The organism is Bradyrhizobium sp. USDA 4369 (genome assembly GCF_054056435.1).
This window is the reverse complement of the sequence record NZ_JBSRYH010000001.1, coordinates 1,628,874-2,539,329: the sequence shown is the minus strand read 5'-3', so window position 1 is coordinate 2,539,329 and position 910,456 is coordinate 1,628,874. Positions and strand designations below refer to the sequence as shown.

The 910,456-nt window shown below is 65.2% G+C and carries 790 protein-coding genes, 8 tRNA genes, 21 pseudogenes and 3 riboswitches (1 of these 822 running past the window's edge); of the genes and pseudogenes, 435 read left to right on the top strand and 384 right to left on the bottom strand.

Going from position 1 to position 910,456, the window contains the following annotated elements; genetic code table 11:
* The first annotated feature begins 1,216 nt into the window (after positions 1–1,216).
* The 9 genes and pseudogenes from dnaA (at position 1,217) to ACVIJ6_RS11490 (ending at position 11,241) form a co-directional block, all read left to right on the top strand.
* Positions 1,217–2,644: a chromosomal replication initiator protein DnaA gene (gene dnaA, locus ACVIJ6_RS11530; RefSeq protein WP_011942530.1), complete on the top strand. Its 1,428-nt coding sequence runs from the start codon at positions 1,217–1,219 to the stop codon at positions 2,642–2,644.
* Between the two features lie 295 nt (positions 2,645–2,939).
* Positions 2,940–4,059: pseudogene (gene dnaN / locus ACVIJ6_RS11525) on the top strand (DNA polymerase III subunit beta).
* A 103-nt stretch (positions 4,060–4,162) separates the two neighbouring features.
* Positions 4,163–4,449: pseudogene (locus tag ACVIJ6_RS11520) on the top strand (GIY-YIG nuclease family protein).
* A gap of 63 nt (positions 4,450–4,512) precedes the next feature.
* Positions 4,513–5,649 (top strand): DNA replication/repair protein RecF, encoded by a 1,137-nt coding sequence (recF, locus tag ACVIJ6_RS11515; protein ID WP_456772814.1) that lies wholly within the window; start codon positions 4,513–4,515, stop codon positions 5,647–5,649.
* A 313-nt stretch (positions 5,650–5,962) separates the two neighbouring features.
* Positions 5,963–8,401 carry a DNA topoisomerase (ATP-hydrolyzing) subunit B gene (gene gyrB / locus ACVIJ6_RS11510; RefSeq protein WP_456772813.1) on the top strand — a complete coding sequence of 813 codons (2,439 nt, stop codon included), beginning with the start codon at positions 5,963–5,965 and terminating at the stop codon, positions 8,399–8,401.
* A gap of 103 nt (positions 8,402–8,504) precedes the next feature.
* Positions 8,505–8,759: a FitA-like ribbon-helix-helix domain-containing protein gene (locus ACVIJ6_RS11505; RefSeq protein WP_456772812.1), complete on the top strand. Its 255-nt coding sequence runs from the start codon at positions 8,505–8,507 to the stop codon at positions 8,757–8,759.
* A complete protein-coding gene (locus ACVIJ6_RS11500) occupies positions 8,756–9,178 on the top strand; it encodes a PIN domain-containing protein (protein WP_456772811.1) in 423 nt (140 codons plus the stop codon). Before ACVIJ6_RS11505 ends, ACVIJ6_RS11500 begins: the two co-directional genes overlap by 4 nt.
* A 106-nt stretch (positions 9,179–9,284) precedes the next feature.
* Positions 9,285–10,580, top strand: coding sequence for a UDP-N-acetylglucosamine 1-carboxyvinyltransferase (murA, locus tag ACVIJ6_RS11495; protein ID WP_456772810.1), 1,296 nt, complete (start codon positions 9,285–9,287; stop codon positions 10,578–10,580).
* A 181-nt stretch (positions 10,581–10,761) separates the two neighbouring features.
* Positions 10,762–11,241: a DUF2867 domain-containing protein gene (locus tag ACVIJ6_RS11490; RefSeq protein WP_456772809.1), complete on the top strand. Its 480-nt coding sequence runs from the start codon at positions 10,762–10,764 to the stop codon at positions 11,239–11,241.
* A 163-nt stretch (positions 11,242–11,404) separates the two neighbouring features.
* Here the strand turns inward: ACVIJ6_RS11490 and ACVIJ6_RS11485 are convergent, their stop codons facing one another.
* Both ACVIJ6_RS11485 and ACVIJ6_RS11480 read right to left on the bottom strand, forming a co-directional pair.
* Positions 11,405–11,833, bottom strand: coding sequence for a GNAT family N-acetyltransferase (locus ACVIJ6_RS11485; RefSeq protein WP_456772808.1), 429 nt, complete (start codon positions 11,831–11,833; stop codon positions 11,405–11,407).
* Positions 11,834–12,279: 446 nt separating this feature from the next.
* Positions 12,280–13,245 (bottom strand): IS110 family RNA-guided transposase, encoded by a 966-nt coding sequence (locus ACVIJ6_RS11480; protein WP_456772807.1) that lies wholly within the window; start codon positions 13,243–13,245, stop codon positions 12,280–12,282.
* Between the two features lie 738 nt (positions 13,246–13,983).
* Here ACVIJ6_RS11480 and ACVIJ6_RS11475 point away from each other — a divergent pair.
* Positions 13,984–15,367 (top strand): annotated as a pseudogene (locus ACVIJ6_RS11475) (MATE family efflux transporter).
* A gap of 5 nt (positions 15,368–15,372) precedes the next feature.
* Here the strand turns inward: ACVIJ6_RS11475 and ACVIJ6_RS11470 are convergent.
* Positions 15,373–16,515: an FUSC family protein gene (locus ACVIJ6_RS11470; RefSeq protein ID WP_456772806.1), complete on the bottom strand. Its 1,143-nt coding sequence runs from the start codon at positions 16,513–16,515 to the stop codon at positions 15,373–15,375.
* 120 nt (positions 16,516–16,635) lie between these two features.
* Between ACVIJ6_RS11470 and ACVIJ6_RS11465 the strand changes: the two genes are divergently transcribed.
* Positions 16,636–18,006, top strand: coding sequence for an MmgE/PrpD family protein (locus tag ACVIJ6_RS11465; protein WP_456772805.1), 1,371 nt, complete (start codon positions 16,636–16,638; stop codon positions 18,004–18,006).
* Positions 18,007–18,014: 8 nt separating this feature from the next.
* On the opposite strand, the gene ACVIJ6_RS11460 is transcribed toward ACVIJ6_RS11465, so the two are convergent.
* Positions 18,015–19,421: a serine hydrolase domain-containing protein gene (locus ACVIJ6_RS11460; RefSeq protein WP_456772804.1), complete on the bottom strand. Its 1,407-nt coding sequence runs from the start codon at positions 19,419–19,421 to the stop codon at positions 18,015–18,017.
* Between the two features lie 141 nt (positions 19,422–19,562).
* On the bottom strand, positions 19,563–20,639 hold the full coding sequence (locus ACVIJ6_RS11455) for a helix-turn-helix domain-containing protein (RefSeq protein ID WP_456772803.1): 1,077 nt from the start codon (positions 20,637–20,639) through the stop codon (positions 19,563–19,565).
* Between the two features lie 139 nt (positions 20,640–20,778).
* Here ACVIJ6_RS11455 and ACVIJ6_RS11450 point away from each other — a divergent pair.
* Positions 20,779–21,454: pseudogene (locus ACVIJ6_RS11450) on the top strand (pirin family protein).
* Positions 21,455–21,496: 42 nt separating this feature from the next.
* On the top strand, positions 21,497–22,411 hold the full coding sequence (locus ACVIJ6_RS11445; protein ID WP_456772802.1) for a phosphoribosylaminoimidazolesuccinocarboxamide synthase: 915 nt from the start codon (positions 21,497–21,499) through the stop codon (positions 22,409–22,411).
* Positions 22,412–23,134: 723 nt separating this feature from the next.
* Here the strand turns inward: ACVIJ6_RS11445 and ACVIJ6_RS11440 are convergent.
* Positions 23,135–23,527, bottom strand: coding sequence for a nuclear transport factor 2 family protein (locus tag ACVIJ6_RS11440; protein ID WP_456772801.1), 393 nt, complete (start codon positions 23,525–23,527; stop codon positions 23,135–23,137).
* A 209-nt stretch (positions 23,528–23,736) separates the two neighbouring features.
* Here ACVIJ6_RS11440 and ACVIJ6_RS11435 point away from each other — a divergent pair, with 209 nt between their 5' ends.
* On the top strand, positions 23,737–24,216 hold the full coding sequence (locus ACVIJ6_RS11435; protein ID WP_456772800.1) for an Lrp/AsnC family transcriptional regulator: 480 nt from the start codon (positions 23,737–23,739) through the stop codon (positions 24,214–24,216).
* Positions 24,217–24,344: 128 nt separating this feature from the next.
* On the opposite strand, the gene ACVIJ6_RS11430 is transcribed toward ACVIJ6_RS11435, so the two are convergent.
* The 4 genes from ACVIJ6_RS11430 to ACVIJ6_RS11415 all read right to left on the bottom strand — a co-directional run bounded on the left by ACVIJ6_RS11430 (position 24,345) and on the right by ACVIJ6_RS11415 (position 27,540).
* The gene (locus tag ACVIJ6_RS11430) at positions 24,345–25,022 is read right to left on the bottom strand and encodes a nitroreductase (protein WP_456772799.1); all 678 of its coding nucleotides are present in this window, start codon (positions 25,020–25,022) and stop codon (positions 24,345–24,347) included.
* A 121-nt stretch (positions 25,023–25,143) separates the two neighbouring features.
* Positions 25,144–25,806: an HAD hydrolase-like protein gene (locus ACVIJ6_RS11425; RefSeq protein ID WP_456772798.1), complete on the bottom strand. Its 663-nt coding sequence runs from the start codon at positions 25,804–25,806 to the stop codon at positions 25,144–25,146.
* 62 nt (positions 25,807–25,868) lie between these two features.
* A complete protein-coding gene (locus ACVIJ6_RS11420; protein ID WP_456772797.1) occupies positions 25,869–26,561 on the bottom strand; it encodes a uridylate kinase in 693 nt (230 codons plus the stop codon).
* A gap of 115 nt (positions 26,562–26,676) precedes the next feature.
* Positions 26,677–27,540 carry an ornithine carbamoyltransferase gene (locus tag ACVIJ6_RS11415; protein WP_456772796.1) on the bottom strand — a complete coding sequence of 288 codons (864 nt, stop codon included), beginning with the start codon at positions 27,538–27,540 and terminating at the stop codon, positions 26,677–26,679.
* A 135-nt stretch (positions 27,541–27,675) separates the two neighbouring features.
* Between ACVIJ6_RS11415 and ACVIJ6_RS11410 the strand changes: the two genes are divergently transcribed.
* On the top strand, positions 27,676–28,764 hold the full coding sequence (locus tag ACVIJ6_RS11410) for a mandelate racemase/muconate lactonizing enzyme family protein (protein WP_456772795.1): 1,089 nt from the start codon (positions 27,676–27,678) through the stop codon (positions 28,762–28,764).
* 20 nt (positions 28,765–28,784) lie between these two features.
* Here the strand turns inward: ACVIJ6_RS11410 and ACVIJ6_RS11405 are convergent, their stop codons facing one another.
* The gene (locus ACVIJ6_RS11405; protein WP_456772794.1) at positions 28,785–29,414 is read right to left on the bottom strand and encodes a glutathione S-transferase family protein; all 630 of its coding nucleotides are present in this window, start codon (positions 29,412–29,414) and stop codon (positions 28,785–28,787) included.
* 272 nt (positions 29,415–29,686) lie between these two features.
* On the opposite strand from ACVIJ6_RS11405, the gene ACVIJ6_RS11400 reads away from it, so the two are divergent.
* Together ACVIJ6_RS11400 and ACVIJ6_RS11395 are read left to right on the top strand one after the other, a co-directional pair.
* Positions 29,687–31,891 (top strand): SLC26A/SulP transporter family protein, encoded by a 2,205-nt coding sequence (locus ACVIJ6_RS11400; protein WP_456772793.1) that lies wholly within the window; start codon positions 29,687–29,689, stop codon positions 31,889–31,891.
* A gap of 204 nt (positions 31,892–32,095) precedes the next feature.
* Entirely contained in the window at positions 32,096–32,725 is a 630-nt protein-coding gene (locus tag ACVIJ6_RS11395) for a hypothetical protein (protein WP_456772792.1), read from the top strand.
* Positions 32,726–32,727: 2 nt separating this feature from the next.
* On the opposite strand, the gene ACVIJ6_RS11390 is transcribed toward ACVIJ6_RS11395, so the two are convergent.
* Both ACVIJ6_RS11390 and ACVIJ6_RS11385 read right to left on the bottom strand, forming a co-directional pair.
* Positions 32,728–34,224, bottom strand: coding sequence for an NAD-dependent succinate-semialdehyde dehydrogenase (locus tag ACVIJ6_RS11390; protein ID WP_456772791.1), 1,497 nt, complete (start codon positions 34,222–34,224; stop codon positions 32,728–32,730).
* 168 nt (positions 34,225–34,392) lie between these two features.
* Positions 34,393–34,713 (bottom strand): hypothetical protein, encoded by a 321-nt coding sequence (locus ACVIJ6_RS11385; protein WP_456772790.1) that lies wholly within the window; start codon positions 34,711–34,713, stop codon positions 34,393–34,395.
* Positions 34,714–35,060: 347 nt separating this feature from the next.
* On the opposite strand from ACVIJ6_RS11385, the gene ACVIJ6_RS11380 reads away from it, so the two are divergent.
* Positions 35,061–36,254: a serine hydrolase domain-containing protein gene (locus tag ACVIJ6_RS11380; RefSeq protein ID WP_250172878.1), complete on the top strand. Its 1,194-nt coding sequence runs from the start codon at positions 35,061–35,063 to the stop codon at positions 36,252–36,254.
* A 413-nt stretch (positions 36,255–36,667) separates the two neighbouring features.
* Here ACVIJ6_RS11380 and ACVIJ6_RS11375 read toward each other — a convergent pair whose 3' ends face one another.
* Positions 36,668–37,669, bottom strand: coding sequence for an adenosine kinase (locus ACVIJ6_RS11375; RefSeq protein WP_456772789.1), 1,002 nt, complete (start codon positions 37,667–37,669; stop codon positions 36,668–36,670).
* 70 nt (positions 37,670–37,739) lie between these two features.
* Here ACVIJ6_RS11375 and murJ point away from each other — a divergent pair, with 70 nt between their 5' ends.
* From murJ to ACVIJ6_RS11355, 4 genes are all read left to right on the top strand, one after another.
* Positions 37,740–39,296 carry a murein biosynthesis integral membrane protein MurJ gene (gene murJ, locus ACVIJ6_RS11370; RefSeq protein WP_456772788.1) on the top strand — a complete coding sequence of 519 codons (1,557 nt, stop codon included), beginning with the start codon at positions 37,740–37,742 and terminating at the stop codon, positions 39,294–39,296.
* Positions 39,297–39,345: 49 nt separating this feature from the next.
* Positions 39,346–40,398: a tryptophan--tRNA ligase gene (gene trpS / locus ACVIJ6_RS11365; RefSeq protein ID WP_456772787.1), complete on the top strand. Its 1,053-nt coding sequence runs from the start codon at positions 39,346–39,348 to the stop codon at positions 40,396–40,398.
* A gap of 133 nt (positions 40,399–40,531) precedes the next feature.
* Positions 40,532–41,026 (top strand): universal stress protein, encoded by a 495-nt coding sequence (locus ACVIJ6_RS11360; protein WP_456776964.1) that lies wholly within the window; start codon positions 40,532–40,534, stop codon positions 41,024–41,026.
* A gap of 108 nt (positions 41,027–41,134) precedes the next feature.
* The gene (locus ACVIJ6_RS11355; protein ID WP_456772786.1) at positions 41,135–41,704 is read left to right on the top strand and encodes a NifU family protein; all 570 of its coding nucleotides are present in this window, start codon (positions 41,135–41,137) and stop codon (positions 41,702–41,704) included.
* A gap of 288 nt (positions 41,705–41,992) precedes the next feature.
* Here the strand turns inward: ACVIJ6_RS11355 and ACVIJ6_RS11350 are convergent, their stop codons facing one another.
* Positions 41,993–42,166, bottom strand: coding sequence for a hypothetical protein (locus ACVIJ6_RS11350; protein WP_456772785.1), 174 nt, complete (start codon positions 42,164–42,166; stop codon positions 41,993–41,995).
* A 193-nt stretch (positions 42,167–42,359) separates the two neighbouring features.
* Between ACVIJ6_RS11350 and tsaB the strand changes: the two genes are divergently transcribed.
* The 23 genes from tsaB (at position 42,360) to ACVIJ6_RS11235 (ending at position 67,221) form a co-directional block, all read left to right on the top strand.
* Positions 42,360–43,061 (top strand): tRNA (adenosine(37)-N6)-threonylcarbamoyltransferase complex dimerization subunit type 1 TsaB, encoded by a 702-nt coding sequence (gene tsaB, locus ACVIJ6_RS11345; RefSeq protein WP_456772784.1) that lies wholly within the window; start codon positions 42,360–42,362, stop codon positions 43,059–43,061.
* Complete coding sequence (rimI, locus tag ACVIJ6_RS11340) at positions 43,058–43,540, top strand: ribosomal protein S18-alanine N-acetyltransferase (RefSeq protein ID WP_456772783.1); 483 nt, start codon at positions 43,058–43,060, stop codon at positions 43,538–43,540. Before tsaB ends, rimI begins: the two co-directional genes overlap by 4 nt.
* A 43-nt stretch (positions 43,541–43,583) precedes the next feature.
* Positions 43,584–44,036, top strand: coding sequence for a Fur family transcriptional regulator (locus ACVIJ6_RS11335; protein ID WP_456772782.1), 453 nt, complete (start codon positions 43,584–43,586; stop codon positions 44,034–44,036).
* A gap of 9 nt (positions 44,037–44,045) precedes the next feature.
* Positions 44,046–44,744, top strand: coding sequence for an HAD family hydrolase (locus tag ACVIJ6_RS11330; RefSeq protein WP_456772781.1), 699 nt, complete (start codon positions 44,046–44,048; stop codon positions 44,742–44,744).
* Between the two features lie 55 nt (positions 44,745–44,799).
* Positions 44,800–46,200, top strand: coding sequence for a tRNA (N6-isopentenyl adenosine(37)-C2)-methylthiotransferase MiaB (gene miaB / locus ACVIJ6_RS11325; RefSeq protein ID WP_456772780.1), 1,401 nt, complete (start codon positions 44,800–44,802; stop codon positions 46,198–46,200).
* Positions 46,201–46,264: 64 nt separating this feature from the next.
* Complete coding sequence (locus ACVIJ6_RS11320) at positions 46,265–47,242, top strand: PhoH family protein (RefSeq protein WP_456772779.1); 978 nt, start codon at positions 46,265–46,267, stop codon at positions 47,240–47,242.
* Between the two features lie 65 nt (positions 47,243–47,307).
* A complete protein-coding gene (gene ybeY / locus ACVIJ6_RS11315; RefSeq protein ID WP_456772778.1) occupies positions 47,308–47,817 on the top strand; it encodes an rRNA maturation RNase YbeY in 510 nt (169 codons plus the stop codon).
* A gap of 2 nt (positions 47,818–47,819) precedes the next feature.
* Positions 47,820–48,980 carry a hemolysin family protein gene (locus ACVIJ6_RS11310; RefSeq protein ID WP_456772777.1) on the top strand — a complete coding sequence of 387 codons (1,161 nt, stop codon included), beginning with the start codon at positions 47,820–47,822 and terminating at the stop codon, positions 48,978–48,980.
* Entirely contained in the window at positions 48,977–50,587 is a 1,611-nt protein-coding gene (gene lnt / locus ACVIJ6_RS11305; protein ID WP_456772776.1) for an apolipoprotein N-acyltransferase, read from the top strand. The genes ACVIJ6_RS11310 and lnt overlap by 4 nt, the downstream gene beginning before the upstream one ends.
* Positions 50,588–50,820: 233 nt before the next feature.
* Complete coding sequence (locus ACVIJ6_RS11300) at positions 50,821–51,237, top strand: helix-turn-helix domain-containing protein (protein ID WP_011942578.1); 417 nt, start codon at positions 50,821–50,823, stop codon at positions 51,235–51,237.
* Between the two features lie 499 nt (positions 51,238–51,736).
* Positions 51,737–52,867, top strand: coding sequence for a M20 family metallopeptidase (locus ACVIJ6_RS11295; RefSeq protein WP_456772775.1), 1,131 nt, complete (start codon positions 51,737–51,739; stop codon positions 52,865–52,867).
* On the top strand, positions 52,864–53,598 hold the full coding sequence (locus tag ACVIJ6_RS11290) for a tRNA (guanine(46)-N(7))-methyltransferase TrmB (protein WP_456772774.1): 735 nt from the start codon (positions 52,864–52,866) through the stop codon (positions 53,596–53,598). Before ACVIJ6_RS11295 ends, ACVIJ6_RS11290 begins: the two co-directional genes overlap by 4 nt.
* A 609-nt stretch (positions 53,599–54,207) precedes the next feature.
* Positions 54,208–54,975, top strand: coding sequence for a ribosome maturation factor RimP (rimP, locus tag ACVIJ6_RS11285; protein WP_456772773.1), 768 nt, complete (start codon positions 54,208–54,210; stop codon positions 54,973–54,975).
* Between the two features lie 14 nt (positions 54,976–54,989).
* Positions 54,990–56,603, top strand: a complete 1,614-nt coding sequence (nusA, locus tag ACVIJ6_RS11280) for a transcription termination factor NusA (protein ID WP_172240494.1) — start codon at positions 54,990–54,992, stop codon at positions 56,601–56,603.
* A 69-nt stretch (positions 56,604–56,672) separates the two neighbouring features.
* Positions 56,673–57,386 carry an RNA-binding protein gene (locus tag ACVIJ6_RS11275; RefSeq protein ID WP_456772772.1) on the top strand — a complete coding sequence of 238 codons (714 nt, stop codon included), beginning with the start codon at positions 56,673–56,675 and terminating at the stop codon, positions 57,384–57,386.
* A gap of 76 nt (positions 57,387–57,462) precedes the next feature.
* Entirely contained in the window at positions 57,463–60,228 is a 2,766-nt protein-coding gene (gene infB / locus ACVIJ6_RS11270; protein ID WP_456772771.1) for a translation initiation factor IF-2, read from the top strand.
* Between the two features lie 162 nt (positions 60,229–60,390).
* Entirely contained in the window at positions 60,391–60,807 is a 417-nt protein-coding gene (gene rbfA / locus ACVIJ6_RS11265; protein ID WP_456772770.1) for a 30S ribosome-binding factor RbfA, read from the top strand.
* Entirely contained in the window at positions 60,807–61,907 is a 1,101-nt protein-coding gene (truB, locus tag ACVIJ6_RS11260) for a tRNA pseudouridine(55) synthase TruB (protein WP_456772769.1), read from the top strand. Before rbfA ends, truB begins: the two co-directional genes overlap by 1 nt.
* Before the next feature lie 2 nt (positions 61,908–61,909).
* Positions 61,910–62,179: a 30S ribosomal protein S15 gene (rpsO, locus tag ACVIJ6_RS11255; RefSeq protein WP_009025947.1), complete on the top strand. Its 270-nt coding sequence runs from the start codon at positions 61,910–61,912 to the stop codon at positions 62,177–62,179.
* Between the two features lie 362 nt (positions 62,180–62,541).
* Positions 62,542–64,701 carry a polyribonucleotide nucleotidyltransferase gene (pnp, locus tag ACVIJ6_RS11250; protein WP_456772768.1) on the top strand — a complete coding sequence of 720 codons (2,160 nt, stop codon included), beginning with the start codon at positions 62,542–62,544 and terminating at the stop codon, positions 64,699–64,701.
* 206 nt (positions 64,702–64,907) lie between these two features.
* The gene (locus tag ACVIJ6_RS11245; protein ID WP_456772767.1) at positions 64,908–65,384 is read left to right on the top strand and encodes a GNAT family N-acetyltransferase; all 477 of its coding nucleotides are present in this window, start codon (positions 64,908–64,910) and stop codon (positions 65,382–65,384) included.
* 115 nt (positions 65,385–65,499) lie between these two features.
* Positions 65,500–66,339, top strand: a complete 840-nt coding sequence (locus ACVIJ6_RS11240) for a hypothetical protein (RefSeq protein ID WP_456772766.1) — start codon at positions 65,500–65,502, stop codon at positions 66,337–66,339.
* A 66-nt stretch (positions 66,340–66,405) separates the two neighbouring features.
* Entirely contained in the window at positions 66,406–67,221 is an 816-nt protein-coding gene (locus ACVIJ6_RS11235; RefSeq protein ID WP_456772765.1) for a hypothetical protein, read from the top strand.
* A gap of 121 nt (positions 67,222–67,342) precedes the next feature.
* Here ACVIJ6_RS11235 and fabI read toward each other — a convergent pair whose 3' ends face one another.
* From fabI to fabA, 3 genes are all read right to left on the bottom strand, one after another.
* Positions 67,343–68,143, bottom strand: coding sequence for an enoyl-ACP reductase FabI (gene fabI, locus ACVIJ6_RS11230; RefSeq protein WP_456772764.1), 801 nt, complete (start codon positions 68,141–68,143; stop codon positions 67,343–67,345).
* A 161-nt stretch (positions 68,144–68,304) separates the two neighbouring features.
* Positions 68,305–69,528 (bottom strand): beta-ketoacyl-ACP synthase I, encoded by a 1,224-nt coding sequence (gene fabB, locus ACVIJ6_RS11225; RefSeq protein ID WP_456772763.1) that lies wholly within the window; start codon positions 69,526–69,528, stop codon positions 68,305–68,307.
* A 76-nt stretch (positions 69,529–69,604) separates the two neighbouring features.
* Positions 69,605–70,126, bottom strand: a complete 522-nt coding sequence (fabA, locus tag ACVIJ6_RS11220) for a 3-hydroxyacyl-[acyl-carrier-protein] dehydratase FabA (RefSeq protein WP_456772762.1) — start codon at positions 70,124–70,126, stop codon at positions 69,605–69,607.
* Positions 70,127–70,585: 459 nt separating this feature from the next.
* On the opposite strand from fabA, the gene irrA reads away from it, so the two are divergent.
* Positions 70,586–71,059 (top strand): iron response transcriptional regulator IrrA, encoded by a 474-nt coding sequence (irrA, locus tag ACVIJ6_RS11215; protein ID WP_083780749.1) that lies wholly within the window; start codon positions 70,586–70,588, stop codon positions 71,057–71,059.
* A 124-nt stretch (positions 71,060–71,183) separates the two neighbouring features.
* Here the strand turns inward: irrA and ACVIJ6_RS11210 are convergent, their stop codons facing one another.
* Positions 71,184–71,711 (bottom strand): SH3 domain-containing protein, encoded by a 528-nt coding sequence (locus tag ACVIJ6_RS11210; protein WP_041750239.1) that lies wholly within the window; start codon positions 71,709–71,711, stop codon positions 71,184–71,186.
* 359 nt (positions 71,712–72,070) lie between these two features.
* On the opposite strand from ACVIJ6_RS11210, the gene ACVIJ6_RS11205 reads away from it, so the two are divergent.
* Positions 72,071–73,072, top strand: a complete 1,002-nt coding sequence (locus tag ACVIJ6_RS11205; RefSeq protein ID WP_456772761.1) for a 2-hydroxyacid dehydrogenase — start codon at positions 72,071–72,073, stop codon at positions 73,070–73,072.
* A 203-nt stretch (positions 73,073–73,275) separates the two neighbouring features.
* On the opposite strand, the gene ACVIJ6_RS11200 is transcribed toward ACVIJ6_RS11205, so the two are convergent.
* Positions 73,276–74,082 (bottom strand): HesA/MoeB/ThiF family protein, encoded by an 807-nt coding sequence (locus tag ACVIJ6_RS11200; RefSeq protein WP_456772760.1) that lies wholly within the window; start codon positions 74,080–74,082, stop codon positions 73,276–73,278.
* 141 nt (positions 74,083–74,223) lie between these two features.
* Here ACVIJ6_RS11200 and ACVIJ6_RS11195 point away from each other — a divergent pair, with 141 nt between their 5' ends.
* The 4 genes from ACVIJ6_RS11195 (at position 74,224) to ACVIJ6_RS11180 (ending at position 78,762) form a co-directional block, all read left to right on the top strand.
* Positions 74,224–75,603, top strand: coding sequence for a peptidoglycan-binding protein (locus ACVIJ6_RS11195; RefSeq protein WP_456772759.1), 1,380 nt, complete (start codon positions 74,224–74,226; stop codon positions 75,601–75,603).
* Positions 75,604–75,632: 29 nt separating this feature from the next.
* Complete coding sequence (locus ACVIJ6_RS11190; protein ID WP_456772758.1) at positions 75,633–76,418, top strand: pentapeptide repeat-containing protein; 786 nt, start codon at positions 75,633–75,635, stop codon at positions 76,416–76,418.
* Between the two features lie 428 nt (positions 76,419–76,846).
* A complete protein-coding gene (locus ACVIJ6_RS11185; RefSeq protein ID WP_456772757.1) occupies positions 76,847–77,650 on the top strand; it encodes a nucleotide-binding protein in 804 nt (267 codons plus the stop codon).
* A gap of 365 nt (positions 77,651–78,015) precedes the next feature.
* Positions 78,016–78,762 (top strand): nucleotide-binding protein, encoded by a 747-nt coding sequence (locus ACVIJ6_RS11180; protein WP_456772756.1) that lies wholly within the window; start codon positions 78,016–78,018, stop codon positions 78,760–78,762.
* On the opposite strand, the gene ACVIJ6_RS11175 is transcribed toward ACVIJ6_RS11180, so the two are convergent.
* The gene (locus ACVIJ6_RS11175; RefSeq protein WP_456772755.1) at positions 78,757–79,266 is read right to left on the bottom strand and encodes a Crp/Fnr family transcriptional regulator; all 510 of its coding nucleotides are present in this window, start codon (positions 79,264–79,266) and stop codon (positions 78,757–78,759) included. The two genes, ACVIJ6_RS11180 and ACVIJ6_RS11175, sit on opposite strands and share 6 nt — an antisense overlap.
* 71 nt (positions 79,267–79,337) lie before the next feature.
* Entirely contained in the window at positions 79,338–80,219 is an 882-nt protein-coding gene (gene mutM / locus ACVIJ6_RS11170; RefSeq protein WP_456772754.1) for a bifunctional DNA-formamidopyrimidine glycosylase/DNA-(apurinic or apyrimidinic site) lyase, read from the bottom strand.
* A gap of 105 nt (positions 80,220–80,324) precedes the next feature.
* On the opposite strand from mutM, the gene ubiE reads away from it, so the two are divergent.
* The 11 genes and pseudogenes from ubiE to trxA (ACVIJ6_RS11115) all read left to right on the top strand — a co-directional run bounded on the left by ubiE (position 80,325) and on the right by trxA (ACVIJ6_RS11115) (position 97,694).
* Positions 80,325–81,086, top strand: a complete 762-nt coding sequence (gene ubiE / locus ACVIJ6_RS11165) for a bifunctional demethylmenaquinone methyltransferase/2-methoxy-6-polyprenyl-1,4-benzoquinol methylase UbiE (RefSeq protein WP_456772753.1) — start codon at positions 80,325–80,327, stop codon at positions 81,084–81,086.
* Positions 81,083–82,657: a 2-polyprenylphenol 6-hydroxylase gene (gene ubiB, locus ACVIJ6_RS11160; RefSeq protein ID WP_456772752.1), complete on the top strand. Its 1,575-nt coding sequence runs from the start codon at positions 81,083–81,085 to the stop codon at positions 82,655–82,657. Before ubiE ends, ubiB begins: the two co-directional genes overlap by 4 nt.
* 180 nt (positions 82,658–82,837) lie before the next feature.
* On the top strand, positions 82,838–84,265 hold the full coding sequence (gene coaBC, locus ACVIJ6_RS11155; protein WP_456772751.1) for a bifunctional phosphopantothenoylcysteine decarboxylase/phosphopantothenate--cysteine ligase CoaBC: 1,428 nt from the start codon (positions 82,838–82,840) through the stop codon (positions 84,263–84,265).
* On the top strand, positions 84,262–84,720 hold the full coding sequence (gene dut, locus ACVIJ6_RS11150; protein ID WP_456772750.1) for a dUTP diphosphatase: 459 nt from the start codon (positions 84,262–84,264) through the stop codon (positions 84,718–84,720). Before coaBC ends, dut begins: the two co-directional genes overlap by 4 nt.
* 188 nt (positions 84,721–84,908) lie before the next feature.
* A pseudogene (locus ACVIJ6_RS11145) lies at positions 84,909–87,417 on the top strand (PAS-domain containing protein).
* A complete protein-coding gene (gene tsaE, locus ACVIJ6_RS11140; protein WP_456772749.1) occupies positions 87,414–88,943 on the top strand; it encodes a tRNA (adenosine(37)-N6)-threonylcarbamoyltransferase complex ATPase subunit type 1 TsaE in 1,530 nt (509 codons plus the stop codon). The pseudogene ACVIJ6_RS11145 and the gene tsaE overlap by 4 nt, the downstream one beginning before the upstream one ends.
* A 174-nt stretch (positions 88,944–89,117) precedes the next feature.
* On the top strand, positions 89,118–89,423 hold the full coding sequence (locus tag ACVIJ6_RS11135) for a PilZ domain-containing protein (RefSeq protein WP_011942611.1): 306 nt from the start codon (positions 89,118–89,120) through the stop codon (positions 89,421–89,423).
* Between the two features lie 148 nt (positions 89,424–89,571).
* Complete coding sequence (locus ACVIJ6_RS11130; protein ID WP_456772748.1) at positions 89,572–90,294, top strand: nucleotidyltransferase family protein; 723 nt, start codon at positions 89,572–89,574, stop codon at positions 90,292–90,294.
* Positions 90,295–90,658: 364 nt separating this feature from the next.
* The gene (gene addB / locus ACVIJ6_RS11125; protein ID WP_456772747.1) at positions 90,659–93,805 is read left to right on the top strand and encodes a double-strand break repair protein AddB; all 3,147 of its coding nucleotides are present in this window, start codon (positions 90,659–90,661) and stop codon (positions 93,803–93,805) included.
* Positions 93,799–97,272, top strand: coding sequence for a double-strand break repair helicase AddA (gene addA, locus ACVIJ6_RS11120; RefSeq protein ID WP_456772746.1), 3,474 nt, complete (start codon positions 93,799–93,801; stop codon positions 97,270–97,272). Before addB ends, addA begins: the two co-directional genes overlap by 7 nt.
* Positions 97,273–97,373: 101 nt before the next feature.
* Positions 97,374–97,694 (top strand): thioredoxin, encoded by a 321-nt coding sequence (gene trxA / locus ACVIJ6_RS11115; RefSeq protein WP_011942615.1) that lies wholly within the window; start codon positions 97,374–97,376, stop codon positions 97,692–97,694.
* A 100-nt stretch (positions 97,695–97,794) separates the two neighbouring features.
* On the opposite strand, the gene ACVIJ6_RS11110 is transcribed toward trxA (ACVIJ6_RS11115), so the two are convergent.
* The 12 genes from ACVIJ6_RS11110 to aroA all read right to left on the bottom strand — a co-directional run bounded on the left by ACVIJ6_RS11110 (position 97,795) and on the right by aroA (position 109,773).
* On the bottom strand, positions 97,795–98,535 hold the full coding sequence (locus ACVIJ6_RS11110) for a metallophosphoesterase family protein (protein WP_456772745.1): 741 nt from the start codon (positions 98,533–98,535) through the stop codon (positions 97,795–97,797).
* A gap of 12 nt (positions 98,536–98,547) precedes the next feature.
* A complete protein-coding gene (locus ACVIJ6_RS11105; RefSeq protein ID WP_456772744.1) occupies positions 98,548–99,891 on the bottom strand; it encodes a bifunctional folylpolyglutamate synthase/dihydrofolate synthase in 1,344 nt (447 codons plus the stop codon).
* A complete protein-coding gene (accD, locus tag ACVIJ6_RS11100) occupies positions 99,888–100,826 on the bottom strand; it encodes an acetyl-CoA carboxylase, carboxyltransferase subunit beta (protein ID WP_456772743.1) in 939 nt (312 codons plus the stop codon). Before accD ends, ACVIJ6_RS11105 begins: the two co-directional genes overlap by 4 nt.
* Positions 100,827–100,920: 94 nt before the next feature.
* Complete coding sequence (gene trpA, locus ACVIJ6_RS11095) at positions 100,921–101,757, bottom strand: tryptophan synthase subunit alpha (protein ID WP_456772742.1); 837 nt, start codon at positions 101,755–101,757, stop codon at positions 100,921–100,923.
* Positions 101,754–102,977 carry a tryptophan synthase subunit beta gene (trpB, locus tag ACVIJ6_RS11090; RefSeq protein ID WP_456772741.1) on the bottom strand — a complete coding sequence of 408 codons (1,224 nt, stop codon included), beginning with the start codon at positions 102,975–102,977 and terminating at the stop codon, positions 101,754–101,756. The genes trpA and trpB overlap by 4 nt, the downstream gene beginning before the upstream one ends.
* Positions 102,974–103,633: a phosphoribosylanthranilate isomerase gene (locus ACVIJ6_RS11085; protein ID WP_456772740.1), complete on the bottom strand. Its 660-nt coding sequence runs from the start codon at positions 103,631–103,633 to the stop codon at positions 102,974–102,976. The genes trpB and ACVIJ6_RS11085 overlap by 4 nt, the downstream gene beginning before the upstream one ends.
* A gap of 78 nt (positions 103,634–103,711) precedes the next feature.
* Positions 103,712–104,104 carry a DUF1049 domain-containing protein gene (locus ACVIJ6_RS11080; RefSeq protein ID WP_456772739.1) on the bottom strand — a complete coding sequence of 131 codons (393 nt, stop codon included), beginning with the start codon at positions 104,102–104,104 and terminating at the stop codon, positions 103,712–103,714.
* Positions 104,105–104,182: 78 nt separating this feature from the next.
* Positions 104,183–104,494: an integration host factor subunit beta gene (locus tag ACVIJ6_RS11075; RefSeq protein WP_011942624.1), complete on the bottom strand. Its 312-nt coding sequence runs from the start codon at positions 104,492–104,494 to the stop codon at positions 104,183–104,185.
* A 169-nt stretch (positions 104,495–104,663) separates the two neighbouring features.
* On the bottom strand, positions 104,664–105,644 hold the full coding sequence (sppA, locus tag ACVIJ6_RS11070) for a signal peptide peptidase SppA (RefSeq protein ID WP_011942625.1): 981 nt from the start codon (positions 105,642–105,644) through the stop codon (positions 104,664–104,666).
* Positions 105,645–105,840: 196 nt separating this feature from the next.
* Positions 105,841–107,550 (bottom strand): 30S ribosomal protein S1, encoded by a 1,710-nt coding sequence (rpsA, locus tag ACVIJ6_RS11065; RefSeq protein ID WP_011942626.1) that lies wholly within the window; start codon positions 107,548–107,550, stop codon positions 105,841–105,843.
* 250 nt (positions 107,551–107,800) lie between these two features.
* Complete coding sequence (gene cmk / locus ACVIJ6_RS11060; protein ID WP_456772738.1) at positions 107,801–108,439, bottom strand: (d)CMP kinase; 639 nt, start codon at positions 108,437–108,439, stop codon at positions 107,801–107,803.
* Positions 108,436–109,773, bottom strand: coding sequence for a 3-phosphoshikimate 1-carboxyvinyltransferase (aroA, locus tag ACVIJ6_RS11055; RefSeq protein ID WP_456772737.1), 1,338 nt, complete (start codon positions 109,771–109,773; stop codon positions 108,436–108,438). Before aroA ends, cmk begins: the two co-directional genes overlap by 4 nt.
* A 150-nt stretch (positions 109,774–109,923) precedes the next feature.
* Here aroA and ACVIJ6_RS11050 point away from each other — a divergent pair, with 150 nt between their 5' ends.
* The 3 genes from ACVIJ6_RS11050 to ACVIJ6_RS11040 all read left to right on the top strand — a co-directional run bounded on the left by ACVIJ6_RS11050 (position 109,924) and on the right by ACVIJ6_RS11040 (position 110,929).
* Complete coding sequence (locus tag ACVIJ6_RS11050; protein WP_011942629.1) at positions 109,924–110,328, top strand: TIGR02300 family protein; 405 nt, start codon at positions 109,924–109,926, stop codon at positions 110,326–110,328.
* An 81-nt stretch (positions 110,329–110,409) separates the two neighbouring features.
* Positions 110,410–110,485 (top strand) — tRNA-Ala (locus ACVIJ6_RS11045).
* A 192-nt stretch (positions 110,486–110,677) separates the two neighbouring features.
* Positions 110,678–110,929, top strand: a complete 252-nt coding sequence (locus tag ACVIJ6_RS11040; RefSeq protein WP_456772736.1) for a GIY-YIG nuclease family protein — start codon at positions 110,678–110,680, stop codon at positions 110,927–110,929.
* A 12-nt stretch (positions 110,930–110,941) separates the two neighbouring features.
* Here the strand turns inward: ACVIJ6_RS11040 and ACVIJ6_RS11035 are convergent, their stop codons facing one another.
* Entirely contained in the window at positions 110,942–111,403 is a 462-nt protein-coding gene (locus ACVIJ6_RS11035; protein ID WP_456772735.1) for a MarR family winged helix-turn-helix transcriptional regulator, read from the bottom strand.
* Positions 111,404–111,573: 170 nt separating this feature from the next.
* Here ACVIJ6_RS11035 and ACVIJ6_RS11030 point away from each other — a divergent pair, with 170 nt between their 5' ends.
* From ACVIJ6_RS11030 to ACVIJ6_RS10985, 10 genes are all read left to right on the top strand, one after another.
* The gene (locus ACVIJ6_RS11030) at positions 111,574–111,999 is read left to right on the top strand and encodes an organic hydroperoxide resistance protein (protein WP_456772734.1); all 426 of its coding nucleotides are present in this window, start codon (positions 111,574–111,576) and stop codon (positions 111,997–111,999) included.
* A 150-nt stretch (positions 112,000–112,149) separates the two neighbouring features.
* Positions 112,150–113,352, top strand: a complete 1,203-nt coding sequence (locus ACVIJ6_RS11025; protein WP_456772733.1) for a CaiB/BaiF CoA transferase family protein — start codon at positions 112,150–112,152, stop codon at positions 113,350–113,352.
* Between the two features lie 191 nt (positions 113,353–113,543).
* Positions 113,544–114,860 (top strand): sn-glycerol-3-phosphate ABC transporter substrate-binding protein UgpB, encoded by a 1,317-nt coding sequence (ugpB, locus tag ACVIJ6_RS11020; protein ID WP_456772732.1) that lies wholly within the window; start codon positions 113,544–113,546, stop codon positions 114,858–114,860.
* A 69-nt stretch (positions 114,861–114,929) separates the two neighbouring features.
* Positions 114,930–115,811, top strand: a complete 882-nt coding sequence (gene ugpA / locus ACVIJ6_RS11015; RefSeq protein WP_456772731.1) for a sn-glycerol-3-phosphate ABC transporter permease UgpA — start codon at positions 114,930–114,932, stop codon at positions 115,809–115,811.
* Positions 115,811–116,659, top strand: a complete 849-nt coding sequence (ugpE, locus tag ACVIJ6_RS11010; protein WP_011942636.1) for a sn-glycerol-3-phosphate ABC transporter permease UgpE — start codon at positions 115,811–115,813, stop codon at positions 116,657–116,659. Before ugpA ends, ugpE begins: the two co-directional genes overlap by 1 nt.
* Positions 116,660–116,796: 137 nt before the next feature.
* On the top strand, positions 116,797–117,876 hold the full coding sequence (locus tag ACVIJ6_RS11005) for a sn-glycerol-3-phosphate import ATP-binding protein UgpC (RefSeq protein WP_456772730.1): 1,080 nt from the start codon (positions 116,797–116,799) through the stop codon (positions 117,874–117,876).
* Positions 117,877–118,009: 133 nt separating this feature from the next.
* Positions 118,010–118,435, top strand: coding sequence for an Hsp20 family protein (locus ACVIJ6_RS11000; RefSeq protein ID WP_011942638.1), 426 nt, complete (start codon positions 118,010–118,012; stop codon positions 118,433–118,435).
* Positions 118,436–118,493: 58 nt separating this feature from the next.
* On the top strand, positions 118,494–118,757 hold the full coding sequence (locus ACVIJ6_RS10995; RefSeq protein ID WP_011942639.1) for a BQ00720 family protein: 264 nt from the start codon (positions 118,494–118,496) through the stop codon (positions 118,755–118,757).
* 124 nt (positions 118,758–118,881) lie between these two features.
* Positions 118,882–119,388 carry a GNAT family N-acetyltransferase gene (locus ACVIJ6_RS10990; RefSeq protein ID WP_456772729.1) on the top strand — a complete coding sequence of 169 codons (507 nt, stop codon included), beginning with the start codon at positions 118,882–118,884 and terminating at the stop codon, positions 119,386–119,388.
* Positions 119,389–119,564: 176 nt separating this feature from the next.
* The gene (locus ACVIJ6_RS10985) at positions 119,565–120,581 is read left to right on the top strand and encodes a sulfotransferase domain-containing protein (RefSeq protein ID WP_456772728.1); all 1,017 of its coding nucleotides are present in this window, start codon (positions 119,565–119,567) and stop codon (positions 120,579–120,581) included.
* On the opposite strand, the gene ptsN is transcribed toward ACVIJ6_RS10985, so the two are convergent.
* From ptsN to ACVIJ6_RS10950, 7 genes are all read right to left on the bottom strand, one after another.
* Positions 120,522–120,983, bottom strand: a complete 462-nt coding sequence (gene ptsN, locus ACVIJ6_RS10980; protein ID WP_456772727.1) for a PTS IIA-like nitrogen regulatory protein PtsN — start codon at positions 120,981–120,983, stop codon at positions 120,522–120,524. The genes ACVIJ6_RS10985 and ptsN overlap by 60 nt on opposite strands.
* A 325-nt stretch (positions 120,984–121,308) precedes the next feature.
* The gene (hpf, locus tag ACVIJ6_RS10975; protein ID WP_008962741.1) at positions 121,309–121,911 is read right to left on the bottom strand and encodes a ribosome hibernation-promoting factor, HPF/YfiA family; all 603 of its coding nucleotides are present in this window, start codon (positions 121,909–121,911) and stop codon (positions 121,309–121,311) included.
* A gap of 72 nt (positions 121,912–121,983) precedes the next feature.
* Positions 121,984–123,621, bottom strand: coding sequence for an RNA polymerase factor sigma-54 (gene rpoN, locus ACVIJ6_RS10970; protein WP_456772726.1), 1,638 nt, complete (start codon positions 123,619–123,621; stop codon positions 121,984–121,986).
* Positions 123,622–123,833: 212 nt separating this feature from the next.
* On the bottom strand, positions 123,834–124,844 hold the full coding sequence (gene lptB / locus ACVIJ6_RS10965; RefSeq protein WP_456772725.1) for an LPS export ABC transporter ATP-binding protein: 1,011 nt from the start codon (positions 124,842–124,844) through the stop codon (positions 123,834–123,836).
* Between the two features lie 158 nt (positions 124,845–125,002).
* A complete protein-coding gene (locus tag ACVIJ6_RS10960) occupies positions 125,003–125,680 on the bottom strand; it encodes an LptA/OstA family protein (protein WP_456772724.1) in 678 nt (225 codons plus the stop codon).
* 4 nt (positions 125,681–125,684) lie between these two features.
* Positions 125,685–126,386, bottom strand: a complete 702-nt coding sequence (gene lptC, locus ACVIJ6_RS10955; protein WP_456772723.1) for an LPS export ABC transporter periplasmic protein LptC — start codon at positions 126,384–126,386, stop codon at positions 125,685–125,687.
* Positions 126,387–126,547: 161 nt separating this feature from the next.
* A complete protein-coding gene (locus ACVIJ6_RS10950) occupies positions 126,548–127,162 on the bottom strand; it encodes a ribonuclease D (protein ID WP_456772722.1) in 615 nt (204 codons plus the stop codon).
* Positions 127,163–127,574: 412 nt separating this feature from the next.
* On the opposite strand from ACVIJ6_RS10950, the gene ACVIJ6_RS10945 reads away from it, so the two are divergent.
* The 3 genes from ACVIJ6_RS10945 (at position 127,575) to ACVIJ6_RS10935 (ending at position 128,720) form a co-directional block, all read left to right on the top strand.
* Positions 127,575–128,009 carry a hypothetical protein gene (locus ACVIJ6_RS10945; RefSeq protein ID WP_456772721.1) on the top strand — a complete coding sequence of 145 codons (435 nt, stop codon included), beginning with the start codon at positions 127,575–127,577 and terminating at the stop codon, positions 128,007–128,009.
* Positions 127,996–128,229 (top strand): hypothetical protein, encoded by a 234-nt coding sequence (locus tag ACVIJ6_RS10940; RefSeq protein WP_456772720.1) that lies wholly within the window; start codon positions 127,996–127,998, stop codon positions 128,227–128,229. The genes ACVIJ6_RS10945 and ACVIJ6_RS10940 overlap by 14 nt, the downstream gene beginning before the upstream one ends.
* A gap of 236 nt (positions 128,230–128,465) precedes the next feature.
* On the top strand, positions 128,466–128,720 hold the full coding sequence (locus ACVIJ6_RS10935) for a hypothetical protein (protein WP_456772719.1): 255 nt from the start codon (positions 128,466–128,468) through the stop codon (positions 128,718–128,720).
* Positions 128,721–128,813: 93 nt separating this feature from the next.
* On the opposite strand, the gene ACVIJ6_RS10930 is transcribed toward ACVIJ6_RS10935, so the two are convergent.
* Complete coding sequence (locus ACVIJ6_RS10930; RefSeq protein WP_456772718.1) at positions 128,814–129,947, bottom strand: hypothetical protein; 1,134 nt, start codon at positions 129,945–129,947, stop codon at positions 128,814–128,816.
* Between the two features lie 571 nt (positions 129,948–130,518).
* On the opposite strand from ACVIJ6_RS10930, the gene ACVIJ6_RS10925 reads away from it, so the two are divergent.
* The 4 genes from ACVIJ6_RS10925 (at position 130,519) to ACVIJ6_RS10910 (ending at position 133,968) form a co-directional block, all read left to right on the top strand.
* Entirely contained in the window at positions 130,519–131,490 is a 972-nt protein-coding gene (locus tag ACVIJ6_RS10925; protein WP_456772717.1) for a TRAP transporter substrate-binding protein, read from the top strand.
* Positions 131,491–131,570: 80 nt separating this feature from the next.
* Entirely contained in the window at positions 131,571–132,116 is a 546-nt protein-coding gene (locus ACVIJ6_RS10920) for a TRAP transporter small permease (RefSeq protein WP_456772716.1), read from the top strand.
* A complete protein-coding gene (locus tag ACVIJ6_RS10915) occupies positions 132,107–133,399 on the top strand; it encodes a TRAP transporter large permease (protein WP_456772715.1) in 1,293 nt (430 codons plus the stop codon). Before ACVIJ6_RS10920 ends, ACVIJ6_RS10915 begins: the two co-directional genes overlap by 10 nt.
* Before the next feature lie 215 nt (positions 133,400–133,614).
* On the top strand, positions 133,615–133,968 hold the full coding sequence (locus tag ACVIJ6_RS10910; RefSeq protein WP_456772714.1) for a hypothetical protein: 354 nt from the start codon (positions 133,615–133,617) through the stop codon (positions 133,966–133,968).
* A gap of 217 nt (positions 133,969–134,185) precedes the next feature.
* Here the strand turns inward: ACVIJ6_RS10910 and bamA are convergent, their stop codons facing one another.
* Positions 134,186–136,690: an outer membrane protein assembly factor BamA gene (gene bamA, locus ACVIJ6_RS10905; RefSeq protein WP_456772713.1), complete on the bottom strand. Its 2,505-nt coding sequence runs from the start codon at positions 136,688–136,690 to the stop codon at positions 134,186–134,188.
* 1,105 nt (positions 136,691–137,795) lie between these two features.
* Between bamA and ACVIJ6_RS10900 the strand changes: the two genes are divergently transcribed.
* The 3 genes from ACVIJ6_RS10900 to ACVIJ6_RS10890 all read left to right on the top strand — a co-directional run bounded on the left by ACVIJ6_RS10900 (position 137,796) and on the right by ACVIJ6_RS10890 (position 142,451).
* Entirely contained in the window at positions 137,796–139,010 is a 1,215-nt protein-coding gene (locus ACVIJ6_RS10900; protein WP_456772712.1) for an aminotransferase class I/II-fold pyridoxal phosphate-dependent enzyme, read from the top strand.
* An 11-nt stretch (positions 139,011–139,021) separates the two neighbouring features.
* The gene (locus ACVIJ6_RS10895) at positions 139,022–141,496 is read left to right on the top strand and encodes a DNA translocase FtsK (protein ID WP_456772711.1); all 2,475 of its coding nucleotides are present in this window, start codon (positions 139,022–139,024) and stop codon (positions 141,494–141,496) included.
* A gap of 181 nt (positions 141,497–141,677) precedes the next feature.
* On the top strand, positions 141,678–142,451 hold the full coding sequence (locus ACVIJ6_RS10890; RefSeq protein ID WP_456776963.1) for an outer membrane lipoprotein carrier protein LolA: 774 nt from the start codon (positions 141,678–141,680) through the stop codon (positions 142,449–142,451).
* Positions 142,452–142,468: 17 nt separating this feature from the next.
* Here ACVIJ6_RS10890 and ACVIJ6_RS10885 read toward each other — a convergent pair whose 3' ends face one another.
* A complete protein-coding gene (locus tag ACVIJ6_RS10885) occupies positions 142,469–143,536 on the bottom strand; it encodes a DUF2336 domain-containing protein (RefSeq protein WP_456772710.1) in 1,068 nt (355 codons plus the stop codon).
* Between the two features lie 221 nt (positions 143,537–143,757).
* Between ACVIJ6_RS10885 and ACVIJ6_RS10880 the strand changes: the two genes are divergently transcribed.
* The 3 genes from ACVIJ6_RS10880 (at position 143,758) to ACVIJ6_RS10870 (ending at position 148,244) form a co-directional block, all read left to right on the top strand.
* Positions 143,758–145,296 carry a YifB family Mg chelatase-like AAA ATPase gene (locus ACVIJ6_RS10880; RefSeq protein ID WP_456772709.1) on the top strand — a complete coding sequence of 513 codons (1,539 nt, stop codon included), beginning with the start codon at positions 143,758–143,760 and terminating at the stop codon, positions 145,294–145,296.
* A gap of 102 nt (positions 145,297–145,398) precedes the next feature.
* Complete coding sequence (locus tag ACVIJ6_RS10875; RefSeq protein WP_456772708.1) at positions 145,399–145,866, top strand: hypothetical protein; 468 nt, start codon at positions 145,399–145,401, stop codon at positions 145,864–145,866.
* 140 nt (positions 145,867–146,006) lie between these two features.
* Entirely contained in the window at positions 146,007–148,244 is a 2,238-nt protein-coding gene (locus tag ACVIJ6_RS10870) for an ATP-binding protein (protein WP_456776962.1), read from the top strand.
* Between the two features lie 155 nt (positions 148,245–148,399).
* Here the strand turns inward: ACVIJ6_RS10870 and ACVIJ6_RS10865 are convergent.
* The 8 genes and pseudogenes from ACVIJ6_RS10865 to hisB form a co-directional block, all read right to left on the bottom strand.
* Positions 148,400–149,339, bottom strand: a protein-coding gene (locus ACVIJ6_RS10865) for an IS630 family transposase (protein ID WP_456771184.1) whose coding sequence is annotated in 2 segments (ribosomal slippage) — positions 148,400–149,002 and positions 149,004–149,339 — 939 coding nt in all. Because the reading frame shifts where the segments join, the coding sequence is not laid out codon by codon here.
* Positions 149,340–149,601: 262 nt separating this feature from the next.
* Positions 149,602–150,558 carry a type I pantothenate kinase gene (coaA, locus tag ACVIJ6_RS10860; RefSeq protein ID WP_456772707.1) on the bottom strand — a complete coding sequence of 319 codons (957 nt, stop codon included), beginning with the start codon at positions 150,556–150,558 and terminating at the stop codon, positions 149,602–149,604.
* A gap of 33 nt (positions 150,559–150,591) precedes the next feature.
* Positions 150,592–150,915 (bottom strand): phosphoribosyl-ATP diphosphatase, encoded by a 324-nt coding sequence (locus tag ACVIJ6_RS10855; protein WP_456772706.1) that lies wholly within the window; start codon positions 150,913–150,915, stop codon positions 150,592–150,594.
* An 80-nt stretch (positions 150,916–150,995) separates the two neighbouring features.
* Positions 150,996–151,772, bottom strand: coding sequence for an imidazole glycerol phosphate synthase subunit HisF (gene hisF, locus ACVIJ6_RS10850; protein ID WP_456772705.1), 777 nt, complete (start codon positions 151,770–151,772; stop codon positions 150,996–150,998).
* Positions 151,773–151,783: 11 nt separating this feature from the next.
* A complete protein-coding gene (hisA, locus tag ACVIJ6_RS10845; RefSeq protein WP_456772704.1) occupies positions 151,784–152,518 on the bottom strand; it encodes a 1-(5-phosphoribosyl)-5-[(5-phosphoribosylamino)methylideneamino]imidazole-4-carboxamide isomerase in 735 nt (244 codons plus the stop codon).
* 63 nt (positions 152,519–152,581) lie between these two features.
* Positions 152,582–153,232 carry an imidazole glycerol phosphate synthase subunit HisH gene (gene hisH, locus ACVIJ6_RS10840; RefSeq protein ID WP_456772703.1) on the bottom strand — a complete coding sequence of 217 codons (651 nt, stop codon included), beginning with the start codon at positions 153,230–153,232 and terminating at the stop codon, positions 152,582–152,584.
* Complete coding sequence (locus tag ACVIJ6_RS10835) at positions 153,229–153,750, bottom strand: DUF2628 domain-containing protein (protein ID WP_456772702.1); 522 nt, start codon at positions 153,748–153,750, stop codon at positions 153,229–153,231. The genes hisH and ACVIJ6_RS10835 overlap by 4 nt, the downstream gene beginning before the upstream one ends.
* A 25-nt stretch (positions 153,751–153,775) precedes the next feature.
* Positions 153,776–154,370: pseudogene (hisB, locus tag ACVIJ6_RS10830) on the bottom strand (imidazoleglycerol-phosphate dehydratase HisB).
* Between the two features lie 194 nt (positions 154,371–154,564).
* Here hisB and hslV point away from each other — a divergent pair.
* The 3 genes from hslV (at position 154,565) to ACVIJ6_RS10815 (ending at position 157,880) form a co-directional block, all read left to right on the top strand.
* Positions 154,565–155,125, top strand: a complete 561-nt coding sequence (hslV, locus tag ACVIJ6_RS10825) for an ATP-dependent protease subunit HslV (RefSeq protein ID WP_011942668.1) — start codon at positions 154,565–154,567, stop codon at positions 155,123–155,125.
* Positions 155,126–155,222: 97 nt separating this feature from the next.
* A complete protein-coding gene (gene hslU / locus ACVIJ6_RS10820; protein ID WP_456772701.1) occupies positions 155,223–156,527 on the top strand; it encodes an ATP-dependent protease ATPase subunit HslU in 1,305 nt (434 codons plus the stop codon).
* A gap of 237 nt (positions 156,528–156,764) precedes the next feature.
* Entirely contained in the window at positions 156,765–157,880 is a 1,116-nt protein-coding gene (locus ACVIJ6_RS10815) for a hypothetical protein (RefSeq protein ID WP_456772700.1), read from the top strand.
* A gap of 3 nt (positions 157,881–157,883) precedes the next feature.
* On the opposite strand, the gene ACVIJ6_RS10810 is transcribed toward ACVIJ6_RS10815, so the two are convergent.
* From ACVIJ6_RS10810 to ACVIJ6_RS10800, 3 genes are all read right to left on the bottom strand, one after another.
* Positions 157,884–158,459 carry a Smr/MutS family protein gene (locus tag ACVIJ6_RS10810; RefSeq protein WP_456772699.1) on the bottom strand — a complete coding sequence of 192 codons (576 nt, stop codon included), beginning with the start codon at positions 158,457–158,459 and terminating at the stop codon, positions 157,884–157,886.
* Between the two features lie 12 nt (positions 158,460–158,471).
* Positions 158,472–160,097, bottom strand: coding sequence for an MltA domain-containing protein (locus tag ACVIJ6_RS10805; protein ID WP_456772698.1), 1,626 nt, complete (start codon positions 160,095–160,097; stop codon positions 158,472–158,474).
* 155 nt (positions 160,098–160,252) lie between these two features.
* Complete coding sequence (locus ACVIJ6_RS10800; RefSeq protein WP_456772697.1) at positions 160,253–160,954, bottom strand: Tim44/TimA family putative adaptor protein; 702 nt, start codon at positions 160,952–160,954, stop codon at positions 160,253–160,255.
* Between the two features lie 395 nt (positions 160,955–161,349).
* Here ACVIJ6_RS10800 and secB point away from each other — a divergent pair, with 395 nt between their 5' ends.
* Positions 161,350–161,838 (top strand): protein-export chaperone SecB, encoded by a 489-nt coding sequence (gene secB, locus ACVIJ6_RS10795; RefSeq protein ID WP_011942676.1) that lies wholly within the window; start codon positions 161,350–161,352, stop codon positions 161,836–161,838.
* A gap of 60 nt (positions 161,839–161,898) precedes the next feature.
* Here secB and dnaQ read toward each other — a convergent pair whose 3' ends face one another.
* From dnaQ to ACVIJ6_RS10775, 4 genes are read right to left on the bottom strand one after another with little or no spacing between them, the layout of a single operon-like run.
* Positions 161,899–162,597, bottom strand: a complete 699-nt coding sequence (gene dnaQ / locus ACVIJ6_RS10790; RefSeq protein WP_456772696.1) for a DNA polymerase III subunit epsilon — start codon at positions 162,595–162,597, stop codon at positions 161,899–161,901.
* Between the two features lie 33 nt (positions 162,598–162,630).
* Positions 162,631–163,230 carry a dephospho-CoA kinase gene (gene coaE / locus ACVIJ6_RS10785; protein WP_456772695.1) on the bottom strand — a complete coding sequence of 200 codons (600 nt, stop codon included), beginning with the start codon at positions 163,228–163,230 and terminating at the stop codon, positions 162,631–162,633.
* Between the two features lie 35 nt (positions 163,231–163,265).
* Positions 163,266–163,874, bottom strand: coding sequence for a Maf family protein (locus ACVIJ6_RS10780; protein ID WP_456772694.1), 609 nt, complete (start codon positions 163,872–163,874; stop codon positions 163,266–163,268).
* 10 nt (positions 163,875–163,884) lie between these two features.
* Complete coding sequence (locus ACVIJ6_RS10775; RefSeq protein WP_456772693.1) at positions 163,885–164,724, bottom strand: pyruvate, water dikinase regulatory protein; 840 nt, start codon at positions 164,722–164,724, stop codon at positions 163,885–163,887.
* 416 nt (positions 164,725–165,140) lie between these two features.
* Here ACVIJ6_RS10775 and hemJ point away from each other — a divergent pair, with 416 nt between their 5' ends.
* The 7 genes from hemJ (at position 165,141) to ACVIJ6_RS10740 (ending at position 173,572) form a co-directional block, all read left to right on the top strand.
* Positions 165,141–165,563: a protoporphyrinogen oxidase HemJ gene (gene hemJ, locus ACVIJ6_RS10770; protein ID WP_456772692.1), complete on the top strand. Its 423-nt coding sequence runs from the start codon at positions 165,141–165,143 to the stop codon at positions 165,561–165,563.
* A 236-nt stretch (positions 165,564–165,799) separates the two neighbouring features.
* Positions 165,800–167,065 carry a transcription termination factor Rho gene (gene rho, locus ACVIJ6_RS10765; RefSeq protein WP_008965552.1) on the top strand — a complete coding sequence of 422 codons (1,266 nt, stop codon included), beginning with the start codon at positions 165,800–165,802 and terminating at the stop codon, positions 167,063–167,065.
* A 425-nt stretch (positions 167,066–167,490) separates the two neighbouring features.
* Complete coding sequence (mnmE, locus tag ACVIJ6_RS10760) at positions 167,491–168,828, top strand: tRNA uridine-5-carboxymethylaminomethyl(34) synthesis GTPase MnmE (RefSeq protein WP_456772691.1); 1,338 nt, start codon at positions 167,491–167,493, stop codon at positions 168,826–168,828.
* Between the two features lie 249 nt (positions 168,829–169,077).
* The gene (mnmG, locus tag ACVIJ6_RS10755; protein ID WP_456772690.1) at positions 169,078–170,955 is read left to right on the top strand and encodes a tRNA uridine-5-carboxymethylaminomethyl(34) synthesis enzyme MnmG; all 1,878 of its coding nucleotides are present in this window, start codon (positions 169,078–169,080) and stop codon (positions 170,953–170,955) included.
* Between the two features lie 11 nt (positions 170,956–170,966).
* Positions 170,967–171,635, top strand: coding sequence for a 16S rRNA (guanine(527)-N(7))-methyltransferase RsmG (gene rsmG, locus ACVIJ6_RS10750; protein WP_456772689.1), 669 nt, complete (start codon positions 170,967–170,969; stop codon positions 171,633–171,635).
* Between the two features lie 29 nt (positions 171,636–171,664).
* Positions 171,665–172,516 (top strand): ParA family protein, encoded by an 852-nt coding sequence (locus tag ACVIJ6_RS10745; RefSeq protein WP_011942685.1) that lies wholly within the window; start codon positions 171,665–171,667, stop codon positions 172,514–172,516.
* A 159-nt stretch (positions 172,517–172,675) separates the two neighbouring features.
* Positions 172,676–173,572, top strand: coding sequence for a ParB/RepB/Spo0J family partition protein (locus tag ACVIJ6_RS10740; RefSeq protein WP_456776961.1), 897 nt, complete (start codon positions 172,676–172,678; stop codon positions 173,570–173,572).
* A 423-nt stretch (positions 173,573–173,995) separates the two neighbouring features.
* Here the strand turns inward: ACVIJ6_RS10740 and holA are convergent, their stop codons facing one another.
* From holA to leuS, 3 genes are read right to left on the bottom strand one after another with little or no spacing between them, the layout of a single operon-like run.
* Positions 173,996–175,024, bottom strand: coding sequence for a DNA polymerase III subunit delta (holA, locus tag ACVIJ6_RS10735; RefSeq protein WP_456772688.1), 1,029 nt, complete (start codon positions 175,022–175,024; stop codon positions 173,996–173,998).
* Between the two features lie 18 nt (positions 175,025–175,042).
* Entirely contained in the window at positions 175,043–175,594 is a 552-nt protein-coding gene (gene lptE / locus ACVIJ6_RS10730; protein WP_011942688.1) for an LPS assembly lipoprotein LptE, read from the bottom strand.
* Entirely contained in the window at positions 175,581–178,205 is a 2,625-nt protein-coding gene (gene leuS, locus ACVIJ6_RS10725) for a leucine--tRNA ligase (RefSeq protein ID WP_456772687.1), read from the bottom strand. Before leuS ends, lptE begins: the two co-directional genes overlap by 14 nt.
* Positions 178,206–178,528: 323 nt before the next feature.
* Here leuS and ACVIJ6_RS10720 point away from each other — a divergent pair, with 323 nt between their 5' ends.
* A complete protein-coding gene (locus ACVIJ6_RS10720; RefSeq protein WP_456776960.1) occupies positions 178,529–179,515 on the top strand; it encodes a GGDEF domain-containing protein in 987 nt (328 codons plus the stop codon).
* 11 nt (positions 179,516–179,526) lie between these two features.
* Here the strand turns inward: ACVIJ6_RS10720 and ACVIJ6_RS10715 are convergent, their stop codons facing one another.
* Positions 179,527–181,224, bottom strand: a complete 1,698-nt coding sequence (locus ACVIJ6_RS10715; RefSeq protein ID WP_456772686.1) for a sensor domain-containing diguanylate cyclase — start codon at positions 181,222–181,224, stop codon at positions 179,527–179,529.
* Between the two features lie 109 nt (positions 181,225–181,333).
* On the opposite strand from ACVIJ6_RS10715, the gene ACVIJ6_RS10710 reads away from it, so the two are divergent.
* Positions 181,334–182,020: a YggS family pyridoxal phosphate-dependent enzyme gene (locus ACVIJ6_RS10710; protein WP_456772685.1), complete on the top strand. Its 687-nt coding sequence runs from the start codon at positions 181,334–181,336 to the stop codon at positions 182,018–182,020.
* A gap of 46 nt (positions 182,021–182,066) precedes the next feature.
* Here ACVIJ6_RS10710 and ACVIJ6_RS10705 read toward each other — a convergent pair whose 3' ends face one another.
* Positions 182,067–182,852: a 2-keto-4-pentenoate hydratase gene (locus tag ACVIJ6_RS10705; protein ID WP_456772684.1), complete on the bottom strand. Its 786-nt coding sequence runs from the start codon at positions 182,850–182,852 to the stop codon at positions 182,067–182,069.
* 22 nt (positions 182,853–182,874) lie between these two features.
* Entirely contained in the window at positions 182,875–183,396 is a 522-nt protein-coding gene (locus ACVIJ6_RS10700; protein WP_456772683.1) for a L,D-transpeptidase family protein, read from the bottom strand.
* Positions 183,397–183,683: 287 nt separating this feature from the next.
* Here ACVIJ6_RS10700 and ACVIJ6_RS10695 point away from each other — a divergent pair, with 287 nt between their 5' ends.
* Both ACVIJ6_RS10695 and ACVIJ6_RS10690 read left to right on the top strand, forming a co-directional pair.
* Positions 183,684–184,370: a response regulator transcription factor gene (locus tag ACVIJ6_RS10695; RefSeq protein ID WP_006612692.1), complete on the top strand. Its 687-nt coding sequence runs from the start codon at positions 183,684–183,686 to the stop codon at positions 184,368–184,370.
* 65 nt (positions 184,371–184,435) lie between these two features.
* A complete protein-coding gene (locus ACVIJ6_RS10690; RefSeq protein ID WP_041750244.1) occupies positions 184,436–184,879 on the top strand; it encodes a cyclic nucleotide-binding domain-containing protein in 444 nt (147 codons plus the stop codon).
* Between the two features lie 103 nt (positions 184,880–184,982).
* Here ACVIJ6_RS10690 and ACVIJ6_RS10685 read toward each other — a convergent pair whose 3' ends face one another.
* From ACVIJ6_RS10685 to rsmI, 4 genes are all read right to left on the bottom strand, one after another.
* Positions 184,983–185,798 carry an exodeoxyribonuclease III gene (locus ACVIJ6_RS10685; protein ID WP_456772682.1) on the bottom strand — a complete coding sequence of 272 codons (816 nt, stop codon included), beginning with the start codon at positions 185,796–185,798 and terminating at the stop codon, positions 184,983–184,985.
* A 192-nt stretch (positions 185,799–185,990) separates the two neighbouring features.
* Positions 185,991–186,932: a glutathione synthase gene (gene gshB / locus ACVIJ6_RS10680; protein WP_456772681.1), complete on the bottom strand. Its 942-nt coding sequence runs from the start codon at positions 186,930–186,932 to the stop codon at positions 185,991–185,993.
* A gap of 33 nt (positions 186,933–186,965) precedes the next feature.
* A complete protein-coding gene (locus ACVIJ6_RS10675) occupies positions 186,966–187,376 on the bottom strand; it encodes a YraN family protein (RefSeq protein WP_456772680.1) in 411 nt (136 codons plus the stop codon).
* Complete coding sequence (gene rsmI, locus ACVIJ6_RS10670; protein ID WP_456772679.1) at positions 187,363–188,334, bottom strand: 16S rRNA (cytidine(1402)-2'-O)-methyltransferase; 972 nt, start codon at positions 188,332–188,334, stop codon at positions 187,363–187,365. The genes ACVIJ6_RS10675 and rsmI overlap by 14 nt, the downstream gene beginning before the upstream one ends.
* 313 nt (positions 188,335–188,647) lie before the next feature.
* Here rsmI and ACVIJ6_RS10665 point away from each other — a divergent pair, with 313 nt between their 5' ends.
* Complete coding sequence (locus ACVIJ6_RS10665; protein ID WP_456772678.1) at positions 188,648–189,895, top strand: penicillin-binding protein activator; 1,248 nt, start codon at positions 188,648–188,650, stop codon at positions 189,893–189,895.
* 28 nt (positions 189,896–189,923) lie between these two features.
* Here the strand turns inward: ACVIJ6_RS10665 and hemW are convergent, their stop codons facing one another.
* Genes hemW through rph form a run of 3 tightly spaced genes read right to left on the bottom strand, consistent with a single transcriptional unit; the run spans position 189,924 to position 192,422 of the window.
* Positions 189,924–191,081 carry a radical SAM family heme chaperone HemW gene (gene hemW / locus ACVIJ6_RS10660; protein ID WP_456772677.1) on the bottom strand — a complete coding sequence of 386 codons (1,158 nt, stop codon included), beginning with the start codon at positions 191,079–191,081 and terminating at the stop codon, positions 189,924–189,926.
* Positions 191,068–191,712: an RdgB/HAM1 family non-canonical purine NTP pyrophosphatase gene (gene rdgB, locus ACVIJ6_RS10655; protein ID WP_456772676.1), complete on the bottom strand. Its 645-nt coding sequence runs from the start codon at positions 191,710–191,712 to the stop codon at positions 191,068–191,070. The genes hemW and rdgB overlap by 14 nt, the downstream gene beginning before the upstream one ends.
* Entirely contained in the window at positions 191,709–192,422 is a 714-nt protein-coding gene (gene rph, locus ACVIJ6_RS10650) for a ribonuclease PH (RefSeq protein WP_011942703.1), read from the bottom strand. The genes rdgB and rph overlap by 4 nt, the downstream gene beginning before the upstream one ends.
* Before the next feature lie 190 nt (positions 192,423–192,612).
* Here rph and hrcA point away from each other — a divergent pair, with 190 nt between their 5' ends.
* Positions 192,613–193,701 carry a heat-inducible transcriptional repressor HrcA gene (hrcA, locus tag ACVIJ6_RS10645; RefSeq protein WP_456772675.1) on the top strand — a complete coding sequence of 363 codons (1,089 nt, stop codon included), beginning with the start codon at positions 192,613–192,615 and terminating at the stop codon, positions 193,699–193,701.
* A gap of 132 nt (positions 193,702–193,833) precedes the next feature.
* A complete protein-coding gene (gene grpE, locus ACVIJ6_RS10640) occupies positions 193,834–194,454 on the top strand; it encodes a nucleotide exchange factor GrpE (protein WP_456772674.1) in 621 nt (206 codons plus the stop codon).
* A 108-nt stretch (positions 194,455–194,562) separates the two neighbouring features.
* On the opposite strand, the gene pncA is transcribed toward grpE, so the two are convergent.
* The gene (gene pncA, locus ACVIJ6_RS10635) at positions 194,563–195,276 is read right to left on the bottom strand and encodes a bifunctional nicotinamidase/pyrazinamidase (protein WP_456772673.1); all 714 of its coding nucleotides are present in this window, start codon (positions 195,274–195,276) and stop codon (positions 194,563–194,565) included.
* A 167-nt stretch (positions 195,277–195,443) separates the two neighbouring features.
* A complete protein-coding gene (locus ACVIJ6_RS10630) occupies positions 195,444–196,379 on the bottom strand; it encodes a hypothetical protein (RefSeq protein ID WP_456772672.1) in 936 nt (311 codons plus the stop codon).
* Positions 196,380–196,872: 493 nt separating this feature from the next.
* Between ACVIJ6_RS10630 and dnaK the strand changes: the two genes are divergently transcribed.
* The 8 genes from dnaK (at position 196,873) to ACVIJ6_RS10590 (ending at position 204,112) form a co-directional block, all read left to right on the top strand.
* Positions 196,873–198,768 carry a molecular chaperone DnaK gene (gene dnaK, locus ACVIJ6_RS10625; RefSeq protein WP_012040546.1) on the top strand — a complete coding sequence of 632 codons (1,896 nt, stop codon included), beginning with the start codon at positions 196,873–196,875 and terminating at the stop codon, positions 198,766–198,768.
* A 142-nt stretch (positions 198,769–198,910) separates the two neighbouring features.
* Positions 198,911–200,038: a molecular chaperone DnaJ gene (dnaJ, locus tag ACVIJ6_RS10620; RefSeq protein WP_012040547.1), complete on the top strand. Its 1,128-nt coding sequence runs from the start codon at positions 198,911–198,913 to the stop codon at positions 200,036–200,038.
* Between the two features lie 213 nt (positions 200,039–200,251).
* Entirely contained in the window at positions 200,252–200,854 is a 603-nt protein-coding gene (locus ACVIJ6_RS10615; RefSeq protein ID WP_012040548.1) for a class I SAM-dependent methyltransferase, read from the top strand.
* Between the two features lie 45 nt (positions 200,855–200,899).
* Positions 200,900–201,478 carry an NADPH-dependent FMN reductase gene (locus tag ACVIJ6_RS10610; RefSeq protein WP_456772671.1) on the top strand — a complete coding sequence of 193 codons (579 nt, stop codon included), beginning with the start codon at positions 200,900–200,902 and terminating at the stop codon, positions 201,476–201,478.
* 6 nt (positions 201,479–201,484) lie between these two features.
* A complete protein-coding gene (pyrF, locus tag ACVIJ6_RS10605) occupies positions 201,485–202,216 on the top strand; it encodes an orotidine-5'-phosphate decarboxylase (RefSeq protein WP_456772670.1) in 732 nt (243 codons plus the stop codon).
* Positions 202,217–202,249: 33 nt separating this feature from the next.
* A complete protein-coding gene (locus ACVIJ6_RS10600) occupies positions 202,250–202,552 on the top strand; it encodes a DUF1330 domain-containing protein (RefSeq protein WP_456772669.1) in 303 nt (100 codons plus the stop codon).
* A gap of 93 nt (positions 202,553–202,645) precedes the next feature.
* Positions 202,646–203,464, top strand: coding sequence for a 4-hydroxy-tetrahydrodipicolinate reductase (gene dapB, locus ACVIJ6_RS10595; protein WP_456772668.1), 819 nt, complete (start codon positions 202,646–202,648; stop codon positions 203,462–203,464).
* Between the two features lie 24 nt (positions 203,465–203,488).
* Entirely contained in the window at positions 203,489–204,112 is a 624-nt protein-coding gene (locus tag ACVIJ6_RS10590) for a 2,3-bisphosphoglycerate-dependent phosphoglycerate mutase (protein ID WP_250172964.1), read from the top strand.
* A 138-nt stretch (positions 204,113–204,250) separates the two neighbouring features.
* Here the strand turns inward: ACVIJ6_RS10590 and ACVIJ6_RS10585 are convergent, their stop codons facing one another.
* A complete protein-coding gene (locus tag ACVIJ6_RS10585) occupies positions 204,251–205,150 on the bottom strand; it encodes a methylated-DNA--[protein]-cysteine S-methyltransferase (protein ID WP_456772667.1) in 900 nt (299 codons plus the stop codon).
* Positions 205,151–205,431: 281 nt separating this feature from the next.
* A complete protein-coding gene (locus ACVIJ6_RS10580; RefSeq protein ID WP_456772666.1) occupies positions 205,432–205,959 on the bottom strand; it encodes a DUF2244 domain-containing protein in 528 nt (175 codons plus the stop codon).
* Positions 205,960–205,981: 22 nt separating this feature from the next.
* Here ACVIJ6_RS10580 and nth point away from each other — a divergent pair, with 22 nt between their 5' ends.
* The 4 genes and pseudogenes from nth to ACVIJ6_RS10560 all read left to right on the top strand — a co-directional run bounded on the left by nth (position 205,982) and on the right by ACVIJ6_RS10560 (position 210,211).
* Entirely contained in the window at positions 205,982–206,827 is an 846-nt protein-coding gene (gene nth, locus ACVIJ6_RS10575; RefSeq protein WP_456772665.1) for an endonuclease III, read from the top strand.
* Between the two features lie 210 nt (positions 206,828–207,037).
* Positions 207,038–208,090: a type III polyketide synthase gene (locus tag ACVIJ6_RS10570; protein WP_456772664.1), complete on the top strand. Its 1,053-nt coding sequence runs from the start codon at positions 207,038–207,040 to the stop codon at positions 208,088–208,090.
* Positions 208,087–208,593 carry an isoprenylcysteine carboxyl methyltransferase family protein gene (locus tag ACVIJ6_RS10565; RefSeq protein ID WP_456772663.1) on the top strand — a complete coding sequence of 169 codons (507 nt, stop codon included), beginning with the start codon at positions 208,087–208,089 and terminating at the stop codon, positions 208,591–208,593. The genes ACVIJ6_RS10570 and ACVIJ6_RS10565 overlap by 4 nt, the downstream gene beginning before the upstream one ends.
* Positions 208,590–210,211 (top strand): annotated as a pseudogene (locus ACVIJ6_RS10560) (DHA2 family efflux MFS transporter permease subunit). Before ACVIJ6_RS10565 ends, ACVIJ6_RS10560 begins: the two are co-directional and overlap by 4 nt.
* On the opposite strand, the gene ACVIJ6_RS10555 reads toward ACVIJ6_RS10560, so the two are convergent.
* Entirely contained in the window at positions 210,149–210,901 is a 753-nt protein-coding gene (locus tag ACVIJ6_RS10555; protein WP_456772662.1) for a sulfate transporter family protein, read from the bottom strand. The pseudogene ACVIJ6_RS10560 and the gene ACVIJ6_RS10555 overlap by 63 nt on opposite strands.
* 212 nt (positions 210,902–211,113) lie before the next feature.
* On the opposite strand from ACVIJ6_RS10555, the gene ACVIJ6_RS10550 reads away from it, so the two are divergent.
* Positions 211,114–212,271 (top strand): IS481 family transposase, encoded by a 1,158-nt coding sequence (locus tag ACVIJ6_RS10550; protein WP_456771077.1) that lies wholly within the window; start codon positions 211,114–211,116, stop codon positions 212,269–212,271.
* A gap of 106 nt (positions 212,272–212,377) precedes the next feature.
* Here ACVIJ6_RS10550 and ACVIJ6_RS10545 read toward each other — a convergent pair whose 3' ends face one another.
* Positions 212,378–214,843, bottom strand: coding sequence for a heavy metal translocating P-type ATPase (locus tag ACVIJ6_RS10545; protein WP_456772661.1), 2,466 nt, complete (start codon positions 214,841–214,843; stop codon positions 212,378–212,380).
* Positions 214,844–215,115: 272 nt separating this feature from the next.
* Between ACVIJ6_RS10545 and ACVIJ6_RS10540 the strand changes: the two genes are divergently transcribed.
* The gene (locus ACVIJ6_RS10540) at positions 215,116–215,391 is read left to right on the top strand and encodes a metal-sensitive transcriptional regulator (protein ID WP_456772660.1); all 276 of its coding nucleotides are present in this window, start codon (positions 215,116–215,118) and stop codon (positions 215,389–215,391) included.
* A 159-nt stretch (positions 215,392–215,550) separates the two neighbouring features.
* On the opposite strand, the gene ACVIJ6_RS10535 is transcribed toward ACVIJ6_RS10540, so the two are convergent.
* Positions 215,551–216,528, bottom strand: a complete 978-nt coding sequence (locus tag ACVIJ6_RS10535; RefSeq protein WP_456772659.1) for a YiiX/YebB-like N1pC/P60 family cysteine hydrolase — start codon at positions 216,526–216,528, stop codon at positions 215,551–215,553.
* A gap of 191 nt (positions 216,529–216,719) precedes the next feature.
* Between ACVIJ6_RS10535 and ACVIJ6_RS10530 the strand changes: the two genes are divergently transcribed.
* Complete coding sequence (locus ACVIJ6_RS10530) at positions 216,720–218,129, top strand: flavin monoamine oxidase family protein (protein ID WP_456772658.1); 1,410 nt, start codon at positions 216,720–216,722, stop codon at positions 218,127–218,129.
* An 83-nt stretch (positions 218,130–218,212) separates the two neighbouring features.
* Here ACVIJ6_RS10530 and ACVIJ6_RS10525 read toward each other — a convergent pair whose 3' ends face one another.
* The 7 genes from ACVIJ6_RS10525 to rpmI all read right to left on the bottom strand — a co-directional run bounded on the left by ACVIJ6_RS10525 (position 218,213) and on the right by rpmI (position 224,872).
* On the bottom strand, positions 218,213–219,157 hold the full coding sequence (locus tag ACVIJ6_RS10525; protein ID WP_456772657.1) for an MBL fold metallo-hydrolase: 945 nt from the start codon (positions 219,155–219,157) through the stop codon (positions 218,213–218,215).
* A 33-nt stretch (positions 219,158–219,190) separates the two neighbouring features.
* Positions 219,191–219,967, bottom strand: a complete 777-nt coding sequence (locus ACVIJ6_RS10520; protein WP_456772656.1) for a sulfite exporter TauE/SafE family protein — start codon at positions 219,965–219,967, stop codon at positions 219,191–219,193.
* Positions 219,964–222,372: a phenylalanine--tRNA ligase subunit beta gene (gene pheT, locus ACVIJ6_RS10515; RefSeq protein ID WP_456772655.1), complete on the bottom strand. Its 2,409-nt coding sequence runs from the start codon at positions 222,370–222,372 to the stop codon at positions 219,964–219,966. The genes ACVIJ6_RS10520 and pheT overlap by 4 nt, the downstream gene beginning before the upstream one ends.
* Positions 222,369–222,794, bottom strand: a complete 426-nt coding sequence (locus tag ACVIJ6_RS10510) for an endonuclease domain-containing protein (protein WP_456772654.1) — start codon at positions 222,792–222,794, stop codon at positions 222,369–222,371. Before ACVIJ6_RS10510 ends, pheT begins: the two co-directional genes overlap by 4 nt.
* Positions 222,795–223,009: 215 nt before the next feature.
* Positions 223,010–224,092 carry a phenylalanine--tRNA ligase subunit alpha gene (gene pheS, locus ACVIJ6_RS10505; protein ID WP_456772653.1) on the bottom strand — a complete coding sequence of 361 codons (1,083 nt, stop codon included), beginning with the start codon at positions 224,090–224,092 and terminating at the stop codon, positions 223,010–223,012.
* A gap of 142 nt (positions 224,093–224,234) precedes the next feature.
* Positions 224,235–224,594, bottom strand: a complete 360-nt coding sequence (gene rplT, locus ACVIJ6_RS10500; RefSeq protein ID WP_012040570.1) for a 50S ribosomal protein L20 — start codon at positions 224,592–224,594, stop codon at positions 224,235–224,237.
* Between the two features lie 77 nt (positions 224,595–224,671).
* A complete protein-coding gene (gene rpmI / locus ACVIJ6_RS10495) occupies positions 224,672–224,872 on the bottom strand; it encodes a 50S ribosomal protein L35 (RefSeq protein ID WP_008539890.1) in 201 nt (66 codons plus the stop codon).
* Between the two features lie 259 nt (positions 224,873–225,131).
* Here rpmI and ACVIJ6_RS10490 point away from each other — a divergent pair, with 259 nt between their 5' ends.
* Positions 225,132–225,503: a hypothetical protein gene (locus ACVIJ6_RS10490; protein ID WP_456772652.1), complete on the top strand. Its 372-nt coding sequence runs from the start codon at positions 225,132–225,134 to the stop codon at positions 225,501–225,503.
* An 81-nt stretch (positions 225,504–225,584) separates the two neighbouring features.
* Here ACVIJ6_RS10490 and infC read toward each other — a convergent pair whose 3' ends face one another.
* Positions 225,585–226,124, bottom strand: coding sequence for a translation initiation factor IF-3 (gene infC, locus ACVIJ6_RS10485; protein ID WP_085963464.1), 540 nt, complete (start codon positions 226,122–226,124; stop codon positions 225,585–225,587).
* 325 nt (positions 226,125–226,449) lie between these two features.
* On the opposite strand from infC, the gene ACVIJ6_RS10480 reads away from it, so the two are divergent.
* On the top strand, positions 226,450–227,235 hold the full coding sequence (locus ACVIJ6_RS10480; RefSeq protein WP_456772651.1) for an alpha/beta hydrolase: 786 nt from the start codon (positions 226,450–226,452) through the stop codon (positions 227,233–227,235).
* Between the two features lie 9 nt (positions 227,236–227,244).
* Here the strand turns inward: ACVIJ6_RS10480 and queG are convergent, their stop codons facing one another.
* Together queG and ACVIJ6_RS10470 are read right to left on the bottom strand one after the other, a co-directional pair.
* Positions 227,245–228,429: a tRNA epoxyqueuosine(34) reductase QueG gene (gene queG, locus ACVIJ6_RS10475; RefSeq protein ID WP_456772650.1), complete on the bottom strand. Its 1,185-nt coding sequence runs from the start codon at positions 228,427–228,429 to the stop codon at positions 227,245–227,247.
* Positions 228,378–229,070, bottom strand: coding sequence for a glutathione S-transferase family protein (locus ACVIJ6_RS10470; protein WP_012040575.1), 693 nt, complete (start codon positions 229,068–229,070; stop codon positions 228,378–228,380). The genes queG and ACVIJ6_RS10470 overlap by 52 nt, the downstream gene beginning before the upstream one ends.
* A 336-nt stretch (positions 229,071–229,406) precedes the next feature.
* On the opposite strand from ACVIJ6_RS10470, the gene ACVIJ6_RS10465 reads away from it, so the two are divergent.
* Entirely contained in the window at positions 229,407–230,213 is an 807-nt protein-coding gene (locus tag ACVIJ6_RS10465) for an undecaprenyl-diphosphate phosphatase (protein WP_012040576.1), read from the top strand.
* 111 nt (positions 230,214–230,324) lie between these two features.
* On the opposite strand, the gene ACVIJ6_RS10460 is transcribed toward ACVIJ6_RS10465, so the two are convergent.
* The gene (locus ACVIJ6_RS10460) at positions 230,325–231,293 is read right to left on the bottom strand and encodes a complex I NDUFA9 subunit family protein (protein WP_456776959.1); all 969 of its coding nucleotides are present in this window, start codon (positions 231,291–231,293) and stop codon (positions 230,325–230,327) included.
* A 234-nt stretch (positions 231,294–231,527) separates the two neighbouring features.
* Here ACVIJ6_RS10460 and ACVIJ6_RS10455 point away from each other — a divergent pair.
* Positions 231,528–231,614: transfer RNA gene (locus ACVIJ6_RS10455), tRNA-Leu, on the top strand.
* Between the two features lie 211 nt (positions 231,615–231,825).
* Here ACVIJ6_RS10455 and ACVIJ6_RS10450 read toward each other — a convergent pair.
* Positions 231,826–232,584, bottom strand: a complete 759-nt coding sequence (locus ACVIJ6_RS10450) for an SDR family oxidoreductase (RefSeq protein WP_456772649.1) — start codon at positions 232,582–232,584, stop codon at positions 231,826–231,828.
* Positions 232,585–232,762: 178 nt separating this feature from the next.
* Here ACVIJ6_RS10450 and ACVIJ6_RS10445 point away from each other — a divergent pair, with 178 nt between their 5' ends.
* Positions 232,763–234,289: a malonate--CoA ligase gene (locus ACVIJ6_RS10445; protein ID WP_456772648.1), complete on the top strand. Its 1,527-nt coding sequence runs from the start codon at positions 232,763–232,765 to the stop codon at positions 234,287–234,289.
* A gap of 6 nt (positions 234,290–234,295) precedes the next feature.
* Here the strand turns inward: ACVIJ6_RS10445 and ACVIJ6_RS10440 are convergent, their stop codons facing one another.
* Complete coding sequence (locus tag ACVIJ6_RS10440) at positions 234,296–234,553, bottom strand: hypothetical protein (RefSeq protein ID WP_456772647.1); 258 nt, start codon at positions 234,551–234,553, stop codon at positions 234,296–234,298.
* 575 nt (positions 234,554–235,128) lie between these two features.
* Between ACVIJ6_RS10440 and sdhC the strand changes: the two genes are divergently transcribed.
* From sdhC to ACVIJ6_RS10395, 9 genes are all read left to right on the top strand, one after another.
* Positions 235,129–235,527 carry a succinate dehydrogenase, cytochrome b556 subunit gene (gene sdhC / locus ACVIJ6_RS10435; protein ID WP_041750248.1) on the top strand — a complete coding sequence of 133 codons (399 nt, stop codon included), beginning with the start codon at positions 235,129–235,131 and terminating at the stop codon, positions 235,525–235,527.
* 20 nt (positions 235,528–235,547) lie between these two features.
* Positions 235,548–235,922: a succinate dehydrogenase, hydrophobic membrane anchor protein gene (gene sdhD / locus ACVIJ6_RS10430; RefSeq protein WP_456776958.1), complete on the top strand. Its 375-nt coding sequence runs from the start codon at positions 235,548–235,550 to the stop codon at positions 235,920–235,922.
* A gap of 3 nt (positions 235,923–235,925) precedes the next feature.
* Positions 235,926–237,764, top strand: coding sequence for a succinate dehydrogenase flavoprotein subunit (gene sdhA / locus ACVIJ6_RS10425; protein WP_456772646.1), 1,839 nt, complete (start codon positions 235,926–235,928; stop codon positions 237,762–237,764).
* 34 nt (positions 237,765–237,798) lie between these two features.
* Positions 237,799–238,581, top strand: a complete 783-nt coding sequence (locus tag ACVIJ6_RS10420) for a succinate dehydrogenase iron-sulfur subunit (RefSeq protein WP_456772645.1) — start codon at positions 237,799–237,801, stop codon at positions 238,579–238,581.
* A 131-nt stretch (positions 238,582–238,712) separates the two neighbouring features.
* A complete protein-coding gene (locus tag ACVIJ6_RS10415) occupies positions 238,713–240,863 on the top strand; it encodes an ATP-binding protein (RefSeq protein ID WP_456772644.1) in 2,151 nt (716 codons plus the stop codon).
* Positions 240,864–240,920: 57 nt separating this feature from the next.
* On the top strand, positions 240,921–242,876 hold the full coding sequence (locus ACVIJ6_RS10410) for an ABC transporter ATP-binding protein/permease (protein WP_456772643.1): 1,956 nt from the start codon (positions 240,921–240,923) through the stop codon (positions 242,874–242,876).
* A 137-nt stretch (positions 242,877–243,013) separates the two neighbouring features.
* Positions 243,014–243,841: an FkbM family methyltransferase gene (locus ACVIJ6_RS10405; RefSeq protein WP_456772642.1), complete on the top strand. Its 828-nt coding sequence runs from the start codon at positions 243,014–243,016 to the stop codon at positions 243,839–243,841.
* 86 nt (positions 243,842–243,927) lie between these two features.
* The gene (locus tag ACVIJ6_RS10400) at positions 243,928–244,413 is read left to right on the top strand and encodes a pyridoxamine 5'-phosphate oxidase family protein (RefSeq protein ID WP_456772641.1); all 486 of its coding nucleotides are present in this window, start codon (positions 243,928–243,930) and stop codon (positions 244,411–244,413) included.
* Complete coding sequence (locus ACVIJ6_RS10395; RefSeq protein ID WP_456772640.1) at positions 244,413–244,631, top strand: hypothetical protein; 219 nt, start codon at positions 244,413–244,415, stop codon at positions 244,629–244,631. Before ACVIJ6_RS10400 ends, ACVIJ6_RS10395 begins: the two co-directional genes overlap by 1 nt.
* Before the next feature lie 132 nt (positions 244,632–244,763).
* Here the strand turns inward: ACVIJ6_RS10395 and ACVIJ6_RS10390 are convergent, their stop codons facing one another.
* Positions 244,764–245,075: a hypothetical protein gene (locus ACVIJ6_RS10390; RefSeq protein WP_456777181.1), complete on the bottom strand. Its 312-nt coding sequence runs from the start codon at positions 245,073–245,075 to the stop codon at positions 244,764–244,766.
* Here ACVIJ6_RS10390 and ACVIJ6_RS10385 point away from each other — a divergent pair.
* The gene (locus ACVIJ6_RS10385) at positions 244,965–247,313 is read left to right on the top strand and encodes an OmpA family protein (RefSeq protein WP_456776957.1); all 2,349 of its coding nucleotides are present in this window, start codon (positions 244,965–244,967) and stop codon (positions 247,311–247,313) included. The two genes, ACVIJ6_RS10390 and ACVIJ6_RS10385, sit on opposite strands and share 111 nt — an antisense overlap.
* 243 nt (positions 247,314–247,556) lie before the next feature.
* Here ACVIJ6_RS10385 and argG read toward each other — a convergent pair whose 3' ends face one another.
* The 5 genes from argG to ACVIJ6_RS10360 all read right to left on the bottom strand — a co-directional run bounded on the left by argG (position 247,557) and on the right by ACVIJ6_RS10360 (position 252,419).
* A complete protein-coding gene (gene argG, locus ACVIJ6_RS10380; protein WP_456772639.1) occupies positions 247,557–248,894 on the bottom strand; it encodes an argininosuccinate synthase in 1,338 nt (445 codons plus the stop codon).
* Positions 248,895–248,986: 92 nt separating this feature from the next.
* The gene (locus tag ACVIJ6_RS10375) at positions 248,987–249,772 is read right to left on the bottom strand and encodes a phosphatase PAP2 family protein (RefSeq protein ID WP_456772638.1); all 786 of its coding nucleotides are present in this window, start codon (positions 249,770–249,772) and stop codon (positions 248,987–248,989) included.
* Between the two features lie 45 nt (positions 249,773–249,817).
* Positions 249,818–250,303, bottom strand: a complete 486-nt coding sequence (locus ACVIJ6_RS10370) for a hypothetical protein (RefSeq protein ID WP_456772637.1) — start codon at positions 250,301–250,303, stop codon at positions 249,818–249,820.
* Between the two features lie 164 nt (positions 250,304–250,467).
* Positions 250,468–251,679, bottom strand: a complete 1,212-nt coding sequence (rlmN, locus tag ACVIJ6_RS10365; RefSeq protein WP_456772636.1) for a 23S rRNA (adenine(2503)-C(2))-methyltransferase RlmN — start codon at positions 251,677–251,679, stop codon at positions 250,468–250,470.
* A gap of 116 nt (positions 251,680–251,795) precedes the next feature.
* A complete protein-coding gene (locus ACVIJ6_RS10360; RefSeq protein WP_456772635.1) occupies positions 251,796–252,419 on the bottom strand; it encodes an invasion associated locus B family protein in 624 nt (207 codons plus the stop codon).
* A 340-nt stretch (positions 252,420–252,759) separates the two neighbouring features.
* Here ACVIJ6_RS10360 and ACVIJ6_RS10355 point away from each other — a divergent pair, with 340 nt between their 5' ends.
* The 3 genes from ACVIJ6_RS10355 to ACVIJ6_RS10345 all read left to right on the top strand — a co-directional run bounded on the left by ACVIJ6_RS10355 (position 252,760) and on the right by ACVIJ6_RS10345 (position 256,596).
* A complete protein-coding gene (locus ACVIJ6_RS10355) occupies positions 252,760–253,734 on the top strand; it encodes an NADPH:quinone oxidoreductase family protein (protein WP_012040596.1) in 975 nt (324 codons plus the stop codon).
* A 547-nt stretch (positions 253,735–254,281) separates the two neighbouring features.
* Positions 254,282–255,277 carry a hypothetical protein gene (locus tag ACVIJ6_RS10350; protein ID WP_456772634.1) on the top strand — a complete coding sequence of 332 codons (996 nt, stop codon included), beginning with the start codon at positions 254,282–254,284 and terminating at the stop codon, positions 255,275–255,277.
* Between the two features lie 143 nt (positions 255,278–255,420).
* Positions 255,421–256,596: a TAXI family TRAP transporter solute-binding subunit gene (locus ACVIJ6_RS10345; protein WP_456772633.1), complete on the top strand. Its 1,176-nt coding sequence runs from the start codon at positions 255,421–255,423 to the stop codon at positions 256,594–256,596.
* 113 nt (positions 256,597–256,709) lie between these two features.
* Here the strand turns inward: ACVIJ6_RS10345 and ACVIJ6_RS10340 are convergent, their stop codons facing one another.
* Both ACVIJ6_RS10340 and ACVIJ6_RS10335 read right to left on the bottom strand, forming a co-directional pair.
* Positions 256,710–257,117 carry a YkvA family protein gene (locus tag ACVIJ6_RS10340; RefSeq protein WP_456772632.1) on the bottom strand — a complete coding sequence of 136 codons (408 nt, stop codon included), beginning with the start codon at positions 257,115–257,117 and terminating at the stop codon, positions 256,710–256,712.
* A 91-nt stretch (positions 257,118–257,208) separates the two neighbouring features.
* Entirely contained in the window at positions 257,209–257,508 is a 300-nt protein-coding gene (locus ACVIJ6_RS10335) for a 4a-hydroxytetrahydrobiopterin dehydratase (protein WP_456772631.1), read from the bottom strand.
* Positions 257,509–257,865: 357 nt separating this feature from the next.
* On the opposite strand from ACVIJ6_RS10335, the gene ACVIJ6_RS10330 reads away from it, so the two are divergent.
* Both ACVIJ6_RS10330 and ACVIJ6_RS10325 read left to right on the top strand, forming a co-directional pair.
* Complete coding sequence (locus ACVIJ6_RS10330; protein ID WP_456776956.1) at positions 257,866–259,212, top strand: TAXI family TRAP transporter solute-binding subunit; 1,347 nt, start codon at positions 257,866–257,868, stop codon at positions 259,210–259,212.
* Positions 259,213–259,359: 147 nt separating this feature from the next.
* Positions 259,360–260,934: an alkaline phosphatase D family protein gene (locus tag ACVIJ6_RS10325; RefSeq protein ID WP_456772630.1), complete on the top strand. Its 1,575-nt coding sequence runs from the start codon at positions 259,360–259,362 to the stop codon at positions 260,932–260,934.
* Between the two features lie 45 nt (positions 260,935–260,979).
* Here the strand turns inward: ACVIJ6_RS10325 and ACVIJ6_RS10320 are convergent, their stop codons facing one another.
* Entirely contained in the window at positions 260,980–261,354 is a 375-nt protein-coding gene (locus tag ACVIJ6_RS10320) for a response regulator (protein ID WP_456772629.1), read from the bottom strand.
* 163 nt (positions 261,355–261,517) lie between these two features.
* Between ACVIJ6_RS10320 and ACVIJ6_RS10315 the strand changes: the two genes are divergently transcribed.
* From ACVIJ6_RS10315 to ACVIJ6_RS10300, 4 genes are all read left to right on the top strand, one after another.
* Positions 261,518–262,279 carry a Crp/Fnr family transcriptional regulator gene (locus tag ACVIJ6_RS10315; RefSeq protein ID WP_456772628.1) on the top strand — a complete coding sequence of 254 codons (762 nt, stop codon included), beginning with the start codon at positions 261,518–261,520 and terminating at the stop codon, positions 262,277–262,279.
* 81 nt (positions 262,280–262,360) lie between these two features.
* Positions 262,361–263,080: a prolipoprotein diacylglyceryl transferase gene (locus tag ACVIJ6_RS10310; protein WP_456772627.1), complete on the top strand. Its 720-nt coding sequence runs from the start codon at positions 262,361–262,363 to the stop codon at positions 263,078–263,080.
* On the top strand, positions 263,061–264,476 hold the full coding sequence (locus tag ACVIJ6_RS10305) for a radical SAM protein (RefSeq protein WP_456772626.1): 1,416 nt from the start codon (positions 263,061–263,063) through the stop codon (positions 264,474–264,476). Before ACVIJ6_RS10310 ends, ACVIJ6_RS10305 begins: the two co-directional genes overlap by 20 nt.
* A 157-nt stretch (positions 264,477–264,633) precedes the next feature.
* Complete coding sequence (locus tag ACVIJ6_RS10300; RefSeq protein WP_456772625.1) at positions 264,634–264,891, top strand: hypothetical protein; 258 nt, start codon at positions 264,634–264,636, stop codon at positions 264,889–264,891.
* Positions 264,892–264,904: 13 nt separating this feature from the next.
* Here the strand turns inward: ACVIJ6_RS10300 and ACVIJ6_RS10295 are convergent, their stop codons facing one another.
* On the bottom strand, positions 264,905–265,117 hold the full coding sequence (locus ACVIJ6_RS10295; RefSeq protein WP_456772624.1) for a hypothetical protein: 213 nt from the start codon (positions 265,115–265,117) through the stop codon (positions 264,905–264,907).
* On the opposite strand from ACVIJ6_RS10295, the gene ACVIJ6_RS10290 reads away from it, so the two are divergent.
* The 4 genes from ACVIJ6_RS10290 to ACVIJ6_RS10275 all read left to right on the top strand — a co-directional run bounded on the left by ACVIJ6_RS10290 (position 265,116) and on the right by ACVIJ6_RS10275 (position 269,145).
* On the top strand, positions 265,116–265,379 hold the full coding sequence (locus ACVIJ6_RS10290) for a hypothetical protein (RefSeq protein ID WP_456772623.1): 264 nt from the start codon (positions 265,116–265,118) through the stop codon (positions 265,377–265,379). The two genes, ACVIJ6_RS10295 and ACVIJ6_RS10290, sit on opposite strands and share 2 nt — an antisense overlap.
* A gap of 9 nt (positions 265,380–265,388) precedes the next feature.
* Positions 265,389–265,742 (top strand): hypothetical protein, encoded by a 354-nt coding sequence (locus ACVIJ6_RS10285; protein ID WP_456772622.1) that lies wholly within the window; start codon positions 265,389–265,391, stop codon positions 265,740–265,742.
* 225 nt (positions 265,743–265,967) lie between these two features.
* Entirely contained in the window at positions 265,968–267,794 is a 1,827-nt protein-coding gene (typA, locus tag ACVIJ6_RS10280) for a translational GTPase TypA (protein WP_456772621.1), read from the top strand.
* 103 nt (positions 267,795–267,897) lie between these two features.
* Complete coding sequence (locus tag ACVIJ6_RS10275; protein WP_456772620.1) at positions 267,898–269,145, top strand: flavin monoamine oxidase family protein; 1,248 nt, start codon at positions 267,898–267,900, stop codon at positions 269,143–269,145.
* 40 nt (positions 269,146–269,185) lie between these two features.
* Here the strand turns inward: ACVIJ6_RS10275 and ACVIJ6_RS10270 are convergent, their stop codons facing one another.
* The 5 genes from ACVIJ6_RS10270 to ACVIJ6_RS10250 all read right to left on the bottom strand — a co-directional run bounded on the left by ACVIJ6_RS10270 (position 269,186) and on the right by ACVIJ6_RS10250 (position 273,464).
* Entirely contained in the window at positions 269,186–270,070 is an 885-nt protein-coding gene (locus ACVIJ6_RS10270) for a LysR family transcriptional regulator (protein WP_456772619.1), read from the bottom strand.
* Positions 270,071–270,078: 8 nt separating this feature from the next.
* Positions 270,079–271,053 carry a YeiH family protein gene (locus tag ACVIJ6_RS10265; RefSeq protein WP_456776955.1) on the bottom strand — a complete coding sequence of 325 codons (975 nt, stop codon included), beginning with the start codon at positions 271,051–271,053 and terminating at the stop codon, positions 270,079–270,081.
* A gap of 200 nt (positions 271,054–271,253) precedes the next feature.
* Complete coding sequence (locus ACVIJ6_RS10260) at positions 271,254–271,661, bottom strand: thiol-disulfide oxidoreductase DCC family protein (protein ID WP_456772618.1); 408 nt, start codon at positions 271,659–271,661, stop codon at positions 271,254–271,256.
* Entirely contained in the window at positions 271,661–272,983 is a 1,323-nt protein-coding gene (locus ACVIJ6_RS10255; RefSeq protein ID WP_456772617.1) for an SDR family oxidoreductase, read from the bottom strand. The genes ACVIJ6_RS10260 and ACVIJ6_RS10255 overlap by 1 nt, the downstream gene beginning before the upstream one ends.
* A 13-nt stretch (positions 272,984–272,996) precedes the next feature.
* A complete protein-coding gene (locus tag ACVIJ6_RS10250) occupies positions 272,997–273,464 on the bottom strand; it encodes a DUF2269 family protein (RefSeq protein ID WP_456776954.1) in 468 nt (155 codons plus the stop codon).
* Between the two features lie 405 nt (positions 273,465–273,869).
* Here ACVIJ6_RS10250 and ACVIJ6_RS10245 point away from each other — a divergent pair, with 405 nt between their 5' ends.
* Both ACVIJ6_RS10245 and ppa read left to right on the top strand, forming a co-directional pair.
* The gene (locus ACVIJ6_RS10245; protein ID WP_008963902.1) at positions 273,870–274,379 is read left to right on the top strand and encodes a GNAT family N-acetyltransferase; all 510 of its coding nucleotides are present in this window, start codon (positions 273,870–273,872) and stop codon (positions 274,377–274,379) included.
* A gap of 202 nt (positions 274,380–274,581) precedes the next feature.
* Entirely contained in the window at positions 274,582–275,118 is a 537-nt protein-coding gene (gene ppa / locus ACVIJ6_RS10240) for an inorganic diphosphatase (RefSeq protein ID WP_012040619.1), read from the top strand.
* A 143-nt stretch (positions 275,119–275,261) separates the two neighbouring features.
* Here ppa and folD read toward each other — a convergent pair whose 3' ends face one another.
* The 3 genes from folD to ACVIJ6_RS10225 form a co-directional block, all read right to left on the bottom strand.
* The gene (gene folD / locus ACVIJ6_RS10235; protein WP_456772616.1) at positions 275,262–276,146 is read right to left on the bottom strand and encodes a bifunctional methylenetetrahydrofolate dehydrogenase/methenyltetrahydrofolate cyclohydrolase FolD; all 885 of its coding nucleotides are present in this window, start codon (positions 276,144–276,146) and stop codon (positions 275,262–275,264) included.
* 71 nt (positions 276,147–276,217) lie between these two features.
* The gene (locus tag ACVIJ6_RS10230) at positions 276,218–276,556 is read right to left on the bottom strand and encodes a DUF167 domain-containing protein (protein ID WP_456772615.1); all 339 of its coding nucleotides are present in this window, start codon (positions 276,554–276,556) and stop codon (positions 276,218–276,220) included.
* A gap of 13 nt (positions 276,557–276,569) precedes the next feature.
* On the bottom strand, positions 276,570–276,860 hold the full coding sequence (locus ACVIJ6_RS10225) for a YggT family protein (protein WP_012040622.1): 291 nt from the start codon (positions 276,858–276,860) through the stop codon (positions 276,570–276,572).
* A 212-nt stretch (positions 276,861–277,072) separates the two neighbouring features.
* Between ACVIJ6_RS10225 and ACVIJ6_RS10220 the strand changes: the two genes are divergently transcribed.
* Positions 277,073–277,148 (top strand) — tRNA-Ala (locus ACVIJ6_RS10220).
* A 144-nt stretch (positions 277,149–277,292) separates the two neighbouring features.
* Here ACVIJ6_RS10220 and ACVIJ6_RS10215 read toward each other — a convergent pair.
* The 5 genes from ACVIJ6_RS10215 to ACVIJ6_RS10195 all read right to left on the bottom strand — a co-directional run bounded on the left by ACVIJ6_RS10215 (position 277,293) and on the right by ACVIJ6_RS10195 (position 282,766).
* The gene (locus ACVIJ6_RS10215) at positions 277,293–278,102 is read right to left on the bottom strand and encodes a glutamine amidotransferase (protein WP_456772614.1); all 810 of its coding nucleotides are present in this window, start codon (positions 278,100–278,102) and stop codon (positions 277,293–277,295) included.
* Between the two features lie 81 nt (positions 278,103–278,183).
* Positions 278,184–278,963, bottom strand: coding sequence for an SDR family NAD(P)-dependent oxidoreductase (locus ACVIJ6_RS10210; RefSeq protein WP_456772613.1), 780 nt, complete (start codon positions 278,961–278,963; stop codon positions 278,184–278,186).
* 217 nt (positions 278,964–279,180) lie between these two features.
* Positions 279,181–279,648 (bottom strand): tellurite resistance TerB family protein, encoded by a 468-nt coding sequence (locus ACVIJ6_RS10205; protein ID WP_250172525.1) that lies wholly within the window; start codon positions 279,646–279,648, stop codon positions 279,181–279,183.
* Positions 279,649–279,790: 142 nt separating this feature from the next.
* Positions 279,791–281,173 (bottom strand): cytochrome P450, encoded by a 1,383-nt coding sequence (locus ACVIJ6_RS10200; RefSeq protein ID WP_456772612.1) that lies wholly within the window; start codon positions 281,171–281,173, stop codon positions 279,791–279,793.
* A gap of 228 nt (positions 281,174–281,401) precedes the next feature.
* A complete protein-coding gene (locus ACVIJ6_RS10195; protein ID WP_456772611.1) occupies positions 281,402–282,766 on the bottom strand; it encodes a hydrolase in 1,365 nt (454 codons plus the stop codon).
* A 177-nt stretch (positions 282,767–282,943) separates the two neighbouring features.
* Between ACVIJ6_RS10195 and ACVIJ6_RS10190 the strand changes: the two genes are divergently transcribed.
* The 3 genes from ACVIJ6_RS10190 to ACVIJ6_RS10180 all read left to right on the top strand — a co-directional run bounded on the left by ACVIJ6_RS10190 (position 282,944) and on the right by ACVIJ6_RS10180 (position 288,162).
* A complete protein-coding gene (locus tag ACVIJ6_RS10190) occupies positions 282,944–284,626 on the top strand; it encodes an MFS transporter (protein WP_456772610.1) in 1,683 nt (560 codons plus the stop codon).
* 263 nt (positions 284,627–284,889) lie between these two features.
* Positions 284,890–286,635 (top strand): phospholipase C, encoded by a 1,746-nt coding sequence (locus tag ACVIJ6_RS10185; protein WP_456772609.1) that lies wholly within the window; start codon positions 284,890–284,892, stop codon positions 286,633–286,635.
* Between the two features lie 78 nt (positions 286,636–286,713).
* Positions 286,714–288,162, top strand: a complete 1,449-nt coding sequence (locus ACVIJ6_RS10180; RefSeq protein ID WP_456772608.1) for a cytochrome-c peroxidase — start codon at positions 286,714–286,716, stop codon at positions 288,160–288,162.
* Between the two features lie 110 nt (positions 288,163–288,272).
* On the opposite strand, the gene ACVIJ6_RS10175 is transcribed toward ACVIJ6_RS10180, so the two are convergent.
* Together ACVIJ6_RS10175 and ACVIJ6_RS10170 are read right to left on the bottom strand one after the other, a co-directional pair.
* Positions 288,273–288,476 carry a hypothetical protein gene (locus tag ACVIJ6_RS10175; protein ID WP_456772607.1) on the bottom strand — a complete coding sequence of 68 codons (204 nt, stop codon included), beginning with the start codon at positions 288,474–288,476 and terminating at the stop codon, positions 288,273–288,275.
* A 128-nt stretch (positions 288,477–288,604) separates the two neighbouring features.
* The gene (locus tag ACVIJ6_RS10170; protein ID WP_456772606.1) at positions 288,605–288,892 is read right to left on the bottom strand and encodes a hypothetical protein; all 288 of its coding nucleotides are present in this window, start codon (positions 288,890–288,892) and stop codon (positions 288,605–288,607) included.
* 326 nt (positions 288,893–289,218) lie between these two features.
* Here ACVIJ6_RS10170 and ACVIJ6_RS10165 point away from each other — a divergent pair, with 326 nt between their 5' ends.
* Complete coding sequence (locus tag ACVIJ6_RS10165) at positions 289,219–290,271, top strand: polysaccharide deacetylase family protein (protein WP_456772605.1); 1,053 nt, start codon at positions 289,219–289,221, stop codon at positions 290,269–290,271.
* Positions 290,272–290,365: 94 nt separating this feature from the next.
* On the opposite strand, the gene ACVIJ6_RS10160 is transcribed toward ACVIJ6_RS10165, so the two are convergent.
* Positions 290,366–290,788 (bottom strand): hypothetical protein, encoded by a 423-nt coding sequence (locus tag ACVIJ6_RS10160; protein WP_456772604.1) that lies wholly within the window; start codon positions 290,786–290,788, stop codon positions 290,366–290,368.
* Between the two features lie 436 nt (positions 290,789–291,224).
* Here ACVIJ6_RS10160 and ACVIJ6_RS10155 point away from each other — a divergent pair, with 436 nt between their 5' ends.
* Entirely contained in the window at positions 291,225–291,788 is a 564-nt protein-coding gene (locus tag ACVIJ6_RS10155) for a hypothetical protein (RefSeq protein WP_456776953.1), read from the top strand.
* A 33-nt stretch (positions 291,789–291,821) separates the two neighbouring features.
* Here the strand turns inward: ACVIJ6_RS10155 and ACVIJ6_RS10150 are convergent, their stop codons facing one another.
* The 4 genes and pseudogenes from ACVIJ6_RS10150 to ACVIJ6_RS10135 all read right to left on the bottom strand — a co-directional run bounded on the left by ACVIJ6_RS10150 (position 291,822) and on the right by ACVIJ6_RS10135 (position 296,445).
* On the bottom strand, positions 291,822–293,222 hold the full coding sequence (locus ACVIJ6_RS10150) for a GSCFA domain-containing protein (protein ID WP_456772603.1): 1,401 nt from the start codon (positions 293,220–293,222) through the stop codon (positions 291,822–291,824).
* Positions 293,223–293,824: 602 nt separating this feature from the next.
* The gene (locus ACVIJ6_RS10145; RefSeq protein WP_456772602.1) at positions 293,825–295,531 is read right to left on the bottom strand and encodes a methyl-accepting chemotaxis protein; all 1,707 of its coding nucleotides are present in this window, start codon (positions 295,529–295,531) and stop codon (positions 293,825–293,827) included.
* Positions 295,532–295,909: 378 nt separating this feature from the next.
* Positions 295,910–296,117: pseudogene (locus ACVIJ6_RS10140) on the bottom strand (conjugal transfer protein TraD); the annotation flags it as partial.
* Between the two features lies 1 nt (position 296,118).
* Complete coding sequence (locus tag ACVIJ6_RS10135) at positions 296,119–296,445, bottom strand: conjugal transfer protein TraD (RefSeq protein ID WP_456772601.1); 327 nt, start codon at positions 296,443–296,445, stop codon at positions 296,119–296,121.
* A 171-nt stretch (positions 296,446–296,616) separates the two neighbouring features.
* Between ACVIJ6_RS10135 and traA the strand changes: the two genes are divergently transcribed.
* The gene (traA, locus tag ACVIJ6_RS10130) at positions 296,617–299,628 is read left to right on the top strand and encodes a Ti-type conjugative transfer relaxase TraA (protein ID WP_456772600.1); all 3,012 of its coding nucleotides are present in this window, start codon (positions 296,617–296,619) and stop codon (positions 299,626–299,628) included.
* A gap of 82 nt (positions 299,629–299,710) precedes the next feature.
* Here traA and ACVIJ6_RS10125 read toward each other — a convergent pair whose 3' ends face one another.
* The 5 genes from ACVIJ6_RS10125 to ACVIJ6_RS10105 form a co-directional block, all read right to left on the bottom strand.
* A complete protein-coding gene (locus ACVIJ6_RS10125; protein ID WP_456772599.1) occupies positions 299,711–300,958 on the bottom strand; it encodes a tyrosine-type recombinase/integrase in 1,248 nt (415 codons plus the stop codon).
* Positions 300,959–301,142: 184 nt separating this feature from the next.
* Positions 301,143–301,218 (bottom strand) — tRNA-Thr (locus ACVIJ6_RS10120).
* A 155-nt stretch (positions 301,219–301,373) separates the two neighbouring features.
* Positions 301,374–303,299, bottom strand: a complete 1,926-nt coding sequence (locus tag ACVIJ6_RS10115; RefSeq protein WP_456772598.1) for a heme biosynthesis HemY N-terminal domain-containing protein — start codon at positions 303,297–303,299, stop codon at positions 301,374–301,376.
* 7 nt (positions 303,300–303,306) lie between these two features.
* The gene (locus tag ACVIJ6_RS10110; RefSeq protein ID WP_456772597.1) at positions 303,307–304,605 is read right to left on the bottom strand and encodes a COG4223 family protein; all 1,299 of its coding nucleotides are present in this window, start codon (positions 304,603–304,605) and stop codon (positions 303,307–303,309) included.
* Between the two features lie 50 nt (positions 304,606–304,655).
* The gene (locus ACVIJ6_RS10105) at positions 304,656–305,393 is read right to left on the bottom strand and encodes a uroporphyrinogen-III synthase (RefSeq protein ID WP_456772596.1); all 738 of its coding nucleotides are present in this window, start codon (positions 305,391–305,393) and stop codon (positions 304,656–304,658) included.
* A gap of 140 nt (positions 305,394–305,533) precedes the next feature.
* Between ACVIJ6_RS10105 and tsaD the strand changes: the two genes are divergently transcribed.
* The 3 genes from tsaD to ACVIJ6_RS10090 all read left to right on the top strand — a co-directional run bounded on the left by tsaD (position 305,534) and on the right by ACVIJ6_RS10090 (position 308,437).
* Positions 305,534–306,601 carry a tRNA (adenosine(37)-N6)-threonylcarbamoyltransferase complex transferase subunit TsaD gene (gene tsaD / locus ACVIJ6_RS10100; RefSeq protein ID WP_456776952.1) on the top strand — a complete coding sequence of 356 codons (1,068 nt, stop codon included), beginning with the start codon at positions 305,534–305,536 and terminating at the stop codon, positions 306,599–306,601.
* Positions 306,602–306,810: 209 nt separating this feature from the next.
* The gene (locus ACVIJ6_RS10095; protein ID WP_456772595.1) at positions 306,811–307,791 is read left to right on the top strand and encodes an NAD(P)H-dependent glycerol-3-phosphate dehydrogenase; all 981 of its coding nucleotides are present in this window, start codon (positions 306,811–306,813) and stop codon (positions 307,789–307,791) included.
* A 232-nt stretch (positions 307,792–308,023) separates the two neighbouring features.
* Entirely contained in the window at positions 308,024–308,437 is a 414-nt protein-coding gene (locus ACVIJ6_RS10090) for an EVE domain-containing protein (protein ID WP_456772594.1), read from the top strand.
* A 953-nt stretch (positions 308,438–309,390) separates the two neighbouring features.
* Here the strand turns inward: ACVIJ6_RS10090 and ACVIJ6_RS10085 are convergent.
* From ACVIJ6_RS10085 to ACVIJ6_RS10070, 4 genes are all read right to left on the bottom strand, one after another.
* The gene (locus ACVIJ6_RS10085) at positions 309,391–310,893 is read right to left on the bottom strand and encodes an ammonium transporter (protein WP_456772593.1); all 1,503 of its coding nucleotides are present in this window, start codon (positions 310,891–310,893) and stop codon (positions 309,391–309,393) included.
* Between the two features lie 39 nt (positions 310,894–310,932).
* On the bottom strand, positions 310,933–311,271 hold the full coding sequence (locus ACVIJ6_RS10080) for a P-II family nitrogen regulator (protein WP_006611147.1): 339 nt from the start codon (positions 311,269–311,271) through the stop codon (positions 310,933–310,935).
* 332 nt (positions 311,272–311,603) lie between these two features.
* Positions 311,604–312,914, bottom strand: coding sequence for an ammonium transporter (locus tag ACVIJ6_RS10075; protein ID WP_456772592.1), 1,311 nt, complete (start codon positions 312,912–312,914; stop codon positions 311,604–311,606).
* 84 nt (positions 312,915–312,998) lie between these two features.
* Entirely contained in the window at positions 312,999–313,337 is a 339-nt protein-coding gene (locus ACVIJ6_RS10070) for a P-II family nitrogen regulator (RefSeq protein ID WP_009031848.1), read from the bottom strand.
* Between the two features lie 206 nt (positions 313,338–313,543).
* Between ACVIJ6_RS10070 and ACVIJ6_RS10065 the strand changes: the two genes are divergently transcribed.
* On the top strand, positions 313,544–314,416 hold the full coding sequence (locus ACVIJ6_RS10065) for a DUF4339 domain-containing protein (protein ID WP_456772591.1): 873 nt from the start codon (positions 313,544–313,546) through the stop codon (positions 314,414–314,416).
* Positions 314,417–314,421: 5 nt separating this feature from the next.
* Here ACVIJ6_RS10065 and tesB read toward each other — a convergent pair whose 3' ends face one another.
* Positions 314,422–315,297, bottom strand: a complete 876-nt coding sequence (tesB, locus tag ACVIJ6_RS10060) for an acyl-CoA thioesterase II (protein ID WP_456772590.1) — start codon at positions 315,295–315,297, stop codon at positions 314,422–314,424.
* Between the two features lie 149 nt (positions 315,298–315,446).
* On the opposite strand from tesB, the pseudogene ACVIJ6_RS10055 reads away from it, so the two are divergent.
* A pseudogene (locus tag ACVIJ6_RS10055) lies at positions 315,447–316,670 on the top strand (ubiquinone biosynthesis hydroxylase); the annotation flags it as partial.
* 60 nt (positions 316,671–316,730) lie between these two features.
* Here the strand turns inward: ACVIJ6_RS10055 and ACVIJ6_RS10050 are convergent.
* From ACVIJ6_RS10050 to ACVIJ6_RS10040, 3 genes are read right to left on the bottom strand one after another with little or no spacing between them, the layout of a single operon-like run.
* The gene (locus ACVIJ6_RS10050; protein ID WP_456772589.1) at positions 316,731–317,654 is read right to left on the bottom strand and encodes an alpha/beta hydrolase; all 924 of its coding nucleotides are present in this window, start codon (positions 317,652–317,654) and stop codon (positions 316,731–316,733) included.
* Between the two features lie 2 nt (positions 317,655–317,656).
* Positions 317,657–317,854 carry a Trm112 family protein gene (locus ACVIJ6_RS10045; protein ID WP_012040647.1) on the bottom strand — a complete coding sequence of 66 codons (198 nt, stop codon included), beginning with the start codon at positions 317,852–317,854 and terminating at the stop codon, positions 317,657–317,659.
* A 55-nt stretch (positions 317,855–317,909) separates the two neighbouring features.
* Positions 317,910–318,452: a TetR/AcrR family transcriptional regulator gene (locus tag ACVIJ6_RS10040; RefSeq protein WP_456772588.1), complete on the bottom strand. Its 543-nt coding sequence runs from the start codon at positions 318,450–318,452 to the stop codon at positions 317,910–317,912.
* Positions 318,453–318,541: 89 nt separating this feature from the next.
* Between ACVIJ6_RS10040 and ACVIJ6_RS10035 the strand changes: the two genes are divergently transcribed.
* The 3 genes from ACVIJ6_RS10035 to ACVIJ6_RS10025 all read left to right on the top strand — a co-directional run bounded on the left by ACVIJ6_RS10035 (position 318,542) and on the right by ACVIJ6_RS10025 (position 320,400).
* On the top strand, positions 318,542–318,892 hold the full coding sequence (locus tag ACVIJ6_RS10035) for a hypothetical protein (RefSeq protein ID WP_456772587.1): 351 nt from the start codon (positions 318,542–318,544) through the stop codon (positions 318,890–318,892).
* Between the two features lie 318 nt (positions 318,893–319,210).
* The gene (locus ACVIJ6_RS10030) at positions 319,211–319,558 is read left to right on the top strand and encodes a cupredoxin domain-containing protein (RefSeq protein WP_456772586.1); all 348 of its coding nucleotides are present in this window, start codon (positions 319,211–319,213) and stop codon (positions 319,556–319,558) included.
* An 11-nt stretch (positions 319,559–319,569) separates the two neighbouring features.
* Positions 319,570–320,400: an FTR1 family iron permease gene (locus tag ACVIJ6_RS10025; protein ID WP_456772585.1), complete on the top strand. Its 831-nt coding sequence runs from the start codon at positions 319,570–319,572 to the stop codon at positions 320,398–320,400.
* Here the strand turns inward: ACVIJ6_RS10025 and ACVIJ6_RS10020 are convergent, their stop codons facing one another.
* Both ACVIJ6_RS10020 and trxA (ACVIJ6_RS10015) read right to left on the bottom strand, forming a co-directional pair.
* Positions 320,401–321,075: an LON peptidase substrate-binding domain-containing protein gene (locus ACVIJ6_RS10020; protein ID WP_456772584.1), complete on the bottom strand. Its 675-nt coding sequence runs from the start codon at positions 321,073–321,075 to the stop codon at positions 320,401–320,403.
* Positions 321,076–321,129: 54 nt separating this feature from the next.
* Positions 321,130–322,047, bottom strand: a complete 918-nt coding sequence (gene trxA / locus ACVIJ6_RS10015) for a thioredoxin (RefSeq protein WP_456772583.1) — start codon at positions 322,045–322,047, stop codon at positions 321,130–321,132.
* A 285-nt stretch (positions 322,048–322,332) separates the two neighbouring features.
* On the opposite strand from trxA (ACVIJ6_RS10015), the gene ACVIJ6_RS10010 reads away from it, so the two are divergent.
* Positions 322,333–322,407: transfer RNA gene (locus ACVIJ6_RS10010), tRNA-Gly, on the top strand.
* A 70-nt stretch (positions 322,408–322,477) separates the two neighbouring features.
* Here ACVIJ6_RS10010 and ACVIJ6_RS10005 read toward each other — a convergent pair.
* From ACVIJ6_RS10005 to ACVIJ6_RS09995, 3 genes are all read right to left on the bottom strand, one after another.
* A complete protein-coding gene (locus tag ACVIJ6_RS10005) occupies positions 322,478–323,914 on the bottom strand; it encodes a caspase family protein (protein WP_456772582.1) in 1,437 nt (478 codons plus the stop codon).
* A 110-nt stretch (positions 323,915–324,024) separates the two neighbouring features.
* Entirely contained in the window at positions 324,025–325,329 is a 1,305-nt protein-coding gene (gene pncB / locus ACVIJ6_RS10000) for a nicotinate phosphoribosyltransferase (protein ID WP_172238161.1), read from the bottom strand.
* 98 nt (positions 325,330–325,427) lie between these two features.
* Positions 325,428–326,774 (bottom strand): amidase, encoded by a 1,347-nt coding sequence (locus ACVIJ6_RS09995; protein WP_456772581.1) that lies wholly within the window; start codon positions 326,772–326,774, stop codon positions 325,428–325,430.
* Positions 326,775–327,110: 336 nt separating this feature from the next.
* On the opposite strand from ACVIJ6_RS09995, the gene ACVIJ6_RS09990 reads away from it, so the two are divergent.
* Complete coding sequence (locus ACVIJ6_RS09990; RefSeq protein ID WP_012040657.1) at positions 327,111–328,388, top strand: PQQ-dependent sugar dehydrogenase; 1,278 nt, start codon at positions 327,111–327,113, stop codon at positions 328,386–328,388.
* Positions 328,389–328,531: 143 nt separating this feature from the next.
* Positions 328,532–329,113, top strand: a complete 582-nt coding sequence (locus tag ACVIJ6_RS09985; protein ID WP_456772580.1) for a c-type cytochrome — start codon at positions 328,532–328,534, stop codon at positions 329,111–329,113.
* A gap of 64 nt (positions 329,114–329,177) precedes the next feature.
* Here ACVIJ6_RS09985 and panE read toward each other — a convergent pair whose 3' ends face one another.
* From panE to ACVIJ6_RS09960, 5 genes are all read right to left on the bottom strand, one after another.
* Positions 329,178–330,101, bottom strand: coding sequence for a 2-dehydropantoate 2-reductase (gene panE, locus ACVIJ6_RS09980; RefSeq protein ID WP_456772579.1), 924 nt, complete (start codon positions 330,099–330,101; stop codon positions 329,178–329,180).
* A 117-nt stretch (positions 330,102–330,218) separates the two neighbouring features.
* Positions 330,219–330,956 carry an SDR family oxidoreductase gene (locus tag ACVIJ6_RS09975; RefSeq protein ID WP_456772578.1) on the bottom strand — a complete coding sequence of 246 codons (738 nt, stop codon included), beginning with the start codon at positions 330,954–330,956 and terminating at the stop codon, positions 330,219–330,221.
* Positions 330,957–331,028: 72 nt separating this feature from the next.
* A complete protein-coding gene (locus ACVIJ6_RS09970; RefSeq protein WP_456772577.1) occupies positions 331,029–331,637 on the bottom strand; it encodes a DsbA family protein in 609 nt (202 codons plus the stop codon).
* Positions 331,638–331,743: 106 nt separating this feature from the next.
* The gene (locus ACVIJ6_RS09965) at positions 331,744–333,090 is read right to left on the bottom strand and encodes an MATE family efflux transporter (protein ID WP_456772576.1); all 1,347 of its coding nucleotides are present in this window, start codon (positions 333,088–333,090) and stop codon (positions 331,744–331,746) included.
* Between the two features lie 104 nt (positions 333,091–333,194).
* A complete protein-coding gene (locus ACVIJ6_RS09960) occupies positions 333,195–333,767 on the bottom strand; it encodes a DUF2239 family protein (RefSeq protein ID WP_456776951.1) in 573 nt (190 codons plus the stop codon).
* 167 nt (positions 333,768–333,934) lie between these two features.
* Between ACVIJ6_RS09960 and ACVIJ6_RS09955 the strand changes: the two genes are divergently transcribed.
* Positions 333,935–334,600 carry a glutathione S-transferase family protein gene (locus ACVIJ6_RS09955; RefSeq protein ID WP_456772575.1) on the top strand — a complete coding sequence of 222 codons (666 nt, stop codon included), beginning with the start codon at positions 333,935–333,937 and terminating at the stop codon, positions 334,598–334,600.
* 4 nt (positions 334,601–334,604) lie between these two features.
* Here the strand turns inward: ACVIJ6_RS09955 and ACVIJ6_RS09950 are convergent, their stop codons facing one another.
* Both ACVIJ6_RS09950 and ggt read right to left on the bottom strand, forming a co-directional pair.
* Complete coding sequence (locus ACVIJ6_RS09950) at positions 334,605–336,011, bottom strand: serine hydrolase domain-containing protein (protein ID WP_456772574.1); 1,407 nt, start codon at positions 336,009–336,011, stop codon at positions 334,605–334,607.
* A gap of 244 nt (positions 336,012–336,255) precedes the next feature.
* Positions 336,256–338,025: a gamma-glutamyltransferase gene (gene ggt / locus ACVIJ6_RS09945; RefSeq protein WP_456772573.1), complete on the bottom strand. Its 1,770-nt coding sequence runs from the start codon at positions 338,023–338,025 to the stop codon at positions 336,256–336,258.
* 100 nt (positions 338,026–338,125) lie between these two features.
* Between ggt and ACVIJ6_RS09940 the strand changes: the two genes are divergently transcribed.
* Positions 338,126–339,529: an MFS transporter gene (locus ACVIJ6_RS09940; RefSeq protein ID WP_456772572.1), complete on the top strand. Its 1,404-nt coding sequence runs from the start codon at positions 338,126–338,128 to the stop codon at positions 339,527–339,529.
* 75 nt (positions 339,530–339,604) lie between these two features.
* Here the strand turns inward: ACVIJ6_RS09940 and purH are convergent, their stop codons facing one another.
* From purH to ACVIJ6_RS09925, 3 genes are all read right to left on the bottom strand, one after another.
* Positions 339,605–341,197: a bifunctional phosphoribosylaminoimidazolecarboxamide formyltransferase/IMP cyclohydrolase gene (gene purH, locus ACVIJ6_RS09935; RefSeq protein WP_456772571.1), complete on the bottom strand. Its 1,593-nt coding sequence runs from the start codon at positions 341,195–341,197 to the stop codon at positions 339,605–339,607.
* A 24-nt stretch (positions 341,198–341,221) separates the two neighbouring features.
* A riboswitch (ZMP/ZTP riboswitch) is annotated at positions 341,222–341,302 on the bottom strand.
* 53 nt (positions 341,303–341,355) lie between these two features.
* On the bottom strand, positions 341,356–343,071 hold the full coding sequence (locus ACVIJ6_RS09930; protein WP_456772570.1) for a heparinase II/III family protein: 1,716 nt from the start codon (positions 343,069–343,071) through the stop codon (positions 341,356–341,358).
* Positions 343,072–343,312: 241 nt separating this feature from the next.
* Positions 343,313–344,665, bottom strand: a complete 1,353-nt coding sequence (locus tag ACVIJ6_RS09925; protein ID WP_456772569.1) for an RsmB/NOP family class I SAM-dependent RNA methyltransferase — start codon at positions 344,663–344,665, stop codon at positions 343,313–343,315.
* Between the two features lie 196 nt (positions 344,666–344,861).
* Here ACVIJ6_RS09925 and ACVIJ6_RS09920 point away from each other — a divergent pair, with 196 nt between their 5' ends.
* Positions 344,862–345,092: a DUF1674 domain-containing protein gene (locus ACVIJ6_RS09920; protein WP_456772568.1), complete on the top strand. Its 231-nt coding sequence runs from the start codon at positions 344,862–344,864 to the stop codon at positions 345,090–345,092.
* Between the two features lie 28 nt (positions 345,093–345,120).
* Here ACVIJ6_RS09920 and cysC read toward each other — a convergent pair whose 3' ends face one another.
* The 7 genes from cysC to acs all read right to left on the bottom strand — a co-directional run bounded on the left by cysC (position 345,121) and on the right by acs (position 354,791).
* Positions 345,121–347,016 (bottom strand): adenylyl-sulfate kinase, encoded by a 1,896-nt coding sequence (cysC, locus tag ACVIJ6_RS09915; protein WP_456772567.1) that lies wholly within the window; start codon positions 347,014–347,016, stop codon positions 345,121–345,123.
* Positions 347,016–347,984 (bottom strand): sulfate adenylyltransferase subunit CysD, encoded by a 969-nt coding sequence (gene cysD, locus ACVIJ6_RS09910; RefSeq protein ID WP_456772566.1) that lies wholly within the window; start codon positions 347,982–347,984, stop codon positions 347,016–347,018. The genes cysC and cysD overlap by 1 nt, the downstream gene beginning before the upstream one ends.
* Positions 347,981–349,000 (bottom strand): sulfotransferase family protein, encoded by a 1,020-nt coding sequence (locus ACVIJ6_RS09905; protein ID WP_456772565.1) that lies wholly within the window; start codon positions 348,998–349,000, stop codon positions 347,981–347,983. The genes cysD and ACVIJ6_RS09905 overlap by 4 nt, the downstream gene beginning before the upstream one ends.
* 107 nt (positions 349,001–349,107) lie before the next feature.
* Positions 349,108–351,138, bottom strand: coding sequence for a methyl-accepting chemotaxis protein (locus ACVIJ6_RS09900; RefSeq protein ID WP_456772564.1), 2,031 nt, complete (start codon positions 351,136–351,138; stop codon positions 349,108–349,110).
* Between the two features lie 165 nt (positions 351,139–351,303).
* Positions 351,304–351,840, bottom strand: coding sequence for a L,D-transpeptidase (locus ACVIJ6_RS09895; protein WP_456776950.1), 537 nt, complete (start codon positions 351,838–351,840; stop codon positions 351,304–351,306).
* Positions 351,841–352,013: 173 nt separating this feature from the next.
* Positions 352,014–352,733: a hypothetical protein gene (locus tag ACVIJ6_RS09890; protein ID WP_456772563.1), complete on the bottom strand. Its 720-nt coding sequence runs from the start codon at positions 352,731–352,733 to the stop codon at positions 352,014–352,016.
* 105 nt (positions 352,734–352,838) lie between these two features.
* Positions 352,839–354,791 (bottom strand): acetate--CoA ligase, encoded by a 1,953-nt coding sequence (gene acs, locus ACVIJ6_RS09885; RefSeq protein ID WP_456772562.1) that lies wholly within the window; start codon positions 354,789–354,791, stop codon positions 352,839–352,841.
* A 381-nt stretch (positions 354,792–355,172) separates the two neighbouring features.
* Here acs and ACVIJ6_RS09880 point away from each other — a divergent pair, with 381 nt between their 5' ends.
* The gene (locus ACVIJ6_RS09880; protein WP_456772561.1) at positions 355,173–356,360 is read left to right on the top strand and encodes a DNA topoisomerase IB; all 1,188 of its coding nucleotides are present in this window, start codon (positions 355,173–355,175) and stop codon (positions 356,358–356,360) included.
* A gap of 12 nt (positions 356,361–356,372) precedes the next feature.
* Here ACVIJ6_RS09880 and ACVIJ6_RS09875 read toward each other — a convergent pair whose 3' ends face one another.
* Complete coding sequence (locus ACVIJ6_RS09875; protein WP_456772560.1) at positions 356,373–356,789, bottom strand: hypothetical protein; 417 nt, start codon at positions 356,787–356,789, stop codon at positions 356,373–356,375.
* Between the two features lie 453 nt (positions 356,790–357,242).
* Between ACVIJ6_RS09875 and ACVIJ6_RS09870 the strand changes: the two genes are divergently transcribed.
* From ACVIJ6_RS09870 to ACVIJ6_RS09860, 3 genes are all read left to right on the top strand, one after another.
* Positions 357,243–357,797, top strand: a complete 555-nt coding sequence (locus ACVIJ6_RS09870) for a fasciclin domain-containing protein (protein WP_012040682.1) — start codon at positions 357,243–357,245, stop codon at positions 357,795–357,797.
* Between the two features lie 206 nt (positions 357,798–358,003).
* A complete protein-coding gene (locus ACVIJ6_RS09865) occupies positions 358,004–358,633 on the top strand; it encodes a cytochrome b/b6 domain-containing protein (RefSeq protein WP_456772559.1) in 630 nt (209 codons plus the stop codon).
* 14 nt (positions 358,634–358,647) lie between these two features.
* On the top strand, positions 358,648–359,430 hold the full coding sequence (locus tag ACVIJ6_RS09860) for a molybdopterin-dependent oxidoreductase (RefSeq protein WP_456772558.1): 783 nt from the start codon (positions 358,648–358,650) through the stop codon (positions 359,428–359,430).
* Between the two features lie 160 nt (positions 359,431–359,590).
* On the opposite strand, the gene ACVIJ6_RS09855 is transcribed toward ACVIJ6_RS09860, so the two are convergent.
* Complete coding sequence (locus tag ACVIJ6_RS09855; RefSeq protein WP_456772557.1) at positions 359,591–360,826, bottom strand: YbfB/YjiJ family MFS transporter; 1,236 nt, start codon at positions 360,824–360,826, stop codon at positions 359,591–359,593.
* A gap of 232 nt (positions 360,827–361,058) precedes the next feature.
* On the opposite strand from ACVIJ6_RS09855, the gene leuB reads away from it, so the two are divergent.
* Positions 361,059–362,171 (top strand): 3-isopropylmalate dehydrogenase, encoded by a 1,113-nt coding sequence (gene leuB / locus ACVIJ6_RS09850; protein ID WP_456772556.1) that lies wholly within the window; start codon positions 361,059–361,061, stop codon positions 362,169–362,171.
* Positions 362,172–363,047: 876 nt separating this feature from the next.
* A pseudogene (locus ACVIJ6_RS09845) lies at positions 363,048–364,001 on the top strand (IS481 family transposase); the annotation flags it as partial.
* A 449-nt stretch (positions 364,002–364,450) separates the two neighbouring features.
* Here ACVIJ6_RS09845 and ACVIJ6_RS09840 read toward each other — a convergent pair.
* Together ACVIJ6_RS09840 and ACVIJ6_RS09835 are read right to left on the bottom strand one after the other, a co-directional pair.
* On the bottom strand, positions 364,451–364,819 hold the full coding sequence (locus tag ACVIJ6_RS09840) for a hypothetical protein (protein WP_012040687.1): 369 nt from the start codon (positions 364,817–364,819) through the stop codon (positions 364,451–364,453).
* Between the two features lie 228 nt (positions 364,820–365,047).
* Positions 365,048–365,848: a hypothetical protein gene (locus ACVIJ6_RS09835; protein WP_456772555.1), complete on the bottom strand. Its 801-nt coding sequence runs from the start codon at positions 365,846–365,848 to the stop codon at positions 365,048–365,050.
* 114 nt (positions 365,849–365,962) lie between these two features.
* Between ACVIJ6_RS09835 and ACVIJ6_RS09830 the strand changes: the two genes are divergently transcribed.
* Together ACVIJ6_RS09830 and ACVIJ6_RS09825 are read left to right on the top strand one after the other, a co-directional pair.
* On the top strand, positions 365,963–366,997 hold the full coding sequence (locus ACVIJ6_RS09830) for an aspartate-semialdehyde dehydrogenase (RefSeq protein ID WP_456776949.1): 1,035 nt from the start codon (positions 365,963–365,965) through the stop codon (positions 366,995–366,997).
* A gap of 42 nt (positions 366,998–367,039) precedes the next feature.
* Entirely contained in the window at positions 367,040–367,606 is a 567-nt protein-coding gene (locus ACVIJ6_RS09825; RefSeq protein WP_456772554.1) for a TIGR00645 family protein, read from the top strand.
* A gap of 66 nt (positions 367,607–367,672) precedes the next feature.
* Here the strand turns inward: ACVIJ6_RS09825 and ACVIJ6_RS09820 are convergent, their stop codons facing one another.
* The gene (locus ACVIJ6_RS09820; RefSeq protein WP_456772553.1) at positions 367,673–368,317 is read right to left on the bottom strand and encodes a carbonic anhydrase; all 645 of its coding nucleotides are present in this window, start codon (positions 368,315–368,317) and stop codon (positions 367,673–367,675) included.
* Positions 368,318–368,417: 100 nt separating this feature from the next.
* Between ACVIJ6_RS09820 and ACVIJ6_RS09815 the strand changes: the two genes are divergently transcribed.
* Positions 368,418–369,296, top strand: a complete 879-nt coding sequence (locus ACVIJ6_RS09815; RefSeq protein WP_172238221.1) for an HpcH/HpaI aldolase/citrate lyase family protein — start codon at positions 368,418–368,420, stop codon at positions 369,294–369,296.
* 3 nt (positions 369,297–369,299) lie between these two features.
* On the opposite strand, the gene ACVIJ6_RS09810 is transcribed toward ACVIJ6_RS09815, so the two are convergent.
* From ACVIJ6_RS09810 to ACVIJ6_RS09790, 5 genes are all read right to left on the bottom strand, one after another.
* Positions 369,300–369,671 carry a c-type cytochrome gene (locus ACVIJ6_RS09810; RefSeq protein ID WP_172238224.1) on the bottom strand — a complete coding sequence of 124 codons (372 nt, stop codon included), beginning with the start codon at positions 369,669–369,671 and terminating at the stop codon, positions 369,300–369,302.
* 39 nt (positions 369,672–369,710) lie between these two features.
* Positions 369,711–370,127 (bottom strand): DUF6455 family protein, encoded by a 417-nt coding sequence (locus ACVIJ6_RS09805; protein ID WP_456772552.1) that lies wholly within the window; start codon positions 370,125–370,127, stop codon positions 369,711–369,713.
* A 98-nt stretch (positions 370,128–370,225) separates the two neighbouring features.
* Positions 370,226–371,023, bottom strand: coding sequence for a hypothetical protein (locus ACVIJ6_RS09800; RefSeq protein WP_456772551.1), 798 nt, complete (start codon positions 371,021–371,023; stop codon positions 370,226–370,228).
* A gap of 85 nt (positions 371,024–371,108) precedes the next feature.
* Positions 371,109–371,711 carry a 3-isopropylmalate dehydratase small subunit gene (gene leuD, locus ACVIJ6_RS09795; RefSeq protein WP_012040696.1) on the bottom strand — a complete coding sequence of 201 codons (603 nt, stop codon included), beginning with the start codon at positions 371,709–371,711 and terminating at the stop codon, positions 371,109–371,111.
* Positions 371,712–371,805: 94 nt separating this feature from the next.
* Entirely contained in the window at positions 371,806–372,204 is a 399-nt protein-coding gene (locus tag ACVIJ6_RS09790) for a metallopeptidase family protein (RefSeq protein WP_456772550.1), read from the bottom strand.
* Between the two features lie 140 nt (positions 372,205–372,344).
* On the opposite strand from ACVIJ6_RS09790, the gene ACVIJ6_RS09785 reads away from it, so the two are divergent.
* Both ACVIJ6_RS09785 and ACVIJ6_RS09780 read left to right on the top strand, forming a co-directional pair.
* Entirely contained in the window at positions 372,345–372,656 is a 312-nt protein-coding gene (locus tag ACVIJ6_RS09785) for a hypothetical protein (RefSeq protein WP_456772549.1), read from the top strand.
* A 283-nt stretch (positions 372,657–372,939) separates the two neighbouring features.
* Positions 372,940–373,212 (top strand): hypothetical protein, encoded by a 273-nt coding sequence (locus ACVIJ6_RS09780; RefSeq protein ID WP_012040699.1) that lies wholly within the window; start codon positions 372,940–372,942, stop codon positions 373,210–373,212.
* Positions 373,213–373,647: 435 nt separating this feature from the next.
* Here the strand turns inward: ACVIJ6_RS09780 and ACVIJ6_RS09775 are convergent, their stop codons facing one another.
* Both ACVIJ6_RS09775 and ACVIJ6_RS09770 read right to left on the bottom strand, forming a co-directional pair.
* A complete protein-coding gene (locus ACVIJ6_RS09775) occupies positions 373,648–373,833 on the bottom strand; it encodes a DUF1330 domain-containing protein (RefSeq protein ID WP_456772548.1) in 186 nt (61 codons plus the stop codon).
* Positions 373,808–373,963, bottom strand: coding sequence for a DUF1330 domain-containing protein (locus ACVIJ6_RS09770; RefSeq protein WP_456772547.1), 156 nt, complete (start codon positions 373,961–373,963; stop codon positions 373,808–373,810). Before ACVIJ6_RS09770 ends, ACVIJ6_RS09775 begins: the two co-directional genes overlap by 26 nt.
* Positions 373,964–374,140: 177 nt before the next feature.
* Between ACVIJ6_RS09770 and ACVIJ6_RS09765 the strand changes: the two are divergent.
* Positions 374,141–374,846: pseudogene (locus tag ACVIJ6_RS09765) on the top strand (hypothetical protein).
* A gap of 82 nt (positions 374,847–374,928) precedes the next feature.
* Here the strand turns inward: ACVIJ6_RS09765 and ACVIJ6_RS09760 are convergent.
* The 7 genes from ACVIJ6_RS09760 to ffh all read right to left on the bottom strand — a co-directional run bounded on the left by ACVIJ6_RS09760 (position 374,929) and on the right by ffh (position 381,334).
* A complete protein-coding gene (locus tag ACVIJ6_RS09760) occupies positions 374,929–375,144 on the bottom strand; it encodes a hypothetical protein (RefSeq protein WP_012040703.1) in 216 nt (71 codons plus the stop codon).
* Positions 375,145–375,336: 192 nt separating this feature from the next.
* On the bottom strand, positions 375,337–376,743 hold the full coding sequence (leuC, locus tag ACVIJ6_RS09755) for a 3-isopropylmalate dehydratase large subunit (protein ID WP_456772546.1): 1,407 nt from the start codon (positions 376,741–376,743) through the stop codon (positions 375,337–375,339).
* 342 nt (positions 376,744–377,085) lie between these two features.
* Entirely contained in the window at positions 377,086–377,469 is a 384-nt protein-coding gene (rplS, locus tag ACVIJ6_RS09750; RefSeq protein ID WP_456772545.1) for a 50S ribosomal protein L19, read from the bottom strand.
* Between the two features lie 107 nt (positions 377,470–377,576).
* Positions 377,577–378,353 carry a tRNA (guanosine(37)-N1)-methyltransferase TrmD gene (gene trmD / locus ACVIJ6_RS09745; protein ID WP_456772544.1) on the bottom strand — a complete coding sequence of 259 codons (777 nt, stop codon included), beginning with the start codon at positions 378,351–378,353 and terminating at the stop codon, positions 377,577–377,579.
* 204 nt (positions 378,354–378,557) lie between these two features.
* Entirely contained in the window at positions 378,558–379,148 is a 591-nt protein-coding gene (gene rimM, locus ACVIJ6_RS09740; protein WP_456772543.1) for a ribosome maturation factor RimM, read from the bottom strand.
* Positions 379,149–379,276: 128 nt separating this feature from the next.
* Complete coding sequence (gene rpsP, locus ACVIJ6_RS09735) at positions 379,277–379,609, bottom strand: 30S ribosomal protein S16 (RefSeq protein WP_008964221.1); 333 nt, start codon at positions 379,607–379,609, stop codon at positions 379,277–379,279.
* A 174-nt stretch (positions 379,610–379,783) separates the two neighbouring features.
* Positions 379,784–381,334: a signal recognition particle protein gene (gene ffh, locus ACVIJ6_RS09730; protein WP_456772542.1), complete on the bottom strand. Its 1,551-nt coding sequence runs from the start codon at positions 381,332–381,334 to the stop codon at positions 379,784–379,786.
* A 345-nt stretch (positions 381,335–381,679) separates the two neighbouring features.
* Between ffh and ACVIJ6_RS09725 the strand changes: the two genes are divergently transcribed.
* Positions 381,680–382,672, top strand: a complete 993-nt coding sequence (locus ACVIJ6_RS09725) for an MBL fold metallo-hydrolase (RefSeq protein WP_456772541.1) — start codon at positions 381,680–381,682, stop codon at positions 382,670–382,672.
* 81 nt (positions 382,673–382,753) lie between these two features.
* Here the strand turns inward: ACVIJ6_RS09725 and ACVIJ6_RS09720 are convergent, their stop codons facing one another.
* Entirely contained in the window at positions 382,754–383,461 is a 708-nt protein-coding gene (locus ACVIJ6_RS09720; protein WP_456772540.1) for an SIMPL domain-containing protein, read from the bottom strand.
* Positions 383,462–383,469: 8 nt separating this feature from the next.
* Positions 383,470–384,195 carry a GyrI-like domain-containing protein gene (locus ACVIJ6_RS09715; protein ID WP_456772539.1) on the bottom strand — a complete coding sequence of 242 codons (726 nt, stop codon included), beginning with the start codon at positions 384,193–384,195 and terminating at the stop codon, positions 383,470–383,472.
* 169 nt (positions 384,196–384,364) lie between these two features.
* Here ACVIJ6_RS09715 and dapF point away from each other — a divergent pair, with 169 nt between their 5' ends.
* Both dapF and mtaB read left to right on the top strand, forming a co-directional pair.
* Positions 384,365–385,234, top strand: coding sequence for a diaminopimelate epimerase (dapF, locus tag ACVIJ6_RS09710; RefSeq protein WP_456772538.1), 870 nt, complete (start codon positions 384,365–384,367; stop codon positions 385,232–385,234).
* Positions 385,231–386,532, top strand: a complete 1,302-nt coding sequence (mtaB, locus tag ACVIJ6_RS09705) for a tRNA (N(6)-L-threonylcarbamoyladenosine(37)-C(2))-methylthiotransferase MtaB (RefSeq protein ID WP_456772537.1) — start codon at positions 385,231–385,233, stop codon at positions 386,530–386,532. Before dapF ends, mtaB begins: the two co-directional genes overlap by 4 nt.
* Positions 386,533–386,541: 9 nt before the next feature.
* Here the strand turns inward: mtaB and ACVIJ6_RS09700 are convergent, their stop codons facing one another.
* On the bottom strand, positions 386,542–387,432 hold the full coding sequence (locus ACVIJ6_RS09700; RefSeq protein ID WP_456776948.1) for an RluA family pseudouridine synthase: 891 nt from the start codon (positions 387,430–387,432) through the stop codon (positions 386,542–386,544).
* A 60-nt stretch (positions 387,433–387,492) separates the two neighbouring features.
* On the opposite strand from ACVIJ6_RS09700, the gene ftsY reads away from it, so the two are divergent.
* Both ftsY and ACVIJ6_RS09690 read left to right on the top strand, forming a co-directional pair.
* Positions 387,493–388,440 (top strand): signal recognition particle-docking protein FtsY, encoded by a 948-nt coding sequence (ftsY, locus tag ACVIJ6_RS09695; protein WP_456772536.1) that lies wholly within the window; start codon positions 387,493–387,495, stop codon positions 388,438–388,440.
* Between the two features lie 79 nt (positions 388,441–388,519).
* The gene (locus ACVIJ6_RS09690; protein ID WP_456772535.1) at positions 388,520–389,122 is read left to right on the top strand and encodes a septation protein A; all 603 of its coding nucleotides are present in this window, start codon (positions 388,520–388,522) and stop codon (positions 389,120–389,122) included.
* A 121-nt stretch (positions 389,123–389,243) separates the two neighbouring features.
* Here ACVIJ6_RS09690 and ACVIJ6_RS09685 read toward each other — a convergent pair whose 3' ends face one another.
* The 5 genes from ACVIJ6_RS09685 to ccmA form a co-directional block, all read right to left on the bottom strand.
* Positions 389,244–389,840, bottom strand: a complete 597-nt coding sequence (locus ACVIJ6_RS09685; protein WP_456772534.1) for a DsbE family thiol:disulfide interchange protein — start codon at positions 389,838–389,840, stop codon at positions 389,244–389,246.
* The gene (gene ccmD, locus ACVIJ6_RS09680; protein WP_456772533.1) at positions 389,837–390,016 is read right to left on the bottom strand and encodes a heme exporter protein CcmD; all 180 of its coding nucleotides are present in this window, start codon (positions 390,014–390,016) and stop codon (positions 389,837–389,839) included. Before ccmD ends, ACVIJ6_RS09685 begins: the two co-directional genes overlap by 4 nt.
* Before the next feature lies 1 nt (position 390,017).
* Positions 390,018–390,794 (bottom strand): heme ABC transporter permease, encoded by a 777-nt coding sequence (locus ACVIJ6_RS09675; protein ID WP_456772532.1) that lies wholly within the window; start codon positions 390,792–390,794, stop codon positions 390,018–390,020.
* Between the two features lie 92 nt (positions 390,795–390,886).
* On the bottom strand, positions 390,887–391,555 hold the full coding sequence (gene ccmB / locus ACVIJ6_RS09670) for a heme exporter protein CcmB (protein ID WP_456772531.1): 669 nt from the start codon (positions 391,553–391,555) through the stop codon (positions 390,887–390,889).
* A gap of 331 nt (positions 391,556–391,886) precedes the next feature.
* Complete coding sequence (gene ccmA, locus ACVIJ6_RS09665; protein WP_456772530.1) at positions 391,887–392,498, bottom strand: heme ABC exporter ATP-binding protein CcmA; 612 nt, start codon at positions 392,496–392,498, stop codon at positions 391,887–391,889.
* Between the two features lie 223 nt (positions 392,499–392,721).
* On the opposite strand from ccmA, the gene acnA reads away from it, so the two are divergent.
* The 3 genes from acnA (at position 392,722) to ACVIJ6_RS09650 (ending at position 397,165) form a co-directional block, all read left to right on the top strand.
* Positions 392,722–395,442 carry an aconitate hydratase AcnA gene (gene acnA, locus ACVIJ6_RS09660; protein ID WP_456772529.1) on the top strand — a complete coding sequence of 907 codons (2,721 nt, stop codon included), beginning with the start codon at positions 392,722–392,724 and terminating at the stop codon, positions 395,440–395,442.
* Between the two features lie 190 nt (positions 395,443–395,632).
* Positions 395,633–396,373, top strand: a complete 741-nt coding sequence (locus ACVIJ6_RS09655) for a DUF1223 domain-containing protein (RefSeq protein ID WP_456776947.1) — start codon at positions 395,633–395,635, stop codon at positions 396,371–396,373.
* A gap of 426 nt (positions 396,374–396,799) precedes the next feature.
* Positions 396,800–397,165 carry a DUF2794 domain-containing protein gene (locus ACVIJ6_RS09650; protein ID WP_012040724.1) on the top strand — a complete coding sequence of 122 codons (366 nt, stop codon included), beginning with the start codon at positions 396,800–396,802 and terminating at the stop codon, positions 397,163–397,165.
* A gap of 86 nt (positions 397,166–397,251) precedes the next feature.
* Here ACVIJ6_RS09650 and ACVIJ6_RS09645 read toward each other — a convergent pair whose 3' ends face one another.
* The 4 genes from ACVIJ6_RS09645 to ACVIJ6_RS09630 all read right to left on the bottom strand — a co-directional run bounded on the left by ACVIJ6_RS09645 (position 397,252) and on the right by ACVIJ6_RS09630 (position 402,324).
* A complete protein-coding gene (locus tag ACVIJ6_RS09645; protein WP_456772528.1) occupies positions 397,252–397,782 on the bottom strand; it encodes an N-acetyltransferase family protein in 531 nt (176 codons plus the stop codon).
* 182 nt (positions 397,783–397,964) lie between these two features.
* Positions 397,965–398,759, bottom strand: a complete 795-nt coding sequence (locus ACVIJ6_RS09640; protein ID WP_456772527.1) for a Bax inhibitor-1/YccA family protein — start codon at positions 398,757–398,759, stop codon at positions 397,965–397,967.
* A gap of 263 nt (positions 398,760–399,022) precedes the next feature.
* A complete protein-coding gene (locus ACVIJ6_RS09635) occupies positions 399,023–401,593 on the bottom strand; it encodes an ABC transporter permease (protein WP_456772526.1) in 2,571 nt (856 codons plus the stop codon).
* Positions 401,590–402,324 (bottom strand): ABC transporter ATP-binding protein, encoded by a 735-nt coding sequence (locus tag ACVIJ6_RS09630; RefSeq protein ID WP_456772525.1) that lies wholly within the window; start codon positions 402,322–402,324, stop codon positions 401,590–401,592. Before ACVIJ6_RS09630 ends, ACVIJ6_RS09635 begins: the two co-directional genes overlap by 4 nt.
* Positions 402,325–402,379: 55 nt before the next feature.
* On the opposite strand from ACVIJ6_RS09630, the gene ACVIJ6_RS09625 reads away from it, so the two are divergent.
* The 11 genes and pseudogenes from ACVIJ6_RS09625 (at position 402,380) to ACVIJ6_RS09575 (ending at position 416,016) form a co-directional block, all read left to right on the top strand.
* Positions 402,380–403,012: an arylesterase gene (locus tag ACVIJ6_RS09625; protein WP_456776946.1), complete on the top strand. Its 633-nt coding sequence runs from the start codon at positions 402,380–402,382 to the stop codon at positions 403,010–403,012.
* Between the two features lie 205 nt (positions 403,013–403,217).
* Positions 403,218–403,757: an RNA 2',3'-cyclic phosphodiesterase gene (gene thpR / locus ACVIJ6_RS09620; RefSeq protein ID WP_456772524.1), complete on the top strand. Its 540-nt coding sequence runs from the start codon at positions 403,218–403,220 to the stop codon at positions 403,755–403,757.
* Between the two features lie 216 nt (positions 403,758–403,973).
* Complete coding sequence (zapE, locus tag ACVIJ6_RS09615; RefSeq protein ID WP_456772523.1) at positions 403,974–405,155, top strand: cell division protein ZapE; 1,182 nt, start codon at positions 403,974–403,976, stop codon at positions 405,153–405,155.
* 225 nt (positions 405,156–405,380) lie between these two features.
* Entirely contained in the window at positions 405,381–406,349 is a 969-nt protein-coding gene (gene mdh, locus ACVIJ6_RS09610; protein WP_012040732.1) for a malate dehydrogenase, read from the top strand.
* A gap of 123 nt (positions 406,350–406,472) precedes the next feature.
* Entirely contained in the window at positions 406,473–407,669 is a 1,197-nt protein-coding gene (gene sucC, locus ACVIJ6_RS09605; RefSeq protein WP_456772522.1) for an ADP-forming succinate--CoA ligase subunit beta, read from the top strand.
* A 56-nt stretch (positions 407,670–407,725) separates the two neighbouring features.
* A complete protein-coding gene (sucD, locus tag ACVIJ6_RS09600; RefSeq protein ID WP_012040734.1) occupies positions 407,726–408,610 on the top strand; it encodes a succinate--CoA ligase subunit alpha in 885 nt (294 codons plus the stop codon).
* A 141-nt stretch (positions 408,611–408,751) separates the two neighbouring features.
* Entirely contained in the window at positions 408,752–411,709 is a 2,958-nt protein-coding gene (locus ACVIJ6_RS09595) for a 2-oxoglutarate dehydrogenase E1 component (protein WP_456772521.1), read from the top strand.
* Positions 411,710–411,845: 136 nt separating this feature from the next.
* Positions 411,846–413,082 (top strand): annotated as a pseudogene (gene odhB / locus ACVIJ6_RS09590) (2-oxoglutarate dehydrogenase complex dihydrolipoyllysine-residue succinyltransferase).
* Positions 413,083–413,149: 67 nt separating this feature from the next.
* On the top strand, positions 413,150–413,896 hold the full coding sequence (locus ACVIJ6_RS09585) for an SDR family oxidoreductase (RefSeq protein WP_456772520.1): 747 nt from the start codon (positions 413,150–413,152) through the stop codon (positions 413,894–413,896).
* Positions 413,897–413,941: 45 nt separating this feature from the next.
* The gene (lpdA, locus tag ACVIJ6_RS09580; RefSeq protein WP_456772519.1) at positions 413,942–415,345 is read left to right on the top strand and encodes a dihydrolipoyl dehydrogenase; all 1,404 of its coding nucleotides are present in this window, start codon (positions 413,942–413,944) and stop codon (positions 415,343–415,345) included.
* Between the two features lie 128 nt (positions 415,346–415,473).
* Positions 415,474–416,016, top strand: a complete 543-nt coding sequence (locus ACVIJ6_RS09575; protein ID WP_456772518.1) for a hypothetical protein — start codon at positions 415,474–415,476, stop codon at positions 416,014–416,016.
* 195 nt (positions 416,017–416,211) lie between these two features.
* Here the strand turns inward: ACVIJ6_RS09575 and ACVIJ6_RS09570 are convergent, their stop codons facing one another.
* Together ACVIJ6_RS09570 and ACVIJ6_RS09565 are read right to left on the bottom strand one after the other, a co-directional pair.
* The gene (locus ACVIJ6_RS09570) at positions 416,212–416,802 is read right to left on the bottom strand and encodes a DUF4337 domain-containing protein (RefSeq protein WP_456772517.1); all 591 of its coding nucleotides are present in this window, start codon (positions 416,800–416,802) and stop codon (positions 416,212–416,214) included.
* A gap of 80 nt (positions 416,803–416,882) precedes the next feature.
* Positions 416,883–417,866 carry a tyrosine recombinase XerC gene (locus tag ACVIJ6_RS09565; protein ID WP_456772516.1) on the bottom strand — a complete coding sequence of 328 codons (984 nt, stop codon included), beginning with the start codon at positions 417,864–417,866 and terminating at the stop codon, positions 416,883–416,885.
* Between the two features lie 117 nt (positions 417,867–417,983).
* Here ACVIJ6_RS09565 and ACVIJ6_RS09560 point away from each other — a divergent pair, with 117 nt between their 5' ends.
* A complete protein-coding gene (locus tag ACVIJ6_RS09560; RefSeq protein ID WP_456776945.1) occupies positions 417,984–420,194 on the top strand; it encodes a primosomal protein N' in 2,211 nt (736 codons plus the stop codon).
* A gap of 131 nt (positions 420,195–420,325) precedes the next feature.
* On the opposite strand, the gene ACVIJ6_RS09555 is transcribed toward ACVIJ6_RS09560, so the two are convergent.
* Positions 420,326–420,871 (bottom strand): septal ring lytic transglycosylase RlpA family protein, encoded by a 546-nt coding sequence (locus tag ACVIJ6_RS09555; protein ID WP_456772515.1) that lies wholly within the window; start codon positions 420,869–420,871, stop codon positions 420,326–420,328.
* Positions 420,872–421,521: 650 nt separating this feature from the next.
* On the opposite strand from ACVIJ6_RS09555, the gene ACVIJ6_RS09550 reads away from it, so the two are divergent.
* From ACVIJ6_RS09550 to ACVIJ6_RS09525, 6 genes are all read left to right on the top strand, one after another.
* Positions 421,522–422,082 (top strand): F0F1 ATP synthase subunit delta, encoded by a 561-nt coding sequence (locus tag ACVIJ6_RS09550; RefSeq protein WP_456776944.1) that lies wholly within the window; start codon positions 421,522–421,524, stop codon positions 422,080–422,082.
* Positions 422,082–423,611, top strand: a complete 1,530-nt coding sequence (atpA, locus tag ACVIJ6_RS09545) for a F0F1 ATP synthase subunit alpha (protein WP_012040745.1) — start codon at positions 422,082–422,084, stop codon at positions 423,609–423,611. Before ACVIJ6_RS09550 ends, atpA begins: the two co-directional genes overlap by 1 nt.
* Before the next feature lie 153 nt (positions 423,612–423,764).
* Positions 423,765–424,643, top strand: coding sequence for a F0F1 ATP synthase subunit gamma (locus ACVIJ6_RS09540; protein WP_456772514.1), 879 nt, complete (start codon positions 423,765–423,767; stop codon positions 424,641–424,643).
* Positions 424,644–424,733: 90 nt separating this feature from the next.
* The gene (atpD, locus tag ACVIJ6_RS09535) at positions 424,734–426,176 is read left to right on the top strand and encodes a F0F1 ATP synthase subunit beta (RefSeq protein WP_456772513.1); all 1,443 of its coding nucleotides are present in this window, start codon (positions 424,734–424,736) and stop codon (positions 426,174–426,176) included.
* Positions 426,177–426,268: 92 nt separating this feature from the next.
* Positions 426,269–426,676: a F0F1 ATP synthase subunit epsilon gene (locus ACVIJ6_RS09530; protein WP_456772512.1), complete on the top strand. Its 408-nt coding sequence runs from the start codon at positions 426,269–426,271 to the stop codon at positions 426,674–426,676.
* A gap of 165 nt (positions 426,677–426,841) precedes the next feature.
* Positions 426,842–428,503: an adenylate/guanylate cyclase domain-containing protein gene (locus ACVIJ6_RS09525; RefSeq protein WP_456772511.1), complete on the top strand. Its 1,662-nt coding sequence runs from the start codon at positions 426,842–426,844 to the stop codon at positions 428,501–428,503.
* A gap of 101 nt (positions 428,504–428,604) precedes the next feature.
* Here ACVIJ6_RS09525 and ACVIJ6_RS09520 read toward each other — a convergent pair whose 3' ends face one another.
* The 13 genes from ACVIJ6_RS09520 to obgE all read right to left on the bottom strand — a co-directional run bounded on the left by ACVIJ6_RS09520 (position 428,605) and on the right by obgE (position 440,538).
* Positions 428,605–429,111 carry an RNA pyrophosphohydrolase gene (locus ACVIJ6_RS09520; RefSeq protein ID WP_456772510.1) on the bottom strand — a complete coding sequence of 169 codons (507 nt, stop codon included), beginning with the start codon at positions 429,109–429,111 and terminating at the stop codon, positions 428,605–428,607.
* Positions 429,112–429,257: 146 nt separating this feature from the next.
* Positions 429,258–429,764 (bottom strand): RNA pyrophosphohydrolase, encoded by a 507-nt coding sequence (locus ACVIJ6_RS09515; RefSeq protein ID WP_012040751.1) that lies wholly within the window; start codon positions 429,762–429,764, stop codon positions 429,258–429,260.
* 77 nt (positions 429,765–429,841) lie between these two features.
* Positions 429,842–431,056 carry a divergent polysaccharide deacetylase family protein gene (locus tag ACVIJ6_RS09510; protein ID WP_456772509.1) on the bottom strand — a complete coding sequence of 405 codons (1,215 nt, stop codon included), beginning with the start codon at positions 431,054–431,056 and terminating at the stop codon, positions 429,842–429,844.
* A 175-nt stretch (positions 431,057–431,231) separates the two neighbouring features.
* On the bottom strand, positions 431,232–432,590 hold the full coding sequence (locus tag ACVIJ6_RS09505) for a S41 family peptidase (RefSeq protein ID WP_041750264.1): 1,359 nt from the start codon (positions 432,588–432,590) through the stop codon (positions 431,232–431,234).
* Positions 432,587–433,993, bottom strand: a complete 1,407-nt coding sequence (locus ACVIJ6_RS09500) for a murein hydrolase activator EnvC family protein (protein ID WP_456772508.1) — start codon at positions 433,991–433,993, stop codon at positions 432,587–432,589. The genes ACVIJ6_RS09505 and ACVIJ6_RS09500 overlap by 4 nt, the downstream gene beginning before the upstream one ends.
* A 33-nt stretch (positions 433,994–434,026) precedes the next feature.
* Positions 434,027–434,509 carry a 23S rRNA (pseudouridine(1915)-N(3))-methyltransferase RlmH gene (gene rlmH / locus ACVIJ6_RS09495; protein ID WP_456776943.1) on the bottom strand — a complete coding sequence of 161 codons (483 nt, stop codon included), beginning with the start codon at positions 434,507–434,509 and terminating at the stop codon, positions 434,027–434,029.
* A 99-nt stretch (positions 434,510–434,608) separates the two neighbouring features.
* The gene (gene rsfS, locus ACVIJ6_RS09490) at positions 434,609–434,965 is read right to left on the bottom strand and encodes a ribosome silencing factor (protein WP_083780752.1); all 357 of its coding nucleotides are present in this window, start codon (positions 434,963–434,965) and stop codon (positions 434,609–434,611) included.
* Positions 434,966–435,284: 319 nt separating this feature from the next.
* Positions 435,285–435,908: a nicotinate-nucleotide adenylyltransferase gene (locus tag ACVIJ6_RS09485; protein WP_456776942.1), complete on the bottom strand. Its 624-nt coding sequence runs from the start codon at positions 435,906–435,908 to the stop codon at positions 435,285–435,287.
* Between the two features lie 66 nt (positions 435,909–435,974).
* Positions 435,975–437,264 carry a glutamate-5-semialdehyde dehydrogenase gene (locus ACVIJ6_RS09480; RefSeq protein ID WP_456772507.1) on the bottom strand — a complete coding sequence of 430 codons (1,290 nt, stop codon included), beginning with the start codon at positions 437,262–437,264 and terminating at the stop codon, positions 435,975–435,977.
* A gap of 79 nt (positions 437,265–437,343) precedes the next feature.
* The gene (locus ACVIJ6_RS09475) at positions 437,344–437,676 is read right to left on the bottom strand and encodes a hypothetical protein (protein ID WP_456772506.1); all 333 of its coding nucleotides are present in this window, start codon (positions 437,674–437,676) and stop codon (positions 437,344–437,346) included.
* A 131-nt stretch (positions 437,677–437,807) separates the two neighbouring features.
* Positions 437,808–438,095: a type II toxin-antitoxin system prevent-host-death family antitoxin gene (locus ACVIJ6_RS09470; protein WP_456772505.1), complete on the bottom strand. Its 288-nt coding sequence runs from the start codon at positions 438,093–438,095 to the stop codon at positions 437,808–437,810.
* A gap of 58 nt (positions 438,096–438,153) precedes the next feature.
* The gene (gene proB / locus ACVIJ6_RS09465; protein WP_456772504.1) at positions 438,154–439,290 is read right to left on the bottom strand and encodes a glutamate 5-kinase; all 1,137 of its coding nucleotides are present in this window, start codon (positions 439,288–439,290) and stop codon (positions 438,154–438,156) included.
* A 177-nt stretch (positions 439,291–439,467) separates the two neighbouring features.
* A complete protein-coding gene (gene obgE / locus ACVIJ6_RS09460; RefSeq protein WP_456772503.1) occupies positions 439,468–440,538 on the bottom strand; it encodes a GTPase ObgE in 1,071 nt (356 codons plus the stop codon).
* 201 nt (positions 440,539–440,739) lie between these two features.
* Here obgE and ACVIJ6_RS09455 point away from each other — a divergent pair, with 201 nt between their 5' ends.
* A complete protein-coding gene (locus ACVIJ6_RS09455; protein ID WP_456772502.1) occupies positions 440,740–441,657 on the top strand; it encodes a DMT family transporter in 918 nt (305 codons plus the stop codon).
* Positions 441,658–441,828: 171 nt separating this feature from the next.
* Here the strand turns inward: ACVIJ6_RS09455 and ACVIJ6_RS09450 are convergent, their stop codons facing one another.
* The 3 genes from ACVIJ6_RS09450 to rplU all read right to left on the bottom strand — a co-directional run bounded on the left by ACVIJ6_RS09450 (position 441,829) and on the right by rplU (position 443,344).
* Positions 441,829–442,416, bottom strand: coding sequence for a GNAT family N-acetyltransferase (locus ACVIJ6_RS09450; RefSeq protein WP_456772501.1), 588 nt, complete (start codon positions 442,414–442,416; stop codon positions 441,829–441,831).
* A gap of 142 nt (positions 442,417–442,558) precedes the next feature.
* Positions 442,559–442,828 (bottom strand): 50S ribosomal protein L27, encoded by a 270-nt coding sequence (gene rpmA / locus ACVIJ6_RS09445; RefSeq protein ID WP_012040765.1) that lies wholly within the window; start codon positions 442,826–442,828, stop codon positions 442,559–442,561.
* A gap of 132 nt (positions 442,829–442,960) precedes the next feature.
* Positions 442,961–443,344: a 50S ribosomal protein L21 gene (gene rplU / locus ACVIJ6_RS09440; RefSeq protein WP_456772500.1), complete on the bottom strand. Its 384-nt coding sequence runs from the start codon at positions 443,342–443,344 to the stop codon at positions 442,961–442,963.
* 366 nt (positions 443,345–443,710) lie between these two features.
* On the opposite strand from rplU, the gene ACVIJ6_RS09435 reads away from it, so the two are divergent.
* From ACVIJ6_RS09435 to ACVIJ6_RS09410, 6 genes and pseudogenes are all read left to right on the top strand, one after another.
* Entirely contained in the window at positions 443,711–444,835 is a 1,125-nt protein-coding gene (locus ACVIJ6_RS09435) for an ROK family protein (protein WP_456772499.1), read from the top strand.
* A 490-nt stretch (positions 444,836–445,325) separates the two neighbouring features.
* The gene (locus ACVIJ6_RS09430; protein WP_456772498.1) at positions 445,326–445,979 is read left to right on the top strand and encodes an outer membrane protein; all 654 of its coding nucleotides are present in this window, start codon (positions 445,326–445,328) and stop codon (positions 445,977–445,979) included.
* Between the two features lie 239 nt (positions 445,980–446,218).
* Positions 446,219–446,308, top strand: a tRNA-Ser gene (locus ACVIJ6_RS09425).
* A gap of 48 nt (positions 446,309–446,356) precedes the next feature.
* On the top strand, positions 446,357–447,100 hold the full coding sequence (locus ACVIJ6_RS09420; protein ID WP_456772497.1) for a DUF7168 domain-containing protein: 744 nt from the start codon (positions 446,357–446,359) through the stop codon (positions 447,098–447,100).
* A 97-nt stretch (positions 447,101–447,197) separates the two neighbouring features.
* The gene (locus ACVIJ6_RS09415; protein ID WP_456772496.1) at positions 447,198–448,079 is read left to right on the top strand and encodes an HNH endonuclease; all 882 of its coding nucleotides are present in this window, start codon (positions 447,198–447,200) and stop codon (positions 448,077–448,079) included.
* A 326-nt stretch (positions 448,080–448,405) separates the two neighbouring features.
* A pseudogene (locus ACVIJ6_RS09410) lies at positions 448,406–448,881 on the top strand (DUF7168 domain-containing protein); the annotation flags it as partial.
* Between the two features lie 25 nt (positions 448,882–448,906).
* Here the strand turns inward: ACVIJ6_RS09410 and ACVIJ6_RS09405 are convergent.
* Positions 448,907–449,515, bottom strand: coding sequence for a sll1863 family stress response protein (locus tag ACVIJ6_RS09405; protein WP_456772495.1), 609 nt, complete (start codon positions 449,513–449,515; stop codon positions 448,907–448,909).
* A gap of 265 nt (positions 449,516–449,780) precedes the next feature.
* Between ACVIJ6_RS09405 and ACVIJ6_RS09400 the strand changes: the two genes are divergently transcribed.
* Entirely contained in the window at positions 449,781–450,116 is a 336-nt protein-coding gene (locus tag ACVIJ6_RS09400) for an MmcQ/YjbR family DNA-binding protein (protein WP_456772494.1), read from the top strand.
* Between the two features lie 37 nt (positions 450,117–450,153).
* Here the strand turns inward: ACVIJ6_RS09400 and iolE are convergent, their stop codons facing one another.
* The 4 genes from iolE to ACVIJ6_RS09380 form a co-directional block, all read right to left on the bottom strand.
* Positions 450,154–451,047, bottom strand: coding sequence for a myo-inosose-2 dehydratase (gene iolE, locus ACVIJ6_RS09395; RefSeq protein WP_456772493.1), 894 nt, complete (start codon positions 451,045–451,047; stop codon positions 450,154–450,156).
* An 11-nt stretch (positions 451,048–451,058) separates the two neighbouring features.
* The gene (gene iolD, locus ACVIJ6_RS09390; RefSeq protein WP_456772492.1) at positions 451,059–452,891 is read right to left on the bottom strand and encodes a 3D-(3,5/4)-trihydroxycyclohexane-1,2-dione acylhydrolase (decyclizing); all 1,833 of its coding nucleotides are present in this window, start codon (positions 452,889–452,891) and stop codon (positions 451,059–451,061) included.
* A 20-nt stretch (positions 452,892–452,911) separates the two neighbouring features.
* Positions 452,912–453,916 carry an inositol 2-dehydrogenase gene (gene iolG / locus ACVIJ6_RS09385; RefSeq protein WP_456772491.1) on the bottom strand — a complete coding sequence of 335 codons (1,005 nt, stop codon included), beginning with the start codon at positions 453,914–453,916 and terminating at the stop codon, positions 452,912–452,914.
* A 525-nt stretch (positions 453,917–454,441) separates the two neighbouring features.
* On the bottom strand, positions 454,442–455,509 hold the full coding sequence (locus tag ACVIJ6_RS09380; RefSeq protein ID WP_456772490.1) for a hypothetical protein: 1,068 nt from the start codon (positions 455,507–455,509) through the stop codon (positions 454,442–454,444).
* A gap of 499 nt (positions 455,510–456,008) precedes the next feature.
* On the opposite strand from ACVIJ6_RS09380, the gene ACVIJ6_RS09375 reads away from it, so the two are divergent.
* From ACVIJ6_RS09375 to ACVIJ6_RS09365, 3 genes are all read left to right on the top strand, one after another.
* On the top strand, positions 456,009–456,506 hold the full coding sequence (locus tag ACVIJ6_RS09375) for a YchJ family protein (RefSeq protein ID WP_456772489.1): 498 nt from the start codon (positions 456,009–456,011) through the stop codon (positions 456,504–456,506).
* Positions 456,507–456,800: 294 nt separating this feature from the next.
* A complete protein-coding gene (locus ACVIJ6_RS09370) occupies positions 456,801–458,309 on the top strand; it encodes a glycosyltransferase (protein ID WP_456772488.1) in 1,509 nt (502 codons plus the stop codon).
* Between the two features lie 246 nt (positions 458,310–458,555).
* Positions 458,556–460,211, top strand: coding sequence for a hypothetical protein (locus tag ACVIJ6_RS09365; protein WP_456772487.1), 1,656 nt, complete (start codon positions 458,556–458,558; stop codon positions 460,209–460,211).
* Here the strand turns inward: ACVIJ6_RS09365 and ACVIJ6_RS09360 are convergent.
* Genes ACVIJ6_RS09360 through ACVIJ6_RS09345 form a run of 4 tightly spaced genes read right to left on the bottom strand, consistent with a single transcriptional unit; the run spans position 460,151 to position 462,730 of the window.
* Entirely contained in the window at positions 460,151–460,681 is a 531-nt protein-coding gene (locus ACVIJ6_RS09360; protein WP_456772486.1) for a DoxX family protein, read from the bottom strand. The two genes, ACVIJ6_RS09365 and ACVIJ6_RS09360, sit on opposite strands and share 61 nt — an antisense overlap.
* The gene (locus tag ACVIJ6_RS09355) at positions 460,678–461,463 is read right to left on the bottom strand and encodes an HvfC/BufC family peptide modification chaperone (RefSeq protein ID WP_456772485.1); all 786 of its coding nucleotides are present in this window, start codon (positions 461,461–461,463) and stop codon (positions 460,678–460,680) included. The genes ACVIJ6_RS09360 and ACVIJ6_RS09355 overlap by 4 nt, the downstream gene beginning before the upstream one ends.
* Positions 461,450–462,373, bottom strand: coding sequence for an MNIO family bufferin maturase (bufB, locus tag ACVIJ6_RS09350; RefSeq protein WP_456772484.1), 924 nt, complete (start codon positions 462,371–462,373; stop codon positions 461,450–461,452). Before bufB ends, ACVIJ6_RS09355 begins: the two co-directional genes overlap by 14 nt.
* Positions 462,374–462,412: 39 nt before the next feature.
* Positions 462,413–462,730 (bottom strand): BufA1 family periplasmic bufferin-type metallophore, encoded by a 318-nt coding sequence (locus ACVIJ6_RS09345; RefSeq protein WP_456772483.1) that lies wholly within the window; start codon positions 462,728–462,730, stop codon positions 462,413–462,415.
* Positions 462,731–463,047: 317 nt separating this feature from the next.
* Between ACVIJ6_RS09345 and ACVIJ6_RS09340 the strand changes: the two genes are divergently transcribed.
* Positions 463,048–465,141 (top strand): adenylate/guanylate cyclase domain-containing protein, encoded by a 2,094-nt coding sequence (locus tag ACVIJ6_RS09340; RefSeq protein WP_456776941.1) that lies wholly within the window; start codon positions 463,048–463,050, stop codon positions 465,139–465,141.
* Between the two features lie 15 nt (positions 465,142–465,156).
* On the opposite strand, the gene ACVIJ6_RS09335 is transcribed toward ACVIJ6_RS09340, so the two are convergent.
* Positions 465,157–465,894 carry a GntR family transcriptional regulator gene (locus ACVIJ6_RS09335; protein ID WP_456772482.1) on the bottom strand — a complete coding sequence of 246 codons (738 nt, stop codon included), beginning with the start codon at positions 465,892–465,894 and terminating at the stop codon, positions 465,157–465,159.
* Between the two features lie 196 nt (positions 465,895–466,090).
* On the opposite strand from ACVIJ6_RS09335, the gene ACVIJ6_RS09330 reads away from it, so the two are divergent.
* From ACVIJ6_RS09330 to ACVIJ6_RS09310, 5 genes are read left to right on the top strand one after another with little or no spacing between them, the layout of a single operon-like run.
* Positions 466,091–467,125: an extracellular solute-binding protein gene (locus ACVIJ6_RS09330; RefSeq protein ID WP_456772481.1), complete on the top strand. Its 1,035-nt coding sequence runs from the start codon at positions 466,091–466,093 to the stop codon at positions 467,123–467,125.
* Positions 467,122–468,201, top strand: coding sequence for an ABC transporter ATP-binding protein (locus tag ACVIJ6_RS09325; protein WP_456772480.1), 1,080 nt, complete (start codon positions 467,122–467,124; stop codon positions 468,199–468,201). Before ACVIJ6_RS09330 ends, ACVIJ6_RS09325 begins: the two co-directional genes overlap by 4 nt.
* Positions 468,198–469,064 carry an ABC transporter permease gene (locus ACVIJ6_RS09320; RefSeq protein WP_456772479.1) on the top strand — a complete coding sequence of 289 codons (867 nt, stop codon included), beginning with the start codon at positions 468,198–468,200 and terminating at the stop codon, positions 469,062–469,064. The genes ACVIJ6_RS09325 and ACVIJ6_RS09320 overlap by 4 nt, the downstream gene beginning before the upstream one ends.
* Entirely contained in the window at positions 469,064–469,861 is a 798-nt protein-coding gene (locus tag ACVIJ6_RS09315) for an ABC transporter permease (RefSeq protein ID WP_456772478.1), read from the top strand. The genes ACVIJ6_RS09320 and ACVIJ6_RS09315 overlap by 1 nt, the downstream gene beginning before the upstream one ends.
* A gap of 4 nt (positions 469,862–469,865) precedes the next feature.
* The gene (locus tag ACVIJ6_RS09310) at positions 469,866–470,768 is read left to right on the top strand and encodes a polysaccharide deacetylase family protein (RefSeq protein ID WP_456772477.1); all 903 of its coding nucleotides are present in this window, start codon (positions 469,866–469,868) and stop codon (positions 470,766–470,768) included.
* 6 nt (positions 470,769–470,774) lie between these two features.
* Here the strand turns inward: ACVIJ6_RS09310 and ACVIJ6_RS09305 are convergent, their stop codons facing one another.
* Positions 470,775–470,924 carry a hypothetical protein gene (locus ACVIJ6_RS09305; RefSeq protein WP_456772476.1) on the bottom strand — a complete coding sequence of 50 codons (150 nt, stop codon included), beginning with the start codon at positions 470,922–470,924 and terminating at the stop codon, positions 470,775–470,777.
* A gap of 109 nt (positions 470,925–471,033) precedes the next feature.
* On the opposite strand from ACVIJ6_RS09305, the gene ACVIJ6_RS09300 reads away from it, so the two are divergent.
* Positions 471,034–471,849 (top strand): NAD-dependent protein deacetylase, encoded by an 816-nt coding sequence (locus ACVIJ6_RS09300; RefSeq protein WP_456776940.1) that lies wholly within the window; start codon positions 471,034–471,036, stop codon positions 471,847–471,849.
* Between the two features lie 139 nt (positions 471,850–471,988).
* On the opposite strand, the gene ACVIJ6_RS09295 is transcribed toward ACVIJ6_RS09300, so the two are convergent.
* A complete protein-coding gene (locus tag ACVIJ6_RS09295) occupies positions 471,989–472,162 on the bottom strand; it encodes a hypothetical protein (RefSeq protein WP_015663615.1) in 174 nt (57 codons plus the stop codon).
* A gap of 208 nt (positions 472,163–472,370) precedes the next feature.
* On the opposite strand from ACVIJ6_RS09295, the gene ACVIJ6_RS09290 reads away from it, so the two are divergent.
* Positions 472,371–472,616 (top strand): hypothetical protein, encoded by a 246-nt coding sequence (locus ACVIJ6_RS09290; RefSeq protein WP_456772475.1) that lies wholly within the window; start codon positions 472,371–472,373, stop codon positions 472,614–472,616.
* 58 nt (positions 472,617–472,674) lie between these two features.
* Here ACVIJ6_RS09290 and ACVIJ6_RS09285 read toward each other — a convergent pair whose 3' ends face one another.
* The 5 genes from ACVIJ6_RS09285 to ACVIJ6_RS09265 form a co-directional block, all read right to left on the bottom strand.
* Complete coding sequence (locus tag ACVIJ6_RS09285; RefSeq protein ID WP_456772474.1) at positions 472,675–473,979, bottom strand: PQQ-dependent sugar dehydrogenase; 1,305 nt, start codon at positions 473,977–473,979, stop codon at positions 472,675–472,677.
* 96 nt (positions 473,980–474,075) lie between these two features.
* Positions 474,076–474,459: a type II toxin-antitoxin system VapC family toxin gene (locus ACVIJ6_RS09280; RefSeq protein ID WP_456772473.1), complete on the bottom strand. Its 384-nt coding sequence runs from the start codon at positions 474,457–474,459 to the stop codon at positions 474,076–474,078.
* Positions 474,456–474,713 carry a type II toxin-antitoxin system Phd/YefM family antitoxin gene (locus tag ACVIJ6_RS09275; RefSeq protein ID WP_456772472.1) on the bottom strand — a complete coding sequence of 86 codons (258 nt, stop codon included), beginning with the start codon at positions 474,711–474,713 and terminating at the stop codon, positions 474,456–474,458. Before ACVIJ6_RS09275 ends, ACVIJ6_RS09280 begins: the two co-directional genes overlap by 4 nt.
* Positions 474,714–474,948: 235 nt before the next feature.
* Positions 474,949–475,371, bottom strand: a complete 423-nt coding sequence (locus ACVIJ6_RS09270) for a PIN domain-containing protein (protein ID WP_456772471.1) — start codon at positions 475,369–475,371, stop codon at positions 474,949–474,951.
* Positions 475,371–475,619 (bottom strand): type II toxin-antitoxin system Phd/YefM family antitoxin, encoded by a 249-nt coding sequence (locus ACVIJ6_RS09265; RefSeq protein ID WP_456772470.1) that lies wholly within the window; start codon positions 475,617–475,619, stop codon positions 475,371–475,373. The genes ACVIJ6_RS09270 and ACVIJ6_RS09265 overlap by 1 nt, the downstream gene beginning before the upstream one ends.
* Between ACVIJ6_RS09265 and ACVIJ6_RS09260 the strand changes: the two genes are divergently transcribed.
* The 5 genes from ACVIJ6_RS09260 to ipdC all read left to right on the top strand — a co-directional run bounded on the left by ACVIJ6_RS09260 (position 475,515) and on the right by ipdC (position 481,495).
* Positions 475,515–476,252, top strand: a complete 738-nt coding sequence (locus tag ACVIJ6_RS09260) for a DUF3387 domain-containing protein (RefSeq protein WP_456772469.1) — start codon at positions 475,515–475,517, stop codon at positions 476,250–476,252. The genes ACVIJ6_RS09265 and ACVIJ6_RS09260 overlap by 105 nt on opposite strands.
* A 1,066-nt stretch (positions 476,253–477,318) precedes the next feature.
* The gene (locus ACVIJ6_RS09255; protein WP_456772468.1) at positions 477,319–478,644 is read left to right on the top strand and encodes a DUF3422 domain-containing protein; all 1,326 of its coding nucleotides are present in this window, start codon (positions 477,319–477,321) and stop codon (positions 478,642–478,644) included.
* A 70-nt stretch (positions 478,645–478,714) separates the two neighbouring features.
* On the top strand, positions 478,715–479,407 hold the full coding sequence (locus ACVIJ6_RS09250; protein ID WP_456772467.1) for a DUF2848 domain-containing protein: 693 nt from the start codon (positions 478,715–478,717) through the stop codon (positions 479,405–479,407).
* A 145-nt stretch (positions 479,408–479,552) separates the two neighbouring features.
* On the top strand, positions 479,553–479,777 hold the full coding sequence (locus ACVIJ6_RS09245; RefSeq protein ID WP_456772466.1) for a hypothetical protein: 225 nt from the start codon (positions 479,553–479,555) through the stop codon (positions 479,775–479,777).
* 80 nt (positions 479,778–479,857) lie between these two features.
* A complete protein-coding gene (gene ipdC, locus ACVIJ6_RS09240; RefSeq protein ID WP_456772465.1) occupies positions 479,858–481,495 on the top strand; it encodes an indolepyruvate/phenylpyruvate decarboxylase in 1,638 nt (545 codons plus the stop codon).
* 29 nt (positions 481,496–481,524) lie between these two features.
* Here ipdC and ACVIJ6_RS09235 read toward each other — a convergent pair whose 3' ends face one another.
* Positions 481,525–482,673, bottom strand: a complete 1,149-nt coding sequence (locus ACVIJ6_RS09235) for a hypothetical protein (protein ID WP_456772464.1) — start codon at positions 482,671–482,673, stop codon at positions 481,525–481,527.
* 308 nt (positions 482,674–482,981) lie between these two features.
* On the opposite strand from ACVIJ6_RS09235, the gene ACVIJ6_RS09230 reads away from it, so the two are divergent.
* The gene (locus tag ACVIJ6_RS09230) at positions 482,982–483,602 is read left to right on the top strand and encodes a response regulator transcription factor (RefSeq protein ID WP_456772463.1); all 621 of its coding nucleotides are present in this window, start codon (positions 482,982–482,984) and stop codon (positions 483,600–483,602) included.
* A 181-nt stretch (positions 483,603–483,783) separates the two neighbouring features.
* Here ACVIJ6_RS09230 and ACVIJ6_RS09225 read toward each other — a convergent pair whose 3' ends face one another.
* From ACVIJ6_RS09225 to ACVIJ6_RS09205, 5 genes are all read right to left on the bottom strand, one after another.
* On the bottom strand, positions 483,784–484,029 hold the full coding sequence (locus ACVIJ6_RS09225; RefSeq protein ID WP_456772462.1) for a hypothetical protein: 246 nt from the start codon (positions 484,027–484,029) through the stop codon (positions 483,784–483,786).
* A 239-nt stretch (positions 484,030–484,268) separates the two neighbouring features.
* Positions 484,269–486,821, bottom strand: a complete 2,553-nt coding sequence (locus tag ACVIJ6_RS09220; RefSeq protein WP_456772461.1) for an ATP-binding protein — start codon at positions 486,819–486,821, stop codon at positions 484,269–484,271.
* Positions 486,821–487,240 (bottom strand): response regulator, encoded by a 420-nt coding sequence (locus ACVIJ6_RS09215; protein ID WP_456772460.1) that lies wholly within the window; start codon positions 487,238–487,240, stop codon positions 486,821–486,823. Before ACVIJ6_RS09215 ends, ACVIJ6_RS09220 begins: the two co-directional genes overlap by 1 nt.
* 242 nt (positions 487,241–487,482) lie before the next feature.
* Positions 487,483–487,872 carry a response regulator gene (locus ACVIJ6_RS09210; RefSeq protein ID WP_006614400.1) on the bottom strand — a complete coding sequence of 130 codons (390 nt, stop codon included), beginning with the start codon at positions 487,870–487,872 and terminating at the stop codon, positions 487,483–487,485.
* A gap of 229 nt (positions 487,873–488,101) precedes the next feature.
* Positions 488,102–488,818 (bottom strand): Crp/Fnr family transcriptional regulator, encoded by a 717-nt coding sequence (locus ACVIJ6_RS09205; protein ID WP_456776939.1) that lies wholly within the window; start codon positions 488,816–488,818, stop codon positions 488,102–488,104.
* Between the two features lie 678 nt (positions 488,819–489,496).
* Between ACVIJ6_RS09205 and ACVIJ6_RS09200 the strand changes: the two genes are divergently transcribed.
* The 10 genes from ACVIJ6_RS09200 to ACVIJ6_RS09155 all read left to right on the top strand — a co-directional run bounded on the left by ACVIJ6_RS09200 (position 489,497) and on the right by ACVIJ6_RS09155 (position 499,739).
* Positions 489,497–490,237: a histidine kinase dimerization/phospho-acceptor domain-containing protein gene (locus ACVIJ6_RS09200; protein ID WP_456772459.1), complete on the top strand. Its 741-nt coding sequence runs from the start codon at positions 489,497–489,499 to the stop codon at positions 490,235–490,237.
* Between the two features lie 301 nt (positions 490,238–490,538).
* Positions 490,539–492,083: a flagellin N-terminal helical domain-containing protein gene (locus ACVIJ6_RS09195; RefSeq protein ID WP_456772458.1), complete on the top strand. Its 1,545-nt coding sequence runs from the start codon at positions 490,539–490,541 to the stop codon at positions 492,081–492,083.
* A gap of 200 nt (positions 492,084–492,283) precedes the next feature.
* Positions 492,284–492,679, top strand: coding sequence for a flagellar biosynthesis repressor FlbT (flbT, locus tag ACVIJ6_RS09190; protein WP_456772457.1), 396 nt, complete (start codon positions 492,284–492,286; stop codon positions 492,677–492,679).
* Positions 492,680–492,934: 255 nt separating this feature from the next.
* Positions 492,935–495,730: a hybrid sensor histidine kinase/response regulator gene (locus ACVIJ6_RS09185; RefSeq protein WP_456772456.1), complete on the top strand. Its 2,796-nt coding sequence runs from the start codon at positions 492,935–492,937 to the stop codon at positions 495,728–495,730.
* 25 nt (positions 495,731–495,755) lie between these two features.
* Positions 495,756–496,229 (top strand): chemotaxis protein CheW, encoded by a 474-nt coding sequence (locus ACVIJ6_RS09180; RefSeq protein WP_456772455.1) that lies wholly within the window; start codon positions 495,756–495,758, stop codon positions 496,227–496,229.
* 30 nt (positions 496,230–496,259) lie between these two features.
* Positions 496,260–496,649 (top strand): response regulator, encoded by a 390-nt coding sequence (locus tag ACVIJ6_RS09175; protein WP_012040859.1) that lies wholly within the window; start codon positions 496,260–496,262, stop codon positions 496,647–496,649.
* A gap of 29 nt (positions 496,650–496,678) precedes the next feature.
* Positions 496,679–497,548: a CheR family methyltransferase gene (locus ACVIJ6_RS09170; protein ID WP_456772454.1), complete on the top strand. Its 870-nt coding sequence runs from the start codon at positions 496,679–496,681 to the stop codon at positions 497,546–497,548.
* 33 nt (positions 497,549–497,581) lie between these two features.
* Entirely contained in the window at positions 497,582–497,905 is a 324-nt protein-coding gene (locus ACVIJ6_RS09165; RefSeq protein WP_456772453.1) for a PilZ domain-containing protein, read from the top strand.
* 191 nt (positions 497,906–498,096) lie between these two features.
* Positions 498,097–498,606: a response regulator gene (locus ACVIJ6_RS09160; protein ID WP_012040862.1), complete on the top strand. Its 510-nt coding sequence runs from the start codon at positions 498,097–498,099 to the stop codon at positions 498,604–498,606.
* Positions 498,607–499,103: 497 nt separating this feature from the next.
* Complete coding sequence (locus tag ACVIJ6_RS09155; RefSeq protein WP_012040863.1) at positions 499,104–499,739, top strand: response regulator transcription factor; 636 nt, start codon at positions 499,104–499,106, stop codon at positions 499,737–499,739.
* Between the two features lie 138 nt (positions 499,740–499,877).
* Here ACVIJ6_RS09155 and ACVIJ6_RS09150 read toward each other — a convergent pair whose 3' ends face one another.
* The 4 genes from ACVIJ6_RS09150 to ACVIJ6_RS09135 all read right to left on the bottom strand — a co-directional run bounded on the left by ACVIJ6_RS09150 (position 499,878) and on the right by ACVIJ6_RS09135 (position 504,736).
* Positions 499,878–500,447: an IS5 family transposase gene (locus ACVIJ6_RS09150; protein WP_456772452.1), complete on the bottom strand. Its 570-nt coding sequence runs from the start codon at positions 500,445–500,447 to the stop codon at positions 499,878–499,880.
* Positions 500,448–500,452: 5 nt separating this feature from the next.
* Complete coding sequence (locus ACVIJ6_RS09145; protein ID WP_456772451.1) at positions 500,453–500,644, bottom strand: transposase; 192 nt, start codon at positions 500,642–500,644, stop codon at positions 500,453–500,455.
* 68 nt (positions 500,645–500,712) lie between these two features.
* Positions 500,713–504,321 (bottom strand): PAS domain S-box protein, encoded by a 3,609-nt coding sequence (locus ACVIJ6_RS09140; RefSeq protein ID WP_456772450.1) that lies wholly within the window; start codon positions 504,319–504,321, stop codon positions 500,713–500,715.
* Positions 504,302–504,736: a response regulator gene (locus ACVIJ6_RS09135; protein ID WP_456772449.1), complete on the bottom strand. Its 435-nt coding sequence runs from the start codon at positions 504,734–504,736 to the stop codon at positions 504,302–504,304. The genes ACVIJ6_RS09140 and ACVIJ6_RS09135 overlap by 20 nt, the downstream gene beginning before the upstream one ends.
* A gap of 375 nt (positions 504,737–505,111) precedes the next feature.
* On the opposite strand from ACVIJ6_RS09135, the gene ACVIJ6_RS09130 reads away from it, so the two are divergent.
* A complete protein-coding gene (locus ACVIJ6_RS09130) occupies positions 505,112–507,205 on the top strand; it encodes a methyl-accepting chemotaxis protein (protein WP_456772448.1) in 2,094 nt (697 codons plus the stop codon).
* Between the two features lie 54 nt (positions 507,206–507,259).
* Entirely contained in the window at positions 507,260–509,506 is a 2,247-nt protein-coding gene (locus ACVIJ6_RS09125; protein ID WP_456772447.1) for a HAMP domain-containing methyl-accepting chemotaxis protein, read from the top strand.
* Here the strand turns inward: ACVIJ6_RS09125 and ACVIJ6_RS09120 are convergent.
* The gene (locus tag ACVIJ6_RS09120; protein ID WP_456772446.1) at positions 509,496–510,209 is read right to left on the bottom strand and encodes a GntR family transcriptional regulator; all 714 of its coding nucleotides are present in this window, start codon (positions 510,207–510,209) and stop codon (positions 509,496–509,498) included. The two genes, ACVIJ6_RS09125 and ACVIJ6_RS09120, sit on opposite strands and share 11 nt — an antisense overlap.
* Before the next feature lie 127 nt (positions 510,210–510,336).
* Here ACVIJ6_RS09120 and ACVIJ6_RS09115 point away from each other — a divergent pair, with 127 nt between their 5' ends.
* From ACVIJ6_RS09115 to ACVIJ6_RS09090, 6 genes and pseudogenes are all read left to right on the top strand, one after another.
* Complete coding sequence (locus ACVIJ6_RS09115; RefSeq protein ID WP_456772445.1) at positions 510,337–511,365, top strand: ABC transporter substrate-binding protein; 1,029 nt, start codon at positions 510,337–510,339, stop codon at positions 511,363–511,365.
* Positions 511,365–512,129: an ABC transporter ATP-binding protein gene (locus ACVIJ6_RS09110; protein ID WP_456772444.1), complete on the top strand. Its 765-nt coding sequence runs from the start codon at positions 511,365–511,367 to the stop codon at positions 512,127–512,129. The genes ACVIJ6_RS09115 and ACVIJ6_RS09110 overlap by 1 nt, the downstream gene beginning before the upstream one ends.
* Positions 512,130–512,140: 11 nt before the next feature.
* Positions 512,141–513,004: an ABC transporter permease gene (locus ACVIJ6_RS09105; protein ID WP_456772443.1), complete on the top strand. Its 864-nt coding sequence runs from the start codon at positions 512,141–512,143 to the stop codon at positions 513,002–513,004.
* The gene (araD, locus tag ACVIJ6_RS09100) at positions 513,001–514,737 is read left to right on the top strand and encodes an L-arabinonate dehydratase (RefSeq protein WP_456772442.1); all 1,737 of its coding nucleotides are present in this window, start codon (positions 513,001–513,003) and stop codon (positions 514,735–514,737) included. The genes ACVIJ6_RS09105 and araD overlap by 4 nt, the downstream gene beginning before the upstream one ends.
* A gap of 163 nt (positions 514,738–514,900) precedes the next feature.
* Complete coding sequence (locus ACVIJ6_RS09095; RefSeq protein WP_456772441.1) at positions 514,901–515,620, top strand: ribonuclease activity regulator RraA; 720 nt, start codon at positions 514,901–514,903, stop codon at positions 515,618–515,620.
* A gap of 241 nt (positions 515,621–515,861) precedes the next feature.
* A pseudogene (locus ACVIJ6_RS09090) lies at positions 515,862–517,926 on the top strand (methyl-accepting chemotaxis protein).
* Positions 517,927–517,940: 14 nt separating this feature from the next.
* On the opposite strand, the gene ACVIJ6_RS09085 reads toward ACVIJ6_RS09090, so the two are convergent.
* The 4 genes from ACVIJ6_RS09085 to ACVIJ6_RS09070 form a co-directional block, all read right to left on the bottom strand.
* Positions 517,941–520,043 (bottom strand): S9 family peptidase, encoded by a 2,103-nt coding sequence (locus ACVIJ6_RS09085; protein WP_456772440.1) that lies wholly within the window; start codon positions 520,041–520,043, stop codon positions 517,941–517,943.
* Between the two features lie 8 nt (positions 520,044–520,051).
* Entirely contained in the window at positions 520,052–521,239 is a 1,188-nt protein-coding gene (locus ACVIJ6_RS09080) for a pyridoxal-phosphate-dependent aminotransferase family protein (protein WP_456772439.1), read from the bottom strand.
* A 160-nt stretch (positions 521,240–521,399) separates the two neighbouring features.
* A complete protein-coding gene (locus ACVIJ6_RS09075; protein WP_456772438.1) occupies positions 521,400–522,125 on the bottom strand; it encodes a thermonuclease family protein in 726 nt (241 codons plus the stop codon).
* A gap of 181 nt (positions 522,126–522,306) precedes the next feature.
* Positions 522,307–524,031: a hypothetical protein gene (locus ACVIJ6_RS09070; RefSeq protein ID WP_456772437.1), complete on the bottom strand. Its 1,725-nt coding sequence runs from the start codon at positions 524,029–524,031 to the stop codon at positions 522,307–522,309.
* 430 nt (positions 524,032–524,461) lie between these two features.
* On the opposite strand from ACVIJ6_RS09070, the gene ACVIJ6_RS09065 reads away from it, so the two are divergent.
* Positions 524,462–525,322 carry a caspase family protein gene (locus ACVIJ6_RS09065; protein WP_456772436.1) on the top strand — a complete coding sequence of 287 codons (861 nt, stop codon included), beginning with the start codon at positions 524,462–524,464 and terminating at the stop codon, positions 525,320–525,322.
* A gap of 84 nt (positions 525,323–525,406) precedes the next feature.
* Here the strand turns inward: ACVIJ6_RS09065 and ACVIJ6_RS09060 are convergent, their stop codons facing one another.
* From ACVIJ6_RS09060 to ACVIJ6_RS09050, 3 genes are all read right to left on the bottom strand, one after another.
* Positions 525,407–526,297: an efflux RND transporter periplasmic adaptor subunit gene (locus tag ACVIJ6_RS09060; RefSeq protein WP_456772435.1), complete on the bottom strand. Its 891-nt coding sequence runs from the start codon at positions 526,295–526,297 to the stop codon at positions 525,407–525,409.
* Between the two features lie 188 nt (positions 526,298–526,485).
* Positions 526,486–526,938, bottom strand: coding sequence for a hypothetical protein (locus tag ACVIJ6_RS09055; RefSeq protein ID WP_456772434.1), 453 nt, complete (start codon positions 526,936–526,938; stop codon positions 526,486–526,488).
* 698 nt (positions 526,939–527,636) lie between these two features.
* On the bottom strand, positions 527,637–528,443 hold the full coding sequence (locus tag ACVIJ6_RS09050; RefSeq protein ID WP_456776938.1) for an N-acyl homoserine lactonase family protein: 807 nt from the start codon (positions 528,441–528,443) through the stop codon (positions 527,637–527,639).
* 323 nt (positions 528,444–528,766) lie between these two features.
* Between ACVIJ6_RS09050 and ACVIJ6_RS09045 the strand changes: the two genes are divergently transcribed.
* From ACVIJ6_RS09045 to ACVIJ6_RS09030, 4 genes are all read left to right on the top strand, one after another.
* Positions 528,767–530,290 carry a caspase family protein gene (locus ACVIJ6_RS09045; protein WP_456772433.1) on the top strand — a complete coding sequence of 508 codons (1,524 nt, stop codon included), beginning with the start codon at positions 528,767–528,769 and terminating at the stop codon, positions 530,288–530,290.
* 141 nt (positions 530,291–530,431) lie between these two features.
* Positions 530,432–531,109 (top strand): OmpA family protein, encoded by a 678-nt coding sequence (locus ACVIJ6_RS09040; protein ID WP_456772432.1) that lies wholly within the window; start codon positions 530,432–530,434, stop codon positions 531,107–531,109.
* Between the two features lie 172 nt (positions 531,110–531,281).
* Positions 531,282–532,199 (top strand): efflux RND transporter periplasmic adaptor subunit, encoded by a 918-nt coding sequence (locus ACVIJ6_RS09035; protein ID WP_456772431.1) that lies wholly within the window; start codon positions 531,282–531,284, stop codon positions 532,197–532,199.
* A complete protein-coding gene (locus ACVIJ6_RS09030; protein ID WP_456772430.1) occupies positions 532,199–535,339 on the top strand; it encodes an efflux RND transporter permease subunit in 3,141 nt (1,046 codons plus the stop codon). Before ACVIJ6_RS09035 ends, ACVIJ6_RS09030 begins: the two co-directional genes overlap by 1 nt.
* Positions 535,340–535,360: 21 nt before the next feature.
* On the opposite strand, the gene ACVIJ6_RS09025 is transcribed toward ACVIJ6_RS09030, so the two are convergent.
* Together ACVIJ6_RS09025 and ACVIJ6_RS09020 are read right to left on the bottom strand one after the other, a co-directional pair.
* Entirely contained in the window at positions 535,361–536,995 is a 1,635-nt protein-coding gene (locus ACVIJ6_RS09025; RefSeq protein WP_456772429.1) for a glycosyltransferase family 39 protein, read from the bottom strand.
* Between the two features lie 310 nt (positions 536,996–537,305).
* Complete coding sequence (locus tag ACVIJ6_RS09020) at positions 537,306–537,980, bottom strand: Crp/Fnr family transcriptional regulator (protein ID WP_456772428.1); 675 nt, start codon at positions 537,978–537,980, stop codon at positions 537,306–537,308.
* A 216-nt stretch (positions 537,981–538,196) separates the two neighbouring features.
* Here ACVIJ6_RS09020 and ACVIJ6_RS09015 point away from each other — a divergent pair, with 216 nt between their 5' ends.
* Both ACVIJ6_RS09015 and ACVIJ6_RS09010 read left to right on the top strand, forming a co-directional pair.
* A complete protein-coding gene (locus tag ACVIJ6_RS09015; protein ID WP_456772427.1) occupies positions 538,197–540,314 on the top strand; it encodes an AsmA family protein in 2,118 nt (705 codons plus the stop codon).
* Positions 540,315–540,587: 273 nt separating this feature from the next.
* A complete protein-coding gene (locus tag ACVIJ6_RS09010; RefSeq protein WP_456772426.1) occupies positions 540,588–543,041 on the top strand; it encodes an adenylate/guanylate cyclase domain-containing protein in 2,454 nt (817 codons plus the stop codon).
* Between the two features lie 89 nt (positions 543,042–543,130).
* On the opposite strand, the gene ACVIJ6_RS09005 is transcribed toward ACVIJ6_RS09010, so the two are convergent.
* Positions 543,131–543,688: a MarR family winged helix-turn-helix transcriptional regulator gene (locus tag ACVIJ6_RS09005; protein WP_456772425.1), complete on the bottom strand. Its 558-nt coding sequence runs from the start codon at positions 543,686–543,688 to the stop codon at positions 543,131–543,133.
* A 165-nt stretch (positions 543,689–543,853) separates the two neighbouring features.
* Between ACVIJ6_RS09005 and ACVIJ6_RS09000 the strand changes: the two genes are divergently transcribed.
* From ACVIJ6_RS09000 to fahA, 5 genes are all read left to right on the top strand, one after another.
* Complete coding sequence (locus ACVIJ6_RS09000; RefSeq protein WP_456772424.1) at positions 543,854–545,488, top strand: FAD-dependent oxidoreductase; 1,635 nt, start codon at positions 543,854–543,856, stop codon at positions 545,486–545,488.
* 13 nt (positions 545,489–545,501) lie between these two features.
* Positions 545,502–545,732 carry a DUF2783 domain-containing protein gene (locus ACVIJ6_RS08995; RefSeq protein ID WP_456772423.1) on the top strand — a complete coding sequence of 77 codons (231 nt, stop codon included), beginning with the start codon at positions 545,502–545,504 and terminating at the stop codon, positions 545,730–545,732.
* A gap of 27 nt (positions 545,733–545,759) precedes the next feature.
* A complete protein-coding gene (locus ACVIJ6_RS08990) occupies positions 545,760–546,716 on the top strand; it encodes an MBL fold metallo-hydrolase (RefSeq protein ID WP_456772422.1) in 957 nt (318 codons plus the stop codon).
* A complete protein-coding gene (gene hmgA / locus ACVIJ6_RS08985; protein WP_456772421.1) occupies positions 546,716–548,062 on the top strand; it encodes a homogentisate 1,2-dioxygenase in 1,347 nt (448 codons plus the stop codon). Before ACVIJ6_RS08990 ends, hmgA begins: the two co-directional genes overlap by 1 nt.
* A gap of 116 nt (positions 548,063–548,178) precedes the next feature.
* Complete coding sequence (gene fahA / locus ACVIJ6_RS08980) at positions 548,179–549,453, top strand: fumarylacetoacetase (RefSeq protein WP_456772420.1); 1,275 nt, start codon at positions 548,179–548,181, stop codon at positions 549,451–549,453.
* A gap of 82 nt (positions 549,454–549,535) precedes the next feature.
* On the opposite strand, the gene ACVIJ6_RS08975 is transcribed toward fahA, so the two are convergent.
* Both ACVIJ6_RS08975 and ACVIJ6_RS08970 read right to left on the bottom strand, forming a co-directional pair.
* Positions 549,536–549,847, bottom strand: coding sequence for a DUF1272 domain-containing protein (locus ACVIJ6_RS08975; RefSeq protein ID WP_456772419.1), 312 nt, complete (start codon positions 549,845–549,847; stop codon positions 549,536–549,538).
* An 89-nt stretch (positions 549,848–549,936) separates the two neighbouring features.
* Positions 549,937–550,416: an Lrp/AsnC family transcriptional regulator gene (locus ACVIJ6_RS08970; RefSeq protein ID WP_456772418.1), complete on the bottom strand. Its 480-nt coding sequence runs from the start codon at positions 550,414–550,416 to the stop codon at positions 549,937–549,939.
* Between the two features lie 120 nt (positions 550,417–550,536).
* Between ACVIJ6_RS08970 and hppD the strand changes: the two genes are divergently transcribed.
* A complete protein-coding gene (gene hppD / locus ACVIJ6_RS08965; RefSeq protein WP_456772417.1) occupies positions 550,537–551,655 on the top strand; it encodes a 4-hydroxyphenylpyruvate dioxygenase in 1,119 nt (372 codons plus the stop codon).
* A gap of 364 nt (positions 551,656–552,019) precedes the next feature.
* Here the strand turns inward: hppD and ACVIJ6_RS08960 are convergent.
* From ACVIJ6_RS08960 to ACVIJ6_RS08945, 4 genes and pseudogenes are all read right to left on the bottom strand, one after another.
* Positions 552,020–553,133: pseudogene (locus tag ACVIJ6_RS08960) on the bottom strand (CaiB/BaiF CoA transferase family protein).
* A gap of 212 nt (positions 553,134–553,345) precedes the next feature.
* Positions 553,346–554,146, bottom strand: coding sequence for an FAD binding domain-containing protein (locus ACVIJ6_RS08955; RefSeq protein WP_456772416.1), 801 nt, complete (start codon positions 554,144–554,146; stop codon positions 553,346–553,348).
* Positions 554,147–554,165: 19 nt separating this feature from the next.
* Positions 554,166–556,512, bottom strand: a pseudogene (locus ACVIJ6_RS08950) (xanthine dehydrogenase family protein molybdopterin-binding subunit).
* Positions 556,513–556,624: 112 nt separating this feature from the next.
* A complete protein-coding gene (locus tag ACVIJ6_RS08945) occupies positions 556,625–557,110 on the bottom strand; it encodes a (2Fe-2S)-binding protein (protein WP_012040904.1) in 486 nt (161 codons plus the stop codon).
* A gap of 295 nt (positions 557,111–557,405) precedes the next feature.
* Here ACVIJ6_RS08945 and ACVIJ6_RS08940 point away from each other — a divergent pair, with 295 nt between their 5' ends.
* The 4 genes from ACVIJ6_RS08940 to ACVIJ6_RS08925 all read left to right on the top strand — a co-directional run bounded on the left by ACVIJ6_RS08940 (position 557,406) and on the right by ACVIJ6_RS08925 (position 563,859).
* Positions 557,406–559,445 carry a methyl-accepting chemotaxis protein gene (locus ACVIJ6_RS08940; RefSeq protein WP_456772415.1) on the top strand — a complete coding sequence of 680 codons (2,040 nt, stop codon included), beginning with the start codon at positions 557,406–557,408 and terminating at the stop codon, positions 559,443–559,445.
* Positions 559,446–559,837: 392 nt separating this feature from the next.
* Entirely contained in the window at positions 559,838–561,352 is a 1,515-nt protein-coding gene (locus ACVIJ6_RS08935) for an MFS transporter (protein ID WP_456772414.1), read from the top strand.
* Positions 561,353–561,358: 6 nt separating this feature from the next.
* Positions 561,359–562,192, top strand: coding sequence for a trehalose-phosphatase (gene otsB / locus ACVIJ6_RS08930; protein WP_456772413.1), 834 nt, complete (start codon positions 561,359–561,361; stop codon positions 562,190–562,192).
* Between the two features lie 200 nt (positions 562,193–562,392).
* The gene (locus tag ACVIJ6_RS08925; protein WP_456772412.1) at positions 562,393–563,859 is read left to right on the top strand and encodes a trehalose-6-phosphate synthase; all 1,467 of its coding nucleotides are present in this window, start codon (positions 562,393–562,395) and stop codon (positions 563,857–563,859) included.
* 35 nt (positions 563,860–563,894) lie between these two features.
* On the opposite strand, the gene ACVIJ6_RS08920 is transcribed toward ACVIJ6_RS08925, so the two are convergent.
* Complete coding sequence (locus ACVIJ6_RS08920; RefSeq protein WP_456772411.1) at positions 563,895–564,245, bottom strand: hypothetical protein; 351 nt, start codon at positions 564,243–564,245, stop codon at positions 563,895–563,897.
* A 220-nt stretch (positions 564,246–564,465) separates the two neighbouring features.
* Here ACVIJ6_RS08920 and ACVIJ6_RS08915 point away from each other — a divergent pair.
* The 5 genes from ACVIJ6_RS08915 (at position 564,466) to ACVIJ6_RS08895 (ending at position 569,377) form a co-directional block, all read left to right on the top strand.
* A tRNA-Ser gene (locus tag ACVIJ6_RS08915) sits at positions 564,466–564,555 on the top strand.
* Positions 564,556–564,845: 290 nt separating this feature from the next.
* Positions 564,846–566,084, top strand: a complete 1,239-nt coding sequence (locus ACVIJ6_RS08910) for a thiolase family protein (protein ID WP_456772410.1) — start codon at positions 564,846–564,848, stop codon at positions 566,082–566,084.
* Between the two features lie 4 nt (positions 566,085–566,088).
* Positions 566,089–567,381, top strand: a complete 1,293-nt coding sequence (locus ACVIJ6_RS08905) for an acyl-CoA dehydrogenase family protein (RefSeq protein ID WP_456772409.1) — start codon at positions 566,089–566,091, stop codon at positions 567,379–567,381.
* Positions 567,382–567,392: 11 nt separating this feature from the next.
* The gene (locus tag ACVIJ6_RS08900) at positions 567,393–568,508 is read left to right on the top strand and encodes a saccharopine dehydrogenase family protein (protein ID WP_456772408.1); all 1,116 of its coding nucleotides are present in this window, start codon (positions 567,393–567,395) and stop codon (positions 568,506–568,508) included.
* A 29-nt stretch (positions 568,509–568,537) separates the two neighbouring features.
* Positions 568,538–569,377, top strand: a complete 840-nt coding sequence (locus ACVIJ6_RS08895; RefSeq protein WP_456772407.1) for an enoyl-CoA hydratase/isomerase family protein — start codon at positions 568,538–568,540, stop codon at positions 569,375–569,377.
* A gap of 5 nt (positions 569,378–569,382) precedes the next feature.
* Here the strand turns inward: ACVIJ6_RS08895 and ACVIJ6_RS08890 are convergent, their stop codons facing one another.
* Entirely contained in the window at positions 569,383–571,995 is a 2,613-nt protein-coding gene (locus tag ACVIJ6_RS08890; protein WP_456772406.1) for a LuxR C-terminal-related transcriptional regulator, read from the bottom strand.
* Positions 571,996–572,199: 204 nt separating this feature from the next.
* Here ACVIJ6_RS08890 and ACVIJ6_RS08885 point away from each other — a divergent pair, with 204 nt between their 5' ends.
* The 4 genes from ACVIJ6_RS08885 (at position 572,200) to ACVIJ6_RS08870 (ending at position 577,536) form a co-directional block, all read left to right on the top strand.
* Positions 572,200–573,798 (top strand): AMP-binding protein, encoded by a 1,599-nt coding sequence (locus ACVIJ6_RS08885; RefSeq protein WP_456772405.1) that lies wholly within the window; start codon positions 572,200–572,202, stop codon positions 573,796–573,798.
* A 13-nt stretch (positions 573,799–573,811) separates the two neighbouring features.
* Positions 573,812–574,849, top strand: a complete 1,038-nt coding sequence (locus ACVIJ6_RS08880; RefSeq protein ID WP_456772404.1) for an NADP-dependent oxidoreductase — start codon at positions 573,812–573,814, stop codon at positions 574,847–574,849.
* Positions 574,850–574,900: 51 nt separating this feature from the next.
* A complete protein-coding gene (locus ACVIJ6_RS08875; protein ID WP_456772403.1) occupies positions 574,901–575,644 on the top strand; it encodes an SDR family NAD(P)-dependent oxidoreductase in 744 nt (247 codons plus the stop codon).
* A 164-nt stretch (positions 575,645–575,808) separates the two neighbouring features.
* Positions 575,809–577,536, top strand: a complete 1,728-nt coding sequence (locus tag ACVIJ6_RS08870) for an acyl-CoA dehydrogenase family protein (protein WP_456772402.1) — start codon at positions 575,809–575,811, stop codon at positions 577,534–577,536.
* An 80-nt stretch (positions 577,537–577,616) separates the two neighbouring features.
* Here ACVIJ6_RS08870 and ACVIJ6_RS08865 read toward each other — a convergent pair whose 3' ends face one another.
* Positions 577,617–578,789: an MFS transporter gene (locus tag ACVIJ6_RS08865; protein ID WP_456772401.1), complete on the bottom strand. Its 1,173-nt coding sequence runs from the start codon at positions 578,787–578,789 to the stop codon at positions 577,617–577,619.
* Between the two features lie 1,061 nt (positions 578,790–579,850).
* Between ACVIJ6_RS08865 and ACVIJ6_RS08860 the strand changes: the two genes are divergently transcribed.
* Both ACVIJ6_RS08860 and ACVIJ6_RS08855 read left to right on the top strand, forming a co-directional pair.
* Positions 579,851–580,339: a phage integrase central domain-containing protein gene (locus ACVIJ6_RS08860; RefSeq protein WP_456772400.1), complete on the top strand. Its 489-nt coding sequence runs from the start codon at positions 579,851–579,853 to the stop codon at positions 580,337–580,339.
* Positions 580,302–580,898: a tyrosine-type recombinase/integrase gene (locus ACVIJ6_RS08855; protein ID WP_456772399.1), complete on the top strand. Its 597-nt coding sequence runs from the start codon at positions 580,302–580,304 to the stop codon at positions 580,896–580,898. The genes ACVIJ6_RS08860 and ACVIJ6_RS08855 overlap by 38 nt, the downstream gene beginning before the upstream one ends.
* Positions 580,899–581,663: 765 nt before the next feature.
* Here ACVIJ6_RS08855 and ACVIJ6_RS08850 read toward each other — a convergent pair.
* A complete protein-coding gene (locus ACVIJ6_RS08850) occupies positions 581,664–582,155 on the bottom strand; it encodes a winged helix-turn-helix transcriptional regulator (RefSeq protein ID WP_456772398.1) in 492 nt (163 codons plus the stop codon).
* Between the two features lie 163 nt (positions 582,156–582,318).
* Between ACVIJ6_RS08850 and ACVIJ6_RS08845 the strand changes: the two genes are divergently transcribed.
* From ACVIJ6_RS08845 to ACVIJ6_RS08835, 3 genes are read left to right on the top strand one after another with little or no spacing between them, the layout of a single operon-like run.
* The gene (locus tag ACVIJ6_RS08845) at positions 582,319–582,810 is read left to right on the top strand and encodes a (2Fe-2S)-binding protein (protein ID WP_456772397.1); all 492 of its coding nucleotides are present in this window, start codon (positions 582,319–582,321) and stop codon (positions 582,808–582,810) included.
* Positions 582,807–585,179, top strand: coding sequence for a xanthine dehydrogenase family protein molybdopterin-binding subunit (locus ACVIJ6_RS08840; RefSeq protein ID WP_456772396.1), 2,373 nt, complete (start codon positions 582,807–582,809; stop codon positions 585,177–585,179). The genes ACVIJ6_RS08845 and ACVIJ6_RS08840 overlap by 4 nt, the downstream gene beginning before the upstream one ends.
* Positions 585,176–586,030, top strand: a complete 855-nt coding sequence (locus ACVIJ6_RS08835) for an FAD binding domain-containing protein (protein WP_456772395.1) — start codon at positions 585,176–585,178, stop codon at positions 586,028–586,030. Before ACVIJ6_RS08840 ends, ACVIJ6_RS08835 begins: the two co-directional genes overlap by 4 nt.
* Here the strand turns inward: ACVIJ6_RS08835 and ACVIJ6_RS08830 are convergent.
* From ACVIJ6_RS08830 to ACVIJ6_RS08810, 5 genes are all read right to left on the bottom strand, one after another.
* A complete protein-coding gene (locus ACVIJ6_RS08830) occupies positions 586,010–586,510 on the bottom strand; it encodes a winged helix-turn-helix transcriptional regulator (protein WP_456772394.1) in 501 nt (166 codons plus the stop codon). The genes ACVIJ6_RS08835 and ACVIJ6_RS08830 overlap by 21 nt on opposite strands.
* 153 nt (positions 586,511–586,663) lie before the next feature.
* Positions 586,664–587,890 carry an ABC transporter substrate-binding protein gene (locus tag ACVIJ6_RS08825; RefSeq protein ID WP_456772393.1) on the bottom strand — a complete coding sequence of 409 codons (1,227 nt, stop codon included), beginning with the start codon at positions 587,888–587,890 and terminating at the stop codon, positions 586,664–586,666.
* 118 nt (positions 587,891–588,008) lie between these two features.
* A complete protein-coding gene (locus tag ACVIJ6_RS08820) occupies positions 588,009–589,274 on the bottom strand; it encodes a CaiB/BaiF CoA transferase family protein (RefSeq protein WP_456772392.1) in 1,266 nt (421 codons plus the stop codon).
* A 1-nt stretch (position 589,275) separates the two neighbouring features.
* Entirely contained in the window at positions 589,276–590,073 is a 798-nt protein-coding gene (locus ACVIJ6_RS08815; protein WP_456772391.1) for an enoyl-CoA hydratase/isomerase family protein, read from the bottom strand.
* Between the two features lie 90 nt (positions 590,074–590,163).
* Positions 590,164–591,153, bottom strand: coding sequence for a fumarylacetoacetate hydrolase family protein (locus ACVIJ6_RS08810; RefSeq protein WP_456772390.1), 990 nt, complete (start codon positions 591,151–591,153; stop codon positions 590,164–590,166).
* Between the two features lie 587 nt (positions 591,154–591,740).
* On the opposite strand from ACVIJ6_RS08810, the gene ACVIJ6_RS08805 reads away from it, so the two are divergent.
* The gene (locus ACVIJ6_RS08805) at positions 591,741–591,971 is read left to right on the top strand and encodes a conjugal transfer protein TraD (protein ID WP_456776937.1); all 231 of its coding nucleotides are present in this window, start codon (positions 591,741–591,743) and stop codon (positions 591,969–591,971) included.
* A gap of 591 nt (positions 591,972–592,562) precedes the next feature.
* Here the strand turns inward: ACVIJ6_RS08805 and ACVIJ6_RS08800 are convergent.
* The 6 genes from ACVIJ6_RS08800 to ACVIJ6_RS08775 all read right to left on the bottom strand — a co-directional run bounded on the left by ACVIJ6_RS08800 (position 592,563) and on the right by ACVIJ6_RS08775 (position 598,214).
* Positions 592,563–593,525, bottom strand: a complete 963-nt coding sequence (locus tag ACVIJ6_RS08800; RefSeq protein ID WP_456772389.1) for an NAD(P)H-dependent flavin oxidoreductase — start codon at positions 593,523–593,525, stop codon at positions 592,563–592,565.
* A 15-nt stretch (positions 593,526–593,540) separates the two neighbouring features.
* Positions 593,541–594,380: an enoyl-CoA hydratase/isomerase family protein gene (locus ACVIJ6_RS08795; protein WP_456772388.1), complete on the bottom strand. Its 840-nt coding sequence runs from the start codon at positions 594,378–594,380 to the stop codon at positions 593,541–593,543.
* Between the two features lie 74 nt (positions 594,381–594,454).
* Positions 594,455–595,666, bottom strand: coding sequence for a CaiB/BaiF CoA transferase family protein (locus ACVIJ6_RS08790; protein WP_456772387.1), 1,212 nt, complete (start codon positions 595,664–595,666; stop codon positions 594,455–594,457).
* 37 nt (positions 595,667–595,703) lie between these two features.
* Positions 595,704–596,933: an ABC transporter substrate-binding protein gene (locus tag ACVIJ6_RS08785; RefSeq protein ID WP_456772386.1), complete on the bottom strand. Its 1,230-nt coding sequence runs from the start codon at positions 596,931–596,933 to the stop codon at positions 595,704–595,706.
* A gap of 445 nt (positions 596,934–597,378) precedes the next feature.
* Positions 597,379–597,789 carry a MaoC family dehydratase gene (locus ACVIJ6_RS08780; protein WP_456772385.1) on the bottom strand — a complete coding sequence of 137 codons (411 nt, stop codon included), beginning with the start codon at positions 597,787–597,789 and terminating at the stop codon, positions 597,379–597,381.
* Positions 597,783–598,214, bottom strand: coding sequence for a hypothetical protein (locus ACVIJ6_RS08775; RefSeq protein WP_456772384.1), 432 nt, complete (start codon positions 598,212–598,214; stop codon positions 597,783–597,785). The genes ACVIJ6_RS08780 and ACVIJ6_RS08775 overlap by 7 nt, the downstream gene beginning before the upstream one ends.
* A 173-nt stretch (positions 598,215–598,387) precedes the next feature.
* On the opposite strand from ACVIJ6_RS08775, the gene ACVIJ6_RS08770 reads away from it, so the two are divergent.
* Together ACVIJ6_RS08770 and ACVIJ6_RS08765 are read left to right on the top strand one after the other, a co-directional pair.
* Entirely contained in the window at positions 598,388–599,545 is a 1,158-nt protein-coding gene (locus tag ACVIJ6_RS08770; protein WP_456772383.1) for an acyl-CoA dehydrogenase family protein, read from the top strand.
* A gap of 18 nt (positions 599,546–599,563) precedes the next feature.
* Positions 599,564–600,037, top strand: coding sequence for a MaoC/PaaZ C-terminal domain-containing protein (locus ACVIJ6_RS08765; protein ID WP_456772382.1), 474 nt, complete (start codon positions 599,564–599,566; stop codon positions 600,035–600,037).
* Here ACVIJ6_RS08765 and ACVIJ6_RS08760 read toward each other — a convergent pair whose 3' ends face one another.
* Positions 600,038–601,570, bottom strand: a complete 1,533-nt coding sequence (locus ACVIJ6_RS08760) for a class I adenylate-forming enzyme family protein (protein ID WP_456772381.1) — start codon at positions 601,568–601,570, stop codon at positions 600,038–600,040.
* 145 nt (positions 601,571–601,715) lie between these two features.
* Between ACVIJ6_RS08760 and ACVIJ6_RS08755 the strand changes: the two genes are divergently transcribed.
* Complete coding sequence (locus tag ACVIJ6_RS08755) at positions 601,716–602,699, top strand: Bug family tripartite tricarboxylate transporter substrate binding protein (protein WP_456772380.1); 984 nt, start codon at positions 601,716–601,718, stop codon at positions 602,697–602,699.
* 166 nt (positions 602,700–602,865) lie between these two features.
* Here the strand turns inward: ACVIJ6_RS08755 and ACVIJ6_RS08750 are convergent, their stop codons facing one another.
* Both ACVIJ6_RS08750 and ACVIJ6_RS08745 read right to left on the bottom strand, forming a co-directional pair.
* Positions 602,866–603,750 carry an NAD(P)-dependent oxidoreductase gene (locus tag ACVIJ6_RS08750; protein ID WP_456772379.1) on the bottom strand — a complete coding sequence of 295 codons (885 nt, stop codon included), beginning with the start codon at positions 603,748–603,750 and terminating at the stop codon, positions 602,866–602,868.
* A 121-nt stretch (positions 603,751–603,871) separates the two neighbouring features.
* The gene (locus ACVIJ6_RS08745) at positions 603,872–605,068 is read right to left on the bottom strand and encodes an acyl-CoA dehydrogenase family protein (RefSeq protein ID WP_456772378.1); all 1,197 of its coding nucleotides are present in this window, start codon (positions 605,066–605,068) and stop codon (positions 603,872–603,874) included.
* A gap of 176 nt (positions 605,069–605,244) precedes the next feature.
* Between ACVIJ6_RS08745 and ACVIJ6_RS08740 the strand changes: the two genes are divergently transcribed.
* A complete protein-coding gene (locus tag ACVIJ6_RS08740; RefSeq protein ID WP_456772377.1) occupies positions 605,245–606,393 on the top strand; it encodes an acyl-CoA dehydrogenase family protein in 1,149 nt (382 codons plus the stop codon).
* A 103-nt stretch (positions 606,394–606,496) separates the two neighbouring features.
* Here ACVIJ6_RS08740 and ACVIJ6_RS08735 read toward each other — a convergent pair whose 3' ends face one another.
* Both ACVIJ6_RS08735 and tcuA read right to left on the bottom strand, forming a co-directional pair.
* Positions 606,497–607,708, bottom strand: a complete 1,212-nt coding sequence (locus ACVIJ6_RS08735; RefSeq protein WP_456772376.1) for an ABC transporter substrate-binding protein — start codon at positions 607,706–607,708, stop codon at positions 606,497–606,499.
* A gap of 206 nt (positions 607,709–607,914) precedes the next feature.
* Complete coding sequence (tcuA, locus tag ACVIJ6_RS08730) at positions 607,915–609,417, bottom strand: FAD-dependent tricarballylate dehydrogenase TcuA (protein WP_456772375.1); 1,503 nt, start codon at positions 609,415–609,417, stop codon at positions 607,915–607,917.
* 364 nt (positions 609,418–609,781) lie between these two features.
* Here tcuA and ACVIJ6_RS08725 point away from each other — a divergent pair, with 364 nt between their 5' ends.
* The 3 genes from ACVIJ6_RS08725 to ACVIJ6_RS08715 all read left to right on the top strand — a co-directional run bounded on the left by ACVIJ6_RS08725 (position 609,782) and on the right by ACVIJ6_RS08715 (position 612,813).
* Positions 609,782–610,573, top strand: a complete 792-nt coding sequence (locus tag ACVIJ6_RS08725; protein ID WP_456772374.1) for an N-acyl homoserine lactonase family protein — start codon at positions 609,782–609,784, stop codon at positions 610,571–610,573.
* A 14-nt stretch (positions 610,574–610,587) separates the two neighbouring features.
* Positions 610,588–611,730, top strand: coding sequence for a PrpF domain-containing protein (locus ACVIJ6_RS08720; protein WP_456772373.1), 1,143 nt, complete (start codon positions 610,588–610,590; stop codon positions 611,728–611,730).
* A gap of 306 nt (positions 611,731–612,036) precedes the next feature.
* Complete coding sequence (locus ACVIJ6_RS08715; RefSeq protein WP_456772372.1) at positions 612,037–612,813, top strand: GntR family transcriptional regulator; 777 nt, start codon at positions 612,037–612,039, stop codon at positions 612,811–612,813.
* Positions 612,814–612,867: 54 nt separating this feature from the next.
* On the opposite strand, the gene prpB is transcribed toward ACVIJ6_RS08715, so the two are convergent.
* The 7 genes from prpB to ACVIJ6_RS08680 all read right to left on the bottom strand — a co-directional run bounded on the left by prpB (position 612,868) and on the right by ACVIJ6_RS08680 (position 630,337).
* Complete coding sequence (gene prpB, locus ACVIJ6_RS08710; protein ID WP_456772371.1) at positions 612,868–613,794, bottom strand: methylisocitrate lyase; 927 nt, start codon at positions 613,792–613,794, stop codon at positions 612,868–612,870.
* Positions 613,795–613,839: 45 nt separating this feature from the next.
* Positions 613,840–615,318, bottom strand: coding sequence for an aldehyde dehydrogenase (locus tag ACVIJ6_RS08705; RefSeq protein ID WP_456772370.1), 1,479 nt, complete (start codon positions 615,316–615,318; stop codon positions 613,840–613,842).
* 1,170 nt (positions 615,319–616,488) lie between these two features.
* Positions 616,489–617,007: a GNAT family N-acetyltransferase gene (locus ACVIJ6_RS08700; RefSeq protein ID WP_456772369.1), complete on the bottom strand. Its 519-nt coding sequence runs from the start codon at positions 617,005–617,007 to the stop codon at positions 616,489–616,491.
* An 87-nt stretch (positions 617,008–617,094) separates the two neighbouring features.
* A complete protein-coding gene (locus tag ACVIJ6_RS08695; RefSeq protein WP_456772368.1) occupies positions 617,095–618,450 on the bottom strand; it encodes an MATE family efflux transporter in 1,356 nt (451 codons plus the stop codon).
* Positions 618,451–618,651: 201 nt separating this feature from the next.
* A complete protein-coding gene (locus ACVIJ6_RS08690; RefSeq protein WP_456772367.1) occupies positions 618,652–622,650 on the bottom strand; it encodes a non-ribosomal peptide synthetase in 3,999 nt (1,332 codons plus the stop codon).
* A 54-nt stretch (positions 622,651–622,704) separates the two neighbouring features.
* Entirely contained in the window at positions 622,705–623,685 is a 981-nt protein-coding gene (locus ACVIJ6_RS08685) for a TauD/TfdA family dioxygenase (protein WP_456772366.1), read from the bottom strand.
* 16 nt (positions 623,686–623,701) lie between these two features.
* Complete coding sequence (locus tag ACVIJ6_RS08680; protein ID WP_456772365.1) at positions 623,702–630,337, bottom strand: amino acid adenylation domain-containing protein; 6,636 nt, start codon at positions 630,335–630,337, stop codon at positions 623,702–623,704.
* Positions 630,338–630,572: 235 nt separating this feature from the next.
* On the opposite strand from ACVIJ6_RS08680, the gene istA reads away from it, so the two are divergent.
* Together istA and istB are read left to right on the top strand one after the other, a co-directional pair.
* Complete coding sequence (istA, locus tag ACVIJ6_RS08675; RefSeq protein ID WP_083780767.1) at positions 630,573–632,105, top strand: IS21 family transposase; 1,533 nt, start codon at positions 630,573–630,575, stop codon at positions 632,103–632,105.
* Between the two features lie 11 nt (positions 632,106–632,116).
* Positions 632,117–632,860, top strand: coding sequence for an IS21-like element helper ATPase IstB (istB, locus tag ACVIJ6_RS08670; RefSeq protein ID WP_012041725.1), 744 nt, complete (start codon positions 632,117–632,119; stop codon positions 632,858–632,860).
* Between the two features lie 213 nt (positions 632,861–633,073).
* Here the strand turns inward: istB and ACVIJ6_RS08665 are convergent, their stop codons facing one another.
* The 11 genes from ACVIJ6_RS08665 to ACVIJ6_RS08615 all read right to left on the bottom strand — a co-directional run bounded on the left by ACVIJ6_RS08665 (position 633,074) and on the right by ACVIJ6_RS08615 (position 644,317).
* Positions 633,074–633,916, bottom strand: coding sequence for a condensation domain-containing protein (locus tag ACVIJ6_RS08665; RefSeq protein ID WP_456772364.1), 843 nt, complete (start codon positions 633,914–633,916; stop codon positions 633,074–633,076).
* Between the two features lie 936 nt (positions 633,917–634,852).
* Positions 634,853–635,794, bottom strand: coding sequence for an alpha/beta hydrolase family protein (locus ACVIJ6_RS08660; RefSeq protein ID WP_456772363.1), 942 nt, complete (start codon positions 635,792–635,794; stop codon positions 634,853–634,855).
* 56 nt (positions 635,795–635,850) lie between these two features.
* A complete protein-coding gene (locus ACVIJ6_RS08655) occupies positions 635,851–636,327 on the bottom strand; it encodes a 3-hydroxyacyl-ACP dehydratase FabZ family protein (RefSeq protein WP_456772362.1) in 477 nt (158 codons plus the stop codon).
* A 5-nt stretch (positions 636,328–636,332) separates the two neighbouring features.
* Complete coding sequence (locus ACVIJ6_RS08650; protein ID WP_456772361.1) at positions 636,333–637,106, bottom strand: nitroreductase; 774 nt, start codon at positions 637,104–637,106, stop codon at positions 636,333–636,335.
* 42 nt (positions 637,107–637,148) lie between these two features.
* Entirely contained in the window at positions 637,149–638,621 is a 1,473-nt protein-coding gene (locus ACVIJ6_RS08645; protein ID WP_456772360.1) for a B12-binding domain-containing radical SAM protein, read from the bottom strand.
* A gap of 29 nt (positions 638,622–638,650) precedes the next feature.
* A complete protein-coding gene (locus ACVIJ6_RS08640) occupies positions 638,651–639,751 on the bottom strand; it encodes an alcohol dehydrogenase catalytic domain-containing protein (RefSeq protein WP_456772359.1) in 1,101 nt (366 codons plus the stop codon).
* Positions 639,748–640,461, bottom strand: coding sequence for an enoyl-CoA hydratase/isomerase family protein (locus tag ACVIJ6_RS08635; protein WP_456772358.1), 714 nt, complete (start codon positions 640,459–640,461; stop codon positions 639,748–639,750). The genes ACVIJ6_RS08640 and ACVIJ6_RS08635 overlap by 4 nt, the downstream gene beginning before the upstream one ends.
* Positions 640,461–641,207 carry a beta-ketoacyl synthase N-terminal-like domain-containing protein gene (locus ACVIJ6_RS08630; protein ID WP_456772357.1) on the bottom strand — a complete coding sequence of 249 codons (747 nt, stop codon included), beginning with the start codon at positions 641,205–641,207 and terminating at the stop codon, positions 640,461–640,463. Before ACVIJ6_RS08630 ends, ACVIJ6_RS08635 begins: the two co-directional genes overlap by 1 nt.
* Positions 641,208–641,258: 51 nt before the next feature.
* A complete protein-coding gene (locus ACVIJ6_RS08625; protein WP_456772356.1) occupies positions 641,259–642,455 on the bottom strand; it encodes a beta-ketoacyl-[acyl-carrier-protein] synthase family protein in 1,197 nt (398 codons plus the stop codon).
* A 15-nt stretch (positions 642,456–642,470) separates the two neighbouring features.
* A complete protein-coding gene (locus ACVIJ6_RS08620; protein ID WP_456772355.1) occupies positions 642,471–642,740 on the bottom strand; it encodes an acyl carrier protein in 270 nt (89 codons plus the stop codon).
* Entirely contained in the window at positions 642,740–644,317 is a 1,578-nt protein-coding gene (locus ACVIJ6_RS08615) for a class I adenylate-forming enzyme family protein (protein WP_456772354.1), read from the bottom strand. The genes ACVIJ6_RS08620 and ACVIJ6_RS08615 overlap by 1 nt, the downstream gene beginning before the upstream one ends.
* Positions 644,318–644,569: 252 nt before the next feature.
* Between ACVIJ6_RS08615 and ACVIJ6_RS08610 the strand changes: the two genes are divergently transcribed.
* The gene (locus tag ACVIJ6_RS08610; RefSeq protein WP_456772353.1) at positions 644,570–645,448 is read left to right on the top strand and encodes a LysR family transcriptional regulator; all 879 of its coding nucleotides are present in this window, start codon (positions 644,570–644,572) and stop codon (positions 645,446–645,448) included.
* Positions 645,449–646,501: 1,053 nt separating this feature from the next.
* Positions 646,502–646,864, top strand: a complete 363-nt coding sequence (locus tag ACVIJ6_RS08605; RefSeq protein ID WP_456776936.1) for a GNAT family N-acetyltransferase — start codon at positions 646,502–646,504, stop codon at positions 646,862–646,864.
* 534 nt (positions 646,865–647,398) lie between these two features.
* On the opposite strand, the gene ACVIJ6_RS08600 is transcribed toward ACVIJ6_RS08605, so the two are convergent.
* Complete coding sequence (locus ACVIJ6_RS08600) at positions 647,399–648,055, bottom strand: glutathione S-transferase family protein (RefSeq protein WP_456772352.1); 657 nt, start codon at positions 648,053–648,055, stop codon at positions 647,399–647,401.
* A 226-nt stretch (positions 648,056–648,281) separates the two neighbouring features.
* Between ACVIJ6_RS08600 and ACVIJ6_RS08595 the strand changes: the two genes are divergently transcribed.
* The 8 genes from ACVIJ6_RS08595 (at position 648,282) to ACVIJ6_RS08560 (ending at position 655,429) form a co-directional block, all read left to right on the top strand.
* Positions 648,282–649,016, top strand: a complete 735-nt coding sequence (locus ACVIJ6_RS08595; protein ID WP_456772351.1) for a TauD/TfdA family dioxygenase — start codon at positions 648,282–648,284, stop codon at positions 649,014–649,016.
* Between the two features lie 71 nt (positions 649,017–649,087).
* Positions 649,088–649,618 carry a cupin domain-containing protein gene (locus ACVIJ6_RS08590; protein ID WP_456772350.1) on the top strand — a complete coding sequence of 177 codons (531 nt, stop codon included), beginning with the start codon at positions 649,088–649,090 and terminating at the stop codon, positions 649,616–649,618.
* Positions 649,619–649,670: 52 nt separating this feature from the next.
* The gene (locus ACVIJ6_RS08585) at positions 649,671–650,453 is read left to right on the top strand and encodes a hypothetical protein (protein WP_456772349.1); all 783 of its coding nucleotides are present in this window, start codon (positions 649,671–649,673) and stop codon (positions 650,451–650,453) included.
* Positions 650,428–651,009, top strand: coding sequence for a hypothetical protein (locus tag ACVIJ6_RS08580; RefSeq protein ID WP_456772348.1), 582 nt, complete (start codon positions 650,428–650,430; stop codon positions 651,007–651,009). The genes ACVIJ6_RS08585 and ACVIJ6_RS08580 overlap by 26 nt, the downstream gene beginning before the upstream one ends.
* The gene (locus ACVIJ6_RS08575) at positions 651,002–652,132 is read left to right on the top strand and encodes an FAD/NAD(P)-binding protein (protein WP_456772347.1); all 1,131 of its coding nucleotides are present in this window, start codon (positions 651,002–651,004) and stop codon (positions 652,130–652,132) included. The genes ACVIJ6_RS08580 and ACVIJ6_RS08575 overlap by 8 nt, the downstream gene beginning before the upstream one ends.
* Positions 652,041–652,877: a hypothetical protein gene (locus ACVIJ6_RS08570; protein WP_456772346.1), complete on the top strand. Its 837-nt coding sequence runs from the start codon at positions 652,041–652,043 to the stop codon at positions 652,875–652,877. The genes ACVIJ6_RS08575 and ACVIJ6_RS08570 overlap by 92 nt, the downstream gene beginning before the upstream one ends.
* Positions 652,877–653,965: a branched-chain amino acid aminotransferase gene (locus ACVIJ6_RS08565; protein ID WP_456772345.1), complete on the top strand. Its 1,089-nt coding sequence runs from the start codon at positions 652,877–652,879 to the stop codon at positions 653,963–653,965. The genes ACVIJ6_RS08570 and ACVIJ6_RS08565 overlap by 1 nt, the downstream gene beginning before the upstream one ends.
* Before the next feature lie 228 nt (positions 653,966–654,193).
* Positions 654,194–655,429: an MFS transporter gene (locus ACVIJ6_RS08560; RefSeq protein ID WP_456772344.1), complete on the top strand. Its 1,236-nt coding sequence runs from the start codon at positions 654,194–654,196 to the stop codon at positions 655,427–655,429.
* A gap of 114 nt (positions 655,430–655,543) precedes the next feature.
* Here the strand turns inward: ACVIJ6_RS08560 and ACVIJ6_RS08555 are convergent, their stop codons facing one another.
* A complete protein-coding gene (locus ACVIJ6_RS08555; RefSeq protein WP_012040944.1) occupies positions 655,544–656,443 on the bottom strand; it encodes a LysR family transcriptional regulator in 900 nt (299 codons plus the stop codon).
* A gap of 769 nt (positions 656,444–657,212) precedes the next feature.
* Between ACVIJ6_RS08555 and ACVIJ6_RS08550 the strand changes: the two genes are divergently transcribed.
* From ACVIJ6_RS08550 to ACVIJ6_RS08460, 19 genes are all read left to right on the top strand, one after another.
* The gene (locus ACVIJ6_RS08550; protein ID WP_456772343.1) at positions 657,213–658,412 is read left to right on the top strand and encodes an aromatic amino acid transaminase; all 1,200 of its coding nucleotides are present in this window, start codon (positions 657,213–657,215) and stop codon (positions 658,410–658,412) included.
* Between the two features lie 48 nt (positions 658,413–658,460).
* Complete coding sequence (locus tag ACVIJ6_RS08545; protein WP_456772342.1) at positions 658,461–659,330, top strand: GntR family transcriptional regulator; 870 nt, start codon at positions 658,461–658,463, stop codon at positions 659,328–659,330.
* 588 nt (positions 659,331–659,918) lie between these two features.
* Positions 659,919–660,419 (top strand): cupin domain-containing protein, encoded by a 501-nt coding sequence (locus ACVIJ6_RS08540; RefSeq protein ID WP_456772341.1) that lies wholly within the window; start codon positions 659,919–659,921, stop codon positions 660,417–660,419.
* Entirely contained in the window at positions 660,416–661,651 is a 1,236-nt protein-coding gene (locus ACVIJ6_RS08535; RefSeq protein ID WP_012040948.1) for an MFS transporter, read from the top strand. The genes ACVIJ6_RS08540 and ACVIJ6_RS08535 overlap by 4 nt, the downstream gene beginning before the upstream one ends.
* 520 nt (positions 661,652–662,171) lie before the next feature.
* Positions 662,172–663,002 (top strand): N-acyl homoserine lactonase family protein, encoded by an 831-nt coding sequence (locus ACVIJ6_RS08530; protein WP_456772340.1) that lies wholly within the window; start codon positions 662,172–662,174, stop codon positions 663,000–663,002.
* A gap of 147 nt (positions 663,003–663,149) precedes the next feature.
* Positions 663,150–664,274 (top strand): NAD(P)/FAD-dependent oxidoreductase, encoded by a 1,125-nt coding sequence (locus ACVIJ6_RS08525; protein ID WP_456772339.1) that lies wholly within the window; start codon positions 663,150–663,152, stop codon positions 664,272–664,274.
* A 1,410-nt stretch (positions 664,275–665,684) separates the two neighbouring features.
* A complete protein-coding gene (locus ACVIJ6_RS08520; protein ID WP_456772338.1) occupies positions 665,685–667,610 on the top strand; it encodes a TonB-dependent receptor in 1,926 nt (641 codons plus the stop codon).
* A 228-nt stretch (positions 667,611–667,838) separates the two neighbouring features.
* Complete coding sequence (locus ACVIJ6_RS08515) at positions 667,839–668,267, top strand: ParB N-terminal domain-containing protein (protein ID WP_456776935.1); 429 nt, start codon at positions 667,839–667,841, stop codon at positions 668,265–668,267.
* A complete protein-coding gene (locus tag ACVIJ6_RS08510) occupies positions 668,267–669,634 on the top strand; it encodes a Y4yA family PLP-dependent enzyme (RefSeq protein ID WP_456772337.1) in 1,368 nt (455 codons plus the stop codon). Before ACVIJ6_RS08515 ends, ACVIJ6_RS08510 begins: the two co-directional genes overlap by 1 nt.
* Before the next feature lie 10 nt (positions 669,635–669,644).
* The gene (locus tag ACVIJ6_RS08505; RefSeq protein WP_012040954.1) at positions 669,645–670,655 is read left to right on the top strand and encodes a PLP-dependent cysteine synthase family protein; all 1,011 of its coding nucleotides are present in this window, start codon (positions 669,645–669,647) and stop codon (positions 670,653–670,655) included.
* Positions 670,652–671,791 (top strand): NAD/NADP octopine/nopaline dehydrogenase family protein, encoded by a 1,140-nt coding sequence (locus tag ACVIJ6_RS08500; protein ID WP_456772336.1) that lies wholly within the window; start codon positions 670,652–670,654, stop codon positions 671,789–671,791. Before ACVIJ6_RS08505 ends, ACVIJ6_RS08500 begins: the two co-directional genes overlap by 4 nt.
* Complete coding sequence (locus tag ACVIJ6_RS08495) at positions 671,791–673,683, top strand: IucA/IucC family protein (RefSeq protein WP_456772335.1); 1,893 nt, start codon at positions 671,791–671,793, stop codon at positions 673,681–673,683. The genes ACVIJ6_RS08500 and ACVIJ6_RS08495 overlap by 1 nt, the downstream gene beginning before the upstream one ends.
* A complete protein-coding gene (locus ACVIJ6_RS08490) occupies positions 673,680–674,882 on the top strand; it encodes an MFS transporter (protein WP_456772334.1) in 1,203 nt (400 codons plus the stop codon). Before ACVIJ6_RS08495 ends, ACVIJ6_RS08490 begins: the two co-directional genes overlap by 4 nt.
* A 117-nt stretch (positions 674,883–674,999) precedes the next feature.
* Positions 675,000–675,773: an EAL domain-containing protein gene (locus ACVIJ6_RS08485; RefSeq protein WP_456772333.1), complete on the top strand. Its 774-nt coding sequence runs from the start codon at positions 675,000–675,002 to the stop codon at positions 675,771–675,773.
* A gap of 669 nt (positions 675,774–676,442) precedes the next feature.
* Positions 676,443–677,258 carry a 2OG-Fe(II) oxygenase gene (locus ACVIJ6_RS08480; RefSeq protein ID WP_456772332.1) on the top strand — a complete coding sequence of 272 codons (816 nt, stop codon included), beginning with the start codon at positions 676,443–676,445 and terminating at the stop codon, positions 677,256–677,258.
* Positions 677,259–677,261: 3 nt separating this feature from the next.
* Positions 677,262–678,122 (top strand): hypothetical protein, encoded by an 861-nt coding sequence (locus ACVIJ6_RS08475; RefSeq protein ID WP_456772331.1) that lies wholly within the window; start codon positions 677,262–677,264, stop codon positions 678,120–678,122.
* 217 nt (positions 678,123–678,339) lie between these two features.
* Complete coding sequence (locus ACVIJ6_RS08470; RefSeq protein WP_456772330.1) at positions 678,340–679,494, top strand: MFS transporter; 1,155 nt, start codon at positions 678,340–678,342, stop codon at positions 679,492–679,494.
* Positions 679,495–679,618: 124 nt separating this feature from the next.
* Entirely contained in the window at positions 679,619–680,821 is a 1,203-nt protein-coding gene (locus tag ACVIJ6_RS08465) for an MFS transporter (RefSeq protein WP_456772329.1), read from the top strand.
* Positions 680,822–681,720: 899 nt separating this feature from the next.
* Entirely contained in the window at positions 681,721–683,418 is a 1,698-nt protein-coding gene (locus ACVIJ6_RS08460) for a methyl-accepting chemotaxis protein (protein WP_456772328.1), read from the top strand.
* A gap of 23 nt (positions 683,419–683,441) precedes the next feature.
* Here the strand turns inward: ACVIJ6_RS08460 and ACVIJ6_RS08455 are convergent, their stop codons facing one another.
* Both ACVIJ6_RS08455 and ACVIJ6_RS08450 read right to left on the bottom strand, forming a co-directional pair.
* Complete coding sequence (locus tag ACVIJ6_RS08455) at positions 683,442–683,906, bottom strand: NUDIX domain-containing protein (protein WP_456772327.1); 465 nt, start codon at positions 683,904–683,906, stop codon at positions 683,442–683,444.
* Between the two features lie 4 nt (positions 683,907–683,910).
* Positions 683,911–685,152 (bottom strand): DUF763 domain-containing protein, encoded by a 1,242-nt coding sequence (locus ACVIJ6_RS08450; protein ID WP_456772326.1) that lies wholly within the window; start codon positions 685,150–685,152, stop codon positions 683,911–683,913.
* 179 nt (positions 685,153–685,331) lie between these two features.
* Here ACVIJ6_RS08450 and ACVIJ6_RS08445 point away from each other — a divergent pair, with 179 nt between their 5' ends.
* Positions 685,332–686,207 (top strand): S-methyl-5'-thioadenosine phosphorylase, encoded by an 876-nt coding sequence (locus ACVIJ6_RS08445; RefSeq protein WP_456772325.1) that lies wholly within the window; start codon positions 685,332–685,334, stop codon positions 686,205–686,207.
* Positions 686,208–686,221: 14 nt separating this feature from the next.
* Entirely contained in the window at positions 686,222–687,325 is a 1,104-nt protein-coding gene (mtnA, locus tag ACVIJ6_RS08440; protein ID WP_456772324.1) for an S-methyl-5-thioribose-1-phosphate isomerase, read from the top strand.
* On the opposite strand, the gene ACVIJ6_RS08435 is transcribed toward mtnA, so the two are convergent.
* Complete coding sequence (locus tag ACVIJ6_RS08435; RefSeq protein ID WP_456776934.1) at positions 687,322–687,960, bottom strand: HAD-IA family hydrolase; 639 nt, start codon at positions 687,958–687,960, stop codon at positions 687,322–687,324. The two genes, mtnA and ACVIJ6_RS08435, sit on opposite strands and share 4 nt — an antisense overlap.
* An 87-nt stretch (positions 687,961–688,047) precedes the next feature.
* Between ACVIJ6_RS08435 and ACVIJ6_RS08430 the strand changes: the two genes are divergently transcribed.
* Both ACVIJ6_RS08430 and ACVIJ6_RS08425 read left to right on the top strand, forming a co-directional pair.
* Entirely contained in the window at positions 688,048–688,815 is a 768-nt protein-coding gene (locus ACVIJ6_RS08430) for a S1 family peptidase (protein ID WP_456772323.1), read from the top strand.
* 101 nt (positions 688,816–688,916) lie between these two features.
* Entirely contained in the window at positions 688,917–690,419 is a 1,503-nt protein-coding gene (locus ACVIJ6_RS08425; RefSeq protein ID WP_456772322.1) for a flavin-containing monooxygenase, read from the top strand.
* Between the two features lie 234 nt (positions 690,420–690,653).
* Here ACVIJ6_RS08425 and ACVIJ6_RS08420 read toward each other — a convergent pair whose 3' ends face one another.
* Entirely contained in the window at positions 690,654–691,571 is a 918-nt protein-coding gene (locus ACVIJ6_RS08420; RefSeq protein ID WP_456772321.1) for a response regulator, read from the bottom strand.
* A complete protein-coding gene (locus ACVIJ6_RS08415; protein ID WP_456772320.1) occupies positions 691,561–694,935 on the bottom strand; it encodes a hybrid sensor histidine kinase/response regulator in 3,375 nt (1,124 codons plus the stop codon). Before ACVIJ6_RS08415 ends, ACVIJ6_RS08420 begins: the two co-directional genes overlap by 11 nt.
* Positions 694,936–695,122: 187 nt before the next feature.
* Here ACVIJ6_RS08415 and urtA point away from each other — a divergent pair, with 187 nt between their 5' ends.
* The 7 genes from urtA (at position 695,123) to ACVIJ6_RS08380 (ending at position 702,030) form a co-directional block, all read left to right on the top strand.
* On the top strand, positions 695,123–696,385 hold the full coding sequence (urtA, locus tag ACVIJ6_RS08410; protein ID WP_041751202.1) for an urea ABC transporter substrate-binding protein: 1,263 nt from the start codon (positions 695,123–695,125) through the stop codon (positions 696,383–696,385).
* 182 nt (positions 696,386–696,567) lie between these two features.
* Entirely contained in the window at positions 696,568–697,494 is a 927-nt protein-coding gene (urtB, locus tag ACVIJ6_RS08405; protein WP_456772319.1) for an urea ABC transporter permease subunit UrtB, read from the top strand.
* Positions 697,495–697,528: 34 nt separating this feature from the next.
* Positions 697,529–698,668 (top strand): urea ABC transporter permease subunit UrtC, encoded by a 1,140-nt coding sequence (urtC, locus tag ACVIJ6_RS08400; RefSeq protein WP_456772318.1) that lies wholly within the window; start codon positions 697,529–697,531, stop codon positions 698,666–698,668.
* A gap of 10 nt (positions 698,669–698,678) precedes the next feature.
* Positions 698,679–699,434 carry an urea ABC transporter ATP-binding protein UrtD gene (urtD, locus tag ACVIJ6_RS08395; protein WP_315759547.1) on the top strand — a complete coding sequence of 252 codons (756 nt, stop codon included), beginning with the start codon at positions 698,679–698,681 and terminating at the stop codon, positions 699,432–699,434.
* A gap of 200 nt (positions 699,435–699,634) precedes the next feature.
* The gene (gene urtE, locus ACVIJ6_RS08390; protein WP_012040978.1) at positions 699,635–700,324 is read left to right on the top strand and encodes an urea ABC transporter ATP-binding subunit UrtE; all 690 of its coding nucleotides are present in this window, start codon (positions 699,635–699,637) and stop codon (positions 700,322–700,324) included.
* A gap of 35 nt (positions 700,325–700,359) precedes the next feature.
* The gene (gene fmdA / locus ACVIJ6_RS08385) at positions 700,360–701,589 is read left to right on the top strand and encodes a formamidase (RefSeq protein WP_009031409.1); all 1,230 of its coding nucleotides are present in this window, start codon (positions 700,360–700,362) and stop codon (positions 701,587–701,589) included.
* Positions 701,590–701,688: 99 nt separating this feature from the next.
* Positions 701,689–702,030 (top strand): FmdB family zinc ribbon protein, encoded by a 342-nt coding sequence (locus ACVIJ6_RS08380; protein ID WP_456772317.1) that lies wholly within the window; start codon positions 701,689–701,691, stop codon positions 702,028–702,030.
* 33 nt (positions 702,031–702,063) lie between these two features.
* Here the strand turns inward: ACVIJ6_RS08380 and ACVIJ6_RS08375 are convergent, their stop codons facing one another.
* From ACVIJ6_RS08375 to ACVIJ6_RS08360, 4 genes are all read right to left on the bottom strand, one after another.
* Entirely contained in the window at positions 702,064–702,885 is an 822-nt protein-coding gene (locus tag ACVIJ6_RS08375; RefSeq protein WP_456772316.1) for an MlaD family protein, read from the bottom strand.
* A 55-nt stretch (positions 702,886–702,940) separates the two neighbouring features.
* Positions 702,941–703,657: a DUF1614 domain-containing protein gene (locus tag ACVIJ6_RS08370; RefSeq protein ID WP_456772315.1), complete on the bottom strand. Its 717-nt coding sequence runs from the start codon at positions 703,655–703,657 to the stop codon at positions 702,941–702,943.
* 117 nt (positions 703,658–703,774) lie between these two features.
* Positions 703,775–704,341, bottom strand: coding sequence for a class GN sortase (locus ACVIJ6_RS08365; RefSeq protein WP_456772314.1), 567 nt, complete (start codon positions 704,339–704,341; stop codon positions 703,775–703,777).
* Between the two features lie 101 nt (positions 704,342–704,442).
* Positions 704,443–706,710 (bottom strand): marine proteobacterial sortase target protein, encoded by a 2,268-nt coding sequence (locus ACVIJ6_RS08360; protein ID WP_456772313.1) that lies wholly within the window; start codon positions 706,708–706,710, stop codon positions 704,443–704,445.
* A gap of 200 nt (positions 706,711–706,910) precedes the next feature.
* Between ACVIJ6_RS08360 and ACVIJ6_RS08355 the strand changes: the two genes are divergently transcribed.
* Complete coding sequence (locus ACVIJ6_RS08355) at positions 706,911–707,681, top strand: helix-turn-helix domain-containing protein (RefSeq protein WP_456772312.1); 771 nt, start codon at positions 706,911–706,913, stop codon at positions 707,679–707,681.
* A 95-nt stretch (positions 707,682–707,776) separates the two neighbouring features.
* Here ACVIJ6_RS08355 and ACVIJ6_RS08350 read toward each other — a convergent pair.
* From ACVIJ6_RS08350 to ACVIJ6_RS08340, 3 genes and pseudogenes are all read right to left on the bottom strand, one after another.
* Positions 707,777–708,949 (bottom strand): annotated as a pseudogene (locus ACVIJ6_RS08350) (IS481 family transposase); the annotation flags it as partial.
* A gap of 275 nt (positions 708,950–709,224) precedes the next feature.
* A complete protein-coding gene (locus ACVIJ6_RS08345; protein ID WP_456772311.1) occupies positions 709,225–710,457 on the bottom strand; it encodes an ABC transporter substrate-binding protein in 1,233 nt (410 codons plus the stop codon).
* A 75-nt stretch (positions 710,458–710,532) separates the two neighbouring features.
* Positions 710,533–712,083 (bottom strand): acyl-CoA synthetase, encoded by a 1,551-nt coding sequence (locus ACVIJ6_RS08340; RefSeq protein ID WP_456772310.1) that lies wholly within the window; start codon positions 712,081–712,083, stop codon positions 710,533–710,535.
* A 273-nt stretch (positions 712,084–712,356) separates the two neighbouring features.
* Here ACVIJ6_RS08340 and ACVIJ6_RS08335 point away from each other — a divergent pair, with 273 nt between their 5' ends.
* From ACVIJ6_RS08335 to ACVIJ6_RS08320, 4 genes are all read left to right on the top strand, one after another.
* A complete protein-coding gene (locus ACVIJ6_RS08335) occupies positions 712,357–713,496 on the top strand; it encodes an acyl-CoA dehydrogenase family protein (protein WP_456772309.1) in 1,140 nt (379 codons plus the stop codon).
* 261 nt (positions 713,497–713,757) lie between these two features.
* Entirely contained in the window at positions 713,758–714,927 is a 1,170-nt protein-coding gene (locus tag ACVIJ6_RS08330; protein ID WP_456772308.1) for an acyl-CoA dehydrogenase family protein, read from the top strand.
* Positions 714,927–715,583 carry a glutathione S-transferase family protein gene (locus ACVIJ6_RS08325; RefSeq protein ID WP_456772307.1) on the top strand — a complete coding sequence of 219 codons (657 nt, stop codon included), beginning with the start codon at positions 714,927–714,929 and terminating at the stop codon, positions 715,581–715,583. The genes ACVIJ6_RS08330 and ACVIJ6_RS08325 overlap by 1 nt, the downstream gene beginning before the upstream one ends.
* Positions 715,584–715,713: 130 nt before the next feature.
* Positions 715,714–716,505, top strand: coding sequence for an AraC family transcriptional regulator (locus ACVIJ6_RS08320; RefSeq protein WP_250172412.1), 792 nt, complete (start codon positions 715,714–715,716; stop codon positions 716,503–716,505).
* Here the strand turns inward: ACVIJ6_RS08320 and ACVIJ6_RS08315 are convergent.
* Positions 716,475–719,057: a cation-translocating P-type ATPase gene (locus ACVIJ6_RS08315; RefSeq protein WP_456772306.1), complete on the bottom strand. Its 2,583-nt coding sequence runs from the start codon at positions 719,055–719,057 to the stop codon at positions 716,475–716,477. The two genes, ACVIJ6_RS08320 and ACVIJ6_RS08315, sit on opposite strands and share 31 nt — an antisense overlap.
* Before the next feature lie 187 nt (positions 719,058–719,244).
* Here ACVIJ6_RS08315 and ACVIJ6_RS08310 point away from each other — a divergent pair, with 187 nt between their 5' ends.
* The 4 genes from ACVIJ6_RS08310 to ACVIJ6_RS08295 all read left to right on the top strand — a co-directional run bounded on the left by ACVIJ6_RS08310 (position 719,245) and on the right by ACVIJ6_RS08295 (position 725,630).
* Positions 719,245–720,111, top strand: a complete 867-nt coding sequence (locus ACVIJ6_RS08310; protein WP_456772305.1) for a 3-keto-5-aminohexanoate cleavage protein — start codon at positions 719,245–719,247, stop codon at positions 720,109–720,111.
* Positions 720,112–720,269: 158 nt separating this feature from the next.
* Positions 720,270–721,868 (top strand): AMP-binding protein, encoded by a 1,599-nt coding sequence (locus ACVIJ6_RS08305; RefSeq protein ID WP_456772304.1) that lies wholly within the window; start codon positions 720,270–720,272, stop codon positions 721,866–721,868.
* A gap of 172 nt (positions 721,869–722,040) precedes the next feature.
* Complete coding sequence (locus ACVIJ6_RS08300) at positions 722,041–723,657, top strand: acyl-CoA carboxylase subunit beta (protein WP_456772303.1); 1,617 nt, start codon at positions 722,041–722,043, stop codon at positions 723,655–723,657.
* 17 nt (positions 723,658–723,674) lie between these two features.
* Positions 723,675–725,630 carry an acetyl/propionyl/methylcrotonyl-CoA carboxylase subunit alpha gene (locus ACVIJ6_RS08295; RefSeq protein ID WP_456776933.1) on the top strand — a complete coding sequence of 652 codons (1,956 nt, stop codon included), beginning with the start codon at positions 723,675–723,677 and terminating at the stop codon, positions 725,628–725,630.
* 93 nt (positions 725,631–725,723) lie between these two features.
* Here the strand turns inward: ACVIJ6_RS08295 and ACVIJ6_RS08290 are convergent, their stop codons facing one another.
* Positions 725,724–726,086, bottom strand: coding sequence for a response regulator (locus ACVIJ6_RS08290; protein ID WP_083780588.1), 363 nt, complete (start codon positions 726,084–726,086; stop codon positions 725,724–725,726).
* The gene (locus tag ACVIJ6_RS08285) at positions 726,073–727,455 is read right to left on the bottom strand and encodes a sensor histidine kinase (protein WP_456772302.1); all 1,383 of its coding nucleotides are present in this window, start codon (positions 727,453–727,455) and stop codon (positions 726,073–726,075) included. The genes ACVIJ6_RS08290 and ACVIJ6_RS08285 overlap by 14 nt, the downstream gene beginning before the upstream one ends.
* 138 nt (positions 727,456–727,593) lie before the next feature.
* Here ACVIJ6_RS08285 and ACVIJ6_RS08280 point away from each other — a divergent pair, with 138 nt between their 5' ends.
* Entirely contained in the window at positions 727,594–727,809 is a 216-nt protein-coding gene (locus tag ACVIJ6_RS08280) for a hypothetical protein (protein ID WP_456772301.1), read from the top strand.
* On the opposite strand, the gene ACVIJ6_RS08275 is transcribed toward ACVIJ6_RS08280, so the two are convergent.
* From ACVIJ6_RS08275 to ACVIJ6_RS08265, 3 genes are all read right to left on the bottom strand, one after another.
* Entirely contained in the window at positions 727,803–728,111 is a 309-nt protein-coding gene (locus tag ACVIJ6_RS08275) for a c-type cytochrome (protein WP_456772300.1), read from the bottom strand. The two genes, ACVIJ6_RS08280 and ACVIJ6_RS08275, sit on opposite strands and share 7 nt — an antisense overlap.
* Before the next feature lie 12 nt (positions 728,112–728,123).
* Entirely contained in the window at positions 728,124–728,873 is a 750-nt protein-coding gene (locus tag ACVIJ6_RS08270) for a CBS domain-containing protein (protein WP_456772299.1), read from the bottom strand.
* Between the two features lie 97 nt (positions 728,874–728,970).
* A complete protein-coding gene (locus ACVIJ6_RS08265; RefSeq protein ID WP_456772298.1) occupies positions 728,971–730,533 on the bottom strand; it encodes an AMP-binding protein in 1,563 nt (520 codons plus the stop codon).
* A 314-nt stretch (positions 730,534–730,847) separates the two neighbouring features.
* Between ACVIJ6_RS08265 and ACVIJ6_RS08260 the strand changes: the two genes are divergently transcribed.
* Positions 730,848–732,035, top strand: a complete 1,188-nt coding sequence (locus tag ACVIJ6_RS08260; protein ID WP_456772297.1) for an ABC transporter substrate-binding protein — start codon at positions 730,848–730,850, stop codon at positions 732,033–732,035.
* Positions 732,036–732,093: 58 nt separating this feature from the next.
* Here the strand turns inward: ACVIJ6_RS08260 and ACVIJ6_RS08255 are convergent, their stop codons facing one another.
* The 5 genes and pseudogenes from ACVIJ6_RS08255 to ACVIJ6_RS08235 form a co-directional block, all read right to left on the bottom strand.
* On the bottom strand, positions 732,094–732,486 hold the full coding sequence (locus ACVIJ6_RS08255) for an MAPEG family protein (RefSeq protein WP_456772296.1): 393 nt from the start codon (positions 732,484–732,486) through the stop codon (positions 732,094–732,096).
* Between the two features lie 23 nt (positions 732,487–732,509).
* A complete protein-coding gene (locus ACVIJ6_RS08250; RefSeq protein ID WP_456772295.1) occupies positions 732,510–733,592 on the bottom strand; it encodes a lipocalin-like domain-containing protein in 1,083 nt (360 codons plus the stop codon).
* Complete coding sequence (locus ACVIJ6_RS08245; RefSeq protein WP_456772294.1) at positions 733,582–736,044, bottom strand: FtsX-like permease family protein; 2,463 nt, start codon at positions 736,042–736,044, stop codon at positions 733,582–733,584. Before ACVIJ6_RS08245 ends, ACVIJ6_RS08250 begins: the two co-directional genes overlap by 11 nt.
* A pseudogene (locus ACVIJ6_RS08240) lies at positions 736,041–736,695 on the bottom strand (ABC transporter ATP-binding protein). The gene ACVIJ6_RS08245 and the pseudogene ACVIJ6_RS08240 overlap by 4 nt, the downstream one beginning before the upstream one ends.
* A 22-nt stretch (positions 736,696–736,717) precedes the next feature.
* Positions 736,718–736,963, bottom strand: a complete 246-nt coding sequence (locus ACVIJ6_RS08235) for a hypothetical protein (protein WP_456772293.1) — start codon at positions 736,961–736,963, stop codon at positions 736,718–736,720.
* Here ACVIJ6_RS08235 and ACVIJ6_RS08230 point away from each other — a divergent pair.
* Positions 736,962–738,272, top strand: coding sequence for an MFS transporter (locus tag ACVIJ6_RS08230; protein WP_456772292.1), 1,311 nt, complete (start codon positions 736,962–736,964; stop codon positions 738,270–738,272). The genes ACVIJ6_RS08235 and ACVIJ6_RS08230 overlap by 2 nt on opposite strands.
* Before the next feature lie 320 nt (positions 738,273–738,592).
* Here ACVIJ6_RS08230 and ACVIJ6_RS08225 read toward each other — a convergent pair whose 3' ends face one another.
* From ACVIJ6_RS08225 to soxX, 9 genes are all read right to left on the bottom strand, one after another.
* Complete coding sequence (locus ACVIJ6_RS08225) at positions 738,593–740,311, bottom strand: N-acyl-D-amino-acid deacylase family protein (protein ID WP_456772291.1); 1,719 nt, start codon at positions 740,309–740,311, stop codon at positions 738,593–738,595.
* A 361-nt stretch (positions 740,312–740,672) separates the two neighbouring features.
* The gene (locus tag ACVIJ6_RS08220) at positions 740,673–741,896 is read right to left on the bottom strand and encodes an MFS transporter (RefSeq protein WP_456772290.1); all 1,224 of its coding nucleotides are present in this window, start codon (positions 741,894–741,896) and stop codon (positions 740,673–740,675) included.
* Positions 741,897–742,364: 468 nt separating this feature from the next.
* Complete coding sequence (locus ACVIJ6_RS08215) at positions 742,365–743,402, bottom strand: MBL fold metallo-hydrolase (protein WP_456772289.1); 1,038 nt, start codon at positions 743,400–743,402, stop codon at positions 742,365–742,367.
* Between the two features lie 102 nt (positions 743,403–743,504).
* Entirely contained in the window at positions 743,505–745,256 is a 1,752-nt protein-coding gene (soxB, locus tag ACVIJ6_RS08210) for a thiosulfohydrolase SoxB (RefSeq protein ID WP_456772288.1), read from the bottom strand.
* A gap of 10 nt (positions 745,257–745,266) precedes the next feature.
* The gene (locus ACVIJ6_RS08205; protein WP_041750291.1) at positions 745,267–745,569 is read right to left on the bottom strand and encodes a hypothetical protein; all 303 of its coding nucleotides are present in this window, start codon (positions 745,567–745,569) and stop codon (positions 745,267–745,269) included.
* 23 nt (positions 745,570–745,592) lie between these two features.
* On the bottom strand, positions 745,593–746,447 hold the full coding sequence (soxA, locus tag ACVIJ6_RS08200; RefSeq protein WP_456772287.1) for a sulfur oxidation c-type cytochrome SoxA: 855 nt from the start codon (positions 746,445–746,447) through the stop codon (positions 745,593–745,595).
* Positions 746,444–746,755, bottom strand: a complete 312-nt coding sequence (gene soxZ / locus ACVIJ6_RS08195; RefSeq protein WP_456772286.1) for a thiosulfate oxidation carrier complex protein SoxZ — start codon at positions 746,753–746,755, stop codon at positions 746,444–746,446. Before soxZ ends, soxA begins: the two co-directional genes overlap by 4 nt.
* 15 nt (positions 746,756–746,770) lie before the next feature.
* The gene (gene soxY, locus ACVIJ6_RS08190; protein WP_012041014.1) at positions 746,771–747,265 is read right to left on the bottom strand and encodes a thiosulfate oxidation carrier protein SoxY; all 495 of its coding nucleotides are present in this window, start codon (positions 747,263–747,265) and stop codon (positions 746,771–746,773) included.
* A 23-nt stretch (positions 747,266–747,288) separates the two neighbouring features.
* A complete protein-coding gene (gene soxX / locus ACVIJ6_RS08185; protein ID WP_012041015.1) occupies positions 747,289–747,582 on the bottom strand; it encodes a sulfur oxidation c-type cytochrome SoxX in 294 nt (97 codons plus the stop codon).
* Between the two features lie 189 nt (positions 747,583–747,771).
* Here soxX and ACVIJ6_RS08180 point away from each other — a divergent pair, with 189 nt between their 5' ends.
* Complete coding sequence (locus ACVIJ6_RS08180) at positions 747,772–748,449, top strand: DUF938 domain-containing protein (RefSeq protein ID WP_456772285.1); 678 nt, start codon at positions 747,772–747,774, stop codon at positions 748,447–748,449.
* 104 nt (positions 748,450–748,553) lie between these two features.
* Here the strand turns inward: ACVIJ6_RS08180 and ACVIJ6_RS08175 are convergent, their stop codons facing one another.
* Positions 748,554–750,620 carry a prolyl oligopeptidase family serine peptidase gene (locus ACVIJ6_RS08175; RefSeq protein WP_456772284.1) on the bottom strand — a complete coding sequence of 689 codons (2,067 nt, stop codon included), beginning with the start codon at positions 750,618–750,620 and terminating at the stop codon, positions 748,554–748,556.
* 190 nt (positions 750,621–750,810) lie between these two features.
* On the opposite strand from ACVIJ6_RS08175, the gene ACVIJ6_RS08170 reads away from it, so the two are divergent.
* Positions 750,811–752,028: an MFS transporter gene (locus ACVIJ6_RS08170; protein ID WP_456772283.1), complete on the top strand. Its 1,218-nt coding sequence runs from the start codon at positions 750,811–750,813 to the stop codon at positions 752,026–752,028.
* A gap of 272 nt (positions 752,029–752,300) precedes the next feature.
* Here the strand turns inward: ACVIJ6_RS08170 and ACVIJ6_RS08165 are convergent, their stop codons facing one another.
* Positions 752,301–752,846, bottom strand: coding sequence for a carboxymuconolactone decarboxylase family protein (locus ACVIJ6_RS08165; RefSeq protein WP_456772282.1), 546 nt, complete (start codon positions 752,844–752,846; stop codon positions 752,301–752,303).
* A 159-nt stretch (positions 752,847–753,005) separates the two neighbouring features.
* Between ACVIJ6_RS08165 and ACVIJ6_RS08160 the strand changes: the two genes are divergently transcribed.
* From ACVIJ6_RS08160 to ACVIJ6_RS08150, 3 genes are all read left to right on the top strand, one after another.
* A complete protein-coding gene (locus ACVIJ6_RS08160) occupies positions 753,006–754,190 on the top strand; it encodes an acyl-CoA dehydrogenase family protein (protein ID WP_456772281.1) in 1,185 nt (394 codons plus the stop codon).
* Positions 754,191–754,336: 146 nt separating this feature from the next.
* Positions 754,337–755,476 (top strand): acyl-CoA dehydrogenase family protein, encoded by a 1,140-nt coding sequence (locus ACVIJ6_RS08155; RefSeq protein ID WP_456772280.1) that lies wholly within the window; start codon positions 754,337–754,339, stop codon positions 755,474–755,476.
* A 193-nt stretch (positions 755,477–755,669) separates the two neighbouring features.
* Positions 755,670–756,671, top strand: a complete 1,002-nt coding sequence (locus tag ACVIJ6_RS08150; protein WP_456772279.1) for an IS5 family transposase — start codon at positions 755,670–755,672, stop codon at positions 756,669–756,671.
* A gap of 201 nt (positions 756,672–756,872) precedes the next feature.
* Here the strand turns inward: ACVIJ6_RS08150 and ACVIJ6_RS08145 are convergent, their stop codons facing one another.
* Positions 756,873–757,385 (bottom strand): fasciclin domain-containing protein, encoded by a 513-nt coding sequence (locus tag ACVIJ6_RS08145; protein WP_172235312.1) that lies wholly within the window; start codon positions 757,383–757,385, stop codon positions 756,873–756,875.
* Between the two features lie 377 nt (positions 757,386–757,762).
* On the opposite strand from ACVIJ6_RS08145, the gene ACVIJ6_RS08140 reads away from it, so the two are divergent.
* Entirely contained in the window at positions 757,763–758,194 is a 432-nt protein-coding gene (locus ACVIJ6_RS08140) for a hypothetical protein (protein WP_456772278.1), read from the top strand.
* 91 nt (positions 758,195–758,285) lie between these two features.
* Here ACVIJ6_RS08140 and ACVIJ6_RS08135 read toward each other — a convergent pair whose 3' ends face one another.
* From ACVIJ6_RS08135 to ACVIJ6_RS08100, 8 genes and pseudogenes are all read right to left on the bottom strand, one after another.
* Positions 758,286–759,323 (bottom strand): amino acid ABC transporter substrate-binding protein, encoded by a 1,038-nt coding sequence (locus ACVIJ6_RS08135; RefSeq protein WP_456772277.1) that lies wholly within the window; start codon positions 759,321–759,323, stop codon positions 758,286–758,288.
* Between the two features lie 66 nt (positions 759,324–759,389).
* Complete coding sequence (locus tag ACVIJ6_RS08130) at positions 759,390–759,983, bottom strand: L,D-transpeptidase (protein WP_456772276.1); 594 nt, start codon at positions 759,981–759,983, stop codon at positions 759,390–759,392.
* A gap of 240 nt (positions 759,984–760,223) precedes the next feature.
* Complete coding sequence (gene cydB, locus ACVIJ6_RS08125) at positions 760,224–761,234, bottom strand: cytochrome d ubiquinol oxidase subunit II (RefSeq protein WP_456772275.1); 1,011 nt, start codon at positions 761,232–761,234, stop codon at positions 760,224–760,226.
* Positions 761,231–762,638: pseudogene (locus ACVIJ6_RS08120) on the bottom strand (cytochrome ubiquinol oxidase subunit I). Before ACVIJ6_RS08120 ends, cydB begins: the two are co-directional and overlap by 4 nt.
* A gap of 373 nt (positions 762,639–763,011) precedes the next feature.
* The gene (locus ACVIJ6_RS08115; protein WP_456772274.1) at positions 763,012–763,623 is read right to left on the bottom strand and encodes a sigma-70 family RNA polymerase sigma factor; all 612 of its coding nucleotides are present in this window, start codon (positions 763,621–763,623) and stop codon (positions 763,012–763,014) included.
* Between the two features lie 219 nt (positions 763,624–763,842).
* Positions 763,843–764,589: a response regulator gene (locus tag ACVIJ6_RS08110; RefSeq protein ID WP_456772273.1), complete on the bottom strand. Its 747-nt coding sequence runs from the start codon at positions 764,587–764,589 to the stop codon at positions 763,843–763,845.
* Positions 764,586–766,331, bottom strand: a complete 1,746-nt coding sequence (locus tag ACVIJ6_RS08105; protein ID WP_456772272.1) for an ATP-binding response regulator — start codon at positions 766,329–766,331, stop codon at positions 764,586–764,588. Before ACVIJ6_RS08105 ends, ACVIJ6_RS08110 begins: the two co-directional genes overlap by 4 nt.
* Positions 766,301–768,292 (bottom strand): sensor histidine kinase, encoded by a 1,992-nt coding sequence (locus ACVIJ6_RS08100; RefSeq protein WP_456776932.1) that lies wholly within the window; start codon positions 768,290–768,292, stop codon positions 766,301–766,303. Before ACVIJ6_RS08100 ends, ACVIJ6_RS08105 begins: the two co-directional genes overlap by 31 nt.
* Before the next feature lie 537 nt (positions 768,293–768,829).
* Between ACVIJ6_RS08100 and ugpB (ACVIJ6_RS08095) the strand changes: the two genes are divergently transcribed.
* The 10 genes from ugpB (ACVIJ6_RS08095) (at position 768,830) to ACVIJ6_RS08050 (ending at position 779,718) form a co-directional block, all read left to right on the top strand.
* On the top strand, positions 768,830–770,155 hold the full coding sequence (ugpB, locus tag ACVIJ6_RS08095; RefSeq protein ID WP_456772271.1) for a sn-glycerol-3-phosphate ABC transporter substrate-binding protein UgpB: 1,326 nt from the start codon (positions 768,830–768,832) through the stop codon (positions 770,153–770,155).
* On the top strand, positions 770,155–771,108 hold the full coding sequence (locus tag ACVIJ6_RS08090; RefSeq protein WP_456772270.1) for an aminoglycoside phosphotransferase family protein: 954 nt from the start codon (positions 770,155–770,157) through the stop codon (positions 771,106–771,108). The genes ugpB (ACVIJ6_RS08095) and ACVIJ6_RS08090 overlap by 1 nt, the downstream gene beginning before the upstream one ends.
* A gap of 235 nt (positions 771,109–771,343) precedes the next feature.
* Positions 771,344–772,966 (top strand): ABC transporter substrate-binding protein, encoded by a 1,623-nt coding sequence (locus tag ACVIJ6_RS08085; protein ID WP_456772269.1) that lies wholly within the window; start codon positions 771,344–771,346, stop codon positions 772,964–772,966.
* A gap of 196 nt (positions 772,967–773,162) precedes the next feature.
* A complete protein-coding gene (locus tag ACVIJ6_RS08080) occupies positions 773,163–774,176 on the top strand; it encodes an ABC transporter permease (RefSeq protein WP_456772268.1) in 1,014 nt (337 codons plus the stop codon).
* A complete protein-coding gene (locus ACVIJ6_RS08075) occupies positions 774,173–775,069 on the top strand; it encodes an ABC transporter permease (RefSeq protein ID WP_456772267.1) in 897 nt (298 codons plus the stop codon). The genes ACVIJ6_RS08080 and ACVIJ6_RS08075 overlap by 4 nt, the downstream gene beginning before the upstream one ends.
* Before the next feature lie 111 nt (positions 775,070–775,180).
* Positions 775,181–777,007 (top strand): dipeptide ABC transporter ATP-binding protein, encoded by a 1,827-nt coding sequence (locus ACVIJ6_RS08070; protein WP_456772266.1) that lies wholly within the window; start codon positions 775,181–775,183, stop codon positions 777,005–777,007.
* A gap of 12 nt (positions 777,008–777,019) precedes the next feature.
* Positions 777,020–777,199, top strand: coding sequence for a DUF4089 domain-containing protein (locus ACVIJ6_RS08065; protein WP_456772265.1), 180 nt, complete (start codon positions 777,020–777,022; stop codon positions 777,197–777,199).
* Positions 777,200–777,209: 10 nt separating this feature from the next.
* Positions 777,210–778,610: an AtzE family amidohydrolase gene (locus ACVIJ6_RS08060; protein WP_456776931.1), complete on the top strand. Its 1,401-nt coding sequence runs from the start codon at positions 777,210–777,212 to the stop codon at positions 778,608–778,610.
* Positions 778,591–778,983 (top strand): oxalurate catabolism protein HpxZ, encoded by a 393-nt coding sequence (hpxZ, locus tag ACVIJ6_RS08055; protein ID WP_456772264.1) that lies wholly within the window; start codon positions 778,591–778,593, stop codon positions 778,981–778,983. Before ACVIJ6_RS08060 ends, hpxZ begins: the two co-directional genes overlap by 20 nt.
* Before the next feature lie 3 nt (positions 778,984–778,986).
* Complete coding sequence (locus tag ACVIJ6_RS08050) at positions 778,987–779,718, top strand: GntR family transcriptional regulator (RefSeq protein ID WP_456772263.1); 732 nt, start codon at positions 778,987–778,989, stop codon at positions 779,716–779,718.
* Between the two features lie 39 nt (positions 779,719–779,757).
* Here the strand turns inward: ACVIJ6_RS08050 and atzF are convergent, their stop codons facing one another.
* The 4 genes from atzF to ACVIJ6_RS08030 all read right to left on the bottom strand — a co-directional run bounded on the left by atzF (position 779,758) and on the right by ACVIJ6_RS08030 (position 784,528).
* Complete coding sequence (gene atzF, locus ACVIJ6_RS08045) at positions 779,758–781,548, bottom strand: allophanate hydrolase (protein ID WP_456772262.1); 1,791 nt, start codon at positions 781,546–781,548, stop codon at positions 779,758–779,760.
* Positions 781,549–781,773: 225 nt separating this feature from the next.
* The gene (locus tag ACVIJ6_RS08040; protein WP_456772261.1) at positions 781,774–783,048 is read right to left on the bottom strand and encodes an NAD(P)/FAD-dependent oxidoreductase; all 1,275 of its coding nucleotides are present in this window, start codon (positions 783,046–783,048) and stop codon (positions 781,774–781,776) included.
* A gap of 111 nt (positions 783,049–783,159) precedes the next feature.
* Positions 783,160–783,693: a DUF805 domain-containing protein gene (locus ACVIJ6_RS08035; protein ID WP_456772260.1), complete on the bottom strand. Its 534-nt coding sequence runs from the start codon at positions 783,691–783,693 to the stop codon at positions 783,160–783,162.
* Positions 783,694–784,021: 328 nt separating this feature from the next.
* Entirely contained in the window at positions 784,022–784,528 is a 507-nt protein-coding gene (locus ACVIJ6_RS08030; protein WP_456772259.1) for a MarR family winged helix-turn-helix transcriptional regulator, read from the bottom strand.
* A 77-nt stretch (positions 784,529–784,605) separates the two neighbouring features.
* Here ACVIJ6_RS08030 and ACVIJ6_RS08025 point away from each other — a divergent pair, with 77 nt between their 5' ends.
* The 9 genes from ACVIJ6_RS08025 to ACVIJ6_RS07985 all read left to right on the top strand — a co-directional run bounded on the left by ACVIJ6_RS08025 (position 784,606) and on the right by ACVIJ6_RS07985 (position 793,069).
* Complete coding sequence (locus ACVIJ6_RS08025; RefSeq protein WP_456772258.1) at positions 784,606–785,835, top strand: cytochrome P450; 1,230 nt, start codon at positions 784,606–784,608, stop codon at positions 785,833–785,835.
* 8 nt (positions 785,836–785,843) lie between these two features.
* Positions 785,844–786,167: a 2Fe-2S iron-sulfur cluster-binding protein gene (locus ACVIJ6_RS08020; RefSeq protein ID WP_456772257.1), complete on the top strand. Its 324-nt coding sequence runs from the start codon at positions 785,844–785,846 to the stop codon at positions 786,165–786,167.
* A 51-nt stretch (positions 786,168–786,218) separates the two neighbouring features.
* Positions 786,219–787,436 carry an ABC transporter substrate-binding protein gene (locus ACVIJ6_RS08015; protein ID WP_456772256.1) on the top strand — a complete coding sequence of 406 codons (1,218 nt, stop codon included), beginning with the start codon at positions 786,219–786,221 and terminating at the stop codon, positions 787,434–787,436.
* 412 nt (positions 787,437–787,848) lie between these two features.
* Positions 787,849–789,021, top strand: coding sequence for an ABC transporter substrate-binding protein (locus ACVIJ6_RS08010; RefSeq protein ID WP_456772255.1), 1,173 nt, complete (start codon positions 787,849–787,851; stop codon positions 789,019–789,021).
* A gap of 142 nt (positions 789,022–789,163) precedes the next feature.
* Positions 789,164–790,081, top strand: a complete 918-nt coding sequence (locus tag ACVIJ6_RS08005; RefSeq protein WP_456772254.1) for a branched-chain amino acid ABC transporter permease — start codon at positions 789,164–789,166, stop codon at positions 790,079–790,081.
* Complete coding sequence (locus ACVIJ6_RS08000; RefSeq protein WP_456772253.1) at positions 790,078–791,025, top strand: branched-chain amino acid ABC transporter permease; 948 nt, start codon at positions 790,078–790,080, stop codon at positions 791,023–791,025. The genes ACVIJ6_RS08005 and ACVIJ6_RS08000 overlap by 4 nt, the downstream gene beginning before the upstream one ends.
* Positions 791,018–791,788, top strand: a complete 771-nt coding sequence (locus tag ACVIJ6_RS07995) for an ABC transporter ATP-binding protein (protein ID WP_456772252.1) — start codon at positions 791,018–791,020, stop codon at positions 791,786–791,788. Before ACVIJ6_RS08000 ends, ACVIJ6_RS07995 begins: the two co-directional genes overlap by 8 nt.
* A 16-nt stretch (positions 791,789–791,804) precedes the next feature.
* Positions 791,805–792,509: an ABC transporter ATP-binding protein gene (locus tag ACVIJ6_RS07990; RefSeq protein WP_456772251.1), complete on the top strand. Its 705-nt coding sequence runs from the start codon at positions 791,805–791,807 to the stop codon at positions 792,507–792,509.
* Between the two features lie 410 nt (positions 792,510–792,919).
* On the top strand, positions 792,920–793,069 hold the full coding sequence (locus ACVIJ6_RS07985) for a transporter (protein WP_456772250.1): 150 nt from the start codon (positions 792,920–792,922) through the stop codon (positions 793,067–793,069).
* 8 nt (positions 793,070–793,077) lie between these two features.
* On the opposite strand, the gene ACVIJ6_RS07980 is transcribed toward ACVIJ6_RS07985, so the two are convergent.
* Positions 793,078–793,443 carry a hypothetical protein gene (locus ACVIJ6_RS07980; protein WP_456772249.1) on the bottom strand — a complete coding sequence of 122 codons (366 nt, stop codon included), beginning with the start codon at positions 793,441–793,443 and terminating at the stop codon, positions 793,078–793,080.
* A 216-nt stretch (positions 793,444–793,659) separates the two neighbouring features.
* A riboswitch (guanidine-I (ykkC/yxkD leader) is annotated at positions 793,660–793,762 on the top strand.
* 75 nt (positions 793,763–793,837) lie between these two features.
* Here ACVIJ6_RS07980 and ACVIJ6_RS07975 point away from each other — a divergent pair.
* The 6 genes from ACVIJ6_RS07975 (at position 793,838) to ACVIJ6_RS07950 (ending at position 799,142) form a co-directional block, all read left to right on the top strand.
* A complete protein-coding gene (locus ACVIJ6_RS07975) occupies positions 793,838–794,908 on the top strand; it encodes a putative urea ABC transporter substrate-binding protein (protein ID WP_456772248.1) in 1,071 nt (356 codons plus the stop codon).
* A 340-nt stretch (positions 794,909–795,248) separates the two neighbouring features.
* On the top strand, positions 795,249–796,070 hold the full coding sequence (locus ACVIJ6_RS07970; RefSeq protein ID WP_456772247.1) for an ABC transporter permease: 822 nt from the start codon (positions 795,249–795,251) through the stop codon (positions 796,068–796,070).
* Positions 796,070–796,843 (top strand): ABC transporter ATP-binding protein, encoded by a 774-nt coding sequence (locus ACVIJ6_RS07965; RefSeq protein WP_456772246.1) that lies wholly within the window; start codon positions 796,070–796,072, stop codon positions 796,841–796,843. Before ACVIJ6_RS07970 ends, ACVIJ6_RS07965 begins: the two co-directional genes overlap by 1 nt.
* Before the next feature lie 41 nt (positions 796,844–796,884).
* Positions 796,885–798,090 (top strand): agmatinase family protein, encoded by a 1,206-nt coding sequence (locus ACVIJ6_RS07960; protein WP_456772245.1) that lies wholly within the window; start codon positions 796,885–796,887, stop codon positions 798,088–798,090.
* Between the two features lie 134 nt (positions 798,091–798,224).
* Positions 798,225–798,602 (top strand): hypothetical protein, encoded by a 378-nt coding sequence (locus ACVIJ6_RS07955; RefSeq protein ID WP_456776930.1) that lies wholly within the window; start codon positions 798,225–798,227, stop codon positions 798,600–798,602.
* Positions 798,603–798,725: 123 nt separating this feature from the next.
* Positions 798,726–799,142: a DUF4231 domain-containing protein gene (locus tag ACVIJ6_RS07950; protein ID WP_456772244.1), complete on the top strand. Its 417-nt coding sequence runs from the start codon at positions 798,726–798,728 to the stop codon at positions 799,140–799,142.
* Positions 799,143–799,234: 92 nt separating this feature from the next.
* On the opposite strand, the gene ACVIJ6_RS07945 is transcribed toward ACVIJ6_RS07950, so the two are convergent.
* Positions 799,235–800,155, bottom strand: a complete 921-nt coding sequence (locus tag ACVIJ6_RS07945; RefSeq protein ID WP_456772243.1) for a helix-turn-helix transcriptional regulator — start codon at positions 800,153–800,155, stop codon at positions 799,235–799,237.
* Between the two features lie 110 nt (positions 800,156–800,265).
* Between ACVIJ6_RS07945 and ACVIJ6_RS07940 the strand changes: the two genes are divergently transcribed.
* The 4 genes from ACVIJ6_RS07940 to boxB all read left to right on the top strand — a co-directional run bounded on the left by ACVIJ6_RS07940 (position 800,266) and on the right by boxB (position 806,097).
* Positions 800,266–801,819, top strand: coding sequence for a benzoate-CoA ligase family protein (locus tag ACVIJ6_RS07940; RefSeq protein WP_456772242.1), 1,554 nt, complete (start codon positions 800,266–800,268; stop codon positions 801,817–801,819).
* A 121-nt stretch (positions 801,820–801,940) separates the two neighbouring features.
* Positions 801,941–802,744 (top strand): alpha/beta fold hydrolase, encoded by an 804-nt coding sequence (locus ACVIJ6_RS07935; protein ID WP_456772241.1) that lies wholly within the window; start codon positions 801,941–801,943, stop codon positions 802,742–802,744.
* A 96-nt stretch (positions 802,745–802,840) separates the two neighbouring features.
* Positions 802,841–804,529 carry a 2,3-epoxybenzoyl-CoA dihydrolase gene (gene boxC / locus ACVIJ6_RS07930; RefSeq protein ID WP_456772240.1) on the top strand — a complete coding sequence of 563 codons (1,689 nt, stop codon included), beginning with the start codon at positions 802,841–802,843 and terminating at the stop codon, positions 804,527–804,529.
* A 116-nt stretch (positions 804,530–804,645) separates the two neighbouring features.
* Positions 804,646–806,097 carry a benzoyl-CoA 2,3-epoxidase subunit BoxB gene (gene boxB / locus ACVIJ6_RS07925; RefSeq protein ID WP_456772239.1) on the top strand — a complete coding sequence of 484 codons (1,452 nt, stop codon included), beginning with the start codon at positions 804,646–804,648 and terminating at the stop codon, positions 806,095–806,097.
* A gap of 64 nt (positions 806,098–806,161) precedes the next feature.
* Here the strand turns inward: boxB and ACVIJ6_RS07920 are convergent, their stop codons facing one another.
* Both ACVIJ6_RS07920 and ACVIJ6_RS07915 read right to left on the bottom strand, forming a co-directional pair.
* Entirely contained in the window at positions 806,162–806,971 is an 810-nt protein-coding gene (locus tag ACVIJ6_RS07920; RefSeq protein WP_456772238.1) for an SDR family oxidoreductase, read from the bottom strand.
* Between the two features lie 108 nt (positions 806,972–807,079).
* Positions 807,080–808,138 (bottom strand): polysaccharide deacetylase family protein, encoded by a 1,059-nt coding sequence (locus ACVIJ6_RS07915; RefSeq protein WP_456772237.1) that lies wholly within the window; start codon positions 808,136–808,138, stop codon positions 807,080–807,082.
* Between the two features lie 165 nt (positions 808,139–808,303).
* On the opposite strand from ACVIJ6_RS07915, the gene ACVIJ6_RS07910 reads away from it, so the two are divergent.
* The 4 genes from ACVIJ6_RS07910 to ACVIJ6_RS07895 all read left to right on the top strand — a co-directional run bounded on the left by ACVIJ6_RS07910 (position 808,304) and on the right by ACVIJ6_RS07895 (position 812,884).
* Entirely contained in the window at positions 808,304–809,698 is a 1,395-nt protein-coding gene (locus ACVIJ6_RS07910; RefSeq protein WP_456772236.1) for an OmpA family protein, read from the top strand.
* A 4-nt stretch (positions 809,699–809,702) separates the two neighbouring features.
* On the top strand, positions 809,703–810,008 hold the full coding sequence (locus ACVIJ6_RS07905; RefSeq protein ID WP_456772235.1) for a hypothetical protein: 306 nt from the start codon (positions 809,703–809,705) through the stop codon (positions 810,006–810,008).
* Positions 810,009–810,491: 483 nt separating this feature from the next.
* Positions 810,492–811,541: a lysylphosphatidylglycerol synthase domain-containing protein gene (locus ACVIJ6_RS07900; RefSeq protein WP_456772234.1), complete on the top strand. Its 1,050-nt coding sequence runs from the start codon at positions 810,492–810,494 to the stop codon at positions 811,539–811,541.
* A gap of 35 nt (positions 811,542–811,576) precedes the next feature.
* Positions 811,577–812,884 carry an ATP-binding protein gene (locus ACVIJ6_RS07895; RefSeq protein WP_456772233.1) on the top strand — a complete coding sequence of 436 codons (1,308 nt, stop codon included), beginning with the start codon at positions 811,577–811,579 and terminating at the stop codon, positions 812,882–812,884.
* Positions 812,885–813,011: 127 nt separating this feature from the next.
* Here the strand turns inward: ACVIJ6_RS07895 and ACVIJ6_RS07890 are convergent, their stop codons facing one another.
* Positions 813,012–813,527 (bottom strand): GcrA family cell cycle regulator, encoded by a 516-nt coding sequence (locus ACVIJ6_RS07890; RefSeq protein ID WP_456772232.1) that lies wholly within the window; start codon positions 813,525–813,527, stop codon positions 813,012–813,014.
* A gap of 472 nt (positions 813,528–813,999) precedes the next feature.
* Here ACVIJ6_RS07890 and ACVIJ6_RS07885 point away from each other — a divergent pair, with 472 nt between their 5' ends.
* The 3 genes from ACVIJ6_RS07885 to ACVIJ6_RS07875 all read left to right on the top strand — a co-directional run bounded on the left by ACVIJ6_RS07885 (position 814,000) and on the right by ACVIJ6_RS07875 (position 817,470).
* Positions 814,000–815,211: an acetylornithine transaminase gene (locus ACVIJ6_RS07885; protein ID WP_456772231.1), complete on the top strand. Its 1,212-nt coding sequence runs from the start codon at positions 814,000–814,002 to the stop codon at positions 815,209–815,211.
* A gap of 8 nt (positions 815,212–815,219) precedes the next feature.
* On the top strand, positions 815,220–816,146 hold the full coding sequence (argF, locus tag ACVIJ6_RS07880; RefSeq protein ID WP_456776929.1) for an ornithine carbamoyltransferase: 927 nt from the start codon (positions 815,220–815,222) through the stop codon (positions 816,144–816,146).
* A gap of 328 nt (positions 816,147–816,474) precedes the next feature.
* Positions 816,475–817,470 carry an Hsp33 family molecular chaperone gene (locus ACVIJ6_RS07875; RefSeq protein WP_456772230.1) on the top strand — a complete coding sequence of 332 codons (996 nt, stop codon included), beginning with the start codon at positions 816,475–816,477 and terminating at the stop codon, positions 817,468–817,470.
* A gap of 299 nt (positions 817,471–817,769) precedes the next feature.
* Here the strand turns inward: ACVIJ6_RS07875 and apaG are convergent, their stop codons facing one another.
* A complete protein-coding gene (apaG, locus tag ACVIJ6_RS07870) occupies positions 817,770–818,165 on the bottom strand; it encodes a Co2+/Mg2+ efflux protein ApaG (protein WP_456772229.1) in 396 nt (131 codons plus the stop codon).
* Between the two features lie 395 nt (positions 818,166–818,560).
* Between apaG and ACVIJ6_RS07865 the strand changes: the two genes are divergently transcribed.
* The 3 genes and pseudogenes from ACVIJ6_RS07865 to ACVIJ6_RS07855 all read left to right on the top strand — a co-directional run bounded on the left by ACVIJ6_RS07865 (position 818,561) and on the right by ACVIJ6_RS07855 (position 821,739).
* Entirely contained in the window at positions 818,561–819,826 is a 1,266-nt protein-coding gene (locus tag ACVIJ6_RS07865; protein ID WP_456772228.1) for an OpgC domain-containing protein, read from the top strand.
* A complete protein-coding gene (locus ACVIJ6_RS07860; RefSeq protein WP_456772227.1) occupies positions 819,826–820,584 on the top strand; it encodes an SGNH/GDSL hydrolase family protein in 759 nt (252 codons plus the stop codon). The genes ACVIJ6_RS07865 and ACVIJ6_RS07860 overlap by 1 nt, the downstream gene beginning before the upstream one ends.
* 14 nt (positions 820,585–820,598) lie before the next feature.
* Positions 820,599–821,739 (top strand): annotated as a pseudogene (locus ACVIJ6_RS07855) (GDSL-type esterase/lipase family protein).
* A 106-nt stretch (positions 821,740–821,845) separates the two neighbouring features.
* On the opposite strand, the gene ACVIJ6_RS07850 reads toward ACVIJ6_RS07855, so the two are convergent.
* A complete protein-coding gene (locus tag ACVIJ6_RS07850) occupies positions 821,846–823,054 on the bottom strand; it encodes an O-succinylhomoserine sulfhydrylase (RefSeq protein WP_456772226.1) in 1,209 nt (402 codons plus the stop codon).
* Between the two features lie 77 nt (positions 823,055–823,131).
* A riboswitch (SAM riboswitch) is annotated at positions 823,132–823,211 on the bottom strand.
* A 112-nt stretch (positions 823,212–823,323) separates the two neighbouring features.
* Between ACVIJ6_RS07850 and ACVIJ6_RS07845 the strand changes: the two genes are divergently transcribed.
* The gene (locus ACVIJ6_RS07845) at positions 823,324–824,430 is read left to right on the top strand and encodes a 2'-deoxycytidine 5'-triphosphate deaminase (protein WP_456772225.1); all 1,107 of its coding nucleotides are present in this window, start codon (positions 823,324–823,326) and stop codon (positions 824,428–824,430) included.
* A 68-nt stretch (positions 824,431–824,498) separates the two neighbouring features.
* Here ACVIJ6_RS07845 and ACVIJ6_RS07840 read toward each other — a convergent pair whose 3' ends face one another.
* The gene (locus tag ACVIJ6_RS07840; RefSeq protein ID WP_456772224.1) at positions 824,499–827,486 is read right to left on the bottom strand and encodes a S8 family serine peptidase; all 2,988 of its coding nucleotides are present in this window, start codon (positions 827,484–827,486) and stop codon (positions 824,499–824,501) included.
* Between the two features lie 303 nt (positions 827,487–827,789).
* On the opposite strand from ACVIJ6_RS07840, the gene ACVIJ6_RS07835 reads away from it, so the two are divergent.
* A complete protein-coding gene (locus ACVIJ6_RS07835) occupies positions 827,790–829,247 on the top strand; it encodes an MATE family efflux transporter (protein ID WP_456772223.1) in 1,458 nt (485 codons plus the stop codon).
* A gap of 7 nt (positions 829,248–829,254) precedes the next feature.
* Here the strand turns inward: ACVIJ6_RS07835 and ACVIJ6_RS07830 are convergent, their stop codons facing one another.
* From ACVIJ6_RS07830 to ACVIJ6_RS07810, 5 genes are all read right to left on the bottom strand, one after another.
* Positions 829,255–829,656 carry an SRPBCC family protein gene (locus tag ACVIJ6_RS07830; RefSeq protein WP_456772222.1) on the bottom strand — a complete coding sequence of 134 codons (402 nt, stop codon included), beginning with the start codon at positions 829,654–829,656 and terminating at the stop codon, positions 829,255–829,257.
* A 38-nt stretch (positions 829,657–829,694) separates the two neighbouring features.
* On the bottom strand, positions 829,695–830,054 hold the full coding sequence (locus tag ACVIJ6_RS07825) for a VOC family protein (protein ID WP_456772221.1): 360 nt from the start codon (positions 830,052–830,054) through the stop codon (positions 829,695–829,697).
* Between the two features lie 52 nt (positions 830,055–830,106).
* Complete coding sequence (locus tag ACVIJ6_RS07820) at positions 830,107–830,943, bottom strand: helix-turn-helix transcriptional regulator (protein WP_456772220.1); 837 nt, start codon at positions 830,941–830,943, stop codon at positions 830,107–830,109.
* Positions 830,944–831,021: 78 nt separating this feature from the next.
* Positions 831,022–831,594: a methylated-DNA--[protein]-cysteine S-methyltransferase gene (locus ACVIJ6_RS07815; protein ID WP_456772219.1), complete on the bottom strand. Its 573-nt coding sequence runs from the start codon at positions 831,592–831,594 to the stop codon at positions 831,022–831,024.
* A gap of 205 nt (positions 831,595–831,799) precedes the next feature.
* The gene (locus tag ACVIJ6_RS07810; protein WP_456772218.1) at positions 831,800–832,204 is read right to left on the bottom strand and encodes an SPW repeat protein; all 405 of its coding nucleotides are present in this window, start codon (positions 832,202–832,204) and stop codon (positions 831,800–831,802) included.
* Between the two features lie 230 nt (positions 832,205–832,434).
* Here ACVIJ6_RS07810 and ACVIJ6_RS07805 point away from each other — a divergent pair.
* Together ACVIJ6_RS07805 and ACVIJ6_RS07800 are read left to right on the top strand one after the other, a co-directional pair.
* Positions 832,435–832,508: transfer RNA gene (locus tag ACVIJ6_RS07805), tRNA-Gly, on the top strand.
* A 196-nt stretch (positions 832,509–832,704) separates the two neighbouring features.
* Positions 832,705–833,460 carry an SDR family oxidoreductase gene (locus ACVIJ6_RS07800; RefSeq protein ID WP_456772217.1) on the top strand — a complete coding sequence of 252 codons (756 nt, stop codon included), beginning with the start codon at positions 832,705–832,707 and terminating at the stop codon, positions 833,458–833,460.
* Between the two features lie 32 nt (positions 833,461–833,492).
* Here ACVIJ6_RS07800 and ACVIJ6_RS07795 read toward each other — a convergent pair whose 3' ends face one another.
* From ACVIJ6_RS07795 to ACVIJ6_RS07785, 3 genes are all read right to left on the bottom strand, one after another.
* Positions 833,493–834,491: a LacI family DNA-binding transcriptional regulator gene (locus tag ACVIJ6_RS07795; RefSeq protein ID WP_456776928.1), complete on the bottom strand. Its 999-nt coding sequence runs from the start codon at positions 834,489–834,491 to the stop codon at positions 833,493–833,495.
* Between the two features lie 310 nt (positions 834,492–834,801).
* Complete coding sequence (locus ACVIJ6_RS07790; protein WP_456772216.1) at positions 834,802–836,646, bottom strand: AMP-dependent synthetase/ligase; 1,845 nt, start codon at positions 836,644–836,646, stop codon at positions 834,802–834,804.
* A gap of 196 nt (positions 836,647–836,842) precedes the next feature.
* Positions 836,843–837,208 (bottom strand): nuclear transport factor 2 family protein, encoded by a 366-nt coding sequence (locus tag ACVIJ6_RS07785; protein WP_456772215.1) that lies wholly within the window; start codon positions 837,206–837,208, stop codon positions 836,843–836,845.
* Between the two features lie 209 nt (positions 837,209–837,417).
* On the opposite strand from ACVIJ6_RS07785, the gene ACVIJ6_RS07780 reads away from it, so the two are divergent.
* The 5 genes from ACVIJ6_RS07780 to ACVIJ6_RS07760 all read left to right on the top strand — a co-directional run bounded on the left by ACVIJ6_RS07780 (position 837,418) and on the right by ACVIJ6_RS07760 (position 842,833).
* Positions 837,418–837,732, top strand: coding sequence for a hypothetical protein (locus tag ACVIJ6_RS07780; protein WP_307768953.1), 315 nt, complete (start codon positions 837,418–837,420; stop codon positions 837,730–837,732).
* A 783-nt stretch (positions 837,733–838,515) separates the two neighbouring features.
* Complete coding sequence (locus ACVIJ6_RS07775) at positions 838,516–839,040, top strand: hypothetical protein (RefSeq protein WP_172235337.1); 525 nt, start codon at positions 838,516–838,518, stop codon at positions 839,038–839,040.
* A 359-nt stretch (positions 839,041–839,399) separates the two neighbouring features.
* Complete coding sequence (locus tag ACVIJ6_RS07770; protein WP_456772214.1) at positions 839,400–839,993, top strand: SCO family protein; 594 nt, start codon at positions 839,400–839,402, stop codon at positions 839,991–839,993.
* Between the two features lie 96 nt (positions 839,994–840,089).
* Positions 840,090–840,998, top strand: a complete 909-nt coding sequence (locus ACVIJ6_RS07765; protein WP_456772213.1) for a transporter substrate-binding domain-containing protein — start codon at positions 840,090–840,092, stop codon at positions 840,996–840,998.
* Positions 840,999–841,186: 188 nt separating this feature from the next.
* On the top strand, positions 841,187–842,833 hold the full coding sequence (locus ACVIJ6_RS07760; protein WP_456772212.1) for a lysine--tRNA ligase: 1,647 nt from the start codon (positions 841,187–841,189) through the stop codon (positions 842,831–842,833).
* A gap of 229 nt (positions 842,834–843,062) precedes the next feature.
* On the opposite strand, the gene ACVIJ6_RS07755 is transcribed toward ACVIJ6_RS07760, so the two are convergent.
* A complete protein-coding gene (locus ACVIJ6_RS07755) occupies positions 843,063–843,824 on the bottom strand; it encodes a carbonic anhydrase (protein WP_456772211.1) in 762 nt (253 codons plus the stop codon).
* Positions 843,825–844,110: 286 nt separating this feature from the next.
* On the opposite strand from ACVIJ6_RS07755, the gene ACVIJ6_RS07750 reads away from it, so the two are divergent.
* The gene (locus ACVIJ6_RS07750) at positions 844,111–844,455 is read left to right on the top strand and encodes a DUF952 domain-containing protein (RefSeq protein WP_456776927.1); all 345 of its coding nucleotides are present in this window, start codon (positions 844,111–844,113) and stop codon (positions 844,453–844,455) included.
* A complete protein-coding gene (locus tag ACVIJ6_RS07745; RefSeq protein WP_456772210.1) occupies positions 844,452–845,546 on the top strand; it encodes a quinone-dependent dihydroorotate dehydrogenase in 1,095 nt (364 codons plus the stop codon). Before ACVIJ6_RS07750 ends, ACVIJ6_RS07745 begins: the two co-directional genes overlap by 4 nt.
* Before the next feature lie 58 nt (positions 845,547–845,604).
* Here ACVIJ6_RS07745 and ACVIJ6_RS07740 read toward each other — a convergent pair whose 3' ends face one another.
* The 5 genes from ACVIJ6_RS07740 to ACVIJ6_RS07720 form a co-directional block, all read right to left on the bottom strand.
* Entirely contained in the window at positions 845,605–846,909 is a 1,305-nt protein-coding gene (locus tag ACVIJ6_RS07740; RefSeq protein WP_456772209.1) for an MATE family efflux transporter, read from the bottom strand.
* A gap of 147 nt (positions 846,910–847,056) precedes the next feature.
* Positions 847,057–847,791 carry an MBL fold metallo-hydrolase gene (locus ACVIJ6_RS07735; protein ID WP_456772208.1) on the bottom strand — a complete coding sequence of 245 codons (735 nt, stop codon included), beginning with the start codon at positions 847,789–847,791 and terminating at the stop codon, positions 847,057–847,059.
* 13 nt (positions 847,792–847,804) lie between these two features.
* The gene (locus tag ACVIJ6_RS07730; RefSeq protein WP_456772207.1) at positions 847,805–848,113 is read right to left on the bottom strand and encodes a DUF6460 domain-containing protein; all 309 of its coding nucleotides are present in this window, start codon (positions 848,111–848,113) and stop codon (positions 847,805–847,807) included.
* Positions 848,114–848,237: 124 nt separating this feature from the next.
* Positions 848,238–850,172, bottom strand: coding sequence for an ATP-dependent DNA ligase (locus tag ACVIJ6_RS07725; protein WP_456772206.1), 1,935 nt, complete (start codon positions 850,170–850,172; stop codon positions 848,238–848,240).
* The gene (locus ACVIJ6_RS07720) at positions 850,169–851,215 is read right to left on the bottom strand and encodes a ligase-associated DNA damage response exonuclease (RefSeq protein WP_456776926.1); all 1,047 of its coding nucleotides are present in this window, start codon (positions 851,213–851,215) and stop codon (positions 850,169–850,171) included. Before ACVIJ6_RS07720 ends, ACVIJ6_RS07725 begins: the two co-directional genes overlap by 4 nt.
* Before the next feature lie 113 nt (positions 851,216–851,328).
* On the opposite strand from ACVIJ6_RS07720, the gene ACVIJ6_RS07715 reads away from it, so the two are divergent.
* From ACVIJ6_RS07715 to pdeM, 4 genes are all read left to right on the top strand, one after another.
* A complete protein-coding gene (locus tag ACVIJ6_RS07715; RefSeq protein ID WP_456772205.1) occupies positions 851,329–852,255 on the top strand; it encodes a methyltransferase domain-containing protein in 927 nt (308 codons plus the stop codon).
* Positions 852,256–852,363: 108 nt separating this feature from the next.
* Positions 852,364–853,593: an ABC transporter substrate-binding protein gene (locus tag ACVIJ6_RS07710; RefSeq protein WP_456772204.1), complete on the top strand. Its 1,230-nt coding sequence runs from the start codon at positions 852,364–852,366 to the stop codon at positions 853,591–853,593.
* Positions 853,594–853,955: 362 nt separating this feature from the next.
* A complete protein-coding gene (locus ACVIJ6_RS07705; RefSeq protein WP_456772203.1) occupies positions 853,956–856,670 on the top strand; it encodes a ligase-associated DNA damage response DEXH box helicase in 2,715 nt (904 codons plus the stop codon).
* A gap of 46 nt (positions 856,671–856,716) precedes the next feature.
* Complete coding sequence (pdeM, locus tag ACVIJ6_RS07700; RefSeq protein ID WP_456776925.1) at positions 856,717–857,370, top strand: ligase-associated DNA damage response endonuclease PdeM; 654 nt, start codon at positions 856,717–856,719, stop codon at positions 857,368–857,370.
* A gap of 220 nt (positions 857,371–857,590) precedes the next feature.
* Here the strand turns inward: pdeM and ACVIJ6_RS07695 are convergent, their stop codons facing one another.
* Entirely contained in the window at positions 857,591–858,457 is an 867-nt protein-coding gene (locus ACVIJ6_RS07695) for a LysR family transcriptional regulator (RefSeq protein WP_456772202.1), read from the bottom strand.
* A 97-nt stretch (positions 858,458–858,554) separates the two neighbouring features.
* On the opposite strand from ACVIJ6_RS07695, the gene ACVIJ6_RS07690 reads away from it, so the two are divergent.
* The gene (locus ACVIJ6_RS07690; RefSeq protein ID WP_456772201.1) at positions 858,555–859,469 is read left to right on the top strand and encodes a DMT family transporter; all 915 of its coding nucleotides are present in this window, start codon (positions 858,555–858,557) and stop codon (positions 859,467–859,469) included.
* Here the strand turns inward: ACVIJ6_RS07690 and ACVIJ6_RS07685 are convergent.
* The 8 genes from ACVIJ6_RS07685 to ACVIJ6_RS07650 all read right to left on the bottom strand — a co-directional run bounded on the left by ACVIJ6_RS07685 (position 859,466) and on the right by ACVIJ6_RS07650 (position 871,569).
* The gene (locus tag ACVIJ6_RS07685) at positions 859,466–860,245 is read right to left on the bottom strand and encodes a TIGR02186 family protein (RefSeq protein WP_456772200.1); all 780 of its coding nucleotides are present in this window, start codon (positions 860,243–860,245) and stop codon (positions 859,466–859,468) included. The genes ACVIJ6_RS07690 and ACVIJ6_RS07685 overlap by 4 nt on opposite strands.
* On the bottom strand, positions 860,242–861,168 hold the full coding sequence (locus ACVIJ6_RS07680) for a sulfite exporter TauE/SafE family protein (protein WP_456772199.1): 927 nt from the start codon (positions 861,166–861,168) through the stop codon (positions 860,242–860,244). Before ACVIJ6_RS07680 ends, ACVIJ6_RS07685 begins: the two co-directional genes overlap by 4 nt.
* Before the next feature lie 180 nt (positions 861,169–861,348).
* A complete protein-coding gene (locus ACVIJ6_RS07675; protein ID WP_456772198.1) occupies positions 861,349–864,462 on the bottom strand; it encodes an efflux RND transporter permease subunit in 3,114 nt (1,037 codons plus the stop codon).
* A complete protein-coding gene (locus ACVIJ6_RS07670) occupies positions 864,459–865,541 on the bottom strand; it encodes an efflux RND transporter periplasmic adaptor subunit (protein ID WP_456772197.1) in 1,083 nt (360 codons plus the stop codon). The genes ACVIJ6_RS07675 and ACVIJ6_RS07670 overlap by 4 nt, the downstream gene beginning before the upstream one ends.
* Positions 865,542–865,548: 7 nt before the next feature.
* Positions 865,549–866,169 carry a TetR/AcrR family transcriptional regulator gene (locus ACVIJ6_RS07665; protein WP_456772196.1) on the bottom strand — a complete coding sequence of 207 codons (621 nt, stop codon included), beginning with the start codon at positions 866,167–866,169 and terminating at the stop codon, positions 865,549–865,551.
* A gap of 154 nt (positions 866,170–866,323) precedes the next feature.
* Positions 866,324–867,031 (bottom strand): hypothetical protein, encoded by a 708-nt coding sequence (locus tag ACVIJ6_RS07660; RefSeq protein WP_456772195.1) that lies wholly within the window; start codon positions 867,029–867,031, stop codon positions 866,324–866,326.
* Positions 867,032–867,305: 274 nt separating this feature from the next.
* Positions 867,306–870,788, bottom strand: coding sequence for a hypothetical protein (locus ACVIJ6_RS07655; RefSeq protein ID WP_456772194.1), 3,483 nt, complete (start codon positions 870,786–870,788; stop codon positions 867,306–867,308).
* Between the two features lie 193 nt (positions 870,789–870,981).
* Positions 870,982–871,569: a PadR family transcriptional regulator gene (locus ACVIJ6_RS07650; RefSeq protein WP_456772193.1), complete on the bottom strand. Its 588-nt coding sequence runs from the start codon at positions 871,567–871,569 to the stop codon at positions 870,982–870,984.
* Between the two features lie 137 nt (positions 871,570–871,706).
* Here ACVIJ6_RS07650 and ACVIJ6_RS07645 point away from each other — a divergent pair, with 137 nt between their 5' ends.
* The 4 genes from ACVIJ6_RS07645 (at position 871,707) to ACVIJ6_RS07630 (ending at position 877,774) form a co-directional block, all read left to right on the top strand.
* Complete coding sequence (locus ACVIJ6_RS07645; RefSeq protein WP_012041127.1) at positions 871,707–872,105, top strand: nuclear transport factor 2 family protein; 399 nt, start codon at positions 871,707–871,709, stop codon at positions 872,103–872,105.
* Positions 872,106–872,234: 129 nt separating this feature from the next.
* A complete protein-coding gene (locus tag ACVIJ6_RS07640) occupies positions 872,235–874,025 on the top strand; it encodes an acyl-CoA dehydrogenase C-terminal domain-containing protein (protein WP_456772192.1) in 1,791 nt (596 codons plus the stop codon).
* Positions 874,026–874,108: 83 nt separating this feature from the next.
* Positions 874,109–875,317: an acetyl-CoA C-acetyltransferase gene (locus ACVIJ6_RS07635; protein ID WP_456772191.1), complete on the top strand. Its 1,209-nt coding sequence runs from the start codon at positions 874,109–874,111 to the stop codon at positions 875,315–875,317.
* Positions 875,318–875,560: 243 nt separating this feature from the next.
* Positions 875,561–877,774, top strand: a complete 2,214-nt coding sequence (locus ACVIJ6_RS07630; RefSeq protein ID WP_456772190.1) for a 3-hydroxyacyl-CoA dehydrogenase NAD-binding domain-containing protein — start codon at positions 875,561–875,563, stop codon at positions 877,772–877,774.
* Positions 877,775–877,924: 150 nt separating this feature from the next.
* On the opposite strand, the gene ACVIJ6_RS07625 is transcribed toward ACVIJ6_RS07630, so the two are convergent.
* Both ACVIJ6_RS07625 and gstA read right to left on the bottom strand, forming a co-directional pair.
* On the bottom strand, positions 877,925–878,128 hold the full coding sequence (locus tag ACVIJ6_RS07625; protein WP_456772189.1) for an addiction module protein: 204 nt from the start codon (positions 878,126–878,128) through the stop codon (positions 877,925–877,927).
* A gap of 147 nt (positions 878,129–878,275) precedes the next feature.
* Positions 878,276–878,890: a glutathione transferase GstA gene (gstA, locus tag ACVIJ6_RS07620; protein WP_456772188.1), complete on the bottom strand. Its 615-nt coding sequence runs from the start codon at positions 878,888–878,890 to the stop codon at positions 878,276–878,278.
* Between the two features lie 143 nt (positions 878,891–879,033).
* Between gstA and ACVIJ6_RS07615 the strand changes: the two genes are divergently transcribed.
* The 5 genes from ACVIJ6_RS07615 to ACVIJ6_RS07595 all read left to right on the top strand — a co-directional run bounded on the left by ACVIJ6_RS07615 (position 879,034) and on the right by ACVIJ6_RS07595 (position 883,209).
* Positions 879,034–879,522: a MarR family winged helix-turn-helix transcriptional regulator gene (locus ACVIJ6_RS07615; protein ID WP_456772187.1), complete on the top strand. Its 489-nt coding sequence runs from the start codon at positions 879,034–879,036 to the stop codon at positions 879,520–879,522.
* A gap of 96 nt (positions 879,523–879,618) precedes the next feature.
* A complete protein-coding gene (locus ACVIJ6_RS07610; RefSeq protein ID WP_456772186.1) occupies positions 879,619–880,989 on the top strand; it encodes a glutamate--cysteine ligase in 1,371 nt (456 codons plus the stop codon).
* A 323-nt stretch (positions 880,990–881,312) separates the two neighbouring features.
* Entirely contained in the window at positions 881,313–881,945 is a 633-nt protein-coding gene (locus tag ACVIJ6_RS07605) for a PAN domain-containing protein (RefSeq protein ID WP_456772185.1), read from the top strand.
* Between the two features lie 139 nt (positions 881,946–882,084).
* Complete coding sequence (locus ACVIJ6_RS07600; RefSeq protein ID WP_456772184.1) at positions 882,085–882,486, top strand: thioredoxin family protein; 402 nt, start codon at positions 882,085–882,087, stop codon at positions 882,484–882,486.
* A gap of 6 nt (positions 882,487–882,492) precedes the next feature.
* Positions 882,493–883,209, top strand: a complete 717-nt coding sequence (locus tag ACVIJ6_RS07595; protein WP_456772183.1) for a cytochrome c biogenesis CcdA family protein — start codon at positions 882,493–882,495, stop codon at positions 883,207–883,209.
* Between the two features lie 173 nt (positions 883,210–883,382).
* On the opposite strand, the gene ACVIJ6_RS07590 is transcribed toward ACVIJ6_RS07595, so the two are convergent.
* From ACVIJ6_RS07590 to tldD, 4 genes and pseudogenes are all read right to left on the bottom strand, one after another.
* Positions 883,383–883,952 (bottom strand): nucleotidyltransferase family protein, encoded by a 570-nt coding sequence (locus ACVIJ6_RS07590; RefSeq protein WP_456772182.1) that lies wholly within the window; start codon positions 883,950–883,952, stop codon positions 883,383–883,385.
* A 77-nt stretch (positions 883,953–884,029) separates the two neighbouring features.
* A pseudogene (locus tag ACVIJ6_RS07585) lies at positions 884,030–884,265 on the bottom strand (hypothetical protein).
* A gap of 12 nt (positions 884,266–884,277) precedes the next feature.
* Positions 884,278–885,057, bottom strand: a complete 780-nt coding sequence (gene lepB, locus ACVIJ6_RS07580; protein WP_456776924.1) for a signal peptidase I — start codon at positions 885,055–885,057, stop codon at positions 884,278–884,280.
* Between the two features lie 11 nt (positions 885,058–885,068).
* Positions 885,069–886,496 (bottom strand): metalloprotease TldD, encoded by a 1,428-nt coding sequence (tldD, locus tag ACVIJ6_RS07575; protein ID WP_456772181.1) that lies wholly within the window; start codon positions 886,494–886,496, stop codon positions 885,069–885,071.
* An 84-nt stretch (positions 886,497–886,580) separates the two neighbouring features.
* Here tldD and ACVIJ6_RS07570 point away from each other — a divergent pair, with 84 nt between their 5' ends.
* Positions 886,581–887,081, top strand: a complete 501-nt coding sequence (locus ACVIJ6_RS07570; protein ID WP_456776923.1) for an N-acetyltransferase family protein — start codon at positions 886,581–886,583, stop codon at positions 887,079–887,081.
* A gap of 105 nt (positions 887,082–887,186) precedes the next feature.
* Here the strand turns inward: ACVIJ6_RS07570 and ACVIJ6_RS07565 are convergent, their stop codons facing one another.
* Positions 887,187–887,798: an invasion associated locus B family protein gene (locus ACVIJ6_RS07565; RefSeq protein ID WP_456772180.1), complete on the bottom strand. Its 612-nt coding sequence runs from the start codon at positions 887,796–887,798 to the stop codon at positions 887,187–887,189.
* A 471-nt stretch (positions 887,799–888,269) separates the two neighbouring features.
* On the opposite strand from ACVIJ6_RS07565, the gene coxB reads away from it, so the two are divergent.
* The 10 genes from coxB (at position 888,270) to ACVIJ6_RS07515 (ending at position 896,331) form a co-directional block, all read left to right on the top strand.
* Positions 888,270–889,109 (top strand): cytochrome c oxidase subunit II, encoded by an 840-nt coding sequence (gene coxB, locus ACVIJ6_RS07560; RefSeq protein ID WP_456772179.1) that lies wholly within the window; start codon positions 888,270–888,272, stop codon positions 889,107–889,109.
* Between the two features lie 67 nt (positions 889,110–889,176).
* Entirely contained in the window at positions 889,177–890,790 is a 1,614-nt protein-coding gene (gene ctaD, locus ACVIJ6_RS07555) for a cytochrome c oxidase subunit I (protein WP_456772178.1), read from the top strand.
* A gap of 128 nt (positions 890,791–890,918) precedes the next feature.
* Positions 890,919–891,857, top strand: coding sequence for a heme o synthase (locus tag ACVIJ6_RS07550; RefSeq protein ID WP_456772177.1), 939 nt, complete (start codon positions 890,919–890,921; stop codon positions 891,855–891,857).
* A 20-nt stretch (positions 891,858–891,877) separates the two neighbouring features.
* Positions 891,878–892,054 carry a hypothetical protein gene (locus tag ACVIJ6_RS07545; RefSeq protein ID WP_012041144.1) on the top strand — a complete coding sequence of 59 codons (177 nt, stop codon included), beginning with the start codon at positions 891,878–891,880 and terminating at the stop codon, positions 892,052–892,054.
* A gap of 26 nt (positions 892,055–892,080) precedes the next feature.
* The gene (locus ACVIJ6_RS07540) at positions 892,081–892,731 is read left to right on the top strand and encodes a cytochrome c oxidase assembly protein (protein WP_456772176.1); all 651 of its coding nucleotides are present in this window, start codon (positions 892,081–892,083) and stop codon (positions 892,729–892,731) included.
* Between the two features lie 87 nt (positions 892,732–892,818).
* Positions 892,819–893,676, top strand: a complete 858-nt coding sequence (locus ACVIJ6_RS07535; RefSeq protein ID WP_456772175.1) for a cytochrome c oxidase subunit 3 — start codon at positions 892,819–892,821, stop codon at positions 893,674–893,676.
* 273 nt (positions 893,677–893,949) lie between these two features.
* Positions 893,950–894,339: a DUF983 domain-containing protein gene (locus ACVIJ6_RS07530; protein ID WP_456772174.1), complete on the top strand. Its 390-nt coding sequence runs from the start codon at positions 893,950–893,952 to the stop codon at positions 894,337–894,339.
* A gap of 325 nt (positions 894,340–894,664) precedes the next feature.
* Complete coding sequence (locus tag ACVIJ6_RS07525) at positions 894,665–895,423, top strand: SURF1 family protein (protein ID WP_456772173.1); 759 nt, start codon at positions 894,665–894,667, stop codon at positions 895,421–895,423.
* A gap of 82 nt (positions 895,424–895,505) precedes the next feature.
* Positions 895,506–895,973 carry a MerR family transcriptional regulator gene (locus ACVIJ6_RS07520; protein ID WP_456772172.1) on the top strand — a complete coding sequence of 156 codons (468 nt, stop codon included), beginning with the start codon at positions 895,506–895,508 and terminating at the stop codon, positions 895,971–895,973.
* Positions 895,870–896,331, top strand: a complete 462-nt coding sequence (locus ACVIJ6_RS07515; protein ID WP_456772171.1) for a carboxymuconolactone decarboxylase family protein — start codon at positions 895,870–895,872, stop codon at positions 896,329–896,331. The genes ACVIJ6_RS07520 and ACVIJ6_RS07515 overlap by 104 nt, the downstream gene beginning before the upstream one ends.
* Positions 896,332–896,418: 87 nt before the next feature.
* On the opposite strand, the gene ACVIJ6_RS07510 is transcribed toward ACVIJ6_RS07515, so the two are convergent.
* On the bottom strand, positions 896,419–897,252 hold the full coding sequence (locus ACVIJ6_RS07510) for a PhzF family phenazine biosynthesis protein (RefSeq protein ID WP_456772170.1): 834 nt from the start codon (positions 897,250–897,252) through the stop codon (positions 896,419–896,421).
* A gap of 1,589 nt (positions 897,253–898,841) precedes the next feature.
* On the opposite strand from ACVIJ6_RS07510, the gene thrC reads away from it, so the two are divergent.
* The 4 genes from thrC to ACVIJ6_RS07490 all read left to right on the top strand — a co-directional run bounded on the left by thrC (position 898,842) and on the right by ACVIJ6_RS07490 (position 903,046).
* Positions 898,842–900,257, top strand: coding sequence for a threonine synthase (thrC, locus tag ACVIJ6_RS07505; RefSeq protein WP_456772169.1), 1,416 nt, complete (start codon positions 898,842–898,844; stop codon positions 900,255–900,257).
* A complete protein-coding gene (locus ACVIJ6_RS07500) occupies positions 900,257–901,546 on the top strand; it encodes a M16 family metallopeptidase (RefSeq protein WP_456776922.1) in 1,290 nt (429 codons plus the stop codon). Before thrC ends, ACVIJ6_RS07500 begins: the two co-directional genes overlap by 1 nt.
* A 101-nt stretch (positions 901,547–901,647) precedes the next feature.
* Positions 901,648–902,235, top strand: a complete 588-nt coding sequence (locus tag ACVIJ6_RS07495) for a GNAT family N-acetyltransferase (protein WP_012041154.1) — start codon at positions 901,648–901,650, stop codon at positions 902,233–902,235.
* 193 nt (positions 902,236–902,428) lie between these two features.
* On the top strand, positions 902,429–903,046 hold the full coding sequence (locus ACVIJ6_RS07490; RefSeq protein ID WP_456776921.1) for a hypothetical protein: 618 nt from the start codon (positions 902,429–902,431) through the stop codon (positions 903,044–903,046).
* 144 nt (positions 903,047–903,190) lie between these two features.
* On the opposite strand, the gene ACVIJ6_RS07485 is transcribed toward ACVIJ6_RS07490, so the two are convergent.
* The 5 genes from ACVIJ6_RS07485 to ACVIJ6_RS07465 form a co-directional block, all read right to left on the bottom strand.
* Entirely contained in the window at positions 903,191–903,682 is a 492-nt protein-coding gene (locus ACVIJ6_RS07485; RefSeq protein WP_456772168.1) for a F0F1 ATP synthase subunit B family protein, read from the bottom strand.
* Positions 903,682–904,242: a F0F1 ATP synthase subunit B family protein gene (locus tag ACVIJ6_RS07480; RefSeq protein ID WP_456772167.1), complete on the bottom strand. Its 561-nt coding sequence runs from the start codon at positions 904,240–904,242 to the stop codon at positions 903,682–903,684. Before ACVIJ6_RS07480 ends, ACVIJ6_RS07485 begins: the two co-directional genes overlap by 1 nt.
* A 28-nt stretch (positions 904,243–904,270) precedes the next feature.
* On the bottom strand, positions 904,271–904,498 hold the full coding sequence (locus tag ACVIJ6_RS07475; protein ID WP_006615622.1) for a F0F1 ATP synthase subunit C: 228 nt from the start codon (positions 904,496–904,498) through the stop codon (positions 904,271–904,273).
* 40 nt (positions 904,499–904,538) lie between these two features.
* Complete coding sequence (locus ACVIJ6_RS07470) at positions 904,539–905,282, bottom strand: F0F1 ATP synthase subunit A (RefSeq protein ID WP_456772166.1); 744 nt, start codon at positions 905,280–905,282, stop codon at positions 904,539–904,541.
* 88 nt (positions 905,283–905,370) lie between these two features.
* The gene (locus tag ACVIJ6_RS07465; RefSeq protein WP_041750308.1) at positions 905,371–905,748 is read right to left on the bottom strand and encodes an AtpZ/AtpI family protein; all 378 of its coding nucleotides are present in this window, start codon (positions 905,746–905,748) and stop codon (positions 905,371–905,373) included.
* A 272-nt stretch (positions 905,749–906,020) separates the two neighbouring features.
* On the opposite strand from ACVIJ6_RS07465, the gene ACVIJ6_RS07460 reads away from it, so the two are divergent.
* The 3 genes from ACVIJ6_RS07460 (at position 906,021) to ACVIJ6_RS07450 (ending at position 907,793) form a co-directional block, all read left to right on the top strand.
* Positions 906,021–906,644 carry a DsbA family protein gene (locus ACVIJ6_RS07460; protein ID WP_456772165.1) on the top strand — a complete coding sequence of 208 codons (624 nt, stop codon included), beginning with the start codon at positions 906,021–906,023 and terminating at the stop codon, positions 906,642–906,644.
* Positions 906,645–906,746: 102 nt separating this feature from the next.
* Entirely contained in the window at positions 906,747–907,301 is a 555-nt protein-coding gene (locus ACVIJ6_RS07455; RefSeq protein ID WP_456772164.1) for a hypothetical protein, read from the top strand.
* 24 nt (positions 907,302–907,325) lie between these two features.
* Positions 907,326–907,793 (top strand): secondary thiamine-phosphate synthase enzyme YjbQ, encoded by a 468-nt coding sequence (locus tag ACVIJ6_RS07450; RefSeq protein WP_456772163.1) that lies wholly within the window; start codon positions 907,326–907,328, stop codon positions 907,791–907,793.
* A 105-nt stretch (positions 907,794–907,898) separates the two neighbouring features.
* Here the strand turns inward: ACVIJ6_RS07450 and ACVIJ6_RS07445 are convergent, their stop codons facing one another.
* Positions 907,899–909,524, bottom strand: a complete 1,626-nt coding sequence (locus tag ACVIJ6_RS07445) for an MFS transporter (RefSeq protein WP_456772162.1) — start codon at positions 909,522–909,524, stop codon at positions 907,899–907,901.
* 397 nt (positions 909,525–909,921) lie between these two features.
* Here ACVIJ6_RS07445 and ACVIJ6_RS07440 point away from each other — a divergent pair, with 397 nt between their 5' ends.
* Positions 909,922–910,456 carry the 5' portion of a response regulator gene (locus tag ACVIJ6_RS07440; protein ID WP_456772161.1) on the top strand. It continues 140 nt past the right edge of the window, so 535 of the gene's 675 nt are visible here — the first part of the coding sequence; the start codon lies at positions 909,922–909,924; its stop codon lies off the right edge, out of view.

The following is a 910,456-nucleotide window of genomic DNA, read 5'->3' as shown; positions in this document are numbered from 1 at the left end:
CATGTCAGGCGCGCACCACGCCTGACTGAAATCGTGTGAACCAGATTGGGACGCTGCGCCGCGCTCGCACATTCGAACCGCGGTGCTGTCGCGCAGGCCTGACACGTTCCGTAGTCCTACGTGCCTGCGTTCCGTAGTTCTACGCGGTGACAATTTTGCCTCACCTGAAACAATCGCGAATCTGCATTGTGCATGCGCATCGATGTCAAGAGCACACAATCCGAGGCTCAACTCGCGCACGCTGTGCGGCGGGAGTTACCCGCTTGAAGTAATCGCAAAAAACTTCGCTTCGAAAATGACTTAAGCGCATAGCGCGACCAAGTGATTGGAAAACCGGGCGCGCTCGGGGGCAACGTAAAAAAATTATGAAGAAATTTTGGGCAGACGATGTTGTTTGTCACATCCGAGATTCCTCGCGATGATTCAAAACCTTGCTTTCTTAACGCGCGACGCGATGCGGCAAGCGGTGCAAAGACTCGTCACGACTGCTCCGATCAAATGGATTGCGAGTCCCGGCGGATGATGTATTTCTTTAATCCACTCGCGGCGCCCACGATCTTGAGACCAGCGCGGTTTTAGAAACGGGGCGGACGTGCAAATCGGCGGCGGTGTGCGCGTTGGCGACGCTTTCCATAGCGATGGCCGGTTCGGTATCCATAGTCATTATGGGTAGCGGCTGATCATTGTCGAAATTTCTCGGGCACAACATCATCGTTGTGCCGTTTTGAACAAGAGAAATACGGCAAGGGTCGACCCGGCTGGAGCTTACGACAGCTTCGCTCAGTGGGTGGACAATTGGACGGGATGTATGGCGTAGCGGCTGAATCTGGGGTTCGGACGCGTCTGCCTTTGAGACTTGTGCGAGATGACAACTTGCCGTGAGCAATCACGGCGAGGCGGGGAGGTTGCATGCTTTACGGACACATCACGGTTGGACACAGAACACCGGTTCCGGATCACGCACCCTTAGCGGTCGACACCACCAGCACGGCCATCGGTCCTCCCCTCCTCATCGCGCATCGGAGTATGCGCTGACCTCGCGGAGACACTTCCTCGACCAGCATTGATCTGCCCGACAGCGTGCGCGCTGAACGGCGAAGCTATGTCTGGAGTTGAGCCTCCGCTCGAGGTCTCGCCGCGGCTGGCGATTCCGTTTCAGGACATCTGCCCGGCGATCACTTGACACCACCACTCAATTCGAAAAGTTGCGACTGCCATGACAAATTCGGAACAGGAACGCTGGTCTCGCGTGAAGGGTCGGCTGCGCTCGACCGTCGGCGAGGACGTCTATACGAGCTGGTTTGCGCGGATGGACCTCGAAGCCGTGCAGGATGAGAGCGTTCATCTGTCGGTGCCGACGCGGTTCCTGAAGAGCTGGATCCAGGCGCATTACGCCGAGCGCGTGCTGTCCTGCTGGCAGGCCGAGATGCCGGAGGTGCATCGCATCGATCTCTCCGTTCGCACCGCCATGCGCTGCGCAACGCCCGCCAAGGAGGCGCCGGTCGCCGTCGAGGCGCGCCGCGCCGAGCGCGGTGACGCCAAGCCTGCCGACACCCGTGCGCCGGTGATGACGCCCGTCGCGGCCAGCCATGACGCGCTCGGCGGCTCGCCGCTCGATCCGCGCCTGACCTTCGCCAGTTTCGTAGTCGGCCGCGCCAACACGCTCGCCCATGCCGCCGCGCGCCAGGTCGCCGACGGCCGCCGCGGCGATCCCGTGATGTTCAACCCGCTCTACATTCATGCCGGCGTCGGCCTCGGCAAGACGCATCTGCTGCAGGCCGTGACCTGGGCCGGCAATGCCGGCGGCGAGCGCAAGGTGCTGTATCTCACCGCCGAGAAGTTCATGTACGGCTTCGTTGCGGCGCTGAAATCGCAGACGGCGCTGGCCTTCAAGGAGGCGCTGCGCGGCATCGACGTGCTGGTGATCGACGATCTGCAGTTCCTGCAGGGCAAGTCCACGCAGGCGGAGTTCTGCCACACGCTGAATGCGCTGATCGATGCCGGACGCCAGGTGGTGATCGCAGCTGACCGCCCGCCGTCCGATCTCGAGAGCCTCGACGACCGCGTCCGCTCGCGGCTCGCCGGCGGCCTGGTCGTCGAGATGGCCACGCTGGGCGAGGATCTGCGGCTCGGCATTCTCAAGTCGCGCGTCGCGGCGGCGCGCGCCCATCATGCCAGCTTCGACGTGCCGGAGCCGGTGCTGGATTATCTCGCCCGCTCCATCACCCATAATGGCCGCGACCTCGAAGGCGCCATCAACCGGCTGCTGGCGCATTCCAAGCTCAACAACCAGCCCGTCACGCTGGATATGGCCGAGCGCGAGGTGCGCGACCTGGTGCGGCCGCAGGAGCCGAAACGGATCAAGATCGAGGATATCCAGCGCGTCGTGGCGCGGCAGTACAATGTCAGCCGCTCCGACCTGCTGTCGTCGCGGCGCACCGCCAATGTCGTCCGCCCGCGCCAGGTCGCGATGTATCTGGCGAAGACGCTGACCTTGCGGTCGCTGCCCGAGATCGGCCGCCGCTTCGGCGGACGCGACCACACCACCGTGCTGCATGCGGTCCGCAAGATCGAGGCGCTGGTCGGCAAGGACACGACGCTGAACGACGAGGTCGAGGCGCTGAAGCGCCAGCTTCAGGACTGAACGAGCCCGCACGGCCCGGGGGAGCGGACAGAAGGTCCGCCCCCAGCCGTGGTCTCCCTGCCCTTCAGACGCCCCCTCGGACCTGGCCTCCGGATCGCGGAAGCGCCTGCCGAAACATGGGAAATCGGCCCGCCATCACTTGCGCTCGGGCCACATCCGCGCCACTTTACGCTTCCCCCTCACGCTCCTGGACGCTGACCAAGCGCCGTTCGGGCGCGAGGAGCCATCGGCCGCGGCGCTGCTCAGCCCGCCGGCATTCCAGGACAAGCTCAGTTGGGAACGGGCGGGTAGTGCAATGAAGGTAACCGTCGAACGCGCGCAGCTCCTGAAGTCGCTGGGCCACGTCCATCGGGTGGTCGAGCGGCGCAACACCATCCCGATCCTGGGCAATGTGCTGGTGCGTGCCGAGAATGCCCGGCTCTCGCTGCGCGCGACCGATCTCGACCTCGAAGTGACGGAAACCCTGGCGGCCGAGACCGCGACCGCGGGTGCGACCACCGTGCCGGCGCACATGTTCTACGACATTGTGCGCAAGCTGCCGGATGGTTCGCAGATCGTGCTGGAGAGCGATGGTGAGCGCGCCGTGCTTGCGATCCGCGCCGGCCGCTCCAAATTCACCCTGCAGACGCTGCCGGAAAGCGATTTCCCGGATCTCGCCGCGGGCGACATGACGCATGCCTTCGGGGTTCCCGCCAAGGACATCAAGAGCCTGATCGACCGGACCCAATTCGCGATCTCGACCGAGGAGACGCGCTATTACCTTAACGGCATCTATCTGCATGCCGGCGGCACCGCCAAGCAGCCGAGCCTGCGCGCGGTCGCGACCGACGGCCACCGCCTCGCTCAGGTCGACCTCCCGCAACCCGCCGGCGCCGCCGAGATGCCGGGGGTGATCGTGCCGCGCAAGACCGTCGGCGAGGTGCAGCGCCTGATCGAGGACAATGACAGCGAGATCAGGATCGAGCTGTCGCAGGGCAAGATCCGCTTCACGCTGGGCCAGGTCGTTCTGACATCGAAACTGATCGACGGCACCTTCCCGGATTACGGCCGCGTCATTCCGCAGAACAACGACAAGGAACTGGTCGTCGACAAGGCCGACTTCGCCGCCGCCGTCGACCGCGTCTCCACCATTTCGAGCGAGCGCGGCCGCGCCGTGAAGCTCGCGCTCTCCCCCCGGCAGGCTGGTGCTGTCGGTCACCAATCCCGATTCCGGTAGCGCGACCGAAGAGCTCGAGGTCGAATACGCCGCCGACGCGCTCGATATCGGCTTCAACTCGCGCTATCTGCTCGACATCGCCGCCCAGATCGAGGGCGAGGTCGCGGTGCTCAGGCTTGCCGACCCGGGCTCGCCGACCCTGATCCAGGACCGCGACAACCGCAACGCGCTGTACGTGCTGATGCCGATGCGGGTGTGAGCGGCAGCGCGGAAGCGGCGCTGCCATGGACGCCGCGGACCGCAGCCAACAAGTATCAATCATCCGTCATGGCCGGGCTTGACCCGGCCATCCATCTCAACAAATGGCCTACTGGGTCAACATTCTCGCGAGCAAACCGGGTGGTACGCTGTATGTCGGCGTGACCAATGATCTCGTCCGTCGCATCTATGAGCACCGAGAAGGTCTCGCGGAGAGCTTTACGCGACGCTACGGGATCAAGCGACTGGTCTACTGTGAGGCGCATGAGACGATCGCGGCCGCGCTGCAGCGTGAGAAGAACATCAAGCACTGGCCACGCGAATGGAAGATCGACTGATCGTGGCAACTAATCCCGACTGGCGCGAGCTCTACGATGAAACAGTCCGCTGACGCGGACGATGAATTGCCGGGTCGAGCCCGGCAATGACGAAATTAAGGTCCTAGCTCCTCTCCATGACCCCCTCCCGCATCAATCGCCTCGCGCTGACGCATTTCCGCAGCTATCGCGCGGCCAGTGTCAGCGTGCAGGCGGACATGGTCGCGCTGGTGGGAGCGAACGGCGCCGGCAAGACCAATTGCCTGGAGGCGATCTCGTTCTTCGCGCCCGGCCGTGGCCTGCGCCGCGCCACGCTGGAAGACGTGGCCGACAATCAGGGCGACGGCTCCTGGGCGATCTCGGCGGAGATCGAGGGCGCGCTGGGACTGGCGACCTTCGGCACCGGCATCGAGCCGCCGCGCAGCGACGCCGCGATTGTCAGGCGCTGCCGCATCGACCGCGAACCGGTCGGCTCGGCGGCCGCGTTCGGCGACCACATCCGCATGGTCTGGCTGACGCCGGCGATGGACGGCCTGTTCATGGGCGCAGCCTCGGAGCGCCGCCGCTTCTTCGACCGCCTGGTGCTCGCGATCGACAGCGAACATTCCAGCCGCGTCTCGGCGCTGGAGCGCTCGTTGCGCTCGCGCAACCGGCTGCTCGAGGTGCGCAATTTCGACGACCATTGGTGTGACGCGATCGAGCGCGAGACGGCGGAGCTTGCGGTTGCCGTCGCCGCGAGCCGCGGCCAGACCGCGGTGAAGCTCGCCGCGATGCTGCGCCAGCGCGGGCAAGCTTCCGCATTCCCGTCGGCCGAGATCGCGCTCGACGGCTGGATGGAGAACGCGCTGCTGACCGAGCCTGCGCTCGCCGTCGAGGACCGCTATCGCGCCCTGCTGCGTGACAACCGCGCGCGCGATGCCGCGGCGGGGCGGACGCTTGACGGCCCGCATCTGACCGATCTCCACGTCATCTATGCGCCGAAAAGCATGCCGGCGCGCGATGCCTCGACCGGCGAGCAGAAGGCGCTGCTGATCGGGCTGGTCCTCGCACATGCGACCCTGGTCGCCGAGACCACCGGCATCGTGCCGATGCTGCTGCTCGACGAGATCGTCGCCCATCTCGATCCCGGCCGCCGCACGGCGTTGTTCGCCGAACTCGGCACGCTCGGTGCCCAGGTATGGCTGACCGGGGCGGATCCCGCCGCCTTTGCCGAGCTGCGCGAGCTCGGCGAGATCTTCGACGTCGAAGGCGGCCGGATCAGCGCGCGGCCGTAAGGCCACCGGCAGGAGCTGCAGTTCCGATGCGTCGCCCGGCCAACCCGGCCGCAGGCGGATTCAGCGGTCATCTCGGCGCCCGAAGGGCGCCGGAAACGGCGCTGCAACAGCCGGAGACGGCGCTTCGAATCGGCCTTTCGCGCGGCCCCGACGAGGCCTTCGGGCGGCTTGAAAAAACGTTAAAAAAACCTATTTCTTCAATATCTTAGGATGCGCCTTTTTGCGCTAGGCGCGTCCGCTCTTTCATGGCACAAAGAATGCTCTCAGCACCCTCGCGCGACACCGCTCCTCGGGATCCTTTCAAAGGCCTCACATGACCGAACCCGCCCGGCAAACCATCGCCGACAACGAGCCTGCAACCGCGAACGACTATGGCGCTGAATCGATCCGGGTGTTGAAGGGCCTGGATGCCGTGCGCAAGCGCCCGGGCATGTATATCGGCGACACCGATGACGGCTCCGGCCTGCACCACATGGTCTACGAGGTCGTCGACAATGCGATCGACGAGGCGCTCGCCGGCTATGCGAGCCGCGTCGAGGTGGTGCTCAACGCCGACAATTCCGTCACGGTGCGCGACGACGGCCGCGGCATTCCGGTCGACATCCACAAGGGTGAAGGCGTGTCGGCAGCCGAGGTCATCATGACCCAGCTGCATGCCGGCGGTAAGTTCGACCAGAACTCCTACAAAGTTTCCGGCGGCCTGCACGGCGTCGGCGTCTCCGTCGTCAACGCGCTGTCGAGCAAGCTGCAGCTGCGCATCTGGCGCGAGGACAAGGAGCACCTGATCGAGTTCGCCCATGGCGACGCCGTGGCGCCGCTCAAGGTGGTCGGCGAGGCGCAAGGACGGCGCGGCACCGAGGTGACGTTCCTCGCTTCCACCGAGACCTTCAAGATCGTCGAATACGACTACGCCACGCTCGAACACCGCCTGCGCGAGCTGGCGTTCCTCAACTCCGGCGTCCACATCGTGCTCTCGGACATGCGCCATGCGGTCGAGAAGCGCGAGGAGATGTTCTATTCCGGCGGCGTCGAGGAGTTCGTCAAATATCTCGACCGCAACAAGAAAGCGATCGTTCCCGCCCCGATCATGGTGCGCTCGGAAGTCAACGGCATCACCGTGGAGGCGGCGCTGTGGTGGAACGACAGCTATCATGAGAACGTGCTGTGCTTCACCAACAACATCCCGCAGCGTGACGGCGGCACCCATCTCGCCGGCTTCCGCGGCGCGCTGACGCGCCAGGTCAACGGCTACGCGGATGCCCACGCCAAGAAGGAGAAGATCGCGCTGACCGGCGACGACTGCCGCGAAGGCCTCACAGCGGTGCTCTCCGTGAAGGTGCCCGACCCGAAATTCTCGTCGCAGACCAAGGACAAGCTGGTGTCCTCGGAAGTGCGCCCGGTGGTCGAGAACGTCATCAACGAGGCGCTGTCGGCGTGGTTCGAGGAGCATCCGTCCGAGGCCAAGACCGTTGTCGGCAAGGTGATCCAGGCCGCCGCCGCCCGCGAGGCGGCGCGCAAGGCGCGCGAACTGACGCGCAAGAATCCGCTCAACAACATCGCCTCGCTGCCGGGCAAGCTCGCCGACTGCCAGGAAAAGGATCCGGCCAAGTCCGAGCTGTTCATCGTCGAGGGTGACTCGGCCGGCGGCAGTGCCAAGCAGGGCCGCAACCGCGAGTTCCAGGCGGTGCTGCCGCTGCGCGGCAAGATCCTCAATGTCGAGCGCGTGCGTCCGGACAAGATGTTGTCCAGCGAGCAGATCGGCACCTTGATCACGGCGCTCGGCACCGGCATCAGCGACGACTTCTCGATCGACAAGCTGCGCTATCACAAGATCATCGTGATGACCGACGCCGACGTCGACGGCGCCCACATCCGTACCTTGCTGCTGACCTTCTTCTACCGGCAGATGCGCCAGATCATCGATCGCGGCCACCTCTACATCGCGCAGCCGCCGCTCTACAAAGTGACGCGCGGCAAGTCCGAACAGTATCTGAAAGACGAGCGCGCGCTGGAGGATTATCTGATCGGCAGCGGCCTCGACGACTGCGTGTTCAAGAGCGCGGAGGGCGAGGAACGCAAGGGCCGCGACCTCCTGGCGCTCGTCGAAGAGGCACGCATCGTCCGCAACATTCTGCGCAACCTGCACAGCCGCTACGACCGCACGGTCGTCGAGCAGGCGGCGATCGCCGGCGTGCTGCGCGCGGACATCACCCGTGACATCGCCACTGCCGATGCCGCGGCGGAGTACATCGCCAAGCGGCTCGACGTGCTCGCCGACGAGGTCGAACGCGGCTGGATCGGTCACTTCGTCGAAGGCCAGGGTTTCACCTTCGAGCGCACCGTGCGCGGCGTCAAGGACGTCGCCGTGATCGACGACGCCCTGCTTGCCTCTGCCGATGCGCGCAAGCTCGACGACTACGCGGCGCGCTTGCAGGAGGCCTATGCCAAGCCCGGCTTCCTGCGCCGCGGTGACGCACCGACCGTGATCCATGGCCCCATCGACCTGTTCGAGGCGGTCACCGATGCCGGCCGCAAGGGCATCGCCATGCAGCGCTACAAAGGGCTGGGCGAGATGAATCCGCAGCAACTCTGGGAAACCACGCTCGATACCGAGGCGCGCACCCTGCTGCAGGTGAAGGTCAAGGAGGTCGACGAGGCCGACGACATCTTCACCAAGCTGATGGGCGACGTCGTCGAGCCGCGCCGCGAGTTCATTCAGGACAATTCGCTGTCGGCGAATGTGGACGTGTAGGCTGAGCTAACTAACCAACCCAACCGAGACAGATGCTGCGCCTGGGCATTGATATCATCATATCATATTGATATCATATTCGCATGGAGGGACGAACGCAGTCATGCCCGCGGTGACCATTCGCAACCTGTCAGAAGAGACCCATCGCGCCCTGAAAGCGCGGGCGGCTCAGCACAATCGCAGCACCGAAGCGGAAATTCGCGCCATCCTCGAAGAGGCCGTTCGGCCCGAGGGGCGACTTCGTATCGGCACCGCGCTGGCTGAAATGAGCCGGAACATCGGCCTCACCAATGCCGACGTCGACGCCCTCGAGCAACATCGCGCGACCAACCCCGCTGAACCGTTGCGCTTCAAATGATCCTGCTCGACACCAATGTCGTGTCGGAAGCAATCAAGCCCGAACCATCGGCGCAGGTCAGAGCATGGCTCGATCAACAAATCGCCGAGACGCTGTATCTCTCAAGCGTCACCATTGCGGAGCTGATGTTCGGCATCGGTGCGCTTCCCAATGGACGGCGCCAGGACCGACTGACCGCTGCGCTCAATGGCGTATTTGAGCTATTCGAAACGAGAATCTTGCCATTCGATACCAGCGCTGCCCGTCGCTATGCCGAACTCGCCGTGAAGGCCCGCGCCGCCGGACAGGGGTTTCCAACGCCTGACGGCTACATCGCCGCCATCGCCGCGCACCATCATTTTTCCGTCGCAACCCGCGGTACGACCGCGTTCATGGCCGCAGGTGTTGCCGTCATTGATCCTTGGAACGCCACGTCCTGAAGTCGACCGCAGTGGCCTGCCCTCGCCTTCCGTGATAATTCCGTGCCCGACCGATGTTCCGCGTTCGCCGCTCTCTGGCAACCCTCTCAAAACGGACCTTTCGCGCATGGCGCCCATTCAATACATCGTCGAGGGGGGTCACCGGCTCAAGGGCGCGATCGAGCCGTCGGGCAACAAGAACGCGGCGCTGCCGATCATCGCCGCCGCGCTCTTGACCGAGCATCCGGTGACGCTCGACAACGTGCCGCGCATCCGTGACACCGAGACGCTGGTGGAGCTGGTGCGCTCGGTCGGCGCCTCGGCCGAATGGCGCGGCCGCAACAGGCTCGCGATCCACGCCAAGGAGATCCGTGCCGCCGATCTCGATCCGGACCTGTGCGCCCGCATCCGTGCCTCGATCCTGCTCGCCGGTCCCCTCCTCGCCCGCTGCGGCGAAGTGGCGCTGCCGCCGCCCGGCGGCGACGTGATCGGCCGCCGCCGCCTCGACACGCATTTCCTGGCTTTCGAGCAGCTCGGCGCCACCGTGACCGCGACCGACAAGATCGAGCTGCGCGCCTCCGGCCTGAAGGGCGCCGACGTCTTCCTCGACGAGCCCAGCGTCACCGCGACCGAGAACGCGCTCGTCGCGGCCGTCGCCGCGCACGGCACGACTTATCTGCGCAACGCGGCCTCCGAGCCGCATGTCCAGGACCTCGCGCATTTCCTGGTCGCGCTCGGCGCCAATATCGAGGGCATCGGCACCAACACCATGGTGATCCATGGCGCCAGCACGCTCGGCCAGGCGTCCTATTCGATCCAGCCCGATCACATCGAGGTCGGTTCGCTGATCGGGCTCGCCGCGGTGACGCGCTCGCCGTTGCGCATCGTGCGCGCCGGCACCGAGCATCTGCGCTCGATCCGGATGGGCTTTGAGCGGCTCGGCATCGTCTGCGAGGTCGCGGGCGACGATCTCATCGTGCCGTCCGACCAGACCATGAAGATCAAGGACGATTTCGGCGGCCACGTGCCGAAGCTGGAGGACCAGCCCTGGCCGGCCTTTCCCGCCGACCTGATGTCGATCGCGATCGTCACCGCCACGCAATGCGAGGGCGTGATCCTGATGTTCGAGAAGATGTTCGAGTCACGGATGTTCTTCGTCGACAAGCTGATCTCGATGGGCGCGCGCATCGTGTTGTGCGACCCGCACCGCGCCATCGTTGCCGGCCCCAGCCGCCTGCGCGGCGCCCGCGTCGTCTCCCCCGACATCCGTGCCGGCATGGCCATGCTGCTCGCCGCGCTCGGCGCCGAGGGCACCTCGAAGATCGACAACGCCGACCAGATCGAGCGCGGCTACGAGCGCATCGACGAGCGGCTGAACGCACTCGGCGCCAAGATCACCCGCGTGCCCGAGCGCGGGCGGTGAAGCGTTCGACGCCAGGGCTTTCGCCAGCGTCATTGCGAGCGGAGCGAAGCGATCCAAGATCCTTGCTCCGCCCTGGATTGCTTCGCTCCGCTCGCAACGACGGATTAGTGGCCGTCCCGCCGCCATCAGATCGCTTCGTGGGGGCCACAGCTACGACCATTACATGCGGGGCTCACTGTCCATGACCATCAGCGAGATCACTCCCGAGGTCGACCGCAACAGATGGCTCGCTGGCGCGGACTTCGCCGATGCCTTCCGCGTCACCGTCGAAGCCTCGGCGCTCGATGCCCGTACGGCGGCCGAGCTCATGCTCGGTCAGGCGCCCACGTGGATGGCCGCGCTCTTGAAGCTCCGCAATCTGCTGGTTCGTCCGTTCGGTCTGAAAACATCCGGCGCCGACGCGCGACATTCACGTCCCATGATCGGGATATTCCCGGTTGTCGACGAAACGCCGCAACGGATCGTCCTCGGCTTCGACGATAGGCATCTGGATTTTCGCGTCGTGATCGATGCCGCGTCTCATGGCGAAACGTCGCAGGTCACCGCGACCACCTTGGTGCAGACCCACAACGCGCTCGGCCGCATCTATCTCACGATCATCATGCCGTTTCACCGGCTGGTCGCAAAGACGATGCTCCGACAAGTCGCAGCGTCCGCCTGATCCCGCAGCCCGCGCAAAGCGCCCCCCCCAAGCCAACTCCGAATTCCGCTGCTGTGGCAGCCTGGATTGCTCCTCTGCCCACTGACGCCAACACGAGCCGACCAACAGGCTCGTGAGAGTTTTGCGCAATTCAGCCGGGACTGGCGCCTCGACATCCGCTCGCTCAGGGTCGACGCTGATGCGACCAGCCTTGCCCTGCGACAGGATCGAATCCCATCTCCTCCCAGAAGCGTGCAGCGTCATCGCTGCCCGCATGGACGGTCACGATCTCGACCTTTCCGGCGGCCGCACGCAGCAGATCTGCCGCGATGGTTCGCGCCACGCCGGCGCGCCTGAAGTCCCGGTGCACGTAAAGCCGCCGCATGCGCCAGGCCGGCTGCCCAGCCGACACCGGCTCGTCCGTGATCGCGCCGATGCCGGCGAGCACGGTATCGACATGAGCTGCTATCACGCGGTGGAACATCGACGGAGTCCCGGCGAACTCGGCCGACAGCCGGGTCATGTTGGCATGACCGTCGGCTCTCGCGTCCAGCTCCAGCTTATGAAAATCGATCGGCAACTGATCGTCGACAGGTTCAAGAGCGATCGTCATGGTCAGCGAACTTCCATATCACGCCCAGATATCGAGCTAAGGGACGCAGCAAAGATCGAGCGTATGGCGGTTTGGCGACTCACCTCGCGCTTCTGTTGACGGCCTCGCGAGCGAGATCGCTTCAATGTCACGGCGGATCGGCCGAAAAAGCCGAGGCCGAGTTCGCCGAAAAGCGCAATTTGATAGTCAGCTCAGTGGCATGCTCCAAGTCATCTGTTCTGCCGAAATTTTCCGCTTGCGCGATTTCCGAAAATCGGAAACATTGTGCCCATCCCGTCCTCATGAGAGCAACTGTGCTGTTGAGGTAGGCCGGCGATCGGCCGGCCTCAAGGCTGGCGCGAGACGCGCCTCCGCCTTCGGCGGCTGAAGGCCTTGACCCCGTCCGCTCGCCGTCCTGTTGGCTTGGCATGCGCTCGGTCGCGGACCGAGCGCGGCGTGGCGCTCGATCAGCTCACCGCAACGCGTGGCGGCTTGGGATTCCACTTCTCCCCGCGGGCGATCATCGTGTTGAGGATGATGATCAACTTGCGCATGCAGGCGATGAGCGCAACTTTCGGCTCCTTGCCCTTGGCGGTGAGGCGCTCATAGTAGGCCTTGAGCACCGGATTATGCTGGGTTGCTGCGCCGAGGCAGGGAAGAAACAGGCCGTTTCTCACCCAGCGCCGGCCACCCTTGATGTGGCGCTCGCCTCGGCGCTTGCCACTGTCATCGTCGTAAGGAGCGACCCCGATCAGGGCGGCGGCGATCTCGTCGCTCACCTTGCCGAGCTCCGGCGCTCCTGCAATGAGGATCGCGGAGGTCGTTCCGGCAAGCCCTGGAACACTTTCGATGATCTCGGCGCGCTCGGCAAACTCCGGTGTGGCCTTGACCTTGGCCGAGATCGCAGCCTCAAGCTTTGCAATCTGTGCCGCGAGCGTCTTCAACACCTGGGAATGGGCCTTCTGCGCCAATCCCGGCACGACATGTTCGTGCTGGTTCTGTAGACGGGTTTTCAGATCCATCAGGTTCTTGCGTGCTTTCACCAGTCCCGCCAGTTCCTCGCGGGCAGCGTCGTAGGTCTGGCTCGGTGCGTCGTTGAACGTCTCGGCGAACCAGGCGATCATCTCCGCATCGATCGTGTCGTTCTTCGCCAGTCGACCGGCCGATAGGGCAAAGTTGCGAACCCGCTTGGGATCGACGATCCGCACCTCCACGCCTGCCTGGCGCAACACCTTGGCCCATTCGCGCTCATAGCCGCCAGTGGCCTCCATGACGGCCTTGTTCACCTTGTGCTTGCGAAGCAAGGCCAACAGCTGGCGGTGCCCTTGCGGAGTGCTCGGGAACGTCTGCCGTAGTCCGAGACCGCGAATGCAGCCGTCCACCTTGTCCTTGGCCACATCGATGCCGGCGACACCGTTTGCGATCTGTGTCATCATCCACTCCCTTCCTTGCCTTGTATGGGCTCGAGGCCCTTGCAACTGTTCGGGTTGAGGAAGATCACCGGAGCTGTCCCTCGCTCTGAAACAGGCTCTGCCGCGTTTGGGGCGTTACGGGCTCAGATCCTGCGACGGGCGGTTTTGCGAGAACCGCCCGTTCGCACATTCTGACAGACTTTCTGAACACAAGGGGCGCTTCGCGATCGTCACGGACCGTAGAGGGCGGGGATGCGATGGATGCGGCGGCTCACAGCGCGCACTTTGGGCAACCCCGAGGCTGGCGCGTGGACGAAGGAGCGACCGCATACGGCGAAGTCGTATGGTCCTGGCCTCCCGATGCTGAGGTCAAGCTGGCGGGCGATCCGCTGGCGACGGTGGCCAACAAGCACGGCGCACCGAGGAGAGTACGTATAAGCCGTTCCAACCATCGCGCAGGGAAGGCCGGAGTGTAGCGGCCGACCTGTGGTGACTGCCGCCTGCTACTTCTTTTGCAGGCGGGCCATGGGTGTGGTCAAGCACCCGGCCTTCCCTGCGCCCTCGTATCCGAGGGCCACTGACCAGTCAGAGCTCGGACGCGAAAAAGCGCCGCGAGATCGCGCAGTCGCGAACGCGAAGATGTTTGAGGCTATGATCGCGAATTGTTGCGCGGAACTGCGCTCACGCGCCGCACGTCTCCGAGCCAGAACATACGTCCTTGATGTGCAGGACGTCACGGGTGCTGCTATAGCCGCGCTTATGACCACCACAATTGGAACCGGCCATGCGCCTCCGGCGGCGCCCACACCTTCTTTCGCGCTCGAACTCTGGGACACGATCCGCCTCGCCGCGCCGATGGCGCTGACGCAGCTGTCGCAGATCGCGATGATGTCGACCGATCTCGCCTTCATCGGCCGGCTCGGCGGCGATGCCGTCGCGGCGGCAGCCTTGGCGGGCACGGTGTATTTCGTCGGTTCGACCTTCGGCATGGGGCTGATGTCGGCGGTGGCGCCGCTCGCCGCGCAGGCCTATGGCGCGGCCGATGCCGGCTTGGTGCGGCGCGCGTTGCGGGTCGGAATGTGGGCCGGCCTGTTCATCGCGCTGCCGATCATGCTGATCGCGCTGAATGGCGAGGCCATCCTGCTCGCGCTGGGACAGGCCGCGGGAGTGGCGCATCTCGCACAGAACTATCTCGCCGGCCTCGCCTGGGGCGTTGCGCCGATGCTGTGGTTCCTGGCACTGCGCAGCTTCATGGGCGCGGTCAACCGCCCCGAGCCGGTGCTGTGGATCACGCTGGCCGCGATTCCGCTCAACGCGTTGCTGGTCTATCCGCTGCTATACGGCAGATGGGGCTTTCCGCAGCTCGGCCTGACCGGCGTCGGCTTGGCCACATCGACCGTCAATTTGGGAACGTTTCTCGCCGGACTCTGGTTCGCGACGTGTCGTGCGCCGTTCCGCGACTATCACGTGCTGGCACGGTTGCAGCGGATCGACTGGCGGCTGATGCGCCAGCTCCTCGTCATCGGCGCGCCGATCTCATTGTCGTTCCTGCTCGAATATGGCCTGTTCTCCGCGGCCGCGATCCTGATGGGGGTTGATCAGCACGACCGCGCTGGCCGCGCATCAGATTGCGCTGCAGATCACGGCGATCCTGTTCATGGTGCCGTTCGGCATCAGCATGGCCGCCACCGTCCGCGTCGGCCACGCCACGGGACGCAACGACGCGATCGGGGTTCGGCGCGCCGGGCTGATGGCGATGCTGCTCGGCGTTTCGCTTGCGGTGCTGTTCACCGTCGGAATCATCGTGGCGCAGCACGACATCGTGCAGCTGTTCCTCGGCGCCGGCCTCGCCGATGCGCAGGCCACGGCGGTGCTGGCGGCCACCTTGCTGCTGGTCGGTACGACCTTCTTCATCACCGATGCGCTGCAGACCATCGCGGTGGGCGCCTTGCGCGGCATCAAGGACACGCGCGTGCCGCTGCTGCTCGCCGTGCTCGGCTACTGGCTGATCGGCTTTCCCGCCTCCTATGTGCTCGGCCTGCATACTGCACTCGGCGCGACCGGAATCTGGATCGGGTTGTCGCTCGGCACCGCGATCTACGCAGCCCTGCTGGTGCTGCGCTTCCTGCGGCTGTCGCGATGACGCCGTCACGCGCCAGCCGTGTCAGACGTCTCCTCCGGCTCCGGCCGATGCGGCTTGCCGGTCGACGCCCCGGCCCATTCGGCGACGACGCGCTCGAGGTCGATCAAATTCTGCCGCATCTGGTCGAGCGAGAAGCCGAGCGCGAAGAAGCGCTCGGCGGCATCGCCGGGCAGGCCGCGCGTCAGGCCGTCGCTGCGCACGGCGGCGACCGCCTCGGCATAGGCCTTGAGGGCGACATGAACCGGCCAGATCGCCGGCGGGCCGGAACCATTGCGGATGGCGCTGGCGCAGCCGCGCAGATAGCTGGCAATGGCGTCGCTAACGCGCGTCACCGGACCCGACAGCCGCGCCTGCAGTTCCGACGGCAGCGGCACCACGCTGGCGCGACCGATCATCACGACGTCATGGCGCAGCCGCAGGATCGTGCGCAACAGCGGCCCGGTATCCGCGCCCGACGACAGCCGCGCCGCGCGCTCGCGCTCGGCCTCGGCGCCGGTCGCGTTCAGCTCGGTCAGCGCGGCGCCGATGCCGTCCTGGATCCGGTGCAGCGCGTCGTTGTCACGGCCGCGCGACAGGCCGGCGAGCAATTCGGCCAGCGCTGCGGCGATCAGCTCGAGCAGCCGCCCCGCCGCGCTGCGCATCTGCACATGGGCGCGCGACGGCAGCACGATGAACGAGACGGTGAGTCCCGTGAGCGCGCCGACCGCGACCTCGAACACACGGTCGATCGCCGAGCCCAAGGGATCGAGATGGCCCATGGTCGGCACCAGCAGCACAATCACCGCAGTCACCGTCGCCGCGTTGAGGCTGGGATTGATCGCGGCGATGAAGGCGAGCGGCGTCACCGCGAGGATCAGCATGCCGAGCAGTTGCAGCTCGCCCGAATGCGGGATGAAGACCGTGATGGCGCCGCCATAGATCGCGCCGCCGATGGTGCCGAACATGTAGTCGCGCGTCGCCTTCAGCGAACGCCCGACGCTGCCTTGCGTCACGATCAGCGAGGTCAGCACCGCCCACAGCGGCAGCTTGAGCTGAAACGCGGTCGCGATCGCGAAGGCCAGCGTCGCCGCCACCGTGCCACGCACGGCCAGCGACATCGGCGCCTTGCGGGCGCGGACCCGGCCGAACAGCTCCTTGAACGACGCCATCGTTCACTCACCTCGCAAGGACCGGCGCGGTCCGGACATAGCAGCTTCCCACCCGATCCGAGCGGCTTGAAACGCAGAATCAGCTTGCCTACGCTATTTCCAACGAACCGAGGAAACACGATGGCCCAGGAAACCGCAACGCTCGCCGCCTATGTCGCCGACCTGAAATATGACGCTATCCCGCCCGAGGTGCTCGACCGCGCCAAGGTGCTGACCCTGGACTTTCTCGGCAGCGCCATCCGCGCCCGGCGCGAGGCGGAATCGACCCCGTCCGTGGTGAAGATGCTGGCGGCGCTGAAGCTGGATTCGGCCGGCGAGGCGACCGTGTTCGGCGATTCCAGGACGTGGACGCCGGCGGTGGCGGCGCTGCTGAACGGCACGATGGGCCATTCGCTCGATTTCGACGATACCCACGCCGACTCGTCGCTGCATCCCAGCGCGCCGGTGGTGCCGGCCGCCTTCGCCGTCGGCGAAATGGTCGGCGCGTCCGGCCGCGAGGTGCTGACCGCGATCGTCGCCGGCTATGAAGTGTGCTGCCGGCTCGGCAATGCGCTCGATCCGACCTCGCATTATGCCCGCGGCTTCCATCCGACCGCGACGGCCGGCACCTATGGCGCAGCCGCGGCCGCCGGCAAGCTGTTCGGCCTGTCCGAGCAGCAGCTGATCTACGCATTCGGCGTGTCCGGCAGCCAGGCGGCCGGTTCGCTGCAATTCCTGGTCAACGGCGCCTGGAACAAGCGCTATCAGGTCGGGGCGTCGGCGATGAACGGCGTGATCGCGGCGACCTTGGCCAAGAACGATTTCGTCGGCGCAATCGAATCCGTCGAGGGCAAGCACGGCCTGCTGGTCGGCTACACCGACACGCCACACCGGGAGAAAGCGGTCGCCGGCCTCGGCACCACCTACGAGACGATGAAGATCGGCGTGAAGCCATATCCGAGCTGCCGCTATACGCATGCCGCGATCGACGCCATCATCGCACTGCGCCGCGAGCACAATCTGACCCCGGACCAGGTCAAGCGCGTCGAGATCGGTCTGCACCGCAACGGCATCACCTTGACCGGCGACGCCGCGACCAAGCGCCACCCGACCTCGATCGTCGGCGGCCAGTTCTCGATGTTCTTCACCGGCGCGCTGGCGCTCGACCAGGGCCGCTTCGGCTGGGACGACTACACGCGGCTCGGCGATGCTGCGATCAACAACCTCGCGAACAAGTTCGACGTCGTGCAGGACGACAAATTGGAGATCGGCCGCAGCCATCCGTTCGGCGCGCGCGTCACCATCACCACCGAGGATGGCGTGCACGAGCGTCTGCACGACGATCCCTCGGGCGAGCCGACCTCGTTCCCCTCGGCGCAGGCCATGAGCGACAAGTTCATCACCTTGGCGCGGCCGGTGCTGAGCAGCCGCGCACAGCATTTTGCCGACGCGATCCTGGGGCTGGAGCGGTTCGATCGTGTCGCGCAGGCCACCGCCCTGGGCCGGGCGTGAGCCATGCGTCACTCGCCACGCGTCGCCACCACGACATCACTCACGAGCTGCGCCACGCCGTCGACCTCCGGCGGCCAGTTCACGGTGCGGCCGAAGCGCGCGATGACCAGGCGCTCGGAGGGGATGATGATGACATACTGGCCGAGCGTGCCCTTGGCGAAGAAGGCATCGCGCGGCCAGCCATGGGAGGAGCGGTAATTCGCGCCGAAACTGTCGCCGCGATTGGTCCAGAATCCGGCGCCGATGCCGACAAAGGCGTCCGGCGTCGGCATGCTGACATAGTCGACCCAGCCCGCGGGCAGGATGCGGCGGCCGCCGACGACACCGTCGTCGAGATGGAGTTGGCCGAGCCGCGCCCAATCGCGGGCCGTTGCCAGCATCTGGCTCGATCCCTCCGGCGTGCCGGCGGCGTCGACCTCGATCGTGACTTTGCGCATGCCGAGCGGATCGAACAGCTCGCGATGGGCAAAGCGCAGGACATCCGCCGCACTGCCGCCGGCGGCATCGCGGATGAGATGCGAGAGGATGACGGTGTTGCCGTCGTGATAGTTGAACACAGCGCCCGGATTGGTTTCGAGCGGCATGGATTCGGCGAACGCCGCGCGATCCGCCTCGACGAACTTCATCTGATTGACCGGCTCGAGCGCCGACAGCAACGAGGCCTGCAGTGAGCTGCCGAGCGCGAGCCCCGCGGTATGCCGCAGCAGATGATCGACGGTGATGGCGTGGCGCGGATCGATCTCGCTCCGCCACGCGCCGACGGGCACCGGCGCGTGCAGCGCGAGCCTGCCCTGGCGGACGAGAATGCCGACCAGGGTGGCGGTCATCGACTTGGTCGCAGAGAAACCGAGCAAGGGCGTGTCGAGCGTGAAGCCGGGGGCGTAACGTTCGGCGATCACCTTGCCGTCCTTGAGCACGATCACGGCATGCGTGCGCCGGAACGGCGGGGACTCCGGCTCGGAGAAGGCGCGATCGAGTGCAGCGGCAAGGGCAGGTGTCGCCGGCACCACGGGATAAGGCGGAGCGATCTCCGGGAGCGCGGCCGGCTGCACAGGAGCGGGCCGCGCCGGCGGCCAGCTTTGCGTCTCGCCATGGTCCAGATGACAGCCGAGCCCCTCGGCAAAGACCGCATGGCTGCGGCCGAGTCCCAGGAGCGTGACGGTAACGTCCTTGGCGGCACGATCCACATGGACGTCCATCGCCCAGCCCAGCAGGCCGGCACCGGGCATCGCGGCTTGGGTTTCGGACAGGATGCGGTCCGGGTCGAGACCGGAGACGAAGGTCTCCGAACACACGACGCCGGCGATGAAACCCGTCGCGATTTGGGGCACGTCGCGGGCGCGGGCGGCGGCGACGGCCAAGGCGGTCAGCGCAGTGGTGGCGAGAACAACGAGCAGCAGGCGGCGGCGAGTCATGAGAAGCTCCGGCGGATGGACCTGCCGGACGACAGCGCAGCGGCGGCCGCGGATCTCGCCGATTTCGAAGGATCGCCTCGCCGGAAGCCGCGGCGACCTCGCCGATTTCGAAATTCTCCTTCGATTTCAACATCGCAAACGTCACGCCGCGGACCGCCTCATGCGCCGGTATTCCGTCGGCGTCACCCCGGTCACCGCCTTGAAGGCGCGGTTGAAGGGGCCGAGCGACTGGAACCCGGCATCCATCGCGATGGTGATCACCGGCACCTCGGCCTGGGCGGGATCGGCGAGTGCCGCTTTCGCCTCCGCGATGCGGTGGCTGTTCAGGAAGCTGTTGAAGTTTCGGTAGCCGAGCTCGCTGTTGATCAGCCGCCGCAACCGGTATTCGGGAATGCCGAGCCTGGTGGCCAGCACGCCGATGGTGACGTTCTCCTGGCGGTAGATCCGCTCATCCGCCATCAGCCGGGTCAGCCGCTCGACCAGTCTGCGGTTCGCGACCGTCTCGCCCATTTTGGTCGCCGCAGCAGGTGCGGCCTCGCTGGCGGCCACGGACGGAGGCGTCTCCACGGCGAACACGTCGCCGGCGCCGACCCTCAGCAGCATCAGCGCGACGGTGCCGACCACCGCCAGGAACATCGCCGCGTTGATCACATTGGCGAGCTCCGACGCCCCGCCGCCGACGACCGCGATCTGCAGCAGCGCGTTGACGCCGCCATAGCCGAGCACCGCGATGACCACGACAGCGCGGACGCGCCTGCGTCGATCGACCAGATCCACCGACCACGAGCGGACCGTCTGCGCCAAGGCGAGCCCGACGAAGCCAAGCGCCAGCAGATTGTTGGCGACGATCACGAGCCGCACATGGCCGGACGGTCCCAGCGCGAGGCAACTGATCATGCTGAAACCGAACACTGTGAGCCAGATCAGGCCGTGCCACCAGCGCGGCGCAAAACCATCGTCGAACAGCGCGCGGCAGAACAGCCAGAGCACGACGATGGCGGCGGTCGCGAACGCGATCAGCGGCGCGACCGCCAGCGAGGGCGCCGCAGCGCCGCCGATATTGAACGTCAAGGCATGCGCCGCCGCGCCGAGCGCCAGGGCGATCGCGAGCCGGCCGCTCCATGGCCTGCCGAGGTCGCGTCCCAGCGACACGGCGAGCACCGCAAGCAATGCGATGGCGGCAGCACGCAACGCGAGATCAAGGCTTTCCAGCGGCATCAAGGCGGGTCCATTGTCAGCATCGGAACTCTAGGCTGGAGCAGGCTGTCGTTCAAATCGCGGCACGCTGCGGCCTCGAGCCCTGCCGTGGCCTCAGCAAAGCTGCTAAGCTCGCGCGACCACATCTCTGGAGGGTCCCATGAGCTGGCAGCCATCGATCGATCCCGAATTCGGCGATCCCGCCTCCTGCGATGCGCTGGAGCACGTCATCGTGCCGCGCACCCGCGATCTCGGCGACGGCTTCGCCGTGCGCCGCGCACTGCCGCATGGGCGGCGACAGATGGTCGGTCCGTTCATCTTCTTCGATCATTTCGGCCCGGTTCAGTTCGTCTCCGGCAAGGGCATGGACGTGCGGCCGCATCCGCATATTGGGCTCGCCACCGACGGTCAGCGACACCGGCTTCACCGCGCGCGTGATCGCCGGCAAAGCGTTCGGCGCGGCCTCGCCGGTGACGATGGTCTCGCCCTGGTTCTATGTCGAGGTCACTGCGCAGGCCGGAACGGTCGTTCCGCTCGATCCCGACCACGAGGAGCGCGCGATCTATATCGTCGATGGCGAAATCGAGATCGCGCGCGAGCGCCACACCGGGCCGCGGCTGCTGATCTTCCGCCCCGGTGACGCCATCAGCGTGCGCATCGTGAAGCCGACCCGGATGATGTTCCTGGGCGGCGACGCGCTGGAAGGGCCGCGCCACGTCTGGTGGAATTTCGTCTCCTCCAGCAAGGAGCGGATCGAACAGGCCAAGCAGGACTGGAAAACCGGCCGCTTCGCCGCCGTTCCGCAGGAGCACGAGTTCATTCCGCTGCCGGAATAGGCTATTGCGGTCGCAACGCTCCCGTTTCGAAGGCCCCGTACGATGACCACGCTTCTCGCCAGCAATCTGCCGCTCCCGAAGATCGGCCGCGGCAAGGTCCGCGACAGCTATGCCGTCGGCGACGACCGCGTGCTGCTGCTGACCACCGACCGCATCTCCGCCTTCGACGTCGTGATGAACGAGACCATCCCGATGAAGGGCACGGTGCTGACGCAGATCTCGGCCTATTGGTTCAATGCGCTGGAAGGCGTCGTGCATCACCACATGATCTCGGCCGATACCGACGCGATCATCGCCGAGGTGCCGGCGCTCGCGCCGCATCGCCAGGAGATCCTGGGCCGCGCGATGCTGTGCAAGCGCACGACCGTGTTCCCGATCGAATGCGTGATCCGCGGCTATCTCTCCGGCTCGGCCTGGAAGGAATACGCGGCGAGCGGCACCCTCGCCGGCGAGCAGTTGCCTACAGGCCTGGTCGAGAGCCAGAAGCTGGAGCCCGCGATCTTCAGCCCGGCGACCAAAGCCGAGACCGGCCATGACGAGAACATCACCATCGCACGGATGCGCGAGGTGGTCGGCGATGACACCGCCTACACGCTGGAGAGCATGACGCGCGCGGTCTATACGCTCGGCGAGACGCTCGCCCGCGAGCAGGGCATCATCATCGCCGACACCAAGTTCGAGTTTGGCCGCGACAAGGACGGCCACATCATCCTGATCGACGAGGTGATGACGCCTGACAGCTCGCGCTTCTGGGCGGTCGACGCCTATCAACCAGGCCAGCCGCAGCCGAGCTTCGACAAGCAGCCGCTGCGCGACTATCTCGACGCCGAGCGCAAGGCCGGCCGCTGGAACGGCGAGGCCCCGCCGCCGCCACTGCCGCAGAGCGTGGTCGACGCCACCAGCCAGCGCTATCTCGAGGCGTTTCGGCGGGTGACGGGGCGTGAGCTGAAGATCTGAGACGTGCTCGGTGCCGCTCGCAGTCATCGCGAGCAACGGTGAGCGCCGCCCTGACGTCTCCCCGCAAGCAGCACGGCCACAGCATATCGCGATTGACCTGTTGCGCCCGTCTGTTTCCACACCGTCATGGCCGGGCTTGTCCCGGGCATGACGGTGAAAGTTATCGACAGTGGTTGCGGGCTGCGATCGAACATGGGTTCGAATATGATCGTTCTGCCGAAAGCTGGGCGAGGTGGGCACCATCGGGTCGTGGACCGACCGCACTCTTGGCTTCCGATCTCAATGACGGATCATCCATCAACATTCGAGGACAGACGCGCATCATCGGCCTCGCGGCGCGACGGCCCGAGCTTTACGGATCAATCTCGCCCTTGAAAAAGCCGAGGGCGCAGGGAAGGCGGGGAGCTGGCTGCTCCCATGGCCCGCGTGCGAAAGAAAATGCACGCGGCGGTCACCACAGGTTCAGCCGGACATCCCGGCCCTCCCTGCGCGATGGGTTTAACGGCTGCTCCACGCTCTCCCCGGGGACCGGCTTGTTTGCCCCGTCCTGATGACACGTCATGTCACAGATCATGTCACAACGAACTTAGCGCTAGCATCGGGACAGGATGCGGGGGATAAGAGCACGCATTTCTGAAAATACGCAAGATAGACCGCTGCGATAGAACAGCCCGACGGGCAGTTTTCGCGCAGCTGACATGCAGCGCAGCAACGAACGCATGATCACCCGGTGGCCAAAAAGCGGCTCTCGATATGAAACGACTTGGCCGTCACCAGCCACTCGCCGTCAATCAGGTGGAAGCAGAGATAGTCGAGATAAAGCGTTTGATCGATCCGCACGCGGACCTTCGCCAGCGCCTGGGATGGCGAGGCGAGGTCGATCAGCAGGACCTCCTGATGGCGTGGCGCCGCTTTCGACTGAGGCGAGGGAGTGGTCGCCAACAGCTGACGATACTCAACCGCGGTGAGAACACGCAGACCGCCGTCACGCAGGCCGTGCAGTCGCGCGGTGGGCGCAAACACACGATCGAATTGCTCGACATCGGAATCGAACATCAGATCGAAATATCTCTCGACGGCAACGATCACGGATCGGTGCGCAGCAATATCGGCCATATTCGACGTCTCCCGGGCTGGTGAAGGCAAGATCATGCGACGGAGACCGGCTGAGCACCCGCAAGCTGGCCCATCAGCCTCTCCGCGCACCCGCTGTTGGTCGACAGGGATATTGATCCTGAACTGGAGCGCATGTCCTTGCGAACTGTGCTATCTTGCCGACGGACGACGCAACGAATGATCCGCTGCCTGCCGCGATTGTCAGAGATATGCCAAAAGCCAGACTCGACGCGATCGATCAACGCATCATCGGAGAGCTGCAGGCCGATGCGCGGCTGAGCAATGTCGACCTTGCCGACCGGGTCGGATTGTCACCTTCGCCCTGTCTTCGCCGCGTCAAGCGGCTGGAGCAGGAGGGCGTCATCCAGGGCTATCGCGCTGTCCTGAATCGCGACAGCGTCGGCCTCGGATTTTCCGCATTTCTCGCGGTCAAGATCGAAGGGCATGCGAACGAACATGCCTTGGCCTTCGAGGACACGGTGTGTGCGATGCCGGAAGTCCTCGCCTGCCATCTCGTCTCCGGCGACTCGGACTACCTGCTCGAGGTCGTCACCGCTGATCTGGAGCACTATCGGCGGTTCCTGGTGGAACGGCTGCTAAGCTTGTCGATCGTGCGCGAAGTCAGGAGCAACATCGCCATCCAGACCCGCAAGGCTGCGGCCCCGCTGCCGTTGGAGCAGCCGCGCTGATCCTGCTGATAGACGCCTGGATTGCTGCGGCACATGCGCCATAGGGTGGGCGCAGCCATGCTGCTCGCAACCGACGCCGAAGCCGCTGCAGCCGTGATCGAGGATTTCTGCCAGCGCTTGGAGCGCGGCTAATCGTCAAACCCCACGAACACGGTCGCCTCTTTCACCGACTTCCGCTCCGACACCACGGCGTTGGCTGGAAAATCGTGATCCGGCCAGCCGAGCGCGATGCTCTTCATGATGACCTGATCGTCGGCGATACCGGCGTGCTCGCGCACGACCGGCGACTGCATGATGCCCTGGCTGTTGATGACCGCGCCGAGGCCGCGGGACCAAGCGGCATTGACCAGCGCCGTGGTGACGGCGCCGCAATCGAACGGCGTATCGTCGCTGCCGGCGAGCACACGGTCATAAGTGACGATGATGCACACCGGCGCGTCGAACTGACGGAAACCGCGCAGCACCCAATCCTGGCGCTTCTCCTTGTCGTCGCGCGCGATGCCCATGGCGGAGAACAATTGCTTGGCGACGCCGATCTGGCGCTCGCGGTGCTGCCCGTCGAACGGCTGACCGATGCGAAACTCGCGCGACTGCGGCACGCCGGCCAGCATGCGCTCGGTGTTGCCGGCGCGGATGCGGTTGAGTGGCTCGCCGGTGATGACGTAGAAATTCCACGGCTGGGTGTTCATCGACGACGGCGCGCGCATCGCCAGCGTGAGGATTTCCTCGATCAGCGCCCTCGGCACGGGATCGGGCTTGTAGCCACGGATGCTGCGGCGGCCGAGGATGACGTCGTCGAATTCCATGCGTGGTATTCCTGCCCTGAGATTATTTGGTCGCGATCTTCGCGGCTTTTGAGTTCGGGCGCAAGATTGCGACCCGCCAGGACGCCATCATGGATCCAACAGAAGCTGCTCGACCGGATGATCACCGCAGCATCGCCAGCACCGTGCGCGCGAGATCGGCCGGGTTTTCCACGAGGCGTTCTGCGCCGGCGGTTTCGAGCTCGTCGCGGCTGCCATAGCCCCAGAGCACACCGAGACTCTTCATCCGCACGGCGTGGGCGCCGGCGACGTCATGGCGGCGGTCGCCGACCATGAGGCTGTCTTGCGCGGCGATATTCCGTTCGTCGAGGATATGCGCGAGCAGCTCGGGTTTGTGGTCGAGCGCGCCTGACGGCACCGAGCCGTGAATGGCCTGGAAAAACGACGCCAGATCGAGATGCTCCAGGATGCGCCGCGCGAACACCTCGCGCTTCGACGTCGCGAGATAGATCCGCAAGCCGGCGTCGTGCATCGCCTGCAGCGCCTCGCGCATGCCGGGATAGAGCGCGCTGCCGAACAGGCCGACATCACCATAATGCCGGCGATAGGCCAGAACGGCGTCGTCGACCCGATCGTCGCCATGAGCCTGCAGCAGCACGCGCAGCATGTCCTGCAACGGTGGACCGATCACGGCCGTGACATCGAGCGTGTCGTCAGGCGTGTGTCCCAGCGACCGCAACGCCGCCAGCGCACTCGCGGCAATGCCGGGACGTGAGTCGATCAGGGTGCCGTCGAGATCGAGCAGGACTGAATGGATCGGGGACATGGCTGAGCATAGCGCGTCACCGTATACCTGCAAACATCCAGCCCCATTTTCACATCAAGTGCTCAGCCGCGCAGGTCCGGCGAGAGCCTGCCTCCTCTTCTGAAGCGAATTGTCGGGTGATCCATATCGTCGTTGTTGAAAACGACATCGGCGGTTCCGGCTGGAGCACAGGTCTCTTCATAGAAGTCAAAGGCAGGCCCATAGCGCTCTGCATAGACCTTCATGGCGATCTGCTGGCCGAGGCGGTCGCGGCTAAGGCCTCTTGCATCAGAGATGCGTCTCGACGTCTCTACAAAGATCACGATGTCCCAATGATCCCGCAGCTCGGGTCGTTGAAGGAAGGTCCCGTCGACGACCAGCACGGCATCGACCGGCGCCAGCGCGGAAGGTTGCGCGATCGCCACATCACGTTCGAGGTCGAAGGACGCCGTCCTGTAGAGGCGATCGCCACCGGGCGCCAATGGCTCCAGCAACAGGGTTCTGACGGCGGACAGATCGCGGGCATCATCGTAATACCCGAGAGCGGAGAACCGTCCGCGCGCGTAGCGCTGAGCTTTCGGACGATGAAACCCGTCAATCGATGTCCGGATGACCGGGCGGCCGCTTCGCTTGATCAGCTCTGCCAACTCGTCCGACAGGGTTGTCTTGCCCGATGCCGTTCGGCCATCGACGGCCACTCTCATCGGATGACCCATCTCAAGGCGCGAAATCCGAAGGGCCAGATCATGCAACGCCGCCACGCGATTTGAATTCATCGACACCTCTACTGTCGCTCACAGCCGGCCCAGGTTCAGGATCAAGGCCGACAGGACAGCGCAAAATTCAAGCTCTTCATCCAAAGCACAATGCGTAGGGGGCCAAGACCGGAGGTCACCGCGCGGCGAAGACCCATTCGAGCGCGGCATTCTGCGCGTGCAGCAGGAACGCCTTGGCCTGTACCGTGCGGCAGGCGCGATGCCGCATGGCATCAGCGGAGACCTCGTCTCCCCTCGTCACCGGCGGACAAGGCAGGAAGTCCAGGTCGGGCCGGAGGCCATCCAGCAGCGCCGCTGTGATCTGATAATCCTGCAAGGCACCGGCGTCGTCATCTCTCGGCGAGCAATCGGTGACGACCACATCGGCGTCCCGCAATTCGCCGAGATCGGTCGCGACGCGAAAGCGCGGCGAATCTCCGGGCGCATGCCATTGCGCCGGGTAGACCTGGACGACGTCGATCGGCAGCACCTGCGCGGCCTCGATCCACGAACCCAGGATGTTCGCAGCAGGCGCCACCACGGCGATCTTCAATCCATCGATCGCGCCGCGGCGATGCCACAGGAAGGCCAGGTCGCCGAGCGTCTCGCAGGGATGATTCTGCCGCGTGCGCGCGTTGATCACCGGCGCCTGCGCCCAGTGGGACAAGGCATAGAGCATCTCGAGCTCCGGCGTGCGGCAGACCACCGCATCGAACCAGTTGTCGAGATAAGCGGCGAGATCCTCGACCGCCTCCGTGGCGTTGAGACGTATCGGCGCATGCACGCACAGACCGCCCATCGATCGCACGCCGAGATCGAAAGCGGTGGTATTGCGCCAGCCGCCATCATCGACGATGAGGGCGATGCGCCGGCCTGCAAGCGTCTGCGGCATCTCGCGCGTCTGCCAGCAGGCCGCAAGCTCCTGCGCTCGCGTCAGCATGCCCAGTATATCGGAGCCATCGAGGTCACCCAGAGCCAGGATGTCGCGATCGCTCGTCATTCAAAATCACCACATCCAGGGATCATGCTGATCCATATCGAGGCCCGGCCCGTGTCGGTCATGCGCCGTTCGCATTTGCCCTCGCCGCATCACGAGCATAACCTTCATCAAAAATCCAGGGAAGGAACCGCGCCGATGGCACTGATTGCATCGATCGAGACCGGGCTCTATCGCATTCCGCTCAGCGTGACGTTGTCTGACAGCACGCATGGCGCGATGACGGCGTTCGAGCTGATCACCTGCCGGGTGCGCGATGCCGATGGCGCCGAAGGCGTCGGCTACACCTATACGGTCGGGCGCAATGGCGGCGCTGTTGCCGACATCGTCGGGCGCGAGATCCCCGATCTGACCGCGGGCCATGATGCCGACGATACCGAGGCGATCTGGCATCGGGTGTGGTGGGGCCTGCATTATGGCGGGCGCGGCGGACCGGTCGTGCTGGCGCTGTCGGCGCTCGACATTGCGCTCTGGGATCTCAAGGCGCGGCGCGCGGCACTGCCGCTGTTCCGCCTGCTCGGCGGCTTCGATGCCGGCGTGCCCTGCTATGCCGGCGGCATCGACCTCGATCTGTCGATCGATGCGTTGCTGAAGCAGACCGACGACAATCTCGCCAAGGGTTTTCGCGCCATCAAGATGAAGGTCGGTCGCCCCGATCTCGGAGCCGACGTCGCGCGGGTCGCCGCGATGCGCAGGCATCTCGGCGATGGCTTCCCGCTGATGGCCGATGCCAACATGACGTGGACGGTCGAGGAGGCGATCCGCGCGGCGCGCGCGCTGCAGCCCTATGATCTCACCTGGCTGGAGGAGCCGACCATTCCCGACGACATCGCCGGCCATGCCCGCATCCTGGCCGCCGGCGGCGTGCCGATCGCGGCGGGCGAGAATTTGCGTTCGCTATGGGACTTCAAGAACTACATCGCCGCTGGCGCCGTGTCCTATCCCGAGCCCGACGTCACCAATTGCGGCGGCGTCACATCGTTCATGAAGATCGCGCGGCTCGCCGAGGCCTTCAATCTGCCGGTGACCAGCCATGGCGCGCATGACATCACCGTACACCTGCTCGCCGCCTGCCCGAACCGCTCGTTCCTCGAAGCGCACGGCTTCGGCCTCGACCGCTACATCGAACATCCGCTGGTGCTGCAGAATGGCCTCGCGCTGGCGCCGGCGCGGCCCGGCCACGGCATCACATTCGACTGGGACGGGCTGGCCAAACTGGCGGCGTGAGAGCAAGCCGATCCGCCAGGTCACGCCTTCGCGCTCGGGCGGCTCGACACCTCCTGGTGCCATCGCCTGAGATGGCGCAGCTGCTCTGGTGGATCGAGCTTCGCGCGCGCGGCAAAATCGACCGTCACCATGGCGCTGATGTCGGCGATCGTGAAGGCGGCTCCGCCGACGAAGGCGTGATCGGCGAGCCGCGCATCGAGCCATGCCAGGAAATGCCGCGCCCGCAGACGGCCGCGCTCCGCCAGCGCCGGAATCTGCTCGAGCGGCAGCGGGCCCGGCAGCGCGCGGTGCTCCAAACCCGGCATGCTGTTCCGGAACGCTTCCTGGATGGCGTAGATGCCATCCCACTCGATGCGCCGGACCCAGCATTCGATCAGCGCCCGCTCTTCCGCGTCTCGCCCCATCAGGGCAGGCTCAGGATGCAGCTCCTCGATGTAGCGGCAGATCGCGATGATGTCGGTAATGGCCGCGCCGCTGTCGAGCGCGAGCACCGGCACCGTGCAATCGGGATTCATCGCGCGAAACGCCGGGGCAAACTGCTCGCCTGCGCGCAGATCGACCTGCACCGTGGGAAGCGTGAGACCTTTCTCGGCGAGAAAGATGCGCACGCGGCGCGGACTGGGCGCCGTTGCGGAATCGTACAGCATCATGAGGGCTCTCCCAGCCAGTCTCGGCGCGATTGACGGCCTGTCGCGGGCCGATGAGGCCGGGGCCTGCCGACCTCCTGCTCCGGGCCGCGCTGCCACATCCTCAACGCGAACATGGTCCCGCGCCGCATCCTCAACGAACCGCCCTTTTGTTGCAAGGATTTGCGGCATCGCCGCAGGCCGGCTCTGCCATCCCGAACTTGTCATAAAATTGTCACTTGCGCCGGGCGGCTGTCAGCCTACCAGTGGCGCCTATTGAATTGAGGCTTATTGGTGTGAGCAACACGGTTTCGGCCACGATCGGCCATTCGGCCGCGCGACGCGGTTTCGAGGATATTCTTGGCGGCGCCGCCGCCAGCGTTCTGACCATCACTTACGGCCTGTCCTATACGCTGCTGATCTTCGCAGGGCCGCTCGCGCCCTATCTCAGCCACGGCATCGGCATCACCTTCACCGTCTCGGCGCTGATGGCGCTGGTGCTGGCGCTCGGCAGCTCGCTGCCATTTGCAATCGGGGCGCCGGACAGTTCGATTGCCGCGACGACCGCGATCCTGGCCGGCACAATCGCGGACCGGCTCGGCGGAGCCGCTCCCGCCGCGGCCCTGCTGCCGGTGGTGCTCATCACCTTCGGGCTCGCCAGCCTCGCCACCGGATTGATCCTGGGCGGCCTCGGCACCACGCAGCTCGGCCGCGCCATCCGCTACGTGCCCTATCCGGTTGTCGCCGGCTTTCTTGGCGCCACCGGCGCGCTCATCCTGCTCGGCGCCATCAGCGTCGTCACCGGTCAGCAGCTGGAGCTGGCGACGCTCGGCGTCTTCGCCACGCGGCAGGTGCTGTACGAACTCGGCGCAGCGGCGGTCATGGCGCTGGTGCTGTACCTGACCTGGCACCGGTCGCGCTGGCCGTTCAGCCTGCCACTGATTCTGATCGTCGCGACCTTGGCTGCCCATGGCGGCTTCTGGCTGGCCGGTATTTCGCCCACGGCGGCGCAGACGCTGGGATGGACGTTCCTGCCGCCGCAGCACGTGGCGCTGGCCTGGCCGTGGACGATCGATGCGCTCAGTCATTTTCCCTGGCATGCGCTGCCGGCACTGGCCGGCGACATCATCGCCGTCATCTTCGTCACCGCCTGCAGCACGCTGTTCAACACGACGGGCATCGAGGTCGCGACCCATAGCGAGGCCAATATCGAGCGCGAGCTCACCGTCACCGGCCTCGGCAACATCCTCGCCAGCAGCATCGGCGGCTACCCCGGCTGCATCTCGGTGAGCCGCACCATCCTGAATTTCAGCGCCGGCGGCAGCGGCCGGCTGTCGGGACTGACAGCGGCGGCCATCGCGCTGTCGATGCTGGTGCTGGCGCCGTCCCTGCTCGGCTACATGCCGAAATTCGTGCTCGGCGGACTGCTGCTCTATCTCGGCGCCGACACGCTGTACAAATGGGCGGTGCAGTCGCGCCGGCGGCTGTCGCTGATCGAATATGCCTCGCTGCTTGCAATCATCATCATCATCCTGAAATGGGGCTTCATCGCCGGGATCGTGCTCGGCATCGTGATCGGCTGCACCGCCTTCGCCTTCAGCGCGGCGCGCATCAACCCGATCAAATACAGCTTCGACGGCACCGAATATCGCAGCTCGCTCGACCGCTCGCGCGAGCAGCAGGAGATCCTCGCGCTGCATGGCGGCGAGATCCATGGCCTCAACCTGCAGAGCTATCTGTTCTTCGGATCGGCCAACCGGCTGTACCGCCACGTCAAGGCGCGGCTGCAGCGCCGTTCCGAATGCCGCTTCCTGGTGCTCGATTTCCGGCTCGTGACCGGCATGGATTCCTCGGCCGCCTACAGCTTCAGCCAAATCAAGCGGCTGGCGCGCGACCGCCACGTCCAGATCGCGATGGCGCATCTGACGCCCGCGATCGAGCGGACGCTGCGCGCCGGCGAGTTCATCACCAAGGATGTGGTGATCACGCCGGAGCTCGATCATGCGCTCGAACGCTGCGAGAACGCGATCATCGCGCGCCATCAGGGCCATGCCCAGGACGAGGCCTCGCTACGCGACTGGTTCGCCGCCATCCTCGGCAGCGACGCCGATGCCAGCGAGTTGATGCGCCGCTGCGAACGGCTCGACGTGCCCGCCGGCACCACCATCGTGCGCGCCGGCGACGAGGCTGCCTCGATGCATTTCATCCTCGACGGCCGGGTCGGCGTCATGGTCCCGGCCGAGCGAGGCGGCACGACGCGGGTGCGCAGCCTCGGCCGCTACACGACGATCGGCGAGATGGGGCTGGTGGCGCATACGCCGCGCAGCGCGACGATCCAGGCCGAGACCGACAGCGTGCTCTACGAGCTGACCATCCCGCAATTCGACGCCATCACGCGCGAGCACCCGGCGCTGGCGCAGAAGCTGCTGACCTATTTCGTGACGATCATGGCGGAGCGGCTGAGCTTCGCCAATCGCACGATCGCGGTGCTGAGGCGGTAGCCCGGCCGTCAACAGGCGCAAGGCAGACTCACGCCGCGACCCGGGCTTGCGGCAGCGGCGCGCGCCCGAGACGATCGGTCGCAGTCGGCACTGGGGCACCGCCGTCGCCATTAACCCATCGTTTACCCTGCGGGACTACGCCTCGATACAGTTTGTAATGTTCAGAAATATATAGAAGAGCACATCAGCTCGTTGCGGGCGCTCATGGCGATCGTTCAAAGCGCGAACCAGATCTCTCCCGCCATGGAGCGGGTCTATCACCAGAGCAACCTGCTCGGTGAATGGAAGGGCAGTTGGACGGCCAACAATCAGGCCGTGAGCTTCAAGGTCGTGAACATTCGCGGCGCCCAGGCCACGGTGGAATACACCCACCATGGACGCACCGAGCGCGGCATCGGCAAGGTCAACGGCTCCACCATCGACTTCGGCCCCGTGACGCTCGGAACCAAGAACGGCAAGAACGCCGTGCTGCTGTTCTCGGCCGGCGGCGGCAAGGCCACCGCGATGCTCGAAAAGCAGGCCCCTCCCGCCAATGAGAGCAACCTGACGGGCAGCTGGGCCGGCTATTCGAGCGACAACGGAAAGAGCGCGAGCTTTCGCGTCCTGGCCGTCAAGGGCAATGAGGCACAGGTCAGCGTCACCACCGACGGCATCACGCGACAAGGCATCGGCATCGTCTACAAGAACGTCATCATGTTCGGTCAGTCGCAGATCTCGACCAATGACGGCAAGAGCGGGAAGGTGATCTACCAGGTCGGCAACAAATCCTTCATGGTGCCGGTGAACAAGCTTCCCGCGGTCTCGACGTCATCTTCGGTCGACAGGTCGGCCTGATCTCACACACCGGCCATCATCACATATTTGATCTCGAGATATTCCTCGATGCCGTGATGCGAGCCCTCGCGTCCCAGGCCGCTCTCCTTGACACCGCCGAACGGCGCCACTTCGGTGGTGATCAGGCCGGTGTTGACGCCGACCATGCCCGACTCCAGCGCCTCCGCCACGCGCCAGACGCGGCCGAGATCGCGGGCGTAGAAGTAGGAGGCGAGACCGAACGGCGAGGCGTTGCACATCGCGATGACGTCGGCCTCGCCATGAAAGCGGATGACCGGCGCGAGCGGGCCAAACGTCTCCTCATGCGCGACCAGCGCATCCGGCTTCACATTCGATAGAACCGTCGGCTCGAAGAAGGTGCGGCCGAGCGCATGGCGCTTGCCGCCGGTGACGATCGTCGCACCGCCCTTCACCGCATCGGCGATATGGCGCTCGACCTTCTCCACCGCCTCCTCGTTGATGAGCGGTCCCTGCACGACGCCGGCCTCGGTGCCGTCGCCGATTTTCATCGCCGCGACCCGGGCCGCCAGCTTCTCGACGAAGGCGTCGTAGATGCCGTCCTGCGCATAGAGGCGGTTGGCGCAGACGCAGGTCTGGCCCATGTTGCGGTACTTCGAGACGATGGCGCCTTCGACCGCCGCATCGACATCGGCATCGTCGAACACAACGAACGGCGCGTTGCCGCCGAGTTCGAGGCCGAGCTTCTTCACCGTGCCGGCGGACTGGCGGTACAGGATCTTGCCAACCTCGGTCGAGCCGGTGAAGCCGACGAAGCGAACGGCCGGATGCTCGCACAGCACCTTGCCGATCGGCGGCGCGTCGCCGGTGATGATGTTGAGCACGCCCTTCGGAATGCCGGCGCGCTCCGCCAGCACGGCGAGCGCCAGCGCCGACAGCGGCGTCTCATTGGCCGGCTTCAGCACCACAGTGCAGCCGGCGGCGAGCGCCGGAGACACTTTGCGGGTGATCATCGAGTTCGGAAAATTCCACGGCGTAATCGCACCGCAGACGCCGATCGGCTGCTTGAGCGCGAGCAGCCGTGCATCCGGCTTCTGCGTCGGGATCGTCTCGCCATAGACGCGACGCGCCTCCTCGGCGAAGAACTCGATATAGGCGGCGCCGATATCGACCTCGCCGAGCGCCTCGGTGAGCGGCTTGCCCTGCTCGGAGGTGAGGATCAGCGCGAGATCCTCGCGGTTCGCAACGATCAGCTCGAACCATTTGCGCAGGAGATTGGAGCGCTGCTTGGCCGTCAGCCTGGCCCAGGCCGGGAAGGCCCGCGCGGCGGCCTCGACCGCCTGCGTCGTCTCCGTGGCGCCGAGCTGCGCCACCTTGGCGAGTTCGGCACCGGTGGCCGGATTGTTGACCGGGAAGACGGGAACGCCGACCCAGCTGCCGTCGATATAGCACTGCTCACGCAGCAGCGAGCCGTCCTTCAGGCGTTCCCGCAGGCTGGCAGTCGCGGACGGCGTGGAGCGGGTGGCTGCGGTCGGTGTCATCGGGCAACTCCTCGAAAGCGAGCAATATGTCGCTTCGAATATAGCCACCGCCCGGCGCAGGCGCACGGTGTGTGCGCCGCCTGAACGGTACATTCGATCTGGCCAACCGTGCCTTTCCAGCACCAAATGCGTACCAACGGCGCGAGCTGGCCGCCCGATGACAGCGGCTCAGGCCGCGCCGCTCATATAGGTCTCGCGACGTCCGATCATCCGCTCGGCTGCCGCCTTGGCGTCGGCCTTGGTCGACGTCGCGCAGGTGCGGTATTCGAGGTCCGGCAGCACCGCGGGGTCGCGGCGTCCGAACCAGGATTTCTGGCCGACCGGCAGCAGCGCCAGCGCCTGCGCGACATTGTCCACGGCGCCGAACGCGTACAATGCACCGGTTGCGGCGATCCGCACCTCGTAGATTCCGGGCGTGATCGGCGCCTCGATGTTGTCACCGCGGCCGGGCCGCGGATACCGCTTCCACTCGCTCCATGTCGAAATCATATCGCCCCCATTTGGCGGTCGTTGCCGCCAAAAACGTCTCGTGCGGCCTGAAAAGACCGGCTTGTTCAACCCTTTAATGCAGAAATGGTTGCAACTCACAACAGGACCAGGCCCGTGATGGGAACATGGCCCCCATGTGGCAGGCTCGCGGCTCGACGGAACTAACCATGATTCTCTGAGGAATTTGAAGGGATGTGACCTTCCGGACGGCCTTCTCCCCTGCCGCGATCATTCGCGCCGCATCATCACGAGATCGCGACCAGCCGCACGGCGGACGGTTCTTGCTGGCCGGAACGGCGCAGGAAACAATCGCCCGCCGTCACACAAGAACGGAACGGGAGGACATCATGCAGAACAAGACCGATATTGATCGCGGATTGCGGCAGAGGGCCGAGGCCGGCGAGATCCCCGGCGTCGTCGCCGTCGCCGCGGACAGCAACGGCGTCATCTACGAAGGCGCCTTCGGCAAGCGCGACCTCGGCCGCGACGACCCGATGACGACAGACAGCGTGTTCTGGATCGCGTCGATGACCAAGGCGATCACCTGCGCCGCCGGCATGCAGCTGGTCGAACAGGGACGGCTATCGCTGGACGCGCCGATCGGCCAGGTCCTCCCCGATCTTGCCGCGCCGAAGGTGCTGGACGGCTTCGACGCCCATGGCGAGCCAATCCTGCGGCCGGCCAGGACCGCGATCACCTTGCGTCATCTGATGACCCATACCGCCGGGTTCTGCTACGACATGTGGAACGGCGACATGGCGAGCTATGTGCAGAAGGCCGGCACGCCCGGCATCATCACCTGCAAGAACGACGCGCTGACGCTGCCGCTCGCCTCCGACCCGGGCACGCGCTGGGAATATGGCATCAACATCGACTTCGTCGGCAAGGCGGTGGAGGCCGTGAGCGGCGTGACGCTCGATCGCTACCTGCGCGACAATCTGTTCGCGCCGCTCGGCATGGACGATACCGGCTTCAAGCTCGGCGCATCGCAACGCGCACGGCTGGTCGGCATGCATGCCCGCGGCGAAGACGGCGCGCTGGCCCCGATTCCGTTCGAGATCGAGCAGGAGCCGGAATTTCACATGGGCGGCGGCGGACTCTACGGCACCGCCGGCGACTACATCCGCTTCACCCGGATGATCCTCAACAACGGCCGCGGCAATGGCAACCAGGTGCTGAAGCCGGAGACCGTCGCAGCGATGCGCGACAACCATATCGGCGAGCTGGAGATGACCAAGATGGCGGCCGCTGTGCCGGGGGTCACCAATGACGTCGATCTCTATCCGGACATCGTCAAGAAATGGGGCCTGAGCTTCATGATCACGACGGCGCCGACGCCGGAGGGCCGCAGCGCCGGCAGCCTCGCCTGGGCCGGCCTCGCCAACACGTATTACTGGATCGATCCCGCGCGGGACGTCACCGGCGTAATCCTGATGCAGCTGTTGCCGTTCGCGGACCGGCTGTGCCTGGAGACCTTCGCCGGCTTCGAGCGCGCAGTCTATGCCGGCCTGGATGCCGCCGGCGGACGGAAGGCCGCGTGATGCATTGAGACAGCGCGGAGGCGCGCGATCGAAAACATCGCGCGCCTCTGATATTTTACGTGGCCTCAACTAATGGAGTTCTCTGCGCTCTCCCGGGCAAGCTTGAGTTCCGCTCTGCTGGAGCTGGAGGCATTCAAACTGCTGCCGCACCGACGGTGCGCTCCCTCCCCGCTCTTACGGAGGGGGTCAGGGTGAGTGGCAGACGCCCGGGAAGTGTTCGCGGTCATATGATGTAGACCCCCGCCGTGATCGTCGCGAAGGCGGGCGATCCAGTACGCCATGGCGTTTCGGTTCGATATCTTCTGCCGCGGAATACTGGATGCTCCGCATGCGCGGAGCATGACTGCGTTGCAGACGGCGCGAGCTCAAACCAGCACGGACCGCCGTCTCTCAGGAAACGCTCGTCTGGTCAGCTACGCCTTCAGCCCGTTCTGCGCGGCCAACTCCTTCAGCGACACCTGCGGGCGGGCGCCGATGTGCTGGATCACTTCGGCGGCGGCGAGGCCGCCGAGCCGTCCAGCCATCTCGTAGCCGGTCTTGCGCACCAGCCCGAGCAGGAAGCCCGCGGCGAACAGGTCGCCGGCGCCGGTCGTGTCCACCAGCGTCTCGATCGGATGCGCCGGCACCGCGATGACGCCGTCATTCGACACCACGACGCAGCCCTTGTCGCTGCGGGTGACAATGCCGAGTGTCGCATCCTCCCGCAGCTGCTTCAGCGCGCCATCGAAATCGGAGGTCTGGTAAAGGGAGTGCAGCTCGGCCTCGTTGGCGAAGACGATATCGACAGTGCCGCCCCGCATCAGGTCCAGGAACTCTTCGCGATAGCGGTCGACGCAGAACGAGTCCGACAATGTCAGCGCCACCTCGCGTCCTGCATCATGCGCGACCGTCGCTGCCTTCACAAAGGCCTCCTTGGCCTCCTTGGGGTCCCACAGATAGCCTTCGAGATAGACGATACGGGCCGCGGCAATCTGGGCGGGATCGATGTCGGCGGCGGTCAGGTTCTGCGCCGCGCCGAGATAGGTGTTCATGGTGCGCTCACCGTCGGGCGTCACCAGGATGTAGCAGCAGCCGGTCGCCGGACCGTCCGTGGCCGGCGCAGTGTCGAAGGTCACGCCGGCAGCGCGGATATCGTGAGAGTACATCCGGCCGATCTGATCGTCCCGGACCTTGCCCACATAAGCGGCACGCGCGCCGAGGCTTGCGAGGCCGACGATGGTGTTGGCCCCAGAACCGCCCGACATCTCCGTGGCCGGGCCCATGTCGCGGTAGATCGCGGCGGCACGCGCCTCGTCGATCAGCGCCATACTGCCCTTCGTCATGCCATGCCTGGCGAGAAAGGCTTCGTCGGCGTGCACCAACACGTCGAAAATCGCGTTGCCGATACCGAGAACATCGTATTTCGCGTCAGTCATTCACGGGCCCCGTTTACGGCGTTTTGCAAACGCTGCGGCCTATCACAAGCCGCGCTGCTATAGAAGCCTCATGATCCGTTCATTCGTCACCGTGTTGTCAGGAACAGTGGCCTCGCGCCTGCTCGGCTTCGGGAGGGACGCGCTGATCGCCGCGCTGCTGGGAGCAGGCCCGGTCGCGGACGCATTTCTCGCGGCATTCCAGCTCGTCAATGTCGTGAGGCGATTGCTGACAGAGGGCGCGCTGAATGCAGCGCTGGTGCCGGCGTGGCTGCGAATATACCAGCAGGCTGGCACAATGCAGGCGGCGGCCTTCGCCGGCCGCGTGCTCGGCACCGTCAGCGCCGGTCTTTTTGCGACAACGGTCGGGCTCGCACTGCTGATGCCGCTGTTGATGGCGATCCTCGTGCCGGGATTCAGCGGTGAAGAGACGCTCACCTTGGCCGTGGATGACGCCAGGCTGATGCTGCCCTATCTCGCTTTCGCCGGCCCCTCCACCGTGCTGCTCGCGCTCTCCAGCGCGCAAGGACGATTCGCGCTGGCGGCGTTTGCACCGCTGCTCTTCAACGTCGCGCTGATCGGCACGACGATCGTGCTGCTGATGCAACATCCGGATCCCGCGCGGGCCGCGCTGCTGCTCGCCGCCACGATCGGCGTCGCCGGCCTGCTGCAGCTCGCGATGCTGGCGCGACGCGGCCGCGGCGCGCGCATGGCCTCGCCCGTGCGGCTCGCATTCGACGCGGACATGCGCGGCTTCTTCGCCAAGGCGTTGCCGGGCATGGTTGCCAGCGCCGGCCCGCAGTTGCTCGCCGTCGCCGGCGCGATCATCGCATCGAGCCAACCCTCGGCGGTGTCGTGGCTGTATTTTGCCAACCGCCTCATCGAGCTGCCGCTCGGGCTCGTCGGCGTCGCCATGGGCATCGTGCTGGTGCCGGAACTGACACGGGCGCTGCATGGCGGCAACAAGCAGGCGCTGGCCGAGGTGCAGTCGCACGGCCTCGAGCTGACCATCGGGCTCGCGCTGCCGGCCACGCTGGGGTTGATGATCCTGAACGATCCGATCATTCGTTTGCTGTTCGAACACGGCGCATTCACCTCGGATGACGCGACCGCGACCGCGCATGTTCTGGGCTGGCTCGCGGCCGCCCTTCCCGCCCAGGTGCTGACGAAGGCACTGCAGCCCGCTTTCTTCGCCCGCGAGGACACGCAGACCCCTCTGCGCGCGACATTGATCGGATGCGGCGTCGCGATCGCGCTGGCGTTTCTGCTCGGCCAGCGATTCAGCGTGGACGGCATCGCAGCGGGATTGGCGCTCGGCGCCTGGGCCAATACCGCGGTGCTGATCCGGCGCGGGACCGCAAGCTTCGGCTTTGCGATCTCCCAGGCATCACGCCGCCGGCTGCCGCGCATGGTGCTCGCGGCGGCGATCATGGGGGCGGCGCTCGCGGCAGCGGCGCAGCTGACCAGCCCGGAGACCACGGGCCATCTCGGCCTCGCCGCCTTGCTCGCCGTGCTGATCGGCGGAGCCGTCATGCTCTATGTCGGGCTGCTGTCGGCCCTGCGCGTCGTGAGCTGGGGTGAAACCGTCCGGGCGCTGCGGCAGCGACCCGCCGGCGACTTGCACCTTTGAGGCGCCCGTGCCAAACGACGCACCAAATCCATCATCTGGAACAGTCACCATGGCCTTCGTGGAACGGGTTTTCTCGGGCGTCCAGCCGACCGGCAACCTGCATCTCGGCAATTATCTCGGCGCGATCGTCAACTTCGTGAAGATGCAGGAAACCCATAACTGCATCTATTGCGTGGTCGACATGCACGCGATCACCATGCCCGTCGATGTCTGGGGCGGCCCCGCCGAGCTCGCACGCAACACCCGCGAAGTCACCGCGGCGTTCATCGCCGCCGGCATCGATCCGAAGAAGCACATCGTGTTCAATCAAAGCCAGGTCTCGGGTCATGCCGAGCTCGCCTGGATCTTCAACTGTGTCGCGCGCATCGGCTGGCTGAACCGGATGACACAGTTCAAGGAGAAAGCCGGCAAGGACCGCGAAAATGCGTCGGTGGGTCTGTACGATTATCCGGTGCTGATGGCGGCCGACATCCTGCTCTACCGCGCCACCCATGTTCCGGTCGGCGAGGACCAGAAGCAGCATCTCGAGCTGTCACGCGACATCGCGCAGAAGTTCAACAATGATTTCGGGGACTCGATCCGCAGCCGCGGCTTTGGCGATGGCCTGTTCTTTCCGCTTCCGGAGCCCTTCATCACCGGTCCTGCGACCCGCGTGATGTCGCTGCGCGACGGCACCAAGAAGATGTCGAAGTCGGATGCGTCGGACTATTCCCGCATCAACCTGACGGACGACGCCGATACGATCGCGCAGAAGGTACGCAAAGCCAAGACCGATCCGGAGCCGCTGCCGACCGAGGAAAAGGGACTGGAGGCACGTCCCGAGGCCGACAACCTCGTCGGCATCTATGCGGCCTTGTCGGACCGCAGCAAGGCCGAGGTGCTCAGGGATTTCGGCGGCGGTCAGTTCTCCAGCTTCAAGAATGCGCTGGTCGAACTGTGCGTGACCAAGCTTGGTCCGATCGCCGCGGAGATGAAGCGCCTCACAGCCGATCCCGGTTATGTCGACTCGGTGCTGATCGATGGCGGCGAGCGTGCCCAGGCCATTGCAGCAGAGACCATGAAGGCGGCGAAGGATATCGTCGGCTTCATCCGCAAGAGCTGAGCGCGACGACGCCCTGGCGTTTCGGGCCGCACGGTCGTTGTCGACGGCAAGGAACCTGCGGCCCCTCTCCCCAACGCAACCGGGGTGTGGCAGCATCGCGATGTCCATCTCGCAGCAGCAGGCGGGGATAGCGATGGCGGTGCAGCGGCAGAGCTACGATATCGGGCACACGCCGAAATGCCTGGTCGTGGTCGATGACAGTGCGGAATGCGACCGCGCGATTCGCTATGCGGGGCGCTGGGCCGCGCGCGCGGGCGGCGGCATCGTGATGCTGCATGTCATCGAGACGGAGGACCAGAACCAGCAATGGCTCGGGGTCGCCGATCTCATGCGCGCGGAAGCCCAGGATGAGGCCAATGCGGCGCTCGATCAGGCCGCGACGCAGCTGTCGTCAATCGGCATCCAGGCACCGGACCGGGTGATCCGGGAAGGCGATCCCACCACGCAGATCCTGGCGACGGTGGAGGCCGATCCCGATATTGCGCTGCTCGTGCTGGCGGCCAATGCCGGCGCCGAAGGGCCGGGGCCGTTGGTGAGCCACGTCACCAAGACAATCGGCGCCTTCCCGGTGCCGCTGGTGATCGTGCCGGGCGACCTCGCCGACACCGATATTGACGCGCTGTCATAGGGTTACGCCGGAAACCGGGACGCGCCCCTCTTGATCGTGCGCGGCCGCGCGCCATCTGCTATGAGGACGCATCAGGCCGGCCTTGAACCGGCGCTGCCGGAGAAGATCATGTTCATCCAGACCGAAGCCACCCCCAATCCTGCCACCCTGAAGTTCATCCCGGGCCGCGTCGTGCTGCCCTCCGGAACGATGGAATTTTCGAGCCGCGAGACGGCTGCGCGTTCGCCCTTGGCCGAGCGCCTGTTCGCCGTCGGCGGCGTCACCGGCGTGTTCTACGGCGCCGACTTCATCACCGTGACCAAGAACGACGGCGAATGGCAGCATCTCAAGCCGGCCATCCTTGGCGCGATCATGGAGCACTATATGTCGGGCGCGCCGCTGCTCGCCGATGGCAGCGCCGCCAATGACGACGCCACCGATGAGGACGACGAGTTCTATGACGAGGCGGACACCGAGACGGTCGGGATGATCAAGGATTTGATCGAAAGCCGCGTCCGCCCAGCGGTCGCCAATGATGGCGGCGACATCACCTTCCGCGGCTTCAAGGACGGCATCGTCTACCTCAACATGAAGGGCGCCTGCTCGGGCTGCCCGTCATCGACCGCGACGCTGCAGCATGGCATCCAGAATCTGCTGAAGCACTTCGTACCCGAGGTGGTCGAGGTCCGCCCGATGTGAGACGGGCCAAGGCTGATAGAGAGTCGCGAACAGTCTTCCTGTTCGCGACATCATCATTGGCCCGCTGCTCACGCCGTCGTTCCGGTCTCGGCCGCGGGCCGCGTTGCCGATGATACGTCATCGTTGACGTTCCGGTTTGCGTTTCCGACGGCATCCAGAGTCGACACGCCCGGGCTCGCCCGCGCGGGGCGCCTCGATCTTGCGGCTCGGCGCCGGCAGGTTGATCTGCCCGTGATGCTGCTGATCAGCTCGATCGCACCCGCAACTGATGACAGGCCCCGGGCCAGCTTAAAGCCGTCCGAGCGCGCTGAGCGTGCCATCGAGATCGAACGCAATCATCGCCCGCGCGCGGCTGATGGCATCGACCACTGCCAGCGTATCGCGCGGCGCCCTTTGAGTCACAACGAACTTGCTTTCGGCGGCCGGACAACGACCACCGCGACCGGCGCCGTCGCCCGGCATCGCCGGGCCTCCGGGCTATGGGCACGGAAAGATTTGCTTAAACGGCAGCATATCCAGTAATTTAACTTAATCCTGCCTCACGCCGTGATGCGCTCCTCGCGGCGACCGTGTAAGAACGTAGCAACTCACTTTATCGCGTTACCGCAAAGGTATTCCGCGCATCGCGCGCCTCCAACAATGCGACCCTGACAGGATGCTGATACTGGCCATCGATACGGCTCTCGACCATTGCGCAGCCGCCGTTCTGGACACGGATTCCGCGGTGATGCGGGCGCAGGAAACGCTGCCGATGAAGCGTGGCCATGCTGAAGCGCTGATGCCGCTGGTCGCACGCGTGAGGCAGCAATCCGGCATCGCATTCCAGGAACTCGACCGCATCGTCGTCACCACCGGCCCCGGTAGTTTCACGGGGCTGCGCGTCGGCCTCTCCGCTGCCCGCGGCCTTGCGCTGGCGGCGCACAAGCCGGTGGTGGGGGTGACGACGCTGTCGGCCTATGCTGCGCCGGTGGTCAGCGCCGACAGCGATGCTCCGGTGATCTCGGCGATCGATGCCCGGCATGATCACGTCTACTACCAGATCGTGAGCGGCAATGGCGACGCGCTGGTCGCGCCGAAAGTGGCGCGGATCGACGATCTGCTTGCCGACGCGCGCTTTGCCGCGCCGCATCTGGTCGGCAATGCCGCATCGATGCTGGCGGAGCGATGGCCCGCCGGCGCCACGGCGCCGGTGGCGGTCGACAACCAGGCGGGACCCGACATCGCGTGGGTGGCGTGGCTGGGCGCGGCGACCGATCCGGCGCATGCGCCGGCGCGGCCCTTCTATCTGCGTGCGCCAGATGTGAAGCCGCCGGCGGGCGCGGCGCCCGAGCTGGCGCACACGGCTGCGTCGTCATGAACATGCTGTTCCGCTGGTTTGGACGCTCCAAACCGTCGATCCAGGTCGCCTCGCCGGGCGATGCCGCTCGGCTGGCCCAGATCCATGCCGCATCGTTTCACCGTGGCTGGGGAGAGGGCGAGTTCGAGTCGATGCTCGCCGAGCGCAACACGATGGTCCACCGGCTGCGCCTCGGGCGTCGCGTCATCGGCTTCATCGTCTCGCGGATCGGTGCCGACGAGGCGGAAATTTTATCGGTTGCACTTGACCCAAATCAGCGCGGCCGTGGATTTTCTCGTGATCTGTTGCTGCAACATCTGGGGCATCTGGCGGGCCGCGGCGTGCGGACAGTTTTCCTCGAAGTCGAGGAGAACAACCAGCCCGCGCGCAGACTCTATGAACGCGCCGGATTTGCGACCGTCGGCCGACGGGAACGCTATTACCTGCAGCCCGGCGGGGAACAGTTGAATGCGCTTCTGATGCGCCGGGACTTGTCGTAAACTGCGCTTGGTGGCAGAAAGCGCATCCTTGAGGCGAAACACGATGACCTCCTTGAAACCAACTCCAGCGCTCAATTCCACCGGGATCGAGGCCCGCTGCGCCGCGACCGGCATGCGGATGACCGAGCAGCGCCGGGTGATCGCCCGCGTGCTCGCGGATTCCAGCGACCATCCCGATGTCGAAGAGCTCTACCGCCGCTGCGTCGCCGTCGACGACAAGATTTCGATCTCGACGGTGTATCGCACGGTCAAGCTGTTCGAGGACGCCGGCATCATCGAGCGCCACGATTTCCGCGAGGGCCGCGCCCGCTACGAGCAGATGCGCGACAGCCATCATGATCACCTGATCAATCTGCGCGACGGCAAGGTGATCGAATTCACGTCGGAAGAGATCGAGAAGCTGCAGGCGGAGATCGCCCGCAAGCTCGGCTACAAGCTCGTCGACCACCGGCTCGAGCTGTATTGCGTGCCGCTCGACGACGAGACGAATGGCTGATCCAGCGCGGTGAGCTTCGATCTGGTCATTTTCGATTGCGACGGCGTGCTGGTCGACAGCGAGGTGATCTCCTGCCAGACCCACGCCGACGTGCTCAGCCGCTGCGGCTATCCGATCACCACCGATCAGGTTTTCCGTCGTTTTCTCGGCCGATCGTTGAAGCAGGCCTGCGTCGAGATCGAAGCTGAACTCGGGCACGGTCTGCCCGACGATTTCAGCTCCAAGCTGCAGGCCGAGATGTACGGCGCGTTCGAGCGGGACCTGCAGGCGATCAGCGGTATCGCCGAGGCGCTCGATGCCCTGACATTTCCAGTTTGCGTCGCGTCCTCGGGCTCGCATCAGCGGATGCGCGTCAGCCTCGGCGCGACCGGTCTGTACGACCGGCTGGCCCCCCATATCTTCTCCTCGTCCCAGGTCGAGAATGGCAAGCCCGCTCCGGACCTGTTCCTGTTCGCCGCGGCGCAGATGAACGCCCGGCCCAGTGCCTGCGTGGTGGTGGAGGACAGTTCGGCCGGCATCCGGGGAGGCGTCGCCGCCGGCATGACGGCGCTCGGGTTTCATGGCGGCAGCCACTGCCGCGACGGGCATGCAGACGACCTGCGGGCTGCCGGCGCCACCCTGGTTTTCGACGATATGCGGCAACTTCCGGCCATTTTGGGCCAGCTGGGCCAGAAAACGAGCCCGCTCGCTGGATTTTCGGCCCTATAGCCTATATCTGAGCCCTGCGCCGAAGGGGCGCGCTCCCGATCGCATGCAAGGGTTCATGACGCCGCCGCGGAAGCTGCACATCAAGTCCTATGGCTGCCAGATGAATGTCTACGATGCCCAGCGCATGGTGGACACGCTGGGCGCTGAGGGCTTCGTCGAGACCGCCGAGGCCGGCGACGCCGATCTGGTGATCCTCAACACCTGCCATATCCGTGAGAAGGCCTCCGAAAAGGTCTATTCGGAGCTCGGGCGGCTGCGGGTGGCGAAGGAGGAGGCGGCGCGGCAAGGCCGCGCGATGCAGATTGCGGTCGCCGGCTGTGTGGCCCAGGCCGAGGGTGCCGAGATCATCACCCGTGCCCCGACTGTCGACGTCGTGGTCGGACCGCAGAGCTATCACCATCTGCCCGAGCTGCTCGCCCGCGCCGGCCGCGGCGAGCCGGCAATCGAAACGGGATTCCCGGCCAAGGACAAGTTCGGCTTCCTGGCCCGGCCGAGCCGCGAGGCCATTCGCGCCCGCGGCGTCTCGGCCTTCGTGACCGTGCAGGAGGGATGCGACAAGTTCTGCACCTTCTGCGTCGTGCCCTATACGCGCGGCAGCGAGATGTCGCGTCCGGCGGCGCGCATCATCGACGAGGTGACGCAGCTGACCGAGAACGGCGTCCGCGACATCACGCTGATCGGCCAGAACGTCAACGCCTATCACGGTGAAGCGCCGGACGGCAGCACCTGGACACTCGGCCGCCTGCTCTATCGCATCGCCGAGATCCCCGGCGTGGCACGGATCCGCTATTCGACCAGCCACCCCAATGACGTCGATGACAGCCTGATCGCCGCCCATCGCGATCTCACATCGGTGATGCCGTTCGTGCATCTGCCGGTACAGTCCGGTTCCGATCGGATCCTTGGCCTGATGAACCGTAAACACGGCGCATCCGATTATCGGAAAGTTGTCGACCGTTTTCGCGCCGCGCGGCCGGACATTGCATTCTCTTCGGACTTCATCGTCGGGTTCCCCGGCGAAACCGAGGAAGATTTTCGCGCCACCCTCGCGCTCATCGCGCAAATCGGCTACGCTGCGGCGTATTCTTTCAAATATTCGCCGCGCCCGGGCACCCCAGCGGCGGACATGCAGGAGATGGTGTCAGCGACCGAGATGGACGAGCGATTGGAGCGGCTCCAGAGCTTGATCGACAGCCAGCAAGCAGCCTTTAACAAGGCTGCGATCAGCTCGGTCGTCGACGTGTTGTTCGAGCGCGCCGCGCGCAAGCCCGGTCAGTTGGTGGGACGGACGGCCTATCTGCAGCCGGCCCATGTGATGGCGCCCGACGACATCATCGGCCAAGTCCTGCCGGTTCGAATCGACAGTCTTGAACGCTACAGCCTGCTTGGCGAGCTCGTAGCAACAGCGGCTCCGGTTGCGGGCGCCGCCGCTCCCCTTGTGTCCATCGGAGGCTGAGCACTTGCCCAAGAGCGCATCGGATTCATCTTCCCTCGCTCCCAGCCGCAAGTTCGACCGCGACATGTCCATGCCACCCGAGACCCAGGTCGTCATCGACTTCGACGACAACCGCGCCGCATCCGCCCTGGTCGGCCCCTACGGCCAGAACCTGGCGCTGGTCGAACGCCGGCTCGGCGTCGTCGTCGACTCCCGCGGCAACCACATCACCATCGGCGGCTCACGCGACGGCTGCGACGCCGCGCGCCGCGTGCTGGAATCGCTGTATGCGCAGGCGGTCCAGGGCCAGGATCTTGCTCAGGGCGATGTCGAGGGCGCGATCCGCGCCGTCGTCGCCCAGGGCTCGCTGTTCGAGTTCGACGCCAAGGGCGGCAAAAGCGCCTTCGAAAGCATCAACCTGCGCAAGCGGCCGGTCCGCGCCCGCACCGCTGCGCAGGATTCCTACATTCGCGCGCTCAAGCGCCACGAGCTGGTGTTCGGCATCGGCCCGGCCGGCACGGGCAAGACCTGGCTTGCGGTCGCCCATGCCGCGCAGCTGTTCGAGCGCAAGGAGGTCGATCGCATCATCCTGTCGCGACCCGCCGTCGAAGCCGGCGAGCGGCTCGGCTTCCTGCCGGGCGATCTGCGCGAGAAGGTCGATCCCTATCTGCGTCCGATCTACGACGCGCTGTATGACCTGATGGATGCGCGAATCGTGGAGCGCGCGCTGCAAGCCGGCGAGATCGAGATTGCGCCGCTCGCCTTCATGCGTGGACGCACGCTGACCAATGCCGCAATCATCCTCGACGAAGCCCAGAACACCACATCGATGCAGATGAAGATGTTCCTGACCCGGCTCGGCGAGAACAGCCGCATGATCATCACCGGCGACCCGTCACAAGTCGACCTGCCCAACGGCCAGACGTCGGGGCTCGCTGAGGCTGCCCGCCTGCTGGAGGGAGTCGAAGGGATCGCCCAGGTCAGGTTCACCGGCGAGGACGTCATTCGTCACGAATTAGTGGCCCGCATCGTCGCCGCCTATGAGGGGCCGAAAGCCCGTTGACGCGAGAGCAAGCACGCCGATCGGCGCATGATATGAGCGCGCCATCCGCACAGATATCGACCAGGATGCCACAAAGTCCCATTCCAACAACAGAGGTGATCATCGCGGCCGACTGCTGGCAGGACCAGCCCGACGCCGAGGACGTCATACATCGCGCGATCCTCGCCGCCGCGGAAATGGTCGACGCCGAGGTCGGCGACGCCGAGATCGCGGTGATGCTGACGGACGACGCCGGCATCCGCACCTTGAACAGCAATTGGCGCGGCATCGACAAGCCGACCAACGTGCTGTCATTTCCGGCGCTGCAGCCGACCGGGCCCCGCGGCGACGATGACGCGCCGCGCATGCTCGGCGACATCGCAATCGCCTATGAGACGATGCGCCGCGAGGCCGACGAGGAGCAGAAGCCGTTCGACCACCATCTCAGCCACCTCACCGTGCACGGCTTCCTGCACCTGATCGGCTACGATCATGAGAGCGATGCCGAGGCTGAGGAAATGGAGACGCTGGAGACCGAGATCCTGGCGCATCTCGGCGTCCCCGATCCCTATGCCGACCGCGAGCGGTTGGACTGATCATGGCCGATTCCGAGCCCATTCACGACAATCCGCGCCAGACGCGCAATCTGCCGGCCGTGGTCCCGCCAGCCGAGCTCGGCCGCTCGCCCAGCGAGAACTGGCTGTTGCGGGCGCTGCGCAATTTGTTTGGCTGGAAGGGCGGCGGGTCGGTACGCGATGACCTGCAGGTCGTGCTCGACGCCTCGACGCCGGATGACATCGGCTTCTCTGCGGTCGAGCGCACGCTCCTGCGCAACATCCTCGACCTGCACGAGCGGCGCATCGCCGACGTGATGGTGCATCGCGCCGACATCGTCGCGGTCAGGCGTGACATCCCGCTTGGGGAGCTGATGAGCCTGTTCGAAAGCGCCTCGCACTCGCGGCTCGTCGTCTACAACGACACGCTGGACGATCCCGAAGGCATGGTCCACATCCGCGACCTGCTCGCCTTCATGACGGCGCAGGCTCGCGTCTCCGACGAGGCGAAGGCCAGACGCAAGAAGCCGCTGCCCGCGGGCCTCGATCTCAAGACCGTCGATCTCGCGATGCCGCTGTTCGAGGCCAACATCATCCGCAAGCTGCTGTACGTGCCGCCCTCGATGCGCGCGATCGACCTGCTGGCGCAGATGCAGGCCTCGCGCATCCATCTCGCGCTGGTCGTCGACGAATATGGCGGCACCGACGGGCTGGTTTCGATCGAGGACATCGTCGAGCAGATCGTCGGCGAGATCGATGACGAGCATGACAGCGACGAGCCGCCGGCGATCATGCGGCAGGCCGATAACGCCTTCATCGCGGATGCCCGCGCCAGTCTCGACGACGTGCGCCGGGTGATCGGCGAGGAGTTCGTGACCGGCGAGGCCGGCGAAGGCGTCGAGACGCTCGGTGGCTATCTGGTGAACCATGTCGGCCGATTGCCGGTGCGTGGCGAGTTGATCTCCGGCCCGGGCAATTTCGAGGTTGAGGTGCTGGATGCCGATCCGCGCCGGGTCAAGCGACTGCGCATCGCGCCGCGCAAGGAGCGACCCGTCCCGCGTCCGCCGCGCGAGAGTCGGCGTCGCGGCGAAGCCTCGGGCGAGGCCAATGAGGTGATCGAGCCGCCGCGGGCCGCCGAGGGCGGCAAGCTGCCGGGCGCCGACGACGACAATCCGCCCGCAACCGACGGAGCCAGCCCGCAGTGATCCGCCCTTCGTCGATCCGGGGCGTCGCGCTCGGCGTCGTGCTGGCCTGGGGCTGGAAACGTGCTGCGATCGCCCTCGCGGCCGGTGCGCTGTCGGCGCTGGCCATGGCGCCGTTCAACGTCTGGCCGGTGCTGGCGATCAGCTTTCCCGTGGTGGTCTGGCTGATCGACGGCGCCGCGGCAGGCGCGCGCCGTGGTATCCCAGCCGCTGCGTTGACCGGCTTCTGCTTCGGCATGGGCTATTTCGTGCCCGGCCTATACTGGATCGGCAACGCGTTCCTGGTCGATGCCGAGACCTTCGCCTGGCTGATACCGTTCGCCGTCCTCGGCCTGCCGGCCTACCTCGCCCTCTTCCACGCCCTAGGCTTCGCCATGGCTCGGTCGATATGGACCCGCGGGCCGACACGGATCCTGGCGCTGGCCGTCTGCCTGACGGCAAGCGAATGGCTGCGCGGCCACGCGCTCAGCGGCTTTCCCTGGAATACGTTCGGCTATGCGCTCTCGCAGCCGCTCGCCTTGGCGCAATCGGCATCGCTGATCGGGCTATGGGGGATGACCTTCCTGGCCGTTGCGATCTTCGCAAGCCCCGCGGCGCTGATCGACAGCAAGAGATGGCGCGACGGCTGGCATGTGCCAGCGGCGGCGGCGGCCGTGCTCGTCCTGATGGGCGCATTCGGCGCGATCCGGCTCGCCCAGCACCCGACGTCCCTGGTCCGCGATCTCAAACTCCGGATCATGCAGCCGAACCTGCAGCAGGACGTGAAATTCAACTACGGCGCCAAGGCCGACGTGATGCGGCGCTATTTGGCGCTGTCAGATCGCGCCTCCGGGCCGAACGCCACCGGTGTGCGCGACACCAACATCCTGATCTGGCCCGAATCGGCGTTTCCGTTCTTCCTGACGCGCGAGGCGGACGCGATGGCCCAGATCGCTGATCTGCTGGCCCCAGGCACGGTGCTGATCACCGGTTCGGTGCGCGCCCCCGACGGCCCTCGCAATGGCCCGATCGCCCGCGCCTACAATTCGATCTACGTCATCGATCATGACGGCAGCGTGCTGTCATACTACGATAAGCTTCATCTCGTCCCCTTCGGCGAGTACTTGCCGTTCCAGGACCTGATGGAGCGGATCGGTCTTGAGCAACTGACAAGGGTCCAGGGCGGCTTCATCGCCGGGACATCCAGGCGCAACCTCGACGTGCCACACGCACCGCGTGTTCTTCCTTTGATCTGCTATGAGGCCATTTTCCCGGGCGATATCAGCGGATCGGACGAGCGCCCGGGCTGGATCGTCAACCTGACGAACGATGGCTGGTTCGGTATTTCGACCGGTCCTCATCAGCATCTACAACAAGCGCAATGGCGCGCAATCGAGCAAGGCCTTCCATTAGTTCGATCCGCGAACACTGGTATATCTGCTGTGATTGATCCCGTCGGCCGCATTATCGCGCAGTTGCCGCTCGGCGCAGAGGGCATACTCGATGCGGCGCTGCCAGCTGCCTTGCGGCCGACGATCTACGCCAAGGCCGGCGATATCCCAGCGATCATCCTGTTAGTGATCGCTCTGGGCACCGTTGTGCGCCGGCGTGTTGCTGAAAAGCGTCCCTGACCGAGCCGAATCCCAATTCTTTCCGGCCTCGTAAGATTTTTTTTGACAAGCAAAACTCCAAGTGTTGACAGAGGCGTGCTGCAATTCGCATTCTCGCGCGGCAGCATGATCCGCTCAGTTTGCCGCTCGACCGTCCTCGTTAGTAAGACATGCGAGCATAAATTGACGGCGTGAGCGCCTGAGGCATACTGCAAGCGCCTCGTTCCGGGACCTGATTTCTAGGGAGTTGAGAGATGTCGACGAAAGCGCCCAACCCTGTTGACAAGCATGTTGGCAGCCGGGTGCGGATGCGCCGTATCATGTTGGGTATGAGCCAGGAAAAGCTTGGTGAGGCTCTCGGGCTTACTTTCCAACAGATCCAGAAGTACGAAAAAGGCACCAATCGTGTCGGCGCTAGCCGTATTCAGCAAATTTCTGAGGTTCTGCAGATTCCGGTCTCCTTCCTGTTTGAAGGCGTCCCGAGCGGCAGCACCAATGGCGAGCCCTTCGACGGCGCCTCTCCGGCCTATGTGTCAGATTTTCTGGCAACCTCCGAAGGGCTGGCATTGACCCGCGCGTTCACGCGGATTCACGACTCCAAGCTTCGTCGCAGCATCGTCGACCTTGTCGAGCAGATTGCTGATCGTGAAGCGCCGGAAGATGACGCCTGAACACCACCGAGATTGAAGTTCCGATCGGGCGGCAACATCCTCCTCATCGGAACTTCGGAACGAAATCGCGACAAATCAGACATTTGGCTTCATGCCGGACTGACGACACGTCCGGCGCCCCGCTCCGGCAGGGTCTCAGAACAGGTGACTGGCTCCGGTGAGTTCGACGTGCGGTCCTGGCGAACAGCGAGGTCGTTCGATCTACTAACCGACCATCACGAGCCGAATGTCAGTCTTCCGAGCGCGGCCGCTGTCAGCGTAGCCCGTGCCGCCTGTTCGCAATCTTCATTCTGAAAATCAAAACGGGCGATAGGAAAATCCGATCGTCGTGCTCGCAGCTGGAGCCGAGCGGGCGGAAATCAGGGTCGCGCGTCCGGCCGTTTTGTGCGCATGTGGGCCGAGAGGTTGACCGCTGGCACGTGCATTGGCAACTCGCAGCGGTCAGCCTCTTTCCAGCGATCGGATCCCCCAAACTTAGACACCCGACAAGCCGACACACATGACTGCTCCGACCAATCCGTTCGATAGTCGAACAATCCTCGATGGCATCCGCCGATGGGTGGAGATTGAAACACCCACCGAAACCCCTGATCAGATCAACCAATTGGTCTCTTTGGTCGCCGAGGGCTATCGCGGGCTGGACGCAGTGGTCGAGCGCGTATCCGGCCGGGACGGCTGCGGCGACCACCTGATCGCCCGGTCGGGCTGGGGCCAGCATGAGCCGGGAATTCTGATCCTCAGCCATCTCGATACGGTGCATCCCATCGGCTTTCTTCGGCGGCTGCCGTTTTCGATAGACGGCGACGTCGCTTTCGGCCCGGGCATCTACGACATGAAGGGCGGCGCCTACCTTGCTTATCATGCGTTTCGTCATCTCTGTCTGACCGGAGAGCGATCGCCCCTCGGCATTACTCATTTGTTCGTCTCCGACGAGGAGATCGGCAGCCCGACCTCGCGCGCACTGATCGAAGAGGAGGGCCGCAAGGCCAAATACGTGCTGGTGACAGAGCCGGCGCGCGACGGCGGCAGGATCGTCACCGGCCGCAAAGGCGTGGCGCGTTTCGATGTCACCATCCGCGGCGTGCCGGCCCATGCCGGCGCGCGGCCGCAGGATGGACGCAGTGCGATCCGCGAACTCGCCAACGTGATTCACGCGCTTGAAGCTCTCAATGATCTTGATCGCGGCATCACGGTGAATGTCGGCGTCGTCCGCGGCGGCACGCGTCCGAATGTGATCGCCGAGGAAGCCTATGCAGAGGTCGATGCGCGCCTGCCGACACCAGCAGACGCCGAGGAGATCGTCCCGAAGATCCTAGGCCTGACGTCGCGCAGCGAGGGCGTCAGCGTCGAAGTGACCGGCGGCGTCAACCGCCCGCCTTACGTCAAGGGCAACGCCGGCGCTGCGCTGTTCGAACATGCGCGGTCGCTCGCCGAAGAGATTGGCTTCGAACTTGTCGACACCATCACCGGCGGCGGCTCCGACGGCAACTTCACCGCGCCGTTCACGGCGACCTTGGACGGGCTCGGCGTCGACGGCAAGGGCGCACATACGCATTACGAGCAGATGTACATCTCGTCGATCGAGCCGCGGACGCGCCTCCTTCACCGTCTCTATCAAACCCTGCGATGAGTACTGCGACCATCATGCCCGTCGATCACGATCACGCCGACACCGAGGCTTCGCACCGTCAGGGCTCCTTTTTTGGCCGGCGCAAAGGCCACAAGCTTCGTGCGCATCAGGCCGATCTGATGGGAAACCTGCTTCCCCATCTCGCCCTTGATCTCGCTTCGCCTGCTGATGCCGTGCTGCCGGCGTTGTTCGATCCGCCGATCGATGAGCTGCGGATCGAGATCGGATTCGGCGGCGGCGAGCATCTCGCGGCCGAAGCAAAGGCCTATCCACGAACCGGATTCATTGGCTGCGAACCCTATGTCAACGGCATGGCCAAGATCCTTGCGGCGATCGAGGCCGACAATATCGGCAATGTCAGGCTGCTCGCGGGCGACGCAGCCGAGCTGCTCGCCTGGCTGCCGCCGAGCTCGGTTCAGCGGGTCGATCTGATCCATCCAGATCCCTGGCCAAAGCGGCGCCATTGGAAACGACGCTTCGTGCAGGAAGCGACGATCGCCGCGATGGCGCGAGCCCTGAAACCTGGCGGCGAATTCCGCTTCGTCAGCGACATCGCCGATTATTGCGCATGGACCTTGTGGCATCTGCTGCGCTCACCCGACTTCGCCTGGACTGCGGAGCGCGCCGACGATTGGCGCCTGCCATGGCACGACTACACAATGACGCGCTATGGCCGAAAGGCGATGCGTGAGGGCCGGGTCGCGAACTATCTCATTTTCAGGCGGCGCTGATCAGCCATTGTCCGCGCGCCGATCGGCGTCGCCGCGCCGAGAACGCCGCCACTTGCTCGTCGATGACCGCAGGCGCGCATAGGCCCGCGGACGACACAGACTGGCGTTGCACAGCCGGTTCGTTCGTCGGCGAAGCGGGAGCAAAGCCCCGGAGGGCACTCCGGTCGCAGCCGCCCAGGCGCCGAGCTCAGCCAATCACGGCCACACCAAGACAAGTCGACCCGCCTCTTTCCAGCCCGCTCGCTTTTGGCCTGAGCGGGGCAAATCCTCTCCTTCAATTTTATTCAATCTTGGTGAACGAGCAGTTATTTGTCGGGAGCGTCGGGCGCACCCAGGTTGAGGCGGTGGACCGAAGGACGGCCGCGGCGGGCCGGCAATTTCGCAGTTCCACCCTCCCGGGGCCGACACGACCCTTGCCGTCAGCCCGCAAAGCGGCTATATGGGCGGCATCAAACATCATCTCATATACGATCGCGTAGTGAGGGTGGGCCCTTCCGGACCCGCTCTTTTTTGTTACCTGGATCGCTCCGCCGCGAGGCGATTTGGTCCGGTGAACGCGATCGAGCCGGCCGCAGGGCCGAACAAGCAAGATACGCGATCGACCCCCTGATGACTGAACCCACGTTCGCAGCCGCTGACACCGATCTTCTGACCGAGCCCCGTCTCGTGGTCGAGCCGGGTGTCGCCGCGCGCGTGGCCGCGGTGGCCGAGCCGGTGCTGCAGGGAATGGGTTACCGTTTGGTTCGGATCCGCATTTCCGGCGAGGCCGGCTGCACCGTCCAGGTCATGGCCGAGCGTCCCGACGGCACGATGCAGATCGAGGATTGCGAGGCGGTGTCGCGGGCGCTGTCGCCCGTGCTGGACATCGCCGACCCGATCGATCGCGCCTATCGGCTCGAGATCTCCTCGCCGGGCATCGACCGACCGCTGGTCCGCCGCACCGATTTCGAGCGCCACATCGGCCATCTCGTCAAGATCGAGATGGCGGTGGCGCATCAGAACCGCAAACGCTTCCGCGGCATCATCACCGGGCTCGACGGCGACGGCGTGTGCATCACCCGCGACGACGTGGCGAAAGACCAGGACCCGAGCGTCGTGCTACCGATGACCGACATCGGCGATGCCAAGCTGGTGCTGACCGACGAGCTGATCGCCGAGTCGATGCGCCGCGGCAAGGCGGCCGAGCGCGAGAAGAAGCGCGACCTCGGGCTTGCCCCGCCGCTGGCGCCGCACGCCAAACCTGCGGCCCAGGCCAAGCCGAAGCCGAAACCGAGATTGAAAGACGGCCAGGTGGCGAAGAAGCCGCTGCCGACCAACACCAAGAAGCATCGCCTCGCCGCGGATCGCGCGCGCAGAGGCGAGATCGATCCTGATTAGAGGAGATTTGAGCCATGGCCGTCAGCGCCAACCGGTTGGAACTGCTGCAGATCGCCGACGCCGTCGCGCGCGAGAAGTCGATCGACCGCGGCATCGTGATCGCCGCCATGGAAGACGCGATCGCCAAGGCCGCCCGCGCCCGCTATGGCAGCGAGACCGACGTCCACGCCGAGATCGATCCGCGCAAGGGCGAGCTCCGGCTATCGCGCCACATGCTGGTGGTCGAGAAGGTCGAGAACCCCTCCAACCAGATCTCGCTGGATGATGCGCGCCGCGCCAATCCGGGCGCGCAGATCGGCGACACCATCGCCGACACGCTGCCGCCGCTGGAATATGGCCGCATCGCTGCGCAGTCGGCCAAGCAGGTGATCGTGCAGAAGGTGCGCGAGGCCGAGCGCGACCGGCAGTATCAGGAGTTCAAGGACCGCATCGGCGACATCGTCAACGGCGTCGTCAAGCGTGTCGAATATGGCAGCGTGATCCTCGACCTCGGCCGTGGCGAGGCGATCATCCGCCGCGACGAAATGCTGCCGCGCGAGGTGTTCCGCAACGGCGACCGTGTCCGCGCCTATGTGTTCGACGTCCGCCGCGAGACACGCGGCCCGCAGATCTTCCTGTCGCGCACCCATCCGCAATTCATGGCCAAGCTGTTCGCGCAGGAGGTACCGGAGATCTATGACGGCATCGTCGAGATCAAGGCCGTCGCCCGCGATCCCGGCTCGCGCGCCAAGATCGGCGTCGTCTCCCGCGACTCCTCGGTCGACCCGGTCGGCGCCTGCGTCGGCATGCGCGGCTCGCGCGTGCAGGCCGTGGTGAACGAGCTGCAGGGCGAGAAGATCGACATCATTCCGTGGTCGCCCGACATCGCGACCTTCGTGGTCAACGCGCTGGCGCCGGCCGAAGTGGCCAAGGTCGTCATCGACGAGGATCGCGAGCGCATCGAGGTCGTCGTGCCCGACACCAACAATCAGCTGTCGCTGGCGATCGGCCGGCGCGGCCAGAACGTCCGCCTCGCCTCGCAGCTGACCGGCTGGGACATCGACATTCTGACCGAGCAGGAGGAATCGGAGCGTCGCCAGGCCGATTTCGAGAACTCGACCCGCGTCTTCATGGAATCGCTCAATGTCGACGAGGTCGTCGGCCAGCTGCTGGCGTCCGAAGGCTTCACCTCGGTCGAGGAATTGGCGCTGGTCGATCTCAAAGATCTCGCCGGCATCGAGGGCTTCGACGAGGAGACCGCGACCGAGCTGCAGACCCGCGCCCGCGAGTTCCTGGAGCAGCAGGAGGCCGAGCTCGAGGCCAAGCGCAAGGAGCTCGGCGTCGAGGACGCGGTGAAGACCGTGCCCGGCGTCACCTCCAAGATGCTGGTCAAGTTCGGCGAGAACGACATCAAGACCGTCGACGATCTCGCCGGCTGCGCCACCGACGATCTGGTCGGCTGGACCGAGCGCAAGGATAGCGGCGAGCAGACCAAGCACGCCGGCATTCTCGACGGCCTCGAGGTTTCGCGCGACGATGCCGAAGCCATGGTCATGCAGGCCCGCGTCAAGGCCGGCTGGATCAGCGAAGCCGACATTGCCAAGCCGGAAGCCGAGGACGAGGACGCCTCCGAAGGACAGCCTGCCTGACCCATGCTGGACGCCGCCATGATACCCGCCACGACACTGCTGGCTTGAGATGAGGAGCCGCACCACCACATGCTCGCTTTGGCTGACCCCGAGCTCGACAATGGACCGCGGACCGAGAAGTCCGCGACCATGCGCATGTGCGCGGTCAGCCGCGAGGTGCGGCCGATCGAGGAGCTGATCCGCTTCGTGGTCGGCCCGTCGGGCGAGGTCGTGCCCGACATCAAGCGCAAGCTGCCGGGACGGGGATTGTGGATCACGGCGTCAAAGCCGGTGGTTGCGGAAGCGGTGCGGCGTCACCATTTCAGCCGAGGCTTCAAGGCGAACGTCCGCGTCCCGCCGACACTGGCCGACGATTTGGAGGCCCTGTTGGCCCGCAGCGCCATCGAGGCCCTGGGGATCGCCGCCAAGGCCAGCCAGGTCGTGTCCGGATTCTCCAAGGTGGAAGCGGCGCTGTCGCAGCGGCAATCCCGGACCGCACTGGCCGCCCTGCTTCATGCCTCCGACGGCGCAGCCGACGGGATTCGCAAGCTCGACGCCCTGGTGCGGTCGAATGACGACGACCAGGGGCAAGCCCCGCCATTTCCGATCATCTGCTGCCTCACTTCGGCAGAATTGGATTTGGCACTTGGGCGCTCAAATGTGATACATGCTGCCGTGCTCGCAGGCCCGGCGAGCAGGACATTCCTGTCGCGCAGCCAGACTCTGGTCCGATACCGGTCGGCCGACGCTGACAAGATTGCCGGAACCGCGGCCACGAAATCTGCTTCGACTTCGAAGACATAGCGACGAATACGCGACGATTGCACGAATGGGACGGTGCGGCAGACCCGCACGCTGGTAACGAGATTAGGACGACTGAATGGCCGACAACAACACTCCGGGCGACAAGAAACTGAGTGTCCCGACCAAGACCTTGACGCTGAAGCCGCGCGTCGAGACTGGCACGGTACGCCAGAGCTTCCCACATGGCCGGAGCAAGCAGGTAGTGGTCGAGAAGCGCGGCACCAAGCGCCGCGTCGGCGATGGGGCGCCCGATGCGCCGCATGCGCCGGAGCCAGTCGTCGCCAAGGCGCCGCCGCCGCCACCGCCAAGCAACCGTCCGTCAGGGCCGCGTCCCGGCTCTTCGCAGCGCGGCGGATCCGGCGTGGTGCTGCGCACCCTGACCGAGGATGAGCGTTCGGCCCGCGCCAGCGCGCTCGCCGACGCACGCGTCCGCGACATGGAAGAGCGCCGCCAGGCTGAAGAGGAAGCCCGCCGCCGCGCCGAGCGCGAAGCCGCCGAACGCGCCGAGCGCGAGGCTGCCGAGGCGCGCCGCAAGGCCGAGGAAGAGCGCCACCGTCATGAAGAGGAAGCCAAGCGCAAGGCCGAGCTCGAGGCCAAGAAGCGGTTCGGCGAAGGCGAGGCGCCCCGTCCGGCGACCGCCGCGCCGCAGCAGCAGCCCGCCGCGGTCACGGCTCCCGCTCGTCCGGCTCAAGCCCCAGGTCGCCCGCAGGGCGCACCGGGCAGCCGGCCACAGCAGATCGGCACCAGCGCACGCCCCGGCGGGGCGCAGCCCGCCGGTGCACGCCCTGCAGCCGCCCGTCCCGCGGGCGGTGGTCCGCTCGGCCGCGCGCCCGGCGTTGCCGCCGGTCCCGAGGATGATGAGGGTCCGCGCCAGATCCGCCGCGGTCCCGGTGGCGCTGCGCGTCCCGCGCCGCCGCCGAAGACCACGCACAAGCCGGGTCCGCAGAAGCAGCGCGGCCGCCTGACCGTTGTCACCGCGCTCACCGCCGATGACGTGCGCGAGCGCTCGATCGCGTCGTTCCGCCGCCGCACCCAGCGTCTCAAGGGCCATGCGGCCAATGAGCAGAAGGAGAAGCTCGTCCGCGAGGTGACGATTCCGGAAGCGATCACGATTCAGGAACTCGCCAACCGCATGTCGGAGCGCGCGGTCGACGTCATCCGTCTGCTGATGCGCCAGGGCGCGATGCACAAGATCACCGACGTGATCGACGCCGACACCGCACAGCTGATCGCCGAGGAACTCGGCCACAGCGTGAAGCGCGTCGCAGCCTCGGACGTGGAAGAGGGCCTGTTCGACGTCGTCGACGATTCGACCGACACCGAGCCGCGCTCGCCGGTCGTGACCGTGATGGGCCATGTCGACCACGGCAAGACCTCGCTGCTCGACGCGCTGCGCCATGCCAACGTGGTGTCCGGCGAAGCCGGCGGCATCACCCAGCACATCGGCGCCTACCAGGTGACGGCGCCGGATTCCGGCAAGAAGATCACCTTCATCGACACGCCGGGCCACGCCGCGTTCACCGCGATGCGCGCCCGCGGCGCCAAGGTCACCGACATCGTCGTGCTGGTGGTCGCGGCCGATGACGGCGTCATGCCGCAGACGATCGAGGCCATCAACCACGCCAAGGCGGCGAAGGTGCCGATGATCGTGGCGATCAACAAGATCGACAAGCCGGATGCACGGCCCGATCGCGTCCGCACCGAGCTGCTGCAGCACGAGGTGCAGGTCGAGTCCCTGGGTGGCGAAGTCGTCGACGTCGAGGTCTCGGCCAAGAACAAGACCAACCTCGACCGTCTGCTCGAGATGATCGCGCTGCAGGCCGACATCCTCGACCTCAAGACCAATTCGGATCGTCCGGCCGAGGGCACCGTGATCGAAGCCAAGCTCGATCGCGGCCGCGGTCCGGTCGCCACCGTGCTGGTCCAGCGCGGCACGTTGCGGGTCGGCGACATCATCGTCGCCGGCGCCGAGATGGGCCGCGTCCGCGCGCTGATCTCGGATCAGGGCGAGACGTTGCAGGAGGCAGGTCCGTCGGTGCCGGTCGAGGTGCTCGGCTTCAACGGTCCGCCGGAAGCCGGCGACCGTCTTGCCGTGGTCGAGAACGAAGCCCGTGCCCGGCAGGTCACCTCCTATCGCGCCCACCAGAAGCGCGAGAACGCGGCCGCCTCGATCTCCGGCATGCGCGGTTCGCTCGAGCAGATGATGTCGCAGTTGAAGACCGCGGGCCGCAAGGAATTCCCGCTGGTCATCAAGGCCGACGTGCAGGGCTCGCTGGAAGCCATTCTCGGCTCGCTGGAGAAGCTCGGCACCGACGAGGTCGCCGCCCGCATCCTGCATGCCGGCGTCGGCGGCATCAGCGAGTCCGACGTGACGCTCGCGGAAGGCTTCAACGCCGCGATCATCGGCTTCTCGGTGCGAGCCAACAAGGAAGCGGCTGCGCTCGCCAAGCGCAACGGCATCGAGATTCGCTACTACAACATCATCTACGACCTCGTGGATGACGTGAAGAAGGCGATGAGCGGCCTGCTTGCGCCGACACTGCGCGAAACCATGCTCGGTAATGCGCAGATCCTGGAGGTGTTCAACATCTCCAAGGTCGGCAAGGTCGCTGGTTGCCGCGTCACCGACGGCACCGTCGAGCGCGGCGCCAATGTCCGCCTGATCCGCGACAACGTCGTGGTTCACGAAGGCAAGCTGTCGACCTTGAAGCGTTTCAAGGACGAAGTGAAGGAAGTTCTGGCCGGCCAGGAATGCGGCATGGCCTTCGAAAACTACGGCGACATGCGTGTCGGCGACGTCATCGAGTGTTATCGCGTGGAGACCATCCAGCGCTCGCTGTAAGTCCGAATCCTACAGAGCGCTGTGTTTTGACTGAGCTGCGACCCCCTCCCCGGAGGGGAGTCGCAAGTCTCATTTGAACGAATCGAAGCGTCGTCGAACTCAATCAGAATGGCCTTCATCGCCCGTGCCACGCCGGGTGATGATCTATTGGATTTTTAAACAATGCCTCGCCATCACCAGAGAGGAAGCACGGCTTCCGTAGGCTCGCAGCGCCAGCTGCGGGTGGCCGAGACGGTGCGCCACGCTGTCGCCGACATCCTCAGCCAAGGTCATGCGCACGACCCGGACCTGGAGGGACACATCATCACGGTGCCCGAAGTCCGCATGTCGCCGGACCTCAAGCTCGCCACGATCTACATCATGCCGCTCGGCGGCCGGGACACCGAAATCGTGCTTGCGGCGCTGGAGCGCAACAAGAAGTTTCTGCGCGGCGAGATTGCGCACCGCGTTAACCTGAAATTTGCACCTGACATCCGCTTCCGCGCCGATGAGCGATTCGACGAAGCGGAACGGATCGAGAAATTATTGCGAACACCCGCGGTGCAAAGAGACCTCAATTCGGATTCGGAAGAGAGCTGATGACCATCCCCCCCGAAACCGGCACTGTCGATACGCCCCACGCCGATACGACCGCCGTCAACGTCAAAAAACATCACGCGGCTGACGCACGTCCGCGCGACAACAATGACCCGCGCAACAAGCCGCGCCAGCACGGCAACCAGCCGCGCCGCGACCGGCGCGACATCCATGGCTGGGTCGTTCTCGACAAGCCCATCGGCATGACCTCGACCCAGGCCGTTGCGGTCGCCAAGCGGCTGTTTCAGGCCAAGCGCGCCGGCCATGCCGGCACGCTCGATCCGCTCGCCTCCGGCGGTCTGCCGATCGCGCTGGGCGAAGCCACCAAGACCGTCCCCTTCGTGATGGATGGCCGCAAGCGCTATCGCTTCACCGTGACCTGGGGTGAGGAACGCGATACCGACGACACCGAGGGCCGCGTCGTCCAGACCAGCGCCAGCCGGCCGGATGTCGCAGCGATTCGGGCGCTCCTGCCGCAATTCACCGGCCGGATCGAGCAGACCCCGCCGCGCTATTCCGCGATCAAGATCCAGGGCGAGCGCGCCTACGATCTCGCCCGGGACGGCGAGGTCGTCGAACTCCAGCCGCGTCCGGTCGAAATCCACGAACTGACCCTCGTCGACCAGCCCGATGCCGACCATTCGGTATTCGAGGCGGAATGTGGCAAGGGAACCTATGTCCGGGCGCTGGCCCGCGACATGGGCCGGCTGCTCGGCTGCTACGGCCATATCAGCGCACTCCGGCGCACCCTGGTCGGTCCGTTTACCGAGAACGACATGATTCCGCTGGAACAGCTGGAGGCTTTGTGCAATAGAGCCGCGTCCGGTGAGGGAAGCCTCGCCGACGCACTGCTGCCCGTTGAGACCGCGCTGGACGACATCCCGGCACTGGCCGTCACTCGGGCTGATGCGGCAAGGCTCCACAGGGGTCAAGCCGTTTTGTTGCGCGGACGGGATGCGCCCCAGAGTAGCGGCACAGTCTATGTCACGGTCGCAGGCCGCCTTTTGGCGCTTGCCGAAATTGGCAATGGCGAACTCATCCCCAAGCGCGTGTTCAACCTGACCGGACTGACTGCCAGCTCCGGTCGCAACGAAAGAGACTGACGATGTCGGTGACCGCAGAGCGCAAGGCGGAAATCATCAAGGCGAATGCCACCAAGGCCGGTGACACCGGTTCCCCCGAGGTGCAGGTTGCGATCCTGTCGGAACGCATCAACAACCTGACCAGCCATTTCAAGACCCACGGCAAGGACAATCACTCCCGCCGCGGCCTCCTGAAGCTGGTCTCGACCCGCCGTTCGCTGCTCGACTATCTGAAGAAGAACGACGAGGCGCGCTACAAGGCGCTGCTCGAGAAGCACAACATCCGTCGTTGAGCTTCGACCTGGACTGAACGCGCGCGATCCCGCGCGCGTTGATGGCATGATCCTGAGAACGCCGCATCTGTCGCGGCGTTCGCGAATCCGGGATCATGCGGTCTGGCCGGACCTGGAAAGAAGCGGATACGCTCTTCAACTGGTCCCACCCAGACCGTGCAGTACGCCTCAGCAGCAATCCGGCCGCTGGGCGTGACGGGCAAGGTGCCCGTTACTTACGAGAAGGATGGCCGCCATCCGAGATAAGAAAACCATGGCAGGATCGCAGGGTGCTGATCGCTTTCCAGCGCCCTGCAATCTTGCGCATGGTTTTTTTGTTTCTGGGCGGCCTGCCTTCGATCATCTCATGAAAGAAGACACGCATGTTTACCAAGCATTCCGTCGAGATCGACTGGGGTGGACGTCCGCTCAAGCTTGAAACCGGCAAGATCGCCCGCCAGGCCGACGGCGCCGTCGTCGCCACCTATGGCGAGACCGTCGTGCTCGCCACCGTCGTCGCCGCCAAGGCGCCGCGCGACGGCGTCGACTTCCTGCCGCTGACCGTCGACTACCAGGAAAAGGCCTATGCTGCGGGGCGCATCCCCGGCGGCTATTTCAAGCGCGAGGGCCGTCCGACCGAGAAGGAGACGCTGGTCTCCCGCCTGATTGACCGTCCGATCCGCCCGCTGTTCGTCGACGCCTGGCGCAACGAGACCCAGGTCATCGTGACCGTGCTGTCGCACGACATGGAGAACGATCCGGACATCGTGGCGCTGGTCGCCGCCTCGGCCGCGCTGACCCTGTCGGGCGTGCCGTTCAAGGGCCCGATCGGCGCGGCCCGCGTCGGCTTCGCCAATGACGAATACATCCTCAATCCCACCCTCGACGAGATGACCGACACCCATCTCGACCTGGTCGTCGCCGGCACCTCGGACGCGGTGCTGATGGTGGAATCGGAGGCCAAGGAGCTCAACGAGGACATCATGCTCGGCGCGGTGATGTTCGGTCACCGTCACTTCCAGCCGGTGATCAACGCGATCATCGAGCTCGCCGAGAAGGCTGCCAAGGAGCCGCGTGACGTCGCGATCATCGACAACAGCGAGATCGAGAAGGAGATGCTCGGCATCGCCGAGCAGGACCTACGCAAGGCCTATGCGATCCCGGTGAAGCAGGAGCGCTACGCCGCCGTCGGCGCCGTCAAGGAAAAGGTGCTGGCGCACTTCTTCCCGGAAGGGCAGGAGCCGAAATACGACAAGCTGCGCGTCTCCGGCGTGTTCAAGGAGCTGGAAGCCAAGATCGTTCGCTGGAACATCCTGGACACTGGCAAGCGCATTGACGGCCGCGACGCCAAGACCGTGCGCAACATCGTCTGCGAAGTCGGTGTGCTGCCGCGCGCCCACGGCTCGGCGCTGTTCACCCGCGGCGAGACCCAGGCGCTGGTCGTCACCACGCTCGGCACCGGCGAGGACGAGCAGTACATCGACGCGCTGTCGGGAACGTACAAAGAGACGTTCCTGCTGCACTACAACTTCCCTCCCTATTCGGTCGGTGAAACCGGCCGTCTCGGCGGCACCAAGCGCCGCGAGATCGGTCACGGCAAGCTGGCCTGGCGCGCCATCCATCCGGTCCTGCCGCCGCACCACGAGTTCCCCTACACCACGCGCGTGGTGTCGGAGGTGACCGAGTCGAATGGCTCGTCGTCGATGGCCACCGTCTGCGGCTCGTCGCTGGCGCTGATGGATGCCGGCGTGCCGCTGAAGCGGCCGACCGCGGGCATCGCGATGGGCCTGATCCTCGAGGACAAGCGCTTCGCCGTTCTCTCGGACATCCTCGGCGACGAGGATCATCTCGGCGACATGGACTTCAAGGTCGCGGGCACCGAAGCCGGCATCACCTCGCTGCAGATGGACATCAAGATCGAAGGCATCACCGAGGAGATCATGCGCGTGGCTCTCGGCCAGGCGCGCGACGGCCGCATCCACATCCTCGGCGAGATGTCCAAGGCGTTGACTGCTGCGCGCGCCGAGCTCGGCGAATACGCGCCGCGCATCGAGACCTTCAAGATCCCGACCGACAAGATCCGCGAAGTGATCGGCACCGGCGGCAAGGTGATCCGCGAGATCGTCGAGAAGACCGGCGCCAAGGTCAACATCGAGGACGACGGCACCGTCAAGGTCGCCTCGAGCGACGGCGAAGCGATGAAGGCCGCCATCAAGTGGATCAAGTCGATCGCCTCCGATCCGGAGATCGGCCAGATCTATGACGGCACCGTCGTCAAGGTGATGGAGTTCGGCGCCTTCGTGAACTTCTTCGGCACCCGCGACGGCCTCGTCCACATCTCGCAGCTCGCCGACAAGCGCGTGCAGAAGACCACCGACGTCGTCAAGGAAGGCGACAAGGTCAAGGTCAAGCTGCTCGGCTTCGACGATCGCGGCAAAACCCGCCTGTCGATGAAGGCGGTCGATCAGACCACCGGCGAAGACCTCGAAGCCAAGCAGAAGGCCGAAGGCGGTGCCGAGGCGCGCGAAGCCGCCGGCGAGTAAGCCGGTAGGTCATCGCAGGAGATACGAAGGGCGGCTTTCGGGCCGCCCTTTTTTGTGATCGATTGCCGGCTGGTCCGCGTCATTGCGAACGTCAGCGCAGCAATCGAGGGCTGCGCCAGGATTCTGGATTGCTGCGTCGCTTCGCTCCTCGCAATGACGGGTGAGAGGGCTTACGTCGCCTTCGCAGCTCGCCAGAGGTTACAGCCATGGACCACCAGCCGGTCATCATCCGCCCTGCCCGCACTGACGAATACGACGCCGTCGCCAGGCTCTGGATGGCGAGCTGGTGCTCAACCGGGCTGGACGTCCCGAGCGAGAAGCTGCTCGCTGCTCTCCAGGAACGGGTGCCACGCGAAGTCCACAATGGCTGGAGCCTCTACGTGGCCGATGACGGCGGCCAGCTTGCGGCGATGCTCGCGATCAACATCCCGCAGCTCTATCTCGACCAGCTGATGATCGCGCCGTCGCATCAGGGCGGCTCGCTCGGCCGCCGCCTGCTCGCCTTCACGCGTGAGCTGCTGCCCGACGAGGTCTGGCTGCGCTGCGCCGAAGGCAATGCGAAAGCCTGGCGCTGGTACGAGCGCGAAGGCTTCGTGCTGGAGAAGGCGGAAGCCGATCCAGTCCATGGCCGCATCATGAAATATTATCGTTGGAAGCGGGGCCGTCAGGCGGCGGCGCCCTGATCACAGAGCGTGCAGGCATCGAATATTGCGCGCGCCGATGAGAAAGCATTGCGTCCGCGTTCGCAAGCGATCAAAGTTCGGGTTCCCGACATCTGCGCCATTCCCGAAATACACCATGCCCGTGCCGTTCTTGCTGATCCGCCGCCTTGCGCCCATCGCCTTCGCCGCTGCTTTCACGACCGCGGCTTGGGCCCAGGCTCCCTCGACGCCGGCAGCGCCGGCGAAGGCCCCGCCCGCAGCCAAGAAGGCGGCCAAAGCCAAGTCGGCCGCGAAACCGAGCGCCGTCGAGAGCGGTCCGTGCCGGCTCGGCGTCATTTCGGCGCTCGGCGACCAGCTCGCGGTCAGCAAATTTGGTCTGACAGTGTTCGAAACCGAAGAGGACGACGTCACCTTGCCGGGGTGGGGACTGGACGACCTCGCAGTGGCGCGCGTGCGTGCGGCCACGGGCGGCGACCCGACTGTCCACAGGATCAGCTATCCGACGGGCGCGTTCGAGCCCTACTACCACCCGACATCGCGCTTCCTGCCCGATCCGAAGGAGGGCCTGAGCTCGATCGTGCGCAATGTCACCACGGCTGCGAACTGCGCCCGCTATCTCGTGGTCACGAAGTTCGAGACGACCATTCCCAACACCACCCTGAGGCTCAGAGGCATCGGCGCCTATAATCAGGGTCTCGGATCACTCCTCCGGCACTCGCATCTGTTTGCGAATGTCAACATCACGCTGATCGACGGCCAGTCCTACGAGAAGATCGGCTCGTTCTCGGCCGACACCGGCGCCAGGCTTGCGGAGACCATGAGGCTCACCGAAGATCCTCTCAACAAGCTCGACAATGCAGACTTTCCCGAGCCGCTGGCGGCCGCGGCCAAGAGCGCTATCCTGCGTGAGCGACTGCGCACCTTGGTCGCCGCGAAGCTCGATCGCGACCTGCCGAGCTACCTGAAGATCGACTGATGCAGGCGCCCATGTCTGACGGCGCGCCCCACCCGTTTGCCCTCTCCCGCTGAACGAGTTCTCCCTGTGACCTTCATTCGCCGATCAGTGCCGCTGCTCATCGCCATGCTCTGGTCCTGCACCAATGCCCTGGCACAATCGTCGCCGGCACCACCGAATGCCAGACCTACGCCAAAGGCCGCGGCCAGCCCTGCCAAGGGCGGCAAGTCAGCAACGAACTTCCGCGACAGCGGCCCGTGCGATACCGGCGTGATCGCCGCCCTCGGCGACAGCTTCACGGTGCAGAAGAACGGCCTGACGCGGCTGGGCGACGACTATGCCGAAGTGCCGGTGTCCTGGGGCTTCGACGATCTCGTCTTCGCGCGGGTGAAGGCCGCCGCGGGGGACGCCGGGGTCCACCGCATTGCCGTTCCGAAGGGCACGTTCGATTCGTACTATCAATCCCCGCCGATCAGAGCCGAGAACGGCACGCTCACGGCCATCGTCAGGAAGCTGGCCGGAACGGCGCGCTGCGCGAGCTATCTGGTTGTCACGCTCCGCACCGACAGCGAGCCGTCCACCAATGACGAGGTCACGGGAATCGGCGTCATCAACCGCGGCGAGGGCCTCGGACGATACACGCATGTTTTCACCATGATGGATATCCGGCTCTACGACGGCACGACGTTCGAGACGCGCGAGCCTGCGACGAGCTCGAAATCGTTCCTCTCCCGCCTGACGTCCGGCGTCGGACCGCCGTCACGTGCAGGCGATGTCGACAACGCCAATTTTCCGGCGTCCCCGCCCGACGCGGCCAACAACACCGTGCTGCGCGACATGGCACGCTCGATGCTCAAATTCCGGCTCGATCAGCGACTGCCGGCCTATTTCGGACACGAGTGAGACGGGGACGCGCTGCGCGCCGTGATCGACTGGGCATCGCCAGCGCGTGACACGACTGCTGAACGAGGCCGAAATGGCGGCGCGCAGCCGACGATCCGCCTATGCCGCCAGAGCGAGGCGACTACTCGCCCTTGAGATCCTCCGGGCGCGGCATCGAGATCACGTTGTAGCCGGAATCCACGTAGTGGATCTCGCCGGTGACGCCGCCCGAGAGCTCGGAGAGCAAATAAAGCGCAGAGCCGCCGAGCTCCTCCAGGGTCACGCCGCGGCCGAGCGGCGAATGCTTCTGCTGGAACGCGAACATGAAACGGGCGTCGCCGATGCCGGAGCCGGCCAGAGTGCGCACCGGACCTGCCGAGATCGCGTTGACGCGGATGCTGCGGCGGCCATAGTCGGCGGCGAGATAACGCACCGAAGCTTCGAGCGCGGCCTTGGCAACGCCCATGACGTTGTAGTTCGGCATCACGCGGTTCGAGCCGTCGAAAGTCAGCGTGATCATGCTGCCGCCGCTCTCCGGCATCAGTTCGGCGGCACGCTTGGCGATCTCGGTGAAGGAGAAGCAGGAGATCAGCATGGTGCGCGAGAAGTTCTCGCGCGAGGTGTCGGCATAGCGGCCCTTGAGCTCGTTCTTGTCGGAGAAGGCGACAGCATGGACGATGAAATCGAGCCCGCCCCAGGCCTCGCGCAGGGCCGCGAAGACGCCGTCGACGCTGGCGATGTCTTCCACGTCACAGGGCAGCACATGCTTGACGCCGAGTTCGTCGGCGAGCGGGCGCACGCGCTTGCCGAGCGCGTCCCCCTGATAGGTGAAGGCCATTTCGGCGCCGTGCGCGGCCAGTGTCTTGGCAATGCCCCAGGCGATCGAATGGTCATTGGCGATGCCCATGACCAGACCGCGCTTGCCCGCCATCAGACCCTGCATGATGTCTCTCCTCCGTCATGCCGGGCACCCGCCCTGGCAGCTTGAATCATCCGTCCGCCAGGATTCGTTCGCCAGCACGCCGACGGCCGGACATCGGTGCGAAGATTGGCTTCGCGCTGTTGCCCGGCGACGATGCCGATGGAACAATCCGTTTGAAAGTCTTAAGCGTCGAGATGCTTGAAAACCAGCGTCGCGTTGGTGCCGCCGAAGCCGAACGAGTTCGACAGCACGGTGCCGAGCTTGGCGTTGTCGATCCGCTTGCGCACGATCGGCATGTCAGCGAACACCGGATCGAGCTCGGTGATGTGAGCGCTCTCGCAGATGAAGCCGTTCTTCATCATCAAGAGCGAGTAGATCGCCTCCTGGACGCCGGTGGCACCGAGCGAGTGGCCGGTCAGCGCCTTGGTGGCCGCGATCGGCGGGCACTTCTCGCCTGATCCGAACACCTTGCGGATCGCCTCGATTTCCGGCGGATCACCGGCCGGCGTCGAGGTTGCATGCGGATTGATGTAGTCGATCTTCGTTCGCACCGTCGACAGCGCCATCTGCATGCAGCGCTCGGCGCCCTCGCCCGAGGGTGCGACCATATCGTAGCCGTCCGAGGTCGCGCCGTAGCCGACGATCTCGCCATAGATCTTGGCGCCGCGCGCCTTGGCACGCTCGAGCTCCTCGAGCACGAGGACGCCGGCACCTCCGGCGATCACGAAACCATCGCGCGTCACGTCATAGGGACGCGATGCGGTCGCCGGCGTGGCATTGTGCTTCGACGACATCGCGCCCATCGCATCGAACAGCACCGACAGCGTCCAATCGAGTTCCTCGCAGCCGCCGGCGAACATCACGTCCTGCTTGCCATACTGGATCATCTCATAGGCATTGCCGATGCAATGATTGGAGGTCGCGCAGGCCGACGAGATCGAGTAGTTGACACCCTTGATCTTGAACCAGGTCGCAAGCGTCGCGGAGGCCGTCGACGACATGCATTTCGGCACGGCAAAGGGGCCGACCCGCTTCGGTCCCTTGGTGCGGGTGATGTCGGCGGCTTCGACCTGCGTGCGCGTCGACGGTCCGCCGGAGCCCATGATGATGCCGGTGCGCACGTTGGAGACGTCGCTGGGCTCCAACCCGGAATCCAGGATCGCCTGCTCCATCGCGACGTGATTCCACGCCGCGCCCTCGCCGAGGAAGCGCATCGCGCGACGGTCGACGACATCGGCCGGATTCAGCGTCGGCGCACCTTGCACCTGCGAACGGAAACCGAGTTCGGCATATTTCTCGGCACGGGAGATGCCCGACTTCGCCTCATACAGGCTCGCCAGCACCTCCTGGGTGTTGTTGCCGATCGATGAGACGATGCCCATGCCCGTGATGACAACCCGCCTCATGATGTCCGCCTCGCCTTGCTCGTGTGTCTGGTTGCAGTCGCGCCTGCTGCACTGTCTGTGGTCGCAGCCCGCCGGTTCAAGCTGGCGTGGCGCCCTGCTTGAACAGGCCGACCTTCAGGTCCTTGGCGCGATAGATAATCTCGCCATCCATCGAAAGCCACCCGTCGGCGATGCCGAGCACCAGCTTTGAGCGCATCACGCGCTTGATGTCGACATTGTACACGACCTTGCGGGCGGTCGGCAGGACCTGGCCGGAGAACTTCAGATCGCCGAGCCCAAGTGCCCGCCCACGGCCTTCGCCGCCGCTCCAACCCAGGAAGAAGCCGACCATCTGCCACATCGCATCGAGGCCGAGGCAGCCGGGCATCACCGGATCGTTCTTGAAGTGGCAGGCAAAGAACCAGAGATCTGGTTTGACATCGAGCTCGGCGCGCACGACGCCCTTGCCGAACTCGCCGCCGGTCTCGGTGATCTCGACAATGCGATCGAACATCAGCATCGGCGGCAGCGGCAGCTGCGCATTGCCGGGGCCGAACAATTCCCCGCGGCCGCAGGCAAGCAGATCCTCATATTCGTAGACGCTGCGCCGATCCGGCATACTTGATGGCCTTTCTCAACGATCCCTGGGTGGAAATTGTGCCGCGCGACATGGATCCCTCCCGCGCGTCGCCCCGTTCGCGCCACCCTGGCTGTTCAGCCATCGCATCGGGACGAGGGCTGGGCCATCGCGCCAGACGAAGATGACCGCTGTCGGCGGGCCGGCGGACCGACATATGGATCCGCGAATACGGCCGCCAGAGCCGGTCACGCTCGCAGCGCCAGGCAAATCGGGTCCGGGCGCTCTCTAACATAGGGGTTTGCGGCGTCAATGCGGGTGTCCCGCTAAATCGCTGCAGGATCCCGGTCCGCAACCGGGTCGGGCGCCAGACGCAGTTTAGGGGCGTTCTAGATCGGTCAGTTGCGATAAGCTTGCATCTGACCGACTTCGTCCCTATATCAGTTGTGGATGAGAGCGAATTCTGTGGTGCTTGAAGTGGATGCGAGCAACAACGCCTCGATGAGTGGCCATGACCGGGGTACCCCGGAAGGTCTTGGGAGCGGACGTCAGCCGGCTCTTAACGGCTGTCCGTGGCATGACGTCAACGAGATGCTGCAGGCGGCCGGGTTACGCCCGACTCGCCAGCGCATGGCGCTCGGCTGGCTGCTGTTCGGCAAGGGTGCGCGGCACCTGACGGCCGAAATGCTCTACGAGGAAGCGACCCTGGCGAAGGTGCCGGTCTCGCTCGCCACGGTCTACAATACGCTGAACCAGCTGACGGACGCAGGACTACTGCGCCAAGTCAGCGTTGACGGCACCAAGACCTATTTCGATACCAACGTCACCGCCCATCACCATTTCTACCTTGAGAACAACCACGAGCTGGTCGATATTCCGGATCAGCATCTCGCGCTGTCGAAACTGCCCGAGGCTCCGGACGGCTACGAGATCGCCCGTATCGACATGGTGGTCCGGCTGCGCAAGAAGCGCTGAGCAGACCGGTCTGGAGAGCAGCGTTTCGGTAATGCCCGCCTTGACGGCGGGCATTTTGTTGTCTGCACGGCAGCGGAATTGCGTCACGCGGCACGCAACACGCCGAACCGTCCGGCGGCTGCCGTCAGTTCACCTGCTCGTCGGCGTAGACGCCCCACAGCCGCTGCTGCTCGATCCAGCCGTCGAAGCCGTTGCCGAGCACGCGGCACCAGCCATTGCTGCACTTCTTGACCTGGGCGATGACGCCGACCTGCAGTCGTGCCGTCACCGCGCCCGACGCGCTCGGGCTGTCATAGACCGCGGCCAGATCATCCTTGTTCTTCATGGTCACGACGGCCGTGCGGCGTCCGGACAACAGGGAATGATACACCCAGCCCTCAGAGCCTTCTGAGTCGCGCACGCGCCGCCAGTTCTCATATTCGGCGGTGATTTCGACCGGCAGGCCGGACCGGGTGTAGACCCAGGCCACGTCATTGTCCTTGGTCGGACCCGCGCGGACATTCACATGATCCGATTTCAGGCTGACATAACGCGGCACAGGCAGGCCGCTGGTGGAGAGAGCCACATCTTTTGCCGCAGCGCCGCTGCCGACCGCTCCGTCGAACAGACAGAGCATGAGCACCGCGACCATACCGAAACGCCCTAACGCCATCGAACTCAACTCACTCTCCCTCGCAAGGACCGCCGCGCTCCGATCTGGTCGCCGGCAATCCCTCGCCCGATCCCCATCGAACCGCTCGGCTGCCCCCCTTCGTGCACAGAGAGGGCTTGCCGTAGCGCAAGTCCCGGCCCGCCGTTGGCTTCTTGTCTTGGCCCGGCCTTCTGCTAGACAAGACCGAACACAAGCGGCCAGGAAGCGCCTGAGAATCGCTCGCGAAACCCTGTCAGGGACGGATCGACCCACCTGCGAGATCCGACACGACCAGTCCAGGGAAACGCCGTTCTCAGACGACGACGGTAGTTTCGGCGAACCCGGTTAATGAGGTCTGAAGGATCTCATGAGAGCAGCACATGTCAGCTAGGAAAAAGCCCCTCGTCGTCGTGACACGCAAGCTGCCGGACTCGGTCGAGACGCGGATGCGCGAGCTGTTCGACGCGCGACTCAATCTCGACGACGAGCCGATGAGCCAGGAGCAGCTCGCCGACGCGGTGCGCACCGCCGAGGTGCTGGTTCCGACCGTCACCGACCACATCAGCGCTGACATTCTGAATCAGCCCGATTGCAAGCTGCGGATGATCGCCAATTTCGGCAATGGCGTCGACAATATCGACGTAGCGGCGGCGGTCGCGCGCGGCATCACCGTCACCAACACGCCGAAGGTCCTGACCGAGGACACCGCCGACATGACGATGGCGCTGATTCTCAGCGTTCCGCGCCGGCTGATCGAGGGCGCCTCGATCCTCACCGAAGGCAAGAACTGGGCGGGCTGGTCGCCGACCTGGATGCTCGGCCATCGTATCGGGGGAAAAAGGCTCGGCATTATCGGCATGGGCCGCATTGGCCAGGCGGTGGCGCGGCGCGCCCGCGCCTTCGGCCTGCAGATCCATTATCACAACCGCCGTCCGGTCGCGCCCGTCATCGCCGACGAACTCGGCGCCACCTATTGGGAAAGCCTCGACCAGATGCTGGCCCGGATGGACATCATCTCGGTGAACTGCCCGCACACGCCGGCGACGTTCCACCTGCTGTCCGCGCGCCGGCTGAAGCTGATCCGCAAGGATGCCTACATCGTCAACACCGCGCGCGGCGAGGTGATCGACGAGGAGACGATGACGCGGCTGATCGAAGCCGGCGATATCGCGGGCGCAGGCCTCGACGTGTTCGAGCACGAGCCGGCGGTCAATCCGCGGCTGGTGCGGCTCGCCAAATCCGGCAAGGTGACCTTGCTGCCGCATATGGGCTCGGCCACCATCGAAGGCCGCGTCGAAATGGGCGAGAAGGTCATCATCAACATCAAGACCTTCCTCGACAACCACCGCCCGCCGGACCGCGTGCTGCCGAGCATGTTGTAGGTCGATCCGTCCACTCAGCAACCGCCGTCGTCCCTGCGCACGCAGGGACCCATACCGCGTGATGCCCGAAACAGGCACGCGGCGCGTTCCGCGCACCTCATCGACTTTACGGAGTATGGGTCCCGGATCGGCGCCCGACGACGCGTTGCGTCGGCGGGCTTGTCCGGGACGACACCGGCGTGTGGGGCGGGATACTCGCTACTTCACGACTTCCGATGCGGACTCAAATCCGCAATGACGGGCCCATCGCCATTCAGCGGATTGGCCGGATCTCGCTTATAACGCAGCGTCTCGAACCGCAGGGTGCGCGCATCGAGCATCAGCAGACGGCCAACGAGCCCCTCGCCAAAACCGACGATCTCGCGGATCGCCTCCAGCGCCATCATCGAGCCGAGCATGCCGGCAAGCGCGCCCATCACGCCGGCCTCGGCGCAGGCCGGCACCGTGCCGGGCGGCGGCGGCTCCGGAAACAGGCAGCGATAGGTCGGATTGAACTCGCCGTTCTCGTTGCGCTCATGGGCGCGGATCGTCGTCAGCGACGCATCGAAGGTGCCGAGCGCGCCTGATATCAGCGGCCTTTCGGCCAGGAAGCAGGCATCGGAGGCGAGATAGCGGGTGTCGAAATTGTCGGAGCCGTCAAGCACGAGATCATAGCCGCCGATCAGCGCGAGGGCATTGTCGGCGTTGAGCCAGGTCCGGTGCGCGATGACCGAGACATGCGGGTTGAGCGCGTTGATGCGCTCCGCGGCACTCTCGACCTTGGGACGACCGATATCGGGCGTCGCGTGAATCACCTGGCGCTGCAGGTTCGACAACGACACCACATCGTCATCGACGATACCGATGGTGCCGACGCCGGCAGCGGCGAGATACATCAGCGCCGGCGCCCCGAGTCCACCCGCGCCGATCACCAGCACCGACGCGCGCTTCAGTGCGGCCTGTCCGGGCCCCCCGACATCGCGCAGCACGATATGACGGGCGTAGCGCTCCAATTCCTCGTCGCTCAGCATCTCTGCACAACGTCCTTTCGCTGCCGCATCGCCGTCGGCCGTGATGGAGACCGCGGATCTCCACACTGAACCCTCGCCGGATTGTGACCGACCAAGCAGATGTGCTTATTTATGTCAGCGGCAAGAGCAGCGGGATTTGTCATGAGACGGCTGGCCACGGCAACCTTCATCTGCGCGAGCGCAGTCAGCGTATGCGTATCGGCCCTGGCACAGACGACACCCGCACCAGCGCCGCAGGGTGTGCTGCCGGGCGCCAAGCCGAAGCCGGTCGCGACCCAGCCGGCCCGACCCGGCGTGCAGGCGCCGGCCGACACCGCCAATGCAATGGGACAGGCCGAACGGCTTGCGCTGCAATCCGATCTCGCCTGGGTCGGCCAGTACAATGGCGCCATCACCGGCGAGGTCAGCGAGCGCATGGTCAACGCGATCAAGGAGTATCAGAAGCTCAAGGGCGGCAAGCCGACCGGTGTGCTCAATCCGCAGGAGCGCGCCGTGCTCGCCGACACCGCCCGCCGCAAGCAGGAGAGCGTCGGCTGGAAGCTCGTGACCGAGCCGGTCAGCGGCGCGCGCGTCGGGATTCCGACCAGGCTGGTGCCGCAACAGAGCAGCGACGGCAGCGGCTCGAAATGGAGCTCGCCCACCGGCACCGTGCAAGTCGTGCTGTCACGCCGCAAGGAGGCCAGCCCGACCAGTGCGGCGCTGGCCGACCGCGAGAAGAAGGAGCCCGGCCGCACGGTCGACTACAGCGTCGTCAAGCCTGACTTCTTCGTGCTCTCCGGCCTGCAGAACCTGAAGAAGTTCTACATCCGCGGCACCTTCAAGGGCGACGAGGTCCGCATCCTGACCATCCTCTACGACCAGGCCACCGAGAACACCGTCGAGCCGGTGGTGATCGCAATGTCGAGCGCCTTCACGCCGTTCCCGGCGACGCAAGCCGCTGCGCCGGCACCGCGGCGGAGCGTCGACTACGGCACGGGCGTCATTGCGACCCAGGACGGCACCATCATCGCCGACCGCGAGGTCACCGATGGCTGCGTGGCGCTCACCATCCCGGGGTTCGGCCATGCCGAGCGCGTGGCCGAGGACAAGGAGCGCGGACTGGCGCTGCTGCGGATCTACGGCGCCCGCGGCCTGAAACCGCTGGCGCTGTCGGGCGCCAGCGCCAAATCATCCATCGACATCGTCGGCATCGCCGATCCGCAGAGCCAGGGCGGCGGAGCTGCGATCAGCACCGTCAAGGCGCAGCTCGCCGGGGCTGGCAGCGGCGATGCCGCGCTCGCGCCGGCGCCGGGCCTCGGCTTCTCCGGCGGCGCCGCACTGGATGGCGACGGCCGTTTCGCCGGCATCACGCTGCTGAAGCCCGGCGTGCTCGCCGGCACGGCCATGATCCCGGCGACGCAGGCCGTAATGGTCAGCGCGGAGGCGACGCGCGCCTTTCTGAAGTCGCACGGCGTCACGCCTGACGGCACGTCGCTCGACGCCAAGGCCGCCACCGTGCGGGTCATCTGCGTGCGCAAATAGCGCCATTGTCCAAGCGCGGAGCGGCGACGATGTCCGAGCACGACCACGACGCCCTGCGCCGCGCCTTGCAGCGCAGCGCCAGCCTGACGGCCACGGACCTCTCGGAGTTCAGCTTCGATGACGACACGCCCGACTCGGCGCAATTCGTGAACTGCAGCGCCGATTCCACCCGCTTTGTCGGCGGTGGACTCGCGCTGTCACGATGGACGACGACCCGGTTCAGCCACTGCGAATTCGCGAACGTGAATTTCTCGGGTGCACGGTTCGAGGAATGCCGCTTCTTCGACGCCGAGCGCGCCCAGGGCTGCACGTTCCGCTTCTGCGACCTTCGTGGCGCGGTCTTCCGCAACTGTGACCTGATGCTCACGACCTTCAACGCCTGCGAGCTATGGGACGTGACGTTTTCCGATTGCCGGATGTCCGGCGTGGTGTTCGAGAAGCCGGCCTTTGCCTTTTCGTCGGCGCGCACCAGGTCGAAGAAGCCGGTGCGGCTGGCGGGCACGTTCGAGCGCTGCCGGATGGACAATGCGGTGCTGCGCGAGACCGACCTGTCCTCGCTCCGCATTCTCGACTGCAATCTCTCCGGCGCGGAGCTGCAGGGCACCTCGCTGGTCAATGCCTCGCTGCGCGGCAGCGATCTCAGCCATGCGGCCTTGCGTCTGGCCGACCTCTCGGGAGCGGACCTGCGCGGCGCCGACCTCACGGGTTTCGACCTGCAGGACATCAAAAGCTTTTCGGGCCTGCAGATCTCGGCGAGCCAGCAGCATCATCTGCTGCGCAGTCTCGGCATCGACGTTTTCGCCGATGAGGCGTGACGCGCCGCCGCTGCGGTGCGGTGCGTTGACCGCGGCGTTTACGCAAAATTAAGCATGACATTTTAGAAAAAATTAAGGGCCCGACGGCGGCCGGCGAGGATCTGACGTGCAGGATCGCGACTGCACGGGAGGAGGCTCGACGATGCCGAACCCTTGCCCGCGGCATGCAGCCGCTGACTTCCTAGCACCTTGCTATCAACTCGGAACGGCTCCCGCCGTAATCAACCGGTCTGTGCAAGCCCAGGCCGCGCGTGAAATAGTTCGAACAGTTTTGTCGGCGTGCTGATTCGGACCACCGCGATCCCTCGTTCTGCGTCGGATCGGGCCGGGACTGTCCTGAGCGAGAATAGCTCTGCACCGCGCTACCGCGATGCGCTCAGCTTTGGCGTTCTCATTGGTTCCGTCAACATCCGAAGGACTGTCTCCCGATGTACACGATCGTTTTGGCCACGCAGAAGGGCGGCAGCGGCAAGAGCACGCTGGCTATTGGTCTGGCCGTGGCTGCGCAGCAGGCCGGCCATAGAGTGCGAGTGATCGAGACCGATCGCCAGGGCACGCTGTCGAAATGGCAGGCGCGCCGCACGACGGACGAGCCGATCGTCGAAGCCGTTTACGACGCGAAGATGATCGAGACGCGCCTCGCGGCGCTCGCCAGCGACGGCGTGACTGTCTGCGTGATCGATACCGGGGCGGGCATCACCGCGTCGACCACCGCGGCGATCCGCTATTGCGATCTCTGCCTGATCCCGGCGCGCCCCAGCGTCGCTGACATCGAGGCCACGGCGCCGACGCTGAGCGTCGTCAGAGCTTGGCGCAAGCCGTTCGCCTTCGTGCTCAACCAGGCCCCGATCCGCGGCGGCCACCGCATCACCGACGCGACCACCGCGCTCGATGCCGACGCGCCGCGCGATATCGCCGAGGTGCTGGCGCAACCCTTCATCATGATGCGCAACGACCACCAGGATGCGCTCGCCGCCGGCCTCGGCGTCAGCGAGTTCGATCCCGGCGGCAAGTCGGCACAGGAGATCAAGAGCCTGTGGCGCTGGACCGCCGGCAAGCTCGCCGGCGACCACGTCATGAATGAGGCAGGCGAGCTGAAGGAGGCGAGCGAGCACGCCGAGGTCGAATTCCCGATCATGCTGACGCCGCCGGCCGAGGAACCCAAGCTGCCGGTGACCCGGGTCTATCCCACCTGGGCCGACAATGGCATCAACTGGAAAGCCGGACTGTAGGCCGCGCTCCGGCGCTGCGCCCCTCTACGCACACGCAAATGATTCGCCGCCTATCCGGCCGCTCGCCAAACGAGCGGCCGGATATTTTTGCGCGATCCTCATCCGCAAACGCGATCGGATGCTACGACCCACGTCACACAACTATCAACTCTGCGCGGCGCGCGCCTGCTGCGCGTCTGACATTTACATTCGTCACACAAGTGTCATAGTTGCTGCGGGACGTGAAAGCTTGCGATTCGAGTCATGCCATTCGAGTCGATCCGCTCACAGGCGAGCGATCAGCAGCAATCCTGCCGGCGGTTCGAACGGTGCTTCCGTTGCGGGGGTCTGCAACCGGCTTTTGCGGACCAGCGGGGGATCGCATGATGCGCACGATCGTATTGGCCACGCAGAAGGGCGGCAGCGGCAAGAGTACGCTGGCGATGGGATTGGCCGTGGCCGCACAACAGGCCGGCGAAATTGTTCGCCTGATCGAGACCGATCCGCAGGGCACCTTGTCTTATTGGCAGAGCTGCCGCGGACTGGCCGAACCCCTCGTCGAACCCATTCAACAGCCCGCTGATATCGGCCGCCGCCTCGATGCGTTCGCGCGAGGCGGCGTCACGCTCGCCGTCATCGACACGTCGAGCGGCATCAATGAACTGACCCGCGTCGCGATCGAGCAGGCCGATCTGTGCCTGGTGCCGGCGCGCCCCTGTGTCGCGGACATCGTTGCATCGGCGCCCACCGTGAAGATCATCCGGGCCAGCCACAGACGGTTCGCCTTTGTGCTCAACCAGGCGCCGCATCGTGGCCCGCGCGCCAGCGAAGCGGCGAACGCGCTGTGCCACAACGATCGCGATCTCGCCGATGTCGTCGCCAAACCACTGGTCACATTACGCAACGATCATCAGGATGCGCTGGCTGCCGGATTGGGAGTCACCGAATTCCATGCCAGTGGAAAATCGGCCAGCGAGATCCGGCTGCTGTGGCAGTGGGTCGAGACGCGACTGATCGAAGTTGACGAGTCGCGCATGCGGCTCTCGCCACGGACCGAGCTGCATTCCCTGCTGACCAACGCCGTCGCGACCTCGGCGAACGAGGCGAGTTCATCCTGGGACGCCGGTCTATAGCAGGTCGGCGTCGCCGCGGATCGACCGCGATCCCGCCTCCCGCATCTCCAGCGCCTTGATGCGCGCGTCAGCACGGCGCAGCCGGCGGCATAGCTCGCGATTGATATTCTGCATCACGATCACATAAGCGTGGATGTCGGCCTTGTAGAACGCATAGAGCTCTCGTGCCGTCAGCTCGTACAGCACGGTCGGCGTTTCCGCGACCACCGTGGCCGACCTGTTCTGCATTTCCAGCAAGGTCATCTCACCGAAGAAGTCGCCGGGCGTGAGGCTCGACATCCTGATGACGCCGCCGGTCTCCAGGCGCTCGCTGACGCCCAGCGTCCCGCTGTGCACGACGAACATCGCGCGTCCCGGTTCGCCCTCGGCGACGATGGTGTCACCGTTCGCAAACCGGCGCTCGACCAGCCTCGCGACCAGCAGATCGAGGCTCGAATCCGACAGGCCGCCGAAGAACGGCGTGGCAAGCAGGAATGCCTTCAATTCGGGCGCGCTGACAGCCATGGCAGCAGTATACGCCGGCCCCCTGCCCCTACAAGCGCACCGCGGTCCGTTCAGGCACGCCAGCCGTCACCTCACCGCTGGCACTTCGGACACCAGAAGGTCGAGCGGCCGTTCTGCACGAAGCGTTTCACCACGCCGCCGCAGCCGTCGGTCCGGCACGGTTCGCCCTCGCGGTCATAGACTTGGAACGAGTGCTGGAAATAGCCGAGCTCGCCGCTCGTCTGGCGGTGATCACGCAGCGACGAGCCGCCGGCGCGGATCGCCTCGTTGAGCACGGTGTGGATCGCCTCGACCAGCCGCCTGGCATGATCGGTCGGCTCGCCCTTCCTGGTGGCGAGCGTCGCCGCCAGCCGTCGCGGCGACAGATGCGCCCGGAACAGCGCCTCGCAGACATAGATGTTGCCGAGCCCGGCGACGACGCGCTGATCGAGCAGCGCCGCCTTCAGGCTGGTCTTCTTGCCCGCGCAGGCCGTTGCCAGCATCGTCGCGTCGAATTCATTGCCGAGCGGCTCCGGCCCGAGATCCTTCAGATGCGGCTCGCGCTCGATCTCGCCGCGGCCGATGATCTTCATGAAGCCGAACCGGCGCGGATCGTTGAACACGATGTCGGCGCCCGAGGACATGTGAAACACCACGTGATCATGCACGCTGTCCTTGCCGCGCGGATAATGAAACTCGCCTGGCGTCTCCTCATGCTCAGGCTTGATGACCCGGAACGAGCCGGACATGCCCAGATGCATCAGCAGCACGTCGCCCGAGCTGAGATCGGCCAGCAGATATTTGGCGCGGCGGCCGAGCCCCCTCACGGTCTGGCCCTGCAGGCGCTTCGCAAAATCGGGTTGGAAGGGAAACCGGAGATCGCCGCGCCGCGCTTCGGCGGTGACGATCTTGGCCCCCTCCATGACCGGCTGCAGCCCGCGCCGGACGGTCTCGACTTCGGGCAGCTCAGGCATGGCGGTTCATTTCACCTTTTGCGTCCACGACCATTCACCTTGTCCAGCTGACGTGATAGCGCCTTGGCCGCACCGGCGCTATGGTGCCGTATCGGAGTAAGGGTGATGGATCAGACGGACCAGACCACTCATTTCGGCTTCAGGGACGTTCCGCTGGGCGAGAAGCAGACGCTGGTGAACGACGTGTTTCACAGCGTGGCACAGCGCTATGACCTGATGAACGACCTGATGTCTGCAGGACTGCACCGCGTCTGGAAGGACATCATGATCAACACGCTGAACCCGCCGAAGAGCGATGCGCCGTTCGCGCTGCTCGACGTCGCGGGCGGCACCGGCGACGTCTCCTTCCGTGCCGCCAAGAAGGCGGGTGCAGGCTTTCACGCCACCGTCTGCGACATCAATGGCGACATGCTCGAGGTCGGCCGCCAGCGTGCGCTGAAGCAATATCTCGAGGACAAGGTGTCGTTCGTCGAGGGCAATGCCGAGAAGCTCGCCTTTCCCGACCGGTCCTTTGACGCCTATACGATCGCCTTCGGCATCCGCAACGTGCCGCAGATCGAGCTGGCGCTCGCCGAGGCTTATCGCGTGCTCAAGCATGGCGGCCGCTTTCTGTGCCTGGAATTCTCCACCGTCGAGGTGCCCGGGCTCGACAAGCTCTACGACCTGTTCTCGTTCAACGTGATCCCGCAGCTCGGCCGCGCCGTCACCGGCGATGCCGAGTCCTACCGCTATCTCGTCGAATCGATCCGCCAGTTTCCGCGTCCCAATGCCTTCGCCGAGATGATCTCGGCGGCGGGCTTCTCGCGCGTCTCCTGGCAGACCCTCTCCGGCGGCATCGTCGCGCTTCATTCCGGCTGGCGTTTGTGATCTCCGCACTGACCCATATCACGCGTCTCGCCCGGGCCGCCTTCGTGTTCGCGCGCGAGGGTGTGTTCGGGGCTGTCGACCCGAGCCTAGCGCCGCCGCCCGGCCAACTTGCGCTGAAGCTGGCGCGTCTCGTCGAGCGTCCCGGCGCCAAGTCCGGGCCGCGGCTGTCCCGCGCCCTGGAGCGGATGGGGCCGGCCTATCTCAAGCTCGGCCAGTTCCTCGCGACCCGGCCCGACGTCGTCGGCGTCGTCATGGCGCGCGATCTCGAATCCTTGCAGGACCGGCTGCCGCCGTTTCCGCAGGCCGAGGCCGAAACTGTCATCGCGACCGCGCTGGAGCGGCCGATCAGCCAGGTGTTCGTCTCGCTCAGCGCCCCGGTCGCCGCCGCCTCGATCGCCCAGGTCCATCGCGGCGAGGTCGAGCGCGACGGCATCCGCCACGCCGTCGCCGTCAAGGTGCTTCGGCCGAACGTGGCCGCACGGTTTCGCCGTGACCTCTCGGACTTCTTCTTCGTGGCCGAGAAGGCCGAGGCGCATTCGTCGGAAGCGCGCCGGCTGCGCCTCGTCGAGGTCATCAACACGATGTCGCGCTCGGTGGCGATGGAGATGGATCTCCGTCTCGAGGCCGCCGCGCTGTCGGAGATGGCCGAGAACACGCGCGACGATCCGGACTTCCGCGTGCCGACCGTCGACTGGGACCGCACCGCGAACAACGTCCTGACCATGGAGTGGATCGACGGCATCGCGCTGAACGACCACGCCCGCCTCGCCCAGGCCGACGTCGACCTGCCCGACATCGGCCGCAAGGTGATCCAGAGCTTCCTGCGCCACGCCCTGCGCGACGGCTTCTTCCATGCCGACATGCATCCGGGCAATCTCTTCCTCGACAAGGAAGGGCGTCTCGTTGCGGTCGATTTCGGCATCATGGGCCGGCTCGGCATGAAGGAGCGGCGTTTCCTCGCCGAGATCCTGCTCGGCTTCATCACCCGCGACTATCGCCGCGTCGCCGAGGTGCATTTCGAGGCCGGCTACGTGCCGCCGCATCATTCGGTGGAGAATTTCGCGCAGGCCATCCGCGCCATCGGCGAGCCGATCCACAACCGCACGGCCGAAGAGATTTCGATGGCCAAGCTGCTGACCCTTCTGCTCGAGGTCACCGGCCTGTTCGACATGCGCACCCGGCCAGAGCTGATCCTGCTGCAGAAGACCATGGTGGTGGTCGAGGGTGTCGCGCGCGGCTTCGACCCCAAGCTCGACATCTGGAAGATCGCCGATCCCGTGGTGCGCGAATGGATCGAGCGCAATCTCGGCCCGCTCGGCCGCATCGAGGGGGCCGTCACCGGCATCGGCGAGCTCGCCCGGCTGACCGCGACCTTGCCGGTGCTCGCCGCGCGCGCCGCCGCCGTGCTCGAGCACATGGAAACCATGACCCGCGACGGCCTCCGCCTGTCACCCGAGACTATCGCCGCGATGGGCCGCACCGAAGGCAAGAAGAGCCGCTGGCGTGCCATCGCGCTGTGGGTCATCGCGCTGACCTTCATCGGCATCCTGTTCGCAGTGCTCCGGCTGTGACGCCGTGAGAGCCCAGCTCTCACCGCGAGCACGGCGCACCTCTGCCCCTCCCCGTAAGAACGGGGAGAGGGAGCAGACCGCCTGCTCGGCGACAGCTCCCTTCAGCTCTCGAAATACGATTGCACTGCCTGCAAGTTTTGCTAGCATTGCCTTCATAAGGACAATGCTGGGGAGGCGGTCATGGCCAGCCTGACCATCCGCAAGCTCGACGAGACGCTCAAGACCTATCTGCGGCTGCGCTCGGCGCAGAATGGCCGCTCGGTCGAGGAGGAAGTCCGGGTCATCCTGCGCGGACTGATCGAGCCGGCGGATCCGTCCGAACCGCCGACGGCGCCGCCCACGCCGGCCGCCGTGCCCGAGTCGATGGTGCCGCAGCCCGGCGTCGCACGCGAAGCCCGCGTCACCCTGATCATCGGCGGCGGCATCGCCGCGTACAAGTCGCTCGACCTGATCCGGCGGCTGAAGGAGCGCCACATCCAGGTCCGCTGCGTGCTGACCAAGGCGGCGACGCAGTTCGTCACCGAGCTCGCCGCGTCGGCGCTGTCGGGCGAGCGCGTCTTCACCGACCTGTTCGATGCGCGCAGCGAGTTCGATGTCGGCCACATCCGGCTGGCACGCGACTGCGACCTGATCGTGGTGGCGCCGGCCACTGCCGATCTGATGTCCAAGATGGCGCAGGGTGCCGCCGACGATCTCGCCAGCGCGGTGCTGCTCGCCGCGAGCCGGCCGATCCTGCTGGCGCCGGCCATGAACCCGATGATGTGGAGCAACCCGGCCACGCGCCGCAACGCGGCCACGCTGCAGCGCGACGGCATCCAGATGATCGGGCCGAATGCCGGGGAGATGGCCGAAAAGGGCGAGGCTGGCGTCGGCCGCATGGCCGAGCCGACCGAGATCGCCGACGCCGTGGTGGCGATGCTGAAGCCGCCGACGCCGCGCCCGCTGGCCGGCCGCCGGGTGCTGATCACGGCCGGGCCGACCCATGAGGCGATCGACCCGGTACGCTACATCGCCAACCGCTCCTCCGGCAAGCAAGGCTTTGCGATCGCCGCTGCCGCCCAGGCCGCCGGCGCCGATGTGCGGCTGATCGCCGGTCCGGTCGAGCTGACCGATCCCAAGGGGGTCAGGGTCACGCATGTCGAGTCGGCGCGGCAGATGCTCGACGCGGTCGAGGCCGAGCTGCCCGCCGACGTCGCGATCTTCGCCGCGGCGGTCGCCGACTGGCGCGTCGCCCATGAAGGCGGCCAGAAGCTGAAGAAGACCGACAAGGCGATCCCGCCGCTCACACTGGTCGAGAACCCGGACATCCTCGCCACCATCTCCAAGCTGAAGGAGAAGCGGCCGGGACTGGTGATCGGCTTCGCCGCAGAGACCGAGCATCTGCTGGACAACGCCAAAGCCAAATTCGCGCGCAAAGGCTGCGACTGGATCGTTGCCAACGACGTCTCGCCCGCGACCGGGGTGATGGGCGGCGACCGCAACACCGTGCATCTCTTGACGAAGGATACCGAGGGCGTCCATGTCGCGTCCTGGCCGATCATGACCAAGGACGAGGTCGCGACCGCTCTGGTCGCCGAGATCGCCCGAACGATAGGACCCGCCGCGTGACCGAGACGATTGCGATCGACGTTCAGATCCTGCCGCATGGCGAGGGCCTGCCGCTGCCGGCCTATCAGACCGCGCATGCCGCCGGCATGGATCTGCTCGCCGCTGTTGCCGCCGATGCGCCGCTGGTGCTCGACCCCGGCAGTCAAGCGATGGTTCCGACCGGTCTGTCGCTGGCGCTGCCGGACGGCTATGAGGCGCAGGTGCGGCCCCGCTCGGGGCTGGCGGCGCGGCACGGCGTCACCGTGCTGAATGCACCCGGCACGGTCGACGCGGACTATCGCGGCGAGATCTGCGTGCTCTTGATCAATCACGGCAAGGAACCGTTTACGATCCGCCGCGGCGAACGCATCGCGCAGATGGTGATCGCTTCCGTCGCACGCGCCGCGCTTTCCATCACCACGACATTGTCGGCGACGGCGCGCGGCAGCGGAGGCTTCGGGTCGACGGGCCGTTGAAACACGGGTCGCCACCATTTGGACTCGAAAGCGCCGATCGATAGACGCATTTTCCTCACACGCAACCACCGTTCACGGTCTGGACTCTTACCGCTGGAGTCCCGAAGCGGGTATTGTTGATTGATTCGTGAAACGGCGCGGTCGACGCGATCGGCGCCGCGCGGAACTTCGTGCGGTTTGGGGCAAAAATGTCGGGCGTGATCGTGGTGATGCGTCAGACGCTGCTGTCATGCACGTCACTCGCGCGCAAGGGCCTGATCGGGCTCGCAGCGACCGCGCTTGCTCCGGCGACACCGGGTTTTGCAGGCAATGGCGTGCCGGCGGATGCAGTCACGACGCTGTTCGAATTGAGCCGTCAGGACGTCGCCGAGGTGACGGCGATGCTGGCGCTGCTTGGCTTCTCGGTGGTCGCCGCCGTGGCGCTGGTGCGCACGCGGCTGGCAGCCGCACGCAAGGAAGCGCGGCTGCGTGCCGATGTCGCCGCGCTGCAGCTGCAGGCCGATCGCTACCGCGCGCTGCTGTTTGCCGAGCCGCAGATCCTGATCGCCTGGCCGGCCGGCGGCCATCGCCCGCAGATCTCCGGCGACACCTCGATGCTCGTGCCCCAGGATCAGCCGCAACGCATCCTCGCCTTCGGCAGCTGGCTGCCGCCGGAGCCGGCGCTGCAGCTCGATCGCGCGGTCGATGCGCTGCGCGAGGCCGGCGAAGGCTTCCTGCTGCATCTCACCAGCTCGCATGGCCATGCCATCGAGGCGATGGGCCGCGCCATTGGCGGTCAGGCCATCGTGCGCATCCGCGAATTGTCGGGCCTGCGCCGCGAGCTCGCCGAGACCCAGCTGAGGTTCAAGGCGCTCGGCGAGGAGACCGAGTCGCTGCGCGCGCTCGCCGCCGCCCTGCCCTGGCCGGTCTGGGCGCGGCAGGCCAATGGCGCGCTCACTTATGTCAACGCCGCCTATGCGCGCGCCGCCGACGCCCGTGACGTCCCCGACGCGATCAGCCGCAATCTCGAACTGCTCGATTCCGCCGACCGCACCGACCTGCAGCGCGCGCTTGGCGCCGCCGGCCGCTTCGAGGGCCGGCTGCCGATCGTGACCGGCGGCGAGCGCCGCATGCACGATGTGCACGCCTTCACCTTGAGCAATGGCAGCGCCGGCGTCGCCATCGATGCCAGCGAGGCTGCAGCGCTGCGCACCGCCCTGGTGCGCATGGCCGAGGCGCATCGCCGCACGCTCGACCAGCTTTCATCCGGCGTCGCCGTGTTCGATGGCCAGCGCCGGCTCTCTTTCTACAATGATTCCTATCGGCGCCTGTGGGATCTCGACCCCGCCTTCCTCGACAGCCAGCCGGACGATTCCTCGGTGCTCGACCGCCTGCGCGCCGCGCGCAAATTGCCCGAGCAGGCAGACTTCCGCGCCTGGAAGGCCAAGCTGCACGAGGCCTATCGCGCCGTCGAGGCGGCCAAGGACACCTGGTTCCTGCCGGATGGCCGCGCGCTCTCCGTGGTCACCACGCCCAATCCGGAAGGCGGCGTGACCTATCTGTTCGACGATGTCACCGAGAGCTTCGCGCTCGCCCGCCGCTTCGACGGACTGATCCGGGGTCCAGCGCGAGACGCTCGACAGCCTCGCCGAGGGCGTCGCGGTGTTCGGCTCCAATGGCCGCGTCGAGCTGTTCAATCCCGCTTTCGCCAAGATGTGGCGGCTGTCACCGGATCAACTGCGCGAGCATCCGCACATCGACGCCGTCGAATCCTGGTGCCATCAGCTGTACGACGACGCCGTCGCCTGGCGTACCATCCGCGAGGCCATCACCTCGATCGAGAACCGTCTCGACATCGCGCTGAAGCTCGAGCGCAAGGACGGCAGCGTCCTCGATTGCATGAGCCGCCCCTTGCCCGACGGCGCGACCATGCTGACCTTCCAGGACATCACCGACACCGAGAATGTCGAGCGCGCGCTGCGCGAGAGCAACGAGGCGCTGGAAGCCGCCGGGCAGATGAAGATCGACTTCGTCCACCACGTCTCCTACGAGCTGCGCGCGCCGCTGACCACGATCATCGGCTTCGCGCATTTCCTGTCCGACCCGTCGACCGGGCCGCTGACGCCGAAGCAGGCCGAATATCTCGACTACGTCACCAAATCGACCAACGCGCTGCTGGCCCTCACCAACAACATTCTCGACCTCGCCACCATCGACGCCGGCGCGATGAAGCTCGAACTCGGGCCGGTGGACGCCGCCAAGGCGATCGAGGCTGCGGCGGAAGGCGTGCAGGACCGGCTGGCCACCGACCGCATCCGCCTCAAGGTCCAGGTCGATCCGAATGTCGGCACCTTCGTCGGCGACGAGCGCCGCGTCGTGCAGGTGCTCTATAATCTGCTCGCCAATGCGGTGGGCTTCTCGCCGCAGGATTCGACCGTCCTGGTCAGCGCCCGCCGAACCGACCACAGCGTCGCGTTCTCGGTCACCGATTCCGGACCCGGCATTCCGCCCGATCTCAAGGACCAGATGTTCGACTGGTTCGTCAGCCGCTCGCAGGGCTCGCGCCATCGCGGGGCCGGACTCGGCTTGTCGCTGGTGCGCTCCTTCGTCGAGCTGCATGGCGGCAAGGTGCGGATGGATTCGGTGGTCGGCAAGGGCACCACGGTCACCTGTGACTTCCCGACCGACCACATCGCGCAACGCAACGCCGCGGAATGACGGACCGACTGACATTCACCACCGCGCTGGCGGACGAGACCGCGACCGCCGCCTTGATGGCCGACCTCGCTTTGCTGATCGGCCCGGGCGTGCTGATCACGCTCACGGGCGATCTCGGCGCCGGCAAGACCGCTGCGGCACGGGCGATGATCCGCTACCTCGCCGATGATGCCGAGCTCGAAGTGCCGAGCCCGACCTTCACTCTGGCGCAGAGCTACGATCTGCCGAGCTTCGCGCTAGTGCATGCCGATCTCTACCGCATCAGCGATGCGTCGGAGCTGGAGGAGATCGGCCTGTCACCGCTGCCCGAAGCCACGGTCGTGCTGATCGAATGGCCGGAACGCGCCGGCGGCGAGCTGCCGCATGATCGCATCGACATCGCGCTGCGCCACGATGCATCCCAGGGCGACACCGCGCGCAGCGCCGAGATCACCGGCACCGGCAAGGCCGCCGCGATCGTCGCGCGTCTCAAGGTCCTGCGCGAATTCCTCACCGAGGCCGGCCACGCCAAATCCCGCCGCGAACGCATGGCCGGTGACGCCTCGACCCGGTCCTATGCGCGGCTCCATAAGGGCGAGCGCGTCTTCATCCTGATGAACTCGCCGAAGCGGCCCGATGGGCCGGCGATCTACAACGGGAAGCCCTACAGCGGCGCCGTGCATCTCGCCGAGGACGTCCGCCCCTTCGTGGCCATTGCCGGCGCGCTGCGCGGCCGCGGCATCTCGGCGCCGAAGATCAACGACGCCGATCTCGACCACGGCTTTCTCATCACCGAGGATCTCGGGCACGAGGGCGTGATCGAAGGCGATCCGCCGCGACCGATCGTGGAGCGCTACGAAGCGGCGACCGACCTGCTGGCCGCGCTGCATGCGCAGGACGTGCCATCGGTGCTGCCGCTGGCGCCGCAGGTCACCTACACGGTCCCGATCTTCGACGCCGACGCGATGCTGATCGAGATCGGTCTGATGCTCGAATGGTACCTGCCGGACCGCGGCGTCGCGCCGTCGCAGGTGCTGCGCGCCGAATTCCTGGAACTCTGGCGCGACCTGCTCGACGCGCCGTTGGCGGCCAGGCCGACCTGGGTGATCCGCGACTATCACTCGCCGAACCTGCTGTGGCTGCCGGCCCGCAAGGGCATCGCCCGGGTCGGCGTGATCGACTTCCAGGACGCCGTGATGGGCCCGCCGGCCTATGACCTGGTGTCGCTGGCGCAGGACGCGCGCATCGACGTGCCGGCGGACATCGAGCAGGCGCTGCGCACGCGCTATATCGCCGCGCGGCAGGTGGCGTCCACCGCGTTCGACGCGGAGGAATTCGCCGCGCACTACGCGATCATGGCCGCCCAGCGCAACACCCGCCTGCTCGGCACCTTCGCCCGCCTCAACCGCCGCGACGGCAAGCCGCAATACCTCAAGCATCAGCCCCGCATCTGGGACTACCTGCACCGCGCATTGTCCCACCCAGCCCTCGACCCCGTGCGTGGCTGGTACGCGGCGAATGTGCCGCCGCCGGTGGGCGTGGCGTAAGCGCGAACGTTTTCTGAAGACTGACAATCAAGCGCTCACTGCCACCCTTTCCCGGAGGGGGAGGGTGGCCGAGCCACACGCTTCCCAGCCTCCCCGTAGCTTTACCGGTTCTTAGCCGTCTCCCTTTACCTTGCCGCCGCGGCGCCGGGCAGCGCCGCGTGGATGGAGGTTGCGATGGCAGAGCGAATGAAGGGCGAGCGCGTCGTCTTCGAACGCGGCATCCCGGCTTTCATGATGGGCATCGACGGCACCTGGCGGCGCAACTGCACCATTGAGGACGTCTCCGAGACCGGCGCCAAGCTGACCGTCGAAGGCTCCGTCGAGGGACTGCATCTGAAGGAATTCTTCCTGCTGCTGTCGTCGACCGGCCTCGCCTACCGGCGCTGCGAGCTGGCCTGGGTCAATGGCGACCAGATCGGCGTCACCTTCCTGAAACAGGGCAAGAAGAAGGCCAACAAGCGCGCGGCCGCCGAAGCCTGACACGGACCGCTGCGGCATCTTGCATCACGACGGCGCTGCCGTCGTCGCATATTCGTCATCCCGTCAGGCTATCGCAACCGACCGAGACGATAGCTGAATTTGCGTGGTATGATTCGCGTCGACCACCTTTGATCGAGATGTTTCGAAGATGCCCGTCCAGCCGCACAAAGCCATGGTCCTCGCCGCCGGTCTTGGATTGCGCATGCGCCCGCTGACGGAGACCATGCCCAAACCGCTGGTGCGCGTCGCGGGCCGTCCGCTGCTCGACCATGTGCTCGACCGCCTCGCCGAGGCCGGCGTCACCGAAGCCATCGTCAACGTCCATTATCTCGCCGACCAGATCATCGCGCACACGGCGGCGCGAACCGCGCCGCACGTGACCATCTCCGACGAGCGCGATCAGGTGCTCGGCACCGGCGGCGGCGTGGTCAAGGCGCTGCCGCTGCTCGGCCATCAGCCGTTCTTCCACGTCAACTCCGACACGATGTGGATCGAGGGCGTGCGCCACAATTTGTCGCGCCTCGCCGATGCCTTCGATCCGGAGCGCATGGACATCATGCTGCTAATGGCCCCGACCGCGACCTCGATCGGCTATTCGGGCCTCGGCGACTACGCGATGCTCGCCGACGGCACCTTGCGCAAACGCCGGGAGCACCAGGTTGTCCCGTTCGTCTATGCCGGCGCCGCGATCATCTCGCCGGCGATCTTCGACGGCGCGCCGAAGGGCGAATTCTCGCTGACCCGGATGTTCGACAAGGCCAACGAGCAGGATCGCCTGTTCGGCCTCCGCCTCGAAGGCGTCTGGATGCATGTCGGCACGCCGGCCGCGGTCATGGAAGCCGAGGAAGCGCTGATGGAGAGCGCGGCGTAGCCGGGCGAAGCCGCCGGCTCACATTCGGCATCGCCCCGAAACGTGGCGATTATTCACCGTCATTGCGAGCGCAGCGGCGCAGCGAAGCAATCCAGGGCTCCGGGCGTGACTCTGGATTGCTTCGCTGCGCTCGCAATGACGACGAGTGGGCAGCAGGTTCCGACAACTCCGCTGTCATCGCCCGCGAATATCAAGCCGGGCGATGACAGCGGAGGGGATGGGTGCAGATCGGGCTCCTGCCCACGGCACCTCCCAGCACCGGAACGGAAGGTCACGCAGCTATCAACACCCATCCACACCCCCGATATGACCTGCGCCCGATCGCTCCCTATATAGATGCCTCGATCAACGCGAATCGCAGGCCATGCGCGTCTTCACTGTTCCGATCTCGGCCCCGTTCCTGCGCAGCGTGATCGCGGCGCTGGTGGACGGCCGGCTGGTCGACGGTTTTGAGGCGCGCAGCGATCCGGCGCGGCTCGCGACTGCGACGCTGTATCTGCCGACGCGCCGCTCGCTCCGTGTCGCGCGCGAAATGTTCCTGGACGAGCTGAAGACCGACGCCGCAGTGCTGCCGCGCCTCGTCGCGCTCGGCGACATCGACGAGGACGAGCTGGCCTTCGCCGAGGATCGCGACGCGTTCCTCGGCCCGGCGCCGCTGGAAATTCCCGAGCGGCTCGACGATTTGCAGCGCCGGCTCACTTTGGCGCGGCTGGTGGCGGCCTGGGCCAAGACGCCGGTGTCGGCGCCGCTGGTGATCGGCGGTCCCGCCTCGACCTTGGCGCTGGCCGGCGACCTCGCGCGGCTGATCGACGACATGGTGACGCGCGGCGTGTCATGGGAGGCGCTGGACGCGCTGGTGCCGGACCAGCTCGATAAATACTGGCAATATTCGCTGGAGTTTCTGCGCATCGCGCGCACCGCGTGGCCGGCCTATCTGCAGGAGATCGAGCGCATCGAGCCGGCGGCGCGGCGCGACCTGCTGATCGCGGCCGAAGCCGCCCGGCTGTCGGCACATCCCGATGGACCCGTGATCGCTGCAGGCTCGACCGGCTCGATGCCGGCGACCGCAAAATTCCTGCTTGCAGTGGCAAAGCTGCCGCATGCCGCCGTGGTGCTGCCTGGGCTCGATACCGACCTCGATGAAGCCGCATGGAGTTCGATCGGCGGCGCCAAGGATCGCGCCGGCCGTGTGATGACGCCGCCCGCCGTCAACCATCCGCAATATGCGATGCACCTCTTGCTCAAGCGCTTCGGCCTGGAGCGGCGCGACGTGATCCGGCTCGCGCATCCCGGCCGCGGCGGGCGGGAGGTGCTGATATCAGAAGCGATGCGGCCGTCGGAAGCCACCGCCGTCTGGCATGAACGGCTGCGCCAGCTCGACGTCGCCGCCAACATCGCCGAAGCAATGGACGACCTCGCCGTGGTCGCCGCGCCCAATCCGGAGATGGAGGCCCTGGCGATTGCGATCGCCATGCGCGAGGCCCGCCATCTCGGCAAATCGGCCGCCCTGGTGACGCCGGACCGCGCGCTGGCGCGCCGCGTGATGGCGGCGCTGACACGCTGGCACCTGACCTTCGATGATTCCGGCGGCGATGCGCTGTTGGAAACGCCGGCCGGCATCTTCGCCCGCCTCGCTGCCGAGGCCGCCGCGCGCGGCCTGGAGCCGTCGACCTTGCTGGCGCTGCTCAAGCATCCGCTGTGCCGCGTCGGCCGCGCCGCCCATGGCTGGACAAGCGCAATCGAGACGCTCGAACTCGCGATGCTTCGCGGGACGCGGCCGCAAGCCGGCACAAATGGGCTTGCACGCGACTTCACCCGCTTCCGCGACGAGCACACCAGGCTGCATCAGGGCGAAGCCTCATCGTTGCACCGGGCCGAGCCCCGCGCGCGCCTGAGCCCCGAGCAGCTCGACCGCGCCGGCGCGCTGATCGCGCAACTGCAGACCGCGCTGGCGCCGCTGGAAAATCTCGCCTCGCCGCGCCCGCAGGATTTCGCCGAGCTCGCGGCGCGGCATCGCGAAGTGCTGATCGCGCTGTCGACTGATGATGTCGGTCTCAGCACCGCCTTTACCGACCGCGACGGCGCGGCGCTGGCGCGCTGCTTCGATGATCTGCTTGCCCCCGGCGAGCGCTGCGGCCTGATGGCGCCGCTGTCGGACTATCCGGATCTGTTCCACACCGCCTTCTCCGACCGCGCGGTGCGCCGCCCCGAGCGCCATGGCGCGCAGCTGCAGATCTATGGCCCGCTCGAAGCCCGCCTGATGCAGGCCGACCGCATGATCATCGGCGGTCTCATCGAAGGCGTGTGGCCGCCGGCGCCGCGCATCGATCCCTGGCTGAGCCGCCCGATGCGGCACCAGCTCGGCCTCGATCTGCCCGAGCGCCGCATCGGCCTGTCAGCGCATGACTTCGCGCAGCTGCTCGGGGCCCCCGAAGTCATATTGACCCACGCAGCGAAATCCGGCGGCGCGCCGGCCGTGGCCTCGCGCTTCCTGCACCGGCTCGAAGCCGTTGCCGGCGCCGAGCGCTGGAAGGCCGCTCTCGCCCGTGGCGAGACCTACGTCCGCTATGCCGAGGTGCTCGACCAGCCCCCCGAAGTGAAGCCGGTCGAACAGCCGGCGCCGAGGCCGCCGCTGGCGGCGCGTCCGCTGCGCATGTCCGTGACCGCGATCGAGGACTGGCTGCGCGATCCCTACACCATCTTCGCGCGCTACATCCTCAGGCTCGATCCGCTCGATCCGGTCGACATGCCGCTGTCGGCGGCGGATCGTGGCTCGGCGATCCACGAGGCGATCGGCGAGTTCACGCAAACCTATGCCGATGCGCTGCCGCCGGATCCCGCGCGCGTGCTGCGGCAGATCGGCGAGAAGCACTTTACGCCGCTGATGGAGCGCCCCGAGGCGCGGGCGCTGTGGTGGCCGCGTTTCCAGCGCATCGCTGGCTGGTTCGCGGCCTGGGAAACCGCGCGGCGCGCGCAGATCGGTGCCATCACTGCGGAGATCCGCGGCGAGATCGGCATTCCCTTGTGTCCCGACCGGACCTTCATCCTGTCAGCCCGCGCCGACCGCATCGAGCGCCGCGCCGAGGGCACCTATGCCATTCTCGACTACAAGACCGGCCAGCCGCCGACGGCCAAGCAGGTGCGCATGGGCCTGTCGCCGCAGCTCACCTTGGAAGCGGCGATCCTGCGCGAGGGCGGGTTCGACGGCATCCCCGCCGGCAGCCTGATCAGCCAGCTCGTCTATATCCGGTTGTCCGGCAACAACCCGCCGGGCGAGGAGCGCATTCTCGAATTGAAGATCAACAAGAGCGACACGCCGCAGCATCCGGACCAGGCCGCGCAGGAGGCGCGCGCCAAGCTCGAAGCGCTGATCCGCAGCTTCGAGGACATCAATCAAGGCTACACCTCGCTGAACCTGTCGATGTGGGCCAACCGCTACGGCGCCTATGACGACCTCGCCCGCATCAAGGAATGGTCGGCGGCCGGTGGTCTGGGAGTGGAGGAATGGTGAAGGCGCCGCGTCCCATTCCGCAGGCCGTGCGCGACGCGCAGACGCGCGCGTCGAACCCGGCGGCGTCGGCCTTCGTCTCGGCCAATGCCGGATCGGGCAAGACGCATGTGCTGGTGCAGCGCGTGATCCGGCTGCTGCTCGACGGCGTGCCGCCGGAGAAGATCCTCTGCATCACCTTCACCAAGGCCGCCGCCGCCAACATGGCCGAGCGCGTGTTCTCGACGCTCGGTCATTGGGTGACGCTCGACGACGACGCGCTCGACGACGCCATCAGATCCACCGGCATCCTCGCGCCCGACAAGAAGCTGCGTGCGTCGGCGCGCAAGCTGTTCGCCAGCGCGCTGGAGACGCCGGGCGGGCTGAAGGTACAGACCATCCACGCGCTGTGCACCCGGCTGCTGCAGCAATTCCCTTTCGAGGCCAATGTGCCGGCGCGGTTCTCGGTGCTCGACGAGCGCGACCAGACCGAGATGATGGAGCGCGCCAATCTGAAGGTGCTGCTCGACGCCGCGCGTGCCCCCGACAGCGCGCTCGGCCGCGCGCTGCAGGTCGCGATGGCCAACGCCGCCGACTCGACCTTCAAGGAGGTCGTGCGCGAGGCCTGTCTCAGCCGCGATCATTTCATGGCCTGGACCGACGGCGCGGGCCGCGTCGAGGTGGCCGCGCAGCAGCTTGGGCAAGTGCTCGGCATCGCGCCGGACGAGACGCTGGAGGCGATCGAGCGTGACATTCTCGATGGCCCCAATCTGCCGCGCGCGGACTGGACCGACATAGCCGCCCGGCTCGATGGCGGCGCCAAGACGGACCAGAAGCAGGCCGACCAGCTCCGCGCCGCGCTGGCGTTCTCGGGCAGCGATCAGGTCGACGAATATCTCCGCGTGTTCCTCACCGAGGACAAGGAGCCACGCAAATCGCTGCTGACGAAGAAATTCGCCGACGCCAACCCTGGGCTCGCCGGCCTGTTCGAGTCCGAGGCGCGCCGGCTCGACCGCCTGATCGAGAAGCGCCGCGCCGCGGTTGTGCGCGACCGCACCGAGGCGCTGCTGCAGATCGCGACCGCCGCCGCCGCCAACTATCGCCGCGAGAAGGAGGAGCGCGGTCTGCTGGATTATGACGACCTGATCGACAAGACGCTGGTCATGCTCAACCGGGTCTCCGCCGGCTGGGTGCACTACAAGCTCGACCGCGGTGTCGATCACGTGCTGATCGACGAGGCGCAGGATACGAGCCCCAGGCAATGGGACATCGTCACCCACATCATCGAGGAGTTCACCGCCGGAGCCGGTGCGCGCGACGGGCTGACACGCACGATCTTCGCGGTCGGCGACGAGAAGCAGTCGATCTTCTCGTTCCAGGGCGCGGATCCGCATGAATTCGATGCCCGCAGACGGCAACTGCAGAAGCGCTTCACCGACGCCGGCCTGCTGTTCGATCCGGTGTCCTTCACCTATTCGTTCCGCTCCGGCCCGACCGTGCTGCACGCCGTCGACCACGTGTTTCGCGAGCGCGAGGTCTACAGCAGCATCCATTCGCCCGACATCGGCTATCCCGTCCACAACTCGCTGACCGATGCCGGGCCGAGCCTGGTCGAGCTGTGGAGCCTGTGCGAGCGCGACGACCGCAAGGAGATCGAGGGCTGGCGCGCGCCGTTCGACGGCGTCTCCGTCACCAGCCCCGAAGTGAAGCTGGCACGGCGCATCCAGGCCGAGATCAAACGGCTGATCCGCGCAGGCACCATGACCGGGCATGACGGCGCGCGGCGGCGGCTCAGCTATGGCGACATGCTGATCCTGGTGCGCCGGCGCGGCACTGCATTCGATGCCGTGATCCAGGCGCTGAAGCATGCCGAGATTCCCGTCGCGGGCGCCGACCGGTTGAAGCTGACCGAGCATATCGCAATCATCGATCTGATGAACCTCGCCGACGCTTTGCTGCTGCCGCAGGACGACCTCGCGCTGGCCATCGCGCTGAAGAGCCCGCTGTTCGGCCTCGACGATGACGACCTGTTCAAGCTGGCGTGGCAGCGCCGCGGCGCGCTGCGCGATGCGCTCACGGCGCACGCCGCCGAGGACGCCCGCCTGCAGGCCGTGCTGCGCCGGCTGCAGCAATGCGAGCGCCGGGCCGCGGAGGACACTCCCTTCGCGTTCTACGCCTGGCTGCTCGGCGGCGATGGCGGCCGGCGCCGCATCCTGGCGCGGCTCGGCCACGAGGCCAATGACGCGCTCGACGAATTCCTCGAAATGGCTTTGTCCTACGAGCGCAAGGCACCGGCCTCGCTGCAAGGCTTCGTCGCCTGGCTGCGCGCCGCCGATACCGAGGTGAAGCGCGACATGGAGATCTCGCGCGACGAGATCAGGGTGATGACCGTGCACGGCGCCAAGGGCCTCGAAGCGTCGGTGGTGTTCCTGGTCGACACGACGTCATCGCCGGCGGATTCGCAGCGGCTGCGGCTGATTCATGTGCCGCATGGCGACCAGGAAATCGTGGTCTGGGCCGGACGCAAGTCGGATGATCCGCAGCCTGTCGCGTCAGCACGCGCGGCGATGCTCAAGGAGACCGAGGATGAGTATCGCCGGCTGCTGTATGTCGCGATGACGCGCGCCGCGGATCGGCTGGTCATCGGCGGCTGCATGCCCGGCAACATGACCAACGTCCGCGGCGGCAGCTGGTACGACCTGATGGCGCGCGGGCTGGACGCGGCGGGCCTCCAGGTCGAGGTGATCGAGACCGAGGACGGGCCGATCAAGCGCTACGCGCGGGCGGAGGACATCGCGGAGACCGCCAAGGATGAGGCGCGACGCATGGTGGAGATTCCCGTGGAGCTGCCGGCGTGGCTGCGCACGGTCGCCGCCGAGACACAAGGCGAGGTCGCCGTGCTTAGGCCGTCCGATCCCTCCGCCGACGAACGGCCGGTACGCTCCGGCGAATCGCTGGCGGCGCGCAGCCTCGCGATGCAGCGCGGCACCTTGGTGCACCGCCTGCTGCAGTCCTTGCCGGAGGTCATGCCGGAGCGGCGACGCGACGCCGCGTTGCGCCACCTGCTGCGCAATGCCGCCGACTGGCCCGAGGAGCAGCGCGCAGGGCTCGCCGAACGCGTGCTCGCCGTGATCCAGGCCCCGCGGTTCGCCGCGGTGTTTGCGCCCGGCAGCCGGGCCGAAGTGTCGATCGTCGGGCGTCTCACCCTGCCCGGACAGCCGCGCGCGCTGGTGTCTGGCCAGATCGACCGTCTCGTCGTGACCGAAGCCGAGGTGCTGATCGTCGACTTCAAAACCAACCAGCAGCCACCGTCGGAGTTGGCCGAGGTGCCCCCGGCCTATGTCCGCCAGCTCGCGCTGTACCGCGCGGTGCTCGGCCAACTGTATCCTGGGAGAGCGGTCCGGGCCGCCCTGCTCTGGACCGAAGCCCCTGAATTCATGGAGATTCCGGCCTCCGCGCTGGACGCCATGCTGCTATCCGATCCCGTCTGAGTGAGCGCGCTTGACCCGGCATCGCCCCATTCATACTTTCACCCCCACGCTGCGGCGGCGCCACATCAGCGCCGCTCCCTCCAACCGAACGAGGTAATCCCATGGCCGTTGGCAAGGTTTCCGACGCCGATTTCGAAAGCGAAGTGCTGCAGGCGGACGGCCCGGTCGTCGTCGATTTCTGGGCCGAATGGTGCGGCCCCTGCCGCATGATCGCCCCTGCCCTCGACGAGATTTCGAGCGCGATGGGCGACAAGGTCAAGATCGTGAAGCTGAACGTCGACGAGAGCCCCAAGACGGCCTCGAAATATGGCGTGATGTCGATCCCGACCTTGATGGTGTTCAAGGGTGGCGAGATGGCCTCCCGCCAGGTCGGCGCTGCGCCCAAGGCGAAGCTGCAGCAGTGGATCTCGTCCGCGGTCTGACGCTCGCGGGGCTGAGCATTTTTGTCGAGCGGCCGGCGCAATCGCCGGCCGTTTGCGTTGAGAAGGGTGTTTTCAGCGTTTCCCGGTTTCGACGCGAACTCTACCGGATCCAGCCGGTCGCCAGCGCCGACGCGAATTCGGTGTCGCCATTGGCGCGGGCCAGCGCCGCCATCGGCAGATGGTCGTAGGGAACGTGGCGGAACGCCACGCTCCAGCCGGCCGGCTGCAGCTCCAGGATCGCGTAGCGGGCGTCGGGCGTGCCGGCCTCCACGACATGCGGATGCGGGACATTGTAGGAGTAGCCGGGGCTGCCGACGCTGCCGGGGTTCACGATCAGCCGTCCATCGCGCAGACGCACGGCGCGCGCGGTATGGGTATGGCCGCACAGGATCAGCGGCTGCGCAATGCCGGCGGCGATCGTCTCGATGTCGTCGCGCGGCGCGCAGGTGATCGCCCCGTCGGACGCGACACGCTCCAGCCAGTAGACGTTGTCGTTCTCAGGCGTGGCGTGACAGAGAAACACCTGCTCGCGATACACCGCCGTCGCCGGGATCGAGCGCAGCCAGTCGAGATGCTCGGTGCCGAGCTGGGGGTAGGCTGGGCGCTCCCAGCCGCCCATGGTCTCGAACGGCCGGTCGATCAGCCAGCGGTCGTGATTGCCGCGCACATGCACGGCGTCGAGCGTCATCAGCCGATCCATCGTGCGGCGGGCATCGAGCGGACCGCTCGCCATGTCGCCGAGATTGACGATGTCGGTCACACCTTGCGCCCGGATGTCGGCGAGCACGGCGTCGAGCGCGAGATGGTTGCCGTGGATATCGGCGATCGCGGCGAAGCGCATGTGCTATTCCCCTCAACTCGGTGGCGTGCCGTTGAGATCGAGCACGTGACCCGCGAGATAGAGCGACCCGGTGATCAGGATTCGCGGCGGCGCCTCATAGGCGAGGCGCGCGATGCCGGCGAGCGCTGACGCCACGCCATCGGCGATCTCGACGCGCATGCCGAGCGTGCGCGCGGCCGCGGCGAGATCGACCGGCGCCATCGCCTTGCTCTCGTTCGGAATCGGCACGACGATGATATGGCGCGTCAGCCCGGCGAAATTGGCCAGGAAAGCCGCCGCATCCTTGTTGCCCATCATGCCGACGATCACGACGAGTTGCCGCGAGACGCGCTCTTCGAGATCGCCGAGCGCCGCGGCGACGACGCGACCCCCTTCAGCATTATGCCCGCCGTCGAGCCAGATCTCGGCTCCTTGCGGCCCCAGCGTGGTGAGCGCACCGCTCGACAGCCGCTGCATGCGCGCCGGCCATTCGGCGTTGACGATGCCGTCCTCGAATGCCTTGGTGGTGAGCCTGAACTGATCGATCGCGCGCAAGGTCGCGATGGCCAGCCCCGCATTGTCGAACTGGTGGCGACCGAACAATCTCGGCGCTGGCAGATCGAGCAGACCGCGATCATCCTGATAGACCAGCCGATTGCGCTCGACGCTCACATGCCAGCTCTCACCGGCTGCGAACAGCGGCGCGCGCTGCCGTTTGGCCTCGCGCTCGATCACCGCCATCGCATCGGGCTCCTGCGCCGCCGAGATCACCGGACAGCCACGCTTGATGATGGCGGCTTTTTCAGCGGCGATCAGCGCGCGCGTGTCGCCGAGGAAATCCATGTGGTCCATGCTGATCGGCGTCAACACGGAGGCCGCGACCCGCTCGACCACGTTGGTCGAATCGAGCCGGCCGCCAAGGCCGACTTCGAGCAGAACGACATCGGCAGGATGCTGCGCGAACAGCAGGAAGGCCGCGACAGTCTTGACCTCGAAGAAGGTGATCGGCGCGCCGGCATTGACGCGCTCGCATTCCAGCAGCGCGGAGATCAGCTCGTCATCATCGACCAGGACGCCGCCGCCGACCTTGCCGAGCCGATAGCTCTCGTTGATACGCACCAACCAGGGTGAGGTGAAAACGTGGACCCGCAGACCGGCGGCTTCGAGCATCGCGCGCAGATAGGCGACCGTCGAGCCCTTGCCGTTGGTACCGGCGACATGGATCACCGGCGGCAGCTTGCGCTCGGGATGGTCGAGCTGCGCGAGCAGGCGCTGCATGCGTTCGAGCCCGAGCGAAATCCTGCTCGGATGCAGCGCAGAGAGTCGCGCGATCAACTCGTCGAGCGAAGGCCGTGGCTGGGCGGCGAGTTCGTTCACGCGGTCGGCGCGACCGCCGGCGCATCCGTGGACTCGGCCGCCTTGGCCGGCGGCGGCAATTGCGGCGCCGGCTTCGCATGTTCGATCGCCGGCGATTTGGTCAGCAGGCGGCACAGCCGCGCCAGGGTCGGACGCAGGTCGTGACGATGCACGACCATGTCGACCATGCCGTGGTCGAGCAGATATTCGGCACGCTGGAAGCCTTCAGGCAGCTTCTCGCGAATGGTCTGCTCGATGACGCGGGCGCCGGCGAAACCGATCAGCGCGCCGGGCTCGGCAATGTGGACGTCGCCGAGCATCGCATAGGAGGCGGTGACACCGCCGGTGGTCGGATTGGTCTGCACGACGATATAGGGCAGCTTGGCCTCGCGCAGCATCTGCACCGCGACGGTCGTGCGCGGCATCTGCATCAGCGACAGGATGCCCTCCTGCATGCGCGCGCCGCCGGACGCCGCGAATACGATGAAGGGTGACTTCTTCTCGACCGCGAGCTCGAGCCCGCGCACGATCGCTTCGCCGGCCGCCATGCCGAGCGAGCCGCCCATGAAGTCGAAATCCTGCACGGCGATGACGACGCCCATGCCTTCGAGCTTGCCGAACCCGACCTTGACGGCATCGTTCATGCCGGTCCGCGCCCGCGCATCCTTGATGCGATCGGCGTAGCGGCGCTCGTCACGGAACTTCAGCGGATCGGGCGTCACGTCCGGCAACGCGACATCGAACCAGGTTTCGTTGTCGAACATCGATTTCAGCCGGGCGGTTGCGCCCATGCGCATATGGTAGTTCGAGCCTGGAATGACGAACTGGTTGGCCTCGACGTCCTTGTAGAACACGAGCTGTCCGGAATCCGGGCACTTGATCCAGAGGTTCTCCGGCGTCTCGCGGCGCAGGATGTTGCGGATCTTCGGCCGGACCACATTGGTAAGCCAGTTCATGAGAAGCTCCGTGTTGCGGTCGCCGGGATATATGGCGGGGCGGCAGCGTCACGGCAAGCCGGCCGGGACGCCCCGTCATCGGGTGGTTGACGGACTATTCCGCCGCCTGTTGCGCGCCGCGCACGCCCTGGGCCAAGGCTGCGGCCAGATCGGCGACGGCGCTCACGGTCTTCGCCGTCGCCCGGCCCTCGGCATCGAGGCTGGCGCGGAGCGCGTCGACCAGAGCGGTGCCGACCACGGCGCCATCGGCATTGGCCGCGATGGCGCGGGCGGTCTCCGGTGTCCGGATGCCGAAGCCGACGCAGACGGGCAGCGCCGTGTGGCGCTTGATCCGCGCCACCGCGGCGCCCACAGCGGACGAATCCGCCGCCGCCGCGCCGGTGATGCCGGTGATCGAGACGTAGTAGACGAAGCCGGAAGTGTTCGCGAGCACGGCGGGCAGGCGCTTGTCATCGGTCGTGGGCGTTGCCAGCCGGATGAAGTTCAGCCCGGCCTTCAGCGCGGGAATGCACAGCTCGCTGTCTTCCTCCGGCGGCAGATCGACGATGATCAGGCCGTCGACACCAGCCAGCTTGGCGTCGTCGAGAAACTTGTCGACGCCGTAAATGTAGATCGGGTTGTAGTAGCCCATCAGCACGATCGGCGTCGCCGCGTCGCTCTCGCGGAAGCGGCGCACCAGCTGCAGCGTCTTCTTCAGGGTCATGCCGGCCTTGAGCGCGCGCAGGCCAGCCGCCTGGATCGACGGACCGTCGGCCATCGGATCGGTGAACGGCATGCCGATCTCGATGATATCGGCGCCCGCCTGCGGCAGCGCCTTGACGATCGCGAGCGAGGTCTCCGGATCGGGGTCGCCCCCCATCACGAAGGTGACGAACGCCGAGCGGCCTTCCTTCTTCAACTGCGCGAAGCGCGCATCCATCCGGCTGGTCACTGTGATTTCGCCCTCTTTCGTAGGATCTCGCCGACCTGCGGCACGTCCTTGTCGCCGCGGCCGCACAGATTGACGACCATCAGGTGGTCCTTCGGCTTTTTCGGTGCGAGCTCCATCACCTTGGCGATGGCATGCGCCGGCTCGAGCGCCGGGATGATGCCTTCCAGCCGCGACAGCAGCTGGAACGCCGCCAGCGCCTCCTCATCGGTGGCCGAGAGATAGGTCACGCGCTTGGCTTCGAACAGCCAGGAATGCTCGGGGCCGATGCCGGGATAGTCGAGGCCGGCCGAGATCGAATGCGCCTCGGCGATCTGACCGTCCTCGTCCATCAGCAGATAGGTGCGATTGCCATGCAGCACGCCGGGACGACCGCCGGCGATCGACGCGGCATGCAGCTGCGTCAGGCCGTGGCCTGCTGCCTCGACGCCGAAGATCTCGACGGAGGGATCGTCGAGGAAGGGATGAAACAGGCCCATCGCATTGGAGCCGCCGCCGATGCAGGCGACCAGCGAATCCGGCAGCCGGCCTTCGGCCTCCTGCATCTGCAGCCGCGTCTCCTCGCCGATCACCGACTGGAAATCGCGCACCATCATCGGATAGGGATGCGGGCCCGCCACGGTGCCGATGCAGTAGAACGTGTCGTGGACGTTGGTGACCCAGTCACGCAGCGCCTCGTTCATCGCATCCTTCAGCGTACGTGCGCCCGACTGCACCGGCACCACCTTGGCGCCGAGCATCTCCATCCGCAGCACGTTGGGCTGCTGCCGCTCGACGTCGACCGCGCCCATATAGACAACGCAGTCCAGTCCGAAGCGGGCGCACAACGTCGCGGTGGCGACGCCATGCTGGCCGGCACCGGTCTCCGCGATGATGCGCTGCTTGCCCATGCGGCGGGCCAGCATGATCTGGCCGAGCACGTTGTTGACCTTGTGCGAGCCGGTGTGATTGAGCTCATCGCGCTTGAAATAGATCTTGGCGCCGCCGAGATGGTTGGTCAGCCGCTCGGCGTAGTACAGCGGCGACGGACGGCCGACATAATGCGTCCGATGGCTGTTCATCTCGGCCTGGAACGCCGGATCGGCCTTGGCGTCGGCATACGCCTTTTCGAGATCCAGGATCAGCGGCATCAGGGTTTCGGCGACGAAGCGGCCGCCGAAGATGCCGAAATGGCCGCGCTCGTCGGGACCGCTGCGGTAGGAATTAGGACGTGCTGTCGTCATTGAACGCTCAACTCTTCAGCGGCGCGCGCCGCGCGGATGAAATTCCGGATCATGTCGCAATCCTTCACGCCCGGGGCCCGCTCGACGCCGGATGACACGTCGACGCCGCCAGCGCGCGTGATCCGCACGGCCTCCGCGACATTGTCGGCGCTCAAGCCGCCTGAGACCATGAACGGGCGATCGAGCTTCAAGGCCTGCAGCAAATGCCAGTCGAAGGTGGCTCCGAGGCCACCGGGACGCGTCGCACCCTTCGGGGCCCGGGCATCGAACAGGATGCGATCGCAGACGTCAGCGTAGCCGGCCAAGGGAGCTAGATCGGCGGCGGTCTCGACCGGAACCGCCTTCATCACCGGCAGGCCGAAGCGCTGCTTGAGATCGCGGATGCGCGCGACGCTCTCGCGGCCATGCAACTGCAGCAGATCCGGACGCAGGGTCTCGACGATGTTCTCGAAGGTCGCATCATCGGCATCGACCGTCAGCGCGACCTTCAGCGCGCGGCCCTTGGCCTGCTGCCCGAGCTCTCGCGCGGCCGTCAGGCCGACGTGCCGGGGGGACGGCGGAAAGAACACGAAACCGACCATCTCGGCACCCGCGTCGAGCGCGGCACCGAGGGTCTCGGGCGTGGTCAGGCCGCAGATTTTGACGAGCAGGGACATCAGTGAAGAACGCGCGTCCGAACGGAAAAGATTACCGGGGCCGACGGATTCCGATCGCCGTTCGGCCTTGGCCGCCTTCTACAACGCGGCGCCCTGCTTGTCTCGCCCATAAGGGGCGAAAAGCCGGGCCGGCGCGGCAGGAACCAGGGATTGTGACGAGCCCTGGTTGGCACGCAACGCGGCGCTCAGCTGCGCCATCTGGGCCCGAGCCGCTTCAGCATCGGCGAGATGCCGGCGGGCAGCGCGCCGCCATCGACGCTGGCCGATCCAGGTGGCGCAGCCACCGGCGATGACGCCCAGGATCGCAACGGCGATGATCAGAGCGAACAGCGGAATCGAGACCGACAAAGCAGGGTCGGCCGCGTTGAAAGGATCGAACGAGACGGTAACGAAATGCCGGTTCGCGACGGCAAAGACGACGAACAACACCAGCAAGGGAACGACGATCACGACGGTGAGGAATCTTCGCATGCGTTCGCTCGTATCAATCAGGCTGGGTTCGCCTTGAAATCATCCGCAAACGACGCGCAGGTCGGCCGCGAGACGGGATCAATCGTCGGTGTCGGCCGCACCCGCCGGATTGTCCCGGTTCAGCCGCTCGCGCATTTCCTTGCCCGTCTTGAAGAACGGGACGCTCTTCTGGTCCACTGGCACATGGGCTCCAGTGCGCGGGTTGCGCCCGGCACGTGCGGGGCGATGCTTGACCGAGAAGGCACCGAAGCCGCGCAACTCGACGCGATCACCACGCGCCAGCGCAGCCACGATCTCATCAAGGATCGCATTGACGATATTCTCGACATCCCGCTGGTAGAGGTGCGGGTTGTGCTCGGCGATACGCTGAACAAGCTCGGATTTGATCATCGAGAAAATGTACCCGGGGAGACAGCTCCCATTTCCGTGAAAATATGCTGGACTGTCAAGACGCTAAATCATTCGTTGACGCCGTGAATCGGGCGCGCGACCCGATCCCCGACCCTATTCGCAGTACACGCAAGACGGGATCTTTGTGACCATGAAGGTCTTGGCGGGTTCAATTGCCCGCGGCCGGCGTCCACAATGCGAGCATGCCGTCGAGTCCCAGCCGGTCGACCGCCTGCACGACCCCGGCCTGCTCGATCTGATGCGCGATCCCGGACAGGCCGACGGCATTGAGCACCAGGGAGGTCGCGGTGCGCAGGAAGGTCAAGTCACCGAACCGCGGCACGAGCTTGTAGTCGCGCACCGGCAGATCCTTCTTGACGTTCTTGTTGGCCACGAGCCAGGCCACCGCCGTCTTCTCGTCGCCGAGCTCGTCGATCAGCTTGAGTTCGATCGCCTGCCGGCCGGTGAAGACGCGGCCGTCGGCCACCTTCTCGAGCAGCGCGTCATCCATCCCGCGGCGATCCTTCACGAGGCCCCGGAACCAGGCGTAGGAATCCTTGACCAGGGCGTCGAGCGCGGCGCGCGCTTCCGGGCTGGTCGGTTCATAGCCGTTCGGCGCCGCCTTCAGCGGCGAGGACTTCACCTCCTCGACCTTGACGCCGATCGTCTTCAACAATTCGCTGACATTTGGATATTGGAACAGCACGCCGATCGAGCCGACCAGCGAGCTCTGCTGCGCGACGATGTGGTCAGCGGCGATCGCGCCGATATAGCCGCCGGACGCGGCGAGCCCTTCGACGACCACGACCAGGGGCTTCTTCGCCTTCAGCCGCACCAGGGAATCGTAGAGCTGTTCGGAGCCGGCGGTGGTTCCGCCAGGCGAATTGATGTGAACGATCACGGCCTCGGCCGATGAGTTCTCGAGCCGCTCCAGCGCCTCGACGCGCTCGTGGTCGCTGCGGATCAGCCCCTCGATGTTGACGCGGGCGATCGAGCCTGACGTCGAGAGCGCGGTGCGGCCACGCGGCGACATCGCAAGACCGATGGCGGACAACGCTGCGATCGCGATCAGCACTGCGACGACGCGCCAGAAGGTCAGCTTGCGGCGCAGCCTGCGGCGATCGACGATCACATCCGAATCAAGCGACATGGACAGCTCCTGGAAATCTGGGCGCGTTTTGCAGCCGCAGCCTGAATATCTCGTTATCCGATTACATCAATCACGGCGCATTTTGAAGAAAGGAAGGCCCGCCAACCCGCCGCCAAGCAGTGGGAGAGCCGGACAGGCGGATAAAAAAAGCCCCGGCCGGAGCCGGGGCTTTGATCCGATGACGACGATCGAAGGCTTACTTCGCGTCGCGGTTCTTGAGCGCGGTGCCCAGGATGTCGCCCAGCGTGGCGCCCGAATCGGACGAGCCGTACTGCGCGATGGCTTCCTTCTCTTCCGCGACTTCCAGCGCCTTGATCGACACCTGGACCTTGCGGGCCTTCTTGTCGAACTGGATCACGCGGGCATCGACCTTCTCACCGACGGCGAACCGCTCGGAGCGCTGGTCGTTGCGGTCGCGCGCCAGTTCGGAGCGCTTGATGAAGGTCGAGAACTCGGTGCCGACGATCTTGACGTCGATGCCGCCGTCCTTGACGTCGAGCACTTCGCAGGTGACGACCGCACCCTTCTTGACATCGCCCGGCTCGGCGAAGGGATCGCCTTCGAGCTGCTTGATGCCGAGCGAGATGCGCTCCTTCTCCACGTCGACGTCGAGCACCACGGCCTTGACCATGTCGCCCTTCTTGTAGTTGTCGATGACCTGCTCGCCCGGCAGCTTCCAGTCGAGATCCGACAGGTGGACCATGCCGTCGACGTCGCCTTCGAGACCCAGGAACAGGCCGAACTCGGTCTTGTTCTTGACCTCGCCCTCGACCACCGAACCCGTCGGATGCTTCTCGACGAAGACCTCCCACGGATTGCGCATGGTCTGCTTGAGACCGAGCGAGATGCGGCGCTTGACGCTGTCGACCTCGAGCACCTGCACTTCGACCTCCTGCGAGGTCGACACGATCTTGCCGGGGTGCATGTTCTTCTTGGTCCACGACATCTCGGAGACGTGGATCAGGCCTTCGATGCCCGGCTCGAGCTCGACGAACGCGCCGTAGTCGGTGATGTTGGTGACACGGCCGTGGAAGCGGGCCTGCAGCGGGTACTTGGCCTCGATGCCCTGCCACGGATCGTCCAGCAGCTGCTTCATGCCCAGCGAGATGCGGTGCGTCTCGTGGTTGATCTTGATGATCTTGACCTTGACGGTCTGACCGATGGAGAGCACCTCGGTCGGGTGGTTGACACGGCGCCAGGCAATGTCGGTGACATGCAGCAGGCCGTCGATGCCGCCGAGGTCGACGAACGCACCGTAATCGGTGATGTTCTTGACGACGCCGTCGATCACCTGACCCTCTTCGAGGTTCTGCACGAGCTCCTGGCGCTGCTCGGCGCGGGTCTCTTCCAGCACGGTCCGGCGCGACACGACGATGTTGCCGCGGCGGCGGTCCATCTTGAGGATCTGGAACGGCTGCGAATTGTTCATCAGCGGCGCGACGTCGCGGATCGGACGGATGTCGACCTGCGAGCGCGGCAGGAACGCCACGGCACCGTCCAGGTCGACAGTGAAGCCGCCCTTGACCTGGTTGAAGATGACTCCGTTGACCTTCTCGTTGTTCTGGAACGCCTTCTCGAGCTTGCCCCAGCTCTCTTCGCGACGGGCCTTGTCGCGCGACAGCACGGCTTCGCCGAGCGCGTTCTCGATGCGGTCGAGGAACACTTCGACCTCGTCGCCGACCTTCAGCTCGCTGTCGCGGCCGGGACCGGAAAATTCACGCAGCGCCACGCGGCCTTCGGTCTTCAGGCCGACGTCGATGACGGCCATGTCCTTCTCGATCGCAACGACCTTGCCCTTGACGACGGAGCTTTCCTGAAGGTTGCCCTTCGTGAAGGACTCATCCAGCATCGCGGCAAAATCATCGCGGCTGGGATTGTAGGAATTAGCAGAGATACTCGAAGCCATTGGTTCTCCAGATGCGGACATTCTCGCCAGCTTTGGGTTGATCGGCGCATCGGATGGACAGTGCCTGGAGGTCCACAAATCCCCAGACGTCCGCGCGGTGCGCTGAGAGCGCAACGACGCGGGCCGGCAATGCCTGCACATGCGATACGTATGAAGCTTCGTCCGGATGATCGGGCCCGATTGAACCGCAATCGAGCTATCGATGGTCAAGGGCGGGAGCGGGCGGTTCCTCCAATGACGCCAGCGGAAATCAGACCCGCTGGCGGCCCGCTCGAACGGCCTCGACGATATCGATGGCGGCCCGGACGCCGCCCTCTATATCCAAATGGGAGTTATCAAGCAAGTAAGCATCCGGGGCTTGTTTCAAAGGAGCGACGGCCCGGTTCTGGTCGCGTTCGTCGCGCGCCAGGATGTCGGCCAGAATGGCCGCTTCGTCGGCCGGCTCGCCGCGGGACTGCGCCTCGAGGGTGCGGCGACGCGCCCGGATGCGCGGATCGGCCACCACATAGATCTTCACCTCGGCGTCCGGGCAGATCACGGTTCCAATGTCGCGGCCGTCGAGCACGGCACCGGGCGACGCGCTGGCGAACTGGCGCTGGAAGGCCACCAGCGCCTCGCGCACCCGCGGCAGCGCCGACACCACGGAGGCGGCCGACCCGACGTCGTGGGACCGGAGCGCCGGATTGTCGAAGGTCGACGGGTCCAGGGTCATCGCGACCTCGGCCGCCCGGACCTCGTCCTTGAGGTCGATGCCGGCGGTCAGCAGCGCATGCGCGACGGCGCGATAGATCACGCCCGTATCCAGATGCCTGAGGCCGTAATGCGCCGCGAGGCGCTTGGCCATGGTGCCCTTGCCCGAGGCGGCCGGACCGTCGATGGCGATGATCATGCGAAATCCGCCCCCGCCTTGCACATCAGCCCGATGAAGTCCGGAAAGCTGGTGGCGATGAAGGCGATGTCGTCGATCTTGACCGGCTTGTCCGAGGCAAGCCCCATCACCAGAGCGGACATCGCGATGCGGTGATCCATATGGGTCGCGACCAGCCCGCCGCCCGGCACATGGCCGCGGCCCTCGACGATCAGATCGTCACCGGAGATCTCGACCTTGACGCCGTTGACGCGCAGCATCGCCGCGGTGGCCGCGAGCCGGTCGGATTCCTTGACGCGGAGCTCGTGCAGGCCGCGCATGATGGTCGTTCCCTCGGCATAAGCGGCGGCCACCGCCAGCACCAGATATTCGTCGATCATCGAGGGCGCCCGCTCCGGCGGAACCTCGACGCCGCGCAGCTTCGAGCCCCGCACGCGCAAGCGGGCCATCGGCTCGCCGGCCTCGCCGCGGACATCGTCCTCCTCGATCGAGGCGCCCATTTCGCGCAGGGTCGCGAACAGGCCGGTGCGCAGCGGATTGGTCATGACATCCGACAGCACCAGATCCGAGCCATCGACGATCAAAGCGGCGACCAGCGGGAACGCCGCCGAGGACGGATCGGCCGGGACAACGACCGCAGCTCCGTGCAGCTCCGGCTGTCCGGTCAGCGCGATACGACGGCCATGGGCGCCTTCCGGCGTGGTGACGATCTCGGCGCCGAAATGCTTGAGCATCAGCTCGGTATGGTCGCGGCTGGCCTCCGGCTCGATCACGGTCGTGACGCCGGGCGCCGCCAGGCCGGCCAGCAGGACGGCCGACTTGATCTGGGCCGAGGCCACCGGCGTCCGGTACGTGATCGGAACCGGGTTGCCGGCCCCCTGCAGGGTTAACGGAAGCTTGCCGCCCTCGGCGCCGGCGGTCACCTTGGCGCCCATCAGCGCCAGCGGATCGAGGATGCGGCGCATCGGGCGGCTGCGCAGCGAGGCGTCGCCGTCGAACACGGCGGCGATCGGGCAACCGGCCACGGCGCCCATCACCAGCCGGCAGCCGGTACCGGAGTTGCCGAAATCGAGCGTCGCCGTCGGTTGGGCGAAGCCGCCGACGCCGACGCCGCGCACCGTCCAGGCGAACTCACCCTGACGTTCGACTTTCGCGCCGAGCGTTCGCATCGCTTGCGCGGTGTTGAGGACATCCTCGCCCTCGAGCAGCCCGGAAATCCGCGTCTCGCCCACCGACAGCGCCCCCAGGATCAGCGCCCGGTGCGAGATCGATTTGTCTCCGGGGACGCGCATGGCGCCCGAGAGCGGCCCTGAGGCGCGCGATTCGAGGGGGATCGGGGCGGCTGGCGCGCTCACGGCGGGGTCCTTCTGGTTCGAAGCCGGCAGGTATCACAGGGGCCCGCGCCCGTCACGGGCCGTGATTTCCGGTTGAAAGCGCTATTGACAGCGGCGCGGCAACTAGCCAAGTGAGACAGCGCTTTTCAGACATTGCCAGGACGCCTGCACGTGGCCAAATCCGAGCTCGGAACCAAACGCATTTGCCCGACGACGGGCAAAAAGTTCTATGACCTCAACAAGAACCCGGTGATTTCGCCCTACACCGGCGAGGTCGTGCCGATCGCGCCGGTGGCGCCGACCCGTGCCATGCGCGGCGAGGCTGCTCGCGCTGCTGCCGCCGCCGACGTAGTCGAGCCCGCCGAGGCCGAGGAGTTGGTGCCGCTCGAGGAGGCCGATGCCGAGGAGAACACCGGCAAGGTCAAGGCCGTCGTGCCCGAGACCGAGGACGACATCGAGATCGACGAGACCCTCGACGACGACGAGGACGATGACTCCACCTTCATCGCCGACGAGGAAGAAGGTGACGAGGATGTCACCGACATCATCGGCGATGTGGGCGGCGACGAAGAATAATCGATCAAGACACTTGAGATCGTCCGCGAACTGTGGTTCACGGTGCTCCCCGGCGGTCGCCCAGACCGCCGGTTCGGTTCAGGGGCCATAGCTCAGCTGGGAGAGCGCTTGCATGGCATGCAAGAGGTCGGCGGTTCGATCCCGCCTGGCTCCACCACGCTTCGCCCTTCGGGCTACGCGTGGCGCGGCCACGACGTATCCCGAAGGGCGAAGCGTGGGGCTGCCGGCGCTCTCATAGCGGCGCATGGATCGCAGCTCGGAAAACGACCGACGAAGACCGCTGACGAATGCTGGGTTCCGCGGCAGAATGTTGGGCGTTGTCTGCTAACCCGACGAGCGCGGCCACCACATGTGGTACGTTTACATCATCCGCAGCGTGACCTTTCCAAACCAGGAATATGTCGGCACAACCGCCGACTTGAGGCAGCGCCTCAAAGACCACAACGCTGGCCGCTCGGCCCACACGTCTAAATTCATGCCGTGGACATTGGCCTTGTATTGCGCCTTTCCGGATAAGCAGCGCGCTCTCGCGTTCGAGGCCTATCTGAAATCGCATTCCGGGCGGGCTTTTTCGAAGAAGCGTCTTCTCCGGCCGTGTTGAGGTGCTGCGCCCTCACCCCTCCGCCGCCGCATTCAGCTGCTCGCGCAGGCGCACCAGCTTGCCGTGCAGGTCGGCGAGCTCCGCGAGCGAGCAGCCGGTGGCATCCAGGATCGCCGGCGGGATGATGGCCTTGGCCTTCTCTCGCAGAGCCGCGCCCTGCGCGGTCAGCGCGACCAACACCTGCCGCTCATCCGCTGCCGAGCGTGTGCGCTTCAGCAGATGCGCCGCCTCCATCCGCTTCAGCAGTGGCGTCAGGGTGCCCGAGTCGAGGAACAGCCGCTCGCCGATCTCCTTCACCGACAGCCCATCCCTGTCCCACAGCACCAGCATGACCAGATATTGCGGATAGGTCAGACCGAGACGGTCGAGCAGCGGCTTGTAGACGCGGTTGAAGGCGTGGGCCGTCGAATAGACCGCGAAGCAGAGCTGGTTGCCGAGCTGGAGCGGCACGTCGGCCGCGGATTTCTTGCGCATCGAGGTCACCACAGATCGATCCTGACCGGCATCTTTGGCGCGCGGTTCCCGCATCGACAATGCGGGCGGCGGGCCGATCACGAATTTTCTACCGAACAATTATATTGTACACAATTAAATTGTGTGCAATATCGCCTCATTGAATTCGTCATCAACCCGGAGACACCCCCATGTCCGTGAACGTGCTCTATAAGACCAGCGCCAAGGCCACCGGCGGCCGCGATGGTGAGGCGGCCACTCTCGACGGCTCGCTGAGCGTCAAGCTCTCCACGCCGAAGGAGCTCGGCGGCGGCGGCGGCGCCGGCAACAATCCGGAGCAGCTGTTCGCAGCCGGCTACGCCGCCTGCTTCATCGGCGCCATGAAGTTCGTTGCGTCGCAAGGCGGCCCGAAGGTTCCGGCCGATGCCTCGGTGACGTCAACGGTCGGCATCGGCCCGCGCTCCGAAGGCGGCTTCGGCATCACCGTCGAGCTCGCGGTCGCGCTGCCCGGCCTCGCCAAGGCGGACGCCGAGGCGCTGGTCGAGAAGGCCCACCAAGTATGCCCGTACTCGAACGCGACCCGCAACAATGTGGACGTGAAGCTCAGCGTCGTCTGAAGCTGAATTCCATCTCGCGCCACAATCGTCCGTCGTGCTTCCGCATGGCAGCCTTCGTCTCTGGCGAGGGCTGCCATGACCTGACGGGTTTGCACCGGTGCCTCGGCAATGCTTAATGATCGCGAGTTCAATTCAACCTCGCGACATCCGATGACACCTCAATTTGCTCCCGGCGCCATGGCCGGACTTCGCGTGATCGATCTCACGCGTGTGCTCGGCGGCCCCTATTGCACGCAGATCCTGGCCGATCACGGCGCCGACGTGATCAAGGTCGAGCCGCCCGCCGGCGACGAGGTGCGCGACTGGGGTCCGCCCTTCCATGACGAGGACGCGGCGTATTTCGTCGGCATCAACCGCAACAAGCGGTCGATCGGCCTCGACCTCGCCTCGGACCGCGGCCGCGTGGTGCTGCTGAAGATGCTCGAGACCGCCGATGTGCTGATCGAGAACTTCAAGCCGGGCACGCTCGAGAAGTGGGGCATCGGCAGCGATATTCTGCGCGAGAAATTCCCGAAACTCGTGCACTGCCGCATCTGCGGCTTCGGCGCCGACGGGCCGCGCGGCGGCAATCCCGGCTATGACGCCATCATCCAGGCGATGACCGGCATGATCGCCGCGACCGGCTCACTGGAAAGCGGCCCGATGCGCATCGGCGTGCCGCTGGTCGACATCACCACCGGGCTCTATGCCGCCATCGGCATCCTGATGGCGCTGTCGGAGCGGCAGCGCTCGGGGATCGGCCAGTTCCTCGAAGTGACATTGTACGAGACCGGCCTCGCGATCATGCATCCGCACACCGCGAACTACTTCATGCATGGCAAGCCGCCATCGCTGACCGGCAACGAGCATCCCAATCTGGTGCCCTACACGATCTTCCCGACCAAGACCGACGACATCTTCATCGGCGTCGGCAATGACGGCACCTTCCGCAAGCTCGCACGCGAAATCGGCCGCCCCGAACTCGGAACCGACCCGCGCTTCGCCCGCAACAGGGACCGGGTCGCCAACCGCGAGGCGCTGCGCGCGGAGCTTGCCGCGGTATTCAGCCAGTTCGAGGCCGAGCCGCTATGCGACCGGCTGCTCGCGGCCGGCCTGCCCGCGGGTCCGGTGCAGAAGATCGATCAGGCCCTGACCAACCCGCACACGCTCTACCGCGGCGATGTGATCGAGAAGGACTGGTACAAGGGCGTGGCATCGCCGATCCGGCTCGAACGCACCAAAGCGAGCCTCCGCGCCACGCCGCCGACGTTCAGCCAGCACGCCCAGGAGGTCCTGGCTGAGTTCGGCTACACGCCGGGAGAGATCGAGGCGCTGCTGGCTGAAGGAACTGTTTGCGCCGAACGCAAGCGCTGACCACGGCCACATCGGAGCGATCGCCGCGTCGCAACAGGACGCGGTGATGACTCGCTGGATTTACCGCTGTTCAACGACGCATCTCGCACGGCTTTCGCATGCGGGAGCCGCCGTCTATACATTCACATAACTGTCATCTGGCGCTGTTAACGGCCGCAAACGACGATGACGTTCATGGGAGGTATATTTTGATGTCACTTCGCCAATTCGCTGCTGCCGCCGTGGTCACGGCGACCTTTGGTTTCGCTGTTTCTCCCGCACACGCGGTGACTGAGATTCAGTGGTGGCACGCCATGACCGGCGGCAACAACGACATCGTCAACCGGCTCGCCGAGGAATTCAACGCCTCCCAGAGCGACTACAAAGTCGTGCCGACCTTCAAGGGCGCCTATCCGGACACGCTGAATGCCGGCATCGCCGCTTTCCGCGCCGGCACCGCGCCGCACATCCTGCAGGTGTTCGAAGTTGGCACCGCGACGATGATGAGCGCCAAGGGCGCGATCAAGCCGGTCTATGAGCTGATGAAGGAGGCCGGCGAGCCGTTCGATCCCAAGGCGTATCTGCCGGCGATCACCGGCTACTACTCGACGTCGAAGGGCGACATGCTGTCGTTCCCGTTCAACTCGTCCTCGATGGTGATGTGGATCAACAAGGACGAACTGAAGAAGGCCGGCGTCGCCGAGATCCCGAAGACCTGGCCCGAAGTGTTCGAGGCGGCGAAGAAGCTGAAGGCGGCCGGACACGACACCTGCGGCTTCTCCAACGCCTGGGCATCCTGGGCCAATATCGAGCAGTTCTCGGCCTGGCACAACGTGCCGATCGGCACCAAGGCCAACGGCCTCGACGGCTTCGACACGGTGCTCGAATTCAACACCCCGCTGCACGTCAAGCACCTGCAGAACCTCGTCGAGCTGCAGAAGGACAAGACCTACGATTATTCCGGTCGCGGCAGCGCCAGCGAGAGCCGCTTCGGCTCCGGCGAATGCGCGATCTTCCTGACCTCGTCGGGCTATTACGCCACCGCCAAGAGCACCGCGAAGTTCGACTTCACCTCGGCACCGATGCCGTACTACCCGGATGCGCCGGGCGCGCCGCAGAATTCGATCATCGGTGGAGCCTCGCTCTGGGTGATGGGCGGCAAGACGGCGGACGAGTACAAGGGCGTGGCCAAGTTCTTCACCTTCCTGTCCGACACCAACCGCCAGGCCAAGCTGCATCAGGAATCCGGCTATCTGCCGATCACCAAGGCGGCCTATGAGAAGACCAAGGCGGACGGCTTCTACGACAAGAACCCGACCCTTCAGACGCCGCTGAAGGAGCTCACCAACAAGGAGCCGACCGAGAACTCGCGCGGCCTGCGCTTCGGCAACATGGTGCAGATGCGCGACGTCTGGGCCGAGGAGATCGAGGCGGCGCTGGCCGGCAAGAAGAGCGCCAAGGACGCGCTCGATTCCGCCGTCGCCCGCGGCAATGCGATGTTGCGCACCTTCGAGAAAACGGCCAAGTAGAGCTGTCCTTGAGACGTCCCCTCCGCCCGGAGGGGACGTCTCGCTTCTCTCCCTCGCGCGGCGCACTGCATGGAAAAGTCGGTCGTCTTCAACGGCAAGCTCTTGCCTTATGTGCTGCTGGCGCCGCAGCTCGCGATCACGCTGATCTTCTTCTATTGGCCGGCCAGCCAGGCGATCTGGCAGTCCTTCCTGCGCGAGGACGCGTTCGGCCTCAATTCCGAATTCGTCGGCCTCGAAAACTATCAGGGCCTGTTCGCCCAGCCGGAATATTACACCGCCATCGGCACGACCGTCGTGTTCTCGTCGCTGGTCACCGTGCTCTCGCTCGGCGTCGCGCTGCTGTTCGCCACGCAGGCCGACAAGAACCTCAAGGGCGCCTCGGCCTATAAGACGCTGATGATCTGGCCCTATGCGGTGGCGCCGGCGATCGCCGGCGTGTTGTGGTTCTTCATCTTCCATCCGACCCTGGGCACGTTGGCGCGCCCGCTGCGCGTCATGGGCTTCGACTGGAATCCGATGCTCAACGGCACCCATGCCATGGTGCTGGTGGTCATGGCCGCGGTCTGGAAGCAAGTCGCCTACAACTTCCTGTTCTTCCTCGCTGGCCTGCAGGCGATCCCGAAAAGCGTGATCGAGGCCGGCGCGATCGACGGCGCGGGCCCGCTGCGACGGTTCTGGACCATCATCTTCCCGCTGCTGTCGCCGACCACCTTCTTCCTGCTCGTCGTCAACATCGTCTATGTGTTCTTCGAGACCTTCGGCATCATCGATGCCGTGACTTCGGGCGGCCCTGCCGGCACCACCACGACGATGGTCTACAAGGTGTTTGCCGACGGCCGGCTCGGTGGTGACCTCGGCGGCTCGGCCGCGCAATCGGTCGTCCTGATGGTGATCGTGATCGCGTTGACCGCGATCCAGTTCCGCTATGTCGAGCGCAAGGTGCAGTACTGATGGTCGAGCATCGCCCGCTCCGAGATCTCGTCGCGTATCTGGTGCTCTCGCTCGGCGTCGTGATCTTCGCGTTTCCGGTCTACGTGGCGTTCGTTGCCTCGACCTATGACGCGGCGACCGTGGTCAGTGGCAATCTGCCGCTGGTACCAGGCGGGCGCATGCTTGAAAACTACTACCGCGCGGTGTTCGTCGGCGGCTCCCGCTTCATGAACCAGCCGGTCGGCGTGCTGCTCGTCAATTCCTTCATCACCGCCATCGGCATCGCGGTCGGCAAGATCATCATCTCGATCCTGTCGGCTTTCGCGATCGTCTATTTCCGGTTTCCGTTCCGCAAGACGGCGTTCTGGATCATCTTCATCACCCTGATGCTGCCCGTCGAGGTCCGCATCTACCCGACCTACAAGGTCGTCGCCGATCTGCGCATGCTCGACACCTATGCCGGGCTGATCCTGCCGCTGATCGCCTCCGCGACCGGCACGCTGCTGTTTCGCCAGTTCTTCATGACGGTCCCCGACGAGCTGCTTGAAGCGTCGCGGATCGACGGCGCCGGCCCGCTGCGGTTCTTCTGGGACACGCTGCTGCCGCTGTCGATGACCACCGTGGCGGCCCTGTTCGTCATTCAGTTCATCTACGGCTGGAATCAGTATCTCTGGCCGCTGCTGATCACCACCAAGGATTCGATGCAGACCATCGTGATCGGCATCAAGAAGATGCTGACCACCACCGACGAGCTTGCCGAATGGCAGCTCGCAATGGCCACCGCTGTGCTGGCGATGCTGCCGCCGGTCGCTGTCGTCATCTTCATGCAGCGCCTGTTTGTCAAAGGCCTGGTGGAGACGGAAAAGTGAGGGGGGCGAATAGCGAATGGCGAGTAGCGAATAGGATTGTCCGAGCATGAGGATCCATTCGCCTCCCCCTATTCGTCACTCCCTCTTCGCTATTCGCCAGCAATCGCTCGCTCGTCACGCATCACCGGTATCCGCCCATGGCTAACGTCACGCTCCGCAACGTCCGCAAGGTCTATCCCGGCGGGTTCGAGGCCATCAAAGGCATCGATATCGAGGTCGGCGACGGGCAATTCTGCGTGCTGGTTGGTCCGTCGGGCTGCGGCAAATCCACGCTGCTGCGGATGGTCGCGGGGCTCGAGACGATCACCTCGGGAGAGATCGATATCGGCGGCCGCATCGTCAATGCGATCGAGCCGGCCGATCGCGACATCGCGATGGTGTTCCAGAACTACGCGCTCTATCCGCACATGACAGTCTACAACAACATGGCCTATGGCCTGCGCAATCGCGGCGTGCCGGAAGCCGAGATCAGGACCCGCGTCGAGGATGCCGCGCGCATCCTTGAGCTCGGCACGATGCTGGAGCGAAGGCCGCGACAGCTGTCCGGCGGCCAGCGCCAGCGGGTGGCGATGGGCCGCGCCATCGTACGCCAGCCGAAAGTATTCCTGTTCGACGAGCCGCTGTCGAATCTCGACGCCAAGCTGCGCATCGCGATGCGGGTCGAGATCCGCAAGCTGCAGCGCCGTCTCAACACCACGGCGATCTACGTCACGCATGACCAGCTCGAGGCCATGACACTGGCCGACATCCTGGTGGTCATGAATGGCGGTAAGGTCGAGCAGATCGGCAATCCGCTGGAGATCTATCAGCGGCCGGCGACCACGTTCGTGGCGTCCTTCATCGGCGCACCGCCGATGAACCTGATGCCGATCGAGGGCGTGCGCGCGCAGCTGCACGGCGCGGATGCGGTTCCGGCCGAGGCCGGTCAGCTCGGCATTCGGCCGGAGGATTTCGAGCTTGCCGACACGGTTCCACACGGCGGCATCGGCCTCGACCTCAGGGTCGACGCGATTGAGCATGTCGGCGCGGAGACCTATGTTTACGGCGCCCGGCAGGGTTCCGGCAGCCAGGACAGCCTGATCGCGGCCGCCAACGACGTCATCGTGCGGCTACCGGGCACCACGGCGCCGGACATCGGCGCCCGGATTCGCGCCGTCGCGCCGCGCGGCAAGCTGCATCTGTTCTCGGCCGACGGCCGGCAACGGCTGCCGATTTAACCCCTTCCACAGACAGGCCGTTTGCGACTTTGGAGGTGCTTGAACGCGCCTGGCATCATGACCATATTGCTGCTCAAGGGGTGCCGCCAGGGCCCTGAAACATCAAAGTCGCTTCGAGAGGACTTTGTAAACCATGTCTCGTGTTCCTTCGCTCTCCAGTCCGTTCCTGCTGGGCTTCGACGAGATCGAGCGCGTGCTCGACCGCGTGGTCAAAGGTGCCGACGGCTATCCGCCCTACAACATAGAGCGGTTCGAGCGCACCAATGGCCAGCCCGAGCGTCTCCGGATCACGCTGGCGGTGGCGGGCTTCACCCGCGACCAACTCGATGTCACCATTGAGGAAAACCAGCTCGTCATCCGTGGCCGCCAGCAGGACGACAAGTCCCGGCAATACATTCATCGCGGCATCGCCGCGCGCCACTTCCAGCGCACCTTCGTGCTGGCGGAGGGGATGCATGTGCTCGGGGCGGATCTGAAGAACGGGCTGTTGTCGGTCGATCTGGCCAGGCCAGAACCTGAGCGGATCGTTAAGACAATCGCTATCAATGAACACGAATAATGGTGTGATGGAACGAGTAGCGGACTCGACCGCTTGAGTCTCAGAAGGAGTCGAGACCATGAACGAAGTGAATGTTGCGTCTGATTCCCGCGTCTCCCCAGAGGCGCTGGCCACCTTGGGTGAAGGTCACATCGCCTATGTGAAGCAGATCCGCTCCGAAGATGTGCCGGGCCTGTTTCCGCAAGCGCCGCGCATTGCGCCGGGACTGAAGCTGTTCGCCTTGCATGCCGCCGACGGCACGCCGATCATGCTCACCGACAGCCGCGAAGCCGCGATCGCCAATGCGTGGAGCCATGAGCTTCAAGCTGTGAGCGTGCACTAAGCGGGGCGCAGTCCCCGCCGCTGTCGACGGCTTCTTGTGCGACCCGTGCGGCTGATGCACTGATATGAGGGCGGTCCCCTAACCAGGGGACGGCCCTTTTTTATCGCCAGGACGGTCGCAACGCATGAGCTCGTTGATCACCCCGTTGAGCGCGGCGGAGCTGCGGGTCGACGACAACCTCGCGGCCGCCCTGCTTGCGCTGAACAATGCCCACGCGTCTGAACTGTCGTGGCTCGCGCCCGAAGCGCTGCTGCATCTGGTCGAGCAGGCATGGCGCGCCTGGCGGATCGGCGCGGCGGATGCGCTGCTGATCGCGCTGGACCAGGACGCCATCTATGACAGTCCGAACTATCGATGGTTTCGTGCCGGCTATGATCGCTTCGTCTATGTCGATCGCATCGTGGTGGCGCCCTCCGCCCGCGGCCGCGGTCTGGCGCGCTGGCTCTATGACGAACTGATTCGGACGGCGACGGCAGCCGGGCATGACCGCGTCGTGTGTGAGGTCAACCTCGACCCGCCCAATCCGCAATCGGACGCGTTCCACGCCGCATTCGGCTTTCAGCCGTTGGCGACAGCGCGCATCCATGACGGCGCCAAGACGGTGCGTTACATGGCGAGATCGTTGCGCTAACCGGCCATGGACGAAGCCGCTGCTGAAAGGACTTTCGAGAAATTCATTTCCACCGATGTCCGGAGCAGCTGATTTCACAACCAGAAACAATCCGAACGAAGGTGTCCAATCCTTAAGTTGTTCTCGTTGCAGCACGCGGTAGTCCGATGTGTGACGAGCATGTGTAAGGATGGCAAATGCATGGATCACGGCTTGATGCAGGCGTCTTTCACGAGCTTGCACGCGGGACCATACCCAACCGGCACGTCTTTCTGGACAGTCCTCAGCCGGGGCCGAGCCCTTATTACGTCATCTGCAACAGCGTGCCGAAAGCAGGGACGTACCTGCTGGTCGAACTTGTCCGAGCGCTGGGCGGTCATGTCGATGTGGGCTATCACACCTACACGTCATCGATCAGCAAACTGAATCCCGACGGTTCGTTGGACTACGGACGCGCGCTTCCGGCCCCGCTCTGGGCGTCGGCCCTGCGCTCCGGTTATTTCTGCGCCTCGCACACCGAGTACTGTCCGTATCTCGAGCAATATCTTCTGGGCAGACCGGAACACAAGATGCTGTTCATCGTCCGCGACCCCCGCGACATTGTCGTGAGCTGGGTCGACTTCGTCTACCACTCGGCGTCGTACCCGAAGATGCGGAAGTGGAACGCCTATCTGCGGGCGGCCGGATCGGCCGCTCACCCCGATGACGCCTCCCGCATTACGTCGACCCTGCTCTCTTTGCCCCGATCGGGCATCAGGAACTTCATGAGCTGGCTGGACTCGCCGGCCTGCCTGACCGTGAGGTTCGAAGAGCTCTATTCAGAACTCGCGGCCGACGATGCGGCACGGTCATCGTTTCCTGTCCTGCACCGCATCTGCGACTATCTTGGACTGGCGCGCAGGACAGCCGCGGAGCTCGATGTGCTCGGCCGTGGTCTGACGTCGTCAGGGCGCGGCCGGAAGGTCGGCATCTACAAGGAGCGGATGCTGCCGCAGCATTTCGACCTGCTCCGTAGCGAGGCATTCCAGGAGTTGGTCGTCGAATTCGGCTACGAGCCGACGCCGCTGCACACACCCGCGGACGAACGGGTTTGGTGCCGCGCGGAGGCTCGCCAGCAGGCTTTCCCGGTCGTTGCAGGGCGGGGTGATACGACGTCAGGCCGCGGAGGCCGGCGGCAGCGCAAGCACCGAATACAGCGCCTGAGCATCGCGTGAGGCCCGGAGCTTCTTGGCGACATCCTGATCGCGGAGCAGCCGGGCGATACGGGCCAGCGCCTTCAGATGATCGGCCCCCGCCCCTTCCGGCGCCAGCAGCAGAAACACGAGGTCTACCGGCTGGCCATCCATGGCTTCGAAATCGATCGGCCGTTCGAGGCGGGCGAACAGGCCGAACAGCTTGTCCAACTTCGGCAGCTTGCCGTGGGGGATGGCCACACCGTAGCCGACGGCGGTTGTGCCGAGCTTCTCGCGCTGCAGCAGGACTTCGAACACGGCACGCTCGTTCTGCCCGGTCAATGCGGCGGCGCGGGCCGCCAGCTCCTGCAGCGCCTGCTTCTTACTGATGACCTTCAAAGCCGGCACGATCGCCTCGGGTGCGACCAGATCGGTAATCGGCATAGGGCGTTCCGAGGTGATTGAACCGTCAGTGTGCGAAATAGGTCGGGACAGACCGGCGTCAAGAAGCTGAGGCGGCAGGCGGGGTTAACCCCGTGTCCGATGCGAGGCGCTTCTACCCCAACGCAACGGCGGTGCCAACTCCCGCAAGCATGTTCCGGCAGCCTATCCTTAAGATCGCCGGAGCATGGCGGCCTGAAGGCGCGAACGCCCCAGACCGCTCATCGCACCTCTTCATCACCGTGGCGTGACGCCGCGACCTCTTCGGCAAACGTTTGATCAGCAAACGATTTTGCGGTTGCAGCGCCACCCGGCCTCTCCCGTCAAATTACGGTTTCACGGCCGGCGGATCGACCCAGCCAATATTGCCGTCGGCGCGGCGGTAGATGATGTTGACCCGGCCGCTGGAGCCATGCTGGAACACCATGCAGGGCGCGCCGGACAGATCCAGCTCCAGAACCGCTTCGGACACCGACAGCCGCTTCAACGCGGTGGTGTTCTCGGCGATGATGACCGGATTGTAGCCCGTGATCTCCTCATCGCCCTCCGCCGGCGCCTCGATCACATAGCTCGGCGCATCCAGCACGGCGCCGTCGAGACCAGCCAGCGCGGCATTGGCCGCATGCGATTTGCGCGCCGAGCGGTCCTTGAGCCGGCTCTTATAGCGGCGGAGCCGCTTCTCGATCATCAAGAGCGCCTGATCGGCACTGGCATAGGCGTCCGGCGCGTTCGATTCGGCCTCGAGGGTGATCCCCGAATCAAGGTGCAGCGCGCAATCGGTCTTGAAGCCGAAGCCGTCCTTGGAGAGCGTGACGTGGCCGGAATAGTTGCCATCGAAATATTTGCGCAGCACCTCGTCGGTGCGCTCGCTCACGCGGCCGCGCAGCGCTTCGCTGACGCTGATGCTCTTTCCGGAAATCCGCAGGGTCATGTGTCGCCTCGATTCATGTGAACCGAATATGACACTAAGCCTATTTGGTTAAGGCGCAATCTTGCGCAGTGGTCAAACTGACGCGGTATCCCGGGTGCGGTCGGCGCCGGCAGGTCCCGACAGCGCGTGCGCCAGCATGCTCTGCTTGTCCCGGCGGCGCTGCACCGAGGATGGGATCCGCATCGCCTCCCGGTATTTTGCGACCGTGCGGCGCGCAATATCGATGCCGGCCGCGCGCAGCTTCTCGACGATCGTATCGTCGGAAAGGATTGCGGAGGGATCTTCCGCATCGATCAATTGCTTGATGTGGTGGCGCACCGCTTCCGCCGAATGCGCCTCGCCGCCATCGGCCGATGCGATTGAGGCGGTGAAGAAATATTTCAGCTCGAAAGTGCCGCGATTGGTCGCCATGTATTTGTTGGCGGTGACGCGTGACACCGTCGATTCGTGCATCTGGATCGCATCTGCAACGGCTTTGAGGTTCAGGGGCCGCAGATGCGCGACACCATGGGTGAAGAAGCCGTCCTGCTGGCGCACGATTTCGGTCGCCACTTTCAGGATGGTGCGTGCGCGCTGATCGAGCGCGCGCACCAGCCAGGTTGCGTTCTGCAGGCAATCGGTGAAGTAGGACTTGTCGCCGTCCTTCCGGATCGTCTTCGACAGCTCGGAGTAGTAGACCTGATTCACCAGGACGCGCGGCAGCGTGTCGCTGTTGAGCTCGACCAGCCAGCCGCCGTCCGGACCGGGACGCACATAGACATCGGGCACCATGGTCTGGGTGCGGGTCGTGCCGAACTTCAGGCCCGGCTTGGGATCGAGCCTGCGGATCTCGCCGATCATATCGACGAGATCCTCGTCATCGACGCCGCACAATTTGCGCAAGCTCGCAAAGTCGCGCTTGGCGAGGAGATCGAGATGCTCGACGAGAGCCTGCATCGCCGGATCATAGCGGTCGAGCTCGCGCAGCTGGATCGCCAGGCACTCGCTCAAATTGCGCGCGCAGATGCCGGGCGGATCGAACGTCTGCAGCACGCCCAGCACGGCATCGACATCAGCCTGTTCGGCGCCGAGCCGGTCGGCAGCCTGGCCGAGATCGGCCGGCAGATAGCCGGCCTCGTCGACGAGATCGATGAGATATTGACCGATCATGCGATCGGCTGGCGCGGTGAAGGCCACTGCGGCCTGTTCGGCGAGATGGTCCGACAACGTCGTCTCGGCGGCGACAAAGGCTTCGAGATTGTAGTCCTCTTCGCCGGAGGCGCCGCCGCCCCATTCGGTGTAGGTGGTGGGCGCAGCGTCCTGGGCATTGCGCGCCGCCGTCTCCGCCGGCTCCTCGGAGAACACGTTGTCGAGCCCGGTGTCGAGGGTTTGTTCGATCTCCGTACGGGTGCCGAGATCGCGGCTCATCCAGTCTTCCGGTGCGCCGTCGAAGCTCTCCCCGGCGGCGGCGCCGCTATCGCCGAAATCCTCACCGGCGGCTTCGCCGGCATCGGAAAACTCGGCGCGCTCGGACATCTGCTGCTCGCCGGCGACTGGCGCTTCCGGACCGTCATTGGCACGCTCCAGCAACGGATTGCGCTCAAGCTCCTCTTCAACGAATGTGGAGAGGTCGAGATTGGACAGCTGTAGCAGCTTGATCGCCTGCATCAGCTGCGGCGTCATCACCAGCGACTGCGACTGGCGGAATTCTAATCTCTGCGTCAACGCCATGGGAGCAAGAACATTCCCTTACTGGTCCAATTCTTGCTTATCCTAATCTGCGCGCGATGTACACGGCTTGACGAATAAGAAAAACGGAGTATGGCGCGGCCAGAAGACGAGGTTACCGGTCCCCGGGAAGCCTTCAGGAAACAGCGTTAATCGCAGCGTTTCCGTCGCCTGTCACACCCGCGACAATACCGGCACACAGCGCGTCCGTAATCCTACAGCCGGAATTCCTCGCCGAGATAGAGCCTGCGCACGTCGGGATCGGCGACGATCTCCTCGGGGCTACCCTCGGTGAGAATCTGTCCGGCATAGACGATATAGGCGCGGTCGGTGAGGCCGAGCGTCTCGCGGACATTATGGTCGGTGATCAGGACGCCAATGCCGCGATTGGTGAGATGGCGCACCAGCTGCTGGATGTCGCCGACCGCGATCGGATCGATACCGGCGAATGGTTCGTCGAGCAGCATGTAGTTCGGACGCGTCGCCAGCGCGCGCGCGATCTCGACGCGGCGACGCTCGCCGCCGGACAGCGCGATCGACGGCGATTTGCGCAGCCGCGTGATGGTGAACTCCTCGAGCAGCGCATCGAGTTCGCGCTCGCGCTTCTTGCGCGACGGCTCGACCACTTCGAGCACGGCGCGGATGTTCTGCTCGACGGTGAGGCCGCGGAAGATCGAGGCCTCTTGCGGCAGATAGCCAATGCCGAGCCGCGCGCGCTGATACATCGGCAGTCGCGTGACGTCATGGCCGTCGAGCTCGATGGCGCCGCGATCGGCCTTGATCAGGCCGGTGATCATGTAGAACACGGTGGTCTTGCCGGCGCCGTTCGGCCCGAGCAGGCCGACCGCCTCGCCGCGCCGGACGTAGATCGACACGCCACGCACGACCTGACGGCTGCCGAAACTCTTTTCGATCGAATGAACGGCAAGGAATCCGGGACGGCGCAACAGCTGCGGGCCGCCACTGCCATTACTGCGCGGCTTGGCCGACATCGGCTGCGAGGCCGGCCGCTTGCGCTGGATCTGCTCCGTGTTCTGCGGCGAGCGCGGATTGATCCGCGGGGTCGCTTCGTCGCGCACGGAATCCGCCAGCGCCGCGAGCGGATCATCGCTGTAGGAATTGCCAAAGGGATCGTTCATCGCGGTGATGTCGTCGCGCCGACGCGCCGAGCCCTGCGGGCTGCGCTTGGCGGGACGCCGACGAAACATGCCGATTAGATCCACCATCCCTGCTTCGCTTACGCCCTTCGACGCGCCGCTCATCATCGACCGCAGCACTGGTCCGGCCGCACCAGCCTGTCAGGACGAGCAAAGCCCAGCGTTAGATAGAGGCAGCCGCAGCCGGGTTCAACTGCAGCCGGCAATCTTTCGGTAACTATTTGAGGTCACTTCATTTTGGTGTTGCCCAGCGACAGCGGCGCGCCGCTACCGGGAGCAGCACCGCCGGATGATCCGCAACCGCCCGATCCCGACGAGGCCTGCGGCAGCAGCGCCTGGACCCGGCCGCTGTCGGATTCCACCCGCGACACGCCGGTCGTCATGTCGACCATCAGCCGATCACCGCGCAGCACGTTCTTGCACTGGGTCAGCACGACGTTGCCTTGCATCGTGATCTGGTTGGTCTTGGTGTCAAACACCGCGGTCTCGCCGGTGACGACCTGCTCCTTCTGGGTCACGGTCACGCCGCCGCGCGCCTCCAGCCGCCGAATCGACGAGCTCCCGTCCGGCCCGGGCGCCGCCGCCTGCATGGTCTTGGCCGGCTTCGCACCGCCCTGGGCGCCGCCATCATAGAACACGACCAGCGATTTGGAGGTCATGGTGGTGTCGCCCTGCACGACCTTCACATTGCCGGAGAACGTCGCCTCCTTCTTCTTGTCGCGCATTTCCAGCGAGGCCGCCTCGATCTGGATCGGCTGATCACGGTTTTGCGAGAATCCCTGCAGGGCGTTCGGCACCCCGGTGGCTGCCGTCTGCGCCTGCATCGCCCCGGCGCCTGCGACCATCGCCAGCGCAACGAGGCCGGCACCGCGGATCGCGGCGGAAATGAAACGACACGTCGTCATGCGGTCACTTTGCGTTACGGGCCGGACGGCCAGGATCGCTGCTCGCGGTCGCGGCCGGAGCGGCGTTGATGTTGTCGAGGTTCATCACGACATTGCCTTCGAAACGCACCACCTCGCCGTTGTCGGTGATGCGCAGACGGTCCGCCGACAAGGTGCCATTGGTGAGCTTGACGTCGACGCGCTCGTCCGAGCTCACCATACCCTTGGCCATGTCGACGAAAGCGCGGCTGAGACGCGCCTCGTAGCCGCTCGATGTCGTCAGCAGGATGTCCTTTTTCAGATCGAGCTGCTGCTGTTTGGTATCGAACACGCCGGTCTTCGCGTTCAGCGTCACGGTCGACTGATCCTCCATCAGCACCTTGGCGCGGAGGATGTTGAGCTCGACATGATCGGGATCGGTGAGGTCCTGCACGGCACTCTTGGCGACGAGATCATAGGGCCGCTGGTCCGGCGTGAAGCCGGTGAGATGCGGGGTCTCCATCGTGATCTTGCGGCCGGAGATGACGAGATTGCCGGTGAGGTTCTTGGTGTTGATCTCCATGTGGAACGGATTGAACAGCGCAACGCCGATCACCACCGCCATCGCCAGACCCACGGCCGCCGGCACCGCCACGCGCAACACCCGCACGAAGCGGCTGTGGCGCGCCGCCACCGCGAAGCGCGCCTGAAGGCTGGGATCGTAAGCGGGGTTGTGGACCGAGTTCACCGGGACTCCGAAACACACGGGACGCGCGCGAAACAGCGATCATCCTACCATGGGCACCGGGTGCATTGCAGCCCGGAACTGGCGCGAAATCGCGACGCAGCGGTGCTCGGGACCATTAAGAAAGATTAATGCTTATGAACGGATCGGGATCCGGGTGGCGGTCACGAATGCGCGAAGATGTCCTCGGCCTCGAATCCGCCCAGATCGAGCGTTGCCCGATGCGGCAGGAACGCGAAACAGGCCTGCGCCAGGGCCAATCGGCCCTCGCGGGCCAACATCACGTCGAGCTTCTCGCGCAAAGCGTGCAAATGCAGCACATCCGACGCGGCATAGGCGAGCTGCGGTTCGCTCAGATGATCGGCGCCCCAATCGCTCGACTGCTGCTGCTTCGAGAGATCGACATTGAGCAGCTCGCGCACGAGATCCTTCAGGCCGTGACGGTCGGTATAGGTGCGCGCCAGCCGCGAGGCGATCTTGGTGCAATAGACCGGCTGCGGCATGACGCCGAACGTATGGAACAGCGTCGCGACGTCGAACCGCGCGAAGTGGAAGATTTTTGTGATGGCGGGATTGGCGAGCAGCGCCTTGAGGTTCGGCGCGTCGGTGTGCCCCTTCGGGATCTGCACCACATCGGCCGAGCCGTCGCCGGGCGACAACTGCACCACGCAGAGCCGGTCGCGGTGCGGATTGAGCCCCATGGTTTCGGTGTCGATCGCAACCGACGACGTGTAGCGGGACAGATCAGGCAGGTCGCCACGATGCAGGCGGACGGTCATGGGGTTCAGAATCCTGGTCGATTTTGATTCGGCGGCGAAAGCAGCGCGGGAGGCGAGCGCCGGCGCATTACGCCCGAATTGGTAACGATTCGGCAAATGGACAACCAGCGTCACGTCGAGAAAGCAACGGCTCGAGGCTCCAGAATGGCTTGGATTTTCGGCTGTCCGGTATGATGTTGTGTACCGGCGGGCGGTACGGTTTTCAAGCCGAATGAATTCGAGGCCGTTTCGCATGACGCCACAGCCTGCGGCAGAGACCACCATCAGAGACTTGTCCGCGCTGCAGCGGGCCAGCTTTCCGGCCGAGCCCGCGCCCACGACGTTCTGCCGCGGCGCCGGCCAGCCCTCCGACGACATCCGGGATGAGCTTGCCCTGCGGTTGCCGCGGCAACAGCGACGCGCGTGACCGCGCATGGCCGACTTGCCCCACTTCCTGAATCTCGATCTGGTCCTGAAATCTGCGAGCGACTTCGCTCCGCTGATCGCGCATCTCGATCAGAGCGTCTATCTGCTGCATCATCAGCAGCACGAGAATGAGTTTCTGCTGGTGCTGGAGACCGACGCAACGGAGGCGCTCGACCCGATCACATGCAAGCAACGCTTCCTGACCTTGATCGAGTCGTTACCGGACAGGGCAACCGATCTTTGGAACGGCTGCACGTCGCGCACCTTCTCCTACGGCTTCGAGGGCGGCCGCGATTTTTCTGCACTCGACATCACGATGCCCGCCGACCTGCTGCTCCGGATCGCCAGCCTCGGCGCGGACATCGGCATCACCGTCTACCCTCATAGGGCCGACGACGCGAATGGTCCGGCTGGTAAGGAAGCACCAGATGCGCTACCCTGACGGTCAGCTTGCAAGACTCGGCGATGAGGTCGGCGTCGCCGGCATGACCGGCAAGGTCGTCTGCTCGATCGACACTGGCGAATACTCCGACGCCTATCCGGAACAGGCTTGGGCCTATCTGCAAGAAGGCGTCATGATCGACTGGGACAGGCAGGGACTCACGCACCATGTGGAGCCTGAGATCGGCATGATGCTGATTCGGCGGCACCGACCGGCCTGATCAGGATGGCGTGATGAACTTTCTGCCCCGCGACGACGCCGATGCGCTGACGGAAAGGCTTCGCCGCGAGATCGCTGAACGCCCCCGTCCGAAGTCAATTCTGTATTACAGCAGCGGCGGCCGCGACTATCTGCCGGCAGCGAATGCCATCGCACAATCGGCTGGGAGCTTTGCCGAGGTGACGGTGCTATTTCTGTTCAGCCTGAGCGGCGACGGCTGCAGTGCGCACGAGGCCCATGACGAGCGATGGCGCCGCTACCGGCGTTGGCGCGCCGGGCCACCGCCTCGACGCAGGCGAGGTCGTGCCGCTGTCGGAGTTGATCGCGTTTGCGCTGGAGCTCGGCTGGGATGCCCTGGTCGCAGCGAAGCCGGGACGCCAGATTCTCGTACTGTCGCATGACGATCGGATAGAGATCTACCGCGGCTTCGCCGGCCGCGCGCTGGTCCGACAGTTGATCGCGCTGGGCGACTGGCAGCGCGTCGACAGATGATCAATTTGCACCGAAGTCTCGGTCTACCTCACCGAAGCCGATCGAGCTCGAATCATCATTGACGCTTCAAGTCGCCGACACGCCAGAACGCCATCACTTCACGCAGGAGCGCGAGATGATGCCGATCTTGCGGCGGTCGCCGGCCAGGTCGAATTCCAGGCCCATTGCGGTTTCGGACTCGACCTTGCCGATTCCGTCATAGTCGATCTCGATCCGCTTGGCCGCCTGCAGATCCGCCATGGTCGCGCCGACGATCTGCGCCGAGGCCTGCGGGCCGAGCGGACCGGCCTCGAGCGCGACCAGCTTGAACGGGAAACTGCGCTTGCCGGACTCGCTGACCAGAAACACCGAGCGCCCCTCCATGATGCTGCGCATGGTCGGCTCGAACGTCCTGAGATCGATGTTCCAGTTCGGGATCATCGCCACATGGACGGTCGAGGCATCGCCGCGGCAATACAGGCGAAGACGGAAGCTGACAAAAGTCGAGCGGTTGATGATTTCGACATAGGAGCCGGCGGCACCGAACGGCTCGATCGTCATCGGGCTAGAATACTTGTCAGTGACCTCGATGCCGAGATCCGTGATCTCCTGCTGCTTCAGCCAGCGGATCTCGCGCCACGGTGTCCCCGCGGCGGCCAAAGCGAGCAGCTTCGGACTGGCGTCCATGCGCAGGACGTAGTTGATCAGCGTGCCCATCAGCGCCTGGTCGGCAGCGCGGTCGAGGGCGCTTGCGGTCTTCGCCTGCGGGTCCTTGATCGCCTCGGGATCGTGAAATTGTTGCACGCCGAGTTCGCCCTCCTTGGCGGCGCGCCGGACGCCGCCGAGGAACGCCCAGACGCAGGCCGACGCGCAATGGCCCGGATCCTGGCCGCCGTCGATGGTGTTGATGAAGCCGTCCTCGGCATCGAGCCGGCCGGTCGTCTTGCCCACCGAGCTGTGCAGGTTCTGCTCGCGAATCATCTCGCCGAGCTTGAGCGCAGCCTTGAGGTCACCGCCGGGCGAATTGAACACGATGTCATACGCCGTCTTGCCCTTGGCGAGAAACCGCCGAAACACCTCCGGCGTGTCGCGCTGGATCGTTCCTTCGGCCGCGATCCATGAGCAGCCGTTGCAATTGCCGGTATCGCCGGCGCGGAAGAATTGCATCGGCTTCGACGCGTCGTAGCTGAACACCTCCTCGGCCACCCCCACCTGCGGAACCAGCGCGACGATCGTGCCAAGCAGCATGAGGGTCGGGCCACATCGCAGCGGAGAGCGACGAGGGCGGTCCGGAGCGGGCGCATCGGGCATGATCGAGGACATCGGGCAGTGTCCGTGACGTCGGACGAATGACGGCTGCGAGTTTCATCCGCTGCGGCAACGCCGAATGTGTCCGGGGAGACGGTGCGAGGGGCGGCGAGCAACAGAGGTCGGACCGGGCGCATCGGCAATCTCACACCGACACGTCCTGCCGGCACGATGCTACCGCCGAAGCCATCTCAGATCAACAAGCAATAGGGTTTGCACGGGCAGCACATGGCCTGACCGCCGACTCCAGGGTGTCGTTGGTGGGGCCCAGGTCCATGTCCGCCACAACTCCTGATTGCTGCGTCGAATAGCGCCACCGCGCTCCGTCGATCGATGCAAGTCGTGCATTGATCGATGCCGCATTTGGCTTGGACAGAGATTGCCACTCGCCCTAGGGACCATATTGGTGCTTGACTTCATTGGTGCTTGACTTCGCATGTGAGGCGAAGCGGCCCAAGGCGGCCCGCAGCATCGGCCAACAACGACATAATCAACCCAGGAGGAAGCCAAGATGAAGGCACTGACAGGTATCATCGCAGCCGCCGTGCTGGCGGTTTCGGCACCGCTGGCGACCGCGCGCGATTTCCGCTCCGCCGACGTGCACCCCGCCGACTATCCGACCGTCGAAGCCGTGAAGTTCATGGGCAAGCAGCTCGCCGCGGCAAGCGGCGGCAAGCTCGGCGTCAAGGTGTTTCCGAACGGTGCCCTCGGCTCCGAGAAGGACACGATCGAGCAGCTCAAGATCGGCGCGCTCGACATGATGCGGATCAACTCGTCGCCGCTGAACAATTTCGTACCCGAGACCGTCGCGCTGTGCCTGCCCTTCGTGTTCCGCGACACGCAGCATATGCGCAACGTCCTGGACGGACCGATCGGCGACGAGATCCTCGCCGCCATGGAGCCCGCGGGCCTGATCGGCCTCGCTTATTATGACAGCGGCGCGCGCTCGATCTACACCGTCAAGGCGCCGATCAAGTCGCTCGCCGACGTCAAGGGCCTGAAGATCCGCGTCCAGCAATCCGACCTCTGGGTCGGCATGATCCAGAGCCTCGGCGCCAACCCGACGCCGATGCCCTATGGCGAGGTCTACACCGCCCTCAAGACCGGCCTCGTCGACGCCGCCGAGAACAACTGGCCCTCCTACGAATCCTCGCGTCACTTCGAGGCCGCCAAGTTCTACAACGTCACCGAGCACTCGCTGGCGCCGGAAGTCCTCGTGATGTCCAAGAAGGTCTGGGACACGCTGAGCAAGGAAGATCAGGCCCTGGTCCGCAAGGCGGCCAAGGAGTCGGTGCCGGTGATGCGCAAGCTCTGGGACGAGCGCGAGCAGGTGTCCCGCAAGGCCGTCGAAGCCGCCGGCGTCCAGGTCGTGACGATCCCCAACAAGCAGGAATTCGTCGACGCGATGAAGCCGGTGTACCAGAAGTTCGCCGGCGACGAGAAGCTCGCGAGCCTCGTCAAGCGTATCCAGGACACCAAGTAACAACAACCAAGCCAGACAACAGTGACCGGTCCGGCGTCGCCGCGCGGCGGCACCGGACTCGGGCACGGGAGGGGGAGGGAATGACAGACCCACATGTCGCAAGCCACGAGCTCCAGGACGGACGCCCATCGACCGGCCTGCTGTCGCGGATCAATGCCGTCATCGCACGCCTGGGCATGTATCTGTCCGTCACCGGCCTGCTCGTCATCGTCACCATCGTGTTCTACCAGGTGTTCGGACGCTACGTGCTCAACTCCAGCCCGACCTGGACCGAGAACCTGGCCCTGGTCCTGATCCTCTATGTTACCCTGATCGGCGCCGCCGTCGGCGTTCGCGACGCCGGACATATCGGTATGGACAGTCTCCTGGTGATGCTGCCCGACCGGACGCGCGAGAAGATCGAGCTCGTCATCCACGTGCTGGTCGCGCTGTTCGGCATCGCGATGGCCTATAATGGCTGGATCCTCGGCGCCTCGGTCGGCACGGTGAAGATCCCCAATCTCGGCCTGCCCGAAGTCGTCCGCTATGTCCCGCTGGTCGCCTCCGGCCTCCTGATCGTCCTGTTTTCAATCGAGCACATCATCGCTCTCTTGCGCGGTGAAGAGGTCGTCCCGTCATGGAACTGATCATTCTCGGCGTCACCTTCTTCGGCTTCCTGGTCCTCGGCGTCCCTGTCGCCTTCGCCATCGGCCTCTCGGCGATCTGCACCATCCTCTATGAAGGCCTGCCGGTTGCGGTGATCTTCCAGCAGATGATGTCGGGGATGAACATCTTCTCGTTCCTCGCCATCCCGTTCTTCGTCTTCAGCGGTGAGCTGATGCTGCATGGCGGCGTCGCCGACAAGATCGTGCAGTTGGCCAAGAACCTCGTCGGTCACATCCGCGGCGGGCTCGGCATGTCGAACGTCGTCGCCTGCACGCTGTTCGGCGGCGTCTCCGGCTCTCCCGTGGCCGACGTGTCGGCGATGGGCGCGGTGATGATCCCGATGATGAAGAAGGAAGGGTTCGACACCGACTACGCCGTCAACGTCACCACCCACGCCTCGCTGGTCGGCGCGCTGATGCCGACCAGTCACAACATGATCATCTATGCGCTCGCCGCTGGCGGCAAGGTGTCGATCGGCGCGCTGATCGCCGCGGGCCTCCTGCCGGCGCTGGTGCTGATGGTCTGCATGCTGGTGGCGGCCTATGCGGTGGCCGTGAAGCGCGGCTATCCCGCGGGCAAGTTTCCCGGCTGGGCTGAGGTATTCCGCTCGTTCGCGGCCGCGCTGCCTGGCCTTCTGATCGTCGGCATCATCCTGGCGGGCATCCTGTCCGGCGTGTTCACGGCCACCGAATCCGCGGCCGTCGCGGTCACCTACACGATCGTGCTGACGTTCTTCATCTACCGCACCATGACGCTGCAGAACTTCCTGCGGGCCGCCGCCAAGGCGGTCAAGACCACCGGCGTGGTGCTGCTCCTGATCGGCGTCTCGACGATGTTCCAGTACCTGATGGGACTCTACGAGGTGGCCGATTTCGCTGGCGACCTGATGAGCAAGGTCTCGACGCAGCCCTGGATGATCTTCCTGCTGATCAACATCATCCTGTTCCTGCTCGGCACGTTCATGGACATGGCGGCCACCATCCTGATCTGCACGCCGATCTTTTTGCCGATCGCGATGAAGGCCGGCATGGACCCGGTGCAGTTCGGCATGCTGATGCTGATCAACTGTGCGCTGGGCCTCAACACCCCGCCGGTCGGCACCACGCAGTTCGTCGGCTGCGCCATCGGCGGCATCTCGGTCGGCGCGGTCATGCGCACCATCCTGCCGTTCTACGCCGCCCTGATCGCGGCCCTGATGTTCGTGACCTACGTCCCCGCCTTCTCCCTGTGGCTGCCGCGCCTGCTGATGGGCTACAAAGGATAGTCGGGGCGCGTTCGCCGGCCTTGGTCGCGAGCCTTGGTCGCGAGCCTTGGCCGGCGAATGCTCCTGCGCTTTGGCTGGGACGAAACGGCTGAGTTCGCTGAAGCCAGCAGCGGTCCGGTACGATGCTGGCGCTGTTGTGGAGCTGGTGGGCGGTGTTTCAGCGGTCTGGGACATCAGCGCCAACTCCCAAGCCAATTCGGCGACCGCAGCTTTCCATGAACGTCACCCCGAACGGTCCTCATCGAGTGATGATCCGGCCGGACATCGACAAACAGCTCGCCTTTGGTCTCCAGGCGGCTCATCAACGTGGATCGACAGTCGCGCTGGCCATCCTCGCACCGGACGCTGAGCAGCAAGGACCGGTGACCGTCGCCGTCTCGCGACTCATGGCCCAGAGAATCGGGCACAACGATCTATCGTCTGCCTTCAGCAATGAAGGACAGCAGCGGTCATCCGCGACGCTCGCATGCGCTCAGAGAGCTGATCGGGCGGAGAGCTCCGGATGTACGAGCACAGGCCGCTGGAAGTCGGAAGAGGGCATGAATCTCTCGCAGGATCTCAGGCCATGAGATTCGCGACCGTCATGGCTCCGTCGCCTCGCTCTTCGCAATGAGGGCTGGTGCCGGTGTGCTCTCAGCCGACCGCATAAAGCCCGAGGGTACGATGTCTGCCGATTATGCGGATCCACCTCTGCCTTTGTGAGAGTGATCCCGGGCTCGTGCTGTGCACCACTGGGATGACAACGAAGATCTTGGACGAGCCGGGCTCAAGTGGCCGGGCCCCGCCTCAGAACGACGTGCCGCCGCCGAACCTGAACTCCTGGACGACGTCGTATTTGCCCTTAGACAGCGGGACCGCGTAGTCGAAGCGCAGCGGGCCAAACGGGGAGGCCCAGATCAGGCCGACGCCGACCGAGGAGCGGACGACCTTGCTGTCGTCATACTGCATCGCGCATTTGCAGGCGGCGGTGTTGACCTCGCCGGTGGCGGCCCAGGAGGTCGGGCCCTGATAGCCCCACAGCGAACCGGCATCGGCATACACCGAGCCCTTCAGGCCGACTTCCTTGGGCAGGAACCAGAACGGCATCTGCAGCTCGGCCGATGCGCCCCAATATTTGGTGCCGCCGAGCGCATCGCCAGTCGCGCCCAGGCTGCGATAGGTGATGTCGCGCGGCCCGATGCCGTTGGAAGCGAAGCCGCGGACCAGCGTCGGACCCATCTGGTAATGGTCGAGCATGCGCAGGTCCTTGTCGCCGATCTTGTTCAGGACGCCGCCCTGCAGATGGATCACGCTGACGATGTCGGAGACCAACGGCGTGAAATATTTCGCGTCCACGGCCGACTTCAGGTAGCTGACATTGCCGCCGATGCCGGCAAAATCCTGGCGCCAGTCGATCAGGAGACCGTCGGTCGGGTTCTTGGTGTTGTCGAGCGTGTTGTAGGTCAGCGTGTAGCCGAGCGCCGAGGTCAGCGCCGCGCCGTCATTCAGCTCCTTGCGCACCGCCAGGCTCGATTCGCCGTCGCCGTAGCAGCCATAGCCATAGACGCCCGAACTGGTCGAATTGGTCGGGTCGACGCCGCCGAGCACGCTCTGGACGTAGGCCGGAGTCGGATTGAAGGCGAGCAGGCCGTTGGCGGAGTTGTTGTTACAGTTCGCGAGATAGGACGGCAGCGTGATCTCCTGCCGATACAACGAATAGCGCAGCTGCAGCGACGTGTCCTCGCGCAGCTGGAAGCCGAGCCGCGGGCTGAAGCCGACCGTCCTCGTGCCGTAGCTGGTGTAGCTGTTGGCGAGTTGCTGGCGGTAGGAAACATCAAGGCCGAGCGCGACGCGGTAATCCAGCAGATAGGGCTCCACAAAGGACAGCGCCACGCCGCGGGTATATTGGCCATAGCTCACGGAGGCCTTGGCATAGAGGCCGCGGCCGAGAAAGTTGCGCTCGGAGATCGACACCTCGGCGAGCGCGCCGTCGGTGGTCGAATAGCCGCCGGAAATCGAGAAGTCGCCGGTCGACTTCTCCTCCAGGCCGACCACCAGGATCACGCGGTCGCTTGAGGAGCCGGGCTCGGTGGTGATCTTCACGTCCTTGAAGAAGTCGAGGTTCTTCAACCGCCGCTCGGCCCGATCGACCAGAGCGCGGTTGTAGGCGTCGCCCTCCGAAATGTCGAACTCGCGCCGGATCACATAATCACGGGTGCGCGTGTTGCCGCGGATGGTGATGCGCTCGATATAGGTGCGCGGTCCTTCATCGACCTGGAACACGATCGCGACGGTGTGGGCTTCGAGGTTGCGGTCGCCACGCGGCCGGACCACGGCAAAGGCGAAGCCGCGGCGGGAGGCCTCGATCTGCATTTCCTCGACCGACTTTTCGAGCTGCTCGACATTATAGAGAGCGCCGACATTGACGCGCGAATAGGTGCGCAGCGCATTGGCGTCCAGGGCAGCGATGGTCGATTGGAAGTCGACCGAGCCGACGCGATATTGCTGGCCTTCGTCGATCTTGAAAGTGACCAGGAATCCCTTCTGCTCGGGATCATATTCGGTCAGGGCCGCAACGACCTGAACGTCGGCATAGCCGTTCTTGAGATAGAAGCGGCGGATGAGGTCACGATCGGCCTCGACCCGGTCGGGGTCGTAGACGTCGTTGTTGCCGAGGAAGCTGAGCCAGTTGGATTCGTGGGTCTTGATCACGTCGCGCAGGCGGGCAGCCGAATAGGCGTTGTTGCCGACGAAGGTGATCGACTTCACCCCGGTCTTCACGCCCTCCACCACCGTGAACACGAGGTCGACGCGGTTATTGGGCTGCTCGATGAGCTCAGGCGTGACGCGCACGTCATAGCGACCCGAACGACGGTAGATCTCGGCGATGCGTTGCGCGTCCGACTGCACCATGGGACGCGACAGCGTGCCGCGCGGCTTCGACTGCACCTCGGCCTGGAGCTGCTCGTCCTTGACCTTCTTGTTGCCTTCGAAGGCGACGCGGCCGATCACCGGGTTCTCGACCACGCGCACGATCAGCCGGCCGCCCTGGCGCTCGATCTTCACGTCGGCGAACAATCCGGTCTCGACCAGCGCCTTGAGGCCGTCGTCGATCTGGCCCGCGTCCAGCGCACCAGACGGTCCTGGCTTGAAGTAGGAGCGGATCGTATCGGCTTCGACACGCCGGTTGCCCTCGACCGTGATCGAGGTGGCAGAGGCAGCAGGCGCGGCCGTCACCATCCGGGGCAACGTCGTCACGGGCAGGGCCAGCAGCATCAGGGCAAGCACGCCCGGCAGTCTCAGACGCATCATCGACGCTCTTTCGAAAAGTCAGAGTCCTCGGCGCGCCGCAAGGCACGGCTCGCCCATGGGAATCGGTGATGCCCGTCAATGATGGTCGAGATGCGCCGATCTCGTTTCGCGAAATGTCGATTGATGCGCGATGTGGCTGAGTGTTTCCGATCGGAAATGATCGACGACGCGCGGTGCGCCAAAGTCGATCAGCATGTAGTTATGTGCCGCCTGCACCTTGCGACCGGGAAGCCACAACCGGCGCGGACATCTCCGTTAAGCAATTGGCCGGCCTCCGCCGCATTCTGCGCGTTCCGACATCAAATTCTACAAATCTTCGAACACCGGCAATACGCCGGAAAAACGACCGTGCTAATCGAGGACCATCCGAACTAAGCCCCCAAGTAGTTCGGCCAAGGCCCGGTGCGTACAGATTCCCAGACTTATTCCGGCGCACCGGGCCGCCCATTTCTCCCTGAGTGCTTTCTCCCTGAACAGGCAAAATGGATCGGCGACGGACGGTCCGCGGACGAGCCGCTCGTCGAACCGTGCGTGGCTCACGCTGCAGCTGAGATCGCTCGGCACGGTGAAGGCTGCGGCGTGACGGCGACAGGGAATCGAGCCCGCTCGGATCGCATGACATCCAAGTGCGGGAGTCCGAGCTGCCGGAGGAGTTCGGCGTCAGCGACCGCAATGGTGCCCGCCGGCCGCCGCGCGGCAACCTTCTAAGCCGTTCGCGTGTGACGAGCAGCGCGATCTCCGACGTCCGTTCGAGGCGCCCGTCGTGGCGGCATCGTTTGGGTGAGGAGCGCCGCGTCTCGAAACATGAGGCCCCCGGCGGGGCGAAACATCTGCGACCGCCTGCTTCCTGCCCCGGGGACTCGTGCGTGAGCGACACGAGGTTGCGGAGCGCCCGCCCGCCAAAGGTTCCCGGGCCTGTCGCGAATCACCACAATGTCCGCCGCTGTTGCGAAATTGCCTCTGGATCGGGCCCCGAAAAACGATCAAAACGGACGACAGCGCCGATGGTTAATCGCGTCTTAACCTCGCCCCACCTATGGTGACCACAAAGGCACCGGTTCATGGGCGATCGGCGGCTTCCACTGGTTTGGCGCGCGTTTTACGTATGGCAATGACCGCTTCATCCCCCGCGCCCGCTGGCGCCAGCCATTCGGAGAGCGAACGCTCGCCGTTTGCGCGGCTGAACGAGCTGCTCGCACCTTATTCTCCGGGCAAGCCGATGATTACGCTCGCGGTTGGCGAGCCGCAGCATCCTGTTCCCGGCTTTGTCGGGCCGGTGCTGGCGCAGCACATCGCCGATTTCGGCCGCTACCCGGCGGCCAAGGGCATCGAACCGTTTCGCAAGGCCGCCGCGGGCTGGCTGGCGCGCCGATTCGCGCTGCCGCGCGCGATCGATCCGGAGCACGAGATCCTGGTTCTGAACGGCAGCCGCGAGGGCCTTTTCTTCGCCGCCCATGCCACGCTTCGCCATGTCGGCCCGCGCCGTGGCAAGCCTGCCATCCTGATGCCGAACCCGTTCTATCCGGTGTACGGCGTCGGCGCCCGTACCGCCGGCTGTGACTCCATCTATCTGCCGACGACGCGCGACAACGGCTTCCTGCCTGACCTCGATGCGATCGACGAGGCGACCCTGGCGCGCACCGTCGCGTTCTACATCGCGACGCCTGCCAATCCGCAAGGATCGGTGGCGAGTGCAGACTATATGCGGAAACTGGTCCAGCTCGCCAATCGCTGGGGCTTCCTGATCTTCAGCGACGAGTGCTATTCGGAAATCTATACGAGGCAGGCGCCGGGCAGCATGCTCGAGCACGCCGGACCCGACTATCAGAACGTCGTCGCCTTCCAATCGCTGTCGAAGCGCTCCAACGTGCCGGGCATGCGCATCGGCTTCGCCGCCGGCGACCGCCGTTTCCTCGCCGCCTTCCATGAGCTGCGCAACGTCGCCGCGCCGCAGGTGCCGGTGCCGCTGCAGCACGTCGCGGTCGCCGCCTATGGCGACGAGGCGCATGTCGAGGAGAACCGGCGGCTGTACCGCGCCAAGTTCGATCTCGCCGACCAGATCATCGGCAACCGCTACGGCTATCAACGGCCCGATGGCGGCTTCTGCGTCTGGCTCGACGTCACGGAGCGCGGCGGCGACGAGGACGTCACCGTGAGACTGTATCGTGACGCCGGAGTGCGCGTGGTGCCCGGCAGCTATCTGGCACGACCGCAGGCCGACGGCTTCAATCCGGGGCTCGGCTATATCCGGCTGGCGCTGGTGGCCGACGCCTCGTCAACCGGTGAGGCACTGCACCGGCTGGTCGAGGTCCTCAGGTAGACGCGGGGCTGATGCGGATGCCGGCGATCGAACGAGTCATTCCCCTGGTCAATCACCTGCCGACGTCGCTGCGCGACGCGCTGGTGCGGCGGCTGCGCGAACTCGCGGGCCTCGGCCTGATCGCGCTGTGCGGCATCGCCGCCGCCGCGCTGATGACCTGGTCGGTGCAGGACCCGAGCCTCAGCCACGCGACCTCGCGCGCTATCCGCAATATCGTCGGCTATCCCGGCGCGATCGGTGCCGATCTGCTGATGCAGATCCTCGGCCTCGGCTCCATCATGGCGATCCTGCCGATCGCGATCCGCGGCTGGCGCATGATGACGCACCGGCCGTTCGACCGCGAGGCGCTGCGCTTCGGCGCCTGGGTGCTCGGAGCCGCCATCGCCTCCGGTTTCGCCAGTTGCTGGCCGCGCTCGCATGCCTGGCCGCTGCCGACCGGGCTCGGCGGCGTGGTCGGCGATGCCCTGGTGCGCGCGCCGGCGGTGGTGTTCGGACCGCCCGGCCTGATCTACCGGGTCGTGTTCGGCAGCCTGCTGCTGATTGCCATGATCGGCTGCCTGCTGGTCGCCGGCGGCATGGGCGCGAAGGAAGCCGATCCGAACCTCGCGGCGGACGAGGAGGACGACACGCCGCTGTCCGACGCCGAGGATGACGACGACCGCAAGGCGATCCGGCTCGGCTGGGTGTTTCACGCCATCATGAGCGCGAAGGCGCAGATCGGCTGGTTCCTCAGCACAGCCTATCGCGCGCTGGTGTCGTCAGGCCCGCAGCCGCGCAGCGCCGCATCCGGCCGGCAGGAGCCGAGCCTGGCCCGCGGCCAGAAGAAGCCGACGCTCGCCCCCGAGATGACCGAGGACGACGAGGAGGAAGAGGCCGGCGAGGACGAGGAGGAGGAAGAAGAGGAGGAGCCGGCTCCGAAAGCGCGCAAGAAGCCGGCGGCGAAAGCTCCGGCCAAGAAGTCCAGCGACAAATACGAGCTGCCCTCGGTCTCGATGCTGGCAGCGCCCAAATCCTCCGACCGCCAGCCGCTGTCCAAGAGCGAGCTCGAGGCCAATTCACGCGCGCTGGAAGGCGTGCTGCAGGATTTCGGCGTGCGCGGCGAAATCGTCAAGGCGCATCCCGGCCCCGTCGTCACCCTGTACGAGCTGGAGCCGGCGCCCGGCATCAAATCGTCGCGCGTGATCGGCCTCGCCGACGACATCGCCCGCTCGATGAGCGCGCTGTCGGCGCGCGTCGCAGTCGTGCCCGGCCGCAACGCCATCGGCATCGAGCTGCCCAACGCGCATCGCGAGAAGGTCTATCTGCGCGAGCTCCTGGTCGCCAAGGAGGCGGCCGAGAGCGTCGCCAAGCTGCCGCTCTGCCTCGGCAAGAACATCGGCGGCGATTCCATCATCATCGATCTCGCCCGCACGCCACACATGCTGATCGCCGGTACCACCGGCTCGGGCAAGTCGGTCGCGATCAACACCATGATCCTGAGCCTGGTCTATCGCCTGCGGCCCGACCAGTGCCGGCTGATCATGGTCGATCCGAAGATGCTCGAACTCTCCGTCTATGACGGCATCCCGCATCTGCTCACGCCGGTCGTGACCGACCCGAAAAAGGCCGTCGTCGCGCTGAAATGGGCCGTGCGCGAGATGGAGGAGCGCTACAAGAAGATGGCCAAGCTCGGCGTGCGCAACATCGACGGCTACAACGCCCGCCTCGCGGAAGCCCGCAACAAGGGCGAGGAGCTGACGCGCACCGTCCACACCGGCTTCGACAAGGAGACCGGCAAGGCGATCTACGAGGAGGAGAAGCTCGACCTCGATCCCCTGCCCTACATCGTCATCATCGTCGACGAAATGGCCGACCTGATGATGGTCGCCGGCAAGGACATCGAGGGCACGGTGCAGCGCCTCGCCCAGATGGCACGCGCCGCCGGCCTGCACGTGATCCTGGCGACGCAGCGCCCGTCGGTCGACGTCATCACCGGCACCATCAAGGCCAACTTCCCGACCCGCATCTCCTTCCAGGTGACGTCCAAGATCGACAGCCGCACCATCCTCGGCGAGATGGGCGCCGAGCAGCTGCTCGGCCAGGGCGACATGCTCTATATGGCCGGCGGCGGCCGCATCAGCCGCGTGCACGGCCCATTCTGCTCCGACGAGGAAGTCGAGAAGGTCGTCAGGCACCTCAAGGCGCAGGGCTCGCCGGAATATCTCGAGGCGGTCACGGCCGAGGAACCGAGCGAGGAGGACGGCGCCGTGTTCGACGCCACCGGCATGGGCGGCGGTGGCGGCGGCGACGACCTGTTCGCGCAAGCCGTTGCCGTGGTCAAACGCGACCGCAAGGCCTCGACCAGCTACATTCAACGCCGGCTGCAGATCGGCTATAACAAGGCCGCTTCGCTGATGGAGCGGATGGAGCAGGAAGGCATCGTCGGCCAGGCCAACCATGCCGGCAAGCGCGAGATCCTGGTGCCCGAGGAAGAAGGCGGGTTCTGACCGCCCGCTTTGGTCCCAGATCTGCCGTTTCCGTGTCGTATCTTCACGCAATTACGATCACGCTGCCCGACCGAACCAAGATAGAACGCGTAAAACTCAGGACGTCGTTTTGAAAAGCCCCTTGTTGAACAGCCTGTTTTCGCTTCCAGCGCCGCTGCACGGACGCCGTATTCCGGCTGGGATGGTCGCGGCCGTGGCGACCTGTGTCCTGACCCTTGCCGCCGGCCACGCGGCCGCCCAGACCACGCCGGCGCCCAAATCGGGCCCCAAGGGCGGCGCCCAGCTCAGCGCCTCCGACCAGCAGCGTGGCGGACAGGGCCCTGCGACCACCCAGACCACGCCGCCCAATCCGATCATTCCGGATCCCCGGCGCAACGTGCCGGCCAGCATCTTCACCTCGTTCGACGCCAATCAGAAGGCGATCGCGGGAAAGGTGAGCGCCTATCTGTCGTCGCTGCAGACGCTGGTTGGCAACTTCGTCCAGGTCGGCCCGGACGGCAGCAAGACCAAGGGTGATTTCTACATCCAGAAGCCCGGCAAGGTGCGCTTCGAATATGATCCGCCGACGCCGATCGACATCATTGCCGACGGCTCATCGCTGGTCGTGCGCGACCGCAAGCTCGCGACCCAGGACGTCTACCCGCTGTCGCAGACGCCGCTGCGCTATCTGCTGTCCGACCGGATCGACCTGCTCAAGGACACCAATGTGATCGCGGTCGCCTCCGACGACCTCTATGTCACGATCACGATCGAGGAGAAGCAGGCGCTGATCGGCACCAGCCGGCTGATGCTGATGCTCGGCACCAAGGACGGCCAGCTCAAACAGTGGACCGTAACCGATCCGCAGGGCTACGACACGACGATCGCCGTCTACAATCTCGATACGACCAAGAAGCTTGATCCGGCGATGTTCAAGATCGACTTCACGACCTATCCGAGCACGCCGCCGGGCTGATGCATCCGGCCGTCCGGTCAGCCCGCCTCAAGCCCTCGGACCTTCCACTGCGCCTCTGACAGCACGAGCTTCTCGAAGCGCTTGCGCGCCTCCTCGAGATCCTCGGCCGGGATCGTGTCGCAGCCGGGACGCGCACGCAGGATCATCGCCGTGGTCGGCCAGCTCAGTCGCGCCGCCTTGCAGGCCAGCACCAGATCGGTGACGCGGTCGTCCTCCATCAGCGCTTCGATCACCTGGATGGACACGACGCAAAGCAGCGCCAGCGCGGCGATCACCGCCGGAAAATCGCCGGTCACGCAGAACCGGTTGACGGCGGAATCGCTCAGCTTGCCGCTGCGATTGAGGGCGGCGACCTCGGTCTTGACCTGCTCATAGTCCCACATCGCGCGCATCGCGGCGCCGGCGGTCCTGGTCGGCGTGGCTTGCAAGGTGGCGCGCGTCGCGGGCGGCGCTGCCTTGATGAAGCGGGTGCGCGCGCCTTCGCTGGCCGCCGCGACGAAGGCGCGCGACAGCTTGGCCGGCAGGTCGGTACGCAGCGCCAGCTTTTCGGCGAGGTCCTCGTCGCGCTCGGCGATCTTGAACAGGCTGCGATAGCCATCCTCGGACAGCCGCGCCGTGAGATTCTGCACCAGCGCCATGCGCACCGCCGGAAAACCGCGCGCGATCAGCTGGTTCGTCAGGCTGTCGCCGATGCCCCTGCGGCTGGCGATCGCAACGAGATGCGCCGGGCTGGAGCTCCGGATGAATTCGGCGAGGTCACGTTCCGTGAGCACGGCCGCCTTGGCCAGCATCGGCCCGGCGACACGCAATTCGGGATGCACGGCGAGCAAGCGCGCGGTGGCATAGGGCGCGCGCTCGACGCCGGCCAAGGCCATGCTGAGCTCGGCCAAGAGATCGGTCGCAACCTGCGGCATCAGGCGGGCAAACATCTGGTCATAGAGATCGAGCTGCTCGGCCGACGCCGGCCGCGGCCCGGCGAGAAACAGGGCCGTGGTCCGGCGCAGCATGTCCGTGGCGAGCTCGGACACCGTCCGCGCCTCACTGGGGGGCATCTTGACGGGAGCGGCCGAAGGCGCTGGAGGCATCGCAAATCTCTCATTGCCGGCGCGCCCGCGGCACGGGGCGCGATCATCAGATGTGGAAGAATGAGAGCACCGGCCTAAAGCCGCGTTAAGCCAGTTCCGGGGAACTACGGAGGGCTCTCAGCGTCCTTAACAGCCTTCGGCGCACCCCTGGACGACAATGTTCTTGCATTGTTCTTGCAAACTCTGCCCGCTTCCGATACCGTTGAGCGCGGGAGGGCATCATGGTCCAGCGCGTTTCCACCGTCGCTTTCGAGGGCATCGAGGCCCGCGCGGTCGACGTGCAGGTTCAGGTCGCCCCTGGCCTGCCGGCGTTTGCGATCGTCGGCCTGCCCGACAAGGCGGTGTCGGAGGCGCGCGAGCGGGTGCGCTCGGCGCTGATCGCCTCGGGCCTGGCGCTGCCGGCGCGGCGCATCACCGTCAACCTGGCGCCGGCCGACGTGCCCAAGGAAGGCAGCCATTACGATCTGCCGATCGCGCTTGGCCTGATGGCGGCGATCGGCGCCATTCCGCCGGATGCGCTCAATAGCTTCACCGTGCTCGGCGAGCTCGGCCTCGACGGCTCGATCGCGCCGGTGGCCGGCGTGCTCCCCGCGGCGATCGGCGCCAATGCGCGCGAGGAAGGCCTGATCTGCCCGGCCGCCTGCGGCGCCGAGGCGGCCTGGGCGAGCCCGGACCTGCAGATCATCGCGGCGGCGTCGCTGATCCAGATCGCCAATCATTTCAAGGGCACGCAGGTGCTGTCGCGGCCGCAGCCGAAGATCCAGGAGGCACCGGCGAGCCTGCTCGATCTGCGCGACATCAAGGGCCAGGAGAGCGGCAAGCGCGCGCTCGAAATCGCCGCTGCCGGCGGCCATCATTTATTGATGATCGGGTCGCCCGGCGCCGGCAAGTCGATGCTGGCGGCGCGGCTGCCCTCGATCCTGCCGCCGCTGTCGCCGGCCGAGCTGCTGGAAGTCTCGATGATCGCCTCGGTCGCCGGCGAGATCGATGGCGGCGCGCTGACCAACCGGCGACCGTTCCGCAGCCCGCACCATTCGGCCAGCATGGCGGCGCTGACCGGTGGCGGCCTGCGCGCCCGCCCCGGCGAGATCTCGCTGGCGCATCAGGGCGTGCTGTTCCTCGACGAGCTGCCTGAGTTCGATCCGCGCGTGCTGGATTCGCTGCGCCAGCCGCTGGAGAATGGCGAGGTCTCGATCTCGCGCGCTAACCACCGCGTCACCTACCCTGCCCGCTTCATGCTGGTCGCGGCGATGAATCCATGCCGCTGCGGCAATGCTTTCGAGCCCGGCTATGCCTGCAAGCGCGGCCGCATCGACCGCTGCACCGCCGACTATCAGATGCGCATCTCCGGCCCGCTGATGGACCGCATCGATTTGCGGATCGAGGTGCCGGCCGTCACCGCTGCTGATCTGATCCTGCCGCCCTCGAAGGAAGGCTCCGCCGAGGTCGCCGCCCGCGTCGCCGCCGCGCGCGACCTGCAGCGCGCGCGCTACGCCAAGGCCGGCCTGCCGCACGTCCGGACCAATGCCGAGGCGCCGGCCGCGGTGCTCGACGATATCGCCAGGCTTGATCCGCCCGGCCAGAAGCTGCTCCGCGAGGCCGCGGAAACGATGCGCCTGTCGGCGCGCGGCTATCACCGCGTGCTGCGCGTGGCCCGCACTTTGGCCGATCTCGACCACGCAGAGGCGATCGGCCGGCTGCATCTGGCGGAGGCGCTGTCGTATCGCGCGCTGGCGGAGGACAGCCGGCATGCGGCGTGAGCGCTGTCCCGCATCAACCTTCTGGTAACGATTTCTCTTTACGCTCCGGCAACCATAAGGCCCGCCTTGTCCGTCATCAGGCCTTCCGTGTCGGTGCGTGTCATGTTGCGTATCAAGCTCGTCGTTGCGGCTGCGTCGCTGATCGCGGCTGCGCTCATGGCGCGATCAGAATTCGCGCCGGCGATGCCGCCCTGCACGGCGGTGGCGGCCGACTGCATCGCGCTCGATTCCCCACCGTTTCATGCCGACCTTCATGTCGACTCGGCTGACGATCCCGCGCGCGTGGCACTCCGCGACGATCCGCAGGCGGTCGATCTTGTCGTCGTCGACCATCCGCCCGTCCAAGCCGATCAAGACTGCGGCGCGACCGCCGCGGTCCAGGCGGTGGGGATTGCGACCGCGCCGCCGGCCGGCACGTCGCGCATCGATCTCGCCAGCGAAGGTGCGACGGACGGCCGCACGGATGACCGCATCTTTATTCGCTCCGACCGTAACACGGCCCGACGGGCCGCCGCATCGGTTGCTGCCGCTCACCATCACGACGTTGCGCCGGCGAATTCGCTGCTGTGAGCCGGGCTAACGCCCGGTTCACCATCTCTGCACGGCCAACGATCCGTGCATGATCGTTTCAAAGTCTCAGCAAGACCGACGCCGCATGGTGCGGGCCGGCCGTCATATTGGAATTGATGATTTCGGGAGTAAGCGAGATGATGGGAGCGAGTTTTCGCATCAGGCTGCGGCTGCGCCGGTTCACACGCCGTCATCACACGCTATTCACGATCCTGCGTTCGGCAATGATCTTCATGGCCGGCTTCGGCGGCGCCTATGGCTTCATCAAGGCCAGCCTGTCCGAGACCTCCGGCTACAACCCGCACGCCTTCGCGATCGGCGCCAGCTTTCTGTTTGCGCTCGCCTGCGTCGGACTCGCGACGCTCAGCATGCGGCTGCGCTTCATGCGCAAGAAAATGCACAAGCTCGCGCTTCACAACGAGGTGCTGGCGGACCGCAATTGGGAGCTTCAGGAGGCCGAACAGCGCGCCCGCAGCCTGTTCGAGCAGCAGGGCGACCTGATCGTCATGCGCGAAAGCGACGGCACGATCATCTTCGTCAACGACGCCTATTGCCGGATGGCCGGCCTCGATCGCGAAAACCTGCTCGGCAGCCAGTTCAGCTTCGATCTCATCGAGCAAGGCGACAGCGCGCTGGAGCCGAGCGGCACACGCGTCCACGACCAGCGGATCGACAGCGCCATCGGACCGCGCTGGATCGCCTGGCGCGAGGCGCTGGTGCGTTCCGACGCAGGACACCCGGCCGTGCTGCAATGTGTCGGCCGCGACGTCACCGACCGCACCGAGACCGAGCGGGCGCTGGGCGAGGCGCGCGACCAGGCCAATGCGGCGAACCGCGCCAAATCGCGCTTCCTGGCGATGGCCAGCCACGAGATCCGCACCCCGTTGAACGGCATCCTCGGCATGAGCGGGCTGCTGCTGGAGACGCAGCTCACGCCGGAGCAGACCACCTATGCCAAGGCCGTCCGCAGCTCAGGCGAAGCGCTGATGTCGCTGATCAACGAGCTGCTCGATTATTCCAAGATCGAGGCCGGCAAGCTGGCCCTCGAAGCGCAGCCGTTCGCGCTGACCGCGCTGATCGAGGAGATCACCGAGCTCCTGGCACCGCGCGCGCAAGCAAAACAGCTGGAGATCGCGGCCTATCTCGACGAGCGGCTGCCGACCTGGGTGACCGGCGACGCCGCAAGGCTGCGCCAGGTGCTGCTCAATCTCGCCGGCAACGCGATCAAGTTCACCAGCAAAGGCGGCGTGGCGCTGATTGCCGAGCCCGGCATCTGGCCGAACGAGATCAGCTTCCAGGTGCGCGACACCGGCATCGGCATCGCCGCTGACGCGCAGGAGCGGATTTTCCACGAGTTCGAACAGGCCGACGACAGCGTCGCGCGCAGCTTCGGCGGCACCGGGCTTGGGCTCGCGATCTCCGACCGCATCGTCAAGCGGATGGGCGGACGCATCTCGCTGCAGAGCCAGCCCGGCGCGGGCTCGACGTTCGAGGTGTCCGTGCCGCTGCCGCCGGCGCTCGAGCGCGGCGAGCAGAACAGCTTTCGCGGCCCGGATCTGGCCGGACAGTCGATCATGCTGATCGCGCCGACCGGCCTGCAGGCCGAGCTGATCGAAAGGCGGCTGCAGAATTGGGGCGCGCAGACCTGCCTCGTCGCCGAGACCGAGATCGCCGCGGCGCTGCTGCCCGAGCGCACCTGGCACGCGGTCTTGATCGATGACGCGATCGGCAGCGAGGCGGCGCGGCGATTGGGCGAAGCCGCACACCATCATACGACACGGCTGATCGTGCTGGTCACGCCGACGAGCCGGCACGAGCTGGCCCCGGCCGCGCCCTTCAACGGCTATCTGGTGAAGCCGTTGCGGGCCGCTTCGCTCGCCGCGCGCGTGGGCTTCGACACGGATGCAGGAGCGGCATTCGCCGAGCATCCGATTCCGACGATCGCACCATCCATCGCGGCGCGGGCCGGCACCGGGCTGGCGATCCTCGTCGCCGAGGACAACGATATCAACGCGCTGCTGATGCGCTCACTGCTGACCAAGCTCGGCCATCACGCCGATATCGCCGTGCATGGCGAGGCTGCCCTAGATTCCTGGCTCGCCGCCCGCGCGGCCGGCACGCCCTATGATCTCATCCTGATGGACGTGCAGATGCCGCGGCTCGACGGCATTGCCGCGACCCGTCGCATCCGCGCCCATGAGTCCAGCGAGCCCGGACGGCGCACGCCGATCCTCGCACTTACTGCCAATGCCCTGGTCGAGGACCGCTATGCCTGTTTCGAGGCGGGAATGGACGGCTTCCTGGTCAAGCCGATCGACCGCGACAAGCTGGATGAAGCGCTGGCCAATCTGGCGGCGGCACGGCAGGTGGCGGCGTAGTTAATAGTATTCGCACGGGAGGTGCGCTCCCTCTCCCCGATCTTACGGGGAGAGGGGCAGCTCCGCGGGCGGTGCTGATTGTTTGCAGCGAGCCGCCTTTTCTACGACGCGGCTCGGACAACGATCATGTCTCGGGCAGCTAAAGCGAGATGAGATTAAGTTCGATATCCTGAGTTTTTGAGGTAGTTGGCACACTCTTCTGCGGAGAAGGCGTCGAGGGCACCAGCAATTGCGGCGCAAACCGTGTCGACGGTTCGCGCCGCGGCTTTGCGTAGAAGGTGCTTGAGCTTGGCAAAGACCTGTTCGATTGGGTTCAGGTCGGGCGAGTATTTGGGCAAGAAGAAGATCCTGGCTCCTACCGAGCGGATCAATTGGCGGACGGCTTTGCTTTTGTGGCTGCCGAGGTTGTCCAAGATCACGATATCGCCCGGATGAAGGGTCGGCAAAAGAACGTGCTCTACATAGGTGCGAAAGCTTTCGCCGTTGATCGGCCCTTCAATGAACCATGGTGCATCAATGCGGTCGTGGCGCAGTGCCGCCAGAAAGGTCATTGTTTTCCACCGTCCGTGAGGGACTTTGGCGGTCAGCCTGCTACCACGCGGGCTCCATCCTCGCAACGGCGCCATGTCTGTCCTGGTCCAGGTTTCGTCGATAAAGACAAGGCGCGTGGCGTCGATGCGATCTTGATATTTCCTCCATTGCTCTCGTCGCCGCGCCACGTCAGGACGATCGCGTTCGCCAGCCTCCACGCTTTTTTTTGAAGCTGAGCTTCTCGGCATGAACGAATTCCCAGACCGAACGGTAGTCGACTTTCAACCCGCGTTCGGCGAGCTCGGCCACCAGCCCTCTTAAGGTGAAGTCGCTCGCTCTGATTCGCTGTTGCAGCCACGTGGCATGCTCACCCGAGATCGCCTTGGGCTTATGGCCGCCCATCTGGCCAGGTTCGATGCTGCCTGTCTCCTTCTCAAGCCTGGCCCAATTGATCGCTGTGCTGATCGCGACCCCAAACTGCTTGGCCGCCTTATTGCGAGACATCCCGCCCTTGATCGCGGCGACAACCCGCTTTCGAAGGTCCAGAGAATATGGTGCGCCCATCCGTGCTGGCCTCCTTCCCAGCCAACACGGTGAATCAGAAACACGCTGATTTGGGAATCCCAAATCGATTCAGGCTATTCTCATCCCGCTTTAGCATGCACTCAGAGCCACTGTGCCCGCCCGACGAATTTGGGATCTGAGCTCCGCGTGTACCATGACCCTCACCCGGATTGCTGCGCAAGCCGCCATACCAAACGCTATCACGACGATCGGCCGGGCACGAACTCCGATTCGCGCTTGAGTCCGCTTAGCACTTCGCAGCTCACAGCCGCCGCAGCGCCACGGTTTCGACCTCGTGGTCCGCGCCCTTCTTCAGGATCAGCGTTGCGCGTGGCCGTGTCGGCAGGATGTTGTCTTCGAGATTGGCGAGGTTGGTGCGTTCCCAGATCGCGATCGCGGTGGCGATGGCCTCCTCGTCCGACAGCAGCGCATAGCGGTTGAAGTAGGATCGGGGATCGTGGAACGCGGTGTCGCGCAGCGACAGGAAGCGCTTCACATACCATTTGCGCAACACCGCCTCATCGGCATCGATGTAGACGGAGAAGTCGAAGAAGTCGGAGACCACCGGCACGGCCTTGCCGTCGCGCGGCAACGGCCCGGTCTGCAGCACGTTGACGCCCTCGACGATCAGGATGTCGGGCTGGTCGATCTCGACCCAATGATTGGGAACGATGTCGTAGGTGAGATGCGAGTACACCGGCGCGCGCACCGTATGGCGGCCGGCCTTAATGTCGGAAAGGAAGGCGAGCAGCCGCGGCAGGTCGTAGCTCTCGGGAAAACCCTTCTTCTGCATCAAGCCCTGCCGCTCCAGCACGGCGTTCGGATACAGGAAACCGTCGGTGGTGATGAGATCGACCTTGGGCCGCGGCGACCAGCGCGCCAGCAGCGCCTGCAGCACGCGCGCGGTGGTGGACTTGCCGACCGACACCGAGCCGGCGACGCCGATGATGTAGGGCATCTTGCGGTCGCGGATGCCGAGAAACTGACGCTGCGCGTAGTACAGCCGCTGAGCGGCATCGACATACATCGACAGCAGCCGCGACAGCGGCAGATAGATCTCCTCGACCTCCTGCAGATCGAGGCGGTCGTGCATCGAGCGCAGCTTGGAGAACTCGCCGGGCTCCAACGTCATCGGCGTGTCGTTGCGCAGCTCGGCCCATTGCTGGCGGGTGAAGACGCGGTACGGATTATATTGTTGTTCGGTGGTGCGCATATCCATGATGCTGCCCTTCGTTTCCCCCGCCGTCGCGCCCTACTCCGTCTTGCGCGACGCCTTTTCTTCCAGCCCCGACATGCCGGTGCGCTTGACGAGCGCCGCCTCGACCTCTTCGAGGTGGACGTCGCGCGACTTCAACAGCACCAACAAATGAAACAGCAGATCGGCGCTTTCGGAGATCAGGTGCTCACGGTCGGTGCCAACAGCGGCAATCACCGTCTCCACCGCCTCCTCGCCCATCTTCTTGGCGCATTGCGCCGGGCCCTTGTCGAGCAGCTTGCGCGTATAGGACGCCTCGCCGCCCGCCGCGGCGCGGGCGTCGATGATGGCGGCCAGATCGTGAAGCGTGAAGCGTGACATCAGCCTGTACTCGGAACGCCTGCCCGCCCACGGAGGCGGCCGGACCAGCGTTCATCTAACATTTTTGCGGCGCAATGTCGTCAGGGATCGAGCCGCATCGGCAGGCCCTGGCGCACCATGTGCTCCTTGGCCTGCCGAATGGTAAATTCCCCGAAATGGAAGATCGAGGCGGCCAGCACCGCGGTCGCCCTGCCCTGCCGGATGCCGTCGACCAGATGGTCGAGATTGCCGACGCCGCCCGAGGCGATCACCGGCACCGGAACGCTGTCGGCAACCGCCCGCGTCAACGGAATATCAAAACCCTGCCGCGTGCCGTCGCGGTCCATCGAGGTCAGCAGGATCTCGCCGGCCCCCAGCGAAACAACCTCCTGGGCATATTCCAGCGCATCGATGCCGGTCGATTTGCGGCCGCCATGGGTGAAGATCTCCCAACGGCTGCCGCCGCCCGCCCGTGGCACCGACTTGGCGTCGATCGCGACCACGATGCACTGCTCGCCGAACTTTTCGGCGGCCTCCTTCACGAATTCGCGCCGCGCGACCGCGGCCGAATTGATCGAAACCTTGTCCGCACCCGAGCGCAGCAAGGTCTTGATGTCGTCGATGGTGCGCACGCCGCCGCCGACCGTGACCGGCATGAAGCAGGCCTCCGCCGTGCGCCGGACGACGTCGAGCATGATGCCGCGGTTCTCATGGGTGGCGGTGATGTCGAGGAAGCAGAGCTCGTCGGCGCCGGCGGCGTCATAGGCGATCGCAGCCTCCACCGGATCGCCGGCGTCGCGCAGATTGACGAAGTTGACGCCCTTGACGACCCGTCCGTCCTTGACGTCGAGGCAGGGAATGACACGGACCTTGAACATCCTGTTCTCTCCTACGCGCGCGCCGCGCGGATCAGCGCCAGCGCCTCGGCCGGGTCGAGCCGCCCGTCATAGAGCGCGCGGCCGGCGATGGCGCCTTCCAGCTTCCGGGCGCGCGGCGTAAGCATCGCCTGGACGTCCTCGATCGAGGCGAGGCCGCCGGAGGCGATCACGGGGATCGAGATAGCGTCGCCGAGCGCGATCGTCGCATCGAGGTTCAGCCCCTTCAGAAGACCGTCACGGGCGATGTCGGTGAAGATGATCGCGGCGACGCCGGCGTCCTCGAACCGCCGGGCAATGTCGAGCGCGGTGACTTCGGACGTTTCGGCCCAGCCTTCCACGGCGACCTTGCCGTCACGGGCGTCGAGGCCGACTGCGACGCGGCCTGGAAAGGCTTTCGCCGCCGTCTTCACCAGTTCGGGATCGCGCACGGCAGCGGTGCCGATGATCACCCGGGTGATGCCCTTGCCGAGCCAGGCCTCCACGGTCTTGAGATCGCGGATGCCGCCGCCAAGCTGCACCGGCATGTTGACGACCTTCAGCATCGCCTCGACCGCATACGCATTCATCGGCTTGCCGGCGAAGGCGCCGTCGAGATCGACGACGTGGAGATATTCGAAGCCCTGGTCGGCGAAGCTCTTGGCCTGCGCGGCGGGATCGAGGTTGAAGACGGTGGCCCGCGCCATGTCACCTTGCTCCAGGCGCACGCACTGGCCGTTCTTCAGATCGATGGCGGGAAACAGGATCATCTGAGTTGTCTGTCTTTCAGGCAAGCGCCCTGCCCGCCTCTCCGGCGAACAGGACAAAAGCGCTCACGGCTTCCATTTCAGGAAGTTGGAAATGAGGGCGAGACCGAAACGCTGGCTCTTCTCGGGATGGAATTGCGTGCCGATCGCGGTGTCCTTGCCGACGATCGCGGTGATCGGTCCGCCATAATCGGCGCGCGCCAGCACATCGTTCTCGTTGACAGCGTTCAAGTGATAGGAGTGCACGAAGTAGGCATGCAGGCCCTTCGGTCCGAGCGGAAGCCGCTCCAGCACAGGATGCTCCTGCACCAGGTCGAGCGTGTTCCAGCCCATATGCGGGATCTTCAGGCTCTCGTCATCAGGCGCGATCTTCTCGACATCGCCTGCGATCCAGTCGAAGCCATCGGTGGTGACATGCTCCTTGCCGTGCGTCGCCATCAGCTGCATGCCGACGCAGATGCCGAAGAACGGCCGCGCCTTGTGGCGCACAGCCTCGGTCATCGCCTCCAGCATGCCGTCGACGGCATCGAGGCCGCGGCGGCAATCGGCGAAGGCACCGACGCCGGGCAGCACGATGCGGTCGGCGCGATACACCGTGTCGGGATCGCGGGTCACCACGACCTTCTGCGGATACTCCATGCTGCGCGCGGCGCGCTCGAACGCTTTCGCGGCGGAATGCAGATTGCCGGAGCCGTAATCGATGATCGCAACACTCATCGTCCACCTCCGGGTTCGGGGAACAAGCCAATGATACTGGCATGCGGGAGCGGCGGCGGCGGCCGCTGTCCATTGTCACGCGTCGGCGGCGCAGCGCCGCGATCGATGGTGTGATTGTCGTAGCCGATGGTGCTCCGGCGCGCCGCCCAGCGCTCGAAGAAGCGCCGCTCGGCGGCGTCGAGATCGTCGGCGACCACGACGTCGAGCTGACGCCAATTGCCGCGCGAATAGCTCCAGCGCTTCAGGCTCGAAGCCTCGAGCCCGAGCAGGATCGCCATCAACAGATCGATCGCGGCGATCGCGCCGGATGCGACACCGATCCGCGCCAGGATCAGGTCGATCACCATCACGACGGCGGCATAGCCGATCATCGCCAGCCACAGCCGATGCCAGGCCAGCCAGACGGCGCCGAGCACCGCGGCCCAGAGATGAAAGCCGTCGCGGATGAAGACGAAGCGATCCGTCGAACGCAGATCGGCCCCGGCGGCGAGGGGAGCGTGAACCGTATAGACGGGCATGTCGAATATCCCTTGAGGGAAGAGATCAGCCGCCGAGCTGACCCTTGGTGGAAGGCACTTCGCCCTGGGTTGCGCGGATCGATCGCAAGCGCTGACCGCAACGCCCGCGCCAGACCCTTGAAGCAGGATTCGGCGATATGATGGGCGTTCTCGCCGTACAGCGTCTCGACATGCAAGGTGATGCCGGCGTTCATGGCGAAGGCGTTGAACCATTCGCGCACCAGCTCGGTGTCGAACTCGCCGATCTTGTCGCGCGGGAAGGTCGTGCGGAACACCAGCATCGGCCGGCCCGAAACGTCGATCACGACGCGGGTCAGGGTCTCGTCCATCGGCATGTGGATCGAGGCGTAGCGCGTGATGCCCGCCATGTCGCCGAGCGCCTGGCGCACCGCCTGGCCGAGCGCGATGCCGACATCCTCGGTGGTGTGGTGGAAATCAATATGGAGGTCGCCGACCGCCTTGACCGTCATGTCGATGCGGGAATGCCGCGCCAGGAGATCCAGCATGTGATCGAAGAAGCCGATACCGGTCGCGATGTTCACCGCCCCGGTGCCGTCGAGATTGACGGCCACCTCGATGTCGGTTTCTTTGGTCTTGCGCTTGATGGACGCGCTACGCATGGGGTCAGCTTTCCCTTGAAAACGCGGCCCTTTTATCAGGCGGATGACACCTTAGCTACTGCGGGATGACGGCACCTCGCCTGATCTCGGGCCATGGTGAGCGGATTTCAAGGCCTGACCGGGCAGGGCAGGGGCGCGGTAATTGTGTCCCCCGGCCCGAGCGCCTAAATGAGGGCACCAACCAGGGACTTTCCATGCACGCAACCTCGCACGAGCCCGCCGTCTGGCACGGCACTACGATCCTGACCGTCCGCAAAGGGGGCAGGGTGGTCATCGGCGGCGATGGTCAGGTCTCGATCGGCCAGACCGTGATCAAGTCGAATGCCCGCAAGGTGCGCAAGCTCGGCAAGGGCGATGTGATCGGCGGCTTCGCCGGCGCCACCGCCGACGCGTTTACCCTGTTCGAGCGGCTGGAGAGCAAGCTCGAGCAATATCCGGGGCAGCTGACCCGGGCGGCCGTCGAGCTCGCCAAGGACTGGCGCACCGACCGCTATCTGCGCCGGTTGGAAGCGATGATGATCGTGGCCGACAAGGAGGTCTCGCTGGTCCTGACCGGGACCGGCGACGTGCTGGAACCGGAGGCCGGCGTGATGGCCATCGGCTCGGGCGGCAATTATGCGCTGGCGGCGGCGCGGGCCCTGATCGACACCGACAAGGACGCCGAGAGCATCGTGCGCCGCTCGCTCGACATTGCCGCCGATATCTGCGTCTACACCAACCGCAACATCACCATCGAAGCGCTGGCGGCGGAGTGACGTCGCCTCCCGCGGCATCCGCTGGAGGCAGCGGACCCCGGACGACGCGGCACCAGCCCGTCCTGTTCAGCCCCTCAACCAGTTCCTGGCCCAACCCATGACCGACTTTTCTCCCCGCGAAATCGTCTCCGAACTCGACCGCTACATCGTCGGCCAGGCTGACGCCAAGCGCGCGGTCTCCATCGCCTTGCGCAACCGCTGGCGCCGGCTGCAGCTCGACGCTGGCCTGCGCGAAGAGGTGCTGCCGAAGAACATCCTGATGATCGGCCCGACCGGCGTCGGCAAGACCGAGATCGCGCGGCGGCTGGCCAAGCTCGCCGGCGCGCCGTTTCTCAAGGTCGAAGCCACCAAGTTCACCGAGGTCGGCTATGTCGGCCGCGACGTCGAACAGATCATCCGCGACCTCGTCGAGGTCGCGATCGTTCAGGTCCGCGAGCGCAAGCGCAAGGACGTTGCCGCTCGGGCCCAGCTCGCGGCCGAGGAACGCGTGCTCGATGCGCTGGTCGGCGCCAATTCAAGTGCGGCGACCCGCGACTCGTTCCGCCGCAAGCTGCGCGCCGGCGAGCTCAACGACAAGGAAATCGAGATCGAGACGCAGTCCTCCGGCAGCGGCTTTCCGATGTTCGAGATCCCGGGCATGCCGGGCGCGCAGATGGGCGCGATCTCGATCGGCGACATTTTCGGCAAGCTCGGCGGCCGCACCAAGACGCGGCGCGTGACGGTCGAGTCATCGCACGACATCCTGATCGCCGAAGAGTCAGACAAGCTGCTCGACAATGACCAGCTGGTGCAAGAGGCCATCAGCGTGGTCGAGAACAACGGCATCGTGTTCCTCGACGAGATCGACAAGATCTGCGTGCGGGAGAACCGCCACGGCGGCGACGTGTCGCGCGAGGGCGTGCAGCGCGATCTGCTGCCGCTGATCGAGGGCACCACGGTCTCGACCAAGCATGGCGCGGTCAAGACCGACCACATCCTGTTCATCGCGTCGGGTGCGTTCCACATCGCAAAGCCCTCCGACCTGTTGCCGGAGCTGCAGGGCCGACTGCCGATCCGCGTCGAGCTGCAGGCGCTGACACGTGACGACATGCGTCGCATCCTCACCGAGCCGGAGGCGTCGCTGATCAAGCAATATGTCGCGCTGATGAAGACCGAGGGCGTCACGCTCGACATCACCGATGACGCGATCGATGCGCTCGCCGACATCGCGGTCGCGGTGAACTCCACGGTCGAGAACATCGGCGCACGCCGGCTGCAGACGGTGATGGAGCGCGTGCTCGACGAGATCTCCTTCACCGCCTCGGACCGATCAGGCGAGACCATGCGCGTCGATGCTGCCTATGTGCAGCAGCATATCGGCGATCTCGCCAAGAACGCGGATTTGAGCCGGTTCATTTTGTAAGAGGTTGTTGCGCTTGTAGCGGCTTCGCTCGTCCGCCCCGGTGCAACCTCAAACTCCGCCGTCGTCCCCGCGAACGCGGGGATCCATAACCACGAAAGCTGATTTGTAATTCAAGATGGCGGCTCCAGCCCTGCCTCAGCACAGACAGCGGTGGTTATGGGTCCCGGTTCAAAGCCGGGACGACAGTTTTGCGCGTGGCGACGATTTCTTCTCCATCTGCCATCGCTCGGACGCTGCATGACCGCGTTCGGCAAACACTGGCGGGCGATGCTCGCCGTCAACGCCGCCGTGATGCTCGGCGTGGTCCTGCACAAGCTCACGCTGCCGCCCTACATCCCCTACATCCATCTGCTGGTCGACTATCACCACGGCTTCATCAAGCGCGCGCTGATCGGCGCGATCGTCGGACTGTTCACGACGAAGGTACCGGTATGGCTGGTGTTCGTGCTCGGGGGCACCGTCTGGTTGATCACCTTCGCTCTGTTCGTGCAACTCTTCCGCCGCACCTTTGGCCTGGACCGCACGACCCTGCCGCTGTTCGTCTTCACCGCCGGCTCGCCCTTCGTGTTCAAGAACTTCCTGTTCACGCTCGGCCATTTCGACATCTATGGCTGTCTCGGCGCGATCATCCTGCTGCTGGTTCCGGCGGGCTCGCTGCTCTACGTGCTGCTTGCAGCCTTCATCTCGGCGGTGCTGGTGCTGATCCACCACATCCATCTGCTGATGTATGTTCCAACCATCACCGCCATCGTGGTGCTGCGCTACTATCTCACCCGCAGGATCACGACGCTTGATATCGCTGCCGGCGCCGGCGTGCTGGCTGGTCTCGGCGCGCTCTTTCTCGCCGCGCAATTCCTCGGCACGATGCCGCTCGCGGAAGCGGACTTCGTGACCTATTTGCGATCCCGCATGGCCAATCCGTCGCGCACGGAGCTGCTGCAATTCGCCTATGTCTGGTACCAGCCGCTCGCGAAGGAAGTGCAGGACACCTGGGCGCGGCTGCCGTCGAACCTGCTCGGCGTACCCGTCTATGCGCTGCTGCTCTGGCTGCACCTGCCGTTATGGTCGAGCATCAAGGGCCTGATCGGAGCACTGCACGAGCAGCGTCATCGCCAGATCGTCATCGCGTCGCTCGGCGTGATCAGCCTCGCTTATCTCGTGATGTTCGCGATGGTGTTCGACTATTCGCGCTGGATCTCGAGCTGGGTGGTCTGCATGGTGCTGATGCTGCATGCGGTGAAGACGCTGCCGGCCAAGCCGGTGGTCCTCGTCGATGGCGACGATCGCAAGACCACGATCCTGGGCTGGATCGTCACGGTCATCCCGCGTGTCGGCATCATACGGCCGTTCTGAGCCTCAGCCGCGCGGCCGCCGGATGCGCACATAGAGCGCGCCCGCGCCGCCATGGCCGGTATGGGCTTCCTCGAAGCCGACGATCAGCGCGCGGAATTCCGGCAGGCTCAGCCAATGCGGCACCTGGCGCCGGAGCACGCCGCGCTCGGGATCGGCCCCGATCGTTCCCTTGCCGGTGATGATCAGCACGAACGTAAGGCCGTCATGCTGGGCGCGGTGCAAGAAGTGGTGCAGCGCCTGATGCGCCCGGCTCTGGGTCATGCCGTGCAGGTCGAGCCGTGCATCGATCTCGCTGCGGCCGCGTGACAGTTTTGAGCGCTCCTTGCGGCCTAGCGAAACCAGCGGCGGGATCGCCGGCCTGACCGGCTTGGAGGCGGCGACCGGTACGACCTGCCGCTGCGTCATGGTCGGCTTGTCCGGCTGCGGCTCGGCCGTCACCATCGGCGGGTGCGGGCGAACCGGGCGCTGGATCTTGCGCAGCGGCTTGACTTGTCGCGCGACCGTCTCCCACAGCGTGCGCTCGTCCTCGGTGAGACCGCGCCTGCGGCGGCCACGGGGCGGCTCGGGATCATGCGACATGGCGGCGGCGGTTCATCGGCGATTGTGGTGGCGTCTGCCATAACGCAATCGGCGGATATTGCGATCACTTTCAAGCCGCGGCCTGGCCTCGGGCAACGGCACCGGAGCCGTCACGGCCTGCGCCACCGTGGTCGGCGGGCTTGCGCTGGCAACCGGGGCAGGGGCCTTGGCATCCTTGACGGCAGAGGCGGCGGGATTGGGCTGATCCGGCCCCTTCACCTGATCTTTCGACTGGTCCTTTGTCTGATCCTTGGCCGTCTCCTTCGGCGCGTCCTTCGGCAGCACCTGGGGAAACAGTTTTGCGATCTTCTCCGAGGGCCGCGCATCCGGCAGCGGCATGTTGCGGCCGCGCGCCACCGGGTCGAGGCTCCGCGGCACCAGCATCACAAACTGGATGTTGTGCTTGAGCCGGCCTGACACTTTGCCGGCGTCCTGACCGGCGCCGAAATAGAGATCGGCGCGGGCAGGGCCGACGATCGCCGATCCCGTGTCCTGCGCGATCATCAGGCGATGAAACGCTGTCTTTGATTTCTCGGAGTCAATCGGCAACTCACCAGTGATGAAGAACGGCGTGCCGTAGACATGCAGCGACTTGTCGACAGCGATCGAGCGGCCCGGCGTCAGCGGAATGCCCTGCGCGCCGACCGCCTCGTCCTTCTCCGACAGCTGCACCTCGCGGAAGAAGATGTAGGAGCGGTTCATCCGGCGCAGCTCGTTGGCGCCTTCGGGACTCTGCTCCATCCACTCGCGGATGCGCTGCATCGACATCTGCTCGCGCGGGATGATGCCGCGCTCGATCAGGATGCGTCCGACCGGCGTATAGGGGTGACCATTATAGGCATCGTAGTTGATGCGCACGGTCGAGCCGTCGTCGAGACTGATCCGGGCCGAGCCCTGGATCTGCGCAAACAGCAGATCCGTCTGATTCCTGAGCCACGCGATTTCGAGACCGCGGCCTTCGATGGCGCCGTCCTCGATCTCGGCGCGGTCATAATAAGGGACCAGCTTGCGCCGTCCGATCTTGCGATAGACCGGCCCCTTGTTGGGCAGGCTGGTCGCGTCCTGCTTGAAGCCACGCACGAACAGGTTGGAGGGGCGGCGATAGACCGGAACGTTGTAAACCTCGTTCTGGGTGCGCGAGCCTTCGATCACAGGTTCGTAGTAGCCGGTGACAAAGCCGTCGGCGTCGCCGAGCTTGGAAATCTTTAGCGGTTCGAAATGCCGTTCGAAGAAGGCGCGTGCTGCGGCATTGTCGGCCAGATCAGACGCCCGCGCCTCGCGGCAGGGATCACGCAGCGAGTCGCCAAGCGCCTTGTCTTCGGGCGTACCGTCGGGCTTGGCCGCGATCGGCTTGCAGCTGGCGCGAAATGTCCGATAAGCCGCGAGCTGATCGTCGTCGGTCCAGCCAGGCACGTCGCTCCATGTCAACGGCAGATACTGGCTGTTGCTGATCTCGAGCGGCCAATCGAGCTGCGGGTAGGGCAGGTGACGCATCGGCGGCGCGGAACGATGACGCGCGCGCACCGCCTCGGCCGCATAGGGCGCGAGCACCACGGCGACGACGGCCAAAGCGAGCGCCGCGGTCCAAGAGTCGAGACGATGGGCGGAAAAACCCCGCTTCCAAATTTCGCGAACCATGTCTGCACCGTCTAAGTACCACTCAACGCGAAGCTCGGAAAAAACAGGATCAAAAAACCGGTGCCGCCCTCGATATCCCTCTCTTCACCACCGCGACCAAGATCGGCCATTTGAGCCGCCGATCATGCAATGCGATCGGCTGCCCGGCGTCAGCATCAGTGGCTGCCGGTGCCGACCAGCTTCCAATTCGGATCGCGCGAACCGGTGTCGCGCGCAAAGGTCCAGATGTCGGTGATGTCGGCAACCTTGTCCGGATTGCCGTCGACGATGTTGCCCATCTTGTCGCGCGTCACCGAGATCATCTGTGACACGAAGCGAACCGTCAGCTGGGCCGTCCGGTCCCGCAGGTCAGCGCCGACCAGCTCCGCCGTGTCGATCGACACGAACCGGGTCTCGGTTTTCTGCTCGTGCTTCTCGCGATCCTTGATGACGGCGTCGAAGCTGTCATAGACCTCCGACGACAACAGGTCGCGCAGCGCGCGACGGTCGCCATTGGCAAAAGCCAGCACGATCATCTCATAGGCGCTGCGCGCGCCGGTGAGGAAATGGCGCGGGTCGAACGAGGGATCATTGGCAACGAGGACGTCGAGGCCGCGCGCAAGCGGCGTGCCCGGCTCGGCCACGCCGCGCCAGCGATCGCTCGGCAAACCTGGATCTGCACCGGCGGTTGCAACCGCCGGATCGAGCGGCGCGCCCGGGACTGGCAGCACATGGTTGTCCGGAGCTCCCTGCACCGCATTTCGGGCGGCGCGATCGAAGGGCGTCCGCTCGCTGCCGGTGCGCTGACCGAGCACGGCCCGCAGGCGCACGAAGATAAAGACCGCCAATGCCAGGAAGATGATGGTATAAATATCCACGTCGTGTTCGCTTTCTGACTTGTCGGGCCGGACACGGGGGTCTGGCCATCGGACACCCGTTTACCGAGAATCGGGTAAAGACCAATGAATCGGTCCATCCACCCCGATGTAGTCATCGAAATGAGCCGGGCCAATGGCACATTGTGGCACGGCGATCCTAACCCGTTTCCAGGCCAAGGGGAAATCGGATCAGGACGTTCCCGGCCGAGGTTTCCGGCCATCGCCGACGCCCCGTTGCAGCCTGGTACCTTGTGCGACAAATGGAGGCATATCGGGTTGGACCAGCGATGGTCGGCGGCCGAAACAGCCTCTAAGCCTCGTCCTTGTGGAACAAGCCGGCCCTATGGTAGCCACGCGCCGCAACGAGCGGCCCTTTGTGCCAGGAGAACACTGCGATGACCAACGGTAACGGCGCCAACCCAGAGGCGGCCCCTCCCCCCCAACTCAACGTGCTGGCGCAATACATCAAGGACCTGTCCTTCGAGAACCCGAATGCGCCGCAATCCCTGGCACCGCAGGGTCAGCCGCCGCAGATCAACATCCAGATCAACGTCGGCGCCAACGCCCTGGCGGACACCGAATTCGAGGTCACGCTCACGATCGAAGGCAAGGCCGAGAGCGGCACTCAGGTCATGTTCAGCTTCGAGCTGGTGTATGGCGGCGTGTTCCGGCTGGTCAATGTTCCCCAGGAACATCTATCGCCGATGCTGCTGATCGAATGCCCGCGGCTGCTGTTCCCGTTCGCCCGCGAGATCGTTGCGAATTCGGTCCGTGACGGCGGCTTCCCGCCCTTGATGCTGGACCCGGTCGATTTCGTCAGCCTCTACCGGCAGAACATGGAACGTCAGGCGGCTGCCCAGGGCGCGCAGATCCGTCCGAGCTGATCCGTTAGAGCATTATTTGCGATGATTGACGGACGTGATCCCCAGCCGGACGGCGCCGGGTCACGTTCCGGCGAGAAATTCCATCCAGATGGGCTTGTCGCCCAAGGTGGCGATAAAGGCGCGGTGCGCCTCGCGTTCCGCATCCGTCAAGCGCGCGGCCAATGGGGTCTCGCGCTGCCGCCGCGGCGTGTCGCCAGCGGCGCCGACCCGGATCTCCTGCGTGTCCTGCGTCAGGATCAGCTGCGACTGCCGGGCCCCAACCAGATCGACATAGACCTCGGCCAACAGTTCGGCGTCGAGCAGCGCGCCGTGCTTGGTGCGCCGGGAATTATCGATCGCATAACGCGAGCACAGATCGTCGAGCCGGTTCGACACGCCCGGATGCTTGCGCCGGGCGAGCAACAGCGTATCGACCAGGCGCTCCCGCGGGATCGCCGCACGCTTGACCCGGTCGAGCTCGGCATTGATGAAGCCGATGTCGAACGACGCGTTATGGATCACCAGCGGCGCATCGCCGATGAACTCCAGGAACTCCTCGACGATCTCGTGAAACAACGGCTTGTCCGCCAGGAATTCGCTCGACAGGCCGTGGACTGCGAATGCCTCGGCCGGCATGTCGCGCTCGGGATTGATGTAGCGATGGAAAACCTGGCCAGTCGGCATGCGGTTGATGATCTCGACACAGCCGATCTCGACCAGACGGTCGCCGCGCAGCGCGTCGAGTCCGGTGGTTTCAGTGTCGAGTACGATCTCACGCATGGCTGGGTCCGTCGCTGCAAAGCGCGTGGCGAATCACGCGCGCCGCTGCGGCATCTTAACGACCTCGGCGAGGATGTCGCGGATTCGGGCCCGCACCGGATCGAGACCATTGGACGTATCCACCACGAAATCGGCCCGCGCGCGCTTCTCCGCATCCGGCATCTGCCGCGCCAACAGCGCATCGAGCGCTTGTTCCGTCATCGTGCCACGCGCCAGGATGCGCTGGCGCTGAATCTCCGGCGAGGTCGAGACCACCACCACGGCATCGACCCGCTTGTCGCCTCCGGTCTCGAACAGCAGCGGCACATCCACCACCGCGACCGGCACACCGGACTCGGCGGCCTTGTCGAGAAAATCCTGATGATAGGAGCGCAGCATCGGATGCACGATCGCTTCAAGCCGCCGGATCGCCTCGGGATCGCCGACAACCTTGGCCGACAGCTTGCTGCGGTCGACCTTGCCGCCGACCGTGGTGCCGGGAAAGGCAGCCTCGATCGCCGGCGCAGCCTCGCCTTCATACACTTTGTGAACCGTGGCATCGGCATCATAGACGGGCACGCCGGCTTCAGCGAACAGCTTGGCCGTGGTCGATTTGCCCATCCCCATCGAGCCGGTCAGCCCCAGCACCCTCATTGGCGTCGGCTCCTGTCAATGATCTCGTCCCGCGGTCAAAACCTGAGCAGCCGCGCTTCGCGGAAATAGGCGAGCAGCGGCAACAGCGGCAGGCCGAGAATGGTGAAATGATCACCATCGATGCGGTCGAACAGATGCACGCCGAGCCCTTCGAGCTGATAGGCGCCGACGCTCGACAGCACCGCCTGACCGGCCGTGTCGAGATAGGTGGCCACGTCGCCCTCACTCAGGCTCCGCATCGTCATCCAGGCGACCGCGACATGGGAGAACAGCACCTCTCCGTTGCGAACCACCGCAATCGCGGAGTGCAGCGCATGCGTACGCCCCGCCAATGCGAGCAGTTGCTGCATGGCTTGCTGCCGGCCGGCCGGTTTGTTGAACATGCGCTCACCGAGCGCAAGCGTCTGGTCCGCTCCAACAACATAGGAGTTTGGCTTCGCCGCCGAGACGGCGCGGGCCTTGGCCTGCGCGAGATGCAACGCGATCTCGTAGGGCGCCACCAGTCCAGCCTCGGACTGCAGGACACGCTCGTCGATATCGGCAGGCACTGCCTCGCAGGCCAGACCAGCGTTCTCGAGCAGCATGCGCCGCGCGCGGCTCTGCGAAGCCAGAACGAGGCGTTCGTCACCACACCATAAGGTCATCTTTATCAGCTCATTCCGGCAGGCGCTGCCGCTGCCGGTCGGTATAGAGTTTGAGGATGGCCGCGGCGGTCTCTTCAATCGAGCGTCGCGTCACGTCGAGCATGACCCAGTTGAATCTCGCACTGAGCTTGCGCGCATAGGCGACCTCATCGGTCACCGACTGCTTGTCGACATAGTTCTCATTGCCGGATTCCGCACCCATGCTCAGCAGACGATTTTGCCGCACCTGGATCAGGCGCTCCGGGGTGGCGTGCAGGCTGACCACCAGGGGTTTCTTCAACGTCTCGAGCTGATGCGGGATCGGGATCCCCGGCACCAGGGGAACGTTCGCCGTTCGCACACCGCGGTTGGCGAGATAGATCGAGGTCGGCGTCTTCGACGTCCGGCTCACTCCGACCAGGACAACATCCGCGTCCTCCAGGCCGTCGACCATCTGGCCGTCGTCGTGAAGCATCGTGTAGTTGAGCGCGTCGATCCGGGCAAAATATTCGGCGTTCAACACGTGCTGCGCGCCGACCCGGCCTGCGGTAGAGGCGCCCAGATAGGCCTCGAACAGCTGCATCACCGGTCCGATGATCGACAGGCTCGGAATGTTGATCTGCTGGCATTTGCCTTCCAGCCGGCTGACCAGGTCCTTCTCCAGCAGTGTGAACAGCACGATGCCCGGTGCCTCCTCGATCTCGTCGAGGACCCGGTCGAGCTGCTTCTGGCTGCGGACCAGCGGGTAGACGTGCTCGACCGGCGTCACATTGGCGTACTGCGCGGCCACGGCGCGCGCGACCGTGATCAGAGTTTCGCCCGTCGAGTCGGACACCAGATGGAGGTGAAAGTAGTTTCCGGTGGTGGGCATCAAATCCTTAATGATCTGTGAATCACTGTGAAGGATGGGGTGAAAAAGCGGCCCTTGGCGGACCCCCCTGTATAACTCCCGTCGTTGTTCACACGGTCGCAAGCCGGGATAAAGCAAGTGGCCTGGTTCGATGATATCGGGAAGGGCCGCGCTTGTCTCTGGATAAGCTGTTCGTGATTGTCGGCAAGCTTTTGAGTCTCATGGGACTCCAGCGCGCGGAGCTCTGCCTCCCGGTCCTGTTGAAGGATGTGAACAAGCTGCGGGAAATTGGCTGACAGGATTGCATGAGTCCAATCCACCGCTACTTAGACTCAAACCTTAAGATTCTAATAATATTTAGTTTGGAAGCGATCGAGCGAGCGGATATGTCTCGCCTCCCAAAGATTGGGCCAGCCGGCAGAGGATCGCGTCAACAGATGTACGAGTGGATCAAGGCGCTGCATGTCATTGCTGTGATCGCCTGGATGGCCGGCATGCTCTATCTGCCCCGCTTGTTCGTGTATCACTGTGACGCAGAGATCGGCTCGAAGCAGTCCGAGACGTTCAAGATCATGGAACGCCGGCTTTTGAAGGCGATCATCAATCCAGCGATGATGGTAACCTGGCTGGCAGGTCTCTACATGGCGTGGGCTGGAAATTGGTATGCCAGCGGCTGGTTCCACGGCAAATTCCTGCTCGTTCTGATCCTGTCCGGCGTCCACGGTCTGTTCACCCGTTGGGTCAAGGACTTTGCCGCCGATCGAAACACCCATACTCAGAAATTCTATCGCTATATCAACGAGGTACCGACAGTCCTCATGATCGGGATCGTGATTCTCGTCATCGTCAAGCCGTTCTGACGCTCCCCGGCCTGGACCGCTCGGTCACCGAGCGGCTTGCGAACGACGGCGCGATTTTCTATATTGACCAAATCCCACCCCACGCAGGCGGATGTGGTTGCGTCCCGGCTCGACCGGCCGCCGCATCAGGTCTGGCGCTGATCGCGCCGGCCTGCTCAGACCTGCGGACCTCATTTCGTCCGCCTTCCCACAGCCACCTCGCATCCCTCCCAAGTCGCTTCCACAGGACCACCCCAATGCGGGAAATCAAACTACAGGACCTCAAGTCAAAGACGCCGGCCGAGCTCGTCTCCTTCGCGGAGGAAAACGGGGTCGAGAACGCCAGCACGATGCGCAAGCAGGAGTTGATGTTTGCCATCCTCAAACAGCTCGCGATTCAGGAAACGGATATCATCGGTGAAGGCGTCGTCGAGGTTCTCTCCGACGGCTTCGGCTTCCTGCGCTCGCCGGACGCCAACTACCTTCCAGGCCCGGACGACATCTATGTTTCGCCGTCGCAGATCCGCCGCTTTGGCCTGCGCACCGGTGACACGATCGAAGGCCACATTCGCAGCCCGAAAGAGGGCGAGCGCTATTTCGCGCTGCTGAAGGTCAACACGCTGAACTTCGAGGATCCTGAGAAGTCCAAGCACAAAGTCAATTTCGACAATCTCACGCCACTCTTCCCGGACGAGCGCTTCCGGCTTGAGCTTGAGGATCCGACCCGCAAGGATCTCTCACCGCGCGTCATCGACATCGTCGCGCCGATCGGCAAGGGTCAGCGCGCCCTGATCGTCGCCCCGCCGCGGACCGGCAAGACCGTGCTGATGCAGAACATCGCGCATTCGATCACGGCCAATCATCCCGAGTGCTACCTGATCGTGCTTCTGATCGACGAGCGTCCGGAGGAAGTCACGGACATGCAGCGCTCGGTCAAGGGCGAGGTCGTGTCATCGACCTTCGACGAACCGGCTGCGCGTCACGTTCAGGTCGCGGAGATGGTGATCGAAAAGGCCAAGCGCCTGGTCGAGCATGGCCGCGACGTGGTCATCCTGCTGGATTCGATCACCCGTCTTGGCCGCGCCTACAACACGGTCGTGCCGTCCTCCGGCAAGGTGTTGACCGGCGGTGTCGACGCCAACGCGCTGCAGCGGCCGAAGCGCTTCTTCGGCGCGGCCCGCAACATCGAGGAGGGCGGCTCCTTGACCATCATCGCGACTGCGCTGGTCGACACCGGCAGCCGCATGGACGAGGTCATCTTCGAAGAGTTCAAGGGCACCGGCAACTCCGAGCTCATCCTCGACCGCAAGGTCGCGGACAAGCGGACCTTCCCGGCGATCGACATCGCCCGCTCCGGTACCCGCAAGGAAGAGCTCATCACCGAGCCGCAGAACCTCAAGAAGATGTACGTCCTTCGCCGCATCCTCAATCCGATGGGCACCATGGACGCGATCGACTTCCTGCTCGACAAGCTGCGCAGCACCAAGAGCAATGCCGAGTTCTTCGAGTCGATGAACACCTGATCGACGGATCGATATCTGAATCCGGCAGGGGCGCTCTTCGGAGCGCCCTTTTTGTTTGTGGCTTGTTTTGTGGTGCCACGGGTGACCATGCTGCCTTTGCTGCTCATGCCGGGCTCGGTCTGAGCATGCAGCTGTGTCGCGGCAGCGAATGAGACATCCGGATCAGGAGGCACTGCGGATGAGCCTGCATGACAACCAGCTCTACATCTCCATTCGGCGCATGATCACTCAGAGATCGAGTCGGAGCTTGCGCATCCCTGGTAAGATCTCCGCCCATAGGGCCCTTATCGCAGTCTCACGCTTCGCGACGCCGGCGCGCAATTCTCAAGTCGAAGGCTACTTGTGGTGTGGCGCTCGCCATCCAGCGTAAAGCATGCCGGCGCAAACCGATTGTCTTTCGGATCCGGTGAACCCAACTGAGGATCATGCATCCTCATGATCAGACCATTTTCGCGCTTTCCTCCGGACGCCCACCGAGCGCGATCGCTATCGTCAGGCTGTCGGGAGCTGGTGCCGGCCCGGCGCTTCAGAAGCTGACAGGCAAGCTGTCGCCGCCACGCTTGGCGACCCGCGCTTTGCTTCGCGACGAGCGTGGCGATCCGATCGACGATGCGGTGGTGCTGTGGTTTCCCGGACCGGCCAGTGCGACCGGTGAGGATGTCGCCGAGCTGCATGTCCATGGCAGCCGCGCCGTCCTCACGACGCTGTTGTCGATGCTCTCAGCAATGCCGCAGATGCGCGCGGCCGATCGCGGGGAGTTCACCCAGCGTGCCTTTGAGAACGGCAAGATTGATCTGACCGAGGCCGAAGGCCTCGATGATCTCATTCATGCCGAGACCGATCGGCAGCGGCGCCAGGCACTCCGACAGCTCAAGGGTCTGCTCGGAGACAAAGCGCGGAGCTGGCGCGACCAGATCATTCAGGTGGCGGCACTGATCGAAGCCGGCATCGACTTCGCCGATGAGGGGGACGTGCCGGCGGAGCTGATCGCCCCGGCGCTCGCTCGGATCAGGCAGCTCCTGGCCGAGATCGAGGAGGTCTTGGCGGCGCGGGGCCGAGCGGAGCGGCTGCGCGATGGTCTGACCGTGGTCATCGCCGGACCGCCGAATGCCGGCAAGTCGACGCTGATGAATCAGCTGGCCCGGCGCGAGGTCGCGATCGTGTCCCCGCATGCGGGCACGACGCGTGATCTGATCGAGGTCGCGCTCGATCTCGACGGCTATCCGGTGACCGTGATCGATACCGCGGGCATCCGACAGACGGATGATCCGGTGGAGCAGGAGGGTGTCCGGCGCGCCAGGGATCGTGCAGCTCAAGCCGATCTTGTGCTCTGGCTGACGGAAGAGGACCAGGCCGAGCCGGAGCGCCAGACTGACGTTCCGACTTGGCTGGTCCGCAACAAGATCGATCTGGTGGTGACGGAGCCGAGCAGAGCGATCTCCGCGAGCCGCGAAAGTCCAGTGTTCGCGATCTCCGCGCGGAGTGGAGCAGGGATGTTAGACCTGCTGGAAGCCCTGGTCGGTTTCGCGCGAGACTATTTCGGCGCGACGGAGCACGGACTGATCACCCGGGAGCGGCAGCGGACGTTGCTGAGCGAGACCGCTACGGCGCTTCGCCGGAGTATCGCGGTGGTTGACCTGGGCGAAGAGCTCGCCGCGGAGGAGCTGCGCATCGCCGCGCTCGCGCTGGGACGTCTTTTGGGACGGGTGGATGTCGAGGATCTGCTCGACGTGATTTTTCGTGAGTTCTGTATCGGGAAGTAGCGGGCGGCAGATATGCTTAACCAAACGTTCTTTGGTTAACTGCGCGTCAATTGTTTCACGTGAAACAGAGGGCGGAACCGGGGGGCTTGTTTCACGTGAATTGTCTTCGACTGCCCTCAGATGTTTCACGTGAAACTTTGGCGGGCGTCGTACGGACTGTTTCACGTGAAACACCCGCCGTTCTGAATCGCGCAATGTTTCACGTGAAACGTCTTCCGAGCGTTGTCCTTGAGCGTTAGATATTCGGCCATGAGCGATCATCTGACATCCTACGACGTCATCGTCATTGGTGGCGGCCATGCAGGCTGCGAGGCCGCGGCGGCTTCGGCGCGTATGGGCGCCCGCACAGCGTTGGTCACGCATCAGTTCGCGACCATTGGCGCCATGTCCTGCAATCCGGCCATTGGTGGACTTGGCAAAGGTCACTTGGTTCGGGAGGTCGATGCGTTGGATGGACTGATGGGCCGAGTCGCTGACGCGGGCGGTATCCAGTTTCGCGTTCTGAATCGTCGGAAGGGTCCTGCCGTACGGGGCCCCCGCGCCCAAGCGGACCGGAAGCTCTATGCTTCGGCCATGCAGGCCGCGATCCGCGAGACGGCAAACCTGACGGTGGTTGAAGGCGAGGCGGACCAGCTGATCGTTGCGGATGGGCGGATCACTGGGCTCAAGCTGGCCGATGGACGGCCATTGGCCTGCGGTGCCATTGTCATCACCACCGGCACCTTCCTTCGCGGGCTCATTCATCTCGGCGAGAAGACCTGGCCCGCCGGTCGCGTCGGCGAAGCGCCTGCGCTCGGCCTGTCGCAGTCACTCGAAGCCATCGGATTTCGTCTCGGCCGACTCAAGACCGGAACGCCGCCGCGGCTCGACGGGACGACGATCGATTGGTCGGCTGTGGAGATGCAGCCGGGGGACGATCCGCCCGAGCCGTTCTCCGTCCTGACCCGGACCATCACGACTCCGCAGATCCAATGTGGCATCACCCGGACAACGACCGCGACCCATGACGTTATCCGCGCCAATGTGCATCGCTCGCCGATGTATTCCGGCCAGATCAAGTCGACCGGCCCGCGCTATTGTCCCTCAGTCGAGGACAAGATCGTCCGCTTCGGCGATCGTGACGGTCATCAGATTTTTCTGGAGCCCGAGGGGCTCGACGACACGACCGTCTATCCGAACGGCATCTCGACGTCGCTGCCTGAGGAGGTTCAGCTCGCGCTGCTTCCGACCATCCCGGGGCTGGAGCGGGTCCGGATGATCCGGCCGGGCTACGCGATCGAATATGATCACGTCGATCCGCGCGAACTCGAGCCCACGCTTCAGACCAAGCGGATGAGGGGTCTGTTTCTGGCAGGCCAGATCAACGGCACCACCGGATATGAAGAGGCGGCGGCCCAGGGGTTGGTGGCCGGGCTCAATGCGGCGCTTGCTGCGGGAGGCGGGGATCCGATCGTACTCGATCGCGCCGATGGCTACCTCGGTGTCATGATCGACGACCTCGTGACCCGCGGGATCACCGAGCCGTACCGGATGTTCACCTCGCGGGCGGAGTATCGTCTCACCCTGCGGGCCGACAATGCCGACCAGCGCCTGACCGACAAGGGCATCGCGATCGGTTGCGTCGGGGCGGATCGCGCGCGTTTCCACCGGACGAAGATGGATGCGCTCGATGCGGCGCGGTCGCTGGCAAGGTCTCTGGCGATCACGCCTAACGAGGCGGCCAAGCATGGTCTCACGCTCAACCGGGACGGCCAGCGCCGCTCGGCTTTCGAACTGATGGCCTATCCGGAGATCGGCTTCGCCGAGGTGCGAGCCATCTGGCCCGAGCTCGACGCGATCGAACCAGCCATTGCGGTCCATCTCGAGATCGATGCGAAATACGATGTCTATGTTCGTCGGCAGAGCGAGGACGTCGACGCCTTCCGACGCGACGAGGGCCTGGTGCTCGGCGACATCGACTACGCGCTCGTCCCAGGCCTGTCGAACGAGGCGCGTGCGAAGTTGACCGCCGCGAGGCCATGGACGATCGGGCAGGCGGGACGGATCGACGGAATGACGCCGGCCGCGCTCGGGATCCTCGCAGCCTATCTCCGCCGTGAAGCCCGGCGCAGCAAAGCCACGGTCTGAGGGCGTTTCACGTGAAACAGACATCGGCGGTGGCGGCGTCCAAAGTGATCGCGACGGATAAGGCGGCAGCGCTGGCGCTGACACCTGTTTCACGTGAAACGGAACAGCGCCTCGATCGCTATGTCGCGTTGCTGTTGGAGTGGCAGGCCAAGACCAATCTGGTCGCGCCTTCGACTCTGCCGCATTTATGGACCCGGCACATTTCGGATTCGCTGCAGCTGCTGGATCTCGCGCCCGACGCAAAGATCTGGGTCGATCTCGGCAGCGGCGGCGGCTTTCCCGGTGTGGTCCTCGCTTGTGCCTTGGCCGAGCGGCCGGGCGCCCAGGTCCACCTCGTCGAACGCATCGCCAAGAAGGCGGCCTTTCTTCGCGAAGCAATTCGCGTCACCGGCGCTCCGGGGATCGTGCATTTGTCAGAGATCGGGGATATCGTGGAGAAGTGGAGCGGGCCAGTCGATTGCGTGACCGCACGCGCGCTGGCTCCGCTACACCAACTCATCGGCTTTGCGGAGCCCTTGGTGAAAAAAGGCGCGAAAGCGCTGTTTCTCAAGGGTCAAGATGTAGAAGCGGAATTGACCGAATCTACTAACTATTGGAAAATTGAGCCGAAACTTTACTCCAGCCGGACGGGCGGGCAGGGCTGGATCGTCGCAATCGATTGTATCGAGCGACACAACTGAATTCCGCTGACAACCGATGGCGATCGCGCATGGCCGTAATTGATCAAATTTATCAAGAAGATAGAGCCCCTCACCCGGATGGGCATCCGCGCATCCTGGCGCTCGCCAACCAGAAGGGCGGGGTCGGCAAGACCACGACCGCGATCAATCTCGGCACGGCGCTGGCGGCGATCGGCGAGCGCGTGCTGATCGTCGATCTCGATCCGCAGGGCAACGCGTCGACCGGGCTCGGCATCGACCGCGGCAGCCGCAACTGCTCGACCTACGACGTGCTGATCGGCGAAGCCTCGCTGCGCGACGCCGTGGTGGCGACCGCCGTGCCGCGGCTGCACATCGCGTCCTCGACGATGGACCTGTCGGGTCTGGAGCTCGAGCTGGGCAACAGCGCCAACCGCGCGTTCCGTCTGCGCGATGCGATCGCCGGCCTGAACAACAATGTCTCGCCGGAGAACGACTACACCTATGTGCTGGTCGACTGCCCGCCGTCGCTGAACCTGCTGACCGTCAACGCCATGGCGGCGTCGGACGCGATCCTGGTGCCGCTGCAATGCGAGTTCTTCGCGCTCGAAGGTCTGTCGCAATTGCTGCAGACCGTGGAGCAGGTGCGCTCGACCTTGAACCCGAACCTGTCGATCCACGGCATCGTGCTGACCATGTTCGACTCGCGTAACAACCTGTCCAACCAGGTCGTCGCGGATGTACGTCAGTTCATGGGATCGAAGGTCTACAACACGATGATCCCGCGCAACGTCCGCATCTCGGAAGCGCCGTCCTATGGCAAGCCGGTGCTGGTCTATGACCTCAAATGCGTCGGCAGCGAAGCCTATCTGAAGCTCGCGACCGAGGTCATCCAGCGCGAGCGCGATCTGCGCGCCAACTGATCAATGCCTTTGCTCCGGGTGACCTTGCGTCATCCGGGCGCCATTCAAGAATGACGGCGGATCCCGGTCGCGGGGTTCGCGATGCCTTTTTATTGTGCCGACGCGTAGCTCGGCAGCAGGACGCGAGCGGAGCTTGACGTGAATCCAAAGGAGAAGGCGATGGCGGACGAGTCGCGATCGCGGTTGGGCCGGGGTCTTGCAAGTCTGATCGGTGACGTCGGCCGCGAGGCTGGCGCGCCGCCGGAACGGCCGCGCAATCAGCGCAAGGTGCCGATCGAGTTTCTCAAGCCGAACCCGCGCAATCCCCGCAAGACGTTTTCCGACGGCGAGCTTGCCGAGCTCTCGGCCTCGATCAAGCAGCATGGCGTGATCCAGCCGATCGTGGTGCGTCCGGTCAAGGGTCAGCAGGATCGCTACGAGATCATCGCCGGCGAGCGGCGCTGGCGGGCATCGCAGGCTGCCGGCCTGCACGAGGTGCCGATCGTTCCCGTCGATGTCAGCGACAGCGATGCGCTGGAGCTCGCGATCATCGAGAACGTCCAGCGCGAGGACCTCAATCCGATGGAGGAGGCGCAGGGCTATCACGCGCTCGCCAACGAGTTCAAACGCAACCAGGAAGAGATCGCCAAGATTGTCGGCAAGAGCCGCAGCCACGTCGCCAACATGATGCGGCTGACCAAGCTGCCGGCCGAGGTGCAGGGCTTCATTGCCACCGGCGAAATTTCGGCCGGCCATGCGCGCGCGCTGATCAACCTGCCGGATCCGCTGACCGCCGCGAAGAAGATCATCGCCGAGGGGCTGAACGTTCGCCAGACCGAGGCGCTTGCGCATGACGAGGGTGTGCCCGAGCGCAAGCCGCAGAAGCCGCGTAGCACCGGCAGCGGCGCGGCGCCGGAGAAGAAGGATGCCGACACGCTGGCGTTGGAGAAGCGCGTCGGTGATGCACTCGGTCTCACGGTGTCGATCACCCACCGCGATCCCGGCGGCACGGTGCAGATCACCTATCGCAGCCTCGAGCAGCTCGACGAGGTGATGCGCAGGTTGGAGCAGGGTTAGGTGAGAGCTTGCGGCGCTCACTGCGTCGCCGCACCGCGCCTTGGGCCCTCGTTAGTTTGTTGCTCCGCTGTCACCTTCGTCATGGCCGGGCTTGACCCGGCCATCCATCTTTTGAGGGACTCGCTCGAAGCGGATGGATACCCGGGCAAGCCCTGGCATGACGAGCTACTCATGGGCGACGTTTGCGGTCTAAATGCATCCTCGTCCCCGCTGCCTCTGCTGATCTCGGCTCTCTCCTTTGTCAGTCCGGGGCGGCGCAGCGCGAACCAGGAATCCATCTCATCGCATGTGACTTGGTCCGATGGCTTCCGGGTTCGCCCTTCGGGCGCCCCGGAATGACGCCGGAGCCTGGAGCATGGGCGCCTGCCTACTCGGGCTGATAGTTTCGGCGCACCTCGGACTGAGTGTTCGCCCCGCCGCGCATTACCCCTTCCGCCGCGCGTTCACCGCGATGGACAACAATGTCCGCTGCGCGATGGCTGCGGCTAGTCCCGGCTGCTTGCGCATGTCGAGCGCGGCGGTGGCGAGCTGGTCGATGATCGGCAGCAGGCGGGCAGGGGAGAAGTTGCGCAGCGCCGTCTCCGCGCTCGGCTTGCGTGAGAAATGCAAGCGGGGAAATCCACCCTCCAGGATGCTCGATACCGGCGTGCCCGAGGCGACGGCGAGCGCCGATTTGTGCAGCCATGCGGCGTGCCGTTGCGCCGCCGAGATGATCACACCGGGATAGGTGCCGGCGATCATCGCCTTGCCGAACTCGGTTTCGACGACATCCGGCTTGCCGCCGAACGCGCCGTCGACGATCGGATCGAGCTTCATCTCCGAGGCATCGGCGACGACAGCCATGACATGATCGAGCGTCACCTCGCCCTCGCCATGGGCGAACAAGGTCAGCTTGCGCAACTCGTTGCGCGAGGTCTGACGGTCGCCGCCGAGCAGCGCCATCAACGAGGCCCTGGCGTCGGGCGCGATGCGCAAGGCGGCAACGCGGAGCTCCTCGTCGATCAGCCGGGCCAGATCGCGCTCGGTGTCCGGATAGCAGCCGATCGCCGCCGCAGTCGTCGCCTTTTCGCAGATCTTGCGCAGCGGTGAATCGGGCCTGATATCGCCGGCCTCGATCACGACGCGGCAGTCGCGCACGGTCATCTGGCTGAGCGTCTCGACCCCGGCCGCAAAATTGCGCGATCCCGCGCGCACCCGGATGGCGCGGCGGCCGCCGAACAGCGGCACCGTCATGGCCTCGTCGACGAGCCTTGACGGCTCGGCGGCGAGTTCGTCGCCATCGAGCTTCACGACGGAAAACGGATCATCCGGATTATCGACGGCTGACGCCATCAGCGCATCGGCGCGCTCGCGGACGAGCCCGGTATCCGGGCCGTACAGCAGAATCAGCGGCCGCGCGGGGTCGGGTCTGCCCAGGAAGGCGTCGATGTCTTTTCCGCGCAGCGCAACCACGGCGGTGTCAGCCGTGTCTCAGGTGCCCGCGGTGAAATAGGCCGCGAGCCTGGTCTTGATGTTTTCGGCGATCTGCTCGGCGGCGCGGTCCTCGGCATCGCGGAACGCGCGCTGCCGCGAGAAGCGCTGATAGGATCCGGGAATGTCGTAGGAGGTGCGGGCGAAGGTGGTCCCGGTCATGACCGACTTGTTGGTGGCGAGCTCGACCAGATTGTACTGGGCGTCGATGCCGACATTCTCGGTGGTGGGCAGACCCGTCGTCTGCGACACGATCAGCGACGACCGGCTGGTCTGGAATTTCAGCACCAGTTTGTGGGTCGGGGCCGTGCCGGTTGCGGTGCCGTAAAGCTTGAACGCGAGTGCATTGCGGATGCCGACGCCGATGCGCGCCTCCGGTGACGCGTTCGGCTTGTCGACCGGCGGCAGCTCGATGCCGGCCAGCTTGTCGCGCAGGCCGGGGGTGCCGTCGGCATGTTCCGCATACATCGGCTGGAAGCAGCCGGCCGTCAGGCCAGCCAAAGCGGCCACGGCGACCAGGCGCGCAGCGATCCGAAACCTAGCCGACGACATTCACGATCCTCTTGGGAACAATGATCACCTTGCGGACGGGCTTGCCATCCAGTGCCAATTTTACTGCATCAAGGGCCAAAACGGCAGACTCAATTTCCGGATTCTGCGCGTTGCTGGCGACTGTGACTTCTCCGCGTTTCTTGCCGTTGACCTGCACGACCATGGTCACGCTGTCCTCAACCAGCAAATCTCGTTCGATTTGCGGCCAGGAGGCCTCCGAGATCAGCCCGCTGTGGCCCAGCACCTGCCAGCACTCCTCGGCCAGATGCGGCATCATCGGCGAGAACAGCTGCACCAGGATGCTGGCCGACTCGCGGATCGCCCAGGCCAGGTCGGGCGCCGGCTTGGCCGGCCGCGCCAGAACGTCGGCCAGCGCATTGGCGAATTCGCGGATATGCGCCAGGCAGACGTTGAAATGCAGCCGCTCGATGCCGCCGGTCACCTTGTCGAGCGCGCCATGCGCGGCCTTGCGCAGCGCCAGCGCGTCCGGGCCGAACGTGGTCGGGCGGGAGGAGGGGGCCTCCTGGCTCGCCGCGACCGATTCGTTGACCAGCCGCCAGAGACGCTGAACGAAGCGCGCTGCGCCCTGGACCCGTTCGTCGCTCCAGATCACGTCGCGATCCGGCGGTGAGTCCGACAGCATGAACCAGCGGGCGACGTCGGCGCCGTAGCTCTCGATGATATCGTCGGGGTCGACGGTGTTCTTCTTCGACTTCGACATCTTCTCGATCGGGCCGATCGTGATGTCCTCGCCGGTCGCGGTCAGCACCGCGCGGCGGCCATTGCCGCCGACCTCGATCTTGACGTCGGCCGGGTTGACGTAGGTGCCGTCGGCCTTCTGATAGGTCTCGTGGACCACCATGCCCTGTGTGAACATGCCGGCGAACGGCTCGTCCATCGCGACGTGGCCGGTGGCTTTCATGGCCCGGGTGAAGAACCGGCTGTAGAGCAGATGCAGGATCGCGTGCTCGACGCCGCCGATATACTGGTCGACCGGCATCATCCGGTTGGCCACGGCGGGCGTCGTCGGCGTCGTCTCGTTCCACGGATCGGTGAAGCGCGCGAAGTACCAGGACGAATCGACGAAGGTGTCCATGGTGTCGGTTTCGCGGGTCGCCTTTCCGCCGCATTTCGGGCAGGTGACGTGCTTCCAACTCGGATGATGGTCGAGCGCGTTGCCCGGCTTGTCGAAGGTGACGTCATCCGGCAGCACCACGGGCAGGTCCTCGGCCGGCACCGGCACGACATCGCATGTCGGGCAATGGATCACCGGAATCGGGCAGCCCCAATAACGCTGCCGTGAGATGCCCCAGTCGCGCAGGCGGAAATTGACCTGGCGCTCGCCGACCGCGGCGCCGCCGCGCTGCTCGGCCTCGAGCCGCTTGGCAACCTCGTCCTTGGCCCGCGCGATGGTCATGCCATCCAGGAAGCGCGAATTGATCAAGCGCCCGTCGCCGTCGAAAGCGGTGTCGGTGATGACGAACGACGCCGGGTCCTGTCCCTCCGGGCAGACCACCGGCGTGTTGCCCAGGCCGTATTTGTTGACGAAGTCGAGGTCGCGCTGGTCATGCGCCGGACAGCCGAAGATGGCGCCGGTGCCGTATTCCATCAGTACGAAATTGGCGACATAGACCGGCAGGGTCCAGCTCGGGTCGAACGGATGCACCGCGCGGATGCCGGTGTCGAAGCCCTGCTTCTCCGCCGTGTCGATCGCCTCCTGGGCAGTGCCGATGCGCTTGATCTCGGCGATGAACGCGGCGAGTTCCGGCTTCTTGGCCGCGGCTGCCTGTGCCAGCGGGTGGTCGGCCGAGATCGCCATGAATTTGGCGCCGAACAGCGTGTCCGGCCGCGTCGTGAAGATCTTCAGCTCGGTCTCGCCCGCCGGTGTCGTCTTCGGCTCCAGAGCGAAGCGGATCAACAGGCCCTCGGAGCGGCCGATCCAGTTGCGCTGCATCAGCCGCACCTTGTCGGGCCAGCGGTCCAGGCCGTCCAGCGCGTCCAGCAGCTCCTGCGAGTACTTCGTGATCTTGAACACCCACTGGTTCATCTCACGCTGTTCGACCACCGCACCGGAGCGCCAGCCGCGGCCGTCGATGACCTGCTCGTTGGCGAGCACGGTCATGTCGACCGGATCCCAATTCACCTTGCGCTGCTCGCGCTCCACCAGCCCCGCCTGCATGAAGTCGAGGAACATCTTTTGCTGGTGCTTGTAGTAGGACGGGTCGCAGGTGGCGAACTCGCGGGCCCAGTCGAGCGACAGGCCGATCGAGCGCAGCTGCTTCTTCATCGCCGCGATGTTGTCGTAGGTCCATGCTTTTGGCGCGACCTTGCGCTCGATCGCGGCATTCTCCGCCGGCAGGCCGAACGCGTCCCAGCCCATCGGGTGCAGCACGTTGAAACCCTTGGCGCGCATGAAGCGCGCCAGCACGTCGCCCAGCGTATAATTACGGACATGGCCGATATGGATGCGTCCCGATGGATAGGGAAACATCTCGAGTACGTAGTATTTCGGACGCGGATCGTCGTTCTTGGTGGCGAAGATCGCCTTCTCGTCCCACTGGCGCTGCCAGCGCGGCTCGGCTTCACGGGCGTTGTAGCGTTCGGATGTCATGGAATCGCTTGTAATTTTCGAGGATTCGCGTCGTTTCAAGACGGCGGACTAGGCCACAAAAGCAGCACGCGGGTCAATGGGGCGGGAGATGATGATACCATTTCGAGCATCAACTAAGCGACGGTAATTGCGAGTTTTTTGGCGGCTCTGTCCGGGGTGTCGAAGGTTCGATTGAGGCACGGTTAAGACTTGAATGGGAGACTGAGTGCATAATCAAGATCCCCAGCCAGCATCTTGGAACACTCCGCATCGTGTCCGGCGCTACGTTCGACGAGCTTGACTTCGAGTACGCGACGACGGTCGCGGACAAGGCCATGCGTTCCATGGCTCAGCAGCGCGTGCCCCCCACGCCTAACAACTTCCATTTGTGGTTCAAGTACTCGCTGGGATCGGCGTCGGACCTGAAGCGTGCCGTCGACATTCTTGTCAGCAACAAGCGGAAGTTCGACAAGACGACGAACCAGGCGCTGTTCGACACCTATGTCGGCCAGCAGGGAACCGAAGCGGCTGTCGTCCATAAGGTCTCGCAACAGCTGCATGGTGTGATGGATTCCGCCAAGAGCTATCTGACCGCCGCCATCGCCGACAACCGCACGCATATGGCGGCGATCGACGGTGTCGCCGAGCGCAGCGAGCAGGGTGTCGATCCGAAGATCCTGATCGAGAATCTCGTCAGCGAACTCGCCCAGGCCACCGCGCGGGCGGCCAAGCTCGAAGCGAGCTTCGCCGAGAAGTCGCGCGAGCTCGACACGATCAGAGACTCGCTCAACAAATCGGAACAGCGCGCGCGCACCGATACGCTGACCGGTCTGCCAAATCGACGCGCGCTCGAGGAATTCTTCCGCCACGCCCAGATCGAGTCGATGGAGAGGGACGAGCCGCTCAGCATCCTGCTGATCGACGTCGATCACTTCAAGAAGTTCAACGACAATTACGGTCATGGTGTCGGTGATCAGGTGCTGCGCCTGGTGGCCAAGGCGCTCCGCGAGCGGGTGCGCGACCAGGATCTGCCAGCACGCTATGGTGGCGAGGAGCTGATCGCAGTGCTGCCGCAGACCGATCTCGAAGGCTGTCATGCCATTGCGGAACGGATCCGGCGCACGATCGCGGATTGTCAGTTCACCCGGCGTTCAACCGGCGAGGTCCTGCCCCAGATCACCGTGTCGATCGGAGTGGGGCAGTTTCAGTTCGGCGAATCGATGGCCGATCTGATCGACCGCTGCGACCGCGCCCTCTACCTGGCCAAGAAGCTCGGCCGCAACCGCGTCATTACCGAGCTCGAGCTTGACCGCAAGCTGGCGGTCGGCTGACCATATCGCGCTCATCCCGCGCGCGCCACGCCAGTTGTTTCGCTCGCGGAGTCCACCAAGCCGTGCGCAATGACAGTGTTGCGACCGTGGTGCTTTGCGGCATAGAGCGCGGCGTCGGCGGCTTCGATCAGGTCGGTCGTCGCGAGCGCTTCGTTGGGCCGGGCAGAGGCCACGCCCACGCTGACGGTGACGCAGCGATACGCCGAAGTCGCATGCGGCAGATTCAGCTCGAGCACCGCATAGCGGATCTGCTCGCCGATCTCGAAAGCCTGCTGCGCATCGATGCCAGGAATCAAGAGGCAGAACTCCTCGCCGCCATAGCGTCCGGCAAAGGCATCGGTGGCTTGCGCGATCTGCGCCAAGGTCTCGCCAAGCCGAGACAGGCAGGCATCGCCCTCCGGATGGCCATAGGTGTCGTTGTAGAGCTTGAAGTGATCGACATCGATCATCAGCAGCGAGAGTTCGGCGCCGGTTTGCGAGGCGCGCTCCCATTCGACGTCGATGTGGTTCTGGAAGCCGCGCCGGTTGGCCAGTCCGGACAGCATGTCGATCGAGGCCATCACGGTGAGCCGGTCATTGGCGGCGATGAGCTCGCGCTCGCGCTGGCCGAGTTTGGCGGCCATCGCATTGAACGACTTCGCCAGCGGCACGAATTCCGAGGGCAGGTTCTTGGTGGCGACACGCGCCGACCATTGGCCGAGGCCGAAGCGCTTCGCGGTCGCCGCGAGAATGTTGACGGGCTTGATGATCAGCTTCTCGGCGGCGATCAGTGCACCGAGCAGCACGATCAGGCAAACCAGCCCGGCCTGCAGATAAGCGTTGCGGATGTCCCGGTCGATCGCGGCGGTGACGCGGGTTTCATCGATGCTGACGATCAGGCGCGAGCCGGTGTCGGCGATGCGCGTGAAATTGATCGCGCGTTTTGATCCGTCGGCGGCCGTGAACGAGACGGTGTCTGAAGGCTTGTCGGAACTCATCGCGGTCTCGGCCACCGCCGACAGCAGGGGCACGCTGTCGAGCGGCCGTCCGATCAGCTCGGTGCGATCCGTCGGTGCGGCCAGCACGGTTCCCTCGCTGTCGATCAGCACCGCCGTGATTCCCGGACGGCCGCCAAGATTGCTCATGATCTTGGACATCCATTCCAGATTGACACTCGCCAGCATGACGGCGTCGGGCTCACCGGTGATCGCCGCGACCGGATAGGCGGCCATGACGATCGGCATGTGCGTCGGTTTCGACAGCAGATAGTCGCTGAACACGAAGTCGCGGGTCTCCTGCGCCCCGCGGAAATAGGGCCGCTCGCTGAAGTCGAGACCGACATATTGATTATTGGTGGAGCATTGGATGCGTCCGTCCCGTCCGGCGATCATCAGGGTGCGGATCCAGGGCAGCGTTGTCGGCAGGCTGGCGCGCAGCATATCGCAGCTGCGGCTGACGCCGGACGCTGACGCGCGGACATAGGCGGTGGATTTCAGCACCGTTTCGACCGACATGATGACCTCGCGCTGCATGTCGGCGCTTTGTCGGGCGATATTGAGGAACTCTTCGGAGGCGAGCCCAATCTGCCGCGTGCGGGCGGTTTCGAGCGACCGTGCGCGCTCCAGCATCAACGGCGCAACCAGGATCACGGCCAGCAGCGCCAGCCGTGCCCGAATCCCCAACAGCCGGTTCAGCTTCACTCTATTGCGATTGAAGCGGATGCTTGGCATTTTTTCCCCCTGCCCCCGATCGCGCAAGGTAGGGAGAAGGGTTCAAGAAGCCTTTCTCGAACTCCGTAAAATTGCAGCCAAACCCGTAAATCTACCGACGGACACCCTCGTGCCAGATGCCCCGACCAGCTACAACTCGTCTTCAACATCCGCTTTCGCCGCGGTCGAGCAGGAGATCCTGCGGGCGTGCCGCGACGCCAAACGTGAGCGAGCGTCAGTCACGCTGATCGCCGTGTCGAAGACCTTTGCGGCGGATGCGATCGAGCCGGTCATTGCGGCCGGCCAGCGCGTGTTCGGCGAGAACCGGGTGCAGGAAGCCAAAGGAAAATGGCCGGCCCTGATGGCGGCGCATCCGGGGCTGTCGCTGCACTTGATCGGACCGTTGCAGTCCAACAAGGCCAAGGAGGCGGTGGCGCTGTTCGACGCCATTCATTCGGTGGATCGTCCGAGCTTGTGCGCCGCGCTCGCCAAGGAAATTGCCGCGCAGAACAGGCATCCGCAACTGTTCGTTCAGATCAACACCGGCGAGGAGCCGCAGAAGGCGGGCATCGCGCCGGGCGAAGCCGACGCGTTCGTTGCGGCCTGCCGCAAGGATTATGGGTTGGAGATTTCCGGCCTGATGTGCATCCCGCCGGTCGACGAGGCGCCGGGTCCGCATTTCGCGCTGACAGCCAAGATCGCGGCGCGCAACGGCCTTGCGAATCTGTCGATGGGCATGAGCGCCGATTTCGCCACGGCCATTCAGTTCGGCGCTACGCATGTGCGTGTCGGCTCGGCGATCTTCGGGCACCGCTGACGGCCCACGCTCCGGCTGAGGCCGCGACTCCCAACGACGGACGTCGTCACGCGAAGCGCACCGATACCCGCCCGAGGTCCCCAAAATCGACGGCCATCGTATCGCCACTGCCGATCGGCAACGGCGGATGGCAGGTGCCGGTCGTGACCACCTGCCCTGCCCGCAACGTCAGTCCCAGCGCGCCGAGCTCGTTGACCAGCCACGCCAGCGCCACGCGGGGATCGCCGAGCACGTTGCGGCCGTGGCCGATGAAGTCCCGGCCGCTCAGCGTGATCCGGGGACGTTCCTCGACCAGATCGCGGCTGCGCCAATCTGCGGCCGTCGGAGCGCCCAGCACAAACAGATGTGCGCAGGCATTGTCGGCGATCAGCTGCGCCTCGCCGGCCGTGACGAAATCGGCGAACCGCGAATCAGGGATCTCGATAGCCGGATGCAGCGTGGCCACGGCGGCGAGCACCTCGCCGACGTCGTAGGGCGTGGTCCGCGGCGCCAGGTCGCTGGCCATGCGAAAGGCGAATTCCGGCTCCGCGACCCGCATCGCATTGCCGGCCATCGGTGCCGTGCCGCCATCGGGCAGCACGGTCTCGGCGAGAATCCGGCCCGCCAGCGGTCCGGCCACGTTGATGTGGCGCTGCCCGGCTTCGCTGGTCGCCGCGATCTTCCAGCCGAACAAGGGCGTGCTGGATTGTGACTCGATCTCTGCCTGGATGGCGTAGCCCTCGGCACGGTTGCGTGGCTGCAGATCTGGCGGCAATGCCGCGAACTTGCTGCCCTCGCGCCAATGCTCACGCAGGATCCGCGAAGCCGATACGGCCTGGCTCGGCGTGAGCATGGTGTCCTCCCTCAGAATCTTGTCATTCGATGATGATCCTGGTGCGCGGGCCGATGCTTTGCAACAGCCGCAGCATTGCCGACTGGGTCATGGCCACGCAGCCGGCCGTGGGGCCGAAATTCGGCCGCGCCAAATGCAGGAACACAGCGCTGCCGCGTCCGGCGATCCGGGGCCGCGTGTTGTGGTCGATCTCGATGATGAAGTCATAGAGATGATCGCTGCGCGCCAGCCGGTCCCCCGGCTGATCGCCGTGCAGCCGGAACGGCCTGTTGTAGCGGCGATCGGCCGGATCCTCGCACCAGGCGTCCTCGGGGCCGATCGGCCGGACGGGAAGCCGGGTCTGCGGCCGTCGGTGGCGGTCGGCCCGCCACCACAGCCGGCGTGGCCGGAAACTGCCGCGAGGGGTGCCGCCGTCGCCCTCGCGCTTGTTGGCCAGGATGCCACCGCGGCCCAAGGCAACGGGGATGATCGGTCCGGTCATGACCAGCCAGCCGCGCTGCGGATTCCCGGCGGCGGCCCGGATTCGGATCGTGGTAGTTGGCATGCCAGCCGATCCCTTTGCATCCTTTGCATAATGATATGAAACAACGTGCCTTTTCATTGCCATGCATTGCCCGTCAATTGCCTTAATGTCGGCAAATGGTCCCGCGCGGGGGGCACACAGGACATTCACCTCATTCCCTTCCCAAATCTGGAGTACAGTGTCGGGCGCTTGTGAATCGGTAACAGCCCCCTACTTCAAGACGAAACAGGGCTGATGAGCCTGTTTTGCCCACCGTCGAAGGCGCCCATCATTCGATCCCGCCGGCGCCAGCAAGAGGATTTTTACCAATGGCCAATGCCCGCAAGATCCTGATCGTTGATGACGATACCGATCTGCGCGACACACTGATGGAGCAGCTGTCGCTGCATGACGAGTTCGAGGCTCAGGCGGTCGATACCGGCGCCAAGGGCGCCAGCGCGGCAAAGGCCAATTCCCCCGATCTGGTCCTGATGGATGTCGGCCTGCCCGACACCGACGGTCGCGAGGTGGTGCGCAGTCTGCGCAAGGGCGGTTTCAAGGCCCCGATCATCATGCTGACCGGGCACGACACCGATTCGGATACGATCCTGGGGCTGGAATCCGGCGCCAATGACTATGTCGCCAAGCCGTTCCGCTTCGCCGTGCTGCTGGCGCGCATTCGCGCACAGCTGCGCCAGCACGAGGCCAGCGAGGATGCGGTGTTTTCGGTCGGTCCGTACAGCTTCCGCCCCGGCTCGAAGATGCTGACCGGCGCGAACGCCCGCAAGGTCAGGCTCACGGAAAAGGAAACGGCCATCCTGCGGTTCCTCTACCGCGCCGGCCAGCAGCCGGTGTCGCGCGAGACGCTGCTCCAGGAGGTGTGGGGCTACAATTCCGGCGTCACCACCCACACGCTGGAAACGCATATTTACCGTTTGCGGCAGAAGATCGAGAAAGATGCCGCCAATCCAGAGATTCTGGTCACGGAGGCCGGTGGCTACAAGCTGGTGCCGTGATACGTTCGGGGATGGCGGTCCGCCGTCTATGATATTGGATTAATTCTGCCTTCCCCGGGCTCTCGATGTCGATCGAAGATGATATTGCGCTGTTGGAGCGCGTCCCGACGCTGCGGCTGTTGGGACGCGAATCACTGCGCATGCTTGCGATCGGGTCCGAGCCGCGCAACATCCAGAGCGGCGAGGCGCTGTTCCGCGAGGGCGACACGGCTGATTGCGGCTATGTGGTGCAGCGCGGCTCGCTGCGCGTCAGTGACCAGGTGGGAGCCGAGGTCGTCGCCACGCCGGGCATGCTGATCGGCGAGCTGGCGCTGCTGGTGGAGATGCGGCGCCCTGCGACCGCGACGGCCCTGGAATATGCGTCGGTGGTTCGGCTTTCGCGCAGCCTGTTCCAGCGCGTGTTGGAAAGCGATGCTGTCGCGGCACGGCGGCTGCGCGAGGAGTTCGCCAATCGTGCGACACGGCTGGCCGGCGATATCCTGAAGGCCGGCGCCAAGCTGATGTCGTGACCTCTAGATCATGAGGCTTTTCCACGGAAACGCATCATGAACTTTCCCCTCTGTTTAAGCATGATCTTTTCGGGAAACCGGTTCCCACTTTTCTGGATCATGCCTAGACGTCGAGCGTCACTGTCACGGGGACATGGTCCGACGGACGCTCCCAGCTGCGGGCATCGCGCAGGATGCTGAAATCGGTGACATTGTCCTTGAGCGCGCGCGACACCCAGATGTGGTCGAGCCGCCGGCCGCGATTCCCGACAGTCCAGTCGGCGGCGCGGTAGCTCCACCAAGTGTAGACCTTCTCCGACATCGGAATCCGCTCGCGGGCAACGTCGACCCATTCGCCGTGGCTCTGCGCGGCCAGCAGCTTCTCGCATTCGATCGGTGTGTGCGACACCACCTTCAGAAGCTGCTTATGCGACCAGACATCGTGCTCGTGAGGCGCGACATTGAGGTCGCCGACCAGGATGTGGCGGTCGTCGCCGCGCGGATGCAACGGCTCGCACGCTTTCATCTCGTCGAGGAATTGCAGCTTGTGCTCGAATTTCTCATTGAGCGCGGGATCGGGAATGTCGCCGCCGGCGGGCACGTAGAAATTATGCAGCACCAGTGGCCGGGCCAGCTGCGCCTTCTCGCCGAACGCCACCGTGATGTGACGCGAATCCACCTTGTCGCAGAACGTTCGGACATGGGTGGTCTCGAACGGCCATTTCGAGATCACGGCGACGCCGTGATAGCCCTTCTGGCCGTTCAGCGCGATGTGCTCATAGCCGAGCCGCTTGAAGCGCTTCAGCGGGAAGGCATCGTCGATGCACTTGGTCTCCTGCAGGCACAGCACATCGGGCCTGACCTGCTTGATGAGCTTGGCGACGAGATCGATGCGCAGGCGCACCGAATTGATGTTCCAGGTGGTCAGGACGAGCCGCATGAGGCCCGCGTCATACCACGGATTGCGCCGGTGTCAGCGCGCTGGAGCTGGCTGCGGGCGGCGCGTTGGCCTGCCTTATCCCCAGCTATGTCGTGGCGATCGCAGCGAGGCCCCAGGGGAGGAAGCTCTCTGTGGATGTGAAAAGCAGGTCGGCCGAACGTGGCGTTTGCTCGCTCTCCGCTAGCGTCCTGCTCAGCGTCGCCGGGCCTCGATCACGTCCCACATGCGGGCGGCGATGTCGGGCCCGCCCAGGCGCGAGATCGCGCGAATGCCGGTCGGCGAGGTCACGTTGATCTCGGTGAGATTGCCGTCGATCACGTCGATGCCGACCAGCAACAGGCCGCGGGCGCGCAATTCCGGTCCCAGAGTATCGCAGATCTCGCGTTCGCGCGGGCTGAGCTCGGTGGCCTGCGCGGCGCCGCCGCGCACCATGTTGGAGCGCAGATCGTCGGCCGCCGGGACGCGGTTGACGGCGCCGGCGAACTCGCCGTCGACCAGGATGATGCGCTTGTCGCCATGCTTCACCTCGGGAAGGAAGCGCTGGATCACCCAGGGCTCCTTGAAGGTCACCGAGAACATGTCGAACAGTGAGCCGAAATTCATGTCCTGCGGCATCACCCGGAACACGGCCGCGCCGCCATGGCCGTGCAGCGGCTTCATCACCACGGCACCGTGCTGAGCGCGGAAGGCGTTGATCTCGTCGAGATCGCGCGAGATCAGCGTCGGCGGCATCAGCTGCGGGAAGTTCATGACGAACAGCTTTTCCGGCGCGTTGCGCACGCTCGCGGGATCGTTGACCACCAGCGTCTTCGGATGGATCCGCTCCAGGAAATGCGTCGACGTGATGTAGGCGAGATCGAACGGCGGATCCTGCCGCAACAGCACGACGTCGAAGGAGGCCAAGGCAGTCGGCTTCGGCTCGCCCAGCGTGAAATGATCGCCGATTTCATCGCGCACGGCCAAGGCCTGCACCGGCGCGTACAGCTCCTCGCCGCGCAGCGAGAGCTTGTCGGGCGTGTAGTAGGACAGGCCATGGCCGCGCCGCTGCGCTTCCAGCAGCAGCGCGAAGGTCGAATCGCCGCGGATATTGATGCGCGCGATCGGATCCATCTGGACGGCGACATTCAGTTTCATGGGCAGGTCCCTGCTCGCTGCAGTGAGGTCATGTCAGGTGCTGGCGTCGAATGCCGCTATCAGATGGCGCGGCAGGCTGCGCGGCGCAACGAGAATCGCGTCGAACCGCAGCTCGAATTCGGCATGTTCGGGATGCGTCATCAGCCAGGCCAGCGCGGCATCGATGATGCGCTGCTGCTGACGCGGCGTCACCGCATAGGCGGCATCGTCGAGCGAGGCACGGGCCTTGACCTCCACGAAGGCGACGAGGTCGCGCTTGCGCGCGATGATATCGATTTCGCCATGCGGCGTGCGGAAGCGCTTGGCGAGGATGCGATAGCCCTTGGCGATCAGCAGCGCGGCGGCGCGCGCTTCCGCCGAAAGCCCGGTACGAAACGCGGCGACGCGTTCAGGCGCGGCTGGCTTGGAAGGCTTGGCCGTGCTGGTGTGCTCAGCCTTCGCCATCGGCCTCTCCCGCCCGCTTGGCCTTGGCGAGATCGAGGGCGCGCGCATAGACCTCGCGCCGCGGACGGCCTGAGAGTTCGACGGCGTGCATGACAGCGTCCTTGACGCTCGACCGTTGCAGCAGATCCGCGAGCAGCGCGTCGAGCTGATCCGTCGTCAGCACCTCGGCATCGCGTGGCGGCGGTCCGATTACCAGCACGAACTCGCCGCGGGTTTCCAGCTCATTGGCCTGCGCCGCCAGCTCGCTGATCGCGCCCCGCAGGACCTCCTCGTGGAGCTTTGTCAATTCGCGGCAAATCGCCGCCTGGCGTCCGGGCAGGCCGTCAGCGAGATCCGCCAGACACTCCTGCACCCGGTTGCCGGACTCGAACATCACCAACGTCGCCTCGACACGCGCCAACTCGGCCAGCCGCGCGCGTCGCGCCTGCTGCTTGGCCGGCAGGAAGCCTTCGAAAAAGAAGCGGTCGGTCGGCAGTGCCGCCACGCTCAAGGCGGCCAGCACCGCCGAGGGGCCGGGCAATGCGGTCACGGCATGACCGGCCCCACAAGCTTCGCGCACCAGCTTGTAGCCGGGATCCGAAATCAACGGCGTGCCGGCATCGGACACGAGCGCGATGGCGGCGCCCTCGGCCAGGCGCTGCAGGATCCTCGGCCGGACGGCTTCGGCATTGTGCTCGTGATAGGCGGCGAGTTCCGACGACAGGCCGTAGCGTTCGGTCAGCCGCCGCGTAATCCGCGTGTCCTCGCACAAGATGACCTCGACACCGGCCAGCGTCTCCAGCGCCCGGAGCGTGATGTCGGCGAGATTGCCGATCGGCGTCGCCACGAGATAAAGTCCCGGTCGCGCCTTCGGGGCTGTCACGCGGTGTCCGGCCACCACATAGCCCTGCGTGGTGGCAGATATGGTGGAAGAATTGCCGGGGTTCGGCGACATGTTCGAGGTTGTGTGCGCGCCCATCGGGGTAATTTAAATGGCCCGGCCGGGGAAAGCCACCGCGGAACGGGCGTCCGGCCGATCGACCTTCCGATCCAGACGGGGGTGTCCCGTTCATCGGAGCTTCAAGTTCGGAACGGCAAGTTCGGAACGGTCAAGGAAGCGGCAGCGTGCGAGCGGGGGATATGCCGTGCAAAACGTCGAATTGATCGGCTCTGTGGCCCTGACAGCCTTTTGTTTTGCTTAACTATTCATCGACAATATGAATGAATCAGTGCGACCCGAGGGGCGTGCGATAAAGGAACTTCTGGCCGTCTCGGCCGAACGAAGAGATGCCATGGTGGGCCCGCGTCATCCCAAGTCTCACGGTCCCAGGTCTTTCGGCCTCAAGTCTCACGGCCCGGGCGCGCATGGTGTCGCCCGGCGTACGGCGCTGGGGCTGATCCTTGGCGCGCCGCTGTTGTCGGCCTGCTCTGGCGTGCAGCAGGGCATGAGCATCCCTAACCCGTTCGAGCAACCGACCGGCCCCTCCGGGCCACCGCTGCAACCGGCGGTAGCCGGCAACGGCCAGGTCAAGGTCGGGCTGCTGCTGCCCTTGTCGGCTTCGGGCAATGCGGGCATTGCGGCGCAGTCGATGAAGAACGCCGCCGAGATGGCGCTCGCCGAGTTCCAGAACCCCAATATCCAGCTGTTGATCAAGGATGACGCCGGCAGTCCGCAAGGTGCGCAACAAGGCGCGCAACAGGCCTGCGATGAGGGCGCCGAGATCATTCTCGGGCCGCTGTTCGCCGGCTCGGTGCCGTCGACCGCCCAGGTCGCACGTACGCGCAACATCTCGGTGATCGCCTTTTCCACCGATTCGAGCGTCGCCGGCCGCGGCGTGTATTTGCTGAGCTTCCTGCCGGAGTCCGATGCGATCCGGATCGTCGATTATTCGGCGAGTGTCGGTAAGCGCTCCTTCGCGGCGCTGCTGCCCGACAACGCCTATGGCACGGTGGTCGAAGGCGCGTTCAAGACGGCGGTCAGCCGGCGCGGCGGCCGGATCGTGGCCTTCGAGAAATATAGCGGCGATCGCAACACGGCGGCGCGCACCGTGGCGCAGTCGCTCGGCGGGGCCGACGCGCTGTTGCTCGCCGATGACGGCGATTCGGTGGTTGCGACGGCGGATGCGCTGACGGCGGCGGGCGCCAATCTGCGCAACATCCAGCTGCTCGGCACCGGGCTGTGGGACAATCCGCGGGTCTACAACAGCGCCAGCCTCCAGGGTGGCCTTTACGCGGCGCCCGATCCCGCAGGTTTCCGCGCGTTTGCCGGCCGCTACCGCACACGGTTCGGCGGCGATCCCGTGCGCACGGCGACGCTGGCTTATGATGCGGTCGCCCTGGTGGCGGCGCTGGCGCGGACGCAAGGCGCGCAGCGTTTCGCGCCGGACGTGCTGACCAACGCGTCCGGCTTTGCCGGCATCGACGGCTTGTTTCGTTTCCGCAGCGACGGCACCAATGAGCGCGGGCTCGCGGTGATGCGAGTCGGCTCAGGGGGCGGGCAGGCTGTCGCCGGTGCGCCCAAGAGCTTTAACGCCACATAGCTTCAACGCCACACAAAAGCGCGCAGCGTCAGGCGGCGAGATCGGCCACGACGGCGTCGAGCACCGGAAAGCCGTCCTGCGTCACCCGCAGGCGACCGTCTCCATCGACGATGATCGCGCCCTCCTCGCGCAGCAGCGCGATGCGGCGCGGATCAAGCTGCCGTCCCGAGATCGCGGCATAGCGCTGGGGGTCGATGCCCTCGGCGAGCCGCAGCCCCATCAGCAGGAATTCGTCGGCGCGCTCCTCGCGGTTGAGCTCATCGTCGGTCATCACGCCATGACCGTTGGATTCGACCCGCATCAGCCAGGCTTCCGGCCGCTTGTCGGTCGCGATGGCGTGCCTGATGCCGTCGATGTCGAGCCGGCCATGGGCGCCGGGACCGATGCCGGCATATTCCTGGCCGCGCCAATAGACGAGATTGTGCCGGCACTCCGCGCCCGGCCGTGCATGATTGGAGATCTCATAGGCCGGCAGGCCGTGACGCGCACAGACCTCCTGCGTCACATCGTACAGCGTGCGCGCCAGACCCTCGTCCGGTGTCTTCAGCTTGCCGGCGGCGTGCAGGCCGAAGAACGGCGTGCCCTCCTCGATCGTCAGCTGATACAGCGACAGATGCTCGGCCGCCTCGCCGATGGCGCGGGTCAATTCCTCGGTCCACATCGCCGGCGTCTGGTCAGGCCGGGCATAGATCAGGTCGAACGAATAGCGCGCGAAGGCCTGCCGCGCGATGGCCACCGCTTTCATGGCTTCCTCGGCGGTGTGCAGGCGGCCCAGCATTTTCAGCGAGGCGTCGTCCATGGCCTGGACGCCGAGTGACACGCGGTTGACGCCGGCGGTGCGATAGCCAGCGAACCGGGTCGCCTCGACGCTGGTCGGATTGGCCTCCAGCGTCACCTCGACATCGCCTGCAACATGCCAGTGCCGGCCGATGGCATCGAGAATGGCGCCGACGGTCTGCGGCTGCATCAGCGACGGCGTGCCGCCGCCGAGAAAGATCGAGGAGACGGTGCGCGCGCCGGTGCGCGCGGCGGTGGTCTCGATTTCCCTGGCGAAGGCGCGGGCGAAGCGGTCCTGGTCGATGGCTGTGTGGCGGACGTGGCTGTTGAAGTCGCAATACGGACATTTCGACAGGCAGAACGGCCAGTGCACATAGACGCCGAACGCTTCGCTGTCAGCGCTGGTCAAGGCAGATCTCCGCAAGCTTCACGAAAGCACGGGCCCGATGCGACAGGCCGAGGCCGAGCGGCGGCAGGCCGTGCTTCTCGACGCTCGTCATCTCGCCGAAGGTGCGATCATGTCCCTCGGGCAGAAACATCGGGTCGTAGCCGAAGCCGGCGGAGCCGCGCGGCGGCCACACCAAGGTGCCGTCGACGCGCGCCTCGACCTCCTCGATATGCCCGTCCGGCCAGGCCACGCACAGCGCCGAGACGAAATGCGCGCCGCGTTTGTCCGGTCCGGTCGCACCGCGCTCCTGGAGCAGACGCTCGATCCGGGTCATCGCGGCCGTGAAATCCTTGTCCGGCCCGGCCCAGCGGGCCGAGTAGATGCCCGGCGCGCCGTCCAGTGCATGGACGACGATGCCGGAATCATCGGCAAAGGCCGGCAGCTGCGCGGCCTCCGCGGCGGCCACGGCCTTGATGCGTGCATTTGCCTGGAATGTCTCGCCGGTCTCGTCCGGCTCGCCGAGACCGAGTTCGCCGGCTGATACGGCCTCGACGCCATGGGGGGCCAGCAGCTCGCGCATCTCGGCCAGCTTGCCGGGATTGTGGGTCGCGATAACGATGCGACCGCTGAGCTTGCGATGGCTGCTGCTCACGCGACTGCCATCTTCTGCAGATCGACCAGCCGGGCCACGCCCTTGCGCGCCAGCGCCATCAGCGCCAGGAACTCGGCCTCGGTGAATGGGGTCTTCTCCGCCGTGCCCTGCACCTCGATGATGCGGCCATCGCCGGTCATGACGAAATTGGCGTCGGTCTCGGCCTCGGAATCCTCGGCATAGTCAAGGTCGAGCACTGGCGTGCCGTTGTAGATGCCGCAGGAGATCGCGGCGACATTGGCGCGCAAGACCTCGGTCTTCAGCATGTTGCGGGTCTTCATCCATTTGATGCAGTCGGCGAGCGCGACCCAGGCCCCGGTGATCGACGCCGTGCGGGTGCCGCCATCGGCCTGCAGCACGTCGCAATCGACCGTGATTTGGCGCTCGCCGAGCGCCTCCAGGTCGATCGCTGTGCGCAGCGAGCGGCCGATCAGGCGCTGGATCTCGACCGTGCGGCCGGTCTGCTTGCCAGCGGAGGCCTCCCGCCGGGTCCGTTCCAGGGTGGCGCGCGGCAGCATGCCATATTCGGCCGTGATCCAGCCGCGGCCCTGGCCCTTGAGCCATGGCGGCAGCCGATCCTCCAGTGTGGCGGTGACCAGCACATGAGTGTCGCCGAACTTCACCAGGCAGGAGCCCTCGGCGTATTTGACGACGCCCCGCTCCAGGCTCACGGGTCGCAATTCATCCGGTGCACGGCGGCTCGGCCGCATGATTCTCTCCGTGGCAGGGCAAAGACGGGTGTTAAACGGCCTTGTAGGAGCCGGGGCCGGCAGCGGCAAGGGCTTATCAGGGTGGATCGCGCCAGGGGGCCCCTGCGCAAAGGAGGCCCCTGCTCAAGACCAGCTTGCCACCGAGCCGCCGCATGGACACATTATAGGCAACTGGGGAGGAGAGTCTCTGGTGGCCCACCACGATCCGATCAACCTGATGACACCGCCGGCGGGGCTCGCGCAGCTCAATGAGCGCTCGCGCGAGATTTTTCGCCAGATCGTCGAAAGCTATCTGGCGACCGGCGAGCCGGTCGGCTCGCGCAATATCTCGCGTCTGATCGCGGTTCCGCTGTCGCCTGCGTCGGTGCGCAACGTCATGGCCGATCTGGAACAGCTCGGCCTGATCTATGCGCCGCATACCTCCGCCGGCCGTTTGCCGACCGAGGCGGGGCTCCGCTTCTTCGTCGACGCCCTGATGCAGGTCGGTGACATGACCGAGGCGGAGCGGCAATCGATCCAGAGTCAGCTCGCGTCCGTCGGACGGGCGCAGTCGGTGGAAGCTGCCCTCGACGAGGCGCTGACGCGGCTTTCCGGCCTGACCCGTGCCGCTGCCGTGGTTCTGACGGCGAAATCCAACACCCGGCTCAAGCATATCGAGTTCGTGCGGCTGGAGCCGGAGCGGGCGCTGGTGGTGCTGGTCGGCGAGGACGGCCAAGTCGAAAATCGTGTGCTGGCGCTGCCACCCGGCGTGCCATCCTCGGCGCTCACCGAGGCCTCAAACTTCCTCAATGCCCGGATCAGGGGACGCACCCTGGCGGAAGCGCGGCTCGAGCTGGAGACCGCGCTGGCGCAAGATCGCGCCGAGCTCGATCAGCTGACCCAGAAGGTGATTGCGGCCGGTGTCGCGAGCTGGTCGGGCGGCAACAGCGAAGATCGCCAGCTGATCGTGCGCGGCCACGCCAATCTGCTCGAGGATCTGCACGCGCTCGAAGATCTCGAACGGGTCAGGCGGCTGTTCGACGATCTCGAGACCAAGCGCGGCGTCGTCGACCTCTTGGGGCGCGCCGAGAATGCCGACGGCGTCCGCATCTTCATCGGCTCGGAGAACAAGCTGTTTTCGCTGTCGGGCTCATCGACGATCGTGTCGCCTTATTCCGACGCCACCGGCCGCATTGTCGGCGTGCTCGGCGTGATCGGTCCGACCCGGCTGAACTATGCCCGCGTGATACCGACGGTCGATTATGCGGCGCGCCTGGTCAGCCGGCTGCTCGGTGGCTGATGCGCGATCGGTCCGGTTAACCCTGCGATCGCGCGGAGCCGCGAGCCCGCGCTTGATTTTCGCTGACTAAAGCACGATATCCCGCCCGACATCCAGAAAACCCGTTCAGCCGAACTTGCGAGAAGTCTGTCCATGACCGATCCCGACCTGCATAAAAACGATCCGGAAAACCCGGCGCAGGCCAGCGAACCCGTCGTCTCCAAACCCTATATCATGCCCGACGACCCCGAGACCGGCTCAGCAGAGGCACTGGCAAAGGAAGCCGCCGACGCGCGCGACAAGATGTTGCGCACGCTGGCGGAGATGGAGAATCTGCGCAAGCGCACGGCCCGTGAGGTTGCCGATGCCCGCATCTACGGCATCACCGGCTTCGCGCGCGACGTGCTCGATATCGCCGACAATCTGCAGCGTGCGCTCGATGCCGTGCCGGCCGAGACGCGGGCCAATGCCGATCCCGGCCTCAAGGCGCTGATCGAAGGCGTCGAGCTGACCGAGCGCTCGCTGCTCAACACGCTGGAGAAGAACGGCGTCAAGAAATTCGATCCGACCGGACAGAAGTTCGACCCGAACTTCCAGCAGGCGATGTACGAGGTCCCCGATGCCTCGGTGCCGTCGGGCACGGTGGTGCAGGTCGTACAGGCCGGGTTCATGATCGGCGAGCGCGTGCTGCGTCCGGCGCTGGTCGGCGTGTCCAAGGGCGGCGCGAAGCCGGCGCCCGCTGCGAACAGCGATCAGCCCAACAACGCGGCCTGACGGCGGCGCCCAAGTCCAAGCGAATCAGAAAGCCACGGGCTGTGAGCTCGTGGCTTTCTCTTTTTTAAGCCGTGGCGCTGGTTTTTCGCTGTGGCGCGTCGCGCCGGACTATGCCGCGATATCCTCGGATCTGATCCGCTTGACGCCGGCCGCCGCCATGTCGGTCCATGCCTTGGCCAGCGAGCCCTGGGTGTCGATGCCGCGGCAGGCGTCCTCGACCACATAGGTTTCCAGTCCTGCCTTGCGGGCATCGAGCGCGGTCCAGGCGACGCAGAAATCGGTCGCCAGTCCGGCAACGAAGACGCGGGCGATGCCACGCGCCTGCAGATAGGCAGCGAGACCCGTGGTGGTCCTGCCATCGGCCTCGGTGAAAGCCGAATAGCTGTCGACCTCATTGTGAAAGCCCTTGCGGATGATGAGCTCGGCCTGTGGAATCACGAGATCCTTGGACAGCGCCGCTCCCTCGGTGCCTTGCACGCAATGGTCCGGCCACAGCACCTGCTTGCCATAAGCGAGGTCGACCAGTTCGAACGGCTTCTTTCCGGCGTGGCTGGAGGCGAATGAGACGTGCGCCGGCGTGTGCCAGTCCTGCGTCAGAACCACATTGCTGAAGGCCTTCGCGATCCGGTTGATGATCGGAACAACCTGCTCGCCGTCCTTTACGGCGAGGCTGCCGCCGGGCAGGAAACAATTCTGCACATCGATCACGAGCAGTGCCGATGTCTCGTCCGGCTTGATTGATGCCGCGGCCCAGCCGCGGGCGGGAAGCGCTGACATCAGCGCCGTGGCACCGAGACCGGCCAAAATCCCTCGTCTGTCCATATGACCTCCCTCCCCTGATTGAGCTGATGCCACCGCCGTCCTCTTCGACCGCGCGAAACGCGCAATGGCAAATCAGGCGCAAGCATCGGCGCTTGGTGCGCCGGCTCGAGGTTACCTCAGATTGCGGGCAGAGCTGGCAACAATTCGATCAGGGCCGGGCGGCGCGCTCAGCCCCTCGGCTGGATGCCATCCCGCACCGCGCGGAAGCGCGGGAACGCTGTTGACCATTGGTCTCGCGGAGCGCTGCCGATGATCCGCAGCGTGTTCGGGCCGCCGAAGCGCAACCATTGAACGACGGTGACCGGCGTGTTGTCCTTGCCGCTGACGGCGTCGACGCGGGTCTCATAGGCTGGCAGGCCGTCGATCCGAATGGGCTCCGACATCGTGATGCGAGCTTCGCGAACGCCGGGAATGGTCGTCGCGGCCTGCTGCGCGATACGGCCCCGGTCGCCGGCCTCCGGTGTTGCTCCGGCCACGAGCCCGATCACCACGAAGGGCGCCGCTTCAATGCCCTTGTCCTCTTCGCCGTCGGCGAGGAGCAGCGCGCCCGGTCCGAGCGTCCGCACCGTCTTGAAGCCGGAGAGCTCGGTCACCTTGAACGGCATGGTCGACAATTGCTCGTCCACCGGGACGTCCTTGCGGACCACGGCGGAGGCGAACATCTGGCGCACGGCGTCATCCGTGTAGATCTTGCTCGCCGTCTCCGGGACCTGCACCGCGACATAGCCGGAGAAGCCGGTGCCGGGCAGGATCATCGAGTAGCGCCGCACCGCGGTGGCGCCGTCGCGGCCGTTCTCGACTGTGTAGTAGGCCGTGCCTGCAGCGGTCTCGATGCTTTCCGGCTTGATGTTGCCGGTACCCCCGGGATTGGCCGTGAACGCATTCTTGACCTCGCCATAGGCCGCTGCCGGCAGCTCGGTCAGCAGCACCTTGACGCTCTGATCCTCGGTCTCGAAGCCGGGGAAGGTCTTGGCCTTGGTGAGGCCGACCAGGGGCGCAAGTCCGATCCGGACGCCCGGCGGAAAAATCGCGTCCGCAGCCGACACGGGGCCGAGCAGCGACAGCGAAACGACGGCCGCGGCGAGAAGTCGGGAGAACATCATGAAGAAGCAGCCTCGTTCACAAACCCAGGGCATGCGGCCGGCCGCAGCCCCCGTACGGTCGCCATAGGACGGCACGCCTTTTAGCGGGTTTGCCAAGCCAGCAACAGACCGATTGGCTGCGACCAGAAGTTCCGGTGCCGGCGACCGTCGCTCCGATTATGACTTCGCTAAGGATGATTCGACGCGGCCGCCGCGCCAGCTGATGTGGCGCCTTTGCGGCGGCGCTGCGGATCAGGCTCGGAAACGGGCGCGGCGCGATGCCAAGGTCCGGTTGAGATACCGCTGGGCTCCGCCGGCCGGCGCTTTCGCGCAGCGCGCAAAAATCCGCGGTTTTTCCGCGTGCCAGGGTCCTGTCCGGTCCTTGCGGGTCAGTCACCCCCTCCTATATGACGCTCATCGTCGCAATATCGCGAGCATTTGATCTGAGGGGGTTTTGGATGGGGGCGCCGTCAGGGCCCCACCCAACCTGCCGCAAAAAGAAGGATATGAGACCATGGGAAAGGTCATCGGGATCGATCTCGGCACCACGAATTCGTGCGTGGCCGTTATGGACGGCAAATCGTCGAAGGTCATCGAGAATGCCGAGGGCATGCGCACCACGCCGTCGATCGTCGCGTTCAGTGACGACGGCGAACGTCTGGTCGGTCAGCCGGCCAAGCGCCAGGCCGTGACCAACCCCGAGCGGACCTTCTTCGCGGTCAAGCGCCTGATCGGGCGCCGCTACGACGACCCGATGGTCGAGAAGGACAAGAAGCTCGTCCCCTACAAGATCGTCAAGGCCGGCAACGGCGACGCCTGGGTCGAGGCCGACGGCAAGACCTATTCGCCCTCGCAGGTCTCCGCCTTCATCCTGCAGAAGATGAAGGAGACCGCGGAAGCCCATCTCGGCCAGAAGGTCGATCAGGCCGTCATCACCGTCCCCGCTTATTTCAATGACGCCCAGCGCCAGGCCACCAAGGATGCCGGCAAGATCGCGGGCCTCGAGGTGTTGCGCATCATCAACGAGCCGACCGCGGCGGCGCTGGCCTACGGCCTCGACAAGACCAAGGCCGGTACGATTGCCGTGTACGACCTCGGCGGCGGCACCTTCGACGTCTCGATCCTCGAGATCGGCGACGGCGTGTTCGAGGTGAAGTCGACCAATGGCGACACCTTCCTCGGCGGTGAAGACTTCGACATGCGTCTGGTCAGCTACCTCGCCGACGAATTCCAGAAGGAGCAGGGCATCAACCTGCGCAACGACAAGCTCGCTCTGCAGCGCCTGAAGGAAGCTGCCGAGAAGGCGAAGATCGAGCTGTCGTCGACCACGCAGACCGAGATCAACCTGCCCTTCATCACCGCGGACCAGTCCGGTCCGAAGCATCTGACGATGAAGCTGACCCGCGCTAAGTTCGAGGCGCTGGTGGCCGACCTCGTCGAGAAGACCATCGAGCCGTGCCGCAAGGCGCTGAAGGATGCCGGCCTGACCGCCGGAGAGATCGGCGAAGTGGTGCTGGTCGGCGGCATGACCCGCATGCCGAAGATCCAGGAGATGGTGAAGCAGTTCTTCGGGAAGGAGCCGCACAAGGGCGTCAACCCCGACGAGGTGGTGGCGATCGGTGCGGCGATCCAGGCTGGCGTGCTGCAGGGCGACGTCAAGGACGTGCTGCTGCTCGACGTGACCCCGCTGTCGCTGGGCATCGAGACCTTGGGCGGCGTGTTCACGCGCATCATCGACCGCAACACCACGATCCCGACCAAGAAGAGCCAGGTGTTCTCGACCGCCGAGGACAATCAGAACGCGGTCACCATCCGGGTCTTCCAGGGTGAGCGCGAAATGGCGGCCGACAACAAGATGCTCGGTCAGTTCGACCTGATGGGCATTCCGCCGGCGCCGCGCGGCATGCCGCAGATCGAGGTGACTTTCGACATCGACGCCAACGGCATCGTCAACGTCTCGGCCAAGGACAAGGCCACCGGCAAGGAGCAGCAGATCCGCATCCAGGCCTCGGGCGGTCTGTCGGAGGCCGACATCGACAAGATGGTCAAGGACGCCGAGGCGAATGCCGCGGCGGACAAGAAACGCCGCGAGGCAGTCGACGCCAAGAACCATGCCGACGCGCTGGTGCACTCCACGGAGAAGGCACTGGCCGAGCATGGCTCGAAGGTCGCTGACACCGAGCGCCGCGCCATCGAGGACGCTGTCAGCGATCTGAAGGAAGCGCTGAAGGGCGACGATGCCGAGGCCATCAAGGCCAAGACCAACACCTTGGCCCAGGCGTCGATGAAGCTCGGCGAGGCCATGTACAAGCAGCAGGCCGAGAGCGACGCGGCCCGCGATGCCGCCAAGGATGACGTTGTCGACGCGGAGTTCACCGAGGTCGACGACGACAAGAAGAAATCTGCTTAAACGACGGTAGAGGCGACAGCCATGACCCCCACGCCAAAGAGCGCAGCCTGCGTCTCGTTGGATGGGGGTCATTTTCATTGAACTGGCGCGCGGCGATCGCGCGAGCCGTTCAGGTCTGACCATGTTCGGGCGGGTTTGATTGATGTCCACCAAGCGCTGCTATTACGAGACCCTGGAAGTCGAACGCGACGCCGACGAGACCAAGCTCAAGGCCGCCTTCCGCAAGCTGGCCATGAAATGGCATCCGGACAAGAATCCGGGCGATGCCTCCAGTGAAGTCAAATTCAAGGAAATCAACGAGGCCTATGAGGTGTTGCGCGACGCCGACAAGCGCGCCGCCTACGACCGCTATGGCCATGCCGCGTTCGAGCAGGGCGCCGGTGGCCCGCACGGCTTCGGCGCCGGCTTTGCGTCCTCGTTCTCCGATATTTTTGAAGACCTTTTCGGCATGGCCGGACAGCGCCGCGGCGGCACCGGTCGCGAGCGCGGCGCCGATCTCCGCTACAACATGGAGATCACCCTCGAAGAGGCCTTCCAGGGCAAGACGGCCCAGATCGAGATTCCGGTCTCGGTGACCTGCGAGTCCTGTTCCGGCACCGGCGCCAAGGCCGGCACCAAGCCGAAGACCTGCGCGATGTGCGGCGGCGCCGGCCGCGTGCGGCAGGCGCAGGGCTTCTTCACGCTGGAGCGCACCTGTCCCGGCTGTCACGGCCGCGGCCAGATGATCGAGGATCCCTGCCCGTCATGCTCCGGCTCCGGCCGGGTCACGCGTGATCGCACACTGTCGGTCAACATTCCGCAGGGCGTCGAGGACGGCACTCGAATCCGTCTCGCCGGCGAGGGCGAGGCGGGCTTGCGCGGTGGGCCGCCCGGCGACCTCTACATCTTCCTGTCGCTGTCCCAGCACGAATTCTTCCAGCGCGATGGCGCCGACCTGCATTGCCGGGTGCCGATCTCGATGGTGACCGCGGCGCTCGGCGGCGAGTTCGAGGTGCCGACGATCGACAAGGGCAAGACCAAGGTCAAGATTCCCGCCGGTGCGCAATCCGGGCGCCGGTTCCGGATCGCGTCCAAGGGCATGCCTGTGCTGCGCTCACGCCAGACCGGCGACATGTATGTCCAGATCGTCGTGGAGACGCCGCAGAACCTGACCAAGAAGCAGCAGGAGCTGCTGGCCGAGTTCGAGAAGCTGTCGTCCGGCGCAACCCAGCCTGAGGCCGCCGGCTTCTTCACCAAGGTCAAGGATTTCTTCGGCAAGGCGGCGAGCTGAGGCATGCCCTCACGCGACGCCGCGCTTGCGCGCGGGCGTCGTGTGACTTTGCTGCTCTGCACATGCAGAAAATTATCGAATGCATCTGTAAGAGGGCGGAGCGCGAGCCTTAATCGTGCGTTACGGTTCGGCTTGACCGCCCCGCCTGCGACCTATACGTCTTTGTGACTCTTTTCTGACATCGCCGTGAAAACGGTCCCGTCCGGTACTGAGATGCCCCTGCAAACGTCCGTGCGTGCGTCGAAAAAACCTCTTCGTCTCGACGATGAGGTGCGATTCCTCCGCTCATGGATCGAAAAGCCGCTGCACATGGGTGCCGTCATGCCGTCGGGTCGGCTGCTGGCCCGCACCATGGCGCAATATGTCGATCCTCATGGCACCGGACCGGTCATCGAACTCGGGCCGGGCACGGGCGCGATCACCAATGCGCTGGTTCAGCACGGCATCGACCAAAAGCGGCTTGTTCTGGTCGAATATAATCCGGGCTTCTGTGCGCTGCTGCGCGACCGCTATCCGCAGGCCAAGGTCGTTCAGGGCGATGCCTACCGGCTTCGCGACACGCTCTGGAACGTTCTGGGCATGCCGGCTTCGGCCGTCGTCTCCGGATTGCCGCTGGTCACCAAGCCGATGCTGACCCGCATGAAGCTGGTGCGCGATGCGTTCGCAGCGATGGCGCCCAACGCACCGTTCGTGCAGTTCACCTATTCGGTGGTGCCGCCGATCCCGAAGTCGCTGCCGGGTGTCACGACCGAAGCCTCCGAGCGGATCTGGATGAACCTTCCGCCCGCGCGCGTCTGGGTGTATCGCAAGCCCTGACCGGCAGCCGCGGCTCATCGTGGCGGGTCGCCGTCCGGCCGCACGATGTCCGCCCTGAAAATCCTGATCATCCCCGGCTCGACGCGAGCCGGCTCGCACAATGTCAAGCTCGCCGCCGTCGCCGCCTATCAGTTCGTGCAGGCCGGCGTTGACGTCACGCGTATCTCGCTGGCCGATTTCCCGCTGCCGATCTACGACGCCGACCAGGAGGCGAGATCGGGCGTGCCGCGCGAGGCAGTCAATCTGAAGCGCATGATCGCGGCCCATCACGGCGTGCTGCTGGTGACCCCCGAATACAACGCCTCGGTGCCGCCGCTGCTCAGCAATGCCATCGCCTGGCTGTCGCGCGTGGAGGAGCCGTCGGAAGCCCGTGGCCGGGTGTTCCGCACCCGCCCATTCGCGATCGCCGCGGCTTCCGAAAACCGCTTTGGTGGTGTCCGTGCGCTCGCCGCGTTGCGGCTGATGCTGACCGCCTGCGAAGCACAGGTGATCCCGAGCCAGCTCGCGCTGGCCTTCGCCGACAAGGCCTACAACGACATGGATCGGCTCCGGTTGCCGGCCGACATCGCCGCGCTCGATGCGCTGGTGCGGCAGCTGATCGATTTTGCGCAACATACGATGTGAGGTGACATGCCGACCGAGATTGCTCCGCGCGACCGTCTGATCGTGGCGCTCGACCTGCCGGGTGTGGCGGAGGCCGAAGCCATGATCGCCAGGCTCGGCGAGGCCGTGACGTTCTACAAGATCGGCATGGAGCTGACCTATGCCGGTGGCCTCGGGCTCGCCGAACGCCTCGCGGCCGGCGGCAAGCAGGTGTTCATGGATCTCAAGCTGCACGACATCCCGAACACCGTCGAACGCGCCACCCGCCAGATCGCCCGGCTCGGCGCCCGCTTCCTCACCGTGCACGGCTTTTCGCAGAGCATGACCGCCGCGCTCACCGGCGCCGCCGGCTCCAGCCTCGAGCTGCTCGCCGTCACCGTGATGACCTCCTATGACGACGCCGACCTCGCGGCGGCCGGCTACGCGATGGGCGTCAAGGAGCTGGTCGCCCGGCGCGCGGTGCAGGCCAAGCAGATCGGCATCCACGGCCTGATCCTGTCGCCTGAGGAGACCCAGCTGGTGCGCCCGCTGGTGGGCCCCGACATGCAGCTCGTGACCCCCGGGATTCGCCCGGCGGGATCAGACGTTGGCGATCAGAAGCGCATCATGACGCCGGCGCTGGCCATCGCCGGGGGGGCCGATCGTCTCGTCGTCGGCCGTCCGGTGACCGGCGCGGCCGACCCGGCGGCCGCCGCCGAAAGCATCGTCGCCGACATCGCCAGCGCCCTCGCGCTGGTCGGCAAGACCAATCGAACCTAAGCAGGACCGCCTCATAACAAGGAGACGACAGGGATGGCCAAGGCCTATTGGATCGCGCGGATCGACGTGCACAACATGGATGGCTACAAGCAATACGTCGCGCAGAACGGCGCGGTGTTCCATCAGTACGGTGCCAGGTTCCTGGTCCGCGGCGGCCAGTACGAGACCAAGGAAGGCACCTCGCGGTCGCGCAACGTCGTGATCGAGTTCAAGGACTATGAGACCGCGCTCGCGTGCTACAATTCACCGGAATACCAGCGCCTGGTCGCAATGCGATCGCCGCACTCGGAAGGCGATCTGGTCATCATCGAGGGCTATGACGGCCCGCAGCCCTGATCTGTTGCGCGGGAGCTAGGGCTGCTCCGCGCCTGGCTCGGTTGCCCGCGCTGTCAGCCCCGGCTATAGCCCTGACCCGGCGGAGGAACTGACATGTCGAAGATGCGCTTGATCGTTGCCGGGGCCGGCGGCCGCATGGGTCGCGCGCTGGTGCGTGCGATCGCTGACAGCGACGGCGCGGTGCTGGCGGGCGCGCTCGAAGCCCCGGGCTCGGAGCTGATCGGCAAGGATGCCGGCGTGCTCGCCGGCCTGCCCGCCAACGGCATCAAGCTGTCGGGCGACCTCTGGACCATGTCGGCCGAGGCCGACGGCATCCTCGACTTCACCGTGCCGGCGGCGACCATCGCCAATGTCGCCATCGCCGCCGAGCGCGGCCTTGCCCATGTCATCGGCACCACCGGCCTGTCGGCTTCCGACGATGCCGTGATCAAGAGCGTCACCAAGCGCGCCATCGTCGTGCAGTCCGGCAATATGAGCCTCGGCGTCAATCTGCTGTCGGCGCTGGTCAAGCAGGTCGCGAAATCGCTCGATGCCGGCTTCGACATCGAGATCCTCGAGATGCATCACAAGCACAAGGTCGATGCGCCCTCCGGCACCGCGCTGATGCTCGGCCGCGCCGCCGCCGAGGGCCGCGGCATCGCGCTCGATCAGCATTCCGCGCGTGGCCGCGACGGCATCACCGGCGAGCGCCGCTCTGGCGACATCGGCTTCGCCTCGCTGCGCGGCGGCACCGCGGCCGGCGATCACAGCGTCATCTTCGCCGGTCCCTCGGAGCGGCTGGTGCTGTCGCACCAGGCCGAGGACCGCATGATCTTCGCCCATGGCGCACTGAAGGCGGCGCTGTGGGCGCATGGCAAGCCGCCGGGCTACTACACGATGGACGATGTGCTCGGCCTCAAGGACCTGTTCTAATCAAACCAAGTGGATCAGTGAGCAATGAGCGAACGTCTCCTGGTGCTGGTGCGCCACGGCCAGAGCGAATGGAATTTGAAGAACCTGTTCACGGGCTGGAAGGATCCGGACCTGACCGAGCAGGGCGTCAGCGAAGCCAAGGAGGCCGGCCGCAAGCTCAAGGCCCAAGGCCTGACCTTCGATGTCGCCTTCACCTCCGAGCTGACCCGCGCCCAGCACACGCTGAAGCTGATCCTGGATGAGCTCGGCCAGCCCGGCCTGCCGACCAGCCGGAATCTCGCGCTCAACGAGCGCGATTATGGCGATCTCTCCGGCCTCAACAAGGACGACGCCCGCGCCAAATGGGGCGAGGAGCAGGTCCATGTCTGGCGCCGCTCCTACGACGTCCCGCCGCCCGGCGGCGAAAGCCTCAAGGACACGCTGGCCCGCGCGCTGCCTTATTACGTCCAGGAGATCCTCCCCGGCGTCCTCCGCGGCCAGCGCACTCTGGTCGCCGCCCACGGCAACTCGCTCCGCGCCTTGATCATGGTGCTGGAGAAGCTCACGCCCGAAGGCATCCTGAAGCGCGAACTCGCCACTGGCGTGCCGATCATCTACCGGCTGAAGGCGGATTCGACGGTGGAGTCGAAGCTGGACCTGGCGGGCTGATCGAACACGCTGGCTCGAGCGAGCTAATTAGCTCGTCATGCCCGGGCTCGACCCGGGCATCCATCCCCCTCAACTGATAGCTTCCAGGAAACGTGGATGGCCGGGTCAAGCCCGGCCATGGCGTTTGGTGCTGAGGTCCTACCCCAGCCCGACCTGACCCGCCTCCCAGCCGATCATGGCCTGCTTCCGCGTCAGACCCCAGTGATAGCCGGTCAGCGCGCCTGACTTGCCCAGCGCGCGGTGGCACGGCACGACGAACGAGATCGGGTTCTTGCCCACAGCCGCGCCGACGGCGCGGGAGGCTTTTGGTGCCTCCAGCCGTGTCGCGATGTCCGAGTAGCAGACGGCGCGGCCCATCGGGATCTTGAGCAGGGTCTCCCAGACGCGGACTTCGAAATCGGTGCCGATCAGGACGACGCGCAAGGGTTGGTCGGGGCGCCAGAGGGTCTTGTCGAAGATGCGCTGGGCGAGGGCGGCGGTGCCCGGGACGTCCTCGATATAGGTGGCGCGGGGCCAGCGGCTCTTCATGTCTGAGAGTGCGGAGGCCTCGTCGCCGGGGTCGGCGAAGGCGAGGCCGGCAAGGCCGCGCGAGGTCGCCATCACCAGCGCCATGCCGAACGGGCAGGGGTGGAAGCCGTAGCGGAGCGTGGTGCCGGCGCCGCCGGTCTTCCATTCGCCGGGCGACATCGCTTCATGGGTGACGAACAGGTCGTGCAGGCGGCCAGGGCCTGACAGGCCGGAGTCGAGCGCGGCGTCGAGCACGCTGGCCGAGCCCTTCAACAGGCCCTTGGCGTGGTCGAGCGTCAGCGCCTGCATGAACGCCTTCGGCGTCAGCCCGGCCCAGCGCCGGAACAAATGGTGCAGCTCGTCCGGGGTCAGGCTGGCGGCGTCGGCCATGTCCTCGATGGCCGGCTGCCGGCGCCAGTGCTCGGAGATGAAGGCGATCGCGCGGCGCACCGCATCATAGTCGCGCAGGTCAGCCGATTGGTGCGGGCCCGGCTTGGCCAGGGCGGAATCGTGAATGGCGAGGGTCATCATGGGCTCGGATGTAAGGCCGCCGGGGAGGGGACTCCACCCGATTTCTGATCGGGAGGCCATAGGCTGACGCGGGCGGCCCCCGCTGGCGCAGCGATCTCCGTCCACCTCTCCCGGAGGGAGAGGTGGACGGCATCGTCAGATGCCATCCGGGTGAGGGGCTCAGGTGGGAGTGGTCGTGTGGAGAGACCCCCTCACCCGGCGCTGCGCGCCGACCTCTCCCCGGAGGGGAGAGGTGAACGGAGCTCGGGGCTGTGGGCGCGTTCCCTCGAAACAGGATCGTCTTACAGCGGATTATACACCGGCCCCCGCTTGGCCGCCTGCAGCCCGGCCGTCAGCGCCTTCGCGAAGCTCGCCTTTTCCTCCGGGCCCAGGAAGCTCGCGATGGCGACTCGCTGGCCGCGGGCGACGAGGTAGAGGTTCTCGATGCCGAACTCCTCGTGGCTGACCTGGTCGAGCCGCACCCAGAGCGGGTTGAAGCGCCACTCCATGACGTGGCCCTTGTGGCTGACGCGGCGCAGGCGCAGCTCGGTCAGGGTGATCGAGACCTCCTCATAGGCGCGGGCGCGGCGGAAATTGACCTTGAAGGCCCAGTAGATCGCGAGCGCGTCCAGGCCGAAGAAGCCGAACACCGGCCAGGCGCCCATCAGCAGCGAGGCGACGCCGCCGATGAAGCTGATCGCGCAGACCACGACCATCAGCACCACGAAGCCGGTGCGGTTCAGCGACCGGTGCGGCGTCAGCCGTGCCGCGAACAGCTCCGGATCCGCGCTGCTAGTCTCCTGAGACGCAAAAGCATTGCCTGGCATCATGGGGCCTCAGTATACCCGGATCATGGCCAAAATCACCCGCCCCCAACGCGCCAAGCCGGCGCCGGTTCGCAGCCCCGCCAAGAAGGCCGCCAAGACTGCTTTGAAGGCCGCGGCCAAGACGGCGTCCAAGGCAGCCGCCAAAAAGTCCGCCAAAGCGCGGACCAAGGCTGCGAACAACGCCGCGAAGGCCACCCCCGCCCGAGCGGTTAACAAAGCGTTGAAGGCGGCCAAGCCGTGGACGCCGGCCGAGATCCGCGAGGCCTTCAGCCGCTTCGCGGCGTCCAACCCGGAGCCGAAGGGCGAGCTCGAGCATCTCAACCCCTACACCTTGCTGGTCGCCGTGGTGCTCTCGGCGCAGGCGACCGATGCCGGCGTCAACAAGGCGACCCGGGCGCTGTTTCAGGTCGCCGACACGCCGCAGAAGATGATCGCGCTCGGCGAGGAGCAGTTGCGCGACTACATCAAGACCATCGGCCTCTACCGCACCAAGGCCAAGAACGTGATCGCGCTGTCGGAGAAGCTGATCAGCGAGTTCGGCGGCGAGGTGCCGCGCACCCGCGCCGAGCTGGAGTCGCTGCCCGGCGCCGGCCGCAAGACCGCGAATGTCGTGTTGAACATGGCGTTCGGCGAGCACACGATGGCGGTCGACACCCATGTGTTCCGGGTCGGCAACCGCACCGGCCTGGCACCCGGCAAGACCCCGCTCGAGGTCGAGCTCGGGCTGGAGCAGGTGATTCCGGCGGAGTTCATGCTGCACGCCCATCACTGGTTGATCTTGCACGGCCGCTACACGTGTCTGGCGCGCAAGCCGCGCTGCGAGCTCTGCCTGATCAAGGACCTCTGCCGCTGGCCCGAGAAGACCGCCTGATACGTTATGCGTGACGAACGGTTGCACGCGAGAACGCGTTTGACAGTCACTATTGCGTCACGCGGCGACGCCGTCTCACCATGGCCGGGCCACATCGGCGCCCGCATTGGACATAAGATGAAACCCGTTATCCGGGCGATGTGAGTGGCGCGTGAGGATTCCCGCGTTCTCGGACTTTTGCTGCGCCGGGACGTGGGAAGGATCAGACGCATGGACCATACCGCCGCCCTCATGTCGCTTGCGACCGCGGTGCCGCCGCATCAGTTCCGCCAGAACGAGGTGACGGAGGCGGCGCGCGTGGTGCTGTCGCCGCGCTTCCCGCAGTTCGAGACGATGGCGAGCCTGTTCGCCAACACCGGCATCCGGCAGCGTTACGGCGTCAAGCCGATCGAATGGTACATGGAGCGGCGCGGCTGGCCGGAGCGCACGGAAGCCTATCTCCAAGGCGCCGAGGCGCTGTTCATTGACGCGACGACCAAGGCCCTGGCGCAGGCCGATCTCAAGGCTGACGAGATCGACACCATCGTCAGCGTGAGCTCGACCGGCATCGCCACGCCGACGCTGGAGGCGCGCGTCGCCGGCCGCATGGGCTTCCGCTCCGACGTCTCGCGCGTGCCGGTGTTCGGGCTCGGCTGCGCCGGCGGCGTGTCGGGCCTGTCGATCGCGGCGCGGCTGGCGCAGGCGCGGCCCGGCACCAACGTGCTGTTTGTGACCTTCGAATTGTGCACCCTCGCAGTGCGCCACGATGAGCTGACGAAAGCCAACATCGTCGCGCTCAGCCTGTTCGGCGATGGCGCTGCGGCCGCGATCCTGCGCGCGGGCGACGGCGGCGCGACGCGTGTCGAGGCGACCGGTGAGAAGCTGTGGCCGGACACGCTCGACATCATGGGCTGGAGCGTCGATCCGGAAGGCTTTGGCGTGATCTTCCAGCGCACGATTCCGGACTTCGTCACCGAGAATATGGGCCCTGCGGTCAACGAGATCCTCGGCGGCATGAAGCTCGCTTCGTCGGACGTCGACCGCTTCGTCTGCCATCCTGGCGGTGCCAAGGTGATCACGGCGCTGGAGCGCGCGCTGTCGCTCGGCCAGGGCACGCTGGATCATGAACGCGAGATCATCGCCGACTATGGTAACATGTCGGCGCCGACGGTGCTGTTCGTGCTGGAACGTGCCCGCGCCCGCGGGCTGCCGCCGCGCTCGGTGCTGACGGCGCTCGGACCTGGCTTCACCGCAAGCTGCGTTTCACTGAGGCACGCCGCATGACCTTTGCAGCCTTCATCCTCGCGCTCGTCACGATGCAACGGCTCGGCGAGCTCGTGCTCGCCCGCCATAACACACGCCGGCTCCGCGCCATGGGCGCGGTCGAGGTCGGCGCGGATCATTATCCGCTGATGATCACGATGCATACGGCCTGGCTGGTGTCGCTGTGGCTGCTCGGCACCGACCAGGAGGTCGATCCCTGGCTGCTGTCGGGTTTCGTGCTGCTGCAGGGGCTGCGCTGGTGGGTGCTGGCGACGCTCGGCCCGCGCTGGACGACCCGCATCATCATCCTGCCCGGCGCGCCGCTGGTGACGGATGGACCCTATCGCTACATCTCCCATCCGAACTATCTGGTGGTCGCCGCGGAAATCGCCTTGCTGCCGCTGGCGCTGCATCTGCCGCTGATCGCGCTGATCTTCTCCGGCCTGAATGCGGCCGTCCTCGTCATCCGCATCCGCGCCGAATCGGAGGCGCTGTCGGGCATCAGCCGCAGCCAGACCGCATGAGCGCACCGGCGACGCCGCAGGAGACACCAGGCCTCGCCATCTGGCTCGGCTTCATCCTGATGTGCGTCGGCATGTTCATGGCGATCCTGGACATCCAGGTGGTGGCGACCTCGCTGCCGACGATCCAGGAGGCGCTCGGCATCACGCCGGACGCGATGAGCTGGGTCCAGACCGCGTATCTGATCGCCGAGATCATCGCCATTCCGCTGACCGGCCTGCTCACCTCCGCGTCTTCAGCCTGCGCTGGCTGTTCGTCGGCGCCGTCAGCATCTTCACGGCGGCCTCGCTCGGCTGCGCGATGAGCGGCAGCTTCCACATGCTGCTGGCGTTCCGCGTGCTGCAGGGCTTCTTCGGCGGCCTGTTGATCCCGGTCGTGTTCTCGGCGGTGTTCCTGCTGTTTCCGGCGCGGCTGCATGCGGTCGCAACCACGATCGGCGGTGTGGTCGCCGTGCTCGCGCCGACCATCGGCCCTGTCGTCGGCGGCTTCATCACCAACACCTGGTCGTGGCCCTGGCTGTTCCTGATCAACATCGTGCCGGGCATCATCGCCGCCTTGATGACGCCGAGCTTGCTGCCGAAGCAGCGGATGAATCTCGTCGAGCTCGACAAGCTCGACCTGCTGGCGCTGATGCTGCTCGCGGTGTCCCTGGCGAGCCTTGAACTCGGACTGAAGGAGGCCCCCAAGGGCGGCTGGCTCTCGTCGAATTGCATCGCGCTGCTGGTGCTGAGCGGGTCCTGTCTGACCCTGCTGATCCAGCGGCTGCTGGCCTCGCCGCATCCGATCCTGCGGCTCGGCAGCTTTCAGCGCCGCTCGTTCACGCTCGGCTGCCTGTCGAGCTTCTGTCTCGGCATCGGCCTGTTCGGCTCGGTCTATCTGATGCCGGTGTTCCTCGCCTTCGTGCGCCAGCACGATGCGTTCGAGATCGGCAAGATCATGCTGGTGACCGGCGTGGCGCAACTGATCGCGGCGCCGCTGGTGACCGCGCTGGACGGCAAGGTCGATGCCCGGCTGCTGACCTCGTTCGGCTTCGCGCTGTTCAGCGCCGGTCTTGCCGCCAGCGCGTTCCAGCCTGCCAGTGCGGACTATCAGGAGATGTTCTGGCCGCAGGTGGTGCGCGGCGTCGGCATCATGTTCTGCCTGTTGCCGCCGACGCGGATCGCGCTCGGCGATCTGCCGCAGGCCGAGGTCGCCGACGCCAGCGGCCTGTTCAACCTGATGCGCAATCTCGGCGGAGCGATCGGCATCGCGCTGATCGACACCATCATCTATGGCCGCGTCGGGCTGCATGCCCAGGCGTTGCGTGACCGGCTGATGGCCGGCGACACCACGGCCGCCAAGGCGATCGGATTGGCGCCGGAGCTGTTGCGCAACCGGCCGCGCGGCGTCTCCGAGGAGGCCGCGATCGCCTATGTCAGACCGCTGGTGGAGAAGGCCTCGCTGGCGCTGTGCGTCAACGAGGCCTGGGCGCTGCTGGCCGGCGTCGCGCTGCTCGGCTTCATTCTCATTCCCTTTGCCCGCAACAGGACCGAGAGCCCGGCGCCGCGGCGGCTGGCCCTAGAGGCTGCGCAGCCGGCGCTCCGGCGACGGCTCGATCAGCTCGGGCCGCGGTCCGGATAGGCGCTTGTGCAGGTGGACCATGAAGGCCATGCCGAACAGCGGCGTCGCCAGGTTCACGATCGGGATGGTCACAAAGGCAGCGATGATCAGGCCCGCTGTGAATACGGTGACGGCATTGTCGCGCCGCATCGCCTTGGCCTCCGCGGGGGAGCGGAAGCGCATCGCGGCGAGCTCGAAATATTCGCGGCCGAGCAGCCAGGCGGTGGCGAGAAAGAAGATCACGAAGCCGGCGCCGGCCAGGAACACGAACGGCAGGGCGACCAGATAGACCAGGATCGTGAGGCCCGCCGCCTTCAGGCCTTCGATGATGGCGACGCCGAACGGCAGCGCGACGCCCGGGCGCTCGGCCGGATAGTGCTCGCGCTCGACCAGATCGGCAACGTCATCGACAAAGAGGCTCGCGATCAGCGAGGTGATTGCAGGCATCAGCATGATGCCGCCGAACACCACGCCGAAGCCGGCCGCGATCGAGATGATCCAGGTCAGCACCTCCAGCGTCCCATGGGAGTTCGGGCCGAGCATGGATTCGGCCCAGCCCTCGCCGGCGGTGGCGAGCCAGCTCAACAGCCGCTGCAGCCCGATCGCCAGCACCGTGACCAGCACCAGCGCCAAGCCGATCGAGCGCCACAGGATCGAGCGCATCGGCGGCGACAGAATCTGCGAAATCGCCTTGACGGCGGCATCGATCATGGCGGTGGAACCTCTCTGTCAGACACGCGAGAGACGTAGACATGCCAGCGGGCTTCGGCAAGCCCGGCATCCCCACCGCTCGCAACTGCGCCAAAAATGCTTCCATCGTCATTGCGAGCGCAGTGTTTAGCCCGGGGACATGGCTGACGGGTGTTCGGGGACATGGTTGACACGTCAAAATCGGCTCGATTCGTCAAACAAGGGGGCGAGCGATGCCGTGGCGAGAGGTGTCTGTCATGGATCAGCGACGAGAGTTTGTGATGCTTGCCAAGCAGGAGGGAGTAAACCGGCGGCAGCTGTGTCGGCAGTTCGGCATCAGCCCCCAGACCGGCTACAAGTGGATCCAGCGGGATGATGCTGGCGATACGACGCTGGCGGACCGATCGCGGCGGCCGCATCGGAGTCCGGAGCGCACGGCGGCTGCGACTGAGCAGCAGATTGTCGCGCTGCGCGATGCTCACCCGGCCTGGGGCGCGCGCAAGCTCGCACGTCGTCTCGAGCGCGATGGGCAAGCTGTCCCGGCGATATCCACCGTGCACTCCATCCTGCGCCGTTACGATCGCGTGAGCGAGCCTGCAGGCACGCCCGGGCAGCCCTACACGCGCTTCGAGAAGGATGCGCCCAATCAGCTTTGGCAGATGGACTTCAAGGGGCACAGCGCGCTGGAGAACGGCGTGTCCTGTCATCCGCTGACGGCGTTGGACGACCACTCGCGCTTCTCCTTGTGCCTGGCCGCCTGTGACAACGAACGAGGCTCTACGGTACAAGGCCATTTGGAGACGACGTTCCGCCGCTACGGACTGCCGGATGCGATGTTCGTCGACAATGGCGGCCCCTGGGGCTTCACCCTTGAAGACCCCTGGACCACGCTGACGGTGTGGCTTCTGAAGCTCGGCGTCCGAACGATCCACAGCCGGCCCTACCATCCTCAGAGCCGGGGCAAGAACGAACGCTTCCACCGCACCTTGAAGGCCGAGGTCTTTGCCCTCAAGCGCTATCGCGACCTGATCGACGTCCAGCGGGCGTTCGACGACTGGCGGGCCGTCTACAATCTCGACCGGCCGCACGAGGCGTTGGACTTCGATGTGCCCGCAAGCCGCTATCGACCCAGCCAGCGCACGATGCTGGATCGCCTTCCGACGGTGGAATACGACGATGGCGAGATCGTCCGTTCGGTATCCACCACCAAGGCCTATGTCAGTTTCAAGGGACGGCTCTGGAAAGTCCCGCAAGCCTTTCGCGGTGAGCGGCTCGCTATTCGTCCGCTCAGTTCCGACGGAAAATTCGGAATTTTCTTTGCCGCGCATCAGATCGCAGCGATCGATTTGCGCTGCCCGAAAAGTGTCAACTATGTCTCCGAACAGGTGTAAGCTATGTCCCCGGTCTGAACAGCAGCGAAGCAATCCAGAGTCCCGCCCCGACACCCTGGATTGCTTCGCTGCGCTCGCAATGACGGAGGATCGACTGTACGTCGCCTCAGAGCTTCGTCGCCCGCAGCCGCAGCGCGTTGCCGACCACGCTCACCGACGACAGCGACATGGCGGCTGCGGCGATGATCGGCGACAGCAGGATGCCGAACACCGGATAGAGAATGCCGGCGGCGATCGGAATGCCCGCGGCGTTGTAGATGAAGGCGAAGAACAGGTTCTGGCGGATGTTGCGCATGACCGCCGCCGACAGTTTGCGCGCCCGCGCGATGCCGCCGAGATCGCCCTGCAGCAGCGTGATGCCGGCGCTCTCCATCGCCACGTCGGTGCCGGTGCCCATGGCGATGCCGACATCGGCCGCGGCGAGCGCCGGTGCATCGTTGACGCCGTCGCCGGCCATCGCCACCACCTTGCCGCTGGCGCGCAGCCGCGCGACCACGGCGCTCTTCTGCTCGGGCAGCACCTCGGCCTCGACCTCGGTGATGCCGATTTTTCGCGCGACCGCAGTCGCCGTGGTGCGGTTGTCGCCGGTCAGCATGATCACCTTGATGCCGTCGGCGGCGAGCGCCTTCAGCGCCTCGGGCGTCGAGGCCTTCACCGGATCGGCGATCGCGAACAGCGCGGCCGGCTTGCCGTCGACGGCCATCGTGATGACGGTGGCGCCCTCGCTGCGCAGCCGCTTGCTCTCGACGCCGAGCGTGTCGGTGATGATGCCGAGCGAGGCCAGATAGGTCGCGTTGCCGAGCACCACCGATTTGCCGTCGACCTCGCCGCGCGCGCCCTTGCCGGTCGGCGCGTCGAAGTTCTTCACCTCGGCGAGCCTGACGTTGCGCTCGGCGGCGTGACGGACAATCGCCTCGGCGAGCGGATGCTCGCTGGCGCGCTCGACGCTGGCGGCGAGGCGCAGCGCCTCTGTCTCGTCGATGCCATCAGCGGTGACGATCGCCGTCACCTTCGGCTTGCCCTCGGTCAGCGTGCCGGTCTTGTCGACGACCAGCGTGTCGACCTTCTCCATGCGCTCCAGCGCCTCGGCGCTCTTGATCAGCACGCCGGCCTGGGCGCCACGGCCGACGCCGACCATGATCGACATCGGCGTCGCCAGGCCCAGCGCACAGGGGCAGGCGATGATCAGCACGCTGACGGCGGCGACAAGGCCGAAAGCGAAGCGCGGCTCGGGACCGAAGGCGTACCACGCGACGAACGCCGCGATGGCCGCCGCGATCACGGTCGGCACGAACCAGCCCGCGACCTGGTCGGCGAGGCGCTGGATCGGCGCGCGCGAGCGCTGCGCGTCGGCGACCATCTGCACGATCTGCGACAGCAGGGTCTCGCGGCCGACCTTGTTGGCGCGCATCACGAAGCTGCCGGTCTGGTTCAGCGTGCCGGCGATCACGCGCTCGCCCTGGTCCCTGGTGACCGGCATCGACTCGCCTGTTACCAGCGACTCATCGAGCGAGGAACGGCCTTCGAGGATGATGCCGTCGACCGGCACCTTCTCGCCCGGACGCACGCGCAGCCGGTCGCCGACCGCGAGCGCGGCGATCTCTACCTCATGATCGTTGCCGTCAGCATCGAGCCGTCGCGCCGTCTTCGGCGCCAGCTGCAACAGCGCCTTGATCGCGCCCGACGTCGCCTCGCGCGCGCGCAATTCCAGCAATTGGCCCAGCAGCACGAGGATGGTGATGACGGAGGCGGCTTCGAAATACGCCGCCACCGCGCCGCCATGGCCGCGGAACGCCGGCGGAAAGGCCTGCGGCGCCAGCGTGGCGATCACGCTGTAGCCATAGGCGACCGATGTCCCCATCGCGATCAGCGTGAACATGTTGAGATTGCGGGTCCGGACCGATTGCCAGCCACGCACGAAGAACGGCCAGCCGGCCCACAGCACCACCGGCGTCGCCAGCGCGAACTGGATCCAGTTCGACAGCACGGGATCGATCAGGCCGTGGCCGCCGACGATGTGACCGCCCATCTCGAGCACCACCACAGGGGCAGCGAGCACCGCGCCGATCCAGAACCGCTTCGTCATGTCGGCGAGCTCGGGATTGGGCGCATCGTCGAGGCTGATGACATCCGGCTCCAGCGCCATGCCGCAGATCGGGCAGGTGCCCGGGCCTTCCTGGCGGATCTCCGGATGCATCGGGCAGGTGTAGATCGTGCCCGCCGGCATGTCCGGCGGCGGCTCGCGTCTGTCCAGGTACTTCGTAGGATCGGCGGAAAATTTGCTGCGGCAGCCGGCAGAGCAGAAATGGAAGGTGTGGCCTTGATGATCGAAGCGATGCTTCGAGGTCGCGGGATCGACGCTCATGCCGCAGACGGGATCGATGGCTTTGGCCGCGTCGGGCTGATGCGCATGGTGATCGTGGCCATCGCAGCACGACCCGGCAGTCGCAACGGGCGCGAGATATTTTGCGGGATCGGCGGCAAATTTGGTGCGGCAGCCGGCCGAGCAGAAATGAAAGGTCTGGCCCTGGTGTTCGAAGCGGTGCTTCGACGTCGCCGGATCAACCGACATGCCGCAGACCGGATCTTTCACCTTGGCGGGCAGCGGCGTCGTGTGGTCATGACCGCCACAGCAGCCGCCCGCATCGCTCTCGGCGGCCGAACCGGCACGATCGCTGCAACACGCCTCGGCAGCCGTCTCGCTCTGTCTGGTTTCGACCGTGCTTGCGCGCGGTCCGCAGCCGCATCCAGCGGATTGACCTGCTGCGACAGCTTGCCCGTGTTCGGTTTCCGACATCAGCCCAGCCTCTTGAAACCTATACCCTGTAGGGGTATATAGAACTCATGCGCGAGGACATCAAGACATCCTGTCAGAAACGTTTGAGCCGGATCGAAGGGCAGGTCAGGGGCCTGTCGAAGATGGTCGAGGACAACCGCTACTGCATCGACATCGTGACCCAGATCTCCGCCGTGCGCGCGGCGTTGCGCCGCGTCGAGGAGGAGATCCTGCGCGATCATGTCGCGCACTGCGTCGAGCACGCGATTGCCTCGGGTGACAGAGCGGATCAGCGCCAGAAGATCGCGGAGTTGATGGACGTGATCTGCCGATCGGACCGCTGACGGTCTCAGTTGATTGATAGGGCTGCGAGCCACGACCTCGGTTCACCTCGCCCCGCTGGCGGGGAGAGGTCGGATGGCATCGTCAGATGCCATCCAGGTGAGGGGAGCTCTCCTGCACGGTCGGTGGGCGTGGCTGCCCCCATCCGTCTCAGCGCGAACTCATACGGCGGCCTTGCGCCGTCGCGCGGCCGCCCGCGGCGCCGTCGTTCGCACCGGCTCGGCGACGAGAAAATGCTCGTTGATCACGAGCCGCTCACCGAGCTTCTCGATCGTCACTTCCTGAGCCGCAACCGGCTCCGCCGCTTCTTGGTCAGCCGCTTCAGGAACGAGCGGCGGCGCCTGGACGGCTCCTGGAAACACGGCGAACTCGCCCGCTACCTCCGCGAGCGGCTTCTGCTTGTCGGCCCAATGGAGCGTCGTGTAGTCGAACCCGTTGACGATGGTCGGCTTGACGATCTCGAAATAGGGCGAGATGTCGAAGTCGCGTGGCATGTACAGCGATGAATCGCGGATGTGCAGGATCTCGCGCTTGGCCCGCCTGGACGGCGCCCGCGTGATCTTGGGCAGGATCGGATAACGCACTGCGTCGAAGGCCTGCGCGATCAGCGCCGAGCAGATCATCTTGGTCGGATCGCCCGAGCCCAGCGCGATCATGCGCCGCCGCCAGCGTTGCGGGATCGGCATCGGGATCAGGTAACGCATCAGGTCGACGATGTTCTTGGTGTCGTAGCCGAAGCCGATGCGATTGATGGCATAGCGGCAGACCGTGTGGCGGTCCTCGAACGTGAGGCCGACCGGCCGGCAGACGCGGGTGTGATAATCGAAATATTTCGACAGCGGCGCCGAGATCACGCCGTCGCCGACATAGGCTTCCACCAGCACATGCGGTTCGCCGTCCGGCTCGACGGCACCGTCGATGGGGCCGACATAAAGCGCGGCATGCGACCAGGTCGATTGCGTGAGGTATTTGATGATGCCGGAGATGCGGCTGTTGCCCTCGACCAGCAGCACGTCGCCGGGCTGCATGTCCTTGCGAAGGTACTCCGGATCGCTCGGCGTGAACGGCTCATAACCCGGTATCTCCTTCTGGAGATAGGCGGCAATCAGCTTGCCGATCTGATCGAGCACGATACCCATGACGCTCCCCGCGACCTTGAGTGGCCGCCTGCTTCTTCCCTTCGCCCATGATGGTCGATTGCGGTTGCAATTTGGTTCATAGTCGAAGCGTAGCCAAGAACCGCCAGTTTACCATCCTTGTTGCCGCAGCGCGGCGAATGCTGCAAAACTTGACGTGAATTCATTTCGTTCAAGCTTTCGGAAACCATGTCATGAGCTTCACGCGCCGCGGCTTCCTCTCCGCTTCCACGGCGCTGGCCGCATTGCCCCTGGTCGGCCGCAGCGCGCGGGCTGCTGTTCCGCGCGAAGCTGACATTGTCGTGATCGGCGCCGGCGCGGCCGGCATCGCCGCCGCACGCCGCATCGTCGCGGCCAACCGCAAGGTCGTCCTGATCGAGGCGTCCTCGCAGATCGGTGGCCGCTGCAGCACGGATCTCGCGACGTTCGGCGTCCCGTTCGACCGCGGCGCGCGCTGGCTGCTCAACGCCGACAGCAACCCGATCGGCAAGCTCGCGCGCGGCGTCGGGCTCGACGTGGTGGCGGCGCCGGTCGGCCAGAAGATCCGGGTCGGCCGCCGCAATGCGCGGCCCGGCGAGACCGAGCAGTTTCTCGCCGGCCTGGTGCGCGCCAACCGCGCCATCGACGAGGCTTCGCGCGGCAAGCTCGACACCTCTTGCGCCGCGGCGTTGCCGAAGGATCTCGGCGACTGGACGAACACCACTGCTTTCGTTCTCGGCGCCAGCGCGACCGGCAAGGATCTCGCTGATCTCTCCGCCATGGACAAGGCGCGGGCCCAGGACCGTAGCGCGCCGCTGGCCTGTCGCCAGGGCCTGGGCACACTGGTCAGCAAGCTCGGCGAGGCGCTGCCGGTGTCGTTGTCGACTCCGGCGACCCGCATCGTGTGGGGCAACCGCGACGTCGCGGTGGAAACACCGGCAGGCCGCATCGCCACGCGCGCGGTCATTCTCACAGTGTCGACCAACGTGCTGGCATCCGGTGCGATCAAATTCGCGCCGGAGGTGCCGAAGCGACAGCTCGACGCCGCCGCGAAGCTCAGCCTCGGCAGCATGGATCACATCGCGCTGATGCTCACGGGAAATCCGCTCGGCCTCTCCCGCGACGAGGTGATCATCGAGCAGAGCAACTCGAACCGGACCGGCCTGCTGCTCGCCAATATCGGCGGGTCGTCGCTGTGCACCATCGACGTTGCCGGGGCGTTCGGCCGTGACCTGTCAGCTCAGGGCGAGGCGGCGATGGCCGCCTTCGCCAAAGACTGGATCGGCAAGCTGTTCGGCAGCGAAGCCGCCGCGGCCGTGAAGTCGACGGTGGCCACGCGCTGGAACCAGGTGTCCGGCGTGCTCGGCGCGATGTCGGCTGCGGCGCCCGGCAGCCAGGGGGCCCGCAAGATCCTCGCAGAGCCGCTCGGCCCGCTCTTTCTCGCCGGCGAGGCCACGCATGAGACGCTGTGGGGCACGGTCGATGGCGCCTGGGACTCCGGCGAGCGCGCCGCCGAAGCGGCGTTGCGCCGGATCGGTGCGCTGAAGGATCCTGAGCCGGAACAGGCGAGCGAACGCCAGCGCGGCCGTCGCCGCAAGCTGCGCTCGGCCTCGCCCGAGGATTGACGTCGGAGCGGCGCGCCAAGCTACAAACTGGCTACGCGTCTCGTGAAGCTGGCCTGGCCATTTACCGAAGAGCGCGTCAACGCCTACACCGGCAGCTTCAGCTCCATCAGGTCCTTCGCGACGACGATGCGGCCGGAGTAGTTCTTCTTCACGTCGCGTGTCCAATCCTCGTCGGTCACTTCGGGATCGTCGCCAGGGACGAAATGGCTGAGCACCAGCGCCTTGACACCAGCGGCGGCGGCGATGCGTCCGACGTCCTCCGTGGTCGTGTGGCTCTCCAGCAGATGTTTCTTCAAGGTCGCGCCGTTCTTGGTCTTGATCACCAGACGATCAACGGCTGGGACGTAGAGGCACTCGTGCACGAGCACGTCGGCGCCCCTCGCGAACTCGGCGAGCTTCGGGTTGTAGGCGGTGTCGCTGGAGAACACGATGGTGCCGTCAGGTGTCTCGAATTTGTAGGCGAAATTGTCGGTGATCGGCGGATGCGGCGTGCGGAACGCCGTCACCGTCACATCCGCGGTCTTCACCACGACGCCATCCGCATCGATGTCCCTGGCGATCAGCAGCGGCCGCGGATCCGGGCGGCCTTCGTCGTCGATCCGGGTGTCGACGTCGAACTTGTTGGTTTCCCAGAAGCTCCGGGTCATGGCCTCCAGGCCTTTCGGCCCGAACGACTGGATCGGCGTCGACAGACCTGCCGCCCAGGCATTGTAGAACAAGTTGCCGTATTCGAGATTGTGATCGGAGTGGTGGTGACTGATCAGGATGTACTTCACCGACGGGATCGGCACGCCGGCATTGACGAGCTGGCGGCTGATGCCCATGCCGCAATCGATCACGAACGGCGTGCCGTTGACCACGACGAGATTGGCCGGATTTGACGCGCCGATTCCGACGCGTGGTCCACCCTTGGTGCCGAGGAAGACGATGCGGGTGCCGGTCCTCGCACCCTGCGCGAAGACGGAGCGCGTCGCCACGGCTCCGGCCGTACCCATGGCGAGCGACAGCATCGTGCGGCGATTGATCATGGCATCCTCCCGGTTCGTCTCATTGCGGTGAGGCTAGCCGCGGCCGAGCACGCCGTCGAGAGCCGGCAGGCCGGCGATGACGGCTATCGCGATCAGCGCGTAGCAAATGACGCGGAACACGTGCTCGCTGGCGCGGCCGAACAGCGAGGCGCCCAGCGCCACGCCGAGTGCATAGACCGGGCCGATCAGCAGCGCGAGCTTGAGCGCATCCCAAGTGATCAGGCCGCTGGCCACATAGCTGACCATGGCGAAGCAATCCGACGCGCCGAAGAACAGCACGATGTTCGCCCGCGCGATCTTTGGCGCGATCGGACGCCCGAGCCAGTAGCCGACGATCGGCGGCCCACCGGTCTGGGCCACGCCGCTGCAAAAACCCGAGACGGCGCCGACCGCAACCGAGAGCGCGGCGTAGTCTTTGCCGCGGTAGCGCCAGCCGGAGATCAGCAGTGCGAGCAGCGCGATGACGAAGCAGGTGATGATCCAGCGCACGGTGACGGGATCGAGCCGGGTGAGAAACCAGGTGCCGAGCGGCACGCCCACCAAGGCGCCGGCCACGATCACCGCCGTGGATCTGCGGTCGGCCTCGCGCCAGGCTGCCGGCACCGTCGGGGCCATCGACACGAAGTCGATCACCAGCAGCAGCGGCGCGACGAGCCGCGGCGTCGCAAAGCTGCTCGCCAGCGGCATGAAGATCAGCGCCGCGCCAAAGCCGGAGAAACCCCGCGCGGTCGCGGCGACGAGGGCGACGACGGCCAGCGCGGCCGTCGCGAACAGGCTGAGATCGGCAGGGATGAGCCCGGACAGGCTCATCCGCGCAACGTGCCGCCGGTCTTCTTGCCGACGTCGGCGGTGATCTTTGCCGCGACCGCGTCGATCTCCTCGTCCGTCATGGTCTTGTCGCGCGGCTGCAGGGTGACGGCGATCGCGACCGACTTCTTGCCGTCCTCGATGCCCTTGCCCTCATAGACGTCGAACACGGTGACGTCCGTGATCAGCTTCTTGTCGACGCCCTGCGCCGCACGAACGATGTCAGCGGCCTTGACCTTGCGATCGACGATGAAGGCGAAGTCGCGCGACACCGGCTGGAACGCCGACAGCTCCAGCACCGGCTTGGCCCGCGTCGGTTTCGCCTTGGCCGCCGGAATGCGGTCGAGGATGACCTCGAAGGCGACGAGAGGTCCGTCCGCCTTCAAGGCCTCCAGCGTGCGCGGATGCAGCTCGCCGAAATGGCCGAGCACGTTCTGCGGGCCCATCTGGATGGTGCCGGAGCGGCCCGGATGCATCCAGGCCGGACCCCCGGCGACGATCTGCAGCGACGCCATCGGCGCGCCGGCCGCCGCCAGCACGGCGAGCGCATCGGCCTTCACGTCATACGCGTTCGCCGCCTGCGAGCCGGTCCAATGCCGGCCGAGACCCTTCGACGACGCGATGCCGCGGCGGATGCCGCTCGCGGCGACAAACTGATCCTCCGGGCGATCGCCCTTGAACACCTGCCCGACCTCGAAGATCGCGGCATCGCCGAAGCCGCGATCGGCATTGGCCTGCACGGTCGCGATCAGGCCCGGCAGCAGGCTCGGCCGCATGTCGGAGAGATCGGCTGCAATCGGGTTCGCGAGCGCGATCTCGGCCTTGCCACCGCCGAACAATTCGGCCGCCGGCTTGGAGATGAACGACCAGGTGACGGCCTCGACCATGCCACGCGCCGCCAGCGCGCGCTTGGCGCGTCGCGTGCGCAGCTGCAGCGGCGTCAGCACCGGCTTGCGCGGCGCGTCGCCGCGCTCGAACGGGGTCATCGGCACCTTGTCGACGCCGACCATGCGCACGATTTCCTCCACGATGTCGGCCTTGCCGTGCACGTCGCTGCGCCAGGAGGGGACCGCGACCTTCACGACCGGGCCAGCACCCGCGACCACGAAGCCGAGATGGGTCAGGATTCGGCGCATCTCGGTCAGCGACACCTCGATGCCCGCGATACGCTTCACCTCGGTCAGCGGGAAGTCGATGATGCGATCGTCGCCGAAGCGGTTGCCCAGGACGACGTTCTCCGACGGGGTGCCGCCGCACAGCTCGAGCACCAGCCTCGTCGCCAATTCCAGGCCAGGCACCATGAAGGCCGGATCGACACCCCGTTCGAAACGGTAGCGCGCGTCGGAATTGATGCCGAGCTTGCGGCCGGTCTGGGCGATGTTGATCTCGTTCCACAGCGCCGATTCGATCAGAACGTCGGTGGTGGTCTCGTCGCAACCCGAGGCCTCGCCGCCCATGATCCCGGCGAGCGATTCGACGCCGGCATCATCGGCGATGACGCATATCGAATGGTCGAGCGTGTAGGTGCGGCCGTCGAGCGCCAGCAGCGTCTCGCCGTCGCGGGCGCGGCGGACGACGAGGTTGCCCTTCACCTTGTTGGCGTCGAACACATGCAGCGGCCGCGCGCGGTCGAACGTCATGTAGTTGGTGATGTCGACCAGTGCATTGATCGGGCGCAGGCCGATCGAGGTCAGGCGCTGCTGCAGCCATTTCGGCGACGGGCCGTTCTTGACGCCGCGCACCAGCCGTAGCGCGAAGCCGGGACATAGCTTCTCGTCGTCGACCGCGACGGTCACCGGACATGGGAACTCGCCCTTGATCGGCTTGATGGCGGGATCCTTGAGCTTGCCCATGTCGGCGGCTGCAAGGTCGCGCGCGATGCCGTGCACGCCGGTGCAATCCTGGCGGTTCGGCGTCAGGTTGATCTCGAACTGGGGATCGCCCAGCCCGGCCCATTCGGCATAGGGCTTGCCGATCGGCGCATCGGCGGGCAGCTCCATGATGCCGTCGTGATCGTCCGAGATCTGCAGCTCGGCGGCCGAGCACAGCATGCCGCGGCTCTCGACGCCGCGGATCGTGCCGACCGACAGCGTGATGTTCTTGCCGGGGATATAGGTGCCCGGCGGCGAGAACACCGACACCAGCCCCGCGCGCGCATTCGGCGCACCGCAGACCACCTGCACCGGCGCGCCACCGTCGCCGGTGTCGACCATGCAGACGCGCAAGCGGTCGGCGTTCGGATGCTGCTCGGCGGACACGACGCGCGCGATTCTGTACGGCGCGAGCAGCTTCGCCTTGTCCTCGAGATGCTCGACCTCGAGGCCGATCATCGTGAGCTTGTTGGCGAGTGTCTCGACCGACTCGTCGGTGTCGAGATGGTCCTTCAGCCAGGACAGCGTGAATTTCATGGCTGCATGCCTCGGGTCTTGCTGGAGTTCGTATCGTGTGGGTGATCTTCGTCGCTTGCGCTGCTCTCTCCGCTCCCTCCCCCCCTGTGGGGGAGGGCGGGGGAGGGGGGTAAGCCGCGGGCGCGGACGGCGAGTGCTTGACGGATTGCTTCAACGACGCCTTCCAAATTCGACGTCACCTGCTCGTTGGTGAAGCGGAGGACGTCAAAGCCTTCAGCTGCGAAGAATGCGTCGCGTTCACTGTCTCTTCGCTGCCGCTCGGCGAAGTCGTGCGACTCGCCGTCGAGTTCGATCACGAGCTTTGCCGAGAAGCAGACGAAGTCGGCGATGTAGTTGCGAAACGGCACTTGGCGTCGAAAGCCTGCGCTTTCAATTCGGTCTGCCCTGATGTAGCGCCAGAGCAGCGTCTCGGCGCGCGTCATCGCCCGGCGAAGCTGCTTCGCTCGGCTGCGCTGGCGCTCCGTGACAACTGAGTGCGGCATCCGCGGCTACCCCCCTCCCTGACCCTCCCCCACAAGGGGGGAGGGAACGGAAAGACCGATGATTGTCGAAGCAAGCGCGCGCAGAGCCCAGCCTTCCCCCGCGAGCGGGAGAGGGAGTCCGAGTCTTTGCTGGGAGAGAGCGAGTTCGACAAGCGTCACGCGCTCAATCCTCCCGCCAAGGTCGGCACATCGAGCGGCTTGAAGCCGTAATGCGACAGCCAGCGGACGTCGCCTTCGAACAGTTGGCGCAGGTCGCTCATGCCGTATTTCAGCATCGCGATGCGGTCGATGCCCATGCCCCAGGCGAAGCCCTGGTACTCGTCGGGATCGATGCCGCAGGCGCGCAGCACGTTCGGATGCACCATGCCGCAGCCGAGAATCTCCAGCCAGTCCTCGCCCTCGCCGAAGCGGATCTCGCCCTTGTCGCGGCGGCACTGGATGTCGACCTCGAGCGACGGCTCGGTGAATGGGAAGAACGACGGCCGGAACTTCATGTTGATGTGGTCGACCTCGAAGAACGCCTTGCAGAACTCGTGCAGGATCCATTTGAGGTGGCCGAGATGCGAGCCCTTGTCGATGACGAGGCCTTCGACCTGGTGGAATTGCGGCGTGTGGGTCGCGTCCGAATCGATGCGGTAGGTGCGGCCCGGGCAGATGACGCGGATCGGCGGCTTCTGGGTCAGCATCGTGCGCACCTGCACCGGCGAGGTGTGGGTCCGCAGCAGCATGCGCGAGCCGTCCGGCTTCGGATTGAAGAAGAACGTGTCGTGCATCTCCCGCGCCGGATGGCCTTCGGGGAAGTTCAGCTTGGTGAAGTTGTAGTCGTCGGTCTCGACATCAGGACCTTCCGCGATCGAGAAGCCCATGTCGGCGAAGATCGTGGTCAGTTCGTCCATCACCTGGCTGAGCGGGTGGATGCGCCCGGTCTCGGCCGGCGAATCCTGCAAGGGCAGGGTGACGTCGATGGTCTCGGCGGCGAGGCGCGCGTCGAGCGCGGCGGCCTTGAGCACGTCACGCCGCGCGGTCAGCGCCTGCGTGACCTTGTCCTTGGCGAGATTGATCGCAGCTCCTTGCGTCTTGCGCTCGTCCGGCGACATCTTGCCGAGGGTGGCCAGCAGCGCCGAGATCGAGCCCTTCTTGCCGAGGGCTGCGACGCGGACTGCTTCCAGTGCGGCTTCATCGCCAGCGGCGGCGATCTGGTCGAGGATCGAGGTTTCGAGTGAAGCGAGGTCGGACACGGGCAAAATCTCCGCGGGACAAAAGGCGGCTGGGTTGTCGCCGCGCGGGCGACAGGGGTCAAGCGAAGGATTGATGTCGCCGGATAGCAAAAAGCGGCCGAGAGCATCGGCCGCTTCTTCAGTTCTCACGATGCGGAGGCGATCAGGCGGCGAGCGCCGCCTTGGCCTTCTCAACGATCGCCTGGAACGCGGCGGGCTCGTTGATCGCGAGATCCGACAGCACCTTGCGGTCGACGGTGATGCCGGACTTGGACAGGCCGTCGATAAATCGGCTGTAGGTGAGCTCAAACGGACGCACGGCGGCGTTCAGGCGCTGGATCCAGAGCGCGCGGAAGGTGCGCTTCTTGCGCTTGCGATCGCGGAACGCATACTGGCCGGCTTTTTCGACGGCCTGCTTGGCGGTCCGGATCGTGTTCTTGCGGCGGCCGTAATAGCCCTTAGCGGCCTTGAAGACTTTCTTGTGCTTGGCGTGGGCGGTCACACCGCGTTTGACGCGAGACATGCCGGAAATCCTTGGATTCAGAGATGACGATCAGCCGCAGCTTTGAGGCGGCCAGGGTTTCGGAAGCGAGAGGCTGGTCAGGCGTTCGGCAAGAAGTACTTCTTGACGTTGTCGCCGTCGGTCTTGAACAGCACGCGGGTGCCGCGCAGCTGCCGGATCTGCTTCTTCGTCCGCTTGATCATGCCGTGGCGCTTGCCGCGCTGGGCGTGCATCACTTTGCCGGTGGCAGTCACCTTGAAGCGCTTTTTGGCGCCGGATTTGGTCTTCAGCTTGGGCATTTGGCTCTCCTTCATGCCAACGGCAAGCCGCCCGCAAAAGCGGCGCCATCTGGCGAAAATGCTCGTTAGAGCGTTGGTTGTGCTCAGGTTTCGGATCCAAACCCGGACCCACCCGCACAGGAACATCGCCACGGCAGCCCTTGATCAGCCGGGCGACGAAGGCCGCGCTTATGCCAGAGCCAAAGGGTTTTGGCAACGTCGAACCACGGAATCAGCTATTCCGACCCATGTTCAGCCCATTCCAAGCCGAGGTTCGCCCATGGCCCGCATCATCCCATCCGTTGCCACCGCCGCCGTCCTCACCGCCGGCCTGGCGCTCTTGCATCCATTCCCGGCCCGCGCCGCCGGCTTCGACGGCCCCTGGACAGTCCTGATCATCACCGAGGCCGGCAACTGCGACCAGGGCTACAGCTTCCCCATCCAGATCAGTGGCGGCCGGGTGACCTCGAGCGGCTCGGCCAACATCACCGGCTCCGTCGGACGCGGCGGCGCGGTCACGGTGCGGGTCTCCCAGGGCGGCTCCTCGGCCAGCGGTAACGGGCGGCTGGGCGCCACGTCCGGCTTCGGCCGCTGGAGCGGCAAGGGTTCGGCCGGGACTTGCAGCGGACGATGGCAGGCGACGCGGTCCTGAGCGGTCGCCATCAGGAGGCGTCGCCAAAAGAAAAGCCCGCCAACGCGTGGCGGGCCCGGTTTGAAGCGTGGTCCCTGCGCGCTAGCGCGGGGCCAGAACCATGACGACCTGACGGCCCTCGAACTTGGCGTCCTGCTCGACCTTGGCGAACGCCGCCACGTCGGATTTCACCTTGTCGAGCAGCTTGGTGCCGATCTCCTGGTGCGCCATTTCGCGGCCGCGATAGCGCAGCGTGATCTTGACCTTGTCGCCCTCTTCGAAGAAGCGCTGCATGGCCCGCATCTTCACGTCGTAGTCGTGGTCATCGATCATCGGACGGAGCTTGATCTCCTTGATCTCGACGACCTTCTGCTTCTTGCGGGCCTCGGCGGCCTTCTTCTGCGCCGAATATTTGTACTTGCCGTAGTCCATGATCTTACAGACCGGCGGCGAGTTGTTCGGCGAAATCTCGACCAGATCCATGCCGGCTTCGGCGGCCATCTTGATGGCGACAACGGTCTCGACGACACCACGGTTGGTGCCTTCGGCGTCGATCAGCTGGATCTGCGCATTGCGAATCTCATCATTGGTACGCGGCCCGTCTTTGACGGCAGCGGGCGGGGCTCGATTGGGGCGGCGAATGGGTAGTTCTCCAAGGTTGTGGAAGAAGGCGGCTAGTTTGAAGGAAGATGCCTTTGCGGGCAAGCTCGCGCGTGCCCGGTGCGTCTAAATTCCGCCCGGCGATCGCGGCACTTGCGTCGCACGCGCAGGACGTCAGCGCGACGGCGTAATCCCCCAAGGAGACCATCTGGCCAGGACGAGCGCTCATAGGCGTACTGCCGGCCATGCTGGTTCCGCCCGCGGACATAGAGTGTGGGCGGCGCTTTCGCAAGCGGCAGCGGCCGGTCGAGCGATTGACGGACACGGCCGGTTCGCCCACACAACGTCCATCATCGAGTAACGATCCATGAACCAAGCTGTCGAATCTGCCGATCTCCCTGCTTTCATCGCCGTCGGCGCCGGCGAGCAGTCGCGCCAGATCGCGGTGCGCGCCAGGACCGGCCATCCGCCCGGGCTGTTCTGGCTTGGCGGCTTCAACTCCGACATGAAGGGCACCAAGGCGCTGGCGCTCGACGCCTGGGCGGCCGAGCGCGGCCGCGCCTGTGTCCGGTTCGACTATTCCGGCCATGGCGAATCGGGCGGTCGCTTCGTCGACGGCACCATCAGCCGCTGGCTGGAGGAGAGCGTCGCGGTGTTCCGCCAGCTATGCAGGGGGCCGCAGGTGGTGATCGGCTCGTCGATGGGCGGCTGGATGGCGCTGCTGCTCGCGCGTGAACTGTTGAGGCAGCCGGCCGAGGCGACGCTCGCCGGTCTGGTGCTGATCGCGCCGGCGCCCGACTTCACCGAGGAGCTGATGTGGAAGGGCTTCTCCGCCGAAATACGCCGGGAGATCGAGACCAACGGTGTCTGGATGCGTCCGTCCGAATATGGCGAGCCCTATCCGATCACCAAGGCGTTGATCGAGGACGGCCGCAACCATCTGTTGCTCGGCGGGGCGATCACGGTCGGCTGTCCGGTGCGCATCCTGCAGGGCGCGCAGGACCCGGACGTGCCGTGGCAGCACGCATTTGCGCTGGCGCACCGGCTGCCTGCCGAGGATGTGGTGCTGACGATGATCCAGGATGGCGATCACCGGCTGTCGCGGCCGCAGGACATCGCGCGGATGCTGGCGGCGGTCGGCGAGATCGGCTGAGCGTCGGGCTCAGCACGGCGCTCGCCACTCCGCGCGGACGCTGTCGTCGGCCTCGCAGGCCAGCGCGGTCGCTGCACGCCGTGTGAACGCGTCCTCGTCGAGCAATTGTGCCAGCGCCCAGGCCGCAGCGCCGCGCACCAGCGGGTTCGGGTCTGCCGTCAGTCGCTCGACGGTCGGCACCAGCGCCGCATCACCGGAATTGCCGATCGCGATCAGCACGTTGCGCAAGAAGCGGTCGCGGCCGATGCGCTTGATCGGCGATTTCGTGAACAGCGCGCGGAACGCGGCGTCGTCGAGCGCCGCCAACTCCGCAAGGGATGGCGCACGCAGTGCGTCGCGGGCGGCCAGTTTCGCTTCGCGTCCCTCCCGCGCGAATTTGTTCCACGGGCAGGCGGCGAGGCAGTCGTCGCAGCCAAAGATGCGGTTGCCCATGGCGTTGCGGAACTCGCGCGGGATCGGCCCCTTGTTCTCGATCGTCAGATACGAGATGCAGCGCCGCGCATCGAGGCTATAGGGCGCCGGGAAGGCCGCCGTCGGACAGCTGTCGAGGCAGGCCCGGCACGAGCCGCAATGGTCATGCTCCGGCGCATCCGCCGGCAGCGCCAGCGTTGTGTAGATGGCGCCGAGGAACAGCCAGGAGCCGAAGCCGCGCGACACCAGATTGGTGTGCTTGCCCTGCCAGCCGAGGCCTGCCGCTTCGGCCAGCGGCTTCTCCATGACGGCTGCCGTGTCGATGAACACCTTCACGTCGCAGCCGGCCTGCGCGACCAGCCAGCGCGCCAAGGCCTTCAGGTTCTTCTTGATGACGTCGTGATAGTCGTCGCCGCGCGCGTAGACCGAGATCGCGGCGCGGCTGCGCTCGGCCAGGATCGTGCACGGGTCGTCGTCGGGGCCGTAATTGACGCCGAGCATGACGACGCTGCGGACCTCGCTCCACAGCGTCCGCGGATCGGTGCGGCGAGACGGCTCGCGGGCGAGCCAGTCCATGTCGCCGTGCTGGCCTGACGCGATGAAGCGCTCGAACGCGGCGGCGCGCTCGGCGCTCACCACCGGCGCGGTGATGCCGATCGCATCGAACCCCAGCCGCTGCGCCTCGGCGGCCAGCGCCGCCCTCAGCATCTCCGGCGGGGGCGCGTCACGGCTCAGAAGTCGAGGTCCACATAGGTCCGCGACGCCGGCACGCCCGCCAGCCAATCGCTCAGCAGCGGTCGGAACGACGGCCGCGACTTGACCCGCGCGTACCACGCCTTCGCTGCGTCGTCCTCGATCCATGGCACGTCGCCCAGATAGTCGATCGCCGACAAATGCGCGGCGGCGGCGAGGTCGGCATAGGTCAGGCGGTCGCCCGCCAGGAAATTGCGCCGCTGCGCCAGCCAGCCGATGTAAGCGAGATGATAGCGCACATTGGTCTTGGCGGCGCGAATCACGTCGGTCGACGGCGGCCCGCCGCCATCCTCCTCGCTCATGAAGCGCTTATAGATGCGTTCGGTCACCAGAAGGTTCGAGGCCTCCTCGAAGAATTTGGTGTTGAACCAGTCCATCAGCCGGCGCACCTCGATGCGCTCCGCAGGCGAGGTCGGCATCAGCCGCCGGTCGCCCATGTCGGGCCCGCAGGTCTCGTCGAGGAACTCGGCGATCACGCCGACGCCCGGCACCGCCGGCTGGCCCTCGACCGACAGCACCGGCGTCGTTCCCGCCGGATTGAGCACCAGGAACGCCTCGCGGCGCTCCCAGGCGCGTTCTTCCACCAGGCGCAGATCGAGCCCGTATTCGCCGAGCACCAGCCGGACGAAGCGCGAATGCGGGCAGAAGGGGTGGTGGAAGAGCGTGTACATGGAGCCTTTCGATGATGGTGCCGCCACAGCGCTTAACGAACGATCAACCAACGACCGCACCTCGCAGATCGGCCGCAGGAGCGGCGCAGATTTGCCGTTGCGAATCGGACCATTAGCGCATGGTCGGCGAAAGTGTAAGGAGTAGGGCGGCGGGCCGGCATGCGCGAAAACTCACGCCGCTGACCGCGGACCGGCGATGCGGTCCGTGCTGATTCGTATGTCCGACCGCGCGCCGGTTCATGGCTCCGGGCCGGCGATGCCCGCTTTTTGCAATTGCGGGCAGCGGCCGAATAGGCGAGAAGGGCGGCGTTTTGCCGGCAATCATGGATCGGATCAATGATGTCAGATACGCTGCGGGCGGTGCTTCTCGGGATTATCGAGGGCGTCACCGAATTTCTTCCCGTATCGTCGACAGGCCATCTGTTGTTGGCGGAACGCTTCTTCGGCCTCGGTGAGGACGGCTTCTGGAAGAGCTTCGCGATCCTGATCCAGCTCGGCGCCATCCTCGCGATCGTTGCGCTGTACTTCTTCAAGCTGTCGCGCGTCGCCATCGGCGCGCTGTCGAACGCTGACGACCGCCGCTTCATCATCGGCGTGCTGATCGCCTTCCTGCCCGCCGTGATCATCGGCCTCATCGCCGGCAAATACATCAAGGCGCTCCTGTTCGATCCCTGGGTCGTCTGCTTCTCGCTGATCGTTGGCGGCGCCATCCTGTTGTGGGTCGACCAGATCGATCTGAAGCCAAGGGAGCACGACGCCACGCGCTATCCGCTGCTGATGTATCTCTGGATCGGCGTTGCGCAGTGCCTGGCGATGATCCCCGGCGTGTCGCGCTCCGGTGCGACCATCGTTGCCGCGATGCTGCTCGGCGGCGACAAGCGCTCGGCCGCGGAATTCTCCTTCTTTCTGGCGATCCCGACCATGGTCGGTGCCTTCGTCTACGACTTCTACAAGAGCCGCGCCGAGATGACGTCCGACCATCTCGGCCTGGTCGCGATCGGCTTCGTCGTGTCCTTCATCACCGCGATGATCGTGGTGAAGGCCTTCCTTGGCTACGTCACCCGCCACGGCTTCGTGCTGTTTGCCTGGTGGCGCGTCATCGTCGGCACCCTCGGCCTGATCGCGCTGGCGCTCGGCAAGTAGGCCGCGGCTCTCTCACGGGTCATTGCGAGTGCAGCAATCCAGAGTCCTTGTGCGGCCCTGGATTGCTTCGTCGCTTCGCTCCTCGCAATGACGGCGTTGAGCAGTCGGGCGTCACGCGTTCTTGCGCTGGAACTGACCCGCCGGACGGAAGCGCCAGAGATATTGCGGGCCGATCGCCTCGAGCGAATCCGGCGTGATGCCGAGGCCCTGCAAGGTCAGCCCGGCGGCCTTCGCCGCCTCCGACACGACATTGTCGGAGCGCAGCAGCTCGACCTGGTCCGGCGTCAGCTTCAGCGGTCCGGGCGCGAATTGCAGCAGTGCCGCCTGCAGCCTGGCGAGCCCGAATGGCAGCGGCAGCAGCGCGCGGTCGCGGTCGGCGATGTCGAGGATGATCTTGAGAATCTCGCGGAAGCTCAGCACCTCCGGCCCGCCGAGCTCGTAGGTCGCGCCTGCCTGCGCCTTGCCGTCGACCGCGTCCGCGACCGCGGTCGCGACATCGCCGACATAGACCGGCTGCATCTTGGTCTCGCCGCCGCCGATCAGCGGCAGGAACGGCGATATGCGCGCCAGCCCCGCAAAGCGGTTGGTGAACTGGTCCTCAGGACCGAATACGACCGATGGCCGCATGATCACGGCCTCGGGCACCGCGGTCAGCGCAGCAGCCTCGCCGGCCGCCTTGGCGCGGGCGTAGCTCGATGTCGATTCCGGGTCGGCGCCGATCGCCGAGACGTGCACCAGTCGGGCGCCGGCGGCCTCCGCGGCCTTGGCGACGATGGCGGCGCCCTCGGCCTGGACCGCCTCGAAGGTCTGCGCGCCGCTCTCGGTCAGGATGCCGACGAGGTTGATGGCGACGTGGCTGTCGCGCAGCGCCGCCGCGACCGACTCGGGATAGCGCAGATTGGCCTGCACGGTGTGGATCTGGCCGACCCGGCCGAGCGGCTGCAAATGACCGGCGAGCTCCGGCCGGCGCACGGCGACGCGGATGCGGTAGTCGCGCTTGGCCAGCGCCCGGACCACGTTGCGGCCGACGAAGCCGGAGCCGCCGAACACGGTGACGAGGGTGTCCAGATTCGATGCCAGATTCGTTGCCATGGGATCATTCCTGGGATTGCATCCGGACGGTCCGTCCGCCCGGAGGAGGGCTCTTTGCGGCGATTCGCACCCCGCGGCCCGCCATCTTGCGCCGCTGTATAGCCGATCGTCCGCATCGCGGAAAAGGGAGCCGTGTTTTTGCGTCCGGGTTAAGAAAAATTGTCATCTTGGGCCTTCAGCGGTTTGACAAGCGCGCGTTCGGTCCGTACACAGCGCCCCCATGCCCAGGTGGCGGAATTGGTAGACGCGCTGGCTTCAGGTGCCAGTGGCTTAACGGCCGTGAAGGTTCGAGTCCTTTCCTGGGCACCATTTTTGGTGACCTCCCCCGCACAAGAGATGTCCCACAGACGAGCACGCTGAGGCGCGTCGTGATCGGATTGACGCGGGCGCTGGTCGAGCCCCGACGCAGCCGGCTCGAACTTCGTCGCCGTATCACCGCATGCCGACATCGATCTCCGGCCTGCGCATGGTTCTCGCGACGGCGCACCTATGGATGACGGAAGCTCAATCCATGTCACCCTCAATCCCTGTTCGCCGGCGTCTGGATGAAGCCACGATTCCAGGTCGGGCTGATCAGGATCTCGTTGACGCAGACGCGCGGCGGCATGTTGGCCACGAACGCGATCGTGCGGCCGAGGTCTTCCGGCTGCAGCATCCGCGCCTGCTCTTCCGCGCTCGGCACGACCGGTCGTTGCTCCAGAATCGGCGTCGCGACCTCGCCCGGCATCAGGCAGCAGGCGCGCAAGCCGTGCATGCATTCCTCCATGTTGAACGAGTGGGTCAGCGCCAGCACCGCATGCTTGGTCGAGGTATAGGCCGGCCCCGGCATCTTGGAGACATGGCGTCCCGCCCAGGACGACACGTTGATGATGGTGCCGTCCGCTTGCGCGCGCATCGCCGGCAGCACCGCCTTCATGCAATACAGCACGCCATTGAGATTGATCTCGACCAGCTGGTTCCAGCCGTCGAGCGTCATGTCGTCCCAGCGTCGCTTGGGCACGTTCACGCCGGCTGAGTTCACCAGCAGATCGATGCGGCCGTGCCGCGCCAGGATGGCGTCGGCCGCGGCCTGCACCTCCGCCGCCTGGGCGACGTCGAGCGGAGCGGCTTCGGCCGTGCCGCCAGCGGCCGCGATCTTCGCCGCCACCGTTTCGAGCGCAGCCTTGCGCCGGCCCGACACGATCACTGTCCAGCCGTCGGCGGCGAGCGCCAGCGCGCCGGCCTCTCCGATGCCTGTGCCGCCGCCGGTGATCCACGCGATCCGTTTCCCCTTGGTCATTTCCCAGCGTCTCCCGTTGCCTTCGAAAGGGCGTTTTTGCTAAGGCAGCCTCGATCAGAGACGGCAACCCTGGCGACATCGCCGGTGCCATCCGCCGTCCCGGCCCTTTCGTCTTCGTCGAGCACGATGTTCCGCCGGCTGGCACTGCCGGCCGGTCACCGCTCCAGGGGAATGTTGCATGAACCAGACCGCCAACGCCAATCTGTTCGCCCGCTTGTTCGACGGTCTCGACGATCCCAGCCGGCTTGCGATCGAGACCCATGACGGTCAGCGCATCACCTATGGCGACCTGATCGCGCGCGCGGGCCAGATGGCGAATGTGCTGGTCAGCAGGGGCGTGAAGCCCGGCGACCGCGTCGCGGCGCAGACCGAGAAGTCAGTGTCGGGCCTCGTGCTCTATCTCGCCACGGTCCGCGCCGGCGGCGTCTATCTGCCGCTCAACACCGCCTACACGCTCAACGAGCTCGACTATTTCATCGGCGACGCCGAGCCGACCGTCGTCGTGTGCGATCCGGCCAAGGCCGACGGCATCGGCGCGCTGGCGGCCAAGGTCGGCGCCAAGGTGGAAACGCTCGACGCGTCGGGCCAGGGCTCGCTGACCGAGGCCGCCGACAAGGCGGAAACCGCGTTCACCACCGTGCCGCGCGGCGCCGACGATCTCGCCGCGATCCTCTATACATCAGGCACCACCGGCCGCTCCAAGGGCGCGATGCTGTCCCACGACAATCTCGCCTCGAACTCGCTGACCCTGATCGACTATTGGCGCTTCACCAAGGACGACGTGCTGATCCACGCGCTGCCGATCTATCATACGCATGGCCTGTTCGTGGCCAGCAACGTGACGCTGTTCGCGCGCGCGTCGATGATCTTCCTGCCCAAGCTCGATCCCGACCTGATCATCAATTTGATGGCGCGCGCCACCGTGCTGATGGGCGTGCCGACCTTCTACACCCGGCTGCTGCAGAACCCGCGATTGAACAAAGAGACGACCAGCCACATGCGTCTCTTCATATCCGGCTCTGCGCCTTTGCTCGCCGATACCCATCGCGAGTGGTTTGCGCGCACCGGCCACGCCGTGCTCGAGCGCTACGGCATGACCGAGACCAACATGAACACGTCGAACCCGTATGATGGCGAGCGCGTGCCCGGCGCCGTCGGCTTCCCGCTGCCCGGCGTATCCGTGCGCGTGACCGATCCCGAGACCGGCAAGGAGCTCGCGCGCGACGAGATCGGCATGATCGAGGTGAAGGGCCCGAACGTGTTCAGGGGCTATTGGCGGATGCCGGAGAAGACCAAGTCGGAGTTCCGTCCTGACGGCTTCTTCATCACCGGCGACCTCGGCAAGATCGACACGCAGGGCTACGTCCACATTGTCGGGCGCGGCAAGGATCTGGTCATCTCCGGCGGCTTCAACGTCTACCCGAAGGAGATCGAGAGCGAGATCGACGCCATGCCGGGCGTGGTGGAATCCGCCGTTATCGGCGTGCCGCATGCCGATTTCGGCGAGGGCGTCACCGCGGTCGTCGTGCGTCACCCCGGTGCTGACGTCAATGAAGCCAGCGTACTCAAGGGGCTCGATGGCCGGCTCGCCAAGTTCAAGATGCCGAAACGCGTGTTCGTGGTCGACGAGCTGCCGCGCAACACCATGGGCAAGGTTCAGAAGAACGTGCTGCGTGATCAGTACAAGGACATCTATACGCAGTGAGAGCGGCTAGCGCCGTCGCCCGATCCTAAGACCCACGAGCGCCGCCAGCGGCGGCGCGGCGCAGATCAAGATCAATTCCAGCACAGCGAACGAAGCGAGCTCGTGCTGGATGGCGAGCGCGAGGCACGCGGCAAACAGGCCGGCCGCGGTGAAGCCGAGGATGCAGGTCAAAGGCTCCTCGGCTGGCTCGTGCGAGGACGCTTGCCGCGCCGGCAGCGCTGCCGGGCGTTCGGTGGTTGTCGGCCGGACCGTTGGCACGGGCATCGGACCTCCCTGCAGCGCGGCTTTTTTGCCCGCGTCTCACCGCAGACTAGGTGAAGGCGTCTGAGCCCGACATGCGGCAAAATCGACCAGCGGCAAGATACGGGCATAAGCCAGCAGGAACGCGGCACGTCGGTGCCGACTTGCTCCAGAGCAGAGCCGACGGCCTCCGGGAGACATTCTTTCGTCCCGCGAATCCTTCCGGTCAGCCTTGCAGATTTGTCGCCCCGCGGAGCCCTGCGGATCGCGAAACCGACGTCGTCAGGTCCGTAGTTAAGCGGTGAATCAATGCTCTACGATCTGCGTTATTTACGCGTTCTAACGTGTTCGTGGCAGCCGGCGCGAGGAGTTAGAAGTGAATAGAAATTCGCTATATGACCGACGTGCTGGGTCCTGGCATACCACGGTGGCCATTGATCCTTTTTACACTGCTGGGCTAGTACTGAATCGCTGTTCGGTTTTGGGCCATTTGTCCGTTGCAAGGCCTGTTCCTTCTCCGTAAATAAAGCCCGCCTTGCCGATCCGCACGGCCGCAAGCCCCTTCCGTTCACGGCCCACAAGAAATCATCAAAGCACCAATGACAGCCAGGATCGAACGACCGCTTTCGCCGCATCTGCAAACCTACCGTTGGACGCTGACGATGATCCTGTCGATCGTCCACCGCGCTACCGGGGTTGCACTTTATTTCGGGACGCTGCTGCTGGCCTGGTGGTTGATCGCCGCCGCGTCCGGTCCAAGCGCCTATTCCTACGTCCAGGGCTTCATGGGCAGCTTCCTCGGCCGCCTGATCATGTTCGGCTACACCTGGGCGCTGCTGCACCATCTGTTGTCCGGCATCCGCCACTTCGTCTGGGACCTCGGTTACGGCTTCAAGCCGAACGAGCGTGAGACTTTGACCTGGGGCGCACTGATCGGCGGCATCACCTTGACCGTTCTGGTGTGGATCGTGGCTTACGCCGTGGGAGGTGGCCGATGAGCGACGCACGCGCGAAATCGATGCGGACCCCGCTGGGCCGCGTCCGCAACCTCGGCGCCGCCCATTCCGGCACCAGCGACTTCTGGCGCCAGCGCATCACCGCGGTCGCGATGACCTTGCTGATCGTGCCCGTGGTCGTGGTTGTGATCATGCTGCTCGGCCGCAACCAGGCCGGCGCGGCGCAGATCCTCGGCTCGCTGCCGATCGCGCTGATCATGCTGCTGTTCGTGATCGCCAGCTGCTGGCACATGAAGATCGGCATGCAGGTCGTGATCGAGGACTACGTGCACAGCGAGCCCCTGAAGCTCGTTGCGATCATGACCAACAACTTCTTTGCGGTGACCGTGGCGCTCGCCTCGATCTACGCCCTCATCAAACTGTCCACTGGAGTCTAGCCTATGGCCGGCGGAGCAAATGGCAGCGCGAACGGCGCGCCCGCGACGAACGGAAAAGCCTATCCGATCGAGGACCACACCTACGACGTCGTCGTGGTCGGCGCCGGCGGCGCCGGACTGCGCGCCGTGGTCGGCTGCAGCGAAGCGGGCCTGCGCACCGCCTGCATCACCAAGGTGTTCCCGACCCGCTCGCACACCGTGGCGGCGCAGGGCGGCATCTCGGCCTCGCTCGGCAACATGCATCAGGACGACTGGCGCTGGCACATGTACGACACCGTCAAGGGGTCGGACTGGCTCGGCGATCAGGACGCGATCGAATACATGGTGCGCAATGCGCCCGACGCAGTCTACGAGCTCGAACATTGGGGCGTGCCGTTCTCGCGCACCGAAGACGGCAAGATCTATCAGCGCCCGTTCGGCGGCATGACGCTGGACTACGGCAAGGGCCAGGCGCAGCGCACCTGCGCCGCCGCCGACCGCACCGGCCATGCGATGCTGCACACGATGTATGGCCAGTCGCTGCGCCATGCCGCGGAGTTCTTCATCGAGTTCTTCGCCATCGACCTCATCATGGACGACCAGGGCGTCTGCCGCGGCGTCATCGCGCTGAAGCTCGATGACGGCACGCTGCATCGCTTCCGCGCCCAGACCACGATCCTTGCCACCGGCGGTTACGGCCGCGCCTACGCCTCCTGCACCTCGGCGCATACCTGCACCGGCGACGGCGGCGGCATGGCACTGCGCGCGGGCCTGCCGCTACAAGACATGGAGTTCGTGCAGTTCCACCCGACCGGAATCTACGGCTCCGGCTGTCTCGTGACCGAGGGCGCGCGCGGTGAAGGTGGCTATCTCGTCAACGCCGAGGGCGAGCGCTTCATGGAACGCTATGCGCCTTCCGCCAAGGACCTCGCCTCGCGCGACGTCGTCTCGCGCGCGATGACCATCGAGATCCGCGAAGGCCGCGGCGTCGGCAAGAAGAAGGACCACATCTTCCTGCATCTCGACCACCTCGATCCGAAGGTGCTGCAGGAACGGCTGCCGGGCATCTCCGAATCGGCCAAGATCTTCGCCAATGTCGACGTCACCCGCGAGCCGATCCCGATCGTGCCGACGGTGCACTACAACATGGGCGGCATCCCGACCAACTATCACGCCGAGGTGCTGACCAAGAAGGACGGCGACGACAACGCCATCGTGCCCGGCCTGATGGCGGTGGGCGAGGCGGCCTGCGTCTCCGTGCACGGCGCCAACCGCCTCGGCTCGAACTCGCTGATCGACCTCGTCGTGTTTGGACGCGCTGCCGCGCTGCGGCTCGCGGAAAAGCTGACGCCGAACGGCAAGCAGCCGGATCTGCCGAAGGACTCGGCCGACAAGGCGCTCAGCCGGCTCGACCGTTATCGCTACGCCTCCGGCGGCACGCCGACGGCGAAGCTGCGTGAAAGCATGCAGCATGTGATGCAGACCAACTGCGCCGTGTTCCGCACCGGCGAAGTGCTGCAGGAAGGCCATAACCTGATCCACAAGGTCCATGGCGGCATCGGCGACATCGCCATCTCCGACCGTTCGCTGGTGTGGAACTCCGACCTGATCGAGACCCTGGAGTTCGACAACCTGATCGCCCAGGCCGTGGTGACGATGGACTCCGCGGTCAATCGCACCGAGAGCCGCGGCGCGCATGCCCGCGAGGACTTCCCGGATCGCGACGACAAGAACTGGATGAAGCACACGCTGGCGTGGATCGACAACAAGGACGGCAAGACCACGATCGATTATCGCCCGGTGCACAACTACACCATGACCAACGACGTCCAGTACATCCCGCCGAAGGCGCGGGTGTACTGAGCCCGGTCCGTCATAACAAAGAAGGCCTACCGAAATGGCTGAGTTCGCACTTCCGAAGAATTCTCAGATCACCGGCGGCAAGACCTGGCCGAAGCCGGCGGGCGCCACTGAAGTCCGCGAGTTCAGGGTCTATCGCTGGAATCCGGACGACGGCAAGAATCCGAGCGTCGACACCTATTATGTCGACGTCAATGATTGCGGTCCGATGGTCCTCGACGGCCTGATCTGGATCAAGAACCACATCGACCCGTCGCTGACCTTCCGCCGCTCCTGCCGCGAAGGCGTCTGCGGTTCCTGCGCGATGAACATTGACGGTCAGAACACGCTGGCCTGCACCCGCTCGATGCACGACGTGAAGGACGGCGCGGTGAAGATCAACCCGCTGCCTCACCAGCCGGTGGTGAAGGACCTCGTACCCGACCTCACCAATTTCTACGCGCAATACGCCTCGATCGAGCCGTGGCTGAAGACGACCTCGCCGACGCCGCAGAAGGAATGGCGGCAGAGCCATGAGGATCGCGAGAAGCTCGACGGCCTCTACGAGTGCATCCTTTGCGCCTGCTGCTCGACCTCGTGTCCGAGCTATTGGTGGAACAGCGAGCGCTACCTCGGACCGGCGGCGCTGCTGCAGGCCAATCGCTGGGTCAAGGACAGCCGCGACGAGGCCACCGGCGAGCGGCTCGACAATCTCGAGGACCCGTTCCGGCTGTATCGCTGCCACACCATCATGAACTGCGCCAAGGCCTGCCCGAAGGGGCTCAACCCGGCCGAGGCGATCGCCGAACTCAAGCTGAAGCTGGTCGAGCGCCAGATCTAGCCGGGCGCCAGCCGACCAAACGATCGATCATCGGAGCTTGCGCCCGGAACCGTCATAAGTTCCGGGCGCAGCTGGTTTGTAGCTTTTGCCGATTGCGTTAAGCTCGTGGTCTTTTGAGGGCCGGAGCGACCGTGCAGACCGCACAACGCAAATCGCTGATCATGCTGCGCTGGATGATGGTGGCGTCGCTCGCGCTGCCGGTCGCGCTGTTCCTGGTCGTGGCCTATGTCTCCTACGGTTCGACCTGCGAGGAGGCCGATCGCGACATCCGCCGCTCGCTGGACGTCGTCCACGAGCATGCCGAGAAGGTGCTCGAGACCATCGACCGCAGCCTGTCGGAGATCGACGAAATCGTCCGCGATCTCTCCGACGCCGAGATCAAGGCCCGCGAGCAGGCGCTGCATGGCCGGCTGCGTCAGCTCTCGGATACCCTGCCGCAGATGAAGTCCGCCTGGGTGTTCGATGTCCGGGGTCGTCCGTTGGTGAGCAGCATGATCTATCCGGCGCCGGATATGATCTTCGCCGACCGTGACTACTTCAGCGCCCATGTGACGACCAACGCCGGGAGCTTCGTCGGTGCTGCACTGACGCCGCGGCCGCCCGACCATGGCGCTGCGTTCTTCAGCGTCAGCCGCCGCCGCCAGAGTGAGGACGGCCGCTTCACCGGCGTAATCCAGGCTGCGGTGCTGCCGGATTATTTCGAGCACTTCTATGCCCGGATCGGACGCGCGCCGGGCAGCTACTTCGCGCTGCGCCGCTTCGACGGTCTCGTTCTGGCACGCTTTCCGGCAGCGCAGCGCAGCGCGGGCCCGCCGCCGAACGATGTTCCGGCGGCCGCCGCCGATACGGAGCAATTGGTCACGGAAATCTCGCCGATCGACGGACTCGAGCGCCGCGTCGGCTATCAGCGTCTCGCCGGATTTCCGGTCTACGTCTCGGCAGGGTTGGAGACGGCGACCATCCGCGATCGCTGGATCGGCACGATGGGCCGGCACCTGATCTTCGGCATCCCGGCCACCGCGCTGCTCGTCGTCTTCCTGGCGATCGCGCGGCGCCGGACCGAGCGCTTCTATATCGAAGCGGCCCGTCGCCTGGAGGCTGAGGATGCCCTCAGGCACGGCCAGCGCATGGAAGCGTTGGGCCAGCTCACCGGCGGCGTCGCGCATGATTTCAACAATCTCCTGACCGTCATTCGGGCGTCGGCCGACCTGCTGCGCCGCGCCAACCTGCCGGAGGAGCGGCGGCTGCGCTACATCGATGCGATCTCGGACACGGTGGCGCGCGCGTCCAAATTGACATCTCAGCTCCTCGCCTTCGCTCGGCGCCAAACACTGAAGCCGGAGGTGTTCGACATCAGCCGCAGCGTCGTCACGCTGCGCGACATGGTCAAGACGCTGGTGGGCTCGCGCATCGAGATCGTGACCTCCGTTCCCGACGAGCCCTGCTACGTCAACGCCGATGCCGGCCAGTTCGAGACGGCCCTCATCAACATCGCCGTCAATGCGCGGGATGCGATGGCCGGTCAGGGCCAACTGGTGATCAGTGTGATGGCAGCGCCCGATCTGCCGACGCCGGCGGCGCCGCAGGAGCGTCCGCCACTCGGCTATGTCGCGCTCGCTGTCCAGGACACCGGCATCGGAATTCCTCAGCAGCAGTTCAGTCGAATCTTTGAACCGTTCTTCACCACCAAGACGATCGGCCAGGGCACCGGGCTCGGCCTGTCGCAGGTGTTCGGTTTCGCCAAGCAGTCCGGCGGCGAGATCGGTGTGACCAGCGAACTCGGCAAGGGCACCACTTTCACGCTCTATCTGCCGCGTGTCGCGCCGGCCGAGCAGCCAAGGAGCGATGCTGGCGGGCATGCGCTGCCGGTCGGCGGCCGGGGCATGGCGGTGCTTGTGGTCGAGGACAATATTGACGTGGGCAGATCCGCGACCGAGGCGCTCGCCGAGCTCGGCTATCTCACGACCCTCGTCGACAACGCCAGGGACGCCTTGGAAGAGCTGATCGACGGTGGGAGCCGGTTCGACGTCGTTTTTACCGACGTCGTGATGCCGGGGATGACCGGTCTCGAACTGGCCGAGGAGATTCGCCGGCTCGAGCTCAACATTCCCATTGTGCTGGCGAGTGGCTACAGCCATGTGCTGGCGCAGCAGGGCACCAATGGCTTCGAGCTGCTGCGCAAGCCGTATTCGATCGAAGAATTGTCGCGCGTGCTGCACAAGGTGGTGCCGGTCCCGCTCCACCGCGCGCCGCCGGTGGCTCCGAGCTCGGAGATGCGTTGATCATCGGAGCGGAAACTGGGGCGCGGAACCTTCTACTTGGCTTGCCGTTGTCGGCGAATGGGACAGGTCCAGGACATCGCGCGGCCCGCTGTGTCGTCGGCTGATGAGGCGCCGATCATCGAAATCGCCGCCGAAAACGGCGCGCAGGTCGAGCCGCCTCCGCCGGAGGTGGTGGAGCCGGACCCTGAACTGTCGCCGGAGGATGCCGAACAGGTCCGCGAGCGCTATCTGCTGACGCGGTTCTGGATCAGTGCGCGCGGCTATTGGGGAGGAGCCGGCGACCGCCTCGCCTGGCCGTTCACGATCGGCCTTCTGGTGCTGATCGTCGGCACCGTCGCGTTTCAATATGGCATCAACGTCTGGAATCGGTCGATCTTCGACGCGATCGAGAAGCGCGATTCGGCGACCGTCTTCCATCTGACCGCGATCTTCTTCCCGCTGGCGATCGGCAGCGTGATTCTCGCCGTTGCGCAAGTCTATGCCCGGATGGCGATCCAGCGCCGCTGGCGCGCCTGGCTGACGAACAGCATCATCACGCGCTGGCTGGCCTCCGGGCGCTACTATCAGCTCAACCTCGTCAGTGGCGATCACAAGAACCCAGAATACAGGATCGCCGAGGATCTGCGCATCGCGACCGACTCACCGGTCGATTTCGTGGCCGGCGTCACCTCGGCGCTGCTCTCGGCGGCAACCTTCATCGTCGTACTCTGGACCATAGGCGGCGCGCTCACATTGCGCTTGGGCGGCACGAAGCTCACGATCCCCGGCTTCCTCGTGCTGGCCGCGGTGATCTACGCCGCCATCGCTTCGGGCTCGATCGTGACGATCGGCCGTCGCTTTGTGCAGACGTCCGAGGACAAGAATCAGGCAGAGGCCGACTTCCGCTACGCGCTGACGCGCGTGCGCGAAAACGGCGAGAGCATCGCGTTGCTCGGCGGCGAAGCCGAGGAGCGTGCTGGCATCGATCGGACGTTCGGCAACGTCCTGGGACAATGGGCGCGGCTCGCCGGGCAGCACATGCGCACGACGCTTGTGTCGCAGGGCTCGAGCCTCATCGCGCCGGTCGTGCCGCTGTTGCTGTGCGCACCGAAGTTTCTCGATGGCAGCATGACGCTTGGCCAGGTCATGCAGGCTGCGAGCGCTTTCACCATCGTGCAAACCGCCTTCGGTTGGCTGGTCGACAATTATCCGCGGCTGGCGGACTGGAATGCCTGCGCCCGCCGCATCGCCTCGTTGATGATGTCGCTCGATGCGCTCGAACGCGCGGAGCGCGGCGACGGCCTCGGCCGCATCAAGCATGGCGAGACGACGGGCGACGCAATGCTGAGCTTGAACGATCTTTCGGTGACGCTCGATGACGGCACCGCGGTCGTCGGCGAGACCGAGGTCGTGGTCGATCCCGGCGAACGTCTGCTCGTGGCCGGTGAGTCGGGGACCGGCAAGAGCACTCTTGTGCGCGCCATTGCCGGCCTGTGGCCGTGGGGCGGTGGCAGCATCAACTTTCATCCCGATCGCCGCCTGTTCATGTTGCCGCAGCGGCCCTACGTGCCGTCGGGCAGTCTGCGCCGTGCGGTGGCCTATCCCGGCGCAGCGGAGGATTGGCCTGTCGAGCAGGTCGCCGACGCGCTGCACAAGGTCGGGCTCGATCATCTCAAGGATCGGATCGAGGAAGAGGCCCCTTGGGATCAAACCCTGTCCGGCGGCGAGAAGCAGCGCCTGGCCTTCGCGCGACTGTTGCTGCACAATCCGGATATCGTGGTGCTCGACGAGGCCACCTCCGCGCTCGATGAGAAGAGCCAGGATCGCATGATGCAGGTCGTGACGAGCGAGCTGCCGAAGGCGACCATCGTTAGCGTCGCGCATCGTGCTGAGCTCGAAGCGTTTCACAGCCGGAAGATCGTGCTGGAACGGCGCAAGGGCGGCGCCAAGCTCGTGAGCGATATCGACCTGATCCCGCGCAAAGGTAAGCGGCGCCTCATCGGCCGGTTTCTGCGCCAGCGCAAGCGGGTCTGACCGGGCGCGCGAGGTCGCCGATCAACGACGATCGTGCTGCGCACGGTCTCAGAGAGGACACAATCGCGCCGCGCCCTCCGCATTGGAGTCCGCAGCAAAACCGGCTATCACACGTCGCCTCAGCTCAGGACGCGACTTTGACGCCAGACAACGATCCTTCTCCCGCCCCCTTTGGAGCCTTCGCTCCCAACGCCGCGCAGGCGCTCGTCATCCGGGTTGCGCGCGGCTCCGGCTTGAAGCGCGGTGCATTCCGGCCGATGCTGACGCGCATCGTCAATCTGCTCCGCGCGGGACCGCTCGACGTCGACTATCAAGGGGCGCGTTTCCGCTTTCATCATCAGGTCAGCGCGACTGAGCGCGGAGCGCTGTTCAATCCCGAGTATAATCGTGAGGAACTGGATTTTCTGCGCTGTCACATTCCGCCGGGCGGGGTGGCGGTCGATGTCGGCGCCAATGTCGGCACCTTCGCATTGCCGCTCGCGCGCCATGTCGGGCCGACCGGCCTGGTGATCGCGATCGAGCCGCATCCCGTGACCCATGCGCGGCTTGCCTTCAACCGCGATGCCTCGGCCCTGCCGCAGGTGAAGCTGTTCGCCGTCGCGGCCGGCGATAGCGATGGCGAGGTGATGATCGAAACCGATGGCGTCAATCTGGGCGCCAGCCACATCGTGGTCGGCCCCGCCGGGAGTGAGGCCATCAAGGTTCCATCGTTGCGGTTGCAGGCCATCCTCGAACAGGCTGGCGCGAACCGGATCGACGCGCTGAAGATCGATGTCGAAGGGTTCGAGGATCGCGTTCTGACCTGCTTCTTCAGAGATGTCCCTGACCTGCTGTGGCCGCGCGCGGTCGTCATCGAACATCTGTCACGCGACGAATGGCAGACCGATTGCCTCGCAGACATGCTGGGCCGGGGCTATCGCGAGATCGGGCGGACACGCAGCAACACGCTGCTGCTGCGGAGCTGAATTCGCCGCACCCGGTTCCGTTGCGGAGGTCGGAACATCGCGGCGCGCCGCGGCGTTATCGCTCCTGACATTCCAGGGAGCGGACCATGAGCAACGACGACATGCGCGATCAGGATCGCGCCTGGGACCTGATGAAGAAGATCGGCTTCGCCATGCTGGTCACGCGCGACGGTGACAAGCTGCGTGCGCGGCCGATGAGCGCCTATCTCGCGCGTGACGAGAACATGGTCTACTTCCTCACTGATGCGCGGCATCACAAGGATGAGGAGATCGCGCGCAATCCCCAGGTCAATTTGTCATTCGCAGACGCAGGCAGCCAGACATACGTATCGCTGACGGGGACCGCCGCCATTTCGAACGATCGCAACAAGATCCGCGATCTGTTCACGACGACGGCAAAAGCGTGGTGGGACAGCGCCGAGGACCCTAACATTCGGCTGCTGAAGATCACGCCTGATGACGCCGAGTTCTGGGATTCTCCCGGTACGGTTGTCAGCTACGTCAAAATGGCGGCCGCAGCCGTCACCGGCACGCGTCCTCACGTTGGCGACAACCGCAAGGTCTCGATGTGATGCCGATCGAGCCGCCCGAGATTCCGCCGGCCACGCCGGGTCGTCCGGTGGAGCCACCGCCGGAGGACCCGGTCGGCAATCCGAATCCCGAAGTGCCGCCGCCGATGCACGAGCCAGATATGCCGGCGCCGCCGCGCGAGTTGCCGGGCGAAACACCCAACGAGGTGCCGGCGCGCGGACCCCAGGGGCCGACCACGCCGAATCCGGCCACGGATTGATCGTGGTTGAGCCGTGATGATGGTGGACAGAGCACGGTACCGGCGTAGGCCGGCACCGCAGCGTTAAATCCCGGCAAGCCCTTGAAAATCAAGGTTGAATGAAACATGAATGGCGGCGGTCCGGCAGCCGGTTCACGTCGAAATAAATCGCCGCGCGAATTTGAACCCCGCCACAATCCAGCCTAACGCATAGCTGTTGATCACGCCGTGCTTCAAAAAGAACGTCTCGGGAAAACAATTCACATGAGCAAACTTCGCGTCCTGCTGCTTGCGACGACCGCGCTGTCGGCAATGCAACTGACGAGCTCCGGAGCCTACGCGCAGGGGGCGCCGATGGTCGTCGCCCAAGGTCCGGGCGGCGGCGAAGTCGGTCCGGATGGCCGACCGAAGCAGCAGCCGCAAGGTCAGCCGCAGCGACCCGGCCCTGGGGCGCCGCCACCGCATCAGGCTGCGCCTCCGCCGCCTCCCGCGCCGCCGCCGGCCGCTGCGCCACGCCCGGCACCTCCGCCGCCCGCGCCGCCACCGGCAGCGGCCCCGCGTCCCGCTCCCCCTCCACCACCGCCTCCTCCGCCGCGGGCCGAGCCGCCACGTCCGGCGCCGCCGCCGCCCCCTCCGCCACGGGCCGAGCCACCACGTCCGGCTGCTCCGCCGCCACCCCCACCGCCGCCGCCGCGGGCTGAGCCGCCACATGCGCCGCCGCCGCCACGGGCCGAACCGCCTGCACCTCCGCCGGCGCGTCCCGCGCCGCCTGTCGCGGCTCCGCCAGTGCACACGCCGCCGCCTCCCGCACCTCCCCCGGCTCCGCCGCATGAGCCGGCACGTCCGGCGACTCCGCCTGCGCCGCCGCCGGCGGCTGCTCCCGCGCGTCCAACGCCGCCCACGCCTCCCGTGGTCACGCCCGCCCCGCCGCCTCCGTCGAGTTCGGCACCGAACCAGCGGCCGGGAACGCCGCCGTCAGCCGTGACACCGCCACCTTCGCCTCCGGCGGCGGGGAACGCGCTACCGCCTGCGCACACGCCGCCGCCGTCCGCGGCGCCGTCTCCGCAGCCGACGCCGGCGCCGACTCCTCCAGGTGGCCCCGGGCAGCGGCCCCCGATACAGCCAGGTGCCGGCGCTCCGCCGCCCGGTGCTCCCCAGGGGGCATCGCCTCCGCGAGGCGCGCCGCCACCGCCGGCCGGAACCGTCGCGCCCGGCCCCGGAACGCCGCTTTCACCGGCGACGCCTCCGGCCGCGCAGACGCCGCCCCCGAATGCGCAACCTGGCGCGCCGTCGCCCGGCGCTCGTCCCGGCACGCCGCCTACGCCGCCGGCGGGCCCTGGTCCCGCTGCGGGTCCCGGCGGCGCCGCCGGGACAGCTCCCGGCACCGCCGCTCCTGGCCCCGGTGCGCAGGGGGCTGGGCCGCGCGGCACGCCGCCGCCGGCTGGAACCATCGCACCCGCGCCCGGAACGCCGTCCTCGCCGGCAACACCGCCGGCCGGCCAGACGCCGCCCCAGAATGCCCAGCCTGCCTCGCCGCCGCCGGCGAGCGCTGGTCCCGGCGCTGGTCCGGGTCCAGGTGGACCGGGAGCTACGCCGGCACCTGGACCGGGACCTGGTCCCGGAGCCGGTGCGCAGGGTGCGGTGCCGCCCGCCGGACCGCCGGCGATGACCAATCGGCCGCCGCCGCAGGTGGCAGCTCCGATTCCCGCGCCGCCCCCACCGTCACCCCAGCAGCTCACGCCGATTGCGCCTGGCGCGCCCTTGGTGGGGCCGCAGCGCCTCGAGGACTTCCGCGGTCAGCGCCGCGAGGTTCAGGAAGGCGGTCGCACCCTGATCTATGAGCCCGGCCGCGTCATCGTGCGCGATCCGGGCGGGCAGGAGTTCGTGCGTCATGACGAGCTCGAGCGCTTCCGCTACGGCGCCCGCGACATCCGCGTGATGCGGGAGGACCGCGGCGAGACACGCACCGTGGTGATCCGCCCGGACGGCAGCCAGATCGTGACGATCACCGCGCCCGACGGGCGGCTGCTGCGCCGCATCCGCCGTGATATCGGCGGCCGCGAGATCATCATCATCGACAATACCTACCGCGATCCCCAGGCGGTCGGCGGCTTCTATGTCGATCTGCCGCCGCCGGAGATCCGCATCCCCTACAACCGCTACATCGTCGACGCCGAGGAGGCGCCGCCGGATGTCATCTACGACACGCTGGTCGCGCCGCCCGTGGAGCGCGTCCAGCGCCGCTACTCGCTCGATGAAGTCCGCTACTCGCCGTCGGTGCGACAGCTGATGCCGTCGATCGATCTCAACACGATCACCTTCGAGACGGGATCGTGGGAGATCGGCCCTGATCAGGTGGCGAAGCTGCAGGTCATCGCCGACGGCCTCAACCAGGCGATCCAGCGCAACCCGCGCGAGGTCTTCCTGATCGAGGGCCACACCGATGCGGTCGGCAACGAGACGGACAATCTGTCGCTCTCGGACCGCCGCGCCGAATCGGTCGCGACCTTGCTGACCCAGCAATTCGGCGTTCCCGCCGAGAACCTGACGTCGCAGGGTTATGGCGAGCAGTACCTCAAGGAGCAGACGCAGGGACCGAGCCGCATCAACCGCCGCGTCACGGTCCGCCGCATCACGCCGCTGCTGAATGGCGGCCAGGCCGCGCTACCGCCGCCGCCCCCGGGCATCGCGCCGCCGCGCTGAGGCGCCGCGACCGAGACAAAATGAAAATGGCCGGGAGCGATCCCGGCCATTTTGCTGGAGACAACCTGTCTCGTCTTATTCGGTGTCGTCCCCGCGAACGTGGGACCCATACTCACAGGATCGAGTTTTGCGAGAGCTGGAGCTACCACCGTCTGTCAACGAGACCCGCCGGTGGTTATGGGTCCCTGCGTTCGCAGGGACGACAGCGGTGGAGACGGCCCTGTATCTTGCCTCAGCCTTCGCTCAGCCCTTGTCGTGGCCGAGCTGGAAGATCTGCGCGCCTTCCGACCCCGTCAACAGGCCGGTCTCCGAATAGAGCTTCAGCTTGGTGCGGGTGTCGGTGATGTCGAGATTGCGCATCGTCAGCTGGCCGATGCGGTCGGCGGGCGTGAAGGCGGCATCCTCGACCTTTTCCATGCTCAGCCGCTCCGGCTGATAGGTCAGGTTCGGGCTCTCGGTGTTGAGCAGCGAATAGTCATTGCCGCGGCGCAGCTCCAGGGTCACCTCGCCGGTGATCGCGCTGGCCACCCAGCGCTGCGCGGTCTCACGCAGCATCAGCGCCTGCGAGTCGAACCAGCGGCCCTGATAGAGCAGGCGTCCGAGGCGCAGGCCGTTGATGCGATACTGCTCGATCGTATCCTCGTTATGGATGCCGGTTAGCAGCCGCTCATAGGCGATGTGCAAGAGAGCCATGCCCGGCGCCTCGTAGATGCCACGGCTCTTGGCCTCGATGATGCGGTTTTCGATCTGGTCGCACATGCCGAGACCGTGGCGGCCGCCGATCGCATTGGCCTCCAGGAACAGCGCCACAGGATCGGTGAAGGTCTGGCCATTCAGCGCCACCGGCTGGCCTTCCTCGAAGCGCACCACGACCGTCTCGGGCTTGACGATGCAGTCCTCGCGCCAGAACGGCACGCCCATGATCGGGTTGACGATGCGGATGCCGCTATTGAGGTTCTCGAGATCCTTGGCTTCGTGGGTGGCACCGAGCAGATTGCTGTCGGTCGAATACGCCTTCTCGGCGCTCATCTTGTAGTCGAAGCCGTTGGCGGTGAGGAACGCCGACATCTCGGCGCGGCCACCGAGCTCGTCGATGAACTGCTGGTCGAGCCACGGCTTGTAGATCTTGAGGTTCGGATTGGTGAGCAGGCCGTAGCGGTAGAACCGCTCGATGTCGTTGCCCTTGTAGGTCGAGCCGTCGCCCCAGATGTTGACGCCGTCCTCCTTCATCGCGGCGACCAGCATGGTGCCGGTCACGGCGCGGCCGAGCGGTGTCGTGTTGAAATAGGTCGCGCCGCCGGTCGAGATGTGGAAGGCGCCGGACTGGATCGCGGCGATGCCCTCATGCACCAGCTGGGTCCGGCAATCGACCAGACGCGCCTTCTCGGCGCCGAAGCTCATCGCCTTGCGCGGGATCTCATCATAATCGGATTCGTCGGGCTGGCCGAGATTGGCGGTGTAGGCGAAGCAGCGCGCGCCCTTCTGCTTCATCCAGAGCAATGCTGCGCTCGTGTCGAGCCCGCCGGAGAAGGCAATGCCGACTTTCTCGCCCTTGGGCAGGCCCTTCAGGATCGTGGTCATGTGGAGTTCAACCGGGTGGTGGTGACGGTTTCGTTGCGAAATTCGGCGGCGAATAACAGATTTCGTCGCCTTGGGCACGCGATTAATCGCGCTCAGGCCGCAGGGTTGGCCCCCGCGGTCCGGCGGCGGGAGCGAAACAGCCGGCGTATCAGCCGGAAGCCCGGCCAGGCGATCCGCGTCAATGCGGCATCGATGCCGGCGTCGGTCAGGCGCGTCGACGGCCAGCGGTAGATGTAGCCATGAGTCAGCCAGATTACGAGGAAGGTGACGAGGCCGGCGGCGGCGACGTCGGTGAAGAAGTGGCCGCCGAACGCCATGCGCAGCACTGAGGTGGCGAGGCCGAACAGCACGGCGGCGCCGTAAGCGATCGGCCGGACCGCGGGGGGCGTCAGCGCGGCCGGCGCGAGCGTCCAGAACGCTGTGGCGCCCTCGCCGGAGAAGAACGAGCAGTTGCGGCCGCAGCCGCCGCGCGGATCCCACCACGGGACGAACTGCATGTCGCCGCCGAACTCCGTGACGACGACCGGCCGCGGTCGGCCCCAATAGGACTTGAAGGTGAAATTGGTGAGCACGCCGGCCGACAGTGACAGGGTCAGCAGCAGGAACGCGACGGTGCGGCCCCTGATGAGCAGCGGCCGGTCGGGCCGGATCAGCTTGACCACCAGCGCGACGATCGAGGGCAATGCGAGGCCCCAGGCGACCCACATCGCCGCGTCGCGCGCGAAAGCGGCGTAGCCGTCCAGCTTCAAGGGGAAGCTGCGGGTGTGCGGATCATAGAACAGCGCCGCCAGCTTGAGGTCGAGCTCAGGGTAGACGCCGAACAGCACGCCGATGACGAGCGCGAGCGACAATGCGATGAAGAGACCGGTGCGGTTCATGGCGCGCGGTTTAGCGAAAGCGCGTGGCCTTGGAAAGACCGGCCATCACCGCGGCGATCCCGACGGCAGCGGCGGCGGTGGTGGAAACGCGGGCGGCGGCTCGCGCCAGCGGCCGGCATTGCGCCCGGCGATCATCCAGTAGACGAGGCCGCCGAGGATGCCGGCCCCGCTCAGGATCTCGAACTGGCGGTGGTCGATGCCGTCGAAGCGAAACGTCTCCGGATCGAACGGAATCAAGCCGAGATAACAGGCCGCGCCGACCAGACCGCCGCCGATCGCATAAGCGAGCACGCTGCGGATCGACAACGCCTCGGTGATGAGGGCGATCAGCATCGCCGGGATCAAGGCGAAGCCGGATACGAAGATGAAGCCGAAGCCGATGACGATCTGGAACGCGCTCTGGTCGATCGGGGCGATGCCGAGATCTGATAGTTCGGGGAACAGAATGGCGGTCACGACGACCAGTCCCGCGACAAAGCACGCGACCAGGAACGCGAATGCGATCACGACGAGCCGGCCGATCAGCGCCATGGCGTGAAACCATTTCTAGGCAATGGAGGCCTGCTTTCGCCACGCGTCATGCCCGGGCTTGTCCCGGGCATCCGCGTCGTCCGTTCCAGAGCAAACACGTGGATGGCCGGGTCAAGCCCGGCCATGACGACTCATTAATGGCTGGCCTGACGAGGACGAGACTATCAATCCGTCATCGCCATCGCGCGCAGCGCCTGGCGCTCGCGCGCCGACAGCTTCTCGGTTTCCGACTTCAGCTGGCCGCAGGCGGCGAGGATGTCGCGGCCACGCGGCGTGCGCACCGGCGAGGAGTAGCCCGCGTTGAAGACGTATTCCGAGAATTTCTCGATCTGTTCCCAGTCCGAACATTCATAGGCCGAGCCGGGCCAGGGATTGAACGGGATCAGGTTGATCTTGGCCGGAATGCCCTTGAGCAGCTTGACCAGCAGCCTGGCATCGTCGAGCGAATCGTTGACGCCCTTGAGCATCACATATTCGAAGGTGATGCGGCGGGCATTCGAGGCGCCGGGATAATCGCGGCAGGCCTGCAGCAGCTCGGCAATCGGATATTTGCGGTTGAGCGGGACCAGCTCGTTGCGCAGCTCGTCGCGCACCGCATGCAGCGAGATCGCCAGCATGACGCCGATTTCCTCGCCGGCGCGCTTGATGTTCGGCACCACGCCCGACGTCGACAGCGTGATGCGGCGTCGGGAGATGCCGATGCCTTCATTGTCGGATACGATCAGCAGCGCATCGCGCACCGCGTCGAAATTGTACAGCGGCTCGCCCATCCCCATCATGACGATATTGGTGATCAGGCGATTGCCGTGCGGCGTCTCGCGATCCGCCCAATCGTTGAGCCGGTCGCGCGCTACCATGACCTGGCCGACGATCTCGCCCGCGGTGAGATTGCGCACCAGACGCTGTGTGCCGGTATGGCAGAAGGCGCAGTTCAGCGTGCAGCCGACCTGGGAGGAGACGCACAAGGTGCCGCGGTCGGTCTCCGGAATGTAGACGCATTCGACCTCATGCGCCTTCTGCAGATCGTCGCCGCTCGGCAGCCGCAGCAGCCATTTGCGGGTGCCGTCATTGGAGATCTGCTCGGCCACCACCTCGGGGCGGTCGACCGTGAAGCGCTCGGCCAGCGCGGTGCGCGTATCCTTCGACACCGAGCTCATCTCGTCGAACGATCTGGCGCCGCGGAAGTAGATCCAGTGCCACAGCTGCTGCACCCGCATCTTCTGCTGCCGCTCGGGAACGCCGACGTCGCCGAGCCTGGCCGCCAGCTCCGCGCGCGACAACCCGATCAGCGACGGCTTCGCCGGCGGCACGTAGGTTTCGAGCGGGGTCTTTTCGAGGGGCGCGTCGGGTTCGCGCAGCCCGGCAGTCCTTGCCATGTCCAGGGGCCCAAAATGCTGCCCGGCCGCTGCGGCCGAAGGCTTTCGTGGCCTTATATAACGATCCGGCCGGCAAATGCGACCGGCAAGACAGGGCGGTAAAAGCGTGACCTGACCTAGCGGCGGCAGTCCTGGGCGATGCGATCGAGCGCCTGCGCCAAGCCCTTCAGCGAGAACACGTCGGTGGTCTCGGTCCCCTTGACCGAGACGCCCTTGACCACGGCCTCGGGAGCCTTGCGCATCGCATCCACCATGCGCTCTTCCTCGGCCGCATTCTTGATCCAGAGCCCGTCACCCTGGGTGTACATCGCATAAGAGGCCCCGCCGACGTCCAGCGTTGCCTCGGAGCCCGGCTTCAGCGCGTAGCCGATCATGATCGAGACCTCGTTGGTCACCTTCTCGGCCGGCCGGGTCGAGACAAAGGCATAGGCTGGATCGCGCGGACGATTGGCGGGATTGGTTTTCGACGAGGCGGGCTTGGCCAGGGCAAAGCAGACCTTCTTGCCACCCGGCGCGGCCGTATAGGCGCCCCATCCGCCGAACTGGCCGATCAGCGTCGGTTCCACGCCGCCAATGTTCGGGACTGCCGGTTTCGCCTCGGTCTTGGGTGAGGCTTTCGGCTGTGGCGCCGCAGCCTTGGCTCCGGCCTTTGGTGCTGCCGTCTGGGCCAAAGCCAGGGACGGCCCGCCGAGCACGAGTACGCCGGCCGCCAGCACTGTCGACAATCGCAATAAAAACATGATGAAGCTAAGTTCCCCTGCGATTTCGTTCGACCAATAATGTGACTGCATAATGGCCCGGAATCGCCGACCGGCTGCGGCGAGGGATAGCGGCTAAACGCATCGTTTGCAAAGCCGGATCGACGGCCGCGCGCGTCGGTCGCGCGGCAAGCTCCGCGCGATCATCGTCACATCGGGTGATCGTGACTTCGACGCACGTCGGAGCGTCTTTGTTCCGAGTGGCGGTATTTGTCGCTGCTCGTCGTGTGAAGCGCACGTGATGGCGATTGTCGCGGGGGTGCAAATCCGGCATGACGTTCCAAAAGCCGGGCCCGGTCCGGACAACAGCCAAGGAGCGCCCATGAAAGCCATTCTCTGCTCGCAATTCTGTCAGCCGGACGATCTCGTCCTTGCGGACGTGCCGGATCCGGTGGCTGGTCCCGGGGAGGCCGTCATTGCGATCAAGGCTGCGGCGCTGAACTTCTTCGACATCCTGATGATCCAGGGCAAGTACCAGATGAAGCCGCCGTTCCCGTTCTCGCCGGGCGCGGAGGTCGCGGGTGTCATCGAGAGCGTCGGCGAAGGCGTAACCGATCTGAAGGCCGGCGACCGGGTGGTGGCGTCCTGCGGACATAACGGTGCCCGCCAGAAGATCGCGCTGCCCGCCGCCGCGATCGTCAAGATCCCCGACAATCTCGATTTCGACCGCGCCGCTGGCATCATCATCATCTACGGAACGGCGCTGCATGCGCTGGAGGATCGCGCCAGCCCCAAGCCCGGCGAGACACTCGCGGTGCTCGGCGCTGCCGGGGGCACCGGTCTTGCGGCCTGTGAGCTCGGCAAGCTGATGGGGCTGAAGGTCATCGCCTGCGCGTCGTCAGACGAGAAGCTCGAATTCGCGCGGCAGCATGGCGCAACGCTGACCTTGAACTACGCCAAGGAAGATCTGAAGGAAGGCCTGCGCCGCCTGACCGATGGCAAGGGCGCCGACATCATCTTCGATCCGGTCGGCGGAACTTACGCCGAAGCGGCGTTGCGCTCGATCGCCTGGGAAGGCCGCTTCCTCGTGATCGGCTTTGCCGCCGGTGACATTCCGAAGATGCCGCTCAACCTCGCGCTGTTGAAGGGCTGCGACATTCGCGGCGTGTTCTGGGGCGCATGGACACGGCTCAATCCGGAAAAGAACCGCGCCAATCTCGAGAAGCTCGTGCAGTGGACGGCGGAAGGCAAGCTGTCGTCGCATGTCGATCGGACCTTCCCACTGGCGCAGACGGCTGATGCCCTCAAGGTCCTCGCTGGGCGGCAGGCCATGGGCAAGGTGATCCTGCATCCGTGACGCCGTGAGAATCGCCTGCCCTGGTTGAGGGGCGTGCGTTGTCATGCGCGGTCAAAAAGCGCCGGCCTTGTGGCCGGCGCGCTGCATTTCGGACCTAATTTGATACGTCCTGATCGCCTGCTGGCCCGTCGCGGGCGATCAACGAACTTCGGTGCGGAATGATCGTCCGACGGCAATCTTCTGATACCAGCCAGAGCCGGTCACGCCACGTCTGCCGCCAGACGGCTGCAACCTGGTGACGAAAAACTGAAAACGAGCGTGTTTTGGTTAATGCAACCAAGGCAAATTGTGGCACGGTAAATTCGGGTGATTAGTCGTTGTTGCCTCTTGATTATCACACGTTGCGCGGGGCAATAATCTGATCAGCTCGCCACAATGAGATCATAATTTACCCAGAATCGCGCCAGCTCTTGTCCACTTTTAGTCGGATTCAATTAGTCAATTAGTTGGTGGCAGTGGGGTGCCTCTAACAATCGTAACGGTCTCGAGCTTCTGACGAGCTTGAGACCGCACGTGTGTTGCGTGACGTGAGATGGGGAAGAAGGCCATGGCTGAGCGGACGACCCGCGGACGTTTCGAGGACAGGAACCAACCTGAATCTGGATTTGGTCCTTTTCCTGACGATCCGCCGCCTGAGCGCAATCGGACCTATCGTTTCGGCAGGTCGGCCCAGGACAACTATCCGGCCGACGAGTCCATGCCGATGTTCCTCTCCGAATATGAGAGCGGTCATCCCATCGAGAGCACGCAGTTCGAGGAGCAGTGGCCGGCGCGGGCGCGCCGCACGTCGATCTCGTCGCGCATTCTGTTGGCTGTTCTTGCCGCGGCCGGCGTCGCCATGCTGTTCGCGCTGGTGACGTCGGATGCGACCCGCGACCTCATCGCCACCGCCAAGGCATCGATCATCGGCAGCACCCCTGATCCCACCGCGCCTCCCCAGCCCAGCGGCACCCAGCTGACTGCGCGTGACATGCAGCTGAATGAGCCGGCCCGACTGCCGCCGGAAGCGTCCGCCGTGGCCTCGCCGGTGCAGACCGCGGCCGTCGCGCCGAGCCGGGACGACATCGCCAACGCGTATCAGACTGCGCTGCAGAACCGCGTCGTTACTCAGCCTGCGCCTGCTGCACCCAACGCGGCTGCCGCGCCGGCCGGGTCCTCGGCCATGGCGCCGTCCTCCATCACGTCCCCCGGTGCCGGAGCCGCGATCGTGGCTCCGGGCCTGGGCGCTGTGACGGCGGCCCCTCCGCCGGTGCAGACGCGGCGGCTGGAGCCGGATGAGCTGGCCGGCATCATGAAGCGCGCCAAGGGGCTGCTCGCGGCAGGCGATATTCCGTCCGCCCGCCTGCTGCTCGAGCGTGCGGCCGAAGCACAGGAGCCGGCGGCGGCACTGATGCTGGCGCAGACCTATGATCCGCATGTGCTCGGAACCAAGGACATCCGCAACATCAATGCCGATCCGACGGCCGCCCGCAATTGGTATCGCAGGGCGGCTCAGCTCGGTTCATCCGAAGCGCAGCGGCGCCTCGACCAGCTGCAGAATTGAGCACACATGGCGGCTGTTGCCGTCGTGTTTGGTTTTTTGCTTTTAGACATGATCTTCGAACCAATCCTCGGCGCCCGCTTTGACCCGGCGCTGTCCGCGTTCCGGTGAGCGATCATGTGCCCGACTTGAATGAAGGGGGATACATGCGACGTCTTTTTGGAGCGGCCGTTGCCGCCATCATCCTCGCGCTCGGATTTTCTGCCCATGCCGAGGAGAGCGAATTCGATCCCGCCAAGGTCAGCGACAGCCTGAAGGCGATCTTCCAGTTCGGCTCGGTGCAGACCAAGCAGGCGTTGAACGCCAATACGGTGACGCTGATCACCGGCACGATCGGCGGCACCTATGTGCAATTCGGCGCCGACCTCGCCTCGCTGCTGGATGACGGCAACAATCTGCGCGTTCTGCCGATCGTCGGCCGCGGCTCGGTGCAGAGCGTGGCCGACATCCTGTTCCTGCAGGGTGTCGACCTCGGCGTCGTCCGCGCCGACACGCTGGACTATCTGGAGCGCAAGGGCTTCGCCAAGGACATCAAGAAGCAGTTCACCTACGTCACCAAGCTCTACAATGAGGAGATGCAGGTGATCGCGCCGCGTGCGGTGCGTAATCTGCGCGACCTCGAGGGTCGCCGTGTCAGCGTCGACCTGCCCAATGGCGGCACCTTCGTGACCGCGCTGACCGTGTTCGAACGGCTCGGCCTGCGGGCGAACTTCCTCTACATCGAGCAGCGCATCGCGATGGAGAAGCTGAAGCGCGGCGAGCTCGACGCCGTCATCGTCGTCGGCGGCAAGCCCTACAAGTCGGTCAGCAACTTCGTGAACGACGGCCGCTTCCATCTCGTCAATGTGGACTACGACCGGCCGCTGCAGAACGACTATCTCCCGGCGACCTTGACCGCGAAGGACTATCCGAACCTGATCGCCGAGGGCGAGAAGGTGGATACGATCGCAGTGCCGGCGGTGCTCGCGGCCTATAATTGGGCGCCGAACACCGATCGTTATCGCAAGCTCGCGACCTTCGTCGATGCGTTCTTCACCAAGTTTCCGGCGTTCCAGAACCCGCCTTTCCATCCGAAGTGGAAGGAAGTCTCGCTCTCGGCGCCGCTGGCGGGCTGGCAGCGTCTTCCCTCGGCGAGCAAATGGCTCGAGAGCCACGCGATGGAAGGCGCCCAGCGCGATCGCTTCGACGACTTCCTGAAGCAGAGCAACGCCGGCAAGAACCTTCAGAGCGACGCCGAGCGGGAAGCCCTGTTCAAGCAGTATCAGGCCTGGGAGGCCGAAAAGACCGGCAGCGCCCGCGCCCAGGCTCGGGGACAGCGGTGAGCGGCTGATCCCGGCTCAGTCCAGGTCGAAGCAAATGAAAAGCCCCGCCGCATGGCGGGGCTTTTTGTTGAGCAGTCCAGACGATGAGTGTGGCCATCCAAGGCCAGTCGGCATCAACCGGCGTCAGCTTCCGCATCCGGATCATGCTTCGCAGCGAGCCGCGCAAGCGCATCGCGCGCAGCAGCGCGATGGTCCGGCGTGATGTGCGAGGCCACCATGCGGATGGCCGTGGCGAGCACGGCCGCGTCATCGGTGAAGCCGAGAACCGGCATCACGTCGGGCAGAAAATCGAACGGCAGAATGAAGTAGGCGATGGCGCCAAGCAGCGCGGCCTGGACGTGCCGCGGCGTCTCCTTGTCGAAGGCGCAGTAATACGCGGCAAGCAGATCCTCGGCGAAGGGCAGCCGGGCAACGACCTGCTTGAACTTGACCCAGAACCGCCGGCGCACAGTGTCGCGGTCCCGCGCCAGCCGGTCGGCAGGCTCGAAACCCACGCTGTAGTCGGTCGTATCCGACGCCATGTGTCATCTCCAGGTTCCGGATGTCGCCATGGAGCGCCATCCCCGGCACATGTGGGGATGGCCAATGCTGCCGCAAGTCGCAGGGCCGGGTTCAGGCCATCGATGCGGCGATCGCATCCATCGCCTCGGCGAGCTCGACATCAAGCCGCGTCAGGCCTCCGGCATCATGCGTCGAGAGCACGACCTCGACGGTGCGGTAGACGTTGCGCCATTCGGGGTGGTGATCGCGCTTCTCGGCCATGAGCGCGACCCGCGTCATGAAGCCGAACGCTTCGTTGAAGTCCCGGAACGTGAAGCTGCGGGTGATCGCGTCGCGGCCGTCCAGCTCGGTCCAGCCGGGGAGTCTCCGCAGCGCGTCGCTCCGTGCCTCCGCAGATAATCGTTCCATCATGTCAACCTCCCGTTCACCTCGTGGATGGCCCGCGCCCTTGTGCCGCACCCGGACCTTTACGGGCTACAATGTGCAGCCGTCGCGATGATCGCGCCACATCGTTCAAAAGGCAGCTCTCACCCGGCCGATCCCGCCGGGTCATGGAACTGCCCCGATGATCGGGCCACTTGGGTCCGGTAACCATGACGCAGATGTCACCCCGGGCGGACAAGAAATTTGCTACAGTCTACCTCTAGAGCAGAACGAGGGCAGGCGGCGCTGCGCGTGGCGCCGCTTCCGAGCCGTCGGATGACCGGAGGACCGGACCTGGTAGACCCACAGACCACGCCAGCGCAGCGCTCGCAAATGCGCCCTGCCGTGTTCATCGTCATCGCCGGGATCCTCGCGATTGTCGGCGCGCTGGCGGGTGCCTACTATTTCGCGATGCGGCCGGTGACCCTGAAGATCGCGGTCGGTCCCCCGAACAGTGACGACCTCAAGGTCGTCCAAGCCCTCACACAAGCCTTTTCGCAATCCCATGCCGCGGTGCGGCTCCGTCCGGTTCCGACCGAAGGCGCGGCCGAGAGCGCGCAGGCGCTTGCCGCTGCCAAGGTCGATCTCGCGATCGTGCGCGGCGACCTCGAAGTGCCGAAGAATGCCCAGGCCGTCGCGACCCTGCGCAAGAACGTCGCCGTGCTCTGGGTGCCGCCGGTGGCCAAGGGCAAAGGGCGCAAGAGTGGTGCCAAGATCACCAAGATCTCGCAATTGGCCGGGCACAAGGTCGGCATTATCGGGCGGACCCCGGCAAACGTGAACCTGCTGAAGGTCGTCCTGCATCAATACGGCGTCGATGCCAGCAAGGTCGAAATCATCCAATTTCCGATTTCGGAGGCGGCCGAGGCGGTACGCAACCAGAAGGCGGATGTCTATCTCGCGGCCGGGCCGGTCAATAGCAAGATCACCGCGGATGCCATCGCCGCCGCGACCAAGGATGGTGGCGTGCCGACCTTCCTGGCGATCGACTCCGCCGAGGCGATCGCGCAGAACCATCCCGAATATGAATCGACCGATATCCCCGCCGGTGCCTTTGGCGGCTCGCCGGACCGGCCCGAGGACGAAGTCAAGACCATCAGCTTCACTCACCACATCGTGGCGCGGAAGGGCCTGTCGGATGCGACGGTGTCGACGTTCACCCGCCAATTGTTCTCGGTGCGCCAGCAGTTGATGTCGGAATTCCCGCTGGCCGCCAAGATCGAGACCCCCGACACCGACAAGGACGCTGCGATTCCCGCCCATCCCGGCGCCGCGGCATTCGTCGACGGCGAGGAGAAGACGTTTCTGGACCGCTACAGCGACTACATCTGGTGGGGGCTGATGACGCTTTCGGCGATGGGCTCGGCGGGCGCCTGGTTCGCCGGCTATCTCAAGCGGGACGAACGTACCATCAACAGCTCGCTGCGCGACCGGCTGCTGGAGATGATCACGATCGCACGCAAGAGCGATTCGACCGAGGAGCTCGATCAGCTGCAAGGTGAGGCCGACGAGATCCTGCGCAATACGCTGACCTGCTTCGAGGATGGCGCGATCGAGCATGCCGCTCTCACCGCGTTCAACATTGCTCTGGAGCAGTTCCACAACGCGGTCGCCGACCGCAAGCTGATCCTGATGAGCATGCCGGCCAATCTGCAGCGCACCGGCGCGCAATTGCGCGCCGCCGGCACCTGAGCCCGCCCGTTCCCCAACGGTCCTGCCTGTGAACGGTATCCCGATGCGCTCGGTGTGGTCGTGTTATTCCAGCGTCACCAATCTTTTCTAGGCCTGCCGTGGTGGCGGCGGCGCTGATTGCACGCGCCATCCAAGCAGGAGATTCGCATGACCATTCACCTTTCGCGCCCGCAGCTGTCCAAGCTGTCCCGCCGCCGTTTCCTCTCGACGGTGGCTGCCGCCGGCGTCACGACGCTGTCGATGCCCTATCTGAGCCGCGCCGCCGACCGGCCGCAGATCACGCATGGCGTCCAGTCCGGCGACGTCAGCATGGATGGCGGCGTGGTCTGGGCCCGTGCCGACCGCCCGTCGCAAATGCTGGTCGAGGTCGCGACGACGGAGTCGTTCAAGAACGCGCGCAGCCTGGCGCCGGTCGCGGCGCTGCCCGAAAGCGATTTCACCGCCAAGATGCTGCTGGAGAATCTGCCGAGCGGCCAGGACATCTTCTACCGCGTCAAATTCCGCGACCTCTCGCACACCGCCGTCGAGAGCGAGGCGGTGGTCGGCCGCTTCCGCACCGCGCCCGGCAACAAGCGCGACGTCTCGTTCGTCTGGGGCGGCGACGTGGCGGGGCAGGGATGGGGCATCAATCCCGACGATGGCGGCATGTTCACCTTCGCCACCATGAAGAAGCACCGGCCCGACTTCTTCCTCCATTCCGGCGACACCATTTATGCCGACGGCCCGATCAAGTCCGAGGTCAAGCTGCCGGACAACAAGGTCTGGAAAAACTTGACGGTGGAAGAGAAGGCCAAGGTCGCCGAGACGCTCGACGAATTCCGCGCGGCTCATAAGTATAACTTCCTCGACGAGAACGTTCGAGCCTTCAATGCCGAGGTGCCGATCTTCGTGCAGTGGGACGATCACGAGGTGACCAACAACTGGTCGGCCTCCAAGGAGCTGCCGGCGGCCTACAAGGAGCGCAACATCCAGCTGCTCGCCGCGCGCGCGGCCCGCGCTTTCCACGAGATGTATCCGATGCGCGAGAGCATCGCCGAGCCGGGCCGGGTCTATCGCACCATCAATTACGGCCCGCATCTCGACGTCTTCGTGCTCGACGAGCGCAGCTATCGCGGCGCCAACGGCCCGAACCTCGAGGACAAATATGGCCCGTCGTCCTATTTCATCGGGCCCGAGCAGATGCGCTGGCTGAAGCAGGCGCTGCTGAACTCGCGCGCGACCTGGAAGGTGATTGCCTCCGACATGCCGCTCAGCCTGATCGTCTATGACGACGCGACCAACAAGAAGGGCTCCGAGGCGATTGCGCAGGGCGATGGTCCGGCGCGCGGGCGCGAGCTGGAGATCGCCGAGATCCTGCGCTTCATCAAGACGGCGCCGATCCCGAACACCGTCTGGCTGACGGCGGATGTGCATTACGCCGCCGCGCATTACTACGATCCGAACAAGGCGCAGTTCCAGGACTTCGAGCCGTTCTGGGAGTTCGTCTCCGGTCCGCTGCATGCCGGCACGTTCGGTCCGAACGAGCTCGACAACACCTTCGGCCCCGAGGTGCGCTTCATCAAGGCGCCCGGTCTCGACAAGCAGAACCTGCCGCCGTCCGCCGGCATGCAGTTCTTCGGCCACGTCAAGATCGACGGCGAGAGCGGACAGATGACCGTGACGCTGCGCGATCGCGCCGACGTCGCGCTGTGGTCGACGACCCTCGACCCGAAGCTCGGCTGAGCCGGCGGCCGCACTCGAAAACGCAGTAGGGTGTTGCGGCGGCAGCTAAGCCTGCCGCCGCAACACCGCCTCCAGCGCCTCGGTCGGACACGGCTTCGGCAGCCGCGGCCGGTCGCCGAACGCCGCCGGCACGCGGTCGGCGCCGTAGCCGGTCGAGAATGCGAAGGGAATGCCGAGCGTTGTCAGCCGCTCGGCGATCGCGAAGCTCTTTTCGCGCACGAGGCCGACATCGAGCAGCGCGAATTGCGGTACGCGCTCCTCGATCATGGCGAGAGCGCTGGCCACATTGGCCGCGACTCTGATGAGGGGAATGCCAAGATCCGTAATCGTATCTTCGAGGCCGAGCGCAATGATCGGGTCGTCTTCGACGACCAGCACGTCCTGATAATGCTCGGGCACGCTGGACTGCGAGCTTGTCATGATCTGCGGGGTTCCGGGTGAAGGCCCCGCTGCCCGGCGCCTCCTTGTAAGCGCGCCGGGGGGTTCCTGGAACCGAAGGCAGCATATCAGAGTTCCTGTGTCGGTGCACTTGTGAACACAAGGGGCGGGGATCACGCACATGCGCATGGCGCGGGGAACGATGATGCTGAACCAAGCTGTGACGACGCTGTCCCGGGAGCGGCCCTACAACAATCTGCTGCGACGCTTGAGTCCGGCCGACTACGCGCTCATCGCGCCGCATCTCGTCGAGGACGCGGCGGCGCCGAATGATCTGCTCTACCGTCCCGGCGACGACGTTCAGATCGTGCATTTCCCCTGCGGGCCGGCGCTGACGTCCTATCTGGTGCCGAACGAGGATGGTCGCGACGTCGAAACCATCCTGGTCGGACGTGAGGGCGCGGTGGGCGGCATCGTCAGCGAAGGCTTCCTGCCTGCCTATACGCGCATCGTCGTCAAGTTCGGCGGGCCCTTTGCGCGGCTGCCGCTGTCGCGACTCGCCGCCGCCAAGCTGCAATCGAAGACGCTGCGCAACGTGTTCGCCCGCTATGCCGATTGCATGCTGGCGCAGGTGTTTCAGTCGACCGCCTGCAACGCCATCCATTCGATCGAACAGCGCACGGCGAAGTGGATCGTCGCGGCGCTGGACCGCACGGATGGCGAGCCGATCGTGCCGCTGACCCACGAGCAATTGGCGACCTTGCTCGGTGTCGGCCGCAGCTATGTCAGCCGTGTCGTGCAGACCTTCAGGGCGGAAGGAATTCTCGACACGCGGCGCGGCGCCTTCATGGTGCGCGACTTCGAGGCGCTGAAACAGCGCTCCTGCCTGTGCAACGAGGCGGTGAAGACGCATTTCGAAGAGGTGTTGCGCGGCGTCTATCCTACCGAGCAGGCCGCGACGGGCTGATCCGATCCCGGCATTGCCTTTGCCTGCTGGAACTTGTCATAGTCCGGATGCAACCGGATTTGGGAAGTTCTCAGGGCAGGCATGGACGGCGCCGTTCTCCACGCGATCTTCGACGTCGGTGCCTGGCTCAGCGCGGCGGCCGCCGGCTGGTGGCTCGCGCGCTTTGGCGGCGTGAGCTTTCCCCGGCAGTCGACCGAATGGCCCTATATCGCCGCGCTCGTATTCGGCGCCGGCCTCGGCGCGTATCTGTTCGGCACGCTGAACCTGTGGCTCTCCGGGATGGCCGGGCTGGCGCGCTCGGTCGAGGGCGCGCTCGCCGGCGGCATTATCGCGGTCGAACTCTACAAATGGCGCCACGGCATCACCTTGCGCACCGGGGCGCGCTTTGCACTGCCGTTCGCGGTCGGGGTCGCCGTCGGGCGGATTGGCTGCTTTGCGGCCGGGCTCGACGATTTCACCTACGGCACGCCGACGGCTCTGCCCTGGGGCCATGATTTCGGCGACGGCATCCAGCGCCATCCGGTGCAGCTCTATGAGAGCCTCGCGATGGCCACCTTTGCCGCCGCCTATGTCGTCGCGGTGCTCAGGCGGAATGCGGCGGTGATCGACAGCGGCTTCTATCTCGCGCTTCTGGTCTACGGCGTGCAGCGCTTCGTCTGGGAATTTTTCAAGCCGTACGGGCCGGTCGTTGGCCCCTTCACCTTGTTTCACCTGCTGTCGCTCGCCATTGCGGCCTACGCCCTGGCGATGCTGGCAACCGCGCCGCAATCGAAGGTCATGCATGAACGCGCCGCTGCGTAAGTCACGTCCCTATGTGTTCTGGGGACAGACCCAATCCCTGTGCGAGACGTGTCTCGCGCTGGTGCCGACCAAGATCCAGATCCAGGACAACGAGGTCTGGTACGAGAAGCGCTGCAAGGAGCACGGCGTGCAGTCGACGCTTGTCTCCGATGACGCGGCCTATTGGCGGCGCTGCAAGGCGTTCATCAAGCCGGGCGATACGCCGCTCAGCTTCCAGCGCCGCACCGAATATGGCTGCCCCTATGATTGCGGCCTGTGCCCGGACCACGAGCAGCATTCCTGCCTGGCGCTGATCGAGATCACCGATCACTGCAACCTAACCTGCCCGGTGTGTTTCGCCGAATCGTCGCCGCAGCGGGCGCATTTCACCCCGCTTGCGACCGTCGAGCGGATGCTGGACGCGCTGGTGACAAGCGAGGGCGAGCCGGACCTCGTACAGATCTCCGGCGGTGAGCCGACGCTTCATCCGCAATTCTTCGACATCCTGGCTGCGGTGCGCGCCCGCCCGATCCGCCACGTCATGATCAACACCAACGGCCTGCGCATCGCCCGCGAGGCGGACTTCGTGGCGCGCTTGGCCGAGAACAGGCGCGGGCTCGAAGTCTATCTGCAGTTCGATTCGCTGTCGCGCGCCGGCCTCACCGACATCCGCGGTGCCGATCTGCGCCGCATCCGCCAGCAGGCGCTGGAAAATCTCGAACGCGAGGGCATCTCGACGACGTTGGTGGCGACCATCAAGCGCGGCGTCAATGACGACGAGATCGGCGACATCGTGCGTCATGCGCTGCAATGGTCCTGCGTGCGCGGCGTGACCCTGCAGCCGGTGCAGGACGCCGGCCGCAACGCCGGCTTCGACAAGGACACCGACCGCATCATGCTGTCGGAGATCCGCCGCCGTGTCGTCGCGACCGGCGTGTTTGGCGAGCAGGACATGATCCCGCTGCCTTGCAACCCCGAGAGCATCTCGATCGGCTATGGCCTGCGCAATGGCACGACGGTGCTGCCGCTGACCGCGATGGTGCCCCAGGAGGAACTGTTGTCGGTGATGCCCAACACGATCAGCCCGGAGAAATATCCGGCGCTGCGCGACAAGTTCATCGAGCTGTTCTCGCTGTCGTCGGGGCCGCTGAATACCAGCGAGCGCGTCGCCGAATTCCTCTGCTGCCTGCCCTCGGTCCAGGTGCCCGACAATCTCGGCTACGAGCACGTGTTTCGCGTTACCATCGTGCAGTTCCTCGACCGCTTCAATTTCTGTGTCGGCAACGTCAAGCGCTCCTGCATCCATTTCGTCACCGAGCGCGGCGAGATCATCCCGTTCGACACCTACAATCTGTTCTACCGCAACGGCGCCATCGACGGCATCCGCGCCCGGCTGGCGAAGGGCCAACGGGCGTGAGTGAGCCGGAGTCTGATCTGACCTCACCGCAGCAGGGGCCCCGGCGCTCTGTCCAGCGAGGCTGCTCTACGGCAGAATTCGTTGTCCGACTTCGCCGTTTCGTTCGGCTGGTTCGTCATCGGCGCGATCGCGCTCTGGCTCATGGTGTCGCCTTGCAATGAGTGAACGTCCCATCCTTCCGCCCGAACTTCCACCGCCGCAGCGACGCTCCGGCTGTCTGACTGCGCTCGCGGTCATTGCCGGCCTCGTCCTGCTGTTTCCCGCCGCCTGCGTCCTCGTCGTCTTCCCCAATGAGATCACGCGCAATGATCTGGTCGATCCGATCGGACTGTTGTTCATCTGCGCGGCCATCGCCGGAATCGTGCTGATCGTCCTCGCGATCAGGCGCGGGCGGGGTCAACGGGACGACCCATGACGCCCTCGTAGCCTCAACCATGCGCGTCAAGCGGTCGCTTGAAGGCGGTGTCGTCCATCCCGATGCTGCTGATCGGGCTGGTGCTGCTTGTACCGGGCTTGCTATGCTTCATCATCGATTTGCGTACGCCCAGCCCCGCGAATCCGATCACAGCATCATATTCGTGGCCGTTGCCGGCCTGCTCGTCGTGTTTTTCGCGATCCGTCTGATGGTGCCCCGACGCCATGAATGATCCCGATCACCGCCCGCCGCTGTCGCCCTTCCTGGAGGAGGTCCGGAGGACGCGAGAGCCCGTCAGCCTCGCTGCGACGATCATGGCGATCCTGGGCGGCCTCGTCCTGGCCTTTCCTTTTGGTTGCGTGATGGTTGTCATGCGTCGCGAGTGGAACGAGTTCGGTGGCTTTTTCGGTCCGGGAGCGATCCTGGCCGGTATGGCCGTGGCGGGAATCGTCATGATCGCGTTGGCGGTGCGCCGCCGCTGGGGCTGAGGCGGAACGATGACGCAGCCGGATGAGCCGCATGGGGATGCCGGTGGCCCGTCGCCGCCGCTTCCCAGGGAGCGCTGGAAAGGCCCGCCTGGAGGTGCGCCCGATCCCATCGCCGAGTCGCGGCGGGGCTGCGCCGTGGCCACGATGCTCATCTTCGGGGGTATCCTGATGGTGCCAGGCCTGTGCGCGTCCGTTTACGCCTTCAATGTCACCTACTTCGCGTTGGGACCGTATGCCGGGATCTTCGTCGCCAGCCTCGGCATCGGGTTGCTCGGGCTCATTCTGGTCGGGATCGCCCTGCAGCGCGGCCGGAGCGCGGCGGAGGCGTCAGCCAGCCGTTCGGAAACCGCTTCTGGCTCCTGAAAGCAGTCATTGTTTTTTGGCATTTTTTGCCTATATTGCGCCGCAACGCGTGAGGTTTGCCCGGTCCATTGGCCGGGCTTCCTATTTGGGGCTGCAGGCCCCTGCCGCCGAACGAGTTTCGCGAGCGCGCGTCGCAAAGCTAACAGCTTGATTCGACTATAACAAAGCGCGCGCCCCGCCGGGGACAGAGCACGGGCTCTTGAGAAAGCTTAGAAGACACCGACCATGAACCTCCGTAACATCGCCATTATCGCCCACGTCGACCACGGCAAGACCACACTCGTCGACAAGCTGCTGCAGCAATCCGGTACCTATCGCGAAAACCAGCGTCAGGTTGAGCGCGCGATGGATTCCAACGACCTGGAACGCGAGCGCGGCATCACCATTTTGGCCAAGTGCACCTCGGTGCAGTGGAAAGACACCCAGATCAACATCGTCGACACCCCTGGCCACGCCGATTTCGGCGGCGAGGTCGAGCGCATCCTGTCGATGGTCGACGGCGTGATCGTGCTGGTCGACGCCGCCGAGGGCCCGATGCCGCAGACCAAATTCGTGGTCGGCAAGGCGCTCAAGCTCGGCCTGAAGCCGATCGTCGCCATCAACAAGGTCGATCGGCCCGACGCGCGCATCACCGAAGTCGTCAACGAAGTGTTCGATCTGTTCGCCGCCCTCGATGCGACCGACGAGCAGCTCGATTTTCCGATCCTCTACGGGTCGGGCAAGAACGGCTGGATGGGCACCTCGCCCGACGCCTCCCACGATGACGGCATGCAGCCGCTGTTCGATCTCGTCATCAAGCATGTGGCGCCGCCGGCGGTCGAAGAAGGCCCGTTCCGGCTGCTCGGCACCATCATCGAGGCCAATAACTATCTCGGCCGCATCATCACCGGGCGTATCGCGTCCGGCACCGTGAAGCCGAACCAGGCCGTGAAGGTCCTCTCGCGTGACGGCAAGCTGGTCGAAACCGGCCGCATCACCAAGATCCTGGCGTTCCGGGGTCTCGAGCGCCAGCCGGTGGAGTTCGCCGAAGCCGGCGACATCGTCGCCATCGCGGGTCTCACCAAGGGCACCGTGGCCGATACGTTCTGCGATCCGTCCGTCGAAAGCCCGCTGCAGGCGCAGCCGATCGATCCGCCGACCGTGTCGATGTCGTTCATCGTCAACAACTCGCCGCTGGCCGGCACCGAAGGCGACAAGGTCACCAGCCGTCTGATCCGCGATCGCCTGCTGCGCGAGGCCGAGGGCAACGTCGCGCTGCGCGTGGTCGAGTCCCAGGACAAGGACGCGATGGAAGTGTCCGGCCGCGGCGAATTGCAGCTCGCGATCCTGATCGAGACCATGCGTCGTGAGGGCTTCGAGCTCTCCGTGTCGCGTCCGCGCGTCGTGTTCGAGAAGGATCCGGCCACCGGCCAGACCCTGGAGCCGATCGAGGAAGTCGTGATCGACGTCGACGAGGAGCATTCCGGCGTCGTCGTGCAGAAGATGAGCGAGCGCAAGGCCGAGCTGATCGAGATGCGCCCGTCCGGCGGCAATCGCCTGCGGCTGGTGTTCTACGCGCCGACCCGCGGCCTGATCGGCTACCAGGGCGAGCTGATGACCGACACCAAGGGCACGGCGATCATGAACCGCCTGTTCCACAACTACCTGCCCTACAAGGGGCCGATCCAGGGCCGCCGCAACGGCGTCCTGATCTCCAACGATCAGGGCGAGGCCGTGGCCTACGCCATGTTCAAGCTGGAGGACCGCGGCCCGATGATGATCGAGCCGGGCTGGAAGGTCTACAAGGGCATGATCGTCGGCGAGCACACCCGCGACAACGATCTCGAGATCAATGTGTTGAAGGGCAAGCAGCTCACCAACATCCGCACCACCTCGAAGGACGAGGCCGTCCGCCTCACCCCGCCGATCCGGATGACCCTGGAAAAGGCGCTGGCCTATATCGAGGACGACGAGCTGGTGGAGATCACGCCGAAGTCGATCCGGCTGCGCAAGAAGCACCTCGATCCGAACGAGCGCAAGCGCGCCGAGAAGCAGAAGGAAGCGGTCGCCTGACGGCTGCGAATAGCGAGTGGCGAATAGCGAGGTAGGGTCTTGACATGGCGCGGCGGCTTCTGAAGCCCTATTCGCTACTCCCTATTCGCTATTCGCGCTGCTCATGAGCAGCCTTCCATCCTCCATCGACATCGCCATTATCGGGGCCGGCGCCGCCGGTCTCGGTGCGGCACATGCGCTGCAGACCGCGGGCGTCTCGTTCATCGTGCTCGAGGCGCGGGATCGTATCGGCGGGCGGGCCCACACCATCATGGCCTCGCCTGATGTCACCTTCGATCTCGGCTGCGGCTGGTTGCATTCGGCCGACCGCAACTCCTTCGTCGCCATCGCCGGGCAACTTGCTTTCGCCATCGACAAGAACCTTCCGCCCTGGCGCGACCAGGCCTATGACGCGGCATTTCCGCGTGCCGAGCGTGAGGACTTCATCCGCGCTCTCGATGCTTTCTTCACCCGCACGGCAGAAGCCGCCGCGCGCGGCCGCGATGCGCCGGCAAGCGTCTGCCTGGAGACCGGCAATCGCTGGAACGGCATGATCGATGCAATCTGCACCTATCTCAACGGCTGCGAGCTGGAGCAGATGTCGCTGCTCGACTTCGAGGCCTATGAGGACACCGAGCTGAATTGGCGCATCCGTTGCGGCTATGGCGCGCTCGTCGCGGCCTATGGCGCCGGCCTGCCGATCGCGTTGAATTGCAATGTGAGCCTGATTGATCACAGCGACACGCGCATCCGCCTGACGACCTCACAGGGCACCCTGACGGCCGACAAGGTGATCGTGACGGTGCCGACCAATCTCATCGCCGACGAGGCGATCCGCTTCACGCCAGCACTGCCCGTGAAGGTCGAAGCGGCCGCCGGCCTGCCGCTCGGCCTCGACAACAAGGTGACGCTGGCGCTCGACGGCTGGGAGCACCTGCCGAAAGATTCCGGCATGCGCGGCCGCAGCCATACCGCGCGCGTCGGCAGCTTTCAGCTGCGTCCGTTCGGCCAGCCCTGCATCGAAGGTTTTTACGGCGGCAGCTTCGCCCGCGAGATCGAGGCGGAAGGCGAGGGCGCGCTGGCGGCGCAGGCGATCGACGACGTCGTGGCGCTGCTCGGCCATGATATCCGCAAGAGCCTCAAGCCGCTCGCCGAGTCGCGCTGGGGCGCCGATCCGTTCGCGCGCGGCGCCTATTCGCATGCGCTGCCCGGCCAAGCCGCCAAACGCGCGGTACTGGCGGCCCCGGTCGATGATCGCCTGTTCTTCGCCGGCGAGGCCACGCCGCCGGATTTCTTCTCGACCGCCCATGGCGCTCGCGACAGCGGCGAGCGGGCCGCCAAGGAAGCGCTGGCATCGCTGGGGAAGCGCTAGCCCACCCGCAGTCACTGCGCTCGCGATGACGTGCCCGCGATCAACCCGCCGCGCTCACCATGCGCAGGAATTCGCGCGCGGCCTGGGTCTGGTGGTGCTCCTTGTGACGTAGGCTGAAGAAGCGCCGCTTGGGAAGCTCAATGTTGCCAATGGCGAGCAGGCCTGCCTTCACGGCCCGCATCACCACGAGGCGCGACAGCACCGTGACGCCGGCACCGGCCTCGACGGCGCCGCGTACCGCCTCGTTCGACGGCAGATCGAACGCGATATCGAGCTGCGCCGGCGTGATGCCGACCCGGCCGAGCGCGGCTTCGAGCACGGCGCGGGTGCCCGAGCCCTGTTCGCGCAGCACCCATCGGGCCGCCTTCAGATCGCCGGCCGTGAGGGACGCTGCCCGGCACAGCGGATGGCCGGCCGGCCCGACCAGCACCATCTCGTCCTCTGCCACCGGCTGCGCGGCGAGCAGGGGGTCATCGACATCGCCCTCGACGAATCCCAGATCGGCTGAGCCGTCCCGCACCTGGCCCGCGACCTGCTCGGTGTTGCCGATCGACAGTCCCAGCGTGATCGCCGGATGCGCGTCATGGAAACGGTGAATGAAGGCTGGCAGCCAATAGCCGGCGATGGTCTGGCTCGCTGCCAGCGCCAGCCGTCCGCGCTTCAGGCCGGCGAGGTCGTCGAGCACGGTCTCGGCGGCGGCAGCGCGCGCGAGCACGGCTTTGGCTTCGACCAGAAACGCCTTGCCGGCCGCCGTCAGCACGATGCGGCGGCCGACGCGATCGAATAGCCTGGTCTGGTAGCGCGCCTCCAGCGCAGCGACCGCAGCCGACGTTGCCGACTGGGTCAGATGGAGCTCGCGCGCCGCCTGGGTGACGTGCTCGCGCGTCGCCACCGCAACGAAGATCCTGAGCTGCTCGAGCGTCACATTGGCTCCTATGTCGTCAGCTTCACCAGCGCCAGGCTGAAGGTCGCAATGAACAGGAAGGCTGCGAAGCCCAGCGCCAGCGGCCGTAGCCCCTTCGCCCGCAGCTTGGCGAAATCCGTCTCCAGTCCCATGGCGGCAAGCGCCATCGACAGCAGGAAACTGGTCGCGGTCACGATGGTCGTCTTCACTTCGGCCGGCACCGTGATGACGCTGTTGATGCCGACCAGCGCAATGAAGCCGAACACGAACCAGGGCAATGGCGGCTGCGCGCTGACATGGCCTTGGCCGTGTCGGCGGGCGCGGCGCGCGGCCAGCAGACCAAGCATCAGCACCACCGGCGCCAGCAGCGTCACCCGCGCCAGCTTGGCGATGGTGCCGAACTCGCCGGCCTGCTGGCCCTGCTGGAACGCGGCTGCGACCACCTGCGCGATCTCGTGAATCGAGGCGCCGCTCCACAGGCCGAAAGCGTGGGCGTCGAGCTGCAGCAGCGCCGGCAGCAGCGGGTAGGCGAACATCGCGATCGAGCCGAACACCGTGACGCAGGCCACCGCATAGGCGACGTCCTCGTCAGGTGCGCGCGTCACCGTGTTGGTCGCGATCACCGCGGATGCGCCACAGATCGAGGTGCCCGCGGCGATCAGTTCCGTCAGCTTGTTGTCGACACCGAGCTGCCGCCCCATCCACACCGTGAACAGGAACGTGCCAGCCAGGCTCAGCGCGATCACCGCGAGCCCGCGCGCGCCGACCTCGACGATCTGCGCGGCCGTCAGTTGCAGGCCGAGCAGGACGATCGCTATCCGCAGCACGCGGCGCATCGCGAAGGCGACGCCCGGCTTGGCCTGCACCGGCGTGCCGACGACGTTGTGGAGCGCCATGCCGGCCATGATCGCCAGGATCATCGGGCTGAACAGGCGGAAGCCTGGCAGCTGGTGGAGTCCGAAGGCACCGGCCGCGAGCGCGGCGGACAGCGCCAGCCCCGGCAATAGCAGCGAGAGACGCGCGGCAGGGGCGCGGGCATTTGCGCGATGAGCGACGACAGGGGCATCGGCGGCGAGATCGTGCGCAGGGGTAGCCATGGAAAACTCTCCCAAACAAGCGGTTTCGGAGAGAATTTCATGCTGAATCCAATCGATCCAACGAATTATATTGGATAAATCGTTCGTTTCAAGTGATCAATATGGTCTTACTCCAGCACCCGCCGGCGCAGCTCGGCGTCCGGCACGAAGCACGCTTCGTATTTGCCGAAGATCCGATAGCGGTTGCGCGCGACCACGCTATAGACGGCGTTACGTAGCGGCTTCGGTACCGCGAACAAGGCGCGCGTCCAACCCCAGCCCGGCAGGTTCGACAGCACGGTGAGCGCCGCATCGGATTTGAGATGCGCCCGGCCGCCATGCACGACGGCGTTGGTGTCGGGCTCCTTGGGATCGATGCCGAACGCCTGCGCCAGACGCATGCCGTAAGGCGACTGGATCGGCGTGAAGCGGAAACGCTTGGCGTCGTCGCGGGCGATGATGAACTGCACCCAGCGCGAACAGAACACGCAGATGCCGTCATAGAGGATCACGTCGTCGTCGGGCCAATTGGTCATCATCGATTGTCCATTGTCAGCAGCGCGACCAGCATCAAGACGATCGCAGGTCCGGTCTTCACCAGCGCGCCGAGCGGCTCGAGCCAGAGATCAGGCGTCAACAGCGCGCAGCCGGCCAAGTAGCCGAGCGAGACGAAAATGCCTGCGGTCAGGCCGAAAACAGCCGTCCGCCGGAATGCGATGAGAACGCCGACCGAGATATCCATCATGCTGGTGATGGCTGCGAACGGAATTGCAAAGCCCTCGGGCCAGCCGCGCGTGGTCAGGATCGCCGTGGTCGCAGGAAACGACACGAACAGCGCGATGCTGCCCGAGGCGATCCAGAACAGCACCAGGCTCGCGATGATCAGCGCCTTGATCAGGAACAGCCGCGCGAACCATTTGTCCTGAATCGACGCGCCATGCCCGCCGATCGCGTCAGCCAGCGACGTCGGCGTGAGGCCGGTGGCGGCGATCCAGGGCTGCGGATCGCCGCGGACGCCGCGGCGCAGCTCGGCCATGGCGGTGGTGCGGATCGGCGGCCTCCAGCCGAGCCAGCTCGACAGGTCGCCGGCAACAGCCCCCAGCTTGAGGAGCGGCGCGGGCAGCGCGATGCGCGGCCACTGCACCGTGCCAAAGCTGCGGCGAAACCCACCGATGACGTCGCCGAGCGTGACCGGCTGCGGTTGCATCAGGTCCCAGCTCACCGCACGGGTGGTCTCGTCATCCATCGGGCGCATCGCCAGCCAGGCGACCGTCGCCGCGATGTCCGCCACCGCGACCGGCTGGAACGGCGTTGCCGCATCCTTCGCCGGCAGATCGAGCGGCAACGCTGCAAGCGCGCGCACCATCGCGCTGCCGCCATAGGCCGCGGGCGCGATCACGAAGCCGGGCCGCAGGATCGCGTAGGGGAGGTCTGACGAGGCAATCAACCGCTCGGCCTCGCGTTTGGTCGTCGCGAAGGCCGTCTGGTCCTCTTCGGCTGTGCCGGGGATCGAGATGTGAACGAGGCGAACGTTGCGGCCGCAGGCGGCGAACGCGGCGAGCAGCCGCGCGACGATATCGCGGTGCACGGCATCGGTGCTGCTGCCCGGACCATCCTGCAGCACACCCAGGCAATTGACGACCACGTCGATCTCATGGGCGCGGATCAGCCCTGCCAGAGCCGACGGATCGAGCGCCATGATCGGCAGCTCGATGTCCAGCGGCGACATTCGTTGCGAGGCCGAAAACGCCCGCGCCAGGCCGATCGTCGCAAAGCCGCGCCGGCGCAGGTCGTCGGTGATGGAGCGGCCGATCAGGCCGGACGCGCCGAGCACGAGGATGCGCGGATGGGCGGTCATCGCCGGCTCCCGATCAGAACGGCTTTGCGATCATCAGCCAGAGAATGGCCATGGCCGACCCGAAGCCGGGAATGCCGCAGATGAACCAGCGGCGGAAGACGGTGAAATAGCGCGGCGGCAACGGCTGGGCATCGGTGTCGGCGGCGCGCGCGAGATCGCGCAGCTCGATCTGCATGAAGACGACCGGTACCCAGAACAGTCCCGCCAAGGCATAGAGCGCGAGCGACATCATCAGCCAGCGCTCCGACAGCGACGTCGATGACAGCCACATCAACGTGCCGCCGCTGATCGGCTGCAGCAGCACCGCCGACAGTGTAAACAGCATGTCGGCGATGACGACCACGCCCGCGGTTCGCGCGATGAACGCAGCCTGTCCGCTCAGATGCGCCATCAGCATGAAGAATGCGATCCCCGTCCCGGTGCCGACAATGACGATGGCGCCGAGGACGTGCAGATATTTGACCAGGAAATACAGCGTCATCATGGTCCTGCTTGCAGGCTGCAGCCATCGGTCGCCGCCCTTCATTGGCTCATCGATATCGCAGTGCGTGCGTGCTGTCCCGGCCAGGTTGGCGCCGCGGCCGGGCGCTTGTGCGTCCTGGCGAAGCAAGGTGAACAATTCTTGGATCCTGTGGAGCGGCATCGTCCTGCCGCGCGGAGAATCGTTCTCCGCTGGCCGCGTCAGCTGTTGCTGCGGCCGGTCCGCTGCAGTTTGTTGTTTCTCGTCGTGGCTGGCGGTTATTAAGCACCGTTCGCGCGCGGCGATGTTGCGAATTTGTCCCTTTTCGGCACAGCTTTCCGCCACGGTGATGCCGAAAGTCCACAGGTTAACCGATCTTTAACGTGGCACCTTGAAGGCGCGCCGCCGACTTGCTTTGATCTCGTCATGAGCACAACCCTGATCGAAGTCCGTCCGGCCAAGGCTGCAGATGCGGCTGCGGTGGCGTCAGCCCATGATGAAGCTTGGCGTTCTGCCTATCAGGGAATCATCCCTGGCGCAGAGCTGGAGAAGCTGATCAACCGGCGCGGCCCCCAATGGTGGGACAGCGCGATCCGCAAAGGCAGCCGCGTCAGCGTGCTGGTGTTCAACGACAAGGTCGCAGGCTATGCGAATTACGGCCGCAATCGCGCCCGCAGCCTTCACTTTGACGGTGAAGTCTACGAGCTTTATCTGCGACCGGAATTTCAGGGGCTGGGGTTCGGTCGCCGGCTCTTTCAGGCCGCCAAGCGCGACCTCGCGCAAAGCGGGCTGAAGAGCATGGTGGTGTGGGCGTTGTCCGACAACGATCCCGCCACCGAGTTTTACCGTGCCTTGGGTGGCCGCATGGTCGCACGGTCGTCGGAGCGCTTCGGGCCGAAATCGCTCGACAAAGTCGCCTTCGCCTGGACGAACTGAGTCCCGGTCACTTGCACCCGGACCGCTTGAACCCTGGACGCGTCAAGCGTTAACGCGGTCCTGAACTGAACTGAAGGTTTCGGATTGAGGTAGCTGTTGCGCAGTCGCGATTTTTTTGCGACTGCGAATATGAGCGCTCAGCTCGCGAGCGTCTGACCCTCAAACGTTCACGTTCTCAAAGTTCAAGTTCTACGGAGCATCCATGCGCATCGACGCCATCCCGATCGGGAAAGATCCGCCGCGCGAGGTCAACGTCGTCATCGAAGTGCCGGTTGGCGGCGAGCCGATCAAATACGAGCTCGACAAGGAGGCCGGCACGCTGTTCGTCGACCGCTTCCTGTACACGGCGATGCGTTATCCCGGCAATTACGGCTTCATCCCGCACACGCTGTCCAATGACGGCGATCCCTGTGACGTGCTGGTTGCCAACACCCGTGCGATCGTTCCCGGCGCGGTCATGAGCGTTCGCCCGGTCGGCGTGCTCATCATGGAGGACGAGGCGGGCGGCGACGAGAAGATCATCGCGGTGCCGTCCTCGAAGCTGACGCAGCGCTACGACAAGGTCCGCACCTATTCCGACCTGCCGGACATCACGCTGCAGCAGATCCAGCACTTCTACGAGCACTACAAGGATCTCGAGCCCGGCAAATGGGTGAAGGTGCTGCGCTGGGGCAATGCCGACGACGCCCACCAGCTGATCAGCGAGGGCATCGCCCGCGCCAAGGCGGCGAAGAAGTAGGACTGTTTTTCAAGTCAGCCCGGCGCCGCGGGATTTCAAGCCGCGCGGCGCCGGCGCTCTGATCTCCGACGTATGATCCGGACGGGTGGAAGCTGGTCCGTGAGATCATGCTCCAGCAAAGCTTGGCCGGTCGGGACGAAGGCTCACACCGCCGGCTTCGGCAGCCCGGCGATCGCGCAGGCGGCGCGCAGCGTGTTCACCAGCAGGCACGCCACCGTCATCTGGCCGACGCCGCCGGGCACCGGCGTGATCGCACCGGCCACTTCCGCCACTTCGGCATAGGCGACGTCGCCGACCAGCCGGGTCTTGCCCTCGGCGGTCGGGATGCGGTTGATGCCGACATCGATCACGGTCGCGCCCGGCTTGATCCAGTCGCGCTTCACCATCTCGGGACGGCCGACGGCGGCATAGACCAGATCGGCGCGCGCGGTCAGCGCAGCCAGATCGCGCGAGCGCGAATGCGCGATTGTCACCGTGGCGTTCTCGTTCAAGAGCAGCTGCACCAGCGGGCGGCCGACCAGATTGGAGCGGCCGATCACGATGGCGTTCAGGCCTTCCAGCGAGGGGTGGACGGTCTTGCTCAGGATGATGCAGCCGAGCGGCGTGCACGGCGCCAGCGCCGGCTGGCCACCGGCGAGGCGGCCGGCATTGTGCGGATGCAGGCCGTCGACGTCCTTGGCCGGGTCGATCGCGTTGATGACCATCTCGGTCTCCAGGCCCTTCGGCAACGGCAGTTGCACCAGGATGCCATGAACGGAGGGGTCGCGGTTGAGCTTGTCGATCAGCGCCAGCAATTCGCTCTGCGCGACGTCGGCCGGCAGCTTGTGCTCGAACGAGGCCATGCCGGCGGCCTGGGTCTGGGTATGCTTGCTGCGCACATAGACCTCGGATGCCGGATCGTTGCCGACCAGCACCACCGCGAGCCCCGGCGTCAGGCCGTGGTCGCGCTTGACCCGCTCCACCTCGCGCGCCACCTGCCCGCGCAGGTCGGCTGCGATCACTTTTCCATCGATGATGCGCGCGGTCATGTCCGGTCCTCTGTTTTGTCGATCACCATGGGTCCGGGGCGCGACGATCGCCGCCGCCTGATCGGACCGCTCTAAGATTTCGCGGCCGGCTTATGGGCTGCGACGAGGTCGCGCAAGGCCTGATCGAGCCTGGATGCGTCGCCTGTGATCGTTACCTGCTTGAGCCGCGCGGTGGCGCCGGAGGTGATTCGCACCGACGCCTTGGTGACGCCGATCGCCTTGGCCAGCAGTTCGGTCACGGCGCGATTCGCCTCGCCACCATCGGCGACCGCGCGCACCCGGATCTTCAGCACGCTGCGGCCGTCGGAGAGCGTCTCGATGCCGTCAATGGCGTCGCGGCCGCCGCGCGGCGTCACCCGCAGCGCAACGGTCAGGCCGTCGGACGCCGGGCGCCAGGGCAGCGGATTCATCGCCCCGTTCGGCCTAGGGCACGAACGGATAGACGTAATCGGCCAGGTACATCTGGATCAGCATCAGCAGGAAGAAGACGATGATCGGCGAGATGTCGAGCCCGCCGAAATTCGGCAGCCGGCGGCGGATAGGGCTGAGCACCGGCTCGGTGATTCGATAGAGGAACTCCGCGATGCCCGCGACGAACTGATTCCGCGTGTTGACGACGTTGAAGGCGATCAGCCAGGACAGGATGGCCGACGCGACCAGCAGGTACATGTAAAGCGAGATGACCTGGATCAGAACGTAAATGATGGGCTTCATCAGGGGGCTTCTTGGGGCGGGAGAACGGGCTCACCGCTAGATATCGGTTCCCCCAGGGGCAAACAAGGGAAGCTGCCCGTCAAGGCTAACGGGCGATGTGAGCGTTCTTGACTTGGCCGGAGGCCCGACTGTAAATGACGCCGTTCTGCCGGCCGCCTTCCCAATCTCGAGCGGCCGTGCGTGACCAAGCCGTTGGACTTGAAACGTGACTTGGGGCCATAGCTCAGCTGGGAGAGCGCATCGTTCGCAATGATGAGGTCGGCGGTTCGATCCCGCCTGGCTCCACCACGCTTCGCCCTTCGGGCTAAGCGTGGCGCGCCCACGCAGTGCCCGAAGGGCGAAGCGTGGTGCCCGGCGTAGCCACTTGGCGAAGCCGGGCCGATATTCAGCCCAATGGACTTGAATAGCCTGATTGACTGAAAAGATCAGCCTCTACTCTGCTGCCTCGGCCATCGCCGCAACCGGTCGCCGCGCCAGCCAGCCATCCAGGAAATGCTGTAGCCACGCGCGCTCCGCCGTATCGTGCACCGCCCGGCCGTCGAAATGATGGTGGCGCGGCCGCGCGCCGGGCGTGTCCAGCCGGGCATGACCGCGCGTAGTCCAGCGGCACATCATCGCGTAGGTCACGTCGGGGTGGAACTGCAGCCCGGTGGCGTTGTCGTATTGATAGGCCTGGACTGGAAAGTCGCCGCCCTCGGCCAGCAGTTCGGCCCCGGCGGGCAGGTCGAAGCCCTCGCGGTGCCAGTGATAGACGTGATCTGGCCAATGCGGACACAAGCGGCGCCCGGCATGGGTCGGACGGATCGGGTAATAGCCGATCTCAGCGCGCCCCTCCGGATGCGGCGCGACCTTGGCACCGAGTTGCATCGCCAGCATCTGCGCACCCAGGCAGATCCCGAGAAACGGGCGCTGCTCACGCAGCGGCACATCGATCCAGTCGATCTCGCGGCGGACGAACTCGTCGGGATCATTCGCGCTCATCGGACCGCCGAAAATAACGGCACCGGCGTGCTCATCGAGCGTCTCCGGCAGCGGGTCGCCGAAGCGCGGCCGGCGGATGTCGAGCGGATAGCCGCGGGCACGGAGCGCATTGCCGACCCGTCCAGGGCTCGACGTCTCCTGATGCAGGATGATCAGAACCGGCCGCCGCGGCGTAGCCGCGCGGGCCGGGATGGAGGGCAGTTGTCGAACGTCCGTCGTGGCGGTCCCGTTCGGTTGGCGCGAAGGGTCTTGCCTGAGCATCACCTGACGATCATAGCTAAGCGAAAGTTAACGGCGCGTGAGCGCGCAACCCTGGCCAAGCAAGCCCCGCGCCAGCGTCGATCAGCTGCGCTTCAGCTGCAGCCGGCCGACCGCGTCCAGGATGAAGCCGCGCGGGAACCAGCGCAGCAGGAACGGCACGATCTTGATGCCGAGGCCGGGCAACACCACGCGCTTGTCGGCCATCAGGCCACGATAGCCGGCCTCGGCGACCGCTTTGGGCGAGACGTTCAGGATCACCGAGTCGACCCCGGGCTTGAAACCGGCGCGGTCCTGGAATTCCGACGGCACCGGGCCAGGGCACAGCACGGTCACCCGGACGCCATGCGGCGCGAGCTCCTTGCGCAGCGCCTCGGTGAAGGAGATCACATAGGCCTTGGAGGCATAATAGACGGCCATGCCCGGTCCCGGCAGGAAGCCGGCCACCGACCCCAGATTGAGGATGCCGCCTTTGTTGCGGATCAACTGGTCGGCAAAGCGCAGCGACAGCTCGGTCAGCGCGCGCACATTGACCGCGATCATGTCGAGCTGCTCGGTCCGCGACAGCTGCACGGCCTTGCCGAACAGGCCGAAGCCGGCATTGTTGACGAGAAATTCGAGCTCCACGCCGGCGGTCGACAAAGCGGCTTCGATGGTGTCGCCCGCATCAGGCGAGGTCAGGTCGCAGGGAATGACCAGCGGCTCCGGGCCACCTTGGGTGACGATCTCGCGGGCCAGCGCCGCCAGGCGGTCTTCGCGCCGGGCTGCCAACGCCAAACGGTGTCCATTGGCGGCAAACACACGGGCCAGCTCGGTCCCGATCCCCGCCGACGCACCTGTTATGAGCGTGACACGTTCACCCACGATCCCAGCTCTTTGATCTGATCAAATTCCAGACAATCTTCGGTCGCGCCGGACGAGAGCATAGGCAGACCGGAACATGCAAGCCGCGCAAAATGCGACGCGGGATCCAATTGCAGCAATAGTTTCGAATTCACATAGGCTTATCGGACCGACTACGGCCAGAAACAAAATTAAAGTTTGTTCATCTCGGGTTCCGCTTCGAGCTCCAAAGCGGGCCTCAGGCCGGATTGGCCGGCCGGCGCGCGGCAACGCGGTGCTTCAGGTCGACACGGTCGCGGGTCGAAATGCCGAGCAGCTCCGAGGCACGCCAGACGACATTGTCCTCGAATTCGGTGACCTTGCCGTCCGCATAGACCAGCTCCCACATCATCTCGACAATGCGCAGCCGGCCGGCTTCATCGACCTCGCGCATGATCACGCTGGTGAAACGATAGAGGTCGACCGCATCGCCCTCGGCCAGCATGGCCTGGGCAATCAGGCGATCGGCGCTGCCGGGGTCGAGCCCGAAACGCAGCTCGATCAGGGTGTGCAGCTTGCGCCGCTCGGCCTCGCTCGGCTCGCCGTCCAGCGAGATGACATGGATCAGCAGCGCGGTCGCGGCAAGCTGATAGCCGTTGTCGTCAAAGGCCGGCGTCTGCTGCGGCGAAACGACGTCGGCGATGAATTGGCGCAGTCCTTCCAGCATGACGTCCTTCGCGGCTGTTGTCCCGGCTACCCCCGAGCCCACATGTTCAATATGCGAATCAAAAGCGGCTCCGGCAATGCGCCGGACTGTCCGGACCGCATGACATTTCGGTAAGCGAACGGCTGGCAAGCGCCAGGGTTGCTCAGCGCGGCGTGATCCTGAACAGCGGCGACCGGTCCGGCTGCGTCGTCACCACCCCGACCGGCATCACCGGGGCCTGGTCGATGAGCTCGATCTTGAACGCGCCGACCAGGCGCGCCAACGCCAGCACGGCTTCGACCAGCGCAAAATGGGCGCCGATACAGACCCGCGCTCCGGCGCCGAACGGCAGATAGGCGAAGCGCTCGGGCGGCGCGGCGCCCGGCAGGAATCGCTCGGGCATGAACGCGTTGGGCGCGCGCCAGAGCTTTTCGTGCCGATGCAGCAGCCAGGGCGAGATCAGCACCACGTCGCCGCGCTTGACCGGAAAGGCCGCGATCCGGTCCGGCCCGCTGGCGGCCCGCGCAATCAGGAAGGCCGGCGGATACAGCCTGAGCGTTTCGTCGATCACGGCGCGGGTGAACGGCAATCGATCCGGATCGCCGAGATCGGCGGCCGCGCCAACCTCCTGCGCCAGCTTGCTCTGGCTGGCTGGATCGAGCGCGATCAGATACAGCGCCCAGAACAACGCCGTTGCAGTGGTCTCGTGGCCGGCGAGGATCATGGTCGCGACCTCGTCGGCGAGCTGCGCATCGGTGAAGGCGGCACCGGTCTCCGGATCGCGGGCCGCGCCCATCAGGTCGAACAGGTCGCGCGGCGGCGCGTCGTCCAGCTTGCCGGCGGCCCGGCGCTCCGCCATCAGCAGGGTGACGAACGCGGTCCAGCGCTTGCGGAAGCGACGGCGGGCGATGTCGCGCGGCGTCGGCCAGGACAGCGGCAGCACGATGTCGAGCAGATGCGGGCTGGCCAGCCGCGCGCCATATTCGAACACGAAGTCGCGCAAGGTCGCGCCGTGGCGGCCCATCTCGAACGAGAACATCGTGCGCCCGGCGATGTCGAGCGTCATGCGCTGCATGATCTCGCGCAGGTCGACCGGCGCGTCGCATTGCTGCTTCAGCCGCGTCACGGTGTCGTCGGTCACCGCGATCATGTGCGGAATCAGCCCCGCCACGGCGCGCGGCGTGAACGCCGGCGCCAGGGTGCGGCGCTGGTGCTTCCAGGCCCTGCCCTCGGCGATGAGCAGGCCTTCGCCGAGCACCGGTCGCAGCACGCGGATGGCACCGTCGGTGCGAACATAGTTCTCCCAATTGTCGACCAGCACATGCTTGATCGTGTCGGGTGTGTTGAGAATGTAGCTCGAGCTGCCGAAGAACCGGCCGCGGACGATCTCGTCCTCATAGGCGCGCTGGCTCCAGGTCGCGATCGCGTTCTCGCCCATCAGCAGCACGCGACGGAACGCGCCCATGCTGTCGGGCGCACGCGGCGGCATCGGAGGAATGAGCGGTGCTCGGGCCTGCGGCAAATAATGGATCTCGGCGGTACTCATGGGCGGCCTCACGGCGCCGGCGACGCGGCAAAGGATCGATCGGCAACATCATCGCCACGGCCTGTGCAGGCGACCGCGGCGAACTGCGGCAGACCCTCAAGCGGCAGACCCTCAAGTCGACGGCGAGAGATCCTGCGAAACAGATCCGTGCCGAGGCGCTTGCGAAGCGAGGAAGAGGGCGCGTCGACGCGCCCTCCAGAGCGTTCGTGTATCATTTGACTCCGGTAACTAATTAGTCAGCTCGATAACCGCAATCCTGCTCTCCGAAGCTGGCCAAAGCCGGGCGGCGATGCGTTCCTCGTTGAACAGTCCGATGACGCTGCGCCCGACGTCGCCCGCGGGCAGCCGCAATGTCGTGGCGGCGTCGGTCGGTACTCCCTTCTGTATGTCGGCAGGTTCCTTGCCGTCGAGCAGCACGATGTCGCGCGGCAGGCCGAAATAGCCCCGCGGCCTCACCATGATGACGATCGCGCCCGCTCCGGCATCGGACTGCCCCAGCGGCCGCGCCGCGCGCAAATGCACGACGTCGGACGAGCGCGGGAACGGCGAGCGGTAGAAATGGGTGATCGGCGCGCCCGGCGAGGTCAGTACGATCTCGATATAGGAGGTCGAATCGATTTCCGCTGGGCCCCAGCGCCCGTCCGCGCCGGTCTGGCCGCGATAGACAGGCTCACCGTTACGCGCCCCGGTCTCGGCGGCGATGCGATAGACCTCCACGCTCGCGCCGGCCACGGGACGGTTCGTCGGTGCGCCGCCCGGCGTTCCCGTGACGAGGCCGCTGATTCGCACCTCTCGCTCGGGCTGGATGGCAATCAGCGCCGGCTCACGGCCGGCGATGAATTTGTAGATCTCGCGGAACGCGCGCGGATGAAACGCCACCTCGCGATGGTCCAGCGCGCCGATCACGAGGTTGGTCGCGCCCATCAGCGCCGGGCCTTCGGCGGTGATCCCGGTGGGAACTCCGGGCTTGCCGAGCAGGCGGCCATCGGGCTGGGCGTATTTGTCGAGCCCGTCGCTGCGCAGGGTCATGAAGGCCGTGCCCGCGGTGACCTCGCTGTCGGCCGCATTGAGGCCGCGCAGGAACGGTCCGCGGCCGTTGAACTCGCTGTTCGGACTGTCCTCCCAATCGAACACGCCGTGATTGGGCGTACCGCACAGCACCGCATGGCTGACATCGGCGCCGCCGCCATTCCTCACGAGGTTGCGAATGGCGTTGCCGCCGCGCGAGCTGCCGACCAGTGCCACCCGCGCGGCGCCGGTCCGTTCCTTCAGCGCCTTGACCGCCTCGGCCAGCTCGCGGCGTTGGTCGTCCGTCGACGAGCGGTTGGGCTGCGCCACCGCATCATCGTTCCGCGCGAGCGGATCGGTGAAATTGAGCGCGGCGAGGCGCGTGCGCTGTACGCCGTTGGATTCCATGCGCCACAGCGTCGTCATCCAGAGCGCTGCATGGTCGCCATTGCCATGGACGAACAACACCGGCGGCATGTCGCCCCCTGTAGGCACGGCCTGCCCCCACGCCGGTAAGGCCAGACCGCCGGTGAGCAGGGGCAGGGTTCCCATGCTCTTGAGAATGGTGCGGCGCGTCAATTTCATCGGCGATCTCCCCGTCGTCTCGTTCATTTTGTGTTCGTTGGCCGTGATCCATGATGCGCCATATGGCGGCACTGGACAGCGGCGGACATTCGCAGGCATCACATCGGTCCGGTCGGAATCAAGCGATAGTTCAATGCGACATCATTCAGAACGGGTGGGCGACGTGGACGGACCTGCATGAATCCGCCGCAGAAACGTGAGCTGTTCGCGGCAGAAGGCATTGCCGCGCCGCTGCGCCACATGGTGTTCCGCCGCATCTGGCTGGCGAGCCTGCTGTCCAATCTCGGACTTTTGATCCAGGCGGTCGGCGCGGCCTGGGCGATGACGCAGATGACGTCGTCGGCCGACAAGGTGGCGCTGGTGCAGACGGCGCTGATGCTGCCGGTGATGTTCATCTCGATGCCGGCCGGCGCCATCGCCGACATGTATGACCGGCGCATCGTGGCGCTGGTCTCGCTGCTCGTAGCGCTCGGCGGCGCCGCCACCCTGACGGCGCTGGCGTGGCTCGGCCTGGTGACGCCGGAGCGCCTGCTGGCGCTGTGTTTCGTGATCGGCAGCGGCATGGCGCTGATGGGGCCGGCCTGGCAATCCTCGGTCAGCGAGCAGGTGCCGCCGGAGACGCTGCCGGCGGCGGTCGCGCTCAACGGCATCAGCTACAACATCGCGCGCAGCTTTGGTCCGGCGATCGGCGGCGTCGTCGTCGCCGCCGCCGGCGCGGTCGCGGCCTTCGCCGCCAACGCGCTGCTGTATCTGCCGCTGCTTGCGGCGCTGCTCCTGTGGCGGCGCGTGGTCGAGCCGAGCCGGTTGCCGCGCGAGCCGCTCAACCGCGCCATCGTCTCGGGCGTTCGCTACATCATCCATTCGCCGTCGATCCGGATCGTGCTGATCCGCACCCTGGTCACCGGCATCATCGGCGGCTCGATCTCGGCGCTGATGCCGCTGGTCGCGCGCGACCTGCTGCATGGCGGCGCGCAGACCTACGGCATCATGCTCGGCGCGTTCGGGATGGGCGCCGTGGTCGGCGCGCTCAACATCGGCGAGATCAGGAAACGGCTGTCGGGCGAGGCGGCCATCCGCACCTGCGCGCTGACCCTCGGCGCGGCGACGGCGGCCGTGGGCCTCAGCGGAGAGCCGGTGCTGACCGCGGCGGCGCTGGTGGTCGCCGGCGCGGTGTGGATGCTCGCGGTGGCGCTGTTCAACATCGGCGTGCAGCTGTCGGCGCCGCGCTGGGTGGCAGGCCGGGCGCTGGCGGCGTTTCAGGCCGCGATCTCCGGCGGGATCGCGATCGGCAGCTGGGGCTGGGGGCACCTGACCGACGCCGCCGGCGTCGAGGTCGCGCTGCTGGTCTCGGGCGCGCTGATGATGGTCTCGCCGCTGCTCGGCCTGTGGCTGCGGATGCCGCCGATCGGCGCTCGGAATGAGGATGGCGAGACCCTGGCGGATCCGGAGGTGCAGCTCGAGCTGACGCCGCGCTCAGGTCCGCTGGTGGTCGAAATCGAGTATCGCGTCGCCGAGGACGATGCGCGCGCGTTCCACGATTTGATGCAGGACGTGCAGCTCAGCCGGCAGCGCAACGGCGCCTATGGCTGGTCGATCGCGCGCGACATCGCCGATCCCGAACTCTGGACCGAGCGCTATCATTGCCCAACCTGGATCGATTATCTGCGCCAGCGCAACCGCGCGACGCGGGCCGAGCGCGAGCTGCATCAGCGTGCGATTGGCTTCCACATCGGCCCGGATCCGGTTCGGATCCGCCGCATGCTGGAGCGGCCGTTCGGCTCGGTGCGGCCCAAGGATGATGTCGATCGGACCGCGGAACAGGCGCCGGCTGTTGCCACTGCGTCGCGCAGCGGCCCGTAGCCGCCATCACGGTCGAGATCCTGGCTCCGGGACCGACCGCGGCACCAGGTAGCAGGCCGGGGAATATCCTCGGCTGCCCAGCTGGATGCTTCTGCTCTTCGTTGCAGCGCATGTGCGGCGCGACGTTTCACCGCGCCTTCGTGTCATATTACTGTCGTGTCGTCATCATCGCGACGTAGCAGGCCGCCGGTAATCGCGTCGGGGACCGTCAGCACTGCACAAGGTGTGCTCCTGCCGTGGCGGATGTTCTCTGAGGAATTCCGATGCGAGGATCGTTGGGCAAGCTGTCGACTTGCTTTCTTGTCTCCGTCATGACGATCGCGCCCGGCGCCGCCGAAATCTTCAAGCCGCCGTTTCCCGGCCACGCCGGCGAAGTTCGCACCAGGACTCCGATCAAGCATCTCGTGGTCATCTTCGGAGAAAACGAATCATTCGACCATTATTTCGGCACCTATCCGCTCGCGACGAATCCTTATGGTGAGCCCGGCTTTCATCCGCTGCCCTACACCCCCCACGTCAATGGCCTGGATTGGGAGCTGATCAACAACAATCCGAACAAGACCAACACCGCCAATGGCGACGGTGCGTCCAACCCCTTCCGGATCGACCGCGCGCAGGCGGTCACGGCCTCGCAGAATCACGACTACACGCCCGAGCAGAAAGCCTTCGATAACGGCAAGATGGACCTGTTCCCAGCGAACACCGGCCGGGCCGGCCGGTTCGGCTCCGGCACGTTCAGCACCACCGCGCTGGTGATGGGCTATTTCGACGGCAACACGGTGACGGCGTTGTGGAACTACGCCCAGCACTTCGCGCTCAATGACAATTCCTACAGCTCCCAGTTCGGTCCTTCGACGGTGGGGGCGCTCAATCTGGTCGCAGGTCAGACCAATGGCGCCGTCCACTACGTCAGCGGCGTGAAGAGTGGCGCAGACAATGATGGTGTCGCCGATGACGGTCAGGGCGGCCTGACGGTGATGGGGGATCCCGATCCCCATCTGGACAAATGCTCGGGCACCGACACGGTCGAGATGCAAGGCAAGAACATCGGCGATCTGCTGAATGCCAAGGGCATTTCCTGGGGCTGGTTCCAGGGTGGCTTCGACCTGACGCTCACCAATGGCGGCAACACCAACTATCCCTATTCACCAGCCACGACGACGGGCTCGGGGACAGGCTGCGCGCGCGCAACGGCATCCAAGACGCTGATCGATGCCGGCGTTGCCCTGCAGAAGGACTACGTGCCGCATCACGCGCCATTCCAATATTATCCGTCGACGCGCAATTCCGCCCACACCCGGCCGAGCGTGCAGCCCAAGCTGTACGGCACCTCGCAGGATACTGGCGCCAACCACCAATATGACACGCATGATTTCTTCGATGCGCTCAAGGCCGGCCACCTGCCGTCGGTGACCTATCTCAAGGCGCCCAAATTCCAGAACGGCCACCCCGGCAACTCCAACCCGCTCGACGAGCAGGTGTTCGTCGTCAGCGTCGTGAACGCGCTGCAGGACAGCGAATTCTGGGAGAGCACCGCCGTCGTCGTTGCCTATGACGATTCCGACGGCTGGTACGACCACGCCCATCACGTGATCAACCCCTCGTTCAACAGCAGCGTGGACGCGCTTGAAGCTACCGGGCAATGCAAGCCGCTTCAGGGCCGGTTTCCGGCGCTTCCCGTCGCATTCGGTGACGAGCATGAGCACACGCCCGGGTTCCAGACGCCGCTGCCGGGCATCAACGGCAAGCCGGTCAACGGCCGCTGCGGCTATGGTCCGCGCCTGCCGCTGCTGGTGATCTCGCCTTGGGCGAAACACAACTTCGTCGATCATGAGCTGACCGACCAGTCCTCCATCCTCCGCTTCATCGAGGACAATTGGCTGGACGGGGAACGGATCGGCCAGGGCTCCTATGACGCCTACGCCGGCTCGCTGCTCGGCATGTTCGACTTCAACCAGCTGCCTTACAAGCGGCTGAAGCTCGACCCCATCACCGGGCTCGTGCAGTAACCGCTCTGAGCGGGGACGGCGTGAGCCGTCCCCGCTTGCTCCGGACATGCTATCGTTTCGTCCTCTCCGATCCTTCGCATGATGCGTTCCCACGAACTCACAACGGCCGTGCGTCCGGTCGCCGGCCTGCCCAAGGCACTTGCCATGATCGCGGCGCTGCTGCTTCCGTCAGCGGTGCTTCTTTGTGACGGCACGCTGCATCAAGCTCCGGCCGCCGCGCCCGAGGGCACGGCCACCTCCGAAGGGACGGCAGTTCTGCCGGGCGATGCGTCGGCCACGCGCAGCGGCGTTCCCGACCTGTCGATGCTGGCGCGGTTAGGCCGCCAGATGTTCTTCGATCCTTCGCTGTCCGCGTCAGGCAAGCTCGCCTGCGCGTCCTGCCATGATCCGTCACATGCCTACGCGCCCGCGAATGCGCTCGCGGTCCAACGCGGCGGCCCCGACGGGACCAGGGCCGGCGCCCGGGCGGTGCCGTCGCTCACCTATCACGAGCGCACGCTGTTGTTCCGGATCGGCCCCGATCCCGACATTCCCGACGATGACGAGAAGCCGCAGGCGATCGTAGCGCCTGCCGACGATATCAAGGTTGCCGCCGTTGCCAAGGCAGCCGCCGCAGCTGCGGACGCCAAGGTTCCGCGTGGCGGCCTCGATTGGGATGGCCGCGCCGACAGCTTCCAGTCGCAGGCACTGGGGCCCTTGCTCGACCCGAACGAGATGAACAATCATGACGTCGCCGAGCTGCTCGCACGGCTTGAGCGCGCGCCCTATGCTGATGACATGAGGCAGCTGTTCGGCCCGATGATCTTCAGCACGCCCGGCCTGGCGCTCGACGAAGCGCTGTTTGCGCTTGCCCGCTATCAGCTGGAGGAGCGCAGCTTCCATCCCTATGACAGCAAATACGATGCATTTCTTGCCGGAAAGGCAAAGCTGAGCGAGGCCGAGACGCGTGGCCTGAAGCTGTTCGAAGATCCAAACAAGGGCAATTGTGCGTCGTGCCACCCCAGCAAGCCATCGGCCGATGGCCGGCTGCCGCCGGCATTCACCGACTACGAATTCGAGGCGCTCGGCGCGCCACGCAACATGGATATTCCGGCCAACAGCGACCCTCATTACTATGATCTCGGCCTGTGCGGTCCCTTCCGTACGGACTTTGCCGCTGCGGGTCCGTATTGCGGCCTGTTCAAGACGCCGAGCCTGCGCAACGTGGCGACGCGCAAAGTATTCTTCCACAATGGCGTGTTTCATTCGCTCGACGAGGTCATGCACTTCTATGTCGAGCGTGAGACCAATCCGGGCAAATGGTACCCGAAGCTGGCGACCGGAGAGATCGATCGCTACAACGATCTTCCTTCAAAGTATAAGCCGAACGTCGATGTCGCCGATGCGCCGTTCGACCGCAAGCAGGGCGACGCGCCTGCGCTCGACGATGCCGAGATCGCCGACGTGATCGCTTTTCTGCAGACGCTGACGGACGGCTATCGCCCCGGGCAGGACGAGCCGCGGAATTCTGCCGACGCCGCCAAGTGAGCCGACGCCACACGGTGCGCCAGCTTCGGGGGGGCCCCGGAGCACGCAGCGTCAGCGGGCCATGTTAATTTCGGCGCACCTCAGCGCGGCCAACCAGGTAGCTGCGACTTTTATTGCCCGTGTTCGGTCAGCACCTTGTCGCAGGCCTTCGACAGCTTGGCGCGATGCTCCTTGAGACAGGCCAGGACGGCCTGATCGCCATTGTTCATCACCGCGCGGCAGTGCCGCGACACGTCGCGCGCGCAGGCGTCCTGGTTGGCCTGCTGCTGGGCTGACCCTGCCGACACCGCCAGCATGAGCAGAATGACAACCATTATTATTCGCATGACAGACGCCTCTCTCCCGGCATTGAAGCTTGGCGGCGCTTTTAGTGGTCACAACCGGCCGTCGCAAGCGTTGCGGTCGCAGCCATGGCGCGCAGGCTGGAGCCGCAAGCGGGCGTTCAATTCGCGTCGCTGACCTCGGCGATTTTGCCGCTGCGCTTGGCGACCTCCTTGTCGAGTACGGCGCGGCAGCCGGAGCTCAGCGACGACCGGTTCTTGATCATGCAAGCGGTGACCGCCGGAATGTTCGGGATCTCGCTGCTGCAGAGGCGGAACGCATCTCCGGTGCACATCTGCTGCGCCTCGGCGCTGAAGGCGAAGCTCGTGCTGGACGTGACGGCCGAGATGGCGGCGACGCCGACGGCGGTCAGAACGGTCGTGCGCAGGAGATTGAAGGACTTCGTCATGGCTGGCTCCCATTGGCTCGGCGTGATTGCGAGCCCCGTGTTCGATGCGTCCATCATGGCCCGATCGCTCTCTAGCAACCGTGACGCGGGTCACGCCAGATCAGGCCCATCAACCCCGGTCCGCGCGTCGAGCAGAGCAATCGCCGCGACGACGTGTCGCTCCGGTGAAGTCCTGATGCGGCGCGGAGGGCGCGGGAAAACCGCGACCGTCCCGGCGGCGTTGGCACCCCGTTAAGGATTCGTTGGCATTAATGGAAGCTAATGGAATGGGACGAATACCGTCGTATCCGTCCCTCGCGTATCTCGCGTTTTCGGGAAAAGTAACCATGCGTAATGCGTTAGGCTTGCTGTTGGCCACCGTCGTCGCGGCGTTGGCGATCACCGGTGTGTGGTATTGGCTGTCGAAGCCGAACCCCGCCAACGCCGCCGCGCAGAGCGCAGCGGCGAAGCCGTCTGAGTCCGCGCCGCCGCCCGCCCGCGTCCCCGCCAAGGCCAGCAAGGACGCGCCCAAGGACGATATCGAGATCACCGGGACCCTGCCGTCCAAGACCGCCGCAGCATCCTCCGCGCTGGCGTTGCCGAAGTCGACCTGCGCCAATCCGGACGCGCTCGGCATCTCGCGCACGGTCGTGGTCGACACCACCGGCGGCCCCGGCTTCGGTCTCGACCATTTCAAGCAGTTCGACTTTCTCGCCGACCGTGAGGTGGTGCTGACCTTCGACGATGGCCCGTGGCCCGTGAACACCCCGGCCGTTCTGAAGGCGCTCGCCGACGAATGCACCACCGGAATCTTCTTCTCGATCGGCAAGCACGCGACCTATCACCCGGAGATCCTGCGCCAGGTGCTGGCGGCCGGCCACACCGTCGGGGTGCATACCTGGTCGCACGCCAATCTGAACGGCAAGAAGATGACCGACGAGGCGGCCAAGGAAGAGCTGGAGAAGGGGTTCAGCGCGGTGAAATTTGCGCTCGGCACCAACCCGGCGCCATTCTTCCGCTTCCCGCAACTGCAGCACCGGCCGTCGGCCGTCGCCTATCTCGGCAGCCGCAACGTCGCGATGTTCTCCTGTGACGTCGACAGTTTCGACTTCCGCTCCAAGGATCCCGACCAGGTCGTGAATACGGTGATGACCGGGCTCGACAAGAAGGGCAAGGGCATCATCCTGATGCACGACTTCCAGAAAAACACCGCGCTCGCGCTGCCGACTTTGCTGCGGCGTCTCAAGGCCGGCGGCTACAAGGTGGTCGCGATGAAGGCGAAGGGCACGCTGGACACGCTGCCGGAATATGACGCGATGGTCGGCCAGGACCCGAAGCTGCCGACCACGATGACCAATGCGCGGCCGATCTCGAGCGTGATCCAGACCGTCTCGCAGTGATGCCGCTGGGACAAAGCTGACGTGCCAAGGCCGGGCGTTCGCCCGGCCTTTTCGTTGCGCGTCGTTGGCTTCGTGGCCGCCTGCAGTCTTGCGCTCACCAATAGATGCCGTGGCGATGCAGCTCGCGAATGATCCGCGCTTCGGTCCAGCTCTTGCCGCGCGGCTTGCCGGCCCGTGCTGATCTTGCTGCAGACGTCGAGCGCCGCGATGAGTTCTGCACCGAGCCGGTCGGATCTGGCGTCGGTGCCGCGGCGGCCGCGGGCTGCGTGGCCGGCGTTGAATTGGAGACAGGTGCTGCAGCTGCCGGGGCCGGTTGTACGGGCTGTGTCGCTGGCTGGCCGGCGGCGACAGCCGGCGCCGGTGTGATCGTGACCTCGCCGGCCTGCTGGACATAGGCCGGGCGCGGCGCAGGTGCGGCGGTGTCGCCCGGTGACAGTGACAGGCTGCGCGTCCCGCCGGCCTGGGCGGTCGTGGCGGATGCCAGCACCATGGCGCCGATCAGCATCATCTTGGTCATCGTCAAAGCTCCCCTCGTTGATGGCAAAGCAATAGGCCGCTGCCGCGTCCTGCGATGTGAGGGCAGTCACGCGCGGTGATGACCAGGCCCGGCAAGGGCACGCGGTTAGGCGCAGCGGATCGTTCTTTCTGAGAACCTTTTCGCAGCCGCCGCGACTTCCCTGCAGGGACGAGGTGCTCCGGCGGCGAGCAGGCACACACACGACAAATGGCATCGATTGCAGCGGCCCGCGGAGCGGCCGTGCTGCAATTCTGCTCGCTTTGCTGGCTACCTTGTTACCGTCACCCGGAGCTGTTCACGAGCCTCCGGACGACCCACGGTTGAGGTATGATTGTATGCACATGTACTATTCGTTGGTGCGATTCAGAAACTTCTCCGAATCCGATAGTGAAACCTGTCGATTCGGGGGAAGGGTGGGCGCATGCGCCGCTTCGTGATGGCACTTTCGCTGGCGGTCGCCGCGCTACTCCCGGCGACCGGGCGGGTCTGGGCGCAGTCCGGTGAAAACGACGTGGAGGAGATCTTTGTCGCTCGGACCGTGCGCCATGGTCGCGTGGTGCCGTCGGACTTCTGTGCGCCGACAAAGACGGGGTTTGCGCCAGCGCTGGAGGATCAGCTCACGATCCACGCGGTGACGGTCCGGCCGTCGGATGGGCGCATGACCGACACCGGTGAGAAGAGCATCGGCGAGTTGCGGGTGTGTATCGGCCAGGCGATGGATCCGACATTGCTCGGCACCTATACCGAAGGTCAGCTGAACGGAATTGCCTTCAACGGCGTCGGCGATTGCCGGCTGGTGCGCGGCAATCAGCCCGAGGAAGGGCTGCTCACGCACCGCTGTTTCCTGGCGTTGTCCGGATTGCCCGAGCCCTATGTCGGCGGCTTCCTGATCTCCAGTTCGCTGTATTCGAGGACCCCGTTCGGCCCCGAGAGCTCGCCGCCGGGCTATGCCCAGGCCGGCATCGTGATCATCCGGTTGTGGCGGAAGCGGCTGCCCTGAAGCCGCCGCTCCGCGCCGCCGTCCCGCACGAGGTCAGGCCGGCGAGAAGGTCTGTACGAAGGCGCGCACCGTCGCCGCCACCTTGTCCTCCGAGACATGCCAGGCAGCGCCGTCATCGGCGGCGAAGAAGCTCGAGGCGTTGGAGCCGCCCCAGCGGAACACCTCGAAGGACGGCCAGTACCAGATGTCCTGGAGGTTCGAATTGTTGACGACCTCGTGCGCCACCAGCCGCATCGTGCTCTTCGACAGGCAGTCGGCCTGCACCACAGATTCATATTCGAACGAGGTCAGCAGCGGCACGGGGGACACCGTGACGATGACCTTGATGCCCGGCCGGATGCTGCGGATGAAGTCGATCAGATAGAGCACGTTGTCGACATTTTCCTGCACGCTGGCGGTGCGGAACTTGTACTTCTCGGCCAGCGCGCGGGAGTTCAGCGCGGTGGGGCGGGGCAGCACGAAGGCGCCGGTCTCGCGGTCGAAGAACGCGGCGGCAACGCCGAGCGTCAGGATGAAGACGTCGGCCTGTTTGATGACCGCGAGCGTGTTCTCCTTGCTCGACCCCGGCGGCAGCAGCTCGACGATGCGCTCCTGGATCTCCGGATCAATCTTGGCGTCGCGCAGCCAGTCGACGAACACGCGGTTGGCGAATGTCGTGTTGATATATTCCGAGATCTCCATGTGGTGACTGGAATAGCCGCTGTCGTTGAGGCTCTTGGACAGATTGCGCGCGAAGCACGAGCCCATGGTGAAGAAGCGCGTGCTCTTGTCGAGGAATTTGGGCGCGGCCGCCAGGTTCACCGCAATGTGGCTGGTGATCAGCGTCTGCAGATCGCCGAGGAAATCCTTGGTTTCCGGATAACGTCCGACCTTGGCGCGGGCCTTGACGTCCTTGGCCTTGCCCTTCTTGGCGTTCGAACGCGCGAGCTCCAGCGTCTCGCGGTTGATCGGGTTGTCGTAGGCCGGATTGAGCTGAATGGCCTTTTCGAGCGCGGCCACCGCCTCCTCGAACTCGTTGCCCTGGGTCAGGATCTCGCTGAGCGAGAAGTAATCGGCGGCCTGGTTGGAGGCGCGCGCGAGCTTGCGGAACAGCTCCATCGAGCGCGTGAACGGTCCGACATGGCTGCAGCGCACCGCGGCGCTGCGGATCAGGTGCAGATTGCCTTCGCTCGGATCGTTGAAGATCTCCGGATGCTCGTCGAGGATCGCGAGCATCATGTCGCGCGCCTCAGCGCGCTTCTTGTGCGAGCCGTCGTCGATCAGCTGCGCATAGATGAAGCGGGCATTGATGTCCTTGGGGTCGAGCTCAAGCAGCTTCTGGAACGCGAGCTGCGCGCTGACGAAGTCCTTGTCCTCGATATATTTGTAGGCGAGCGTCCGGATCTGGCCGACGATGGATTGGAACTGGGTATGATTGTCGAGGGCAGTGCTCATGTCGAGGATCGCCTTTGTCTCTCGTTGCGTGTCGGCGGTCGATCCCGCCCTGCGCCGGCCCCGGCCGCGCATTGCCGTGTGTCGTGTGACCGAATCGTCACGCGCGCGGGCGTCGCGACCGTGACCTCTGGATACTCATCGCCACCGGCTCAGCCGTTGGCGCACACCGAGCGCAACCGACATTCGCGAGACTCGAACGCGTCGGGACGCGCCGAATCACCACCTGCTGCCAGTGCGGGAAACCCGGCCCGCGGCTCGCGCAGGACGATGGCGCGATTTGGGTTAAGCAATTCTTAACCGGCGGCGGGCCGAGAGGGGGAGCGGGAAGCTGGTGCGCAAGAGGGCGTCTCACTATGGGCGCATCCTGTTGAAGCAAATCACGAATTTTTGCGCGATTCTAGACGAAGGCCAACGGAAAGGCCAACATGTCTCGCGGCCTTGGGCGAACGATCGCGAACGCCGGAGAGGATCACGCTCGTGCGCCTAGCCGCCTTTCGTCAAGCTAACACCTGTTTGCTTCTGGTCGACTCTGAGATGGGAAAGTCCGTGATAGGCCGCGACCGGACATTTATGCAGCTGTCGTCAGTGGCCGAGCGCTACCATTAGGCGGCGCGGACGGTGTTGAGGAAGCGATCGACCTCGAGCTTCAGCCGGTTGCTGTCGCCGGACAGCATCTGCGCCGCGGACAGCACCTGGGACGACGCCGTACCGGTCTCGCTCGCGCCACGCTGCACCTCGGCAATGTTCGACGACACCTGCTGGGTGCCGATCGAGGCCTGCTGGATGTTGCGGGAGATTTCCTGGGTCGCGGCGCCCTGCTCCTCGACCGCCGCCGCGATCGCCGACGAGATCTCCGAGAGTTTCTCGATGGTGCCGGAGATTTCCCTGATGGCGCCGACAGACTCCTGCGTCGCCGCCTGGATGCTGCCGATCTGCTGGCCGATCTCCCCGGTCGCCTTGGCAGTTTGCTCGGCCAAAGCCTTGACCTCGGATGCGACCACCGCAAAGCCGCGGCCGGCCTCGCCGGCCCGCGCCGCCTCGATGGTTGCGTTGAGCGCAAGCAGGTTGGTCTGGCCGGCGATGGTGTTGATTAGTTCGACGACGTCGCCGATGCGAGTCGCGGCCTTCGACAGTTCGCCGACGCGCTCGTTGGTGCGACGCGCCTGATCGACGGCATCGCTCGCCATGCGCGCGGACTCCTGCACCTGGCGGCTGATCTCGGTGACCGACGAGGACATTTCCTCGGTCGCCGAAGCCACCGACTGCACGTTCGTCGAAGCTTCCTCGGAAGCGGCGGCGACCGTGGTCGCCAGCGTCTGCGAGCGCGCGGCGGTCGAACTCAGAGACGTGGCCGACGCCTCCAATTCGGTCGAGGCGTGCGACACGGTGCCGACGATCTGCCCGACCGCCTGCTCGAAGCTGTCGGCCATCTGGCGCATCTCGGCGCGGCGCTTCTCGGCCATCAGCTTGTCCATCGCAATCTTGGTCTCGGCCTCCTGCTGAGCCTTTTCCGCCAGCATCACTTTGATGCCATTGACGGCCTGCGCCGTCTCACCGATCTCGTCGCCGCGTCCGTCGCCGGTGATCGCGACATCCTCGCCCTTCGCCATTCGCTGCAGCACCGCGACCAGCGCGCGCATCGGCCGCGCAATGCCGTACTGGCCGATGACGAAGCCGAGCGTCAGACCGAGCGCGATGCCGACGACGGCGATGGTGATCATCTTGCGCGATGTCGACTCGTACTGCTCCTCTGCTTCTTTCGCGAGGTTCTCAACGCGGGTGTTCAGCCGGTCGGCGACGTCCTTGATCTTGGCCTGGAGCTTTTCGGCTTTGGCGCGGCTCTTCATAGCGGCATCGCGCATGCGCTCAGTCTGCTCGCTCAGTTGCACGTCCTTGGCGGCTGCAATGACGCGGAAGGTCTCCTCCATGCCCGTGATGTAGTCGTCGTAGGCGGTGCGAACATCCGGAATCATCGCGCGCGCCTGGTTGTCGAGGGTCTTGGAGACTTCCTCCATTCGCTCCGTGAACAGCCTTCGCTGCTCATCGATCACCTTGAGCGCGGCGTCGCGATTGTCGGCCCGCGGGTCGAGCGCGGCGCGGAATTCCGCGCGGTTCAATGCGATGACGTTCTGATTGGCGCGCGCGGCTTGCAGGGCCCGGTTGGCGGCCAACGCCATCTTGCTCGCATCGTCTGCGACGACGTGCAGCGCGCCGATCGCAAACCAGCTGATGGTACCGGCGACGGCGGCCATCAGCAGCACGATGGCGAGAATCTTGGTGAGCACGCGAAAGCGGGACAGCAGCGACATCGATCACCTCGTCTGATGCCAGCGACGAGCAATAGAGGCCGAGCGCGCGCTGCGCGTCTCCTCACTGGCGGTGTGGAACCCGCGCAGCTTGCGCGGTTCCATCGCAACTTTTATTAATTTTGTAGCCCGTATTGCTCCGGTCGTGACATTCAGGGAGGCGAGGAGGAAAGTTAGCGGTTTCGTGGTAACTCAGTCGCGGGATGCGCTGACGTTGGCGACGCAAACCGTCAAGGTCGGAATCGGGTCAGAAGCGGATGCTCGAGTCTCGATGCAAACCTCGCAGGGGCATGGATCATCCCGGTTACTGAAGTCCTTCGAACCGTGGTCGTGCCCTTCGTGCTGACCAGCGGCCGAAGTGCGGCTGATCTCCCCGCGGAGCCACGCTTGCTTCCCCCTTGCGGCCCAAAGCGCAAGCGGTTGGTCGCCCTGATCGCTGTTGACCCTGCCGACGATCCAAAGCAGAGCCCCGAGGATCGTGGCGCGGTCGTCGCCGGTTAAGATCGACAATGCCGGCTTTGACGACGAGCCCACCGAGTTCGATAAGATGCCGCGTGCGCTTGCGGCGTTCGACCTGCCATTTGCGCATGTCATGTCGCGCCCTTGCGGTTTGGCCCCGGTTGCGTTGCCGCTTGGTTGCGCAGGAGGGCTTTGCATGTTGCGGTCAGCTGCTTGCCCATTTCGCCGCGCCGTCCTTGAAAAAAGGCGGCGCCGCGCCTGGCCCAAGCCTCCCTCTTTCCGGTCTCTTTTGTCTCGGCCAGCATGATAAGCGCGCCAGCCAGTCCACCGGCGCTGAGCGTGTCAGCCCCGGTGGCGATCACCAACTCGCCGAGCTGTCGCACATTGCGATTTTTCAGTCCGCGCGCCTTGTCTTCGAGAGCCTTCAGGTCCGCATCAAAGTCTCGTGGTTTGCGCATCACAGTCTCCATGGGTGTTAATGGAGAAATGATAGCTGCGGGACCGGCGTAAGGCTGTAAGGTCGTCAGGACGGCCTGGGACTTCGTAGTCCCTCCCGAGATTTTTTCGAGGGAGGGCGCGCTTATACGTCGTTCCAACGTGCGCTTCGGTGTGTCAGTGATCTGATCGCGATGGCGATCTATCATCTTCACGTCAAGGTCATCGGCCGTAAGGCCGGAAGCAGTGCGGTGGCGTCGGCCGCCTACCGTTCGGGCTCGCGTCTGCGCGACGAGCGGCTTGGCCGTGATCAGGATTTTTCTGGCAAGCGTGGCGTCGTCCATTCCGAGGTGATGCTGCCGGAGAACGCGCCGGAGGCTTGGAGCGATCGCGAACGGCTTTGGAATGATGTCGAAGCGTTCGAAGTCCGGAAAGATGCCCAGCTTGCACGCGAGGTCGAATTCGCCCTTCCGCGCGAGATGACTGAGGCGCAGGGCATCGAGCTGGCCCGGGACTTCGTTCACGGTGAGTTCGTCGGTCTCGGCATGATTGCCGATCTCAATGTGCATTGGGACAGGGGTGAGGACGGACTGCCCAAGCCCCATGCCCACGTGATGCTAACGATGCGCGCGGTCGGCGAGAAGGGCTTTGGCCAAAAGGTGCGAGACTGGAACCGCACCGAGATGGTCGAGCGCTGGCGCAAACGCTGGGCGGAGCTCGCCAACGAGCGCCTGGCCGATCTCGACATCGACGCGCGGATCGACCATCGCAGTCTAGATGCCCAGGGCATTGCGCTCGAGCCGCAAAGCCAGATCGGCGCGCCGGCCAAAAGGATCGAAGTTCGGGGCGTCGCAGGCGAAGGGATTGAGGCCGACCGGGCTGAGATGCACCGCGAGATCGCGCGGAACAATGGCGCGCGGATCATCGCCGATCCCTCCCTTGGACTGGAGGCCATCACCCGGCAGCAATCAACCTTCACGCGCCGCGACCTGGCGAAGTTCGCGCACCGGCACAGCGACGGGCTCCACCAGTTCAACGCGGTGATGGGCGCAATGCAGGGGGCGCCTGATCTGGTCGAACTCGGCAAGGACGCCCGCAGCGAGGATCGGTTCACCACCCGCGGAATGATCGAGGCAGAACAGCGGCTGCACCGCGCTGCTGAACGGATGGCGGACAGGGAGCACCATGAGGTGCGCGACGAGGACCGCAGGGCCGCTTTGGCACGTGCGGAAGCGCAAGGCCTGGTCCTGTCATCCGAGCAGGCCGAGGCGCTGGCGCATGTCACAAACGGGCGCGATCTCGGCGTCGTGGTCGGCCATGCCGGGACGGGAAAGAGCGCGATGCTGGGGGTGGCGCGAGAGGCGTGGGAGGCGGCCGGCTTCGAGGTCCGGGGCGTGGCGCTGTCCGGCATTGCCGCGGAAAACCTCGAAAGCGGATCGGGCATATCGTCACGCACGATTGCCAGCCTGGAGCATGGCTGGGCGCAAGGCCGTGATCTGCTGAAATCGAGCGATGTGCTGGTCATCGACGAGGCCGGCATGGTCGGCACGCGCCAGCTTGAGCGCGTGCTGTCCAATGCTGCCGAGGCTGGCGCCAAGGTGGTCCTGGTCGGTGATCCGCAGCAACTGCAAGCGATCGAGGGGGGCGCGGCATTCCGGTCGATTCATGAGCGTCACGGCGGCGCCGAAATCGGTGAAGTGCGCCGTCAACGCGAGGACTGGCAGCGCGACGCCACGCGCGATCTGGCGACCGGTAAAGTGGGCCATGCGCTCGGAGCTTATCGCTCCCGCGGCATGGTGCATGAGGCCCAGACCCGAGAGCAGGCGCGCGGCGATCTGATCGAGCGCTGGGACCACGACCGGCAGGCATCGCCGGATCGGAGCCGGATCATCCTCACCCACACAAACGACGAGGTCCGCATCGTGAACGAGGCGGCGCGCAGGCGGATGCGGGCCGCGGGCGATCTGGGCGACGAGGTGCGTGTGACAGTCGAGCGCGGCGCGAGAAGCTTCGCGAGCGGAGATCGCGTCATGTTCCTGCAGAATGAGCGGGGGCTTGGCGTGAAGAACGGCACGCTCGGGACCATTGAGTTGGTCAGCATTCAATCGATGACCGTGCAGACCGACGATGGCCGAGCCGTGCGCTTCGACCTCAAGGACTACAACCGGATCGACCACGGCTATGCGGCGACGATTCACAAGGCGCAGGGCATGACGGTCGACCGGGTCCATGTGCTGGCGACGCCCGGCATGGATGCCCACGGCAGCTATGTCGCGCTGTCGCGACATCGCGACGGCGTCGACCTGCATTACGGCCGTGACGATTTTCCCGATGCGGACCGTCTTGTCCGCGCCCTGTCGCGCGATCGGGCCAAGGACATGGCTTCGGACTACGAACGTGCCGATCCGATCCAGAACTACGCCGAGCGGCGTGGCATCGCCTTCCGCGAGCGCGTGGCCGAGATCGTGCGCAAGATCGTCCCGGACAAGCTGCGCGACATATTCGACGGCCTTCGCGTTCCTGGGGAGGTGTCTGACAGAGATGGCGGACTACGGCCCGAGCAGGGGTCGCCGGAAAGGGAAAGGAGCGGTACGGCAGCCGACCGACGTGAAACCGAAGTGCCGGCAAGGAACGTGGCGCGAGATCCGGAAGCGGAAGCGCGTCGCATTCGGACCCGTGCGCTCGTGCGCCATGCCCGCGCCGTGGATGCGATCTTCGCGGCGCAGGAGACGGGCGGCAGAGCGAGCCCCGAACAGGTCAAAGAGCTGCAGAACGCCCGCAAGGCCTTCGAGCAGGTACGCACTTTTGGCTCGCACGACGCTGAGGCCGCATACAAGAAGAACCCGGAGCTCGCCCGCGAGGCCGCTGGCGGCCAAGTCAGCCGTACCGTGCGCGCGCTCCAGCTCGAAACCGAATTGCGCACCGACCCGGGCCGCCGGGCTGATCGCTTCGTGGAGCGCTGGCACAAGCTCGAGCAGACCAGTCAGCGCCTGTATCAAGCGGGCGACATGTCCGGCTACAAGGCCGCGCGCTCGGCGATGGGCGATATGGCCAGGAGCCTCGAACGCGATCCGCAAATGGAGTCTATCCTCGTGAGCCGTAGGAAAGATCTCGGCATCGCATTGGAATCAGGACAACGGCTCGGCCAGCAATTAGCTCTTGCCCATGGCATCGGCCTCAGAAAATACCGAGGCCTCGAACGTTGATTTCGCGTTGTGCCGCCTGTTGTGTTGCGCACATTCCGCGCGCTCGCCCATCGCGTCTCAGCAGCCGGTCAGACATGGCCGCTCATGCTGACACTCCCGTGAATTTCAGCACGCGCGCACCTTGGCGCAGCGTATCGATGTAGTCTGCCCACCAAGTCATCAGTTTGACGCGCTCGTCCCAGTAATCACCCCGAGCATAGGCGCGGCGCACGGCATTCGGCTCGACATGTGCCAGTGCCGCCTCGATGGCGTTGACGCTCCATTTGCCGCTCTCGTTGGCCAACGTCGAAAAGGTCGAGCGGAAGCCATGCGCGACCATCTCATCGTTCGAATAGCCGAGGCGGCGCAACGCCGCGCAAAGCGTGTTTTCGCTGATCGGCCGTGCCACGGAGCGCAGGCCGGGAAAGACCAGCCCGGCTACGCCCCGTCCCGTGATCGTATGTAGGTCTCGCAAAATGGCGACAGCCTGCGCAGGAAGCGGAACGCGGTGGGGTCGGCGCATCTTTGTCCGCTCGGCAGGGATGTTCCAAACGCCAACGTCGAGATCGAATTCAGTCCAGGTCGCGTGACGCAGCTCGCCCGGTCGCGGCGCCAGCAAGGCGATCAACTGCAGCGCGGCCTTTGTCGTTGGCTGGCCCTGAAAGCCGTCAATCGCCCGCAGCAAACCGCCGAACGCCACAGGCTCGATAATCGCCGCCCGGTGCTTCGGCTTTGGCGAGGCGATTGCGCCGCGCAGCGCCTGGGTCGGGTCCGCATTGGCACGGGCGGTGGTGACGGCATAGCGGAACACGGCACCGATGACCGCCCGCAGGCGTTTTGCCGTTTCGAGCTTGCCGGCCGCTTCCAGCGGTTGCAGCACCCGCAAGATTTCGCCAGCGGCGATGTCGCCGATCGGCAGTGGTCCCAGATCTGCCTTGGCCAAGCTGAGCAGCCATCCCAGCTTGCCGGCGGTGGTGGTCGCAACGCCCTCCCGCTTCTTCTTGGCCAGCAGCTCATCGGCCAGAACATTGAACGTGTTGGCCTGGGCCTCGGCGCGCGCGGCCTTCGCTTGGCGCTTCCGCATGGCCGGATCGATGCCTTCCCGCAAAAGGCCCGTTGCTTCATCCCTGAGCTTCCTGGCAGCTTCCAGCGGCACGCCAGCCGGGGCCTTGCCGTATTCGCCGATGGCGAGCTTCTTCTGCTTGCCGCCGAACCGATAGGCGAAATTCCAGAGCTTGCCGCCGCTCGGCGTGAGCCACAATTGCAGGCCGCCGCCGTCCGACAGCTTCACCAGCCGCCCATTGGGCTTGGCGTTCCTGACAGCCGCATCCGTGAGTTTTCCACCCGCCATGCTCGCCCCAAATGTTGGCCTTTGCAAAATCGCATCGGGTTAAAGGCCAACAAGAAGGCCAACAATCTTTCCGCCTGTCAACGAACGGGAACGAACCATGAAAGTCGTTAAGTGATGAAAACGTATTGTTTTCAGTGCTTTGTCGGCTGAAAACGAACGGGGGAGAACGGCTGCGGAAGGGAGGTGGTGCCGCAAGAGGGACTCGAACCCCCGACCCCGTCATTACGAATGACGTGCTCTACCAGCTGAGCTATTGCGGCGAACCAAAGCAGCGCGTGCCCAGCATGACGCCGGACCACGCGAACGCGATCCTGATATCGGGCCAATCGGCGGTTGGCAAGGACAACGCGCGACGCCATGGCGTGGAATCGCACCGCTGTGACCCGGAACCGGCGGACGGCGGGACCGGCCGTCGCTAGCTACCGAAGCGCGACCAGAAGCCGCGCCAGCCGCCGGCCTGCGCCTTGGGCGCGATCTGCTCGGCAAACTCGTCGCGCGCCTGATCCTCGTCGTCGACGCCGGGATCATCGGGGGGCCGCATGATCGGAACGATCGTCTGGAGCGGCGTCTCCGGCGGCTTGCCGAGATCGGTGCGGGTGCGGAACAGCGGCGTCGGCGCGGTGGCCACCGGGTCGGCCGGCTTGGCAGGCGCCTCGGCCTCGCTCTCCGCCTCGTTCCGCTCGGCTTCAGGCGCCTCGCTGTCGGTATCGGTCGGTCCGGACGCTTGCAGCGGCGGTGCGGGCTCGGCCGGCGCCGCGCTGCTCACCTCGATCAGCCGGTTGTCCTCGGCCTTTTCAACAGGGTTATCCACCGGCCTGTCGACAGGCTTGTCCACGGGCTCTTGCACAGGTGTGTCCACAGCCGGCTCGGACACCGCAGTCTCGGCGGGCCGCGGCGGAACATTGTCCTGCGGGGTCGGCGCGATCACCTCCGGCTGATTCTGACGGGCGACCTCGCGCGGCGGCTCCGCCAGGCCCTCGGGAATGGCGGCGCGGCTCGGCGGCGCCAGCACCGCATCGGCGAATTCGGAGCTCTCGATGACGCTGTTGCGCTCCGAGGGCAGGCTGGCGACTGGCATCTGCCATTGGAAGGCGTCGAGCCGGCCGGTCACTGGCGAGATCGGTCGCCAATGGTCGCTGACATAGCCGTCCGCGGTCCAGGCCGGGTCGTGGCGGGCGCGCACCGCGCGCAGGGTCCATTCGCGTGACTTGCCGGCGTCGCCATGCTCGGTTCGCTCCAACTCGGCCATCAGCATCGCCACGCGCTGGGTCGGGTCGTCGGTGAACGGCGCCAGAGCGGCGCGGGCGCGGCCGAACTCGGCGGCGTCGATTGCCGCGCGAGCGATCGCCAGCGCGCCCTCGATATGATCCCGCGTGCGGGCGGCGAGGTTCTCGATCCGCGTGAGCCGCTGCCGCGCGGAATCGCCGAGCCGCACATGGGCATAGGCGTCGGCGAGGTCGGGATGCGGGCAGGCCGCCCAGGCCGCCTCGATGATCTTCATCGCGCGGCGCACCTGGTGGGCCTCGCTCTCGAATTTTGCCGCCAGCACCGCGGCCGGAACCAGCGTCGGGGCCAGCTTCACCGCCTCCATCGCGCTCGATCGCGCCAGATCGCGGTTCTCGGTCTCCAGCGCCATGGCGCGCGCGGTCAGCAGCACGCCGCGCTGGCGGCGATAGGCCGGCTTGTCGATCATGCCGGCGGTATAGTTGCTGTCCAGGATCGCAAGCGCGCCGTTCCAGTCGCCCTGGGCGCAGCGGAAGCCGAGCACGGCGTGCGAGGCCCAGGTCGCGTTCGGCGCAAGCTTGAGCGCTTCGTCGGCGATCATGACCGCGGCATAGGCGTCGTCGGCGCGCTGCGCCTCGATGAACAGGCCGCGCAGGCCGAGCAGCCGGGTGTCGTGGCGCTCGGCCATCGCCCGGAAAGCACGCTGCGCACCATCGCGATCGCCGCCGAGCTGGGCGGCCTGCGCATGCAGCAGCAGGGTCAGCGGATCGTCGCCGGCGAGCCGCTTGGCAGCATCGGCATGCTGGCGTGCCGCGGTCAGATCGCCATGGCCGATGGCCAGCAGGCCGTGGGTGATGGCGTGCCGTCCGCGCTGATGGCGGCGGGTGCGGTGATGGTTGCGAATCCGCCCCGGCGCCCGCAACAGCGCGCTGATGAGGTTCCAGACCAGGACGCAGGCCGCGATGGTCAGGCCGAGCGCCAGCACGAAGACTGGCAGGGTCATGGCGACTCGCCACGGGCCCCAGTTCAGCACGACATCGCCGGTCTGCTCGGCGACCCAGGCCGAGCCCGCGGCGGCGAGCCCGACCAGGATGAGGAAGACAACGATCCGGAGCATGGGCGTCCTACTGCGCGGGTTTGGCGAGCGCGGTCATCGCGTCGTCAGCAAATTTGCGGGCGGTCGACAGCGCCGCGTCGCGGGCATCGGCCTTCTCGAGCCAGTCTTTGGCGGGGGCGCGCTCGTCAGGCGACAGTCCCTTCAGCTCGCGCCGCGCCTCTGCGAAATCATTGCGCAGCGCGGCCGCGGTGATCCGCGCCACGACCGCGCCGCGGTCGGTGCCGGCGCCGTCGGTGCGCTCGACCTTCACCAGGCCCGCGGCGCCGGCCGAGAGCTTGCTCAGGATCGAGCTACCCGTGGTGCCTTCCGGGGCGGGCGGCGCCAGCTTCGGCACGATGGTGAGGAGATCGCGGCTGAGCGCCGCCGGACTCGGCACGCCGGTGGCGGCAAAGACGTCCAGCGGTTTCAGCGCGGCGGCATCGGGCGCCAGCGATTTCGCGGTCGACAGCGCCGCGGCATAGGGATCGCCATGGCGGACGGCGACGTCGAGCAGCGTGGCAGCGACCACCCGGCGTAGCGGCGCATCGTCGGCGGGCTTGGCGGCGTCGGCGAGCTTCTGGCTCTCCTGCGCCAGCGCCGCGCTCTGGCTCCTGCTGGCCCGCTCCAGCGCGTCGATTCGCGCAATCAGCCCGGACAGGTCGACCGGGGCGGGCGCGGGGACCGGTGCGGCGCCATCGCGTGGCTGAGCCTTGACGTCGTTGAGCGCCGCGATCGTCTTGTCAGACTGCGCGCGCAGGCCGGCAATGTCGTTCCGCACCGCCGCGATCGCCTTGTCGGCCGCGTCGAGCCGGCCGGTCACGGCCGTATCCGGTCTGCCGATGCGCTGCTCCAGCCCCGCAACGCGCGAGGTCAGCTCCGCGACGGCTGCGTCCTGGGGCGCCGTGGCCGACGGCGGTTGGACCGGCGGCCAGCCCAGCATCCAGCCGACGCCGATCACCAGCGCCGCTGCGGCCGCGCCGGAGAACGGCGCGATGATCCAGGGCGATACCGGACGGGGCGGTGGAGGCGTGTCGGCGCGCGGCGGCTCGGCCGCGGCGACAGGCTCCTCGGGCGTCGCGCTTTCGGCCGCTTCGGGTGCGGCGTCCGGCGCCGCATGGGGATGCGACTGGCTCGCGGCGCCCGACGATCCCTCGGCGACGGCCTCGGCCGGGGCTGACCAGGGTGAGGCGGCCGGCCGCTCGGCCGCGCTCTCGGCAGCCGATGGACGCTCCTCGCGCGAGGTCGGCTCCAGGTCGATGGTCGGCGGTGGCCGTTTCGGCCGCCCGGTATCGGAGGCCGGTGCAACGGTGTCGGGTTCATCGACCATGGTGGAAGTTCCCTGGCTGAGGCAAGATTGAGCAGGCCCTCTTACGCCATTCACGACCGTAGCGCACGGGTCAGCCCTTCCAGCATGTCGTTTTCATTCGGATGCGCCGCGATTGTGACCTGCGTCGCGCCGGCCTCGCGCAGCACTTCGGCGACATTGGCCGACATGCAGCAATGCGGCACGGCCAGCGCCGAAATTTCGACGCCATCGGCCCTGATCGCCGCGACGAAGGCCGCGGCACTTCGCCGCGAATAATGCAACACGGCCGTGATGGCGTTCTTTGCGAATGCATCGCAGACGTCGCGCGGCAGCGTCGCCACCGGCGCCATGCGGTAGACGGTCTGGGTGATCACTTCGAAGCCGCGCCCGGCGAGCTCGCCCGCGAGATCGCGCGAAATGTCGGCTCCGGCGAGATAGAGCAGCGGCGCATCCGGCTTGATGCGGCCGTTGCCGAGCTCACGCGTGACAAGATCGCGCAAGGCGCCTGCATCGCCATCGGCTGACATCACCTGCGTGAAGCCGGCCTGGCGCGCCGCTGCCGCGGTGTGGTCGCCGACCGCGAACAGCGGCAGGTTCAGCAAGGCGGACCGCGCGAGCTGAGGTGCTGCCGCGCGCAGTGCGTTCGACGACGTCACGATGACAGCCGCGGCATCGCGGCCGGCCTCGTCGGGCAGCACCACGGGCTCGAATCGCAACATCGGCGCCAGCAGCACCTCGAAGCCGCGCGCACGAAGCGCGGCCGCACTGCGATCATTGTCGGGAGCGGGACGGGTGACGAGCACGGCCATGTGCTATGCTCCCGTCGAATACGGATCAGCCGGGCTGCAACGGACGAACGATTGCACCTGGCGACCTCGTGGTGTTAGGCGGTTCTGCGCACTCATAATGACCAAAAGGGTTGAGATTGGGTAACGATTCGACAACGCTCGTGCTCGGCATCGAAACCACCTGCGACGAGACCGCCGCGGCGGTGGTTGCGCGTGATTCGGACGGCAAGGGGCGGATCCTTTCCAACGTGGTGCACTCGCAAACCGACGAGCACGCCCTGTATGGCGGCGTGGTTCCCGAGATCGCCGCGCGCGCCCATGTCGACATGCTCGATCATCTCATCGATGCGGCGATGCGCGAAGCCGGCATCGATTATGCCGATCTCGATGGCGTCGCCGCGGCCGCCGGCCCCGGCTTGATCGGCGGCGTGATCGTCGGGCTCACCACGGCGAAGGCGATCGCGCTGGTGCATGATACTCCGTTGATCGCCGTCAATCATCTCGAGGCGCATGCGCTGACGCCGCGCCTGACTGATGCAATCGATTTCCCCTATTGCCTGTTCCTGGCTTCCGGCGGCCACACCCAGATCGTCGCGGTGGCCGGCGTTGGCGACTATGTCAGGCTCGGCACGACCGTCGACGATGCGATGGGTGAGGCGTTCGACAAGGTGGCGAAGATGCTCGGCCTGCCCTATCCCGGCGGGCCGCAGGTCGAAGAGGCGGCCCGCAACGGCGACGCCGCACGCTTCGCTTTTCCGCGTCCGATGCAGGGCCGCAGCGACGCCAATTTCTCGCTGTCCGGGCTGAAGACCGCCGTGCGCAACGAGATCGGCCGGATCGCGCATGTCAGCGCGCAGGATATTGCCGATCTCTGCGCGAGCTTCCAGGCCGCGGTGCTGGAGTCGACCGCCGACCGCCTGCGCGTCGGCCTCGATCTGTTTAAGCAGCGCTTCGGTGCGCCCAACGCGCTGGTCGCTGCCGGCGGCGTCGCGGCCAATCAGGCGATCCGCGCCGCCTTGGACGATGTTGCGCAGCAGGCCGGCACCCGCCTGATCGTGCCGCCGCCGGCGCTGTGCACCGACAATGGCGCGATGATCGCCTGGGCCGGCCTTGAGCGCCTCGCCCTCGGCATGGTCGACGGCATGGACGCCGCGCCGCGCGCCCGCTGGCTGCTGGATGCGAATGCGCAAGTCCCCGGCAAGTTCGCGAATACGCGCGCGGGGTTTTAAGCGGTGGCGGAATTACGTTCTGGCGCAAGCTATCTTTTGAGCCGGGCTCCTGGGCATGATCGCGCGAGCCGGCGCGCCGCGTTCGTTGCGCTCCCCTCCCCCTTGCGGGGAGGGGGTGGGGGTAGCCCCCTGGAGATTGTCGCTTGGGGCACCCCCCTCCCCAGCCCTCCCCCACAAGGGGGGAGGGAGCGCAGCTGAGTTCGCCGCTGATGACGGGCTTTCAGACCATCTCCATCATCGGCGCCGGGGCCTGGGGCACGGCGCTCGCCGCCGTCGCCGCGCGCGCCGGGCGTGCCGTGACGCTCTATGCCCGCGATGCCGATCATGCCGCGCGCATTGTAAGCGCCCGCGAGAATCCGCGCCTGCCTGGCATTCCGCTCGCGTCGAGCATCGCGGTCACCGCCGATCTCGCCACGGCCGCGCGTGCCGAGGCCGTCCTGCTCGTCGTTCCCGCGCAGCATCTGCGCGGCGCCGTCATGCAGGTGGCGCCGCTGCTTGCAGCCGGCACGCCGCTCGTCGCCTGTGCCAAGGGCATCGAGCATGGCACCCACAAATTCATGACCGAGGTGATCGCCGAAGCCGCGCCGCGCGCGACGCCTGCGATCCTGTCCGGCCCGAGCTTCGCCGACGATGTCGCGCGCGGGCTGCCGACGGCGGTCACGCTCGCCGCCCCCGACGAGGCGCTGGCGGCGGCGTTGGTCCAGGCGCTGGGCTCGCCGACCTTCCGGCCCTATCACTCCATCGATGTGCGCGGCGTCGAGATCGGCGGCGCCGCCAAGAATGTGCTCGCGATCGCGGCGGGCATCGTGGCGGGACGGCAGCTCGGCGCGTCGGCGCTGGCAGCGCTGACCACGCGCGGCTTTGCCGAACTGGTGCGGCTCGGCCGCGCCCATGGCGCGCGCAGCGAGACGCTGACCGGCCTCTCGGGTCTCGGCGATCTAATCCTGACCTGCGCTGGCCCGCAATCGCGCAACTTCGCCGCTGGCCTCGCGCTCGGCCGCGGCGAGCCGCTGCCGGCCGGCAAGCTGGCCGAGGGGCAATACACGGCGCCGGTGCTGGTCGAGCTCGCCGCCGCGCGCGGCGTCGAGATGCCGGTCGCGCAGGCGGTGGCGGCGATTCTCGCGGGCGTCGTCACGATCGATGCCGCGATCGAGGGGCTGATGCAGCGCCCGTTCAAGGCGGAGGAGTGAGCCGGCCGCCGGACCGGCACGACGCGCAAACGGCGCGGGTGCTCGACGCTAGTCGCGACGTTCTTCCATGTTGACGAACGGGTTGCGCCGTCCTCCGCCGTCATGCCCGCGCTTGTCGCGGGCCTCCACGTCTTGATAATGCGTTGCGATCAGAGACGCGCACGGCCGGGGCTCGCGCAACAGGCGCCTGCCGCCGCGGCCCGATCATGACGAGTGGAAAGAGACGAGCATCATGAGCTACTGGCTGGTGAAATCCGAACCCTCGGTGTGGTCCTGGGACCAGCAGGTGGAGAAGGGCGCCAAGGGCGAGGCCTGGACCGGCGTGCGCAACTACACGGCGCGGCAGAACCTGGTGGCGATGAAGACGGGCGAGCTCGCCTTCTACTACCATTCCAACGAGGGCAAGGAGATCGTCGGCATCGCCGAGATCATCAAGGAGGCCTATCCGGATCCGACCGACAAGACGGGCAAGTTCGTTTGCGTCGACATCAAGGCCCACAAACCCTTCAAGACCCCGGTGACGCTCGCCGCCATCAAGGCCGAGCCGAAGCTCGCCGAGATGGCTCTGGTCAAGCTGTCGCGCCTGTCGGTGCAGCCAGTGACGCCCGAGGAGTGGAAGCTGGTGTGCAAGATGGGCGGGGTGTAGCGGCGCGAGCCGATCCTGTCATGTCGCCTGCACGAAGGCCGTTATGACACTCGATTGACGGGGTGGCTGACGGCATCGCGGCCATGCGTATTTTGCCCGTCGAGCCAGTTTGTCGCACGCTGCCCGCGTTGCATCGTCGGGCAAATCAGCTGCACCTTTCCGCGCGTCCCTGCTGCCGCATGGGGGGCGTTTCGCGACCGTCACGAACCGTTGGCAGTGGGATGCGATGGGCGCGCGTCGACGCAGCGTGAGTGTCTTGCGCGGACGAACGGCGATGCACGCACGGTCAAGTCGCGCGGTCCTGATATCCCGATGCTGATATCCCGCGCGATGCGTGTGAGCGCATCGTGCGCATGGTGGCCAACAAGCCCGGTGCACCAGGGAGAACGCGAAGCAGCCGTTAAAACCGTCGCGCGGGGAGGGCCGGGCGTGTCCGGCCAGACCTGTGGTACCTGCCGCCTGCATTCTTTTTCGCAGGCGGGCCACGGGCGCGGCCAGCGCCCGGCCTTCCCCGCGCCCTCTGTTTGTCGAGGGCGATGAATTCAGCACAACTCGGGCGCAGATGCGCGGCGGGGATGATGGCGCACGTATTCTAATTGCTTCTCGGAGGCAACGCCGGCTGCGCCAACCTCCACTGTCGTCCCCGCGAATGCGGGGACCCATAACCACGGGGGCCAGTTGTCTTGCGCGGGACTTGCAGCATGCCTGTTTCGGACGTCACGCGGTATGGGTCCCCGCGTTCGCGCGGACGACAACGGGTGTTTGGCGCGCGATCGGCTCTCGCGCCGTGTCCGCGGCGCTGCTGCGAAATCGCGGGAACGACAAGCGAGATCGCCGCAAAAAGAAAGGGGCCCCAGCTTGCGCTGGAGCCCCTCAACGGTCAGGGCATTGCCGGGTATCTGCCCGAACCGAAGTTGCGGACCTGGTCCGGTGGGACCAAGTCCCGGGAGAACTCAGTAGTTGTAGGCGCGCTCGCCGTGGTCGGTGATGTCCAGACCCTCGCGCTCCTGCTCGACGGTCGGGCGCAGGCCGATGACCACGTCGACGACCTTGTAGAGGATCGCCGAGCCGACACCCGACCACACCAGCGTGGCGACGACAGCCTTGACCTGCGCCAGCATCTGCGTGGCGAAGTCGTAGGTGCCGGCGTTGTTGCCGGTGATGTTGGTGTAGTCGGTGATGCCGACGCCGCCGAGGGCCGGGTTGACCAGGATGCCGGTGGCCAGAGCGCCGATGATGCCGCCGATGCAGTGCACGCCGAACACGTCGAGCGCGTCGTCATAGCCCAGCGAATTCTTCACGGTGGAGACGAAGAACAAGCAGACCGGCGAGACGATCAGGCCGAGGACCAGTGCGCCGATCGGGCCGGCGAGACCGGAGGCCGGTGTGACGGCGACGAGACCGGCGATCGCACCCGAGCAGATGCCGAGCAGCGAGGGCTTGCCCTTGACGGCCCATTCGCAGAGCAGCCAGGACAGTGCCGCACCGGCGGTGGCGACCATGGTGTTGACGAAGGCCAGCGCGGTGACGCCGTTCGATTCCAGGTTCGAACCGGCATTGAAGCCGAACCAGCCGACCCACAGCAGCGAGGCGCCGATCATGGTCATGGTCAGCGAGTGCGGGGCCATCAGCTCCTTGCCGTAGCCGGTGCGCTTGCCGATCAGCACGGCGCCGACGAGGCCCGCGATACCGGCATTGATGTGCACCACGGTGCCGCCCGCGAAGTCGAGGGCGCCAGCGCCGGCGAGCCAGCCGACCGCACCGGTGACTTCGTCGAGCTTGGCCTGGGCGGCGGTCTTGGCAGCAGCGTCGCCAGCGGCAGCGAGAGCCTTGGCAGCGGCGGCGATATCATCCGGCGCGGCGATGTACCAGACCCAGTGCGCGATCGGGAAGTAGATGAACGTCACCCAGAGCAGCACGAACAGCATCACCGCCGAGAACTTGATGCGCTCGGCGAAGGCACCGACGATCAGGGCCGGGGTGATCATCGCGAAGGTCATCTGGAACACGAAGTAGGAGAGTTCCGGGATCACGACGCCGTTCGAGAAGGTCGCGGCCGTCGAGTTGGCGTCGATGCCGTGCATGAAGGCCTTGGAGAAGCCTCCGACCCACGCGGTCATGCTGCCGCCATCGGTGAAGGCCATCGAGTAGCCGTACAGCGTCCAGACCACGCCGACCATGGCGACGATCGCGAACACCTGGGTCAAAACCGAGGCCATGTTCTTGGTGCGGACGAGGCCGCCATAGAACAGCGCGAGGCCGGGGACGGCCATCATCAGGACGAGCGCGCTGGACAAGAGCATCCAGGCGGTGTCGCCCTTGTTGGGAACGGGGGCGGCGGCAGCCGCGGCGGCCGGCGCATCTTCGGCGAACGCCACATCGACGAGGCCAGCGACGCAGAGCCCTGCGATTGCGAGCGTAACCCATCCCGCGCTGGTTGGACGCTTGAACGTCATTTCATTCTACTCCGTAAGTGTTCAGGTTTGAGCGCGAAATCAGAGAGCCGCAGCGTCCGCTTCGCCGGTGCGGATGCGCACGGCGTGGTCGAGGCTGATGACGAAGATCTTGCCGTCGCCGATCTGGCCGGTCTTGGCGGCCGAAGAGATGGCGTCGATGGTCTTGTCGACCTGGTCCGACGGGATCGCGACTTCGATCTTGATTTTGGGCAGGAAGCTCACCGCATATTCGGCGCCGCGGTAGATTTCCGTGTGGCCTTTCTGGCGGCCGTACCCCTTCACTTCGGTCACCGTGAGACCATGAACGCCGATGGCGGTCAGGGCGTCCCGGACTTCTTCGAGCTTGAATGGCTTAATGATCGCCATAACAATTTTCATGGGTCCTATCCCCGCTTGGGCCCGGCACGGACGTTACCGAGCGCTGCTTGTCGACTGAGGTTCACCACGCGGAGAGAGCTTCACGACGCGGGCACAGCCGGGGCACTTAGAATCAAATGCCGTGCCAGTCGGTCGGTCAGGGCTAACAAGCCGTGAATCCTGACCTTTTCGGCCTTCAGGGGGGAAGACGGGGGCTGCGCCATTCCGTCGCGCCCAGAGAATGGGCAGATATGCGCAAAAATTGCGCATGCCAGGCTCAAGACACAATGCTGCTCACTGCGCGGGCAGAATTCCCCGACTCAGAACAGGTCAATTGCCGCCAAATCCTGCAATTATTGCAGCGCTTCGCCGTGCTGGGAGATGTCGAGACCCTCGAGTTCCTGCTCGCGGGACACCCGCAACGGCACGAAGACACTGACCAGTTTCAGGAGACCCCAGGTCACGCCGCCCGACCAGACCAGAGTGACTGCGACGCCGTAGAGCTGGGCCACGAGCTGCTTCGGGTTGCCCTCGATCAGCCCGGCGGTGCCGCCGATCGCCGCGGTGGCGAAGACGCCAGCCAGCACTGTGCCGGTGAGGCCGCCGACGCCGTGGACGCCGAACACATCGAGCGAATCATCGTAGTTGAAGCGGTGCTTCAGCGAGGTGCAGGCCCAGTAGCAGATGATGCCGGCCAGTGCGCCGATGACCAGGCCGTGCCAGGGCGCAACGAAGCCCGATGCCGGGGTGATGGTGCCAAGGCCGGCGACCGCCCCCGAGATCATGCCGAGCACCGACGGCTTGCGACGGGTCGACCATTCCAGCGCGCCCCAGGTGACGGCGCCGGCGCAGGCGGCAAGATGCGTGGTCAGGATGGCCATCACGGCATGCGCGTTGGCGCCGAGCGCCGAGCCGCCGTTGAAGCCGAACCAGCCGACCCAGAGCAGGCCGGTGCCGACGACGGCGAGCGACAGGTCGAACGGCGACAGGTTCTCGCTGCCATAGCCGTGGCGGCGCCCCATGACCACGGCCGCGACCAGGCCGCCGGTGCCAGCGGACAGATGCACCACGAGGCCGCCGGCAAAATCGACCACGCCGGCCTGGGCGAGGAAGCCGCCGCCCCAGATCCAATGCGCCAGCGGCAGATAGACGAAGATGAACCAGGCGACGCCGAACACCAGATAGGCCGAGAAGCGCATGCGATCGGCCACCGAGCCCGCCACCAGCGCCACCGTGATGATCGCGAAGGTCATCTGGTACAGCATGAACAGCGCCTCCGGGATCGTCTTGGCTCCCGGATGCACGCTCTCCATGCCCATGCCGGCGAGGAAGGCACGGTCGAGCGTGCCGATCCAGGCGCCCTCGCCGACGAAGGCCAGCGAATAGCCGAACGCGACCCACAGGATCGAGATCAGCATGACCGCGGCCAGACTCTGCGCCATCGTCGCCAGCACGTTCTTCTTGCGCACCATGCCCGAGTAGAACAGCGCCAGCCCCGGGATGGTCATCATCAACACGAGGGCCGTGGCCACGATCATCCAGGCGGTGTCGGCCGGTTCGATCGTCGATGGCGCCGCCGCCCAGGCGGGCGTGGTGAAGATGGCCGCGCCTGCTGCAGCCGAAGCTGCAGACGCGCGAAGGCAACGAGACGCATAGGTCCCCATGACAGTCCCCCCGGCATGTCAGATCAGATTGAGATGTCTTCCGCCGCCGCGCCGTTGCGGCGGGCGTGCCGCCGTCGCGACGGCCTACAGCGCGTCGCTGTCGGTTTCGCCGGTGCGGATGCGGCGGGCGTGATCAATCGGCGTCACGAAGATCTTGCCGTCGCCGATCTGGCCGGTGCGCGCATGCGTGGTGATCACCTCGACCGCCTTGTCGGCGATGTCGGAATTGACCGCGATCTCGATGCGCAGCTTGGGCAGGAAATTCACGATGTATTCGGCACCCCGATAGATCTCAGTGTGGCCCTTCTGGCGGCCATAGCCCTTGACCTCGGTCACGGTCATGCCGTGGACGCCGATCGCGGTGAGGGCCTGGCGCACCTCGTCGAGCTTGAAAGGTTTGATGATCGCGACGACGAGCTTCATGGTCGGGCCTTGGGTTCCTCGGAGCTAGGCAGCCTGTTTCGAAGGCAGATTGCGGGCGGCCGTTTGGGCTGTTGCTAGGCAAATGGCACAAAATGAGCGCAGCGTTAAGCGAAAACGTCAAGGAGTGACCGATATCACTGAACGAAATGCGGCATCGCCCGACAGATCGAAGACGTTTTCCGCCTTCCTCCAGCCAAGGACCCACTATGTCGAATCGTTCCTGGTATTACGCAGCGCAAGGTCAGCAACAGGGGCCCATATCAGAGGACGAACTGCGCGACCTGATCGCCAGGAGTGTCGTGACCGCCGACACGCTGCTCTGGAGCGACGGCATGGCCGGCTGGGAGAAGGCCGGACGCATTCCCGGGCTGATGTCGGGGGTGCCCGAGATCCCACCGGCCGCACCTGCTTTCGATCCGGCTGGCCCTGCCTCGGCCGGTGCGCTCTCGGCCAAGCTGGACACCTGGCCCTATTTCGGCTGGGCGTTGCTGTACGTCGTCGGCCAGCTCGTCATCATTCTCGCGCCTTGGACCGCGGTCTATCTCTACCGCTATGTGGTCGAGCGGATCAGGGTGCCCGGTCGACCCAATCTCAGCTTCACCGGCCAGCCGCTCGACATCTGGTACGTCTTCGTCGGTCTGGGCGTGCTGACCTATATCGGCACCAGCGACAGGCCATTCTTGCAGCTCGTCTCAGTGGTCGGACAGGCGCTGCTGGGCTGGATGATCCTGCGCTGGGTGGCCACCAAGATCGCATCGAATGGCGAACCGCTGCCGCTTCGCTTCGAAGGCAGCCCGCTCGCCTATTTCGGCTGGTATCTCGCAACGCTGGTGTCGGCGATCACCATCATCGGCTGGGCCTGGGTGCTGACGGCCTGGATGCGCTGGATCTGCCGCAACGTCCAGGGCTCCCGGCGCGAGCTGGTGTTCAACGCCTCCGGGCTGGATGTGCTGTGGCGCACGCTGCTGTTTGCGGTGGGCTGCGCCTTCATCATTCCGATCCCGTGGCTCCTGCGCTGGTACAGCACCTGGTACGTGTCGCAATTCGCGCTCGTGCCACGCTCCGCGCAGCCGGTGTGACGCGGCTACGCCCTTCGCTCGCGGATCGAGCCCTCCTGCGCGACCGAGGCGACCAGCGTGCCGTCGGGCTTGAAGATCGAGCCGCGGGTCAGCCCGCGGCCGCCCTGCGCGCTCGGCGAATCCTGCGCATACAGCAGCCATTCGTCGGCGCGGAACGGCCGGTGAAACCACATCGCATGGTCCAGCGAGGCCGGCATCATGCGCTTGTCGAACAAGGTCCGGCCATAGCGCGCCATGACCGCGTCGAGCAGCGAGAAGTCCGACGCATAGGCCAGCGCGCACATGTGCAGCGCCGGGTCGTCCGGCAGCGTGGCCGCCGTCTTGATCCAGACGTGAATGCGGCCGTCGTCGATCTTCTGGCCGAAATAGCGGCTGAGCTCGACCGGGCGCAGCTCGATGGGACGATCGGATTCGTAATAGCGGCGGATGAAATCCGGCATCCGCTGGAAGACCTCCTGAAACATCGGCTGCTTGGAGATCTCCTCCGCGGTGAGCTTCTCCGGCGGCGGGACGTCCGGCATCCTGTCCTGGTGGTTGAACGCGCTCTCCTCGTCGCTGTGGAACGAGACCATGATCGAGAAGATGGCGTTGCCGTGCTGGATCGCGGTGACGCGCCGGGTCGCATAGCTCTTGCCGTCGCGCAGGCGCTCGACCTGGTAGATGATCGGCACCTGCGGATCGCCGGGCAGGATGAAATAGCAGTGCAGCGAATGCGGCAGCCGGCCCTCGACGGTGCGGCAGGCTGCCATCATCGCCTGGCCGATGACCTGGCCGCCGAACACGCGCTGCCAGCTGGTCTTCGGGCTGTTGCCGCGGAACAGGTTCACCTCGATCGGCTCGAGGTCGAGGATCGAGATCAGGTCGATCAGTCCCTTGGACATGGCGGTGCTTTCGCTGGCTCGGCCGCCGGTGCCCGCCGCGCCAAAGCGGGACAGGCATCCGGAAATGACGGCCTGGGTTGGCGGCCCTTGGTTCACGCCCCTGTTTCGCCTAGCTATAGTCCACCCGCAAGAGCAACCGTGAGCAGAGTGGCATGACGACACAGCGAAGCATTGTCATTTGCGGCGGGGCCTTCGCCGGCCTGGCGCTCGCGCTTGCGCTCCGGCAGGGACTCGGTGCCGAGGTGCCGGTGATCGTGGTCGATCCGGCGCTCGCCAACCGGCCGAGCCGCGATCCGCGCGCCAGCGCCATCGTCGCCGCCTGCCGCAAGCTGTTCGACGCGATCGGCGTCTGGGCCGATGTCGCGCCGGAGGCGCAGCCGATCCTCGACATGGTCATCACCGATTCCAAGCTCGAGGATGCCACGCGGCCGGCCTTCCTGACCTTTGCGGGCCAGGTCGAGGCCGGCGAGCCGTTTGCGCATATGGTCGAAAACCGGCTGTTGATCGACGCCCTGGTCCGGCACGCGGAGGCCGCCGGTGTCGAGCTGAAGGCGATGCAGGTGACCGGCTTCAAGACCCGGACGGACGCTGTCACCGTCACGCTGGGCGACGGCAGCGAGCGCGAGGCCAGCCTGCTGGTGGCGGCCGACGGCGCACGCTCGAAGCTGCGCGAGCGCGCCGGCATCCAGACCCATGGCTGGGACTACGACCAGTCCGGCATCGTCGTCACGGTCGGCCATGAGCGGGATCATGGCGGCCGCGCCGAGGAGCATTTCCTGCCGCCCGGTCCGTTCGCGATCCTGCCGCTGACCGGCAAGCGCTCGTCGCTGGTGTGGACCGAGCGCCGCAAGGAGGCAAAACGCCTCGTCGAACTGAGCGCCGACGAATTCCATGCCGAGCTCGAGAAGCGCGCCGGTCTTCACCTCGGCGAGTTGAAGGTGCTCGACCAGCCGCGCGCGTTCCCGCTGTCCTATTTCGTGGCGCGTTCATTCATCGCGCCGCGGCTGGCGCTGGTCGGCGACGCCGCCCATGTGATCCATCCGATCGCGGGACAGGGCCTCAATATGGGGCTGAAGGACGTTGCGGCGCTGGCTCAGGTGGTTGTCGACGCCGCCCGCATGGGAATCGATCCGGGGCAGGTCGACGTGCTCGAAAGCTACCAGCGCTGGCGGCGCTTCGACACGATGGCGATGGGCGTCGCCACCAACTCGCTGAACTTCCTGTTCTCGAACAAATCGACCTTGCTGCGCGCCGTGCGCGACATCGGCCTCGGGATCGTCGATCGCGCGCCGCCGTTGAAGGAGCTGTTCATCAAGCAGGCCGCGGGCCTGACCGGTGAGATGCCGCGGCTGTTGAAGGGGGAGGCGCTGTAGAGCATTGATCCGGACAAGCTGTAACCGGCTTTCCGAAAGGATCATGCTCCAACAAGGAGCTCAGCGCGGGCCTGCGGCCGCGATGAAGCCGGCGACGGCCTCGACCATGTCGGGGTCGAGCGGGCGGTCCGGGTCGTTATAGGAGGCGAGGTTCTCGTCCTCATTGGCGACGTCGACCAGCACGTGATTCATCTCCGGCAGCCAGAGCGTCTTGGCGGCAGGCGCGGCGGCGGCGAGCGCGACCATGTCGAGCCGCGCAATCTGGCTGTCGCGGGCGCCGCCGACGATCAGGATCGGGATCGTGATCTGCTTCAGCGGATCGATCGGGTCCTCCGCGAAGGCCGAGCCGATGCCGGGCTGCATCTGGGGCGCGATCGGCAGGTCAGGGGGCGGCGGATCGACGATCTGCCCGGCCATGATGGCGTCGATCGCCTTCGCGACCGGCTCCATCTTGGCAGCAGGCAGCTTCCGCTCGAGCTGCGTCTTCAGCAGGTCGCCCTGCCGCCGCGCCGAGGTCGCAAGCAGGATCAGGCGGTCGACCGGCGTGCGTCGGGCGGTGAGGATCGCCACCAGGCCACCCTCGCTGTGGCCGACGAGCGCGATGCGGGCGAACTTGCCGCGCAGGGAATCGACCAAAGCGGCTGCGTCGGTCACATAGTCCTTGAAGCGGAAGTTCTCCGGTCTGCCGAAGTCCGCCTTCCAGCCGCGCGCGCCTCTCTTGTCGAAGCGCAGGCTGGCGATGCCGCGGGCGGCGAGCTGATCGGCCAGCTTCTTCAACGTCGCCGGCTTGAGCTGCGGCCCGTTGCCGTCCCGATCCGTCGACCCGGACCCGGCGATCAGGAGCGCGACCGGCGGCCGCTCGACGCCTGCGGGGGTCGTGAGAACGGCGTCGAGCGCGCCGACGCGGATCGTGCTCTCCTCAGCCGTCGCTGCCGAGGTGAGGGCGACGAGGGCAAGCGCGCAGCGAATCAGGGCCGAGCGCATTGTCAGCCGATCTTCCGCGCTTCCTCGGGCAGCATGATCGGAATGCCGTCGCGGATCGGATAAGCGAGCTTGGCCGAGCGGGAGATCAACTCCTGTTTGGCGGCGTCATACTCAAGCGGCCCCTTGGTCATGGGGCAGACCAGGATCTCGAGCAGCTTGGGGTCGACGGAATTGGCGGGGCGATCGAGCGGGGCGTTCATGGCATGGTCTCCGGCGGGCGCTGTCCTAACATATTCACGGTCGGGCTGTCGTCACTCAAGGCTCATGCAGCGCGATCCGGATCAGCTCGCCGAGCACCCCCTGCTGCTGTCCGACCGGCAGCGGTCGGCCGGACAATGCGTGGCCGAGAAACGCCCAGTACAGCACTTGCGCGCGGGCCTGGGCGACATCCGGCGGTAGACATCGGGCGGTGAGCAAGCCCTCGATATAGTCCAGCCGGCGCTTGTCGATCGCCTGCACGGCGTGCTGCGCCGCCGCGTCCGACGCGGCCCAGCTGCGGACAGCCCGCTCCAGACTGAGCCTGATGGTAAAGCTGCGACGCAGCAGCACGGCGATCGCCGGTTCATCGCCAGCGCTCGCCTCGACCCCGCTGATGATCTGCTCGGCCGCGATGTCGCGCCAATGCTTCAGCAACGCGGCATGGAACGCGGCCACGTCGGCAAAGTGCCAGTAGAAGCTGCCGCGCGACACCCCCATCACCTTGGCCATCGGCTCGGCCTTCAGCGCGGTGAAGCCGCTGCTGGCCAGCACCTTGAGACCCTGGTCCAGCCAGTCCTTCGCCGAGAGCTGTTCGTTCATGTCGCCACCACCTGATCGACCATACATAAGTGTATTGACGGGCGCCATCCTCTCGGGCAGGCTCCATACATAACTGTATGGAGGCGGCGATGCGCGATATCCTGTTGCAGTGTGCCGGATTGGTGGTGGTCGTCGTGGCACTGATCCATGGCCTGCTCGGCGAGACCACCGTGTTCGCGCGGGCCAACATCACGCCGGAGCGGCTCCGCACCTTGCTCCGCCTGGTGTGGCAGGCGGGCACGGTGGCATGGATCGGCTATGGCCTGTTGCTGATTGCTGCGCCCTGGATGGGCTCGGAGCCCGCGCGGCATTGGATCGCGATCACGGCCATCGTCGTGTTCGCGTCCGCCGCCTGCGCCAATGCCGTGGCGACACGCGCGCGCCATTTCGGCTGGGTCATGCTCGCGGGAGCCGCTGTGCTCGCCGCAGCGGGCTATTGAGACGCGCCGGACACCAGTCTCACGTCGTTTACCTGCTCTGATCGGCGGTCAATGTTTTGCCGCAAAACAGCAATGCGCGGCGGCAGTGTGGCAAGCCGACGAACGATCTTAACGAAACAACGCCGGACGACCGTTGGCAGCCAAGCACTCGCCACTGCCAAGACATATTCGCGAAGAATGGTTCCAACTTAGAAGGAGTCTCTTTGCAGACCCGGCGGCGGGCCGATTAGCTGTTCGTCGTCGCGAACGGGTACTCGCCATCGAGAGGCCGCGTACCAGTTCTCCGATTTGTTTGTCGTGATACGAGGGGACTGATCGATGTTGGTCGACGTGGTGCGGAAGTTGATGGTCGTTGCCGGCAGCCTCGGCGTGATGCTGGCGATGACGCAGGCGCAGGCAGACGGGCGGAACGAGATCTGCCTCACTTATGCGAATGGACAATTCGAGCCGAAAGAGCCGACCGTGCCGGCCGACGCGCCGCTGACCATCCGCGTCAAGAACATGGATGCCAAGGCGATGGAGTTCGAGAGTGAGACGCTCAAGATCGAAAAGGTCGTTGCGGGCAACAGCGAGGCCGTCCTCAACGTTCGGGCGGTGAAGTCGGGACGCTACGAATTCCATAACGACTTCAACGAAAAAGCACGCGGTTTCCTCATCGTTCAGTAAAGGGTGGTCTCATGCTTGCCGCGCTGATCATCGTCTTTCGTGAAGTGTTCGAGGCCGGTCTGATCGTCGGCATCGTGCTCGCGGTCACGAGCTCCGTGCCGTATCGGCTGCGTTGGATCGGCGGCGGATTGTTTGCCGGGTTTGTCGGCGCCTGTGCCGTCGCGGCCTTTGCCGGGACGTTGACCCAGCTGTTCGAGGGCATGGGGCAGGAGCTGTTCAACGCGGCCATCCTGTCGACGGCGGTGATCATGCTGACGTGGCACAATGTCTGGATGGCCCGGCATGGTCGTGAGATGGCGGACGAGCTGCGGACGATGGGGCTGGCGGTAGTCGACGGCGCAAGGCCGTTGGTTGCGTTGGCGACCGTGATCGCCATCGCCGTGCTCCGCGAAGGCAGCGAAGTCGCGCTGTTCCTCTATGGTGTCGCGGCCACAAGCGATGGCGGCGGTCGCGCGCTGCTCGGCGGCGGCGCCTTGGGCCTGCTGCTCGGCGTGGCCGTCTGTCTTGCGACCTATTTCGGTCTGATGCGGATTCCGCCGCGCGCCTTGTTCAAGACCACCACCGTGCTGATCACGCTGCTGTCGGCCGGTATGGCGGCCCAGGCAGTGTTCTTTCTCGCTCGCGCCAACTGGCTGACCTCGTTCGATCAGGTGGTGTGGGATTCGAGCGCTGTTCTGCCCGAAGGCGGGGTCGCCGGCCGGACCCTGAAGGCGCTGATTGGATATACCGACCAGCCGACGGTGATGCAGCTCGCCGCCTATGTCGGGGTGATCCTGCTCACGGTGATATTGATGCGCTTGACAGCGGGAACGCGCGCGCCGCGCGTGGTCGCGGCCGAATGATCATTGCAGCGGCGGATCGCCCGAGGTCCGCTTCTTGGCGAGATCCATCTCGGTCACGGCGATCAGGATCTCGGCGCGGGTTTTCAGGTCCGGCGCTTCGAGCATGGCCTGCTTTTCGGCCGGACCATACGGCGACATCATGGCCAGCGCGTTGACGAGCGCCTCGTTCGGGGCCGCCTCGATGCCCGCCCAGTCGACCTTGAGATTGTTGGCCTTCAGGAAGTCGGTGAGCACGGCCAGCAGGGCCTCGCGATCAACGGCGTCCTCGCCCTTGCGGGCCTTGAAGTCGTCGACATACGGAAAATAGTCGACCTTGCACTGCCGGTACGGCGTCAGCACCGACATCTCCTCGATGACCTTGAAGCGGGACACGCCGGTCAGTTCGAGGATGTAGCGCCCGTCTCCGGACTCGGCGAGTTGCGTGATCCTGCCGACGCAGCCCACCTTGAACAGGGCCGGACGCTCCTCGCTGGAGGAATGGCTGACGTCGGGCTGGATCATGCCGATCAGCCGACGACCGTCGCGGAACGCGTCGTCGACCATCGCGAGATAGCGCGGCTCGAAAATGTTGAGCGGCATTTGGCCGCGCGGCAGCAGCAGGGCGCCGGCCAGCGGAAACACCGGAATGACCTCCGGCAGTTCGGCAGGACCGCGATATTCGGCATTGATCGGCATGCGATACCTCGTGTCCGCTAAACCCGTATCCGCTGAAGCGTGGGCCCCGCCGGTCTACGAGAACAGGATCGTCGACAGCCGCTTGCGGCCCTCAATGGTGGCCTCGTCGGCGCCGCCCCAAGCCTCGAAGAATTGCACGAGCTGCTTGCGCGCGCCATCCTCGTTCCACTTGCGGTCGCGCTTGACGATCTCGAGCAATTGATCGGTGGCTTCCTTCCGCTTGCCCGCGGCGTTCAACGCGGTGGCCAGATCGAAACGCGCCTGATGATCCAGCGGATTAGCGGCGACCTTTTGTTCGAGCTCGCCGATCGGTCCGAGCGACTGCGCCTGTTCGGCAAGATCGATCGCCGCCTGCACCGCCGAGACCGCGGAATCGCCGCGCTTGGCTTCCGGGACTTGTGCGAGCGTGTCGCGGGCCTGCTCGATCGCGCCGGTCTCGACGTAACATTTGGCAAGTCCCGCCAGAGCCGCGATGTTGGCGGCGTCGAACGACAGGACCTCAGCATAGATCTGTGCGGCGCCCGCTGGGTCGCCCTCGGCCAACACGGCTTCGGCTTCCTTGAGAATCTCGCCAATGTCCGGTTCGCCGACACCCGGAACGCCCTTGGTCAGCTTCTCGATGAAGGCACTGACCTGACTCTCGGGAACGGCGCCCATGAACCCATCGGCAGGCCTGCCGCCGACAAACGCAATCACCGCCGGAATCGATTGGATGCCCATCTGGCCGGGAATGGCCGGGTGCTCGTCGATATTCATCTTGACCAGCTTGACCTTGCCCTTGGCGGCCTTGACGACCTTCTCCAGGATCGGAGTCAGCTGCTTGCACGGGCCGCACCAGGGAGCCCAGAAGTCGATGAGAACCGGCTGACGCTTCGATTCTTCGATGACATCCTTAACGAAGCTCTGCGTCGTGGTGTCCTTGATCAGATCCGGCACCTGTGCCGTTCCGCCGCCCTGCTCAACAATGGTCACGGGAATCCCTCGTCCGAAAATGCTGGGATGGCCGGCCGGCCGGAACCGGCCGCCGCCGTGCCTCAATACACGGTTTCCTCCGCTTTAAGTGGCGGTCCTCCCGGAAATTTCAATCTGTTCATGCCCGAACCCGCCAATTGCTCGGTTTCCATCGGTGGGGCGCCCTGGACGTAAAAAACGATACTGTTCCGCGACGAAAGCTGTCGCAGACCTGTTGCATTCGTCCGCGGCTTTTGGCATAGGTCTGCCCGTCGCTGGCGGCCACGCCGCCCAGTGGTCACGGATGCGGGTGTAGCTCAGTGGTAGAGCACGACCTTGCCAAGGTCGGGGTCGAGGGTTCGAACCCCTTCGCCCGCTCCAAATATCTCGCTCCGCGATTGCTTCCTCCTCGCAGCACCCCCGATCATCTGGATGTGATCACGAAAGGTGATCATTTGGCTGCCTGGGATCTGCCCCAGGCCGCGAACGCGTCGGCAAACACCCTGTCCCCGCTCGGACCTTTGCCGATCGCCAGGATACCGCGGCGCTGGCTGGCATAGACGAGCGGAATATCGAACCATTCGCGACCGGCCAGGAGCTCCTCGTTGCGTGCGCGATCGGCCTCGACGTTGGACAGGCCGACGAGGAACGATCCCTCGGTGATCTTCACGGCGAGCCCCGCCAGCGGCGTCCCGCGCGCCTGTTCGCTCGTCTTCATCAGCATCCCCGGCACGTTGCTGATCGCACCGCCGACGAATTCGGGTGCCGGCTTGAAGGTGAGCTCGGCGACGTGGCTGGCCGGCAGGGCCGGATCGTCGTTGCGCCGCAGCTGCAGGCTCACTGTCAGCTTGCGCTCGGGAATATCGATCTCGGCGCGGATCGCCGCCGTGTCTGCTCCCGATTGCGCGCTCTTGATGGTCTCCAATCGCCAGACGACCGAGCCGGAATAGCGCTTGCCCCGGGGCTCCGAAACGTCCTCGTCATACAACACGGCGAGGCCGGGCGTCCTTGCATCGGCTGCCACGGGTGACGCGGCGGGGATCGGCGGAGCAGCAGGGCGCGGCGGAGCGGGGGCCTGGTTGGCGACCGGGCTTGTGGGCTTGGCCGCGGCCGGGCTGAGCTGGGCACCGCCGTCGAGCAGGGTGAACATCACGAAGGGCTGCTGCGCGCCGCTCGTGGCGCGCTGCACCGCCGTGTTGGTCTGGTTGAAGATGTCGATCAGGCGTGGGCCGGGCTGCCGGAGCACGTCCGCAAGTGCGGCCGTGAACACGCTGTGCCCGTCCGGGCCGCGCTGGCCGATGGTCCCCGCTTGCGCGGCAAAGGACAGCACGGTCCGCGCGGGCATGCCGACCGGAACGACGCCTGCGGCCAGTCCGGCGATGCCGCGCGCAGCGAACGGATTGGCGCGGAATGCATCGAGGATGACGACGTTCTGCCGGCCGCTCGGCCCGTCCAGCTCGCGCAGGATCGCGCCGAGGTCGCGCAGCTCGGTGGCTAGGTCGTCAGCCTTGGTCGGCGCCGCATCGACCGGAACGAGGTAGCTGGCCCCGTTGAGATTGAGCCCGTAGCCGGCGTAGTAGATCAGCGCGAGGTCCGCATCGGCGATCCGCCCCTTGAACTCGGCCAGCGCGCGGTCAAAACCCTTTCTGTCGAGGTCGATCTGGGCAGCGCCGCCGCTCAAGGTGAAGCCGAGCCGCGTGAGCCTGTCGGCCAGCAGCCGGGCATCGGTCGCAGGCTCGTCCAGCAGCGGTGCATGTTCGTGAATGGAATTGCCGATCACCAGCGCCACGCGCTTGTCGGCTGCCGCTGGCTCTGCAGCGGTGAACATTGCGATGACGATGATGATTGCGGACCACAGCTGTGTGCCTCGGCCGCTCAGCCCATGCATGACGACAATCTCCTGCCGGTTTTGACCTGCTCGCCCGCTGATTTTACCGCAAGCTGAACAAAACAGGAACAAGAATCGTTTGGCGCCTGCGCGATACTGCGTTCCGCGGCTCAGACGACCACGGGCGTCCGCACCCGGCCGGCATCGCCGAACACGCGCAGGTAACGGGCGATCTCGGCGGGATCGCCGGTCGCCTTCTCCGGGTTGTCGGACAGTTTTACCGCGGGCTGGCCGTCGACCGACGTGACCTTGCAGACCAGCGAAATCGGGTCGAGATCGACCGAGCCGTCCGGCGCGCAGCCGACGAAATCGTTGGTCAGGTTGGTGCCCCAGCCGAATGACAGCCGCACCCGGTCGGAGAAGCGATGATGGATCTGCTCGATCGATTCGACATCCATCGCATCGGAGAACACCAAGAGCTTCTGCTTGGGATCGCGGCCCTTCGACTTCCACCAGGCGATGATCTCCTCGCCGGCCTCGATCGGCGGCGCGCTGTCGGGGCGGAAGCCGGTCCAGTCGGCGACCCAGTCCGGCGCGTCGCGCAAGAAGGCCTTGGTGCCGAACGCGTCGGGCAACGCGATCAGGAGGTTGCCGGCATAGGTCTGCCGCCATTGGTCGAGAATCCGGTACGGCGCAAAGCGCAGTTCGTCGTCATCCCTGGCGAGCGCCGCCGCGACCATCGGCAGCTCATGGGCATTGGTGCCGATCGCTTCGAGATCATTGTCCATCGCCAGCAGCACGTTCGAGGTGCCGGTGAAGGACGGGCCCAGGCCTTCCTTGACCGCCTCGACACACCAGCGCTGCCACAGGAAGCCGTGGCGGCGGCGGGTGCCGAAATCCGACAGCCGCAGCCCCTCCAGTCTGCGTAGCCGCTCGACCTTGGCCCACAGCTTGGCCTTGGCGCGCGCGAACAGCACGTCGAGCGCGAAACGGCCCTGACCTTTCATCGCCTGGCGGGAGCGCAGCTCGTTGACGATCGCCAGCGCCGGGATCTCCCACATCGTGGTGTGGGTCCATGGCCCGTGGAAATGCAACTCGTACTGGCCGTCGGCCTTGTGCAGCTCGTATTCGGGCAGGCGGAAATGGGCGAGCCAGGCCAGGAAGTCCGGCGAGAACATGTGGGTCTTGCCGTAGAAGGTGTTGCCGGCCAGCCAGATCAGCTCCTTCTTGGTGAAGCGGATGGTGCGGGCGTGGTCGAGCTGCGCGCGCAGCTCACCCTCGTCGATGACGTCGCCCAGCCGCACGCGTTTGGTGCGGTTGATCACCGAAAAAGTCACCTTTTGATCCGGGTAGAATTCCCGAATCATCTGAAGCATCAGCAGCTTATAAAAATCGGTGTCGAGCAGGCTGCGCACGATCGGATCGAGGCGCCAGCCGTGATTATAGGTTCTGCTCGCGATATCTGTGACGGTCATGCGAAAATTCTACAGCGCTGGTTGAAAACCCGCCACTGGGCTTTGCCGCAGACGGCGGCTCCGGCCGATGGCAGTGCTTGTTCTGAAGCAGGCGTGCTTTAGTGACGCGCCAGCAGTGGCAGGCCGGGATCGAAGGCCAGCGCCGCCTCGGCCCATTTTGCGACGCGCAGGACATGGAGGTCGTTGCGATAGACGCCGGCGATCTGCACGCCCAGCGGCAGGCCGTGCCGGCCGAATCCGGCCGGCAGCGACACCGCCGGCGCGCCGACGAACGTCCAGGGAGCGCAATATTCGGCGTCGCCGGTCCAGTCGAGGCCGTGCGGGGCTTCGCCGAAGGCCGGCAAGGTGAGCACGGCATCGAAACCGCCGAGCTCGGTGGCGAGCGCGTGCTGCCGTTCGGCCTGCGCCGCCTTGGCCGTCAGATATTCCATCGCCGTCTTGCCCCGCCCGCTCGCGACATGCGTCTTCATCACGTCGCTGACGCGGTCGGGGAAGCGCGCGATCAGATCGGAGAAGATCGTCGTCGCCTCGCTCAGCATGATCGTGTTGATCGCATCCCAATGCGCCGCATCGAGTGCGGGCAAGGCGATCTCCTCGACCACCGCGCCGGCGTTGCGCAGTCGCTCGACGGCAGCCTCGAACACCGCCTTCTGCTCAGGCTCGGCGCGCTCCCATTTGGCAAAGCGCACGACCGCGAGCCGTGGATTGGCGAACGGACGAAGGCCGTGGGCGATGTCGACGGTAAAACCGGGCAATGGGCGGCCGTGGAGATCATCGTCGCTGCGTCCCGCCAGCAGCGACAGTGCCAGCGCGACATCGTCGACACGGCGGGCGAAGAAGCCGACATGATCCAGCGACGGGCTGAGCGGATGGACGCCGACGCGCGGGATCGCGCCGAAGCTCGGCTTGAAGCCGACGACGCCGTTGAAGGCCGCCGGGCGGATGACCGATCCCAGGGTCTGCGTGCCCAAGGCCAGCGGCACCAGCCCCGCTGCGACGGCCGCCGCCGAGCCCGAGGATGAGCCGCCGGGGGTATGCGCCGGGTTCCTTGGATTGACCGTCGGCCCGGGATGACGCCAGGCGAATTCCGTCGAGACGGTCTTGCCGAAAATCGTTGCACCGAGATCGCGCAGCCGCGCGACCACCCAGGCATCCGCGGCCGGCACATGATCCCGATAGATCGGCGAGCCATTGCTCGTCGGCATGTCCGAGGTGGCGATGATGTCCTTGACGGCAACCGGAATTCCGCCGAGCGGACCACTTTTCGCGGACACATCCTTCGGCAGATATTCGAACGCCCTCAGCCGCGGCTCGATCGCCTCGGTGCGCTTCAGGCAGTCTGCACCATAGCTCGCCGCTGCCGGCGGATCGGCTGCGAATTGCCGCAACAAATCGAGGACGCCGGCGCCCGCCTGCGGTGGCGGCAGAATGAACGCATCTGACATCGACGGTCCTGTTTTCGAGACATCTCTTTGCTCTTTGCCGCGCGGTGAACGGTCGCAGCCCTTCGCTGATGTGTTCCGATCCTATAGGCTGTTCGATCTCGCGCCAATCGCGCTGCCGATCGGTACATATGAATACAGCGCATGTCGGCTTGCGAAGTTCGCGTGCTGCGGCGCGCCGTCAGCCTCGCGCGAGCTGGGCCGTAATCCGCTTCTCACGCGCTCAGGATGTGCTACCATTTTCGTGTCGGACCACCGATGTGGCCGGCCAAAGGACGTCTTCAAATTCGGTCCGATAAGTAGACGCGGCCATCCGAGCTGCCTCATGGGAGTGAAGCGATGACATCGGCTTTTCACCGAAGCATTCTTGCGCTTGCTACAATTGGCCTTCTCGCCGGCACCAGCATCGCCGGCGCGCAGCAGCAATCCGACCAGGGTAAGGGTCTGAAGAAATACGAATCCGGCACCAAGGAGTTCTGGACGCATCCGCCGGATGACTGGTTCCTCGGCGACGAGACCGAGGCGCAGAAGGGGCTGGCGCCGCCGTCCGGTCCGCCGACCGGCGCGTCGGACGCTGAGCTTGCCAAGATCGTCAAGCAGGTCAAGCTGCCGGACGGTTTCAAGATGGAAGTTTGGGCCTCGGGCGTGCTGGCTGCGCGGCAGATGGCGTGGGGCGACAAGGGCACGCTCTTCGTTGGCTCATTCGGTCTCGGCAACGTCTATGCGATCAGCGACAAGGGCGGCAAGCGCGAGGTCAAGACGGTCCTCAAGGGCCTGAACATGCCGACCGGCCTCGCCTTCCAGGACGGCAATCTCTACGTCATCGCCGTCGACAAGCTGATCAAATATGAGAATGCCGAAGCAAATCTCGACAATCTCGGCCAGGGCAAGGTGGTCTATGACGACATGCCCTCTTATGCGGCGCATGGCTGGAAATACATCGCGGTCGACAAAGAGGGCTGGTTCTATATTCCGTTCGGACCGCCCTTCAATATCGGCATTCCGCCGACATCCGTGTCGCAGATCCGCCGCGTCGATCCGCGCACCGGCAATGCCGAGATCTGGGCGCTTGGCGTGCGCAACAGCGTCGGCGGCGACGTCGATCCGCGCACCGGCCGCTATTGGTTCACCGAGAATGCGCGCGATTGGGTCAGCGACGACCTGCCGAGCGACAAGCTCAACATGATCTCGAAGATCGGCGAGCATTTCGGCTATCCCTATTGTCACCAGGGTGACATGCCGGATCCGAAATTTGCGATGGGCCACAAATGCTCGGAATTCACGCCGCCGGTGCTGAACCTTGGTGCCCACGTCGCGCCGCTCGGTATGAAGTTCTACACCGGGGACCAGTTCCCCGCAGAGTACAAGAACAACATTCTCATCGCCGAGCACGGCTCCTGGAACCGGCACAAGTACCAGGGCGCCCGGATCATGCGCGTGATCGTCGGCCCCGACGGCAAGGATGCCAAGCAGGAGGTGTTCGCCTCCGGCTGGATCGAGGGTGATCAGGGCTATCTCGGCCGTCCCGACGACATCATCCTCGCCAAGGACGGCTCGATCCTGGTGGCGGACGATTGGGCCGGCGCGATCTATCGCATCAGCTACGAGAAGAAGTGAGCTTTTGACCTGAGGGGGCTGCGCGCTGCCATGATGGCGGCCGCAGCCCCAACTATTTTCGGTTCGCTGCGTTGATCGCGGCGCGTTGCGCGGAAACCAGGTTCCGTCCGCGCAGACGAAGCGGGCCATTCGGAGGATTCGAAATGCGTCATGGTGTTGCCGCCGCAGGAGCGCTGGCCCTGGCCCTGATGAGCGTGTCCGTTCAGGCGGCCGATCTCGAAGCCGGAAAGGCCAAGGCGGAGCTCTGCGCCGGCTGTCACGGCGAGAACGGCATCTCGCAGACCGAGAACATTCCTTCACTGGCCGGCCAGCAGGATCAGTTCATCCAATGGCAGCTGGTGTTCTTTCGCGCAGGCACCCGCAAGAACGAGGCGATGAAGCCGATTGTCGATCAGCTCACCAACGAGGACATCCGCAATCTCGGCGCCTATTTCGCTTCGCTGACGCCGGCCAAGGCGCCGCCTGACAATGACCCGGACCTCTCCAGGAAGGGCGCCGAAGCCGCCGCCGGCCGCCGCTGCGCCTCCTGCCATCTCGACAGTTATGCCGGCACCAAGGGCGTCGCGCGGCTTGCCGGCCAGCGCGAGGAATATCTGGTCAAGGCGCTGCACGACTACAAGAGCGGCCAGCGCGTCGGCGGCAGCCAGGCCGCGATGACCGATGTCGCCTATCCCCTCAGCGCCGAGGAGATCACGGCGCTGGCGCATTATCTGGCGCATTTGTAGTCGGGGCCTCGCCACACCATCAGCTGTCGTCGCGGTCGCTCCCGCGCGAGGCGTAGGATCGCAGCTATTGGCCCCGCTGCGCCTCGTACACCTTCAGCTGCGTGTAGGAGATGCGCAGCCGCGGCACCGGCACCTTGGCGGCATCGGCGCGGGCAACGAGATCGCCGATCACGTGATCGGCCTCGACCGGCAGGCCGGCGCGGAGGTCGCGGAACATCGAGGCGGTCATCGGTGATCCCTCGGCGGTGATCATCCCGGAGACGCGCTGGAAGAACGCACCGGCCGGCGCGTAGCCGGCGGCCGCCGCCGTGGCGCTGCATTCGTCGAGCATGCCGAGCAGGAAGTCCTTGCCGCCCGGCGCGGTCAGGATCACGCCGACCGGCGCCCGCATCAGCGTCGTGGACGCTGCCAGCGAGGCGAGGAACACCCACTTCTCCCACATGTCCTGCATGATGTGGTCGCTGGCCGAGGCATTGAAATTGCCGCGCGCGAAAACCTCGGAGATCGCGCGAATGCGATCCGACGATCCGCCGTCGCGCTCGCCTAAGGTCAGGGACTGCATCGGCTGCAGCTGCACCACCTCGCGGCGTTCGTTCAAGGTCGCCGCGATCGCGCAGAGTCCGCCGAGCACCCGCTCGCGTCCGAATTTCGCATCCAGCACGTCGAGATGCTTCATGCCGTTGAGCAGCGGAATGATGCTGGTGTGAGGACCCACCGCGGGCGCGAACGACGCGATCGCATCATCCAGGTCGTAGGCCTTGCAGCTCAGCAGCACGACGTCGAAAGGCTGCTTGAGGCTGTCCGCCTGCACCGTCGGTGGGTTGGGCACGGTCGCGTCACCAGCGGGGCTGCGAATCACGAGCCCGGCACTGGCGAGCTCGGCGGCGCGGCCCGGCCGGACCAGGAAGGTGACGTCAGCACCGGACTGCAGCAGCCGGCCGCCGAAATATCCGCCGATGGCACCGGCGCCGACGACGAGAATGCGCATGTGTGGATCCCTCTTTGAGCGAGGCGCATCATGCAGAAGCCAATGGCGAATGGCGAGTAGCGAATAGGGATGCCCTCCATTCCCTATTCGCTACTCGCCGTGCCATTCTATTCGCCCCTACCATTTCTCACCAAATGGCCGGATCTCCATTTCGAAGGTCCACGCCGTCCTGGGCTGCTGGTAGAGCTGCCAATAGGCGCCGGCGACCGAGGCGGGCGGCATCAGCAGGTCAGGATTGTCCAACGCCTCCTTGCCCCAGAACTGGACGCGGCGCTCGCGCACCCAGGCGGTGTCGACGCCGGAATCGATGATCAGATGCGCGACATGGATGTTCTGCGGCATCAGCTCGCGGGCCATGGATTGCGCCACCGCGCGCAGGCCGAACTTCGCCGATGCAAAGGCGGCAAAGCCGGAGCCGCCACGCAGCGAGGCCGTGGCGCCGGTGAAGAAGATCTTGCCGCCGCCGCGCGGCAGCATCAGCCGGGCGGCCTCGCGTCCGGTGACGAAGCCGGCCCAGCACGCCATCTCCCAGACCTTGCGGAACACGCGGTCGGTCGTCTCCAGAATCGGAAAATTGACGTTGGCGCCGACGTTGAAGATGACGACCTCCAGCGGTGCTTGCCTGTCGGCGTCGTTGAGGAAGGCGGTGGTCTCCTCTTCCTTGCGCGCATCCAGCGACCGCGCCACGATCCGGCCGCCGGCAGCTTCGACCTCGGCCACCAGCGGCGCAAGCTTGTCGCCATTGCGACGGCCGGCGAACACCGTGAAGCCTTCAGAAGCGAACTTCTTGACGATCTCGGCGCCGATGTAATCACCAGCGCCGATCACGGCGACGGTGGCGTTGCGCTGCTGCATGGGTCGTCTCCGTTCAGCTCTTCGTCTCCTCCTCGGCTCTGGATCGCGCCGCCTCGCTGGCGGCAATAGAGATCAATGTCCGAGGATCATCTCCTCGACGTCACGCAGCTGCTCCTTGCCGAAGAACATTTCCGTGCCGACGAAGAAGGTCGGCGAGCCGAACGCGCCGCGTTCGACCGCGGCATGCGTGTTCTCGACCAGCTTTGCCTTGACCTCAGGCTCCTGGGCACGCGCGAAAAGTTTCGCGCCGTCGAGACCCGAGGATGTGATCGCCGCGATGGCGATCTCCGGATCGTCCATCTTCTTGGGCTCGCGCCACATATGGTGGAACGCCGCGTCGACATAGGCCTCGAACACGCCTTCGAGCTGGGCGGCGACGGCCGCGCGCATCAGGTTCAGCGTGTTGACCGGGAAATGCGGATTCCGGACCCAGGGCTGGACCTGATAGCGTTTGACGAAGCGTTGCGTCTCGATCTCGTGGAATTCGCTTTTGTTCTTGATGCCGGCGAGCGACTCGGCCGGCGACTTGTTGTTGGTCGCCTTGAAGATGCCGCCGAGCAGCACAGGGATATAAGAGAACCGGACGCCGATGCGTTGCTCGATCGCCGGGATCGCTTCATGGCTGAGATAGGCGTTCGGGCTGCCGAAATCGAACAGGAACTCGGGTGTTGGTCGGCTCACAGGCAGTCTCCTCGCGTGTTTTTCGCATTGTGATCGAAGGCGCCAATCGCGTCCAGGGCTTTATGATGAGTGTCATATTGCACGCGGCGGGATGTTCCGGCCTGTGTCAGAGCAATCGGCGCACCGTCCGCTTGCGCCAGACCAGGAGGTAATAGCTCATCTGCAGCATCATCATCGCGGTGAACGTGACCGGATAAGCGAGCCAGACGCCGTCGAGGCCGATGCTGCGGCTGAGCCAGGTTGCCGCGGGTACCTCGATGGCCGCGATCGAGAACGCGGAAATCGCCAACGGTATCCACACCGTCCCGCCGGCGCGCATCGCCGCCGAGAAAGTCGTGGACATGCCAAACAGAACCGAGCTCCACAGCACGATGTGCAGCGAGCGCTGCGCGACCTCGATCACGGCAGGATCGGTGATGAAGAATCCCATCAGCGTGCGCGAGAACAGATAGCCCAGCGCGACCAGGCCGCCGGTCAGCACCACATTCATCTCCACTCCGGTGCGCACGATGCGGCCGATCTGCTCCGGGCTGCCGCGGCCAATCGCCTGGGCGCCGAAGATCGAGACCGAGATGGCGATCGACAGCGCCGGAAACTGCACATAACCCAGCACCTGGTTGACCGCGCCATAGGCGGCGGTCGCGTCCGAGCCGAAGCCGTTCACGAGGCCGATCAGCACCATCTCGGCCAGGGACATCACGATCATGCCGATCGCTGCGGGAATGCCGAGCCGCAGCACCATGCGCAGCAGCTTCGGATCGGGCCGCATGCCGCGCAGAAAGGCCGCATCGATCGCCAGCGGGTGCTTGCGCCGGAGCAGATGAAGATGCAGTCCGCCGAGCGTCACCAAGGTCGAGATCGCCGAGGCCCAGGCCGCGCTCGCGACGCCGAGCTGCGGCGCGCCGAGCCAGCCGCGGATGAAGATCGGTGTCAGCACCAGGCCGAGCAAGGTGGATGCAGCCAGTGCAGCGAGCGGCGTCACGGTGTCGCCGACCGCGCGCATCTGCGACGACAGCAGGATATAGGCGAAGGTCAACGGCATCGTGATCATCATGATGCGGGCATAGCCCGCCGCGGCATCGAGGATGTTGGCGGGCGTGGCGAGCGCGCTCAGCAAGTCGCGGCTGAACAGGCCGCCGACCGCGATCAGCGCGGCGAGCAGCAATGTGATGGTCATCGTCGTGCCCGCGATCGCCTTGACCTTCGCGGGCTCCTTGGCGCCCCAGGCCTGGCCGATCAGGATGCTGGCGCCGGAGCCGAGCCCCATGACAAAGGCCACGAAGAAGAACATCGCGGGAAAGAACACCGAGACTGCGGCGAGCGCGTCCACCCCGATCATCTGGCCGAGATAGACGTTGTTGATGGTGCCGAATAGCGATTGCAGGATGTTGCTCAGCATCATCGGCGTGAGAAACATCAGGAACGGCTTGCGAAGCGGAGCGGGAGCGGACACGGCATGTTTCCGTCGACCGCCGTCATGCTCGGATCGGCAGTCGCGTTGAAGGAAGTAAAACCAGAGCCTGCCGCGAATGGCGGGCATCGACGTCGCTGGTCGGCTTACTCGCCGCGGTGGCGGTTGGCGAGCGCGACCACATGGTCGCGGATGTCGGCGGGCCAGGTCGCGATCAGCGCAGCCAGGCGCGCGAGATCGCCGGCGAACAGCGCCCGTGACGCCTCCTCAAACTCAGGCAGATGGCTGCCGATCCCCGACATGAAATGATAGGCCGCATCGCGCGCCGCACGGGCGCGATCGGTGTCGCCGCTGGCGCGCCGGGCGTCGTGGACCAGCTTCCGCAATGCGATCGAAGCGCCGCCCGGCTGCGCGTTCAGCCATTCCCAATGCTGGGGCAGCAAGGTCACCTCGCGCGCGACGACGCCAAGCTTCGGCCGGCCGCGTCCGCGCGGCTCGGTCGGCTGCTCCGTGGCCGCAGAGCCGGCTTCGCTCGGCAGCCGGGCCAGAATCTCGCGGTCACTGCCCCGCAGATCCAGATCGATCGGTTGTCCGGTGCGGTCGCTGAAGATCACGACCGGCGCGTCTGTCGGAGCAGCGTGCTTGAGCACGAGCGCCACCTTGACCAGCGGGCCGGTCGTGATCCGGGTGTGGCCGCCGAAGGCCGTATAGGTATCCATATGCTTACGATTCCCTGCATGTGCAGCCAATATTACCCGGATGAAAATAAACGTCAATATTACCCGGGTATTTTATTCGAGCGGATGCGAGCCCTGCCGCTCGCCGAAGTCATCGGGCCCTGCTACGGAACGCCGCCTGCTTCCGCGATCCGTCTTTCGGGGACCTCATGCTGACCGTTCATCATCTCAACAATTCCCGCTCGCAACGTGTGCTCTGGCTGCTCGAGGAGCTCGGCGTGCCCTATGAAATCATCCGCTACGAGCGCCAGCCCGACATGCGCGCGCCGAAGGAGCTGCGCGCCATTCATCCGCTCGGCAAGTCGCCGGTCATCACCGACAATGGCAACACGGTCGCCGAATCCGGCGCCATCGTCGAATATCTGATCGACACCTACGGCAATGGCCGGCTGATTCCGCCGCCGAAGACGCCGGAGCGCTTGCGCTATTCCTATTGGCTGCATTACGCCGAGGGCTCGGCGATGCCGCTGCTGCTGCTGAAGCTGCTGTTCAATATCATGCCCAAGCGTGCCCCTGCGCTGCTGCGTCCGCTGGTGCGCAAAGTGTCGAACCAGGCGCTCACCACGCTGGTCAACCCGCAGCTGAAGCAGCACATGGCGTTCTGGGAGAGCGAACTGCAGAAGAGCGAATGGTTCGCCGGCGATCAGTTCACCGCGGCGGACATCCAGATGAGCTTCCCGCTGCAGGCCGCGGCGTCGCGCGGCGGGCTGGAGCACGGTCATCCCCGCGCGATGGACTTCCTGGCCCGCATCGAAGCGCGGCCGGCCTATAAGATCGCGCTGGAGAAGGGCGGCCCCTACGAGGTCGGCCGCTGAGAGGCTATTTAGCGGCGGTCGCCGGCGACTCGGTCGCCGCAATCACCTCGCGGACCAGCCGGGCGACGCCTCTGATGTCGCCGTCCGGATCGAGGGAATCGCCGAGGCGGACCACCACCATGCGCTGGCTCGGCATGATCACGAGCCGCTGGCCGAGCAGGCCGAAGGCGAAGAACGCGTCCGCCGGGATACCCTGCTTGGCGCGTCCGAGCGCGTGGACATGCTGGCTGCGGTTGGTCCAAAGGCCCGCGCCATAGTCGGTGTCCAGCGTCGCCTTGGCGGACATCGCGACCCAGCCTTCCGGGAGAATGCGTCGGTCGCCGACCACCCCGTCGCCGAGATAGAGCAGCCCGAGCTTCGCCCAGTCGCGCGCGCTCGCCAACATGTTGGCGTAGCCCTGCATCGTTCCGGTGCCGTCATATTGCAGCGTCGCGCTGCGCATGCCGAGCGGGCCGAACAGCTCGCGCCACGCGAACTCGATGGTCTGCTCCGGTCCGCCGGTGGCGTCGCGAATGATACGGGCCAGGATCTGGGTCGAGGCGCTTGAATAGGCCCAGCGCTGCCCGGGCGGCGCGATCAGCGGGGCGTGCACCGCAAACGCCGCCATGTCGCGGTGGATCTCCATCTGGCTCGATGGATCGAAGCCTGAATTGGTCTCGTCCAGCGCCAGCCCGCTGGTCATCCGCATCAGCTGCTCGAGTGTGATGGCGTGCCGGCCGTCCGCCGCGGCGAGCCACTCTGCGACCGGTGCCGGCATTCGTGGGTTGAGCCTGCCCTGCCGGGTGAGAATACCGAGCAGGGCATTGGTGACCGTCTTGGTCATCGAGAAGCCGATCAGCGGCGTGTCGACGCCGATCGTCGCGGCGTAGCGTTCGGCGATCAGCCGGCCGTCCTTAATGACGACGACCGCCTTGGTGCGCCGGAGTGGCGGGCTCGCAGGCTCCTCGAAGGCGTGATCGAGCGCCGCCCTCAGGCCGGCGTCAGCAGGCTCGACCGGATCGGCTGCGGCAATGTCCGGCAGGTCCGGCGCAGGCGCGGCCGCGCGCAGCGCCCCGACATTGCTGTGCGGCACGTAAGGTGGCTTCTGGCCCTGCAGCGACACACAGCCGAGACCGTCATGGTAGGAGGCCCGGCTGACATGCAGGCCGAGCAGCGAGGCATCGACGATCCGCGTGTCCCGCTCGACCCGATAGCGCATGACGGCGCGCAGGCGACGCAGGCCCGGTCTCTCCATCGTTTCGGCAAATGTGGTTTGCGGGTCCAGGCCGGACACGAAGGTCTTGGCGCAGACCATCTGGGCGACTGCCGTCGTCGCGGACCGTAATGCACGATCGGGCCGATAGGTGAGCCAGCCTGCCACCAGCAGGCCCACAAGCACCAGCAGACCGACTACGAATCTTCGCAAATGCACCACAACGTCCGACGTCGCCTCGCGGGCGTGCCCTCGCTGCGCCCTGGACTTCTTCTAGCCCGCCCGGGCCGGCACGCCAACGGCGCGAACGGCTGAAAGGGTGCGCCAGACGGCGGCAAATCGTCCTGCTGCCTCATTCTGGCTGCCAGGCTCGCCTCGCACCTTCCGCCGAAGCTGGTTCCGCGCGCGAACGGCAGATCATGGTGCGACACGATCGAGACCGATCGTTCCAAGACATCATGATCTAACGTCCTGCGGCGGCTGCCCCCTTGCTGCGTGGATCCGGCGCGCCGATCAGTCCCGCGGGCGTGACCAGGATCGAGTTGGCCGACGTCCGCCCCATCGGTTCCTCGATCCGGTGGCCTCGCGCGCGCAGATCGGCGAGCACGTCGTCGGCAAAGCCCTTTTCGACACGCACCTCGTCCGGCATCCATTGATGGTGCAGGCGGGGCGCATTGACAGCCTCGCGGACGTCCAGCCGATAATCGAGCACATTCACGATCACCTGCAGCACGGTCGAGATGATACGGCTGCCGCCCGGCGAGCCCGTTACCAGCACCGGTTGGCCGTCCTTCAGCACGATGGTCGGCGACATCGACGACAGCGGCCGCTTGCCCGGACCGGGCAGATTGGCCTCGAAGCCGACCAGGCCGAAGGCGTTGGCGGCGCCGGGTGCCGCGGTAAAGTCGTCGAGCTCATTGTTGAGCAGCACGCCGGTGCCCGCGGCGACGAGGCCGACGCCGTATGGAAAGTTCAGCGTGTAAGTGTTGCTGACGGCGTTGCCGTCATTGTCGACCACCGAGAAATGCGTGGTGTTGCTGCCCTCGCGCAGCGGCTTGATGTTGAGCACGTCGCCGGCGCTGGTGGCGCGCATCGGATCGATGCTGACGCGCTGACGCGCCGCATAGTCCTTGGACAGCATCGCGCGCACCGGCGCATCGACGAAGGCGGGGTCGCCGAGATAGCGGGCGCGATCCGCATAGGCCCGCTTCATCGCCTCGATCAGCAGATGCAACGATGCCGGGGAGCCCTGCTTGAGCTCGGCCAGCGGAAAACCCTCCAGGATGTTCAGCATCTCGACGAGCACGGTGCCGCCGGAGGACGGCAGCGGCATCGAGACGATCTCATGGCCGCGATAGGAGCCACGCACCGGCGTGCGCAGCACCGGCTGATAGGACTTCAGATCGTCCGTCGTCATGATGCCGCCGGCATCCTGTATCGCCTTGGCGAGCTTGTCGGCGACCGGTCCTTCGTAGAAGCCGCGTGGTCCCTGCTCGGCGATCGCGGTCAGCGTGGTGGCGAGATCGCGCTGGACCAGCCGGTCGCCTTCCTTGAGCGCGGTGCCATCGGGCCGCATGAAGATCGCCGCCGAGGATGTCCACTTCGCCAGCCGCGGCGCCATCATCGGCAGCGTGACGGCGACGTCATCGGCGACGGGGATGCCCTCGCGCGCCAGCGCGATGGCCGGATGAAGCAATTGGGCCAAAGTGAATTTGCCCGAGCCGTATTTCTCCAGCGCCAGCGACAGTCCCGCCACCGATCCGGGCACGCCGATCGAGAGCGCCGAATCTCGCGACTTGGCATTGTCAGGCTTGCCGTCGGCGCCGAGGAAGCTGTCGCGCGTCATCGCGGCTGGCCCGGTCTCGCGATAGTCGATGGCGACGTCCTCATGACTGGCGGCGAGATGGATGACCATGAAGCCGCCGCCGCCGATATTGCCGGCGACCGGGTAGGTCACCGCCATCGCAAAGCCGGTGGCGACCGCGGCATCGATCGCGTTGCCGCCGAGGGCGAGGATGCGCTCGCCGACCTGTGCCGCGATCCGCTCCTGCGCCACCACCATGCCATGCGCCGGTGGTTGCGCCGGCGCGGCGACGCCAGGCGGTTGCGGGATATCGACGCCTTGCGGGTCGAAGGCTCGCGCCGGCACGCCGCCGGCCAGCAGCAGCGTGACGCCGGCCGCCGATGCCAGCCGCGAAAGGAAACGTCGTCGATCAAACGTGAACGTGCGCATCGAGATTCTGCCGTCGCTGACATCCGTCCGGGATCATCAGATGTTATAGGGCCGCGTCGTCGGCGTAAAACGCGATGCCGTGATCGCAAAGGACTTTGCAATGGCTGTTACCACCATCGAGACGTCAGATGCGGCCCAGCAGCGGGTCTATCCGCGGCGCGCCGCCGTCGTCAGCTGGATCTTCTTCGATTGGGCGGCGCAGCCTTATTTCACGCTGATCACCACCTTCGTGTTTGCGCCTTATTTCGCCGCCCATGTCGCGTCCGACGCGGCGAGCGGACAGGCCTTATGGGGCTTTGCCACCGCCGCCGCCGGCATCGTGATCGCGCTGCTGTCGCCGGTGTTCGGCGCCATCGCCGATGCCACCGGCCGGCGCAAGCCGTGGATCGCGGCGTTCGGCGCGATGCTCGTGGTCGGCTCCTGCCTGATGTGGATCGGCCGCCCCGGCGCACCGCAGCTGATCGTCCCGCTGCTCGCAGCCTATGTGCTCGCCACCATCGGCGTCGAATTCGCAACCGTATTCAACAATGCGATGATGCCGACCCTGGTGCCGCCCGAGCGCATCGGCCGCCTCTCGGGCACCGGCTGGGCCACCGGCTATATCGGCGGCATTGTCTCGCTTATCCTCGTACTCGGCTTCCTCGCCGCCAATCCCGACAGCGGCCGCACCCTGTTCGGACTGAAGCCGCTGTTCGGTCTCGATCCGGTGACGCATGAGGGCGATCGCATCTCCGGTCCGCTCACGGGACTCTGGTTCATCGTGTTCGTGCTGCCGATGTTTCTGTTCACACCGGACTATCCGGCGCGGCACCGGCTCGGCGCCGCGATGCGCGAGGGCCTCGGTCAATTGCAGGCGACGTTGCGCAGCCTGCCGCAGCAGCGCGACATCGCGCTCTTTCTCATCGCCAACATGATCTACACTGATGGCCTCGTGTCGCTGTTCGCCTTCGGCGGCATCTATGCCGCGGGCACGTTCGGCTGGAACACGATCCAGATCGGCACCTTCGGCATCATACTCGCGGCGGCCGGCACGCTGGGCGGCTGGCTCGGCGGCAAGCTTGACGACCGGCTCGGGCCGAAGCGCGTCATCGCCGGCAGCATGACGCTGTTGCTGCTCGCGATCATTGCGATCCTGCTGGTGAGCCGCGATTCGATTCTGTTCATTCCGGTGACGCCGGCGGCGCCCGGCGGCCCGCTGTTCGCGTCGCTGCCGGAGCGCGCCTATCTGCTGCTCGGCTGCATCATCGGCGCCTGCGGCGCGCCGCTGCAGGCGGCGTCACGCTCGCTGCTGATCCGGATGGTGCCGCGGGATCAGGTCGCGCAATATTTCGGCCTGTTCGCGCTCACGGGCAAGGTGACATCCTTCATCGGCCCGCTGCTGATCGGCACCATCACCGCGCTTACTGCGAGCCAGAAGGCCGGCATGGCTGTGCTCGTGCTGTTCTTCGCCGCAGGGCTGCTGCTGCTGGCGCGGGTCAACGCCCATGGTCATGCGCGGGCTTGACCCGCGCAGCCATCTCAGTTCGACCAGCCTCGCTGGACGATGGATTGCCGGGGCAAGCCCGGCAATCCGATCGCATCAGTGCCGGAAATGACGGACGCCAGTCAGCACCATGGCGATGCCGTGCTCGTCGGCGGCCTTGATGACCTCGTCGTCGCGCACCGATCCGCCGGGCTGAATGACCGCGGTGGCGCCGGCCTCGATGCAGGCGAGCATGCCGTCGGCGAACGGGAAGAAGGCGTCGGAGGCGACCACCGATCCCTTGGTCAGGGGCTCGGCGAGCTTCAGCTCGCTCGCGGCATCCAGTGCCTTGCGCGCCGCGATGCGGGCCGAATCGACCCGGCTCATCTGGCCCGCACCGATGCCGACAGTGGCCGAATCCTTGGCATAGATGATGGTGTTCGACTTCACGTGCTTGGCGACGCGGAAGGCGAAGCGCAGGTCGCGCAGCTCGGCCTCGGTCGGCGCCCGCTTGGTCACGACCTTCAACGTCATGTCATCGACGACAGCATTGTCGCGGCTTTGCACCAGGAGCCCGCCGGCAACCGTCTTTGCCGTCAGGCCGGCCTCGCGCGGATCGGGCAGGGCGCCGGCCAGCAGCAGCCGCAGATTCTTGCGCGCCGCGATGACCGCGATCGCCTCCTCGGTCGCGTCGGGCGCGATGATCACCTCGGTGAAGATGCCGGTGATCGCGCGCGCGGTGGCGGCGTCGAGCTTGCGGTTCATCGCGATGATGCCGCCGAATGCCGAGGTCGAATCGCAGGCCAGCGCCTTCTGATAGGCGGTGATCAGATCCGGGCCCTCGGCGACGCCGCACGGATTGGCGTGCTTGACGATCACGCAGGCCGCGGTGCGCGCCGGGTCGAATTCGGCGATGCATTCATAGGCGGCGTCGGTGTCGTTGATATTGTTGTAGGACAGCTCCTTGCCCTGCACCTGGCGCGCCGTGGCGACGCCGGGACGGCGGCCGGGCAGCGCGTAGAAAGCGGCGTGCTGGTGCGGGTTCTCGCCATAACGCAGCGACTGGATCAGCCTGCCGCCGAAGGCGCGGTAATCCGGCGCGTCGTTCTGAATGGTGGCGGCGAACCAGTTGGAGATCGCGGCATCATAGGCCGCGGTGCGCGCATAGGCCTTGGCCGCAAGGCGGCGGCGCAACAGCAGCGTGGTCGAGCCCTCATGCCGGCCGAGGTCTTCCAGCACAGCGTCGTAATCATTGACGTCGACGACGACGGCGACATCCTCATGGTTCTTCGACGCCGCGCGGATCATCGCCGGGCCGCCGATGTCGATATTCTCGATGCAGTCGGAGAACGGCGCGCCGCGTTCGACCGTGGCCTCGAACGGGTAGAGATTGACGACCAGCAGGTCGATCGGCGCGATGCCGTGGGTCTTCATCGCCTCGGCGTGTTCGTCATTGCCGCGGATCGCGAGCAGTCCGCCGTGAACCTTCGGATGCAGGGTCTTGACGCGGCCGTCCATCATTTCCGGGAAGCCGGTGAGGTCGGAGACGTCCTTCACCTTCAGGCCGGCATCGGCAATCGCCTTGGCGGTGCCGCCGGTCGAGATCAGCTCGATGCCGCGTGCGGCGAGCGAGCGGGCGAACTCGACCAAGCCGGTCTTGTCGGACACGGAGAGCAGAGCACGGTGAACGGGACGAAGCTGGTTTGTCATGGCAAAGAGTCCTGTTGCAGGAGTTCAATTTGCCCAGGCGCACGGCGATCTACCCCGCGCTCCCCGATGGTGCTCCATCCAAAGTCGCCAGTCGCGCGAGAGCCGGGCTCATATCAGCTTTTGGCCGTCGCGACAACGGGCAGTTCCCGACGCCGCGCTCACAGCGGCGGTTCGGGCTCCCGCCGCGCGTTGCGGCGGCCGTTGCTGTCGCTCGGCGAGGTCGACGAGCGCACGAAGCTCCAGCGGATCGAGGCCGCCTGCTGCGCGTCCTGGCGGATCACCAGCTGGGTGGTGCGGCGCGGGCCGTCATTGCCGGCGAGGAACACGCTGTCCTCCAGCTCGACCCGGTCTTCGAAGGTTTCGAACGTCCAGACCTCGCGATTGGGCAGCACCAGCATCGCGCCGCGGCCGTCGCTGAGCCGGCTCGCCTTGACCGCCGGGTGCAGGTGAAAGCGCAGCGCATAGTCGGAGCCGCCGCCGCGCAGCCGGGCGCCTTGCGCCGGCGTCACCGTGTCCTCGCCGTCGAGCCGTGAGCCATCCTCGGCCGCAACCAGCACGCGGCGATGGATCAGGCCGAACTTGGCGGCATAGCCGTTGTGGGACGTCGACAGCACGGTGCCGTCCGGCACGACCTCGCGGAAATTCTCGACCCGCGTTGGGCCGGAGACGATCGGCGCGCCGTGCAGCAGGCGCTTCATCGCCGACATCTCGACGAAGGTACAGGACGAGGTGTTGTGATAGGTCAGCGTCGAATGCGCCACGGTGCTGCGGGCGAAGGTGCGCCAGTTCTCGCGTCCGGTCGACGGCATGCCGCAATTGATCACGATGCGGCACGCGCCGGATGACAGTTCGAATGCGAGACAGCCGGCATGCGCCTCGTGGCTCAGATGCGGCGGCGGCGGCGGGCCGGTGTCGACGATCACCGTCATCGCGCCGGCATCGAGCCGCTGGAAGCCGGAATGCGGCATGCTCGCCATCGGCGTGCCATGCGTGTCGTCATAGGCGAGCAGCGTCGCCAGCAGGTCGGACGGTGTGCCGCCCATGCCGTTGAACAGCGCCATGTTGCCGTCGCCGTGACGGAAGAAGCGCAGCATCGGCATCATGCGATCGATCGCGTTGAGCAGCGCTGGCGGTGGCGCGATGTTGCGCGCGGCGAAGGTCTGGCGCAGCGGCAGCAGGTCGATCAGAAGTTCGATCAGGGCGCCGGGATTGCGCGAGACATGGCCGCCGTCGGGCAGGATCTGCCGCTGCAGCTCGTCGGACAATTTGCGGCTGGCGCTGCGGATGTGCTTCGCCTGGTTGGCGAGGCACAGCGCCGCATAGCACAGCGCGATCAGCACCTGCAGCCGCGGCGCGCCATCGGGGATGTCGATGGTCGAATAGCGCAGGAAGCGGATCTCGCGGGTCAGGCCGCGCAGATAGCGCCGGTAGAACTTGCCGTCGGAATCGGCCAGCACCAATGGCGCCTGCGACAACAGCGAGATGACCCGGCGCGCCAGCACGTCGGCGCGGCGGCTCAGCGGGTGGCGGCCGATCTGGTTGGTGATCCAGTCGTCGACCAGCGCCCGCGCATTGGCGCGGGTGAGCGCGGTGTCGGCTGCGCGAAGATGTCGCAGCCAGCCAAAACCGAGCAGCGCGACTTCCCAATCCTCCGAGGGCGGCTCCAGGTCGAAGATCGAACGGCCATGGCAGGTGACGATCTTGCCGGCGAAGACGAAGCGGCCGGCATAGATCTCGGCGGCCCGCGTGGCGTCCGACGTGCGCAGATCGTGCGGAGCAATGATCAGCCGATCGGCCCGGCCCGGCCATACGCCGGACAATGATACCGACACACCGCTGACGTTGGAGATCAGGCTGCGCGCGAAGCGGCCCAAAACCAGCGTCGATATGCGTCTGCGTTGAGCGGCGGGCACGCCAAGCCTTGGATTTGAGAAGGGATTCCGGTTGCGACCCATAGTGGATCGCGACTGCCGCCGATACACCATTTTTGGTCTCGGTGCAGCACCATCGCGGAGCCAAAATGTGGTGCGAAATCAGGATTTAACGACTAACGCAACGCGAAAGCCCTCAACCGCTACCGGCGCAGGCCGGTGCAACCCATGCACGATGGCACGCTCATGGCCGCCGCTCCAGCCTGGCCGCGTAAAAACCGTCCAGGCCGCCCAGCCGCGGGTCCTGGTGGGGCAGGTGGCTGGGCAATGTGCGCAGATCGCCCGCTTCGGTAATGAGCTCGGCCAATCCCGCCACCTCGCTTGGCGTGATCGGGACCCGGCGTAACTCGGTCGTATCGGCGAGCGCACTCTCGACCACGTGCTCACCCTCCTCAGGCTCGAGCGAGCAGGTGCAGTAGACCAGCATCCCGCCGGGCTTGAGCAGGCTGGCGGCCCTGGTCAGCAGCCGGCGCTGCACGCTCGACAGCGCGGCGATGTCGGCTTCGCTCCGCAGCCAGCCCACGTCAGGATGGCGGCGAATGGTCCCGGTCGACGTGCAGGGCGCGTCGACGAGGATGCCGTCGAAACCGCCTGCCGCAGCTGGCTGCCATTCGGCGGCGTCGGCCACCGCAGTCTCGGCCGTGAGCTGCAGCCGCGTCATGTTGTCCTTCAGCCGCGCCATCCGGGCCGGCGAACGGTCCACCGCCGTCACATGCGCCCCGCCATGGGCGAGCTGGGCGGTCTTGCCACCGGGCGCGGCGCAGAGGTCGGCCATGGTCTTGCCGGCGACGTCGCCGAACAGCCGGGCCGGCAGCGCCGCCGCTGCGTCCTGCACCCACCATTGTCCCTCGGCGAAGCCGGGCAGCACCGTCACCGAGCCATGCAGCAAGGTGCGGACGGTTTCGGTTGGCAGCACCTCGCCATGGAGCCGCGCCGCCCATTGCGCCGCGTCCGACTTGACGGTCAGGTCCAATGACGGCTCCTGGCCGAGTGCGGCGGCAATGTCCTTCGCTGTCGCCTCGCCATAGTGCGCGATCCAGCGGGTGAGCAGCCATGGCGCAATGTCGAGCGGCTGGCCCTGGACGTCATCGAGCAGCCCGGCGCCCTCGCGCGCGCAGCGACGCAGCACGGCGTTGACGAGCCCGGCATATTTGGCGGCGCGACGGTCGGCCTGCACCAGCCGCACCGACAGGTCGACGGCGGCATGGTCAGGAACATCCATCCACAGGATCTGGGCCGCGCCGATCAGAAGCGCGCTTTGTGCCCGCGGCGCGTCGGTCGGAACGCCGCGATCCAACAGGCGCGAGAGCACATGGCCGAGCGTGCCGAGCCGCCGCAGGGTCGTCGCCACCAGCCGGCGCATCAGCGCGCGATCGCGATCGGCAAGCTGCTTCAGTCCCGGATGCGCGCCGGTGCCGTCGAGCTGGTCATCGAGCGTCCGGTGCTTGTGCAGAACGCCGTCGACGACGTCGGCGGCGATTCGCCGAGCGGCAAGGCCAGGGACTTCGGAAGAGGTCGCAAAACGCGGCGGGGGCATGCCTGGAGATTACTCGCGAAAAGAAGAAAGGCAGTTCCGCGACGATCCGGTGCTTGCCATCAGCTTGCGGGACCTCTGCCACGGGAATATGCCAAATGTAAGAATCGGCTCTGCTTTTTTTAGACCTGTTTCATCGGCCGTGGGCACACGATCTGATGAGGTCGGGAATGATCCGGATTAACGGTGGAATGGTAGGATGAGCAACGAGCCCCCGCGCAAGCCCGCATTATCCGTCGTCGCGAGCCAAGAGGCGCCGAAAAAGCCGCTGACGCCGGCCGCGCAGCGCGCGCTGGCCGAGGCAGAGGAGCGGCGTCGCCGCGCAGCGGAGGAGGCGACGCCCAGGCCCAAGGAATTGCAGGGGCCGAAGGGGCCGGAACCGACCCGCTACGGCGACTGGGAAAACAAGGGCATCATCTCGGATTTCTGACGTGAGCCGCCCCACCGCGGCTCTTCGGTCAGAAATAGTGATGCTCGCGCAGATAGCTCACGATCAGGTCGGCCGCCTCCGGTGCCGACATGGTCGCGCCGTCGATCGCGATCTCCGGCCGGTCGGGCGCTTCGTAGGGCTGGTCGATCCCGGTGAAATTCGACAGCTCGCCGGCGCGTGCGCGCTTATACAGACCCTTGGGATCGCGCGCCTCGCAGGTGGCGAGCGGGGTGGCCACGTGGACCTCGATGAACTCGCCATCGGCGAAACGTCGGCGCGCGGCGTCGCGGTCGGCGCGAAACGGCGAGATCAGGGACACCAGGGTGATCAGGCCGGCATCGACGAACAGCGCCGCGATCTCGCTGACCCGTCGAATGTTCTCGACCCGTGCTTCCGGCGCGAAGCCGAGATCCTGGTTGATGCCGTGACGGAGATTGTCGCCGTCGAGCAGTGCGCTGTGACGGCCGAGCTCACACAGCCTTCGGTCGACCAGGTTGGCGATGGTCGATTTGCCGGCGCCGCTCAGTCCGGTGAACCACAGCACGCAGGGCTTCTGCTGCTTCAGTCCGGCCCGCACCGTCTTATCGATGTCGAGTGTGTGCCAGCGGACATCGGCTGCGTGCCGCAGCGGCGCATCGATCAAGCCCGCTGCCACCGTTCGCCGGCTCACCGGATCGATCAGGATGAAGCTGCCGAGATCGCGGCTGTCGCGATAGGCATCGCAGACCAGGGGCCGATCGAGCGTCAGATCGGCGTAGCCGATCTCGTTGGCCTCCAGCGTCTGCGCGGTCTCCTGCGCCATCGTGTCGATACAGACGCGATGTTTCAGCGTCGAGATGACGGCGCCGGTCGATGAGGTTCCGGATTTGAGCAGGTAGCGGCGACCGGCCTGCATGGCGGCGTCGTCGAGCCAGATCAGATGGGCCGCGATCCGGTCCGCCACGACCGGCGGTGCGCCGGATGCGAGCACGTCGCCGCGGCTTGCGTCGACCTCGTCGGCGAGCAGCAGGGTCACGGACTCTCCCGCCACCGCCTGTTGCAGCCGGCCATCGGCGGTGACGATGCCGGAGATGCGGCTCCTGCGTCCGGAAGGGTGCACCACCACGGCGTCGCCGCACCGGATTGTGCCGCTGACGACGCGGCCGCTATAGCCCCGGAAGTCCGCGTTCGGCCGATTGACCCATTGCACCGGGAAGCGGAACGGCCGGTCATCGATGCCGTCGGTGACGTCGATGGATTCGAGATGCGCCATCACGCTTGGTCCCGCATACCAGGGCATGCGCGGGCTGGCGCGGAAGATGTTGTCGCCGTCGCGAGCTGCCACCGGGATGCACTGCACGTCGGCGATGCCGAGCCGCTTCGCCATGCTCCGGAAATCAGACGATATCGCCATGAAGCGGTCAGCGTCGAAGCCGATCAGGTCCATCTTGTTGACCGCCAGCACGACGTGGCGCACACCGAGCAGCGCGAGGATGTGGGTGTGCCGTCGGGTCTGACTGATGACGCCCTTGCGGCCATCGATCAGCACCACGGCAAGGTCCGCGTGCGATGCGCCTGTGGCCATGTTGCGGGTGTACTGGACGTGGCCCGGCGTGTCGGCGATGACGAAGCGGCGGCGCTGCGTCGCGAAGAAGCGATAGGCGACATCGATCGTGATGCCCTGCTCGCGCTCGGCCTGCAGCCCGTCCACCAGCAGCGCGAAATCGAGGGCCGGACCGGCCGTGCCCGCGAGTTTGCTGTCCGAGGCGAGTGCGTCGAGCTGATCGTCGAGCAGCATCTTCGAATCATACAACAGGCGCCCGACCAGCGTGCTCTTGCCGTCGTCGACGCTGCCGCAGGTGACGAGGTGCAGCGTCGGCCTGTCATCGGTGGACATTGCGGTGGACTCGCGCGTCCGTCCCAGAACCGGTTCGCGGACAGCCATCAGAAATAGCCCTCCACCTTCTTTCGCTCCATCGAGGCGGCGCTGTCGCGATCGATCACGCGGCCCTGCCGCTCCGATGTCCGCGACGTCCTCATCTCGCGGATGATGGTGGCGAGGTCGGAGGCCGTCGATGGCGTTGCGCCGGTCAGCGGATAGCAGCCGAGCGTCCGGAATCGGATCGACCGCCATTGCGGCGTCTCGCCGGGCCGCAGCGGCATGCGCTCGTCGTCGACCATGATGAGCGCGCCGTCGCGCTCGACCACCGGGCGGCGTGCGGCGAAATACAGCGGCACGATCGGGATGCGTTCGAGCTGGATGTAATCCCAGACGTCGAGCTCGGTCCAGTTCGACAGCGGAAACACCCGCATGCTTTCGCCCGGCGCCAGCATGGTGTTGTACAGGTGCCAGAGCTCCGGACGCTGGTTCTTGGGATCCCAACGATGCGTGGCGCTGCGATGGGAGAAGATGCGCTCCTTGGCGCGGGATTTCTCCTCGTCGCGGCGCGCGCCGCCGATCGCGGCGTCGAAGCCGTGCGCATCGAGCGCCTGGCGCAGCGCCTGCGTCTTCATCACGTCCGTGTAGAGCGCCGAACCATGCGTGAAGGGGCTGATCTTCTGCGCCAGCCCCTCCGGATTGACGTGGACGAGGAGCTCGAGTCCGAGCTCCCGCGCCCGCTGGTCCCGGAACGCGATCATGTCACGAAACTTCCAGGTCGTGTCGATGTGCAGCAACGGGAATGGCGGCTTGGCCGGATGAAACGCCTTCATGGCCAGATGCAGCAGGACCGAGGAATCCTTGCCGATCGAATACAGCATGACCGGCTTGCGAAACTCGGCTGCGACCTCGCGCAGGATGGCGATGCTCTCGGCCTCCAATTGGCGCAGATGGTTGAGCGCCGCTGGCCGCGGCTCCGCAGCCGCCGGCCAGCGCGTGGTTGCGATCTCGGTCGCGTGACGCAGCGAACTCATGCCGCCACTCCCGCACGCTCGCCGAACAGGCGCGCCGCCGTCGCCGCATTCAGGTCGAGGTCGCGAACGCAGGCCGCAACCGAGTTGCGATAGACGTCGTTGACGCCGCAGCGCTTCAGGACGACGAGCTGATGGTCGCTGAGCGAGTTTGTCGCCCGGAACTGGTAGCGATAGGCGCTGTCAGAGGTGTGGAGATTGGGCACCTTGTAGATGGTCGCCTCGGCGGGAAAGATCACCCTCGCATTGGTCTCCTGCGCCTGCCCCGGCTCCTGCCAGGAGGTCACGGCTTTCTCCGCGAAGATGCCGGACAGGCCGAGGCGCTCGAACAGCACCCGGATCGAGGAAAGCGGCTCCTTGCTGACCTCGTAGACATAATGGGTGACAGGAATGCCGTGCTGCCTGGCGTAGCTTGCGACCCGGGCGGCACTGAGCGCGGCGACGACGTAATGCGCCAGCAGCGTGCTGTCCGACGCCCGCGAGATCAGCTTGTCCAGCCAGGACGCGAGCGCGCTCGCCGGCTCGCGGTCGAGCGCGATGAGGTGAAGCCGCGACGGCGGGTACCCGGCCTCTATCAGCAGCTGCAGCGGATTGAACAGGCTCTCCGCGAGGACGTAAGGGCCGATCGTCTCCTTGCTGAAGAGGTTCGGCTCGCGGGTGGCAGACGGAATGACCCAGGGCGTCAGCGGCCGGCCGACCATCGCATCGCGCAGCATGGCCTTCAATGGCTGATAGTAAGACGGCATTCCGGTCATGCCGAACAGGTTGCTCAGTGCGGTCGATCCGACGCGCGCCTTGCCGCATGCGAAATAGAGCATCGGGAAATCCTGCGCCGCGCGATCACGAAAGTTGTCAGCCAGGCAATCCGTCACCTCGCGCATCAAGGTCGTGAGCGCGACCGTCCGGCTCTGGAATGCGCCGACGGGAGACAGCGGCATCGTGTCAAGCGATGGGTGCTCGGCCCTGATCAGCGCGGCCATATGGGCAATGGAGTCAGCCGATGTCACATCGAGAATCATGTGTTCGCTCCCTTATGAGTTCAAAAAAAATCTTTAAGTTCGAAAAAATCCGGCCCGCGTATCGGCGGGCGACGGCACGGCCGTGGCGCGCGGCCGTGCCGAATGGGTCACGCCGCGCGCACGGTCTCTAGAAATCTCTCCACCTCCGTCTTGAGATTGCTGCTCTGGGATGTGAGCGAGCGCGCCGAGTCCAGCACCTGGCCGGATGCGTTGCCGGTCGCGCTGGCGCCGCGGTTCACTTCCGTGATCCGCTCCGCGACCTCGGCCGTTCCCTTGGCCGCCTCGCCGACATTGCGCGCGATCTCGCGGGTGGCAGCGCCTTGCTGCTCGACCGTGGCGGCGATCGTCGCGGCGATGTCGGAAATCTGCGTGATGGTTGCGCCGATTTCCTTGATCGCAGCGACCGATTCCTGCGTCGCAGCCTGCATTCCGGCGATCTGGGTGCCGATGTCCTCGGTGGCTTTTGCGGTCTGGGCCGCAAGCGCCTTGACCTCGCTCGCCACGACGGCAAATCCGCGTCCGGATTCACCGGCGCGAGCGGCTTCGATCGTGGCGTTCAGGGCCAGCAGATTGGTCTGTTCGGCGATCGCGGTGATGAGCTTGACGACGTCGCCGATGCGGCCCGCGGCGGCCTGCAGTTCGTTGATGCGGGCGTCGGTGCGTTCCGCCTGCTTGACGGCTTCGTTGGCGATGCGGCTGGAATCGTGAACCTGGCGGCTGATCTCGGTGACGGAAGCACTCATCTCCTCCGTCGCGGAGGCCACCGCACCGACATTGGTCGAGGCCTCCTCCGAGGCTGCGGCCACCATGCTGGACAAGACCTGTGTCTGGTTGGCGGTGCCGGACAGCGTGCCCGCGGCCCCCTCCAGCTGATGCGCCGCTGACGACACGGTGGTGACGATGCCGCCGACGGCGGCCTGGAACGCGTCTGCGAGCTTGATCATCTCCGCCTTGCGCTGCTGCGCGGCGATCTTGTCCTGGTTCTTCTGGGCGAGCTCCATCTGCTCGATGCGAATCAGGTTGTCCCTGAAGGTGCTGGCCGCGCGCGCGTTGTCGCCGACCTCGTCGCCGCGCTCGGTGTAGGGAATCGCCACCGATTTATTGCCGCCGGCGAGCTCGAGCAGCACCTCGCCGACCCGCCGGATCGGACGCGCGATGCTGAGCGAGGAGAAGACCGCGGAGCCAATCAGCACCAGCACGACCAGCGCGCCGACGATCAGGGCGACAGTGCCGACCCGCTCCAGCTCTGCGACCAGCTGGTTCTGGCGCAGCGCCATCATTTCGGAGCCCATAGTGGCGGCTTCGCCGATGCGCTTCGCGATCTCCTTCGAGGTGGTCGCGACATTGTCGTTGAAGACGCGCTTGCTGACCTCATCGGCCCTGAAATAATCCAGCGCGGCCGTCTTGAACGAGGTCGCGATGGCGATCAGTTCGTCGATTCCTGTCTGCAGGTCCTTCTCGCCGGCAAGGCTGCGTGCCTTCTGCAGGGCTGCGACCAGCCGATCGACGCCCGCGGTTGCGACATCCCGCTGCTTGACATCGCCGGTCTTGGCGAAGTGCCAGCTTGCCGCGCGGACGGCCGCCAGCGCCGCGTCGGCGGCTCGCAACTCGGGCTCGAGGCTGAAATGATTGGGGGAGGCGGCGAGGCTGGGGCTGGTCAAGAGTTTGGTAAAGCCTCGTTCCCAGGCCTCAGACGCCTGGCCGCGCGCGGCGACCTTGGCGAGTACGTCGGCTTGCGCCTTGGCATAGTCGGTCCCGGCCGCCGCCGCTCTGTCGATCAGCGTGCGGATCTCGCCATACATCTCACGCGCCACCGCACGGGTCGCGCGCTGGCGCGCGGCGTCAACCTCCTTGGCCGCGGCGGCGAGGTGGTCCTGCAGCGCCTGCAAGCTGGCCTGCAGGCGATCCGGTGCGGCAACGGTGCTGATGTCCTGCGCGCTGATCTGCGCCCGCAGCATCGCCGCTTCTGCGGCCTGGGCGTTGGCCCGGTTGGCCGTGTTGATCACGACCAGTTTGCTGGACTGTTCGATCGACTGGTTGCCGATGATCTGGTTGGCCAACATGCCGGCCACCAGAACCACCCCGATCCCGGCCGTAATCCCGAGTTTCGTCCCTATCTTGAAATTGAACCGAAACATGCACCAACTCCCCAAAGTTGTAATTGGGTAGTTGGCGCAACCAAGATAAACAAGATATAAATCCTCGACCCCGTACAACTACAGGTAAAAAGTTCCGCGGACATGTCGTTAACGGGGAGTTCGTTCTCTGGCGCCCGGCTGCGATAGCTCCAGCCGGACCGCGCTTCAGCGCGCCACCACGACGGTCGTGCCGATCGGCACCCGCTCATAGAGATCGGTGATGTCGGCGTTGAGCATGCGGATGCAGCCATAGGAGACGAAGCCGCCGACCGAGCCCGGCACATTGGTGCCGTGGATGGCGTAGTCGCCGCCCGCCAAGGTCATGGCGGCGACGCCCATCGGGTTGCGCGGCGAGCCGCCGGCGATGACGTCGGGGAGGTTGGGCTTGTCGCGCTTGACCTCGGCCGGCGGCGCCCAGGCCGGATATTTGTACTTGCCGTCGATCTTGGTGGTGCCGGCCCATTGCCGCCCGGCCTTGCCGACGCCGACCGGGTAGCGCATCGCGTGGCGGCCATCGAGCACGAGGTAGAGCTTTCGTTCGCCGGTCTTCACCACGATTGTGCCAGGCGAAAAGTCGCCGGCCATGTCCACCAGCTCGGGGCGGGCCGACGCGGGAGCGGTCGCGGCAAAGCCTGCGCCCAGAGCGGCCGCTGCGAACGCCACCGCCTTTGCCGTCGCCGTCCTGATCGCCGCGAACCGCATCGTCATTCTCTCTTCTGTCTGCCTGGTTCCCGTGCGGCCGCTCCACACCGGACGATTCGAGGAAAGAAAAACTTCCCGGCCAAGTAAATGACCCGAAAACAACACTCGCCCGCAAACCGGGTTGTGGCGGTCTGATCGGTTCCTGACAGGGGCTGCGCCGGCGCCGGGCAGCTCTATTTGATGCCGGTGATCGCCGACAGTGCCCGGACGGCGTAGGTGCCGGGATGGTCGTGGATGTAGGCCGTCGTCTCCTGCCGGACATAGTCGTGCTGGCGCACGTTCGACCCGGTGGCCCAGAGAGCAGCGGCTGCAACGACCATCCGGCCGCGTTGGGCCGCGTCATAGCGCTGTTTCAGTGCGTCGTAGATATCCTTCGGCCCGCCCACCATCGCGACGGTGATGCGTGCGGTGTCGAGTGCAATCAGCTCAGATTGATTGGTGATCGAAGCAAAGAAGTCGAGGATCATGTGCACATAACGGCCGTCACCCTCGGCGAAAGACGCCCCCCACAGAAGGTCCAGGTCGGTCGGCGTCCTGATCTCGATGTTTTCGAGCCGGGCTGGCGCGTTGCCGAACTGATCCTCCAGCGTGGAGTCGAGGTCGTTCGGGCCGAAGCGGCTGCGGTACTTGCCGGCTTCCGCGGTATGGCCCGAAAGCCGAACGGCGGCGAGGAAGGCCGAGGCGGCCTTGCTGTCTCCGCTTGATGGCGCCAGCCGGTCGATCCAGTCCGGATGCAGCGCAAACGTCCGCGCCAGCAAGCCGGCGACCGGCGGGTAGGCTGTCCAATCGCGTCCTTCCGAGGTCAGGGTCGCAAAGACATGGGTGAGGGTTTCGATCCGCGGATCCCTGTAGAAGAACGCGATCGATGTCTTCAACTCGGGCGACTGCGGCATGAGCTGCGCGGCCGATGGCCCGATCCCGCCCGCAAAAAGCAAGAGAACGCAGCCCATTCGGGCTACGTTCTCCAACCGTTTCCTGATCCGCCCCACAGGCATTCGCTAGGCCTGCTTCTCCTTGCGGTTCTGCCGGTGCTGCACGAGATCGTCGACCACGCCGGGATCGGCCAGGGTCGAGGTATCGCCCAGCGCGCCCGGCTCGTCCTCGGCGATCTTGCGCAGGATGCGGCGCATGATCTTGCCGGACCGGGTCTTGGGCAGGCCCGGCGCGAACTGGATCTGGTCGGGCGAGGCGATCGGTCCGATCTCCTTGCGCACCCAGGCGACGAGCTCCTTCCGCAGCTCCTCGCTCGGCGCCTCGCCGGCCATCAAGGTGACATAGGCGTAGATGCCCTGGCCCTTGATGTCGTGCGGATAGCCGACCACGGCGGCTTCCGAGACCTTCGCATGCGCGACCAGGGCGCTCTCGACCTCGGCGGTGCCCATGCGGTGGCCGGAGACGTTGATGACGTCGTCGACGCGGCCGGTGATCCAGTAATAGCCATCGGCATCGCGGCGGCAGCCGTCGCCGGTGAAGTACTTGCCCTTGTAGGTCGAGAAGTAGGTCATCTCGAACCGGGCATGGTCGCCATAGACGGTGCGCATCTGGCCGGGCCAGGAGCGGGTCAGGCAGAGATTGCCCTCGGTCGCGCCTTCGAGCGTCTTGCCGTCGGCGTCGACGATCTCGGGCACCACGCCGAAGAACGGCCGCGTCGCCGAGCCCGGCTTGAGCTTGGTCGCGCCGGGCAGCGGCGTGATCAGGATGCCGCCGGTCTCGGTCTGCCACCAGGTGTCGACGATCGGGCAGCGGCCGCCGCCAACGACGCGGTGATACCACTCCCAGGCCTCCGGATTGATCGGCTCGCCGACCGAGCCGAGCAGGCGCAGCGACGCGCGCGAGGTTTTCGTCACCGGACCGTCACCGCCCTGCATCAGCGCGCGGATCGCGGTCGGGGCGGTGTAGAAGATGTTGACCTTGTGCTTGTCGATGACGTTCCAGAACCGTGAATTGTCCGGATAGTTCGGCACGCCTTCGAACATCAGCGTGATCGCGCCGTTGGCCAGCGGCCCATAGAGGATGTAGCTGTGGCCGGTGACCCAGCCGACATCGGCGGTGCACCAGTAGACGTCACCCTCGTGATAGTCGAACACATATTGATGCGTCATCGCGGCGTAGACGAGATAGCCGCCGGTGGTATGCAGCACGCCCTTGGGCTGGCCGGTCGAGCCCGACGTGTAGAGGATGAACAGCGGATCCTCCGCATGCATCGGCTCGCACGGGCAGTCCGTCGTCACCATCTCCGCGGCCTCGTGATACCAGAGGTCGCGCGTCGGGTTCATCTCGACTTTGCCGCCGGTGCGCTTGACCACGACGACCCAGTCGACATTGTCGACCTTGTTCAGCGCCGCGTCGACATTGGCCTTCAGCGGCACCTTGCGGCCGCCGCGCAGGCCTTCATCGGCAGTGATGACGACCTTGGAGTCGCAGTCCTTGATGCGCTGGGCGAGCGAATCCGGCGAAAATCCGGCGAACACCACCGAGTGGATGGCGCCGATGCGGGCGCAGGCCAGCATCGCATAGGCCGCCTCCGGGATCATCGGCAGGTAGATGGTGACGCGGTCGCCCTTCTTGACGTTGCGGTTGCGCAGGATGTTGGCCATCTTGCACACTTCGTCGTGCAGCTCGCGATAGGTGATGTTCTTCGACTGCGAGGGATCGTCGCCCTCCCAGATGATCGCGGTCTGGTTGGCGCGGGTGGCGAGGTGGCGGTCGATGCAATTATAGGCGGCGTTGAGGACGCCGTCCTCGAACCATTTGATTGAGATGTTGCCGGGGGCGTAGGAGACGTTCTCGATGATGGTGGGCGCCTTCACCCAGTGGACGCGCTTGGCCTGCTCGGCCCAGAAGCCGTTCGGATCCTTGATCGAGCGCGCATACATCTCCTGGTATTTCGCGTCGTCGACGAAGGCGCGTTTCGCCCACTCAGCCGGGACGTCGTAGATCTTCTCGGACATTTCACACCCTCCACCATGCGGCCTGCGGATGGACCCCGTCACAGGCCGTCGTTGTTTCCACTATGCGTCCGCGTAACCGGCGGCGACAAGGCAAGACAAGTAGAACCTTCGGCGGGGAGGCGGTCTGCGCAGGATCAAAGAATTGTGCGTGGAGGTTGCAGCAGGTGAGATCGCTTTGCCGCAGGGAGGGCCGCCAATCATCAAGGTTACCCCGAAACCGGCCGCCGTACGGTATCTTGAAACCGTTTTGCCTAAATTTCAGGACTCGCCTTCCGGGCGATGACGCCCTAAATCGCCCTGAAGCTGTGGATAACCTCGCCGGAACCAAATTGCGGCGCGGGGCATTGAGCGGATGAGCACGACGGCAGGGCGTCTAAAGCAATGACGGATCAGCAGAATTTCGAGAGCTCGCGGGTCGGCCCGGCCGATGCCGAGGTGGCGCTCGCGAAAGCGCTGGGCCAGTGGCCGCCCAAGCCGCCCCGGCGCAAGCTGACGCTGAAGGACCTCGCCCACACCAAGGCCGCCAACGCGCAGGCCAATGCCAAGACCTCGGTCGAGGAGCTCGCCAAGCGCATCGGCCTCAAGCTCGGCGACCAGACCGAGCTGACCATCCGTCGCATCAAGCGCGGCAAGAGCTACAGCTTCATTCGTGCCAATGGCACGCCGATCCGCCATGCAGGCACGATTCGCCGGCTGCACGCGATGGCGGTGCCGCCGGCCTATCGCGACGTCCGCTACGCGCCGGATCCGAGTCTGCATCTGCAGGCAGTCGGCATCGATGCCGCCGGGCGGCTGCAATATCGCTATCACGCCGATTGGGAGAAGGTGCGCGAGCATCGCAAGGCGCATCGGCTGGCGAAGCTGGTCGGCGCGCTGCCGCGCATCCGCCGCGCGGTGTCCAAACATCTCGCCGGCGACGAGCCGACGCGCGAGTTCGCGCTCGCGGCTGTCATCGAGCTGATCGCGCGCACCGCCATTCGCCCCGGCAATGAATCCTATGCGCGGCTGAACGGCACCCGCGGCGCCACCACATTGTTGAAGTCGAACGTCGTTCTCGAAGACGACGGTCTGGTGCTGACCTTCAAGGCCAAGGGCGGCAAGGCGGTGCGCAAGGAATGCGACGCCGCCAAGCTGGTGCGCGCTGTCGCCATCCTGCGCGGCCTGCCCGGCCGCCGCATGTTTCAGTATCGCGATGCGCAGGGCATGGTGCGCGCCGTCTCCACCACGCAGGTCAACGCCTTCCTGCGCGAGATCGCCGGCATCAAGATCTCGCTGAAGGATTTCCGCACGCTGATGGCCTCGGCGGTGGCGCTGGAGACATTGTCGCGGATCTCGCCGGCGGCGAGCGCGCGCGGCCGCAAGAAGCAGATCCTGGAAGCGATCCGCGCCGCGGCCGACGAGCTCACCAACACGCCGGCGATCTGCCGCAAGAGCTATGTGCACGACACCATCGTGACCGCGTTCGAGGACGGCATCCTCGAGCGCTTCGCGGCCACCATGAAGGGTCAGCGTTCGCAGACGCGGCGCGAGCAATTATTGGCCCAGGTCGTGATGGCCGCCGCGGCCTAGCGTCAAATGAGTTCAGGCCTGACATCCCGGACCGATCTTGGACGATGCCAGGAAGCGGGCGATCGGATCGAGTTCGCGGCAAGGCACCGCCACGCTCTTGACCGGTTCGACGCGGCGCTTGGCCGGACGGAGTACCGTCCTCTTATAGACAGCGCGCGCACGACGGATCGTTGACACGCCACGCCCATCGGCGCGCACGGCTTTCGAAACCAGCGGCAAAGCCGATGTTTCCCTGACGTCGACCGGCGCGCCGACGCTGCGGTCGGTGTCGCTCAACGTATCAACGCCGGGAATGGACATGCGGATCACCGTCGATGTTGTCTCGTTGTCGAAATCTGCTGGCGACACCGCCGCCAGCACCATCTTTGTTGCAAGCAAGCAGCAGATTATCACGAGGCAAAACCCCGCGATCCAGATCGTTCTGTTCACTTTAGGAAACCCCCGCCGAGAGCGCCGGAGTTGCAGGACATCCCCTTCCCGCAATGGCGCCGTGTGCCGATCAGTCAACCTTAAGAGATTGTTAACTGCAATATTTTCCGGGTGCGGCAGCGGCGCCGGTTGTGATTGTAGTTAACGCCTTCAAGCGCGTGCGCGCCGTTGAGCGTCGTCGGCCATTGACCGACATGCACGCAATCAGCTCCGCGCTTGTGACATCACGGCGCGCGACATTCGGTCGTCGATCGGGCGTCGATGCGGAGAGCGAGACGATCTCGACGCGCCGAGGTTTCACGGATCACGTTAAATTATGGCGCGAAACCCGCTCGCCTGAGGCGGCGTAACTCGGCCCGACACGACGCAAGAGCAATATCGCTCACCATCGCATCGGTGTCGCAGTCAAACTGATCACGCGGCACTGCCGCCGCCTTCATTAGGGAGCTATCCATGTCCAAGCGCATTGCCTATCTCGCTGCCGCCGCCTTCAGCGCTCTGTCGCTGACCTCGACCTTTGTCGCGCCCGCGCGCGCCGAGGAGAAGACCGTGATGGTCGGAGGTGCGGCGATGTATCCGTCGAAGAACATCATCCAGAACGCCGTCAATTCGAAGGATCACACGACGCTGGTCGCCGCCGTGAAGGCCGCGGGCCTTGTGCAGACGCTGGAGGGCAAGGGCCCGTTCACGGTGTTCGCGCCGACCAACACCGCCTTCGGCAAGCTGCCGGCCGGCACCGTTGACACGCTGGTCAAGCCCGAGAACAAGGCAACTCTGACCAAGATCCTCACCTATCACGTCGTGCCCGGCAAGCTCGAGGCCGCCGACCTGAAGGACGGCCAGACGCTGAAGACGGTCGAGGGCGAGCAGCTCACTGTCAAGCGCGAAGGCAAGAACGTCATGATCGTCGACGCCAAGGGCGGCACCTCGATGGTCACGATCCCCAACGTCAATCAGTCGAACGGCGTGATCCATGTGGTCGACACCGTGCTGATGCCGGCCTCCTGATCGCGGACAGGAACACCGGTCACATCCGTTCTTCCTCCTCCTCGCGGATGTGACCACGAGCGAGCCGGGCCCACCCCGGCTCGCTTTTTTGTGAGAGCTTGCGCCCAATCTGCATCGATTTGCCGGTTTGCGCCCGTAACGATCGGCCAGCATGTCGCGTATATACGCCTGGAACCTTCAGACCACCCCGAACGACCGAGCCCGTCATGTCCAGCATCGCCGCCACCGCCACGACGATCAGCACGTCCCGTACCAAGGTGATCCAGCCGGCCTGGGTCCGCGTCATGCACTGGATCAACGCCGCAGCGATGATCGTCATGATCATGTCCGGCTGGCAGATCTACAACGCCTCGCCGCTGTTCGACTTCCGCTTCGATCGCAGCATCACGCTCGGCGGCTGGCTCGGCGGCGCGCTGCTGTGGCACTTCGCCGCGATGTGGCTGCTGATGCTGAACGGGCTCGCTTATCTCGTCACGGGTCTCGTCACCGGCCGGTTCCGCCGCAAGCTGCTGCCGCTCTCGCCGGCGTCCGTCATCGCCGACCTCAAGGCGGCGCTGACCTTCAAGCTGTCGCATGACGACCTCACGGCCTATAATGCGGTACAGAAGCTGCTGTATCTCGGCATCATCCTGGTCGGCATCGTCGTCGTGCTGACGGGCCTGTCGATGTGGAAGCCGGTGCAGCTGCATTGGCTGGTCAGCCTGTTCGGCGACTATCCTGCCGCGCGCTATGTCCATTTCGTCTGCATGGCGCTGATCTGCGCCTTCCTGGTCATTCACATCCTGCTCGCGCTGCTGGTGCCGAAGAGCCTGCGCGCGATGATCACCGGGCGCTGAGAGGAGACATCGTCATGGCCAAACGTACGTTCCTGATTCCCGGCGTCGACAAGCGGCTCTTGATCAAGGACTCGCTCAAGACGATGCCTGACCTGACCCGACGCCGCTTCCTGACCGGCGGTGCCAGCCTGGGTGCGCTGACCTTGCTCACAGGCTGCGATGTTGTCGACAGCGACACGGCCGAGGAACTCTTGAAGAAGGTCTCCAAGTTCAACGACGCGGTACAGGCCTGGATGTTCAATCCGGACGCACTGGCGCCGACCTTTCCGGAGAGCGCGATCACCAAGCCGTTCCCGTTCAACGCCTACTACACGCTCGATGAGGCGCCGGAGATCGATGCCGCCGACTGGAAGCTCGAGGTGCGTGGCCTCGTCGACAACAAGAAGTCGTGGACGCTCGACGAGCTGCACGCGCTGCCGCAGGTCACGCAGGTGACACGCCACATCTGCGTCGAGGGCTGGAGCGCGATCGGTTCCTGGACCGGCACGCCGTTGCGCGACTTCCTCAAGCTGATCGGCGCCGATACGCGCGCGAAATATGTCTGGTTCAATTGCGCCGACAAGGACGGCTACAACTCGCCGCTGGATATGCGCACCGCGCTGCATCCGCAGACCCAGATGACGTTCAAATTCGCCGACCAGATCCTGCCGCGCGCCTACGGCTTCCCGATGAAGATCCGCGTCCCCACCAAGCTCGGCTTCAAGAACCCCAAATACGTGGTCGCGATGGAAGTCACCAACGACTACAAAGGCGGCTATTGGGAGGACCAGGGCTACAATTCGTTCAGCGGGAGTTGAACTCGGGCTGATAGAGCCCAGATGGCGCCCACGATCTCCGCTGTCGTCCCTGCGAACGCAGGGACCCATGAACGCCGGCCATGATGAGGTGGGCAATTTCCCGCCGCGTCCCTCGAGCGCATCCGCGGTATGGGTCCCCGCGTTGCGGGGATGACAGCGTTTATGAAGCGCGGTCCGTGCGCTTCAACTTGCCCTGCATCGCCGCCATGACCGCGCCTAGCAGCAGCAGTGCCGCCGACACGTTCAATGCATAAGTCAGGCTCCCCATCGCATCGGTGATCGCGCCGACGCCGAATGGGCCCATCGTCTGGCCGATACCGAATGAGATCGTCAGCGCGGCGATCGCGCGCGGCCAGGCGCTTTGCGGCAGGTTGAAGCGCACGAAGGCGGTGGTCGCGGTGGTGACGGTGGAGAACGCGATGCCGAACACGGCGGCTGACAGTGCCAGCATCGCCGGTGAATGGCTGAGCGATGGCAGCGCAGCGCCGATCGCGTTCACCGTGAGGATGAAGGCGGTCGGCCGGCCGCCGCGGTCCTGCGCCAGCACGCGGCGCCAGACCCAGGGCGTGCTGAAGCCGGCGAGCCCGATCAGGCACCAGAAGGCGGATTGCGCCACCGCACCGCCGCCGAGATCGCGGACATAGGCAATCATGAAGGTGAGATAGGCAATGTAGCCGGCACCATACAGGAAGTAGCTGACCAGATAGATCGCCATCGGCCGCAGCGAGACGCGGTCGGCGCGGGTCTCCGGCACCCCTGCGCTCGCCGGGATCGGCATCACGAGCAGCGGCACGATCAGCACCGCGCCGAGCGCGGCCAGCACCGCCCACACGATCCACCACGAGCCGGGCCCGAACGCCTGCAGCACGAACGGAGCGATCAGGCCGGAGACCACGATGCCGAGCGGCGGCCCGGCATAGAACAGGCTGAGCACGAAGCTCGCCCGCGCCGGCTGGGCCAGTGCAACCCGCGCCGCCAGCGCGCCGCCGGCCACGAGCGCCACGCCGGCGCCGATGCCGGTCACGAGCCGCGCCAGGCTGAGCGCCGCGAAGTCGCTCGTCATGGCGCAGACGGCAAGCGACGCCAGCGCTGCCAGCGTTCCGCCGCGCACCGCGGCCAGCCCGCCGACGCGCCGCGCCAGCTGTGCTGCGATCAGCGCGCCGAGCAGATAGCCGGCGGCATTGACGGTGTTCATGAAGCCGGCGGCCGAATACGACCAGTGCAGCGAGTCGCGCATGTCCGGCAGCACCAGCGCATAGGCGAAGCGGCCGATGCCGAGACCGATGATCGGGCCGAGCGAGAGCGTGAGGTTGGTCAACGCGGGGCGGACCGGTGTCGGGACGGATTGGGGTGTTGGCAAGAAATGCTCCGGCGCCGCGATCATCGGGCAATTCATGCTGTTCGGTCGCCATTTTCGAGCACATTACAGCGCGGGCCGCCGGTACAGAAGACGGGCGGTGACATTGGTGGCTTGCCAACGGCGCAGGAGGGCTTTAGCACTCCGCGCGGATTTTAAAGCCGCTCTTCGTCATGTCCGGCCGCGCGCCGGGCCTCCCGTCCCTGCTCGCAGAGGCGCGGATGGCCGGACGAGACCGGCCATGACAACGACCCACATGAGGACAACGACCATGGCGACCCACAAGCTCCTTCTGCTGCCCGGCGACGGCATCGGCCCCGAAGTAATGGCCGAGGTGAAGCGGCTGATCGGCTGGCTGAACGGCAAGGGCCTCGCGTCGTTCGAGACCGAAGAGGGCTTGGTCGGCGGCGCCGCCTATGACGCGCATGGCGCCTCGATCTCGGAAGCCGACATGGACAAGGCCAAGGCGGCCGACGCTATCATCTTCGGCGCCGTCGGCGGTCCGAAATGGGACGGCGTTCCCTACGAGGTCCGGCCCGAGGCGGGTCTGCTCCGCCTGCGCAAGGATCTCGGCCTGTTCGCCAATCTGCGTCCGGCGGTGTGCTATCCGGCGCTGGCCGATGCCTCGAGCCTGAAGCGCGAGATCGTCGAGGGGCTGGACATCATGATCGTCCGTGAGCTCACCGGCGGCGTCTATTTCGGCGAGCCCAAGACCATCACCGATCTCGGCAACGGTCAGAAGCGCGCCGTCGACACCCAGGTCTACGACACCTATGAGATCGAGCGCATCGCCCGCGTCGCCTTCGATCTCGCGCGCAAGCGCCGCAACAAGGTGACGTCGATGGAGAAGCGCAACGTCATGAAGTCGGGCGTGCTCTGGAACGAGGTCGTCACCGCCGTCCACGCGCGCGAGTACAAGGACGTCACGCTCGAACACCAACTCGCCGATTCCGGCGGCATGAACCTGGTGAAATATCCGAAGATGTTCGACGTCATCGTCACCGACAATCTGTTCGGTGACATGTTGTCGGACATCGCGGCGATGCTGACGGGATCGCTCGGCATGCTGCCCTCGGCCTCGCTCGGCGAGGTCGATGCGAAGACCCACAAGCGCCGCGCGCTGTACGAGCCGGTGCATGGCTCGGCGCCCGATATCGCCGGCAAGGGTCTCGCCAACCCGATCGCGATGCTGACCTCTTTCGGCATGGCGCTGCGCTATTCATTCGATCTCGGCGGCCTCGCCGACAAGCTCGACGCCGCAATCGCCGCCGTGCTCGCGTCAGGCCTGCGCACCGCCGACATCAAGGCCGAAGGCTCGACTCCCGCATCGACCGCGCAGATGGGCGAGGCGATCATCAAGGAGCTGGAGAAGCTCACCGCGTAGTCGGACGCGGCTCCTCATCGGAGCCGAGGTCCCTCGGCGCGAACGCTGCGCTCCCCGCAAGGGGAGGGCCATCGCATACGACTGTGCAGCAGTGCGAGGCCTCATGGTTCGAGACGCGCCGAAGAGGCGCTCCTCACCATGAGGAGCTAATTTCGTGTCGCAAGACAAGACCTCATCCTGAGGGGCCGCCGAAGGCGGGTGTCTCGAAGGATGGCCGCAGAGACGTTGTCAGTTTTCCATATGCAATCGCCCTCCCCGCAAAGGGGAGGGAAGAGTGTCGCGCCGCCTCTGCACAGCTCGAAGCTTGCGGATGCGATCTTGCTGCCGTGACGTGATCGCTCATGGCGGTTGGGTTGACCATCAAGACTGCTTCCTCGGGCTGACCCGTCAAGACGGCTCGTCGGGCAAATCAGGGCGGCGCAACTGCGCGATTGCAGCCAATCACCGGCTCTTACAGACGCTCTCATCCACCAAGATCCGCTTCGCCGAAAAACTCATTTCATCCGCGCCTTCAAATGGATCGGACGATCCGTCCATCCCGCGCGCAAGAATCGTATTTCGCTTTTCCAGAATTCGTGGTTTCTCAGGCCATCCCGCTTCGCCTGCAAGGGGCGTTTCGCGATCGTCACGAGGCGTGAGGCGGGGATGCGGTGGCCGCGCGGGCGCGCAGCATGTCCTGAGGGACGTGCGGACGAACGAGGCTCTTGCGGACGCGAAGCTGCGTGGTCCTGGCGCCCCGATGCCGGCGCCAAGCCTCAGGGGGGCAATGATCCCCACGGCGACGGTGGCTATCTGTGGTCTTCCAGGAGGTTGTCCATCCGGTCTGAACCGAGGAAGCTGAGGTTGCGAAGCTTCAGTGTTCCAAGGAGAGACCAGATGGACGTCCACAAGAATGCGCCTATGACACCGAAAGGTCGAGAGGCGATGGTGCGCAGTGTCGTAGACGGTGGGCTGAGCTATGCTGAAGCTGCTTACCAGTACAATACGACGCCGAAGACCGTAGCCAAATGGGTGAGGCGGTTCCGCGAGGAAGGTGTCGAGGGATTGCTCGATCGCTCCTCCAGACCGCACTCATCGCCAGGCCAAACCACTGCTGCCACATGTACCGCTATCGAGGCTTTGCGCCGTCAGCGCCACACCGGCAAGCAGATTGCGGCTGAGGTTAAGGTGTCGCCGGCCACGGTCAGCCGCGTTCTGCGACGGCTGGGGCTGAACCGAATCCGTGATCTGGAGCCGATCGAACCGGTGCGTCGCTATGAGCACGCTGCGCCCGGCGAGATGATCCATATCGATATCAAAAAGCTCGGCCGTTTCGCGCAAAGCGGCCATCGCGTCACCGGTAATCGGAACGGTTATAGTCATTGTCGCGGTCTTGGCTGGGAGTACATGCATGTCTGCATCGATGACCACTCCCGTGTCGCTTTTTCACAGCTCAAGCCGGATCAGACCGCCGAGAGTGCTGTTGCGTTTCTCAAGGCCGCTGTCGCTCACTACAAGAGCTTGGGCGTTACCGTCACCCGCGTCATGACTGACAACGGAGGCTGCTATATCGGCTTCGATTTCGATAAGGCCTGCCGCGATATTGGTCTCAAGCATATCCGCACCAAGCCCTACACGCCCAGAACCAATGGCAAGGCTGAACGCTTTATCCAGACAGCGCTCCGGGAGTGGGCTTATGCACACACCTATCCCACTTCCGATCAGCGCGCCGCGCAACTGCCCATCTGGCTGCACCAGTATAATTGGCACCGGCCTCACGGCGGCATAAACTCCCAGCCGCCTATCAGCAGACTCGGTTTAACCGAGGACAACCTCCTGAGGCTCCACAGCTATCAAGCCGGACACCGAGGAGAGCGCAGAGTAAGCGTGAGCCCATCGCGCAGGGAGGGCCGGGTCGTGCCGGCTGGACCTGTGGTACCTGCCGCCTGCATTTTCTTTCGCAGGCGGGCCACGGGCCTCGCCGAGGCCCGGCCTTCCCTGCGCCCTTGCTTTGGACGAGGGCGGAACGCTCCGGATGACTCGGACGCGACAGCGCCGCGAGAAAGGGCTCGCTTGTTGTCTCGATCGTCATTCCTCGTGCAGGCGGGGCATCCAGGACGCCGCGGCCTCTCGGCCAAGTATTCGCCGCCTCTGGACTACTTGATCGCCCGGTCGGGGCCGGGCGATGACAGCGTGACTTGATCGAAGACGCTTGAATGACGAGAGAATGCTTGGGTCATCCCCCCAACGCAAAAAGCCGGGCGGAGCCCGGCCTTGGTGATCGGATGATGCCGCAGCCCTCAGTAGGGGATCGGAATCCGGGTCGGATAGCCGCCGAGATCGGACGGCGCCATCAGCGGCTGGCGGTCGATCGGACGGTTGAGGTTCTCGCGGGCGAACGACGGATAGCCGACGGCTGGCGGGAAGGCATAGTCGCTGAACTTGCGGTCACCCGGCAGCACTTCGGTGCCGCCATCGAGCCAGGAGCGCTTGCTGACATACACGCGGGTGCGTGGGCCGGACTGGTAGGAATAGTTCGGGCCATTGCCGGAATAGGCCACGGTGGCGCGGCGCTTGGTCGGGGCGGCATCGGCAGACGTGACGGCAAGACCGGTCGCGGCGATCACCGCCAGGGTCAAGGCCCGGGTTGCGGCAGAAAATTCAATCATCACGTCCTCTTCCTCGCGCCTCAAGCGGCCGGCGCACGCCATGCGCATGATTTGGCCCGCACAATATCTGCGTCGGCTGTGGCATCACAAGGTCATTCCGGCGGCCGGGCGCAAGATAAATTCCTGCTGTGGCGGGAAAGTTGCATCAAAATCCGTCACTTGGCAGCACGGGCAGCGGCGCCAATGTGGCGCTGTCGCGCCCAGCAACGCGCAGACCCATTCAGACATTCACAGCGCGCCGCGCAGCCTCGGATTGGCGGTGGACATCACCCAATCGCCGGCGCTGCCGGCCGTCGCGGGCGTGTCACAGCCGCCGCGCCGCTGCTCGGGTCCGGCGAACAGTTGGCCCAGCGCGCGGTCCTGTTCCGGTGCGAGCAAGGTCAGCCGGTTGAGCATGCAGCCGACCATCGCCCGGCGCGTCGGTATGGTGACGCCCTGGCAGGACCAGCCAGAGATCCGCAAGGCCGGCTCGGCGATGGTCTTCAGAAAACCGAGGCAGGCGCCGGGGCCTTCGGAAGCGCCCACCGGCCGCATCAGGCTGACCGGCCCGAACCGGCTGTCGATCACGCCGGCGGTCTCCAGGTCGGTGGCGCCGCCTTGGCCCATCCGAACTGCAAGATCGGCACGCGGGTCGCGACGCGCATCGCGCTCCGGGCCGAACCGATAGACCTCGAGTTCCGTCGCGGGGCGGTCAGCGGGCTCGCCCCAGCGCAGCACGTCCTTGCGGCCGCCCTCGGGATGGGTGAGCACCGTATAGGTGGCGGTCTTGTCGGGCTGGTCGGTCAGACGGAGGGAGAATGCCGGCACCGCCCCGTCGGCCAGCGTCCAGCCAGCCCGGCCGGGTGGCGCGTCGTCGCCGTCGAGATGCTGCCAGCCGGCCAGGCCGAGCATGGCGAGCAGCGCCAGAGCCCCCACATAAGCGAACAGGCGCGCCACCGTGCCGCAGACCTCGTCCGCGAAGCTTTCAAGCCCCTGCAGGACGGATGCGGATCGGGAGGCGGTGGCTGTTCTGGCCGAATCGGAATGCATCAAAGGCGAGACATCGTGGTAACGTTGTGTCAGGGACGTTTCTCGCATAGAAGCGCTGCCGCTTCCGTTTCCGCTGATATGCGCGGTCGGCCATTTTTCTTCGGAGAGTGAATGATGGGTTACAAAGTCGCAGTGGTCGGCGCGACCGGCAATGTCGGACGGGAAATGCTCAATATTCTGGATGAGCGCAAATTCCCCGCGGACGAGGTCGTGGCGCTCGCCTCACGCCGTAGCGTCGGCGTCGAAGTGTCCTATGGCGACCGCACGCTGAAGGTCAAAGCGCTCGAGCACTACGATTTTGCCGATGTCGACATCTGCCTGATGTCCGCCGGTGGGGCGGTCTCGAAGGAGTGGTCGCCGAAGATCGGTGCCGCCGGCGCGGTGGTGATCGACAATTCTTCGGCCTGGCGCATGGACCCCGACGTGCCGCTGATCGTGCCCGAGGTGAATGCCGATGCCGCCGCGGGCTTCACCAAGAAGCACATCATCGCCAATCCGAACTGCTCGACCGCGCAGCTCGTCGTCGCGCTGAAGCCGCTGCATGACAAGGCCCACATCAAGCGCGTCGTGGTGTCCACCTATCAATCGGTCTCGGGCGCCGGCAAGGACGCGATGGACGAACTTTTCTCGCAGACCAAGGCTGTCTACACCAATGACGAGCTGGTCAACAAGAAATTCCCCAAGCGCATCGCCTTCAACGTCATCCCGCACATCGACGTCTTCATGGAAGACGGCTTCACCAAGGAAGAGTGGAAGATGATGGCGGAGACCAAGAAGATCCTGGATCCGAAGATCAAGCTGACCGCGACCTGCGTGCGCGTGCCGGTGTTCGTCGGCCATTCCGAGGCAGTCAACGTCGAGTTCGAGCAGCCGATCACCGCGGACGAAGCGCGCGAGATTCTCCGCCGTGCGCCGGGCTGCCTGGTCATCGACAAGCAGGAGCCCGGTGGCTACGCGACGCCCTATGAGGCCGCCGGCGAGGACGCGACCTATATCAGCCGTATCCGCGAGGACGCGACGGTCGAGAACGGCCTCGCCTTCTGGTGCGTGTCGGACAATCTGCGCAAGGGCGCGGCCCTCAACGCCATCCAGATCGCGGAAGTCCTCATCAATCGCAAGCTGATCACGGCCAAGAAGAAGGCCGCCTGAGCGAGGATTTCAGCACGCAGCGGCTTCGGGGTGGGATCGAACGTGGCTGAAAGAACAACAACCGAGCCGACGCGGGCGCAGCCGCCCGTGTCCGGCCAGCATGCGCCGTCGAAGCTGGAGCGCGGGCTCGAGGGCTTCCTGTTCAAGAGCCGCTGGCTGATGGCGCCCTTCTATGTCGGGCTGATCGTCAGCCTCGCCGTGCTCCTGTTCAAATTCGTGCTGCTGCTGTGGGAGAATGTCGTGCATCTTCCCACCGCCAAGGAGAGCGATATCATCCTCGGCGTGCTCAGCCTGATCGATGTCTGCCTGACCGGCAATCTGGTGCTGATCGTGGTGTTCTCGGGCTATGAGAACTTCGTCTCGCGCATCGATCCCGGCGGCCATCCGGACTGGCCGGAATGGATGACGAAGGTCGACTTCGCGGGCCTGAAGCAGAAGCTGCTCGCCTCGATCGTCGCGATCTCGGCGATCCAGCTGCTCAAGGCGTTCATGAATCTCGACGCGGGCTACGACTCGGTCAAGCTCGCCTGGCTGGTCGGCGTGCACATGACCTTCGTCGTCTCGACCGTGATGCTGGCGCTGTCGGATCGCTGGAGCGGCGGGCACTGATGCGGGGCGAATAGGGAGCAGCGAATGGCGAATAGGGCAGAGGAACTACGCGCTACTCCCAATTCGCTATTCGCCATTTCGCGCACTCTTGAATTCCTTGGTGGCCGTGTCGAGCACGAACAGCGATCCCTCGGCAACACCGAAATAGGCGCCGTGCAGCTGGAGGTCACCGGCCTCGACGCGGCTGCGTACGAACGGAAAGGTCATAAGGTTCTCGAGGCTGCGGAACACCGCGGCCTTCTCGATCCGTGTCACGAAGTCCTGGAAGGTCTCGTGATTGCGCTGCTCGACCACCTCGCCCGGCTTGATGAACATCGACATCCAGCGGCCGATGAAGTCGCCAGGCGACAGCGGCGCCGCCTTGTCGACGAAGGCGCGGATGCCGCCGCATTGGGCATGGCCGAGGATGACGATATGCTTCACCTTGAGCACGGTGACGGCATATTCCAGCGCCGCCGATACGCCATGGGCATTGGCGTCGGGCTGATAGATCGGCACCAGATTGGCAATGTTCCGGAGTACGAACAATTCGCCCGGGCCGACGTCGAAAATCACCTCCGGCGAGACCCGGGAATCGCAGCAGCCGATCACCATCACGTCGGGCGACTGACCGCGCTCGGACAGCTCCAGATAGCGGCTCTGTTCGGTGGGCAGGCGTTGGGTGGTGAAGGCGCGATAGCCGTCGAGCAGGCGTTGCGGAAACGAGACCATGGACCATGCCTAAACACATGCGGCTGACGGGAACAAGCCTTTCGGGGCGGCCGCCGAAATGGTATCGCGAGCCGCTTCGATAAACCAAGGGAAACGCCGAATGATCCGCCCGCGCCGCAGTCTTCTCTTCATGCCCGGCTCCAATGCACGCGCGCTGGAGAAGGGTCGGAACCTGCCGGCCGACGGGCTGATCCTGGATCTCGAGGATTCCGTGGCGCCCGATGCCAAGGCCGCCGCGCGCGAGCAGATCGCCAAGGCGGTTGCCGCCGACGGTTACGGCAAGCGGGAACTGCTGATCCGCATCAACAGCCTGGACACGGCGTGGTGGGCTGACGACGTCGCGATGGCCGGCCAGGCCGCGACCGACGGCATCCTGGTTCCCAAGGTCTCGACGGTGGAGGACCTGCGCCTGGTGAGCGATCGTCTGGCCGAGGTCGGCGCCGATCCGGCGTTGAAGGTGTGGGCGATGATCGAGACCGCGCGGGCGGTGCTCGATGCCGATCGTCTCGCGGCGACGGTGCATGAGGCTGGCTCGCGGCTGGCGGGCTTCGTGTTCGGCCCGAACGACATCTCGCGCGAGACCCGCATCCGCATGCTGCCGGGCCGCGCGACGATGCTGCCGATGATCAGCCACTGCATCCTGGCGACGCGCGCCCATGGGCTGGAGATTTTGGACGGGCCTTACAGCGATTTCGCCAACACCGACGGCTTCGCGCAGGAATGCATCCAGGCCCGCGACCTCGGTTTCGACGGCAAGACGCTGATCCATCCCGGCCAGATCGATGCCTGCAACGCCATCTTCACGCCGCCGGCCGAGGAGGTCGCGGCCGCGCGCAGGATCATCGCTGCGTTCGAATTGCCGGAAAACGCGTCGCGCGGAGCGATTCAGATCGATGGCCGCATGGTCGAGCGGCTGCATGCCGACATGGCGCGGCGGACGATCGCGATCGCGGATGCGATCGCCGCGGCGGGGAAGTAGTTCTCAGATGTGCTTCAGGCTCAGGATGTAGTTGACGAGGTCGCCGCGCTGCTCGGCCGTCAGGACGACGTTGGGCATCGTCGGGTGACTGCTCTGCAGGAACACTTTCAGCGCCAGCTCCGTGGTCGACGGCATGTTGGCCACGGCGACGAAATCAGGCGCCGTCGTGGTCTGGGCCCGCGATCCCCCGGCGTCGATGGCGTGGCAGGAGCTGCACCAGGCTTCCGCCAGCTTGCGGCCGGCCTGAACGCTCTCGGTGGCCGGCGTGGCGCCGCCGGCATTGTGCAGCCGGATCAGCAGCATCGCGCCGAGCGCGAGCAGGATCGCGGCGCCGACATGGAGCCAGGTATTGCGGTGCAGCTTCGGCAAACTCATCGCGTTGCTCCGCTCTCGGGGACGTGAGGTGAGACGCCGTCAGTGCTTTGCGGCGGCAGCGCCCAGGCGGTCGATGGTCGGTGCGTTGAGGCAATAGTCCTCATAGTGAGCGGCGGATGTGCCCGCCGCCAGATCGCGATGGCAGCGCGGCTTGTCCTTGCACATGGCGCAGACCCGCTCCATGTCGCGCAACACCAGCGGCTCGGCGCGGCCGAGCGCGGCCTCGTCGATGCCGAGCGCCTTGAGCATCTGCGGCAGCTCGTCGGCGGCGTGCTCGCCCTGCCGGACCAGTTCGTCGAGATCCGCCGGCGTGACCTGCAAATCCATCGCGATGCGCTCGAAATCGTCGCGATCGAGCTGCCTCAGTTCGCTGAGCTCGCGCCGGTGCCGGAGCCATTGTGCGAACGTGTCGATCAGGAATTGGACGCGTGGATAGGGCTTCGCTTGGGCGGTCATGGCTCGTCTCCGATGATGGCTGCAATCAATCACCGGGCCGGCAAACCGACGTTGCGTTAGATCAAGCAGCGGTGCGGCCGTGCGGGGGGCAGGAGGGCTCAGGCGCCGAAGCGGTCGGCCGCCCAGCCATACAGGCTGCCGGGCAGCGGGGCCTCGCCGCCGCGGCCCTTGGGCGAGATGTGCAGCCCGATGATGGCCGGGTCGCCGATCAGTCCGGCGAAGTCTGACGGATCGAAGAATGCCCTGGGCTCGGCATGCACCGCATAGAAGCTGCGCTTCGGCAGCGCATGGCGGAGCGAGCCGTACCGACGGGCCAGCGCGGTCAGCGCCGCCGGTCCGAAAATGGCGACGCGGATGTCCGACAGGCGGTTCGAGACGCCGCGCAGCCGCCGGAGTGCAAAGGTCAGCCGGTGGCGCAGCGACAGCCAGTTCGGCGTCAGCTCCTCCTGGGCCATCAGCGCGTCGAATTCGGCGACGATCGGATCGTTCGGCGGCAGATAGAGCACAGAGTTGCCGAGCTGCCGCGGCCGTTCCCAGGCGAAATAAGGCTGGGCCGGATCGATCTCGACCGGGCGCAGCAGCAGCACGTCGGCGTCGAGCCAGAGCCCGGCGCCTTGCGCCATCAGCCGCATCCGGAAGAAGTCGCTGAACTGCAAGGTGGTCCAGTCGCGCCAGCTGCCGTCGGGCTGCGGCGGCCTGAGACGCTCGGAGAACGCATAAGGCAGGATCGCCTCGGCCTCGGCGTTACCGACGCCATCGGGCAGCCCGGGCAGCGGATCGAAGCTGTAGACCGTGACCTTGTGACCGGCGGCGAGCTGCGAGCGCAGGCAGGTCTGGCGCAGCCGGTCGAGCGGTCCGCGCCAGAAGGTGACGACCTCGGGCAATACACGCGTCAAATGAGGACCGCTCTCGTGAACCGCGCTCGAAACAAAGCCCCGGACAAGGTCCGGGGCCTGTGAACTCTGGTGCTGAGCCCCGTGATCAGGCCCAGGCGCGCTCCGCCAGCTTGGCCTCGTAGCTGTCGATCGACGCCTTCTTCTCCAGCGTCAGCCCGATATCGTCGAGCCCGTTGAGCAGGCAGTGCTTGCGGAATGGGTCGATGTCGAATTTCACAGTGCCGCCGTCGGGGCCGCGGATTTCCTGGCTCGCGAGGTCGACCGTCAGGGTCGCATTGGCGCCGCGCTCGGCGTCGTCGAACAGCTTGTCGAGATCGGCCTGCGAGACGCGGATCGGCAGGATGCCGTTCTTGAAGCAGTTATTGTAGAAAATGTCGCCGAACGAGGTCGAGATCACGCAGCGGATGCCGAAGTCCAGGAGCGCCCAGGGGGCGTGCTCGCGGCTCGAGCCGCAGCCGAAATTGTCGCCGGCGACGAGGATCTTGGCGTTGCGATAGGCCGGCTGGTTGAGGACGAAATCAGGGTTCTCGCTGCCGTCGTCCTTATAGCGCTGCTCCGAGAACAGGCCCTTGCCGAGGCCGGTGCGCTTGATGGTCTTCAGGTACTGCTTGGGGATGATCATGTCGGTGTCGACATTGATGATCTTCAGCGGCGCAGCGACGCCTTCCAGCGTGGTGAACTTGTCCATCGGGGGGCACCTTCGAGAATATCGTTCAGGCCGCTGTTTAGCCCGATTGCCGAGGCGGATAAAGTCAAAATCCCCGGAGAGCCGGCCGCGATCGTCAGTCGGCGGAGGCCTCGATCGCGGCCATGTCGTCGTCGGACATTCCGAAATGGTGGCCGATCTCGTGGATCAGGACATGACGGAGGATGTGGCCGAGGCTTTCGTCGTGCTCGGCCCAGTAATCCAGGATCGGGCGCCGATAGAGCCAGATCATGTTGGGCAGGCGTGGCAGGTCGTCATTGCTGCGGAACGGCAACCCAGTGCCCTGGAACAGGCCGAGTAGGTCGAACTCGCTCTCCGCGTCCAACTGGTCGAGCACCTCCTCGGTCGGGAAGTCGTCGACCCGGATGATGACGCCTTCGCACATGGTGCGGAAATGCTCGGGCAGGCGCTCGAACATCTCATGCGCCATGATTTCCATGTCGGCGAGCGAGGGAGCTTTCAAATCTGTCCACATTGCCGCCTTCTAGCCCGACTTTGATCATGACGCATCCTGGTTTATGTCCTCAGGCGCGGTGGCCGTTGACGCGAGGGGTGAAAACGGCGACCGTCGTGATGCACGATTTGGTTGGGGGATGCATGGGACGGATGTCGATGATGCTCGCTGGAACAGCGCTCGCAACGGCGGTCTTGGTCTCGATCCCGGCCACAGCCCGGGCGGAGCAGCCGGCCGGTGCGCAGCTGCGCACCATCCCGAGCGACGCGAGCACGGATATTTCGGCGCAGCGCCGTCCGCGGCGGGTCCCGATCTATCCGCGCTATGAGGGACATTGGGAGCCGGACGTGGTGCCACGCTACAATCCGGGGCCGAATGCGGTCAGGGTGTGCGACGCGACCTATGTCCAAGAGAATCGGCCGAGCGGGACTGTCATCGTCCCCCATATGAGCTGCACATGGCGGCGTGGCTGATCCGCGCTCGCGCGCTGAGCACAACAGCAGCGGCATAGTCGCCAACGGTCTGCCGTGATCTTTCGTCTGGCGTGGCCTTCTCGACACAGTGCGCGATATGTCGCGCGCCGCGGCGGAACCGCGCGCGGCGATTCGGCATTCTGGTCCGTGCGCAGGTCTTCAGGTCCTATTCACGTCGCTCGTTCGAGATTGATCTGCGTCGTGCCGTGGCGGTCGCCATCATTCAGTTGATGAACGGGCGTTCGGTGCCAGACGTGATCTCAGCCGATCCAAGGAGAAGTTCATGACTGTGACGAAGCTGTTGGGCATCGCGGCGATCGGTGCTGTTCTGGCGCTGGCTGCACCGGCCGAACGCGCGCAGGCGCTGTCGCTCATCAATCCGGGCGCCGCGACGGCGGTGCAGCAGGGCACGGTCCAGGAGACCTCTCAGGTGCATTGGCACGGACGCCGACATTGGCATCCCCGCCGGCACTATTGGCACCCGCGGCGTCACTGGCACCCGCATCGCCATTGGCATCCGCACCGCCACTGGCATCGGCATCACCGGCACTGGTGAGCCTCGCGACCCTGCTTTGCGGGTCATGACCGAAATCAAACAGGCCCGCTTCGCGGGCCTGTAGTTTCACGGCGGGCTGGCGATGGGGTCTGCCATGAATGCACCGCTCAACACGATTCGGCATAACACGACTTGGCACAATAAGACCTGGCTTGGGATCGGCATCGTGACCGTGGCGATGTTGCTTGCAAGCTCTGCTGCAACCTCTCCCGTTGTCGCGTCACCGGAGAGGCGACAGGCAAGCCGCCAAGCGATGGTCGCTGCACTCGATCTCCGCCTGCGGCCTCGTCCCTGCAAACCGGCCGGTTGTTGGGTCGAAGCGCCGCATTATTACGGTCGTCCTGCCCATGATAGGCCGGCCTATCCGCCAGGGCCCGTCGTGCTGTTCACGCCGTTCCTTGACTAAGAACGTCAGCGATCAAGATCGTCGGCGTATCAACGTGCAGTGCGGTCGGGTCGCTCGCCAAGTCCGCGCACGAGCAGCACGATGGCCTCAGCACCGACTTTGCGATCCCGCGCAAGCTCCTGGTACGCGACCGACTCTGCCCAGGCGCGAAAATCGTGTTTGTCGGGAAGCGATATCAGCACGATCTTGTCACCGTCCCAGCGTCCTTCGATCAAGATTGGCGCCTCGTCGGGCGGCGAGAATGGGGCCGTTGTAGTTGCGAAAGACGTCGAAGAAGCCGGCCAGATAGCGATCATACGCGGCGCGATCAGTGATCTTGAGTCGCATGACAACGTAGACGCTCATGCAGAGTCTCCCTGCCGCGACGCCACGTCGCAGATGCGCGCGTTGCGTGTATCATTCATGCCGCATTCACGTCCCTATCACTACGTTCATGTTGGGGGTGCGCCAATCCACCGATCGGACGACCAGCAAGGGCGCTGCATAGGTCCATCGTTGCACAGCATTCAGGGAGAAGGGACCATGATGAGGATGAAAGACCAGCGTGCTGGTCTTGCTCGTCGCCTCAGTCTTGCGGCGGCAGCTTTGTTCCTACTGGCGGGCGCATCCAGTCGGCCTGCGCTTGCGATGTCGCCGGTCAGTCCCGGTGCCGGGTCGAGGGCGCAAGCGCCGTCCGACTCACTGGCCATCCAGGTGCGTGGCCCTGGCGGTCATGGTGGAGGCGGTGGCTTCCACGGCGGCGGCGGATTTCACGGTGGCGGCGGCTTCCATGGCGGTGGCGGGTTCCACGGTGGCGGCGGTGGCTTTCACGCTGGTCCCGCCTTCCACGGCGGCGGAGCCATGTTCAGAGGTGGTGGAGGCCCTGCGTTCCATGGTGGCCACGCCTTTGGAGGCGGTGGACCGCGTCCTGTGTTCCACGGTGGTGGCCCGGTGTTTCATGGCGGCGGTCCGCGGCCGATCTTCCATGGCGGCGGCTATCATCATCGTCCGCACTACGCCTACCGGCCGTACTTCCACCACCACCGGCGGCACTTCTACGGCTATCGCAGTTACTATTATCCGACCTACACGACCGGCTATTATTATCCCTACCGTCGCTGCCGCGTTGTCTGGACCCATTACGGACCGCGCCGCATCTGCCACTACCGGCATTGGCGGGGACATCATTGGCGTCATCATCACCGCTGGCACCATCGTCACACACCGCCACCACTGGCGCTATTACTGACGAGACCGAGAGCCCGAGCACGACATGGAAGGACGCCCAACGGCGTCCTTCTGTCGTTTGAGCGCCCAATCTGGTGCGGTGGTCAGAGCCAGTCCTTGAACTGCCAGTTCTTCACCGTCAGCTTCCACGGCACCAGCGTCTCCAGTCGCCATTTGGCAAAGCGTCCTGGCGGCCAGTTGGACAGCCGCCGCTCGTCCTTCGGGGCTTCGGGCTTGGCAATGATCTTGGCCGGCGGCGTCCGCCGGCGCTGCCGCGTTGCGTCGCGGATGAGGTCAACGAATTCCGGCTTATCGGCCATGGCAGGCTCCTCGGCACGTTCCTCTGCAGACGCCGCGCGTCCGGCGGTAGCATCATGCATGCGGAAGCTTAAGGAGCCCTTGCCGGGCGGGGTCGACATCGAGTCAAAATGAAAAGCGCGATGGCTCGGGGCCATCGCGCTTGTTCGCAGCTCGGTCGCCGAGCAGCTCTGCTGCTTCGGCGCATCAGAGCATCAGCGCCAGTCGCGCACGTCGACGAAGTGGCCGGCGATCGCGGCGGCTGCGGCCATCGCAGGCGACACCAGATGGGTGCGGCCCTTGAAGCCCTGGCGGCCCTCGAAATTGCGGTTCGAGGTCGAGGCGCAGCGCTCTTCCGGCGCCAGCTTGTCCGGGTTCATGGCGAGGCACATCGAGCAGCCCGGCTCGCGCCATTCGAAGCCGGCCTTGATGAAGATCTTGTCTAGCCCCTCAGCCTCGGCCTGCTCCTTGACGATGCCCGAGCCCGGCACGACCATCGCGTTGACATGGCCCGACACGGTCTTGCCCTCGGCGATCTTGGCGGCGGCGCGCAGATCCTCGATGCGGCCATTGGTGCAGGAGCCGATGAAGACGCGGTCGAGCTTGATGTCGGTGATCTTCGTGCCGGCGGTGAGGCCCATATATTTCAGCGCGCGGTGCTTGGAGATGCGCTTGGCCTCATCGGCGATCTTGTCCGGATCGGGCACCACGCCGGTCACCGAAATCACGTCCTCGGGCGAGGTGCCCCAGGTCACGATCGGCGGCAGCTTGGCGGCGTCGAGCCGCAGCTCGTGGTCGAAATGCGCGCCGTCGTCGGAGCGTAGCGTCTCCCAATAGCGCATCGCGGCATCCCAGGCCGCGCCCTTCGGGGCCTTGGGACGGCCGCGCAGGAAGTCATAGGCCTTCTCGTCCGGCGCCACCAGGCCGGCGCGGGCGCCGCCCTCGATCGACATGTTGCAGACGGTCATGCGGCCTTCCATCGACAGCGCACGGATCGCCTCGCCGGCGTATTCGAGCACGTAGCCGGTACCGCCAGCGGTGCCGATCTCGCCGATGATGGCGAGGATGATGTCCTTGCCCGTCACGCCCTCCGGCAGCTTGCCGTCGACGGTGACGCGCATGTTCTTGGCCTTCTTCTGGATCAGCGTCTGCGTCGCCAGCACATGCTCGACCTCGGAGGTGCCGATGCCGTGCGCCAACGCGCCAAACGCGCCATGCGTCGAGGTGTGGCTGTCACCACAGACGATCGTGGTGCCCGGCAGGGTAAAGCCCTGCTCGGGGCCGATGACGTGGACGATGCCCTGGCGGCGGTCGAACTCGTTGTAATATTCGATGCCGAATTGCTTGGCGTTCTCGGCCAGCGCCTTGATCTGCTCGATGCTCTCCGGATCCGGATTGGGCTTGGAACGATCGGTGGTCGGCACGTTGTGGTCGACGACGGCGAGCGTCTTCTCGGGCGCATGGACCTTGCGGCCGGTCATGCGCAGCCCTTCGAACGCCTGCGGCGAGGTCACCTCGTGCACCAGGTGGCGGTCGATATAGAGCAGGCAGGTGCCGTCCTCGGCTTCGTGCACCAGATGGTCGTTCCAGATCTTGTCGTACAGCGTGGTCGGTTTCGACATGAGCGAATGCTCCCGGGAATGAAGGTTTGAATCAGGACGCGTGACGGGCACGCGTAATCAGGACTGAGGCGCTGCGGCTTACAGCGCGCGCCTAAGCTCCGATGTCGCCGAGGTGGCGAAGCGTCCGAAGAACCGCCCGGGCAGCCGGCGGCGATCGTCGATGACGACGCGGCGGCAGGCCATGCTGGTGCGATCTAGAACCATTTCAGGCGATATATAGCACGCACGGCGCGGAGTGCGAGATGCGTTTGTGGCCGCCGTCCTTCGCGCGCAATGACGAGGGCAAAAACAAAAAAGCGCGGGGCCAGCCCGCGCTTTTCATCAACCCAAGGGCTGCAACGATTACTCGTTGACCGCGGTCTGCTGGCGGTCCTGCTTCTCGACGATGCGGGCCGACTTGCCGCGCAGCTGGCGCAGGTAATAGAGCTTGGCGCGACGCACCTTGCCGCGGCGCACGACCTTGATCGAGTCGATCATCGGGGAGAGGATCGGGAACACGCGCTCCACGCCCTCGCCGTAGGAGATCTTGCGCACCGTGAAGCTCTCATTGATGCCGCCACCGGAGCGGCCGATGCAGACGCCCTCATAAGCCTGCACGCGGGTGCGGTCGCCTTCGACCACCTTCACGTTGACGATCACGGTGTCGCCGGGTCCGAAATCCGGAATGGTCTTGTTGGCGGACAGCTTATCGAACTGCTCTTTTTCGAGCTGCTGAATCAGGTTCACGGGTAAATCTCCATCGGCGGCGCGCCCAGCCGGGTCACGCGGGCTGCGCTTGTTCCTGCCGTCACTTGCGGAATTGGGCGCTCCTATAAGCCAAAGCGCGAGGCTTGTCACCCGTCTGTCGTGCTTTTTGGCGCTTTTTGGCCGGTCCCGCTTTGTTCTCGTCCCTGGCGTGCCTGCCATTCGGCCCAGAGATCCGGCCGGCGCGCTTGCGTGAGCGCCTCGGACTGCGACCGCCGCCAGGCGGCGACCTTGGCGTGATCGCCGGAGGTGAGCACATCCGGAATGGTCCGGCCCTCGAACAGTTGCGGGCGGGTGTATTGCGGGTATTCGAGTAGGCCGTCCGAGAAACTCTCATCGGTGCCCGATTCGAGCTTGCCCATCACGCCCGGCAGCAGCCGCACGCAGGCATCGATCAGCACCAGCGCCGCGATCTCGCCGCCCGACAGCACATAGTCGCCGATGGAGACCTCGATGAGCTCCCGGGCATCGATGACGCGCTGGTCGATGCCTTCGAACCGGCCGCACACGATCAATGGCCCTGGGCCGGCCGCGAGGTCGCGGACGACGGCCTGGGTCAATGGCCGACCGCGCGGGCTCATCAGGAGCCGCGGCCGCTCCGGCGCGACCTCTGTCGCGTCGATCGCTGCCGCCAGCACGTCGGCGCGCAGCACCATGCCGGGCCCACCGCCGGCCGGCGTGTCATCGACGCTGCGGTGCTTGTCGGTGGCCGACGCCCGGATATCGCGCGCCTCCAGCGACCAGATGCCGCCCGTCAGCGCGCGGCCGGCCAGGCTGACGCCGAGCGGCCCGGGAAACATCTCGGGAAACAGGGTGAGCACGGTGGCGCGCCAGGGTGCGGCGGGCGATGCGGAGGAAGCGGTCATGACGTTCTGTTACGGCACCGGCGCGGTGAGATCGAGCCCCTGGATCGATACCGCGTCCGCCGCTCGAGCGGCCGCATGATCGGAGCCGTCCCGGACAAGCCGTGACGCGCATCGGCGCGTCGCGGCGCCGATCCGGGACCATACCGCGGGCTGTCGGGGGCGGGGCAGTTGGCCGGTCCCGCGCAACCCAATCAGCTGCGGTGGCTATGGGTCCCCGCTTTCGCGGGGACGACGAGCTGGGTTTGGCGCGGCAGCATCGTCATGATCCGAGTCATCGGACGCCGCTTCATCCTCGCCCTCGATCTCTGCAGGCAGTTCGATGATCACACGACCACCCGCGAGGTCGACCGTTGGCACCACGGCATTTGTGAACGGCAGCATCAGCGTGCTGCCGGAGGGCGGGGCGATCTCGATGATATCGCCGGCGCCGAAATTATGGATCGCGAGCACGCGGCCGAGCGGTGCGCCCGCCGTCGTCTCTGCAGCCAGGCCGATCAGGTCGGCATGGTAGTATTCGTCGTCATCGGTCTCCGGCAGGCGGTCGCGGGGCACATAGAGCTCGAGCCCGTTGAGCCGCTCGGCCGCATTGCGGTCGGTGACGCCTTTGATCGTTGCGACGAGATGATCCTTGGCCTCGCGCGCCTTGGCGACCTCGAACGATCGGCTGCCGTCCTTGGTCGTGAGCGGGCCGTAATGCAGCACGGCCAGCGGATCCTCGGTGAAGGTCCATAAACGAACATCGCCGCGCACGCCGTGCGCGGCGCCGATCTTGGCGACGCAGATGAGCTTGGACATCAGGAGGCCTCGTCCTTCGAGACGCGCGCAACGGCGCGCTCCTCAGGACGAGGAGCCACGTCCTCATGCTGAGGAGCACGGCGCAAGCCGTGCGTCTCGAAGCATGAGGCCGCGCTCGTCAAGGGACCTTAGCCCTTGGCGGCGGCTTCGGCCTGCGCCTTGCGCTCCTTGCGCGGCACGGCCTTGATCGGGTTCTGGCGGGCTTCGCGCTTCTTGACGCCGGCGGCATCGAGGAAGCGGGCGACGCGGTCGGACGGCTGCGCGCCCTTGGCGAGCCAGCCCTTCACCTTCTCCATGTCGAGCTTGAGGCGCGCCTCGTTGTCCTTCGGCATCAGCGGATTGAAATAGCCGAGACGCTCGATGAAGCGGCCGTCACGCGGGAAGCGCGAGTCGGCGACGACGACGTGATAGACCGGGCGCTTCTTGGTGCCGGCACGGGCGAGACGGATGACGACGGACATGAAAACTCTCCTTTGAGGACGATGTCTTGATACGAAGTTGGATGGGTCGTCATTGCGAGCCAACGGGTCCGCGCCAAGCGCGGCCCGATGACAAGCTCCGCGAAGCAATCCAGGGCGGCGTGCGCGACTCTGGATTGCTTTGTCGCTTCGCTCCTCGCAATGACGGAAGAGAGGTCATTTCTTCTTCCCCGGAGGCAGCCCGAGGCCGGGCAAGGTCGGCTTGCCGCTGAGGCCGGTGAGGCCCGGCAGATTGGGCAAACCGCCGCGCAGGCCGGCGGGGAGATCCTTCGGCAAATTCGGCAGGCCGCCGCCGGGCAGGCCGCCCGGCATCTTCTCGGCCAGCGCCTTGAGCTGCTCGGGCGAGGGCATGCCGCCACCGCCGCCAAACCCCATCGCCTGGGCGATGCCGGCCAGCGGGCCGCGCTTGCCGGAGCCCATGGCCTTCATCACGTCGGCCATGTTCCGGTGCATCTTGAGCAGCTTGTTGACGTGCTCGACGCTCTGGCCGGAGCCGGCGGCGATACGCTTCTTGCGGCTGGCCTTGAGCAGGTCGGGATGCTTGCGCTCCTCGCGGGTCATCGAATCGATGATCGCGACCTGGCGCTTGAGGATCTTGTCGTCGATCCCGGCGGCCGCGATCTGATTCTTCATCTTGGAGATGCCGGGCATCATGCCCATCAGCCCGCTGATGCCGCCCATCTGGGCCATCTGTAGCAGCTGCTCGCGCATGTCGTTGAGGTCGAACTGACCCTTGCGCATCTTCTCGGCGGCGCGCGCGGCCTTTTCGGCGTCGATGTTGGCCGCGGCCTTCTCGACCAGCGAGACGATGTCGCCCATGCCGAGGATACGGCCGGCGATACGCGAGGGATAGAAGTCCTCGAGCGCATCGGTCTTTTCGCCTGTGCCGAGCAGCTTGATCGGCTTGCCGGTGACCGCACGCATCGACAGCGCCGCACCGCCACGGCCGTCGCCGTCGATACGGGTCAGCGCGATGCCGGTGAGGCCGACGCGCTGGTCGAAGGCGCGGGCGAGGTTGACGGCGTCCTGGCCGGTCAGCGAGTCCGCGACCAGCAGCACCTCGTGCGGGTTGGCGACCGCCTTGATCTCGGCGGCCTCCTTCATCATGTCCTCGTCCAGCGTGGTGCGGCCGGCGGTGTCGAGCAGCACCACGTCATAGCCGCCGAGCTTGGCGGCCTCGATGGCGCGGCGCGCGATCTGCGGCGGCATCTGGCCGGCGACGATCGGCAGGGTCGGGATGTCGAGATCGCGGCCGAGCACCGCGAGCTGCTCCATGGCGGCCGGACGGTAGACGTCGAGCGAGGCCATCAGCACCTTGCGCTTGTCGCGCTGGACCATGCGGCGGGCGAGCTTGGCGGTGGTCGTCGTCTTGCCGGAGCCCTGCAGGCCGACCATCATGATCGGCACCGGCGGCACGGCATTGAGGTCGATGGTCTGGCCCTCGTCGCCGAGCGTCTTGACCAGCTCGTCATGGACGATCTTGACCACCATCTGGCCGGGGGTCACCGACTTGACGACCGTGGCGCCGATCGCCTGCTCGCGCACGCGCTCGGTGAAGCTGCGGACAACCTCCAGCGCGACGTCGGCCTCGAGCAGCGCCCGGCGGACCTCGCGCATCGCGGCGTCGACATCGGCTTCCGAGAGCGAACCGCGCCCCGTCAGCCGATCGAGAATGCCGCCAAGCCTTTCCGACAGATTGTCGAACAATGCCGTTATCCCTGTTGGTGCCTCGCCCTGAGGAGCTGGCAAAGCCTGCGTCTCGAAGGGCGACCACATCGTCGGCCTCATCCTTCGAGACGCCGCATTCGCGGCTCCTCAGAATGAGGGTCGTCCAAACAATTTTGCGCCCGAGGGCGCACAGCGCTGTCGGGCGTTGACCTCCGGTCTCCAGGGCCGGGCGGTGGCTCGAAAAGACGAAACTTTCCGAAATTCGGCCGGGTTAAACCCCCGGGAGACGGAAAAGTCAAGGAAACTTGCGTCCCGGCGTCCCGTTGCCGGACCTTGCGGGGCTGCTTACCTCTTGCGCCAGTTCAGCTTTCCCGCGAGGACGCCTTGCTCCGCCGTTCCAGGACCTATTCCGGCCCCGTCACCGACCATTTTGACGGCAAACGCTTCTGCGATCCCGATGGCGCCCCGCCCGTATCCCTCTCGCAAGTGCTGCGCTGGCAACTCGACCGCAACGGCAAGCGCGCCCGCTGGCCGAAATGGGCGCCGAGCCCACATTCCGATACGCCGCCGCACAAGGTTCATGCCGAGGCGGTGCGGCTGTCCTTCATCGGCCATGCCAGCTGGCTGGTCCAGACCGGTGGGCTGAACATCCTCGTCGACCCCGTCTGGTCGGAGCGGGTGTCGCCGTTCTCGTTTGCCGGCCCCCGCCGGCACAACGATCCCGGCATCGCCTTCGAGGCCTTGCCTCATATCGATGTCGTGCTGGTCTCGCATGGCCATTACGACCATCTCGACCTCCGCACGCTGTCGCGGTTGACCGCGCGCTTCGCCCCGCGGGTCGTCACGCCGCTCGGCAACGACCTCACCATGACCGCGGCGGATTCGAAGATCCGCGCCGAGGCTTATGACTGGCATGACCGCGTCACCTTGAACGACGAGGTCGCCGTCACCCTGGTGCCGACGCGGCACTGGACGGCGCGCGGCGTGTTCGACCGCAACAAGGCGCTGTGGGCGAGCTTCGTGCTGGAGACGCCGCGCGGCAAGTTCTACATCGTCTGCGATTCCGGCTACGGCACCGGCAAGCATTTCCGCCGCGTCGCCGAACTGCATGCGCCCATCAGGCTCGCGATCCTGCCGATCGGCGCCTATGAGCCGCGCTGGTTCATGCGCGACCAGCATATGAACCCGGAGGAGGCCGTGCAGGCGCTGCAGGATTGCGGCGCCGAGACCGCGCTGGCGCATCATCATGGCACCTTCCAGCTCACCGACGAGGCGATCGACGCGCCGGTTCACGCGCTGCACGCTGCGCTCGATTCCGCAGGCATCCCGCGCGAGCGTTTCGGCGTGCTGAAGCCGGGACAGGTGGTGGAGATCTAGGCAGACTGCCGCAACAAAACAGGTGTCGTCGCGCTGCCGGTTCACGACCGTGCATGAATGGGCTGCGCCGAGGGAGTGCGCCTACGGGCCGGCCTTGATCGCCCAGGTGACATTGACCGTGATCGACAGCGTCTCCTCGCCCTGCGCCACCGGTGTCGGCGTCGCGGCCATCGGTGCGCCGAAGTTCTTGGCGCGGAACACCGGCGCGGGGGCGCCGTCCTCGGAGATGCTGAGCGGCTGGCCGAGCGTGACGCCGGCCGCCTTGGCGTAGATCTCGGCCTTTCGCCGTGCGTCGGCGACGGCCTTCTCGCGCGCGTCATCGAGCAGCTTCGACGGCTCGGCAACGGTGAAATAGATGTTGCCGACATCGTTGGCGCCGGCGCCGACCACCGTGTCGATCACGCTGGCCACTTTGCCCACGTCGCGTAGCTTGATGGTGACACGGTTCGAGGCCCGATAGCCGGTGACCTGCGCCTGGCCCGGTCGGTTCGGGGCATATTGCGGCTGTAGCGACAGCCGCGAGGTCTGGACATCCTTGTCGGCTAATCCCGCCGTCTTCAGCGCCTGCAGCACCTTGGTCATCGCGGTATTGTTGGCCTCGGCGGCCTCGCGCGCGGTCTTGGCGTCGGACGCCACCCCGGCATCGATCTGCGCCAGATCCGGCGGCGCCGAGACGCTGGCCTCGCCGCTGACGGTGATCGCGGGCATGTCGAGCCGCGGTCCGTCCTCTGCGACCGCCGGAAGCGCGATGCAGCCCGCAATCGCGGCTGCCAGGATCGATCTGATCATCAGGGCACTCATTTCAGCGGCACATAGACGTTGATGATGAGCTTGTCCTCGGCGGTCTTCAAGGGGTCGGTCATGTACTCCTCGATGAACGTGTCCTTGGCTTCGAGGCGGCGCTCGTCGAGATGGTTCGTGATCGCCTCATACGTGTTGTCCATGTTGTCGTAGGAGCCGCGATGGACGAATTTCAAGGCCTTGCCTTCCGGCGACTGGCCGATGCTCATGCCCTTGCCGAGCGTCTTCGGCTCCTGCTCGATCGGCATCTCGGCCAGGAAGGTGAAGCCGTTGTCGTCGGTCGACGTGTAGACGATCATGCCGTTGCCGGCGGGCTTCACGCCTTGCTTGTCCAACATGGTTGACAGCGCCTTGAAGGAATCGATCAGCGTGTCGAAGGCATTGTCCCAATTGGCGGTGCCCTTGACGAGGACAACCTTCTTGGCCTCGAGCTTGATCTCGTCGCCGAAGGCGTCGGTCGTCTGGGTGGGCGGTGTGGCCGGCGCCTGGCCGGGGGCGGGGGACGGCGGCGGTGAGGGGCTGGCGCTGGCTGCCGGCGTCGGGCTGGCTGCGGGAGCCGCTGCGGCCGGCGCCGGGGTCGTGCTCGGGGCCGGCGGGGAGGGCGTCGCCGATACCGCCGGAGCCGTGGGGGCTGCCGGCGCCTGCGCCCGGGCGACCGGACCGCCCAGCGCAAAGGCGACCGAGCTCACGGCCAGAACGAGGCGGAAAGTGCTGAAATTCATTCGACTATTCTCCAGTGCCGTGCTGCCTTTGCCCGGTTCGTGCCGGCGAACGACCGGTCCTAACATGCCCGGCGGCGCGGCGTCCCATGACAGATGCGTCATGTCAGTCTGCGGACTGGTCAAGGCCGCGGCTGAGGCCATATAAAGCGGACAAAATTTGGATAATTTCATGAGCGCGCTGGCCAACCACAGCTTCGTCAAAATGAACGGGATCGGCAACGAGATCGTCGTGCTTGATCTGCGTGACCTGAAGCATGTGGTCACGCCCGACGAGGCGCGAGCGGTTGCAGCGCGCGTTCCCTACGACCAGTTGATGGTGCTGCAGCCGCCCCGGCTCGACGGTACCGAGGCGTTCATCCGCATCTACAACAATGACGGGTCGGAGTCCGGTGCCTGCGGCAACGGCATGCGCTGCGTCGTCCGCCAGGTGTTCGAGAAGACCGGCCAGGCCAGCGCGACCTTCGAGACCCGTGCCGGACTCCTGAACTGCTGGCAGGGCCCCGCGCCCGACCTCTACACCGTCGACATGGGGGTGCCGAAATTCGGTTGGCAGGAGATTCCCCTGGCCGAGGAGTTCCGCGACACCCGCTATATCGAGCTGCAGATCGGGCCGATCGATGCGCCCATCCTGCACTCGCCCTCGGTGGTCAACATGGGCAATCCGCATGCGGTGTTCTGGGTGGATGGCGACGTCAATTCCCATGACCTGGAGCGGTTCGGACCGCTGCTGGAAAATCACCCGATCTTCCCGGAGCGCGCCAACATCACGCTCGCCCACATCGTCGATCGCGACCACATCACGATGCGCACCTGGGAGCGCGGCGCGGGGCTGACGAAGGCCTGCGGCTCGGCGGCCTGCGCCACGGCGGTCGCGGCCGCCCGGCTGAAGCGGGCCAATCGTATCGTCCAGATGACCTTGCCCGGTGGCGAGCTGACGATCGAATGGCGCGAGCGTGACGATCACGTGCTGATGACGGGCACTGCGACGTTCGAGTTCGAGGGCCGGTTCGAGCCACAGCTGTTCGCCAGCGTGGCATGAGCGTCGATGTCGTCACCTTCGGCTGCCGGCTGAACGCGTTCGAGTCCGAGCTGATCGCGCGACACGCGGAGGCGGCGGGCGCCTCCGACACCATCGTCATCAACAGCTGCGCGGTCACCAATGAGGCCGTGGCGCAGGCACGGCAAACGATCCGCAAGCTGAAACGCGAGCGCCCGGCGGCGCGCATCGTCGTGACCGGCTGCGCGGCGCAGACGCAGGCCGGCATGTTTGCTGACATGCCCGAGGTCGATCGCGTCATTGGCAATGAGGACAAGCTGCAGCTCGATGCCTGGCGCGTGACGGCGCAGGCGCTGGCGGCGCCGCGCTTCGGCATCGACACATCCGAGAAGGTCGCCGTTTCCGACATCATGGCCGTGACGGAGATGGCGCCGCATCTGGTCGACGGTTTTCAGCGCGGCCTGCCGCGGGTGTTCGTCCAGGTGCAGAACGGCTGCGATCATCGCTGCACCTTCTGCATCATCCCGTTCGGCCGCGGCAATTCGCGCTCGGTGCCGATGGGGGCGGTCGTCGACCATGTGCGTGCGCTGGCCGCGCGCGGCCATGCCGAGATCGTCCTGACCGGCGTCGATCTGACCAGCTACGGCCACGACCTGCCGGGGACGCCGAAGCTCGGCCGGCTGGTGAAGCAGATCTTGCGTCACGTGCCGGAACTGCAGCGGCTGCGCATCTCCTCGATCGACTCGATCGAAGCCGATGCCGATCTGCTCGACGCGCTCGCAGACGATACCCGGCTGATGCCGCATCTGCATCTGTCGCTGCAGGCCGGCGACGACTTGGTCCTGAAGCGGATGAAGCGGCGGCATTCGCGCGCCGATGCGGTCGCGTTCTGTCAGCAAGTGCGGAGATTGCGGCCAGACGTCGTGCTTGGTGCCGATCTGATCGCGGGCTTTCCGACGGAGACGGAGGACATGTTTGCGCGCTCGCTCGAACTCGTTGAGGAATGCAGGCTGACCTTCCTGCATGTTTTTCCCTACTCGCCGCGCCCGGGCACGCCGGCGGCCCGCATGCCGCAGGTCGATGGCGCCGTCATCCGTGATCGTGCACGGCGCTTACGAGCAGCGGGTGAAACAGCGCTACGACAGCGGCTGGATGCCGAGATCGGCCGTGAGCGCGAGGTGCTGATCGAGAGCGAGACGCAGGGGCGCACAGAGCACTATCTGCCGGTGGCAATCGTCGGTGCGTTGCCGGGCATGGTGCAGCGTCTCACGGTCACAGCGCATGATGGTGCTCGGTTATTAGTCCAGAACCTCGTCAAGCCCGGCCATGACGAGTGGTGAGAGCGCGCTTCACTCGCCATTCCACCCGCACAGCTTCAGCCGCTCATGCATATGCGGCGGCGCTGGCGCGACGACATTCACCGGCGGCTTGTTGCGCGACAGCGGAATGGAAATCTCGCGCGCATGCAGGTGCAGCCGCGGCTCGCCGAAGCGGGGGCCGTTGCCATAGATGTTGTCGCCGACGATCGGCCAGCCCTGAGATGCCGCGTGCACGCGCAATTGATGCGTGCGGCCGGTGATCGGTTCCATCGCGAGCCAGGTGAGCCGCGGGCCGTTGGTGGCATGCACTGACTCTCCACTCGGCAACTGCGATCCCTCCCCCCTTGTGGGGGAGGGCTGGGGAGGGGGGTCCACACGGGCAGTCTTTGCTGCGACCCCCACCCCCGACCCCTCCCCGCAAAGGGGAGGGGAGTTCGTGCCGCAAATGAGAGGCGAGCTAGAGGATGAGCTGGCTGCCAAATGCGACCGCCCCAGCACGCGCCATTTCGTCACCGCCGGCTGGCCCTGCGGGTCCGGCTTCTGCCACCAGCCGCGTTCCGCATTCAGCTTGCCCAGCGGCAGCTCGATCACGCCTTCGTCAGCGTCGGGGCCGCCTTCGACGACCGCCCAATAGGTCTTCGAAATCTTGCCATGCTTGAACAAAAGCCCAAGCGAGGCCGTTGCCTTGCGATGGCGGCCGAGCACCAGACAGCCCGAGGTTTCCTTGTCCAGCCGATGCGCCAGCACCGGCGGGCGCGGCAGGCCGAAGCGCAGCGCATCGAACGACGCTTCCAGGTTCGGCCCGCCCTTCGGTCCCTTGTGCACGGGAATTCCGGCCGGCTTGTCGATCACCAGCATCAGCCCGTCGCGGTGGAGCACGCGGGCCAGCATCTCCTCATCGGAAGGTTGGTTAATATCCATGGAAACCGTAAAGGGGGTGCGAGGCTTTCGTTTGCGGGAGGAAAGGGCTAACACCACGCCATGAACGATACCACCTCCGAAACACCCAAGCTGTCGTGGTGGCGGCGGCTGTCGGCCGGCCTGAAGCGCACCTCCGGCGCGCTCGGCACGGCCGTGGCCGATCTCGTCACCAAGCGCAAGCTCGATCGCGCGATGCTCGACGACATCGAGGATGTGCTGCTGCGTGCCGATCTCGGCACCCAGGTGGCGGCGCGGATCGCCGAGGCGGTCGGGACCGGCCGCTACGACAAGGCGATCAGCGCCGACGAGGTGAAGGCCGTGGTCGCGACCGAGGTCGAGAAGGTGCTGGCGCCGGTGGCGAAGCCTCTCGAGATCGCGCCCGGCCACAAGCCGTTCGTTATTCTCGTCGTCGGCGTCAACGGCTCCGGCAAGACCACGACCATCGGCAAGCTGGCGGCAAAATTTGCTTCCGACGGCAAGCAGGTCATGCTGGCGGCGGGCGATACGTTCCGCGCCGCGGCCATCGAACAGCTGAAAGTCTGGGGCGAGCGGACCGCGGCGCCTGTCATCGCCGGAGCGCAGGGCTCGGATTCGGCGAGCCTCGCTTTCACAGCGATCACCGCGGCCAAGGAGCAGGCCCGTGACATCCTGCTGATCGACACCGCCGGCCGGCTGCAGAACAAGGCCGAGCTGATGAACGAGCTCGAAAAGGTGGTGCGTGTCATTCGCAAGGTCGACGCCTCGGCGCCGCATGCGGTGCTGCTCGTGCTCGATGCGACGGTGGGACAAAATGCGCTGTCGCAGGTCGAGGCGTTCCATCGTACGGCAGGTGTGACAGGTCTCGTGATGACCAAGCTGGACGGCACGGCGCGCGGCGGCATCCTGGTGGCGCTGTCGGAGAAGTTCAAGCTGCCGGTGCATTTCATCGGCGTCGGGGAAGGCGTCGACGACCTGCAGCCCTTCGCCGCCAGGGATTTTGCGCGGGCGATTGCCGGCATCGAGGATTGACGTCACCGCGCCATCCCGTGGCGTGGACGTAGGTAACGACTGGATCAGCCGCGGCTGATGGCAGCCAACAGGACATCGAATGGACAAGACCCAGCCGCACCCGTTGTTCAAGCTCGCGACCGAGCTTGGTCCGCTGATCGTGTTCTTCGTGGTCAACGCCAAGTTCAATCTGTTCGCGGCGACCGGCGCCTTCATGGTCGCGATCATCGCGGCGCTGATCGCGTCCTATGTCGTCACCAAGCACGTGCCGCTGATGGCGATCGTCACCGGCATCGTCGTGCTGGTGTTCGGCACGCTCACTCTGGTGCTGCACGACGAGACCTTCATCAAGGTCAAGCCGACCATCATCTATGGCCTGTTCGCGGCCGTGCTCGGCGGCGGGCTGCTGTTCAACCGCTCCTTCATCGCCATCATGTTCGATCAGATGTTCAATCTGACGCCGGCCGGCTGGCGGGTTCTCACCTTCCGCTGGGCGTTGTTCTTCGCCGCGATGGCGGTGCTGAACGAGATCATCTGGCGCACCCAGAGCACGGATTTCTGGGTCGGCTTCAAGGCCTTCGGCGTGGTGCCGCTGACCATGATCTTCGCCATCGCCCAGATGCCGCTGATCAAGCGCTACCATCAGGAGCCGGCGTCGCTGGAAGCCAGCGATGCAGCCGAGGGCGATGTGAGCAAGGGGTAGCTCTCCCCGTCTCCGTCATTGCGAGGAGCGTAGCGACGAAGCAATCCAGAGCTCAGCATGCCGCCCTGGATTGCTTCGCTTCGTTCGCAATGACGAAAACCAACGGTTTGTCGTAAGCAGATTACGACCCCGCCTTCAGCGCCTTCTCGATCTCCGGCTTCAACACCGCGTCGATATTCTGGACCGTGATCGGGCCAACCAGCTTGTAGACGATGGTGCCTTCGCGTCCGACGACGAAGGTCTCGGGCACGCCATAGACGCCCCATTCGATGCCGGCGCGGCCGTTGCCGTCGACGCCGACGACGTCATAGGGGTTGCCGTAGCGGCCAAGGAAGCGGCGGGCGTTGTCGGCGCCGTCCTTGTAGTTGATGCCGATGATCTGGAAGCGCTTGTCGCGGCCGAGCTCCACCAGCAGCGGCGCCTCGTCGTGGCAGGGCACGCACCAGGACGCCCAGACGTTGACGATGCTGACCTTGCCCTTGAGAGCGGCCGGGTCGAGTCCTGGCACCGGCGTGCCGTCTTTGGCCAGTTCGGGCAGCGCCGGCAGCGGCGTGTTCGGGGCGGGGCGGCCGATCAAGGCAGAGGGAATCCGCGACGGATCGCCATTGCCGAGCCGGAACCAGAACAGCGCCGCAAGCCCGAGAAACACCACGAGCGGCAGCAGCATGAGGAATGAGCGGCGCCGCGGCGCACGCTCCGTTGCAGCCTGTTCGGTCATTGGATGTCCGTCGCCGCGCGGCCTGAGCGCCGGCTGACGCCGCTCTCCTCGAGCGCGCGCAGCCGCGCCTTCTGGGTGCGGTAGTCGATCGCGATCCAGACAATGAGCAGCACCACGACGAGCGCGGCGGCGAGATAGGAGGTTGCGATGAAGGAGGTGTAGGGACCGAGGTCCATGTCAGGCGGCTCCCACGATCTGGCCGGTTGCACCGCTCGCAGGGGCGCTACCCGTATAGGCGCGCGCCTGCATCATCTGCAGGCTGCGCACGCGCCGGCGCAGGATCTCGTTGCGCATGGCAGCGACATGCAATGTCACAAACAGGAACGAGAAGCCGATCGCCATCACCAGCAGCGGAATCAGGAACGATTTGTCGAGCGCAGGGCCGCCCATCCGCATCACCGAAGCCGGCTGATGCAGCGTGTTCCACCAGTCGACCGAAAACTTGATGATCGGCAAATTGATCGCGCCGACCAGCGTCAGCACGGCGGCGGCGCGGGCGGCGCGCGTCGGATCCTCGACCGCGCGCCACAGCGCCATCAGGCCGAGATACATCAGGAACAGGATCAGCACCGAGGTCAGCCGCGCATCCCATTCCCAATAGGTGCCCCACATCGGCCGGCCCCACAGCGAGCCGGTCAGCAGGGCGAGAAAGGTGAAGCTGGCGCCGATCGGGGCGGCCGCTTTTGCCGCGACATCGGCAAGCGGGTGTCGCCACACCAGGGTGCCGAGCGAGGCGAGGCTCATGACGCCCCAGACGAACATCGACAGCCACGCGTTCGGCACGTGGATGAACATGATCTTGACGGTGGCGCCCTGCTGATAATCGTCGGGCGCCAGCGCCGAGAGGTACAGGCCGGCGCCCAGCAGCACGACCGTAACCAGCGCCAGCCACGGCAGCAGCCGTGCCGTCAGCGCAAGGAACCGGGTGGGATTGGCGAGGTCGATCAGCGACATGAGAACCTTGTTAAAGGCGGAAGCCGTTGCAGGCAATCAGCACGGTGCGTCTGGCCAAGAGTTGATCATGGTCAAACCCCGCCGGTGTTCGGTTAGTCCAGGCCGTTGCGGAGGCTTGTTGCAGCTGCGAAGGGGCCGATCACGAAGCTGACCAGCGACAAGGCGCAGAGGATCGAGAACGGCGCCCCGAACGGCAGCGGGCCTGTGATGGCGGCCTGCGACGCCGCCACGCCGAAGATCAGCACCGGGATCGACAGTGGCAGCACCAGCACGGCCAACAGCAACCCGCCGCGCGACATCGTCACCGCCAGCGCCGCACCGATCATGCCGATGAAGGTCAGCGCCGGCGTGCCGGCCAGCAAGGTCAGCGCGACAGCGCCGGTGGCAGTGGCATCGAGGTTGAGCAGCAGGCCGAGCACCGGCGTGGCGATGACCAGGGGCAGGCCAGCCGCGAGCCAGTGCGCCAGCGCCTTCGCGGCGCAGGCGAGCTCCAGCGGTGTCCGGCTCATCACGATCAGGTCGAGCGAGCCGTCCTCATGGTCGGCGGTGAACAGCCGGTCCAGGGTCAGCAGGCTGGCGAGCAGGGCGCCGAGCCACAGGATCGCCGGGCCGAGCCGGGTCAGCAGCGCGAGGTCGGGCCCGACCGCGAACGGCATCAGCACCACGACGGTGAGAAAGAACAGCACGCCAATCAGCGCGCCGCCACCGATGCGCAGCGCGATCCGGATGTCGCGGCGAATGAGAGCTCCGAGCGCGGTCATGCGGGAAGGGCCTCGGGTGTGGACGCGTTGCCGGAGAGGGAGCCGTGTTCCCTTTCTCTCCCCCCGCACACTGCGTTCCCTCGCCTCTTGTGGGGGAGGGCTAGGGAGGGGGATGGCTCCGGGCGAGACTGCCCGTGGGGACCCCCACCCCCGACCCCTCCCCGCAAGGGGGAGGAGGGCGCAAACCGATGGGACGGAATTTGACACACGGGGATCTTGTCCAAAACGATGGACCACGTCGTGGGGCCTCCCCCCTGACCCTCCCCCACAAGGGGGGAGGGAACGGAGAGCGCGGTGGGCTTGGCGCAAAGAATGCTGACGGTCATCGTACTCATGCTCCGATCCGCAGCTCGCGCGTGTCGATGCCGAGCGGGCCGTGCGTGGCCGCCACGATCAGCCCGCCCCCGGCGAGATGCTCGCGCATCAGGCCGGCGAACATCGCCTGGCCTGCGACGTCGAGCGCTGCGGTCGGCTCGTCGAGCAGCCACAGCAGACGGGGGACGGCGAGCAGGCGGGCCAATGACAGTCGGCGGCGCTGGCCGGCGGAGAGATAGCCGGCGGGCAGATCGATCGCGTGGGCGATGCCGACGGCGGCGAGACAGTCGGCGATCGGCCGCGTCGTGCCGCCGCCGAGGAAGTCGGCCCAGAACGCCAGATTCTCGCGCACGCTGAGCGCCGGCTTCAGCGCGTCGCGGTGGCCGAGATAATGCGCCTGCTCCGGCACCGTCAGCTCGGTCTCGCTGCCCTCGATGGCGATGGTGCCACCGGCAGGCAGCAGGAGCCCTGCGATCAGCCGCAGCAATGAGGTCTTGCCGGCGCCATTGTGCCCGGTCACCGCCAGCGCCTCGCCCGCGACCGCCTCGAAGGCAAGGCCTGCGAACACCTCACGGCCGCCGCGCACGCATCTGACGTCGTGTCCGAACAATCTGGGAGCAAGCTGCATGGCCTGTCGTGACAGCCCTTACGAAATTGAAGGCTAGCGTGTGAGAATTTGTGGGTGATGCCACGTCGCGACTTGCTTGTGGCTGTGGCGGCGCAGTTAGAAAGCTTCTATAAGCCCGACCTTGATGCAGCACACAATCGTCCGCTGCAAGCCATCCGGCGCCTCGCGCTGACGGTTCTTAAATACCCCCTCAGGGTATACAGATCAATTGGGATTCCCACGCATGACCTCGCTCGACAGCTTCAAGTGTCGCAAGACCCTCAAGGTCGGAACGAAGAGCTACATCTATTACAGCTTGCCCACAGCCGAGAAGAACGGTCTCAAGGACATCTCCAAGCTGCCCTACTCGATGAAGGTGCTGCTCGAGAACCTGCTGCGTAACGAGGATGGTCGCACCGTCACCAAGGACGACATCGTCGCGGTGTCGAAATGGCTGCGCAAGAAGTCGCTGGAGCACGAGATCGCGTTCCGCCCGGCGCGCGTGCTGATGCAGGATTTCACAGGCGTCCCTGCCGTCGTCGACCTCGCAGCCATGCGCAATGCGATGCAGGCGCTCGGCGGCGACGCCGAGAAGATCAACCCGCTGGTGCCGGTCGATCTCGTGATCGACCACTCGGTGATCGTCAACTACTTCGGTGACAACAAGGCGTTCGGCAAGAACGTCGCCGAGGAGTACAAGCAGAACCAGGAACGTTATGAATTCCTGAAGTGGGGCCAGAAGGCGTTCTCGAACTTCTCCGTCGTGCCGCCCGGCACCGGCATCTGCCACCAGGTCAACCTTGAATATCTGGCGCAGACCGTGTGGACCAAGAAGGAGAAGATGACCGTCGGCCGCACCAAGGGCACCTTCGAGGTCGCCTATCCGGATTCGCTGGTCGGCACTGATTCGCACACCACCATGGTCAATGGTCTCGCCGTGCTCGGCTGGGGCGTCGGTGGCATCGAGGCGGAGGCCTGCATGCTCGGCCAGCCGCTGTCGATGCTGCTGCCCGACGTGGTTGGCTTCAAGCTGACCGGCGCGCTGAAGGAAGGCGTCACCGCGACCGACCTCGTGCTGACCGTTACCCAGATGCTGCGCAAGCTCGGTGTGGTCGGCAAGTTCGTCGAGTTCTTCGGCCCCGGCCTCGACCATCTCTCGGTCGCCGACAAGTCGACGATCGCCAACATGGCTCCGGAGTATGGCGCGACCTGCGGCTTCTTCCCGGTCGACGCCGCGACGATCGATTATCTCAAGACCTCGGGCCGCAAGGCGCCGCGCGTCGCGCTGGTCGAAGCCTACGCGAAGGCGCAGGGCCTGTTCCGCACCGCCAAGTCGCCGGACCCGGTGTTCACGCAGACGCTGAACCTCGATCTCGCCGACGTCGTGCCGTCGATGGCCGGTCCGAAGCGTCCCGAGGGCCGCATCGCGCTGCCGGCCGTGGCCGAAGGTTTCGCGACCGCGCTGGCCGGCGAGTACAAGAAGCCGGATGCCGCCGATCAGCGCTTCCCGGTCGAGGGCAAGGACTTCGACATCGGCCATGGCGACGTCGTCATCGCCGCCATCACCTCCTGCACCAACACCTCGAACCCGAGCGTGCTGATCGGCGCCGGCCTGCTGGCCCGCAACGCTGCGGCGAAGGGCCTCAAGGCGAAGCCGTGGGTGAAGACCTCGCTAGCCCCGGGCAGCCAGGTGGTTGCTGAATACCTCGCAAACTCCGGCCTGCAGAAGGACCTCGACAAGGTCGGCTTCAACCTGGTGGGCTTCGGCTGCACCACCTGCATCGGTAATTCTGGTCCGCTGCCGGAGGAGATCTCGAAGTCGATCAACGACAACGGCGTCGTCGCGGCGGCCGTGCTGTCGGGCAACCGCAATTTCGAAGGCCGCGTCTCGCCGGACGTGCAGGCCAACTACCTGGCCTCGCCGCCGCTGGTCGTCGCCTACGCGCTCGCCGGCACCGTGACCAAGGATCTGGCGGTCGAGCCGATCGGCATCGGCAAGGACAAGAAACCGGTCTACCTGAAGGACATCTGGCCGACGACGAAGGAGGTCAATGACTTCGTCAAGAAGTTCGTCAAGGCCTCGATCTTCAAGAAGCGGTATGCCGACGTCTTCAAGGGCGACACCAACTGGCGCAAGATCAAGACGGTCGAGAGCGAGACCTACCGCTGGAACATGTCGTCGACCTACGTGCAGAATCCGCCGTATTTCGAGGGCATGAAGAAGGAGCCGGAGCCGATCAAGGACATCGTCGAGGCCCGCGTGCTGGCGCTGTTCGGCGACAAGATCACCACCGACCACATCTCGCCGGCCGGTTCGATCAAGCTGACCTCGCCCGCCGGTAAATTCCTCAGCGAGCACCAGGTCCGCCCGGCCGACTTCAATCAGTACGGCACCCGCCGCGGCAATCACGAGATCATGATGCGCGGCACCTTCGCCAATATCCGCATCAAGAACTTCATGCTCAAGGGCGCCGACGGCAACATCCCGGAGGGCGGCCTGACCAAGCACTGGCCCGACGGCGAGCAGATGTCGATCTACGATGCCGCCATGAAGTACCAGGAAGAGGGCGTGCCGCTGGTCGTGTTCGCCGGCGCCGAATATGGCAACGGCTCGTCGCGCGACTGGGCGGCCAAGGGTACCCGTCTGCTCGGCGTCCGCGCCGTGATCTGCCAGAGCTTCGAGCGCATCCACCGCTCCAACCTGGTGGGCATGGGTGTGCTTCCACTCACCTTCCAGGAAGGCACGTCGTGGTCGTCGCTCGGGCTCAAGGGCGATGAGAAGGTCACCATCAAGGGGCTGCAGGGCGACCTGAAGCCGCGCCAGACGCTGACCGCTGAGATCGTTTCGGCCGACGGCGCGGCGCAGCAGGTGCCGCTGCTTTGCCGCATCGATACGCTCGATGAGCTCGACTACTATCGTAACGGCGGCATCCTGCACTACGTGCTGCGCAAGCTCGCCGCTTAACCAAGGCGCGATGCGGCAGATTGGCTCACTCTGAAGTGAGTAGCGGGTGATGAAGGAGGCGGCCTATGACATAGGCTGCCTCCTTTGCATTTTTGGTTGTCAACGCCGAGGGCGGCTTCGCATTTTATTGACGCAGCAGGGTGTGGCGGACAGTGTTGTTCCGGACAGGACAGTGATGATGGGTGGACAGATGTCGTGGTGGTCGCGCGCGGCGCTCAGTGTCTGTGCGGTCATCGCTTTCGTCCGGCCAGCTGCCTCCGATCCGCGTGCGGTGATCGAACTTTTTACCTCTCAGGGCTGCTCCTCCTGTCCGCCGGCCGACAAGGTGCTCGGCGATCTGGCCAGAGATCCGTCGGTGATCGCGCTGTCGCTGCCGATCGACTATTGGGACTATCTCGGTTGGAAGGACACCCTGGCGGACTCCCGCTTCACGGCGCGGCAACGTGCCTACTCCCGCGTTCGCGGCGATCGTGAGGTCTATACCCCCCAGGCTGTGGTCAACGGCTCGGTTCATGTCATTGGCAGTGATCGCGAGGCGATCGAGGGCGCCATTGAGGAGACCGCGCAGGGCGGTGCCGCCATGTCGGTGCCGGTCAGACTGTCGATCGAGGGCCAGGAGCTGACCGTCTCTGTCGCCGCGGCCGATGAACACATGCCGCGCAGGCATGGCGAGGTCTGGGTCTGCTCGATTTCGCGGGCCGTCCCGATCCAGGTCGGGCGCGGCGAGAACAGCGGGCGCGAGCTGACCTACTACAACGTCGTTCGCAATCTGTTGAAGCTTGGCGATTGGACCGGAACATCGACCAGCTGGAGCGTGCCGCTGGAGAAGATCGCCAAAGAAGGCGTCGACGGCGCCGTTGTCTATGTGCAGGACGGCAGCCGTGACCGGCCGGGTCCGATGCTCGGCGCAGCCTATTCCGAGCTGCATTAGCGCCTGCTCCAAATCCGCTGGTCTTGGAGCCGTTCCCGGCCGCGCTCAGGCGCGTCAGGCTTGATCGCGCGCATCCCGCAGCGACGCAGCCCTGCGCCGGTCCAAAAAGCAAAAGGACCAACTTGCGTTGGCCCTTTGCCATCACTTGTGAATAGACCCGATCCTGACGACCCCGGGGGGCTGGGGGCTGAGGAATCCGGAACCGAAAGGACCGGGCCAACGCACACGAAACTTATGCCCAAGATCGGGGGCGGTCCCTGGGCGGAAAGACGGCGCGATTATGATTCCGCTAACGATCCCGTGACGCTGACGTGTTCGCGGAACTCGTGACGTCCGCAGCTGGAGCCGCACGCAACACTGAAAGCCGCCCCTTGCGGCTTCCGGCGGATGGCGCGATCATGTCACAGAGATGACAGGAGGACGCCGATGAAGCTCACCCCGGAGGATGCCGATCCGAGCGAGAACCGCGCGGCGGCCCGCAGCGCGGCCGCAGCGCCCAATCGGGTGACGTTCGACCGGCTTGAGCTGAACCGGATCCTCAATCTCTACGGCCGCATGGTCGCCGATGGCGAATGGCGGGACTATTCGATCGACTTCCTGCGCGACCGGGCGGTGTTTTCCGTGTTTCGTCGCGCGTCCGAGGTGCCGATCTACCGCATCGAGAAGGACCCGCGCCTCGCTCGCAAGCAGGGCATGTACAGCGTCATCTCGGCGACCGGCCTGATCCTGCGGCGCGGCCACGAGCTCGAGCGCGTGCTGCTGGTGATCGCGCCAAAGCCAGCCTTGGTCTGATCCGGTGATATGACGCGCGTCACGTAGTCCCGGCCCGCCGACCGGCGGGGCTCGCGAGGCGCGATCGCGGAGAGGACCTGCCTTGATTACGCGGCCGGCACGTTGCTACTGCCGGCGCCGAGCGGCAGCTGCATCATGACCGTGTCGAGCCATCGGCCAAATTTGAGCCCGACGCTCGGATGGGTGCCGATCATCTGGAAGCCGCAGGCGCGATGCAGCCCCACCGATCCGGCATTGGCGGAGTCGCCGATCACGGCGATCATCTGGCGGAAGCCCCGCTCCTCACAAGCCGCGATCAAGCGCTGCATCAATTGCCTTCCGATGCCGCGGCCCTGGCTCGCAGGGGCCAGATAGATCGAATTCTCCACCGTGAAGCGATAGGCAGGGCGGGGTCGGTAAGGTCCGGCATAGGCATAGCCCACCACCTGCCCGTCCAGCAGGGCGACGAAATAAGGGAAGCCGCCATCCGCGAGCGCACGGAAGCGGCGGGTCATTTCGGTCAAGTCCGGAGCATCGAGCTCGAAGGTGGCCGTGCCCTCGCGCACGGCCTGACCGTAGATGGCGGTGATGGCGGGAAGATCGGCCTCGCCGGTGGGCCGGATGTCGATGTCAAGCATGGCGGAACCATAGCAAGGCGGATTGGACGATCAATCCGCCGTTGCGGCATGGCTGTCGCTGCGTGTCTGCGCTCGGCGCAAACGAGCAGGGTGCAAACGAGCAAGATCCAAGCGGGCCGGCAAAACGAAAAGCCCCGGCGGTGAGGCCGGGGCTTCGAAGGCTGTGACGGTGGTCCGCTGGATCAGTCGCGCTGACCGAGCAGCTGCAGCAGCAGCGTGAACAGGTTGATGAAGTTCAAGTACAGCGACAGGGCGCCGGTGATCGCTGCGCGCTCGGCGATGTCGCCGCCCGCGGAGGCGTAGCCATAGATGTACTCGTTCTTCAGGCGCTGCGTATCCCAGGCCGTGAGGCCAGCGAACACGAACACGCCGACCACCGAGACGATGAACTGCAGCATTGAGCTCGCCAGGAACAGGTTCACGAGGCTCGCCAGCACGATGCCGATCAGACCCATGAACAGGAACGAGCCCATGCCGGTCATGTCACGCTTGGTGGTGTAGCCGTACAGGCTGAGCGCACCGAACGTTGCCGCGGTGATGAAGAACACCCGCACGATCGAGGTGTGGGTGTACACCAGGAAGATCGACGACAGCGAGATACCCATCAGGGCCGAAAACACCCAGAACAGGATCTGCGCGGTCGACGGCGCCAAGCGGTTGATACCGGCCGAGATCGCGAACACCATGACCAAGGGAGCCAGGATGAACAGCCATTTCAGCGGGCTCACGAACATCGCGTAGCCGAACTGCGTCAGGTAGGTGTTGGCGCCGAACTTGAACACGCCCGCCGCCGGATCGCCGGTCACCGACGCCATGTAGACGCCGAGCGCCGCCAGACCGGTGATTGCCAAGCCGATGCTCATGTAATTGTAGATGCGCAGCATGTAGGCGCGCAGACCGGCGTCGACGGTCGCGGCATCGGCGCGCCCGGCCACCCGGCCAAAGGGTGAAGCATAGTTGCGGTCTAGGTCCGACATGGTCGAATTCCCGTTGGTTGCCCGGAATTGAGGTCCTGACGGACCTTATGCCGGTTCTCGAAAAACCCTATCTCATACCCCCCACCACAGACATTAAATTTGCGTCATCGGCAAATTTGCCATCTTTGGCAGGTCTCTGAGCCCATTCCCTAGATGGGAAACTAGCATATCCGCTGCAAGCTTCCACGCGCGGCTGAATGTCGCTCCGCATGCGTTCGCCCTCTATAACGCGCGTTAACCGTGCGGCATGATCGCGCAAGCTGCTACAGATTCCTCAGAACGGTCGCCGGCTTCTGGTTGAGCGCCAGCAGCGTTCCGGCCAGTCCGAGGCCGACCGTGACGACCAGCGCGGCCAAGACGACCAGCGCGGCGCTCCCACCCTGCCAGGCGAAGCTCAACGTCATCAGCCGGGTCACGATCAACCAGGCGGCGACCGAGCCGGCAATCACGCCGAACGCGGCGGTTGCAAAGCCGATCATGAGATATTCAAGCGCGTAGGCGCCCAGCAAGCGCAGCCGGGTGGCGCCGAGTGTCTTCAGGATCACGGCGTCATAGACGCGGTGACGGTGGCCGGCGGCGAGCGCGCCGCCCAGCACCAGGATTGCCGAGATCAGGGTCACCGCGCTGGCGCCGCGGATCGCGAGCGCCAGGTTTGAAACGACAGCTCCGACCGTCTCCATGACCTCGCGCACGCGCACGCTGGTCACCATCGGGAACGCGTCGGCGACCTTGCGGATAACGCGGGCATCCTCGGCCGCATCGGAGCGCGCCTCGGTCAGGGTGGCAACATGGGTATGAGGCGCGCCCTTGAAGGCATTCGGCGAGAACACCAGGACGAAATTGATGCCGAGCCCCTGCCAGTCGATGGTGCGCATGTTGCCGATCCGCGCCGCGATGTCGCGTCCGAGCACGTTGACGACGATGTCGTCACCGAGCTTGAGGCCGAGGCCATCCGCGATCCGCTTCTCGATCGAGACCAGCGGCGGTCCGCTGTAGCTGTCGCCCCACCATTCGCCCTCGACGATCTTGGAACCCTTGGGAATCTCGCCGGTATAGGTCAGGCCGCGGTCGCTCTGGAGGACCCATTCGGTATCCGCCGTGGCCTTGAGGTCCTCGGCGCGCACGCCGCGGGCGGAGACGATCCGGCCGCGCAGCATCGGCACGTCCTCGACCGAGGATTGCGGCGCAAGCTCCTTGAGGAAGCCGCGGAAGCGCTCGGCCTCGCCGGAGGGGACGTCGATGAAGAAGAATGACGGCGCCTGTTCCGGCAGCTGCGCGAGGAACTGCCGCCGCAGATTGCCGTCGATCTGGGTGATCGTGACCAGCACCGCGAGCCCCAGTCCGAGCGACAGCACCACCGACGGCGTCAGCGCGCCCGGGCGATAGATGTTGCTGACCGCCAGCCGCAGCATCGGGAAGCGGCTGCGCGGCATGGCGCGCGCGCTCGCCATCACGACAGCGGCGATGCCCCGCAGCAGTACGAACACGAGCGCAGCGGCGACCACGAACACGGCGGCGATCTTCTTGTCGTAGGACAGGCCGATCACCACCGCGATCAAGAGCGCCACCGTGCCGGCGATCAGGGCCAGATAACTCCAGCGCGGGCGGTGCCACTCGGCGATGACCGCCTCGCGGAATAGCGCCGCCACGGGCACGTCACGGATGCGCCCGAGCGGCCACAGGCCGAAGGCGAGCGCGGTGAGCAGGCCGTAGACGAAGGACAGCGCCAGCTCGTCCGGATGCACCGCCGCGATCACCGGCAGCGGCAGGATCTTGCCGAACAGCCCGACGATCGCGAAGGGCAGGGCGGCGCCGGCACAAAGTCCGATGATCGAACCGATCGTGGCGAGCACCATCACCTGCACGAGGTAGATCCCGAATACGTCGCGGCTGGTGGCGCCCAGCGCCTTGAACGCCGCGATCACCTCGGTGCGGCGGTCGACATGGCTCTTGACCGCATTGGCGACGCCGACGCCGCCGACCAGCAGCGCTGCGAGGCCGACCAGGGTCAGGAATTGCGTGAAGCGACCGATGGTGCGCTCCAATTGCGGCGAGGCATTGCTGCGGCTGCGGATCTCCCACCCGGCCGATGGCAGCGTCAGCCGGGTGTCGGCGATGAAGGACGCCGCGGCATGATCGTCCTTGGCGTTGTCGGGCAGCCGGACCCGGTAGGTCCAGCGCACCAGGCTGCCCGGCTGCAGCAGCGGCGTGGCGCGCAGGCCGGCCTCGCTGATCAGGAAGCGCGGTCCCAGCCCGATGCCGCCCGACAGCTTGTCCGGCTCGGCCTGCAGGGCGCTGCGGATCTGGAAGCGCACGGTATCGATGCTGACGATGTCCCCGACCTTGAGGTCGAGCCGCGCCAGCAGCGCCGGATCGGCGGCCGCGCCATAAGAGCCATCGCGCTCAGCCAGAATGTCGGTGAGCGGCAGGTCGGGCTGCAGCCCGGCCTTGCCGAGCAGCGGATAGGCGTCGTCGACGGCCTTGAGCTCGACCAGCGCCAGCTTGGCGTCGGTCGAGCGCACCATGGCCCGCAAGGTCGCTGCCAGCGACACCTGGCCGCGCGAGCGCAGGAACGCGATCTCCTCCGGCCTGGCTTCGCGCTGAAACAGCGAAAACGCGACGTCGCCGCCGAGCAGCGTGCGGCCCTCGCGAACGAGGCCGTCATTGAGGCTCGCCGCCACCGAGCCGACGCCGGCGATGGCGAGCACGCCGAGCGCGATGCAGGCGATGAAGACGTAGAAGCCGCGCAGGCCGCCGCGCAGCTCGCGCAGGGCGTAACGCACCGGCAGCGCGGCCATGCGGCCGGCAGGGATCGGTTCGGCGACGCTGCTCATGCCAGGGCAGGCTCGTGTGCGCCGTCGGCTTCGATCCGTCCCGAGCGCAGCCGCACGACACGGTCGCAGCGATGCGCAAGCCCGCTATCATGGGTCACGAGCACCAGCGTCATGCCGCGCTCGGCATGTTTGGTGAACAGCAGGTCGACGATCTGCCGGCCGGTGGTCTCGTCGAGATTGCCGGTCGGCTCATCGGCCACCAGGATGGCGGGATCGGGGGCGAGGGCGCGCGCCAGCGCCACGCGCTGCTGCTCGCCGCCGGACAGCTGGGTCGGATAGTGCTGCAGCCGGTGGCCGAGCCCGACCGACTCCAGCTCGCGGGCGGCACGCTCGGCAGCGCCGGAATGCCCGGCCAGCTCCAGCGGCACCGCGACATTCTCCAACGCGGTCATGGTCGGGATCAGGTGGAAGGACTGGAAGACGATGCCGACCTGGCGGCCGCGGAACCGGGCCAGCGCGTCCTCGTCCAGGGCATTGAAAGCGGTCCCATTGACCACCACCTGACCGCTGTCTGGACGTTCCAACCCCGCCATCACCATCAGCAGCGTGGACTTGCCGGAGCCCGACGGTCCGATCAGGCCGATCGTCTCGCCTTGTCCCACCCGCAGGCTGATGTCCTTGAGAATGTGAACACGCGCCGCTCCGGTGCCGAGCGAGAGGTTGACGTTGGCGATGGTAATGGTGTCCGGCGCGAGGCCGGCCAAAGGCGAGGTTTCGATGAGACTGTCCATGGCTCGGTCATATGGCAACTCCGCAAGCCGGGTCGAGAGGCGCGGACGCATCTTCGTGCACATACTCGTGTTGATGCTCGCCTTGATGACATCAGGGCCGGCATTCGCGGGCGCTGAGGCCGGCAAGCCGATCAAGCTGGTCGTGCTCGGCGATTCCTTGAGCGCGGGTCTCGGCCTGTCCGCTCCGGATGCGTTTCCGGCCAAGCTGCAAAAGGCGTTGAACGACAAGGGGCTGAAGGTCGAGATGACCAATGCCGGGGTGTCCGGCGACACTTCCTCGGGCGGCCGCGACCGGCTCGACTGGTCGGTGGCCGATGGCACCGAGGCTGTGATCGTCGAGCTCGGCGCCAATGATGCGCTGCGCGGCATCGATCCGTCGGTCACGCGGCAGGCGCTGACCGAGATCCTCACACGGCTGAAGGCGCGGGGCATCGCCGTCCTGCTCTGCGGCATGCTGGCGCCGCCGAATTACGGCAGCGACTACGCCGCGAAATTCAACGCGATCTACCCCGACCTCGCCAAGCAGTTCGACGTCCAGCTCTACCCGTTCTTTCTCGACGGCGTCGCCGCCGATGCCAAGTTGAACCAGGCCGACGGCATTCACCCCACGGCCGCGGGCGTCGACATCATCGTTTCCCGGATGTTGCCTATGGTGGAAGCATTCCTGCGTCCGCTTCGTGGGCAATGATGGAACGGAGCCGCGATCGGATCATTCGCGGTAACCTTGCGGGCGAGGTTTTCCGCAGCTTTTACCGGCGTTAACGCTGCGTCCGTCGCGGAGTCATATAAATTCGGTAGGAATTATGCATTGGCGATTCGTCGTCGATCATTTCGTCAAGGCATGATCTCGTCAATTTTCGGGATCAGCCTCCAGCATCGGGAGTCCTGCAACGATGCCGCGTCTGTTTACTGGACTGGAGATCCCGGCCGAGGTCAGCCAGACCCTCTCCACCTTGCGAGGTGGCCTTCCCGGCGCCCGCTGGATCGATCCGGAAAACTACCACGTCACCTTGCGCTTCATCGGCGATATTGACGGCGCCTCGGCCAACGAGATCGCTGCGATGCTGTGGCGGGTCAACCGCAAGCCGTTCGAAGTCACGGTGCAGGGTCTCTCGAGCTTCGGGGGCCGCAAGCCGCGCGCTGTTGTCGCCAACATCGCGCCGAGCCGGCCGCTGATCGAGCTGCAGGCCGAGCTGGAGCGCATGATGCAGCGGATCGGGCTGGATCCCGAGGGGCGCAAATTCGTGCCGCATGTGACCTTGGCGCGGCTGCATGATGCATCGAGCCAGGACGTCGCCGATTATCTCTCGGTCCGGGGCTACTTCCCGAGCCGGGTGTTCGTCGCCGAGCGCTTCGTCTTGTTCTCGTCCCGTGCTTCGACGGGGGGCGGGCCCTATGTCGTGGAGGATGCCTACGACCTCTGCGCCGGCTGAAAGTGGCCGGCGCCGGTCGCGAGGCCAACTCGCAAAGGCCAACCCGCAAAGACCAAGGAGCGGACGACACGCCGCAAACGAACGTCGTTACCCCGGGACTAACGGACCGGGCAGCGTTTGCGTGCCATATACCAAGTCCCTACGGCTCGGCTGCATGGCCGCTTCCACCATTTGCGGATTGCATTTTCCGTAAGTCTCGTGACCTAGAGTGGGCTCATGCTGTCCACACCGTCTGACGCGTTCCGCGCGCAATATCAGTCTTTGGTCGATACTGGAGCGATCGAGGCCGACCCGGCCCAGGCCGAGGTCGCCGACGCGCTGGCCGCGCTTGAGCGCAGGCTGTCCACCTACAAGCCGGCGCGCAAGCAGGGCTTGTTGGGACGCCTGTTCTTCGACAAGAGCGAGCCGCCGCGCGGCCTCTACGTTCATGGCGAGGTCGGGCGCGGCAAGACCATGCTGATGGACCTGTTCTATCAGAACTGTCCGGTCGAGCATAAGCGCCGGGCGCATTTCCACGAATTCATGGCCGAGGTGCATGAGCGCATCTACGGCTACCGCCAGAACATTGCGCGCGGCGAACTCGCCGATACGGATGTGATCGGGCTGACGGCGCAGGCCATTTTCGAGCAATCCTGGCTGCTCTGCTTCGACGAATTCCATGTCACCGACATCGCCGACGCGATGATCCTGGGCCGCCTGTTCGCCAGGCTGTTCGAGCTCGGCACCGTGGTCGTGGCCACCTCTAACGTTGCGCCGGAGGACCTCTACAAAGGCGGCCTCAATCGCGCGCTGTTCCTGCCCTTCATCAAGCATATCGCCGACCACATGGACGTGGTGCGGCTCGACGCCCGGACCGATTTCCGGCTGGAGAAACTGGCCGGGGTCAAGATGTGGCTGATGCCTGCGGACGTCGAGGCCCGCACGGCGCTCGACAACGCCTGGGGCAGGCTGACCGGCCACGCCCGTTGCAGGTCGCGCGACATCACCATCAAGGGGCGCCTCCTGCATGTCCCCTGTTCGGCCAATGGCGTTGCCCGTTTCGGCTTTGCCGACCTGTGCGAGAAGCCGCTCGCGGCGTCGGACTATCTGCGGCTGGCGCACGACTATCACACCATCCTGATCGACCATATTCCGGTGATGGACTACGCGGAGCGCAATGCCGCCAAGCGCTTCATCACCTTGATCGACACGCTCTATGACAACGCCGTGAAGCTGATCGCCTCCGCCGAAGCGGATCCGATCTCGCTGTACGTCGCGACCGACGGCATCGAGGCCATGGAGTTCAAGCGGACGTCCTCGCGCCTGATCGAGATGGGCTCGGAATCCTACTTGGCGCTGCCGCACGGCCGGAAGGACTCGGCAGCCTCCGGGACTTCTACGGGGCTGGTCGAAACCTGACAAACACCGGAGTTTGGTAGCGCCTGCCTTCGGGCCCACAGCCGTGAAAAGGCCACGTCAATCAGGCTGAAAGGATCATCAGCGCCCCTCCGCCTCGGACCTGATCGAAATCAAGGCAGGCCTGTCAATTGGCCATAGCGTGACTTGAACGGCCCGGGCGAAAGGGATAACCACCCAATCGACTTTTAACCTCCCTCACCCCTTCGGGTTCAAAGGAAATTTCCCATGGCGCGCGACAAGATTGCTTTGATTGGCTCCGGTCAGATCGGCGGAACGCTGGCTCACCTCATCGGCCTCAAGGAGCTCGGCGATGTCGTCATGTTCGACATTGCTGAAGGCGTCCCGCAGGGCAAGGCGCTCGACATCGCCCAGTCCTCGCCGGTCGATGGTTTCGATGCCCATTACAGCGGCGCCAACTCCTACGAAGCGCTGGATAACGCCAAGGTCTGCATCGTCACCGCCGGCGTGCCGCGCAAGCCGGGCATGAGCCGCGACGATCTCCTCTCGATCAACCTGAAGGTGATGGAGCAGGTCGGCGCCGGCATCAAGAAGTACGCCCCCGACGCGTTCGTCATCTGCATCACCAACCCGCTCGACGCGATGGTCTGGGCGCTGCAGAAGGCCTCCGGCCTCCCGGCCAAGAAGGTCGTCGGCATGGCCGGCGTGCTCGACTCCGCGCGCTTCCGCTACTTCCTGGCCGATGAGTTCAACGTCTCGGTCGAGGACGTCACCGCCTTCGTGCTCGGCGGCCATGGCGACACGATGGTGCCGCTGACCAAGTACTCGACCGTCGCGGGCATTCCGCTGCCCGACCTCGTCAAGATGGGCTGGACCTCGCAGGCCCGCATCGACGAGATCGTCGATCGCACCCGCAATGGCGGCGCCGAGATCGTCAATCTGCTCAAGACCGGCTCGGCCTATTACGCGCCGGCGGCCTCGGCGATCGCGATGGCCGAGAGCTATCTGCGCGACAAGAAGCGCGTGCTGCCCTGCGCCGCCCATCTCAACGGCGAGTTCGGCGTCAAGGACATGTATGTCGGCGTTCCCGTCGTGATCGGTTCCAAGGGCGTCGAGCGCATTGTCGAGATCGAGCTGGCCGGCAAGGACCGCGAGGCGTTCGACAAGTCGGTGGCCGCCGTGCAAGGCCTGGTCGACGCCTGCAAGAAGATCGCGCCCGACCTGCTCGGCCGCTGACCCTAGCCGGGCGGACCCCTAGCCCGCCCGACCGAGTTGCAGGATGCTTGGTATATGGTATACCAAGCATCCTCGGAACAATTCCAGACGTCACCCTCTCGCGGGTTCGGGGAGCAACCGCTTATGAACATTCACGAATATCAGGCCAAGGCACTGCTGCACGAGTTCGGCGTGCCGATTTCCAAGGGCGTGCCGGTGCTCCGTCCGGAGGACTCGGATGCGGCGGCGAAGACGCTCGGCGGTCCGGTCTGGGTCGTGAAGAGCCAGATCCACGCCGGCGGCCGTGGCAAGGGCAAGTTCAAGGAAGCCTCGGCCGGCGACAAGGGCGGCGTCCGCCTCGCCAAGTCGATCGACGAGGTCAACGCGTTCGCCAAGCAGATGCTCGGCGCGACCCTCGTCACCGTGCAGACCGGCCCCGATGGCAAGCAGGTCAACCGCCTCTACATCGAGGACGGCTCGGATATCGACAAGGAATTCTATTTGTCGCTGCTGGTCGACCGCGAGACCTCGAAGGTCGCCTTCGTGGTGTCGACCGAAGGCGGCGTCAACATCGAGGACGTTGCCCACAGCACGCCTGAGAAGATCATCACCTTCTCGGTCGATCCGGCCACTGGCGTGTTGCCGCATCATGGCCGCGCCGTCGCCAAGGCGCTGAAACTCTCGGGCGATCTCGCCAAGCAGGCCGAGAAGCTGACCATCCAGCTCTATAACGCCTTCGTCGCCAAGGACATGGCGATGCTGGAGATCAACCCGCTGGTCGTCACCAAGCAGGGCCAGCTGCGCGTGCTAGACGCCAAGGTGTCTTTCGACTCCAACGCGCTGTTCAAGCACCCTGAGATCGTCGCGCTGCGTGACGAGACCGAGGAAGACGCCAAGGAGATCGAGGCCTCGAAGTACGACCTCAATTATGTCGCGCTCGACGGCACCATCGGCTGCATGGTCAACGGCGCCGGCCTCGCGATGGCGACGATGGACATCATCAAGCTCTACGGCATGGAGCCCGCCAACTTCCTCGACGTCGGCGGTGGCGCCAGCAAGGAGAAGGTCGCGGCGGCGTTCAAGATCATCACCGCCGACCCGAACGTGAAGGGCATCCTGGTCAACATCTTCGGCGGCATCATGAAGTGCGATGTCATCGCCGAGGGCGTCGTGGCCGCGGTGAAGGAAGTCGGCCTGAAGGTGCCGCTGGTGGTGCGCCTCGAAGGCACCAATGTCGATCTCGGCAAGAAGATCATCAGCGAGTCCGGTCTGAACGTGCTGCCCGCCGACAATCTCGACGACGCCGCGCAGAAGATCGTCAAGGCCGTCAAGGGAGGCTGAGCGCCGTTTCAGGCGCTCGCTTAGCTCCTCACCGCAACGCTTTTAGAGAAAGCACGATGTCCATTCTCATCGACAAGAACACCAAGGTCATCTGCCAGGGCTTCACTGGCAAGAACGGCACCTTCCACTCCGAGGCGGCGATCGCCTACGGCACCAAGATGGTCGGCGGCACCTCGCCGGGCAAAGGCGGCTCGACCCATCTCGGCCTGCCGGTGTTCGACACCGTCAAGGAGGCCCGCGAGGCCACCGGCGCTGACGCATCGGTGATCTACGTGCCGCCGCCGGGCGCGGCCGACGCCATCTGCGAGGCGATCGACGCCGAGGTCCCGCTGATCGTCTGCATCACCGAGGGCATCCCCGTGCTCGACATGGTCAGAGTGAAGCGCTCGTTGCAGGGCTCCAAGTCGCGCCTGATCGGCCCGAACTGCCCGGGCGTCATGACCGCTGGCGAGTGCAAGATCGGCATCATGCCGGCCAACATCTTCAAGCCCGGCTCGGTCGGCATTGTGTCGCGCTCCGGCACGCTGACCTATGAAGCGGTGTTCCAGACCACATCGGAAGGTCTCGGCCAGACCACCGCGGTCGGCATCGGCGGCGATCCGGTCAAGGGCACCGAGTTCATCGACATGCTGGAGATGTTCCTCGCCGACCCCAAGACCGAGTCGATCATCATGATCGGTGAGATCGGCGGCTCGGCGGAGGAGGACGCAGCCCAGTTCATCAAGGACGAGGCCAAGCGCGGTCGCAAGAAGCCGATGGTCGGGTTCATCGCTGGCGTCACGGCGCCTCCGGGCCGTCGCATGGGCCATGCCGGCGCGATCATCTCGGGCGGCAAGGGTGATGCCGGCTCGAAGACGGCCGCGATGGAAGCGGCTGGTATCACGGTGTCGCCGTCGCCGGCGCGGCTCGGCAAGACGCTTGTCGAAAAGTTGAAATCCTGATTCAGGACTTAGTGCTTTTCGGCGCGAATATTTACAATAAATAAGGTAAACGGTCCTAACCCGAACCTGACCCGCTTTTTCCTGCGGGTCAGGCATTGCGCCGTTTTGATTGGGCGCATCGAAATTACCAGGACGCCTACCATGTCTCGCCAAGATGCGAACGCCGCCTTCGCCCTGTCGTCTTTTCTCCAGGGCACCAATGCCACCTACATCGATGAGATCTATGCGCGCTACGAGAAGGATCCGTCGTCGGTCGATGCCGACTGGCAGGAATTCTTCAAGAGCCTGAAGGATGCGCCGGCCGACGTTCAGAAGAACGCCTCGGGCCCGTCCTGGGAGCGCAGCAACTGGCCGGTTTCGCCGCGCGACGAGTTGACCTCGGCGCTGGATGGCAACTGGGCTGTGGTCGAGAAGAAGGTCGGCGAGAAGATCGCGGCCAAGGCGCAGACCAAGGGTGTCGAATTGTCGCCGGCCGACATCAACCAGGCCACCCGCGACTCTGTGCGTGCGTTGATGCTGATCCGCGCCTACCGCATGCGTGGTCACTTTCACGCCAAGCTCGATCCGCTCGGCATCGAGGCCCCGCGCAACCGCGAGGAGCTCGACCCGCGCTCCTACGGCTTCACCGAAGCCGATTACGACCGCAAGATCTTCCTCGATCACGTGCTCGGCCTTGAATATGGCAGCTTGCGCGAGATCGTCGCGATCTGCGAGCGCACCTATTGCCAGACGCTCGGCGTCGAGTTCATGCACATTTCGAACGCCGCGCAGAAGGCCTGGATCCAGGAGCGTATCGAGGGGCCGGACAAGGAGATCTCGTTCACCCGCGAGGGACGCCGCGCCATTCTCACCAAGCTGATCGAGGCCGAGGGCTTCGAGAAGTTCTGCGACGTCAAGTTCACCGGCACCAAGCGCTTCGGCCTCGATGGCGGCGAGTCGCTGATCCCGGCGCTGGAGCAGATCATCAAGCGCGGCGGCAATCTCGGCGTGAAGGAGATCGTGCTGGGCATGCCGCACCGCGGCCGGCTCAACGTGCTGACCCAGGTGATGGGCAAGCCGCACCGCGCGCTGTTCCATGAGTTCAAGGGTGGCTCGGCCAACCCGGACGCGGTCGAAGGCTCGGGTGACGTCAAGTATCACCTCGGCGCCTCCTCGGACCGCGAGTTCGACGGCAACCGCATCCATCTGTCGCTGACCGCCAACCCGTCGCATCTCGAAATCGTCGATCCCGTGGTGCTCGGCAAGGTCCGCGCCAAGCAGGACCAGCACGGAGATCCGCCGGACATGCGCATCTCGGTGCTGCCGCTGTTGATGCATGGTGACGCGGCGTTCGCCGGCCAGGGCGTCGTGGCCGAGTGCTTCGCGCTGTCAGACCTGAAGGGCTACCGGACAGGTGGCTCGATTCATTTCATCGTGAACAACCAGATCGGCTTCACGACCTATCCGCGCTACTCGCGCTCGTCGCCCTATCCGTCCGACGTCGCCAAGATGATCGACGCGCCGATCTTCCACGTGAACGGCGACGATCCGGAGGCGGTGGTGTTCGCGGCCAAGGTTGCGACCGAGTTCCGGCAGAAATTCCACAAGCCTGTTGTCATCGACATGTTCTGCTATCGCAGGCATGGCCACAATGAAGGTGACGAGCCCGCCTTCACCCAGCCGGTGATGTACAAGAAGATCGCCGGTCATCCGTCGACCCTGGAGATCTACTCCAAGCGCCTCGTCGCCGAAGGCGTGATGACCGAAGGCGAGGTCGAGAAGGCCAAGGCCGACTGGCGTGCCCGTCTCGACGCCGAGTTTGAGGCCGGCACCTCCTATCGCCCGAACAAGGCCGACTGGCTCGATGGCAAGTGGGCCGGTCTGAAGTCCGCCGACCAGGAAGAAGAGGCGCGTCGCGGCGTCACCGGCGTCGAGATCGACCGTCTCAAGGAGATCGGCCGCAAGATCACCAAGGTGCCGGACGGCTTCCGCCTGCACCGCACGATCCAGCGCTTCCTCGAGAACCGCGCCAAGGCGATCGACAGCGGCATCGGCCTCGACTGGGCCACCGGCGAGGCGCTGGCCTATTGCACGCTGCTGCTGGAAGGTCACAAGGTCCGACTGTCGGGCCAGGATTGCGAACGCGGCACCTTCTCGCAGCGCCATTCGGTGCTGATCGACCAGGAAGACGAGAGCCGCTACACGCCGTTCAACCATCTGGCGCCGGAGCAGGGACATTTCGAGGTCATCAACTCGCTGCTTTCGGAAGAGGCGGTGCTCGGCTTCGAATATGGCTATTCGCTGGCCGAGCCGAACGCGCTGACCTTGTGGGAAGCGCAGTTCGGCGACTTCGCCAACGGCGCGCAGGTGCTGTTCGACCAGTTCATCTCGTCGGGCGAGCGCAAATGGCTGCGCATGTCCGGCCTCGTCTGCCTGCTGCCGCACGGCTATGAAGGCCAGGGTCCCGAGCACTCGTCGGCCCGCCTCGAGCGCTATCTGCAGATGTGCGCCGAGGACAACATGCAGGTGGTCTATCCGACCACGCCGGCGAACTACTTCCATGTGTTGCGCCGCCAGCTGCATCGTGAGATCCGCAAGCCGCTGATCGTGATGACGCCGAAGTCGCTACTGCGCCACAAGCGCGCGGTGTCGCGGCTCGAGGAGCTGGCCAAGGGCACCACCTTCCACCGCATCCTGTATGATGACGCCCAGATGCAGGCGGACGACAAGACCAGGCTGGTGCCGGACGACCAGATCCGTCGCATCGTGCTGTGCTCGGGCAAGGTCTATTACGACCTCTATGACGAGCGCGAGAAGCGCGGGCTGAACGACATCTATCTGATGCGCATCGAGCAGCTCTATCCGGTGCCGCTCAAGGCGCTGGTCGCCGAGCTCGGCCGCTTCAAGAACGCCGAAGTCGTATGGTGCCAGGAAGAGCCGCGCAACATGGGCGCCTGGCACTTCATCGAGCCCTATCTCGAGTGGGTGCTGAACCAGACCGGCGGCAAGAGCAAGCGTCCGCGCTATGCCGGCCGTGCCGCGTCGGCCGCCACCGCCACGGGCCTGATGTCGAAGCATCTTGCCCAGCTGAAGGCGCTGCTCGACGAAGCCCTGAACTGAACCTGCCTTTCACGCGCCCCGCATGCCATGCGGGGCGCAAGTACACCGCGTTGATCGTCCGTGCCGCATCGCTTGCTCGCCGCAAGGCGATGACGGACGGGCTTTATGACCGCACGGGTTATTGAGGATAGAGACCATGACTGAAATTCGCGTTCCGACGCTCGGTGAATCCGTCACCGAAGCCACCATCGGCCGCTGGTTCAAGAAGGCCGGCGACGCCGTGGCGGTCGACGAGCCGCTCGTCGAGCTCGAAACCGACAAGGTGACGATCGAGGTGCCGGCTCCGTCGGCCGGCACGCTCGGCGAGATCATCGCCAAGGACGGCGAGACGGTTGCCGTCGGCGCGCTGCTCGGCCAGATCAATGATGGCGCTGTGGCCGCCAAGCCCGCCGCGGCTGCCCCGGCTCCCGCGAAGCCCGCCGCAGCACCCGCGGCTGCAGCTGCCGCCCCGGCCAAGGCGCTTCCCGCCGATACGCCGCAGGCGCCCTCGGTACGCAAGCTCTCTGCCGAGAGCGGCGTCGATGCCACCACCGTTCCCGGCTCCGGCAAGGACGGCCGCGTCACCAAGGGCGACATGCTGGCCGCGATCGAGCGCGCCGCGTCGGCGCCGGACCCCGGTCAATCAGCCGGCCGCCGCCGTGCAGGTCCGTGCGCCGTCGCCGGCCGACGATGCCGCGCGCGAAGAGCGCGTGAAGATGACCCGGCTGCGCCAGACCATCGCGCGCCGCCTCAAGGACGTGCAGAACACCGCGGCCATGCTGACGACCTTCAACGAGGTCGACATGACCAACGTGATGGCGCTGCGCAGCCAGTACAAGGATGTGTTCGAGAAGAAGCACGGCTCCAAGCTCGGCTTCATGGGCTTCTTCACCAAGGCCGTGGTGCAGGCGCTGAAGGACATCCCGGCGGTCAACGCCGAGATCGACGGCAGCGATCTCATCTACAAGAACTACTATCACATCGGCGTCGCCGTCGGCACCGACAAGGGCCTGGTCGTGCCGGTGGTGCGCGACTGCGACCACAAGTCGATCGCCGACATCGAGAAGGGCATCGCCGATTTCGGTCGCCGCGCCCGTGACGGCCAGCTCAAGATCGACGAGATGCAGGGCGGCACCTTCACGATCACCAATGGCGGCATCTACGGCTCGCTGATGTCGACCCCGATCCTGAACGCGCCGCAGTCCGGCATCCTTGGCATGCACAAGATCCAGGAGCGCCCGGTCGTGGTCGGCGGCAAGATCGAAATCCGTCCGATGATGTATCTGGCGCTGTCCTATGATCACCGCGTCATCGACGGCAAGGAAGCGGTGACCTTCCTGGTGCGCGTCAAGGAAAGCCTGGAGGATCCGGCGCGGCTCGTGCTGGATCTTTGATCACCGTCATTAGCTGATGCTCGAGAGGCGCGCTGAGAAGCGCGCCTCAGATCTAACGGGGGCCATCATGACCGACAGGGTTGCAGTGATCACCGGCGGCAGCCGCGGCATCGGCCGCGCCACCGCGCTCGCCGCCGCATCGCGCGGCTTCAAGATCGTGGTCGGCTATGCCTCCAACGAGGCCGCAGCGCAGAGCACGGTCGCCGCGATCGAGGCCAGTAACGGCAAGGCGATCGCGGTGAAATGCGACGTTGGCCGCGAGCACGACATCCTCGCTTTGTTCAAGGCGGCGGACAAGTTCGGCACCCTTGGTGCGCTGATCAACAATGCCGGCATCGTCGGCCCGACCACGCGTGTCGACGAGATGAGCGCGGAGCGCATCGAGCGCCTCATGGCGGTCAATGTCACCGGCAGCATTCTGTGTGCACGTGAGGCCGTGAAGCGAATGTCGACGCGACATGGCGGCCAGGGCGGCGTGATCATCAATCTGTCGTCGGTCGCCGCCAAGCTCGGCTCGCCCAACACCTATGTCGACTATGCCGCCTCGAAGGGCGCGATCGATTCCTTCACCGTCGGCCTCGGCCATGAGGTCGCCAACGAAGGCATTCGCGTCGCCGCCATCCGCCCGGGCCTCATCGACACCGACATTCACGCCTCGGGCGGTGAGCCCGATCGCGCCCATCGTCTGGCGCCGATGGTGCCGATGAAGCGCGTCGGCACCGCGGAGGAAATCGCCAATGCCATCGTCTGGCTGCTGTCGGACGAGGCCTCCTATGTCACTTCGGCCATTCTCGACGTGTCGGGCGGACGCTGACGACCGTCGCTATCTCTGACTTGCAAGCTTACGGAACATTCGATCATGGCTAACTACGATCTCGTCGTCATCGGCACCGGACCCGGTGGTTATGTCTGCGCCATCCGCGCGGCGCAGCTCGGTATGAAGGTGGCAGTGGTCGAGAAGAACGCCACTCTCGGCGGCACCTGTCTCAATGTCGGCTGCATGCCGTCGAAGGCCCTGCTGCATGCCTCTGAATTGTTCGAGGAGGCCGGGCATTCCTTCGCCAAGATGGGCATCAAGGTGCCGGCGCCCGAGATTGACCTGCCGGCGATGATGAACTTCAAGCAGCAGGGCATCGACGGCAACGTCAAGGGCGTCGAGTTCCTGATGAAGAAGAACAAGATCGACGTGCTCCAGGGCAAGGGCAAGATCCTCGGCACCGGCAAGGTGCAGGTGACCGGCAATGACGGGACCGCGCAGACCGTCGAGACCAAGAACATCGTGATCGCCACCGGCTCCGACATCGCGCGCCTCAAGGGCATCGAGATCGACGAGAAGCGCATCGTCTCCTCGACCGGCGCGCTGTCGCTGGACAAGATTCCTTCGAGCCTGCTCGTCGTCGGTGCCGGCGTGATCGGGCTCGAGCTCGGCTCGGTGTGGCGCCGCCTCGGCGCCAAGGTCACCGTGGTCGAATTCCTCGACCGCATCCTGCCCGGCATGGACCTGGAGATCGCCAAGCAGTTCCAGCGCATCCTCGAGAAGCAGGGCTTTGCGTTCAAGCTCGGCGCCAAAGTGACCGGTGTCGACACGTCAGGGGCAACGCTCTCCGCGACGATCGAGCCGGCGGCCGGCGGCGCGGCTGAGAAGATCGAAGCCGACGTGGTCCTCGTCGCGATCGGCCGCGTGCCCTACACCGACGGCCTCGGCCTGCAGGAGGCGGGCGTGGTGCTCGACCATCGCGGCCGCGTCCAGATCGATCACCATTTCGCGACCAACGTGCCCGGCGTCTACGCCATTGGCGACGTCGTCGCCGGCCCGATGCTCGCGCACAAGGCCGAGGATGAGGGCGTGGCGGTGGCCGAGATCCTCGCCGGCCAGGCCGGTCATGTGAACTACGACGTCATTCCGGGCGTCGTCTACACCACGCCGGAAGTGGCCTCCGTCGGCAAGACGGAAGACGAGCTCAAGCAGGCCGGCGTTGCGTATACCGTCGGCAAGTTTCCGTTTACCGCGAACGGCCGCTCCAAGGTCAACCAGACCACTGACGGTTTCGTGAAGATCCTCGCAGATGCGAAGACCGATCGCGTGCTCGGCGTGCACATCATCGGCCGCGAGGCCGGTGAACTGATCCACGAAGCCGCCGTATTGATGGAGTTCGGTGGCTCTGCCGAGGATCTGGCGCGCACCTGCCACGCCCATCCGACGCGCTCGGAGGCCGTCAAGGAAGCCGCCCTTGCGGTGGGCAAGCGTGCCATCCACATGTGACCGACGCTTTGCGGCGTGATCGGTGGGTGCGACAAAAAGGTCTGTCGACCACGCTGAACCAAACGGCAAGGTTCGAGGTCGTATCGTCATGGCGGCCTCAGCCCGAGGCCGGGCCGAGATGGAGTGCCATGCTGCGCCGCCTGCTTCAGCCGTTCTGGGTCCTGCTCGCGATCATCTTCCTGATCGAAGCTTGGCTGTGGGACCATCTCGAACCGATCGTGGCGCGCATCGTCGCCGCGATCCCGCTCCGCAGCCTGAAGCATTGGCTCGCCGCCCGGATCGAGACGCTGTCGCCGGCGCTGACGCTGGTGGTCTTCGTCGTGCCGGTCGTGCTGCTGTTTCCGCTCAAGCTGCTCGGCATGTGGCTGCTGATGCATCATCAATGGAAGCTCGCGCTGGGTACGATCGTGTTTGGCAAGATGGTCGGCGTCGGCATCACCGCCTTCATCTTCGACGTGACGCGCAGCAAGCTGCTGCAGATGCCGTGGTTCGCTTGGCTCTATGACGCCGTGCTCACGCTGCGCCGGAAGGCAGCGGCGCTGGTCGACCCGATCAAGCAGCGCATCCGCGAGATCGTCAGCGACGTGCTCGGCGGCAACACCCGTGGCTGGTCCGCCCGGGTGGTTCGCCAGATCACGCGCTTTCGCCGCAGCGTGCAGCAGGCGCGGTGATCCGGACTTGCCCGGAACCTAACAGCGGGCAGATTTGCCGAGTTGTTATTCACTCCCCCCGCTTGCGGGGAGGTCGCGTCGCATCGTCAGATGCGACCGGTGGGGGAATTGTCTCCATATGCACCGCTGCTGCGGTGGCCTCCACCCCAACCCTCCCCCGCAAGCGGGGGAGGGAGTCACACGCCGTCCTTCACCTCAGTGCAGATGCAGGAGATGCGGCTGGAACAGTCCGAGCACGGTCATGGCGATCCCGACCAGTGCGAGCGCGCCCGAGGCCCAGGCCAGCACCAGCATGCCGGTGATGATCGTCGCTGACGCCAGCACGATGCCGATCTGGAAGGCGGCCGAGGCCAGCTCGTAGTGGTGGTATTTCGCCGTGGCGAGGTCACGCTCCTCCTCGGCATGCTTGGCGCGCGCGGCGAGCTGTTCGCTGCCTTCGCCGGTCTCCGGCTCGGAGCGGTAGCGTGCGGCGTTTTTCTGCCAGTCGTCGATCTGCTTCTGCAGCGCCGCCTTGGTCGCTTCGTCGGGCAGCGCGGGCAGGTTGAGCTTGGCCTGCTCGGCGGCGGTCTGCACCACCGTGCGCCGCACCGTCTTGGCCTGGAAGAAGGCCCACAGATTGGACGCTTCGACGTTCTTGCTGATCGATTCGGTCTGCGCGCCCTTGCCGAGCGTCTCCGACAACGCCAGGAACAGCGCGATCACCGCGATCAGCAGTGCGATCTTCTTGTTCTCACCCGAGGCGTGCTCGGCGTGCTCCGCATGCTCCATGCTCTCATGTGCGCTCATCTGTTCCCCTCCGGATCAAGCGTCGGACGATTGCCGGAACGGGGGCGCCAGCGCAAGCGAAACGATATGACGGAACGGTGTCAGCGCCGCGGGTGCGCTGACGCGTAGACCTGCAGCAGCCGCTCCGAATCGATGCCGGTATAGACCTGCGTGGTCGACAGCGAGGCGTGGCCGAGCAGCTCCTGGATCGCGCGCAGGTCGCCACCGCGCGACAACAGATGCGTCGCGAAGGAATGCCGCAGCGCGTGCGGTGTGGCGCTGTCGGGCAGGCCGAGCGCGCCGCGCAGCCGCTCCATCACGAGCTGGATGATGCGCGGGCTCAACGGGCCGCCCTTGGCGCCGAGAAACATCGGCCCCTCCGCGGGAAGCGGATAGGGACAGAGCCGGGCGTAGTCGTCGATCAGCTGCAGCACGTTCTGCAGCACCGGCACCATGCGGGTCTTGTTGCCCTTGCCGGTGACCACCAGCACGTCGCCTTCGCCCGGCCGCGGCACCTCGCGCCGCTTCAGGCCGAGCGCCTCGGAGATGCGCAGGCCCGAGCCGTAGAGCAGGGCCATCACGGCGGCATCGCGCGCCAGCACCCAGGTCTCGCGCGTCTCGCCGGCGCGCTCATCGGCATCGGCGAGCCGCTTGGCGGCATCCATCGGCAGCGGTTTCGGCAGGCTCTTGGCGATTTTCGGCGCGCGAATCCCGGCGAGCGCGCCGACCTTGCCTTGGCCCTCGCGCTCCAGGAAGCGTCCGAACGAGCGCAAGCCCGCCAAGGTCCGCATCAGCGAGCGCCCGGCAATGTCGTCGGCGCGGCGCATCGCCATGAAGGCGCGGATGTCGGCGGCCTCCAGCGCGGCGAAGCGCGCCAAGGTCACCGGCTCACCCCAATGCGTGCAGAGAAATTGCAGACACTGCCTGAGGTCGCGGGCATAGGCCTCGACCGTCTTCGGCGACAGCCGCCGCTCGCTGCGCAGATGCGCCAGCCACTGCATCATGGCGCGGATCACGCCCTCGTCGGCGCCGAGGAGGTCCATGAGGTCGGGCGTCTCCGCCGCTGATGTCGTGGTTGCGGCCATCGCGAACAGCTCGATCTTATCGTGTCGATTCGTTTATATCGCACCGTCGTCCTTTACCGTTCGCTAACTTTGCCGGGCGGCTTTCGCTTCAGCCAGAGCAAGGCTATCTCCGCCCCTATGGACCGCGCGACCGATCTCTTTCCAGGTGCCCCTAGCACGGCCGGCGTGGTCGACGTGCTGGTTCCGGTCGCGCTCGACCACACTTATTCCTACCGCGTGCCGCGCGGGATGGACCTAAAGCCGGGCGACGTCGTCGGCGTGCCGCTCGGCGCGCGCGAAGTGCTGGCGGTGGTGTGGGCGGAGAATGCCAATCCCGATCCACGGCTGCACAACCGGTTGAAGGATGTCAGCGAGAAGCTCGACGTGCCGCCGCTCAAGCCGGAGCTGCGGTCGCTGGTCGACTGGGTCGCCAATTACACGCTGTCGCCGCGCGGCATGGTGCTGCGGATGGCGCTGCGCATGGGCGAGCATCTCGGACCGGAGCGTGTGCGGCTCGGCGTCCGCCTGGTCGGGAACCCGCCGAAACGGCTGACGCCGGCGCGGAGGCGGGTCATCGAGGCTGTGTCGGACGGCCTGCTGCATGGCAAGTCCGATCTCGTCCGCGAGATCGGCGTGTCCGGCAGTGTCATCGACGGCCTCGTCGACGAGGGCACCCTGACGGTCGAAGCGATGCCGTGGACGCTGGCGCCGCCTGCGCCCGATCCCGACTTCGCCCGGCCGGAGTTCTTCGACGCGCAGCTGGCCGGCGTCGCGGCGATGCGGACGCTGGCCGCCAACGGCACCTTCGCTGTGGCACTGCTCGACGGCGTCACCGGCTCCGGCAAAACCGAAGTGTATTTCGAGGCGGTGGCCGAAACGATCCGCCGCGGCCGCCAGTCGCTGATCCTGATGCCGGAGATCGCCCTGACCGGCCAGTTTCTCGAGCGCTTCTCGCGCCGCTTCGGCGTCCGCCCGCTGGAATGGCATTCCGAGCTGACCCCGCGCACGCGCCAGCGCAACTGGGCGTCGATCGCCGCCGGCGAGGCGCCGGTCGTGGTCGGCGCGCGCTCGGCGCTGTTCCTGCCCTATGCGGATCTTGGCCTGATCGTCGTCGATGAGGAGCACGACCAGGCCTACAAGCAGGACGAGGGCGCGCATTACCATGCCCGCGACATGGCGGTGGTGCGCGGCCACATCGCCAAATTTCCGGTGGTGCTGGCGTCGGCGACGCCGTCGGTCGAGACCGAGGTCAATGCGCGCAAGGGCCGCTACCAGCGCGTGGCGCTGCCGTCGCGGTTCGGCGGCCAGCACATGCCGCATATCGAGGCCATCGACCTCCGGCGAGAGCCGCCGCCGCGCGGCCGCTACATCTCGCCGCGGCTGGCGGGCGAGATCCGCACCGCGATCGAGCGCGACGAGCAGGCGCTCTTGTTCCTAAACCGCCGCGGCTATGCGCCGCTGACCCTGTGCCGCGCCTGCGGCCACCGCTTCGCCTGCACCATCTGCGACGCCTGGCTGGTCGATCATCGTTTTCGCCAGCGGCTGGTCTGCCACCATTGCGGGTTCTCGATGGCCCGGCCGCCGACCTGCCCGCATTGCGCGGCCGAGGAATCCCTGGTCGCCGTCGGCCCCGGCGTCGAGCGGCTGCAGGAGGAGGCGGCGGCGCTGTTTCCGGACGCGCGCAGCATGGTGCTGTCGAGCGACCTGATCACCTCGATCGAGACCATGCGTGCCGAGCTGACCGAGATCGCGGAAGGCCGAGTCGATCTGATCATCGGCACCCAGCTTGTGGCCAAGGGCCATAATTTTCCGCGGCTGAATCTGGTCGGGGTGGTCGATGCCGATCTCGGCCTCGGCAATGGCGATCCGCGCGCCGCCGAGCGCACCTGGCAGCTCCTCAACCAGGTGATCGGCCGCGCCGGCCGCGAGCAGGGCCGGGGCCGCGGCTATCTGCAGACCCACCAGCCCGAGCATCCCGTCATGAAGGCGCTGGTCGCCTGCGACCGCGAGGCCTTCTACACCAGCGAGATCGACGCCCGCGAGCGCACCGGCTATCCGCCGTTCGGCCGGCTGGCCAGCCTGATCATCTCGGCCGGCGACCGGCCGACCGCGGAGGGCTTCGCGCGCCGGCTGGTGGCGTCAGCGCCGCGAGAGGAGGGCGTGCTGCTGCTCGGTCCGGCCGAAGCCCCGCTCGCCGTCATCAAGGGCCGCTACCGCTTCCGGCTGCTGCTCAAATCGGCCCGCAATTTCGATCTGTCGGATTATCTGCGCCACTGGCTGGCGCATGCCGAGAAGCCCAAGGGCAATCTCAAGCTCGAGGTCGACGTCGACCCGCAGAGCTTCCTGTAACGTCCGGGATCGCTCTCTCCACCGTCATTGCGAGCGCGGCGAAGCAATCCAGGGGCCTGGTCGGGACTCTGGATCGCTTCGTCGCTTCGCTCCTCGCAATGACGCGTGGATAGTGGATAGATGCAGGTGCCTTACGACACGACCTCGGCGGTGACGCGGCCGACGCCGGCGCGGGTCAGGCCGATGGCGCGGGCGGCGCCGGTCGAGAGGTCGAGCACGCGGCCGCGGATGAACGGGCCACGGTCATTGACGGTGACGATGACGCTGTTGCCGCCATGGGTGACGCGCAGCTTGGTGCCGAACGGCAGCGAGCGGTGGGCGCAGGTCATGGCGTTGGCGTTCATGCGCTGACCGGATGCGGTGCGGCTGCCGGACTCATTGCCGTAATACGAGGCCATGCCGGAGAAGGTGCGGCCGGTGCCGGAGGTTGGGGTGACCGACGCATTGGCGTTCATCCAGGACGAGCCGTTGGACGACCAGCCGTTCGAAAAGGAGTCTGCCGCGGGCTGAGCGGCTTGGCGCGCCATGTGGTGATGGTGGCGAGCGTGATGATGGTGATGCCTGGAGCGGGCCGAGGCTTCGGTGGCACTGCCACCGACGATCAACGTCACGGCTACAGCGAGTGCGGTGCGCGAGCCGGCGATTTTGCCAGCCGAGAGGTTCTTCAGTTTGATCATCTATCTGTCCCTCGAAACAGTATTGCCGCCTTCTGCGGCCAGTGGACCCCCGTCAGGTGTTGAGGCGGGCGCCGTTTGGTGGGGCAATGAGGCACGAATGGGGCAGTAGAAATTGTTCCGATCCAGTTCAATTATCTTCGGACTTGTTCCGTCACGCTCGGAAAATTCCGTAATCCGGCCCTTTAACACTTCGTTAAGTAATGAATACTTCGTACTACTTTCGAGTTAAGTTCTCGTTGGGCATACCAAGATGACGCCAAGTAATGCGTTCCCAGCGCGGGAGGCGCGGCGAAGTCGGCCAAACAAGAGTCAAGGGGAATGGGACATGGCGGCCATGCAGCAACAGCTGGAACACTTGGACTCTACGGAGGTATTTCTGTCCGGTCTGCGGTTGGCCCATTTGGCGTGGTCGGCGTGGGTGCCGCGGTTCCCAATGCAGCGCGGCAACAACGTGCCGAATAGCGGGCCGCCGCTTGTTGCGGCTGCGCTTACGCTATGTTAGCAAAGCGCCGCTTTTCGTGATCAAGCTGCTCTCGCGGCGATCGAAAATCAAAGTCCTGCTTGAATTCCAAGGGCTTAACTGGACTGCCGCTGCGGCGGCGCGCCGGTTTCCCTCTTGTGGGTTGGGCACATATAAAAAGAGCGCGCCTGTGGCTGCTGAAGATCCCTCCGTGTCCGGTGTGTCCGGTCGTTACGCGACGGCCCTGTTCGAACTGGCCCGTGACGAAAAGTCCGTCGATACGGTCAAGGCCGATCTCGACAAATTCAATGCTCTTCTCGATGAAAGCGCCGACCTCAAGCGCCTCGTTCGCAGTCCGGTGTTCGGCGCGGACGTGCAGCTGAAGGCGCTGAACGCCGTGCTCGACAAAGCCGGCATCGCCGGAGTTGCAGCCAATGTGCTGCGCGTGCTGACCGCCAACCGCCGTCTGTTCGCGGTGGTCGACGTGATCCGAGCCTTCAATGCGCTGGTCGCAAAGTATAAGGGTGAAGCCACGGCCGACGTCACCGTCGCCGAGCCGCTCTCCGACAAGAATCTCGACGCCCTGAAGGCCTCACTGAAGACGGTGACCGGCAAGGACGTCGCGCTCAACGTGAAAGTCGATCCAGCGATTATCGGCGGGCTCGTCGTCAAGCTCGGCAGCCGCATGATCGATAGTTCGCTTCGCACCAAACTCAACTCGATCAAGCACGCGATGAAAGAGGCAGGCTGATGGACATCCGCGCCGCGGAAATTTCCGCGATCCTCAAGGACCAGATCAAGAATTTCGGGCAGGAAGCCGAAGTCACCGAAGTCGGGCAGGTGCTGTCCGTCGGTGACGGTATCGCCCGCGTCTACGGTCTCGACAACGTCCAGGCCGGTGAGATGGTCGAGTTCGAGAACGGCACCCGCGGCATGGCGCTGAACCTCGAGACCGACAATGTCGGCGTCGTCATCTTCGGTGCCGACCGCGAGATCAAGGAAGGCCAGACCGTCAAGCGCACCCGCGCCATCGTCGACGCCCCCGTCGGCAAGGGCCTGCTCGGTCGCGTCGTCGACGCGCTCGGCAACCCGATCGACGGCAAGGGCCCGATCCAGTTCACCGAGCGCAAGCGGGTGGACGTCAAGGCGCCGGGCATCATTCCGCGCAAGTCGGTCAACGAGCCGATGGCCACCGGCCTGAAGGCGATCGACGCGCTGATCCCGATCGGCCGCGGCCAGCGCGAGCTGATCATCGGCGACCGCCAGACCGGCAAGACCGCGATCGCGCTCGACACCATCCTGAACCAGAAGCCGCTCAACGCGCAGCCGGACGAGAAGATCAAGCTGTACTGCGTCTATGTGGCTGTCGGTCAGAAGCGTTCGACCGTCGCCCAGTTCGTGAAGGTGCTCGAGGAGCAGGGCGCGCTGGAATATTCGATCGTGGTCGCTGCGACCGCGTCCGATCCGGCCCCGATGCAGTATCTGGCGCCGTTCACCGGATGCACTATGGGCGAGTACTTCCGCGACAACGGCATGCACGCTGTCATCATCTATGACGACCTCTCCAAGCAGGCTGTCGCCTACCGCCAGATGTCGCTGCTGCTGCGCCGTCCGCCGGGCCGCGAAGCCTATCCGGGCGACGTGTTCTACCTGCACTCCCGCCTGCTCGAGCGCGCCGCCAAGCTGAACGAGACCCAGGGTGCGGGTTCGCTGACCGCCCTGCCGGTCATCGAGACCCAGGCCAACGACGTGTCGGCCTACATCCCGACCAACGTCATCTCGATCACCGACGGCCAGATCTTCCTGGAGACCGACCTGTTCTTCCAGGGCATCCGCCCCGCGGTGAACGTCGGTCTGTCGGTGTCGCGCGTCGGCTCCTCGGCGCAGACCAAGGCGATGAAGAAGGTCGCTGGCAAGATCAAGGGTGAGCTGGCGCAGTACCGCGAAATGGCGGCGTTCGCCCAGTTCGGCTCCGACCTCGACGCCGCAACGCAGCGCCTGCTGAACCGCGGTTCGCGCCTGACCGAGCTCCTGAAGCAGCCGCAATTCTCGCCGCTGAAGATGGAAGAGCAGGTCTGCGTGATCTGGGCCGGTACCAACGGCTATCTCGACGCACTTCCGCTGGGCAAGGTCCGTGCGTTCGAGGACGGCCTGCTGTCGCTGCTGCGCGGCAAGCATGCCGATCTGCTGAACACGATCCGCGACACCCGCGATCTGTCGGACGACAGCGCTGCCAAGCTGAAGGCTGCGGTCGAGGGCTTCGCCAAGACCTTCTCCTGATCGTTCGGGAGGCGTGGCCGGCTTGACCGGCCACCCCACGTCGACGACGTGGACCAAGATGTCACGCCAGGCACACGGCCTGGCGCCAAATGATCTTTATGGGTTGAGCGGCCGGGTCCTGACGGATCGGCCGCCGGGGTGAGCTAACGAACCATGGCGTCACTGAAAGATATGCGGGTGCGCATCGCCTCGACCAAGGCGACGCAGAAGATCACCAAGGCGATGCAGATGGTGGCGGCCTCCAAGCTGCGCCGCGCGCAGCTTGCCGCCGAGGCGGCTCGTCCCTATGCCGAAAAGATGGATGCGGTGATCTCGAACATCGCGGCGGCCTCCGCCGGCTCGCCGGCGAGCTCGAAGCTGCTGGCCGGCACCGGGCGCGACCAGGTCCATCTGCTGCTGGTCTGCACCGGCGAGCGCGGCCTGTCCGGTGCGTTCAACTCGTCGATCGTGCGCCTGGCACGCGAGCGTGCCCTGGCCCTGATGAACCAGGGCAAGGACGTGAAGTTCTTCTGTGTCGGCCGCAAGGGCTATGAGCAGCTGCGCCGCCAGTTCGAGAAGCAGATCATCGAACATGTCGACCTGCGCTCGGTGCGGCAGATCGGCTTCGTGCACGCCGAGGACATCGCCAAGAAGGTGATCGCCCGGTTCGATGCCGGCGAATTCGACGTCTGCACGCTGTTCTATTCGCGCTTCAAGTCGGTTATCGCCCAGGTCCCGACCGCTCAGCAGATCATTCCGCTGGTCGTCGAGGCGCCCGCCGCGAACGCGGCGCCGGTGGCGCTGTACGAGTACGAGCCGGAGGAGGACGAGATCCTGTCCTCGCTGCTGCCGCGCAATGTCGGCGTCCAGATCTTCCGCGCTCTGCTCGAGAACAACGCCTCGTTCTACGGCGCGCAGATGTCGGCGATGGACAACGCCACGCGCAACGCCGGTGAGATGATCCGCAAGCAGACGCTGGTCTACAACCGCACGCGTCAGGCGATGATCACCAAGGAGCTGATCGAAATCATTTCGGGTGCCGAGGCGGTCTAGCCGCGCCGCGCCCATTGGAAGCAATCACGTTCAATTCTCGCGGTCGAACCGACCGCGGCCTGAAATTCGGATCGTAAGGAGAGAGATGAGATGGCTACCGCAGCCAACCAGATCGGTCGCATCACCCAGGTGATCGGCGCTGTCGTCGACGTTCAGTTCGAAGGTCACCTGCCCGCAATTCTCAACTCGCTGGAAACGAAGAACGCCGGCAACCGCCTCGTGCTCGAGGTCGCACAGCATCTCGGTGAATCCACCGTGCGCGCGATCGCGATGGACACCACGGAAGGTCTCGTGCGCGGTCAGGAAGTGACCGACACCGGCGCTCCGATCCGCGTTCCCGTCGGCGAAGGCACGCTCGGCCGCATCATCAACGTGATCGGCGAGCCGATCGACGAAGCTGGCCCGGTCAAGGCCGACAGCCTCCGCGCCATCCACCAGGAAGCGCCGAGCTACACCGACCAGTCGACCGAGGCCGAGATCCTCGTCACCGGCATCAAGGTCGTCGACCTGCTCGCGCCCTACGCCAAGGGCGGCAAGATCGGCCTGTTCGGCGGCGCCGGCGTCGGCAAGACCGTGCTGATTCAGGAGCTGATCAACAACGTCGCCAAGGCGCATGGTGGTTACTCGGTGTTCGCCGGCGTCGGCGAGCGGACCCGCGAGGGCAACGACCTCTATCACGAGTTCATCGAGTCCAAGGTCAACGCGGATCCGCACAATCCGGATCCGTCGGTGAAGTCGAAATGCGCGCTGGTGTTCGGCCAGATGAACGAGCCGCCGGGTGCCCGCGCCCGCGTCGCGCTCACCGGTCTGACCATCGCCGAAGACTTCCGCGACAAGGGCCAGGACGTGCTGTTCTTCGTCGACAACATCTTCCGCTTCACCCAGGCGGGCTCGGAAGTGTCGGCGCTGCTCGGCCGCATCCCTTCGGCGGTGGGCTATCAGCCGACGCTCGCCACCGACATGGGCGCGCTGCAGGAGCGCATCACCACCACCACCAAGGGTTCGATCACCTCGGTGCAGGCAATCTACGTGCCGGCCGACGACTTGACTGACCCGGCGCCGGCCACCTCGTTCGCCCACTTGGACGCGACCACGACGCTGTCGCGCTCGATCGCTGAAAAGGGCATCTATCCGGCGGTCGACCCGCTCGACTCGACCTCGCGCATGCTGTCCCCGCTGGTCGTCGGCGAGGAGCACTATGCGGTCGCCCGTCAGGTGCAGCAGGTGCTGCAGCGCTACAAGGCGCTGCAGGACATCATCGCCATCCTGGGCATGGACGAACTGTCGGAAGAGGACAAGCTGACCGTGGCGCGCGCCCGCAAGGTCGAGCGCTTCATGTCGCAGCCGTTCCATGTCGCCGAAATCTTCACCGGCTCGCCGGGCAAGTTCGTCGAGCTCGCCGACACCATCAAGGGCTTCAAGGGCCTGGTGGAAGGCAAGTACGACCACCTGCCGGAGGCTGCCTTCTACATGGTCGGCACCATCGAAGAGGCGGTCGAGAAGGGCAAGAAGCTGGCGGCGGAAGCCGCCTAGGGCGAATGGCGAATAGGGAGTAGCGAATAGGGTTTATCCGCTGCTTCCTTCCCCCACTCGCTATTCGCTACTCGCTATTCGCAGGTTTTCTCATGGCAACTTTCCACTTCGATCTCGTCTCGCCGGAAAAGATCGCCTTCTCGGGCGAGGTCGATCAGGTCGACGTTCCCGGCCAGGAGGGTGATTTCGGCGTGCTCGCCGGTCATGCGCCGTTCGTCGCGACTTTGCGGCCCGGCATCCTGACCGTCACGGCCGGCGGAACGCAGCAGAAGATCATCGTGCTCGGCGGCCTCGCCGAGATCTCGGAGAAGGGGCTGACCATCCTCGCCGACGTCGCGACGTCGCTGAAGGAGCTGGACCAGACCGCCTTCGCGGCCGAGATTTCGAGCATGGAAGCCAAGCTGAACGAGAAGCAGGGCAACGAGCTCGATCGTGCGTTCGAGCGGCTCGACCACTTCAAGACGATTCAGCAGCAGCTCAGCACGACGGCGCTGCACTGAGTCTCGGTGCCGCAGGCTGACAAGCGATCGTGGCCGGGCTCCGCCCGGCCATTTTTCATTCCGGCTTGAACGCGCGGCGCGGCCGGGCGACGACTTCAGGGAAGCTGGTTGCGCGGTTGCCGATCCGGCGGAATGCTCCCGGCCCGGTCGAACAGGCGTGGTGAGATGGCAGGCCAGATCGTCTTGAAGCGCAAGATCGCGGCGATTCTTGCCGCTGACATTGCCGGCTATTCACGTCTGGTCGCCGAGGATGAAGAAGAGACGCTGCGGCGTCTGGCTGCCTATCGTGAGGTCGTGGACGACTTCATCGCCCGCGCCGGCGGCCGCATCTTCAACACCGCTGGCGATGCGGTGCTCGCGGAGTTTCCGAGCGCCGTCGAGGCCGTGCGTTGCGCGATCGACATTCAGGAGAGCCTGCGAACCCGGAACAGGGATTTTCCGCCGAACCGGCAGATGAGCTACCGCATCGGCATCACCATCGGCGATGTCGTCGAGCGCGACGGCGATCTGCTCGGTGATGGCGTCAATATCGCGGCTAGGCTGGAGGGCCTCGCCGACGTCGGCGGCATCTGCATCTCGCGCGCGGTGCATGAGCAGGTCGCCAACAAGCTGGCGGTTCAGTTCGCCGACATGGGCGCGCGGGAGGTGAAGAACATCCCGACCCCGGTGCATGCCTATCGGGTGGCGATGCGCCGCGAGGACGGCACCTACGCCGTAGCGGTCACCAAGAAGGCTCGCGCGCTGCGCCTTTTGGGATGGCTTGCGCTCGCTGCGGTCTCACTTGCGGCGATCGGCGTCGGGACGGCTCTCTATCTGGATTATCGCGATCCGCCTCCTGCGCAACGCGATGCCGCCAAGGCCGCGGCCGAGGCGCTGGCGCGGCTCTCGGCGACTCCAGCGCCGCCCGTTTCGTCATCGTCCAAGCCGACGGCGTCACCCGCCGCGCAGCCGGCGTCCACCCCCGAGCCGCAATCGTCGCCGCAAGCCTCGCCCGTCATCGCCGCCGAGAGGTTCGCCGCCGATGCGGTGCCCTTCGTCAGCGAACGTACCCGCATCGCACTGGCCCGCGACTACGGCCCCGCTCCAGCTCACAAGGCGTTCGCGACGACCATCAATGGCGTCAGCGCCTACGTCACGGGACAGTCAAGCGAAGAGGCCGCCAAGGCGGCCGCGCTCGAACAATGTCGCCAGCGCGCCGAGACTTCCAACGGATCGCGCAAATGCGAGCTCTATGCGGTCGGCGACAGCGTGGTCTTTCCGCACAGCAAGCCGCCGCTGCCGCCGCTGCCATGGGTTCGGCACGATCCCACGACGGAGCGCGCTTTCAGCGCCGCCGAGGTGCCCCTGGTGAGCGCCAACGGACGCGCCAGGCTTGAGGTGAATTACGGTCCCGGGCGCCGCTCCAAGGCGATCGCGCTTGGACCCAAGGGACATTTCGTCTTCAGCGTCGGCGCCGACCTGGTCGAAGACGCAGTCAGGCGCAATCTCGAATCCTGCGGCGCGCAGGCCGGCACCCCCTGCATGATCGTGGCGCTCGATGACGCCTTCGTCGTGCCGGTGCCGACCGTGCTGAAAGCCACCGGCTTCTTCCATGCGACGAGCGACCCCGCGATCGCGGCCGATTCCCGCGACGAGGTGGTGCGTCGCCTCGCGGCCTCGCCGTCCGGCTGGAATGCGGTGGCGGTGGGCACCGCGGGTCATCCCGGCTTCGGCCTCAACGGCGACCGCGAGGAGACCGCGATCGGCGGCGCGCTGGCGGATTGCTCCACGCAGGACAGCGACTGTCGTGTCATTGCGATCGGCCCGTTCACGGTCGAGCCGAATTAGCGAGAGCATGATCCGGGAAAGTGGAAACCGGTGTTCCGACAAGGTCATGCTCAAACAAGGAGGAAAGATCATGATGCGTTTCCGTGAAAACGCATCATGATCTAGCCGCCGCTCCTTGCGATTCCCAAAAATGCCTGCGCCACGGCGCGGTAGACCTCGCGGCGGAACGGCACCACCAGATCGGGCACGCGCGCCAGGTGCTCCCAGCGCCAGGCGTCGAACTCTGCCGGCTGGCCATTGCGCGGCGTCACCGGGTCGATGTCCGCCTCGCGTCCCGTGAAGCGCATGGCAAACCATTTCTGGCGCTGGCCGCGAAAGCCGGCGAGGCGGTGGTTGGGATCCTTGAACGGCGGAAACTCGTAGGTCAGCCAGTCGGATTCGCCGAGAATCTCGGCGTCGCGAATGCCGGTCTCCTCCCACAACTCGCGCCGGGCCGCCGCCTGCAGGTCCTCGCCGGGATCGACCCCGCCTTGCGGCATCTGCCATTCGAGGCCAGGCAGGATGATCTCCGGCCCATCGTCGCGAAAGCGGCGTCCGAGAAAGACGAGGCCGTCAGCATTGAACAGCGCGATGCCGACATTCGGCCGGTAGGGTCTGGTTTCGGTCATGCTCTCATCCATGGGATTTTGCGCCGGATAGCAACGCATCGTGACGGCGTTGTCGCGGCCGAGCTGCAGAGATTGTTTGCATGTGCAGCGCGACGCCACCGCCTCAAAGCGAGACCGCGCGAAGCGTCAAGGCGTGGCCGAAGAGGTCACTTGCCGGCGAGGGCGGCGAATTCCTTGACCACGCGCTCATAGACCGGCCGCTTGAACGGCACGATCAGCGTCGGCAGGTTCTGCATCGGCTCCCAGCGCCAGCTGATGAATTCGGCCTTGTGGACGCCGCCGCCCGGACGCTCGACGTCGATCTCGGTATCCGTTCCCGTGAAGCGCAGGGCAAACCATTTCTGCCGCTGGCCGCGATAGCGTCCTTTCCAGGCCCGGCCGGCCACGGTGCGGGGAATGTCGTAGGTCAGCCAGTCGTCGATCTCGGCCAGCTTCTCGACGGAACGGACGCTGGTCTCCTCATAAAGCTCGCGCTTGGCCGCCTCCCAGGCGTCTTCACCGGGGTCGACGCCGCCTTGCGGCATCTGCCAGACATGGGCGTCGTCGACATGCTCGATGCCGCCAGCGCGGCGACCGATGAACACCAGCCCTTCCGAGTTGATCAGCGCGATGCCGACGCAGGTGCGGTAGGGCAGGTCCTCGTAGCGCGTCATTCCGTCTCGGCCTTCCTGCGTTGCTCCGGGCGTCGTCGCTCAGGCTCCGCTCCGACGTCGCCGCGGCGTACGTCCGTTCAGTTCGATTTTGATTTCAGCATCGCAGTTGTCAATGGCACCAGCAGAATGCCCTTGCGATCGAGCCCCTTGATCCAGGCCCCGATGCGGTCGATCGAGACCGGCAGGGCGGAGGCGGTGCCGATCGCGATGCCGCGCTCCTTGGCGAGGCTTTCCAGCTTGGCGAGCGCATTGTCGATTTCGACCGGCGTCGGCACCGCGTCGATGGCCACATCGCCCTTGGCGAACGGCATGGCCCGCCCGGCGGCCAGCGAAGCGGCCACGCTGCGTGGCGCGGCGCCGTCATCGAACAGCGCAAGCCCGCGCTTGGCAGCCTCGTTCACGATCGGCTGCATCGCTGCTTCCGTGGCGACGAAACGCGCGCCCATGAAATTGCCGATACCGACATAGCCCTGCAGCCGGCTCATGTGCCAAAACAGGCGGTCGATGTTCTGGTCCGGCCCAAGCGTGGCGAGCAGCGTCTGCGGTCCCGGATCATTGTCCGGATAGTCGTAGGGCTCCATCGGCACCTGCAGCAGGATCTCGTGGCGCTGGGCCCGCGCCCGCTCGGCCAGCTTGGTCGGGTCGGCGCCATAGGGGGTGAAGGCCAGGGTCACGGCCGGTGGCAGCTTCATGATGGCCTCGACCGTCTTGGCCGCGCCGACGCCGAGACCGCCGATCACGATGGCGACGGCCGGCATCCGGGCGGCCTTGGCCCGGTCGGCCTCGGCCGCATAGGCGGTGAACGGCTTCACGCCATCGGCCATCACCGGGATCATGCCGTAGCGCGATTTCTCCAGCAGCCGCGGATCGACGCCCGGCATCTGGCTCGCTGCCGCGCCTGGTTCGGCTGTCTCGCTGCCACCGCCGCCAATCGCCACCTCCTGGCGCGCGCCGCTCGATCCATCGATGATGGTGACGGTCTTGCGGTCGCCGCCCTCCTGCTTGGCCGGCGCGGCAGCGCCGTGCTCGGACGTCGCCTCATGCTTGGCGTCCGGCTTTGCAGCGCCCGATTTGTCGTCCGGCTTGGCGCCCGCGTTGATCGCGATCCGGGCAATCGGCTCGCCGCCGAGCGGATTGTCGCCGAACAGAGCGAAGCCGGCGAACACCACCAGCAACAGGCCGAGCAGCACGGCGAGAGCCTGCAGGAGCGTGAAGGGAAGCCGAATGCGGCGCCTGCGACGCTTCTCCGTCTGTCCGAGCGGGGCGCTCAGCTCGTCGGCCGTCTCTGTCATCAAAATTCCCGAATCAATCAGGCCTACGATACCACGGCGACGATTCAGGCACAGGCTTCGTGTCCGGGACCGTAGATCCGCGGGACCCGGGCACGGTGGAAAGAGGCTCCTTCCAACGAAAAAGGCGGCCCTGCGGCCGCCTTCCGAAGTCGATGTCGTTGCTGGCAGGATCGGCTTAGTTGGCCGCCTTGGTCGCCGGCTTGTCGGCTGCCGCCTTGTCGGTGGTGGGCGCCGGCGTGTTGGCGCTGTTCTTGATGCCGTGCAGCAGGTCGGCGGCGAGCTTGAGCGCCTTGTCGTCCTTGGCATCCGGCGGCACGTAGGACTGCGAGCCGGTCTTCTCGTCGCCATCGTTCTTCAGATGGCCGCGCAGCGAAGCCTCGCCCTTGGTGTCGGTGCGCGACTTCAACTCGTCTGGCACATCCTGCAGCACTTCGATGTCTGGCACGATGCCCTTGGCCTGGATCGACTTGCCCGACGGCGTGTAGTAGCGCGCAGTCGTCAGACGCAGCGCGCCGTTGCCGGCGCCGAGCGGGATGATCGTCTGCACCGAGCCCTTGCCGAACGAGCGCGTGCCAACCAGCGTCGCACGCTTGTGGTCCTGCAGCGCGCCGGCCACGATCTCGGAGGCCGAGGCCGAGCCGCCATTGATCAGCACGATGACCGGCTTGCCCTTGGTGAGGTCGCCGGCATGCGCGGAGCGGCGCTGCGTCTCCTCGGCGTTGCGGCCGCGGGTGGAGACGATCTCACCGCGCTCCAGGAACGCGTCGGACACCGTGACGGCCTCTTCGAGCAGGCCGCCCGGATTGTTGCGCAGATCGATGACGTATCCCTTCAGCTTGTCTCCGATCTGGGTCTGCAGATCGGCGATGCTCTTCTTGAGGCCTTCGGTGGTCTGCTCGTTGAAGGTGGTGATGCGGATATAAGCGATATCGTCGGATTCGATGCGCGAGCGCACCGAGCGGACGCGGATATTGTCGCGGGTCAGCGTAATATCGAGCGGATTGTCGGCGCCCTTGCGCACCACCTTCAGCTTGATCTTGGTGCCGACCGGGCCGCGCATCTTCTCGACCGCCTGGTTGAGGGTGAGGCCCTGCACCGCTTCTTCGTCGAGATTGGTGATGATGTCGTTGGCCTGGATGCCGGCCTTCGAGGCCGGGGTGTCGTCGATCGGCGACACCACCTTGATCAGGCCATCTTCCATCGTGACTTCGATACCGAGGCCGCCGAACTCGCCGCGGGTCTGCACCTGCATGTCGCGGAAGCTCTTTGCATCCATGTAGCTCGAATGCGGATCGAGGCCGGACAGCATGCCGCTGATGGCGGATTCGACCAGTTTCGAGTCGTCCGGCTTCTCGACATAGTCGCTGCGCACCCGTTCGAACACGTCGCCGAACAGGTTGAGCTGGCGATAGGTGTCGGCAGTTGCGGCGCGCGCGGTCGATCCCATCAACACCGCGCGTGGTTGAGTCACGAACAAGGTCAATGCCGCACCGGTGGCCGCGCTCAGGAGAATTACCGAAGTCTTACGCATCATCCGCGTACCTTTTCGCCTTCATTTGCGGCCCACCATGGGCCTGGATCGATTGGAGTGCCGTCCTTACGGAACTCGACATAGAGCACTGGTTGACTCGCATTGGTAGCGAGAATGGAGGCGACCTGGGACGTCGTACCCATGGTCGCGACCGGCTCTCCCGTCTGAACAAACTGCCCGATGTTGACGGAAATGCGCTCCATCCCGGCGATCAAGACATGATACCCGCCACCGGCGTTAAGGATCAAGAGTTGTCCGTAGCTGCGGAAGGGGCCGGCATACACAACCCAGCCATCACACGGGGTTGTGACCTGAGCCCCCGGACGGGCCGCCAAGGAAATGCCTTTATCGACGCCGCCCGCGCCGTCGGATGCACCGAATTCCCGAAGCTTGGTGCCGTTGACGGGGTAGGTCAGCATGCCCTTGGTCGACGCGAAGGCGATCGCCGGCGTCTTGCGGCCCGGATTGCGCAAGGCGTTCGCATCGGGCTTGCCGTTGACCGGAACGCCCTGCAGGCTCGCGGTCGAGGCCGCCTTGGCGGCGCTCTTGATGTCGAGCTCCATGGTCGAGATCAGCCCCTGCAGCGTGTCGATCTGCTGGGCGAGCGCCACAGCGCGGAGGCTCTCGGCCTCCATGTCCTTCTCGGCCGTCGCCTGCTTGCGCTGCCGCTCCTCGACCAGCGCGGCGAGCCGGGTTTGATCGGTGCGGAGCTTGTCGCGATCGGCGGCCAGCTTGTCGCGCTCAGTGGCGATGGTCTTGCGCAGGGCGACGAGTTCGCCGAGATCGGTCGAGAGCTTTTCGGCCCGGCCGCGCATCTCAGGAACCACCGAGCCGAGCAGCATGGCGGTGCGCAGCGATTGCAGCGCGTCCTCGGGCCGGACGAGCAGCGCCGGCGGCGTGCGGCGGCCAGCGCGCTGCAAGGCGGCCAATACTTCGATGATCTCGGTGCGCCGCGCTTCCAAAGAGGTGCGAAGATCCTGCTCGCGACCATCGAGGCCGCGCAGGCGGGTCTCGGCTTCGCCGACTCTGACCTCGACGCTCCGCACCTGCGAGGCGACGTCGATCAGCTGCTGGTTGAGCTTGCCGCGGTCCTCCCCGAGCGTCGCGATCTCCGCCTTCAACCGCTCCTGCGCCTCGGCAGCCGCCTTTTGCGCGGCACGCGCGGCCTCGAGCTCCTGCGCGCGCTGCTTCAGCTGCTCCGGGGTCGGCGGTGTCGGTGAGGGTGTACCGGCGATGGACGGGCGGAGGCCGGTCTGGGCTGCCGCCGGCGTGCTGGTCAGCGGAGTGAGGCCCAGCGGAGTGAGGCTCAAGGCTGCGAGGCTCACCGCGGCGGTCATCCACGCGCTGCACGTCCGGCCGCTGCGGACGGTGGCAGGTGAGCGAGTGGGGGGCCGCGCAGCGAACATCGACGTCCTTAATGTGCTCCGATCTTAACTGATTCAAGCGCGGTGGTAGGGGTGACCCGCCAGGATCGTAGCAGTACGGTAAATCTGCTCGAACAGCAGAACGCGAACGATCTGATGAGGCCAGGTCGCAGCCCCGAACGCCACCCCGAGCTTGGCTCTGCGCCGTAATTCGGGCGAAAGTCCGTCGGCGCCGCCGATGACGAACACGGCCGCCGGAACGCCTTCGTCGCGCCAGCGTCCGATCTGTGCCGCCAAACTCGTGCTGTCGATGTTCTGGCCGCGTTCGTCGAGGCAGACAAGCACGGATCTGTCCGGAATCAGCGCCGCAATGGCTGCCGCTTCCTCGCTGATCCGCGTGGCCGCGTCGCGTGCGCGGCTTTCCGGTAGTTCATGAAGGTCGAGACCGCGGAAGCCGAGCTTGCGGCCGAGATCGTCGAAGCGCTCGCGGTAACGCTCCGCGAGCTCCCGCTCCGGACCCTGCTTCAATCGGCCAACGGCGATCAAGACGATGCGCATGCGCACGCTCTATCACGTGCGCAGGCCGATTCGTATCGCCCGGCGGCGCTAGAGCACGATCCGGAACAGCGGCAACCGGCTTTCCGAAATGATCGTGATCTACAGCGTCTTTGCCGGGTTGGGCCCTTGTGTCCACAGCCGCTCGAGGTTGTAGAACTCGCGGACCTCAGGCCTGAACACGTGCACGATCACGTCACCGGAATCGATCAGCACCCAGTCGCAATTGGGCAAGCCCTCGATATGGACCTTCTTGGCCCCGGCCTCCTTGAGGCCTTTGGCGACGTTTTCCGCGATCGAGCCGACGTGCCGGTTGGAGCGGCCTGTCGTGATGACCATGTAGTCGGAATACGCCGATTTGCCGTGAAGATCGATGGTGACCGTCTCTTCCGCCTTCATGTCCTCGAGGCGGGAGAGGATCGTGCGCAGAGTCTTGTCGGCGTCGGGTTGCGCCTGCAAGGCCGCATCGTGGGTCGGAGTCTTACGCGCCTTGGCAGTCGCCGACTTGGAGGTCGTTGCCTTGGTCTTGGGTAAGGCCGACTGGGACAATACAGATGTGGTCAGGGACCATTCCTTTCACTGTATCGCAGGCCGAATCCATCCGGCCTGCTGACCATACTAGCCATGTGGGGTTAACTGTTTCAATAATCCAGTCCCCCGGATTCTGGCACTCCGGCCCGACTTTTTAACCATCAGCCCGCCTCGGGCAGGGGCGGACTGCGACGCACTATCTGCGACACACTATGCACATCCGATGCCGCGCGGGTCGCGGCACAGGTCAGACAGACTTCCAACTGCCGTCCGGGTTCCTCAACCCGGTCGACGACAGGCTCAGCTTCAGCCCGGTGAGGTACACCCAGGCCGGCGCGGCGCGGTCAGCCAAGCGGCCGGCATCGGCCTCGGGCAGGCGATAGCGCGCCAATGCGCGGGCGGCGGGTGCGTTCAGAGCGCGGAAGCTGCGGGGCGGGCGATCGACCACGGCCATCGGAACCTGGGCCGCGATGTGCTGCCACTTTTGCCAGCGATGGAACTGCGCGAGATTGTCGGCGCCCATGATCCACACGAAGCGAAGACGCGAGGCGCGCCGGCGCAGGTAATCAATCGTGTCGGCAGTGTAGCGGGTGCCGATGACGGATTCGAGACAGCTGATTTCGATGCGCGGATCCGCTGCCACCTTGCGCGCCGCGGCAGCGCGTTCGGCGAGCGCATGCAGTCCGCCATTGTCCTTGAGCGGATTGCCGGGTGTGACCAGCCACCACACGCGGTCGAGCTGCAGCCGCTTCAGCGCGAACAGGCTGATCGCGCGATGGGCCTGGTGCGGCGGGTTGAACGAGCCGCCGAGCAGGCCGATGCGCATGCCGTCGCTGTGAGGCGGCAGCGTCTGGCGGATCGCAAGGCGCATGGCTGCCGTGGCGGTCGGCCCGGCCTCGGCCTGCTGCTCAGGAAACTCAACCACAGGATGCGGCAGTCATGGCCGGGTCTGTCCGGTGCCGTGAATGCGGTATTTGAAGCTCGTCAACTGCTCCACGCCCACCGGCCCACGTGCATGAAACTTGCCGGTGGCGATGCCGATCTCCGCGCCGAAGCCGAACTCGCCGCCATCGGCGAATTGCGTCGAGGCATTGTGCAGCACGATCGCGGAATCGACCTCGTTGAGGAACTTGTCGGCGGCGGCAGGGTCCGCGGTGACGATTGCGTCGGTGTGGTGCGAACCGTGCGCCTGGATGTGCGCGATCGCGCCTTCCACACCGTCGACGACCTTCGCGGCGATCACCGCGTCGAGATATTCGGTGTCCCAGTCCTCGTTGCTGGCGGGCTTCACCCGCGCATCGGCCGCACGCACGGCATCGTCACCCCGCACCTCGCAGCCGGCGTTGATCAGGATGTCGACCAAAGGCTTGATCTTGTCCTGCGACGCGCGATCGATCAGCAGCGTCTCGGCCGCGCCGCACACGCCGGTGCGGCGCATCTTGGCGTTCAGCACGATCGACTTCGCCATCTCGAGGTCGGCGGCGCCATCGACATAGACGTGGTTGACGCCTTCGAGATGCGCGAACACCGGCACCCGCGCCTCGGCCTCGACGCGGGCGACAAGGTTCTTGCCGCCGCGCGGCACGATGACGTCGACGCCGCCGTTCAGGCCGGACAGCAGCAGGCCCACGGCGGCGCGGTCGCGCGTCGGCACCAGCGTGATCGCCGCGTCCGGCAGGCCGGCCTCGCGCAGGCCTTCGACCAAGCATTCGTGAATGGCGCGGCAGGAGCGGAACGAGTCCGAGCCGCCACGCAGGATCACGGCATTGCCGGACTTCAGGCACAGCACGCCGGCATCGGCCGCCACGTTCGGACGGCTCTCGAAGATCACGCCGATCACGCCGAGCGGCACACGCACGCGCTCGATGGTCATGCCGTTCGGCCGCTGCCAGCTCTCGGTGACGACGCCGATGGGATCGGCGACCTCGCGTACAGCGGCAATGCCGTCGGCCATGGCGGTGACGCGGGCCGGGGTCAAGGTCAGGCGATCGAGGAAGGAGGAGGTGATGCCGGCGGCCTTGGCCTCGACGACGTCCTCGGCATTGGCGGCGATGATCGTGTCCGCGCGAGCCCGGATCAGCCGCTCCATCGCCTCCAGCGCCCGGTTCTTCTGCGCGGCCGGTGCCAGCGCCAGCACACGCGCCGCAGCACGGGCGCGGCTTGCGAGGTCGTTCATCAGCGCAGGCAGATCGGCGCTGCCGTCGATGGCTTTGAGGGGCGCGGTCATGGGCGTTCCAACCTTGAATTAAGGCGATGTTCTAGCACGGAAATTGAACTGATGCGAAGCCAGCGCACTCAGCCCGCGATCAGGAGCGGGGCGTCACCGACAGCGTCGCCGCCGCCCGATGGCGGAGAACCGCGTCTTTGACGCTGTTGAAGAGGCTGACCGGCAGGAACCCCCAATGCCACATCGGCCCGCCCGGTTGCCAGTCTTCTCGCGCGCGGCGGATGTCGTGCCCCGGCCAGAAGAACCGGTTCAATTCGCTGGTCACGATCCAGGAATGATCCTGGTCGAGACCCATCCGGCGCTTGACCGCAATCGGGATTTCGATCGCGTCTGGCGAAGCGGCATGAGTGATCGGGACGACGTCGGCGACGATACGATCAGGGAAAGCTGGAATTCGTTCATAGGTCAGCACGACGGCGCACGGGCGGTTCTTCAATCCCTCGATCTGCCGCTTCTCCGCTTCCCGATGCCAGAGGTAGGAATAGCAGATCACGAGACCGGGCAATGGGCGCTTCGGAAGCTGCGCCCGCGTGACGATCTCACTCATTCACCGCCGACGCCCCGGCGCTCATCGGTGATGTCGTCGTCCGTCGCCTCCCAGCGGTATTCTTCGGGGATCTCGCTGTTCACCAGGGCACCCGCGAGGGCGTCGCTCAAGTCCGTCGTCGGGATTACTTCGCGGTAGCCGTCGACGAGCTTCTGGTACGTCTCGGCGGAGAGCAGGACGGCGCTTTCGCGGCCATGCTTGGTGATCACGACCGGCTCCCGCATGGCCTTGTCGTGCCATTCGCCAAAATTCTTGGCCAAATCGGTTGCTGCTGCGCGCGCCATCAAAAGCACCTCGTTTTCCGTATTTTACGGATTTTTGGGCCCAGCGCAAGCGGCTGCGCTATCCCATTGCCCCCGCCGGGCCGATCACCAGGTCGTCGCGATGGATCATCTCGGCGCGGCCGGACATGCCGAGGATGACGGCGACATCCGGCGAGGACCGGCCCTTGATGCGCTCGGCATCGTCGGCGTCATATGCGACCAGGCCGCGGCCGATCTCGTGGGTATCCGGCCCGCGCACTACCACCGCATCGCCGCGGGCGAACTGGCCGTCCACCCGGATGACGCCCGCGGGCAGCAGGCTCTTGCCGGCGCGCAGCGCGGTGACGGCGCCGGCGTCGATGGTCAGCGTGCCCTTCGGCTCCAGCGAGCCTGCGATCCAGCGTTTGCGTGCGGTGACGGGGTTGGCGGGGGTCAGGAACCAGGTGCAGCGGCCGCCATTGGCGATCGCCGCCAGCGGGTGCTCGATCTTGCCGGAGGCGATCAGCATGTGGGTGCCGCCGGTCGTGGCGATCTTGGCGGCCTCGATCTTGGTGCGCATGCCGCCGCGCGAGAACTCCGACGCGGCGCTGCCGGCCATCGCCTCGATGTCGGCGGTGATGCTCTCGACCACCGGAATCAGCCGCGCGTTCGGATCCTGCGCCGGCGGCGCGGTGTAGAGGCCGTCGATGTCGGACAGCAGCACCAGCAGGTCGGCACTGGCCATGGTCGCGACGCGTGCGGCGAGGCGGTCATTGTCGCCGTAGCGGATTTCGGCCGTCGCGACCGTGTCGTTCTCGTTGATGACCGGTACCGCGCGCCAGTCCAGCAGCTTGGCGATCGTCGAGCGCGCATTGAGATAGCGGCGGCGCTCCTCGGTGTCCTGCAAGGTGACCAGGATCTGTCCGGCGCCGATGCCGTGGGCGCCCAGCACCTCCGACCAGATCCGTGCCAACGCGATCTGGCCGACGGCGGCGGCTGCCTGGCTCTCCTCCAGTTTGAGCGGCCCGCGCGGCAGCTTCAGCCGGCTGCGGCCGAGCGCGATCGAGCCTGACGACACCACCAGGAGCTCGCAACCGCGACCGTGCAGTCGCGCGATGTCGGCGGCGAGCGCCGCAAGCCAGGAGGCGCGGACCTCGCCGGCCTCGGAATCGACCAGCAGCGACGAGCCGACCTTGACGACGATGCGGCGGAAATTTTCGAGACGGGGGCTGGCCATGGTTTTGAAAGGGCGGCTTTGAACGGGAGCAGTGCAGTCCCTCGCTTCGTGATGAGAGGCGCGCAACGGATGCGCGGTCGGCACTGACGGGGGCTGTGTGTTGATGGATGGCGGTGAGTGTCGCAAGTGGAGGCGTGCGAGGCAAGACTGGTGTCAGCTCACAAGGCTGGCGTCAGCTCAGCCCTGCGGTGGCAGCGGCGCCGCCCATGGCTCCTCGGTCGCCGCGCTGTCGCTGGTGCTCTTGGCTTTGATGGACACCGGCTGCTCGCTGACCACGTCGGCGAGCTTGCGCAAAGCCTCCTTGACGCCCTCGCCGGTCGCGCCGGAGATCAGTAGCGGCGTCTTCTTGGCGGCGCGCTTCAGCCGGTCCTTCTGCTTCTTCAGCTCGTCCGGATCGACCGCGTCGATCTTGTTCAGCGCGACGATCTCGACCTTGTCGGTCAGGTCGCCGCCATAGGCCTCGAGCTCGTGCCGCACCGTCTTGTAGGCCTTGCCGGCATGCTCGCAGGTGGCGTCGACGAGGTGCAGCAGCACGCGGCAGCGCTCGACATGGCCGAGAAAGCGGTCGCCGAGACCGGCGCCCTCATGGGCGCCCTCGATCAGGCCGGGAATGTCCGCCAGCACGAACTCGCGGCCATCGGCGTTCACGACGCCCAGCTGCGGATGCAGCGTGGTGAACGGATAATCGGCGATCTTCGGCTTGGCAGCGGAGACCTTGGACAGGAAGGTCGACTTGCCGGCGTTGGGCAGGCCGACCAGGCCGGCATCGGCGATCAGCTTCATCCGCAGCCAGATCCAGCGCTCCTCGCCGAGCTGGCCCGGATTGGCATGGCGCGGCGCCCGGTTGGTGGGTGACTTGAAATGGGCGTTGCCGAAGCCGCCATTGCCACCCTGGGCCAGAACGAAGCGCTCGCCGACGGTGGTAAAGTCGTGGATCAGGGTCTCGCGGTCCTCGTCGAAGATCTGGGTGCCGACGGGAACCTTGAGCACCACCGACTTGCCGCCGGCGCCGTGGCAGTCCTTGCCCGACCCGTTTCCGCCCCTCTGGGCCTTGAAATGCTGCTGGTAGCGGTAGTCGATCAGGGTGTTGAGGCCATCGACGGCCTCGATCACAACATCGCCGCCACGGCCGCCATTACCGCCGTTCGGCCCGCCGAACTCGATGAACTTCTCGCGCCGGAACGCAACGCAACCGTTGCCGCCGTCGCCGGAGCGCACATAGACCTTGGCTTCATCGAGGAATTTCATGATGCGCTCTACGTAGGCGAGGCAGGCCCCTACGGCAACCGCAGAATGGGCCTGATTCAGCTCTCAGCCTTAATTTCGAGCGGTCAATCAGCACTGCGCAAGGCTTGAACAAGCGTTGCGCAGGGGTTGCGGCAGGGCTGCGTCACGCGTCCGGCGGAAGGGCTGGAGCCGTCCAGGCCGGCCTGATAAGGCAGCGCCATCATGAGCGTGCTGTCCCGAATCTCTACCACAAACGATGAGCGCTCGGCGCGGCTGGCCGGCATCGGCCTGATGCTGCTGTCGATCGCGATGTTCTCGTTCGGCGATGCGCTGGGCAAGTTCCTGGTGTCGACCTATGCCGTCGGCCAGCTGCTGTGGCTGCGCGCCTGCGCGGCGCTGCTGCTGCTCGCGCCATTCATCTGGCGCAACCGCGCCGCGTTCCTGCAGCTCGAGCGGCCCTGGCTGCAGCTGGTGCGGGTGATCCTCTCGACGCTCGAGGTCGCCGCATTCTTTCTCGCCACCGTCTATCTGCCGCTCGCCGATGTGATCACCTATTATCTCGCCGGGCCGATCTTCGTCACCGCGCTGTCGGCGCTGGTCTTGCGCGAGCATGTCGGCTGGCGGCGCTGGACTGCGATCCTGATCGGCTTCTGCGGCGTCTTGATCGCGCTCAGGCCCTCGGCACAGACATTCAGCCTGCCGGCGCTGATCGCGCTCGGCGGCAGCCTGTCCTTCGCGGTGCTGATGCTGATCACCCGCTCGCTGCGATCGACGCCCGACATCGTGATGGCGTCCTCGCAATTCGCGGGCACCTTCCTGCTCGGCGCGGCAACGTCATCGTTCGGCTGGGTCACCCCGACACCCGGCAGCCTGCTGATGTTCGCGCTCGCGGGCATCATCTCGGTCACCGCGCTGTTCTGCGTCAACCGCTCGCTCAAGCTGGCACCGGCCTCGGTGGTCGTGCCCTATCAATATACGATGATCGTCTGGGCCGTGCTGTTCGGCTTCGTCGTGTTCGGCGACGTGCCGCACCCCGCGACCATCATCGGGGCCACCATCATCATCGGCGCCGGGCTGTACATCTACCTGCGCGAACGCAGCCTGGGGCAGGGCGCGGGCGCGGTGAATCCGCCGGTATGAGCTTTCACCCTCCCCTCGAGGGGGAGGGGCGCCTCACGAGGAGCGAAGCGAAACGTGAGGCGGGGTGGGGTGATCTATCCCGGACAGCGGCGTTCGCGGAGACATCACCCCACCCCGCTCGCCCGCTTCGCGTGCGATCGACCCTCCCCCTTCAGGGGAGGGTGACGTCGGTTACCGCCGGCCCGCATTGGCCCAGGCCTTCAGCGAGGCCCAGACGCCGCGGGTCAGGCGGAAGGCGTCGACCGGGGCCGACGAGCCGATCACCTCGAAGCGGTGCAGCTCGACGCCGGTCCATTGGAAGCCGCACTTCTCCAGGACGTTGCGCGAGGCTGGATTGCTGACGCGGGCGTGTCCGATCAGCACGGTCTCGTCGCTCGCGCCGAAGAAATAGTCGATCGCGGCACGCGCCGCTTCGGTGCCGAAGCCGCGGCCCCAATGCGCGACGCCCAGCCAGTAGCCGAGCTCGGCGCGGCCTTGCGCGGGCCGGTTGATGCCGACGATACCAATCGGCGCATCGAGATGTTCGATCAGGAAGGCGGTCTCGCCGGTCTGCTCCAGTCCGCGCACGAAGCGGGCGGCATCGACCTCGGAATAAGGGTGCGGCAGGCGGCGGGTGTTCTCGGCGATGCGGCGATCATCGGCGAGACGGGCGATGGCGGAGACGTCCGCGAGCACGGGCGGACGTAGCGTCAGCCTGGGTGTCTCGAGGACGCAAGGTCTCGCCTCGCGCAAGGTGGGAGTCGTGATGTCCTGCAGCATGTCGGGCTCCATCGACGCTTCGGAATCAGCTGAAGATCAGCAGAAATGAAAAGGGGAGGCCGGTTGTCCCGCCTCCCCTGGAGCCATCTGGCGCTCCGCCGGTTCATCAGGACCCGGCGGACGCGACGTGTTCCACCGTATTCTATTCGGCAGCCTGGGCGGCTACCGGACGCACCGAGATGAACGTACGGTTGGCGCGCGCATGGAATTCGACGACGCCCTCGATCTTGGCGAACAGGGTGTGGTCCGTGCCCATGCCGACATTGAGGCCAGGATGCCAGGTCGTGCCGCGCTGACGCGCAATGATGTTGCCGGGAATGACGCGCTCGCCGCCGAACGCCTTGATGCCGAGGCGTTTGCCCTTGGAGTCGCGTCCGTTGCGGGATGAACCGCCTGCCTTTTTATGAGCCATCGCTCGTCTCCGATCTCGCGATCACAATTAGCGCGATTCCGCTAAGGGATCATTCACATTTCCGAAGCGCGCGGAAAAAATCCGCGCGTGATGAGGTGTCAGCCGAGGCCGCGCGCCAGGCGCGCCGGCAAGTTACTCGGCAGCTTCGGCCGCCGGAGCTTCCGTCTTGACCTTCTTCGGCCGCGGGCCCTTGGTCGGCTTGGCGTTATCGGTCAGGATCTCGCTGACCCGGATCAAGGTCAGCTCGTCCCGGTAGCCGCGCTTGCGGCGCGAATTCTTGCGGCGGCGCTTCTTGAACGCGATGACCTTGGGGCCGCGCTTGTGGTCGAGGACCTCGACGGCCACCGATGCGCCGGCCACGGCGGGCACGCCCAGCACCGGAGTGTCGCCGCCGACCACCAGCACCTCGTTCAGCTGCACGATCGTGCCGGGTTCACCGTCGATCTTGCCGATCTCAAGCACATCATCCGGGGCGACGCGGTATTGCTTGCCGCCGGTTTTGATGACTGCGAACATCGTTCTCATCCTTCGTGTTCGATCCCGGCCTCAGAGCGCTGTCGCCCCGGGTCGGCTTCTTGTTCAGTCGTTATGGTTCATGGGGTCCGGCCCGAGCAGGGCCAGCGTTGGCGTGTCCCGGGCATCGACGCCCGTCTGATACGCGCAACAGCAATCGGCGCGAGAAGCTCGCGCCGGTCGATCGGGCGCTTATAGCGACCGGGGCGGGGGAGTCAAGGGAAGTGGAGAGGGCGAATGGCGAATAGCGAATAGGGGAAGGCCGCGGCGACCCCTATTCGCTACTCCCTACTCCCTACTCGCTATTCGCTCACTCCTCCGAACCAACCGTTCTGTCCGCCGTTGTCCCCCGCGTAAACGGAGCGAGACATGGCCGACGACGTCATGACCACCACGGGCATTGCCCGTCACGGCGCCGCGCGGCTGCCGTCGGTTGAGATCGACAGCTTCAATATCGAGATCAAGGACGAGGACGGGTTCCTCGGCGACCGCGCCTCCAAGGGCGCCTTCCGAAAGATCCTGGAGCGCTGGCGCAAACCCCTGCGCAAATCCGGCAAGGACCCTTTCGGCGACGAGGACAGCGACACCATCAGCAAGAAGGCGCTCGACGACATCCTGGTCGGCGACGACACCGAGGCCTCGGCCGTGATCCATTCGGCCATCGAGGAATTCGCCCAGGAGCTCGCCCATGTCACCCGCCGCTTCCTGCGCACCAAGGCCTGGGCCAAGACCGAATGCATCGTGGTCGGCGGCGGCTTTCGCGATTCCCGGCTTGGCGAGCTCGCCATCGCGCGCACCGAGATTATCCTGAAGGACGAGGGCTTCGGCGTCGAGCTGGAGCCGATCCGCTACCATCCCGACGATGCCGGCCTGATCGGCGCGCTGCATCTGGCGCCGTCCTGGATCTTCGAGGCCCATGACAGCATCCTCGCGGTCGACATCGGCGGCACCAATATCCGCTGCGGCGTGGTCGAGACGTGCTGGAAGAAGTCCCCGGACCTCTCCAAGGCTGCGGTCTGGAAGTCCGATCTGTGGCGCCATGCCGATGACGAGCCGACGCGCGAGGGTGCGGTGAAACGGCTGGCCAAGATGCTCAAAGGGCTGATCGAGGAGGCGGACACCGAGGGCCTCAAGCTCGCGCCGTTCATCGGCATGGCCTGTCCCGGCGTCATCAATGACGACGGCTCGATCGAGAAGGGCGCGCAGAACCTGCCGGGCAATTGGGAGAGCAGCAAGTTCAATCTGCCGGCCAGCTTGGTCGAGGCGATCCCGATGGTCGGCGATCACGACACGGCCGTGCTGATGCACAATGACGGCGTCGTGCAGGGCCTTTCTGAGGTGCCGTTCATGCAGGATTTCGAGCGTTGGGGGGTGCTGACCATCGGCACCGGGCTCGGCAATGCCCGCTTCACCAACCGCCGCAAGGAGAACGGCCGCAAGGACAAGGTCGACAAGGCCGACGAGAAGAAGACCGCGAAGAAGAAGAAGGATTAGCGGCCCGGCGGTATTGTCCAAATGGGCAGGACCGAAGCCGCGGCCATCGGCGCGGCAGGCAGGCTCGCGGCGGCGTCCTGCGGCGGGGCCTGCTCCGGAGGATGGTAAAAATCGCTGTGCTGCCAAGCGGATGGCTGCGACGCACGGTAACCTTGACGGGTTAGGTTAAGGACCGGTTTGCGTTGCGATGTGGGCCCGGATGGCCCAGGGTCCTTCGTGTCGCTCAGGCCGGCCGGATTGACCCCCGTCTCTTCCGTCGGTTTCCCCAAGATGTAGCGACACGGGACCGCCGGCATGTGTCAGCGTACGGCGGTCCCACCTTGCTTTTTTTCTCCGCGTTGGGATCCGGCCATCCGCGCAATCACGCCTGATGATTGCCGCATCGTTGCCTTGACCTATTTACAAGCCGTCTAGTCGGTTTTATAAAGGCCTATCCTAATTGGGGTGGGATTGGCCGGCCCGAGCCGGCGCCAAACGGAGTGTTGAGGACATGAGGATCACAGGCGCGAGCCATTGGGCGGCCGCCGTCGCGGCGACCGCGCTGGCTATGACGGTGGCACGAGCGGCGGATATGCCGGCCACAACCTACAAGGCGCCGGCCTACGCCCCCGCACCGTTCTCCTGGACCGGCTTCTACGCCGGCGCCAATGTCGGCGGGGCCTTCACCGGCGATGATGCGGTGACGAACCTCGTCGGCGGCAATGGCGGGAAGCTCTCGGGCGTGATCGGCGGCTTGCAAGCGGGCTACAATTACCAGGTCTCGCCGTTGCTCGTGGTCGGCATCGAGAACGATCTCGATTTCGCCGGTCTGTCGCGCAAAGGCGATCTGGTCAATCCCGCGGTCAGCGTGCCCTGGCTGACCACGGGGCGGGCCCGCGCCGGCTTCACGATGCTCGACCAGCGCCTGTTCCTGTACGGGACGGCCGGTCTCGCGGCCGGCGAGTTGAAGGACGGCCCGATCCACAAGGTGAAGATGGGGTGGACGGCGGGCGGCGGTGCGGAATGGGCGTTCCTGCCGAAATGGTCGGCCAAGCTTGAATATCTCTACACCGACCTCAAGCACGACGCGCTGCCGGACTGGCGCGCGGCGAAGATCCACAGCGTGCGGGTCGGCCTCAACTACCATTTCGATCTGTTCCGCTGAGCGGCGCCGCCTTTCGCGAGGTTCGAGGGCCCAAGCGTCAGTCCGGGCCTTCGGAACGCGGCGATCGGGCGGTGCAGCCGCCCAGCCGTCGCGTGCGGTCCGCTTCCCCACGAGCGGACCGCAACCGGCGCCCCGGCTTTGGGACAGTGCGGGAAAAATTCGGCCGGCTGCCTTGTCACCCCCGCCGCCGTGCCCTAGAACGGCGCCCGACCACCGGGGCTCGCCCCTGATTTGCGCCTGGAGAGGTGGCAGAGTGGTTGAATGCACCGCACTCGAAATGCGGCATAGGTGCAAGCCTATCGGGGGTTCGAATCCCTCCCTCTCCGCCATACCCAACCGCCCCGTTCCGCCGGCCCGGGATTTCGTAGGCGCGACCTGTGAACCAGCCTTCAGATCCCGTCGCGTTGGACAAGCTCAAGGCGCGCATCCAGGCGCTGCGTGCCAAGACCATGGCCAATGGCTGCACCGAAGACGAGGCGCTGTCTGCGGCCGCCAAGGTGGCCGAGCTGCTCGATCGGCATGATCTGTCGCTGTCGGATGTCGAGCTGCAGACCTCGCTTTGCGAGCGGAGGGTCTATGAGACGCATCGCAAGAAGCGCATTCCGCTCGACGACTGCATCGGCGCCGTCGCACAGTTCTGCGACTGCCGGGCCTGGCGCGAGAAGAACGCCGCTGGAGAAGCGAGCTACGTGTTCTTCGGCCTGTCAGCGGATGTCGAGGTGGCGCATTATCTGGCCGAGCTGATCGACGGCGCGGTGCGCGCCGAGCTCGGCCGCTTCAAGACATCAGCCGATTATGCCCGGTTTCGTCACCAGGAGCGGCATCTCGCCAATGCCTCCTTCGCGCTCGGCATGGTGACCTCGATCGCGGATCGCCTGGTGGCGATGAAGAAGAGCCGCGACCAGGTCAACGAACGCACCGGCCGCGGCCTGGTCGTTCTCAAGACGTCGGTCGTCGACGCCGAGTTCGACAAGCTCGATATGAAGCTGCGTACCCAGCGGGCGACAAGCCGCATGGTGTCGACGGCAGCCTACGAGGCCGGCGGTGCCGCCGGCGCGACGCTGCCGATCAATCCCGGGCTGAAGGCCAACCAACCGGGAAACAACCCGACTCGCCGATGAAGCAATTCGGGACGCGCCGTGGATGCGTTTTCAACTTTGCCCGATTTGCCACGGTCCGCAACCCAGCTAAGCTGACCGCATGAGCAACTGCGTCTTCATGCATCGGACAGATTCGATCTACGACGACAGTCCGGCGGAGCAGTACCAATTTCCGAAGCAGTATCTTGGTCGCGCCCTGGGCAGCATCGGGGACTGGATCGTCTACCTCGAGCCGACGAAGGTGCCGGGCACGCGCGGCTATTTCGCCATCGCACGGGTCGAGCAGATCATCCCCGATCCGAAGGCGCCCGAAATGTATCTCGCGCTCATGCAACCCGGCTCATATCTCGAGTTCGCCAACCCCGTTCAGTTCAGCGATTTCACAGGGCCGATCGAACGCGGCCTGCTCAATCAGCAGGGGAAGCTTTCGGGGCGAGCCCAGTCGGCCGTGCGCCCGATTTCGCCGGCAGATTTTCAGCGCATCATCGAACGCGGCCTGGATGATCGGGACGCCGTGCTGCCGCGCATTCAAGAGACGCAACCGGTCGACGGATTTGCCGAAGATCAAACGCCTCTGGTGTACGCACAGCTCCGCGACCGTATCGAGTCTCTCACCTCGCGAATTGCGCGTGATCGCGTGTTCCGCAAGATCGTGTTGCGCGCATATGGAGAGCGCTGCGCCATCACCGGGCTGAAGCTGATCAATGGCGGCGGGCGCGCTGAGGTCGACGCCGCCCACATCCGCCCTGTCGCGTCCAACGGACCGGATCTCGTCAACAACGGGATGGCTCTGTCCGGCACGGTGCATTGGATGTTCGATCGCGGATTGATCAGCCTCGGCGATGATCTGCAGATCCTGATCTCGCGCCACGTGAACGACATCGACCGCGTCAGCGGCTTCATCAACCCATCCGGCTTCGCATTCGCTCCAAACCGCGCCAATGACCGTCCTCACCCGCACTTTCTCCAATGGCACAGAGAGAATTGCTTCAAGCAGTGATGGTTGAAAGAGGTTGATGGTGACTGAACCGAAGAGACGCTGGTTTGACTAATGAGCCTTTGGGGCAGGCCGGAGATCTTTGAGGCTCTGATTGAGACCATTTTCTGCACACACCAAGCGCGTAATGGCCCACAGTTCTTCGGGCGTGCATCAAGGCACTCCAGCTTTGTGACGGAGCGAACAAACTATCTTTCCAAGACGCAGCTACACGCATGCGCGAACAGAAGCCGCTGACAGCAAGGCCTCTGTCAGGATGTGCTGCCGGCAGCACAATGCTCCCAAAGGGTCTGGAGGCGGAGGTGGCCTTTATCCGAAACGCTCACGTGCGGGCCTGGCGCGAGAAGAATGCCGCTGGAGAAGCGAGCTACGTGTTCTTCGGCCTGTCAGCGGATGTCGAGGAGGCGCATTATCTGGCCGAGCTGATCGACGGCGCGGTGCGCGCCGAGCTCGGCCGCTTCAAGACCTCGGCCGATTATGCCCGGTTTCGTCACCAGGAGCGGCATCTCGCCAATGCCTCCTTCGCGCTCGGCATGGTGACCTCGATCGCGGATCGCCTGGTGGCGATGAAGAAGAGCCGCGACCAGGTCAACGAGAACGCACCGGCCGCGGCCTGGTCGTTCTCAAGACGTCGGTCGTCGACGCCGAGTTCGACAAGCTCGATATGAAGCTGCGTACCCAGCGGGCGACAAGCCGCATGGTGTCGACGGCAGCCTACGAGGCCGGCGGTGCCGCCGGCGCGACGCTGCCGATCAATCCCGGTCTCGACGGCGCCCCGGCGCGGGGGCGCGCAAGACAAGGGTGACCGGGCCGGACGGGTCGCGCGGCGTTCAGCCTTTCGGGCCGCTCCCCTTCAGCGCATTCCAGGCCGCCTGATTGGCCTGGTCGAACGCTTTTCGGGAGTCGCTCAAGGCGGCGCTCAGCACCGACCAGGACTCGCTGCCGGTCTGCTTCAGCTTTTCGAGATGCGCGCCAGCTTCGCTCGCGTCGGATCTGAGCTGCTTGAGCACGGCATCGATATCGGTGGTCCCCGCCGTGGTCACCTTGGCCGCGGCCTCGCGAAACCTGTTGGTGGTCTCCTGCCAAGCCTTCGCCTGTGCCGCGGCAATCTGCTTGAACGTCGCCTGCTGCTGATCGACCTGTTTGCCGGCAGTCTCGAAATAGGCTTTCATCTGGGTCTCGAACTCGGCCCACTGCCGGTCGAGCTCCGTCTTCGCGCCGGCCAGTGCCGCTTCGCCGGCTTCGGATTGCGTCTTGAGCAGCGCTTCGAGCTCGCCGCGCCGCTTCTTCAGGTCGGCGATGATCTCTGCGGCCTTGACCTTGGACGCCGCCTCGGCCTTGGCCGCCGTCGCGTCGAAGGAATCCAGCGCCGCATCCATCTCGTGAAGGCGCTCCTTGGCCCAGTTCAGGTACACATGCATGCTGCTCTGTGTCGACATCGCCGCTCTCCCTTTATTCCAGCGAGCGAAGCCTAGGGAAACAAAACTATGTAGTTTTGACCTGGGTCAAGCTGGGGGGCGCCGGACTTCACGTTCCCGTGCGCGGCGGACGCGTCTGCCTGTCGCACCATGGTGCGCGGCCTTGAGAGAGGCCGGCGAGCCTTTCAAGGATGCTGCGGCCAAGGATGCTGCGGCAAGGCGGCTGGCGCGCCGCCGCCGATCGGTGCCATCATCTTTCTTCTGCCGAGGCGATAGGGGCCTTCAGATGACTGGTGATGAATTCGGTGCCCTTGCGCTCTCTTTCGAGGGGACGACGGCCGCGCCGCATTTCGATCGCACGGCGTTCAAGCGACACCGGACCTTCGCGACGCTCGCCGCCGACGGCGCATCCGCCAATATCCTGCTCACGCCCGACGAGCAGGAGCACTATGCAGGCCGGCAGCCCGGGATCTTCCGCCGCGTCCCCAACAAATGGGGCGACCAGGGCTGGACCATGGTGACGCTGAGGCAGGCCGATGCGGGCCTGCTGCGTGCCGCGCTTGAAAGTGCCTGGCGCGCGGCCCATCGCCCACAGCGGTCACGATCCGGCAAGCGGCGCTGAGCGGCGCGACATCAAGCGGCGCCGGCCGGCCGTTGTCTCAGCGCAGGCCGACGCGCGCGGCGAGATCCCTCAGCGTGCGATAGCCGAGGCCCTGATAGCTGAGCGGCTCGTATCTGAGGCTGTCCTGCTCGGCTTCGATGACGATCCAGCCGGAATAGCCGCTATCGGCTGCGATCTTCAGCACTGGCGCGAAATCGATGCAGCCGTCGGGATCGCCCGGCACCGTGAAGGCGCCGCGCCGCACCCCTTCGAGGAAGCTCAGGCCGTTGTCGCGCACGTCACGCATGACCGGCGGCCGGACGTTCTTGCAGTGGATGTGGCTGACGCGATCAATGTATTTCGCCAGGATCGCAACCGGATCGCCGCCGCCGAAGCGCGCATGACCGGTGTCGAACAGCAGCCGCGTGTAAGGCCCCGCTTGCGCCATGAAGCGGTCGATGTCCTCGGGGCTCTCGATGATCGTGCCCATGTGATGGTGGTAGCCCATCTTCACGCCCTGCTCATGCGCGTAGTGCGACAGCGCCTCGTAGCCGCGGGAGAAGCGGTCCCACTGCGCGTCGGTCATGATCGGACGGTCATTGACCGCGACATCGTCATTGCCATGGACGGTGTTCGAGCATTCGCAGGCATTGATGTGGTCGCCGCCGGCCGCCTTCACCATGTCGATGAAGCCCTGCAACGCCTTCATCTCGGTCTCGATGTCGTTGACGAGAAGGTTGGTCGAGTGCCAGCCGGCGGCGAAGCGCAGGCCGTATTCGCCGAGCTTCGCCTTCAGCGCCGAGCCCTCGTCCGGCATCTTGTGGCCCTTCTCGATGCCATCGAAGCCGATCTCGCGGCAGTCGCGCAGGCAGTCGTCGAGCGACAAATGATCGCCGATGCGCCAGTCGTCGTCGTTCGACCAGGCGATGGGGTTGGTGCCGTACAGGATCATGGGGGAAGCTCTCAGTCGAAAGCGCGCTGTTGCGTGGTGTTGGCCTCGTAGATCTCGCGCAGTCTCTCCAACTGCGCCGATCCGGTCTCGGGCACCGCGACATCCCACCACGCGCCCCCGGCGCCGGTGCCGGGCACCGGGTCGGTCTCGATCACGATCACTGTCGGTCTGGTCCGGCCGCGCGCGGCAACGATGCGCGCCGCGAGATCGGCGAGGCCTGAGGCCTTCTCCGCATGCGCGCCCATCGCGCGGGCGTGCGCGACGAAATCGATCTCCGGGCGATCGGCAACGGCGCAATCCTTGTAGAGATTGTTGAACTCCGCGCCGCCGGTCGCGATCTGCAGCCGGTTGATGCAGCCATAGCCGCGATTGTCGGTCAGCACCACCGTGAACGGCACGCGGCGCATGACGGCGGTGGCGACCTCGGAATTGGCCATCATGTAGGAGCCGTCGCCAACGAAGCAGATGACCTCCTTGTCGGGCGCGGCGAGCGCCACGCCGAGCGCGCCGGCGATCTCATAGCCCATGCAGGAATAGCCATATTCCACGTGATAGCCGCCGGCGGCTGCCTGCCACAGCACGTGGAGCGCGCCGGGCATGGTGCCGGCGGCGCACATCACGATGCTGTTGTCGGTGGCGACGCGCTGCACCGCGCCGATCACCTGCGCGTCGCTCGGTAGCCCGTTGGCGCTCTCCTCCGGCGCCGCGGTGACCGCCTTCACCTTGTCGTGCCAGGCGCGGCGCAAGGTCATGTCCGGCGCCGCGGCCTTGTGGTCGCCGAGCGCCGCCGAGAGCTGCGCGAGCGTCGCCTTGGCGTCGCCGACCACGCCGATCGCGCCGTGCTTGCTGGCGTCGTAGCCATGCAGGTTGATCGACACCAGCTTGCGCGCGGGATTCCTGAACAGCGTCCAGCTGGCGGTGGTGAAATCCTGGAAACGGGTGCCGACGCCGATGATCAGGTCGGCCTGCGCGGCGAGCGCATTGCCGCAATCCGATCCGGTGACGCCGGGCGAGCCGAAATTGAGCGGATCGGTCCAGGCGTTGCCACCCTTGCCGGCCTGGGTCTCGAGATAGGCGATGTCATGCTTGCGGGCGAACGCGGCGAGCGCCGCTTCGGCGCCGGAATAGATCACGCCTCCGCCGGAGATCAGCACCGGCCTTTGCGCCGCGCGGATCAGCGCCGCGACGGCCGAAACCTCGTCCGGATCGGGCAGGGGGCGGCGGATGCGCCAGACCTTCGGCGCGAAGAAGCTGTCCGGATAATCATAGGCCTCGGCCTGCACGTCCTGGCAGAAGGCGAGGCATACCGGGCCGCAATTGGCCGGATCCGTCATCACGGCGAGCGCGCGCGGCAGCGCGGACAAGATGTGCTCCGGCCGTGCAATGCGATCGAAATAGCGCACCACCGGGCGGAACGCGTCATTGGCGGAGACCGTCCCGTCGTCGAAATCCTCGATCTGCTGCAGCACCGGGTCGGGCCGGCGGTTGGCGAACACGTCGCCGGGGATGAATAGCACCGGCAGCCGGTTGACATGCGCGAGCGCCGCGGCCGTCACCATGTTGGTGGCGCCGGGTCCGATCGAGGAGGTCACGGCCATTGTCTTGCGGCGCTTCATCGTCTTGGCATAGGCGATCGCGATATGCGCCATGGTCTGCTCGTTCTGGCCGCGCCAGGTCGGCAGATCCGCGCCGATGCCGTGCAGCGCCTGGCCGAGGCCGGCGACATTGCCATGGCCGAAGATGGCCCACACGCCTTCGATGAAGCGGTCGCCTTGCTCGGTCAGCTGCACCGAGAGCCAGCGCACCATCGCCTGCGCCGCGGTCAGTCGGATCGTTCCGGTCATGTCGTGGTCTCCCGCATCGCTCAGCCTTGCAGCAGGGACGCGGGATCGACCGCGGCGCCGGTCTGGGCGGAGCGCGTCGCGGCCTCGGCAAGGGCGAGCGCCTTGACGCCGTCCGCCAAGCTCACCGGCATCGGGCCGCCGCTTTCGACGGCCGCCACGAACGCCGCCCATTCCGCCGCATAAGCGCGCCCATAGCGTTCGAGGAAGAAGTGCTCGGGTTTGGCGCTGCTGATGCCGGCCGTGGTCGCCTTGGACACGGTATTCTCCAGCACATTGCCGGCGGACAGCAGCCCCTCCGACCCGAGCAGCTCGATGCGCTGGTCGTAGCCATAGACGGCGCGGCGGCTGTTCTTGATCACTGCCATGGCACCATGGGCGAAAGCGAGCGTGACGATCGCGGTGTCCACGTCGCCCGCCGCGCCGATCTCGGGATCGACGATCGCGGCGCCGACCGCCATGACTCGTGCCGGCATCGCCCCCATGATCCAAAGCGCCACGTCGAAATCGTGGATCATCATGTCGCGGAACAGGCCGCCGGAGACCTTCACATAGCTGACCGGCGGCGGCGCCGGATCGAACGACGTGATCGACAGCAGTTCGGGCTTGCCGATCTCGCCACGCTCGGCCGCACCCTTCAAAGCCGCGAAATTCGGATCGAACCGTCGATTGAAACCGATCATCACCGGCCGCCCCGTGGCGGCGGCCGCCGCCTGGCAGGCCCGGGCCCGCGCCAGGCTGAGGTCGACCGGCTTTTCGCACAACACCGCCTTGCCGGCCCGGGTCGCGGCTTCGATGAGGTCGGAATGCGTGTTGGTCGGTGTGGCGATCAGCACCGCGTCGATGCTGGCGTCGGCGAGGATCGCCTCCGTGCTCCGCGGCTCGGCGCCCATCTTCGCGGCAAGCGCCGCCGCGCTTTCCGTGATCGCGTCCGAAATCGCCGCGAGCCGGCTTCCCGGATGTGTCGCAATCGTTCTGGCATGGACGGCGCCGATCCGTCCGGCGCCGAGCAGTCCTACATTGAGCACGCGTCGTCTCCGTTTCCTCGTTCAGGCGCCGCATTCTGTCTGTGGTGCGGCTGCCTCATCTTCGCTGCCTCGCCGGGCTGATCCAGCCCGACGGTGCGAAACTTGGTTTGATCTTTGTCAGCTGAAGGCTTGGGGCAGCCGTGCGGTCGCGCGCTGCGCAGGCTCGGCTCTCGACGTTCTCCCATCGGTGCTGCGCAGGGCGGCGGGTCTGTTGCCGCAGAACAGAGGCTATTCTCCGGACGCGATCCGGCGGTTCCGGCAAAGGGTGTGACCCGCTCTTGCGTCGCCATCAGCCGCGGCGATGTCGAAGACAATCTCCCCGCTGTCCTCCCGCAATTCGACCTCCCCTCGTCTTCCATCAGGACGTGCCAGCGTCATGATGTGAAATTTAAGGTCACGCTACCAAATTACCCCGGGAGTGACGAATGGAAATTTGTCCGGACAAGGGGGGCGGCAGGCGGGCGCTCCGCGCTGCAGTCGCCGACCGCGGCTCGTGACGCCCGCACGCGGTGCGTGCGGGGTGTGTCACGCCCTTCGCCCGACCATCAGCAGGATGCCGCCGATCTGCGGCAGCAGCGCCAGCAGGATCAGGCGGAGCATCACGAAGTCGTCGGCCGACGGCTTCACCACGCCGCGCGACACCCAGGCGACCAGCTTGATCGCGGCCTCGGTCTGTGGATCGGCGGTCTGGCTCACGGCGCTCATCGCCGCGTCCAACGCTTGCCGCCGCTCGGCCACCGCGGCCTCGCGCTCGCGACAGAACTTGCCGACGCCGCCTTTGCACTCGCGGTCCCGCGCGGTCATCGCATCGGCGAGCGCGGTCTGGGCCGCCTGCACGGCCGGTGTCACGCGGGAGGCGCGGGCGAGCGTGACGTCGCTGATATTGGTGGAGGCGAAGCCGATGCCGGCGGTGACCGCGAACACGAAGGTCATCAGCCACACCGTCCAGCCGGTCAGCGCCGACGCGCGGTGCCGCGCCTGCCACAGCCGCGCAGCGCAGGTCGGCATCACCAGCGCAACGAGATCTGCGGTGACGCCGACTGCCAGGAACATGTATCCGGCGGTGTTGTTCGAGCCGAGCGAGTGCGCGAACCAGCCGTTCATCGCCATGCCGACGGCGGCGAGCGCCAGCGCGGCCAGTTGCAGCAGGATCGACGAGGCGCTGATGCGGCGGCGCGCGGGCCAGGCCGAACTGTGTTCGGCCTTGGCGGGGCTGCGCCCGGCTTCAGGCGCGGCGAGCGGTGCGCTCGCCGCGACGACCTCGCCCGCGGTCGTCTCGCGCAGTGCCTGCGGAGCAGCCGCGGCCTGGCTCGCGGTCACTGCGGCGGCGGCGCTGGCGGCGGCCTCGGTGCGACCGGGCTCGCCCGCAACCGGGGTCTTCGCCGGCTCGTTCACCAGTTCGAGGAAGTCCGGCATGATCAGCGTCTCGGATGCGAGCATCTCGTCATCGAGCGCTGCCGCCTTCGTCTTCTCGGGCCGGTCAGATTTGGGCCGCGGCCGCGGCTTGACGACCTTGGGCCGCTTCGGGCGCGGCTTGGCCGTCTTCGGCTGCTGCCAGGGAATGATCGATGCTACTACGGACTCATCAGCCATCGGGGCTCCAATCGGTCGTGATGGGACGCGGGCGCGCGTTTGCACGCGCGCAGATCGCGCCGGCATCAGGTGGACGTATGATCGGGAATCGAGCAGCGGCCCGCCTCGAGGCGGGCCTTCAATTCTTGCGGCCGGATTGGCGTCGCGCGAAGAAATTGTCGGCGTCTCACGCGCCCGTCGCCGCCGATGAGGCGGCTGGGCAGCGGTCACGAGCGCCACGTAATGAGGCGGCGCCCGGAAGGTTCTGGTCCGCGCGGGGCCGGGCCGGTCAGCGTGTGCCCAACACCCTTGTTCTTAACCAATGGTTAACACGGATTCGCCGGTTTCAAAACCGTGCGGCGCGTGTGGCGGGCGGACGAACGGTCAAGAGCGGCGAAGTGCGGCTTTGGAGTCACAACCGCCGCGAGAGCAGGCTGCTTGTTCACTGTGCGAACGGAGTGCCAAGTCCCCCGAGCCGGCGCTATGATCGGATTTCGGAATCGGAGTATCGACTTCCCTGATGTCATGTCCCTGCGGATCGGACCTTCCCCTTGACCGCTGCTGCGGTCCCTACCTCAGCGGCGATGCGACGCCGCCGACGGCCGAGGCGCTGATGCGCTCGCGCTACACTGCCTATACGCGCGGCGATATCGGCTACATCGCGGCGACGCTTGCCGCCGACAAGCGCGCGGCGTTCGACGCCGCTGCGGCAAGGCAATGGGCGACGCGTGCGACCTGGCTTGGTCTGCGCATCGTGTCGACCGCGCGCGGCCAGCCCGGGGACGTCGATGGAGTGGTCAGCTTCGTCGCCAGCTATCGCAAAACCGGCAAGACCATCGAGCATCACGAGGTCTCGCAGTTTCGCCGCGATGACGACGGCGCCTGGCGGTTCGTCGCGGGTGACACGCGGGCCGTCGTTGTGGAGCCGAAGCGCAACGCCGGTGCAGCGAAAGTCGGCCGCAACGACCCGTGTCCGTGCGGCAGCGGCAAGAAGTACAAATTTTGCTGCGGCCGCTGAGCCATCGCGCCGCGAATGCCGGTGGCGGGCTGCACCTGCGGTAACCACCTCCGGCTTTTCTTGTTGCAGGTGGGTCGTCGATGACGCCTTCACCCGGCATTCCCCGCTCCTCACATTTGCGAGCGCGAATGAGAAGCAAAACCCGGGCTCATGGCGCCGCGTGAACGACGGCGGCTGCCTCGTTTCGATCTGTTGTCAGGCCGCGAATGCAACGCGGGGCCGCTCGGCCCGCCTTGACTCCGCCCAACCCGGCTGGCCTTAGAGAGACGGGGATCTCAACAAGGATGGTGTCGGGTGACGGAGTTGGACGGGCAGATCCTGCAGGACGAGCACGCGCGGCCGGAGGCGGCAGCCATCGTGGCGCCTGCGCCCAAGGCGTTGTCGCCGCGCAAGCAGGCCATCCTCGATCACGCCAACATTCATGCCGATGCGCGCGCCGGCTGGCGCGACAAGGCCGCGTTCTTTCATGCCGAGGACGAGTGCTATCTGCGCTTCCTGATCCCGCCCGGCAGCCGGGTGCTGGAGATCGGCTGCGGCATCGGTGACACGCTGGCCGCGCTGGCGCCGTCCTACGGGGTCGGCATCGACTTCAGCGACCGGCAGATCGCCATCGCACGCACCCGTCATCCCAACCTGACCTTCATCGCCGGCGATGCCGAGGATCCGGCGACGCTCGCCGTCGTCACCGGCCCGTTCGATGTCATCCTGGTGCTCGACACGATCGGCTCGCTCGACGACTGCCAGCAGTTCATCGCGCAACTGCATCCCTTGTGCACCCGCGAGACCCGGCTGGTGGTCGGCTACTTCTCGCATCTCTGGTATCCGCTGTTGAAGGCGGCGGAGGCGATGGGCCTGCGCATGCCGCAGCCGGAGCAGAACGTGCTGTCGCCGGCCGACCTGCGCAACCTCGCGCATCTGGCCGATTTCGATCCGGTGAAATCCGAGCAGCGCGTGCTGTCGCCGCTGCGGCTCTACGGCCTTGGCCGCTTCGCCAACCGCTTCCTCAGCGTGTTGCCCGGCCTGCGCGCCTTGTCGCTGCGGCATTATCTGGTGTCCCGCTCGATGCGTTGCGTGACCGACGACGTCCGCTCGGCCACGGTGGTGATCCCCGCCCGCAATGAGCGCGGCAACATCGCGCCGGCGGTGCAGCGCATCGCCGCGTTCTGCCCGGACATCGAGATCATCTTCATCGAGGGCCACAGCCGGGACGGCACCTATGAGGAGATGGAGCGGGTGCGCGCGGCCTATCCGCAGCACGACATCAAGCTGATGCGCCAGCCCGGCAAGGGCAAGGCGGATGCGGTGTTCACCGCATTCGATGCGGCGCGCGGTGACGTGCTGATGATCCTCGATGCCGACCTCACGATGCCGCCGGAGCAGCTGCCGAAATTCTTCGAGGCGCTGCGCGAGGGCAAGGGCGAGTTCATCAACGGCTCGCGCCTGGTCTATCCGATGGATGAGGGCGCGATGCGCTTTCTCAACCTGATCGCCAACAAGACCTTCTCCTATCTGTTCTCATGGCTGCTCAACCAGCGCTACACGGACACCTTGTGCGGCACCAAGGTGCTCCGCCGCAGCGACTACCAGCGGCTCAAGGCCGGCAAGGCCTATTTCGGCGATTTCGATCCGTTCGGCGATTTCGACCTGATCTTCGGCGCCTCCAAGCTGAACCTGAAATCGATCGACCTGCCGATCCGCTACGCCGCGCGCAGCTATGGCGAGACCCAGATCTCCCGCTTCCGCCACGGCTGGATGCTGCTCAAGATGGTCGTCTTCGCATTCTTCAAGATCAAGGCGATCTGAGGAATGTGCAGGGCCGGCGTCGAGCAGGCGAAGTCGTTGACGAGCGTCGCTGTCCGGGCCTCAAGGTTCGAGACGCGCCGAAGACGGCGCTCCTCACCATGAGTCGCGTGTGCCAACTGGCGCTGCACACCAACCATGAGGACGCTGCCGGTGACGGCAGCGTCCTCATGGAGAGGGTTTCGAGCCATGCCGCGCATTCGGCCCCCACCGGCGGCGCTTCGTTTCGACCGGCGACGGGTGTCTGCCGTGACCCGCGTTGACCGCCTCGGGCCCGGGGCCGGAGCGGAATGCAAGACGGCGGCAGACGCCCCATCCCGCGACGCCCTCGATCGCCTCACACTGTTCGGCTGGCGCGGCGGCGTGGCAGTCACGCTGCTGTTGTCGCTCGCCTCGTTCCTGATCGTCGGCTATTTCACCGTGTATTGGCGCAACGCCGACATGGACTTCATGGTGATCTACAACGCGCTCGCCATGAATGATGGCGGCGCACAGGTGTTCTTCGACCATCCGGCCTATCTCACCATCCTCTCGGTCAAGGCCTGGTTTGCCCTGCTGCACCGGATCGGCCTGCTCGACGCCTGGACGCTCTCGACGATGCCGTCGCCAGCGGATCGCGCCGCCTTTGACGCTACGATGATCAGCGCCGTTCGGGCCGGTCGCATCGCCGCGCTGCTCACCGCCGGCGGCATTATCCTCGCATTCGCCGCGCTGGCACGCCGGCTGGTCTCGGATTGGCGTATAGCCATGCTTGCGGTCGTCGCCTTCGCCTGGTCGGGCGGCGTGCAGATGCATCTGCGCATCCTGCGCAGCGAGATGATCGCGGCGTCGTTCTGTGTCCTCGCGTTGATGATCCTGATCTGGGCCGCGCGCCGCGCCAGCGTGTCGCGTCCGCTCGCCATCGGACTCGCGGCGCTGCTCTGCATGCTCGGACTGGAGAACAAGGTGCATGCGATCCTCCTGATCGCCGCCATTCCGATTCTCGTCATGCCGTTCGGGACGGCGACGAGCGGAAGCGTGGCGTTCTGGCTGAAACCACAGGCTTGGGCGGCCGCGCTGCTCGCGGCTGTCCTGGCGCTCATTGGAGCGCTCGCCGCCTGGCCGCTGGTTGTCGCCGGTATCGATCCGGCCAACGCGGCTGCCGCGGGCCTGAAGCCGCTGCTGCTCGGCCGCTTCGGCGCCTATCAGTTCGCGCTGATCGGCGGGATCGCGATCGGCATGATCGTGTTCGCACGACTCTGGCGGGTGAGCGCGGCTGAGACGCTCGCCGCGATGGCGGCGGCCTCAGCCGGCGCGAGCCTCGGGCTGCTGGCGCTCGATCTCAGCTACGACATCAACAACGTCGTGGTCGTGCTGAATCCGCTGGAGAAGATGATCACCTATGTCGACGCGCCGGAGGCCGTGGGCAGCCTCAGCGGGGCGATCGGACTGCTGTTGTCCGGGGTCCTCGGGGTGATCCGGCGCTACACGTTCATCCTGCAATCCTCGGCGCGGCCCACGGTGTTCCTGACCTGGCTGATCTTGCCCGGCATCGTGCTGGCGTGGCGCCGCGGCGAGCGGCAGGTGGCGCTGCAAGCCGCGCTCTTGATGCTTGCCGCCATCGGCATCGACACGCTCGGCGTCCGCCGCGGGCTGAAGGTGGAGTATTTCGTCTTCACCGATCCGCTGATCATCGTCGCCGGCATGATCCTGCTCGACCGCCTCGTCGACCTGCGCCTGGCGCGTTTCGCCTATCCGATCGGGGTGACGCTGCTGGTGCTGCATGTCGGCATCAGCCAGGCCGAACCGGTCAAGATGGCGCTCAAGCGCAGAGGACCCGAGGAGGTCTGCACGTGGAACGGCTATTACATGCCGCGGCTGGCCTTGCCCTGGTGCGGGCCGCCGACCAGCCCGCCGAGAACGTGATCGAGCGAGATCTTGCCGGCGCCATGGGCGATCAGACCCAGCGCCATTGCCGCCCAGGTGAGATGGATCGGCCAGCCGTCGGGCACGGTGAGCTCGACGATGCAGGTCATGAACAACAGCCCGAGCGCCGCGAAGCGGGTGCCGAGGCCAAGCACGAGCAGCACCGGGAACGTCACCTCGCCGCAGCCCGACAGGAATGCCATCACCGATGGCACGGGGAAGTGATACGGCCCGCCCGGCAGATGCAGCATGAACTCGTCGCTGAACAGCGTCACGGCGGTGTCGCTGAGCTTCAGAAAGCCGTCCCATTTGAGAATGCCGGAGCGCCAGAACGGCACCGCGAGCGCAACGCGCGTGGCCAGTTGCACCAGGCTGAGCGGCGTCGCCGCCTGCAGCAGACGCACGGCCCTGTCGGCCAAGGCGGGCAGCGACAGGGCCGGGCCCGGCGTCATCGATTGATCCGTCGTCATGAGGCGTCCTCGACCGTGATGTCGGTGAATGCGCCGGCTTCGAGTAAGCCGGCAAGATTGGTGGCGAGATCGAAATCGGGCGCGGCGTCGAAAGCGGCTTCGGCCGCGGCGCCGAGAGTCCGGCCGCCGATCAATCGGCCCGCGAACGCCGCGCCGCCGGGCGGCAGCTGGCGCACGACGATGTCGAGCTCGGGCCGCGTGATCAACCCGTCCTCGGGCACGGAGCCGTCGATCCGCGGCACCGGCGCATCGCTGCGGTTGGCGGCGAAGATCGTGACCGCGGCAAAGTCGGAGCAGACGATCGCGGTGGCGGGATGCGCGCTGAACCGGACGTCCGCGAGCCGCTCGGGCGGGATCTGCGCGAGGGCCGCCGCATCCAGCGGTGCCGCGTCCGCCGCGTGGTAGGCGTCGAGCCAGGCGCGCTCGATGCGCGCGACGTCGATCAGGAAGGGCATCGCCGCAGCGTGCTCATAGCGCGCGATAAAAGCGGGAAAATCGCGGCCATAGGCGAACAGCAGCGGTGAGGTCGGCGGCGTCTCGCGGATATGCGCCCGCGCCATTGCGCGAAAGAAATCGACGCCGGTGATGCGCTGCACGGCCGGAAAGGTGGCAGCCAAGGCCTCGATCAGGCTGACCATGACGTTGTTGCGATAGACGTTGAAGCGGCGGTGGGCGGCCTTGCCGCGCGGCGCGGTGACGGTTGCGGGCGTCGGGCGCTGCGGTGACAGCAGCGCGGCGGCGAATTCGGCGGTGGTGTCGTCCGCGCGGTCAGGCTGCAGCATCGTGCACTCCGGGTGAACGCTTGGCCGCATGCCGATCAAGGATCGCCTGTGCCGCCGCAGCTTCGGCCTTCAGCACCGGCCAGTCAGGAATGTTGCTGTCCCATTCGATCAGGGTCGGGACCGGGCCGTTGTGGGCGATCACGTCGGCGAACAGCGTCCAGACATCATCGGCGACCGGGCCGTCATGGCTGTCGATCAGCAGCGGCTCGCCTTCGTCGTCGGCCTGCACGGCGTGGCCGGCGAGATGGATTTCTCCGACCTCGGCCAACGGAAAATCCGCCAGATATTGTTGCGGCGAGAAGCCATGATTGGCGGAGGAGACGAACACATTGTTGACGTCGAGCAGCAGCCCGCAGCCGGTGCGTTCGACGATGGCGCGGATGAAGCCCGTCTCGCTCATCGTGGAGTCGCGAAACGCGACGTAAGTCGAGGGATTTTCCAGCAGCAGCGGGCGTCCGATCGCGGTCTGCACCTCGTCGATATGCGCGCAGACCCGCGCCAGGGTCGTGGGATTGTAGGGCAGCGGCAGCAGATCGTTGTAATAGGTCGTCGCGTGGGTCGACCATGCCAGATGCTCGGAGACGAGACTCGGCTGATAGCGTGCCACCAGGTTGCGGAAGCGCGCGAGGTGATCAGGATCGAGCGGCTGCGGGCCGCCGATCGACATGCAGACGCCGTGGAGCGACAACGGATGGTCCCTGCGGATCGTCTCCAGCGCGCGATGCGGCGGGCCGCCGGCGCCCATGTAGTTCTCGGCATGCACCTCGAAGAAGCCGCGTTGCGGCCGTTCGGCGAGGATCTCGGCCAGATGCGTGGGTTTGAAGCTCGTGCCGGCGATACCGCCGAGCGGCGGCGGAAAGCGGAGCGGCAGCGCCGGGCACGGACCATCGGCGATCTTGTCTGTGCGCATGCTGCGTCTCCGCTCTCCGTTCGCGGCAGGGGGACAGGATCAGATCGGCTTCAGTGAGCCCTTCTTGCCGCCGGGGACTTCAATGCTGGTGCAGGTGCCGCCCTGGACGAACTTCCATGCGTTGCCCTGGAAATCGATCGTCGAGGTGCCCTGGCAGGTCGTGCCCGGACCGGCGGCGCAGTCGTTCTGGCCCTTCAGCGCGACGCCGAAGCATTTCTCCTTCTTCGCGGCGACCGCGGCGTCGGCCTCGGCCTTGCTCAGCGGGCCGGCCATGGCAAGGCTGGCGAGCGCGGTCGTGACGGCGCCGGCGAGCGCCAGCGTGGTGACGGTCTTGGTGGCGGATTTCTTGGCGGACATGACATTCCCTCTCGTGTTGGGCATCGCTCGCTCGGCGACACGCATCTCACCCTTCGTACGCAACCGCTGGATAGTTACGCGCGAGTTCCATTCACTACGTTGTGAACGGTATTGCGTGCCGCGGAGCTGCATCCAGTCGAGCGCAGGCCAGCGTCAGCGGCCAATGCTTTGCAGGCATCATGGGCTTAGCCAGCCGGCATTTGCGGTCCATGACATCGCGCATCATTCTGTCAGCTCGACGTTGCGACGCCCCACACGCCGGCGGGCGTGCCATATGAGCGCCGGCGTTCGCGCCGGCCGGAGATCAATCTGCGATGATGGCCACCTCCGAGCCCTCGGCGGCGCGCAGCGGCTCCGGCGACGAGCGGCTGACCGTGAGCATTCGCTTTGCGGTGTCGGCGCTGGTATTGACCGCGATCCTGCTGACGGCGCTGGCCTCGAGCCTGTTGTGGTGGCGGACGTCCGAGGCGATCAGCCGTCAGCTCGCCAGCACGATCAATGCGCAGATCGTGGGCGCGGTGCGCAAGGAGGTCACCGCGATCGTCGGCGAGGCGCGCGCCGCGCACACCGCTATCCGCACGCTGTTCCTGCAGAACGTGCTCGACACGCGCGAGGCCGACAAGCGCGAGTTCGTGTTCCTGTCGCAGCTGCAGTCCCAGGCCACGATTTCGTCGGTGGCGTTCGGCTGGCCAGACGGCTCGTTTTTCGCGGCCCACAAGCTCGGCGACCAGCGTCTGGAGATGATGGAGATCTCGCTCACCGATCATGTGGGTCAGCGGCGCGTCGATGAGTATGACGTGGTGCCCGGTGATATCGAGTTTGCCTCGCGGCGCTTCGAGCCGACCAGCTTCAAGGTCGCCGACCAGCCCTGGTTCAAGGAGAGCCTGGCCGGCGATGCGCCGCGATGGTTCAGGGTCGATCATCATCCGGGTGGAGAGCGCCCCGCCATCGCGCTGGCCGGGCCGATCGATGTCTATCAGGAGCGGCAGGGCGTGCTCGCGATCATCATCGAGCATGCGCGGATCGCCCGCTTTCTCGCCCAGCTGCAGGTCGGCAGCACCGGCAGCGCCTTCATCCTGGAGCGCGGCGGCAGCTTGGTGGCGGCGCCCGACGAGCGCGCGGACGAGGTCAATGCCGGGCAAGGCCGCCAGCCTTTGTTGCCGGTCGCGCAGCAGGCGATGCGGTCGTCGCCGGGGGGCGACGAGGCGTGGCGCGGCCGCGCGCATTCGGGCGATGAGGCCTTCGAGGTGGCGCGCACGGCGCTGCCATTTCCCGGCTGGTCGCTGGTCACGGTGATGCCGGAAGCGGAGTTTCTCGGCCCCGTCGACGCGGCGCTGCGGCGCGTCATCATCGGCCTCGGCATCGGCGCCGTGCTCGCGGCCCTGGTCTCCGCCGCGCTGGCGCGCGCCGTGATCGCTGCGCCGCTCGGGCGCGTGGTGGCCGAGCTGCGCCACGTCGAGGCCTTCGCGCTCGCGCAGGTGCGCCGTCATCCCTCGCGGCTGCGCGAGATCGCGAGCCTGTCCGGGGCCATTCACGACATGGCTGGCGGCCTGTCGTCATTCGGCAAGTTCATTCCCGCCGACCTGGTCCGCCAATTGCTGCGGCAGGGTGTCGATGCCAGGCCGGGCGGACATATCCAGGAGCTCAGCGTGATGTTCATCGACATCGCCGGCTTCACTGGCCTGTCGGAGCGCCTGGGCGACCGCGTCGTGCCGCTGCTGTCGCGCTATCTCGATCTGATCTCGACCGTTATCGTCGATCACGGCGGCACCATCGACAAGTTCATCGGCGATGCCGTGATGGCGTTCTGGGGCGCGCCGGCCGCGCAGCCGGATCATGCGGCGTTGTGCTGTCGTGCCGCGCTGACCTGCCGTGCCGCCGTCGCGGCCAGCGGCCTGTGCGACGACGACGGCCGGCCGCTTGCGATCCGCATCGGCATCAACTCCGGCGCCATGCTGGTCGGCAATATCGGCTCCGAGCTCCGCCTCAACTACACGGTGATCGGCGACGCCGTGAACGTGGCCAGCCGGCTGGAGGGCGCCAACAAGACCTACGGCACCGACATCCTCATCGGCGAGGGTACCGCGCGGCTGGCGGGCGAGGCGTTTCTCACCCGCGAGATCGACCGCATCGCCGTCTATGGCCGCGAGGAGGGCCTGCGGGTCCACGAGTTGATCGGACTCGCGGGCGAGGGGGCAGCGCAGGACATCGGCTGGATCGCGCAGTACAGGCGCGGGCTGCAGGACTATCGCGCGCGGGACTTCGCCACTGCGATTGCCGCCTTTGAAGCCGTCCTTGCGCTCAAGCCGGGCGATCGTGCCGCCGAGCTCATGATCGCGCGCTGCAGGACGCTGCAAGGCGCGCGGCCGGATCAGCATTGGCATCCAGTGACGGCGCTGACGAGCAAATAGCGGCCATCCTCATCATCAGGCCGACCGCAGCTTGCCGCGCAGCGGCCGCCGTCCGGCAAACACGGCGGCGAGATCCTGGGTCGGCGTGGCCTCGTCCTGGTCCAGCCGCAACCGGCCCTCGACATGCAGGAAATGCTCGCGCGACACCGCGATGGCCCGCATCAGGTCGCGGTCGCGCAGCGCCGCGACGATGGCGCCATGCTCATCAACCGCGCAGATCGACTGCGCCGCCGGCTCGTAGACGGAGACCATCACCGAGGAGCGGCTGAGCAGGTCGGCGAGGATGCGGGACAATTCGGGATTGCCCAGCGCCTCGACGAGATGGACATGGAAGGCCCCGGACAGCCTGACAGAGGCGGCGCGATCGCCGCGCCGCGCGGCGGCGCGCTCCTCTTCGAGATGGGCGTCGAGCCGCGCGAGCAGCACCTCGTCGACCCTGACAACCAGCTGGCTGAGCACGCCGGCCTCGAGCACGCGATGCGCCTCATAGACCCGCCTGATATCGTCGAGCGTCGGCCGGGGCACCCGCGCGCCGCGGTTGGGGATCATCTCCAGCCGTCGCTCGGCGCCGAGCCGGTGCAGCACTTTCCGGATGCGCTCGCGCGACACGCCGAAGATCGCGGCCAGCGGTGTCTCGGCGAGCTTGGTGCCGGCCTTCAGCTTACCCTCCAGCAGCGCGCGCAGGATGGCCTGGTACACCGCCTCGTCCTCGGCGGGATTGGCCTTCCCGATTCGTTGCGCGCGCATCGCCATGCCTCCTAGCTAGGCCCAAAGGCGCGGCAGGTCATCCCCAAAAAATGTGCACATTATGCGCCGCGGCGAGCAGGGGGCGGCGCAATGATTTGACTAAGGCGTTGATAGTATGATTGAAATAAAAATGTGCACATTTGGCATAGGGCTTGCTGATGTCTGGCGACGCGCCACGCGACAGCTCACACGGGATCACCTCATGCACCCTTTCTCCCGCCGCAGCCTCCTGAAGACCGGTGCGGCCTTCGCCGCCACCTTCGCCGCACCATCCCTGGTGCGCGCCGCCCCGAAAGAGATCGTGATTGGCGGCCCCGCCGGTGCCGCCAAATATTTCAACGCCGACCTGTTTCCGGTGCTGGAGAAGAAGCTCGACTGCAAGGTGCTCTATGAGGGCACCAACTCGCTGACCAATCTGCAGAAGATGCAGGCCGACAAAGCGAGCCCGAAAATCTCGGTCGTGATCATGGACGACCCGGTGATGCTGCCGGCCGCGGCCGAAGGGCTGATCACCAAAATGTCGTCGTCGGCGATTCCCAATCTCGGCAAACTGGTCGACGACGCCGTGCACCAGGACGGCCTATGGGCCAACTACCAGAAGCCGTGGGTCGGCATCGCCTATTCGACCAAGCGCATGAAGACGCCTCCGGTCAGCTGGGCCGAACTGTGGGATGCGAAATACGACTCCAAGATCATCGTGCCGTCGCTGTCCAACACCGAAGGCTTCTGGACGCTGCTCGCCGCCGCGCATCTCGAGACCGGCAAGCCCTACAAGGAGGCGCAATACGAGATCGACGCCGGCTTCAAGAGGATCAAGAGCCTGAAGGCCAATCTGCTGAACGTCTATACCAACGCGCCGCAGGCCATCAATCTCCTGGAGCAGGGCGAGGCGTGGATGATCGGCGGCCAGTTCTCGGCCTACACATTGATCCGCAAGGCCGATGGCTCGCCGGTCGATCTCGCCATCCCCAAGGATGGCGGCTTCTCGATGCCGTCGGGCATCGCCAAGGTCGCAGGCGGCCCGGCCGGCGATCTCGCCGACGCTGTGATCGATTTCTATCTCAGCCCGGAGGCGCAGAGCATTCTCGCCAAGACGGCCTTCATCGCGCCGACCAGCAAGGCGACGCCGCTGCCGGCCGGCTATCCGGATCCGGCCTCGCTGTTCGCGCCCGATTGGGCCTTCATCGCCAAGAACCGCGCCGGCTGGGTCGATCGCTGGAGCAAGGAAATGACATGAGCGAGCCTGCGCCGCATCTCGTCATCAGCGCAGTCTCCAAGCGCTTCGGCGCGGCCACCGTGCTCGATCGCGTCGATCTCACGATCCGGCGCGGCGAGCTGGTCACCTTGCTCGGCCCATCCGGCTGCGGCAAGACCACCTTGCTGCGCGCCATCGTCGGCCTCTCGCCGCCGGACAGTGGCACGATCGCGCTTGCCGGGCGCGATGTCACTCATGTGCCGCCGCACCGGCGCAATGTCGGCGTCGTGTTCCAGAGCTACGCGCTGTTTCCGCATCTCACCGTCGCCGGCAACGTTGCCTTCGGCCTGAAGGTGCGCGGCGCCCCGAAAGCCGAGATCGATCGCGCGGTGCAGCGGGCGCTGGCGCTGGTCAAGCTCGGTCATCTCGGCAGCCGCCGCATTTCGGCATTGTCGGGCGGCCAGCAGCAGCGCGTCGCGCTGGCGCGCGCGATCGCGGTCGAGCCCGACGTGCTGCTGTTCGACGAGGCGCTGTCGGCGCTCGATCGCAAGCTGCGCGAAGAGATGCAGATCGAGCTGCGCAGGCTGCTGCAGGACGTCAAGGCAACCGCGATCTTCGTCACCCATGATCAGGACGAGGCGCTGACCATGTCGGACCGCGTCGCGGTCATGAACAAGGGCCGCATCGAGCAGCTCGCTGCGCCGCGCGAGCTGTACGCGCGCCCCGCCAGCCTGTTCGCGCTCAATTTCGTCGGGCTGTCCACGCGCATCGCAGGGCAGGTGGTTGGCGGGCAGGACGGCATGGTCGATGTCGTGACCCCGGTCGGCCGTCTCTCGGCGCGCGGTGTCTTTCAGCTCGGCGCCTCGGTGATCGTCGCGACGCGGCCGGAACAGTTGCGTCTCGGTGCGGACCATGGCGCGAACGCCGCGAGCGGCCGCGTGCGCTCGGTGGTGTTCCAGGGCTCGCGGACCCTGATCGATGTCGACGCCGGCGCAGGCGCGAGCCTGCTCGCCGAGCTGTCGGGACGCGAGGCCGAGGTGCCGCGCGTTCATGACGAGGTCCGCTTCGCCTGGCCGGCCGCCGAGACCTTCGCCTTTGCCGCCGAGGCGTCGCCATGACCGACGCCGTGCTCTCAGCCCCGATCGTGACGCCTGCGCCCGATCGCGAACGGCTCGCCGCGGTCGGCTTCGTCGCGCCGTCGGTGCTGATCATCGCGCTGGTGTTCGTCGTGCCACTGACGCTGCTGCTCGGCGTCAGCGTGTTCGACCCCAAGGGCGGCGTCACCTCGGCGCACTACGTCCGGCTGCTCGGCACGCCCTATTATCTCGGCGTCATCTGGAATTCGCTGCGGCTCGGGTTGCTGACGACCCTGATCGCCTTCCTCATCTCCTATCCCGCCGCCTTCGCGCTGGCCCGCGCACGCGGGCCGTTGCGTTCGATCCTGCTCGCGACCTTGTTCCTGCCGCTCGCGGCCTCTGTCATCGTCAAGGCCTTCGCCTGGACCATCCTGCTACGCAGCGATGGTCTCATCAACACGGTGCTGATCGCGGCGGGGATCATCGAGGATCCGATCCGAATGATCTTCACCCAGACCGCGCTGATCGTCGGCGCCGTCAACATCTTCCTGCCGTTCATGGTGCTGCCGATCTACGCAGTCGTCGCGCAAATCGATGGTCGCTATGCGGAAGCCGCGGCGACGCTCGGCGCCTCGCCGCTCGTCGTGTTCTTTCGCGTCATCCTGCCGCTGACCTTGCCCGGCATCGTCGCTGGCGTGGCGCTGGTGTTCTCGCTGTCGGTGTCGGCTTATGTCGTGCCGACGCTGCTGATCGGCGAGAAATACCCGACGCTCGCCACGACCATTGCCAAGGCCTACCTGCTGGCGCGCGAGCCCGGCTTTGGCGCCGCTGCCGGCGTCGTGCTACTGGCGATCGCCATCATCGTCGTCGCATTCAGCGCGATGCTGTCGCGGGAGCCGAAATGATGACGCGCTTCGCCATCATCCTCTGCTGGGTGCTCGCGATCGGGCTCGCGCTGTTCCTGTTGCTGCCGCTGGTCGTGATCGCGGCGGCAAGCTTCTCGCCGACGCCGGTGTTCGACCTGCCGCTGTCGGGCGCATCGCTGCGCTGGTATGGCCGCATCGGACGGCTCGACGGCTTCTGGCCGTCGCTGTCGCTTTCGCTGCAGATCGCCGTGCTGTCGACCGCGCTGTCGCTGGTTGCCGGCACGCTCGCCGCCATCGCGATTGCGCGCGGCCGGCTGCCGGGCGCGACCGCGCTCGGCACGCTACTGGTGTCGCCGCTGATGATGCCCGGCCTCGTGCTCGGTATCGCGCTTCTGCAATATTTCCGCATGATCGGCTTCACCGCGACCTGGAGCGCGCTGCTGGTGGCGCATCTGGTGGTGACGCTGCCTTACGTCGCGCGCACCATGATCGCCGGTCTCTCTCGCTTCGACTTCACCCTGATCGAGGCGGCGCGCACGCTCGGCTGCACCTATGCCGGCAGCGTTCTGCGCGTGATGGTGCCGGCGCTGGCGCCGTCCTTCCTGATCTCAGGCCTGTTCAGCCTGCTGGCGTCGTTCGACAATTACCCGGTCTCGATCTTCCTCACCGATGTGCGCTCCAAGACGCTGCCGATCCGCATGCTGCAATATATCGAGGAGGCGCCCGATCCGACACTCGCCGCGCTCTCCACCCTCATTCTCGCCGGCACCTTGGTGCTGCTGCTGATCAGCGATCGCCTCGTTGGCCTGCACCGCATGGCCGGAACCGCGGATTGACACGATGAATTCACAGCCTGTCTTCCGTCGCGATCTGCTCGGCTATGCCGGCCGTCCACCGCATCCGCGCTGGCCCGGCGATGCGCGCGTCGCCGTGTCGCTGGTCGTGAATTTCGAGGAGGGATCGGAATTTTCCGTCGCTGATGGCGATGCGACCAACGAGGCGATCTATGAGGTCGTGCACCGGCTCGACGGTCCCGACCCCTGCATCGACAGCCATTTCGAATATGGCACGCGCGCCGCGTGGTGGCGCATCATGGACCTGTTCGACAGTCATGGTGTCAAGGTCACCGTCAGCGCCTGCGGCCGCGCGGTGGAGCGCTCACCGGAGCTGGCGCGCGATGCGGTCGCGCGCGGCCATGAGATCGCGGCGCATGGCTGGCGCTGGCAGAGCCATGCCGGCATGGGCGAAACCGAGGAACGGCGCGTGATCGCGCGCACGGTGGAGACCATCCAGCGCGTCATCGGCAAGCCGCCGCTCGGCTGGCACACGCGCTCGGCGGCTTCGCCGAACACGCGCCGGCTGCTGGTCGAGCAGGGCGGCTTTCTCTACGACAGCGACACCTATAATGACGACCTGCCGTATTACCTCGATGTCGCCGGCCAGCCGCATCTGGTGCTGCCCTACGCCTTCGACAGCAACGACATGCAGTTTTTCAACGGCTCGCGTTTCCGCGGCGGCGACTTCGCCGACTACGTCATCGACGCCTTCGACTGGCTCGCGCGCGAGGGCGCGACGGCGCCGAAGATGCTGTCGATCGGGCTGCATCTGCGCATGATCGGCCGCCCCGGCCGCATCGGCGCGCTGGACCGCATCCTGGCCCACGTCACCGGCAGCGGCGCCGCCTGGATCGCGCCCCGCGCTGACATCGCGCGGCACTGGCTCACGACGGTGCCGCCGGTCTGAGCCGCGTCAATCGTCCTCATCGAGGTCGTCCGGCGAGAGCGGCAGCTCGATCGTGCCGCCTTCGCCGGTGGCGAGATCGCGCTCATCCTGGGCTTGCTCGTCGTCGGCCTCCTCGAGCGGCCACAATCCGCGGTCATATCCATTGCGTGGCGTCATGGTGTGTCCTCCCGTCCGGGATAAGACTGCACGCGTACAATGGTTCACGCCGGCCGATCCGCGCTGCGACGGTCTGGCGCAGGCGACCTTGGCCCCCTACATCTGCGCCATGGTCGATCCCGCCGCGCTGAAATCCTTTGTTCAGAGCCACAGCCGCATCGTCGTGCTCACCGGCGCCGGCTGCAGCACCAATTCCGGCATTCCCGATTATCGCGACACCGACGGCCAGTGGAAGCGCACGCCGCCCGTGACCTACCAGGCCTTCATGGGGACCGAGGAGACGCGCCGGCGCTACTGGGCGCGCAGCATGGTCGGCTGGCGCCGCTTCGGCCGCGCTTTGCCGAACGGTGCGCATCACGCGCTGGCGCGGCTGGAGGCCCAGGGTCGCAGCTCGCTGCTGGTGACGCAGAATGTCGACCGGCTCCACCAGGCCGCCGGCGCCAGCAACGTCATTGACCTGCATGGCCGGCTCGACCGCGTCCGCTGCATGGGCTGCGGCGCGACCTTGTCGCGCGCGTCATTCCAGGAGGAGCTGGCGTCAGCCAATCCGCGTTGGCTCGATCTCGATGCGGCCGACGCGCCGGACGGCGACGCCGATCTCGACGGCATCGATTTCACGGCGTTCACCGTTCCGGCCTGCCACGTTTGCGGCGGTATCCTCAAGCCGGATGTCGTGTTCTTTGGCGAGACCGTGCCGCGCGAGGTCGTCGCGACGGCGCGCGATCACGTCGATCAGGCGGACGCGATGCTCGTCGTCGGCACATCCCTGATGGTCTATTCCGGCTTCCGCTTCGTCCGCGGCGCCGCCGAGCGCGGCCTTCCGATCGCCGCCGTCAATCTCGGCCGCACCCGCGCGGATGATCTCTTGTCGCTCAAGGTGGAAGCGCCCTGCGACGAGGCGCTGGCGTTTCTGCTGGAGGAATAAGGCAGGACTTAATCACCGGATGGGCCGTGAGTTGCGAGCATCTCGCCGCTTGCTCAGTGCACCTCGCCCCGCTTGCGGGGGCCGCAAGCGGGGCGAGGGAGCGTACCGTTTTCACCGCTCGAGCTCGGCTCACACGACCTCACCGCGACTGCGGCCGTTCGCGGTTCTCGATGCGGTCCTTGTTGTTGACCTGCTCGTCTTCCGGCTTCACCACGTCCACCGTTTTGCCGGACTGATTGCCGGGATTGTAGTGATACTGCCCTTCCTGCTTCTCGCCGGGCTGCTTCTGGTTCGGATTGACGTTGTCGGCCATCGGGTGCTCCTCGGGACATGCCTGTTGTCCTGACGACAACCGTCCGGCACGGGACGGGTTCCGCGGCCCCGTGCCGCAGGCGCGCGCATCTTGCATGCGGTTGCCGTCTCACCGCTCTGTGCGCGCCGTCACTTAAACCGCGCGCCGTTATCGTCATGATCCCCGCATCGGCTGCACGGGGCAGCCCCACGCAACAAGGGACATGGTCATGACCACCAGCATTCGCCTTCTCGCCGCCGCCATCGTCGCCACCACCGGCCTGCTCGCGTCCGCACCGACCTCGCCGGCTGAGGCAGGCTGGGAATGGCTCGGCAACAAGGATTACATCCGGTGCCTGCAGCTGTTCTACACTGGCGACTTCCTGATGCCGGCGAACGCCACCCCGGCGCAGCGTGCGGCGAAGCATGAAGCCGGCCGCCGCTACTGCAATCGGCAGTATTACGGCCACGATTGAGCATGGCGGCCCAGGCGCAAGGCCGGAGCGAACCTGGCCCCGGCTGTTGCGCGGCGCCTCACGCTCCCGTCACGCGCCAGATGCAATTGCCGACATCGTCGGCGACCAGCAGCGATCCGTCCGGGCCGAGCGACACGCCGACCGGCCGGCCATAGGAGAAGCTTTCGTCGGGGGCGAGGAAGCCGGAGAGAATGTCGCGCGCCGGTCCGCACGGCTTGCCGTTCTCGAACGGGATGAACACGACCTTGTAGCCGGACAGCTTGCTGCGGTTCCACGAGCCGTGCTGGCCGATCACCATGCCCTGAGGAAAGCCGGGCAGGGTGCCCGCCGGCAGCCAGCACAGGCCGAGCGAGGCGGTGTGGCCGCCGAGCGCGTAGTCCGGCGTCAGCGCGGTCGCGACCAGAGCCGGATCCTGCGGCACGCGGTCGTCGACCGTCTTGCCCCAATAGCAATACGGCCAGCCATAGAAGCCGCCCTCGCGCACGGAGGTCAGGTAGTCCGGCGGCGTCTCGTCGCCGAGCCCGTCGCGCTCATTGACGACGGTCCATAGCACGCGCGTGGTCGGCTCGAACGCCAGCCCCACCGCGTTGCGCAGGCCACCGGCGAAGATGCGCGACTGTCCGCTCGCGATGTCCAGCTCATAGATGCAGGCACGGCCGTTCTCAACCTCAAAACCCTGCTCGGCGATGTTGCTGAGCGAGCCGACGCCGGCATAGAGCTTGCCGCCATCGGGGCTGACCAGCAGGCTGCGCGTCCAATGGCCGCCCGGCTTGAACGTGGTGAGGCGCTTGCCCTGCGCGGTGATGCGCTCGGCGCCTGCGACATAGGGAAAGGCGACAATGCCGTCGGTGTTGCCGACATAGAAGGTGTCGCCGACCAGCGCCATGCCGAATGGCTGGCTCAGATTCTCCATGAAGGCATTGCGGCGTTCGGCGGTGCCGTCGCCATCGGCATCGACCAGCCTTGTGATGCGGTTGGCGCTGACGCCGAGCGCGGCGGCGCGGCGCATCGTCGCCTGCATCGCATAGCCGAACATGTTGCGCACCGGGCCCGGAATCTGGGTGGCCTCCGCGATCAGCACGGACTTGTCCGGCATCACATAGATCCAGCGCGGATGGTCGAGCCCGGTGGCGAACGCATTGACCTTCAGCCCCGGCGCCGCCACCGGCCGCTCGCCGTCGCGCCAGCCGCGCGCAGTCGGCATCTTCAAGGTCGGCAGCAGGCCCTGCGGCTTCGCGACCGGAATCTGCGGCTGCGTCCCCCAGGCCGGTTGCGGCGTCTCCCCCTGTAGCTTGCGCCATTGCAGCGCCGCATTGCCAACCAGCGCGACACCGCGCGCGACGATCGAGGAGAGGGTTGTCATGGGAGTCCTGTGGGGATGGGGCAGGCGGAAGGATGTCGGCCGCTTGATAGTCCATCTCGACGACGAATGCGACCGCGGTACGGTTGTTCCGTTGCGTCAGATCGCGCGGGCCACATCCGTCCTTGCGAAATCGTCACCGACGAACAGCAGCCGGCAATCATGCGCCGTCGCGACCTCATAGGCGAAGCAGTCCCCGAAATTGAGACCGGCCGGATGCATGCCCTTGCCCCAGCGCGCATAGGCGCTGGCGACGCGCCGCGCGGCAGCTTCGGTGAGGGTTACGATTTGGAGGCCGAGCACATCGATCAGGCGCTCCATCTCCGTGGCGACGTTGCGCCTGGCCGCGACGATCAGCGCTTCCGCCATGGTTCCCGCCGATAGGATGATGTCGGCTTCGTCCTGCAGCGCCGTCATGCAGGCGCCGGCCTCCGGCTCGTCGAGCAGGATCGCCATCAGCGCCGACGTATCGACCGCGATCATGACGGCAGCCCGTCCTCGCCGTAGAGAAAGTCCTGGCTGCGCGCGGCCGTCGGGCCGACGGTGGCTTTCGCTGCGCCGGCAGCCCGAAGCTGCTCCAGCAGCGCGCGGCGCGCGGCGCGGTCCAGCACCGGCTTAACCGGCACCAGCCGAACGGCGTCCTGGCCATGCCGGGTCAGCACCACCTCCTCGCCGGCCTCGGCGCGACGCACCAACTCGGTCAATTGCCCCTTCGCGTCGGTCACGGAGACTTTCATGCGGCAGTCCTGCGCTGAACGAGATCGGCTCGTAATCTAGACCATCAAATGGTCCATTTCAATCGGGGTGGATCACCAGCTCCGCCCCAGCGTGCCGCGCAACCCTTTGAAGACCATCCGTAACGGTCGCCTCCACTGAACTCGATCGCACCGCCGATGCCGATGTCATGACGCCCCCGAGCGGCCGCGGCTCGCCCGCGTGATCCGCATGGGCTGCGGAACCGAAGGTGTCGATTCAAGGCGACGCCTCGGTCCACGGGTTGACGAGCATCACGCCCGTCGTGGCAAAATCGGCGCTGTTGCGGGTGACCACCGTCAGCCCGTGCACCAGCGCCGTCGCGGCGATCAGCGCATCGCGCTCCGGTCGGGGATCGGGCACGTGCAGGCGCGCGCACGCCTGCGCCACGGCGGTGTCGACCGCGAGAATGCGGCCGTCGAAAGCGGTCAGGATCTGCTGGTCGATCCAGGCGCGCAGCGCCGCGCCCTGGGCGGCGTCCCTGCGTGCGACGCGCTGCGCGCCGAGCTCGATCTCGAGGATCGAGATCGCCGAGAGGAAGATACTCACGGCCGGTCGCGCCGCCGCCCAGGCGACGACGTTGCGGTCCGCCCTGTCCCGCCGCCTGAGCTCGGAGACGACGTTGGTGTCGAGCAGGAACATCAGTCGAGGTCGGCCGGCCGGCTGATCGGCCCGTCGATGCGCGGCGGCTCGAAGTCGAAATCCGCCTCCGGCTGCACCAGCGCATCGGCGAGGCTCAGGCTGCCGCCGGAGAGGCGCAGATAGTCCTCGATGGTCAGCAGCACATGCGCCGGCCGCCCGCGGTCGGTGATGAACACCGGCCCTTTGGCCGCCTCCTTTTTGGCGCGGCTGGTGTCCTGGTTGAACTCGCGGCTGGTCAGCGTGGTCATGGCCAGGGCTCCAGGTCAGTGGCGTCGCCCAGAGTGTATGTAGAAATGTTGCTACATTCAAGTGGGGGCGAGCTTGATGGGCAAAGCTGCAGCTGCTCCCATTGTCCACCGACGGCGTCGCCTTCGAGGCCAAACTGTGGGCTGCGGTGGATGCGGAGGCTGCTCAAGGGCGAGATCAAGCTGCGCTCGCGCCGCAACGTCGTGCAGGCGCGCGCGTTCTCCGAGATGCTGGAGCAGTCGCCGCGGCGCTATCAGAACCGCGCCATCGAGACCGCCAAGATCATCGAGGAGCTGATCCAGCTCGCCGGGGACATGTGGCACGCGGCGCAGCGCGGCGAGCGGCTTGGGTTGAGCGACGACGAGGTGGCATTCTACGATGCGATGGAGACCAACGACGGCGCCGTGAAGGTGCTCGGCGACGATGCGCTGCGCACGATCGCGCGCGAGCTGGTCAATGCTGTCCGCGCCAAAGTGACCATCGACTGGACCATGCGCGACAATGTCCGCGCCCATCTGCGCGTGCTGGTCAAGCGCATCCTGCGCAAATACGGCTATTCGCCTGACCTGCAGGAAAAGGCGACTCAGACGGTGCTCGAACAGGCCGAGATGTTGTCGCGCGAGTGGGCGGCGTGATGGCAGCGTCGGATGCGGAGCTTGCCCCCTTTCCATGAGGACGATCCTCATCGTCAATGTGCAGCACCGGTCTCGGTGCCAAACCCTCATGGTGAGGAGCGTCGCCCTTGCGACGCGTCTCGAACCATGAGGCCGCGATCCGGGCCTCGCCCTTCGAGACGCCCGCCGAGGGGCGGGCTCCTCAGGGTGAGGTTGTGAATGTCGTGCAAGGCGACAGGGATCAGATCGAGGCGAACACTCTCACCACGGCTCGGCGAAAATTCGCCTTGCTATTTTTCCGAAATCGTGATCTGATCCGAGCATCCCGTCCTCATGCAGAGGGGCGTGCGCGTCGTCACGATACGTAGAGGCGGGGAGCGGTGGCCGCGGGCCTGTCAGGTGCTGATGCGCTGGACGATTGGCAGCTCGCGGACGGTCAAGCCGTGTGGTCCTGGCGCCCCGATGCTGGCGCTAAACCGCGATGACATGACGTGTCGTCAGGTGACGGGGGCAAACAAGCCCGGTCCCCGGGGAGAGCGCGGAGCAGCCGTTAAACCCATCGCGCAGGGAGGGCCGGATCTGTCCGGCTGAACCTGTGGTACCTGCCGCCTGCATTCTTTTCCGCAGGCGGGCCACGGGCCTCAGTCGAGGTCCGGCCTTCCCTGCGCCCTCGGCATTTCGAGGGGGGTCATTGAGAGCAATCTCGGGTGCGGTCGCGCTGCGGGAGGCTTTGCTGCGTGCGTGGGGACTCATGATGGTTGAGAGCGATGACCCATCGCATGGAAGCGGTCACCAACGAGCTCTCGCCCTGCGGGCAGCATGCTCCCTCGCCCCGAGCCAGCCGCGCAGCAGCGTGCAACGCCCGCAGCCGTGGCGCCGTCATTGAATTGCGCTACACTGGCGGCAAACAGGGGCGGCGTTGCGCGAGTCGCGCGGGGCCAAGCTCAGGGGAGGTGGGTGACGGCATGACGGGAGTGATGGTTCCAGACGCGGCGGCCGCGTGGGCGCTGCGCGTTGCGGCCGCAGATGTGTCGCCGATCCGCAGTGCCGCCGTGGCGCTATGCGTCGCCGCCGACGGAGCCCGCCGATGACGTCGCTCGACATGTCCGCCTTCACGCCGCACGCCCTTCGTGAGAGCGTGCTGAACGAGGTGCATGCGCGGCCGTTCACGCCGCTGACGCAGCCGGTGCTGGTGATCCGCTTCGCCTTCATGGCGAAAGGCGACAGCGCCGCGACCGACCGCGCCAGCCTCGCGGCATTCTGCGCGCAGCACGGGGCGCCGCCGCCGGAGCCGGGCGTCAAGCATCACCAGGTCGATCTTGGCCCGGTCAGGCTGCGCTTCGAGCAGCATTCGGAATTCGCCACCCTGACCTGGATCTGGAGTCCGCCGGCCGGCGCCGGCCCGCGCCGCTTCGGCGCCATCGCGCCCGAATTGCAGGCGCTGATCACCGCGCTGCCGCAGGCCGGCGAGCTCCTGGTCGCGGTCAAGCTCGAGGTCGAGAACGCGGCCGATCCGGTGGCGCGTGCGGAGGAGATCTTCAACAAGACCAGTCTCGCCATCGTGACGATCAAGGGCAGCGCCGGCGCGGTCGCCTCCGACTTCCGCCTCGACGAGGACGGCTTCACCCGGGTCCTGGTCTGCGCCGACGGCCCGACGCAGGAGCGGCTCGGAGCGCTGGTGCAGCGCGCGCTGGAGCTCGAGACCTACCGCACGCTGGCGCTGCTCGGCCTGCCGGCGGCGCTGGAATTGGCGCCTCAGGTCGATCGCATCGAGCGGCGGCTCGGCGAGGTGCTGGAGGAGATGCAGGGCGCCGAGACGCTCAAGCTCAACAATCACCTGCTCACCGAACTCACCGAGCTCGCCGCCTCGCTGGAGCGCGGCGCCACCGGCAGCCTGTTCCGGTTCGGCGCCAGCCGCGCTTATTACGACCTGGTGCAGGCCCGGCTCGCCGTCATCGAGGGCGAGCCGATCGCGCCCTATTCGAGCTGGTCGTCCTTCCTGAGCCGACGCATCGCGCCGGCGATGCGCACCTTGAACGCGCTGGAGGGACGCCAGTCGGAGCTGTCGCGCAAGCTCGCCCGCGCCGCCGACCTGTTGCGCACCCGCGTCGATGTCGAGCTGGAGGAGCAGAACCGCGACCTCCTGCGCTCGATGAACGAGCGCACCAAGCTGCAGCTGCGCCTGCAGAGCACGGTCGAGGGATTGTCGGTCGCCGCGATCGGCTATTACGTCGTCAGCCTGTTCGGCTATCTCGCCAAGGGCGCGCACGACATCGGCCTGCCGGTCGAGCCGACCTTCGCCACCGCCGCCTTCGTGCCGGTCGCCATCGCGCTGATCTGGTTCACGACGCACCAGATCCGCAAGCGGCATCTCAAGGAGGATCATGAGGCGGAGAAGACGGCCGGGGAGTGAGGGGCGGGCGCTTGCCAGCGCGCGACAGCGGGGTTAAGCGGCGTGCTGATCAGCGAGAGGCGGTGAGACGATGAGCGGCACGACGATCGATGTTCTGGTTCACGCGGACGGAACGGCCACGCGGCAGCAGGTCACGGTGAACCGCCTCGTCATCGCCGGCTGGACCGGGCGCGATCCGGTGGCGCGCGACAAGCACATTGCCGAGCTGGAAGCGCTCGGCATCCCCCGCCCGGCGACCACGCCGATCTATTACGAGGTCGCGGCCCGCCGGCTCACCACGTCGGACACGATCGAGGTCAGCGGCGCCGACTCGTCCGGCGAGGTCGAATTCGTGCTGGTGAAGGCCGGCGGCCGGCTGCTGGTCGGCGTCGGTTCCGATCACACCGATCGCAAGGTCGAGACCTACAATATCACCGTGTCGAAGCAGATGTGCGACAAGCCGGTCGCGCCCGAACTGTGGCTGGTCGACGATGTCCTGGCGCATTGGGACCAGTTGGTGCTGCGGGCCTATGCGACGATCGGCGGCGAGCGCGTGCTGTATCAGGAGGGCAGGCTGAGCGGGATGCTGGCGCCGGCCGATCTGATCGCGCGCCGCTATGGCGAGGCCGGCCTGCCCGAGGGCACCGCGATGTTCGGCGGCACTTTTGCTGCCATTGGCGGCATCCGCCCGGCCGACCGGTTCGCTTACGAGCTCGTCGATCCCGTGCTGAACCGTACGATCGGGCACTCCTATGCGATCGAGCAGCGCGTGATCGCGGGCTAGCGCGGAGGAACGAGCAGCGGAGGAACGAGAGAGGATGCGCGATTGGCTGGCACCGCTCGGGATGTCGTTCGCGCGCTGTGTGAGGCGTCCCACAGTCGGGCGGACGCGCTCGGCGCCATTGTCCATCGCAACGATGGAGATGGAAATGACCTACATATTCGATGCGGCTCTCGCCGCTGCGCTGCTGTTCTTCCTGTTCCTGCCGATCACCGACCGCCGGACGGTGATGATGAAGCTTGGCATGATCGCGGTGCTGGCGGTGTCGTTCTCGCTGTCGCTCGGCATCTCCCGCAACGCCGAGCGGGAGGGCCGCCCGGCGGCGACCTTGGTGAGCAGCAATCAGGTATCGCCGGCCGCTCCGGCCCATTGAACCGATCGCGAGGCCCTGACATTGGCATGGCGCCGCCCATCGTGTAGCACCGGTCGACGCTCCTGCGCAGGAGGACGCTGATGCCTGCTCTCGCTCATGTGCTGCTTGCCGCTCTGAGGGACCACGGCGCCCGCGAGATCTTCGGCATTCCCGGCGATTTCGTTCTGCCTCTGTTCAAGGTCATCGAGGACAGCAGGATCCTGCCAGCCGTCACTCTCAGTCATGAGCCGGCGGTGGGCTTTGCGGCGGATGCCGCGGCCCGTTATCACGGTGGCCTCGGCGTCGCCGTCGTCACCTATGGCGCCGGGGCCTTCAATCTCGTGAACTCGGTCGCGGGCGCCTATGCCGAGCGCTCGCCCGTCGTGGTCATTGCCGGCGCGCCTGGCGCGCGCGAGCGCGTGTCCGGCTTCCTGCTGCATCACCAGGCCCGCACGGTGGATACCCAGCTTGCGGTGTTCAAGGAGATCACCTGCGATCAGGCCGTTCTCAGTGACCCGGCCACCGCGCCGGCGCAGATCGCGCGTGTGCTGCGCAGCGCGAAGGAAATGTCGCTGCCGGTCTATCTCGAATTCCCGCGCGACATGGTCGATGTCGAAGCCGAGCCGGTGGTGCCGCTGCCGCCGCGGCGGGCCGATCAGGACGCGCTCGGCGAGTGCGTCGAGGAGATCCTCGGCCGTATCACGCGCGCCGATCGCCCGGTCATCGTGGTGGATGTGGAGATCCGGCGTTATGGAGTCGAGGACAGGATTGCGGCGCTGGCGCGCAAGCTGGGCCTGCCCCTGGTCACGACCTTCATGGGACGCGGCTTGCTCGACCAGGCCGACGATGTCGTCGCCGGCACCTATCTCGGCGCTGCGGGGAATCCGACGATTACCGCGCTGGTCGAGGATGCCGATCTGGTGCTGATGCTCGGCGTGATCCTGTCGGACACGAATTTCGCGCTGTCGAACCGCGCGCCGGACCCGCGCCGCATGATCCTGGCGGCGAGCCGCGAGGTGCAGATTGGGCACCATGTCTATCGTGACATGCCGCTCGGCGATCTCATCGATGCGCTGGACGATCGCGCGACGCCGCGCGCGGCGCCGGCCGATCTGGTCCGGCAGCGCTCGGCCTATCCGCGCGGTCTGGTCGCCGATGGCAATCCCATCGCGCCGTCGGACATCGCGACCGCCATCAACGACATGTTCGATCGCCATGACCGGATGCCGATGACCGCCGATATCGGCGACTGCCTGTTCACGGCGATGGAGATCGACAACACGGCGCTGGCTGCGCCCGGCTACTACGCCGGGATGGGGTTTGGCGTGCCGGCCGGCATCGGCGTCGCGGCGACCGGGCTGCGGCCTTTGATTCTCGTCGGCGATGGAGCGTTTCAGATGACCGGCTGGGAGCTCGGCAATTGCCGGCGCTACGGTCTCGATCCGATCGTGGTGCTGTTCAACAATTGCAGCTGGGAGATGCTGCGGGTGTTCCAGCCGGAATCGCGCTTCAACGATCTCGACGACTGGCACTACGCCGATATTGCCAAGTCCATCGGCGGTGTCGGCGAACGCGTCACCACGCGGGCCGAGCTCGTTGCCGCGCTCGAGCGCGCCGTGGAACGGCGCGGGCAGTTCTCGCTGGTCGAAGTGATGCTCCCCCGTGGCAAGACATCGGACACGCTGGCGCGCTTCGTTGCCGGGTTCAAGTCGGCGCGTGAGCGGATGGCCAGGCGATGAGCAAGCCGATCGGCGGACCGATGTCCGCCTCAGCCCGTCGTCGAGCGCAATGCGGTCTTGATCGCATCGCGGCCTTTCCAGGCCAGGTAAGTGAGGCGTCCGCTGAGGGAACGGTGGCCGCGCAGGCGGTTGGAGCCGAGCACGTGCCCGACCTCGTCCGGGAACCGTTTGATCTCGGCCTGGACCATCCGGTCAGTGCTGATCATGATCGCCCCCAGCCGTGCGCCCCAGTCGGACTCCTCGATGCGGTCGATGCGCACCTGGATCGCGTATTCGATCTCGTAGATGCTGGTCAGGATCTCCTTGGCCGTGACCACGCGGTTGTTCTTCAAGGCCATTCGCAGCGCAAGCCGCTTGTCCTCCAGCTGATCGAGCACCATCGGAATGGTCATGGCATAGGGCGCCGCAACGACGTCGGCGACGTTTTTCGTTCGTGCGGCCTTCGTCGCCAGCCGCATCACCTGCCAGGGCTCCTTCAGCCGCTTGGCCACCAGCGTCAGGGCGAATGGCACCGCTTCCGGCTCCTTCTTGCGAAGGCCATCGAGCAGCAACGCCATCTTCTTGACCTGCGGGTCGTCGAACTCGGCGATCCGATCCGGCAGTGAGTCGGCGAACTTTGCGAGCTCGTCGCGGGCGCGCAGCGCTTTCATCAGCTTGACGACATCGTCGAAGACCGACGGCGACGCCGTATAGGCCTTGAGCTTGCTGCGAACCTGCTCGATGCCGTCAGCGCGCGCGAGCGTGCCCTCCAGCGACTTCGTCACCTTGGTCTGGAAGGCACTCGCGACCTGGCGAATCTCCCGCTGCTTGTCCGCCGCGATCAGGTCCCGCATCTGTGCATTATAGTCGCGCGCCATGGTCGGCAGCAGATCGCGCGAGATCCATTCCCAGATCGGCGTCAGCGAGCCGCGGGCGATGCGGCCTTCATTGGCATGCTCCGGTGAGCCGTCGATCAGGAGCTGCTCCACCGGCATGAAAAAGTAGCGCGAGGGATTGGCCGTCCGATGGCCGCCGACGCCATCCTTGCGAATCTCGGCCCGCAGGCGTGCCTGGATATCCGCCGATCCGGGCATGTCGACACCGCTCAGCTCGAGCCGCTCCAGCTCGCTGAGAAGACAGCTCCGCGTCAACGGCGACAACCGCTGCAGAAATTCCCAGATCCGGTCGACCGGTCCCATGCGTCTGGCTGTCAGCTGAATGTCCGAACCCGCTCGCCTCTATGGGCGAGAACGGGAATATCGAACCACGAAACAGTTGGTGCTCGATTAATTCCGGTAAACAAAGCCGCCAAACCATGGCCTGTTCGCTCGGAATGGCCGGTCGGTCCCGCCGTCTCAGAGTCATATCGCCCTCCGAGGGTTAACTTCCAGCTGTGCAGCTCATGAGGGAAATTTCTCGACGTTTGCGGGAGTTCCGCGGAAAATCCCGTATTGTTACGGGTTCCAATATTAACCATGTTAAAGTTGCCGAGTCGTCAAGATGAGGCATGGCACAGCTGAGACACAGACTTCCCGACGATCGCGGCGTCGCCCTGTCGAGCGAGCCGAAAGTTAACGACTGCGGCTTGGCGCCCCCTCGCGCCGAGGCGCTGGGTGCACTCGTCCCGGCACAGGCCGAGCCGTCCGACGGACTTGTCGCCTTGACCGGCCAGCTCAACGGCTCGCTCACGGCGCTGATGCTCTACATGGGTGAGATCAAGCAGCGGAGCGATGACATCGCCAGGACGCCCAGCGACCGACGCCACGTCCAGATGATCGTCGACAACGCGCTGATGCAGACAGAGCGGATTTGCACGCTGGTCAGCCAAATGGCTGGTGCGCAGCCGCAATACGGCTCGGCGCCGCGAAGCCCGCCGGGCCAGGATTCCGTCGTTATCGGGACGGCTACGACGCCAAGACACCCAGGCCGGACCAACAAGTCGCTAACCCCTCGCGAGCGCGAGGTGCTCGAATTGATCAGCGCAGGACACTCGAACAAGGAGGGCGCGCTGCGCATGGGGATCAGCCCGCGTACTTTCGAAAGCCATCGCGCCGAGGCGATGCGCAAGCTGGGTGCACGCAACACCGCCGAGCTGGTTCGCGCGGCCTTACTCAATCAGATCGGATGATTCCACCTGGCTGCGGGTTGTCTTGCGGACTAAGCCGCAGCCAAACGAGTAGAATCGACCGCGATGATGGTTGGGTATCGATCGCGGATCGCGGTTGCTGCTGTGTCGGGAGATGCGGCGGCCCTGCGATCGTATCGATCAGGCGCTTGGCGAGCCGCTCGAGATCCGGGCTGCTCGTCTATCAGAAATAATCCTCGGCGAAAGGACGAACGCGGGACGCTGGGCGCAATGGAGCCTGTGCCTTGGCGGGCGTCGGCACGAGCGTAATCGTCCAGCGTGGCGGAACGCTGGCTTCCTTTTCCATCACGGAGCGGACGTGGCCCGTGATCGTGGCTCCGCCGGATTTCACTGTCGCGGTCCGGCCGTTGAACTGCGCGATTCGGAAACGCCTGACTTCCTTCTGGTCGGCGGTTTCAAATGTAAACATGGGACACATCTCCTATGTATCCGCCAGTCTCGCAGCTCATGATTAGTTGATTGTGAAAATCGTGAGCCGTAGAAGTACGGCGTCAACTCATTGTAAGGAATTGCCGGTATCGCGATCGGCGAATCTCTCCGATCTGCATCAGCCGTTCTCTTGTCGGTCGCTGTTTGCGCCAACTCGTCCCGCGGTTCCAAGATTGTTGCCGGATGAGTGCGCGTCCCTGGCTGCGGGCCCGCGCTCCCTCAGTATTGCAGCTCCTGTGCTCGAGCTGCTTCATAGGCGGCATCGATGTTGTCGAGCAGCTCGGAATATTCCCTCGGCGATAGGCGGGGTGCGCTCTTCTCCAGCGCGAGTGCATAGGTCGCGAGCCGCCGATAGCCGAACGTTCCGGCTGCGCTCTTCAGAGAATGCGCCTCACGGCCGATCTTGATGCGCTCGCTATCGAGAGACAGTTTCCGGAACAGCTTCAAGCGCGCATCGGTTTCGCTGAAGAAGACATTGCGAATCTCTTGCGCGGCGTCGTCGCCGATTTCGCCCACCAGCTCCGCGAAGGCTTCCCGGTCGAGCGCCGGTTCCGCGGGGATCTCTGCCTCGGCCGAAAACTCCGCCGGCATGTCGTCCTGTTCCGCCGGGGCGAGCGGCGGTGCGTCCGAGGCGATCGTCTCGATTGCCATGGTGCGGGCCGGCAGCACGCGCAAAATGGCTTCGACAAGCGCTTTCTTGCGGGCCGGCTTGACCACGAAATCGTTCATTCCCGCTTCGCGACAGGCGCGGATGTCTTCCATGAAGGCATTCGCGGTGAACGCGATGATCGGCACGTTCGAGCGGCGCTCGCCGCGCGCGCGGATGGTTCGTGTTGCCTGGAAGCCGTCCATCTCCGGCATCCGCACATCCATCAGGATCAAGTCATAGTTGAAGCGGCTCGCTGCCGTGACCGCTTCGGCGCCGTCGCAGGCGGTGTCGGTCTGGATGTCGAAATCCTTGAGCATCTTGGTGGCGACGAGCCGGTTGGTCGGGTTGTCGTCGACGACCAGAACGCGCAATGGCCGGCCATAGGCGGCGATGCGGCTCTGCAGGGCTGCATAGATGCTGTCGTCATTCTGCTCGGGCACCGCGACGGCTTCGGCGATAGGTAACGTCAGGCGGAACGAGAAGGTCGAGCCGCGTCCCAGCGTCGAGGTCACGTCAATTTCGCCGCCCATCTGTTCGGTGAGCCGCCTGCAAATGGCGAGTCCCAGTCCTGATCCGCCGAAACGACGGCTGATCGAGTTGTCGGCCTGAACGAAGTTCGCGAACAGCGAGCCGATCTTGTCGGCTGGGATACCGATTCCAGTATCGGTGACCGTCCATTCGACCGTGGCCTTCACATCGTCCTTGGCGAGGCAACGGGTCGTGATCACGACCTCGCCGGCGGCCGTGAACTTTACCGCATTGGATACGAGATTCAGCAGGATCTGACGAATGCGTCCTGCATCTCCGACCAGCGCCGGCGGCACTGCGGGGTCATTCACGCTTCTCAGCTTGAGATCCTTGGCCGAGGCGCGTGGGCCGATGATGCTCAGCGTGTTGTGAACCAGCGCCTCGGCGGAGAATGCGATGTCCTCCAGCGACAGCTGCCCCGATTCGAGCTTCGAGAAATCGAGGATGTCATTGAGGATCTCGAGCAGATTATCGCCCGCATTATGGATCGCAACCACTGAGCGGCGTTGTTCGGGGTCGAGGTTGGTCTCGAGCAGCGTGGTGGCGAGTCCGAGCACCGCGTTCATCGGCGTGCGGATCTCGTGGCTCATCATTGCGACAAAGGTCGATTTCGCCGCATTTGCGGCCTCAGCCGCCTCGATCAGGTGTTCATGCCGTTCCCACAAGCGGGAGATCAGGACGGCCGCTGCGAGGACCGCGGTGGCACTCACCAGGGACATGATGACCAGCAGCGTTGCCATCGCGCGCCAGGCTTTCAGGACGTGCTGCTCCGGCACCGATACGACGATCATGGCGGGATAGCTGGGCAGCATCTTCGCCGCGCGCAGGCGCATCTCGCCGGTCCGGCCCGAGAGCTCACGCAGCACACCGCCGGCGGCCAGCGCGCGCTGGCCGAAGCCGGAGGTCGACTTTCCGATCTCGCTGGTCGGCGGGAAGTGGGCAAGCAGGATGCCATCTTCGCGGATCAGGGAAACTGAGGCATCGAGGCCCAGCGCGGTCGAGCCGAAGAAGTTTTCGAGATGGGGGACCGACATGGCGCCGAGCAGCAGCCCCATGAACTCGCCCTTGCCGTCGTCCAGCCGTCGCGCAAAGTAGATGTTCCAGGTGCCGTCGCCACGGTTCTGCACGGGCGTGCTGACGTAGCTGCGCAGCGCCGAGTCGCCCTTCAGCGCCTTGAAGTAATCGCGGTCGGAAATGTTGACGTCAGGTATGGGCCAGTAGCGCGAGAAATTGAGCAGCCGGCCCTGCGCGTCGATCAGCGTCACCGCATCGATCTGCGGAAGTCCCGCGATCTTTTCCTTGAGCAGCAGATGGGTCTGGTAGTCCGCGGCGACTTTGCCGTAGGTCGCTGCGTCGATGGCGCCGCCGCGCACCAGATAGTCCCTCACGCTCGACAGCACGAGATCCACCGACTTCACCGAGCGGTCGGCGTTTTCGGCGAGCGTCAGGCTGTGCCGGCTGAGATCCTCCTCTGCGTGCAACAGCGCGTTCTCGCGCAGGTTGGTGAGAAAGAACAGATTGCTGCCGGCGATGATGCAGATGAGGATGAGCGCGATTGCTGCCGGCGCACCCAGAACGCGTTTCTTCTTGTCCATCATCCTCTACCAGCCTGCCGTCGGACCAGCTTCTGGCGATCGGTCTCGCTCGCGATCTGCTTGAGGGTCTGCCGGAGAAGAGGCAGATTGATCGGCTTCGAAAATGGTGGGCAGACGTTCAGCTCAAGAAAATTGCCGATGCTTACCGAGGCGTCGAGTCTGTCGTTCTCGGAGGCGCTGATGATGAGAATCGGGCCGCGATATTTGAGCTCGGCGAGGCGTTGGAGCACTTCCGTGCCGGATCGCTCGCCGAGCGACAGATCCAGCGTGACGCAATCGAAGCGCCTCGTTCGAAGGATGGCGGAGGCTGCGTCGACCGAACTTACGCCCGTCGTGTTGAAGCCGGCCTGGGTCGCAATCTTTCTGAGGATGGAGAGATGCACGTCGGCATCTTCGATCACGAGGAGCTCGTTGCGCATGAATCTTTTGTCCCCTTGCCACCCCGAGCGCGGTTCTCGGCAACAGGAACTGGTCTAGCGTCCGGCTCTGACCCCCTCGTAAATTTTGGCTTCCGTACAACTACGGGGCGATCGCCCGGCAGGAGGCGTGCGTCGCGTGAGACCCGCGCGCCACGATCCAGAGCGCGCGGCGAAGACGAGCTGAAAAACGAAGCGGCCGGAGGGGCGCTCCGGCCGCTATGCTGATCCGGAGAAGACGGGCACTATTCGGCCGGGCCGAACACGGCTTCCATCTTGGTTTTGAGGGTCGCCGCATTGAATGGCTTGACGATGTAGTTGCTGACGCCGGCCTTCTTGGCGGCGATAACGTTCTCGGTCTTGGATTCCGCCGTAATCATGATGAACGGAGTCTTGGACAATTCGGGGCTGGCGCGGACCTCACGCAGCAGGTCGTAGCCGGTCATCGGTTCCATGTTCCAGTCCGAGATCACGAGGCCGTACTTCTTCGCCTGCATCTTGGCGAGTGCAGCGGATCCATCACTGGCGTCGTCGACGTTCTCGAATCCGAGCTGCTTCAGCAGGTTGCGGATGATCCGGATCATCGTGGCGTAGTCATCGACCACCAGGATCGGCATCGACAGATCAAAGGCCATGTCATTACTCCGCGCGTTTGGTCAAAAGCCGAACACGGGCGAGATATTTCAGCACGAAAATTATTCGACGCTTTTTTGGAACTCGCGCTCGTCAGCAACGCGACAATTATCAGCGCCCGTTGAACAGCGCGTTAATTCCGCCCGGGCGAAGGATGTCGTTGGACCCGTGGTCCGTAGTTGTACGGAACGTTCCGTCCGATAGCGCCCGTATCGTCGCGCCAGGCCAGGATCAGGGGTGGCACCGCATCAGCCGGTCATACTGGGACTTGACCGTGCCGTAGCATTCGCAAGCTGTCTTCTTCAGCCCCTCCAGATCGATGATCTCGATGTGGCCCCGGCTGTAGTGGATGAAGTCGGCCTGTTGCAGGGTGCTGGCGACCAGCGACACGCTGTTGCGCCGGGCGCCAATCATCTGGGCCAGCGACTCTTGCGTGATGTAAAGCTTGTTGCCGCCCGAAAGGTCGTGGGTCTGCAGGAGGCAACGGGCGAGACGTGACTCAACCGTGTGGGCGGCGTTGCAGCCGGCGGTTTGTTGGCTTTGCAGATATACAGCAAGAGCATGTCTCAGCATTTGTGCGCGGAACGTCCCGCTCTGCTCGGCCGCATTCCGCACTCGCTCTATGTCGACCACCGACGCGGCCCCCGGGACGAGGACCGCCGCGGTGTTGAGCACCAACGACTCACCGCCTCCGAGCAGCGACATGCTGCCGAAAAAACTATCTCGGCCGATCATCGCCACCTGGACGCGTTCTCCACGCGCAAGGTTGACGACCAGCGAGATGACGCCGCGATGCGGGAAGTAAATGCGAGCCAGCTTCTCGCCCACCTCGGCGAGAACCGAGTCCTGGACCAGATCCACCGTCCGGAGGTAAGGGCGGATCAACTCGAAATCCTCGTCGGAAAGCGACGAAAGGAAGCCGTTCGGAGAACGCAAGCCTAGGTCCAAAGCCATCTCCTGCATTGCGGTAACGGTGCCTCGCAGATCTCATCCACTCATGGTTCCATAGAACCGCGTGCTATCCGCTGACAAGAAAAAACAACCAGGACATCAGTCATCGCGGCATGCAACCGCATGGCTGTGCTCGTTGATGTGCAGAGGCGGCGCCGTGCTGCCATCAGCTCGCACGTTTGAGCGCTTTCGAGCGTTGAGCGCAGCCTGTATACAATCTGCACAGCGTCCTGCTGGTCTGGCTAGTGATGGTGGCGGCTGCCCAGAGACACCATGCCAACGCCCATTCAAAAAGCGAAGAGGCTGTACTAGTTCCGGTTGTGTCGCTCCTGCGATCGCTTTCACAGTCTTTGGCACAATTGACAGCGGTCATCTTGGGGCCAAGATTGCAGAGAAATGCGCTGATTCGTTTGACGGATCGTTTGCAACCGGATGCGTTCTTCAACGTGATGTGCTGGCATCAGCCGACTTCTTGACGTGGCGTACCGGGACAAGCTTGTCAGTAAGCTGCAGGTCGGTTCGAAGCTGATGATGTGGGCTTCTGGGCGGGATCGCTGATCAGCCATGAAAGCCAACATCGCGGCCGCATGAATGCGCACTGCCGCGCCGTCGTTCGTGCGTGCCTGTTGATAGTTAGTAAGCCAATCATCTTCAATCGCAGCTACCCTGAGACTCATGGCGCTCCCGATCCATCAACAGTCCGACCACCAGAGCGAGGACGCGAACGCCGCCAAGCCGGTCACCACCGAGCCGAACCCCGGTCTCGCGATTGTCGGGCAGGTTGCCGGCGGCCTGCTGCACGACTTCAACAACATTCTCACCGTGATCACGGGGACGATCGACATTCTCGCCGAGGCTGTCGAGGACAGGCCCGAGCTCGCCGCCGTCGCTCGATTGATCGACGAGGCAGCGACTCGCGGGGCACGAATGACGGCCCAGCTGCTGTCGTTCGCGCGCGGACGGCCGCCGCAGCCATGCGCGGTCGAGCTGAACGAGCTGTTGATCGACGTCGGTCGTCTGCTGCGACCGACGCTCGGGACAGATGTCGAGGTCACGACATCGATCGAGCCGACGGTCCCTGCGGTGTTCGCCGATCCGGGCCAGCTGATGGCTGCGCTGCTCTGTCTGGCGATCATGGCTCGACCGAATATCGAGAATGGCGGCAAGCTCGATATCCTGGCGAAGGCCATCGCTGCCGCCGAGGGCGACGACTCCGACGGAGCTTCATCCAACGTGCTGATTACGGTGACAGCGACCGCGAGCGCCACGGTGATCATCCCCGCGGAGCGGATGTTTCCGGATATCCGCATGGTCACCGACTTCGTCATGCGGTCGAACGGGCAACTCGCGCTGAAGACCTCCGATGGTTCTGCCGCAAGCGTCGAGATCGTTCTGCCCTGTGCAGTTCAGGACTGAAGCGCGACAGCGGGTCCAACCCGTCTCATAGTTAGCGACATCTTAACATGGCTTGGCCTGCCCCAAGGGGCGGACGAGCTTCTGCGCGCATTGGGTGTATCGTGCAGAAATATTCGCTGATTCATCTGCATTTCATTGAATTGATTAGCGGCCGATTAGGATTAACGCAGGTCGCGCCCCGCGTGCCGGGCTGCAACGGGCCTGATTTAACGAACGGGTAGGATTCCGCGGACCAGTGTGCACCATCGCCGACAGAACGGTGCGGCGATGTTTACTCGTGTTCATCCAGAAGGGAATGACAATGTCAGGTATCGTACTCTCGGCGTCGGTGCGCCAGAATCTGCTCTCGCTCCAGTCGACGGCGCAGCTCCTCGCCACCACGCAGAACAACCTCTCCACGGGCAAGAAGGTCAACTCGGCGCTCGACAACCCGACCAACTTCTTCACCGCGCAGGGGCTCGACAACCGCGCTTCCGACATCTCCAATCTGCTCGATGGTATCGGCAACGGCGTGCAGGTCTTGCAGGCCGCCAACACCGGCATCACCTCGCTGCAGAAGCTCGTCGACAGCGCCAAGTCGATCGCCAACCAAGTGCTGCAGAGCGCCGTTGGCTACTCCACCAAGTCGACCGTGACGTCGGCTGCGCTGACCGGTGCGACCGCCACCAGCCTGATCGGTGCCAGCACCACCGCCGTCACCGGCTCGGCCGTGCTGAACGACAATACCTCGACGGCGGTGGCGATCACCGGCTCGACCAAGCTGTCGGGCACGGCAGGCACTGCGTCGAACAACCTGGCCACCGGCATCACCACGGCCGACACGCTGGTCGTGAACGGCACCACCTTTACCTTTGTCGCCGGCACCTCCTCGTCCGGCACCAATATCGGTATCGGTGACAGCGTTACGAACCTGCTGTCGACCATCCAGAGCGCGACCGGCGTCACCTCGTCGATCACGGCTGGTGCGATCACGCTGACGCCTCCGGCGGCAGGCCTGACCATTTCCGGTACGTCACTGGCCAAGCTCGGTCTCAGTGCGGTCGGCAATTCCCTGTCCGGGCAGACTCTGACGATCGGCGCCACAGGAGGTGGCACGGCGACCAGTGTCACGTTCGGTCTTGGGACAGGGCAGGTCAACTCGTTGAACGACCTCAACGCGAAGCTTGCGGCCAACAACCTGCAGGCCACTGTCGACTCCGCGACCGGCAAGATCTCCATCACGACCACCAACGACGCAGCGTCTTCGACGATCGGTGCGATCGGTGGTACGGCGGCGGCGGCCAGCCAGTCCTTCAACGGTCTGACGGCGGCGGCTCCGGTGGCTGATGCGACCGCGCAGTCGCAGCGGGCAAGCCTGGTCGCGCAGTACAACAACGTGCTGGCGCAGATCAACACGACGGCAGCCGACGCGTCGTTCAACGGCATCAACCTGCTGAACGGCGACACGCTGAAGCTGACCTTCAACGAGACCGGCAAGTCCACGTTGTCGATCACCGGCGTGACCTTCAACACCGGCGGCCTGGGTCTGTCGACCCTGACCTCGGGCACCGACTTCCTCGACAACAACTCGGCGAATAAGGTGATCAAGGTGCTCAACACCGCGAGCTCCACGCTCCGGGACGAGGCGTCGACGCTGGGTTCGAACCTGTCGGTCGTGCAGGTCCGTCAGGACTTCAACAAGAACCTGATCAACGTGCTGCAGACCGGTTCGTCGAACCTGACTCTGGCCGACACCAATGAGGAAGCGGCCAACAGCCAGGCGCTGTCGACCCGCCAGTCGATCGCGGTGTCCGCGCTGTCGCTTGCCAACCAGTCGCAGGCGAGCGTGCTGCAGCTTCTGCGCTAAGGCGCGGCAGTTCGATCAATATCGGAGGCGGCGGGGCTGGTCCCCGCCGCTTTCGGCTAATGTCCGGGATTCACGCCGGTCTCGTTCGAGGTCGCTTGCGCCGGTTTCCGCGAGCAAGCCGCGGACCTATCGCAACAGCCTGCTCTATCGACGAGGATGCAGCCCGCCGGCCGTGCCGCTCCCGAGAGGAGATCCAGGGGATGCCGCTGCGGGTCGAGCTGAAGCCGTTCGAACGGATCGTGATCGGCGACAGCGTCATCGTCAATTCGAACACGCGCGCGTGCTTCATCGTCGAAGGCGATGTGCCGATCCTCCGCGAGCGCGACACCGTCTCTGCCGAAACGGCGGACACGCCGGCAAAGCGCCTCTATCACTGCGTCCAGACCATGTATCTCAAGAACGACGCGATCCGCTATCGCGCGTCCTACCTGGCCTGCATGAACGAATTGCGGGAGTCCGTTCCGGACGCCGCCGCTCTCGCCGAGACTGTGGACCGCCATGTTGCGGCGGGAGCTCTCTACAAGGCGTTGAAGGCGATCAGGATGCTGATCCAGTGCGAAAGCCCGGCCATCGCGCCCGTCCAGGTGTCGCCTTGAAGTCCCCCGCACCTGCGAACCGATCCGCTCGGATCTCCAACGCAGGCTGCGGTTCCGTATTTGCACGGACATTAAAATTAACGGGACGGAGAAAAGCCCGGCCTAACGATGGCACGGAGGAAAGTCCGTTGAGCCGAGCCAACCGACGGCCGGGTTCGATGCCGAGCTGCATGGTGGTGGCTCCGGATCGACCGTCGATGACACGATCAGCGGTCGCCCGGCGATCGCAGCGCCAATTCTTGGAAGGCCAGTTCTATGGATGATCTGTTGCGTGAGTTCCTGACGGAGACCAGCGAGAGCCTGGATACCGTCGACAATCAGTTGGTGCGGTTCGAGCAGGAGCCGAACAACGCCAAGATTCTCGATAACATCTTCCGCCTGGTGCACACGATCAAGGGGACCTGCGGCTTCCTCGGCCTACCGCGGCTCGAAGCGCTGGCGCACGCCGCCGAGACCCTGATGGGCAAATTCCGTGACGGCATGCCGGTGACCGGCGAGGCCGTGACGCTGATCCTCACCACCATCGACCGCATCAAGGATCTGCTGGCGCAGCTCGAGGCCAATGAGTCCGAGCCGGAAGGCGAGGACCGTGATCTGATCAGCGAGCTTGAGGCGATGGTCGAACGCGGCATGGCCGCGATGGCCGCCGGTGCGGCTGCGCCGCCGCTGGTGCCGGCCGCGCCCGCAGCGCCGCCGGCTGCGCCCGCGGTGACGCAGGGCTCCTTGATCGACCAGACCCTGGAGCGTCCGCTGCGTCCGGGCGAGGTGTCGCTCGACGAGCTGGAACGCGCCTTCCGCGAGACCGCGATCGAGATGCCGCCCGCGCATGAGAAGGCGCCCGAGCCCAAAGCGGCCGCGCCTGCGCCGAAGGCCGAGCCGGCCAAGGTCGAAAACAAGGTCGAGGCAAAGGCCGAGGCAAAAGCCGAAGCACCGAAAAAGGCAGCGCGCGCCAAGGCCAATGCCGATGGCGAGGTGCATGAGAACGACAAGGTCGCCAACCAGTCGATCCGCGTCAATGTCGACACGCTCGAACATCTGATGACGATGGTCTCCGAGCTGGTGCTGACGCGCAACCAGTTGCTCGAGATCGCCCGCCGCAACGAGGACACCGAGTTCAAGGTACCGCTGCAGCGGCTGTCCAATGTCACCGCCGAGCTGCAGGAGGGCGTCATGAAGACGCGCATGCAGCCGATCGGCAATGCCTGGCAGAAGCTGCCGCGCATCGTCCGCGACCTCGCAACCGAACTCGGCAAGCAGATCGAGCTCGAGATGCACGGTGCCGACACCGAGCTCGACCGCCAGGTGCTCGACCTGATCAAGGACCCGCTCACCCATATGGTGCGCAACTCCGCCGATCATGGCCTGGAGACGCCGGCCGAGCGCGCCGCGGCCAACAAGCCTGATCAGGGCACGATCCGTCTCTCCGCCTATCATGAAGGCGGCCACATCATCATCTGCATCGCCGACAATGGTCGCGGCCTCAACACCGAGCGCATCAAGGCCAAGGCTGTCGCGAACGGTCTCGTCACCGAGGCCGAGCTCGAGAAGATGACGGAAGCGCAGATCCACAAATTCATCTTCGAGCCGGGCTTCTCGACGGCCGCCGCCGTCACCTCGGTGTCCGGCCGCGGCGTCGGCATGGATGTGGTGCGCACCAATATCGACCAGATCGGCGGCACCATCGATATCAAGTCGGTGGCCGGCGAGGGGTCCTCCGTCACCATCAAGATCCCGCTGACGCTCGCCATCGTCTCGGCGCTGATCGTGGAAGCCGGCGGCGACCGCTTCGCGATCCCGCAATTGGCTGTCGTCGAGCTGGTGCGCGCCCGCGCCAATTCCGAGCATCGCATCGAGCGCATCAAGGACACCGCCGTCCTGCGCCTGCGCAACAAGCTCTTGCCGCTGATGCATCTGAAGAAGCTCCTGAAGATCGACGACGGCTCGTCGACCGATCCGGAGAACGGCTTCATCGTGGTGACGCAGGTCGGCAACCAGACCTTCGGCATCGTGGTGGACTGCGTGTTCCACACCGAGGAAATCGTGGTCAAGCCGATGTCGACCAAGCTGCGGCACATCGACATGTTCTCGGGCAACACCATCCTCGGTGACGGCGCGGTCATCATGATCATCGATCCGAACGGCATCGCCAAGGCGCTCGGCGCCGCCGGCTCGGCCTCGCAGGCGGTCGCCGACGAGCATGCCGCGCATCATGCCGTTGGCGGCGAGCAGCTGACCTCGCTCTTGGTGTTCCGCGCCGGCACGGCGCATCCCAAGGCGGTGCCGCTGGCGCTCGTCACGCGCCTGGAGGAGATCGCGGCCGACAAGATCGAGATCTCCAACGGCCGCTATATGGTGCAGTACCGCGATCAGCTGATGCCGCTGGTGCAGATGGAAGGCGTCTCGGTGCAGACCACGGGATCGCAGCCGATCCTGGTGTTCGCCGACGAGACCCGCGCGATGGGCCTCGTGGTCGACGAGATCATCGATATCGTGGAAGAGCGGCTCCACATCCAGGTGTCCGGCGCCAAGGACGGTATCCTCGGCTCGGCGGTGATCAAGGGCCAGGCGACCGAAGTCATCGACGTCGGCCACTTCCTGCCGATGGCGTTCGCCGACTGGTTCATCCGCAAGGAGATGGCCACCGAGGCGCAGACGCAATCGGTCTTGCTGGTCGATGACTCGCCGTTCTTCCGCAACATGCTGGCGCCGGTCCTGAAGTCGGCCGGCTACAAGGTGCGCACGGCGGCTTCCGCAATCGAAGGCCTCGCGACGCTGCGCTCGGGGCATACGTTCGACATCGTCGTCACCGACATCGAGATGCCGGAGATGAACGGCTTCGAGTTCGCCGAGGCGATCCGCTCCGACCAGAACCTGAACCAGCTGCCGGTCATCGCGGTATCGTCGCTGGTGTCGCCGGCGGCGATCGAGCGCGGCCGCCAGGCCGGGCTCTACGACTACATCGCCAAGTTCGACCGGCCAGGTCTGATCGCGGCGCTCAAGGAACAGATCGAGGAGCGGGCGCGGGCCGAAGCCAACCGGCGCGCCGCGTAACAGCAACCTGCAGGAGTAGCGTGCGATGAGCAGTAAGATCGAGACCACTGACGGCGCGGCCTCCGAATTCGTGACTGCCGTCATCGGCGGCCAGCTGTTTGGCCTGCCGATCTCGCGGGTGCAGGACGTGTTCATGCCGGAGCGTGTCACGCGGGTGCCACTGTCGTCGGCCGAGATCGCCGGCGTGCTGAACTTGCGCGGCCGCATCGTCACCGTGATCGACATGCGGGCGCGCCTCGGCCTTGCCAGGGCCGACGACGGCAAGCCGCCGATGGCGGTCGGCGTCGACCTGCGCGGCGAGTCCTATGGCCTGCTGATCGATCAGATCGGCGAGGTGCTGCGGCTGCCGGAGGCGAGCCGGGAGGAAAATCCCGTCAACCTCGATCCGCGCATGGCCAAATTCGCCGGCGGTGTCCACCGCCTCGATGGCCAGCTGATGGTCATCCTCGATGTCGATCGCGTCCTCGAGCTCCTGCCCAAGGCAGCTATCGCCGCCTAGCCTCTCAACCATCCCATAGGGGAGATCAAAATGAAAAGCTGTCTGGTCGTGGATGACTCCAGCGTGGTCCGCAAGATCGCGCGCCGTATCCTTGAGGAGCTGGGCTTCTCGGTCGTCGAGGCGGAAGATGGTGAGCAGGCGCTGGAGCTCTGCACCAAGAGCCTGCCCGAGGCGATTCTGCTCGACTGGAACATGCCGGTCATGGACGGCTATGATTTCCTCGGTCGGTTGCGCCGGCTGCCCGGAGGCGAGGGCCCGAAGGTGGTGTTTTGCACCACCGAGAATGACATCGATCATATCTCGCGCGCGCTGAATGCCGGCGCCAACGAGTACATCATGAAGCCGTTCGACAAGGAAATCGTCGCCGCTAAGTTCCAGGAAGTTGGTCTCATCCAGGCAATGTCAGCCGAGTCCGCCTGATCCCTTCCTCTGCCCAGAAGAGGCCGTCCGTGAACCAGCCAGATTATGAGTTCCTGCGCAAGCTGCTCCGAGACAAGTCCGGTCTCGACCTGTCAGCCGACAAGCAATATCTGATCGAGAGCCGCCTGCTTCCGCTTGCGCGCAAGGCCGGCCTCTCCAGCATCAGCGATCTCGTCCAGAAGCTGAAGGACGGGTCGAGCGCCTTGATCAGCCAGGTCGTCGAAGCCATGACGACCAACGAGACGTTCTTCTTCCGTGACAAGGTCCCGTTCGATCATTTCCGCGACGTGATCATGCCGGAGCTGCTGAAGGCGCGCGCCGGTCGCAAGTCGATCCGGATCTGGTGCGCCGCATGCTCGACGGGGCAGGAGCCCTATTCCCTGGCGATGTCGCTCAAGGAGATGAGCGCCGCGCTCAATGGATGGCGCGTCGAGATTCTCGCGACCGATCTCTCACAGGAAGTGCTCGAGAAATCGAAGGCCGGACTCTACAGCCAGTTCGAGGTGCAGCGCGGTCTGCCGATCCAACTTCTGGTCAAATACTTCAAGCAGGCCGGTGAGCTCTGGCAGATCAATTCCGACGTTCGCGGCATGGTGCAGCATCGTCAGCTCAACCTGCTGCACGATTTTTCGCAGCTGGGGACCTTCGACGTCATCTTCTGCCGCAACGTGCTGATCTATTTCGACCAGGACACGAAGATCAATATCTTCAACCGGCTCGCCAAGCAGATGGAGCCGGACGGGTTCCTGGTGCTGGGTGCGGCGGAAACCGTGGTCGGCCTCACCGACGTCTTCAAGCCGTTGGCTGATCGGCGCGGCCTGTATCGTCCAAGCGGTGCCGCTTCCTCCGCCAAGCCACCGGCGCCGGGAATGCCCCGGGTCGCGGCGGCAGGAAACTAAGCCGCCTTTATCGCAGCCTGACAGGACACAAAGATGTCTGAAGAGAACAAGGGTACGGAGCGCGTCACCTTCAGCCGAGGCTACGATGTCTGCATCATGGGCATCGACGGGACATGGCGACGCGATTGCCAGCTCAACGCCATTTCGGACAATGACGCGGTCTTGACCGTCGAAGGTTCGATCCAGGGCCTCAATCTGAAGGAGTTCTTTCTGCTGCTGTCCTCGACGGGGCTCGCTTATCGCCGTTGCGAACTGGTCCGGGTCAACGGCGCTGAGATGGACATCCAGTTCATCAAGGGCAAGAACAAGAAGAAGCGCGGAGGCGCTTCGTCAGGTCAGGAAGCGACAGTGAACTAGCCTACGCGTGTGGCCCGGCACCTGCGCGGGCCTCAGCCAGGTGGGCGTCGTTTTTCCGTGGAACTGGTTCTTCGGGCTGGTTTCCTGCGCAAATGCTAAGGTCTGTGTCCGTTTTTCCGGAACTGATTTACGCCAGCGCAGGGTCCGACGTGTATGACGAAACGGTCAGTCAATCTTTCCAGGAACGGCCCATGTCGGTCATGAGTTCGGAACTTGCTAGTCGCCGCCCGGACGCCGCGGAGGAGGGCGACCGGCGTGCGCTGCAGCTCTTGGTCGTCGACGACGATGCGTCCCAACGAACCTTGATTTCACTGGCGGCGAAGCAGGCCGGCCACGCGGTCACGGTGGTCGCAAGCTGCGCTGAGGCGATCCGCGAGATCGGCCACAAGCGCTTCGATTGCGTGACCCTCGATCTGATGCTGGAAGACGGAGACGGGACCGAGGTCCTCAAGGCCATTGCGGATAGCCGGTTCGCGGGTTCGGTCATCGTCATCAGCGGGATGGATGCGGCGCGGCGAATCGCGGCCCGGCTCTATGCACGCTCGCTCGGCATTGACCTGCAGAGCCTGCCCAAGCCGGTCGATTTGGCCGCACTTCGAATCTTCTTGGCCAATCTCGGCAAGACAGCGTTGGGTTTGCCAGTTGTACACACCTGGGGCGGCGTGGCCGCCGAGAGTGTTGCCGCGAAACATCGATCCTGAACTCATGACAGAGGTGCGTGCCGCTGTTTCGAGCCGCCTCGATGAGATGCATCTTCCCAGTTTCGTCCGCATTTGATGAAAACAATGGCAGTCCGACGAGACGTCGGCCTGTTGTGTCGGATGCTGTGCAGAGTACGGACCGTCTCAGCCCCTTATCGATGTGGTCCAGGTGCAGCGATCATGCGTTTTGACCGGGAGCGCAGCCGCGACCTGGGAACGGGACTTGGAAACGGGATTTGGGAACACGACTTGGAAATTTGACCTTGATCATGATTTGCGCGGCGCCGATGTGTTTTGCACGGCAGCAAGAGGCGCATAAAGAGCGTCTTGAGATCGCGCCGAGTTCGTGTTCTCGTGATCTCGGTGAGTGATCCGCCGCTACTACTTGTGGGTTAGGATCACAAACCGTACAAATACGGGTGCTCAAAACGCCTGCTGAATGTGGTATCATAAGACGCGCTTTCATTGTTTCTTCTCCTTTGCAAGAGCAATCGCCCATGGCTGAACAAGCAAATTCCCGCGGTGAGATTTTTGTCGTCGACGACGATCCGGCCGTACGCGACACACTCTCGATGGTTTTGTCGGCCGGTGGCTACGAAGTGATCTGCTTCGCGGATGGCGCGGCGCTGCTGGCCGTTGCGCGAAGCCGGACGCCCGCCTGCATCCTGCTCGACGTGCATATCCCCGGAAAGTCGGGCCTCGACATTCTCCGGGAACTTCACGGCGAGGATTATCCCGCGCCCATTTTCATGATTTCCGGGCAAGGAGATATTCCGATGGCTGTGAACGCCATCAAATACGGTGCCCTCGACTTCATCGAGAAGCCGTTCCGCGGAAGCGAGATCGTGGCCCGCCTGAACGAAGCGATCGGCGCCTTCGCACGCCGACAGAAGGAGAATGCTTCGCCCAAGATCGGGTCGCTGCATTTCCCCGGCCGCGAACCGCTCACGCGGCGTGAGCGTGAGGTGCTGGAACAGTTCACGGCAGGTGCTTCGAACAAGGAGGCGGGTCGCACGCTTGGCATCAGCCCGCGTACCATTGAGGACCATCGCGCCAACATCATGAAGAAGCTTGGGGCGCGGAATGCCGCCGATCTGATCCGCATCGTGATGACGGCGTCGCGTACCAATTAACAAACGAGGGCTGCGTTCCCATCCTGGGAATGCACGTCGGAACAGGCGTCTTGCCGGTGGGGTGCCTGCTGCTGGCTCGGAACCGGGGCCCCCGGCGGGCTCATTCGCTTCTGTTCTCTGGGTGGGCGGCTGACCGGCCTAGGTCGTGGACTCATAGGCTCTGAGCCAAATTCTTGTTGAAGCCAGCAGGACAGCGGCGAGGAAATTTCTGGCGGGCTTGTCGAAGCGCGTGGCGACGCGGCGGAAGTGTTTGAGCTTGCAGAAGAAGCGCTCGATCAGGTTGCGTTGGCGATAGAGCCTCGGATCGACCGAGCGCTGAACTTTGCGATCGCGCTGGCTCGGGATATGCGCTTGGCCAGCCGTGCTGGCGGACCAGTTCGACAATGGCTTGGACGTCGTAGCCGCGATCGGCAATAAGGGCGCGGGCAGGAGGTCGTCCTTCCAACGGGGCCGCGACGGCGGTTTTGTCTGAGCTTGGCCGGCTGAGAGCACGATCCGCAAGGGCAGGCCGTTCTCGTCCACGACGGCGTTGATCTTGGTGCTCAGTCCTCCACGAGAACGGCCGATGGCGTGATCCGGGCCCCCTTTTTTCCGCCGGCGGCGTGCTGGTGAGCGCGAATGATCGAGGAGTCGATCAGATGCAAGGATTGGGGCGATTGCGCCGCAAGCGTCTCGAAAATCCGCAGCCAGATCCCGGCTTTGGACCAACGGTTTTAGCGATTATAGGCCGTCGTATAGGGGCCGTAACGTCTCGGCAGATCGCGCCAGGGCGAGCCCGTCCGCAACACATAAAAGATCGCATTGATGATTCGCCGATCGTCCACCCGCGCTACGCCTCGTGGCTTGTTGGGCAGCAGCGGCGCAATCAAACGCCATTCGGCTTCCGAAACATCATAACGGGCCATCATCAAGGTCCTCCCAGGACCTTGAATCACGACCGCGGCAAAGGCTCAACCGTTTATGGGTACAGAACTTAGTCGGAGGTGAGCGCGGTCCGGATCATTTTGGCCAGCTCGGATTTGCGGTACGGTTTCGGCAGCAGCAGCAGTCCTTCGTCGAGCCGCCCATGATGGACGATGGCGTTCTCCGTGTATCCGGACGTGAAGAGCACGCGCTGTCCGGGACGAAGCCGCTGGATTTCTGAGGCCAACTGCCGTCCATTCATCGTGCCCGGCATGATGATGTCGGTGAACAACAGATCGAAGCGCTCGCCGCCATTGGCGATCGCGAGGGCTTCCGCGGCATTCGCGGCCTCGAGGGTCGCGTAGCCCAGCGCATGCAACTGGGCAAGTACGTAACCTCGCACCAGCCGGTCGTCCTCGACCACCAGGATCGTCTCGTGCCCGCCCTCGATCGCCGGGGCGGCGCTCGCGGCCGGTATCGCCACGCCCTCCCGACCCGGGGGAAGATACATGCGGATCGTGGTGCCGTGCCCCTCTTCGCTGTAGATCCGGACATGGCCGGAGGACTGCTTCACGAAGCCGTACACCATCGACAGCCCGAGCCCCGTTCCCTTGCCTGGGCCCTTCGACGTGAAGAACGGATTGAAGACCTTGTCGATGATGGCAGCCGGAATGCCGCTGCCGCTGTCGCTGACCGCGATCATGGCATAGCGACCGGGCCGGACGTCATCGTAGAGACTCGCATAGTTCTCGTCGAGGTCGGCCCAGCCGGTCTCCAAGATCAGCTTGCCGCCGCTCGGCATCGCGTCGCGGGCATTCAGCGCGAGGTTGATGATCGCAGTGGCAAGCTGGTTGGGGTCGACATGGGCCGCGCAGGTCTCGTCCTGGAAGACCGACTCGATCTCGATCTGCTCGCCAAGCGTCGGTCGCAGCAGCTTCGCCGTGTCGATGACCAGCATGTTGACGTCGACCTCGCGCGGTTGCAACGGCTGCCGGCGCGCGAAAGCGAGCAAATGCTGGGTGAGGTCGGCGCCGCGGGCGGCGGCCTCGTCGATCATCCTGGTGATGGCCGCGAGCTGCGGCTCCTTGGCGACAGCGGCAGCGAGAATCTCGATGGTGCCGGTGATTACGGTGAGGATATTGTTGAAGTCGTGGGCGATGCCGCCGGTGAGTTGGCCGATCGCCTCCATCTTCTCTGATTGCCGAATGCGCTCCTCGGCGGCGATCTTGTCGGTCAGGTCCCGGAAAAAACCGTTGAAGACAAAGCCGTTGCGGGTCTTGAGCGCGGTGACGCTCACTTCCGCCTTGAACTCGCGGCCGTCGCGGCGCCTCACGATGACCTCGCGCCGACGGCCGATCCCGAGCGCGCTGGCCTCTCCGGTCAGCACGATGCGACCGAGCGCGGAACGCAGTTCCTCGCCTTCGTCGTCGATCGTGATCAGATCGAACACGTCCTTGCCGAGGATTTCGGCGCGCGGCCAACCGAAGATCTTCTCGGCCTGGGAATTCCAGTTGAGGATAGTACCCTTGTCGTCGATCTGAATGAACGCGTCGAGCGCCGTCTCGATGATGTTGCGGGCGAGCTGCTCGCTTTCGCGCAGCGTCTCCTGCGCCAGCCGGCTCTCGGTCATGTCGCGCCCGATGAAGAAGTGCCGCTGCACCGGTTCCGACCAGTTCGAGGTCCAGGATAGCGTGACGACCCGGCCGTCTTTATGGACGTAGCGACCGTCGGAGGTGCGCGGGCCCAGCCCTTGGCGCGAGGCGCGCAGTTCGTCGCGGGCCTTCTGCAGATCGTCCGGATGAATGAAGTCAGCGCCGTTGCGGCCAATCATCTCGGCCGGCGTATAGCCGAGAATGGCCTCGACACTCGGCGAGACCTGCACCAGCACGCCGCTGCGGTCGGTGATCAGGATCAGATCCTGCGATGTTTCGAAGATCCGCCGGCGTTCCTCCGTCTGCTGACGCAGGGCCTGTTCGGTCTTGCGACTCTCGGTGATGTCGCGCGCGATCTTGGATGCGCCGATGATCTGTCCGGTGGGTGACTTGATCGGGGAGACGCTGAGCGAGACAAGAATGTGCTCGCCATCCTTGCGAATACGCACCGTCTCGAAATGCTGGATCCGCTCGCCGCGCGCAACGCGCAGCAGGATGTCCTGGGCTTCGGCCATGCGGTCGGCAGGCACGACGAAATCGGCCTGGCGGCCGACCGCCTCTTCGGCGGCGTAGCCGAGCATGGTTTCGGCGGCCGGATTCCAGGCCGTGATGGTGCCGTCGAGCGCGAGGGTCACGATGGCATCGTTGGAGGATTCGACCGCGGCGCTGTACAGTCGCTCGCGCGCCGCAAAATGATCGCGTGCCGCCTCCGTCAGGTAATGTTCCTGGACCTCGCGTTCGAGCTCCGCGGTCTTGGCGCGGACCTCCTCCAGGACCCGCGCGAACGCCCGCGCCAGGACCCCGGTCTCGCCGACGGCCTCCAGCGGAATCTTCACCGACTCGCCGCGCCCCACGCTTTCGATGGCCTGGGTCAGTTGATTGATGGGGCGTGTCAGCGACCGCGCCACGACGAAAGCGAGGGCGGCCGCGCACAGCATCGCGATCAATCCGACCTCGATCGCCGTCTTCCGAATGGCGAGCGCCGGCGCCATGAAGGCGGTGTTCGGGATCGTCTCGATCACTGCGACCCATTCCTGCCCAGCGAGCATCGCCGGAGCGAAGGCCACACCGCCCGGACGCTTCGCGTCGTCGTGAAGAATCCGTGCGAAGCCCTGGGTCGAGCCGGTCGCGCTCGCCAGGCTCGGAAAATCGTCCTGCCACCGCGTCGATCCGCCGCGCTTCGAGGCGAACTCGCGGTCCGACTCGGGATGGAAGAGATAGTCGCCGCGAGCGTTCACGACGTAGAGCTGAGCGCCCGGGCGCGCCGCCGAACGCAGATGTGCGAATATCGGCCGCATGTCCACATCGAGCAACAGAATGGCAAATGGCTTGCCGTCCGGCGCGAACACGGGCGTGCCCACGCAGAGCATCGGGACGCCGGTCTTCGGGTCCGTCGTGTTGCCGTCGAGAACGATCGGGGATACGCGGATTTCGCCGGGCGCGAGCTGTAGCGTTTCCTTGATGTATTTGCGCTCGCCGCGTGTGATCAGCTCGTTCTCGGGAACGATGCGAACCGTGCCGCCGGGTCCTAGCCGGTCGACCCGGATCAGCTCGCGATAATTGTTCTCGGTTCCGATCAGGCGGACCATCGCGTAGGTCGTCTTCGCCTGCAGCTCGGCAAAATAGCGCGTGGCGACCCGCTCGCGCCACGACTGCGCCGACAAACCCTCGCGCGGATCGGGGCCTCCCGTCTTCAGCGTGCGAATGAGCGTGGCGAGATTGGGCGAGGCGCGATAGCTGTTGAGATCGTTGCGAGCGCCGCCGACATAGTTCTCGAGCTCGGTGGCCATCAGGCGCGAATGCGCTTCGATGCGGTCCAGGGCACGCGGCAGCAGCGCGCTTTCGAGGCTGCGGTAGCCAAGCCAGCCGACAGCGAACACGGCCATCGCGACCAGCAGGATCATCGCGATGGCGAGACGCGTCGTGAGTGTCAGGCGCCGGCCGAGGCCGAGCGCCTCGCGGCCGTCAGGCGATCCGGCCCGGCTAGGCTGCTGGCCCATTCTGCTGTCAGGTGTTCGGAACAGCATCGGGGCCTGGCCGGGATGGAGTCGCGTTCGTCCCTCCGCGCTCCAGGCAATCGGAGACCATCGCCAAGAGAGCTGCCGGCTTGAACGGCTTCGGCAGCGCCGATACCGCCCCAAGCTTGGTGGCCATGGTAAGATAGTCAGGCTCCGAGATCGAGTTCGGGGTATTCGGACGCCCCGAGGTCATCAGGATCGGCGTGCTCGGAGCGTGCTTGAGGATCAGGCGCATCGCTTCCAAGCCGTCCATGCCCGGCATGAAGATGTCCATGACAACGAGGTCGAAGCTCTCGCCCTGAAATCTCGCGATGGCCTTCTGACCATCGTCCGCCACCGTCACGGCGTGGCCGGCCTGCTGCAGCAGCCTCTGGATCGTCATCTGCATGACCGGATCGTCGTCTACGACCAGTATCTTCGCCACGGTCCGTGTCTCCCGAATGCTGGCGGCAAGACCAACGGTCAGTTGTAAAGGTTTTGCCCAATTCGCGTCGCGCCGCAAGCGCTTCCCCGCGCCTGTCACCCGTTCCGGTCACGCCCGAGCAATGATCACCGGAAAATTGGGTCCTTTTGGGCGCAACCCGACGCTCCAGCGCAGCCCCTTGCTCAAACCTCCAGCCCTGCCTCCCTTTGAGGCATTCGCGCCGTAGTTGTACGGGCGGAACGCTTCATATTCGCTTAATCGGATCAATAGAAGAGTGACCAAGGTTCCCGTCCTGCTTGTATCGGCGTGGCCGGATTGATTGCGCAACCTTTGGGCACATTTTCAACGACCTGCTATCTTGGACGAGGTGAGATGATGTTCGGCAAGATCAAGATCGGAGCTCGCTTGTCGCTCGGCTTCGGTGTGCTGGTTGCCGTTGGGCTGGCGACGGCTGCCTTTGCGTATCGGGAGCTCGACTTCATCTTGGCGAAGGTCGTGCGCATGGCCGATCAGTCGCAGAACGCGATCGGCGTGGTCAGGATTGCCGGCGAACTCCATGCCGCGTCGCGGGCGCTGCTCCGCTATCAGATGGATCGTGACCAGGCCTCCTATGGCGAGGCGGAAACGCGGCTGGCAAGCGCCGCCACCACTCTCGAGGCGACGATTCGCCGGACGGTGTCGCAGGAGCGCCTTGCAGCCTATCGCGTGCTGCAGCCGGAAATCGCGTCCTTGAATGAAAAGCGTCTGGCGCTGGGCCGCGTTCTGCAGGCTTATTTCGCTGGCCGCGATGCATTGTTCGAGGACGGCGACCGATTGGCAGCCGATCTGCGCAAGCTGGTGGATGCCGCCCAGGCGTCGCGTGACGCTGCGGCGATTGCAGCGTTGGAGACGAGCATTGTTGCGGCGCGCATCGCGGTCTGGCGGCATCTTGCCACATCCGATGTCAAGCCGCGCGAGGCATTCCAGGCCGAGCTGACGCGGTCGCGCGCGCAGCTTGCCGAGTTGGAGAAGCGGGACCTCGCACCCGCGTTGGCTCCGCTGGTTGCGACGGTCAAAGCGGATCTGAACAAATATGCCGGCAGCTTCGAGACGGCGTCCAGCGGCCTGCTGCGGGGCCATGAGATCCTGGTCGGCGAGATCGGGCCGCTCACCAAGAGCGCGATCGACCGCATCGAAAAGGTCGAGAGCGGCATCCGTTCGGCCTACAGCGCGACGATCGAGGAGACCAGCGGGCTGATCGCAACCTCGTCACAGGTGCAGCTGACGACGGCGCTCATCGCGGCCTTGGTCGGCGCCCTCTGCGCCCTGTTGATCACCCGCAGCATTGTCGGTCCGGTCCGTGTGCTCGTGGATGAGGCCGGACGGCTGTCGGCGGGCGATACATCCGTCGAATTTCTGGGCGCGCGGCGGGGCGACGAGATCGGCCAATTGGCGGGCGCCGTGGCCAAGTTTCGCGACAACGTTCTGGCGCAGCAACAGGCTGCCAAGGAGGTCAGTGCTGCCGCCGAGCAGCGTGACGCCGTCAACCGCAATATGGAGCAGGCCGTCGAGGAGTTCAGGCAAGCGGCCGAAGGGCTGCTCGGCAGCGTCGGCGAGAATGCCGGCAGAATGAAGCATACCGCCAGCGCACTCACCGAGATCGCCGCCCAGGCGACGCAGCAGGCCGACGCGGCGGCTGACGCGTCGGAGCGGACGGCCGCGAATGTCCAGACCGTGGCCGCGGCCGCCGAGGAACTGTCGGGCTCGATCCAGGAGATCGCACGTCAGATCGACCGTTCGAATTCCACTGTGCGTTCGGCCAACACCACGACGGCACGTTCGGAAAGCGAGATCGAAGGCCTGGCGCAGGCGGCCCAGAGCATCTCCTCCGTGGTCGACCTGATCCAGGCGATCGCAGCACAAACCAACCTGCTTGCGCTCAATGCGACGATCGAGGCCGCGCGCGCCGGAGAAGCCGGCCGCGGCTTCGCGGTGGTCGCGCAGGAGGTGAAATCGCTGGCGGAGCAGACCGCCAAGGCGACGCAGGAGATCGCGCAACACGTTCAGGGCATCCAGACCTCGACCGGGAATGCCGTCGCGTCCGTCAAGCAGGTCGGTGTTGCGATGCGCGAGATCGACGAGGTCACGGGCGCGATCGCCAGTGCGGTCGAGCAGCAGGGGGCCGCGACGCGCGAAATCTCGCAGAACGTGCAGATGGCTGCGTCCGGCTCGCACACTTTGGCGTCGAGCATCGCCACGGTCAGTGAGGCGATCCGCAAGACCAATCGCTCCGCTGATCAGGTGTCCGATTCCTCCGGTCAGGTCTCTGAAGCGGCCGAGCGTCTGGCGGAGGAGGTCCGCAGCTTCTTCGTCAAGCTTCGTACTGGTCCTTTGGATCGTCGCAAGGAGGATGATGCGGCCTACAAGGGGCCTGAGCGTCGGCAGAACTACATCGCCTCCTTGTCCGGACGGCGAAAAAGCGCAGCGTGAGTCGGACTGCCCGGTGGTGCAGGACGGGCTGTCTTGAATTGTTGGGGGAATTCGATGTTTGGCTACATTTCGAAACTGAGGATTCAGAGCCGGCTGCTCGCCGGCTTCGGTCTGCTTTGTATGTTGCTCGCCTGTTCCGTGGGCTATTCGGCCTACGCCGTATCCGACCTGTCGGCGAAATTCAGCAAGATCGTCACGCTGAGATCGCCCGTCGCCATAACCAGCACCCAATTGGTCGCCGATCTCCATGCGACGCTTGCAGCCCTGCGCGGATATCTGCTGACGGGAGATCCCGAGATGAAGCAGCGCCGGGCGGCGCTGTGGGCCGAGTTCGACACATCGGTCCAGCAGCTCGACCGCCTTGCTGACAAGTTCGTGCTTCCTGAGAACCGGGCGTTGTGGGCCGAGGTCAAGCCGCTGGTCGCGGAGTTCAGGACCGCCCAGGACAAGGCCGAAAGCGTTGCCTTCACCGCCGACGCCTATCCGGCGACGAAGCTGCTTGGCGCGGAGGCGTCGCCGCTGATCGCGACGATGTTCGCCGAGGTCACCCGGATGATCGATGAGGAGAATTCGCTGGAGGCGACCCCGGAACGGAAGCGTCTGTTGAAGACGATGGCTGATCTCCGCGGCAATCTCGCCGCAGCCGGCTCGCAGCTGAGGCTGTACGTGGCATCGGGCGACGTATCGGATCGCGACAAATTCGCCGCTCCCTATACCAACTACAAGAACGCGGTGGCGGCTATCAGGTCCCAGGCGGATCTGTTGACGCCGACGCAGAAAGCCGCCTTCGACAAGGTGGCCAAGGCGAGCGAGGCGCTCGCGCCGCTGCCGGACAGGATCTTCGCCATCCGTCAGTCGCCGCAATGGAACGCGGCCGTGTACCTGCTCGCGACCGAGGCGACGCCGCGGGCCAACAAGCTGCTCGATTTGCTGGACGGCAAGAAGCGGCCCGACGGCACGTTCGGTGGCGGGCTCAAGACCAACCAGCAGGATGTGCTGGTCAAGGAGTCGGCGGACGTCGCGGCGCTGATCGATCGGCTCCTGTTCACCGAGTGGACGCTGCTCGGGGTTGGGTTGCTGCTGGGACTGGGGATCGCGGTCCTGGTCGCGCGCTCGATCACGCGGCCGATCCAGGAGCTGGTCGCCGACGCCGTTCTCCTGTCGGAGGGCGATACGACGGTGGAGTTCAGGACTGCGGAGCTGGCCGACGAGGTTGGCGACGTGTCGAAGGCGGTGGCGATCTTCCGCGACACTGCGATTGCGCAGCAGCAGGCGTCGTCAAACTATGTCCGTGAAGCTGAGGCGCGCGAAGCGATGAACCGCAACATGGAAGAGGCCGTGGAGGCCTTCCGCGCCAAATCGACGGAGCTGCTGTCCGAGGTGGACGACAATGTCGGCGTGATGAGGAGCACCGCGGAATCGCTGACGGGGATCGCAGGTCACGCCACCGAGCAGGCCGCCTCCGCGGCCGGCGCCTCGGAGAAGACCGCTGTCAACGTGCAGACCGTCGCGGCCGCAGCTGAGCAGCTTGCGAGCTCCATCGTCGAGATCGGCCGCCAGATCGAGCTCTCCAACACCACGGTGCGCAATGCCAATGCGACCACGGCGCGGTCGGAAGCCGAGATCGAAAGCCTCGCCCAGGCGGCCCAGAGCATCTCGACCGTCGTCGACCTGATCCAGGCGATCGCGGCTCAGACCAATCTTCTGGCGCTGAATGCGACCATCGAGGCCGCCCGTGCCGGCGAGGCCGGCCGTGGCTTTGCCGTCGTCGCGCAGGAGGTGAAGTCCCTCGCGGAGCAGACCGCCAAGGCGACCCAGGAGATCGGCCAGCACGTGCAGGGCATCCAGAACTCGACCAGCAACGCCGTCGCCTCGGTCAAGGAGGTCTCCACGGCGATGCGCCAGATGGCCGACGTCACGACCGCCATCGCCAGCGCGGTCGAGCAGCAGGGCGCGGCGACACGGGAGATCACGGAGAACGTTCAGATGGCGGCCTCCGGCAGCAAGATGCTCGCCTCGAACATTTCGACCGTCAGCGGCGCGATCGAGGAGACCAGCCAGTCCGCCGCGAGTGTTCGCGACGCGTCGAACAACGTGTCCAGGGTGGCCGAGGACCTTGCAGCGGAGGTTCAGGACTTCTTCATCCGGCTGCGCAGCGGTCCGCTCGACCGCCGGGTCGATGACGATCCGAACTATCAGGGCCCCGAGCGCCGCGCCAATTCAGGCGCCGGCCGCAGGCGTCGGCAGGCGTCGGCAGGCAGCGTGATAGCGGGCGCGTTCGAGGACGAAGCTATCCGCTGAGATAGTCCGGCCAGCGTCCGCGGATGGTCGCGAGATCGCTCAACGTGCCCGTCAGGTGCTCGCGCAGATGCGCCTGCGCCGCGTCCGGCTGGCCGGCCGCGATCGCGTCGACGATCTGCTTGTGGTGCCGCAGGATCGTCTGCGCCTTGCCAGGCGACGGCAGGTGCAGCCGCCGCAGCCGGTCGATATGGCCGCTGCGGCTGCGCACCAGCAGCCATAGCTCCTGCATGTCGGCGGCGGCGTAGAGCCGCTCGTGGAAGGCGTTGTCGACGACAGTGAAGGACGCGAAGTCGCCGTCCTTCGCAAACCGCCGCTGCTGAGCAATCAGCCCGTTGAGCTCATCGACCGGTGCGATGGCCGGCTTTAAGGCCAGTAGCCGCACGATCTCGAGCTCCAGCGCCTGGCGCAGGAACTGCGCCTGCTGCGCCCGCCCGACGTCGATCCGGCTGACCAATGTCGCATGCTGCGGAAACACCTCCACCAGGCCCTCTTCGGCGAGCCGCATCAAGGCGTCTCGGATCGGTGTCGAGCTGAGGCCGAATTCGGCCTGCAACGTGACCCGTGACAGCGGAGCGCCAGGCGGCAGCACCAGCGCGATGATCTGGTCGCGCAGCCGTTCGAACACTTGCGGCGCAGCGCGCCGGCTCGGATCGAGCCGGTCCTGGAAGCCGGAGGCAGAATGCGGCGCGGGCAGGGAAGCCATGGAGCTCAATCGTGGACGTTGATGTCGCTGCCGAGCAAAGAGAGCTTGTCAGAGATGCACTAATGCATTAGTGCATCTGTCGACCGGCCGTCAAGAAGGAGCCGGCGTGCGAGGAGGGATGTCCCATATGTTGATGAGTTTCGGGCGCTCGGCCACACGAGCCGCAGGCCTGCTGGCCGCCTTGGCTGCGCTGACGTGGAGCGGCGCGGCTGCCGCGCAGCAGAAGACCGAGGTCTCGCTGTCACGCCAGCCCGGCATCTTCTACATGCCGAGCCACATCATCGAGAAGCAGAAGCTGATCGAGAAGCATGCCGCCGCGCTCGGTCTTGCCGGCGTGACGACCAAATGGCTGACCTTCTCCGGCGGTGGTGCGCAGACCGATGCGCTGCTCTCCGGCAGCGTCGATATCCTCAACACCGGTACCGGCAATCTGCTCTTGTTGTGGGACCGCACGCGTGGCGGCGTGAAAGGCATCGTCGCCACCTCGGCGCAGCCGATGACGTTGATCAGCCGCGATCCTCATATCAAGTCGATCAAGGATTTCGGTCCGACCGACAAGATCGCGGTGCCGACCGTGAAGGTCTCGACCCAGGCCATCGTGCTGCAGATCGCCGCCGCCGAGGCGTTCGGCGCCGACCAGTGGAACAAGCTTGACGCCAATACGGTGCAGCTCGGTCATCCCGACGCCTATACGGCGCTGTCCAATCCGCAGCACGAGGTGCACAATCACTTTTCGATCCCGCCCTATACGTTCCTCGAAATGAAGAACGTGCCGGGGGCGCATGTCGTGCTGAACTCGCCGGATGTCATGGGCGGACCGCTCAGCCAGGCGCAGTTCTTCACCACCACGAAGTTCGCCGACGCCAATCCGAAGATCATCCAGGCGGTGCGTGACGCCACCAAGGAGGCGCAGGATCTGATTCGCAGCGACACGAAAACAGCGGTCGAGATCTACAAGGAGATCACCGGCGACAAGACGTCGACGGAGGACCTGCTGGCCTGGCTCAAGGAACCTGGCATGATGGAGTGGAACCTCGAGCCGCAGGGCACGATGAAGTTCGCGACCCACCTCGCCAAGATCGGCACCATCAAGACTCAGCCCAAGGCCTGGACCGACTATTATCTGCCGGTGGCACACGACCTGAAGGGCAACTGATGTCCGCGCTCCTCGATGTCGATGGCGTCACCTTGCGCTACAAGACCTCCAGTGCCGTGATTACGGCGACCGAGCGCGTCGGCTTCTCCGTCGACCGCTCCGACCGCTTCGTGCTGCTCGGTCCGTCCGGCTGCGGCAAGTCGACCCTGCTCAAGGCCGTCGGCGGCTACATCAAGCCGAGCGAGGGCCGGATGAAAATCAACGGCCGCGAGATTACCGGTCCGGGCGCCGACCGCATGATGATCTTCCAGGAGTTCGATCAACTGCTGCCGTGGAAGACCGTGCTCGCCAACGTCATGTTCCCGCTGTTGACGGCGCGGCGCATGCCGCGCAAGGAGGCCGAGAGCCGCGCCCGCGCCTATATCGAGAAGGTCGGGCTCACGCGCGTCGTCGACTCCTATCCGCACACGCTGTCCGGCGGCATGAAGCAGCGCGTGGCGATCGCGAGGGGCATGGCGATGGAGCCGGACATTCTGCTGATGGACGAGCCGTTCGCCGCGCTCGATGCGCTGACCCGGCGGACCTGCCAGGACGAGCTTTTGCAGCTGTGGAATGAGACCAAGTTCACGGTGCTGTTTGTGACGCATTCGATCGCCGAGGCGATCAAGATCGGCAACCGCATCCTGCTGCTGTCGCCGCATCCGGGCCGCGTCAAGGCCGAAGTCATCGATGTCGACAAGGTCTCGGCCGAGGACGGCAGCGCGGCGCGCCTGGAGAAGCAGATCCATGATCTCCTGTTTTCTGAACCTGCAACGGCACATTGAGGGCTGCTCCAATGGCTGAAGCCAAGATCATCCTGCGCGATACGTCGACGCCGAGTGCGGCGTCGGCTGCCGATGTCGCGCGCAAGCTGAGCGTGCTCGAGCTGTTGTGGAACGACGGCTTCGTGCGAAAAAGCCTGATCATCGTCGTGCTCGCCGCTATCTGGCAAGCCTATGGCAGCTATCTCGACAATCCGCTGCTGTTCCCGACCTTCTCCGACACCATCGCGGCGCTGTGGGAGAAGGTCCGCGACGGCACCATCCCGATGCGCGCCTGGACCTCGCTGAAGGTGCTCTTCATGGGCTATGCCGCCGGCATCGCCCTGGCGGCGATCCTGACGGTGCTGGCGATCTCGACCCGCATCGGCACCGATTTCCTCGAAACCGTCACCGCGATGTTCAATCCACTGCCGGCGATCGCGCTGCTGCCGCTGGCCTTGATCTGGTTCGGGCTCGGCAGCGGCAGCCTTGTCTTCGTGCTGATCCATTCGGTGCTGTGGCCGGTCGCGCTCAACACCCATTCGGGCTTCAAGAGCGTTTCGAACACGCTGCGCATGGTCGGCCGCAATTACGGCCTGACCGGCTTCTCCTACGTCATCCGCATCCTGATTCCGGCAGGATTCGCCGCCATCCTCACCGGCCTCAAGATCGGCTGGGCCTTCGCCTGGCGCACCTTGATCGCGGCTGAATTGGTGTTCGGCGTCTCATCGGGGCAGGGCGGCCTCGGCTGGTTCATCTTCGAGAACCGCAACCTGCTCGAAATTCCCGCCGTGTTCGCGGGACTTCTCACCGTGATCCTGATCGGTCTCGTGGTCGAGAACCTGATCTTCCGCACCATCGAGCGCAAGACCGTGCTGACCTGGGGCACCCAATCATGACCAAGAACAAACAACCTGATCAACTGCGCAGCGCACGCTGGTTCGCGCCTGACGATCTCCGTTCCTTCGGTCATCGCTCGCGCGTGATGCAGATGGGCTACGCCCAGGAGGAGTGGAAGGGCCGGCCGGTCATCGCCATCGTCAACACGTGGTCCGATGCGCAGCCTTGCCACATGCACTTCAAGCAGCGGGTCGACGACGTCAAGCGCGGCGTGCTGATGGCCGGCGGTTTCCCGATCGAGCTGCCGGCGCTGTCGCTGTCGGAGTCGCTGTTGAAGCCGACCACGATGCTCTATCGCAACATGCTGGCGATGGATGTCGAGGAGCTGTTGCGCAGCCATCCTGTCGATGGTGTCGTGCTGATGGGCGGCTGCGACAAGACCACGCCGGCGCTCCTGCTCGGCGCCACCAGCATGAACCTGCCGGCGATCTATCTCCCCGCAGGGCCGATGCTGCGCGGCAATTGGAAGGGCAAGACGCTGGGCTCCGGCTCCGACGCCTGGAAATACTGGGACGAGCGCCGCGCCGGAAAACTGTCGGACGCCGATTGGAGCGCGATGGAGGCTGGCATCGCCCGCAGCCATGGCACCTGCATGACCATGGGCACGGCGTCGACCATGACGGCGATCGCCGAAGCGATCGGCATGACCCTGCCGGGCGCGTCCTCGATTCCCGCTGCCGATGCTGAGCACATCCGCATGAGCTCGGAATGCGGCCGCCGCATCGTCGAGATGGTGTGGGAGGATCTGACGCCCGCGAAGATCCAGAGCCGTCAGGCGTTCGAGAATGCCATCGCGGTGGCCATGGCGATGGGCTGCTCGACCAACGCGATCATCCATGTGATTGCGCAGGCGCGCCGCGCCGGCGCCGACATCGGGCTCGACGATTTCGAGGCTGCCAGCCGCAAGGTGCCGGTGCTCGCCAATGTCCGGCCGAGCGGCGACACTTATCTGATGGAGGATTTCTACTACGCCGGCGGGCTGCCCGGGCTGATGAGCCGGATGAAAGAGCATCTCCATCTCGGCTGCCTCACCGTCAATGGCCGCACCCTCGGCGACAATATCGCCGACGCCGGCGTCTACAATGACGATGTGATCCGGCCGCAGTCCAACCCGATCTATCGCGAAGGCGCGCTCGCCGTCCTCAAGGGCAATCTCGCCCCGGACGGCTGCGTCATCAAGCCCTCCGCCTGCGATCCGCGGTTCCTCAAGCATACCGGCCCGGCGCTGGTGTTCGACGACTACCCGTCGATGAAGAAGGCGATCGACGATCCCGATCTCGACGTGACAGCCGATCACGTGCTGATCCTGCGCAATGCCGGCCCGCAAGGCGGACCGGGCATGCCGGAATGGGGCATGCTCCCGATTCCGACCAAGCTCGTGAAACAGGGCGTGCGCGACATGGTGCGGCTGTCGGACGCGCGCATGAGCGGCACGTCGTATGGCGCCTGCATCCTGCACGTCGCCCCGGAGGCGTATGTCGGCGGTCCCCTGGCGCTGGTGCGCAATGGCGACCTCATCACGCTCGATGTCGCCGCGCGCACCATTAATCTCGACGTGCCCGAAGACGAGCTGCCGCGCCGCCGCGCCGCCTGGACGCCGCCGGCACCGCGCTTCGAGCGCGGCTATGGCTGGATGTTCGCCCGTCACATCAAGCAGGCCAATGACGGCTGCGACTTCGACTTCCTCGAGACCAGCTTCGGCGCCCCGATCGGGGAGCCCGCGATTTATTAGTTCATGATCAGCGTGGAAGCCACGCTGTCACCGCCATGGAGGTGCGCTCCCTCCCCCCTTGTGGGGGAGGGCCGGGGAGGGGGGTAGCCCCAAGCGACACCGCATTTGTGGACCCCACCCCAACCCCTCCCCGCAAGGGGGAGGGGAGTGCAGCGAGCAGGACATGACCAAACTCAGCACCGCCACCCGCAACAAGCTCAAGACCGTGTCGACCGCCACCGTCGCTACCGCGCTGTTCAAGCGCGGCCTGCGCATCCAGTGCATCCAGAACGTCCATCCGCTCAGCCCGCAGCAGCCGACGATGATCGGCGAGGCGTTCACGCTGCGCTACATCCCGGCGCGCGAGGACCTCAATACGATCGAGGTGTTCAAGGACCGCGGCCATCCGCAGCGCAAGGCGGTGGAGGAGTGCCCGCCCGGCGCTGTCCTGGTGATGGACAGCCGCAAGGACGCGCGCGCGGCGTCGGCCGGCGCGATCCTGGTCAGCCGGCTGCAGCAGCGTGGCGTCGCCGGTATCGTCACCGACGGCGGTTTTCGCGATTCCGCCGATATCGCCAGGCTCGGCATCCCGGCCTTCCATCAGCGTCCGAGCGCGCCGACCAATCTCACCCTGCATCATGCGATCGAGATCAACGGCCCGATCGCTTGCGGCGATGCTCCGGTATTTCCCGGCGATGTGATTCTCGGTGACTCCGATGGCGTCATCGTCATCCCTGCTGGCATCGCCGATGAGATCGCCGACGAGACCTTCGAGATGACGGCGTTCGAGGATTTCGTCGCTGACCAAGTCGCGCAGGGCCGGTCCATCCTCGGCCTCTATCCGCCGACCGATCCGCAGACCCCGCAGGACTTCGCGGCCTGGCGGGCCAGGAACGGGCGCTGATGCGTTCGGTCTTTGCATCAGGCGCCGACCGCATCGTCGGCGCAGCACGCTCAACTACGTTGATGCCGATCGAAACTACCTCAGCGTGATTTTGCTGATAATCTAAGCACGGCCTGCCCCTCAAATTGCAGCGCCGCGGCCTCCAAATTCACGCTCCCTTAAATGCACTCACATACCGATCGATCGTCCGCCGGATGATCTGATGGTCATGATCGTCGCGCGCGGAAAACGAGAACTGCGTGTGAGCCGCAACTCCGCGCAGGTCCCAAACAATCAGTCCACGGGCGTGAGCGGTATGAAGATCAAGACGCGTTTGTATGTTGGTTTCGGTGTGCTGGTCGCGCTGGGGCTTCTGATGGCCGGCTTCGGCCTCTGGCAGTCCAGCGCAACCTCCGAACGTGTCGAGCGGCTGAGCACCCAGGCCGAGTACGCGATCGGCGTCGTCAAGATCTCCAGCGAACTCCAGGCCATTCGCCGGGCTCTGCTGCGTTATCAGTTCGACAATGACGAGGCGTCCTTCGCCGAGGCCGAGCGGCGTCTCGGTGCGACCGCGACGATGCTGGAGCAGACCGCCACGGAGGCCGGCTCCGACATGCAACGCGACAGCGCGCGGCAGCTGCAGAAGAGCATCGTGGCCATTCAGGAAGCCCGCATGGCGCTCGGCGGGTCGGTCAAGGTCTATTCCACCGGCCGCACGGCGCTGTTCGCCGAAGGCGACAAGATGACCGCCGACGTGCAGAAATTCCTGGACGCGATGCAGTCCAGCGACTTTGCGGATGCAGCGCGGACGCTGGAGAGCCGTGTGCTGCTGGTGCGTGTCGCCAATTGGCGCTTCCTGGCGACCCGCGATCCCAAGGGCCGCGACATCTTCAAGAGCAATCTCGGCAAGGCGACGGCGCAGGTCGCCGAGCTCGAGAAGCGCGAGCTCACGCCGGCCCAGGCCAAGCTGCTGGACGAGGTCAAGCAGGGCCTCGGCCGCTACGCCGAGGCCTTCGACAAGACCTCCGCCAGCATGCTGCGCGGCGACGAGGTCTACTACAAGGACGTGGCGCCGCTCACGGCAGCCGCGATCGAGATCATCGACCGCGCGGAGAAGGACATCCGTGCTTCGTTCGCCGCGACGCTAAAGGAGACGCACGAGCGGATCAGCTCGGCGACAGCGATGCAGCAGACCCTGGCCGTGCTTGCCGGCCTGCTCGGCATTGCGATCGCCATCCTGATCGCCCGCAGCATCAGCACGCCGCTGACCTCGCTGGTCCGCGATGCCGATCGGCTGTCCGGCGGCGACACGAGCGTCGAATTCCTCGACGCCCGGCGCGGCGACGAGATCGGCGATGTCGCCAAATCGGTGGCCCGCTTCCGTGACAACGTCATCGCGCAGCAGAAGACCGCGAAGGAAGTGGCGGAGGCCGCCGAGCTGCGCGAGGCGACCAGCCGCAACATGGAAGCGGCGGTGGCGCAGTTCCGTGCCGCCTCGGAGCAACTGCTCGGCACTGTCGGCGACAATGCCGGCAAGATGACGCACACCGCCAAGACGCTGACCGGCGTTGCCGGCCAAGCCACGGAGCAGGCGTCGGCCGCCGCTGCGGCGTCCGAGCAGACCGCCTCCAACGTACAGACCGTCGCGTCCGCGGCCGAGGAGCTCGCCAGCTCGATCCACGAGATCGGCCGCCAGATCGAGCGCGCCAACACCAACGGTGCGTGCGGCCGGCTCGGTGACGGCGCGCTCGGAGAGCGAGATCGAGGGGCTGGCGCAGGCCGCGCAGAGCATCTCCTCGGTGGTCGACCTGATCCAGGCGATCGCCGCGCAGACCAACCTGCTCGCGCTCAATGCGACCATCGAGGCGGCCCGTGCCGGCGATGCCGGCCGCGGCTTCGCCGTGGTCGCGCAGGAGGTGAAGTCGCTGGCCGAGCAGACCGCGCGGGCGACGCAGGAGATCGCGCAGCACATTCAGGGCATCCAGACGTCGACGGGCAATGCGGTGGCGTCCGTCAAGGAGGTTGGCCTGGCGATGCGCGAGATCGACGAGGTGACCTCGGCGATTGCGACCGCGGTCGAGCAACAGGGCGCTGCCACGCGCGAGATCTCGCAGAACGTCCAGATGGCAGCCGCAGGCACCCAGAAGCTCGCGAGCAACATCACAACCGTCGGCGATGCGATCCGCGAGACCAATCGCTCCGCCGATCACGTGCTGGGCGCCTCCGGCAGCGTATCGAGCGCCGCCGATGCGCTCGCCGCGGAGGTGCAGGCCTTCTTCGCCCGCCTGCGCGACGCAAGTGGAGGCCGCACCCGCAACGCGGCGTGATCGAGACCGATGCGTCAGGCCGCAGCCTTCTCCGCCAGCCCGACCGCCCATAGCGCGAAGGCGTAGACGATCGCGACCTCGTCGAGCCGGTTGAAGCGGCCGGAGGCGCCGCCATGGCCGGCGCCCATGTTGGTGCGCAGGAGGACGGGACCGCCACCGCTCATGGTCGCGCGCAGCCGCGCGATCCATTTCGCCGGCTCCCAATAGGTGACGCGCGGGTCCGTCAGTCCGGCCATGGCCAGGATCGCCGGATAGGGCGTGGCCGCGACATTGTCATAGGGGGAGTAGGACAGGATGGTGCGGAAGTCCTTCTCGCTCTCGATCGGGTTGCCCCATTCGGGCCATTCCGGCGGCGTCAGCGGCAGGGTGTCGTCGAGCATGGTGTTGAGCACGTCGACGAACGGCACCTCGGCGACGATGCCGGCGAACAGCTCGCCCGAACGGTTCGCCACCGCGCCCATCAGCATGCCGCCGGCGCTGCCGCCATGGCCGACGATGCGCTTGGCGCTGGTGTAGTTCGCCGCGATCAGGGCGCGGGCGCAGGCCGCGAAATCGTCGAAGCTGTTGGTCTTCTTCTCGCGCTTGCCGTCGAGATACCAGCCCCAGCCCTTGTCGGTGCCGCCGCGGATGTGCGCGATGGCGTAGACGAAGCCGCGGTCGACCAGTGACAGCCGGTTGGCGGAGAACGAGGCCGGCATCGCCATGCCGTAGGAGCCGTAGCCGTAGAGCAGCAGCGGCGCTGACCCGTCGGCCTTGAAGTCGCGCCGGTGCAGCAGCGACACCGGCACCTCGGCGCCGTCGTCCGCCTTGGCCATGATGCGCGTGGTGACGTAGTCGGCCGGATTGTGCCCGGACGGAATCTCCTGCCGCTTGCGCAAGGTTCTCGCGCGCGTCACCATATCGTAGTCATAGACCTCCGACGGCGTCGTCATCGACGAATAGGAAAACCGCAGATTGGTCGTGTCGAACTCGTAGGATCCCATCGCGTCGAGCGAATAGGCGTCTTCGTCGAACGCGATCGCATGCTCTTCGCCCGAGGCGAGGTCACGGATCACGATCGACGGCAGCGCATTGGCGCGTTCCAGCCGCACCAGGTGCCCGGCATAGAGATCGTGGTCGAGCACGTAGATGCCGGCGCGATGCGGAATGAGGTCGCGCCAATTGGCGCGCTCCGGCGCCGCCAGCGGCGCGGTCACGATCTTGAAGTCGATAGCGCCGTCGGCATTGGTGAGGATGAACAGCTCGTCGCCGCGATCGGCGATCGCATATTGCACGCCGTCTTCCCGCGCGGCCACCAGACGCGGCGGCGCTTCGGGAGCATCGAGATCGATCAGCCGCTGCTCGGAGGTCTCGTGATCGCCGCCGGCGATGACGCAGAACCGGCCGGAGGTCGATTCATGGACATGCGTGAACCAGCCGGTGTCCTTCTCCTCATACACCAGCACGTCGTCCGACTGTTTGGTGCCGAGCTTGTGCCGCCACACCTGCATCGGGCGGTGATTGTCGTCGAGCTTGACGTAGAAGAAGCTCTTGCAGTCGCGCGACCACACCACGCCGCCATCGCTCTCCTCGACGAGATCCTCGAGGTCGTGTCCGCCATCCCAGTCGCGGACGCGGATGGTGAAATATTCCGAGCCCTTGGTGTCGGCGCTCCAGGCGACCAGCCTGTGATCATGCGAATGCCGGCTGCCGCCGAACTTGAAATAGTCATGCCCCTTGGCCAGCGCGTCGCCGTCGAGCCCGATCGTCTCCGCGCCGCCATGACGCGGGGTGCGGCAGAACAGCTCATGCTGCCCGCCCTCGCGATATTTCCGGAAATAGGCGTAGGGCCCATCCGGCGACGGCACCGAGGAATCGTCCTCCTTGATGCGGCCGCGCATCTCCGCGACGAGCTTCTTCTGCAACGGCGCGGTGTGGCCGAGCACGCTCTCGGCATAGGCGTTCTCGGCCTCGAGATGGCTGCGGATATCGGCGTCGAGCAGCGACGGATCGTGTAGCACCTCCTGCCAGCGTGCATCCTTCAGCCAGGCATAGTCGTCCTGGACCGTGATGCCATGGCGGGTGAAGGAATACGGGCGGCGCGGCGCCGTGGGCGTCCTTGTGCTGCTGTCGGTCATCTCGTCCTTTACGGGGTCACGCTCTCGCCAAGCCATTGGATCGCGGCATCGAGGCCGCCTCTGCCATGCGGGATCTTCAACGCCACCAGCGCCATTTCGATCACGCCGAGCGTGCCCAGCACCATCGGTGCGTTGACATGGCCCATATGGGCGATGCGGAACGCCTGGCCCTGCAGATCGCCGATGCCGGTGCCGAGCACCACGCCGCATCGCTCCTTGCAATAGCTCTGCAGCACGGCCGGATCATAGCCGCCGCCGACCAGCACGGTCGTGACCGTATTGGAGCGCTCGGCGGCATCGGCGATGTTGAAGCCGATCACCTGGCCCTCGCTCCATTTGGCGACGGCGCGGCGCACGGCCTCGCCGAGCAGCTGGTGCCGGCGGAACGCGTGCGGCAGCCCTTCCGCGAACAGCATGTCCATGGCCTGGCGCAGCGCAAACAACAGATGTACCGGCGCCGTGCCGCCATATTTGCGGTAGTGCTCGGCGCCTTCGCGCTCGCTCCAGTCCCAATAGGGCGTGCGCATATTGGCGCGCTTATGCGCCTCGAGCGCGCGCGCGTTCGCCGCGACGAAGCCCAGGCCGGGCGGCGTCATCAGGCCCTTCTGCGAGCCGCACATCGCGACGTCGATGCCCCACGCATCCATCTCGAACGGCATGCAGCCAAGCGACGCCACGGTGTCGACCAAGTACAGCGCGGGATGGCCGCTCGCCTTGATCGCGCGGCCGATCGCCTCGACGTCGTTGACGACGCCGGAGGCGGTGTCGATCTGCGCCACCACGATCGCCTTGATGCTGTGCTCCCGGTCGGCGCGCAGCCGTGCCTCGACCTCGGCTGGCCGCACCGCGCGGCGCCAGTCGCCTCTGAGCACCTCGACCTCCGCGCCCATGGCGCGCGCCGCTTGGCCCCAGCCGATCGCGAAGCGGCCGCTCTCCAGCACCAGCACCTTGTCGCCGCGCGACAGCACGTTGGACAGCACGGCTTCCCAGGCGCCATGACCGTTGGCGATGTAGATGTAGGTCTTGCCCTTGGTGGCGAACAGGCGGCCGAGATCGGCCATCAGGCCGTCGGTCAGCTCCACCATCTGCTTGGAGTAGATGTCGAGCGCCGGGCGGTGCATCGCCTGCAGCACCTCGTCGGGCATCGTGGTGGGTCCCGGGATGGCCAGAAATTCCCGGCCCGCGCGAACGGTCATAGTCTGTGTCCTTGGCGATGTGGTCTTGCGATTGGCGTCGGGGTGATGGCGAGCCGTCGCAGGCGGTCGGCCCGAGCCGTTTGTACGTGGCGCGGCCGCATCTGAAAAGCCGGGGAAGCCGGGGGGCTGGCATGCCCCGACCGGCCGGCGCAGCGCAGCCTCAGCGCCGGGTTTCGCGGCAACCGGCGGCCTCGGCCTCCTCGACCGAGCAGAACCAGCGCGTGCCCTTCGACACATGCATCTTGATCTGGGCGTACCAGCGGCTCTGCGGCGTGTGATAGATGCACTCGCCGGCGCTATTGACATTGCCCTTGATGGTGCAGTCCGGTGACGGCGCAACCGGGCCCGAGGCCGAGGCGAGCAGGATGTTGCGCGCACTCTCCGGCGGCTTGGTGGCGCCGAGGATCGTGGTCTTCTTGTTGCGCACCCGCCAGTCCCATGGCGCGATGAAGGCGCCCTGCCACATGCCGGCCTTGGCCGTGCGGGCCTCTGCCTCCTCGGGCTCGTAATCGTGCGAGACGGTGCGATAGGCCAGTGCCCAGCCGTTGCGCACCAGCCATTTCTGGATATCCTCGCCATCGACGTCGCAGCGCGCCACTTGGCGGCCGCGGCGATCGATCGCGCGTGGATGGCAGACCCAGCTCTTGCCGTCGGCATGCTTGATCAGTTCGTCGCGCGCAGCTACCCCGCAGGTCCAGCGCTCGCCATCCTTGTTCAGGCACAGCTGATCGACCGACGGCGCGTCGATGCCGCCGAGCCGGATCCGCGTCGTGCCGATCGTGATCCCGTCGGCCTCGCGAATCTTGGGGATGCCGGTGATATCCGCGGCGTGGGCAAGCGACGGCAGCAGCAGGAGCAGGGCGAGCGAAACTGTTTTCATCGACATCAAGGGGTGCGTGTTCGTCCTTGGATGGAACAATGCACACGATTGTGCGGCGGATCGCCTGGCGGTTCCAGCGCCGTGATCGCGTGAACCGCTCAACTTCACGCGATGGTGGCGCAATCTCAAGACGCCGGCCCTCCCGGGAGTTGGACCCGCGCGGTCGCCGCGCCGGCGGCGATCTCCCTCACCGCGCCACCACCCGCCGCGCCAGCGCCAGGCCCATCAGCACGAAGGCCGAGGTGACCTCCGGGCCGCCCACCAGGATGCGGGTCGGGGTCTTCATCTTGTTCCACTCATAGGCGCGGTACGGATGCCGCCGGCCGCCTTCGCCGAACGCCGCGACGATGCAATGCACGGCGGGAGCGAAGCTCGCGGCGGCGCCGCCGAGATGGCCGAGCGCGATCAGCGCCAGCGCCGCGTCGAACGGGTTCATCTCGCGGCCGATCAGTTCGTCCTCGACATAAGCGAGCACGCGCAAGCGGATCAGCTCGAACGCGTCGTCCGGATCGATCGCCTGCCGCGCGGCCGGCGGCAGCGCCATGAAGGCGTGGTAGCAGCGGCCGAAATAGGCGCAATACAGCTCCGGCAGATAATAGATGTGCGACCGCGGATCGGCAAAGGCGCCGCTGATCACCAGCCGTTGCTGGAAACCGACGATCCGCCTGACGACATCGAGCCGGCCCTCGGTCTCCAGGATCTGCCAGCGCGACAGGTTGCGGAACGAGACTTCCAGCACGTCGAGATTCAAGGTCGGATCGAGGTCGTTGCCGTAGGGCCGCTCGCCGGCCAGGCTGTCGATCCAGGTCGCTATGCCGCCTTCATAGTCGATATTGTCGTTGATCGGCACCGTCACCCGCGGCTCGTTGCCGCCCGCGCGGACCTGGTAGCCGGCGTAGAAGTCGACCAGCGGCTGCGCGAGGATCGGATCATCCGAGCCGGCCTGGGTCGCCGCCGAAAACGAGCACGCCGTCGTGTCGCAATCGGGCACGTAGACGCCGAAGCCGAGATCCTGCTTGATCTGGGTGAAGAAGCGCGAGAAGCGCGGATGCGGCGCGGGCGCCAGTGCGGTGACGACGTTGTAGCTCTTGCCGTCGGCCCCGCGCACCTCCTCGCGGCTGGTGGCGAGGCAGAACGCGACCATGTCGCCGATCGCGCCGCGCGCCGCGGTCGTCTGATCGGGCGAGGCCAGGCCGGTTGCGACGTAGCTCAGCAGCGCCTCGGTAAAGAAGGCGTCGTAATAGGCCGAGCGGTGGCGGATCTGCACCGGCTCCCACATCGGCTCGGCGATGCCGCGCCATGGCGGATGGATCACCGCCGCGGCCGGCGAACGGGCGATGAAGACGCGGGCCAGGTTGAACAGCAAGGTCGAGTTCTTGTAGCCGCGGGCGTCCAGGCCCTTGAGCGCCATCAGCACCTCGCGGCCGCCGAGATCGGGATCGCCGATCAGATTGAAGGCGGCGTAGGTCGGAATGAAGCCGTTGCGCGCGTAGGAGCCGAGCAGGTCGGTGCCGCAGGCCCGGATCACGCGGTCGATCTCGCTGGCCGGCGGCATCGTGACGGCGGTGGTCCGGCGCGGCGGCGCCGGATGGCGCAGCGCGATGCTGTCGACGAGTTCGGCGATCGGACGGCCGACCGCCTCCCAGTCCGGTGTCGGATTGTCGCGGGCGAGCACCAGCGCCTCGCGCAGCGCCGCGAGCCGCGCCGGCTCTTTCAGCTCCGGTAGGCCGGCCCGGCGCAACAGAGCGCGCAGCGCGGGATTGCCGAGCGCGGTTCGGTAGAATTTGGCCAGATGCGGGTCGCCGCGGCCGGGCTGGCGCAGGATGGGATCGCAGACCTCGTAAAGTGAGGGACCGTCCTTGCGGGCCGTCAGCGCGCGGCAGGCCGCGCCGGCAAAATACTGGAAACTCAAAATGAGACTCGCGGGTTGTCGAGGCGGGATCAATGGCATGCGCTGCTCGAAACGCCCGGCAAACGGCTCGTCACACGCATGCACCCGTCAAACTGGCATGGGGCGCGGGCAAAGACAACGTGACCGGGATCACTGCCCCGACCGGCGATTTGGCCGCAATGTGGCGTTCGGACGGTCCCGCGGAGACCCTTTGGAGAACGGCGGCATGGTTAAATTTTCGTTGATTTACAAGTGCTTGAAAAGTCAACGGTGTTTGGATGTTGCCCTGCTTGCGGGTTCGGGTTAAGCCTTTCTTCGTTGCGGTGCCGCAAATTGCGCGCAATTCGACGACACATCGTCTCGCAACCCCTCAAACCTCAGAGGCGCCCGCGCGACCCAAAGGTGCGATCCTTTGGCGCCGCATGGACAGGCTCGGACCAGGATTGACGTGATGACCGCAAGGCCGCCTTCCTTCTCCCGCCGTTCGGCCGTGATCGCCGCCGCGTTGCTCTGCACGGTGTCGCTCGCGATCGGCGCGAATGCTGCCCTGAACAAGCGCTCGCTCGAAGCCCCGAAATCTGCCGCCGCCGACCAGGGCATGGCATCGACCGGCAACGGCGCGCGGCTCGCGCTCGTCATCGGCAATGGTCACTACCCCGACGCCAACGCGCCGCTGGCCCAGCCGATCAATGATGCCCGTGCACTGACCGGCGCGCTGCGCCGCGACGGCTTCGACGTCGACGTCGTCGAGGACGCGAGCAAGGACGATCTGGCGCGCGCGGTCGAGCGGCTGACCGCGAGAATCAAACCGGATTCGGTGGTGATGCTGTTCTTCGGCGGCTACGCAATCCAGGCGGGCCGCGACAGCTACATGATCCCGACCGATGCCAAGATCTGGAAGGAAGCGGACGTCCGCCGCGAGGGCACCAGCATCGAGAGGGTGCTCGACGCCGTCAGCGAGAAGGGCGCCCGGGCCAAGCTCGTCGTGATCGACGCCTCGCGCCGCAATCCCTTTGAGCGCCGCTTCCGCGCTTATTCGCATGGTCTCGCGCCGATCAACGCGCCCGCCAATGCGCTGATCATGTCGTCGGCGACGCCCGGCAAGGTGCTCGACGACCCGCAGCAGGCCAACAGCGTGCTCGTCTCGGAGCTGCTCAATCAGCTCGGCAAGAGCCCGAGCGCCGAGACCGTGTTCAACAAGACCCGCAATGCGATCGCGCGCAGCTCCGACGGCGAGCAGGTGCCGACCGTGTCATCGTCATTGGTCGAGGACATCCGCCTCAGCGCCGATGTCGCCAACGCCGGCAGCTAGCGCGTGATCCAAAAGACAAGATCACGAAGCGTTCCGTGGAAATGCCTCATGATGTAGCTCGCACGTGCCGATCGCTCGCGCCCGTCAGTTGCTCGCCAGCACCGGCCGCACCGGGTCGCCTTCCCGCAACAGCGCGCCGGCGCGGGCGACGACGACTTCGCCCTCGTTGAGCCCGTCGCGGATCTCGACCTGGCCGCCGGACATCAGGCCGATCTCGACCCGCTTGGTCTCGACCCGCTGATTGCGGACCACCTGCACGACGGTCCCGTCGGGATCATACAGGATCGCCGTCAGCGGCAGCGCGACGCCGCAGCTCTGGCCGGTCTTGATCACCGCGCGGCCGAACGCATTCACCAAAAGCCGGGCGTTGCCCGTGATGGCGATGAATGCCTGGCCGAGCTGGCTGTTCGGCTCCACCGTGGGCGCGATGCGGCGAATCTTGCCGTCGACCTCGCCGGCGCCGACGATCCGGATCCGTGCCGTCTGGTTGACCGCGAGCCGGTTGATCTGCGCGCTCGGCACCAGACCGACCAGGTCATATTCGTTGCGGGCGATGATCGAGAACAGCGCCTCGCCGCGGCCGGAGGCAAGCGCGCCGATGGTGGCGGTGGATGTCAGGATGGTCCCGGCGACCGGCGCCTGGACCATGATCGTGCCGCCCTCGGGCGGCGTCAGCCGCGCCAGGTTCTGCCCGGCGGTGACGGTGTCGCCGGCATCGACCATGACCTCGGCGACCTTCAGTCCGGGACGGTCCGGCCGCACCGCGGTCTCGTCGCGGGCGAGCACCATGCCTGACACCTCGACCGTGTTGTCGAAGCAGGCCTTGGTCGCCTTGAGCACGCTGACGGCGGCGCCTCTGGTCGCGCTGTCCTCGGCCGCCATGGCCGGGCTCGCGGCCGCGCCCAATGCCAGGAGGCCGAGCGCCGTGAGCATCGGCATCCGGCGGGACGTGGCGGCAATGGCGGCATGTCTCATGCGAAACCGATCCTCGAAAACCCGATCCATTCGAACGGCAGCGTCCGAAATAGCAGACGCGCCGCCGCCGGGCCAGCCGACCCGCGTCCTCGTATAGTCGCGCCAGCCGGCCGCGACGTTCAGCGCCGTCGTTCATTGAACGGGCTCGAAATTCCTCGCGGCTGCGCAACTCCCGGCAACGCGCAGGACTACGGATCGCCCTCGCCGGTACCTGGCGCTTTCATGGCTGCGACGACGCCGCGGCGCGCGGCCTCCGCGACGACGAAGTCCGTCACCAGGATCTCGCCGTTCTCACCAAAGATTTGCACCGGCAGCCCGGCCTGCAGTGCGAGCATCACCGTATTGAGCGTGCCGCGGCTGCGACCGTCCCAGAAGGCTGCGATCTCGTCGACTTTCCGAACCAACTCGGCATTACGGAGAGGGCCAGCCTTGCGGCCATGCCGTTCCCAATCGGCCTGAATGATCAAGGTCGGCAGGCCCAGGCTCCGCGCCGCTTCGATCGCCCAGGTGTCGACGCCCTGCGCTCCACCGGAGACCACGCAGGTGCCGCACGGCAGCGAGCTCACAAAGGACACGACAAGCGCCCGATTCGGAAAGTGCCGCGACCCGACGATGCCGATGACCATGGATGCGCCGTCCATGCAGGCATGTTCCTTCTATCACACTGGTGTCGCCGATTGGTTTTGACGATTGTCTCTTCCGTGATGGCTTCTCCATCCTGTTCCAAGACAGCAGATCGGAGATGTCCCGCGGCAGGATCGCGCGTTCATACGCGCAGCACCTCATCGCCGATTTTGTCTCGCGAGTTCAAGCTGATTTGGTCTGTCCAATGCTTCTGGAAAAAAGAAATGGCTTGCGCCGTCGGGCAAATCGGGTGGAGATTTCCGCCCGTCCCGCCTCATTGACGAGGGGCGCTTCGCGAACGTCACGACGCGTTGGGGTGGGATGCGATGGCCGCGATGTGGTGCAGCGTGCTGGGCACGCCGACGTACGCCATGCCGCGGACGGTGAAGTCGCAGGGTCCTGGCCTCCCGACGCTGAGGTCCGCGCAAGGCGCCAAGCGCGCATTGTCGCCACGGTGGCAAACAAGCCCGGTCACCGGGGAGCCTGCGTATAATCCGTAAAGCCACCGCGCAGGGAGGGCCGGGTCGTTCCGGCTGGTCCTGTGGTTCTGCCGCGTGCTTGTTTTGCTGCACGCGGACCGCAGGCCTCAGCCGAGGCCTGGTCCTCCCTGCGCCCTTGTCTCGAAGAGGGTGTCCCGATGAGCACAGCTCGGACGCAACATGCGCCGCGAGAGCGAGATGTCATGTTTGCCCGACTTTTCACCTCATTGGGCCTGCTACCGCGCAAACGACCGCGACGGCGCCACATGCAGCGCGTAGGCATCGGCCGCTTCGCTGACGCGCGGGTAGAGCTCGGTGACCAGCGGATCGTGCCCGGGGATGAACTGATCCGGGTGTCCCGCGAGCCGTTCGATGATCTCCCAGCCCAGCGCCATGTCGCCGACATTGTAGACGATCGGAAACGGGCTGCGGCGCTGCAGATTGGCGTAGTAATGCGCCGCGTCGGAGGCGAGCACGACGGGCCCGCGCGCGGTGTCGACGCGCACCACCTGCAGCCCGTCGGAATGGCCGCCGACCCGGTGCACGGTGATGCCGGGGGCGATCTCACCGTCGCCGCTGTGGAACGTGACGCGCTCGCCATAGACATGGCGCACCATCGTGATGACGTGCTCGACCGAGAACGGGTGCCGCAGCAGGCCGTTGCACATGCAGCGTCCGGTCGCATAGGCCATCTCGCGCTCCTGCAGATGAAACCGCGCATGCGGGAAGCGGTCGAGATTGCCGGCGTGGTCGTAATGCAGATGGGTGACGATGATGTCGCGGATGTCGGCGGCGTTCACGCCGAACAGTTCGAGCGCATCGACCGGGTTGCGGGTCAGCTTGCGGTTGCGCGCCTGGGCCTCGGTGGCGTTGAAGCCGGTGTCGACCAGGATGTCGCGCCCTGCGCTGCGAATCAGCCAGACGAAATAATCGAGGTCCTGCGCGACCGCCTCGTGCGGATCCGGCTGCAGGAAATTCATGCTCGGCGTGCGCGGCGACATCGTCGCATAGCGCAGCGCGTAGATCTCGGCGGCGTTCCCCATGATGCCCGTCTCGTTGATGGTCATTGGCGGGCATCGAGCCATCGCGGGCAGGCGGCGTCAATCGCTGCGGCACGCGAACCGGATCGACCGGCCGCCCGACACAGTGTGAGGCGCCTCACGGGCGTTCGTCCCGCTACGTTGCATGTTCCGACTGTGGCGATCGAAAGACGCCGCCGAGATCCGCCTGCCGTGGCGATTCTTCAACCGGCCCAAGCGGTTGACGAGTCGTCACGGCGATTTGATAATGCCCGACGCGTGGGTTAAGGTCGCCGCGGCGCAAGCTGGACGGCGCCTGATTGCTGGACCGCTGGACCGCCATCGTGATGACTGCTCGCCTGCTGTTGCTGCTCGGTTTGATGTTTGCCGTGGCGTTTTCTGGTCCCGCGCTGGCGGCCGGCGATCGCTTTGCGCTGGTAATCGGCAATGCGAAATACCCAGATGCCGAAGCGCCGTTGAAAGAGCCGATCAACGATGCGCGCGACCTCACCGACGAGTTGAAGCGCGACGGCTTCACGGTCGAAACGCTGGAGAACGCCACCGGCGAAGCGATGCGCCGCGGGCTCGAACGGCTCTATGGCAGCATCAAGCCCGGCTCCGTGGCGCTGGTGTTCTTCTCCGGCTTCGGCATCCAGTCGAATCGCACCAGCTACATGATTCCGATCGACGCGCAGATCTGGCAGGAGGCCGATGTCCGGCGCGACGGCATCAGCCTTGAGCAGGTGCTGCAGGAGATCAACAGCCGCGGCGCCGGGGTCAAGATCGCGCTGCTCGATGCGTCCCGCCGCAATCCCTATGAGCGCCGCTTCCGCACCGCCTCGTCCGGACTGGCGCCGGTCATTGCGCCAAGCGGTACCCTGGTCATGTATTCGGCGGCGCTGTCCGCGGTCGTGTCCGATACGGGCCGCGACCGCAGCCTGTTCGTGCAGGAGCTCTTGAAGGAAATCCGCGTTCCCGATCTGACCGCGGAGGAGACGCTGAACCGCACTCGGGTCGGCGTGACCCGCGCCTCGCGCAGCGAGCAGGTGCCGTGGATCTCATCCTCGCTCGCCGAAGACTTCTCCTTCGTGCCGGGCGCAGGCGGCGTGCGGCCGAATCCGCCGGTCGAAAGCAGCACCGCGCCAGTCGCGGCTCCGACGCCGACCCCCACGCCGACCCAGGTGGTGGTGGCGCCGCCGCTCCCGCCGCCGCCTCCACCCCCGCCGATCCAGAAGGCGGATACGCCGCCGGCGCCGCCCGTTGTTCCGCCGCCGCCCGTTTCGACCCCGTCGCCCGTCATCGCGACCACCGCGCCGACGACAACCGCGCCGACCACCAACGTGCCGGCCACGCCGCCGGTGCAGGATCCCTTCGCCGAGGACCCGTCCATCAAGAGCCTGACGGCCAAGATCGCGGCCAATCCGGATGACGCCGGCGCGCTCTACCGGCGCGGCCAGGTCTATGCCAGCAAGGGCGCCTACGCGCAGGCGATCCGCGATTTCGACGACACGATCCGGATCAATCCGAAGGATGTCGAGGCCCTCAATAATCGCTGCTGGGCGCGCACCGTGGTCGGTGAGCTGCAGGCGGCGTTGCGCGACTGCAACGAGGCGCTCCGGCTGCGGCCGAATTTCGTCGATGCGCTCGACAGCCGCGGGCTCGTCAACCTCAAGAGCGGCGCGACCAAGAACGCGATCGCCGATTTCGACGCGGCGCTGAAGATCAACCCGCGGCTGACGTCATCATTGTACGGGCGAGGTCTCGCCAAGCAGCGCAACGGCGCGGCGCAGGAGGGCGCGCTCGATATCGCCAACGCCAAGGCGATCGATCCCAATATCGTCCGAGAGTTCGAAAGCTACGGCGTGCGCTGATTTTTGCGCGCATGCGCCGGCCGCCTCGAACCATGCGGCGCGCCGGATCGACATAACCGCGACCGCCGGATCGCGAGTGTGATGTCGCGACGGGACCGGACCATGCGTTCGCGCCGATCATGCGCGAGGAGGGATTGGCAAATGACCGTATCGCAGACGAAGTCGACCTACGCTGCCAGCCTGACGGGCCTGTTCGTGGCCGTGGCGCTGAGCGCCGCCGCCGCGCTGAGCGTCACCGTGGCCAAGGCTGCCGAGGATGTCACCGAAGACCAGATCGTCCGGGCGCTGGCTGGACCCAAGAAGCCGCTGACCCGCGGGCTGTCGCTGTCGCCGCCGTCCGAAGCGACGCCTGCCGTGGCGCCGGAACAGGACAAGTTCCTGCAGAGCATCCGCGGCCGTTCGACGCGCTCGCTGTCGACGGCAGAACGCGAGGAGATCGCGGCGGTCGCCAAGACCAAGCCGAACATCGATCTCGAGATCACCTTCGACTACAATTCCGCCAATATCAGCCAGAAGTCGCTCGCATCGGTGCAGGCGCTCGGCCGCGCGCTGACCAGTCCCGACCTCAAGGGCTCGACCTTCGTCGTCGCCGGCCATACCGATGCCGCGGGTGGCGATGCCTATAATCAGGATCTGTCGGAGCGCCGCGCCGATTCGATCAAGCGCTATCTGGTCGAGAAGTTTGGCATTGCCGGCGCCGATCTGGTGACGGTGGGCTACGGCAAGAGCAAGCTCAAGGATCCGAGCCAGCCGCTCGCCGAGGTGAACCGCCGCGTCCAGGTCGTCAATATGCAGAGCAAGACGGCGGCCGCCAAGTAGCTCGGCGTCCGCATAGCGCCGACGGGGGTTGCGTGGCCAGAGATCGAGTTGACCGGATGCGTCCCGCAGTCCTGCGGGGCGCATCATCTCGTCGGGACCTCCCGCGCCGCGTTTGCAGCCGGCGCCGCTCCCTCGTAAAATCGCAGTTCGCGCCGACCGGATCGAGCCTCCGATGAAGCTGCCAAAATCCCTGAAAACCGTGGCCGGCGCGATCGTCTTCGTGGCTTTGTTCGCCGGCTATTACAGCTACGAGCATCGCTCGCATCCAGCCGCCGAGGAGCCGCCGATGCAGGCGCAGGTGCTGGTGACGAAGGCGGTGAAGGCCTGCTTCTCCGATCTCGTCCGGGTCACCGGCTTTGTCGTTCCCCGCCGCGAAGCCGTGGTCGGCACCGACCAGGAGGGATCGCGGGTGACGGATGTCCTCGTCAAGGAAGGCGACACGGTCACGGAGAACCAGGAGCTGGCGCGCCTGACGCCGCCCCCGGGGGCGCCGGCTGCTGCCGCGAACCGGCCGCTCTCGCTGCGTGCGCCGGCGGCTGGCGTCGTCACCGAGGTCCGCACCATCGCCGGCGCGCCCGCCTCCCCGCAGGCCGGGCCGATGTTCCGCATTGCCGTGAACAATGAGCTCGAGCTCGATGCCGAGGTCCCGAGTGTTCACCTCCTGAAGCTCAGTGCCGGTCTGCCCGCGCGCATCACCCGCGATAATCTGCCCGACATCATCGGCCGCCTCCGTGTCGTGGCGCCGCAGGTCGACCGCTCCACCCAGCTCGGCCACGCCCGCATCACGCTGACCAGCAGCGCAACGCTCAAGCCGGGAATGTTCGCCCGCGCCAATATCGACGCCAGGCGGAGCTGCGGCGTCGCCGTTCCCAATACGGCGATCGATCATCTCACCATCCAGGTCGTGAAGGGCAACACGATCGAGACCCGCAGGGTGCGGGTCGGCCTGGTGTCTGACACATCGACCGAGATCCTGGAAGGTCTCGCGGAGGGTGAGATCGTGGTCGCCGACGCCGGCAGCTCGCTGCATGATGGTGACCAGATCAAGACCATGTTCGCCGAAGACATCGATCGCACGCGGGTACGCTGATGGCACTGAATATCTCGGCATGGTCGATCCGGAACCCGCTGCCGTCGATCCTCTTCTCGCTCATTCTCCTGATCCTCGGCTGGATGAGCTTCAGTAAGCTCGCGGTGACGCGGCTGCCGAACGCCGACATTCCGGTGATCTCGGTCGCAGTGGCGCAGTTCGGCGCGGCGCCGTCGGAGCTTGAGTCCCAGGTCACCAAGATCATCGAGGACGGCGTGTCCGGCGTGGAGGGCGCGCGCCACATCCAGTCCCTGATCACCGACGGCCTCTCGGTCACGACGATTACGTTCGCGCTCGAGACCAACACGGATCGCGCCATCAACGACGTCAAGGACGCCGTGACGCGGGTGCGCTCCGACCTGCCGCAGAACGTCACCGAGCCGTTGATCTCGCGCGTCGACAAGATCGGTTTGCCGATCGTGACCTATGCCGCGATCTCGCCGGGGAAGACGCCGGAGCAGCTGTCCTTCTTCGTCGACGACGTGGTCAAGCGCGAGCTGCAGGGTGTCCGCGGCGTCAGCCAGGTCGAGCGCATCGGCGGTGTCGAACGCGAGATCCTGGTCTCGCTCGATCCCGACCGGCTGCAGGCGATGGGCCTCACGGCGGTCAATGTCAGCCAGAGCCTGCGCGGCACCAATGTCGACGTCGCCGGCGGCCGGGCGGAGATCGGCAAGAACGATCAGGCGATCCGCACGCTCGCCGGCGCCAAGACGCTGAACGAGCTGTCGAACACGATGATCCCGCTGTTCGGCGGCGGCGAGGTGCGGCTCGCCGATCTAGGCACCGTCACCGACACGATCGCCGATCGCCGCACCTTCGCGCGCTTCAACGGCGAGCCGGTGGTGGCGCTGGGCATCAAGCGCGCCAAGGGCGCCAGCGACGTCGTCGTCGCCGCGGCCGTGCAGAAGCGCATCGACCAGGTGAAGGCCGCGCATCCCGACGTCGATCTCAGGCTGATCGATACGTCGGTCGAATTCACCAAGGGCAATTATGAGGCTGCGATCTCGACCCTGTTCGAGGGCGCGATTCTCGCCGTCATCATCGTGCTGCTGTTCCTGCGGGATTTCAGGGCGACGGTCATCGCGGCGATCTCGCTGCCGCTGTCGATCTTCCCGGCGTTCTGGGCGATGGATATCCTCGGATTCTCGCTGAACATGGTCTCGTTCCTGGCGATCACGTTGTCGACCGGTATTCTGGTCGACGACGCGATCGTCGAGATCGAGAACATCGTGCGCCACATGCGGATGGGCAAATCGCCCTATCGCGCGGCGCTGGATGCCGCGGACGAGATTGGACTCGCGGTGATCGCGATCAGTCTCACCATTATCGCGATCTTCGCGCCCGCGAGCTTCATGTCGGGTATTGCCGGTCAGTTCTTCAAGCAGTTCGGCATCACCGTCTCGGTTCAGGTGTTCTTCTCGCTGCTCGCCGCGCGGTTCGTCACGCCGATGTTGGCGGCCTACTTCATGAAGCATCACGACCACGAGGATCCGCCGCCGGGCTTCATCCTGCGCGCCTATCAGCGCATTGTGACCTGGTCGGTGCAGCACTACTTCGTGACGGTGCTGCTTGGCATCGGCATCTTCGCCGCCTCGATCTGGAGCACGACCCTGCTGTCGCAAGGGTTTCTGCCGGCGCAGGACGCGGCGCGATCGCTGCTCGCAATCGAGCTGCCGCCCGGCGCGCAGCTCGCCTACACCGAGAAGGTCACTGAGGAGATCGTGGCGCGGCTGCGCAAGCGGCCCGAGGTGCGTAGCGTCTTTGTCGACGGCGGCAGGCTGCAGGGGGCTATGGAGGTTCGCCGCGCCGGCATGATCGTCAACTACACCCCGAAGACCGAGCGCAAGATCACCCAGAAGGAGCTCGAGCTCGCGATCACCAAGGATCTCGAGACCATCCCCGACATCCGCTTCTGGTTCACCGATGAGAACGGTCTCCGGCCGATCAAGCTGGTGCTGACGGGGTCTGATCCCAAGCTGGTCGACAATGTCGCCAGCGAACTCGCGTCGCAGATGAAGCGGATCCCGATCATCTCCAACGTGGTGTCCGACACCTCGCTCGACCGGCCGGAATTGCGGGTGCAGCCGCGCGCCGATCTGGCCGCGCGTCTCGGCGTGTCGACGGAGAGTCTGTCGCAGACGATCCGGGTCGCGACGATCGGCGATGTCGGACCTGCGCTGGCGAAATATGATGCGGGCGGCCGGCTGGTGCCGATCCGGGTCCAGCTCGAGGATGCGGCGCGGGGCGATGTGAAGATCCTCGAACAGCTGCGCGTGCCTCTCGGCCAGTATGGTGAGAAGGGCGGCGTGCCGCTGGCGGTGGTCGCCGACATCAAGCTCGATCAGGGCCCGACCAGTATCAGCCGTTACGATCGCGGCCGGCAGGCCACGGTCTCGGCCGATCTCGTCGGGCTGGCGGCGCTCGGCGATGCGACCAAGCAGATCGACGACCTGCCGGTCCGGAAAAGCATGCCGGCGAGCGTCAAGCTGATCCCGTCGGACGATGCCGAGAGCCTGAACGAGCTGGCGTCCGGCTTCATCACGGCAATCACGGCAGGGCTGATGATCGTCTATGCGGTGCTGGTGCTGCTGTTCGGCACGTTCCTGCAGCCGATCACGATCCTGTTCTCGTTGCCGTTGTCGATCGGCGGCGCCATCGGCGCCTTGATGCTGACCGGCAAGCAGCTCACGATCCCGGTCTATATCGGCATGATGATGCTGATGGGCATCGTCACCAAGAACGCGATCATGCTGGTCGAGTTCGCGGTCGAAGCGATCCATGCCGGCACCAGGCGCGATGAGGCGATCATCGATGCCGGCATGAAGCGGGCTCGTCCGATCGTCATGACCACGATTGCGATGGTCGCGGGCATGATGCCGAGTGCGCTCGCGGTCGGCGCGGGCGGCGAGTTCCGTTCGCCCATGGCGCTGGCGGTGATCGGCGGGCTGGTGTTCTCGACCGTCCTGTCGCTCTTGTTTGTGCCGGCGATGTTCCTGGTGATGGACGATCTCAGCACGCTGTTCGGACGGCTCGGCCGCCGGTTGATCGTGTCTGACGGAACGGATGAGCCGGGCCGCGACGCGGAGGGCGGACACGCCCAGAGGCCGCGGCCCTCGGTGGTGTCGCCGGCGGCGGAGTGAGCATGCAGGCGCGGGTGGCGCTCAGTACGCCGTAATCGGCTGACGCCGTTGCGCGCTCACATCGTCGGCGATGTTCGGCGCGGGCTCGCTTGGTGGGCTGGTCTCGGGCGGCACGATGATGGCGACGAAGCGCTGGCCCGCTCCGGGCCAGCCGAACAGCGTGGTGCGCAGCGAAATCTCGGCGCGCACCGACCGCCGCGCCCGCGCAGCGACGGCGCTCATGCCCGAGATGCAGGAAATGTCGGTGTCGTAGCACAAGGCGGCCCAGCCCTGCGCGGTCAGCGCCGGGGCCGGAATTTGCAGCTCGTACGGATGCACCAGACTTATCTCATAGCGGGGATGATCCGGGCTGTAGAATGCGGCCGCAAAAGCGAGCCCGTCATCGCCGCCCACGGCGGCAAGCGGACGGCTCGAGACCGACTGCCAGAGGCGATCGAGCTCCGCCACTGCCGGCTGGTAGAAGTTGCGGCCCTCGCTGAGCGGCACACAGTTGCGGTAGAGCGCGTGAAGGGGGGCTGCGACGGTCGCGGCGAATGCGGCGATGCCGATCGTCGTCGCGGCGAGGTTGATCGTCGTGGCGCGGGAGGGCTGGTAGCTGGCCCCGCAGACGATCACGATGACAAACAGGAATACGCCCTGCAGGCCCCATAATGGCGGCATGTCGGTGCCGAACACGACCGAGGTCAGGGCGGGAAGGGCGACCGTGCCGATGCTCATCATCGCCAGCAGCCGGAGTCCGGCGCCAAGACTGAGGGCATCGTTGAGCACGCGGGCCGGACGGGGGCGTGTCATCGCGAGCCAGATCAGTCCGGGAATGCCGCCGATGCCGGCCATCGCCAGAAGGAAGCCTCCGCCCTCGATCAGGGCAGCCGCAGCCGTCTTGCCGACGTGATGCGTGATGGCGTGCGAGAACGGTTGCGCCCCGGTCATGCCGAGCCAGATCAGATGCGGCGTCAGCGCGGCCAAGCCGGACAGCGCGGCGACCCACGGCGCCGACGAGGCGAAATAGGCGCGTCGCTCGCCGTGACACAACGCCGCGATCGCGAAGCTGGCGATCAGGAAGATGGAGTAGTACTTCCCGAGCATCGCCAGTGCCGCGGCGAGGCCGGCGGCGATGGCCCATCGGACATTGCGGGTTTCGTACGAGCGCAGGAAACAGTAGGTCGCCAGCGGCCAGCTCGACAGCAGGACCGCATTGGCGTTGAAGCGCTGCGCGTGCAGCTGGTAGACGGGAAGCAGCATCAGCAGCAGCAACACGATCAGACGCTTGTCGTCGCGCGCGAACCGCCGTGTGATCAAGTCCACGGCCCAGAGGCCGACCGCAGCGTTGGTCAGCGCCAGCAGGTTGAAGGACCAGTTCGTCAACGGAAACGCGCTCGTCCAGGCGCGCGCGGCCCAGCCCATCAAAGGTGGGTGCTTGCTCGAACCCCAGGCGAAGCTGCGCCCGAGCGACCATGTCTCGATCACGTCCTGGTGCAGGTCGCCGCCGACATAGGCGATCGAGAAATAGATCATCCAGACCGCAACGAAACCTGCGATCAGCGCCGGCACGGCCCAACCGTCCTCGACGGCGTCGATCCAGATCGCAAGGGCTCTGCGCCAGCGCGGGATCGAGCCGCTGGTCTCGATCCCAATTGCCGGCCATGCAAGACTCATGAACTCACTTCCAACCTAGGTTCTGGCGCGCGAACTCCGCCCCGCGCGCTCGACGCGCAGGCGAATGGCGCTCATGGCTGCCGAATTGACCCCTGTTAGAACCGTTAAAAAGAGTTCATGTCGCAAATTGTGAGGTGCCGTGGCCCAATTGCGATCATGTTTGGCCGGGGCGGACATCGCGCGATGCACAGCGCTCGGTTCCGGTCACGGAGTGGACGCGGATCGAACATAGTTCCCACGCGCGTGGTGTGCAGGCCGACGGACAAAGCATCACCAGGGCGTAGCGACGCCGGTGGAGGTTGGGCTGAGACTACTCGTTCCGTGCGATGGTGTTGAGCTTGGTCAGGTCATGCAGCAGGATCCGGCCGCGTTGCAGGTCCAGGATCTTGTCCTTGCGCCACGCCTGAAGCTGGCGATTGACGCTCTCGCGCGCCGCGCCGACGAAGATGCCGAGCTGCTCCTGCGAGATATGCACCTCGGAGCCGAAATCCTCCGCGAGTGCGCAGAGCCGGCGTGCGAGTCGGACCGGCAGCGGCTGCAGCACCGACTCCTCCATCCGTTCGCTCTGCCAGCGGATGCGCTGGCACAGCAGCTGGATGATCTTGATCGCGACCTTGGGTTCGCGTTCGAGGAAGTTGAGGAAGTCCTCGCGGCGGAGCACGAACAACTCGGTCGCCTCTCCGGCCGTGGCGTCGGCGGTGCGCTCCTGCCCGTCGAGCACGGCGACCTCTCCGAACAGGTCCCCGGGGCCCATGAAATTGAGGGTGAGCCGACTGCCGTCCGTCGCGCCGGTCTCGATCCGGATCTGGCCGCGCCGGACGCCGAACAGGGCGTTGCCGGGATCGCCCTTCTGGAACAGTACCTCGCCCGATGAGAGATGCTGGGTATGGCACAGGTTCGACAAGCGCTGCAGTTCGTCGGCGCCGAGGTCCGCGAACATCGGGTTCATCTTGAGAATGACCGCAAATTCGGCCTGCTTGCTCATCACTATACCTTCAGCAATGGTTTGAAAGCCCCAGTTACATAAACCGCTCGGGCAGAAGTGTGTCATAAGTCACATAATGACGCACGTGCTTACGACTATTTTCGCCGCTCCTGGAGCGGTCCGCGGCATCTGGGATACATATCGGATTGAACCGGGTCGGCGTTGCCGCACGCTAACCCGTGTAGACCGCTCGCACGTCGCGAATGGGACATCGACATGAAAGCATTGAAGATCGCAGGCGGGTTGGTTGGCGCCGTCGCCGTCGTGCTCGTCCTGGCTCTTGCCTTTGGCCTTCCGGCGAGTTTTGTGACCGCGGCGATCCAGGACCGCGTCGAGCGTGACACCGGATATCGTTTGAGCATCGCCGGTTCCGCGAGCATCAGCCTGTGGCCATCGCTGCATGCGACGCTGACCGACATCACGCTGCTCGATCCGAAGGACCGAGACGGCAACAACCGGCTGACCATCGCCAAGCTGCAGGCAGATTTGGCGTTGTCAGGCCTCTGGTCGGGCCGGTCCGACATTGCCGAGGTCATCGTCGACAAGCCCACGCTCTATTTGCCGCTGCTGCGTGAACGCCTGCGCGACAACGCGCCGCGCAATCGCACCTCGACAAAGTCGGACGCGGCGCCCTCCGTCCGGATCGAGCGGGTCACGATCAAAGACGGGGCCGTCATCCTGTCCAATCCGCGCGACCGCGTGGAGAATCGCATCGACGGGATCGGCGCGACGGCATCACTGAGCGGGGACGGCAGGATCAAGCTCACGGGCACGGCCCGGGCGAGCGACCGTCCCGTCAGCTTCGAGGTCAATTCGGCTGCCCCCGGCGTGCCGATCGATCGGCAGACGTTGCCGGTCGAGTTCAAGCTCGAGATGGCCGATGCCTTCCGCGGCGTTCTGGCCGGCCGCGCCGACCTGCGCCTTAATGGACCGTTGGTGATGATCAACGGGCTCAGCGGCACCCTCGGCGGCGGTGACTTCAACGGCTGGGCCTCGGTCGATGTCGCCAGCAAGCCGCTCGTCAAACTTGATCTGGATGTGCGGCGGCTCGACCTCGGCAGTCCTGCCGCGCCACGCAACGCCGGCGCTTCGGGATGGAGCACGGCGGCCATCGACCTGCGTGGCCTCAACTACGTCGATGCCCGCGTGAAGCTGTCGGCGACCGACGTCGGAGTCGCCGGTGCTCGCCTCGGCCCGCTGGAGGTCGAATCGTCGCTGGCCGGCGGCGTGCTGAAGTCGACCGTCACCAATCTCGGTGCCTATGGCGGACAGGCCAGCGGAGAGGTCGTGATCGATGCCTCCACCGGCAATCCGGCCTACGCCATGCATTGCGACCTGGTCGGCATCCGAGCATTGCCGTTGCTGCAGAACCTCGCCGGTTTCGACAGGCTCGACGCACGCCTGCAGGGCAAGTTGGCGCTGCGGTCGAGCGGCGCCAGCCAGCAGGCCATCATGAGCAATCTGAGCGGCTCGGCGTTCCTGCTGTTTCAGGATGGCGCAATCCGCGGCATCAATGTCGCGCAGATGATCCGTTCCTTGACCTCCAACCCGCTGTCCGGCTGGCAGGATTCGAAGGAGCTCACGACCGATCTCACGCAATTGTCGGCCTCCTTTCAGGTCGAGCGTGGTCAGGCCGCGACCGGCGATCTCAATCTGATCGGACCGCTGGTGAAGGTCACTGGTGCAGGCACCATCGATCTCGGCAATCGCGCGCTGGCCATGCGCGTCGAGCCGAAGCTGGTGATGACCTCCGAGGGGCAGGGCCGCAACTCGGATCCGATCGGGCTCGGCATTCCCGTGGTGATCGACGGCCCTTGGAGCCAGCCGCGCTTCTACCCCGACATGGCCGGCATCCTGGACAATCCCGACGCTGCCTACGCCAAGCTCAAGCAGATGGGTCAGGGCCTGTTCGGCAAGGACAATGCGGGACTCAACAACCTGATCAACGGCCTCGGCGGCTTGATCGGCAACTCTGCCCCGACCGGTACGGCCAGCGCGAATGGCGGGCCTTCGGCAGCGGCGCCGAACGGGCAGGCGCCGGCGGCAGGGCAATCCGATGTGCTGGGCGGGCAGCTCGGCGCGGCGATCGGCAATCTGATTCAGCAGGGTCTGCAGCAAGGCCCGCCGCCGCAGGGCCGCAGCCGAGGCCGTATCCTGAACCCGTCGGAGAGCGCCGCACCGCTGCTGCAGTCTCCCCGGGGCACGCAACCTCCGGCGACGGACGCTGGCCAGGACGCGGCCTCGGCGTCGGGCAACCCGTCGGATGCCGCCATGGACCGCGCACCGGACAGTCAGCCGATGAACGATGTCTTGAAGCGCATCTTCAACAGGTAATATGACGCCGCAGACCCCTGCGGTATCATCCGAATGGTGGATGACGCCCGCGTCCGAATGGCCGAGGATGTTCGCGGCGGCTCACACGCCGGTCCGCACCGAATGATGCCCGAAACGACCGGTTCTGCCGCGTCATTCTGTGCTAAACGGTGTTCACGGCGGACCGTCTCAGCGTGAGAACGGTCCTGTTTGTGAAGTGCCGTTGTCGCGCAACACGGCAACGAACGCGCTCTTCCGGCAGGCTTGATCGGTCGCGGCGCGCGAGGGGTCCGGATGAGCGGGGTCGAGGACAGAGGCTGGTCGCTGCGGCAGGGTCTGTTCGCCAAATATGTAGTGTCGCTGGTCGGCCTCGTTGTCTTCGTGCTGGCCGTGAATGGTGCGACGGAAACCTGGATCAGCTACCAATCCACCAAGGCGAGCCTGACCGCCGCGATGGCGGAAAAGGCCGATGCGAGCGCCCGGCGGATCGACCAGGCGCTCTCGGACCTGCAACGACAGATCAGCTGGGTCACGCGGGCGAGCGCCAATACGCTGGAGCTGCGGCGCGCCGACTATGTGCAGCTGCTGAGCCAGGCTCCGGCCGTGCGGCAGCTCTATCAGCTCGATGGCCAGGGGCGAGAGCAGCTTCGGGTCTCACGCACCTCGATTGCGTTCTCCTCCGGCAACGATCTGTCCCGCGACCTGCGCTTCACCGACACGGTCACTCACGGCAGCAATTTCTCGGCTGTGACATTCAAGGGCGCGCAGCCCATGATGTCGATCTCGGTCGCGCATTCCGGCTTCAATGCCGGCGTCACCGTTGCCGATATCGACCTCGACTTTCTCGAAGACTTCATGACCGAGGCGCAGGTCGGAAAAGTCGGCATTGCTTATGTGGTCGATCCGCGCGGGCAGGTGCTGGCGAGTTCGGCGAAGGGACCGGCTGTTGGTCAGGACCTTGCCAAGCTGCCGCAGGTCGCCGCGGTGCTCACGCCCGATGGCCAGTCGCTGAATTCCGGGACCGACAGTGATGGGCGCGCGGTGCTGTCGGCTGCCGCCGTGCTGCCCAAGCTCGGCTGGGCCGTGTTCTTCGAGCAATCCACGGCGCATGCGCTGGCCCCGATTCGCGACCAGCTTCTGCGCGGCGCGCTGCTGATCGCGCTCGGACTGGCGGTCGCGACGCTCGCCGGCTCGCTGCTGGCCCGCCGCATGCTCGTACCGATCACCGCCTTGCGGATGGGCGCGCGGAAGCTCGGGGCCGGAGATTTCGCCCAGCGCATCGAAGTGAAGACGCATGATGAGCTCGAGGAACTCGCCGATCAGTTCAACAGCATGGCCGGCCAGCTTGCCGAATCCTACGCCGTGCTCGAAGCCAAGGTCGAGGAGCGCACAAGAGATCTCGCGCGTTCGATCAACGAGCTGAAGGTGCTGGAAGAGGTCGGACGGGCGATGGCTTCGTCACTCGATCTCAACGCCGTGCTGCCGACCGTGGCGGCGCGCGCCCTTGAGATCACCCAGGCCGACGCCGTGCTGATCTACTCCTACGATGCTGCCGAACGCCGGTTCAGGCTGGTCGAGGCCAAAGGCGTCGAGCGGGCGCAGGATGGCGCGCACACGATGCTGGATGGCGAGACGAGCCTGCTGGCCGACTCGATCCGCAGCGGTGAGCCGATCGCGATCGCGGAACTCGAAAACGCCCCGGATCATCCGCTGCGCGACGTCGCGGTCGCCGCCGGCTTTCATGCAGTTCTGTTCACGCCGCTGGTCGATCAGCAGGGCGTGCTCGGCGCGCTGGTGGTGCTCAGGCGATCCGCAGGCGCATTTTCGCCGAATCTGATCGGCGTGATGCGCACCTTCGCCCACCAGGCCGTGCTGGCGATGCGCAACGCGCGGCTGTTCACCGAGGTCGATCAGAAGGGCCGCGAGCTGGCGCTGGCGCATGATACTGTGCAGCAGCAGGCGGTAAAGCTCAGGGAACAGACCGAGCAGCTGCGCGAATGGAACAAGTCGCTGGAAGAGCGCGTCGAGAAGCAGCTTGGCGAGATCGAGCGCATCCGCCGGCTTGAGCGCTTCCTGGCGCCGCAGGTCGCGCAGATCATCGCATCCTCCGACGGGCATGATGCGCTGCTGGAAAGCCACCGCCGTGAGGTCACGGTGGTGTTCTGCGACCTGCGCGGCTTTACCGCGTTCACCGAGACGACCGAGCCTGAAGAGGCGATGAACGTGCTGCGCGAATATCACGCCGCGCTGGGCAAGCTGATCTTCAAGTATGAAGGCACGCTCGATCGCTATGCCGGCGATGGCGTGATGATCCTGTTCAATGCGCCGATCCCGTTCGACGACCACACCACGCGCGCGGTGAAGATGGCGCTCGAAATGCGCGACGAGATCGGCCAGCTGACCGAACGCTGGAAGAATCGCGGCCACAGCCTGGGCTTCGGCGTCGGCATCGCGCTCGGCTATGCCACGCTCGGCCAGGTCGGTTTCGAGCACAGGTTGGAATATGCGGCGATCGGCAGCGTCACCAACCTTGCCTCGCGGTTGTGCGATGAAGCGAAGGCGGGGCAGGTGATCGTGTCGCGCCGGGTCTATGGCGTGGTCGACCAGTCGGTCGATGCGCGGCCGATCGACGATCTGCATCTGAAGGGCTTCAATCACCCGGTGCTGGCGATGGAGATCCTGCGCTGGCGCGGGGAGAGCGCCGCACCTGTCGATGTGCCCGCGGAGCGCCGGCGATCATCCTCGTGATCGCCTGGGGCCGCTTCCGGCTGCGCCTTCTTAGTCGAGTATGATCGTTTCGGACGACCGGTTTTCGCGGTCCCCGATCATGCTCCTGACTAATAGGCCTGCTTCGCGTCCGCCTCCTCGCTGGTCTGGATCAGATCGAGGCTCGCCTCGATCTTGCCGATGAGGCGGTCGAATGTCCTGCGCTCGTCCGCTGACAGGCACGCCATGATCTCGCGCTCACGCTGCTGCAGACGGGGGATCAGCTCCTCGTACAGCGTCTTGCCCTTGCGGGTGAGGCGCAGGCGGAATTCGCGCCGATCCTCGGCATTCTCGACGCGTTCGATCAGGCGCCGCTCCAACAGCGCGGTCACGGCGCGGCTGATCGTTGACTTATGCGTGCGCGTGCACTCTGCGACATATTGCGCGCTGCAGGCCTCGCGGCGAAAGCCGAGCGTCGCCAGCACGCGCCATTCGGGAATGTCGAGGCCGTAGCGCTCGCGATATTCGCTGGCGAGCGCGGCGCTGACCTCCGCCGCCAGGCGGTTCAGCCGAAACGGCGCGAACTTGAACAGATCGAGCCGGTCTTCCGCATGTGGCGCTGCGGCATTGCGGCCGGCGTCGACCGGCTTGGGCTGGCGCCTGGACGCCGTGTCGGCGGAATTTGCCACGCTCGCGCTCCGATTTTTGTGTTGACGCGGCCTAGGCCGTCGGCTTTAGAATAGTTGCAGGTGAGACTATCTGGCAAGACGCCAGTCGATCCCGCCCGAGGAAATGTCGGTCGCTTCGAAATTCGTCGCTTCGAAAGTCCAAGAAAACCACAAGGCGAGCAAGCCATGGTGCAGGCCAATCCAGGGAAGGGCGCCAGCCAGGCGAAGGTTCAGTTCGGCTATCATCGGCACGAAGACCAGGATCAGGCCGCGCCGGCCGCGCATCCGGTCGTCGTCGTGGGCGCGGGTCCTGTCGGGCTGTCGTTCGCGATCGATCTTGCGCAGCGCGGCCATGCCGTCGTGGTGCTCGATGATGCCGACCGGATCGGCGAGGGCTCGCGCGCGATCTGCTTCTCCAAGCGCTCGCTGGAATATTGGGATCGCCTCGGGGTCGGCGACCGGATGGTCGACAAGGGCGTGGTGTGGAACGTCGGCCGCATCTTCCACGGGCCGTCCGAGCTCTATCAGTTCAACCTGCTGCCGGAACCCGGCCACAAACGGCCGGCCTTCATCAACCTGCAGCAGTTCTATGCCGAGGCCTATCTCGTCGATCGCGTCAACGCGCTGCCTTCGATCTCGCTGCGCTGGCGCAACAAGGTCTCCGCGCTCGAACAACGCAACGATCACGTCGTGCTGACGATCGAGACGCCGGATGGAGCCTACCGGCTGTCGGCGCAATATGTGATCGCCTGTGATGGCGCACGCTCCTCGCTGCGCCAGATGGTCGGCGCGGGCTTCTCCGGCAAGGTGTTCGAGGATCAGTTCCTGATCGCCGATGTCAGGATGACGGCCGAATTCCCCACCGAGCGCTGGTTCTGGTTCGATCCGCCGTTCCACGCCGGGCGCTCCGCGCTGCTGCACCGGCAGCCGGACAATGTCTGGCGCATCGATCTGCAGCTCAGCCGCTATGCCGATCCCAATGTCGAGAAGCAACCGGAGAATGTGCGGCCACGGATCGCGCGCATGCTCGGCCATGATCAGTTCGAATTCGAATGGATCTCGCTCTACAAATTCCAGTGCCGGCGCATGGAGCGCTTCATTCATGGCCGCGTCGTCTTCGCCGGCGATTCCGCCCATCAGGTCTCGCCGTTCGGCGCCCGAGGCGCCAATTCGGGGCTGGAGGATGCCGAGAACCTCGCCTGGAAACTCGATCGCGTGCTGCGCGGAGCCTCGCCAGCGGCGCTGCTTGAAACCTATCATCTGGAGCGAAGCGCCGCGGCCGACGAAAACATTCGCGAGTCCACGCGGGCGACGGATTTCATGGCGCCGAATTCGCACCAGGAGGCGCGGCTGCGCAAGGTCGTGCTCGCGCTTGCCAGGGACACCGAATTCGGCAAGCGCATGGTCAATGGCGGCCGTCTGTCGGTTCCCTCGGTCTACCAGACGCGGCTGTCGACTGAAGACGCCGAGGCCTGGCACAGTGGGCCTTGTCCGGGGACGTCGATGCCGGATGCGCCGCTCCAGACGGCCGATGGACGGCATCTTCACCTCACCGACGCATTCAATGCTCAGGGCCGGCGTTTCACGCTGCTGTCCTTTGCCAATGGCGAGGCGATCGATGTGCCCGACGATGTCGGCCTCATCCGCATTGGCGATTCGGATGGCCTCGCCGACGGCGAGGGGTTCGCTGGCCGGCGTTACGGCGCCGCACCCGGTACATCCTATCTGCTGCGCCCGGACGGCTATGTGGCGGCACGCTTCCGGCACCCGAGCCGCGCCGCGATCGCGGCGGCGGTCGCCCGCGCCTCCGGCCTGAGCTGAGGGAGCCGCAACGATGACGCTCTCGACCGCTTCCAATTTCCCCAAGCCCGACGATGCCTTTCGCGCCATTGTCGAAGCCCATCGGGGCCTCTCGGACCTCGAAAGCGCCGACCTCGATGCGGCATTGGTCCTGATCCTTGCCAATCATATCGGTGACATCGGTGTGCTGCGCGAGGCGATCACGTTGGCGAAACGCAGCATGGCTGATGCCGGTCAACAGCAACAACAGCAGCAGCAGCAATAGTCTGCTGCGCAGACAGGGAATGAACTGATGGCGAAGGGTTTCGCATCCACCACGGATCTCGCGGAGAAGAAGGTCACCTTCTCCGAGATCGGCCCGGATCTCTATGCCTTCACGGCCGAGGGCGATCCGAACTCGGCCGTGATCGTCGGCGACGATGGCTGCATCGTGTTCGACGCGCAGGCAACGCCTGCGATGGCCAACAAGGTCATCGAGCGCGTCAAGACGGTCACGGACAAGCCGATCAAATATGTCGTGCTGTCGCATTACCACGCGGTGCGTGTGCTCGGCGCCTCGGCCTATCACGCGCAAGGCATCGTCGCCTCACAGGAGACGCACCGGCTGATCGTCGAGCGCGGACAGCAGGACTGGGATTCGGAGTATGGCCGCTTCCCGCGGCTGTTCCAGGATGCGCAGAGCATTCCCGGCCTGACCTGGCCGACACTGACCTTCGAAGGCGAGATGACGATCCATCTCGGCAAGCGCGAGGTGCAACTGATTCAGCTGGGCGCGGGCCATACGTCGGGCGACATCGTCGCCTGGGTGCCGGACGCCGAGGTCATGTTCTCCGGCGATCTCATCGAATATCACTCGGCCTGCTATTGCGGCGACGCCTATTTGCGCGAATGGCCGTCGACGCTGAACGAGATCCGCGACTTCAATCCCAAGGCGATCGCGCCCGGGCGCGGCGACGCGCTGAAGGGCGAGGCCACCGTGCGCGAGGCGATCGCGATGACGCGTGACTTCGTCACCTCGCTCTATGGCGCCGCCGAGATGTCGGTCGCCAAAGGGCGCAGCCTGAAGGAATCGATGGCGGCGACGCGCGAGGTCATGGATCCGAAATTCTCGAGCTTCGCCATCTATGAGCACTGTCTGCCGTTCAATGTGTCGCGCGCCTATGACGAGGCCAGCGGCATCGACGATCCCGTGATCTGGACCGCCGAGCGTGACCGCGAGATGTGGGCCCGCCTGCAAGGAGAAGGATGATGAACATCAATACATCGCCTGACCAGCTCAGCCGCGCCTCGGCGCAGGTCACGCCGGGCTACATGTCCGGCTTCGGCAATTCGTTCGAGACCGAGGCGCTGCCCGGCGCGCTGCCGATCGGCCGTAACTCGCCGCAGCGCTGCGCCTATGGCCTCTATGCCGAGCAGCTCTCCGGCTCGCCCTTCACCGCGCCGCGCGGCTCCAACGAGCGCTCCTGGCTGTACCGCATCCGGCCGTCGGTGAAGCATTCCGGCCGCTTCGCGAAGGTCGATGCCGGGCTGTGGCGCACGGCGCCCTGCCACGAGCAGGAGATCACGGTGCAGCAGCAGCGCTGGGATCCGACGCCGGTGCCCGCCGGAGAGGTCACGTTCCTGCAGGGCGTGCAGACCATGACGACGGCGGGCGACGCCGCCACGCAGGCCGGCATGGCGGCGCATGTCTATGTCATCACCAAGTCGATGGTCGATCAGAATTTCTACAATGCTGACGGCGAGCTGATGTTCGTGCTGCAGCAGGGACGTCTGCTGTTCGTCACCGAGTTCGGGCGCATCGATGCCGCGCCCGGCGAGATCGTCGTGATCCCGCGTGGCGTCAAGTTCCGGGTCGAGATTCCGGCAGGGCCGGCGCGGGGCTATCTGTGCGAGAATTATGGCGGCGCCTTCACCCTGCCGGAGCGCGGCCCGATCGGCGCCAACTGCCTCGCCAACGCCCGCGACTTCTTGACCCCGGTGGCGTCCTATGAGGACAAGGATACGCCGACCGAGCTTTACGTGAAGTGGGGCGGTGCGCTGTTCAAGACCGAGCTGAAGCACTCGCCGATCGACGTCGTTGCCTGGCACGGCAACTACGCACCCTACAAATATGATCTGCGGACCTTCTCGCCGGTCGGCGCCATCGGCTTCGATCATCCCGATCCATCGATCTTCACGGTGCTGACGTCGCCGTCGGAAACCGCCGGCACGGCCAATATCGACTTCGTGATCTTCCCCGAGCGCTGGATGGTGGCCGACAACACCTTCCGTCCGCCGTGGTATCACATGAACATCATGTCCGAGTTCATGGGGCTGATCTACGGCGTCTACGACGCCAAGCCGCAGGGCTTCGTTCCCGGCGGCATGTCGCTGCACAATTGCATGTTGCCGCACGGACCGGATCGCGAGGCGTTCGATCACGCCAGCAATGGCGAGTTGAAGCCGGTGAAGCTCACGAGCACCATGGCCTTCATGTTCGAGACCCGTTTCCCGCAGCGGATCACCAGGCACGCGGCGGAGTCCAGCACCCTGCAGCCGGATTACGCGGACTGCTGGAACGGACTGGAAAAGCGGTTCGATCCGACCAGGCCGTAGATCCCGCAATTTCAGCACCGTCATGGCCGGGCTTGATCCGGCCATCCACGCCTTCCTTTCCCCACATGGATGGCCGGGCCGCGCCCGGGCATGACGACGTGGTTTGGAGAAGCACCGTGACTCACCCCAACGACCCCACCCTCCGCTCCTTCATTCCGGTCGATCCGGCCTCGGACTTCCCGATTCAGAACCTTCCCTATGGCGTGTTCTCCGCCGCCGACTCGCCCAAGCCCCGCGTCGGCGTGGCCATCGGCGATGTCGTGCTCGATCTTGCCGTGCTCGAGGACGAAGGTCTGCTCGATCTTTCGCCGGCCTATGAGGTGTTCGCGCAGCCCTCGCTCAACGCCTTCATGGCGCTCGGCCCTGCGGTGTGGACGAAGACCCGCGCCGCGATCAGTGCTCTCTTGCGCGATGACAATCCGCGACTGCGCGACGACAAGCCGCTGCGCAGCCGGGCACTGCTGCTGCAGAAGGATGTCACGCTGCATCTGCCGTTTCATGTCGCCGGCTACACCGATTTCTACTCCTCGAAGGAGCACGCCACCAATGTCGGCGTGATGTTCCGCGGCAAGGACAATGCGCTGCAGCCGAACTGGCTGCATATGCCAATCGGCTATAACGGCCGCGCCTCGACCGTGGTCGTGTCGGGCACTCCTGTGCGCCGGCCGCGCGGGCAGCTGAAACCGCCGAGCGCGGAGCTGCCGAGTTTCGGCCCATGCAAGCGGCTCGATTTCGAGCTGGAAATGGGCGTCGTCATCGGCCAATCATCTGCGCTCGGCGAGATGCTGACCGAGGCACAGGCGGAGGCGATGATCTTCGGCTTCGTGCTGCTCAATGACTGGAGCGCGCGCGACATCCAGCAATGGGAATATGTGCCGCTCGGCCCGTTCCAGGCCAAGGTGTTTGCGACCTCGATCAGCCCTTGGGTTGTCACCCGCGAGGCGCTGGAGCCGTTCCGCGTGCCGGGGCCTGCGCAAGACCCGACGCCGCTGCCTTATTTGCAGCAGGCGCATGCGCAGAACTATGATCTCGCGCTCGAGGTCGCCCTGCGCGCCTCCGGCAGCAATGCGCCACAGCGCATCTCGCAGACCAATTTCAAATACATGTACTGGTCGAGCGTGCAGCAGCTGATGCATCATGCGTCGTCCGGCTGCGCCATGAGCGTTGGTGATCTCCTGGGATCGGGCACCATCTCTGGTCCCGAGAAGCACCAGCGCGGCAGCCTGCTCGAGATCAGCTGGAACGGCAGCGAGCCGATCGAACTCCCGGGCGGTGTGACACGCACGTTCCTCGATGACGGCGATTCGCTCGTGATGCGCGGCTGGTGCCAGGGGCAGGGCTATCGCGTCGGCTTCGGTGAGGTCGAAGGCACGATCGTTCCAGCGAGGTAGGCGTCATTGCGAGCGGAGGAAGCAATCCAGAGTCGCGGGCGGGACTCTGGATTGCTTCGCTTATGCTCGCAATGACAGCACTTTAGCGGTTATCTGGGGCAACGTCCTTCACGCACGCTACGAAAGCTGAAACGTCCTCGGCCGCATATTTCAGATGCACGCGCTTGTCCGACGGCAGCTGCTTCGTCACGCAGGCGCCCGGCCGCCATTCGCGTGCTGGACGGATCGGCCGCGGCGCAAAGCCGCCGCCGCAGTTCGGGCAGACGTTGAACAGCTTGGTCTCCACGCAATCGGCGCAGAAGGTACACTCGTAGGAGCAGATGCACGCGTCCGTCGCGGCGGGCGGCAGGTCCTTGTCGCAATATTCGCAATTGGGGCGAAGCTGCAGCGCCATGGTCGTCTCGCTGATGGTCTGGCCTGTGCAGTGTCGCAAAGCCGCGCCGTGATGTGGAGGCCGCAATTCCCTCGATTCGCGCCACGCGCTCAGCTGCGCGGCAGTGCGGCCAGCGGCAGCTTCGCGCTCTCCTTGAGGCGGTCGAGCACGATCGAGGAGCGCACATGGGCCACGCTCTGATGCGGCATCAGCACGTTGTTAACGATGTCGGACAGGCCCTTGAGGTCGCGCAGCACCACTTTGAGCAGATAGTCGGAATCCCCGGTCAGCGCATAGGCCTCCTGGATCTCGTCGACGCGGTTCACCAGCGCGCGAAACTTCTGCGCGTTGTCGGGCGAATGCGTCGCCAAGGTGATCTGGATGAAGGCGATGAGCTCGAAGCCGAGCGCCTGGCTGGCGAGCTGCGCGCGATAGCCCGCGATGACGCCGTCCTCCTCCAGCCGCATCCGGCGTCGCGAGCATTGCGAGGCGGAGAGGCCGGCGATCTCGGCCAGCTCCTGGTTGGTCAGCCGGCCGTCATCCTGCAGCGCGGCGAGGAGGCGGAGATCGAAGCTGTCGACGGATATCATGCGTCGTTTCCTCTAATGAGGCACGGATCGTGCATATTTTGGCGAAAATGACAATGGTTTGCATGCTTCATGCGCCAAATCCGAGGGATCATGCAGCAAGTCAGCCAAGGAGCTCCGCCGATGGGACCGTTTCCGCACGATGCGCCGCCTGCCATCATCTCTGCCGACAATCCGATGGGCACCGACGGCTTCGAGTTCGTCGAATATGCCCATACCGATGCGGGTCAGCTGCACGCGCTGTTCAAGCTGATGGGCTTCGCTGCTGTCGCGCGCCATAGGACCAAGGCGATCACGCTCTACCGCCAGGGTGACATCAACTATCTCGTCAACGAGGAGCCCGGCAGCCACGGCCACGACTTCGTCGCCGCGCACGGTCCCTGCGCACCGTCGATGGCATTCCGCGTGGTCGATGCGAAGAAAGCCTATGCGCGGGCGGTCGCGCTCGGTGCCGAGCCGGCTGATCTGCTGCCTTCGCAGAAGGCGCTCGACGTTCCCGCGATCAAGGGGATCGGCGGCAGCGTGCTGTATCTTGTCGACCGCTACGGCGCCAAGGGCTCGGCCTATGATCTCGAATTCGACTGGCTCGGTGCCCGCGATCCGCGGCCGGCGGGCTCCGGCCTCTATTATATCGATCACCTGACTCACAACGTCCATCGCGGCCGCATGAATGTGTGGACCGGCTTCTATGAGAGACTGTTCAACTTCCGCCAGATCCGCTTCTTCGACATCGAGGGCCGCGCCTCCGGCCTGTTCTCGCGTGCGCTGACCAGCCCTGACGGCAAGATCCGCATCCCGATCAACGAGGACGCCGGCGACTCCGGCCAGATCGAGGAATATCTGAAGGTCTATCGCGGCGAGGGCATCCAGCACATCGCCTGCGGCGCCCGCGACATCTACGCCACCGTCGAGGGCCTGCGCGCGGCCGGCCTGCCGTTCATGCCGTCCCCGCCCGACACCTATTTCGAGCGCGTCGATGCCCGGCTGCCCGGCCATGGCGAGGATATCGCGCGGCTGAAGACGAACGGCATCCTGATCGACGGCGAAGGTGTCGTCGATGGCGGCCACACCAAGGTGCTCTTGCAGATCTTCTCGGCCAATGCGATCGGCCCGATCTTCTTCGAGTTCATCCAGCGCAAGGGCGATGACGGCTTCGGCGAAGGCAACTTCAAGGCGCTGTTCGAGTCGATCGAGGAGGATCAGATTCGTCGCGGTGTGCTGAGGGTCGAGGCGGCGGAGTAGGTCTATCCGTCATAGCGAGGAGCGCAGCGACGAAACAATCCAGATTCCCGTCGCGGCCCCGGCGGATTGCGTCGCTTCGCTCGCAATGACGGTGTGCGTGGGAGGCAGGCTGTCACCAAACAAATAGTGTGTTCCCGGGCAAGCCCGATGACGCGACGCGTCAGCGGGCGCCGACTCGGGACCCATACCGCGTGATCTCTCGGTCGAGCATGGTGGCGGACGATCTTAGCCACACGACGGCGGCCGGTGGTTATGGGTCGCCGCGTTCGCGGGGACGACACAGAGGTGGAGGTGCGGGCGTCGTCAACTCATAAGCTTGCCACAGCAGCGCAGCGCTTGCTCAGAGCTGCCGCACCTCTATCGTCTATCGCCCCGCCCTCCACGCATTCACCACGGCGCCGATCTCCGTCACCTCCGGCTCGCGGATCGTCGACGGCGTGCGCGAGAAGCGCGGTGCGGGCGCCGGCTGCGTGATGCCATGGCGCTCGACGAACACGCCGCGCGCGGCCATGTGGACATGCTTGGGCGCCTCCGACATCGTCAGCACCGGCGCGAAGCAGATGTCGGTGCCTTCCATGATCGCGCACCACTCCTCGCGCGTCTTGCTCTTGAACACCGCGACCAGCTTCTCCTTCAGCGCCGGCCAGGCGCGCGGATCCATCTGCGCCTCGAAGGCGGGATCGGAGAGGCCGGCATGCTGGCGCAGCAGCGCGTAGAACTGCGGCTCGATCGAGCCGATCGAGACGAAGTTGCCGCAGGCGCATTCGTAGACGCCGTAGAAATGCGCGCCACCGTCGAGGAAGTTGCGCTCGCGTCCCTCGGTCCAGCGGCCCATCGCGGTGAGGTCGAAGAACATCGCAAGCAGCGACGCAGCCCCGTCGCACATCGCGGTGTCCACCACCTGGCCCTTGCCGGACTTCGAGGCCTCCAGCAGTGCCGCGAGCACGCCGACCACGAGATAGAGCGCGCCGCCGCCGAAATCGCCGACCAGGTTGAGCGGCGGCACCGGCCGCTCCTTCGGGCCGATCGCCGCCAGCGCGCCGGTGATCGAGATGTAGTTGATGTCGTGCCCCGCCGCCTGCGCCAGCGGTCCCTCCTGGCCCCAGCCGGTCATGCGGCCATAGACCAGTTTCGGATTGCGCGCGAGCACGACGTCGGGGCCCGAGGCCGAGCCGCTCCATCACGCCGGGACGAAAGCCCTCGATCAGCGCATCGGCACCGGCGAGCAGGTCGAGCACATCAGCGATGACGGCCTTATCCTTGAGGTCGAGCTCGATCACCTTGCGGCCCCGGCCGGCGACCGACTTCATGGTCTTGCGCGCTCCGACGCGATCGAGCGTCACCACCTCCGCGCCCATGTCGGCCAGCAGCATGCAGGCGAACGGTCCCGGACCGATGCCGGCGAACTCGACGATGCGAAAACCTGCGAGCGGGCCTGTGGCGCGGGTCCCGGTGTGTGGTGTGGTCTTGTCGAGCACGTCCTTATGTCCTTGGCTTGTTGCACCGCGCTGTCACGACGAGACCGGCTCAATCTCCACGCGCTGCGACTGGCGTTTCCTGATCCTTTGATTGTCCCGCGTGTATCAGGCCAACGCAAGCGCGCCGTATGCCGCAAAGCAACACGGCGCGCATCGCTGCGCGCCGTGTGGAATTTGATCTGCCGCTTCGCGGAATGATCCGCGTCGCGCACTCAGCCGGCCGCTTGCACCGCGCGCTGCGCCATCACCTTCACCAGATTGGCGCGATAGTCGGACGAGCCATGGATGTCGCTGAGCAGGCCTGATGCCGACACGGTGACGCCGTCGATCGCCGATGCCGACCAGTTCGACTTCAGTGCCGCCTCGATCGCCGGCACCCGCATTACGCCGCTCTGCGACGCGCCGGTGGCCGCGACGCGGACATCGCCGCCCTTGGTCTTGGTGACGAACACGCCGGTCAGCGCGAAGCGCGACGCCGGGTGGCGCATCTTGGCGTAGCCGGCCTTCTCCGGGACCGGGAATGCCACCTCGATGATGATCTCGCCATCCTCGAGCGCCGTCGTGAACAGGCCCTTGAAGAAATCATCCGCCGTGATCGCGCGCTTGTTGGTCTTCACGGTTGCGCCGAGCGAGATCAGCGCCGCCGGGAAATCCGCCGCCGGGTCGTTGTTGGCAATCGAGCCGCCGATTGTGCCGCGGTGACGGACCGCGGGATCGCCGAGCACCGAGGTGAGATAGGAGATCGCGGGGATCGCCTTCTTCACGTCGGCATTCGTCATGATGTCGTAGTAGGTGGTCGCGGCCTTGATCACGAGCGTGTCGCCGGACAGCTGCACGCCGATCAGGTCCTTGATCTTGCCGATGTCGATGACGTCGGACGGCGAGGCGAGACGCTGCTTCATGACCGGAAGCAAGGTGTGGCCGCCGGCGAGGAACTTGGCTTCGCTGCCCTTGGTGAACAGCGCCGCCGCCTCGTCGACCGAGGAGGCACGATGATAAGTCGTCTGGTACATGGTTGCTCCTCCAATCGTCTCAAGCGTTGCCGTGGATCGCGTGCCAGACGCGGTCCGGCGTCGCCGGCATTTCCAGCTTGTTGTTGCCGATCGCATCCGTGATCGCGTTGATCACGGCCGCCGAGGCACCGATCGCGCCAGCCTCGCCGCAGCCCTTCACGCCGAGCGGATTGCCCGGGCAGAGGGTCGTGGTGTGGCTGAGCTTGAATGACGGCACGTCGTCGGCGCGCGGCATCGCATAGTCCATGAACGACGCGGTGACCGGCTGGCCGTTGCTGTCATAGACAGCGTGCTCCAGCAGCGCCTGGCCGATGCCCTGGACGAGACCGCCATGGACCTGGCCTTCGACGATCATCGGGTTGATCAGCCGGCCGAAATCATCAGCCGCGACGAAGTTGACGAACGACGTCTTGCCGGTGGCCTGGTCGACCTCGAGCTCGCAGATATAGGTGCCGGCCGGGAAGGTGAAGTTGGTCGGATCGTAGAAGGCGCTCTCCTTCAACCCGGGTTCCATCCCGTCGGGCAGATTATGCGCGGTGTAGGCGGCGAGTGCGACCATCGGCAGTGCGATCGACTTGTCGGTGCCGGTCACCTTGAACTCGCCGTTCTCGATGACGATGTCGCCTTCAGATGCCTCCAGCGCATGAGCGGCGATCTTCTTGGCCTTGGCCTCGACCTTCTCCATCGCCTTCAGGATCGCGGTGAGACCGACGGCGGCCGAACGCGAGCCATAGGTGCCCATGCCGAACTGCACCTTGTCGGTGTCGCCATGGACGATCGAGACCTGGCTGATCGGCACGCCCAGGCGTTCCGCGATCAGCTGGCAGAAGGTGGTCTCGTGGCCCTGGCCGTGGCTGTGCGATCCCGTGAGCACCTCGATGGTGCCGACCGGATTGACGCGGATCTCCGCCGATTCCCACAGGCCGACGCCGGCGCCCAGGCTGCCCACCGCCTTCGACGGCGCGATGCCGCAGGCCTCGATGTAGCAGGACAGGCCGATGCCGCGCAGCTTGCCCTGCGCCTTGGCGGCGGCCTTGCGCGCCGGGAAGCCGGCATAGTCGATGGCCTTCATCGCCGCGTCGAGCGAGGCGTTGAAGTCACCGGTGTCGTAGGCCATGATCACCGGGGTCTGGTGCGGGAACTGGGTGATGAAGTTCTTGCGCCGCAGCTCGGCCGCATCGACCTTGAGCTGACGCGCCGCGGTCTCGACCAGCCGCTCCAGCAGATAGCTGGCCTCCGGACGGCCGGCGCCACGATACGCGTCCACCGGTGTCGTGTTGGTGTAGACTCCCAACACCTCGGCATAGATCGCGGGGATGTTGTACTGGCCCGACAGCAGGGTCGCGTAGAGATAGGTCGGGACCGACGACGAGAACAGCGACATATAGGCGCCGAAATTGGCGTGGGTCTTGACCCGCAGGCCCAGCATCTTGTTGTCGGCATCGAACGCCATCTCCGCCTTGGAGATGTGGTCGCGGCCATGCGCGTCGGTCAGGAACGCCTCGGTGCGGTCGCCGGTCCACTTCACCGGACGGCCGACCTTCTTGGACGCCCACAGCGCCACCATCTCCTCCGGATAGATGAAGATCTTGGAGCCGAAGCCGCCGCCGACATCCGGCGCGATCACCCGCAGCTTGTGCTCGGGGGCAATGTTGTAGAACGCCGACAGACACGAGGCGGGCGACGTGCGGATTCTGCGACGTCGTATAGAGCGTGAAGTGCTCCTCGGCGGCGTCGTAGTCGGCGATCGCCGCGCGCGGCTCCATCGCATTCGGCGCCAGCCGGTTGTTGGTGAGCTCGAGGCTGACCACGTTGGCGGCTTTGGCGAAGGCGGCGTTGACCGCGGCCTCGTCACCGATATGCCAGTCATAGACGACGTTGCCGGGCGCTTCCGGGTGCAATTGCGGCGCGCCGGGCTTCAGCGCGGAGGGCATGTCGGCAACAGCCGGCAGCTCCTCGTATTCCACCACGACCGCCTCGGCGGCGTCACGCGCGAGGTTCTTGCTGTCGGCGATCACGACGGCGACGGCCTGGCCCACGAACCGCACGGTCTCCGGCGCCATCGCCGGCCATGCGCCCATCCTCATCGGCGAGCCGTCCTTGGAGGTGATGGCCCAGCCGCAGATCAGGTTGCCGACCTTGTCGTCGACGATCTGCCTGCCGGTCAGCACCGCGACCACGCCCGGCATCGCCTCGGCAGCGGAGGAGTCGATGCTCTTGACCTTGGCGTGAGCGTGCGGGCTGCGGATGAAATGGGCATAGGTCATGCCCAGAAGCTTGATGTCGTCGACATACCGGCCCTTGCCGGTGATGAAACGCTTGTCCTCCTTGCGGACGACGCTCGCGCCAATGCCTTCCATACCCATGCAAATCTCTCCCCTACCGGAGTTTGTTGTCCCGCCGCGGCCATCGCGCGCAGCGGTCGTGGTCTCGGTATTGATTGAAAGACGTCGAAGCCGACGGGCTGTCCCGCCGCCTTTATTCGGCAGCCTGGGCGACCTTCATCCGCCCCGCGGCGTCGAGCACGGCCTTGACGATGTTGTGATAGCCGGTGCAGCGGCAGATGTTGCCTTCCAGTTCCTCACGCACCGTGGCCTCGTCGAGCTCGCCTCCGTGGCGGTGCACAATATCGATGGCCGACATGATCATGCCGGGCGTGCAATAGCCGCATTGCAGGCCGTGATTGTCGCGGAAAGCGGCCTGCATCGGGTGCAGCTCGTCGCCTTTGGCGATGCCTTCGATGGTGGTGACATTGGCGCCGGCGGCCTGGGCTGCGAGCACGGTGCAGGACTTCACGGAGCGGCCGTCGATATGGACGACGCAGGCGCCGCATTGGCTGGTGTCACAGCCGACATGGGTACCGGTGAGATTCAGATGATCCCGCAACAGGTGCACGAGCAGGGTGCGATCCTCGACCTCGACCGAGACCGCCTTGCCGTTCACTGTCAATTTGACTGTCGACACGAGTAACCTCCCGATGAATTATTCTTATTCTGATTAGAAACAGCGCATTCAGGACTTTGCAACTCGAATTTTCGTCTGCGATGTCATTGCGACGTCTTGCGCGCGCCACCGGCGATTCGGTCGCATCTCCTGATGCAAGGACTGGCAGTTGCAGCGCTATTGGCCGGGCTATCTGCAGTCACTGCCCATTTACTCACCCTTAGCCATTGTGACGTAGTTTTGATCACAGTCCGGTGTATGCCCGCCGGGTGGAGGGGCGCCGGCCATAATAAAGGCTGGCCTATCGGGGGTGGGAATGTCTGCGCATCTGGCGCCGCAGTCGCTGCGTGGCAATTTTCTGACCCTGCGTTTCCGTGCCAAGATCTTTCTCGGCTTCGCGGTCGTGCTGGCGATCTCCGCGGCCAGCATCGGGTTCGCCTATCTTGGGTTCGAGAAGGTCGCGGCCGCCGTGGCCTCCTATCGGGTCAGTGTCACCGAGGCCGATGCGGCCAGAACCATCGACCGGGAGCTCATCTCCTACCAGGCGCTCGCGCGCTATTTTGCTCTGACCGGCAAGCCGGAGGACGAGGCCGCCGCGACGGCAGCGCAGCAGTCGCTGCTGGCGGCGATCGACAAGTCGCTGGCGGCCGCCAGCGCCGCGGAGCGGCGGGCGCAGCTCGGCAAGCTGCAGGCGCAGTTTCAGACCTTCGCCAAGATCTTCTCCGAGATCGTCAACTTGACCCGCGACAATGCCAAGCTGGCCACCGACCAGATCGGCATCGTCGGCAACAAGATCCGCTATAAGTTCGACGATCTGGCCGATACGGCCGCGCTCGCCGGGCTGCCGACGGTGCAGACCACGGCCAAGGACCTGACCGGTCAGTATCTGACCGCCGCCGCGCTGGTCGGCACCTTCATCGCGAAACCCGATCCGAAGACGGCCGATGGCGCCATCGCCCGGACGCGTTTCCTGGAGACGTCGCTGGTCACGATCTACGCCAATGACGAGAAGGTGACGCAGCGTGTCACCGAACTCGGTGACCTCATCAAGCAGTACCGCGCCGCCTTCGTCAAATTCGCGGACAATTCCAAGGCGCTGGCGAAGCTGGTCCAGGACATGGGCATCGCGGCCACCGAGATCCTCGCCCTGTCCAACGGGCTGCGATCGGACCTTGCCGCCGACCAGCAGCGCATCGAGGCCGCCACCAATGCGACCATCGCCGAGATCGAGCGGCTGATCGCGATTCTGGCCGTCGGCGGCCTTGCCCTCGGCGCCGCGCTGGCGTTGATGCTCGGCAACGGCATCTCCAAGCCGATGATCACGATGTGCAAGGCGATGCGCGAGCTCGCCTCCGGAAATTTCGATGTGCGCCTGCCGGGGCTCGGCCGCGCTGACGAGATTGGCGAGATGGCCGCCGCCGTCGAGGAGTTCAAGGTCCAGGCCGTGGCGAAGGCCGAGCGTGACGCTGCGACCCAGGATGCCCAGAACAAGGCCGCCGGCGCGGCGCGCCGGGCGGAGCTGATCCGTTTTGCCGACGAATTCGAGGCGGCGGTCGGCTCCATCGTGTCCAACGTGTCGAGCTCCGCGGAGCAGCTCGAACATGCCGCCTCCACCCTGACCAGGACCGCGGAGACCACCCAGTCGCTGGCCAGCCGGGTCAGCGGCACCTCGGACCAGGCCGCAGGCCGGATCCACTCGGTCGCCAGTGCGACCGACGAGCTGTCGGCTTCGGTCAGCGAGATCGGGCGCCAGGTTCGCGAGTCCAACCGCATCGCCGAATCCGCGGTGACTCAGGCCGAGGAGACCGACGGCCGCATCGGCAAGCTGTCGCGGGCGGCGCAGGAGATCGGGGACGTCGTCAAGCTGATCACCGCGATCGCCGAGCAGACCAACCTTCTGGCGCTGAATGCCACCATCGAGGCGGCGCGGGCCGGGGATGCCGGTCGCGGCTTCGCGGTCGTCGCCTCCGAGGTCAAGTCGCTGGCCGAGCAGACCGCCAAGGCGACCGATGACATCTCCAACCACATCTCCGGCATGCAGGCTGCGACCCAGGAGTCGGTGACCGCGATCAAGCAGATTGGCGGAACGATTCGCCAGATCTCCACGATCGCCTCGTCGATTGCGACCGCCGTCGAGCAGCAGGGGGGCGCGACCCAGGAGATCGCGAGGAACGTGCAGAGCGTCGCGGCCGGCACGCAAGCCGCGGCTTCCGATATTACCGAGGTCAATCGCGGCGCGACGCAAACGGGCGAGGCTTCGGAAGAGGTGCTGCGCTCGGCCAAGTCGCTGTCGTCGCAGAGCGCAAGGCTGCGCGAGGAGCTCAACCGCTTCATGGCGAATATTCGCGCGGCATAGGGCGCGCCGGAACGGAGTTAGGCTGGTCGGCCCAAAACTGCCCGCGAGGTGGCTTCAGTCCGTCCAGCATTCTACTGTCGTCCCCGCGAAAGCGGGGACCCATACGCCGCCGCAACGGTTTGGCGGGTGGTATCAGTTGCGCGGCTCAATCAGGTATCGCGCGGTATGGATCCCGGGTCGCGCTCTTGCCCGGGACGACACTTTGATTGAGGCCCATCGGGAGGCTTCACCAACGAGACCCTTAACTGGGGGCTAGTAGGGTTCCCGTCCCGTTCCGGGAACCCCGTGCCAAACGAGACGTTGGGTCGCAGCGGCAGCGGCTCGCTGCCGCATTTGCTTCATCCTCTCCGGTCTAGCATGCGGTGCGACCTGCGCCGTTGCATTGGGATTCCATGGCACCTCGACAGGCACCCGTACCCGATCTCCGCATCGTCGCGCCGGCGCCGCAATCGGCCGGTGTCGCGCGCGAGCTGCCCGAGCACGCCCGCATCATCGAGACCAACATCCCCGCGCGGCTCGACGATCTCCGCTGGAGCGGATTTCATACCCGCGTGGTGCTGGCGCTCGGCATCACCTGGGTGCTCGACGGACTGGAGGTGACGCTCGCGGGCGCGCTGTCCGGCGCGCTGAAGCAGAGTCCGGTGCTGCACTTCTCCAATCTCGATATTGGTCTGGCGAACAGCGCCTATCTTGCCGGTGCTGTTCTGGGCGCGCTCGGCTTTGGCTGGCTCACCGACCGCATCGGCCGCAGGAAACTGTTCTTCATCACGCTGGCGCTCTACCTGTCTGCGACCGCGGCGACGGCCCTGTCCTGGAATGTCGCGGTCTATGCGCTGTTTCGCTTCCTCACCGGCGCGGGCATCGGCGGCGAGTATACGGCGATCAACTCGACCATCCAGGAGCTCGTCCCGGCGCGCTACCGCGGCTGGACGGATCTGATGATCAATGGCAGCTTCTGGCTGGGTGCCGCGTTGGGTGCCGTCGGTGCCATCGTTCTGCTCGATCCCGAGGTGGCGAGCCCTGACATGGGCTGGCGTCTGGCCTATGGCATCGGCGCTGGTCTCGGCCTCGTGGTGCTGATCATGCGGATGTGGATTCCGGAAAGCCCGCGCTGGCTGATGATCCACGGCCATCCCGAGCAGGCACACGACATCGTTGCTGCAATCGAGCGCGACGTGACCGGCCATGATCGCGAGGAGCGGGCAAAATCTTTGCCGAACATCCGTTTGCGCATGCGTGACCACACGCCGCTCCTCGAGGTCGCGCGCACGCTGTTCTCGGTCTATCGCCAGCGCTCGCTGGTCGGACTCACCTTGATGATTGCGCAAGCCTTCTTCTACAACGCCATCTTCTTCACCTTCGCCTTGGTGCTCACCGACTTCTACGGCATTCAGGCGGATCATGTCGGCTGGTACATCCTGCCCTTCGCGGCCGGCAATGTGCTTGGGCCGCTGCTGCTCGGCCGCCTGTTCGATACACTTGGTCGTCGCGCCATGATCACCTTCACCTATGGTGTTTCGGGGGTGTTGCTCGCGCTGACCGGCTATCTGTTTTCCCTCGGGGTCTTGAGCGCGCAGACGCAGACGGCCGCCTGGATGGTAATCTTCTTCTTCGCCTCGCCGGCGGCGAGTGCGGCCTATCTCACTGTGTCGGAGAATTTTCCGCTCGAAGTGCGGGCGTTTGCGATCGCTTTGTTCTACGCGATCGGGACCGGCCTCGGCGGCGTCGCCGGGCCGGCGTTGTTCGGCGCGCTGCTCGACAGCGGCGCGCGCGGCGCCGTGTTCGCCGGCTATTTGTTCGGCGCGGCGCTGATGGTGGTGGCGGCGCTCGTCGCCTCGCGCTATGCGGTCGCGGCCGAGCGGAAATCGCTCGAAGACGTGGCGCGCCCGCTCGCGGTGATGGAGTAGATTGGCATGTCCGACGTTTCGAAGCTGATTGCAACACAACCGTCCGCGGCCGCCAGCGCGCCCCCCGAGATCGTGCCCGCGCCCGCCAGCCTGGTGCCGCATCTCGGTGAGGTCGCGATCCTTCTCGATATCGACGGCACGCTGCTCGATCTCGCGCCGACGCCACGCGAGGTGTGGGTGCCGCCGGGGCTCGCCGAGACGCTGAATAGCTTGCTGCAACGAACCGCCGGGGCGCTGGCGCTGGTCAGCGGCCGCTCGCTCAACGACATCGACCTGATCTTCGCGCCGGAGATCTATCCCGCCGTCGGTGGCCACGGCGCGGAGATGCGGCTCGGCAGCGGCAACGAGGCCGACGCCGTTCAGGCGCCGCCGATGGACAAGGAGCTCAAGCGCAGGCTGGCGGCGATTGCCAAGCTCAGTCCCGGCATCCTGCTCGAGGACAAGGGCTACTCGCTGGCCCTGCATTATCGTCTCGCGCCGCAGGCCGAGGCGGCAATCTACGAGGAGGTGTCGCGCATTCGCGCGGAGCTGCCGGGCGCACCGATCGAGGTATTACCGGGCAAATGCGTGTGCGAGATCAAGCACGCCGGCTTCACCAAGGCGACCGGTGTGCGCGAGCTGATGCGCCGTGCGCCGTTCGAGGGGCGCAAGCCGTTCTTCATCGGCGACGACGTGACCGACGAATCGGTCTTCGCAATCATGCCTGATTTCGCGGGCCTGTCGTTCTCGGTCGGTCGGCGTGCCCTGGGTGTCGATGGACATTTCGATTCGCCGGACGATGTGCGCGCGTTTCTCGCACGACTCGCGCAACGCGAAGGTCAGTCCGCGGCATCGCGCTGAACTCGTCGTCATCTGCTCGGTTCCAGCTGCCTCGCGTTCGCATATCGCACCTTTGCTTGCGATTAGAAATACTCTGACTTGATCGGCGCTCCGATTCTACCGCGCCGCTGCCTGAATTTGGTTTCAATTGGTTGAAAGGGTGGCCCGGAACCATATTGATGAACAGCTGTTAACCGACACTGACCAACAGGAGGGGAGCTGTGAACCTCGTCGTGGTTTCGAATCGGGTGGCGCGTGGCAAAGCCAATGAGCCAATGACCGGCGGACTTGCGGCAGCTCTGCTGCCCGTGGTGGAAAATTCTGGGGCAGTTTGGGTAGGTTCCTCAGGTCGTGTGCGCGATGGCGCGCAGATGGAACCGATTGCGCAGATCGAGCAGCTCGGCCAGGGCGCGCTGGCCTTGTTGGATCTGCCGGCCGCGCATTATGCCGGCTACTACGAAGGCTTTGCTAATTCTGCGCTGTGGCCGGCGCTGCATTCACGCAGCGATCTGATTCGCGTCTCGCATGACGACTATCGCTCATATCGCGAGGTGAATGCGTTCGTCGCGCGTGCCTTGTTGCGGTTTCAGAAGCCTGAGACCCTGTTCTGGATTCAGGATTATCATTTTCTCTCGCTCGGCGCGGAACTGCGCACGCTGGGCGTGAAGAGCCCGATCGGCTTCTTCCTGCATACGCCGTGGCCCGCGCGCAGCGTCATCGACAGCGTACCGAATCACCGCGATCTCGTGACCGCGATGCTGGCCTATGATCTCATCGGTTTCCAGACCGAGGACGATCGGGACAATTTCTGCGCCTGCATTCGAGCTGACCTTGGCCTGCAGGTGCGGGATAGCGTCGTGAAGTCGCGCCATGGCCGCACGCGTCTGGCGGTGTTTCCGATCGGCATCGATGCCGACAAGTTCGCGGCATCCGCGGCCAAGGCGGCGTCGCATCCCGACGTGTCGCGGCTGCGCCGCAGCCTGCATGGCGAGAAGCTCGCCATCGGCGTCGACCGGCTCGATTATTCCAAGGGGCTGGTCAACCGCATCACCGCGTTCGACCGCATGTGGACGATGCATCCGACGCTGCTGCGCGCCGCGTCGCTATTGCAGATCGCGACGCCGTCACGCGAATCCATCGAGGCCTATGGCAATCTTCAGAGCGACGTCGCGCGCCTTGTCAGCGAGGTCAATGGCCGTCATGGCGAGGCCGACTGGACGCCGATCCGCTATCTCAACAAGGGCTATGGGCAGGGCGTGCTGTCCGGTCTCTATCGCAGCGCGCAGGTCGGCGTGGTGACGCCGCTGCATGACGGCATGAATCTCGTGGCCAAGGAGTATGTCGCCGCGCAGAGTCCGGTCGATCCCGGGGTGCTGGTGCTGTCGAAATTCGCCGGCGCCGCCAATGAGCTCGATGCCGCTCTGCTGGTCAATCCGCATGACATCGACGGCATGGCGCGCACCATCGCGATGGCGCTGTCGATGCCGCTCAATGAGCGCCGGATGCGCTATGAGATCATGATGACGAAGCTGCGCCGTCACTCCATCCAGCAATGGTTCACGGATTTCCTGGAGGCGCTGCAGGATAGCGACGTGCAGGAGACAGCCGAGATCGCGCCGCCTTTGGCGGCCTCGCCCGCCGGCCTCCTCAGCAGTCGCCTGGCGTCATCGAGCGTGCGTTATCACTGATCAGGAGAGGCCCGCTGCGACGGGTCTCGGCGGCGTCAATGGCAATAGGCCACGCCGTCCAGCACGGCGCAGCGCAGCTTGTTCGGCGAGCTCGGATTGTCCATCGGCACCATGCCCTTGCCCTGGCCGACGAAGACGCCCGGCCCGACCACCACGGAGGCCTTGTTGCCGACGATGACGGACGGGTGTGGCTTCAGGCTGGACTTGGTGCCGTCCGGCCACAGGATCGCGTCGCCCTGCCAGATCCCTTTGCGGCCGTCGTCGCAGGTGACGTCGACGCCCTGCCGGGTGCATTGATCGGCCCGCGCCGCGCCGAGCGGCGCAGCCACAGCCCCAAGCACCAGCGACAGCGCGACGAGCGAGCGAAAACGGGCGGTTGACGGCATAGCAGGTCCTCGGGGGGCTCCGACCGGTGGAGCCGCAAATCAGTGGTCGCGCTGCCGGGCCCGCGGGTTCATCACCGGCCGTCCGGACCCGAGACAGCCTTGATCCGGCCGGCAACGGCGGCCGATTGATGATTTTTATCAGTGATTTGCAGGAAATTTGGTCGGAAAGGCCGCGACCCCGCTTGCAAAACGCCGCCGACCCCGCCAAGAGAGGGCCACCGGAGAGATGGCCGAGTGGCTTAAGGCGCACGCTTGGAAAGCGTGTGTGCGGGAAACCGTACCGTGGGTTCGAATCCCACTCTCTCCGCCAGTGACCTTGCCCCCAAGTTTTATCCAGGTCTGAGTTCGTTCGGGCGGTTGGCGACCTACCTTGCGGACGAATCCTCGACGTGGCTCCTTAGCGAGTTCGCTTGTTGCTGCAGGGCATCAGCTGCAGCTGGGGCGGCCTCGGCGCCGGTGTCGGTTTCTCTTGCAGGCACCCTGACGCCGCCGATCTCATGCGTGCCCCCTCGCACAGGCCCCCCGACAAGAGGGGGCGACGGCGCCACCGGCGCGGCGCTAACCCTCCCGACAAATGACTTGAGCCGTCGGGGAGGAAACATGGGCGACATCTATGTCGCCGGGGTCGGCATGACCGTGTTCGGCCGAAATCCGGAAAAACAGGTTTGGGACTTCGCCAGGGAGGCGTTCGACCTCGCGCTCGCCGACGCCGGCGCGGCGCCGGCTGACATCGAGACCGCGTTCTATTCGGGGCAGACGCAGGGCGCGCTGCAGGGCCAGTTCGCCATTCCGGGGCAGGTCGTGTTCGCCCGGATCGGACTCTCGGGTCTGCCGGTCTACAATGTCGAGAACGCCTGCGCCTCCGGGACGAGCGCGTTCCAGCTCGCCGTGCAGGCGATCCGCGCCGGGCAATGCGACGTCGCGCTCGCGCTCGGCGCCGAGAAGATGAACATTGTCGACAAGCTGCGCGCGATCCAGCTGTTCGAAGGTGGCTGGGACGTCGCGCAGGCCGAGGAGAACGCCGCGCGGCTGCTCGCGCTCGGGACCGCGATCGCGCCGCCCGAGGGTAGCGAGTCGAGCCGCCCCTACAGCCGCTTCATGGCGATCTACGCCGCCATGTGCCGGTTCTGGATGAGCGAGTTCGGCACGACGCAGCGCCAGATCGCGGCGGTCTGCGCCAAGAACCACAACCATTCCGTCCACAATCCGCTTTCGCAATACCGTAAGCCCTTCACCGTCGAGCAGGTGCTGGCGGCCGATCCCATCACCTATCCGCTGACCATGCCGATGTGCTCGCCGATCTCCGATGGTGGCGCGGCGGTCGTGGTCTGCTCGGAGGCCGGCCTCAGGCGGCTTTCGGGGTCGGTCCGCCGGGCGATCAAGGTGGCGGGAACAGCGATCGCCACGGCCACGCCGCGCGAACCCACGGATTTCGCCAGCGCCGTGTGCCGGCGCGCCGCCGACAAGGCCTATGCGGCGGCGGGACTGGGCCCCGATGAGGTCTCGGTGGCGGAGGTCCATGACGCCACCGCCATGGGCGAGATCATGGCGGTCGAATATCTGCGGCTCGCCGAGATGGGCGCGGGTGGTGCGGCTGCCGAGCGCGGCGAATTCACCCTCGGTGGCCGCGTTCCGGTGAACCCTTCGGGCGGGCTCGAATCCAAGGGGCATCCAATCGGCGCCACCGGGCTGGGCCAGATCGCCGAACTCGTCACCCAACTGCGCGGTGAAGCCGGCGCGCGGCAGGTCGAGGGCGCGAAGGTCGCTCTGCAGGAAAACGGCGGCGGCCAGGTCGGCTACGAAGAGGCCGTCGTCACCGTCAATCTGTTCACGAGGTGACGCCATGACCACACACGCCATACCGTGGCCGCACATGGAGCTGTCCGGCTTCGACGCGAGCCTGTCGCCCGAGGAGCGCAGCGCGCAAGCGGGACTGCGCCGCTTCGCCGCCGAGGTCATGCGTCCGATCGGCCGCGCGCTCGACCGGATGGATCCGGACGCGGCCTATGCGCCGGGCTCGCCGTTCTGGGACTTCCACAAGGCCTTCGCCGGCCTCGGCGTCGGGCCGGAGGCGACGGCGAGCCTGGAGCCTGCGGCGGCGGCGCGGCTCGAAGGCGTCGTCATCGCCGAACTCGGCTGGGGCGATGTCGGCCTCGCGGTCTCGGCCGGCGCCGGCGAGATGCCTATGCGCGCCTCGCTCGCCAGCGGCAGAAGCGAGCTCGTCGAGATGTGCCAGGGCAGGCTCGGCTGCTGGATCGCGACGCAGCCCGACCGCGGCTCGGACGGGCTCACCCTCTATTCGCAGGAGCGGGCCGCCGGCGCCAAGGGCAATGTCGGCAATCTCACCGCGCGGTTCGTCGGCGACGAGATCGTGATCAACGGGCAGAGCTCGTCCTGGGTGTCGAACGGCTATGTCGCCGAGGTCGGGCTGCTCGACATCGTCGCCGATTACGGCGACGGCTACCACGCCGCGAACGGCGACACGTTCGGCTGCAACATCGTCTTGCCGCTCGACCTCAAGGGCATCACGCGCGGCAGGGCGCTGCGCAAGCTCGGCAAGCGGCCGCTGCCGCAGGGCGAGATCTTCTTCGACGACGTGCGCGTGCCGCGCCGCTTCGCGGTGGCCACGCGCGACGACTACGAGATCAAGCACGCGATGGCCTGGGCGCATGCGGGCACGGCGATGAGCCACGTTTCGACCGGCCTTGCGCGCGCCGCCTTCGAGATGGCGCTCAACTATGTCAACCAGCGCTGCCAGGGCGGCGCACTGCTCGCCGATCTCCAGCTCACGCAATACCGGCTCGGCGTCATGGGCGCCAAGGTCGAGGCGATCAAGGCGATGGCCCGCCATGTCGCCGAATACACGCGGCTGTCGCCCGCGTCGCATCCCTATTTCACCGCTGCCGGCAAGGCGTTCTGCAGCGCCGAGATGTTCGCCGTCTGCAACGAGGCGCTGCAATTGTTCGGCGGCGTCGGGCTGACGCAGGACTATCCGATCGAGAAGCTGCTGCGCGACGCGCGCGCCATGCAGATCGAGGACGGCGAGACCAGCCTGCTGTTCATGCACTTCGGCTTCCTGATGGCGCAGGTCAACCGCCACGCCGCCTGGGGCGCGGAAACAAAAAGCAGATCCTAACGGAGGACACCATGAGTTCCGACTATCCTGTCGTCGTCTATGGCGCGAGCGGCTACACCGCGCGTCTGGTGATGGAACATCTGCGCGAGCTCGGCGTGCCCTTCATCGCCGCCGGTCGCAGCCGCGCCAAGATCGAGGCCGCGCTCGCCATCGTGCCCGGCATCGAGGCGGCCAGATATCAGATCGCCGAAGTCGAGCACAGCGCGGAAGCGCTGACGGAACTGCTGACGGGCCGGCAGGTCGTCTGCAACACTGTCGGCCCGTTCAATCGCTTCGGCCGCGAGATTGTCGAGGCGGCTTATCGCGCCAAGGTCCATTATTTCGACACCACCGGCGAACAGCATTGGGTCGCCGAGCTCATGCGTGAGTGGGACGCCAAGTTCCGCCAGATCGAGCGCCTGATCGTGCCGTCGCTCGCCTACATGTACGGCGTCTCCGAGATCGGTGCGCGCTTCTGCCTCGACACGCCCGGCGTTGACTCGCTGGAGTTGACCGGCATTGCCGAGGCCGTGCCGACCGTCGCCTCGGCGCAGACCATTCTCGACGCCGTGCGCCAGCCCGCGGTCTATTTGAAGAACCGCGAACTCGTCAGATATCCTGGCATCGAAACCACCGACATCTCGGCGCCTTCAGGCCAGGTGCTGCGCGCCTCGAACTGGGGCGGGACCTCGCATCCGATCTGGTTCAGCCGCGACGGGCGGGTGCGCAATTGCAAGATGATGGTCGCGATGTGGAACCAGGAGCTCTACAAGAAGGAGCTGGAGCTGGAGCGCGCCAACAAGGTGTCGCTGCAATGGATCCCGGATGAGGTGCTCTATCCCATGCTGGACGCAATGGCGATCGCCATCACGCCGGCGACGCCGCCGCGCGAATCCCGCTTCGTCCATCGTGCCGTCGACGTCTGCGTCGGAAGCGGCAACGTCGTGATGGTCAAGTCCACCCTGATCGCCACCGGCGGCTATTACACGACGGGCCTGATGCAGGCCTATGGCGCCATGCGCGCAACGCGCGAGCCGCCGCGCCGGGTGGGCTTCGCCAGCCCCAGCGAGGCCTTCGGCCACAAGGAGCTCCTGGGCGCGCTCGAGAGCTACGGCTATGCGGGCCTCAAGGTCGAGCGCCTCGTCTGATCATTCGCCGGCATTTGAGGAGCCTACCTATGAACTTCGAAACCCTGACCCTGCGCGAGGACAACGGCGCGCTCCATGTCACGCTGCGCAATCCGCCGATCAACCTGATGAACAGCCAGATGGTGCGCGAGCTGTTCCAGGTCAGCGGCCTGCTGATGCAGAACCGCGGCCTCAAGGTGGTCGTCGTCGACAGCGCCGATCCGGATTTCTGGATCGCGCATTTCGACATGACGGAGCTCGAGGCGTCGCTGAAGAACCCGGCGACGCAGAGCAAATTCCCCGACATCAACGTCGTGCAGGCGCTGGGCCTGAGCTGGCAGAACGTGCCGCAGGTGACGATCGGCAAGGTCGCCGGTCGCGCGCGCGGCGGCGGACTGGAGTTTCTGCTCGCGCTCGACATGCGCTTCGCCTCGCAGGATTCGCTGTTCGCGAGTCCGGAAGCGAGCGCCGGGTTCCTGGCGACCGGTGGCGGCGCGACGCGCATGCTGCTCGGCGCCGGCCCGGCGCGCGGCCTGGAGATCCTGCTGTCCACCCGCGATTTCTCGGCGGCGGAATTCGAGCGCTACAACCTCATCAACCGTGCGCTGCCGAAGGCCGAGCTCGACGCCTATGTCGCAGATCTCGTCGCCCGCATCGTCTCGCTGACGCCCGAAACCATCGCCATGCATCGCGCCGTGCTCGACAAGGTCGCGCAGCCCTTCGTCGAGCCGCTGTTTGCGGCGATGGCGGCGGAGAATGTCGGCTTTCGCGCCGGCATCGCGAGCGGGACGATCGCAGCCGCGGCGCAGGCGATGGCGGCGGTCGGGCAGACGCGCGAGTTCGAGCTCGATCTGCCGGCCAATCTCGCCAGGCTCGCCGCTGGCGGCTGAGGGGCTCACAGCATTCCGAGCACGCGCGCGCGGGCGACGGCCGTCTTGCGTTCGCCCGCGTCGAGCTTCTGGAACAGGTTCTTCAGGTGCCACTTCACGGTCTCGTCGCTGAGGTTCAGCGAGATCGCGATCTCCTTGTTGCTGAGATGGGCAGCGAGGCCGTGCAGGACGTCGTATTCGCGCGCGGTCAGCAGGCCGGGACGCGCGGCCTGGCCAGTGGCGGCGCGCGGCGTTGGCGCCACGGGGATGCGCTCCCCCGGAGCGGCGGCGTTCGCGCTGAACTCCGCGTGCATGCGCTGAAGTCCCCACGCACGCGCTGTCGCTGCCGCCTCGCGCAATTCGGACTGGCCCTTGGCTTGACCCTGCCGCAGCAGGGCGCGTCCGTACAAGCCCTGCGCCGTCAATCGCTCGCGACCGCACTCCAGCCGTATCGCGAGCTTCTGCGCCTTGCGCGCGCTCTCGGCGGCCAGTTGCAGATCGGCGGCCACCTCGCTGCGCACCCGGCTCGCCGCCGCCGCGAGGTCCGCCTGAAGGCGCAACATGTCGAGCAGGGAGTCCGGCAGCTTGCCGTCATGCTGCGCCACCAGCACGCTCAGCTGATCGGCGACGTCCTCGGCCGCGCGGTCACGGCCATTGCGCGCGTTGAAGCGCGCCAGCGCGCCGAGCCCGACGGCCTCGATGCGCGGCAGCCTGCGCATCCGGCCGAGCGCGACCAGGCCTGAGATGTGCTCCTCCGCCAGATCGAGCCGCCCCTCGATCTCCGCCAGCCGCGCCGAAGCGAGATAGCCGGCGATGACGGCGTCGGGGACGGCGATCTTCTCGATCTCCGGCAGGCGCCGTAGGATGACACTGCGGGCCTCGTCGAGGTGGTCGGTCTCGACGGCGGCTTCGGCGAAGACGGCGGCGATCGTCGAGACGATGCGGTGGCGCGGATCGAACCTGCCTTCCAGCCTTCGCAGCGCGCCGCGCAGAAGCTCGTAGGCAAGCTCTGCCTTGCCTTCCCAGAGCAGCGATAGTCCCTGATAGTACTCGACGAAGGCTGCCACGAGGACGGAGGCCTTCGCCCGGTCGACGTCGACCAGCGCGCTCGCCAGACGCTTGCGGGCCTGCCCCGGACGTCCGCGCAGGAGGTCGGCGGTGCACAGGCACAGTGCATGAATCAGGATTTCGCTCGCGCCGGCGCCGCGCTCGGGCTCCGGCCATTGCGCGGCGAAATGCTCGAGCTTGCGCAGGTCGTCGCCATAGCCGGCGGTGGAGGCTTCGATCAGCAGTGCCTCGAAGCGCTCCTGCGCATCGAGGCCCGGCTGGGCGAGCACGCGCTGCAGCAGCGGCTCGACCTGCAGGAAGCGCAAGCTGTTCATGGCCGCCCAGGCGGCGGGCAGCCAGACCGCGGGACGCCGCTCGATGCCGTCGGCGGCCATCCGGTCGACCCAGTCGAGGACCTCGGCCGTGCGGCCCTGCACCGTCATCTCGCGCATCGCCCGTTCGGCCATGTCGAGCGCCGTCTCGCTGTCGCCGGCGAGCCGCGCCTGATTGGCGGCTTCCTCGTAGAGCCCGCGCCCGGCGTACCACTGCGCCGCCGTCTGCGCGACGGCGCGGCGGCGCGCTTTTGGCCACGCCGCCTGCATCGCGCCCAGAACATCGCGCGCCGCCGCATTGAGCCGAAGCCATTCGTCGCCTTCGATGCGGGTCAGCAACGGCGTGAGGTCGGCGAGCTGCAGGACCTCCGCGACGGGCGCCTCGGGGCCGGCGAGGGCGCGGCACAGGTCGGGATGCACGGGATCGAGCAAAGCGAGGCTCGTGAGCAGGTCGATCACGGCTTCGGGCTGCTGCTTGACGATCCGGTCCGTGAAGAACTGGCCGAGCGCGAGCGAGACCGTCTCCTCCGGCGTCTCGGCCAGGCCTCGCCCGAGCTGCGCCGTCAGTGCCAGATGAACACCAAGCGGCCATCCATCGGTCAGGCCCTGGATACGGGCGCCGAGCTTGGCCGCCTCCGCCGCTGGCAGCGCGCGCGCGACGATCTCGACCGTCTCCTCCTCCGTGAGCCGCAGCGCCTGCGTGCCGATGCGGGCGATGGACGAGCCGGCGAAAGCGGGCTGCCGCGCGATCTCGGCGCCGGGTCGGGTCGAAAGCGCTGTGCGCAGGTTCGCCGGCGCGTTCGCCAGAACATAGGCGAGCGCGCCCTCGCGCAACGCGGGTGGCGCCAGATCGGCGTCATCGAGCAGCAGCAGCGCCTCGCGCCCGCTGCGTTCGATTTCGGCGAGCCACGCCGTCAGGGCTTCGTAGGGGGCGGCAACGTTGCGCGCCCATTGCAGAAACGCCTCGCCGATCACACGCGGATCCTGCCGCGAGGATGCGTGCAACAGGCCCTGAACGAATCTCGATCCGTCGTCCTCGGCGTCGAGGCCGAACCAGATGGCGGCCCGACGCGCGGCGAGAGCTTCGGCGCGCCAATGGGTCAACAGGCTGGTCTTGCCAAACCCTAGCGGCGCGCTGACCTCCAGAATCTGGGTTGCCCCGTACAGGCAGCGGTCGAGTGAAAGCCGCGGGCGCGACATCGCGGCTTCGGCCAGCGTCGGCGGCGCCGTCTTGAGCACGATGGCCTTGCGCCAGGTCACGAGTCTCCTCCCAAACCGTGATCGGGCGTCCTGCCAGTCGGACCGTTCCCCGCACGGGCGCTTTTGCGTCGTCTTATGCGTCTCTTCATAGCGCCAAGGCGCGTTTCAAATCTAGGGCAAGACGGCGCCCGGCCGACCTGCGGCCCCCCCGTCGCTGGGGGGCGCAGCCGCGCCTGTCGTCGCGTATCTCACGCGCAACAACCAATGTCGCGCCCAAGACGCAGACGTTTCCCGGAGGAGATCGCCATCTCGCTCGCATCATTGCTCGACAGGGGCGCAAGCCTCGGCAGGGACAGGATCGCCTATGTCATCGACGACAGGCAGATCACGTTCAGAGAGGCGCAGGATCTGTCGCTCCGCGTTGCCCGCGCGCTTGCGGCGCAGGGTCTCGACGGCGCGGCCAAATGCGCAGTGCTTTCGGACAACGATCCGGTCGCCTGGCTTTGCGTCGTCGGGGTGTGGCGCGCCGGCCTGGTCTGGACGCCGCTGAACCCGCGTGCGCCCGTCGCCGAGCACATCCAGCTCGTCGAGGGCTTCGACGTCGACGTGCTGTTCTTCAAATCCGCCTTCGCCCCGGCGGTCGCGGCGATCCGCGCGGCCTGTCCCGGCCTGCGCCACCTGATCTGCATCGACGGCGACGACGAGGGCGCGGCTTCGCTCGCGCGCTTGCTGGAGAGCCATCCGGCCACGCCGATGGCGTTCCAGCCCGACCCCGCCGCGCTCGCCGCCATCATGCCGACCGGCGGCACGACGGGGCGGCCCAAGGGCGTGATGCTGAGCCATCGCAATCTCATCGTCTCGGCGATGAACGGCATCGTCAACACGCCCTATGCGCCCGGCGAGGAGATCGTCAATCTGGCGGCCGCGCCGATGACTCATACCGCCGGCTTCCTGACGCTGCCCGCGACCGCGCGGGGCGGCAAGATCGTGGTGATGACCAAGCCGGATCCGGCGGTGCTGCTCGACCTGGTCACGTCGCAAGGCGTCACCGAGTTCTTCTTGCCGCCGACCGTGATCTATCGCCTGCTGGAGGCGCCAGAGATCGAGCGGCGCGACTTCTCGCGGCTGAAGTATCTGATGTATGGCGCGGCGCCGATGTCGGTCGAAAAGCTACGCCGGGCGCTGCGCGTGTTCGGTCCCGTCATGCTGCAGGGCTACGGCCAGACCGAAGCGCCCGGGGCCATCGCCTTCCTGCGCCCGGGCGATCATTACCGCGACGGCGAGATCGCCGAGGATGCGCGGCTCGCCTCCTGCGGTCTGCCGTCCGTCTTCAATTCGACCGCCATCCTCGACGAGACCGGCCGGCCGTTGCCGACCGGCGAGACCGGCGAGATCGCGGTGCGCGGCGACATCGTGATGATGGGCTACTACAAACAACCCGATAAGACTGCAGAGGCCGTCATCGACGGCTGGCTGCGCACCGGCGACCTCGGCCATATCGACGCCGAGGGCTATTTACACATCACCGATCGCAAGAAGGACATGATCATCAGCGGCGGTTTCAACGTCTATCCGAGCGAAGTCGAACAGGTCATCTGGCGTCACCCGGCCGTGCTCGACTGCGCCGTGATCGGCGTCGCCGATCCCGACTGGGGCGAGGCGGTCACCGCGGTGGTCGAGCTCCGCGCCGGTGCCGCGGCGACGGAGGATGAGCTCATCGCATTGTGCAAGGCCGCGCTCGGCTCAGTCAAGGCGCCCAAGCGCGTGCGCTTTGTCGAAAGCCTGCCCCGCAGCGCCGTCGGCAAGGTGCTGAAGAAGGACCTGCGCGATCACTTCCGCCAGCCCAGACAAACAACCAATTGAGGGAGGACGTCCAATGAACGCCATCGCGGCGAATACGGTCAATCGCCAGTGGATCTTGAACCGCCGTCCCGTCGGCGCGGTGAGCCGAGCCGATTTCGACCTTGTCGAGGGCGGCGTCCCGGCCCTGATCGAAGGCGACGTACTCGTGCGTTCGCTCTATTTCGGCTTCGACGCCAGCCAGCGCATCTGGCTGACGGACGACGGCGGCTACATGAAGCCGATCATGCCCGGCGAACCCATGCGTTGCATGGGCATCGGGCAGGTCGTGGAGTCGCGCAATCCGGACTATCGCATCGGCGATGTCGTCGAAGGCTTCATGAGCTGGCAGGATTATGCCGTGGTCCGCGCCGACGGGCCGATGCCGCTGCGCCATCTGCCCAAGGCCGATTATCCGCTGTCGTGGAACCTCGGTGTCTTCGGCGTCGGCGGCCTCACCGCCTATTTCGGCGTGACCGATGGGCTGAAGATCGGCAAGGGTGATACGGTCGTCGTCTCGGCCGCGACCGGGGCGACCGGGTCGATCGCCTGCCAGATCGCGAAGCTGCTCGGCGCGAGGGTGATCGGAGTCGCCGGGGGGCCTGAGAAATGCCGCTGGGCGATCGAGAACGCCGGCTGCGATGCCTGCATCGACTACAAGAACGACGACATCCCCGCGCGGCTCGCGGAGCTCGCGCCGAGCGGCGTAGACGCCTATTTCGACAATGCCGGCGGCGACTTGCTCGACACGATGTTCCTGCACATGGCGGCGCGTGGGCGCATCCTGATCTGCGGCGCGATGAGCCAGGGCTACACCGATGTCAAGGTGCAGGGACCCCAGAACTACATGCGGATCTGCACGCATCAGCTCACGGTGAAGGGCATCCTGCTGTTCTTCTACGCCGAGCAGATCCCGCAGGCAGCCGCCGAGATTGGACGCTGGGTGATGGAGGGCAGGCTGCGCGTGACGGAAAACCGTCAGCACGGCTTCGAGAAGGCGCCCGATCTGCTGCCAACGATGTTCTCCGGCAAAGATCCCGGCAAGTTGGTGCTGCATGTCGCCGACCCGGTCTGATCGGCATCCGGCGGAACGTAACAAGGGTCGTCTCGAGGAGGAAACAGGCCGATGAGCTCATTGAAGGACAAGGTCGTGCTGGTCACGGGCGCCTCGACCGGCATCGGCGCTGCGATCGCGCGCCGCGCCGGTGCCGCCGGTGCCAAGGTCGCGGTGGTCGGGCTCGACGAGCCGGGCGCGCTCGCTGTTGCGGCGGAGATCGAGGGCGCGCGCGCCTATGGGGCCGACGTCTCCGACCTCGCTCAGATTCAGTGCGTGTGTGCCGAGATCGTGCGCGACTTCGGCCGGCTCGACGGCGCCGTGAACAATGCCGGAATCGGCGGCGAGTTCGGCCCTGTCGGCGCCTGCACGGCGGAGAACTGGAGCGCGGTTCTCGCGGTCAACTTGACCGGGGTCTTCTACAGCGTGAAGGCCGAACTCGAGCAGATGCTGCCGACCGGCGGCGGTTCGATCGTCAATATCGCCTCCGTCGCGGGCGTTCTCGCCGAGGCCAATCTGCCGGCCTATGTCACGTCCAAGCACGGCGTGATCGGGCTGACGAAGTCGGTCGCCGTCGACTATGGCCGCGCCGGGGTGCGTTGCAACGCCGTCTGTCCGGCCTATGTGCGCACCCCGCTCACCGAGCCGCTGTTCTCGCAACCGGGCTTCGTCGAGATGGTGAACGCGCGCCAGCCGATGGGACGCACCGTAACCGCGGAAGAGGTCGCCGATGTCGCGGTGTTTCTGCTCAGCGACGCCGCCAACGCGATGACTGCCGGCGTGCATCTGACCGACGGCGGCATCGCCGTCACCTGAATCCGACGTCATCCGCGGCGGGCAGGCGGCTTCGATGCAGGCCGTGGATCCCGGCGCTGATGGCGAGCACTTGACGCAGGCCGTGCGGCCGGCTCGATTGCGCGCCGAGGTGGGCGCCAACCGCACCTGCGTTGATCGTTTCACTCCAGGAGAGACCCAGCCGAATGTCGAGCTACGTCGCGCCGCTGAAGGACTACCGCTTTCTGCTCGATCACGTTTTCGTCGCCTCGCGGCTCTGCGAGACGGAGCGTTTCGCGGAGGCGACGCCCGATCTTCTCTGGGCGGTGATCGAGGAGGGCGCGCGGTTTGCCGAACAGGTTCTTGCGCCGCTCAACCGTTCCGGCGACGAACAGGGCTGCGCCTACTCCGAGGGCCGCGTCACCACGCCGGCGGGCTTTCCTCAGGCCTACGAGCGCTTCCGCCACGGCGGATGGGCGGGGCTGACCGCCGCCGTCGAGCATGGCGGACAGGGCTTGCCGCATACGCTCTATGCGCTCGTCGACGAGATGATGACGTCGGCCAATCCAGGCTTTGCAATGTATCGTGGCCTGATCGACGGCGCCTATCGCACGCTTGCGCGATACGCTGCGCCGGAGCTGCAGGACATCTATCTGCCGGCGATCGTGGCCGGCGAGACGCTGCCGACGATGAACCTGACCGAGCCGCATTGCGGCAGTGATCTCGGCCTGCTGCGCACGCGCGCGGAGCCGGACGGCGAGGGCGCCTATCGCATCACCGGCGTGAAGATATTCATCACCGGCGGCGAGCATGATCTCACCGAGGACATCCTGCATCTCGTGCTTGCGCGGCTGCCCGACGCGCCGGCCGGCAGTCGCGGCATCAGCCTCTTCCTGGTTCCGAACGTCCTCGTCGACGACCGTGCTGGCACGCGCGTGCGCAATGCCGTCAGTTGCGGCGGCGTCGAGCACAAGATGGGCCTCAAGGCTTCCGCCACCTGCGTGATGAACTACGACGGCGCCAGGGGCTGGCTGGTGGGCGAGCCGCATGGCGGGCTCGCGGCCATGTTCACGATGATGAACGCCGCGCGGCTTGGTGTCGCGCTCCAGGGCGTTTGCGCGGCGGAGGCGGTGGGCCAGATCGCTGAGGCTTACGCTGCCAGCCGGCGCCAGGGCGTCGCGCCCGGTGCGACCGACCCGGCCCCGCACGCCATCGCGCGCCATCCCGACGTTCGCCGCATGCTGTTGACGCAGAAGGCGCTGGCGCAGGGCGGCCGGGCGCTGGTGCTGCGCATCGCATTGGCGCTCGACTTCAGTGAAGCGGCGTCCGAGGCCGCCGAGCGCGAGGCGAGTGCGGATCTCGTTCAGTTGCTGACGCCCGTCGCCAAATCGTTCCTGACCGATGCCGGCACGGAGGCCGCCAATCTCGCGGTTCAAGTGCTGGGCGGCCACGGTTACATTCGTGAATGGGGCGTCGAGCAATGGGTGCGCGATATCCGGATCGCCGCGATCTACGAAGGCACCAACGGCATCCAGGCGCTCGACCTCGTCGGCCGCAAGCTCGCGCTCAAGGACGGACGGCCGGCGCAGCGCTATTTCGACGCGCTCGCCGAGCGCTTCGAGCGGGTGTCGGGCGTGTTGCCCTCGGCGTCGCGTGCCTGTGAAGCGCTGCAGACGCTACGCGATCTCACCGCCGCCGTCAGCCGCGCCGCGCCGGTGCCGCGCAGCGATGCGGCAAGCGACTATCTGTCCCTGTTCGGTCTCGTGGCGCTTGCGGGAGAGTGGGCGGAGATGGCGCGCGTCGCCGCCGCGACCGCGGAGGCCGATCCTGAGTTCTGCGCCGACAAGATCGCGACCGCCGATTTCTACATGCGCCGCATCTTGCCGCGCCATCTCGGGTTGGCGGAAGCCGTCCGCGCCGCGCTCGCCGCCTGAAGTGCTCCGGTGTCCTTCAAGACGATCAAGGGCGCCCGCGGGCGCCCTCTTCGTGCGATCCCACCGAAACAGCTTCGGCCTTATTTGACCAGCAAGCCCAGCGCCGCGCAGATCAGCGCGAAACCCGCCATCAGCCCTATCGCGAGCGGCAAGCCGCCAACGGCGCCCGCGATCCCCAGCACGATCAGCGGACTGCCGAAATTGCCGATGAAATAGGCGGTGTTGAAGCGTCCGGTGCCGCGGCCGCGCAGTTCGAACGGCAGATGCGTCATGATCTGGGTCGTGATCGTCGGCATCAGGAAGCCCATGCTGAGGCCGGTGAAGACGCAGCCGAGGAGCGTCACGCCGTAAAGCTCTGTGCCGACCACGAGCGCGAGACCGAGCGCGGCGAGAAAAAATCCACCGATGAGGTTGAGCTTGAACGAGGCGTCCGCCCGGAAGCGGTAGAGCAGCGAGCCGACCAGAATGGCGAGGGAGAAGCTCATCGCGCTCATGCTGATCGTCAGCGGAGACGTGATTCCGCGTGCCGTGAGCAGGAACGGCAACTGGATCGGGACCACCAGGATCAGCACGGCCAGCGCGAAACCGAAGCCGTAGAGGCCGAGCACGTCCTTCCACGGGAATCTGCCTGCGGGCGGCTCGTGCGCATGTTTCACTGGCTCGTGCAGCAGCAGCATGGCCGCCGGGGCGCCCAGGATGAAGAGGCCGTAAGCATAGAACGGCGCATTCCAGGCGATCTCGCCAAGCGCACCGCCGAGCGGAATGAAGAAGAGACCCGACAGCGAGACGAAGACGGTCTGCATGATCAACCATTTCTGGCGCGCCTTGCCGACGAAGTAGTCGCCGATCAGCGTCGTCGAACTCGTCATCGCCGCCGCCTCCAGCGCGCCCAGCACGATGCGCTGGACGATCAGCGCATTGAGCGTCATCTCAACCAGCGCCGGCGCCATTCCGATGCAGCCATAGGCGAGCACGCTGAAGACGAGCACCTTCTTGCGGCCGAAGCGATCGAGCACGGAGCCGACGAAGCTCGAGCAGAGCGCGACCATCAACGACGGCACCGAGAGTGCAAACAGGGCCTTCGGCTCAGCGCCGGGATCGGTCGCGGCATAGTGGGCGACGATGATCGGCATGGCCGGGGCAAGCAGCACGGCGGCTGCGACGGTCACCAGCGAGTAGAGCCCCAGCAGAACGCCCTGCGTCGTTCCGGGCGCAGGGCTCGCTCGATCGAGCGGCTCAACCATCGACGTCATGTATTCCTCCCTTTTTTTGTCAGCTTCGAGGCTGCGGGCTCGACGGTCTTCGCCGTCGAGCTTTCAAGGAGAGGAGTATGAGCACCGCGGCCGGACGCCGCGCCCCCCGCGAAAGGGGGGGCTGCGGGTCAGGTGGCGTGCTGCATGCGCCGCGACAGCTCAAAGTCGGGATGAACTGGTTTCGCCGCCCGCTCGCGGCAGAAATCTGCCGCAAGGCAGAAACTAGTCGGGAGACTTTTTAACAAGAAGAAGCATGACGGGCTGCCGCCGATCGAGACGCGTCGGCTGATGCAGCTGGAGGAGGAAACGGTAGGCTGAAAAGGGAGGCTGAAGACTGCCCTGAGGCCGGACTGCGGTCGACCAAGAGATCTGTGCCTCTTTTGCCGTGGCTGCGCGAATGGTTCGGAACGCATCTGCTGGAGACACGCTAGCGTGAACGCGCGAGGGTAAGGTCGCGGCCTCAACCGCATGCCCCGCCTTACTCCTCGCGACAATATTGGTTTGAGACTGACGAGACGAGATCGGTGAGATGCTATCGTTCACTCAGATGTGTCAGGTGGAGAGAGGGCCCGCAAGCGAACACCGACATCGAACTTCGCGTACCGGGTAGAAATCCGGGTGCTGAACGGGAAAATCAAGAAAACAACTTAGATATTTCAATAGTTTAAGTTATCAGATGTGAAGGACACACTCTCTCTGCCATCCCAGCGTTCGCATCTGTTCGCTGCCGTCCGCCAAGCCCCTGAAAAATCGCCGCAATTTTCGCCTTTGATGCTCGCAAACGTCCGCGCTGTGCCGCGTGCTTGGCGTTGCGCCGGCCGGCGCTGTGAGCCGCGAGATACTGCGTGGTGCACTCCTTGAAGGTCAGCGCGGCGGCTGCCTCCAGCGCAGCCTGGGCGCGCTGCGCTCGGCGCGCCTCGATCGGATCGATCCCTTCGTAGACCTGCCGTCGATACTCGGCTGCCTTCGCCCAACCCAAAGATCGAGAAGGAACCAAAGCCCATTTCGCGGGTGCGGCCGCGAGGGGTGAAGCGAAAGATCCAGGAGTTGGCAGGGGTGCTTTGGCCGTCGCCTGTGACCTGCAGATAGAGGCCGGCGCCATCGGCTTACATGCCGGGCTTCTTGACCTTTATCACCTTCAGGTGCCGTCAGGCGGCCCACCAGATGCGCCATCTCTGCCTCGCAACCTTACCCACGATGCTACCCAAATCCTGCACGCGTTTACCCACGTTTTGAGGCGAACCAAATGGAGCTCGACGCTGAAAACCTATGCCGAGCCGGTGATTGGTTCGCTCTCGGTTTACAGCATCGACACCGCGCTGGTGATGAAAACCATCGAGCCCTTGTGGTCGAAGAAGCCGGAAACGGCTTCGCGGCTGCGTGGCCGGATTGGAGCGATGCTCGATTGGACGACGGTGCGCGGCTTTCGCCAAGGTGAGAATCCAGCTCGGCGGCGCGGCCATCTCGACAAGCTGCTGCCAGCGCGTGCCAAGGTGCGCAAGGTCAAGCAAGGTGCGCAAGGTCAAGCACCACGCCGCCTTGCCCTATGATGAGCTACCCGTATTCATGACAACCTTGCGTGCCCAAGAGGGCGTCGCGGCACGCGCGCTCACGTTCCTGATCCTTACGGCCGCGCGCACCGGTGAGGTGATCGGTGCGCGCCCGGAAGAAATCAAGGACAAGGTCTGGATGGTGCCGGCCGGACACATGAAGGCCTCCAAGGAGCACCGCGTCCCGTTGTCGGCAGCTGCGCTCACTATAACCGAGACGCTGCGCAAAGAGCAGGGTGGGGCGCACCTGTTTTCCGGTGGCAAGCACGACAAGCCGCTCAGCAATATGGCCATGCTGGCGCTGCTGGACCGCATGGGACGATCGGATCTGACGGCTCACGGTTTCCGGTCGACCTTCCGGGACTTGGCCGCCGAGTGCACGAATTATCCAAATGAAGTGGTCGAGATGGCGCTCGCCCACACGATCAATAGCAAGGTCGAGGCCGCTTACCGACGAGGTGACCTTTTTGAGAAGCGGAAATCGTTGATGTTCGATTGGGCAACATTCTGCGCGTCAAACGGAGGCGCGGATCGAAAGATAATCTCGATGCGCGCATGATAGTCCATTCGCTTGCTTAGGTGTGCAACTTTCGCACTCGGCGGCGCCCCGATAGGCTAGGGTAGATCTTTAATCTTAGCAGTCCAATACGCCGGGCGACATCGGCCGGCACCTCTGCATGCGGCGGGCTGAAGCTCGCCATCGAGGAGCTTGAACAAACTCCAGATGTGAGGAGCCTACAGCCGCCGAGATCGCAGTCATTGGGCTTAGTTTAGGTCGTGCTTAGGCATCGATCGTCGCTGAGGCGCGCAAATAACGAGCGACGGATTGTCTTCGATCGACCAGCCGTCACGATGTTGGAGTCCGCAGACCACTAGAGAAGCGCACCGAGCGCGTCACTAGAAAATGGCAACCGCACGCCGGCAGCTTTGCAAATCGCTTCAATCAGGAGCCGAACTGCTCGGGCATCCCATTCCATTTGCTCGATGGGCACATCCCAATGCTCTGACATCACGTAGGCTGCTTGGCGGGCTTTTATGCCCAGACCGACGATCGTTCGCGCCGGCGTAGCCATAATTGCTCGCTCGATAGGGGCATCGGCGGGGAGGCCGCCCGCGCGCTGAATGGTCGGCGCCACCGACGCCCGTTGGGACGAACTACCTTAAGCGCGGTGTCGCCCCGCTGTGCATCGGAGGAGGCGAGACTACCGCTCTCGCTATCGAGCGAATTGTACACTGATCAAATACAATGGCCGGCAAGTGGCACATGACGACCTCGCCGGCGGTTGGATTACTTCAAGAGCGGTCCCTTGTACGGATCTTGGGGTTAGGTATCGAATTTGGTCAATCGCCAACGCACCAGGTCGTCTGCCCCTGGACCGGCTTGCGGCCGTATGTCCCTCGATCGAACCCGCTCGCTGGACTTCTCATCGACGACGGCAAGCTTCACCGATCGGCCGCTATTCTTGTCGACGAACCTGAGGGGCGGCCCTGCATCTCCGGCGCTCGTCCACTTGTCTCCGACCTGCGCCAATGCGTGAAGGACGAGGGTGATGTCTCTTCCCTTCCGGGTCAGCACGTACTCGAAACGATCGGGCCGGGTCTGATACTGGCGTCGCTCGATTAGCCCACTTTCCTCTAAGTGCTTGAGGCGGCTCGAAAGCGTCGCGTGCGTGACGTCCGTCGATCTGCGCAGGTCGTCATATCTTTTCAACCCGAGCGACAAATCACGGAGGATGAGCATGCCCCAGCGGTCACCGACGGCGTCGAGCACCCTGGCCATCGAACATGCCATCCCCTCGAAACCCTTGGATTTCACAGCGACTTTCCTCCGTTCCGCGTTATCGGTAGGCCCCCTTCGGATTGGGACTACCACGTGCCCGTTCCGAAACCTACAAAAAGCGCTTGAAAACATAAACTCTAATTATTAGAGTGACTGCCAGAGAACAGGCAGATAGCCTGCACGCCGCGAAGGAGGAGAGATGTCCAGGTCCGACGGGCGTCACACAGTGACGTTGACAGTCAACAGCACCCGAAGAACCGTCGACGTTGAGGCGAGGAAGCTGCTGGTCCACCTGATTAGGGAGGATCTCGCCCTGACAGGTACGCATGTCGGCTGCGACACTTCCCAATGCGGAGCCTGCACCGTCGAACTGGACGGGCAAGCCGTAAAGTCCTGCACCATCCTGGCAGTGATGGCCGATGGAGGGTGCATCACCACGATCGAGGGCCTATCAACGCCTGCCGCCCCCCTCGATCCGATACAAGCCGCCTTCCACGAACATCATGCCTTGCAATGCGGGTTCTGCACACCCGGCATGGTGATGAGCGCACGGCAACTTCTTCGCGATCACGCGAAGCCGAACGAAGCCGAGATCCGACATGGACTTGGCGGCAACATCTGCCGTTGCACCGGCTACCACAATATCGTCCGCGCGATTGAGTCTGTTGCATCGAGGGGGCCGAACCCATGAATGACATGACCGTCACTCGCTACGTGGGTCAGTCGCTCAAGCGGCGCGAAGACTTCAAGCTTCTCACCGGCAAGGGCCGCTACGTCGATGACGTGCGGTTGCCGGGCATGCTGCACATGGCGGTCCTGCGGTCTCCGCACGCGCACGCAGACATCAAGCATGTTGATCTCGGAGCGGCCAAATCTGCGCCAGGCGTCCGCCTCGCCCTTTCCGGCGATGAGCTCGTCGGCAAGCTCGGTCCGATCGTCCCGAACTGGATCATGCCCGGGACCAAGGTGCCGTTCCGGCCGGTGGTTGCTATCGATCGGGTACGCTTTGTTGGCGAATGTGTAGCATTGGTGGTTGCTGAAACGCTGGCCCAGGCCTATGACGCGCTAGGCCTGATCGATGTCGAGTACGATGTGTTGCCGGCCGTCATCGACGAGGAGGCCGCTGTCCAGGAGGGCGCGCCGCTACTCCATGACAACGTGTCCAACAACGTCACCACGATCTACAAGGTACGTGGCGGCGACTACAAGAAGGCTGCCCTCGAGGCCGATCATGTCATCACGCTGCGCGTGGCCAACAATCGCCTGATTCCAACATGCATGGAGACGCGCTCGATCGTTTCCGCTCCCGAGCCGGATGGTACGCTCACGGTGTATATCGGCAGCCAGGTCCCGCACATGCATCGACGCTGGATTGCCGAAACTATCGGTTTCCCCGAAAATCAGTTGCGGATCGTCGCGCCTGACATTGGAGGCGGCTTCGGCGCCAAGATGCACCTGTATCCGGAGGATCTGCTCTGTCCGCATCTCGCTCGCGAGCTCGGCGAGCCCGTCAAATGGTGGGAAAGCCGCTCCGAGAGCCACCAATCGACGAGTCACGGTCGCGCGCATACTGAAAAGCTGGAAATCGCATTCAATAACGATGGCACCGTGCTGGGCTTGAAGGTCGAGACCCTTGGCAATGTCGGAGCATATCTGTCTAACATGGCAAGCGGTGGCCCCACCGTGAACACGGTCAATTTCGGGACCGGTACCTACAAGATCGACAATTACGAAGCGATCTCGCGCGTCGTCGTCACCAACACCGTACCGGTGGATGCCTACCGGGGCTACGGTCGCCCCGAAGGCGCCTACATCGCGGAGCGCGCGATAGACGCAGTGGCACGGCATCTGCACCTCGACCAGGTCGAAGTAAGGCGCAAGAACTTCATCCAGCAAGCTGAGTTCCCCTACCGGCCCTACGGTAGCCAGGCCGTGATGTACGACAGCGGGAACTATCAGGGGCTGCTTGAAAAGGCGCTTGCCATTTTCGATTATGACGGACGACGCAAGGAACAGGATGTATTGCGCGCTAAGGGCGTCTATCGAGGTATTGGTGTGGCGGCCTACACGCACATGTGCGGCATGGCGCCTTCGCGGAGATTGTTGCATGTGGGATTCGATCGTGGCGGGTGGGAGAGTGCACGGGTCAGTATCGATTCCAGCGGCCGAGCCACGATTTATTCAGGGTCAATGAGCCAGGGACACGGTCATGTCACCTCGTTGGCTCAGATTGCCGCGGACGTGCTGCAGATTCCGATCGAGAACATCGACGTCGTGCAGGGCGATACCCGCCAGGTGCAGGCAGGCCACGGCACCTTCAATTCGCGCTCCATGGCTGTAGGCGGCTCGAGCGTCCACGTGTCCTCCCTGCGTATCGTGGACAAGGCGAAAAGGATTGCAGCGGGCTTGCTTGAGGTGGACGAAAAGGACGTTTCCTATTCGAGCGGCGTGTTCAGTGTGCCAGGTACCGACATCAAGCCGGTAACCTTTGCAGCGGTCGCCCGTATGGCGTATGTCGGTTCTAAGCTCCCGGACAATGTTGCTCCTGGCTTGGACGAGACGGTGTTTTACGATCCGACCGGTATGGGGTCGCCATCTGGCGTCCACCTTGCCTATGTGGAAGTCGATCCAGAGAGCGGCATTATCGACATTCTCGACTACGTCGCGGTCGATGACGTCGGCACTTTGGTCAATCCTCTGCTCGCCGCCGGACAGATCCATGGCGGCGTCGTCCAAGGAATCGGCCAGGCGATCTATGAGGACGTGAGCTACGATCCCGACAATGGACAGCTTTTGACCGGCTCACTGCTCGACTATGCGGTTCCCCGTGCCGAACACGTGCCGAATATCCGGTCTGTGTTCCAGGTAACACCCTCTCCGACCAATCCGATCGGCGTCAAGGGTATCGGCGAGAGCGGCTCGATCGCAGCGCCGCCCTGTATGGTCCACGCAGTTCTCGACGCCTTGTCGCCCTTCGGCATCAAGCACCTGGACATGCCGCTGACGCCTCCTCGCGTCTGGGCGGCGGTCAGGGAAGCACGCAACGGAGCAGCCCAATGATCCCCGCAGCCTTCGATTATGTTCGTGCATCCTCGCTGAACGAAGCGATCAGTTTGCTGCATGATGATCCAGAGGGAACGAAGCTGATCGCCGGTGGTCATACCCTACTGCCCGCCCTCAAGTTACGCTTGGCTTCGCCCAGCCGCCTGGTCGATATCGGCGGCATCCGCGAGCTTAGGGGAGTCGAGATAAGCGGAAGAAGCATCAAGATCGGAGCGTTGACGACTCATGCCGAACTGTTTGCTTCGGAACCGCTGAATAAGGAATTGCCGATCTTTCGCGAAGCCGCGCGCATGATCGCCGATCCCCAAGTCCGCAACCGGGGCACGATCGGCGGCTCGCTCGCGAATGCCGACCCAGCGGCTGACTGGCCGGCTATCGTCATCGCGTTGCAGGCCGAGATCGAAATTGCCGGGTCGAACCGCACGCGTCGGGTGCCGGCGAACGATTTCTTCGTCGACATTTTCTCGACGGTGCTTGAGCAGGGCGAGGTTCTCGCGGCTATCCATGTCCCGAGGCCAGAGCCTGACATGCGGTTCACCTACCGGAAGATCCGCCATCCGGCGAGCGGCTTTGCAGTCGTGGGGGTGGCAGCCGGCGTGCGCTTGCAAGGCGGAGTCGTCGTCGCGGCGTCCGTGGGCATTACAGGTGCCGCGAGCCATGCATTCTCTAGTCAAGCCGTCGTCGACTTCCTGACCGGCAAACCGCTTTCGCAGGAGAGTGTCGAAGAGGCCGCCAAGTTGGCAGCCGAGACGACCGAGTGCCTGTCGGACCGCTACGCATCGGCGGGATACCGCGCGAACCTGATCCGGACAGAGATGAGGCGAACGCTACTTGCGCTTGCGTCCTGAAGCGGGCGCCTTCGTACCAAGGTCAGGACCGGGAACGACGTCTGGGAACCGCCTGCGGTTGAAATGTACAGCTCCCGATCCAGCCGCCACCTCGACGTCTTCGAGAGTCAGCGGCTTGCCGTCCTTCGTCCGCAGTTGCGGGTATTCGATCGGACGGCCGCCGGCACGTTCCCGGAAAACGACCTGAGGCCCCGCTGGCTCCGCGAGCCAGTCGTCTCCCCACCTCTTCAACGCGAGATATGCCGGAAAGAAATCTCGTCCCTTCTCAGTCAGAATATACTCAAATCGTCTGGGATGCTCCGGCAAGGACCTGCGCGTCATGACGCCGGCGTCGACGAGTTTTTTCAGCCTATTGCTCAGGATATTGGGGGCGATCCCAATATAGTATTCAAACTCATCGAAGCGCTTCACGCCGTAGAAGGCTTCGCGCAGAATGAGGATCGACCATCGATCACCGACCACCTCCATGGCTCTTGCCATGGAACATTCCTTGTTGGCGAGACGTCCTTGCTGCGAACCCGACATGGTTCTCCCGTATGGCGAAGAGGTTTCAATACCATATCGCCAGTATGCGTGCAGGTCCAGAATGAGGCCTGACGACGGGTGCGCCGCTTCGCTGCGGGCGATAGCCCTCTATGGGACCGCAGTCGCCTCGATCACGGGGCCGAAGGGCTGCCAGCGCTCGCCCACCAGCCGTCGGAGCTGGATCGACTCTACGGGAGCGAAGTCATCGGGGGACGTTTTGATCTTGATGCCCGGCATCAGCATGTCGACCTCGAGATCCTTGAGATTGGCCGCCTGACGCATGATGTTCTCGCGCGTGAGGTTGTCGCCAGCCTGTTTCAAGACGTGGGCCAGGACCTGCGCCATCACATATCCTTGGGTGTTGCCCGTGGAGGTGACATCGGCGCCCGGGTAGTACTTCTCGAGAAACGCAAGGTAGCTTTTGACGCCAGGGTCGTCGGCCATGGCGGGATCGCTCGCATCCTTGAGGAACCCGCCAGAGATGATCCCTTGGGAATTTTCGAAGCCCGCCGGTTTGATGACGCTTCCGATGGAGGCCGCCGGGATATTCAGAATATGCACGGGCTTCCAACCGAGTTCGGCCGCCTTCCGGATCGCCTGGGCCGCGAACTTCGGCCCCGTGAAGTTCATGAAGATATCGGCCCCGCTCGCTTTCAACTGGACGACTTGCGAATCTATCGTCGGCATCGATACTTCGTAGCTTGCCTCCGCGACAATCATCGATGCCCGAGCACCCAGACCCTGCTTGAGCCCATTGAGGATGTCCTTTCCATAGTCGTCGTGCTGGTACAGGACCGCGATCTTACCGTTCGGATGATTGGCTGCGAGATACTGGCCGTATGCCCTGCCTTCGCTCAGAAACGATGGCTGAAACCCCATAGTCCACGGAAAGTTCTTTGGATCGTTCCATTTCGAGCCGCCGCCCCCGATGAATAGCTGAGGGATTCTTTTCGCATTCAGGTATTTGTGAATCGCCGTATTGGTAGGAACTCCAAACGGACTAAATATGAGAAGCACTTCGTCGTTTTCGACGAGACGTCGGACCTGCTCCACCGTCTTGGGAGGGCTATAGCCATCGTCATAGCTGATGAATTTGATCTTACGACCATTGATGCCGCCTTCGGCGTTGATCTTTTCGAAGTAGGCCGCCTCCGATTTTCCGAGCAGACCCCACGCAGACCCTTGCCCGCTATATGGCATCGTGTTGCCGATCTTGATCTCGGCGTCGGTCGCCCCCACATCGTATTTCGCGTCGCCGGCGACTGCGTTACAGCAGCCAAACAATGCGATCATCGCGGCACAGGCGCGCGATATTCCCGTTGATTTTATGTGCATCTTGGTTTTCCTCCCACACGCCTTCCCGCCCGGAGCAGGGCGCGCTGCATCGCCCTGCTCCGTGTTGAAGTGTCGTCGTTAGTTCTTTGTTAGATCAACCGTTCTGAACCGGCTTGTCTTATGACTTGTCTTGCGGTTTGTCCGGCGCTCGGGCTGCGGCAGAAGGTTCCAGCGCGCGACGGTGCGTGACGAGCACGCCGGACTCACTCAGGCGCTTCAGTTCCGAATCCGAGACGCCGAGTTCGCTGAACACCGCCACGTTATGTTCACCCTGAAACGCCGGCGCGCCGATCGGCGTCAATTCCTCGCCGGAGAAGTGCCAGGGTCTCCCAGGCAATAGATACTCACCCCCGCTGCGATCGGGAACACGCTGGACGGCGCCCCAATAGTCGCTCCATTCAGAGGCGGTCAGCTCCTTGATCGAGCGGATCTCTCCCATGGCAATTTTCGCTTCGTCAAGTTGCGCATCGAGAGTTGCCATGTCGGGGAAGGTTAAAATCCACGACTGGATGATCTGGTGGATTGCGCCAAAATTCAAACGGCGCGCCGCAGCACTGCTGAAGCGCGGGTCGTCAATCAAGTCGGAGCGGCGCATGGCGCGCATCCATGACGGAAACGTCCGGCTCCCGATGATGCTGGTTGCGACCGTGAAATGCTCGCCTTGCGGACCAGTGAAGAACGCACAGTCAGTTGCGCCCAAAACGGCGGGCTCGGCTCCGATATCGTCGTCCGAAAGATCGACATGCGCACGCTCGTTGACTGCCAGCAGCGTTGCCGCCATGGCCACGTCAACGTACTGCCCCTGACCGGACTTCTCACGACTGTTGAGTGCGGCGAGGATGGCGATAACCGCCTGCAAACCAGCATAGACGTCAGCATGCGACAGGCCGTCCGTACGCGGCTCGGTCAAGGCATCGCCGTAGTGACGGATGCTGTTTTCCGTGAACCCGGCCTCGGCCTGCACCGTCGGCGCATAAGCCATTCGGCTCCGCCAGGGACCACCCTGTCCGTAACCCGTGATGGACGCGTAGATCAGCCGCGGATTGCGCTTCGAGAGCGTCTCATAATCGAGGCCGAAGAAGCCGAGCGTTCCCGCACGGAAATTCTCGACGATAACGTCCGCGGTGTCGCAGAGCTTCAATGCAAGCTCATATGCACCCGGAAGGTTGAGGTTGATGCTCACATTGCGTTTCCCGGCATTTTGCTGGGCGTAGTAGCCCGACATGCCGTCGGTCGATGGAAACGCATAGCGCGACACATCTGGGCTCGGCGGTTCGACCTTGATGACCTCGGCCCCGAGGTCCTGCAATGTGCGTGCACATAGCGGGCCGGCCAGCACGCGAGAAAAGTCGACCACCCGAATTCCGCTGAGAGGTCCGGCCATGTTAGCGCCCCATGAATTTCGCGAGACCCGGACCGTTCTTGCGGAATGAAGCAAGGCCGGTCTTCAGATCTTCCGATGTCCAGATGGGAGCCTGTACTCTTGCCATAGCCTCGTCCGCAGCGTCGACTCCTTCATTCACGGCAATGTGCACGAGTTCCTTCGTCGCCGCATGTGCCAATGTCGGCCCTTGCGCGAATTCCTGGGCGACCGACATCGTGGCCGCGGTCAAGGACTCCTCGGGGACCGTCAGATTGATCAACCCCCATTTTTCGAGTGTCGGCGCATCATAGCGCCTGGCGAGCATCGACATCTCCTTAGCCCGCTGTGCCCCGATCCGTTGCACCTGACGTTGAATTCCTCCGAGCAGCGGGTGAAGGCCAAGCGTCGCCTCGACCGAACCGATCTTGGACGAAGAAGCGGCGATGATGTAATCGCAAGACAACGCCAACTCGAGGCCACCACCAAGACAGACGCCATGAACGCTGGCGATCAGCGGAATCGGCAGCAGTTCCATGAACCGCAGGAACTCGACGCCGGTCAGTCGCCGGCTTTCGCTGGCCTGGTTCGAACTGCCCGCTTCGATTCGCTTGTCGAAGATATCGAGGTCGGCGCCGGCGGAAAAATGCCGCAGTCCGCTCTGGATGACGATGGCGCGGCTCCCTGCCTTCTGCGCCGCCTCGATCTGCTCCACGAGCGCGTTGATGAGTTTCGGCCCAATGAGATTGTAAGGCCTGTATGTCATCGTCAGGACCGACACTTGGCCGGTTTCTTCACGGGCCACTAATTCATTATCAGACAAAGCTACCTCCCTGTTTTTGCTATGTGCTCGCGCATTGCTTCTCATTGTCGAGCTCGCAATGCGATCATGACCGTACGCAAGAAGATGCACTCAGGTCGCCTGGCGTTGGACCCGATTCTTCAAGACGCCGATCTTCTCGACTTCCAGCTCAACGCTGTCGCCGTCTTCCAAATACCAGCCGAGTTCGAGGCCGCAGCCATTCCCGACCGTACCTGAACCGATGAACTCACCGGGCATCAAGGTCTCGTCGCGCGTGATATAGGCGATAATTTCCTCGAACGAGAACAGCATGCCCTCGCTGGTCCCCTGCGAGCGCACTTCGCCGTTAACGCGGGCCTCCATCCTGAGCTTGTAGGGATCGCCGATTTCATCCGGGGTCACGATCCAGGGGCCAAGCACGTTGCCACCATCGAAGCTCTTCCCCTTTGCGGGACCGAGGCGTCCTTCCATCTCGACGCGTTGCGCGTCGCGGGCAGAAAAATCATTGAAAATGGTGTAGCCGAAGATGTGGTCCCGCGCTTTCGCGGCAGAAATGTTCGCACCCCTGTTCTTCGTGATGATTCCGAACTCGAGCTCGTAGTCCATCACCTGGCTGTAACGCGGCCACCTGATCGTCGTGTTGGTGCCGCTCACGCTGAAACGGTTTGTTATGTAGTAGATGGGCTGCTTGCGATAGACCTCGGGCAATTCGGGCAACGGCGCAGCCAATAGGCGCGCGAGTTCCGCCATGTCGCCGGACTTGCGTGCTTTTAGTTTGAGATGCCCGATCGGGCTTTGCACGATATGTACCGGAAAGGACATGCCGTCCCGCATCTGACGCGGCTCCGGTAGCGGAGCCAGGATCTCCGATTCATCCACTGCAAGCGACAGATCTTCGTCCTTTCCGTATCGCTCGAATAGCGTTGATGCATCGTCCAGCGCCGCTTCGCCACGGTCTACGAGCGCAAGCATTGAGCTGTATGAAAACTCTTGCTTACCTGCCCTAGTCGAGGCGGAATCGAGATCGAACAGCCGCTTATCATTACTGTGGACCAACCCAACTCTCGCGCAGCCGCCTGACCGATACGTCGCAAGCTTCACTTGCTTCCTCCCGCGCTGCGGAATGCTCCTTGCAGTTCACGGACAGAATACGTCATGACTTGCAATCTGCAAGTTATAATTCTGCTGCCGCAGAAAAATCCATCGCTCGTCCGCGCATACGCGAGGTTGTCTCCCCGCTTGTCGAGGTCGCAACTGCCGAACTTCGCGAGAAGATGGAGGTCACCGCGCCATTTCGTACGTCGGGAATCGATTCCGCCAGAGCTGCAAACTGTAACGCCATGAGCAGATCCCGAGAATCCCATTGCGCCTTCCGCGCGCGTAGCATCCCAGCTCAGAGGACGACATGCTCGGCGCTCGTGATCTAGGTCTTCGCCATGGCTTCTCGTGGACCCCGGTCCCGGAATTTCAGTTTGTCGTAGGCGAAGCCGGATTTCGCGATTGGTGAAGGTTCAGCTCTAATCACCAGTTATCGACCCAGGGACGGAGAACCACTTCGAGCGCCCACGTCGACCGATGCAATTGAAGATAAGTTTCGGCGATACGGTCGGGATCGGCCATATTGTCGTCGACTAGCGGAGCAGCCGGCGGCGAGCCTCAAGGGCGCGGCATGACAGCGGGCATGGCAGATCAATCGACGTGAGCGCACGCGTCTCCCGCAATTGATTGACGGTCGCGTCTTCAAGGCGTGCGTTGTGGTCCGTACCGGCGACTACCGCGCGATCATCTACGGCGCGCTGCTTTGGATAGCCGACAAGCTCGGAAGCGATGAGCGCGAGAAGGCATTGGCGCTCTGGGTCACGGAGGAGAAAGAGGCGTTCGAGGACTGCCGAGGTGTTGGCATCGAGGCACATGCCTAGGCTACGAAGCGCTCAGGCACTTCGGCGACCTTCGCCCATGGACTTTCTATGAATTCCAAGTTTGAGGCTGGGAATAAGTTGCGCGCAAGTCCACGTCGTCAACGAATGTGGCTGTGATCGGCGCGCGGGGCGCATCGAAGCTCGGGCCACTCCAGCCATTCCCAAGACCTGCCAAAATGTTCGTTGTTGACGATGCACAAGGCGATGGGATCATGGCCAGCATTCCAGGATTGTCGGCCCAAACCTCGCTCAGACCGGGTTCAAAACCGGGGCATCGGGCTGCGCAGGCGGGGCGGCTCTGGTCGGGCGGCGTCCAGATAAGGCCCAAACGCTGGAAGCTTCTGCGCTCCGCAGCAGTTGAGCGAGGTCGAATGTGGATGCGTGACGCGCGGCGGCAAGTTGATCGACGCCGCCGATGTCAGCATGGCACAACGACTGATCATGCTTGCCTGTTGGAGCAAACCGCCGTCGCCCGTGATGGCATGCTTGAGCGAACTCCGGGGGCGGTAGGATTTCAACAGCGGGACGCCTTGGGCTCGCGGCTTTGACTTGGCACGCAGGGCTGTTCGCGCACCCGCTGGCCCCCTGCAGTTATGAGCAGGCTTCATCATATTCGCGCCTGAGCCTCGTGACGAGCTCCGACACGGTCGGGATGTCGTCGATGAGTCCGACGCCCTGGCCGGCTGACCAGACGTCGCGCCAGGCCTTGGCGACGGCGAGCCGGTCCGGATTGTCGCGCGCGAACGCGGCGAGGGCATCGACTGGGAAGCCGTTGTCGGCGATCGAGCGCTTCAGGAAGCTGGCCGGAACGCCGCGCGTGAACACGGGCGTATAGAGGAGCTCGTCGCTGCGGCTGTCGATCAGCATCTGCTTGTAGCGTGCCGGCGCCATCGATTCCTGCGTCGCGATGAAGCGGGTGCCGAGATAGCAGAGATCGGCGCCGAGCGCCTGCGCGGCGCGAATCGCGCGGCCGTCGGAGATGGCGCCGCCGAGCACGATCTTGCCTGGGAAGAATTTACGCACCTGCGGCAGGAAGGCGAAGGGGTTGAGCGTGCCGGCATGGCCGCCGCCGCCGCCGCAGATCAGGATCAACCCGTCGACGCCGGCGGCCGCCGCCTTCTCGGCATGGCGGAGCGTGGTCACGTCGTGGAAGATCTGGCCGCCCCAGGCGTGGACCTCCGGCACCAACTCGGTGGGATCGCCCTTGACGGTGATGACCAGCGGGATCCGCCGCTTGCGGCAGACCTCGAGGTCGCGCACATGTCGCGGCGTGTCGCCGCGATCCCGCGCCGGCGCGCCGATATTGGCGGCGACGGGACCCGTCGGCCGACCGGTGCGCGCCGCGTAGGACTTCAGCCGCTGCGCGATCTGCTCGAACCAGTCGTCGAACTCCTCCGGCGATCGCGTCGATGACGAGGCGGCGACGCCGACGATGCGGGCTTCGGCCGCGGCGGCCACCAGCTCCGGGCCGGTGACGAGGAACATCGGCGCTGCGATCACCGGCACAGCCAGATCTGAGAACAGTGGGGGCGGGGCAGCGAGAAAAGATGTCATGGGCGTGGTCCGGCGTCAGTCTGGCTTCGCATTCCGCTGATCCGATGGGGAGCGCTTGGAGTCCCAGTCGAACAAGGGCGGCTCCTTGTTGACGAAGCGATTCACCGCCGCGGCATGATACGCGTCGGTGCGCGCTGTCGCCTGGGCGTAGGCTTCCAGCTCAAGGATCGTGCGGGCGTCCAGGTGGAAAGACTGGTTGAGAATGTTCTTCGTCAAGCCGATCGCGCGCGTCGGCGCGAGGCAGAGGCGGCGGGCCAGATTCCGGGCTGCGTCCATCAGCAGGTCCGGCTCGTGAATGGAATGGACAATGCCGAGGTCGCGGGCTTCCTCCGCGCCGATCCTGCGGCCCGTGAACATGATCTCCTTGGCCTTCTGCAGCCCGACGAGGCGCGGCAGCAGAAACAGGCCGTTCCAATCGGGGACCAGGCCGATCCGAACGAAGCTCTGGACGAAGAAGGCGCGTGAGCTCGCCAGGATGAAATCGCCGACCAGAGCCAGGTTGAAGCCGGCCCCGGCCGCGGCGCCATCGACGGCGACCACCACGGGGACTTCGAGGTTGAGCAGGTCCATCATGCGATTGTGCGATTCGCGCAAGCCCTCGCGGGCGGCGAACGCCGTTCTGGTGCCGCCGCGCGTCTGCATCGACTTGACGTCGCCGCCGGCGCAGAAGGCGCCGCCAGCGCCGGTCAGAATGACCGCCTTGACGTCATCGCCGGCGCGGGCTCGCAGACTTTTCAAGGCCTCATCCAGATCCTCCCGCATCTCGTCGGAGAGTGCGTTGCGCGCCTCGGGCCTGTTGAGCGTCAACGTTGCGATCTCGTCCGCGATGTCCAGCTTGATGTGAGTGAACTGCATGTCCGGGGGACCTCAGGCGAAAATGTTCATGATGACGAGGAAGGCCTCACGCGCCGTGCGCTGTGGGTGACGGATCACGGAGGAGACGTCTGCGCATCGATGGCGGCGCCCGATGCGATCAGGTTCTCGATCTCGCCGTCGTCGTAGCCGGCTGCACGCAGGATCTCGCGCGTATCGGCAGCCTCGTTCGGGGCGTCGCGGACGATGGCGGGAGGGGTCTCCGACATCCACACGGCCGGCCGGGGAACGACCATGTCGCCCTCGGTCGGATGCGTTCGCCGCTCGAAGAAGCCGACGGCGTTCAGATGTGCATCTCCGAGCAGGTCTTCGAGTGTCTGCATCGGGCCGTGCGGAATCTCAGACCGCGCGAAGGCGTCCATCCATTCGGCAGTCGATCGCGTTGCGAGCACAGCCGCCATCGCATCGAGGACGGCCTGCGGATTCCTGGCTCTGGACTCCTGGCTGCAGAAGCGCTGGTCGGACAGATAGTCGGGCCGCGCCGTGACCTCGCAGAAGCTCTGCCAATGCTTGTCCGTGAACGGAATGACACAGATGGCGCCATCCTTCGTCGGAAAGGGGCGTCGTGCCGGCGATACCGCGCGGACGTTTCCGATCGGCCCGAGCGGAGGATCGTAGAGCGCGCCGGTCATGTGGTCGCCGAGCATGAACTCGATTGCCGTCTCATACATCGGCACTTCGACGGCCTGCCCACAGCCGGTTCGTTCCTGGCGGACCAGGGCGGCAAGGGTCGCGTGGGCCGCCGTGATTGCGGTCAAGCGGTCCACGGCGTTGAGCGGGAGATAGCGCGCCGGTCCGCCGTCTCCCCTCGCTGCGAGCGAGGCGAGGCCGCTCATCGCCTGGATCAGATCGTCATAGGCCGGGCGATCCCGGTACGGACCGCGGCGGCCGAAGCCGACGATGTTGGTGCATACCAGCTTCGGATTGGCCTTGCGCAGCACCTCATAGTCCAGGCCCAGCCGGGCGAGCGCGCGCGGTCGCATGTTGTGGATCAGCACGTCGGCGGTCGATAGCAGCCGGCGCACGACGTCGATGGCGTCCGGCTTCTTCAGATCCAGGGTGATGGCGCGCTTGTTCCTGTTCAGCAGCAGATGGAAGGCGCTCATCTTGCGATGGCCGGCCGGAACGGCGATCCGCAGCGGATCGCCACCCGGCGGCTCGACCTTGATCACGTCGGCGCCGTAGTCGCCGAGAACGCGGGCGCAAAGCGGTCCCGCGATCACGGTGCTCAGGTCGACGATGCGCTTTCCCGCCAATGCGCCGTTCATCAGGTCTCGCTCCACGCTTGAATGCCGGCCGAGCCGCTCAGCGGTCCCTGTGGCCGTCGATGAGCTCGCCGAAGAACTCCCATGTCGTGCCGGTGAAGCGCATCATGCGGATCTGCTCCAGCGGCGCATGATCAGTGGGAGAGGTCTTGATGCGCGAGCCGGGGAGGTAGACGCCGACCGAAAAGTCGAGCGTTTCGGCCTGCCGCATCACGTTCTCGCGCGTCAGCTCGTCGCCGCACTGCTCGAGGACCTTCACGAGGGTCGTCGCCACGCCATAGCCATAGGCGTTGGACAAATCCGTCTTGTCGCCCTCCGGATAGTGGTCCCGCATGAATGTCAGAAACTCGTTCATGCCTGGATCATCCTTCCATTGCGGATCGTTCGGATCCTTCATGTAGTGCGAGCTGAGCACGCCAGTCGAGTTGTCGAGTCCTGCGGGTTGCAGCACATTGGTGATGCCGGCCGCCGAGCTCGAGATGAAGCGAATCGGCTGCCATCCCAGGGATGCGATCTTCCTGATCACCTGGGCCGTGAACTTGGTCGTCGTCAGCGCCATGAAGATGTCGGGGTTGGTCGCCTTGATCTTGTAGACCTGCGAGTCGACCGTCGGCTCCGAGGTCTCGTGCGACACCTCGGCCACGATCAGCGCGCCCGCGGCCTCACCGAGCACCTCGCGGATCCCCTTGCGGTAGTCCCGGCCGATATCGTCGTTCTGGTAGAGGATGCCGATCTTCTTGTCGGGAAAATTCTTCAGGATGTACTGCGCGTAGACGCGCCCTTCGGCGACGTAGTTCGGCGACCAGCCCGTGCTCCACGGCGCCCCCTTGGGATCGTCGAACCGCGCGGCGCCGCTGGCCGTGAACAGCTGCGGAACGCGCTTGGCATTGAGATAAGTCTGGGCTGCGGCGCTGGTCGGGGTGCCGATCATGCCGAACATGAACAGGACCTCGTCGCCTTCGACGAGCTTGCGCGTCTGCTCGACGGTTTTGGGCGGGCTGTACCCGTCGTCGTAGGAGATGAAGTTGATCTTCCGCCCGTTGATGCCGCCGTGCGCGTTGATCATCTTGAAATAGGCGGCCTCGGCCTTGGCGATCGATCCATAGGCCGAACCAGGGCCCGAATACGCCGCCGTGTTGCCGATCTTGATCTCGGTATCCGACACACCCGGACCGTATTTCTTCTCACCCGCATTGCCGTTCGTGCCCGCGAGCAGCAACACGGCGGCGAAGCAAGAGCCGATCAGTCTGCGGTGAACCCGAAGCGTCATGTGTCCCTCCCGTCATCGGCTGCGATCTCAGGCCATCCGTCGGATGGGGTGTCGCATTGAAAACTGTCAACAATATACAGATTGAGCGAGAGGGCGTCAAATGCAACGCTGGCGCAACCATGATCGTCGGTCGATCAGAAGGCTGAACCCCATCAGCAAGATCTCGAAGCAGGGCCCGAGCCGCGCGCCACAACTTGGCAAGCCCGCGTGGCCAGCGCAGCTGTTGCCGACGCCTGCAGGCCCCAACGTTACGAATGGCGATAGGCCGCGCGAGCTTCGCCCGGATCGGGGCGTGCGACCCGCCGACCTTCGTCGCGTCAGGACATGGAGGCCTGACGGGGCAGAGCAGCAGATGACGACGGCCGTGCACGCCAGATCACGCGCGCCGAGCGCTGCTTTGCGCACCCGATAGGGTCATGTCGGTGCGAGCACGGAGGTGCAGCGACTAGGCCGCCGCCACGGTGAGCTCGGCGGTCGCGACCGCCAGCACGTCCTGATCGCAGAGCGCACGGAGGTCGAGTGAGACGCGCCGGTCCGCGATGGTCCGGACGCTCATCTCCAGTCTCACCGTGCTGTCGATCTTGCCGGGAGCGACGAATTTTCCGCGGATCACGCCGCCTGCGCTCCAGGCCGCTTCGCCGAACAGCTCGCAGATCCAGCCCTCGAACGGGGCCAGCAACAGCGGTCCCTGGGCGATCACCTTGCCGAACGGCGTCTTCGCTGCGTAGTCCGGGTCGCAGTGGATCGGAGCATCCGTGCCGAGCAGGGCGCCGAATTCCCGGAACGCCTGCAGCGTCATGGGCGGGCCCGGGCGTGCAAATTGCTGCCCGATGTCGATGTCGCGAAGTGTCAGCATGGCCAATACAACGTGTGCTTGATTCGGGCGATGGAACGGTCGTCGGTCGTGCAGGTCACGTGATGATCGACGACGATGAAGCGCTTTTCGTTGCGGATGTACTTGTCGACGATCGAAATGACGACGCCGAGCGGCTCACCGAGATGCGCCGCGCTCAGCATCGCGATGTCCTCCTGCGCGTGCAGCACGCCGGGCGGAAACCGCATCTGTGTCTTGACCGACTTGAACTCGTTGAGCAGAAACGAAGGGATCCGGGCGCCCGGCCGCACCGCCGGCGCATTCTCGCCCAGGCAGCGATAGAATCTGGTCAGATCCTCCGTCTCAATCGGCAGCGGTTGCGGCGGAAATGTCGTGCCGACCTCGATGCTGTCGTAACCGACGCCGCTCCATCCTCCCATTCGTCGATCCGGCTCGGGTGCATTCATCGTCACGCTCCGCCTCGGCTGGTCATCGGGAAAACCGGTCGTCGTGGTTTTTGACTTCACCACCGACTGATAGTAAGTCGGAGCCAAGGTGTCAACAGTTGGCACGTGGCGCGGTCCATTTAGGGGCTACGCCGCTCGTCTGTCGCCGGATTTTCCATGTGGGAGGATATGTCATGCCGCTCTTCAACGATTTCGGGTTCACCGACGAGCAGAAACTGATGCGCCAGAGCCTGCTCAGTCTCGCGGAGCAGCATCTTCCCGTCGAGAAGATCCGCCAGCTCGATCGCGACGGCGGGTGGCCTCACGAGGCCTATCAGGCGCTGGCGCGCGGCGGATGGCTCGGTCTTCTGTATCCCGAGGCGTATGGCGGTCTCGGCGGAAGCTACAAGGACATGGCGATCCTGCTGGAGACGCTGTCCTACCACTATGCCTGCCTCGGTACGACCTACATGACCAGCGCGATCTATGCCGGACTGCAGCTGCTCTACAATGGCAGCGAGGAGCTGAAGCAGACCTACATGGTCCCGATGATCAGGGGCGAGATCTATATCGCCTTTGCGCTGACCGAGCCGCAGACCGGCTCGGATGCCGCCTCGATCAAGACGCATGCGGTCCGCGACGGAGGCGATTACATCATTCGTGGGCAGAAATGGTTCATCACGTCGGCGCATGTGGCCGACTACATCGTGCTGGTGGTCAAAACCGATCCGAATGCAGAGCCGGCGCACAACGGCTTCAGCCTGTTCCTCGTCGATGCAAAGGCGCCGGGCGTGACGATCCGCCCGATCGAGACGATGGGCCGGCACACCACCCATACCAACCAGATCTATTTCGATGATGTGCGGGTGCCGGCCCGCAACCTGATCGGCCAGGAGAACAAAGGCTGGCGCATCCTGATGCGCGGCCTCAATCTCGAGCGCATGGCGATCGCGGCGTGCGGCGCCGGCAACGCCCAGAAGGCGATCGACATCGCGCAGGATTACGCCTTGCAGCGCATCCAGTTCGACCAGCCGATCACCAAGTTTCAGGTCATCGCGCACAAGCTCGCGGACATGCGGATCAAGGCGGAGATCGCCCGCCTGGTGACCTATCGCACCGCCGAGATGCTGGATGCCAATTACGATTCGCGGATGGAGACGGCGATCGCCAAGATCGTGGCGACCGAGAACGACTTCGAATGTGCCAATATCGGCATGCAGGTGATGGGCGGCGCCGGCTTCTCGATGGAGCACGACATGCAGCGCCTGTTCAGGGATTCCCGGCTCGGGCCGATCGGCGGCGGCAGTAACGAAATCCAGCGCAACATCATCGCCAAGCTCATGGGCCTGTAAGCGGAGGACACGCAGCAGATGACGACGACCGCTCCAGCTCCACGCGGCATGTATTTCGAGGATTTCACCGTCGGCCAGGTCCTGACCACGGGACGCCGCACCATCACATCGACCGACATTGTGAACTTCGCCTGCCTGTCAGGCGATTTCAACGATGTCCACACCAACCACGAATATTGCCGATCGACGCCCTTCGGGGAGCCGATCGCGCATGGCCCGCTGGTGTTCGCCGTCGCGGCCGGGCTCAACTATGCGTCGGGGATCAACGACGGCACCCTGATCGCGCTGCTCGGTATCGACAAATGGCGGATGAAACATCCGGTGAAACACGGCGACACCATCTTCGTCCGCACCGAGGTCGTCTCCAAACGCGAGACCAGCCAGCCGGATCGCGGCGTGGTCACGTTCGCACGGGCGTTCGTCAATCAACGCAACGAGAATGTCCAAGAGATGGAAGTCTCGATCATGTACCGGCGCCGGCCGGCCACCTGATCATGGCTCGGGCGGCTGCGCGGCGACCCAGGCCTCGACCTCGGAGCGGATGATCTTTCCGGTGTGGTTGCGCGGCAGACTGCCCTTGGCCACGTACATGATTCGCTTCGGTCGCTTGTAGGAGGCGAGCTCGCTGCGGCAGAGTGCAACCAGCTCCTCCGCGCCGGGAGTCGGCGCCTCCGATGCGACCACGAGAACCGGCACCTCGCCCCAGCGCGGGTCGGGCTGCCGAACCACGGCCGCCTCGACGATCTTCGGGTGCTGCAGCACGACGCGCTCGATCTCGGCGGGATAGATGTTCTCGCCGCCCGACTTGATCAGATATTTGCTGCGGTCGACGTAGCTGAGCCGTCCGTCCGGCTGGCGAATGAAGACGTCGCCGGTGTGGTACCAGCCGCCGTGGAATGCCTCCCGTGTCGCCTCGGGAGCATTCCAATAGCCGCTGAACAATGTCGGGCCGCGCATGACGAGCTCGCCCGGCTGACCCTCGGCCACCGGTTCTCCCGAGCTGTCGACCAGCGCCACCTCGCACAGCAGGCTCTCGGTCTTGCCGAGATCGCTCGGAGCTTCTCCAGCGGCGAGCCGACCCGCCGAGGCCGGTGGCATGCCGGTCTCGGTGCTGCCGAAGGTGTTGGTGAAGGGAACGCCGAGGATCGCCGTCAGGTCCGCGATCTGCTGTGGTGCGAACAGGTCGGCCATGGCGCCGAACTTCTTCAGCTGCTTCACCACGGGACGCCGCTCCCGCAAGTAGGCGAGCGTCTGCTCGACCATGCCGGGGAAGAAGATCAGGTTGCTGAGGCTGTCGCGTTCGAGATAGTCGCAGATGACGGGAAGGTCCGCGCCGTCCAGCACGACGACCTTGCCACCCAGCAGCAGCGTGCCGAGGCCGAGCTCGATCGAGGCCATATGGCACAGCGGCGACCACGCGATGAAAGTGTCGCCGCCATCGATTCCATAGTCGCTGACATACACCATCAGGCGGGCGAGAAGGGCGCGGCGGCTGATCAGCGCTCCTTTCGGCAGGCCGGTGGTTCCGCTGGTGTAGATGATGAACAGGCCGGCTTCCGGATCGTCGTCCCTGCCGGCGCCCGGCATCGGCGCGCAACGCTGCAGCCGGTCATCGAGAGGCTCTCCCGTCTGCAGTCGTTCACCACGTGTCGTCTCGGCCAGCAGCGGGGCAAGCCTGGGCGAAACGATCGTGACCTTGGGCGCGACGAGCTCGACGCAATGCCGGATTTCCTTGTGCGACAGTCGCACATTGAGGGTCGACACGATCAGCCGCAGCCGGATCGCGGCGATCGCCAGCTCCAGGAAGATCGGCGCATTCTCGCTGAGAATGCAGACGCGATCGCCCGCGACGCACCCCAGAGACGACAGTAGGCTCTGCAGCCGCCGTGCTCTCTCGTCGAGCTGGGCATAGCTGATGTTCTGTCCTCCGGACACCACGGCCGTGTGCTGCGGCCTGAGGCGGCATTGCTTTGCGAACAGGGCGGCAAGGGAGAGGCGGGAGGCCGCGGCGATGTCATCGTTCATTGGAGGTCCTGAGGGCGCACGGGTTGATCGGGGCCATGTTACCACACGCTGCCAATATTGTAATCTGTAGACAGTTGGCAGATACGGCGCTATCAGCGAGGACCGGACGGCATCCGGTCAATGACACCGTCCGCGGGAGGAACCGATGACACACGTGATCCGGCTGGGATTCGCTCTGCTGGCGCTCGGTCTGACTGTTTCAGCGCAAACGGTCGCCGCCCAGACCTATCCGACCAAGGCGGTCAAGATGATCGTCGGCTTCGCCCCCGGCGGCACGATCGATGTCGTCGCGCGAATTCTCGGCGAGCGCATGAGCAGCCGGCTGGGCCAGCCCTTCATCGTCGAGAACCGCAGCGGGGCGAACGGCATGCTGGCTGCGGAGGCGGTGGCCCGCGCGGAGCCCGATGGCCATACGATCTTCGTCAGCAACAGCAGCACGATCACGCTGAACCCGACGTTGTTCAAGGACATTCGCTACAGTCCAGAGCGTGATTTCACGCCGATCACGACGGTGGTTTCGGTGCCGCTGATCCTGGCGGTCAACCCTGAGAATCCGAAGGCCGCCAACATCAAGACGGTCGCCGATCTCGTCGCCGCGGCGAAGCAGAAGCCGGAGGAAATTCCATACGGCTCGGCCGGCAACGGCAACATCACTCATCTCGCCTTCGAGTTGCTGAGCCTGCGCGCCGGCATCAAGATGATCCACGTTCCCTACAGGGGAGCCGCTGCGGCCGAGGTCGCTGCGTTGTCGCAGGAGGTCTTGGCGATCTTCGATACGCTGTCCGCCCTTCAGCTCGTCAAGGCCGGCAAGTTGCGCGCCCTGGCGGTGTCGTCGCGCGAGCGCCTTGCGGCGCTGCCGGATGTGCCGACCATGATCGAGGCCGGCTATCCCGGCTTCGACGTCTCGTTCTGGGTCGGCTTGTTCGTTCCCAAGGCCACGCCCGCGCCCGTGGTGGACCTGTTGTATCAGCAGGTCGCAGCCGCGGCGGCCGACCCCGCCGTCGTGTCGCGCCTCGAAGCCCAGGGGCTGGTCTCGGTGATCACCCGACCCGAATTCGTGGCAAAAATCCAGCAGGAGACGAAGGAGCTTGCGGACATTGTCAGCAAGGCAGGCATCAGGCCGGAATGATCTCGCGATGTCCTCTCATGGCCCGTGATCGAGGCCCATGCTCGGCTCCTGATGAGCCATGCTGTGGTGAACGCGCCTGAGTGCGATAACGGAATCTCACAGTCGTATTCAATCAAACAATATCGTCCGGTCCGGCAGGATCAGTGTCCTGCCGGCGGACGCGAAGCTATTTCGATGACTGCGCCCAATTCTGGTACATCGCCAGCAATGCAACGATGTCCTGTCCCCTGAAGCCCTCGGCCAGCGCCAGCGCATAGAGCTCGCGCGATGCCGATGCCGATGGCGTCGGCATCTTCATCGTCCGTCCGAGCTCGATCGCGAGCGCAAGATCCTTCTCGCCCAGCTCCATCTTGAAGCCCGGCGAGAAGTCGCCCTTGAGCGCATTCGGAAAGCGCTTGGTGAAGTGATGCGAGCGGCCACCGCTGACGGAGAGCACGTCATAGAGCTTCTGCGGCTCGACGCCGGCGGCGACGCCGAGGGCAAAGGCCTCTGCTGCGACGAGCACGTTGCCCATCGTCATCATGTTGTTGACGATCTTGACCGCTTTCGCGGTGCCGACCGCGCCCGTGTGCTTCCACTCCGCGCCAAGTTGCTGCAGCACCGGCTCCGCGCGGGTGACGTCGGCAAGCTCGCCGCCGGCAATCAAGATCAGCTTGCCGGTGCGGGCCTCATTCGGCCCGCCGCTGACAGGGCAGTCGACGACGGCGATGCCGCGCGCCGCCGCCGCGTCTGCAACGATCCGCATCGTCTGCGGGTCGATGGTGCTGAGCTCGATGCACAGGCTGTCCTTGGCCGCGCTCGACACGATGCCGCCGGACCCGAGCCAGGCGTCCTGGACCGCTTTCGGGTCCGGCAGGCTGGTCAGAATGATAGAGCGGCCGTCCAAGGCGTCGGCGATGCTCGTGGCCATGCGGAAGCCGTCTTTGGCAAGGCGCGCGCGCTGCTCGGCGCTGACGTCGAATCCGACGACGTCGAAATTCGAATCGCGAAGTCGCGAGGCCATCGCCGACCCCATCTGGCCCATGCCGATCACGGCAATCTTCTGCGTCATGTCAACCTCCCTGTGTCGCTTGTTCTGGATGCGGCCCGATGCGGTTCTTCGGATTCGTCCCTGGACCGGCAGTCTGCTGGTGTTCTCATCGGCAAGCCGAGCCGTGCCGTCAACATGATCCTCACAGTCCGAGCATCTGCTTGGCGATGACGTCGCGCTGGACCTCGGATGTACCGCCGAAGATCGTATAGGCGCGGCTGTTGAGATAGGTCGGCATCACCGCAAGCAGGGCGTCCGGCAGCACGGCCTCGTGATCGAGCCGATACAGCGGGCGGGCGGATTCCACGGCGAGACCATCATACCCGATCACGTCAGCCCCGAGCCGGGTCACCGCCTGCCGGATTTCGCTGGCCCGCAGCTTGAGCAGCGACGACGCCGCTCCGGGATTCTGCCCGGACTGCAATGCAGAGAGCAGCTGAAGCTCCTGCATTTCCAAGGTGTCGATGTCGATCTCGACCTCGGACAGGCGAAGACCGATGTCCGGATCGCGGATCGCCGGGCCGGTGATTACGTTGGCCGCGAGGTCAGTCACCGCCCGGAGCGCAGCGCGGAGCTTGGCCGACATGATGCGCGAGCCGCGCTCGAACTCGAGAAGATATTTTCCGTAGGTCCATCCTGCGCCTTCGTCGCCGACGCGATTGGCGACCGGCACGCGGACGTCGTCCAGGAACACCTGGTTCACCTCGTGGTCGCCGCCGATCGTCACGATCGGCCGGACCGTGATGCCTGGGCTCTTCATGTCGACCAGGATGAAGGAGATGCCGTTCTGCTTTCGCTCGGTCTCATTGGTGCGCACCAGGGCGAACATGCGATTGGCATGGTGCGCGTGCGTGATCCAGATCTTGCTGCCGGTGATGACATAGTCGTCGCCATCGCGCCTCGCGCGTGTCTGCAGCGAGGCGAGGTCGGATCCTGCGCCTGGCTCGGAATAGCCCTGGCACCAATAATCCTCGCCGGACAGGATTCTCGGCAGATAGAATCGCTTCTGCTCGGGCGAGCCGAAGCCGATGATGACCGGCCCGACCATGTTGACGCCCATGCTGTTTACGTTCGGCGTCCCGGCCCGGGCACATTCGGTCTCGAAGATCCATTTTTGCGTGAAGGACCAGCCCGGGCCGCCATATTCGGCGGGCCATCCGTGCGCGCCCCAGCCGCGCCGATGCAGCGCGCGCTGCCAGGCCATCCCGATCTCGGGTTCGGAGGAGGCCGACGCGGTCATGGCCCAGGCCCGCTTCATGTCCGGCGTCAGATTGGCTGCGAGGAAGTCCCGGACTTCTTCGGCGAAGCTGAGTTCGTCTGCATCCAGATTGAGGTCCACGTCCGTCTCCTCGAAGCTGCGTGCACGTCGCCTCCCGTGCAGGGTAGCGGCACAAACTGACAACTGTTGACAATCTGTGCCTTTCGGTTTTCTGTCAAGCAACGCAGCAACCGCAGACGCGTGTCGGCAGAGCGTCGGCGTCGCTCGCCGCGCCCGGTGATGGCAGGACAGGCAGCATGGATCTCAATCCGAACGAGGAGCAGCGGCTGTTGCGCGAAGCCGTGCAGCGCTTTGTCGCCAATCGACGCAGCAATGACGCTCGCCGAGCCGCAGTTCACGATGCGCCAGATGTCGTGCGGGATGATTGGCGGCAATTCGCCGAACTCGGCTGGCTGGCGCTTCCGCTCGAGGAGGCCTGTGGCGGGCTCGGCGGCAGTGCGGTCGAGATCGCCATCCTGATGGAAGCGTTCGGACGGGGCCTCGTGTCGGAGCCCTATCTGTCGACCGTTGTGCTCGGCGCCGGCCTGGTCGGCAGGCGGGGGACCGAGGCGCAAAAGCAGGCGTTGTTACCGAGGGTTGCCGACGGGACCGTACGGCTCGCCTTTGCTCACGCAGAACGCACTGCTCGCTTCGACCTGGCCGCTGTCGCGACGCGCGCGACGGACATCGAGACCGGCTGGCAGGTGAAGGGCAGCAAGATCGCGGTGCTCGACGGCCGTGCTGCAGACTTCTTCATTGTCTCCGTGCAGATGCTGGCGTCGTCGAGGCTGTCGGGCGGACTGGGACTGTTCCTGATCCCGTCGGCAACACCAGGCCTCGCGGTGCACGACTTCCCCTGTCTCGGCGGCGGCCGCGCCAGTCACCTCGACCTCACGGACGTCAAGCTGCCGGCCACCGCGCTATTGGGCGAGGCGTGTGACGCGCTGGGCGACATCGAATGGGCCGTCGACCGCGCGATCGCCGCGCTGTGTGCAGAGGCTGCCGGCATCATGCAGAAACTGCTGGAGATGACCGTGGAATATACGTCCGTCCGCAAGCAGTTCGGGCGCCCGCTATCGGCCAATCAGGTCGTCAGGCATCGGCTTGCCGACATGGCGGTGCAATGCGACGAGGCCCGCTCGATCGCGCTCCGCGCGGCGCTGATGGTCGAGGCCGATCCCATCGCGCGGTCACGCGCGGCATCTGCGGCCAAGGCGAAGGTCGGACGATGCGCGCGGTTCGTCGGCGAGCAGGCGATCCAGCTGCATGGCGCCATGGGGGTGACCGAGGAACTGGATGTCGGTGCGTATTTCAAACGGCTGGTCGCGATCGATACCTTGTTCGGAGGAAGTGCCCATCACTATCGTCGGCACGCAGACCTGACCCGCTCGCTTCTGTCCGTCTGACCTGGACGTGATGCCGCCAATATGGCGGCTCTAACGGCTGGAGTCGCGGGACGCCGGCACCGCCCGCGTTCGCGTGGCAGCGCCGGCTGGGATGGCGCGCCTGCTATTTCACGAGTGGGCAACCACCCTCTGCCATCGACCGGAAGGCCTTCTCTGCGGGAATCGTTTCGATCAGTCTGTACAGATCCCAGGGACCCTTCGACTCCACCGGCGTCTTGACCTGGAACAGGTACATGTCGCGCAGCACGCGGCCGTCGGCGCGCAACTTACCGTTATGGGTCATGAAGTCGTTGATCGGCGCCGCGCGCATCTGCGCCATCACCTTGTCGGCATCCTTGCTGCCGACGGCCTGGACGGATTTGAGGTAATGCATGATCGCGCTGTAGGTGCCGGCCTGGATCATGGTCGGCATGCGCTTCATGCGCTCATAGAAGCGGCTGGAGAAGGCGCGGGTCTCGTCATTCATGTCCCAATAGAACGCCTCCGCCAGCATCAGCCCCTGCGAATCCTTGAGCCCGAGGCCATAGACGTCCGAGACGAAGGCAACCATCGCCACCAGCTCGATGCCGGATTTCGGCAAGCCGAATTCGATCGCCTGCTTCAGGGCATTGGTAGTGTCGGCACCGGCATTGGCCAGAGCGAGGACCTTGGCGCCGGAGGACTGGGCCTGGAGCAGATAGGATGAGAAGTCCGACGTGTTGAGCGGGTGCTTGACCGAACCCAGCACGCGGCCCCCATTGGCCGTGACAATGGCCGTCGTGTCACGCTCCAGAGTCTGGCCGAAGACATAGTCGGCGGAGATGAAGAACCAGTCCTTGCCACCGCGCCTGGCAACGGCCCCGCCGATGCTGGCCGACATGGCGTAGGTGTCCCAGATCCAATGGGCCGTGTAGGGTGAGCAGGATTTGCCGGTGATTTCCGAGCTGCCGGCGGCGGTGGCCAGGACGATCTTCTTCTTGGTCTTGGACATCTCCATGATCGCGAGCGCGATGCCGGACGAGGGCAGGTCGGTGATGACGTCGACCCCCGAATCGAACCAGCTGCGGGCAATGTTCGTGGAAACGTCGACCTTGACCTGACTGTCGGCGGATATGACCTCGATGGGCTTGCCGAGAACGCTGCCGCCGAAATCCTCGACGGCCATCTTGGCCGCCTCGACGCTGCCTGGACCACCGATATCCTTATAGAGGCTGCTCATATCGGTCAGGACGCCGATCTTGACCGGATCGTTGTCGCCGCCCATGGCGGCACTCGTGCCGGCGATGATGAGCGCCATGCAGAGCGCGCGCGTGGTTCCTCTCAAGAAATTTGGCATGTCTCCTCCTGGTGCGTTCTTGCTTTGTTGAAGTCAGGGGTCTCATCGATACACGCGACCGCGCGCGCGCCGACCTGCCGGCCTCAGCCATTCAGGCCGAAGCAGGAGCGCTCTCACCAAGTCCGTCACCCGCCCAGCGCCAGGTCGTAGCCAGTGCGCTGGGCAGGCCGCTTGATCGATCTGTCAAATGAAGTGGGGTCGCTCGCTCAAGCCGCCGATTGTCGCGGATTTGCGCCGACATAGGCTGCCGCGCTTTCGCCGGCGAGCTTGCCGAACACCGAGCCGGACATCAGCCCGGTGCCGCCCGGATAGTTCTCGAAGAACAGCCCGCCCACCAGCTCGCCCGCCGCATAGAGGCCGGGGATGGATTGGTCGGTCATATCCTGCACCTCGCCGCGCGTGTTGACCTGCAGGCCGCCGAAGGTGAAGGTGATGCCGGTCGTCGTCACAAAGGCCACGTAAGGCGGCTGGTTGATCGGAAGCGCCCAGTTGGATTTGGGCGGCGAGATGCCGCGCGCCGCCTTGCCGTCGAGCACGGCCGGATTGTACGGCTCGGGACCGCAGGCCGCGTTGTATGCGCTGATCGTCTTCTCCAGCTCCACGGGATCGAGCTCGAGCTGCTCGGCGAGGCCGGCGATCGTGTCGGATTCCGCCTTGGTCACCTGCTTGATGCGATACTCGTCCCGCAGCATGCCGACCGTCTGCTGATCGAAGATCTGGATCGCAGTGCGGCGCGGCTGGTTCATGATCTCGCGGCCGAACTTTGCGTAAGTCAGGTTGCGATAGTCCTCGCCCTCGTCGACGAAGCGCTTGCTGTTGAGGTTGACCATGATGCCGAGCGGATAGGAATGCTTCTGGAAATTGTCCAGCACCCAGCGGTCGCCATAGGGCGGGGCGGAAATATCCCATTCGCAGGCGTGGCAGCTCGACCAGTTGCCATAGGGGCGCGCGCCGATGGCGAGCGCGGCAAAGATGCCTTCACCCATGTTGTGGCGGGTGCCGCGCACGCGGCAGAGATCCCAGCCCGGTCCGAGATAGCGGACGCGCAGCTCGGGATTGGACTCGAAGCCGCCGCAGGCAAGGATCACGGACTTCGCCGGAATCTCGGCATAGCCCTGCTGGGTCCTGACCTTGACCGCGGTGATCACGCGATCATCGCGCTGCACCAGCCCGATCAACGCGGTGCCATAGCGGATCTCGATGCCGAGCTTCTGCGCCCGCGCCAGCTCGGCCTCGACCAGGCCCGCGCCGCCGCCGACCGCCTCGATGTTGACGCCGCCATAGAAGTGGTGCTTGCCGTCGACCAGGAAGGACTGCCGGCCATACATCGGGACGAAGCGGATGCCATGACCGCGGAGCCAGCCCATGGTGGATCGGGAGCGGTCGATCAGGAGGTTGGCGAGGTCTTCGTCGGACTGGTGGTGCGTGATCTCCATCAGTTGGTTGTAGAAGAACTCGCGCGTATGCGGCGGAATGACGATCTTGGCGCGCTCTTCCGGCGTGAGATCCGGGATGATGTCCTTGGCGATGTCCTCGGCGCCATCGTGCACGAAGCGAAAGCCGCCGGCGGTGAAGTAGGAGTTACCGCCCTTTTCCGCCTCCGGAGCGCGTTCGAGAATCAGCACGCGTGCCCCGTTCTCATGCGCGGAAATTGCGGCACACAGCGCGGCATTGCCCGCGCCGGCAACGATGACGTCGTATTCCTTCACGGCAGAATCCTTTCCCGAGGAGTTGTTCTTGGCTTTCCTGCCGTCCTCTTAGCGCGAATTGCATCAAGTGTCTACAGTTTGCACTTTTTGTGAGAACTGTTGACAGTATGGTGCGGCTGTGGTGGCATCGCACTGAACTTCAGGTTCGGGTCCTGCAATCCGAACCAGCAAGTTCCTACAATAAGGATGCTCATGGAAACTCCTAGGGAAAGTCGCAGTGCCGCGGGTCGCGCCGGCCTAATGGTCTGCCGGGCGCTCCGTCGCTTGCTGCGATCGCAGGGCGGGACGGTGACGCCGAACGCTGCATCGGCGGGCCGCGATGCGCTGCAACGCCGCTGGGCGACCGCCTGACCGGGAGCAAGGCATGTCCGAATACGAAATCGTCGCTGTCCACTATGCGCAGATCGCCGAACGGCGGGCGCGCGACAACTTCATCGGCGGAGACCCGCATGATGGTCCGATGCCGATGGATTTCTTCGTCTGGGCGCTCAAGGGCGGGGGGCGCACGATCGTCGTCGATACCGGATTCGACGAGACGATGGGACGCAAGCGCCAGCGGCAGGTCCGGCGTCCGGTGGCCGAAGGCTTGAAGGCTGCAGGGATCGCGCTCGAGAGCGTCAAGGACGTTGTCGTGACGCATATGCATTACGATCATGCCGGCAATCACGATATCCTGCCGAACGCGACCTATCACGTGCAGGATCGGGAAATGCAGTACTGCACCGGACGATGCATGTGCCATGCGACGCTGCGCCATCCATTCGAGGCTGAGGATGTCAGCGCGATGATCCACAAGCTCTATCAGGGACGAGTCACGTTCCATGATGGTGCGAGCGAGATCGCCGATGGCGTCACGGTGCATCTCGTCGGCGGGCACTCCCGCGGACTGCAATTCGTGCGCGTCCGGACCCGGCGCGGATGGGTGGTCCTGGCGTCCGACGCCTCGCATTATTACGCCAATTTCGAGCAGCGCCGGCCGTTTCCGATCGTCTGCGATCTGAGCGAGATGCTCGACGGCTACGATGCGATGCTCAAGCTCGCTTCGTCGCCGGCTCACATCATCCCTGGGCACGATCCGCTCGTTCTCGCACGCTATCCGGCGCAGCCGGGTGGACCTGCAGACATCGTTCGGCTCGACGCCGATCCGCTGACGTGAGGACGTGAAGGCTCATGCTGTATCGCCGGCTGCCTGCGGTTTTCATGCGGGGTGGGACGTCCAAGGCGGTCATGTTCCAGCGCGGGCATCTGCCGGCCGACCGTGACGACTGGGATCCGATCTTCCTTCAGGTGATGGGCTCGCCCGATCCGAACGGCCGGCAATTGGACGGCATGGGCGGCGGGCTCTCCTCGTTGTCCAAGATCTGCGTCATCGGTCCATCGACGAGAGCGGATGCCGACGTCGACTACACCTTCGTCCAGGTCGGCATCCAGGATACGTTTGTCGATTATGGCGGCAATTGCGGCAACATGTCATCGGCCGTCGGCCCCTTCGCAATCGAGGAGGGCATCGTCGATAGGCCGACCGACGGCGAAGCCGTCGTTCGAATCCACAATACGAACACCTCGAAGATCATCGTGGCGCGGTTTCCCGTCGAGGGCGGCAGGCTGGCTGCGCACGGCGACGCCGAAATCGACGGCGTTGCCGGAACGGCGGCTCCGATCCGGCTCGAATTCGTTGCGCCCGGCGGCGCCAGGACGGGACGGCTTCTGCCGACGGGGCATGCCCTTGACACGTTCGACATCGCTGGCCTCGGGCGCATCGAGACGTCGTGCGTCGATGCCGCCAATCCTTGTGTGTTTGTGGCGGCCGAGGCGGTCGGGAAGGCCGGCGACGAGCCGCCGCAAGCGCTCGAGCGCGACGAGATCTTTCTCGCGCGCATGGAAGAGATCCGTTGCTGTGCGTCGGTCGCGATGGGAATCGCGACAGACCGTGACAGCGCCCGGCGAATGACCGGCGTCCCGAAGGTCGCGATGGTTTCGGTCCCCAAGGCAGGGCGAACGCTGTCCGGCCGTGAGCTCAAGGCGGCGGATGCGGACCTCTCCGTCCGGATGATTTCCGTGGGACAGCCACACCGAGCGGTCCCGATCACGGGCGCGATCTGTCTCGCCGTGGCGACCCGGATTCCTGGCAGTCTGCCAGCTGCACTAACGACGGCGGCCGGTCCGATCCGTATTGCCCATCCGTCAGGAGTGACACTGGTGGACGCTCGTGTGTCCGGGGAAGGAGGGATGCTGACGGCCGACTACGGAGCCGTCTACAGAACCGCGCGTCGGCTGTTCGAGGGGCAGGTGATCTATCGCTCCGCGTCCTAGGCTGCGGCGACGACTTCGGCCGGCGGCCGCGATCTCGACTTCGCTGTGCGGCGACGGCGCGCCCGGGGGCGCCCGTCAATATTTGCGTAAGCGTTTGTTCTTTCGACTTATTTCGGTTGAAAACGGGAGCGGTATCAGCCACGGGATAGTAGGAATCTGCCGTCCTCGTGCTACATAGGCGTCGATGAGGCTGCCGCGCTTGCGGGATCGCCCCCGGGAACCCGGCATCTTTGCCTGTTGTGTCCGACGCTGAACTGATCAGTCCCAGGGATTCTGCAAGGCTGCCGTAGGCTTCGAAAGGGCACGATGACCGAGTTACTCAATCGCAAAGTCTCAGCACGGTCGCTGGTGGACACGCTCGTCGAGCGCATCGAAGGCGCGATCATCAGCGGCGAGCTTCAGCCGGGCAGCAAGTTGCGCGAGCAGACGCTGGCCGCATCGCTCGGCGTCAGCCGTGGTCCGCTCCGCGAGGCGATCCGTCGGCTGGAAGGACGCAAGCTGCTCGAGCGCACGCCCAACATCGGCGTCAGGGTGGCGGCGATCTCGCCGAAGGATCTCTATGAGGTCCTGCAGCTTCGCGAAGTGCTCGAGGGGCTCGCCTGCTCGCTGGCCGCTACGAACATGACCGATGAGGAGTTGGAAGCGCTGTCTGAGCTGCTCGATCAGCACCAGCAGCAGCGCAGCGTCCAGGAGGGCACCGGCTACTATCAGGAATCGAAAGATTTCGATTTCCATTTTCGGATCGTCAAGGGAAGCCGCAACGCCCGCCTGATCAACATGCTCTGCGAGGACCTGTATTATCTGCTGCGGGTCTACCGCTACAAATCGAGCACCAAGCCCGGTCGCGCCAGGCTGGCGCTGAAGGAGCACAAGGACATCGTCGCGGCGCTGTGCCGTCGCGATCCGGAGGATGCCGAGCGCAAGATGCGGCTGCACATCAGAAACGCGCGTCGGTACGTCGAGGAGCAGATGTTGGCCGCCACGCTGCGTCAGGATGTCGATCCGCCCGCCGCGGCGACCAAGCCCAGGGCAGGGGGCGGCCGTCCGCCGCGTGAAAAGGCTGCAGCAAGCGAACGACGATAGTGCGTTTCTCCTGTTCGGGCGGCGACTTGCCTGCAATTCATCGGCCATGGACGGTCAGTCCGCCTGGTCCTGCGGCATCTCCTCCGGCGTCACCGATCTGATGATCGAGGAGTCGAGCGCTTCGTATTCGTGATATCCGATCGTGGCGTAGAGTTCGGCGCGGGTCTGCATGCGGTCGATCAGCCGATGTGTTCCGCCATCCCTGCGAATGCCTTCGAACAGGTCTGCATGCGCCTTTGCAGCCATGCGCAGCGAGCTCACCGGCCAGATCACCATCTTGTAGCCGAGCTGCTCGAAATCGGCGGAGGTCATGAATGGCGTGCGGCCGAACTCGGTCATGTTGGCGAGCAGCGGCACCTGGATCGCGTCGGCAAACTTCGCGAACGCGTCCCGATCGGTCAGCGCTTCGGGAAAGATGGCATCCGCTCCGGCCTCGACGTAGAGCTTGGCGCGCTGGATGGCGGCGTCCAGTCCCTCGCTCGATGCCGCGTCCGTTCGCGCGACGATGTAGAGATGCCGCCGCGCCTTGACGGCGGCCGCGACCTTGGCCGCCATCTCCTCTGGCGCGATCAGCTTCTTGTCGTTCAGGTGACCGCATTTCTTGGGCAGGATCTGGTCCTCGATCTGCACCGCCGCCGCTCCGGCGTCCTCGAATGCTCGCACCATGCTCATGACATTGAGCGCTTCGCCATAGCCGGTGTCGCCGTCGACGAGGACCGGAAGATGGGCCGCCCGTGAAACCTGCCGCGTGTAGAAGCACACGTCATCGATCGTCAGGATGCCGAGGTCAGGCAATCCCATCGATGCGGACATCGCCGCGCCTGACAGATAGACGGCTTCGAACCTGGCCTGCCTGGCCTGCAGCGCTGCGAGCCCGCAATGCGCGCCCGGAATCTGCAGGATCCCGGGACGCTTGAGCAGATTGCGGAAACGTTCGCCGGCTGGCATCGTTGGCAGGTCGGCGGCGACCAGATAGGTCATGTTCTCGTACCTTCGCTGAACGGCTTGGCCGGCGCTGACGGCGCCCTAGACTCTGATCGCGAATGGATCTCTTGTCTCGTCGGAGAAATCGATCATCACGTTCTTGCTGACAGTGAATTCGAGCAGGCCCTGTTCGCCGCGCTCACGGCCGAAGCCGGAGTTCTTCACGCCGCCGAAGGGAGCCTGAGCGGACACCACGCGGTAGGTGTTCACCCAGACGACGCCGGTCCGCATCACCCGGATCATGCGCATCGCCCGCGGCAGGTTCTGCGTCCAGACGCCGCAAGCCAGGCCGTACTCCGTATCATTGCCGATGGTCACCGCGTCCGCTTCGTCGTCGAACGGAATGATCGACAGCACCGGTCCGAAGATCTCCTCGCGGGCAACCCGCATCTGGTTGTTCACGTCTGCGAAGATCGTCGGCCTGATGAACAGTCCCCTGGCCAAGGCACCGTCACGTGCCGGCTCTCCGCCGGTCACCAGTCGGGCGCCCTCCTTGCGGGCGGCACCGATGAACTCCATGATCCGATCGAACTGCGGCGTGTTGGCCGCCGTCCCCATCTCGGTGGCCGGATCGCGCGGATCTCCCATCACGATCTTTTCGGCCCGCGCGGCGAGACGTTGCACGACCTGCTGATAGACCGGACGCTGCACGAGCAGGCGGGAGCCTGCGATGCAGGTCTGGCCGGTTGCCCCGAAAATTCCCGCAAGCGCTCCAACCACGGCTTTGTCAAGATCCGCGTCGGCGAAGATGATGTTGGGTGACTTGCCGCCCAACTCCAGCGTCACCGGGCGGAGATTCCGGCCTGCAGTCGCGGCGATCTCGCGACCGACCGCCGGGCTTCCGGTGAAGCTGACCTTGTCGATGTTCTGGCTCGCGACCAGCGTGCGGCCGACGTCGCCGGCGCCGGTGACGACGTTGATGACGCCAGGCGGGAAGCCCGCCCTCTCGACGAGCTTGCAGATCTCCAGCGTCGTTACCGAGGCGTGCTCGGAAGGCTTGATGACGACGCAATTGCCCGCTGCGAGCGCCGCTGGGAGTTTGTTGGAGAGCAGCGAAATCGGCGAGTTCCACGCCGTGATGATGGCGACGACGCCATAGGGCTCCCGCATGGCGAAATCGACCATTCCCGGCTGATCCAGCGGGATGACGCTGCCGTAGATCTTGTCAGCATAGCCGGCGTAGAAGCGAAACAGTCGGGCGGCGAACAGCATCTGCGATCGGGTCTCGCGGATCACCTTGCCATTGTCGGTGGTCTCGAGCACCGACAGCGGTTCCGCATTGTCCTCGATCAGGCTTGCAAGCCGGCCCAGGAGTGTCGCGCGTTCGGCTCCGGTGGTGTGGCGCCATCTCGTCTCGTAAGCGCGTCGTGCCGCGGCAATCGCGCTGGTCACGTCAGCCTGCGTGGCCGAAGGGATGGTCGCCCAGATCTGCTGATCGAAAGGATTGATCGCAGGAAAGCTGCTGCCGTCCGAACTATCCGTCCACTTGCCGTCGATGAAGAGCTTGCAGGTCTTGACCATTCTCGAAATCCGCCTGTCCACGCCAGATTGATAGCCGGCCCCCTGGCAAAGTGTCAACAGTTGACTTTTCTCTGATCCTGTCGGACAGCGGCCGCCGTGCCGCGATGGGAGCCATGCTGCTGATCGGAGCAATCTCGACAGCGGAGAGTTCCGAGCGTGCCGGCTCGGCATTTCCAAGGACGTCCGCTTCGCCATTCGAGGCCCGCGAAATAATCGTTGATTCCGTCGCTGGGCATCAGGTGTCATCAGATGATGACTGCCAGCGATGACGGTGCTCCGCAGCCAACGATGGGGGATCTGAACATCGTCGGATTCGGCTTAGGCCAAGCCAATCGCAGGGCGCTGTCTCGGTCCTTGCAACCAGATCGGTGAAGGCGCCTCTTCGTAACAACAGACGACGAGCGCAATACCACTCCAGGCGCGATCGGGCGGCCAAGTTGCAATCGAGGATTGCTTTCGGCGCTGACCCTTCAATGTGGAGGAGGCGGAAGTTCAGCGCGACCGCAAATTCAAGCGCAGGCCTTCTGAGGACCGGGTACAATTTCGGGTGTTCAATTCAGAATGTGAGAATTACTGGATAGATATTTCAATGATTTAGATGGCTTGATGTGGCGGGCACTCTCTCCGCCAGCCCAAGAACATCTGCTGCAGGCTGGCGCTCGCCTCACGCGCCGGAGCCAAGGCCAACGGCGAATTCTCCGGGCCGCGCGAGGCGGCCAAACGGCCTGGGCCGCCGGAAGCCACCGGCCGGTCGGCGGGCTCGTCGATGGCAGACTGGATCTATGCCGACTATGTTCTGCTGCTGGCGCCGCAGATGAACCGTGGCTCACCGACATCCTGACTAGGTTGCCGGATCATCTGGCCAGCAAGGTCTCCGACCTGCTGGCGTGGAACTGGAGGCTCGCCGAGATATCCGGTGCTGCCTCGTCGAACCGGTCAAGCTTCAAGCCCGGCAATCGCTCAGTTGGCGGTCCTCGCCGGAGCGTACGATACAGATGCTCACGAGGCTCCGCGAGCTGTCCAACATCGACAGCACTGCTGGAAAGCCGCAGCGATCTACCACCCCGCGCAAATCGGGCCTCGTTTCAGGGCCTCCCAAGCCAGAAATCATTCGACACCAAAACCGGCTACGATACCCTGCCTGCAGAACCTGATCTCCGTTCGACGTGACTACGTTTGGCTGATTGAGTATATCAGGCGATCTCTACCATTCACAGTCATTCGCCGCTCGAAGGTCTCGCCAAGGCGCACGGCAACGCGAATTGATCCTGCATTATCCGGGTGAATCATGCTGATTATGCGCTCACTCTTCAGCTGCCGGAACGCGTAGTCGAGCGCCGCGCGAGCGCCCTCGAGCGCGTAACCCTTGCCCCAGTGCTCATGGCACAACATCCAGCCGACCTCGGTAGCCGGCCACCCATCAGGCCGCTGCAGACCGATCCGCCCGACGAAAGCTCCTGTCGACTTCTCCTCAACTGCCCATTCGCCGAAGCCAAGCAGATGCCAGTGGCCGATAAAAGCAGCCATTTCAAACCAAGCGCGGGTTCGACTCAACGCCCGCCCATCTCCCAAATACTGCATGACCCGAGGGTCGCCGGTCATTTGAGCGAATGCCTCGAAATCCGCGTTTGTGAAGGGGCGCAACTTGAGGCGCGGGGTCTCAAGGGTAACGAAAGCAGCCTCGGGCACGCTCGATCTCCGCTTCCACCTGACGAGTCCTGACCTGCATCATCAACTATAAGAGCCCCATCCGGAGCAAGTGAACGTAGAATGCGTTCACTTTTGTCTGTGCAGAAGTGCCCCCATGATGATGCCATTCATCGAAAAGGATGCTGCCATCACACCGAAGAGCCATGAGATCTCTGCTTTAGCTACGTGAACCGTCACCCACGAAGCAATTCCTGTGCATAGGGCGAGTGTGATCCGCGCAGACACTGCAGGCAGTACGTTTCCTGTACCGATAAAATAGTAATAGAGGGCCAGCGCTAGTCCGAGGAACGCAAAGGATGGCCCGACAAGGCGAAAATAGCTCGCCGCGATCATTGCGACTGATTGATCAGAACTAAATACGGTGGCCCAATACTCGCTGAATATTGCCAACACAAAGCCAAGCCCACCGGTCGTGGCCGAAGTGAGAAAACCGCCAAACCAGCCAGCCCGCTTAGCTCGCTTGGCCTTGTTAGCTCCAATGTTTGTTCCGACCAGCGTCACGATTGAAGTGCCGAAGCCGAACACGATTGATGGCATCAGATACTCTATTCGCAGAGCCACGCCATAGGCGGCAACCGCAAGGGTTCCGTAAGAGGCGACCAGGGTTATCAGAAACAGCACCATCAAGTTGGTAACCGCATTGTTCAGCATGCCCGGAAGGCTCACTCGTAGCATTTCCCAGAAAAGCCCAAGGCGAAATTCGAATTCCGCTAACGATGGATATAGCGCTGCGTGACCACTAAATAAGTACACGAGCAGCACTGCTGAGCCAATCACGCAGTAAGCGACGGCCGCTATAGCTGCGCCCTGAAGCCCGAGGCCTGGAATAGGACCAATTCCGAACATGAGCAACGGACTCAGAGATACCTTGACCAGCGCTGTACCGAACGCGACGTTGGCTGGCAGCTTAACGTTTCCGGAGGCTCGAACGATTGCCATCAAAACGCCGACCAGCCAGAAGGCAATTGCTCCGCCGAACAGTACGTCCGAGTAGCGGATGGCTTCGTCAAGCGCTTCGTTAGTGCCTCCCATGGCAACGTAGAGCGCGGGCCCTGCAACCAGAAAGATGCACATGAACAGGCAGCCACCAGCAACGGAGATTACGGCGGCATGAATGACGAGCAAGTTTGCTTCCGCTCGGCGGCCTGCGCCTAACGCTCGCGCAATAGCTGAGGTGACGCTGCTGCCCAGCGAGTTAGTTGCCATTGTCAGCATGAGCATGAATGCTGGGTAAACAAGACCCATGCCTGCCAAAGCAACTGTGCCAATTTGCCCTATGAAAAACACTTCGCAAAATTGTGCGGCAATCTGGCACAGCGTTGACGACACAGTCGGCGTAGAAAGGTTGACCAGAGCTGATAGAATGGGTTTCTCGAGCAACTGGTGGTGCCCGAAGCCGGCTATATCGCGATTTCCTCCCATTCGTAGATCCTCTTCGTCGTGGCCTCTCGCGATGATCTTTCGCAACGGGGGAAATTGCAGGACACTTGCGCTCGGCAATTCACACATTTGTGTTTGCCGAAGATGTTCAGCCGGCCGTAGTTTCGACGTTCTACTTTCACGTGTCAGTTGTTCGTCCAACGCCAAACATTAGATCAAACATGTCCCCACGATCTTGCGTGGCTATGGAAGCCGTGGCCTTGCGCTGACGCGAGAATCGATTGCTGCAGCAATGCTAGTTGCATTGTTTGCACGGACAATCGATTCGTGAGTTGCGTCGAGATTGAGGTACTCGCAAAGCGGCAAAATGGCACTCCAGCGCCGTCGCATCAGGTCCGGATCAGAGTATTCGGATGCAATGAAGAGTGTCGACGGGACGTGCAATGCGTCCGGTCGATATCGGCTGGCAGCCAGAGCGTTTGATCTATACGATCGGATCAAGGTCGTCATATCGCCCCCACCCGTCGGAATACGCCGCAGTTGTTCTGTTATCAGTGCAATGCGTTTCTCTTCAGAGCCGCGGATAAACTCTTCCGAAGGAAGCGCTTCGAGTACGTCGATGTCTAGACCGAGAGCTCTGATGAACCCGACCCAAGGCTTGTAATCGGTGGCGAATCGTGCGCCTGGATCGTCGTGGAGATGGCTGTCGATGAGCGCAAGAAGGTCCGGGGCGGCCCCGGAGTTGGACATAAGTCGCGCCATTTCGCACGCAATCAAGCCTCCACTCGACCATCCACCCAAAACAACTCTATGCCCGGGAAGCATGTCTTCTATCCAGGAGAGATAGACGGCCGCCTTCTCCTCGATGCTTTCTTCCTCGGATAGCGTGTCCACATTTTCGATTCCGAGCACATTCCAGCTGGGAGGCATCGCGGACGCAATTTCTCGATAGCCCGAAATCAAACCCAACGCTGGATGAATAAGGACAAGTGTAAATCCCGATGTTCCGCGCCGAAGGAAATGGACGCTGCCGTTATCCCGCACCGTGGGTTCACCCAGAAGCGTGGCAAGGGCGCCCACCGTTGAGTCTTCAACAAACTGAGCGAGTCGAATTCTCTTTCCGGTGCGCTGATATGCGATCGAGAGAACTTGAACGGCGAGGAGCGAATGCCCTCCCATTGCGAAGAACTCTGCATTCGCATTCTCAGGTCGCCTTCCGAGGACCTCATAGAAGATATCTGCTGCCATGGCTTCGATAGCGCTCATGAACTTCGGTACAGGCTGCGAACCGTCTTCGAGGTCGGGCTCCGGCAGTCTCGCGCTGTCCAATTTTCCATTCACCGTTGTCGGAAGATCGTCCAACAGGATAACGCGGGACGGGACCATGGCGCTCGGCAGCTCTCGCGCAAGCGCCGAACGCACGATCAGCTCGTCCAGGATAGCCCCAGCGCTTCGACAGACATATGCAACAAGCCGCCCGCCTTCAGATGCCCTCTTCTGGGCGAGGACAACCGCATCTCGTACACCAGGCACCTGCCGCAAGATGGTCTCAATCTCGCCCAGCTCTACACGCTGACCGCGAATCTTCACCTGATGATCAAGCCGTCCCAAAAACAGCAGACTGCCATCGGGGCGTCGTCTCACAAGATCACCCGATGCGTACATCTGTTTGCCTGAGTATCCCGGCTCACACAGAAATCGCTCTCGGTTCAGATCTGGGCGGTTCAAGTACCCAGCGCCGAGACAGTTGCCAGCAATAAATAACTGCCCGGGCACGCCGTCCGGCACGGGATTGAGGTGCTTATCGAGTACGTAAAGCCTGACATTTGGCATCGGGTATCCGATCGGCGACACAGCTCCCTGATAGTCTGCTTCACATTCCCACAGGGTCACGCCGATGGAGGTTTCTGTCGGGCCATAGCTATTGATAAGCTGCGCGCGAAGTTTGGCCCCAAAGCGCGATATCAAATCTGGTGGAAGAGCTTCCCCCCCAACGAATACGGTAGCTAATGTTGGGCAGGAGTTCCTGGAGATCCCGGCCAGGAAGGCCGCCAGCATTGATGGCACGAAGTGCGCGACCGTTACGCCTCCGGTGTCGATGAGACGCTCCAATTCAGTGGGGTCCGATTGAGCACCGGACGGCGCGATCACAATGCTGGCACCATGCATCAATGGCCAGAAGATCTCCCAGGCCGAAACATCGAATTGCAGCGATGCCTTGTGGAGCACCCGATCTCCAGGACCGATCGGATAGCTCTGTTGAATGCCTTCGACAAAGTTTACAATGCCCCGATTGAGATTGATCGCGGCCTTCGGCTGCCCCGTGGAGCCAGACGTATACATGATGTAGATGGCATCGCCGGGAAGGCCCGCTTCATACACACCGCACGCTCCACGCGAGACCTCGTCGATGATAAGCATCGACCCTGGCACCCATGATGTTCCGTTCATGGTATTCGTGTCCGTCACGACGACGACCATGTCGCTGTCGTCTTCCATGAAACTCAGGCGGCTGGCGGGATAGTCAGGATCCAGCGGGACATAAACGGCTCCGGCAGATAGGATGCCCAAGATGGTTGCGACAGTCTCGGCAGACCTGCGCATCAATAGACCTACGACGCTACCGGAGCGGACTCCCTTCGTCCTCAGAGCTTCGCTGACTTCTGCTACTCGTAACATTAGATCGCGATATGACCATCTATGGTGGCCGAACATCAGCGCAATTTCGTCGGGTGATTTATTGGATCTCTCAGAGATCACGTCGAAGACCGTGCGCTCTGTATCGAGAGGTGCCGCCGACCTGCGGGCCGGATTAGACACAAATGACATTTGCTCATCGTCACTAAGAATGCTCACGCGTCGAAGTGGAGTGCGCTCGTCGTTTGCAACATTGGCGAGCGCGATGGCGTATCGACGGCAAAAATCTGCGGCGAACTCGTCTGACAGCAGACCATCTCTATAGTATAACGTCATACGATATTGATCATCAACAAGTTCGGCCGCCAGCGAGAGATCGAATCGCGTTGCTGCCACAGGCACGGAGACCTGCGTGATTGCAGCCCCAGGCAGGCTTTCGGAAAGTTGCGGCCCATTCTGAAGTACAAAGGCAACTTGGAACAGCGGAGATGAATTGCCCTTGCGTTCGCTCAGTGACCTCTGAACGACCTTGTCGAACGGAACGTCCTGGTGATCCAGATCGGCGAAGACCTCTTGGGTAAATCTCTGAATTTGAGTTGCAAAGCTTACGTCCCAATCGAACTGGAAACGATGGACAAGTGTGTTTGCGAAAAGGCCAACGATCTCTTCCAATTCTGGTCGCGTACGGCCAGCCGCGGTCGCGCCGATGAGCAAGTCATCTGCTCCGCTATAGCGAGCCAGAAGAAAGGCATAGATCGTAAGAAGTACAATATAGGACGACGATCTGAGACGTCGCGCCGGCCCGTCTACGTCAATCCTCGGCAGGCTGAACACTGTGCGGCGTGCTCGTGGCGACGACATCCGCCTGGATGAGTCAAACGGAAAGTCGAGGCACAGCGGTGCTCCTCTGAGGCGGGTCAGCCAGTAAGCCAGGGGCTGCTCCATGAACCCGTCGGTCCATCGTTGCCGCTCCCAAGCAGCGAAATCACGATAGCTGATCCGAAGTGCCGGTAATGGTCGTTCGCCATTTTGAAGAAACGCGGTCGCAAAATCACGTGCGAGCAGCGCGATCGACCATCCGTCGGCAGCAACGTGATGGACTACCACGAGAAACACCGCTGTGCCGTCAGATGTCCTAAAGAGGTTGAGCCTGAATGGCAGATCATTCGCCAGATCGAACGGACGAACGACTTCCGCGCGCATAACGTCGCTCAACGGGTCGGGAGTTTCATTACACGCGACATCCAGTTGTGTGACGCGAACGGATGCGCCGGATATGCCAGACGGTACCTGAAACGGCTTTCCGTCCTGTGTCTTGATGAGTGTGTTCAGGATTTCATGGCGTTCGATGACACGGGTGAAGCTGCGCTCGAGGCGATGGCAGTCAACCTGTCCTTCAATGCGAAACGCAGCAGCCAGATTGTACGACCAGTCGTTCGGCCGTAGTTGGCTCAGGAACCAAAGCCGGCTTTGAGCAAAGGAGGCCTCGACTGGTCCTTCACTGCATCGTGGTATGATCGTGCTGTCGCCCCAGCGGAACCCGTCTGCGGTGAGAAGTGACTGCACAACTCCAAAATCGTCTTCGTGAAGCGGGCGTTCTTGCATGCTGTTGCCCTTTGGCAGACTGAGTATTCAGGAATGTCAGGACATGGTGTGCGATCAACGCCTCTGTCGGTCGATAGATCGCGCCATAACCTCCGCCCTGGAGATTGCATTCGCCATAAGCACCACGATACGGCGAGGTCCGGCATAAGCGCCGCGGCCATGTGCCATCAACATGTTGTCCGCGATAAGTACGTCGCCTGTCTGCCATGGCCACGCTAGGGTGCAGCGAGCCATCGCTGTACGGATCTGCTCGATCGTGTCGGCCCCGATGGAGCTCCCGTCTCCGTAGAACGTCTGCGTGCTGAGATCGCTTTCGTCCTCCTGAAGCAGGAACTCCCTCAATGCTTTGGGCTCCAGCGAGCGCACGTTGAAGAAGAAAGCATGGTTGAACCAGACCTCGTCACCGGTTACCGGGTGTATCAACACGGCATCGCCGATCTGCTCGGTGCAGAGCCCGTCTTTTGCAGTCCAGATGGCATGGATGCCGTTCCTCGCGCAGTAGGACTCCACGACTTCACGGTCGGTCGTGCCAAATGCCGTTCTCCAGTCGATGCCGATGCCCGATGTATAGTTTCGGCGATAAAGCACCTTCTTTCGACGAAACCGATCAACCAATTCCGGATCGAGCAATCCCAAGACTTGGCGCATATCGGCTATGGGGGTCTCTCCCCCCTGGGCAGCTGGTTGTAGGCAGCCGAATATGATTCGGAGAGGCCACGCCGATGCATAAGAATACTCATTATGCATTTGGATAGGATAGCTGGCCGGATAGTCGGTAGATGTGAATACATCGCCGGACACTCGGCTGCGCGGCGATGATTCCTCGTCGAATTCGGCGCGACGATAGCCAAGAGCAGCTGATATCTCGGCCAGATCTTCGGCTCGGTTCAGGGCTGCTCTCAAGAGAACAGCACCGCTGCTTACCAGTATTGTCTCGACGACATGGCGGTGGGAGGAGAGCCAAGCGGAGACGCCCTGGCCACGGTCCCATTCAAGAACAGGGATATTCGTTCCGTCTTCTAAGGTGCGTGTCATCGTTTGCCTCTTCCGCCTATTCGACCGCTGCTGCGCCGTGCTCTTCCGCAGGTGTCGTGATATGTCGTTCGTGACGAACCCTGCCTGATGTCAGACCCAATTCGGGATCAGCACGGACTCGGAGATGGGCTCGGGCAACGGCTTCGGTCCGTCCCTCTTGTGCCTCAGACGACTTCAGTACCTGCACCATTCCTGAGACTGTCGGACGCAAGAACACCGATGCGAGCTTTAGGTCGATGTTGAACAGGACGCGCAGGCGGCTGACCACCCGTAAACCCGCAAGCGAGGTGCCTCCCAAGTCGAAGAAGTCATCGTCCAAGCCTACGTCTGCGATCGCCAGAACGTCTTTGATCACGTCTGCGACCAGGCGCTCTGCCGGCGTTGCGTCTCGCGGGTCTCCAGGGCGCGCAGCATGCCGTTTGCCGAGTGCAATGAGCGCTGCTCGGTCGACTTTACCGTTCACGGTAAGCGGCATTATCGGGAGGATTCGTACGATCGATGGGATTAAATAGGGAGGTAGCCGTTGACGGAGCGCGGCTATCACGTCTTCACTATGAATACTGGCGCGACGGACAGTGACAACGAAGGCAGCGAGCGTGCGCAAGGCGCCGTCGCCAATCGGAAGCACGACGGCCTCGTGGATTTCTGGGAGCTTCTGCAGTTCTGCCTGAACTTCGCCGAGTTCGACCCGAATGCCCCTGATCTTCACTTGCTGATCAGCACGGCCGAGGAACTGCAACTCGCCGTTTTCTGCCAAGCATACAACGTCTCCCGTCCGGTAGAGCACGTCGTCGCGGTCAAACGGGCTCGGTATAAATCGCTCTGCGGTAAGGTCCTCCCGCTCGATGTAGCCGTTAGCGACGCCGGGACCGCCGATGTAGAGTTCGCCAGCCATCCCCACAGGGACTGGCTGCAGTCCCCTGTTGAGGACATACGTTCGTGTATTGGATATCGCCCGTCCAATGGGGACCGGTGATGGCACCGTAGATCCGTTGCGTACAAGCCATGCCGTTGCGAGGGTGGAACATTCGGTTGGACCGTAGCCATTGATAATCGTGAGGTCCGGCTGCCTGTCCAGAATCTCGGACGTCAACTTCGGTGATAGCACGTCTCCAGCCACTAGCAGCGTTCGAACAGGCATCAACGCCTGGGGTATCTCCTCTACGAGAGCATGAAAGACTCCGGTTGCGAGAAGAGCGACATTGGCGGCGTGGCGCTTCGCGCCATCCGCGATCGCGTCGAGACGCGGCAACTCATCGTCGATGAGAGCAAGTGCAGCGCCATTCGTCAGCGCTCCCCAGATGTCGAAGTTCGACAGATCGAACGCCAGTGTGTTTGCGTGCAGTATGACGTCAGACTCCGAAATCGCGATATAGTTGGTATCCCTGACCAGTCGCACAATGCCTTGATGGGGTATGCATACCCCTTTTGGCACTCCGGTCGATCCCGACGTAAACAGCACACATGCCGTGTCCTGGACAGGTACCCGAGGCCACGACGCAATGGCCTGATCGTCCTCCGCCGTGGGTTCACCCGAGTCGATACAGCCGACTCCAAACCGGGGCTGTCCGGCGGACGCATCGTCCGACAGGACACAACGTGCCTTGCTGCTCGTCACAAGCAGCTTAAGACGCTCGTCGGGAAGATCGCGCTCTAGCGGGAGATAGGCGCATCCACAACGTAGTATGGCGAGAAGGCCGGCGACCATGTCCGGCGTACGCCTCATGTGGATGCCGACGACATCGCCAGGTTTAATACCGCATGCGAGAAGCTTTCCGGCGATCTCGGTAGATCGTTGAACCAATCCGCCGTAAGTCACCGCTCCTTGGCGATACCTGACAGCGATAGCATTCGGGCGTCGCGCCGATTGATTCAAGACCAAGTCATGCAGCGGCACCGTCGGCGTTGGCGAATCGGAGCCGCGCCCGTACTTCAGTAGGAGGATCTTCTCCTCCGCGTTGACCAGTTCCAGATTCCACACAGGCACATGCGGCTTCGATAGTCCGTCAACGAGGATGTTGCGAAATGTTTGAAGGAATCGTCGCGCTCCGGCTACGTCAAATACGTCCGCTGCGTGGTCCAATCGCAAGGACCAGCCGGCATCGGTTCTGATTGCGGCCAGTGTAAGATCGAAGAGGACTTGCTGCGTATGCTCGCCGACAGTGAGTTCGACATCGAGCCCTGGCAAGGACATCGTTCCCGAAGCCTGCAAAGAATCGTGGACGGTGATCACCGCCTGCACAAGGGGATGTCGGTCATTTGGGCGCGCAGGCGACATCTCTTCAAGGAGCCACTCGAAGCGCAGGCTCTCGGAGTCCATTGCCTCAATGGCGCTTCGGCTCGAAGCGGCAACGACATCCAAGAAGGTGAGAGCTAGATCCAGCTGCACTCGTGAAACAACGAGGTTCGCAAACGGACCGACTGTCCGCTCATGTTCAGGAAGAGGTCGGCCCGCAGTGGCGATTCCACATAGAAAGTCGTCCCTGCCACTATAGTTAGCTAGAAGCACTCCGTATGTGGCGTGGAACACGGCGAAGGGAGTGCATCCATGCGTCGCGCAAAACACTCTTAACCGCTCGTGAACATCAGAGGGGAGAAGAATGCTGCTGCTTGATCCGGCTCTTGCAGTCCCGCGCAGCCTGTGCTTAGCGCCCGGAAATTCAAGCACCGGATCGGCATCCCGCAGCTTGTCTGCTAGGCGACGCAAGCGCTGAACCGTTTGTTCGTTGAGTGGCTTGGGCGAGTATCGCTCCGCATATTGAGCGTAATGAGAACGCAGCGCTGGAAGAGCAGGCTCTCGGTCCGCCGCAAACGACCGATAGGCGTCTGCGATCTCGGATAGGACGAGGTGGAGGGACTGTCCATCGCTCGCAGAATGATGCACGGTCAGAGCAAGAACGTGATCCTTTGGTCCGTTTGCGATGAGGACCGCGCGAAACGGCGTGGCCGTGAACCGATCGATCGGTTCGTTTGCAAGCCGGCGAACACGTTCATCCAGCACATCATCGCTCTCCGTAGAGCCCGTCTTGATGAACGGGACATCCGGAAGCTCTATCATCTGCTGTACAATGCCCTCTTCGGTCCTCACAAAGATTGTGCGCAGCATTGGATGGCGGTTGGTAACAACACTTACGCTCCGGCGTAGCATCTCGGCATTCAGCTCTCCGCGAAGCCGGAGGGTTGCCGTCACGTTCATGACCCCCGAGAGCTCCGAGAGTTCTTCAGCCATCCAAAGATTGGCCTGCACAATAGACAGCGGCCATGCACCAGGAAATGCCTCTTGCGTCGATGCTGCCGAGCAGTCGGTGGTACTCCGCGTCGGAGAAGCAATGCTTTGACAAATGCCGCTGACGGTTCGCTTCAGGAAAATCAGACGAACGGGTAGCGTCCTGCCGGACAGTTCCTCGAACTGGCGGGCGACCTTGAGAGCGAGCAACGAGTATCCACCAAGCTCGAAGAAATCATCATCGATTCCAACCCTCGGTACTTGAAATGCCTCGGCCAGAATTGCACACAGCATCGACTGATCGCCTGTGGTCGGCGCCGAGTACGGCCGCTCCTGGCCGCCGCTCAATGCGGCAAGAAGAGCGCGGTAATCAACCTTTCCGTTTTTGGTCAGAGGTATGCTATCAACCTTCTGGAGCGATCCCGGTACCATCTGACGCGGCAGGCGCGCTTCAAGTGCGGATCGGACAGCGGCTGGGTTCAAGCCTCGTCGCGTGCTGGCGATATGGGCGGCCTCAGCGATTCGTTCGATCGATTCCAATGCCAAGTCACCCGGCACGCCAAAGTCGATCAGGCAGGCGATCTCATCGACGCCGATCGCCTCAAGGGCCTGCAGACGATCGGCGCACGTGGCAGGCGAGCCGATCAGCCCTTGTTGAAGCATTCGTTCCACAGCTGCATCCAACACGTCCTCGATATCCATCTCGGAAATGGCTCGATCGTTCCTCGCATCGCGCAAGTAGGACGCTCTCAAACTTGCGTGTTTGCGCAGGTATTCTCTCAGCGCGGGAGCAGCAATTCTTCGCGCCTGGTCGTCTGTGGGGGCCACATATGTGTGCAGCATCACTGCAATTCTGGGGTGGCGAACGCCGGCAGGACTATGCGCGCGTAGGAGTTCAACGTTGCTGGCGAGTTCCGCCAAGCTCTGGTTATTCAATGCCGTCAGCACGTTCGTGCCGAGCTCGCGCGCAGCCTTAAATGTCTCGGTGCTTGAGGTCGCAGTCAGCCAAAGAGGAATTCCTCGGGTAAGCGGAAGGGGCCGGATCGCGGTCTCCTTACTCTCGCCCGCGCCATTTAGAAGAGCCACAGGATCGCCGCGCCAGAGCGTCCGCAACACAGGAACGGCGGCCAAGACGGCTTGCTTTCGCGCGGCGTAGGCCGATGGCGCCAGTACGAAGTCGTCGGCCAGCCAGCCGCTGGCCAGAGCGACCTGAGCTCGTCCGCGCGACAGGACATCGACTATCGCCCACTCCTCCGCGATACGAATGGGGTGATGGAGAGGAGCAACGACGCTTCCGGCACGCAGGGATATGCGTTCGGTCACCATCGCGACCGAGGCTGCCAGCAAGGAGGGGTTCGGAAAGGCTGATGCAATTTCGGTAAAATGCCGCTCCGGTGTCCAGACGGCGCAAAGGCCGAGTTTGTCCGCCCTTGTCGCTGCCTGCATGTAGAAGTCGTATAGTCCGGGTCCAGTTCTTGTTTCTCCGTCACCAAAGAAAAAGATGCCGCATTCCGTGCCTGGTGTCGGCGGACCTTTCTGGTCTCCCACGTAAAATGCCGCGAGAGATGCTTCACCAAGCTGATCCACGCGCGGGATGACAACGGCCTCGCGGACGCCCTCGATTGTACATAGCGCCGCTTCGACCTCTTGAGGTGCGACCCTGTAGCCGCGAATCTGGACCTGCCGATCAGACCGTCCTGCAAACTCGAGCAAGCCATCTGCCCTTAGGCGAACCAGATCTCCTGTCCTGTAACCTCTTCCAAGGCTGTCCGAGGCGGGCAGGAAGTTCCCGTCGACCTGTAATTGGCCATCGACAACGTAGCCGTTCGCTAGCTGCGAACCCCAAATGATCAGTTCGCCGATCTGACACTGTCCGGCTCTGCGTCCGGAGCTGGAGCGGACTTCAGCAGCGACACCAGGCACTGGGCGTCCCAGGGGGACCCTGGCTCGATCGGAGTCACGTGAACCGCAACGGTGAAACAAAACCGCCTGTGGCGTTTCCGTCGTTCCGTAGAATACGGTGCATTCTGCCGCAGAAACCCTGCGACACATTGCGACATCGCCAGGTCGTACCTCGTCGCCGCCGAAGAAGACCAGACGCAGTTTAGGCAGATGCGATACCGTGCCAAAGGCGAGCCGGCCCATCGCCGGCGTCAAATGCGCGACCGAGATCTCCTTCTCCGCCATCCATGCACCAAGTGCACCTTCGTCGATCAATTCCTGCAACGGAATTTCCAAGGAGCCACCGACCACAATAGGAGCGAGCATATCGCGAAGCGAGGGATCGTGACCGATGCCGGACAAGAACGAAAACCTGTCCGTGGGCATCAGCGCGAACTCGTGCTTCTGCCAGGCAAGAAAGCGCGACAGCGGAGCGTGGCTGGTGATGACCCCCTTGGGTGTTCCCGTCGTGCCAGACGTGAATTGAATTAGAGCCGGATCTGACGAACTTCGCTCCACTAACGGGCGCAGCTCCGAATGCTCCGGAAACCAGTGGCATGGAGGTGTTCGTGACGGAATGAGGATCGCGCGACAGTGTTGTAGTCCGTGAAGGATCGTCGGCTCAAAATCTTCGTCGATCAGAACGAAGTTGGCGCCTGAGAGCCTCACCAGTTCCATGATGCGCGCTGGGGGATGACGGCCGTCAACAACGGCCGCCACCGCTCCCAACTTCCAGGTCCCCAGTAGCGACAAGGGCAACGCGTGGTTCCGCTGAGCAATAATCGAGACCACGTCTCCATGACCGATTCCCCTCGTGGCTAGCATATTCGCGAGTCGATTGGAGATGTCTTCAAGCGCGCCGTAATTGAGTGAACATTCGCCGTACCTGATCGCCTCGCGCATTCTATCACCCGCTGCATGCGCTGCGAGGCGGTCAAGGACGTCGGTTGCGGTGCTCTCTTCGCATATAGGTGCAACGCTGACATCTGCGGACGCGAGTGTCGGCTCCCTGCCTACCATAAGTGACGAAAGCAGGCTGCAGTAACTGTCCAGCAGCGCGTTGACGGTTTGCTCGTCGAACGCCGCCGCATTGTATACGAGCTCGACGAGGGCATGCCCGGCATCAACTGGGCGGACGTAGAATGACAGGCCCATCTTGGAAAAGAGGCTTGGAAACTGCCAACGGGTAGCGACAATGCCGTCGAGCTGTATAGCCCCCGAGTCCCATGGAATATAATTGAAGCCGACTTGATACGGTGACCTGGTCTCAGAGCGGCGCATGGGGTCCATACGTACTGCTGCATCCAGCGGAGTCGTGCCGTGTCTGGCGACCTCGTTGATTGCTATCTGAAGTTTATGCAGCTTGATAGAAAACGGATCAGCCTGATCGCTGGCTATCTGAATCGCGACAATGTTCGCGAAAAGTCCGACGGTATTGCGAACCCGCCGACCAGAGCGATTTGCCACCGGCATTGCGATCGCCATGTCTGATTGGTGCGGATTCCGATCGATGTCGCCCAGGATTCCGAGATGATCTCGCCCACCATTCCGATTTGAAGTCGCCCACCCGTTCCGAGATGATGTCGCCCACGATTCCGGGATGATGTCGCCCGGGTATCGCAAGAGCGAACCCGGGGTGACGAGACCTCTTCTGGCTCCCATAGGGTCAACCTTTCGGCTTTGCGAAGGGGGACCCTGGATGCCGACGGAGAGGCTTGCGATGCGCCGTGTGCGCGATGTGATCAGGATGAAGGCGGCTGGGCTGCCGAGCCGCGAGATTGCTCGGCGGATGGGCGCGGCGCCCTCGACAGTGCGGCTGACCATCCGGCGGTTCGAGGCCGCAGGCCTGAGCTGGCCGTTGCCCGACGAACTCACGGACGCGGCCCTGGAGGCCCGCCTGTTCGCCAAGACCGGCAACGGTAACCGGCAGGGTCATCGCCGCATCGCCGAGCCCGATTGGGCGGCGGTGCACCGCGAGCTCAAGCGCAAGCACGTGACGCTGTCGATCCTGTGGGAGGAGTACATCGGCGCCGAGCCCGGCGGATACCGGTACTCGCGCTTCTGCGAGCTTTACCGCGCCTGGGAGGGACGCCTGTCGGTGACGATGCGCCAGGCGCACGCGGCCGGTGACAAGCTGTTCGTCGACTACGCGGGCGACGGCGTGCCGGTGGTGGTCGACCGCCTCACCGGCGAGCGGAGGACGGCGCAGATCTTCGTCGCCGTGCTCGGCGCCTCGAGCTTCACCTACGCGCAGGCGACGTGGACGCAGGGGCTCGCCGACTGGATCAGCGCCCATGTTGGCGCCTTCGCGGCGATCGGCGGCGTCCCGGCGCTCCTGGTGCCTGACAACACCAAAGTCGCAGTCATCAAGGCGAGCCTCTACGACCCGCAGATCAATCGCACCTATGCGGAGATGGCCGCGCATTACGGCACGGCCGTCTTGCCGGCGCGACCTCGCAAGCCGCGCGACAAGGCCAAGGTCGAGCAGGCCGTCCTCATCATCGAGCGCTGGCTGCTCGGTCGCCTGCGCCACCGCGTCTTCTACAGCCTCGCCGAGGTCAACGCAGCGATCGGCGAGTTGCTCACCAGGCTCAACGAGGAGCGGCCGATCCGGCGGCTCGGCGTGACGCGCCGCCGGCTGCTCGAGGAGATCGACCGGCCGGCGCTCAAGCCGTTGCCGGCGAGCCCCTACGTGCTCGCCGAGTGGCGGATCCGCCGCGTCAGCCTCGACTACCACGTCGAGGTGGAGAAGCATTATTACAGCGTTCCGCATCGCTTCGCGCGTGCCGAGGTCGAGGTGCGGTTCACCGCCCGCACCGTCGAGATCTTCCACAAGGGCGAGCGGATTGCCGCGCATCAGCGCATGAGTGGCAATCACAAGCACACCACCGTGCCGGAGCACATGGCCTCCAGCCATCGGCGCTACGCCGGCTGGACTATCGGGCGTATCCGTCAGGACGCCGCCGCGATCGGGCCGGCAACCAGCGCATTGTGCGACCTCATTCTCGACGAGCGCTCGCACCCCGAACAAGGCTTCCGCGCCTGCCTCGGCATCCTCAGGCTCGCCGCCTCCTATGGGCGCGAACGGCTGGACGCGGCGGCTGCGCGGGCGATCGACATCGGCGCGCGCACCTATGGCTCGGTCAAGTCGATCCTCGCCAACAATCTCGATCGGCGTCCCGCTCACCAGCGCTCCGCGGACGATGCGCCGATCCTGCATGCCAACATCCGCGGACCGCGCTACTACAATTAGGAGACCGTCCCTTGCTCACCCATCCGACCCTCGACCGCCTCAACGCCCTCGGCCTCCACGGCATGGCCAAGGCCTTCGCCGACATCGAAGCCGCCGGTGAGGCTGGCAGCCTCGGTCACGCCGAATGGCTTGCTCTGCTGCTCGAACGTGAAGCCTCGCTGCGGCACGACAAACGGCTCGCCACTCGCCTGCGCTACGCCAAGCTGCGCCAGCAGGCATGCGTCGAGGACATCGACTACCGCACCCCGCGCGGTCTCGACCGCCCGCTGTTCGCCAAGCTTGTCGAGGGCCGTTGGATCGACGACCACGTCAATCTCCTGATCTGCGGCCCGGCAGGCGTCGGCAAGAGTTGGCTCGCCTCGGCGCTCGGCCACAAGGCCTGTCGCGACAATCGCTCCGTGCTCTATCAACGCGTCCCGCGCCTGTTCGACGATCTGGCGCTCGCCCGCGGCGACGGTCGTCACCCACGCCTGTTGCGCGGCCTTGGCCGTGTCGATCTGCTGATCCTCGATGATTGGGGGCTCGAGCCGCTCGATGCCGGCGCCCGTCACGACCTCCTGGAAATCCTCGAAGATCGCTACGGTCATCGCTCCACCATCGTCACCAGCCAGCTCCCCGTGGACCAGTGGCATCTGCTCATTGGAGATCCCACCTATGCCGACGCCGTGCTCGATCGCCTCGTCCACAATGCCCATCGGCTCGACCTCACCGGTGAGAGCCTGCGCCGAACTCGGCAATCCGCCCGAAAGACCTGAGCGCCGTGGACATGCCGCTGCGCTTGGACAACGCAATCGCGTTGTCCACATGCCCACAGCAACCGCAGAAGAAGAAAAAAGGTTGAAGTCGCGATTCCAGATTGACCGCGCGGCTTGACCGATGCCAGAGAACCAGCCGGCCAGAACGCCTCGCCGCTGGGCGAGATCAAATCGGAAAGGTGGGCGACATCGTCTCGGAATCCACGGGCGACTTCATATCGGTACGCCTGGGCGACTTCGTCGGAATCCGCATGATTGGCCTGTCCAGTTCCGAAGCAACTCGGCGAGTGCTCCGATAAGAACTGTGTTCCGCGTGACAGACGAACTCGTCGCAATCTTCGATACGGCCATCCAACTGTCTTTATCCAGCGGGCGCGAAATCGATTTAGGTTCGAATCTCACATCGTTCCTGGACCAGTCGGCCGGAAGGTTTATCGACTCCAGTGAACCCTGGGTAGAGTTGCGCCAATAGCGACAGTCTTGATCAAAGCGAGCGTTTGCCTGTTTCGCCCATTCTGCGTAGCTGCTGTTATCCTGGGAGCTCGTGTTTTCTGTTCCTGAGTAGAGCGCCTCGAATTGACGAAGTATGACGTGCAGGGACCATCCATCAACTACGAGGTGATGAGCGACCAATAATAGAATGTGCTCGTTCTCAGCGAGCCGGATGACGAGGAACCGAACAAGAGGAGCAAGCGAAACATCAAATCGCTCTTGAGCGAAACGGGTGGCGACCTTGCGGGCCTCGGCCTGTCTTGTGGTCGGGTCGTGTCCGGACAGATCCCTGGACACAAACCTCGGAATTGCCTCGTCCTGTATGCACGCCGTCCACTGGTCGCCATCGTTGATAAATCGAGCTCGGAGCATTCCGTGATAGGTCACGACCTCGCTCAGCGCGGCTTTAGCGGCATTGACATCGAAGCGGCCGATGAGGTGAAGTCCCTCGGAAAGATTAAACACGTCATCCGGGTTGCCTAGAGACTCGGCTAACAACAATGCGGATTGCAGACGGCTTGGTTCGAAGTGGGTGTCCCGGCTAGCTGAAAACGTATGGGTCACGGATGCTCTCCAAGATAGACGAGCTTGCGCAGAAAGAGGACGCAGAAAGCCGCACGCTACTGGTTGAACAGCAACATTGTGCAGCCATGCTTTGATGAAGATCTACGGCGATGAGATGCGCTTACAGTCGAAGCGGCAATCACGAGCCGCTCGCTACGACGGAGCGGCCTACCCCAAAACTCTCCAGCGATTTACCTTAGATTGACGGTATTAAAGTATACATCCTGAAGTTCTGCAAGCGTTCTTTTGACTTTTGATCGTGTTCGGAAGCCGCAAATTGAGTGCCGAAGCAGAATCGAGCGAGAGCGTATTTGTGAAGCTGTGCGGATGTTCGGCATCACGCATATGCATCACAGATATTGTGAGATCATCGATGTAACGACGTCGCCCGCCGAATGTGGACCGAGGGTCAGCATCATCTCGTCGTCCCGGGAGCGGGCTAACGCGTTTGTGGCGGCTGTGGCATGTGCCGAGACTTGGTCAGTCGCAATGTCGTTGGCGGCGAACCGCAAGGTGGTGCCTTTCGTATTTCTGGCTCCTGCAAGCCGGCGAACGAGGACGCAGTTGTAATGTTGGTTGACTGCCGTCGAGCACCTAGATCTGGGACCTCTCGTCCAAGCACAGCAGGAAGGCGCGTTCGGACCGACAGGCCACTCTCCTGTGCTCGCATCGTCAATGGTGCTCGGCGTACCTGAAGGTGGCTTTCCGCGAAATCCGTCAATGCCGCAGTCAACGAAACGGCTGCAGTCATTGCCGACCGTCAAGTGCTCGAGGCCCATCGACGTGCCGGTGACCTTGTCTGGTCACCCGAGGTGTCGGCCAGGGAGCGGGCAGTCCTGCGATGTTCGAGGTCAGTCGCGATAAGAAAATCGTGTGTCTCCAGCAGTCGTATGTCCGATGACTAAAGGGCAGCGAGTCCGATCCGACTACGTAAAATCAGGGTGTCTGGCGGATAAATCGTCCATATTCGGCGGCCGGCCAGGGGTTTATGCCATTCTGAAGCCAATCGGATGCCTTTGCCCAAAAGGAGTTTCGATAGCGGCTATGGAAGAGGCTGAAATGACCGATCGCCTGACAGCTCAGATCCGCGGGTTGCAAGAGAAGTTGCCAGCGCTCGCTACCGGTATAGTACTCAAGGCCCCTTTGAATGGCGCGCGGGGTGCCATACTCGTCATCGCTTAAGCCGATTGCAAGAATGTCCGCGCGTACGTTGGCGAAACGAGACAAGACCGTCTCACGATCTCGCCTCGGATAGCTCAACTCCAGAAGGTGTCGACGGAAACTCCATTCGTAGGCGACGCCTGCCGGCAGATCCTCAAGCCAGCCCAGGCGGCGTCCGGGAAAATAGCCGAAGATTGATGTTACGATCGGCATGAACACATGCCATCGGAGAAAGAGACGACTTCGGTGACGTGCATCGTAGTCTTTCCAGTAGGCATACTGCCCCGCAACCGCGAGAATTCGGCCGATACGGTCTGCGTTGGGCGCGAATCCGGGCAAAAAGCCGCCGATGCTATGTCCGACTACAGCGAGAGGTCCGGACTGTTGCAGGCTATGCACGCAGTCAACGGCAGCAGCAAAGTCGAGTTCTCCCCAGTCGCGCCACGTAAATGAAGCCGATCGAAGATTGGTGGGCCGCGACATTCCAATTCCGCGGTAATCATAGGTCAGAACTGAAAATCCGCGTTCGGCAAGATACCTAGCGAATGGATGGTAGTAGCGCGCGAGGACTCCTGTGGCCGGATTGATAATGACAGAGCCGAGTTCGCTCGACGTCTGAGACCTCCAGAAGTGCCCGTGAAGATGGTAGCCGTCTCCGCATGCAAAGCTAACCACCTCTGGCGCCAACGTCACGGCCTTCTCCAGCGTCTGAACCATGCTATCCTGCCCCATCTAAGGTCGATTGTTGTTGTTCGGGCAGCGCTGTCCGATGGTCACCATAGAATGTCCTCGTAGACGCTGAGCTTTGTCTTCGCTATGGAAAGTCCAACGCTTGCAACGGGCTTTGAGCCGATCGTAGCAGACCCACGGAACATCCCGACCTTTGGCGTGAAGCCGCGAGCCGTTAGTGACAGCTCCAGGATCTCACCGGGCGGTACTGGCGCCATCAATCTGATCTTGAAGGACGAGACGACTGTCAATTCGTCCTCTGCCAAGAATCCATTGGTGACCTTGAAGAACACGATGCCGAGCTGAGCGAACGCCTGCATCATTGCCGATCCCGGCAGAATTGCGCGTTCGGGAAAATGACCGACGAGTTCCGGAGAGTTTCCTGTGACGGCCTTGGTTGCCTTGATCCATTCGCCCGGTTGATATCCAGTGACGCGGTCCAACATCAGAAGCGGATATCTTTGCGGCAGATATCGTTCCTTAAGTTCTGTGAAGCCGATTGGACGGAATTGAGCGGACATCCAGTTTACTCCTGTTCGCCAAGATCGGCTGAGGGTGGGGGAAGGGGGATGTCGTCGGCAAAGCCGCGGTAGGTTGTGAAGTCAGACACCGCCAAACGCGTACGCTCAAAAGAATTGACCGGCTGTGTCGGGTCCGCATAGCCGAGGCTCAGGCCGCAAAGAAGGAGCAGATGATCCGATATCCCGAGGACGCGGCGAATTGCATCTGGATAGTCGGCGATTGATGCCTGCGGACAGGTATCCAAGCCGCTCGCCCGTGCTGCGAGCATTACATTCTGAAGGAACATGCCGTAGTCGAGCCATGAGCCGAGGTTTAGTCTCCGGTCGATGAAAAACAGAAGAGCAACCGGTGCTCCGAAGAAGGTGTAGTTACGATTCCAAGAGTCTTCGCGTGCTTTTGGCGACAAGTATCTGCCAAGGCTTTTGTACATCGCCGATCCCAACGAGAGACGCCGATGGCGGTAAGGCTCAAACCATTCATCGGGGTAATATGAGTAGTCTGGCTTAGGCGGATGCGTGGCGGCCCGCTCTGCCATCATCGCCGTAGTGACCTTCTCTTTCCAGCCACCGCACAGCACGTAGACCTGCCATGGCTGCATGTTGGCACCGCTCGGCGCCCAGCGGGCCGCATCAAGGATTTCATCGATCATGCCGCGCTCGACTGGACGGTCGGCGAAGCCGCGCGTCGATCGTCGTTCGAGCATCGCAGCGATGGCATCCATACTGCTGCGGCCGGCATGTCTCAGGCTGTCTCCCGAAGAGCTTGCAACATCATCCATCTCGGGTCGTCCTTCAGTGATGACCTGGTGAGCGGGCCGAGATCATCCAATTGTCTGGCCGAACGCAGCCGTGTCGTTGGGATCGTAATAGACGCGCGCCCGCGGGCGATGGTCGCCAATGGCGCCCGGTCGTCTGTTCATGCGTTCGCGCATTCGATTGATCCGTTCCCATTCACGCTTGAGACGCCGATTTTCCTGCGGCGTGTTGATCGCGAGATCCATTTCTCGAACGAGTTCGCGCGCTTGCTCGGGGCGGATAACCGGATGGTTCCATACCAGGTAGCCACCGGTCCACCGGCGATAGTTCCAGTCGTTGATGAGGCCACGACGATTCATGTCGTGATATTGAGGTGTACCGGGCATCGGCTGCAGGACGCTGAAATAGGTGTAAATCGGTCCAAGGTCACCGAGTAGCCTCTTGGCGCGCCGAATACTTTCAGGCGTATCGTCTTCGAAGCAAATAATGTAGGTAGCCGAAAGGCGGATACCAACAGCATCCATATCCTGAACAGTCTGGCGGATATGAGTGAGATTGGTCGTCTTGAGTGACTTGGAAAGATTGCCGTCATCGAGGGACTCGACGCCCAATTGGGCCATGGTAAGCCCCTTCTCAGCGAGCCAACTCAATCCTTCTTGTCCCTTTGACGTTAGTGAAAGAAAGCTCGTCATCATCGTGAACGGAAGGCGATATTCGGCTAGCAGCTCAATCACCTGCTTGCCCATTTTGCTGAACGGCCTGACATCCTGATTGACGAGGTGGACCGTTACGACGCCGGCTTTCTTGTACTCGTCAAGAACAGCTCGTACAGCGTCGAGCGACATCGCGGCCTCGCCACCTGGCTGGAATACAGGATCGGCGCAGAACGTGCATCGTTGGGTGCAACCGCGTTCCCAGAACAGGTGGCCGATCTTGATTTTGTGCGCTAGATATGTCGACTCGTTGATGAGCAGGGGATGCTTCATCTCGGCGGGTTTGAGATGGCTGAGTCCGAGCGCCTGTCGGAACAGGCCTTCGCCATAGCCCCAGAACAGGCGATCGAACAATTCTCTGATGCGCGGCTCGGGCGTCATCACACTGTAGCCCCCCAGCCAGACTTCACGGACGCCGTAGATTCTACGGGCACGTTCGGCCAATTTCAGGGCCCAGGGTACCATCCAAGTATAGGCCGTGATCGCGAGCACAGTGTAGTGGCCGGTTGCAAGCTGTGCTTCGATCTCGTCCTGCAATGGGAGTTCGAGATAGGTTGGGCCGGGAACGTTTTCCTGCAGGAACGCGATTTCATAGGCTCTTGATTTGACCGATGGCTGGTACTCCTCGGGATAAGCGAGCGGATGATGAGCAAACCAGTCAAGGCGACCATCGTCGGTGATGCATGGGATATCGCCGTCGTAGCCCTCATCAACATATATGTCGCGTGGAGCCGTCGTGAGCAGAACGCGCTCGGGCTGCGGCACGTAGCCCGTGCGGGTTATGTCGTCAACAAATCCGGTCCTTCGTTCACGGCCGCCGCTCATCGCAAATCTCCTTGCTGAAGGTCTCAGCCTCAGCTGTCCTGGGTCCAGTCTGCAGTTAGAACAATTCGTCGACCATCTTTCCGTCCGGCACGCAGTTCAGAGAAACTCTCAGCGATCCGCCGCATCGGCCGTGTCTCCGTGAATGGCACGACGGCGAGTTGGCCGTTGATCACATACTGCAGGACGTCAGCGTACAGACGCGGATCGGCCCCCCAGCTGCCAATAATCTCGGCATCCAGGGCCATGACGCGGGATAGCTGATAGTTGACCGCGCCAGGCGCATACCCGACGAGTACCAGCCGGCTAGCGAATGTGAGCAGGGATAGGCCGAGCTCTTGACCGGCAACAGTGCCAGTCGCCTCGAAGATGATCCACGAACAGCGCGGATTGATGCCGGACGTCTTGCATGCTTTCCAGATTTCGTGGCGAAGGTCACTGACCGGACGGCCATCGTTTACAATGGCTGCATCGAGTCCGTAGGGCCGTAGCGCGTCGAGCTTAGCTGCGTCGCGTGCGATGCCAATGACGGTGGCAGCGCCAAGCAAGCGGGCAAGCTGGAGCAAATAGACGCCGAGACCCCCTGTTGCGCCGATCACGACCACTTTGGTGCCAGGTTCGACCCGCGCACGCCGGATTGCCTGATAAGGAGTCGAGATCGCGTCAGCGACCACGGCCAGTCGTTCCAATGGCACTTGACAGTCATCGGGCACAAGCGTGAGCTCTGAAATCGGTGCGACGATGTGACTGGCGAAGCCGCCCCAGGGTCCATGATTTCCGCCATACATCTTTTGATTCAGGCAGCGGTTCGCGCGGCCGGTCCGGCACAGTTCGCATTTGCGGCAGGGAACGATCGTCGGCAGGATTACTGCCTTGCCCTCGATCCCGCCACCACGCAGGACCCGTCCGCTTGCCTCGTGGCCGAGAGTCACCGGCGGCGGCACGACCGTCGGTACATCACCGAAAAAGTACGACAGATCGGTGCCGCAGATGCTGCACGCCGAAATCTCGACGAGTGCTTCGCCGGACTTGATTTCTGGTAGCGGCGAGGCGAACCGTTCAAAGGTGTACGGCGAAGCCGCTCCACGGTCAGATTGGACCATGCGCCAAGCTTGGTACTCAGACAGGCTCATATGAGTTCCTCCGCATGGTCCGAAGCGAAACATGCGCGTATCGCTAGGGCGTCGTGCTGAGCCTCGTCCGTCGTTTTCCATAGCGTCTTGATGGAATTCAACGCGGTGCGTCCGTGGCCGGCCAGAGTGGCTGCGGAGTCCTCGGCCCAGGCGAGGAAATCTCCGCCACCGAATAGTCGCCCAACCAGGCCGACCTCGTGAGCACGACGTGCCGAAATCCGATGCCCCATCAGCAACTCCCAAGCCAGCGCAGAGGGAATCCTGCGTAGCTTGGGAATTGCGTGCCAAGCCGGGACGAGCTGATGTCGGAGTTCCGGAGAGGAGAAGGTCGCGCGTGGATGGGCCCAACAAAGATCGCAGGCGAGAGCGAGTTCGAAGCCTCCGCCCATAGCTGTTCCACCGACAGCGGCAATTGTCGGAATTGGCATATGTTCGAGCTGCGCGATGACGCTCTGCCCCTGCCGCAGATAGCGTTCAGCCTCATCTCGCCGGCACGCGCGAAGATAGGACAAGTCGGCTCCCAAGCAGAATTCGTACCCGCTGCTTTCGAGAAGCATCAGCGCGATGTCCGCATCGCTCGCGATCTCAGTCAGGATGAGCGAGAGGCTCCGCAAGTGGTCAGGCGTGAGGAGAACCCGCCCGTCAGCCGGCTCAAGTCGGACCGTGGCGACGGCTCCCTTCCGCACATATTTCAGCGGTGATACTGACATCAAACGCGTCCCGCGGTGTCCGTCATGGGAGGGGCGCCGACCTTTGCCAACAGACCGCGAAAATCCTGTTCGAGGCTGGCGGTATCCCATGTAGCTGTTCCCGCGCGACTTTGGACGCGGATCTCGCCGGGCCTCGGCAAGCGTAGCAGGCAGGCCAGGTCGGTTGTTTGCGTGGTGACGGGGAGCAATACCGCCATCGCAGCATCGCTCACATCGACGTATCCGGCGACCAGCCGCTCGACGCGCTTCGCAGCGAACAGGTATTGGGCGATCTGAAGGAGCCGAAAGCTCCACCCGCCTCCCATCCCGAAGGTCAGAACTGGTCCTCGGATGCCTTGGCTGCGCGCCAGCATCGCGCTGACGATGTTATAGCCGCAGTTGGAGAACAGCGTCGCGGACGCTGACTTGCGGCCTCGCGCAAAATAGCTTTCAAGGAACTGCTCCCGAGTCCGGACCGGCCCGCGCTTCGTGGCAATCAACAGTCCGGTGCGCGCCGGCGATGCCGCTATTGCGCCAGGGTCGATAGCGGCAGCCTGCATCGCATTATCCAATGCAAGCAGGCCCAGGCCAACCGAATCGTCGAGATAGCGCTGCCGCGTGCTCGCTTTGAACGCCGTCAATGCGGTATCGGCGCATTGACGACCCGACGTGGTGAGCACTCTCAGAACTGAAGGATCGAGGCCCGAACCGCCGAGAGCGTCCGCGTGAGAAGCAATGCCGACGCCTCCAACTTCGATGCTCGTCATGCCGCCGCCCTCCGTACCGCCATGCTCAATCCGACCCACAACAACGAGATGCTATTGCCCGAAAACCAAGACGCCGTTCGCTCCGCCAAACCCGAAGGAGTTGCTCATAGCAAAGCGGATGGAGGTGGCGCGCGTCGCGTCCGTCACCAAGTCGAGTGGAAATTCCACGTCGTCGGCCTTTGAATTGAGTGTCGGTGGAACCGCGCCGTCTCGTAGGCTCAGCACAGTTGCCACCGCCTCTAGTCCACCGGCCGCGCCCATCGCATGCCCAACGGCACTCTTGATCGATGTGCAAGGCAGCCGACGCAGACGGCTACCGAAGACATTCGAGAGCGCATTGTACTCCGCTGAGTCGTTCAGTGGCGTTCCAGATCCATGCAGGTTGACATGATCGATGTCGTCAGGCGCGAGCTCGGCGTCATCGAGCGCGGCGCGTATCGCCCATATGCCGCCCACTGCGTTGGGATCCGGAGCGGTGATGTGATTGATGTCCGTGCTATAGCCGGCGCCACGGCAGGTCGCGTAGGATCGTTTCGACAACGACATGGTGCTTGACTGAAGTATCAATATGCCCGCGCCTTCGCCAAACAGCGTTCCGCTGCGATGACGGGAGTAGGGACATAGTATCCCGCGAGTCAGTGTTGAAAGCGCCGTGTGCCCGAGATATTTCATACGATCCAGGCTATCGGCGCCGCCTGCAATCACGGTATGGTAGCCACCATATCGAATCATGTCGATCGCAAGACCGATGGCGTGCGTACCCGAAGCGCATGCTGTGCTTACGAGCGTGACGTCGTCGTCGAGCCCGTACCGATCTTCCAGGACTTCTGTCAGAGCGCCGAGATCGTCGTTAGCGGCGTCGCCGTCGAATTCGGTCAGCCGTTCGTCCCAGCGATCGGGAGCGACGAGCGACATGCCCAAGGAGGTGCCGAGCACCATACCGACCTTCGCTCCGCTCTGCTTCAGCGAGGCGATTTGAACATCCGCATCAGCCAGGGCCTCATCGATGGCGGCGGTTGCGAAGAGGACCAGTCGTGACGATGGCGCGGCCTCAGCTGTGGCTCGTGCGCGTAGCGTGGGTGAAAGATGAATCTCGCCCGCCGCCGACGTCAGCAAGCCGTCTGACGCGAAGGTGCTGACCGTCTTGATGCCACTTTTGCCGGCCAGTAATGCACGCCACGTCTCCGCCACGTTCTCGCCGACCGCGGAGACGCATCCCATCCCGACGACGCGTGGGATTTCCCTCATCGTGCTCACTCCGGCCTATGAGTCAACACGACTTGCAACTTGACTGCGGATGAATTGACTGAGTTGTCTCAGTGAGCCGAAATGACCCTGGCCAACGGTCTCGTCAGAAATCTCGATGTTGAAGGCCTCGCCGACCAGGGTCGCCAATTCGACGAAGCCGACTGAGTCAAGGCCGACGTCCGCTTCAAGAGCGCTGTCGAGACCGATGTCGTCCGGGCTGTCCGCAACGAACAGATCGTCGACGAGAATGCGCTTCAGCCTTTGGACGATTTCATCGTTTTCCATCATGCTCTCCCTTGTTGACTGGCTTCCGCTTGGTCTCCGCCGCTCTCGCTACCAAAGCGAAGCCGGCGACCCTTGAAGAAGGAGAAATGGTCTTCAGCAATTGTGATGAAGTGACTGGGAACCAGTCGACCCGGTAGATTGCGCCGGCAATGCTGCAGAAGCTGCGTCTTGAGATGGGCGCTGTCTGTTCCGGATCGGTAGTGGACTGTCGCCTGCAGACCGTCGCTGCCGACCATCGGTTCGACGTGGCTGAATAGTACCGAGGGAAAGCGCTTGATCACGCATTCGACCTGCGCGGGATGGAACATCCGGCCCCGATATTTGAAGGCACGGTCGGCTCGACCTTGTATGCTTAGGTATCCTTGCGCGTCGACAGCGGCGATGTCGCCGATTTCAAGCCATTGCGAGGTGGGCTCTGCATGACCGAGATATCCGCTCATCCGGGATGGCGTCGATACAAGGAGGCGTCCGCTCATGCCCGAGCGGACCGGGGCGCCGGCCTCGTCGACGACCTTCACTTGAACACCATTCAGCGGAAGGCCGACGGAAAGGGGATGGGCCAGGAAGTCCGCTGGCGGAAGGGTCGCAATTCGCGGACCAGCCTCGGTCGCGCCATAAGTCACGTAGATTGCGGTCGAGGGAAATGTCTCGGCGATTGTCCGCCGCAACCACTCCGGGCAGGCGTCACCACCGATCCCGAGACGCTGTATCTCGCCAAGCACAGCGAGTTGCGTCGGTGATCCTGTGTTCACCAGGTGCTCGATCAAGGCCGGGGTCATCAGGGCGACCGTCGGTCGGCCCGTTTCGATCGCTTGGCTCAGACCGGTGATGTCGCCGCGTGGGGGGAGTACCACTGTCCCACCGACGACGAGTGGTGACAGGAACGACGAAATCAGGCCGTAACTATAGCTCAATCCGAGACTTTGCAGCGCTTGGAATGGTCCTGACAGCCCGAGGCTGTGAAGATGCTCTACGGCGTTAAAGATCACGGCTGCGTGGCTCAGCCGAACAATCTTTGGCTTTCCAGTACTTCCCGAAGTCGCGATCAGAAGGAGATCATCGGTCGGGCGACAATCCTCTCGCGTATCCGCAGCGTCCCGAGGTCCATCTTTGTTCGTTGCCATGAGCTGAAAGGGCGATGCTTCGCCGTTGACTGTGACAACACCAGAGAGTCTTGGCCGTTTGGCGTGATCTCTGTCGTCGAAGGCAATGCGCACACGGGAAAGCTCTCGTGACGTTCGCGCTAGAACAGCAACGGGCCCGGCAATTGCGTCTGCATTCACGGCGACGAGATGGTCGGCGAGCGACAGACCCCGCAAACTGGCATCGATAGGCGCGACGGCAGCTCCGAGGCGGGACGCCGATAGCAGCGTTGAAGCGAACTCCAAAGAGTGCGTCGCCACCACCGCCAACCGAGAGCCAGGGCCGATTCCGCAACTCTTCAGCAGATCCGTCATTTCGACGACGAGAACTGCCAATTCGTCGTACGTCACCCTGAGTTCGGGCTCCAGAAGATGTAACGCAACCGCCCCCATGTGTTGCGCTCGAAAGCATCGGCTGTGCAGAAACTCAGACATCCAACGCTCCTAATCATTCTCACGGCGAGACCATGGCGCACACGCCAAGGATCATGATATGCAGTCGAGCACCCCTAAATTGTATACTGGCGCAAAGGCACCCTTTATGCCCCACACGTAGGTACTGGGCCACCTGGGTTGCTCGTCACGTCGGATTGCGTACCAGAATAAGGTTCCACAAGCATAAGTAAAGTCGAATTTCGTTATCCTATAAATAGATTTCCGTTATGCTTGTTGGAGAGGGAGATCGAAATGAAGCTTCAGCAATTGCGCTACTTCTGTGCCGTCGTGCAAACCGGCAGCATTACCGTCGCCGCAAGTAAACTGGGTGTCAGCCAGCCCGCACTCTCGGCAGCCCTGAAAGCGCTTGAAGAGGAATTGGGGGGGGCGCTCCTCGAGGGAAAGCGTGGCGAGATGCGTCCGACACTTCCGGGAGAATCGTTCCATGCCAAGGCGGCGCGCATATTGAAGGAATGCGAAGCAGCCAAGGTTGAGTTCAGGCGTGGCCAAAGCCGTCGCCGCATAAAAATCGGCGTCCTCTCGACCATCAAGATGCAATGCGTGACCGCTTTCCAACAAAGCCTCGCGACATTGCAGCCCGACATCGATGTTGCTTTGCGCGAGGGCTCGACCGACACTCTACTGGCCGCCCTGTCGGGCGGACGTATTGACGCTGCGATCATGGCGCTCAACATGGCAAGTAGCGGAGGATGGGTCCCGCTCGTCGAGGAGCCGGTCGTTCTCGCCTGCAGGCCCGATGATAGTCTCGCGGCCTGTTCCAGTGTGAAGGTGCAACAGCTGGACAGTAAGCCCTTCATACTGCGGAGTCATTGCGAGCGCAGCCGTGACGGACACGACATCCTCACCGCGAGAGGAGTTCGCCTGAATGTGGTCCTCAAGACGAATCAGGACCAGCGCGCTATGGAGGCTGTTAAATCCATGAATGGTATAACAATCGCTCCACTGAGTCTGATTACCGAACTATCAGCAGTTCCCCTCGACGACTTCGGATTGACGCGCTCTTTGGGTATGTATCTTTCGAAGAGCCTCGAACAGGGCTTTCAAGCGGACCTTGTTTCCGCTTTGAAGGTAGCCTTGGAGGAAAATATGAGGGACTGGATGAGCAAATAAGTGCGCTCCCGCAGAAACAAGCGCAGTCCAATAGCACTTGAAATATGAATTCACGATGCGACGCCGGCCGTTATTGATCACAAGTCGCGGCGCTTCGGATGACATCGAGATCGGCGATCCCGCTGTCAGGCCTGTGATGTCATCGCCTTATCCTGCAATCACAATGTTGATGCAACTGCCGACGCCGTCCCGCTCCGATTTGAAATGCCGGGAAGCCGATGCTGTCCAGGGCGCCAGATGAAGGTCACGCTTGCTCATCGTTGCCTCCCTGGGGGTTATGTGTACCCCGGTCAAATAATCACTTGGCGGGAAGCGGTGTACCGTTGGCCAGGGCTGCATGTTCGCTCCTTCCTTATGGATGAGCGGATTGTGCGCGGAGAGCGTGCGCGCGTTGCGCAAGTGTCGATGGCAGTCGGCTGCGTTCTTGATTGACGAAGCCCTGCTGACGTACCAACGCCGATCGGCGTCACGATTTCGCGACCTGGCATTCGCATGCGCGAGGCCAACACTCGGAAGCCGACCGCTTGCATCTTTGAAAGCCGGCCACCTCCAAATGCGCCGAGCCTTGGCGCTCGCCGGAATACAGGGTCGGATGCGACTAAGAAATATATGGTGCGTTCGCGATTGTGAGCAGGCGCGCGGTCGGCTACGCTGCCTGTCCTGCCTCGTATGCCAGCTGTAGAGGACAATAGATTGCGCCGATCCTGGTTGAACGCGAGTGGATAAAACTCCTCGCGTCAGTCCGGAAGCTTGAAATCAGATTGCTTCGTTCGTCCGATGAGACGCTTTGTCCCGTCCCAAGTCCGGCGCCCGCGGGCCACATCTGCCGTCCGTCCGGTGCCGCCTCATGCGACCGCGTCTTGGAAGAGGCCGCAGGCCGCTGCCCGAGGACGTCATGCGCTCCGATTTGCTCAATGACAGGAGAGTGGCTTGAGTACCAATCTTGGCACTGCAGTTGCGAGGCCCGCCAATGCCATGAGGCGGGCGAGGCCGGATGACGCTGAGACGCTGACACGCATCGCTCAGGCGGCGTATGGAAAATACGTGCCGCGCATGGAGAAGGCGCCAGCGCCGATGTCGTATGATTATCTCGCCTGGATCAGGGAAGGAAACACTTATGTGTTGGAGCATTCCGGCAAAGTGGCTGCAATGATCACGCTTCTGCCGAAGGACGATCACCTGATGATGCGCAATCTCGCCGTTCTTCCTGCATTTCAAGGCAAGAGACTCGGTCACGCGCTGATCGATTTTGCCGAGGCGGAGGCCAGGCGTCGGAATCTCCCTGAGTTGCGTCTCTACACCAACGAGAAGTTTCCGGAAACAATACCGTTCTACAAATCGCGCGGCTTCTCTGAAACGCATCGTGCCAAAGTCGACGGATATTCGTTCATCTATCTGTCGAGAACACTCACCTGAGTTTCTCCTCGGCAAGCATCGCCGATCCGATGAAGCGTCCGTATAAGCCGATCAGTCGTTGGCCGGCGGAGAGTCGCGGTGTGGCGGAAGTCAGCTCTCTCCGCCGACTCTCTGATCAAAGCTCGCAGGCGTTCGAGCTTCTGCTCGGCGTCGGACGCCGCGAGACGTCAAGGCGATCAACGCGGCTGGTGCGTTTCATCGCGGGCTGGTGCGGACCGACGGCGGTGGCCGAAACGCGCGAGCTGCCAGGGCTACATCATCAGCATCGGCGTGTTCAGTACGGCTTCACACATCTCCTCAAGCAGAGATCGCCGTCGGCGGGACTGAACCTCTGATCCGGGCCCCGCACGGTGAAGAAGGAGCCAAACGCGGTTGAACATGCCCACTCCTGTCCGCTCCTCGTCTCTGGCCCGTCGGCTGCGTCAGCAAAGTCAGCTCTGGATTCGCAAGCCGGCGTCCGTCGTGGGGGGCTGACCAAGGGGGCGGCAATCACCACCGACGCAGTCCGGCGTGCCGAAGACGCGATAAGATGTGCTATTCAGGCAGAGCGAGGCCCTCCCGCGCGAAGGCGCGCCGGACCGCAGGCCGCTCGGCGAGGCGCCGCGCATGGTCGGTCCAAGCGGGGAAGTCGGTCGCCATATCATAGCGCAGACGTTGACCGCGTCCCCAGTTCCAGAATACCTGGAGATAGGGATCGACGACACTGTAGGTGTCGCCGAGCGCCCAGGGGCTGGCGCTCAGGCGATCGTTGATCTCCTGCCAGAGCGGCCTGCACGATTCGATCCCTTTCCGGACCACCTCTGCTTTGCCTTCGGGGCTGTCGGCATAGCGTTCGGCGCGACTGATATGCGCGTAGGTGACGTGCACGGTCGATGCGAGCCACGAGCACCACTCGGCGCAACGGGCATCCGCGCGCGACTCGGTCGGCCAAAGCCGCGAGGCGGGCGTCGGATGCGTCCCGGCGGCTGTCAGATAGCGCAATATCGCTGGCGTCTCGGTCAGGATGCCCCAGGGCGTCGCAAGCGCCGGAACGCGGCCGCGCGGATTGATGGCCAAGTAGTCCGGTTCTCGTTGCTTGCCTGCGGCGAAGTCGACCTTGATGGCATCGAACGGCAGCGCTGTCTCCTCGAGAACGATATGGGCTGCAATCGAACATGCGCCGGGCCAGAAATAGAGTACCAGATGGCTCACAGAACTAATCCCCTGATTGGCGTCTTGGTAGGATAGGGCTTCTATGCTTCGGATTGAACGCCGGTCTCGAATATATTTCGCGCAATATCCGCTTCGCTGATCATCAATGATCGAGATGAATATCGCGTGGCATGTGCGGACTCATATAAGTTCAAAAATCACTATCAAATCGGCGAAGTGCAACCTAGCGTCGGCTCATGACTGCAATTGTTCAGGAGCGTAACGAATGGCCGAGCACCTCGTATCCAGTGATTTCCTGCAATTCCAGACACTGTTGGCGAGCCGTGGATGGGCGGTTCTTGCATCAGATGAGATCGATGCCGATCCGGCTGTGACGCTTCGGCGGCTTGGGACGATCGTACCGCAATATGACGGGCGCGATAGTTTCGATGTCACCTACCGGCGAGGCTATGACGATGCACCCTATAGTCAGAGCATGAATGCGCTCGGCGCGCATACGGAGGCGCCAGGCTTCATGCCGCCGCCGAAATATCTCGCGCTCTATTGTCACCGGCAGGCGCGTTGTGGAAATGGACAGACGCTCCTCGCCGACGGTATTCGCTTCTACGACGAGGCGCTGAGCCCCGATCTGCGGCGTTGGTCTCAGAACAACGAGGTCGAATTCGTGTCCAGCGCGACACCGGGCGATGAGACCAGATCATCGCTCCGCGCGCCGATCCGCGCCACAGTCTCGGGCGAGCCGGTGCTGAGGTTCAGCTACAATTTGTTTCGTTACGGTAATGTGAACCCTGATGCGATCGAAGTCAGGCGCGTCGGCGACGATCCTTCCGATCCGCTCGGGCAAATCGCGGAAGAAGGGGAGGCGTTCTTCAGCCGAAACCTGATCCCGGTCCTGATTCCGGACGGCTGCATGCTCGTCTGGAACAACCATCGCCTGATGCACGGCCGTGGCCGCTATGCCGACCAGGCGCGTCACCTCACGCGCTACTGGCTGAGCTGAGCGTTCGAGGTCGCCGTCGCGACGGCGACCTCGTTGCGCGACTTCCGGCATGACTGACAGAGGATGCGATGATGAACGAGGGGTATTACCTGGCTTATGGCGTCCTTCGCGACGCGTTGAAGAGCAGAACCATCGAGCCCGTCGCGTGGAGCTGGAGTCGAACGGCCGCCGAGCTTGAGGCCAGGGTTGGCGCCGAGATTCGTGGCATCTCGCTCGTGGCACTGTCGACAGCTGCGAGTGACGCGACGGGCGAGGTCGTTCCCGGCATTTCCTTTGCGGTGCAGTCGTTGCCGGTCGACGGGCAGACTCCGCGTCATTCCCATGCGTGGTGGCACGTGTTCGTCGTTCAGAGTGGATCCGGAATCGTCGGCTTCGGCGATGGCCGCGAGGCGCTCCGTATGACGCGGAACGACGTCGTGTTGATCCCGGCCTGGTGCGTCCATGAGCTTCGCAATGACGGTGCCGAGCCGTTCGTCACCTTGAACCTCAGCAACATGCCGCAGCAGGCTGATCTCGCAAACTTCAGAACGGCTGACGGACGTCGATCATCGTCTTGCACTGATCCAATTGGAAAGGGCCGCACGCATGCTACAGGTCTCTGATCTCCCTCGTACGACCAGAATACAGCCACACATCGCGCAACCACCGGAGCGATTGATCTATTACACCAACCATCGCCTGTCGCAGGTGCCGCAGCTCAAGTCTCTGCCGCCGCGCCTGGTTCGTGGCATCCATCTCGCGGCAATGGTGTTTCCGTTCAAGGTCAACAGTTACGTCCTCGACAATCTGATCGATTGGGAGGCGGCTCCGGATGACCCGATGTTCCGGTTGGTCTTCCCGCATCCAGATATGCTGCAGGATGGCGATCGGGAGGTCCTTGATGATCTTCTTGAGCGAGGGGATGAAGTCGCGATCGCCGCCGAAGTGCAGCGTATCCGCGCGGACATGAATCCGCACAGCTCCGACCAGATCGTCAACGTTCCGCTGTTCGAAGGGGGCTCCCTGGAGGGCGTGCAGCACAAATATGACGAGACGGCATTGTTCTTTGCCAAGCAGGGCCAGACCTGCCACTCTTATTGCTCATTCTGCTTTCGATGGCCGCAGTTTGTGGATTCGGCCGTCAACCGGTTCGAGGCGCGGGACGGAGAGCGGCTCTACGCCTATCTGCGGACACGCCGCGACATCACGGATGTTCTGCTCACGGGCGGAGACCCGTTCGTCATGAGCAGCCGGCGGCTAGCCGATTACCTCGAGCCGCTGCTGGCGCCGGAGTTCTCACATGTGACGAACTATCCGTATCGGCACCAAGGCTTTATCATATTGGCCGCAGCGATTCTATGTCGGCGCAGAGGCGGAGGAACTGAGCCGGCTATTGGTTCGGATCGCCGATTCAGGAAAGCAGGTCGCGGTCATGGCGCATGTCAATCACTGGCGTGAGCTGACGCCCGAGCCGGTTCATCGGGCCGTCGAGGCGCTGAGAAGGTCCGGTACGGTGATCCGCACGCAAAGTCCGGTGCTGCGCCATGTCAACGATGATGTCGCGGTGTGGCGTCGCAATTGGCGCGACCAGGTCGCGATGGGAATGATCCCGTATTACATGTTCGTCGAGCGTGATACCGGCGCGAACCACTACTTCCGCATCGGCCTCGATCGCGCGCTGGCGATCTACCAGGCGGCCGCTGCGTCGGTGTCGGGAATTTGCCGTACGGCGCGCGGGCCGGTCATGAGCGCGGGGCCGGGCAAGATCCACGTTCTCGGCCGGCTTGCGATCGGAAATGACGACTATTTCGTGCTGTCGTTCCTGCAGGCAAGGCGCAAGGAGTGGCTGCATCGGCCATTTCTGGCCAAATATTCTGCAGATGCGGCCTGGATCAACGAGCTCGTGCCCCCCGAAGGCGAAGACGGCTTCTTTTTCGATAGGCCGTATGCCGAGCTCTTGGCGCAGAAAAGCGGCGAACATCGCCTGGAAGCCGAGGAGGTCGGACATGAGTGAGATATCGGTCGCAATCATCGGGGCCGGCTCGCGCGCGCTCAACGTGATCGAACATCTGGCTTGGCGGTTGTCGTCAGACGCGGCGCTTCCCGGTGTTGTGGTGCATCTCATCGATCCAGGCGAGCCGTGCGCCGGTGTGCATGTCGCCAATCAGTCCAGCCAGCTGCTCACGAATACACTCGCGTCACAGGTGACGATGTTCTCGCCGACGAACAGGCTCGAGCCAAAGTCGACGCCGAGCGGGCCGTCCTTCACAGAATGGGCGCGTCGTCAGGGTTACCGCCGGTTCGGCACCGAGTATCGTCAGGCCGCCGGCGGTGAGGAGATCGGTGAGCTCGATTATCTCCCGCGCGCCATGCTGGGGGAGTATCTCCGCGACGCATTCAGGATGGTGCTGCAGCGAGCGCCGAGAACGATGACGGTCAAACACCACCGGACGACCGCCATCGACGTCTCGGAGCATCCGCGCCGCGTGCATCTCGAAAGCGGTGATCGCATCCCGTGGGACGCGTTGATCATCGCGACGGGGCATTGCGAGCTCCAGCCCTCGCCCGAAGAGCTCAAAATGCAGTCGTTCGTGACACGCAATCGGTCGCGAAACAGCGAGCTCAGATACATTGGCAATCCGTACCCCACCTCGCGATTGGCGGAGATCTCCCGGTCCGACGTGGTGCTGGTTCAGGGTCTGGGATTGACGGCGTACGATGTCATCGCCGACCTGACCGCCGGCCGAGGAGGCGGGTTCGTCGAGACAGGCGGCGGGCTGCGCTACATTCGCTCCGGCGAGGAGCCGCTGATTTCGTTTGTTCTCGCGTCAGTCGCTTCCCTACGGAGCGAGAGGGATCAACCAGAAGGGAGTCGACGGAGGGCATGTCGCTCAATTCCTCACCAGACCAGCCGTCGACGCCATTCGGGCGCGATCTGCCGCCGGCAGAATGGCGAAGCTCGACTTCCTGACCGACATCCTGCCGCTGATCCGGAAAGACATGGCGTTCGCGTATCGGTGCGCCGAGCAGCGGCGAAGGATCGATGTGGAAGACTTTCGGCCGACGCCGGCGGAAGACGCGATCATCGACCGGATCTTCGCGCCGAAAGAGCTGTTGTCTTGCGGCGGACTGAGTGAATTGCGATCACGCGTCGTGAAGTACCTGCGCGACGATTTGGCGGAGGCCGTTCGAGGCAATGTGGACAGCCCCTTGAAAGCGGCGACGGACGCCATCCGGGATCTCCGAGACGGTCTGTCTGCGGCCATCGAGTTCGGCGGACTGACGCCGGACTCCCATCGTTACGTCGTCGAGGTGTTTGTTCCGCTGACGAATCGGATCACATTCGGTCCGCCCTTGAGGCGGAACGCAGAATTGCTGGCCCTGATCGAGGCCGGCGTGGTCGACTGGGCAGGCGGCGCAGGAGCCCGAATTTGCCTTGACGAAAATCTTGCGCGCTTCGTGGTTCAGACGACGTTCGGATCGAAGGAGGAGCGCGTTGCTGGTGACGTTCTCATCACGGCGCGCGTGTTTGGCCACCGGCCGCTCGAGGACGTCCGGCCGTTGTCGCGAAATCTGGTGGAGCGGGGCATCGCCAGGCCATTCTGCAACGGCAACTATCATCCGCACGGTCTCGACGTGGACCGCGGCCTGCGGCTGCTGCGAGCTGACGGATCACCAAATCGAAACATCTGGGGAATCGGCTTCGTCACCGAAGGGCCGCGCTTTCATACTCATGCACTCCCGCGGCCCGGCCGGCGTTCGAGCCAACTGGCCGATGCTGCGAGACTCGTGGATGATCTCCTCGCGTCGTTCGCATCGGGAGCAGCGCCGCATGCTGCGGCGGCTCAAGCTGAAGTCCTGGCTGAAGAAGGGGTGCGGTGATGCAACAAGATGCCCGCTCGCCCCTTGCGCATCTCGGCGGTGCTCTGGGGTTCGGCAAATATATGACCAACGCGATGGTGCTCTGTCGGTACAGCGACGGGGCTGGCTGGGAAAAGCCAAGCCTGGTCCCCTATGGGACGCTCGCATTCGACCCATGCGCGCTGGTGCTGCATTATGGCCAGGCGATCTATGAGGGGATGAAGGCATATCGATCCCCCGACGCCTCGATCGCGCTGTTTCGACCGGATCGCAACGCGGCGCGCTTCCGCGCTTCTGCACGGCGCATGGAGATGGCCGAGATGCCGGAGGACTTGTTCATCGAGGCAGTGAGCACCCTGGTGGACGCGCAACGCGATTGGGTGCCGGCTGGCGCGGAATCGTCGCTGTATCTGCGACCGGTCATGGTCGCCGACGAAGCTGCATTCGGTGTGCGCAGATCGACGACTTACCTGTTCTTCATTGTCGCGACGCCCGTGGACGCGCTTTACCGCGACGGCATGGCGCCGTTCAGATTGATGGTGAGCGAGGACTTTGCCCGCGCCGCGCCCGGCGGCGGAGGGGATGCGAAGACATCGGGAAACTACGGCAGAACACTTATTGCGCTCGAAGGGGCGCGAAAGAGCGGCTTCAACAACGTCCTCTGGCTGGATCCAGTTGAACGTGAGTTCATCGAGGAGGCGGGGATCACGAATGTCTTCGTTCGCCGCGGGCGCGACCTGCTCACGCCGCCGCTCAACGGCCGCATTTTGCCGGGCGTGATGAGGGAGACGATCCTGGAGCTGGCCCGTGAATGGGGCCTGACCGCGATCGAACGGGAGATATCCGTTACGGAGCTGCTGAGCGGGATCGATGCAGGCGATGTCGATGAGGTGTTCCTGAGTGGCACAGCCGTTCACGTCGCTCCGGTCGGCGTCATCGCCCGGCGGGGGCGCGAACATCGATTGACGGCCGCCGAGGAGGCGCAGAGCCTGGCGAAGCGGCTGTCGCAGGCCATATCCGAAATCCAGCGAGGGCTGGTCGCGGATACGCGAGGTTGGATGCGCCGCGTCGCCGCGCCGTCAGAGTGTCTCGTCCCCAGCGAGCCCTGATTCAAGTCGATTGCCGCTGATCGCAGGTCACAGCAAGCCTGCGCGACAGGGCGCGTCGGCAGATCGTCTTGCCCGTCGGCAGACGTGCGTCGCGGGCTGACGGCTGGTCCGAGTCCGTCAGCTTCGGTCAAGGTCGACGGGCATATCAAAGCGTTATCACTGAAAGCTCCGGAGGCGCGCTTTCATTCCAGGCGCCGATTAGTAGGGTCGCGTGGCAGAGGAGCAATGATGACGATCGTGGCCGGCAAGTCGCAGTCCGTTGAGACGGCGCCGACAAATATCTGGACGGTGCTTGCGATCGCCGTAGCGGCGCAGACCGCTGGCTCTTTTGTGGCTCAGGGCGTCTACGTCATGGTGCCGATCTGGCGCGAGGCCTTCGACATCTCGTTGGCCGTCGCGTCGCTGGCTGTGACGTTCATGAACGGCGGCCAGATCATAACCATGTTTCTGCTCGGCAAGGCGATCGACCGTCATGGCGAGAGGATCGTCGTCTCCTTGATGATGTTGGGAATGGGCGCCGCTGCCTTCCTATGTGCCGGCCTCGCGACCAGCTTCTGGGCGACGCTGGCCTGCATGACCTTCCTTGGCATGACCTATGCGGCAGTTCAGCCGGGGGGCACGCGCGCGATCATCCGATGGTTTCCTCCGCATCGGCGCGGTCTGGCGACCGGGTTTCGTCAAGCCGCTGTTCCGCTCGGAACGGCGCTGGCGGCGGTGTCGCTGCCGCTGACGGCTTATGCCTATGGGTGGCGCGCCTCGGCACTTCTTCTCGGAAGCGTCGCCGTCGCCGGTGGAGCCATGTTCTGGGCATTCTACCGCGAGCCGTTGGAGCCGATGAGCGCGACGGAGCGGGTCCTGCCGCTGAGAGATCTGCTCAAAGCCGTGGGCCAAGATCCGCTCTTTTGGCCTGTGCTGTGGGCTGGCGTAACGATGTCTGCATTGCAGTTCACGCTGACGGCGCATGTGATCGGGTTCTTGTCCAGCGGTCTCGGCCTATCCGTCAAGACCGCGGCTTCCTTGTTCTCGTTTGCCCAGCTGCTTGGAATACCTGGCCGCATTCTGCTGCCGTCCCTCAGCGACCGCTGGTTTCCCGGCCGGCGCATCAGGTCTCTGGCCTGGACGATGATGATCGCGGCCGCGACCGTCGGAAGCTTCGCCCTGCTCGAGGCCGGAACCCCGCAAGCGGCCATCGTGTTGCTTCTCATCCTCCTCGGCGTGTTCGGGATCGGCTGGTTTCCGCTTTATCTCCTGCAGGTTGCCGAAATGGCGCCGCGGAGTTCGATTGCGTCGACCGTCAGCCTGGCGACCACCTTGTGCATGATCGCAATGGCGACCGGGCCGTTCATCTTTGGTCTGCTGGTGGATCAATCCGGCTATGCGGTCGCGTGGATCGCACTCGTCCTGCCCGTGGCCATCAGCGCGGTCTCATTGCTCAGAGGTCGGACATTGCGCGCAGCCACCTGACTCTGGACGTTTGCTTGCCAGCGCGGTGCGCCAAGATCGTCCGGGAATGTCCTGGCGGCCGTCTGCTCAGGCGCATTGGCCGAGAAGCTTTCGCCGGCCAAGATCGCGAGCGCGCTAGTCTGCTGTCGGCTGCGCTGCAGTCTGAATCGCGCGAGCGACAGTGAACAGCACCTGTCGCGATGCGGCCGTTCGAGCGTTTGAATGGAGCACGACTTCCCTCTCCGGTAGCGGCGGCAGATGGAAGCGCTGAGTTACGTCGATCACCCCGGCCGGCATCGCGGTTCGGGCCATCGCGGCAATTGCCAATCCCGCGGTCGCCGCGGCGCCCACCGCGATTGCGCCGCCGCCAACGATCGCCTCTCGCCAGCGAATGTCGGCCCTCGTCAAGGCTCGCACCGTTAGTTCGCGCACCTGACAGGGCTCGGGCTGGATTGCGATCGGCAAGGGCTCCGATCGCCCCACCTTGAGATCGGGCGAGCCAAACCAGGAGAAGCGCTCATTGAACAATCGCTCGCCCGAGCGGCGGTTCTCGCCATGCCGCAGGATGATTGCGGCGTCCACCTTCCCGCTGTCGAGGAGCTCGAGCAAGCCGCGCGTATCTCCGATCCGAAGATCGAGCACGAGATTGGGATCGTTTCCGCCCACCCGTTCCAATGCCACCGGAAGTCCAGGCCCGACCAGATGATGAGTGATCCCGAGCGTCAGCCGGATGGTTCGGGGGGACAGCGCGGCGAGCGCACGCTTGTAGGCATTCACGAGCTCGCGTGCAGGATCGAGAAATCTCTCACCCTCGCGGGACAGGCTCACTTTGCGCGGTGTCCGGTCGAGCAGGCGCTGTCCAAGTCGCTCTTCGAGCCGTTTGATCCTCAAGCTCACGGCGGCCTGCGTCGTATTCAAGCTCTGGGCCGCAAGTGTAAAGCTCCGCAACTCCGCGGTCAGAACAAATGCTTCTACAGATTCGGGATCAAGCGATGGCATTTGGAGCCATATCCAATCGTAATCACTGAAATCCATTACAGCACGTTTTCGTCGGAGAATTCAAACCGTAAGATGATCGCCCCGCGAGACGAGATATGCGCGCAGGCGGATGACGCGCACTGCGGAGCATCGGCTGCCGACGTCCCCGACCGAACCGGTTCGTGCAAGCCGCCTCGGCCCCATCCAGGGCGCCTCGTGCGGCTTCGTTGATTGTTTTCATCCGACGATCAGCGGCAGGTGCCGCGTTCCCCATGACGACAACGGCCCTTCAGCGATGCCTCGAATTGAGCGGCGCAAAGCGAAAAGACGACGTGATCGCCAGCGCGCTATGGGCGAAAGAAGGAGCCGGATCGCGAGCGACGTCTCCGCTCCCGACGATGCACTTGAGGCACTTGGCTCTGCTCAAGATCATGAGCGACGTTACAGTCGCCTCAATTCGACGATCGGGGAATCGTGCGGTCCACACGCGATCGGAATCGTCACCTTATCAGCCTTGACCGATATGCCCGGACAAAGCCGTAATCGGCGTTCAATTGATTCCGCCCGCGCTCCGATCTCAGCCATCCGATGGCAGTCGACTGAAAAAACAAAGCGCCTATCCGTCCTTTGCGGAATATTTATTCTAAGGACGATCTCGTTGATTCGATGTCGTACGAATCGGACATGTCGCACGGCTTGATAGTTGTTGCATCCGACCATGCCATGTCGGATTAACGAATAGTTGTCCTTCTCTGATACATTCTTAGGTTGCTCAGGATGCTTTTGCGACCTATCGTCCGTGGCTCTGTGAGAGGTGATGCAAGCGATGTTGATCAATCTGTCTCCCACGCCGCCCGATGCTGTCATGCTGGCGGCCAGACTGTTTGCGGAAGACCCCAGGCCTCACAAAGTCAATCTCGGCATCGGCATGTACTATGACGAGGAAGGCCGGATTCCTCAATTGGCAGCGGTGCGCGAAGCTGATCATCGCCTTCGATTGCGCAACCGGCCGTGGCCCTATCTGCCCGCGGAGGGTTTGGTCGATCTGAAGAACAAGGCCATGCCGGTCGTGTTTGGCGAAGGCCAGGTGGATGATCTGCGCCGGCGCACGGCGTGGATCCAGACTGTCGGTGGTACTGGCGCCGTTCGCATCGGAGCGGAGCTCGCCCGGGCGATCGCGCCGGACGCGATGGCATCGATCAGCGATCCGAGCTGGCCGAATCACGAAGCAATCTTTCGCGCTGTCGGGGCCCAGGTTTCGAGCTACAGATATTACGATGCCGAATCCTGTAACATCGATGTCGACGGCATGCTTGAGGATCTCGGTCGTCTTCCCAGGGGGACCGTCGTCGTGCTTCATGGTTGTTGCCACAACCCGACGGGATTCGATCCGACGCCGGCGCAATGGAATCAAATCGCGCAGGTGCTGGCGGATCGCGGCCTGATTCCCTTCATCGATCTGGCCTATCAGGGATTTGGCGAAGGGCTTGAGGCCGACGCGCAGTCGGTTCGCATCATCGCGCAATCGTGCAATCTGATTTTCGTCAGTGTCTCTTTCTCGAAATCTTTCTCTCTTTACGGAGAGCGCGTTGGATTATTGTTCGTGGTCACCGAGAGCGAGGCCCAAGCGGCACTCGTCGGCGAACGCGCTCGCGCGGTTTCACGGGCGTTATATTCCAGCGCGCCAAGCAACGGAGCTCTTCTCATCGCCGAGGTTCTCGGCGATCCGCAATTGAAGAAGACGTGGATCGACGAACTCGATGCCATGCGCCGGCGTATCCTGCTGATGAGGGCTGAGCTCGTCGACCAGCTTGCTGGCGGCAATCGAGGAGCAAATTTCGTGCCGATCAAGGCGCAGCGCGGGCTGTTCTCGTATTCAGGCCTGACCCGCACCGAGATCGAGCGACTGAGAGTCGACCACGCGGTTCACGCGGTGGCCGACGGGCGGATCTGTCTGGCGGCGCTCAATGCGGGGAACCTTCCGTCGGTCGCTGCTGCAATTCGACAGGTTTCGAGCCGGCATTGACGGCGCCCGTGCAGTTTTGTCGCAACTTTAAGTCGAGTATAGTTAATTTTGCCCGAGTTCGGACAAGTTTTTGCAGGAGATGAGTTCGCGAAGGAGAGTGACCGTCAGTCGAATGTTGGGACGGTCATAGAACCTGTTTCACAATTGATCACCATGAACGAGCGCTCGCTCCATCAGCGAGAGCGCGAACGTGACGATCGAAATGCTCCGGAGGAGCTTGTGCAGAGTCTCGACAGATCGCTCTTGAAGCGAAGAGCAAAAGTATATCCAACTCTTAGAGAAATGTGTCTCGACTATGCATTCTGGCCGCGACAGCAGCTACATATCGAGGATCTCGCCGCTCTTCTGTCGTCGAGTGCGACGCCGGTCCGGGAAGCTCTCGCCCGCCTGGCTGGGGAGGGCCTGATCGAGGCGCTGCCCAACCGCGGCTACGTGGCGAAGGCGCTCTGCGAAGATCAGATGCGCGGCAATCTCGATCTTCTGTTCACGCTGCTGACGGACGCAATTGCACGGGCGAAGCCGGAGCGCTGGCCCATCCGGGCCGAGCAGGGCGCTCTGGACGAGCAGGATCTGTTCCGGTTGGCCGATGCGAACTTCATGAATATCGCGCGCCTGCCGGACAATGACGTGCTGTGCGAGCACATTGTCCGGCTGATGGAGCAGACGCGCTTCGTCAGGAGGCTGTATTTCGAGGACGACAGCGGCCGTGCGGAGATGACGGAGCCGATCAGATGGCTTCGTGACAGCCTGGTCACGCATGATGCGATGTCCGCGAGGCAGGCGCTCGACGATCAGATCCGTGATCTTCACGAGCGCCTCGGTGCGCTTATCAAAGAGGGGCGCACGCGCTCGATGACTGTCAACCGTGCGCCCACGCTCGTTCGAAGCGTCGGAGCGATACGACTCCCCACGGCTTGAGCAGTCGTCGTGGGCCCCAGACGCGGTTGCGCCTGGGCCCATCTATCTGCGTTCATCGGTCGCGTTCATGGCGGCAAGGTCAATGGCGATGGGACTTGAAATGAAGCTGCATATGGCTCTGGCTCGACGCGGGTGGAAGCATCGCCGATGGCCGGTCCCGGTGTGCCACTCACTTCACTACCCGTTGATGTGCCGTCGCGGCTCACGCGCTGCTTTCGCTGGCGCCTCGTCGGCGGCAGGAGTCTCCGATCAACATGCCTCGAACCCGTTTCCGTCCGGTCATATCAGGAGAGCGCAGGACACCATTGGCGATCACGGTCGGCAACGATCGGAATATACAATCGGAGATAGCATCAAATATTGCTTCCGATTGTCAGCAATCGTCTCCTATATGGAGCAGCTGCGTGCTGCATTCGTGCGGACTCCATCGATCTCGACCAGCGCTGCGGCGGTGCTTGCTGTGGAGGTCCGGCGCGGCGCAGGTCTCGGCGCGTCGGAATTCGGTCGAGCGGGCCATTGAACAAGCCGCCGGTGCCACGTGACCATCGATCAGCACCTGGCCCCAGGTCGGAAGGGAGAAAGTGAAGCATGTCGCTCAGGGTGGGAGATTACGTCCGCTATGCGGATTATCGCGCGCATTTCGACGCCGACGTCGCTCGGCCTCCCGTGCTGTGGCGAAGAAAGGATCTGCTCAAGGTTCTGGATGCAGCTGATAAGGACGAGCGCGGGACCGTTGCTCTCTCGAGTACGGGAACGATCGATGGGCTCACGATCATGGACGGACTCTCGATGACCGTTCAGGTCGTGCCGGCGGGATCGTCGACGCGGCTGCACTCTCATTCATGGTGGCATCTCTTCATCATCCAGTCCGGCCATGGTGTGGTCTGGTTTGGCGACGGCGGTGATGAGGCGCCCGTCCAGGCGGGCGACCTTCTGCTTGTGCCGGCCTGGAGCGAGCACGCGTTTCGGTGTTCATCCGAGGATGCCCTGGTAATGGCTGTGCTGGGTAATCTGCCGCAACAGGCGCGGCTATCGAACAAGCTCGCTCGCGAGCCGGCGGATTCAATGGCGGCCGGGAAACGCGCATGAGTGAGGTCGATCAGTCGCTTCCGCAAAAGGCATCCTGGCAGATCGGGTATCGCTGGATCGTGCTCGTCGTCGCGTCGATGGCGCAGGCAACTGCCTCGGTCGTGTCGCAGGGATCCTATGTGATGGTGCCGTTCTGGCGGGAGGCGTTCGTCCTGAGCGAGGCGCAAACCGGTGCATTGCTTGCTGCCATGAATGGAGGGCAGATCCTCTCCATGATCCCGCTGGGCACGGCGATCGATCGTTATGGTGAGCGCGTGGTCGTCGGCGTCACCATGCTGGCCATGAGCGCAGTATCATTCGCGATCGGACATTTTGTCGACAGCTATGTCGGGCTTCTGTTCGGTCTGGTGGCGCTCGGCGCGTTCTACGCATCGGTGCAGCCCGGCGGCACGCGCGCGATCCTCAAATGGTTTCCCCCCAGCGAGCGCGGCTTCGCCATGGGCATCCGCCAATCCGGCCTGCCGCTGGGAACGGCGGCGGCGGCATTGCTGCTTCCGGCGCTTGCAATCAGTGCCGGCTGGCGCAACGTCACCCTCGTGCAGGCCGGCATCGGCATGGCCGGTGCGCTGCTTTTTCTCGCCTTGCACCGGGATCGGGATCTGCCGCCACAAGGTGGCGCAAAGGGGCGCATTCCGTTCTTCGCTCTCGTCAAGATCATCAACGAGACACCTGGATTCAAGGCGACGTTGGCAGCCGGCGCCATCATGGCGGGATTCCAGTACACCTTCTCGACCTTCGTCGTCGTGTACCTCGCGTCGGCCGTCAAGGCGCAGCTCTTGACGGCTTCGTCGCTGTTCGCGCTGACTCAGATCGTGGGCGTGGTGGGACGCGTATCGCTGGTCTCGATCAGTGACAGACTCTGGCCTGGGCGGCGCACCCGAACGCTGCGCTGGCTAATGATCTCCTGCGCTGGTCTCACGCTGTCCCTGTTGATGCTGCCCGCGGGTGCCTCGACCGGCCTCTTGGTGCCGCTATTGGCCGCCTTCGGTCTCGCCGGCATCGGCTGGTATCCGGTCTGGCTGCTCCAGGTGGGCGAAAATGCACCGAAGGAGGCGGTGGCCGCGACCGTAAGTTTCGCCATGACGCTCAACCTCGTCGTGATCAGCCTCTCGCCGCCGCTCTTTGGATTGATTGCCGATCTCGGCGGGTATGTCGCTGCTTGGATCGCGGTTGCGGTCGGCGTGACGATCGGCGCGCTCGCGCTGCGTGAGCGTCGGGTCCCTGTCGCATGACCGACGCGCGCGGCCGCGAGGCATAGGGCGTTGCGCGGCCTTGAGGGAGTGCCGCTCGACAGGGAGTGCGCGCGAGAGCTGTGAGACCGGCGCCGGCCGCGCGCAAGTCTGCGGCGGCGGCGCTCGTCTGTGCGATGCGCAGACGGCGCGCGGCCCACCCAATGACTGCGCATCCGTCCGCGTGACACGGCGTGAAATTCACAACCTGCACCAGCGAAGCTCTGTCGCCATTCGCGCCGGGACATCTGCTGCTGTCGATGGCATTGAGCTGCAGCCAGCGCCGGCGAGGTGGGGGCGGATCGCCATGATTTCGCAAACGTGCGTGTCGTTCGTCGCGAAGGTCGAACTATATATTCGCTTCTATATCAGGCGATCACAATACCGGACATCAGACGACAAATCCGCTGGGATCGACGCTGCATGATAGAGCCAGATATAGCTTCTGCACGGTTCGCGGCCGTCTTAGTCTTGCATCAATGGTCTTGATGGACGTCGTGGTCCGATCTGATGGAGTAGACTGGTGTATGAGGTTTTTGCACTCCACGTGGCGTCCGATCCGCATCGTACGGTGGGGAAGAATTTCTTTTTCGATGCGCTGCCTGCCGATGTCGATACGGCGATGCCCCAGGATTATTTCTTCTGGGTGATCCGTGGAGATGATCGCACCATCGTGGTCGACACGTGTTTCTTGGGCCGTGCGGCAGAGCGTCGCGGCAGGGTGATGCACGCATTGCCAGGGGGGCTGCTTCGTGAGCTCGGGATCGAACCGGCGAGTGTCACGGATCTTGTCATGACCCACCTGCATTGGGATCACGCCGGTGCGCTCGGTGAGTTTCCGAATGCGAGAGTGTTTGTGCATGATGAAGAGCTCGCCTATTGCACCGGTTCCGCGATGCTGTATCAGCAGGTCAGCAAGATCTACGACGTCTCCGATATTCAGAATGTGTTGGGGCTGCTGTTCGGCGGGCGGCTGAGACTCATTTCCGCGGATCAGGAGACGCTGTTCCCTGGCATCGTGGCCGCGAAAGTGGGCGGGCACACGCCGGGGAGCCTGGCGCTGCAGGTGACGACCGAACGTGGCGTCATCGTGCTTGCATCGGATGCGGCGCACTTCTGGGCCAACTACAGCCGGCGGAGCCCATTTCCCATCCTGGATAATTTCCCGCAGGCGCTGCGTGCCTTCGACGATATCGAACGACTTGCGCTCGGCGAGCTGCATCGGGTCGTTCCCGGTCATGATCCGCTCGTACGTTCGGCGTTTCCGTCGTTGGGTCGGAATGAGCGGATCAGTTGTCTTCATGAGCAGCCGGTCGCCGACATCGCCTCCCTCGTGGCGGCTCAGTTCTCCTGAGAGGAGACGCCCCCCCGCATTCACGACGCCGGCACGCAGCGCGAGCCGCGTCGGGCCAATGCGGCAGGAAGACGGCTTCAACGGCGCTTCGCAGATCGAGAGAGTGCGCGTTGGCTGCATGGCTCAAGCGAGCATCGGAGATGACGGATGAATGATGCGTATGAGGTGGACACTGTCATCATCGGAGCAGGCATCGTGGGGGTCGCGCTGGCTCGGGAGCTGGCGTCCGCCGGGCGCGACGTGCTCGTCATCGAACGCGAGAAGCGCCATGGACAACATCAGTCGTCGCGCAACAGCGGCGTGATCCATGCCGGATTCTACTACCCGTCCGGCAGTCTGAAAGCGCGTCTGTGTTGCGGGGCCAATCGTGATCTCTATCGCTACGCGGAGAGCCGGGGCATCCCGCACAAAAAGGTCGGCAAGCTTGTCGTCGCGGCAAACGCAGATGAGGTGGTTGGCCTGGAGCGGCTCGCCGCCCGCGGCGCCGAATGCGGGGTCGACGGACTCGAGATTCTCGACGCGGACCAGGCGCGGCGGTTGGAGCCTCAATTGTCGTGCTTCGCGGCCATTCTGTCGCCGTCGACCGGCGTCATCGACCCGCTGGCTTATCTGTTGTCGTTACGCGGCGAGGCCGAAGCCGCAGGTGCGTCATTCGCGATGAGCTGCCGTGTGGTGCGAGGCGAACTGACGGCTGCTGGTTGGCGGCTCTGGCTTGCGGCTGAGGAGGGCATGGTCCAACTGGAGTGCCGGCTGCTGCTCAATTGTGCGGGCGTTGAGGCGCCGATGCTTGCCGCTTGTCTGGAAGGTTATCCTGCCGACCGTGTGCCGCCTCACTATTTGGCCAAGGGGCACTTCTTCACCTGCACGACTCCTGTCCCGTTCAACCGGCTGGTTTACCCCGTTCCCGGCAGCGTCGGTCTTGGTGTTCACTTGACCCTGGACGTGGACGGCAGCGCCAAATTCGGCCCGGATGTCGAACTCGTCGAGCGGATGTCCTATGACGTGCCGCCGGCGCGGGCCGAAGGATTCTACGCTGCGATTCGCAAATTCTGGCCCGGTCTTCCCAACGCGAGTCTTCAGCCGTCCTATGCGGGGATACGCGCCAAAATCGGTTCTGTCGGCGCTTCCCAGGATTGGGTCGTCGACATGCCGTCCGACCATGGCGTTGGAGGGCTCGTCAATCTATTCGGTGTCGAATCGCCGGGCATGACCTGTGCCGTTGCGTTGGCGCAAGAGGTGTCGCGGCGGCTTGGCGCCGAGTCTCTCCTGTGACAAGGCTTGGACGCGAGCTTCCAAGGAATGCCGACGTGGTTTCGAAAGCGCCGGAAGCCTAGCGGCTCACGCGTGGCACGGCTCGCCGGAAGCATCGCCGGCCGCTCCGCAAGCTTAACCGCGCGAGAAATCCTGTTCATCGCGCCGGCCGAGCATCGCTCTGAAGGCCATCTCTAACCTGATCGAGAACTCAGCACCTGTCCTGCCTGTCGTCAGGCGCGCCGGTGAGGGGCAGCCATCCACTGTCAAATCGTGTGCGTCGCCCTTGAGAATGCACCGAGTACACTGGCGCATCGTTAGATGCTGCCTAACATCCATCACGCTGCGACCATCTTCGAGCCGCGTCGTCCCATTCAGGTCGTGGCGCGAGTGGTTGCTCGATCCGTTTCACCGAAATGTCGCTTTCGACGTCGTGAGTTCACCGCAATCGAGCTCGACAATAATGATGAGTCATCGCGAAGCGATGCCGCTGCTCGGCCGTGTTGCGTAAGGCTCAGCTTGGTGTCGCCATCGCCGAGATGAGCCTTAGGCGTCCTCACAGCGGCTGACTTCTGCCGGGAAAACCGTGCGCATAGGCGCACTCCGGAAAACCGGTCCCTGCACGCAGCAATCAAATTGAGACAGATTCGATGCACGCAACTCATCGGCGCGGCATCTGCTCGGCGCCATCCTCAAATGCTGTGCATCCTTTAAACATCATCCGTCTCCGGGAAAATGCCATGCGTGCATTCGGGAAGTATGTCCCGTGGCGCGCCTTAGGATGAATCTAAACGACAGGGTCAGCTAATTAGACGATCGATCGTCGAGGCATTCTAATTAGTCGCGAACGCATTTGCGTTGCGGCCGATCAAATGTCGCCTTAAGCAAAGCGGTAAATGAGTAATGGCAATCTGTGATCGGTTTGTCGTCGCAAGTACGACTTTAGCGGGTAAGCTTCCAAGGAAGCCGACCGCAGCGTGATTTGCGTCCACCGAAGCAGATGCTGAGGCGCCTCGTCATCCGCGGTCACCGCAGGCCGATCGTGGGGTCAATTCGACGTGCTGGCCTGTGTTGGGGAGTTCGGTGGGAATGCGGCGTGCTTGCGTAGGGAGAGCGGTAGCTCCATTTGTTGCAACTCTGTTGGGCGGCGTGACGTTGTTCGAGGTGCCCGCCTATTCTCAGCCACAGGCTGAAATGGCGCTGCCGCCCGTCACTGTTGATGCCCCCGCGTCCCGGTCGGCTCGCGCCGTGCCCGCCAGGCGGCCTCCCGTGCGCATTCGGTCGGCGTCGCGGCGGAACGCGCCGCCGCCCCCTTCACGCGTTGACCGCGCGCCGGTGGCGCCGTCGTCATCGCCTGGCGTCGTGCCCGCCTTTGCCGGCGGTCAGGTCGCTCTCGGCGGGCGCGTAGGGCTCCTCGGAAATGTGCCTGCGATGCGGTCGCCCTTCAACGTCGCAAGCTATACGGATAATTTGATCCGGGACCGGCAGGCGGCAACAGCGGCGGATGCGCTGATCCTTGATCCCTCCGTGCGCAGCACTCATCCGGGCGGCGGTGTGCTCGACTCCTTCAACATCCGCGGCTTTCCGATCGGTGAAGGCAATAGCGGAGAATTCGCCTTCGAGGGCCTCTACGGAATCGCGCCGACCTATCGGCTGTTCACCGACTATATCGAGCGCATCGAGGTGCTCAAAGGGCCATCGGCCGCGCTGTCGGGCACTGCGCCGAATGGTGGCGTCGGTGGAGTCATCAATGTCGTGCCCAAGCGCGCTGGGGAGGATCTGACCCGCTTCACCCTGGATTACGGTTCGACCGCCCGGTTCGGAGGGCAATGGGACGTTGCGCGACGCTATGGTGCCGCGCGGGAATGGGGCGTGCGCGCGAGCGGCAGTCTGCGGGGCGGTGATACGCCGATCGACCGTCAGTCCGAGACGACCGGCGTCGGCTCGCTTGCCCTGGACTATCAGGGCCAGCGATACAGGTCCTGGCTCTATCTGCTCGCCCAGACCGATCGGTTCGACGCGCCTGTGCGGCCTTTCCTGATGGCTCCCGGCGTGCAGGTGCCGAAGGCGCCGGACGGCAAGCTGAATGTCACCCAGCCCTGGGAATGGTCGCACATCGACGACAAATCCGTGTTGTGGCGGAACGAATATGATCTGAGCAATCAGGTCACGCTGTTCGCCGATATCGGCGGCTCGCGAACCGATGTGTCACGCTTCTTCGGCCTGCCGACGATCATCAATGCGCGTGGCGATACCACGTCGACGCCGCAATTCTTTGGGCTGAATATCGATCGATATACCTATGATGGCGGATTCCGCGCCCGATTTGACACCGGCATTGTTCACCATGCCCTGACTGTCCAGGCCTCGGTCTATCATGACGAGCTGTACCGGCGCTTGACCAACGGAACGCCCGTTACCTCGAACATCTACAGCCCGAGCATCGCAGCCACGCAACTCGCCAACGATATGCCTGGACGTCCGCGGCTCTCGGACAGCACGCTCACCGGGGTGTCGGTCGCCGACACGCTGTCCGTGCTCGATGAGCGCGTGTTGTTAACCCTGGGCGTGCGGCGTCAGGGCATCGAGGCGAACAATTATCAGTCCAATGTCGGAACGCTGACCTCGTCCTATGACAAGAGCGCGACCACGCCCGTGGTCGGCCTCGTGATCCGCCCCCTGGAGCACCTTTCTCTGTATGCAAACTACATCGAAGGTCTCAGCCGCGGTGACGTGGCGCCGCAGACGGCCTCGAACTTCGGCGAAGTGCTCGCCCCCTATATCGCAAGACAATATGAGGCCGGTATCAAGGCCGATTTCGGCCGGCTCTCGACCACTCTCAGCGGCTTTGAGATATCAAAGGGCAGCGGAGAGCTGTTTGCGGGCCGCTTCGCGGCCACCGCGGAGCAGCGGGTGCGCGGGATCGAGCTCAACGTTGCCGGCGAACTCGCGCAGAACGTCCGCGTGCTTGGAGGTCTGGCGTTCCTGGATGGCACCCTGACCAAGACCGCGGTCGCGTCCAATGTGGGCCATACGCCGATCGGCGTTCCGAACCTGCAAGCCAATCTTGGCGCCGAGTGGGACCTGCCGTGGGTCGCAGGGCTCACTTTGAACGGCGCCGTCATCTATACGGGCAAGCAATTCATCGATGCGGGCAACAGCCAGTCCATTCCGGATTGGACGCGGCTCGACCTCGGGGCGCGCTACACGACGGCGATCAACGGCAAGAAGACGGTGTTCCGCGCGAATATCCAGAACGTGACCGGGGAGAGCTACTGGTCGAGCGTGGCGTCATTCGGGACCTTCTTCCTCGGTGCGCCGCGCACCTACCTGCTGTCGATGAGCGTGGACATGTAGTTGCCGCGTCGCCCGTCAGCCGGAACGTAAGCGAAGCACGATCATGAAATCCGCAACGATCCTTGTGCGGCTCGGGGAGGCGCGCGGCCGTGCTTCGCCTCCCCCACCGCTGCGCAGGGCGGTCCGAATTGCCCCCGCAGCTGGCGCCTTCGGAGCAATGGTGCGGCTCTGCTCCGAGGAATTGATCAACAACCGCCGCCTATTCAGATGGAGATCGAGTTGATCGAGATGCAAGTTCGCCTCGTATCGCCCGAATGCTTGATTCCAACCGAGGACGTCGACCCCGAAAGGGTCATCGCGCTGCAGGCGCAGATCCTGCGCCAGGGCACCTGGACTGTTCCCATTACGGTCGAGAAGGATGCGCTGTTCGTCATGGACGGCCACCATCGGCTCACGGTGGCGCGACGCCTGCGTCTGGCGTCGATCCCGGTGGTTCTGCTGGACTACACGGTCGTGCGGGTGGAGAGCTGGCGGCCGGATCGGACGATCACACCCGCCTGCATCTTCGCGATGGCGCGTAGCGGCCGAACTTTCCCGTGCAAGACGACGCGACACATCTTCGACCAGGGCCTGCCGAGCTGCAGCCTCTCGCTGGAAGCCTTGCGTCATCCCGCGCCGGCCAGGCCTGCACCAGCTGACCTCGCGAGGGCCGGCTGATGCTCTTGCACGGCCACAAGCCTGGCGCATGTTTGCCGCCTCTTCTGAGGTCCGGCGCCGTGGCGTTGCTCGCCGAGAACGGCACGCTGCTGCACGGCTGGATCGCGCATCATGGCTCCCCGACCCATCTGATCTGGCCTGAAGAGCTGCAGAACAACATCGCGTCGCTCAAGTGTGTGCTGCAGGATAGCGGCGTCGCGCACGCGATCTACTATGGAGCGAAGGCCAACAAGTCGCCGGCGCTGTTGGCCGCCGCGCTGGGCGCCGACGCTGGCATCGACGTGTCCAGCCTCTATGAGCTGCGCGAGGCAAGGCGGCTCGGTGCCGATGGTGCGCAGATCGTGGCGACGGGACCGGCGAAGACGGCCGCGTTCCACCGCGAGCTGATTGCAGCGAGGGCGCTGATTTCGGTCGATTCGCCCGAGGAGCTCGACGACCTCATCGATGCCTTGCCGTCGAATGAACGCGATCCGGCTTGGCCGGTGCTGCTGCGGTTGCGGCCTGGCAGCCAGGCACAAAGCCGCTTCGGCATGCCGGCAGCCGCCATTCGACATTGCCTGGCGCGGATCGCGGACGAGCGCAGATTGCGGTTCGATGGGCTGCACTTTCATCTCAGCGGTTATGATTGGCCGTCGCGCGCGCAGGCGATCGACGAGGTTGCCGGCCTGATCGGCGAATGCCGCGCACGTGGTTTTTCGCCGCGGATGATCGACATTGGCGGCGGGCTTCCGGCCCAATATGTCGATCATGACGTCTATCAGGCGCATCTCGGGGCACAGGCGCCCGAGGATTATCGCACGCGCGAGGTGCCGGCGTCGTTCTATCCTTACGGCGGAAGGCTCTCCGCGGCTGACTGGCTGCGCTGTCTGCTGCGCGCGCCGCTGGCCGATGGCCGCAGCATTGCGGACTATCTGAATGATGAGAGACTCGTGCTGGCGATGGAGCCGGGGCGGGCGCTGGCCGATCACGCCGCGCTGTCGGTATTCCGGGTGTCGCGCGTGAAGGCGCTGGCCTGCGATGCGCATGTCGTGTTTGTCGAAGGCAGCAGTTTCAGCGCATGCGAGACCTGGTTCCGATCCGAATTCCTGGTCGACCCGATCCTGATTCCGCGCGACGCGCGCCCGGCCGGCGCTCCGCCGATCAGAGCCTATCTCGCCGGCCATAGCTGCCTGGATGACGACGTGCTCTCCAACCGGTGGCTGACCTTTCCGGTCGCCCCGCAAGCCGGGGATCTTCTCGTCTACGCCAATACCGGCGGCTACCAGATGGATCTCCTTGAAAATCAATTCCATCGCCATCCGATGCCGAACCGCCTTTGCGTCGCCCAGGACGCCAAAGGGCAACTCACGCTCATTCCCGATACATAGGAGAGGCGCAATGCTCTGCACGACCGTAAGCCAGCTGATCGGCCAGACGCCGGTGATGCCGATTGCCGTTCCGAACAGGAATGCCAGCCTGGTGCTCAAGCTCGAGAAGAACAATCCGGGCGGCTCGATGAAGGACCGGATGGCGCGCAGCATGGTGCTTGCCGCGCTCGAGGACGGCCGGCTGCCGCCGGGCGGCACGATCGTCGAATCCTCATCCGGAAACACCGGAATCGGATTGGCGATCATCGCCTTGGAATTGGGTCTTCGCTTCATTGCCGTCGTCGATCACCACGCCGCCCCGGACAAGATCCGCATGATGCGGGCGCTGGGCGCCGAGATCCGCTATGTCGAAGGCGACTACCGCGAGGACGAGGTGGCGGTGGTGGCGCGGCAGCGGCTGGCGGCGCAGCTCGGTGCCCAGCTTCCCGGCGCGTTGTTCATGAACCAGTCGGACAATCCGGCGAATCCGGCCGGCTATGCCGGCTTTGTCGAGGAGCTTCTGACGCAGCTTCCTGACGGCGTCGACGCCTATGTCGGCTGCGTCGGCACCGGCGGTTCGATGACGGGAATCGCGCAGCGGCTGAAGAAGCTCAATCCGGCGGTCCGCACCGTTGCCGTCGAACCGGCCGGCTCGATCGTGTTCGGCAAGCCCGGCCATCCCTATTATCAGTCCGGCACGGGAACGCCGGCCGGCGACGACATCGGCAAGGTGCTCGATTATTCGTGCATCGATGAAGGCGTGCAGGTCACCGACACGCAGGCGTTCGAAACGGCACGTTTCATCGCGCGCCGCTACGGGCTTCTGGTCGGAGGGTCGACCGGAGGCGCGATCTACAAGGCGCTCGAATTCATCGCGGCCGGCAAATTGTCCGGAACAGTGCTGACGCCGGTCGCGGATGGCGGCGAGAAATATCTCGGCTCGATCTTCGACGATGATTGGATGGCCAAGCGCAATCTGCTGGATCCGGCCGTTGCCATGCAGCTCGAGGCCTGGCTCCCCGGCCGGGCGCGTGCAGCATGAGGGTGGCCATCTGCGGTGCAGGCCGCACCGGCCATGCGAACGCCGTGCTGTTCAAGCAGCGGCCCGACGTCAGCGTGTCGGTGCTGACAGGGGCGGCCGATGTCGCCGAGCGGTGGGCGAGCGGCGACCAGATCTGGCGCGCCCATACCCGCGATGGCGATGTCCTGAGCGGGCGCCCCGATCACGTCGGCACCGACCCGCGCGAGGCGCTCAGGGATGCGGACATCGTCATCGTGACGCAGCCGGCCCATGCGCGCCCGGCGCTGCTGCGCCAGGTCGCGCCCCACCTGCCGCGCGACAAGCGGGTCCATGTCGGTGCGATCCCCGGCTTCTGCGGCTTCAACTGGCTTGCGGCGCAGGCGCTGGCCGGGATGGACAATGTGGTGATCTGGGGCATGAAGGACGTGCCGCATACGGCGTTCGATCTGGTGGCGGGCGAGCAGGTGCGCATCGGAGGCGCGAAGTCGCAGCTGTTTGCCGCGCTTCATGGCCGCGACAGCGCGGCGAACAGGGCCCAGTTGCAGGCGATGCTGGCCCGTCTCTACGACGCGCCGGTGCAGCTCCTGCAGAACTACCTGGAGATCACGCTGACGCCGGGCAACGCGCTCATGCATCCCGCCGTGCTCTATGCCCTGATCGGTCCCGGTGCACCTTGGGAAAACAAGCCCTTCGACGGTCCGCTTCGTTGGTGGAGCGACTGCCCGCGTGCCGGAGCCGAACTGCTCGAGGCCTGTGACGCCGAGAACCAGGCCATCTGCAAGGCGGCCGAAGCGCGTCTTGGGATCGATCTCAGCTCGGTGAAGCCGCTCCGCCAGGAATTGGTCGAGGCGTATGGCGTCCAGATCGCGGACGATCGGACGATGTATTCGCTGTTACGGACCAACCGGGCCTATGCGGGCATTCGTGCGCCGCTCGTCGCTAATCCGGACGGGCCCGGGTTCGTCATCGATCGCGCCAGCCGCGCCTTTCACGAGGACATCGCCTGCGGCCAGGCACTGCTGGTGGCCTTGGCCGCACGGCTCGCAGTCGCCACGCCGTCGATCGCGAAAACCTACAATTGGGCGCTCAACTATTACGGCGGGTTCACCGCCGGTGTGCCGAGCTGCTTGCCCGCCGACTGGCCGGAGGACACCTGATGGATGAGACATTGCCCCGTGTCGCCGCCGATGCCGAGGTCCAGGTTGACGAGGCGCGATTGCGCGCGAACGCGTCGCGCAATGCGCTCAACCGGCTGGTCCGCTGTCTGTTCGCCGAGCGTCTGCTCGATGCCGACGCGTTGCTGTGGGCGCACGATGCCAACCAGGCATGGCTCCCGCTGTGGCAGCAACGCCTCGTGCTGCATTTCAGCGACCTCAGGCGCGCCCCGGCCAGAACCTTGCGCAATCGCGGCGCCATCGATGTCGTGGATGAGGGGGGCGCCCGGCGCCGGATCGATGGTCCCGCCGAGCTCATCACGCTTGTGGCGCCAGCGCTGGCGATCTCGCCGGCGCCGGATGGTGTCGCGACACTGATCCGCGACGTCGAGGACAGTATGCGCAATGACGTCATGGCGCGGCGTCACCGCGACATATGGAGCGCGGAGTTGCGGGCACAGGTGGCCGATGCGGGCGATCCCGGCCTGCTTGCTTATCTGGCCAACAGTCTGCCGTCGCATCTGGCGGCGATGACGCTCGATCAATGGGGGGCGCTGGAGGGCCATCCGTTTTATCCGACATGGAAGGCCAAGCCCAATCTGGCGCCGGATGACGTCGCCGCTTTGTCACCGGAATTCGCGGCGCGTGTTCGCGTCCGCGTGGGCGCGCTGCGCAAGGACTGGGCCTATGTCGAAAAGATGCCTCATGTCGAAAGCTATGCGGACTGGTTCGCGCAGAACTTTCCCGATCTCTGGCAGGACTGGGTGAAGGGATTGAGCGAACGCGGCCAATCGGACGATGATTGGTTACCGCTGCCGGTCCACATCTGGCATCTCGACCATTTCGTGCGGCGCGAATTCGCCGCCGAGATCGCAGCCGGGGTGTTCGATCCAGATGGTCCGGACATCGTGACCCTGCCGTCGATGTCGTTCCGGACGATGCTGCCGTTCAGTACGCAGCAGCGACCCTTCATCAAACTGCCGGTGGCGATCTGGATGACGAGCGAGCAGCGGACGCTGCAGGCCAAATCGATCCATATGGGACCGCGGCTCAGCCTTCTGATCGCCGACATCCTGTCGCAAGAGCCTGAGCTTCAGGACAGTCTGGAGATCTTCACTGAGGAGCTCGGCGCAATCCTGCATCATCCCACGACTGGCGACGAGCATCCGGGTCGCTTCCTCTCCGTCGTCTACCGCAACTCCGACGCGCTGGCGCGCCATGATGGCCTGCTGCCGGTCACCGTGGCCGCACTTCTGACGGCAAGCCCGATCGATGGCCGGCCGCTGCTCTGCGAGCTGATTGCGCGCTCCGGCGACCAGAGCGAAGCGGCGCCGGTCGCATTCTTCCGCGCCTATGCCGCGACCGTCGTGCGGCCGGTGCTCGCGATGTATCTGCTCTATGGCGTCGCCTTCGAGGCGCATCAGCAGAACAGCACGGTCCTGTTCGACGACATCGGCGGCCCGCGCAAACTTCTGATCCGAGATTTCGGCGATGGCCGCAGCTTTGCCCCGCTGTTCCAGCAACGCGGCCATCGGATCGAGCCGTTTTCGCGCGAGGGCATTCTGCCGACGACCTTTGACGACGATATCAGCCTGGTGCGCTCGTTCGTCATCGATGCCTGCTTCGTCTGCCACCTGCATGAGGTGGCGCTCTGCCTGGACGAGCATTATTCGTTCACGCACACCACGCCCTGGCATATCCTGCGCGAGGAGATCGAGAGCGCCTTCGACGCGCTCAGGCCGCGCATGTTGTCGGACGCGTTCTGGCTGGACGAACGCAACGCGTTTCTCGAGCAGCCATGGCCCACGCGTTCGGTGCTGCGGATGCATCTGGAGCGCTACCGCGACTATCGCGTCGAGCACGAATTGCCGAATCCGGTGGCGGAGCTGGCATGACGTCCGCGTCCGCCGCGCTGCGCGGCTTCGGTCCCGTCGTCGGTCTGCTGTTCGGGCTGCAATTCGTGTCGATGGGCGCCATGGAGATGAGCGGCCCGTTCTGGCCGATCCAGATCAAGCTGCTCAGTCCGTCGGAGGGGGCCTTCGGTCTGGCGGGGATCGGCGTCTATCTCGGCCCGATGATCGGAATGTCCGTGACCAGTGCCTTTTGGGGCCGGATGGGCGATCGCTACGGCAACCGGCTGATGATGGTCCGGGCGCTGATGGGCCTCGCGGTCACGCAATTGCTGGTCGCGGCCGCCGCGGATGTGTGGACGATCGTGGCGCTGCGAACGCTGCAGGGCGGCTGCGCCGGCTACATCGCGCCGGCCCAGGCCTATGGCGTACAGATCACCGGCGGAAAGGATCGCGCTCGCCTGTTCGCCTGGCTGCAGATCGCCACCAATGTCGGTTCGATGGGCGGAGCGTTCCTCGGCGGCCTCATTCTCGATCGCATGCCTTTTGCGGCGGTCAACCTGACCGCTGCCGCGATCTGCGCGCTCTGTGCCGCGCTCGCCTGGTTCAGCCTGCCGGTGCCGACGCGCGCGGCGCCGGTCGCGCATCTCCGCCGTGAACCTGCTGCGGCGCCCGACGCGGCGGGCGCGGTTCCGATCCCCGCGGTCCTGATCCTGATGGCGATGCTGCTGGCCAGCCGCATGGTGCTGCAGGTTCCGTTCTCGCTCTACATGAGTCAGATCTTCGGCGCCCGGCATTGGATGATGGGCGTGATCTATGGGCTGCTGGCCTGCGGCTTCGTCGTCGCTGCGCCATTCTGGGCCCGGCTGGTCGAGCATCGAAAGCCAAGCGACGTGCTCGGCGCAAATATGCTGATCGCCGCCGCCTGTGCAGTGGTTACGTATCTTGCGGGCAGCACCGGTTCGGTCGCTGTGTTTGCGCTGCTTTACTTCATCTGGGGCATGCTGCTCGGAGGAACCACGCCTGTGCTGCTCGCACTGGTGTCGGCCGCAACGGCGCATGATCAACAGGGCTCCGCTTTGGGCCTTGCCCAGGCGCTGCAGCAGGGCGCGTCCGCGACCGGCATCATTGCCGGAGTCGTGGCGACGCAGCTCTACGGCATCGAGGCGGCATTCCCGCTGGTCGCCGCGCTCTATGCGGTGTCGTTCCTGGTGGCGCTCGGCATCTGGCTCGCGGCACGGTGAGCTGTCACCGGGCGTTCCAGCCAACGGGCGCGCGATCCGCTTGCCGGCACCGCGTCGCTCATCCTTGTTTGTTAACGTCTCCTCCGTACCTTTCTGGGCCGAACCGGAGAGGATCGCATGGCGGGAGCATGCATGGCCTGCGCTGACGGAACCGAATTTCCGTTCGTCTTCAAGATGGCGTTCCAGCCGATCGTCGATGTCAACGCGCACAGGGTCTGGGGCTACGAGGCTCTGGTGCGCGGGCCGGCGGGCGAGGGCGCTCACAGCGTGCTCTCCCAATTGACGGACGCCCAGCTCTATCGTTTCGACCAGTCGGCGCGGGTGCTGGCGATCGAGACCGCGGGACGGCTGTTCACGGATCCCGCGGCGCGGCTGTCGATCAACTTCATGCCCAACGCGGTCTACGAGCCCCGTGCCTGCATTCAGAAGTCGCTGGCGGCGGCCCGGCGCGCCAACTTCCCGGCCGAGAACCTGATGTTCGAGTTCACCGAGAACGAGCGCATGGCGAGCCCCGATCATGTCGAGCGCATCGTCAAGAGCTACAAGGAGCTCGGCTTCTGGACCGCGCTCGACGATTTCGGCGCCGGCTATGCAGGCCTCAATCTGCTGGCGCGATTGCAGCCCAATTTGATCAAGATCGATATGGAGCTGTTGCGCGACATTCACCGATCCCCCGCCAAGCAGGTGATCGTATCGGGCGTGGCGGCGATGGCGCGCCAGCTCGACATCGAGGTGCTGGCCGAGGGCGTGGAGAGCGAAGCGGAGTTCACGGTGCTGCGCTCGGCGGGCATTAACCTGTTCCAGGGCTATTACTTCGCCAGGCCGGCGCTGATGGCGCTGCCCGAGGTGACGTGGCTCGCCGAGCCCGCGCGCGACGTGGCCTTGGGCTGACGCGCGGAGCCTCACACATCCTTGGCGCTGTCGTCGCCGGTCACTTCGGGCGAAGCCGCAACGGGTCCTCATCCCGGTCGCATCACGCAAGATCGCGGGCGTCGGCTGATCTGTGCGCTCATGGATTGGGCCCATGGTGCGTCTTGCCGCTGTGCAAGCGGTACCATTCACCCTTCCGGCGGTTTGCCGTCAGAGCCGCGTAGTTGGCAACTGCGCTGCACGCATGGTCAAATCCAGCTGCGCAGGTGGGTTTGTTGCCGAGCCGTTTCACCAGGAAGCGGGCTCGCCAAGCTGGCCGAGCGGCTTGTCCCTCCATGACAGTTGAGCTAGTCTGATCATGATTTTCCTGCTGCTTGATCGCTGATTGTCGCTTGTCTTTTTGGAGGCCCCAGCCGTCGTTGCGACGAGCCGCTTGTTTGAAGCGGTTCGAGTAGACCTTCTCTTCGTGGCTCTCTCTTGCCGGCTCTGTGCGCTGTTGCGTCTTGCGTGGCGATCATCGATCAACGCGATGTCCCGTGCGTAATTTCTTCTCTTGCTGAAATTGCTGTCAGGTGGGCCTGTCCAGGGCGTGTCGAGCCCGTAGCGTCTCCAGCCACCATCCTGCCGATCTACCTGGAGTGAACGTTCCGTCTGTTTCGTCTCCTCAAGGCCTGACTTAGGAGAGTTTCCGTGAAAAATCCTTTTGAGCGTCTCGACAAGGAGGAGCTCAGGCATTGTTTTCTCGATGCGAAGCCCGTGCACTGGATCAAGATCGACGGCTTCCTGCCAGAAGCAGACGCCAGAGCCGTCGCCGGGTCCTACCCCGAATTCGATGCGGCGCTGCAAATCGGCCGGGCGTTCCGCTCGGTCAACGAGCGCAAGAAGATCCAGATCACCGACAGCTCGAAATTTGCGCCTGCTGTCGCCGAGCTTCATCAGGTGCTGGCGTCCCCCGAGTTCCTGTCCGATCTGGCTTACATCACGGACATGCCGAATCTGCTGGCCGATGATCAATTGGTCGGTGGCGGCATTCACATCACCGGCCCCGGCGGTCGACTCGACGTCCATGTCGACTTCAACTATCTCGAAGATCGCAAGCTCCATCGACGCCTGAATCTCCTGATCTACTTGAATGATCCGTGGCGCGAGGAGTGGGGAGGCCAGTTTCAGCTCTACGATGCCGAAGTTCGAAGCTGCCAGGCCACGTTCGCGCCGATCTTCAATCGCTGCGTCATTTTCGAGACTAACGAGGTCAGCTTCCACGGCGTGATTCCGGTCTCGCCGGCCGCTCCCAATCCGCGGCGATCCTTCGCGACCTATTACTACACGCGCGAGGCGCCGGATCATTGGTCCGGCGTGGCCCACAGCACCATATTCAAAGCCCGCCCCGAAGAGCGAATGAAGGGAATGATCCTGATGCCGGCCGATCGCGCCAAGCAAACCTTGTTGGAGCAGGTGAGGGTCGCCAAGCGCGGGCTCCGGCGAATCTTCGCGCGGCAGATCTGACTGATGACGGACAAGAGTATCGGAACGCGCGTCCTGCGCCGGCTGTGGACGATGGCGCTTGGCGAGAGATCCTGGGTGTCGCGTACGGGAGACTTCAGAACCCGGGAGCGGTATGGCCTCGTTGGTCGGCCCAATTATGCCTACGGCATGCTGAGAGCGGCTGACACCGCGCGCTATTTCGGTCATGACCATGTCACGATCGTCGAATTCGGCGTGGCGAGCGGCGCGGGTCTCATCAACATGTCCGACCTCGCGGGCCTCATATCCAAGGAGACTGGCGTCAGCTTCAAGATCTACGGCTTCGACACCGGAGCGGGTTTGCCCGAGCTCCGGGGTCCCAAGGACCATCCGGAGATCTGGAATGTCGGCGATTTCACCATGGAGGACCGTGCGACGCTTGAACGTCGCCTTGCCGGGCGCGCGACGATCATCTGGGGCGACATCGAGCAGACCATCGGCGCGTTTGTCCGTGGGCTGAGCCCGGAGGCGCCGGTCGGCTTTGTTTCGGTCGACGTCGACATCTATTCCGCCACGATGTCGGCGCTGAAGCTGTTCGACGGTGACGTGCTGAATTATCTCCCGGCCGTGAGCATGTATTTCGACGATGTCGGGTTCTTCTTCGCCAATCATTGGGCGGGCGAGCTCGCCGCCATCAACGAATTTAACGAGGCTCACGCGCTGCGGAAGATCGATCGAGATCGCAGCCTGCCGAGCGACAGGCGTCCTGGAGGGCCACGATCCTGGTATGGGCACATGTACGCGTGTCACCTGCTCGATCATCCGCGGCGCCAGACATCCATGCCGCGCTCCCAGTTGACGATCAATGCGCATGCAAGGTTCATGACCGACAATGCGCTGTTCTGATCGACGTGCCGGCCCAGAGCGGCAGGGCAGGCGAACCCGCGTATCGCGCGCATGACTCGCTCGCTCCAAGCCATCAAAATCGAGTGGTTCTAATCAGCGGCGGCCCTCAGGCCGTCCGGAATGTCATCGTCAAGATCTAGGTTGTTGACCCAAAGGCGTGAGCTGAAGGGGCCGACCGTTGATCTCAGACCGAAACATCCTGACCGCGCTCGCGGTTTTGGCCATCACGCAAGTGATCGGCTGGGGCACCCTCAGTCTGCCGGCTGTCCTCGGCAGCGACATGGCCGTGGATCTCGGGCTGAGCCTGAGCGCGGTGTTTGCGGGCAACTCGGTGCTGTACGTGGCGATCGGCCTGTGCTCGCCGTTGCTGGCCCGGTCCTTTGCGCGTCACGGTGGCCGACGGGTCATGATGGTTGGTACGGTCGTCGCCGCGGTCGGGTTCACAATTCTGTCCGCTGCGCGAGGGCCGATCTCGTATTACATCGCCTGGCTTGTGCTCGGTGTGGCCGGCAGCGCGACGCTGTCGACCGCAGCCTATGTCGTCCTCAACGAGGTCGCCGGCCCTGGCGCGCGCCGCGCCATCGGGGCCCTGATGCTCGTGACCGGCTTGTCGAGCAGCATCTTCTGGCCAGTCAGCGCGGTGATCGCCACCCAGCTTCGCTGGCGCGGCACGTGTCTTGTCTATTCCGCCCTGCTGCTGCTGGTTTCGCTGCCGCTTCTTGCCGCGCTGCTGCCAAAGCGTTGCAACGAGCAACCGACGCCCGCATCGGACGCCGGTGCTGCGATCGCCCGTCAGGAGCCTAGCCAAGGCACATTCTATGTTCTGACCGCTGCCATCGCCCTCAATGCGTTCGTCACGATGGGACTGAGCGCGGTCTTGATCGAGCTGTTGAAGGCGGAGGGGCTGACAGGACTGGAGGCGATCGGCTTTGGTTCGATGCTGGGGGTGATCCAGATCAGCGCCCGTGCCCTCGATCTGCTGGGAGGAGGGCGCTGGGACGCGATTACAACCGCGCTTGCCGCAGGTCTTGCTCTGCCGCTGGCGATGCTGCTGCTGATGGTGTGTGGCGGCTCTGCGGGCGCTGTGGCGGTCTTCATCGTCGTGTATGGGCTCGGCAGCGGTGCACTGGCGGTGGCACGAGCGACCATGCCGCTTGTGTTCTACGACGGAGCGGCGTTTGCCAAAGCGTCGGCGCAGATTGCGCTCCCGCTCAACCTGCTTTCCGCCACGGCAGCGCCGGTCATGGCCGCACTGCTGATCCGCTTCGGCAGCAACACTTTGTTAAGCCTGACCCTGATCTGCTCCTCGGCGGCCCTGCTCATGCTGCTGCTGCTCCGGCTGCGACGCCCAGCCGTGGCGGCGTCGGCATGAGGCGAGCACCCCCATCCGCGTTGGGTGGCAATTCCGAAACAGCGGGTCTGGCCTCGGTCCGAATGCTCTAAAACCATGGTCGCGCCGGGTGCCGGCGCGCTCCCCGCTCTGCCAACATCCCCCCATGCCGCCCGTCATCGCCGACCCCGCTCTGCTGCGCGTTCTGATCGTTCTGGCAATTACGCAGCTGATCGCCTGGGGCACGCTGAGCCTGCCAGCGGTCATCGGCCGGGCGATGGCGGCGGATCTGGGCATGGACCTGACCGCGATTTTCGCCAGCACGACGGTGCTGTACATGTCCATGGGGCTGTGCTCGCCGCTGTTGGCGCGGCCGTTCGTCAAGCATGGCGGCCGCCGGGTGATGATCGCGGGCACGCTGCTCGCGGCGCCCGGCTATGCGCTGCTGGCAGCCGCACAGGGCCCCCTGACTTATTATGCGGCCTGGCTGCTGCTCGGCATTGCCGGCAGCGCGACGCTCTCGACCGCCTCCTATATCGTGCTCAACGAGGTCGCCGGCCTGCGGGCGCGCAGTGCGATCGGCGCCCTGATGCTGGTCACGGGGTTGTCGAGCAGCATTTTCTGGCCGATTACCTCGGCGCTGTCGGCCCATATCGGCTGGCGCGCCACATGCCTGCTCTATAGCGGTCTGCTGCTTGCGGTGTCGCTGCCGCTGTTTGTGTTCCTGCTGCCCCGACGGGTCCACGACCATCTGTCACCGGCGGCCGGAGCCACGGAGTCCGCGCCCGCGGCCGTCCCGGCGCGCAGCACCTTCTATCTGCTGGTCGGCGCCTCCGGTCTCAACGCCTTCGTCGCCTTCGGCATGGGCGCCGTCCTGATCGAGCTGCTGAAGGCCGAGGGATTGTCCGCGGCGGAAGCGATCGGCTTCGGCTCGCTGCTCGGCGTGATCCAGATCAGCGCCCGCGTGATCGATTTTCTCGGCGGCGGCCGCTGGGACGGCATCAGCACCGCGATCGTCGCCGGTCTGGCGTTGCCGGCCGCGATGCTGCTGTTGATGCTGAGCCATGGCTCACATGCCGCGATTGCCATGTTCATGCTGATCTACGGTCTCGGCAGCGGCGCGCTCGCGGTTGCGCGCGCCACCATGCCGCTGGTGTTCTACGACAAGGCGGCGTTCGCCAAAGCCTCCGCCCAGATCGGTCTGCCGATGAACCTGCTGTCAGCGGTCGCCGCCCCGATTCTGGTCGAGCTCCTGACCCGCTATGGCAGCAACGCGCCGCTGGCGCTGAGCCTGGTGTGCTCCTGCGCGGCCGTCGCGATGCTGCTGCTGTTGCGGCAGCGTCGGCCGTCACGCGCGACCGTCTCTTGAGTCACGATGCGCTTCGCGATCTCTTCCGCAGCCGGTTCCCGTCCGGATCCTGGTCCGGACGAGGCGCTTGGCTGATTCGCCCGTCGGGCCGGGGGGCGCCGCGAGCAGCGCCTCACACGGCGTGACAGCGCCGCGTTCGTTGTGCGCCCAGGCACGAAGTTCATTTTGAGCTGCAAGCACATCGGCTCGGCCATGGGCGCGCGCTCAGATTTTTGTCTTTCGTGTTATCGGAAATCATGATTGTCTAGCGCCGTCCCGCCTCATCGATGAGGGGCGCTGCGCATCGTCAGGAGCGTTGGGGCGGGGATGCGATGGCCGGGCTGCTGCCGACTGACGAGAGGTGGCGGTGCGGACAACGAAGTCGCGTGGTCCTGATACCCCGATGCTGGTATCCCGCGAGAACGCGTCAATGGCGCGTTGTTGCGCACGGTGGCCAATAAGCCCGGTGCACCGAGGAGAGCGCGTATAAGTTGTAAAGCTATCGCGCAGGGAAGGCCGGGTCATCCGGCTGAACCTGTGGTTCCTGCCCCGTGCACTTCCTTTCGCACGGGGGCCGCAGGAATCAGCCGAGACCTGGTCTTCCCTGCGCCCTCACGACTGGAGGGCTTCGATGATTAAAGCTCGGGCGCTTGGCGCGTCGCGAGGACGCGGATTCGCGAATGGAACCTTTTGGCGTCCGGTAAAGCGAACCTCACAGGCGCGACGCCGACGAATTAACGTATGTTGGTTTCTGCTACCGTCAGTGGAACTTTTCTGCTCGCTCTCCAAAGCAAGAGTGCCCAGGCAGAGGATCGTCATCCCAAAGACTAATTAGTTTGGTCCGGCGCGCGACCGCGCATAGCAAACAATTAATGCGAGCCTGGTATCGTGCATACAGCATATCCAACGAGAACCATAAAATGCGACACCTGACTGTCTATCAGCGTCTGGCGGCGATCATCGCCGTGATGTCGATCGCACTGTTTGCCGTCTCGGCGATGCAAATCCTGATGCTGCGTCGAACCGTGATCGAGGAACGGCAGACCATGGTCCGCAGCCTCGTGGAATCTGCCGTCAAGGTGCTAAGCTATTATGATGCTGCGGCGACCGCTGGCAAAATCCCGGCGGATCAGGCGCGTCAGCAGGCCTTCGCGGCGATCGGTGCCATGCGCTGGGGGCCGTATGCGGATTATCTCGGTGTGTATGGCACCGGACCGGCCGATGCTGGCGTCACCTATGTCCACGCCAAACCGGAGTACATCAACGTCAACCGCTGGGGCTACAAGGATTCCACCGGCAAGCTCCTGATCCAGGACATCGTGAGCGCGGCGCGCGCCGGCGGCGGCTTCGTCGAATACAAGGTGCCGCGAGCCGGAGGAAGCACCGAGCTGCCGAAGATGTCCTATGTCGGAGCCTATGGCAGCGGCGACAAGATGCTGGCACTGCAGGCCGGTGTGTATGTCGATGATGTCGATGCTGCCGTGCTCGAGCGCGCGCTGTGGGCCGGCGGCGGCGCCCTGTCGGGGTTGCTGGTGGCCGCGATCGTCGCCTTCGGGCTCGGACGCAGCGTCGTCGCTCCGCTCGACCAGACCTGTGCCGTGATGGACGAACTGAGCAAGGGCAATCTGGCTGTCGAAGTGCCGTTCACCGACCGCAGAAACGAGATCGGGCGCATGGCGCGCAGCCTGCAGATCTTCAAGGATCATCTTGCCGACAGCGAGCGGATCCGCGCCGAGCAGGAGCAGTCCAAGCAGCGAACGGCCGAGGAGCGCCGCACGGTTCTGGCGCGCATCGCCGACGAGTTCGAACGCTCGATCGGCGGCGTAATCCAAACCACCGCGAGCGCGGCCGACGAGCTGCAGACGTCGGCGAAATCGATGTCGGGCATTGTCTCCGGCACGACCGACCAGAGCGCGAAGGTGGCTGCGGCCGCCGAGCAGACGGCCAATAACGTGCAGACGGTGTCGGCCTCCGCGGAGCAACTGTCGTCATCGATCCAGGAGATTGCCAAGCAGGTCACGCAATCATCGTCGATCGCGCAGAACGCGGTGGAGCAGGCGGCCAAAACCGAAGCGATGGTCAACAGGCTGGTTCTCGCCTCGCAGAAGATCGGCGAGGTGATGGCGCTGATCCAGACCATCGCCGGCCAGACCAATCTGCTGGCGTTGAATGCCACGATCGAATCGGCACGTGCCGGCGAAGCCGGCAAGGGCTTCGCCGTGGTCGCCAACGAGGTCAAGGCGCTGTCGGCGCAGACTGCCAAGGCAACCGAGGAGATCACCAGCCAGATCGAGGCCATCCGCGATGCGACGACCTCGACCGTCACCGCGATCCGCGACATCGGCAGCACGATCGGTCAGATGAACGAGATCACCGAGACCATCGCGGCTGCGGTCGAGGAGCAGGGCGTTGCAACCAAGGAGATCGCGCGTAGCGTCCAGCAGGCGGCCCAGGGCACCCAGGGCGTCATGCAGCACATCGTCGGCGTCCGCGAGGCCTCCGGCCAGGTCGGCGCGGCGGCGGCGCAGGTGCTGAGCGCGGCGGCCCAGCTCGGCAGCCAATCGGATCAGCTCAAGACCGAGACCGGCCGATTCCTCGGCAACGTTCGCGCGGCGTGAGTCCGGCGGCGAAGGGAGATACCTCACCCGTCGCCGACGATCTCCGCGAGACGATCGAGCAGCACGGCCTGCGCCGGATTGATGCGTTCGCTCGCCTCGGCGAGGCCGAACCAGGCGGCGCGGTCCACCTCGGGAAAGCGTCCGATGCGGCCGCTGCGTGGTGGCCATTCCAGCTCGAATTCGTTGCTGACGATGGCATCGGCATCGAGATCGACCTCGGCAGCGAACGCCTCGACCACCTTGCCGCCGCGCTGCTTGATCTCACCGAGCCCGATCAGTGGCGCGGTCATCGCGGTGCCGAGCTCCTCGGCAAATTCGCGCCGCGCCACCGCCTCGGCTTCTTCTTCGCCGCCGAACTCGCCCTTCGGAATCGACCAGGCGCCGAGATCCTTGTTGCGCCAGAACGGCCCGCCTGGATGCACCAGCAGCACCTCGAGCTGGCCGGCGGTTCGGCGAAAGGCGAGCACGCCCGCGCTGCGCGCCGACATGCCGTCAAGCCTCGCCGGTGCGTTGAATGAGATCGCGCTCCCAGCCGAACACCGAGCGCCCGTCGAGGTCAGGCGACGCAGTCCGCTCGGTGGCGATGAAGGCGTCGAGCGACGGGCCGGACGCCGTGCGCTCCAGCCGTCGCGCCTGGTCGTCGAGCCGCTTCAGCGCCGACATCGCCTCGTCGCGGCCGAGCTTGGCCTGGCCCACCGCCGATTTGAGCACGCGGATGGTCTCGTCATAGACCTTGATGGGGACGGGATAAGGATGCCGATCCTTGCCGCCATGCGCCAGCGAGAACCGGGCCGGATCCGTGAACCGGTACGGCGCGCCATGCACGACCTCGGCGACCATGGCGAGCGACCGCACGGTGCGCGCGCCGACGCCGGGCGTCAGCAGCAGCTCGGGGAAGTCCACCGGCCCGCGCTCGGCCGCCGCCGCCAGCGTGCCGTGCAGCCGGCGCGCGAACACGTCCTTCGGCCTGACATCGTGATGGGCGGGCATGATGAGGTGCGGCAGCAGGCCCTGCGCCGGCTCCGGCGTGCTGAGCCGCTCGAACTCGGTGACGAGGCGGTCCGGTCCGAGCTCGGTCAGCAGCGAGAGCTGGGCATGGCGCGAAACCGCGGCGCGTCGGTCGGTTAGATTGACGATCTCGCCCTGGGCGGGGCCGTCGATCGCGCTGTGCGGGGCGTCGACGAAATCCGCCAGCTGTTGCGAATGCCAATGATAGCGGCGGGCCTGGCGGGCGTCGCCATTCATGCCCTGCTGCACGACGGTCCATGTGCCGTCGGCGGTGACGAAGAAGCCGTGCAGATAGAGATCGAAGCCGTCCTGCACCGCGGCGCTGTCGACCTTGGCGACGAGCTTGCTGGTGCGCACCAGATCCTCGCCATCGAGACCGAGCCGGTCGCTGAGCAGGCGAAGCTCGTCCGGCGTCTTGCGCGAATGCTCGCCGCGGCCGCCACAGACATGGATGCCGAGCTCTCCGGACAGCGGCTTCAGCCCACGCTTCAGCGCGCCGATCACGCTCGTGGTGATGCCAGAGGAATGCCAGTCCATGCCCATCACGGCGCCGAACGACTGGAACCAGAACGGATGCGACAGTCGACTCAGGAATTCGTCGCGGCCATAATGATGCACGATCGCCTGGGTGATGATGGCGCCGAGCGTGGCCATACGCGTGCCGAGCCAGGCCGGGACGCGCCCGGAATGGAGCGGAAGATCGGCGCTGCCGGTGCGTCGGGCCATCGGGACCTTGCAAAGCGGGACTGTCGCGCCAATGTAGCAGACGGCGGGCTTGAGCGCGATCCATCCGGCACCGGCGGCCGACAGCATGGGGACCGGCCGGTCATCATGGCTTCGGATGGGTGCTGTTCCCAATTCCTCCCGGAGCTGGCATTCTCGCTCTGCTTGGCGATGGGGGTCATATGACAAAGGCTGTGCTTGGGATTATCGGCGGCTCGGGCATCTATGATCTGCCCGGATTGGAAGCGGCCCGCGAGGAGGTGATCGCAAGCCCGTGGGGCGAGCCGTCGGCGCCGTTGCGCCGCGGGACCATCGCCGGACTGCCGATCGTCTTCCTTCCGCGGCATGACAAAGGGCACCGGCTGTCACCGTCCGACATCAACTATCGCGCCAATATCGATGTGCTGAAACGCGCCGGGGTCACCGACCTGGTGTCGCTGTCGGCCTGCGGTTCCTTCAAGGAGGAGCTGCCGCCCGGCACCTTCGTGCTGGTCGACCAGTTCGTCGATCGCACCTACAAGCGCGAGAGCTCGTTCTTCGGCAAAGGATGCGTGGCGCATGTCTCGATGGCGCATCCGGTCTCGCCGCGGCTGCGCATCCATCTGGCGGCTGCGGCCGAGGCCGAGGGCATCGCGGTCGCGCGCGGCGGCACCTACGTCTGCATGGAGGGGCCGCAATTCTCGACCTATGCCGAAAGCATGACCTACAAATCCGCAGGCTATTCCGTCATCGGCATGACCAACATGCCGGAAGCCAAGCTCGCACGGGAGGCTGAGATCTGCTACGCGACTGTGGCGATGGTGACGGATTTCGATTGCTGGCATCCGGACCATGACGCGGTGACCGTGCAGGACATCATCCGCGTGCTCACCACCAATGCCGACAAGGCCAAGGGACTGGTGGCCCGGCTCGCCCGCGAATTTCCGCGCGAGCACGAGCCGTGCCCGATCGGCTCCGATCGAGCCCTCGACACCGCCCTGATCACCGCGCCCGACGCGCGCGATCCCGAACTGCTGAAAAAACTCGATGCGGTCGCCGGCCGCGTTCTGCGCAACTGAGCTGAGGGCGGGCGATGAAGGTCGACGGCAAGCATTATCGCAGCATCTGGCTCGATGCCGACGGCTGGTCGGTCTGCGCGATCGATCAGCGCCGGTTGCCGCATGAATTCGTGTTGGCGAAGATCACGACCTGCGAGGAGGCGGCGGACGCGATCCGCAGCATGCTGGTGCGTGGTGCGCCGCTGATCGGCGCCACCGCCGCGTTCGGCATGGCGCTGGCGATGCGCGACGACCGCTCCGATCCGGGCATCGACCGCGCCTATGAGATGCTGATCGCGACGCGGCCGACTGCGATCAATCTCAAATGGGCGCTCGACACGATGCGCACGATGCTGGGCCGGCTGGCGCCGTCGGAGCGGCGTGACGCCGCCTATGCGCGCGCGGTCGACATCGCCGGCGAGGATGTGACGATCAACCAGGGCATCGCCAAGCACGGCCTCGCGCTGATCGAGGCGGCCGTGGCGCGTAAGACGCCGGGCGAGGTCGTGAACGTGCTCACCCATTGCAACGCCGGCTGGCTCGCGACCGTCGATTGGGGCACGGCGACGGCGCCGATCTATCTCGCGCATGATCGCGGCATTCCGATCCATGTCTGGGTCGACGAGACCCGGCCGCGCAACCAGGGCGCATCGCTCACCGCCTGGGAGCTCGGTCATCATGGGGTGGCTCATACCGTCATCCCCGACAATACCGGCGGCCATCTGATGCAGCACGGCATGGTCGATCTCGCCATCGTCGGCACCGACCGCGTCGCGGCCAATGGCGATGTCTGCAACAAGATCGGCACCTATCTGAAGGCGCTCGCGGCGCATGACAATGGCGTGCCGTTCTATGTCGCGCTGCCGTCGCCGACGATCGACTTCGCGGTCGGCGAGGGGCGGCAGATTCCGATCGAACAGCGCAGCGCCCAGGAGGTCAGCGAGATGACCGGCCGCACGGCGGACGGTCGCATCGAAACGGTGCGGATCGTTCCTCCGGGATCGCCAGTGGCGAATTACGGCTTCGACGTCACCCCGGCCCGGCTGGTGACGGGATTGATCACCGAGCGCGGCGTCCTGCAGGCCGACGGCGCGGCACTGGCGGCGGCATTTCCGGAGCGGAGCAGCGCGGCGAACTAAGTGAGCCTGAGCCCGGTCGCGGCCTCGAGCTCGGTGATCGCCTGCGATGCGCTGACTACCTTGATCGTCGTTATGCCCAGGGCCCGCGCTGGCTTGAGGTTGACGCCGAGATCGTCGAGATAGACGCAATCGGCCGGATTGACGCCGAGCGCCTCGATCATCATCTGATAGATTCGCAGATCGGGCTTGCGCAAACCGATCTTGGCCGATTCGATCACGTGGTCGAACAGCGCCATCACCTCGGCGACGTAGAAGGAGCGCCCGCTTTGGCTGCCGATCGCGTTGGCCGGCAGATTGTTGGTGATGCAGCCGGTCTTGCACTCCGACTTGATTCGGCGCAGCGCCTCGACCATCTCGGGGCGGAGATCACCGGCGAGCAGCGGCAGCACCTCGCGGCCGCTGACCGCGGCGCCGCCGAGCGCCAGCGACTCCTCGGCGAACAGCCGGTCGAACGTGTCCAGATCGATCTCGGCGCGCTCGAACTTCGCCCAGGCGTTATCGAGGTGATTGGCGGCGTTGGTGTTCCGGATGATGTCGGCGGGATAGCCGCGCTCTCTTTCGAACCGCGCAAACGCCTCGAACGGCGATGTCGTCATGACGCCACCGAAATCAAAGATCACCGCCTCGACCATGATGCTCTCATCCTCGCTCGATCTCCCGATGATCGCTATCATGGGACGCCGCGCTTGGCGATATCGCCGCCAGCGGCTATGTGTGCCGCGATGAAGCGCCTCGCCGCCACTGCTGTCGCCGCCCTGCTGGTCTCGTGCCCGGCTGCAGCCATCGTCGGCAACGCACCGGCTGTGACCGATGGCATCGGACGGTCCGTCGTCACCATCGTCGGCTCGCGCGGTAATTTCTGCAGCGGCGCCTTGATCGCGCCGAAGCTGGTGCTGACCGCGGGCCATTGCGTGCAGCCGGGCGTCGATTATCGCATCGTGGAATATGATCGTGAGCGCAAGCCGGCCCTCAAGACGGTGCGGCGCGTGGCGGTGCATCCGGGCTTCAGCATGCAATCCATTCTCGCGCATCGCGCCACGGCCGATGTCGCATTGCTGGAGTTGGCGGATCCTGCGCCCGAGCGCGTTGCGGCGGCGCTGGGCGTGCCGCAATCGCCGCTGGCGGCCGGCAACATGTTCACGGTCGCCGGCATCGGCGTCGCGATTCCGGGGGACGGCAAGAGCGGCGGCGTGGTGCGCGCCGCGCCGCTCGTCGCGACCGGCAAACCGGGCACGTTGCAGATCCGGCTCGTCGATCCGGCGACCCAGGGCACGAAGCCCGGCCTCGGCGGCTGCACCGGCGATTCCGGCGGGCCTGCATTCGAGACGCAGACGCAGGGACAGGTCCTGATCGGCGTGGTCTCATGGTCGACCGGGCCAAATCTGGGCGACGGCTGCGGCGGCATGACCGGCGTCACGCCGCTCACGCTGTATCGCGAGTGGGTGGTGCAGACCGCGCGGCAATGGGGCATGCCGCTCAGCGGAAATTGACGGCATCGCCGCAATGAGGCGGCGTGCTGCGACGGGTTGACCGTCGTCGTGATCAGGTTCAGCCTGTTGCGCGAGGAAACAACAACCGCCCAAGGACAACAATGAACGTCATCGCGCCCATCCGGGAGGCTGCCTCCTCTCACGCGACTGAACATTTCGACGTGCTGATCGTCGGCGCCGGCATATCGGGCATCGGCAGTGCCTATCAGCTTGCCAGGCAGATGCCGGAGACCCGCTTCGTCATCCTGGAGAGCCAGGACAGTTTTGGCGGCACCTGGCGCACGCATCGCTATCCCGGCATCCGCTCCGACAGCGATCTGCATACGTTCGGCTACAGCTTCAAGCCGTGGGTCGGACCGCCGATCGCGACGGCCGAAGAGATCCTCAAATATATGGGCGACGTGATCGACGAGAACGACCTCGGCCGTCACATCCGTTACGGTCATCGCATCCTGTCAGCCAGCTGGTCCAGCGCGACCAATCTCTGGACGGTTCACGCGGTGAAGGGCACGGATCAGGAGCCCGTCACCGTCACGGCGAATTTCCTCTGGATGTGCCAAGGCTACTATCGCCACTCGAAAGGCTACACGCCGGAGTGGCCCGACATGGCAAAGTTCAGGGGCCGCATCGTGCATCCGCAAAGCTGGCCGGAGGATCTCGATCTCGCGGACAAGCGCGTTGTCGTCATCGGCTCCGGCGCGACTGCAGCCACGATCCTGCCGTCGATCGCCGGCAAATGCGCGCATGTCACCATGCTGCAGCGTTCGCCGACCTACTTCCGCATCGGCCGCAACGCCATCGAGCTAGCCGAGGAGCTGCGCCGATTGCAGGTCAAGGAGGAGTGGATCCACGAGATCGTCAGGCGCAAGATCCTGTTCGAGCAGGATTGGTTCACCAAGCGCTGCCTCAGCGAGCCGGATCAGGTGAAGAAGGAGCTGATCGGGCAGATCAGCGCGATCCTCGGACCGGAATATACCGCCAAGCACTTCACGCCGACCTACCGCCCGTGGCGGCAGCGCATTGCGTTCGTGCCGGATGCCGACCTGTTCGAAGGCATCAAGAGCGGCAAGGCTTCCGTCGTGACCGACGAGATCGAGCGCTTCACCGAAGACGGAATCCAGCTGAAGTCCGGCGATGTGCTCAAGGCCGACATCATTGTCACGGCGACTGGCTTCGATCTCTGCGTGCTCGGCGACATCGCGTTCACGATCGACGGCAGGCCGCTCGACTTCGCCGACACCGTCACCTATCGCGGCATGATGTTTACGGGCGTGCCAAATCTGGCCTGGGTGTTCGGCTATTTCCGCGCCAGCTGGACATTGCGCACCGATCTGGTTGCGGACTTCGTCTGCCGACTGCTCGCGCATATGAAGGAGAAGGGCGTGCACAAGGTCACGCCGACGCTGCGCCCGGAAGACCACAACATGCCGCTGCTGCCCTGGATCGATCCGGAGAACTTCAATCCGGGCTACATGATGCGCAACATGCATCTTCTGCCCAAGCGCGGCGACAAGCCGGAATGGCAGCACAGCCAGGACTATTGGAGCGAAAAGGATCAGATCCCTGCCATCGATCTGGATGATCCGGCGTTCGTGTATGAGTGATGCGGCAATCGATGTTGTGCTCAGTTGCGCGACAAAATCCGGTGTCATCCCGGCCAAGCCCTGGCGTCGCGCAGCGATGGCTGGGGCGCAGAGCCGGGATCCATAGCCACAGGCGGATGTGTTGGGCACAGGCCAACTTTCATCCTGCCCCAAGCGAGCTCACGCGGTATGGGTCCCGGGGCGGCGCCCAGCGATGCTGCGCGTCGCCGAGCTTGCCCGGACGACAGCGGAGGATCAGCTCTCCCGCCGCGTCAGGCCGGTGGCGATCGCAGCCGCTGCAGTGCGGTTCTCGACGCCGAGCTTGGCGTAGATCTGCTCCAGATGCTTGTCGACGGTGCGGGGGCTTAGCCCAAGAATCTGCGCAATGTCGCGGTTGGTCTTGCCCTTCGACAGCCAGGACAGCACCTCCGCCTCGCGTACGGTGAGACCGAACTCGCTGGAGAACTCCTTCGGCAGCTCGCCAGACGACTCCTTGGCGAGCCGCAGCAGGAATTCGTTGGGGCCGGCGCCGCCCATATAGTACAGTCGCAGCGACGGATGGTCGGGGACCGACGCCGCCGGCTTGGTGCCGGCCTTGCCCTTCTGCGCCTGCTCCAACCATTGCCGCAATGCGTCCGGCAGCACGAGCTCCTCGGCCGTGCCAAGGCTGTCGGAGAGCAGACGCTGCGCCTGCGGGGTCGCCCACATCAACCGGCCCTCGCGGTTCACCGCGAGCAGAAAGCGGCCTGAAACGTCGAGCGCCGCACGCGCGCTCTGCGTCATCCGTGCGTTGGCGAGATGCACGCGGATCCGCGCCAGCATTTCCTCCACCGCGATCGGCTTGGTGACGTAGTCGACGCCGCCGGCCTCGAGGCCCTGCACGATATGCTCGGTGTCGGCCAGCCCGGTCATGAAGATCACGGGGACGTTGGAGAGGCCGGCCTCGCGCTTGAGCTTGCGGCAGGTCTCGAAGCCGTCGATGCCGGGCATGACGGCGTCGAGCAGAATGATGTCCGGCGTGATCTGGTCGACGATGCGCATCGCCGCCGCGCCATCGAGCGCGACCATGACGGTCATGCCGGCGCCGTCCAGCGCGTCGGTGAGCAGCCGCAGCGTCTCTGGCGAGTCGTCGACGACCAGCGCGACGTCGCGCTTCTTGCTGTCAGTGCTCATAGGCGTGCAGGGTCTTCAGAGTTGCCATGTACTGATCGAGGTCGAAGCGGTCGATCAGCGTGCGCATCTGGGCGACGAAGTCGGCATGCTCGGGATGCGCGCTGCCGATCTCGTCGAGCTTGAGCTGAATGGCCCTGATATAGCCGATCTGGCCGAGGCCCATCAGCTCCTCGACATATCTCGGCGGCGGCCGCGATCCGGTTTCCAGCCGCCAGCGCGGTTGCGCCACGGGAACGTCGCTCTGATAGCTCCAATCGAGCTTCAGCAATTGACGGATCGCCTCCAACAGCCGCGGAATGTCGATCGGCTTCATCAGATAGCTGTCATGGAACGGCTGTGCCAGCGGGCGTCCATGCGCCTCGAGCGCGCTTGCCGATGTCATGAGGATGCGCGCCTGATGATGGCCGCTGCTGCGCAAGGTCTCGGCAACGGTCCAGCCGTCCATGCCGGGCATCGAGATGTCCAGGATGAACAGGTCCGGCTGGCAGTGCTGTGCCAATGCCAGACAGGACGGCCCGTCGGGCGCGCTGAGCAGAATGAAGCCGAGCGGGGTCAGCACCTCTCGCAGCAGGTCGCGATGGACGGGATCGTCGTCGGTGATCAGGATGGTCTTGCGTGGGCCGAGATAACCCGCGACCGGCGCCTTCACAGGCGCATGCCGCGTCGGATTGGTCACCTCGGAGAGCAGGATCTTCACCTTGAACGTGCTGCCGAGACCGACCTTGCTTTCGACCTTGATGTCGCCGCCCATCACGCCGGCGAGCAGCCGGCTGATTGTCAAGCCGAGGCCGGTGCCCGTTTGCGGCTGCGCCGCACCGAGCGCGCCGCGCTCGAACGGAGCGAAGATCCGTTCCAGGTCATCGGGCTGAATGCCGGGGCCGGTATCGATCACCTCGAATTCGGCGACGGGGCTGCGGTAGTGGACGACGAACTGGACGCTGCCTTCCTGGGTGAACTTGATCGCATTCGACAGCAGGTTGATCAGGATCTGCCGAAGCCGTTTCTCGTCCGCGTAGACCACGAGCGGTAGCACGGCCGGACGCTTGAACACGAAGTCGATACCTTTCGCTGCCGCCTGCAGCCGGAACATGCCGACGAGCTGGTCGAGGAACTCGCTGAGACGCACTTCGTCGCGCGACAAATACAGCCGTCCGGCCTCGATCTTCGAAATATCGAGAATGCCGTCGATCAGTCCGGAGAGATGATCGGCGCTGCGCCGGACGACACGGACCTGGTCGCGCGGCTTCGGCGCGAGGCTCGTATCCTGCTCGAGTAGCTGCGCATAGCCGGAGATCGCGTTCAGCGGCGAGCGCAGTTCGTGGCTGAGCCCGACCACGTAGCGGCTCTTGGCGAGGTTGGCCGATTCCGCCACCTCCTTGGCGCGCTGCAGTTCGGCATCCGTGCGCTTGTGGGCTTCGATCTCCTGGATCAAGAGCTGGGTCTGGCGCCGCGTCTCGGCCTCGGCCGCGCGGCGGCTCTGCTGCGCCAGCACGAACAGCCACGTGACGACACCGATGATGATGGAGAGGGCGAAGAACACCTTCCAGAGAACGTCGGAGATGATGCCCTTGAAGCCGGGCAATGCTGCGGATGTTTCCAGATAGATCATGCCGAGCGTCAGCGCGACCAGCCCGGCAGAGGTCAGAAACACGCCGACATAATGCCCGAACTGCGAGTTGATCTTGGCCAGCACGGATTGCGGCAGCATGCCGCTGAGCGCCGCGGCGACCTGCGCCTGCGCGCGCGCATGCGGCTTGCAAAGATCGTGGCAGCGTGCGTCCAGCGAACAGCAGAGCGAGCAGATCGGGCCGGCATAGGCCGGGCAGGAGGTGGTGTCCTCTGGCTCGAAATGATGCTCACAGATGCAGCATTGGATCTGCTCGATGTTCTGCCAGCTTCGCTTCGGCTTGCGTGCCAGGTAGTATTTCCCGTCTGTCAGATAGGCGATCGCCGGGGCGGTGACGAGCGCAACGCCGAGCGCGACGAAGGTCGACAGCGCCTTTCCGGTCGGCCCGAACAGACCGTAGAAGGCGCTGATCGAGACGATGGTCGCAATGGTCATGGCGCCGACGCCGACCGGATTGATGTCGTAGAGGTGAGCGCGCTTGAACTCCATTTGCGGCGGCCGCAGTCCGAGCGGCCGGTTGATCACGAGGTCAGCCACGAGAGCGCCGACCCACGAGATCGCGATGTTGGAGTACAGGGCCAGCGTCTGCTCGAGCGCCTTGTAGACGCCGATCTCCATCAACAGCAGCGCCACGACGACGTTGAACACCAGCCACACCACGCGGCCGGGATGGCTGTGGGTCAGCCGGGAGAAGAAGTTCGACCAGGCAATCGAACCGGCATAGGCATTCGTGACGTTGATCTTGATCTGCGACAGGATCACGAAGGTGCCGGTCAAGGCGAGGGCGAGGTCCGGCTGCGCCAGCACGTAGCGGAACGCCTCGAGATACATGTGCGCCGGTTCGGCGGCGCGCTCGGCGGACACGCCGTGGCTGAGCGCAAAGAAGGCGAGGAACGACCCCGCCAGCAGTTTGAGCGCGCCGAGCACGATCCAGCCTGGGCCGGCCGACAGCAGCGCGATCCACCACGAGCGCCTGGATGTACGGCGGTCGCGCGGCAGGAAGCGCAGGAAGTCGACCTGCTCGCCGATCTGGGCCACCAGCGAAAACACCACGGCCGCGGCCGTGCCGAACAGCGCCAGATCGAGATGCCCGGCTGGATCGCCATGCTCGCCCGGAAATTGCCGCCATTCGGCGAAGGAGTGCGGGCTCGCATAGGCGATCGCCGCGAACGGCAGGATGTGCAGCACGACCCACAGCGGCTGGGTCCAGAGCTGGAACCGGCTGATCAGCGTGATGCCATAGGTGACGAGTGGAATGATGACGACCGCGCTGATCAGGTAGCCGACTGGCCGCGGGATACCGAAGCACATCTCCAGCGCAGACGCCAGGATCACCGCCTCGATCGCGAAGAAGATGAAGGTGAACGACGCATAGATCAGCGACGTCACGGTCGAGCCGATATAGCCGAAGCCGGCGCCGCGGGTCAGCAGGTCGATGTCGATGCCGCATTTCGCGGCGTGATAGGCGATCGGGAGACCGCAGCAGAAGATGATGACGCTGGCGACGAGGATCGCCGCGGTGGCGTTGGTCACGCCATAGTTCAGCGTGATGGTGCCTCCGATCGCCTCCAGCGCCAGGAACGAGATCGCGCCCAGCGCGGTGTTGGCGACGCGGGCCGCGGACCAGCGCCGCGCGCTCTTGGCGGTGAAACGAAGTGCGTAGTCCTCCAACGTCTGGTTGGCGACCCACTGGTTGTATTGGCGCCTGACGCGGTCGATCCGCTGCCGCCCTGCCACTCTCGAACTCCTGACCGCGAAGCGGTTGTCCCGCACGCTCTGTCCCACCCCTCGCAAGATCTGCGTAGAGCCTACGTCGCGCTTTTGCGGTGCAGTATACGCAATCTTGCGTATCCGTGCAGTGCAGGAAGCGCGCCATCCTTCGTCCGACCCAAAGCGTGTCCTCGAACCAATGAATGGGGTGCTCATGTCAGACGAAACTGAAAAAGGCCTGAAGTCGCCGCTTCGGCGCCAATTGCTGATGGGAATGGCGGCTCTCCCGGCGCTTACCATGTTGCCGCGGCCGTCTTTTGGTGCCGGCCCCGCAACCTCTGCTGTCAACACGACCGGACTTGCAGTCACTGATAGTGAGGTGACGGTGGGCATTCTGCATTCGGTCACCGGCACCATGGCGATCTCGGAGACCGGCTCGGTGCAGGCCGAGAAGCTCGCGATCGAGCAGATCAACGCCGCCGGCGGCGTGCTTGGCCGCAAGATCAAGTATATCCAGGAAGACGGCGCGTCCGACTGGCCGACCTTCGCCGAGAAGGCCAAGAAGCTCCTGGTCAACGACAAGTGCGCCGCGGTGATGGGCTGCTGGACCTCGGCTTCGCGCAAGGCGGTGCTGCCGGTGTTCGAGCAGTACAACGGCATGCTGTATTATCCGACCTTCTATGAAGGCCTCGAGCAGTCCAAGAACGTCATCTACACCGGCCAGGAAGCCACCCAGCAGATCATCGCCGGCCTCGACTGGGTCAACAAGACCAAGGGCGCCAAGACCTTCTATCTGCTCGGCTCCGATTACATCTGGCCGCGCACGTCGAACAAGATCGCGCGCAAGCACATCGAGGGCCATCTGCAGGGCGCCAAGGTCGTGGGCGAGGAATATTTCCCGCTCGGCCACACCCAGTTCAATTCGGTGATCAACAAGATCAAGCTGACCAAGCCGGACGTGATCTACGCGATCATCGTCGGCGGTTCGAACGTTGCCTTCTACAAGCAGCTCAAGGCGGCTGGCATCGACATGTCGAAGCAGACCTTGCTCACCATCTCGGTGACCGAGGACGAGATCGACGGCATCGGCGGTGAGAACATTGCGGGCGCCTATGCCTGCATGAAGTACTTCCAGTCGCTCGACAACGCCAACAACAAGGCATTCGTCTCGGCGTTCAAGAAGATGTGGGGCGAGAAGACCGTCATCGGCGACGTCACCCAGGCGGCCTATCTCGGTCCGTGGCTGTGGAAGTTGACGGTGGAGAAGGCCGGCAGCTTCGATGTCGACAAGGTCGCCGCGGCCTCGCCGGGCATCGAGTTCAAGGGCGCGCCGGAAGGTTATGTGCGGATCCACGAGAACCACCATCTCTGGTCCAAGACCCGCGTCGGCCGCGCCAAGGCGGACGGTCAGTATGAGCTGATCTACGAAACCGCCGACCTAGTCGAGCCCGATCCGTTCCCGAAGGGCTATCAGTAAGCGCACAACGCGCGCTTCTTGGTTTGTCGGCGAAGCAATGCTGTAGCCGCACGAAAAGTGCGCTCCCTCCCCCACAAGGGGGGGAGGGAACGACCTCATCTGCGGTGGCCAATCCGCAAACCAGTGCGCATCCAAAGACAGCACGTACTGAACGAGCATCACGCATCACGAGAGGACGGATCATGTTCGGTGACTATTCCATCGGCGACCTCGGGGCCATCTTCGCGATGCAGGGCTTCGCGGGCCTCATCCTGTTTTCCGTCTATGTGCTGATGGCGCTGGGGCTTGCTATCATCTTCGGCCAGATGGGCGTCATCAACATGGCGCATGGCGAGTTCATGATCCTCGGCGCCTACGTCACCTGGATGACGTCGAACGCCTTCCAGAGTTTTCTGCCCTCGCTGTTTCCCGGCTACTTCTTCGTCGCGATGGCGCTGGCCTTCATTGCCTCCGGATCCCTGGGGATGCTGGTCGAATGGGCGATGATACGACGGCTCTACAAGCGGCCGCTCGATACGCTGCTCGCGACCTGGGGCCTCAGCCTGATACTGCAGCAGGCCTATCGCTCGGTGTTCGGTGCCCGCGAGGTCGGCGTCGAACTGCCGGAGTGGATGATGGGCTCCTGGCAGGCCACCGATGCGATCCAGATCCCGATCAACGGCATGTTCGTGATGTGCCTGACCATCCTGATCACGATTGTCGTGGCCTATGTTCTGTTCCTGTCGCGCTGGGGTCGCCAGGTCCGCGCCGTGGTGCAGAACCGCGTGATGGCCGGCGCCGTCGGCATCAACACCGAGAAGGTCGACCGCTACACCTTCGGCCTCGGCTGCGGCATTGCCGGCGTCGCCGGCTCCGCCTTCACGATGATCGGCTCGACCGGTCCGACCGCCGGCCAGCTCTATATCGTCGACACCTTCCTGGTGGTCGTGTTCGGCGGCGCTGCCAGTCTGCTCGGCACCATCGCGTCGGCCTTCACCATCTCCCAGGCGCAGTCGACCATGGAGTTCTTCATGTCCGGATCGATGGCCAAGGTGCTCACGCTGCTGGCGATCGTCGCCATCCTGATGATGCGGCCGCAGGGCCTGTTCGCCCTCAAGGTCCGCAAGTGAGCCAGCTCCGACAGTCCAACAAGAAAGCACGGCCATGATCATCAACTCGCGCTTTTTCAACCGATCAGAACTCATCGGCTTCGTCTCGCTGCTGCTGCTGCTCGTCGTCATCCTTCCCTTGGCGCTGGATGTGTTCCGCCTGAACCTGGTCGCGAAATATCTGACCTATGCCTTCGTCGCGATCGGCCTGGTGCTGTGCTGGGGCTATGGCGGCATCCTCAGCTTGGGTCAGGGCGTGTTCTTCGGCCTCGGCGGCTACTGCATGGCGATGTTCCTGAAGCTGGAAGCCTCCAGCGTCGCCAACACCAAGATCCAGTCGACGCCGGGCATCCCCGACTTCATGGATTGGAATCAGCTGACCCAGCTGCCGTTCTTCTGGAAGCCGTTCCAGAGTTTTCCATTCGCGCTTGCGGCGATCATCCTGGTGCCGGCGATCTTCGCCTTCATCATCGGGGCAGCGATGTTCAAGCGGCGGGTCGGCGGCGTGTACTTCGCGATCATCACTCAGGCCATCGCGGCGATCATGACGATCCTGATTGTCGGCCAGCAGGGCTATACCGGCGGCATCAACGGCATTACCGACCTCCGCACCTTGCACGGCTGGGACATCCGTACCGACCACGCCAAGTACATTCTCTATTTCGTCGAGGTGTTCTTTCTGTTCGCTGCCATCCTGGTGGCGCAGTTCATCCGCCTGACCAAGCTCGGCCGCATTCTGGTGGCGATGCGTGAACAGGAGGATCGCGTGCGCTTCTCCGGCTATAGCGTCGCCAACTTCAAGATCTTCGCCTTCTGCGCGGCGGCGATCTTCGCCGCGGTCGGTGGCGCGCTGTTCACTCTCGAGGTCGGCTTCATGTCGCCGTCCTTCGTGGGCATCGTGCCTTCGATCGAGATGGTGATCTACACCGCGGTCGGCGGCCGTCTGTCGATCTTCGGTGCGGTCTATGGCGCGCTGCTGGTCAACTTCGCCAAGACCAGCCTGTCGGAGACCTTCCCGCAGCTCTGGCTGTTCGGTCTCGGCGCGCTCTTCATCGCCGTCGTCCTCGCTTTCCCGAACGGTCTCGCCGGCATCTGGGGCGATTATGTGCAGCCGCGCATCGACCGGCTGCTGGCGTCGCGCAGCAAGAAATCCGGCAATGGCGGCCTCGTCGCCAATGGCGCTCCCGCAGAGTGAGGACACAGCGATGCTCATCGGTCATCAGCCCAAGGACTTCCTGCTTGCGGTCGAGGCGCTTACCGTCTCCTTCGACGGCTTCAAGGCGGTCAACGATCTCTCCTTTTATGTCGAGGAGAACGAGATCCGCGTCATCATCGGTCCGAACGGCGCCGGCAAGACCACGGTGCTCGACCTGATCTGCGGCAAGACCAAAGCGACCTCCGGCTCGATCCAGTTTCGCGGCAAGGAGCTGACGAAGCTGCGCGAGAATGAGATCGTCAAGGCCGGCGTCGGCCGCAAGTTCCAGACGCCCTCGGTGTTCGAGGATCTCAGCGTGTTCGAGAATCTCGAGATCTCGTTCCCGCGCGGCCGCACCGTGTTCGGCTCGCTGACCTTCCAGCGCGATGCTGTTGTCAAGGATCGTGTCGAGGAGGTCGCCGAGATGATCTTCCTCAAGGATCGCCTCAAGACCTCGGCCGCCGAGCTCAGTCACGGCCAGAAGCAGTGGCTCGAGATCGGCATGCTGCTGATCCAGAACCCGGACCTCTTGATGCTCGACGAACCGGTGGCCGGCATGAGCGTCAGCGAGCGCGCCAAGACCGCCGAGCTGCTCAATCGCATCATCAAGGACCGCTCGGTGCTCGTCATCGAGCACGACATGAAGTTCGTCGAGGACATCGCGCACAAGGTCACCGTGCTGCACCAGGGGCAGATCCTCTCGGAGGGCACGATGGAGCGGGTCAAGAACGATCCCAAGGTCGTCGAAGTCTATCTCGGGCATTGAGCCGATGATCGCAATCCTGTTCGCCCCCAACGACGCTGCGTTCCCCTCCCCTTGTGGGGAGGGGTTAGGGGAGGGGGCCCACGGCGGCAGTCTCGCTTGGGGCCACCCCCCTCCCCAGCCCTCCCCCACAAGGGGGGAGGGAGCAGACTGTCGATGACGCTTCAGCTTCTTCCGATTTCATCACTGTGCAGGAGCCATTGATGCTCGCAATCTCCGATCTCCATGTCGCCTACGGCCAGAGCGAGGTGCTGCATGGCCTCAACGTCAAGGTCGCGCCCAACGAGATCGTCGCGATCATGGGGCGCAACGGCATGGGCAAGACCACGCTGATGAAGTCGCTGATGGGCATCCTGCCCTCCAAGAGCGGCTCCATCGATATGAACGGCACTGAGTTGTCCGGCCTGAAGAGCTATGAGCGCGTCGCCAAGGGCCTCGCTTACGTGCCGCAGGGCCGCATGATCTTCTCGACCATGACGGTCAAGGAGAACATCGAGACCGGCCTCGTCGTCTCCGGCGAGTCCGAGGTGCCCGGTGACATCTATGAGCTGTTTCCGGTGCTGCTGGAGATGAAGGGCCGCCGCGGCGGCAACCTCTCCGGCGGCCAACAGCAGCAGCTCGCGATCGCGCGCGCGCTCGCCACCAAGCCGAAGGTGCTGCTGCTCGACGAGCCGACCGAGGGTATCCAGCCGTCGATCATCAAGGAGATGGCGCGCACCCTGAAGCGCATTCGCGACGAAAAGGGGCTGTCGATCGTCGTCTCCGAGCAGGTGCTGAGCTTCGCGCTCGACATCGCCGACCGCGTGCTGGTGATCGAGAACGGCGAGATCGTCCGTGACGATCCGCGCGATCAGGTCGATGCCGCGCAGGTCTCGAAATATCTGTCCGTCTAACCACTCCGTCCAAGCAGGTAAAAGGGGAGCTTCTGATGCCAGACACATTGATCAAGGTCGATCTCACCAAGTCGGCCTACGAGAACGACAAGGTGCACAACCGCTGGCACCCGGACATTCCGATGGTCGAGTGGGTCAATCCCGGTGATGACTTCATCATCGAGACCTATGACTGGACCGGCGGCTTCATCAAGAACAACGACTCCGCCGATGACGTGCGCGACATCGACCTGTCGATCGTGCACTTCCTCTCGGGTCCGATCGGCGTCAAGGGCGCCGAGCCCGGCGACCTCCTGGTCGTCGACCTGCTCGATGTCGGTCCTCTGAAGGAGAGCCTGTGGGGCTTCAACGGCTTCTTCTCCAAGCAGAATGGCGGCGGCTTCCTGACCGATCACTTCCCGCTGGCCCAGAAGTCGATCTGGGACATCAAGGGCCTTTACACCTCGTCGCGCCATGTGCCGGGCGTCAACTTCGCCGGCCTGATTCATCCGGGCCTGATCGGCTGTCTGCCCGATCCGAAGCTGCTCGCGACCTGGAACGAGCGCGAGACCGCGCTGATTGCGACCAACCCGACCCGCGTGCCGGGCCTCGCCAATCCGCCATTCGCGCCGACGGCCCATGCCGGCCAGGCCAAGGGCGACGTCAAGGCCAAGATCGGCGCCGAGGGCGCGCGCACTGTGCCGCCGCGCGAGCATGGCGGCAATTGCGACATCAAGGACCTGTCGCGCGGCTCGAAGATCTACTTCCCGGTCTACGTGCCCGGCGGCGGCCTCTCGATGGGCGACCTGCATTTCAGCCAGGGCGACGGCGAGATCACCTTCTGCGGCGCCATCGAGATGGCGGGCTGGCTGCACATCAAGGTCGACGTCATCAAGGACGGTGTGGCCAAATACGGCATCAAGAATCCGATCTTCAAGCCGTCGCCGATCACGCCGAACTATCGCGACTACCTGATCTTCGAGGGCATCTCGGTCGACGAGGCCGGCAAGCAGCATTATCTCGACGTCCACATCGCCTACCGGCAGGCCTGTCTCAACGCCATCGAGTACCTCAAGAAGTTCGGCTACTCCGGCGCCCAGGCCTATTCGATCCTCGGCACCGCGCCGGTGCAGGGTCACATCTCCGGCGTCGTCGACGTGCCCAATGCCTGCGCGACGCTCTGGCTGCCGACCGAGATCTTCGACTTCGACGTGATGCCGTCGGCGGCCGGGCCGATCAAGCACATCAAGGGCGATATCCAGATGCCGATCTCGCCGGACAAGTAATTCTTCTCCCTGCGCGATGGGTGCGGGACGGCAGCGGATTTGCCGCCCCGCATCCGCCGCGCGGGACTTGGAGACGATCGTTGCGCAGGAGACGAGACAATGCCGGTTTACGAATATCTCTGTGATGCATGCGGGCCGTTCACCGACATGCGACCGATGTCCGAATGTGATGATCCGCAGGTCTGCCCGCAATGTGCAGACATGGCGCCGCGCGTGATCCTCACCGCGCCCGCCTTCGCCTGCATGCCGGCGGAGCGGCGCACGGCGCATGCCACCAACGAACGCAGCCGCCACGCGCCGCAGACGCTCGCAGAATACAAGGCGAAGCACGGGCCGGGCTGCGGCTGCTGCTCGCCGAAGAAGTCGCCGCGGCTGATGACCAAATCCAAGAGCGGCGCCAAGGGCTTTCCCTCGGCGCGGCCATGGATGATCAGCCACTGAGTGAAAGCCATGGGCGGCGCGATGCGCCGTCCCTCAGCGTGACGCGGGCACGCGGCGCGGTCCCGGTGCGGGCTGGCCGCCGAACTTGGCGCTCATCGCATTCGCGCCGTCGCTGATGTCGACCAGCGTCTTGCGGCTGTCGTCGATCACCTTGGCGGATTTGCGCTTGAAGCTGTCGACGAGCTCGCGCATCGACTTGATCTGGTCGAACAGCTGGCCGGGATTGCCGTCCGCGAAGCCGGGAATGGTGCCGTCGATCCTGGTCACCAGAGTGTCGAAGCCCTTGAAGATGTCCTCGGCCTTGTCGATCGCGGCGTCGATTGCTGCCGTCTTCTCCTGCAGCGCGGCGGTTTCGGACTGGAAGCTCTGCAGCGCCTCCTTGATCGCCGGGGCGTTGCTGACGACGTATTTATCGATGTTGTGCACCGTCTCGACCATCGTCTCCTGGTCCTTGAGATCGGCTGTCAGCACCGGCACGCCGTCGTGATCGAGCGGCACCGGCGGCGCCGTCGGCGCGCCGCCGACCAGCGAGATTGCGGCGATGCCGGTGAGTCCCTGGAACTCGATGCCGGCCGTGGTGTCCTTGCGAATCGGCGCGGATTTGTCGAGCGTGATCATGGCGACGATCCGGCGCGGACTCTCGAGATTGATCGAGAGGATCTGTCCGGCCTGCACGCCGTCGAAATTGACCGGGCCGCCCTTGCGCAGGCCGGCCGCCGAGCCGCCGTCAAACACCACCCGCATTACGCTGCGCTGCTGGGCGATGCGCGACTTCTGCTTGATCAGCACGCCGCTGATGCCAGCCGCCACCGCCGCGATCGTCAGGGTTCCAACAATGAGATTGATCGCGCGCATTTGTGTCCGCCGCTGCCTCGGCCGATTTTAGCCGTTAGGTCCCCCGGTTGAAAGCTCAGCGCGCGAGGCCCGGCCGGGACGGGGCGGCAAGGCCGGCCAGCAGCACCGCCAGGATGCCGGTGAGGAAGATGCCGTCGAAGGTTCCGGCACCGCCGATCGAGGCCACGGGGGCGCCGAGGCTGCCGATCTTGTCCAGGTTCATCAGGTCGGCACCGACCAGCGTGCCCATCGAGCCGCCGATATAGGCCAGCGGCGCAGCGTATTCGCGCGACAGCAGGAAGGCGAGGATCGCGGTCACGACGATTGGCGCGAACACCGGCACCGCGATGCCGACGCCGCGCACCGGCGTTGCCATGGCATGGATGATCACCGCGATCACCAGCACGGCGATGACGGCGCGCAGCCACAGCTGGTAGCGCAGCACGAGATAGGTCGACATGATGGTCGGGATCACGGCGCCACCGACATTGACCGCGAGCAGGGTGCCAGGCCATTGATGCACCAGCGGCACGACATATTGCATGCCGAAGAAGTCGATGATTTCGCCGGAACGGGCGACCTGTCCGGGCAGCATTGTGATCGGGATGTTGAAATAGCTGCCGACCAGCGATCCCAACAGCAGCAGCATCGCGGTGCCCGAGCTGACGCCGAGCTTCATATAGGCGTAGCGCAGGATGCCGAGCTGGATCAGGACGATCAGCACGCCGAAGGCCAGCACCAGGATCGCGAAGAAGGCCGGCGTGATCGGCAGGTATTGGATCTGGGAATGCATGTCGGAAGCGCTTGGAATGTGAGCCTTGCTGACTCCGTGAGATCATCTCACGGAGCGGGCGGGCTGACAAATGCTCATCCGGCGCCTGGTTCCCGCCGGTGGCCACGCCGTGCCCGTTCATCGCTCGGCGATCAGCGTGGCGTACAGCACGTAGCGCTCCGGCCCCTGTGTCAGCGCATCAAAGGGCCAGCAGGTCGAGAGCACAAGCTCGGGACTGTCGGTCGTCGGATCGATGCCGGAGGCATCGAAGCGGACGATGCTGAACGCGTCAGCGCGGTAACGAAAAGCCTTGCCGTCGCGCCTGACGACCTCGATCTCGTCGCCGATCCTGACGTCGCGCAGGAAGCGGAAATGCGTGTCGCGATGCGCGGAAAAGACCGCGATGCCGGGCTCGCCCGGCTCCGCTGTGCCCCCGACATGGCCGGCGCCGAAGGCCAGCGCCTGGCCGCTGGAGCCGGCCAGCGCGATGGTGGAGACGCGGAGCCGCTTCACGTCGATACGCGCCACCGGGACGGTGTCGGCCCATGACCATGGCTTGACGGGATGGCCGGTGGCGATGGTCTCGCTGAAGGCGCGGTCGAGCAGCACCTGCGCGACGATGGCCTTGGCATGGATAAGAGCGCCGTGGCCGAACAAGGCGGCGCCGACCAAGGCGATCGCGAGCGGGATGATGAAGCGGGGCATTGTCTCTCCTCCCGTCATTGCAGGGAGCGAAGCGACGGAGCAATCCAGAGTCGCGCACTCGGCCCTGGATTGCGTCGCTTCGCTCGCAATGACGGTGCGCCTTAGTTGGCAGCCCGCCGCCGGATGGCGGCGAGCCAGATCAGTTCGAGCATCAGCACGCCCAGGCCCAGCAGCATGCTCAGCTCCGCATGGGTCGCCGTCTTCGGCAGGGTGATCGTGGCCGGCGCTGCCGGCACGACCGGCCACTTCAGCGCGGCGAGCTGGACGTCGCCGTCCGCTTCGGCACGGCGCTCCTTCGGCATGGCCGGCATCCGGTTGCGCTCGCCGAACACCTTCTCGAAGTCCCAGCCGGCCGGTAGGTTGATCGGCAGCTCCGCCACTTTGAGCGGCTCGCCGTCGGCCCGCCGCGGCGTCTTGTCGACGGCGACGAGGCTGGTCAGGCGCGTCACCAGCTGGTGCTCCATCGCAAGCTTCAGAATGGCGCCGTCGGCCTCTTCCGGCGTCATCTGCCGCATCGTCTTCGCCACCTCGGCATCGCCGATCTTGCGCCGCGCCCACAGTTTCGACAGGCCCTTGCCTTCGGCCGCGCCCGCAAGCGGCAGTGTGATGGTCCAGGGCTGGTCGCCGATGCGGCCCTTGAGCTGCAGCGATCCGGCGAGCCGGTCGATCCTGGCTGCGAGCACCAGCGGCTCGTTGCCATAGACGTCGGGCAGCACGGCCGGCGTGAGGTCGGCCGAGGCTTCCGAGAACGTCGCGCTCAGCCCGGTCACGACCGGATTCTCCAGCTTGGCGAAGAGATCTCGCATGCGCTCCTCGACCTGCTCGACGGCGCCGATATGGGTGAAGGCGCCGCGGCCGAGCTCGGCGGCGCGGCTCATCAGATAGGTGTTCGGCGCCGAGCCGATGCCGACCATGAAGATGCGCGAGCGGCCGCGCATCGCGGTGATGGTCTCGAACAGCTGCTGCTCGTTGCCGATGGCGCCGTCGGTCAGGAACACCACTTGGCGCACACGGTCGCTGTCGCTGCCGTCGTCGGTCAGCGCCGCGCGCATCGCCGGCACCATCTCGGTGCCGCCGCGCGCGTCCAGCGCGCTCACGAAGCTGGTCGCGCTGCCGACATGTTCGGCGTCGGCCGGCACCGAGGATGGAAACAGCACCGTCATCGTGTCGTCGAAGCGGATCACGTTGAAGCGGTCATTGGGCTGCAGACGTCCCAGCGCATAGAGCAGGCTCGCCTTGGCCTGGCGGATCGAGGTGCCGCCCATCGAGCCGGAATTGTCGATCACGAAGATCACGTCGCGCGGCTGCGGGCGCTGCGCTGCCGCCGCCACCGCGGGCGGGGTGACGAAAGCGAGCAGATAGTCGGCATCGCCGACCTGCTCGTGAAACAGGCCGACCGACGGCATGGCGACAGACGCCGGTTTCCAGGTCAGCTCGAAATCACGGTCGGCCGGCACCACGCCCTTGGCCAGGGTCACGACCCGCGTCTTCGCATCGGGGCTGTCGATGGTCACCTGGTGATGATGGCTCTTGACCTCGCCGAGCGCGAAGCCCGCCTGCAGCCGCACCGTGATCTTGGTCGGATTGACCGGGTCGGTGTTGGCGGGGTCGAGCACCTCCGGCGAGATGCGGTCGCGGTCCGGCACTGGATCATTGCTTGCGGCGCCCCAGCCATTGCTGCCCGGGCGCAGGTCGACGCTTTGCACGATCGGCGCGGGATTGTAGCGCGGCGCGACGACCAACGGCACCCGCAGCGAGAACGCGCCATCCGCCTGCGCCACCGGCTGCTGATATTCGATCTGCACCAGCACGGTCTCGCCGGGGCCGATATTGGCGAGCGAGTTGGTGAAGATGTTCGGCCGCTCCTGCTCGGTCAGCGCAGCGGTTTTGCCCTCGCGCTTGGCCTGCTCGTAGATCACCTTGGCCTGCTCGCGCGGCTTGATGTCGCCGACCACGACGCGGTCGCCGACGATCATCTTCAGCGTATCGACCGCGCTGTCCGGCGGCAGCGGATAGACATAGACCGCCTCCATCCATTGCGAGCTCGTGTTCCTGAACAGCTGCGTCACGCGCGCCCGCGCCGTCGGGCCGGAGACGACGATGTCGACATCGATTCCGAGCCGCAGCGCCTCGGCATAGCCCGCGTCGGACTTGAACAGCAGCGCGCCGGAGCGCGCGTCGCGCGGCTTGGTCAGCGGAGCCGGCGAGCCTTCGGCCGACCAGCCTGGCGTGATGCTGAGAAACAGCGCCGTGAAGCCGACCAGCAGCACCGCGGCGGCCTGCAGCAACAGGAACAGCAGCATGGTCACGATCCACGACCGGATCGGATGGGCACTGCGGCGGATGTCGTCGTCGATCGTCTCACTCATCGGTGGCTCCGCAACGAACAGGATAGGGCACGCCGAGATTGAGCGCGGTGCCCCGTCGCCGCGAGCGGAATGGTCGGTCTTGTTCGGCCCTCGTCCGCCCGGCATTGTCCGGTGCCGGCCAAGCGCGCGGCTGATCTGTGCGGGTTTGTGCTGATTTGTCCGTCTGCTAGAAGGGGCAACGCCACGCAGCAGGGGACCGCATGTCGATACCGGAGAACGAGCTGTCGGACGAGCTGAGCCGGCAGGTGGCGGAGACCATCCGCGAGGAGATCGCGCGCCGCCGCATGTCACGGCAGGCGCTGGCGGAGCAGGCGAAGCTGAGCCTGTCGACGCTGGAGAAGGCGCTCGGCGGCCGCCGTCCGTTCACGCTCGCGACCATCGTCCGGCTCGAGCAGGCGCTCGGGATTGCCTTGCGCAAGGCGCCGAGCCCGCCAGTTGCAGCACCAGGCGCAAGTGGCGGCATCGCGCCAGACAGCCTCGGCTCCTATTCGCGGCGGGCGGTGGAGTGGATCGAAGGCACCTATGTCACTTTGCGGCCGTCATTCGGCGACAGGGAGGCGATCTACGCCTACCGCACCGACATCCTCTGGGACGATGCGGCCTCGTCCCTGGTGTTTCGCGAGGGCGCGCGGCTGGATGCGGCATTCACGCAGTTCGGCGAGGTCGCCGTGCCCAACCAGTCCGGCTTCGTCTACCTGGTCACCAACCGCCACGGCCAGCATCGCCTGATCACGGTGTCGCGCCCGACCATTACCGGCGAGATGTACGGCATCATCACGACGCTTCTCGCCGGCCGCGGCTCGCTGCTGACGCCGATCGCAGCCCCCATCGCGCTGTTGCCGCTGCGCAATGTCGTCGAGCCGAGCTTCGGCCGGCTCGGTGCCGACGATCCACACTATGCGCTGTATCGCGAGCACCTGCGCAAGACGGTCGAGGAGCCGTTTGCGCTGTTCGCGCAGAGCGTGCCGTGACTTGTTAGACCACACAACGAACGGCTGTCATTGCGAGCAGCAGCGAAGCAATCCAGAGTCCTCGCGCCGCCCTGGATTGCTTCGCTGCTGTTCAGACCGGGGACATAGCTTACACCTGTTCGGAGGACATAGTTGACACTTTTCGGGCAGCGCAAATCGATCGCTGCGATCTGATGCGCGGCAAAGAAAATTCCGAATTTTCCGTCGGAACTGAGCGGACGAATAGCGAGCCGCTCACCGCGAAAGGCTTGCGGGACTTTCCAGAGCCGTCCCTTGAAACTGACATAGGCCTTGGTGGTGGATACCGAACGGACGATCTCGCCATCGTCGTATTCCACCGTCGGAAGGCGATCCGGCATCGTGCGCTGGCTGGGTCGATAGCGGCTTGCGGGCACATCGAAGTCCAACGCCTCGTGCGGCCGGTCGAGATTGTAGACGGCCCGCCAGTCGTCGAACGCCCGCTGGACGTCGATCAGGTCGCGATAGCGCTTGAGGGCAAAGACCTCGGCCTTCAAGGTGCGGTGGAAGCGTTCGTTCTTGCCCCGGCTCTGAGGATGGTAGGGCCGGCTGTGGATCGTTCGGACGCCGAGCTTCAGAAGCCACACCGTCAGCGTGGTCCAGGGGTCTTCAAGGGTGAAGCCCCAGGGGCCGCCATTGTCGACGAACATCGCATCCGGCAGTCCGTAGCGGCGGAACGTCGTCTCCAAATGGCCTTGTACCGTAGAGCCTCGTTCGTTGTCACAGGCGGCCAGGCACAAGGAGAAGCGCGAGTGGTCGTCCAACGCCGTCAGCGGATGACAGGACACGCCGTTCTCCAGCGCGCTGTGCCCCTTGAAGTCCATCTGCCAAAGCTGATTGGGCGCATCCTTCTCGAAGCGCGTGTAGGGCTGCCCGGGCGTGCCTGCAGGCTCGCTCACGCGATCGTAACGGCGCAGGATGGAGTGCACGGTGGATATCGCCGGGACAGCTTGCCCATCGCGCTCGAGACGACGTGCGAGCTTGCGCGCGCCCCAGGCCGGGTGAGCATCGCGCAGCGCGACAATCTGCTGCTCAGTCGCAGCCGCCGTGCGCTCCGGACTCCGATGCGGCCGCCGCGATCGGTCCGCCAGCGTCGTATCGCCAGCATCATCCCGCTGGATCCACTTGTAGCCGGTCTGGGGGCTGATGCCGAACTGCCGACACAGCTGCCGCCGGTTTACTCCCTCCTGCTTGGCAAGCATCACAAACTCTCGTCGCTGATCCATGACAGACACCTCTCGCCACGGCATCGCTCGCCCCCTTGTTTGACGAATCGAGCCGATTTTGACGTGTCAACCATGTCCCCGAACACCCGTCAGCCATGTCCCCGGGCTAAACACTGCGCTCGCAATGACGGAGCTCTTTGTCGATGACATCGCGCCTCACGGCTTGCCCGGAATGACGCCCGCCGGGCGGGACTGGATCACAGCGTCCCCCGCTTGGTGAGGGTAGGCACGCGAACGCCTGTCGGCGTTCGCTCCGGTCGGCCACCGCAGCTGGAATCGACGCTGCATCGCGCGTCAGCCTAACCCCCGACATCCGCGCTGATGATGTCGCCGAACAGGTCCCATTTGCCGCCCTTGAACTGCATCATCTTGAGCTGCTCGATCGGCGCGAAATCGTTGGGGCCGGTGTTGACCTTGATGCCGGGGATCAGCGTATCCGGCGCGAAGTCCTTCAGGCTGGCGGCCTGCTTCATGACGTTCTCGCGGGTGAGATTGTCGCCGCACTGCTTCAGGGTCTGCACCATGGTCTGCGCCGCGGCATAGCCATAGGCAAGATTGGCGTCGGAGATGTTCGCGCCAGGCATGTACTTGTCGATGAAGGCCATGAACTTCTTCATGCCCTCGTCATCCTTCCACTGCGGATCCGACGGGTCCTTGAGGTAGCCGGCGGAGAGCACGCCCTCGGAGGCGTCGAGGCCGGCTGGCTTCATCACGGCGCCGATCGAGATCGACACGTCGGTCATCAGGTGCATCGGCTTCCAGTCGAGCTCGGCGATCTTCTTGATCGCCTGTGCCGCGAATTTCGGCGTCGCGATGTTGACAAACACGTCGGCGCCGGTGCCCTTGACCTTGACGATATGGGCATCGATCGACGGCTCCGACGTCTCGTAGCTCTCCTCGGCGACGATCATGGTCTTGGCCTTGTCGCCCAGCACCTCCTTGATGCCGAGCAGGTAGTCCTTGCCGAAATCGTCATTAGCATAGAAGATTGCGATCTTCGCGTTCGGCTTCTCCTTGAGAATGTATTTTGCGAAGATCCGCGCTTCGACGCGGTAGCTGGGCTGGAAGCCCATGGTCCAGGGGAATTCCTTCGGCTCATTCCACTTGCTGGCCCCGGTGGCCAGGAACAGCTGCGGCACCTTCTTGGCGTTGTGATATTTCTGCACGGCGGTCTGGGTCGGCGTGCCCAGCGCGTTGAAGACGAGGAAGACCTCGTCGCTCTCGATCAGCTTGCGCACCTGCTCGACCGTTTTCGGCGGGCTGTAGCCGTCGTCATAGGAGATGAAGTTGATCCGCCGGCCGTTGACGCCGCCCTGATCATTGATCATCCTGAAATAGGCCTCCTCGGTCTTGCCGATGATGCCGTAGGCCGAGGCCGGCCCGCTATAGGCCTCGACATTGCCGATCTTGATCTCGGTGTCGGTCACCCCGGTGTCGTATTTCTTCTGGGCGAGCGCACTCTGGCTCGCGAGGACGGAAAAGGCGGCCGCGGCCGCGAGAGAGAGCAGAGTCCTGGTCGTCATCGGCAACATTCCCTGGGCTTCCTCTGGTTGGTCTTATGGGTCTTGTCGAGCAGTCGTGCGCAGCTTCCGCTGAGCATTCGATCGTCACGACGCCTGCTGGATGAGATCGACCGCTGACGCCGGCGCAAAGCTCTTGCGCAACGTCGGCTTGTGGATCTTGCCGGTGGCGTTGCGCGGCAGCGCGTCGACGAAGCGGACGGTGCGCGGGCATTTGAAGCGCGCGAGGTTGGCCTGGCTGTGGGCGAGGATCTCAGCCTCACTCAGCGTATGTCCCGGCTTCACCGCGATGATCGCCATGCCGGTCTCGCCCCATTGCGGATCGGCGATGCCGATCACGGCGGCTTCGGCCACCGCGCTCAGCTGGTGCAGGACGTTCTCGACCTCGGCCGGATAGACGTTCTCGCCGCCGGAGATGTACATGTCCTTCCAGCGGTCGACGATGTAGTAGAAGCCTTCGTCATCCACGCGCGTGGCATCGCCGGTGTGCAGCCAGCCGTCGGTGAACGAGGACCGGTTGGCGTCCGGCCTGTTCCAGTAGCCCGGTGTCACGTTCGGTCCACGGACCCAGAGCTCACCGAGCTCGCCGACATCGGCATCCGTCCCGTCGGGGCGGACGATGCGCACCTCGGTATGCAGAACGGGCTTGCCGGCGGAGCCGGCCTTGCGCCCGGCATCTTCGCGGTCGAGCGCGAGCACGGCGGGCGAGGTCTCGGTCATGCCATAGCCCTGCTGCAGCGCGACGCCGCGCGCCTCCCAGGTGCTGAGCAGCGGCACCGGCATCGGCGCGCCGCCGACGCCGCCGATCACCAACCGGCTGAAATTGGCGGTCGCGAACGCCGGATGCTGCGCCATGAACTGATAGATCGCGGGCACGCCGAAGAACACGTTGATGCCTTGGGCGGGATCGCTGATCAGCTGCAGCGCCAGCCCGGGATCAAAGGCGCGCATGATCAGCACAGTGCCGCCGACATGCATCACCGGATTGGTGTAGCAGTTGAGCCCGCCGGTGTGGAACAGTGGCAGCACGGTCAGCAGAACTGATGACGGCGTGATATAGGCCGGGCCGCCGAGATTGACGCAATTGTAGAACGTCATGCCGTGGGTGATCATGGCCCCCTTGGGCTGGCCCGTGGTGCCCGACGTGTACATGATGGTCGAGACATCATCGAGCGTGACCGGCTCGATCGTGGCGAGCGGTTTCGCCGCGGCGATTGCCTGCTCGTAGCTGCCGGTGGCGCCGTAGCGCAGCGTCGTCGCGACACCACACAGCCGGCTGACGCTCAGCGCGGTATCAGCGAGGTCGTCATCATGGATCATGACCTTGGGCGCGGCGTCGCCGACGATGAACTGCAGTTCGGGCACTGTCAGCCGGGTGTTTAGCGGCACGAAGATCGCGCCGACGCGGAAGCAGGCGAACTGCACCTCCAGCGTATCGGTCGCGTTCAGCGCCAGCACTGCGACGCGATCGCCCTTGCCGACGCCGCAGACGTCGCGGAGATGACTGGCGAGGCGTGCGACGCGGGCATCGAATTCCGCATAGGTGAGGCGTCGGTTGCTGCCGAGATCGACCATCGCGGTCTTGGCCGGCGTGCGCCGGGCATGATGCGCAATCCAGTCGTAATACCGTACTGGCACGGGGTTCCCTCCTGGTATCAGGCGATCTGATGCCGCCTTGATCGCGATGCGCTGGTCTTTGTCTGCGCGTTCCACCTGACGAGAAGCGATGCGCGCAATGCTTTTGGCCCGAGTGGGCCGGTGTGTGCATTGCACTGTCTTGCGTCCAGGCGCTGTTGGCGGGCAACCGACGCGTCCCCGCTGCGCGCGATTTCAGCAGTCAGCCACTCGACGCAAGGCGTTACCGCCGCTTCCGGCCATTCTGACGAAGCAGCAACCAGAGCTCCGGCACCGATGACCAAGAGTCCGTTCTACACGGCCGAGCACGAGGCCTTCCGCGACGTGGTCAGGCGATTCGTCGAGAAGGAGATCGCCCCGTTCGCGAGCGCGTGGGACGAAGCCGGTGAGTTCCCGCGCGCGCTGTACGCGAAAGCCGCCGAGATCGGCCTGCTCGGACTCGGCTTTCCGGAGGAGTTCGGCGGTGTCCCGGCCGACCAGTTCATGCACATCGTCGCCTCGCAGGAGCTGGCCCGTGCGGGAGCCGGCGGCGTCAGCGCCAGCCTGATGAGCCATTCGATCGGTGCGCCGCCGATCGCGCGCGCGGCGAGGCCGGAGGTCCGCGCCAGGGTGCTGCCGGAGATCCTTGCGGGACGGAAAATCTCGGCGCTCGCGATCACCGAGCCGAGTGGCGGCTCGGATGTCGCCAATCTCCGGACCAAGGCCGTCCGCGATGGCGATCATTATGTCGTCAGCGGCGAGAAGACCTTCATCACCTCGGGCATGCGCGCGGACTATATCGCCGTCGCGGTGCGCACCGGCGGCCCAGGGCCGTCCGGGGTGAGCCTGCTGCTCGTTCCTGGCGACACGCCCGGGCTGACGCGCACCAAGCTGAACAAGATGGGCTGGTGGGCGTCGGATACGGCCACCCTGCATTTCGACGGCTGCCGGGTGCCGGTCGAGAACCTGATCGGCGAGGAAGGGCAGGGCTTCAAGCTGATCATGCACAATTTCAACAGCGAGCGGATGGGCATGGCGGCGAGCTGCACGGCGTTCGCCCGCGTCTGCCTGGAGGATGCGATCGCCCATGCCAAGGAGCGGCACACCTTCGGCAAGCCCTTGGCGCAGCACCAGGTCATCCGGCACAAGCTGGTCGACATGGCGCAGCGCGTCGCGGCCTCGCAGGCGATGCTGGAGATGCTGGCGTGGCGGCTCGAACAGGGCGATAATCCCGTTGCCGAGATCTGCATGATGAAGAACCAGGCGACGCAGACCATAGCCTATTGCGCCTCCGAGGCGGTGCAGATCTTCGGTGGCGCCGGCTTCATGCGCGGCATTCGCGTGGAACGCATCTACCGTGAGGTCAAGGTCAACGCGATCGGCGGCGGCACCGAGGAGATCATGAAGGACCTGGCCAGCCGCCAGATGGGATTGTGACGAGTCGCGCGCCACTGTCCATGGAGTTGATCGTGGAGACTATCCCGATGTGGCCGTCCTTCGAGACGCCCGCCTGCGGCGGGCTCCTCAGGACAAGGGCTTTTGTTGCGGCGACACGGACGAAGGATCCTCATGGTGAGGAGCACCGCGTCCGGGCCGCAGCGTCATGAACGCGTGTTGAGCGCGGAGCGTCCCGAACCATGAGGCCCCGATGCATCTTGGTGTCTGCCGCCGCGCCCAGAAATGACGAGAGGAATTGAGATGCTCTTCACCGCCGACCACGACGAGCCGCGCCGCATCCTGCAGAAGTTCATCGCTGCCGAGATCAACCCTCACGTCGACGAATGGGAGGCGGCCGGCATATTCCCCGCGCATGAGCTGTTCAAGAAGCTTGGCAGCCTCGGCTTTCTCGGCCTCAACAAGCCGGTCGAATTCGGCGGCCAGGGGCTGGACTATTCCTACGCGCTGATGATGGCCGAGGAGCTTGGCGCGATCACTTGCGGCGGCGTGCCGATGGCGATCGGGGTGCAGACCGACATGGCGACGCCGGCGCTGGCGCGCTTCGGCTCGGATGAGCTGCGGCGCGAATTCCTGGCGCCCGCGGTTTCCGGCGATGCGGTGGTCTGCCTCGGCGTGTCGGAGACCGGTGCGGGCTCGGACGTCGCCTCGATCAAGACCACGGCCCGCTCCGACGGCGATGACTATGTCATCAACGGGGGCAAGATGTGGACCACCAATGGCACCCAGGCCGACTGGATGTGCCTGCTCGCCAACACCGGCGACGGACCGGTCCATCGCAACAAGTCGCTGATCATCGTTCCGATGAAGACCAAGGGCGTGCAGATCGCCCGCAAGCTCGACAAGCTCGGCATGCATTCGTCCGACACCGCGCAGATCTTCTTCGACAATGTGCGCGTGCCCAAGCGCAACCGGGTCGGCGAGGAGGGGCAAGGCTTCACCTACCAGATGCTGCAGTTCCAGGAGGAGCGGCTGTGGGGCGCGGCGGCCTGCCTGAAGTCGCACGAATACATCATCGCGAAGACGATCGAATACACGCGCGAGCGCAAGGTGTTCGGCCGCAGCGTGCTCGACAACCAGGTGATCCATTTCAAGCTCGCGGAGATGCAGACCGAGGTCGAGCTGTTGCGCGCGCTGATCTATCGGGCCGCCGAAGCGCTGATCGCCGGCGAGGACGTCACCCGGCTCGCAACCATGGCCAAGCTCAAGGCCGGCCGCCTTGGTCGCGAGCTGACCGATGCCTGCCTGCAATATTGGGGCGGCATGGGCTTCATGAACGAGACGCCGGTCAGCCGCGCCTATCGCGACGCCCGGCTGACCTCGATCGGCGGCGGCGCCGACGAGGTGATGCTGACGATCCTGTGCAAGATGATGGGCACCTTGCCCGGCACCGGCAAAGCGGGGAACGCCTGATGATCACGCTGTATCATTGCGACGGCGCCCGCTCGTTCCGCCCGCTGTGGATGCTGGAGGAGCTCGGGCTCGCCTATGAATTGAAGATGCTGCCGTTCCCGCCGCGGGTGCTGGCCAAGGACTATCTCGCCATCAATCCGCTCGGGACGATCCCGTTTCTGATCGACGGCGAGACCAGGATGACGGAGTCCTCCGGCATCTGCCACTATCTCGGCATCAAGCATGGCCCGACGCCGCTGATGGTCGGACCTGAGGAGAAGGACTACGGCACGTTCCTGAACTGGATGTATTTCTCCGACGCGACGCTCACGTTCCCGCAGACGCTGGTGCTGAGATACGGTCAGCTCGAGCCGGATGAGCGACGCTCGCCGCAGGTGGCGGGCGATTATGCCAAATGGTTTCTGGGCCGGCTGCGTGCGGTGGAGGCAGCGACGGGGAATGCCGAGTTCTTGAGCGCCGGCCGGTTCACCGCGGCCGACATCGTGATCGGCTACGCGTTGCGTCTCGCCGAGACGATCGGGCTGTCGAAGGACTTCGGTCCGAATGTGGCCGGCTATTGGGCGCGGCTGCAGCAGCGCGATGGCTATCTGCGGGCCCAGGCGGCCGAGCAGCGCGCCGGCGTGGAGCAGGGGGTCGCGCCGCGCGTGCGGCCATGACCGGTGTCGCTCATAGCGACGATTAACCGCGACAAAAATCGGCAGTGACAGCCGATGACAGCGGCGCGAATTGCGCTATGGTCCACCTCCAAAGAAGCGGCCGACAGAGCCGCGCCTCAGGAGGAAGACCATGGATGTGACCCGCCGGGACTCCGGCCATCTCATGCTGATCACGCCCGAGCGCGTCTTCTACGCCGGGCTGCTCGGCCGTCCGCGCCAGCGCTGCTCGGGTGCGTTCCATATTTATGTTGCGCTCACCGGGAGCCTCCGGCTGCTGCCCGAGGGGGGCGAGGAGCGCTGCGGCGAGCTGCTGGTCGTGCCGCCCAACAAGCAGCATACGATCGAGAGCGATTACCGCACCGTGATCGTCGTGACGATCGAGCCGGAAAGCGTGCCGATCGGCACGCTGGATCGTTTCGCTAGCAAGGTCACGCGCGAGGCGGAAGCCTATGCCTGCCGCATCCGCGCCGCCTATGAGGAGCTGGTGCAGCGGCCGCTGAGCGGCGACGTCACCAGCGCGATCTTCGATCGGCTGTGTTTCGGCGAGGTGCTGCCGCAGCGTTCGCTCGACCCGCGCGTGGTCAAGGCGATCGGCCTGATCAGCCGTTTCTCCGGCGAGCCCGCCACGGCCGAGAGCTGTGCGGCGGCGGTTGGGCTGTCGACCTCGCGCTTCCTGCATCTGTTCAAGGAGGAGACCGACATCTCCTTCCGTTCGTTCCGGGCCTGGAAGCGCGCGCGGCATCTGCTGAACTATGCCAACCAGGATCTCAACCTCGCGCATCTCGCGCAGGACATCGGCTATCCCGATTCGACCCATTTCAGCCATTCGATCCGCCGCTTCTATGGCCTGAAGCCGCGCGCGATCTTCTCCGGCTCGCGCGATCTTGCGATCTACCGCGCCGGCGAGGCGGCCTTGACCTGATCGGGTCTCGCGGCGCGCCGTGTGAGAGCGGCGCGCAGCGGGAACTTCGACAGTTCGAGCACGATCAGCGTCGCGATGGCGGCGCCTGCGGTCAGCATCAGATCGTCGGCGTGCAGCGGGCCGAACCGGAACAGCGCCGTTGCGGCCGGCAGCATCAGGCTGGTCGCGAGCACGGCGATGACGAAGCCGATCACCAGCAGCAGCACGCGATTCGGCCGCAGCAGCGCTTCGCGCAGCGAGCTCGAGAACGAGCGGTTGACGAAGATCAGGCTGACGATCACCGACACCAGCACGAAGAACACCAGCGCGCGGATCTCGTCGGCGGGCATGCTGGCCCGGCTCGCCAGCAGCAGCACGGCTCCGGTCACCCCCATTGCCAGGATGCCCTGCAGCGTGCCCCACAGCACCAGCGGACGCGGCAGCAGCGGCTCCTGCGGATCGCGTGGCGGCCGCCGCATGATGTCGCTTTCCTCGGTCTCGGCCTCGAACACCAGCGAGCAGACGGGATCGATGATCATCTCGAGAAAGGCGATGTGCACCGGGCCGAGCAGCAATGGCAGGCCGGTCACGAGCGGCAGCAGCGCCAGCCCGGCGATCGGGAAATGCACCGCAAGGATGAAGCTCATCGCCTTGCGCAGATTGTCGTAGATCCGCCGGCCCAGCTGGACCGCCTTGACGATCGAGCCGAAATCGTCGTCGAGCAGCACGATCGCAGCGGCCTCGCGCGCGACGTCGGTGCCGCGGCCGCCCATCGCGATGCCGATATGGGCGGCCTTCAGCGACGGCGCATCGTTGACGCCATCGCCGGTCATCGCGACGATCTCGCCATCGGCCTTCAGCGCCGAGACGATGCGCAGCTTCTGCTCCGGCATGATGCGCGCGAACGCTGTCGGCCGGCGCGCCGCCTGCGCCAGCGTCTCGTCGTCGAGGGTCGACAGCTCGGTGCCGGTGATGACGCGCTCAGGATCGAGCCCGGCCTGTCGCGCGATCGCCGCCGCCGTGGCCGGATAGTCGCCGGTGATCATGATGATTCGGATGCCGGCAGAGCGGCATTGCGCGACGGCATCGGCGACCTCCGGCCGCAGCGGATCGGCAAAGCCGACCAGGCCGCAGAAACCGTAGGCGAAGCCCTGCTGGGTGTCTGGCAGCGCTTCGCCGCGCCAGCTCGCTTCGGCGACGCCGAGCACGCGCAGTCCGTCGGCGGCGAGGGTCTCGACACGCGCCTGTAGCGCGTCCAGCGCGGCACCGCCAAGACCGCAGAGCGTCGCGATCGCCTCCGGCGCACCCTTGGCGGCGACGACGGTGGCGCCGCCGCGCGACCAGACATTGGTCATCGCGAGCAGATCCGGACGCAGGCCGTAACGCCGTTGCAGGGTGGCGCCGACGATCGCTTCGGTGTCGAGCGCCTGCAGGGCTCGCTCCATCGGATCATGCGACTGCGGGTCGCAGGCGAGCACGGCGGTGGCGACGAGATCGCGGAATGCCGGCGTCACCGCGTCCGGCGTTGCCCCGGCGGGGTGCAGCCCCTCGCCGTCGGGACGCACCAGCCGCGCCACCATCATCCGGTTCTGCGTCAGGGTGCCGGTCTTGTCGGTGCACAGCACCGTCGCGGCGCCGAGCGATTCGATCGCCGCGGCACGCCGCGTCAGCACCCGTGCCTGCGAGATGCGCCAGGCGCCCATCGCGAGAAATACGGTGAGCACGACCGGGAATTCCTCGGGCAGCATCGACATGCCCAAGGCGATGCCGGCCAGAATTCCCTCCAGCCAGCCGCCGCGATAGAGCGCATAGAGAACGACCGTGATCGCCACCACGATGCCGCCGCCGATCGCGAACGCCATGACGAGACGTCGCGTCTGCTGCCGCAGGCGCGGCGTCTCGGTCTCCAGCGTGCTGACCGATTGGCCAATCTTGCCGATCGCCGTGCGCGGTCCCGTCGCGATCACTTCGGCAATGCCGCCGCCGCGCACCACGAGGCTGCCCGAGAACACGAAGGGCTGATCGTCGCCGCCAGCCGTTGCGGCCATGTCCATCGCCTCGTTCTCGGCCGGCCGCTTGCGTACCGGCACGGATTCGCCGGTCAGCAGCGATTCATCCGTCAGCAGATCGTCACATTGCTGCAGCACCGCGTCGGCCGCGACGCGGTCGCCCTCGGCGAGCACGATGACGTCGCCGCGCACCACCTCGCGCCCGGCGATGCGGCTACGTTCGCCGCCGCGGATCACCAATGCGCGGGGGCTGGACAGGTCGCGCAGCGCTTCCAGCACCCGCTCGGTGCGTGCCTCCTGCACGATGGTGATGGCCACCGAGGCCGAGGCGAACACGCCGAGCAGCAACGCCTCGGCCAGATCGCCGAGCGCGAGGTAGATCCCGCCGCCCGCCAACAGCAGCAGCAGCATCGGTTCCTGCAGCACATCGGCGATCAGCCGCAAGATCGAACGCGCGCCGGCCTGCGGCAGCTCGTTGAAGCCCTCGGCCTGCAGCCGCCGCGCGGCCTCGGCGGCGCTCAGGCCGAGCGAGACGGCTGGCGCTGGTTGTGTATCGATCGGCATTGCACGTCCTGTGATGGGAGGAGCTGGAACCGCTTATCGCTGATCCCAGAAGCCGGCTTGATGCAGAGCAATACCCGGTTGCGTGCTCCCAACCAGCGAGTCAACGCAAGCAGATTTGGCTTGGACATCATCATATGTGACCCGGATCAGCATCGCGCTGCGACGCACAGCCTATCGAACGAGTGCCATGAGCAACAAAGCCGTCATCACCTGCGCGCTGAACGGCGTGCTCACCGATCCCCGGCAGCATCACGTGCCGGTCACGCCCGAGGAAATGGCGCGCGAGGCCCGCCGTGCCTTCGACGCCGGCGCCGCGATCATGCATATCCATCTGCGCCAGCAGGCGCCGGGCAAGGGCCATCTGCCGTCATGGGAGGTGAATGTCTCCCGCGAGATTCAGCAGGCGATCCGCGAGGCCTGTCCGGGCGTGATCATCAACCACACCTCGGGTGTGTCGGGCCCGAACTATCAGGGCGCGCTCGATTGCATCCGGGAGACGCGGCCGGAGATCGCGGCCTGCAATGCCGGCTCGCTGAACTATCTGAAGGTCAAGGCCGACAACAGCTGGGCCTGGCCGCCGATGATGTTCGACAACTCGGTCGAAAAGATCCAGGACTATCTCGCCGCGATGAAGGACGCGCACACGATCCCGGAGTTCGAGTGCTTCGATGTCGGCATCGTGCGCTGCGTCGGCATGTACCGCCAGACCGGGATGTATGGCGGGCCGCTGGAGTACAATTTCGTGATGGGCGTCGCCTCCGGCATGCCCGCCGATCCCGAGCTGCTGCCGATCCTGCTCAGGCTGAAGCTGCCGGAGGCGCATTGGCAGGTTACCGCGATCGGCCGCGCCGAGATCTGGCCGCTGCATCAGCGCTGCGCCGAGCTCGGTGGCCATCTCCGCACCGGCCTGGAGGACACGTTCTATCTCGCCGACGGCACCAAGGTGACGTCCAACGGCCAGCTGATCGAGGCCATCGCCGCCTGCGCCCGCCGTGCTGGCCGCGAGATCGCCAGTCCCGCCGAGGCGCGGCAGATGTTTGGAACGGTGAACTGAACGCAGCATGCGCCGTCATTGCGAGGAGCGAAGCGACGAAGCAATCCAGAGTCGCGCACTCGGCCCTGGATTGCTTCCGCCTTCGCCCGATTGGCTTCGGCGGACACGTCATCGCCTTCGGCTCCTCGCAATGACGTGAAGGGGGAAGGATTAAACCAATGACCAATCTCGACGCCACTGGCGGCGTTTCCGGTCCGGGCCGCATCGGCCGGGTCGCGATCGGCGATCTCCTGAAGCGCGCCGCGCGGCGCTTCCCGGAGCGCGTCGCAATCACGGACGGCGGCCGCCGGGTCACCTTCACCGAGCTGGAGCGTGACGCCAACCGGTTCGCCAACTACCTGGTCGCAAAGGGCTTGAAGCCGGGCGAGAAGATCTCGACCGTCTGCAACAACTCGATCGAGTTCGTCAAAGCGCTGTTCGGCATCCATCGCGCCGGTCTCGTCTGGGTGCCGATCAATACCATGCTCGGCCCGGCCGACATGGATTATATCCTCGGCCACGCCGAGGTCCGCTTCGCCATCATCGACGATAATCTCCATGCGCAGCCGGAGCGGCGCGCGGCGCTGGACAAGCGCGGCGTCGAGCTGATCGCGGTCGACCTCACCGGCACGGCCCAGGCGGCGGGGCTTGCGAGCTTCAACGAGCTGATCCACGGCCACTCCGAGATCGAGCCGGATATCGAGATCAACGACCGCGATCTCGCGATGATCATTTACACCTCCGGCACGACGTCGCGGCCGAAGGGCGCGATGCATTGCCATCTCGCGGTGGTCATGGCGGTCATGAGCAACTGCATCGAGATGCAGCTGTCGCGCGATGATGGCATCACCGGGCAGTTCCCGCTGTTCCATTGCGCCGGCCATGTGCTGCTCTTGAGCTATCTCTCGGTCGGAGGCCGCATGGCGCTGATGCGCGGCTTCGACCCGGTGGCCTGCATGGAAGCGATCGTGCGCGACCGCCTCACCGTGTTCGTCGGCCTGCCGCTGATGTATCAGGCCATCCTCGATCACCCGCGACGCAAGGAGTTCGATCTTTCGCATCTGCGCACCTGCCTCTACACGATGGCGCCGATGGGCCGGCCGCTGCTGGAGCGGGCGATCAAGGAGCTGTGCCCGAACTTCGTGCTGACCAGCGGCCAGACCGAGATGTATCCGGCGACGACGATGTCGCGGCCGGACGTTCAGCTCAACCGCTTCGGCAATTATTGGGGCGAGTCGCTGTTCGTCAACGAAACCGCCATCATGGACGATGCCGGCAATCTGCTGCCGCCCGGCGAGATCGGCGAGCTCGTGCATCGCGGACCCAACGTGATGATGGGCTACTACAAGGACCCCAAATCGACCGAGGACGCGCGAAAGTTCGGCTGGCATCACACCGGCGATCTCGCGGTCATCGACCAGGGCGAGGTGCTGTTCCTCGACCGCAAGAAGGACATGATCAAGTCCGGCGGCGAGAACGTCGCCTCGGTCAAGATCGAGGAGACCCTGCTGGCGCATCCGGCCGTGCAGAACGCCGCCGTCGTTGGCCTGCCACATCCGCAATGGGGCGAGGCGGTCTCGGCTTTCGTCAAGCTCAAGCCCGGCGCACAGGCGAGCGAGACCGAGCTGCTCGATCACTGCCGCAAGTCGCTCGGCGGCTTCCAGGTGCCGAAGCTCGTCCGCGTGCTCCAGGAGATGCCGATGACCGCCACCGGCAAGCTGCGCAAGGTCGAGCTGCGCCAGGCCTATGGCGATCATTTCGCGGCGAAGAGCGCGTGAGCTGCTTCACCAACTCCTTCGTCATTCCGGGATGGCCCGAAGGGCCAGGCCCCGAATCCATAACCACGATCGTGAGTATGGAGTCCAGGCTCGCGCTTCCGCCTTCGCTCTTCGAGCTGCGGCCGACAAGCCACGCACCCCGGAATGACGTTCAATAGCGAGCTTGTTGCTTATGGCCATCATCGACAACACCATCTCTCCCACCGGCGCCGCCTTCCAGTCCAATCGTGACGGCATGCTCGGCCTGATCGGGCGGATGCGCGATCTCGAGGCGCGCACGCGCAACGCCTCCGCTGCGGCGAAGGATCGCTTCCATCAGCGCGGCCAGCTGTTGCCGCGCGAGCGCGTCGCGCTGGTGCTCGATCCCGGCGCGCCGTTCCTGGAACTGTCGACCCTGGCCGGCTACATGTTCGATGTGCCGGACCCGGCGAAGAGTGTGCCGGGCGGCGGCGTCGTGGCCGGCATCGGCTTCGTCTCCGGCGTGCGCTGCATGGTGTCGGCCAATGACGCCGGCATCGATGCCGGCGCGCTGCAGCCCTACGGTCTCGACAAGACGCTGCGGGTGCAGGAACTGGCGCTGGAGAACAAGCTGCCTTACGTGCAGCTGGTCGAGAGCGCCGGCGCCAATCTTTTGCGCTACCGCGTCGAGGATTTCGTGCGTGGCGGCAACATCTTTCGCAACCTCGCGCGGCTGTCGGCGGCCGGTCTGCCGGTCGTGACGGTGACGCACGGCTCCTCCACGGCGGGCGGCGCCTACCAGACCGGTCTGTCCGACTACATCGTCATGGTCCGCGGCCGCACCCGCGCCTTTCTCGCCGGGCCGCCGCTCCTGAAGGCCGCTACCGGCGAGATCGCCACCGAGGAGGAGCTCGGCGGCGCCGAGATGCACACCTCGATCTCGGGTCTCGGCGACTATCTCGCCGAGGACGACCGCGATGCCTTGCGCATCGCCCGCGAGATCATGGGCAAGCTGAATTGGGACCGGCCATTGCGCGACGCGCCGCCGACGAAGCCGCCGCGCTACGACCAGGAGGAACTGCTCGGCATCATGCCGCTCGACCACAAGCGGCCCGTCGACATGCGCCAGGTCATCGCCCGGATTGTCGATGACAGCGACTTCGTCGAGATGTCTCCGAACTACGGCCCCGCCACGGTGTGCGGCCACGCCCGCATTGAGGGCCAGGCGATCGGCATCGTCACCAACAACGGCCCGCTCGATCCCGCCGGCGCCAACAAGGCGACGCATTTCATCCAGGCCTGCTGCCAGTCCCGGACGCCGATCCTCTATCTCAACAACACTACCGGCTACATGGTCGGCCGCGCCTATGAGGAGGCCGGCATGATCAAGCACGGCTCCAAGATGATCCAGGCGGTGACCTCGGCGACGGTCCCTCAGATCACGATCTATTGCGGTGCCTCGTTCGGTGCCGGCAATTACGGCATGTGCGGCCGCGGCTTTCATCCGCGCTTCTGCTTCTCCTGGCCCAACGCCAAGACCGCGGTGATGGGCGGCGAGCAGGCTGCCGAAACGATGGCGATCGTGACGGAAGCGGCCGCGGTACGCCGCGGCAAGCCGGTCGAGCGCGAGAAGCTCGACGCCTTGAAGGCGCAGATCATCGGCGTGTTCGACAGCCAGATGGACGTGTTCGCGACCTCGGCGCGCGTGCTCGACGATGGCGTGATCGATCCGCGCGACACCCGCGCCGTGCTGTCGGAGGTGCTGGCGATCTGCCGCGAGGCTGAGGCGCGTGAGCCGCAGCGCATGCAGTTCTCGGTGGCCAGGCCATGAGCGGAGAGGTGAAAGCGATGTCGCGCAGGCCGTTCCACAAGGTGCTGATCGCCAACCGCGGCGAGATCGCGCTGCGCGTCATGCGCACCGCGCGGCGGCTCGGCCATGGCGTGGTGGCGGTCTATTCCGATGCGGATGGACATGCGCCGCATGTGCGGCTCGCCGACCAGGCCGTCCGCATCGGCGCGCCGCCGCCGGCGCAATCCTATCTGAACATCGCAGCGATCATCGCGGCGGCAAAGGCCACTGGCGCCGATGCCGTGCATCCCGGCTATGGCTTTCTCGCCGAGAACGAGGATTTCGCGCAGGCGTGCACGGATGCGGGCCTCGTGTTCATCGGGCCATCGCCTGACGCGATCGCTGCGATGGGCAACAAGGCCGGCGCCAAGGACATCATGCTGCGGGCCGGCGTGCCCTGCGTGCCCGGCTATCAGGGTGAGGACCAGAGCGACGAGGCGATGCTGCGCGAGGCGCGCCGCATCGGCTTTCCCGTGATGATCAAGGCGGTCGCCGGTGGCGGTGGCCGCGGCATGCGGCTGGTCAGCGATGCAGATGCGTTCCCGGACATGCTGCGCAGCGCGCGCTCGGAAGCGGCCGCTGCCTTCGGTGACGGCACCGTCATCCTGGAGAAGGCGATCGCCAATCCGCGCCACATCGAGATCCAGGTGTTCGGCGACAGCCACGGCCATGCCGTCCATCTCGGCGAGCGCGACTGCTCGGTGCAGCGCCGGCATCAGAAGCTGATCGAGGAGGCGCCGTCGCCCGCCGTCGGTCCGGAGCTGCGCGCGCGCATGGGCGCGGTGGCGGTGCAGGCCGTGAAGGCGCTGGCCTATGAGGGCGCCGGCACACTGGAATTCCTGCTCGATGGCGATGGCCAATTCTACTTCATGGAGATGAACACGCGCCTGCAGGTCGAGCATCCCGTGACCGAGGCGCTCACCGGCCTCGACCTCGTGGAATGGCAGCTGCGTGTCGCCGCTGGCGAGCCGCTGCCGCTCCGTCAGGAGCAGATCAGGCTCGAGGGCCACGCCATCGAGGTCCGGCTGTGCTCGGAGGATCCCGCGCAGGACTTCATGCCGCAATCCGGACGGATGGCGCTGTGGCAGATGCCGGAGGCAATCCGCGTCGAGCATGCGCTGGAATCCGGTGCGGAGATCCCGCCTTATTATGATTCGATGATCGCCAAGCTGATCAGTCATGGCGCGTCTCGCGAGGAAGCGCGGGCGCGGCTGATGGTCGGACTTGAGCAGGCCGCGGCGCTCGGCGTCACGACGAACCAGGCTTTCCTGCTGTCATGCCTGCGGCATCCGGCGTTTGTTGCCGGCAAGGCGACCACCGCGTTCATCGCGGCGCATCGCGATGATTTGAACGCGCCGGCCGTCGCTGCGGCGGACGTTGCGCTGGCCGCGCTTGTGCTCTCCGTCAGCCATCCACTTGCGCATCCCGTCGGCGGTGGCCGCTCGCTGGCCGCAAGCTTCGCGACGCCGTTGCGGTTCGAGATCGGTGGCGCGGTTCGTGAAGCTGAGTTGTTGCGCGAGCGCGACGGGAGCTATCGCGTGACGTGTGACGGGATCGAACATGGCTGCGAGGTCATCTCGCTGGAAGCCGATACGATTCGTGTTCGTCACGGCGATCTCACCGAGAGCGCGAGCTTCGTGCGTGCCGGCGATCGGCTGTTCGTGCAACATCGCGGTCAGACGCTGGCCCTCCGCGACCTCACGCTGGCTGCACCGCAATCCTCCGCAGCCGCCGGCGGCGACGGCAAGGTCCGCGCCGCCTTGAACGGGCGCGTGGTGGCGGTGCTGGTCAAGCTCGGTGATCGCGTCGCGGTGGGGCAGCCGGTCGTCACTTTGGAAGCCATGAAGATGGAGCACGTCCACGCCGCCGGCCTCGCCGGAACGGTGACCGCGATCGAGGTTGCCGAGGGCGATCAGGTGACGACAGGCCGGATCGTGGTGGAGATCGCGGCGTGAGCGTTGGACCGGCTTGATTGTAAGGCACCCGCCTTGCCCAGAGTCAGTCTGGCGCCGGCCTTGATTCCGCTGCCAGCGCGGGACCGGCCAGTCTCACTGGTGCAATTGCCGCTTCAACGTCGCCACCAGCCGGGCGGTCTGGAACGGCTTCGAAAGCAGCGGAGCGGTGGCGAATTCCTCCGGACATTGGTCAACGGCATAGCCGGTCACGGCGACGAAGGGCACACCGGCGGCGATCAAGGCGCGCGCGATCGGTGCCGAGGTCTCCTGGCCGAGATTGACGTCGAGCACGGCGAGATCGCAACGCTGTCGCTCCAGGAGATGCAGCGCCTTCGCGACCGTCGGCGCGACACCAACGACGTTGAAGCCTGCTTCCTCCAGCTCGACGGAGAGATCGAAGCCGATCATGGGATCGTCCTCGACGATCAGGACATTGATCTTGTCAGCGACGGGCATGGATGCTGCCGCGGCTGAGGCGTTGCAGGGGGCATCTCAGGTGCCAGCGCAGTCCGGCGGGCGCGAAATCGACATCGACCATCCCATCCAGCCCGGCCCGGACCATGTCGGAGATCACGCGGCTTCCGAAGCCGCTATGTGTCGGCGGCGAAACCGCGGGTCCGCCGCTTTCGCGCCAAATCATCTCCAAGTCTTCGCCGTCGCGGACCCAGCGGAGCGTGACATGTCCGTCGTCATTGGACAGCGCGCCATATTTGGCGGCGTTGGTCGCGAGCTCGTGCACCGCCATGCCGATCGCCTGGGCCGCTTCCGGGGTCAATTCGATCTCCGGACCGTCGATCGCGATGCGGTTGCCGACCAGGTCGCTGAACGCGCCGAGTTGGGAACGGACGAGGCCGCCGAGCGGAATGAAGCGCCAGTCGTTCTGGATCAGGAGATCCTGATTGCTCGCGATCGCCTGCAGGCGCTGCAGGAAGCGTTCGAGATCGAGCGGCCGGCCCCGGCGTGTCATCTGCCGGGCGATGGCCTGCACCAGCGACAACAGGTTCTTGCTGCGATGATTGACCTCGGCGAGCAAGCTGCGCAGCTGCTCCCTGGTCTGGCGCTTGTCGGTGATGTCGCGCACGATCTTGGACGCGCCGATGATACGGCCATCGGAGTCGCGGACCGGCGACACCGTCACCGACACGTCGATCAACGCGCCGTCCTTGCGCAGGCGGATCGTCTCGAAATTGTCGATGATCTCGCCGGAGACCACGGTGGCGAGAATGCGGTCCTCTTCGGCCTGGCGCTCCAGCGGGATGATGGTGCGGATCGAGCGGTCGATCATCTCCTCTTCCGAGAAGCCGAAGATGCGCTCGGCGCTCCTGTTCCAGCTGGTGATGGTGCCATCCAGGGTCTTGCTGACGACGCCGTCGGACGACGAGGCGACGATGGCTGCCAGCATGGCGGCGCCGCGTTCCGCCTTCTTGGTCAAGGTCACGTCGCGGATGATCTCCGAAATACCGACGACAGCCGCCTGCAGGCTGCGCACCGGCGAATAGGTGATTGAGACCTCGATCGGCCGGCCCTGTTTGCTGAGCCGGACCGTCTCGAAGCTCTCGACCGATTCACCCGTCGCGATCCGGGCTCGAATGTTGCGCGCCTGCTCGTGCAGTTCCGGGGGAATGATGTCCGCCACCGGCCTGCCGATCATCTCCGCCGCGCTGTAGCCGAGCATCCGTTCGCAGGCGGCATTCCAGCTACGGATGGATCCGTCCGTGGTCGTACTCAGGATCGCATCGGCCGACGAGTCCACGATCGCGGCGAGATGAGCCCTGTCATCATCGCTCACATGGGCCATGGGGGAGGCGCCGGGCATTCCGTGCACGTGGCGGGCTCCTTGCTAACGGGACGACGGAGAGGATGCCGCACACACGATTACCAACTTGTTTGTGTACGAATGCAAGGGCTATCTCGTTCGTTGCTTGTTGTTGGTTTTCCGGCAACGAGGACAGGTAACACGGCCGTGGCCGATAGCGGTCGCTGCGACGTGCTCCAGCTCACCGCGGCGATCACCTGTAACGTCGGTCTGACGATTTTGTTCCGCCGGACCTCCCTGAAAGGTTCGGGAAATCGCGGCGCCGAGGCGGTCTGCGGCGGCGGCTTCACCCATTCGCAAGCACCAGCGTCGCGCCGGAACTTTGGATCCCGCTCGGCCGAGCGGGCTACCGACGCTTACTGACCGAGGCTGAGGATGTAGCTCGCGAGATCGGCTGCATCCGCCGCTGTGAGTGGATTGTTAGCCATGGTGGCGTGAGGCAGGAGAAGGAACTGGACCAGTGTTTCCTTCGTCAGGCCCGGCTTGGTCGCAATCGCCACGAATGGCCGGGCGCGGCGGAACTTGGGGGTCTCTGTGCCGACGACATGGCACGCGGCGCACCAGCGCTCAGCGAGCTGGCGCCCATGATCGGGGTCCTCGGCATTCCCTGGAACCGTCGCCATCAGCAGCAGCGCCATGATCGACAACGCGGTGGCTCGACGCACGGGCGGCACTCCTCATAGCGGCTGGTCGTCGTCGGTCGACGGCTGATCCTGGAGCGAGACGATATCGCCGCCGCCGAACTCCTCCTCCGGGGGCGGGTAGACCCACATGTGGTCGCGCACGTCGCGGACGCCCTGGACGCTCTTGGCCGCGACGATCGCGGTTGCCCGCTCCTGGTCGTTGCGCACTGCACCGGTGAGATGCGCGACGCCGTTGCGGACGACGACATTGAAGCGGCAGTGTTTGCAGGCGGCCTGGTCGAGCGCGTCGAGGATGGCCGTGCGGAGCCCATCATCGTCAGGGGTGGGGCCCGGTACCGCCGTGGCGAGATCGGCCAGGGTCTGGACGAAGTCGGTGTGAGTGACCATGCCGACCAGCCGCTCGCCACTGACGACCGGCAGGCGCTTGATGCTGCGCTTCTCCATGATCGCGGCGATCTCGGCGAGACTCGCATCGGGGCTGACTGTGGCCGCAGGCCGGCTCATGATGTCGCCCACGGTGCGGCCATGGGAATGGACGAAATCGGCGCCGATGCGGCCCCGCCCGACCAGCAGGTCGAGCCAGCGGCCCTGCTTCCGCTCGGTGCCGAGCTCGGCCCGACGGAGGAAGTCGCCATCGGTGACCATGCCGACCAGTCGCCCGGCGGCATCGACCACCGGCAGTCCGCCGATGTGATTGCGGAGCATGATCCGCGCTGCCTCGGCCACCGGGGTTCCCGGCGTCACGGTGATGACCGATCTCGTCATGATCTGATGAGCGCGCATGTCGTGATCTCGCGAAAAGGGCTGCTGTCGCAATCAAGCAAACATAGCCCCAGGTGTCGCCGTGCGCTTGACCAGGATCAACGCCGTCCCGGGTGTCCTACACGATCCGCGAGGTTTTGTTGCCCCAATAGCGATCGCGCAGCAGGCGCTTGTACAGCTTGCCGGTCGGCAACCGCGGCAGCTCCTTCTCGAAATCGATCGAGCGCGGCACCTTCTGGCGCGACAGCGACTGTCGGCAGAATGCGATCAGCTCCTCTTCGAGCTCGGCGCTGGGTGCAATGCCGGACATCGGCTGGATCACCGCCTTCACCTCTTCGCCGAGATCCGGATTGGGCACGCCGAACACGGCGGCGTCGGCGACCTTGGGATGGGTGATCAGCAGGTTCTCGCATTCCTGCGGATAGATGTTCACGCCGCCCGAGATGATCATGAAGGTGGCGCGGTCGGTGAGGTAGAGATAGCCGTCGGCATCGACATAGCCGACATCGCCGACGGTGCTCATCGTGCCGTCGGCCGAGCGTGCCTCCTTGGTGCGCTCGGGATCGTTGAAATATTCGAACGGAGAGCCGGTCTTGAACCACACCGTGCCGGCGGTGCCGACCGGGCAGGGCTGCATGGCCTCGTCGAGGATGTGCAGGTCACCGAACAGCACCTTGCCGACGGTACCGCGATGCGCGAGCCATTGTTCGCTGTCGCAGGCCGTGAAGCCGAGCCCTTCGGTGGCCCCGTAATATTCGTGAATGATCGGTCCCCACCAGCGGATCATGTCCTCCTTGACCTGCGCCGGGCAGGGCGCGGCGGCATGAATCGCGACTTCGAGCGACGACAGGTCGTAGCGGCTGCGCACCTCCTCCGGCAGCTTCAGCATGCGCGAGAACATCGTCGGCACCAGCTGGGTGTGGGTGATGCCCCATTGCTCCACGAGCTGCAGATAGCGCTCGGGGTCGAACGTCTCCATGATGATGGCGGTGCCGCCGCTGCGGATGGTGAGGTTGACGGCGGCCTGCGGCGCGGAGTGATAGAGCGGCGCCGGCGACAGATAGATCATGCCTTCGCGGTAGCGCCACAGCCTCTCGAGAAAATCGAAGATCGGCAATTGCTGCACCGGCGGCTGCTCGGGCAGCGGCCGGAGGATGCCCTTGGGCCGGCCCGTGGTGCCGGAGGAGTACAGCATCGCCGTGCCCACGCTCTCGTCGGCGATCGGCGTCGCCGGCAGTCCGGCGATGGCCTCCGCGAGGCCGACGATGCGCTCGCTCTCACCAAATTCATTCCGATGCCCGTCGACGACGATGCACAGCTCGATGCCGGGCGCCTCCTTCAGCGCCTCGCGCGCAACGTCGAGCTTGGCGACCGAGGTGATCAGCAGCCGCGACTGGCTGTTGTTGAGGATGTAGGCGAGCTCGCCGGGGGTGAGGTACGAGTTCACGCAGGTGAAATAGAGCCCGGAGCGTTCGCCGGCGCCGCAGGTCTCGAGATAGCGGTCGTTGTTCTCCATGAAGATCGAATAGTGGTCGAGCCGCTTCAGGCCGCGCTTGCGAAACAGATGCGCCAGCCGGTTCGAGCGCGCCTCCAGCTCGCGATAGGTTACCGCCTCGCCGGTGGAGGCCATGATGAACGCGGGCTGCAATGAGCGCAGCCGGGCGTGCTTTCCGGTATACATGAGTCCTCCCTGCGAATGTCTGCCGTTCGGCTTGCAGGAGAGTGCATGAGGGAGAACACGCGAGCGAACTGGCCGGGACGGGGCAACGCCCATCTCACGCCCTCCAGCTGTCTCCTGCCGCATGCACCGTCCCGCGGGACGGCCGCTTATTGCTTGGACGTGACTGTAGCGGAGGAACCGGGAGCCCTCAACACGGCTCTCATTCCATTGGCTGAGGCGGGAAGGGATGGGCGCGGCCGGGGTTCTGGCATAACATGACGGTGCATTCCAAAACGAATGACTTCTCAAGACCAAAAAACTCTGGGAGAGACGATATGAAATCGGGCTTGCTGGCTTTTGCTGCGATTGGCGCGCTGATGACGGCGGCGCCGGCGTGGGCACAGGTCAAGATCGGCATCCTCAACGACCAGTCCGGCGTCTACGCCGATTACGGCGGCAAATATTCCGTCGAGGCCGCCAAGATGGCGATCGAGGATTTCGGCGGCGAGGTGCTGGGGCAGAAGGTCGAGCTGGTCACCGCCGACCACCAGAACAAGCCGGATCTTGCCTCGTCGATCGCGCGGCGCTGGTACGACACCGAGGGCGTCGACATGATCACCGAGCTGACGACCTCGTCGGTCGCGCTGGCGATCCAGGAGCTGTCGAAGGAGAAGAAGAAGATCGACATCGTCGTGGGTGCTGCGACCTCGCGCATCACGGGCGATGCCTGCACGCCCTACGGCTTCCACTGGGCCTATGACACCCGCGCGCTCGCGGTCGGCACCGGTGGCGCGCTGGTCGAATCCGGTGGTGATACCTGGTTCTTCATGACCGCCGACTACGCCTTCGGCTATGCACTGGAAAAGGACACCAGCGACATCGTGACGTCGAAGGGCGGCAAGGTGCTGGGCTCGGTGCGCATCCCGCTGAACTCGTCGGACTTCTCGTCCTTCCTGCTGCAGGCGCAGAGCTCCAAGGCCAAGATCATCGGGCTGGCCAATGCCGGCCTCGATACCACCAACTCGATCAAGCAGGCGGCCGAGTTCGGCATCGTCAAGGGCGGCCAGAAGCTGGCCGGCCTGCTGATGACCCTGTCGGAGGTGCACGGCCTCGGCCTCGAGGCGGCGCAGGGGCTGGTGCTGACCGAGGGCTTCTACTGGGATCATGACGACAAGGCCCGCGCCTTCAGCGAGCGCTTCATGAAGCGCACCGGCCGGATGCCGAGCATGATCCACGCCGGCACCTATTCGGCGACCTTGTCCTATCTGAAGGCGGTGAAGGCTGCGGGCACCAAGGACTCCGACGCGGTGGCTGCAAAGCTGAAGGAGCTGCCGGTCGACGACGCGTTCGCGCAGGGCAAGGTGCTCGCCAACGGCCGCATGGTCCACGACATGTATCTGTTCGAGGTCAAGAAACCGTCGGAATCCAAGAAGCCGTGGGACTACTACAAGCAGCTCGCCACGGTACCCGGCGACAAGGCGTTCTTCTCCGCCAAGGACAGCGGTTGCCCGCTGACGAAGTGACGGCCTCCGACATCGGTGTCGTCCCGGCGAACGCCGGGACGGCAGCTATGTGTGGCAATCAGCCCTGCAGCATCCGCCAGACGATCGCGATCAGCGCGCCGACGAGGAGCGCCAAGGCCGCGAGCGCCTGCACGCCGAAGCCCGCGCCGCGCTTTTCCGCGGCCTTGGCGTAGGCGGTCATGTACATGACGCGGCCGACGATCCAGGCCAGGCCGAGCAGCGCCGCGATCGCGTCGCTGACATAGATCGCGAACAGCCACAGCGCCGGCAGGAAGATCGGCAGCCATTCCAGCGTGTTCATGTGCACGCGGAAGACGCGCTCGAACTCGGCATTGCCGGTCGTGGCCGGCGCCTTGACGCCGAACTTGCCGCGGGCCTGTCCGACCAGGATCGACATGTAGAAATACAGCAGCAGCGCGAGCACGGTGATGATTGCGGTGAAATGGTACATGCTTGTTTCCCCCTGTAGTTTTATCAATATCCGGTCAGCTCGAGATAGCCCACCCCGCCGTGGCTGCCCTTGAAGCTGATCGGCCCCTCCCAATACGGCACGCGCGTGCCCATCCAGGCCTTCGGATTGAGCGGCGTGGTGTCGATCGCAATGCCGAGCGCCGCAATCTCGACACGCCAGCCGACCGGCAATTTGCGCTCGCCGATCGCAGCGATCTCCGTCGGCCTCATCGCGATGCCGTCGGGACCGAGCGGACGCGCGGCGCCGTCCGCCGTGATCCAGGTGCCCGACGTGTAGTCGCCGTTTCCTTGCCGCATCCGGTACAGCATTAGCTTCTCGCCGCCCGCAAAATGCAGCGCGAACCAGTCCCAGCCGCTCTGGTCGGACGCCAGCGGCTGGCTGCTCCATTCGCGGTCGAGCCAGGCCATCCCTGTGACGTCGACCGGCGTGTCGTCGAACGTGATGCGGCCGCGTGCGCGATAGAACGGTTGGCTGTAATAATAGGACGCTTGGCCGCGCTCGGATTTGCGGCTGTAGCCGTCGATGCCCTGCAGCACGACCGGACGGTCAGCCTCCAGACGCAGCGCATAGGAGAAGTCGGCTGCGCTCGCCGTCATGTCGAGGGGGGCCAGCATCTGATCATCAGTTGCGCCGGTGCCGCGCAGCTGCCAGTCGTCGATCCAGGCCTGGAACGGCTTGCCCTCGACGCCGGCCTGGCCAATGCCGCCGCGGGCAAATTTCTCGGTCGAGCGATGGCTGTCGGCGCGCGTCACCGCCGCATGCGCCATCCAGAGCTGCTGATTGTCGAAGCCTTCGGCCTGCGGCCCGGGCCGCGCCGCCGAGCGGAACAGCGTCCATTGCAGGCCATAGGCCCTGCCGCCGGCGTCGCTGAGATTGGCGGTGACGTACCACCATTCGATGCGGAAATCGTCATGGGGGCCGTGGTCGGCCGGGAAGCTGAAGGCCTTGCCCGGCGTGACCGGCGTAAAGCCGTCCGCGCTGTCGCTCAGGCCCGCAAAGCCCTGTGCCCGCGCAAGGCGCGGCAGCGCCAGCAGGCCAAGGCTGCCGATCAGGCGGCGTCGCGTCAAGGTGGCTCTAGCGCTCAATGGTGAAGGTCCTGACCAGTTGGGCCGGCTGCATCCGCGCCAGCCGCAGCACCGGCAGCAGCGAGGCGATCAGCGCGGCGACCAGCGTGACGATCAACAGACGGATCAGCTGCAGCGGAAATACGTCGAATGGCAGCCGCCAGCCGAACGCCTTCACATTGACGATGGCGATCAGGCACCATGCCACCACGAGTCCGAGCGGCAGCGCCAGCAGCGCGGTGAGGCCGGCGAGCGACAGCGTCTTCAACAGTTCCACCTCGGCCAGGCGTCGACGCGTCAGCCCGATCGCCCAAAGCGGCGCGAGCTGTGGCAGCCGCGAGTTGGCGAGGGTCAGCAGGCTAGTCAGCAGCGCGATCGCGGCGACGCCGAGCGTGAAGGTGTTGAGCGCGCCTGTCACCGCAAAGGTGCGGTTGAAGATCTGCTCCGACTCCTGCTTCACGGTGGCCTGATCGACGACGTTGCGGCCATCGAGGCCGAATTTGTCGGTCAGCGCCGCGATGAGCCCCGGCACGTCGGCAGGCGCCGCACGCACCGCCATACGGGTGATCGGCGTCGCCGGGAAGCGCCGCGTGAGCGCGGCGACGTTCACCGTGACCTGTCCCTTCGGATTGCCATAATCGGCATAGATGCCGGCGACATTGATGCGCCAATCGCCGGTGGGGGCGGGAATGTCGATCCTGTCGCCGAGCGAGAGATGCTGCCGGCGGGCGAGCTGCTCGCTGACGAAGCCGCCATCGCCGCGCACCAGCTGCTTCCAGGCGTCGCTGCCGGCCTGCAGCAGCGGCCAATGCTCACGGTAGGTGTCGTGATCGGGCAGGCCGAGCATGTCGATCGGCGCGCCCGCGAGCTGAATTTCGGCGCGACCGCCCGGCAGCACCGCCTGTACCTCGGGCCGCGTGCGCAGCCAGGCCTGGACGTCGCGCGCCTGCGCCTCGTCGGCCGCGCTGATGTAGATGTCGGCCGCGAGCCGGCCATCGAGCCAGACCAGGAAAGTGCGGCTGAAGGTCTCGACCATAGTGGCCACGCCGACATTGACGGCGAGCGCCAGCAGTAGCGCCATCAATGCCAGCGACAGGCCCGAAATCTGCTGGCGGCTGTCGGCCCAGAACCATTGTGCCAGTGCCGCGCGCGCGGTGCGCTCGCCGAGCCGCAGCACGAGCTCCAGGATCGCCGGCAGCAGCAGCGCGGTGCCGAGCATCAGCGCCGCGAGCACGCCGAAGCCGGCCAGCAATGACTGACCGAGCCACAGCAGCAGGCCGGCAGCCACGAAGAAGGCGAGCGCCGCGGCGCTCTGCAGCTTGAGCCAGCGCCGCTGCGCCTCCTGCCACGCATAGGGCTGCGCCGTCGACAGGATCGGCAGCCGCATCGCCTTGATCAGGCTTGTCGTTGCGGCGGCGAGCGCGCCGGCGACGCTGATCACGAGGCCGGCCAACCACCATTCTGGCCGCAAGCTGAGCTCGCCGGGCACCTGCGCGCCATAGAGGCCGCGCAGCGACGCGGCGACATTCGGCAGCAGCGCCGCGGCGATGATGTAGCCGCACACCAGGCCGACAAGACCTGCGACGAGCGCGAAGGCGACGAGCTCGCCGATCAGCACGCCGTTGAGCTGCCGGGCCGAGACGCCGCAGGCGCGCAAGGTGCGCAGCACCGGCAGCCGCTGCTCGAAGGCGAGGCCGATCGCGGAGTTGACGATGAAGAGACCGACCACGAATGAGAGCAGCCCGAATGCGGTGAGGTTGAGGTGGAAGCTGTCGGTCAGCCGTTCCAGGTCGGTCTCGGCCTCGGGCTGCACCAGCTGCAGCCGGCCGCCTGCGAAGCTCTCCAGCGGCTCCCGTTTGCCCGGTGCTTGACCGACGAGGAGCCGGGAGATCTGGCCCTGTTTGCCGAGCAGTCGCTGCGCGTCGCCGATGTCGACGACGAGCACGCCGGGCGCGAGCTGCTGCTGCGCCATCAGCGGCGGCAGCATGGCGTCGTTGCTCAGCCGTGGCGTCGTGCCCTCCTTCAGTCCGAGATCCGCCAGCGTCTCCGGCGAGATCAGGGTGCGATGCGGCGGTGTCAGAAACGCCTCGAGCTCGCTGCGTCCGACCCTCGGCGCGTCGCCGACCTCCCGGGGAATGCTGAACGGCTCGATCCCGAGCAATCGGATGGAATGTCCATCGAGCTGCACGCGGCCTTCGACGACCGGCGACACCGGCCAGCCGGCGCGGCGCAGCTCGGCGAACACGCTCTGCGGCAGCATCTTGCCGTCGCTTGCGACCAGCATCGGCGTGCGCGCGCCGCCGAAGATCGCAGCCGCCCGGTCATAGGAATTGCGCGCCTGCTGGTTCAACGCCTGCACGCCGCTCCATAGCGCCGTCGCCGAGATCAATCCGATCAGCAGCGTCGCGAGCTGCATCGGATGCCGGCGCCAGTGACTGAGCAGTACGGCGAGAATCCACAGCGCGCGTCTCATGCGACGCGTCCGGCATGCAGGTGAACCTGCCGGTCGAGCATCGCCGCCAGCCGCGCGCTATGTGTCACCATCAGGAAGCCGCAGCCGGTGCGTGCGACGAGGTCGCGCGTCAGCGCCATCACCTCATCGGCGGTGTCCTCGTCGAGATTGCCGGTCGGCTCATCGGCGAGCAGCAGGCTGGGCCTGACCGCCAGCGCGCGGCCGATCGCGACGCGCTGCTGCTGGCCGCCCGACAATTGCTCCGGATAACGCTTGAGCAGCGGGCTTGAGCCCGAGCCGCTCGACCAGCTCGGTGTGCCAGGCGGGATCGTGGCGTCCGGCGAGCCGGGCCTGAAAGCTGAGATTGTCCGCCACCGACAGGCTCGGTACCAGATTGAACTGCTGGAACACGAGGCCGAGCCGTTCGCGCCGGATCGCTGCGCGCGCCGCGTCGTCGAGCGTGCCGATCGAAGCCCCTTCGAGCAGGATGTCGCCGCCATCGGCAGCGTCGAGCCCCGCGATCAGATGCAGCAGCGTGCTCTTGCCGGAGCCGGATTCTCCCGTCAGCGCCACGCGTTCGCCCGAGGCGACCGCGAGGTCGACGCCGCGCAGGACTTTGACCGGCTCGCCGCCGGATCGATAGGACTTGGTGAGATGACGGACGTTGAGCACGAGCCTGATCGCTGTTGTTGCGTCACAACATAACAAGGGCCAACGCGAACATCATCTGCTCGTTCTCGGCAACGCCCATGATGTGAATGGCGGGTTGGCTCGTGATCAGGTTGCGCAAGTTCCCCCGCGCAGCCCCAGAGGGACGATTCTTGCGTTGCAGCAAGAACTTAGCTCGCGAGCTGGTTGCTTGTGGCGCCGCTTCGTGGGTAGCATCGGCAAAACGCCCGAACAACAGGGGCGGATCATAACAATGACGGGGAAGAAACATGGCCGCGCCGACGACGCTTCAAGGCACATCCCGTACGAGACCGGCAGCGACGCCCAAGGGAGCGTGGAAGGTCACCTTCCTGCTGTTCCTGTTCATGCTGGTGAATTTCGCCGACAAGATCGTGGTCGGCCTCGCTGGCGTGCCGATCATGACCGAGCTCAACCTCTCAGCCGAGCAGTTCGGGCTGCTCGGCTCCTCCTTCTTCTTTCTGTTTTCGATCTCGGCCATCGTCGTCGGTTTCATCGTCAACAAGGTGCCGACGCGCTGGGTCCTGCTGGTGTTGGCGCTGGTCTGGGCGGTAGCGCAGTTTCCGATGGTTGGCAGCGTCGGCTTCACCACGCTCCTGATCTGCCGAATCATTCTCGGCGCCGGCGAGGGGCCCGCAGCCTCGGTGGCCGTCCACGCGGTCTACAAATGGTTTCCCGACGAGAAGCGGGCGATGCCGACCGCGATCCTGTCGCAGGGGTCCGCCTTCGGCGTCATTCTTGCTGTGCCCGCGTTGAATTTCGTGATCGTGAATTACGGCTGGCATTATGCCTTCGGTGCACTCGGCATCGTCGGACTGATGTGGAGCGCCGCATGGCTGTGGCTCGGCCAGGAAGGGCCGCTGGCCGAGATCGAGCTTGCCGGTTTGCGCGAGCAGCGCGTGCCTTATCTGCAGCTCCTGACGTCGCGCACCTTCATCGGCTGCGTCGCCGCGACCTTCGGTGCCTATTGGGCGCTGTCGCTCGGGCTCACCTGGTTCACGCCGTTCCTGGTCAAGGGACTCGGTTTCTCGCAGCAGCAGGCCGGCTTCATCTCGATCCTGCCCTGGGTGTTCGGTGCGTGCGTGGTGATGACCACGGGCTGGCTGTCGCAGCGGCTGATGGCGCGGGGCGTCTCGACGCGCATGGCCCGCGGGGTGCTCGGGGCGACGCCATTGATCTTCGGCGGCATGCTGATGGCGGCGATGCCGCATGTCGACGGCGCCGCCACGCGGATTGCGCTGCTCGTCGTCGGCTCGGGGCTGTGCGGGTCGATCTACGTCGTCTGCGCGCCGATGATCGGCGAGTTCACGCCGGTGTCACAGCGCGGCGCCGTCATCGCCATCTATGGCGCGCTCTACACGCTCGCCGGCATCGTCGCGCCGGTGGTGATGGGCAAGATGATCCAGGCCTCGGGCAGCCTGCTCGACGGCTACATGTCCGGCTTCACCATCAACGCCGTGATCATGATCATCGCCGGCCTCACCGGGCTTGCGTTGCTCTGGCCGAACACCGAACGCGCGCGCCTGCAGGCGCATCAGGCTGTCGCGCCGGAATTCGCCTGAGCTGCGGCTGCGCGGGGTTGGACAGCCCTCAACGAGTTGCCCCGCCGGCCGTTGGCGTCACGCCAGTTTGTCCCAACACGGGCCCTGCAACCGGTGTCGTCCCGGGCAAGTCCGGCAACGCGAAGCGTTGACGCACGCCGACCCGGGACCCATACGCCGCGGCGGTCGTAGTTGGCCGAGATGGAGCCGCTAACGCGCCCCAAACACTCCCTGGGGTTATGGATCCCGTATCGGCGCGCGCGTGTCGCGCGCTTGTCCGGGATGACCCCTGAGGATTTGACTGGTTGCTCGGGGCTGACAGCAGAGGAAGATCAAGCGCCCTATTGCACGCAGCTCCGCGCACCCCTGACCAGCCGCCCCGACCTCGCACCGGTGGCTTCACCGTGTCGGCGGGTCACGACGCCCGAAACGATCGTCGCGTCATAGCCGTCGACCTCCTGCATCAGCCGGCGACCGCCGACCGGCAGGTCGTAATGGACCTTGGGCGGATGCAGATGCAGCCGGCCGTAGTCGATGACGTTGACATCCGCCTTGTAGCCTGGGGCGATCAGGCCGCGATCGTCGAGACCGACGGAGAGCGCGGTCTTGCGCGACTGCGCCGCGACGACGAAGGGAATTGAGAGCTTGTCGCCGCGCTTGCGGTCGCGCGTCCAGTGCGTCAGCAGATAGGTCGGGAAGCTCGCATCGCAGATGATGCCGCAATGCGCGCCGCCATCGCTGAGGCCGGGCACGCTTCTGGGATCGCGCAACATCTCATAGGTGGCGTCGAGATTGCCGTCGGAATAGTTCAGGAACGGCACGTAGAGCATGCCGCGCCCCTGGTCCGACAGCATCGCGTCGTAAGCCAGCTCCTCCGGCCGGCAGCCGCGCGCACGGGCCTGGGCGCCGAGCGACTGCTCCGGCGGCTGTTCATAATCGGGCGGATCGCCGAGCAGATACATCTTGTCGTAGTTCGGCTTGAAGAACAGCGGGTCGTCGGTCGCGCGGGCCTGTTCGCTCAGGATCGCTGCGCGCAGCTGCGGATCGCGCATCCGCGCGACACGCTCGGCCAGCGGCAGATGCGCGATCGCCTGATAGCTCGGATGCGTCTGCAGCGGGTTGCGCGACAGCTCCAGCCCGAGCAGCAGGCCAACAGGGCGCGCGGCGATCTGCGCCGTCACCGACAGGCCGCGCGCGGCGGCGGTGTTGATCTCGGCCAGCGTCTGCCGCCAGCGTTGCGGCGCGCGGTCGTTCTGCGTCACCGAGAACGAGATCGGGCATCTCGTTTTGTCCGCGATGCGCAGCATCATCGGCAGGTCTTCATGAATGGTGGAGATGTCCAGCACGAATTGCAGCACGCTGCGCCCGGCGCTCTGCATCGCCGCGGCGATGGTCGTCAGCTCGTCCTCGCCGGCTTTCAAGGTCGGCGTGTAGTCGCCGGTCGATGTCCGATGGTTGAGGGTACGCGAGGTCGAGAAGCCGAGCGCGCCGGCCTTGACCGCATCGCGCGCCAGCCCCGCCATCGCGCGGTTGTCGTCGGCCGTGGCAGGATCGCGTCGCGCGCCGCGCTCGCCCATCACATAGACGCGCAACGCCGCATGCGGCAGCTGGGCGCCGATATCGAGATCGAATTCGCGTCTGCCGAGCCAGGCCATGTAATCCGGAAAGCTTTCCCATTCCCAGGGAATGCCGGCCTCGAGCACCGGCTCGGGAATGTCCTCGACCCCTTCCATCAGCTGGATCAGCCGCAGGTGATCGGCCGGCCGGCATGGCGCGAAGCCGACGCCGCAATTGCCCATGATCGCCGTGGTGACGCCGTTCTGCGACGATGGCGAGATGTCGTGGCTCCACGTCACCTGGCCGTCGTAATGGGTGTGAACGTCGACGAAGCCGGGCGTCACGAGCTTGCCGCGCGCGTCGATCTCCTCGCGGCCTTTCGCACTGACCTTGCCGACCTCGACGATGAGTCCGTTCGCGATTGCGATATCGGTCTCATAGAGCTCGCCGCCCGAGCCATCGGCGACGGTTCCGCCGCGGATCACGAGATCTGGCTGCGTCATGGCGTGTCTTCCCCGGATGTTGTTGTTATCGGGGCATCATCGGCGAGCGGGCGGTGATGTCAACACGCGGGAAGAGACAGCAGAGTTGCATGGCGAGGTGGAAGCGCGCCTCAAATCATCCAAACGTCGCGCAATGATCAAGCGGTACTCATGACTGCGCCCTCTCCCCTTGCGGGAGAGGGCATGCAAACTGGATCAGCAGGCTCGGTCGGGTGAGGGGGATGCCTCCACGAACGGCATCTGCGGAGAGAGACCCCGACCGAGGGCGCCGGTGCGCCGGCGGTGCCCTCTCCCACAAGGGGAGAGGGCGCTGCATCGGGCGGCGCTGACGAACTAACAGCCTATGGTTCCAAGACGATAACTACGCCTTCGCCTTCTTCGGCTCGGTGAAGAACGCGAGCACGATGGTCAGCAGCATGAACACGACCGAGGTGCCGAACACCCAGCGCGGCGCGTTCATGTCCATGATCCAGCCGAACAGCAGCGGGCTGACGACGCCGGCGAAATTGAAGCCGGTGGAGACGATGCCGAAGGCGCGGCCGGCCGCGCCTGGAGGCGCGGCATTGCGCACCAGCATGTCGCGCGATGGTGCGATGACGCCGCTCATGAAGCCCGCGACCAGCATGATCGCGATCAGCACTGCGGCGGGCAGGCTGACGAAAGTGATGACCAGCACCAGCACCGCATTGATCGCATAGGCGACGGCCGCGACCAGGTTGTGATGTCGGATGCGATCGGCGAGCTGGCCGCCGGCGAGCACGCCGATGGCGCTGGCGCCGAGGAACGCGGTCAGCGCGATATTGGCGGTCGAGAACGAGATGCCGTAGCCGTTCATGAAGGCGACGACGCCGAAGCTGGAAATGCCGGCGTTGGACAGGCTGAGCAGCATGAAGAACACGGTGAGCAGCATCAGCATCGGCGTCAGCAGGCTCGGCTGCTGGGCCCTGGTGCCGTCGGCCTTGGTGTGATGCGGATGCGGCGGCACCTCCGGCACATTGCCGGCGAGCAGCAGCAGCGCCGCGAGCGGACCGACCAGACCGGCCGCGATCAGCGCGCCGGAGCCGCCGACCGTGGTGACCAAGGCCGCCATGATCGCGGGCGCGACAGCGCCGCCGAGATAGCCGGCGAAGGTGTGCACGCCGAAGGCGCGGCCCATCCGACTCTCTTCCATATGCGCCGAGAGCAGCGCGTAGTCGGACGGATGATAGACCGCATTGGCGAGGCCCAGCAGCACGGCTGAGGCGACGAGGCTGGCATAGGTCAGGTAGATGCCCAGCAGCGCCAGCGACAGGCCGCCGAGCGTCAGGCCGAGCAGCAGGATGCGGCGCGCGCCTGCGCGATCGACGAGATAGCCGACCGGAGCCTGGGTCAGCGCCGAGACGACGGCGAACACCGTGAGCGGAAAGCCGAGCTCGACATAACCGACGCCGAGCTTCTCCTTCAGGTACGGAAACAGCATCGGCAGCACCAGCATATGCAGGTGGCTGACCCAATGCGCGAGCGAGATCAGCGCCAGCGTGCGCAGCGAGGAGGCGGACCGGACCGGAGCACCGGTATGTTGCGATGCGGCGAGGACGTCAGCCATGGTCGATCCGTTTGGCTCCCGGCGCCAGCGATGGAACTGGAAGGCGCGTCGCCGGCAGACCGCTAGGAGACAGCCAAGAAACAGCCAAGGCTCCCGCGGAGGGCGCGCGGCACAACGCCACACTATCGGATTGCGGTTCATTGTCCATGAACGCGGGCGCATGGCACCTGCGCGGGCCAGCTGGCGTTTTCGCGACAATCGCCAAGCGATCCGCGCCGCTGCAGCCTCCTGAGTGGCAGGCTCATCGCCCCTCCGACAGAGGTGTCATCCCCGCGAAGGCGGGGATCCATACCCACCGGCGGCGGATATCTGTTGCAGGACAGGCTCAACGTGCAGCGTGCCAAAAGACAGATCACGCGGTATGGGTCCCGGGTCTGCGCCCGCCGACGCTTCGCGTCGTCGGACTTGCCCGGGACGACAGCGGAATGTGCGGTGCCGTCGGGGGGCAGTCCAGAGTTGACTGACCGCCTACTGCTCGACCGGTCCGCCAGCCTTCCTCCACGCATCGAGCCCGCCCTCGATATGTGCGGTGTTGGCAAGCCCCGCGGCTTGCGCGCTCTGCACCGCCATCGCCGAGCGCTCGCCATAGGCGCAGAAGAATACGATGCGGCGGCCGGTGGCGGCGGCGACTTCGCGCAGCATGCCGCCGGGCTTCAGACTGTCCTCGATCGCGGGATAGGGCGCGTGCAGTGCACCCGATAGGGTGCCGTGCTTGGCGCGCTCCGATGCCTCGCGCAAATCGACCAGCAGCACGTCGGGGCGTCCCAGGCATTCGATCGCCTCGCGCGCCGACAGCGCCAGGCCCTGTTTGGCAAGTGCGTCCTGGTGCAGGCCGACCCGCATATTGGCGGGAACCGCGACGTCCATCATCTTCGGATTGGGAAGGTTCAGCCCGGCCATCAGCGCCACGTAGTCGTCGACGGAGCGCACCTGCAGACGCGGATTGTAGCGACGCTCCTCGCCGATGGTGGAGACGGTATCGCCCTTGTAGTCGTGCGCGGGATAGACCAGCGTGTCGTCCGGCAGACGCAGCAGCTTGTTGAAGATCGACTCATATTGCTGACGCGCATCGCCGTTCTGGAAATCGGTGCGGCCGGTGCCGCGGATCAGCAGCGTGTCGCCTGTGAAGACGCGGTCGCCCATCAGGAAGCTGTAGGAATCGTCGGTGTGGCCCGGCGTGTACATCACCTCGAGGCCGATGCCCTCGATCGCGATCTTGTCGCCTTCGGCCACGCGCATCGCCACCACGTCGGCCTTGGTCTGCTCGCCCATGATGGTGACGCAATGGGTTCGGTCGCGCAACGCGCCGAGGCCGGTGACGTGGTCGGCATGCAGATGGGTGTCGACCGCCTTGACCAGGCGCAGATCGAGCTCGCGCAGCAGCTGGCAATAGCGATCGACCTTCTCCAGCACGGGATCGATGATCAGCGCCTCGCCGCCGCCGCGGCTGGCGAGGATGTAGCTGTAGGTGCCGGAGACGCTGTCGAACAATTGACGGAAGATCATGACGCGTCCTCCGATTCGGATCATGCGGCCGATTACAGCACGCTCCGCGCCGCGTCACCAACATCCTCGGACGACGCGCCCCGCGTTGCGGCGCAGCGCGCCTCAGGACGGCGCTGCAAAACCGGGATTGCCGTCCACGCCGGACAGCGTGACGGTGCTTGTTCCCGCCGAGGTCAGGCCGATGCTGCGCAGATGCGTCGCGACGACGTCCCATACCGGCTTGCCGTCCTGCGCCGTCATCGACGCCCAGCCGGCAACCTTGTAGGTCTTGCCCGGCTCCAGCGCCCGGCCATTGGCGAGCGTGAGGTCCGAGATGCGCCGGCCGATCGCCTCGGCGGGCGCGCAGCGGTAGGACAGGCCTTCGAGCCGCACCATGTCGCCGCCCTGCTGCAGATACGGATCGGCGTTGAACAGGTTGTCGCAGACGTCTTCCAGCACGTCCTTGATCTGGGCGCCGGTCAGCCGTTGTACATATGTCTCGGGATAGCTGATCGCTGTCTGCGCCAGCACGTCTTCCAGCATGATCGATTGGCCGGCGAGCAACGTCGTGCCCCAGCGGAACCCGGGCGACAGCGCGATCTCCGCATCGAGCTGGCTGCGCAGCGCCTCGCAGATCATGTCGTCGGTCGGGCCCTCGAAATTGCCGCGCCGATAGAGCAGGCGGTCCGAGGTCGCGAGCTTCTCGCTCCAGGCGGCGACCTGCGGCTGCTGGGTCTGGTCGATCAGCGCCTGCATCGCAGGGTCGGGTTTCAGCAGCTCCGAATAGACCGGCAGCAGCCGGTAGCGCGCATCGGCGACGCGGCCCTTGCCGACGTCGAGGTCGAGCACCGCGAGGAATTTGCCGTTCGAGCCGGCATTGGTGACCAACGTCGCGCCCTTGGCGTTGCTGACCGCGACCGGCTGCGGCACGGCATCATGGGTGTGGCCGCCGAGAATCACGTCGATGCCGGTGACTCGGCCTGCCAGCTTGAGGTCGACATCCATGCCGTTATGCGACAGCAAAATCACGGCATCGACCTTGTCGGCGCCGCGCAATCCGTCGACCAGCTTCTGCAGCTCCTCCTCGCGGATGCCGAAGGTCCAGTCCGGCGTGAACCGGCGCGGATGCGCGACCGGCACATAGGGGAAGGCCTGTCCGATCACGGCGATGCGCGCGCCGCCGATCTCCTTGATCATGGACGCCTTGAAGACGCGTCCCGATCCGGGATCGAAAGCCTTGGCGTCGTTGAACGCCGCCTCCTCGGTCAGGAACACGTTCTGCGCCAGGAACTCGCCCTTGAAGCGCGCGAGGTTGGCGCGCAGCGCCTCCTCGCCATAGGTGAATTCCCAATGTCCGGTCATCGCGTCGATGCCGAGCAGGTTGGCCGCGTTCACCATGTCGGCGCCGTGCATCGCGTTGGCGAGCCCGCTGCCCTGCCAGAGGTCGCCGCCATCGAGCAACAGCGACCGCCGGTCGCCGACATCGGCGCGGAGCTTGTCGATCAACGTCTTCAGATGCGCGAAGCCGCCCATGCGGCCGAACCGGCCGGAATATTTCTCGAACTCGAACGAGGTGAAGGCATAGGCCTCGGCGCTGTCGGGCCGGATGCCGTAGCGTTCGAGAAAGGCGCGCTCGACCAGATGCGGCGGCCGTCCCCACATCTCGCCGATGCCGATATTGACGCTGGGCTCGCGGAAATACACCGGCCTGAGCTGCGCATGCGTGTCGGTCATGTGCAGGATGCGCGCATTGCCGAACTTCTCGACGTCATAGAGGCTGACGGTCTCGGCGGCGCGGGCGCTGCGCAGCAGGGCAGGCGCAGCCAGCGCAGCGGCACCCGACACTCTGAGAAAATCACGGCGCCGCATCGTCATGGCCAGCGTCCTAGCGGATCTCCATGTCCTTCCAGCGCTGCTTCTCGCTGGTGGCCTGGACGATCGAGGCCTTGGCGAGCGCCTCCGCCTCCTGTGCAGCCTTGACGGCCTGATCGAAATTGCCGGCATCCGCCGCCTTCTTGGCAGCGGTGAGGGCGGCCTGGGTCACTGTCCATTGGTTGCGCAGACGTCCGGCTTCCTTGTTGGCGCTCTCGGCCGCCGCGACAGCCGTGAGATAGTCGGCTTCCGACGCGGCCCGCGCGGAGCCGGCGCCGACCGCGACCACCATCAAGGCGAAGACGATCTTTTTCATGACGTGCGGTGTCGTGGCATCTCTCATGGCCGCGCTCCCGGTCCTGAAACCGGCAGGCCGTTCGACACGTAGGAGAGATAATATTCGAGGTTGCGATATTCGTCCGACTGCGGCTCCAGCGGCACGGCGCGGGTCTGGCTGTTGCAGGTGACGATGCGCCGGCTGATCGTGCCCATGCCGCTCCATTCCGAGCGGTAGATCGGCATCGCGTTGAGGATGCCGAGCGCCGGCGCCAGGATCTCGGCGCGGATGCGCTCGCCCGGGCTCTGCACATGGCAGCTCGCGCAGGAGAAGTTCAACTGGCCGCGGCGGGTGTAGAAATACTCCTTGCCCTTCTCATAGGCTTCCAGCGCGCGCGGATCGTCCGGGATCTTGATGTCGAAGCGCTTGCCGCGCGAGGTGAACGCCATGTAGGCGGTCAACGAGGCCATCTCGTCCTTGACATAGGAGTAGGGCGCTTCGCCATTGGCTTCGCGGCAGCGGTTCAAGGCCAGCTCCAGGGTGATGACCTTGCCTTCCTTGTCGTCGAAATACGGATAATTCTGCCGGATGCCGATGCCGCCATTCGGGAAGCAGTCGGCATAGGTCTTGCCGTTCTTGAACGGCTTGGCAAACATCTCCCTGCCGGCCTCGAGCGCGAACTCGTAAGGTGGGAACTGCTCCTTCTCCTCCCACTGGCGGCGCATGTCGGCGTTCATCGAATACGGGCCGTTGACGAAATCGTCGAACGCGACCTTCGGGAACTTCTTGACGAAGTAGTCCAGGAACGCCTTGGCATCGGCGACCGGATCGGGCCTGTCGGCCGCCGCAACGGCGGATGCGCCGAGACCGAGCGCCAACGTGGCAGCAAGAACGAGAATGAGGCGCGTCGCGCTCATTGGATGGTCGCCGTCAGGCTGTCGGTGGCGCCCTTGTTGTCGACCCAGCTCACCTTCAATTCGTCGCCTTTGGCGGCGCCCTTGAAGGCGAATTTGACATAGGGATCCTTGGAGACCGCGGTGCCCCAATCGGCCAGGAACACGGTCTTGTCCTTGTGCACGAAGGTCAGCTGCTGGATGTAGTGCGCCGGGATCAGTTCGCCCTTGGCGTCCTTGACGAGGCCCGTATCCATCGGATGCTGGATCAGGGTCTGCACCTCGGTGATCTCGCCGTTCAGGATTGCGCGGACGCGGATGCTCGATGCCATGATGATCTCCTGTCCTCAGCCGCCGCAGCCGCCGACGGTGACCTTGACCTCCTTGGTCGCGCTGTAGAGCTTGCCGCCGGATTCGACGAGCGCGATCACGCTGGAGGTCTTGGCCATCTTGAGCCGGTTCGCCACCGCCGGCACGGTGCCTTCGGGGATCTTGTAGGACGCCGCCAGCGCGTTCGGATTCTCGGCGACGATGAAGGCGATCGAGGTGACGTCGGGCAGGGTCGTGGTGACCGCGATCGGCACCACGCCGCCATTCTCGGCGATCTCGGGCGCATCCAGCTTGATCTTGTCCGAGGCCTCGTGGTCGCGGCCATACAGCGCCTTGATCGCGTCGGTCGCGTTCTTCTGCCTGAAGGCGTCTTCCGGATATTTGTTGTCGTTGGTCGCGGCAAACGCCGGCGCCGCGTGCAGCACGGCATTGCCGAGGCCGATCAACGCGACCAGGCCCGCGCCCTTCAGAAGCAGGCGGCGGTTGGCCAACGGGCCGAACGAGGCAGTCATGGCGGGGTCTCCAAAGCGCGGAATCAGAGGGTCTGCAGGAAATCGACGATGGCGCTGATTTCCTGCTCGGTCAGGATGCGGTTGCGGCCGAAGGGCGGCATCACCGTCAGCGGATTGCGCGTGGTCTCGTCGTTGAGAATCGCGGTCAGCTCGGCGCGGTCATATCGGCCCTTGAGGTTCTCCAGCTTCGGGCCGATCGAACCGGGCAGGTCGCCGCCCTTGATCTCGTGGCAGGTCAGGCAGTTGCCCTTGCCGCGGTCGAAAGCGAGCTTCTGGCCCTCGGCGGCCCCGGATTGGGCGTGCGCCGCCGCGGACATGGCGAGCGAAAGCCCCAGCGCCAGGGCGGTACGCAGAACGGATGTGATCAAGGTGAAGTTCCGACGTCTCGGTTATCGCGGCAATATAGGGGCTGCAAAGCATAAAGACCATCGGCTGACAATGCGGGTATGGTGCCCCGCGCAACGCGGTTAATGGCGCCGTTCATCCGGCGGCCGGGAGGTTCGGGCATGGCGGAATATGTCGTGGAATTCGGCCGGGACGGGCGGCCGGTGGAACCGGACGGACGGCTGGACGCGGCCGCCTTCCACCGCAACCACCAGCCGATCTGGGCGGTGCTGGCGCGTCTGCTGGCGGGACGGACGGGCCATGTGCTGGAGGCCGGCAGCGGCACCGGCCAGCACATCGTGCATTTCGCCTCGGAGCGCCCCGATCTCGTCTGGTGGCCGAGCGACCTCAACGACAGCCATCTCAAGAGCATCGCGGCCTGGCGCAGGCATGCGGGCCTGGCCAGCATCCGCGACGTGCAGCGCATCGACCTCGCCGATCCCGGCTGGGTCGCGGCGTTTCGCGCCGCTGGCGGACCGGAGCACCTCGCCGCGATCTTCTGCGCAAATGTCATTCACATCGCGCCGTGGTCGGTGGCCGAGGGATTGATCGCCGGCGCCGGACAGTTGCTGTCGCCCGGCGGCCTGCTCGTGCTCTACGGCCCGTTCAAGCGCGACGGCAAGCACACCGCCGTCAGCAATGCGGTGTTCGATACGTCCTTGCGCGAAGGTAATCCGCAATGGGGCGTGCGCGACATCGCCGATGTCGCAGCGCTCGCCGCGAGTCACGGCCTCGCTTTGCGCGAAACGGTCGAGATGCCCGCCAACAACATGATCCTGGTGTTTGCACGCGGGTCCTGACCCACTCACCGTCATTGCGAGCGAAGCAATGCTATCCAGGGCCGGGTCGGGATTCTGGATTGCTTCGTCGCTTCGCTCCTCGCAATGACGGCGGAGAGGTCAGCTTAATCCATCTCCAGCCCGACATGCCGCGCCAGGAAGCGCATGCCCAGCGTGATGAAGCTGGCGCGCTCGCGGTTGTCGGTGCCGTAGCCATGGCCGCCGGCGGCGGGCTCGTAGAAGGAGGTGTCGTAGCCCATGGCCTGCAGCTTGGCGGTCATCTTGCGCGCATGTCCCGGATGCACGCGATCGTCGCGCCGCGTGGTCGCGATCAGGAGCGGTGGATAGGGCTGGCCGGGCTGCGCCATGTGATAGGCCGAGTAGGTCGAAAGCCAGCCCCAATCCTCGTCCTTCTCGGGATCGCCATACTCGGCGATCCAGCTCGCGCCGGCGAGCAGCTTGGTGTAGCGGCGCATGTCGATCAGCGGGATGGTGCAGAACAGCGCGCCGAAGCGTTCGGGATAACGCACCAGCATGTTGGTGATCAGGATGCCGCCATTGGAGCCGCCCTGCGCGGCGATGCGCTTCGGGACCGTGACGCCGCGGCGGACAAGGTCGGCGGCCACCGCGGCGAAATCATCATGCGCCAGCCGCTTGCCGGCGTAGCGGCCGGCATCGTGCCAGGCGGTGCCGAACTCGCCGCCGCCGCGGATATTGGCCTCGACGACGGTGCCGCCGCGCTCCAGCCAGAGCTTGCCGAGCGCCCCATTGTAGGCGGGGCGGATGCTGTGGCCGAAGCCGCCATAGGCGCTCATGTAAACCGGCGCGTCGCCGGTCGGCCGGGCCGGCCCGGTCATCGTGTAGGGGATGCTGACACCATCCACCGAGATCGCCTCGTGCCGCGTGACGACGCAGCCCTCGGCGGTGAAGGTGCGCGGCGCCTGCTTCAGCACGGCCGGCGCGCCGAAGCCTTCGATCAGCTGCAGCGAAGGCGGGGTCAGCGGATCCTGGATGCTGGCGAGCAGGTCGCCATTGCCGGTCAGCTCGTAGGCATCGAGCGGCCAGACGTTGATGGTGGCAAGCTCGGGCAATCCGGGAAGCCGCTGACAGCTCCAGCCCTGCGCAGCCGGCGTCCATACCTCGAACTGCGGCCTCAGTTCGTCGAGGATCGACAGCAGCAGCCGGCCGCCGGCCCAATAGAGACCCTGCAGCGCGCGGCGCGGGCCGGGCTCGAACACCCGAACGAAATCGCGCGCGCCCTCGAGAAACGCCGACAGCCGGATGCCCAGCACCACGTCGGCGCCATGGGTCACGTCGCCCACGGTCCAGGGCTGGCGCAGCTTGACCGCCATCCAGTCGCCATCCGCTGTCATCCAGCAATCGGTCGGCAGGTCGAGCTTGGTGCCCGCGCCGGTGGCGTCGCCGAGCCACAGATGATGGTTGAAGAAGTCGAGCCCCTCGGTGAACCACACCCGCGCCGGCGTCACGCTGCGATCGACCCCGGCGCGCACCCAGACCGACTGGCTGTTCTCGACCGCGAAGATCACCTTCGCTGCTTCGATCGGCTCGCCGCGCCGCCACAGCCGTACTGTGCGCGCATAGCCCGACGGTGTCGCCATGCCCTCGCCGAAGGCGCTCGCAAGCAGCAGCGTGTCCTGATCGAGCCAGTCGACACCGCCCTTGGCCTCGGTCAGCGTGAAGCCATCGGCGACGAAGCGCTTCGCCGCAAGATCGAACTCGCGCAGCACCACCGCGTCGCTGCCGCCGCGCGACAACGCCAGGATCGCCCGCTCATGTCCCGGCGGCAGGCTCGAGACCCAGTTCAACGCCCAGTCCTCGCTTTCGTCGGCGGCCAAGCGATCGAGGTCGAGCAACACCTCCCATCGCGGTTGCGGTTTACGGAACTCGTCCAGCGACGTGCGCCGCCACAGGCCGCGCGGATGCTCGGCGTCCTTCCAATGGTTGTAGAGCAGCCCGCCGCGGCGGCTGACGAACGGGATGTTGTCGGGGCGATCGAAGATCGCAGCCAGCATGTCGCGATCGCGTTCGAAACCCGCACCGCCGAACACGGCGAGGGTGCGCTGATTCTGCGCCGCGACGAAGGCCAGCGCGCGCTCGCCATCGATGTCCTCGAGCCACAGATACGGATCATCGTCGGGCGCCGCGAGGGTGGGACGATCGTCGATTGACATGGCTCAACCTCCGCAGGCGCCATTGACGCAAGAATACCGTCGGCCTGATTAGCCGCGCCGGCCGGGGCTGTCGAATCACGCATCTCGCTGCATGGCTTGTCTCCGTTGCGGCCGGTTGCCTCGGGTGCGGGCTTCCCGCAATAGTGCGGCCACTTAACGCAGGAGCGCGCCCGCGCATCCGGACACCGACATGATCGACCTGACCGTGACCGAAGACACCTCCGACGATGCCCGCGCAGCGCGCAATGTGGCCCGCCTCGCGGTCGCGCAGGCCCTGACGGGCGCCAATTCGGCCGTGATCTTCGCCACCGGCGCGATCGTCGGCGCCACCATCGCGCCCAGCATCTCGCTCGCGACGGTGCCAATCTCGATGTATGTGGTCGGTCTCGCGGCCGGCACGCTGCCGACCGGCGCGATCTCGCGCCGCTTCGGCCGCCGCGTCGCGTTTCTCATCGGCACCGGCTGCGGTGTCCTCACCGGCGTGCTCGGCTGTCTTGCGGTGCTGCGCGGCTCGTTCGCGCTGTTCTGCCTGGCCACGTTCCTGGGCGGGCTTTATGGCGCCGTCGCACAATCCTACCGCTTCGCCGCCGCCGATGGCGCCAGCGCCGCGTTTCGGCCGAAGGCGGTGTCCTGGGTGATGGCGGGCGGGATCTTCGCCGGGCTGCTCGGTCCGCAGCTCGTGCAATGGACCATGGATGTCTGGGCGCCCTATCTGTTCGCCTTCAGCTACCTGGTGCAGGCCGCGATCGCGCTGATCGCGATGGGCATCGTCGCCGGCGTCGATCTGCCCAGGCCGGAGGCGGCCGGTCTGCATGGCGGCCGGTCGCTGTTGGAGATCGTGCGCCAGCCGCGCTTCATGGCCGCGGCGTTGTGCGGCACCATCGCCTATCCGGTGATGAACCTGGTGATGACTTCGGCGCCGCTCGCCATGCAGATGTGCGGGCTCACAGTGTCGGATTCCAATTTCGGCCTGCAATGGCACATCGTCGCGATGTACGGCCCGAGCTTCTTCACGGGATCGCTGATCGCGCGCTTCGGTGCGCAGACCATCGTCGCACTGGGCCTCGGGCTGGAGGCGGTCGCGGCGATGATCGGCCTGTCGGGCCTCACCGCCATGCATTTCTGGTCGACCCTGGTCATGCTCGGTGTCGGCTGGAATTTCGGCTTCGTCGGCGCCTCCGCGCTGGTCTTGGAGACGCATACATCGGCCGAACGCAACAAGGTGCAGGCGTTCAACGATTTCCTGATCTTCGGCCTGATGGCGCTGGGCTCGTTCTCATCGGGGCAGTTGCTGGCTCATTTCGGCTGGTCGGCGGTCAATCTCGTGGTGTTTCCTCCGGTCCTGTTCGGCCTCTGTGTGCTGGCGTTGGCGTGGTCGTCGAAGCGCCGCGCGGCTACGGCGGGCTGACGTGGTGGAGCCGGCGAGCACCGCAAACTCTGTGATAGTGCCAACGGTCAGTCGACTCGGGCGGTGCACCCTCTCCCCTTGTGGGAGAGGGTGGCTTTCATGCGCAGCATGAAAGCCGGGTGAGGGGTTGCCCCGGGCTCTGGCCTGAGTTTGTGGCACGAACCCCTCACCCGAGTGAGTTCGTGGCTGATTCTCGTGTAGCCCTCTCCCGCAAAGGGAGAGGGCGCAGTCATGGGCACCGCGATGATAGGCAGCTTCGGCGCATTCGTTGATTACTTCAACTCCGACACCTCGCCCTCCGGCAGGTCGAACTCGAACGCGTTCAGCGTCATCGACACCATCGTGTAATAGCCGCACAGGCCGATGATCTCGACCAGGCCACGCTCGCCGAGCAGGGCGATCGCTTGCTTGTAGAGCGCATCCGTCAGGCCATGACCCTCATGCAGCGACTTGGCGACGTCGTAGATCATCTGCGCCTTGGGATCAGAGAATTCCGGCGTGCGGCGGTCGCGGATGGCGTCGATGATCTTGATGTCCAATCCGCCGGCCAGCGCGAGGCGCTTATGGGCGTACCATTCGTAGTGCGCGGTCCAGTGCCGCGCCGTCACCAGGATCGCGATTTCCGACAATGCGGCTGGAAAGACCGTGTCGTAGCGCAGGAAGGCGCCGAGCCGCGTCGCATGCCGCGCCATCTCCGGGCTGTTGAGCCAGGCCATCATAGGCGGCGGCGGCGAGCCGCGCTTGCTGGCGATCGACTCGTCATAGGTCTGGCGCTGGTCGGCGCTCATTTCGCCAGGCGAAAGCAGTTTCAGGCGCATGGTCGGGTCCTCATATTTCGGGCGGCGGCATCATGATCATAGAACGGCTGATAAGGCGAGGGCGCGGCCCGATGCGGCGACATCGATGTTGAATTCCAGCAAGGGCTGAGGTTAGGTCTCGTCAACGACAGCCTTCATGGAAACGCGCGAGGACCAGACATGGCCGATCTCGACACATTCCGCCGCGAAACGCGTGCCTGGCTCGAGGCAAATTGCCCGCCGGAGATGCGCCAGCCGATGGCCTCCGAGGAGGACACGTTCTGGGGCGGCCGCAACGCGAAATTCTCCTCCGAGCCGCAGCGCATCTGGTTTGAGCGCATGCGCGACAAGGGCTGGACCGTGCCGCATTGGCCTAGGGAATATGGCGGCGGCGGTCTCGATGGCGAGGAGGCCAAGATCCTGCGCCAGGAGATGGCCGCGATCGGCGCCCGCGCGCCGATCACCTCGTTCGGCATCTCGATGCTCGGGCCGGCGCTCTTGAAATACGGCACGGAGACACAGAAGCGCGAGCATCTGCCGAAGATCACCGCCGGTCTCATCCGCTGGTGCCAGGGCTATTCCGAGCCGAATGCCGGCTCCGATCTCGCCTCGCTGCAGACCCGCGCCGAGAGCGACGGCGACGACTACATCATCAACGGCCAGAAGATCTGGACCTCCTACGCCAACTATGCCGACTGGATCTTCTGCCTGGTGCGCACCGATCCCACGGCGAAGAAGCATGACGGCATCAGCTTCATCCTGTTCGACATGACCTCGAAGGGCGTGTCGACCAAGCCGATCCTTCTGATTTCCGGCCGCTCGCCGTTCTGCGAGACCTTCTTCGACAATGTTCGCGTGCCCAAGGCGAACGTGGTCGGCAGCGTCAATCGCGGCTGGGACGTCGCGAAATATCTGTTGCAGCATGAACGCGCGATGATCTCGGGCATGGGCGAGCGCGGCGGCAGCCGGCCGCTCGGCCAGGTCGCCGCTGACACCGTCGGCAGCGACGGGCAGGGCCGGCTCGACGACGCATTGCTGCGCGCTCAGATCGCCACCTTCGATGTCGACGAGGCCGCGCTCGCGGCCGCTGCCGAGCGCATGGTCGATCTCGCCAAAGCGGGACAGGGCCATCCGGCATTCTCGTCGGCGATGAAGTACTACGGCACCGAGCTCAACAAGCGCCGCCACGAGATCCTGATGTCGGCAGGCGGCATCGACGCGCTGGAGTGGGAGAGCGAGCGCTCGGGCGAAGGCGCCCGTCCGCGCGCCTGGCTGCGCACCAAGGCCAACTCGATCGAAGGCGGCACCTCCGAGGTCATGCTCGGCATCGTCGCCAAGCGCATCCTCGATCTGCCGGGGGCGTAGTTCGCCACACACTCCGTCATGCCCGGGCTTGACCCGGGCATCCACGTCCCTCCGCGCGAGGAAAGACGTGGATGGCCGGGACAAGCCCGGCCATGACGCGCTGAAAGAGCTTCGCTTACAAACAACACCGACACTGGACAGCCGCCATGCCTCTCCTGCTCACCGAAGAACAATCGATGCTGCGCGACAGCGCGCGCGGCCTGATCTCTGACCACGCGCCGGTGGCTCATCTGCGCAAGCTGCGCGACGCGCGCGACGCGACCGGCTTCTCCCGGGAGCTCTGGGCCACCTTCGCCGAGATGGGCTTCGCCGGCCTGCTCGTTCCCGAAGAATACGGCGGCTCCGGCCTCGGCGCGGTCGAGGCCGGAATCGTGATGGAGGAGATCGGCCGCACCTTGATGCCGTCGCCGTTCCTGGCCACCTCGGTGCTGTCGGCTTCCGCGCTCACGCGCGCCGGCTCCGCTGCGCAGAAGTCGGAATATCTGCCGAAGATCGCCGCCGGTCAGTTGATCGCCGCGCTCGCGCTCGACGAGGCCGCGAAGCATCGCCCGTCGCATACGGCGCTGCAGGCGACGCGCTCAGGCAACGGCTTCAAGCTGAGCGGCACCAAGGCGATGGTGGTCGACGGCCATGTCGCCGATCTGCTGCTGGTGGTGGCGCGCAGCGCCGGCACGCCCGGCGAGCGCGAGGGTCTGACGCTGTTCCTGGTCGATCCCAGGGCCAAGGGCATTGCGGTCGAGCGCACCATCATGGTCGACGCGCACAACGCGGCGCGGATCAGTTTCGACAATGTCGAGGTCACCGCGGATCATGTGCTGGGCGAGGTCGATGGCGGTGCGGCCGTGCTGAGCGGCGTGCTCGATCTCGGCCGCGGTGCCGTAGCCTCCGAGATGGTGGGCCTGAGCGAGGAGGTGTTCGGCCGCACGGTCGCGTATCTCAAGGAGCGCAAGCAGTTCGGCAAGGCGATCGGCGAATTCCAGGCGCTGCAGCATCGTGCGGCGCAGCTCTATATCGAGATCGAGATCACCCGCGCCGCGGTGCTCAAGGCGCTGCAGGCGCTCGATGCAGATCCCGCGGGCGCCGCCGCTGCCGTCGCGGTCGCCAAGGCCCGCGCCGGCACCACCACGACCCGTGCGGTGCAGGAAGGCGTGCAGATGCATGGCGGCATGGGCATGACCGATCAGTTCGACATCGGCTTCTTCATGAAGCGCGCGCGGGTCTGCGAGGAACTGCTCGGCGACGCCAACTACCACGCCGCGCAATTGGCGCAGCTCAGGGGGTATTGAGCGTACTCATTGTCGGGGGTGATGATCGCCACAACCTCAACTGTCATCGTCAGCGAAAGCGGACGATCCAGTACGTCGAGCCGACTATGATCGACCGAAACGCTGCGGCGTACTGGATACCCCGCCTTCGCGAGGGCTTTGCATAAGTCCAGCCAGATGCTTCTCTTCTGATGGAGATTCGCGGGAGAAGATCATGGCGGAGCGGCAGATCGGCCAATTGAGCTTTACCGATGACCTGGTCAGAGATGCTGTGCGCGCGAATGCCGGATTGCAGCGCGTAGCGGAGTTGGTCGATTGGAGTGCTGTCGAGGCGCTGCTGAGTGTCTTGCGCAGCGGGTCCATGGGCGCGCCAGCGTATCCTTCGCTGGCGCTCCTGAAGGCGCTGTTGCTGCAGCAATGGTATGGCCTGTCTGATCCGGGCCTTGAGGAAGCCTTGGTCGATCGGCTGTCGTTCAGGCGCTTCCTGGGGCTGTCCCTGTCCGATCGGGTACCAGATCATTCCACGCTGTGGCGTTTCCGCGAGCAACTGGCCAAGAGCGGATTGGCCGAGCGCGTCTTTGCCTTAATCACGGCGCAAATCGAGGCGTCCGGCTTTGTTCTGAAGCGCGGCACCCTAATCGACGCCTCGCTGGTCAAGTCGGCCGTCAATGCGCCCGAACCGCCGGATACTCCTTCACCTCCAGACGCCGACGGCAGACCCGCGAGCAAGCTGATCAGAAGCCCCCTCGATCCGGAAGCCGCCTGGACGAAGAAGGAAGGTAAATATTTCTTCGGCTACAAGGCGCATGTCGCAATGGATCAAGGCAGCCGCATCATTCGGCGGGCGACCTTCACGCCTGCCAATATCAACGATTCCGTACCTGCCAACGCATTGATCTGCGGAGACGAGAAGACCGTCTATGCTGACAAGGCCTATGACAGCAATGCTCGTCGCGAGAAGTTAAAGGCTCTCGGTATCCGCGATGGAATCGCACGCCGAGCCAACCGTTGGCACCCGATGCGCCCATGGATGACCCGCCGGAATGAGTTGATTTCCTATCTCCGGGCGCCGGTCGAGCCGCTGTTTGCGCTCTTGAAGAAAACCTATCGCTTTTCGCGGGCACGACACCGCGGCCTCGCCCGGAATTCGGCGGCCTTCTACCTCGCAATTACAGCCATGAACCTCAAGCGGTGGATCACCCTGCACCCTGTCTAACCCAGGTGCCGGGCCCATCGGCCCTGCATCGTCTTCGATGCTTCGAGAGCTAATCTACTCGAATAAGACATGGCCGCCCCTAGACCTTGTCGGCCCAACTTCTGCAAAGCCCTCGCCTTCGCGGGGTATGACCGTCTTTACGAGCGAATGGCAGCGCGCCTCTATTGATGGCGCGCTGCTCAAGAGGATGTCGTCAGACGATCAATGATGCATCGGCGCCTTGGCCGGCGGCAGCAGCACCTTGTCGATGACGTGAATGACGCCGTTGGAGGCGACGATGTCCGCCTGCACCACATGGGCATCGTTGACCTGCACGCCGAAGAAGGTGCCGTCGACGTCGACCTTCTGGCCCTGCGCGGTCTTGACGCTGAGCTTCTTGCCGGCCACGTCGCCCGATTTCACCGCGCCAGGGATCACGTGATATTTGAGGATCGCCGCGAGCTTGCCCTTGTTCTTCGGCTTCAGCAGATCCTCGACCGTGCCGGGCGGCAGCGCGGCAAAGGCTGCGTCGGTCGGCGCGAACACGGTGAACGGGCCCTTGCTCTTCAGCACTGGAACGACCCCCGCAGCCTTTGCTGCAGCGACCAGCGTCTTGAACTGACCCGCGGCGACCGCCGTATCGACGATGTCGGCAGCGCGTGCTGCGGTTGCGGAAACGGAGAGAGCGCCCAGCATGATCGCGCCGGCCACGAACGAACGAAATCCCAGCGTCATTCGAATTTTTCCTTGTGACTAGAACTGATGAGTTGGCTGATGCGCAAAAAGGATCAGCGGCCCTTCTTCGCCCCGTTGTCCAGGTCGCATCACCATGACCGGAGTGGTCAGGTTCGTTACGATCGCTGCGGTCGGATGGATTTGAGATCGTGTTCACGAACTCGTGAGCTCGTATGCAGCTCCATGGGCGAAGGGCGGCAGAGGCCTGAATCAGCGCAACTAATCGTGCAGCCCGGGCATTCGCTTTGCCCGTCGTGCCATTTTGTCGCAACCCGACGGGCGTTGTGCCGTCGGGCAAATCGGCCGCACATTCGGGGCCGTCACCGCCCACTAGAGGGACGCTTCGCGATCGTTACGAAACGTGGGCCGGTGATGCGATGGCCGTGTCGGATCGCAGCGTGAGGGATCGCGCCGACGAACGATTGCGATGCGGACGTGAAAGCACGTGGTCCCGGCATCCCGATGCTGATGCCAAATCGGCGGCGATGATCCCCGCCGGTGACGGTGGCCAAAAAGCCGGCGCACCGAGGAGAGCGCGCCATAAGCGTGAAAACCATCGCGCAGGGAAGGCCGGGTCGCACCGGCTGAGCCTGTGGTTCCTGCCGCCTGCATTTTTTTCAGCAGGCGGGCCGCAGGTGCCAGTCGGCACCTGGCCTTCCCTGCGCCCTCGAATTTCGGAAGGGTGCGAGACGCTGGCAAAGCTCGGACGCGCGGTGCGTCGCGAGGACGATGATGGCTGTCGTGTGGGTTTCGACGTGGTGTCGTACTCACAGCGCGCCAAGAGCGCAGGTCAATCGCGGTGCTCATGACTGCGCCCTCTCCCCTTGTGGGAGAGGGTGCACGGAGCGCGCGGCGAGAGGTGCGCGAATCGAGAAGGGGCCGACGATCGAAATCCAACCCCTACCTGATCGGCGGTGCGTACTGGATGCCGCCCGCGTTCCACAGCTGGTTCATGCCGCGCGGAATCTTCAGCTTCGACTCGCTGCCGACGTTGCGCTCATAGACCTCGCCGTAATTGCCGACGTGACGGATGATTCGCGCGGCCCAGTCCTTGGCCAGGCCGAGGTCCTGGCCGTAGGTCCCTTCGTTGCCGACCAGTCGCATGACGTCCGGCTTCTTCGACTTCAGCGCCTCGTCGATGTTCTTGGAGGTGACGCCGAGCTCCTCGGCATTGATCATCGCGTACAGCGTCCATTTCACGATCATCATCCAGTCGTCGTCGCGCTGGCGCACCACCGGCGCAAGCGGTTCCTTCGAGATCATGTCCGGCAAGATGTCGTGGTCGTTCGGCTTGGTCAGGACCAGGCGCAGCGCGTAGAGCTGCGAGACGTCGGCGGTGAAGGTGTCGCATTTGCCGCTGTCATAGGCCTTGAGGACGTCGTCGAGCTTGGGAAACTTGATCTCCTCGTACTTCATGTTGTTGGCGCGGAAATAATCCGCGAGATTGAGCGCATTGGTGGTCGAATCCTGGACGCAGACCTTGCTGCCATTGAGATCGAGCGCCGTTTCCAGCTTGCGCGACCGCGGCACCATGAAGCCCTGCCCGTCATAATAGGCGACCGCGGGGAAATAGAGATCGTAGTTCTGCTCGCGCGCCATCGACCAGGTGGTGTTGCGCGAGAGGATGTCGACCTTGCGGCTCTGCAGCTCCTTGAAGCGCTCATTGGCGTCGAGCGGGACGAACTTCGCCTTCTTCGGGTCGTCGAAGATCGCGGCCGCCACGGCGCGGCAGAAATCGACGTCGAAGCCGGTCCAGTTGCCCTTGTCGTCGGGAATCGAGAAGCCGGGCAGGCCGGCATTGACGCCGCACAGCACCTCGCCGCGGCGGACGGTGCGCTTCAAGGTGCGGGTGTCGTACATTTCGTAGGTGACGGCGAGGGCCGCAACGAGGACAGCGACGGCGAGCCCGATCAGCAGGCCGCCTCGGAAACTGCGCATGATCAATCTCTTTCGAAAAATGTCAGGACAAAGCGATGGCTGGATGTCCGGCGGCCGTGGCCGCCGTCACAGCTCCGGTTTCTGCTTCACGACGACCTTGGTGCCGACGGGAACGCGGTCGAACAGGTCGGCGACGTCGGTGTTCACCAGACGGAAGCAGCCGGAGGAAATCTTGGTGCCGATGGTCCAGGGCTGGTTGGTGCCGTGGATGCGGTACACGGTGGTGCCCAGATACATTGCACGTGCGCCCAAGGGGTTGCCGGGGCCGCCCGCCATGAAGCGCGGCAGATAGGGCTGGCGCTGGATCATCTCCGGCGGCGGCGTCCAATCCGGCCATTCCGCCTTCTTGGTGATCGACAGCAACCCCTGCCACTGGAAGCCGTCGCGGCCGACGCCGATGCCGTAGCGGATGGCGCGCCCGCCAGGCTGCACCAGATAGAGGTGACGCTCGGACGTCGAGACGATGATCGTGCCCGGCGGCTCGGTCGTGCGGTAGTAGACGACCTGCTTTCGCCATTCGGGGTCGAGCTCGTAGCCGTCATCGGCCACCAGGCCGGGCTGGTCGCCGGGATCCTCGGACTGCGCGAAACACTGCGATGTCGACAGCGCCAGCGCGATGATGGCGCTGGTGGCACACAGCAGGCGACGAAAACTCGGCATTCAAAGCTCTCCTCAACGGACCCCTGCGAAGCTCGCCCGATCAAATCCACCCGCCAAATTTCAGGAACATCTTGGCAGCAAAGTCAAGGCGAGCAAAGCGGCCCACCTGTCATCCCAGCTTCATCCAGAGCCGAAGCACGAACGCGACAGCGGCGACGGCGGCCACGCCGGCAAGCCACAGGCCTGCGAACCAGGCGAGACGCCAAGCGAGCGGCGCGGGTGGTGGAGCTGGGCGCGGCATCAATGATAGCCCGCGTCGTGGCCGACCTTGCCGCGAAACACCCAATAGGCCCAGGCGGTGTAGCCGAGGATCAGCGGCACCAGCACCAGCACGCCGGGCAGCATCATCAGCTGGCTGCGTTCGGGCGCCGCCGCCTGCCAGATCGTGATGCTTTGCGGCACGATATAGGGATACATGCTGATGCCGAGGCCGGCATAGGACAGGAAGAACAGCGCCAGCGCGAGGAAGAACGGCCAGCCGTCGTGCTTCTGGGCCAGATTCTTCATCAGCAGCACGGTGACGCCGATGACGGCGAGCGGCACCGGCGCGGTCAGGATGATCGCGGGCCAGCTGAACCAGCGCTGCGCATATTGGATCGTCAGCAAGGGCGTCGCCAGGCTGACTGCGGCGATGGCCAGCAGCATCAGGACCAGCAGAATCCAGCTGATGCGGTAGGCCTTGTCGCGCAGATCGCCTTCGGTCTTCAGGATCAGCCAGGTCGCGCCGAGCAGCGCGTAGCCGGCCACGAGCGAGACGCCGGTGAGAATGCTGAACGGCGTCAGCCAGTCCCACCAGCCGCCGGCATAGTGGCGGCCCTCGACATGCACGCCCTGCAGGATCGCGCCGAGCGCGATGCCCTGCGCCAGCGCCGCGACCCACGAGCCGCCGGAGAAGGCGATGTCCCAGAGATTGCGTTGCGCGCGGGTGCGCCAGCGGAATTCGAAGGCGACGCCGCGGAAGATCAGCCCGACCAGCATTGCGATCAGCGGCGCGTACAGGGCGGGCAGCAGGATGGCGTAAGCGAGCGGAAAGGCCGCCATCAGCCCGCCGCCTCCGAGAACGAGCCAAGTCTCGTTGCCGTCCCACACCGGCGCAACGGTGTTGGTGATGACGTCGCGATCCTGCTTGCCCGGAAACAGCGGGAACAGGATGCCCAGGCCCAGATCGAAGCCGTCCATCACGACATAGATGAACACCGCGAGCGCGATGATGAACGCCCAGAGGGTGGCGAGATCGACGGCGACGCTCATGATCCGATCGCTCCCTGCACCACGCCCGCCGCCGGCGTCACGCCCGCGGTGCGGATCGGCGGCTCGCTGCTCGGCCCCGCCTCGCCGGCATGCGGCGGCTCGGTCATCAGGCGCAGGATGTACAGCACGCCGGCTGCGAAGATGATGAAATACACAATGATGAAGGCGAGCAGCGACGCGCCGACGGCCGGAGCGGCCAGCGGCGACACGGAATCGGCGGTGCGCAACAGACCGTACACGGTGAAGGGCTGGCGGCCGGTTTCGGTGGTCACCCAGCCGGCGATCACGGCGACGAAGCCGGCCGGCCCCATCGCGATCGCAAAGCGGTGCAGGCCGCGATTGATGTACAGCCGCCCGCGCCAGCGCTCCCACAGGCTGAACAGGCCGAGCGCCAGCATCAGCATTCCCAGGCCGACCATGATGCGGAACGACCAGAAGGTGATCGGCACCGGCGGCCAGTCCTGGCGCGGCACGGTGTCGAGCCCGGCCATCGGCGCGTCGATCTGGTGCTTGAGGATCAGCGAGCCGAATTTGGGAATGCCGAGCGCCCATTTTAGTTCGCCCTTGGCCTGGTCGGGCCAGCCGAACAGATACAGCGGCGCGCCGTCCTTGTGGCTCTCGAAATGGCCCTCCATGGCCATGATCTTCACCGGCTGGTGCTCAAGGGTGTTGAGGCCATGCTGATCACCGACCAGGATCTGCAGCGGCGCCACCAGCGCGGCCATCCACATCGCCATCGAGAACATCACGCGTGGCCCCGGCAGGTGCGGATTGCGCAGCAGATGCCAGGCGCCGACCGCGCCGACCACCAGCGAGGTGGTGAGATAGGCCGCCAGCACCATGTGGACGAGGCGGTAGGGGAAGGACGGATTGAAGATCACCTTGAGCCAGTCGACGGAGACGAACTGGCCGTCGGCGTTGACGGCGTAGCCGGCCGGTGTCTGCATCCAGGAATTGGCCGAGAGGATCCAGAATGCCGAGATCAGCGTGCCCACGGCGACCATCAAGGTGGCGAGGAAATGCAGCTTCGGGCCGACGCGCTTGAGGCCGAACAGCATCACGCCGAGGAAGCCCGGCCTCGAGGAAGAACGCGGTGAGCACCTCATAGGCCATCAGGGGGCCGATCACCGGTCCGACCTTGTCGGAATAGACCGACCAGTTGGTGCCGAACTGATAGGACATCACGATGCCGGACACGACGCCCATGGCAAAGGCGATGGCGAAGATCTTGAGCCAGTAATTGAAGACGTTGAGATAGACGTCGCGGCCGGTCCACAGCCACAGCGCCTCGAGCACCGCGAGGTAGGAGGCGAGCCCGATCGAGAAGGCGGGAAAGATGATGTGGAAGGTGACCGTGAAGGCGAATTGCGCGCGCGCCAGCTCCACCGCATCCAAACCGAACATCCGTACCGTCCGTCATTGTCGCTGGAGCTCTTAGCATGGCTCCATGACGGAAGATTGCACCGCTGACGGTCGATATCAAATGGTCAAATCGCCCTACGCGGACATTGCGCGGACCTCCCGGGTCCACAAAAACGAAGACCCGGCGGGGGCATCCGCCGGGTCTCCTGAGCAACCTGGAAGGTGGAGGTATCCTCGAATTTGCTCGCTCAAAACCGAGATCAGCTGGGGGACTGACGCTCGGTCGATGGGGGATCTTGTAGCGGCCGAAGTTTTCGAGGTGATTTCGCCGATTGTTTCAATTGTTTCGTTCGGCGATTTTCTTGGTGTCGTCACGGGAACCCGCCGGGACCGCAGCCGCGACGGTCATCAACGTTCAGGCGGCGATGCTGTGCACGCCGGCGCCGCGGAGGAGTTCGGCAAGGTGCTTGCGGGCATAGAACATGCGCGTCTTCACCGTGCTCTGCGGGATGCCGATGATCTGGCCGACCTCCTCCACCGACTTCTCATGATAGTAGATCAGGGTGATGATCTCGCGATGGGCCGGCGACAGCTTGGCGACACAGGCGCGCAGGATCGCACTGGTGGTGGAGCGCTCGAGCGAGGTCTCCGGCGTATCGGCGTCGTCGGCGATCTCGCGCACCTCGTCCTGGTCGATGTCTTCGAAGCGGCGCTGGCGCAGCGCGGTCAGCGCCTTGAAGCGGGCGATCGACAGCAGCCAGGTCGAGACCTGCGAGCGGCCCTCGAACTGCTTGGCGGTGCGCCAGACGTCCAGGAACACCTGGCTGACGAGGTCCTCGGCAATGGTGGTGTCGCGGACGATGCGCAGGATGAAGCGATAGACCCGCACATTGTGGCGCGCATAAAGCGTATGCATCGCGGTGCGATCGCCATCGGCAATGCTCTCCAGGAGCATGTCGTCCGTGGTCGCCTGGGCCGCGATGATGCCCTGGCTGGCAGCGGAATTGATGGCAACGACGTTCTGCATGGCACTCTCCCGTTCCGCCGCCCCCTTGCGGCGTTTCGACGGGTCGGATTGTTACGGAGTGCCGGTTTCGGGACGTCTGCACGAAAATGGGAAAATGGTTTCGTCGCAGCGAAGAAATGTTTCGTCGCGCCGCACACCGCGAAACACACGTGGCGGAATTGTGCCGGATTCCAATATACGGAACTGCGGGCCGGCTGCGATCGACGGCTCGCGGCCGCTTCAGGCCTTCTCGCCGGCCGGCGAAAACAGGTAACCGCCGCCGCGGATGGTGCGAATCACGGCCGGTTTGGCCGGATCAGGCTCGATCTTGCGGCGGATCCGCATGATTCGCAGGTCGACGGCCCGGTCGAACGCCTCGGCATCCCGGGCATTGGCGAGTTCCAGCAGCCGTTCACGCGACAGCACCCGCTTCGGATTGGCCGCGAACACCTTGAGCAGGCCGAACTCGGAGGCCGTCAGCGGATGCTCATTGCCTTCATCGTCGCGCAGCGCCTGGGCGTCGAGGTCCAGCCATTTGGTGCCGAATCGGACCAGCTGCGGGTCCTTGGCCTTGGCCTCGACAACCTCCGCACTCGCGGACGCGGCAGCCTTGGCCGGGCCGCTGCGACGCAAGACCGAGCGGATCCGCGCCATCAATTCGCGCAATTCGCACGGCTTGGCGACATAATCGTCGGCGCCGAGCTCAAGGCCGACGACGCGGTCGATCGGGCTGGCGGTTGCCGTCAGCATGATGATCGGGATGTTGGTGCGGCCCTTGAGGTCGCGGATGATCGACAGCCCGTCCTCTTCGGGCATGTTGAGGTCGAGCACGACGAGATCGGCGGGCCCTGTGTCGATGGCGCTGCGCAGGCTCTTTCCGCCATCGCACAGAGTCACGGTGAAGCCGTGCATCTTGAGGTAATCGCCCACCATCTCCCGGGCAGGGGCCTCGTCGTCGACGATGATGATGTGCTGGCTCTGACTCATGACAACTCGGCCGCAGGCAGTGTGATGGTGAAGGTTGACCCCGATCCCGGCCCATCGCTCTTGGCCGTTACCTCTCCACCATGCATGTCGACGATGCGTTTGACAATCGACAGGCCGAGGCCGGTCGAGCTCTCGCCGGCGGTCGGTTTTGCCGACAGCCGCTGGAACCGGCCGAACAGCCGGCCGAGATCCTCCGGCGACAGGCCGGCGCCCTCATCGGTGACGGCGATGAGGGTGTTGTCGCCGTCATCTGCGGCATTCACGGTGATCTTGCCGCCGATGGGGCTGTATTTGATGGCGTTGCTGAGCAGATTGTCGATCGCCTCGCGGATGCGGTCGATATCGCACATGGTCGACAGATGCGGCGGCGCCGACACCGCAATCACCTGCTGCTTGTTCAGCGCCAGCGGCTGGTTGGCCTCGGCCACTTCGCGCACGAGCGCGGCGATGTCGACCGGCTCGCGGCGGATGGTGATGTCGAACGCATCGGCCATGGCATCCGAGATCAGGTGGTCGACCATCGAGGTCAGCCGCTTGGCGGCGTCGCGGATGTGCTCGATCTGCGTGGTGACGCCGTCCCTGGAGGAGCCGGTTGCGATCAGCTCGGTCAGCATTTCGGTGCGCCCGAGGATCACGCCGAGCGGATTCTTGAGGTCGTGGGCGACGGTGCCGAGAATCTCGTTCTTGAAGCCGTTGGCGCGCTGCAGCCGCAGCCACTGTGCCGAGAGCCGCCGATTGGCCTGCATCAGCGCGCGGGTGCGCTGGGCGACGCGGTCTTCGAGCTGGGTGTTGGCCTCGTGCAGCTGCTGATAGAGGATCACATTGTCGAAGGCGATCGACAGCCGGCTGGAAAAGATCTCGACCAGCGAGCGGTCGGTCTCCGACAGTTGCCGCTCCGCCTGAAGCAGCACCACGACCTCGCGGCCGGAGCCGGTGCGGACATACAGCACGGTACGCTGGTCGGCGAACTCGTTCGCGCGCTGCCGGAACGCGGCCTCGACCATGTCGCGCAGCTCGGGATCGAGCGCACGCGAGGTGGCCGCGCCGGAGAAGCGGCTGTAGCAGCCGGAGCCGGCCAGCACCGAAAAATCCTCCGCCTGGCTGCCGTCGTCGCGCAGCACCAGGATGCCGGCGCAATCGACGTTGAGCAACGACGCCATCTGCGTCAGCACGCCCTCCGCCAGCCGCTGCATCGACTTGAAGTCGTAGAGCGTCGATGCGGCGTCGATGATGATCTCCAGGCCGCGCCGGGTCTGCACCATGCGCTCGAGCTGCTGATAGCTGCGCAGCGCCGCGGTCAGCGAGGTGAACAGCTTGTCGGCGGTGAGCTCGGTCTTGGCCTTGTAGTCGTTGATGTCGTACTGGACGATGACCCGCCGCTCCGGCGCCTGACCCGGCTGTCCCGTGCGCAGGATGATGCGCACCGTCTCGTTGCGGATCTCATTGCGGATGTATTCCACGAGCTCGAGACCGGCGACGTCGGTTTCCATGATGACGTCGAGCAGCACGGCCGCGACGTCCGGATGCTCCCGCATCAGGGTGCGGCCCTCCGCTGCGGAATAGGCCGACAGGATCTCCAGTCCCTGTCCGTTCAGATTGTAGTCGGACAGCGCAAAGCGGGTGCCCTCATGCACCGCGTGATCGTCGTCGATGACGGCGATCTTCCACTTCCGGGCCGAATGGTCGTCCTGGTCAACTCCGCTATCCTCGATCAGGTGGAGGACATCGTCCTGTTCGGCCATTGCGTCGTTCCGTCACCTATTGCTGTCTCGGCGCCGCCCTTGGCGACCCTCGGCATGGTAATCCGAAAGGTGGTGCCTTGTCCCACCCGGGACTCCAGCATCATGCGGCCGCCGAGCTGCTGCGTTACCAGATTGTAGACGATATGCAGCCCGAGCCCCGTCCCGCCTTCATTCCGGCGCGTGGTAAAGAACGGATCGAAGGCCTGGCGCTGCACGTCGGGCGTCATGCCGGCGCCGTTATCGGCAAAAATGATCTCGATGTCATCTGCACCGCGCGGCCGCGCGGTGATCGAGATGGTGCCGGCGCGCCCGCCGGCGAAGGCATGGTTGACCGCGTTGAGAAACAGGTTGGTCAGGATCTGGCCATAGGACCCCGGATAGCCGTCGATCGGCAGCCCCTCGGGCACATCGACCGCAAGCGTGATCGCCGCCCGCTTAAGGACTGGCTTCAGGCTCGTGATGATCTGGTCGGTGGCCTCGCCCAGCATGAAAGTCCGTCGCTCGGCATGCGAACGGTCGACGGCGACCTGCTTGAACGACTGGATCAGCTCGCCGGCGCGCTGCAGGTTGGCGACCAGCTGCTCGGACGCATCGCGCGACGAGCGCACGAATTCCTCGAGCTGCGACCGCCGCAGGCCGCCCTCGGGCGACTTCAGCATCGCTTCGAACATCTCCGCCCGGCGCGCAAAGCTGGAGGCCACCGTCAGGCTGATGCCGATCGGATTGTTCACCTCGTGGGCCACTCCGGCGACCAGCCCTCCCAGCGCCGCGAGGCGCTCGGCATCGATCAAATTCCGTTGCGCGGCATTGAGCTCGAGCAGGGCGCTCTCGGCCTTCTCCTTCGCGTTGCGCAGCTCGTCTTCGGTCTTGCGCTTGGCGATCGCGTTCTGGCGGAAGATCTCGACGGCGCGGGCCATCGAACCGACCTCGTCGCGCGCCTCGGTGCCCTGAACCTTTCGGTCGTAGTCGCCGATGGTGATCGCGCGCATCGACGCCATGATCTGCTGCAACGGCAGGCGGATCGAGAGTGCGATCAGCACGCCTGCGGACAGGATGATGCCGAGAAAGATCACCGCGATCGACAGCACGCGTCGGGAAATATCGCTCAATGTCCGATCGAAGGTCGCCTGGGCCTTCTGCTCATGCTGCCGCATCTTCACCGACAGGCCGTCGATGGCCGCGATGGTTTCGGCCTGACTGGCGTCGATGGTGTTGCGCAGCAATTCCGTGCGATTGGTCAGCTGTCCGGTCAGCTTGGAAAAGCCTTCCCGGAGCGCCGCGGTGCGGGCCGACAGCCGCTGCAGCGCAAGGCGCTGCAGGTCGTTGTCGGCAAGCTCCGACATCACCGGAATGGTCTTCTCGATCGTCTCGGTGTTGCGGCGCGCATCCTCCGCCGACGCCGGGGCCAGCGAGAGGTAGTAGGAATTGGCCGCGACCAGCATCGCGGTGAAGGCCTCCCGCGACTTGCCGAGCGACGGCCAGATCTGCGCGTCGCGATGACCGGTCGCGCCTTCGATCACCGAATAGAGCCCGGCGATGTCTCGGGCGGGACCGAGCACCTCCTCGTCATAGGTCTTGGCGATCGTCGCCTGCAGGCTGCGCAACTCGCCGAAACCGTCGAGAAAGCGCACGGTGACGCGTTCGAGCTCTTCGGCCGATCCCGACAGCATCGGGTCGGTCGACGCGCGCGTGGTGAGGGTGCCCAGCACCGCCTCACGCAAGAGCAGGATCTCGGCGAACAACTCGGGACTCGGCTGATTGATGTAGCGGTGAATGAGGTTCTGCAGCCGGCTGGTCTCGCTTTCCAGCAGTGCCAGCACCTTGTCGGATTCGCGGACCTGGCGGACATCGTCCCAGGCGGTTCCCAGCACCTTCGCTCCGTTCCAGATCAGCGCCGCGAGAACGATCACGACAGCGGAGTTGAGGGCGGCAATGGACAGGATACGCCAACGGATCGGCACCGCCCGCAGCACGCGAACGACCCTGGCCCGGCCCGATGCGATCAGGCTGACCGATGGTCCGACGGAACTCCGCGTCTCGGCTGGTTCCACGACGTTACCTCGCGCTGCCCGGTGCGAACCGAGGCGGACGCGGCACTCGCGGCGTTGGACCTGCATGGTGCAGTGCAGCCAATCGCGTTGCACACCGGCAGCCATGACGGCCGCCCCGCGCAGCCAGCGTACGACGCTCCGCTTTCGTCCCGCCCCGTCTCCACACCGGTGTCACGTTCATGATCGAGATCCGCGGAAGGCAGGCGCGGTACACAGGCAACATGTTCCCCTTGCTGTTGAGGTCGGCCTGACGATGAAAAGGTTCAATGCGTCCACGAACAGGTGCTATAAGGCCATTCTGACGCGTGCGCGATACGCGTCAATGGTTTGTTCATAAGTTGTTGCAGCTGCTGGTTGATAGTTCGCCGGGCCGCCCGACAGGATTTGGGGCATGCGGCGCAGTTGATGATTTGAGCAGTTGATTATTTGAAATGGAGTTGGCCTCCGGTGACGATCGTCCTGCGTCTTCTCTGCGTCGTTGTCTTGCTCTGCAATGCGCTCGGTGCGGTGTCGGCTCAGGCCGCGACCGAGATCATCTGGTGGCACGCGATGTCGGGCGAGCTCGGCAAGCAGGTCGAGAGGCTCGCAGCCGATTTCAACGCGTCGCAACACGACTATCATATCCAGCCGATCTATAAGGGGACGTACACGGAGACCGTCACTGCCGCCATCTTTGCGTTCCGGTCGCGGAGCCAACCGGCGATCGTGCAGGTCAATGAGATCGCGACGGCCACTATGACCGCAGCCAAAGGCGCGATCTATCCCGTGTTCGAGCTGATGCAGGACGAGCAGGAAGCCTTTTCGCCATCGGCCTATTTGCCGGCGGTTGCCGGCTACTACGCCGACGCCGACGGCAACATGCTGTCGTTTCCGTTCAATGCTTCCACCCCCATCCTGTACTACAACAAGGATCAGTTTCGCGCCGCTGGGCTCGATCCCGATGTCCCCCCCAAGACGTGGCCGGAGCTTGGCAGGGCGGCCAAGCGGCTGCGCGAGCACGGCATGGCCTGCGGTTTTACGACCTCGTGGCCGGCCTGGATCAACATCGAGAACTTTTCTGCCTTCCATAATTTGCCGATCGCAACGCGGGCCAATGGCTTTGCGGGACTCGACGCCGCATTGATCCTCAACAATCCCCACGTCGTCCGCCATGTCGCTCAGCTTGCCGAATGGCAGAAGAGCAAGGTCTTCGATTATGGCGGTCGCGGCCAGGCGGCCGAGCCGCGCTTCCAGAAGGGCGAATGCGGCCTCTTCATCGGGTCCTCGGCGACGCGTGCCGACATCAAGGCGAATTCGAAATTCGCGGTTGGTTACGGCATGATGCCCTATTGGCCCGATGTCGCCGGAGCGCCGCAGAACTCGATCATTGGCGGTGCAACGCTCTGGGTGCTGCGCGACCGTCCGGCCGCCGAGTACAAGGGGGTGGCCAGGTTCTTCGCCTATCTGTCGCGGCCGGACATCCAGGCCGCCTGGCATCAGAACACGGGCTATCTGCCGATCACCCGGGCCGCGTTCGATCTCACGCGTGCGCAAGGATTCTACGATCGCAATCCCGGCACCGCGATCTCGATCGAGCAGGTGACGCTGCATCCGCCGACCGAGAATTCGCGCGGGCTTCGGCTCGGCTCCTTCGTGCTGATCCGCGACGCCATCGAGGACGAGATGGAGCAGGCCTTCAGCGGCCGCAAGTCGGCCGAGGCTGCGCTCGACGCCGCCGTCGAGCGCGGCAACCGTCTGTTGCGCCAGTTCGAGCGCGCCAGCCCGGATCGTTGATGACGACGCTGCCGCCGATTGCCGATGTTGCGCAGCTCAAGCGCTTGCGCGCCAACGAGGCGCATTGGCTGCCGGCCGCACAGCGGATTGTTCGCGCTGAGGGCTACGACGGCGCGCGGCTGGTGCCGTTCGGGGCGGGAACGAATCTCGTCGCCGCATTGAACGACCAACTGGTTCTGAAGATCTTTCCGTCCTTCCATCGGGCCAAGTTTCTCTCGGAACGGGCGACGCTGCGCGTCCTCGGCGGTCGCGTCGGTGATGTCACCACGCCTGAGCTGCTGCATCATGGTGAATGCGAGGGGTGGTCCTATCTGATCATGAGCCGGCTCGAAGGTGTCGCTGCTTCGGAGGTCTGGCCGCTCCTTGCAGAAGCGGACAAGCCGCGTCTGTTGCGGCAGCTCGGCCGCATGATCGCCGACGTGCAGCAGGTCACGCCAGGCGAGCTGCTCACGCTTGGTCCGCGCTGGTCTGATTTCCTGCAGATGCAGATGGCCGGGTGCCGCGCCCGCCATCAGCGGCTCGGGCTGCCGCCGGCGCTGCTCGCAGGCCTGGATGATCTGCTGAACGAGGCCGTCGATGAGCTGCCGCGAGATCCGCGGCCCGTCATTCTCACCGGCGAGTACATTCCTGAGAATTTCATGCTCGCGCCTGTCGGCGATGGCTGGCGCGTGAGCGGCCTGTTCGACTTCGGCGACGTCATGACCGGCTTCGGTGAATACGACCTGCTCGGGCCGAGCGCCTTTCTCGCGGCCGGGCATACGGCGCGCATGCGCGCCCTGTTCGATGGCTATGGCTTGGCTCCGGGTCAGGTCACCTGGCAGCTGAAGCGGCGGCTGCTGATTTTGATGCTGCTGCATCAGGCCAGCGATCCGATCCGGCACATCGCCATTCCGGACTGGCCGCTCCGGGCTGGGACTTTCGACGCATTGCAGGCGCTGATCTGGCCGGATTGACCTGACACCGGAAGGTTGCGCGGCAGGCCGCCCGCAGCCAGCTGCGTAGATTCGGCGCAGCCAGTGACGTTAGCTTAATAATCGGGCAATTCTGTAGCTTTGTATGCAATTGCTTCGAGGGCGGCCAAGGGATGGCGAGCCCTATCTCGAATTTTCAATGACTTAGCTATGACAGTGGATTGGCACGAAGCTTGCGACTTCTTGCCCCGTCGGTTGTATTCCGTGGGAGCATTTGATGAAGCGTCGCGATTTTCTGAAGTCCGTCTCCGGTCTGGCTGCCGGCGCCGCGCTGCCCCTGGCGCCCGCGGTGATGTCCGCCGCGAAGGCCGATGCGCGATCCGAGACGCTGCTGATCGTGTCCGAGGGTGGGCCCAACAATCTCGACATTCATGGCGTGGGCACCAACGTGCCGGGCTACGAGGTCTCCTGGAACTGCTACGACCGCCTGATCAGCCATGAGATGAAAAGCGGCCCTGGCGGCGTGCCGTATTACGACCGCGACAAGTTCAAGCCCGAACTTGCGGAGGACATGAACATCGGCGACATGTCCGTGACCTTCAAGCTGCGCAAGAACGCCAAATTCCACGACGGCACGCCGGTCACCGCAAAGGACGTCAAATGGTCGCTCGACCGGGCCGTCAGCGTCGGCGGCTTTCCGACCTTCCAGATGAGCGCGGGTTCGCTGACCAAGCCTGAACAGTTCGTCATCGTCGATGACCATACGGTCCGCGTCGACTTCCTGAAGAAGGATCGCCTGACGATCCCCGATCTGGCCGTGATCGTGCCCTGCGTCGTCAACTCGGAACTGGTGAAGAAGAACGCCACCGACAAGGATCCCTGGGGCCTCGAATTCACCAAGCAGCAGACGGCAGGCTCCGGCGCCTACAAGGTGACGAAGTGGACCGCCGGCACCGAAGTCGTCATGGAGCGCAACGATGACTGGGTGTGCGGGCCGCTGCCGAAGATCAAGCGCGTGATCTGGCGCATGGTGCCGCAGGCCGGCAACCGCCGCGCCCTGCTCGAGCGCGGCGACGCCGACATCTCCTATGAGCTGCCGAACAAGGACTTCCAGGAGATGAAGGCGAACGGCAAGCTGAGCGTGGTCTCGCTGCCGATCTCGAACGGCATTCAATATATCGGCATGAATGTCACCAAGCCGCCATTCGACAACCCCAAGGTTCGCCAGGCGCTCGCTTATGCGATGCCCTATCAGAAGATCATCGATGCCGTGATGTTCGGCCTCGCCAATCCGATGTTCGGGGCGCCCGCCGACAAGGCCACCGAGGTGGCGTGGCCGCAGCCGACCAAATATGCCACCGACATGGAGAAGGCGAAGGCGCTGCTTGCCGAGGCCGGCTACGCCAACGGCTTCGAGACCACGATCTCCTTCGACCTCAACTTTGCGCAGGTCAATGAGCCCCTGTGCGTGCTAGTGCAGGAGAGTCTCGCGCAGCTCGGCATCAAGACGACGATCAACAAGGTGCCCGGCGCCAACTGGCGCACCGAGCTGAACAAGAAGGAGATGCCGCTCTTCACCAACATCTTCTCGGGCTGGCTCGATTATCCCGAGTATTTCTTCTACTGGTGCTATCACGGCAACAATTCCGTATTCAACACGATGAGCTACAAGTCGCCGGAGATGGACAAGCTCATCAACGGCGCGCGCGACGCCGCCGCGACCGGCGACAAGGCGACCTACGATGCCGACGTGAAGGGCTTCGTCGATCTCGCTTTCGCCGAGGTGCCGCGCATCCCGCTGTACCAGCCCTTCGTCAACGTCGCGATGCAGAAGAACATCTCCGGCTATCAGTACTGGTTCCACCGCCGCCTCGATTATCGCGCGCTGGTGAAGGGATGAGCGGCGTGAATCGGCTTTTTCATGTGAGCCGGGCTCTCTCCCTCCCTCCCCCCTTGTGGGGGAGGGGCGGGGAGGGGGGTAGCCACGGGCACCTCCTTCTCGGCTCACCCCCCTCCCCAGCCCTCCCCCACAAGGGGGGAGGGAGCAGACCGCGCCGTGCTGTGAGATTGGGGGCAGTTCTGACGGGCGGCTTGGCATGCTGATGCTGATCGCCAAGCGCCTCGCCTTCGCGATCCCCTCGCTGATCGGCGTGGTGATCGTCACCTTCCTGCTCACCCGCGCACTGCCGGGCGATCCCGCCGCCTATTTCGCCGGTCCTGCTGCGACCAAGGAGGCCGTCGAGCAGATCCGCAAGAAGCTCGGTTTCGACAAGCCGCTGGTCGAGCAGTTCTTCCGCTACACGGTCGATCTCGCCCATGGCGATCTCGGCAGCTCGCTGACGACAGGCCAGCCGGTCGCGACCGAAATCCGCAATCGCCTGCCGGCCTCGGCCGAGCTCACTCTGCTCGGTCTTCTCGTCTCTGTCGCGATCGCGCTGCCGCTCGGCGTGCTCGCCGCGACGCGGCCGGGGTCATGGATCGATCACACCTGCCGCGTCGTCACCACCGCGGGCGTCTCGCTGCCGGTGTTCTTCACCGGGCTGGTGCTGGTCTACGTGTTCTATTTCCGGCTCGGCTGGTCGCCGGCGCCGCTCGGCCGGCTCGACGTGTTCTACAGCGCCCCGAACGCCGTGACTGGCTTCTATCTCATTGACACGCTGATCGCTGGTGATGCCGAGGCGTTCCGATCGGCGCTGAGCCAGCTGATCCTGCCGGCTGCGACCTTGGCGATCTTCTCGCTCGCGCCGATCGCGCGCATGACGCGCGCCTCGATGTTGCAGGTGCTGTCGTCGGAGTTCGTGCGGACGGCGCGGGCCTCCGGCCTGTCACCCGCCACGGTCACGGTGACCTACGCGTTCCGAAACGCGATGCTGCCGGTCATCACCACGCTCTCCATGGTGTTCTCCTTCCTGCTCGGCGCCAATGTGCTGGTCGAGAAGGTGTTCGCGTGGCCGGGCATCGGCTCCTACGCGGTCGAGGCGCTGATCGCCTCCGACTTCGCGCCGGTGCAGGGCTTCGTGCTGACGATGGCGGTGATGTACGTCCTCCTGAACCTGATCATCGATGTTCTCTATGGCGTCATCGACCCCCGTGTGAGGCTGGAAGGATGAGCTCTGTCGCGCCGACCGTCGAACCCGCCGTCGCCCGCACCTCCGGCTTGGCCGCGCTGATCGGGCACACGCGCTATGTGCTCGCCGAGAACAAGGTCACTGGCTTTGCCTTCGGATTGTTGGTGCTGATCCTGTTCGCCGCGATCTTCGGTCCGTGGATCGTGCCGTATGATCCGCTCGCCAGCGACACAGCGTCGGCGCTGAAGCCGCCGTCCGCAGCCCATTGGTTCGGCACCGACCAGCTCGGCCGCGATATCTTCAGCCGTGTCGTGGTCGCCACCCGGCTCGATACGTTCATCGCGGTCGCCTCGGTGGCGCTGGTGTTCTTCATGGGCGGGCTTGCGGGGGTCGCGGCTGGCTTCTTCGGCGGCTGGACCGATCGCATCGTCGGCCGCATCGCCGACACCATCATGGCGTTCCCGCTGTTCGTGCTGGCGATGGGCATCGTCGCCGCGCTCGGCAACACGGTGCAGAACATCATCATCGCCACCGCGATCGTGAACTTCCCGCTCTATGCCCGGGTGGCGCGCGCCGAGGCCAATGTCCGCCGCAACGCCGGCTTTGTTCAGGCAGCACGCCTGTCGGGCAACAGCGAAATGCGCATTCTGCTCGGCCATATCCTGCCGAACATCATGCCGATCATGATCGTGCAGATGTCGCTCACCATGGGCTACGCGATTCTCAATGCCGCCGGCCTGTCCTTCATCGGCCTTGGCGTGCGGCCGCCGACTGCGGAATGGGGCATCATGGTCGCCGAGGGCGCCTCCTTCATGGTGTCGGGCGAATGGTGGATCGCGCTGTTTCCCGGCCTCGCGCTGATGATCGCGGTGTTCTGCTTCAACCTGCTCGGCGACGGCCTGCGCGACATCGTCGACCCGCAGCGCAGGACGTGAGGCGATGAGCGGATCACAGCAAGACTCCGTCATTGCCGGGCTTGACCCGGCAATCCATCGACTCGCCAAAACCTCGGCTGTGCATGACGTTTTGAACAAGCGGAGCCATTCATGACCGCCCAGCCGCTGCTCGATGTCCGCGATCTCACCGTGGAGTTCTCCACCCGCCGCGGCATCGTCAAGGCCGTGCAGCATGTCGACATCTCGGTTGCCAAGGGCGAGACTCTTGCGATCGTCGGTGAGTCCGGCTCCGGCAAGTCGGTGACCTCCTATGCCGTCATGCGCATTCTCGATCGTGCCGGCCGGATCGCCGAGGGCTCGGTGATGTTCTCCGGCGTCGACGTCAAGGCGGCCGAGGAGAGCACGATGCGCGACCTGCGCGGGCGCGAGATCTCGATGATCTTCCAGAACCCGCGCGCGGCGCTCAATCCGATCCGCAAGGTCGGCCTGCAGATCGAGGATGTGCTGAAGCAGCACGCGCAGGCCGCGGCCAGCGATCGTGGAGAGAAGGCGATCGCCGCACTCGAGCAGGTCAAGATCGCCCGTCCGCGCGAGCGTTACCATGCCTATCCGTTCGAATTGTCCGGCGGCATGTGCCAGCGTGTCGTCATCGCGCTCGCGCTGGCGTGCAATCCGCAGCTCCTCATCGCCGACGAGCCGACCACCGGCCTCGACGTCACCACCCAGAAGGCGGTGATGGATCTCGTCGTCGAGCTGACCAGGAGCCGCGGCATGTCGACGATCCTGATCACGCATGATCTGGGACTTGCCGCCGCCTATTGCGACCGCGTCGTCGTGATGGAGAAGGGGCGGGTGGTCGAGACCGCCAAGGCCGCCGACATCTTCGCCAACCCGCAGCACCCCTATACGCGCAAGCTGATGCGCGCGACGCCGCGTCTCGGCGTGTCCCTGCGCGAATTGCTGCCGGAGGAGGAGGCGTCGCCCAATGCACAGTCCGTCATCGCCGGGCCTGACCCGGCGATCCATCCCGTTGCGCAAGAGTCGTCGAAGCTGTTGGACCCCCGGGTCAAGCCCGGGGGTGACGAGCGGAGTGGCGCGGACGAGCAGGGTGGGAGGGACGAGGCGCGTGCCGGAATTGTGCGGCCGCTCCTTCTCGTCGACAAGCTCGTCAAGGAATATCCGCGCCAGGGTGCATCGCCGACGCTGTCGAGATTGTTCGGCCGCAAGCCGGCGGTCGAGCCCGAGATGTTTCGTGCCGTCGACGGCATCAGCTTCACGGTGGGGCATGGCGAGAGCGTCGGCCTGGTCGGCGAGTCCGGCTGCGGCAAATCGACCACGTCGATGATGGTGATGCGTCTGCTCGACCAGACCTCGGGCCGCATCAGCTTCGACGGCGAGGAGATCGGCAACATCCTGCCGCCGGCCTTCGCCCGGCTGCCGCTGCGCAGCCACATCCAGATGGTGTTTCAGGATCCGACCGACAGCCTCAATCCGCGCTTCACCGCGGCCCGCGCGATCGCCGATCCGATCCTGCAGCTCGGCGACATCAAGGGGCGCGACGCCCTGCGCGGGCGGTGCGAGGAGCTGGCGCGCATGGTCGGCCTGCCGCTCAACCTGCTCGACCGCTTTCCGCACCAACTCTCGGGCGGCCAGAAGGCGCGCGTCGGCATCGCGCGTGCGATTGCACTGCACCCGAAGCTCGTGATCCTCGACGAGCCGACGGCGGCGCTCGACGTCTCCGTGCAGGCGGTCGTGCTGAATCTGCTGCAGGACCTCAAGCAGCAATTGGGCATGAGCTATCTGTTCGTCTCTCATGATTTGAACGTGGTGCGGCTGTTGTGCGATCGTGTGATCGTGATGCGGTCGGGCCGAATCGTCGAGGAAGGCAGCTCCGAACGTGTGCTAGGAGATCCGCAACATGACTATACGCGCGAGCTGCTGACTGCGATTCCGCATCCGCCGCTGCCGGTGCATTGAGGGGAGAGGTGCATGGCCGAGCCATGGGATGACTACATCGACGCGGTCGGACGCGCGCTCGGCCTGTCAATCGAGGACGCTTGGCGGCCGGCGATCCGCGCCAATCTCGATGTGTCGCTGAGAATGGCGAAGCTGGTCGACGAATTCCCCCTGCCTGATGAAGCCGAGCCTGCCAGTGTCTTCACCGCTTGATCCCGCCGACATGACCGCGAGCGCCATCGCCGCCGCGGTGGCTGCCCGCAAGCTCTCCGCCATGGAGGCGACTGACGCCGCGCTTTCGCGGATTGCCGCCCGTGACGGCGTGCTGAACGCCTTCACCGATGTCACGGCCGAGCGCGCACGCGCCAAGGCGGGTGAGATTGATGCGGCGATCGCGGCCGGCAAAGCCGTCGGCCCGCTCGCCGGCGTGCCGTTCGCGGTGAAGAATCTGTTCGACGTCCAGGGTCTGCCGACCCGTGCCGGCTCCAGGATCAACCGCGACCGTGCGCCGGCTCAACGTGACGCCACGCTGATCGCGCGCATGGAGGCCGCAGGCGCGGTCCTGGTCGGTGCGCTCAACATGGGCGAATACGCCTATGACTTCACCGGCGAGAACGTGCATGACGGCCCGTCGCGTAATCCGCATGATCCGACGCGGATGAGCGGTGGCTCGTCGGGCGGCTCGGGCAGCGCCGTGGGCGGCGGCCTGGTGCCGATCGCGCTCGGCTCCGACACCAACGGCTCGATCCGCGTGCCCTCGTCGTTCTGCGGCATCTTCGGTCTGAAGCCGACCTATGGCCGGCTGTCGCGCGCGCGCTCGTTTCCGTTTGTCATGAGCCTGGATCATCTCGGCCCGTTCGCGCGCTCGGTCGAGGACCTCGCGCTCGCTTATGACGTGATGCAGGGGCCCGATCCGGACGATGCCGCGTGCACGACGCGCCCTCTGGAGCCAGCGTCCGGACGGCTGTCGCAAGGACTCGACGGTTTGCGCATCGGCCTTGCCGGCTGTCATTTTCAGACGAACCTGTTTCCCGAAGCCGCCGAAGCCGTCGCGCGCGTCGCTGCGGCGCTGAAGGTGACTGAGGTGATCGAGGTGCCGGAAGCCGCGCGCGCCCGCGCCGCGGCCTATGTCATCAGCACCACCGAAGGGGCCTCGCTGCATCTCGACCGGCTGCGCACGCGCCCTCATGATTTCGATCCGGCGGTCCGCGATCGTCTCATCGCCGGTGCGATGATTCCGGCGCCGCTGGTCGACCGCGCACAGAAGTTCCGCCGCTGGTATCGCGCCAAGGTGCTGGAGCTGTTCACATCGGTCGACGTGCTGATCGCACCGGCGACGCCCTGCATCGCGCCGAAGCTCGGGCAGACGACCTTCATGCTCGACGGCGTCGAGCTGCCGGTGCGCGCAAATATCGGCATCCACACGCAACCGATCTCGTTCATCGGGCTGCCGGTCGTCGCGGTGCCGATTCCGCTCGAGCCGATGCCCATCGGCGTGCAGATCATCGCCGCGCCCTGGTGCGAACATGTGGCACTGCGTGTGGCCCACGCCTTGCAACAGCTGGGTGTCGCCGCTGCGCCGGCCCCGAGAGGAGTCCTGGAGAATGGAAGTCGATCTGCCTGACGTCGTTGCCGAGGTCACGGCGCAGTTCCAGCGCTATGAACAGGCGCTGGTCAGCAACGATGTCGCCGTGCTCGACGAGCTGTTCCGGAAGGACGCCCGCACCTTGCGCTATGGCATCGGTGAGAACCTCTACGGCTATGGCGAGATCGCGGCCTTTCGCGCGGCGCGCTCGCCCGCGGGGCTGATGCGGCGCACCGCGCGCACCGTCATCACCGCCTATGGCCGCGACACCGCAGTCGCCTCGACCCTGTTCTATCGCGACAGCGCGCCCGGCAAGGTCGGGCGCCAGATGCAGACCTGGGTCCGGTTCCCAGAGGGCTGGAGAATCGTCGCTGCCCATGTCAGCATCATCGATGAAGCAAAAGGCGGCTGAGGCATGAGCCTGGACGATCTTCCGCCGCGGACGCAGCAGCGGCCCGCTCGCGATCCTGATGGGCCGCGCGTCGATCGCGCGCCGCCGGCGGTCGCAAAGATCACGCGCGCGGAGGAGCTGCGCCTGCAGCTCGCCGACGATATCGTGCGCGGTGCGCTGGCGCCGGGTGCGCCGCTCGATGAGACCGAAATCGCCAAGCGCTTCAATGTCTCGCGCACCCCGGTGCGCGAAGCGCTGCGCCAGCTCGCGGCATCCGGCCTGATCGAGGCGCGCGCGCATCGCGGCGCAGTGGTGGCGCGGCCCTCCGTCGATCGGCTGACCGGGATGTTCGAGGCGATGGCCGAGCTCGAAGGCCTGTGCGCAGGCCTCGCGGCGCAGCGGATGACACCGGTCGAGCGGCAGCGGCTCGAGGCCATTCACGAGGAATTGCGCAACCTCAGCCATGCCGGCAATCCCGAGCGCTTCCACGAGGTCAATGAGCGCTTCCACAATGCGATCTATGCCGGCGCGCACAACGCCTATATCGCCGAGATCACCTTGGCGACGCGGGTGCGCGTGCAGCCGTTCCGCCGAGCCCAGTTCCGTAATCTCGGCCGCCTCGCCAAGTCGCACGCCGAGCACGACCGCGTCGTCGTGGCCATCCTGCGTGGCGACAAGGCCGGCGCGGCCAGCGCGATGAAAGCCCATATCGAGCTGGTGCGCGGCGAATACGAGATCTACGCGGTGTCGGTGTAGACGAACTCCACCGCAATGACGGTGCTAAACTAACGTCGATCAGCTCTTCTGCGCCATATACGCGCGCCAGCCGCCGAATTCCGAGATGTCGCGTGCGCCATCGAGGGCGGCGGGCTCGACCAGGAACCCCTTGGCGCTGCGGCCGTCGGCCAGCCGGATCGTGCCGATCGACAGCGGCGGCGGGATGAGATCCACAAACTTGCCGAAGCCTGCGGCTGACAGCGCCCAGAGCTCGACCTCCATCGCCGCCCCCTTGCCAGCCTCGATGCGCAGCATGCCGGGCTTGGGCGGCGTGGTCGGCAGCGCGTAGAGCTTGTAGTCCGGTGCGGTCCTGGCTGCTTCCAGCAGGCGGCCCCCGAGACGGGTCAGCTCGTGATTGAGCGCCATGCCGGAGAGGTGGGCGCCGACGACGACGATGGGGATCTCGTCGCCACTCAATTTCGATGATGGAGCCGCGAGCGGTGGCTGCGGTGTCGCCTTCGCGCCCACCGGCAGCGCGGTGTCGGAATGGAAGACGCGGCCGATGCTGGCGAGCGCGGCGTCGCGCCCGGCAGGCGCCAGCAGCGTGATGCCGAACGGGATGCCGTCGCCGCGCACCGCAGCCGGCACCGCCAGTCCGCACAGATCGAGCAGATTGACGAAATTGGTGTAGGTGCCGAGCCGGCTGTTGAGCAGAATCGGATCGGCCAGCACCTCCGCAGTGGTGTAGGCGGTCGGCGCGGTCGGCAGTACCAGCGCTTCGACTTCGGCGAAGGTGCGCTCCGCCACCTGGCGCAGCGCCTGCAGCCGGTATAGCGCGGCGAAGGTATCGGCCGCGCTGCCGCGCGCGCCGCCGATCGTGATCTCGCGCGTCACTGGATGGATCGCGTCGGGATCGGACGCCAGGAGATCGCGGATCACGAGGTAGCGTTCGGCGACCCACGGGCCTTCATAGAGCAGCCGCGCCGTCTCGTAGAACGGCTCGAGGTCGAATGCGACGATCTCGGCGCCAAGCTTAACGAAGCGCGCCACGGCCGCGCCGTAGGCGGCTTCCGCGGCTTTGTCGCTGAAGAAGATCAGTTGTCCCGGACGGGGAATGCCGAGCTTCACGCCGCGCGGAAATGCCGTCACCGCGCCGAGCGGCCGGTCGCGCGAGAATGGATCGAGCGGATCCGGCGCGGCCATGACGTCGAGCGCTGCGACCGCGTCATCGACCGTCAGCGAGAACACCGAGATGCAGTCGAGGGTGCGGCAGGCCGGCACGAGGCCGGCGGTCGAGATCATGCCGAGGCTCGGCTTCAGCCCGACGATGTTGTTGAGCATGGCCGGAACGCGGCCGGAGCCCGCCGTATCCGTTCCCAGCGACAGCGGCACGAGCCCTGCCGAGACGGCGACCGCCGAGCCCGAACTCGATCCGCCCGGCACCAGATCGCCTCGCACCGGATTGGTCGGGATGCCATAGGGCGAACGCACGCCGACGAGGCCGGTGGCGAACTGGTCCAGATTGGTCTTGCCGATGATGATGGCGCCGGCGGCGCGCAGCCGCGCCACCGCGGTGGAATCGCGGGCCGGCGTATAGGCGAAGGCCGGGCAGGCGGCCGTCGTCGGCAGTCCCGCGACGTCGATATTGTCCTTGACCGCCACCGGCACGCCGAACAGCGGCAGCGCCGCGGTGTCCTTGCCGGCAAGCCGCTCCGCCTCGGCGATCGCATCCGCTTCGTCGCGCAGGCTGATGAAGATGGCGGGGTCGGCATGCGCGCGAATCCGCGCGTAGCAGCGTGCGATCGTATCCTTGGGGGTCGTCAGCCCGGCCCGATGGACGGCGACGATCTCGGCGACGGTTTCGGTCACGAAGCGCTCCGCCGTCGAGGGCCCGATGTCTGGCTTGCCATGTCCTTGCGCTCCGCTTCGCAGATCCTGCTGCGAACGTAGCAAGCCACGTGCCATTGTGTACATTGGCCGGAACTGGCAGCTCGCTGAAAATTGTTCGTTTTCAGTGATTTGCAGTAACCGCCCGGCACGGGCTTGGCGGAATTGTCCTGCGAAGCAGGCGAATTGCCTAAATAATAGTCGGCATCAATCCAATACCTTGCTGCTGCCCTGCGTGATCAGGCGAGCTGCGCGCTGGTCGCGGGCGTGAATCCACAGCCAGCTCAGCGCGACGCTGAGCCGATTGCGCAGGCCGATCAGAAAATAGATGTGGGCGAGCCCCCAGATCCACCATGCCAGGGCGCCGCGCAGCTTGATCCAGCCGAAATCGATCACCGCGAGCCGTTTGCCGATCTGGGCGAGACTGCCGGCGTGATGGTAACGGAACGGTCGCAGCGTGCGGCCGGCGAGCCGCGCCTTGATCGCCTCGGCGACGTAGCGGCCTTGCTGTTTCGCGGCCGGCGCAATGCCGGGCACCGGCTTGCCGTTCCAGGCCGCGATGGTCACTGTGTCGCCGATGGCGAAGATTTCGGGGTGGCCGGGCACGGTGAGGTCCGGCGCGACCTGCAGACGGCCGGCGCGATCCGCCGCTGCGCCGAGCCATTCCGCTGCGCGCGAGGCGCGCACGCCGGCCGCCCAGATGATGGTGCGCGTGTCCAGCCGCTTGCCGCCATAGACCACGCTGTCCGCGGTGCATTCGGTCACCGCCTGGCCCAGCACGACCTCGACGCCGATGCGCTCGAGAGATGTCAGCGTGTAGGCCGAGAGGTCTTCCGGAAAGCCGCCGAGCACCCGCGGTCCCGCCTCGATCAGCACCACCCGGGCTTCGTGGGTGTCGATGCTGCGGAAATCCGGCGGCAGCGTCGAGCGCGCCAGCTCGGCGATGGTGCCGGCGAGTTCGACCCCTGTGGGCCCTGCGCCGATGATCACGAAGGTCATCCAGGCTGCGCGCCGCGCCGGATCGCGCTCGCGCTCGGCGCGCTCGAATGCGACGAGGATGCGCCGCCGCAAGGTCGTCGCATCCTCGAGCGTCTTCAGGCCCGGTGCGAACGGCTCCCATTCGTCATGACCGAAATAGGCGTGGCGGGCGCCGGTCGCGAGCACCAGCGTGTCGTAGGTGACGTCAGTGCCGTCTTCGAACAGCACACGGCGGCCGGCCGCGTCGATCCCGTTGACGCTGGCGAACAGAGTGGTCACCTCCGGCCGGTTCCGCACCAGCGACCGGATCGGCCAGGCGATCTCCGAGGTCGCCAGCGAGGCCGTCGCAACCTGGTAGAGCAGCGGCTGGAACAGATGGTGGTTGCGGCGGTCGATCAGCGTGATGCGGACGGGCGCGCCGGCCAGCCGGTAAGTCGTTTCGAGGCCGCCAAAACCGGCGCCGACAATGACCACGTGATGCTGATTCTGGGCCTGACCCGTCATGAAGCTGGCTCTCGCTGCTGCGCCCCGGCTTCAAATCAAAACGCTACGCCTGGGTTGCTTCAAGCCCGTATTGGCTATGGTGCGATAGCGCCCGCCTATCGGCCGGCGTGATCAGTAGAGGCCACGGCCGGCGTCGCCGCCGGTGATGCGCGCGAGCCGCGCCTCAGTGGCCGGGACCCGGCTACCGCGGCCCGACGTCGGGGGCGAGCGGGTGATGGAGGGGCCGCCGGACGATGCGTCGTCGGCGCCGCTCGGGAAGAACAGCAGCGCAATGGTCAGGCCGAGATTGATCAGCGCGCCGGCCCATGTGCCGTGGTGTGATCCCGGCAACGCATAGTCTGGAAACCGGCCAGCGACGGCATAATCCAGCACCATGGCCGCGATCCAGCCCGGAATCACGCAGACCGGGTCCCAGCCGATGTCCCGGAAGCGCATCGCCTGCAGCATCACGTTCGCCCACAGGAACAGCGCGATCAGCACCACGATCGTCCCGCCCAGGACCATGCCGGGGATTTTGGGAATTGCGGCCAGCGCAACGACCACAATGGTCGCAAGGATCGCCGAGCCGACCCCGAGCCCGAGAGAGGCCAGGAAGTACTGCAGCCGTCCGAGGCGCGCATTGAATCCGAAGAAGAAGCCCAACATCCGCTGCTCCCGCAGTCCGCGCCGCAACGGGCGGATCTGACCGACAGTCGTAGCTGCGCGACATTTCCGGCCGCCTTCGTGGATGGCTAAAAGTTGAGACATCGCACCGCAGCGGTCCATCCGCTGCAAAGTTTATAGTTGCCAAAGCAACCAATATGTGGAACGGTTCGAGCCGTGAAGAAGAGAAGGCGCAGGAGGGCTTGCGCCTCGCACAGGGAATGGAAACGCCATGCGCTGCCTGCTCGCGGCAGGCGCGGTCGCTTGCGTGCGCGCCGACAGGCGGCCAAGCCGCGGTGATCCGCTCCGGGACCGATCGACCCGAGACGGCTTAGCTCGCGCTGGTGACGGCGTCGAGATTGTCGTGAATGCGGCGGAGCAGTGCGATCAGCATCTCCTGCTCATTCTTGTCGAGACACGCCAGCAGCCGCCGCTCGCGCTCCAGTGCGGCGACAATGACCTTGTCATGGGTGGCGCGGCCCTTGGCCGTCAGCGAGATCGAGTGGCTGCGGCCGTCCTGTGGATCGTTGCGGATCGCGATCAGGCCGCGGTCCTTCATCAGCGCAAGGGTGCGGCTGACCGGACCCTTGTCGAAACCGATGACGCTGCAGATGCGCGACGCCGGAATGCCGGGTTCGATCGCCAGCAGCGACATGATCCGCCATTCGGTGACGTTGACGCCGAAATTGCGCTGATAGAACGCGGTCGCGCTGTTCGACAGTTTGTTGGCGATGAAGGTGATGAAGGCCGGCACATAGCGGTCGAGGTCGAGCGTGAGGCCGTGGTCCTCAGGCTCGCGCGGCGGCGCTTTGCGCGGCGTTCTGATTTTCTCGCTCATGACCCCCAACGTCCATGCATCGCCAGTCATAGGGATAGGAAAAGCCGCATGACAAGGCCAAACTTCGGGAGCAACGCATGAACCCACCAGGTCTTTCCGCAGGCGCGGCCGGCACGCCGCCGCTCGCGATTCCGCATCTCGGCATCGATCCGTTTGCGATCTCGTTCTTCGATGATCCCTATCCTGCGCATGAGCAGATGCGCGAGGCGGCTCCCGTGGTTTACCTCGATCGATGGAATGTCTATGGCGTCGCGCGCTATGCCGAAGTCTATGCGGTCCTCAACGATCCCTTGACCTTCTGCTCCAGTCGCGGCGTGGGCCTCAGCGACTTCGCCAAGGAGAAGCCGTGGCGTCCGCCGAGCCTGATCCTGGAGGCGGATCCGCCGGCGCATACGCGCACGCGCGCGGTGCTGAGCAAGGTGCTGTCGCCGGCGGTCATGAAGCGGCTGCGCGACGGCTTCATGGCCGCGGCCGAGGCCAAGGTCGACGAACTCGTGGCACGCGGCTCGTTCGACGCCATTCCCGATCTCGCCGAAGCCTATCCGCTGTCGGTGTTCCCCGATGCGCTCGGTCTCCAGCCGGAGGGCCGCGAGCATCTCATTCCCTATGCCAGCCTGGTGTTCAACGCGTTCGGGCCCCCGAACGAGTTGCGCCAGCAGGCGATCGAGCGCTCGGCGCCGCATCAGGCCTATGTCACCGCGCAGTGCCAGCGCGACAATCTCACGCCGGGCGGCTTCGGCGCCTGTATCCATGCCTTCAGCGACAGCGGCGAGATCACGCCGGATGAGGCGCCGCTGCTGGTGCGTTCGCTGCTCTCGGCCGGCCTCGACACGACCGTCTACGGCATCGGCGCCGCGGTCTATTGCCTCGCCCGTTTTCCCGACCAATGGGCGCGATTGCGTGCCGATCCGTCGCTGGCGCGCAACGCGTTCGAGGAGGCGGTGCGTTTCGAAAGTCCGGTGCAGACCTTCTTCCGCACCACGACGCGCGATGTCGAACTCGGCGGTATCGTGATTCCCGAAGGGGAGAAGGTGCTGATGTTCCTGGGCGCCGCCAACCGCGATCCGCGCCGCTGGGAGCAGCCGGACAGCTACGACATCACGCGAAAAGTCTCCGGCCATGTCGGCTTCGGCTCCGGCATTCACATGTGCGTCGGCCAGCTCGTCGCGCGCCTCGAAGGCGAGGCGGTGCTGACCGCGCTCGCCCGCAAGGTCGGCGCGATCACCATGAGCGGCGAATCGAAGCGCCGCTACAACAACACGCTGCGCGGGCTGGAGAGCCTGCCGGTCACCTTCACTCCAGCCTGAGCTGTCCCATGACCATGATCACCTTCATTCATCCCGACAACCGCAGCGAGACCGTTGAAGCCGAGGACGGCGCCAGCGTGATGCTGGCCGCGCTCACCCATGGCGTCGACGGCATCGTCGCCGAATGCGGCGGCAATGCCGTTTGCGCCACCTGCCACGTCTATGTCGACGACGCCTGGACGTCGAAGCTCGATCCGGTCTCCGACGACGAGGATGCGCTGCTCGACGGTACCGCGGCCGAGCGCCGGCCGAACAGCCGGCTGTCCTGCCAGATCAAGGTGCAGCCGGCGCTCGCCGGGCTCGTCGTCCGCATTCCGGAGCGGCAGAGCTGATTTCTTTCGGTAACGACAACAATGAAAACAAACAACAGGGGAAGGAACATCATGACGCAATTCAAGACGTTTGCGCTCGCGTTGGCCGCATCGTTCGGCGTGGCGGCGGCATCGGCCGGCGAGATCTCGGACAATGTCGTGCGCGTCGGCGTGCTCAACGACATCTCCGGCATCTTCCAGGACACGAACGGCATGGGCTCGGTCGAGGCCGCGCGCATGGCGGCCGAGGATTTCAACGGTGGCGGCAAGGGTATCAAGGTCGAGATCGTCTATGCCGATCACCAGAACAAGGCCGATGTCGGCTCGGCGATCGTGCGCAAATGGCTCGATGTCGACAAGGTCGATGCTGTCGTCGATGTACCGAACTCCGCTGTCGGCCTCACCGTCAACGAGCTCCTGCGCAACAGCCGTATGACCTTCCTGGCTTCGTCGACCGCGAGCTCCGACCTCACCGGCAAGGCCTGCTCGCCGAACACGATCCAATGGGTCAACGATGCCTGGGCGACCGGCAACACCACGGCGGCCGCGATGATGGGGCGCGGTGGCAAGGACTGGTACTTTATCACGGTGAACTATGCACTCGGCCAGGGCATCGAGGCCGAGGCCACCAACTACATCGAGAAGCACGGCGGCAAGGTGCTGGGCTCGGCCAAGCATCCGCTCGGCACCACAGATTTCGCCTCGTTCCTGCTGCAGGCGCAGGGCTCGAAGGCCAAGGTGATCGGGCTGGCGAATGCCGGCGGCGATACCATCAACGCGGTCAAGCAGGCCGCCGAGTTCGGCATCCAGCAAGGCGGCCAGAGCTTGGTCGCCTTCCTGCTGTTCATCAACGACATCCATGGCATGGGCCTGAAGGCGGCGCAGGGCCTGCAGCTGCTCGAAGCCTTCTATTGGGACATGGATGACGACACGCGCGCCTTCGCCAGGCGCTTCGCGGCGCGTCCCGGCATGAACGGCAAGATGCCGAGCGGCAACCAGGCCGGCGTCTACGCCTCGACGCTCGCTTACCTCAATGCGGTCGCGGCGACCGGCAGCGATGATGCCAAGGACGTGGTGCCGCAGATGAAGACGGTGAAGGGCAAGGACAGGTTGTTCGGCGACGTGACCATCCGCGCCGACGGCCGCGTCGTGCATCCGATGTACCTGTTCGAGGTGAAGAAACCGGAGGAGTCGAAATATCCCTACGACTACTACCGGCTGGTTTCGACGATCCCGGCCGACCAGGCGTTCCGGCCGATCGCTGACGGTGGGTGCGCGCTGGTGAAGTAAAGCGGTCCGCTTGGACGAGGCGCCCATCGAAGCTCAAAGTCGATCCTAAGAGCGGTCGCTCATTGGTCACTCCGTCATGGCCGGGCTTGTCCCGGCCATCCACGTCGTTCAACGGCTGCCGCTCGCCGTGGATGGCAGGCAAGCCCGGGCATGACAATATATTGGGCTTGCTCTCGACTCTGATTGGCTTCCGCTGCCCGTCGGAGGTATCTTGTGCTGTGCTGCAGTATCCTTAACAGGCACTATAGTTCTTGCCTTTGCCCGTTTCCGGGAATTATGGTGCATGGATCGAGGGTGCGCGAAACGACGATCGCGCGATGGAGCGCTGCGACGAAACGTCGCCGCTTGTCGCGCTGCCGCGTGCCAGTGACGTAACAACGATAAGAACGACGTGATGAGGGGAGGGAAGACCATGAAGACGAGCTTCTGGCTGGCAGGTGCCGCGGCGCTGCTGTTTTCGAGCACGGCCTTTGCCGGCGACACCATCAAGATCGGCTTCGTCTCGACATTCAGCGGTCCGACGGCGGTGATCGGCAACGACATGCGCAACTCGTTCGAGCTCGCGCTCGACCATCTCGGCCGCAAGATGAACGGCAAGCCGGTCGAGGTGGTCTACGAGGACGACCAGCAGAAGCCCGACGTCGGCAAGCAGAAGACCGAGAAGCTGGTGCAGTCCGACAAGGTCGACTTCATCGTCGGCTACATCTGGTCGAACGTGCTGCTGGCCTCGCTCAAGACGGCCGTGGATTCCCAGACCTTCCTGATCTCGGCCAATGCTGGGCCGTCGCAGCTCGCAGGCGAATTGTGCTCGCCTTATGTGTTCTCGACCTCCTGGCAGAACGACCAGACGCCTGCCGCGATGGGCCTCTATATGAACCAGAAGGGCGTCAAGTCGGTGTTTTTGATCGGCCCGAACTATGCGGCCGGCAAGGATATGCTGGCGGGCCTGAAGAGCACCTTCAAGGGCCAGATCGTCGGTGAGGAATATACGGTGTGGCCCAGCCAGCTCGACTTCTCGGCCGAGTTGTCCAAGGCGCGCGCCTCGGGCGCCGAATCCATCTTCGTATTCTATCCTGGTGCGGCCGGCGTGCAGTTCCTCAATCAATATTCGCAGGCCGGCCTCAAGGAGAAGATGCCGCTCTACACCGCCTTCACGGTCGACGAATTGTCGCTGCCGCTGCAGAAGGAGAACGCGCTCGGCGTTCCCGGCGCCCAGCAATGGGTCAACGACCTGCCGAACGAGCAGAACAAGACCTTCGTCGCCGACTATCGCAAGAAGTACACCGGCCTGCGTCCGACCTATTACGGCGCCCAGGCCTATGACGCGGCGCAATTGATCAATAGCGCGGTGGTTGCGGTCAAGGGCGACACGTCCAAGAAGGACGCTATGAAGGCCGAGATGGAGAAGGCCAACTTCAAGTCGCTGCGCGGCGCGTTCAAGTTCGGCAATAACCACATCCCGATCCAGAGCTTCTACCTGCAGGACGTGGTCAAGGACGCCGATGGCCAGCTGTCGTTGAAGACGGTCGCCACCATCGTCGAGAACGACCAGGACCGTTTCCACGACAAGTGCCCGATGAAATAAGCAGAAGAACTCCCGGCCGGAGCGGGAATCGGCCTGGAATTTGCTTGAAGCTTAAAACATCTCCGTTCTAAGATCCGGACGGGCATGGCGGCAGCTCCTGACACGGTTCTGCCGCCGTCTTTTTGAGCGTGAAGTGAGGGGCATGCTTCTCGTCGTCGAACAATTCCTGAACGGGCTGCAGTTCGGACTGCTGCTGTTTCTGCTGGCTGCCGGCCTGACGCTGGTGTTCGGCATCATGGACCTCGTCAACCTCGCCCATGGCTCGCTCTATATGATGGGCGCCTATTTCGCGGCGACCTTCGTGGCCTGGACCGGCAGTTTCGTGCTCGGCGCCGTGATGGCGCTCGGTGCCACGCTTCTGCTCGGCATCGTGCTCGAATTCACGGCACTCCGGCATCTTTATGGGCGCGACCATCTCGACCACGTGCTGGCGACCTTCGGCCTGATCCTGTTCTTCAACGAGGCGGTTCGGCTGATCTGGGGGCCTGCGGGATTGGCGCTGCCGCTGCCGCCGTGGCTTGCCTTCCCGGTCACGATCATGCCCGGCATCCAATATCCCGCCTATCGGCTGGCGATCATCGTCGTGGCGCTGCTGGTCGCGCTGCTGCTTTATCTCGGCGTCATGCGCACCCGCATCGGCATGCTGATCCGCGCCGGCGCTTCCAATCGCGAAATGATCGGTGCGCTCGGAATCAACATCAAGCTGCTCTACACTCTGGTGTTCGGCCTCGGCGCCGCGCTCGCCGGCCTCGCCGGGCTCATGCAGGCGCCGATCCTCACGGTGCAGATCGGCATGGGCGAGAACATCCTGATCCTCGCCTTTGTCGTTATTGTCATCGGCGGCATCGGCTCGATCCGCGGCGCCTTCATCGCGGCAATCATGATCGGCCTGATCGACACCATGGGCCGCGCCTTCCTGCCCAATCTGCTGCGCCAGGTGCTGAACTCGGCCGCGGCCTCCACTGCGGCGCCGGCGATGTCGTCGATGCTGATCTATCTCCTGATGGCGATCGTGCTGGTGGCGCGGCCTGAAGGTCTGTTCCCGGCCAACCGCAGATGAAATCACAGCTCAACGTCTCGACCCTCGTGGCCGCCCTCGTCGTGGCCGGTCTCGTGCTGCTGCCGGTCTATTCGAACCTGACCGGCAACATCTTCATCCTCACGCTGTTCACCCGCATCGTGATCCTGGCCTTGGCGGCCGTCAGCCTGAATCTGATCATGGGCTATGGCGGCATGATGAGCTTCGGCCATGCCGCCTATCTCGGCATCGGCGGCTACGCCGTCGGCATCCTGGCGCAGGAGGGCATCGGCTCCGGCTACGCCCAGTTCGCGGTCGCGATCGCGGTCTCGGCGCTCTATGCGCTGGTGATCGGCGCGCTGTCTCTGCGCACCCGCGGCGTCTATTTCATCATGATCACGCTGGCGTTCGCGCAGATGGCCTATTACGTCGCCTCGGGCTTGGCCCGCTATGGCGGCGACGATGGCCTGACCGTGTACAAGCGCAGCGATTTCGGCAGCCTGATCAATCTCGGCAACCGCGTGCAGTTCTACTATCTCTGCCTGTTCTGCCTGCTGGCGGTCGTGGTGCTGATCTGGCGTATCGTCAATTCGCGCTTCGGCCTGGTGTTGCAGGGCCTGCGCTCCAACGAGCAGCGCATGCAGGCGATCGGCTTCCCGTCGAAGCGCTACAAGCTCGCCTGCTTCGTCATCGCCGGCATGCTGTGCGGGCTGTCCGGCGCGCTGCTCGCCAACAACACCGATTTCGTCAGCCCCGCCGTGATGTACTGGACCCGCTCCGGCGACCTGATGGTGATGGTCATCCTCGGCGGCATGGGCACCCTGATGGGGCCGGTGGTTGGCTCCGTTGCGTTCCTGGTGCTGGAAGAGGTGCTGTCGCAGCTCACCGAATATTGGGCGCTGATCATGGGGCCGCTGCTGCTGCTCGTCGTGCTGTTCGGCCGGGGCGGCATCATGGGCATGCTCGGGAGATTGAACCGTGGCTGAACCGCTGCTTCGCGTCGACAATCTCGTCCGCCGCTTCGGCGGCATCGTGGCCACCGATCACGTCTGCCTCGATGTATCCAAGGGCGAGATCCACGCCATCATCGGCCCGAACGGCGCCGGCAAGACCACCCTGATCAGCCAGCTCACCGGCCATCTCGCGCCGCATGCGGGCCGCATCTTCTTAGGGGGCCGCGACATCTCGCATTTCCCGGCCTACAAGCGCAGCGCGCTGGGGCTGGCGCGTTCGTTCCAGATCACCTCGCTGCTGACCGACTTCACTGCGGCGGACAATGTCGCGCTGGCGGCGCAGGCCCATGACGGCCGGCATTCCTTCCGGTTCTTCGCCAATGCGCGCAAGGAGAAGACGCTGCGCGACACCGCGCGCGCCGCACTGGAGCGCGTCGGCCTCGGCCATCGCGCCGACGTGCTGGTCTCCAAGCTCAGTCACGGCGAGCAGCGTGAGCTGGAGTTGGCGGTCGCGCTCGCCACTAAGCCGCAACTGCTGCTGCTCGACGAGCCGATGGCCGGCCTTGGGGTCACCGAATCGCAGCGCATGGTGAAGCTGCTCAATGAGCTGCGCAAAGAGGTCTCGATCGTGCTGGTCGAGCACGACATGGAGGCGGTGTTCGCGCTGGCCGACCGCATCTCGGTGCTGGTCTACGGCCGCATCATCGCCTCGGGCAAGCCGGACGAGATCCGGCAGAACGAGGAGGTCAAGCGCGCCTATCTCGGCGATCAGCACGTGGTGGTCGGCCATGGTTGATCAGGGGACAAGCGCCATGCTGCTCGAGGTCGACGGCATCGAGACCTGCTATGGCCTGAGCCAGGTCCTGTTCGGTCTGTCGCTGGCGATCCGTCCCGGCGAGATGGTCTCGCTGATGGGCCGCAACGGCATGGGCAAGACCACCACGATCCGCTCGATCATGGGCCTGACCCAGGCCCGCGCCGGAGTGATCCGGTTCAGCGGCCAGGAAACGCGCAAGCTGCCGTCCTACCGGATCGCCCAGCTCGGCATCGGCCTCGTGCCGGAGGGGCGGCAGATTTTCCCGAATCTCACGGTCACCGAAAATCTCGTGGCGGCCTCCACCAACCGGCTCGGCGCCGCCGATCCGTGGACGCTCGACAGCATCCATGCGCTGTTTCCGCGGCTGGCCGAGCGCGGCAGCAACATGGGCAACCAGCTCTCCGGCGGCGAGCAGCAGATGCTGGCGATCGGCCGCGCGCTGATGACCAATCCGAAACTGCTCATCCTCGACGAGGCGACCGAAGGCTTGGCGCCGCTGATCCGCGAGGAGATCTGGAACTGCCTGTCGCTGCTCAAATCGCGCGGGCAATCGATCCTGGTGATCGACAAGAATGTCGAGCATCTCACCCGCATCTGCGACCGCCACTACATTATCGAGCGGGGCCGTACCGTCTGGCACGGCACGTCTGAACAGCTGATGGCCGAGCCCGAGCTGCAACACCGCTATCTCGGGATTTGACAGTCATTCTCTGCGGCAGACGCAGTCTGTGCCTCCTCCGCTTGCGGGGGATGTCGCATCGCATCGACAGATGCGATGCGGGTGGGGGAACGCTCCGGAAAGACTGCCGTTGTAGCGCCTCCATCCCAACCCTCCCCCCCTCCCGCAAGCGCAGGGCTACCGCATTTGACGAAAGCAGTGGTGCGCTCGACCGTCTCCACATCGTCATGGCCGGGGCTTGTCCCGGCCATCCACGTTGTTCGGCACTCTGAGAAGCCCGGGCATGGCGGAGTCACTAACTGCCGGCTTGCTCGTCGCCGAATCCGGCAGCCAAGCTGACATGTGCCGTTTTTTCGCATTGAGATGCGTTCGGGCCGGACCTATTCTCTCAGGGTAGTAGTTTGTTTTGCCTTTTATCAAAGGTCGAGCAAATGCGGGCGCATCCCATCGACATCCAAGCGCAGAACAAGCCGGTATCCGGCCGGCGCGGCTTCTGGTCAAACCACCCCGACATCGAGACGCTGCTGTGCCTTGCCTTCATGCTGATCGTCGGCGTGATCGTGAAGCTCACACCGGCCTGAGCGGCGCGTCAGCGCGCGAATGGAATATACTTCTGATACTCCCTCGGCACCCGGCTGCGGTAGCGCGAGGGCACGGTCCCGCTGCGCAGTGAGTCCTCGACTTCCCTGCGCGTGCTGGTCTTGGTGCGCTTCTGCTTCGGCGCAGTCGCCTCCTTGGCCGGCTTGGCGTCACCCGTCTTGTCGGCCGAGGCGGCCGGTGCGGGCGTTGCATCCGGGGCGGGGCTTGCGGCGGGCGCGGGCTGGGCCGGGGCAGGCTGGACCGGGGTAGGCTGAGCCGGCGCATCGGCGGCGGGCGCGCTCTGCGCGACGGCGGCTCCGGCGGAGAAACTCAAAGCCAGAACGGATGCAAGTGCGACCCGGGACAACCTGATCATGTCGACGAAACCCCAAAAAGCGTGTCGGTTGATACTGGTCTGATGAGGTCGCCTGCGTGCGCCGCCGGGTTCATGCCCGGCACATGGCTCACGTCGGCCGATGGTCCCATCGCCCAACTTCAATTCGTGCTGCCAATTTCTTGGGCACAGCGTGCGATTGCTCGTGTTGAATCGCAAGCATTTTTCTCTGGCACGAGGATTGCTGATCTCATGTTCAGAGTTGGCAGCTAGGGTTCCGGTTCTCTCGATGAGAACGCTGGTCCGAGAGCAGCCGCCAGGGGAGAGCCCTGGTGCACGGCGGGATAAAAACCCGGGAGACCTCAGTGGCCGCGCTTGGCAGGCTCGAGGTTGTATTTGCCAGTCCGCAGGTCACAAAACCGATGAGGGACTGGACATGTTCAAAGCACGAAATCTGTTTGTTGCCCTGCTCGCGGCATCGACCCTGGCGACCGCATCGCTGTCGCCTGCGTTTGCCGAGAAGAAGAAGGAATTCAACATCGCCTGGACGATCTATGTCGGCTGGATGCCGTGGCCCTATGCCGCGGAATCCGGGATCGTCAAGAAATGGGCCGACAAATACGGCATCTCGATCAAGGTCACCCAGATCAACGACTACGTCGAGTCGATCAACCAGTACACCGCGGGCAAGTTCGACGGTGTGACCGTCACCAACATGGACGCGCTGACGATCCCCGCCGCCGGCGGCGTCGACACGTCGGCCATCATCATGGGTGACTACTCCAACGGCAATGACGGCGTGGTCCTGAAGAAGGGCAAGACCCTGGCCGATATCAAGGGCCAGAAGGTCAACCTCGTCGAGCTCTCGGTGTCGCATTATCTGCTGGCGCGCGGTCTGGAGACCGCGAAGCTGTCGGAAAAGAACATCAAGACGGTCAACACGTCGGATGCCGACATTGTCGCGGCGGCGAAGTCGCCGGACACCACCGCGGTCGTCACCTGGAATCCGCAGCTGCTCGAAGTGAAGGCCGAGCCCGGCGCAACCCTGGTGTTCGACTCCAGCAAGATCCCCGGCGAAATCGAGGATCTCCTGGTCGTGAACAGCGCCACGCTCAAGGACAATCCGGAGCTCGGCAAGGCGTTGGTCGGCATCTGGTACGAGACCATCGCGCTGATGAAGGACCAGAGCGAAAAGGGCAGGGCCGCGCGTGAGGCGATGGCCAAGCTGTCGGGCACCGATCTCGCGGGCTTCGAGACCCAGCTCAAGACCACGTTCATGTATTACGAGCCGAAGGACGCGCTCGCTTTCATGACCGGGCCGGAGCTGCCGAAGATCATGGATCACGTCCGCACCTTCTGCTTCGACCACAATCTGCTCGGCGAGAACGTGAAGTCGAAGGATGCGGTCGGCATCTCCACGCCATCGAAGGCGCTGGGCTCGACCACCAATGTCAAGCTGCGCTTCGACCCGACCTACATGAAGATGGCCGCCGACGGGAAGCTCTGAGTTTCTGCGCAGCCGGTTTCAACCCTCATCCTGAGGAGCTCGCGTCAGCGAGCGTCTCGAAGGATGAGGCCTCCACCGGGCCTCATGGGTCGAGACGGCGCTCACGCGCCTCCTCACCATCAGAAGGGGCGGATCGTAGCCCGGATGAGCGGAAGCCGAAGCCCGGAGGGCGAAGGCGGATGCGATATCCGGGGTCTCACGAGGCGTCGCGTGTGAACCCGGATGTCGCTTCGCTCATCCGGGCTACGCGGGCTCGTCACCATGAGGATTTGGCGCCGAGTGCGGCGCTGCACATCGACCATGACCATCGTGCCATGGAGAGGATTGAGGGAGCGTAGCAATGCCGCGTGCCATGAACGTCGTTCCGAACCGGGGCAGCCGGATGCTGCTGGCGTTCCTGCCGTTCCTGCTGATCGCCCTCATCTACGTGGTCGGCTCGGCGCAGCGGCGCGCTGATAATCCCGACGACAAGCTGCTGCCGCCGGTCTCCGAGATGGTCGCGACGTCGAAGCGGCTCGCCACCGAGCCGGATCGCCGCTCCGGCGATTACGTGCTGTGGTCGGATACGGCGGCGAGCCTGCAGCGCCTCGCGCTCGGGCTCGGCATCTCCGCGATGATTGGTCTCGTGCTCGGGCTTGCGATCGGGTTGCTACCGATCGCCGGCGCCGGTTTCGGCACCTTGGTCGCGGTGCTCTCGATGATCCCGCCGATGGCGGTGCTGCCGGTGCTGTTCATCGTGTTCGGCCTCGGCGAATTGTCCAAGGTGGTGCTGATCATCATCGGCGTCACGCCGACGCTGGTCCGCGACCTCTCGCTCGAAGTCCAGAACATGCCGCGCGAGCAGCTGATCAAGGCGCAGACGCTGGGGGCATCGACCTGGCAGGTCGCGATCCGTGTGGTGCTGCCGCAGATCATGCCGCGGCTGATCCAGGGCCTGCGCCTGATGATCGGGCCCGCGTTCCTGTTCCTGATCTCGGCGGAGGCCATCGCCTCCGACGTCGGGCTGGGTTATCGCATTTTTCTTGTCCGGCGCTATCTGTCGATGGACGTGATCCTGCCCTACGTCGTCTGGATCACCTTGCTCGCCTACATCTTCGACTACGCGCTCATCTGGTTCGGCCAGCGCGCCTTCCCCTGGGCCTATGCGGGAGCGAGCCGCTGATGAGCACGTTGTCGTTCCGCAACGTCTGGGTCGAGTATGGCAACCAGGTCGTGCTCGAGCGGATCAATCTCGAGATCACCTCCGGCACCTTCCTGTCGATCGTCGGTCCCTCCGGCGCGGGAAAAAGCACGTTCCTGCGGCTGATCCTCGGCCAGGAGCGGCCGAGCCAGGGCGCCGTGCTGCTCGACGGCGAGCCGTTTCCGGCCGAACCGGGGCCCGACCGCGGCATCGTGTTCCAGCGCTATTCTGTGTTTCCGCATCTGACCGTGCTCGGCAATGTGCTGCTCGGCTATGAGCTCGCCGCCCGCCCGTTCACGGCGCGGCTGATCGGTATCGCGCGCAAGCAGGCGGTCGAGAAGAGCCGCGCGCTGATCGACGCCGTGGGTCTCGGCGCTCACTGCGACAAATATCCGAGCGCGCTGTCCGGCGGCATGCAGCAGCGGCTGGCGATCGCGCAGGCGCTGGCCAAGCAGCCGCGCGTGCTGCTGCTCGATGAGCCGTTCGGCGCGCTCGATCCCGGCACCCGCGCGCAGATGCATGCGCTGATCAAGCCGCTGTGGCGCGAGCACAAGATGACCATCGTGATGGTCACCCACGACATCAAGGAGGCGTTCGGCCTGGCCACGCGGCTGATTGCGCTCGACCGTCCCCGCAAGGATCCGCAGGCGCCTGAACGGTTCGGCGCCCGCATCACCTACGATCTCGATCTCACCCGCGAGAGTCCTGTGCCCGTGCTCGGCTTCATCCGTGCCAGCGTGCAGGCGGCGCAATAGTCAGCCTCAAGAAACGTCGAAAGAAACGAAGGAGAGTTTTCATGTCGTTCCCGTCCTTGCGCCGCACGCGCCATGCCGGATTGCAACAACAGCGCCGAAGCATGCGCCGTCACCATCCGGATTTCGACAAGATGGCGACCCAGGGCTGGCAGGCGCTGGAGGCCGAGGGCAAGCTGCCGAGCAATGGCTGGCGCAAGGAGCGGCAATGGGCGCTCGACATGGGTCTGCCCGGCGCCGACACGCTGACCGATCGCGAGATCCCGACCTTCGCACGCGGCGAGCTGCCGCATTTCGCGGGCATCAACACCTTCATGAAGGCGCCCTATGTCGAGAACGTCCGCGACGTCGGCAAATATGACGCCGCGGTCATCGGCATCCCCTTCGATTCCGGCACGACCTATCGCCCCGGCACCCGCTTCGGGCCGCAGGGCATCCGCCGCATCTCCGCGCTCTACACGCCCTATAATTACGAGCTCGGCGTCGACCTGCGCGAGCAGATGACCCTGTGCGACGCCGGCGACGTTTTCACGATTCCCGCCAATCTGGAAAAGAGTTTTGACCAGATCAGCCGCGGCGTTGCGCATGTGTTCTCGTCCGGCGCGCTGCCGATCATGCTCGGCGGCGACCACTCGATCGGCTTTCCCTGCGTGCGCGGCATCGCGCAATGCACCGACAAGAGGATCGGCATCATCCATTTCGACCGCCATATCGACATCCAGGAGAAGGATCTCGACGAGCGCATGCACACCACGCCCTGGTACTGGGCGACCAACTTGCCGAACGTGTCGCCGACCAACCTGGTGCAGCTCGGCATCGGCGGCTGGCAGGTGCCGCGCGAGGGCGTCGAGGTCGCGCGCAAGCGCAACACCAACGTGCTGACCATCGCCGACATTGAGAAGATCGGCCTGGAGAAGACCGCCGAGATCGCGCTCGAACTGGCCTGGAAGGATGCCGACGCGGTCTACATTTCGTTCGACGTCGACTCCATCGATTGCGGCTTCGTGCCCGGCACCGGCTGGCCGGAGCCCGGCGGTTTCCTGCCGCGCGAGGCGCTGAAGCTGCTCGGCCTCGTCGCCGCCGAGGGCCTGTGCGGCCTCGAAGTGGTCGAGGTCTCGCCGCCCTATGACACCTCGGACATCACCGCGCTGATCGGCGTCCGCGTCGTCGTCGAGGCGCTGGGCTCGATGGTCGCGCATGGCAAGCTCGGCAGCCACAAGCACATCATCAACAAGCCGGTCAGCTATTGAGGCCCTTGATGCGACATCATCACCACGGCCATCATCATCACGACCACGGCCATTCGCATGGTCATGATCATCCTCATGATCACGATCACCCGCCGCACGGCCCAGGGCATAACCATCCCCACGGCCGCTCACCGGTGCAGTGGCAGACGCCGCATCAGCCGGAGGGCGCCAAGCCCGCCCCAGTGGTCGAGCCGGATCTCGACAAGGTTGAAGCCGCCTTCGTCGACGGCTTCATCGCCGCGCCGGATCCGACCAGCTTCCTGCGGCTCGCGCGCATTCCGTTCGAGATCCTGCGCGACGGCGCGAGCCTCAAATTGCTGCGCGTCGAGATCGATGCGCTCACCGATGTGGGAAGCCTGACGCCGCATCTCGGCGGCGGCACCTTCCGCTACGATCCCTTGCCGTCGAACTTCATCTCCCGGCGGCGTCGTCTGCGCTTCATCTATTTCGATGGCGCCGGCCTCACGCCGCTGACCTATGCGGAGCTGCGGGAGCTCGAGATCCCGGGCTGATCTGCGCCGTCATTCGCTCATACGGCCGGCTCGTGCTTGCGCGACGCCGGCCGTTGTCGTTGGATTGTCTCTCAATCATGGGCTGTGCCGGCCTTCCAGGCCGGCGCGACGGGGGAGGGGACGATGGCCAATGGACATGGGCAGGAAGCGGGCGCGGATTTCGTCGCGCGCACACTGAGCGATGCGCTGCGCTGGAGCGGCCGGGGGCAGAAGCTGTGGAGCTTCGCCAATCACGGATCCACGGTCTGCGTCGTGGTGTTCAGCGCCACGGCTGCGGTGCTGTCGCAGACCAGCAGCGCCATCTTCGGCTATGATGCGAAGACCGCAGCGACGGTGTTGTCGCTGTGCGTGACCATCATCTCGACGGTGCAGTCAAAGCTCGGCTTTGAGCGCAAATGGGTCGCCAACCGGCTGACTCACAGCGCGCTCAACCGCCTGCTGCTGGACGAGAAAACCGGCGCTGACGTGCAGGACACCAAGGAAAAGCTGAAGACGATCCTCGAAGCGCACGACCGCGCGATCGCCGCAACGGGTGGCTGATTCATTCCGCCGCCACTCTTGTCATTTCGGGGCAAGGCCGAACGCTTTGAACCCGGAATTTTGTGTCGGGTCGTGATTGCTGAAGGACCAGCTCATCCCCGCGCGAAGATCCGGGCCTCGTTGGCGATGACAGGCTGCACCACCTCGTTCAGCCGCACCGCGGCCGCTTCGACCGTCAGTCCCGCGGTGTCGACCACCGCATTGGCCCGCGCATAGAGCGGCTCGCGGCTCACCAGGATGTTGCGCAGCTCGGCCATCGCCGAGCGATCGTCGGCCATCGGCCGCAGATCGCCCTGGCCGCGCACGCGCGCCATGTGCTCCTCCGGCTTTGCCTTCAGCCAGATCGTGTAGAACGCGTTGAGGATCAGGTCGAAGGTGACGGGCTCGGAGACGATGCCGCCGCCGGTCGCCAGCACCATCAGCTCTTTGCGCGCGAGCAGTTGCTGCAGCGCCGCCTGCTCCATGCGGCGAAATCCCTCCTGGCCATAGAGCGCGATGATCTCCGCGACCGACAGACCGGTCTGCCGCTCGATCTCCTTGTTCAATTCGACGAAGCTCCAACCGATCCGTTCCGCGAGCATTTTGCCGAGCGTGGATTTGCCGGCGCCGCGCAAGCCGATCAGTGCGATGCCGGAGAACGATCGCCGCAGCGGCGCCGACGCGCCGCCCGCGAGCAGATCCTTGACCTCGGCGATCTGGCTCGGGCTCGCCTTCTTCAGGAGGTCCCGGATGACGGGCCAGTCCGGCGACGGCTCGCTGCCGGGAATGATGTCGTCGAGCGGCGCGTTGATCGCGTTGGCGATCCGGCGCAGCAGCACGATCGAGACGTTGCCTTTGCCGCTTTCGAGCTGGGCGATGTAGCGTTCGGAAATGCCGGAGACCTGGGCCAGCACCTTGCGCGACATGCCGGCAAGGCCGCGCATCCGCCGCACCCGCTGGCCCAGCTGGTCGAGGAAGTCGGTCTCGGCCGCGGACTGGCCGTCGTCGCGCGGAGCGTCGCTGTCTGGCGTCATATTCCTGAGGCACTCTTGTGACTCGGAAACATAATGCCGGGAAGGATTGACAGCAAGCGACGTTGGTGGCCTTCTATGAATTATAATTCAAATGTCGGGGGAGGAACGCCGTGAGGTCGTACAATGCGGTGTCATGGTTGCTTGACCGCAATGTCGAAGCGGACCGTGGCGAGAAGCTCGCCTACACCGACACGGTCTCCGAGCTGACCTATCGCGGACTGCAGCAGCAGACCTGCCGCGTCGCCAACATGCTGCGGCGCCTTGGCGTCCGCCGCGAAGAGCGCGTGGCGATGATCATGCTCGACACGGTCGATTTTCCCGCGGTGTTTCTCGGCGCGATCCGCGCCGGCATCGTCCCTGTGCCGCTCAACACGCTGCTGACCTCCGAACAATACGCCTATGTGCTCGCCGACTGCCGCGCCCGCGTGCTGTTCGTCTCCGAGGCGCTGTATCCGGTGGTGAAGGACGTCGTCGGACGGATGCCTGATCTCGACTGCGTGGTCGTCTCCGGCAGCAATGCGTTCGGCCACAAGCGGCTCGCCGAGGAGCTAGCGCGCGAGAGCGATCAGTTCGACACCGTCGCCACCCATGAGGACGAGCCGGCGTTCTGGCTCTATTCATCCGGCTCCACCGGCATGCCGAAGGGCGTCCGCCATCTGCATGGTAATCTCGCCGCGACGGCGGAGACCTATGCCAAGCAGGTGCTTGGCATCCGCGAGACCGATGTCTGCTTCTCCGCAGCCAAGCTGTTCTTCGCCTATGGCCTCGGCAACGCGCTGACCTTTCCACTGTCGGTCGGCGCGACCACGATCCTCAACTCCGAGCGGCCGACGCCGGCGCTGATGTTCAAGCTGCTCAAGCGCTACAACCCGACGATCTTTTACGGCGTGCCGACCTTGTTTGCGGCCATGCTGCACGATGAGTCGCTGCGCCATGAGACGGCCGGCAGCGGCTTGCGCATCTGCACCTCGGCCGGTGAGGCGCTGCCGGAATCCGTCGGTCATGCCTGGAAGGCGCGGTTCGGCGTCGATATCCTCGACGGCGTCGGCTCGACCGAGTTGCTGCATATTTTCCTCTCCAACACCCCCGGTGACATCAAATACGGCTCATCCGGCCGCCCTGTGCCGGGTTATCAGGTTCGTCTCGTCAACGAGGCCGGCCAGGACGTGCCGGACGGCGAAGTCGGCGAGATGCTGGTGCATGCGCCGTCCGCAGGCGAGGGCTATTGGAATCAGCGCCACAAGACGCGCGCAACCTTCGAGGGCTATTGGACGCGTACCGGTGACAAATATGTCCGCGACGCGGAGGGGCGCTACACGTTCTGCGGTCGCTCCGACGACATGTTCAAGGTCTCCGGCATCTGGGTGTCGCCATTCGAGGTCGAGAGCGCGCTGATCACCCATCCCGCGGTGCTCGAAGCGGCTGTCGTGCCCGAGGCCGATCCGGAAGGGCTGTTGAAGCCGAAGGCCTATGTCGTGCTGAGGCCGAGCGTGGATCGTGCGACGCTGCACGAAGCACTGAAGGATCACGTCAAGCAGAAGATCGGCCCGTGGAAATATCCGCGCTGGATCGAGGTAGTGGACGCACTGCCGAAAACTGCAACCGGCAAGATCCAGCGCTTCAAGCTGCGCGAGGGGGCGCCCCAATCGTCGGTCAGCTCTTAGTCGTTGGCCGAGCTCATAGTTGTCGTCATGCCCGGGCTTGACCCGGCCATCCATCCCGCTGCGACGAAGAAAGACGTGGATGCCCGGGTCAAGCCCGGGCATGACGAAGGAGAGAGTGACCGTGCAGCTTTCATCGAACGGCTTCCTCACCATCGGCTCCGCCGAGCTCGAATATCGCCTGATCGGCCCGCAGCCGTCAGATGGGCCATGCATCGTATTGCTGCATGAAGGGCTCGGCTCCGTCGGCCTGTGGGGCGACTTCCCCGACAAGCTTCAGGCCGCCACCGGCGCCGCCGTGTTCGCCTATTCGCGCGCCGGCTACGGCGCCTCGAGCCCGGTGCCGCTGCCGCGGCCGCTCGACTACATGCAGCGCGAGGCGTGCGATGTGCTGCTGGCTCTGCTCGACCGGATCGGCTTCCGGCGCGGCCTGCTCGTCGGCCATTCTGACGGCGCCTCCATCGCCGCGATATATGCCGGCAGCCACGCCGATCATCGCCTCGACGGCATCGTGCTGATCGCGCCGCATGTCATCGTCGAGGACGTCTCGGTGTCCTCGATCGCCGCGATCAAAACCGCCTACGAGACCACCGAGCTGCGCGCCAAGCTGGCGCGCTGGCACAAGGACGTCGACAATGCGTTCTTTGGCTGGAACGGCGCCTGGCTGGATCCAGCCTTCCAGGCCTGGGACATCACCGACGCCCTTGCCTATATCCGGGTGCCGGTCGCCGTGATTCAGGGGATCGACGACCAGTATGGCACTATCCGCCAGGTCGAGATCATCCAGGAGGAGTGCTACTGCCCGGTCGAGGTGGCCATGCTGCCCAAGACGGGCCATTCCCCGCATCGTGAGGCGACAGACGCCACCTTGCGCATCATCGCCGATTTCGCCGTAGCCACCTTGCCCGCCTCGCTGTCCCGAACATGAAACAAAATGCATGTTCTGGCTTTTTGCGGTAGACGCTAGGCTGAACATGAACTATTGTGCATATTAACGATAAGCCCAGCAACGTAAGGGTGACTCATGGCCGGGGAAGACCGCGTGCTCGCGGGAGGCAAGACGTTCATCGATTTCCAGACCGATCCCTCCCGCTATCGTCATTGGAAGCTGTCGATCGACGGCGAGGTGGCGACGCTTGCGATGGACGTCGACGAGAATGGCGGCCTGTTCGAGGGTTACCAGCTTAAGCTGAATTCCTATGATCTCGGCGTCGACATCGAGCTCGCCGACGCCGTCCAGCGTCTCCGCTTCGAGCACCCCGAGGTCAAGGTCGTTGTGCTGCGCTCGGCCAAGCCGCGCGTGTTCTGCGCCGGTGCCAACATCCGCATGCTCGCCGGCGCCACCCATGCCCACAAGGTGAATTTCTGCAAGTTCACCAACGAGACCCGCAACGGCTTCGAGGATTCATCGGAGAATTCCGGCCAGCGTTTCATCACGGTCATAAACGGCACCGCGGCCGGCGGCGGCTATGAGCTTGCGCTCGCCACCGATCACATCATTCTGGCAGATGACGGCTCGTCCTCGGTCTCGCTGCCGGAGGTGCCGCTGCTCGCCGTGCTGCCGGGCACCGGCGGCCTGACCCGCGTCGTCGACAAGCGCAAGGTCCGCCGCGACCGCGCGGACGCGTTCTGCACGACGGAAGAGGGCGTCAAGGGCAAGCGTGCCGTGCAATGGCGGCTGGTCGACGAGATCGCGCCGAACTCCAAGGTCGAGGCCAAGGTGGCCGAGCGCGCCAAGGAGTTCGCCGCCGCCTCCAAGCGCAACGGCAGCGGCAAGGGTGTCGCGCTCACGCCGCTCAACCGCGTGATCGACGCCACCAGCGTCCGCTATGGCTTCGTCAATGTCGATATCGACCGCGCGGCCCGCATCGCCACCATCACGATATCCGCGCCGGAGGCGGCGCCGCCGGCCGATGTCGACGGCCTGATCGCCCAGGGTGCGGCGTTCTGGCCGCTGCAGGTCGCGCGTGAGCTCGACGATGCCATCCTGCATCTGCGCCTCAATGAGCTCGGCATCGCGATGCTGGTGTTCAAGTCGCATGGCGACCGCGCCCAGGTCCTCGCGCATGATGCGTTCCTGGACGCCAACAAGGCGCATTGGCTGGTCAACGAGATCCGGCATTATTGGAAGCGCGTGCTCAAGCGCATCGACGTGACGTCGCGCACGCTGGTGACGCTGGTCGAGCCCGGCTCCTGTTTCGCGGGGACGCTCGCCGAGCTCGTGTTTGCCTCGGACCGCTCCTACATGCTGATCGGCACCATCCAGGGCGACAATCGCCCCGCACCGGCGATCGAATTGTCGGCGATGAATTTCGGCCCCTATCCGATGAGCCATGGCCTGACGCGGCTGGAGTCGCGCTTCCTCGCCGACCCCTCGGAGCTGGACCGCGTGCGCGAGCATGCCGGCCAGCCGTTGGAGGCCGAACAGGCCGAGGAACTCGGGCTCGTCACCTTCGCCCTCGACGATATCGACTGGGATGACGAGATCCGCGTCTATTTCGAGGAGCGCGCCAGTTTCTCGCCGGACAGCCTGACCGGTCTCGAAGCCAATCTGCGCTTCGCCGGCCCCGAGACGATGGAATCGAAGATCTTCGCCCGCCTCACCGCCTGGCAGAACTGGATCTTCCAGCGGCCCAATGCGGTCGGCGAGGAGGGCGCACTCCGGCGCTACGGCACCGGCGAGCGGCCGCAATACGACATGACGCGAGTGTAAGAGCGCATAGAAAAGCGAATAGCGAATAGGGAGTAGCGAATAGGGAAGGGAGGGCCAAAACCGAATCCCGCATTCGCTACTCTCCATTCGATATTCGCCGGCCAAGGAGCACGGCGATGAATATGAATATTCTGAACGTCGACTACAGCACCAAGATCCCCAACAACGTGAATCTGGCTGAGGACCGTCAGGTGCTCAAGGCGCTGGAGGGATGGCATCCGGGCTATGTCGACTGGTGGAACGACATGGGGCCGGAGGGCTTCCAGCAATCGCTGGTCTATCTGCGCACCGCCTATTCGGTCGACCCGCGCGGCTGGGCCAAGTTCGACTATGTCAAGATGCCCGACTATCGCTGGGGCATCCTGCTTGCGCCGCAGGAAGAGAACCGCAAGATCCCGTTCGGCGAGCATTATGGCGAGCCGGCCTGGCAGGAGGTCCCCGGCGAATACCGCGCGCTGATGCGCCGCCTGATCGTGATCCAGGGCGACACCGAGCCGGCCTCGGTCGAGCAGCAGCGCCATCTCGGCAAGACGGCGCCGTCGCTCTACGACATGCGCAACCTGTTCCAGGTCAATGTCGAGGAGGGCCGTCACCTCTGGGCAATGGTCTATCTGCTGCAGAAATATTTCGGCCGCGACGGCCGCGAGGAGGCCGACGAGTTGTTGCGCCGCCGCTCCGGCGATGCGGACAGCCCGCGCATGCTCGGCGCCTTCAACGAGAAGACGCCGGACTGGCTGTCCTTCTTCATGTTCACCTACTTCACCGACCGCGACGGCAAGATGCAGCTGCACTCGCTGGCGCAGTCCGGCTTCGATCCGCTGTCGCGCACCTGCCGCTTCATGCTCACCGAAGAGGCGCACCACATGTTCGTCGGCGAGACCGGCGTCGGCCGCGTCATCCAGCGCACCGTCGATGCGATGCGTGCGGCCGGCATCGACGATCCCACCGATATCGCCAAGGTGCGCGCGCTCGGTGTCATCGACCTGCCGACCATCCAGAAGAAGCTGAACCTGCACTACACGCTGTCGCTCGACCTGTTCGGCTCGGAGGTGTCCACCAACGCCGCCAACGCCTTCAATGCCGGTATCAAGGGCCGCTATCACGAGACCCAGATCCAGGACGACCACCAGCTCAAGAACTCGACCTATCCGGTCCTGAAGTTCGTCGATGGCGAGATCAGGCTGGTCGACGAGCCGGCGCTCACCGCGCTCAATATGCGGCTGCGCGACGACTACTCGCAGGACTGCGTCAAGGGCCTGTTGCGCTGGAACAAGATCATCAGCACCGCCGGCTACGAGTTCCAGCTCAAGCTGCCGCACGTCGCCTTCCATCGTGCCATCGGCGAGTTCAAGGACGTGCATGCGACGCCCGACGGCATCCTGATCGACGAGGGCACGTGGGCCAAGCGCAAGGGCGACTGGCTGCCCTCTACCGATGACGGCGCCTACATCACCTCGCTGATGAAGCCCGTCACCGAGATCGGCGAATACGCCTCCTGGATCGCCCCGCCCAAGGTCGGCATCGACAACAAGCCGGGCGATTTCGAATATGTGAAGATCGAGACTTGATGAGGTGTGAATAGGGAGTGGCGAGCAGCGAATAGGGACATGACCTACTCGCTACTCGCCCTTTTCAACTATCCCAGCCCGCGCCCGGAATGCCCGGATTCGCGTAGACGATGCCGCCGTCGACCGCGATCGTATTCCCCACCACGTAGTCGCCTGCGCGCGAGGCGAGGAAGATCGCGGTGCCGGCCATGTCCTCGTCGGTGCCGATGCGCCCCGCCGGAACGCGCTTGGCGACCTCGTCCTCATTGTCGCGCGCGGCCTTGTTCATGTCCGACTTGAACGGTCCCGGCGCGATCGCGGTCACCACGATGTGGTCGTGGATCAGCTTCGCCGCCATGCGCCGCGTCAGATGGATCAGCCCGGACTTGCTGGCCGCGTAGGAATAGGTCTCCAGCGGATTGACGAAGATGCCGTCGATCGAGGCGATGTTGATGACCTTCGCCGGACGCTCCGCGCTCGCGGCTGCACGCAAGGGAGCTGCCAGCGCCTTGGTCAGGAAGAACGGCGTCTTGACGTTGAGGTTCATCACCTTGTCCCAGCCGCTCTCCGGGAATTCGTCGAAATCCGCGCCCCAGGCTGCACCCGCATTGTTGACGAGGATGTCGAGCTTCGGCTCGCGCTGCTTGATCTCCGCCGCCAACCTGTCGATGCCGGCCATCGTCGAGATGTCGATCGGAAGCGCGATACATTCGCCGCCATAATCGGCCGTCAGCTGCTTGGCAGTCTCCTCGCAGGGACCCGCCTTGCGCGCCGTGATGTAGACCCGCGCCGCGCCCTGCGCGAGCAGGCCGGCTGCAATCATTCTGCCGATGCCGCGCGAGCCGCCGGTGACAAGCGCGATGCGCCCGTCGAGTGAGAACAGGTTCTTGAGCATGGTGCCTCCCTTTCTTTATCGGCTGCGCTTGTGGAGGCAGCCTGTCTCCACTGTCAAGTGAGACGCAGTCGCGGGAAGGGGGCGCAGTCGCGCTGAAGCCTGGACGATCTAAGCCGCGTCGATGCGGCGGAAGCCGTTCCACATCGCGGTGGCGGCGCCGGAGGTGAGCACCGGCAGCACGCGCGGGTCCTGGTAATGGCCATTCAGCGACACGCGCGACAGCGCCGTGAGGTGATCGGCGCTCTCCGGGAAGATCATGCCTGGACGGGTCGTGACGGCGGTCTTGTAGCCGCTCGCCGCGGCCAGCACGAATTCGCGCGGCCCGGCCGCCGCGCGGTCGCCATAGGGATAGGCCATGTGCAGCACCGGTCGCTGCAGTTCGGCCTCGATCCGCGCACGGCTCTCGGTGATTTCGCTGCGGGCCATCTCCTCGGTCTGCTTGGCGAGGCTGCAATGGCTCATCGTGTGCGCGCCGATCTCGACGAGCGGCTCGGTGGACAGCGCTCGGAGTTCGTCCCAGGACAGGCAGAGCTCGCGGCAAATCGCCGCTTCGTCGACGCCGTGCTCGGCGCACAGCGCGCTGATCTCGCGCCGGATGTCATGCTCGCTCGGCAGCGAGCGCAGCCAATCGTGCAGGCGCTGGAACGTCACGCATTTGGCGCTGTGCGTGGAGGCGTCGAGCCGGAGCCGCAGGCCGCCGATCTCGACCTCGATCTGCTGCGCCTTGGCCACCAGGCGCTCCAATGCGACCCACCAGAGCCGTCCGACACCGGCGGCGAAATCGCTGGTCACATAGATCGTGAAAGGGGCGCCGAAGGTGCGCATGACCGGCAGCGCGAAATCGCGGTTGTCACGATAGCCGTCGTCGAAGGTGAAGCAGGCGAAGCGGCGCGAGAAATCCTGCGAGACGAGGCGCCGGTGCAATTCGTCGAGCGTGACGATGTCGATCTCATGGTCGCGCAGATGCGACAGCATCTGGCCCAGGAACTCCGGCGTGACTTCGAGATGACAGTTCGGTTGGAATTCTGCCGTGCGGCGGGGCCGCACATGATGCAGCGTGTAGATCGCGCCCACGCCGGAGAAAATCGGGCGCAGCCAGACATGCGCGCCGCTGAGATACAGCGCTTCCAAGCCGGCGCGAATAAAACTTTTGCGAAATCGCTTCATCTGAAATAAGCGGCCCGGTGGGTGGTCGGACAACGTTACCGACAAACCGCTGAAGAAAACCTTAGCCGCGGCCTTGCAGGATACCGGAAAACTCGCCTCATTTCCGGTTTGACAGGCATGCAAGGGTTTGTTTTCTCTCTGCTTCCTCGATGCGACGGATGACGAATGCGCGGACTTTTCAGGTGGAGCGGCAAATGGTGGCCCGGCGTCATCCCGCTTGTCGTGCTTTGGGGCTTCGCGGCCTGGACCAGCACCGTTCCCCTGGAAAATGATCTCGCCGGCCGCAGTTCAGCCGCACTGAAGGGCTCCGTGCTCGACAAGACCAGCATCACGGTCGATGGCCGCGACGTAGCGTTGCGCGCCAATGCATTCTCGGAGGCCGGCCGCCGTGATGCGGTGGTTGCCGTCGATGCCGTGCCAGGGGTGCGCCTCGTCAATGACGAGACCCGGCTGGTGCCGGAAGCCAAGCCGTTCGTGTGGTCGGTCGAACGCGATGTCGTCCGCGTTACCCTGGGCGGCAATGCGCCGCTGCCGGCGCTCAAGGGCAAGCTGGTGGAGGCGACGCGCTCCGCGCTGCAGGGCGGCGAGGTCGCGGATCAGATGAGCCTGGCGCGCGGCGCGCCGCCGCATTTCGAGGATGCCGCGCTGCTGCTGATCGGTCAGATCGGCCGGCTGAAGGACGGCAAGTTCACGCTCTCCGATGGCGAGGTGTCGCTGACGGGCATGGCGCGCGATCTTGGCGGCCGCGAGGCCATCGCGGCGGCGCTGGCCAAGCTGCCGGACGGCTTCAAGGTCGCCAACAATGAGGTCAAGGCGCCGCCCTACATCTTCCAGGCCTATAAGGACCCGGTGGCGGTCACGGTGACCTTGTCGGGCAATGTGCCAGACGAGAACATCCATGCTGTCGTGGTCGGCTCGTCGTCGCGCAAATTCTTCAGCGAGAAGGTCGTCGACAATCTCAAGAACAGCGTCGGTGCGCCGGCGAATTTCGTGAATGCGGTGGTGCCGGCGCTCGGCGCGCTGTCGCGGCTGTCGACCGGCACGCTGGTCGTGTCGGATCGTGACATCAAGATCTCCGGCGATGCGCTCTACGATGCGGCCGCGGGGCAGATCCGCACCGGGCTCGCCAAGGATGTGCCGCAGGGCTGGCAGGTGAAGGCCGACATCACCGTCAAGCCCGCTGCGGCCCCGGTCGATCCGACGGTGTGCCAGCAGCTGTTCTCCGACCTGCTCGGCAAGGCCCGGATCCGCTTCGAGACCGGCCGCAGCGATCTCGACCGCGACTCCACCGGCCTGTTGGACCGCCTGGTCGAGATCGCGATGCGCTGTCCCGCGGCCAATGTCGAGATTGCCGGCCATACCGATGCCGAAGGCGACGCGGCGGCCAATCAGGCGCTGTCGGAAAAGCGCGCCCAGGCGGTGGTGGATTATCTCGCCAAGGCCGGGCTGCCGGCCGAGCGTTTCACGGCGGTCGGCTATGGTAGCGCCCAGCCGGTCGCCTCCAACGACACCGGCGACGGCCGGGCGCAGAACCGGCGCATCGAATTCCTGGTGAGGTGACGACATGGCCTATCTTGTTGCCTTCCACTGGGGCTGGCTGGCCGGCGCCTTCGCCATCGGGCTCGCCATGGGGTGGGTCGCCGTGGTGCATCGGGCTCCCGGCGTGTCGCGCCCGGTCATGCTGCTGCTGTCGGCGCTCGCGGCCATCCTGGTCGGTGCCGCCGTGGCCTGCCTGATCCCCGGCCGGGCCGGCTACTGGCTCGAGCTGTTGCTGCTGCTGTTCGTGCCCTATCTGGTCGGCTGCACCATCGGCACCTGGCTGCGCGCTTTGGTCGTGGTCCGCAGCATGCGGACCAAATCCGCTGCCTGAGCCCCTCGGGACGGCAAATCCCCTCCGTCCGCCCCCCGCGGATGCGCGACCATTCTCCGGCGAGGCGTCGCGCCCGGGCTCGCGCTGCGCCGCGTCATCGCTGGCGCAAGGCCGACGGTGGTCTGCAGACACGAAGGTTTGACGACGTCCGAGCCTGTCAAAGCGGCATCGGACGATTATCGTCTGATCATGGCCATCCCCGTCCCCCCGGAAAGCCCGGAGAGCGGCGCTCCTCACCGAAGTTTAACCGGGGATCCGCAAGTTGGTCGGCGCCGCAGCTTCGCCGCATGTGCGGCAAAACGGTGCATCGCATTTCCGCGAAGCCTGCTAAGTATAGCCATGCGGTGGTTTCGGTTCATATGGCCCGTGTTCCCCAATGCGTCGAAACGCGCTACCAGGGCGTTGTGTGCGCAGGTGATGCGGCGGCTTCCGGGCCCCGTGCCGAGCCCAGTCATCGTGATGTTGTCACGGTTAGAGGTGTAGATGCTTGAAGCCATACGCGGAGCGGCCACGTTCCTGCGCGAGAAGCAAGTCCTGCACAAGCTCGGTGTGCTGATCAGCATCGCCGTCATCGCGATTGCCTGCTACGTCCTCTATCACATGCTGCGCGGCATCGACACTTACGAGGTGCTCGAGGCGATCAAGAGCACGGAGCCGCATCAGATCGCGCTGGCCGCGCTGTTCGTCGCGGCAGGCTATTTCACGCTGACATTCTACGATCTGTTCGCGGTGCGCACGATCGGCCACGACCATGTGCCGTACCGCGTCAATGCGCTCGCCGCGTTCACCAGCTATTCGATCGGCCACAATGTCGGTGCCAGCGTCTTCACTGGCGGCGCGGTGCGCTACCGCATCTATTCGGCGCATGGGCTGAACGCGATCGACGTCGCCAAGATCTGCTTTCTCGCCGGCCTCACCTTCTGGCTCGGCAATGCGGCCGTGCTCGGCCTCGGCATCAGCTACCATCCGGAGGCGGCGGCCTCGATCGACCAGCTGCCGCCCTGGGTCAACCGGCTGGCGGCCATCGCCATCCTGGTCGGGCTGATGGGCTATGTCGCCTGGGTCTGGACCAAGCCGCGCGTCGTCGGTCGCGGGCCCTGGACCGTGGTGCTGCCGGGCGGCCCCTTGACCCTGCTGCAGATCGCGATCGGCATTATCGATCTCGGCTTCTGCGCGCTCGCGATGTATGTGCTGGTGCCGGACGAGCCCAATCTCGGCTTCGTCGTGGTCGCGGTCATCTTCGTTTCCGCCACGCTGCTCGGTTTCGCCAGCCATTCGCCCGGCGGGCTCGGCGTGTTCGACGCCGCGATGCTGGTCGGGCTCTGGCAGATGGACCGCGAGGAGCTGCTGGCCGGAATGCTGCTGTTCCGGATGCTGTATTATTTGGCGCCCTTCCTCATTTCTGTAATCTTGCTGACGTTTCGGGAGGTCATCATCAGCGCGAGGTCGAAGCGGTTGCGCCAGGCGGCGCTCAGCCTCGATCCGAGCCCCCCGCCCGAAGCCGCTTATGTGAGGAAGCGCAGCGATTCCTGAGCCTGAAAGCAATAACGGGAGACGAGTAGGACGCGATGGCTCTTGACTCTCCCTCGGACGCTCCCCCGACATTCTTCGCCCCTTGGCCGGACCGGCTGCGTCATTCCGCGATCATCCTGCTCGCGGCCGCGCTGGCCCTGACCGGGCTGGTGCTGCTCGACGAGCTGCTGCCGTTCCGGGCGCTGGCGGTATTCCTGTGCATTGCAGGCGCGGCCCTGGTGCCATGGCGGCTGCACAGCGCCGTGGCCAAACGCGAGGAGGAGCGCCATGCCAACCCGGTCGAGGCCGCCGCGGTCAGCGCCGTGGTGGCCGGCATCCCAGTGCCGGCCGTGCTGCTCGACCGCGCCGGACGCGTCATCCATCTCAATGCGGCGGCGGCGCAACTTGCGCCCGCCTTGCGCAAGGGCGAGCTGGCCCAATTCGCGCTGCGTACGCCCGAGATCATCACCGCGCTGCGCGAGGCGATTGCCTCGACCGAACTGCGGCGCGCCACCTATCACGATCACGTGCCGGTCGATCGCTGGACGGAGCTGATCATCACCCCCGTCCCGGTGCCCACGGCATTCGGCGGCACCGACAAATGCATGCTGATGACGTTCCACGATCTGACACCGCTGCGGCGGGTCGAGGAGATGCGTGCCGATTTCGTCGCCAATGCCAGCCACGAGTTGCGCACGCCGCTCGCGGCGCTGTCCGGCTTCATCGATACGCTGCAGGGGCCGGCCAAGGATGACGCCAAGGCGCGCGAGCGTTTCCTCGGCATCATGCACACCCAGGCCACCCGCATGGCGCGGCTGATCGACGACCTCCTGTCGCTGTCGCGGGTGGAGCTGTCGGCGCATGTTCAGCCCCACACCATGGTCGAAATGGTCGCCATCATTCGCCAGGTCACCGACGGGCTTGAGCCGTTGGCGCGCGAGCGGCAGGTGGTGATCGAGACCAGCCTGCCGGAGGCGCCGGTGACGATCGCCGGCGATCGCGAGGAGCTGCTGCGCGTGTTCGAGAACCTGATCGAGAACGCGCTGAAATATGGCGCCTCGGGGGGGCGCGTGATCGTGTCCCTGGAGCAGGCGGTGTCCGGCGAAGGGACGCCGGAAATCCGGGTCAAGGTCCGCGATTTCGGCCCGGGCATCGCGCCTGAGCATCTGCCGCGCCTGACCGAGCGGTTCTATCGCGTCGACGTCGGTGACAGTCGCGCGCAGGGCGGCACCGGGCTCGGCTTGTCGCTGGTGAAACACATTCTCAACCGCCATCGCGGCCGGCTGCTGATCGAAAGCGTTCCGCGCAAGGGCGCTGCCTTCACGGCGTGCTTCCCGCAGTCGAAGCCCGCGCGAGCGGCGTAGTCCACCGAGGCGCGCGCAGCCGGCGTGTGCCGGGTCGATCCTCGTCGGCCATTGTGAATTGAGGCCGGGGAGGTGAAGCGCGTGGGGCGATGCGGAGCCATCCTCATCGCCCGTGCGTGCCGAGCCCTCAGCGCGTGCTTGACTTCGCCGGTTGGCGGCGACGATCGGCCGCGGGCTGATAGGCGACGCGCGAATGCTGCGCGCAATAGGGCAGGCCGGCCAGCGCCTTGCCGCCGCAGAAGAAGAAATCCGGGCTCGACGGATCTCCGACCGGCCAATGGCAGGTGGCCTCGTTGAGTTCCAGCAGCGACAGCCGCTGGTTCATCGGCACGACATTGTCGAATGCAACTGGATCGGGCTCTGCCTCGACCTCGAAAACCTGAGCGAGCGCGGTGTTGCCGCGCGCCACCGGACGCGCCACCCGCATCATCGGCTGAGCCGGACGGGCCGCCTTGCGCTGGCGCGGGGCTGCAGTCGCCGGGCTCTTGGCGCGGCCTGACAGACCCAGCCGGTGCACTTTGCCGATCACGGCGTTGCGCGTCACGTTTCCGAGTTCCGCGGCGATCTGGCTGGCCGAAAGCCCGGCTTCCCAGAGTTTTTTCAGTTGCTCGACGCGATCGTCGGACCAGGTCAGTACCGTCATCGAACCTTTCCCTTCGCGTTGCGCCGGCCAATTCTGGGACGGCGCTGCGATATCTGTCTCAAGAAAATCCCTGACGGCAGAATCCCTTATCCCTCGCCGGGAGCGCGTGAAGCACCCGGACGTTACGCGAACAAAGAACTTCTAGAGGGATCGGAACTGCCGCACGAGATGTCGTACTCGACGCTGAAAACGCTACAATATGGCGTGACTCCCGCGCAAGAGTCGGAGGCCACAGTCCACACATTCCGTGGTTCCCTGTGGCCCATCTTGAGCTGTGTCATGCATCCGCAATGTCACGGTCACCATGGCGCGGATCAGCTGACGCGTAGTTGACTCCAAGCGCCGCCCGCATACAATAGGTGCACGTGCCGCCTTGAAAAGGCGGCACATTTTGTTTTCCAGGGTGGGGTCCCTGATGCGATGGCGCCGCAGGGCGCGTGTCTCGGCCAGCCCGTCAGCTCATGTGATTGTCATGACCAGTGTTGCCGCTACGCATCTGCTCCCCGTATTCGCCCGGGTCGATCTTGCTTTCGAGCGTGGCGAGGGCGCGTGGTTGATCGCGATCAATGGCGATCGCTACCTCGACTTCACCTCCGGCGTCGCTGTCAATTCGCTTGGCCATGCGCATCCGCATCTGGTGAAGGCGCTGCAGGAGCAGGCGACCAAGCTCTGGCACATGTCCAACCTGTTCAAGAGCCCCGACGGCGAACGACTTGCAGCACGGCTGTGTGAGCAGAGCTTTGCCGACTACGTGTTCTTCGCCAATTCCGGCGCCGAGGCGATGGAAGGCGCGATCAAGATCACGCGCAAATATCACGCCGCCAAGGGGCACCCCGAGCGTTATCGTATCATTACCTTCGAGGGTGCGTTCCATGGCCGGACGCTGGCGACGCTCGCTGCCACCGGCTCCGCGAAATATCTCGAAGGCTTCGGTCCGCCGATGGATGGCTTCGATCAGGTTCCGCTCGGAGACCTCGAGGCTGTGAAGAAGGCGATCGGACCGCACACCGCCGGCATCCTGATCGAGCCGGTGCAGGGCGAGGGCGGCGTGCGCACGGCGCCGCTGTCCTTCTACAAGGCGCTGCGCCAGCTCTGCGACGATCATGGCCTCCTGCTCGTCGTCGACGAGGTGCAGACCGGCATGGGGCGCACCGGCGATCTGTTCGCGCATCGCTGGCTCGGTGTCACGCCGGATGTGATGTCGCTGGCCAAGGCGCTCGGTGGCGGCTTCCCGATTGGCGCGGTGCTGGCAACGGCTGAGGCGGCCTCCGGCATGACGCCGGGCTCGCACGGCTCGACCTTCGGCGGCAATCCGCTGGCGGTGTCCGCGGCCAATGCCGTGCTCGATGTGATGCTGGCGCCCGGCTTCTTCGATCATGTCCGCAGGATGTCGCTGCTCTTGAAGCAGAAGCTTGCCGCCGTGGTCGATCGTCATCCCGACATCATCTCCGAGATCCGCGGCGAGGGCCTGCTGATCGGCGTCAAGGCGGTGGTGCCGTCCGGTGATCTGGTCGCGGCCCTGCGCGAGCAGAAGCTGCTCACCGTCGGCGCCGGCGACAATGTGGTGCGCTTCCTGCCGCCCTTGATCGTGAGCGAAGCTGAAATTGAACAGTCGGTCGAGATGCTCGATCGCGCCTGCGCTGCGCTGTCGGGCGGTCCTGCGAAGCAGGCGGCCGCATCATGAGCAAGACCATGGCCAATACGCCGCGTCACTTCCTCGATCTCACCGAGATGCCGGTCGAGGAACTGCGCAACATGCTGGCGCTGTCCAGCCGGATGAAGAAGACGCTGAAGGCCAACGAGCCCGCGAAGAAGCCGCTCGAGGGCAAGGTGCTGGCGATGATCTTCGACAAGCCGTCGACGCGCACCCGCGTGTCGTTCGATGTCGGCATGCGCCAGCTCGGCGGCGAGGCGATCATGCTGACCGGCACCGAGATGCAACTCGGTCGCGGCGAGACCATCGCCGACACCGCGCGGGTGTTGTCGCGCTATGTCGACGCGATCATGATCCGCATCCTCAGCCATGAGGCGCTGCTCGAGCTCGCTGCGCACGCCACCGTGCCGGTCATCAACGGCCTGACGCGGCGCTCGCATCCCTGCCAGGTGATGGCCGACGTGATGACCTTCGAGGAGCATCGCGGGTCGATCGAGGGGCGCACCGTCGCCTGGACCGGCGACGACAACAACGTGCTGGCCTCCTGGGCGCACGCCGCCGAGCGCTTCAAGTTCCGCCTCAACGTCGCCACGCCGCCTCAGCTGTCGCCGGGCAAGCCGATGAAGGATTTCATTCGCGCCACCAAGGCCGACATCCATCTCGGCCACGACCCGGAGGCGGCGGTGAGCGGCGCCGACTGTGTCGTCACCGACACCTGGGTGTCGATGGGCGACAAGGACGGCGAGCACCGCCACAATCTGCTGAAGCCCTATCAGGTCAATTCAAAGCTGATGTCGCTGGCCAAGCCGGAGGCGATCTTCATGCACTGCCTGCCGGCGCATCGCGGCGAGGAGGTCACCGACGAGGTGATCGACGGCCCGCAATCGGTCGTGTTCGACGAAGCCGAAAACCGCCTGCACGCGCAAAAAGGCATCCTGGCCTGGTGCTTCGGCGAGCGGGCGTAAGGGCGACTGGTCATCCATCACGGGGCGTCGTCCCGGACAACCGAGCGCAGCGAGGGCAGAGCCGGGACCCATACCGCGTGATCCAACTTGTTTGCACCGGTGGCCGTTGATCTGCGGCCTTGGCGCGATGGTCGTTAGTTGATCGCCGTTTGGTCTCGGGCCGAGTTTGAGATGTGGCGAGCGGCTCGCCATGTTCTGCGTCCACATCGGACGGGTCACGACCACCGATGTCCTTCGATAGCGTCCGCGGTATGGGTCCCGGCTCAAGGTCGGGACGACAGCCGGAGAATGCCCTTCCATTCGTTCCAATCATCCCCAAATACGCCCGATGACAGCCAATTCCCCCGACAACGACATCCATCTCGATACCGGCCGGGCGCCCTCGGCCGTGCCGGTCGACGACGCCGTGCTGCCGTTCGAAGTGTCCGCCCTCGATCTGCGTGGGCGCCTCACCCGCATGGGGCCGGCGCTCGACGACATTCTCACCAAGCACGCTTATCCGGCGCCGGTCGGCAAGCTGCTCGGCGAGGCCATCGTGCTGACGACCCTGCTCGGCTCGTCACTGAAATTCGACGGCCGCTTCATCCTGCAGACCCAGACCGACGGGCCGGTGTCGTTCCTGGTGGTCGACTTCCAGGCGCCCGACCGCCTGCGCGCCTATGCGCGCTACGACGAGGCGCGCCTCTCGGAGGCGAGGGACTCCGGCGCACTGCTCGGCAAGGGCCATCTGGCGATGACCATCGACCAGGGTCCCGACATGAGCCGCTACCAGGGTCTCGTCGCGCTCACCGGCGGCAGCCTGGAGGAGGCCGCGCATGAATATTTCCTGCGCTCCGAGCAGATCCCGACCCGCGTGCGCCTCGCCGTCGGCGAGGAGTGGAGCGGCGGCAAGCTTCGCTGGCGTGCCGGCGGTCTGTTGACGCAGTTCCTGCCGCAGGCGCCCGAGCGTCTGCGCCAGGCCGATTTGCATCCCGGCGATGCGCCCGAGGGCACCGAACTCCATGCCGTCGAAGAGGACGAGGCCTGGGTCGAGGGCCAGTCGCTGGTTGCCACCGTCGAGGATGTCGAGTTGATCGATCCGGCGCTGTCCGGCGAGCGTCTGCTCTATCGCTTGTTCCACGAGCGCGGCGTCCGCGTGTTCGACTTGGTGCCGCTGCAGGCGCGCTGCTCCTGCTCGCGCGACGCTGTCGCCAACATGCTCAAGAGCTTCTCCGCCCAGGACCGCGCCGACATGGTCAAGGACGACAAGGTCGTCGTCACCTGCGAGTTCTGCTCCTCGGTCTATCAGTTCACCCCGCATGAAGCGGGCGTGACGGAGAACTGAGCGGCTCTCTCGTCGCGTTGCGGCGAGAGTAACTGGGTGATCCTCGTTCTACACACGTCATCACGAGCGCAGTGACGCGATCCAGAGCCGTTGACGCCGCTCTGGATTGCGTCGTCACTTCGCTTCTCGGGATGACGACAAGGATGAGCTCGCAGGTGAGCAAGGCGATGTGCTGGCCCCGACGGGAAAATGCATCGCAGCGAGCAAGGATCTTTGTTAGCAAGGTGTTGCGCCTCGGATGCTCCGTCCGAGCACGCATGCCACACGCATGCCAATTGCCCGTCGCGTTACGACCCCGGCTAGTTCAACACCCTCTTGCCGCCGTCCGGACTGTCGAGCGAAAACGCCGGCACCGCGATGTCGAAGTGCTCGCCGCTCGCGCTCTCCATCTGGTAGGAGCCCGCCATGAAGCCGGAGGCGGTGGTGAGCGGCACGCCGGAGGTGTATTCGAAGCGCTCGCCGGGCGCGAGCACCGGCTGCTCGCCGACCACGCCCTCGCCGCGGACCTCCTGCTGCCGGCCGACCCCGTCGGTGATGATCCAGTGCCGGCTGCGGAGCTTCACCGTGTCCTCGCCGGTGTTGGTGATGACGACTGTATAGGACCAGAACCAGCGGCCATCCGCGACCGAGGATTTCTCGGGCAGAAAGTTCGGTTCGACGGTCACTTCGATCTGGCGAGTCACGGCGCGGTACATGAATGCATTGTAGCGGAAACTTGCCAGGGAACCAATCCGGGGCGTACCCAGCTTTCAACACAGTTCCAGATTATGGCACCAGAATCGCGGACTCCACCGTTCGCACACGCGGCTCCGTCGTGATTTTCGGACCGGAGACCGTGACGGCCGGCGCAGCTTGTGGATAGCGAAGCGATCGGGTTGTGCGTCCGCTGTCGCCGTCAGGTCTTGGAATTGGTCTTGGAACCGGATTTCGAACCGGATCTTGAATCGATCCCTTCGAGCCTGTGCCTGGCGTCGATCAAAAACCGGGGCACGGCTGAGCTGATAAGTCCTTCATCGCTTGCGCAAAAATTGCGCAGCCTTACATTCCCTTTGCCGTGCCTCTCGGGCTGGCAGCCTTGACGTGGTGCCTGATGACGTCGATTGCCGATCGCATTGCCGGACCGTCCGTCCCCGGAGCCGCTGCTGGGCCTGCGCCGGCGGAGACTGCTGCGCCCGCGAGCGTCGCAGCACCCGCGATCACCTTCCCGGCGGTCGGCGAGCGCGAGCTGCGCTTGGACCTGTTTCGCGGGCTGGCCCTGTGGCTGATCTTCATCGACCATCTGCCGCCGAACCTGCTGACCTGGTTCACGATCCGCAATTACGGCTTCTCCGACGCCACCGAGATCTTCATCTTCATCTCCGGCTACACCGCGGCCTTCGTCTATGGGCGGGCGATGCAGGATGCCGGCTTCATCGTCGCCACCGCGCGCATCCTGCGCCGGGTTTGGCAGATCTACGTCGCCCACGTCTTCCTGTTCACGATCTTCCTCGCCGAGATCTCCTACGTCGCGACCAGCTTCGAGAACCCGCTCTACACCGAAGAGATGGGGATCATGGACTTCCTGAAGCAGCCGGACGTGACGATCGTCCAGGCGCTGATCCTGCGCTTCCGTCCGGTCAACATGGACGTTTTGCCGCTCTACATCGTGCTGATGCTGTTCTTGCCGCTGATCCTGTGGCTGATGCGCTGGCGCCCTGACGTGACGCTCGGGCTGTCGGTCGTGCTCTACGCGGTCACCTGGGAGTTCGATCTCTATCTTTCGGCCTATCCGAATGGCTTCTGGGCCTTCAATCCGTTTGCGTGGCAGCTGCTGTTCGTGTTCGGCGCGTGGTGTGCGCTGGGCGGCGCCAAGCGCATGTCACGCATCCTGAACTCCCCGATCACGCTCGGTATCTGCGTCGCCTATCTGGTGGCGGCGTTCTTCGTCACGCTGACCTGGTACATCCCGCAGCTCGGTCATCTGATGCCGCGGCGAATCGAGCAATGGATGTATCCGATCGACAAAACAGACCTTGACGTGTTGCGTTTTGCCCATTTCCTCGCACTCGCAGCACTCACCGTCCACTATCTGCCCAAGGATTGGCCCCCGCTGAAGTCGCGCTGGCTGCGTCCGTTGATTGTTTGTGGGCAACACTCGCTGGAGATCTTCTGTCTCGGCGTGTTTCTGGCGTTTGCCGGACACTTCGTACTTGCCGAAGTGTCCGGCGGCGCCATGATGCACGCCTTGATCAGTCTGAGTGGCATTCTGGCCATGTGGGGAGTTGCCTCGCTGATTTCGTGGTACAAGCGTGAGGCCGATAAGGGTGCGGCGCGGAAGGGTGCGCGCAGCAACGCGGATATGGCGGGAGGGGGCTGATGAAGTCCGTCTCGTGGTTAAGGTTTGGTGTCGCGGCGCTGGCGATCTCGCTGGCCGGAGTCGCTTGGGCCGAAGATGCACCGCAAAATTGCGAGGTGCCGGCCTACCTGCTGACGACCGAGAGCCCACTCTCAAAAGTTGCAGATGCCGTGAAGAATGGCCGTCCGCTTGATATTCTGGTGGTGGGGAGCCGCTCATCCGCCATTGTCAGCGCCTCCGACGCCAATGCGTACCCCGCCCGGCTGCAGGCGGCTCTGAAAGAGAGGCTGCCGTCCGTCTCCGTCAATATCAGCGTCGAGCTGCAGCCGAAGAAAACAGCAGAGGAAACGGCTGCCAATTTTGTTAAACTGGTGGAAGGAAAAAGGCCTAATTTGGTCGTCTGGCAAACCGGTACGGTCGACGCCATGCGGTCCATCGATCCTGATGAGTTTCGTCAGGCAGTCAATGACGGTGTCGCGACGCTGCAGAATGCGGGGGCTGATGTCATCTTGATGAACCTGCAATACAGCCCGCGCACGGAGACCTTGATCTCCGTGCCGCCCTATATCGACAACATGCGGGTGGTGGCGCAGCAGCGCGACATTCCGCTGTTCGATCGCTTTGCCATCATGCGGCAATGGAACGAGCAGGGCGATTTCGACCTGTTCAATCCGACGCACGGGATCGAGCTGGCCAAGCAGGTTCACGACTGTCTCGGCCGGGCGCTGTCGAAGTTCATCATCGACGCGGCGCATCTCGGGCCGGCACAGCAGAACTAGGATCCGTCTTGTTCATGACTTCCACCTGTAAAGACCGCGTATCCGGAAACTGGAAGACGCTGTCCGCCGTCGTCGCCATGGTGCTCGCGCTCTCGATGAGCGCGCAGCTGGCGCGTGCCGACGGCGCTGCCCCGCCTGCGCCTGACGCAGAGACCGTTTCGATCGGTGAGTTACGGCCGACCATCGGCCACATGATGCTGGCCCAGGCCGGCAGCCAGGGATCGCGGCCAGATCGCCGCGGTGCGCCCATCGGCCGCCGCTCAGCCATCGCCGCCGCCGACCCAGCCCGCGACGCCGGAGATCAGCGCGCCGGGCACGCCCGCTCAGCCTCTCGCGGCCACGCAACCCGCGTCGCAGCAGAGGAGCATCACCGACCGGGCGATCGACAAGGTCAAGCAGGTCGCGAAGTCGGCGACCGACATCTTCAACCGCGTGCCGTGCCTGCCGCCGAAGGGTGTGGCCAAGAAGAACTTCATCTCGCTGCCGCACGTTGCCAACAAGCTGGCTTCGGGACTGCCGGTCGTCATCGTCGCGTTCGGTTCGTCCTCCACGCAGGGCTATGGTGCGAGTGCGCCGGACTACACCTATCCGAACCGGCTCGCGGCGCAATTGCGCCGGCAATATCCGATGGCCGACATCAGCGTCATCAACGCCGGCGTTGGCGGCGAGGACGCGCCGGAGATGATGAAGCGGCTCGAGACGTCGGTGATCGATCATCACCCCGATCTCGTGATCTGGCAGGTCGGGACCAATGCCGTGCTGCGTGATCTCGATCCGGCCGAAACCGCAAAGCTGGTCGAGGATGGCGTCGCCAAGATCCAGGCGGCGGCCTCCGACGTCGTGCTGGTCGATCTGCAATATTCGCCGCGCGTCAATGAGCGTTCCGAGAATGCCAGCCGCATGAACAAGCTGCTCGGCCGCATCGCCGAGCTGCATCACGCCGGCATCTTCCCGCGCTTCGAGGTGATGCGCGACTGGCACGAGCGCCAGGCGATCCCGATCAATGAGTTCGTGATCTCGGACGGCCTGCACATGAGCGATTGGGGCTATGCCTGCTTCGCCCAGTTGCTTGGCGACGACATCATTCGCTCGGTCGGTCAGGTCAAGCTCGGCGTCAACGCCCCGGCCAACGTGCCGACCTACCGGCCGATGTGATGAGGGGCGAATAGTGAGTAGCGAGTAGGGAATGGCGCGTAGCGAATAGGGAATGAGGTCGTTCTATTCGCCACTGACTACTCCCTATTCGCCACTTCGCCATTCGCTACGCCGCCCTCAGGGCGGCGTCGAGATCCGCGATCAGATCGTCGGCATGCTCGAGGCCTGCCGAAAAGCGGATGAAGCCCTCGCTGATGCCGAGTTCGGCGCGCGCCTCCGGCGACAGCCGCTGATGCGTCGTCGTCGCGGGATGCGTGACCAGCGTCTTGGAGTCGCCGAGATTGTTGGAGATGCGCGCGAGCTTGAGGCCGTTGAGCGTGCGGAACGCGCCGGCCTTGCCGCCCTTGACCTCGAAGCCGACCAGGGTCGAGCCGGCGCGCATCTGCTTCCGGACGGTCGCCGCCTGCGGATGGTCCTCGCGGCCGGGATAGATCAGTCGCGAGATCTTCGGATGCGTCGCAAGAAAATCCGCAACCTTCGCCGCGTTCTCGGTCTGCGCGCGGACGCGCACGGCCAGCGTCTCCAGGCCCTTGAGCAGCACCCAGGCGTTGAAGGGCGAGATCGACGGGCCGGTCTGGCGCATGAAATTGTGGATGTGCTCGGCGATGAAGGCCTCCGAGGACAGGATCACGCCGCCCAGGCAGCGGCCCTGGCCGTCGATATGCTTGGTCGCGGAGTAGACGACGACGTCGGCGCCGAGCGCGAGCGGGCTCTGCCAGATCGGCGTGGCGAACACATTGTCGACGATCAGCCGCGCGCCGTGGGTATGCGCGATCTCGGCGATGGCCGGAATGTCCATCACGTCGAGCGTCGGATTGGTCGGGCTCTCCAGGAAGAACGATTTGGTGTTCGGCCGGACCGCCTTCTGCCACTGGTCGAGATCGAGCCCGTCGACCAGCGTCGACTCGATGCCGTAGCGCGGCAGCAGGTCCTCGACGACATAGCGGCAGGAGCCGAACAGCGCCTTCGCGGCAACGACGTGGTCGCCGGCGCGCAGCGGGGCCAGGATCGCGGTGGTCACTGCAGCCATGCCGGTGGCCGCGGAACGGCAGGCCTCGGCGCCCTCGAGCTCGATCATGCGGCGCTCGAACATCGCCGTTGTCGGGTTGGAGAAGCGCGAATAGATGAAGCCGGGATCCTCGCCCTTGAAGCGGGCCTCGCATTCTTCGGCGGTGGCGTAGACGAAACCCTGGGTGAGGTAGAGCGCCTCGGCGGTCTCGCCGAATTCGGAACGCAAGCTGCCGGAATGCACCAGCCGGGTTTCGGGGCGATATTGAGCGAACGACGCGGGCGCCTTCGCGGGGGACTTCGACATGTGACCTCCATCGTGACCGCCGCCTCCGGCGACGGGCACAAAAAAACCGGCCTGGGATAACTTCCTCACGGCCGGGATCACATTCGTCCCCGGCCTGTTTAGCGACTTATTTAACGTGGCTGCAAGCCGGCCGGCTCAAATCACCACGGGATAAGTGCTGCTCTTAGTCGTAACCGACCTTCCCGTCAAGCCAGCCATCGGATAACCGGTAAAAAGACCCTATATAGGCTCGATAAGCCGCCGTTCCGGCGCCTGCAAAGGATCAGGTCTTGCCGTTTTCGCTCCCTCCCGACGCCCATGGCATCCTGCCCGATCGCATGATCGTGGCGATGACGGAGGCCGGCCTGATCATCCCGGAATATGATTTCGTCGAGAGCCAGATCCAGCCGGCGAGCCTGGATCTGCGGCTCGGTGACGTCGCCTATCGGGTGCGCGCGAGCTTTTTGCCGGGGCCGGGATCGACGGTGGCCGAACGCATCGACGAGTTGAAGCTGCATGAATTCGCGCTCGCGGATGGCGCGGTGCTGGAGACCAACTGCGTCTACATCGTGCCGCTGCTGGAGAGCCTGGCGCTGCCGAAGGATATCGTGGCTGCGGCCAATCCGAAAAGCTCGACCGGCCGCCTCGACGTGTTCACCCGGGTGATCGCCGACGGCACTCGCCGCTTCGACATGATCGGCGCCGGCTATCACGGCCCGCTTTATGCCGAGATCAGCCCCAAGACGTTTCCGGTCTTGCTGCGTGAAGGCTCCCGCCTGTCCCAGGTCCGCTTCCGCTACCGCGACGCGGTGTTGACGGAGGCGGAGCTGAACGCGCTGCATCGGGTCGAGCGGCTGGTCGACCGCGATGATGCCGATCTCGCCGGCGGCGTGGCGCTGTCGGTCGATCTGTCGGGCGCCAATGCCAATGGCTATGTCGGCTATCGCGCCAAGCGTCATACCGGCGTGGTCGATGTCGACCGCCGCGGTGGCTATGCGGTCGAGGAGTTCTGGGAGCCGATCAAGGCGCGGCCCGATGGCAGCCTGATCCTCGATCCTGGCGAGTTCTACATCCTGGCCTCCAAGGAGGCCGTCCAGGTGCCGCCGGACTACGCAGCGGAAATGGTGCCGTTCGATCCGCTGGTGGGCGAATTCCGCGTGCATTATGCCGGCTTCTTCGACCCCGGCTTTGGCTATGCCGGTGCGGGCGGGCATGGCGCGCGCGCCGTGCTCGAGGTGCGCTCGCGCGAGGTGCCGTTCATTCTCGAGCACGGCCAGATCGTCGGCCGTCTCGTCTACGAGAAGATGCTGGCGCGCCCGGATGCGATGTATGGCAGTCGCATCGGCTCGAACTATCAGGCCCAGGGCCTCAAGCTCTCCAAGCACTTCCGCAGCTGAGGATCGTTCACTTGGTCAAGAGCACGCCCGGCGCCGTTGACGCCGGGCTGCGCTGTCGGTTCTCTGCCTCAGACGATATGCAGCTGCGACTGATGTGCCAGCAGCGCCGCGACCGAAACGTGATCGAGCGTCAACGTGTCGTGCGCCGCGTCCGCAATCACGGCGTTGCCGTGGCCATCGTCATGGATCGCGGCCAGCAGAGCCTGCTGACTTGCGAACAGGCCCGGGCTGAATGCGATCGTATTGCGCGCCGGATCGAAGTCGGTGATGCGGATATCCCCGAAATGCGAGGCGAAGACGAACGCATCATGTCCGGCGTCGAATCGCACCAACGGATCGCCGCCGTTTGCGGCGGCCGCCCCCGTGCCTGCCCCTGCCACGCTGATCGTGGCTCCGCCCTTGCCGTCGGCGGCAAAGTGGAATCGGTCCAGCGTGTGCAGCCCATCATAGGTCGCCGAGGCGCTCAATGTCAGGCTATGGCCGTCATAGCTTGCGGGCGCCTTGTCCCGCCAGCCGGCTGACCAGGCCACGACTCCATCGAGATTCAGAGGTACGCCGATGATGCCATCATGATTGAGATCTTGATGGAAGGCGAGCTCCGCTGTCTCGAGTTCGGTGCTGGTGCCGGCCACTTTCTCGAACGGCTTGCTGACGAGATTGCCGAGCGGGTCGACGGTCCAGACGCTGTAGACTTCGGACCCTTGCAGCTTCCAGGCGACCTGATAGCCGTCCGCCGTCGCTTCGGCGCCGACCGGAACCCAGCCGTTCTGTAATCCGGCGATGACCGGTTTGCCATTGGCCTTCAGCTCGATGCTGCCCCATCCTCCGATCTGATTGATGAAGTAGTTGATGCCGTGCTGCGACAGGCTGGTGTTGCCGCTGAACTCGATCAGCACGTCGGCATAGGCTTTGGCTGCGGCGACCGCCGGGTCGACGCGGACCAGGCCGGCGCCGGCCTTGTCCGTGTCCTTCATTTCCAGCGCCGTCTGCTGCATGACGTCCGACACTGCGAAGGGAGTCAGTTGAGAGTTTGCCGCCAGCATCAGCGCGGCGAGTGCCGCGACCGTCGGCGTCGCGGCCGAGGTGCCGTAGAAGTCGACGAGAGCCGGCACCGAGGTGGCAATATTGTCGACGCCCGAGACCGTCACGGGATGTAGCTGAACGGGCAGTGGCAGCCGGTTGCCATGATCATCGAAGAGAAGCTGAGTGCCCTGGCCTGACGACGAGAAGCGCTCGTTGACGAGCTCGCCTCCGAACGGCGGCGTATTCGCGCTGTTGACGGCGCCCACCGAGATCGCGCCCGGCACCATGGAATGCCCGAACACGGTTCCGGTGTTGGAATATTGCAGCGTGGCGTAGTGGCGGCCGTTGTGAGCCGCTACCTCCCTGATGATGCCCGGATCCACATCGGAGGCGTTGTCGATCACCACCTGGTAGGTGCCCGGCTTGTCGAAAAAGTACTCAGTCCATGGATCGTCGGGAACGCCGAAGCGAATATGATTGGTCGTTCCCTGCCACTTGCCGTCCTGGAAGACATGGATCTGCAGGTTGGCCTTCGCCTGCCCGTAAGCCTCGTCCCACCACAACAGGAGCGGCGTCTCGCTCCCTGGCTTGGGGTCGACGGTGATGTTCTGAACAATGCTGCCATTGAAGCTCATGGCGTTCTTGAACGTCATGCCGCCGTATTCACCCGATACGCCTTTCCAGGCACCTTGATAGCCGGCGCCGTCATTGTTCCCGGCGAGGGTCACGTATGTCACGCCCTTCGCGACGACCTCCTGAATGGCCTTGGCGATCGGACCGTTCTGGAACATCGGCTCGTGATAGTAGAAGATGTCGTCGCAGATGACCTTGCACCCCGCATCCGCGAGCTTTCGGATTCCGTCGGCGAAGTTCTGCTCGCTCCCCCATGCGCTGTAGAAGGCGAGGCTCGCGCCTGGGGCGATCGTATGCACGATCTGCAGCATCGCGCGGCCCTCGTCGATTCCGGACGTCCCCTCTTTGAGGATTTCGATCGATGACGGCAGCGCGCCGCTCGCTTTGTCAGCGTCGGCACCTTTCAGGAAATCGTAACTGTCCGAGAGCAGGCCGATCTTGATTCCCTTTCCGTCCCCGCTGGCCGCAGTCTGGTCCATCGCTTGACGCAGCTGTTGAGGCGTGGCTCCGACCTTGCCGGTGGTGTCGATGGTGTCTCCGTTCGACCACGCTTTGTGCAAGAGCGATGTCTGACTTTGCGTCGCCGGCGTCGGGCTTCCGGCCGAGATTTTGGATGCACTCGGAGCCGTGTCGAGGGCCGGCGCGCCGACCGTATCGGAGTGCGCGGCAACGTCGTGATGCGGCGCGACGGCGACGGCATCATGCCTATTTGCGGGTGCATCCCTTTCAGCGGCGAAGAAGGTTAAGTTGCCGGTGAAGGGGGCAAGGAATGAGAAGCCTGACGTTTCGCCGGCCTTGGCCGCGGTGCTTGGGATGGGTCCGGCAAGAGCGCTCATCCAGGCGGTGAGCGGAGAAGACGTCTCACTCGAAGACGCAGCCAGCGCGCTGACGGACCATCCGGGACCAGAGATGTCCGCGCTCTGCTCGAAGGCGGAGGGCGGCGTTTGGTCACTGTCGTGGTCGAAGGGCGTGTGTTCGCGCGACGCGGTGCTCGGGAGCCGGAGGCCCCAGTGCCAAGGCGTGAGTTCAGCGCCACTGAGGTCGAGATAGGTCGAATAAAGGCCACCAGCTGCAGCCGTGCCGCTGGCATTGCTGAGGTTGCCGGAGCTGGCCGTCTGCGCTGTGGACGCGGTCGCGGTACTTTGTAGCTCGATCAGTTGCCGCAGCGAGTCCAATCCGTCGCCCCACAGATCGAAGATCGAATCGGTCGATCGAAAGATGTTGAGTTCAGTAGGCAGAAAAACATCTTTAGGTTGTATTTTTGGCGGCATGTCGGCGCTCCTCCGTAACCGTTGCACGGTAGGATCATAGGGGGCACACGTCATTTCTGCCGAGCAAAATGTTTGAGCCTCTCCGCATAGAATTTGGTCAACAAACGTTGTGGTTGTATGAGGAGTCATTCTCCGATGCGGGTTGGTGACTGGTATGCAGGACCGCGTCTTGCGCGCGTGAAGTGCGCACATGATCGCGACATCGACTGAGAATGCGATGCTCGCGCACAAATCCGAGCGCGCCGCTATGGCATCAGGCATGCCTCGCTGCAGCGCGATATCTGCGAGAGTTGCTTTACTCGTGCCTGCGTCCTCGTCAGAGCCCCATGAGCGAGCTCGCGTGTGGCGCTCTGCTGCGTCGTGCTACAGACACCCTTGCTCCGGCCCCGATGACAACTCAGCTCTTCACGGCGGATCGGATTGGGAGAAGAAATGTCCGAATACAGCCTCGCCGATAGTTCGGTCGAGCGGGCCCCACCGAAGCAGGCGGAAAGACAGCCCCGCAGCGCGTTGTCTGACGGGCCGATCCTGCGTACGCTGTTGTCGCTGGCGTGGCCAAACATCATTGCGAACTCGGCCGGCACCTGCGTCGTGATCGCTGAGACGTCCTATATCGGCCGGCTCGGCATCGAGGCGCTCGCCGCAATGGCGCTGGTCTTTCCGTTGGTGATCCTGACAATGACCATGTCCGGCGGCGCCATGGGCGGTGGCGTCGCTTCGGCGATCGCGCGCGCGCTCGGCGCCGGCGACACCGAGCGTGCCTCGACGCTTGCCGCGCATGCGCTGTTGATCGCGCTGTCGTTCGGTGCAACCTTCATGGTCGGGATGCTGATGTTCGGTCCCCGCCTGCTCGAAGTGCTCGGCGGCCGCGGTGCGGTGCTCGAACATGCCACGGCCTACCTGCAGGTGTTCTTTGGTGGGGCCATCCTGCCGTGGCTGATGAACGCGATGGCGGGCATTCTGCGCGGCACTGGCAATATGAAGCTGCCATCGTTCATGATCCTGAACGCGGCGGTGTTGCAGATCGTGCTGGGTGGAACGCTGAGCCTGGGCCTCGGGCTCGGCATGCGCGGCGTCGCGGCCGGTGCGCTGCTCGCCTTCAGCGCCAGCATCTCTGTGATGGGCTGGTATCTGCTCTCGGGACGCGCCCGTGTGCGGCCGAAGCTGTACGGTCTCAAGATCAGCCGCGCGATGTTTGCCGACATTCTCAAGGTCGGCGCGATCGCCTGTTTCTCGCCGCTGCAATCGGTGCTGTCGATCGCGATCTTCACGCATATGCTGGCGACGTTCGGCACGGCCGTGCTCGCCGGCTACGGCATCGGCGCGCGCCTGGAATTCATGATGACGACCGTCGCGTTTTCGTTCGGCATGGCCTCGGTGCCGATGGTCGGCATGGCGGTCGGCGCCGAGCGGATCGCAAGGGCTCGCCGGATCGCCTGGACGGCGGGGCTCGTCTCGTTCGTCACCGTCGGCGCGCTCTCGACCTTGATCGCGATCTTTCCGCAATTATGGGTCGACATCTTCACGCAGGACCCGGGCGCGCGGACGGCGGGAGCGCATTATCTGAGAATCGCGGCGCCGATGTACGCCTTCATCGGTCTCGCGATCGCCTTGTATTTCTCTTCTCAGGGAGCGGCGAAGGTGATCGGCCCCGTGCTCGTGCAAACGGTGCGGCTGGTGTTCATCGCCGCGGGCGGCAGCTATCTGCTGGCTGGCGAGACGACTGAAACGGGGTTCTTCCTGCTGGCCGCCTCCTCGATGGTGCTGCTTGGCGTGCTCACCCTCGCCAGCGTCATGCTGACGCGCTGGGGGCCGAAGCCGGCGGTCGCCGCACTGCGCCCGGCCGTCGTGGCGGCCGAGCTGAAGGGCGCTCCGCCGTCGTCGCGCTGACCGGCCTCTAGCGGCCGAGATCGGCAAGCGTCCGCTGCATGACCGCGGCACCGAGCTCCATCTGCTGCTCGATCGAGGGAGCGATGTCGTGCGGCAGAACGTCGGTGATCCAGATCATGCGGCAGCGCTGCTCGCCGTCGGGAATGATCTGCATCGAGGCATTGTGCCGCTGCATGCGCGCGTCGTCGATGGCATAGACGATCCGCCGTCTTGCGTCGCTGCAGTCGACGAGATGTTCTCGAACCACCTTGCCATTGGCGAAGCTGACGATGCGGACGTCGCCGTCGCGCGTCGTATCGATCACGAAGCCGGGGGCCAGCCGCGTATGCACAGCGCCAAAGTCGCGGACGGCGTCCCAGACCGCGGCTGCCGATGCGGAGATCGGGATATCCTTGCAGATGGATGCCATTGGATGGATGCCTTCACATGTATGCCTTGGCTTCGCTCTCACGGACACACGGCTTCGATGTTGTTGCCGTCCGGATCGATCAGGAATGCCGCGTAGTAGGTCGGGCTGTAATCCGCGCGCGGCCCGGCACCACCATTGTCACGGCCGCCGGCCTTCAGTCCCTCGCTGTGGAATCGGGCGACGCCCGCCTGGTCGGCGGCGCGGAACGCGACGTGGACAGGGCCCTTGGCCGCGCTGCCGTCGAGATAGAGCCACAGTCGCGGCTCGCCCTTCGGCCCGATGCCGGCCGAGGTCTCGTCCTTGCAACAGAGAATATGTCCGAGCGGGGCCAAGGCGGCCGCGTAGAAGCGGACACTGGCGTCGAGATTCCCGACCTTGAGTCCAATATGATCGTACATCGCTGGTCTCCCGTGTTTCGCATGCGCTGGCGCACGCTCCGGGATCAGCTAATCAATGGCGGCTCAGCCGTTCTTGGAGAATCTTGCGCTCGCCGCGCGAGGCTCGGCGAAACTTCAGCGGCGACACGCCGACGGCACGCGTGAAGGTCCGGGTGAAGTTGGACAGATCGGCAAAGCCGACATCGTAAGCGATTTCGGTGACGGCCGTATCCTCGGCGCTCAGGCGCTGGGCCGCGCGCCGCAACCGGGACCGGATCAGATATTGGTGCGGCGTCACGCCGATCGTGGCTGCGAAGAGTCGCAGGAAATGGAACGGGCTGATGCCGGCGGCCCGCGCCGTCTCCGCCAAATTGATGTCGTCGTGGGCGTTGTCGTCGATCCACAGGGCGCTCTCGACGGCGCGGCGGCGGTCACGAAGGCTTGGGCGGGCTGGCCGTTCCTCCCGGCCGGTGACAATCGCCACGAAACGGCCGGCGATCATGTGACCGACTTCGTCAAGTCCGAACGTCTGCTTCTGGGCGGCGATGGCCTGGGCAAGCTCGCCGAGCGCCATGAACTCCGGGAGCGGCGGAATGGCTCCGGCCTGCCATGCTTGGCCGCCACCGATGTCATCGATCACCGCGCCATCGAAGGAGAACGACAGGCATTCGTCGCCGCAGACGTGATCATGTGTACACATGAACTCGTCGCCGGGATATCCGACCAGCAGCGCGCCGGTCACCAGTTCGAAGAGGCGGCCGCGATGCTGACAGCCGAAGCTGCCCTTGCGCACATAAGAGAGCGAGTAGCCGCCATACTGCTCGACAAAAGGACGCTCGCCCCGCGCCGCTTCGCAGCGGAACTCGGACACGGTGACGTCTCGGCTTTCGAACAGGATGGTCGCGGCCATGGCACCAATCTAGCGCATCAGGCCGAAAAGAGCAGGGCCTCTGCGAGATAATCCGGTGAGGCGCGCGCGAGCCCGGTTCTAGGACGCGCGCGGCCGATCGGCTGCGAGCAGGGCGTCGAACAGGGTCAGGCCGGCAGGCGGCCGCGCACCTTCGAGCGAGAGCAGGCGCCGTTTGGAGATGATGCCGCTGTTGGGAGACGGCTTGTCCAGTCCGCCTCCGATGTCGCGCACGCGATGGCAGGGCACGATCAGGACGAACGCGTTGTTGGTCAAAGCCTGCGCGATCTCATGCAACGTTTCGGGGACGTGCAGCTCGTCCGCGATATCGTCGGCGCTGCGGGTCTCGCCGCGCGGGATGCCGCGAATGCAATCATAGACGCGCTGATTGAACGGCGTTACGCCTTCGAGGTCGAGCACGACGTCGGAGAAATCGACATCGCGTCCGCGCAGCATGGCGACGATGCCCTCGATGGCAAGTTCGGTGTTCGCACAAGGGCGCAGCTCCCGCGCCTCCGGAAATTGTCGAAACAGATGCCGCCGCGTCTCGATTTCTCGTGCCTCCGGCAATTGCACGCCGGTGATCCCGGCGTCGCTCCAGGCGATGCCGCAGCGGCCGAGCGCTGTATCAAAGATCGTGTACCCAAGCCTCATGACGCCACCCCAACCCACGCCACACCCTGTCGCGATCGCCGCCTTGATGGTGTTAACAACGTGTTAACAGCGCGGCGCGACGGAGGCGGGTTTGCCCTGATTTGGGTCGTGGTTGTCAAGTGCGCTGACGGACGACGTCTGTTCGCTCGCGCAAGAGCAGCCCGGCATTCATCTGCTTGCAAGGCGAAGCACGGCGCGTGGCGAGCTATGTGGTCGTCGTATCAGCGACATCAGGATCATGCGCCAGCCACAGTTCCAACAGGCTCAGGAACGTGACAGCGATTCCGATCGCGATACTCACATGCATTGCCGAGCTATGGACGAAGCCGAGCAGCCACGGTGCTGCGATCAGCCAGACGCCAAGTGCGACCTTCAACCACTCCTCCCGATCGTCAAACGCGACCAGCCCGGCGATCGACAATGCGATCACGGCTGCGCCGACGAGTTCTGCATCGACTTGGCCGGCGGTGTGGGCGAAGCCGAACAGCCAGGGAGCACCGATCAGAAAGAGGCCACAGCCGAGCGTATAAAGATCGAGTGCGGCGGGGCGCGACATGATCGCGAGAATGTCTGCCTTGTGGGCCGTGAGGGTGTGGCTGTGGATTCGCATGATCGTCCCTCCGAGGGACTCGGGCGGCTGCGCCGCTGCGAGCGACGGCGCCGCATTCGACAGGGAAAGCATGATCGGCGCGATTCGTTCCCAGGATGGACGGGGCTTGTCGATCACAATGGCGAGACGCGACGGTGGCGTGGCGGGATGTCGCCGGCCGGCGAAAGCCCGCGGCAGGCGACAAGAAGCCGCTTGGCGAAACGCATGCTCTCGGCTAATCATGGACCCGTGCGGGCGTAGTTCAATGGTAGAACGGCAGCTTCCCAAGCTGCATACGAGGGTTCGATTCCCTTCGCCCGCTCCAGTCGACATCGACCGGTCCGGCGTCCGCTTCAGAGCTGATCTCCTGGTTTGCGGCTAGCCTTCCCCGATTCCTCCTGACGCGGCGCCAACCGGCAGCACAGGATCATTCCCTACCGCTGGCCAGGCGAGATTGACAGCTCCTGTTATCGATAACATAGTCTCGGCTAAATCGGCGCGCGATTGGCGGGAGGGCACAGGTGGCGGTCGACTTGTTCGATCTGACGGGGCGTCGTGCTCTGGTGACCGGATCCTCTCAAGGAATCGGCCTTGCGCTCGCGCGCGGTCTCTCCGCGGCTGGCGCCGAAATCGTGCTCAATGGCCGCGACGAGACGAAGCTTGCCCGCGCTGAAAGCGCGATTGCGGGATCACGCAGGCTCGCTTTCGATGTCACCGATCATGCGGCTGCGAGAGCCGCGGTCGATGGTTTCGAGGCTGAGATCGGCCCCATCGATATTCTCGTGAACAACGCCGGCATGCAGCATCGGGCGCCGCTCGAGGACTTTCCGGACGAGGCGTTTCAGCGCCTGCTGCAGACCAACATCGCCTCGGTGTTCAACGTCGGCCAGGCCTGCGCCCGCCACATGATCGGGCGGCGCGCCGGCAAGATCATCAACATCGCCTCGGTCCAGTCCGCGCTCGCCCGTCCCTCGATTGCCCCCTACACGGCAACGAAAGGCGCGGTGGCGAACCTGACCAAGGGCATGGCGACCGATTGGGCGAAGCATGGCCTCCAGGTCAACGCGATCGCGCCCGGTTATTTCGACACGCCGCTCAACGCGGCGCTGGTGTCCGATCCGGCCTTCTCTGCCTGGCTGGAAAAACGCACCCCTGCGGGGCGCTGGGGCAAGGTCGAAGAGCTCGTCGGCGCCTGCATCTTCCTCGCCTCGGCTGCATCGTCCTTCGTCAACGGGCACGTGCTCTATGTCGACGGCGGCATCACCGCCTCGCTTTGAGCGGCGTCGTCGACGCTGTTGAAGCATGCGGCTCAGGTGCTTTCGCGCTCGATCACCTCGAAGGGCACGATCAGCGTCGCCGGCATCGGCGTGCGCTCTTTCTGCATGTCATCGAGTGCGCCCAGCAGGATGCGGCCGGCCTCCAGCCCGATGTTGCGACAATTCACGGCGACGGTCGTGATCCGTGGCCAGGCCCAGCGCGACACCTCGAAGTCGCCAAAACCGGCAATAGCGATCCGGCCCGGGACCGTCCAGCCGCGACGATGACACTCCATGATGGCGCCGAACGCGGAGAGGTCGGACACGCAGACGGCGGCGTCCACATCCGGCCATTGCTCGATCAGATGAACGATGGCCTGACCGCCTTGCTCCATCGAGATCGGCGGATCGCCGAACGCGATGGTGCGGCCGACCGGCAGGTCGAGCTCCTCGATCGCACGTAGATAGCCGAGCCTGCGGTCGGCGCCGCGGCTGTCGCGCCGGCTTGCGCCGCCGATGAAGCCGATATTGCGGTAGCCCTTCTGGTAGAGCCGATGGACGAGCGCGCGCGATGCCTCGGCATTGGAGAAGCCGACGACGTGATCGATCGGCTCAGCCGGCAGGTCCCAGATCTCCACCACCGGAATGCCGGCGGCCTGCAGCATCCGGCGTGCCCGGGGCGTATGCCGGCCATCGGTGATGATGATGCCGTCTGGGCGGCGCGTCAGCATGGTCTGGACGAGATGCTCCTCCTTCTCGATGTCGTAGTCGGTGGCGCCGAGCAGCATCTGCAGCCCTTGGCCATCGATGACCTCGGTGATGCCGCGGGCGGTGTCGGCAAAGTTGGAATTGTTGATCGAAGGCACCAGCACGGCCACGAAGCCGGTCCGCTTCGACGAGAGCGCGCCGGCCGACAGATCCAGCACATAACCGAGCTCCTCGACGGCGGCGAGGATGCGGCGCCGCGTCTCCTCGGAGACGGCGCCGTCTCGCTTCAAGGCGCGCGAGACGGTCATCGTGGACACGCCCGCCCGCGCCGCGACCTCCGCCATGGTCGCCGGCCGCCTCGGGCTCCGGTTGATCGTCGTCCGGGTCTGCTTCATCGCATGCGCTTGCTCCGGGGGGGACGTTGGGATGCCCGCATGCCTGAGCTGCAAGCGCGACAGGGCGGGGCCGCTTCCGCGCCAGGATACATCGCCTGTGATATCGATAACAATCGCCTGCAGTCGGCAGCCTGCACGGCGCTTTGATCGATCGCGCGATGAACCGCCAGCGTTGGATCAGCCCTTGCTATGGTCGGACGGATCGGATCGTTCTGGTCGATCGGCCGGCTTCGGCTTTCGCGGCGACCCGCGCCGGTGGCTACGCCGCCGCGACCGGCCGCCTCGCATAGATCGCCTCGATTTCCTTCGCGAAGGCGCGCTCGATGGCCGGGCGCTTGTTCTTCAGCGTCGGCGTGATCAGGCCGGCCTGCACGGTCCAGGGCTCCAGCGTCCAATGCACCGCTTTCGGCGTCGCATAGGACGGATAGGCCTTCACCGCGCGCGCGATGTGCCGCAACAGGGAGGCCGCCTCGGCCTCCGTCCCGCGCTGGCCATGGGTGGCGAGCCTTGCCTGCTGCTCGGCCCAGCCCTTCGGGTTGAGCACGACGATCGCGGTCAGGAAAGGTCGGTTCTCGCCGATCACGATCGCCTGCTCGAACAGCGGATCGGTCAGTATCGCGGTTTCGAGATCGGCCGGCGCGATCTTTTCGCCGGTCGAGGTTACCAGGATGTCCTTGATCCGCCCGGTGATCGTGATGCGGCCGTGGTCGATGCGCGCCTGGTCGCCGCTATGCAGCCAGCCATCGGGCTGCTTGATCCGCGCGGTCTCCTCCGGCCGGTGCCAATAACCGAGCATCACGTTGGGTCCGCGCACCATCAGTTCGTTATTGTCGCCGATGCGAACCTCGATGCCCGGCAGGGCGCGGCCGACCGTGCGCGGGTCGTTGTCGTCAGGCGTGTTGACGCTGACCACCGGGGAGGTCTCGGTCATGCCGTAGCCCTGCAGCACCTCGAGCCCGAGCGCGAGGAACAGCCGCACCACCGGCTCGGCGATCGGCGCGCCGCCGCTGACCGCCACCTGCAGGCGTCCGCCGAACCGGGCCAGCACCTTGTCGGCGACGAGGCGCTTGAGCAATGGCCATGCGAAGCGATCGAAGGCCCCGAGCTGCGTGCCGCCGTGCTGCGCATCGAAACGGCGGTTGCCGATTGCGATCGTCAGATCGAGCAGCGCCCGTTCGATCGGGTTGGCGAGCGCGCGGTGGTGCATGACCAGGGAGAAGATCCGCTCATAGATGCGCGGCACCGAAATGAGGATGGTGGGGCGGACCTCCACCAGATCCTCGGCGAGCTGCTTCACCGAGCGCGCATAGGCGACACAGGCGCCGATCGCGATCGGGTAGTAGTAGCCGGCGGTCCGCTCGAACGTATGCGACAATGGCAGAAATGACAGGAACACATCGTCCTGACGCGCCGCGAGGCGCTGATGGATCGCCTTGAGGTTGGAGACCACATTGTCGTGCGACAGCATCACGCCTTTCGGCCGGCCTGTTGTGCCCGACGTATAGACGATGGCGGCGAGGTCGTGCGGCACGACGGGCACGATATTGTCGTGCGACATGGGGGCGCCAGCCGCGTCCAACCAAGTGTCCAATGCCTTTAGGCGCGGGTCGCCGGCCATTCCGGAGCTGGCGCGCAGCTCGGCACAGATGATCCGCTTCAGGTCGGGCATCGCCTGGCCGACGGCGGCGATCTCGTTCCAGCGCTCGTCCGAATCGACCAGCAGCAGCCGGGCGCCGCAGTCGGCGAGAATGTAGGCGATGCTGTCGGCATTATCCACGGCGTGCATCGGCACCGGCACCAGGCCGAGCGACAGCGCCGCCTGATCCATCGCGAGATGCGCAACGCCGTTCGGCATCAGGATGGAGGCGCGCTCGCCGGGTTCGAAGCCCTCTGCCGCGAGCGCCCGTCGCCAGCGCTCGACGAGGGCGTCGATCTCGCGCCACGAGAGGCTGGTCCATTCGCCGCGACGTGAGTCGAAATGACGATAGGCCTGCTTGTCGGGGCTCTGCAGGCACCGCCACCGCCACAGCTCGGGCAGCGTCGCGATGTCGGCCAGCGCGCCGGCCGCCGCGGGGGGATGATCGATGGGACCTGATTGCTGCACGCCCGTCTCCGGCGATCTGTAAGGTGTCGCGATGTGCCGCTCTTGCAGCGGCGGATCGCGGCCGACCTTGACGTAGCGCAATTGCGCACGGCCAGCCCCCGCACCCCGGCATGGGAGACCGGCGCCAGCGGGAAGGCTCGATCCTATCCGGATGCGGCAGCGCTCCGGATCGGAGCGCTGCCGGTCGCTGACGTTCTCAGGCGCCTTCCGGTACCTTGTCGAGAAAGCCGATGATCCGATGGATGCGGCCGTCCTTCAGCTCCGCGACGTCGCTGCCCTCGATCGGACTGCTCTCGCCTGTCGGGCCGAGCTCCCAGCGAAAGCGGACATAATCGCCATGGCCGTTGGCCGCCCCGATCAATCTGAAGCTGTAGTCGGGAAAGCGTTGCTGCACGCCGGCCACCAGCGCCTCGATGCCCGTGTGCCCATCGCCGCGCATCAGCGGGTCCACATAGGTCGCGTCGGTGGTCCAATGCCGCGCGAGCAGCTCGCGACGTTGTGCGGATGTGCGCGCATTCCACAGCGCGATGTAGCTATCAGCGATGGCGGCGATGTCGGTCATCGGTGCTCTCCATGTTGTGAACGATGATGAGGCGATGATCGCGCCCGCCGTGTCGCGAATCGATTACGTCGGACGTCATCTCATATCGCATGACGAAACTGTAAGTTGCCGATCTGCAGCGCCCCGCATACGAGCGCGCAGAGACGGTGCGGAGATCGCGTTGCATGTTGTCCGACACTTGGAAATTGATCGCAGTTGCGATCTGTCTCGTGCTGTTCACGGCCGATACGGTGCTCAAACCGCAGGACAAGCCCAATCGCATGGTGTTCTTCGAGCTGCATCGGGGCGAGAGCCCGACCGTGATCGGCATGATGCGCGATGATCTGCGCAAGCTGCCGGGCACCGGCGCGAGCCGCATCCGCGACGCGTTGGCGCGTGGAGAGACGTTAACGGTCTGGCAATATGCGTTAAGGAAAACTGAAGACGGCAGTTATCAGGAAGTCCCCGACAGGCAGATCCAGCTCGGGTCTGCCGATGCCGCGCTCGTGACCTTTGGCGCCCGCATTCGTTTGCCGAACGATTAGTCGATGGACGACATCTGGCGGGGAATGCGCATCCTCGGGCGCGCTCCCGCCGAAGGTTGGGACGATTCCAGCCCGAGTGATTCCTGTCCGAGTGATTCCCCTCCAAGCGAGGTCTGCCGAGGCGCGGCTGCGCGCTCCTGGCCCGCGCAAGTCGGCAGCGTTGCGCTGCAACCGACTGCAGCGGGCCGAGTGCTCTCGGCGGCTCAGGCGACGACGCGTGATCGGCTGCGCGTCGATCTGATTCGCGCGGCTGACGGTCGGTCAGCGATCCGCATGGCGGCGATCGCCTGGCGTTGAACAGGTCGCGCAAATCTCGTGAGCGCACGATTGTCCAAAGCGCGGCGTGCACCTCTCATCACGCGCGCGAGACAACGGTGATTGCGCGTCGCTCGCCGGGCGGCCGGCGTGAGCTGCAGCGCCCGTAATTTCCCGGTGTTCAGCGCTGCGTGATCCGCGAGCCGCGCAATAGGGCGATGATGGCGAGCTCTCGCCTTGCTCGTGGCGCGCCGGCCATGCTCGGAACCCGGGTGGGGCGATTTTTTCGCCACGGCAACCGCTGGTGCAGCCGCCTTGCAACACTTGCTCTGAATTTGGCTCTGCTGGCTGCGCTGTCCTGGACAAAAACGCGATCTCGAAACACGCTGCGTTAGCGATTTGGATCTGACTGTCGTGTTCCGGTTCTGGGGAGCGGGGTGCGTCGGTAAGGTCGGCGCAATCCAAGCATCACAAGAAGCGCATCACAGTCGGTCAGATCGGCTTCGCCGGGTTGAACTGGGGCTCGACATGAAATTCTGGACGGGGTTGCTCGCGGTTGTTCTGTTGCTGTCCGGCGTCGGTGCGAGCCATGCCGTTGTCAGAATCGCCGATGACCGCGGTGGCCGGATCGGTACCTATGTCGACAAATATCAGGGGCTGCGCTCGTCCGGTGAGTATGTTATCATCGACGGTCTGTGCGCCTCGGCCTGCACCATCGTCCTGGGCGCCATTCCCCACGAGAAGATCTGCGTCACCTCGCATGCCAATCTCGGCTTCCATGCTGCCTGGGATTTCGGTGCCAACGGCCGGGCCGTTACCAATCCCGAGGCGACCCAGATGCTCTATTCGATGTATCCGTCGCCGATTCGCCGCTGGATCTCGCAGCGCGGCGGCCTGACCCCGCGAATGATCTTTCTGAAGGGCAAAGAGCTGCAGGCGATGTACAAGCCCTGCTACATGGATGCCCAGGCCTCCTCGCCAGCCCCGGCTCAGGTGGCGCCGAACGCCCCGGCGATGTCGCCGGCGGCTGCCAAGGCGTCCGCCGCGCACTGAACGGACGTCCTCTCCCCCGGCCAAGTTATCGCCTCGGTCCCGTAGCGCTTGCCTCGCTCGTCGCTGCGGCCTATCTGAGAGGGCGAGAGGCGGGCGGCTGCTTGTGCCATTCTGGGGCAGTGGCCCCGCCGAATGAGCAGGCCATCATGCAGCCTCTTTCAGCGCCGCAAGAATCAGCACCGCAAGGAAGAGTGTCCGCAGCGGCCAGCCGCCTGACGGCGGTGCTAGCTGGCGTTGCGGGGCTCGTTCTCCTGACGGGGGCGGTCGGTCTGTGGGGGAAGTATGGGACGGCTGTGTTCTTCGAGATCATGGCTGCCGGCCTTCGGGCCTGCTTCTGAGAGAGAGTGAAGGAACTCGGCATGCCGCGTAATGTCACGCGCCCGCTCGTCATCGTCGGCGCCTTTGCCGCCAGCCTGGTGGTCGGGCTCTCACTGATGTTCCTGATCATGGGGGGCGGGCGGAATATCGCGGCGCCGGCCGCGATCGGCGGCCCGTTTCAACTGACGGATCAGAGCGGCGCCGTCGTCACCGAGCAGAGCCTGCAGGGACGGCCAACCCTGATCTTCTTCGGCTTCACCCATTGTCCGGACGTCTGTCCGACCTCGCTGTTCGAGATCTCCGAGGTGCTGCGCGCCATGGGCAAGGACGCCGATGGCGTCAACGCCTACTTCATCTCGGTGGATCCCGAGCGGGACAATCCGGCGACGATGAAGGACTACCTCTCGAGCTTCGATCCGCATCTGAAGGGGTTGACCGGCGATCCCGAGGTGCTGGCCAAGGTGCTCACCGAATACCGCGTCTATGCCAAGAAGGTTCCCCTCAAGGATGGCGATTACACCATGGACCATACGGCCCTGGTGTATCTGATGGATCGCAATGGCCGATTCGTTGCGCCTTTCAACCTGAAGCGGACCCCGGAGGAAGCAGCGGCCGACCTGAAAAAGTACCTCTGAGCATTAACGCTTAGGGCGGAGGGTTGTCCTGCGCCGAATCCAGCCTCGAATTTGCGCTTGGATGGTCTATAAGGCGCGCTGACCTCGGGACCGCAAATGCCGACCGCCTTGTCACAGCCTGCGAAGTCGATCTTTACCGCCCGCGCCGCCATTGCGGGCCTGCTGCTCTGCATTGGCGTGGCCGGTGCTGCGTCGGACGCGCATGCCCAGGCACCGATCAAGCCGCCGGTTGAGGCTGCGCCACAGGCCGTGCCCGGCTTCTGGGATCCGCGCCGCCGTCCCGAGCGGCCGGATCTTTCCCGCCTCACCGTGATCCGCTTCCTGACCGAGACCGATTATCCGCCGTTCAACTTCACCGGTCCGGACGGCAATCCGGCCGGCTTCAACGTCGATTTGGCGCGAGCCATCTGCGACGAGATCAAGGTGACCTGCACCGTCCAGATGCGCCGCTTCGAAACCCTGCTGGACGCGCTCTCCTCGAACCGCGGCGATGCGATCATCGCGTCGATGGCGGTGACGCCGCAGATGCGGGCGCGGCTGGATTTCTCCGATCCCTATTACCGGGCGCCGGCGCGCTTCGTGTCCCGGCGCGACGCTGTCTTGACCGAGATCCGCCCGGAATTTCTCGAGGGCAAGAAGATCGGCGCGATCGCCGGCACCGCCCATGAGGCCTATCTCAAGGCGATGTTCACGGATGCCGAGATCAAGGCCTATCCGAATGACGAGGCGCTGCGGCAGGCATTGCGGCGGGCCGAGGTCGATCTGATCTTCGGCGACGGCATTTCGCTGGCGTTCTGGGTCAACGGCACCGATTCCGCCGATTGCTGCGCCTTTTCCGGTGGACCTTTCGTCGAAAGCCGCTATTTCGGCGAGGGCGTCGGGATCGGGGTGCGCAAGGGCAATGACCTGCTGCGCCAGGCCCTGAACTGGGCGCTGTTCCGGGTCTGGGAAAAAGGCCGCTACACCGATCTGTGGCTGCGCTATTTCTCGATCAGCCCGTTCTAGAGTTTCACCTGTCAGGTGGGCAAAGGCGCATTGCGCCGCGCCCATCATCGCTACGCATCCACCGTCATTGCGAGGAGCGGAGCGACCAAGCAATCCAGGAGCCGCGCGTGAGACTCTGGATCGCTTCGCTACGCTCGCGATGACGCCGTGTGTTAGTTTTCTGCTCCTTTGAAGAACCGGTAGTTCAGATGTCCACGATCGACCTTGTCCCCACCAGCCCGAGCGACCTGCGCGCGCTCGCCGAAAACTCCAATGCCTGGCCGTTCGAACAGGCGAAAGCGATCGTCAACCGGCTGAAGAAGACCCCTAAGGATGAGGTGCTGTTCGAGACCGGCTACGGCCCGTCCGGCCTGCCGCATATCGGCACCTTCGGCGAGGTCGCGCGCACCACGATGGTGCGCCATGCCTTCCGCGTGCTGACCGAGGACAGGATCAAGACCCGGCTGCTGGCGTTTTCCGACGACATGGACGGCCTGCGCAAGGTGCCGGACAATGTGCCGAACAAGGAGATGCTGGCGAGCCATCTCGGCAAGCCGCTGTCGCGCATCCCCGATCCGTTTTCGAACGAGTATCCGTCGTTCGCCGCGCACAACAATGCGCGGCTGCGCGCCTTCCTGGACAGGTTCGGGTTCGATTACGAATTCGCGTCCTCGACCGAGTACTATACCTCCGGCAAGTTCGATGCAGCGCTCTTGCGCATGCTGGAGCGGCTGGAGAAGGTGATGGCGATCATGCTGCCGTCGCTCCGCGAGGAGCGCGCGGCGAGCTATTCGCCGTTTCTCCCGATCTGCCCGCGCACCGGCCTCGTGCTGTACGTGCCGATCGTCGAACACGACGCCAAGGCCGGCACCATCTCCTATGACGACCCCGAGACCAAGGAGCGGATGACCGTCCCGGTGACCGGCGGGCATTGCAAGCTGCAATGGAAGCCGGACTGGGCGATGCGCTGGCACGCGCTCGGCGTCGACTATGAAATGGCGGGCAAGGACCTGATCGATTCGGTGAAGCTGTCGGGCAAGATCTGCGCGGCGCTCGGCGGCACGCCGCCGGAGGGCTTCAACTACGAGCTGTTCCTGGATGAGAAGGGCCAGAAGATCTCGAAGTCCAAGGGCAACGGCCTGACCATCGACGAATGGCTGCGCTACGCCTCGCCGGAATCGCTGTCGCTGTTCATGTATCGCGAGCCGAAGGCGGCGAAGCGGCTGTATTTCGACGTCATCCCGCGCAATGTCGACGACTACCAGCAGTTCCTGGAGGGCTTTCCGAAGCAGGACCCCAAGCAGCAGCTCGGCAATCCGGTCTGGCACATCCATTCCGGGACGCCGCCGAAGGCCGACATGCCCGTCACCTTCCAGCTGCTGCTGACGCTGGTGTCGTCGTCGAACGCGGAGAATGCCGAGACCCTGTGGGGTTTCATCGGCCGCTACCGGCCGGGCGTGACGCCGCAGACGCATCCCAAGCTCGATGCGATGGTCGGCTACGCCATCAATTATTACCGCGACTTCGTCGCGCCGACGAAGACGTTCCGCGAGCCGACCGAGGGCGAGCGGGTGGCGCTGCAGGACCTGCGCGATGCGCTGTCCAACCTGTCTGCGGAGGCGCCGGCCGAGGACATCCAGAACGTGGTCTACGAGATCGGCCGCCGCGAGCCGTTCCTCGACCACGCCAAGAAGGGCAAGGACGGCCGGCCCGGCGTGTCGCTGGACTGGTTCAACATGCTCTATCAGGTGCTGCTCGGCCAGGAGAAGGGCCCGCGCTTCGGCTCCTTCGTCGCGGTCTACGGCCTCAACAATGCGGTGGCGATGATCGACGGCGCGCTGGCGCGGAGCGCGTGAGGCAAGCTGATTGCCTCTCGCGGTGTCGTCCCGGCCTTGAGCCGTAGTGATTGCTGGATCAGCCGCGTTGCCGCGAAGCTCTCTGCTGTCATCGTCCGCAGGCGGACGATCCAGTACGCCGCAACTCACCTGTCCAAGCACCGGAGCTGGTGGAATGCTGGGTCGCCCGGTCAAGCCGGGCGAGGACAGCGGAATGCGTGGCCGCGTCAGTCCGAAGCGGCCACGTCAGCTACACGCCCTGCAGCACGAAGCGGCGGTCGAGCTTCTGCACCGGGCGGGCGTTCATCGGATAGAGCTTGGCGAACTTCGCCACGTCGGCTTCCGCCACCTGGATCGGATCGGCCAGCAGCAGCCACTCGACCACTTCCGAGCAGGGCGGCGTCGTCAGCGAGCCGGCATAGCGATAATACGAGCGGCGGTTGGGCAGCATCTGGTTCGGATTGATGCGCGCATCGGCCTTGACCGCAGGACCTTCCTTGTCGGGCATCGTCGCCACGATCTGCGCAAAGGCAGGATTGGGACGGCCCGTCGTCATGAGCACGCCGACCACGGCGAGCCCGCCCGAGGCGGCGCGGTGCACGAAATGCGCCTCCATCGGATAATTCTTGCCGCCGATCTGGTGCTCGCTCGGCCGATGGAAATGCACCTGCAGCAGCTTGTAGGTGGTGCCGTCGAGCTTCAGGGTGCCGCTGCCATCGGCGAAGTTGAGCTGGATGGTGTGGCCGTTGTTGACGATGGTGTCGGCGGTCTTGGCCCAGCTCAGCTTGAAGTCGGGCAACCGGGCCTGGGTCGCGTGCTCGATGTCGATGGGAGATTGCTGGCTGCCGATGCTGCAGACCTTGTTGGCCGCATCGAGATCGCCCCATTTGGCGGGGCCGGTTGCCCCCTCATAGCTCCAATGCGGCGCGCCCTCGGCGGTAAAGCCCGGCTGGGCGCAGATAGGACAGAGGGCGAGCCCGGCGAGGGCCTTCAGGGCGTTGCGGCGGTTCATGGCAATCTCCAAAACGACAGGTGTGATGCGTGCAATCGGTGCGGCGCGTCGGCGCAGCATTGGGCGCGAGCGCGAGTCGCAGGCCCCAGAAGAGCCGAATTCGGTTAATCCTTGCTGAGGAACGGGCCACATCCGGGTGAACCCGTGATGACACGGGACAACTTCAACGCGCCGGCGCCGACCGCCGCTGGACAATCGATGCTTGAGTTCGCCGACACCTGCCGATACGGTCGTCCGCATCCCGAAAAACATCAGCAAACTCAAGATCGAGCAGGATCGCGCGAAGGTGCCCAAAATCTACAAAATCTGCTCAGCTTCGGCCTGGCGCGAGGCGGAGCGGCAGGGCGTCTATCGCGGCAGCGCCGACGATCTGCGCGACGGATTCATCCATTTCTCGACCGCGGCCCAGGTGCCGGAGACCGCGCGAAAGCACTTCTTCGGGCAGAACGCGCTGTTCCTGGTCGAGGTCGAGGCCGACGCGCTGGGCGCCGCGCTGCGCTGGGAGCGGTCCCGCAATGACGAGCTGTTCCCGCATCTGTATGGCGAGCTCGATGTGGGCGCCGTGACTGCGGTTCACCAGATGCACAGCCGGGCCGATGGCGGCCACGACATTCCGGAACTCACGCCGTGATTCGCGCCTTCGATCAGCTCTCGCTGCCGCTGTTGCGCTGGCTCGATGCCGAGGACGCGCACCGGCTCGCCATTCAGGGCCTTAAGCTGCTGCCGGCGATCAAGCCGCGGCCGGACGATGCCAAGCTCGCGGTGCGGGCCTTCGGGCTGAACTTTCCGAACCCGGTCGGCATGGCCGCCGGCTTCGACAAGAATGCCGAGGTGCCCGACGCGCTGCTGCGGCTCGGCTTCGGCTTCGTCGAGATCGGCTCGGTCACGCCCCGGCCGCAGAGCGGCAATCCGCGCCCGCGGCTGTTTCGCCTGGAGCGTGACGAGGCAGTCATCAACCGCATGGGCTTCAACAATGACGGCGCCGAGATCGTGCTGCGGCGGCTTGCCGGCCGCGCCAATCAGGGCGGCATCGTGGGCGTCAATGTCGGGGCCAACAAGGATTCGGCCGACCGCGTCGCCGATTACGTCCGGCTGATCGAGACCTTCGCGCCGGTCGCGAGCTATTTCACCGTCAACATTTCCTCGCCGAACACGCCGGGCCTGCGCAATCTGCAGCAGGCCGCGCAGCTCGATGAGCTGCTGTCCAAGGTATTGGAAGCACGCGACCGCGTCCGGCGCAAGGCTGGCGACACGCCGGTGCTGCTCAAGATCGCGCCCGATCTCAGCCTGGCCGAGCTCGACGACGTCGTCCATGTCGCGCGCTCGCGCGGCGTCGACGGCATGATCGTCTCGAACACCACGCTGGCGCGGCCGACTACGTTGCGCGAGCCGTTGCGCGCCAAGGAGCAGGGCGGATTGTCGGGCCGGCCGCTGTTCCGGCTGTCGACCCGCATGGTGGCGGAGACGTTCGTCCGCGTCGAAGGCGCCTTCCCGCTGATCGGCGTCGGCGGCATCGACAGCGGCGGCGCCGCTCTGACCAAGATCCGCGCCGGTGCCAGCCTGATCCAGCTCTATTCCTCGCTGGTCTACAAGGGGCTCGGCCTGGTCGAGAGCATCAAGGCCGACTTGACCTCGACCTTGCTGCGCACGGGGCGTGACTCGCTCTCGGAGATCGTCGGCGCCGACGCAGCGACCATCACCGCCGAGGACTGGCCGGTTTAGTTGTGGCCGAGCGGTGCGGCATTCTCCGCTGTCATCCCCGCCTGCGGACGATGACAGTTTACAACGCTGGGCCAGCCGGGCCTTTCCCGAACGACGCCTTCAGCAGTGCCGGATAACGCGCGGCCTGGAAGCCGCCGCGCGCGGCGTAGAAGCCGAGCATCGCGATCCACAGCCCCGTATTGCCGAAGCCGCGCAGTGCAAACCAGATCGCGAGGAACACGGCCAGCGCCGCCACCATGAGGTTGCGCATGTCGCGGGCCCAGGTGGCGCCGATATAGACGCCATCGAACGCGAAGGCGAACACCGACAGCAGCGGCGAGGCTACCACATAGGGCAGATAGTCGCGCGCGGCGCTGCGCACCGCTGGACTCGCCGTCATCACGTCGATCAGCGCCGGGCCGAATAGCGCCAGCACCACGGCGACGACGAGCGCGAAGCCGAAGCCCCAGGCGAGCACCAGCCGGGTGGCGCCGGCAAACGTGTCCCTGTTGCGCGCGCCGTAAGCATAGCCGCAGAGCTGCTCGGCGGCGTTGGCGAGCCCGTCGAGGAAGAAGGCCGCGACCAGCAGGAAATTGTTCAGCACTGCGTTGGCCGCGAGCGTCGTGTCGCCGGCGCGCGCGCCCTGCGAGGTGAAGAACAGGAACGCCACGATCATCGCCGCGGTGCGGATCATGATGTCGCGGTTGACCGCCATCATGTGCATCAGCTTGGCCCGGTCGAACAGCGCGCGCCGCGATAGCGTGGCCGCGGGCCTGACCAGCCGATGCGCCAGCAGCAGGCCGATCGCGACCCCGAAGGTCTCCGCGATCACGGCGGCGATCGCCGCACCGGCAATACCAGTCTCCAGCACCTGCACCAGCAGGATGGTCGCAGCCATGTTGATCAGATTGATCGCGACCTGCACCGCGAGCGCGAGCCGGGCGCGCGCCAGGCCGACCAGCCAGCCGAGCAGGACGTAATTGGCGAGCGCCAGCGGCGCCGACCAGATTCGGATCATGAAATAGGTCCGGGCAGCACCGCGCACGGCCTCGCTGCCGCCCATCAGCTCGAACAGCACCGCCGCGAGCGGCACCTGCACCGCGATCAGCCCGAGGCCGACCAGCCCCGCCAGTGCGAGGCCGCGAATCAGGACCATCAGGATCTCGCCGCTTTCGCCGGCGCCGAGCGATTGCGCGGTAAAGGCGAGCGTGCTCGCGCGCAGGAATGCGAACAGCCAGAACAGGCAGTCGAAAATCACCGAGGCCATGGCCACGCCGCCGAGCATCGCAGGCGCGCCGAGCCGGCCGATCGCGGTGGTCGCGACAATGCCGATCGAGGGCGTGGTCAGGTTCGCGATCATCGCAGGCCCTGCGATGTCGAACACCTGTCGGCTGGTGATGGCTGGCCTTTTGAATCCCGGTGAATGCAACGGATTGCTCGCTCGCTTGGCCGGGTCGCAATGCGTCGCGCTGGTGCGGCGGATCTCAGCCTCGGTCAGGACCCGAGCTTAGCCGGTGTTCCCGGTATGAGGCTACAGATCAATCGTCATACCGTCATGCGCCGCTGCATGCGGCAGGGTCTCCAGCCGGGAGAGCATGTCCGGGCCCAGATGGGTGAGCACGAGCCGCTTCGGCCTGATCACGTCGAGATGCGCCGCGAGCGCAGCCAGGCTGAGATGGTTCTTGACCGGCCTGTCGAACGTATAGGCTTCGGCGATGAACAGGTCGGCGTCGCGGCCCAGCGGGATCAGGTTGTCGGTCCATTCCGTATCGGCCGTATAGGCGATCACGTGTCCCTCGGCCGCGATGCGATAGCCGAGAAACGGCCCGCCCGAATGGCCATGCACGACCGCAAACGGGGTCACGCCGATGTCGCCGAAGCGCGTCGTGCGCTCCGGTGTGAGCTCGATCACCGACAGCTCGAACTTGCGTGGCGTCGACGAGGAATGCTCGAACAGCGCCTCCATCACCTGCGTCAGCCGCGTCGCGATGCCGGCGGGGCCCGCGATCACCAGCGGCTGCGTCCGCTTCGAGAACTGCGCGTCGAGCAGCAGGAACGGAAGCCCGGCGAAATGGTCGCCATGGAAATGCGTGATCAGGATCAGCGAGACATCGTTGCAGGCGATGCCGAGCCGCTTCAGCGCCGGCAGCGACGAGGCGCCGCAATCAATCAGGAGATTGGTGCTGATGCCCGTCAGGTGGAAGCAGGTGTTGGACCTGCCACCCGATCCGAACGCATCGCCACAGCCGACGAAGCGGAGCTGCATCGGCTGTGTCCTGTCATCTGCCGCGCGGCGCGAACAGCCGCGACAGGAACCAGAGCGGGATGACGATCACGGCGCCGAGCAGGAAGTAGCGCCACAGCCAGTTAAAGGCATCGAAGCCGAGCTCATAGAGCCGGATGAATAGCAGCCGGATGCTGTGGATGATGTTGAGCGGATCGAAGCCGATCGCCGACAGCACCACGCCGACCAGGATCGACAGCAGCACCAGCCGGAACGCCACCGACAGCGGCGAGCCGCCGAGAAAACGATACAGGCTATCCGAGCTGCGGGCGCGGGCCGGATAGTCCCTGATGTCATTCGACATGTCATCGTCTCCAATGCCGGGTCGCCGGCGGATTCGTGCCGCGATTATAAAGCACGGCAGGGCAGGTGGGGAACCCGCCTCAGCGCCGCAAGCGGGTTACTTGCATTTAATGTTGCCCCGGAAGTCACGCCGGCTGCTCGCTCTTCAGCAGGCGTTCCAGCGTTTCCAGCCGGTCGGCATCCCGTGGCGGCTTGTCCCAGCGCAGGCGGTTGATGCGCGGGAAGCGCATCGCGATTCCGGATTTGTGCCGCGGCGACCGTTGCAGGCCTTCAAAGGCGACCTCCAGCACCAGCCCCTGCTCGGGCTCGTGCACGACATGGCGGACGGGGCCGAATTTCTCGGTGGTGTTGCGGCGGACGAAACGGTCGATCTGCAGCAGCTCCTCGTCGGTGAAGCCGAAATAGGCCTTGCCGACCGGGACGAGCTGATCGCCAGCCTCACCCGCCGTCCACACACCGAACGTGTAGTCGGAGTAGTAGGACGAGCGCTTGCCGTGGCCGCGCTGCGCATACATCAGCACGGCATCGATGATGTGCGGATCGTGCTTCCACTTCCACCATTGTCCTTTGGGCCGGCCCGGCAGATAGGGCGCGTCGCGCCGCTTCAGCATCACGCCTTCGACCGCTTCGGCATCGTCGCCGGCGCCGGCCGATGCGGGATTGGCGCGCGCCGCTTTCAATTCGTCCCAGTTCGCGAAGGCGATCGTCGGCGACAGGTCGACGCGCGGATCGCCCAGCCGCCGGATGAACGCCTCAAGCTTTTCGCGCCGTTCGGCGAAGGGCCGCTCGCGCAGATCGCCGTCCTCGTCGCCGAGCAGGTCGTAGGCGCGCAGATGGATCGGATATTCCTTCATGAGCTTTGGCGACACTGTCTTGCGGTTCAGCCGCTGCTGCAGCACGTTGAAGCTCTGCACGCGCGTCTCGCGCACCACCAGCAGCTCGCCGTCGAGCGCGCCGGGCAGATGCAGTGATGGCAACAGATCAGGGAAGCTAGGTGTGATGTCCTCGCCGCTGCGCGAATACAGCCGCGTCACGATGCGGCCCTCGGTGTCGCGGCCGCTGACGGCCTGCACGCGGATGCCGTCCCATTTCCATTCGGCGATGTAGTCGGCCGCATCCATGCCCGCCAAATCGTCGTCTTCGACGGCATGCGCGAGCATCACGGGCCGGAACGGCGCCGGATCGCGGTTGACGGGTCTGTCGCCGCGGCCCTCGAGCCAGGCGAACAGGTCGAGATAAGGCGGCGACAGCCCCGGCCAGATCAGCTCGACCTCGTGCGGGTCCTTGTCGCCGAGCGCCGCCGCCGCGGTCTTGGCGAGACGCGCCGAGATGCCGATGCGAAGTGCGCCAGTGACGAGCTTCAGCAGCGCCCAGCGCCCTGTCTCGTCGAGCTCGTCGAGCCATTGCGCCAGCTGCCGCGGCATCTCGGTCTTGCCGAGGGTGCGCAAGGTGGTGACGACCTCGGTGAGCGTCGGCGGCGGCGGCGGATTGTTGTGGCCACGCGGCGGCTCACCCGAGAGAGCACCCGTGTGGTCCCCCCCTCCCTGACCCTCCCCCACAAGGGGGGAGGGAACGGAGAGAGCAGGGGTTGAGGAAGCGAGGATGTCTGTCGGATCCACGTTCGAGGTTGTGTCGGCGGTGGATGCCGCACGCCCTGTCGAGGTCGTCTGCTCCATCGCCGATGGCATCCCAGGTGCAAGCGCCTCGCGCAGCTGCGCTTCCTCCCCCCTTGTGGGGGAGGGCTGGGGAGGGGGGGACCCGGCGACGTGCTGCTGATGATGTGCACCGCCCTTCGGCCACATCAGCGCGACCGTCTCCGAGAGATCTCCGACATAATCATACGACAGCGCGAACAGCACCGGATCGGTGCGGGCTGCGATGAGGTCGCGGATTAGCGCCGGCTTGGCGTGCTTGAACGACAGCGCGCCGGTCAGCGCGCCCAGCGCGTAGCCGCGGTCGGGGTCCTCGGCCTCGCGGAAATACGAGGTCAGCAGGCGCAGCTTGTTGTTGCGGCCGGGCTCATAGGCGAGGCGGTCGAGCAGCTCGGCGAAGCGGTTCATGCCTCGGCGTCCTCCGTGGCCGCCGCCTCGCTCTCCTCCTCGTCGCCATAGCCGACCAGGTCGAGCGGCCGTGCCGCGAGGCCCTTGCTCCGGCACCAATGCACCAGCGCGTCCTCCTGGCCATGCGTGACCCACACCTCGCCGACGCCGGTCGCCGCGATCGTCGCGGTCAGCCCGTCCCAGTCGGCGTGATCCGAGATCACCAGCGGCAGTTCGACGCCGCGTTGACGCGCGCGGGCGCGCACCCGCATCCAGCCCGAGGCGAAGGCGGTTACCGGATCGGGAAAACGCCGCGTCCACAGATCGGAGGTCGCGCTCGGCGGCGCCAGCGTGATGGTGCCGGCGAGCTCCGCCTTCTTGACGCCCTTCACCGGCCTGAGCTCGCCGAGCGCGATGCCCTTGTCCTGATAGTAGCGCGTGATCTTCTCCATCGCGCCATGCAGGTAGATCGGTGCGTCGTAGCCGGCCTCGCGGATCAGCGCGATCACGCGCTGCGCCTTGCCGAGCGAGTAGGCTCCGACCAGATGCGCGCGCTCCGGAAACAGCGCGACCGACGCCAGCAGCTTCTTCACTTCAGCCGCGGCGTCGCCATGGCGGAACACGGGCAGGCCGAACGTCGCCTCGGTGATGAAGACGTCGCATTGCACCAGCTCGAACGGCGCGCAGGTCGGATCGCGCGCATCCTTGTAGTCGCCGGATGCGACGATGCAGGTGCTGCCGGAGGACACCTTGATCTGCGCCGAGCCCAGCACGTGCCCCGCCGGATGAAAGCTGACCGTGACCTCGCCGAGCCGGATCTCGTCGCCATAACAGATCGCCTGCGTGCTGCCGGCAAAATTCTCGCCATAGCGCAGCCGCATGATGTCGAGCGTCTCCTGCGTCGCCAGCACCGCGCCGTGGCCGGCCCGCGCGTGGTCGGAATGGCCATGCGTGATCAGCGCCCGTTCGACCGGGCGCACGGGATCGATGTGGAAGCCACCGGCCTTGCAGCACAGGCCGGCGGGAACCGGCAGCAGGATGTCTTGCGGACGCATGGCGGTCATATAGGTCTCGCCCGACGGATTTTCAGTCTGTCCCAAACCTCGGCCGCCATGCGCGGGCTTGACCCGCGCATCCATCTCCTGGAATGACAGCCCGTCCAAACCACGGTTCCACGATGCCCCACCGCCTGTTCCTCTCCTCCGGCAACCTGATCGCCGATCGCCGCTACGAATTCGCCCTCGACCTGCAGCTCAAGGGCGATCGTGCCGCCGCGGCCGAGGTGATGGAGCAGGCCATCGAGCTGGCGCCGACATTCGCCTCGGCCTGGTTCGAGCTCGGTCAGATTCGCCTCGCGCTTGGCGAGACGGACAAGGCGATCTCGGCGTTCCAGAACGCCTGCGCCGCCGATCCGGATGACCGCCACGGCGCCGGCGTGCGGCTGATGCAGCTCGGCGCCGCGCCGCTGTCGGATATGCCCAAGGCCTATGTGCAGTCGCTGTTCGACCAATATGCGCCGCGCTTCGAGGCCGAGCTGATCGAGCGGCTGCACTACCGCGCGCCGGCGATCCTGTTCAAGGCGGTGCTCGCGGTGCGCGCCGCCGAGAAGAAGCCGGCTTATTTCCAGCGCGCCATCGATCTCGGCTGCGGCACGGGCCTCGGCGCCGCAGCCTTCGCCAAGAATGTCGACAGCTTCATCGGCATCGACCTGTCAGCCGGAATGATCGCGCAAGCGCGCGAAACGGGGCTCTATGCCGCGCTCGAAGTCGACGACATGACGGCCGGGCTGCAGCGGCAGCCCGACCTGTCGGCGGACCTCGTCCTCGCTGCCGATGCGATGGTCTATGTCGGCGATCTCGCCCCCGTGCTCGCCGAGGCCCATCGCGTTTTGAGGCCAATCGGGCTCCTGACCTTCACCGTCGAGACCCATGATGGTGAGGGGGTGATCATGGGCAAGGGACTGCGCTATGCCCATGGTGCGGAATATGTCCGCGGCGTCATCCAATCGACCGGGTTGCAACTCAAGCATCTCGAACCGGCCTCGCCGCGCACCGAGGAGCAGCTGCCGGTGCGCGGGCTTGCGGTGGTCGCGACCCGGACTTGAGTCTACACGCTATTGAATGCGCTGCACGCAGCGTCCAATGCGGCAACTTCGCTCTTGCCGCAGCTCTCCCGATGCCAAAAAATGCCGGCAGTCTAGGGAGAGACAACAATGAAAAAACATCTCACGCGGCGCGATTTCTGCGCCACCGCGCTTGCGACCATCGGTGCCTCGACGATCGCCTCGCCTTACGTCTGGGCGGTCGAGAAGAAATATGACGCCGGCGCCAGCGATACCGAGATCAAGATCGGTCAGACCATTCCGCATTCCGGCCCCGGTTCGCTGTATGGCGTGCTCGGCCGCGTCGGCGAGGCCTATTTCCAGATGCTCAACGAGCAGGGCGGCATCAACGGCCGCAAGGTCAAGTTCCTCACAATGGACGACGCCTACAGCGCGCCGAAATGCGTCGAGGCGACGCGGCGCCTCGTCGAGCAGGAGGAGGTGCTGGCGCTGTACGGCTCGCTCGGCACCGCGCCGCAGACCGCGGTCCACAAATACCTCAATTCGAAGGGCGTGCCGCAGCTGCTGCTCAATACGGGCGCGTCGAAGTGGAACGATCCGAAGAACTACAAATGGACCATGGCCGGCCTGCCGCTGTATCCGACCGAGGCGCGCATCCTCGCCAAGCACGTGCTGAGCGTGAAGCCGGAGGCCAAGATCGGCATCCTCTATCAGAACGACGACTTCGGCCGCGACTTCCTCGGCCCCTTCAAGAAGGTGCTGGCCGATGCCGGCGGCAAGGCCCAGGTGATCATGGAGCAGACCTATGATCTCACCGAGCCGACGGTCGATTCGCAGCTGATCAACCTGTCGAAGTCGGGCGCCGACGTGTTCTACAACATCACCACCGGCAAGGCGACGTCGCAGTCGATCCGCAAGGTCGCCGAGCTCGGCTGGAAGCCGTTGCAGCTGTTGTCGGCCGGCTCGACCGGCCGTTCGATTCTGTCGGCCGCCGGTCTCGAGAACGCCAAGGACATCGTCGCCATCCGCTATTCCAAGGATGCCGGCGTGCCGCAATGGAAGGACGATCCGGACGTCAAGGGTTTCGAGGCGCTGCGCGCCAAGTACCTGCCGAACATCGATCCCGACAACACCATCGCCTATGCCGGCTATGGCCAGGCGGTGTCGATGGGCGAGATCCTGCGCCGCTGCGGCGACACCCTGACCCGCGAAAATGTGCTGAAGCAGGCCACCATGCTGGCCGGCTTCCACTCGCCCTTCTTCCTCGACGGCGTCAATTTTGCGTACACGCCCGACGACTACACGCCGATGAAGACGCTCTATATCTCGATCTTCGACGGCAAGGATTGGAGCATCTCGGAAAAGCCGATGACGGAGTAGCGTCTGCTTCCGTCATTGCGAGCGCAGCGACGCAATCCAGAGTCTCTCCGCGGATAGAGCCTGGATTGCGTCGTCGCTGCGCTCCTCGCAATGACGAGGGGGGCCGGGATGGAGCCTCAGACTCCGCTGTCGTCCCTGCGAACGCAGGGACCCATACCGCGGAATCTCTCGGTGAGGCATAACTGCTGGTCATCGTCCCATCGAGGCCGGTGGTTATGGGTCCCTGCGTTCGCAGGGACGACAGCGGAAGTCGAGGAGGCGGCGGTGCGCGCCACAGCCGGCCTGAAGACAGCGGTATTTGCCGAGGTCGCGCGGTTGCCTCGGGCCTCGACGAACCGCGAGCGACTGCCTACCTTCCCCCGGTGCCGCCCCGCATCTCACCAGTCCTGCCTGACGACAGCGCCGCGCTGCCGGACCATTTCAATAAATGGTTCGCGGTGCGCGGCTGGGCGCCACGCGCGCATCAGCTGGCGCTGCTGGAGAAGGCGCGCGCGCAGCGCTCGGCGCTGCTGATCGCCCCCACCGGCGCCGGCAAGACGCTGGCGGGGTTCCTGCCGACCCTGGTGGAACTCGACCCCGCGGTTGCCACACCGCACCGATCGGCTCTCGGCAAGCAATCCGCTCTCGCCACTCCCTCCCCCCTCGTGGGGGAAGGGCGGGGAGGGGGGCCGCCGGCGGCGGTGCCAATGGTGGAATCTGCTCCACAACAGCTCGCGCCCGCTTTTCAGCAATCGGCAAGTGCCAACACCGCAGCCAAACAGCTCGCCAGATCCATCGTCCGCCCTGCCGGCCTGCACACGCTCTACATCTCGCCCTTGAAGGCACTTGCCGTCGACATCGCGCGCAACCTCCAGGCGCCGATCTCTGAGATGGGCTTGCCGATCAAGGTCGAGACCCGCACCGGCGATACGCCGGCGTCACGCAAGCAGCGGCAGCGGCGCTATCCGCCCGACATCCTGCTGACCACACCCGAGCAGTTGGCGCTGTTGTTGTCGTCGGACGACGCGCCCCATCTGTTCTCGTCGCTCCAGCGCGTGGTGCTGGACGAGCTGCATGCGCTCGTAACCTCCAAGCGCGGCGATCTGTTGTCGCTCGGGCTGGCGCGGCTGTGGCGGCTCGCGCCCGGTCTGCGCATGATCGGCCTGTCGGCGACCGTCGCGCAGCCGGAGCAACTCGCGCGCTTTCTGGTGCCGCAGCCGACCGGCAGCAGCGCCGCTGCCGATGTCGTCGTCGCCGGGGGCGCCGCTCCGCCGCTGGTCGAGATGCTGGACACGCAGGAGCGCCTGCCCTGGGCGGGGCACAGCGCGCGGCACGCGCTGGCCGAGATGTACGAGCTCATCAAGACGAACAAGACCACGCTCGTCTTCGTCAACACCCGCAGCCAGGCGGAGATGCTGTTCCAGGAGTTCTGGCGCATCAATGACGACAATCTCGCCATTGCTCTGCATCACGGTTCGCTCGATGTGGCGCAGCGCCGCAAGGTCGAGGATGCGATGGCGGCCGGCAGGCTCCGCGGCGTCGTCTGCACATCCTCGCTCGACCTCGGCGTTGATTGGGGCGACGTCGATCTCGTCATCAATGTCGGCGCGCCCAAGGGCTGCTCGCGGCTGATGCAGCGCATCGGACGCGCCAATCACCGGCTCGATGAGGCCTCGCGCGCGGTGCTGGTGCCGGCCAACCGCTTCGAGGTGCTGGAATGCTCGGTCGCGATCGACGCCATCGCCGACAATGCGCAGGACACGCCGCCGCTGCGCACCGGCGCGTTCGACGTGCTGGCCCAGCACGTGCTCGGCTGCGCCTGTGGAGAGCCGTTCCTCAGCGATGAGCTCTATGCCGAGGTGATCACCGCCGCGCCCTATGCTGCGCTGTCGCGGGCCGATTTCGACGATGTCGTCGACTTCGTCGCGTCCGGCGGCTACGCGCTGAAGACCTATGAGCGCTTTGCGCGCATCAAGCAGGACGCCAGGGGACGCTGGCGCGTCGCCAATCCCAAGGTGCGGCAGAGCTATCGCTTGAACGTCGGCACCATCGTCGAGGAGGCGATGCTGAAGGTGCGGCTGGTGCGCTCGCGCGGGGGCGGCTCGGGTACCACAGGCGCGATCGCGCGCGGCGGCCGGCTGCTCGGCGAGATCGAGGAATACTTCATCGAAGGTCTCACCCCGGGCGACACCTTCGTGTTCGGCGGCGAGATCGTGCGCTATGAGGCGCTGGCCGAGGATCAGGTCTATGTGTCGCGCGCCAACGACGCCGATCCCAAGGTGCCGTCCTACATGGGCGGAAAGTTCCCGCTGTCGACCTATCTCGCCGAGCGCGTGCGCGGCCTGCTCGACGATCGCACGGCCTGGATGCAATTGCCGGAGCAGGTGCGCGACTGGCTCGCGCTGCAGAAGGACGTCTCACGCATTCCGGCGCGGCGCGAGCTACTGGTCGAGACCTTTCCCCGCTCCAACAAGCATTACCTCGTCTGCTATCCGTTCGAGGGCCGGCTCGCGCATCAGACGCTGGGCATGCTGTTGACGCGGCGGCTGGAGCGGGCGCGTGCGCGGCCGCTCGGCTTCGTGGCCAATGAATATGCGCTGGCGGTGTGGGGGCTCGGTGACATGTCGCTGATGGTGAGCCAAGGCCGGCTGGATCTCGCCGCGCTGTTCGATCCGGACATGCTGGGCGACGATCTCGAAGCGTGGCTCGCCGAATCGGCGCTGATGAAGCGCACCTTCCGCTCCTGCGCCATCATCTCCGGGCTGATTCCGCGCCGTTTCACCGGCGAGGAGAAGACGCGTCGCCAGGTGCTGTTCTCGACCGATCTCGTCTACGACGTGCTGCGCCGGCATCAGCCCGATCACATGCTGTTGCGTGCCGCGCGCGCCGATGCCGCCACCGGCCTGCTCGATCTGCGCCGCCTCGGTGATATGCTTAAGCGCATCGAGGGCCGAATCACCCATCGCCCGCTCGATCGCGTCTCGCCTCTGGCGGTGCCGGTGATGCTGGAAATCGGCCGCGAATCCGTCTATGGCGAGGCCGCCGACGAGCTCCTGGCCGAGGCCGCCGAGGAACTCGTCAAGGAGGCAATGGGGTAGCTCAAGCGAGGCGGAATTGCGGGGGACGATCTGCTCATCGGGGATGATGGACGTCGCCGGGACCGCGCTGCGGGTCGATCTCTCCGGTGCGCTGGTGTGGGACGCGCAGCGCTTGCTCGTCGTCTCCGACCTGCATCTGGAAAAGGGGTCGAGCTTCGCCGCGCGCGGCACCCTCCTGCCGCCGTTCGACACGGTCGCGACCTTGCAGCGTCTCACCGCCGTGATCGCGCACTACAATCCCCGCATGGTGATCGCGCTCGGCGACAGCTTTCATGACCGCGACGCCCATACGCGCCTGACCGGTGACGATCGCGCCAGCATCGCCAATCTGCAGGTCGGCCGCGACTGGATCTGGATCACCGGCAATCATGATCCGGCGCCTCGCGGCATCGGCGGCGAGGTCGCTGACTCGATCACGCTCGGCGCCGTGACGTTCCGGCACGAGCCGACCGGCGCGCGCGGCGAGATCGCCGGCCATCTGCATCCGAAGGCGCGGGTGGCGACGCGGGCGCGCACCTTGGAGCGGCGCTGCTTCGTCTCCGACGGCGAGCGCGCCGTGATGCCGGCCTTCGGCGCCTATGCCGGGGGCTTGAGCGTACGAGACGCCGCGTTCGCGAAGCTGTTTCCGAAGCGCGCCTTCATCGCGCATGTGCTAGGGGATACTCGCCTGCACAGCATCGCTGCGGCGCGGTGTTATTAGTTGGATTCGTGATCTTGCGTCGGCGCGTCTGAATTTGACGCGATGATGCCCGCCATGATTTCTGCTGCGCCCTCTCCCCCGCTTGCGGGGGAGAGTTGGAGAGGGGGCGCCGCGGGCACCGCCGTTGGAGCGGCCCCTTCCCTAGCCCTCCCCCGCAAGCGGGGGAGGGGATGTACCGTGCGCGTGGCGCGATGGTCAGAGCAGCCGCGGACGATACCCGTCAAGCCGCCTTCGCCTGCACCTTCTCGCAGAACTCGGCCAGCCGGTCGGCCAGACGCAATGTCGCCGGGCTGGCATCGGGCGAGGCGAGCAGCGCCACCTCGGTGCGCTCGATCGGCGCGAAGCCCTCGCGGGCGGTCAGCACGCGATGGTCCGACTGCACCGACATCTCCGAGAGGATGCTGAGGCCCATGCCGGCCGCGACCGCGGCCTGGATGCCGGCGAGGCTCGACGAGGTGTAGGCCATGTGCCAGGCGCGTCCTGCGCTCTCCAGCGCATGGATCGCCCGGGTGCGATAGATGCAGCCGAGCGGAAACCCGATCAGCGGCAGCGAGCCGCTGTCGAGATTGACGGGATGACTCTTGCTGGTCACCCAATGCACCTGCTCCGGCCACGCGGCGATCACCGCCCTGGTGTCGTCGACGCCGCGCTTGAGCAGGGCGAGGTCGAGTTCGCCGCGCTCGATGTCGCGCTTGAGGTTGAGGCTCTGGTCGGCGCGCACGTCGAGCCGCAGATTGGGATGGGCGCGCGAGAACGCCGCGAGCAGCTTGGCCAGCCGGTAGGCGGCAAAGTCCTCGGGGATGCCGAGCTTCACCGCGCCGTCAGGTCCCGGCCGCGCCACGACATCGCGGGCCTCCTCGGCGAGCGCGAGCAGGCGCCGGGCATAGGACAACAGCCGCTCGCCGGCCTCGGTCGGCGTCACCGCGCGGCCGTCGCGGTTGAGCAGCGTCTGGCCGAGGTCCTCCTCCAGCCGCCGGATCTGCTGGCTGACGGTCGATTGCGTGCGGTGGACGCGTTCGCCGGCCCGGGTGAAGCCGCCGGCATCGACCACCGAGACGAAGCTGCGCAAGAGCTCCAGATCGAGCATCGGGAACCGCCATTCATAAATCCACTGAATTTCAGTCTATCATTTAATTTCCAAATGCAAAAGAACGGCCCTACATCGGCGGCAGAGGAGTTCCCCGATGTCGTCTGTTTCGTCTCCGGCTGCCGTGACCCCGATGAAGTCGAACCTGCTGCCGCTCGAGATCGGCCTGTTCTGCCTGCTGTGGAGCTTCGCCTTCGTGGCCGGCAAGATCGGGGTCACCTATTGCCCGCCGCTGCTGCTGCTCGCGGCGCGTTTTTCGCTCGCCGGCATCCTGATCCTTCTCGTCCCGGCCATTCGCGGCGAGCTGCGCATGGGCTTTCGCGATGCCGCGGTCTTTGCGATCATCGGCATCGCCAACAACGCGCTGTATCTCGGCCTCGGCTACACCGGGCTGCAGACGGTGTCGGCCGGGCTGGGCGGCCTGATCGTCTCGGCCAATCCGGTGTTCACCGCGGTGTTCGCCGCGCTGCTGCTCGGCGAGCCGCTGACCCTGCGCAAGGTCGCAGGGCTGGCGCTCGGCACAATCGGCGTTGCGATGATCGTCTGGCATCGTATGTCGGTCGGGACCGACCAGCTCGAAGGCATTCTCTACACGCTGGCGGCCTTGGCCTCGATCGTCACCGGAACCATTCTGTTCAAGCAGCTCGCGCCGAAGGGCAGCCTGTGGGTCGGCAACGGCATCCAGAACCTCTCCGCGGGCCTCGTGCTGTGGCCGGTCGCGCTCAGCGTCTCCAGCGCCCAGAACATCGTGCCGAATCCGCAACTGTTCGGCGCCTTCGCCTTTCTCGTGCTCGGGGGCTCGATCCTCGCTTATGTGCTGTGGTTCCATCTGCTGAAAGTGTGTGGCGCGACCGCCGCCAGCGCCTATCACTTCGTGATGCCGCCGCTGGCGATGATCTTCGCCTTTGTCGTGCTCGGCGAGCACGTCGCGCTGCAGGATCTGTTCGGCGTCGTCCCCGTCGCCATCGGCATCTATCTGGTGACGCGCACGCCGGCGCCGAGGAACGGCTAATCCCTGCGGAACACGATCGAGGCCATCCATCCCGTCAGCAGCGCCATCGCGGTGGTGACCAGGCCATACACCAAACCGTTCTGCCGCGCCGATGTCGCTACGAACTGTTCGAAGCCGACCTTGACGATCTCGAACGCCGTCTCCGACTTGGTGACGAGCGCACCGTCGGCGAGCAGCTTGATCTCGATTTCATAGGTGCCGATCGGGACCGCCGCGGGCAGCGGAATGCCGGTGCGGAACAGCGTCGGCGTCAGGAAGGTCACGGCGGATGTGTCCTCGCGATACAATCCATGCTGGGACTGCAGCCTGATGAAGGCGCTGCGGAACGCATCGTTCGGCACCACGTCGGCGTAATCCGGCCCGACGCGCTGGGTCAGCAGGACATTGTTCAGGCCGAGTTGCTGCCGGCGCTGCACCTCGGGGGCGGCCATCACGTCGAACGGACGGTTGGCGAACAGCGCGAGATAGCCGGGCACTTTCAGGAATTGCCGGGAATCGGTGTTGATCCAGATGCCGAATTTGCGCTCCTTGCGCCGGGTCACCATGTCGGCGCGCGGCCCGCGCACGGTGACCACGAGATCATAGGCGGTCCGGCTCACCGGCGTCTGCGCATCCTTTTCGACCGAGCCGAACAGCACCAGCTGTTCGCCGGAATAGTTCGGCGTCACCGTGACGCGGTGATTGGAGACCGAGGCGATCAGGCGCTCGGCGCGGGCCGTTGCCGCTCCCGCAAGCAGCAGCATCAGCGTCATGCTGGCGGTGCGAAGCGGCCTCATTGGCTCTGCTCGGTTTCACGGATCGTGAACAGGTCGGCGGGGCGGATCACGAGCTCGACCGCGAAGCGGATGCCGACCGCGAGGATCAGCAGGCCGAGCAGGAGGCGCAGCTGCTCGCCACGGATCATCTGCCCGGCGCGGGCCCCGAACTGCGCGCCGGTGACGCCGCCGACCATCAGGATCAGCGCCAGCACGGCGTCGACCAGATGGTTGCTCACCGCGTGCAGCATGGTCGCGATCATCATGGTCGCGAGCGTCAGCACCATCGAGGTGCCGATCACGGTCGAGGTCGGCACGCGCAGGATATAGATCAGCAGCGGCACCAGGATGAAGCCGCCGCCAATGCCCATCACGGCGCCGAGGAAGCCGATCAGGAGGCCGATCCCGATGACCGGGATGACGGAGACGTAGATCTTGGATCGCTTGAAGCGCATCTTCAGCGGCAGGCCGTGGATCCAGACGTGACTGCCCGGCCGTCGCACCGTGGGCAGCGCGCCCTGGCGCGCCCGCATGATGGCGCGCAGGCCTTCCCAGAACATCACGCCGCCGACGCTCGTCAGCAGCGCGACATAGGACAGCGCGATCATCAGGTCGAGCTGGCCGAGCGCGCGCAGCAGCGTGAATGTCGACACGCCGAGCGCGGTGCCCAGCGTGCCGCCGATCATCAGCACCAACGCCAGTGAGGGATCGATCGCGCGGCGCCGCCAATAGGACAGCGCGCCGGAAAACGACGATGCGGCGATGTGGCTGGACACCGAGGCGACGGCGACCGCGGGCGTGATGCCGACGAAGATCAAGAGCGGCGTCATCAGGAAGCCGCCGCCGATCCCGAACATGCCGGAAACGAAGCCGACGGCCGCGCCCATCGCCAGCAACAGGAAGATGTTGACGGGTATGTCGGCGATCGGGAGGTAAATCTGCATTCGCGCGGCCCTGCGAACGGTCCATGGGAGCATCCCGCGCGTCCGAAGCAGGTGCTGTGATCCTGCATAGCCGAAAACCGTGGCAAATGGATCAAGGATTCCCGATCGGTTTTTGTGCGTCAAAAACGGTGCAGCCGCGCCCGGTCGGGAGCGCGGCTGCTGAAGGTTTCGCCGCGCCGGTCAGGCGGCCTGTCCGGCTGGCGCGGCGGCCGGGTCTGCGCTCGCCTGGTTGCGGGCTTCGGCCGCAAACAGTAGCGAGAGGATCACCGGCAGCAGGGTCAGGGTCAGCAAGGTCGCTGCCGCCAGTCCGCCGATGATCGCAAAGGCCATCGGACCCCAGAACACCTGCGGCGCGATCGGGATCATGCCGAGGATGGCGGCGAGCGCCGTCAGCAGGATCGGCCGCGCGCGGTGCTTTGACGCCGCCTTGATGGCGTCATCGGCGGCCATGCCGTCTGCGACATTGATGTCCGCCTCCTCGATCAGGATCACGGCGTTGCGGATGATCATGCCGGCAAGCGCGATGACCCCGAGCTGGGCGACGAAGCCCATCGCCGTGCCGGTCGGCAGCATCGCGCCGACCACGCCGATCAGGCCGAACGGTGCCATGGCCAGCGCAATGCCGGTCCGCGAGAAGCTGCGCAGCTGGATCATCAGCAGCGACACCATGACCAGCAGCATCAAGGGGATGACGGCGAAGATCGACGCATTGCCCTTGGCCGCCTCTTCGACCACGCCGCCCTCGGCGATGCGATAGCCATCCGGCAGCCCCGCCGCGAATTTGGCCACGGCAGGCGACAGCGCTTCCGCGACGGTGGCGGGCTGGACGCCGGCGTCGACGTCGGCCTGCACGGTGATGATCGGCAGCCGCTGCCGGCGCCAGATGATCGGCTCCTCGACGCCGTAGGCGACGTCGGCGATCTGGCGCAGCGGGATCGGCGCGCCGTCCGGGCCGGTGATCTGCAGATTGGCCACGGTCGCCAGATCGTTGCGCTCGAGCCCGGCGGAGCGGACGACGACGTCGACGAGCCGGTTGGCGTCGCGGACCGTCGTGACCGGGCTGCCGGAGAAGATCGTGGCGAGCGCGGCGGCGACATCCTGCGACGACAGGCCGACGGCGCGCGCTTCGGTCTGGCGGACCTTGACCTCGACGCTCTTCTGCGGCTCGCCGGCACTCAGATTGACGTCGCGTGTCTCGGCATTGCCGGCCACGATATTGGCAAGCTGCATGGCGATCTCGCGCACCTTGCCGACATCGGGGCCGGTGACGCGATATTTCAGCGGCCAGCCGACCGGGGGCCCCAATTCGAGCGGGTTGGCGCGGGTGATCAGGTCGGCGAACTCGGTGCGGAACGCGGCATCGAGCCTGGCCTTCACCCGGTCGCGGGCATCCAGATCCTTGGCCACGACCACCATCTGAGTCACGTTGTCATTGCTGAGCAGGACGTCCATCGGCAAATAGAAGCGGATGGCGCCGGCGCCCACATAGGTCGAGAAGCGCGCGATGTCCTGATCCGTCTTCAGCAAGGCTTCGAGCCGCTTGGCCTGCACATCTGTCGCCTCGAACGAGGCGTTCTGCGGCAGTGTCAGGCTGACCAGCAACTCGGGCCGGTCCGACGGCGGAAAGAACTGCTGCTCCAGCCGCATCGCGCCAAGGCCCGATGCGACAAGCGCCGCCAGCGAGACGATGATGGTGGCGGCCGGCCGGCGCAGCACCAGCTCGAGCAGCCGGTTGTAGGCGCGCCCGATCCGGCCGTCCTCATGGCCGTGCGCGGCCATGCTCTTCGGCAGGATCCAGGTGCCGATGATCGGCGAGAACAGCACCGCGACGATCCACGACGCCGACAGCGAGATCAGCACCACCATGAACAGCGAGAAGCAGTATTCGCCGGCGCTGGAGGCGGCGAAGCCGACCGGAATGAAGCCCGCGATCATCACGAGCGTGCCCGTGAGCATCGGAAAGGCGGTGGAGTCGTAGGCATAGGACGCTGCGCGGGCGCGATCCCAGCCAGCCTCCAGCCGCGACACCATCGCCTCCACGGTGATCATGGCGTCGTCGACCAAGAGGCCGAGCGCGATGATCAGGGCGCCGAGCGAGATGCGCTGCAGCCCGATGCCGGCGAGCTCCATGCCGACAAAGGTCATTGCGAGCACCAGCGGGATCGAGAAGGTCACGACCAGGCCGGCGCGCGCGCCGAGCGACAGGAACGACACCGCGAGCACGATCGCGATCGCCTCGACCAGCACCTTGAGGAAGCCGAAGATCGCATCCTTCACGACGCTGGACTGATCGGCGACGGCCACCATTTCGATGCCATGCGGCAGGCGGGCGCCGATCTCGGTCATGCGCTCGCGGACCGCGGCGCCGAATTCGGAGAGATTGCCGGTCGGCGCCATCGAGATCGCGAGGCCGAGCGCCTTGTCGCCATTGACGCGGAACGAGGCCGCCGGCGGGTCGACCGGAATGCGGCTGATCGTGGCGATGTCGGTGAGCGGCACGTAGCGCTGCGCGACGTGCAGGGTCACGGCCCGCAGGCTCGCCTCCGAGGCGAACGCGCCACTGACGCGCAACGCGATCTTCTCCTCGCCAGTGCGGGTGATGCCGGCCGGCTGCACCGCGTTCTGCGCCGCCAGCGCGTTCATCACCTGCTGTGCATTGAGGCCAAAGGCGGCGAGCTTGCGCGGCGAGAATTCGACCGCGATCTGCTCTTCCTGCACGCCCAGCAGCTGGACCTTGCCGACGTCCTTGACGCGCAGCACCTCGGCGCGGATCGTGTCCAGCCGGTCGCGCAGCTCGCGATCGGTGAAGCCTTCGGCCGTGAAGCCGTAGATGATGCCGAACGTATCGCCGAACTCATCGTTGAAGAACGGCCCGCGCACGCCCGACGGCAGCATCGGGGCGATGTCGCCGACCTTCTTGCGCACCTGGTACCAGACGTCGGATACCGCCTGCGGAGGCGTATCGTCGCGCAGGTTCACCATGATCACGGACTCGCCGGCGCGCGTGTAGCTGTCGAGCCGATCGAGATAGGGGGTTTCTTCGAGCTTCTGCTCGATGCGGTCGGTGACGAGGTTGGTCGTGTCCGCGACGGTGGCGCCGGGCCAGATCACCGACACCACCATGGTCTTGATCGTGAAGGGCGGGTCCTCGTTGCGCGTCAGCTTGGTGTAGCTCCACGCGCCGGCCAGCAGCACCACGATCATCATGAAGATGACGAGGGATGATTGGCGCAGCGCCCAGGCCGAAAGGTTGAAGCTGGAGCCGTTGCCGGAGTGAGTGTCGGGCGCGCTCATTTCACATCTCCATCAAAGGCGACAATCTGGTCGGGACGCAGCTTGCTGACGCCGGCGGTGACGATGTCGTCGCCGGCCGCAAGCCCGGAGGTCACGTAAATGGTCGAAGCCGTGTAGCGGCTGACGGTCACCGGCTTGCGCTTGAGCGTCTTGCTGCGCGGCTCGACGACATAGACGGCCGGTTGTCCGTTCTCGGCGGTCAGCGCCGAGGCGGGCAATGCGATGCTGCGCCCGGCCAGATAGCGCACCGAGCCGGTCACGACGGCGCCATAGGACAGTGGCGGCATGTCGGGGAGGGCAACGCGGACGCGGTAGGTCCGGGTCGAGGGATCGGCGGTCGGGCTCACGTCGCGCACGCGTCCGCTCAACACCACCGATGGATCGGACACGAGCGTGACCTTCACCTCGATATCGGGCGGAGCGCTGTTGATCACACTTTCGGCGACGTTGAACACCGCGTCGCGCTCGCGCGACGAGGCAAGCCGGACCACCATCTGGCCGGCGGGCACGACCTGTCCCGCATTGGCGCCGATGGCGGTGATCACGCCGGTCTCCGGCGCGAGCAGCCGCGTGTAGCTCAGCCGAGCCTTGGCATTGGCGAGCGCGGAGGCCGCCGCGTCGAGGCGCGCCTTGGCCGAGCGCCAGTTCGCGTCGGCCTCATCGACCCGGACCTGGGCGACGATCTGCTTGTCGAGCAGGATCTGCTGCCGTTCCAGCGTGGTCTTCGCCAGGCTTTCCGCTGCCGTGGCGCTGGCAAGATCCGCTTCCGCCGCACGCAGCTCGTTGGCGACGTTGGTATCGTCGAGCGTGGCGAGCAACTCGCCCTTCTGCACGCTGGCTCCGATCTCGACCTGGCGGGAGGTGACGCGGCCGTCGATCCGGAAACCGAGATCGGTTTCGATGTGCGGACGAACCTCGCCGGTCTGGGTGATCTCTTCACCGCCGTCGATGGGCGTTGCCTTGACCGTCCTGACCGGGCGGGGCTTTTCGGCCGCCGGCGGCGGCTCGTTGCAGGCCGCCAGTGTGAACAGGGCGAGCAACAGGGTGGCGCCTGAAGGCGCATGCCGACTGAAAGTCATGGGAAGTTTACCTCGTCGTTGAGGGAGGGACAGACAAGCCGCGGAGCATCGTGTCCGCGGCGGTAGCGGCCAGCCGAAGCAGGTCGCCGAAATCGATCTGGTTGACGGTGACCCCGAGCGTGATGATGCCGTGGACGCTGCCCCACAGCAGCTGCGTCGCAGCCTCTGCCGGCATCGCCTGCAACGCTCCGGCGCGGATTGCTTGCTCGACGCGCGCCTGCAATCGCAGGTAGGAGGCGAAGAAGTCCTGCTCGCGCGCGAGTTCGTCGAAGTGCCCGAGATCGTTTTCGAGGAACATCAGCCTAAAGCGGGCGGGATCGGCGAGGGCGAATTCCGCATAGGCTCTGAGCATGCCGGCAATCGCATCGACATGGTGGTCGTGAGCGCCGTCCATGGCGACGATCCGGGCGTCGAGCTCTGCAATGGCATCCGACCAGAGGGCCATCAGCACGTGCTGCTTGGTCGGGAAGTAGCGATAGAGGGCTCCCGCCGTCAGTCCGATCGCACTGGCGATGCGGCGCATCGACAGCGCCGCGTAGCCCTCGCTGGCAACGATCGCCGCGGTTTCCGCCAGGATGCGGCGCCTTGTGCTGTCGAGTTCGTCGGGTGTGAGCGCGGGCCGGGCCATGCCATCTCCAAACAATCGTGAACGCGTTTATTATTGATGTTTATTAAACGCGTTTTTCAATACGTCAAGAGATGTTCCCGCCGCTGCTGATCACCCCAGAGGCATTCTAAGTGTCTGATTTAATGGGGTGTATCGACCGATTGGCGGCCGGTGATCACAGAGGCTTGAGCTGGACGCTGACCAGTTTCATCGCCTCCGCGTCCTTCGGGTCGAGCCAGCGGATCTCGCGGGTCTGCGACATGGCCTCGATGACCTGGGATGAGACCCCCATCCGCGTCATGTAGCCGAGGATCGCGCCGGTCACGCGCTGCGTATCGGCCACGGCGTCTTCGCCCTGGGCGGCGGACGTGAACCGGTGCACGCCGAGTGCCGAGCCATCGAGGCCGTACCGGGTCTGGCCACCGGCAAAGGCGAAGACGCAGGCGCTGGCGCAGGTGGCGGGGCGAATCTGGCCGGCATCGTCCACGGCCCCCACGGCTGTGGCGAGGCCATGAGCGCGCAGGATCTCTCCCATCAGCACGCCCTGGTCGAGACTGCCGCCGGGCGAGGCCAGCAGCACGACGTCGCCGGGCTTCAGATGCGCCTCGTTGATGCGCTCGCGCAGCCAGCTGGCCGCCGCGGGACCGATGCTGCCGCGAACGGCGAGCACGGCGCGCTTTGGCGTCAGCCCGGGAATCGCGGCGTCGGCGATCAGTCGCGACGACAGGCTCGGCGACACATACTGATCCTTCCAGAACGACCAGGCATCGGGACGCGACAGGTCGCGATAGGCGCGAATGCCGGTGCCGAGCACGATGGCGACGAAGAAGATCACCGAGCCGATCCGACGCCACGGGACCCCTGACGGAAGGCGGTCGGTCATGTCCCCCGGCTGCGGCGCAGGAGCGGGGGTAACCCTCGAGGCCGGCCGCGGCGTAACGCGGGGACCCGTCGGCGACTGCCGGAAGTGTGCCCCGTCCTGCTGTCCGTCTTCGGCTGACACGCTCGCACTCCCTCGGGCGCCCATGATGGTCCGCCCGATTAGCTATACGGATCGGCGGCGCGACACTATGGCGGGGGAGAGCAGGCGTTCAGAATCTTGCCGCCCGGCCGGGCGGTCTCATCCTATGGTCCGGCGGCGGCTCGGAGCACGGCGCTCAGCGTGGCGACGCCGCTGCCGTCCGCTTCGCCATGGCGGCCTTGGCAGCCGCCGCCCTGGCGATGGTCTGGGCACTGTCCCAGCCGCCGGCGGGCGACGGTACATTGACCGCGTCGTCCGGCTGCGGCTCGACGGTGAAGGTCTGGATCGCGAGCTTCGCGGCGGCGAGCGACTGGGCATCGAGCCGCTTGGCGACATCGTCGCGCTTGCGGCCGGCATCGGCATCGCCCTGTGCCGCCGCAAGGCTGAACCATTTGTAGGATTCAGCGAGGTTCTGTTCGACCCCGATGCCACGGGCATAGAGAATGCCGAGATTGTACTGGCTGTCGGCCACGCCGCGCTCGGCCGCCTTGCGGAACCACTGCGACGCGCTCTTGTAGTTCGCGCCCTTGCCGCCGCCATCGGCGTCGAGCACCGCGAGATTGTGCATGGCCTTGGCGTTGCCGCGCTCGGCGGCGACGACATAATAGCGGCGCGCAATGTCGGCGTCCTTTTTCACGCCGAGGCCCTTCTCGTAGAAGGTGCCGAGACGAAACACTGCCGGGATGAGCCCAGCCTGCGCGGCGCGGTCATACCATTTCGCCGCTTCCTCGTAATTCGCCGCGATGCCTTTGCCTTCGGCGAAGCGCACGCCGACCTCGTAGGCCGCGGTCGGGTCGCCCTTCAGGGCGGAATTGCGCAGCGCCAGCCCGCCGATGCCGTCGGGCAGCTTTTCGGACGTCGGCACCTGCACAAGGCCGAGCTTCTGACCGTTGGCCGCGGTCGGCACCGTGCCGGTGACGTCGGTCGTGGCTGCAGCGGCCGCCTGCTTGTCGGTATCCTGCGGGATCGCGAGCATCGCGATGGTCTCTGCCTCGGTCGGCATCGACCTGTTGTAGGACTGGCGGTCCATGGGCGTCGGCGAGGTCAATGACGGGACGCTCTGATCCGGGGGCGCCGGCCGCGGCGAGAGGCTCGGTGTCGCCGACGGCATCTGTGCGCGCGGCGCCTCACCTTGGCTTTCCATCGGTGTGATCGGCGGCGGCGTGCTGCCGGAGTCGAGCAGCGACATCGCGAATTTGAAGGTGCCGAGCACGATCACGACCACGCTGGCGCCGACCAGCAGCGAGCGGATCTTCGATCCGATCGTCGAGACCTCCTCGTCGCCTTCAGCCGTGAGGGCGACCGTTGGCTTGTCCTTGATCTTGGCCCTTGCAGCTTCCTTTGGAAGTTCCTTGACGGCTTCCTTGGGTGGCTCCTTGGCCTTCGGCTTGTCCTTCTTGGCCTTGTCCGCCTTCTTCGCGTCGACCGGCTGGGCTGCGGCTGCCGCCTGGGCGGCCCGGCGGGCCGCCGCGATGAAGCTCGAGGTCGAAACCGGTTCGCGCTTGCCGGCCGGAAGCTCGCTGAGCGCATCCTCGGATGCCGCGATCCGTTCCGCAGGGGAGGCGGTGCGGCCGAGCGGACGCGTGCCGGGCTCCAGCGGATGATCCGGCGGCAATTCGGGGACGATGGGGGTCGGGCGCGCCGCCTGGGCCGCATGGGGCTCCAGGATCTCGGCGATCGCCTTGGGCGGGATCGGCGGTGGAGGCGCGGCCGGGGCGGCGGCCGCATGGAAGTCGCGCGGCGCTGCCGCGAAGGCCGCTTGGTTGACAGCCGGGTTCACGATCTGCGCCGAAGGCTGCTCGGCCGCCGGGTTGGGCAATTCGGGCCGATAAACCGGTTCGGGCCGGGCCGGCTCGGCATAGGTCTGCGGCGCAGGCGCGCGCGCCGCCGGCATCGGCGCCTCGATCGGGGGAGCCAGAATGGCGGCGGGTTGGCTCGAGGTGGCGCGCACATTGCGCAGATCGCCCTCGATCATGGCGAGCCGGTCGACGACGTGGCCGAGCGTATTGTGGACCGCTTCCAGCGAGTCCTGGGTGTTGCGATCGGTTTCGGTCTGGCTGAAGCGGATATCCGACAGCTCGCGCTTGACGACGTCGATCAGGCCGCCGTCCTGCGACGTCTCGCGCTGCGACCTGCTCTCGGCGAGTGCGGCAAAGGTCGCCTGCTGACGCTCGAGATAGCGCAGGATGTCCTGCAGCCCGTCCTCGACGCGGGTCATATTGCCGCCGCGCGGATCGTTGGCCGCCTCCAGCCGCTCGAGCAGGAAGCTGATCCGCTGCTCGAGATGGGCAATCGCCGACGAGCCGTCATTGCCGACCTGCAGCCGGTCGATGCGGTCCGACAGGCCGCGCAGCGCGTCCTCGATCTGGGCGGAATTGTCGGGCGCTGCGGCGGGCCGCTCGCGATTCTCCAAGGTCGAGGTCAGCGCCGCGATGCGCTGCTCGAGCGCCGCAAACGAATCGTGGAACGATTCGTGCGTGTCGCGGGCCTGCGTGACCTGGTCGACCTTCGAGGACAATTGCCGCAGATCGTCCGAGAGCCGTTCCAGCGCATCGTTGGAGGCGACGTTGGCCACGATCGCGCGCAAGGCGGTGATCGCGCTTTCGAGCTGCTGCACCGTGCCGGGGTCGTCATTGGCGCGCAGGATCAGATCGAGCTTGGCGCCGAGATTGCGAATCGCTTCGTCATAGACCGCGAGCTGCTCGGCCGGCTTCAGCGAGCCCACAACCTCGCGAATGTCGGTCAGCGCGCGTTCGATGCCGGCCAGCGCATGGCCGTCGACGCCGCTCTGGCGGTTCTCGTCGATGCGGCGCGAGAGCGAGCGGATCTCGTTCTCGAGCGATTCGATCGCGCGCCGCGGCATCGCCTCGGTGATGGCGTGGCGGATCTCGGCGAGGTCGTTGCGGAAGCCGGCGATCGACTGTTCGACGCCTTCCTCGGGACGCTGCAGCGACTCGATCTGGCTCGTGATCTTGAGGAGGTGGCGTTCGAGCTGCGAAAAATCCGGGCCGGGCGCGGCTGCCGGCGGCGGCGTCATCAACGGCGCCGCGGCGGGAGCCATCGCGGGGACGGTCGGCGGCGCCTGATGCGACGGCAGCGGGCGGGCATTGTCGAGCTCGCTCTGCCGGGCGCTGATCTCGGCGACGGCGATGTCGAACGAGCCGGGGTTCAACGGTTGAGCCGGGCGATAGAGCTGCGACGCCGCGCGCTCCACGCCGTCCGGCCCACGATAGCGCTCCTCGGTGGCTGATTTGCGCAGCGGCGTCGAGATCTGCGACAGGCGGGCATCGAGCCGGGAAATGGCCTCATTGAGCTGGCGGGCGACGCCCTGCTCGTCGCGGGGCGTGTCTTTGCGCGCGACCGGGCGCGACATCTGCTCGATCTGGCGGGCGATGGAGTCGAGCCGCTGATGAATGTCGGTGACTTCACGGGCATCGCGATTCGCCGGCGGCGTGGCGCGCGGCGGATAGCTGCTGCGGAAATCGGGCGGAGCAGATGCGCCGAGCGTGGAGTTGATCCAATCGTTCAGCGTCATCCCGGCGCGCTGCGCCGCGGCCTCGGCCCTCTCGCGGACGGTTGGGTCGATGCCTTCATTACTCCACGGTACGCGCGAATTCATGTCTCGTCCGGTTCCGCTTCCAGCGCTCCACCCAGCGCCTCCAGCCTCCCCACGCGTCCCGGATTAGAAGATGAACGGAACCGCGCAGATCGTCTGCTCCAGGTCCGGACTTTTGGCTTTTACGGTAAATATCGGGTTAAGGTTACCATCGTCGCCGTCATAAGTTTTGCAGGCGCACGCGAAGCCCGGCGCATCAGCCCGCAGTTTCCCGTGACGGGGGATCGAGCGGCCGCACGCCGCCGCTGCTGGAGATAGCCGACAAGGCGGTGATCGCCTCCTCGCACCATTCCGCCACCATGCGCTCGTGCCGCAGCCCGAGGCGCAGATTGAGCAGCTTGCCCATGTCGGCCGGCGCAACGCTGCCGTCCGCATAATGCTTCTTGAGGATGCGATCGTAGCGCTCGGCGCGGTCGCGATGATGCTCGAGCCGCGCCATCAGATCGGCCCGGATCGGAGCGATGTCGGCCGCGCCCAGCGCATAGAGACGAACCAGGAGATCGTCCTTCACCGAGGCCGGCGTACTCGGCCGTGCCGCCCAGCTGCGGAAGGCTGCGCGCCCCTCGGGCGTCAGCGTGTAGACCAGCTTGTTCGGCTTGCCGGTCTGCACCACCTCGCGGCCCTGGATGTAGCCGCGGTCGCGCAGTCGCGACAATTCGCGATAGATCTGCTGATGGTCGGTCTTCCAGAAGAACCCGATCGAGGAGTCGAAGGTCTTGGCGAGCTCGTAGCCCGTCATCGGATGTTCGGTGAGACAGGCGAGAATGGCGTCGCCGAGGGCCATGGCCGGAAACTGCTCCCGTTTTTCTGATCGTTGTCTGCCCCGTTCCACGCTTGACATTATGCACACTGGCGCATATGCGTCAATGTGCATATGGGGTGGTTGTGGTGCTGGCCTTTTCCGCCCCGAGGAGACGCCCAATGACAAAGACCGGCCTCGACGGATGGTACGGCTATATGAGGTCTCACGATCTCGGCGGGTTGTGGGAGCTCTTGCACCCGGACGCCGTGTTCGAAAGTCCCGTCGTGCATACGCCGCAGCGCGGCCGCGACATCACCTTCAAGTATCTCGCGAGTGCAGAGAAAGTCTTAGGCGGTCCCGGCTTCAAGTATGTCGGGGAGTGGCGTAACGCCACGGGCGCCGTGCTCGAATTCGAGAATGAGATCGAAGGCATCAAGCTCAACGGCGTCGACATCATCACCTTCGACGACGCCGGTCTGATCACGCATTTCAAGGTCATGGTGCGCCCGCTCAAGGCGATCAATCTGCTGCACCGCCTGATGGGCGAGCAGCTCGCCGCCATGAACAAACCATCGTGACGCGACCACCGGCCGCAAAGCTACGGCTGCCGCAAGTCCATAGAACTCGCTACAGTCCGCGGCCTGCATTGCCCGCCGCGTCCGCCAAACATTCCGTCTGAAACTTCAGCCTTCCTGCCGGAGACGCCGATGCCCATCTACAAAGCCCCCGTGGAAGATGTGACCTTCCTGCTCAACGACGTGTTCCAGATCGATCGCTACGACAATCTGCCGGGCTTCTCCGATGCCTCGGCCGACGTCCGCGAGGCGATCATCGGCGAAGCCGCCAAGCTCGCCGAGGAGGTGCTGCAACCGCTCAATCGCGTTGGCGATCTCGAGGGCTGCAAACGTCACGACGACGGCAGCGTGACCACGCCGAAGGGCTTCAAGGAGGCCTATAAGCAGGTCGCCGAGGGCGGTTGGCTCGGCCTGTCGGCACCGACCGAATATGGCGGCCAGGGCCTGCCGGTGACGCTGAGCCAGACGGTCAACGAATTCCAGTGCTCCGCCAATATGGCGTTCTCGATGTATGGCGGCCTCACCATGGGTGCAACCGCGGCGCTGATCGTGCATGGCAGCGAGGAGCAGAAGAAGACCTACGTGCCGAAGATGGTGGCGGGCGAATGGACCGGCACCATGAACCTGACCGAGCCGCATTGCGGCACCGACCTCGGCCTGCTGCGCACCAAGGCCGTGCGCCAGGCGGACGGCAGCTTCAGGATCTCCGGCACCAAGATCTTCATCTCGGCCGGCGAGCATGATCTCGCCGACAACATCATCCATCTTGTGCTCGCCCGCATCGAGGGCGCGCCGGCGGGCATCAAGGGCGTGTCGCTGTTCGTGGTGCCGAAATTCCTGGTCAATCCGGACGGCAGCGTGGGGCAGCGCAACGGCGTCACCTGTGGCTCGATCGAGCACAAGATGGGCATCCACGGCAATTCGACCTGTGTGATGAACTACGACAACGCCACCGGCTGGCTGATCGGCGAAGAGAACAAGGGCATGCAGGGCATGTTCGTGATGATGAACGAGGCCCGGCTCGGCGTCGCCGTGCAGGGGCTCGCGCAGTCCGAGGTCGCCTATCAGAACGCGGTCGCCTATGCGCGCGAGCGCATCCAGGGCCGCTCGCTGACCGGCCCCAAGGCGCCGGACAAGGCCGCCGATCCGATCATCGTGCATCCCGACGTGCGCCGCACGCTGCTGTCGATCCGCGCCTTCAACGAGGCCGCGCGCGCGATGGTGGTGTGGACCTCGCTAAAGAGCGACGTCGCCCACCGCTCGCAGGATCCGAAGGACCGCCAGGCCGCCGACGACCATATGGGCCTGATGACCCCGGTCATGAAGGGCTACATGACCGACATGGGCTTCGCCAATGCGGTCCAGGCGCAGCAGATGTATGGCGGCCATGGCTACATCGCCGAATGGGGCATGGAGCAGTTCGTGCGCGATGCCCGCATCGCCATGATCTATGAGGGCGCCAATGGCATCCAGGCGCTCGACCTCGTCGGCCGCAAGCTGCCGCGCGACGGCGGCCGCGCCGTGATGGCGTTCTTCAACGAGGTCGGCAGCTTCGCCAAGGAGCAGGGCGGCAATGATGCGATGAAGCCGTTCGTCGCGCCGCTGTCGACCGCGCTCGGCCATCTGCAGCAGGCCACCACTTGGCTGATGCAGAACGCGATGACCAAGCCGGACAATGCCGGCGCCGCCGCGACCGACTACATGCATCTCTTTGCGCTGGTCACCTTCGGCTACATGTGGGCGAAGATGGCCAAGGTGGCGCAGGACAAGATTGCCGCGGGTGACAGCTCGACCTATCTGACCACCAAGCTGGTGACGGGCCGCTTCTTCATGGAGCGCATCCTGCCCGAGACGGCGGCGCATCTCGCCCGCCTGCAGGCCGGCTGCGCGACCGTGATGGAACTGCCGGCGGAAGCCTTCTGAGGACGAGACGAGAGCCGGTGCGCAGCGCGCCGGCTCTCGTCGCTACTGACAACACATGAAGATGACCAGATGAGGAGGGCGTGATGCCTGAGGCCTTTATCTACGACCACGTGCGTACTCCCCGGGGCCGCGGCAAAGCCGACGGCGCGCTGCATGAGGTGACCGCGCTCGCGCTCGCCACCGTGCCCTTGAAGGCGCTCAAGGATCGCAACAACATTCCGGAAGATGCCGTCGATGACGTCGTGCTCGGCGTCGTCGACCCCGTCGGCGAGGCCGGCTCCGACATCGCGCGTTTCGCCGCGCTCAATGCCGGCCTCGGCGAGGCCGTGCCGGGCGTGCAGATCAGCCGATTCTGCGCCTCCGGCCTCGATGCCGTCAACTTCGCGGCCGCGCAGATCATGAGCGGTCAGCACGAGCTCGTCATCGGCGGCGGCGCGGAATCGATGAGCCGCGTCGGCATCGGCGCCTCCGGCGGCGCCTGGCCGATGGATCCGTCGATGGCGGTGCCGGCCTATTTCATGCCGCAGGGCGTTTCGGCCGACCTGATCGCGACCAAGTACGGCTTCTCGCGCGACGACGTCGACGCCTATGCCGTGCAGAGCCAGCAGCGCGCCGCGAAGTCCTGGGAAGAGGGCCGCTTCGACAAATCCGTCGTGCCGGTCAAGGACATCAACGGCCTGACCATCCTGGCCAAGGACGAGCACATGCGCCCGTCGACGACGATGCAGTCGCTGGCGCAGCTGCAGCCGTCCTTCGCGGCGATGGCGCAGATGGGCGGCTTCGACGCGGTCGCGATCCAGTCGCACCCGGAGATCGAGCGCGTCAACTACGTGCATCACGCCGGCAACTCCTCCGGCATCGTCGACGGCGCCGGTGCGGTGCTGCTCGGCAGCAAGGAGGCGGGCGAGAAATACGGCATCAAGCCGCGTGCCAAGATCCGCGCCTTCGCCAATATCGGCTCGGAGCCGGCGATGATGCTGACCGGCCCGGTCGACGTCACCGAGAAGCTGTTCGCGCGCTCCGGCATGAAGACCTCGGACATCGACCTGTTCGAGCTCAACGAGGCATTCGCCTCGGTCGTGCTGCGCTACATGCAGGCGTTCGAGATCGACAAGGACAAGATCAACGTCAATGGCGGCGCCATCGCGCTCGGTCATCCCCTGGGCGCCACCGGCGCGATGATCCTCGGTACCGTGCTCGACGAACTCGAGCGCACCGGCAAGGCGACTGCGCTTGTCACGCTGTGCATCGGCGGCGGCATGGGCACCGCGACCATCATCGAACGGGTGTGACGGTTCGTCATTGCGAGCGAAGCGAAGCAATCCAGAGTCCCACCCGAGCCCCTGGATTGCTTCGTCGCTTCGCTCCTCGCAATGACGAATAACCAATGAACGTAGGGTGAGCAAAGCGTAGCGTGCCCACCGTCTTCGTCATCGACACCGTCGGTGGGCACGGCGCAAGGGCGCCTTTGCCCACCTTACGATTGCAGCATTGTTTGCCGCGCCGACCGGCTGCTGGCACCGAGGGAGATCAATATGGCCTTCAAGAATTTCAAACTGGAAACCGATGCCGACGGCATTGCACTGATCACCTGGGACATTCCCGGCCGTTCGATGAACGTGCTCGACGAGACCTCGACGAATGAGCTCGAGGCCCTCGTCAAGGAGACCACCGCCGACGCTGCCATCAAGGGCGTCGTCATCACCTCGGCCAAGGAGGCGTTCTGCGCCGGCGCCGATCTGTCGATGCTCGAGGGCATGAACCGCCTCTATGCCGAGGTGCTGAAGAGCAAGGGCGAGGAAGCCGCCAACCAGATGCTGTTCGACACCAGCCGGCGCTTCTCGCAGATCAACCGGTCGATGGAAACCTCGGGCAAGCCGTGGGTCGCCGCGATCAACGGGCTTGCGCTCGGCGGCGGCTTCGAGATCACCCTGTCGTGCCACTACCGCGTCGCGGCCGAGAACCCGAAGACTCGGCTCGGCCTGCCCGAGATCAAGGTCGGGCTGTTCCCCGGCGCCGGCGGCACCCAGCGCGTGCCGCGCATCGTGCAGCCGCAGGACGCGATGAACCTGCTCCTGAAGGGCGAGGCGCTGACGCTCGACAAGGCCAAGGCTCTGAAGCTGGTCGATGCGATCGTGCCGGCTGCGGATCTCATCAAGACCGCTAAGGATTGGATCAAGGCCGGCGGCAAGGCGGTGCAGCCGTGGGACGAGAAGGGCTTCAAGCTGCCCGGCGGCCCGGTGTTCTCCAAGAACGGCATGATGATGTTCCCGGCGGGCAACGCCATCTACCGCCGCGAGACCTACGACAATTATCCGGCCGCGCGCGCCATCATGAGCTGCGTCTATGAAGGCCTGCAGCTGCCGATCGACGCCGCGCTGCGCGTCGAATCGCGCTACTTCACCAAGATTCTGCGCTCGAAGGAAGCGGCGGCGATGATCCGCAGCCTGTTCCTGTCGATGCAGGAATTGAACAAGGGCGCGCGCCGCCCCGCCGACGTCCCGGCGACCAAGCTCAAGAAGATCGCCGTGATCGGCGCCGGCTTCATGGGCGCGTCAGTCGGCTACGTCTCGGCGCGCGGCGGCCTCGAGGTCGTGCTGATTGACCGCGACCAGGAGAGCGCCGACAAGGGCAGGGCGCATGCTCAGAGCGTGATCGACGGGCTGGTCAAGAAGGGCCGCGCCAAGCCGGGCGAGGCCGAGGCGATCATGGGCCGCATCACCGCGACCGCGGACTATGCCGTGCTCAAGGATTGCGATCTCGTCATCGAGGCCGTGTTCGAGGACCGCAAGGTCAAGGCCGAGACCTATGCCAAGGCGCAGCCCTATCTGAAGGACGGCGCGATCTTCGCTTCCAACACCTCGACCCTGCCGATCACCTCGCTGGCCGAGGAGTTCAAGGACCAGGGCCGCTTCATCGGCATCCACTTCTTCTCGCCGGTCGAGAAGATGATGCTGGTCGAGATCATCATGGGCAAGAACACCGGCGACGTCGCGCTGGCCACGGCGCTCGACTACGTCCGCACCATCGGCAAGACGCCGATTGTCGTGAACGACTCCCGCGGCTTCTTCGCCAACCGCTGCGTGATGCGCTACATCGCCGAGGGCAACGAGATGTTCCTCGAAGGCGTGCCGCCGGCGATGATCGAGAACGCCGCCAAGATGGCCGGCATGCCGGTCGGCCCGCTGTCGCTGTCGGACGAGGTCGCGCTGGACCTCGGCCTCAAGATCATGAAGGCGACCGAGCACGATCTCGGCCCCAACGCGATCAACCAGGACCACAAGAAGCTGATGGTCGAGCTGGTCGAGAAGCAGGGCCGCTTCGGCCGCAAGAACGCCAAGGGCTTCTACGACTATCCCGAGAAGGGCAAGGGTCAGAAGAGCCTGTGGCCGGATCTCGCCAAGCTGCAGCCCAAGCATCTCGATCCGGATACGCTCGATGTCGAGGAGCTGAAGCAGCGCTTCTTGGTGGTGCAGGCGGTGGAAGCCGCGCGCACCGTCGAGGACCACGTCATCACCGACGTGCGCGAAGCCGATGTCGGCTCGATCCTCGGCTTCGGCTTCGCCCCGTTCACCGGCGGCACGCTGTCCTACATCGACTTCATGGGCACGAAGACCTTCGTCGAGCTGTGCCACAAGTACACGGCGAAGTATGGCTCGCGCTTCACCCCGCCGAAGCTCCTAGAAGAGATGGCCGCCAAGGGCGAAACCTTCTACGGTCGCTTCCCGCCGAAGAAGGCCGCGGCTTGATGTGATCAGCCGCGCTTGAGTAAGACCACGTAGCACCACATCGAGGGTGCACTCCCCTCCCCCTTGCGGGGAGGGGTCGGGGGTGGGGGTCTCAGGAAAAGGTCTTCATTTGATGAAGACGTCCGTCACTTCGTCGGTTTCAGCGCGAGCTTACCCTGCAAAATCGCGTTCAATTTCCTCCCACGGCACGGCATCTCCCGCATCCGCGTCGAAGCTGGCCAAGCGACGGACCAACTCGGCTTCTTGAGCCGGGGTCAATCCGGCGTCGCCAAGTGTGAGGCTGTCCCACAACAGGCCGATGAGATCGAGCCGTTGCTTCGTGGTGAGCTTAGAGATGTCGAATGGAAGGGACATGACGCCGTCATATTGGTCGGAGGAGAGCGGTGGACCCAGTTGGAGTCATCGTGTGGACCCCCACCCCCGACCTCTCCCCGCAAGGGGGAGGGGGCGCACCGGTGTTGGAGCCGCTTGATCGCTTCCTCGCACTAAGCGAGCGCCAGCTCACCCCGCCCGCATCAGCCCTTCCTTCGCCAGCGCTTCCTGCACCTTCGGCCGGGCGGCGACGCGGGTTTTGTAGGCGACGAGGTTCGGCAGCGCCGACAGGTCGAACTTCATCCGGTCGGCCCAGGTCAGGATGGTGAACAGATAGCTGTCGGCGACCGTGAACTGGCTGCCCATCAGGTAATCGCGCCCCGCGAGTTGGCTGTCGATATACTTGAACTTGCCCATCACGCGGTCCTTGAAGAACGCCTTGGCGTCGTCGGCGAGCACCGGCGAGAACAGCGGGCCGAAATTCTTGTGCAGCTCCGAGGTGATGAAGTTCAGCCATTCCAGCAGCTTGTAACGCTCGCCGCTGTCGCGCGCGGGAGCGAGTTGCTTGTCCGCAGCCTGGTCGGCGATGATCTGGACGATGACCGGTCCCTCGGTCACGATGTCGCCGCTCGGCAGCCCCAGGGCCGGTACCTGGCCCTTCGGATTGACCTTGAGATAATCGTCGCCATTTTCCAGGGTCTTGGCGCGGAGATCGACCTTCACGAGGTCGTAGGGCAGGCCGGCCTCGAGCAGGGCGATATGGGGTGAGAGCGAGCATGCGCCGGGTGAATAATAAAGCTTCATCTTGTATTCCCTCCGTGAGACCGTTGTTTCCTGGTGGAACCGGGCTTCACAAGGCCCTTAAATGCACTTGCATGGAATAGTCAAGATTGATGCAGCTGCATCGAATGCGCTAGAACGAGGACATCGAGAATACGAGCCGGCCCATGAAACGCAAACCATCGACCGAGGCGACCGCCGCCTGGATTCGCCTGATGCGGGTCCAGAGCCGGGTGCTGGACGCCGTCGAGCAGGAGCTGAAGAAGGCCGGTTTCCCGCCGCTCGCCTGGTATGATGCGCTTCTGGAGCTGTCCCGCGCGCCGACCGGGGAGCTGCGTCCGGTCGAGCTCGAGCGGCAGATGCTGCTGCCGCAATACTCGACCTCGCGGCTGATCGACCGTCTCGTCGATGAAGGCCTGGTTGTCCGGCGCGAATGCAAGATGGACAAGCGCGGCCAATTCGTGGAGATCACGGAGGCGGGGCGCGAGCTGCAGAAGCGGATGTGGTCGGCCTATTCGGCCGCGATCGAAAAGCATGTCGGCTCCAAGCTGTCGGATACCGACGCCGCCAAGCTCTGCGCGCTGCTCGATCGGCTCGGCTGCTCCTGCGGTCAGGCCGCTCCCTATTCTGCCGGAGAGGGCGCGTCGACCCGATGAGTGATTCGTACCCTTTCACATCCGCGGTCCCCTCGGGTCCGCGGCCCTTCCTGTCACCCCGCGCGATCCTTGACGCGCGCTTCCTCCGAGACTCACATGGCGCGTGACCAGATCGATATGACCCCGCTGCAGTCGCGCGACGAGCTCGTGGCGTGGCTCGAAGCCGGCGTGAAGCCGCCGTCCGCCTTCCGCATCGGCACCGAGCACGAGAAGACGCCGTTCACGCTCGAGGGGCACCGCCCCGTTCCTTATGAGGGGCCGCGCGGCATCGGTGCGTTGCTTGAAGGCATGAAGCTCCTGCTCGGCTGGGAGCCGATCATGGAGCGTGGCAACATCATCGGGCTCTATGACGTGACCGGCGGCGGCGCGATCTCGCTGGAGCCCGGCGGCCAGTTCGAATTGTCCGGCGCCCCGGTCGAGACCGTGCACCAGACCCATTCCGAGCTGATGGCGCATCTGGCGCAGGTGCGCGAGATCGCGACCCCGCTCGGCATCGGTTTTCTCGGGCTCGGCATGACGCCGTCCTGGTCGCGCGAAGAAATTCCCGTGATGCCCAAGGGCCGCTACAAGATCATGAGAGACTACATGCCGAAGGTCGGCAGCTATGGCCTCGACATGATGTTCCGGACCTGCACGGTGCAGACCAATCTCGACTTCTCCTCCGAAGCCGACATGGTCAAGAAGCTGCGCGTCTCGGTGGCGCTGCAGCCGATCGCGACCGCGCTGTTCGCCAACTCGCCGTTCACCGAAGGCAAGCCGAACGGTTTCCTGTCGTTCCGCTCGGAGATCTGGCGCGACACCGACAATCAGCGCTCGGGTATGATCCCCTGGGCCTTCGAGGATGGCATGGGCTTCGAGCGCTGGGTCGACTATGCGCTCGACGTGCCCATGTACTTCGTCAAGCGCGAAGAGACCTATATCGACGTCTCTGGCACCTCGTTCCGCGACTTTTTCGAAGGCAAGAATCCGGCAATGCAAGGCGAACGGCCGACCTTGTCGGACTGGGCCAATCATCTGTCGACGGCGTTCCCCGAAGCCCGCCTGAAGCGCTATCTGGAGATGCGCGGCGCCGATGGCGTGCCGTGGGGCCGCCTGCCGGCGCTGCCGGCGTTCTGGGTCGGCCTGCTCTATGACGATGCCAGCCTCGATGCCGCCTGGGACCTGGTCAAGGACTGGACCGCGTTCGAGCGCCAGAGCCTGCGCGACGACGTGCCCCGTCTGGGCTTCAAGGCACGCATCCGCAATCGCTACGTGTTCGAGGTCGCCAAGGAATGCCTGACCCTGGCGCATCACGGCCTGCGCCGGCGCAATCGGGTCGACCACAGCGGCCGCGACGAGAGCCGCTATCTCGAGCCGCTCGATCACATCATCGATTGCGGCCGCTCGCCGGCCGAGGAGATGCTGGAGAAGTTCAACGGGCCCTGGCACGGTTCAGTCGAGCCGGCCTATGACGAATACGCATTCTGACGGGCGCAGCCCTGGCTGAGCCGTGCGGGCTCGGCGCATCCCACCTGCCGAGGCCGCAGCTTGGTCGCGCTGCTCTTCGCCCGGGCCGGAGTTCCCGGCCGGGCGGGGCGCGTCGGATAGGCCCGGCTTTTTGTTGCGGTTTGTGTCTGGGGTCCGGTCTGGCGCCGGCGCGCCCCGCTGTGGCCGTGAACGCGTGCTGTCCGCGAGAGCCGTTCATCCGCCATACAGGTTCGTGGCGATCAAATGACGCTCCAAAAATACGGAAGAAAAGCTCAAGTCTAACAATGGGTCTGATGGTTCAGCGGCGGCGCGTGGGGCGTCTCATGGGGGTGTGGCTGTGGGCACTGGCGTGCCTGCTGGCGGCTGCGCGTCCGGAGCCGGCTGACGCCCAGACCTATTCCGATCGTCCCGGCGGCGACTACATGAGCGCGCCGATCACCTCCGGCGATCCGGCCGATTGCGCGCTGCTGTGCGAGCACGACCGGCGCTGCCGCGCCTGGAGCTTCAACTATCCGACCGTGATGGAAGCCGGCGCCGTATGCTGGCTCAAGAACAGCGTGCCGGCGCGCGTGCCCGACAATTGCTGCGTCTCCGGCGTGCGCGGCGCCGGCGTCGTCGAGATCCGAAACGACGCCGTGGAAACCTCGATCGACCGTCCCGGCGGCGACTATCGCAGCTTCGACATCAAGACCACGGATCTGAAGGCCAACGACAAGGTCGAGAAGCCCGTCGACAAAAGCGCGGACAAGAGCAGCGACAAGGCGCCGGACAAGAAGGACGAGAAGGCCGCCGACGCCGAGGAGATCTGCAAGGCCGCCTGCACCGGCGACAACAAATGCCGCGCCTGGACCTTCGCCCGGCCCGGCTATGCCGGCAAGGAGGCACATTGCTTCCTGAAGAAGGAAATCAAGCCGCCGCGGCGGCGGGCCGGGTTCACGTCAGGCGTGGTCCGCTGACGCATCGCGCCCGCTGGGGCGCAGGAAAATTATCTCCGCCATCGTAACCTTTGATCTGTCCGGCCCGTACTGAACGATGGTGCCGGACGGTTCTCCCCGTCGGCTGCCCTTCGCAACGCAGAGATCAGGGTTTGCCATCATGTTTTCACGCAGGTTCTTCGCCACCGCAGCGATTGCTGCCACATTCGCCGTCACAGCGCTGGGGACGGCGGCATTCGCCTTGGAGACCACCCCCTATTCGGACGCTGCGTTCAAGGCCGCGCAGGCGGCAGGGCAGCCGATCCTGGTCGAGATCCATGCCGGCTGGTGCCCGACCTGCAAGGCGCAGAAGCCGATCATCGACAAGCTCGCGGCCGACCCCAAATTCAAGGACCTGAAGATCTTCCGGGTCGATTTCGACGACATGAAGCCGGTGGTGAAGGGGTTCGGCGCGCAGATGCAGTCGACGCTGATCGTCTTCAAGGGGGCGACCGAGGCCGGCCGCTCCGTCGGCGACACCAAGGAAGCGTCGATCGCGGCGCTGCTCGACAAGAGCCTGTAACGCACCATGATCGCGCTGGCGCTGGCTTTCCTGGCCGGCCTGCTCTCCATCCTGTCGCCCTGCGTGCTGCCGCTGGTGCCGATCGTGCTGGGCGCGGCGGCGTCAGTGCATCCGCGCGGCACGCTGGCGCTCGCGGCTGGGCTGGCACTGTCGTTCACCGGCATCGGCCTGTTCATTGCACTCGCTGGCAGCGGTATCGGTCTCGATGCCGGCGCGGTCCGTCTCGTCGCGGCGGTCATCATGCTGGCGATCGGCGTCGTCCTGCTGCTGCCGTCCTGGCAGGCGCAGCTCGCCGTCGCCGGCGGCCCGGTGCAGCGTTGGGCCGACCGGCACTCGCAGGGCTTCGCAGCCTCCGGCGCCGGCGGCCAGTTCATGATCGGGCTGCTGCTCGGCGCCGTCTGGGCGCCCTGCGTCGGTCCGACCCTCGGCGCGGCGTCGCTGCTCGCTTCGCAGGGGCGTGACCTCGTCATGGTCAGCCTGACCATGCTGGCCTTCGGCCTCGGCGCCGGCCTGCCGCTGGTGGTGCTCGGACTGGTGTCGCGGACCACGATGGCGCGCCTGCGCACACGGCTGTTGTCCGCCGGCAAGCTCGGCAAGATGCTGATGGGCGCCGCCTTCGTCGTTGTGGCGGTGGCGATCCTCAGCGGCGTCGACAAGCAGCTGGAGGCCTGGCTGGTGGCGATCTCGCCGGCATGGCTGACGGAACTGACGACGTCGATCTAAACGGCGTTGGGCAAGGGCGCGCAACACACTCAGTGTCATTCCGGGGCGCGCGCAGCGCGAGCCCGGAATCCATAACCACGATCGTGAGTATGGATTCCCGGGCTCGTGCCGCTGCGCGTCACGCCCCGGAATGACGTGCGGAGAGAGCGATGGCTCTGATGGCCAAGTGTCGGTCATTCCTCGGCGGGCATCACCGTGATCTCCGGCCAGAGTGCCTTCCAGCGTTCAGCCTTGGCCGTGTAGTTCGCGGCAGAGAAGTTGGCTGTCCGATTTGGCCGCACGATCATCTGCGCGATATCGTCGAGACCTTTTGGCGCATAGAGTTCGTATCCGCCGGCAACGGGCCGGAGGCCGACCTGTGTGTTCACGGTGAGGAAACGGTCGATGCCGTCGGTGGAGCGTGTCAGCGGCGGGTACGGGCGGCCGTGCTTGGCCGGATACCACAGATGGACACGGGCTTGGTTGCGCACCTCGACCTTGGCATCGATGCTGTCGAGAGCGGACGCGATCTGTTTGATCACGGCATCCTCGGCATCCCACGACGTGTCCGGATCGAAATAGAAAATGTCGTGGTCGTTGATGCCGTGGGCGACGGCGCGTCCGGTGCGTACGTTCCATACGGTCTGTGTCAGACAACCGGCGACGATCCAGGCATCCGGCAACGCCGTCGCGCGCAGCACGTCCATGATCGCGCTGTTGATCGGGTTGCGCAGCGCTGACGTGACGAAGTCATGCTCGGTCATGCGCCTCTATAGCACGCAAGGGCCTTCGGATCATGTTGACGCTGGCCGCGCTGCGCAACGAATGTGGGGACAGCGCCTCAGCCGGGGTCGAACGACGCCAGCGTCCGCCACTGCCGGCGCAGCAGCGGCTCGACGTCGCCGCGCTTTGCCTTGGAGAGGCGCAGCAGCACGATCGGATAGTCGCGGTCGTGGTCGGTGAAGTAGAACTGCTTCGGCCGGCGCTCGCCCAGCATCGCGCCGGCGTGCCATAGGACGTGCCGTCCTCGACCTCCGGCCATGCCAGCGCGAGCGCCCTGACATCGTCGAAGGTCACAGTGCGGCGCGCTCAGCGGACCGCGGTGAAGAAGCGATCCAGCCGGAAGCCCGACAGCCAGGCCCATACCGGCTGGTTCTTGAAGCCGAGATCCCAGGAGCCGACCACCGCGTCGGCGCGGCCGACCAGATTGTCGATCGGCAGCAGGCCGACGCCGCCATCGCGCAACGAGACGCGGCTGTCGGCGGAATTGTCCCTGTTGTCGCCGAGCACGAACAGCTTGCCGGGCGGCACCGTCACCTCCTGCGTATTGTCGAGCCTGCCATTGTCGCGCATCTTGAAGATCAGATGCGACACGCCGTTCGGCAGCGTCTCGACATAGCGGTAGGCGGGCTCGTTGCGGCCGGTGTCGTCCTCGGCGTCGCCGATGCCGTCCGGCTTCAGCGCGGCGGCCTCGCCATTGATGTAGAGCTGGCCCTGGCGCATCTGGATGCGGTCGCCGGGCAGGCCGACGACGCGCTTGACCCAGGCCTGCGAGGTGTCGCCCGGCCAGCGGAACACGACGACGTCGCCGCGCTTCGGCGTCTCGCCGAACAGCCGCCCGGTCTCGGGCAAGGTGATCTGCATCGGCAGCGACGAGGTGCCGTAGCCATAGGGGAATTTCGACGCGAGCAGCGCGTCGCCGATCAGCAGCGTCGGCTCCATCGAGCCCGAGGGCACGTAGAACGGCTCGGCGATCGCGCCCTTGGCGACGAACACGACCAGGACCACAGCGGCGAGCTGCGCTAACTGGCCGCCCCAGGTGGTGGTGTCCTTGCGCGCGGCCTTGGTCACGGTCTTCTCGGCCGACATCTTGTCGAGGCTCATCGGCCCGTGCCTCCAACCGTGATGCGATCCATCCGCAGCGTCGGCTGACCGACGCCGACCGGCACGCCCTGGCCGTTCTTGCCGCAGGTGCCGATGCCGGTGTCGAGCGACAGATCGTTGCCGATCATGCTGATGCGGTTGAGGTCGGTCGGGCCATTGCCGATCAGCATCGCGCCCTTCACCGGCGCGCCGACCTTGCCGTTCTCGATCTTGTACGCCTCGGTGCACTGGAAGACGTATTTGCCCGAGGTGATGTCGACCTGGCCGCCACCGAAATTGACGGCGTAGATGCCGTTCTTGACGGAGGCGATGATCTCGGCCGGATCGCGGTCGCCGGCTAGCATGTAGGTGTTGGTCATGCGCGGCATCGGCACATGCGCATAGCCCTGACGGCGGCCGTTGCCGGTCGGCGCCATGTTCATCAGCCGGGCATTCTGGCGGTCCTGCATGTAGCCGACCAGGATGCCGTCCTCGATCAGCACGGTGCGGCTGGTCGGCGTGCCCTCGTCGTCGATCGACAGCGAGCCGCGGCGCGACGACATGGTGCCGTCATCGACCACCGTGACGCCCTTGGCGGCGACCGGCTTGCCCATCAGGCCGGCGAAAGCCGACGTCTTCTTGCGGTTGAAGTCGCCTTCGAGGCCGTGGCCGACGGCTTCGTGCAGCATCACACCGGGCCAGCCGGCGCCGAGCACGACGTCCATCTCGCCGGCCGGCGCAGGCACGGATTCGAGATTGACCAGCGCCTCGCGCAGCGCGCCGTCAGCGGCTTCGCGCCACGCTTTGGTCTCGATGAAGCGCGCATAGGCCTCACGGCCGCCATAGCCCTTGCTGCCGCTCTCCTGGCGGTCGCCCTGGCCGGCGACGACCGAGACGTTGACGCGCACCAGCGGGCGGATGTCGCGATAGCTCTCGCCGTCGGGCCTGATGATCTCGACCACCTGCCAGGTCGCACCGAGGCTCACGGTCACCTGGCGCACGCGCGGATCCTTGTCGCGCAGATAGGCGTCGATCTCGCCGAGCAGCTTGATCTTGCTCTCGAAGCCCGGCGCGTCCAGCGGATTGTCATCGCCATAGAGCCGCACATTCGTGTGCGGCGGCGGGCTGGCGAAGTTGCCGGAATAGCCGCCCCTGACCGCGCTCACCGCGTCCGCCGCGCGCATCAGCGCCGGCAGCGAGACGTCGGAGGAGTGCGCATAGCCGACCGCATCATCCTTGACGGCGCGCAGGCCGAAGCCCTGGCTGGTGTCATAGGTCGCCTGCTTCAGGCGGCCATTGTCGAAGGTCAGCGCCTCGGTCTGGCTGTATTCGAGAAACAGCTCGCCGTCGTCGGCGCCGGCCAGGCCGCGCGCAATCTCGCTGCGGACCGCGTCACGATCCAGACTGGCGCGATCGAGCAGGGAGGTGGTGGCGGGATTCGTCATGGGTCAATCCGTTGTCGGAGCGGTCATTCCAAGATAGTTGTTTTGACGTCGGGGCGCGAGGGGCTGGATGATTACCGAATTGACATGGTTGAGATCGTTCCAATCACGGCCGCTTACATCGATAGCTTTCACCGCACGCTGGACTTTGTCGCGCGTGAACGGCGCTACCTGTCCTTTGTGCAGGCGCCACCGCTCGACTCCACACGGGCATTCATCCTGAACAATATCCAGGAGGGATATCCGCAATTCGTGGCGTTGTCGGCAGGAGATGTGGTCGGCTGGTGCGATGTGACGCCGAAATCAGGGCCAATCGATGCCCGTGTCGGCGTGCTCGGCATGGGCCTTTTGCCGCAGTTCCGGCGCCAGGGCAACGGAACCCGGCTGATGGCGGCGACGCTGGAGGCGGCGCGGCGGGTCGGGTTCTCGCGCGTCGAGCTGAACGTCTACCGCAGCAATACGGACGCGATCCGGCTGTATCAAAAGGCCGGATTCGTTCTCAAGGCGGTGCAGCCGCGCGAGATCCGCGACGACGGGTTCGACAAGACGCTGCTGGTGATGGCGCTGGCGCTCGACACGGTGCGCTGATCGGTCGGTGCTGATCGACACAGCGGCCGCAGACGATTGCCGTCGTTCACGGCAATGTGTCAGGCGTTCGGCGACAGCGCTTGCGGGTGTCAGGCCCGCTTGGTGTCAGGGCAGCTTGTCGAAGCCGTCGGCAAGCCCGTTGAGGCTCAGCGGGAAGCCGATGCCTTCCTCCGGCGTCTCGAAGATGATGAAGGTCGCGGTCTTCGCCGTCTTGAGCTGGCCGAGCAACTTGTCGTCCAGCACCACCTCGGCGACACAGCCATTCGGCAGGCAGCGCACGAAACCGGCGCGGCCGACATCCTGGTTGTCGAGCTTGAGGCCGAGGCCGGACGGCAGCAGCACGCCGAGCGGCGCCACCACGCGCATCAAGCGGCTCTTCTGGTCGGCGGTCTTGAGCATGATCACGGTGAGGCCGGCATTGGAGCGGTCCTCGGCGACGACGCTCTGAATCAGCGCGCATTGCTCGCTCTGCGCGCCCGGCGGCGTGTCGCAGCGGATCTGCCAATCGCCATGCACCGAGCGCACCGCGCCCTGTGCCTGCGCCGCGCCGGATGTGGCGAGGGTCAGGCTCATCGCCAAGGTCAGCCCCGCGCCAGCGGCAGCCATGCCAGCGGTGAGTCGGGCCCAAACAGTGCTCAAACGGCGCGAGTCATTCGCAGCTGGGGTGGACATGTCAGCTGTCCTGTCCGTTGAAACCCTGGTCCGGGTCGGTGCCATGCCAATTTCCTGTGGGTGATCTGCGCGTCTAACGCCAAGATACGGCAATGATGGCGTCTTGAGGACAGCGTCGGAAGCCTACGGCACGAACCGCGACGAAATATGGCCGCACCCGGTCGCGCCGCCGCGCCTTACCGAATCAGCCTCGCAGACGGCCGCTGCGCGTTGCCTACATCGCGCAGCTTGCCTGTCAAGCGCTCGTTGTCGGCGAAATCGCGCAACGTCGCAATTTCTCGGAAAATCCGCGCTTTGCTGCAGATCCTGCCCCCGGCGAAATCCGGCTCAAGACTGCATTGCGATAGATCAAGAATTATGGTTTGAGAAGAAAGATTTCGTCATTCCAGTGAACTGGCCCAGGTGCTTCTCTATGCATCCGCCCGAAGGCCATTTGTCAGGAGCGCGGATCACAACAGCGTACCGCTTCAACAGCGCGTGCGCTGAGGGGGAAAGTTCTGAAGGGAGCGCGACGACATGAAGGTGTCGAAAGGCCAATTGAGTGCCCGTTTGCTGGGCTTGGCCATGGCGGGCGTGATGCTCGTCGGGGGTGGGTCGGCGTTCGCGGAGACGGGGCAGCCGGCGCCGTGGGAGTACAAGCTGCAGGAAGCTGCCACGCCGGTGATGGAGAACATCACCTGGTTTCATGGCCTGCTGCTGACGATCATCACTCTGATCACGTTGTTCGTGCTGGCGCTGCTCGTTGCCGTGGTGGTGAAGTTCAACGCGCGCGCCAATCCGGTGCCGTCGCGCACCACCCACAACACCTTGCTGGAAGTGGCCTGGACGCTGATCCCGGTGCTGATCCTGGTCACCATCGCGGTGCCGTCGTTCCGGCTGCTGTTCCTCGAGCTCGACGTGCCGAAGGCGGACATCACCGTCAAGGCCACCGGCAAGCAGTGGTATTGGAGCTACGCCTATCCGGACAATGGCAAGTTCGAGTTCGACTCGCTGATGGCGCAGGACAAGAAGCCCCGCCTGCTCGCGGTCGACAATGAGATGGTCGTGCCGGTCAACAAGGTGATCCGGGTCCAGACCACCGGCGCCGACGTGATCCACTCCTGGGCGATCCCGTCCTTCGGCGTCAAGATCGACGCCATTCCCGGCCGTCTCAATGAGACCTGGTTCAAGGCGACCAAGGTCGGCATGTATTACGGCCAGTGCTCCGAACTGTGCGGCAAGGATCACGCCTTCATGCCGATCGCGGTGCGTGTCGTGAGCGACCAGGAGTTCACCGCCTGGGTCGAGGACGCCAAGAAGAAATTCGCCAGCGCGCCGACCAGCACCTACGCGTCCGCCGCCGGCGTGTCGCAGTAACACGGGGACGAAACGCGAAATTGAGGGCCGCCTCTGGCGGTCCACCGGGGACACTGAGGATTGGACAATGGCGACGAACGTAGCGACCCATAGCAGCCATGACGATCACGCGCACGACCATCCGACCGGATGGCGGCGCTGGCTGTATTCGACCAACCACAAAGACATCGGCACGATGTACCTGATCTTCGCCGTGTTCGCCGGCCTGATCGGCGGCGTGATGTCGGTCGCGATCCGCATCGAGCTGATGTATCCGGGCGTGCAGCTCTTCCATGAGAGCCACACCTACAACGTGTTCGTGACCTCGCACGGTCTGATCATGATCTTCTTCATGGTCATGCCGGCGATGATCGGCGGCTTCGGCAACTGGATGGTGCCGCTGATGATCGGCGCGCCAGACATGGCGTTCCCGCGCATGAACAACATCTCGTTCTGGCTGCTGCCGGCCTCGTTCGCGCTGCTGCTGCTGTCGACCTTCGTCGAGGGCGAGCCGGGGGCCAACGGTGTCGGCGCCGGCTGGACGATGTATGTGCCATTGTCGACGTCAGGCCATCCGGGACCCGCGGTCGACTTCGCGATCCTGTCGCTGCATCTCGCCGGTGCCTCGTCGATCCTGGGGTCGATCAACTTCATCACCACCATCTTCAACATGCGCGCGCCGGGAATGACCCTGCACAAGATGCCGCTGTTCGTGTGGTCGGTGCTGGTGACGGTGTTCCTGCTGCTGCTGTCGCTGCCCGTGCTCGCCGGCGCCATCACCATGATGCTGACGGACCGCAATTTCGGCACCACCTTCTTCGCTCCCGAAGGCGGCGGCGACCCGGTGCTGTTCCAGCATCTGTTCTGGTTCTTCGGTCACCCCGAGGTGTACATCCTGATCCTGCCCGGCTTCGGCATGATCAGCCAGATCGTGTCGACCTTCTCGCGCAAGCCCGTGTTCGGCTATCTCGGCATGGCCTACGCCATGGTCGCGATCGGCGGTATCGGCTTTGTGGTCTGGGCGCACCACATGTACACGGTCGGCATGTCGTCGGCGACGCAGGCCTATTTCGTCGCCGCCACCATGGTGATCGCGGTGCCAACCGGCGTGAAGATCTTCTCCTGGATCGCCACGATGTGGGGCGGCTCGATCGAGTTCCGCGCGCCGATGCTGTGGGCCGTGGGCTTCATCTTCCTGTTCACGGTCGGCGGCGTCACCGGCGTCGTGCTGGCGAATGCCGGCGTCGACCGCGTGCTGCAGGATACCTATTACGTCGTCGCGCACTTCCACTACGTGCTGTCGCTCGGCGCCGTGTTCGCGATCTTCGCCGGCTGGTACTACTGGTTCCCGAAGATGTTCGGCTACATGTACAATGAGGGCATCGCCAAGCTGCACTTCTGGGTCACCTTCATCGGCGTGAACCTGGTGTTCTTCCCGCAGCACTTCCTCGGCCTGTCCGGCATGCCGCGCCGCTACGTCGACTATCCCGATGCCTTCGCCGGCTGGAACCTGGTGTCGTCGATCGGCTCCTACATCTCGGCGGTCGGCGTGCTGATCTTCATCTACGGTGTCGTCGACGCCTTCATGCGCAAGCAGCAGGCCGCCGCCAACCCGTGGGGACCGGGTGCGACCACCCTGGAATGGACGCTGTCGTCACCGCCGCCGTTCCACCAGTTCGAGGTGCTGCCGAAGGTGCAGTGATCCCGACTCCCGCGACGCGGCGCCGTGTAAGGGGCCGCGTCGATCTATCGATCGGCGCGCATTGCAGCGCGCCGCTGCCGTGAAGCAAAACGCTTCAGACATGCTTTGAATTGAAGTCTGGAATCGCTGTGTCGGTCATTGATCAGAACGCCATTGCCGTCGGTCCGCGGATCTCCGAAGCCGATGTCGGCGATTATCTCGCGCTGCTGAAGCCGCGGGTGATGTCGCTCGTGATCTTCACGGCGCTGATCGGCCTGCTGATCGCTCCCGGCCATTTCCACCCGGTGCTCGCGATCACCTCGCTGCTGTGCATCGCGGTCGGCGCCGGCGCCTCCGGCGCGCTCAACATGGCGCTGGAAGGCGATATCGATTCGCTGATGTCGCGGACCGCCAACCGCCCGATCCCGCGCGGCCGCGTCACCCGCCAGGAGGCGCTGGCCTTCGGCATCACCCTGTCGTTCTTCTCGGTGCTGACGCTCGGCATCCTGGTCAACTGGTTCGCCGGCGCGCTGCTGGCGTTCACGATCTTCTTCTATGTCGTCGTCTACACGCTGTGGCTGAAGCGCTGGACGGCGCAGAACATCGTCATCGGCGGCGCCGCCGGCGCCTTGCCGCCGGTGGTGGCCTGGGTCGCGGCGACAGGTTCGATCGCGCCGGAGCCGCTGCTGCTGTTCCTGATCATCTTCTTCTGGACCCCGCCGCATTTCTGGGCGCTGGCGTTGTTCCGCAGCGACGACTATGCCCGCGCCGGCGTGCCGATGCTCCCCGTCGTCGCCGGTCCTGATGCGACCCGGCTGCAGATCCTGCTCTACACGATCCTCCTGGTGGCGATCGCCGCGGCGCCCTGGCCGCTCGGCTATTTCGACGCCGTCTACGGCATCGTCTCGCTGGTGCTCGGCGCCGGCATGCTGTGGTTTGCGATCGAGGTGTTCCGCAAGCGCGAGCGCAGCCAATCTCTGCGTGCCAACCGTAAGCTGTTCGCTTTCTCGATCCTGTATCTGTTCGCGCTGTTCGCGACGCTCGGGCTCGAGGCGGTCGCGCGCATGATCGCGCCGTTGATCTGGTAAGGGGCGCGAGACTGGAAAGCATGGCGACCGCGATGGCCGATCCGAATGAGCCAGAGGGCATCGTCCTCACCGAGGCGCAGCTGCGCAGCCGCCGGCGGCGTTCGATCGCGATTGCCCTCGCGCTCGGCGTGCTCGTCGTGCTGTTCTTCGCGGTGACGATGGTGAAGGGCCCCGCTGTGCTGAAGCGGCCGATGTAGATGCTGGTGTGATGCAGGACGACGCAATGGCGCAGACCGATCAGACCTCCCCGACGAGCGCACCGGCCGAACAGGCCGCGGCGCCGGCCTCGCGCCGCGGCGTTGGCCGTGACGCTGTTGTCGGCGGCATCTGCGGCGCCGTCGTGGTGCTCATGGTCGGCGCGTCCTATGCGGCGGTGCCGTTCTACAATTGGTTCTGCCGTGCCACCGGTTTCAACGGCACCACCCAGGTCGCAACCGCGGCCCCGACATCGGCGCCGCTGGCGCGCCGCATCGCCGTCCGCTTCGACGCCAATGTCGCCGGCGGTCTGCCCTGGAAGTTCGAGCCGGAGAAGACCGAAATCGAGGTCGCGATCGGCGAGGTGGTCACGGTCTACTACACGGTCACCAACCAGTCGGCGCGCACCACGATGGCGCAGGCCGCCTACAATGTGACGCCGCTGACCTCGGGCGTCTATTTCCAGAAGATCAACTGCTTCTGCTTCACCGAGCAGACCATGGCGCCGGGCGAGACCCGCGAGATGCCGGTCGTGTTCTATGTCGATCCGGCGATCACCGCCGACCACGAGAACGACTCGTTGAAAACGATCACGCTATCCTACACGTTCTATCCCGTCCGAGAGGCGCCCAAGCCGGTCGCTGCGGGCGAGCCGGACAAACCGCGGGGCAACCTTTGACCGCGCGGATGTCCACGATCCGGGGACCTGTGCTTGTAAACGAATATGTGCTGGGGCGACCGGCACCGATCTGGGGAGAGACTTGACATGGCTGAGGCGCACGCCAAGCACCACGACTACCACCTCGTCGATCCGAGCCCTTGGCCGTTCGTCGGCTCGGTCTCGGCCTTCATCATGGCCTTCGGCGCGATCGCCTGGATGCACAAGATGTTCTCCGGCGCGCCGATCGTATTCGGCATCGGCACCATCGGCGTGCTGTACACGATGGCGAGCTGGTGGGGCGATGTCATCAAGGAAGCCCAGTACAAAGGCGACCACACCCGCGTCGTGCAGCTGCATCACCGCTACGGCATGATCCTGTTCATCGCCTCGGAGGTGATGTTCTTCGTGGCCTGGTTCTGGGCCTATTTCAACTCGGCGCTGTATCCGGGCTATGAGGTGCAGGCAACCCGCGATGCTCTTTTCGGTGGCGTCTGGCCGCCCAAGGGCATCGAGACCTTCGATCCCTGGCACCTGCCGCTGCTCAACACGCTGATCCTGCTGACCTCGGGCACGACCGTGACCTGGGCCCACCATGCGCTGCTTGAGGGCGACCGCAAGGGCCTGAAATACGGCCTGATCCTGACCGTGCTGCTCGGCGCGACCTTCACCTGCGTGCAGGCCTATGAGTACAGCCATGCGACGTTCTCGTTCGCCGGCCACATCTACGGCGCCACCTTCTTCATGGCGACCGGCTTCCATGGCTTCCACGTCCTGGTCGGCACCATCTTCCTGCTGGTCTGTCTGATCCGTGCCTATGCTGGCCACTTCACGCCCAAGCAGCATCTCGGCTTCGAGTTCGCTGCCTGGTACTGGCACTTCGTCGACGTGGTCTGGCTGTTCCTGTTCGTATGCATCTATGTCTGGGGCCACGGCGCCGAGACCATGGCGCACGGCGCGCATTGAGGCCGGCAAGAAGTTCGGTCACCATGCCAAGGAAAGGGCGGCCGATGGGTCGCCCTTTTTCGTTTCGAGCGTGCTCCGGGAACGGGACAACCGGTTTCCGAGGGATCACGCCGGAGCACAGAGATAAATTCATGATGTATGTCCGTGGAAACGCATCATGATCCAGCGCGGCGCGCTCATTGATCCAAATGTGATCCGAGACCGCCGCCTTCGGTTGTATCACGAGGGGGCGTCGCGTCCGGCAGCCCAGATCGAGACCAGGGGCAAGACATCATGATCACCCATCCGCCCGTCACCCTGACCCAGACCATTCTGCGCGGGCTCGCCTGCCGCTGTCCGCGCTGCGGCCAGGGCAAGCTGTTCGACGGCTTCCTCACTCTGCGCAAGCGTTGCGAGGCCTGCGATCTCGATTACGCCTTCATCGACACCGGCGACGGCCCCGCGATCTTCATCATGATGCTCGCCGGCGCGATCGTGGTCGGCGCCGCCCTGGTGGTCGAGGTGAAGTATCAGCCGCCGTTCTGGGTCCATGCCGCGCTGTGGGGCCCGCTGATCCTGGTCACCACCCTGCTGCCGCTGCGCGCCATGAAGTCGCTGCTGATCGCGCTGCAGTTCCACCACAAGGCCGCCCCCGGCCGGCTGGTGGACAAGACGCCGCGATGAGGTGTCGGACATCCGCGGACGCTCGCCCCGGTTTTGAAGCGCTGCTCGGGTCTCGCCGTGGCGGTCCGTTTCTTGCGACGCCGGCCAGGCCACGGACCACGCTTGAATGGGATCGAAGCCATCGCTGCCAACACGCTGCGCTCCCTCCCCCCTTGTGGGGGAGGGCTGGGGAGGGGAGCCCCAGCGGCAGTCTTTGTGGGGCCACCCCCAACCCCTCCCCGCAAGGGGGAGGGGGGCGCGCCGTCTGCTTGGCAAAGTCAGGGGGCTCCCTCACGCGCGTCGACGCATTTGGCTTCAAGCAGGCGCGCAGCGTCGGACTCACCTCATGACCTCCACCCGCTCCACCACCTCGCTCCGCGCCTTTGCCGCCTTCACCCTCGTGATGGTCGCGCTGTTCATCGGCCTCGGCATCTGGCAGTTGCAGCGCCGCGCCGCCAAGCATGCGCTGATCGCCGCGCTCACCGACCGCGTCATTGCGGCGCCCGCGCCGCTGTCGCCACAAAGCGACTGGCGCAGCTTGACGCCGGAGCGCGACGAATTCCGCCGCGTCAGCTTCACAGCGACCTACGCCAAACTCCCTGACGCCATGGTCTACAGCGCCGGCTCGGCCGTGCGCGAGGACGTCTCCGGTCCCGGCACCTGGGCGTTTCTCCCGGCCCGTCTGCCCTCCGGCGAGATGGTCGTGATCGATGCCGGCTTCGTTGCCAACACGATGCAGGAGCGCAGCATTCAGGACCGCCAGGTCGCAAAGCTCGTCACCGGCGAGCCGGTCACGCTGACCGGCTATCTGCGCTTTCCCGAAGCTGCCGGCTGGCTGACCACCGCCGAAAGTCGCGACAAGCGCCTCTGGTTCACCCGCGACCACCTCGCCATGGCCAAGACGCTGGGCTGGGGCGAGGTCGCGCCGTTCTACGTCGATCTCGAAACGCCGGTGCCCGACAACGGCCTCCCCAAGCCCGGCCCGCTGTCGCCGCATCTGCGCGACGAGCACATGCAATATGCTTTGACCTGGTTCTCGCTCGCCGCGGCGCTGATCGCAGCCTTCGCCGTGTGGGCGAGGGGGCGGCGCATCGCGAACCGGTGATGTCGTCGTCCGAAACGGGCCTTGACTTAGAGTGCGCTCGAACCCGTAGCCTTCCTGGCGTCGTGAATGGAGATGGGCGCGGATGAAGATCGGCGAACTGGCTAGGCAGTCGGGGCTGACGCCCCATACCATCCGCTACTATGAGCGGATCGGGCTACTGCCGAGGGCGGATCGTGATCGTCAGCGCCAGCGGGACTATGACGCATCGATCCTGACCTGGATCGAATTCCTCGGCCGTCTCAAGTCGACGGGGATGCCCATCCGGGACATGCTGCGTTACGCCGAGCTGCGCGCGCAGGGCGCCGCTTCCGAGCCGGAACGGCGCCGGCTTCTGGAGCGGCATCGTGAGGCGGTTCGGGCGCGGGTCGCCACCATGCAGGATTGCCTTCTCGTTCTCGACGGCAAGATAGCCGGCTATGCCGGCACGACAGAGAGGACGAACGATCATGACGCAACCCACACCGAGCCGATCCAAGATCACGAGCCCCACGCCCACCGGCGCCGACGGCAAGCAGGACCGGCTGTCGCGCGGCCGGCGCGCGCTCGATAAAATCGACGGCGAGGCTGGCCACAATGTGATCGCTGCGCTCGCCGACATCGCGCCTGATTTCGCGACCTACGTGATCGAGTTTCCGTTCGGCGACATCTATTCGCGGCCCGGCCTCGATCTGCGCAGCCGTGAGATCGCAACCATCGCGGCCCTGACTGCGCTTGGCAATGCCAGCCCGCAGCTCAAGGTGCACATCCATGCGGGTCTCAATGTCGGCCTCAGCCGCGACGAGATCACCGAGGTGATCATGCAGATGGCGGTCTATGCCGGCTTCCCCGCCGCGCTTAACGGCCTGTTCGTGGCCAAGGCTGTGTTCGCCGAGGCCGACGCGAAGGCCGTGGAGGCCGCATCGGTCTGAGCGGTCGCGCGGGAACTCGTAGCCCGCATGAGCGTAGCGACATGCGGGACCGGTGCTGACCCCGCATGTCGCTGTCGCTCATGCGGGCTACGCCTCGATCGACCGCACGCTCCCGGACACAAGGACCGGCGCGCCTGCCGCCCCGTCGAGATCGACCTGCAGACAGCAGCGCACGCCCATGTCTTCGCCCTGCCGGATCACGATCGGTCCATGGACCGGCCATGCGAGTTCGCGCAGATAGTTGGCCAGCGCTGCGGCCGCCGCGCCCGTCGCCGGATCCTCGTAGACGCCGCCGAACGGGAACGGGTTGCGCGCGTGAAACAGCTGCGGCGTCTCGGCGTGGATGAGGTTGAACGTGGCGAAGCGCTCGCGCTGGGCCAGCGCCTGGCCCTGGCCAAACTCGTAGCTCATCGAGCCAAGGTGGCTGCGATCGCGGAGCGCAACAATGGGGTGGTCCATGCCGGCATTCGCAATGACGGGCGGGATGCGTGGATCGAGGTCGCTCTCCGACAGTCCGAACAGCGCGAGGATCTCGTCGCGCACGGCAGCGGCAAAGGCGCGGGTCCGCGTCGGCGGCGACCGGAACGCCGCGCTCCAGTCGGTTGCGGTGGCGCGGCCATCGACGCTGATGCCGGCGTGATTGAGCTGCAACGCGAAGCTGCCGGAGCCGTACTGCTTCGCCAGCGCGGCGCCGAGCGCAATCGTTGCATGGCCGCAGAAATCCACCTCGGCCTGCGGCGCGAAGTAGCGCACCCGCCAGGTGTCGCCGGCAGGTGCCGCGAAGGCCGTCTCCGAATAGCCGATGTCAGCCGCCATCGCCTGCATCGTCGCGGCATCGGGCAGCGTCTCGGAGATGACGACGCCGGCCGGATTGCCGCCGCGTGCTCCGTCGGTGAAGGCTGCGATGTGCTGGATGATCATTCGGTGTCTCACGCTGGATGTGGGCCTGCCAAGGTCTAAGCCTCCGGCGCATGCAAGTGAAGAACGATGCGTTGGAGAGCATGTCGCAGGCGCTCGGCCCGGTGAGGCGCCGTTGCGCCAGAGCAATCGAGGTTTCCTCAGTGGAGGCAGTCTGGATTGCTTCGTCGCTGCGCTCCTCGCAATGACGGTGCGGTGTGAGATGTCGCTCCACACACCAGTGTCGTCCCTGCGAACGCAGGGCCCATACCCCCGATCGATCGCGAGGCGGCAGGCTGGAGCAACGGCGTGCTTGCCACGGAGGTTGGTGGCTATGGATCCCGGGTCGGCGTTCGACAACGCCTACGCGTTGTCGAACGTGCCCGGGACGACACCGAGGTTGGGGATGCGCCGTCGTTCGCATCGCGAGACCATGCCTGCTGTCCTCAGCGTCGGACCTGAGTCGCCCGACGGGCTGTCAGCACCTGCGCCAGCCTGCATCGCAACTAACAAATCCGGCTGTGCCGAAGTGCTTTTTTTGCCAGCCTGTCCAACGCGCTCAGCCGTTCCAGCCGGCCGGGGCGGAAATTCTCTGTTTCATTTTTTCCGAAATCGTGATTGTCTGTCGCCGTCCCGCCTCGTTGCGAGGGGCGTACGCGTCGTCACGGACGTGAGGTGGGATGCGGTGGCCGCGACCGGCTGCGCCAGACGAGCGCGTGTCGGTACGGACATGAAGTGGCAGCGTCCTGACACCCCGATGCTGGTGTTACGTTCGCGACGGCGCCGACGCGCCGCGTGGATCATGGTGGCCAGAAAGCCCGGCGCACCAGGGAGACTGCCTATAAGTGTGAAGACCATCGCGCAGGGAAGGCCGGGTCGCTCCGGCTGAACCTGTGGTTCCTGCCCCGTGCATTCTTGTTCGCACGGGGGCCACGGGCCTCAGTCGAGGTCCGGCCTTCCCTGCGCTCTCCGCATCCGGAGGGAGAATTGACGCAAAGCTCGGGCGCCGATCGCGCCGCGAGGATGCAACTCTGCGCTTTCCGGGACGGAGCTCCCCCCCCCCCCCCCCGGGCCTTGCCGTGATGCGATTGCCTTCGAAGCGCTCGCCCTCTCCGCGTCATTGCGAGGAGCGCGGCGACGAAGCAATCCAGAGTCCCGCCCGCAGCCTGGATTGCTTCCGCCGTCGCCCTTCGGGCGATGGCAGACAAGTCGCTGCGCTCGCAATGACGGAGGAACGACTTATGTTTGCGTTGAGCGGTCTCGAATGCGGCCCGGCTGGAGGCCACCAACACCGACGTCATCCCCGCGCAGGTGGGGATCCAGTACGCCGCGGCGGCGCCGTTGCGCACAGCCATCGCGGCGTACTGGATCGCCCGGTTGGACGGGCGATGACGGCGGAGCTGGGAGGATGGGGCGGAGGAGCCGCACCGGCGCTGCCATCCCATGCCCCGTAACCCCGCCGTAACCCGCCGCCGTGACCATTCCCGTGACAACAACCGGTTTCGCGCGCGGGCCAAAACCATTATGGTGCCGGACCATGTTGCCGCCAGGCAGTTACGATTTCGAGTTCAATCAACGGGTTATGGCCTGATGACGCAGGTCAGGAGAGCGGTTTGACGCGCTATGTTTCGACCCGCGGGGAGGCCCCCGCGCTCACCTTCTGCGATGTGATGCTGACCGGGCTCGCCCGGGACGGCGGCCTCTACGTGCCCGAGACCTGGCCGCAACTGTCGGCCGAGACCATCGCCGGCTTTTTCGGCCGTCCCTATTGGGAGGTTGCGGTCGAGGTCATCAAACCGTTCGTGGCCGGCGAAATCTCCGACGCCGAGCTTGGCCGCATGGCCAACGAGGCCTACGCCACCTTCCGGCATCCCGCGGTGGTCCCGCTCGACCAGATCGCGCCGCATCAGTTCGTGCTGGAGCTGTTCCACGGTCCGACCCTGGCGTTCAAGGACGTCGCGATGCAGCTGATCTCGCGGCTGATGGACCATGTGCTGGCCAAGCGCGGCGAGCGTACCACGATCGTGGTTGCGACCTCGGGCGATACCGGCGGTGCCGCGGTCGATGCCTTCGCCGGCCGCGACAATGCCGATCTCATCGTGCTGTTCCCGCATGGCCGCATCTCCGAGGTGCAGCGGCGGATGATGACGACCTCGGGCGCGGCCAACGTGCATGCGCTGGCGATCGAAGGCCATTTCGACGACTGCCAGGCGATCGTGAAGGGCCTGTTCAATCATCACGGCTTCCGTGATTCGGTGGCGCTGTCCGGCGTCAACTCCATCAATTGGGCGCGCGTCGTTGCCCAGGTGGTCTACTACTTCACCTCGGCGGTCGCCGTCGGCGCGCCGCACCGCGCGGTCGACTTCACCGTGCCGACCGGCAATTTCGGCGACATTTTCGCCGGCTATGTCGCCAAGCGCATGGGCCTGCCGGTGCGCAAGCTCCGCGTTGCCACCAACGTCAACGACATCCTGGCGCGCACGCTTGCGACCGGCATCTACGAGGTGCGCGAGGTGCATGCGACCGCGTCGCCCTCGATGGACATCCAGGTGTCCTCGAATTTCGAGCGGCTGCTGTTCGAGGCCGGAGGCCGCGACGCCGGCGCGGTGCGGCGGCTGATGGAGGGCCTGAAGCAATCCGGCCGCTTCGTGCTGCCCGACGCAATGCTGGCGGCGATCCGCGCCGATTTCGAGGCCGGCCGCGCCGACGAGACCGAGACGGCGGCCGCGATTCGCGCCGCGTTCCGCGAGGCCGGCGATCTCGTCGATCCCCACACGGCGGTCGCGCTGGCCGTGGCCGACCGTGACGGCACCGACACCTCCGTGCCGAACATCGTGCTGTCGACCGCGCATCCGGCCAAATTCCCCGATGCGGTCGAGGCCGCCTGCGGAATGCGGCCGCATCTGCCGGTCTGGCTCGACGGGCTGATGACCAAGCGCGAGGAGATCAGGATCATGCGGAACGATCAGGCCGAGGTGGAGACATTCATCCGTTCGGTCAGCCGGGCCGCCAAGCAGGGAATTGCATGATGGGCGTGGAAGTCACCAAGCTGCCGACCGGGCTCACCGTCGTCACCGATACGATGCCGCATCTGGAAACGGCCGCGCTCGGCGTCTGGGCCGGGGTCGGCGGCCGCGACGAGAAGCCGGACGAGCACGGCATCTCGCATCTGCTCGAGCACATGGCGTTCAAGGGCACGACCACGCGCAGCGCGCGGGAGATCGTTGAGGCGATCGAGGCGGTCGGCGGCGATCTCAATGCCGGCACCTCGACCGAGACCACGGCCTATTATGCGCGCGTGCTGAAGGCCGACGTGCCGCTGGCGCTCGACGTGCTCGCCGACATCCTCGCCAATCCGTCCTTCGTGCCGGAGGAGCTGGAGCGCGAGAAGAGCGTCATCGTGCAGGAGATCGGCGCCGCCCAGGACACGCCTGATGATGTCGTGTTCGAACATCTCAACGAGCTGTGCTTTCCGGATCAGCCGATGGGGCGCTCCTTGCTCGGCACCGCCAAGACGCTGCAGGGGTTCGATCGCGACAAGCTGCATGGCTATCTCGCCACGCATTATCGCGGACCGGACATGGTCGTGGCCGCCGCAGGAGCCGTCGACCATCAGCAGGTGGTCGAGGACGTCACCAGGCGTTTTGCCAGCTTCAATGGCGCCCCGGCGCCGAAGCCGCTGCCCGCCGCGTTCGGCAAAGGCGGCTCGCGGGTCGTGCATCGCGACCTCGAGCAGGCGCATCTGACCTTGGCACTCGAGGGCGTGCCGCAGGCCGATCCCTCGCTGTTCTCGCTGCAGGTGTTCACCAACATCCTCGGCGGCGGCATGTCGTCCCGGCTGTTCCAGGAGGTGCGTGAAAATCGGGGGCTCTGCTACTCCGTGTATACGTTCCACGCGCCCTACAGCGACACCGGCTTTTTCGGCCTCTACACCGGCACCGATCCGGCCGACGCGCCTGAGATGATGGAGGTCGTGGTCGACATCATCGGCAATGCCGTGGAAACGCTGAGCGAGGCCGAAGTGGCCCGCGCCAAGGCGCAGATGAAGGCGGGCCTCTTGATGGCGCTGGAGAGCTGCAGCGCCCGCGCCGAGCAGCTGGCGCGCCATATCCTGGCCTATGGACGGCCGCAGACCTTGCAGGAGATGGTCGACAAGATCGAGGCCGTCAGCGTCGAGAGCACGCGCGACGCGGCCCGTGCGCTGCTCGCACGCAGCAAGCCTGCGGTCGTCGCGCTCGGCAGCGGCAGGGGTCTGGACACGGCGGTGACTTTCGCCGAAGCTCTCACCGGGTCGAAGCCGAAGGCCCAGCTGCATTGAGCACCAGTCCGGACAGGCCGAGCCTCGTGCAGCTCGCCGTGACGTGGTGTGCCGTACCGGCGCTGGGAGTCGGGGGCTGAAGAGCAGGGGGAGCATCACCGATGGCCCTGTTTCGCTTGCCATCCAACGGGCCGGCCGCGCTGGCGCCGCGCGGCAATGGCTTGATGCTGCGCGCGCCGCAAATGGCGGATTACGCGCAATGGGCGCAGCTCCGTGAGCTGAGCCGCGATTACCTGACGCCGTGGGAGCCGATCTGGCCATCCGATGATCTGACGCGGTCCGGCTTCCGCCGCCGGCTGCGCCGCTATGCCGAGGACATCTCGGCCGATCGCTCGTACCCCTTCATCGTGTTCCGCGAGCAGGATGGCGCCATGCTCGGCGGCATCACGCTCGCCAATGTTCGGCGCGGCATCGTCCAGGCGGGCACCATCGGCTATTGGATGGGGCAACCGCATGCGCATCGCGGCTACATGACGGCGGCGCTGCGGCTATTGCTGCCGACGCTGTTCGGCGAACTCAATCTGCACCGGGTCGAGGCCGCCTGCATCCCGACCAATACGCCGTCTATTCGGGTGCTGGAGAAGTGCGGCTTCACCCGCGAGGGGCTGGCGCGCCGCTATCTCTGCATCAACGGGGTCTGGCAGGACCATTATCTCTACGGCCTGCTGCACGAGGATTTCCGCGGCTAGCGAATGTGATCGACAGGGGCGCAGGAGTGGCGGAGGGGGACTGGTTCCGCGCCTTGAAATGGGTATAGACGCCGGAGTGCAGCTGCCGTCCCGCCAGGCTCCCGAGCTTCGCGATGTGGCGTTGGCGGACGAGGCGTTCGAGAGCCGAGGACATCAGACGATGCGACAGACGAGCGTGGTGAGAGTTGGGACATTGGCAGCCGTGCTGCTGGCGATGGGAGCGGCCGGGACCGCCCCGCCGGCGGCAGCCCAATCCCTGACCGACCGCTTCAAGAGCCTGTTTGGTGGCGGCTCCGATGACAAGGAGCAGCAGAATCTGCCCGCGAGCGGCGGGCCGCCGGTTGATCCGACCGAGGGCCTGAGCTGCCCGCCGGTGAGCATCCGCGCCGGTGCCTCGACCTATGCGGTCGCTGCGCCCGGCAAGCAGGCGGTCGGTAACGACGTGCGCTTCCAGGCGTCCATCACCAAGACGGCCCGCGAGTGCAATCTCAATGGTGCCGAGATCGTCGGCAAGATCGGGATCCAGGGCAGGGTCGTGGCCGGTCCGGCCGGCGCGCCTGCGACGGTCGACATCCCGATGCGCATCGCCGTGGTCCAGGGTGGCATCGGCGAGAAGGTGATCGCCACCAAATCCTATCGGACCACCGTCCAGATGACCGGCGACGGCAGCGTCCCGTTCACGATCGTGGCCGAGGACATGATCTATCCGGTGCCGCCGCCTGGCGCCAATGCCGACAATTACGTGTTCTATATCGGGTTCGACCCGCAGGCCCTGACTCCCGAGCGGCCGCACGGCAAGAAGCGGAAGTAAGGCGCGCGTCGGCGCTTGCCGGTGGCGACCGCGATCTTGATTTCCTGCGGCCGAGCACGTGAGTTGGATTTCAAAATCAAAGGGCCGGTGCGCTTGGATCGCACCGGCCCTTCGAGAACGTTGGCTTGATGACGGGATTGCGGCTCAGTTCAGCTTGCGGCCGACTTCGGCGATGCCCTTGGCCACCAGGTCTTCGCCGAGGCTGCCCTTGACCGACTGCGACAGCACGGTCGCGGCGGCCTGGACGGCGGCATCGGCCGCGGCGGACCTCACGTCGGCGAGCGCCTGGGCCTCGGCGAGGGCGATCTTGCTCTCGGCGGCCTTGGTGCGACGGGCGACGAAGTCTTCCATCTTGGCCTTGGCGTCCGCCGCGATGCGTTCGGCTTCCGCCTTGGCGCTGGTGACGATCTCCTCTGCCTCACGTTCGGCACTGGCGCGGCGGGCCTTGTAATCGGCGAGCACCTTGGCCGCCTCTTGCTTGAGCCGCTTGGCCTCCTCCAGCTCGTTCCTGATGCGCTCGGCGCGATTGTCGAGCGCCTTCAGGACGGTGCGGTGGACACCGAGATAGGCGAACAGGCCCATCAGGATCACGAAAGCAATCGCAACCCAGGTCTCCGGATCAGCGAGCAAATGCATCAGGCTGTTCCCTTCAATGATGCATCGACCGCAGCCTCGACCGTCTTGCCCGCAGGGGCCTTGCCGGTGAGCTGCTGCACGATCGCGCTGGCGGCGTCAGCGGCGATGCCACGGACATTGCTCATTGCGGTCGCACGCGTGGTGGCGATGGACTTCTCAGCCGCCGCGAGCTTGGCCGCGAGGCTGTCTTCCAGCGCCTTGCGCTCGGCGTCCGAGGAGGCCGCGAGCTTCTCGCGGGTCTCGGCACCGATCGCCTGGGCGCGGGCGCGGGCTGTCGCCAGCTCGCTTTCATACGCCTTCATCGCGGCTTCGGATTCATCCTTCAGCCGCTGCGCTTCGGCCAGATCGCCGTCGATCGACTTCTGGCGGGCGTCGATGACACCCCCGACCTTCGGCAGCGCCAGACGCGAGACGATCACGTACAGCGCCACGAAGGTGATCACCAGCGAGACGATCTGGGAGGGAAAGGTTTCCTTCTGGAAGGGAGGGAAACCGTGCCCGCCTTCGGCCTCGGTATGGGCGCTCGCCGTGCCCTTGGCCTCGCCATGACTTTCAGCCACGGGCTTCTCCTCTCCGGCTCAGGCCGTCTTAGACGGCGTACAGCAGGAGCAGTGCGATCAGCAGCGAGAAGATGCCGAGCGCTTCGGTCACCGCGAAGCCGAAAATCAGGTTGCCGAACTGGCCCTGGGCGGCGGACGGATTGCGCAGAGCGGCCGACAGGTAGTTGCCGAAGATGATGCCGATGCCGGCACCCGCGCCACCCATGCCGATGCAAGCAATGCCTGCGCCAATGTACTTCGCTGCAACCGGATCCATGAAACGAACTCCTTTGAGGGGTTTGGTAGAGAGGGCCGGATCAGTGGCCCGGATGGATAGCATCGTTGAGATAGATGCAGGTGAGGATCGTGAAGACGTAGGCCTGAAGGAACGCGACCATCAGCTCGAGGCCGGTCAAGGCGACTGTGAGGCCGAGCGGCAGCAGCGCGCCGACCTTGCCGACAAAGCCGAGCGCGCCCAGCATGGTCACGAAGCTCGCGAACACTTTCAGCGTGACGTGGCCGGCCAGCATGTTGGCGAACAGACGGACGCTGTGCGAGATCGGGCGGGAGAAGAACGAGATGATTTCGATCACGACCACCAGCGGCAGGATCACCGCGGGGATACCGGAGGGGACGAACAACTTAAAGAACTTCAGGCCGTTCTTATAGAAGCCGTAGATGATGACCGTCAGGAACACCAGGAGCGCCAGCGAGAAGGTGACGATGATGTGGCTGGAGACGGTGAAGGTGTAGGGGATGATGCCGACGATGTTCGACACGAAGATGAACATGAACAGCGAGAACACCAGCGGGAAGAACGTCATGCCGTGCGAGCCGGCGCTGGTTCTGAGGGTGTTGGCAACGAATTCGTAGGACAGCTCGACCACCGACTGGAACCGGCCCGGGACGAGCGCGCGCCCGGCGGCCAGCATCATGCCGGAGATCAGGACGACCGCGAGCAGCATGTACGCGGTGGAGTTGGTGAAGGCGATCTCCTGATTGCCGATATGGCCGATCGTGAAGATCTTGTTGAGGTGGAATTGATGGATCGGATCGATCATCCGCGTGGCGTCTCAGTTGTTCACCGGCCACGCCGGCGCTTTGCAATTCACTCGTTTGTCTTCCGCGCTGAGGTCTGCCGCGCATGTCTCATTGGCGGGACCTGTCGGGAGCTATGCCTGCAGATCTCACCACGTTCAACACGCCGGCGGCGAAGCCGAGCAGGAAAAACACGATAAATCCGAAGGGCGATGTCGACAGCAAACGGTCGAAGCCCCAGCCAAGCACCGCGCCGACGAGGACACCGGCAATCAACTCGGAGGACAGTCGCAGTCCACGCGCCATGGCCGAAGCCCGGGCTGCTGTGTCACCGCTGCCGTTTCCAGGTTGATCAGCCCCGATCTTTCGGCCGTCCCGCATTTGGGACAACCGCTGGTCGAGACTTCCGAGCCTTGCGGAAAGCGCAACCTCATCAGGCGACTTGTCGCGATCTCCGGGTCCGCTGCGCTCGTTCGTGCCATCCGACATCTGTGGAGACCCGATCCGTTGCTGCGAGTTTCAGGAAATAGCGCCCCATCGCCCTTTAAAGCCGCGCGGACCATACTGACCGCATCCCCCCAAGTCAAGATTGCGTGTTGATCTGTTAGATGCCTGAATTTGCTCGTTTTCTCGGCTTTTTCGTCAGATCGGTCGCGGGTGTCACCGCGCCGCATCAACAGCGTTCTCGGCGGTTGCGATCTTGCGTCCTCCGGAGCCCTCTGGTCCGATGCCGCTGAACCCGAACCGGGGTGGGACTTCGCATGCCGCGCCACATTGACTATTATTTCTCGCTGCAATCCCCATGGGCCTATATCGGCCACCGCCTGTTCCGCGACATTGCAGCCAGCCATGGCGCTGCCGTGACCCTCAAGCCGGTGATGCTGCTCGATCTGTTCGCTGAGACCGGCGGCCTGCCGCTGGCGCGGCGTCATCCGGCGCGGCAGCGCTACCGTATCGTCGAGCTGAAGCGCTGGCGCGACAAGCGGGGGCTCGATTTTCATCTCCAGCCCAAGAACTGGCCGTTCAACGCCCGGCTCGCGGATGGCGTGGTCATCGCCGCGGTGCAGGCGGGGCTTGATCCGGAGCCCTATCTGCAGCGCGCCTTCCCGGCGATCTGGGAGCAACAGCTCAATCTCGGGGACGCCGAGGTGATCGCGCGCCTGGCCGATGCGGCCGGACTGCCCGGGCGCGAACTCGTCGCCAAGTCTGGCTCGGACGCGGTCGCGGCGGTCTACGAGCAGAATCGCCAGGATGCCATCGCCGCCGACGTGTTCGGCTCGCCCGCTTATGTGCTGGACGGCGAGATCTTCTGGGGCCAGGACCGGCTCGAACTCCTGGCCGACGCGTTGAAATCCGGCCGCTCCGCCTATACGTCCGAGCCATAGGTGCGAGCTGTGGCAGGTGACCGCACGTCGCGCAACGCCATGGCGGCGACACAAAATGAGCGTGCATGGCGGCCATCGCGACCGCATTCTGGAGAGCGAGCCATGAGTCTCACGAAGCCATACCGGCGGCCCCTCATTGCGCTCCTGGCGTTGAGCTGCCTGGGCGGAGAGGCCTGGGCTGCGGAGGAGACCGCGCCCGATGGCGACAAGGGGCGCTACACGATGTCCACGACACCGGACGGCGTGGTCCGGCTCGACACCAGGACCGGTGCGGTCTCGACCTGCAACAACAACGCCGGTTCCGGCTGGGCGTGCTACGCCGTTCCCGACGAGCGTGCCGCGTTGGATGCCGAGATCGGCCGACTTCAGGCAGAGAACGAAAAGCTGAAAGCCCAGCTGGCTTCGCGCGATCAGAGCATCTCCGGCAAGATCGACGAGCCGCTGCCGAAGGACCAGGCGCTGCCAAAGTCCGATCAGCTGAAGAAGGCCGAGCCGAAAGCCGGCGAATCGAAATCGGCCGATGGAACGCGCAAGCTCGAGATCCCGTTGCCCAGCGACCAGGACATGGAACGCATGATGGGCTTTCTGGAGCAGGCTTGGCGCCGGCTGCTCGACATGGCCGCGCGGGTGCAGAAGGACGTCTCGGGCAAGATCTGACACCGCGCCGAGGAGGCTGGACGCATGACCGCACGATCCATCACGCGGACGGCGCCGTCGGCGGTGCCCGTCACCTCGGTCGTGACCTCGACACTGGCCGTGCAGACGCCGGGCCGCGGCTTCAGCGATCTCACGCGCGAGGTCGACACGTTCCTGCGTGACATCTCCGCGAGAGAAGGGGCGGTGACGGTCTTCATCCGGCACACGTCGGCGTCGTTGACGATCCAGGAGAATGCGGACCCGACGGTGCTTCGCGATCTCACCACGGCGCTGGCGCGGCTGGCGCCGGAGGATGCCGGCTGGGTGCATGACACCGAGGGTCCCGACGATATGCCGGCCCATATCAAGACCATGCTGAGCGCTGTCTCGCTCCAGGTGCCGGTGCAGGACGGCCAGATGCTGCTCGGCACCTGGCAGGCGATCTATCTCCTCGAGCATCGCGAGCGTCCGCATCGGCGCGAGGTGGTGCTGCAGTTCATTGGCGCAGTCTGAGGCCAAAACAGAAAACCCATCGGCTGAAATGCGGAACGGCCGCGGAGTGATCCGCGGCCGTTCTTTGCAATAAAGAGGCGAGCGGGGTCGCCGCCCGCATCATGATCAGGTCGACTGGATGTCGACGTCCTTCGTCTCCGGCAGGAACAGGAAGCCGACCACCGCGGTGATGACAGCGAACGCGATCGGGTACCATAGGCCGGCGTAAATATCGCCGGTCGAGGCCACGATTGCGAAAGCGGTCGCCGGCAGCAGGCCGCCGAACCAGCCGTTGCCGATGTGATAGGGCAGCGACATCGAGGTGTAGCGGATCTTGGTCGGGAACAGTTCGACCAGCATCGCGGCGATCGGGCCGTACACCATGGTGACGAAGATCACCAGGATGAACAGCAGGCCGATGATCGCGGCGACCTGCGGACGGAAGATGTCGAACGGATGCGCCATCTTCACGATCCCCGGGTTGCCGGCCTTCGGATAGCCGGCGTCGGCGATCGCAGCCGTCAGGGCCGGATTGCTGGTCTTGGCGTCGGTGTAGGGCACTTCCTTGCCGTTCAAGGTGACCTTCACGCCGGAGCCGGCCGGGCCAGGAACGGTCGAGTACTTGACCGAGGACTGGGCCAGGAAGGCGCGGGCGGTGTCGCAAGGCGCAGTGAAGACGCGGGTGCCGACCGGGTTGAACAGGTCTCCGCAGCCGGCCGGATCGGCCACCACTTCCACCTTCACCGACTCGATCGCCTTCTCCAGAGCCGGGTTGGCGTTGCTGGTGATCATCTTGAAGATCGGGAAGAAGGTGAGCGCCGCGATCAGGCAGCCGCCCATGATGATCGGCTTGCGGCCGATCTTGTCGGAGAGGATGCCGAACACGATGAAGAAGCCGGTGCCGAGCAGCAGCGACCAGGCGATGAGCAGGTTGGCGGTGTAGCCGTCGACCTTCAGGATCGATTGCAGGAAGAACAGCGCGTAGAACTGGCCGGTGTACCAGACGACGCCCTGGCCCATGGTCGCGCCGATCAGCGCGAGCAGCACGATCTTGCCGTTGTTCCAGTTGGCGAACGCTTCCGTCAGCGGCGCCTTCGAGCTCTTGCCCTCTTCCTTCATCTTCTGGAATACGGGCGATTCGTTGAGGCGCAGACGGATCCAGACGGAAACGCCGAGCAGCAGCACGGACACCAGGAACGGCACACGCCAGCCCCATTTGGCGAAGTCGGCCTCGCCAATGATGGTGCGGGTGAACAGGATCACCAGCAGCGACAGGAACAGGCCCATCGTGGCCGTCGTCTGGATGAAGGAGGTGTAGTAGCCGCGCTTGCCCATCGGCGCATGCTCGGCGACATAGGTGGCGGCGCCGCCATACTCACCGCCGAGCGCAAGGCCCTGCAACAGGCGCAGACCGATCAGGATCACCGGCGCGGCGAAGCCGATGGTCTCGGCGTTCGGCAGGATGCCGACGATGAAGGTCGACAGACCCATGATCAGGATCGTGACCAGGAAGGTGTATTTGCGGCCGACGATGTCGCCGATGCGGCCGAACACGATGGCGCCGAACGGGCGGACCAGGAAGCCGGCGGCGAAGGCCAGCAGCGCGAAAATGTCGCGGGTGGCCGGCGGATAGCTGCTGAAGAACTGCGCGCCGATGATCGAGGCGAGAGACCCGTAAAGGTAGAAATCGTACCACTCGAAGACAGTGCCGAGAGAGGACGCCAGAATGACGAAGCGCTCGTCCTTCGTCATGCCTCCCGATCTCGCTTGTGTGGCGACCATTGTTGACATTGGCATTCGCTCCCCAAGATCGTTGTGCTGATGGTTTCGTCCCCGCATGCCGGACTTGGACGGCGCTGGTCGCGGAGACCTTGGCGCTTAAGTAACATTGCAGTGAAACCCGGCCCAATACGACTTTCGGCCCTGGCGGCTGCGGCGCACGGAAACATGGGGACATTGCGGCGGATCAAGTTCGCCTAACGGTCGCCGCGCTACCGATGTTGCGTCGCACAAGGCGCGGATTAACCGCTCTTCCTGCAAGTGGAATTGTATGCTTGCATGCAACCAGTCGCCGGGCGAGTATTTCAAGAAAGCCGGGCGGCGTGCAGCTGAGGCGCGTGGCCGGCGTCGCAAGGTCAAGTCAGAATTCATGGCGGCTGCCTCCACCCACCTCGTCATTGCCGATGATCACCCGCTGTTCCGCAACGCGCTGCGGCAGGCAGTCACGAGCGTGCTCGCGGAGGCCGTGGTCGACGAGGCCGGCTCCTTCGAAGACCTGACCGCGCTGCTGGAGAAGGACTCCGAAGTCGATCTCGTGCTGCTCGACCTGACGATGCCCGGCATTTCCGGCTTTTCCGGGCTCATCTACCTGCGCGCGCAATATCCGGCGATCCCGGTCGTCATCGTCTCGGCCAGCGACGATGGCGCGACAATCCGCCGCTCGCTCGATTTCGGTGCCTCCGGCTTCATCCCGAAGCGGTTCGGCGTCGACACGCTGCGCGACGCCATCATGAAGGTGATGGATGGCGACGTCTGGGTGCCGCCCGACACCGACCTTGCCGCCGGCGCAGATCCGGAGATGACCAGGCTCCGCGACCGCCTGGTGACCCTGACCCCGCAGCAGGTGCGGGTGCTGATGATGCTGTCCCAGGGGCTGCTCAACAAGCAGATCGCCTATGAGCTCG

What these genes read in the sequence shown, in the direction of transcription:
- dnaA (WP_011942530.1), top strand. Translation starts at nt 1,217, where the DNA reads ATGACAAATTCGGAACAGGAACGCTGGTCTCGCGTGAAGGGTCGGCTG.
- recF (WP_456772814.1), top strand. Translation starts at nt 4,513, where the DNA reads ATGACCCCCTCCCGCATCAATCGCCTCGCGCTGACGCATTTCCGCAGC.
- gyrB (WP_456772813.1), top strand. Translation starts at nt 5,963, where the DNA reads ATGACCGAACCCGCCCGGCAAACCATCGCCGACAACGAGCCTGCAACC.
- ACVIJ6_RS11505 (WP_456772812.1), top strand. Translation starts at nt 8,505, where the DNA reads ATGCCCGCGGTGACCATTCGCAACCTGTCAGAAGAGACCCATCGCGCC.
- ACVIJ6_RS11500 (WP_456772811.1), top strand. Translation starts at nt 8,756, where the DNA reads ATGATCCTGCTCGACACCAATGTCGTGTCGGAAGCAATCAAGCCCGAA.
- murA (WP_456772810.1), top strand. Translation starts at nt 9,285, where the DNA reads ATGGCGCCCATTCAATACATCGTCGAGGGGGGTCACCGGCTCAAGGGC.
- ACVIJ6_RS11490 (WP_456772809.1), top strand. Translation starts at nt 10,762, where the DNA reads ATGACCATCAGCGAGATCACTCCCGAGGTCGACCGCAACAGATGGCTC.
- ACVIJ6_RS11485 (WP_456772808.1), bottom strand. Translation starts at nt 11,833, where the DNA reads ATGACGATCGCTCTTGAACCTGTCGACGATCAGTTGCCGATCGATTTT.
- ACVIJ6_RS11480 (WP_456772807.1), bottom strand. Translation starts at nt 13,245, where the DNA reads ATGACACAGATCGCAAACGGTGTCGCCGGCATCGATGTGGCCAAGGAC.
- ACVIJ6_RS11470 (WP_456772806.1), bottom strand. Translation starts at nt 16,515, where the DNA reads ATGGCGTCGTTCAAGGAGCTGTTCGGCCGGGTCCGCGCCCGCAAGGCG.
- ACVIJ6_RS11465 (WP_456772805.1), top strand. Translation starts at nt 16,636, where the DNA reads ATGGCCCAGGAAACCGCAACGCTCGCCGCCTATGTCGCCGACCTGAAA.
- ACVIJ6_RS11460 (WP_456772804.1), bottom strand. Translation starts at nt 19,421, where the DNA reads ATGACTCGCCGCCGCCTGCTGCTCGTTGTTCTCGCCACCACTGCGCTG.
- ACVIJ6_RS11455 (WP_456772803.1), bottom strand. Translation starts at nt 20,639, where the DNA reads ATGCCGCTGGAAAGCCTTGATCTCGCGTTGCGTGCTGCCGCCATCGCA.
- ACVIJ6_RS11445 (WP_456772802.1), top strand. Translation starts at nt 21,497, where the DNA reads ATGACCACGCTTCTCGCCAGCAATCTGCCGCTCCCGAAGATCGGCCGC.
- ACVIJ6_RS11440 (WP_456772801.1), bottom strand. Translation starts at nt 23,527, where the DNA reads ATGGCCGATATTGCTGCGCACCGATCCGTGATCGTTGCCGTCGAGAGA.
- ACVIJ6_RS11435 (WP_456772800.1), top strand. Translation starts at nt 23,737, where the DNA reads ATGCCAAAAGCCAGACTCGACGCGATCGATCAACGCATCATCGGAGAG.
- ACVIJ6_RS11430 (WP_456772799.1), bottom strand. Translation starts at nt 25,022, where the DNA reads ATGGAATTCGACGACGTCATCCTCGGCCGCCGCAGCATCCGTGGCTAC.
- ACVIJ6_RS11425 (WP_456772798.1), bottom strand. Translation starts at nt 25,806, where the DNA reads ATGTCCCCGATCCATTCAGTCCTGCTCGATCTCGACGGCACCCTGATC.
- ACVIJ6_RS11420 (WP_456772797.1), bottom strand. Translation starts at nt 26,561, where the DNA reads ATGAATTCAAATCGCGTGGCGGCGTTGCATGATCTGGCCCTTCGGATT.
- ACVIJ6_RS11415 (WP_456772796.1), bottom strand. Translation starts at nt 27,540, where the DNA reads ATGACGAGCGATCGCGACATCCTGGCTCTGGGTGACCTCGATGGCTCC.
- ACVIJ6_RS11410 (WP_456772795.1), top strand. Translation starts at nt 27,676, where the DNA reads ATGGCACTGATTGCATCGATCGAGACCGGGCTCTATCGCATTCCGCTC.
- ACVIJ6_RS11405 (WP_456772794.1), bottom strand. Translation starts at nt 29,414, where the DNA reads ATGATGCTGTACGATTCCGCAACGGCGCCCAGTCCGCGCCGCGTGCGC.
- ACVIJ6_RS11395 (WP_456772792.1), top strand. Translation starts at nt 32,096, where the DNA reads ATGGCGATCGTTCAAAGCGCGAACCAGATCTCTCCCGCCATGGAGCGG.
- ACVIJ6_RS11390 (WP_456772791.1), bottom strand. Translation starts at nt 34,224, where the DNA reads ATGACACCGACCGCAGCCACCCGCTCCACGCCGTCCGCGACTGCCAGC.
- ACVIJ6_RS11385 (WP_456772790.1), bottom strand. Translation starts at nt 34,713, where the DNA reads ATGATTTCGACATGGAGCGAGTGGAAGCGGTATCCGCGGCCCGGCCGC.
- ACVIJ6_RS11380 (WP_250172878.1), top strand. Translation starts at nt 35,061, where the DNA reads ATGCAGAACAAGACCGATATTGATCGCGGATTGCGGCAGAGGGCCGAG.
- ACVIJ6_RS11375 (WP_456772789.1), bottom strand. Translation starts at nt 37,669, where the DNA reads ATGACTGACGCGAAATACGATGTTCTCGGTATCGGCAACGCGATTTTC.
- murJ (WP_456772788.1), top strand. Translation starts at nt 37,740, where the DNA reads ATGATCCGTTCATTCGTCACCGTGTTGTCAGGAACAGTGGCCTCGCGC.
- trpS (WP_456772787.1), top strand. Translation starts at nt 39,346, where the DNA reads ATGGCCTTCGTGGAACGGGTTTTCTCGGGCGTCCAGCCGACCGGCAAC.
- ACVIJ6_RS11360 (WP_456776964.1), top strand. Translation starts at nt 40,532, where the DNA reads ATGGCGGTGCAGCGGCAGAGCTACGATATCGGGCACACGCCGAAATGC.
- ACVIJ6_RS11355 (WP_456772786.1), top strand. Translation starts at nt 41,135, where the DNA reads ATGTTCATCCAGACCGAAGCCACCCCCAATCCTGCCACCCTGAAGTTC.
- ACVIJ6_RS11350 (WP_456772785.1), bottom strand. Translation starts at nt 42,166, where the DNA reads ATGCCGGGCGACGGCGCCGGTCGCGGTGGTCGTTGTCCGGCCGCCGAA.
- tsaB (WP_456772784.1), top strand. Translation starts at nt 42,360, where the DNA reads ATGCTGATACTGGCCATCGATACGGCTCTCGACCATTGCGCAGCCGCC.
- rimI (WP_456772783.1), top strand. Translation starts at nt 43,058, where the DNA reads ATGAACATGCTGTTCCGCTGGTTTGGACGCTCCAAACCGTCGATCCAG.
- ACVIJ6_RS11335 (WP_456772782.1), top strand. Translation starts at nt 43,584, where the DNA reads ATGACCTCCTTGAAACCAACTCCAGCGCTCAATTCCACCGGGATCGAG.
- miaB (WP_456772780.1), top strand. Translation starts at nt 44,800, where the DNA reads ATGACGCCGCCGCGGAAGCTGCACATCAAGTCCTATGGCTGCCAGATG.
- ACVIJ6_RS11320 (WP_456772779.1), top strand. Translation starts at nt 46,265, where the DNA reads ATGTCCATGCCACCCGAGACCCAGGTCGTCATCGACTTCGACGACAAC.
- ybeY (WP_456772778.1), top strand. Translation starts at nt 47,308, where the DNA reads ATGCCACAAAGTCCCATTCCAACAACAGAGGTGATCATCGCGGCCGAC.
- ACVIJ6_RS11310 (WP_456772777.1), top strand. Translation starts at nt 47,820, where the DNA reads ATGGCCGATTCCGAGCCCATTCACGACAATCCGCGCCAGACGCGCAAT.
- ACVIJ6_RS11300 (WP_011942578.1), top strand. Translation starts at nt 50,821, where the DNA reads ATGTCGACGAAAGCGCCCAACCCTGTTGACAAGCATGTTGGCAGCCGG.
- ACVIJ6_RS11295 (WP_456772775.1), top strand. Translation starts at nt 51,737, where the DNA reads ATGACTGCTCCGACCAATCCGTTCGATAGTCGAACAATCCTCGATGGC.
- ACVIJ6_RS11290 (WP_456772774.1), top strand. Translation starts at nt 52,864, where the DNA reads ATGAGTACTGCGACCATCATGCCCGTCGATCACGATCACGCCGACACC.
- rimP (WP_456772773.1), top strand. Translation starts at nt 54,208, where the DNA reads ATGACTGAACCCACGTTCGCAGCCGCTGACACCGATCTTCTGACCGAG.
- nusA (WP_172240494.1), top strand. Translation starts at nt 54,990, where the DNA reads ATGGCCGTCAGCGCCAACCGGTTGGAACTGCTGCAGATCGCCGACGCC.
- ACVIJ6_RS11275 (WP_456772772.1), top strand. Translation starts at nt 56,673, where the DNA reads ATGCTCGCTTTGGCTGACCCCGAGCTCGACAATGGACCGCGGACCGAG.
- infB (WP_456772771.1), top strand. Translation starts at nt 57,463, where the DNA reads ATGGCCGACAACAACACTCCGGGCGACAAGAAACTGAGTGTCCCGACC.
- rbfA (WP_456772770.1), top strand. Translation starts at nt 60,391, where the DNA reads ATGCCTCGCCATCACCAGAGAGGAAGCACGGCTTCCGTAGGCTCGCAG.
- truB (WP_456772769.1), top strand. Translation starts at nt 60,807, where the DNA reads ATGACCATCCCCCCCGAAACCGGCACTGTCGATACGCCCCACGCCGAT.
- rpsO (WP_009025947.1), top strand. Translation starts at nt 61,910, where the DNA reads ATGTCGGTGACCGCAGAGCGCAAGGCGGAAATCATCAAGGCGAATGCC.
- pnp (WP_456772768.1), top strand. Translation starts at nt 62,542, where the DNA reads ATGTTTACCAAGCATTCCGTCGAGATCGACTGGGGTGGACGTCCGCTC.
- ACVIJ6_RS11245 (WP_456772767.1), top strand. Translation starts at nt 64,908, where the DNA reads ATGGACCACCAGCCGGTCATCATCCGCCCTGCCCGCACTGACGAATAC.
- ACVIJ6_RS11240 (WP_456772766.1), top strand. Translation starts at nt 65,500, where the DNA reads ATGCCCGTGCCGTTCTTGCTGATCCGCCGCCTTGCGCCCATCGCCTTC.
- fabI (WP_456772764.1), bottom strand. Translation starts at nt 68,143, where the DNA reads ATGCAGGGTCTGATGGCGGGCAAGCGCGGTCTGGTCATGGGCATCGCC.
- fabB (WP_456772763.1), bottom strand. Translation starts at nt 69,528, where the DNA reads ATGAGGCGGGTTGTCATCACGGGCATGGGCATCGTCTCATCGATCGGC.
- fabA (WP_456772762.1), bottom strand. Translation starts at nt 70,126, where the DNA reads ATGCCGGATCGGCGCAGCGTCTACGAATATGAGGATCTGCTTGCCTGC.
- irrA (WP_083780749.1), top strand. Translation starts at nt 70,586, where the DNA reads ATGAGTGGCCATGACCGGGGTACCCCGGAAGGTCTTGGGAGCGGACGT.
- ACVIJ6_RS11210 (WP_041750239.1), bottom strand. Translation starts at nt 71,711, where the DNA reads ATGGCGTTAGGGCGTTTCGGTATGGTCGCGGTGCTCATGCTCTGTCTG.
- ACVIJ6_RS11205 (WP_456772761.1), top strand. Translation starts at nt 72,071, where the DNA reads ATGTCAGCTAGGAAAAAGCCCCTCGTCGTCGTGACACGCAAGCTGCCG.
- ACVIJ6_RS11200 (WP_456772760.1), bottom strand. Translation starts at nt 74,082, where the DNA reads ATGCTGAGCGACGAGGAATTGGAGCGCTACGCCCGTCATATCGTGCTG.
- ACVIJ6_RS11195 (WP_456772759.1), top strand. Translation starts at nt 74,224, where the DNA reads ATGAGACGGCTGGCCACGGCAACCTTCATCTGCGCGAGCGCAGTCAGC.
- ACVIJ6_RS11190 (WP_456772758.1), top strand. Translation starts at nt 75,633, where the DNA reads ATGTCCGAGCACGACCACGACGCCCTGCGCCGCGCCTTGCAGCGCAGC.
- ACVIJ6_RS11185 (WP_456772757.1), top strand. Translation starts at nt 76,847, where the DNA reads ATGTACACGATCGTTTTGGCCACGCAGAAGGGCGGCAGCGGCAAGAGC.
- ACVIJ6_RS11180 (WP_456772756.1), top strand. Translation starts at nt 78,016, where the DNA reads ATGCGCACGATCGTATTGGCCACGCAGAAGGGCGGCAGCGGCAAGAGT.
- ACVIJ6_RS11175 (WP_456772755.1), bottom strand. Translation starts at nt 79,266, where the DNA reads ATGGCTGTCAGCGCGCCCGAATTGAAGGCATTCCTGCTTGCCACGCCG.
- mutM (WP_456772754.1), bottom strand. Translation starts at nt 80,219, where the DNA reads ATGCCTGAGCTGCCCGAAGTCGAGACCGTCCGGCGCGGGCTGCAGCCG.
- ubiE (WP_456772753.1), top strand. Translation starts at nt 80,325, where the DNA reads ATGGATCAGACGGACCAGACCACTCATTTCGGCTTCAGGGACGTTCCG.
- coaBC (WP_456772751.1), top strand. Translation starts at nt 82,838, where the DNA reads ATGGCCAGCCTGACCATCCGCAAGCTCGACGAGACGCTCAAGACCTAT.
- tsaE (WP_456772749.1), top strand. Translation starts at nt 87,414, where the DNA reads ATGACGGACCGACTGACATTCACCACCGCGCTGGCGGACGAGACCGCG.
- ACVIJ6_RS11135 (WP_011942611.1), top strand. Translation starts at nt 89,118, where the DNA reads ATGGCAGAGCGAATGAAGGGCGAGCGCGTCGTCTTCGAACGCGGCATC.
- ACVIJ6_RS11130 (WP_456772748.1), top strand. Translation starts at nt 89,572, where the DNA reads ATGCCCGTCCAGCCGCACAAAGCCATGGTCCTCGCCGCCGGTCTTGGA.
- addB (WP_456772747.1), top strand. Translation starts at nt 90,659, where the DNA reads ATGCGCGTCTTCACTGTTCCGATCTCGGCCCCGTTCCTGCGCAGCGTG.
- addA (WP_456772746.1), top strand. Translation starts at nt 93,799, where the DNA reads ATGGTGAAGGCGCCGCGTCCCATTCCGCAGGCCGTGCGCGACGCGCAG.
- trxA (WP_011942615.1), top strand. Translation starts at nt 97,374, where the DNA reads ATGGCCGTTGGCAAGGTTTCCGACGCCGATTTCGAAAGCGAAGTGCTG.
- ACVIJ6_RS11110 (WP_456772745.1), bottom strand. Translation starts at nt 98,535, where the DNA reads ATGCGCTTCGCCGCGATCGCCGATATCCACGGCAACCATCTCGCGCTC.
- accD (WP_456772743.1), bottom strand. Translation starts at nt 100,826, where the DNA reads ATGAACTGGCTTACCAATGTGGTCCGGCCGAAGATCCGCAACATCCTG.
- trpB (WP_456772741.1), bottom strand. Translation starts at nt 102,977, where the DNA reads ATGACGACAGCACGTCCTAATTCCTACCGCAGCGGTCCCGACGAGCGC.
- ACVIJ6_RS11085 (WP_456772740.1), bottom strand. Translation starts at nt 103,633, where the DNA reads ATGTCCCTGCTCGTCAAAATCTGCGGCCTGACCACGCCCGAGACCCTC.
- ACVIJ6_RS11080 (WP_456772739.1), bottom strand. Translation starts at nt 104,104, where the DNA reads ATGCGAAGATTCCTCACCGTCGTGATCGTCGTTCCCTTGCTGGTGTTG.
- ACVIJ6_RS11075 (WP_011942624.1), bottom strand. Translation starts at nt 104,494, where the DNA reads ATGATCAAATCCGAGCTTGTTCAGCGTATCGCCGAGCACAACCCGCAC.
- sppA (WP_011942625.1), bottom strand. Translation starts at nt 105,644, where the DNA reads ATGTCGCTTGATTCGGATGTGATCGTCGATCGCCGCAGGCTGCGCCGC.
- rpsA (WP_011942626.1), bottom strand. Translation starts at nt 107,550, where the DNA reads ATGGCTTCGAGTATCTCTGCTAATTCCTACAATCCCAGCCGCGATGAT.
- cmk (WP_456772738.1), bottom strand. Translation starts at nt 108,439, where the DNA reads ATGATCATCGCCATCGACGGTCCGGCCGCCTCGGGCAAGGGCACCATG.
- ACVIJ6_RS11040 (WP_456772736.1), top strand. Translation starts at nt 110,678, where the DNA reads ATGTGGTACGTTTACATCATCCGCAGCGTGACCTTTCCAAACCAGGAA.
- ACVIJ6_RS11035 (WP_456772735.1), bottom strand. Translation starts at nt 111,403, where the DNA reads ATGCGCAAGAAATCCGCGGCCGACGTGCCGCTCCAGCTCGGCAACCAG.
- ACVIJ6_RS11030 (WP_456772734.1), top strand. Translation starts at nt 111,574, where the DNA reads ATGTCCGTGAACGTGCTCTATAAGACCAGCGCCAAGGCCACCGGCGGC.
- ACVIJ6_RS11025 (WP_456772733.1), top strand. Translation starts at nt 112,150, where the DNA reads ATGACACCTCAATTTGCTCCCGGCGCCATGGCCGGACTTCGCGTGATC.
- ugpB (WP_456772732.1), top strand. Translation starts at nt 113,544, where the DNA reads ATGTCACTTCGCCAATTCGCTGCTGCCGCCGTGGTCACGGCGACCTTT.
- ugpA (WP_456772731.1), top strand. Translation starts at nt 114,930, where the DNA reads ATGGAAAAGTCGGTCGTCTTCAACGGCAAGCTCTTGCCTTATGTGCTG.
- ugpE (WP_011942636.1), top strand. Translation starts at nt 115,811, where the DNA reads ATGGTCGAGCATCGCCCGCTCCGAGATCTCGTCGCGTATCTGGTGCTC.
- ACVIJ6_RS11005 (WP_456772730.1), top strand. Translation starts at nt 116,797, where the DNA reads ATGGCTAACGTCACGCTCCGCAACGTCCGCAAGGTCTATCCCGGCGGG.
- ACVIJ6_RS11000 (WP_011942638.1), top strand. Translation starts at nt 118,010, where the DNA reads ATGTCTCGTGTTCCTTCGCTCTCCAGTCCGTTCCTGCTGGGCTTCGAC.
- ACVIJ6_RS10995 (WP_011942639.1), top strand. Translation starts at nt 118,494, where the DNA reads ATGAACGAAGTGAATGTTGCGTCTGATTCCCGCGTCTCCCCAGAGGCG.
- ACVIJ6_RS10990 (WP_456772729.1), top strand. Translation starts at nt 118,882, where the DNA reads ATGAGCTCGTTGATCACCCCGTTGAGCGCGGCGGAGCTGCGGGTCGAC.
- ACVIJ6_RS10985 (WP_456772728.1), top strand. Translation starts at nt 119,565, where the DNA reads ATGCATGGATCACGGCTTGATGCAGGCGTCTTTCACGAGCTTGCACGC.
- ptsN (WP_456772727.1), bottom strand. Translation starts at nt 120,983, where the DNA reads ATGCCGATTACCGATCTGGTCGCACCCGAGGCGATCGTGCCGGCTTTG.
- hpf (WP_008962741.1), bottom strand. Translation starts at nt 121,911, where the DNA reads ATGACCCTGCGGATTTCCGGAAAGAGCATCAGCGTCAGCGAAGCGCTG.
- rpoN (WP_456772726.1), bottom strand. Translation starts at nt 123,621, where the DNA reads ATGGCGTTGACGCAGAGATTAGAATTCCGCCAGTCGCAGTCGCTGGTG.
- lptB (WP_456772725.1), bottom strand. Translation starts at nt 124,844, where the DNA reads ATGGTGGATCTAATCGGCATGTTTCGTCGGCGTCCCGCCAAGCGCAGC.
- ACVIJ6_RS10960 (WP_456772724.1), bottom strand. Translation starts at nt 125,680, where the DNA reads ATGACGACGTGTCGTTTCATTTCCGCCGCGATCCGCGGTGCCGGCCTC.
- ACVIJ6_RS10950 (WP_456772722.1), bottom strand. Translation starts at nt 127,162, where the DNA reads ATGACCGTCCGCCTGCATCGTGGCGACCTGCCTGATCTGTCCCGCTAC.
- ACVIJ6_RS10945 (WP_456772721.1), top strand. Translation starts at nt 127,575, where the DNA reads ATGGCCGACTTGCCCCACTTCCTGAATCTCGATCTGGTCCTGAAATCT.
- ACVIJ6_RS10940 (WP_456772720.1), top strand. Translation starts at nt 127,996, where the DNA reads ATGCGCTACCCTGACGGTCAGCTTGCAAGACTCGGCGATGAGGTCGGC.
- ACVIJ6_RS10935 (WP_456772719.1), top strand. Translation starts at nt 128,466, where the DNA reads ATGACGAGCGATGGCGCCGCTACCGGCGTTGGCGCGCCGGGCCACCGC.
- ACVIJ6_RS10930 (WP_456772718.1), bottom strand. Translation starts at nt 129,947, where the DNA reads ATGCTGCTTGGCACGATCGTCGCGCTGGTTCCGCAGGTGGGGGTGGCC.
- ACVIJ6_RS10925 (WP_456772717.1), top strand. Translation starts at nt 130,519, where the DNA reads ATGAAGGCACTGACAGGTATCATCGCAGCCGCCGTGCTGGCGGTTTCG.
- ACVIJ6_RS10920 (WP_456772716.1), top strand. Translation starts at nt 131,571, where the DNA reads ATGACAGACCCACATGTCGCAAGCCACGAGCTCCAGGACGGACGCCCA.
- ACVIJ6_RS10915 (WP_456772715.1), top strand. Translation starts at nt 132,107, where the DNA reads ATGGAACTGATCATTCTCGGCGTCACCTTCTTCGGCTTCCTGGTCCTC.
- ACVIJ6_RS10910 (WP_456772714.1), top strand. Translation starts at nt 133,615, where the DNA reads ATGAACGTCACCCCGAACGGTCCTCATCGAGTGATGATCCGGCCGGAC.
- bamA (WP_456772713.1), bottom strand. Translation starts at nt 136,690, where the DNA reads ATGATGCGTCTGAGACTGCCGGGCGTGCTTGCCCTGATGCTGCTGGCC.
- ACVIJ6_RS10900 (WP_456772712.1), top strand. Translation starts at nt 137,796, where the DNA reads ATGGCAATGACCGCTTCATCCCCCGCGCCCGCTGGCGCCAGCCATTCG.
- ACVIJ6_RS10895 (WP_456772711.1), top strand. Translation starts at nt 139,022, where the DNA reads ATGCGGATGCCGGCGATCGAACGAGTCATTCCCCTGGTCAATCACCTG.
- ACVIJ6_RS10890 (WP_456776963.1), top strand. Translation starts at nt 141,678, where the DNA reads ATGGTCGCGGCCGTGGCGACCTGTGTCCTGACCCTTGCCGCCGGCCAC.
- ACVIJ6_RS10885 (WP_456772710.1), bottom strand. Translation starts at nt 143,536, where the DNA reads ATGCCTCCAGCGCCTTCGGCCGCTCCCGTCAAGATGCCCCCCAGTGAG.
- ACVIJ6_RS10880 (WP_456772709.1), top strand. Translation starts at nt 143,758, where the DNA reads ATGGTCCAGCGCGTTTCCACCGTCGCTTTCGAGGGCATCGAGGCCCGC.
- ACVIJ6_RS10875 (WP_456772708.1), top strand. Translation starts at nt 145,399, where the DNA reads ATGTTGCGTATCAAGCTCGTCGTTGCGGCTGCGTCGCTGATCGCGGCT.
- ACVIJ6_RS10870 (WP_456776962.1), top strand. Translation starts at nt 146,007, where the DNA reads ATGGGAGCGAGTTTTCGCATCAGGCTGCGGCTGCGCCGGTTCACACGC.
- coaA (WP_456772707.1), bottom strand. Translation starts at nt 150,558, where the DNA reads ATGGATATGCGCACCACCGAACAACAATATAATCCGTACCGCGTCTTC.
- ACVIJ6_RS10855 (WP_456772706.1), bottom strand. Translation starts at nt 150,915, where the DNA reads ATGTCACGCTTCACGCTTCACGATCTGGCCGCCATCATCGACGCCCGC.
- hisF (WP_456772705.1), bottom strand. Translation starts at nt 151,772, where the DNA reads ATGTTCAAGGTCCGTGTCATTCCCTGCCTCGACGTCAAGGACGGACGG.
- hisA (WP_456772704.1), bottom strand. Translation starts at nt 152,518, where the DNA reads ATGATCCTGTTTCCCGCCATCGATCTGAAGAACGGCCAGTGCGTGCGC.
- hisH (WP_456772703.1), bottom strand. Translation starts at nt 153,232, where the DNA reads ATGAGTGTTGCGATCATCGATTACGGCTCCGGCAATCTGCATTCCGCC.
- ACVIJ6_RS10835 (WP_456772702.1), bottom strand. Translation starts at nt 153,750, where the DNA reads ATGCCCGTCTATACGGTTCACGCTCCCCTCGCCGCCGGGGCCGATCTG.
- hslV (WP_011942668.1), top strand. Translation starts at nt 154,565, where the DNA reads ATGCACGCAACCTCGCACGAGCCCGCCGTCTGGCACGGCACTACGATC.
- hslU (WP_456772701.1), top strand. Translation starts at nt 155,223, where the DNA reads ATGACCGACTTTTCTCCCCGCGAAATCGTCTCCGAACTCGACCGCTAC.
- ACVIJ6_RS10815 (WP_456772700.1), top strand. Translation starts at nt 156,765, where the DNA reads ATGACCGCGTTCGGCAAACACTGGCGGGCGATGCTCGCCGTCAACGCC.
- ACVIJ6_RS10810 (WP_456772699.1), bottom strand. Translation starts at nt 158,459, where the DNA reads ATGTCGCATGATCCCGAGCCGCCCCGTGGCCGCCGCAGGCGCGGTCTC.
- ACVIJ6_RS10805 (WP_456772698.1), bottom strand. Translation starts at nt 160,097, where the DNA reads ATGGTTCGCGAAATTTGGAAGCGGGGTTTTTCCGCCCATCGTCTCGAC.
- secB (WP_011942676.1), top strand. Translation starts at nt 161,350, where the DNA reads ATGACCAACGGTAACGGCGCCAACCCAGAGGCGGCCCCTCCCCCCCAA.
- dnaQ (WP_456772696.1), bottom strand. Translation starts at nt 162,597, where the DNA reads ATGCGTGAGATCGTACTCGACACTGAAACCACCGGACTCGACGCGCTG.
- coaE (WP_456772695.1), bottom strand. Translation starts at nt 163,230, where the DNA reads ATGAGGGTGCTGGGGCTGACCGGCTCGATGGGGATGGGCAAATCGACC.
- ACVIJ6_RS10780 (WP_456772694.1), bottom strand. Translation starts at nt 163,874, where the DNA reads ATGACCTTATGGTGTGGTGACGAACGCCTCGTTCTGGCTTCGCAGAGC.
- ACVIJ6_RS10775 (WP_456772693.1), bottom strand. Translation starts at nt 164,724, where the DNA reads ATGCCCACCACCGGAAACTACTTTCACCTCCATCTGGTGTCCGACTCG.
- hemJ (WP_456772692.1), top strand. Translation starts at nt 165,141, where the DNA reads ATGTACGAGTGGATCAAGGCGCTGCATGTCATTGCTGTGATCGCCTGG.
- rho (WP_008965552.1), top strand. Translation starts at nt 165,800, where the DNA reads ATGCGGGAAATCAAACTACAGGACCTCAAGTCAAAGACGCCGGCCGAG.
- mnmE (WP_456772691.1), top strand. Translation starts at nt 167,491, where the DNA reads ATGCATCCTCATGATCAGACCATTTTCGCGCTTTCCTCCGGACGCCCA.
- mnmG (WP_456772690.1), top strand. Translation starts at nt 169,078, where the DNA reads ATGAGCGATCATCTGACATCCTACGACGTCATCGTCATTGGTGGCGGC.
- ACVIJ6_RS10745 (WP_011942685.1), top strand. Translation starts at nt 171,665, where the DNA reads ATGGCCGTAATTGATCAAATTTATCAAGAAGATAGAGCCCCTCACCCG.
- ACVIJ6_RS10740 (WP_456776961.1), top strand. Translation starts at nt 172,676, where the DNA reads ATGGCGGACGAGTCGCGATCGCGGTTGGGCCGGGGTCTTGCAAGTCTG.
- lptE (WP_011942688.1), bottom strand. Translation starts at nt 175,594, where the DNA reads ATGTCGTCGGCTAGGTTTCGGATCGCTGCGCGCCTGGTCGCCGTGGCC.
- leuS (WP_456772687.1), bottom strand. Translation starts at nt 178,205, where the DNA reads ATGACATCCGAACGCTACAACGCCCGTGAAGCCGAGCCGCGCTGGCAG.
- ACVIJ6_RS10720 (WP_456776960.1), top strand. Translation starts at nt 178,529, where the DNA reads ATGGCTCAGCAGCGCGTGCCCCCCACGCCTAACAACTTCCATTTGTGG.
- ACVIJ6_RS10715 (WP_456772686.1), bottom strand. Translation starts at nt 181,224, where the DNA reads ATGCCAAGCATCCGCTTCAATCGCAATAGAGTGAAGCTGAACCGGCTG.
- ACVIJ6_RS10705 (WP_456772684.1), bottom strand. Translation starts at nt 182,852, where the DNA reads ATGCTCACGCCGAGCCAGGCCGTATCGGCTTCGCGGATCCTGCGTGAG.
- ACVIJ6_RS10700 (WP_456772683.1), bottom strand. Translation starts at nt 183,396, where the DNA reads ATGCCAACTACCACGATCCGAATCCGGGCCGCCGCCGGGAATCCGCAG.
- ACVIJ6_RS10695 (WP_006612692.1), top strand. Translation starts at nt 183,684, where the DNA reads ATGGCCAATGCCCGCAAGATCCTGATCGTTGATGACGATACCGATCTG.
- ACVIJ6_RS10690 (WP_041750244.1), top strand. Translation starts at nt 184,436, where the DNA reads ATGTCGATCGAAGATGATATTGCGCTGTTGGAGCGCGTCCCGACGCTG.
- ACVIJ6_RS10685 (WP_456772682.1), bottom strand. Translation starts at nt 185,798, where the DNA reads ATGCGGCTCGTCCTGACCACCTGGAACATCAATTCGGTGCGCCTGCGC.
- gshB (WP_456772681.1), bottom strand. Translation starts at nt 186,932, where the DNA reads ATGAAACTGAATGTCGCCGTCCAGATGGATCCGATCGCGCGCATCAAT.
- ACVIJ6_RS10675 (WP_456772680.1), bottom strand. Translation starts at nt 187,376, where the DNA reads ATGGCGAAGGCTGAGCACACCAGCACGGCCAAGCCTTCCAAGCCAGCC.
- rsmI (WP_456772679.1), bottom strand. Translation starts at nt 188,334, where the DNA reads ATGGGCGCGCACACAACCTCGAACATGTCGCCGAACCCCGGCAATTCT.
- ACVIJ6_RS10665 (WP_456772678.1), top strand. Translation starts at nt 188,648, where the DNA reads ATGGTGGGCCCGCGTCATCCCAAGTCTCACGGTCCCAGGTCTTTCGGC.
- rph (WP_011942703.1), bottom strand. Translation starts at nt 192,422, where the DNA reads ATGCGGCCGAGCCGCCGTGCACCGGATGAATTGCGACCCGTGAGCCTG.
- grpE (WP_456772674.1), top strand. Translation starts at nt 193,834, where the DNA reads ATGACCGATCCCGACCTGCATAAAAACGATCCGGAAAACCCGGCGCAG.
- pncA (WP_456772673.1), bottom strand. Translation starts at nt 195,276, where the DNA reads ATGGACAGACGAGGGATTTTGGCCGGTCTCGGTGCCACGGCGCTGATG.
- ACVIJ6_RS10630 (WP_456772672.1), bottom strand. Translation starts at nt 196,379, where the DNA reads ATGATGTTCTCCCGACTTCTCGCCGCGGCCGTCGTTTCGCTGTCGCTG.
- dnaK (WP_012040546.1), top strand. Translation starts at nt 196,873, where the DNA reads ATGGGAAAGGTCATCGGGATCGATCTCGGCACCACGAATTCGTGCGTG.
- dnaJ (WP_012040547.1), top strand. Translation starts at nt 198,911, where the DNA reads ATGTCCACCAAGCGCTGCTATTACGAGACCCTGGAAGTCGAACGCGAC.
- ACVIJ6_RS10615 (WP_012040548.1), top strand. Translation starts at nt 200,252, where the DNA reads ATGCCCCTGCAAACGTCCGTGCGTGCGTCGAAAAAACCTCTTCGTCTC.
- ACVIJ6_RS10610 (WP_456772671.1), top strand. Translation starts at nt 200,900, where the DNA reads ATGTCCGCCCTGAAAATCCTGATCATCCCCGGCTCGACGCGAGCCGGC.
- pyrF (WP_456772670.1), top strand. Translation starts at nt 201,485, where the DNA reads ATGCCGACCGAGATTGCTCCGCGCGACCGTCTGATCGTGGCGCTCGAC.
- ACVIJ6_RS10600 (WP_456772669.1), top strand. Translation starts at nt 202,250, where the DNA reads ATGGCCAAGGCCTATTGGATCGCGCGGATCGACGTGCACAACATGGAT.
- dapB (WP_456772668.1), top strand. Translation starts at nt 202,646, where the DNA reads ATGTCGAAGATGCGCTTGATCGTTGCCGGGGCCGGCGGCCGCATGGGT.
- ACVIJ6_RS10590 (WP_250172964.1), top strand. Translation starts at nt 203,489, where the DNA reads ATGAGCGAACGTCTCCTGGTGCTGGTGCGCCACGGCCAGAGCGAATGG.
- ACVIJ6_RS10585 (WP_456772667.1), bottom strand. Translation starts at nt 205,150, where the DNA reads ATGATGACCCTCGCCATTCACGATTCCGCCCTGGCCAAGCCGGGCCCG.
- ACVIJ6_RS10580 (WP_456772666.1), bottom strand. Translation starts at nt 205,959, where the DNA reads ATGATGCCAGGCAATGCTTTTGCGTCTCAGGAGACTAGCAGCGCGGAT.
- nth (WP_456772665.1), top strand. Translation starts at nt 205,982, where the DNA reads ATGGCCAAAATCACCCGCCCCCAACGCGCCAAGCCGGCGCCGGTTCGC.
- ACVIJ6_RS10570 (WP_456772664.1), top strand. Translation starts at nt 207,038, where the DNA reads ATGGACCATACCGCCGCCCTCATGTCGCTTGCGACCGCGGTGCCGCCG.
- ACVIJ6_RS10565 (WP_456772663.1), top strand. Translation starts at nt 208,087, where the DNA reads ATGACCTTTGCAGCCTTCATCCTCGCGCTCGTCACGATGCAACGGCTC.
- ACVIJ6_RS10555 (WP_456772662.1), bottom strand. Translation starts at nt 210,901, where the DNA reads ATGATCGATGCCGCCGTCAAGGCGATTTCGCAGATTCTGTCGCCGCCG.
- ACVIJ6_RS10550 (WP_456771077.1), top strand. Translation starts at nt 211,114, where the DNA reads ATGCCGTGGCGAGAGGTGTCTGTCATGGATCAGCGACGAGAGTTTGTG.
- ACVIJ6_RS10545 (WP_456772661.1), bottom strand. Translation starts at nt 214,843, where the DNA reads ATGTCGGTTGATCCGGCGACGTCGAAGCACCGCTTCGAACACCAGGGC.
- ACVIJ6_RS10540 (WP_456772660.1), top strand. Translation starts at nt 215,116, where the DNA reads ATGCGCGAGGACATCAAGACATCCTGTCAGAAACGTTTGAGCCGGATC.
- ACVIJ6_RS10535 (WP_456772659.1), bottom strand. Translation starts at nt 216,528, where the DNA reads ATGGGTATCGTGCTCGATCAGATCGGCAAGCTGATTGCCGCCTATCTC.
- ACVIJ6_RS10530 (WP_456772658.1), top strand. Translation starts at nt 216,720, where the DNA reads ATGAGCTTCACGCGCCGCGGCTTCCTCTCCGCTTCCACGGCGCTGGCC.
- ACVIJ6_RS10525 (WP_456772657.1), bottom strand. Translation starts at nt 219,157, where the DNA reads ATGATCAATCGCCGCACGATGCTGTCGCTCGCCATGGGTACGGCCGGA.
- ACVIJ6_RS10520 (WP_456772656.1), bottom strand. Translation starts at nt 219,967, where the DNA reads ATGAGCCTGTCCGGGCTCATCCCTGCCGATCTCAGCCTGTTCGCGACG.
- pheT (WP_456772655.1), bottom strand. Translation starts at nt 222,372, where the DNA reads ATGAAATTCACGCTGTCCTGGCTGAAGGACCATCTCGACACCGACGAG.
- ACVIJ6_RS10510 (WP_456772654.1), bottom strand. Translation starts at nt 222,794, where the DNA reads ATGACGCGCGCCGAGACGCTGCTCTGGCGCTACATCAGGGCAGACCGA.
- rplT (WP_012040570.1), bottom strand. Translation starts at nt 224,594, where the DNA reads ATGTCTCGCGTCAAACGCGGTGTGACCGCCCACGCCAAGCACAAGAAA.
- rpmI (WP_008539890.1), bottom strand. Translation starts at nt 224,872, where the DNA reads ATGCCCAAGCTGAAGACCAAATCCGGCGCCAAAAAGCGCTTCAAGGTG.
- ACVIJ6_RS10490 (WP_456772652.1), top strand. Translation starts at nt 225,132, where the DNA reads ATGGCCCGCATCATCCCATCCGTTGCCACCGCCGCCGTCCTCACCGCC.
- ACVIJ6_RS10480 (WP_456772651.1), top strand. Translation starts at nt 226,450, where the DNA reads ATGAACCAAGCTGTCGAATCTGCCGATCTCCCTGCTTTCATCGCCGTC.
- ACVIJ6_RS10470 (WP_012040575.1), bottom strand. Translation starts at nt 229,070, where the DNA reads ATGTACACGCTCTTCCACCACCCCTTCTGCCCGCATTCGCGCTTCGTC.
- ACVIJ6_RS10465 (WP_012040576.1), top strand. Translation starts at nt 229,407, where the DNA reads ATGATGTCAGATACGCTGCGGGCGGTGCTTCTCGGGATTATCGAGGGC.
- ACVIJ6_RS10450 (WP_456772649.1), bottom strand. Translation starts at nt 232,584, where the DNA reads ATGACCAAGGGGAAACGGATCGCGTGGATCACCGGCGGCGGCACAGGC.
- ACVIJ6_RS10445 (WP_456772648.1), top strand. Translation starts at nt 232,763, where the DNA reads ATGAACCAGACCGCCAACGCCAATCTGTTCGCCCGCTTGTTCGACGGT.
- ACVIJ6_RS10440 (WP_456772647.1), bottom strand. Translation starts at nt 234,553, where the DNA reads ATGCCCGTGCCAACGGTCCGGCCGACAACCACCGAACGCCCGGCAGCG.
- sdhC (WP_041750248.1), top strand. Translation starts at nt 235,129, where the DNA reads ATGACAGCCAGGATCGAACGACCGCTTTCGCCGCATCTGCAAACCTAC.
- sdhD (WP_456776958.1), top strand. Translation starts at nt 235,548, where the DNA reads ATGCGGACCCCGCTGGGCCGCGTCCGCAACCTCGGCGCCGCCCATTCC.
- sdhA (WP_456772646.1), top strand. Translation starts at nt 235,926, where the DNA reads ATGGCCGGCGGAGCAAATGGCAGCGCGAACGGCGCGCCCGCGACGAAC.
- ACVIJ6_RS10420 (WP_456772645.1), top strand. Translation starts at nt 237,799, where the DNA reads ATGGCTGAGTTCGCACTTCCGAAGAATTCTCAGATCACCGGCGGCAAG.
- ACVIJ6_RS10410 (WP_456772643.1), top strand. Translation starts at nt 240,921, where the DNA reads ATGGGACAGGTCCAGGACATCGCGCGGCCCGCTGTGTCGTCGGCTGAT.
- ACVIJ6_RS10400 (WP_456772641.1), top strand. Translation starts at nt 243,928, where the DNA reads ATGAGCAACGACGACATGCGCGATCAGGATCGCGCCTGGGACCTGATG.
- ACVIJ6_RS10395 (WP_456772640.1), top strand. Translation starts at nt 244,413, where the DNA reads ATGCCGATCGAGCCGCCCGAGATTCCGCCGGCCACGCCGGGTCGTCCG.
- ACVIJ6_RS10385 (WP_456776957.1), top strand. Translation starts at nt 244,965, where the DNA reads ATGGTCGTCGCCCAAGGTCCGGGCGGCGGCGAAGTCGGTCCGGATGGC.
- ACVIJ6_RS10390 (WP_456777181.1), bottom strand. Translation starts at nt 245,075, where the DNA reads ATGCGGTGGCGGCGCCCCAGGGCCGGGTCGCTGCGGCTGACCTTGCGG.
- argG (WP_456772639.1), bottom strand. Translation starts at nt 248,894, where the DNA reads ATGACCACGATCCTGAAGGGCCTGCCCAAGGGCGAGAAAGTCGGCATT.
- ACVIJ6_RS10375 (WP_456772638.1), bottom strand. Translation starts at nt 249,772, where the DNA reads ATGAACCGCACCGGTCTCTTCATCGCATTGTCGCTCGCGCTCGTCATC.
- ACVIJ6_RS10370 (WP_456772637.1), bottom strand. Translation starts at nt 250,303, where the DNA reads ATGGCGCTGATCGGCCGGCTCGTCGTGATCGCATTCGCGTTCCTGGTC.
- rlmN (WP_456772636.1), bottom strand. Translation starts at nt 251,679, where the DNA reads ATGGCAAGGACTGCCGGGCTGCGCGAACCCGACGCGCCCCTCGAAAAG.
- ACVIJ6_RS10360 (WP_456772635.1), bottom strand. Translation starts at nt 252,419, where the DNA reads ATGTTTTTATTGCGATTGTCGACAGTGCTGGCGGCCGGCGTACTCGTG.
- ACVIJ6_RS10355 (WP_012040596.1), top strand. Translation starts at nt 252,760, where the DNA reads ATGAAAGCCATTCTCTGCTCGCAATTCTGTCAGCCGGACGATCTCGTC.
- ACVIJ6_RS10350 (WP_456772634.1), top strand. Translation starts at nt 254,282, where the DNA reads ATGGCTGAGCGGACGACCCGCGGACGTTTCGAGGACAGGAACCAACCT.
- ACVIJ6_RS10345 (WP_456772633.1), top strand. Translation starts at nt 255,421, where the DNA reads ATGCGACGTCTTTTTGGAGCGGCCGTTGCCGCCATCATCCTCGCGCTC.
- ACVIJ6_RS10340 (WP_456772632.1), bottom strand. Translation starts at nt 257,117, where the DNA reads ATGGCGTCGGATACGACCGACTACAGCGTGGGTTTCGAGCCTGCCGAC.
- ACVIJ6_RS10335 (WP_456772631.1), bottom strand. Translation starts at nt 257,508, where the DNA reads ATGATGGAACGATTATCTGCGGAGGCACGGAGCGACGCGCTGCGGAGA.
- ACVIJ6_RS10325 (WP_456772630.1), top strand. Translation starts at nt 259,360, where the DNA reads ATGACCATTCACCTTTCGCGCCCGCAGCTGTCCAAGCTGTCCCGCCGC.
- ACVIJ6_RS10320 (WP_456772629.1), bottom strand. Translation starts at nt 261,354, where the DNA reads ATGACAAGCTCGCAGTCCAGCGTGCCCGAGCATTATCAGGACGTGCTG.
- ACVIJ6_RS10315 (WP_456772628.1), top strand. Translation starts at nt 261,518, where the DNA reads ATGCTGAACCAAGCTGTGACGACGCTGTCCCGGGAGCGGCCCTACAAC.
- ACVIJ6_RS10310 (WP_456772627.1), top strand. Translation starts at nt 262,361, where the DNA reads ATGGACGGCGCCGTTCTCCACGCGATCTTCGACGTCGGTGCCTGGCTC.
- ACVIJ6_RS10305 (WP_456772626.1), top strand. Translation starts at nt 263,061, where the DNA reads ATGAACGCGCCGCTGCGTAAGTCACGTCCCTATGTGTTCTGGGGACAG.
- ACVIJ6_RS10300 (WP_456772625.1), top strand. Translation starts at nt 264,634, where the DNA reads ATGAGTGAACGTCCCATCCTTCCGCCCGAACTTCCACCGCCGCAGCGA.
- ACVIJ6_RS10290 (WP_456772623.1), top strand. Translation starts at nt 265,116, where the DNA reads ATGAATGATCCCGATCACCGCCCGCCGCTGTCGCCCTTCCTGGAGGAG.
- ACVIJ6_RS10295 (WP_456772624.1), bottom strand. Translation starts at nt 265,117, where the DNA reads ATGGCGTCGGGGCACCATCAGACGGATCGCGAAAAACACGACGAGCAG.
- ACVIJ6_RS10285 (WP_456772622.1), top strand. Translation starts at nt 265,389, where the DNA reads ATGACGCAGCCGGATGAGCCGCATGGGGATGCCGGTGGCCCGTCGCCG.
- typA (WP_456772621.1), top strand. Translation starts at nt 265,968, where the DNA reads ATGAACCTCCGTAACATCGCCATTATCGCCCACGTCGACCACGGCAAG.
- ACVIJ6_RS10275 (WP_456772620.1), top strand. Translation starts at nt 267,898, where the DNA reads ATGAGCAGCCTTCCATCCTCCATCGACATCGCCATTATCGGGGCCGGC.
- ACVIJ6_RS10260 (WP_456772618.1), bottom strand. Translation starts at nt 271,661, where the DNA reads ATGACCAATTGGCCCGACGACGACGTGATCCTCTATGACGGCATCTGC.
- ACVIJ6_RS10255 (WP_456772617.1), bottom strand. Translation starts at nt 272,983, where the DNA reads ATGACCGCCCATCCGCGCATCCTCGTGCTCGGCGCGTCCGGCCTGATC.
- ACVIJ6_RS10250 (WP_456776954.1), bottom strand. Translation starts at nt 273,464, where the DNA reads ATGACGCTGTATTTCCTGGTCAAATATCTGCACGTCCTCGGCGCCATC.
- ACVIJ6_RS10245 (WP_008963902.1), top strand. Translation starts at nt 273,870, where the DNA reads ATGAGCACAACCCTGATCGAAGTCCGTCCGGCCAAGGCTGCAGATGCG.
- ppa (WP_012040619.1), top strand. Translation starts at nt 274,582, where the DNA reads ATGCGCATCGACGCCATCCCGATCGGGAAAGATCCGCCGCGCGAGGTC.
- folD (WP_456772616.1), bottom strand. Translation starts at nt 276,146, where the DNA reads ATGACCGCGCGCATCATCGATGGAAAAGTGATCGCAGCCGACCTGCGC.
- ACVIJ6_RS10230 (WP_456772615.1), bottom strand. Translation starts at nt 276,556, where the DNA reads ATGAATCCGCTGCCCTGGCGCCCGGCGTCCGACGGCCTGACCGTTGCG.
- ACVIJ6_RS10225 (WP_012040622.1), bottom strand. Translation starts at nt 276,860, where the DNA reads ATGAAGCCCATCATTTACGTTCTGATCCAGGTCATCTCGCTTTACATG.
- ACVIJ6_RS10215 (WP_456772614.1), bottom strand. Translation starts at nt 278,102, where the DNA reads ATGCTCAGGCAAGACCCTTCGCGCCAACCGAACGGGACCGCCACGACG.
- ACVIJ6_RS10205 (WP_250172525.1), bottom strand. Translation starts at nt 279,648, where the DNA reads ATGCTGGAAGGACTGCGCCAATTCATCGCCGACGTCGTTTCGCCGCAG.
- ACVIJ6_RS10200 (WP_456772612.1), bottom strand. Translation starts at nt 281,173, where the DNA reads ATGAGTACCGCCGAGATCCATTATTTGCCGCAGGCCCGAGCACCGCTC.
- ACVIJ6_RS10195 (WP_456772611.1), bottom strand. Translation starts at nt 282,766, where the DNA reads ATGAAATTGACGCGCCGCACCATTCTCAAGAGCATGGGAACCCTGCCC.
- ACVIJ6_RS10190 (WP_456772610.1), top strand. Translation starts at nt 282,944, where the DNA reads ATGAATCCGCCGCAGAAACGTGAGCTGTTCGCGGCAGAAGGCATTGCC.
- ACVIJ6_RS10185 (WP_456772609.1), top strand. Translation starts at nt 284,890, where the DNA reads ATGCGAGGATCGTTGGGCAAGCTGTCGACTTGCTTTCTTGTCTCCGTC.
- ACVIJ6_RS10180 (WP_456772608.1), top strand. Translation starts at nt 286,714, where the DNA reads ATGATGCGTTCCCACGAACTCACAACGGCCGTGCGTCCGGTCGCCGGC.
- ACVIJ6_RS10175 (WP_456772607.1), bottom strand. Translation starts at nt 288,476, where the DNA reads ATGGTTGTCATTCTGCTCATGCTGGCGGTGTCGGCAGGGTCAGCCCAG.
- ACVIJ6_RS10170 (WP_456772606.1), bottom strand. Translation starts at nt 288,892, where the DNA reads ATGACGAAGTCCTTCAATCTCCTGCGCACGACCGTTCTGACCGCCGTC.
- ACVIJ6_RS10165 (WP_456772605.1), top strand. Translation starts at nt 289,219, where the DNA reads ATGCGTAATGCGTTAGGCTTGCTGTTGGCCACCGTCGTCGCGGCGTTG.
- ACVIJ6_RS10160 (WP_456772604.1), bottom strand. Translation starts at nt 290,788, where the DNA reads ATGACCAAGATGATGCTGATCGGCGCCATGGTGCTGGCATCCGCCACG.
- ACVIJ6_RS10155 (WP_456776953.1), top strand. Translation starts at nt 291,225, where the DNA reads ATGGCACTTTCGCTGGCGGTCGCCGCGCTACTCCCGGCGACCGGGCGG.
- ACVIJ6_RS10150 (WP_456772603.1), bottom strand. Translation starts at nt 293,222, where the DNA reads ATGAGCACTGCCCTCGACAATCATACCCAGTTCCAATCCATCGTCGGC.
- ACVIJ6_RS10145 (WP_456772602.1), bottom strand. Translation starts at nt 295,531, where the DNA reads ATGTCGCTGCTGTCCCGCTTTCGCGTGCTCACCAAGATTCTCGCCATC.
- ACVIJ6_RS10135 (WP_456772601.1), bottom strand. Translation starts at nt 296,445, where the DNA reads ATGCGCAAACCACGAGACTTTGATGCGGACCTGAAGGCTCTCGAAGAC.
- traA (WP_456772600.1), top strand. Translation starts at nt 296,617, where the DNA reads ATGGCGATCTATCATCTTCACGTCAAGGTCATCGGCCGTAAGGCCGGA.
- ACVIJ6_RS10125 (WP_456772599.1), bottom strand. Translation starts at nt 300,958, where the DNA reads ATGGCGGGTGGAAAACTCACGGATGCGGCTGTCAGGAACGCCAAGCCC.
- ACVIJ6_RS10115 (WP_456772598.1), bottom strand. Translation starts at nt 303,299, where the DNA reads ATGCTCCGGATCGTTGTCTTCCTCATCCTGGTCGGGCTCGCCGCCGCG.
- ACVIJ6_RS10110 (WP_456772597.1), bottom strand. Translation starts at nt 304,605, where the DNA reads ATGGTCGATGAACCCGACACCGTTGCACCGGCCTCCGATACCGGGCGG.
- ACVIJ6_RS10105 (WP_456772596.1), bottom strand. Translation starts at nt 305,393, where the DNA reads ATGGCCGTGCTCGTCACCCGTCCCGCTCCCGACAATGATCGCAGTGCG.
- ACVIJ6_RS10095 (WP_456772595.1), top strand. Translation starts at nt 306,811, where the DNA reads ATGACGGGCTTTCAGACCATCTCCATCATCGGCGCCGGGGCCTGGGGC.
- ACVIJ6_RS10090 (WP_456772594.1), top strand. Translation starts at nt 308,024, where the DNA reads ATGAGCTACTGGCTGGTGAAATCCGAACCCTCGGTGTGGTCCTGGGAC.
- ACVIJ6_RS10085 (WP_456772593.1), bottom strand. Translation starts at nt 310,893, where the DNA reads ATGACGTTCAAGCGTCCAACCAGCGCGGGATGGGTTACGCTCGCAATC.
- ACVIJ6_RS10080 (WP_006611147.1), bottom strand. Translation starts at nt 311,271, where the DNA reads ATGAAAATTGTTATGGCGATCATTAAGCCATTCAAGCTCGAAGAAGTC.
- ACVIJ6_RS10075 (WP_456772592.1), bottom strand. Translation starts at nt 312,914, where the DNA reads ATGGGGACCTATGCGTCTCGTTGCCTTCGCGCGTCTGCAGCTTCGGCT.
- ACVIJ6_RS10070 (WP_009031848.1), bottom strand. Translation starts at nt 313,337, where the DNA reads ATGAAGCTCGTCGTCGCGATCATCAAACCTTTCAAGCTCGACGAGGTG.
- ACVIJ6_RS10065 (WP_456772591.1), top strand. Translation starts at nt 313,544, where the DNA reads ATGTCGAATCGTTCCTGGTATTACGCAGCGCAAGGTCAGCAACAGGGG.
- tesB (WP_456772590.1), bottom strand. Translation starts at nt 315,297, where the DNA reads ATGTCCAAGGGACTGATCGACCTGATCTCGATCCTCGACCTCGAGCCG.
- ACVIJ6_RS10050 (WP_456772589.1), bottom strand. Translation starts at nt 317,654, where the DNA reads ATGCGCTCGGCCCTGATTCGCTGCGCGCTTGCCCTCGTCGCCCTCACC.
- ACVIJ6_RS10045 (WP_012040647.1), bottom strand. Translation starts at nt 317,854, where the DNA reads ATGAACGCCCCGCTCGATCGCCCCGCCAATTCCGTCGACCCCAAGCTG.
- ACVIJ6_RS10040 (WP_456772588.1), bottom strand. Translation starts at nt 318,452, where the DNA reads ATGAACGAACAGCTCTCGGCGAAGGACTGGCTGGACCAGGGTCTCAAG.
- ACVIJ6_RS10035 (WP_456772587.1), top strand. Translation starts at nt 318,542, where the DNA reads ATGCGCGATATCCTGTTGCAGTGTGCCGGATTGGTGGTGGTCGTCGTG.
- ACVIJ6_RS10030 (WP_456772586.1), top strand. Translation starts at nt 319,211, where the DNA reads ATGTTGGTCGACGTGGTGCGGAAGTTGATGGTCGTTGCCGGCAGCCTC.
- ACVIJ6_RS10025 (WP_456772585.1), top strand. Translation starts at nt 319,570, where the DNA reads ATGCTTGCCGCGCTGATCATCGTCTTTCGTGAAGTGTTCGAGGCCGGT.
- ACVIJ6_RS10020 (WP_456772584.1), bottom strand. Translation starts at nt 321,075, where the DNA reads ATGCCGATCAATGCCGAATATCGCGGTCCTGCCGAACTGCCGGAGGTC.
- ACVIJ6_RS10005 (WP_456772582.1), bottom strand. Translation starts at nt 323,914, where the DNA reads ATGCATGGGCTGAGCGGCCGAGGCACACAGCTGTGGTCCGCAATCATC.
- pncB (WP_172238161.1), bottom strand. Translation starts at nt 325,329, where the DNA reads ATGACCGTCACAGATATCGCGAGCAGAACCTATAATCACGGCTGGCGC.
- ACVIJ6_RS09995 (WP_456772581.1), bottom strand. Translation starts at nt 326,774, where the DNA reads ATGTCAGATGCGTTCATTCTGCCGCCACCGCAGGCGGGCGCCGGCGTC.
- ACVIJ6_RS09990 (WP_012040657.1), top strand. Translation starts at nt 327,111, where the DNA reads ATGACATCGGCTTTTCACCGAAGCATTCTTGCGCTTGCTACAATTGGC.
- ACVIJ6_RS09985 (WP_456772580.1), top strand. Translation starts at nt 328,532, where the DNA reads ATGCGTCATGGTGTTGCCGCCGCAGGAGCGCTGGCCCTGGCCCTGATG.
- panE (WP_456772579.1), bottom strand. Translation starts at nt 330,101, where the DNA reads ATGCGCATTCTCGTCGTCGGCGCCGGTGCCATCGGCGGATATTTCGGC.
- ACVIJ6_RS09975 (WP_456772578.1), bottom strand. Translation starts at nt 330,956, where the DNA reads ATGCAGCAGCGCAACGCCACCGTCGCCGTGATCGGCGCTGGTGATTAC.
- ACVIJ6_RS09960 (WP_456776951.1), bottom strand. Translation starts at nt 333,767, where the DNA reads ATGGATACCTATACGGCCTTCGGCGGCCACACCCGGATCACGACCGGC.
- ACVIJ6_RS09955 (WP_456772575.1), top strand. Translation starts at nt 333,935, where the DNA reads ATGCTGACCGTTCATCATCTCAACAATTCCCGCTCGCAACGTGTGCTC.
- ggt (WP_456772573.1), bottom strand. Translation starts at nt 338,025, where the DNA reads ATGCGCACGTTCACGTTTGATCGACGACGTTTCCTTTCGCGGCTGGCA.
- ACVIJ6_RS09940 (WP_456772572.1), top strand. Translation starts at nt 338,126, where the DNA reads ATGGCTGTTACCACCATCGAGACGTCAGATGCGGCCCAGCAGCGGGTC.
- purH (WP_456772571.1), bottom strand. Translation starts at nt 341,197, where the DNA reads ATGACAAACCAGCTTCGTCCCGTTCACCGTGCTCTGCTCTCCGTGTCC.
- ACVIJ6_RS09925 (WP_456772569.1), bottom strand. Translation starts at nt 344,665, where the DNA reads ATGCCCCCGCCGCGTTTTGCGACCTCTTCCGAAGTCCCTGGCCTTGCC.
- ACVIJ6_RS09920 (WP_456772568.1), top strand. Translation starts at nt 344,862, where the DNA reads ATGAGCAACGAGCCCCCGCGCAAGCCCGCATTATCCGTCGTCGCGAGC.
- cysC (WP_456772567.1), bottom strand. Translation starts at nt 347,016, where the DNA reads ATGGCTGTCCGCGAACCGGTTCTGGGACGGACGCGCGAGTCCACCGCA.
- cysD (WP_456772566.1), bottom strand. Translation starts at nt 347,984, where the DNA reads ATGAGTTCGCTGCGTCACGCGACCGAGATCGCAACCACGCGCTGGCCG.
- ACVIJ6_RS09905 (WP_456772565.1), bottom strand. Translation starts at nt 349,000, where the DNA reads ATGATTCTCGATGTGACATCGGCTGACTCCATTGCCCATATGGCCGCG.
- ACVIJ6_RS09900 (WP_456772564.1), bottom strand. Translation starts at nt 351,138, where the DNA reads ATGTTTCGGTTCAATTTCAAGATAGGGACGAAACTCGGGATTACGGCC.
- ACVIJ6_RS09895 (WP_456776950.1), bottom strand. Translation starts at nt 351,840, where the DNA reads ATGCGGTTCGCGGCGATCAGGACGGCGACGGCAAAGGCGGTGGCGTTC.
- ACVIJ6_RS09890 (WP_456772563.1), bottom strand. Translation starts at nt 352,733, where the DNA reads ATGCCGCAGTCGCCCGAGTTGAAGACATCGATCGCGTTCTTCTACAGG.
- acs (WP_456772562.1), bottom strand. Translation starts at nt 354,791, where the DNA reads ATGTCCGAGAAGATCTACGACGTCCCGGCTGAGTGGGCGAAACGCGCC.
- ACVIJ6_RS09880 (WP_456772561.1), top strand. Translation starts at nt 355,173, where the DNA reads ATGACGGATCAGCAGAATTTCGAGAGCTCGCGGGTCGGCCCGGCCGAT.
- ACVIJ6_RS09870 (WP_012040682.1), top strand. Translation starts at nt 357,243, where the DNA reads ATGTCCAAGCGCATTGCCTATCTCGCTGCCGCCGCCTTCAGCGCTCTG.
- ACVIJ6_RS09865 (WP_456772559.1), top strand. Translation starts at nt 358,004, where the DNA reads ATGTCCAGCATCGCCGCCACCGCCACGACGATCAGCACGTCCCGTACC.
- ACVIJ6_RS09860 (WP_456772558.1), top strand. Translation starts at nt 358,648, where the DNA reads ATGGCCAAACGTACGTTCCTGATTCCCGGCGTCGACAAGCGGCTCTTG.
- ACVIJ6_RS09855 (WP_456772557.1), bottom strand. Translation starts at nt 360,826, where the DNA reads ATGAATTGCCCGATGATCGCGGCGCCGGAGCATTTCTTGCCAACACCC.
- leuB (WP_456772556.1), top strand. Translation starts at nt 361,059, where the DNA reads ATGGCGACCCACAAGCTCCTTCTGCTGCCCGGCGACGGCATCGGCCCC.
- ACVIJ6_RS09840 (WP_012040687.1), bottom strand. Translation starts at nt 364,819, where the DNA reads ATGATTGAATTTTCTGCCGCAACCCGGGCCTTGACCCTGGCGGTGATC.
- ACVIJ6_RS09835 (WP_456772555.1), bottom strand. Translation starts at nt 365,848, where the DNA reads ATGCATTCCGATTCGGCCAGAACAGCCACCGCCTCCCGATCCGCATCC.
- ACVIJ6_RS09830 (WP_456776949.1), top strand. Translation starts at nt 365,963, where the DNA reads ATGGGTTACAAAGTCGCAGTGGTCGGCGCGACCGGCAATGTCGGACGG.
- ACVIJ6_RS09820 (WP_456772553.1), bottom strand. Translation starts at nt 368,317, where the DNA reads ATGGTCTCGTTTCCGCAACGCCTGCTCGACGGCTATCGCGCCTTCACC.
- ACVIJ6_RS09815 (WP_172238221.1), top strand. Translation starts at nt 368,418, where the DNA reads ATGATCCGCCCGCGCCGCAGTCTTCTCTTCATGCCCGGCTCCAATGCA.
- ACVIJ6_RS09810 (WP_172238224.1), bottom strand. Translation starts at nt 369,671, where the DNA reads ATGAGTTTGCCGAAGCTGCACCGCAATACCTGGCTCCATGTCGGCGCC.
- ACVIJ6_RS09805 (WP_456772552.1), bottom strand. Translation starts at nt 370,127, where the DNA reads ATGACCGCCCAAGCGAAGCCCTATCCACGCGTCCAATTCCTGATCGAC.
- leuD (WP_012040696.1), bottom strand. Translation starts at nt 371,711, where the DNA reads ATGGACAAGTTCACCACGCTGGAAGGCGTCGCTGCGCCGCTGAAGATC.
- ACVIJ6_RS09790 (WP_456772550.1), bottom strand. Translation starts at nt 372,204, where the DNA reads ATGTGGACAGATTTGAAAGCTCCCTCGCTCGCCGACATGGAAATCATG.
- ACVIJ6_RS09785 (WP_456772549.1), top strand. Translation starts at nt 372,345, where the DNA reads ATGCTCGCTGGAACAGCGCTCGCAACGGCGGTCTTGGTCTCGATCCCG.
- ACVIJ6_RS09780 (WP_012040699.1), top strand. Translation starts at nt 372,940, where the DNA reads ATGACTGTGACGAAGCTGTTGGGCATCGCGGCGATCGGTGCTGTTCTG.
- ACVIJ6_RS09770 (WP_456772547.1), bottom strand. Translation starts at nt 373,963, where the DNA reads ATGAGCGTCTACGTTGTCATGCGACTCAAGATCACTGATCGCGCCGCG.
- ACVIJ6_RS09760 (WP_012040703.1), bottom strand. Translation starts at nt 375,144, where the DNA reads ATGGCCGATAAGCCGGAATTCGTTGACCTCATCCGCGACGCAACGCGG.
- leuC (WP_456772546.1), bottom strand. Translation starts at nt 376,743, where the DNA reads ATGTCGAAACCGACCACGCTGTACGACAAGATCTGGAACGACCATCTG.
- trmD (WP_456772544.1), bottom strand. Translation starts at nt 378,353, where the DNA reads ATGACCGCTTCCTCCGCATCGCCCGCCGCACCCTGGCGCGCCACCGTG.
- rimM (WP_456772543.1), bottom strand. Translation starts at nt 379,148, where the DNA reads ATGTCCAAGCTCATCTGCGTCGCCAAGATCGGCGCCGCGCACGGCGTG.
- rpsP (WP_008964221.1), bottom strand. Translation starts at nt 379,609, where the DNA reads ATGTCCGTCGTCATCCGTCTCGCCCGTGCCGGCACCAAGAAGCGCCCG.
- ACVIJ6_RS09720 (WP_456772540.1), bottom strand. Translation starts at nt 383,461, where the DNA reads ATGATCAGATCGATCCTGGCAGCCGCGATTGCGGGCTGCATCGCGCTT.
- ACVIJ6_RS09715 (WP_456772539.1), bottom strand. Translation starts at nt 384,195, where the DNA reads ATGAATTTCAGCACTTTCCGCCTCGTTCTGGCCGTGAGCTCGGTCGCC.
- dapF (WP_456772538.1), top strand. Translation starts at nt 384,365, where the DNA reads ATGAGCGCGCTGGCCAACCACAGCTTCGTCAAAATGAACGGGATCGGC.
- mtaB (WP_456772537.1), top strand. Translation starts at nt 385,231, where the DNA reads ATGAGCGTCGATGTCGTCACCTTCGGCTGCCGGCTGAACGCGTTCGAG.
- ACVIJ6_RS09700 (WP_456776948.1), bottom strand. Translation starts at nt 387,432, where the DNA reads ATGGATATTAACCAACCTTCCGATGAGGAGATGCTGGCCCGCGTGCTC.
- ftsY (WP_456772536.1), top strand. Translation starts at nt 387,493, where the DNA reads ATGAACGATACCACCTCCGAAACACCCAAGCTGTCGTGGTGGCGGCGG.
- ACVIJ6_RS09690 (WP_456772535.1), top strand. Translation starts at nt 388,520, where the DNA reads ATGGACAAGACCCAGCCGCACCCGTTGTTCAAGCTCGCGACCGAGCTT.
- ACVIJ6_RS09685 (WP_456772534.1), bottom strand. Translation starts at nt 389,840, where the DNA reads ATGACCGAACAGGCTGCAACGGAGCGTGCGCCGCGGCGCCGCTCATTC.
- ccmD (WP_456772533.1), bottom strand. Translation starts at nt 390,016, where the DNA reads ATGGACCTCGGTCCCTACACCTCCTTCATCGCAACCTCCTATCTCGCC.
- ACVIJ6_RS09675 (WP_456772532.1), bottom strand. Translation starts at nt 390,794, where the DNA reads ATGTCGCTGATCGACCTCGCCAATCCCACCCGGTTCCTTGCGCTGACG.
- ccmB (WP_456772531.1), bottom strand. Translation starts at nt 391,555, where the DNA reads ATGACCGCGCTCGGAGCTCTCATTCGCCGCGACATCCGGATCGCGCTG.
- ccmA (WP_456772530.1), bottom strand. Translation starts at nt 392,498, where the DNA reads ATGCAGCTTGCTCCCAGATTGTTCGGACACGACGTCAGATGCGTGCGC.
- acnA (WP_456772529.1), top strand. Translation starts at nt 392,722, where the DNA reads ATGACCTCGCTCGACAGCTTCAAGTGTCGCAAGACCCTCAAGGTCGGA.
- ACVIJ6_RS09655 (WP_456776947.1), top strand. Translation starts at nt 395,633, where the DNA reads ATGTCGTGGTGGTCGCGCGCGGCGCTCAGTGTCTGTGCGGTCATCGCT.
- ACVIJ6_RS09650 (WP_012040724.1), top strand. Translation starts at nt 396,800, where the DNA reads ATGAAGCTCACCCCGGAGGATGCCGATCCGAGCGAGAACCGCGCGGCG.
- ACVIJ6_RS09645 (WP_456772528.1), bottom strand. Translation starts at nt 397,782, where the DNA reads ATGCTTGACATCGACATCCGGCCCACCGGCGAGGCCGATCTTCCCGCC.
- ACVIJ6_RS09640 (WP_456772527.1), bottom strand. Translation starts at nt 398,759, where the DNA reads ATGTCGGACCTAGACCGCAACTATGCTTCACCCTTTGGCCGGGTGGCC.
- ACVIJ6_RS09635 (WP_456772526.1), bottom strand. Translation starts at nt 401,593, where the DNA reads ATGAGCAGCGTCGCCGAACCGATCCCTGCCGGCCGCATGGCCGCGCTG.
- ACVIJ6_RS09630 (WP_456772525.1), bottom strand. Translation starts at nt 402,324, where the DNA reads ATGGACAGTCTCATCGAAACCTCGCCTTTGGCCGGCCTCGCGCCGGAC.
- thpR (WP_456772524.1), top strand. Translation starts at nt 403,218, where the DNA reads ATGCCGCGTCTGTTTACTGGACTGGAGATCCCGGCCGAGGTCAGCCAG.
- zapE (WP_456772523.1), top strand. Translation starts at nt 403,974, where the DNA reads ATGCTGTCCACACCGTCTGACGCGTTCCGCGCGCAATATCAGTCTTTG.
- mdh (WP_012040732.1), top strand. Translation starts at nt 405,381, where the DNA reads ATGGCGCGCGACAAGATTGCTTTGATTGGCTCCGGTCAGATCGGCGGA.
- sucC (WP_456772522.1), top strand. Translation starts at nt 406,473, where the DNA reads ATGAACATTCACGAATATCAGGCCAAGGCACTGCTGCACGAGTTCGGC.
- sucD (WP_012040734.1), top strand. Translation starts at nt 407,726, where the DNA reads ATGTCCATTCTCATCGACAAGAACACCAAGGTCATCTGCCAGGGCTTC.
- ACVIJ6_RS09595 (WP_456772521.1), top strand. Translation starts at nt 408,752, where the DNA reads ATGTCTCGCCAAGATGCGAACGCCGCCTTCGCCCTGTCGTCTTTTCTC.
- ACVIJ6_RS09585 (WP_456772520.1), top strand. Translation starts at nt 413,150, where the DNA reads ATGACCGACAGGGTTGCAGTGATCACCGGCGGCAGCCGCGGCATCGGC.
- lpdA (WP_456772519.1), top strand. Translation starts at nt 413,942, where the DNA reads ATGGCTAACTACGATCTCGTCGTCATCGGCACCGGACCCGGTGGTTAT.
- ACVIJ6_RS09575 (WP_456772518.1), top strand. Translation starts at nt 415,474, where the DNA reads ATGCTGCGCCGCCTGCTTCAGCCGTTCTGGGTCCTGCTCGCGATCATC.
- ACVIJ6_RS09570 (WP_456772517.1), bottom strand. Translation starts at nt 416,802, where the DNA reads ATGAGCGCACATGAGAGCATGGAGCATGCGGAGCACGCCGAGCACGCC.
- ACVIJ6_RS09565 (WP_456772516.1), bottom strand. Translation starts at nt 417,866, where the DNA reads ATGGCCGCAACCACGACATCAGCGGCGGAGACGCCCGACCTCATGGAC.
- ACVIJ6_RS09560 (WP_456776945.1), top strand. Translation starts at nt 417,984, where the DNA reads ATGGACCGCGCGACCGATCTCTTTCCAGGTGCCCCTAGCACGGCCGGC.
- ACVIJ6_RS09555 (WP_456772515.1), bottom strand. Translation starts at nt 420,871, where the DNA reads ATGATCAAACTGAAGAACCTCTCGGCTGGCAAAATCGCCGGCTCGCGC.
- atpA (WP_012040745.1), top strand. Translation starts at nt 422,082, where the DNA reads ATGGACATCCGCGCCGCGGAAATTTCCGCGATCCTCAAGGACCAGATC.
- ACVIJ6_RS09540 (WP_456772514.1), top strand. Translation starts at nt 423,765, where the DNA reads ATGGCGTCACTGAAAGATATGCGGGTGCGCATCGCCTCGACCAAGGCG.
- atpD (WP_456772513.1), top strand. Translation starts at nt 424,734, where the DNA reads ATGGCTACCGCAGCCAACCAGATCGGTCGCATCACCCAGGTGATCGGC.
- ACVIJ6_RS09530 (WP_456772512.1), top strand. Translation starts at nt 426,269, where the DNA reads ATGGCAACTTTCCACTTCGATCTCGTCTCGCCGGAAAAGATCGCCTTC.
- ACVIJ6_RS09525 (WP_456772511.1), top strand. Translation starts at nt 426,842, where the DNA reads ATGGCAGGCCAGATCGTCTTGAAGCGCAAGATCGCGGCGATTCTTGCC.
- ACVIJ6_RS09520 (WP_456772510.1), bottom strand. Translation starts at nt 429,111, where the DNA reads ATGACCGAAACCAGACCCTACCGGCCGAATGTCGGCATCGCGCTGTTC.
- ACVIJ6_RS09515 (WP_012040751.1), bottom strand. Translation starts at nt 429,764, where the DNA reads ATGACGCGCTACGAGGACCTGCCCTACCGCACCTGCGTCGGCATCGCG.
- ACVIJ6_RS09510 (WP_456772509.1), bottom strand. Translation starts at nt 431,056, where the DNA reads ATGACAGAGACGGCCGACGAGCTGAGCGCCCCGCTCGGACAGACGGAG.
- ACVIJ6_RS09505 (WP_041750264.1), bottom strand. Translation starts at nt 432,590, where the DNA reads ATGATGCGTAAGACTTCGGTAATTCTCCTGAGCGCGGCCACCGGTGCG.
- ACVIJ6_RS09500 (WP_456772508.1), bottom strand. Translation starts at nt 433,993, where the DNA reads ATGTTCGCTGCGCGGCCCCCCACTCGCTCACCTGCCACCGTCCGCAGC.
- rlmH (WP_456776943.1), bottom strand. Translation starts at nt 434,509, where the DNA reads ATGCGCATCGTCTTGATCGCCGTTGGCCGATTGAAGCAGGGTCCGGAG.
- ACVIJ6_RS09485 (WP_456776942.1), bottom strand. Translation starts at nt 435,908, where the DNA reads ATGCGCCTTGCGATCCGCCAGACGCTGCCGCCTCACAGCGACGGCATG.
- ACVIJ6_RS09480 (WP_456772507.1), bottom strand. Translation starts at nt 437,264, where the DNA reads ATGACCGCGCCCCTCAAAGCCATCGACGGCAGCGCCGATCTGCCTGCG.
- ACVIJ6_RS09470 (WP_456772505.1), bottom strand. Translation starts at nt 438,095, where the DNA reads ATGGCGCGCGCAGCAGCAACCGATTTGGCCAAGAATTTTGGCGAATGG.
- proB (WP_456772504.1), bottom strand. Translation starts at nt 439,290, where the DNA reads ATGGCCAGCCCCCGTCTCGAAAATTTCCGCCGCATCGTCGTCAAGGTC.
- obgE (WP_456772503.1), bottom strand. Translation starts at nt 440,538, where the DNA reads ATGAAATTCCTCGATGAAGCCAAGGTCTATGTGCGCTCCGGCGACGGC.
- ACVIJ6_RS09455 (WP_456772502.1), top strand. Translation starts at nt 440,740, where the DNA reads ATGAGCGTGCTGTCCCGAATCTCTACCACAAACGATGAGCGCTCGGCG.
- ACVIJ6_RS09450 (WP_456772501.1), bottom strand. Translation starts at nt 442,416, where the DNA reads ATGCTGCAGGACATCACGACTCCCACCTTGCGCGAGGCGAGACCTTGC.
- rpmA (WP_012040765.1), bottom strand. Translation starts at nt 442,828, where the DNA reads ATGGCTCATAAAAAGGCAGGCGGTTCATCCCGCAACGGACGCGACTCC.
- rplU (WP_456772500.1), bottom strand. Translation starts at nt 443,344, where the DNA reads ATGTTCGCAGTCATCAAAACCGGCGGCAAGCAATACCGCGTCGCCCCG.
- ACVIJ6_RS09435 (WP_456772499.1), top strand. Translation starts at nt 443,711, where the DNA reads ATGGCCGACGACGTCATGACCACCACGGGCATTGCCCGTCACGGCGCC.
- ACVIJ6_RS09430 (WP_456772498.1), top strand. Translation starts at nt 445,326, where the DNA reads ATGAGGATCACAGGCGCGAGCCATTGGGCGGCCGCCGTCGCGGCGACC.
- ACVIJ6_RS09415 (WP_456772496.1), top strand. Translation starts at nt 447,198, where the DNA reads ATGCATCGGACAGATTCGATCTACGACGACAGTCCGGCGGAGCAGTAC.
- ACVIJ6_RS09405 (WP_456772495.1), bottom strand. Translation starts at nt 449,515, where the DNA reads ATGTCGACACAGAGCAGCATGCATGTGTACCTGAACTGGGCCAAGGAG.
- ACVIJ6_RS09400 (WP_456772494.1), top strand. Translation starts at nt 449,781, where the DNA reads ATGACTGGTGATGAATTCGGTGCCCTTGCGCTCTCTTTCGAGGGGACG.
- iolE (WP_456772493.1), bottom strand. Translation starts at nt 451,047, where the DNA reads ATGATCCTGTACGGCACCAACCCCATCGCCTGGTCGAACGACGACGAC.
- iolD (WP_456772492.1), bottom strand. Translation starts at nt 452,891, where the DNA reads ATGACCGGAACGATCCGACTGACCGCGGCGCAGGCGATGGTGCGCTGG.
- ACVIJ6_RS09380 (WP_456772490.1), bottom strand. Translation starts at nt 455,509, where the DNA reads ATGGCTGATGAGTCCGTAGTAGCATCGATCATTCCCTGGCAGCAGCCG.
- ACVIJ6_RS09375 (WP_456772489.1), top strand. Translation starts at nt 456,009, where the DNA reads ATGTCATGTCCCTGCGGATCGGACCTTCCCCTTGACCGCTGCTGCGGT.
- ACVIJ6_RS09360 (WP_456772486.1), bottom strand. Translation starts at nt 460,681, where the DNA reads ATGACGACGGATCAATCGATGACGCCGGGCCCGGCCCTGTCGCTGCCC.
- ACVIJ6_RS09355 (WP_456772485.1), bottom strand. Translation starts at nt 461,463, where the DNA reads ATGCTGCAGCCTGACCGCGCGGACGACACCACCGCCGAATTCGCCGCC.
- bufB (WP_456772484.1), bottom strand. Translation starts at nt 462,373, where the DNA reads ATGCGCACAGACAAGATCGCCGATGGTCCGTGCCCGGCGCTGCCGCTC.
- ACVIJ6_RS09345 (WP_456772483.1), bottom strand. Translation starts at nt 462,730, where the DNA reads ATGTCCGCCAAGAAATCCGCCACCAAGACCGTCACCACGCTGGCGCTC.
- ACVIJ6_RS09340 (WP_456776941.1), top strand. Translation starts at nt 463,048, where the DNA reads ATGGCCACCTCCGAGCCCTCGGCGGCGCGCAGCGGCTCCGGCGACGAG.
- ACVIJ6_RS09335 (WP_456772482.1), bottom strand. Translation starts at nt 465,894, where the DNA reads ATGGCGATGCGCGCGCAACGAATCGGGAAGGCCAATCCCGCCGAGGAC.
- ACVIJ6_RS09330 (WP_456772481.1), top strand. Translation starts at nt 466,091, where the DNA reads ATGCACCCTTTCTCCCGCCGCAGCCTCCTGAAGACCGGTGCGGCCTTC.
- ACVIJ6_RS09325 (WP_456772480.1), top strand. Translation starts at nt 467,122, where the DNA reads ATGAGCGAGCCTGCGCCGCATCTCGTCATCAGCGCAGTCTCCAAGCGC.
- ACVIJ6_RS09320 (WP_456772479.1), top strand. Translation starts at nt 468,198, where the DNA reads ATGACCGACGCCGTGCTCTCAGCCCCGATCGTGACGCCTGCGCCCGAT.
- ACVIJ6_RS09315 (WP_456772478.1), top strand. Translation starts at nt 469,064, where the DNA reads ATGACGCGCTTCGCCATCATCCTCTGCTGGGTGCTCGCGATCGGGCTC.
- ACVIJ6_RS09310 (WP_456772477.1), top strand. Translation starts at nt 469,866, where the DNA reads ATGAATTCACAGCCTGTCTTCCGTCGCGATCTGCTCGGCTATGCCGGC.
- ACVIJ6_RS09305 (WP_456772476.1), bottom strand. Translation starts at nt 470,924, where the DNA reads ATGACGCCACGCAATGGATATGACCGCGGATTGTGGCCGCTCGAGGAG.
- ACVIJ6_RS09300 (WP_456776940.1), top strand. Translation starts at nt 471,034, where the DNA reads ATGGTCGATCCCGCCGCGCTGAAATCCTTTGTTCAGAGCCACAGCCGC.
- ACVIJ6_RS09295 (WP_015663615.1), bottom strand. Translation starts at nt 472,162, where the DNA reads ATGGCCGACAACGTCAATCCGAACCAGAAGCAGCCCGGCGAGAAGCAG.
- ACVIJ6_RS09290 (WP_456772475.1), top strand. Translation starts at nt 472,371, where the DNA reads ATGACCACCAGCATTCGCCTTCTCGCCGCCGCCATCGTCGCCACCACC.
- ACVIJ6_RS09285 (WP_456772474.1), bottom strand. Translation starts at nt 473,979, where the DNA reads ATGACAACCCTCTCCTCGATCGTCGCGCGCGGTGTCGCGCTGGTTGGC.
- ACVIJ6_RS09280 (WP_456772473.1), bottom strand. Translation starts at nt 474,459, where the DNA reads ATGATCGCGGTCGATACGTCGGCGCTGATGGCGATCCTGCTCGACGAG.
- ACVIJ6_RS09275 (WP_456772472.1), bottom strand. Translation starts at nt 474,713, where the DNA reads ATGAAAGTCTCCGTGACCGACGCGAAGGGGCAATTGACCGAGTTGGTG.
- ACVIJ6_RS09270 (WP_456772471.1), bottom strand. Translation starts at nt 475,371, where the DNA reads ATGTTCCTGCTCGACACCAACGTCGTCTCCGAGCTCAGGCGGCGGGAC.
- ACVIJ6_RS09260 (WP_456772469.1), top strand. Translation starts at nt 475,515, where the DNA reads ATGCGCCGGCCGCCCGCGGTCGGTGATGAACACCGGCCCTTTGGCCGC.
- ACVIJ6_RS09265 (WP_456772470.1), bottom strand. Translation starts at nt 475,619, where the DNA reads ATGACCACGCTGACCAGCCGCGAGTTCAACCAGGACACCAGCCGCGCC.
- ACVIJ6_RS09255 (WP_456772468.1), top strand. Translation starts at nt 477,319, where the DNA reads ATGACGTCGCTCGACATGTCCGCCTTCACGCCGCACGCCCTTCGTGAG.
- ACVIJ6_RS09250 (WP_456772467.1), top strand. Translation starts at nt 478,715, where the DNA reads ATGAGCGGCACGACGATCGATGTTCTGGTTCACGCGGACGGAACGGCC.
- ACVIJ6_RS09245 (WP_456772466.1), top strand. Translation starts at nt 479,553, where the DNA reads ATGACCTACATATTCGATGCGGCTCTCGCCGCTGCGCTGCTGTTCTTC.
- ipdC (WP_456772465.1), top strand. Translation starts at nt 479,858, where the DNA reads ATGCCTGCTCTCGCTCATGTGCTGCTTGCCGCTCTGAGGGACCACGGC.
- ACVIJ6_RS09235 (WP_456772464.1), bottom strand. Translation starts at nt 482,673, where the DNA reads ATGGGACCGGTCGACCGGATCTGGGAATTTCTGCAGCGGTTGTCGCCG.
- ACVIJ6_RS09230 (WP_456772463.1), top strand. Translation starts at nt 482,982, where the DNA reads ATGGCACAGCTGAGACACAGACTTCCCGACGATCGCGGCGTCGCCCTG.
- ACVIJ6_RS09225 (WP_456772462.1), bottom strand. Translation starts at nt 484,029, where the DNA reads ATGTTTACATTTGAAACCGCCGACCAGAAGGAAGTCAGGCGTTTCCGA.
- ACVIJ6_RS09220 (WP_456772461.1), bottom strand. Translation starts at nt 486,821, where the DNA reads ATGGACAAGAAGAAACGCGTTCTGGGTGCGCCGGCAGCAATCGCGCTC.
- ACVIJ6_RS09215 (WP_456772460.1), bottom strand. Translation starts at nt 487,240, where the DNA reads ATGCGCAACGAGCTCCTCGTGATCGAAGATGCCGACGTGCATCTCTCC.
- ACVIJ6_RS09210 (WP_006614400.1), bottom strand. Translation starts at nt 487,872, where the DNA reads ATGGCCTTTGATCTGTCGATGCCGATCCTGGTGGTCGATGACTACGCC.
- ACVIJ6_RS09200 (WP_456772459.1), top strand. Translation starts at nt 489,497, where the DNA reads ATGGCGCTCCCGATCCATCAACAGTCCGACCACCAGAGCGAGGACGCG.
- ACVIJ6_RS09195 (WP_456772458.1), top strand. Translation starts at nt 490,539, where the DNA reads ATGTCAGGTATCGTACTCTCGGCGTCGGTGCGCCAGAATCTGCTCTCG.
- flbT (WP_456772457.1), top strand. Translation starts at nt 492,284, where the DNA reads ATGCCGCTGCGGGTCGAGCTGAAGCCGTTCGAACGGATCGTGATCGGC.
- ACVIJ6_RS09185 (WP_456772456.1), top strand. Translation starts at nt 492,935, where the DNA reads ATGGATGATCTGTTGCGTGAGTTCCTGACGGAGACCAGCGAGAGCCTG.
- ACVIJ6_RS09180 (WP_456772455.1), top strand. Translation starts at nt 495,756, where the DNA reads ATGAGCAGTAAGATCGAGACCACTGACGGCGCGGCCTCCGAATTCGTG.
- ACVIJ6_RS09175 (WP_012040859.1), top strand. Translation starts at nt 496,260, where the DNA reads ATGAAAAGCTGTCTGGTCGTGGATGACTCCAGCGTGGTCCGCAAGATC.
- ACVIJ6_RS09165 (WP_456772453.1), top strand. Translation starts at nt 497,582, where the DNA reads ATGTCTGAAGAGAACAAGGGTACGGAGCGCGTCACCTTCAGCCGAGGC.
- ACVIJ6_RS09160 (WP_012040862.1), top strand. Translation starts at nt 498,097, where the DNA reads ATGTCGGTCATGAGTTCGGAACTTGCTAGTCGCCGCCCGGACGCCGCG.
- ACVIJ6_RS09155 (WP_012040863.1), top strand. Translation starts at nt 499,104, where the DNA reads ATGGCTGAACAAGCAAATTCCCGCGGTGAGATTTTTGTCGTCGACGAC.
- ACVIJ6_RS09145 (WP_456772451.1), bottom strand. Translation starts at nt 500,644, where the DNA reads ATGGCCCGTTATGATGTTTCGGAAGCCGAATGGCGTTTGATTGCGCCG.
- ACVIJ6_RS09140 (WP_456772450.1), bottom strand. Translation starts at nt 504,321, where the DNA reads ATGCTGTTCCGAACACCTGACAGCAGAATGGGCCAGCAGCCTAGCCGG.
- ACVIJ6_RS09130 (WP_456772448.1), top strand. Translation starts at nt 505,112, where the DNA reads ATGTTCGGCAAGATCAAGATCGGAGCTCGCTTGTCGCTCGGCTTCGGT.
- ACVIJ6_RS09125 (WP_456772447.1), top strand. Translation starts at nt 507,260, where the DNA reads ATGTTTGGCTACATTTCGAAACTGAGGATTCAGAGCCGGCTGCTCGCC.
- ACVIJ6_RS09120 (WP_456772446.1), bottom strand. Translation starts at nt 510,209, where the DNA reads ATGGCTTCCCTGCCCGCGCCGCATTCTGCCTCCGGCTTCCAGGACCGG.
- ACVIJ6_RS09115 (WP_456772445.1), top strand. Translation starts at nt 510,337, where the DNA reads ATGTTGATGAGTTTCGGGCGCTCGGCCACACGAGCCGCAGGCCTGCTG.
- ACVIJ6_RS09110 (WP_456772444.1), top strand. Translation starts at nt 511,365, where the DNA reads ATGTCCGCGCTCCTCGATGTCGATGGCGTCACCTTGCGCTACAAGACC.
- ACVIJ6_RS09105 (WP_456772443.1), top strand. Translation starts at nt 512,141, where the DNA reads ATGGCTGAAGCCAAGATCATCCTGCGCGATACGTCGACGCCGAGTGCG.
- araD (WP_456772442.1), top strand. Translation starts at nt 513,001, where the DNA reads ATGACCAAGAACAAACAACCTGATCAACTGCGCAGCGCACGCTGGTTC.
- ACVIJ6_RS09095 (WP_456772441.1), top strand. Translation starts at nt 514,901, where the DNA reads ATGACCAAACTCAGCACCGCCACCCGCAACAAGCTCAAGACCGTGTCG.
- ACVIJ6_RS09085 (WP_456772440.1), bottom strand. Translation starts at nt 520,043, where the DNA reads ATGACCGACAGCAGCACAAGGACGCCCACGGCGCCGCGCCGCCCGTAT.
- ACVIJ6_RS09080 (WP_456772439.1), bottom strand. Translation starts at nt 521,239, where the DNA reads ATGACCGTTCGCGCGGGCCGGGAATTTCTGGCCATCCCGGGACCCACC.
- ACVIJ6_RS09075 (WP_456772438.1), bottom strand. Translation starts at nt 522,125, where the DNA reads ATGTCGATGAAAACAGTTTCGCTCGCCCTGCTCCTGCTGCTGCCGTCG.
- ACVIJ6_RS09065 (WP_456772436.1), top strand. Translation starts at nt 524,462, where the DNA reads ATGACCGCAAGGCCGCCTTCCTTCTCCCGCCGTTCGGCCGTGATCGCC.
- ACVIJ6_RS09060 (WP_456772435.1), bottom strand. Translation starts at nt 526,297, where the DNA reads ATGAGACATGCCGCCATTGCCGCCACGTCCCGCCGGATGCCGATGCTC.
- ACVIJ6_RS09055 (WP_456772434.1), bottom strand. Translation starts at nt 526,938, where the DNA reads ATGGACGGCGCATCCATGGTCATCGGCATCGTCGGGTCGCGGCACTTT.
- ACVIJ6_RS09050 (WP_456776938.1), bottom strand. Translation starts at nt 528,443, where the DNA reads ATGGGGAACGCCGCCGAGATCTACGCGCTGCGCTATGCGACGATGTCG.
- ACVIJ6_RS09045 (WP_456772433.1), top strand. Translation starts at nt 528,767, where the DNA reads ATGACTGCTCGCCTGCTGTTGCTGCTCGGTTTGATGTTTGCCGTGGCG.
- ACVIJ6_RS09040 (WP_456772432.1), top strand. Translation starts at nt 530,432, where the DNA reads ATGACCGTATCGCAGACGAAGTCGACCTACGCTGCCAGCCTGACGGGC.
- ACVIJ6_RS09035 (WP_456772431.1), top strand. Translation starts at nt 531,282, where the DNA reads ATGAAGCTGCCAAAATCCCTGAAAACCGTGGCCGGCGCGATCGTCTTC.
- ACVIJ6_RS09030 (WP_456772430.1), top strand. Translation starts at nt 532,199, where the DNA reads ATGGCACTGAATATCTCGGCATGGTCGATCCGGAACCCGCTGCCGTCG.
- ACVIJ6_RS09025 (WP_456772429.1), bottom strand. Translation starts at nt 536,995, where the DNA reads ATGAGTCTTGCATGGCCGGCAATTGGGATCGAGACCAGCGGCTCGATC.
- ACVIJ6_RS09020 (WP_456772428.1), bottom strand. Translation starts at nt 537,980, where the DNA reads ATGAGCAAGCAGGCCGAATTTGCGGTCATTCTCAAGATGAACCCGATG.
- ACVIJ6_RS09015 (WP_456772427.1), top strand. Translation starts at nt 538,197, where the DNA reads ATGAAAGCATTGAAGATCGCAGGCGGGTTGGTTGGCGCCGTCGCCGTC.
- ACVIJ6_RS09010 (WP_456772426.1), top strand. Translation starts at nt 540,588, where the DNA reads ATGAGCGGGGTCGAGGACAGAGGCTGGTCGCTGCGGCAGGGTCTGTTC.
- ACVIJ6_RS09000 (WP_456772424.1), top strand. Translation starts at nt 543,854, where the DNA reads ATGGTGCAGGCCAATCCAGGGAAGGGCGCCAGCCAGGCGAAGGTTCAG.
- ACVIJ6_RS08995 (WP_456772423.1), top strand. Translation starts at nt 545,502, where the DNA reads ATGACGCTCTCGACCGCTTCCAATTTCCCCAAGCCCGACGATGCCTTT.
- ACVIJ6_RS08990 (WP_456772422.1), top strand. Translation starts at nt 545,760, where the DNA reads ATGGCGAAGGGTTTCGCATCCACCACGGATCTCGCGGAGAAGAAGGTC.
- hmgA (WP_456772421.1), top strand. Translation starts at nt 546,716, where the DNA reads ATGAACATCAATACATCGCCTGACCAGCTCAGCCGCGCCTCGGCGCAG.
- ACVIJ6_RS08975 (WP_456772419.1), bottom strand. Translation starts at nt 549,847, where the DNA reads ATGGCGCTGCAGCTTCGCCCCAATTGCGAATATTGCGACAAGGACCTG.
- ACVIJ6_RS08970 (WP_456772418.1), bottom strand. Translation starts at nt 550,416, where the DNA reads ATGATATCCGTCGACAGCTTCGATCTCCGCCTCCTCGCCGCGCTGCAG.
- hppD (WP_456772417.1), top strand. Translation starts at nt 550,537, where the DNA reads ATGGGACCGTTTCCGCACGATGCGCCGCCTGCCATCATCTCTGCCGAC.
- ACVIJ6_RS08955 (WP_456772416.1), bottom strand. Translation starts at nt 554,146, where the DNA reads ATGTACCAGACGACTTATCATCGTGCCTCCTCGGTCGACGAGGCGGCG.
- ACVIJ6_RS08940 (WP_456772415.1), top strand. Translation starts at nt 557,406, where the DNA reads ATGTCTGCGCATCTGGCGCCGCAGTCGCTGCGTGGCAATTTTCTGACC.
- ACVIJ6_RS08935 (WP_456772414.1), top strand. Translation starts at nt 559,838, where the DNA reads ATGGCACCTCGACAGGCACCCGTACCCGATCTCCGCATCGTCGCGCCG.
- otsB (WP_456772413.1), top strand. Translation starts at nt 561,359, where the DNA reads ATGTCCGACGTTTCGAAGCTGATTGCAACACAACCGTCCGCGGCCGCC.
- ACVIJ6_RS08920 (WP_456772411.1), bottom strand. Translation starts at nt 564,245, where the DNA reads ATGCCGTCAACCGCCCGTTTTCGCTCGCTCGTCGCGCTGTCGCTGGTG.
- ACVIJ6_RS08910 (WP_456772410.1), top strand. Translation starts at nt 564,846, where the DNA reads ATGGGCGACATCTATGTCGCCGGGGTCGGCATGACCGTGTTCGGCCGA.
- ACVIJ6_RS08905 (WP_456772409.1), top strand. Translation starts at nt 566,089, where the DNA reads ATGACCACACACGCCATACCGTGGCCGCACATGGAGCTGTCCGGCTTC.
- ACVIJ6_RS08900 (WP_456772408.1), top strand. Translation starts at nt 567,393, where the DNA reads ATGAGTTCCGACTATCCTGTCGTCGTCTATGGCGCGAGCGGCTACACC.
- ACVIJ6_RS08895 (WP_456772407.1), top strand. Translation starts at nt 568,538, where the DNA reads ATGAACTTCGAAACCCTGACCCTGCGCGAGGACAACGGCGCGCTCCAT.
- ACVIJ6_RS08885 (WP_456772405.1), top strand. Translation starts at nt 572,200, where the DNA reads ATGTCGCGCCCAAGACGCAGACGTTTCCCGGAGGAGATCGCCATCTCG.
- ACVIJ6_RS08880 (WP_456772404.1), top strand. Translation starts at nt 573,812, where the DNA reads ATGAACGCCATCGCGGCGAATACGGTCAATCGCCAGTGGATCTTGAAC.
- ACVIJ6_RS08875 (WP_456772403.1), top strand. Translation starts at nt 574,901, where the DNA reads ATGAGCTCATTGAAGGACAAGGTCGTGCTGGTCACGGGCGCCTCGACC.
- ACVIJ6_RS08870 (WP_456772402.1), top strand. Translation starts at nt 575,809, where the DNA reads ATGTCGAGCTACGTCGCGCCGCTGAAGGACTACCGCTTTCTGCTCGAT.
- ACVIJ6_RS08865 (WP_456772401.1), bottom strand. Translation starts at nt 578,789, where the DNA reads ATGACGTCGATGGTTGAGCCGCTCGATCGAGCGAGCCCTGCGCCCGGA.
- ACVIJ6_RS08845 (WP_456772397.1), top strand. Translation starts at nt 582,319, where the DNA reads ATGTCCAGGTCCGACGGGCGTCACACAGTGACGTTGACAGTCAACAGC.
- ACVIJ6_RS08840 (WP_456772396.1), top strand. Translation starts at nt 582,807, where the DNA reads ATGAATGACATGACCGTCACTCGCTACGTGGGTCAGTCGCTCAAGCGG.
- ACVIJ6_RS08835 (WP_456772395.1), top strand. Translation starts at nt 585,176, where the DNA reads ATGATCCCCGCAGCCTTCGATTATGTTCGTGCATCCTCGCTGAACGAA.
- ACVIJ6_RS08830 (WP_456772394.1), bottom strand. Translation starts at nt 586,510, where the DNA reads ATGGCAAGAGCCATGGAGGTGGTCGGTGATCGATGGTCGATCCTCATT.
- ACVIJ6_RS08825 (WP_456772393.1), bottom strand. Translation starts at nt 587,890, where the DNA reads ATGCACATAAAATCAACGGGAATATCGCGCGCCTGTGCCGCGATGATC.
- ACVIJ6_RS08820 (WP_456772392.1), bottom strand. Translation starts at nt 589,274, where the DNA reads ATGGCCGGACCTCTCAGCGGAATTCGGGTGGTCGACTTTTCTCGCGTG.
- ACVIJ6_RS08800 (WP_456772389.1), bottom strand. Translation starts at nt 593,525, where the DNA reads ATGACATCTTTTCTCGCTGCCCCGCCCCCACTGTTCTCAGATCTGGCT.
- ACVIJ6_RS08795 (WP_456772388.1), bottom strand. Translation starts at nt 594,380, where the DNA reads ATGCAGTTCACTCACATCAAGCTGGACATCGCGGACGAGATCGCAACG.
- ACVIJ6_RS08790 (WP_456772387.1), bottom strand. Translation starts at nt 595,666, where the DNA reads ATGAACGGCGCATTGGCGGGAAAGCGCATCGTCGACCTGAGCACCGTG.
- ACVIJ6_RS08785 (WP_456772386.1), bottom strand. Translation starts at nt 596,933, where the DNA reads ATGACGCTTCGGGTTCACCGCAGACTGATCGGCTCTTGCTTCGCCGCC.
- ACVIJ6_RS08780 (WP_456772385.1), bottom strand. Translation starts at nt 597,789, where the DNA reads ATGCTGACACTTCGCGACATCGACATCGGGCAGCAATTTGCACGCCCG.
- ACVIJ6_RS08775 (WP_456772384.1), bottom strand. Translation starts at nt 598,214, where the DNA reads ATGAATGCACCCGAGCCGGATCGACGAATGGGAGGATGGAGCGGCGTC.
- ACVIJ6_RS08770 (WP_456772383.1), top strand. Translation starts at nt 598,388, where the DNA reads ATGCCGCTCTTCAACGATTTCGGGTTCACCGACGAGCAGAAACTGATG.
- ACVIJ6_RS08765 (WP_456772382.1), top strand. Translation starts at nt 599,564, where the DNA reads ATGACGACGACCGCTCCAGCTCCACGCGGCATGTATTTCGAGGATTTC.
- ACVIJ6_RS08760 (WP_456772381.1), bottom strand. Translation starts at nt 601,570, where the DNA reads ATGAACGATGACATCGCCGCGGCCTCCCGCCTCTCCCTTGCCGCCCTG.
- ACVIJ6_RS08755 (WP_456772380.1), top strand. Translation starts at nt 601,716, where the DNA reads ATGACACACGTGATCCGGCTGGGATTCGCTCTGCTGGCGCTCGGTCTG.
- ACVIJ6_RS08750 (WP_456772379.1), bottom strand. Translation starts at nt 603,750, where the DNA reads ATGACGCAGAAGATTGCCGTGATCGGCATGGGCCAGATGGGGTCGGCG.
- ACVIJ6_RS08740 (WP_456772377.1), top strand. Translation starts at nt 605,245, where the DNA reads ATGGATCTCAATCCGAACGAGGAGCAGCGGCTGTTGCGCGAAGCCGTG.
- ACVIJ6_RS08735 (WP_456772376.1), bottom strand. Translation starts at nt 607,708, where the DNA reads ATGCCAAATTTCTTGAGAGGAACCACGCGCGCGCTCTGCATGGCGCTC.
- ACVIJ6_RS08725 (WP_456772374.1), top strand. Translation starts at nt 609,782, where the DNA reads ATGTCCGAATACGAAATCGTCGCTGTCCACTATGCGCAGATCGCCGAA.
- ACVIJ6_RS08720 (WP_456772373.1), top strand. Translation starts at nt 610,588, where the DNA reads ATGCTGTATCGCCGGCTGCCTGCGGTTTTCATGCGGGGTGGGACGTCC.
- ACVIJ6_RS08715 (WP_456772372.1), top strand. Translation starts at nt 612,037, where the DNA reads ATGACCGAGTTACTCAATCGCAAAGTCTCAGCACGGTCGCTGGTGGAC.
- prpB (WP_456772371.1), bottom strand. Translation starts at nt 613,794, where the DNA reads ATGACCTATCTGGTCGCCGCCGACCTGCCAACGATGCCAGCCGGCGAA.
- ACVIJ6_RS08705 (WP_456772370.1), bottom strand. Translation starts at nt 615,318, where the DNA reads ATGGTCAAGACCTGCAAGCTCTTCATCGACGGCAAGTGGACGGATAGT.
- ACVIJ6_RS08695 (WP_456772368.1), bottom strand. Translation starts at nt 618,450, where the DNA reads ATGGGAGGAAATCGCGATATAGCCGGCTTCGGGCACCACCAGTTGCTC.
- ACVIJ6_RS08690 (WP_456772367.1), bottom strand. Translation starts at nt 622,650, where the DNA reads ATGCAAGAACGCCCGCTTCACGAAGACGATTTTGGAGTTGTGCAGTCA.
- ACVIJ6_RS08685 (WP_456772366.1), bottom strand. Translation starts at nt 623,685, where the DNA reads ATGACACGCACCTTAGAAGACGGAACGAATATCCCTGTTCTTGAATGG.
- ACVIJ6_RS08680 (WP_456772365.1), bottom strand. Translation starts at nt 630,337, where the DNA reads ATGGCGATCGCAATGCCGGTGGCAAATCGCTCTGGTCGGCGGGTTCGC.
- istA (WP_083780767.1), top strand. Translation starts at nt 630,573, where the DNA reads ATGCGCCGTGTGCGCGATGTGATCAGGATGAAGGCGGCTGGGCTGCCG.
- ACVIJ6_RS08660 (WP_456772363.1), bottom strand. Translation starts at nt 635,794, where the DNA reads ATGGTTCAGACGCTGGAGAAGGCCGTGACGTTGGCGCCAGAGGTGGTT.
- ACVIJ6_RS08655 (WP_456772362.1), bottom strand. Translation starts at nt 636,327, where the DNA reads ATGTCCGCTCAATTCCGTCCAATCGGCTTCACAGAACTTAAGGAACGA.
- ACVIJ6_RS08650 (WP_456772361.1), bottom strand. Translation starts at nt 637,106, where the DNA reads ATGGATGATGTTGCAAGCTCTTCGGGAGACAGCCTGAGACATGCCGGC.
- ACVIJ6_RS08645 (WP_456772360.1), bottom strand. Translation starts at nt 638,621, where the DNA reads ATGAGCGGCGGCCGTGAACGAAGGACCGGATTTGTTGACGACATAACC.
- ACVIJ6_RS08640 (WP_456772359.1), bottom strand. Translation starts at nt 639,751, where the DNA reads ATGAGCCTGTCTGAGTACCAAGCTTGGCGCATGGTCCAATCTGACCGT.
- ACVIJ6_RS08635 (WP_456772358.1), bottom strand. Translation starts at nt 640,461, where the DNA reads ATGTCAGTATCACCGCTGAAATATGTGCGGAAGGGAGCCGTCGCCACG.
- ACVIJ6_RS08630 (WP_456772357.1), bottom strand. Translation starts at nt 641,207, where the DNA reads ATGACGAGCATCGAAGTTGGAGGCGTCGGCATTGCTTCTCACGCGGAC.
- ACVIJ6_RS08625 (WP_456772356.1), bottom strand. Translation starts at nt 642,455, where the DNA reads ATGAGGGAAATCCCACGCGTCGTCGGGATGGGATGCGTCTCCGCGGTC.
- ACVIJ6_RS08620 (WP_456772355.1), bottom strand. Translation starts at nt 642,740, where the DNA reads ATGGAAAACGATGAAATCGTCCAAAGGCTGAAGCGCATTCTCGTCGAC.
- ACVIJ6_RS08615 (WP_456772354.1), bottom strand. Translation starts at nt 644,317, where the DNA reads ATGTCTGAGTTTCTGCACAGCCGATGCTTTCGAGCGCAACACATGGGG.
- ACVIJ6_RS08610 (WP_456772353.1), top strand. Translation starts at nt 644,570, where the DNA reads ATGAAGCTTCAGCAATTGCGCTACTTCTGTGCCGTCGTGCAAACCGGC.
- ACVIJ6_RS08605 (WP_456776936.1), top strand. Translation starts at nt 646,502, where the DNA reads ATGGAGAAGGCGCCAGCGCCGATGTCGTATGATTATCTCGCCTGGATC.
- ACVIJ6_RS08595 (WP_456772351.1), top strand. Translation starts at nt 648,282, where the DNA reads ATGGCCGAGCACCTCGTATCCAGTGATTTCCTGCAATTCCAGACACTG.
- ACVIJ6_RS08590 (WP_456772350.1), top strand. Translation starts at nt 649,088, where the DNA reads ATGAACGAGGGGTATTACCTGGCTTATGGCGTCCTTCGCGACGCGTTG.
- ACVIJ6_RS08580 (WP_456772348.1), top strand. Translation starts at nt 650,428, where the DNA reads ATGGCGCATGTCAATCACTGGCGTGAGCTGACGCCCGAGCCGGTTCAT.
- ACVIJ6_RS08575 (WP_456772347.1), top strand. Translation starts at nt 651,002, where the DNA reads ATGAGTGAGATATCGGTCGCAATCATCGGGGCCGGCTCGCGCGCGCTC.
- ACVIJ6_RS08565 (WP_456772345.1), top strand. Translation starts at nt 652,877, where the DNA reads ATGCAACAAGATGCCCGCTCGCCCCTTGCGCATCTCGGCGGTGCTCTG.
- ACVIJ6_RS08560 (WP_456772344.1), top strand. Translation starts at nt 654,194, where the DNA reads ATGACGATCGTGGCCGGCAAGTCGCAGTCCGTTGAGACGGCGCCGACA.
- ACVIJ6_RS08555 (WP_012040944.1), bottom strand. Translation starts at nt 656,443, where the DNA reads ATGGATTTCAGTGATTACGATTGGATATGGCTCCAAATGCCATCGCTT.
- ACVIJ6_RS08550 (WP_456772343.1), top strand. Translation starts at nt 657,213, where the DNA reads ATGTTGATCAATCTGTCTCCCACGCCGCCCGATGCTGTCATGCTGGCG.
- ACVIJ6_RS08540 (WP_456772341.1), top strand. Translation starts at nt 659,919, where the DNA reads ATGTCGCTCAGGGTGGGAGATTACGTCCGCTATGCGGATTATCGCGCG.
- ACVIJ6_RS08535 (WP_012040948.1), top strand. Translation starts at nt 660,416, where the DNA reads ATGAGTGAGGTCGATCAGTCGCTTCCGCAAAAGGCATCCTGGCAGATC.
- ACVIJ6_RS08525 (WP_456772339.1), top strand. Translation starts at nt 663,150, where the DNA reads ATGAATGATGCGTATGAGGTGGACACTGTCATCATCGGAGCAGGCATC.
- ACVIJ6_RS08520 (WP_456772338.1), top strand. Translation starts at nt 665,685, where the DNA reads ATGCGGTCGCCCTTCAACGTCGCAAGCTATACGGATAATTTGATCCGG.
- ACVIJ6_RS08515 (WP_456776935.1), top strand. Translation starts at nt 667,839, where the DNA reads ATGCAAGTTCGCCTCGTATCGCCCGAATGCTTGATTCCAACCGAGGAC.
- ACVIJ6_RS08510 (WP_456772337.1), top strand. Translation starts at nt 668,267, where the DNA reads ATGCTCTTGCACGGCCACAAGCCTGGCGCATGTTTGCCGCCTCTTCTG.
- ACVIJ6_RS08505 (WP_012040954.1), top strand. Translation starts at nt 669,645, where the DNA reads ATGCTCTGCACGACCGTAAGCCAGCTGATCGGCCAGACGCCGGTGATG.
- ACVIJ6_RS08500 (WP_456772336.1), top strand. Translation starts at nt 670,652, where the DNA reads ATGAGGGTGGCCATCTGCGGTGCAGGCCGCACCGGCCATGCGAACGCC.
- ACVIJ6_RS08495 (WP_456772335.1), top strand. Translation starts at nt 671,791, where the DNA reads ATGGATGAGACATTGCCCCGTGTCGCCGCCGATGCCGAGGTCCAGGTT.
- ACVIJ6_RS08490 (WP_456772334.1), top strand. Translation starts at nt 673,680, where the DNA reads ATGACGTCCGCGTCCGCCGCGCTGCGCGGCTTCGGTCCCGTCGTCGGT.
- ACVIJ6_RS08485 (WP_456772333.1), top strand. Translation starts at nt 675,000, where the DNA reads ATGGCGGGAGCATGCATGGCCTGCGCTGACGGAACCGAATTTCCGTTC.
- ACVIJ6_RS08475 (WP_456772331.1), top strand. Translation starts at nt 677,262, where the DNA reads ATGACGGACAAGAGTATCGGAACGCGCGTCCTGCGCCGGCTGTGGACG.
- ACVIJ6_RS08465 (WP_456772329.1), top strand. Translation starts at nt 679,619, where the DNA reads ATGCCGCCCGTCATCGCCGACCCCGCTCTGCTGCGCGTTCTGATCGTT.
- ACVIJ6_RS08460 (WP_456772328.1), top strand. Translation starts at nt 681,721, where the DNA reads ATGCGACACCTGACTGTCTATCAGCGTCTGGCGGCGATCATCGCCGTG.
- ACVIJ6_RS08455 (WP_456772327.1), bottom strand. Translation starts at nt 683,906, where the DNA reads ATGTCGGCGCGCAGCGCGGGCGTGCTCGCCTTTCGCCGAACCGCCGGC.
- ACVIJ6_RS08450 (WP_456772326.1), bottom strand. Translation starts at nt 685,152, where the DNA reads ATGGCCCGACGCACCGGCAGCGCCGATCTTCCGCTCCATTCCGGGCGC.
- ACVIJ6_RS08445 (WP_456772325.1), top strand. Translation starts at nt 685,332, where the DNA reads ATGACAAAGGCTGTGCTTGGGATTATCGGCGGCTCGGGCATCTATGAT.
- mtnA (WP_456772324.1), top strand. Translation starts at nt 686,222, where the DNA reads ATGAAGGTCGACGGCAAGCATTATCGCAGCATCTGGCTCGATGCCGAC.
- ACVIJ6_RS08430 (WP_456772323.1), top strand. Translation starts at nt 688,048, where the DNA reads ATGAAGCGCCTCGCCGCCACTGCTGTCGCCGCCCTGCTGGTCTCGTGC.
- ACVIJ6_RS08425 (WP_456772322.1), top strand. Translation starts at nt 688,917, where the DNA reads ATGAACGTCATCGCGCCCATCCGGGAGGCTGCCTCCTCTCACGCGACT.
- ACVIJ6_RS08420 (WP_456772321.1), bottom strand. Translation starts at nt 691,571, where the DNA reads ATGAGCACTGACAGCAAGAAGCGCGACGTCGCGCTGGTCGTCGACGAC.
- urtA (WP_041751202.1), top strand. Translation starts at nt 695,123, where the DNA reads ATGTCAGACGAAACTGAAAAAGGCCTGAAGTCGCCGCTTCGGCGCCAA.
- urtB (WP_456772319.1), top strand. Translation starts at nt 696,568, where the DNA reads ATGTTCGGTGACTATTCCATCGGCGACCTCGGGGCCATCTTCGCGATG.
- urtC (WP_456772318.1), top strand. Translation starts at nt 697,529, where the DNA reads ATGATCATCAACTCGCGCTTTTTCAACCGATCAGAACTCATCGGCTTC.
- urtD (WP_315759547.1), top strand. Translation starts at nt 698,679, where the DNA reads ATGCTCATCGGTCATCAGCCCAAGGACTTCCTGCTTGCGGTCGAGGCG.
- urtE (WP_012040978.1), top strand. Translation starts at nt 699,635, where the DNA reads ATGCTCGCAATCTCCGATCTCCATGTCGCCTACGGCCAGAGCGAGGTG.
- fmdA (WP_009031409.1), top strand. Translation starts at nt 700,360, where the DNA reads ATGCCAGACACATTGATCAAGGTCGATCTCACCAAGTCGGCCTACGAG.
- ACVIJ6_RS08380 (WP_456772317.1), top strand. Translation starts at nt 701,689, where the DNA reads ATGCCGGTTTACGAATATCTCTGTGATGCATGCGGGCCGTTCACCGAC.
- ACVIJ6_RS08375 (WP_456772316.1), bottom strand. Translation starts at nt 702,885, where the DNA reads ATGCGCGCGATCAATCTCATTGTTGGAACCCTGACGATCGCGGCGGTG.
- ACVIJ6_RS08370 (WP_456772315.1), bottom strand. Translation starts at nt 703,657, where the DNA reads ATGCATTCCCAGATCCAATACCTGCCGATCACGCCGGCCTTCTTCGCG.
- ACVIJ6_RS08365 (WP_456772314.1), bottom strand. Translation starts at nt 704,341, where the DNA reads ATGCCCCGCTTCATCATCCCGCTCGCGATCGCCTTGGTCGGCGCCGCC.
- ACVIJ6_RS08360 (WP_456772313.1), bottom strand. Translation starts at nt 706,710, where the DNA reads ATGAGTGAGACGATCGACGACGACATCCGCCGCAGTGCCCATCCGATC.
- ACVIJ6_RS08355 (WP_456772312.1), top strand. Translation starts at nt 706,911, where the DNA reads ATGTCGATACCGGAGAACGAGCTGTCGGACGAGCTGAGCCGGCAGGTG.
- ACVIJ6_RS08345 (WP_456772311.1), bottom strand. Translation starts at nt 710,457, where the DNA reads ATGTTGCCGATGACGACCAGGACTCTGCTCTCTCTCGCGGCCGCGGCC.
- ACVIJ6_RS08335 (WP_456772309.1), top strand. Translation starts at nt 712,357, where the DNA reads ATGACCAAGAGTCCGTTCTACACGGCCGAGCACGAGGCCTTCCGCGAC.
- ACVIJ6_RS08330 (WP_456772308.1), top strand. Translation starts at nt 713,758, where the DNA reads ATGCTCTTCACCGCCGACCACGACGAGCCGCGCCGCATCCTGCAGAAG.
- ACVIJ6_RS08325 (WP_456772307.1), top strand. Translation starts at nt 714,927, where the DNA reads ATGATCACGCTGTATCATTGCGACGGCGCCCGCTCGTTCCGCCCGCTG.
- ACVIJ6_RS08320 (WP_250172412.1), top strand. Translation starts at nt 715,714, where the DNA reads ATGGATGTGACCCGCCGGGACTCCGGCCATCTCATGCTGATCACGCCC.
- ACVIJ6_RS08315 (WP_456772306.1), bottom strand. Translation starts at nt 719,057, where the DNA reads ATGCCGATCGATACACAACCAGCGCCAGCCGTCTCGCTCGGCCTGAGC.
- ACVIJ6_RS08310 (WP_456772305.1), top strand. Translation starts at nt 719,245, where the DNA reads ATGAGCAACAAAGCCGTCATCACCTGCGCGCTGAACGGCGTGCTCACC.
- ACVIJ6_RS08305 (WP_456772304.1), top strand. Translation starts at nt 720,270, where the DNA reads ATGACCAATCTCGACGCCACTGGCGGCGTTTCCGGTCCGGGCCGCATC.
- ACVIJ6_RS08300 (WP_456772303.1), top strand. Translation starts at nt 722,041, where the DNA reads ATGGCCATCATCGACAACACCATCTCTCCCACCGGCGCCGCCTTCCAG.
- ACVIJ6_RS08295 (WP_456776933.1), top strand. Translation starts at nt 723,675, where the DNA reads ATGTCGCGCAGGCCGTTCCACAAGGTGCTGATCGCCAACCGCGGCGAG.
- ACVIJ6_RS08290 (WP_083780588.1), bottom strand. Translation starts at nt 726,086, where the DNA reads ATGCCCGTCGCTGACAAGATCAATGTCCTGATCGTCGAGGACGATCCC.
- ACVIJ6_RS08270 (WP_456772299.1), bottom strand. Translation starts at nt 728,873, where the DNA reads ATGCGCGCTCATCAGATCATGACGAGATCGGTCATCACCGTGACGCCG.
- ACVIJ6_RS08265 (WP_456772298.1), bottom strand. Translation starts at nt 730,533, where the DNA reads ATGTATACCGGAAAGCACGCCCGGCTGCGCTCATTGCAGCCCGCGTTC.
- ACVIJ6_RS08260 (WP_456772297.1), top strand. Translation starts at nt 730,848, where the DNA reads ATGAAATCGGGCTTGCTGGCTTTTGCTGCGATTGGCGCGCTGATGACG.
- ACVIJ6_RS08255 (WP_456772296.1), bottom strand. Translation starts at nt 732,486, where the DNA reads ATGTACCATTTCACCGCAATCATCACCGTGCTCGCGCTGCTGCTGTAT.
- ACVIJ6_RS08245 (WP_456772294.1), bottom strand. Translation starts at nt 736,044, where the DNA reads ATGAGACGCGCGCTGTGGATTCTCGCCGTACTGCTCAGTCACTGGCGC.
- ACVIJ6_RS08230 (WP_456772292.1), top strand. Translation starts at nt 736,962, where the DNA reads ATGGCCGCGCCGACGACGCTTCAAGGCACATCCCGTACGAGACCGGCA.
- ACVIJ6_RS08235 (WP_456772293.1), bottom strand. Translation starts at nt 736,963, where the DNA reads ATGTTTCTTCCCCGTCATTGTTATGATCCGCCCCTGTTGTTCGGGCGT.
- ACVIJ6_RS08225 (WP_456772291.1), bottom strand. Translation starts at nt 740,311, where the DNA reads ATGACGCAGCCAGATCTCGTGATCCGCGGCGGAACCGTCGCCGATGGC.
- ACVIJ6_RS08220 (WP_456772290.1), bottom strand. Translation starts at nt 741,896, where the DNA reads ATGGCTGACGTCCTCGCCGCATCGCAACATACCGGTGCTCCGGTCCGG.
- ACVIJ6_RS08215 (WP_456772289.1), bottom strand. Translation starts at nt 743,402, where the DNA reads ATGATCTTCCGTCAATTGTTCGACAGCGTCTCCGGCACCTACAGCTAC.
- soxB (WP_456772288.1), bottom strand. Translation starts at nt 745,256, where the DNA reads ATGACGATGCGGCGCCGTGATTTTCTCAGAGTGTCGGGTGCCGCTGCG.
- ACVIJ6_RS08205 (WP_041750291.1), bottom strand. Translation starts at nt 745,569, where the DNA reads ATGAAAAAGATCGTCTTCGCCTTGATGGTGGTCGCGGTCGGCGCCGGC.
- soxA (WP_456772287.1), bottom strand. Translation starts at nt 746,447, where the DNA reads ATGAGCGCGACGCGCCTCATTCTCGTTCTTGCTGCCACGTTGGCGCTC.
- soxZ (WP_456772286.1), bottom strand. Translation starts at nt 746,755, where the DNA reads ATGGCATCGAGCATCCGCGTCCGCGCAATCCTGAACGGCGAGATCACC.
- soxY (WP_012041014.1), bottom strand. Translation starts at nt 747,265, where the DNA reads ATGACTGCCTCGTTCGGCCCGTTGGCCAACCGCCGCCTGCTTCTGAAG.
- soxX (WP_012041015.1), bottom strand. Translation starts at nt 747,582, where the DNA reads ATGTCCGCGGCGGCGCACGCCCAATCCGGGGCCGCCGAGGGCCAGAAG.
- ACVIJ6_RS08180 (WP_456772285.1), top strand. Translation starts at nt 747,772, where the DNA reads ATGGCGGAATATGTCGTGGAATTCGGCCGGGACGGGCGGCCGGTGGAA.
- ACVIJ6_RS08175 (WP_456772284.1), bottom strand. Translation starts at nt 750,620, where the DNA reads ATGTCAATCGACGATCGTCCCACCCTCGCGGCGCCCGACGATGATCCG.
- ACVIJ6_RS08170 (WP_456772283.1), top strand. Translation starts at nt 750,811, where the DNA reads ATGATCGACCTGACCGTGACCGAAGACACCTCCGACGATGCCCGCGCA.
- ACVIJ6_RS08165 (WP_456772282.1), bottom strand. Translation starts at nt 752,846, where the DNA reads ATGCGCCTGAAACTGCTTTCGCCTGGCGAAATGAGCGCCGACCAGCGC.
- ACVIJ6_RS08160 (WP_456772281.1), top strand. Translation starts at nt 753,006, where the DNA reads ATGGCCGATCTCGACACATTCCGCCGCGAAACGCGTGCCTGGCTCGAG.
- ACVIJ6_RS08155 (WP_456772280.1), top strand. Translation starts at nt 754,337, where the DNA reads ATGCCTCTCCTGCTCACCGAAGAACAATCGATGCTGCGCGACAGCGCG.
- ACVIJ6_RS08150 (WP_456772279.1), top strand. Translation starts at nt 755,670, where the DNA reads ATGGCGGAGCGGCAGATCGGCCAATTGAGCTTTACCGATGACCTGGTC.
- ACVIJ6_RS08145 (WP_172235312.1), bottom strand. Translation starts at nt 757,385, where the DNA reads ATGACGCTGGGATTTCGTTCGTTCGTGGCCGGCGCGATCATGCTGGGC.
- ACVIJ6_RS08140 (WP_456772278.1), top strand. Translation starts at nt 757,763, where the DNA reads ATGGCCGTGTCGGATCGCAGCGTGAGGGATCGCGCCGACGAACGATTG.
- ACVIJ6_RS08135 (WP_456772277.1), bottom strand. Translation starts at nt 759,323, where the DNA reads ATGCGCAGTTTCCGAGGCGGCCTGCTGATCGGGCTCGCCGTCGCTGTC.
- ACVIJ6_RS08130 (WP_456772276.1), bottom strand. Translation starts at nt 759,983, where the DNA reads ATGCCGAGTTTTCGTCGCCTGCTGTGTGCCACCAGCGCCATCATCGCG.
- cydB (WP_456772275.1), bottom strand. Translation starts at nt 761,234, where the DNA reads ATGAGCGTCGCCGTCGATCTCGCCACCCTCTGGGCGTTCATCATCGCG.
- ACVIJ6_RS08115 (WP_456772274.1), bottom strand. Translation starts at nt 763,623, where the DNA reads ATGCAGAACGTCGTTGCCATCAATTCCGCTGCCAGCCAGGGCATCATC.
- ACVIJ6_RS08110 (WP_456772273.1), bottom strand. Translation starts at nt 764,589, where the DNA reads ATGAGTCAGAGCCAGCACATCATCATCGTCGACGACGAGGCCCCTGCC.
- ACVIJ6_RS08105 (WP_456772272.1), bottom strand. Translation starts at nt 766,331, where the DNA reads ATGGCCGAACAGGACGATGTCCTCCACCTGATCGAGGATAGCGGAGTT.
- ACVIJ6_RS08090 (WP_456772270.1), top strand. Translation starts at nt 770,155, where the DNA reads ATGACGACGCTGCCGCCGATTGCCGATGTTGCGCAGCTCAAGCGCTTG.
- ACVIJ6_RS08085 (WP_456772269.1), top strand. Translation starts at nt 771,344, where the DNA reads ATGAAGCGTCGCGATTTTCTGAAGTCCGTCTCCGGTCTGGCTGCCGGC.
- ACVIJ6_RS08080 (WP_456772268.1), top strand. Translation starts at nt 773,163, where the DNA reads ATGCTGATGCTGATCGCCAAGCGCCTCGCCTTCGCGATCCCCTCGCTG.
- ACVIJ6_RS08075 (WP_456772267.1), top strand. Translation starts at nt 774,173, where the DNA reads ATGAGCTCTGTCGCGCCGACCGTCGAACCCGCCGTCGCCCGCACCTCC.
- ACVIJ6_RS08070 (WP_456772266.1), top strand. Translation starts at nt 775,181, where the DNA reads ATGACCGCCCAGCCGCTGCTCGATGTCCGCGATCTCACCGTGGAGTTC.
- ACVIJ6_RS08065 (WP_456772265.1), top strand. Translation starts at nt 777,020, where the DNA reads ATGGCCGAGCCATGGGATGACTACATCGACGCGGTCGGACGCGCGCTC.
- ACVIJ6_RS08060 (WP_456776931.1), top strand. Translation starts at nt 777,210, where the DNA reads ATGACCGCGAGCGCCATCGCCGCCGCGGTGGCTGCCCGCAAGCTCTCC.
- hpxZ (WP_456772264.1), top strand. Translation starts at nt 778,591, where the DNA reads ATGGAAGTCGATCTGCCTGACGTCGTTGCCGAGGTCACGGCGCAGTTC.
- ACVIJ6_RS08050 (WP_456772263.1), top strand. Translation starts at nt 778,987, where the DNA reads ATGAGCCTGGACGATCTTCCGCCGCGGACGCAGCAGCGGCCCGCTCGC.
- ACVIJ6_RS08040 (WP_456772261.1), bottom strand. Translation starts at nt 783,048, where the DNA reads ATGACGGGTCAGGCCCAGAATCAGCATCACGTGGTCATTGTCGGCGCC.
- ACVIJ6_RS08035 (WP_456772260.1), bottom strand. Translation starts at nt 783,693, where the DNA reads ATGTTGGGCTTCTTCTTCGGATTCAATGCGCGCCTCGGACGGCTGCAG.
- ACVIJ6_RS08030 (WP_456772259.1), bottom strand. Translation starts at nt 784,528, where the DNA reads ATGAGCGAGAAAATCAGAACGCCGCGCAAAGCGCCGCCGCGCGAGCCT.
- ACVIJ6_RS08025 (WP_456772258.1), top strand. Translation starts at nt 784,606, where the DNA reads ATGAACCCACCAGGTCTTTCCGCAGGCGCGGCCGGCACGCCGCCGCTC.
- ACVIJ6_RS08020 (WP_456772257.1), top strand. Translation starts at nt 785,844, where the DNA reads ATGACCATGATCACCTTCATTCATCCCGACAACCGCAGCGAGACCGTT.
- ACVIJ6_RS08015 (WP_456772256.1), top strand. Translation starts at nt 786,219, where the DNA reads ATGACGCAATTCAAGACGTTTGCGCTCGCGTTGGCCGCATCGTTCGGC.
- ACVIJ6_RS08010 (WP_456772255.1), top strand. Translation starts at nt 787,849, where the DNA reads ATGAAGACGAGCTTCTGGCTGGCAGGTGCCGCGGCGCTGCTGTTTTCG.
- ACVIJ6_RS08005 (WP_456772254.1), top strand. Translation starts at nt 789,164, where the DNA reads ATGCTTCTCGTCGTCGAACAATTCCTGAACGGGCTGCAGTTCGGACTG.
- ACVIJ6_RS08000 (WP_456772253.1), top strand. Translation starts at nt 790,078, where the DNA reads ATGAAATCACAGCTCAACGTCTCGACCCTCGTGGCCGCCCTCGTCGTG.
- ACVIJ6_RS07990 (WP_456772251.1), top strand. Translation starts at nt 791,805, where the DNA reads ATGCTGCTCGAGGTCGACGGCATCGAGACCTGCTATGGCCTGAGCCAG.
- ACVIJ6_RS07985 (WP_456772250.1), top strand. Translation starts at nt 792,920, where the DNA reads ATGCGGGCGCATCCCATCGACATCCAAGCGCAGAACAAGCCGGTATCC.
- ACVIJ6_RS07980 (WP_456772249.1), bottom strand. Translation starts at nt 793,443, where the DNA reads ATGATCAGGTTGTCCCGGGTCGCACTTGCATCCGTTCTGGCTTTGAGT.
- ACVIJ6_RS07975 (WP_456772248.1), top strand. Translation starts at nt 793,838, where the DNA reads ATGTTCAAAGCACGAAATCTGTTTGTTGCCCTGCTCGCGGCATCGACC.
- ACVIJ6_RS07970 (WP_456772247.1), top strand. Translation starts at nt 795,249, where the DNA reads ATGCCGCGTGCCATGAACGTCGTTCCGAACCGGGGCAGCCGGATGCTG.
- ACVIJ6_RS07965 (WP_456772246.1), top strand. Translation starts at nt 796,070, where the DNA reads ATGAGCACGTTGTCGTTCCGCAACGTCTGGGTCGAGTATGGCAACCAG.
- ACVIJ6_RS07960 (WP_456772245.1), top strand. Translation starts at nt 796,885, where the DNA reads ATGTCGTTCCCGTCCTTGCGCCGCACGCGCCATGCCGGATTGCAACAA.
- ACVIJ6_RS07950 (WP_456772244.1), top strand. Translation starts at nt 798,726, where the DNA reads ATGGCCAATGGACATGGGCAGGAAGCGGGCGCGGATTTCGTCGCGCGC.
- ACVIJ6_RS07945 (WP_456772243.1), bottom strand. Translation starts at nt 800,155, where the DNA reads ATGACGCCAGACAGCGACGCTCCGCGCGACGACGGCCAGTCCGCGGCC.
- boxC (WP_456772240.1), top strand. Translation starts at nt 802,841, where the DNA reads ATGGCCGGGGAAGACCGCGTGCTCGCGGGAGGCAAGACGTTCATCGAT.
- boxB (WP_456772239.1), top strand. Translation starts at nt 804,646, where the DNA reads ATGAATATGAATATTCTGAACGTCGACTACAGCACCAAGATCCCCAAC.
- ACVIJ6_RS07920 (WP_456772238.1), bottom strand. Translation starts at nt 806,971, where the DNA reads ATGCTCAAGAACCTGTTCTCACTCGACGGGCGCATCGCGCTTGTCACC.
- ACVIJ6_RS07915 (WP_456772237.1), bottom strand. Translation starts at nt 808,138, where the DNA reads ATGAAGCGATTTCGCAAAAGTTTTATTCGCGCCGGCTTGGAAGCGCTG.
- ACVIJ6_RS07910 (WP_456772236.1), top strand. Translation starts at nt 808,304, where the DNA reads ATGCGCGGACTTTTCAGGTGGAGCGGCAAATGGTGGCCCGGCGTCATC.
- ACVIJ6_RS07905 (WP_456772235.1), top strand. Translation starts at nt 809,703, where the DNA reads ATGGCCTATCTTGTTGCCTTCCACTGGGGCTGGCTGGCCGGCGCCTTC.
- ACVIJ6_RS07900 (WP_456772234.1), top strand. Translation starts at nt 810,492, where the DNA reads ATGCTTGAAGCCATACGCGGAGCGGCCACGTTCCTGCGCGAGAAGCAA.
- ACVIJ6_RS07895 (WP_456772233.1), top strand. Translation starts at nt 811,577, where the DNA reads ATGGCTCTTGACTCTCCCTCGGACGCTCCCCCGACATTCTTCGCCCCT.
- ACVIJ6_RS07890 (WP_456772232.1), bottom strand. Translation starts at nt 813,527, where the DNA reads ATGACGGTACTGACCTGGTCCGACGATCGCGTCGAGCAACTGAAAAAA.
- ACVIJ6_RS07885 (WP_456772231.1), top strand. Translation starts at nt 814,000, where the DNA reads ATGACCAGTGTTGCCGCTACGCATCTGCTCCCCGTATTCGCCCGGGTC.
- argF (WP_456776929.1), top strand. Translation starts at nt 815,220, where the DNA reads ATGGCCAATACGCCGCGTCACTTCCTCGATCTCACCGAGATGCCGGTC.
- ACVIJ6_RS07875 (WP_456772230.1), top strand. Translation starts at nt 816,475, where the DNA reads ATGACAGCCAATTCCCCCGACAACGACATCCATCTCGATACCGGCCGG.
- apaG (WP_456772229.1), bottom strand. Translation starts at nt 818,165, where the DNA reads ATGTACCGCGCCGTGACTCGCCAGATCGAAGTGACCGTCGAACCGAAC.
- ACVIJ6_RS07865 (WP_456772228.1), top strand. Translation starts at nt 818,561, where the DNA reads ATGACGTCGATTGCCGATCGCATTGCCGGACCGTCCGTCCCCGGAGCC.
- ACVIJ6_RS07860 (WP_456772227.1), top strand. Translation starts at nt 819,826, where the DNA reads ATGAAGTCCGTCTCGTGGTTAAGGTTTGGTGTCGCGGCGCTGGCGATC.
- ACVIJ6_RS07850 (WP_456772226.1), bottom strand. Translation starts at nt 823,054, where the DNA reads ATGTCGAAGTCCCCCGCGAAGGCGCCCGCGTCGTTCGCTCAATATCGC.
- ACVIJ6_RS07840 (WP_456772224.1), bottom strand. Translation starts at nt 827,486, where the DNA reads ATGACTCCTCATACAACCACAACGTTTGTTGACCAAATTCTATGCGGA.
- ACVIJ6_RS07835 (WP_456772223.1), top strand. Translation starts at nt 827,790, where the DNA reads ATGTCCGAATACAGCCTCGCCGATAGTTCGGTCGAGCGGGCCCCACCG.
- ACVIJ6_RS07830 (WP_456772222.1), bottom strand. Translation starts at nt 829,656, where the DNA reads ATGGCATCCATCTGCAAGGATATCCCGATCTCCGCATCGGCAGCCGCG.
- ACVIJ6_RS07825 (WP_456772221.1), bottom strand. Translation starts at nt 830,054, where the DNA reads ATGTACGATCATATTGGACTCAAGGTCGGGAATCTCGACGCCAGTGTC.
- ACVIJ6_RS07820 (WP_456772220.1), bottom strand. Translation starts at nt 830,943, where the DNA reads ATGGCCGCGACCATCCTGTTCGAAAGCCGAGACGTCACCGTGTCCGAG.
- ACVIJ6_RS07815 (WP_456772219.1), bottom strand. Translation starts at nt 831,594, where the DNA reads ATGAGGCTTGGGTACACGATCTTTGATACAGCGCTCGGCCGCTGCGGC.
- ACVIJ6_RS07810 (WP_456772218.1), bottom strand. Translation starts at nt 832,204, where the DNA reads ATGCGAATCCACAGCCACACCCTCACGGCCCACAAGGCAGACATTCTC.
- ACVIJ6_RS07795 (WP_456776928.1), bottom strand. Translation starts at nt 834,491, where the DNA reads ATGGCGGAGGTCGCGGCGCGGGCGGGCGTGTCCACGATGACCGTCTCG.
- ACVIJ6_RS07785 (WP_456772215.1), bottom strand. Translation starts at nt 837,208, where the DNA reads ATGACCGACATCGCCGCCATCGCTGATAGCTACATCGCGCTGTGGAAT.
- ACVIJ6_RS07775 (WP_172235337.1), top strand. Translation starts at nt 838,516, where the DNA reads ATGAAATTCTGGACGGGGTTGCTCGCGGTTGTTCTGTTGCTGTCCGGC.
- ACVIJ6_RS07770 (WP_456772214.1), top strand. Translation starts at nt 839,400, where the DNA reads ATGCCGCGTAATGTCACGCGCCCGCTCGTCATCGTCGGCGCCTTTGCC.
- ACVIJ6_RS07765 (WP_456772213.1), top strand. Translation starts at nt 840,090, where the DNA reads ATGCCGACCGCCTTGTCACAGCCTGCGAAGTCGATCTTTACCGCCCGC.
- ACVIJ6_RS07760 (WP_456772212.1), top strand. Translation starts at nt 841,187, where the DNA reads ATGTCCACGATCGACCTTGTCCCCACCAGCCCGAGCGACCTGCGCGCG.
- ACVIJ6_RS07755 (WP_456772211.1), bottom strand. Translation starts at nt 843,824, where the DNA reads ATGAACCGCCGCAACGCCCTGAAGGCCCTCGCCGGGCTCGCCCTCTGT.
- ACVIJ6_RS07735 (WP_456772208.1), bottom strand. Translation starts at nt 847,791, where the DNA reads ATGCAGCTCCGCTTCGTCGGCTGTGGCGATGCGTTCGGATCGGGTGGC.
- ACVIJ6_RS07730 (WP_456772207.1), bottom strand. Translation starts at nt 848,113, where the DNA reads ATGTCGAATGACATCAGGGACTATCCGGCCCGCGCCCGCAGCTCGGAT.
- ACVIJ6_RS07725 (WP_456772206.1), bottom strand. Translation starts at nt 850,172, where the DNA reads ATGAACCGCTTCGCCGAGCTGCTCGACCGCCTCGCCTATGAGCCCGGC.
- ACVIJ6_RS07720 (WP_456776926.1), bottom strand. Translation starts at nt 851,215, where the DNA reads ATGACCGCCATGCGTCCGCAAGACATCCTGCTGCCGGTTCCCGCCGGC.
- ACVIJ6_RS07715 (WP_456772205.1), top strand. Translation starts at nt 851,329, where the DNA reads ATGCCCCACCGCCTGTTCCTCTCCTCCGGCAACCTGATCGCCGATCGC.
- ACVIJ6_RS07710 (WP_456772204.1), top strand. Translation starts at nt 852,364, where the DNA reads ATGAAAAAACATCTCACGCGGCGCGATTTCTGCGCCACCGCGCTTGCG.
- pdeM (WP_456776925.1), top strand. Translation starts at nt 856,717, where the DNA reads ATGGACGTCGCCGGGACCGCGCTGCGGGTCGATCTCTCCGGTGCGCTG.
- ACVIJ6_RS07695 (WP_456772202.1), bottom strand. Translation starts at nt 858,457, where the DNA reads ATGCTCGATCTGGAGCTCTTGCGCAGCTTCGTCTCGGTGGTCGATGCC.
- ACVIJ6_RS07690 (WP_456772201.1), top strand. Translation starts at nt 858,555, where the DNA reads ATGTCGTCTGTTTCGTCTCCGGCTGCCGTGACCCCGATGAAGTCGAAC.
- ACVIJ6_RS07685 (WP_456772200.1), bottom strand. Translation starts at nt 860,245, where the DNA reads ATGAGGCCGCTTCGCACCGCCAGCATGACGCTGATGCTGCTGCTTGCG.
- ACVIJ6_RS07680 (WP_456772199.1), bottom strand. Translation starts at nt 861,168, where the DNA reads ATGCAGATTTACCTCCCGATCGCCGACATACCCGTCAACATCTTCCTG.
- ACVIJ6_RS07675 (WP_456772198.1), bottom strand. Translation starts at nt 864,462, where the DNA reads ATGAGCGCGCCCGACACTCACTCCGGCAACGGCTCCAGCTTCAACCTT.
- ACVIJ6_RS07670 (WP_456772197.1), bottom strand. Translation starts at nt 865,541, where the DNA reads ATGACTTTCAGTCGGCATGCGCCTTCAGGCGCCACCCTGTTGCTCGCC.
- ACVIJ6_RS07665 (WP_456772196.1), bottom strand. Translation starts at nt 866,169, where the DNA reads ATGGCCCGGCCCGCGCTCACACCCGACGAACTCGACAGCACAAGGCGC.
- ACVIJ6_RS07660 (WP_456772195.1), bottom strand. Translation starts at nt 867,031, where the DNA reads ATGACCGACCGCCTTCCGTCAGGGGTCCCGTGGCGTCGGATCGGCTCG.
- ACVIJ6_RS07655 (WP_456772194.1), bottom strand. Translation starts at nt 870,788, where the DNA reads ATGAATTCGCGCGTACCGTGGAGTAATGAAGGCATCGACCCAACCGTC.
- ACVIJ6_RS07650 (WP_456772193.1), bottom strand. Translation starts at nt 871,569, where the DNA reads ATGGCCCTCGGCGACGCCATTCTCGCCTGTCTCACCGAACATCCGATG.
- ACVIJ6_RS07645 (WP_012041127.1), top strand. Translation starts at nt 871,707, where the DNA reads ATGACAAAGACCGGCCTCGACGGATGGTACGGCTATATGAGGTCTCAC.
- ACVIJ6_RS07640 (WP_456772192.1), top strand. Translation starts at nt 872,235, where the DNA reads ATGCCCATCTACAAAGCCCCCGTGGAAGATGTGACCTTCCTGCTCAAC.
- ACVIJ6_RS07635 (WP_456772191.1), top strand. Translation starts at nt 874,109, where the DNA reads ATGCCTGAGGCCTTTATCTACGACCACGTGCGTACTCCCCGGGGCCGC.
- ACVIJ6_RS07630 (WP_456772190.1), top strand. Translation starts at nt 875,561, where the DNA reads ATGGCCTTCAAGAATTTCAAACTGGAAACCGATGCCGACGGCATTGCA.
- ACVIJ6_RS07625 (WP_456772189.1), bottom strand. Translation starts at nt 878,128, where the DNA reads ATGTCCCTTCCATTCGACATCTCTAAGCTCACCACGAAGCAACGGCTC.
- gstA (WP_456772188.1), bottom strand. Translation starts at nt 878,890, where the DNA reads ATGAAGCTTTATTATTCACCCGGCGCATGCTCGCTCTCACCCCATATC.
- ACVIJ6_RS07615 (WP_456772187.1), top strand. Translation starts at nt 879,034, where the DNA reads ATGAAACGCAAACCATCGACCGAGGCGACCGCCGCCTGGATTCGCCTG.
- ACVIJ6_RS07610 (WP_456772186.1), top strand. Translation starts at nt 879,619, where the DNA reads ATGGCGCGTGACCAGATCGATATGACCCCGCTGCAGTCGCGCGACGAG.
- ACVIJ6_RS07605 (WP_456772185.1), top strand. Translation starts at nt 881,313, where the DNA reads ATGGGGGTGTGGCTGTGGGCACTGGCGTGCCTGCTGGCGGCTGCGCGT.
- ACVIJ6_RS07600 (WP_456772184.1), top strand. Translation starts at nt 882,085, where the DNA reads ATGTTTTCACGCAGGTTCTTCGCCACCGCAGCGATTGCTGCCACATTC.
- ACVIJ6_RS07595 (WP_456772183.1), top strand. Translation starts at nt 882,493, where the DNA reads ATGATCGCGCTGGCGCTGGCTTTCCTGGCCGGCCTGCTCTCCATCCTG.
- ACVIJ6_RS07590 (WP_456772182.1), bottom strand. Translation starts at nt 883,952, where the DNA reads ATGACCGAGCATGACTTCGTCACGTCAGCGCTGCGCAACCCGATCAAC.
- lepB (WP_456776924.1), bottom strand. Translation starts at nt 885,057, where the DNA reads ATGTCGGCCGAGAAGACCGTGACCAAGGCCGCGCGCAAGGACACCACC.
- tldD (WP_456772181.1), bottom strand. Translation starts at nt 886,496, where the DNA reads ATGACGAATCCCGCCACCACCTCCCTGCTCGATCGCGCCAGTCTGGAT.
- ACVIJ6_RS07570 (WP_456776923.1), top strand. Translation starts at nt 886,581, where the DNA reads ATGGTTGAGATCGTTCCAATCACGGCCGCTTACATCGATAGCTTTCAC.
- ACVIJ6_RS07565 (WP_456772180.1), bottom strand. Translation starts at nt 887,798, where the DNA reads ATGGCACCGACCCGGACCAGGGTTTCAACGGACAGGACAGCTGACATG.
- coxB (WP_456772179.1), top strand. Translation starts at nt 888,270, where the DNA reads ATGAAGGTGTCGAAAGGCCAATTGAGTGCCCGTTTGCTGGGCTTGGCC.
- ctaD (WP_456772178.1), top strand. Translation starts at nt 889,177, where the DNA reads ATGGCGACGAACGTAGCGACCCATAGCAGCCATGACGATCACGCGCAC.
- ACVIJ6_RS07545 (WP_012041144.1), top strand. Translation starts at nt 891,878, where the DNA reads ATGGCGACCGCGATGGCCGATCCGAATGAGCCAGAGGGCATCGTCCTC.
- ACVIJ6_RS07540 (WP_456772176.1), top strand. Translation starts at nt 892,081, where the DNA reads ATGGCGCAGACCGATCAGACCTCCCCGACGAGCGCACCGGCCGAACAG.
- ACVIJ6_RS07535 (WP_456772175.1), top strand. Translation starts at nt 892,819, where the DNA reads ATGGCTGAGGCGCACGCCAAGCACCACGACTACCACCTCGTCGATCCG.
- ACVIJ6_RS07530 (WP_456772174.1), top strand. Translation starts at nt 893,950, where the DNA reads ATGATCACCCATCCGCCCGTCACCCTGACCCAGACCATTCTGCGCGGG.
- ACVIJ6_RS07525 (WP_456772173.1), top strand. Translation starts at nt 894,665, where the DNA reads ATGACCTCCACCCGCTCCACCACCTCGCTCCGCGCCTTTGCCGCCTTC.
- ACVIJ6_RS07520 (WP_456772172.1), top strand. Translation starts at nt 895,506, where the DNA reads ATGAAGATCGGCGAACTGGCTAGGCAGTCGGGGCTGACGCCCCATACC.
- ACVIJ6_RS07515 (WP_456772171.1), top strand. Translation starts at nt 895,870, where the DNA reads ATGACGCAACCCACACCGAGCCGATCCAAGATCACGAGCCCCACGCCC.
- ACVIJ6_RS07510 (WP_456772170.1), bottom strand. Translation starts at nt 897,252, where the DNA reads ATGATCATCCAGCACATCGCAGCCTTCACCGACGGAGCACGCGGCGGC.
- ACVIJ6_RS07500 (WP_456776922.1), top strand. Translation starts at nt 900,257, where the DNA reads ATGGGCGTGGAAGTCACCAAGCTGCCGACCGGGCTCACCGTCGTCACC.
- ACVIJ6_RS07495 (WP_012041154.1), top strand. Translation starts at nt 901,648, where the DNA reads ATGGCCCTGTTTCGCTTGCCATCCAACGGGCCGGCCGCGCTGGCGCCG.
- ACVIJ6_RS07485 (WP_456772168.1), bottom strand. Translation starts at nt 903,682, where the DNA reads ATGCATTTGCTCGCTGATCCGGAGACCTGGGTTGCGATTGCTTTCGTG.
- ACVIJ6_RS07475 (WP_006615622.1), bottom strand. Translation starts at nt 904,498, where the DNA reads ATGGATCCGGTTGCAGCGAAGTACATTGGCGCAGGCATTGCTTGCATC.
- ACVIJ6_RS07470 (WP_456772166.1), bottom strand. Translation starts at nt 905,282, where the DNA reads ATGATCGATCCGATCCATCAATTCCACCTCAACAAGATCTTCACGATC.
- ACVIJ6_RS07465 (WP_041750308.1), bottom strand. Translation starts at nt 905,748, where the DNA reads ATGTCGGATGGCACGAACGAGCGCAGCGGACCCGGAGATCGCGACAAG.
- ACVIJ6_RS07460 (WP_456772165.1), top strand. Translation starts at nt 906,021, where the DNA reads ATGCCGCGCCACATTGACTATTATTTCTCGCTGCAATCCCCATGGGCC.
- ACVIJ6_RS07455 (WP_456772164.1), top strand. Translation starts at nt 906,747, where the DNA reads ATGAGTCTCACGAAGCCATACCGGCGGCCCCTCATTGCGCTCCTGGCG.
- ACVIJ6_RS07450 (WP_456772163.1), top strand. Translation starts at nt 907,326, where the DNA reads ATGACCGCACGATCCATCACGCGGACGGCGCCGTCGGCGGTGCCCGTC.
- ACVIJ6_RS07445 (WP_456772162.1), bottom strand. Translation starts at nt 909,524, where the DNA reads ATGACGAAGGACGAGCGCTTCGTCATTCTGGCGTCCTCTCTCGGCACT.